Below are 909978 nucleotides of genomic sequence, written 5' to 3' on the forward strand. Positions count from 1 at the left end.
GGGTTGCGCGGGCGGCAAAAATGCCCGTAAACCCCGCGCAAGGCCATTTTCAGCCGAGGTCCGACATGTCCCGCCGCCTGATTTCCACCGGCTCTCCGTTCGAGAAGACCGCCGGCTACAGCCGTGCCGTGATCGACGGCGATTTCGCCTTCGTCGCGGGAACCACCGGCTACGACTACACCACCATGACCATGCCCGCCGATGTCACGAGCCAGTCACGGAACTGCTTCAAGACCATCGAAGCTGCCCTCAGGGAGGGCGGCTTCGCGATGGCCGACATCGTCCGCGCGACCTACTACCTCACCGACGTCAATGACGCGGACGCCCATTTCGCGGTCTGCGGCGAGGTTCTCGGCGACATTCGCCCGGCGGCGACACTGCTGATCGTCGCGGGGCTCTACAAGCCCGAGATGAAGGTCGAGATCGAAGTCACCGCGAAGCGTCGCAACCCCTGATCCACTCTACCCGCCGCTAGGCACTCTCCTGGAGAACATGATGAGCCCCTCCTCGCAGATCCACGCGAAAATCACCGGCCCCATTGTCATGATCGGCTTCGGCTCGATCGGCAAAGGCACGTTGCCGATGATCGAGCGGCATCTCGACTACGACAAGTCGCGCGTCACCGTGATCGACCCGAAGGACGAGGGCCGCAAGGCACATTGCGAGAAGCAGAATGTGAAATTCATCCAGAAGGCCGTGACCAAGGACAATTATCGCGAGTTGCTGACCCCGCTGCTCACTGAAGGCGGCGGCCAGGGTTTTTGCGTCAATCTCTCGGTCGATACCGGCTCCACCGACATCATGGAGCTCTGCAACGAACTTGGCGCTCTTTATATCGACACCGTCAACGAGCCTTGGCTCGGCTTCTATTTCGATTCGTCGAAGGGCCCGGAAGCGCGCTCCAACTACGCGCTTCGCGAAGTGACGCTGGCCGCCAAGAAGGCGCGCCCCGCGCGCTCGACGACAGCCGTCTCCTGCTGTGGCGCCAACCCCGGCATGGTCTCCTTTTTCGTCAAGCAGGCGCTGCTCAATGTCGCCGCTGATCTGAAGCTCAATGCCCCCAAGCCGAAGACCAAAGCCGAATGGGCGGACCTGATGCGGCAGGCCGGTATCAAGGGCATCCACATCGCCGAACGCGACACCCAGCGCGCCAAGTCGCCGAAGGAGCCCGATGTCTTCGTCAACACCTGGTCGGTGGAAGGTTTCCTGTCGGAAGGCGTGCAGCCGTCCGAACTCGGTTGGGGTACCCATGAGAAATGGATGCCCGAGAATGCGCGTACCCACGAAGCCGGCTGCGGCGCTGCCATCTATCTGATGCAGCCCGGCGCCAACACGCGCGTGCGGACCTGGTGCCCGACCCGCGGCGCGCAGTATGGCTTCCTCGTCACCCACAACGAGTCGATCTCGATCGCCGATTACTTCACGGTGCGTGACGCATCGGGCACGGCGATCTACCGGCCGACCTGCCACTATGCCTATCATCCGGCTGACGATGCCGTGCTGTCGCTGCATGAAATGTTCGGCCGCGCAGCGAAGATGCAGGAAAAGCACCACATCCTCGATGAGAACGAGATCGTCGATGGCATCGACGAACTCGGTGTGCTGCTGTTCGGCCACGACAACAATGCCTACTGGTACGGCTCGCAGCTCTCCATCGAAGAGACCCGCAAACTCGCGCCCTACCAGAACGCCACCGGCCTGCAGGTGACCTCGGCCGTGCTCGGCGGCATGGTGTGGGCGCTGGAAAACCCGAACCAAGGCATCGTCGAGGCCGACGAGATGGATTTCGATCGGCTGCTGGAAATCCAGCTGCCGTATCTCGGCCCGGTGAAAGGGTTCTACACCGACTGGACCCCGCTGACGGATCGTCCGGGGCTGTTTCCGGAGGATATCGATACCAGCGATCCTTGGCAGTTCCGGAATATTCTGGTGCGCTGATCCCGGAGCGCAGTCGATCGATCAAAATGCCCGGCTTCGCGCCGGGCATTTTGCTGTCGGCCGCCGCTCACTTCGCCATGTAGTCGAACGCCACCGAGCCGAGGCCGAGCGTCAGGTCCGCCTTGTAATGCAGCGCCGAGACCACCTCGCGCACCGGCAGACGGGCGACGTCGCACAGCGCGTGCGGAAACAGGCCGAGCGCGGCGGGACCGGTCCAGGCTTCCTTCAGCACGACATCGTCGAGATGAAAGCGCACCAGCTCGCAGATCCGCGGGGTGCCGTCGACATGCGGGATGATCTTCAGGATGAAGTTCGGCGCCTTCATCGCATTCAGCACGGTGTCGTGGTCGACCTTGCGGTGCTTGTAGCCCATGGTGGCGGAGGCGCACAGCACCGAGCCGTAATGCAGCGAGCCGACGAGGACATCGCTTTCGATCTCGATCTTGGGCCGCGCCAGCTTCTTCGGAAATCCCCACAGCTCGCGGCCGCCGGCGATCGGGGCCTCGTCGTCGAGATACATCGCGTGGGTATAGGCCCCGAGCTCACCCTTGAAGCGGACCGGGATCACCTGCCCGGTCTCGGTGTAGTCGCCGAAGCCGGTCGAGTCGGGCATGCGGATGAATTCATACTTCACCACCGGCTCGGCGACCTCGAGCGGCTCCGGCACCACGGCCGCGAGCGCTTCGGGGTCGGTCTTGTAGGTGATGATGAAATATTCGCGGTCGAAGAACCGGTACGGCCCCGGCGGGAACGACGGGTTGGTGAGCGGCATCGAATAGGCGGTGCGGCGGACGTCCTCGATCTTCATGAAAGGCCCCGATCTGTCGTTGGCGAGACGGCAGATTATGGCGGGCGCGGGCGGCGGAAGCGAGACCGTATAAGCGGCAGCGTTCGTGAAATGCGCGTCACAATGCGCCGGCCGGCAGCGGCTATTTCTTCTCGATCGGCGGCGCCGTCTTCTCGGCGGGTGCCGGCGGCAATGCCGGCCTGGCACCGGCCTTCTGCGCGTCGGCGTCGGGACGGGCCGGCTGCGGAGCCGGTGTGGTCGGCCGCTCGCCGCCGGGTTTCGACTCCGCCGGCGCGGTCTGCTGCGGCTCGGGCGACGGCGTGGTCTGCAGCGGCTGCGTCGCCTGCGCCATCTCCTGCGGCGGGGCCGCGTTGATCGCGTGCAGCGACAGCGCCGCGATCGCGACGCCCGCCACCACCAGTGTGGAGGCGATCAGCATGTCGTTCCGCAGCCTGGTCCGATCCGAAGCCATCTCGCTCACCTGCATTGTCAGCGAGGTCAACGATCCTGCCATGGCATGGTTCCGACGCGCCCGGCTGCGGAACCCAGCCTCAATCCGTGGTGCTGATCTCCCAAGTCGCGTGCCGCACGCCGGGCTGATGCTGCAGGTCGACCACCACGGCATTCAGCTCATTGGGGTCGACCGCGGTGGAGACCAGTGTGGCCACGATCTCCAGGAAGTCGTCGCCGGCCTCGACCACATTGACATCGGCGACCGGATAGTTCGCGGCCTCGAGCTTTTCGACCACGCGGTCGCGCATGTCGGGCAGCGCCTCGGGAGTGACCGCGAGCTTGAAGTAGTAGGTCGCCTCCGAGGCCTTCTCGTTCAGCGGGATGCGGTTGATGGCATTGACCAGCGGACGCAGCAGCGTGTTGCCGGCGATCACGAACACGGTCAGCGCGGCCGCCTGCGCCACCAGATCCGCGCCGGCGCAGGAGCCGACCGCGGCCGAGGCCCACAGCGTCGCCGCGGTGTTGAGGCCGCGCACGTCCATGCCCTGCTTCATGATGACGCCGGCGCCGAGGAAGCCGATTCCCGACACCACATAGGCGATCACCCGCACCGCGCCGTCGGCACCAGCCAGATGCATTGCGAGATCGACGAAGGCGGCCGCGCCGACCGCGACCAGCACATTGGTGCGCAGCCCCGCGGTGCGCTGCCGGTACTGCCGCTCAGCGCCGATCAGCGTGCCGAGCACAAAGGCGGTCGCCAGGCTGACCAGCGTGTCGATGAAGTCGGCGAGCTGGAATGTGGTGAGAAATCGCATGACGCTGCCCCGGCGCGAGCTTCGGATGCCGCGATCTCTTACATTTCCAGGATGCCCGCGTCACCATCTTCCGTGCCGAAGGCGAGCAGCGTGCCCTTGGCATTCCAGCCCAGCGCCGACACCGCCACACCGGCGTTCCGTCGTACCAGGATTTCGGCGCCGTCTTCGAGCCGGACCATCAGCACGGTGCCGTCGGCATAGCCGACCGCCATGACGTCGTTCTTCGGATGGCAGGCGACCACCGCGACCCGCGCCGGCATCGGCGCCAGCATCGCCGGCTCCTTGCCCATCGGGCCATCCTTGCTGGTGAACGGCCAGACGATCACGGTATCGGCGCCCGAGGTCGCGAGCCCCTTGCCGCCGGCGCTCCATGACATCGAGCGCACCCGGCCGGGATAGCCGCTCATCCGCATGTGCCTGTTATCGGCGAGCCGCCAGCCATGCATCGCCGGCTCGTGCATCGCGGTGACGAGGAATTTGTTGTCCGGGCTGAACATCACGGCGAGATGCGAGCCAGCCCATTCCAGAAACTCCGGATTGGCCGCCATGTTGGGAAACCACAGTGTCACGCCGTTGTAATGCGCGATCGCAAGCCGCAGGCCCTTCGGCGCGAAGGCGAGCCCGCCGACCGTCGACGGCACCTCGAAGGTTTTCGCTTCGCCCTTGGCGCCCTGAACGAACGCGGTCTTGCCCGCCGACCACGCCACGGTGCCGTCGCCATGCAGCGCGACATTGTCGATCCAGCGCCGCTTGGTGTCGGTCGCGATGGTCGAGGTCTCGCCCTTGGCGTCGATCGCGATCAGCTTGCCGTCGTCACCGCCAGTGACAATCCGCTTGCCGTCGGAGGCCGCGCACAGGATGGCACCGAAATGCGTCTCCGTCCGCGTGAACTCGCCGTCGGCGGTCGCGATCGCGATGCTCTCCTCGGCGCCGACGAAGAACGCGCGGTCGCCGAGGAAATGCACCGAGCCGACCGACGCGCCGAGCGCAAGCGGCTTGACGCGGTCGGTGATCGAAACGATGGAAGAAGGGGCCTCGCCCGGATCGAACTCTTTCATCACGTGGTGATGCACTGCTCGAAGCCGTCGCGGATCGCCTGCTCCGGCAGTTCGCGACCGATGAACACGACGCGGCTCTCGCGCTTCTCGCCGTCCTTCCATTTCCGCTGGTGGTCGCCCTCCAGCATCATGTGAACGCCCTGGAACACGTAGCGGTCGTCATCGCCGGTGAAGGCGAGGATGCCCTTCGAGCGCAGGATCTTCTGGCCCTCGGTGGCGACGAGCTGCTGCAGCCAGGGCATGAACTTGGTCGCGTCGAGCGGCTTCTCCGAGCGCAGCGACAGCGATTGCATGTCCTCGTCGTGATAGTGCTTCAGCCCATGGCCATGGCCGTGATCATGATGATGGTGGTGATCATGGTCGTGATGATGATGATCGTGGTCGTCGCCGGCCTCGAGGAAATCGGGCTCGATCTCCAGGATGCGGTCGAGGTCGAACGCGCCGCGCTCCAGCACGTCTGATATCCCGACCTGGCAACGCTCGGTGCGATGCAGCTTGGCATATGGATTGATGCCGCGGATGCGCGCCTCGACCTCGGCGAGCTCGGGCTTGGAGACGAGGTCAGTCTTGTTCAGCACGATGACGTCGGCAAACGCGATCTGGTTCTTGGCTTCCGGGGCGTCCTTGAGGCGGTCGCTCAGCCATTTGGCGTCGGCGACGGTCACGACCGCGTCGAGCCGGGCGTTCTTCTGCACGTCCTCGTCGACGAAAAAGGTCTGCGCGACCGGCGCCGGATCGGCCAGGCCGGTGGTCTCGACGATGATGGCGTCGAATTTGCCCTTGCGCTTCATCAACCCGTCCATGATGCGGACGAGGTCGCCGCGCACCGTGCAGCAGACGCAGCCATTATTCATCTCGAACACTTCCTCATCGGCACCGATGATGAGGTCGTTGTCGATGCCGATCTCGCCGAATTCGTTGACGATGACGGCGTATTTCTTGCCGTGGTTCTCCGACAGGATGCGGTTGAGCAAGGTGGTCTTGCCGGCGCCGAGATAGCCCGTCAGCACGGTCACAGGAATTTTTTGCGAAGCTTCAGCCATAACAACTCCGAATTGGGGCCGCGCTCAGCCCCGGCAGGGAGGCCCCTGCCCCTAGTCGGCGAGCGCGCTGGTCAGGGCCTTTATATTGTGCCTGACCATATCAATGTAAGTGGGGACTTGGCCCTTTTCGCCGGTCAAACTGTCCGAATACAGGGTGCCGCCGACCCTGATCCCGGTCTCGGCCGCGATCCGCTCGATCAGGCGCGGATCGCTGATGTTTTCGAGAAAAACTGCTGGAATTTTTTCAGCTCTGATCTGGGAAATGATGGCGGCGATATCGCGTGCGCTGGGCTCGGAATCGGTGGAGACCCCGAGCGGAGCGATGAAGGCGATGCCATAGGTATCGGCGAAATAGCCGAAAGCGCCGTGGGTCGAGATCACCTTGCGCCGGCCTTGCGGTATTTTCGCCACCGCCTCGCGGACCTCGCGGTCGAGCGCGTCGAGCTTCGCCAAATAGGCCTCGGCATTGGCCTTGATAACAGCGGCATCGTTGGGGGACACGGCCACCAGCGCGTCGCGGATGTTGCCGACATAGACCTTTGCATTGACGACCGATTGCCAGGCATGCGGATCCTCATGGCCGCCACGCTGGCGCGGCGTGATCCCCGTCGTCGCCACCACGACCGGCGCCTTGCTCCCGGAGGCCTGCACCAGCCGAGGCATCCAGCCCTCGAAGCCGAACCCATTGACGACAAGCAGCCGCGCAGAAGCGACTGTCTTGGCGTCCGCCGGCGTCGGCGCATAGACATGGGCGTCGCCGTCGGGCCCGACCAGCGCCGTGACATCGACCCTGTTACCACCGACATTCCGCACCATGTCGGCGAGGATCGAGAAGCTCGCGACGACATTGATACGCTCCGCAGCGCACGCCGGGCCGCTCGCCACCGCCAGCGCCAGACACATCAACCCGAGCAAACGCCGCATCGCACTCACGCCTCGAGATGGCGGCCGGGGAACAGCTGCCGCACCAAACCACTGACATTGCCGAACAGCAGCGACACAATATAAAGCCCCGCCGCGACCAGGATGATCGCGGGGCCGGAGGGAATCCGGGTCTGGTACGACAGCACCAGCCCGGCATAACCGGACACAATCGCGCTCGCGACCGCGATGCAGATCATCGTCGTGATGTCGCGCGACCAGAACCGCGCAATGCCGGCGGGCAGGATCATCAGCCCGACGCCGAGCAGCGTGCCGAGCGCGTGGAAGCCGTTGACGAGGTTGACCACGACAAGCGCGAGAAAGGCGAGATGCGCCGGCGCGCCGGCCCGGCTCACGGTGCGCAGGAACACCGGATCGACGCATTCGATCACCAGCGGACGATAGATCACCGCGAGCACCAAAAGCGTGATGGTGGCGTTGAACGCGATCACCAGCAGGGTCTGGTCGTCCATCGCCAGGATATTGCCGAACAGCACATGCAGCAGGTCGATATTGGTGCCCTTGATGGAAACAATCGTGACGCCGAGCGCGAGCGAGACCAGATAGAAGGTCGCGAGCGAAGCGTCCTCCTTCAGCTCGGTGGTGCGGGCGACCAGGCCCGCGAGCAGCGCCACGGTGAAGCCCGCGATCAGGCCGCCGGTCGTCATCGCGAACAGACTGAGCCCGGACAGCAGGAAACCGATCGCCGCCCCCGGCAGGATCGCATGCGCCATGGCGTCGCCGACCAGGCTCATCCGCCGCAGCATCAGAAACACGCCGATCGGCGCGCCGCCGAGCGACAGCGCGATCACCGCCGCCAGCGCGCGGCGCATGAACTCGAATTCGGTGAAGGGCGTGATCAGCGCGTCAGTGAGCATTGGCGTCAGGCAGCCCGCGAGCGCGGATCGGCGGCGCAGGCGCCGGCAGAGTCGTCGAACGCCTCGCACATCCGCATCGCGACCATCAGATTGTCCGCCGTCAGCGCCTCTGCGGTCGGGCCCCATTCCACCGGGCCGCGCGCCAGGAGCAGCGTCTCGGGGAAATTGTTGCGCACCATGTCGAGGTCGTGCAGCGCCGCCAGCACCGTGCGCCCCTCGCCGTTCCAGCGCTTCACCAGCGCCAGCAAATCGGCTGACGTCTTGGCATCGATGGCGTTGAACGGCTCGTCGAGCACGATCAACCGGGCATCCTGCAGCAGCACGCGCGCGAACAGCATGCGCTGCATCTGGCCGCCGGACAGCGTGCCGATCGGGCGGTTCTCAAAACCGTTGAGGCCGACGGCGGCGAGCGCCGCCAGAATCTTCTCGCGCGCACCCTTGCCGATGCCGCCGAAGAAACCGGTGGTGCGCCACAGCCCGGTGCCGACGAAATCGAACACCGAGATCGGGAACGTGCGGTCGATGTCGGCGGACTGCGGCAGATAGGCGATGTCGCGATGGTCGAGCCCGTCGAGATCGATCACGCCCGACAGCGGCTTGAGCACGCCGGCGATGCCGCGCAGCAGCGTCGACTTGCCGGCGCCGTTGGGGCCAATCACGGCAAGCAGCGCGCCCGCCTCGACGGCACCGTTGAGATGATGCACCGCCGGATGGCGGTCATAGCCAAGCGTAACGTCGCGGAATGTGACAAGGGCACCCATACTCACCTCATCGCCAGCCAGACCACGCCCCACAGGCAGGCCGAGACCGCGAGCGCCGCGGCCAGCCGCGCCGGCACGGTCATGCGCAGGATCGACCAGTGGGCCGTCTGGGCCGGATGCCCCGCCGGGCCGTGGCTGTGGGCATGCGGATGGGGGTGGCCGTGCTGGTGGTCGTGATCGTGGGTATGCGTATGCGCCATGGACAGACTGTTATATTATAACATAACGCGAGTCTACAAACGAGGAACTCATGGCGGATCCGCAAAACCGGGAGAGATTTGAGCTGCGACGGCAGAGTGACACCCTCGTCCATGTCTTCGTCTGCAAGACGCGCCCCGATGGAACCGTCGGCTACCAGCGCCAGGATCAGGATCAAGGCCAGGATCTCTGGATCTGGCACCGGCCGGATTGGGGGGTAGGTGGCCTGGGATCCGCAGAGCCAATCCTGCACCGGCCGCCCCTGAAGCGTGCTGCCGGCCAGATGCAGGTTGTGAGGCGCACCTGTGCGCTCAAATTCCGCCGTCGTCCCGGCGCAGGCCGGGACCCATAACCACAGGATTGGGTTGGTAGGAAAGCTGTGGCCCCAGCGTCGCGCAACCATCACCTTCGGTGGTTATGGGTCCCGGCCTGCGCCAGGACGACGATGAATTTGTTGCACCACTTGTACGTCACACTCCAACGGCCCCTTCAGTGGGCCGATGTCGGATCGGTCGTGTCGTAGACCACGCCGCAGACCCTGTGCGCGTAGCAGGAACGCAGATGACATCGTTGATCCAGTGCACAGCCGCCGTAGATCAGGGCGAAATAGCCGAGCACGGCGAAGGCGGTCACGCCAAGAAGGCATCTGGTCCAAACATCCATCGACGGCCGCCTCACCCCGTGTGCGAGTTGCACCACCACGCGCCCATACCCTTCGTATGATTTGACCGTAAACAGGTTCGTCCCCGCCTCACGCCTCTCTTGCGTAGCTCTTCAACCTTGCCTCGAGCACCGCCATCACCTGGTCGCGGACCGGGTCACGGGAGCCTTTCAGCCAAGCGGCGGCGAGTGGCAGGCGGCCGGCGGCACTGCCGCGCTTGAGTCTGAGGGGAACGAAACGCACGCCGGGGATCGCCATCCGCGCGGTCCAGCGCGGCACGATGGCAACGCCGAGCCGCGCCGCGACCATGTTGACGATGGTCTGCTTCTCGTCGGCGATCTCCTGGATGCGCGGCGTCAACCCGGCCTCGTCAAACAGTTTTGTCGTGAGATCGTGGCTGTGCGGCCGCGAGCGGCGCTCCGGCACGATCAAAGGCTGATCGGCGATGTCGGGCAGCACGATCTGCTTACGCCGCGCCAGCGCATGCTTGTGCGACAGCGCCACCACGGCGGTTTCCCGAAATAACGGAATGAACTCGATGCGGCGGTCGGGCCGCTCCGGCGGGCGCACAAAAGCGAGATCGAGCGCGCCCGACAGCAGCTTTGGCAAGAGACGGATGGTCTTCTCCTCGAGCAGCTGCACCGCGACATCGGGATGGGCGACGCGGAGGTCGCGCAGCAGCGGCGGCAACAGGCCGGCCGCGGCGCTGTCGATCGCACCGATCCGGAAGCGCCGCGCCTGTGGCTTGCGCAGCCGGCGGCGAAAGCCGTTCTCGATCGCTTCGGCGCGGCCGAGCAACTCGCGCCCCTCGCGCAGCAGCGTCGCGCCGTCCTCGGTCAACGACACCGCGCGCGTGGTGCGCGCGAACAGCCGCACCCCGAGATCTTCTTCCAGGAGCTTGATGTGGCGGCCGAGCGCCGACGGCATCATCTGCAGGCGCTGTGCGGCGCGGCCGAAATGCAGTTCCTCGGCAGCCGCGACGAAGCAGCGAAGCTGGTGCAGTTCCAAGATTTTCGTTCCCGGCTTTCTGTGATCGTCATGGCCGAGCTTGTCCCGGCCATGACGTGCCGAGGGCGCGTCGCTCGCGGCGATTATATCATTTTTTTGTATAAACCGGCGCGGATTGAAGCGGAAGGGCGCGAGCCTCTAGGGTTCCCGGTGGCGCGGCGAAATGCGCCGTCCCAACAAACAAGACGAACCCCGGGGAAGCCCATGGAAAGCGAGCTTGGCACTCGCGTGTTGCGCAAGATCTCACTGCGCATCGTGCCGTTCATCATGCTGCTGTACTTCGTGGCCTTCATCGACCGGGTCAATATCGGCTTCGCGTCGCTGACCATGAACAAGGACATCGGCCTGTCGCCGACCGTCTATGGCTTCGGCGCCGGTATCTTCTTCTGGGGCTACTTCCTGTTCGAGGTGCCCTCCAACATCATCCTGCACAAGATCGGTGCGCGGATCTGGATCGCGCGGGTGATGATCACCTGGGGCCTGGTCTCGGCGGCGATGGCGCTGGTGCAGGGCGCGACCAGCTTCTACGTGCTGCGCTTCCTGCTCGGCGCCGCGGAAGCCGGCTTCTTTCCCGGCATCATCCTCTATCTGTCCTACTGGTTCCCGGCCCGGCAGCGCGCCGCCGTCACCGCGCTGTTCATGGCCGCAGCCCCGCTGTCGACGGTGCTCGGCTCGCCGGTGTCCGGCGCGCTGCTGGAGATGGACGGCCTGTTCGGCTTCAAGGGCTGGCAATGGCTGTTCGTGCTGGAAGCCGTGCCCGCCGTGCTGCTCGGCTTCGTGGTGCTGGGCTTCCTGACCGACCGGCCGGAGCAGGCCAAATGGCTTGCCGACGACGAGCGCGCCTGGCTGGTCAAGACCATGAAGGCGGAGAACGACGGCAAGGCCGCGACCGCGAGCCACAGCATCTGGCGCGGCCTTGCGGACCCGCGCGTGCTGGCGCTGTCGCTGGTCTATTTCGGCACCTCGGCCGGGCTCTACACGCTTGGTGTGTGGGCGCCGCAGATCATCAAGGCGTTCGGCCTGTCGTCGCTGCAGGTCGGCTTCCTCAACGCGGTGCCGGCGACAATTGCCGTGATCGCGATGGTGCTGTGGGCACGGCATTCCGACCGCACCGGCGAGCGCACCTGGCACGTTGTGCTGGCCTGCCTGGTGGCATCAGCGGGACTCGCGCTGGCCGGACTTTGGACCGGCCTTGCCGCCGTGATCGCGGCGCTGACCTTGGTCAATATCGGCATCTCCTCGTCCAAGCCGCCACTGTGGAGCATGCCGACCATGTTCCTGTCGGGCTCGGCCGCCGCGGCCGGGATCGCCACCATCAACTCGATCGGCAATCTCGGTGGCTTCGTCGGGCCGGCGATGATCGGCTGGATCAAGGAGCGCACCGGCAGCTTCGAGGGCGGCCTCTATTTCGTCGCTGCCCTGCTGGTGCTCTCAGCCGTGCTCACGCTGCTGCTGTCGCGCGCGCAAGCCGCGCCAGTGCAGGCCGAACCGCAACCCAATCCCGTGCAAACCCGCTAACAACAGATCCGGAGACAACCCATGCGCACCCATTCCATCGCCGCCATCCCCGCCGACGGCATCGGCCCCGAAGTGATCTCCGCGGGTGTCCGCGTGCTCGAGGCGCTGGCAAAGCGCAGCGGCGACATCAGCTTCAACGTCAAGACCTTCGACTGGGGTTCGGACTATTACAAGAAGCACGGCGTGATGATGCCGGCCGACGGCCTCGCCGAGCTCAAGAAGTTCGACGCGATCTATTTCGGCGCGGTCGGCGCGCCCGATGTGCCGGACCACATCACGCTGTGGGGCTTGCGGCTGCCGATCTGCCAGGGCTTTGACCAATACGCCAATGTGCGGCCGACAAAGATCCTGCCCGGCGTCGCCTCGCCGCTGCGCAATGTCGGCGTCGGCGATCTCGACTGGGTGATCGTGCGCGAGAACTCCGAAGGCGAATATGCCGGGATGGGCGGCCGCGCGCACAAGGGCCTGCCGGAGGAGGTCGGCACCGAAGTCGCGGTATTCACCCGCGTCGGCGTGACGCGGATCATGCGCTATGCATTCCAGCTCGCGCAGTCGCGGCCGCGCAAATTCCTCACCGTGGTGACCAAGTCGAACGCGCAGCGCCACGGCATGGTGATGTGGGACGAGATCGCGGCCGAGGTGGCGCGGGAGTTCCCCGACGTCACCTGGGACAAGATGCTGGTCGACGCCATGACGGTGCGGATGACGCTGCATCCGAAGAGCCTCGACACGATTGTGGCAACCAATCTGCACGCCGATATCCTCTCGGATCTCGCAGGCGCACTGGCCGGCAGCCTCGGCGTCGCGCCGACCGGCAACATCGATCCGCAGCGCCGCTTCCCCTCGATGTTCGAGCCGATCCACGGCTCGGCCTTCGACATCACCGGCAAGGGCATCGCCAATCCAGTGGCGACCTTCTGGACCGGCGCGCAGATGCTGGAGCACCTCGGCGAAAAGGACGCCGCCGTGCGATTGATGGCGGCAGTCGAGAAGGTCTGCGCCGCCGGCGTGCTGACGCCCGACGTCGGCGGCACGGCGACGACCAAGGAAGTGACGGATGCGGTGATCGACGCGATCCATGGATCGAATGTGTGAGGCGCGGTCGCGCCGCTGCATCATTGAAGTAAGGTGAGCACGCTGCTCGGGCTCCCTCCCCCCTTGCGGGGGAGGGTTGGGGAGAGGGGCGCACTTGCTCCGCTCTCAGTTAGAAGCGGCGACACTTGCTGCGCAGGTTGATGGCGTCGTCGCTTCATCACTCGCATCACGCCCGGGGCCACCCCTCTCCCCGCCCTCTCCCGCAAGGGGAGAGGGAGCCTGAGAGGGTGCTCACCTTACGAGGTCCGTACGCTTACCTCACGAAAGCGTCTCCGCCTCCGCGCAGTTCGTCAGCCGCGCCGGCACGCCGACGGCGGTGCAGCCGGCGGGCACATCCGAGGTCACCAGCGCGCCGGCGCCGATCTTGGCGAAATCGCCGATCGTGAGATGTCCGATCACCGTTGCGCCGGCACTGAGCAGCACACCGCGGCCGATGGTCGGGGCGTGGCGCGGGTCGTCCTGATGGCGCGCGATGGTGACGTTCTGCAAAATCGTGACCTCGTCGCCGACAGAAGCCAGCGCGCCGATGATGATGCCGGTGCCGTGATCGAGGAACACCGCGGTTCCGATTTGGGCCGACGGGTGAATGCTGATCTGCAACTGGTCCGCAGCCGCACTCTGCATCAGCAGCGCGAGGTCGGGGCGATCTTCGCGCCACAGCCAGTTCGACACGCGCCAGGCCTGCAGCGCGGCGTAGCCCTTGAAGTTGAGAAGCGGCGGCAGGAAGCCTGAGATCGCCGGATCGCGGCGGACGATCGCCGTGAGATCAACTGCTGCGGCATCGACCAGCGCGGGCTCGGCCGCATACGCCTCGCGGGCCGCACGCGCAAACTGCGCACGATCGGCCTCGGCGCGGCCGATGCGCCGGCCGATCAGGAACGCGAGCGCGCCGCCGAGCTCGCCCTGATCGAGGATGAAGGCGGCCGACGCCTCGAGGAAGGGATCGGCGACGACGGCGGCTTCCGCTTCGCGCCGGATCGAACGCCAGAGATCGTCAGAACTCGCCGTCACATGCGTCGCCATGATCTTCGCCTCATCGTCCGGGCCGCCGACGATAGAGTGGGCGCGACCACCCCAAAATGCAAACCGCCCGCTTGCTCATCGCAAACGGGCGGCTCAGGGCCATCAGGTGTTATGGGGGCACATCGCCTGAAGGCTCAGCGCTTGCCTCGCGTGATCAGCTCTGCGGCGGCTGGTCGTTCGGCGGGGTCGGACGGGTCTTGTGTTGCGCCATGAAGGCGTCGAACTCTTCCTTGTCCTTGGCGTGGCGCAGGCGATCGAGGAAGTTCTTGAACTCGACCTGCTCCTCCTCGAGACGGCGCAGCGTGTCCGTGCGGTACTCGTCGAAGGCGCGGTTGCCGCTCGAGGGCGAACCGAAGCCGCCGAACGGGAAGCCGCGGCGCTCCATGCGGCTCTTCATCCGCTCCATCCTGTCCTGCATGCGCTCCATCTTGTTCTGCCAGCGATCCATGTCGTTGTGACTCCAACAGGCCATCTTTCTGCTCCCGAGTGTGAAAAAGAGAAGGGCGAGACCGATCGGCCACCAGATCATGAAACCAAGGATGATCCCGGCGATCTTCAGGGGATGCCACGGCGTCGCGTAGAAGTAGGGGCGGTAGGGTTCTTCGACGGGGCCGCGCCAGCGATTGACATCAGCGGTGTAGGCCATTTCCTTCTCCATGACGGCATCACGCCGTTGTGAATGTAAATAACATTTACATAGATAGCCGACCCCTTGGGAAAGTCAAGCAGCGCGAATGACGCACCCCTGGGATTATTTTTGAAATTTTATTTCGGCTTGCCCCAGGGACCCGCCTTGTCACCAGCGGGCATGTCGTCGGCGGGCGCCTCGGCACCCGGCCTGCGATCGGTGAGGAAGCCGAGGCCGCGCAGATAGATCAGCACTTCGGCTTCGAGCAGATCTTCCGGCGACATCGGCAGCTTGCGCCGCGCCGCATCGCCGCGGCCGAACAGCGAGGCGACGCCATGCGACATCGACCAGATGTGCAGCGCCATCATCATCGCCGGCGGGCGCGGCGTGGCGGGCGGCGCCAGCGCCGCGAGCCGCTCGGCGGCGGCGCGGATGATCGCAAACGCGCGTTCGCTCGCGGCCATCAGGGTCGGATTGGAATCGACCGGCAGGCCGGATTCGAACATCGCGGAGTAGAACGCAGGCTCCTCGCGAGCAAAGGCGAGATAGGCCTTGCCGACGCGCTCGAACGCCGAGACGGTGTCGGGACGGCCGTCGTCCCAGGCCTGCGTCAAGAGCGCCTCGAACTGCTCGAAGCCGCGCTGCGCGATGCTGGCGATCAGCTCGTCGCGGTCGCGGAAATGCCGGTACGGCGCGGCGGGGCTGACGCCGGCCATCCGCGCGGCGTCGGCGAAGGTGAAGCCGGCCGGCCCTTTCTTCGTGATCAGGTCGAGGGCTGCCTGCAGCAACGCCTCTTTGAGATTGCCGTGATGATAGCCGCGCTCGGCGCGGCCTTGGTCCTTGCGCCAGCTCATGTGAACGGCTTTTACATGAGCCGGCGGTAAAGGTCACTAGGCCACCGGTCCTGGCCGACCCAGGACCGGCGGCCTGGATTCTTGTTTCAACGCGTTCTCCGCGCGGAAAACGCTATGCGGCGGGGCGCGGGTTAATCAAGATTAACGGATAGGTGGCGCAGGCTCGCTGCTCTCGACCAGAGCAGCCCGGCTCAAGCCAATGGCTCCATCTTCCCCTTCCCCCTGAAAGGGGGAAGGTCGGGATGGGGGTCAGCCGCAGGCGACGAAGCATGTGGAGAGAGCAGATCCCCACCCGCTTTGCCCTGGCGAGCAAAGCGACCTCCCCTTTTCAAGGGGAGGTGAATGGTCCGGCCTCAGCGGCCCGGGATCGGCAGCACAGGCATTATCTCGACGGCCTCGCCCGGGAAGATCGCAAAATGCGGGTGGTTCTCGAACAGGTTTGCCGCCGCTTCGTGCGACGCCGCGCGCACCACGGTGAAGCCGGTCATCAGATTGGCGATGTCGGCGGTGCCGTCAGCGGCGACCTTCTTGGTCTTGCCGAGCGGTCCGCCCATCTCGACGATCACGTCGTGGTGCTTCTCGACCCAGGCTCCCCAGGCGGCCATGCCCTGCTGCTCCTTGGCACGCCGCTCGGCCTCCGGCATCGCGTTCCAGGCTGCCATCCGCGAACCGGTTTTGCCGCCGCCGAGATAGACGGCGAGGAAGGTGTTGGTGCTCATCTTGCGTCTCCGTTGTGGTGGTTGGTTGATCGTCAGTGCGTGTCGCGATGACGCTCTGAAGCGGCACCGCTTTCTTGGTGGTTAGCGCAGCGCCTTGCCCCAGCCGCCCTGCGGGTGCTCGAAGGTGGCGGCGGCCTGCTGCACCTCCTCGGAGAAGTCGGCCATCTCCTGCACCTGGCGGATCTCGATCATCTCGTTGGCGGACGCCGGGCACTTGCTGGCCCACTCGATCGCTTCAGTGCGCGAGGCGACATCGATCATCCAGAAGCCGCCGATCACTTCCTTGGCCTCGGTGAACGGACCGTCGGTCACGACGGGCAAGCCGCTGTCGAACCTGACCCGCGCGCCGGTCGCCGGCGGATGCAGGCCTTCCAGCGTGATCAGCACGCCGGCATCCTTGAGCGCCTGGTTGTATCGCATCATCGCGGCGACCCGTTCCGGGTCGAGCTCGAGCTTGGCCGGCGCGGACTCGTAGCCCTGCGGGATCATCAGCATCATGAAACGCATTGGTCGATCTTCCTTGCTTGTTGAATTACTCGCCTTCGTCATCTCGGGCATGCGCCGTCGGGCGCAAGCCCCGCAATAACGAAGACGTCACTTCTTTGCGGCCTGCGCGCGCAGCCGCTCTCCCCGCTCGCGCAGCTCGGGCGTCAGCGCCTCGCCAAAATCCTCCGCAGCAAACACCTGACGGATCTCGATCTCGGAGCCGCCGTCGAACGGCGCGCGCTTCATCCAGCCAATCGCTTCATCGAGCGATTTGGTCTCGATCAGCCAGAAGCCGCAGACGAGATCGCCGGTCGGGCTGAACGGTCCGTGGCTCACGGTGCTCTGCCCGCCGGCATATTTGACGCGGGCGCCCTTGTTGGTCGGATGCAGGCCCTCGCCGGCCTGCATCACGCCGGCCTTGACCATCTCCTCGTTGAACTTGCCCATCGCGGCGAGCAGCTCGGTGCTCGGCATCACGCCGGCCTCGGTATCCTTGTTCGCCTTCACGATCACCATGAACTTCATCGTCCTGCTCCGTTGTGTTGGACCGGCGGTTGCCGGTGCTCGTCAGAAGGACGACGCCGCTCTTGCCACGCCGACAGGTCGAACGAAATTATTTCGGAGGTCATTGCATCGCGCGCCACGGCCTTCAGCGCTCCTGCCTGACGAGTTCGCCGTCCTGATGCGACGGACCGAAATAGACGTCGATGCGCGACACCTTGTCGCCGTCGAACACGACAAACTCGGTGTTGCGAAAGCTCTTGCCGTCGCGGCCGACGCAGCGATAGGTGACGAAGGCCTCTGTGCCATCGACCATGATGCGCTCGATCTCGTGGCGGCCGATCCAGCCAGAGTCGCGCCAGCACTCGGCGAAATAGCGCGGCTTGTCGATGTTCTCGCCGTAGGGTGTCGAGAAGCGGAAATCCTCCGCAAATGCCGCTTCGACCGCCGCGCGGTCATTGGCGAGATAGGCGGCGAAGAGCCCGCGGATGATCTCCGCCCTGTTGCCAGCTGCAGCCATGTCGTCTCCACACAATTCGCCCGGGCCTCCGGAGCGCGCTCCAGAACCCGGGCCTCAGGGAGATGACGAACGGGGCGGCGCGAAAACGACATCGCGCCGCGATTTATTTTCAGGCCCGGCTGGGACTTCAGCCTTCCCTGGGGAACATGCCGAAATAGGGTTCGGCCTCCCCGAGGACGCACGCGAAGGACGGCCGCGCCTGCAGCCGCGCCAGATAGCCGGCCAGATGCGGATGGCCGTCGCCGAACGGCTCGACCTTGTTGCCGTAGAACAGCGCCGGCGCGGCGGCACAATCGGCCAGCGAGAAACGTTCGCCCATCATCCAGCCGCCATGCGCGAGTTGCTGCTCGAGAATGGCATAGGAGGTACGGAGCTGCGCCCGTGCCTCCGCGACGCCATGCGGGTCCTTGGTGTCCGCCGGCCGCAGCCGGTCGCCGACGATCCGCTGCATCGGCAGATGGACATAGAGATCGAGGAAGCGATCACGCAGCCGGGTCTGCAGCGCGAGCTCCTGATCTTCGGGGATCAAGGCGACGGCGCCGGGATAATGCCGGTCGAGATATTCGATGACGATGCTCGATTCCGGCACCGTCTCGCCCCGCGTCTCGTCGCGGAGCACGGGGAAACGGCCGATCGGCCACAGCGCGAGCAGCGCCGCGCGTTGCGCGGCATCGCCGAGATTGACCAAATTGGGCGTGAACGGTGCGCCGTTCTCGTAGAGCGCGACCAGCGCCTTCCAGCAGAACGAGGACAGCGGGTGGTAATGCAGGGTGAGCGACATCAGAACTCCATCATGAAACCAGTGCCCGGAGGACGAAGCGGAGAACGCGCTGCCGACATCCGGCACAGCAATTATTTTTCGCAGTCGCCGGGCATGGATATGAGCCTGGACATTGAGCATCAACGCGACGCGCATTCGTCGAGCACGCGAATCACGATGCTGGATTGTTTTGCGAAGCGGTCAGCAATATCAGCCTTCGTAATAGGTCTATCAGCGTTGCTGAAGTGCACGCGTTCCGATCATCCGCATCAGACGAAAGTTGTCATCGATTTTCGTCCGTAGGATTACGGTAAACATCGCATGCTGACTATGGATGCTAACGTGCACATCGGAAAATTTCTTCGCAAGTTGAAATAGATGCGCGCGCGACACAACGCGTTGTGCAGTCCGTGCCAGGCCCGCGCGACCATCAGGCTTTACCGATGCTAAACGGCTCGCTGCAACCTTTCCGTGAGTTGCCTCGATCCGCTTTTCCGCATCCCTTTCTTTTGAACCTTCACGGAGCCCTGATGTTCAGTTTCCGCAACAAGGCAACCATCGACAGTGCGCTGGCGCAAGCCGCTGCGATCGGCAAGTCGCAGGCGGTGATCGAGTTCAAGCTCGACGGCACCATCGTCACCGCAAACGAGAACTTCCTGAACGCGATGGGCTACACGCTCGACGAGATCAGGGACAAGCACCACAGCATGTTCGTCGAGCCGGCCTATCGCGACAGCCACGACTATCGCGCGTTCTGGGCGAGCCTCAACCGCGGCGAATTCCAGGCCGCGCAGTACAAGCGCGTCGCCAAGGGCGGCCGCGAGATCTGGATCCAGGCCTCCTACAACCCGATCCTGGACAAGAGCGGCAAGCCGGTCGGCGTCATCAAGTTCGCCACCGACATCACCACGCAGAAGATCCACAGCATGGAGGACGCCGGCAAGATCGCCGCGATCGGCCGCGCCCAGGCGGTGATCGAGTTCAATATGGATGGCACCATCGTCAATGCCAACGAGAACTTCCTCGGCGCGATGGGCTATTCGCTCGCCGAGATCCAGGGCAAGCATCACAGCATCTTCATGCCGCCGGCCGACCGCGACAGCGCGGCCTATCGCGATTTCTGGGCGCGGCTGAACCGCGGCGAGTTCGAGGCCGGCGAATTCAAGCGCATCGCCAAGGGCGCCAAGGAGATCTGGATCCTCGCCACCTACAACCCGATCCTTGACGACCGCGGCAAGCCGTTCAAGGTGGTCAAGTTCGCGACCGACGTCACCCAGCAGAAGCTGAAGGCCGCCGACAATGACGGCCAGATCGACGCGATCGGCAAGTCGCAGGCGGTGATCGAGTTCAACATGGACGGCACGATCCGCACCGCGAACCCGAACTTCCTCGGCGCGATGGGCTATTCGCTTGCCGAGATCCAGGGCAAGCATCACAGCATGTTCGTCGAGCCGGTCGAGGCGAGTTCGGCCGGCTATCGCGAGTTCTGGGGAGCGCTGAACCGCGGCGAGTTCCAGGCCGCCGAGTACAGGCGCATCGCCAAGGGCGGCCGCGAGATCTGGATCCAGGCTTCCTACAACCCGATCCTCGATCTCAACGGCAAGCCCTACAAGGTGGTGAAATACGCCACCGACATCACCGCGCAGGCGATCGGCCGCAAGAAGGCCGACAGCGCGCGCGGCCTGATCGAGGCGGTCGCCGCCGGCAGCGAGGAGATGAGCGCCTCGATCCGCGAGATCTCGGAAACCATGACCAAGTCGAAGCAGAACGCCGCGGTCGCCTCTGGCCGCGTCGAGGCTGCCGACGGCCAGGCGCAGAAGCTCAATGCCGCAGCTCAAGCGATGAGCGGCATCGTCGAGATGATCTCGAGCATTACCGGACAGATCAACCTGCTCGCGCTCAACGCCACGATCGAATCGGCGCGTGCGGGCGAAGCCGGCCGCGGCTTCGCGGTGGTCGCCTCCGAGGTGAAGAGCCTCGCCAACCAGGCCAAGCTGGCGACCGACACGATCTCCTCGGAAATCGACGCGCTGAACTCGATCGCCGCCGAGGTGGTGACCTCGCTGTCCGAGATCAAGGCCGCGATCGCCGGCGTCAACGAATACATCACCTCCACCGCCGCCGCGGTCGAGGAGCAGAGCATCGTGACGCAGGACATGTCGACCAACATGCAGCGCGCCTCCGCCGAGCTCGCAGCGTAAGCCACGGTGCGATCCTCGAAGGGTGCACGGCCCAGGCTGGTGGCCGTGCATCCTTCGAGACACGCCCCGAGTGACGAAGAATCCTCGTCGGGTTGACACGTCAGGGTAAAGGTCGCAGACGGTCGGGACATTGCCCGAACCGATGGACCACCCCGATGACTACAGCTTCCCCAAAAGTCGCACTCGTGACCGGCGCCGCGCGCGGCATCGGGCTTGCCGCAGCGAAACGTTTTCTCGCTGACGGCTGGCGCGTCGCGCTGCTCGACATCGAGGGTGAATTGCTGGGCGAGCGCCGTCGCGGCGTTGAAGCAGCCCAACAGCACGCTGGCGCTGACCTGCGACGTATCGGACGCTGACGGCGTGACCAAAGCGATGGCGGCGATCACCGGCCGTTTCGGCCGGCTCGACGCGCTGGTCAACAACGCCGGCATTGCCGTGTTCACGCCGGTGCTGGAGACCTCGGACGCCGACTGGAGCCGGATCATGGCGGTCAATCTCACCGGCCCGTTCCTGTGCACCAAGGCGGCTGCGCCCTTGATGCGCGAGCATGGCGGCGCGATCGTCAACATCACCTCGATCTCGGCGGTGCGCGCCTCGACGCTGCGCTCGGCCTACGGCACCAGCAAGGCGGGGCTTGCGCACCTCACCAAGCAGCTCGCGGTCGAGCTCGCCTCTCTTGGCATCCGCGTCAACGGCGTGGCGCCCGGGCCGGTCGAGACCGCGATGGCGAAGGCCGTGCACACGCCGGAGATCCGCGCCGACTATCACGACGCCATCCCGCTGAATCGTTACGGGCTGGAAGAGGAGCTGGCGGAAGCGATCTTCTTCCTGTGCTCGGAGCGCGCCAGCTACATCACCGGACAGATCCTCGCCGTCGACGGCGGCTTCGACGCCGCCGGCATCGGCCTGCCGACGCTGCGCGGCCGGCGGCGGAATGGGTAGCGCCTCCGCTTTCTCACCGTCACCCTGAGGAGGCTGCGCAGCAGCCGTCTCGAAGGGTCGACGGCCCCGCTCGTGACCGATTCATCCTTCGAGGCTCGCCCGGCGGCGCAAGCGCGCCGCAGGGCTCGCACCTTCAGCGACAAAGGCGAAGCCTTTGCGCGGGGATGACGGGACAGAAAGCCGCGCAGTTGGCCTAGCGGTCGTTCACTGCAACAACACGCCAAGCATTCTCAAGCCGGTCGATCCGCGTCAGGGACAGTGGATCGATCACGAACCGCAGCGCGAGCTCCGGCGCGAGATCGAGTGCGATCGCAAGCACCGCGCGGATGGTGCCGGAATGCACAACCAGCACGACATTGCCTTCCGGCAGGCGCGCGAGCCCTGCCCGCGCCCGCGCAATCTGGTCGGCGAAGCTTTCGCCGCCGGGCGGCCCGTTGGTGCCCGGCGATTGCCAGAACGCACGATAGGCTGCCGCGCCGAGCTCTCTCTCGATCTCGCAGTGGCGCCGGCCGGTCCAGTCGCCAAAATCCTGCTCGCGAAAGGCGTCGTCCTCGGCTGCCGCGAGACCGAGCCGCGCAGCGGTCTCGCGGGTGCGCCGCGCCGGGCTGCAAACGGCGAAGGCGCTAGCCGGCAGCCGCGCCTGCAACGCTGCGAAGGTCGCTGCATCGCCGAGATCCGCGGGCGCATCGGGCGCGTGGATCACACCGCGCGGACCGTCGACCGGCGCGTGGCGGATCAGCCAGAGATGCGTTTCGCCGTCCATCTTCGGCTTACTCCAGCCGGGCCGCGAGCAGCACCAGGATCGCGGTCTCAGCAACCTGCTCGGCGCCGCCGAGCACATCGCCGGTCTGGCCGCCGATCTGCCGCTTGGCCAAAAGCGCCATGATCAGCGCGCTCGCGCCGGCCGCGATCGCCGCCAGCAGCGCATTGCCAAAGGGCAAGGCAAGGAGTGCGATCAGAAGCGCGATGCCGGCCGCGACCGCCGCAATCGTGCCATCGGGCCGGCCTGCATTGGCCGCGAGCCCGTCCTTGCGCGCGTAAGGCAGGCTGATCGCGATCCATGGCAGCACGCCGCGGCCAAGCGCATGCGCGGCGATCAGGGTCTGCACCACAAGACCGTTCGGAATGGCCGCGAGCGCCGCAAGCTTGGCGGCAAAGCTCACCACCAGCGCCAGCGCGCCATAGGTGCCGAGCCGGCTGTCGCGCATGATCTCGAGCTTTGCGGCCGGATCGCGGCCGCCGCCAAAGCCGTCGGCGACGTCGGCGAGCCCGTCCTCATGCAGCGCACCGGTCAGCAGCGCACCGCCACCGAGCGCAAGCGCCGCGGCAGCGAGATCCGGCACACCGATCGCCCGCAGCAGCAGGCAGAACAGGCCGATCGCCGCCCCGATGCCGGCCCCGACCAGCGGAAACAGCCGCTGCGCCCGCGCAAAACTCTCCGGCCGCGCACCGTCCGGGTGCGGCATCGGTAGCCGGGTCAGAAAGGCGGTGGCGATCCTGAGATCGTCGAGCCACTCACGCATGGTCTTGGTATTCAAAGTCCTGGCCTTCAAATTGCTCCAAACCGCGATGAGATCAGGCCGGATCGTCATCCCGTTTCAGCGTCCAGTTTGAGCATAATCTTCCCGGAAAACCGCTTCACAGCGTTCCGGATCATGCTTTAGTTTGCGGCCCGCTCGACGAGGGAATCGCATGCAGTTCAGTACTCTAGACGACATCCGCAGCTTTTGTCGCGACCTGCCCGCAGGCGACGAGGCGAGCGCTGCGGCGGCTACCCTGCGCCAGCAGAATCTGACCAAGCCGCCGGGAAGCCTCGGCCGGCTGGAAGAGGTCGCGATCTGGCTGGCGCGCTGGCAGCGGCGCGAGATCCCCCGGCTCGACCAGGTCACCATTGCCGTGTTCGCCGGCAATCACGGCATCGCCGAGCGCGGCGTTTCGGCCTTTCCCTCTGAAGTAACCGCGCAGATGGTAGCGAATTTCGCCGCGGGAGGCGCGGCGATCAACCAGATCGCAAAACTTGCCGGCGCCGCGCTGCGCGTCGAGCCGCTCGAGCTTAAGCGCCCGACCCGCGATTTCACCATGGCGCCGGCGATGGATGGCGCCGATTTCCTGGTCGCGCTCGACACCGGCTGGCGCACGGTGCCCGAGCAATGCGACCTCCTGGTGGTCGGCGAGATGGGCATCGCCAACACCACCGTGGCCGCGACGCTGTGCGCGGCATTGATGGGCGGGCGCGGCGCGCGCTGGGCCGGCCGCGGCACCGGCGTCGACGATGCCGGCCTGCTGCGCAAGCGCACGGTGATCGACACCGCGCTGAAACTGCATCGCAACCTCCTCGACGATCCCTTGGCTGTCGCAGTCGCGCTCGGCGGGCGCGAGCTCGCAGCGATCGCAGGCGCCGTGCTGGCGGCACGGGCAAGATCGATCCCGGTGCTGCTCGACGGCTTCGTCGCGACATCGGCGGTGCTGCCGCTGGCGCGGCTTGCGCCCGACAGCCTCGCGCATTGCCGCGCCGGGCATGTGTCGGCCGAACTCGGCCACCGCGAATTGCTGCGCGAGCTCGCGCTCGCTCCCCTGCTCGATCTCGAGATGCGGCTCGGCGAGGCCTCCGGCGCGGGCGTGGCGATCCTGCTGCTGCGCGCCGCACTCGCCTGTCACGGCGGCATGGCGACCTTTGCCGAGGCCGGCGTTTCCGGCGCGGACTGAAGCCGGGGGATAGCGGCACAGTTCCTTCAAAAAGCCGGTGCATACCGCTGATGCGGGGCACAATCTTCGCGTGCGCAGCATGACCACTGTGCGCGGAAGGCCTAACCTGCGTGCCGGCGGGCGCCGGCCGGCGCCTCGGGCCATGCTGAAACCAGAATCCGGGGAGAATCACGTCATGTCGGGTGTTCTCATCAATCTGATCATTCAAATCATCAGCGGAGCCGTCGGCGGCAATGTCGCGGCGGGAGCGGCCAAGAACATCGATCTCGGCACGCTCGGCAACACCATCGCCGGCGCCATCGGCGGCGGCGCCGGCGGACAGCTGCTGGGCATGCTGATCCCGCTGCTCGCCAATTCAGGCGCGGCGCCTGACATCGGCAGCATCATCGGACAGGTCGCCGGCGGCGGCGTTGCCGGCGCGGTGCTCACTGCGATCGTGGGCGTGCTCAAGAACCGGGCAGCCTGAATCGACTGCCGTCGCGGAGCGGGCATCGGTCTTGACGATGCCCCATTCCGGCGCGAGCCTTGAGCTATCCGATGCGGCGGAACCTTGATCGCATCGGCGGCAGGGATCGCGTTCATGAAGGCACTTGTCGCGGCGGCAGCTCTCTGCGCAACGGTTTCCTGCGCACAAGCCGACGTTCGCATCCTTGCCAGCCCCGGCGGGCAGGTCGGCCCATTCATCGAACTGTTCGACAAGGTGCGCGAGTCCGGCGAGCGCGTGGTGATCGACGGGCCGTGCCTGTCGGCGTGCACGCTGGTGCTCTCGATGGTGCCGGGCGACCGCATCTGCGTGACGCGCCGCGCGGTGCTCGGCTTTCATGCCGCGCGCTCGATCGACCAGCGCGGCCGGACCTATGCGGAGCCGGAAGCCTCCGTCGCAGTCCTGGAAGCCTATCCGGCGCCGGTGCGCAGCTGGATCGTGCGCCGCGGCGGCCTGACCTCACGCCTGCTGCTGCTGCGCGGCCGCGAGCTCGCGGCGATCTATCCGCGGTGCAGGTGAGAATCTGTAGCTTGCAGAGTGGGCAAAGGCACGTCTGCGTCATGCCCACTCCGCGAACCCAAACCCGTCATCCTGAGGTGCGAGCCCTTGCGAGCCTCGAAGGATGCACGGCCACCAGCCGGGCCGTCGATCCTTCGAGGGCCGCTGAAGAAGCGGCCACCTCCAGCGACAACGGCGAAGCCGTTGCGCGGGGATGACGGTCCAACCACGTCGTGTACGTTACATCTGCTGCGGGCAGTTCACCATCCAGGGGATGCCGAACTGATCGACGCACATGCCAAAACCGTTGGAGAAGAAGGTCTTGCCGAACGGCAGGGTGACCGTGCCGCCTTCGGACAGCGCCTTGAAGCGGCGTTCGCCCTCGGCAGGATCATCGACCTGAAGCGCGACGTGGAAGCCCTGCGGCTTCTGGAAGTGGCCGGGCGGGGCGTCGGAGGCCATGATGATCTCGCCGTCGATCGTGAGGCGGGCGTGCATGATCTTGTCCTTCCAGCCGGGCGGCGTCTGCATCTCCGCATTGCCCTCGCCGTAAGGGAAGGTCTCCTCGATCCGCGCGCCGAGAACCGTCTGGTAGAATTTCAGCGCGGCGTCGCAATTGCCGTCGTAGGAAAGATAGGGGTTGACCTGCATGACATGCTCCCTGTGATAGATTCTCGTTTTGACGCGTTTTCTTCACGCAAACCGGTAACCGCTTCGTTCGAAAACGCTCTCTATTTTTCCGTCAGCTTCTTCAGATTGGCGAGACCGATCTCGAAATCCCTGCCGATCATGCGATCCAGGTTCATGAACACCTGCATCACCTTCGACATGAAGACGGCCGGACCATACATGGTCCATGTGACGCTGGTCGCATCTCCCTGCGGCAGCATTGTGAACTCGGCGGTGTTGTGGCCCTCGAACGGCTTGATGAAGTCGAGCTTGATGACGATCTTCGACGCCGCGGAGGACTGCAGGATCTCCATCCGGCCGGCGCCGACATTCTTGTTACCATCCCAGGCATAGACGGCACCCTGCCCGCGCTCGGCGCCGCTATAGATGCGCTTCATGTCCGGATCCCGGTTCTCGTAGGGCGACCACACCGTCCACTGATGGAAATCGTTGATCAGCGGAAACACCCGCTCCGCCGGCGCGTCGATACTGATCGCACGCGTCACCCGAAGCGTGCCCGGCTTGGTCACCACGAGGATCAGGATGACGGCAATCGCGAGCGCGAGGATGATAGCGATGATGGCAATGGTCTCGAACATGACAGTCTCCAGGTGGATAAATTAAAACGATAGCTCAGCGGCGAAACGGAAGCATTGCGCGCAGATTGCCGTCGCGCAGATAGAGCCCGCCCCACACCATCAGGCCGAGATAGAGCCCGAACAGCGTGTGGGTGAACAGCGGACTATCGATCCGCACATGGGAGGCGATGGCGCCGCCGAGGTAGCCGGTGAGCAGGATGGCGCCGAGGATCGAGGTCGGCGGCACCGAATACAGCAGCGTGCAGACGATGGTGATGATGCCGAGGCTGCGCGCCAGCGTATCGCTCGCGCCGTAACCCATCTTGTCCATAGTCTCGGTAACGACCGACAGCGGCACCAGCTTGATCGCGCCGTCGAACAGCAGGAACAGGACGACCACGCCGCTCATAACGCGGCCGGTGATGCGGGCGGGCTTTGAGATTTCGGCGTCGACGATCGTCGGCATGGCTTGCTCCCCAAGGTGTGGTGATGCTCTGCCTTCATGACGAACGGAGTGATGCGCGGCCGACAGGGGCGGTGAAGATTTTTCTGGGAGAGCGCGATGAGATGCGGTCATATCGCGACCGCGGCGGGACTGCGCCTCCCTCTCCCGCTTGCGGGGGAGGGCTGGAGTGGGGGTCTCACCACGAGTCCTATTGTGGTGAGAGCCCCCACCCGTATCGCATCTACGATGCGATACGACCTCCCCCGCAAGCGGGAGAGGTGCAGCGTGCGTGCGGCGATGTGGATGAAACTACTTCGCCTTCACATTGCGCGGCTTGCTGTCGCGCATCAGGCGGTCGATGTGCATGCGGATGTGGGCGGCTTCGGCGGTGGTGTTGGCGAGCGCGATGGCGCGGTCGAAGGCGACGTGCGCTTCGTCGTTGCGGCCGAGCTGCATTAGGAAGGCGCCACGCACGCCGAAATAATGGAAGTAGTTGGACAGCCGCGGCGCCAGCGGCTCGATCATCTCGAGCGCGGCCTCCGGCCCCTTCACCTTGGAGACCGCAACCGCGCGATTGAGCGTGATCACCGGCGACGGCTGCATGACCTCGAGCGCGCCGTACAGCAGATCGATCTGGGTCCAGTCGGTATCCTCGGGCTTTTCGGCGCGGGCGTGCAGCGCTGCGATCGCCGCCTGCACCTGGTAGGGCCCGCTGCGGCGGTGGCGCATCGCCTTGTCGATCAAGGCGAGGCCCTCGGCGATCAGCTTCTGGTTCCACAGGCTGCGGTCCTGGTCGTCGAGCAGGATCACCTGGCCGTCGGCGTCGAAGCGCGCGGCGGCACGGGCATGCTGCAGCAACAATAGCGCCGTCAGCCCCATGATCTCCGGCTCGCTCTGGAACAGCCGCAGCAGCAGGCGGGCCAGCCGGATCGCCTCCTCGCACAGCGGCGAGCGGATTTCGGCGGTGTCGCCGCTCGCCGAATAGCCCTCGTTGAAGATCAAATAGACCATCGCCGCAACCGAGACCAGCCGCTCGCTGCGCTCGACCGCACCCGGCGTTTCGAACGGCACGTTGGCATCGGCGACGCGCGTCTTGGCCCGCGTGATGCGCTGCTCCATCGCGGCTTCCGAGACCAGGAAGGCGCGCGCGATCTGCTTCACCGACAGGCCGGAGACGATGCGCAGCGCCAGCGCGATCTGCTGCGTCGCCGGCAGATCCTTGTGACAGCAGATGAACAGCAGCCGCAAAATGTCGTCGCGGTAATGCGAGCCGTCGAGCCGCTCGGCGATCTCGTCCTCGGTGTCATCAAGGTCGGAGATCGCCTGGTCGTCGTCGGGCAGCGGCTCCTGCTTTTTGCTGCGCCTGATATCGTCGATCGCGACGTTACGGCCAACCATGATCAGCCACGCCGCGGGATCGCGCGGCGGGCCGTTCTGCGGCCAGCTCTTCAGCGCCCGCAGGCAGGCGTTCTGAAAGGCCTCCTCGGCGGTATCGAGATTGCGGAAGTAGCGCAGCAGTGCGCCAACCGCCTGGGGACGCGCCGACGTCAGCGCGGCATCGATCCAGGCGGCGTCGGTCATGCTCACGCTTTTGGACTCCCCTGATTGAAGTAGCCGACCGGGCGGATCTCATAGGTGCCGCCCGGATTGGCCTCGCCAAGGTCGCGTGCGATGTCGAGCACCTCGTCGAGGTTCTTGCCCTCGACCAAATAGAAGCCCAGCAGCTGTTCCTTGGTTTCGGCGAACGGGCCGTCCAGCACGACCGGCGGGTTTTCCTTGCGCAGCGTGGTCGCGGCGGTGGTCGGCAGCAGCCGGGCCACTGGGCCGAGCCGGCCCTGCTTGGCGAGCTTGTCCTGCACCACGGACAGTTTCTGCATGACCGAGGCGTCGTGCTCCTTGCTCCAGGAACCGACCATGTCTTCGTCATGATAGCAGAGGATGGCGTACAGCATCGAAAAGGCATCTCCGTTCATTGCAAGAACGAACGATTATGCCCGCTGCCGACAGGGGGAGCGAAAGAAATTTAGGTTCCGGATATCGGCGATGGATTTCGCCGAAGCTGCATGGCGAGCCGCGACCGACCAAAGCCGAGGCACGGCGATGGCGCGTGAGGTCACCACCGTGACGATCATGCTGCGATTACCAGGTGACGCCGTAGCGGGCAGCGATCCGGCGCGCCTTGGCTTCGTCGCTCTCGCGGCGGCGGGCATGGCTCTTGTTCACAGGCCGGGACGCCTGCTGCCGGGGGGCCTCGGCCGACTGGGCCTGCGACGGCGCCGGCTGGGAGTCGGCCTGAGATGCAGCAGCGGCCGGTCGCGCCTGGGCGGGCGCATCCGCGGCGGCGAGCACGAGGCCGCGGCTCTGACCGGCATGGGCAGTGGTGAGCGAGGCCAGGATGAAAGCCGGGATCAGGATCAGTTTGCGCATGGAAGTTCTCCCCTGTTGGTGGCAGGAGACTGGGGGCGGGCCGGACCCGCTCTGTGATGCATATCACAATGACGTTGGAGGTATCTGGATGGGTAATGGCGTACTCGCGCTGCTGATCAATGGCGGCTCGGAAAACTGGTCGTCGGCGCGCTGGAAGGCGCGGTTCGACACCGTCTGCCCGGACCGCCGCGTGGTGCTACTGCCGGACGGCACGCTCGATGCGGCCGAGGTGCACTATGCCGCGGTATGGAAGCCGAAGCCGGGCGAGCTTGCCGCGTTCAAGAATCTGCGCGTGATTTTCAATCTCGGCGCCGGGGTCGATGCGCTGATGGCCGACCGCTCGCTGCCCGAGGTGCCGCTGGTGCGGGTCGCGGTCGGCGATCTCACCGACCGCATGACCGAATATGTCGTGCTGCATGTGCTGATGCATCACCGCCAGGAGCTTTACTTGCGGGAGTCACAGCGGCTGAAGCGCTGGGCGCCGAAATATCAATGGGCGGCGGGCGCGATCACCGTCGGCATCATGGGGCTTGGCACGCTCGGCGCCGCCGCGGCGCATGCGCTGCGCGCGCTCGGCTTCCGCGTCGTTGGCTGGAGCCGCAGCGAGAAGCGGATCGACGGCATCGCCTGCCACCACGGCACTGAGGGGCTGGATGCGTTCCTGCGCGAGACCAACATCCTGGTCTGCCTGCTGCCGCTGACGCCGGACACAAGGCACGTGCTGGACCGCGACGTGTTCGCGAAGCTCAATCGTAGCAGCCCGCTCGGTGCGCCCGTCATCATCAATGCCGGCCGCGGCGGCTTGCAGAACGAAACGGACATTTTGCGCGCGCTCGACGACGGTACGCTGGGCGCCGCCTCGCTCGACGTCTACGAGAGCGAGCCGCTGCCCGAGGCGAGCCCGATCTGGAGCCATCCCAAGGTGGTGCTGACGCCGCACAACGCCGCCGACACCGACGCCGACGAGATCTCGAAATACGTCGCGCAGCAGATCGCGCGCTTCGAGGCCGGCGGCGCGCTGGAGAACCTGGTCGATCGGACGCGGGGATATTGAGACATCGTCGTCCCGGGCAAGCGAAGCGCGACCCGGGACCCATAACCACAGGCGTTCGTGATCAAGAAAGCTGTGGCCCCCCAGCTTACCATAACAACGACAAACCGTGGTTATGGGTCCCGGCTTTCGCCGGGACGACAGGTGGTGAGGGCGCTCGTCAGCCCATCCCCGCGACAATCTCGGCGAGCCGGTCGTAGGCGGGCTCGACGCCCTTCTCGAGGCCGGAATTGAGATGGCCGTCGCGCGCCTCCTTGGTGGGATGGCGGATGGTGGTGGTCAGCGTGGTCGTGCCGGCCTCCTCGACGAAGGTCGAGGTGACCAGATATTCGTCGCTGGTGAAGCCCGGCATCGAGAAGGTCTCGCCGAAGGCGATGCGATCCGGGCGCGCGACCTCGCGGAAGGTGCCGGTGAGGACGTGCTCGATACCGTCAGACGAACGGAACACGTAGCGATAGCGGCCGCCGACGCGCAGGTCGACCTCGCAAACCGGCATCGCCATCTCCTCGCAGCCGAGCCAGCGAACCAGATATTCCGGCTTCGTCATCGCATCGAACACCAGGTGCCGCGGCGCGTCGAACTGGCGCGTCATGGCGAACTCGACATCCGACGGGGTGGTGATCCTCAGCGTCTTATCCACGCGTGCGTCCACGTTGCTTCTCCTTTACTCTGACTTTACGGGTGCTGCGCGGCGGGGCCTTGGTGGCCTCCTCCGCCTTCATCTCCTCGAGCAGGCCGTCGAGGCGGTTGAAGCTCTCGTCCCAGAAGCGGCGGAAATTTCCGAGCCAGAAATCGACCTTCTTGAACTGGTCGGGCGCGATGCGGCACGGCCGCCACTGCGCCTCGCGCCCGCGCGCGATCAACCCGGCATGCTCGAGCACCTTCAGGTGCTTGGAGATCGCCGGCAGGCTCATGTCGAACGGCTTTGCCAGTTCCATCACCGAGGTCTCGCCGAGCGCGAGCCGCGCCAGGATCGCGCGCCGGGTTGGATCGGCCAGCGCCGCGAAGGTCGAACTGAGGGGGTCGGGCGGCATCTACTTAGCTCATCGGTTAAATAACCTTTGGGTTAAGTACGACCAAACAGCGCCCGCGTCAACGGCGGATTTTCCGCTGACGCAGGCGTGAGTGGTTCAAGACTTGCGCGCGAAGGTGACGTGCGTGGCGTACGGGCTCGCGACGTGCGAGACGACGGCATAGCCGAGACCAGGCAGATCGAGGCCTGCGAACAGGCTTTCACCGGCGCCGAGCACGACCGGCGGCAACACCAGCTGCAATTCGTCGAGCAGACGCGCCTGCAGGAATTGCCGCACCACCGAGACGCCGCCGCCGACGCGAATGTCCTTGTCCCCCGCAACCCCGCGCGCCCGCTCCAGTGCGGCAAGCATGCCATCGGTCACGAAGTGGAAGGTGGTGCCGCCTTCCATCTCGATGTCGGGCCGCGCATGATGGGTCAGCACGAACGTCGGCGTGTGATACGGCGGATTGTCACCCCACCAGCCCTTCCAGGAATCATCCGGCCACGGCCCGCGGATCGGGCCGAACATGTTCCGCCCGAGGATCCAGGCGCCGATACCCTCCATCGACTTGCGCGCGATCTCGTCGTCGAGTCCGGTCGTCCCGCCGTCCTGGCCGATCATTGCGCGAAAGGCGCGCGTCTCGAACAACCAGGAGGCGGGCAGCGCCAGGCCGCCCTCCCCGAATGGATGTTCGAGGCTCTGGCGCAGCGCCGCGCCAAATCCGTCGATCGAGACCGTGAATACTGAAGTCCTGACTTTTCCCATGACATTCCGCTTCCGTGGTTGAGAGACCTTACGGAGGACGGGCGGGAAAACCAGCACCCGACATTTGGTGCGGAGGAATTTCGCGAGCCGCTATTTCGGCCCGCACATCACGTCGACAGCCCCCTTCACGATCGCCTCGAGCTCCTTGCGCGGCACGCGCGCGCGGGCACGGATCGCAATGGTGTGGATGGTGGCGGAGGCGAGATGCGCCAGCGCGGCCGGATCGGCGCCGTCAGCCAGCTCGCCGCGCTCCTTGGCGTGGCGGAAGCAGATGCCGAACGCCTTGTCGAGCTCGGTCAGGCCCTCCACCACCATGCTGCGGATGCCCGGATCCGACACCGCCTCAGACGCCGCGGTCATCACCGTGAAGCAGCCGCGCGGGCCGGACTCGCCGGAGAGATAGATGTCGAGCGCGATGCGGTAGATGCGCTCGAGCCGCTCGCGCAGCGGTGCCTCGGCGCGGAAGATGTCGACCATCGCGGCGCGCGCGTCGTCGCGATAACGCTGGTAGCTCTTGATGTAGAGCTCGCGCTTGTCGCCGAACGCGCCATAGAGGCTCGGCCGGTTCATGCCGGTCGCAGCACTGAGATCATCGAGCGAGGTCGCGGCAAAGCCGTCGCGCCGGAACAGATCGAGCGCCTTGCCGAGCGCGACATCCGGCTCATAGGCGCGCGGCCGTCCGCGGCGCTTCGGTGCGACCGGTGCCTCGATTTTGGCAGCAGATGGCGGCTTCTTACTTTTTTGTACCATTTCGAATTAAATTCCTTGACGCCACTAATATTATCCAAGACAGTACAAAAATCAACAACGGCCGGGACACCCGTGCCAGACGCCCCAAGGAGGCACAAATGGACCTTTATTTCTCGCCGCTTGCCTGCTCGATGGCGACCCGCGTCGCGCTCTATGAGGCGGGCCAGCCGGCCAACTATCTCGAGGTCGATCCGAAGACCAAGCAGGTGCGCAACGACGGCTCCGACTTCAACAAGGTCAATCCGCTCGGCCTGGTGCCGACGCTGCGCACCGACGACGGCGTGGTGCTGACGGAGAACGCCGCGATCCTGCAATATGTCGCCGACCAGTTCCCGCGCGCCGGCCTCGGCACCGCATCGAATGCCGAGCGGTCACGGCTGCATCAATGGCTGTGCTTCATCGGCACCGAGCTGCACAAGGGCCTGTTCCTGCCGCTGCTCGACAAGAAGGCGCCGCCGGACGCCAAGAGCTACGCGCTGGAGAAATACGTCTCGCGGCTCGACCATGTCGAGAACCATCTGAAGGGCCGCGACTATTTGCTCGATCATTTCAGCGTCGCCGACGCCTATCTCGTCACGGTCATCAACTGGACCATGGCGACGCCGCCGATCGAGCTTTCGAAATGGCCGGCACTGAAGGCCTATTACGAGCGACTGCGGACCCGGCCATCGGTCGCTAAGGCGGTCGCGGAGGAGTTCGAGCTCTACAAGGCCGAGATCGCGCGGCATAAGGCGGCGGCGTAAGGATTGACGCACAAGGTGTAGCGGCTCCCGGATGGGGCCGTTCACCCTTCGAGGCTCGCTCCGCTCGCACCTCAGGGTGACGGAGATGGAACTGAGCTCGGCTGCAATTCGAGCCGCTCGCGAACATCTATCACCGTCATGCTGAGGTGCGAGCGCAGCGGCGCGTTTGCGCCGCTCCGCAAGCCTCGAAGCACGACGGCCCTGCTGTAGCGATATCCGGCTAGAACGGACTGTCCCCCAGTCCCGGCACATCGGCCGGACGCGGGCCGGGAGCGGGCCAGTGGAAGCGGCGGTCCTTTTCCAATATCGCGATGTCGTTGATCGAGGCCTCGCGGCGGCGCATCAGGCCGTGCTCGTCGAACTCCCACTGCTCGTTGCCGTAGGAGCGAAACCAGTTGCCGCCGGCATCGTGCCATTCGTACTGGAAGCGCACCGCGATGCGGTTGCCGTCGAACGCCCAGAGATCCTTGATCAGGCGATATTCCAGCTCCTTCTCCCATTTGCGGGTCAGGAAGGCCACGATCGCCTCGCGTCCCCCGAACACCTCGGAGCGGTTGCGCCAGCGGCTGTCCTCGGTATAGGCGCCGGCAACCCGAACCGGGTCGCGCGAATTCCAGGCATCCTCCGCCATGCGCGCCTTTTGCGCGGCGGTCTCGCGGGTGAAAGGTGGCAGCGGCGGGCGTGACATCGGCGATCCCTCGCGGTTGTTTGTCGCGCAAATCTATCGCCGCGCCGCGCAGAGTCGATGGGGCATTTGCTATCGGTCAATAGTTAGGCCATATCGGCCTTCATCAGTGTGCGGATGCTCTTCGGTATAGGCTGTGCCCTGCCCTGACTGACGAAGGCAACGCGCACCTGCGCCTTCACGAGCACGTCATCGCCGCGCCTGACCTCCTGCGCGAGCATGATCGAGGCGCCCTTCACCGCGATCGGCCAGGTCACGACGTCGAGCATGTCGTCCATCCGCGCGGGCTTGAGGAAGTCGAGCGTCATCGAGCGCACGACAAAGGCGAAGCCGCCGGTTTCTTCCTGTGCCTCCTCGAACAGCGCGTTCTGTTCGGCGCCCATCAACCGGAGATGATTGGTGCGTCCGCGCTCCATGAAGCGCAAATAATTGGCGTGGTAGACGATGCCGGAAAAGTCGGTGTCCTCGTAATAGACACGGACCTGCATATGGTGGCGGCCATCGCGGATCGCGCCGTCGATATGGGGTAAGGTCATCTGGAAAACTCTCGCTCAGTACCTCCGCGACCGTCGAGAACGCGAACGATCACGATCCGATCCATCCCACCAGATAGAATGCAATGTAGCCCTCGATCAACCGCCCACGTAACGACGGCCGCAACCAACTTCGATTGCCTCATCGTGCAACGAACACGGAACCATCCGTGCTTCACTCCGACTTGTCGATATTCCAGAAGATCGGCGTGGCAGGGCCGTCAAGCACGCCCGAGAGCGATTTTCGCCACGCGCCGACCCCGCGCCACTGCCCGAGGGGGACATAGATCACCTGATCATAGACGACCGCCTGGATATCTGCGGCGATCTTCTTCTGCTCGGCCGGCGTGGATGCACGCACGAACTGGTCTTTCAGACCTTCAAGCCGGACCGATTCCGGCCAACCAAACCAACCACCGTTCCTGCCTCGACCGTTGACCAATATGTTGACGACGGGGTCCACCACATCGGCAATGATGAAGTTGGTGAAAAACAAGTTCCAACCGCCCTCTTTGGGCGGCTTCTGGCTGGCGCGACGGGAGACCACCGTTTGCCAATCGGTCGCCTGGAGGTCCACGTTGAAACCGGCCCTACGCAGCAGTTGCGCCGCGACGATCGGCTGTGCCTTGAAAACCAGGACGTCACCGGGAGCCATGATCACAACAGGCGTACCGTCGTAGCCGGACTCGGCAAGCAGCTTGGCCGCTTCTGCGAGACCATTGCCTTTCACCAGCGATTCCGAACCGGTGTCGGTGGCCAGCGGCGTGTCACAACCGAAAACCGCGCCACATACCCGGTAGTATTCTGAATTGCCGACCAATGCGTCCAGCACGTCCTTCTGGTTCAGCGCCAGCAACGCCGCGCGGCGCACCAGGACGTTATCGAACGGCGGGTAAAGAAAGTTCATGCGCCCGACGATCTGGAAGCCATGCTTGTCCAGGGTTTCAAGCTTCAAGTCCTTGTTGGCAGCCAACTTCGTTACGAGATCGAAGGGGATATTCTCCACGAAGTCGATGTCGCCGGATTGCAGCGCGTTCACGGCGGTCTGTGCATCCGGCATCCTGATCCATTCGACCCGATCGACCTTCACGACCTTGCCGCCCGACGTCCAGTTCGGCGGCTCCTTGCGCGGCACGTAGTCGGTGTTTTTCTCATAGATGGCCTTTACGCCGGGCTGGAATTCGGACTGAACAAACTTGAAGGGACCGGAGCCGACCTGCTCCTTGATTTGCTGGCCCGGCGGGGTTTCAGCCAGACGCTTGGGCATCATGAACGGAACAATCGACGAAGGCTTTCCAATCGATTCCAGCACTAACCCGTAAGGCTCTTTCAGTTTCAGCGTGATGGTTCTGTCGTCAGTCGCCTCAATGCTGGCCGTGAAGTCCATCAGCGTCTGGCCCATGGTCTCGTTCTTGCTCCAGCGCTTGAGCGACGCAACGCAGTCTTCCGCGGTGACCGGGCTGCCATCATGCCATTTCAGTCCGTCGCGGAGAGTGAAGGTGTAGGTGAGCCTGTCGTCGGAGATCTTCCAATCCGCCATCTGAGGCTGGATCTTGAAGTTGGAGTCGGTGGCGAGCAAAGTGTCAAAGATCATGTAGCCGTGATCGCGCGTGATATACGCCCCGGTGAAGCTTGGGTCGAGGATGCGCAGATCGGAATGCATCACCGCAATGAGAGTCTTCGCATGCACTTGCGACGAGATTGGTTGCGCCGAAGCGAACACTGCCGACAAGGCGCCGACTGACACCACAGTGCAAAGTTTTCGACATGATATCTGAAGCATTGGATGTCTCCTGATATCGGCTGGTCAAATCCTCAAATTCGGGCTGAGCTGAGCGTGCAGGCTTGATACGGCGGCGGAGCACCGCACCAGCGACCACATGCAGAGATCTCCGCCCGGCACCTTATCCGCAATCATCCCTCGGGTGCCGCGCTGGACGGCGCTCATTGCGCCGCGAGCGGAATGAGTACCCATGAGCCGACCTTGTCGATCGACTGCGATTATTTCATCCCCGCCTGCTGCAATCCCTTGAAGAGTTCATTCAATGTACTCTGAAACGCCAGATGCTGATTTGGAATTTCCTGGGAATAGATGTCGCGGATACGCGCCAGTGTGTAACCCGGCAGCGCGCTGTTGAAATCATTCAGCTCGTCGACCGCTTCGGTTTGCTTTCCGGCCAGCGCAAAGGCGCTCACCAAATGCGCGCGACTGAACCAAACCGTGCGTCTCTCCTCAACCGCCCTACGAAGCCAGACAATTGCGTCGTCGTAGTTTCCCATCGCGAAGTACGCGCGCCCCAGGACCCAGGAAAATACACTCCTGGCAGGATCGCGAGGACTGAGTCTGATCGCCTTCAACACCAGCGGAGGCGCTTCCTTGGGACGCCCCGTCAGGACAAGTTGATTGGCCTTTTGAGCATATGCGAGGGCAAGATTTGGATCGAGGGCAAGCGCCCGTTCGAAAGCATCCAGGGCTCCTTGATGATCCCCCTTCGCACGGCGAATAAAGCCATCATCCATGTGGCTCAGAGCAATGGTCGGGTCGAGACTGAATGCCTGTTGCAGCGCATGCTCGGCCTGGTTCAGCAGCTCAATGCGTGCGTTGGAATCCGTTCCAGCAGCCTCATTCCAGCGATTCAAATAGTCACGCATCAAGACATCTGCCAGTTGGCTCCAGGCGATGGCCGATTGCGGGCTGAGCTGCAGAGAATCCTGAAGATACTTGCGTGCGATAAGATTGTGCTGCGGAGTAATCGATTCAATGAGAATAGCCATGGCTCGTAACCTCATATCAATCGCATTGGAATCTCCCGACCGATTACGTCGGCGGCTCTCGGCCTTGACCAGTTGAAGTCCGAGTGACGATGCGATTCGGCCAGTTACAACTTCCTGCAATTCGAAAAGGTCTGTAACATCAGTATCAAATTGATCCGCCCAAATGGCCGTGGCGGAACGCGCATCTACCAGATGCGCGTTAGCTTGCACCTTGGTACCGACTTTCCGGATGCTGCCTTCCAAGAGATATCGAACGTCGCAGTCCAGTCCGATCTGTCGAGGGTCGATATCTTTCCCTTTGTAAGTGAAAGCCGTCGCACGCGCAATCACCACAGTATCAGCCAAGCGGGAGAGGTGCGTGGTTAGATCATCAGTGACCGCGTCGGCGAAATAGCCCTCCTGCGGATCATTGCTCATGCTGCGAAACGGCATCACCATGATGGACGCTTGAGCAGACTGCGCTTTTTGGCCATGCCAAAACGGCACTGTGCCTGCAAACATCGCGATGGCTAATAAGACTGCAAATGCAGCGACCACCGGACGACGCATCGGAGGAAGCGCGATAACTCGGCGCGCGGCGAGACGCATTCGCCCCAGGAGGGATTTGTCTTGCTCTTGGGCCTGGGTGACCCGAAAGACCTGAATCGGAGGGTCAATGTTCTTGAGCCGGTGACGGCCCCTGTCCTCAAATGCGAGGTCCGGATGACCCAGGAGCTGATCCCGAACAGTATTGGTAACAAATAGCTCGCCCGGCTCGGCGAGAGTCTCTAGCCGAGCTGCAATATTGACGCTGTTTCCGTAGATGTCGCGCTCGTCGAAAATGACGTCACCGGCATTTACGCCGATGCGCATTTGGAAGCGGCGCTCGGGAGCGGCACCGACATTGCGCTGGCTCAATTCCTGCTGAATTTCGATACCGCAATGCACGGCATCCAGAGCGCTGCCGAATTCGACAAGCAATCCATCGCCGCTGGATCGGATAAGACGACCACCGTGCTCGGAAATTTTGGGTTCGATCAGGCCGCCGAAACATTCGGCCAGCATCACGTGTGTGGCGTCCTCGTCGGTCGACATAAGCCGACTGTAGCCAACGACATCCGCCAGCAGGACGGCTGTCATCCTGCGTTTCACAGGGCACCTCCTTCCCGCTGCATCGGGGCTTAATGTTTTTACAGGAGCGGGCAGCTGTTGTCACGCGCCGAGGTCGGCGTGGCTGCACAACACCCGTTTGGGTGACGAACGCGCGTACCTCGCTAAAGGATGCCGCGTTTCAAGGCACTTCCCATGCAGCCTGATCTCCAAACGCCGACATCCGCGCCTTTATGAGTGCACGGCCGGGCTCGTCAGGAAACCACCGGCCCCTTGGCGCCGAGCGTCACCTGCACGACCTCGGGCGGCACGCCGAGGCGGAACGGCATGATGCTGCAGCCGAGGCCGCCGGAGACGACGACGTCGCATTTCAGCTTCAGATGGCCATAGGCGAGCCGCATGCCGTGCTTGACCGGCACCGCCGGCGACCAGCCGAGCAGCCGGACCTGGCCGCCATGGGTGTGGCCGGACAGCTGCAGCGCGACGCGCGAGGGCACGCGGAGCGCAACGTCGGGCTCATGCGCGAGCAGGATCACCGGCGCGTCGTCGGTGACCTTTGCAAGCGTCGCGTTGAGATCGTCGACGCCGATGCGGGTGACCTGGCGATAGTGCCGCGCCGGCAAATAGGCGAGCTGGTCGCCGAGGCCGGCGAGCCAGAACGCACGGCCGTCCTTGACGAGCCGCACCGCATCGTTCTCGTAGACCGGGATGCCCGCCCGCTCCAGCGCACGGCGCGCGACCGGCGTGCCCTGCCCCAAACGCTGTACCGCCTTGTCCTCCCAATAGTCGTGATTGCCGAGCACGGCATGCACGCCGAGCGGCGCCTTCAGGCCCTTCAGCACCGCAGCCCATTCGGAGGCCGGAATGAAGCGGGTGACGTGGCGCAGCCCCGCGACATAGTCGCCGAGCAGCACGATGATGTCGGCGTTGAGCGCATTGGTGCGCTCGACGATTGTCTCGATACGATCGAGCGACATCCAGGGATCGCAGGCGTGGATGTCGGCGAGCACGGCAATCTTGAGCGGAAAGTCCGCCGGCCATTGCCGCGGCGACAGATCGTAACGCGTGAGCGTGAGCCGGGCGACCGGCTCGCTCAGGCCGTAGGCCGCGGTCGAGGCGGTGACGGCGGTCAATCCGCCGAACCCGCGAAGCAAATGACGACGTGAAATCATGGACGTTGGATCGGTGATGCCTGACGCTTCCTGGAAACGCTCCGACCAATCATAAGCCCTTTGATTGGAGCGGAATTGGGCCGCGTTTGTGCAGACGGCCTGCAGAGACCTCGCAACGGTTAGCGGGCAAGGTTACCGGCAGCACGATGCACTGCATCAACACGTCTTTTCACGACTTCGGGAGCAGCTCAGTCCTCGTCGCCATTGTTGCCGAACAGGCCGAACTGCGAGGGATCGCGGTTCGGCTCGGCGAGGCCGAGATGACGGAAGGCGTGCGAGGTCAGCAGCCTTCCGCGCGGGGTGCGCTGCAAATAACCGCACTGGATCAGATAGGGCTCGATGATGTCCTCGATCGCATCGCGCGGCTCCGACAGTGCCGCTGCCATGGTCTCGACGCCAACCGGTCCGCCGCCATAGTTCAGGGCGATGGTGGTCAGATAGCGCCGGTCCATCGCGTCGAGCCCGGCACTGTCGACCTCGAGCGCACTCAGCGCGCGGTCGGCGATGCCGCGATCGATGGCGTCGGCGTCCGCCGCGGAGGCAAAGTCGCGCACCCGGCGCAGCAGGCGGCCGGCGATGCGCGGCGTGCCGCGGGCGCGGCGCGCGATCTCGTTGGCGCCGTCAGGGCTCATGCCGATGTTGAGCACGCGGGCGCCGCGGGTGACGATCTTCTCCAGCTCGTCCTCGGTGTAGAAATTGAGCCGGATCGGAATGCCGAAGCGGTCGCGCAGCGGATTGGTGAGCAGCCCCGCGCGCGTCGTCGCGCCGACCAAAGTGAATTTCGACAGCTCGATCTTCACCGAGCGCGCCGCCGGACCTTCGCCGATGATCAGGTCGAGCTGGAAATCCTCCATCGCGGGATAGAGCACTTCTTCCACCGCCGGACTCAGGCGATGGATCTCATCGATGAACAGCACGTCGCGCTCTTCCAGATTGGTCAGCAGTGCCGCGAGATCGCCGGCCTTCGCAATCACCGGACCCGAGGTGGCGCGGAAGCCGACGCCGAGCTCGCGCGCGACGATCTGCGCCAGCGTGGTCTTGCCGAGGCCGGGGGGACCGACGAACAGCACATGATCGAGCGCCTCGCCGCGCTTCTTCGCGGCCTCGATGAAGATCGAGAGATTCTTGCGCGCCTGGGCCTGGCCGACGAATTCCGTCAGCGACTGCGGACGCATCGCACTGTCGCCGACATCATCGGAGCGGCGTTCGGGCGAGACCATGCGCGACGGCGTGTTCACTTCGACAATTCCTTAAGCCCCAGCCGGATCAGCTGCGCGGTCTCGGCCTGCTCACCGGCGCTGCGCGAGGCGGCGGCGATGGCGGCGGCGGCCTGCGGCTGGCCGTAGCCGAGATTGACCAGCGCGGAGATCGCGTCCGTCACCGGACGCGGCGCGCGGTTGTTGTCGATCGCGCCCGACAGCTGCACCACCGCGGGATCGACATCGGCGAAGCCCGGCGCCTTGTCCTTCAATTCGCTGACGATACGCTCGGCGACCTTCGGCCCGACCCCCGGCGTGCGCGCCACCGCCGCCTTGTCGCGCAGCGCGATCGCGTTGGCGAGATCGGTCGGTGGCAGCGTGCCGAGCACCGCGAGCGCGACCTTGGCGCCGACGCCCTGCACGGTCTGCAACAGGCGAAACCATTCGCGCTCGAGATCTGAGCGGAAGCCGAACAGCTTTATTTGATCCTCGCGGACATAGGTCTCGATCGAGAGCACGGCCGCTGCGCCCGGCGACGGCAGCGCCTGCAACGTGCGGCTGGCGCAATGCACCTGATAGCCGACGCCGCCGACGTCGAGGATCACGTAATCCTCGCCATAGGAGTCGATCAGGCCCTTGAGCTTGCCGATCATGAGGACCACCCGGACTCAACGGCCGCGCGGTGTTCGAGTTTTTCCAAATCCGTGAGGGAGGCACCGGCGGAAGGGTTCCCTCCCCCCTTGCGGGGGAGGGTTAGGGAGAGGGATGCCGCTTGCTCGGTTGGCTGACGCAGAGCAAAGGCAACACTCACATGTCGAATGATCGTCTCACGAACTTGGTTGGCGCATCTTCGCTGCATCTCATGGGCCGTCGCCCGGGGCTTACCCCTCTCCCCAACCCTCCCCCGCAAGGGGGGAGGGAGCCCGATCAGCGCGCCATCCTCACATTGCGTGATCATAGGCTTGCCACCCTGAGCCGCAGCGCGGTGCTCTGGCGGTGATGGGCGTGGGTGATCGCGACCGCCAGCGCGTCGGCGGCGTCGGCGGATGGCGGCTCGGCCTTCGGCAGCAGTATCTTCAGCATCACCTGGATCTGGTTCTTCTCGGCATGCCCGGCGCCGACCACGGTCTTCTTGACCTGGTTCGGCGCGTATTCGGCGACCGAGATACCAAACATTGCGGGCGCCAGCATGGCGACCCCGCGGGCCTGACCGAGCTTCAGCGTGGCGACGCCGTCCTTGTTGACAAAGGTCGCCTCGACCGCCGCCTCCGCCGGCTTGTAGTCGCCTAGCACTGCGGCAAGCCCCTCATGGATCGCGAGCAGCCGGCTCGCCAGCGGCAGATTGTCCGGCGGTTCGACCGAGCCGCAGGCGATATAGACCAGACGGTTGCCTTCGGTCTCGATCACCCCCCAGCCGGTGCGGCGGAGACCCGGATCGATACCGATGATGCGGACGGGAGAGCGAATCGGCTGCGATGTCATGGGGTAGTGATACCGCCTGCGCCGGGAGAACGAAACACAAACGGAGGTTCATCCCCTGCCGCGGCCGTTGTAGTCGGCCTCGCTTGTCATCCCCGCGAAAGCGGGGATCCAGTACGCCGCGGCTTCTCGGTTCAAACGCAGGTCTCTGGAATCCTGGATCGCCCGGTCGAGCCGGGCGATGACAGTGGAGTTTTGAGCGACGAACGAGCCCTTACCCACCCATCTTCGCGATCAGCGCGTCGGACACCTCGAAATTGGCGAACACGTTCTGCACGTCGTCGTGCTCGTTGAGCAGGTCCATCAGCTTCAGCAGCTTTTCGCCGGTCTCGTCGTCGACCGCGACGGTGTTTTGCGGCTTCCAGGTCAGCGCCGCCTTGCGCGGCTCGCCGAACTTCGCCTCCAGCGCCTTTGCGACTTCGCGGAAGGTGTCCTGCGAGGCGTAGACCTCGTGACCAGATTCGCTGGAAACCACGTCGTCGGCTCCGGCCTCGATCGCGGCGTCCAGCATGGCGTCGTCGGAGGCGACCTTGGCGTCGTATTCGATGATGCCGGTGCGGTCGAACATGAAGGCGACCGAGCCGGTTTCGCCGAGATTGCCGCCCGACTTGGTGAAGAAGGAGCGGATGTCGGAGGCGGCGCGGTTGCGGTTATCGGTCAGCGCCTCGACGATGACGGCGACGCCGCCGGGGCCATAGCCCTCGTAACGGATCTCGTCATAGTTCTCGCCCTCATTGCCCGCGGCCTTCTTGATCGCACGATCGATATTGTCCTTGGGCATGTTCTCGGCGCGGGCCGCGACCACGGCGGCACGCAGGCGCGGGTTCATCGCAGGGTCCGGGGTGCCGAGCTTGGCCGCCACGGTGATTTCGCGGGCCAACTTGCCGAAAAGCTTCGACTTCTGGGCATCCTGCCGGCCCTTGCGGTGCATGATGTTCTTGAATTGGGAATGGCCGGCCATGCGACGTCTCTTCGAAAGCGTAGGGTCTGACGGGTGGAAAACGCGGCCTTATAGGCCCCTGGCGGTCAAAATCAAAGATCGGCGGGGGCGGTCCGGCCCCGGAATACTACCGCAAGCCGGAATATGAGGCACTTGTTAACCATGACTTCACGCCCGGATGCGAGGATCGCCCCGTCCCGCCGCAACTCCAAGGCAACTTCCAACAGCCCCCACAGAGCCCACATGGCGTTCGGTTTGTTTCGAAAGCAAGTGCCGGAGCCGGCTGCGCCCGCCGTCGCGCCGAAGGTTCCAACTGCGGCGGCTGCGCCTGAAGCCTCCGCGACCGAGACTGATTCGGCCAAGGACTCGGCCAAGGAGATCCTGGAGCTGCTGGAACTCGAGCTCGGCGCGATGATCCGCCAGCTCGAGCGCGCCGCAGGCTCGGTCGCCGACGGCGCCGAGGCGACGGCAGCCAAGCTTGCGACCATCCGCGCCCGCACCGACGCGCTGAGCGGCCGCAGCAGCGACGCGCAGAACACCGCGACGACATTCTCGGAAGCCGCCGGCCGATTCACCCATTCCGCCGAGGGCATCGGCCAGCAGGTGCGCAGCGCGAGCCAACTCGCCGACGATGCCGCAGCCGCAGCGCGCGAGGCCACCGCCAATGTCGATCGCTTGCGCGAATCCTCGGCCGCGATCGGCAACGTCGTCAACCTGATCGCGCAGATCGCGCGGCAGACCACGCTTTTGGCGCTCAACTCGACCATCGAGGCGGCGCGCGCCGGCGCCGCCGGCAAGGGCTTTGCGGTGGTTGCCACGGAGGTCAAGGCGCTGGCGGTGCAGACCCAGAGCGCCACCGAAGAGATCACGCGGAAGATCGAGGCGCTGCAGAAGGATGCCACCGGATCGGCGGACGCCGTGCACCGCATCTCGCGGGCGATCGAGGCAATCCGCCCGGTGTTCGAGAACGTCAACGGCGCGGTCGCCGAGCAGAATGCGATTACCGGCGAGATGGGCCAGAACGCGGCCTCCGCCTCCAGCTTCATCGTCTCGGTCGGCACCAGCGCCGGCGAGATCGACTCCGCGACACGCGAAGCCGCCGCATATGGCGACAATGTTGCGAAGGCCGGGAAGGCCGTGACCGCCTTTGCCCAGAAGCTGAAGGCACGCTGCGCGGTGCTGCTCCGCCAGAACGAGCGCAGCGACCCGCGCAAGAACGAGCGCCTGCCCTGCAGCCTCAAGATCGAGATCACGACCGCCCGCGGAATCATCACCGCGCCGGTCTACGAAATCGCGATGGACGGCATCCTGATCGGCGGGCCCGATGCCGAGAAGCTGCCGGCCCATGAGACCCTGAGTGCGACCTTGCAGGATGTCGGTGCGTGCCGGATCAGGATCGGCGACCGCACCAAGGCCGGCGCGCAGGCGCGTTTCGAGGCTGCGAGCTCCGCGCTGCGCGAGCTGATCGAAGACCGGATGTGGGCGATCCACGAGGAAAACGCCGAGCTGATCACCCGCGCGATGGAAGCAGGCACGGCGCTGACCAAGGTCTTCGAGAGCGGCCTTGCGAGCGGCGCAATCACGATCGACGACATGTTCGACACCGACTATGTCGAAATATCCGGCACCAATCCGGTGCAATACCGCACAAGGATGCTGGATTGGGCGGATCGCGCGCTGCCCGCTCTGCTCGAGGCGTTCCTCGCCAAGGACAAGCGGCTGGCGTTCTGCGCGACGGTCGATCGGAACGGCTATCTGCCGGTCCACAACAAGATCTACTCGCATCCGCAGCGGCCGGGCGATGTCGCCTACAACACCGCCAATTGCCGCAATCGCCGCATCTTCAACGATCCCGCGGGCCTCGCCGCCGCGCAGAACCAGCGCGCCTATCTGGTCCAGAGCTATCCGCGCGACATGGGTAACGGCACCACCGTGATGATGCGCGAGATCGACGTGCCGATCCGCGTCCGCGGCCGGCACTGGGGCGGCTTCCGCACCGCCTACAAGCTTTGATTGGAATTTTTGGTGCCCGGATGGAGCGAAGCGTAATCCGGGACGAGCGTGCCCACGGGCGGGAAACCCGGATTTCGGGGAACCTGTCATCGGGCCGCGCTTGGCGCAGACCCGTTGGCTGCATCCGGGCTACGGAGTGCACGCTCAGGCAAGACCGGCGGCGCGAATCACGCTTTAGATTGAAATGGGGAATGCTGCGGCGGCTCAACCGACCGCTGTGATGGAGGAAGCGCTGATATGTCGGCCGCGCAGCTTGCAGTTCTGGACACCTCATCGAACCGGACGCTGGCCGAACGGCTCGTTGACCAGCTTGCCGACCGCATCGGCGGCCTCGGAGTGGAACTCGCCGACATCGCCGGCAACGTCCAGGAGGTCGCCAACCGCGTCACCAACCAGTCGGAGCGGTTCCATCATTTGCAGGCGACCGCCGAGACGATGGTCTCGGCCAATCACGACATCGCCAACGCATCGCAGGCGGTGCAATCGACCGCGTCCGCCGCGGTCGGCCAGATCGCGGAGTCGCGCCATGCGGTGGACACTGCGGTCAGCCACATCTCCGAACTCGTCGCCGCGGTCGCGCGGATTGAGGCGCGGCTTGCCGCTGTCGGCTCCGCGCTGAGCCAGGTCGCCAAGGTTTCCGGTTCGATCGAGGCGATCGCCAAACAGACCAACCTGCTCGCGCTCAATGCCACGATCGAGGCGGCGCGCGCCGGCACCGCCGGCCGCGGCTTTGCCGTGGTCGCGAGCGAGGTGAAGAGCCTTGCGGAGGCGACGCGCCAGGCGACGCATCAGATCTCCGACACGGTGCGCGATCTCGACGGCCAGATCGGCAGCCTGATCGGCGAGAGCAGCGACGCCTCGCTGCGCGCCAAGAGCGCCGGCGAAGGCGCCCAGCAGATCTCCGGCATCATCATGCGGGTGCAGGAAGGCTTTTCATCTGTTGGTGCCGAGATCGACAACGTCGCGCGCGCCGCGACCTCCAATCTCGGTCATTGCGACACCGTGATCGCGGAGCTGAACGAGCTTGCCAAGGGCGTCGATCTCTCGTCGCGCGATCTCAAGCACGCCGACGGCCGCGTCGCGAAGCTGCTCGAGCTGTCCGAGAGCCTGATCGTGACCATCGCCGACAGCGGCGTGGAGACCAGTGACGCGCCGCTGATCCGCGTCGTGATCGACACCGCGAAGCAGATTTCCGAGCTGTTCGAGAACGCGGTCACGCGCGGCGAGATCACGCTCGCGCAGTTGATGGACGAGAATTACCGCGAGATCGCAGGCAGCAATCCGAAGCAATATCTAACCAACTATGTCAGCTTCACCGATCGCGTGCTGCCCGCGATCCAGGACCCGATCCAGAAGACCGATCCGCGCATCGTGTTCTGCGTCGCCTGGGCACGCGGCGGCTATCTGCCGACCCACAATCCGAACTACCGGCTGCCGCAGGGGCCCGACCCGGTCTGGAACAACGCCAATTGCCGCAACCGCCGCCTGTTCAATGACCGCGCGGTGAGCAAGGTCGCAGCCAATACAAAGCCGTTCCTGCTGCAGACCTACCGCCGCGACATGGGCGGCGGCAATTTCGTGCTGATGAAGGATGTGTCATCGCCGATCGTCGTGCACGGCCGCCACTGGGGCGCGTTCCGGATGGGCTTCCGGCAGTCGTAAATCCGTAGCCCGGATGCAGCGAAGCGCAATCCGGGATCAGCCCCTCAGCTTTGTTAGACCCCGGATTTCGCGGAGCCTGTCATCGGGCGCGCGTTCGCGCGACCCGTTGGCTGCATCCGGGCTACAAGCTCTACGTCCAGAACCCCGGCACCGCGGGCTCGAGTCGTCCGCCGGCGCGCACCGGCGCGACCTTCACCGCAAGCCCGGTCGTATCGTCGGTCTCGACCGCGATGCCGCTGAGCGTGGCTGTGCCCGCGGCCGGTTCGAAACGGCCGGAGGGAATGCCGGTGAGGAAACGCTGCAGCGGCTCCTCCTTCTGCATGCCGATCACCGAATCATAATCGCCGGTCATGCCGGCATCGCTCATATAGGCGGTGCCGCCCGGCAGCACCTGGTGATCGGCGGTCGGCACATGGGTATGGGTGCCGACCACGAGGCTGACGCGGCCGTCGCAGAAGAAGCCGATGCCCTGCTTCTCGCTGGTGGCCTCGGCATGGAAGTCCAGCACGATGGCGTCGGCGCCCTCGCGCAACGGACAGGCCTCGAGCTCGCGGTCGATCGCGGCGAACGGATCGTTGGACGACGGCTCCATGAAGACGCGGCCGATCGCGTTGATGACCAGCGCGCGCTTGCCGTTCTTGGTGTCGATCAGGGTCGAGCCGCGGCCGGGCGAATGGCGCGGGAAATTCAAGGGGCGGATCAGGCGCGGCGCGCGCTCGATGAAGACCAGCGCTTCCTTCTGATTCCAGGCGTGGTTGCCGAGCGTGATCGCGTCGGCCCCGGCGTCGAGCAGCTCCTGGTAGATCGCCTCGGTAATGCCGAAACCGCCGGCGGAATTCTCGCCATTGACGATGACGAGATCGAGCGACCAGTCCCTGATCATGCCGGGAAGGTGGTCGGCGATGGCGGTGCGGCCGGTCCTGCCGACGACGTCACCAACGAACAGAATACGCAATGCTAGGGGCTCCGGAAATCGAACGTCTTGCGCTCGGTTAGCACATAATCCAGCGGGACGTCGTGCGACAACGCCGGAATAGCCTTGCTTTCCTGTGCAGCGAAGGCAATCCCGACCCCGATCACATGCTTGGCCTTTCGCAGATGCGCAAAGGTATAGTCGTAATAGCCGGCGCCATAGCCGATGCGGTGGCCGAGCTTGTCGAAAGCCGCAAGCGGCACCAGCATCACGTCGGGATGCACCTCGGGTGAGGCCGGCGACGGCTCGGGAATGCCGAGCGGCCCGAGCATCAGCCGGTCCTGCGGCGACCAGCTGCGGAAGGTCAGCGACTGGCCGCGCGCATTGATGCAGGGCAGCGCGAGCCGCGCGCCCTTCTCGGCCAGCTTCTTCATCAGCGGCGCCGGATCGAACTCGCTGCGGATCGGCGCATAGCCGGAGACGATCATGCCTTGCGTGATCTCGAACGGCGCGCCGCGCTTGGCAAGCGCCTCGGCCGCCGCTGCGCGCTGCTCGTCGCTCAGCGCATCACGCTTGGCGAGGGCAAGCGCCCGAAGCTCGGCCTTCGATGGAGCTGCGTGCATGATCCATCTTCCGCTGTCGTCGTCCGCGACAACGGACGATCCATCGTTCCAGAGACGCTAAAGCGCGATGAGCGCTTTAGCGTTCTTGTTTGAGCATGATCTTTTCGGAAAACCGCTTCACACTTTTCCGGATCATGCTTCAGCACCGTATGGCCAGGCCGCGGCGCACTGGACGCCCCGCTTCGCAGGGGACAGCGCTGCACCACAATCGAACCGCCGCCGCGCGACGACAAGGCAACAGCAAAAATAGTGCGAAGCCGCAGAGGCCGTTGGAGCGCTCGATCCCGGAGTTCCCTACGAAAGTAGGTGGGCACCATATGTCCGGGTCCACGGACCCGGCCAGGGACAGTTCCCTAAAGGATCGATAAGGCCCCGGGGATATATGGCTCCTGACGCACGACGCAGCTTCGCGAAGCCAATGTAGCGACGAAGTGCCGGTTCCGCCAGCGGCAAGAAACCGCGATTCTGGATCGTCCTCCCTGCGACCAAGGACGTCATTGCTAGCGAAGCGAAGCAATCCACCACCCCCCGCATATGCTGATGGATGGATTGCTTCGTCGCTATCGCTCCCCGCAATGACGCCTCGGCTACCCGATCGCGATGCCGCCGCCGATGGTGCGGTTGAGCACTTGGGTGGTGCGCTCGATCCGCTCGGCGGCGGCGTTAAGCGCGTTGGAGACCGCGGTCTGGGTGGCGCGGGCGCGGTCGGTGGCGGCGACGCGTGCATTACGCAGCTGCTCGACCTCTTCCTCGAGGCTGCGGAGGCGTGCGCTGGCATCGGCCAACTCGTCGCAGGCGGTCAGCGCCGCCATCACCGTGAGCCGCGCATCGCCGATCTCGCCGAACTTGCCGCGCAGCGATTCGACGCGCTGCTCGAGGTTTTCCGCGAGCTTGAGCAGCCGCACCTCCTGGCCTTCCTCGCAGGCCATCCGGTATTGCCGGCCATTGATGGTGACGTTGATGTGGCTCATCTGCTGTCTCCGCCCTCGAGCACGGCGCGAATGGTGCCGATCGCCGCGTCGAGCTTTTCCGCGATGTCGCGATTGACGCGCTCGAGCTTGCGCGTCTTGACCAGCGATCCGTCGAGTTCGTCGGCAAGTCTGGAGCGATCGGCGCCGAGCGCCTGGATCCGGCTCGCCAGTTCGTTTTCGTCGCGGTCGGCCTCGCGGCGCCGCTCCACCGAGCTTTCCAGCGCGTCGAGCGCAGCCATCAGCCGCTTTGTCGCAGCATCGATATCGGCAAGCGGTGCCTCGGTATTGCCAGACCCGTTGGCGAGACGATCACTCATGACACGCGGCGTGGACCTTTCTTGGGTTGGCTGGGTAGCCTGCTGGATATAAGCCTGCCGCACGGCAAAACTGGCGGTTCGGCAAGCGCTTACGGGACGAAATTTACGTGGCAAGCGAGCCGAGCGCAACGGCGCAGCAGAACTATGCACCGTTGAATGAAATAGGGCCATTTCGGGCAACTTTTCCCCGTTTTGGGGCGTTTCATCGCCTTGGACTTGCGGAATTGAGGTGCTAATCCACCCTCCAACCCGTAAGGCCATCCACGCGCGCATCGCGGCTGCCCGCCCCGATGCGTCCAGCAACCAGCTCCTCATTTCAGGCGGACTTTTCATCATGTCGCAGGTCGATCACACCCGTATGGCCAATGCGATCCGTGGCCTTGCCATGGACGCCGTCGAGAAGGCGAAATCCGGTCATCCCGGCCTGCCGATGGGCGCCGCCGATATCGCGACCGTGCTGTTCACCCAGTTCCTGAAATTCGACGCCGCCGATCCGGCCTGGCCCGACCGCGACCGCTTCGTGCTGTCGGCGGGCCACGGCTCGATGCTGCTCTATTCGTTGCTGTACCTCACCGGCAACAAGGAGATGACGCTCGACCAGCTCAAGCATTTCCGCCAGCTCGGATCGCTGACGCCTGGGCATCCCGAGAATTTCCACACCAAAGGCATCGAGACCACCACCGGCCCGCTCGGCCAGGGCATCGCGACCGCAGTCGGCATGGCGCTCGCCGAGAAGATGCTCGCCGCCGAGTTCGGCAAGAAGATCGTCAGCCACCACACCTATGTGCTCGCCTCCGACGGCGACCTGATGGAAGGCATCTCGCAGGAAGCGATTGCGCTCGCCGGCCACTGGCGCCTCAACAAGATGATCGTGCTGTACGATGACAACGGCATCTCGATCGACGGCCCGACCTCGCTTTCCGACTCCGTCGACCAGGTGAAGCGCTTCAAGTCCGCGGGCTGGGCCGCCGAACTGATCGACGGCCACGATCAACAGGCGATTGCGGCTGCCATCACCCGTGCGCAGAAATCCAGCAAGCCCTCGCTGATCGCCTGCAAGACCACGATCGGCTTCGGCGCACCGACCAAGGCCGGCACCGCGAAGGTGCATGGCGAGGCGCTCGGCGCCGAGGAGCTCAAGGGCGCCAAGGAGAAGCTCGGCATCTCGCTCGAGCCGTTCTCGGTGCCCGACGACGTGCTGAAGGCCTGGCGCGAGGCGGGTGCCCGCGGCGGCGCCGAGCACAAGGCCTGGGACGAGCAGTTCGCGCAGCTCGGCAACCGCAAGCGCGCCGAGTTCGAGCGCCGTCTGCGTCACGAGCGGCCGGCCTCGCTCGCCAAGGGCCTGCGCGCTTTCAAGAAGGGGCTCCTGGAAAATCCGCTCAACGTCGCGACCCGCAAATCGTCGGAAGCCGCGATCGAGGTGATCGCGGCTGCGATGCCGATGGAGTTCGTCGCCGGCTCCGCCGACCTCACCGGCTCCAACAACAACAAGGCGAAGTCGGCGGTGGGGTTTGCCGCCAAGACGCCGAAGGGCCGCTTCATCCATTACGGCATCCGCGAGCACGGCATGGCGGCGTGCCTCAACGGCATCTTCCTGCATGGCGGCTTCGCGCCGAACGGTGCCACCTTCCTGGTGTTCACCGACTATGCGCGCGGCGCGATGCGGCTGTCGGCGCTGATGGGCACCGGCGTGGTCTATGTCATGACCCATGACTCGATCGGCCTCGGCGAGGACGGCCCGACGCACCAGCCGGTCGAGCACCTCTCCGCGCTGCGCGCGATGCCCAACATGCGCGTGTTCCGTCCCTGCGACGCGGTCGAGACCGCCGAGTGTTGGGAACTGGCGCTCAACCGCATCGACGGACCGACGGTGCTGGCGCTGACCCGCCAGAACCTGCCGCAGCTCCGCACCACGGTGCCGAATGACAGCCCGTGCAGCCACGGCGCCTACGAGCTGGTCGCGGCGCAGGGTGACGCAAAAGTGTCATTGTTCGCGTCCGGTTCCGAGGTCCAGATCGCGGTCGAGGCGCAGAAGCAGCTCGCCGGACGCGGCATCGCGACGCGGGTGGTCTCGGTGCCGTCGCTGGAATTGCTGCTGGCGCAGCCTGCCGAGCGGCAAAATGCCATCATTGGCAACGCCCCGGTCAAGATCGCGATCGAGGCCGCGGTGCGCTGGGGCTGGGATGCCGTGATCGGGCACGATGGCGAATTCATCGGCATGCACGGATTCGGCGCAAGTGCCCCGGCGAAGGACCTTTTCCCGCATTTCGGCATTACCGCGGAGGCCGTCGTTAACGCTGCCCTGAAGCGCGTCTGACGCTGGCCTGACACCCGCCGGTCAAAGGTTGAGCTTGCCGCGAAAAAGGATTACCAAAGCTCCATCTTTTCCGCTCGCGTCCGGCTGAACCGGGCGTTCCGCCGTAAAAGCTTCGTGGGAGCCCTCCCGCGGGGCTGGCAGCAGCTTTTAGAGGAGACAACAGCATGGCAATCCGCGTCGCGATCAACGGGTTTGGGCGTATCGGCCGCAATGTGTTGCGCGCCATCGCCGAGTCCGGCCGCAAGGACATCGAGGTCGTCGGCATCAACGACCTCGGCCCGGTCGAGACCAACGCGCATCTGCTGCGCTTCGATTCCGTGCATGGCCGCTTTCCGGGCACCGTGACCGTTGACGGCGACTCGATCAGCCTCGGCGACAACAAGATCAAGGTCTCGGCCGAACGCGATCCCTCCAAGCTGCCGTGGAAGGCGCTCGGCGTCGACATCGCGCTGGAATGCACCGGCATCTTCACCGCCAAGGACAAGGCCTCGGCGCACCTCACCGCCGGCGCCAAGCGCGTGCTGGTCTCGGCACCGGCCGATGGCGCTGACGCCACCATCGTCTACGGCGTCAACCACGACACGCTGACCAAGGATCAGCTCGTCGTCTCCAACGGCTCCTGCACCACCAACTGCCTCGCGCCGGTTGCAAAGGTGTTGAACGAGACGGTCGGCATCGAGACCGGCTTCATGACCACGATCCACGCCTATACCGGCGACCAGCCGACGCTCGACACCCTGCACAAGGATCTCTATCGCGGCCGCGCTGCGGCGATGTCGATGATCCCGACCTCGACCGGTGCGGCGAAGGCGATCGGCCTGGTGCTGCCGGAACTGAAGGGCAAGCTCGACGGCGTCTCGATCCGCGTGCCGACCCCGAACGTCTCGGTGATCGATCTGAAGATCGTCGCCAAGCGCGCCACCGACGCCAAGGAAATCAACGAGGCGATGAAGCGCGCCGCCGAGCAGCAGCTCAAGGGCATTCTGGGCTTTACCACCGCGCCCAACGTCTCGATCGACTTCAACCACGATCCGCACTCGGCCACCTTCCACATGGACCAGACCAAGGTGCAGAACGGCACGCTGGTGCGGGTGATGGCCTGGTACGACAATGAGTGGGGCTTCTCGAACCGCATGGCCGACACGGCCGTCGCCATCGGCAAGCTGATTTAACTCACGTCTCGTGTCCCGGACGCGGTGCAGCGTCGAGACGCTGCACCGCTGAGCCGGGACCCATTCAACCCAAGGTCCCGGTCCTGCACAGCCGCACTTCGCGCCGCTGTGCGCCGGGGACAAGAGACCTCCCATGACAAAATCATTCCGCACCCTCGACGACGTCGACGTGAAGGGCAAGCGCGTGCTGCTGCGCGTCGACCTCAACGTCCCCATGGAAGGCGGCCGCGTCACCGACGCCACAAGGCTCGAGCGCGTCGCCCCCACCATCACCGAGATTTCCGACAAGGGCGGCAGGGTGATCCTGCTCGCGCATTTCGGCCGGCCCAAGGGACGCGATCCCAAGGAGTCGCTGAAGCCAGTCGCTGACGCGCTGTCGCAAGTGATCAAGCGCCCGGTCGCCTTCGCCGACGACTGCATCGGTGATCCTGCGGCCAACGCGGTTGCGGCCCTCAAGGACGGCGACATCCTCTGTCTGGAAAACACCCGCTTCCATAAGGAAGAAGAGAAGAACGACGCCGGCTTCGTCGCTGATCTCGCAAAGCTCGGCGACATCTGGGTCAACGACGCCTTCTCCGCCGCGCATCGCGCCCACGCCTCGACCGAAGGCCTCGGCCACAAGCTGCCGGCCTATGCCGGCCGCACCATGCAGGCCGAACTCGACGCGCTCGGCAAGGCGCTGGAAGCACCGACCAAGCCCGTCATCGCGATCATCGGCGGCGCCAAGGTCTCGACCAAGATCGACCTGCTGGAAAATCTCGTGAGCAAGGTCGATGCGCTGGTGATCGGCGGCGGCATGGCCAACACCTTCCTGCACGCGCAAGGCATCAACGTCGGCAAGTCGCTCGCCGAAAAGGACCTCGCCGCGACCGCGCTGCGGATCATGGAAAAGGCCAACGCCGCGAACTGCGCGATCATCCTCCCGGTGGACGCCGTCGTCGCCAACCAGTTTGCCGCCAATGCGCCGTCGCATGCCTATGGCCTCGATGCGATCCCGGCCGACGGCATGATCCTCGACGTCGGTCCGCAGTCGATCGCGCGGATCCATTCCGCGATCGACGACGCGGCGACGCTGGTGTGGAACGGTCCGCTCGGCGCCTTCGAGCTGACGCCGTTCGACCGCGGCACCGTGGTGTCGGCCAGGCATGCCGCCGAGCGCACCAAGAGCAAGAAACTGGTCTCGGTCGCCGGCGGCGGCGATACCGTCGCGGCGCTGAACCAGGCGGGCGTGGCGGGCGATTTTTCTTACGTCTCGACCGCGGGCGGCGCGTTTCTTGAATGGATGGAAGGCAAGCCGCTGCCGGGCGTCGAAGTTCTGAAACACGGCTGATTGAGAGCATGATCCGGAAAAGTGTGAAGCGGTTTTCCGAAAAGATCATGCTCAAACAGAGAGTTAAACCGCGATGACGATTCAACCTAAGCTCATCGCGCTTCAAACCCGCGAACGCGCACTACAGGGAGAAATGGAATGGCTCGCATAACGTTGCGGCAACTGCTCGATCACGCGGCCGAGCACGATTACGGCGTACCTGCCTTCAATATCAACAACATGGAACAGGCGCTGTCGATCATGGCGGCGGCCTCCGAGGTCGACGCGCCCGTCATCATCCAGGCCTCGCGCGGCGCGCGGTCCTACGCCAACGACGTCATGCTCAAGCACATGATGGACGCCGTCACCGAGATCTACCCGCAGATCCCGGTCTGCGTGCATCTCGACCACGGCAACGAGCCCGCCACCTGCATGACCGCGATCCAGGCCGGCTTCACCTCGGTGATGATGGACGGCTCGCTGAAGGCCGACGGCAAGACCCCGGGCGACTGGGATTACAATGTCGGCGTCACCCGGACCGTGACCGGCATGGCCCATCTCGGCGGCATTTCGGTCGAAGGCGAGCTCGGCGTGCTCGGCTCGCTCGAGACCGGCATGGGCGACAAAGAAGACGGCCATGGCGCCGAGGGCAAGCTGTCGCATGACCAGCTGCTGACCAATCCCGACGAGGCCGTGAAGTTCGTCCAGGAGACCAAGGTCGACGCGCTCGCGATCGCGATGGGCACCTCGCACGGCGCCTACAAGTTCACCCGCAAGCCCGACGGCGACATCCTCGCCATGAACGTGATCGAGGAGATCCATCGCAAGCTGCCGAACACGCATCTGGTGATGCACGGCTCCTCGTCGGTGCCGCAGGAGCTGCAGGAGATCATCAACGCCAACGGCGGCAAGATGAAGCCGACCTGGGGCGTGCCGGTCGCCGAGATCCAGCGCGGCATCAAGAACGGCGTGCGCAAGATCAACATCGACACCGACAACCGGATGGCGATGACCGGCCAGATCCGCAAGGTGCTGAAGGACAATCCGGAAGAGTTCGATCCGCGCAAGTACCTGAAGCCCGCGATGGAGGCGATGACCAAGCTGTGCAAGCAGCGCCTGCAGGAGTTCAACACCGCGGGCCAGGCCAGCAAGATCAAGAAGGTGCTGACCACGGCGGAAATGGCCAAGCGCTACGCTGCGGGCCAGCTCGACCCCAAGGTCGCCTAAAGAGGTCGCCTGACGAGAGATCGCTGACACCATATTGCCCGAAACATTAAGGCGGGACACCGGCTCCGACGCAGTTGGAAACGGTGTCCCGGGGCTTGATCGCCGACTGCGACAAACAGCGGCCGCGACGAACGTTTTCTAGGCATTTGCCCGAGAACCGCCTATTTTGGTTTGCAAAGGCAATGCGCTCTGGAGAACGTTTCCATGAACCTCGCTGACCTCAACAAAGTTGCCCTCGCCATGGTCACCCCGGGCAAGGGCATCCTTGCCGCCGACGAATCCTCCGGCACCATCAAGAAGCGGTTCGACGCCATCAAGGTCGATTCGACCGAGGACAATCGCCGCGACTATCGCGAGATGCTGTTCCGCTCGCAGGAGGCGATGAGCAAGTACATCTCCGGCGTCATCCTCTACGACGAGACCATCTGGCAGGATGCCAAGGACGGCACGCCGCTGGTCAAGCTGATCGAGCAGGCGGGCAGCATTCCCGGCATCAAGGTCGACGAAGGCACGCAAGCCCTGCCGAACTGCCCGGGCGAACTCGTCACCGTCGGCCTCGACAAGCTCGCCGAACGGCTGAAGAAATATTACGAGCGCGGTGCGCGCTTTGCGAAATGGCGCGCAGTGATCGATATCGGCTCGGGCGCCGGCAGCCGCGGCGTCCCCACCATGACCGCGATCCGCGTCAATGCGCATGCGCTGGCGCGCTATGCCGCGCTGTGCCAGGCCGCGCAGATCGTGCCGATCGTCGAGCCGGAAGTGCTGATGGACGGCGATCACGACATCGACCGCTGCTACGAGGTCACGCAACGCGTGCTGAACCGCACCTTCCAGGAATTGCGGGTGCAGCGCGTCGCGCTGGAAGGCATGATCCTGAAGCCGAACATGGCGATCTCGGGCAAGAAATGCCCGAAGCAGGCGTCGGTGCAGGAAGTCGCCGAGAAGACCATCCGCCTGCTCAAGAGTTGCGTGCCGGCCGCAGTGCCCGGCATCGCCTTCCTCTCCGGTGGGCAGAGCGACGAGGAAGCGACCGCGCATCTCGACGCCATGAACAAGATCGGCCATTTGCCCTGGCGGCTGACCTTCTCCTATGGCCGTGCGCTACAGGCGGCGCCGCAGAAGGCGTGGTCCGGCAAGCCCGACAACGTCCCCGCGGGCCAGTGCGCCTTTTCGCACCGCGCCCGGATGAACGGGCTGGCAAGCACCGGCAATTGGGAAGCCGGCCTCGAAAAGCAGGCGGCATAGTTGGCGACCAAGCCCGTTCCGCCGCGGCCAGCGCCGCGCCTCTATCTGGCAACGCCGCCGCTCGACGAGCCCGCGCAGCTTGCGGCCGAGCTTGCCGAGCTGCTCGCCGCGGCCGACGTCGCGGCCGTGCTGGTGCGGCTGCGCGAGAGCGATCCGCGCAGCATGATTTCTTCCGTCAAGGCGCTGGCGCCGGCGGTCCAGAACGCCGGTGCTGCGCTGCTGATCGACGGTCATCCGGATATCGTGGCCCGCGCCGGCGCCGACGGCGCGCATCTGACCGGCATCGCCGCGATGGAAGAGGCGATGCCGTCGCTGAAGCCCGACCGCATCGTCGGCGTCGGCGGGCTCGCGACGCGCCACGATTCCATGGCCGCGGGCGAGGCCGGTGCCGACTATGTGCTGTTCGGCGAGCCCGATGCCAGGGGACAGCGGCCCTCGACCGAGGCGATCGCCGAGCGGCTGCAATGGTGGGACGAATTGTTCGAGCCGCCTTGCACAGGCTTTGCGACCTCGCGCGAGGAGGCCGAGGCGTTCGCATCGGCCGGCGCGGATTTCGTGCTGGTCGGAGATGTTATCTGGTCCGATCCGCGCGGCGCCAAGGCGGCGCTCGTCGAGATCGGCGAAGCGATTGCGCAGGCCCATGCCAGCACATTCGGCACGGCCAAGGCCGAGGGATGACGCCGGAATGAAGTCCCTGCGTCCGATAGGTGTTGCGCTCGGCTGCACGATGCTGGCGAGCGGCGCGATGGCGCAGCTCTCGATCACGCCGCCGGCCCAGACGCCGCCGCCTGCGCAGAAGGAGGCGCCGAAAGAGAAGCCGAAGGTGCATGCGCCGGTCGCGAAGAAGCCAGTGCCGAAGCCTGCCGCCTCGGCGACGCCCACCCCGACGCCCTCGCCGACCCCGACGCCGGACGATCCCAATGTCGACCTCGTCTACGGCGCCTATCAGCGCGGCATGTACAAGACGGCGTTCGACCTCGCGACGGCGCGCGCGCAGAACAACAACGATGCCAAGGCGATGACGATGCTGGGCGAGCTCTATGCCAACGGGCTCGGCGTCAAGCGCGACTACGTCAAGGCCGACGAATGGTACAAGCGCGCCTCCGATGCCGGCGACCGCGAGGCGATGTTCGCGCTCGCGATGATGCGGATCGCAGGACGCGGCGGCACGGTGGACAAGGATTCCGCGGTCAAGCTTTTGGCATCGTCGGCCAAGCTCGGCGAACCCAAGGCGGCCTATAATCTTGCGCTGCTCTATCTCGACGGCCAGACCCTGCCGCAGGACCTCAAGCGCTCCGCCGAGCTGCTGCGGATGGCCGCCGACGCCGGCAGCCCGGAGGCACAATACGCGCTCGCGACCTTTTACAAGGAAGGCACCGGGGTGCCGAAGGACCTCGAAAAGGCGGCGCGGCTGCTGCAGGCCGCCTCGCTGGCCGACAATGTCGATGCCGAGGTCGAATATGCCATCGCGCTCTATAACGGCTCCGGCACGCCGCGGAACGTGCCGGCGGCGGTGGCTATGCTGCGCAAGGCGGCCCGGCAGAACAGCGCGATCGCGCAAAACCGCCTCGCCCATGTGCTGGCGACCGGCGCCGGCGCCCCGGTGGACAAGGTCGAGGCGCTGAAATGGCACACCGTCGCCAAGACCGCGGGCAAGGGCGACCCCGATCTCGACGACATCCTCGCCGATATGAGCCCGGAAGACCGCGCCAAGGGCGAGGCTGCTGCCCGGAAATGGATCGGAAACAACGTCAAATGACGCCTTGACGGGGCGGCCTCCAGAGGGCACCCAGTCCAGCAATCTCCGACGCCGCAAGCCGTTCCCCGTCATCCTGAGGTGCGAGCGGAGCGAGCCTCGAAGGATGCGCGGCCCGGCTGGTGGCTGTCGATCCTTCGAGACGCGCGTTCCGCGCTCCTCAGGATGACGGGACCACTTTGAACCCGCCGTCAGCTCAATCGCACCGAAGAAGCCGCCATCATGCTCTACTCCGCCCTCATCAATGTCATGGTCAAGGCCGCGCGCCGCGCCGGCCGCAGCCTCAAGCGCGACCTTGGCGAGATCGAACATCTCCAGGTGTCGCTGAAGGGGCCGGCGAACTTCGTCTCGCTCGCCGACAAGCGCGCCGAAGAGATGCTCTACACCGACCTCGAAAAGGCCCGGCCCGGTTACGGGTTCCTCGGCGAGGAAGGCGGCCAGCGCGAAGGCTCGGACAAGAGCCACACCTGGATCGTCGATCCGCTCGACGGCACCACCAACTTCCTGCACGGCATCCCGCAATTCGCGATCTCGATCGGGCTGAAGCGCGAGGACACGATCATCGCCGGCGTGATCTACAATCCCGCCAATGACGAGCTCTACATCGCTGAGCGCGGCAAGGGCGCGTTCCTCAACGACCAGCGGCTGCGCGTCGCCGGCCGCCGCCAGCTCAATGAATGCGTGGTGGCCTGCGGCCTGCCGCATATCGGCCGCGGCAATCACCAGCTGGCGCTGCAGGAGATGGCCGCGCTGCAGACCAAGGTCGCGGGCTTCCGCCGCTTCGGCGCCGCCTCGCTCGACCTCGCCTTCGTCGCCGCCGGCCGGCTCGACGGCTTTTGGGAGCGCAATCTGCAGCCCTGGGACATCGCGGCGGGCCAGATCATGGTCAGGGAAGCCGGCGGCACCGTCTCGGGCATTCAGGGCAATGACGACCCGCTGCAGACCGGCCACGTCGTCTGCGGCAACGAGTTCGTGCACGGCGAGTTGATCAAGATTTTGAAACCGCTCGGGCAGTAGCACGACGGCACGATCTAATCGTCATCGTCGTCGTCGCGTTCCTCGTCACGAAATTCACCGCCGAGGGTCAGGCCTTCGATGGCCGTGGCGCCCTTGGCCTTGATCACCCGGCGAAGCGGGACCGAACTCTCGCTTTGCAACGCCTCCATCAGCTGTTCCGAATGGGTGACAATCCAGATGCCGGCGCGGCGCGACGCTTTGGCGATCAGCCGGGCCAATGGCGCCAGCAGCGATGGATGCAGGCTGGCCTCGGGTTCGTTCAGTGCGATGAACGGCGGCAGCCGATAGCCCATGAACACGGCGAGCAGGCAGATATATTTCAGCGTCCCATCGGATAGCTCGTGTGCCTTGAACGGACGCGGCATGTCCGCCAGTTGCAGTTCGAATTCGCACCGCCCGTTCTCTTCCCATGCCCGGAGCTCGGCGCCCGGGAACGCATCCTCGATCGCATCCTGCAGGTCGCAGGCATCTTCCCTGATCGCGTAGAGGGTCGCCAGGGCGGCAGCCAGATCGCTGCCATCGGCACAGAGCGCAGGCGTCGTGATCGCGAGACAAGGCTTTCGGATCGGCGACGCCGAATCGGTGCGAAAATCGTGATAGAATCGCCAGCTCTGCATTGCGTTTCTGATCAGGTCGACTTCGGGGCACGTCTTGCCGTCGAGGAATCCGGCGAGCGCGGTTTCCGACGGCAGCACCGCATCCTTGTGCTCGCTCCAGGCGCCGCTCTCGCCGCGCACGCTGACATGTGAATTCGTCCGCTCCATCAGCAGTACTTTGCGCTTTCCGTGGGCCACCTCGATGCGCTCGGACTTGATCATCGGCTCGCCGGAAAATGCCGCCTCGAGCGGGCCGGGAAATCCGAGCTCGATGGCGTATCTGATGTCGTCGAATCTGGCCGCCAATCGCAGTCGTCCATCCTCGCCCCGCTTGCGAATGCCGGACCAGCAGACGGAGTTCAATCCACCTTCATCGGCGATCGTGCGGGTGATCCGGCCCGTCGCCGCGTCGCGCAGCAGCGACAGGGACTTGTAAAGATTGGATTTGCCGACACCATTCTCGCCGACGAATACCGACAGCGGTTCGATGGGCATGAAGAGCCGCCGAATGGAGCGATAATTCGAGATCGCAATATCGGTCGGCCGCATCACATGCCCTCAATCCTCGGGTTGCCTGCACGCTCCCCGTTCAATCCAGAGATGCAATCTGGATTGGTCGGCTTGCGAGAGCAAGCCGGAGGCGGCGCCAGGCCCTGATGAGATCGGCGCCGATCTCGGACATCAGTGGCCGCCCCGCGCCGGCGCGGGCGGACTATAGGCTTCGGCCTTCTCGGGCGCCTTCTCGCGATCCCCCGCCAGCACGCGCTGCACGCTGACGAAGAACACCGGCACCAGCAACAGCGCCAGGATCACGACCGCGATCATGCCGCCCATCACCGACGTGCCGAGCGCCTGCTGGCTGGCGCCGCCAGCGCCGGTCGCGATCGCCATCGGCAGCACGCCGCAGACGAAGGCAAGGCCGGTCATCAGGATCGGGCGGAATCGGAGGCTACACGCCTCGATGGTCGCCTCGACCAGCGGCTTGCCCTGCGCGCGCAGATCCTTGGCGAACTCGATGATCAGGATCGCGTCCTTGGCGGCAAGGCCGATGATGGTGATCAGGCCAACGGTGAAATAGACGTCGTTGGACAGGCCGCGCATCGTCGCGGCCACCACGGCGCCGAGAATGCCGAGCGGAATCGTCAGCAGCACCGCGAGCGGAATGGTCCAGCTCTCATACAGCGCGGCGAGCAACAGGAACACCACCAGCACCGACAGCGCGAGCAGGAACGGCGCCTGGGAGCCCGACAGTTTCTCCTGCAGCGACTGGCCGGTCCACTCATAGCCGAAGCCGCGCGGCAGCTTGTCGGCGAGCCGCTCCATCTCTGCGATCGCATCGCCCGAGGTGAAGCCGGGCCGCGCCTCGCCGGAGATGCGCACCGCCGGATAGTAGTTGAAGCCCGCGATCTGCGTCGGCCCCTTCGACCATTCGATGGTGGCGAAGGCCGAGAACGGCACCAGCTGGCCGCGGCTGTTCTTGACGTTGTAATTCAGGATGTCGTCCGCGTTCATGCGGCTGGTCTTGTCGGCCTGCACGATGACGCGCTGCATGCGCCCGCGGTTCGGGAAGTCGTTGATGTAGTTCGAGCCGAGATTGGTCGAGATCGTGTTGTTGATGTCCTCGAAAGTGAGGCCGAACGCACCCGCCTTCTCGCGGTCGATCATCAGATTGGCCTGCGGCGCCGGCGGCAGGCCCTCGACATAGACCTTCTGCAACACGGGACTGGCATTGGCGTCCGCGATCAGGCGGTCGGACGCGGCGATCAGCGCCGCATAGCCCTTCTGGCCGCGGTCCTGCAGGCGGAACGAGAAGCCCGAGGAGTTGCCGAGATTGTCGATCGGCGGCGGCTGCAGCGCCGAAATCCTGGCGTCGCGGATCGACGACGACAGGTCGCGGTTGATGTCAGCGACGATCGCGGCAGCCGAATCCTTCGGGCCGCGCTCCGACCAGTCCTTCAGCGTGATGAAGGCCTGCGCGGTGTTCATGCCCTGGCCGAGGAAGCTGAAGCCGGTCAGGAACGTGACGTTCTCGATCCCGGCGCGGGTCTTCAGGTACTTCTCGACCTGCTCGACCGCAGCCTCGGTGCGCGCATAGGACGACTCCGACGGCGTCTGCACGTCGGTGGTGATGAAGCCCTGGTCGTCGACCGGCAGGAAGCCGCCGGGCAGCCGCACGAAGCCGTAGGCGACGCCTGCGAACAGCACGAGATAAATCAGCATCAGCCGGCCGGTGCGCTTCAGCCCGGCCTGCACCGTGCTGACATAGCCGGCGCGGCCGGAGTCAAGCACGCGGTTGAACCAGCCGAACACGCCCCTGCGGGCATGGCCGTGGCCCTTCTCGACTGGCTTGAGCAAGGTCGCACACAGCGCCGGCGTCAGCGACAGCGCGAGCAGCGCCGAGAACGCGATCGCCGCCACCATGGTTACCGAGAACTGGCGATAGATGATGCCGACTGAGCCCGGGAAGAACGCCATCGGCACGAACACCGCCATCAGCACCAGCGTGATGCCGATGATGGCGCTGGTGATCTGCGACATCGCCTTCTTGGTGGCTTCCTTCGGCGGCAGGCCTTCCTCGGCCATGATGCGCTCGACGTTCTCGACCACGACGATGGCATCGTCGACCAGGATGCCGACCGCCAGTACCATGCCGAACATGGTCAGCATGTTGATCGAGAAGCCCACGACCATCAGCGTGGCGCAAGTACCGAGCAGCGCCACCGGAACAACGATGGTCGGAATGATGGTGTAGCGGATGTTCTGCAGGAACAGGAACATCACGATGAACACCAGCACCACCGCCTCGACCAGAGTCATCAGGACCTTCTCGATCGAGGCCTTCACCACGGGCGTGATGTTGTAGGGGATCTCGTAGCCGATATTGGCCGGGAAGAAGCGCGACAGCTCCTTCATCTTGGCCTCGACCGCGCTCGCGGTCGCCAGCGCATTGCCCTTCGGCGACAGCAGCACCGAGAGACCCGCGGTCGGCTTGCCGTTGAGGCGGGTGTTGAACTGATAGCTGAGGCCGCCGATCTCGATCCGCGCGACGTCGCGCAGGCGGACCGTCGAGCCGTCGGGATTAGCGCGCAGGATGATCGCGCCGAACTCGTCGGGCGAGGAGAGCTGGCCCTTCACCAGCACTTGCGCGGAGATCTTCTGCGTATCGGTGCTCGGCTCGGCGCCGATGCTGCCGGAGGCGACCTGGGCGTTCTGCGCCGTGATCGCCTTGTTGACGTCGTCGGCGGACAGGCCGTAGCCGACCAGCTTGGCCGGATCGATCCAGATGCGCAGTGAGCGCTCGGTCGAATACAGCGTGGCGCGGCCGACGCCGGGGATGCGGCGCACCTCGCCCAGCACGTTGCGGATCATGAAGTCGCCGAGGCCCACTTCATCCAGCGAGCCGTCGGTCGAGTTCAGCGTGATGATCTGCAGCACGGCGGAGGAGGCTTCCTCGACCAGGATGCCCTGCTGGATCACGGCGCGCGGCAGCCGCGCCTCGACGCGCTTGAGGCGGTTCTGCACCTCGACCGAAGCCTGGCTTGTGTCGGTGCCCGGCTTGAAGTTGGCGATGATCTCGACCTGGCCGAGCGAGTCGGAGGTCGATTCGAAGTTCAGGATGTTGGCGGCGCCGTTGAGCTCCTCCTCGATCAGCCGCGTCACGCTGTTGTAGAGGTTTTCAGGCGACGCGCCGGGATAGCTGGTCGAGATCGAGATCGAGGGCGGCGCGATGATCGGATATTGCGCGACCGCGAGCAGCGGAATCGAGATCGCACCGACCAGACAGATGAACAGCGCGACGACCCAGGCGAAGATCGGCCGGTCGATGAAGAAGCTGGGCATGTCGGATCACCGCACCGCGTGCGCGGTCTGCTGCGAATCCGTCATTGCAGTAGCGTCAATGTCACGCCAGGCCTGCGGCCGCACCTTGTCGCCGGCGGCGAATTTCTGGAACCCCTCGACCACGACCATGTCGCCGGCCTTAAGGCCTTCGGTCACGAACCAGTGGCCACCCTGCAGCGAGCCGGTACGCACCGGCTGCACCGCGACGAGGTTGTCGTCCTTGACGACGAACACTTCGCTGCCGCCGCCGCCATTGCGCTGGATCGCCTGCTGCGGCACAGCGATCGCATCGGAGTCGATGCCCTGCTCGATCTGCACGCGGACATACATGCCCGGCAGCAGGATGCGATCGGGATTCGGGAATTCGCCGCGCAGGGTCACCTGCCCGGTATGGGCGTCGACCTTGGCGTCGGAGAACAGCAGCTTGCCCGGTATCGGATAGATCGAGCCGTCGTCGAGCACGAGGCGGACCTTCATCGCATCAGACGCAATGCGGTCGAGGTCACCGCTCTCGAAGGCGCGGCGCAGCTGATTCATCTCGGTCACCGACTGCTGGAAGTCGGCATAGATCGGATCGAGCTGCTGGATGGTCGCAAGGCTCGCGGCGTCGTTCTGCACCACGAGCGCGCCCTCGCTGACCAGCGCGGCACCGATGGTGCCGTCGATCGGCGCGCGAATGGTCGCGTAATCCAGATTGAGCCTGGCACGCGCGACATCGGCCTCGCGGCCCTGCACGTCGGCTTCGGCGCCCTTCAGGTTTGCGATCGCCTTCTCGTTCTCGGCCTCCGGCGCTGCGCGCTGGCTGGTCAAAGTGGCAATGCGGCGGGCCTGCAGCGCAGCCTGCTCCTGCACGGCCTTGGCGCGCGCCAGCGCCGCCTCGGTCGATTGCAATTCGACTTCAAACGGGCGCGGATCGATCTGGTACAAGGGATCGCCGACCTTCACCTCGCTGCCCTGATGGAACATGCGGTTCACGACGATGCCCGAGACGCGCGGGCGCACCTCGGAAACGCGGGTCGGCGCGATGCGGCCCGGCAGCTCGCGCACCATCGCGCGCGCCTGCGGCTTCACGGTGACGACACTGACGTCCGGCTCGGGTGATGCTTGTACGGCGGCGGTTGCAGTATTCGGCTCGTCGCAGCCAGCAAGCAGTGGCGCCGTCACGGCCAGCATCAGAGCAATGCATGCCGATTGCGCGCGAAGTCCAGACATTGAGATGATCGCCCCTGTGGGTTGCAATAAACAAACGGCGGCGTCACACCGACACCGCTTCTGTTGCTGAAAGTAAAACCCGCTTGCTGCGATGCAAAGCGTTTGTCAGGCGGCTCAATGTCACACAAACCTATCGCACTGATTTCGCGGCATGTTTTAGCGAGTCACCGGATTGTGAGCGGGTTCCATCGCAGGCTGTGGGAATGCATTAACGACTGCGTGAGCGGGAATAGGTCAATTGCCTGCGCAGGAATGCCGCACATCGCAACATCATGAGGCGCAGCGAACGAATCACCGGTCACGGCACTTGCCTCACCCGCTGGTGCGTGCGACCCGCACGCGATCTGCTGACCGGACCGGCTCCAGCGCCAATGGTGATGCGCGGACTGGGCTGGAAAGCTGGGCGAAGCGGCAGCAACCCGCCCGGTTTCAACCCAAGGTTCTGCGCGCCCGCTTTGGATTCGGCTTTCCTCACTCCGCCGCTGTGCCATATTGCTGGCAGATGCAGCCTTCGCGAACGGATGATCCGGCAATGCCCCCTTCCCGCTCCGATATGGAGATCGAACTGAGCAAACTGTCCTCGCCCCGGATCTTCCTGGTGCGGATGCTGGTGTTCCTGGTGCTCTGCGGCCTGGTCGGGGTCGTACTGTACAAGCAGATCGTCACCGCCTTCTTCGCCAATCCCGGCCTGAACGCCCTGATCGGCGCGGTGCTCTTGATCGGCATCATCCTGGCGTTCCGTCAGGTGATCCGGCTCTATCCCGAGGTCGCCTGGGTCAATAATTTCCGCATCGCCGATCCCGGGCTTGCGATCGACCGCCGCCCGAAGCTGCTTGCCCCCATGGCCGCGATCCTCGGCGGCGAGCGCTCGGGCCGGATGTCGATCTCGCAGCAGACCATGCGGCATCTGCTCGATTCGATCGCAACCCGCCTCGACGAGGCCCGCGATATCTCGCGCTACATGACCGGCCTTTTGGTGTTCCTCGGCCTGCTCGGCACCTTCTGGGGCCTGATCGAGACGGTGGGCTCGGTCGGCAAGGTGATCGACGGGCTCAAGGTCGGCGGCGATTCCAGCGCATTGTTCGATACGCTGAAGGAGGGGCTGGCCGCCCCGCTCGGCGGCATGGGCATCTCGTTCTCGTCCTCGCTGTTCGGCCTCGCCGGCTCCCTGATCCTCGGCTTCCTCGATTTGCAATCGAGCCAGGCCCAGAACCGCTTCTACACCGACCTCGAGGACTGGCTCGCCACCACGGTGCGCGGCATTTCCGGCGACGAAAGTGGCGTCACCGGCGACATGCAGGGCGCGATCGACCGTCTCCGCACTGCGCTCGAGGAAGGTGGCGGCGGCGGCGGCCGCAACACCACGGCCGCGATGGCCAATCTCGCCGAGGCGATCCAGGGGCTGGTCGCCCATATGCGTACCGAGCAGCAGATGATCCGCGAATGGGCCGACGGCCAGGGCGAGCAGAACCGCGAGATCAAGCGGCTGCTCGAGCGCCTCGCCCGCCAGCCCGAGAAGAGTTGAGCCGAGGAGGCCTGTGTGCTGGACCACGTGACCATCGGCATCAGCGATATCGAACGGTCCAAGGCGTTCTATGACGTGGCCTTGCGTTCGCTCGGCATCAGCCGCCTGTACGCCGAAGGCGCCGAGTTTGCGGGTTATGGCGTTGGCCCGAAGGCGTTCTTCTGGATCGGCCGGCGCGACACGCCGCAGGCCGGCGCCCACGTCGCCTTCACCGCAAGCGATCGCGCCACTGTCGATCGCTTCTACGAGGACGCGATCAGGGCCGGCGGCAGGGACAATGGACGGCCCGGCATTCGGCCGCACTATCATGCAAACTACTACGGCGCCTTCGTGCTCGATCCCGACGGTCACAACATCGAGGCCGTCTGTCATGCAGCGCAGGACTGACCGCGTTAGAGCCTTTTCCGTTCCGATGAAATCGGAACGGGGCTCTAGATTTTTGTTTTGACGCGTTTTCTTCACGCGAACCGGTATCCACTTCGCTTGAAAACGTTCTAGATAAAGGGAAACCGAATGGCCCTCGCCCGCTCGCGCCGTAGCGAATCCGGCTTCAACTACTGGCCCGGCTTTGTCGACGCGCTGTCGACGCTGGTGCTGTCGATCGTGTTCCTGCTGTCGGTGTTCCTTGTGGTGCAGTTCTTCCTGTCGCAGGAGGTCACCGGCAAGGACAAGGCGCTGGAGCAGCTCACCGCCAAGATCGCCCAGCTCAACGAGCTGTTGTCGCTGGAGAAGCTCTCCAAGCTGACGCTGGACGACCAGGTCTCGCAGCTCCGCGCCGGGCTCGCCTCCGCCGAAGGCGAGCGCGACCGCATGAAGGGGCTCTATGAGGGGCTCGCCAGTTCCGGCAACGACGCGCAGGGCCGCGCCAACGAGCTCAACAAGGCGCTGGAGTCCGAGAAGAGCGTCTCGTCGCGCGCGCTGGCGCAGATCGAGGTGCTGAACCAGCAGATCAGCGCGCTGCGCCGCCAGCTCGCCGCGCTCGAGGAAGCGCTCGACGCCTCCGAGAAGCGCGACAAGGAATCGCAGAGCCGGATCGCCGATCTCGGCTCGCGCCTCAACGTCGCGCTGGCGCAGCGGGTGCAGGAACTGTCGAAATACCGCTCGGAGTTCTTCGGCCGGCTGCGCGCGATCCTCGGCAACCGCCCCGACATCCGCATCGTCGGCGACCGCTTCGTGTTCCAGTCGGAAGTGTTCTTCGACACCGGCCAGGCGCTGCTGCTGCCGGAGGGCAAGACCGAGCTCGACACCGTGGCCAATGCGCTGATCGATCTGGACAAGCAGATCCCCCCCGAGATCGCCTGGGTGCTGCGGGTCGACGGCCATACCGACGTGCGGCCGATCAACAGCCCGCTGTTCAAGTCGAACTGGGAGCTGTCGTCGGCGCGCGCGATCTCGGTGGTGCAATATCTGGTTTCGCTCGGCGTGCCGGCACAGCGCCTGGTCGCCGCCGGCTTCGCCGAATTCCAGCCGCTCGACACCGCGCAGACCGAAGACGCCTACAAGCGCAACCGCCGCATCGAGCTGAAGCTGACGGAGAGGTAGTTTGCTGGCGCCTGGCCAATCAGTCGTCATTGCCGGGCTTGACCCGGCAATCCATCGGAAAAGAGTCGTTCGAAGTAGATGGATGCCCGGGTCATCTGCGCGAAGACGCGCTTCGCGCTTTAGCCCGGGCATGACGTTCGTGTTTCGATGAGCCCTTCTTTCCATCTCCGCTCCTATCGCGCCGCGGATGAAGACGCCGCCATCGAGCTGTGGCGGCAGACCTGGCAGCAGGCTTATCCGTCGATCGATTTCGACGCACGCGTGGCATGGTGGCGCGAGCGCTGGCGCAACGAATTGGTGCGCGATGCCACGATCGTCGTCGCGGAAGCGAGCGGCGCGCTGGCCGGCTTCGTCACCATCGACAAGACCGGCTATCTCGACCAGCTCGTGGTCGATCCCGCGCACTGGGGCTCTCCGCTGGCGAGCGCGCTGCTCGACGAAACCAAGCGCCTGTCGCCCGAAGGCGTCACGCTGCTGGTCAACAAGGACAACGCCCGCGCCATCCGCTTCTATGAACGCAACGGCTTTGTGCATGCCGGCGAGGACGTCAACCCGACCTCGGGACGCCCGGTGCTGAAGATGGCGTGGAGATCGTAAAAAATCCTGCGCGCATCGCTGATCCATCCGTCGTCCTGGCGAAAGCCAGGACCCATAACCACCGGCGTTTGAAGGGAAAGGGTTCGAGGCCACAGCGCCGCGCAACAACGCGCATTTGGGGTAATGGGTCCTGGCCTTCGCCAGGACGACACCAAATATGTTACATGGCCTACATCCACAATCGTCGTCCCGGCGAAGGCCGGGACCCATTACCACAGGGTTGTCTTGTTGAAGAGGACTATAGCCCCAACGTCGCGCAACAATTGCCATTTGTGGTTATGGGTCCCGGCCTTCGCCGGGACGACATCGAGTGTGCTGCACTGCTTGTCAGTCATACATCCGCGCTCTCGCGACATGAATCGCCCGAGTCTTGCATTTCGTTCCGCCCTCTCGTTGAACAGAGGGCGCAGGGAAAGCCGGGCGCCGATCGCACCCATGGGTCCCGTGCAACAAAAAGCACGGGAGGTAGGACCACAGGTGTCACCGGAAACTCCGGCTTTCCCTGCGCGATGGTTTTACGGCTTACTTCGTGCTCTCCCCGGCGAGACTGGGCTTGTTTGTCACCGCCTCGCAAAACGCAATTGCGTCTTACAAAAGGACACCGGCCGCTAGGGCGTCAGGACCACACGACTTCACCGTCCGCTTCATGCGCACTCGTCAGTCGCGCAATCAGCGTCCACCGCATCCCACACCGCGTTCGTGACGATCGCGAAACGCCCCTCGATCGGGTGAGACGGGCAAACCATACACTGAGTTTTTGTTCCGATAAACCGAAATATTTTTGCGGCGAGGGCTTGCGTCGTCGGGCAACTCAGTGGCACGCGCGCGTGAGGGAGCCACCGGCGGCAGGGTTCCCTCTCCCCTTGCGGGAGAGGGTTAGGGAGAGGGGTACCCCACGGCAAGCTCTCTCCGTATCTGCTACCACTGCAAGCAAGCTGCGCGTGTAGTGTGCCCTGATCAATCATCTCGCCCAGGGCCACCCCTCTCCCCACCCTCTCCCGCAAGGGAGAGGGAGCCTGAGAGACGTGCTCACCTAACGTCATTTCGGGTCTCGTGGCCTCGGACTGACAGACGAACTCCCCCTCAGCGTCCGACCATCTGTTGCAGATGCTCCGGATAGCGCGCGCCCTGCACCTCGATCGCCGCCAGCGCCGTGCCGATCTCGGCGAGATCGGCGGGCGTCAGCTCGATCCGCGCGGCGCCGATGTTCTCGTCGAGGCGATTGAGCTTGGTCGTGCCCGGGATTGGCACGATCCACGGCTTTTGCGCCAGCAGCCAGGCCAGCGCGATCTGGGCCGGCGTGGCGCCCTTGCCGGCGGCGATCCGGCCGAGCTGATCGACCAGCGCCTGGTTGGCGCGGCGGGCTTCCGGCGAGAAACGCGGCACGAGGTTGCGGAAGTCGTCGCTCGCGAACGTGGTGGACGCGCTGATCGCGCCGGTGAGAAAACCTCGGCCGAGCGGGCTGTAGGGCACGAAGCCGATGCCGAGCTCCTCCAGCACCGGCAGGATCTCCGCTTCCGGCCCGCGCTCCCACAGCGAATATTCGCTCTGCAATGCGGTGACCTTCTGCACCGCATGGGCGCGGCGGATGGTCTGCGCGCCGGCCTCCGAGAGGCCGAAATGCCGGACCTTGCCGGCGGCGATCAGGTCCTTGACGGTGCCGGCGACATCCTCGATCGGCACCGCGGGATCGACCCGATGCTGATAGAACAGATCGATGACATCGGTCTTCAGCCGCTTCAGCGAGGCGTCCGCGACGGCCCTGATGTGCTCGGGACGGCTGTTCAGCGAACGATGCCGCTCCGCCATGGAGCCGATATCGAATCCGAACTTGGTCGCGATCACGACATCCTTGCGGAACGGCGCCAGCGCCTCGCCGACCAGTTCCTCGTTGACGAAGGGGCCGTAGACCTCCGCGGTATCGAACAAGGTGACGCCGCGCTCGACGGCGCCACGGAGCAGCGCGATGCCTGCTGCGTGGTCGACCGCCGGACCATAGGCGAAGCTGAGGCCCATGCAGCCGAGCCCGATCGCCGATACCTCCAGATTGCTGTTACCGAGTTTACGTTTCTGCATGTCGTCTCTCCGCATCAAGGACTGGAACCTGCCGCTGCGGCATTTAGGGCGTGCACAGGCGCGCCATTAGACGTAAAAATCGGGATGGACTTATGAGCTGGATTCATCAATGCCGCGGCATGACGTCAACGACCTGATCGCCTTCCTCGCGGTCGCGCGCGACCGCAGCTTCACCCGCGCCGCGGCAAGGCTCGGCGTATCGCAATCGGCGCTCAGCCACACCATGCGCGCGCTAGAGGAACGGCTGGGGGTGCGGCTTCTGACCCGCACCACGCGCAGCGTCGCGCCGACCGAGGCCGGCGAGCGGCTGCTGCAGGGCGTCGGTCCGCGCTTCGAGGAGATCGAGGCCGAACTCGCCGCGCTCAACGCACTGCGCGAGAAACCGGCCGGCACCATTCGCATCAACGCCGGCGAGCACGCCGCCGAGACCATCCTGTGGCCGGCGCTGGAAAAGTTCCTGCCGCGCTATCCCGACATCAAGGTGGAGCTGACCGTCCGCCTCGGCGAGCAGCTGGCCAAGGACATGATCGCGGTGCGGATCGCGCCTGATTTCCGCATGGTCGTGGTCGGTGCGCCCATCTACTTCAAGCGGCGCGAGCGACCGAAGCGGCCGCAGGACCTGACGCAGCACGCCTGCATCAACATTCGCCTGCCGACCCATGGCGGCATCTACGCCTGGGAATTCGAGAAACGCGGACGCCCGATCAAGGTCCGCGTCGACGGACAATTGGTCTTCACAGCACCGCACTGCGGATCAAGGCGTCGTTGGCCGGACTTGGGCTTGCCTATATCGCCGAGGATCAGGTGCAGGCGCAATTGGCCAAGGGTCAGCTGGTCCAGGTGCTCGACGACTGGTGCGCGCCATTTCCCGGCTATCACCTCTATTATCCGAGCCGCCGGCAATCCTCACCGGCCTTCGCGCTGCTGGTCGACGCGCTGCGCTATCGGGACTGACCGTGAACGTCCGCGCACCAAGTGCGCTCCACACGGATATTTGCTTCGCAGTTGACGCGGCTGCCGGGAACGCGACCGACATGGCCGACGTTATTGACACGCAATCTTGAGGGTTTGGCGGATGTCTCGTCTCCGTCGCGGCCCTATATACAGAAGCAGCCTCACCGCCTGATCTCGGAGTAGCGCATGCTCAGGAACAAATTCGCCATCATCATCGCCGCCGGCCTCGTGCTCGCGCCGGCCCAGCTTCTAGCGCAGAGCACGGGCGGCGGCAGCGCGCTGCCGCCCCGGCCAGGCGACCGTGCCACTTCGTCGAACGGCGTCGGCGGGAGCGCGCTTCCGACCCAGACCGGCCAGCGCGTTGCACCGTCGTCCGGCAGCAGCGCCGGCAGTGCGGCACCGGCCCTTCCGGGAAGCTCGATGGGCACGACCGGCAACGCATCAACGGGACGCTGAGGCGCGCTTGCGCGAGCCGCTAAAAGCACGACGATACGATCGGCGATTTGCTTCGCTGAGCCTGTCGAATACTGATCGATGAATGCTAGATAACGCCGGCCGGCTCCGCAGCCGGTTCGGTCGGCTCAGGCTCCGCCGTTACGAATTTGAGCCCGTAGGTCTTGCCGCGTCGCCACACCACCTCGCAGGGATAGCGCTTGGCGTGATCGGCGAGCAATGTCAGCGCAAGGCGGTCCTTCACCTCGAACTCGACCTCGGTCGTGATCTTGGCGCCGCCGGGCGAGATGTCGACCACGGCGCAGGCGCTCTCGGTTGCGCCGTCATCGACTGTGATCCAGGCCGCGCGATTGTTGAGCTGGCGCCTCGGCTCGCGACTGACCTTGGTCCGTGCTCCATTGTTCGCCATCGTCGTCGTCCTCGAAGACATTGGGGACCGGGCGCGTCGATCGACAGGCCCGGCACGCAACCGCACGGGCCACCATGCCGTCCCCCCGTAAAGTCCGGCTTAGCGCGATCGCTTGAACTTTACCGGAATCTTGACGTGGCTTTTAGGCAACCGGGATTCTGCAATTCCCTCAGCATGATACCGGCCGCATCGGCCGCCGTCGGCTTGACACGGCGACCGCATAGTTGGTGAAGTGGCGGCCGTGGCTTTGGCCACATCCCTGCAACAAGAGCGCTTCAAGCCGCCCCCCTTTTTGACGGAAACGCCCCATGCTGATCCCCTTAGCCGACGTGCCGCGCTGGTATGCCGAACGCAAGCCGCTCGATGCCATCGCCGTCAGTCACGGCGCTGAAGCGCTGACCTGGCTCGAACTCGAGCGCCGCGCCAATGCGCGGGCGCGGGCGTTCGCCGCCAAGGGCGTCAAGCCCGGCGACTTCGTCGCGATCGGGCTGCCCAACAGCAACGCGTTCTTCGAGACCTCCTTTGCGGTGTGGAAATGCGGCGCGACGCCGACCTCGCTGTCATGGCGGCTGCCGCGCGGCGAGGCCGCCGCGGTGCTCGAGATTCTTAAACCGTCGCTGGTGGTCGGCGGCGAGGCCGACTGGAATGCGCCGAATTCGCTGCCGGTGAATTTCGTGCCGGAGGGATTTTCCGAGGAGCCGCTCGATGCGCCGGTCGCGCGCTACTGGAAGGCGATGACGAGCGGCGGCTCGACCGGACGGCCGAAGGTGATCCTCGATCACAACCCCGCCGTGATTGAGACCACGACGCCGCCGCTGCTCGGGATTCCGTTTGAGGCGTCGCTGCTCAATCCGGGGCCGCTCTATCACAACGCGCCGTTCATCCTGTCGCATTCCGCGCTGTTCGGCGGCGGGCGGCTGACCGGCATGGTGAAGTTCGACGCCGAGGAGACGCTGCGGCTGATCGAGCGCGAGCGCGTGCAATGGGTCAACTTCGTGCCGACCATGATGCACCGTATCTGGGCGCTGCCCGAGGAGGTGCGCAACCGCTACGACGTCTCCAGCCTGCAGATCGTGTTTCACATGGCAGCTCCGATGCCGCCCTGGCTGAAGGAGAAGTGGATCGAGTGGCTCGGCCCGGAACGAGTCTGGGAGCTCTATGGCGGCACCGAGCGGCAGGGCGCCTGCGTGATCTCCGGCGTCGAGTGGATGGCGCACAAGGGTTCGGTCGGCAAGATCGGCGAGACCGCGAAGCTCCGCATCATCGGCGAAGACGGCAACGACGTCGCGCCCGGCGAGACTGGCGAAATCTACTTCCTGCCCAATGACGGCGCCGGCTCGACCTATCACTATCTCGGTGCGGCGCCGAAGCGGCGGCCAGACGGCTGGGAATCGCTCGGCGACATCGGCCGGCTCGACGAAGAGGGCTATCTCTATCTCGGCGACCGGCTCGCCGACATGGTGCTGCGCGGCGGCGCCAACATCTATCCGGCCGAGGTCGAGGCCGCGGTCAGCGAACATCCCGAGGTGCGCTCCTGCGTCGTGGTCGGATTGCCCGATCCGGAATTCGGCCAGCGCGTGCATGCGATTCTCGAGCTCGCCGACAGCGCCGATGCACAACAGATCGCCGACGGCATGGCCGATTTCCTCAAGGACCGGCTCAGCCGCTACAAGCATCCGGAGAGTTTTGAGCGCGTCGGCACCGGGCCGCGAGACGATTCCGGCAAGGTCCGCCGCACCATGCTGCGCGACGAGCGCGCCGCCTGGATCAAGGAGGACCGCGCCTTCCGCATCATGCCGGCGCGCGCATCGGCGAAAACGGAGTAGCGCCGATTCTCGACATCAGAGATATTTCGCGGAAATACATTCTGAGGTAGAATGAGGATCGGCAGGCGCCGCTGACCGTGGCAGGTAGTCCCATGTCGTTTCGCAGTGACAACAAGGCGTTCGAGGCCTGGCTCGCCGAGCAGTGCGACGTCGTCAGATCCGACATCGCCTACAAGCACGACCGGATGCGCAAGAGTGCGTTCATCTTCCTGCGTGCGACCTATTTCCGTTGGGCGCGCAAGATCGGCGACTGGTGCCCGGAGCTGATGGATGCGCCGGCGGTGCTCTCGGTCGGCGATCTGCATCTGGAGAATTTCGGCACCTGGCGCGATGCCGACGGACGGCTGGTTTGGGGCGTCAACGATTTCGACGAGGCCGCCGTGATGCCCTATGTGCTCGACCTGGTGCGGCTTGCGACCAGCATCCGGCTCGCGCCGCGCCCGGCGATCAGCGCAAGTGAGGCGGCTGCCGCGCTGCTCGACGGCTACCGCGAAGGGCTCGACGATCCGCAACCAGCGCTGTTGTTCGAGGGCCAGACCTGGCTCAGGCCCTACGCCGAACCGGATGAGACGAAGGTGAAGAAATTCTGGAAAGACGTCGCAGATTATCCCACCGCAGCGCCACCGCCGAAGATCGCCGCAGCGCTGCGCGCGAGCCTGCCGCGCGATGTCGCGCGCAACAGCATTCGGCTGTGCCGCATCCTGCGCAAGGGTGGCGGCGGCCTCGGACGGCCGCGCTATGCGGCGATTGCCTATTGGCGCGGCGGCCAAATCGTTCGCGAGGCGAAGGCGCTGGTGCCGTCGGCATGGAACTGGGCGCATGGCAGCCGCGCCCGCAGCGCGCCTCACTTCATGGCACTGGCAACCGGACGGTACCGGGCGCCGGATCCGTTCCTGCATCCTCGTCACGGTTTCATCCTGCGCCGTATCGCCGCCGATTCCCACAAGATCGAGCTCGGCGAGGATGCCGGACGGAAACTGCAACGCAAGCTGATCAAGGCGATGGCCTATGATCTTGCATCGATCCATGCAGCCGGCACATCCCGGGTCAGCCGATTGCAGGACGATCTCAAGCAGCGGCAGCGGAAACAGCGCAACTGGCTCGATGCCGCCGCCGAAATCGCCGAGGCCAAGGTGCGACGCGATTTCCGGGAGTGGCGCGGCTGACCCGATGCTGAACGCGTGCGAAGCCGCGTGCCCGATCTGGCATCTCGATCATCCGCCAATTGACTGTTATATATCACGGAAGCGGACGACAGTCCGGACCGTGATCTTTTCGCCTCGCACGGCGTTATCGACGACGCACTTGCGCCCCTGCGGAGACCTCCATGCCCTCCACCACCGAATGGAAAGTGCCACCGGCCTTTCAGCCTCGCCCCGAAGATTACCGCTTCGATCTCGATCGCGCGCTGACGAGTGTGGTCGGCCTGCATTCGATCATTCCGCCTGACGCCTTCAGCGCCGAGACACTCGGCACCGAGCGCGCCGGCAACGGCGTGCTGATCGACGACGGGCTGGTGCTGACGATCGGTTACCTGATCACCGAGGCCGCAACGGTGTGGCTGCATCTCGGCGACGGCCGGGTCGTCGAGGGCCACGCGCTCGGTTTCGATTTCGAATCCGGCTTCGGCCTGGTGCAGGCGCTCGGCCGGCTCGATCTCGCTCCGCTGCCGATCGGCCGGTCCGCGGCAACGCGCGTCGGCGACAGTGTCGTGGTCGGCGGCGCCGGTGGCCGCACCCGCTCGGTCGCGAGCCAGATCGCGGCGAAGCAGGAATTCGCGGGCTACTGGGAGTACCTGCTCGACGAGGCGCTCTTCACCTACCCGTCGCATCCGAACTGGGGCGGCACCGGACTGATCAACAACTCCGGCGAGCTGATCGGCATCGGCTCGCTGCAGCTCGAACGCGAGCGCTCGGGCCGCGCCGAGCATGTCAACATGATCGTGCCGATCGATCTGCTCAATCCGGTGCTGGACGATTTGCGCAAGTTCGGCCGCGTCAACAAGCCGTCGCGGCCGTGGCTCGGCATGTACACGACCGAGATCGACAACCGCCTCGTGGTGGTCGGCATTGCCAGCAAGGGTCCGGCGGCGCGCGCCGAGCTGAAGACCGGCGATGTCATCATCGCGGTCGACGGCGAGAACGTGACGAGCCAGACCGCGTTCTATCGCAAGCTCTGGTCGCTCGGCACGGCCGGCGTCGACGTGCCGCTGACCGTCTACCACGAAGGCGTCACCTTCGACGTGACGCTGACCTCGACCGACCGCATGAAGCTGCTGAAGGCGCCACGGCTGCATTGAAGCGAAGAGAAAGAGGCAGCGGCGATGAGCGAGGCCGTGGTTGATAACATCGTGGCCGTGCTGCCGCCGCTGTTGCAGACGCTGGAATCGCTGTCCTTTGTCGCGCGCAATCTCAACCCGCCAGACTTCGATCGCGTGATGCAGATCGCGGGCGAGCCCGACGAGACCTTGCAGGCGGTGCGGCCGCTTCTCGCCGGATGGCCGGAGAAATTCGACCACATCAAGACCGCACTTGAAGCTGCGATCGATGCGGCGCTCGCCGGCTATGCGGACCTGCGCGCGGTGCAGAACGGCGAAGGCGATCTGGTCAGCGTGTTCCGCGCGCTGCGCTATCTGCCGCGGGCGCAGGAGGCGCTCTATCCCTTGACCGAGCTGCCGCCGGTCAGCGCCTTCTTCCTCGCGCCCGAGTTGCGCGAGGATGCCGAGCTGCAGGCCAGGCTCGCGGCCACGCCCAACGAGAACACCGGCATTTTCCATGAGCGCAACGAACCGGGCAGCCGCGGCGGCTTCTCGATGTATGTGCCGGAGTATTATACGCCCGATCGCACCTGGCCGCTGGTGATGGCGCTGCACGGCGGCAGCGGCAACGGCCGCGGCTTCCTGTGGAGCTGGCTGCGCGACGCGCGCAGCCGCGGCGCCATCCTGGTGGCACCGACCGCGACCGGCCAGACTTGGGCGCTGATGGGCGACGACACCGACACGCCGAACCTCAACCGCATCATCGACCAGGTGCGCGAACGCTGGCGCATCGACGAGACCCGCATGCTGCTGACCGGGATGAGCGATGGCGGCACCTTCAGCTATGTCAGCGGGCTCGACGGCGCCTCGCGCTTCACGCATCTGGCGCCGGTTGCGGCGACCTTCCATCCGCTGATGGCTAACATGGCCGATGCGGATCGGCTGCGCGGCTTGCCGATCTTCATCACCCACGGCCGGCTCGACTGGATGTTCCCGGTGCAGACCGCGCGGCAGACCCAGGGCTTGCTGTCGGCCGCCGGCGCTAACGTCGTTTATCGCGAGATCGACGATCTCAGCCACACCTATCCGCGCGAGATCAATGCGGAGGTCTTCCGGTGGCTGAACGGCGAGCGCGCCGACGGAGCTTGAGGGACTCCCTCCCCGTCACCCTGAGGAGCGCGAAGCGCGTCTCGAAGGGTCGACGGCCCGGCTGCGGCCGCGCGGCTCCATCGGGGCCGTGCATCCTTCGAGACGCGCGCAAGAGCGCGCTCCTCAGGATGACGGTGATGGACGGAGCCGCGCGGGCGCTATCCTGGATTCAGCGCGGACAACGTTACTGGTTATCTCGCGGCTTGAGCAGGTCGGAGAAGCCGACCCGGTGCAGCATCTCGTTGCGGACGCGGTCGATCACGCCGAAGGCAACCTCGGCACCGTCCTGGGTCGGATCGATGTGGACGCGGAACGGCCGCCGGCCGAACGGCGTGTCGACGACCCCGACGATCGCGTCCGCGACGGACGACGCGTCGGCATCCTCGGGCACGATCGCCGCGAATGCCTTCATGATCTCCTCGCCGAAGCCGGCATAGGGACCCGCTTCGTATTCGGCCACGCGCGCCTGGTCGGCGGGGCGGCCGGAATGCGCGAAGTGGTTGGTGCCGCCGGTGAAGGCACCGGGCACGATGATCGAGGTCTCGATGCCCCAACGCGTGAGCTCACGAGCATAGATCACCGCCATCGCATCCATGCCGGCCTTCGCCGCGAAATACGGCGCGAGATAGGGCGGCGTGCCGCCGGCCGAGCTGCTGCTCGACACCCAGACCACAAGCCCCCTGCCCTGCTTGCGCAGCTGCGGCAGCGCCGCGCGGTTAACGCGCTGGGTCGAGAGCACGTTGACGTCGTAGAGCTCGGCGAGCTGCTCGGGCGTGAAGGCCTCCGCCGGGCCGAACACCATGTGGCCGGCATTGTGGATGACGACGTCGAGACGGCCTTCTTCGGCGACGATTTGCGCGATCGCCGCATCAACCGAGGCGTGCGAGCCGACATCGAGCTCGAGCGCGCGCAAATCGACATGGTTGTCCCTGGCGAATTCCTCGATATCGGCGACCGCGGCAGCGTTGCGGCCGGTAGTGTGGCGCATCGAGGCGTAGACAATGTGGCCGGCCCTGGCGAGCGCGTTGGCGGTGAGGCGGCCGAAGCCGCTCGATGCGCCGGTGATGACGATAACCTGTTTCATGACACGTATCCCTGTGAGGTCGATTGAGTGCAAGTTGGGTGAAGGTCTGAGAGCGTCAGACCAGGCCGCCATTGGCGCGCAGCGTCTGGCCGTTGATCCAGGAGCCGTCGGGACCGACCAGGAACGACACGGCGTTGGCGATATCGTCGGGCGTGCCGAGCCGCTCCAGCGGCACCATCTTGGCGAAGCGGTCGATCAGCTCGTCCGACTTGCCGTCCAGGAACAGGTCGGTCGCGGTCGGGCCGGGCGCGACTGCATTCACGGTGATGCCGCGGCCGCGCAATTCCTTCGAAAGGATCGCGGTCAGTGACTCGATCGCCGCCTTGGTCGCGACATAGATGCCGTAGGTCTCGAGCCTGGTGCCGACGACGCTGGTCGAGAAGTTGACGATGCGTCCGCCGTTGCGCAGCCGGCGCGCCGCCTCGCGCATGGTGTTGAAGCTGCCCTTCAGATTGACCGCGACCTGCTGGTCGAACGCCGCATCGTCGCTGTCGGCTATCTTGCCGAGCTTCATGATGCCGGCATTGTTGACCAGCACGTCGACGCCGCTGAACGCCGCTTCCGCCGCGTCGAACATGCCGCGGACGGCATTGGCATCGCTGACATCGGCCTTCGCCGTCAGCGCCCGGCCACCGGCGGCCTCGATCCGGTCGGCGACCGCCTGGGCGGGCTTGGCGTCGCCGGAATAGTTGATGACGACGGTGAAGCCCTCTTTGGCGAGACGCTCGGCAACCGCCGCGCCAATCCCGCGCGAGGCACCCGTCACCAGAGCTACCTTGTTGGTTTGTTTAGTCATTTTCAGTCTCCCATCAGGTGGTGCGGCCGAGCCGCGTTCGATGGGAGGACACTATGCCTTGTCACTATCCGGATAATCATGCATATTCCGGCATCACTATTCGCTATTTTCGGATAATAGATGGACCGCTTCGATGCGATGCGCGTGTTCACCCGCGTGGTGGAGCGGCGCAGCTTTTCGCTGGCCGCCGACGATCTGGGGCTGCCGCGCTCGACCGTGACGGACGCGGTGAAGGGGCTGGAGGCGCGGCTCGGCGTGCGGCTGCTCGAGCGCACCACGCGCACGGTCCGGCCGACGCTCGACGGCGAGGCGCACTATCGGCGCTGTCTGTCGTTGATCTCAGACCTCGAAGACGCCGAGGGCGCGTTCGGCGGCGCGCGGCCGAAGGGGCTGTTGCGGCTCGAAGTGCAGGGCACGCTGGCGCGGCACTTCCTGCTGCCAAATCTGCCGGGCTTCCTCGCCGAATATCCTGACATCGAAATCAGCATGAGCGAGAGCGATCGCTGGGTCGACCTGATCCGCGAGGGTGTCGACTGCGTGCTGCGCTTCGGCCAATTGCCCGACAGCGACATGATCGCGCGGCAGGTGACGATGCTGGAGCGATTGACCTGCGCCACGCCGGATTACTTTGCGCGCTGGGGCATGCCGACCGATCCGTTCGCGCTCGACGGCCATCGCATGATCGGCATTCGCTCGCTGACGACGGGACGGTTGCGGCCGATGGAGTTTTTGATCGACGGCGCGCTCAAACAATTTCCGCTGCCCGCACCGATGTCGGTGACCGGCCCCGAAAGTTATCTGGCGAGCGCCAGGCTCGGCCTCGGCCTCGTGCAGGTGCCGCGCTTCCACGCCGAAACCGATCTCGCCAACGGCACGCTGGTGCCGGTGCTGCAGCAATGCCCGCCGCCCTCGGTGCCGGTGTCCCTACTCTATCCGCGCAACCGCCAGCTTTCGCCGCGGGTTCGCGTGTTCATCGATTATGTGATGCGGGTGTTCGCGCGGGGCTGATGGGCAATCGGAACCACACCGAGCCCTGCGGCGTTATCCCGCCGACACCGGAGGGTTCAAGCGATGCGGACGTTTTTCGGCATGATTTTGGGTGCGCTGCTGCTGGTTTGCGGCGTCTATGTCTACGATTCGATGCGGACGTCGGGCGTGGCCAATGGCGAGGTCGCGCGCACCATCGTCAATTGGGATGTCGCGGCGCACGACTGGAACCTGTTGAAGGAGCGCGCTCGCGAGCAGTGGACCAAGATCGCCGAGAAGTAACGGTTGATTTCAAGCCGGCACAAAAGCCAATGGCCTCTCCGGCGCCGGAGAGGCCATGATTGTTTGTCGTGAGTGTCTTGCCATTCCAAGCTCCCCCGGATGAGGAGTTACAAGTTCTTCTCGTTCGAGCGGCCCATATTGGCCTTGCGGGCGTCGGCGATCACCTGCTCGAACTGGTCCATGCTGAGCACACCCGGCACGCGATACTTGCCGACGATGAACGAGGGCGTGCCGTTGAAGCCGAACGCCAGCGCCTGCTCATTGTTGCGCGCCAGGATCGCGTCGATTGCCTTGGCGTTGGCGTCGAGATCCTTCTTCAAACGGTCCATGTCGAGGCCGGCGCCCGAGAGCAATTCGGCGATGCGCGGCTCGGTGATGCGCGAATTGACCGAGATCATCGCTTCATGCGCGGCCTCGAACTTGTCCTGGTACTTTGCCGCCAGCGCCATCCGCGACGCGACCTTGGAGACCGGCCCGAGGATCGGCCAATCCTTCAGCACGAGACGGACCTTGCCGTCGTCCTGCACCACCTGACGCAGCTCCGGCGCGAGCTTGCGGCAATACGGGCAGTTGTAATCGAACCATTCGACGATGGTGATGTCGCCCTTGGGGTTGCCGATCACCGGAATATCCGGATCACGCAGCACCTGCGCCTCGGTCAGAACGTTGTCGTCCTCGGCGCGCGCGCTGCCTGCGGCCAACAGCGCGATGCCGGCACCGAGCAGGCCGAGCGCGCCGCGGCGGGTGGCACCGGCGTTGGTCAGAGGCGATTTCGTCAGATGGTTCATGGCTGGCTTTCGCAAGGGCACTTCGCCCTTCTACGTTCAGGACACATTGATGTTACGCAGCAGCATATAGATCGCCACCACGATAATCACAGTCGCAAACACGATATTAAGCGCGCCGCGCCGCTCCGACAGGTGCCGGGCGCTGCGTGTACCCATCAGGCCGCCTGCGACGCCGCCGGCGACGAATAGCCCCGCCAGCCCCCACGACACCAACCCGGACCACGCATAGCTCAACGCCGTGGTCATGCCGAAGGCGGTGACGGCGACCAGCGAGGAACTGACCGCGTTCATGATCGGCATCCCGGTCGCCAGCATCAGGGCCGGCACGATCAGGAAGCCGCCGCCGATGCCAAAGAAGCCGGACATGGTTCCGGTCGTCAGCCCGAGGCCGATGATCGCGGGCATGTTGGACATCGACATCTTGACGTCGGTCACCCCGACCCGCGCGCGGGTCTTCAGCATCAGGCCCGCAATCGCCAGCATCACCAGCGAGAACAGCGCGAGCAGCTTCTGCCCCTCCAGCATCTTGCCGAGGATCGAACCGCCGAAGGCCCCGCAAATGCCTGACAGCGCGAACACCAGCGCGCAGGACCAGATCACGGTGCCGCCGCGGGCGTGGTTGGAGAGGTTGATCGCGGCATTGGCGGCGACCGCGATCGCCGAGGTGCCGATCGCGACATGCGGCTCGGGCACGCCGACCACATAGACCATCAGCGGCACGGCAAGGATCGATCCGCCGCCGCCGACCAGGCCCAGCGAAAAGCCGCCCAGCAGGCCCGATGCCAGCCCAAGCACGCTTTGAGTTACGGAAAACACCAAGGGGAACAGACTCACGTTTGAGGCCGCGACCCTAGAAGGATTTGCTGCCGAACGCCATACCAACAGCACAAAACTGCCCTGCAGCCTGATGCCGGATCATGCTCAGCGCACCAGATAGGTCGCGGCGAACGGCACCAGCAGCGAGGTGACCAGCGCGTTCAGGCTCATCGCGATCCCGGCAAACACGCCGGCAACCTCGTCGACCTGGAAGGCGCGTGCGGTGCCGATGCCATGGGCGGCGATGCCGGCGGCAAAGCCGCGGCCGCGGAAGTCGGTGATCCCAGTGAAGTTCATCAGCGGCGTGACGATGATCGCCCCCATGATGCCGGTGAGGATCACCGACACCGCCGTCAGCGACGGATCGGCATGCAGGGATTCGCTGATTCCCATCGCGACGCCGGCGGTCACCGATTTCGGCGCCAGCGACAGGATGATGTCGCGCGGCAGCCCGAACGCCTGCGCCAGCAGCACCACCGAGACGATCGCGGTGAGCGACCCGACCGCGAGCGCAACCAGCATCGGCAGGATCGCAGCCGCGACCCGCCTGCGGTTCTCATAAAGCGGCACGGCCAGCGCGACCGTCGCGGGTCCGAGCAGGAAGTGCACGAACTGCGCGCCGGCAAAATAGGTGGTGTAGGAGGTTTTCGTCACGAGCAGGAATGCGCCGATGATCCACAGCGAATGCAGCACGGGATTGGCGAGCGGATGCCGCCGGGTCTTCAGCGACACCGCATCAGTTGCGGCATAGGTCAGCAGCGTCACGGTCAGCCAGAGCAGCGGCGACTGCGAGAGATAGACCCAGAGCGAGAACGGATTATCGCTCACGGCCTGTCCTCCTCGCGCGGCAGCAGACTGCTCGCCGCAACGAAGGTGGCGACCGTCGCCAGCAGCGTCACAATGACCGAAACCGCCAGGATCACCAGGATCGCGACGCCGTGCTCGGCGAGCAGATCGAGCTTCTGCACCACGCCGACGCCGGCCGGAATGAACAGCAGCGAAAGATTGGCCAGCATGGCGCGGCTCGCGCTCTCGACACCGTCATCGCCGAGCGGCCCGCGTGCCAGCGCCGGAAAGCGGTCGCGCGCCAAGAGCAGCAACAGCAGCAGCAACAGCCCGACCACCGGCCCCGGCACCGGTACGCCAAGCGCCCGCACGCCGACCTCGCCGACCAGCTGACAGAGCAGGATCAGGCTGAGGCTGGCGATCATGACGAGACGCTCACGTGAAGCATCCGCGTATCAGGTCGTTGTGGCGGGAGCTTGTCAATGCGGCGATCTCGGGAGGATGCGCAGATGCTGGGCACGACGGCTTCACAGTCCCGTCATCCCCACGCAACGGCATCGCCGTTGTCGCTGGACGTGCGCGCTCTTGCGCGCTTCGAAGGATGCACGGCCACCCGGGCCGTCGATGCTTCGAGACGCCGCTACGCGGCTCCTCAGCATGACGGGGATAGATTGCTCGTCACAATCTATTGCGCGCGCCGCTGCAGCGCCATCAGCGTGCCGCTCATGGTCGCGATCAGCGTTTCGACGCCGTCCTGTACTGCATAGGCGCGGCCGTCGCAGACGGTCAGCGTGCGGCCGGGCTTGACCACGACGCCGCGGAACACGAACCGCTCGCCGCGGGCCGGTGCCAAGAGATTGGTCTTGAACTCCACAGTGAGGATGTCGGAGCCGTCGGGCATCAGCGTGAAGGCGGCGATCCCGCAGGCATTGTCGAGGCCAGCAGTGATGATTCCGGCGTGCACAAAGCCGTTCTGCTGGCAGAACTCCGGCGCATAGGGCATTGCGAGATCGACCTCGCCGGGCTCGATGCGCGCGATCGAGATGCCGAGCGTCTGCATCGCGCGCTGCTGCGCGAATGTCGCGGTCGCGACCGCGCGATAGTCGGGATTCTTCGGTTCGAAACGCGGCATGGCGGTCACGCGATCGCAGGTTCTGCGGGCACGAGGTGCGGCATCGCGGCGTAGCGGATCGCCGGCGCGAACGGAACCGACTTGCGCGCCGCGCGGTCGATATGTACGGCCGCGATCTCGCAGGTCGCGGCGACCTCGCCGGTCTCCGCGTTGCGCATCTCATGCAGGAAGCGGATCGACTTGTCGCGGAATTCGACCAGCCGGCTCTTGACCTCGATGATATCGCCGGCGAGCAGCTCGCGCTTGTAGGAGATGGTCTGCTGCACGGCGGCCATGCCGCAGCCGGATTCGCGCAGATAGGTCGGCGTCAGCCCGATCCGCGCGAACATGTTCCAGTTCGCCTCGTCGAACTTGCCAACATACCACATCACGTTCATGTGGCCGATGTGGTCGCAATGCCACGGATAGACCGTGCCGCGGTAGGTCGCCTCGCCCTCCATCGTACGCCTCCTCGATTTGTGATACGGTAGCGTATCAGGGACAAGGCGGGCTAGCAATACGGTACCGTATCAAAGCATGATCCGGAAAAGTGCGAAGCGGTTTTCCCTCGCGACAAACGCAACGCGTTTGCGCGGAGATCATGCTCGAACAAGAGATTAGTGCGCGATGACGCTCCCATCGTGCATGAGGGTGCGCGGAGATCACATGACTGAAAGCAAGGGCGACGTCTGGGTCGCGGCCGGCTTTGCCGAACTCGCCCATACCGGCGTCGACGGCGTGCGGGTCGAGGTGCTGGCCAAGAATCTCGGCGTCACCAAAGGCGGCTTCTACCGCCGCTTTCGGGATCGCGCTGCGCTGCTCGAGGCCATGCTGACGCGCTGGCGCGACGGCCGCATCGCCGCGATCGAAAAGCAGACCGCACTCGACGGCGCGAGCGCCCGCGAACGGCTGAAGGCGATCATCACGCTCTATTCGGAGCGCATGAACACCGAGGCGATGGCGGTCGAGCTCGCGATCCGGCAATGGGCGCGCACCGACGAGGCGGCGGCCACTGCCGCCGCGAGCGTCGACGCCGCGCGGCTGAAGAATGTCGGCCAGCTCTATCGCGCCACCGGCCTAGCGGCCGAGGAGGCTGATGCGCAGGCCTTCCTGTTCTACTGCTTCATCTTCGGCCAGAGCCTGCTGTTTCTCGAGCGCGGCCCGCGCAAGCGTGCGCAACTGCTGGCGCAGTCGGCGGACAAGTTGCTGGCGGAAGGCCCATAGAGCGTTTTCGAGCGAAGTGGATGCCGGTTTGCGTGAAGAAAACGCGTCAGAACAAGAATCCGGAGCCAATCGAAAAGCGGCCGACTGGCGCCGGCCGCTCTCGTCGAAAACGCGTATCGGAAGGGCTCAGGCGCCCTTCAGGCGCTTGTTGCATTCGCTGTAATAGCCGCCGCCCTTCTGGATCCACTTCAGGCCTCCATTGCCGCCCGTGGTCTTGTTGGCGTTGTACTGGTCGACGCAGGTATGCATGCGTCCCTTGCCTTCGGACTCCTTGGCATATTTGGGATCGATGGCGTTCGGAAACACGGCGGGCCCTGCCGGCAGCGCCGGGGCTGCAGCGGGGGCGGCTTCCTTCTTGGCTTCCTTCGGCGCGGCCGGAGGGGGCACAGCTGCAGCAGGCGGCGGAGCGGCAGGCGCCGCGGCCGGGGTCGCGTCGGCGCCGCATTGAGCCTTGCGGAAATCATTCCACTTCTGGCCGGCGAGGGTGCCGGCTGTCTTGGCCGCCTGGTACTTGGCGCTGCATTCCTGCGCGGTCAGGGCCTGCGCCGGTGCGCTCGCCGCAAAGGCTGCAAAGCCCGACACCGCAATCACACACAACAATCTGGTTTGAATGGTCATCCCTGGTCTCCCTTTGGGGGGCATTGGCATAAGACCATTATCCTAGCGCAACCCGGACTTGCGACAACGCGCGGACGCGCCTCCCCGTCAAAATATTGTGGCGGCGGGACCGCCGCACGTTCATCCACGGTTCAGCATCGCCGCGCAACGTTTCGACCTCCTTTCCTCACGAGGTGCCTTCATGACGAAGATTTCCACGTTCGCGACCGCAACCGCCCTTGCCTCCCTGCTGCTGATGGGCGGCGCCTTCGCACAAACCGCCGCGCCTGCCGCCAAGGACGCCGCTCCGAAGGCGGACACCAAGGCGCCGAAGGAAGCCAAGCCGCGCACCGCCGAGTCGCTGGAATGCTCGAAGCAGGCCGACGCCAAGGGCCTGCATGGCAAGGAGCGCAAGAAATTCCGCTCCGAGTGCAAGAAGGCGGGCGGCGCTGCCGCTGCGCCGGCGGCCACGAAGTAACGCTCGGACATCTTTGATGTCCTTCACCCTCCCCCACCGGGGAGGGTGAAAATCTGTGCGCCAGGCTAGTTGCCCGCGTTTTCCGGCGCAATGCTGCAATCGCGAGATGCATTTGTCCCGTGGTTGCGAATTTGCCATAAGGCGGCGTGACCCTGATCCGCGCTTCGATGGCAACGGCCATTTCCGACCGCAGCAAAGTTCTGAACGGGCTCGAGACACTCGTCATCGGCGCTGCCGGCGGCTTGCTGTTTTTGTGGGCAGAATTGCCGGGCGGCCTGATCTCGGGGGCGATGGCCGCGGTTGCGATCGCCGCACTGATGGGGCGGCCGCTCGCGGTGCCGCCGGTGCTGACGCAGTCGGTGCTGCTGCTGCTCGGCATTTCGCTGGGCTCGCTGATGTCGCAGCAATTGCTGCAGCATATGAGCTCCTATCCGCTCACCATCGGCCTGCTTGCGCTGGCCACGTTCTGCTCGACCTTCGGCTCAAGCCTCTATCTCCAGCGCGTCCACGGCTGGGACCAGACCTCGGCCTTCCTCGCCGGCAGCCCGGGCGCACTGTCGCAGATCACGATCCTGGCCGCGGAAAAAGGCGCCGACGTCGCGGCGATCGCCGTGGTGCAGACCATGCGCGTGATCATCCTGACCGCGGCGCTGCCGCTGGTGCTGGCGCTGACCGGGGTGACGCACGGCGCGCCGCCGGCATTGCCGACCTCGGTCGCCTCACCGCTCGGACTTGCCGCGCTGGTCGCCGGGTCGATCGGCGTTTCACTACTGCTGCGCTGGGTCAAGTTTCCGGCGAGCTGGATGTTCGGCGCGATGCTCGCCTCCAGCCTGCTGCATGGCTCCGGGCTGGTCGATGGCGGCCTGCCGCCCTGGATCCGCAACGTCGCGCTGGTCGGCATCGGCGCGCTGATCGGCACCCGCTTCGCGCGGATGAAGACCTCGACCCTGCTGAGCCACGTCAATGCCGGACTCGGCTCGTTCGCGATCGCGATTCTGATCTCCGCCGTGTTCGTCGCGGTGATCGGCTTCACCACCCATGTCCGGCTCTCCGACGTCGTGGTCGCGTTCGCGCCCGGCGCGATGGATGCGATGCTGGCGCTGGCGCTGACGCTGCATATCGACCCGATCTTCGTCGGCGCGCACCATCTGTCGCGCTTCCTGTTCGTCACCATCTCGACGCCGGGCATCATCCATCTGTTCGGACGGCCGCAGGACGACGTCGACGATTGACCTACCAACCGTTATCCTGAGGTGCGAGCGGAGCGAGCCTCGAAGGATGAACGGCCCGGCTGGTGGCCGTGCATGCTTCGAGACGGCTGCTTCGCAGCCTCCTCAGCATGACGGATTGCGAGGCGGACGGGCCTTATCCGTGGAAGCGTAGAATGGGTAGAGCGAAGCGAAACCCATCGCTCTCGTTCCGCCGATAGCGAGATGGCGGGTTTCGCGGAGCCTGTCATCGGGCGGCGCTTTGCGCGGACCCGTTGGCTCTACCCACCCGACAGCTCCAATCCCGATCATGCCTCGGCCGTCGACTGGTTCGGCTGATCGCGGAACGATCGCGCCAACGCCGTCAGCTCCACGGGATCGAACCACAGCTCTTCGTCCCGGTCGGTTTGCAGTTTCGCGACCGCTGCAGCGCGCCACAAGGGCCCGGTGATCCGGGCATAGACCGAATCGGGCTGTGCTTCGTTCCATTCCTCGAGCCGCTCCCTGGCGACTGCGCGCCATAACGCGGTCAGCCGGCAGCTCGCACCATGTATCTCGGCGATCGCGTATCTCGGGCGCTGCTCGCTCATCAACGTAGCGATGAGATTGCGCCCGCTCTTGAGGCGCATCAGCGTCTCATTGGCCAACAGCAACAACTCAACGGGGACGCGGCGCACGATGATCAGCATAGGCTCGTCTGTTGCGCAAAGTCGGGGACGGAGACGGCGGGATAGCCTCCACCTTGAAACACCTGACATGCGTCAGGGCCTTCGCACGGGAAGCCGCTATCTTTGCTTCCGGAAATCGATGCTGCGCAGGACGATCCCGGGCGGCGCGCCCTCGAACTCCTTCGCCTGGTACTTGCCGTCGGCGCAGGCTTCGATGCGCTCGCGCAGGCGCATGAACTGGGTCTCGCGGTGGCCCGCGCGCCCGAGCGCCCCACCTTCCAATTCATCCATGGCAGAGGTCGAGATCGCGCAATGGATCTCCTTTTGGTCGTCGTGCATCGAAAAGAGTACGACCATCCTGTCGTACTCGTAGCTGATGAAGCGACCCTGCCTAAGCGTCATGTGACCGGTTCCTTCAAAGCCGCGCAGTGGTCCTGGCTCATCGCGGCTCGGTGAGCCGGACAAAATCCTCGAGAATTGCCGTGACCAGATCGCGATGCCTTGTATCCTCCGGCGGCAGGCTCGCTGCGTACAGATTCAGGACGTAGCGCGCCTTGGCGGCGACCTCCGGCCACGACGTCGCGGGTGCCGCCAGCAGTCCGGTTTCAAGCGCGGCCTGACGTTCGCGCAGATCCCTCGCGTGGGTCTCGATTTCCGCCAGCGCACGGCGAATATCGGTGGCCTTCTGCGCCGCCATGCCGCGGTGGCGATCGAGGTCGAGCGGCTCGTCAGTCATTAGATGCGCTCGCGTCGATACGCTGGGCGTCCGCGAGATCGACCGAGCCGATCGACACCATCTCCGTCGCCAATCCGCGCGAGCCTTGTGCCGGGACGATGATCATCGTGGCGACACGGCGGAACGCCGCGAACGAGAGCCCTTCGATCGCCTCTTCGTCGGTAATGACCTCATAGGCCCCTGCAGGCAATTCACGATCGATGCCTCTGATCCGGAATGGATGCCGGAAGGTGACGACTTCACGTTGTGAGCGGATGGTCACGGGCCAGCCTTTTGCGAAACGTCTTGCTGCAGTGCGGCCCCACGGCGAGCATGCGCCCCTTCGGCCGTAATAGCCACAGCTTTCTGGGCTTTTTCGGCTTTCCGGGCTCTATCGCCGAGGCCGGAGCGACGGGCCGCTTGCCATTGCGTGCCGTGCGTTGTTGCCGCAGCGCCGCCGGATACTTTCGCGCTCGCTATTTGGGTGACATCGGCCTACGCTCGATGATCATCGCGTGTCCCCACGACATCGGCCGGTGACTGAGGGCCGCGCGCGCTGCCGCCGCAATGAACAGGAAGCATCTGTTGCGGCTATTTCGGCTGGCCGAATGGATCGTGGCATCCATCGTCGTTCCGCTGCTGCCTGCTTTGGTGTGTTCGCAGCGGCTCTCTTCCACACCTCACGCGTTTTCGCGAAGCCGCCATTGCTTCGCGCAAATCCACGTCGACGTCAGAGCCTGCCCCCACGGCCAAGCTCTGGCGGATCGATCCGATCCTCTCGAGAAGCACGATGGAGACCGTCATGTCCAAAGGCGAGCGACGCAGCAACCGGGAAGCCAAGAAGCCCAAGAAGGAAAAGGTCAAGGTGATCGCCGCGGCTCCCAGCCTTAAGGGCGGCGGACAGCCGAGCTTCGCGCCGGGAAAGAAGAAATAGGTCGGTTGAGTGAGGCCTGTTCTGTCAGGCCTTCACGTCAGGCCTTGGCCGCCTTCGCCAGGCCCCAGCCGGCGATCGCAGCCATCAGCAGCGAGATCAGCACATTGTAGCCGGCAAGCGAGATGCCGAGGAAGCGCCACTGCACCTCATCGCAGCGGACCACCTTGACCTTGTCGAGTTGATCCAGCAGCGAGCCGGCCTTGCCGAAATCCACCAGCGGTCCGGTGCAATCGGTCGGCCCCGGCCAAAACCCCCATTCGACGCCGGCGTGATAGGCGCCGAGCCCGGCATTGGCGAGCGCGGCGAGGCCGAGGATCACGAGCCCTGCAAGCAGCAGCCACCGCGGCGCACCGCGGGCCGCCGCCAGCGCGACCACGGCGCCGAGCGGAAGCGCGAGGTAATAGGCATAGCGCTGCTCGAGGCAGAGCGGACAGGGCATGATCTCCAGCACCAGCTGGAAGAACCAGGCGCCGGCCAGCGTCGCCGCCGCGATCACGGCAATCGCCAGGGCCGAGCTCAGCGCCGGATTGCCGGCGGCGGAAGCATGCGACGGATGGGCGGTGGCGAGCGTCACGGCATTCCTCCTGCGAGCATCATTCGGAAGGGCCAAGCCCCCTGCTCCATGGTTCAACCGAGGTCGTATCGCGCGAAAATACCGCTGTCGAGGCGCGGGACAATCACATCCGCGCGGGTTGACCGTGACGGGCCGGCCGCTATAGTCCGCGGCGCTTCGCAACCCCGGCCGTTTTCCTGGCCGGGAGCTGGCGAATGCCCCTGTGGCGGAACTGGTAGACGCGCTCGACTCAAAATCGAGTTCCGCAAGGAGTGCTGGTTCGATTCCGGCCAGGGGCACCAGCCTTCGCTGCTTCGCAGCTACGGCCGGGCGAGCCACGACGGGCTCTATCCAAGCGAAGCAGAGAAGGCTGTCCCGCCGAAGCCTTGGCGAAGGCGGACGCCCGGGCACCGCACCGCGTGGCGCAGCCGCGCGATGGCCAGAAGCGCGAAGCGTGTCCGGCGAAGCTTGAGCAGAGCGAAAGCGAAGACGGACCGCCCCAAGCGAACTGCAATTGCGCGCACAGCCCGCGCCGAAATCCCAATCCGAAATCATCAAGACGCCCGCCGCCAGCATTCCGCAAGCCGATCTCAAGCACGCCCGGAAACAGCCGTCGTCGCTGACTACGACATATCCCAACGTGAGGATGTCGGCAGCGGAGCTATTAACCCTGGAGCTTGCCTGGGTGGGATCGTTCCGCCATCATCCCCGGAGGAGCGTCTGGAAAGCAGGAAGCGATCATGACCACCTATGTCGGCACCCTGGGGGATGACAGCCATACCGGCACGGAAGATGTCATGTATGGCCTGGATGGCGCCGACACGCTCAACGGCAACGCCACCACCGGAGGCGGACAAACGCTCTATGGTGGTGAGGGGAATGACAGCATTTCCGGAGGGAGCCCCACAGGCCCAGGCATAAGAATCTACGGCGGGGGTGGAAACGATACTCTCTCGGGTATCGGTGCATTCTATGGCGACGGGGGCAACGATTCGATTACCGCAACCGGTCAAGGCGGCGCTTTCGGAGGCGATGGAAACGACACCATCAATACATCTCTGAGCGGCTTTTATGGCGGGGTTGCCTACGGCGGTACCGGGGATGACCTGCTGACCGGAACCGTTCTGTATTGGGATGGCGGCGACGGAAACGACAGCCTGTTTGGTGGCTACGCAGCCATTGGCGATACGACATTTACATTCGGTGGCAATGGCAACGATCTCATCGTGCTGACCGGCGCCAACGGCACAGGCGGTTCAGCGATCTACGGCGGCCTGGGCGATGACAGCGTCTACGGCGGGGGCGCGCAAGACACCATCGTCGGGGACGCCGGCGTGGATCTTCTGGAAGGCGGCGGCGGGGATGACTGGATCTATCTGCCGACTGGCGGTGGAAACGCCTACGGCGGCACCGGCAACGATGTGCTGATCGGTTCGCAGGTGTACGACGTCCTCAACGGCGACGACGGCAATGACGTGCTCTACGGTTACGGCGGCAATGACTACCTCTATGGCGGCGCCGGCAACAACACGCTGTACGGCGGCGATGGCACGGACATCCTGCTCGGAGGCGCCGGCAACGACTATTTCGACGGCGGCACGGGGGTGAACTACTATTTCGGAGGCGGCGGCAGCAATACGTTCGTCTCCAATGACGTGCCCAGCGTGCAGGTGGTTCAGGATTGGAATAGCGCGACCGACGTCGTGCAACTCAATGGCTCCGGCTTCAGCTCCTTTGCCGACGCGCTGTCGCACTCCTATCAAAACGGCGCCTACTTCGTTGTCCAGGTCGACGGCGACACCGCGGTCTGGCTCAATGGTGCCACGGCAGGCACGCTGACGGCGGCGAACTTCTCGATCGTCAGTTGACCGCGGGCCCGGCAGCGAGTTCAGGTACGCGTGGATGTCGGCAGCATCCTTGCTCAGCCGGCAACCGGAATATCAACTTGTGCAAGGACTCCCCGTCCATCGCGCCGATTTTCGACAGTCAGCGTCATATTGTTGCGCTGAGCAACCTTTCTTGCAATCGCGAGCCCCAAGCCGGTGCCTTCGATATCGACCGGCGCAGCGCGATAAAACCGGTCGAAGATCCTTGGCAACGCATGCTCTGGAATGCCTATTCCGGAATCTAGGATTCTGACCGAAATAGCCGAGTTCGACTTGGCAATGGAGACCTCTACAGAGCCACCGAACGGCGTGTAGCGGACTGCATTGTCGATCAGGTTAGCAAAGAGCAGGCGGAGTTCTGCATCATATGCCTCAATGCGGACATCCTCATTCAAGGACATATCAAGTTCGACGCCGCATCTGGCGGATGTCGGGACAAACTCCGAGACGACAGAAAGCATGACCCCCTTCAAGTCGATTTCAGCACGGGCATGGTGCAGCATCGGGCCGTCCAGCCTGGCCATCCTTAGGAGTTGTCCGACCATCGCGCTCGCACGCCTTATGCCCTGGCTCAACTCGCTGAGGATTTCACTCTTGAACGCGGCACCAGACTGACGGTGGAGATTGTCGATCTGAATCTGCAGCGCAGCAAGCGGCGTGCGCAGCTCATGCGCGGCTTCCGAGACAAACTGCTTTTGCTGCTCGACCGCCTGCCGATACCGGTCGATCAATTTGTTGATTGCACTAATGATCGGCAGGAACTCGTTGGGCATACCACCAGGGTCGACCGGATCCTTGGCCTCAACACTGCGGGCTGCGAGCGCATCCGAAAAGTTGGCCAAGCGACGAAGCAACTGATCGACCCCGAGAATTACCGCGATCCAAGCAAGCGGAAACGCGGCTAGCAGGGGCACTCCGGCGGCCGCAGCGGCATGATTGGCGATCTCCATCCGCGCACTCTGGCGCTGCCCAACTTGTGCGAAAAGATGACCATCGCCCGCTGTGTAGACCCGCCAAAGGTGGCCGCCGGCCTCGATGTCGGAAAAGCCGATCCTGGTTGATCGAGGCAGCCGATCCATTTCAGGACTTTGGTGAACAGTTTCACCGTCCTCGCGCCAGACCTGAACGGCAACGCGATTCTCGACTTCCGTGTTGCGGAGCGGCCCAAGTGCAGCTTCGGACAAACCGCGCCCGGCGTTGACTGCGATCTGCTGCAATTCGTTGTCGAGCAGCTTGTTGATCTCAACGATCGCGACATGCCTTGCTGCCGCAACGACGATGGCCGCGATGAAGATGATCAGGAGGCTGCTCCAGATCAGCGCTCGTCGGCGCAACGAGCTCAAGCGATATCCTTCGTGACCATCCATCCGGCGCCTCGCACATTGCGAATTATGTCCTTGTCGAACCGCTTTCGAATAGAATGAATGAGCACAGCGACGGCATTGCTCTCCACTTCCTCGCCCCAGCCATAGATCTGCTCCTCGATCTGCGCGCGAGATAGGATCATCCCGGGCCGTTGCAGCAGGACACGCATCAGCGCAAACTCGCGCGCCGACAAAATCAGCTTGACGTTCTTATACTCGACCTCGTGAGTTGCAAGGTCGAGCGATATCTCGCCACTTACGATCACCGATTGCGCCTGACCGTGGAGCCGGCGCATAACCGCGCGCATCCGGGCGAAGAGCTCGCCGAGCTCGAACGGTTTGACAATGTAGTCGTCGGCACCAAGGTCGAGGCCAACGATGCGGTCATCGACGCTGTCGCGCGCGGTGATAACCAAGATCGGTAGCGTTTTGCGCGCGAGCCGTACGCGCCTCAGCAGATCCAATCCCGACATCTCGGGTAGACCGAGGTCAAGCAGTACAATCGCATGCTCATCGCGGTCTGAGCCGAGCACCGCGTGTCCATCCGCGCCGGATCGCACCCAGTCGACAGCCATGCCCTCGTGCTCCAGGCCACTCACAAGGCTCCGACCAATCAGAGCATCGTCCTCGATCAGCAACACACGCATAGTTTGCGCAGACGCTTCCCCCTCTTGTTCCCCAGCGATGGATCGTAGGGATACGGCTAATTGTCAGCTAATTCTACGCCCGTAGCTTTGTTGCGCCACGACATGCTCGAGGAGCCCAAAGGCACGAACGGCAAAGCCTGATTTGAAGTCTGATCCAAAACGCGATCGACTTCAAATCCATCTTTGCTTATTCCCGAGCGATCACCCGCGACAAGACGGGACGTGGCGCATTGGAGGGCGCCGTTGAAGAAACCTGACTCTAAGTCCGCTTGGGACGACAAGGCCGATCGCGCCATCGAGATCGCACGCAGCCTCCCACCGGGGCCTGATCGGCATGATGCGATGAAGAAGGCCGGTCTAATGCGTCGGATGGCAGCGCTTGTCGAGGAAATCGACAAGCAAGAAAGACCGATTCGTGGCAAGCGACCACGCAAGCTGAAATCGGCTCGATCTCGCGAAGTTGCGGAGTAACTAACGCTCGTCACGATCGACCAGCCTTGCTGGCTTTCGTCATGCCGGCCGTCGAGGGCCCCATTCCGCACCTTCGTCGCTGTGCTGCAACACGGCTGCATCGCATTGCGGAAGCAAAGTGGTGCCAAATTTGCGACAGACCTCGCGCGATCGACATCATGAATCGCGCGCCTCTGCATCAGCTAATTCAAGCCTCCTACGGTCTCTCCACTCGCAGATTCATGCGAGGACAAGTTGCGTCGGGGGGAGGCACAAGAACCATGCGATCGAAGATCGCCGGTCACGCGTGTCGTTCCGCTGCAGAGTTGATTTCAAAAAGGGGGAGGATCGAATGAAGAGCGTGATAGTGGCAATGGCTTGCGTCATCTGCTTCGGATCGACTGTGAACGCGGTCGCGGCCGAAGATAAGGATGCAACCACCCAGGAAATCGAAATGCTACGCCGTGAGATGCAGCAGATGAAGGCATCTCAGAAAGCGCTGCAGTCGAAACTCGACGCATTAGCGGCGGCGCCACGCCTGAGTGTCGCGGCGCGGGGGGACAAATACAGAAGTTCCGAAAAAGGTCCCTCAGTCGCCTTGGCCCGCGGGTGTTCAGATCCCCGCTCCACCGAACACCACCTCGCCCGATATCGCAGAGGTTCCGCAGGTCGCAAGGATATCGCAAACCGGAATCGTTAGGGGACCGGCACCTGTGCTCGGCAATACGTTGAGCACGCGAGTGTGGGGAGTCGATGTCGGCTTGTACGGTTTCCTCGATTTGTCGTTCGATCGAGCCAACAATGGCGTAAAATCGATCAATCAAGTCTCCAGCAACGAATCGTTTCTGGGGGTCGCGGGAGGTATCGACCTCGGATCACCCTACTGGCGGGCAATCTACCAGATCGAGACCATGGCAGAGGTGTCGGCAACGCCTGGCGTCGCGAGTTCGATCGGATCGCGCAATTCGTTCGTCGGCATTGACACACCGATCGGCAGGTTCATGGCCGGGAAGGATGACACGCCCTACAAGCGATCGACCGCCCTAATGAACCCCTTCAAGGGCAGCGTCGGCGATTACAACTCGATCATGGGCAATTCAGCAGGCGAAGGCCGCACCGAATTTGACTATCGCATGCCGCATTCGGTCTTCTTCGACTCGCACGAATTCTATGGCTTCACCGTTAACGCGCTTTACTCGCCTGGCCAAAAGCTCGATGACCTCGCCGCTGCTGGCAACAACGCCTTTCCGGTCGGCGAACTCGTCTGCTCGGGCTCGCAGCAACCTAGCTTGAACGGCGCTACGCCAAACGCGCAAGGGACCCAGACGCTCTGCAATGACGGCGCGTTCAAGGATGCCTACAGCGTTGCGGTCAACTATTCCTATGGTCCGTTGTACCTCACCGCCGCCTACGAACTGCACAAGGATGTCAACAGAGAATCCGACAAAGGCGGTGTCATCGCCGACGAGGCAGCTGCCAAGGTCGGCGCGTCCTATCATCTGCCGTTCAACAACCAAGTCTCCGTCATCTATGAGGAACTCTACAGGTATGGCGTTGTGGCAGCCACCAATGAACGGCAGCGTTCGGGACTCTACGTCAGCGACGTCCAGGACATCGGTTTTGGGATCGATCTGATGGCGGGGTATGCGCACGCAGGCCAGACCCCCGGGAGCCCGAAATTTCCTGGCCTAGACGACCGCGCCAACATGTACTCGGTCGGAGCAAAATATCACTGGAACGAGCACACCAGTCTTTATCTCGTAGCGGCCCACCTCACGCAGGGCCCAGGCGCCCATTACGGTCTGGGAGCTGGCGAGGGGCACGGCGCGCCGGACCTTTCGCCGCGAACTCAGACCGGCGGGCCGATGCCGGGGCAGACGCTGAGTGCGGTATCGACGGGAATCCAGGTTTCATTCTGACTGCGGTACGGATGCCCCCGTAACCTTTGGCTCGGCACCACGCCGGGCCAATTTTTTGTTGTCAGAGAACCTAAGCCGATCTTTAGAAAAAGCGTAGCGGTAAGCGCCCTGATGTTAGGCACCGCTTCCAGTGCTAAAATTCATTGGATATCATAGGCGCCGTGGGACTCGGCAAAGGTCTTGGGGCTGTCGTGAGCAAGAGAGACAGGATCGCGATATTGGGCTCTGCCCTGTTGCTACTCGTCATTGTGACGGTGGGTATATACGCCTTGTCGAGAGCATATCACTACAACGAACCCGCAATCCCACGGGCTGATCATTAGTCGACGATGTCGGCCGTGGTTCGCGACAAGGGTTGCGTCCTTGAAAGAACAGAATGACGTTGACGACATTGAAATGAAAGAGGCCGCCAACCGAGGCGGCCTCTGATCGTTTGACTGTTGCCGCGCGTGTCGCGACCAAGCGGCTTAGGCTAGAGCTTCGGTTCTGATTGAATCAGAACCGAAGCTCTGGCTTGTTGTATTGACGCGTTTTCTTCACGCGAACCGGTGTCCACTTCGCTCGAAAACGCTCTAGCGCGCCAGCGCTGCGATCAACTCGACCTCGATCGCTGCGTTGCGTGGAAGCTGCGCGACGCCGACGCTCGTCCTGGTGTGCAGTCCGCGCTCGGGACCGAACAGCTCCATGATGAGTTCCGATGCGCCGTCGGCGACTGCCGTCTGACCGCTGAAATCCGCGGCGCTGTGCACGAACACGGTGAGCTTCAAGATCTGCGTGATATTGTCGAGCGAGCCCAGATGCGCCTTGATCGCGGCCAGTCCGCGGATCAGCGCCAGCCGTGCACCTCGCTTGGCGTCTTCCAAGGTGACATCGCGGCCGACCTGGCCGACGACATGCACCTTGTCACCATCGCGCGGAAGCTGGCCGCTGACATAGATGGTGTCGCCGTGGACCACCACCGGTGCATAGGCGCCGCCGGCCGCCGCCGACATCGGCAGCTCGATGTTGAGTTCGTGCAGACGTTGTTCGAGCTTCACGGTTGCCTGCCAGCGAACTGGCCCTCTTCTCGGATCGCGGCGTGACCTCCGTCGGGCGCTCCTGATAGCCGAGTTCGGCGTGAAGCGGTACCGAGATCATGCTCTCGGAGCAATTGCGCCGGCGGCTCAGCTCCTGCCGGCCGCGCCCAGCGTCATCGCGATCAGATCACTTGCCATTGGGCAGTGTCAGCAGCCGCGGCAGATGGTCTTGAGCTTGGCGTTCAGCTTTGCATTTTCATCAGCAAGCATCTCGACGACGCTGCCACGCTTGGCCGACGGATCCGATAAGGCGGTCTTGCCCTTGTCCGGACTTCCACCCGTGATCGCGGCAGCCTTGTCATAGCAGGCCAGCCGGTCATTGGAATTGCTGATCGCCGAGCATCCGGACGTTTGAGCCGCAGCGCCGTGGCAAGCAATAACCTGGCAGGCAAGGATGAGAAACGCCGTGAGGGGAATAAACTTCATCTGAAAATCTCCGTCGGACATCATCTGCCAGCGATTGGGGCTGCACGTTGCGACACGCCTCGAGCCAGCCCGCAAGGCGTCAGTGACCTTCCTCATAGGGACGACCGACCAACGAACCGTTGCCTAACATACCCGGCCGAGATCGAGGAAGAATATTTGCCGCGATCTGACGCCGCGCTGCGCGCCAGGTTAACTGCGAAGCGGAACTCCGCTTATGAGGTGTTTCACCCGTGACACGACGTCCGGCGGGAATTATCGATAGGCCGCTAAAACGGCGGTTTGAAGGACAGCTGCGAAGGACATAGGTTGGGCACCACGCTTCGCCTGTCGGGCTACGCGTGGCGCGGCCGCGGCGCGATTTGCAGACGCCTCAACGTCGTCCAAGGCGCCTCAGATACGCGCAGAACATGTCGGCCATGGCGTCGGCGTAGGTCTCGATCTCCGCCTGCGTTCGCGGGCTTTCCGAAAAATCCTTGCCGACCGTGCTCAGCGTCGTCGCGATCAGATCGCCGGCCATCGCGCGCACCGCGTCGGACGCCTTCGGCAAGGCCGTGCGCATGAAAGTCTCGACGATGCGCTCGCCCGACGTCCGCGCCTCGCGCGCTTCCGGCGCATCGCGATAGAGCGGCGCGGCGTCACCAAGCGCGACGCGCACCGCGGCCTCCTCGCATTCCGAGCGGACGAAGGCGTGCACCAACGTGCGCAGCCGGTCGAGTGGCGGCCGTTTTGCGTCCTCGAGGATGTCGCGCAGCAGGGTCGTGGTCTGTCGCCACTCGTCGCTCTGCAGCCGGAACAGGATCGCCGCCTTGTTCGGAAAATACTGGTACAGCGAGCCGACGCTGACGCCGGCCCTCTCGGCCACCCGCGCCGTGGTGAAACGCTGCGCGCCCTCCTTGGTCAAAACCTGAACAGCGGCATCGAGAATCGCCGCGACGAGCTCGGACGAGCGGGCCTGTTGCGGCTGTTTTCGCGAGGAAATTGAAGAACTTCGGCGCTCGGTCATGGACTTCATCTGGAATGCGATTAGCGAATGCGAATAATTATTCGTATTTCTGACGGAGCGCAAGGACGCGCCGCTTTCAGACCGGAGACCGGATATGACCACCCTCATTTCACCTGAGCTCGCGGGCCTGCTCGATCGCCTGTTCGAGCAGGCTTCCGCCGCGCGGGAAGAAACCCAGCTCGCGGTGGCTGACCTCACCGACGAGGAGCAGACGCGCCTGTTGCGGAGCAAGACCGACTATCGCGCGCTCTACGGCCGCCTGAGCAACGTGCCGCTCGCGGTCTCGCGCGAGACCGGCACGCTGCTCTACATGCTGGCGCGCGGCAGCGGCGCGCGCAGCATCGTCGAGTTCGGCACCTCGTTCGGCATCTCGACGCTGCATCTTGCCGCCGCGCTGCGCGACAATGGCGGCGGCCGCCTGATCACCAGCGAGTTCGAATCGTCCAAGGTGGTGCGCGCCAGGGACAATCTCGTCGCCGGCGGCCTCTACGACCTAGTCGAGATCCGCGAGGGCGACGCGCTCCGGACGTTGCGCACCGATCTGCCCGATACGATCGACCTCGTGCTGCTCGACGGCGCCAAGGCGCTCTACCCCGAGATCCTCGATCTCGTGGAGCACCGCCTCAAGCCGGGCGCCTTCGTGGTCGCCGACAACGCCGACTTCAGCCTCGACTATCTGGCGCGCGTGCGCTCCCCGGCAAGCGGCTACCTGTCGGTGCCGTTCGGCGAGGACGTCGAGCTGTCGATGCGGCTTGGCTGAGGCGGAGGCGGGCGAAGCGCGCGGTCAGGCAATGCCCGTTGCGGAACTGGCCGACGCGCTCGACTTGAGTTCAAGGAGTGCTGGTTTGATTGCGGCCAGGGGCGCCATCAAACCGCGCTGCCTGCGCTAACAATTTGCGGCAATACCGCGAATGAGGGTCTTGCCGCCGCTGAAGGTAGTGGTTACCGCGGCGTTGCCGCGGCACTCGCTGCCATTTGGCCGCACAAAGCGATACTTCACGTTCACCACATCGTTGCTTGCAAGCTCGACGCTGAGCGTTTCCATCGGCGATGGCAGGTTCGAATAGAATTGCCGAATGCTGGTCGGATTGAACGGACCACCGCCCCGCTTTTCAGGAATAACAAACGTCTGCGCCAAATCGCCGTCGGCTCGCGACAGCGCAAGATAGAACGCTCTGACCGTGCCGACGGGATCGTAGGAGTTTATCGGCGACGGAGACGCAACGATTGGCCCGGGATCAGGCTGGACCCGAGCGACCGGAGGTACCGGCGAAGAGGTGACGTTTGGTGCTGGACCGGCCTCGCTGCGGCCTGATGGAGGTCCCGGCCTGGAGCCGGGATCAACGCCTGGCGCGAACTGGCGGATACTCTCGAACCCCTGCCTCATTTTCCCCGGCCGATCAGGCACCGGTTCGAACGCGCCCTCAGTGTTGATCGCGAGGCCTCCCAGCGCCTCGACCAGATCGGGGAGCCAGCCGCTCACCGTTTCAGGCGGGGTCAGATCCAGTGAGGCGAGGGCAACAAATCGTTTGTTTGAGTGGCCCGTGAAGGCAACGTATTTGGCGTCCGGATCGATCATTGCGCGCTCCACTTCATCGTCACTCATGGTATTTTCGAAGAGTGTGCGATCCATGAGGGGCAAGCCCGTTTCCAAATCCCAAAGGCTGTACCACTGAAGGTCCACGTTCGGCGGATCCCAAAGCGAACTTGCGATCAACGCGCGCCGGTTGTCGCGCGGGACAAACACGCGCTTCGTCGACTGAGGCGTGGTTCCCTGGCCGAACAAGCGCCGTTCCACGATCGGCAGACCAAGGCGCCGCGAAAAGTCGGTCGTCCATACTTCGGTGACAAAATCGCTTGTCGTAACCGCAAGGCTATCTCCGCCCTCGCCAAGACACACCAGGATGACTTCGTTGGAAAAGACCGGCGACACGGCGACTTGCACCCCATCCCTCACGACAGCGAGCTGTCGCGGTTCGGGCCGAGACAATTCACCTTTCGATGTGCGCAGCTTCCCGTCGGCCGGAGCGTCCATGGCGTAAAGAACGTCGTCATCCCATCGCTTGCATCCGGTGGATACCTGCTCGCTGACGACCGGGCCCGCCAAAGGCATTTTCACGACCGAGCTCAATGCAAAGAAGGGGGAGTTGCCGGGACCGAGAGTTACGACAATTCGATCGTTGCCTACTCGGTTGATCGACGTCGCAGCGCTCGCGAGATGCAGCACATTGCCAATCAGCTCCCCACCAGCGCCGCCGGCCAGACGGGTGACGCGCAGTATCCCGTCGGAACTCGACGTCATGAGCCATTCGTGTGCGGCGTCCAGCTCGGCGAAGACGATTGGCGCGGCATGTTCGCTCTTCGCAATCATGTCGATGCCAGACGGATCCACCCGGAATATGACGGCGTCTCCCTTCTCGGACACCGTGAACAGCAGCATGCTGGAATCGGCGCCGGCGTGAGCCGGCTCAGGCAGAAACTGCACCCGTGAGAACTGGACGTTTTGACTGTTCGGGAGTCGTCCGGTCGCTCTCACGTCGGAGCCAATTTGCTGATTGGTCTTCAGGTCGATGATTTGCAGGTAGGCACTCTCTCTCCACCCAGTGACTTCCAGAGCCAAGAGATTTCCGTCCAACGACAGGTAGCCTCTGAGTGAAGCGACGTAACTTATTCCGTTGTATGGCGGCTTGATCCAGGGTGTGACAGGTGTTCCGTCACTGCGCCAGATCCGATATTGGGCATCGGTCGCTTCGACGTTGTCGCCGATTGCGGTGAATATTCGTTTGCCGTCGCCGCTCACGGAGATGAACTTGACCTGTGCCGAGGTCCCGTTGACCGTAACGCTCTTGTACCTTTTCTTGATTGCGTCCGGGATTGCGTCCGATTGCACGGGACCGGCGGCAACGGCCGCCGTGCCGTCAGGCTGCGCCGGCAGCCAGAAGCGCCGCTGCTGAAGCAGCGTCCACAGTCTTGCAAGGGCGCGCTTGTCCTGTCCTTCCCTGACGGACCGCGACAGCAACGCCATCCCTTCCGACGTTGTGTCGTTGTTTTCCAACAGCGACGTTCCCTGGCGGAAGTCGGAGGTGGCGAGGGTCCGGACGGCATTCGACCGGCTGGCTTCCGCCAATTGCCGCTGGGTCACCGCAAAGGCCGCCAAACCCAACGCGAGCACACCGACGGCGAGCGACGCAGCGACCGTCAGGCGCAGCCGGCGCGTGGCAGCACGCCGGCTCTCGGCGACAAAGCTCTTGTGAAGAGCCGTCGGCTCGGGCGCCCCACGCGGCCTCGAGGCGATCCAATGTTCCACGCTCTGCAGTTCTTGCCCCCGCAGGGTCAGGCCGCCCGGCCGGTTTCGCTCGTCCCAGCGGCGAGCCAGTTCGCCGACCCGCGTGTGCTCCTTGAGCCAGACAAGGTCCGTCTGCAAAGCGTGCGCGAGCTCGTCGACCCGTGCATCGAAATCGTCTGCCTTGTCGAAGAACAGGTAGTTGATCCTGGCGATGGCTTCGGGAATGCGGTCGTCGGATACCCGTTCGAGAACAATCGGAGCCAGGCGCTTGTTGAGCGCGGCGACCTGCTCGACCTCCCACGCGCAAACCGGCGACAGAATCGAGTTTGGGCTGACGATGAAAACGACCGCGTCGGCTTCACGAATAAAGCCCAGCAACTCCCGCCGCCAATCTTCAAGCTTTGGCAGATCGCGGGTGTCGATCCGCGGTGTCAATCCGCGCGCTTCCAGCGCGGCGACGATCTTCTGCGCAAAATCGACATCCTTGCGCGAATATGAGATGAAGACGCCGAGCTGTTTTTGATCAATCGCCGGGGTCGCAACCATCGATCTTTACCGCCTTTGAAAATAGCAAATGCAGTGGCAATGAGCCCTATGCCTCCGCCGTGATCACAGCGCGCGAGCCTGGTGGCTCGCGGCGGTCATGTGCCGACCGTGCCGGCACCATGCTTCACAGAGCAGTCGTCACCATGCCGCCGAGATGGCGCGGCGGTCAGGCCGTCTTGATCTTGTCGATGATCGCAGACAATCGCGCGCGCCTTGCGGGGTCATCGACATGCGAAACGGTGTTTTCGAGATCACTCAGCATGGCGCTCACCTTCCATCTGGCCTGACCTTCGGCAATCACGGCATCAGCAAGTTCGTCAGCCTTGTCGGGCTCGCCGAGGTCGAAAGCCGCGGCAAGCAGCGTCGGGCGCAGCCATTCGTCCGCGATCTGCATCCGCCGGGCCCGCTCGCAAGAGGCGATCACCAGCCGAAGTGTCGACTGCGCGCGCTCCTCGTCACCTGCACTCCCACGCGTGCGATAGAGACGCGGCAGATTGCCGGAGCAATAATAGGCGTTGAGATCAAGCTCCATACCCCGTTCATAACAGCCGATCGCCTTCACGAGCGACTGATTGCGCTCTGCGGCGGAGGCCGCTGTGGCTCTGGCGAGGCGCTTGTAGCGGCCACCCATCAGGCCCAGACGTTCCGGTGTCGGTCCCGCCAGGTCAATCAGCGTTTCGATCTCGGCAATAGCCTCGATCTCGTTACCGACCTGGGCAGCGGCGAAAGCGCGGTTTTCCTGGACCTCAGGCTCGTTCGCGAAACGGTCGGGAAGATTCTTGATGTAATCCAGCACGACGTTCCAATCGGCAGTGGTGTCGACGCAGTCGCGCAGTAGCAACAGCAGGGCGAGCGCCTTCGCATAGGTCGCGGGTGGATTGCCCTCAGCTGCGATCAACGCCTGGGCGCGCTTCATACGCTCGGCCGCAGGCGCAGCGCGGACCGCGCGTATCTTGGTCTGGAACGCGGCTTGCTCCGCGAGTTGACCTCGCATCACGGTCGCCTTGCGTGGATCCACCTTGTCGGGATAGCCCGGGATCGACTGGTGCATCGGCGAAATCCCGTCGGAAAGCGCCCTGATCGGCTCCTTGATCGCGGCCTGCATGGCGGCGGCGGTTGCCGCCGTGATCTCTCCTTCGGGCAGCGGGTAGCGGACGGTCCGCAGCTGGACGACATCGAACAATTGCTTGGACCAGTCGGCCGCGAGCAGGACGCATCCCGTCTTCTGCGACGCGTGGCGAATGCCGACCTCGTAATAGACGTTGCCATTCGGGATCGTCATGTCGGCCAGCACGAGATCGGCGAAGTAGATTCGTTCTAGCATCTCGCTGACGATCAACGCGCTGGTGTCCTGATCGGCCCGCACCGGCTCATAGCCCAGCGCCTTGATGGCCGGAACATATGCACGATCCCAAAGCGCATTGAAATCGATCTCGGCCGGGCCAAGCTTGGGGTCAGCCTGGGTCGCCTTGCGGCCGTAAGGCATGATCATGAAACACGACGGCATCTTGCAAATCCTTCAGTCCCATAATTTTCGTGTATCCAGCCAGTAAATCCACGTCGTCCGGCGCCCCGCTTCCTCCATCAGGTGCTTCGCGCCGCCAGGACCATCACCGCCCTCGCCGTTCCACAGGCAGATGAAGGCGATCCTTTCGCCGCCATATCGCGCGGCCCGCTCCAGCATCCATTGATTGTCGCGCTCATAGGCGTTCTCGCCGGCCGGCATTGGCCCCAATTCGTCGGGCATGACGTGGAGCGTCGCGCGCGATTTGGCCGCGAAATAGCGCGCGCGCCAATTGCCGCTGGCGAAATCCACCGAACCGGCAAGGAAGGTCGGCTCGTCGAACGGAATATAGATCTCAAGCCGCATGCCCCGCGCCAGAGCCGCTTCCGCAAACAGCAGGTCACCGCCGCAAGCGCCGCCGCAGATGGCAAGATCGCCTTCGGCCGCACCGATCCGCAAAAGCGCATCGGCGATCGCAGCGGCGGCTGCCGGCTCCTTGTCCGGCGGAAAGCGGGGCGTTTTTCGATCTGGCGCATCGATCATGTGACCGCTGAAGAGAACCACCTTGTTCGGTGATCTGGCATCCGGCTCTGTGGTCATCGCGACACCTCGACTAAATGATTGGATCATCGTGTCTCGGTGGCGAACTTAGCTGAAGGCGAATTGCTTGTCGAAACTGGGATTTGCGTGTTGAGAAGCTGCTCCGCGCGGCATCATTTGATATCGAAGGCCGGCGGGAAGTGATCCGGCTTGACCTGCCTGATTGCTGCGAGTCGTCCGATGTCGGCGAGCTCGTCCATGTTGTTCGGGTTGTCCATCGCCGCGATCTTCACCAGCGCGTCCGGCGTCCGGTCGATGGCGACCGTCTTCCTCAACCAGTCGGTTTCCAGCAGTACGTTGTAGCGCGCATAGGTCGCGAGTTGCGGCCCGCTCTGGCTGTCGGCCACCATGTCTTCCACCGCGCGATCGATCATCCACGGCGTCAGGCAGTTCGTCAGCCATTGCAGCATGCCGTGATTATGCCGCCCGCAATCGTCCATGAGCGATTGCAGCGACCGCACGCCCTGCTCAGCCGCCGGCATGTGGACGATCTCATCCGTCGAGAACGTCGATTTGAACACGCCCGTACCGGCCGAGATCAGCAGGAGATTGTCCTTGCCGGTGTGCCAGCGAAAGCCATGGCCATGGAGTGCCGCGAGCATCAGGAGTTGCAGGGCCGGATCGTTGAACGGGCTGACGCCGCCGTCGACGAAGGCGCCGCTGACCGTGCTGCCGTCGCGCGCCGAGATCGTGATCTTCTGCGGTTCGAAATAGGTTGGCGCCGCGGTGCTGGCGCGAACCACCTCGGTCAGCCGCAACGCGCCGTCCTGCTTTGCGTAGGGCGCGTCCGGATGGTTATGCAGCGGCCAGGGACTGCCGGTATCGAGCCGCTTGGTCATGATCATCAACCCGGTGCGGATGTGATCGCCGCCGAGCGCCGTGTCGGCGCCGAGCTGAGCGTCGAGCGCGCGCTGCAAGGCGTCGGCCTTGAATTTCGGCGCCAGCAGCCCGCGCCGCCAGAACGAACCCTGAAAGATGTCGGTGCCGATCCCGCGATAAAGCTTCTTCAAGGCGTCGATCGTCATGCCGCAGGCCAGTCCGGCCGCGATGATCGATCCCGTCGAGGTGCCGCCGATCAGATCGAAATAGTCGCAAAGCAGGAGATCGTCCTTGCCGTACCGCCTGCGCAACATCGCTTCGACCGCGGCGAGATATTCGAGCGTCAGGATGCCGCGAATGCCGCCGCCATCGAGAGCCAGGATCCGCTTCGGTCCGGCGTCGCGATCGAGATGCTGCTGCTTGGTCTTCGGCATAATTGCCCCCGCGGAACCATGACGTCATGAAATGAAGCAACGCGCCCAACCGGCGCATCGGCTTGCTTACAATTTTAGTCATTCGATGCCGGAGCCGGACAATTTCGCGCGCCGGCTCTCCGCGGCAGTCAGCTTGCACGCGATACACCCTAAGGTATAGTGAGATATTTCACTGGCAGACGGTTTTTCTTTTTCTTGCCCGGCGATCGCGGATTTGAAAGACGGGATATCATTCCGTCCGCGGCGAGCCACGGAATTTGGCCGACGAAGATGCGGCCAGCCGTCGCATAACATTCATGCGGATAGGGTTTTGCCATGCCGGATGATTTTTCGGTCTTTCTCAGCCATCGCGCCGAAGACAGATATCTCGCGCGCCTGCTCAAGGCGCGGCTCGAATATCTCAGCAGCCTCGACCGCCAGCGTCCGGTGGAGTGCTATGTGTGCGAGGAAATCCCCGGGGGCTCGGAGTGGCGCCAATGGATGATCGACAACACGGCCAGGGCCGATTGCCTGATTTTCATCCACACCAATGCCGAGCACAATTGGACCTGGTGCGCGTCGGAGATTTCGCAGTTCGACGGCTACAAGCGCGCGCTGAAGCTGATGTCGAAAGTGCTGTGGTTCTCGGTCGATAGTTCGCCTTCGTTCCCGATGCTGGCGGAGAACGAGTTCTACGGCATCGGCGAAGACGATGTGCGGCGGTTTCTCGAGGATCTGTTCGTGAAACCGACCTTCGGTAACGTCCCGCTCCGGCCGCGACTGAATGCCAACCACGCCCGCGAATTCAACGATGCGGCGAAGGACATTCACGCGCAATTCATGCAGATCACCCGTCCGGAAGAGCTGTTTCGGCTCAGGCTGCGCATCGTGTTCAGCGACGAGCTGTCATTCCGGCAAAAGGCCGATTCGCTGGCGCCGCTCGCCCCTGCGGACCGCGCGCGCGGATTCCTGAAGGATGCCAGGCTGGAGGCGGATGCCGCCACTGTCACGCTGCTATCCGGTCCCGATACGGCGGAGCTCGACTGGGAGGACCTGCTCCGCGCGCAAAACCGCTGCGACAGCGGCGCCTGGCTCGACGAACTGACCAACTATATCGCGAACTCGTTCGCCGACGTCGATATCGCAAGCCGCCGCAGCCGCGAACAGGTGCTGAGCCCGATATTCCGCGACCTGAAGCTTTTTCAGCCGGTCATTGCCCGGCTCGAATATCTCGACAACACGCCATTCTCGGTCGTCCTCATCTTCGTCCCGATGCCGCCCTTCAGCGAGGATCCCCGCCTGATGGTCGCGCAGAACATGCCAAAGGACATCGTCTTCCTGTCAATCCTGCTGCGGCTGGCAAGGCGCTTCCGCTGGTCATTTCTCGAACCCTTGTACAACGCGGTCGAGGGCATGGACGATGACGTCAACGCCAAACGATGGGACGATCTGCTCGAGCGCTACCACGAATGCCTGGAGAATCTGGATTCGATCCTGCGGCAGAGCAATATGCGCGAGTTGGAGACCGTCGGCGACATCAAATCGGCGATCAACATCTCCGACGATGCGCTGCTGAAGGAGATGTTCAAGGATTGGGGGACGTTTCAGACCAGGCTCGCGCAGGCCGTCGAGAAGAGATCGCCAGGCGACATCAGGCAGACGCTGGAGCCTTGGCTGAAGCGCAACAAGGACTTCATGAAACAGCTGCTTGTCGAAACCCAGGGCAGGGTCGAGAAGCTGCGGCCGATGTAACCCAGCCAAGCGAGAGCAAAGGTCCGGCTCGACCGGACCCGGCACTCAGATCATCGCCGCGACTCGTTCGAGCCCGATCAGGCGGGCCAGCGAACGGACCTCGTTCTTCTGGTCCTCGCGGAGCTGGAACAGCAGCGGCATCGCCGCCGATTTCAGCTGCTGAACTTCCTCGGAGTCGGGATCGATCGGCATAGTGCCCGCCGCAGGATCACCCTGACGCTTGGCGTGGATCTTGCGCGCGACGGCACGCAGCGCTGTCTCGACCGCCGGCCAGTATGATTCCTGCGACGACGACAGCTTGAGCCGGTCCTTGATGCCGGCGATCTGCGCGTCGCTGAGCAGCGCGTAGCTCTTCTGCGGCGCCGGCTTGGCGGCGGCCTTGGGCTTCGGCGGCGCGGGAGCCGTCGGCAATGCCCCGGGCTCGGCGGCCTTCGGCAGGCCGGCATCGACCGGGTCGGTGAGCTTCGGCAGGCCGATATCGGTGGGCTCGGCGGAGGCATAGGCCTGGCGCACGGTGTCGGTCGCGCCCGGGATCGCGGCCTGCGCCCGCTGCAGGAGCGGCGACGGATTGGCGGGAGGCACAGTCGGCTGGGGCGCCTCAAAGGCGGCAGTGGCAAGCGTCGTGACCGCGAGCTTGTCCTGCTTGCTGGCGCGGTTGGCGACCGGGCCGATGTCAGCCTGCGCCGCCGGCAGGCTGTCGCGGCCCAAAATGGCTGTGATCGCAGCGCCGGCAAGGAGGAAACATGTCAGCGCGGCGAGGGTGATGGCTCTGGTCAAAAATTACTCCATTCCCTGCCAGTATCACCGCAGGCTGACCGCCAAATGCGGCGTTACCGTGCCATGACGACGCCAAATAGGTGAAATTGTCCCGAAACGGCCCGAAAATTAGGCCGCGGCGGCGAGCTCATAGGCTTCCTGGATGTCGGCGACGATCTCGTGGGCGGTCCACAGCGCCCCCGGCTGGACCGAGTGCAGGCTGACCGTCCAGTTGGTGCGCCGGGTCCGCGGCGTGCTGACGATGTCGAATTCGACCTGACGGCACAGCGGATGCCGCTGCAGGGCGTAGAAGACCCGGGTCCGGAGCTCGTCGAGCGATGCCGGGGTCTTGTCCAGATCCTTGGCCAGATCCTTGGCGAAAAGCGCCTCAAAAGCCATGTCGCATTCCCACAACTGCCGGGCGGCCGGCCGTGGCGGCAGACCGTCCCATGGCGCCATTGTTGGGACTGGCATGGTTAATGCCGCGTTAAGCGGACAGGCGGGACTTGAGCGACAGCTGGGTCTGGTATCAGGCGAGCCGCACCCGCGCGCTCGCCGCCTCGTACTCCGCAACCGTCTGCGCCACGAGATCGTCGACGCCAAGCACCCCAGTCACCCCCGAAGTGGAATGACCGCCGCTCCAGATGTCGCGCCAGCGTTTCGGGCGGCTTTCGCGGGCGCCGATATCGATGTCCTTGCCAATGTCGATCGCGCCGCGCGCCGGCAGATCGTCGGGATCGAGACCGGCGGCCTCGATCGAGGGCCGCAGCATGTTGGTCTGCAGGCCCGTGAACGCCGTCGTCAGCAGGATGTCGTCGGCAGAGCTGTCGACCAGCATCTGCTTGTACCTCGCGTCAGCCATGCTCTCGCGTGTCGCGATGAACTTGGTGCCCATATAGGCGAGATCGCAGCCGAGCGCCTGCGCGGCGCGCAGGGCGTGGCCGTCGCCGATGCCGCCGGCGAGCACGATCGGGCCGTCGAAGAAACCGCGCACCGCACGCACGAACGCGAACGGATTGAGCCAGCCGGTCTGCCCGCCGGCGCCCGCGGTGAGCAGCACCAGCCCGTCGGCGCCGGCGGCGGCCGCGCGCTCGGCATGGCGGATCGAGGCGACATCGGCGAACACCAGCGCGCCGGCATCGTGCAACGGCGCGAGCACCGGTGCGGGCGAACCGACCGAGGTGATCACGAGCTCGACCTTGTGCCGCAGCAGCACGGCGAGATCCTGCTGGAGCCGCGCATTGGAGCGGTGCACGATCAGGTTCGGACAGATCGGTGCCGCCGCCTTGCCGCTCGCATCGGCATGCGCCCGCAGGCGGCGCTCGATGTCGCCGAGCCAGGCATCGAGCTGTTCCGTCTCACGGCAATTCACAGTCGGAAACGAGCCGATCACGCCGTTGCGGCAGGCCGCTACCACCAACTCGACGCCCGACACCAGAAACATCGGCGCCGCGATCAGCGGCAGCCGAAGGCGATCGCGAAAACGCGCAAGAAGATCAGCGGACAAGTTGTTTCTTCCCTGCAGCCTTGTGTTAGCGTTGCCCGCAACATTGGCACGAGAGAAGCCAAAGACAAAGGCGGGAGGAAGAACAAGATGAGCAATCCGCTCTATGCATTTCCGGCGGTGTGCGAGCAGACCTTGCGGGCGCTGGCACGCTATCCGTCGCGCACGGCCTTCGCCTGGCCGGGCGGCTCGCTCAGCTATCAGGGCGCGACCGACCTGATCGGACGGATGCAGAGCGTGTTCATGCGGTTCGGCTTTGCGCCGGGCACCCGCGTCGCCTTTCTCACCGCCAACCGCGCCGACACCTGGTGCGCCGGCGTCGCCGCGCAATTGTCGCGGCTCGCGATCACCTGGCTGCATCCGCTCGGCTCGCTCGACGACCAGCTGTTCCAGATCGAGGATTCCGAGGCCGAGATGCTGATCGTCGACGGCATCACGTTTCGCGATCGCGGCGGCGAGCTCGCGACCAAAGCGCCCGGGCTGAAGACCGTGTTCACGCTCGGCCCGGCAGATTACGGCGCCGACCTGCTGCAGGCGGTCGACGCCGCGGGCAGCGCGAGCCCGAAGAACTTCGCTGGTGCGGACGACATCTCGACCCTGAACTACACCGGCGGCACGACAGGCAAATCCAAGGGCGCGCTGCGCCGTCACCGCGAATATGGCGGCTTCGCCGCCGCCATCCTCGCCGACTTCGAGATTCCGGAAACGCCGCGCTATCTGACGGTGGCGCCGATCAGCCATGTCGCCGGCACGAAGGTGCTGCCGACGCTGATGCGCGGCGGCACCGTGCACATGCTCAAGGGCTTCGATCCGGAGGCCGTGTTCAAAACCATCGCGCGCGAGAAGATCAACTTCACGCTGTTCGTGCCGACCATGATCTATGTGATGCTGGATCATCCCGCGCTCGACAAGACCGACCTCTCCTCGCTCGAGCTCCTGCTCTACGGCGCGTCCGCGATGTCGCCGAGCCGGCTGGTCGAGGGCATCGAGCGGATCGGCCCGGTGTTCTCGCAGCTCTACGGCCAGACCGAATGCTATCCGGTCTCGGTGCTGCGCAAGGCGGATCATGATCCAAAGACGCCGGAGCTGTTCCTGTCCTGCGGCTTCCCGATCGCCGCCTGCCAGGTCAAGATCCTCGATCAGGACGACCAGGAGGTCGCGACTGGCGAGGCGGGCGAGATCTGCGTGCGCGCCACGCATGTGATGGCCGAATACTGGAAGCGGCCCGACATCACCGCCGAGACGCTGAAGAGCGGCTGGCTGCACACCGGCGACATCGCGCGCATGGATGAGCGCGGCTACATGTTCATCCTCGACCGCAAGAAGGACATGATCGTCTCCGGCGGCTTCAACATTTTTCCGCGCGAAGTCGAGGATGTGCTGTCGCAGCACGCTGATGTTGCGATGGTCGCGGTCGTCGGCGTGCCCGACGACAAATGGGGCGAGGCCGTCACCGCCGTCGTGGTGGCGCGCGAGGGTGCTGTGCCCGACGCCGACGAGCTGATCGGCCTGGTGAAGGCGAAGAAGGGCTCGGCCCATGCGCCGAAGCAGATCCAGTTCGTCAAGGAGCTGCCGATGACCGGCGTCGGCAAGGTCGACAAGAAGGTGCTGAAGGCCCGCTTCTGGACCGGCCGCGACCGCATGGTGGGGTGAGCACCGCGGCGCGCACGAAACCTATCACCGTCATCCTGAGGAGGCCGCACAGCGGCCGTCTCGAAGGATGCACGGCCCCGATATTTCGGCTCGCACCCCAGGCCATCGCGGCGACAGCCGGGCCCCGTCGCCCTTCGAGGCTCGCTCCGCTCGCACCTCAGGGTGACGGGGAGAGGCCGCCGGCGGCGGCACATTCCACGTTACTCCTTGCGCTGGTCGAGACGCGCAAGGAAGCCGCGAACCAGCGTCGCGATCTCGTCGGTCGCTTCGTCGAGCGCGAAATGTCCCGCATCCAGGATGTGTACCTCGGCTCCCGGCACATCGTCGGCATAGGCGGTTGCGCCGGCGACGGTAAACGACGGGTCGTATTTGCCCCAGACGACGAGGGTTCGCGGCTGCGCCTCGCGAAGCCATTTCTGCCATAGCGGGTAGGAGGCCAGGTTTGTCCGGTAATCCAGGAACAGCGTGGTCTGGATGTCGGCCTGGCCCGGGCGGGACAAAAACGCTGCTTCGTCGACCCACAGATCCGGATCGTAGCGTTCGGGATGCGGGCTCGTTCCGACATGACGCTGGCGCGTCGCTTCGAAGGACGTGAAGTTGGCCTTGAGCTTGTCGAGCTCGTGCGCCGGATCCGCCCAGAATTTCCTGCGCGCTTCCCACAGCGGGCCCAATCCCTGTTCGTGGGCGACCGCATTCTGGACAATGATCGCGCGGACTCGTTCGGGGTGCGCAAGCGCCAGGCGAAAGCCGACCGGCCCGCCATAGTCCTGCATGAACAGCACATAGTGCGCGAGCCCGAGCTTTGTCGTGAACTCGTTCGTCACGCGCGCGAGATTGTCGAAGGTGTATTCGAAGCTGGACGGCGCCGGCGCGCTGCTGTTGCCGAACCCCGGATAATCAGGGGCAATCACGTGATATTTGTCGGCGAGAAGAGGCAGTAACGGCTCCCACATCCGCGATGAGGATGGAAAGCCGTGGAGCAGCAGCACAACCGGTGCGTCGGCGGGCCCCGCCTCGCGGTAGAAGATGTTGACGCCCAGGATATCCACCGCGTGATACGAGATCGACCGTCGGCTCGATTGCAGGTCGCTTGCCGAGGCCTGCATGGCCAAGCCGGCCAGAGCGGCAGACATCGCTATTCGGGTGGGCATCTTCATAGGGCAGCTCCTGGTGCTCGGCGTTCTTCGACGTGATGTGACCAACACCGATCACGCGCGCATCCTTCCCGCCCAGTCGGTCGCGCGCAGATCACGTTTCCGACATTGTCAGCCACGCGACGTAGCCAGGCCGCCGCCCTTCGCGACGCCGCGCAAGCGCGGCTCCTCAGGGTGACGGAGAGAGCGTGGAAGGCGTGTCGCGACTGTCGGCGCTGGTGGCGGCGGTGTGCTGACCGGCGCCCTGCCCCAGCAACTGATCGAGCCGCTCGCGCAGTTGATCCTGGTGGTAGGGCTTGGCCAACCGCGGCAGGTCGACCTGGATGCCGTCGGGCAATTCGGCATAGCCGGTGGCGAGCAGGACGGGAAGCTGCGGCCGCAGCTTGCGCGCGGCCGCGGCGAGCTCGATGCCGGTCATGCCGGGCATCACGTGATCGGTCATCATCAGGTCGATCTCCTGGTCGCTCCTGATGATGTCGAGCGCGTGCGGTGCTGAATTGGCGCCGATCACGCGATGGCCGAGGTCCTCCAGCATCTCCATGGTGGACATCGCGATCAACGGATCGTCATCGACCAGCAGGATCACCGCCGAGCGCTTGACGGTCTGCGCCGCAGGCGCCGGGCTCTCGGCCTCAGGCGCTGCGGTTGCGACCGGCAGCACCAGCGCGGCCGTGGTGCCCTTGCCGACCGCGCTCGACAGCTGCAGCGCGCCGCCGAGCTGCACCGCGAGCCCATGCACCATCGACAGCCCGAGCCCGGTGCCCTTGCCCACCGGCTTCGACGAGAAGAACGGCTCGATCGCCCGCTTCAGCACATCCGGCGACATGCCGGTGCCGCCGTCGACCACCGACAGTTTCAGGTAATTGCCCGGCTGCAGCGACGGATCGTTCTTCGCCTGCAAGGCCGCGAGGCTGATCTCGATCGTGCCGCCATCCGGCATCGCATCGCGCGCATTGATCGCAAGGTTGAGCACCGCGAGTTCGAGCTGGTTGGTGTCGACACAGGCCGGCGGCAAGCCGGCGGGAATGTCGAGCCGCAGCATGACGCGCGGTCCGAGCGAGCGCTCCAGCAGATTGCTCATGTCGCGCACCAGCGCGCCGAGATCGACCGGCACCGGGCGCAGATCCTGCTGCCGCGCGAATGCCAACAGCCGCTGCGTCAGCGAGGCGCCGCGCTCGGCACCCTGCAGCGCGCCGTCGACCAGCCGTCGCAGGCGCGGATCCTCCGGCATCCGCTTGCGCAGCAAGTCGAGATTGCCCATCACCGCCATCAACAGATTGTTGAAGTCGTGCGCGACGCCGCCGGTGAGCTGGCCGATCGCCTCCATCTTCTGGGAATGGCGGAGCTGCTCCTGCGCCCGCTCGCGCGCGGCGACCTCCTTCATCAGGTCGGCGGTGCGCTGCTCGACCCGCTGCTCCAGCGTCGCGGTGAGTTCGGCCAGCGCGGTGCGCTCAGCCGCGAGCTGCGCCAGCAGCGCCTCCCGCTCGATCTCCGCGGTCTTGCGCGCGGTGATGTCGGAGCAGACCCCGACCAGCGAGCGGATTCTGCCGTCGGGCCGGCGCACCGCGCGGGCGCGGACGTCGAGCCAGTGCTGGGTGCCGTCGGGCCAGATGTTGCGGTATTCGATCCGGTAATCCGCGCCGGTGCGCAGCGTCTGCGCGACGATTTTGCTGCGGCGGGCACGGTCGTCGGGATGCACCGCATCCAGCAGCTCCGGATAGGTGAAGGGATCGGCAGGCTTGCGCCCGAAGAATCTCTTGCAGGTCGGCGACGCTTCGAGCTCGAAATCCGGCATATGAAGTTCGAGCGCGCCGAGATGGCCGGCATCGAGCGCGGTCTGCAACAGGCCTTCGCTCTCGGTCAGATCCTCCAGGATCTGGCGGGTCTGATACTGGCGGCGGCGGCCGCGCACCGCCGCGGCGACCAGGCTCACCAGCGTGGTCGGATGAAACGGACGCTCGACGAAGGTGACATTGCCGAGCGCGCGGCCGAGCCGCGCCGCCTCGGGATTGCGCTCGGGCCCGCCGCCCTCGCTCATCAGCACGATCGGGAAATCCGACCATGACGGCTGCTCGTTCAGCCAGCGCGTCAGGCCGGCGAGGTCGGCGCTCCGGATCGCCTCATCGGCAATGATGGCAAGCCCCGCCCCGCTTGCGACCTGGCGCTCGAGAGCGGCGAGGTCGCCGCAGATATTGGCGTAGTAGCCGGCTTCCTTGATCAGATGGGCCGTCTTGACGGCGTCCCGCTCGCTTGCGGCAAGGATGACCGCGCGTTCCGAGGACGGGCCGGGCCTCATCGCGACCGCCCCTCGGGCTGCCGAGCTTCATCACGAACCGGCGCCACGTCACACCGCCGCCGGGCGGCCATGGCCACGATACCGGCGGTGGGATCGATGCGCATCATGGGGCCCCTCACGGGAGCGAAACTCGCTGGCGCTGCCAACCGTTCCCGGGAAACCGGGTTATTTTTGCTGCAAGGGCAGCCGCTTGGCAGGGCTCCCACACCGCGGGCCGGTCAACGACCCCCCCGCGCTATTAAGGCGCGGCTGATCCTCTCCTTCCCCCTGAAAGGGGAAAGGTCGGGATGGGGATCGCTGCAGGCGATGCCGTATGCGGAGAGAGCTGATCCCCACCCGCTTTACTCTGACGAGCAAAGCGACCTCCCCTTTTCAAGGGGAGGTTGGAGAAACGTAGTCCTAGCTAGCGCCGCTCGATCACCAGGCTCTGGACTGCCCGGCCGAAATAGCCGCGCTGGTCGGCGAGCCGCGACATCGCAAGGCCGGCGCCGTCAGGCCCGATCCAGGATTCGCCGTCGAGCAGGATCCAATCGCCGACCGGCTCGCGCGCCAGGCTCACGGTGAGGTCGGCGTTGATGAAGGTCCATTGGTTGAAATCGAGCGCCGGCGAGGTGCCGTTGGAGAAATCCGAGGCGACCACCGCGCGCATCGCCTGCGAGACGGCGGCGCCCGCGATCAGCGGCTGGTCGACGCGAAACCAGATCGCGCCCGGCCCGATCTGGCCGAAACGGCCGCGCGCGGCGCGCATCGAGATACATCTGACGAACGGGCTGCTGATGTCGCCCGGCTCGGCCGAGCATTGATCGGGCCCCGGAAGATCGACCGGGAGATCGGCAATCTCGGGCGGCAGCTCGGCCGCCTGCTGCTTGATCTTCAGCACACTGGCCGAGACCACCAGAACGCCGTCAGCGAGCAGCCTGACGCCGCAGAGCTGGATCTTGCGGCCGTCGCGCAGGATCTCGCTCTCGACCGTCAGCGGCGCCACCGGCACCGGACGCATCAGGTCGATCGTGACGCGCGCGATCCGCATCGGCACCGGCGCGGGGATGGCTTCGGCCGCCCACACCACGAGCGCCGCCGGCGCGGAGCCGTGCTGCATCCGCGGGTCCCATGGACCCGCGGCGTCGGGACTGGTGACGACGCGGTCGCCGTCAACGCGAAAGATCGGCTCCATCAGAGCGCCGGATCGACCGCTTCGTCATATTCCTTCCTGAACCGGGCAATCAGCTCGGCCGCAGGCACCACCTTGGAGATGCTGCCGACGCCCTGGCCCGAGCCCCAGATCTCCTTCCAGGCCTTCGGCTTGGCGCGCTCGCCGGACGAATCGGTGCCGAAGCTCATCTTCGAGGGATCGGAGGTCGGCAGGTTTTCCGGATCCATGCCGGCCGCGACAATCGACGACTTCAAGTAGTTGCCGTGCACGCCGGTGAACAAGTTGGAATAGACGATGTCCTCGGCGGACGAATTGGTGATCATGTTCTTGTAGCCCTCGACCGCGTTCGCCTCCTGCGTCGCGATGAAGGCGGAGCCGATATAGGCGAAGTCGGCGCCGATGATGCGCGCGGCGCGGATGGCGCGGCCGTTGGCAATCGTGCCCGACAGCGCAATGGGTCCGTCGAACCACTGCCGCGTCTCCGACACGAACGGGAACGGCGAGATCGTGCCGGCATGGCCGCCGGCGCCGGCTGCGACCAGGATCAGGCCGTCGGCGCCCTTCTCGATCGCCTTGTGCGCGAACTTCTGGTTGATCACGTCGTGGAAGACGATACCGCCCCAGCCGTGGACGGCCTGGTTGAGCTCCTCGCGCGCGCCGAGCGAGGAGATGATCATCGGCACCTTGTGCTTCTCGCAAAGCGCCATGTCGTGATCGAGCCGGTTGTTCGACTTGTGCACGATCTGGTTCACCGCGAACGGCGCCGACGGCCGCTCCGGATGGCCCTTGTCATAGGCGGCGAGCTCTTCCTTGATCCGGTACAGCCATTCGTCGAGCAGTTCCGGCGGGCGCGCATTCAGCGACGGAAACGAGCCGACCACGCCGGCCTTGCACTGGGCGATGACGAGGTCGGGCACGGAGATGATGAACAGCGGCGCCCCGATCACGGGAAGAGACAGGCGGCCCTTGAACAGAGCAGGCATGGACATTGGGTGCGGATCCTCGGGTTGGTCGTTGGTCTCGAATGCTGACCGTCATACCAACAAGAATCTTTCCAGTGTCAAGTATTGCGTTACGGCGCTGCGAAATGGATGACAAAACCTCATCCAGGCACAGCATTTTTCGTAGGCGTCTGGCATCCCAGACCTGGTTTTACCCGCGCTATTGGCAGACCGCCCCTGTCACGAAATTTTCGGTCTTGCAGTCGTTCGGGCCACGCTTGTGGCCGGGCAAATAGACCAGCGGCGAGCGTTTCTCGAAGGCGTCGGTATCGATGCCCTTGCCTTCCCGAAACCCCTGGCTCTGGCACAGCCGGTCGGCGCCGATCTTGCAATCCGGCGCACCGTTCGACGCCACCACGCAGGCTGCGCGTCCGGTCACAACCGTCGAGGGGCGCGCGATGTTCGAGAGGTCGTTGATGGTCGCGCCGGGGCTCTTCAGCTGCGGCAGCGCCGACTTCGACTTCTCGAACAGCTTTCCGATTTCGTTGATCAGCCCGGGATTCTCGCGCTCGACCGGCGCCGGAGGCAGTTCGATCTGTGGCGGCTGGGATTCAACAGGCTGCGACTGCTGCGACTGCACGCCGAGCGCGGGCGGCGCGGTCTGCGCCCATCCTCTGTCGATCGCAGGCAGCGCCATCGACAGCGCAAGGCCCGCCATCGCAACGCGCGCCCTGGCGGGATTGAGTCTCGCGAGATTCACCGGTCGTCGATTCCATCAGCCATCGCAGCGAGCGTAGTCCGAAGCCGTCCGCTGACAAAGACGCGAAGGGCTAGAACTTTGGTTAGATCAGCTTGAATGCGACAACAAAGCCCAGCACCAGCACGATCGCGCCGATCGCGACCCACAGGCCGAGCCGCTTCTCGAGCTCCGCGCGGATGACATCGCCATAGCGGTTAAGCAGCACCGCAACGAAGAAGAAGCGGCCGCCGCGCGCGACGATCGAGCACAGGACGAACAGCCAGATGTTGTAGCCGGCAAAGCCCGAGGTGATGGTCACGAGCTTGTAGGGGATCGGCGTCAGCCCCTTCAGCAGGATGATCACGGCGCCCCATTCGGCATAGGAGGCGCGGAACGCGTCGACCTTGTCGGACAGGCCGTAAAGATGGATCAGCCACTGCCCGAGCGAGTCGTAGAGCAGCGCGCCGATCGCGTAGCCGAGCACACCGCCGGCAACGGACGCAACCGTACAGACCGTCGCAAACCACCACGCCCGCTTCGGCCGCGCCAGCGACATCGGCAGTAGCATGATGTCGGGAGGGATCGGGAAGAAGGAGCTCTCAGCGAACGAGACGGCCGCGAGAATCCAGAGTGCGTAGGGCTTGTCGGCCGCCTCGACGCACCAGTCGTAAATCCGTTTCAACATGGGCGCGATGAACCATCATGGAGCGGATTTGTCCATGCCGGGATTGGGCTGATTTGGGACGATTTGCGGCTACCGTTTGCGCAGCCGGTTCTCCAGCGCGACAATTCGGCGCCGAACCACCGGGACGGGCGCGGTTTTGGGCAGCTTGACCGGCGACTTCGGCAGTTTCTCGGCGATCCCGAGTAGCCGCTCGCGCCGCTCCATCTCGCGCCAGACGTCCTCCGGCTTGACGCCGGCCGACGCCCAGAGAACGGTGAGGTTGTAGAACAGGTCGGCGCTTTCGCGGACCACGGCATCCGACTTGCCGGCGACGGCGTCGATCACGACTTCGATCGCTTCCTCGGCGAGCTTCTTGGCCATCTTGGCCGGGCCGCGCTGGAACAGCCGTGCCGTGCGCGACGTTGCCGGATCGAGATCCTTGGCCGCGATCACCGCCTGGTAGAGCCGATCGATCGAATCACTCATCCTTCGAACCTAATCGAAACGCGTCGCCAGCGTGTTAACGGCGCTCATGAAAAAATCCACCGGCCTGAGACCGGTGGATTGATCGTTTGTGACAGTTCTGAGAACCGCCGGCGGTCTCAGTACGGCGTATAGGGCAGTTGCGAGCGGCCCCCGTAATAGCCCTGGTAACCATACGGTCCGCCGCCATAGTAGACCGGGCCGCCGCCGTAATAGGCCGGACCACCACCGTAATAGCCCGGGCCGGCGTCGTAGCCGTAGGAGTCGTAATAGTCGCGGCGGCTCTGGGCCGCGGCGATCGCCAGACCCGTGCCGACGATCCCGGCGAACGCGGCCGCCGCAGCCGCGCCACCTCCGCCATAGTAGCGACGGCGCGCACTGATATCGGTCGCGCCGCTGGTGCCGAGCGATGTGGTCACAGTGGCCGCCTTGCCCGCCGGAGCAGAGCCTGCGAACGCCATCGTCGGCTCAACGGCCGACAGCGCCACCGCGGCAACCGTTGCCAATGTGGCTGCGCGGCCAATGGACGAAAAAACACCTTTTCGCGCAAACATTGCAGTCATCCTTTGTGGAAGCCGGCCCGACGGGCCATGGTTAGCTAACCACTACCTCCAGATTAGGTTCCCCAAACCGAATGCAAGCTGAACAACCCTAGGCGAAAACAAGGCAGTCATCGGCCGTTCACCTTGGCTGAGGCAAAATGCCTGCAAATAACGCTTGAAATTGCACGTTGCCCTGGCGCATTCGATGCCATGAAGCAGGCGCACCGGCGCGGCACTTTGTCTCGCCTCCCGGATGTCATGATGCAGGTAACTCGAACCATCGTTCTCCGCTGGATACTGGCCGGCATGATCGGCCTCGCGGGCGGCGCGTGGCCGGCCGTCACCTCGCTCCGCGCCAGCGACCAGCCGCTCGCCATCCAGTTCACACTCGACCGTCCACTTGATGCCGCCGCCGCGCCGTTCGTGATGGCGCAGACCGGCGGCCTGTTCAGCGCCGAGGCACTTGCGGTCGGCACCAACGTCGCCACCACCTCGGCAGACGCGATCGCACGGGTCGCCGACGGCTCGAGCGATTTCGCGCTGGTCGACATCAACGCGCTGATCCGCTTTCGCGACAAGCCTGGCGCTGCGCCCGTCAAGGCGGTGCTGGTCCTGTTCAACCAGGCGCCCTACGCGATCATTGCCCGCAAGAGCCGCGGCATCAAGGCGCTGGCGGATATGGAAGGCAAGAACCTCGGCGTCGCCGAAGGCGACCTCTCGATCCTGTTCTGGCCCGCCGTCGCCAAGCAGAACGGCATCAAGCTCTCGAGCGTGAAGCAGAACACGATCAGCGCCGCGGTGCGCGAGCCGATGCTGTCCGCCGGACAGGTCGATGCCGTCACCGGCTTCTCCTATCTCTCGGCGATCAATTTGCGGGATCGCGGCGTACCGGCCGACGATCTCGCGGTGCTGCGCTTCGCCGACTATGGCTGCGAGGCCTATGGCTTTGCCGTCATCGTCAGCCCGCGCCTTGCCGCCGCGAAGCCGGATGCGGTGAAAGGGTTCGTGCGCGCGGTGATCGGCGGCACCAACCTCGCCATCAAGGACCCGGGGCGCGCCGCCGGCGAGGTGGTGAGCCGGATGGATGGCGGCTCGCGCGATCTGGAGCTCGAGCGGCTGCGCGCCATCATCCGCGACAACATCCTGACCGGCGAGGTGAAGCGCGACGGCATCGGCGGCATCGAGGCGGCGCGCTTCGAGCGGTCGATCGACCAGCTCGCGGAGGATTTCAAATTCCAGAAGCGGCCGCACGCCGCCGACATCTTCGACGACCAGTTCCTGCCGCCGATCGACGGCCGGCTGGTGAACTAGGCACTCACTCCGTCCACGTCATTGCGAGCCACCCGGTCGGCGCGAAGCGCCGCCGGATGACAGGCTCCGCGAAGCAATCCATTGTCACCGAGCAAGCGGAAACGGGGATTGCTTCGTCGCTCCAGCGCAAAATTGCTTCGCAATTTTGTCGCGAGCTCCTCGCAATGACGGGGATTGAATAACGCGAGGAGCCGGCCATCGCCCGCTGGCCCTGTCTCGCGAACCCTGATTAAATCGCGTCCCGCCTGACCGGGCGTCCACCGCTTACGAGTCCCGCCGGCATGTCCATGCTCCGCCTCTATACCCGCGTCCTTGAACTGCTCGGCAAGGAGGCGCGGCTCGGCTGGATCCTGGCCGCCGCCAACATGCTGCTCGCCGGCGCGCAATTCGCCGAGCCGGTGCTGTTCGGCAAGATCGTCGATGTGCTGTCGGGCCGGCCGGTCACCGGATTGTTCGCGACGAACTCGGCATGGCCGCTGCTCGTCGCCTGGGCGGCGTTCGGCCTGTTCACGATCGGCTGCAGCGCGATCGTCGCATTGCAGGCCGACCGGCTGGCGCACCGCCAGCGCCAGGCCGTGCTGACCGATTATTTCGAGCACATCCTGCAGCTGCCGCTGACCTTCCACTCCGGCACCCATTCCGGGCGGCTGATGAAGGTGATGCTGAACGGCACCGATGCGCTGTGGCGGCTCTGGCTCGGCTTCTTCCGCGAGCATTTCGCCGCGATCATGTCGCTGATCGTGCTGCTGCCGCTCGCGCTCTACATCAACTGGCGGCTCGCCTTCCTGCTGTTCGCGCTCTGCGTCGTGTTCACCGTGCTGACCACGCTGGTGGTGCGCAAGACCTACGGCATGCAGAGCGAGGTCGAGGCCTATTACAGCGACCTTTCGGCGCGCGCCTCCGACGCGCTCGGCAATGTCGCGCTGGTGCAGAGCTTTGTGCGGATCGATTCCGAGGTGCAGGGCCTGCGCTACGTCGCCGACAAGCTGCTCGCGGTGCAGATGCCGGTGCTGTCATGGTGGGCGCTGGTCACCGTGATCACCCGCGCCTCGACCACCATCACGGTGCTGGCGATCTTCACCGTCGGCATCGCGCTCCACAACGAGGGCCTCACCACGGTCGGCGAGATCGTGATGTTCGTCTCGTTCGCCACCATGCTGATCCAGAAGCTCGAACAGGTGGTGAGCTTCATCAACAACGTGTTCATGGAAGCGCCGCGGTTGCAGGAATTCTTCGACGTGCTCGACGCGGTGCCGGCGGTGCGCGACCGGCCCGGTGCGGTCGATCCCGGACGGCTGTCCGGGCTGGTCGAGTTCAACAACGTCTCGTTCTCCTATGACGGCAAGCGGCCGGCGATCGAAGACCTCTCCTTCACCGCATTGCCCGGCCAGACCATCGCGCTGGTCGGCTCGACCGGTGCCGGCAAATCCACCGCGATCGCGCTGTTGCATCGCGCGTTCGATCCGCAATCCGGCATCATCAAGATCGACGGTATGGACATCCGCGCGCTGAAGCTGACGGCGCTGCGGCGGAACATCGGCGTGGTGTTCCAGGAGGCGCTGCTGTTCAACCGCTCGCTCGCCGACAATCTGCGCGTCGGCAAGCCCGACGCGACCGATGAGGAACTGCGTACCGCCGCGGCGCGCGCGCAGGCGCTGGATTTCATCGAGCGCAGCGACAAGAAATTCGACACCCATGCCGGCGAACGCGGCCGCATGCTGTCAGGCGGCGAACGCCAGCGGTTGTCGATCGCACGTGCGCTGTTGAAGGATCCGCCGATCCTGATCCTCGACGAGGCGACCAGCGCGCTCGACGCCGTCACCGAAGCCAAGGTGAATGCTGCTCTCGATGAAGTGATGAAGGGTCGCACCACATTTGTGATCGCGCACCGCCTGTCCACCATCCGCCACGCCACCCGCATCCTGCTGTTCGACCAGGGACGGGTGATCGAAAGCGGAACTTTCGATGAACTGGTGGCGAAAGGCGGGCGTTTTGCCGAGCTCGCGCGGGCCCAGTTCATGGTCCATGAGCAGGCACGCGCCGGCATCGAGACACCATAATTCCGGCTTTCCAATTGAGGCGGCTGCCGAAATTCAGCCGATTTCGTCCACGATATAATCCGTCGGCCTCTGTTCTCTGCTGGCAAGCCGGTATAGGGTTTGCATCGCCGCAACGCGGCGCCGGACACGCTTGAAACCCGTACGCTACAATCGCAAGACCTCCTTGTTTTAAGGCGGGTCTCAAAGGACCGGAACCGGACTCGTGCATTTTCCTCGCCCGCTGCGCCCGTCGTTGAAATGGATTCTGGCTGTTGCGATGCTCGCCATCGCAACGCCGCAGCTGGCGCAAGCCGAGGCGCTGCTGGTCGTCGAGGCCGATTCCGGCAAGGTGCTGCAGGCCGACAATGCGACGATGCCGTGGTATCCGGCGTCAATCAGCAAGCTGATGACGGCCTATGTGACGCTGAAGGCGGTCAAGGACGGCCGGGTGTCGCTCGACACGCTGCTCACGGTCTCGCCGACCGCGGCCTCGCAGTCGCCCTCGAAGATGGGCTTCCGGCCCGGCACCCAGGTCACCGTCGACAACGCGCTGAAGATGATGCTGGTGAAGTCGGCCAACGACATGGCCGTCGTGCTGGCGGAGGGCGTCGGCGGCTCGATCGACGGCTTTGCCGGGATGATGAACCAGACCGCGCAAAAGCTCGGCATGACGCAAACGAGCTACGTCAACCCGAACGGCCTGCCCGCCGACGGCCAGATCACCTCGGCGCGCGACATGGCGATCCTCGCCCGCGCCATCATCCGCGACCTGCCGGAATACGAATATTTCGTCCACATCCCGTCGATCCGCTTCGGACGCCGCATCACGCCGAACTTCAACAAGCTGATCGGCCGCTATCCCGGCGCCGACGGCTTCAAGACCGGCTTCATCTGCGCCTCCGGCTACAATCTGGTGGCCTCGGCGACGCGCGACGGCAAGCGGCTGATCGCCGTGGTGCTCGGCGCCTCCTCGGGCCGCATGCGCGCGATCCGCGCCGCGCAGCTCCTGGATCGCGGCTTTGCCAATAACGGGCTGGCGTGGCTGCGGCCCTCGCTCGGCACCGTCGACAATCTGGTGCCGATCGATGCCTCGCCGCCGAACCTGCGCGAGGAGATGTGCGGCGGCAAGCACAAGCGGCCGGCCAGCGACGAGGACGGCGAAGACACCGTCGCCAGCGCCGGAGGCTCGACCACCAACGGCGAAGGTGGCGTGAGCTTCTTCGCCGCCGGCCTGCAGGCCGCGATGCCGAAACCGTCAGAGATGCTGGCGCAGGCGCCGGCGGCGTCCGAGCCGGTCGTGGTTTATACGGGGCCGACCAAGACCGGCGCTGCGTTGATCGCCGCGGTCGATGCCGACACCGAGAAGATGCAGCCGGTCAAGCGCGGCAAGGCCAAGCACACCCGCGTCGCGGCCAAGAAGCCCGATGTGGCGGCCGACAAGGGCGACGCCAAATCCGACAAGCCGGCGGCCAAGCCGGCGCGTCATGCCAACGCCAAGCCGGATGCCGCAGCTGCGAAGCCGGCCGCGGACAAGCCAGCTGCCGCAAAGCCGGCCGCCAAGCCCGCGGCAGCGAAGCCCGTGGCGGCAAAGCCGAAGGCGGCCGACAAGCCGAAGGCCGACGCCAAGCCGGCCGGCTAACAGCGCAGCCGGCCCTCCTATTCCCCCGATGCGTCGATAGCGCGGCTTGCCATTGACCGCGGCATTGCTCAATACTGCCGAAAATAACGCGGCCAACAGCCGACCAAGTGCCGGCCAAAGCGCCGGAAACCCGGAAGCAATTCGGGACATCAGGCAATTTTGAGAGAGGGGATTGACCACCATGGAGCGCATCTGGCTCAAGCACTATCCGGCCGGCGTGCCCGCCGATATCGACGTCACGCAATATTCATCGCTGGTCGAATTGCTGGAAGAGAGCTTCAAGAAGTTCGCCGATCGCAAGGCGTTCATCTGCATGGACAAGTCGATCACCTATCGCGAGCTCGACGAGATGTCGTCGGCGCTCGGCGCCTACCTGCAGAGCAAGGGCCTGCAGAAGGGTGCGCGGGTCGCGCTGATGATGCCGAACGTGCTGCAATACCCGGTTGCGACCGCCGCCGTGCTGCGCGCCGGCTATGCCGTGGTCAACGTCAATCCGCTCTACACCCCGCGCGAGCTCGAGCATCAGCTCAAGGATTCCGGCGCGGAGGCGATCATCGTGCTGGAGAACTTTGCCACCACCGTGCAGAAGGTGCTGCCCAACACCGCGGTCAAGCAGGTGATCGTCGGCAGCATGGGCGACCTGCTCGGCTTTAAGGGCGTGATCGTCAATCTGGTGATACGCCGGGTGAAGAAGATGGTGCCGGCCTGGTCGATCCCGGGCGCGGTCTCGTTCAACGACGCGCTGTCGGCCGGTCGCGGCATGAAGCTCACCAAGCCCACGCTGACGCGCCAGGACGTCGCCTTCCTGCAATATACCGGCGGCACCACGGGCGTTTCCAAGGGCGCCACGCTGATCCACCAGAACGTGCTCGCCAACGTGCTGCAGAACGACGCTTGGCTGCAGCCGGCGCTGAAGAAGCCGCCGCATGTCGACAATATGATCATCGTCTGTGCGCTGCCGCTTTATCACATCTTCGCACTGACCGCGTGTTACCTGCTTGGCGTGCGAACTGGCGGCACCAATCTGCTGATCCCGAACCCGCGCGACATGGCCGGCTTCATCAAGGAATTGTCGAAGTACCAGGTCAGCTTCTTTCCGGCGGTCAACACGCTCTACAATGGCTTGCTGAACACGCCCGGCTTCGACAAGCTCGACTTCTCCAAGTTGAAGATCGCCAACGGCGGCGGCATGGCGACGCAAAGGCCGGTCGCGGAAAAATGGCTGAAAGTCACCGGCACCGCGCTGTCGGAAGGCTATGGCCTGTCGGAGACCTCACCGACCCTGACATGCAATCCAGCGACGATCGAAGAGTTCTCCGGGACGATCGGCCTACCCGTGCCGTCGACATGGCTCTCGATCCGTGACGACGACGGCAACGAGCTGGCGATCGGCGAGGCCGGCGAGATCTGCGCCAAGGGTCCGCAGGTGATGTCGGGTTACTGGAACAGGCCCGACGAGACCGCGCGTGTGATGACCGCGGACGGCTATTTCCGCACCGGCGACATCGGCGTGATGGACGAGCGGGGATACACCAAGATCGTTGATCGCAAGAAGGACATGATCCTGGTCTCGGGCTTCAACGTCTATCCCAACGAGATCGAGGAAGTGCTAGCGAGCCATCCGGGCGTGCTCGAGTGCGCCGTGATCGGCGTGCCCGACGCGAAGTCCGGCGAGGCGGTGAAGGCCTTCGTGGTCAAGAAGGACCCGAACATCACCGCCGAGGACATCATCAAATTCAGCGCCACCCAGCTCACCGCCTACAAGGTGCCGAAGCAGATCGAGTTCAGGACCGATTTGCCGAAGACCAATGTCGGCAAGATCCTGCGCCGCGAGCTGCGCGACGAGAAGAAGGCTGCGGCGTAAGAGACCGGCGAGGCGAGCGTTGGACATGACTGACGCGCGCCTCGCGACGCCGGCCGATATCATCACGTTCTGGCTAAAGGCTGGCCGTGATCGCTGGTACAAGCGCGACGACGCGTTCGATGCCGATATCCGCAGCCGCTTCCTCGCGACCTGGCAGAAGGCGGCTTCCGGCGAGCTGTCGTCATGGGAGGCGAACGACGATGGCGCCCTGGCGCTGACCATCGTGCTCGACCAGTTTCCCCGCAATCTGTTTCGCAACGACGCCAAGACCTTTTCCAGCGATCCGCTGGCGCGCGAGGTGGCAGGCCGGGCCATCGACCGCGGCGTCGACGCGCGGATCGATCCGCTGCTGCGCGAATTCCTCTATCTGCCTTTCGAGCATTCGGAGCATCTCGCCGACCAGCAGCGCTGCGTGTCGCTGTTTCGGCAATGCGGCGGCCATCCCGACAACCTCAGATATGCCGAGGACCACGCCGACATCATCCGCCGGTTCGGCCGCTTCCCGCACCGTAACCGCGTCCTCGGCCGCCAAACCACCGCGGATGAGCAGGCATTTCTCGACGCCGGCGGGTTTTCCGGCTGATGACGGAACGGTGACCAGCTTCCGGCATTGCCGTTCTTCCGCCAGGTCGTATTGTGCCGTTCCGCAGCCGGGTTTAAGAGAGTTCCGCTTCACCGAGGGAGAACACCGATGACGATCAATGTTGGCGACAAGCTGCCGGAAACCAAGTTTCGCGTCATGACCGCCGAAGGGCCGCAGGTCAAAACCACCGACGACATCTTCAAGGGCAAGAAGGTCGCCCTGTTCGCAGTGCCCGGCGCCTACACCGGCACCTGCCACAAGATGCATCTGCCGAGCATCTTCCTCAACGCCTACGCCTTGAAGAACAAGGGCGTCGACACCATCGCGATCGTCTCGGTCAACGACGCCTTCGTGATGAACGCCTGGAAGCGCGACACCGACCAGCGCGACGAAGCCGTGTTCCTCGCCGACGGCAATGCCGACTTCGCCAAGGCGATCGGCATGGAGCTCGACGCTTCCGGCAACGGCCTCGGCATCCGCTCCAAGCGCTACTCGATGCTGGTCGAGGACGGCGTGGTGAAGAAGCTCAACCTCGAGCCCGCCCCGGGCAAGGTCGAAGTCTCCGGCGGCGACGCGCTGCTCGGGCAGCTCTGAGCTGAGCTTTCGCCGCAAACCTGGCTGTCGTCGCCCGGCTCGACCGGGCGACCCAGTACGCCGCGGCCTCTCGTTTCAATCACCACTGTCTCTGGAATACTGGATCGCCCGCTTTCGCGGGCGATGACAGTTTTGGGCGTGGCGATAGCTGGGGATCGCCGCGTTGTAGCTTCGCAGGATGGGTAGAGCGCAGCGAAACCCATTGGCTTCGTGCCATGCATTGAGATGGTGGGTTTCGCTTCGCTCTACCCACCCTACGCAATCTGCGCTTGACCCACCCTACGCGGGCACGGCTACGTGCAATCTGTGCCGGATGGAGGGTTCCCTCCGCGGATCGGCTTTTTCGTCCCGCCTCCCCGGAACCTGCCGGAATTTCCCCGGCGCGCCGGTGTTTGGTCAACACGCAGAGCATTGATGCTGCGCCGACTTCGGCTCAAGTCGATTAAATTCCAACAACTTAATGTTCGGCCGCACTGATCAGGGAGGCCCGTCATGGCTGAAAATGCATCCGCGTTCATCGGATTCGTGCAGCTTTCCCCGACAAGCTATCAGTACACGATCACCTTGATCGACAACGGTACCACCCCGATTGGTACATTCTGGTTCTCCTGGTTGCCTGGCCAGGGCTACCTGAGCGAGATTCCGACCTTCGTCGCCCCTTCGGGATGGACAGCAAGCATCACGGATGGTGCCCCCCCGGCGAACGGCTACAGCGTCCGTTGGGTCGCAGACTCCACCGCCACCGCGCTGCAGCCCGGCCAATCGCTCACCGGCTTCACGTTCACGACTTCAATTGCGCCGAATGTACTTTTTGCAGATTCATCAATCCATCCGGGGGTTTTCGGCACGACATCGGTGGTCTATTCCGCCGGCCCCTTCAGCGACGGCGGCTTTGACCTGGTTGCCGGTCAATTGCTTTCCGGCTCGGCGAGCAATGACATCCTCATTGGAACGATCGGCGATGACGCGGCCTATGGCGGAAACGGCAATGATTACATCTATGCCTATGGCGGCGATGACACGCTGGTCGGTGGCGATGGGCTTGACGTGCTCCTGGGCGCAGAAGGCAACGACTTCATCTACGGAGGCACCGGGTTCAACTATCTGTTCGGTGGCAGCGGCGATGACACATTGATCGGAAGCGGCGGAGGGACGGCATCCGACGTCAACGTCATGTACGGCGGCGACGGAGCAGACTTTCTCTACGGCGGCATCGGCACCAACTATTTCTACGGCGGTACCGGCGTCGATACGATGGTTGGCGGCTCCGGTCTCAACATCTTCATCTCGTCGGGCGAGACGGACGGCAATTTCATCTACGGCGGTTCAGGCCAGAACTATGTTTATGGTTCGAACGGCGGCGACACGGTCACTGGCGGCGCAGGCGTCGACGTTTTCCTGATGGGGAGCGGCAACGACAACATCACCGGCGGTGGCGGCGTCGATTATGCCTGGGGCGGCGGCGGCTCCGACACGTTCACGATCAATGACAGCACGCCAGAGGTCATGGTTGTCCAGGACTTCAACACGGGCGGCGTCAACGACTTCGTGAACTTCGCCGGCACGTCACTGCATTCGTTCGCCGATGTTCAGGCGGCCGAGTTCTATTCGCCCGGAATCAACACGACCATCATCACCGACGCCGCAGGCAGTGCGGTCTGGCTGATCGGAATCGCGCCGGGACAGCTGGACGCCAGCATGTTCAAGTTTAGCTAAGCGCCTGGCACCGCAGGGTGGGTTTCGCTTCGCTCTACCCACCCTACGCAGCCAGTTAGCGGCGCGACCGCGCCCTAACTCTTCAGCCGCGCCATCGCCACGCCCTCGCGCGCGAGTTCGTCGGCGCGCTCGTTCTCAGCGTGGCCGGCATGGCCCTTGATCCAGTGCCAGCTCACCTCATGCGGCTTCAGCGCGGCGTCGAGGCGCTGCCACAGCTCGACATTCTTGACCGGCTTCTTGTCGGCGGTGCGCCAGCCGTTGCGCTTCCAGCCGTGGATCCAGCCGGTGATGCCCTGGCGGACATACTGGCTGTCGGTAGTGAGGTCGACCACGCAGGGCTTCTTCAGGGCTTCCAGCGCCGAGATCGCCGCCATCAGTTCCATGCGGTTGTTGGTGGTGTGCGGCTCGCCGCCCTTCAATTCCTTCTCGACGTCGCCGAATCTGAGGATCGCGCCCCAGCCGCCCGGTCCGGGATTTCCGGAGCAGGCACCATCGGTGAACACGATCACATGCGGCTTGTCGCTCACGCCGCGCATCCCGCCGGCGTGATGCCGTAGTCGCTGATGGCAGCGACGTTCTGCTGGAAGCGCAGCTTGCGGACGTATTCCAGCGGATCCTTCGGCTGCACCAACGCGCCTTCGGGAACGTTGAGGAAGTCGACCAGGCGCGTCAGCAGGAAGCGCATCGATGCGCCGCGCGCGAGCAGCGGCAGCGCGGCCTCCTCCGCCGCCGACAATGGCCGCCCGCGGCCATAGGCATTGAGTAGCGCGCGCGCCTTGGTGACGTTGAAGGAATGATCCGGCTCGAAGCACCAGGCGTTGAGGCAGATCGCGACGTCGTAGGCCAGGATGTCGTTGCAGGCGAACGGGAAGTCGATCAGGCCCGACAGCTTGTCGCCGAGGAAGAAGACGTTGTCGGGAAACAGGTCGGCGTGGATGACGCCGACCGGCAGATCGGCCGGCCACGCGGCTTCGAGATGATCGAGCTCGCGCGCGATGAAGTCGTGCAAGCCTGGCTGCACGCTGTCAGCCCGCGCGGCGGCGAGACCGAACAGCGGTCGCCAGCCGGAGACCGATAGCGGGTTGTTGCGGACCAGCGGAAAGTCGCGGCCGGCGAGATGCATTTTGGCCAGCGCCTCGCCGACGCCTCCGCAATGCGTCACGTTCGGCCGGCGCGGCCACACGCCTTCGAGGAAGTTGATGATCGCCGCGGGCCGGCCGGCGAGCCGGCTAAAGACCTCGCCCTTGCGGTTGCGCGCCGGCTGCGGGCACGACACGCCGCGCTCGGCGAGATGCGCCATCAGCGACAGGAAATACGGCAGGTCGTTCTCCGCCACGCGCTTCTCATAGAGCGTGAGGATGTAGGCGCCCTGGCTGGTGTGCAGCAGGAAGTTCGAATTCTCGACGCCCTCGGCGATGCCCTTGTAGGAGAGCAATTCGCCGATGTCGTAGCTGTTGAGGAATTCCGCGAGGTCTTCGGCGGCAACGTCGGTGTAGACCGCCATATGGTCTATTCCGCCGCGGCAGCGTCGGGCCGTAGCGAACGCGGCAGCGGGAAGAACTCGTTCTCTTCCGCGGCCGAGACCGTCTCCACGTGCAGTTGGTAGCGCTCGGCGAAGGCGCCCATGATCTCCTCGACGATCACCTCCGGCGCCGATGCGCCCGCAGTGATGCCGAGGCTCGTGATGCCTTCAAACCTGCTCCAGTCGAGATCGCTGGCCCGCTGGGCAAGAACCGCAATCGGGCAGCCCTCGCGCTCGGCGACCTCGCGCAGGCGCTGCGAGTTCGACGAGTTCGGCGCGCCGACCACGATCAGGGCATCGACCACCGGCGCCACCTTCTTCACCGCGAGCTGGCGGTTGGTGGTGGCGTAGCAGATGTCTTCCTTGTGCGGACCGTTGACGTTCGGGAAGCGCTGCTTGAGCAGCGCCACGATCTCGGCGGTGTCGTCGATCGACAGCGTGGTCTGGGTCACAAAGGCGAGGTTGTCGGGGTCCTTCGGGACGAAGGTCTTTGCATCCTCGGCGGTCTCGATCAGGGTCACGGCGCCCACCGGAAGCTGGCCCAGCGTGCCGACCACCTCGGGGTGATGGGAATGCCCGATCAGCAGGATCTCACGGCCGCGCTTGAAATGGATCGCCGCCTCGCGGTGGACCTTGGTCACCAGCGGACACGTTGCATCCAGCGAGAAAAAATTGCGGGATTTCGCCTCGGCCGGAACCGATTTCGGAACACCGTGGGCCGAAAACACCACCGGCGCGTTGGTATCGTCAGGGATTTCGGCCAATTCCTCGACGAAAATGGCGCCTTTGGTCTTCAGGCTGTCCACCACATACTTGTTATGGACGATCTCGTGCCGGACATAAACCGGGGCACCATAAATGGTGAGGGCACGCTCGACCGTGTCGATGGCGCGGACCACCCCTGCGCAAAAGCCGCGGGGGGAGCAAAGCACGATTCTAAGGTCGGGTTTTTTCGCTGACATCGGGCTGTCTCGGGGCAATCTCGGGACCGAATCACCCCTCGCCGGCGGGCGGGGAACGGCCAGTTAGGATAAGGACTTGGGACTGCTTTCGGGCTCTGTCAAGGCGATTTTGCTGGCCCATTGCGCCATTCCCCCCTGAGGGCTTATATAGGCGCCATAATTCCCGTCATCACCGATGACTACCAGCTTCGCCTCGACAGAGGTGGGCGAAGCACAAAGGAGATTTGCCATGAGCAACGCACCGCTGATGCCGAAGGCGACTGCCGTGTGGTTGGTCGACAATACCGCCCTCACGTTCGATCAGGTGGCCGATTTCACCAAAATGCACCCCCTGGAGGTCCGCGCCATCGCCGACGGCGACGCCGCCCAGGGCATCAAGGGCATGGACCCGATTTCCAATGGCCAGCTGACCCGCGAGGAGATCGAGCGCGGCGAGAGGGACCAGAACTATCGTCTCAAGCTGCAGGAGAGCAAGGTGGTGCTGCCCTCCGCCGCCAAGAAGAAGGGCCCGCGCTATACCCCGGTGTCGCGCCGCCATGAGCGGCCGAGCGCGATCCTCTGGCTGGTGCGCAACCACCCCGAGCTGAAGGACGCCCAGATCATGCGTCTGGTCGGCACCACCAAGACCACGATCGCCAGCGTGCGCGACCGCACGCACTGGAACGCCTCGACCCTGACCCCGATGGACCCGGTGACGCTCGGCCTGTGCTCGCAGATCGAGCTCGATTTCGAGGTGCAGCGCGCCGCCAAGGAAAAGCCGACCACGACCGTCTATGGCGGCGCCACGCTGCTGCCGGCCTCCGAGACCACGCGCAAGGACGAACTGGACGATCAGCCGATCGAGAAGCACGACGACCTCAACGTCGATGCCGTGTTCGCCAAGCTGAAAACGATCGGCGGCAAGAAGGCCGACGACGACGAACAGTAAGCGCGGACCGCGCAACTCGAAGACCGGAATACGAAACGCGGCGGGACAACCGGCCGCGTTTTTGTATGCGGGCATCAATTGCCCTGATCCCGCACGCGCCGGCTTCGCTCACCCGAACGAGAAACGCCGGTGGGCAAAGTCGAGCAGTGGACGTTCGAAATATCGATAGCTCAGCGCACACAGCCCAAACGTCAGGGCAAGCGCGGCGAAGGTCAGCAGGATGCCGGCGAGGCTCGTGACTGTCCTGGGTTGATGGAGCACGGCGAACAGCAGGTACACGATGACGTGGTGGGTGAGGTACGCCGCGTAGGACGTTCTGGCAAAGAAGTTCGCGACCGAGCTGCGCAGGATCGCGAGTTTTGCAGAGCCGCGATTTTCCAGAACGACGAACAGCAGAGAACCGAAGAAGATCTCGACCTGCGTGTGCGAGAACGCCACCGACCAGCGCTTCCACCCGAACAGCCACAGCAGGGGAAGCGAAACGCTCGACCATTTGAGGATCGCGGTGACGCGTCCGGAGATCTCGGCATCCGGCTTGCGATAGAGGCGCCACCAGGCGATCAGCGCGCCGATCGCAAGCGAATCGATCCTGAATTGCGGGAGCACGTACCAGCCATAGGCATCCGGCAGCGCGCTGTCGATCAGGCGCCCGATCGGGCAAATCAGGATCGGGACGAGCAAGATCGCGAACAGCCGCTCGGACGGGAAGTTCCGGACCAGCAACGGAAACAGCAGATAAAACTGCTCCTCAATCGCAAGCGACCAGGTTACGGCCAGCCAGTAAGCGCCATCGGTCTGTGCCTTGGCCATTCCGAAATTCTGCAAGCCGAACAGATACAGCCAGCCAGGCACGCCCCTGGTGTCAAACAAATGAGGGCTTAGCGAAAAATACCAGCCGATCGCTGCGCTGGCGCACATCAAATAGTAGAGCGGCCAGATGCGGAACGCACGCCTGCCGTAGAAGGCCGAATAGTATCGTTTGGCCGCGCGGTGCCGCAGCAGAATATCCGTGATGAGATAGCCGGACAGAATGAAGAAGAGGTCGACGCCGAAGCGGCCGACATGCAGCAGTTCCCACGGCCAGCGCTGCGGACCGTCCGGCGTCCCGAAATAGTGCCAGATGACGACGGTCAGCAGCGCGATCGCGCGCAGCCCGTCGAGCTCTCCGATCCTGTCACGTTCCAACGCGAGCTCGCCTTCCACATGCACAAGATCAGGTCTCATCCAGTCCGCGCATACCCCGCCGGCCGGGCCGTCATCACGCGCCTAGTGCCGGTCCGGATTGTTCATCATGTATTCGCCGAGATCACGCTGCCTCCGATCGGTGCGGGCTTCGGCGTTCTGTCGCTGCACGTCGCGGTCCTTGCGGCAGGCGACATATTCGGGCGAACCGACCGCAACCTTGCCGTTGGCCTGGCAGTACTGGTCGTCGTCGCCCATGCTCTCCGCAATCGGCGATCGGCCGCGCTCGAGGCAGCCTGCCAGCAGCGGCAGTGCGAGCAGCAATGCAAGGGGCGCGCGTGCGGAAATGGATCGCATCCGGTGGTCCGTATCTCGTGGGGTATGGCGTTGGAAAGCCGGGATGACCCGGCAATCCATCAAAATCAAGGCCGTTTTGCTTCTGGGTGCGTTTCGGCGAGACGCGATCGAGACGACCGGCGATGGATCCATCAATCATCTCGCCCGCGGCTTACCCCTCTCCCCAACCCTCCCCCGTCGCAAGTCGGGCCTGCCCGACTTGCGCAAATCAGTGGTGCGCAACCGGGGTAGACCCCGGTTGCGTGGGGGAGGGAGCCTGACGAGCGTGCTCACCTTACGTAGCAATACGCTGCCCAAATGTGAGGGACGCACCGGCGGAAGGGTTCCCTCCCCCCTTGCGGGGGAGGGTTAGGGAGAGGGGTGGCCACACGGCGTGGTCTCTCGGATGCTGCGCAACTTGCTCTCGCCCCGAAGGACCTACGCCTTGCCCTTCAGCGCCTCGCCGATTTCGTCGAGCACCTTGGGGTCCTCGATCGTCGCCGGCATGGTCCAGGGTTCGCCGTCGGCGATCTTCTTGATGGTGCCGCGCAGGATCTTGCCGGAGCGGGTCTTCGGCAGCCGCGCCACTGTGATCGCGAGCTTGAATGCGGCGACCGGCCCGAGCTTCTCGCGCACCAGCGCCACGACCTCCTTCTCGACGTCGGCGGGCTGCTTGGTCACGCCGGCCTTCAGCACCAGGAAGCCGCAGGGCACCTCGCCCTTGATCGCATCCTTGACGCCGAGCACGGCGCATTCGGCGACATCGGGATGCGAGGCCAGGATCTCCTCCATGCCGCCGGTGGATAGCCGGTGGCCGGCGACATTGATGATGTCGTCGGTGCGGCCCATCACCCAGACATAGCCGTCCGCATCCTTGTAGCCGGCATCCGAGGTCTTGTAGTAGCCGGGAAATTCGGTGAGGTAGGCGTCCCTGAAGCGATCATCCTGCTGCCACAGCGTCGGCAGGCAGGCCGGCGGCATCGGCAGCTTGATCACGATCGAGCCCATCGTGCCCGCCGCCACCGGCTTCGCCGCCTCGTCGACGATGTCGACCTGATAGCCCGGCATCGGCACCGTCGGCGAGCCGTGCTTGACCGGCAGCATGCCCAGCCCCACGGGATTACCCGCGATGCACCAACCGGTCTCGGTCTGCCACCAGTGGTCGATCACAGGCACCTTGAGCTGCTGCTCCGCCCACTCGACCGTCGGCGGATCGGCGCGCTCGCCGGCGAGGAACAGGGTGCGGAAGCTCGAGAGGTCGTAGCTCTTGAGCAGCCTGCCCTCCGGGTCTTCCTTCTTGATCGCGCGGAACGCGGTCGGCGCGGTGAAAAAGGCGACCGCCTTGTGCTCGCTGATCACGCGCCAGAACGCACCGGCGTCGGGCGTGCCTACCGGCTTGCCCTCATACATGATCGAGGTCGCGCCATGGATCAGCGGGCCGTAGACGATGTAGGAGTGGCCGACCACCCAGCCGATGTCGGAGCCGCACCACCAGATCTCGCCGGGCTTGACGCCGTAGAGATTATACATCGACCATTTCAGCGCAACGAGATGCCCGCCATTGTCGCGCACCACGCCCTTCGGAATTCCGGTCGTGCCCGAGGTGTAGAGGATATAGAGCGGATCGGTGGCCAGCACCGGCACGCAGGGCGCGGCCTTACCGGCATCGAACGCGGCGCGGCGCAGCGTCGCCCAGTCGTGGTCGCGGCCCGCGGTGAGCTCGCAACCCTGCTGCGGCCGCTGCAGGATGATGCAGGTCTCGGGCTTGGTGCCGGCGAGCCGGATCGCCTCGTCGAGCAGCGGCTTGTATTGCACGATGCGCCCAGGCTCGAGCCCGCAGCTCGCCGAGAAGATCAGCTTCGGCTTGGCGTCGTCGATGCGGGTCGCCAGCTCCTTGGCCGCGAAGCCGCCGAACACGACGCTGTGCACCGCGCCGATCCGCGCGCAGGCCAGCATCGCGACGACGGCCTCCGGCACCATCGGCATATAGAGGATGACGCGATCGCCCTTGGCCACGCCGAAATCCTGCATGATCGCGGCGAGCGTCTGCACTTCCTCAAGCAACTCGGAATAGGTGAATTTGCTGATCGTGTTGGTGAGCGGAGAATCGTGGATCAGCGCGACCTGGCTGGCGCGGCCGCCGGCGACGTGGCGATCCAGCGCGTTGTAGCAGGTGTTGACCACGGCGCCGGTAAACCAGCGTCCATAGGCGCCCATCGAGGGATCGAAGATCTTCTTCGCCGGCTCGATCCAGTCGATCTCGCGCGCCGCCTCCGCCCAAAAGCCCTCGGGGTCCCGAAGCGAGCGGGCATACACCTCATGATACCGGCTCATCTGCTGGCTGTTCATCGCGTTTCTCCCTCGCGCGGCCGCGCGTCATTTGCCGACCATTGTCACGGGAAGCGGCCGGGTTTCAAGCCGAAATGACCGCGACCTTCGGCCGGGTGTGGCTAGTAGCCGTCGACCCCGTTGATCCGCTGCAGCCGCTCGCGCATCGCCTTTTGCAAATCATAGCCCGGCTTGCCGAATTCGGCATTACGGCGGGCGATGAACTGATCCTGCTCGCGCTGCAGTTCGCGCGCCTGCCGCGGGTCTTTCGACTCGCGCACCGCGCGAAAGGTCGACGCACCGATCTCGCGATCGAGATCGGCGAGCTTGGGATCGGCGCAGATCGCCTTCTCCACCGCGCGGCGTGCCTTGCGGCAATCGAAGCTCGGCTTGCCGGCGACCGCCATCATGGCGCCGATCCGCTCCAGCTCCAGCGACAGCGATTTGTAGTTGGCCTTGGCGGCGGCGTGATCGGGGTCGAGCTTGACGGCGGCGCCAAAATCCATGATCGCCTTCGGCCGGTCGCCCTTGCGGCGCCACAGCTCGCCGCGCGCATTATGGGCGTCGGCCAGCGCCGGATCCAGCCTGAGCACGCTGTCGTAATCGGCGATCGCGCGATCGATCATCTGCCTGCGGTCATAGGCGCTCGCGCGCGCCACGAGCGCCTTGATGCGATCGGGCTTCGCCGCCTTCTCATTGTCGATCAGCGCGCCGCAGACATCGATGGTCTTGTCGTCATCCGCCGCCGCAGCCGCCGCAATGCAGGGTCCGGCATCGGCCTGCACATCCTTGCCGGGCTCGCTGCTCGTCGCACGCGCAACGCCCGATGTAAGCGCGCCTGACAAGCAAGCACAGATCAGAGCCAAAGCCAGATTCAAGGCCAGATTTGCAGAATTGCGTCGCATCCCAATCGCCAACAAAACACCCCTCTCCCGCGTCCAACCACCGGTCCCCGACTTCCGGCAGCGCGCCATTTGCCGCAAAACCACACGCTGGATTATACGTCAATTGCCACGATCGGCTGCACTGGGGGTTCGCCTTGCTCACATTCGAATGGATCATCGGCCTGTTGCTCGCGGCCGTTGCGTTGTCGGCGCTGGCACGCAAGATCAAGGTGCCCTACCCGACCTTCCTCGCGATCGGCGGCGTACTGCTGGCTTTCGTGCCGTCCGGCCCGTCCTGGGCGCTGGAACCGAAACTGGCGCTGGCGCTGTTCCTAGCACCAGTGCTGCTCGATGCCGCGTTCGACACCTCGCTGCGCGATCTCCGCAACAACTGGCTGCCGGTCTCGACGCTGGTGCTGGTCGCGGTTGGCATCACGACGGTGGCGGTCGCGGTGGTGGCGCGCTGGCTGCTTCCCGACATGCCCTGGCCGGTCGCGATCGCGCTCGGCGCCATCGTCGCCCCGCCCGACGCGGCCGCGGCCACCGCGATCCTGCGCCAGGTCAAATTGCCCTACCGGATCCAGAAGATCCTCGAGGGCGAGAGCCTGCTCAACGACGCCAGTTCCCTGCTGATCTATCGCGTCGCCGTCGGCCTGATCGCGGCCGAACACATGAAGGTGCGCGAATTCGTGCCGTCGCTTGCGGTCGCGTTGGTCGGCAGCCTCGCCGCGGGCTATCTGTTCGCGCAGGTCTGGATGATGATCACCCGCCGCATCACCGAGGCGCCGAGCGCGATCATCACCCAGTTCGGCGGCACCTTCATGGTGTGGATCGTCGCCGAGCATCTCGGGCTGTCGGGCATCCTCACCATCATCGCCTATGCGATCACGATCGCCCGCACCGCGCCGGCCCGTACATCGGCGCGGTTGCGCGTGTCGTCCTATACGGTGTGGGAAACCGTCGTGTTCGTGCTCAACGTGCTCGCCTTCATGCTGATCGGCATGCAGCTGCGTCCGATCTGGTCGGAGCTCGACGACGAGGTGCGGTGGAAATATTGCAGCTTTGCCGCCGCGATTCTCGCGGTCGTGGTCGTGGTCCGCATCGCCTGGGTGATGTCCTATGGCGCCTTCCTGCGTGCCCTGAAGGCGCGCGACCTGCTTCCGCGCTACGTGGTGGCGGCGGTGCCGTCGCTGCGGCGTACGGTCGTCGTATCCTGGTGCGGCATGCGCGGCATCGTCACGCTGGCGGCCGCCTTTGCGCTGCCCGAGTATTTTCCGTATCGCGACCTGATTCTGTTGACGGCGTTTGCCGTGGTGCTGGGCTCGCTGGTGATCCAGGGCCTGACATTGCGGCCGCTCATCCTGGCGCTGAAATTCGATGACGACGATCCGGTCGGACGTGAGGCCGCGCACGCCCGCAGCGTCGCCTTTCGCGCCGCGCTGGACCAAATCGATGCGGACCCCTCCGAGGAGGCCGAGATCCTCCGGCTCGAATACCGCGCCGTGCTGCTGCGCGCCGAGACCGAGCCGGACGGCGGCATCGCCTCAGGCGAGCTGCCGGCCGATCCGCTGCGCCGCCGTGCCATCGCAGCAGCGCGTCAGGCCTTGCTCAATTTGCGCCACACCGAGGCGATCGGTGACGACGCCTTCCATCTGGTCGAAGAAGAGCTCGACCGCGCCGAACTCAGCGCTGAAGCGTGACGGCCCGCCGTCTTCACAAGATCGTTCGCAGCCGGGCCCGGTTGAACCATCGCCGGATTTGTCAGACCCAACATCATGACAATCCTCATTGATCGCAACTCGCGCGGCGCCTCGGTGAAAGTCGAAGCGCAGTCCTTCTATTTCTATATGGCGTTGTCGTGCATGGCGGTTGCCCTGCTCGGTTTTGCCCCGACCTACTGGGTGCCGATGGCGCGGGGTTCGCTGGCCGCGCCCCCTGTCGTGCATTTGCATGGCCTGCTGTTCTTCGCCTGGACGCTCTATTTCGTATTCCAGAGCTGGCTTGCGGCTTCGGGGCGGATCGTGCGGCACCGCCGGGTTGGCATGATCGGCGTGTCGCTTGCGACCGCCATGACGATGCTGGGCCTGATGGCTTCGATCAGCGTCATGAAGCGCTCGGCCGCGATCGGGCAGATCAACGAAGGCATCGCCTTCTCGATCGTTCCGTTCAGCGGCATCGTGTTCTTTGCGGTCGTCTTCGCGCTCGCGATCATCTATGTCCGCGACCGTGAAGCACACAAGCGGCTGATGCTGCTCGCGGCCATTTCGATCCTCGACGCTGCGGTTGCCCGCTGGTTCCTGACCTTCCTCGCACCATCAGGCCCGCCGGGGCCACCGCCGGTCCCGGTCACGATCGCACCGGCGTTCGTCGCCTATCTGCTGCTGGTCGTCGCGATCGTGTTCGACTGGCGCACCCGCGGCCGTCCACACCCAGTCTATATCTATGGCGGGCTGGCGCTGGTAGCGGTGAAGCTGTTGAACTGGCCGATCAGCACCTCGGCCGCCTGGCATTCGTTCGCCGGCGGCATCCTGGCGCTGGCGCAGTAACCTCCTTCACGTGCCCGATTTCACGCGCCCGACTTGGAGGTGATGCCGCCATCGACCACGAGCTCGATGCCGGTGACATATTTCGATTCGTCCGACGCCAGGAACAGCGCGGCATTGGCGACGTCCCAGGCGTCGCCCATGTGCCCCATCGGCACCTGTGCGTCGCGGGCGCGCCACATCGCCTCGACATCGCCCTTGGCGTAGCTCTGCGCCAGCCCCGCCGAATGCGCGACCATCGGCGTCTTCATCAGCCCGGGCAGGATCGCGTTGACGCGGACATGCTTGGAGGCGAACTCGACCGCGGTCGAGCGCGTCATCTGATTCATCGCCGCCTTGCTCGCATTGTAGCTGACATAGGAAATGCCGACATGGCGGATCGAGGCGATCGAAGAGATGTTGATGATCGAGCCGCCGCCCTTCTTGATCATCACGGGAATGACGTGCTTCATCGACAGATAGGCGCTCTTGAGGTTGACCGCGAACACGCGGTCCCAATCGGCTTCCGCCACCTCGACCACGCTGCCGACCTCGGCGATGCCGACATTGTTGTCGAGCACGTCGATGCGGCCATAGGCCTTCAGGCAGGCCGCGACCATCGCCTCGACCTCGGCGGCGCGCGAGACATCGGCGGTGAATGCGACAGCCTTGCCGCCCGCCTCGGTGATGATCTTGACCGTCTCCTCGGCCGCGGCGCCGTTGCGATCGACGCAGAACACGCTGGCGCCCTCGCGCGCAAAGGTCACGGCGGTCGCCTTGCCATTGCCCCAGCCGGGCCCGATCGAGCCCGCGCCGACCACCATCGCAACCTTGCCCTTGAGCCGATCCATCGTTTGTTCTCCCTTGTTGTTCTTGTCGCCCGAATAAGGCCCGTAGCCCGGATGAAGCGCCAGCGAAATCCGGGGGCCGGTCTCCCCGGATTACGCTGGCCCTATTCTCCCCTTAGGCTCAGCCGGAAATTGGCCGCACACCCCCACTGGGTCAACCCATCCAAACAGGGATCCCGTATGGCAGCACCGCTCGCCACGACGGGAAACTCTGCGCATGCGAGCGGGTTGAGATGCGCATTCCCGCCGCGAGGTATGACTTGCAGCCGTCCCGGACGACCGCCACGCGAGCGCTTGATGCGTTGAACTTCTTCCTTGCCGACGTGCGGGACGGGCTCGGCCCTTATCTGGCGATCTACCTGCTGACCGAACGGAAATGGGACGAGGCCTCGATCGGGTCAGTGATGTCGATCGCGGCGATTGCCGGGATCGTCGCCCAGACCCCGGCCGGCGCCCTGATCGACCGCAGCCGCGCCAAACGCGCCCTGATGATCGCGGCTGCGATTGCCGTGACCGCCACGTGCCTGCTGCTGCCGCTGCTCGACCGGTTCGAATTGGACGCCGCGACCCAGGCGCTCGCGGCCGCCGCCGGCTCGGTGTTCGCGCCGGCGATCGCCGCGGTGACGCTCGGCATTGTCGGACCCAAGGCATTCGCGGCGCGGACCGGCCGCAACGAGGCGTTCAATCACGCCGGCAATGCGATGGCCGCGGCGATCGCCGGCGGCACCGCCTTCTGGTTCGGCCCGATCGTCGTGTTCTGGCTGCTGGCGGCGATGGCGCTCGCCAGCATCGCCGCAACGCTGTCGATCCCGGCCGCCGCCATCGATCATCAGGTCGCGCGCGGGCTCGACGATGTCGCTGAGGGGCAAGGCGCGGCGCATGACCAGCCGTCCGGCTTTCGCGTGCTGCTGACCTGCGAGCCGCTTTTGATCTTCGCGGTCTCCACCGTGATTTTTCACTTTGCCAACGCGGCGATGCTGCCGCTGGTCGGACAGAAGCTCGCATTGGTCAACCGCAACCTCGGCACATCGCTGATGTCGGTCTGCATCATCGCGGCACAGATGGTGATGGTGCCGGTTGCGATGCTGGTCGGACGCAAGGCCGACGTCTGGGGCCGCAAGCCGATCTTCGCAACGGCGCTCGCGGTGCTGGCTGTTCGCGGCGCGCTCTATCCGTTGTCGGACAACCCATACTGGCTGGTGTCGGTGCAATTGCTCGACGGCGTCGGCGCCGGCATCTTCGGCGCGCTGTTCCCGCTCGTGGTTGCCGATCTCACGCACGGTACCGGGCATTTCAACATCAGCCAGGGCGCGATCGCCACCGCAACCGGCCTCGGCGGCGCGCTGAGCACGGCGGTCGCCGGATTCATCATCGTCCATGCCGGTTACAGCGCCGCATTTCTGTTCCTTGCAGCCGTCGCTTGTGCCGGGCTGATCGGCTACTGCGCGTTGATGCCGGAGACATTGCGCACGGCAACGACGACGTCACGCACAACTGCATTGGCACCGCAGAACCGATGATCCGATTCGCCGTCGGCGCTCGGCAGCGAATCAACGCATCACGCCGCCTGACGCGATCTGATGTCCGACAATGACGCAGATTCACATCTGCATCGAAGCCACACCACAGTCCTTAACACCGTCTCTCGATGAAACACGCGCGCAATGTTTCTGCCGACGTCAAAAGCCGGCGCGATCGCGCTCGTGAACGTCAGATGACGCATTTGTTGCGCGCGAGACAGCGGTGAGACGCGGCGATTCCCGCGTCATTTGATTCGAATTGAATCCTTTAAGGTTAGCGGCGCAATCAATGTATGAGCCAGAAATTTCCATGATTGCCGCCGCTCTTGGATGTACGAGTCAGGCCGGGGTAATTACGGATAAGGCGGGGCATGAACCACATCAGTCACATCGGACACGCGCGAGCCGGATGGTTCGGACATCGCAAGCTGACCCCACGCGCATGCATTGCGGACAGCAAAAAACACCTTCGGACCTTCCTCGCGGAGGCGCTGGAAGACCTCGGCTTCATCACCAGTGAGTGCAGCCAGGCTTTGGAACTCGAAACCGTCCTGGACGCGGAACGGCCCGATCTTCTGGTGCTCGGCGTGTCCGTTGACGGCATCGAAGTCAGTAAAATTCTCGAGACTTTGGTGAGAAAGGACTACGGCGGCAAGGTGCTCGTCATCGGCCAGCCGGACTCGATCATCGTCAAGGCGGTCCGGCAGATCGGCGATGAATACGGCATCGTCATGCTGCCGGCACTGTCGACGCCGTTCAGCGCGGGAACCCTGCGTGACAGTCTTGCGTCGCTGCTGCCGCTCGAACCCGCGCCGAGCCCCGCGGTGGATGTCCCCGAAGCGCTGAAGGCCGGCTGGCTCGAGCTGTGGTATCAGCAGAAAATTCATCTCCGCACTCTGGTTCCGAGCGGCGCCGAAGCGCTGATCCGGATGCGCCATCCTGCCTGGGGCGTCGTGCCGCCGGCCTACTTCATCCCCGATGAGAGCGATCCGCATTTTCATGCGCTGTCCGAATTCGTGATCGCGCGCGCGATCGAGGACTGGCGCTATCTCCTCGAGCAGATTGGGCCGGTCGATCTTTCGATCAACCTGCCGATCTCGTTTCTCGCCGACGACGATGCGGTGCGCGAGCTCTGCTATCGGATGCCGGATCATGCTGCATTCGCCGGCCTGCTGATCGAGATCGACAGCACCGAGGTGGTCGACAATCTCGACCTGGCGATCGATGTCGCGAGGCGCGTGCGGCTGCACAATATCGGCATCTCGATCGACAATGTCGGCGCCAACTGGCCGTCCTTGCTCGGACTGCCGAACTTCCCGTTCGTTCAGCTCAAGGTCGACCATCAATTCGTCACCGGCTGCGCGGATCAGCGCCTGAAGCAGACGGTATGCCGGCGGGTCGTGGAGCTCGCGCACGATAGCGGCGCGCAGGTCGTAGCCCAAGGCGTCGAGACGCGCGCGGATTTCCTCGCCGCGCATGAGATGGATTTCGATCAGGTCCAGGGTTACCTCTTCGGCAAGCCGATGGGCGTCAAGAAGTTCGCGCGCTCACGCATGCACTTCTCGGAGAAAGAGCCGGTCGTATCCTGAGGCGTGGCCTCTGGTCAGGCTTGAGCGTCGCGATCGATCGCGCGCAGCGCCTCGCCGCGCGCGATCAGGCGCTTTGCGTTCGAATAGGTCGGGACCTCGAGCAGCGAGCCATCGAGTTCGACGCGCCCAAGGCCCTGTGTCCGCGCCGCCTCGAACGCCGCGACGATCCTGCCCGCCTGCCGCAGTTCGTCCTCGCTCGGCGTGAGGACGCCGTTGACGATGGCCGCGTGCGCAGGATCGACCAGGCTCTTGGCGGTGTAGCCCAGCCGTCGCGCCCACACCGTGTCGCGCGCGACGCCTTCAGCGTCGCTCCAGGTGTAGGGACAATCGACCGCGACGACGCCAGCCGCGCGACATTCCACGATGAAGCGCTGCCGCGCATAGGCAAGCTCCAGGCCATCACTGCCCCGTTCGGCACCAAGATCGGCGGCGAGATCTTCGGAGGCCATCAGGCAACCGACGATGCGCCGGCTCGCCACCGCGATCGCGCCGGTCTGCACCAGATCGCGCGCGAACTCGATATTCGGCAGCAGGGACGTCGACCCCTCGGCAATGCCATAGTCGCGCTCGAACCGCGTCACTGCCTCGTCAAGCCTGACGACATGGTGCGGCTCGGCGACCTTCGGCAGCGCGACGATATCGGGACGTCCCCGCATCACCGCGGCCAGGTCATCCATGCCGTCCTGGTCGAGCGGATTGACGCGGACCGCGACCACGACGCCTTGGTCGCGCCAGGCCGCGTAGAGCTCGGCCGCCAGTGCCCGCGCCTTCGGGCGCAGCGGCGGCGGGGTGAAATCCTCGAGCTCATGGATCAACACGTCGGCGCCGCTGGCGGCTGCCCGCTGCAGGACCGCCTCATTGGCGCCTTCGAGAAACAGCCAGGAGCGGCAGAGCGAGGCTGGACGCAGCTTGCGCATCAGGCCGCCCGCACCGCCGTCACTGAAACGTCATGTCGAGGCATTTCGAGATGTCGGAGCCGAGGCCGGACGAGATGGTGATGCAGCCGCGGATCTTCTGGGTGTTGGCGTCGCTCGCCCAGATCGCATAGCCGCCCGGACCGAAGAACGAGTTGGTGTTCGGCGGCTCGGTCTCGGTGGCGTCGAAGGTGTAATTGCCGTCGGTCTCGAAGATCCGCGGCTTCCTGGTGCAGCCGCCGTCGGCCTGGACGTTGATGACCTCCTTGTTGTCCCGCGTCAGCGCCAGCGAAACCTGGCATCGGAAGTATTCCGAGGTCTTGGCGTTGAACAGATAGGCGTAGGACTTGCAGGTCGCGGTGTTGAGCTTGCCGGCGGACAGGCCGCGGCTGCAGGAGATGCGCTGGTTGTTGGAGAGCTTGAATTCGTCGGCCTGCGCGGCTGACGCCAGCGTCATGAACGACAGCGCGACACCGATACCGATCTTCATGACGTGGTTCATCCTGATCCATCCCCAAGGTCGTGTTTCTGGCAATCGAGGCGTTTGTAAACGGTAACGCGAAGATAGTCGTCAAGCTCGATGCGGGAAATCACAAAGTCGCTGACTGGCGTAAGCAGTCGCGCCGATTGTCGTATTGACGCACGAATGGCGTTCGTGATTTGTTCAGAAACGTGGGGACGACGCCGTTTTTCTCGGCCGGAGGTGGATCATGACGCATTTTCTGACCAAGACCTTTGTTGCGACTGCGGCGTTTGCCGCGCTGACGACCTGCTCCTTCGCGCAGGAGGCTGCGCCGTGGGAGCTGAAGCCCGACATGGGCTACGCCTATGACAAGGACGGCAAGACCTGGTCCTACAAGATAGGCACCAGCAATGCCGGCACGCTGCTGAAGGGCGCCAAGAAGGTGCCGAAGGGGACGCTGTTCTTCATCGGCCACAACGGCCAGCTCTACATGCGCTCCGGGCCCTATCTCGAGGGCGACGGCAAGTTCATGTTCGGCTCGAACTAGAGCGTTTTCGAGCGAAGTGGACACCGGTTCGCGTGAAGAAAACGCGTCAAAACAAGAGTCTAGAGCTTCGGTTCTGATTCAGTCAGAACCGAAGCTCTAGCGTTTTTCGGCAGCCCTCAGAACGCCGCGGCCAATTCCCGGGCGCCAGGCTTGTTGCTGTTGAAGTCCATCCGCTCGTTGGTGACGGCGAGCAGCCGGGCCACGGTGTTGTGGCGGATCGCGACCGGGTTGCGCTCGTAGCCGGAGCGCTGGAAGAAGTTCGAGGTCGGCACCTGCTCGCGCATCGCCTGCGGCATGGTCACCATGTCGAGCCCGGTGCCGTCGCCGGTCAGGTTCATCATCTCGAGCTCGGCTGCGGTCAGCGGCCGTGTGTAGCCCTTGTTGCGGGCGAAGATCACCGAGGTCAGCAGCTTGTGGGTCTGCAGCATCGGGCCGACATCGATGTCGAGCACCATGGCGTGACAGGCCCAGCCCTGCGGCGTGTCGGCGAGCCGTTGATGTGCCGACCAGTCGTCGGGCACGGTGCGACTGAACGCGACCATCTTCTTCAGCACCGCGAGCTTGTGCTCCATGGCCTTGCGCGCCGGCCCCTGCGTCGCCGCCACCCGCTCGGAGAGGTCCCGCACGAATTCATGACCCTGCTCGGCCAATAGCTCCACGGTGTTGGTGGTTAGCAGCTGGTTGTAGCCCATCGCGGTGGAAATGGCGCGCTTGCCGCCATGCTCGATACCCGCCTGCACGTCGTAATTGCCGGTGCCGCCGGTCTCGAACGAATAGACCCGCACCGCCTGCTCCGGCGTCAGCCCTGCCGCGCGGGCGTAGCGGGCATAGGCGCGCTTGAACTCGACCTCTTTGGTCGGCCGCTGCGGTGTGAACTGGAATTGCTCGGCAGCCGCCCTGACCAAATCCGAGACCACCGGTATAGTCTTGGGCGGACGCTTGCCGCCCTCCTCCTCTTCCGGAGCCGGATTGACCGGCCGCTTCGGGCCCTCATAGACCGGCGGCTGCTGCAGCACGTAATCGTCCAGCGAGATCTGCACGCGGTCGCGGCGCTTGGCATTGCGGCCGCGCCGCTTGTCGGCGATCGCATTCCAGTAGGCGGTCGCATCCTGCTCGAAGGCAGCGCGCGCCTCCTGGTATTCCTGCAGCTTGCGGCGATAGTCCATGATCGCCTGCGGCGAGGCCTGCGCCATCGCATTGGTGATGGAAGGCGGCAACGCATCGGCCTCGCCGGCCAACACAGACGGCGCGCTTGCGACCAGCGCGAGCGCGACAAATCCTGACGAGAAGCGAATCAATTGCGGGCGCATCGCCTCCTTGTAGCAAGCACGGCCGTGAAGTCAGCCCGGAATTGTCTCCTGATATCGGCGACCGGATGCCGCGATCAGGCGCAGAATATTCGCCATAATGCGGTGTTCTCCGAGGAAAGCAGTGGAGATCGCGATGAGGAAGGCACTCTGGCTCGCCGCCGCAGGCGCGCTGACGCTGATGGCGCCGGCGCGCGCCGAACGTCCGGATTGCGGATCGTTTCCGGATACCCGTTCACGTCTCACCTGTTACGACAACGTGTCGCGGGCGCCCAATCCGGAACCCGCGGTCGCGGCGCATCCTGCCGCACCACCGAAAGTAACGAAGCCGCGCCGCCACAAGCGGCACCACAGATAGCTTCCTCCACTCACTTCCATGCGAACACCGGCTGCTCGAGATCGGCGACGCGAGTGTTGCGGCCGGCCAGCACCTCGCGGAATTGATAGATCAGCGCCGCGGTCGGCGCATGGATATGCTGGCCGCCGAGTCGGAAGCGGATCACGCGCCGCGAACTCTCCGGGATCGTGACGAAGGTGAACACGTCGTCCGGCTCGATCGCATCGAGGCCGATGCGGTGGACGGAGGCGACCTCGTCCGGGTTCGGCACGATCGCCGCGTTGGCGCCGGCCCAGACCACGACCGGCGTGACCAGATAGCCGGACCGGGTCGGATAATCGTCCAGCATGCCGAGCACGTCGCGTTCGGACAGCGCCATGCCGAGTTCCTCGTGCAATTCGCGCAGCGCAGCCTCGGCCTGCGTCTCGCCGGCATCGCAGCGCCCGCCGGGCAGCGCCCATTGCGCGCTGTGGGCGCGCAGGCGCGCGCTGCGGCGGGTCAAGAGGAAGGCCGCGCCGCTGCCATCATCGCTCTCAGTCAGCGCGATCGCGACCGCCGCGCGCTTCAGCGTCGGTGCGGCATCGACTGGCGCGAGGCGCGCGAACGCCGAGCAGAGCTCTGCGATATTCCGCCGGGTGGCATCGTCAAATGTGCGGGCCATTGATCTTGACTACAACACAACAGCGTTTGATGAAATGACCTGAACGGCATGCCTCCTGCGATCAACCATTTGCAAGCAACGGATCCTCACCTCATGACGGCCAAGGTCGCGGACAAGCTCAAATCCGACGGCTGGAAGGTCGCCGACACCACGGGCTTCCTGACGCTGATCGGCCCGTTGTGGGAACGGCTGAAAGACGGCGCGCTCGAGCTCGCATTGATCACCGAGGACAAGCACCACAACCGCCGCGGCCTGGTGCAGGGCGGCGTCATCATGACCTTCGCCGACCGCGCCTGCGGCATGGCCGCGCGTTTCGTCTCGGGCAAGCCGACGCTTGCGACGGTGCAGCTCGACACCCATTTCGTCGAGGCCGGCAAGATCGGCGAGATCCTGACGACGCGCCCGCGCGTGGTGCGCTCGACCCGCAGCCTGATCTTCATCACGGCCGAGGTGACGGTCGACAAGCGCTGCATCGCGATGGCCAACGGCGTGTTCAAGATTCTGAAGAACGAGAGCTGACGCGTCATTCCGGAGGAACGATCGATGCAATATCGCCAGCTTGGCCGCAGCGGCCTGAAGGTTTCGCCGATCTGCCTGGGCACCATGATGTTCGGCGGACCGACCGATGAGGCGACCTCGTCGCGGATCGTGGCGAAGGCGCGCGAGGCCGGCATCAACTTCATCGACAGCGCCGACGCCTATAATGGCGGCAAATCCGAGGAGGTCGTGGGCCGCGCGATCTCGAACAGAAGGTCGAACTGGGTGCTGGCGACAAAACTCGCCAACCCAATCGGCGACGACCCCAACCATGGCGGACTGTCGCGGCGCTGGGTGTTCCAGGCCGCCGACGAGAGCCTGAAGCGGCTCGGCACCGACTACATCGACATCTACTACCTGCACAAGGAAGACCACACGACGCCGCTCGACGAGACGGTGCGCGCCATGGGCGACCTGATCCGCGCCGGCAAGGTGCGCTATTTCGGCATCTCCAACTACCGCGCCTGGCGCGTCGCCGAGATCTGCAACATCTGCGACCGGCTCGGCATCGACCGCCCGGTCGCGAGCCAGCCCTATTACAACGCGATGAACCGGATGCCGGAGGTCGAGCACTTTCCGGCTTGCGCCTATTACGGCCTCGGCATCGTGCCCTACAGCCCGCTGGCGCGCGGCGTGCTGACCGGCAAATACGCGCCCGATGCGGCGCCGCCCGCGGACACCCGTGCCGGTCGCAACGACAAGCGCATGATGCAGACCGAGTGGCGGCCGGAATCGCTGCAGCTCGCGCAAGAGATCAAGCGCCACGCCGAGAGCCGCGGCATCACCGCCGGGCAGTTCGCGGTGTCCTGGGTGCTCAACTCCTCGTTCGTCAGCGCCGTGATCGCGGGCCCGCGCACCGAAGCGCAATGGGACGATTACATCCGCGCGCTCGATTATCGCTTCACCGCCGAGGACGAGGCGCTGATCGATCGCCTCGTCGTCACCGGCCATCCCTCGACGCCCGGGTTCAACGATCCCGCCTATCCGATCGAAGGGCGCCGGGCGCGGACCGAATAGCATCGCGGCGTCGGCGCTTGTCTCGGCAACGCCGAAGTTACGTTTCGCACCTTCCGAATTGCGCAATGTCCGCGGCGGCTGCAGCATCAGGGCATGACAATGCTGATACTGGTGCTGCAATGATTGCATCCAATGTACTGGACTGGATCGTGGCGCTGCTGGTCTGCTGGGCAAGCCTGACCGCGATCTTCGAGCCCTCGCGCGGGGCCTCACAGTGCGACGTCCCCTATGCGACGAGCAGCGGACCGCAGGTCCCGCTCGCGGCTCCGACCCAGGCGGAGATCGCAGCGATGCTTCGCGATATGAAGCTGCACGACTGAGTAGGATAGGCAAACCGCTGAAAATCCTTCCTCATCGTCCCTGAAATGAGACAGGGCGGCGCCGAAGCGCCGCCCTGCCCTGATTGCCGTTGCCGGCTGCTTACTCGACCAGTTTACTTGGCCAATTTACTTGGCAAGCTCGAAGCGATCGGCGTTCATCACCTTGGCCCAGGCCGCGACGAAGTCCTTCACGAACTGCTCCTTGGCATCCGACGAGCCGTAGACCTCGGCGAACGCGCGCAGCTGCGAGTGCGAGCCGAAGATCAGGTCGGCGCGGGTGCCGGTCCACTTCACCGCCTTGGTCTTGCGGTCGCGGCCTTCATAGACGCCCTCGCCGGCATCGCTCCACACCGTGCCCATGTCGAGCAGGTTGAGGAAGAAGTCGTTGGTCAGCGTCCCCGGCTTGCCGGTGAAGACGCCGTGCTTCGACTTCTTGGCGTTGGCGCCGAGCACGCGCAGGCCGCCGATCAGAACCGTCAATTCCGGTCCGGTCAGCCGCATGAGGTGTGCACGATCGACCAACGCCTCTTCGGGCAACATGAACTGACGCTTGCCGCTGATGTAGTTGCGGAAGCCGTCAGCCCGCGGCTCGAGCGGAGCGAACGATTCGACGTCGGTCTGATCCTGCGTCGCATCGGTGCGGCCCGGCGTGAAGGGGACCTTCACATTGGTGCCGCCGTCCTTCGCCGCCTTCTCGATCGCAGCGGCGCCGCCGAGCACGATCAGATCGGCTAGCGAGACCTTCTTGCCGAACTCCTTCTGGATGGCTTCGAGCTTGCCCAGCACGGTTTTGAGCTGCGCCGGCTCGTTGACATCCCAGTCCTTCTGCGGAGCGAGACGGATGCGCGCGCCGTTGGCACCGCCGCGCTTGTCGGAGCCGCGGAACGTGGAGGCCGAGGCCCAGGCGGTCGACACCAGTTCGGACACCGACAGACCCGAGGCTGTTATCTTCGCCTTGAGCGCCTCGATATCCTTGTCGTCGATCACGGCATGATCGAGCGCCGGGAGCGGATCCTGCCAGATCAGCGTTTCCTTCGGCACCAGCGGGCCGAGGTAGCGCACGATCGGACCCATGTCGCGGTGGGTGAGCTTGAACCAGGCGCGGGCAAAGGCGTCCGCGAACTGATCCGGATGCTCATAGAACCGGCGCGAGATCTTCTCATAGGCCGGATCGTAGCGCAGCGAGAGGTCGGTCGTCAGCATCGTCGGGACATGCTTCTTCGACGGGTCGAACGCGTCCGGAATGACGGCGTCCGCGCCCTTTGCCTTCCACTGCTTCGCACCCGCCGGACTCTTCGTCAGCTCCCATTCGTACTTGAACAGGTTTTCGAAGAAGTGGTTGCTCCACTTGGTCGGGGTCTGGGTCCAGGTGACCTCGGGGCCGCCGGTGATCGCGTCAGCGCCGACGCCGGTGCCGAACTTGCTCTTCCAGCCGAGGCCTTGCTCCTCAAGCGCGCCACCTTCCGGTTCCGGCCCGATCAGCGAAGGATCACCCGCGCCGTGGGTCTTGCCGAAGGTGTGGCCGCCGGCGATCAGCGCAACGGTCTCCTCGTCGTTCATCGCCATGCGGAAGAACGTCTCGCGGATGTCCTTGGCCGCGGCAACCGGGTCCGGATTGCCGTTCGGGCCTTCCGGGTTGACGTAGATCAGGCCCATCTGCACCGCGCCGAGCGGCTCGGAGAGCTGACGCTCGCCGCTGTAGCGCTCGTCGCCGAGCCAGGTGCCTTCCGGACCCCAGTACAGCTCTTCCGGCTCCCACACGTCGGCGCGGCCGCCGGCGAAGCCGAAGGTCTTGAAGCCCATTGATTCCAGCGCGACGTTGCCGGCGAGGACCATCAAATCGGCCCAGGAAATCTTGCGGCCGTATTTCTGCTTGATCGGCCAGAGCAGCCGGCGCGCCTTGTCGAGGTTGGCGTTGTCGGGCCAGCTGTTGAGCGGAGCGAAGCGCTGCTGACCGGCGCCGGCGCCGCCGCGGCCGTCTGTGATACGGTAGGTGCCCGCCGAGTGCCAGGCCATGCGGATCATCAGGCCGCCGTAGTGACCGAAGTCAGCCGGCCACCATTCCTGCGACGTCGTCATCAGGGCCGTGAGGTCCTTGATCACGGCGCCGAGATCGAGGGTCTTGAATTCCTTGGCGTAGTCGAAGCCCTTGCCCATCGGATCGGACAGGCTGGAGTTCTGATGCAGCACCTGAACGTCGAGCGTCTCCGGCCACCAGTCACGATTCGCGCGCCCGTGGGGCCCGCCCGTGAATGGGCATTTGCCCGCGCCTTCGTCGGTTTTTGCGTCCATGTTTCTTCTCCGAGGTGATGGATTCTGGAATGTGCTGGAACTCTTCCAAGAACGATTCTACGCGCCCCAATCCATCAGGTGAAATTGACTTTAATGATCGCAGCGATAAGATAATCTGATGATAAATGTCACACTCCGGCAACTGAGGTATTTCGATGCGCTGGCGCAGCACGGACATTTCGGCCGCGCCGCGGAGGCCTGCGCGGTGTCGCAGCCGGCATTGTCGATGCAGATCCGCGAGCTGGAACGGGCCGTCGGCGGCGTGCTGATCGAACGCAATGCGCGACAGGTCACGCTGACGACCTTCGGCGAAGACCTGTTGCATCGCGTGCGCGACATCCTGCGCTCGGTCGACGAGCTCGGCGACTTCGCGCGCGCCTCGCGCGACAAGCTCGCCGGGCGGCTGCGCGTCGGCATGATCCCGACGATTGCGCCGTATCTGCTGCCGAAGGTGATCGAGACCTTGGCGCGGCTGCATCCCGAGCTCGACATCCATGTCCGCGAGACGCTGACGCCGAAGCTGATCAAGGAGGTCGCCGAAGGCCGGCTCGATACCGCGATCGTGGCACTGCCGGTGCATGAACCGTCGCTGACCGAGGTCGCGCTGTTCTCGGAAAACTTTTTGCTGGTGCGGCCGGGCGAGGACGCCAAGACGCCGGTGCCGAGCGCCGAGATGCTGCGCGAGATGCGGCTGCTGTTGCTCGAGGAAGGCCATTGCTTCCGCGACCAGGCGCTGTCGTTCTGCAACATGCAGTCGTCGTCGCCGCCGCGCGAGGTGCTGGACGCGAGTTCGCTGTCGACGCTGGTGCAGATGGTCGGCGCCGGCATCGGCGTCACCCTGATCCCCGAGATGGCGGTGACGGTCGAGACGCGCTCCGCGCCGGTCACGGTCTCGCGCTTCAAGAACCCGCAACCCTCGCGCACCATCGGCATGGTCTGGCGCAAGACCAGCCCGCTGGCGGCACAATTGCAGCAGATCGCCGAAGTGGTCAGTCTCGCCGCCGACGAATTGCGCGCGCCGAAGGGGAATGCTGCGAAAGAGCCGGCAAAGCGCGCGGGGCGGCGCAAGGTCGGGTGATTGCTCTAGTGGCACGACGGAGCCGCAGGCCGCGTTTGACACGCACGTCGCACCACCCCCACAACTGTCGTCCCGGCGAAGGCCGGGACCCATACGCCGCAGCAATTATAGTGAACGGGACTCGTCGTTCCAGCGACGCTTAGCAACATCCCTTTGTGGTTATGGGTCCCGGCCTTCGCCGGGACGACACCGAGTGTGTTGCATGGCCTGTGAGTCACGCATCCGCATCCTCGCGACATGATTTGCCCGAGCTTTGCATCTCGTTTCGCCTCTCTGAGGATCAGAGGGCGCAGGGAAAGCCGGGTGCCGATCGCACCCATGGGCCCCGAGCAAAGGTAGAAAGCTCGGGGGTAGGACCACAGGTGTAACCGGGAACAACCCGGCTTTCCCTGCGCGATGGGTTACGGCTTACTTCGTGCTCTCCCCGGCGAGACTTGGCTTGTTTGTCACCGCCACGCGAAGATGCTTCGCATCTCGCGGGGGACACCGGCCACTAGGGCGTCAGGACCACACGACTTCGCCGTCCGCGTCATGCGCATTCGTCGACTGCGCAATCAGCGTCCACCGCATCTCACCGCAACACCCGTGACGATGCGCAGCGCCCCTCGATCGGGTGAGACGGGCGAACCATACACTGGGTTGTATTTCTGATAAAGCGAAATATTTTTGCGCTGGGGCCTTGCGCCGTCGGGCAACTCACTGGCAGGGGGCGCGTGAGGAAGGCACTGGCGGAAGGGTTCCCTCTCCCCTTGCGGGAGAGGGGTGCCACACGACGTGCTCTCACCGTATTAGTCACGGCGGCAAGCGAACAAGTTGCGCGAACGATGCGCTCATCGATCAGCTTGCCCGGGGCTACCCCTCTCCCCACCCTCTCCCGCAAGGGGAGAGGGAGCCTGAGCGGCGTGCTCACCTCACCGCGCCCCGCGGCATCGCGCTATGCGCCGCGGAATGGCGCGCGCAGCGCCCGCGCCTCACCTCTCCAGATACTTCTTCATCTCGGCGATCAGGCCGTCGCGCAGTTCGGGGCGTTTGAGGCCGAAGGCGATGTTGGCGCGGAGGAAGCCGGGCTTCGAGCCGCAATCGTGGCGCTCGCCCTCGAACTCGACGCCGTAGAATTTTTGCGTCCTGGCGAGCCCGATCATCGCGTCGGTGAGCTGGATCTCGCCGCCGGCGCCGCGCTCCTGGGTGGCCAGGATGTCGAAGATCTCCGGCTGCAGGATGTAGCGGCCGGTGATCGAGAGGTTGGACGGCGCGGTGCCCTGCGGCGGCTTCTCGACCATGCGATCGACCTCGAAGATGTTGCCGGTGCGCTTGCCGACGCTGCAGATGCCGTATTGATGGGTGAGCTCGTCGGGCACCGCCTCGACCGCGATCAGGTTCGACTTCTCGCCGAGCTTGCTTGCGGCGTCGATCATCTGCTTCAGGCAGCCCGGCGTGTTCAGCACCAGCTCGTCCGGCAGCACCACCGCGAACGGCTCGTTGCCGACGATGTCGCGCGCGCACCACACCGCGTGGCCGAGGCCGAGCGGCGACTGCTGCCGGGTGAAGCTCATCGCGCCGGCTTCGGGCTGGTTCTGCGCCAGGATCTCCTGCTCGGTTTTCTTGCCGCGCTGCGCGAGCGTGGTGTCGAGCTCGAACATGCGGTCGAAATGATCCTCGATGACGCCCTTGTTGCGGCCGGTGACGAACACGAAGTGCTCAATGCCGGCTTCCCTCGCCTCGTCGACCACGTACTGGATCAGCGGCTTGTCGACGATCGTCAGCATCTCCTTCGGCATCGCCTTGGTGGCGGGCAGCACGCGGGTACCGAGACCTGCGACGGGGAATACGGCTTTGCGGATCTTCATGGGATTATCGGAAGCCTTGAAATGGGTGGGACGGCGGCACGAAATGAATCATGCCTTGGTACCTGTTTTGCAGCCGCCAACAAAGGCGGATGTGTGGTGAGGCTTAATTCCGCCGTTCCCGCCGGCCAAAGCTGCGGCAGCAAAATCTCGCCGATGTTAAGTTAATGGAAACCGTGCCGGGGCCTTCTGAAACCGCACGTTTTTGACAGGCACACGACAATGCACGCGACGGGAACATCAAGGACCAGGCTTTTCAGCGCGAGCCTCGTCGCGTTGGCCGTTCTGCTGCCAGGCGCGGCGCTGTTGATGCCCGGCGGTGCCCGGGCCCAATCGGGCAACGGCCTGACCAACCTGATCGACAGCATCTTTTCCGGACCCAATGCCGCGACGCCGCCGCAGGCCGCGACCGGAGGCGACGGCACAGCGCCGCCCTGGAGCGGGGAAGACGGCGCCTCCGGCCATCCGCTGATGACGGCGGCGGCGATCCGCCAGGCCGCGTCGGACTTCCCGAACTGCGTCGCAGCGATGTGGCCAGATGCCGCACGGCGCAACATCACGCGCGAGAATTTCGAGCGCTTCACCGCGGGCCTCACGCCCGACCTGCGCATCATGGATCTGATGGATTCGCAGCCGGAATTCACCAAGGCGATCTGGGACTATCTCGACATTCTCGTCAGCGACGCGCGGCTTGCGAAAGGCCGCGAGATCCTTGCGAAATACAAGGCGCAGTTCGACGCGACCGAGCAGGCCTATGGCGTCGATCGCTACATCATCGCGGCGATCTGGGGCATCGAATCGAACTACTCGACCCAAATGGGCGATCGCAGCGTGGTGCAGTCCACCGCGACGCTCGCCTGCATCGGCCGCCGCCAGGCCTATTTCAAGGACGAGTTCCTGTCGGCGCTGGAAATCCTCAACCGCGGCGATCTCAGGCCCGAGCAGATGCGCGGCTCCTGGGCCGGCGCCTTCGGCCCGACCCAGTTCATGCCGACCGCGTTCAAGCGCTACGCGGTCGACGGCGATGGCGACGGCCGCCGCGATGTCGTCGACGATCCGAGCGATTTGATCGCCTCGACCGCCAACAATCTGAAGAAGGACGGCTGGCAGACCGGCGCGAGCTGGGGCTACGAGGTCGTGCTGCCGGAAGGCTTCAACTACATGCTAGCCGATCGCGCCAAGGCGATGCCGCTGTCGCAATGGGAGCAGCTCGGCCTCAAGCGGCCGAACGGCCAGCCGTTCCCGCGGTCGTCCGACAAAGCCTATCTGCTGGCGCCGGCCGGCGCCGCGGGGCCGGGCTTCCTGATGCTGCAGAATTTCCGGGTCATCATGAAGTACAACCCGGCCGAGGCCTATGCGCTCGCCATCGGCCATTTCGCCGACCGCCTGCGCGGCGGCCCACCCTTCGTGCAGCCCTGGCCGCGCCAGGAACGGGTGCTGTCGCGCGCCGAGCGGCTGGAACTGCAGCAGCTGCTGGCCCAGCGCGGCTTCTACAAGGGTACGCCCGACGGCCAGTTCGGCGGCCAGACCCGCGAGGCGCTGCGCGGCTTCCAGGTCTCGATCGGCGCCCCCGCCGACGGCTTTGCCACCGCCGAGGTGCTGGAGCGGCTGCGGGGAAGGTAGGGCGCCCTACGGAACCTCTTCACCTCCCCTTGAAAAGGGGAGGTCGCTTTGCTCGAGAGAGCAGCGGGTGCGGATCGTCTCTCTCCACAAGCGGCAGTGCGTGTGGCTGACCCCCATCCCGACCTTCCCCCTTTCAGGGGGAAGGAGAAGGCTAAGCCCCGGATGAGGCCCCCGCTCCATCCGGGCGACGGGCGTGGGCAGCAGGCCCCTCACCCCCAAAAGTAACCGTGAAATCCGATATTTGCCCGGCGCCTTGACGGCCGCCCGCGGCACCCGATTTATGGTGGAAAAGCTGCCCGCTTGCGGCCCGATTCCGCTAGTATGGGGTGGTACTTCCAGATCATTGCGACCGCCCCGATGCGAAAGCCGACGTCCTTCCTGCGCATATTCACCGAAGCCGGCCCGCTGGTCGCGCTCACGGTGGCGCTTGCGCTCCTGATCGGCATCGCCCAGCCCGCCTCGGCGCAGTTCTTCGGCTTCCCGGGCTTTGGTGACGCACCCCAACGCCGCGCGCCGCCACGCAGCGGTGGCGGTGGTGGCGGCGGCTGGTTCGGGGGCGATTTCTTCGCGCCGTTCCAGCAGCAGCAGCAGCAACCGCAATCACAGCAGCAGCGGCCGCGTGAGGATTTCTCGCGCGCGCCGGCGCCGGCCAAGCGCGAGGCCGCCGCCGAGCGCAACGTGCTGGTGATCGGCGACGCCATGGCCGACTGGCTCGCCTATGGCCTCGAGGATGCCTATTCCGATCAGCCCGACATGGGCGTGATCCGCAAGCACAAGACGGTGTCCGGCCTGATCCGCTACCAGCCCAAGGGCGATCCGGCGGACTGGGCTGCCGCCGCGAAGGGCATTCTCGCCACCGAGAACCCCGACGCCATCGTCGTGATGCTCGGCCTCAACGACCGCACCGCGATCCGCGAACCTGTCGTGGAGAAGAAGGTCGACAAGAAGGACGACAAAAAGGACCCGCGCGCCAAACCGGACGCAAAGCCCGGCGACAAGCCCGATACCGCCGCCAAGACCGACGGCAAGACCGATGGCAAGACTGACGCCAAGCCCGCCGCTGCCGAGCCGCCGGCTGACGACGCCGACAATGACGCGCAGGCCGCGCCGGAAAAGACCGCGCGCTCGCCCAACGGCCTCTATGAATTCCGCGAGGACCGCTGGGTCGAGCTCTACGGCAAGAAGATCGAGGAGCTGATCAACGTGCTGAAGAGCAAGGGCGTGCCGGTGCTGTGGGTCGGCCTGCCCGCGATCCGCGGCCAGAAGGGCACGTCGGACATGCTGTTCCTCGACGCGCTCTATCGCGACGGCGCCGGCAAGGCCGGCATCACCTATGTCGACGTCTGGGACGGCTTTGTCGACGAGGCCGGCCGCTTCATGCAGAAGGGCCCGGACTTCGAAGGCCAGCCCCGCAAGCTGCGCTCCGATGACGGCGTGTTCTTCACCAAGGCCGGCGCGCGCAAGCTCGCGCACTATGTCGAGCGCGAGGTGACGCGGCTGCTTGCGGTGCGCACCGGCCCGATCGCGCTGCCGAGCGAGCCGGCAACACCCGATACCAGCGCCGAGCCCGGCAAGCCCGCGCCGCGGCCGCTGGCAGGCCCCGTGCTGCCGCTGGTCGCCTCTACGGTCGGCACCGATCAATTGCTCGGCGGACCGGGCTCGCGGCCCGCCGCCGTCGATGCGCTCGCCGCGCGCACGCTGGTGAAGGGCGAGGCCCTGGCGCCGCCCGCGGGCCGCGCCGATGATTTCGCCTGGCCGCGCCGCGAGATCGGCCGCGAGCAGGCCAAGGGCGATGTGCCTGTCGCTGCGGCCACGCCAGCCGCGCCGAGCGGTGCGCCGGCGAATCCGCCGCCCTCCACCACGGCGATCGCGCCCGACGGCTCGATTATCACCGCGCCGAAGCCGCAGCGGCGTGCGTTCCGCCCGGCCCAAGCCCAACCGCAGCAGCAGCCGCAGACCCAGCCTTGGCTGCGCGACATCTTCGGCTTCGGCGCGCCGCAGCAGCGCCCGCTGGTCGCACCGCCGCCGCGTCCGCCGCGGCCGCCCGGCAATATCGGACAGCGGGCCGCAGCGCCGGGCAATCCCTGGCAGTGGTAAGCGCGCCCTCTGATCAAATCGAAGCTCCATCCACGTCATTGCGAGCGAAGCGAAGCAATCCATCGATCCGTACGCGCGGACGGATGGATAGCTTCGTCGCTTCGCTCCTCGCAATGACGGTGAGTGAGCCTCAGCCGTAATAGCGCCAGCGCGACGGCGGCGGCCGGCGCGGCTGGCGCGTCATCAAAAGCGCGAGCGCAAAGCCGATGCCGCCGGCGATCAGCAGCGAACCGAGCGGATTGTCCTGCACCGCATGAGCCATCGCCTTCTGCCCGCTGCGAACGGTCTCGCCGCGATGCTCATAAGCATCTTTGGCGTAGTTGACCGCGGTATCAGCCGCGTCGCGCGCGGCATCCTTGGCCTGGCCGTAGAGATCCTGCACTGCGCCTGCGGCCTCGCGCGCGCGGCCCGAGGCCTGCGTCTGCGCATCGCCGGTCGCATCGCCGACTGCGCCTTCGGCCTTGCCTGCAAATTCCTTCGCCGTTCCGAAAATCCGATCCTTGTCCATCGTGACGCTCCCTGAAATGTCAGGGAGCCAACCGCGGAACCTCGCGCAAGTTCCTGGAGCTAGAGAATGAGCCCGCCATCGACGACGATGGTCTGGCCGACGATGTAGGAGGCGAGCGGCGAAGCGAGGAACAGCGCGGCGCCGGCCATGTCGGCGGGCGTGCCGAGACGCTTCAGCGGAATGCGCTCCAGCGCGCCCTCGAGACGCTTTGGATTGGCCGTCGTCGCCTTGGTCATCTTGGTGTCGACGAGGCCGGGCGCGATGCCGTTGACGCGGATGTCGTTCTCCGCCCAGGCCTCGCCCAGCGTGCGCGTCAGCCCGACGGCGCCGGTCTTCGAGGCGTTGTAGGCCGGATTGCCCATGGTGGAATGATAGGCCGCGGTCGAACTCACGATGATCAACGAGCCCCTAGCTGCGGTCAGCATCGCGTGGAATTTCGTGGCGCAGGCCATCAGGCTCATCAGATTGACCTCGAGCACCTTGCGGAAGCCCGCCATCTCGAATTCCCCGCGGCGGTAAATCACCGCGCCCTGCGCCAGCACCAGCACGTCGAGCCGATCGAACGACGGCGTGAAGCTTTCGATCGCCTGCGGATTAGAGACATCGAGCTGCGCGTAAGCGAGGCCCTCGAGATCCGAGCCCTCCTCTTTCGAATAATCGCTCGCCTGCGCGCGGGTGCCGTACACACTGACGCGCGCGCCCTTGGCGCGGAAGGCCCGCGCGATGCCGTTGCCGATCCCGCTGGAGCCGCCGACCACCAATATTTGCTTACCGCCGAAATCGAGCTCGTTCATCGCGTTTCTCCTGCTCTGTTTTCTTGATTGAGCATCATCCTTTTCGAAAAGCCAACCGGGAAACTTGCGTTAACGCGCTGCGCGCGCGCCGATATCGGATCAGTGGTTTGACGTCTCTGCGGAACGGTGCCAGCGTTGTCGATCTCACAACGCAAGAAAATCAACGGGGGGTCCGTCATGTCCGAATTCAAGCAGCTCAGCCGTTCGGTGAAGGGCCTCACCGTTCTCGTCACCGGCGCCGCCAGCGGCATGGGCCGCGCCACCGCGCGGGTGTTCGCCGACGAAGGCGCCAATGTCGCGGTCACCGACCTGACCGAAGAAGGCACGCAGGCGGTGGCGAAGGAAATCTCGGCGAACGGCGGCTCCGCAAAGGCATGGACGCTCGACGTCGCCGATCGCGATGCGATCACCAAAGTCGTCAACGATGTCGCCGCGCATTTCGGCGGGCTCGACATCATCGTCAACAATGCCGGCATCTCGGTGCGCGTGGCGATCGACGATCCCGGATACGAGGACGCCTGGGCCAGGGGCATTGCGGTGATGCTGACGGCGCATCCGCGCATCATCCGCGCCGCACTGCCATACCTGCGCAAGTCGCGATCGCCGCGCATCGTCAACATCGCCTCGACCGAGGCGCTGGGCGCGACCGGGTTGCACAGCGCCTACTCCGCGGCAAAGGGCGGCGTCACCAGCCTGACGCGTTCGCTCGCGGTGGAACTGGGACGCGAGGGCATCACCGTGAACTGCATCTGCCCGGGCCCGATCCGCACCGCCATCACCGACCGCATCTCCGAGGAGCACAAGACGATCTACGCCAAGCGCCGCACCGCGCTGGCGCGTTACGGCGATCCGGAAGAGGTCGCGCACATGACGCTGAGCCTGTGCCTGCCCGCCGCATCGTTCCTGACCGGCGCCGTGATTCCGGTCGACGGCGGGTTGATGGCGCGGAATGCCTGACCCGCGCCAACCCCACACTTCGCCGCGGAGCGTTGACAGCCCGCGCGTCGGGAGTAGCCTTCCCGGCAAACGAAGCGGGATAACCGCCCGCGAGATACGGGGAGATACGCCATGACGGTCCTGATCCGGCAGCTTCACAAGCATTTCGTCGGCGAGGTCTCCGGCGTCGATCTGCGCAAGCCGCTGACGAACCAGGAAGCAATCGACATCGAGGCCGGAATGGACAGGTACGCCGTGCTCGTCTTCCACGGCCAGGACATCACCGACGAGCAGCAGATGGCGTTCGCGCTGAATTTCGGCGAGCGCGAAGATGCGCGCGGCGGCACCGTGGCGAAGAAGGAGGACTATCGTCTCTCCGCCGGGCTTAACGACGTCTCCAATCTCGGCAAGGACGGCAAGCCGCTGCCGAAGGATCACCGCACCCATCTGTTCAACCTCGGCAACTGCCTGTGGCATTCCGACAGCTCGTTCCGGCCGATTCCGGCGAAATTCTCGCTGCTGTCGGCGCGCGTGGTGAACCCGAAGGGCGGCAACACCGAATTCGCCGACATGCGCGCCGCCTATGACGCGCTCGACGACGAGACCAAGGCGGAGATCGCGGACATGATCTGCGAGCACTCGCTGATGTATTCGCGCGGCTCGCTCGGCTTCCTCGACTATACGGATGAAGAAAAGCAGATGTTCAAGCCGGTGCTGCAGCGTCTGGTGCGCACGCATCCGGTGCACGGCCGCAAGTCGCTGTATCTGTCGTCGCATGCCGGCGCCATCAGGGGCATGAGCATGCCGGAGGCACGGCTGCTGCTGCGCGACCTCACCGAGCACGCCACCAGTCCGGAATTCGTCTACGTGCACAAATGGACGGTGCATGACCTCGTGATGTGGGACAACCGCCAGACCGTGCACCGCGTCCGCCGCTACGACCAGTCGCAGCCCCGCGACATGCGCCGCGCCACGGTGGCCGGCACCCAGTCGACGGTGGCGCAGGAAGCGGCGGAGTAGGCACAGCCACCGCCCGTCGTAGCCGAACCGACTACTGTCCTAACCAAGCCCACAGCTGTCGTCCCGGGCAAGCGTCAGCGCGACCCGGGACCCATAACCACAGGGCGCCGTTGTTGCGCGACGCTGTGGCCCCAGCTCGCTCCATCCTCACGTCCTATGGTCATGGGTCCCGGCTTTCGCCGGGATGACACTGTGAACGTGGAGAGATCGTCGCTACGTCAGGACAAACTACGCGTGGCCGGCGTCGTTGGACAGCATGCCGGCCTCGATGCCGATCTTGCGCAAGGCGCGCGCGTATTTCTCGTCGACATCGGCGCCGAAGATCAGCTCCGGATCGGCGTCGCAGTGCAGCCAGCCATTGTGCTGGATCTCGTTCTCGAGCTGGCCCGGCCCCCAGCCGGCATAGCCGAGCGCGAGGATCGCGTGCTTGGGGCCGGCGCCTTTGGCGATCGCCTTGAGGATGTCGACGGTCGCGGTCAGCGAGATGCCGTCGTCGATATTGAGCGTCGCATCCTGGATGTAGAAGTCGCTGGAATGCAGCACGAAGCCGCGGCCGGTGTCGACCGGGCCGCCCTTCATCACCTTCATCATCTCGGCATTTTCGGGCAGCCGGATCTGGTCCGATTTCTCGATGATGTCGAGCTGCACCAGGAGCCCCGGAAAGTCGATGCTGCCGGCCGGGCGATTGACGATGATGCCCATGGCGCCCTCGGAGGAATGGGCGCACATGTAGATCACCGAGCGCTCGAAGCGCGGGTCGTTCATGACAGGCATCGCAATCAGCATCTGGCCGTCGAGATAGCCATCATCGGCGGCGTTGTGACCGATGCCCGCGCTTCTGGCGGCGGTCTTGCGAGTCTTGCCTGTTTTGCCTTCAGGGCGCATCCGCAAAGGCCTTTCCTGCTGATTTGGCATCCTGATATTGGGTCGCCGTTCTGTCAATCAACCATCGCCCGCCATGCGGCGATGCATCACAAGCAATTCAATGGTTTGCAACGAAAGTTGCGGGTAAAGACGTCTCATGATGGTCACAGTTCCCTTGCGGGCCGCGTTTGGCGTTGCCGCCCTATTTTCCGTCGCATCCCTATCCGTCGCATCCCTGGCAACGGAGGTTCGCGCCGACGACGCCTCGCCGTGGCAGCAGGACACGCATTCGGCGGTGCGGCTGCTCGCGGGGTCGCGCAGCGGCGCGGTGCTGCTCGGCGGCATTGCCTTCCAGTTGCAGGACGGCTGGAAGACCTACTGGCGGACACCCGGCGATTCCGGCGTGCCGCCGCGATTCGATTTCTCCAGGTCGGACAATGTCGAGGCCGTCACGGTGATGTGGCCGGCGCCGCGCCAGTTCGACGACGGCGCCGGGGGCACCTCGCTCGGCTACAAGCACCAGGTCGTGCTGCCGCTGCGCATCGTCGCGAAGAATCCCGACAAGCCGCTGGTGCTGCGCGCCGACATCAACTACGCGGTGTGCGAGAAGCTGTGCGTGCCGGTGGAAGCGAAGGCCGAGCTGGCATTCGCCAGCGTCGCCTCGACCGAGGACGCCGCGCTGACCGACGCGCTCAACGCGGTGCCGAAGCCCGCCAATATCGGCGATCCCACGCCGTTCACGATCCGCGACGTCAAGCGCGACGGCAAGAACAACGTGCTGGTCGATGTCACCGCGCCCGAGAACCGCGACCTCAGCCTGTTCGTCGAGGGGCCGACGCCCGACTGGGCGCTCCCGGTGCCCAAGCTGGTCGAGCACGCGCCGCCGGGCGTGAAGCGCTTCTCTTTCGAGCTCGACGGGCTGCCGCCCGGCGTCACGGCGGACGGTGCGGCGCTGAAACTGACGCTGGTCGGCGGCGACAAGAGCTACGAATTCAATATCAATTTGAACTGACGCGGCAGCGTCGTCCCGGCGAAGGCCGGGACTCATACTCCGCGGCAGCAGTCTGAGGCACGCTGGGATCAAGCCGTGCGCATTAACGGTTCCCTGTGGTTATGGGTCCCGGCCTGCGCCGGGACGACGCAAGATGGAAGCATCCGTCACCCAACCCAATCTTAACGTTTCGTTGATAGATCGAGGCGCATCGCCGCGCTGCGGCGCTTCAGGAATTTTCCGCCTTGGCTGTGATGGAAACCCAAACCGCAACCTCTGCGCCATCGGGCCCGGTCGCACGCCTGCGGGGGCTCGCCGCGCGCCTGCTCGGCGGCACCAAGGAGGCGTCGGTCACCAAGCGCCTTGCAGGCACCATCTTCGTCATCCGCGTCATCAGCGCCGCGATCGCCTATCTCGCGCAGATCCTGCTGGCGCGCTGGATGAGCGGTTCGGATTACGGCATCTATGTCTATGTCTGGACCTGGGTGCTGCTGCTCGGCAGCACCATGGATTTCGGCATCGCGCCGTCCTCGCAGAAGATCATCCCGGAATATCGCGCGCGCGGCGACCTCGCCGCGCTGCGCGGCTTCCTCTCCGGCGGCCGCTGGGTGGTGCTGGCCGCGTCCAGCACCGTGGCGCTGCTGCTCGCCGGCGTGATCCATCTCGCCTCGCCCTGGATCGACCCCAACGCGATCGTGCCGCTCTATGTCGGCTGCCTGACGCTGCCGCCCTTCGTGGTCGCCAACACCCAGGACGGCATTTCGCGCGCGCATGACTGGATGCAGCTCGGCCTGATGCCGCAGTTCATCGTCCGGCAGGGGCTGATCATCGCGCTGACTGCCGGCGCGCTGGCGCTCGGCCTCAATCTCGGCGCGACGGTGGCGATGATCGCGAGCGCGGCTGCCGTGTACATTGCGGCGATCGGCCAGATGATCGTGCTGAACCGCCGCCTCGCCGCCCATGTCGGGCCCGGCGAGAAGACCTACGACGTCAAGGGCTGGTTCGCGATCTCGCTGCCGATCATGCTGGTAGAAAGCTTCTATCTGCTTCTCGGCTACACCGACGTGCTGATGCTGCAGCAATTCCGCTCGTCGGAAGAGGTCGGCATCTATTTCGCCGTGGTGAAGACGCTGGCGCTGGTGTCGTTCGTGCACTACGCGATGTCGGCGACGACGGCGCACCGCTTCGCCGAGTACAATGCGCTCGGCGACAAGGACCGGCTGTCGGCCTATGTCGCGCACGCCATCAGCTGGACGTTCTGGCCGTCGCTGTTCGCGACCATCGCCCTGCTCGCGTTCGGCAAGCCGCTGTTGTGGCTGTTCGGCCCGAAATTCGTCGACGGCTACAGCATCATGTTCGTCGCCGCGATCGGGCTTGTGATCCGCTCGGCGATCGGGCCGGTCGAGCGTCTGTTGAACATGCTCGGACACCAGGGCATCTGCGCGACGGCCTATGCGGTATCCTTCTTCATGAATGTCGGGCTCTGCATCGCGCTCGTCCCGCGCTACGGCGGCATGGGCGCGGCCGCCTCGACCTCGCTGTCGCTGACCTTCGAGACGATCCTGCTGTTCTACGTCGTGCGCTCTCGGCTCGGCCTGCACGTGCTGGCGTTCGGGAAGCGGCGGCCGACGTCGTAACGGGGCAGCAAGGTTCAGTCGCATCTCCAAAAGCAAAAGCCGGCCCTGATCCAATCAGGGCCGGCTCGTTGCTTCTGGCAGTCCAGCGACAAATCCCGCCGGAGAATTACTCCGCGGTCCAGCCGCCGTCGATCGAGAGATTGGCGCCGGTGATCTGCGCGGCATCGTCGCCGCACAGGAACAGCGCGAGTGCTGCGACTTGCTCCGAGGTGACGAACTCCTTGGTCGGCTGGGCGGCGAGCAGCACGTCCTTGATGACCTGCTCCTTGGTCAGATTGCGCGCCTTCATGGTCTCCGGAATCTGGTGCTCGACCAGCGGCGTCCAGACGTAGCCCGGGCTGATGCAGTTGCAGGTGATCTTGTGCTGCGCGAGCTCGAGCGCGGCGGTCTTGGTGAGGCCGGCAATGCCGTGCTTGGCCGAGACATAGGCCGACTTGAACGGCGAGGCGACCAGCGAGTGCGCGGACGCAGTGTTGATGATGCGGCCCCAGCCGCGCTTCTTCATGCCGGGCACCGCGGCGCGGATGCCGTAGAACGCCGACGACAGATTGATCGCGATGATCGCTTCCCACTTCTCCGGCGGAAACTCCTCGATCGGCGAAACGAACTGGATGCCGGCATTGTTGACGAGGATGTCGACCGAGCCGAAGGTCTTCTCGCCGAGCGCGATCATGTCGGCGATCTCGGCCGGCTTGGTCATGTCGGCCGGCGAATAGGCTGCCTTGACCTTGAAGTCGGTCTCGATGCCGGAACGCTCCTTCTCGATGTCGGCCGGAACGCCCATGCCGTTGATGACGACATTGGCGCCGGCGCCGGCGAAGGCGCGCGCATAAGCCAATCCGATGCCGCTGGTCGAGCCGGTCACAACGGCGGTCTTGCCTGTCAACGTACCCATTGTTCTTCGCTCCTATTTGCTTGCCGGGGGCGTGGGTTCGTCCCCCGTGAGATCGTAAGTCACCATGGTTTCCCCGGACTGTGGCCGTTCTAGCCATTCTTTGTGACGCATCGACAAATGCACGTCGCGCACGCCGGCGCCCCAGTGCTCGACCATCGCAAAATGGGAGAAGTCGTAGTCCTTCGACGAGCTCTCGTAATTCTTGCTCTTGTAGATCAGGTGAACCACCGTGACGGTGTTCTCCTTGGAGGCCTTGCGCAGCAGCTCGACCGACGGGTCGTTCTTCAGGTAATCCGGCAGCTTGCCGATCAGGTCGCGCACCGCCATGCGGGCATTGTGGATCTGCTTGTTCTTGTCGGTGTTCATCCGCGTCCGGCTGGAATAGCGGATGTCCTTTTCGCGCTCGGCGGCCTCCAGCAACGTCTCCGGCAACAGCCCGCGCGCGCTGAACAGGTCGACCTGGAAGATCAGGAGATCACGGCTGATCTCCTCGTCCAGCACGAAGTCGAGCGGGGTATTGGAGGCGATGCCGCCGTCCCAGTAATGCTCGCCCTCGATCACGACGGCGGGAAAGCCCGGCGGCAACGCGCCCGAGGCCATGATGTGCTCGGGGCCGATCTTCTTGCCGCGCTTCTTGAAATCGTAATTGTCGAAATAGCAAAAATTGCCCGAGGTGACGCCAACCGCACCGACCGACAGGCGCGTCTTCAGATCGTTGACGCGGTCGAAGTCGACCAGCCGCTCCAGCGTCTTCTTCAGCGGCGCGGTGTCGTAATAGCTCAGCGATTGCGAGCTGCCGGGCGGCCACAGCGGCGCCGGCGGAATCCGCGGCGTGAAGAAACCGGGTACGCCGAAGGTCGCGATGATGGCGGCAGAGGTCTCGTTGAACAGCGAACGGGCGCGCTCATGCTTCGAGATCGGATTCCACGGCACCGGCGCCGAGACCATCTCCCAGAATTCCTTGAGCTTCGGCACGCGCTTGTCCGGCTCGTTGCCGGCGATGATCGCGGCATTGATGGCGCCGATCGAGATGCCGGCGATCCATTCCGGCTCGAAGCCCGCATGGCAGAGCGCCTGAAAGGCGCCGGCCTGATAGGAGCCGAGCGCACCGCCGCCCTGAAGAACCAGCACACGCTGCGCTTGCGCCGGCGTCGAGGCGGGCGCGGTGTCAGAAGTATCCATTCGTAACCGCCCAGTCAGGAATACCTTGCAGCGCACCGTGGCGGCTGTTCGCGGCCGCGTCAATCGACGAGATGCGGAAGCGGATCACGCGGATTTTATCGAGATCAGGTTGCCGCCAAAATGAGCGTCCAGAACACCTTGTATTTGGTATTCGGAGCATAGACGGCCGCGATGCCCATTTTTGTGACACCAGTCTTAAGCATATTGGCCCGGTGCGGCGGTGAATCGCGCCACCCCGAAAACGCTTCCGCCAGCGTGTGATAGCCGGCCGAGATGTTCTCGACCGCCACGGTTGCGGGATAGCCCCCGGCCTGCAGCCGCTTGCCGAGTGGGGCCTTGACGTCATGGTCCATCTTGTTGCGGGTGGCCATCGCCTGCGACTGCTGCTCGGCAAGCTTCGTCAGGTCCGGATCCACCACGACGGTGCCAAGACCATTGTTCTGGCGATACTGCGAGAACATGATGGCGGCCGCCTGGCTATCCAGCACCGCGCCGGCCTGCGCCATGTTGAGATACATGGTCGGTTCTTCCGGGATTTTGGTGTCTGCGGCACAGCCGGCAAGCACCAGAAGCCCGAACAGGGCGACCGTCGTCCGTTTCACTTTAGAGAACCCCCAAGGTTGGCCCGCCGTTGTTGCATACCAACCGTGGCTGAATGGTGAACAGCGGCTAACTTTGGGGCCATCATCACCGTCATTCCGGGGCGCGAAGCGAACCCGGAATCTCGAGATTCCGGGTTCGATGCTTCGCATCGCCCCGGAATGACGACGATATCTGGCAGGTCGTCCGGATGGAGCCAACGGGTCGCGCGAACGCGCGACCGATGACAGGCTCCGCGATCCGGGGTCAGTCGATCCGCGGAGCAAGTCCCCGGATCTCGCTTCGTTGACACCATTGTGCGTTTCTGGCTCCGTCGGCCCACCATAGCCGTCGGGTTGAGGAAGATGATGAGCCAGGAAGCAGCCCTGCCGATCGCCGATTCATCGACGACGGAATCGGTCTTCGATTGGCTCGAACGGTTCGCCGCCTGCGTCAGGGCGGTGGACTATGCTGCCGCCCGTCCGTTCTGGCATCCCGACATCATCTCCTTTGGCACCTACCAGGAACTCATCCGCGGCCGCGCGCGCTGGACGGAGATGCAATGGGACAATGTCTGGCCCCGCACGGCGGACTTCGCCTTCGACCTCGGCAATACGGTGGTGCTGGCAAGCGCCGACGGCAACATGGCGACGGTGATCACGCCATGGACGAGCACCGGCTTCCATGCCGACGGCAGCCGCTTCGATCGGCCGGGACGGGCGACGATCATCCTCGCGCGTCAGACCGACGGACGCTGGCTCGGCATTCATTCCCACATGTCACTGCAGCGTGGCGTGCCGCAGGACAGCCACGGCAACCGGCCGGTCAGGGCGCGTTAGTCGCGGGCTGTTGGCCCATCCGGGCTACGGCACTTGCTTCTCCTTCCCCCTGCAAGGAGGAAGGTCGGGATGGGGGTTGGCCACAGGCGACAGCGGATGCCGTGGAGAGAGGATCCCCACCCGCTTTGCTCTGACGAGCAAAGCGACCTCCCCTTTTCAAGGGGAGGTTTGAACGCGGCGGCCGGGCCCCTAATCCTGCGCTGCGAAAATCCGGTAGCGGCGGGGCTGCAGGGAGACGATTTCGCCGGCCTGCAGCTCGCGGTCGCGGGGGGCATCGATCTCGATCACGGTCTTGCCCGCGCTACCCGACAGCGCCACTTCGGCGCGCTGGATCGGCCCGAACGAACGGACATGCCGGATGGCGCCTTCCAGGGCGCCGGTACCGGCCGGACCGACCGCCATATCGTGGCGGCGGACGAACAGCTTTGCCGCGCCCGACGCCGCGCCGAGCGCCGGAATGTTCAGCGGACGGCCGTCCAGCCGCACCGCGTCGCCGGCCACGTCGACCGGAAGCACGATGGATTCGCCGATGAAGCCATGCACGAAGGCGGTCGCCGGGTTGTCATAGACCTCGCCGGGCGAGCCGATCTGCTCGATCTTGCCCTTGTCCATCACCACGACGCGGTTGGCGACTTCGAGCGCCTCCTCCTGGTCGTGGGTGACGAAGATCGAGGTGACGTGAATTTCGTTGTGCAGCGAGCGCAGCCATTGCCGGAGCTCCTTGCGCACCTTGGCATCGAGCGCGCCGAACGGTTCGTCGAGCAGCAGGATGCGAGGCTCGATCGCGAGCGCGCGTGCCAGCGCGATGCGCTGCCGCTGGCCGCCAGACAGCTGGCTTGGATAGCGGTTGGAGAGCCAGTCGAGCTGCACCAGATCGAGCAATTCCTTGACCCGGGCGCGGATCGTCGCCTCGTCCTTGCGGATCGCGCGCGGCTGTACGCGCAGCCCGAACGCGACGTTCTCGAACACCGTCATATGGCGAAACAGCGCGTAGTGCTGGAATACGAAGCCGACCTGACGCTCGCTGGCGCCGCGTGACAGCGCATTCTCGCCGTCGATCGCGACCTCGCCGCTGTCAGGCCAGTCCAGTCCCGCGATGATCCGCAGCAGCGTTGTCTTGCCGGAGCCGGACGGGCCGAGCAGCGCCAAGAGTTCGCCGTCGGCGACCTTGAGATCGACATTGTCGAGCGCGGCAAAGCTGCCGAACGTCTTTACGATATTCTTGACTTCAATCGCCATCGGGCACCTCTGCCTCGTCGAGTCGTTGCTCGAGAACGGTCTTCGCCACCAGCGTGATCAGCGCCAGCATCGCCAGCAGCGATGCGATCGCGAACGACGCGACGAACTGATATTCGTTGTAGAGAATCTCGACCAGGAGCGGCATCGTGTTGGTCTCGCCGCGGATGTGGCCGGAGACGACCGACACCGCACCGAACTCGCCCATCGCGCGCGCGTTGCAGAGCAGGACGCCGTATAGCAGGCCCCATTTGATATTGGGCAGCGTCACGCGGAAGAAGGTCTGCAGGCCGGACGCGCCGAGCGAGATCGCCGCCTCCTCCTCCTGGGTGCCTTGCTCCTGCATCAGCGGGATCAGCGCGCGCGCCACGAACGGGAAGGTGACGAAGATCGTCGCCAGCGCGATGCCGGGCACCGCGAACAGGATATGGACGTTGTGCGCCTGCAGCCACGGACCGAAATAGCCCTGCGCGCCGAACAGCAGCACGAAGACCAGGCCGGAGATCACGGGCGAGACCGAGAACGGCAGGTCGATCAGCGTGATCAGGAAGGTCTTGCCGGTGAATTCGAATTTCGAGATCGCCCAGGCCGCGACCACGCCGAACACCAGATTGAGCGTGACCGAGATCGCGGCGACCAAGAGCGTCAGCCTGATCGCGGCGAGCGCCTCGGGCTCGGCCAGCGCCGCGATATATGCGCCGATCCCTTTCGAGAAGGCGGACGCGAACACCACGACCAGCGGCAGCACGACGAACGCACTGAGGAAGGTGATCGCCAGCGCGATGATGATGAAGCGGATCGGGCCCGGCTCGGTGCGCAAATTGCGCTGCGCCGTGCCCGGCTCCGCGCGCGCGATCTCGAGCCGTGGCGCCGGAGCCGCCACGCTGACATCCGTTGCCGGCGCGTAGGTCCGCAGTTGCGTCGTCGAGGTCACCAATCCCGTCTGCATCGACATCTCGAACCTCAATGCACGGGAATGCGGGCTTGCGCCCAGCGCTGCAGGCGATTGATCACGAAGATGATCAGGAACGAGGCCACCAGCATCACGACCGCGATCGCGGTGGCGTCGGCATAGCGGAATTCGGACAGCCGGATCACGATCAACAGCGGCGCGATTTCGGAGACGTTGGGCAGATTACCGGCGATGAAGATCACCGAGCCGTATTCACCGATGGCGCGGGCAAAGGCCAGCGCAAAGCCGGTGAGCAGCGCCGGGATCAGGCTCGGCAGGATGACGCGGAACACGGTGTGCCAGCGATTGGCACCCAAGCTCGCCGCGGCTTCCTCGATCTCGGGATCGAGATCGATCAGCACCGGCTGCACCGTGCGCACCACAAAGGGAATGCCGATGAAGATCATCGCGATGAAGATGCCGATCGGCGTGAACGCGACCTTGATGCCAAGTTCGGCGAGCGGCGCGCCAAGCCATCCCTTCTGCGCGAACAATTGCGTCAGCGCGACGCCGGCGACCGCGGTCGGCAAGGCGAATGGAATATCGACGATGGCGTCGAACAGCCGTCGGCCCGGAAAACGGTAGCGCACCAGCGCCCAGACGATGATGGTGCCCATCACCAGGTTGACGCAGGCGGCCGCAAACGAAAGCCCAAACGAAATCTTCAGGGCGTTCAAGGTGCGGCGGCTGGTGACGATACCCCAGAACTGGTCGAGGCTGAGCTCGAACGTCTTCAGAAACAGCGCGGCCAGCGGAATCAGGATGATAACGGAGAGCCATGTCAGGGTCAGTCCCATCGTGAGACCGAACCCCGGCAGGGTACTGCGCCGTGCAACCGCTGTGCTCACAAATCCCCCTGTTTGGCCCGGACGATAACTCGATCAGTTCTTGTAGATCTGATCGAAAATGCCGCCCTCGGCGAAGTGCTCCTTTTGGGCCTTGGTCCAACCACCAAAAACGTCGTCGATGGTGAAAAGTTCAACCTTGGCGAAGGATTTTTCGTACTCCTTGGCGATCTCGGGATCGCGCGGTCGGTAGGAGTTGCGCGCGGCGATCTCCTGGCCTTCCTTGGTGTACCAGTACTTCAGATAGGCTTCGGCGACGGCGCGGGTGCCCTTCTTGTCGGCAACCGTGTCGACCACCGCGACCGGCGGCTCGGCGAGGATCGACTGCGCCGGGGCCACGATCTCGAACTTGTCCTTGCCGAATTCGCGTTGCGCCAGAAAGGCTTCGTTCTCCCACGCCAGCAGCACGTCGCCGACGCCGCGCTCGACGAAGGTGACGGTCGAGCCGCGCGCGCCGGTGTCGAGCACCGGGACGTTCTGGTAGAGGTCGGCGACGAACTTCTTCGCCTTGTCGACTGAGCCGAACTTCTTCTGCGCATAGCCCCAGGCGGCCAGATAGTTCCAGCGCGCGCCGCCCGAGGTCTTCGGGTTCGGCGTGATCACGGCGACCCCGGGTTTGATCAAATCATCCCAATCCTTGATGCCCTTGGGGTTGCCCTTGCGCACCAGGAACACGATGGTCGAGGTATAGGGCGAGGCGTTCAGCGGCAGCCGCTTCTGCCAATCGGCCGCGAGCAGGCCCTTGCCCGCGATCGCATCGATGTCATAGGCGAGCGCCAGCGTGACCACATCGGCCTGCAATCCGTCGATCACCGAGCGCGCTTGCGAGCCAGAGCCGCCATGCGACTGCTTGATCTCGACGCTCTTGCCGGTTTCCTTCTGATAGGCCGCCGCGAACGCCTTGTTGAAATCGACATAGAGCTCGCGGGTCGGATCGTAGGACACGTTGAGCAGCGAAACGTCGGCCGCGAAGGCCGAGCTCGCCCACAACAATCCCGCGACCAGCGGCAGGATACGACGGATCATTTCTGTCTCCATTCAACCCGAGAATGTCAGGGAACACGCCAGACATAACTCGCGGCGAAGTGGCTTTAAGTCAACGAAACCGGTTTTCTTTGTTTGCGGCCGTGCAGCGCGCTTGTGCTACGAAGGCGCCGCACTGCGAAGGCTTTGTCGTGTGCTACGACATCTTCATTGTATGAATGCCGCATTCCGTCTTGGCCCGGCCACGCCAGCGGCCGTCGCGCGCATCCTCGCCGGCGGCAGTCCGGCTGCTACAAGGCATACACCCGACCGACTGATATCCCGATGCGACAAGTGGATGCGGCGGCAGCTTGCCGAGCGTGTAGATCGCCTCGATCTCCTCGCGCGAGACATTGGCGAACGGATTGAATTTCAGCCTGACCCCGTCGTCCTCGACGACCGGAATCTCGGTGCGGGCGCCGCCCTGGAAACGCTTGCGGCCATTGATCCAGCCGGCGAACGGTTTTAGCGCACGCGCCAATGGCTCGACCTTGCGGATCCGGCAGCAGGCATCGGGATCGGTGAACCACAATTCGCGGTCCGGATCCTGGCGCGACAGCGCCTGCTCATCGGGCTTGATCGAACGCACATCGGTGAGGCCGAGCGTAGCTATCAAGGTGTCACGATAAGCCAGCGTCTCCTCGAACAGCCAGCCGGTGTCGAGGAAGACCACCGGGATCGCCGGGTCGACATCCGCCATCACCTTGAGCAGCGCGGCGGACTCGGTGCCGAACGACGACACCAGCACCAGCCTCTCGCGGCCGACCGTCTTCAGCGCAGCCGCGATCACCTCGGCGGGCGATGCCGTGCGCAGCGCGCGATCGAGTGCATCGGCCGCGGGCAATCCGCCCGGCGCCGCGGCTGCGAGCTCTGGTGCAAGCGTGCTCACTGGCCAGCGCTCTCCGAGTGACGCAGCTGCATGCGACGGTTGAGCGCGGTGACGCGGCCGTCACCGGTCGGCTGGTAGAACACCGAATAGCGCTTCATGGTCGCGGCGAAGGCGTCGGCATCGGCATCCTTCTTCACCTCGAAGGCGTCGAAGCCGGCGCGGGTCATGAACACGAACTGGTCGCGCAGCACCTGCCCGGTGGCACGCAGCTCACCGTCATAGCCGTAGCGCTCGCGCAGCAGGCGCGCCTGGCTGTAGGCGCGGCCGTCGCGGAAGGTCGGGAACACCAGCGCGACCGAGGCGAGCCGATCGAGATGCGACACCAGATCGTCGAGATTGCGGTTGTTCGGCCAGATCACGCCGACCTTGCCGGGGCGGCGCAGCAGCGCCTCCGGATCAGCGAGAAAGCGTTCGGCGCTCACCAGCACCGCGCCGTCGCCCGGCAGCTCGGCGCCGTCGGCGACATGGACGAACAAATCGGTGGTTAGTCTTCCCTGCTTAACGAGTGGCATAGACCCGCTCCCTGAAAGGCTCGACGCCCAGACGCTTCACCGTATCGACGAACAATTCCTCGGGACGGTCGCGCAGCGCGAGATAGGCTTCGACAATGTCTTCGATCACGTCGGCGACTTCCGCATAGGGAACGGCCGGGCCGATCAAGGTGCCCATCTGCGCGTTCTCGTCGGCGCGGCCGCCGATCGTGATCTGGTAGAATTCCTCACCGTTCTTCTCGACGCCGAGAATGCCGATGTGGCCGACATGGTGATGGCCGCAGGCATTGATGCAGCCGGAGATGTTGATGTGGAGCCGGCCGATCAGGTCGGCGGTGTCGTGATTGGCAAAGCGCCGCGTCAGCTCCTGCGCGATCGGGATCGAGCGCGCATTCGCCAGCGAGCAGTAATCCAGTCCCGGGCAGGCGATGATATCGGTGACCAGGTTGACGTTCGGCGTCGCCAGGCCGAGCCGGTCGAGCGCCTTGAACAGTGCCGGCAGGTCGCGCTTGGCGACGTGCGGCAGCGCCAGGTTCTGCTCGTGGCCGACGCGGATTTCGCCGAACGAATATTTGTCGGCGAGATCGGCGAGCGCGTCCATCTGCTCGGCGCTGGCATCGCCGGGCGGGCCGCCGACCGGCTTCAGCGACAGCACGACGATCGAGTAGCCCTGCACCTTGTGCGGGAACACCGAGTTCTTGCGCCAGCGCTCGAACAGCTTGTCATGCGCGGCCTGCTTCAGCTCGTCCGGCATGTGCGGCAGCTTTTCGTAAGCCGGATAGGAGAAGCGCGAGCGGACCTCCTCGATGGCGGCGTGGTCGAGCGTCAGCCCGACATCGCCCATCTGCTTCCACTCCTCGTCGACTTCCTTGGCGAACTTCTCGATGCCGAGCTCGTGCACGAGGATCTTGATGCGCGCCTTGTAGATGTTGTCGCGGCGGCCGTACTGGTTGTAGACGCGCAGGATCGCCTCGATGTAGCTCAGGATATCGCGGCCGGGCACGAACGGCTTGATGGTCTTGGCGATGAACGGGGTGCGGCCGAGGCCGCCGCCGACCAGCACCTCGAAACCGGTCTCGCCGTCGGCATTCTTGTGCAGCCGCAGGCCGATGTCGTGGATCTTGATCGCGGCGCGATCGTGCTCGGAGGCAGTGATCGCGATCTTGAACTTGCGCGGCAGGAACGAGAATTCCGGATGCAGCGTGGTGTGCTGGCGGATCAGCTCCGACCAGATCCGCGGATCCTCGATCTCGCCCGGCGCAACCCCGGCCCACTGGTCCGAGGTGACATTGCGCATGTTATTGCCGGAGGTCTGCATCGCGTGGATCCCGACCTCGGCGAGGTCGGACAGCGCGTCGGGTAGCTCGCTGAGCTTGATCCAGTTGAACTGGATGTTCTGCCGGGTGGTGAAGTGGCCGTAGCCGCGATCGTAGCGGCGCGCGACATGGGCGAAGCGGCGCAGCTGCTTCGACGACAGCGTGCCGTACGGGATCGCGACGCGGAACATGTAGGCGTGCAGCTGCAAATACACGCCGTTCTGCAGACGCAGGATCTTGAATTCGTCCTCGGTGAGCTCGCCCGAGAGGCGGCGCTTCACCTGGTCGCGGAATTCCGAAACACGCTCGTTGATCAGCGTGCGGTCGAGTTCGTCATATGCATACATGATGGATGAGCCTTACGCCGGCACCTGAAGATCGATCGTGACGCCCTTGGCGCGGATGTGTTCACGGAGATTGCCCGGCTTGACCTTGCCGCCGTCCTTGAGCTCGACCGGCGCGATATAGGGGCCGACCGCGCCGACGTCGTCGGCGGCGGCTTCGGCCAGCAGCGCGCGGGCATCGTCGGAGGTGCTGACAATGGCGGAGTCGGCGAGTTCGGTGGACCAGCCCTTTTGCGCGGTCCGGTACACCACGGCGCCATCCCAGGTGCGGTTGGCGGTCACCACTGACGGGCCCGTGATCCTGATTTTCTTCTGTTCAAGCGGAGAGGTCATTCGGCAGCTTTCAGCAGTTCGGAGAACATCTGGTTGGAGAAGAGTTGGGTGACGTTGGATCGGCTCCACGGCGCGGAATGCGCGACCACGTCGCCGATGATGAGGACGGCGGGACCGCCATCGACCTGTTTGACCAGCTCGGGCAGCCGCGCCAGCGTGCCGACCGCAGCCTTGGCGTCGGGCCGTGTCACGCGGGCGAACACGCCGACCGGCGTCTCCGGCGAGCGGCCTGCTGCGAGCAGACCTTCGCGGATCGAGGGCGCCGCGGTCATGCCCATGTAGACGACGACGGTCATCTTGTTGTCGGTCAGCACCGACCAGTCGACGACTTCGGCATCGCGCGCCTTGTGCGCGGTGAGGAAGGTGATGCGCAGCGCCTCGTGCCTATAGGTCAGCGGCACTTCGAACTGCGCGGCGGCGCCAAGACCGGCGGAGATGCCGGGAACAATGGAGTAGGCAACGCCGGCGTCGCGCAGTGCCTCGATTTCCTCGCCGCCGCGGCCGAACACAAAGGGATCGCCGCCCTTCAGCCGCACCGCACGCTGGCCCGCCTGCGCCGCCTCGATCATTAGGCGGTTGATGGCGTCCTGGCCGATGCCGGGCTTGCCGATCCGGCGGCCGACCGGGGTTCGCGCGGCATCGCGCCGGATGCGGTCGAGAATTTCAGGTGACACCAGTTCGTCATAGAACACGACGTCGGCATCCTGCAGCGCGCGCAGCGCCTTCACCGTCAAGAGATCAGGATCGCCGGGTCCCGCACCGACCAGCGTGACGTGGCCAATGGCTTTGCCCTCTGCGCTCGCGCCGGCGAATACGGCGGGATCGGTGATCGCGTTCAGCGCCTGCTCGGCTTCGTCCTTGCGGCCGGCCAGCACCAGCGCGCCGATCGGGCCGTCGACGATGCGCTCCCAGAAGCGGCGGCGCAGCGGAAACTCTTCGATGCGGGTATGGATCGATTTGCGGAAGCGGCCGATGAAGCCGGCGAGGTCGCCGATCCGTGCCGGCAGCACCGCCTCGATCTTCTCGCGGATGCGGCGCGCCACGACCGGCGACGTGCCGCCGGTGCCGACCGCGACCACGACATCGCCGCGATCGACGATCGCGGGCATGATGAAGGTGGAGTGGACGAGGTCGTCCATCACATTGACCGGCAGGCCGATCGCCTTGGCCCGCACCGACATCGCAACGCCGATGTCGCCGGCGCCGGCGCACAGCACGGCGATGACATCTGAAAGATCAGCGGCGAGCGGATCGCCCTCGGCGCGCTCGATCCGCGCGGCCTCCTCCGCCGCAAGGCCGGCGAGATCATGGTCACCGTCGGTCGCGTACCAGCGGACCGCGGCGCCGGCAGCCGCAAGCAGCCGCAGCTTGGCGCGCACGAGTTCGCCCGCTCCAACGAGCAGCACCTTGCCGCTTTGCAGATCCAGAAACACCGGCAGATATCGCATCAGACACTCGCTTCCCCAACTTGGGGGTTGACTGAAATTATTTTCTATTTATCTCTCGATCAAGGCCAGCAAAGAGAAAATTATTTCTTCTCTATTGCAGCGCAACTTTAGAATTTTCACCTCCACAGGCCAAGGCCGATAGATGCATCTTCTCGACAAAGAATCCGCCGCTGCCGGATCACGGGCTGCAGCCCTTGCACAAGCATCTTCCGTGCCGGGGATTTCGGCCCATCAGGCCCCCCCGACCATGGATCACCTGGACGAGCTCGAGGCGCAGAGCATTTACATCCTGCGCGAGGCATTCGCCCGGTTGAAGAAGCTCGCGCTGTTGTGGTCGCTCGGCAAAGACTCCAATGTGATGATCTGGCTGGCGCGCAAGGCATTCTTCGGCCGGGTTCCGTTCCCGGCGATGCATGTCGACACCGGCAAGAAGTTTCCGGAGATGTACGCGTTCCGCGACCGTTTCGGCAAGGAATGGGATCTCGACCTGCGCGTCGAACCCTGCCCGTCGATCGACAGCGTCGATCCGACCCTGCCGCCGGCCGCGCGCTCCGCGGCGCGCAAGACAGAAGGGCTGAAGCTCGCACTCAATAAGTATGGCTTTGACGGATTGATCGCCGGCATCCGCCGCGACGAGGAGGCGACGCGCGCCAAAGAGCGTGTGTTCTCGCCGCGCGGCCTCGAAGGCGAGTGGGACGTGCGCGACCAGCCGCCGGAATTCTGGGACCAGTTCAACGCCTCGCCGCCGCAGGGTGCGCATTTGCGCATCCATCCGATCCTGCATTGGACCGAGGCCGACATCTGGGCCTACACCAAGCGTGAGAACATCCCGATCATCCCGCTGTATCTCGCCAAGGACGGCAAGCGCTACCGCTCGCTGGGCGATCAGGACATTACCAACCCGGTCGCTTCGACCGCGTCCAACATCGACGAGATCCTGACCGAACTCGACGCCACCAAGATCCCGGAGCGCGCCGGCCGCGCGCTCGACCACGAGACCGAGGATGCGTTCGAGCGGCTGCGTGTCGCCGGCTATCTCTGATCGACTGGCTTCTCAACATTTGGCTTTCCCACTTCGCGCGAGCGTTCCGATGAACATGATCCTTCCCACCGCCTCGATCTCGGCAACGCCCAACGGCACGACGCGGCCGCAGGTACGCATCGTCATCGTCGGCCATGTCGATCACGGCAAGTCGACGCTGGTCGGGCGCCTGCTGCATGAGACCGGCAGCCTGCCGGACGGCAAGCTGGAAATGTTGATGGCTGTCAGCGCACGGCGCGGCATGCCGTTCGAATGGTCGTTCCTGCTCGACGCGCTGCAGACCGAGCGGGACCAGGGCATCACCATCGACACCACCCAGATCCGCTTCCGCACCCGCTCGCGCGACGTCGTGCTGATCGACGCGCCCGGCCACGCAGAGTTCTTGCGCAACATGATCACCGGCGCCTCGCAGGCCGACGGCGCGGTGCTGATCATCGATGCACTCGAAGGCGTGCGGGACCAGACCCGCCGGCACGGCTATCTGTTGCATCTGCTCGGTGTGAAGCAGGTCGCGGTCGTGGTCAACAAGATGGACCGCGTCGACTTCAGCGCCGAGAGGTTCAAGGAGATCAGCGACGAGATTTCCGCGCATCTGATCGGCCTCGGCGTCAGGCCTACGGCTGTGATCCCGATCTCGGCGCGCGACGGCGACGGCGTCGCCGAGCGCACGCCGCGGATCGACTGGTACAAGGGACCGACCGTGGTCGATGCGCTCGATGCGCTCGAGCCGGCGCGTCCGCTCGCCGAGTTGCCGCTGCGGCTACCGGTGCAGGCGATCTACAAATTCGACGACCGCCGCATCGTGGCGGGCCGCATCGAGTCCGGCAGCCTCAAGGCCGGCGACGAGATCGTCATCATGCCGACCGGCAAGATCGCCACGATCAAGACCGTCGAGAGCTGGCCGGTGACGCCGGTCAACGGCCCGCAGGGCGCGGGGCGCTCGGTCGGCATCACGCTCGACCGCGAGCTGTTCCTCGAGCGCGGCGACATCATCGGACATAGCGGGCAGAGCCCGCGCGACACCCGCCGCATCCGCGCGCGGATCTTCTGGCTGCACGACAAGCCGCTGACCAAGGGCGAGCAGATCCTGATCCGGCTCGGCACCAAGGAAAGCCGCGCCACCGTGGTCGCCATCGAGAAGGCGATCGACCCCGGCGCGCTGTCCAACGAAGAGAACAGCGCTATCGCGCGCAACCATGTCGGCGAGATCGACATCTCGCTGGCGCAGCCGGTTGCGACCGATCCCTACACCGACAATCCGCGCACCGGGCGCCTCGTGATCGAGGTCAACGGCCGCATCGCCGGCGGCGGCCTCGTGCTGTCGGTCGACGCCGGCCGGCCTGCGGTGCCGGTCGATATCGTGCCGGTGGAATCCGCCCTGCGTGCGGACGAGCGCTCGGCGCGCTACCACCACAACGGCGCCGTGATCTGGCTGACCGGCCTGCCCGGCTCGGGCAAGTCGACCCTTGCGCGGGCGCTGGAGCGGCGGCTGTTCGGAAATGGCGGCTCGCCGATCCTGCTCGACGGCGACACGCTGCGTGCGGGCCTCAACAGCGATCTCGGCTTCTCGCCGCAGGATCGGGCTGAGAACATCCGCCGTCTCGCCGAGGTCGCGACCCATCTGGCGCGCAACGGCCATATCGCGATCGTCGCCGCGGTGTCACCGTCCGCCGCCGACCGTGCGACGGCCCGCCGCATCGCCGACAACGCGTTCCGCGAGATCTATGTCGCGACGCCTGCCGAGGTCTGCGAGACCCGCGACCCCAAGGGCCATTACGCCAAGGCCCGCTCCGGCGGATTGCCGTCCTTTACCGGCATCACCAATGACTACCAGCCGCCGGCCGGCAACGAATTGACCATCGACACCTCGAACCGCTCGGTCACTGAAGCCACCGACGAGATCGAGCGGATGCTGGCCGAGACCGGCATCCTGTTCGACGAACTGACCGATCTCGCGGCGAATATCTGACCTCGCTCGCCTGTCATCGCCCGGCTTGTCTGGGCGATCCAGTATTCCAGAGACAGCAATTATCGAGCCGGGAGGCCGCGGCGTACTGGATGCCCCGCTTGAAGCGGGGCATGACGGCGTCATGCGCGGCAACAAAGGGGCCTTCTCAGAGCCGGGACTTTAGGGCTAAAAGGGCCGTGAACGCGGCCCTTTGGCGCGTTTTTTGCTGATTTCTTTCGAAAACAGCTCCTAAAACGCCCGTTTCTTTGAGAAAGCCCATCATGACTCGTGTCGATGCCCATGGATTGAAGATCGCCCCTGTCCTGTTCGATTTCATCGCCAAGGAGGCGACGCCCAAGGCCGGGATCGCTCCCGACGCGTTCTGGGCCGGACTTGCCGCCATCATCCAGAAGCTCGGACCGAAGAACCGCGAGCTGCTCGCGGTCCGCGACACGCTGCAGGCCAAGATCGACGACTGGCACCGCGCCCACAAGGGCAAGGCGTTCGACATCAACGCCTACACCGCGTTCCTGAAGGACATCGGCTACCTGCTGCCGGAGCCCGCGACCCACAAGGTCGAGACATCCAATGTCGATGAGGAAATCGGCAAGATCTGCGGCCCGCAGCTCGTGGTGCCGCTGACCAACGCCCGCTATGCGCTGAACGCCGCCAACGCGCGCTGGGGTTCGCTGTACGACGCCTTCTACGGCACCGACGCCATCCCGCACGATCCGAGCGAAGCTGGCCGCGGCTACAACAAGGCCCGCGGCGACAAGGTGATCGCGAAGGCAAAGGCCTTCCTTGACGCATCAGCGCCGCTTGCGACCGCAAGCCATACCGATGTGACCTCCTACAGCGTGATCGCCGGCCAGCTGTCGGCCAAGCTGAAGAGCGGCAATTCAACCGCGCTGAAGGACGGCGCCCAGTTCGCCGGCTATCAGGGCGATGCGGCCCAGCCTTCCGCGATCTTGCTCGTCAACAACGGCATGCATGTCGAGATCAAGATCGACCGCAGCAACATCATCGGCAAGGATGATCCGGCCGGCGTCGCCGACATGATCCTGGAATCGGCTGTTTCCACCATTCTCGACATGGAAGACTCGGTCGCCGCCGTCGACGCCGAGGACAAGGTGCTGGTCTATCGCAACACGCTCGGCCTGATGAACGGCACGCTGTCGGCCGATTTCGACAAGGGCGGCAAGACGTTGACCCGTTCGCTCAATGCCGACCGCGTCTACAAGAAGCCCGATGGCAGCGAGCTGAAGCTGCACGGCCGCAGCCTGCTGCTGATGCGCAATGTCGGCCACCACATGTTCACCGACGCGGTGCTCGACGCCAAGGGCGAGGAGATTCCGGAAGGCCTGCTGGATGCCGCGGTCGCCGGCCTGCTCGCGATCCACGACATCAAGGGCAATTCCAAGGTCAAGAACAGCCGCACCGGCTCGGTCTATATCGTCAAGCCGAAGATGCACGGCCCCGACGAGGTGACGCTGACCTGCGACCTGTTCGCCGAGGTCGAGAAGATGCTCTCGCTGCCCGAGAACACGCTGAAGGTCGGCATCATGGACGAGGAGCGCCGCACCACTGTCAATCTCAAGGCCTGCATCCAGCGCGCCTCCAAGCGCATCATGTTCATCAACACCGGCTTCCTCGACCGCACCGGCGACGAGATCCACACCTCGATGGAAGCGGGTCCGATGATCCGCAAGAACGACATGAAGGCGCAGCCCTGGATCAAGGCCTATGAGGACTGGAACGTTGACAACGGCCTGGTCGACGGCCTGCCCGGCCATGCCCAGATCGGCAAGGGCATGTGGGCCGCGCCCGATAAGATGGCCGACATGCTGGTGCAGAAGATCGGCCATCCGCAGGCCGGCGCCACCACCGCCTGGGTGCCGTCGCCGACCGCGGCCACGCTGCACGCCCTGCACTATCACCAGGTCAACGTAACAGCCCGGCAGCAGGAGCTCGCCAAGGGCGGGCCGCGCGCAAAGCTCTCCGACATCCTCACCATTCCGGTGTCGCAGTCGAACTGGGCGCCCGACGATGTCAAGCAGGAGATCGACAACAACTGCCAGGGCATATTGGGCTACGTGGTGCGCTGGATCGACCAGGGCGTCGGCTGCTCCAAGGTGCCGGATATCCACGACGTCGGCCTGATGGAAGACCGCGCCACGCTGCGCATCTCGAGCCAGCATCTGGCGAACTGGCTGCATCAGGGCGTCATCACCAAAGATCAGGTGATGGAGTCGCTGAAGCGCATGGCCGTCGTGGTCGACAAGCAGAACGCCGGCGATTCCCTCTACAAGCCGATGGCGCCGTCGTTCGACGGTGTCGCCTTCAAGGCCGCCTGCGACCTGATCTTCGAGGGCCGTACGCAGCCGAACGGCTACACCGAATACATCCTCACCGCGCGCCGCCGCGAGGCCAAGGCCGCCGGTTGATCGGCGAGTCGCGACGAGAAGCAAAAGCCCCGGCGATGAGCCGGGGCTTTTTGTTGGGCGTTGGCGGTGCCGCAGGCGTCATTGCGAGCGAAGCGAAGCAATCCATCTCACCACTTGTGGAGGCATGGATTGCTTCGTCGCTTCGCTCCTCGCAATGACGAACTCAGTCTAGAACACCGCCAAATATTTCAGCAGCGAGACGATGCCGATGATGATGACGACGACGCGCGCGATCTGCTTGGCGCGGCCGTCGAGCGGCAGCATGTTGATGAGATAAAGAACGAGAATAATGACAAGGAAGGTGACGAGTACGCCGACGAGCATGCGGGGCCCCCTGATGGCATCGGTAAATGTGCTGTTCGCCCGTTGCTAACGTGCGAGACGGAGCCCGGTTCCGGATCACGGAACCGAAAGTGGGCCGCCTCGTGCAAGTGGCGCTACTCGCGCGCCAGCACCGCCGGACGCTGATATTTGGCGCGGATGCGATCCGGCGCCGGCGTGAAGTTGAGAGATGCCCCGCGCCGGTCCGCGCGGCCGACCGACATCAGCCCGTCCTTGCCGGCGACGATGTCGCCCTTGCGCAAGGTCGGATCGTCCTCGATCTTCACCGCGGCCAGGCCGACCGGATCCTTGCCGTTGCAGGTGCAGCCCGCGACGATCTGGTCACGATAGCGGAACGCGTTCGGCAGCTCGGAATAGGGCTTGCCGTCCTCCGTCGCGGCGTTGTCGATATTGCCGCCATAGACCACTTCGGTCGCGCTCGCCGGGCAGAAACTGTTGCAGCTCTCCGCCTTGCTCTGATTGCCGGTCGCTGCCAGCGGGAAATAGCGGCCGTCGCAGGTCCGCACGCAGTAAGCCTGACCGCCGTCATAGCGCGCGCGACGCTCGGCCCGCGGCGCGACAGGCGCCGGGCCGTCGTCGAACGGGACCCGGATCACCGGCGGACGGCCCTGCATGAAGCCGCCGAACAGTTGCGAGAAGAAGTCCTGGGCTTGCGCCGCGGGCGCAAGGGACAGGCCGAGCAACGCCGCCGTCCCGAACGCCCACCGCCTGGAATATCGCTTCACCATCACCGCCCCTCATACAACGCCGATCCTCAGTACAACGAGGAAGCGGTCGGAATGTTCATCGCCTGGCGGCCTGAGGGCAGCGTCATCACCGCGGGCCGCGGCTGCACCGGTGCCGGCCGGACCGAGATCTGCGTCGTGGTCGGGCCGAGCTCGCGGGCGGCGAGATGCGGCGCGTTCTTCGGCAACACCACGACTTTGGTGCCGACATCGACCCGGCTGAACAGGTCGGAGACATCCTCATTGGTCAGCCGGATGCAGCCCGACGACACGTACTTGCCGATGGTCGACGGATCGTTGGTGCCGTGGATGCGGTACTCGCTGGAGCCGAGATACATCGCGCGTGCGCCGAGCGGATTGCCCGGGCCGCCGGCCATGAAGCGCGGAAGATAGGGCTGGCGCTTGATCATCTCGGCCGGCGGATGCCAATCCGGCCATTCGGCCTTGCGGCTGATGGTCTGGACGCCGGCCCAGGTAAAGCCCTCGCGGCCAACGCCGACGCCGTAACGGATCGCCCGGCCGCCACCGAGCACGTAATAGAGCGCGGTGTTGCCGGTATCGATGATGATGGTGCCGGGCGCTTCCGTCGTGTTGAGCGCGACGGTGGTGCGGCGCAGCCGCTCCGGCAGCGCGCCGCCCTCGCTGGCCCCGCTCGAGGGATCGTTCATCACCTCGTCGGATGGAAATGCACCCGGCTGCGTCGACGCATAGCCGAGCGCAGACGAGCGGACTTGCGCGCTGGCCGAGGTGGTGACAACGAACGGCGTCACGAACAGGACGCTGGCGAAGGCAAGGTTGCGCGCGGCGCGCGACGCAAGCCGGCGGCTGGAGAGAGACTGCTGTGTCATGTGCTGCCCCTGGACGGGATGCGCATCGTGGTGATGCTACGCCAGTTCAACGCACGCGGCCGTCAGACGGTTCCGGCGCGAATCATCGCAAGCCCGAGATTGTCAACCCGCCGGCCGTCACGAACCCGCGATGGAACCTTTGCCGGCGCGGGCCGTTGTCAGGCGCCATTGGACGCGCGGGGTGACCTCGCAGCGCGAAATTCGTTTTGCCTTCGTGCGGGAGGAAACTGGTGCGCGCGTTTCCGGGTGAACGTCTGCTTGGCAATCCGCCCGAAGGCACGCCCTTCCCCGACAGCAAGGCCGAACTGCCGCCGATGATCAGCCGCGCCGAGGTCGTCGCGTTCGCGCTGGTCGCGCTGCTGGTGATCGTCGTGGTGGCCGTGCTCTATCTGGCGCGCGCGTTCTTCCTGCCGATCACGATGGCCTTCATTGTCGGCACCATGCTGTCTCCGGCGGCGAACCTGCTTGAACGCTACCGGATCCCGCGCCCGCTCGGCGCAGTGTTATTGGTGATCGCGGTCGGCGCGACCGTCAGCTTCATGGTCGGGTTGATTTCCGCGCCCCTAATGGAATGGAGCTCGCGGCTGCCCGAGCTCGGCGCGATCCTGAGGGAGAAGCTGCATGTGTTCGACCGGCCGCTCGCGCTGTGGCAGGAATTGCAGAGCATGCTCGGCGGCTCCGATACGCTTGCCAGCCTGCAGCTGCCGAAATTCGAATGGGTGCAGCCGACGCTGGAATTCCTGTCGCCGACCTTTGCCGAATTCCTGCTGTTCATCGCGACCCTGATCCTGTTCATCGCGAGCTGGAAGGACCTGCGCCGTGCGCTGGTGATGAACTTCAGCGAACGCGCGGCGCGGCTGCGCACGCTGCGCATCCTCAACGAGATCGAGACCCATCTCGGCAATTACCTGCTGACGGTGACCATGATCAATGTCGGCGTCGGCATCGTCACCGGTGCGATCTGCGCGGCAACCGGCATGCCCAATCCGGCCGGGCTCGGCGCACTCGCCGCGACGCTGAACTTCATTCCAATCATCGGCCCGGTCGCGATGTTCGTGGTGCTGGTCGTGGTCGGCATCATCGCCACCCCGACCATCGGCGCCGGGCTGATCGCGGCGGCCTGCTTTGCGGCCGTGACCTTTATGGAAGGGCATTTTGTCACGCCGATGATCGTCGGCCGCAGGCTGTCGCTGAATGCGCTCGCAGTCTTTCTCGCGCTCGCGTTCTGGACCTGGCTGTGGGGCCCGATGGGCGCCTTTCTGTCGTCGCCGCTATTGATCGTGGCGTTGATCGTGAAAGAGCATTTGATGCCGGACAATTCGCCGCAGCTGCCCGAGGAATAGAAAGCGTTTTCAAGCGAGGCAGGCACCGGCTTGCGTCGCGAACACCTGTCGAGCGAACAGGCCAAGTTTCGCATCTGGAACTTTGCCTGCTGCGGGGCGTTTTTCCTTACAACACGCGAATTCTCCGGGAGCTTTCGATGTCGAGCACGGACAACGCATTTGGGATCAAGAACATGACGGACAAAGCGACCTACGAACGCCTGGAAAAGGATGTCACCGCCGTGAAGAACGATATCGCAGCCCTCACCGAACAAATCACTGACGCGCTCAACTCGTTCGCCAACAACGCGGGCAAGCAGGCGCGCCGCCACTACAAGGATGCGCGCGCCAATGCGGAATCGACGCTCGACGACATGTCGGAGCGCGGCAGCGCGATGATGGGCGCGGCGCAGGACGCGGCCTCTTCGATCGAGGAATCGCTAGAAGACATGATCACGCAGCGGCCGCTGGCGACCGTCGGCCTGGCGCTCGGTCTCGGCTTTCTGATCGGCGTCGCCTGGCGCCGCTAACGGATCTTCTCGAATGAGGCCTGTGGAGGCGGTCATCCGCAAACCTCCCCTCTGGACGCGATGGCAGCGCTGGCGCGCCGCCGCCTCGTTTGTCGATGCGCTTTTCAAGGCGAGATTGAAGGCAAGGTTTGGCAATGCTTCAGCGGCTGATCAATGACGTCAAGGAATCCACCGGCAGCGCGTTGCGCCTGACGTCGCTTGCCGCCGCTGCCGCGATCGCGCTGTCCATCACCATCGCCTTCCTTTGCGCGGCCGCCTTTGTCTTCGTACTGCAGCACTACGGCCCGGTGGAGGCGTGCCTGTCCGGCGCCGCAGTGTTCCTGGTCGTCACGCTGGTCGCCGCCAGCGTTTACATCGTGCGTAAGCGCGAGGCACGCCAGCGTGCGGAGAAGGCGGCAAAGGCAGCCGCGGCCAATGTGTTTGCCGACCCTGTTGTGGTCGCCACCGGCCTGCAGATCATCCGGGCGATCGGCGTGAAGCGGTTGATCCCGATCCTGGCGGTCGGTGGCCTCGCGCTCGGCCTGATGGCCAGCCGCAGCGCCGCCGCTAGCGGTCAGCCGGAGGAGGAGTGACGCCTCGTACGGGAACAACCGGTGTCATCGCCCGGCTTGACCGGGCGATCCAGTACGCCGCAGCCCATCGGCTCAATCACGACTGCCTCTGGAATACTGGATCGCCCGGTCAAGCCGGGCGATGACAGCTGTGCCTGTTGAGATCGCGGAGCTTCTAGTTGAGATCGCGGAGCACCGTTCTCAGGTCACGCAGCGGCCGGGCTGCAGCAGCTTGGCCACTTCGGTCAAAACGCTAACCACGGGCTCACAAGCCACCTTGCGGGTGTCGCCGGGCCGGGCCCGGGCGGGCGCTGTGGGGCGATTGCGAGCCTCTTCCCGCGCCACGGGAACGCGGACCAGCACCGACGTCTCGGGAAGCCGATCGACCTTCAGCGCGACGGTCCTGCTCGGCAGGCCGCTTGATGGAACCGCGGCGCGGTCGGTCTTGGCGGTGCGATTGACCGCGCTCTCCGGCGCCAGTGCGGTGGTGACCTTCTGAGTTCCAATGAGATCGTGGCCGGATGCGAGCTGCACCGCGCCAAGCGTCAATCCGCCCGCCAACGCAGCGAAAATTCCCTTTTGAATCTTTGGCATGGTGATGTCCCTCGCCCCATGGAAGTTTCCCTTGGCGATCACGGACACAACGCGAGCGGAACCTGTGGAGTTCTCGCGTCCGGCCATCACTTAACCGTGTACGAAAATATTTTCACGCGCAGGGAACGAGTCCGGGGGTTCGCGAGTCATTGCAAGAGCCGGTTATTCCCCCTGCCCCATTGACCGGCGACGTAGGGCGCGACCGTGGTGATGCCGGTCGCGCCCTGCTCTTTTTTGCGGTGAGCTGCGGACGGGGCGTCAGCCAGCATTTCACTCACCGGTTGCATTTGGAGTGAGGCGCCGAGGGCTGATCCCCTCACTGGCGAGAGGACCGCCTGACTAGGCGTTGTCGTTTGCCGGCATGTCCTGGGAACGAACGACCGTCACTTCACGGCAGGACAGGCAACGACCGACGTGAAACTTGATTCCCGTCGTCTGGTCGTCGACGAGCATCAGCTCGCTCAGGGGCTCGCCGCATTTGCAGGTCACCGTCTTGCTGTCGGCAAAATACATCGGACGTCCCTCCATGGGCTGGAGATTTCATCTCGTCATTGGGGCGAACTCGATTGCCCCTTCAGATCGCTTCCACTCCTTTTCGGCCGGTAACGTCCGGGCAATCCGGACAATGGGGGTGACGTTCCCAGATTTATTTTGAAGCAGCTTGCGTCTTCGTCTGGAACTGCGCGGCTTCGCGCGCCTGCCGCTCGGCCTTGAGCCGCTTGAAATTCTCGTAAAAAGCCTTCTCGCTGGCGCGATGCTCCTTTATCGCCTCCGACGCCTCTTGCTGACGCAACTCGTTGCGGGCCTTCCGCTGCTGGGGAGTCAAATTCATATGGCCTCCAACTAAGCTCTTGAATCAACGCTGGATTCAACGCACGAGGCCGGAAAAGGTTGCACTGGAGGGAACTGGCTCTACTTGCGCAGGCTGGCCCAGACGCCGCCGAGAATCAAAAGGCCGCCGATCAAATGGATCAGCTTCGGTGGCTCGCCGAGGATGATCCACGACAACAGCGCGCTGGCGATCGGCGCGACGTAGAGCACGAGCGACGTCCGCACCGAGCCGAACCTTGCGCCGAGCCAGGCAAAGCCGGCATAGGCGATCAGGCCGGGCACGAGGCCGGCGAAGACATAGGCCTCGAACGCCCTGGCGTTGAAGACCTCCGCCGGCGTGGCCCACATCTCCCGGAGCGCCGGCGGCAGCGAGCACAGCGCGCCGGCCGCCGAGAACAGGCTGACCCGCGCCAGCAGCGAGGCGCGCGACGCGACGCGCGACTGCATCAGCGTGTAGCCGGACCAGCCGAGCATCGCGACCACCACCAGCAGATCGCCCCAGGCCGCGCTCGACTGCGTCAGCGTTTCCAGATGGCCGCCGGAGACGATCAACAGCGCGCCGGCCAGCGCGAGCCCGGTGCCGAGCCATTGCAGCGGCCCGATATGCTCGATGCCGAGCGCGGCCGAAATCAGCAGCACCATGATCGGCGACAGCGCGAAGATCAGCGCGATATGGATTGCGGTCGTCGTGATGCCCGCGATGTAGACCGGGCCGCCGCACAGGAACATGCCGAGGAAGCCCGCGGCGAAGATCGGCCAGAGATTCTGTGCCAGCGGGATCTTGCCGTCCCTGACAGCCGCGATCGCAAACGGCGCCAGCCCGATCGCGATGATGCTCCAGCGAAAGAAGGCCAGCGAGAACGGCGGCACCGAGCCGGCAAGGCCGCGCGCCAGCACCTGGTTGGAGGCCTGCCCGACCGCGACCAGGATGAAGCCGGTCAGCGCGACCGCGTCCTCCCAGCCCGTGGCCGGACGGCCGACCGGAGCTTTCGGCAACTCCGCATCCATGACACCGCCCCCTCAGCCGGCACAATCGACGAAGACAAATCCCGTCAGCGCAGCCGCCCGCCGCGGCGCGCGCACAGCCTCACTGCTCCGCCGCTTCCCGCTCCATGTCGCGGCTGGACATGTCTTCACCCTGCATGTTGGCGTAGTCGCGCGCCATCTCGCGCATCAGGAATTTGGCGGGAACGTCGTGATACGTGCCGTGGTCGTTGACATACTGCATGTAGGCGCGCCCGGCGCCGTCGAAGGGATGCAGCAGCGCATCGGAATGGCCGTCGAAATCGAGCGGCTTGACGCCGAGCTTGGCGCACAGCGTGTCGTTGAAGGTCGGGGTCGCCTTGCGCCAGGCGCCGTCGACGAACACTTCGGTGAAGCCGTGCCAAGTGAACAGGTCCGAGCCCATGCTCTGTCGCAGCTTCTCGGTGGTCAGGTGGTTGCGGACATCAGCGAAGCCGACCCGGGCCGGGATGCCGTGGACCCGGCAGGCCGCCGCATAGAGCGCCGCCTTGCCGACGCAATAGCCGTTGCCGGCGGCGAGCACGCTGGAGGCGCGGAAGCTCTCCGGCGAGCGCATGCTGACATAGGGATTGTAGCGGATGCCGTCGCGCACCGCGGTGTAGAGCCGGCTCGCTCTTTCGCGCGCGCTGGCGTCAGCCGGCACGGCGGCGCGGGCGAACGCTGCGACGGCAGGATGGTCGCTGTCGACATATTCGCCTGCAACAGTGTAGAGGCGGCTGATCGTATCGGGAAGATGCTCGGTCATGGCGCGAGCTTAGCAAGCCATTTGCGCAGTTCAATGCGGCTCGTGCGGCCCTTCTTGCAGCCCTGCCCCGCTCAGGTCCTGAAGCGTCCGTCCCTGCGGCGGCGAGTAGCTGCGCCGCTTGGCCTTGAAATATTCGCGCGCGAAATGGATGCCGATCCCGATCAGGAACGGCGGGGCAAGCGCGGCAGCGATCATCAAGGCGGTAATCGACTTCGGCGTCAGGATGTCCAGCACCATCGACGCCAGCAGCCACAGCGTGGCAGCAATCACCGCGACGTCGACATGCTTCATCCCCGCTCTTTCCCTTGTCCGCTGACCATCATCCGGGTTCCATACTACCGGCTGGCCCCGGGCGCGCCAAGGATTCCGGGCGGCAGGCAATACCTCCAGCCCTTCACTTTTCTGGAACGGCAGGGCGGCTGGTTAGGCCGCGAACGCCCTGACCAGCAGCAGGCCGCCGAACAGCGCGAGGATCGAGAACGCGACGGAGGCTGCGATGTAGGCGCCGGCCGACCATAACTCGCCCCGCTGCATCAGCACGATGGCATCGAGCGAGAAGGTCGAGAAGGTGGTGAAGCCGCCGCAGATGCCGACGGTGAGAAACACCCGCGTCGCCTGGCTGACATTCCAGCTCAACGCGAAGGATTCCGCGAAGACGCCGATCAGGAACGAGCCCACGATATTGATCACCAGCGTGCCCCAGGGAAATTCCGTGCCGACCAGGCGCCCCGCGCCGATCGCCACCAGATAGCGCGCGACCGACCCCAGCGAGCCGCCGATCGCGACCGCCGCCAACAATTGAACGTTCAATGCCTCACCTTTCCGCCCCGCCACTCGACGATGCCTGCCACAAGCCCGACAACGAAGGTCGCGGCGACCAGCTCGCCCGGCGCGCCGACCAACAGGGCGACGACGCCGACGAGCCAGATCGACCCGACCAGCGACAATGCGATTGAGAGTGACCCAGGAAGACCCGTCATGCTCTGCCCCTTCTCGTTCGCGGGGGGCGCGTAGCGGGTCGGCGGTGGCGCATGCTCCTACCGACGCTCTCGCGCCCGGTAGGAGTCATCAGCCTTGCGGCGGTTATCGGGGGACTCCATCCCCATCAACGTGGGAATGGTAGGCGAGCGGCGCGGCGGGAGCAAGTAACCATCCCGCCGCTTCGCTGTTGGTTCACTCGCTCATCGACAGCATCGCGTTCAGCTCGACGGCGGTCCGCAGCTGCTCGATGCGCGCAGCAACCTGCTCGCGTTCGGCGCCGCGCGGCAGCTGCGCGAGCCGGCTTTCAAGCCGCACCCGGTGCTCGTCGAGGCGCTGCTCGAAGGTGTGGGGTTCAGATCGCTTCCGCTTCTGAATCGTCTTCATCACTCACCCTTGGCGGTTGCAGACCGGGACTGTTGGCCCAGCGGTCCAGTTGATCGATGACCTGTGCGTGGCTCGGACGCCGCGGTTCAGGGGCTTCCGGCTCCTCGGATAGCTTGCGGGGCAATTTGACGTGGTTGGTCATGGCATCACTCCCGCGAGACAACGGAGAGGCCCCCGGATCGTTCCTCAATCTTTTGTCTAAGTCATTGATATCACTTGATAAACATACTCAATTGATGTTTTTTTAGGGGCTTGAGGAACCCGCCGCAACTTGGTTCGTTTAGCAAATTACTCAACTAACTAATTCTGGGCGATTTGCGATGAATGAGCTTCGCGCTGAACGTCTTCAAGTCATGTTGTCACCCGAGGAATTGGCTGCCCTCGACGATTTCCGATTCAAGCACCGCATGCCGACCCGTGCTGCGGCGGTTCGCGAGCTGCTCAAGCTCGGTCTGGCCGGCAACGGCATCGATGGGGGAGCCGGGGTCAAATCGAGCGAGTATGGGGTGTTTAATCGGGGGCCGGACGGGCACACCCAAGGGGACGCACCGCAAGAGGAATAGCGGCGCGTTGGCGCGCAGGACTGTCGCGGCTCAAGCCGCGACGAAGAGGTCCACAATCCCCTTCAGGATCGAGACCACGAGCGCCGACGAGAACATCGCCGTGCCGAGATCCGCGAGATAAAGCAGCTGCGCCTTCTGCTCCGCATCAAGCCGCGCGATTGCCTTTCGCATGGCCAAGCTCCCTTTTGGGGAGAACGCGCCTCGCGAACGTCGGTTCCGTCCGCCGTGCGCTCAGGCCCGCTGCAGCGCCAGCGTCACGCCGCCGAGCGTCAGCGCCATGGCGCCGATCTCGCGCAGGCCCAAGGGCTCACCGAGGATGATCGCCGCCGACACCACGCCGATGACAGGTACCAGCAGCATGCCGGTCGACGCCGATGTCGGCGGCAGGCGGCGCAGCGTCTCGAACCAGGTGAGGTAGCAGATGCCCATCGGCATCAGCGTCATGTAGGCGAAGCAGCCGAGGCCGAACGGCGTGATCGCGGCGTAGTTCGGGTGCTCGAAGAGAATGCCGAGCAACAGCATCACGAGACAGCCGATGCCGACCTGCCAGGCGACCACCGCGAGCGGCGGCATCGGCAGCGGCTTGCGGTTCAGCACATTGCCGAGCGCAAAGAGGATGGCGCAGGCGAGCGCCAGCGCAATTCCGGTGAGCTTGCCGGCGCTGAAGGCAAAGCCATTGCCGCCAAGCAATAGTGCAACGCCGGCGACGCCGAGCACCAGCGCGGCGAGGTCCCGCAAGGTCGGACGGCTGTGCAGCACCGGCCAGGCGAACAGCATCGCCCAGATCGGCATCGTGTAGGCCAACAGCGCGCCCTCGCCGACGGTGACGAATTTCATCGCGATGGTGCCAAAGCCCATCCAGGCGAAGACATTGGTGAAGGAGGCGAACAACAGCCGCGGGATCGCCTCGCGCGGCACGGTCAGCGACTGGCCGCGGGCCAGCGCCAGCGTGCCCAGGATCACCGCCGCGCAGGTGCCGGCGAGCCCGCGGGCGAACAGCGGCGGCCATTGCTGCAGCAACAGCTTCATCAGCGGCCAGTTCAGGGCCCAGCCGAACGCCGTGATGACCAGGCAGAGAAAACCGACTGTTCTGTCGCGTTGAGTCGTGTCCATGGGCCGCGCTTAGCAGGCAGACAGGCGTGATTCCACAGCGCATTGCGCATGCCGGGGCGCGTGGCACGCGAGAACGATCCAGCGTGTACCTTCGAATACCACTTGGTCAGGCGAAGGAGCCGATCGTGATCCGCGGCCAGCCCTCGCTTTTCCGCGCGGCGGCAAGCTTGCTCGCCCAGGCATCGATCAGGCTCGCGATCAGGAGGCGGCCGGTGCCGCGCATGTCGGGCAGTTTCATGGTAGGCGTGCCGAGCGTAAGTGCGACCACGCCATGCACAGCCGCAAGCAGCGCAGTCGCCAGCCGCTGCGGAAGGCCCGACGGCGGTTCGGCGCCATGTGCCGCCAGGAATTCCCGCACCGACGTGACGAACAGCTCGTAGCTGCGGCGCGCGATCTCGGTCTCGCCGAAATAGACGCCGTCGGGAAAGCGGCGGTCCTCGACCGTTCCCGACATCGAGAACAGCGAACGGAAGTGATCGGGATTGTCGGCCCAATAGTCGAGATAGGTTTCCATCACGCGCCGCAGCCTGAGATCGCTGTCGGCGGTCTGCGCGCGGACCCGTTGGAGCTGTTCGGCCACCGCCTCGAGGTTCTGTTGCTTCACAGCGAGCAGCAGCAGCAGCTTGGTCGGATAATATTTGAGGACGGTGCCCTTGGAGTAGCCGATCGCGTCGGCGATCTTCTGGATCGAGACGGTCTCGAGCGTGCCGGCGGCGAATTCCTTGCGCGCGGTATCGAGGATCAGCGCCTTCAACGCCTCCTTGTCGGCCTCCTGCCGTGCCCGGCGCTGAAAGCGCCGCCCGCCTTTGCTGGATCGCTCCTCGATCGACATCGCCGTTTCCTAGAGCCTTTTCCGTTCCGATGGAATCGAAACGAGGCTCCCCTTGCCATAGCCGAGTTAATTGACTATGGTCAATTAATTGATCATAAGACGGGAGGATGCAATGAGCGCCCTTGCGAGCCCCCTCGCCGGCGAGGTTGTCCGCAGCGATTTCGATCCGTTCAGCCCTGCGACGCGGGCCGATCCCTACGGCACCTACGCGGAGCTGCGCGCCGCGGCGCCGGTCATTCGCCTGACCAAATACGACATCTGGGCGGTGCCGCGCTTTGCCGAGGTCAAGACGATCTTCGGAGACCATCTCAACTTCAGCAACGCCGGCGGCGCCGGGCTTGCCAACCACTTCAAGGAAAAGCCGTGGCGGCCGCCGAGCATCGTGCTGGAAGCCGATCCGCCGCTGCACACCCGGACCCGCGCGGTGCTGGCGCGCATCCTCTCGCCCGGCGCAATGCGTCGGCTCGCGGATGACTTCAAGGCGATGGCGGCACGGCTGGTCGACGGGCTGGTCGCGCGCGGATCGTTCGACGCGATCAAGGACATCGCCGAGGTATTTCCGGTCAGCGTGTTTCCCGACGCGCTCGGCATCGACCAGGAAGGCCGCGAGAATTTCCTGACCTATGGCGCGATGGTGTTCGCCGGCTTCGGACCCGAGAACGACTATTTTCGCGACCTGATGAAAGAAGCGCCCCGCGTGCTGCCCTGGGTCGCGGCACGCTGTCAGCGCGAGGCGCTGCGCCCGGGCAGCTTTGGCGCGCAGGTCTACGAGGCGGCCGACGCCGGCGAGATCAGCGCGGAGGAAGCGCCGCTGCTGGTGCGTTCGCTGCTCTCGGCCGGGCTCGACACCACGATCAGCGCGATCGGCATGGCGCTGTACACGCTCGCGCGCCATCCCGATCAATGGGCGCTACTCGCGGCCGATCCGTCGCTGTCGCGCGCGGCGTTCGACGAGACGCTGCGCTTCGATTCACCGGCGCCGTTCGTGTTCCGCACCACGCCGCATGACACCGAGATCGCAGGCGTTGGGATCGGCAAGCACGAGAAGGTGCTCCTGCGGCTCGCCTCCGCCAACCGCGACGAGACGCGCTGGGAGCATGCCGACCAGTTCGACGTCAGACGGCGGTTGTCCGGGCACATGGGGTTCGGCGTCGGCATCCACGGCTGCGTCGGGCAGATGGTGGCGCGGCTGGAGGCGGAGGCCGTGATCGCAGCGCTCGCGGCCCGCGTTAAGCAGTTCGACATTGCGGGCCCCACAGCCTTCCGCGACAGCTCGGGCCTGCGGGCGCTCAGCGCGATGCCGGTCCGCGTCACACCGAAATAGCAGGCCACCCTAGAAAAATCCGGCGCACCTTGCGATGCGCCGGATCAGTCGACCAGCTTCAGAACTTCATGCCGACGCCGCGCGCGGTGTACGGTTGCGCGAGTTGCGCTGGAAGAACAGCGCCTGGCTCGCCACCGCCGACACCATGGCCGGCTGGAACGGCTTCGAGATCAGGAATGCCGGCTCCGGCCGCTCGCCGGTCAGGAAGCGTTCGGGATAGGCGGTGATGAACACCACCGGCACCTCGAAGGTCCGCAGCAGCTCGTTCACCGCATCGAGGCCCGACGAGCCGTCGGCGAGCTGGATGTCGGCGAGGATCAGGCCCGGCTTCTTGTTCTTGGCGAGCGCAACCGCATCGGAGTGCGTGCGCGCGACGCCGATCACGTTGTGACCGAGATTCTTCACCAGGCTCTCGAGGTCCATGGCGATGAAGGTCTCGTCCTCGATGATCAGAACGTCGGTGGCGATCTCGGCGGCCATCTCGCGGCCGGCGGCATCGGTGAGCTTGCGCGTCTCGGCGATGTCGGTGCCTAGAATGTAGCCGACCTCCTCCTCCGAAAAGCCCTCCAGCGACAGCAGCAGGAAGGCCTGGCGGGGCAGCGGCGTGATGTTGGAAAGCCGGCGCTCCGGCGGCAGCGACAGCGTCGCCACGTCGGCATTGTCATTGTTCACCGACACTGAATTCCAGATCTGGGTGAACAGCCGAAACAGGCCGGCGCGCGGGCCGTGCGCCTGGTCCAGCAACGATCCGTCCTGCAACAAGGCCTCGAGCATGGCCCCGACATAGGCGTCCCCCGACGCCTGGTTTCCGGTCAGTGCGCGGGCATAGCGGCGCAGCAGCGGAAGGTGTTCGGCAACGATCTGCGATCGGGACATTCCCACTCCATCTTGTTCGTGAGGCCTGCCGGCCTGAAACCCGTTGTCCGGGGGCGGCGCATCCATTTCGAGGCCCCCCCGGTTCCCCTGCATCCCCGATTACGCGTGAACGACGAAAAAGTTCCACGAAATAGTTCCAGCCTTCCGGAACTTTCTGCGCAACTTTGCATTAGCTCGTGACCGACGAGGCAACGCGGCCAGCCTCTAATTTCGAGGAAACATCTTGGAAATCAGAGACTTAACTCCCGGGGAAGCGTGGATCACATCATGAAGGAAGTAAAGAAGCAGGGCGGTCTCAACGCCGAGATTCAATCGAGAATCGGCCACCAGCTTCGCGCCATGTACGACGACGTGGTGCGACAGGGGGTGCCCGACCGCTTTGCGGAGCTGATCCGCAAACTCGACGGACCCGAGGCTGCCGCGGCGGCCGTCGCCGGGGGTGGTGATACCGACAAGAACAATGGAGGGGACTAATGCCTCTCACGAATGAACTTCGCGACGACATTCTTGCGTCGGTCCCGAGCCTGCGCGCGTTCGCGATCTCGCTGTCCGGTAATGGTGACCGCGCCGACGATCTGGTGCAGGAGACCCTGCTGCGCGCGATCGCCAATATCGACTCGTTCCAGCCTGGCTCGAACCTGCCCGCGTGGCTGTTCACCATCCTTCGCAACCTGTTTCGCTCCGACTACCGGAAGCGGCGGCGCGAGGTGGAGGACGCCGAGGGCAACTATGCCAAGACGCTGAAGAGCCAGCCGTCGCAGACCGCTCACCTGGAGTTCGAGGAATTCCGCACCGCACTCGAAAAGCTGCCGCAGGACCAGCGCGAGGCACTGATCCTGGTCGGCGCCTCCGGCTTCTCCTACGAGGATGCCGCGGCGATCTGCGGCTGTGCGGTCGGCACCATCAAGAGCCGCGTCAACCGTGCGCGATCGAAGCTGAGTGCGCTGCTCTATGTCGATAGCGCCGAGGATTTCGGCCCCGACAACACCGTGCGCGCCGTGATCGGCGGCAATGGCGGCTGAACGCGACCGATGTTAAATGCGAAAAGGCGGCCCTGATCGGGCCGCCTTTTTGGTTGGGAATCAACAAGATCACGTTCGCGCGACCGGCAGACGCCTCCTCTTCGCAGCGTTAGCTCGCCATCGCCTTCTCGACAGCGGCCGGCTTGAAGCCGTTTCTCAATTCGAGGATCTTGGCCGCGATTTCGGTCACCGGGACCGGATGGCTGAACAGGAAGCCCTGGGCCTCGTTGCAACCTTCCGCCCGCATGTGGTTCAACTGCTCGACGGTCTCGATGCCCTCGGCGATCGTGGTCATGCCAAGGCTTTTGCCGAGGCTGATGACGGCACGGACGATCGACTTCGATCCATGCGTCGCCGTCGCGTCGCGCACGAAGGATTTGTCGATCTTGAGCTTGTCGAAGGGAAAACTTCGCAGATAGCTCAGCGATGAATAGCCGGTGCCGAAATCGTCGAGCGCAATGCGCAGCCCCTGCGCCTTCAGCTTGTGCAGCGTGGCAAGGGTCTCGTTGCTGTTGGCGAGGAAGACGGACTCGGTGATTTCGAGCTCCAGCCGGCGCGGCGACAATTTTGACGCCGCGAGCGCGTTGACAACAACGTCGATGAAGTCGGGGTCGCGAAACTGGACCGCCGAGACGTTGACCGCGAGCTTCATCTCGCTGGGCCAGGTGACGGCCTGCTCGCAGGCACGATTGAGCACCCATTCTCCCAGCGGGCAGATCAGCCCGATCTCTTCCGCGATCGGGATGAACTGGTCGGGTGGCACCAGTCCGCGCTTCGGGTGATGCCAGCGCAGCAGCGCCTCGAAGCCGCAGATGCGGTCGAGATTGAGATCGTAAAGCGGCTGGTAGAACAGCGAGAACTCGTCCTTGACCATCGCCTCGCGAAGGTCGAGCTCGAGCGCCCGGCGCCGCTGCAGACTGGCGTCCATCGCGGGTTCGAAAAATCGCCAGGTGCCCCGGCCTTCCATCTTGGCACGGTACAGCGCGACGTCGGCGTTCTTCTGAAGCTTCTCGCCGGTGGTGCCGTCGCCCGGCGACATCGAGATGCCGACGCTACATCCGACGATGACGCGATGCCCGTTCAGTTCGTACGGGGCGCCGACGCATTCGACGATGCGGCGAGCGAGGCGCTCGGCCTCGTCTCCGCCCTGGACGCCGCATTGAATGACCGCGAACTCGTCGCCGCCCAAACGCGCGACGGTGTCGACCTCACGGACGCAGGCGTTGAGCCGGTCCGCGACCGCACAGAGCAGTTCGTCGCCGACCGGATGCCCTAGCGTGTCGTTGACCTGCTTGAAATTGTCGAGGTCGAGGCAGAACACCGCGAAGCCAAATCCACGGCCGACCTGAGCAACCGCCAGCTCGATCCGTTCGGCCAGCAGCGTACGGTTCGGCAGCTTGGTCAGGGCATCGTGCCGGGCCATGAACGCGATCTGCGACTCGGCGCGTTGTTGTTCGGTGACGTCCTCGCAGGTGACGAGCCAGCCGCCGTCGGAGGTCGGCCGTTGCGCGATGGCGATGATCCGTCCATCGCTGAGATGCTGCAGATAGTTGCCGCCCTCCTGCTGGCCCATCGATCGCTCGCGCTCGGCCAGCAGGTCGGCGACGGTGCGATCGCCATGATTGCCGGCGGCGATGCTGAGGTCGAGCACGTCCTCCATGGTCATGCCGGGAACGACGAGCTCCGGCGAAATATCGAAGATCTCGCAGAACCGGCGATTGGCGACCTGCAGCCGCGCTTCGCTGTTGTAGAGGCACAAGCCTTGCGACATATGCGTGAGCGCCGCATCGAGCCGCAGATTGGTTTCATGCAGCTCTGCCTTCTGCTGCTTCAGCGCGGAGATGTCGCTGTAGACGAGGACGACGCCGCCCTCCTGCGTCTCGCTCCGGCTGACGCGCAGCCAGCGTCCGTCGGACAGCTGCGCTTCGCTCGCGAAACCGTCGATGTCACCTTCGGTCGGAGCGAGCTCGGGAGCCTCCAGTCGATCCGATTGCAGCAGCTGCGGCGAGAGACGGATGAATTCGCTGGCGCGCGAGTTGGCCAGGGCAATCTGGCCGTCCGCATCGAGCAGCACGACGCCTTCACGCGACGTTTCGAGCGCATCCGAAAGCCGCGCCTGCGCGGAGCGACGTTGCGACACCTCCTGATCGACCATCCGCCTGATGTTGTCGCGCATCGTTTCCATGGCGGTCAGCAGGATGCCCAGTTCGTCGGTGCCGCCCTTGGGGACGGTCGCATCGAGGTCGCCGCCGGCGATGCTGCGCGCGGCGCGGGATGCAATGGCGACCGGTCCGATGATGCGGCGCGCCAGCAACCATGAAAACAGTGCCGACAGGAATAGCGCGACGGTCAGCCCGGCCACGTTGAGCTGCAGGTCACGCTTGATGGTCGAGAGCGCCTTCTGCCGGAACAGGAAGCCGTCACCAGCCGTATAGTTGACCAGCAGCTCGACCTGCTGGCCGACGATCTTGGAATAGCGATCGACGTCGCCGACCGAGGTGCCCGATGCATGCGGATCGGACGCCGGGTTTGCCTCCAGCGACGAGCCGACCGCGCGGCGATGCAGTTCCATCCAGGCGTCGGCGGCTTCCTGAACCTTGGCGGCGGCCTGCGCAGCCCGCGAGGACTGCGACCGATCGGCGGCGATCGTCAGGTCTTCCGAGAGCGTCCTGGCGAGCTTTTCGATCTGGCTGTCGAGGCTCGCACGGATCTCCGGGTCCGACGTCATCAGACGCTGCGACGAGGCGACCCGCATCGCGGCGAAATCCGCGCCGGCCGCGCGGGCGTAGTTGATCGACATCAGGGATTCGTCGAACGTCTTGGCCACCAGATCGCCGGCGTGGCGGATGCCTAGGATGGAGTATCCGCCGAGCGCGACGGCAATGGCGCTCATCGCAAGGCAGAAGATCAGAATCTGGGCGCGGATCGAGCCCGTCGTCAGCGCAAAGCGCGACAGGCGGCCGGTTGCGTACCGAAGCGCCGCACTGCTCTTCACCTTGAGATTGCCCAAGAGGCTATCCATGCCCGCGTTTCGCCGTAGTGCTCGGTACTCAAGCTACGCAGAAACGCGCAGCGCATGCGGAAAATGACTGTCTGCTCAAAATTGCCTTAGTAGTGACTGGAACTCATGCTGAAATCGTTAAGATCAGCTGGCGATAATCACCCTCACAGGTAATCCCTGAGGCGACTTTTGCAGCCTTGGGTAGCGGTATCCGGTGGTCGAGGTTCAGGCGGGGGTCTCATGCAGTCAGGCTTGTTGCGCGGCTTGCGCCTCGGCCAGTTCAGCCGTGTGCCATTTGTGGCCGCGATTGTCACGGGAGTGCTCACCGGAGCCGCTTTGGGTGCAGCCCCTTACGTCATTTCGCAGAAGGATCGTGAATTCAAACCCGCGGAAATCTCGATCAAGCGGGGCGAGGTTTTACGGTTCGTTAACGATGACGGCGAGCTGTTGCATCACGCTTATTTGAGCACCGAGGCGTTCAGCTTCGACTCCGGCGACCAGCAGCCGGGCAGCAAATTCGACGTCACCTTTTCGGTACCCGGCGACTACACCGTGTTGTGCGGCATTCATCCGAAGATGAAGCTCGCCGTCCACGTCGCCAAATAGCCAGGCTCAAACCGCGACGATCTTACAGGACCGAGGTCTTGAAGATCGCGGCATGGCCGAAATAGTAGACGAACAGCGTCAGAGACAGCGCGGCACAGAGCGCGACCGGGGCGAGCCACGCCGGGCGACGATCGCGTTGCAGGACCTTGTTGTCGGCCACGATCGCAAACAGGACGGCGATGATCGCCGAATGTCCGATCGTGTCGATCTTGCCGAATTCGAAGCACGCGCTGACAAACATCCCGGCGAGCACGGCGGCGGCGCAGCGCCGGATCAACGGCGTCCAGATCAAGGCGAAGGCGAGCGTGAATTCCACCATGCCCGCGGCGCGCATGTAGAACTCATTGTCGAAGCCGAGGGTCATCGACGCATGCTCGATCAGGAGCGGGAAGCTCCACTCCGGATAGGCCCATTTCTCGATCGAAGCCCACATCAACGTCACTGCCGCGGCGTACCGCATCACGTCGATCGGCCGGATTCCGAACAGATCCTTGTTCAGCCCGACCAGCGCGAAATAGGCGGCAACGCCTAGAAAGATCGGGTAATCGGCGAGATGGAAGACGCCGTAGCCCTGGACGCCGATTCCGAACAGGATCGCCATCCCGGCGGCCGACAGCGGCATCGTGCGTCGCGACAGCATGCCGGCGGCGATACCGAGTTGCAGCGCGCCGACCAGCGGTGACGACGTCTTCAACTCGGGGGTCAGCAGGATGCCGCCGACGGCCCAGATCGAGATGAAGAAGAACGCGCAGACCGCACGCATCATCAACTCGGTGTGCAGCCGCAATCCCGCGGTGACGCGGTCGAGCACCCGGATCGTCGCATCTCCCAGCGACGTCGGCTCGATCACGCAGCCCGCAAACAGCCAGAAGACGGCGATGCCGAGCAGCAGTTCAAAGTCGAGGCAAAGGACATTCTCGAGTCCGCGCGGCTGGCCGGCGACGTCGTAGGCACAGAACCATTTGACATGCGCCTCGGCACTGCGCGCGGCTACGACACAAAACAAAACCGCTGCAAGGCACGTGGCAGAAAAGGAGCGCACGGCCGATCCGGCATCTCGCGCCCATCCACTAAACATTGAACCAACCGCCCACACACACACACACGCTTAAGGACTTGTTTAACTTATATCAAATTTTAAGCTTTGCGCCTGCCCCGGACAGCCGCTGGTTGCATTGTGGTTAATTGCGACGGACCAGCCCAGCCCGTCCCTTTGTGCAGTCTTTACAGCCGGTTCCCTCAAATTTTAGCTAATTCCGGCACGGGAGCTCAATTCAACTGTCGTACTGAAATCCGGACAAATCGGTTCGGGAGGCCGGTACAATGTTCGGAGCGTTGAGTGTCGTGAGTATCGGGGTGGGCTCGGCCCTCGCCTACCTGACCAAATCGTATCCTTCGCGCGTGGAGACGCTGGAGACCTGCGCGGGTGCCTTCCTGATCGTCGGACTTGGCCTCCTGGGGGCTGCGCTGCCGCACCTGGCCTGAGCGAGTCCTGTTCTCGACAGCCTTGTTCTCAACAGCCCTGCCGCGGTCATCGCGGCAGCTTGGGCACCCCGGGCACCGGTGGATTGGTGGCGGTCAACGTTTCAAGAAAGGCGATGAGATCCTTCTTCTCGGCTGCCGTCAGCGACAGCGGCTTGATGTCGGGCGATCGGCTCGGCCGTTCGATCCCGCCCTTGTTGTACAGCTCAATGACATCTTCCAGCGTCGCGACCGATCCGTCGTGCATGTAGGGCGCGCGGCGCGCGACGTCGCGCAAGGTCGGGGTCTTGAACGCATATTTCAGCTTCGCCGACGTCGGAAAGAAACGGCCGCGCCCGATGTCATGCCCCTTGGCGGTGCCGATATCCTGAAACGATCCGTCGGAGAAGGACGGGCCGCTGTGGCAGGCCGAGCAACGCGCCTTGCCGTTGAACAGCTCAAAGCCGTGCTGGGCTGATGCACCGATCGCGCTATTGTCGCCCTTGATCCAGCGGTCGAACGGCGCCTCGCCAGCAATGATGGAGCGCTCGAAGGTCGCCAGCGACTGCTCGATCCTCGGCCGTGTGATCGCACCGTCGCCGAACGCGCGGCCGAACGCATCGACATAACCAGGGATCGCCGCAAGGCGCGCGATCAATTCCGGCTCGGTCATGTTCAGGTTCATGGGAGACAGGATCGGGCCGAATGCCACGGATTCGAGATCCTTGAACTTGCCGTCCCATCCGAGGGGCTCGAAAAAGGCCACGTCGATCAGCGTCGGCGAGCGGATCGGCAGGCCTTTCGGGTCCTCACCGATGGCGCGCGGCAGGCCGTCGCCCCAAGACAGGCTTGGCCTGTGGCAGCTCGCGCAGGAGTGCGTCTTCGACCGCGACAGCAGCGGATCGAAGAACAGCATCTGCCCAAGCGCGGATTTCGCCTCCGAATAGGGATTGCTGCTCGGGAAGGGAACGACCTCCGGCCGGCGATAGCTGGTACGAATTGTCGCAGGGTCGCCGGGCGCCGTCGCCGGGGTCAGCGCAAGCGACAGCCCTACCGGCAAAACTGCCACAAGCAAGGTCAGGCTGACCCAAAGCCTCATCGGGGTCCTCAGACGGTATCCTGCCCGGTATATGCCGAAGCATGTTCAACGAAGTTTTAACAATCGGTTGCGGGTTAGTACGGATGACCGGCGCCGGTCACGAATGATGCCGGCGCTTCGCGCGCGCTTGACTTCGATCAATCCGGGCAGCGGCAGAGTATCACAACCTGAGGCAGCAGCTGCTACTTCTTCACCGGGCGCACCGGCGCTGAGATCTGCTCGGTGCGGTCGCGCTCGGTCATGTCGACCACGGTGTCCATCGGCGCAGTCAGCTCGTAGACATAGGAGACGTCGGTGAAGTAGCGCTTCGCGGTGCCGCCGAGCGCCTCCGGCGCGACACGGTCGAGCAGGATCAGGCCGAAATCGCTGTCCGCGCGCCGCGTCGCCTGGCTGGTGTTGAACTCCTCCCAGCGAAAATTGAAGACCGCGTCCTCGCCGTCGCCGACCACCTCCCAATTGGCGACGATGTGCGGATGCTTGCCGACCAGCGACAGGCCTTCGTCGGAGTGCGAGGCGAGCTCGAAGAACAACAGCGACAGCGATTGCGCGGCGCGCGCGCTCACCGTGATGTCGGGTCCGTTCACCGCGATCCGGTCGGCATGCGGGATCGAGCGCGATTCGAACAGGCCCTTCAGCTTGACGCCCTGCCACTGGCTCTCGCTGAGCAGCGTGACGACGTTCGACATCGCATGGATGCGCCCGATCAACAGTTCGCGCGCGACGTCGATATCGGCGCCGTGCCGCAGCGTACGGGTCACGATCGACTGGATCACCGCAAGGATGTTCTTGACCCGATGGTTGAGCTCGTCGATGACAGCGGTCAGCCGGCGCTCGAAACCGATCCGGACCTCGATCTCGCGGCTGAGGCGCAGATTGTTGTAGGCGACATAGCCGAACAGGCCGCAGACGATGCCGGTGAGCGCGAGGCCGATCGCCGCGACGATGGTCGCGGTCTGCTGCGCACGCACCGTGGCATTGCTCTTGGCGTAATAGTCGAGCGACCAGTCGCGGCCGCCGAACGTGACCGTGCGGACCATCGACGGCATCGGGCCGTCCTGGCGCACCGCGCGCGAGGTGACGATGCCCTGCTCGTTGGCGGTAAACTCGTCGTTGGAATCGCGCGGATCCTTCAGCGCCACCGCGAACAGCGAGGAATCGTCGTTGGTCAGCATCAGCGACGACAGCTCGTAGGAAAAGGTGATGAAGCCGGCCGGCTCGGATGCGCCCTCCTGGAACACCGGCGCCGCGAGCACGACGCCGACCGGGCCGTTCTGCCGCAGCAGTGGCACCGGGTCCGAGGCCACCGGCTTGGCGTCTGTCATCGCCCGCGCCAGCATCGGACCAACCACCGAATGACGGTCGAAGGCGCGGCCCGGGATGCTCAGGGTTTCGGGATTGCGCGGCTCGACGTCCATCAGCACGTTGATCGGCTTGTCCAGCGCCTTGAGGTCGAGCGCCTGGTCATCGAAATCCCGGATGGTTGGATTGGTGAAGCCGTTGGCCTTGAGCTCGGCCTCCGCCGCGGCCAGTTCGTCCGGCTTGAGCCGCGCGATCCAGGCGGCGAACACGAAATCGGTCTTGAACGCGTAGATCGCCGAGCGCAGCGGCTGCAGCATGTTGGCCTTCACCATCGACGGGGTCCGGAACAGGCCCGAGGCCACCCGCGCCAGCAGCTCGCGCTCGGTCAGCCGGTCCTGCACCAGGCTGGCATGGACGTCGATCGCCCGCGCCAGCGCGATACCGTCGATCGCGAGCTCCTGATCGTGCACCCGATAGGCGGCAAGACCGGAGAGCAGAACTCCGATCAGTGCAATCAAGGCAACGATGAAGCCCAGTCGAACCACACGCTTACTCGGCAATCAGGGGGTGGCGAAAGGGGACGGAAAGCATCTGGCTTCTGCGGGGGCCGCGATAACTCAGGGTGCGAAGAGCGCCAACCGCAAGGGAATATGGAATAGCGATCATCGGTACGCAACAGGAGCCGGTCGGCAACATTAACGACGACGCCACCCGGCGGTCTTTGGCGGCGCCAAAGGTTGCTAATCGTCAAAGTTGGAAATTGTTCCGGCGATTGCGCAGCTTTTTTGCGGCGGCTTGACACCCAGACTACTGCCTCACCGTCATCCTGGGGAGCGCGCAGCGCGTCTCGAAGGATGAACGGCCCGGTCAGCGGGGCCGTGCACCCTTCGAGGCTCGCTACGCGAGCGCCTCAGGGTGACGGTGAAGGACACTAGCGGTCTGCCACAATGATTAACGTCAGCCTGCCTTGTCAGCCCGCCTTCGTACGTGCCTTGGCCACCTTGCCTGCGGCTTGCGACCGAAGGCCGCCCTTGGTCTCGATGAAGCTGATGATGCGGTCGAGGCCGTCGCTCTTCTTCAGATTGGTCATCACGAAGGGCCGCTCGCCGCGCATCCGCCGGGCGTCGGTGTCCATCTTCTCAAGCGACGCACCGACATGGGGCGCGAGGTCGATCTTGTTGATCACGAGGAGGTCGGATCGCGTGATGCCGGGGCCGCCCTTGGAAGGGATCTTGTCGCCGGCGGCAACGTCGATGACGTAGATCGTGAGATCGGCCAATTCCGGCGAGAAGGTCGCCGCCAGATTGTCGCCGCCGGATTCGATCAGCACCAGGTCGAGATCGGGGAATTTGGCCCGCATGTCGGCGACCGCAGCGAGGTTCATCGAGGCGTCCTCGCGGATCGCGGTGTGCGGGCAGCCGCCGGTCTCGACACCGGCGATGCGGTCCGGCGTCAGCGAGCCGGAGCGCACCAGAAACTCGGCGTCCCATTTGGTGTAGATGTCGTTGGTGATCGCGGCGATGTCGTAGCGCTCGCGCATCGACTTGCAGAGCAGGTCCATCAGCGCGGTCTTGCCGGAGCCGACCGGACCACCGACGCCGACCCGCAACGGGCCATGAGAAGTGGGCATGTGAGAAGCTCTCTCTGTTATCGTCGTCCCGGCGCAGGCCGGGACCCATTACCACCGAATTGAATTGTTGCGAGAAGCTGGAGCCCCAGCGTTGCACAACCCCAGAAGCCTGTGGCTATGGGTCCCGGCCTGCGCCGGGACGACGGTTGAGGACGCGGCGCTGGCATTGTGGCTCGATTGCGCATCATGACCGAAACAGCCTCGTATATTGCGTCTCGTGACGCAGGCTGGCGAGATCGGCCCTAAAGGTCGCGCTGCCGAGATCGTCGAGCGAGGCCGCGCTGGCCCGCGCCGCGGTTGCGGCAACGACCTGCTCGAGATCGGCCAGCACGCGCTGGCTGTCGGTCTGGCCTAGCGGGATCAGCCGGCTGCCTGCAGAAATCCAGTTGGAGACGACGGCGTGCAGGAAGGCGTGCAGCGACGGCGCAAGCGGAATGCCATGCGCGGCGCTGACGATGCCGACCGCGACCGGATACACGATCGCGCCATCGCAGGCCGTGATCATCGCGTCGAGGCCGGGTGAATTCCAGGCCGCGCGGGCGATCTCGATGAAGGCGCGTCCCTGCGTCGTGGTCTCGAGCTGCCGTTCGCGCGACGGCACGAAGGCCGCGGCGAGCTCGGCGGTCTCCTTCAACCCGCTGTGGTTGTGCTCCGACGCCGCGCGATGGCTTTGCGCCAGGAATACGGCGTCGCAAAATCCGCTGCCGTCAGCGAGCATCGCCGCGAGCCAGCCGCGCAGCGAGGCGGCGTCGGTGATGTCGCCGGCCTCGACCGCCCATTCGATGCCGCTGGAATAGGCGAACGCCCCCACCGGAAAGGACGGCGACAGCCACGTCATCAGTCGATACAGCGCGGCTGCCTCATCCTCCGTGATTCCGCCGCGCACCGCGGCGGGATCAGGCTCATTTGCGGTCATGAGCATGGGAGTGGTCGTGGTGATGATGAGCATGATCGCAATGCTCATCGTGATGGTGGTGGTCGTGATCATGCGCGTGATCATGGTGATGACCATCATCGTGATGGTGACCATCCCCGTGGTGATGTCCATCACCGTGATGATGATCATGATCGTGCGCATGGCTATGAGCGTGATCGTGCCCGGTATGACCATGCGCGTGCGCGTCGGCATGCGCATGCTCGGCATAGGCGCCACCCTCGGGATCGAACGGCGCCTCGATCTCGATGACACGGGCGCCGAGCCCCTTGACCATCGCCTCGATCACGTGATCGCGACGGATGCGCAGGGCTTTCGGCATGATCTGCGTCGGCAGATGGCGGTTGCCGAGATGCCAGGCGACCCGGATCAGATGATGCGGATCGCTGCCGCGGATTTCCGCGAGCGGCTCGGGAGCCGCGACCACCTCGACAAGGCGGCCGTCCTCCAGCACCAGCGCATCGCCGCCGCGCAACGCGACGGCGTTTTCGAGATCGAGCAGGAATTCGAGCCCGCGCGTCCCGGTCATCGCCATCCGCCGCCGGTGCCGGTCGTCGAAATCGAGCACGACGGTATCGGCCGCCGCTTCCGACCAGCGATGCTGTCCCAGAACCTTGGTTGCGCGGATCATCGATGCCTCAAAGCTTCTCGACCTTGGCGTCGCTGATGATCTCGATCACCGTCGGCCCGGTCTTCATCTGCGCGGAATATTCGCGCCATACCTTCATGTGCGGCGCCCTGGCATGGGCGTTGAGATCCTCGCGGCTCTCCCAGCGCTCGACCACCACATAGAGGTTGGGATCGTTGACGCTGACATTGCCGTCATAGGAGATGCAACCTTTCTCCTTGCGGGTCTCGACCGTGCAGGCCTTGTGGCCCTTGATGAAGTCGTCGCGATTCTCCGGCTTCATCGGCGTGGTGGCGATCACATAGATCATGCTGCTTGTCCCGTTCTTGTTGTTATCTTAGCGGACGTCGACCTTCTCGGGCGTGATCACCTCGATCTTGGGCGGCGCGGCCATGCACTTCACGGCGACACGGCCGAACGTCTTCATGTGCTCGGCTGCGCGATGCGGCACCAGCGCCTCGGCATTCTCCCATTGCTCGACGAACACCATCTTGCTGTGGTCGGTGACGCTCTCGTGCAAATCATAGGCGATGTTGCCGGGCTCCTTGCGGGTTTCCTTGATGCAGGCGGTCGCCGCGGCGATGAATTCGGCGCGGGACTCGGGCTTGATGGTCAGGGTGGCTACGACGTAAATCACGGAAGTTCCTCCCGGTTTTCTGTTATGGCTTTGGATACCGGGAGCGGTTTTAGAACATAAAGTAACGCTGTGCCATGGGCAGCACCTCGGCCGGCGCGCAGGTCAGAAGCTCGCCGTCTGCGCGTACCTCATAGGTCTCGGGGTCGACCTCGATGTTCGGCGTCGCATCGTTGTGGATCATGCTCTTCTTGGAGATTTTCCCGCGGGTGTTCTGCACCGCGTAGAGCTTCTTGCTGATCCCGAGCTTGCGGGCGAGGCCGCCGGTGACCGCGGCCTTCGAGGTGAACACCACCGAGGACGCCGTCAACGCCTTGCCGAAGGCGGCGAACATCGGCTGGTAGTGCACCGGCTGGGGCGTCGGGATCGAGGCGTTGGGATCGCCCATCGGCGCCGCCACGATCGAGCCGCCCTTGATGATGCAGTCCGGCTTGACGCCGAAGAACGCCGGCGACCATAGCACGAGGTCGGCGAGCTTGCCTTTCTCCACCGAACCGATCAGCTTCGACACGCCATGCGCGATTGCGGGGTTGATGGTGTATTTGGCGATGTAGCGCTTGACGCGGAAATTGTCGTTGTCGTTGCCCTTGTCCTGCGGCAGCGCGCCGCGCTGCTTCTTCATCTTGTCGGCGGTCTGCAAGGTGCGGATGATGACCTCGCCCAGCCGGCCCATCGCCTGGGAGTCCGACGACATCATCGAGAGCGCGCCGAGATCGTGCAGGATGTCCTCGGCGGCGATGGTCTCCTTGCGGATCCGGCTTTCGGCGAAGGCGAGGTCCTCGGCGATCGACGGATCGAGGTGATGGCACACCATCAGCATGTCCAAATGCTCGTCGATGGTGTTGCGGGTGAACGGCCTTGTCGGATTGGTCGATGAGGGCAGCACGTTCTTCAGGCCTGCGATCTTGATGATGTCGGGCGCGTGGCCGCCGCCGGCGCCCTCGGTGTGGAAGGCATGGATGGTGCGGCCCTTGAATGCCTTGACCGTATCCTCGACGAAGCCGGATTCGTTCAGCGTGTCCGAGTGCAGCATCACCTGGACGTCGTAATCGTCGGCGACCGACAGGCAGGTGTCGATTGCCGACGGCGTGGTGCCCCAGTCCTCGTGCAGCTTCAGCGCGCAGGCGCCACCCTTGACCATCTCGACCAGCGCCGCCGGGCGCGACGCGTTGCCCTTGCCCGAGATGCCGAGATTGACCGGGAAGGCGTCGAACGACTGGATCATCCGCCCCATGTGCCACGGACCGGGCGTGCAGGTGGTGGCGAAGGTGCCGTGCGACGGGCCGGTGCCGCCACCCAGCATCGAGGTGACGCCGGACATCAGCGCGTGCTCGATCTGCTGCGGGCAGATGAAATGGATATGGCTGTCGAATCCGCCGGCGGTCAGGATCTTGCCCTCGCCTGCGATCACATCGGTGCCGGGCCCGATGATGATGGTCACATTGGGCTGGATGTCCGGATTGCCGGCCTTGCCGATCGCGGCAATCATGCCCTCCTTGATCGCGACGTCGGCCTTCACAATGCCCCAGTGATCGACGATCAGCGCGTTGGTGATGACGGTATCGGCGGCGCCTTGCGCGTTCGTGACCTGCGACTGCCCCATGCCGTCCCGGATCACCTTGCCGCCGCCGAACTTCACCTCCTCGCCGTAGGTGGTGAGATCCTTCTCGACCTCGATGATCAGGTCGGTGTCGGCAAGCCGCACCTTGTCGCCGGTGGTCGGCCCGAACATGTCGGCATAGACGGAACGTTTGATCTTCACGGACATATCAGCCCCCAGTTTCTGCCAGCGCAGCCTTGGCGCGCGCAATGGTGTCGTCAAAAATGCGGTCGAGCCGCGGATTGATCCCCCGGCAACCGGCAACAACCCTGCCGGCCCAGGCCGCATAATCGGCGAGATCGGCGCGCTCATCCTTGCTTGGATGCGGCACGATCCGGGCGCCAATATTGCTGACCTTGTCGGCGGTCTTGATCAGCTTTGCATCGGGCGATTTATGCGGCGCGTCGTCGATCTGCCTTTGCCGGCGCACGGCCTTGGGCAGGCTCATGTCGTCGGTGCATTCGACCACCAGCGAGGCAACACGTTCGCTGAATTTTTGCGCGAGCTCCTCACGCGTGGTCCCGGTATCCTCGATGGTGTCGTGCAGCCAGCCTGCCGCGACCAGTTCGGCATCGGCGCCATCGGTCACCTGCGCCAGCAGGTTTGCGACCTCGGCGAGATGATTGATGTAAGGCTCGCTCCCCCGCCCCTTGCGCGCCATCCCGTTATGACGGCGCGCGGCGAGCTCGGCAGCCTCGGAGACCATGCGGAGCGCGGGCAGCATCGGGCCTAAAGCTTCCCCTTCACCTCGGCGCGGAAGCCGTAGATCACGCGCTTGCCGGCGAGTGCGACGAGCTTGATGTCGCGGGTCTGGCCGGGCTCGAAGCGGACGGCAGTGCCGGCGGCGATGTCGAGGCGCATGCCGCGGGCTTTCTTGCGGTCGAATTTCAGCGCCGGGTTGGTCTCGAAGAAATGGTAGTGCGAGCCGACCTGGATCGGACGGTCGCCGGTGTTGGCGACCGACAGCGTCACGGTCTTGCGGCCGGCATTGAGCTCGATCTCGCCGTCCTTGATGAAGAGTTCGCCGGGGATCATGTCCTTCTCCTCGTCATTCCGGGGCATGCGAAGCATGAACCCGGAATCTCCTTAAACAATCTCTGGATTCCGGGTTCGGCCTTCCGGCCGCCCCGGAATGACGCTCGTGACTATCGGATCGGCTCGTGCACGGTGACGAGCTTGGTGCCGTCGGGGAATGTCGCCTCGACCTGGATGTCGTGGATCATTTCGGGGATGCCGGTCATCACCTGATCGCGGGTCAGGACCTTGGCGCCGGCCTGCATCAAATCGGCGACGGTGCGGCCGTCGCGCGCACCCTCGACGATGAAATCGGTGATCAGCGCGATCGCCTCCGGGTGGTTCAGCTTGACGCCGCGCTCCAGCCTGCGGCGCGCCACCATGGCGGCCATCGAGACCAAGAGCTTGTCCTTTTCGCGGGGAGACAAATTCATGCGAGCACTCTGATCGTTCTGATGAGGTCTAGTTGAGCCACAGCCGCGGCAGCGGGACCAAGGAGGCGCGGCCGAGCACCGTCATCATATCGGCGCGCAGCCGGGCCGCATCTTGGGCACAGAAGCGCGCCATTGCAAAGCCATTCCAGGCGGAGATGCCGACCTCGCCGCCGAAGCTGTCCGACGCCTCGCGGATATGCTCGATCAAGGCCTCGTCGCCCGGCACGATCAGCGCCGTGCCGATTGCGCAGCCGCCGCCCGCGATCGCGGGCCGTGCGAGCTTCTCGCCGATCTCGCCGTCGAGCCGGATCGTCTCGGCGAACACCAACTGGCCGCCGCGCCGCATCCGCCAGCGGTCGACGAATTCGCCGTGACCCATGGTCTCGCCCATCGCAGCACGGCCGAACACGACGATCTCGGAGAGCAGGAACGAAGCGCCTTCCGCAAGATCGATGTCGAAGCTCCTGACAATACGTGCGCGGTCGAACAGGATTGTCTCCTGCGGCAGCCAGGAGAGATGCGCACCGTCCGCGACCTTCAGCGCAATATCGAGCCGAGCCGGCGCTGCCGGCGCACGATAGACCTTTTCCGCCGCTGCCGTAGTCAGCGTCAGGCGGGTGCCCTCGCCGGCTGCGATGGCAATGTCGAAGCGGTCGCCGCCGGCAATGCCGCCGGCGGTGTTGACTAACATGGCCGAGAGGCCGTCGTCCTCCGGCGATGGAAAGCGGACGCGCAGCGAGCCCGACTCATGCAGGTCGCCGCGGCGGGTGGCGCCATCCTTGCGATGCACGCCGAACCTGACAGCACCCTGGGCGCGGTTTGCCGCGAACGTCGCCGCTGCCGCGCCTGCGATCCCGGTCCGCATTCCTCCGACGCTCCCTCACGCACGCCGCGCGAAGCGGCGTCACATCCTGTTCACAGCGCCATCTGACGGCTGATCTCTGCGGGATCGAGGTTCGCGCGGTCGCAGGCATATTTCACCGCACCCCGGTCCATTACGGCAAAACTGTCGCCGAGTTCGCAGGCAAAGTCGAGATATTGTTCGACCAGCACGATTGCGATGTTGCCGAGGTTGCGCAAATAGGAGATGGCGCGGCCGATGTCCTTGATGATCGAGGGCTGGATACCCTCGGTCGGCTCGTCGAGCAGCAGAAGCTTTGGCCGCATCACCAGCGCGCGGCCGATCGCGAGTTGCTGTTGCTGGCCGCCGGAAAGGTCGCCGCCGCGGCGGCCCAGCATGGTCTGCAGCACCGGGAAGAGCGAGAACACGTCATCGGGGATGTTGCGGTCTTCGCGCTTCAGCGGGCCGAAGCCGGTCTTGAGGTTTTCTTCCACCGTGAGCAGCGGGAAGATCTCGCGGCCCTGCGGCACGAAGCCGATGCCGCGCCGCGCCCGCTCATAGGGCTTTAGCGCGGTGATGTCCTTGCCGTCGAAATTGATCGCACCGGAGGCGATCGGGTATTGCCCGACCATGGCGCGCAGCAGCGAGGTCTTGCCGACGCCGTTGCGCCCGAGCACGCAGGTGACCTTGCCGGGCTCGGCGGTCAGCGACACACCGCGCAGTGCCTGCGCCGCGCCGTAATAGAGGTTGATGTTGTCGATCTTCAGCATCGCGCTAGCGCCCCAGATACACTTCGACCACCCGCTCGTTCGACGACACCTGGTCGATCGAACCTTCGGCGAGCACCGTGCCTTCGTGCAGGCAGGTCACCTTGACGCCGAGCTCGCGCACGAAGGTCATGTCGTGCTCGACCACCATGATGGTGTGGTTCTTGTTGATCTCCTTCAGAAGCTCCGCGGTCAGATGGGTCTCGACATCGGTCATGCCGGCGACCGGCTCGTCGACCAGCAGCACCTTCGGGTCTTGGGCCAGCAGCATGCCGATCTCGAGCCACTGCTTCTGGCCGTGCGACAGGCTGCCGGCGAGGCGGTTGCGCGCATCGGTCAGGCGGATGGTCTCGAGCACCTTGTCGATGCGCTCGGACTCGGCCTTGCTGCTGCGCCAGAACAGCGTGCCGCGCACGGAATGATCGACATTGAGCGCGAGCAGCAGGTTGTCCTGCACGGTCTGGCTCTCGAACACCGTCGGTTTCTGGAACTTGCGGCCGATGCCGAGCTCGGCGATACGGGTCTCGTCGAGCCGGGTCAGGTCGACGGTGCCGTCGAACAGCACCGTGCCCTCGTCCGGCTTGGTCTTGCCGGTGATGATGTCCATCATCGTGGTCTTGCCGGCGCCGTTCGGGCCGATGATAGCGCGCATCTCGCCGGGCGCGAGCGTCAGCGACAGATTGTTGATGGCGTGAAAGCCGTCGAACGAGACGTGCACGCCGTCGAGATAGAGCATGGCCGAGGTGGCGCGGGTATCCATGACGTTCATTTGCCTACTCCGCCGGATTCGGTGCGCCGACGCCGTCTTCGCGCGCGGCACTCTCAGCGTCGGGAGAGCTGCGCCGCGCGTTCTCCCACCAGCCGTTGATGGTGCCGACGATGCCCTTGGGCAATAGCAGCGTGACCAGGATGAACAGCGCGCCGAGCATGAACAGCCAGTACGGCGCGAGCGGCCCGGAGGTAAAAACCGTCTTGGCGTAGTTGACGACGACGGCGCCGAGCGCCGCTCCGATCAGCGTACCGCGGCCGCCGACCGCGACCCAGATCACCGCCTCGATCGAATTGCCGGGGGCGAATTCGCTCGGATTGATGATGCCGACCTGCGGCACGTAGAGCGCGCCGGCGACGCCCGCCATGCAGGCCGACAGCGTGAACACGAACAGCTTGTAGGATTCGACGCGATAGCCGAGGAAGCGGGTCCGGCTTTCGGCGTCACGCACCGCGATCAGGACCTTTCCGAGCTTCGAGGTCACGATCGCGCGGCAGATCAGGAACGCGATGATCAGCGCAAGGCAGCTCAGCAGGAACAGCGCGGCGCGGGTTCCTTCGGCCTGCACGTTGAAGCCAAGGATGTCCTTGAAGTCGGTCAGGCCGTTGTTGCCGCCGAAGCCGAAATCATTGCGGAAGAACGCCAGCAGCAGCGCATAGGTCATCGCCTGCGTGATGATCGAGAGATAGACGCCGGTGACACGCGAGCGGAAGGCGAGCCAGCCGAAGCAGAAGGCGAGCAGACCCGGCACCAGCAGCACCATCAGCGCTGCAAATGCGAATTTGTCGAAGCCGTACCAATACCAGGGCAGCTTGTCCCAGTTCAGGAAGACCATGAAGTCGGGCAGAACAGGATTGCCATAAACGCCGCGGCTGCCGATCTGGCGCATCAGATACATGCCCATGGCGTAGCCGCCGAGCGCGAAGAACGCGCCATGGCCGAGCGAGAGGATGCCGCAATAGCCCCAGATCAGATCGATCGAGAGCGCGAGGATGGCGTAGCAGACATATTTGCCCCACAGCGCCACCAGATAGGTCGGCACCTGGAACATCGAGCCCTGCGGCAGCAGCAGGTTCGACAGCGGGATCAGCACCCCGACCGCGGCGACGAGCAGAACGAACGCGGTCGCGGCGCGGTCGAGCGAACGGGTGAGGATGTGCGGCGTCATGCTTCCACCGCCCGACCCTTGAGCGCGAACAGGCCGCGCGGCCGCTTCTGGATGAACAGGATGATCAGCACCAGGATCGCGATCTTGCCGAGCACCGCACCCGCCACCGGCTCGAGGAACTTGTTGGCGATGCCGAGCGTGAAGGCGCCGACCAGCGTACCCCAGAGATTGCCGACGCCGCCGAACACCACGACCATGAAACTGTCGATGATGTAGCTCTGGCCGAGATTCGGGCTGACATTGTCGATCTGCGACAGCGCCACGCCGGCAATGCCGGCGATCCCCGAGCCGAGGCCGAAGGTCAGCGCGTCGACGCGCGAGGTGGCGATCCCCATCGAGGCCGCCATGCGGCGGTTCTGCGTCACAGCGCGCATCTCGAGGCCGAGTGCGGTGTAGCGCAGCATCGCGAGCAGGATGGCGAACACGGCGAGCGTGAAGCAGAGGATCCAGAGCCGGTTATAGGTGATGGTGATCTGGCCGAGCTCGAAGGCGCCGCTCATCCAGGAGGGATTCCCGACCTCGCGGTTGGTCGGGCCGAACGCGGTGCGCACCGCCTGCTGCAGCACCAGCGACAGGCCCCAGGTCGCGAGCAGCGTCTCCAGCGGGCGGCCGTACAGGAAGCGGATGATGGTGCGTTCGATCAGGACACCGATGAAGCCCGCGACCAGGAAGGCGAGCGGCACCGCGATCAGCAGCGAATAGTCGAACAGCGCGGGATAACGGGTCCGGATCACCTCCTGCACCACGAAGGTGGTGTAGGCTCCTAACATCACCATCTCGCCATGCGCCATGTTGATGACGCCCATGACGCCGAAGGTGATGGCGAGCCCGATCGCGGCGAGCAGCAGCACCGAGCCGAGCGACAGGCCGTACCAGGCATTCTGCACCATCGACCACATTGCGAGATTGCTCTGGATCGAGGTGACCGCGGTTGCGGCCGCCTGGGCGACCAGCGGCGGCTGATCGCCAAGCCCGGTGAGCAGCGCCAGCGCCTCCTGGTCGCCGCGTGCCTTGACCACGGCGACGGCGTCGAGCTTGTCGCTGTCGGACGCATCCGACTTGAACAGGATGATGGCGGCGCGCGCCTCGGCGAAAGCCTGCTTGATCGACTTGACGCTCTCCTTGGCGAGCGCGCCCTCCACCGTCGGCAGCAGGTTCTCCTCGTGGCTCTTGAACACCGATTGCGCCGCGGCGAGCCGCTTGGCCGGATCCGGCGACAACAGCGTCAGGCCACCGAGCGCGGCATCCACGGTGCGGCGCAGGCGGTTGTTGAGGCGAACGGCGGCGGCGTTGTCGGGCAGCTTGTCGACGGCAGCGCCGGTGGCGGCGTCGATGATCTTGCCGTCGGTCTGCGTGATGAAGACCTTCTTGCTGTCCGGATCGGCCGAGAGCCGGCCGTCCTGCAGCGCGCTGATGATCGGGGAGGCCAGCGCATTGCCCGATGCGGCAACCCCGCCGATCGCCTCCTCGGTGTCGGAGAACTCGTCATTGGCGAATTTGGCGACCGAATCCTCGAACGGGCCGGCCAGCGCCGGAACGACGAAACAGCTCAGCAGCAGGATCGAGAGAAACAGCGCACGAAAACGATCAATACAATTGGCGAACACGTCAGTACCCCGGCAGGAGTGTGAGGAGAAGGCGGCGAGCTGTGCCGCCTTCTCCAGGTTCTTGGATGGTTGTGTTGTGTCGTGGATCAGGTCAGGAGCTCAGGAGCCCTGGCCGCCGCACTTGTTGGTCTTGGTGTTGTAATTGCCGCACTTCTTGCCGACCCAATCGCCGATCAGGTCCTTGGAGCCCTCGAGCTCCTTCGACCAGGCGTCGCCGGCCACCAGGCCCGGGGTCTTCCAGACCACGTCGAACTGGCCGTTGCCCTTGATCTCGCCGATGAACACCGGCTTGGTGATGTGGTGGTTCGGCAGCATCTTCGAGGTGCCACCGGTCAGGTTCTTGGCTTCGATGCCGGGCAGCGCGTCGATCACCTTGTCCGGATCGGTCGACTTCACCTTCTCGACCGCCTTGACCCACATGTCAAAACCGATCACGTGCGCTTCCATCGGATCGTTGGTCACGCGCTTCGGATTCTTGGTGTAGGCCTGCCACGCCTTGATGAACTTCTCGTTCTCGGGCGTCTTGATCGACTCGAAGTAGTTCCAGGCGGCGAGATGGCCGAGCAGCGGCTTGGTGTCGATGCCGGCGAGCTCTTCTTCACCGACCGAGAACGCGACCACCGGGATGTCGGTCGCCTTGATGCCCTGGTTACCGAGCTCCTTGTAGAACGGGACGTTGGCATCGCCGTTGATGGTGGAGACCACCGCCGTCTTCTTGCCGGCCGAGCCGAACTTCTTGATGTCGGCCACGATCGTCTGCCAGTCGGAATGACCGAACGGCGTGTAGTTGATCATGATGTCTTCCTGGGCGACACCCTTCGACTTCAGATACGCCTCCAGGATCTTGTTGGTGGTGCGCGGATAGACGTAGTCGGTGCCGGCCAGCACCCAGCGCTTCACCTTCTCGTCCTTCATCAGATAGTCGACGGCGGGGATCGCCTGCTGGTTCGGCGCGGCACCCGTGTAGAACACGTTGCGCTCGGACTCCTCGCCCTCATACTGCACCGGATAGAACAGGATGTTGTTCAGCTCCTTGAACACCGGGAGCACGGACTTGCGCGACACCGAGGTCCAGCAGCCGAACACGACCGCAACCTTGTCCTTGGTGATCAGCTCGCGCGCCTTCTCCGCAAACAACGGCCAGTTCGAGGCGGGGTCGACCACGACGGCCTCGAGCTTCTTGCCAAGCACGCCGCCCTTCTTGTTCTGCTCGTCGATCAGGAAAAGGATGGTGTCCTTCAGCGTGGTTTCGCTGATGGCCATGGTGCCGGAAAGCGAATGGAGAACGCCAACCTTGATGGTGTCGTCGGCCGCTTGCGCGGGCGCGAACGGCGAGGACGCAGCCAGACCCAAAACCAGGCCGGCCGTCGCCGCGAGCGCGCGGCGGCGGGTCATCGTCGTTATTTTGTGAGTAAGCTGAGTAAGCATGAAATGTCGTCTCCCTGACGCAGGCGTGAACGCTTGCGAAACGGCCGCTTGGCCGCCTGCGGTTAAGGGAATCGCAAGAACTGTGCCACGGTGCGCGAGCACCTTAAGCCAATGAACCGGCTGGATAATTTTGCGAGTTCCGGGCAAATACGGAAATCGATTGCTCAATCATTGGGCCGTCATCTTGACTGCTGAAAGTGCAATCAGATTATTTTGTAGGCAAATTTGCCATTTTGGCTAAAATTCCGGCACCGATTTGTGACAGTTTGCGCGAGCGATCGGCGAACTTCGAGCACCGATCCGGCAATCTCACCTTGAAACCGCCCTGTTCCTGGTCCATATCCTCGCCATGCCCGCGAAATCGCGGTGCCTTCGCGAGCTGCGTGTACAAGCCGCCCCAAGCGGCTTCTGGCTCGCCTTTCAGCTAACCCAGCTTGACGCCCCAGACACGCGGGTGTCCCGAACGCCTTCAAGCGATTCCGGCCGATATTGGACCGGGACGAAGACGGCTTTTATGGAAAGAACCACTTTTGACCTCCTTTCAGGATTTCGGCCTCGCCGAACCCATCGCCCGCGCGCTTCGTGAAGAGAACTATCTCACACCGACCCCCATCCAGGCCCAGACCATCCCGCTCGCACTTGCCGGCCGCGACGTCGTCGGCATCGCCCAGACCGGAACCGGCAAGACCGCATCCTTCGCGCTGCCGATCCTGCACCGGCTGCTTGAGAACCGTGTCCGCCCGCAGCCCAAGAGCTGCCGCGTGCTGGTGCTCTCGCCCACCCGCGAACTGTCCGGGCAGATCCTCGACAGCTTCAATGCCTATGGCCGCCACCTCCGGCTGTCCTCGGCGCTCGCCATCGGCGGCGTCCCGATGGGCCGCCAGGTCCGCAGCGTGATGCAGGGCGTCGAGGTGATGGTCGCCACCCCCGGTCGCCTGCTCGATCTCGTGCAGAGCAACGGCCTGAAGCTCAACCAGGTCGAGTTCCTGGTGCTCGATGAAGCCGACCGCATGCTCGACATGGGCTTCATCAACGACATCCGGAAGATCGTCGCCAAGCTGCCGATCCGGCGGCAGACGCTGTTCTTCTCGGCCACCATGCCCAAGGACATTGCCGAGCTCGCCGAAGCGATGCTGCGCGACCCCGCCCGCGTGGCGGTGACGCCGGTGGCCTCGACGGTCGACCGCATCGCGCAGCGCGTGATCCAGGTCGATTTTGCGGCCAAGCCGGCGATTCTCGCCCAGTTGCTGAAGCAGGAACCGGTCAATCGCGCCCTGATCTTCACCCGCACCAAGCATGGCGCGGACAAGGTGGTGAAAGGCCTGGAGCGAGCCGGCATCAGCGCCAATGCCATCCACGGTAACAAGTCGCAGAACCACCGCGAGCGTACGCTGGCGGCGTTCCGCACCGGCGAAATCCGGACGCTGGTGGCGACCGATATCGCCGCCCGCGGCATCGACGTCGACGGCATCAGCCATGTCGTGAATTTCGACCTGCCCAACATTCCGGAGACCTACGTCCACCGCATCGGCCGCACCGCGCGCGCCGGCGCCGACGGGGTCGCGATCTCGCTGATCGCGGGTGCCGAAGAGATGGGCTATTTGCGTGACATCGAACGGCTGATCCGCGTCACGCTGCCGCGGGAAGACCGTCGCACGCCGGGCAGCAACCGCGAACCCGCACCGGCTCAGGCACCCCACCCGCACCGGGGTGGCCGTTCTGCGCCGCGCGCGCATAATGTCCGTGGGAAGAATGAGGCGGCTCCGAGTGGAAAAGGGCCTCGCCGCCGCCGTCGTCCAGGTGGTAATAATGGCGCGCCGCAGACGAGCCGGGGCGAGTCGCCGCGTCCGTCGCAGGCCGGCAACAGCGAAGGCATCCAGGGCGTCGCCTTCTTGCATCGCGAGAGCCGGCCGAATCCGCAACCCAACCGCAACAACCGACCGAAGCACTAGCCGTCGCTCGATCTGGAGAACCATATGGCTAAGGAAGAGCTGATCCAGTTCGAAGGACTGGTGACCGAAATCCTCCCCGACGCTCGTTACCGGGTACAACTCGATGCCGGACACGAGATCGTCGCCTACACCGCCGGCAAGATGAAGAAAAACCGCATCAAGACGCTGGCCGGCGACCGCGTTACGATCGAAATGTCGCCCTACGATCTCGAAAAGGGCCGCCTGATTTTCCGCCACAAGGACGAGCGTCCGAGCGGCGCGCCCGGCGGCCCGCCGCGGGGCGGAGCGCAGCGCGGCGGCCAGTTCCGCCGCCGATAAACAAGGTTTGCAACTGCTGCGCGCATGACATCCTGATGTCCTGCGCAGCAATGGCCGGCGCCTGCGCCGGCCAAAAAATCGCGCACGTCAGGATTGTTTTGAAGCCTTCTATCGAATAATATCCTAACCATCGATTTTCGGCCGGACGACATTAGCCAATACCGGTACAGCCGGTTCAGACGCTGACGACCCTTCCAAAAATTCGATCTCACCACCCCGCCGATCAGCGGGTCTTGAACTTGTATATCTGAGAAGGGACTACCCACGTGAGCATGGGAACCGTGAAGTGGTTTAACGCGACCAAGGGCTACGGCTTCATCCAGCCGGATGAAGGCGGGAACGACGTGTTCGTGCACATCAGTGCAGTCGAGCGCGCCGGCCTTGGCACTCTGCGTGAAGGCCAGAAGATCTCCTACGAGATCGTGGCTGACCGCCGTTCCGGCAAATCCTCGGCCGACAATCTGCGCGCCGCCGGATAAGCCGATTTCCCGGAAGCGCGAAGCTCCAGGAAATTGTCGTCAAAGCATCAAGGGCCGCACCTCCGGGTACGGCCCTTTTTGTATGGATCGCGGGCCCGCAGCCCACGTCGCTCGAAAGCGCTCTAGAGTTTCCTGTTTTAACGGGTTTTCTTGACGCGAACCGATGCCCACTTCGCTCGAAAACGCTCTAGTAAGTCGTGCAGGCGTTCGACGCGGTGGCGGACGTCGAGGAATAATTCACGCACAGCGACTGCCGCGGCCTGGTATAGGCGACGTCGCTGAGATTGATGCCGCTCTTGGCCATCACATAGCCGATCGTCGGCATGTATTTGTAGCTGACTTCACTGAAGATCAGATAGGTGCCCGCAATCAGCAGCGACGCCGGGACCAGGCTCGTCACCACATCACCCTGACTGCGCGTGGAGGTCGTCACCGTGGCTTGCGTGGCGCCGGTGGCGATCGTTCCCGCCTTGCTCCACTGGATCCGCGCGATATTGGAGTTGTCGATATAGATTTCCGACAATGTGATTTTGGTCGGTGACGGATCGTACGGCGTCATGATGCCGACGGCGGCGCTGAAGAAGTTCTGCAGGTCGGTGTCGACCACCGCCGTTGCCTGCGAGGTCAGATCCGACGCGGCGCGCGCCATCAGCGTGACCTTGCGGTCGACCGCGACGCCGGATGAGAACTCGACGGTGCCGAAGAACATCACCAGCATCAGCGGCACGATGAAGGCGAACTCGACGGCGGCGAGGCCACGGCGGTCATGGCAGAGGGCGCCGACGGAGCGCAGCAAGGCCGCGGTTAGGGTTTTCACGACTTTGCTCATGAGCATGTGGCTCCGGAGGTTCCGGAGGGCTCGTTCTTGAACGTCGCGGTCGCGGTCAACAGCCGCGTGCCATTGGAGAGGTTGGCGACGTGGAAGCCGAGCTTGGTGACGAACAGCGGCCACTGATAGTACAGCCGGACAACCACGACGTCGCCGTCCTTGCCGGGACACCATTTCGTGGCCGGAATGAACGCGTTGCTGGAGTCGATCGGCGGCGTGATGTTGACGCTGCTGAACGAGGAATAGCTGCGCACGTCGACAAAGATGCCGTTGGTGCAATCGAACAGCGCGCTGACCCGGCTGCAGACGTAGTTCTTGAACTGCGCCTGGGTGTAGCTCAGGCCCTGGGCCTGGCCGGTCATGACGAAGCGGGCCGAATCCTGCGTCACGGTCTCGAGCACCTGGCTGGCAAGGAAGATCATTGCCACTTCGATGATCGCGAACAGCAGTCCGAAAAACAGCGGTGCGACCATCGCGAATTCGACCGCGGTCACGCCACGGCGATTTCGGCGAAAGCGGCGGAGCAGGTCTGCGAAGGAACGAGCGGGCAGCGGCATCAACGACCCCGGATCAACATGGCGGCAACAACTACCCCAAGACTCATTGTTGAAGTGTTTCGCCGGATCGAGACAGAGTGCCCCTATCCGTTAGGTCTTTCTTAACCATGTCGAACGAACGGTATCCGATCGGCCGCGGCCCCGGCGTGAGTGGCGCCGGAGCGGACACGTGCTAGTTCTGCGGCTTTCCTGCCGCGCCCGAACCGGAGGCCTGGGTGTTGAGCGTACCGGCCTGGTCCATGGTCGCCTTGAAATAGACGTCGCCGTCGCCGAGCGTGATGCGGCGCTGACAGACCGGCATGCAGCTGTAGGTCTCGCGATCGACGCCGCGATAGACGGTGACGAGCTGGTCGGTCGGGCCTTCGACCTGAATCTGGCGGTCCACCAGCACCTGACCGGTGCGGTCGAGCGCGATGAAATTGGTCGCGCCGTAGCCCTTGCCGGTTACGACGACAACCCCGCCATTCTGCAGGGTGACATCGGCAATCAGGGGATTGCCGACCACGATCGTGGCAATGCCTCCGGGCAGCTTGACGAGCTTGGCCTGATCGACATTGACCGCGATCCGGTCGGGATCGGGCGCTGCCGTTGCGAACGCGGGCGACAGCAGCACGGCTGCGGCCAGCGAGATGAATCCAATGCGCGTGACGGCGCGAATACGATGGGACTGAAACGACATATTGTACCCCGGGACGTTAACAGGCCGGCAAAAGCGATACGCAGCGGACCGGCGCCCGACGCAGGCGAATCTGACGGTAATTCATTTAAGAAGAGGAAAAATCGAGCGCCGAATTGCGCGGATGTCACGACTTCCGGAGCGGATCGGCCAGCGGCCTCGGAATCTCGCGCGAAAACCTATCCCGCGGGGCGCGCAGCCGCCGCCTCACCGCCCGCACGCACATGGATCACCACGCGATCGTCGGCGTAGAGGCGCTGCCATCCATCGATATGATCGAGAAATCTGGAGGCAGGCGTCGCCGGGTCGAGCATCACCGCATCGATGTTGTAGGTCTTGAGCAGATCGAAGAAGCCGTCGACGTCCTTGAGCTGGAGCGCGCGGTAATAGGCCATCTCGAACGTCTCGCCGTAAAGCTCGGCACGCCCGTCGACGAACACCGGCACCTGACGCCAGATCAGATATCCGCCGAACTGCAGATCGTTGAGCACGCGCCGGGCATTGTACGCCTTCAGCGCGTCAACGGCAGCAACGGGTGAATGGATCGGCGGCGGCGCGATGTTGCCCCGTGCCGCAACGAACCAGGTCGAGGCGCACAGCGCGACGATGAATATCGCAGTCGGCGCAGCCTTCAGCCGGACAATGCTCGCGGCACGCAGACCGAACTGGGTCGCCACCGGCGTCAACGCAGCCAGCGGCAGCAGCAGGGCGAACAGCTCGAGATTCCTGACATGGGACAGCGCCATGTGCAGCAGGCCCAGCACCAGGGCGATCCGCGGCAGCGGCAGCCTCACTCCGCAATAGAGCGCCCCGCCGATCAGGCCGAGAATGGATAGCTCGAACGCATCGATGTGGCTGAAGTTCGCCGGCATCCACTCCGCAATCAGATGCAGCAGTTCGCCGAGGCTGAGAATCTTCAAGGAGGCAAGGAGCGAACCCCATCCGTAGGGGGTCGCGCAGCACGCGGCCAGCGCGCCGATACCGAATGCCGTCCAGCGCAGCGCGAGCGGCAATCTTTGCGCGGGCGCGGCATTCCACATCGCATCGAGCGCAAAGGCGCCGAGAAGCACGAGGCCGAACAGAAAGCCACCATGCAAATTGGCCCAGAGCGCGATCAGCGGCAGCAGCCAGAACGAGGGGGCCTCGCGGCGTTCACTGGCGACCATCAGGCCGTTCGCCCAGAGCATCATGATCGGCAGCACCAGCACATGCGGACGGGCCAGCAGATGCCCGCATGTCAGCACCAGCGCCGCCAACGCGACCAGGCTCGCATAGATCGCCGGCAGCGCGCGGCTGAGAATGGCCGTAAGCAGCGCGAAGGTGGCGGCACCACAGGCCGCGGCCAGCGCCGCGGGCCCGGTCCACCCGGCAAGATCATAGGCCTTCGCGAACAGGACCTGCGCCAGCCAGGACGACGACATCCATGGCTGACCCGCCTTGGTGAACGAATAGATATCGACTGACGGCAGCGCGCGATGGTCGAGGATCCAGCGGCCGACCGCGATTTGCCAGTAGGTGTCGGAATCGGCGAGCAGCCTGTCGCCGACGATCAGCAGCAGCGCGTAGACGCCGCACGCCATCCAGAACCAGGCCGGGACCTCGGCGAACACGGAGGCCCTTGCCTGCGGGATGGTTGCGGTCTCAGCACTCATGCGGGCACGGGCCGGACAACGACGTCAATGCCGGAACGGATAGGCCAGCTGTCCGCCGATCTCGGCCGGGACGCCCTGCTCGGCGTCGACGCCGTAATCCTCCGGAAGCTTGCCTTCGGGCATGCGGAACGTCCCGAACAGGATGTCCCAGAGCGGAAACGTGCCCGCGAAATTGGTGTCGCCGCCTTCCTCGAGCGCGGTGTGATGCCAGCGATGAAACACCGGCGTCGCGATCACATATTTGAACGGGCCGAGTGTCCAGTTCAAGTTGGCGTGGACGAAGGCCGAATGGAATGTGGTGAACGGGCCGACCCACAGCATGATGTTCGGCGAGATGCCGGCCATCAGCAGAATCACGTCGACCGTGATCGTGCCGATCAGGAGATTGACGGGATGGAAGCGCGCCGCCGAAATCCATTCGAGGTCTTCGGAGGAGTGATGAATGGCGTGGTACTTCCAGAAGCCGCCGCCGTGAAACATCCGGTGCAGCCAATACAGCATGAAGTCCGAGGCGACCAGGAAGACGATCGACTGCAGCCAGAGCGGAAGCTGCGACAGCGGACCGTGCCCGTTCTCGTAGAACGCGATGAGATCGTCGGCGCCGTGCACGTTGAAGACCGCGGCCGCGCCGACCACCAGGAGTCCGATGCGCAGCACGCGGGCGAACACCGGCACGAAGAACCAGTAGCAGATGTCAGTGACCAGCTCACGCTTCTGCCACCACGGCTTGCCGGGATTGCAGGCCCAGAAGTGGGTCAGCACGCTGAAGAACAATGCGAGGCCGATCGTGATCGGCACCACCCTCATCATCGTCTGGCCGAGCATCTCGATGACTTCAAGCGGAAGGGTGGACATGACAGCCTCATTCTACGGAAGCCTCATGGGTATAGATGTGCGCTTAAGGAGCCGTGAATAGACCCAGGCCGCGGCCGGCCTCGGTAACAATCTGCAATTTTGGCGAGCCGCTTAATGCCAAATTTACTTTGCGCAACAACAGCGGGTTCCCCCAGAGTTTATGCGATCAAATTAACTGCACCGAAATCGTCGAACCGTAGGGTGCCGCCATGGTCACGGTGCTGAGAACGCCGGCCAGACCAAACCTAGTTCGACCAGCCACGTGTACACAGGAGTGAATTTTATGAAGAACCTCGTTTCGCGCTTCGTGAAGGATGAGTCGGGCGCGACCGCCATCGAATACGGCCTGATTGCGACCGGCATCGCCATCGCGATCATCGCTGCGGTCAACGGCGTCGGCACGAAACTCTCGGGTACCTTCAACTCGATCTCGGGCTCGCTGAAGTAAGCCGGTTCCGACGAGTTCGCATCAAAGGTCCCGGCAACCCCGGGACCTTTGCTATTTGTCGGGCTCCAATTGCCGGCCGCCTTCGAAGCGGCCGGCAGTCCTTTCCCGATTGTTCACCAATGGCCGCTAGCGTCGGGTCTCGACCGCAGCTCCAGCTTGACGGCATGAATCCATGATCCTCGACATCGCACGCTTGATGCTGTTTCCGGCCCTGATGGCCTTCGCGGCGGCGAGCGATCTCCTGACCATGACGATCCCGAACCGGATCTCGCTGGCACTGGCGGCCGGCTTCTTCGTGCTGGCGCCGCTGACCGGGATGGGCGTCCACGACATTCTTACCCATGCCGGCGCAGGCGCGCTGGTGCTGGTGGTGGCGTTCGGCATGTTCGCGATGGGCTGGGTCGGCGGCGGCGACGCCAAGGTCGCGGCCGCAGCCAGCCTGTGGTTCGGGTTCGAGCATCTGCTGCCTTATCTGGTGTTTGCGTCGCTGTTCGGCGGTGCGTTGACCGTGCTGCTGTTGCAGCTCCGGCAATGGCCCCTGCCCTACCCGCTCGCGTCCCAGGCCTGGCTCAGCCGGCTGCACGACAAGCAGACCGGAATTCCCTACGGCATCGCACTCGCCCTCGGCGCCCTGCTGATCTATCCCGAGACGGACTGGATCAAGACGATCGATCTCGCGCACTTCGCGATGCGCTGAGAAAGCAGCGGTAACCGCTCGTTAAGGCGATTTAGATACGCCTCATTAACCATGCTTTGACGAATAGCTGGTCAACTCCCATCACGGCGGCGGCAGCGTCGCGGCGTCATGTGGAAAGTGAAGCGTAATGGATAAGGCCCGCATTCTGGTCCTGGCAATTGCAGGCTGCGCCGGCCTTGCGGCGCTCTATTTGGCAAGCGGAGGCGACGACAAGCCGGCGGCGCCTCCCCCGGTCGCGCAGCTGCCTACCGTCGACATCCTGGTCGCGAAAGCCGACATCGGCCTCGGCCAGGCGGTGAAGCCCGAGGATCTGCAGTGGCAGACCTGGCCGGCGGCGACCGCCAGCGCCAGCTTCATGCGCAGGGACAGCAACGCCGAAGCCATCAAGGACGTCACCGGCTCGATCGCCCGTGCCCCCTTCATCCAGGGCGAGCCGATTCGCGAGCAGAAGCTCGTCAAGGCGGACGGAAGCGGTTTCATGGCTGCGATCCTGCCGACCGGCATGCGGGCGGTATCGACCGAGATCTCACCGGAGACGGGCGCCGGCGGCTTCATCCTGCCGAATGACCGGGTCGACGTCCTGCTGTCGAAGCGGGACAAGAATCCTGACCGCAATGGCGCCGACATCGTCAATTCCGAGGTCATCCTGACCAATATCCGGGTGCTCGCGATCGATCAGGCTCCTAAGGAGAAGGACGGCACCAACGCACTGATCGGCAAAACGGTGACGCTGGAGCTGAAGCCCGAGCAGACCGAGACGCTGGCGCGCGCGCGCCAGAGCGGCATCCTGTCGCTGGCGCTGCGCAGCATCGTCGACGTCAACGCGACCGACGTCAGGACCGACGACAACCCCCAAAAGCGCGGTGAGACGATCAACGTCATCCGCTTTGGCGTTGCCAACCAGGCAACGATGCAGAAGTGATCATGAGGACAGACGTGATGAAGGGCGGGGCAACTCAACGGACGATGCGGGCCTACATGGTCCGCGCATTGTCGTTCTCGGCGGTCGCAGCGCTCACGCTCAACCCGGCGCTGACGCCGGTGGTAGCGAGCGACTACCGCGCCGCCGCCGCCCCTGCCGCGGCCGATGGTCAGATGAACGCCCGTTTCCTTGCGCTCGGCGTCGGCAAATCAGTGGTGATCGATCTACCCAGGGACATCAAGGACGTCCTGGTCGCCGATCCGAAGATCGCCAACGCCGTGGTCCGCTCGGCGCAACGCGCCTACATCATCGGCGCGACGGTCGGCCAGACCAACATCGTGTTCTTCGATGCCGCCGGCCAGCAGATCGCGGCCTATGACATCGCGGTCAAACGCGACCTCAACGGGGTCCGTGCGGCGCTGCGTCAGGCAATGCCGAATTCCGACATCCAGATCGAGGGCGTCGGAGAGGGCGTCGTGCTGAGCGGCAGTGCGGCGAGCCCGGTCGAGGCGCAGCAGGCCGGCGAGATGGCCGCCCGGCTGGTCGGCAGCACCGACAAGGTCGTGAATTCCATCACGGTTCGCGGCCGTGACCAGGTGATGTTGAAAGTCACAGTTGCCGAAGTCTCGCGCAGCCTGATCAAGCAGCTCGGCATCGACCTCACCGCAAATCTCAATTACGGCACAGCGGTGGTGAAATTCGCCAACGCCAACCCGTTTACGGCGAACAACGCAGCGCTGGTGCCCAACAACGCCATCACCACCGCGTTCGGGTCGGCGCCCTCGGTCTCCGCAACGATCCGCGCCATGGAAAGCGCCGGCGTCGTCCGCACGCTCGCCGAGCCGAACCTGACCGCGATCTCAGGCGAATCAGCCACCTTCATCTCCGGCGGCGAATTTCCAATTCCAACCGGCGTGACCTGTCAGACCACGACGAGCGGCGCGATCGGACAGTGCGTTCAGACCGTCAGCTTCAAGAAATTCGGCATTTCGCTCAACTTCACGCCGGTGGTGCTGACCGAGGGCCGGATCAGCCTGCGCGTGATGACGGAAGTGTCGGAAGTCTCGACCGAGAACTCGCTCACCGGCGGCGCGAACGGAACGACGATCCCTTCGATCAAGACCCGCCGCGCAGAGACCACGCTGGAAATTCCATCGGGCGGCTCGATGGCGATGGCCGGCCTGATCCAGGACCAGACCAAGCAGGCGATCAACGGCCTTCCCGGGCTGTCGACGCTGCCGGTGCTCGGCACGCTGTTCCGCAGCCGCGACTTCGTCAACAACCAGACCGAAATGATGGTGCTGGTGACGCCCTATATCGTTCGCGCGGTGGCGCAGAAGGACCTGTCGCGTCCGGATGACGGTTTCGCCAATGCGTCGGATCCGCAGGCCGACCTGCTGGGCAGCATTAATCGCGTCTACGGCGTGCCGGGCCGGACCGAGCCGGCGCGGAATTACCGCGGCACCTACGGCTTTATCACGGACTGAGGCGGACGATGACACAGACCACATCCAGGACACCCGCCGGTACCAAGCGCCCGATCGCTATCGCAGCGGCGCTCGTCGGCGTTGCCGTGACGCTCGGCGCCTGCCAGCACGCCGCCGACAACAGTTTCGCGATGGACGCCCCCGCCGACTATCGCCAGCGTCATCCGATCTCGGTGACCGAGGCTGATCGCTCGATCGTGGTGTTCGTCGGCCGCAGCCGCGGCGGCCTGACCGCGGATCAGCGCGCCTCGGTGATGGAGATGGCAGGGGACTGGATGCGCGAGGGAACCGGCGCCGTGACGATCGACGTTCCGGTCGACACGCCGAACGCCCGGCCCGCCCAGGAATCCCTGCGCGAGATCCAGGCCACCTTCGCCGCCGCCGGCGTGCCGCCGCGCGGGATGCTCGTTCGCAAATATCACCCCGACGATCCGCGGATGATGCCGGCGATCCGGGTGAACTATCCAAAGATGAAGGCCACCGCGGGGCCGTGCGGCCTCTGGCCGGACGACCTCGGCCCGTCGATCCACAACAGGGCCTACATCGAGAACCAGCAGTACTACAATTTCGGCTGCGCCAATCAGCGCAACCTCGCCGCCATGGTCGAAAACCCGTCTGACCTCGTGCAGCCGCGCGCGGAGACCCCTGCCTACACGTCGCGTCGCAATATCGCCTTTGACAAGTATCGCAAGGGCACCACCACCGCCACGACGTATCCCGAGTCCGACAGGGCCAAGCTAAGCGATACAGGAAAATGATCACCTACGCGCAGCAAAACTCCGAAGAGCAGCCGGACGCCACGTCGCAAGCCGTGGACGACCATATTGCTCCGGCGCCACGGGTTTCGGTTCAGGCGTTCTGCGAAACGGTCGAGACCGCCGCCGCCGTGCAGTCGGCCGGCGAGGATCGCCGGCTGGCCAAGGCTCACCTCAAGATCCAGATGGGCGGCATGGCCGCCGCCGTCGAGGCCTATCGCTCGGCGCCAACGCCCAACGTCATCATCCTCGAGACCGAGGGCCGCGGCGACATCCTGACCGGCCTCGATCAGCTCGCCACGGTCTGCGATGCCGGCACCCGCGTGGTCGTGATCGGCCGCGTCAACGACGTCACGCTGTATCGCGAGCTGGTGCGCCGCGGCGTCAGCGACTATGTGATCGCGCCGGCCCATGCAATCGACGTGGTGCGCGCGGTCTGCAACCTGTTCTCGGCGCCGGAAGCCAAGGCGGTCGGCCGCATCGTCGCCGTCGTCGGCGCCAAGGGCGGCGTCGGCGCCTCGACGATTGCCCACAATGTCGCCTGGGCGATCGCCCGCGATCTGGCGCTGGATTCCGTTGTCGCCGACCTCGACCTCGCGTTCGGCACCGCCGGCCTCAACTACAACCAGGATCCGGCGCAAGGCATCGCGGACGCCGTGTTCTCGCCGGACCGCGTCGATACCGCCTTCGTCGACCGCCTGCTGTCGAAATGCACCGACCATCTGAGCCTGCTGGCGGCGCCGGCCACGCTCGACAAGGTCTACGATTTCGGCGCCGAAGCGTTCGATGCGATCTTCGATACGCTGCGCACCACGATGCCCTGCATCGTGCTCGACGTACCGCACCAATGGTCTGGCTGGACCAAGCGCGCATTGATCGCGGCCGACGACATCCTGATCGTGGCGGCGCCCGATCTCGCCAATCTGCGTAACGCCAAGAACATGTTCGACCTCCTGAAGGCGTCCCGGCCCAACGACCGCGCGCCGCTGTACTGCCTCAACCAGGTCGGCGTGCCGAAACGGCCGGAGATCGCTGCGGGCGAGTTCGCCAAGGCGATCGAAAGCCAGCCGATCGCCGCAATCCCGTTCGATCCGCAGATCTTCGGTTCGGCTGCCAACAACGGCCAGATGATCGCGGAAATCTCCGCCAATCACCGCGCGGTCGAGATGTTCCTGCAGATGGCGCAGCGGCTGACAGGCCGCGGCGAGACCAAGAAGCCGCGGGGGTCCTTCCTGTCGCCCCTGCTCGAAAAGCTGCGGTCCAAATAGTGGCCCGCGTGGAGTCAAGACGTCGTGTTTGGTAAGCGTAGCGGAAACGATGGGGACGTGCGGGCACCCAAGCCCGCCTTTCAGGCGCCGGAGCCCGCCGGCGCGCCGCCGATGGCGCGCGAGTCCGTCGCGCCCACGATCTCGTCACCGCCGCTGGCCCCGGCCAAGCCGCCGCCGGCTCCAATCGTCGAAGCCCGCCGCTCGGACAACTATTATCAGGTCAAGGCGACGATCTTCGGCGCCCTGATCGAGGCGATCGACCTTGCCCAGCTCGCCAAGCTGGACAGCGAGTCCGCGCGCGAGGAAATCCGCGACATCGTCAACGAGATCATCGCGATCAAGAACATCGTGATGTCGATCGCCGAACAGGAAGAGCTGCTCGACGACATCTGCAACGATGTGCTCGGCTACGGACCGCTGGAGCCCTTGCTGTCGCGCGACGACATCGCCGACATCATGGTCAACGGCGCCGGCACCGTGTTCATCGAAGTCGCCGGCAAGATCCAGCGCACCGGCATCCGCTTTCGCGACAACCAGCAGCTGCTCAACATCTGTCAGCGCATCGTCAGCCAGGTCGGCCGGCGCGTCGACGAATCCTCGCCGATCTGCGACGCCCGCCTCGCCGACGGCTCGCGCGTCAATGCCATCGTACCGCCGCTGGCGATCGACGGGCCTGCGCTGACCATCCGCAAATTCAAGAAGGACAAGCTGACGCTGGACCAGCTCGTCAAGTTCGGCGCGATCACGCCGGAAGGGGCGACCATCCTGCAGATCATCGGCCGGGTCCGCTGCAACGTGATCATCTCAGGCGGTACCGGCTCCGGCAAGACCACGCTGCTGAACTGCCTGACCAACTATATCGAGCACGACGAGCGCATTATCACCTGCGAAGACGCCGCCGAACTCCAGCTGCAGCAGCCGCATGTGGTGCGGCTGGAAACCCGGCCGCCGAACATCGAGGGCGAGGGCCAGGTGACGATGCGCGAACTGGTGCGCAACTGCCTGCGTATGCGCCCGGAGCGGATCATCGTCGGCGAAGTCCGCGGACCAGAGGCGTTCGACCTGTTGCAGGCGATGAACACCGGCCACGACGGCTCGATGGGCACGCTGCACGCCAACAATCCGCGCGAAGCACTGTCGCGCTGCGAATCCATGATCACGATGGGCGGCTTCTCGCTTCCGTCGCGCACCATCCGCGAGATGATCTGCGCCTCGGTCGACATCATCGTGCAGGCTGCGCGCCTGCGCGACGGCTCGCGCCGCATCACGCACATCACCGAGGTGATGGGTATGGAAGGCGATACCATCATCACCCAGGATGTCTTCCTCTACGACGTGGTCGGGGAAGACGCCAACGGCAAGATCATCGGCAAGCACCGCTCGACCGGCATCGGCCGGCCACGCTTCTGGGAGCGTGCGCGCTACTACAATGAAGAGAAGCGGCTTGCGGCGGCGCTCGACGCCTCCGACGCGCCGGCGCCGGTCTAGGGGAACGCAGGATGCAGACGCAAACCGTTGCCCTGGCCTTCCTCGCCGCCACGACCGTGGGCGGCATCGCCTGGGTCTTCCTTTATCCCTACCTGTCGGGAGAGAAGAAGGCCGAGTCGCGCCGCGCATCGGTGGCGCGCAGCGAGCCTGCAGCAGCACGAAATGTCGACCGCACGCAACGCTCGCGCCGCGAGCAGGTCGAGGGATCGTTGAAGGAGCTCGAGGCGCGGCGGCAGAAGGACAGGAAAGTCCCGCTCGGCATGCGCATCTCGCAGGCCGGACTGGAATGGTCCGAGCAGAAATTCTGGATAATCTCCGGAGCCCTCGGCCTGTTCGGATTCGGCGCGGCATTTCTGGCCGGCGGAGGCATGCTCGGCGCGGCCGGCATCGGGTTTGCCATGGGTCTCGGCGTACCGCGCTGGCTGCTCGGCTGGCTGAAGAAGCGGCGGGAGAAGGCCTTCCTGCGGGCGCTGCCCGACGCCGTCGACGTCATCGTGCGCGGCATCAAGGCCGGCCTGCCGCTGTTCGAATCGCTCAAGGCGGTCGTCAACGACGCATCGGAGCCGTTGCGCAGCGAGTTCCTCGCGATCATCGAGACCCAGGCGATCGGCATGCCCCTCGGCGAGGCCTGTTCCCGGCTCTATGAGCGCATGCCGCTGCCGGAAGCAAACTTCTTCGGCATCGTGATCGCGATCCAGCAGAAGTCCGGCGGCAATCTGTCGGAAGCGCTCGGCAATTTGTCCAAGGTGCTGCGCGACCGCAAGAAGATGGCCGAGAAGATCCAGGCGATGTCGATGGAAGCCAAGGCCTCCGCCGCCATCATCGGCTCGCTGCCGCCGATCGTGATGATCCTCGTGTTCCTCACGACCCCCGACTACATCGCGCTGCTGTGGACCAACTCGATGGGCCAGCTGATGCTGGTCGCCTGCGCCGTCTGGATGTCGATGGGCGTGCTGGTGATGAAGAAGATGATCAATTTCGATTTCTGACGGTGCAGCATGATTGATTTCCTTATCGCCAAGCTCCACGACGTCAGGTTCATGACCATGCTGCTTGCCTTCTTCGCGGCAAGCGCGACGGTCTACACACTGGTGATGCCGCTGCTCGCCGGCGGTGATCTCGACAAGCGCATGAAGGCGGTCGCCAGCGAGCGCGAACGTCTCCGGCAGCGCGAACGCGATAGGCTCTCCAAGTCGGAGAAGGTGACGCTGCGGCAGACGCCGAAGCAGGCCGTTTCCAGGATGGTCGATGACCTCAACCTCACCAAATGGCTGGCCCAGGAAGCGGCGCTCGACAAGCTGGTGATGGCCGGCTATCGCGGCCACGCCCCGTACGTCTATTTCCTGGCAGCCCGCGCGGCGACGCCGGTCGTGATGCTGCTCGCCGCGATCATCTATACGTTCTTCATCGCCGGCGCGACCTGGTCGCTCACGCTGAAGATCGGCATTTGCGTCGGCGCGGCCTATGCCGGCCTCCAGGCCCCGATGCTGTTCCTGAAGAACGCGATCTCCAAGCGTCAGCTCCAGATCAAGCGTGCCTTCCCTGATTCGCTCGACCTGCTGCTGATCTGCATCGAGTCGGGCATGTCGGTCGAGGTCGCCTTCCGCAAGGTCGCCAACGAGATCGTCGGACAGTCGGTCGCGCTGTCGGAGGAGTTCGCGCTGACGACCGCGGAATTGTCCTACCTGCAGGACCGCAGGACCGCCTACGAGAATTTGGCGCGCCGCACCGGGCTCGAGGGCGTGAAGTCGGTGTGCATGGCCCTGCAGCAATCCGAACGCTACGGCACGCCGCTCGGCCAGAGCCTGCGCGTGATGGCGCAGGAAAACCGCGACATGCGCATGAACGAGGCCGAGAAGAAGGCGGCTTCACTGCCGCCCAAGCTGACCGTGCCGATGATCCTGTTCTTCCTGCCCTGCCTGTTCATCGTGATCCTCGGGCCGTCCTACATCAAGATCGCTACGATGCATTGAGCGGCGCCGCCGCGCCGACCGCCTTCTCCTTCCCCCTGAAAGGGGGAAGGCCGGCATGGGGGTCAGCCACAGGCGACGCTGCCCGTGGAGAGAGATGATCCCCACCCGCTTTGCTCTGACGAGCAAAGCGACCTCCCCTTTTCAAGGGGAGGTATGGAAGTTGCCGTGTTGGCTAGTCGTCCTTGGCGACGACAGGGGCGGCGCGCGATGCGGTTCGCGGCCCGTCCTTGCGGTTCAGCATGTCGCGGAGATAGGCGACGTTGGCCGCCGCCTCGTCTGCCGGCAGGTCGGCCTTGACGATGGTTTCGGCCTCCGCGAAGCGGCCCTGAAGGCCGACCACGAGCGCAAGGTTCTGCCTGATACGGGTGTCGGCGCGGGCGCTGGCATAGGCCTGGCGCAACGTCTCTTCCGCTTTCGGCAATTCCTTGGTCAGCATGTAGGACAGGCCGAGATTGGACAGCACCGACGGCTCGTCCGGAGCCAGCCGCAGCGCGCTTGCGTAATAGCGCCGCGCCTCCTCGTGCCGGTTCATCTTGTCGAGCGTGGTTCCCTGCACCGACAGGATCCGCCAGTCCGGATTGTCCGGGCTGTGGGCGCGGCTCAGCACATCGAACGCAGCCTGCGAATTGCCGTTGTCGGCCAGCGCGCGGCCATAGGCGGCGAGCAGCGTCTTGTTGCCGGGATTGGCGATCGTGGCCTGCTCCAGCATGGCGCAGGCCTGCGAGCGCTGTCCGCTCATGCGCAACGCCTGGCCGTAGGCGATCGCGGCGTCGACATCCTTGGGATTCTTGCGATAACGCTCGCCATAGACTTCGGCGGCACGGCGCGGATCATCGGGCACCGGATCCGACTTGGACGCAATCGATCCCGTCACGTCAGACATGGTCTGGCAACCGCCAAGGCCAGCGGCGAGGACCGCCACGAGGGCCGCGGAAGCGAGATGCCGGGTCAAATTGGACTGTCGACACATGGCACTGTGACTCACGAAATCAGGCGAATGGATCCAGCCGAGCGTGCCAGCAATAGACTGTTAACCCTAACGTCTGGTTAACTGGGCGGGCCCGGTTCCGTTTCCGCACGTCGCGTGAACCGCTCGTGCGCTACCATCCACCGCGAAAGGCGTGTAGTAGCCACCCACGACGCCAGAACAGCCGAGAGCCGCATGCCATCCGTGTTCGAGACCGCAACCGCCGCCGCCGTCACACCGATCACCTTCGTCACCAAATCGACATGGGATGCGGTCCGGAGCGAACTGCCGGCGGCGGCGCGCCAGTTCGCGGAGGCGAATGGCTTTGAGGCCAAGCCCGGCAAGTCCCTCGCCTTGCCGGCCGCCGACGGCAGCATCGCGCAGGTGCTGTTCGGCCTCGAGGACGCCAGTGGCCGATCGCCCGATCCGTTCAGGGCCGGCGCCCTGCCCGGCCTGCTGCCGCCGGGCGTCTATCGCTTCGCCAACGCGCCGCATGACACGCGGCTCGCCGCGCTCGCCTTCGCGCTCGGCTGCTATCGCTTCGCTCGCTATCGCACCAACAAGACGCCGGAGGTTCGCCTGGTGCTGCCCGACGGCGTCGATGCCGCCGAGATCACACGGATGGCGGATGCGGCGACGCTCGCGCGCGACCTCATCAACACGCCGTCCAACGACATGGGGCCGGCCGAGCTCGCCGAGGTGGCCCGCGACCTCGCGACACGGTTCGGCGCCGACTTCACTTGCATCAGCGGCGACGAGCTGGCGCAGAATTTTCCGCTGATCCACGCCGTCGGCATGGCATCGACCCGCGCGCCGCGGCTGATCGACCTGAGCTGGGGCGATCCGGCCCATCCGAAGGTGACGCTGGTCGGCAAGGGCGTCTGCTTCGACACCGGCGGGCTCGATCTCAAGCCGTCCAGCGGCATGCTGTTGATGAAGAAGGACATGGGCGGCGCCGCCAACGTGCTGGCGCTGGCGCAGATGGTCATGGACGCGAAGCTGAAGGTGCGGCTGCGCGTGCTGATCCCGGCGGTCGAGAACGCGGTCGCCGGCAATGCGTTCCGCCCGCTCGACATCTTCAGGTCGCGCAAGGGCATCACCGTCGAGATCGGCAACACCGACGCCGAAGGACGGCTGGTGCTCGCTGACGCGCTGGCCCTTGCCGACGAGGAGCAGCCCGATCTGCTGGTCGATCTGGGCACGCTGACCGGTGCGGCGCGCGTGGCGCTGGGCCCGGATTTGCCGCCGTTCTACACCAATGACGAGACGCTGGCCGGCGACGTCGCAGCCCATGCGAAGCGCGAGAACGATCCGCTGTGGCGCATGCCGCTGTGGCCGGCCTACGATGCCTGGCTCGACTCCAAAACCGCCGACATCACCAATGCACCGTCAGGCGGTTTCGCCGGCTCGATCACCTGCGCGCTGTTCCTGCAGCGCTTTGTCGAGCAGGCGAGAAGCTGGCTGCATGTCGACATCTACGGCTGGACGCCATCCGCAAAACCCGGCCGCCCCGAAGGCGGCGAGTGCCAGGCCGCACGCGCAATCTATAAATTGTTGAGCCAGCGCTATGCATGATGTCAGACTGACGCCGGCCCGCGACGACGTCGCCGCAAAATATCTGGAGGGCAAGGTCAAGGCCGCGCGCTTCGTTGACGGCGAGGTATTCGAAGTCAGCGACGCCATCGCCCCGTTGCGTCATGCGCCTGCGGCCGATGCCGAGCAGATGACGCAGGCGCTCAAGGGCGAGCGCGTCACGGTGTACGATCGTAATAGCGAAGGCTGGGCCTGGGGCCAGCTCGCCGATGACGGCTATGTCGGCTGGATCCCCGAGGCCGCGCTGACCAAGCCCGGCGCGACGCCGACGCACAAGGTGGCGGTGCTGCGCACGCTGGCGTTTCCGGGGCCGTCGATCAAGCTACCGCCGGTCGAGGCGCTGGCGATGGGCACGAAGCTTGCGATCGTCCGCGAGGACGGTCCGTTCGCGGTGACCCGCGAGGGTTGGCACCTGCCGCGCCGGCATGTTGCGCCGCTCGACGCGATGGCGCCGGATTCTGTCGCGATCGCCGAGCAATTCGTCGGTGCGCCCTATCTGTGGGGCGGCAAATCGAGCCTCGGCATCGACTGCTCCGGCCTGGTGCAGATCGCGCTGACCGCCGCCGGCACCGGCTGCCCGCGCGACAGCGACATGCAGCAGGAAGGGCTCGGCCGCGAATTGACCGCGGCGGAATCAAAGCATCTGCAACGCGGCGACCTGATCTTCTGGAAGGGCCATGTCGCCATCGCGCGCGATGCGACCACAATCGTGCACGCCAACGCGCATCACATGGCAACGGCAGTGGAGAACACGCAGGCCGCCATCGCGCGGATCAAGGCCGCCGGCAGCGGCGTCCTGGCGATCAAGCGGCTTTAGCGAGATGTCGTAGGATGGGTAGAGCGCAGCGAAACCCATCAGGCTGCAACCGCGTGGCCCGATGATGGGTTTCGCTTCGCTCTACCCATCCTACAACAGCTACAGAGTTACGTCGCCACGGCCGCCCCGCCGGCCGCTTCGATGCGGAAGGCGGCGGCGAACAGCGCACGGGTGTAGTCGCTCTTGGGGTTCTTGAAGAGCTCGGAGGCCGGCCCCTCCTCCTCGACCTTGCCGGATTTCATCACGATCAGATGGCTCGCGAGCGAGGCCACCACGCGCAGATCGTGCGAGATGAACATGTAGGTGAGGTCACGCTTGCGCTGCAGGTCGCGCAGCAGGTCGACCATCTGGGCCTGGAGCAGCATGTCGAGCGCACTGGTCGGCTCGTCCAGCACGACGAAGTTCGGCTCCAGCACCACCGCGCGCGCGATCGAGATGCGCTGGCGCTGGCCGCCGGAGAACTCGTGCGGATAGCGGAAACGCCACTCGGGATCGAGGCCGACATCCTTGAGCGCCTTGATCACCCGCACCTCGCGCTCCTCGCGCGACAGCTGCTTCTGGTGCACTTCAAGCCCCTCGGCGATGATGTCAGCCACCGACATGCGCGGGCTGAGCGAGCCGAACGGGTCCTGGAACACGATCTGCATGTCGAGGCGGAACGGCAGCATCTGCTTGAAGCGCAGGCCCTGGATGTCCTTGCCGAGGAACACGATCGGACCATCCGACGAGATCAGCCTGAGCAGCGCGAGCCCAAGCGTGGTCTTGCCGGAGCCGGATTCGCCGACCACGCCGAGCGTCTCGCCCTTGCGCACGGCGAGACTGACGCCATCGACCGCCTTGATGTGGCCGACGGTCGAGCGCAACAGCCCGCGCTTGATCGGAAACCAGACCTTGAGATTGTCCGTCGATATCACGACCGGCGCATCGGGCTGCGGCGGCGCCGGGTCGGGCTTCGGCTCGGCCGCTAGCAGCGCCTTGGTATAGGCGTGCTTCGGCGCGGTGAAGACCTGCTCGACCGGGCCCTGCTCGACGATCTTGCCGCTGTTCATGACGCAGACCGTGTCGGCGATACGGCGGACGATGCCGAGGTCGTGGGTGATGAACAACAGGCTCATGCCGAGCCGCGCGCGTATCTCCGCCAGCAAAGCCAGGATCTGCGCCTGCACGGTGACGTCGAGCGCGGTGGTCGGTTCGTCCGCGATCAACAGATCGGGCTCGTTGGCGAGCGCCATCGCGATCATCACGCGCTGGCGCTGGCCGCCGGACAATTGGTGCGGATAACTCTTGAGCCGTGTCTCCGGCTCGGGGATGCCGACCTGGCCCAATAGCTCCAGCGTCCGCTCCCTCGCCGCCGCACCGCTAATGCCGCTGTGCAACGACAGGATCTCGCCGATCTGGGATTCGATGGTGTGGAGCGGATTGAGCGAGGTCATCGGCTCCTGGAAGATGATCGAGATGTCGTTGCCACGAATCCCGCGCATCTCGCGTTCCGACGATCCCAGGAGATCGCGGCCCTTGAAACGGATCGCCCCGGAGGGATGTGACGCCGCCGGATAGGGCAGCAGCCTCAATACCGACAGCGCGCTAACCGATTTTCCCGAGCCGGACTCGCCCACCAGCGCCGTGCATTCGCCGCGCTTGATCGAGAAGGAGACACGATCGACCGCAAGCGAGCGGCCGAAGGCGACGGAGAGGTCGCTGACGTCGAGCAGAGGCTGATTGGTCGCGTCCATGCGTCAGCCCTTCGAGAATGTCTTGCGCGGATCGAAGGCGTCGCGCGCGGCTTCGCCGATGAAGATCAGGAGCGACAGCATGATCGCAACCGAGAAGAAGCCGGTGAGGCCAAGCCACGGCGCCTGCACGTTGGCCTTGCCCTGCGACAGCAATTCACCGAGCGAGGGCGAGCCGGGTGGCAGGCCGAAGCCGAGGAAATCCAGCGCCGTCAGCGTCATCACCGAGGACGAGACGATGAAGGGCAGGAACGTCATGGTCGCGACCATCGCGTTCGGCAGCAAATGGCGGAACATGATCACGCGGTTGGAGACGCCGAGCGCGCGCGCCGCCTGGATGTATTCGAAGTTGCGGCCGCGCAGGAACTCGGCCCGCACCAGGCCGACCAGCGAGACCCACGAGAACAGCAGGAGGATGCCGAGCAGGATGAAGAAGCCCGGCGGCAGCACCGCCGAGATGATCAGCAGCAGATAGAGCGAGGGGATCGCGGTCCAGATTTCGATGAATCGCTGGAAGCCAAGATCGATCCAGCCGCCGAAATAGCCCTGCACGCCGCCGGCGGCGATGCCGATGATCGAGGACAGGATGGTCAGCGTCAGGCCGAACAGCACCGAGATGCGGAAGCCGTAGATCAGCCGCGCGACGACGTCGCGGCCCTGATCGTCGGTGCCGAGCCAGTTGTATTCGAGGTCGCGGCAGCCGGTCAGGCCCTTGCGCTTCACCACGTCCTTGCACTGCGCTTCGGTCAGGAGCCAGGTCGGCTTCGACGGCACCGCGGTCGGCGGGTCGAGGTTGCGGCTGTCGTAGGAGTAACGGATCGGCGGCCAGATCATGCTGCCGCCCTTGGCGGCGATCTGCTTCTGCAAGTACGGATCGCGATAGTCGGCCGCGGTCTCGAAGTCGCCGCCGAAGGTGGTCTCTGCGTAGGTGAACACCACCGGCCAGTAGAGACGGCCGTCATATTTGACGACCAGCGGCTTGTCGTTGGCAATGAAATTGGCGAACAACGACAGCACGAACAGCACGAGGAAGATCCAGAACGACCAGTAGCCGCGGCGGTTGGCCTTGAAGTTCTGCCAGCGGCGCTTGTTGAGCGGCGACGGCGCAAAGCCGTGACGCGTGGCGGGCACGGCCTCGCCGAGCGGCGATTGCGTCGTGGTTTCGACCGGCTGGGGCGCGAGCATCGTCATCAGACCTCCCGCGCCTCAAAGTCGATCCTGGGATCGATCCACATATAGGCGAGGTCGGACAGCAGATTGACCACCAATCCGACCAGCGAGAAGATGAACAGCGTTCCGAACACCACCGGATAGTCGCGGTTCAAGACGCTCTCGAAGCCGAGCAGGCCGAGCCCGTCGAGCGAGAAGATGGTCTCGATCAACAGCGAGCCGGAGAAGAACGCGTGGATGAACGCGCCCGGGAAGCCCGCGATCACGATCAGCATGGCGTTGCGGAAGATATGGCCGTACAGCACCTGACCCTCGCTGCAGCCCTTGGCGCGCGCGGTCATCACATATTGCTTGCGGATCTCGTCGAGGAACGAGTTCTTGGTGAGCAAGGTCATGGTGGCGAAGGCGCCGAGCGCCATCGACACCAGCGGCAGCGTCAGATGCCAGAAATAGTCGATGATCTTCCAGTACCAGGGAAACTGCGCCCAGCCGTCCGAGGTCAGGCCGCGCAGCGGGAAGATGTTGAGGAACGAGCCGCCGGCGAACAGCACAATCAGGAGGATCGCAAACAGGAAGCCCGGTATCGCAAAGCCGACGATGATCACGGCCGAGGTCCAGGTGTCGAACCGCGACCCATCCTTGACCGCCTTGCGGATGCCGAGCGGGATCGAGATCAGATAGGTCAGCAGCGTCATCCAGATGCCGAGCGACATCGAGACCGGCAGCTTTTCCTTGATCAGCTGCAGCACGCTGACGCTGCGGAAATAGCTGCTGCCGAAGTCGAAGCGCGCAAAATTCCACACCATCAGCGCGAACCGCTCCGGCGCCGGCTTGTCGAAGCCGAACTGCACCTCGAGCTTCTTGATGAAATCCGGATCGAGTCCCTGCGCGCCGCGATATTTCGAGTTGGTGGCACCGGCTGCGCCCGCGCCCTGGCCGCGCTGCGCGCCGAAATCGCCGCCGCCACCCGACACGCGCGAAGTGCCGCCGGTGTCGGCGCCGTTGATCTGCGCGATGACGCGCTCGACCGGCCCGCCTGGCGCGAATTGCACGACCACGAAGGAGACGAACAGGATGCCGAGCAGCGTCGGCAGCATCAGGAAGATACGTCGGGCGATATAGGCGCTCATCGGCTATTTCTTCGCCTGTTCGAGCTTTGCGGCCTTGGCCGCATCATACCACCAGTTCTCTGGCGCCCCGACGCCCTGGGTATATTTCGCCAGCTTCTCGGTATGACCGAACTGGTCCCAATAGGCGACCGGATGCGTGTTGCGGTACCATTGCGGCACCCAGTAACGGCCGGCGCGGAACACGCGGTCGAACGCACGGCAGGCAATCGTCAGCTCCTGGCGATTATTGGCGCCGATGATCTTCTCGATCAGGGCATCGATTGCGGGATTGGCGATACCTGCGAGATTGTAGGAGCCCTTGGTCTTCGCCGCCTGCGAGGAGAAGAACGGCCGCATGCTGTCGCCAGGTGTCGCCGAAAAGTTGAAGCGCTCCATGGTCATGTCGAAGTCAAAATCTTCCACCCGCGCGCGGCGCTGCACGGCGTCGACGAGGCGGAATGTAGCCTCGATGCCGAGCGTGCCGAGGTTCTTGATGTAGGGCCCATGGTGCGGCTGCAGCGAGGGCTCATCGTTGAGGAATTCGATGGTGAGGGGCTCGCCGTTCGGCAGCACGCGCTTGCCGTCCTTGATGACGCAGCCGGCCTCGTTGAGCAGTTGTACCGCCTTGCGCAGCAGCGCGCGGTCCTGGCCGGAGCCGTCGGACATCGGCGGCACGAAGGGCAGGCCGAACACCTCGTCGGGCACCTGGCCGCGGAACGGCTCGAGCAGCGCAAGCTCTTCGGGCGGCGGCGGTCCCTCGGCCACCATGTCCGAATTCTGGAACGGCGACACGGTGCGCGCATAGGCATCGTACATGATGGTCTTGTTGGTCCACTCGAAGTCGAAGGCGTAGATCAGCGCCTCACGCACGCGTGGATCCTTGAACTTGTCGCGGCGCGTGTTGATGAACCAGCCTTGCGCGCCGGACGGCGTGTCGTCCGGTAGCGTCTCGCGCTTGACGCGGCCATCCTTTACCGCGGGGAAATCGTAGCGCGTCGCCCAGACGCGCGCGGTGAACTCCTCGCGGAACAAATAGCTCTTCGAGGTGAAGCCCTCGAACGCCACATCGCGGTCGCGATAGAATTCATAGCGTACGGTGTCGAAATTGTAGCTGCCGCGATTGACCGGAAGGTCGGCGCCCCACCAATCCTTGAGGCGGTCGAATTCGACGTAGCGGTTGACCTCGAACCTGCCGACCTTGTACGGCCCCGAGCCGAGCGGCGTATCGAGCGTCGATTCCTCGAACGATCGTGCCGCGTAATAGGCCTTGGAGAAGATCGGCAGGCCCGCGACATAGAGCGGCACGTCGCGGGCGCGGCCCGCTGCGAAGGTCACCACCACAGTCGCGTCATCGGGCGCCTCAGCCTTGACGAAGTCGCGCAGCTGCACCTGGATCAGCGGGTGACCTTTTTCCTTCAGCGTGTTGAGCGAGAAGGCGGCGTCCTGCGCCGTCAGCTTGGTGCCGTCATGGAAGCGCGCCTCGGGACGCATGGTGAAGCGATAGGTCAGCTTGTCCGGCGAGATCTGCACCGACTTCGCGGCATAGCCGTACATCGCATCGGGCTCGTCATTGGCGCGCGACATCAGCGTCGCGAACGTCATGTCCATGCCCTGCGCGCCTTCGCCCTTCAGGACATAGGCGTTCAACGAATTGAAGGTGAAGTAGGACTGGTTGTAACCGCGCACCCACGGAATCACCGAGAACGCGCCACCCTTCGGCGCTTTCACATTGACATAGTCGAACTGCTGAAAATCCGCCGGATATTTCAGGTCGCCGAACACCGACATGCCGTGCATCTCGGTTCCGTTGTCGGCTGCCGCCGGCGCAGCACGCAATCCTGCAGCACTCAATGCACCGATGCCGAGACCGAGTGCGTGCCGACGGGTAAACAGCGCCATGCGCGAATCCTTAATCTTATGAACGCTTGAGCTTGGCCGCTCTGTCGGCGTCGTACCACCAGATCGCCGGGAATCCCGATTGGCCATATTTGGGCAATTCTGCCGGACGGCCGAAGCGATCCCAGCGCGCTGTACGCACCTTCGGATAATTCCATTGCGGAACGACGTAATGGTTCCATAGTAACACGCGATCGAGCGCCTTCGTCGCGGCAACGAGATCTTCGCGATCCGTCGCAAAAATCACCCGCTCGATCAGTTTGTCGACCACCGGGCTCTTGATGCCGGCAATATTGCGCGATCCGGCGTTGTCTGCAGCCTTCGATCCCCAGTATTCGCGCTGCTCGTTGCCGGGTGACAGGGATTCCCCCCAAGACGCGACCACGATGTCGAAATCCCAACTGCGAAGCCGATTTTCGTATTGGATCGGGTCGATCGTGCGCACTGTGATCGAAAATCCGAGCCGCTCGAGTGCCGGCTTGTAGGCCAGCATGATCCTTTCGAAATTCGGATCCTCACTCAACAGTTCGATAGAGAACGGTTCTCCGCTCTTGGAATCCACGAGCTTCCGGTCTCGTACTTCGTAGCCGGCCTCCTTGAGCAGACGTGATGCTTCGCGGAGATTTTCGCGCACGGCCTCGGGATTGCCACCGACCGGGTTGGTATAGACCGTTGTGAATGCTTCGGCTGGCACCTGATCACGCAGTGATTCAAGGATGGCAAGTTCCTTGCCTTGCGGCAGCCCAGTCGCCATCAATTCCTCGGCGCCATCAAAGTAGCTAATGATGCGCTTGTATTGGCCGAAGAACAGTAGTTTGTTGACTTCCTCGAAGTCGAACGCGTAGTTCAGAGCCCGGCGAACACGCGGATCCTTGAATTTGGCACGGCGCTGATTCGGAACAAAGGCCTGCATGACGCCTGAACTGCGGTTCGGAAACTCTTCCAGCACCACACGCTTGTCGCTGACGGCCGGAAAATCATAGGCAGTCGCCCATGCCTTCGCGCTGTTCTCCAAACGCCAATCGATCTGATCGCCCTTGAATGCCTCGATCGCAACCGTCGGATCCCTGAAGTACTCGTAGCGAAGTTCGTCGAAGTTGTTGCGCCCCACGTTGATCGCGAGGTCGCGCGCCCAATGGTCCTTGACGCGTTCCAGAGTCACGGTCCGTCCTGCGACAAACTCCTTGATCCGATACGGTCCCGACCCAAGCGGCTGCTCCAGCGTTGTCGCGGAGATATCGCGCCTGCGGCCTTGGCCATCGGTGCCTTCCCACCAGTGCTTGGGCAAGATCGTGAGTTGGCCCACGATCTGCGGCAATTCGCGGTTACCTGGCATATCGAAGACGAATTTTACTTCATGATCGCTAAGCTTCTCCGCTCTCACCACATGGCTGTAATAGGCGGAAAACATCGGGTGATGCGCCTTGAAGGCGTCGAGCGAGAAGATCACGTCTTCCGGAGTAACCGGTGCTCCGTCATGCCACTTTGCCTGAGGGCGCAGACGGTAAACGACGTAGGAGAAGTCGTCGGGGTAACTTGCGGCCTCCGCCAGCGATCCGTACTCCGTTGAGACTTCGTCGAGCGAAGCCGTCGTCAGCGATTCATAAATGAAGGCCACAGCGCCTGCGATGGAGCCTTTCACACCCGAGACGACGATGTTGAAATTATCAAAAGTGCCAATTGAGATTTGCCGGACAAGACCTCCCTTCGGTGCATCCGGATTGACGTAGTCAAATCGCTTGAAGTCAGCCGCGTATTTGACGTTGCCGAAGAGCGAGAGGCCGTGTCGCCATTTAAGCCCGTTGGGGGCGTCGTCGGCGAGCGCCGGCGTGATCGCCGAGATGCCGGGGTTAAGTCCGAGCGCCGGAGCCATTGCCGCCAGTGCGCTGCCTTGAAGTAGGTGTCGTCGGGTGATCGCCAAATTCGCTCTTCCTGCTTGCGGCCCCGCTTACATGGGACCCAATATAAGGCAACGGTTCGACAAATTACGTTGCTTTTTCCTCATGATGTCAGCCCGGGAACAATATCGGTGCGGCGAAACGTCCCGATAACAACTCTGCGACAGCAGATTCCGCATGCGAAAACGGCCAGGCATTGCCTGGCCGTTTCATCCACATGCTTGCGCGAAGCAAATCGTTACTTCGAAGCGGTCGGGATCGGAGCCGGATGCTCCGAGTTCGAATTTAGATAGGCGATGATGTCGGCGCGCTCGCTGTCCTTCGGAACGCCGGCGAAGCCCATCGCGGTGCCCGGGATGAAGCCCTTCGGATTGGTCAGGAACTTGTTGAGGTCGTCGAAGCTCCAGTTGCCGCCCTTGGCCTTCATGGCCGCCGAGAAATTGAAGCCACGGCCTTCGCCCCTGGCCTCGTTCACGACGCCGAACAGGTTCGGACCGACGCGGTTGGGACCGCCCTTCTCGAAGGTATGGCAGGCCTGGCACTTCTTGGCGGCCGCCGCGCCCTTCTCGACCGAGGCGGTCTGCAGCAGCTTCTCGATCGGCTCGGATGCGGCCGCAGCCGCCTCGCCGCCACCATGGGACTCTTCCTTCACCGCGATCTCAAAGCCCGGCTTTTCCGGCAGCTTCGCGGAAAACACCGATCCGGCGGCAAAGCTCATCACCAGGACGACGATGCAGGTGCCGAGAAGCGCACCGAGAATTTTGTTGAGTTCGAAGGAGTCCATTTCGGGTCAGGCTCCGGGCCTTGAATGTCGACTTCAGGCCGGGAATTACGGCCGCGGGAAAGACCTGGGAATCGGCCTTATCGCACCGCCCCAAGCAGGGTTGAGATATCGGTTTGCCCGCGCTCTGGCAACCCGTATAAACGCGCCGAATTCAACCTCCTCCCCGCCAATTTCCGCAGGCCGGACGGGCCCCGACACGAATGACCCAATCCCGCACCCTGGTGCTGATTCCGGCCCGCATGGCCGCCACCCGACTGCCCGGCAAGCCGCTGCTCGATATCGCGGGCGCGCCGATGATCGTCCACGTGCTGCGGCGGGCCGAGGAGGCCGGGATCGGCCGGGTCGCGGTCGCCACCGATGCGGTCGAGATCGCTGAAGCGGTGAAGGCTGCCGGCGGCGAGGTCGTGATGACCCGCGCCGACCATCCCTCCGGCTCGGACCGGATTCATGAAGCAATGACGACCCTCGACCCGGACGGCCGTGCCGAGATCGTGGTCAATCTGCAGGGCGATTTTCCGACCATCACCTCTGAGACCATCCGCAGCGTGATGCCGGCGCTCGACGATCCCGCGGTCGAAATCTCGACCCTGGCCTCGCGCATCCATACCGAGGAGGAGGATCGGGCCCCCAGCGTCGTCAAGGCGGTGGGCTCGCCGATCGGGGCAAATCGTTTGCGCGCGCTGTATTTTACCCGCGCCACGGCGCCCCATGGCGACGGACCGCGCTACCATCATATCGGCCTCTACGCCTACCGCCGGGCCGCTTTGCAGCGCTTCGTGGCGCTGCCGCCCTCGCCGCTGGAGCAGCAGGAGAAGCTCGAGCAGCTGCGCGCGCTGGAGGCCGGGATGCGGATCGACATCACCATCGTCGACACCGTCCCGCGCGGCGTCGACACCCCGGCCGATCTCGAAACCGCCCGCAGAATACTTTCCAAAGCCTGACCGGGTGCTAAAAGGCGCCGCAGGAAAGAACCCATGACCAAGAAGCTGAAAATCGCATTCCAGGGCGAGCCTGGCGCCAATTCCCATATCGCGATCGTCGAGGCCTATCCCGACGCCGAGCCGATGCCCTGCGCGACCTTCGAGGACGCGCTGGCCGCGATCGCCTCGGGCGAGGCCGATCTCGGCATGATCCCGATCGAGAACTCGGTCGCCGGCCGCGTCGCCGACATCCACCATCTCTTGCCCGCCTCGGGCCTGTTCATCGTCGGCGAATGGTTTTTGCCGGTCCGCCACCAGCTGATGGCGGTCAAGGGCACCAAGCTCGCCGACATCAAGAGCGTGGAGAGCCATGTCCATGCGCTCGGCCAGTGCCGGCGCATCATCCGCAAGCTCGGCATCCGGCCGATCGTCGCCGGCGATACCGCCGGCAGCGCCCGCGATATCTCCGAGCGCGGCGACAAGAGCGTTGCGGCGATCGCCTCCCGCCTCGCCGCCGAGATCTATGGCCTCGACATTCTCTCTGAGGACATCGAGGACGAGGCCCACAACACCACCCGCTTCGTGGTGCTGGCGCGCGAGGCCAGATGGGCGGCGCAGGGCTCGGGGCCGCTGGTCACCACTTTTGTGTTCCGGGTGCGCAACCTGCCGGCCGCGCTCTACAAGGCGATGGGCGGCTTTGCCACCAACGGCGTCAACATGACCAAGCTCGAGAGCTACATGGTCGACGGCAATTTCTTTGCCACGCAGTTTTACGCGGACGTCGACGGCCATCCTGACGACCGCGGACTCGCCTTTGCGCTGGAAGAATTGAAATTCTTCTCGCGCGAATTCCGCATCGTCGGCGTCTATCCCGGCCATCCGTTCCGCGCCACCTTCAGCGAGAAGGCGGACTGAGTCGCACGCACTGTCCTCCATACGTCGTCCCGGCCTAGTGCGCAATTGCGCACGGGGGCCGGGACCCATAGCCACCGGCTTGGGTTGTGGGAGGGATAGCGGCCCCAGCGAAGCGTAGCAACTTTGATTCGTGGTAATGGGTCCCGGCCCCCGTGCGCAATTGCGCACTAGGCCGGGACGACGATCATTACGCGGCTTCCTTTTTCGTAAGCCCGAACGCCTCGGCAAGCAGGCTGTAGGACTTCTTCCGCGCGTCGTGATCGTAGACCGCGGTGATCACCATCAGCTCGTCCGCCTGGCTCGCCGCGAGCAGCGGCTGCAGCTTGGTCATCACGGTTGCAGGGCTGCCGACGAACAAGCGGGCGCGGTTGCGCGCGATCGAGGCACGCTCGGCGTCGGTGTAGGGATAGGCTTGCGCCTCCTCGACGCTCGGCAGCGGCAGATACTGGCCGCGGTCGCGGCGCAGCCGGTTGAGGTCCATCGACATCGCGAGTTGCTCGGCTGCCGCGTCGGTCTCCGCCGTGACGACCGCGACCGCCAGGATCGATTGCGGCGTGGCGCGCCAGCCCGACGGCTTGAAATGCGCACGGTAATTCGTCATCGCCGCAACAGCGTCATGGGTTGCGAAATGATGCGCGAATGCAAAGCCCATCCCGACCTGCGCGGCGAGCTCGGCGGAATAGTCGCTCGAGCCCAGCAGCCAGATCGGCGGCAGCGGCGAATCATCCGGCATCGCCACGACATTGTTGTAGGGATGGCCGGCCGGGAAATCGCGCGTCTCCCACAAGGTCAGCTCATGCAGCCGCTCGAGGAAATCGTCGCCCTCGCGGCGATCGAGCCGGCTGCGCAGCGCGTAGGCCGTAGCGCCGTCGGTGCCGGGCGCGCGGCCGAGGCCGAGATCGATCCGGCCGGGAAACAGCGCCTCCAGCATCTTGAAGCGCTCGGCGATCACCAGCGGCGCATGGTTGGGCAGCATCACCCCGCCGGAGCCGACGCGGATATGCTGCGTCACCGCCGCGATCTGCCCGATCATCAGATCGGGCGCCGGGCTCGCGACGGAGGCGAGGTTGTGGTGCTCGGCGAGCCAGTAGCGTGTGTAGCCGAGACCATCGACATGGCGCGCCAGGTCGATGCTGTTGCGGAGCGCAGCGGCTGGCTTGGTACCGGTGGTGACGACGGACAGATCGAGGACGGAGAGCGGAATCATGGCCGTCAACCTAGTGTGGCGCCACGGGGCGACAAAGGCCCCGGCCGCGCAGGGCAGTCCCGCACCCGAAGGTCGGCACTCGCCGCGACGGATTTTGGGACGAAATGAAACGATTCATTGACACAGCTTACTGCCCACAACTGATTTCGACCCCAAATCAATGCAAGATCCCTATTTTATATAGATAATTCAACAAACTGATCGCTCAGTACGTCGGACAGACGCCTGCCCATTATCCGCCTTATGTGGTCAATTTTTGTCGCATCAGCGTATCCAATGGGCAATTTCCCATATCCGATGGGCTGTTTGATCCAACCCATTTGGCCTATCTTGCGCAGATCATATCCAGGCCAGACGTCTGCCCTCCAGTTGCGGAGCCCTTGCGTATCATGACCGAGACGATTTCCTCCGTGCCGAACGGGTATCGTGCGTCAAAGACGCCGAAAATCTCCTTCGAGTTCTTCCCGCCGAAGACCGAGGAGATGGAGCGCAATCTCTGGGAGACCATCAACCGGCTGGCGCCGCTGACGCCGAACTTCGTCTCGGTCACCTACGGCGCCGGCGGCTCGACCCGCGAGCGCACCCATTCCACCATCAGTCGCATCCTGCGCGAGACCGATCTGCTGCCGGCCGCACATCTGACCTGCGTCAGCGCCTCGCGCGGCGAGATCGACGACATCGTCGACCGCTACCATGAGGTCGGCGTCCGCCACATCGTGGCGCTGCGCGGCGATCCGCCCGGCGGCATCGGCACGCCCTACTTCACCCATCCCGACGGCTACCAGAGCTCGGCCGAGCTCGTCGCCGCCATCAAGAAGCGCCACGCCGACATCGAGATCTCGGTGTCCGCCTATCCCGAAAAGCATCCGGAAGCCGCTGACTTCGACGCCGACATCGACACATTGAAGGCCAAGGTCGACGCCGGCGCGACGCGCGCGATCACCCAGGTGTTCTTCGACAACGACCTCTACCACCGCTATGTCGACAGGGTGCGGGCGCGCGGCATCGAGATTCCGATCGTGCCGGGCATCATGCCGATGCACAATTTCAAGCAGGGCCGCAATTTCGTGACCCGCGCCGGCACCAGCGTGCCGGACTGGCTCGCCGAGAAGTTCGAGGGCCTCGACAACGACGCCGAGACCCGCAAGCTGGTCGCGGCCACCGTCGCCGCCGGTCAGGTGCAGAAGCTGTTCAAGCACGGCGTCGACACCTTCCACTTCTACACCATGAACCGCGCGGACCTCGTGTTCGCGATCAGCCATTTGCTCGGCATCCGGCCGAACGGTGCCCAGAAAGCTGCCTGACACATGTCCGTTCCCGTTTCTCCCAAGCGTAACGCATTGCTCGCTTCTGCCCGCGAGCGCATCCTGGTGCTCGACGGCGCCATGGGCACGATGATCCAGGGCCTGCAGTTCGATGAAGCCGCCTTCCGCGGTGCGCGCTTTGCGGACTTCCACCGCGACATCAAGGGCAACAATGATCTCCTGATCCTGACCCAGCCTGACGCGATCACGGACATCCACGCCGCCTATCTGCGCGCCGGTGCCGACATCGTCGCGACCAACACCTTCTCCTCGACCTCGATCGCGCAGGCCGACTACGACATGTCGGACCTCGCCTATGAGCTGAACCTGCAGGGCGCGCGGCTGGCGCGCACCGCAGCGGAGCGGGTGAGCGCCGAGGACGGCAAGCCGCGTTTTGTGGCCGGCGCGCTTGGCCCGACCAACCGCACCGCCTCGATCTCGCCTGACGTCTCCAATCCCGGCTATCGCGCGGTCACCTTCGACGATTTGCGCAAGGCCTACGGCGAACAGGCCAAGGGCCTGCTCGACGGCGGCGCCGACCTGCTGCTGGTCGAGACCATCTTCGATACGCTGAACGCCAAGGCGGCGCTGTATGCGATCTCCGAGATCATCGAGGAGCGCGGCATCGATGTGCCCGTGATGATTTCCGGCACCATCACCGACAAGTCCGGCCGCCTGCTCTCCGGGCAGTTGCCGGAGGCGTTCTGGCACTCGGTGCGGCACGCCCGGCCCGTGACGATCGGCTTCAACTGCGCGCTCGGCGCCGAGGATTTGCGCGCGCACATCGCCGACATCGGCCGCGTCGCCAACACGCTGGTTTGCGCCTATCCGAACGCCGGCCTGCCCAACGAGTTCGGCCAATATGACGAGACGCCGGACTACATGGCGCGGCTAATCGGCGAGTTCGCCGCCGCCGGCCTCGTCAACATCGTCGGCGGCTGCTGCGGCACCACGCCCGACCATATCGCCGCGATCGCCAGGGCTGTCGCCCCGCACAAGCCGCGCGTCGTGCCTGACATCGAGCCGCGGCTGAAGCTCTCCGGCCTCGAGCCGTTTACGCTGACCGACGCGATCCCATTCGTGAACGTCGGCGAGCGCACCAACGTCACCGGCTCGGCGCGCTTCCGCAAGCTGATCACCGCGGGCGACTACACCGCCGCGCTGCAGGTCGCGCGCGACCAGGTCGAGAACGGCGCCCAGGTCATCGACGTCAACATGGACGAGGGCCTGCTCGATTCGGAAGCGGCGATGGTGACATTCCTCAACCTCGTCGCCGCCGAGCCCGACATCGCGCGCGTGCCCGTGATGGTCGACTCCTCGAAATTCCACGTCATCGAGGCCGGCCTGAAGTGCATCCAGGGCAAGCCGATCGTGAACTCGATCTCGATGAAGGAAGGCGAGGAGAAATTCCTGCACGAGGCGACGATTGCAAAACGCCACGGTGCCGCCGTGGTGGTGATGGCGTTCGACGAGACCGGCCAGGCCGACACGTTCGCGCGCAAGACCGAGATCTGCAAGCGCGCCTACGACATCCTGGTCAACCGGCTCGACTTCCCGCCCGAGGACATCATCTTCGATCCGAATATTTTTGCGATCGCGACCGGCCTCGAGGAACACAACAATTACGGCGTCGACTTCATCGAGGCGACGCGCTGGATCCGCCAGAACCTGCCCGGTGCGCACATCTCCGGCGGCGTGTCGAACCTGTCGTTCTCGTTCCGCGGCAACGAGCCGGTGCGCGAGGCGATGCACTCGGTGTTCCTGTATTACGCGATCCATGCCGGCATGGACATGGGCATCGTCAATGCAGGGCAGATGATCGTCTATGACGACATCGACCCCGAGCTGCGCCAGACCTGCGAGGACGTCATCCTCAACCGTGATCCGGGTGCTTCCGAACGCTTGCTGGCGCTTGCCGAGAAATTCCGCGGCAAGGAGAAGCAGACCAAGGAGCAGGATCTCGCCTGGCGCGAATGGCCGGTCGAGAAGCGGCTGTCGCATGCCCTGGTGCACGGCATCACCGAGTTCATCGAGGCGGATACCGAGGCCGCCCGCCAGAACACCACCCGCCCGCTCGACGTGATCGAAGGCCCGCTGATGGCCGGCATGAACGTGGTCGGCGACCTGTTCGGCGACGGCAAGATGTTCCTGCCGCAGGTCGTGAAGTCGGCGCGCGTGATGAAGCAGGCGGTCGCCTATCTGATGCCGTTCATGGAGGAGGAGAAGGCGCGCAACCTCGCCAACGGCATCACCGGCGGCCGCAACGCCGCGGGCAAGATCGTGCTCGCGACCGTGAAGGGCGACGTCCACGACATCGGCAAGAACATCGTCGGCATTGTGCTCCAGTGCAACAATTTCGAGGTCATCGACCTCGGCGTCATGGTGCCCGCCAACAAGATCATCGAGACGGCGAAGGCCGAGGGCGCCGACATCATCGGCCTGTCCGGCCTGATCACGCCCTCGCTCGACGAGATGAGCTTCCTCGCCGGCGAACTGGAACGGCAGGGCATGAATCTGCCGCTCCTGATCGGCGGCGCCACCACGAGCCGGGTGCATACCGCTGTGAAGATCGACCCGAACTATCCGGGCGGCCCGGTCGTGCATGTCAACGACGCGAGCCGCGCCGTCGGCGTTGCCTCCTCGCTGTTGTCGGCCGAGAAGAAGCAGGCCTATGCCGCCGAGGTGCGCGCCGAATACGCCAAGATCTCGACGGCGCATTTCCGCGCCCAGGCCGACAAGAAGCGGCTGAAGCTTCCTGCTGCCCGCGCCAACAAGGTCGCGATCGATTTCGCCGCGGCGCCGCCGAGGAAGCCGACGTTCTTCGGGCTGAAGAGTTTTGATGCCTACGACCTCGCGGAGCTCGCCCAGTACATCGACTGGACGCCATTCTTCCAGACCTGGGAATTGACCGGCCGCTTCCCGGCGATCCTCGACGACCCCAAGGTCGGTGAGGTCGCCCGCTCGCTCTATGATGATGCGCGCACGATGCTCGACCGCATCATCGCGGAGAAGTGGTTCACCGCGCGCGCCACCATCGGCTTCTGGCCCGCGAATGCCGTCGGCGACGACGTCGAGGTCTATGCCGACGAGAGCCGAGCCGAGAAGATCGCGACCTTCCATACGCTGCGCCAGCAGCTCGAGAAGCGCGAGGGCCGCTTCAATGCCGCGCTGTCCGACTTCGTCGCGCCGAAGGACACTGGCGTAGCCGACTATATCGGCGGCTTCGTGGTCACCGCGGGCATCGGCGAGGATGCAGTCGCCGACCGCTTCAAGAACGCCAATGACGACTACTCCTCGATCCTGTGCAAGGCGCTGGCCGATCGGCTGGCCGAAGCCTTCGCCGAGCGCATGCACCAGCGCGTGCGCAAGGAGTTCTGGGGCTATGCGCCCGACGAGAGCTCGTCGCCGGACGAATTGATCCTCGAGAAATACGACGGTATCCGCCCCGCGCCGGGCTATCCGGCGCAGCCCGACCACACCGAGAAGCGGACGTTGTTCGCGCTGCTCCATGCCGAGACCACCGCCGGCGTGAAGTTGACCGAGAGCTTTGCGATGTGGCCGGGCTCGTCGGTCTCGGGCCTGTATTTCTCGCATCCCGACAGCTTCTATTTCGGCGTCGGCAAGATCGAGCGCGACCAGGTCGAGGACTATGCCGCGCGCAAGGCCATGACGGTCGCCGAGGTCGAGCGCTGGCTCGCGCCGGTGCTCAACTACATCCCGTCGCAGGACGCGAAGGGACAGGCGATCGCGCCCGCCGCGACGCCCGCCAATGACGAGGAGCTGGCCTCGCATCCGCAGGGCTGCACCTGCGCGGTGCACCTCGCCTGGCGGAAGAAGAAGGTCGGCGCGGGGTAGCTCTTCCTTCCCTTCTCCCCTTGTGGGAGAAGGTGGCGCGGACGCAGTCCGCGACGGATGAGGGGTCTCCATCCGCGGAGACAGACCCCTCACCCGTCCGCGATGCTTCGCATCGCGTCCACCCTCTCCCACAAGGGGAGAGGGGAAGAAACGCGGAGTATACTCCATGCAATTCTTCTCCTTCTGGCGGTCGCTGGCGAGCTTTCGGGTCCGGATCGCGCTCAATCTGAAGGGCGTGCCGGCCGAAATCGTGCTCGTCGACATCGATGCGGACGCGCATCGCGCCGATGCCTATCGCAAGATCAATCCGCAGATGGCGCTGCCGGCACTGGTGACGGACGACGGCACGGTGCTATTCCAGTCGCTCGCGATCATCGACTATCTCGACGAGACCTACCCAAGCCCGCCGCTGCTTCCTTCCGATCCGCTCGGCCGCGCCCGGGTGCGCGGTCTGGCGCTGATCGTCGCCTGCGAGGGCCATCCGCTGCTGACGCCGCGGGTGCGCCGCTATCTCGACCGCGAGCTCGATTTGCGCGACAGCCAGCAGAATGCCTGGCGACGGCACTGGACGGTCGAGACGCTGGCGGCGCTCGAGGGCCACCTCGCCGGCCACAAGGCAACCGGCCAGTTCTGCCACGGCGATGCGCCGGGCCTCGCCGACATCTGCCTGGTCGGTCACGTCACCGCGGCGATCAACCAGCAGATCAGCCTGTCGCCCTGGCCGACCGTGAAGCGCATCCACGAGACCGCAATGGCGCTGCCGGCATTCGCCAGCGCGCATCCGTCCGCGCAGTCGGACACGCCCGAGGCGATGCGGGCGAAGTAGTGGGCGAGTGGAAGCGCCGCGAAGCATAGGTAGAGGCGCAAATGTGCACGATCCTCGCCCCGCCGTCGTCCCGGCGAAGGCCGGGACCCATACGCCGCAGCGGGTGTTGTGGATGGGACTCGTCGTTCCAACGTCACGCAACAATAACCATTTGTGGTTATGGGTCCCGGCCTGCGCCGGGACGACACTGAATATGCGGCGCGGGTTGTGAGTCAAACCTCCGCGTTCTCGCGACATGAATCGTCCGAGCTTTGCTCTTCTTTCCGCCCTTGCTCTTGCAGAGGGCGCAGGGAAAGCCGGGTGCCGATCGGTACACCCCGGTTGCGTGGGGAAGGGAGCCCGAGACGCGCGCTCACCTCACGCTCCGACCAATGCGCTCGCTGACCGTTCGCGCGATCGCGGCCGGCGCCTCGTCGGGGATCGCGAAGCACGAGCTCGCGTTGATCTCGCAGAGCACGTAGGTGTCGGCGCCATCGGCATCGCGCGGACCATAGAGGAAGTCCGCATCCCAGATCACCGGCAGCGACGCCTCATCGATCACCAGCGTCGCCATCAACTGCGGGATCCAGTCGTCCTCCATCAGCCGTCGCAACGTCCTAAATTGCGGGGCATCGGGACCATGCATGATGCGCGGTCCGGGTTGCGCCTCGGGTGCGTCAGGGCCTTCCGGAGGCGGCGGGATCAAGGCCCTGATCAGCTGGTGCCCGAAGCCCGCGACCTTCGATCCGCTGACATAGCAACGGATCATGCCCTCGGGCAGCCGCGGCTGGAAAGCCTGATCGATGATGCAGCCGCCCCATCCGAAATACGGCTCGCAATGCGCGATGAAGGCGTCAAGCGGCATCTCCTCGGGCTGGCTGCCGCGCAGCGCGTGGAGCACGCGAACGGTCGCGTCCGCATTCGGCAACGCTTCCACCTTCCAGACGCCCTGCCCACCATTGCCGCGGTTCTGCTTGAGCACGCGTGGACCACCCGTGCGCAGGCGCGACGGGAATTCGGCGCGGAAAGCGTCGGCGGTGGCGTAGCGATGCGTGTCAGCGCCCCAGCCGAGATGACGGGTGCGGTAGAGCACCTCCTTGACGCCCATCTTGAGGATGACGTCCGGATGCGCGCTGACCCATGGATGTCTCATCGGACCTCTCATCGGATGTTTCGCCGCGACCTCGCGCAGCAGCGGATCGAGCGCCGCGCGCGTCTTTCCCTGATGGATCGGATCGACCCAGACGAGAACGCCGTCCATCGTCAGCAATTGGTCGCGGACGGCATCGGCGAAAGTTTCGTCATAGACGACGGGACAAGCCTCGATGCCGGAGGCTTCGAGCGCTTCGAAGGCGCGGACGAAACGGTTGTTGTGCGCCGTCGCGTCCTGCCGCGCCGCGGCATCGCCACGCCACAGGATCGCTATTCTGGAACGACGAGGTGTGTGCTGTTCGGTGTCCATATCAACGCTCCACGACGGGTTGGGTGTCGCGCAGAGCTTGGACCGAGGTCTCACGGGGAGTCTGCCTTTTCCCCGTAGGCAGGAATCTAGACGACCTTGCCCAGGTTTCAAGATGGAAGTGGAACCAATCCTGCTGAGCGGTTGAGAGCGAGATTCAGCACCGACACCGTTCCTGTCATAGACAGTGAACTTTTGGTGATCCGTTTCAATCGTTGATGATTCCGCTTCGCCAAGACCGTTGACAGCAACGGACATTCGTCTTTTATTGCAGCCACGGGGATGTGCGATCTCCCCGCGAGGCGACATGCCCAAGAATCGCGTCCTGTTCACCAAGGACGCACCATGTCGTCATACACATCGATCTCATCAGAGAAACTGTCTCGTCTTATCGGCACGGCCAAGGCCCCGGTGCTGGTCGACGTTCGCGTCGATGAGGATTTCACCGCCGATCCACAGCTGATCCCGGGCGCCATCAGGCACTCCCACCTCGACGTCCAGGACTGGGCTCCCCGCCTTTCCGGCCAGTCGGTGGTGGTCATCTGCCAGAAGGGGCAGAAGCTCAGCGAAGGCACCGCCGCCTGGCTGCGATGCGGCAACATTGCTGCCGAGGTTCTCGAGGGCGGCCATCTCGGCTGGAAAGCGGCGGAACTTCCCACCGTTCCCGCCGACAGGATTCCGAAACGCGACGGGCGCGGCCGCACCGTCTGGGTGACGCGATCACGGCCGAAGATCGACCGCATCGCCTGTCCGTGGCTGATACGCCGCTTTGTCGATCCCGCGGCCGTGTTCCTGTTCGTCGCATCAGCGGAGGTCGACGCTGTCGCCGAGCGCTTCGGGGCCACGCCTTTCGACATCGAGAACGTGTTCTGGAGCCATCGCGGCGACCTCTGCACCTTCGACGTCATGGTCAAGGAATTCGGTCTCGCGACGCCGGCGCTGGAGCGGCTCGCCACCATGGTGCGGGCGGCGGATACCGCGCGGCTCGATCTATCCCCGGAGGCACCCGGATTGCTCGCCGCCTCGCTCGGCCTGTCGCGCATGTTCGACGACGACCTCGAGCAGTTGAGCGCCGGCATGCTGCTCTACGACGCCTTCTATCGATGGTGCCGCGACGCGACCAGGGAAACGCACAACTGGCCGACCAGCAAGGTGAAGGCATGACCGACGTCGCGGCGAACCCGAAGGCGAGTCAGGAGTACGCCCACGGCATCTCGTTCAACGAGGCGCTGCTGGTGTGGATGCGCGTCGCGATCCTGAGCTTTGGCGGACCGGCCGGCCAGATCGCGGTGATGCACCGCATCCTGGTCGAGGAAAAGAACTGGATATCGGAGGGGCGTTTCCTGCACGCCCTCAACTACTGCATGCTGCTGCCGGGGCCGGAGGCGCAGCAGCTCGCGACCTATATCGGCTGGCTGCTGCACAGGACGCTCGGGGGCATCGTGGCAGGTGGGCTGTTCATCCTGCCCGGCATCTTCGCCATCATGGGCCTCAGCTATATCTATGCCGCTTACGGCAATGTCGGATTTGTCGAGGCGCTGTTCTTCGGCCTGAAGGCGGCGGTGCTTGCCATTGTCATCCAGGCTGTGGTGCGGGTCGGCAAGCGCGCGCTGCGCAACCGGGTGATGATCGCGCTCGCGGCGACGGCCTTTGTCGCGATCTTCTTCTTCGCGGTGCCGTTTCCGCTGATCATCCTGGCCGCTGCCGGCGTCGGGCTGATCGGGGCATGCCTGGGCCGCAGCGAATTTGCGGCGATCGAACATGGCGGCAAGAATTCCGCCGTGATCGACAGCATGCTTGGCGAGGCGGTTCCGGATCACGTCCGTCCCAACGCGTCGCGCGCGCTGCGGGTCGGCGCGGTCTGGCTCGCGCTCTGGCTGGTGCCGGTGTTCACCCTGCTCATCGCGCTCGGGCCCGGCGACGTGTTCAGCCAGATCGCGATCTTCTTCAGCAAGATGGCGATGGTGACGTTCGGCGGCGCCTATGCCGTGCTCGCCTATGTCGCGCAGCAGGCCGCGGAATATTACCACTGGGTCAGCCCGCGCGAGATGCTGGACGGGCTCGGCATGGCCGAGACCACGCCCGGACCGCTGATCATGGTGGTTCAGTTCGTGGGCTTCATGGCGGCGTTCCGCGAGGCCAGCGGGCTGCCGCCGATGCTCGCCGCCACGCTCGGCGGCCTGCTCGCGACATGGGTGACCTTCACGCCGTGCTTCCTGTGGATCTTCGTCGGCGCGCCCTACATCGAAGCGCTGCGCGGCAACAAGGTGCTGGCGGGTGCGCTTTCGGCGATCACCGCCGCCGTGGTCGGCGTGATCCTCAATCTTTCGATCTGGTTCGCGCTGCACACGCTGTTCCGGCAGACCTTCCCGGTGCACGGACTCGGCCTGTCGTTCGACGCGCCGGTGCCAAGCAGTATCGACTGGCCGGCGCTGGCGCTGTCGGTGGCCGCTGCGATTGCGATCTTCCGCTTCAATGTGGGGATGCTCACGGTCCTGGCCGCGTCCTGCAGCGCGGGCGTGCTGCTGCGCCTGGCGGGCATCATCTGAGGTGAGCGGCACGCATCACAAGAACCTGGGGCAGCACAATACAACCGGGAGAACAAACATGCAGAAAGCAAAGCTCCCTCACCTGATCCTTGCGCTCGCGATCGCGGGCGCCGCCATGCCAGCCCATGCCCTGACGCAGGACGAGCTCGTCGCAAAACTTCAGGCCGCCGGCTATGCCGAGATCAGCGACGTCAAATCGACGGCCGAAGGCTTGACGGCGAAAGCGATGAAGAACGGCAAGCCCGTGAGGCTCGTGATCGACAGCAGCGGTCAGGTCAAGGAGCAGAACTGAGACCTCGGCGAAACACCGAAATCGAAGCGAACGAGGAACGATCATGACCAAATCAACTTTGGCATTGTGTGCTGTCATACTTTGGCCTGCGATGGCTCTCGCGGCACCAACCGACGTCAGCGAAAAGCAGCAAGCCGTCGTCACATCGGCCGAGGCGGCAGCCATCCATCCGCCGTCGACCCAGACCCTGCGCGGCGTCGTCGACAGCATCGACGAACGCAACGATACGATCAGGATACGTCTGTCATTGGACCGGACAGAGCCGTTCAAGGTTCAGGATGGCCTGCTGTTCAACGCGGTCCGCTTCGGCGATCCCGTCACATTCTCGGTGCAGGATATCTCGGGATTTCGGACCATCGTCGGGCTCACGAAGGAATAGCGCGCGTGCCTGACGCATCGAACTTTTTCGCCTTTGATCCAAGCGTACCGGCATTGCTCAACATCAGGAGGAGCCGATGACCATCGACACAGAGCGCCGCAACTTCATCACCGCGGCCGGCGTAGCCACAGCATCGGCAGTCGTGCTGGGTAGCAACCGCGCCGCTGCCGAAACCAACCAGCAGACAGGAGCCAGGGCCATGTCCTATCAGGCAAAACCGATGTCGTTCGATCCAAAGTCGATCAGCGGCATCTCCGAGAAGATCCTCGTCAGTCACTACGAGAACAATTACGTCGGCGCGGTGAAGCGGCTCAACGCCATCGGCACGCAGCTTGCCGAACTCGACTTCGCCAAGGCGCCGAACTTTGTGATCAACGGCCTGAAGCGCGAGGAGTTGATCGCAGCGAACTCGATGATCCTGCATGAAGTCTATTTCGACGGGCTCGGCGGCGCGGGCAAGCCGGGCGGAGCGCTCGCCGAGGCGATCACGCGCGACTTCGGCAGCATGGAGCGCTGGCGCACCGAATTCGCCGCGATGGGCAAGGCGGAAGGTGGCGGTTCGGGTTGGGTGATCCTCGCCTACTCGCCCCGCGACAAGCGGCTGGTCAATCAATGGGCCGCGGATCATACGACGACGCTTGCCGGCGGTCGTCCGGTCCTGGTGCTCGATATGTATGAGCACGCCTATCACATGGACTTCGGCGCCGCCGCGGCCCGCTATGTCGACATCTACATGGAGGCCATTCGCTGGGACAATGCAGCCAGGCTTTACGAGCAATACGCGAAGGAGACGTGAGGAGAGACGTGGAGCGGCGCGGCTGGTTCCATTCGGCGGGCATGTGACCAAACACTGCCGCGTTATCGGCATTGAGAATGTGCTTCGGCCACTCTAGATCAGAGGTTGCCCCTCCCCCGGCGCAGTCACTGCGCCGCTCCACCGAAGAGTTAGCCTATGCGACCCCACATCATCTGCCACATGGGCACGTCGATCGACGGCCGGCTTCATCCCAGCCGCTTCACCAAACCCGCCGCCGGCATCCCGGCCGACGTGCTGCGCTCCCATTACGAACGGATCCATGACGAATTCAACGCCGACGGATGGATCATCGGCCGCGTCACCATGAACGAGATGGCCAAGGGATCGGAGCGGCACATCGCCAATGCACCGAAAGTGCCGCGCGAACCGCATCTCGGCAATCGCAATGGCCGCAAGCTCGCGATCGGCATCGATCCGGCGGGCCGCGTGCATTTCGGCAAGGACAATGTCGGCGGCGATCACGCCGTCGCGGTACTCGGCGAGCAGGTCTCCGATGCCCATCTCGCCGAGCTGCACGAGGACGGCGCGTCCTATCTCTTTGCCGGCGCAAAGGGCGATGACCTGGCGAGCGCGATGGCGCAGCTTGCGTCGCTGTTCGGCGCCAAAACGCTGCTGCTCGAAGGCGGCGGCGGGATCAACGGCGCCTTCCTCAAGCACGGGCTGATCGACGAGTTCAGCACGCTGATCCATCCGGCGGTCGACGGCGTCGCCGGATCGCAAAGCATCGTCGACTATCACGGCCCCGAAGGCGACCGCCCCGGCGCCGGGCAATCGCTGCGGCTCACCCATTGCGAGACGCTGGAGGGCGGCATGGTCTGGCTGCGGCATGCGGTGGAGCGCGTGCCGGGTTGAGCGCCGGCCTGCCGCAAGCGCGACGAGGCGGATGTCAAATGCCGGCGGTGGCGGCGATGATGGTGTCTCGCAGCCAGCGGTGCGCCGGCAGATCGTCGAAGCGGCGGTGCCAGCTCATGACGCTCTGCAGCTTCGGTGCGTCGAACGGCAATTCGCGCATCTCGATCGGATAGGCGCGGCGGAATTCGAGCGCGAGCTTCCGCCCCAGGATCGCGACCATATTCGATTGCACCAGGACCGCGCCGGCGGACAGATAGGGGATGTCTGCGGCAATGGTCCGCTCGGCCTTGCGGGCCTGCAGCCAGGCGTCGACGAAGTCCAGATTCTCGCCGCTTGAGGTGATCGCAAGATGAGGCAGTCCGGCCAGCAGCTCGGCGGTCAGCTTCTTGCGCAGGGACGGATGCCCGGCCCTCAGCACCGCGACGAAGCGATCCTCGATCAAGAGCTGCGAGGCAAAGCGCTCGTTCTCGAGGGCGCGCGCAGAGATCGCGAGATCGAGCTCGCCGCGGTCGAGCCGGTCGGCAAGGTTCAAGGTGCCGCTCGGCAGCAGCGTCAGCCGCACCTTCGGCGCCTGCGCCCGCGCAGCCGCGAGGATCAGGCCGACCGCGACCACCGCGGCATAATTGTTCACCGCGATGGTGAAGCGCCGGTTGGCCTGCGCCGGATCGAACTGATCGCCCTCGACCGCGAGCTGCAGCTCGTTGAGCGCCTTGCGGATCGGCAGCGCCAGCGCCTCCGCCCGCGGCGTCGGCAGCATGCCGGATGGCGTGCGGACGAACAGTCCGTCCTTGAGCGCGTGGCGCAGCCGGTTCAGCGCGTGGCTGACCGCCGGCTGGCTGATCGCAAGCGCGTTGGCTGCGCGTATCACGCTGCGTTCGCGCATCACCGCGTCGAACACCAGGAGCAAATTGAGGTCGAGATTGCGCAGCCGCATATACCCATCATGCACGATATGAATTAGTGGATAAAGACAATTCATTTGAATAATATCGCGGCGAGGCCCAGCTTCCGGGCATGTTCCAGAGCCTGCACAGCGCGGTTCCAGCAAGGTCGGTTCGCACCGCGGCGAGCGTGCTGGTCGGTGTCCTCGTCACACCGGATGCAACGGCCGTCGCCATCCCCGAGACCTTCGCGCGCTGGCGGGCGCTGACGCCGCTTGCGACATGGCTGCCGATCGCACTGGGCGAACCGGGCTACGCCGACGTCCTGAGCGGCGTTGCGGCCGCCCTCGCCCGCTCCGGCATGACGCCGCGGCAGCTGATCCTGCTCGGCGAAGGGCCGGTCGCGCGCAGCATGCTCGAACTGGCGCTGCGGGGCGAATTGCCGTGCGGCGGCATCGTCGCGATCGACGTCCCCTGCGGCGCACTGCCGTTTCCCATCGTGCCCACGGTCACTGCGATGCGGCTTGTCATCCGTCGCGAAGGCGATGAGACGCTGCGCGGCAATCTCATTGGCGCGCTGCGCTCAGCCGATCTCGACGCACGCATCATCACGCTCGACCTGACGGCCGGCCGCGGTGCCGGCGCGGCAGCGAGCGTCACTGAAACCTTCGTCCTCGAGCTGGTCGCAACGATCGGCCGCCGGACAATTGATGGAGTTGGCGACCCATGACACCGAAGGCCCTCATGATCACCAGCGCTTGTCTGGCGATTGCCGCCGCAATCGGCGCCGGTGCGTATCTCGTGCACCTGCGCGACGGCCGCACAGATCACGTGCCCGCCACAGCACAGGCCAAGGCCGCCACGCCGGCCGTTCCGGTGACTGCGTCCAAGGTCCGGCAGCACGACGTGCCGATCGTGCTCGAAGGGCTCGGCACGGTGACGCCGATTAACACCGCGACCATCCGCACCCAGGTGCAGGGCACGCTCGACAGCGTCGACTTCGTCGAAGGCAAGCAGGTGAAGCGCGGCGACGTGCTCGCCAAGATCGACCCGCGGGTCTATGAGGCCCAGGTCGATCAGGCCGAGGCCGCGCTGGCCCGCGACGAGGCCGCCCTGAAGAACGCCAGGACCAATGTTTCGCGAACCCAGCCGCTCGCCGACCGCGGCTTTGCCACCCAGCAGCTGCTCGATACCCAGAATTCGCAGGTCGCGCAGGGCGAGGGCACGGTCGCGCTCGACAAGGCGGCGCTGGAAGCCGCGCAAACCCAGCTGAGCTTCACCACCATCACCGCGCCGTTCGACGGCGTCACCGGAATCCGCCGCATCGATCCCGGCAACATCGTGCAGCCGTCCGATCTCAACGGGCTCGTGGTCCTGACCCAGCTGCAGCCGATCGCGGTGATCTTCACGCTGCCGTCCGCCGACATCCCGCGCGTGCAGCAGGCGCTCGCGTCCGGGATCGTGTCGGTCGACGCTTACGATGCCAGGAACACGCGGAAGCTCGACCACGGCAGCCTGATCCTGATCGACAACCAGGTCGACAGCTCGACCGGCACTGTGCGGCTGAAGGCGTCGTTCCCGAACGCCGGCAAGACGCTGTGGCCCGGCACCTTCGTCAACGTCCATCTGACCGTCGCGATCAGCCACAACGCGCTCACCGTGCCGCTGACCGCAGTGCTGCAGGGCCCGAACGGCGCGTTCGCCTATGTGGTCGCTGCGGACAATGTCGTGAGCACGCGCAGCCTCACCACCGGTCAGTCGCGTGACGGGCAGAGCCTGATCGAGCAGGGCCTCGCGGCAGGCGAGACCGTCGTCACCGCCGGCCAGTACCGGCTCAGTCCAGGCGCGACCGCCGAGATCGTGCCCGACGACAAGAAGGACCTGGTCCAGAACGCGACCACCGCCAGCGCAGGCATGCTGCCATGAACATCTCCGAAGGCTTTATCCGCAGGCCGGTCGCAACCGCCTTCCTGGCCATCGCCATCACGCTGGTCGGCATGGTCGCCTTTGTGCGGCTGCCGGTCTCGGCGCTGCCGACGGTGGACACCCCGACCATCCAGGTGACCGCGCAACTGCCTGGCGCCGACCCGCAGACCATGGCCTCCTCGGTCGCGACGCCGCTGGAGCGGCAGTTCGGACAGATCGCGGGCCTGACCGGCATGAGCTCGAGCAGCGGGCTCGGCAACACCCAGATCACGCTGCAATTCGCGCTGAACCGCAGCGTCGATTCGGCCGCGCAGGACGTGCAGACCGCAATCAATGCCGCAGCCGGGCAACTGCCCAAGACAATGCCGTCGCCGCCGACCTTCCACAAGGTCAATCCGGCCGATGTGCCGGTGCTGCTGATCGCGTTGACGTCGGACACCGAGCCGCTGACCAAGGTCGACGATTACGCCGACAGCATTTTGGCCCAGAAATTGTCGCAGGTGCCCGGCGTCGCGCTGGTCACGATCGGCGGCATGCAGAAGCCGTCGATCCGCGTGCAGGTCAATCCGGCCAAGCTCGCCGCCGCAGGCCTCGACCTCGAGCAATTGCGCACCACGCTCGGCAACATCACCGTGAACCAGCCCAAGGGCGTGCTCTACGGCAATCAGCAGGCCTACACGCTTGCCACCAACGACCAGGTGCTGGTCGCGAGCAAGTATGACGATCTGATCATCGCCTATCGCAACGGCGCGCCGGTGCGCCTGCGCGACGTCGGCCAGGCCATCGTCGCCGCGGAAGACGTCACGCTGCACGGCTGGTACAACGACAAGCCCGCCGTCATCCTCGCGATCCAGCGCCAGCCCGGCGCCAACGTGATCAGCACGGTGGACGGCATCAAGAAGCTGCTGCCGCAGCTGGTCTCGGGCCTGCCGTCCGACATCAAGGTCCAGATCGCGTCCGACCGCACCCAGACCATCCGCGCCAGCGTCGCCGACGTGCAGTTCACCCTGCTGTTGACCATCGCGCTGGTGGTCGGCGTGATCTTCCTGTTCCTGCGCAATCTGTGGGCGACCGTCATTCCCGCGGTCTCGGTGCCGATCTCGCTGATCGGCACCTTCGGCGTGATGTATCTGCTCAACTACAGCCTCGATAATCTGTCGCTGATGGGCCTGTCGATCGCGGTCGGCTTCGTCGTCGACGACGCCATCGTGATGATCGAGAACATCTCGCGGCACATCGAGGAGGGTCTCTCGCCGATGCAGGCGACGCTGAAGGGCGCAAAAGAGATCGCCTTCACCATCATCTCGATCTCGGTCTCGCTGGTCGCGGTGTTCATTCCGCTCCTGCTGATGGGCGGCGTGATCGGCCGCATGTTCCAGGAATTCGCCGTAACGGTCTGCGTCGCCATCCTGGTGTCGGTCGTCGTCTCGGTGACCCTGACGCCGATGATGTGCGCCTATCTGCTGTCGCCGAACCCTGGCGCCGATGCCGGGCGGGTGTCGCGCGCGCTCGAGCGCGGCTTCGTCGCGATCGAGACCGGCTACGAGCGGCTGCTCGCCGTGGCGTTGCGCTTCAAGGCCACGACGCTGTCCATCATGCTGGCCAGCATCGTGGTGACCGGCCTGCTGTTCGTTGCCATCCCCAAGGGCTTCTTTCCCCAGCAGGACACCGGCATGATCACCGGAATCACGGAAGCATCGGCGGACGTCTCGCCGGCGCAGATGGCGGCCTTGCAGCGCAGCGCCATCGACATCATCGCAAAGAACCCCGGGGTCGCCAATGCGACCGGCTATATCGGCCCGGGCGGCCCAACGGTGACCGAGAACAATGGCCGCCTGTTCGTGCTGCTGAAGCCAAAAGCGGAGCGCTCCGCTTCCGCGGACCAGGTGATCCGGCAGCTCGACACCGCGCTGCAGAAGATCAAGGGAATGTCGGTGTTCCTGCAGGCTACGCAGGACATCAATCTCGCCAGCCGCCTGTCCAAGACGCAATATCAGTACACGCTCACCGATGTGAACCAGGACGAGCTCAATCTGTGGGCCGGCAAGCTGTATCAGACGCTGAAGACGCTGCCGGAGCTCGCTGACGTCGCCACCGACCAGGCTAATGCCGCGCGCCAGCTCAAGCTCGAGATCGACCGCGACGCCGCCGCCCGCCTCGGCATCGATCCGGCGGCGGTGGACAACACGCTCTATGATTCCTTTGGCCAGCGCCATGTCGCGCAGCTGTTCACGGCGCTTAACACCTATTACGTGATCCTCGAGGTCGATCCGTCGTTCCAGCTCGGCCCCTATGCGCTGAACCGCATCTATATCCGCTCGTCCACCGGATCGATGGTGCCGCTCAGCCAGATCGCGAGCATCGACTACGGCACCGCGCCGCTCGCCGTGAACCATCAGAGCCAGTTCCCGTCGGTGACGCTGAGCTTCAACCTCGCGCCCGGCGCGGCGGTGGGAACGGCGGTCGCCGCGATCCAGAAGGCGACCGCCGAGATGCACATGCCCTCGACCGTTGCCACCAGCTTCCAGGGCAATGCGCAGGCGTTCCAGGCGGCACTCGCCAGCACGCCGGTGCTGATCGTCGCGGCGATCGTTGCGGTCTATCTGATCCTCGGCATGCTCTATGAAAGCACCATCCATCCGGTCACGATCCTCTCCACCCTTCCCTCCGCCGGCCTCGGCGCGCTGCTTGCGCTATGGGCCTTCGGCTTCGGCCTCGACGTGATCGGGCTGATCGGCATCATCCTCCTGATCGGCATCGTGAAGAAGAACGGCATCATGCTGATCGACTTCGCGCTGGAGGCGGAACGCCACCAGCACCTCTCTGCCGAGCGGTCGGTCTATCTGGCCTGCAAGGCGCGCTTCCGCCCGATCCTGATGACGACGATGTGCGCCATGCTCGGCGGCGTGCCGCTGATGATCGGCACCGGAACGGGGTCCGAGCTGCGCCAGCCGCTCGGCTTTGCGATCGTCGGCGGGTTGATCGTCTCGCAGCTGATGACGCTGTTCACGACGCCGGTCGTCTACATCTATCTCGACGACATCAGGCGATGGCTGGGCGGCCTGCGCGGAGGCGCGCGGCAGGCCGCATCTCGCCGGTCCGAGGCAGCGTCATAGAGGCGCTCCCCAGCCGGTCCTGCATGCGGCGACGAAGAACGCGACGCCGCGTGCAACATGATCATCGATCTCGGGGTCGAGCACTTTCAGGTCCACCTCGAACAGCGCCCGAAGCAGCATCGGCACCGCGATGATGTCCAGGAACAGGCGCGCCGTTGTCGGCAGTTGCTCCGGGGCGAAGGCGGGCAACTTGCCGAGTTCATCGGATTGCGTCAGGTCGCGCAGCAGGTGAACGCCGAGCTCGGTGGCGAGCGCGCGCGCCCTGCGGTTGACGGTGGCAGCAAGATCCGGAAAGCGATGCGCCTCCGCGATGGCGAGCCGCATCAGTCCGATCCGATCGGCGTCAAGGCCCCAATGCAGCAGGGTCGAGGCAACGCTGGTGAGACGCTCCTCGACCGTCGCGCCGACCGGCGCATCCGCCTTGAACTCGGCGATCCGCGACAGGATGTCCCGCGTCACCACCTCGGTAAACAGCGCGCGCTTGTCGCGGAAGCGTGCATAGATCGTGCGCTTGCCGGAGCGCGCGGCCTCGGCGATCTCGTCGATGCTCGCGCCCTCGAACCCGCGCTGCAGAAAAACCTTGCGCGCCGCATTCAGGATGCGCCCGTCGACCTCGCCGGCCAGCTCCTTTGGCGGCCGGCCGGCACGCACCTCGACCGGACTCGCCTTGGGAGCCCGCGGCTTCTTCAAGGTGCTGGTGGTCATCGCCTCTACCCGGGTGCCGTTGGCCGGTCGCGCCGGCAACAACAGATGATATAGCCCTATCACATCTGGTTGTAAATAGAACGGTACAGTTCCGTTTCTATTGACGCCGCGCTGCCACCGGACTACTTGCCGCATAGAAACGAAACTGTTTCGTTCCTTTATGCAGGCCCGAACGGACCTCGCCGGACAGCAGGAGCCGCCATCATGTTCGAAGACACTGTTTTGGAGCGCGACCAGGAGGGGCATCCGGGCATCGAGGGCTCGCCCCCGGTGCCGGCCCCGCACGAAGCCGATGCCAAATCCGACCAGCCGGAGATCACCGCGAAGGCTCCCGCGCCGGAGCGTCCAGCCGGCAAGCAGCCCGCGCCACCGCAAACAGTCCCACCGGAGGTTACCGGCAAGGCGCCGCGGCGCGGTTTCCTGCGCCGCCGTCCGGTCGTCTCCGCGATCGGCGCCGTGCTGCTCGCCGCCGCGGTCGGCGGTGGCACCCTCTATATGGATTACACAGACCATTTCGAATCCACCGACGACGCCTTCATCGCGGCGCGGCAGTCCGCCCTCGCACCAAAAGTCTCCGGCTACATCACCGCCGTTCCGGTCACCGACAACCAGCATGTCACAGCCGGCGACGTGATCGCCCGCCTCGACGACCGCGACTATCTCGTCGCGCTGGCGCAGGCCGAGGCCCAGGTCGCGGCCGCGCAGGCCAGCATCGAGAATGTCGATGCGCAGCTCGATGTGCAGCAGGCGCAGATCGCCGCCAACCAGGCCCAGGTGGACCAGGCGCACGCGGCGCTGGTGTTCGCCCAGCAGCAGGCAACGCGCTTCCAGCATCTGGAGCAGACCGGCTACGGCACGGTGCAGAATTCCGAGCAGTACACCTCGCAACTGCATCAGCAGCAGGCCGCGCTGCTGAGCGCGCAGGCGACGCTCAATCTCGCGCAGCGCCAGGTCGAGTCGCTGAAGGCGCAGCGCAAGAGCGCGGTCGCCAATCTCGCCCAGGCCGAGGCGCAGCGCGACCAGGCGCAACTCAATCTGTCCTACACGACCGTGACCGCCGCGCAGCCGGGCCGCGTCGTCAACCTCTCGGCTGCGGTCGGCCAGTTCGCGCAGGCCGGCACCAACCTGACCATGTTCGTGCCCGACCAGACCTGGGTCACCGCGAACTTCAAGGAGATCCAGCTTAACAAGATGCGCCCTGGCAAGAAGGTGACGCTGAAGATCGACGCCTATCCCGGACGCACGATCAATGGCCATGTCGAGAGCGTGCAGCCCGGCTCCGGCACCGCGTTCTCGTTGCTGCCGGCGCAGAACGCCACCGGCAACTACGTCAAGATCGTGCAGCGCGTGCCGGTCAAGATCGTGATGGACAATCCGCCGACCGACGTCGCGCTCGGGCCGGGCATGTCGGTGGTACCGACGGTGCGGATCGACGCCGCGCCGTCGCTGCTCGAGCGTCTTGAGAAGCTGAATCTCGGGAGGCTGTGATGAGTGCCGCAGCGATCGACGCCAAAGCCATGCCGGCTCCAGCCGTCAGCATCAATCCCTGGCTGATCGCCATCGTGGTTGCGCTCGCGAGCTTCATGGAGGTGCTCGACAGCACCATCGCCAACGTCGCGCTGCCCTATATCGCCGGCGGCATGGGGGTGAGCGAGGACGAAGCCTCCTGGGTGGTCACCTCCTATCTGGTTTCCAACGCCATCATCCTGACCGCGTCCAGCTTTCTCGCCCGAATGCTGGGGCGCAAGCGGTTCTTCCTGATCTGCCTCGGCATCTTCACGGTCTCTTCGATCCTGTGCGGCTTCGCCTCGAGCCTCAACGCGCTGCTGCTGTTCCGCATCCTGCAAGGCCTCGGCGGTGGCGGCATGGTGCCGGTGGCGCAGTCGATCCTCGCGGATGCGTTTCCGCCGGCCAAGCGCGGACAAGCGTTTGCGGTGTTCGGCATCGCCGTGGTGGTGGCGCCGGTGGTCGGGCCGACGCTCGGGGGCTGGCTGTCCGACAATCTGTCCTGGCACTGGTGTTTTCTGATCAACGCCCCGGTCGGCGCGTTTGCGACCATCCTGATCGCGGCAGTGCTGCAGGAGCCTGCAAAGAAGGCCAAGCCGCAACGGCAGGAGGCCGGTTTCGATGTCATCGGCTTCGCGCTAGTCGCGACCTTCCTCGGCGCGCTCGAGGTGATGCTCGACCGCGGCCTCGAGGACGACTGGTTCGCCTCGTCCTTCATCGTCACATCAGCGGTGATCTGCGGCGCGGCGTTCGTGCTGATGATCCCGTGGGAGATGACCCGGCGCAATCCGATGATCGACCTCAGGATGGTCGCGACCCGGCAGTTCGGCGCCTGCTTCCTGGTGATGCTGGCGACCGGCGCCATCCTGCTTGCGACCACGCAATTTTTGCCGCAGCTGGTGCAGCAGGATTTCGGCTACACCGCGACCTGGGCCGGCCTCGTGCTCTCGCCCGGCGGCCTCGTCACCATGGCGATGATGTTTGTGGTCGGCCGCCTCGCCGCCAAGGTGCAGCCGAAATATTTGATCGTGCTCGGCGCGCTGGTGATCGCCGCCTCGATGTACAGCATGACCAACGTCTATGGCGATCTCGGCTTCTGGTTCATGGCGCGCTCGCGCATGCTGATCGGCGTCGGCCTGCCGCTGATCTTCGTGCCAATCATGGCGGCGTCCTATGACGGCATCCCGCCTGACAAGACCGACCAGGCCTCCGCGCTGATCAACGCGGCGCGCAACACCGGCGGCTCGATCGGCGTCTCGATCGTGTCCAACGTGCTGACGCATCGCCAGCAGTTCCACCAGAGCCGGCTGGTCGAGCAGGTGACGCCGTCAAGCCCGCAATATCAGGACACGCTGCACCAGGTCACCGACTTCTTCGTCGCCCAGGGCAATTCGCTGGCGCAGGCGCACCAACAGGCGATCCAGTGGATCGGCCAGCAGGTGCAGACCCAGGCCTCGTTCCTGTCCTACATGGACGCGTTCTGGGTGCTGATGCTGATCTCGCTCTCGGCCATCCCGTTGGCGCTGACCTTGCGCAAGGTCAAGCTCGGCGGCCCCGCCCCTGTCGGCCATTGAGCCTCGCCGCGAAAGGAAATTTTCGAAAGCGCGTCGCCCTTCCGGCGGCGCGCTCTCAGTTGGCGCCTTCCCTCAACCCGCCCTGCGCCGCTGGCCGCGCCACCACAGGCCGAAGGCGATCGTGACCGCGGCGGCGAGCGAGAACCAGGTGATGGCGTACTGCATGTGGTCGTCCTTGAGCCGCACCTTGAGCGGCCCGGGCTTCGGCGTGCCGCTCTCCGGCACCGGCGCCTCGAGGTCGATGTAGAACGGTGCGACCTCACCCCAGCCGAGCGCCTGCGCCATCGCGCGGTGATCGCGCACGAACCATAGCCGCTTTGTCGGATCTTCCTTCGGCGTCAGCCGGCCCGGCGGCTCCGGAAAGCGGATGTAGCCGGTGAGTTCGACCGGCGCGCCGGTGGCGAGGCGGCCGGCGACACGATCCTCGAAAGCGCGGTCCTGCATCGTGTTCTGGACGAAGCCGGCGTTGACCACGACGGTCTCGCCGCTGGCGAGCTTAGCCGGCAGGAACGCCCAGGTGCCGGGCCCGCTGATGTCGTCGCGCACCGCGGAGCCCGAGCTGAACACCATCGCGTCAGGCTGTTTCGCGTAGGTCACGGTCAGGGTGACGCGGCGGAATTCGTCCCTCGCCGAAGTCAGCGTGGGCCACGCCGACGGCGGCGGCAGCGCCTCGGTCGGAGCGGCGAGCCGCACGTCGAGCGCTGCGATCAGCGCATGCTTCTCGACCCTGCGCTGCAATTGCCAGACGCCAAGCGCGATGCACACCGCGATCAGGATCAACGTGAAAATGCCGAAGCCGGCCGCGCTCGGCCGGTGCGTCGTCTTGTCATTCATTGCGGGTCGCGCTCGATCAATTGGCCTTCGGCGGCCTTGTGGTGGAATTGCAGCGCGATCAGCAGCGCCTTCATCGAACGCAGCGGCAGGATCGTGGTCACCACGATCAGCGGCAGCCACAGCGCGGCATGCACCCAGAACGGCGGCTGGTACTTCACCTCGACGATCAGCGCCGCCGCGACCACGATGGCGCCGGCCAGCATGATGACGAAGATCGCCGGCCCGTCACCGGCATCGATGAAGGCGAAGTCGAGGCCGCAGGCCTGGCAGCGCGGCGCCAGCGTCAGGAAGCCGGAATAGAGCTTGCCCTTGCCGCAGCGCGGACAGCGGCAGGCAATGCCGCGGATCGCGCTCTCGGTCACAGTGGGCGGGGTATCCGTCATCGGGTCTCTTCAAATGCAAAGGGGCGGCCATCCGGCCGCCCCTCTTAGCACGTCGGCGTGCGGTTAGTGTGCGCCGTGGGCCATCGCCTCGGCGCCGCGACCCCAGACGTAGATGCAGATGAACAGGAACAGCCAGACCACGTCGACGAAGTGCCAGTACCAGGCAGCGAACTCGAAGCCCAGGTGCTGCTTCGGCGTGAAATGACCGGCATAGGCGCGGATCAGGCAGACCAGCAGGAAGATGGTGCCGACCAGCACGTGGAAGCCGTGGAACCCGGTCGCCATGAAGAAGGTCGAGCCATAGACGTTGCCGCCGAACGAGAACGTCGCGTGGGCGTATTCATAGGCCTGCACGCAGGTGAAAAGGGCGCCGAGGATCACGGTCAGGATCAGGCCCTGCTTCAGGCCCTGGCGGTCGTTCTCCAGCAGCGCATGGTGCGCCCAGGTGACGGTGGTGCCGGAGGTCAAGAGCAGCAGCGTGTTGAGCAGCGGCAGATGCCAGGGATCGAAGGTCTCGATGCCGTGCGGCGGCCAGGTGCCGGGGACGGAGCAGGCGCCCATCGCACTGCCGGCGCCGCAGCCGAACACCGCGTCGCGGGTGGCATGCACCGCATCGGCCGGGAACAGCGCCGAATTGAAGAAGGCCCAGAACCAGGCGACGAAGAACATCACCTCGGAGGCGATGAACAGGATCATGCCATAGCGGTGGCTGATCTGCACCACGCGGGTGTGGTCGCCTTTGTACTGGGCTTCCTTGATCACGTCGCCCCACCAGCTCGCCATGGTGTAGAGCACGCCGATGGTGCCGACCCCGAACACGATCGGGGCGGCCGAATACATGTGGTGCATCCAGCCGATCGCGCCGACCGCCATGATGAAGGCCGAGATCGAACCGACCACCGGCCACGGGCTCGGGTCGACGAGATGATAGTCGTGATGCTTGACTTGCGCCTCAGCCATTGCCGTCTCTCCATTCGCGTGCCGCGAGGCACGTCTTAAGTCTTTAATTCCAGAACTAGCCGCCCTTGCGCTGCTCCGCCTCGCCCGCCGCCACGGGCTTCGGCGCGGCGTCGCGCACGGGGAAGAAAGTGTAGGACAAAGTGATCGTCTTCAGCGTGTCGTTCTCGCTGTCCTTGGCCAGCGCCGGATCGACATAGAATACGACGGCCATCTCGCGCTTTTCGCCGGGCGCCAAGGTCTGTTCCGTGAAGCAGAAGCAGTTGATCTTCTGGAAATAGGCGCCGACCGTCAGCGGCGCGACGTTGTAGGACGCCTGTGCGGTGGTGGTGCGGGCCGACTGGTTGGTCACGGTGTAATAGACGGTGACGACCTGGCCGATCTTGACGTCGATATTGTTCTGCTCCGGCTCGAACTTCCAGGGCAGGCCCGGCGCGACGTTGGAATCGAAGCTGACGGTGATGGTGCGCTCGAGCGGCGCATCCGAAGGCAGCGAGGTCGCGACCTGGGTGGTGCCGTTGAAGCCGGTGGTGCGGCAGAACCAGTTGTAGAACGGCACGGCCGCGTAGGACGCGCCGAGCATCAGCACCACGACGAAGCCGCAGATCGACGCCACCATCGTATCGCGCGACAGCGTGCGGCGCGTGACCTTGGCGCGCTCGCCTTGCGGTGCCTCGGTGCTGCGCTGGTTCGCCGTCTCACTCATAGCGGCCGCACCAGCACGGCTGGCCCCTTGACGATGGTGACCGCGAAGAACAGCAGGACCATGACGCCGAGCGCGAGCGCAATGGCGATCGAGCGCTGGCGCCGGCTCCTGAGCTGCGCCTCGGTGAGGACGATTCCGTCTGGTTCGCGTTTCTCGTCCATTGATGTCCCATGCGCCCCCATCTCGCCCCCGGGCGTTCCCTATCCGATCAAGACAGGCGCAATCGCGCGGACCACGACCTCGGCGAGGAGGACGGCAAACAGCGCGAACAGATAAAGGATCGAGAACGCGAACAGCCGGCGGGTGGCGCGGTTGGCCGCAACACCCTCGCGGCGACGATAGACCTCGATGGCAAGCCATAGCATGCCGGCGCCGAGCACCAGCGAGGTGACGCCGTAGATCGCGTCGAAATAGCCGAGCGGCCACGGCGCCAGCGCCACCGCGACCAGCACGATGGTGTAGAGCAGTATCTGCAGGCGGGTCGCGTCGGGACCGGCAACCACCGGCAGCATCGGAATGCCGGCGCGCGCGTAGTCGTCGCTGCGGAACAGCGCCAGCGCCCAAAAATGCGGCGGGGTCCAGAAGAAGATGATCAGGAACAGCAGGATCGGCTCGACCGAGAGCGAGCCGGTCGCGGCCGCCCAGGCCACCACCGGCGGCAGCGCGCCGGCGGCGCCGCCGATCACGATGTTCTGCGCGGTCCAGCGCTTCAGCCACATCGTGTAGACCACGGCATAGAAGAAGATGGTGAAGGCAAGCAGCGCGCCCGCCACCCAGTTGACCAGGATGCCGAGCGTCATCACCGAGAAGAAGGCGAGCGTGATGCCGAACGCGGCGGCCTCGGTCGGGGTGATGCGCCCGCGCGGGATCGGCCGGTTGGCGGTGCGCGTCATCAACGCATCGACGTCGTTCTCATAGGCCATGTTGAGCGCGCCGGAGGCGCCGGCGCCGACCGCGATGCACAGGATCGAGGTGAACGCCAGCACCGGATGCACATGCACCGGCGCGATCATCAGTCCGACCAGCGCGGTGAAGATCACCAGCGACATCACGCGCGGCTTCAACAGCGCGATGTAATCGCCCACTTCGGCCTCGGAGATCCGGGGCAACTCGATGGCATTGTGATCGACAACCGACAAGATCAGGTTCCGCTTCTATAAAGCGCACGGCGCACTTTGGGTGCGCCGCGCGGTGTTGGAATTACTGCACGCGCGGCAGCACTTCGAACTGGTGGAACGGCGGCGGCGAGGTCAGCGTCCACTCCAGCGTGGTCGCACCCGCGCCCCACGGATTGTTCGCGGCCTGCTCCTTGCGGACGAAGGCATCGATCACGCCGTAGATGAAGATTAGCACGCCGATGCCGGAGATGTAGGAGCCCCAGGAGGAGATCAGGTTCCAGCCGGCGAACGCATCCGGATAGTCGACATAGCGGCGCGGCATGCCCGACAGGCCGAGGAAGTGCTGCGGGAAGAACACCAAGTTGACGCCGATGAAGGTGAACCAGAAGTGCGCCTTGGCGATGGTCTCCGAGTACATGTAGCCGAACATCTTCGGGAACCAGTAGTACCAGCCGGCGAAGATGCCGAACACGGCGCCGAGCGACAGCACGTAGTGAAAGTGCGCCACCACGTAGTAAGTGTCCTGCAGCACTCGGTCGACGCCGGCATTGGCCAGCACCACGCCGGTGACGCCGCCGACGGTGAACAGGAAGATGAAGCCGATCGCCCAGATCATCGGCGCCTTGAACTCGATCGAGCCGCCCCACATCGTGGCGATCCAGGAGAAGATCTTCACGCCGGTCGGCACCGCGATCACCATCGTGGCGGCGACGAAATAGGCCTGCGTCGCCGACGACATGCCGACGGTGTACATGTGGTGCGCCCACACCACGAAGCCGATGCCGCCGATCGCGACCATGGCGTAGGCCATGCCGAGATAGCCGAACACCGGCTTGCGCGAGAAGGTGGAGACGATCTGGCTGACCATGCCGAAGGCCGGCAGGATCAGGATGTACACTTCGGGGTGGCCGAAGAACCAGAACAGATGCTGGAACAGCACCGGGTCGCCGCCGCCGTCGGCGGCAAAGAAGGCGGTGCCGAAATTGCGGTCGGTCAGCAGCATGGTGATCGCACCGGCGAGCACCGGCAGCGACAGCAGAAGCAGGAACACCGTCACCAGGATCGACCACACGAACAGCGGCATCTTGTGCAGGGTCATGCCTGGCGCGCGCATGTTGAAGATCGTGGTGATGAAGTTGATGGCGCCGAGGATCGACGACGCACCGGCCAGATGCAGCGACAGGATCGCGAAATCGACCGCCGGACCCGGATGGCCCGAGGTCGACAGCGGCGCGTAGATGGTCCAGCCCGCGCCGACGCCGTTGGCGCCCGGCTCACCCTCGACGAAGGTCGACATCAGGAGCAGCGCGAACGAGGCCGGCAGCAGCCAGAACGAGATGTTGTTCATGCGCGGGAACGCCATATCAGGCGCGCCGATCATCAGCGGTACCATCCAGTTGCCGAACCCGCCGATCATCGCCGGCATGACCATGAAGAAGATCATGATCAGACCGTGCGAGGTCACGAACACGTTATAGGTGTGCGTCTCGTGGAATATCTGGACGCCCGGATACATCAACTCGGCACGGATCGCGATCGACATCGCGGCGCCGATGATGCCCGCGATCACCGCAAAGACCAGGTACATCGTACCGATGTCCTTGTGGTTCGTGGAGTAGAGATAGCGCCGCCATCCGGTCGGATGGTGGGCGTGATCATCATGGGCGTGATCGTCGTGTGTCGCTGCGCCTGTCGCCATGTTCAAAATCCTGCCTTGCAGTCCCTCTTGGACCTTGCGGTCCCGTCGCCCTTATTCCATCCCGCGCCGCAAGCCGTCCCGGCTTACTGCGCCGCCTGACCAGCCGAGGCGTAGGAATTCGCCGGGTTGGTCGCAAACTTCTTCTTCGCCCCCTCGACCCAGGTCGCGAATTCCTGGTCGCTGACGACCCGCACCGCGATCGGCATGAAGGCATGGTCCTTGCCGCACAGTTCCGAGCACTGGCCGTAGAACACGCCGGTCTTGGTGGCCTTGAACCAGCTCTCGTTGAGGCGGCCGGGGACCGAGTCGATCTTCACGCCGAAGGCCGGCACAGCGAAGGAGTGGATCACGTCGGCACCGGTGGTCTGGATCCGCACCACCTTGTTGACCGGGACCACCATCTCGTTGTCGACGCCGAGCAGGCGGGGCTGCTTGTCCTTATCGAGCAGCGAGTCGAACTCGAACTTGCCGTTATCCGGGTAGGCGTAGGACCAATACCACTGCTTGCCGGTGACCTTCACGGTGAGGTCCGGCTTCGGCACGTCGAGCTCCAGGAACAGCAGGCGGAACGACGGCACCGCGATGCCGACCAGAATCAGGACCGGGATCAGCGTCCAGGCCACTTCGATCAGGGTGTTGTGGGTAGTCCGGGAGGGGACCGGGTTGGCCTTGGCGTTGAACTTCACCACCACGATGATCAGCAGCGCCAGCACGAACAGCGTGATCACGGTGATCAGCACCAGCAGGAAATTGTGGAACCAGATGATGTTCTCCATCACCGGGGTCGCGGCTTCCTGCAGCGTGTGCTCCCACGGCGCCGGCTGTCCCATCTCGGCGGAGGCCGATCCCGCGGCGACTGACGCCATCCCCGCCACCGCCAAACCCAGCAACTGCCTGCCCAACCGGCCAATCGACATCTTCATGCCGTTCGCGCTCCCTTGATAATTCCCCAAAACACCTCCGGCACTTGACCGGAAATGCAGCACGATCCGCCCTGACAAATGGCCTTCCGGACATACCCGTCTACGAGTCAAGGTGGGTACGGGAGCCAGATCGCTAGAACGCGTCGAAATCCAGCCTCTCAAACCATAATTCGCAGGCGCTCGCAATGCAGTAGTGGGGCCGAAAGCCATGCGCCTGCGATGAACCTGCCGCTTGCGATTTTTCCCGCAAAATCAAGCGAAAGTCGCCGAAACACGGCCGCACACAGTTGACAGGGGGATTACCGGATGTACGCACAGGCAGGGCAGCCCACAGGAACCTGATTCGCTGCGGGCCGCCCCAATCCGGCGCGGGAATGGCTTCAACATCGCCTTCAAGGCGCCCTATTGCGGTATCAGTCGACTGATGCGTGCTACCGGCGGCCTCGACGGCTGGACCGACCGAACAATCAAAGGATCGACCCGGATGGGCGCTTCGAACATTCAGGTAAGACCGAAGGCCGGTTGGCTCAGCGGGCTGCTGTTTCTGGCCCTCAGTTTCGGCCTGACCCAGGCGGCAAACGCGCAGGGCGCGGTACGCTCGGTCCATGGCGACTGGCAGATCCGCTGCGACACCCCGCCCGGCGCCCAGGCCGAGCAATGCGCGCTGATCCAGAGCGTGGTAGCGGAAGACCGCTCCAACGCCGGCCTGACCGTGATCGTGCTGAAGACCGCCGACCAGAAGAGCCGCCTGATGCGCGTGGTCGCGCCGCTCGGCGTGCTGCTGCCCTCCGGCCTCGGCCTCAAGCTCGACAACCAGGACGTCGGCCGCGCCGGTTTTGTCCGCTGCCTGCCCAACGGCTGCGTCGCCGAGGTCGTGATGGACGACAAGCTGCTCGGCCAGTTGAAGAACGCGAAGACCGCGACGTTCATTATTTTCGAGACGCCGGAAGAGGGGATCGGGTTTCCGCTCAGCCTGAATGGGCTGGGCGAAGGGTATGACAAGCTGCCGTAGCCGAGCCTACCGCGCACCACCCGCATAATAATCAAACAACCCGCCCGCCTCCGCGGACAGCCAGTCCGCCTCTCCCGTCATATAGCCCTCGACCTGTCCGCTGACGCCGATCAGGAACGAGATCGGCATGCCGTAGAGCGCGAATGGCGTGTCGAGCTCGGCGGCATCGACGCGCGAGACGAGGCCGCCTGGATCGAAGCCGATCGCTAGACGATGCAGCTTGAACTGCTTGACGTAGGGCGGCACCAGCGCGCGGTTGCGGTCGGTACTGATCGCAATGACCGCGAGATCGCTGCGGCCGCTGGCGGCGAGCCGGTCCAGCATCGGCAGCTCGGTCCGGCACGCTGCGCACCATGTGGCCCAGAAGTTCACCAGCACCATCCTGCCCTTGAACGAGGTGAGATCGATCGCGCCGCCGGCGAGTGCGGGAATCGCGACCGGCGGCACCCGGCGGGCGCCTTGAACCTGCGTGAACTGGTGGCGGATGGTGCCGAACGGCGGCGGTCCGCCGGACGCTGCGCGCACCGGTGGTGCCGGCATCGCGAGCGAGGCGCCGGCGCCAAGCATGCCGGCGACGATGGCGCGGCGGGTTGGCGCGCGAACTGACATCATGATGGGGTCTCCGCCTGGCTTGATCGCCGCATTGCTCACGACCGGATGTAGGACCAGCCGGCTTCCTGCAATTCGATGATGCGTCCGGGCCCGTTCGGCACCAGATCGACATTGTCGAGCAGGACGAGCGGATGGCCCTCGGCGCGCTCCATGCCGAGCTTGGTGGCTTCGCAGACCACGAAGCGGATGCCGGGCGTGAGCCCACGCACCACCCGCAGCAAATCCTTTACCGGCGAGGTATCGGCGCGCAGCATGTGGACGCCGGCATTGTAGGCGACGATTTCGATCTCGAACGGCTCGTTGCGCTCCTGATAATATTTCGGGAGGTTGAGCGCGGTCGAGATCAGCGCCCGCATCGTGGTCGGATCGTCGGAGTTGATCGGCAGCACCAGGCGATGCATGCGCGGCTGCACGGCCTGCCTTGTGGACTCGGGCTTCGAGACCGCCGCAACCGATCCGGTGAGCAGCAATGTCGCGGCGAACGGCACCACGAGTGCCAGCACCAGCCCGGTTGCGACCGTCAGTGTGCTGCGAGAGAGGCGCACCGCGGCCTCCTCACGGCGCGATCGCGAGCAAGGCGAACTGGCTGCGCTTGGTGTAGGCGACGATCGCGCTCAACGTCAGCAGCACGAGGGCGGGCACCGGCGAGCCGCCGATCACGAACAGATGGGTGATGGTCGCGCCGACCATGATGCAGCCGAGCAGCAGGCCGCCGAAGGCTGCGAGCGAAGGCACCAGGATCAGGAGGGCGCCGAACAGCTCCAGCGATCCCGTGAGATAGCGGAACCACTGGCCGAGCCCGATATGCTGGAATTCCTCGACCAGCATCGGCACGCCATAGAGCTTGGCGCCGCCGGCGGCGGCAAAGGCCAGCGCAAGCAAACCCCTGACCACCCACAGCGTGACGGATTTCCAGCGCGACGGCGCCGAGGCAACAGCAACTGACATTGATCTCTCCCGAGATTGTTCGAATCGACCCCAACGCGCGCCCATCTCTCCATTCGGCGGCAGGCCCGCTTCTTCCGGTGCACTAAATTCGGGAGTAAGATGAAAAGAACAAGTAGGATGCTTTTTGTGAGGCAGTATGAAAAAACTGACTAATGAGCCCGCCGAGCCTCCGGCGGCATCCGAACCGTGCAACGGCGACCTGTCGGCGCAATTTCATCGGGCGCTTTCGGTGCTGGCCGGAAAATGGAAGGGCGACATCCTCTGGCAATTGGTCGACCGCAAGCGGCGGTTCGGCGAATTGCGGCAGTCGATCCCCGGCGTGACCCAGCACATGCTGACCACCCAGCTCCGCGACCTCGAGGCCAATGGCCTCGTCAAGCGCACGGTCTATCCCGAGGTGCCGCCGCGGGTTGAGTACGAGATGACGCCGTCCGCCAGGGCGCTCAAACCGGTGTTCGATGAGCTGTACCGCTGGGCCCAGGAGCATGGTTTCCCGACCTCGGCGCAGGGAGCCGCGCAGCCGAAGCCCGAGCCGTCGAGCGATGGCGACGTGCCGGAAGACCAGCCGCTCAAGGCGGATCGGCGCTCTCAAGCGCGATGAGTTCAGGTTGAACCGTCATCGCGCTTTAGCTCTTTGTTTAAGCACGATCTTTTCGGAAAACCGCTTCGCACTTTTCCGGATCATGCTCTGATGACGACAAGGTGAGGAACTCGATAGCCTGCCGTGATCAACGGCATAGCCGCGGGCTCTCCCGGTTTGCCACCCCAAACACTATCTTTGACAGTGGCCATCCGGGTCTGAACCGGGACCGGCACAGGTTTCCGGGTTGTGAGATGAGTGTTGCGCTCGTTTCTGCTTCATTTGCCCGAAATCCCTGCTGCTCGTTCCGCACTGGCAATCAGCCGCGCTTCAGGCAAGGATGACGAGGAATCGCCAAGGAATCGCACTGCGTCGGAGTGACCATGACCAATCCTGCCACGACCTCCCTGATCGACCGCGCCAATCTGGACCGCGATGCCGTCCGCCGCGAGGTGGCGCGGGGGCTTGAAGGCGCCGACGACGGCGAGTTGTTCCTGGAGTACGGGCAGACCGAGGCGCTGGTGTTCGACAACGGCCGGCTGAAGCAGGCGACCTACGACACCTCGCAGGGCTTTGGCCTGCGCGCGGTCAAGGACGACGCGGTCGGCTATGCGCATTCCTCCGACGTGTCGATCCCGGCGCTGATCCGCGCCGCGGATGCGGTGGCGGCGGTGCGCGGCGGCTATGCCGGCAGCTTCGCCGCGGCGCCGGCCCACACCAACATCAAGCTTTATGGTGACGAGAACCCGCTGGACGGGCCGGCCTTCGAGGCCAAGGTCAAGCTGCTCGGCGAGATCGACGCCTATGTCAGGGACAAGGACCCGCGGGTGCGGCAGGTCTCGGCCAGCCTGACTGCGACCTGGCAGGTGGTGGAAATCCTGCGGCCCGATGGCGAGAGCTATCGCGACATCCGCCCGTTGGTGCGCGTCAACGTTTCCGTGGTCGCCGGCCAGGGCGACCGGCAGGAGAGCGGCAGCAAGGGCTATGGCGGCCGCGAAGGCTATGCGCGCTTCATCGAGACCAAGGCCTGGCGCGACGCCGCCGACGGCGCGCTGCGCGAGGCGCTGGTCAATCTCGAATCGGTGCCGGCGCCGGCCGGCGAGATGGACGTGGTGCTCGGCGCCGGCTGGCCCGGCGTGATGCTGCATGAAGCCGTCGGCCATGGGCTCGAGGGCGACTTCAACCGCAAGCAGACCTCGGCTTTCGCGGGCCTGATGGGCAAGCAGGTCGCGGCCAAGGGGGTCACGGTGGTCGACGACGGCACCATGGCGTCACGCCGCGGTTCTCTGTCCATTGACGACGAGGGCACGCCGACCAACCGCACCGTGCTGATCGAGGACGGCGTCCTGGTCGGCTACATGCAGGACCGCCAGAATGCCCGGCTGATGGGCATGAAGCCGACCGGCAACGGACGGCGGCAGAGCTATGCCCATGTGCCGATGCCGCGCATGACCAACACCTACATGCTGTCGGGCGACCGCGACCCGGCCGAGATCCTCGCCTCGGTGAAGAACGGCATGTATGCCGCCAATTTCGGCGGCGGCCAGGTCGACATCACCTCGGGCAAGTACGTGTTCCAGTGCACCGAGGCCTACAAGATCGAGAACGGCAAGCTCGGCGCGCCGCTGAAGGGCGCCATGCTGATCGGCAATGGACCGACCGATCTCCACAGGATCACCATGATCGGCAACGATCTTGCGCTCGATACGGGAATCGGCACCTGCGGCAAGAACGGCCAGGGCGTGCCGGTCGGCGTCGGTCAGCCGACGCTGCGGATGGAACGGATTACGGTCGGAGGAACGGGCTAGTGAGCAGCGGAAACGAAGTCGTGACGGCCAAGCCGACCAGCTGGCGCGGACAGGCCGTGCAGCTGGCCGCGATCGTGGCCGTCGTGTTCCTCGCCAAGGGCGCGATCGCCGAGCCATTTTACGTGCCGTCGGGATCGATGGAACCGACGCTGTTGATCGGCGACGCGCTGGTCGCCTCGAAATTTCCCTATGGCTACGGCGCGGCGTCGCTGCCGATCCAGATCACGCTGCCGGAAACCGGCCGGGTGTTCGGCGAGACGCCGAAGCGCGGCGACGTCGTCGTGTTCCGCTGGCCGGGCGACCGCTCGCAAGCCTGGGTCAAGCGTGTGGTCGGGCTGCCCGGCGATCGCATCCAGATGCGGCAGGGTCAGCTCTTCATCAACGATCATCCGGCGGCGCTGAAGCCCGACGGCACCGGCTTTGCCGAAGACGATCGCGGCGGCGGCGAGGAGGCCTATCGCTATATCGAGACGCTGCCGAACGGCGTTAGCCATGCGATCTTCAAGATCCGCGACAATGGCCGGCTCGACAACACGCAAGAGGTGACGGTGCCTCCCGGCAATCTGTTCGTGCTCGGCGACAACAGGGACAATTCCGCCGACAGCCGCGTGCCGGTGCGCGACGGCGGCGTCGGCCTCCTGCCGATCGACAATCTGATCGGCCGCGCCGACGCAGTGGTCGGCTCCTGGGACATGGGCATCCGCAGCCAGCCGGTCTGGACCTGGCTGTCCGGCTTCCGCCTCGCGCGCTTCTTCACCTCGGTGCAGTGAGCTCACCAACCGTGACCTTCGACGACGTCAGGACCCTGGTGCTGGCGTGGCCGGAGGTCGAGGACGGCTCTTCCTACGGTACGCCGGCGCTGAAGGTGCGCAAGAAGATGCTGGCGCGGCTCAAGGAGGACGGCGACAGCCTGGTGATGCCGGGCGTGCCGCCGGATGAGCGCGACATACTGGTCGAAAGCCAGCCCAAAGTGTTCTATTTCACCGATCACTACCGCGACTACCCGATGGTGCTGATCCGCCTGTCGAAGGCCAGGCGTCAGACCGTCGAGCCGCTGCTGCGCCGGCATTGGCGCACGCTGGCGTCGAAGAAGGCAGTCAGGGACTACGACGCGACCGCCTCGTCGTGACGCAAGACGGATTCCTCACGGCTGCGCTCCGCAACCCGGCCAATCAAGCGATAGCCGACGAGCTGCACCGCCTCGCTTTGCCCGATGCCTGGCTGGTGGCCGGCTGCCTGGTGCAGACCGTGTGGAACGTGCTGACCAACCGGCCGGTCGATCACAGCATCAGCGACTACGACATCTTCTATTTCGATCCGGATACGTCGTGGGAGGCCGAGGACGCTGTGATCCGCGACCTCAAGGCGCGGCTCGGCCATCTCGGTGTCGCGATCGAGGCGCGCAACCAGGCCCGCGTCCATCTCTGGTATCCCGGCAAACACGGCCTGCCCTACCCCGCGCTGTCGCGTTCGAGCGACGGCATCGATCGCTTCCTCACCGAGAACACGCGGATCGGCATCAGCCGCAGCGCCAGCGGCTACGACGTCTATGCGCCGAGCGGTTTCGACGATGTGGCTGACATGATCGTGCGGCCGAACCGGACCTCGAATTTTCCGCGGCAAACTACGCGACGAAGACAGCGCGGCGGAAGGCGCTGTGGCCGGAGATCACCGTGCTGGCGGCTCAGGGTTAGCCTGTCGTCCCTGCGAAAGCAGGGACCCATAACCACCGGAGGAAATTGCAGGCGGGATCGAGGCCCCAGCGTCGCGAAACACCGGCATTTGTGGTTATGGGTCCCGGCTCAAGGCCGGGACGACGTGTGGAGAGAACCGGCGTCACCGCACCACGCCCGAGGTGAACCCCGCCTTGCGGCGCGGCGGCTTGATGTCTTTCTTCAGGAAGCAATGCGCGTCGCGGCCGGCATAGCCGGGCCGGGCGTAGGTCCAGGCGCGGCACTTGTTGTCGGCGGTGCAGGCGGCCTGGCAGGCCTCGTCGCCGTCGCTGCTCTTCAACTCGAAATTCTTGTAGTCGCCGCCGAGGCGGTCGATCGAGGTTTCGATAGCGCCGTTGCGCGGTTCGACCACGCCCGCGCCGCGCACTCCGGACACGCAGCAATTGTCCTGCACCCGCGGCGGCACGCTATTCTTCAGCCAGCACACCGCGCCATTGTTGACGTCGTTCGGATAGCTGAAGCTCCAGGCACGGCAGCGGCGGTCGCGCTCGCAGGTGAGCGCGCAATCGGCGGGATCGCCCGACGTCACCGGCGCGTTCAGATAGTCGCCGCCAGGACGGTCGAAATTGGTCTGCGCCAATGCCGGGCGCGCGACGAAAGCCGCGGCAAAAACCGCGAACATCACCACAGACGCCCTAAAGAGGCGGCCTATCCCCATGAGATTGCTTTCAAATTCGCGCAGCCCCGCGCATCCCGCGGGCCGTCATTTGAACGCCATGAACCTGTACGGCTGATGAACGGCCGGTGCGACACCACCGCCGTCCGCGCGCGTTTCGAGCCCGGATCGGGGTTAGCCAGGGATTAGAAGGCGTATTCCTGATAGGCCGGCTCCACCGAGCCCTTCCAGGGACCGTTGAACTTCTCCAGCATCTCCTCCGCCGGCGAGCGGCCGGTCTCGATGATGCGCTCGAGCGGTTCGAGGAAGCGGCTTTCGTCGCGCCCGAGATGATCGATCCGGCCGCGCCGCCGCAATCCGGCATGCGACAGGATCAGGCACTCCTTGGCGATCTCGAACAGATAGCGGTCCTTGATCCGGGCCTTGAAGCCGAAACGCGGCACGTCGTCACGCAGCGCCTGCCGCTCCGGCGCGGTCCAGTGCCGGACGATGTCCCAGGCGGCATCGAGGCTGTCATTGTCGTAGAGCAGCCCGACCCAGAACGCCGGCAGCGCCGGCAGCCGGCCCCACGGCACGCCGTCGGCGCCGCGCATTTCGAGATAACGCTTCAGGCGCACCTCGGGGAAGATCGTCGAGAGGTGATTGGCCCAGTCCGACAAGGTCGGGCGCTCGCCGGGCAAGACGGCATTCTTGCCGGCGAAGAAATCCCGGAACGAGGAACCGGCGACGTCGATATATTCCTCGCCGCGCTTGACGAAATACATCGGAACGTCGAGCGCATAATCGACATAGCGCTCGAAGCCCATGCCGTCCTCGAACGCGAACGGCACCATGCCGGAGCGCGCATTGTCGGTGTCGCGCCAGATCTCGGAGCGGAACGACAGGAAGCCGTTGGGCTTGCCCTCGGTGAACGGCGAGTTGGCGAACAGCGCGGTCGCGATCGGCTGCAGCGCCAGCGACACGCGCAGCTTCTTCACCATGTCGGCTTCGGAGGAGAAGTCGAGATTGGTCTGAACCGTGCAAGTCCGGAACATCATGTCGAGGCCGTACTTGCCGACCTTCGGCATGTAGTTTCTCATGATCTTGTAGCGCCCCTTCGGCATCACGGGGATCTGCGCCCGCGACCAGGACGGCGTCATGCCGAGACCGAGGAAGCCGATGCCGAGCGGGGTCGCGATCTCCCGCACCTGTGCCAGATGCGCCATCAGCTCCGACTGGGTCTGATGCACGGTCTCGACCGGCGCGCCCGACAATTCGAACTGGCCGCCCGGCTCGAGCGAAATCGCGCCGCCGCCGGTCACGTCATAGAGCCCGATGATGTTGCCGCGCTCCATGATCGGCTCCCAGCCGAGCAGGAGCTTCATGCCCTCGAGCAGCGCGCCGATGCCCTTCGCGCCTTCATAGGGCACGGGCTGGTGGCCCTCGAGCGTGAACGGTGTCTTCTCATGCTCGGTGCCGATCCGGAACTCGGATTCGGGTTTCACGCCGGCTTCAAGCCACGCCACGAGTTCGTCGCGCGACTGCAGCGGCGTCATGTCGATCTGGTCACGCGCCATACGAAATCCAACTCAAGGGCGCTTCGATCGAACGCGCGCGGTGGCAGGGACATCCGCGAGCCACAACGGCTGCGGATGATGGGATCAGGACTATCATCGGGCAGGCGCGCCGTCTCGGGCAGGCGCAGCCTTGCTATCGTTCTTGGTCTCATTCTTGGCGTCGCTTTTGGCGTCGCCGCAGGAGCAGCCGAGACGGTCGAGCAGACCGCACAGCCGGGCCGCGTCGGCATCGGATAATTTCGAGCCGACATGCTTGTCGATCGCGGCCGAATAGGCGCTCCACATCTTCTTCTGGAGCTCGCGTCCAGCCTCGGTGATCTCGACGAACTGGCCGCGCTTGTCGATCTTGCATTCGCGCCGCGCGGCAAGTCCCTCGTCGACCAGCTTGTCGATCAGCCGCGACGTCGAATATTGCGGAATCAGCATCTGCCGCTCGAGCTCGACCGGGCGCAGCTCGCCGGACGGCGCGCGCGACAGCTCGAGCAAGGCGTCATACCAGGCGAGCGGCGGAAAGCCGGCCTTCTTCAGATCCTGCTCGACGCAGTCCAGCACCCGGCTCGGCACCCGCATCAGGCGGATCCAGGCGGCGGTCGCCGCGCTCGATAGCTTGCGTTTCATGGTCTAGCTCATAAGGTCCCGGAACCAGTGTACCGCACTGAATGCATCTGCATCAATCTTGACTATTTCATGCAGGTGCATGTTGGCAATCCCTCTCCGGACGCCAAGAACAAGGGAAGGAATACCCCCATGAAGCTTTATTACTCCCCCGGTGCCTGCTCCCTCTCCCCCCACATCGCCCTGCTCGAAGCCGGGCTGCCCTACGACCTGGTCAAGGTCGATCTGCGGGCCAAAAAGCTCGAAAACGGCGACGATTTCCTGCAAGTGAACCCCAAGGGTCAGGTGCCCGCGCTGGCGCTGGATAGCGGCGAGATGGTCACCGAAGGGCCGATCATCATCCAGATGATCGCCGACAGGGTCGCCGACCGGAAGCTGGCGCCGGCCCGCGACTCCAACGAGCGCTACAAGCTGCTCGAATGGCTGAACTACATCACGACCGAGCTGCACAAGAATCTCGGCCCAATGTTCGCGCCGGCCCTCGCCGACGACGCCAAGGCCTTCTTCAAGGACCGCGCCATGGGCAAGTTCAAATATGTCGAGAGCCAGCTTACCGGACGCGAATACCTGATGGGCAACCAGTTCACGGTCGCCGACGGCTACCTCTTCACGATGATGATGTGGGCGAACGACCGGCTCGGCTTCGACTTCTCCGGCTTGCCCAATGTGACGGCCTACAAGGCCCGCGTCGCGGCGCGCCCGAAGGTGCAGGAAGCGCTGAAGAAGGAAGGCCTGCTGAAGGCGGCCTGAGCCTGGCACACCACAGTCGACAAAGAGCCGGATCGCCGATCCGGCTCTTTTTTGTGGCCGCTAGCCTACTTTCGGCAACCGAAGGTGGAACGTCTCAATTTAACCCGCATTGTACCGATTAATGCTAAGTCGGTGTACTTCCGGCTGAGGGCGTTGCTGTCCTTGTTCGCGCGATCCAACTGACCGACTATGACCTGCGGCGCGCCCTCCGCTCCAACTGGTCTAAAAATGTGACGATCGCCTTTACCCTTTTGTTGACCAGCACCCTCGTTGGGCTGGCAACCAGTTTGTATTTTCGGGTTTGGACGTTGATGCTGGTGTCACCGCTGATCGCGGTGCTCGCGGCGGTCATGCTCCAATCCGACGGCTTCTCGTTTGCCACCGGCGCTCCGCTCGTCGTCGCCTGCCTCGCGTTCAGCCAACTCGCCTATCTCGCCGGCGCCTTGCTGTCGCCGGAGGCTGACGGCTCAGTTGCGGAAGAAATCGACGGCGTGCCAGGCGGCCACCGCGAGCATCAGATCCGCCGCCAGAAAAAGTAGCACCAGGCCGGTCCACAGCGGGCCTTTGCCACGCAGCCGAAGGGAAATCCGGCGCGGCCGCGGCAGCAACGCGTGTCTATCCGCGGTTCCGGCGGCACCTTCCTTGAACGCAGAACTCATCGCCCGCCCACCCTTGATGCTGATCGTCGTCCCGACGATCGCCTTTGGCGATCGTCCTCGGTGATCGTCTTCGATCAACCCGGCGATCGACTTGACGATCGACCCCGGTGATCGACTTGACGATCACCCAGCAAGAGTGATGCCAGCAGCGTGGTGGCAGTGCGGAGCAAGCGTGGCGGGAGTTTGACCGGCGTGACCGTCACGTAACGGGATCAAGTCGGATCGATGACCCGGCCTGATCCTGTCGCGATTTGGAACGCGACGAAGGCTTACGCCGCCTGCTTCTTCGGCGGGAAGCGGCCGTAGAAGGTTTCGCCCTTGGCCGCCATCTCCTCGAGCAGTTTCGGCGGCGTGAAGCGCGAACCGTACTTCTTCTCGAAGGCGTGGCAGAGCGCGACGAAGTTCTTGGTGCCCATGAAGTCGATATAGGACAGCGCACCACCGGTGAACGGCGCGAAGCCGAAGCCCAGGATCGAGCCGACATCGGCCTCGCGCACGTCGGTGATGACGTGGTCCTCGACGGTGCGCGCGGCTTCCACCGCCTGCACCACCAGGAAGCGTTGCTTCAGCTCCTCGACGCTGAGTGTGTCGGGATCGAGCCGCTTCGGCTGCAGGCCGGCGAGCCCCGGCCACAGGCTCTTCTGACCCTTGCCCTTCTCCGGATAGTCGTAGAAGCCCTTGCCGTTCTTGCGGCCGAAGCGGCCCTGCTTCTCGACCATCTCGACCATCAGCTTCTTCTGCGCCTGGTCGATCGCGTTGGGGCCGAGATCGGCCTCGGTCGCCTTGGTGATCTTCAGCCCGAGGTCGAGCGCGACCTCGTCCTGCAGCGACAGCGGCCCGACCGGCATGCCGGCCATCTTGGCGGTGTTCTCGATCACCGCCGGCGGCACGCCTTCGAGCAGCATCTCGTTGCCTTCGGAGATGTAGCGCATCACGCAGCGGTTGGCGAAGAAGCCGCGGGAATCGTTCACAACAATGGGCGTCTTGCCGATCGCACGGACATAGTCGAGCGCCGTCGCCAGCGCGACGTCGCCGGTGTTCTTGCCCAGGATGATCTCGACCAGCATCATCTTCTCGACCGGCGAGAAGAAGTGGATGCCGATGAACTTGCCCTGGTCCTTGAACTCCTCGGCCAGCGAATTGATCGGCAGGGTCGAGGTGTTGGAGGCGAAGATCGCGTCCGCCTTCAACAGCGGCTGCGCCTTGGCATAGGTGTCGGCCTTGACCTTGCGGTCCTCGAACACGGCCTCGATGACCAGGTCGCAGTCCGAGACCGCGTTGTAATCAGATGTTGCCGAGATGCGCGCCAGGATGGCGTCGCCGGCCTCCTGCTTCATGCGTCCCTTCGCCACCTGCCCGTCGACCACGGTTTTGGCGTGGCCCTTGCCCTTGTCGGCGCTCTCCTGGTCGCGATCGACAAGCACGACGTCGATGCCGGCCTGCGCCGAGACATAACCGACGCTGGCGCCCATGAAGCCGGCGCCGATCACGGCGAGCTTCTTCACCTTGGTCGGCGGCACGCCCGCCGGACGGCGCGCGCCCTTGTTCAATTCCTGCATCGACAGGAACAGCGAGCGGATCATCGCCGCCGCTTCCTTCGAGCGCAGCACTTTCGTGAAGTAACGCGACTCGACGCGCAACGCGGCGTCGATCGGCAGCTGCAGGCCTTCATAGACGCAGCTCATGATGGCGCGCGCGGCCGGATAATTGTCGTAGGTCTCGCGGCGATAGATCGCGTTGCCGGCCGGGAACATCTGCATGCCGGCCTTGGAGAACACCAGACCGCCGGGCAGCTTGAAACTCTTCTCGTCCCACGGCGCGACCGCCTTGCCGCCGCCCTTGATCCAGTCCTTGGCGGCCTTGATCAGGTCGGCCGCCGGCACGACGGCGTGAATCAGATTGAGCGCCTTGGCCCGATCGACCTTGACCGCCTCGCCCTTGAGCAGCAGCGTCATCGCATCCTGCGGCTGCACCAGGCGCGGCACGCGCTGGGTGCCGCCGGCGCCGGGGAACAGGCCGACCTTGATTTCCGGCAGGCCGAGCCGGGTCTTCGGATTATCGGCCGCGACGCGGTAGTGACAGGCCAGCGTGATCTCGAAGCCGCCGCCGAGCGCGAGGCCGTTGATCGCGGCGACCCAAGGCTTGCCCGAGGTCTCGATCGCGCGAAACGCCTGCGACATCTGGCGGCTCTGCTCGAACAGCATCTGGTTGGCGGCTTCCTCGCCCTTCTCCTTGAGAAGCTGCGCATAGCTGCGGTTCATGCCCTCGAGCATCGAGAGGTCGGCGCCGGCGCAGAACGCCTCCTTGGCCGAGGTGATCACGACGCCCTTGATCGCTGCGTCGCCGGTCGTCTGCTTGATGATCTCGCCGATCTCCTGGGTCGAGAGATCGTCGAACACGTTCATCGAACGATCAGGGATATCCCAGGTGACCAGCGCAATGCCGTCGGCGTCGACTTCGAACTTGAAATTCTTGTAGGTCATCTCTTGCTCCCTCGGTGCCAGCGGCCGATCCCAGGCGCGGCGGTTGCGTCTCGATTTCGTAGGGTGGGTTAGCGAAGCGTGACCCACCGTTTTCTTCGGGGTGGCGTGGTGGGTTACGCCTTCGGCTAACCCGCCCTACGACCCACGGCCGTCACACCCGCTCGATGATGGTGGCGGTGCCCATGCCGCCGCCGATGCACAGCGTCACCAGCGCCGTTTCCTTGTTGGTGCGCTCGAGCTCGTCGAGCACGGTGCCGAGGATCATCGCGCCGGTCGCGCCGAGCGGATGGCCGAGCGCGATTGCGCCGCCATTGACGTTGATCCTGGCGTTGTCGATGTCGAAGGCCTGGATGTAGCGCAGCACCACCGAGGCGAAGGCCTCGTTGAGCTCGAACAGGTCGATGTCCGACTTCTTCATGCCGGAGCGCTCGAACAGCTTTTCGGTGACGTCGACCGGGCCGGTCAGCATCATCGCGGGCTCCGAGCCGATATTGGCGAAGGCGCGGATCCTTGCCCGCGGCTTCAGGCCGTGCTTCGCGCCGGCCTCCTTGCTGCCGAGCAGCACCGCGCCGGCTCCATCGACGATGCCGGAAGAGTTGCCGGCGTGATGCACGTAATTGACTTTCTCGACCTCAGGATGCGACTGGATTGCCACCGCGTCGAAGCCGGCCATCGCCGCCAGCGCCGCGAAGGACGGCTGCAGCTGCGCCAGCGACTGCATCGTCGTGGTCGGGCGCATGTGCTCGTCCCTGGCGAGGATGGTCAGGCCGTTGACGTCCTTGACCGGGACGACAGAGTTCTTGAAGCGGCCCTCGTCCCAGGCCTTGGCGGCGCGCTGCTGGCTCTGCACGGCATAGGCATCGACATCATCGCGCGAAAAACCGTACTTGGTCGCGATCAGGTCGGCCGAGATGCCCTGCGGCATGAAATAGGCCGGCACCGCCATCGAGGGATCCATCGGCCAGGCGCCGCCGGAGGCGCCGATACCGACGCGGCTCATCGATTCCGCGCCGCCGCCGATCACGAGCTCATGCTGGCCGCTCATGATCTGGGCCGCGGCAAAGTTCACGGCATCGAGGCCGGAGGCGCAGAAGCGGCTGATCTGCACGCCCGGCACCTTCTCGCCGAGACCGGCCTTCAGCGCCGCGAAGCGGGCGATGTCGGAACCGGCCTCGCCGACCGGATCGACCACGCCGAGCACGACGTCGTCGACGGAGTTTTCGGGAAGATTGTTGCGCTCTTTGAGCGCCGTCAGCGGCGCCGTGGCGAGCGCCAGCGCGGTGACCTCGTGGAGCGCGCCATCGGCCTTGCCGCGGCCGCGCGGGGTACGAACGTGATCGTAGATGTATGCCTCAGGCATGACGCCCTCCTTGATATGAGGATCATAATATATAACGGAAGGAAGCGCCGCCGCACGGGGTGCGGCGGCAATTTTTCAGAACGCTTCCGCAGCCAGTTCCATCGTGGTGGCGCTGCCGCTCTGGATCCGCGCCAGGTGCACGGCGGTCTCCGGCAGCAGCCGCTCCATGAAGAAGCGGCCGGTGACGAGCTTGGTGTTGAGGTAGGGCGTCGTGCCGGCGGCGATCTTGTCCTGCGCCACCCTGGCCATCTTCGCCCACATATAGCCGAGCGCGACCAGGCCGAACAATTTCATGTAGTCGGTCGCGGCGGCGCCGGCATTGTCGGGCTTGGCAAGCGCGTTCTGCATCAGCCAGCCGGTGGCCTGCTGCAGATGGCCGAGCGCGGCGGAAAGCGGAGCAACGAACGGCTTCATCGCTTCGTCGGCGCCGTGCTCCTTGGCGAAGGCCGTGACCTCGCCGAAGAACGCCATCGCGGCGCGGCCGCCGTCGCGTGGCAGCTTGCGGCCGACCAGGTCGAGCGCCTGGATGCCGTTGGCGCCCTCATAGATCATCGCGATCCGCGCATCGCGCACGAACTGCTCCATGCCGTGCTCGGCGATATAGCCGTGGCCTCCGAACATCTGCTGCGCCGAGACGGTGTTGGCAAACCCGGTGTCGGTCAGCACGCCCTTCAGCACCGGCGTCATCAGGCCCATGTGATCGTCAGCGGCCTGGCGATCCTTGGGGTCCTGGGAACGATGCGCGACGTCGCTCTTCAGCGCGGTCCACACCACCATGGCGCGCGCCGCCTCGTTGAAGGCGCGGATGGTCAGCAGGGTACGGCGGACGTCGGGATGCACGATGATCGGGTCGGCTGGCTTGTCGGCCGCCTTGACGCCGGTCAGCGCGCGGCCCTGCAGGCGCTCGCGTGCATAGGCAACCGCGTTCTGATAGGCGACTTCGGACTGCGCGAGGCCCTGCACCGCAACGCCGAGGCGGGCCTCGTTCATCATCACGAACATGCCCTGCATGCCCTTGTTCTCTTCGCCGATCAGCCAGCCGGTGGCGTTGTCGTAGTTCATCACACAGGTGGAATTGCCGTGGATGCCCATCTTGTGCTCGATCGAGCCGCAGGTGACGCCGTTGCGCTGTCCGAGCGAGCCGTCGGCATTGACCAGCACCTTCGGCACCACGAACAGCGACACACCCTTGATGCCGGCCGGCGCGCCCTCGACGCGAGCAAGCACCAGATGGATGATGTTCTCAGTGAGGTCGTGCTCGCCGGCGGAGATGAAGATCTTGGTGCCCGTGATCTTGAAGCTGCCGTCGGCCTGGCGCACCGCCTTGGTGCGGAGCAGGCCGAGATCGGTGCCGCACTGCGGCTCGGTCAGGTTCATGGTGCCGGTCCACTCGCCGGCGACCATCTTCGGCACATAGGTCTTCTTCTGCTCGGGCGTGCCGTGCACCAGCAGCGCCGCGGTCGCGCCCATGGTGAGGCCGCCATACATCGAGAACGCCATGTTGGCGGAGATCTGGAATTCGCCGACCACCTGCGAGAGCGTCACCGGCAGGCCCTGGCCGCCATACTCAGTCGGCGCCGCCAGGCCGAGCCAGCCGCCTTCGGCGACCTGCTTGAAGGCGTCCTTGAACCCTTTCGGCGTGGTGACGTTGCCGTCGTCACTGCGCTTGCAGCCTTCGAGATCGCCGACCCGGTTGAGCGGCTGCAGCACTTCCTCGCTAAGCTTGGCGGCCTCGCCGAGGATCGCCTCGCGCACATCGGCCGACGCGTCGGTGAAGCCGGGAAGATTGCCGTAGCGATCGATCTGGAAAACGTCGTTCAGCAGAAAGCTGACGTCTTCAACGGGGGCTTTGTAGGTTGGCATGCTGGTCTCCCGGCTGGCCGTGGTCGCATGTGCGACTGACGCTGGCGCAGCTTTGTCGTTGGTTTGTTGGAGCGGACCTTATCCGGTTCCGGAGGTCCGCGGCAGGTCCTATCGAGACTGTGATTGCGACGTTGCGCCGCTTTGCTGCATCAACTGCTCGCCCATCAGCCGATGCAGCAGGTTGATCGCCTTGAGCGGACGCACCATCACCTTGAAATGCGTGATCCGGCCGTCACCATCTAAGGTGATGATGTCGACGCCGTTGAGCTTGATGCCGTCGATCTCGTTCTCGAACTCGAGCACCGCGCCGGTGTCGTTGCGCCACTCACCCAGATACTTGAAGGTCGGGCCGCCGAGAACCTTGGCGGCGCTGGTGAGATATTTGAAGGTGATGTCGCGGCCGCGCTGCGGCGTGTGCACGACCGGACTTTCGAACACCGCATCGGGATGCAGCAGATCCCACAAAGCGGCGGTGTCGTGGGACTTCATGTAGGCGTACCACTTGTCGAGGCCCGGCTTGCTCATTCGGACGTCTCCTGCGGCGGGGGTTGGGAAGTCTGAACACCGGCGCGCGCGACAAGGCGGCACGCCGATCACGATATGCATATTGACGCATATGCACAGTAATGCATAAAGTCAAGCGAACTTCAGAACGGTCTTGTCGGGAACTCAGATGGAGGTGGGCGTTGGCACTCGGTGACGCAATCCTCGCATGCCTCACGGAACGTCCGATGACAGGCTATGAGCTCGCCAAGACGTTCGATGCCTCGATCGGCTTTTTCTGGAAGGCCGACCATCAGCAGATCTACCGGGAGCTCTCGCGGCTGCGCGACAAGGGCCACGTCCAGGGCCGCGAGGTGGTGCAGTCGGGCAAACCCAACAAGCTGGTCTACACCCTGACGCCCGAGGGCCGCGCGGCGCTGAAGCATTGGGCGGCGCGGCCGAGCGTTCCGCCGTCGATCAAGGACGACCTGCTGGTCCGGCTCTATGCGCTCGACTGCGTCGACATCGAGCCGCTGCGCACCGACCTGATGGCGCGGCTCGAGCATCACCGCGACCGCTATGAGCGCTACGAGCGCCTGCTCAACAAGCGCTTTCCCGACGGCACCGCGCCGCCGGCCGATGTCGGCAAGATGCTGGGCTTGCGCATCGGGATGCGCCACGAGCGCGTCGTGATCGAGTGGTGCGAGGAGGCGCTCGACGCGCTGTCGGCGATCTCCGGTCGCGGCAATGTGCTGCCGCTCGACGACGGCAAGCGCGAGAGCAACGGCTAGAAACAATCTCAGTCTGGTCGCGGCGTGCTGCGGTCGCGCGAAGCGGAATCCTTTTCGCCGAAAAACGCTAGCCCTGTCCTGATCCGGCGCAACAGGTTCCCGGATTCCCTAACTTTAAGGCCCGCCGGCCGCATTCCTTAACCCGTTATTTACCGTGACGGGAAAAAGTCAGCAGCTGAAGCAGACGACCAGCGCAGAATTCGATTGTCTCTTAACGGGAATGCGCGGGGAGGCTGCGGGGCGCAGGGTGTAGCGCCGGAGTCGGGACCGGACGGAATCATGAATTCGCGCGTATCGTGGAGTGTTGACGGCATCGATCCCTCCGTCCGCGAAAGGGCAGAGGCGGCGGCGCGCCGCGCCGGCATGTCGCTGAACGACTGGCTCAATTCCACCGTCGGCGAACCGAGCCCGCCGGATTGGCGCATGGAGCAACGGCAGCAGCCGATGCCGAGCCGGGAAAGCCGCGAGGTCGCCGATATCCATCAGCGGCTCGACGCCATCACCCACCAGATCGAACAGATCGCAAAACCATTGTCGCGCGGCGAAGCCGTGCGCGCCGAAATACCGCGCGGCCAGCCCGCCGTTGCGCGGCAGCTGAACGACGCGATCTCGCGCCTCGACGCGCGGCTGTCGCAGATCTCGCGGCCGCAGCCGGCGCGCGAGCCGCAGCCCCAGCCGGTGCGTGAACCGCAGATGCAGCGCGAGCCGCAGATGCCGGACCGCCAGGTCCAGGACCGCCAGTCGCAGGAGCGCCAATTGCAGGAGCGGCTGCGCCAGACCGAGGCGGTCGAGCGCGCCGCAGCCCAGGTCTACCGCCCCTCGCCACCGCTGAGCCCGGCGTCGTTCGATTCCGCGATCGCGGAAATCGCCGCACGCCAGAACGAACTCGACGCATCAGCATCACGGCAGATGCCGCCGCGCAGCGCGCCGCCGATGCCGCCATCGGCCCCGCCGATGGCCGCCTACACGCCGCCGCCGGCCGCGCCCGCCGGCCCCGACTTCTCCTCGCTCGAGCGCCATCTGCTCAAGATCACGAGCCAGATCGAGGCGCTGCAGCGGCCCGACCATATCGAGCAGTCGATCGCGACCTTCCGCGGCGAGTTGGCGGAGATCCGCCAGGTCATCACCGAGGCGATGCCGCGCCGCGCGATTGAATCGATCGAGAACGAGATCCGCTCGCTGCATCACCGGATCGACGAGATCCGCCAGGACAGCAGCAACGGCCAGGCCCCGGCGATCGCCGGCATCGAGCGCGCACTGTCGGAAATCCGCGAGGCGCTGCGCACGCTGACCCCGGCCGAGCAGCTCACGGGTTATGACGAGGCGATCCGCAATCTCGGCGCCAAGCTCGACATGATCCTGCGCGCCAACGACGATCCGTCGACCGTGCATCAGCTCGAGAGCGCGATCGCGGCGCTGCGCGCCATCGTTTCCAATGTCGCCTCCAACGACGCGCTGCTGCAGCTCTCCTCCGACGTGCACGCGCTGTCGGCGAAGGTCGACCAGCTGTCGCAGATGTCGCGCAGCGAATCCCACGGCGATGCCTTTGCCGGGATCGAGCAGCGCATTGCCGCGCTGGCCTCGACGCTGGAAAGCCGCGAGCGGCCGGCCGGCTACGACAATGGCGATGCCATCGAAGGGGCGGTGCGCGCTCTGTCGGAGCGGATCGACCGGTTGCAGGTCGGCAATGACAGCTCATCGGCATTTACGCATCTCGAGCAGCGCGTCTCGTATCTGCTCGAGCGGCTAGAGTCCGCCGACCAGCGCTCCGGCAATCTTGGCCGCGTCGAGGAAGGTCTGCATGACATCATGCGGCACCTCGAGGCGCAGCACGCCCACATCGCCTCGCTCGCCGACGCCACCCGCAACTTCAATGGCGCCGCGCCGCAGCCGATGATGGACACCGGCATCGTCGACCTGGTGAAGCGCGAGCTGTCCGACATCCGCTTCAGCCAGTCGGAGACCGATCGCCGCACCCAGGATTCGCTGGAGACCGTTCACAACACGCTCGGCCATGTCGTCGATCGCCTGGCGATGATCGAGAACGATCTGCGCACGGTGCGCACGGCTCCGCCCGCCCCCGCGCCGGCCGAGCCGCGGATGGAAGCACCGCGGATGGAGATGCCGCGCGCGGCAATGCCGCAGCCCAGATCCGAAACGTACAAGCCTGAAACGTATCAGCCTGAAGCTTACAGGCCCGAATTGCCGAATCCTGCGCAGGCGCAGGAGCACTTCATGTCCGCGCCGCGCGAATTCCATGCCGCGCAGCCGGTCGAGCCCGCGCCGCCGCCGCTACCGCCGCGCGCGATCAGCGAGATCCTCGAACCGCACGCGGCGTCCGCGCGCGCCGCGATCGCACCGGAATTGCCGCCTGATCATCCGCTCGAGCCCGGCACGCGCCCCTCGGGCCGCATGTCGTCGCCATCGGAGCGCATTGCGGATTCCGAGCGCGCGATCTCTGATCTTCCCGCCGGCAAGAAGGAGCCCGTCTCGACATCGAGCTTCATCGCCGCCGCGCGCCGCGCCGCGCAGGCCGCGGCCGTGCAACCCGTCAACGAGAAGGCGGCGCGCGCCGCGAGCAAGGCCGCAGCCAAGGCCAAGGACAAGGCCGACAAGGCCGCGAAGGCCGCTGCCGGAAAGGCCGGTGCACCTGCGACTGGCGCGTCGGAGGCCGAGCCGTCGACCATCACCTCGAAGATCCGCTCGCTGCTGGTCGGCGCGAGCGTGGTCGTGATCCTGCTCTCTACCGCCAAGATGGCGATGAACCTGCTCGACACCAGCTCCGCGCCGCAGATGCCGGCGATCGAGCACAGCGAGCCGGCCGCGCCCCCGCTGCCGCTGCAGCCGCCGGCCGAGAATTCCGCGGCGCCTGCACCGGCCGCGCCGTCTGGCCTGCCCGTGCCGTCGATGACCTCGCCGACCCCGCTCGGCCGCCAGTCCAACAACACGCCGGCGCCGAACACGCTCGACAGCGCGCAGGTCACGATCCCGCAGGCCGCGGCGCCCGCCGCTGCTCCAGTGCCGTCAGCAGCTCCGGCCGCGGCGGCACCGGCCGGAACCAACGACATCACCGGCACAATTCCGACCGCGCCGCCGCTTGGCGGCAAGCTCGGCACGATCCAGATTCCCGCAGGCGAGAAGCTGCCCGACGCGATCGGCGGGCCGGCATTGCGCACGGCCGCGATCAAGGGCGATGCGGCCGCGGCCTACGAGGTCGGCATCCGCTTCGCCGAGGGCAAGGGCGTGACCGCCAATCTCGACGAGGCCGCCAAATGGTATGGCCGCGCGGCACAGGCCGGCGTGGTGCCCGCGATGTTCCGGCTCGGCACCTTCTACGAGAAGGGCCTTAGCGTGAAGCGCGACTTCGATATGGCGCGGCGCTACTACGTGCAGGCCGCCGAGCGCGGCAGCGCCAAGGCGATGCATAACCTCGCCGTGCTCGACGCCGATGGCGGCGGCAAGGGCGCTGACTACAAGAGCGCGGCGCAGTGGTTCCGCAAGGCGGCCGATCGCGGCGTCGCCGACAGCCAGGTCAATCTCGGCATCCTCTATGCCCGCGGCATCGGCGTCGAACAGAACCTCGCCGAATCCTTCAAGTGGTTCAGCCTCGCGGCTGCGCAGGGCGACGCCGACGCGGGTCACAAGCGCGACGACATCGCCAAGCGGCTCGACCCGCAGTCGCTGGCCGCGGCGAAGCTTGCGATCCAGACCTTCACCGCCGAGCCGCAACCGAGCGACGCGGTCAACGTGCCGGCCCCCGCCGGTGGCTGGGACACGGCCCCGGCGCAGCCCGCGGCGGCGAAGCCCGCCGCCAAGCAACCATCGAAGCGGACCGCGGCATTGGCCGCTCCAGCTCACTAGATTTCAGAATGGCTGCGGCGCCTTGACGGCGCCGCTCTGCTATACCTCTGCCCTCCCGCCGTGTAGAGAGGTGCGCAGTCCCGCGCCATTAACGCACGCGTTCCGGAGGAGCCGGCTTGTCTGTCGATGACCGTCAGGATGATGCAGCGGGAGCCCACCGTTCGTCGCCGACCGGTCCCCGGGTCGCGCCGCCGCGCGAGAGGCCGTCGCCATTTGCCGCGCGTCCCAACGCGCCGCCGCAAGGCAACGCGCCGTCACCGCCTCGTGCCTTCCGGTTCTCGCTCTGGTCCATCATCATCTTTGTCCTGCTGCTGTCGAGCGTTGCCATCCAGGCCTACCGCGACCTGTCGACGCCCGGCGCCTGGGACTTCTGGCGCGAGACCTACATCGCGGCGAGCATGACGTCGGCGGTGATTCCCGATGTCGACATCGACGGATCGGGCCGCGGCCGGCGGGCGCTTGCGATCAGCGGCAAGATCGGCTCGGCCAGCGCGAGCTGGCTCCGCGACCGGCTCAGCGAGGCGCGTCTCAAACCGGGTGATGCCGTGCTGCTGTCGTCGCAGGGCGGCGCGCTGAACCAGGCCGCCATCATGGGCGAGGCGATCCGCACCCGCGGGCTCGTCACCGCCGTCGCCACATCAGACCCATCGGGCAAGCTCCGCCCCGCCGCCTGCGCCAGCGCCTGCGTGCTGGTCTTTGCCGGCGGTCAGACCCGTTATGGCATCGCGGGCTCGCGGCTCGGCGTGCATCGCTTCACGACGAGCGCACCGGTCAGCGATCCCCTCGCCGAGGCACAACGCATCCAGGGCATGGTGCTGGGCTACATGACCAAGATGGGCGTCTCGTCCGGGATCGTCGAGGCGATGTCGCAGACCTCGGATATCCGCTGGCTGAGCCCGAAGGAAGCGCTCGCGCTGAACCTGATCACCAGGCCGGTCGATCGGCCCTGAGGCAACACGGACGTCATTAATCTGAATTATCAACCACGTCCGCAGCTGAGCTGCAACGTGCGGCGAAAAATGCTCTCCGGGGCGGAATCTTTAGTCCCTCCCCCCGCCGATTTCAGTTATGCAAGAATGCGGCAATCGACCCGCGTTCGCCTGCTTCTTGCGCGCTGACCGGATTCGTTCAGCCGGAGAATGCCCCGAACGACATCACGCCGTGATGCGGCCTTGCGCCCAGCTCGCGGCGAACCGACAAGAAGCGACGCGCGTGCAGCTGTACCTCCCGATCGCCGACATTCCGGTCAATGTCTTCCTCATCCTGGCGATGGGCGCGGCGGTTGGATTCGTCTCCGGCATGTTCGGGATCGGCGGCGGCTTCCTGATGACGCCGCTTTTGATCTTCGTCGGCATCGCGCCCGCGGTCGCGGTGGCCTCGGTCGCAAGCCATATCGCTGCCTCCTCCTTCTCCGGCGCGATCTCCTATTGGCGCAGACGCGCGATCGATCCGCTGCTGGCAGCGGTCCTGCTGGTCGGAGGCACCATCGGCACCGCACTCGGGGTGTGGACCTTCACCTTCCTGCGCTCGCTGGGCCAGCTCGACCTGATGATCGCGCTGTCCTACGTCATCCTGCTGACGACGGTCGGCGGGCTGATGTTCTGGGAAGGCCTGCGCGCGATGCTGCGTTCGCGCCGCGGTGGCCCGGTCACGCTGCGCAAGCCCGGCAGCCATGGCTGGATCCACGGCCTGCCGCTGAAGCTGCGCTTCAAGCGCTCCAAGATCTACCTCTCCGTCATCCCGGTGGTCGTGGTCGGGCTCGTGATCGGCTTCATCGGCGCGGTGATGGGCATCGGCGGCGGCTTCATCCTGGTGCCGCTGATGATCTATCTGCTGCGGGTGCCGACCTCGACCGTGATCGGCACCTCGATGGTGCTCACCCTCGTCACCATGGTGTTCGCCACCCTGCTGCACGCCGCGACCAACCATCTGGTCGACGCCGTGCTGGCGCTGATCCTGATGATCGGCGGCGTCACCGGCGCGCAGTTCGGCGCCCGCGCCGGCCAGAAGATCCGCGGCGAGCACTTGCGCCTGCTGCTCGGCCTGCTCGTGCTCGCGGTCGGCATCCGCTTTGCGGTCGAGCTCGTGATCCGGCCGCAGGATCTCTTCACCATCCGCGAAAGCAGTGGCGGAGGCCCGCCATGAGATCGCGCACGCTGTTCGCCATCGCCGGTGTTGTGACCGCCATGCTTGCCGCGGCGCCCGCCCATGCCGAGCGGCTGATCGTATCGGTCTCCAACCACCGCGTCACGGTGACGCCGAATTATTCCGGCGGCGAGCTGGTGCTGTTCGGCTCGGTCGAAAAGGACGACAAGACGCCGCCCAATCGCGGCAATTACGATCTCGTCGTCACGGTCTCCGGCCCGCGCGCCGACATGGTCACGCGGCGCAAAGAGCGCAAATTCGGGATCTGGATCAACACCGATTCGCGGCAGTTCCTGCAGGTGCCGGGCTATCTCGCGCTGTTCTCCAACCGTCCGTTCGACCAGATCGCCTCGCCCGAGGTGCAGCGGCGTCAGCAGCTCGGGCTCAACAACGTGCTCCTGATGCAGCGGGTCGGGGCCGACTATGCCGACGTGGTGCCGAACGATCCTTTCCGCAGCGCCTTCGTCCGGCTGCGCTCCGAGCACGGGCTATACAGTGAGGCGACCTCGGCGGTGACGTTCCTGACCCCGACCCTGTTCCGCACCGGCATTCCGTTGCCGGCGGAGGTGCCGATCGGCACCTACAATGTCGAGATCAAGCTGTTTGCCGACGGCGCGCTGGTGACCAAGACCGAGACCGCGTTCGAGATCGTCAAGGTCGGCTTCGAGCAGTTCGTCGCCACCACCGCGCGGCAGAACGGCCTGGTCTACGGCCTCGTCACCGCATTCATGGCGCTGATGACCGGCTGGATGGCCTCGATCGTGTTCCGCAAGGATTGATCTGCCAGTCTTTCAAGCGCCCTGCCGTTGCAACGTGCTTTCGAAAGCGTCGCTCAGGATCGAGAGGCCAAGATCGATCTCGTCGTCGCTGATCGTGAGCGGCGGAGCGATGCGGAACACGCTGCCCATGCCGGGCAATTGCACGATGTTGGTGCTCAGTCCGAGCTCCATGCAGCGCTGCGACACAAGCGTTCCGAGCGCTTCGTCAGGCTCCTTGCTGTGGCGGTCGCGCACGATCTCGATGCCCTGCATCAGCCCTCGCCCGCGCACGTCACCGATGCATTCGAACCGGTTCTGCAGGGCGAGGAGCCCTTCCCTCAGCCGCGCACCCGCAGTCCTGGCGCGCTCGACCAGTCTGTCGCGCAGGATGATCTCGATGACCTTCAGCCCGACCGCGGCCGGCATCGGGTCCGACACATGTGTCGTGTAAAACAGGAAGCCGCGCTCGTGACACCGCTCCTCGATTTCGGCTGACGTGATGACCGCGGCCAAAGGCAGGCCGGCGCCGAGCGTCTTCGACAAAGTGAGGATATCAGGCACGGCGCGGTCGCGCTCGAAGGCGAACATCGCGCCGGTCCGGCCAAGACCGGTCTGTGCCTCGTCGACGATCAGCAGCATGCCCCGCGCACCGCACAGCTGCTTCAGCTCGGCAAGGTAGCCTTCCGGCAGATCGATCAGCCCGCCGGAGCTCAGGATCGGCTCGGCGATCATACACGCGAGCGATCCGGTCGACTGGCGATCGACCAGATCGAAGGCATAGGCCAATTCGGCTCGCCAATCGTCCGCATTGCCGAAGCGGGGACGATAGGGGTTCGGCGTCGGGATCGCGAGCGAGCCGACCGGCGCGGGACCATAACCCTTGCGGCCGGCCGAATAGGTCGTCGCGGCCGCGCCCGAGGTCATTCCGTGCCAGGACTGCGCGAACGCAACGGTCTCGAAGCCGCCGGTGAAGAGCTTGGCCATCTTGATGGCCGCCTCGTTCGACTCAGCCCCCGTGCTCAGCAGCATGACGCGATCAAGTCCCGGCGGCAGCAACTCGGCGAGCTGTTCGGCCAGCGAGACGACCGGGCGCGTCAGCATGCCGCTGAACAGATGGTCGAGCCGTTCGGCATGTTCGCTGATCGTCTTGACGATCTCGGGGTGACCGTGACCGAGCACGGCGCTCATCTGGCCGGACGTGAAGTCGAGGATGGCGCGGCCGTCGGCGTCATAGACGAAGGATCCGGAGGCGCGCTCGATGATCACAGGAGCGAACGTCCCGCCATAACGGATGAGGTGATGCCGTGCGCGGTCCCAGAACGATTTGTCGTCATTTCCGGCCATGCCCGTTCCCTTTGATGAATCGCCACGAATTCAGGTTCTCGCAGAGCATCCTAAGCGCGCACCATCGCAATGACATTGCGTTTTGGGATGCATTTGGCCGCCTCTTCTGCAATTAATTGCGCAAGATACGGAAAATGCGAAAGAAATGGGAACCACGACGGTGCTCGACGAGATCGACCGAAAAATCCTCGACCTGCTGCAGGTCGAGGGGCGCATCACCAATCTCGAGCTGGCCGAACAGATCGGCCTCTCGTCCGCCCCCTGCATGCGACGCGTCCGGACGCTCGAAGAGACCGGCGTCATCCGCTCCTACGTGGCGCTGGTGGACCCAGCCAAGATCGGGCTCGGGTTCGACGTGATCGTCGAGGTCCGCCTCAAGCAGCAGACCAGGGAATCCTTCGAGCGCTTCGAGAAGAAGGTGACCGGCCTTCCGGAGGTCGTCGAATGCTGCATGATTGCCGGCGATTGGGATTACTCGCTCCGTGTCGTGTCTTCCGACCTCGCACGCTATCAATCATTCATCCTCGACCGCCTCATGCATCGCGACACCGATATCGCGAGCTACCGCACCACCATCATCCTGCGAAAGGTCAAATCGACGACCAGGATCGATCCCTCGCTGTTCTGACCGCGGGGATCATAGGAGCAGCCCGACGCCCATCGCGATCACGCTGAGCGCCATCGAAGCGGTCGAGAGCCAGCCGAGCCAGTAGAGCCACCCGCCGATCACGAAGCGTCCCATCACCGGCTTGTGGCGGGCCATGAACATCAGCAGCACCATCACGGGCACCGCGAGCACGCCGTTGACGACCGCGCTCCAGTACAGCGCCGAGATCGGATCGATCGGGGTGAAGTTGAGCGCGATGCCGATGCCGCCCGACAGCGCCAGCACCAAATAGAATGCGATTGCCTCCTTCGGCTTGCGTGCCAGCCCGACAGACCACCGCCGTCCTTCGCCGACCGCGTAGGCCGTTGCGCCGGCAAGCACCGGGATCGCCAGCAGGCCGGTGCCGACGATGCCGAGCGCGAAGATCACCTCGGCAAAGGGTCCTGCGATCGGGCGCAATGCCTCGGCGGCTTGCGCCGAGGTCTGGATATCGGTCTTGCCGGCGGAATGCAGCGTGGCCGCGGCGGTGACGATGATCGACAGCGCAATCACGTTGGAGAACGCCATGCCGGTGATGGTATCAGCGCGGATGCGCGAGAATTCGCGCTGCGCGCCGTATTGCCGCTCGATCAGCGGTTGCTTGCTGGCGTCGATCCGCTGCTCCTCGGCCTCCTGCGAGGCCTGCCAGAAGAACAGATAGGGCGAGATCGTGGTGCCGAGGATCGCGACGATGGTGGTGAAATAGTCCGCGCTCCAGGTGATGCGCGGCACCAGCACGCCGGCCAAGGCCTCTGTCCACGACACCTTGGCAAACGCGAGCGCCGCAACATAGGCGAACAGGCTGAGCGTCAACCATTTCAGGACGGCGACGTAGCGCCGGTAGTTCATGAAAATCTGGGCGGCCACCGACGCCGAACAGCACGACGTAGAGGATGGCCGGCCCGCCGATCAGGAGTTTTGTCGCATCCGCCATCGCCGAGAGGTCGGCCGCGATGTTGATGGTATTGGCGATGGACAGCAGCGTCACCACGATGACCAGCAGCCAAGGTGGATAATGTCGGCAGACATTGCCCGAAAGGCCGTGCCCGGTGACGCGGCCGACCCGCGCGGAAATCTCCTGGATCGCGGTCATCAACGGGAATGTCAGCAGCATGGTCCAACCGATGCCGTAGCCGAGTTGCGCGCCGGCCTGGCTGTAGGTGCCGATCCCCGACGGGTCGTCGTCGGAGGCCCCGGTGATCAAACCGGGGCCGAGCGTCTTCAGGACATTACGGAAGCTAAACGGCTGGCGCGGAGCTTTCTCAGCCGGCGCGCTGCCCGACTTGTCGTGATGTTTTCGCGAGGTCTTGTGTGTCATGCGGTTCCGGCCGTCGCGACAACGAACCGGATACCGCAGGGTTCCTCCGATGAAACCTGTAGCTCTATGGCCGTAGCGTGGTGATGCTCACGTCACATTCCTCTTGGGCGCGGCGGCGGCAGGGCGGGTCACCAGATAGATGCCGAGCGCAACCGGAACGATGCCTAGCAGGTCGCGAAATTCGACATGCTCGCCGAGCACGAGGTAGGCGAACAGCATGCCGAGCGGCGGCATCAGGAAGTGATAGGCGCTGGCTGCGGTCGCGCCACACACCTTCAGGAGATGAAACCAGAGCAGATAGGCGAGGATCGAGCCGCCGAGCACCAGGAAGGCGAAGGCGCCGGCGAGCCGCATGCTTGGCACGATGTCGCTGATGCTGGAGAGCGTGAAGGCGAACGGCATCACTGCAAGTCCGCCGGCGATGTTCTGAATGCCGTTGCCGATCCACAGACTGCCCTTCGGCGCCAGCAGCTTGAACAACATGGTGCCGGCGACAATCGAGGCGAGCGAGGCCAAGGTGAACAGGATGCCGTGCGGGCTATCGGTGCCGACCTTCAAGCGATGCCAGACGATAAAGGCAACGCCGACGATGCCGAGCACGAGGCCCACGACCTTGCGCAAGGTCATGCTCTCACCGAGGAACATCGCCGCCAGCATGGCGGTGAATACCGGATTGGCCGAGACGATCAGTGCGCCGAGCCCGGCGGACACCGTCTTCAGCCCGGTATAGCCAAGGCCGAGATAGAGCGCGTTGTTGGCGACGCCGATCACGGCAAACACCGCGGCGTCGCGCCAGGTGAGGTCCCATCTGTCGCTGCGCAGCCAGGAGACGGCAAGGATCAGGACGCCGGCGAGCGAAAACCGCGCGGCGAGCAGGATCAGCGGCGGGCAATCGGTGACGCCGATCTTGCCGGCGACGAAGGCATAGCTCCAGAGCAGGCAAAACAGCGCGATCAGCAGCGGCAGGGTATTGAAGCGGGTACGGGGGGCGGCCAACGAGGTTGCGGCGGACATGGGCATTCTCCTTCGCCCATGATCTAGGCCCGCGCCTTGATATTTGGAAATTAAATGATAAACTGACATCCAGTGGATTTATTAATGGAGGCTGCGATGCTCGATCTGGAGCTGCTGCGCAGTTTCGTCTCGGTGGTCGATGCCGGCGGCTTCACCCGCGCCGGCGAGCGCGTCCACCGTACGCAATCGACTGTCAGTCAGCAGATCAAGCGCCTGGAGGAGGACGTCGGCCAGCCCTTGCTGATTCGCAGCGGCAAGGATGTGACCCCGACGGAGGCCGGCGAGCGGCTGTTGAGCTATGCGCGGCGGCTGCTGTCGCTCGCCGAAGAGGCGCGTGATGTGGTGTCGCGCCCCGGCAGCGAAGGCGCGATCCGGATCGGCATCACCGAGGATTTTGCCGCCTATCGGCTGACAAAGCTGCTCGCGACCTTCTCGCGCAGCCATCCGAATTTGCGGCTCGACGTGCGCTCCGGCCAAAGCCTGTTCCTGTACCGCGATCTGGAGCGCGGCGATCTCGATCTCGCGCTGATCAAGCGCGCCGCCGATGAGAAGGGCGGCATCGCGGTGTGGCCGGAACGCGTGCACTGGGTCACCAGCAAGAGCCATCCGCGTGACGTTGCGGCCGGCTCGGTGCCGCTGATCGGTTTCGCCTCGGGCTGCCTCTATCGCGCCCGCGCCATCCATGCGCTGGAGAGCGCCGGCCGCAACTGGCACATGGCCTACACCTCCTCCAGCCTCGCCGGCATCCAGGCCGCGGTCGCCGCCGGCCTTGGGCTCAGCATCCTCTCGGAGATGTCGATCCAGGCGGAGCATCGCGTTCTCACCGCGAAAGACGGCTTTGCGCCGATCGAGCGGACCGAGGTCGCGCTTGTCGCAGCCCCCGACGCCAGCCCCGCGACGCTGCGGCTGGCGGACAGGCTGGCGGAGTATTGCGAGAGCGTGCAGGCGAAGGCGGCGTAGGGCTGAGTGCCGCAATAACCTCTGCCGTCGTCCCTGCGAAAGCAGGGACCCATAACCACAGGGTTGTGTTGCCGAAGTAAGCTTTGGCCCCAGCGACGCGCAACAACGACTATCGGTGGTTATGGGTCCCGGGTCGCGCTTCGCTTGCCCGGGACGACACCGAGAATGGTGGCAGGTTGGAGTGGGCTGGTCACGATCGTCAATAACACCGTGACGCCGCGAACGCGTGCACACGGTTGTCGCCGAGCACGTGGGCCATGAAGCCGGGCGATCCGAAAATCCTCGCGAACGCCGCGTCGCGGATGCTCAGGCCGCCGGTGTAGGCACCGAAGGCCGGCATCACCGCACGCTCGCCGTCAGAGGCAAAGCACCGCCGCTCGATCGAGCGGCCGCGGGTCGGCACCCGGGCCTTGGGATGCAGATGGCCGGCGATCTCGCCGCTCGCGCCCGTCGGCTCATGGCGGAACACGATCGGGCCGATCGCGACTTCGGTCGCGACCACGCCGCCGAGATTGGTCGGCAGCGCCGGATCGTGGTTACCCGAGATCCAGATCCAGTTACGCCGCATCTGCAGCGCCGCGAGCGCCTCGCGATCCGGCCCCGACAGGCGTGCATGCGCGTCGCGATCGTGAAAGCTGTCACCGAGCGCGATCACCTGCCGCGGATCGTGCCGCGCGATCACCGCGGCAAGCCGGCTCAGCGTCGCGACCGTGTCGTAGGGCGGCAGCAGCACGCCGCGGGCAGCGAAGCTCGAGCCTTTTTCCAGATGCAGGTCGGACACCACGAGCAGGCTTTGCTGTTCCCAGAACAGCGCGCCGGAGAAATCCGCCACGAAGCCGATATCCGCCACCGTGACCCTGGAAACGCGCATGTCGTCACCGTCTCTCAAAACCTGCGCGCTCGCCGTCACATCCGGTCCTCAGCGTTATGTCGTCGCCTCCCGCACGAGTTCCTCGGCCGCCTCGGCCAGAAGCTCGTCGGATGCTTCGCCATAAACTGACTCGCGGCCGATTTCCAGCAGCGCGGGCACGGCAAGCGGGGAAACGTGATCGAGCGCCTTGTGGGTGATTCGGCCGTGGATGCGGGAAAGCATGTCGCTGAGGCGGCGGAGATCGAGCAACCCTGTGGCGGCATCGCCGCGCGCGGCGCGCAGCAGCACATGGTCGGCCTGGTGCTTGCGCAGCACGTCGTAGATCAGGTCGGTCGAGAACAGCACCTGGCGGCGCGACTTCTCCTCGTCGGTGAAGCGGCGCGCGATCAGGCCGGAGATGATGGCGCAATTGCGGAAGGTCCGCTTCATCAGCGCGGATTCTGCGAGCCATGCTTCGAGGTCGTCGCCGAGCATGTCGGGATCGAACAGCGCGTTGAGATCGAGCTTGCCCTGCCGGATCATGAAGGAGAGATCGCCGACGCCCCAGACCGCGAGCGCATATTCATTGGCGACGAAGCCGAGCGGACGGGCGCGGGCGCGCTCCAGCCGGCGAGTCAGCAGCATGCCGAGCGTCTGATGCGCGAGCCGGCCCTCGAACGGATAGCAGACCAGATAATGGCTGCCGCCGCGCGGAAAGGTTTCCACCAGCAACTCGCGCGCCGCCGGGACGCGGGAGAACTTTCGCTGCAATGACAGCCAGTCGTGCACCTGATCCGGCAGCGCGGTCCAGGCACGGCTGTTGTCGAGCAATTTGCGGACGCGCTCGGCGAGATAGGTCGAGAGCGGGAACTTGCCGCCCATATAGGACGGCACTTTTGCATCCTTATCATTGGCGCGGGAGACGTAGACCTGGTCTTCAACCAAGGCCTCGTAGCGCACCACCTCGCCGCCAAACACGAACGTGTCGCCGGACACGAGGCCCTCGATGAAGGCTTCCTCGATCTCGCCGAGCATGCGGCCGCCGCGCGCGATCGCGCCGGTCGAACCGCTACCGCCGGCGCGCGACCGCACCAGCCGCACCTTCAGCATGGTCTCCTCGACGATGGTGCCGACGTTGAGGCGATAGCTCTGCCGCACCTTGGGATTGGTGACGCGCCAGCGGCCCTGCTTGTCCTGCTTGATGCGCGCGAAACGCTCATAGGTCTTGAGCGCGTAGCCGCCGGTCGCGACGAAGTCGACGACGTCGTCGAAATTCGTTCGGGCCAGCGACGCATAGGGCGCCGCGGTCCTGACCTCATCGTAGAGCTCATCGGACAGAAACGGCTTGCCGCAGGCGCAGCCGAGCACGTGCTGGGCGAGCACGTCGAGCGCGCCGGAGCGCAGCGGCGGCGTGTCCTGCGCATTCTCGGCGATGGCATCGATCGCGACACGGCATTCCAGCACCTCGAACCGGTTGGCCGGCACCAGCACGGCGCGCGAGGCCTCGTCGAAGCGGTGGTTGGCGCGGCCGATCCGCTGCATCAGCCGCGACGATCCCTTGGGCGCACCGATATTGATGACGAGGTCGACATCGCCCCAGTCGACACCGAGGTCGAGCGATGAGGTGCAGACCACGCCGCGCAGGCGGCCGGCGGCCATCGCGTCCTCGACCTTGCGGCGCTGCGCGACGTCGAGCGAGCCGTGATGCAGCGCGATCGCGAGCCCATCGTCGTTCATGCGCCAGAGATCCTGGAACAGCATCTCGGCCTGGCTGCGGGTGTTGACGAACACCAGCGTGGTCTTGTTGCGCTTGATCAGCTCATAGACCTCGGGCAGCGCATGGCGCGCGCTGTGGCCCGACCATGGCAGCCGCTCCCGCGTGTCGAGCATCTCGACCACCGGCGGCGCGGCGCCGCCGGCGGTGACGACGTCGGCGGACACGCTCGCGCCGCCCGGCTGCGGCACCAGGAAGCGCGCCAGCTGCTCAGGTTCGGCCACCGTCGCCGAGAGGCCGATCGCGCGCGCCTGTGGCGCGATGGTCCAGAGTCGCGCCAGCCCGAGCGACAGCAGGTCGCCGCGCTTGGAGGTGACCAGCGCATGCAGCTCGTCGAGCACGATGCGCTTCAGCGAGGAGAACAGAAAAGGCGCATCGTCGGAGGCGAGCAGCAGCGCGAGTTGCTCGGGCGTGGTGAGCAGAATATCCGGCGGATAGCGCCGCTGCCGCTGCCGCCGCGACACCGGCGTGTCGCCGGTGCGGGTCTCGATCCTGATCGGCAGTCCCATCTCGGCAACCGGCGTCTCCAGGTTGCGCGCGATGTCGACCGCGAGCGCTTTCAACGGCGAGATGTAGAGGGTGTGCAAGCCGGCGGAGCGGCGAACGCCGCGGCCCGTGGAGATGAGATTCGTTCTTGGCTCAGCGGCGCTCGCTGGTAGGGCTCCCTCCCCCCTTGCGGGGGAGGGTTGGGGAGAGGGGTAAGCCGTATCGTTCGGAGCAAGCGGCGTACCCCTCTCCCGCCGTCCTCCGACGCGCAATTGCGCGTCAGAGGACGTCGACCTCCCCCGCAAGGGGGGAGGTGGCGATCGAGTATGCCGCTGTGTTTCTTCGCCCTCCCCACTCAACTCCACCAGCGTCGGCAGGAAACCCGCCAGCGTCTTGCCCGCGCCCGTGGGCGCGATCAGCAGCGCCGAGCGCGCCTCGCGCGCTTTCGCCAACAGCGCGAGTTGATGCTCGCGCGGCGACCAGCCGCGTGAGGCGAACCAGTCGCGAAACCGGCGCGGCAAGAGATCGGCCGTTTCCGACGGCGTGACGGAAAAGAGATCGAGCGTCGACACGCCCAAGAGGTAGGTGGTTCAGGCGGTTTCGTCGAGGGCGAAGCGGGATGGCAGCAGGTGGCACTGCCCCGTTGCGCTGGTCCCTTACCTCGCCCCGCTTGCGGGGAGAGGTCGAAATTCAAGCACCGCTTGAATTCCGGGTGAGGGGGTACAGGTCTGTCGGCTTACACCGCCTTGTGGAGAGAGCCCCTCACCCCGCCCTCTCCCCGCAAGAGCGCAGGGCTGTCCGGGGAATGATTCACTATGTCGCGGTGCATGCTCGGCAAGACCGAGGCAAATCGGCCTTTTCTGGTTGTCGAGACACAGAAGGCCGAGCATGCGATTCCGCGATAGCATTTTTGGAAGGCTGCTTGAACCGATCAATCGACGGCAGTTTCAGACGGCTGTGGATCGTCTGGACGGGGATGCCTACGACAAATCGTTCAGGAGTTGGGATCACCTGGTGGCGCTGATCTATGCGCAGCTGAGCAGTCACGACAGCCTGCGCGCCGTGGTGGCCGGCTTCAACGCCAATCCTCAGCACCACTATCATCTGGGCACCGGCAGGTTGTCCCGCTCGACGCTATCGGATGCCAATGCCCGCCGCCCGTCCGGCGTTTTTGCGCAAACCTTTGCCAGACTATCAGCGATGGCAAGCCGGCAGTTGCGGAGCGAAGGCCAGGAGATGGTGCGCCTGATCGACGCCAGTCCGATCCCGCTGGGCAAGCTCTGCACCTGGGCGGCGTGGAACGGCCGCATCCGTGGCATGAAGCTGCATATGGTCTACGATCCCAAGGGCGATGTCCCGGACTGCGTCGAGGTGACGGATGCGAACGTCAATGACATCGAGATCGGTCGCCATGTCCCTATCCAGGTGGGCACAACCTACGTGTTCGATAAGGGATATTGCCGCTTCGACTGGTGGCAGAAGATCAATGACAGCAAGGCTTTTTTCGTCACCCGGGCGAAGACAAGCATGCGTCTCCGCAAGATCAAGCGACGCACTAATCGCAAGCGCAAGGGCGATGGCTTCAAGGTCATCGCCGATGACGAGGTGAAGCTCACCAGCAAAGGCGACTCGCGACTGCCGATACCACTGCGGCGCATCAAGGTCAGGCGGGAGAACGGCGGCGTGATCACGCTTCTCACCAACGATATGACGCGAACGGCCGTCGAGATCGCCGCCCTCTACAAGAGCCGGTGGCAGATCGAACTGCTATTCCGCTGGATCAAGCAGCATCTCGATATCCGCAAGTTTCTCGGCACCAACGACAATGCGATCCGCCTGCAAGTGCTTGCAGGATGATTGCCTACCTGCTGCTACGCATCGCTGCGCGGGCCAACTGCATCAAAATGCTTCCCCTCAGGCTGGCCGAACTTGTCGGCCAGTTCCTGTTCACCCGCCGATCCCTTGCCACTATCGACAAGCCTCCGCCCAGCAACCCCAGCCCCAGCAAACCCACAGCCTCCGCCAACCAGATGGAGTTCTGCTATGGCTGAGCTTTCCCGGACAGCCCTGCGCAAGAGCGGGGCGAGGGAGACGATAGTGCGGTGCCCGCCGCCTACTCCGTCATCGGCTCGCCGGAGAGGTCCCAATCCTTGCCGTTGAAGATCGAGACATAGAGCGTCTTCATCGGCGTGTAGTTGTCGGGCGTGTAGCTGTAATTGATGCCGTCGAGGAAATAGGGCGAGTGGAAGCCGGCCAGCGTGGTGGCGTGCTTGAGCACATTGGCGCGGGTCAGATCGTCGCCGCAGCGGCGCAGGATCTCTCCCATCGTCGCGGCCTGGCCGTAGCCGGCGAATGCGATGGTGTTGTCGGGGTCGATATTCGGCAGGTACTTCTTGCGCAGTTCCTCGAACGCCACCACATCGGCATCCTTCTCGTAGCGCGGCACGCCGACTTCCTTGTTGTAGCGGATCGCGACGATGTCCTTGGCGTTCTCGAGTCCCGCGGCGCTCAGGATCGAGCGGCCGGTCGAGCCCGCCGACAACAGCTGCAACGGCTTCCAGCCGAGCTCGGCCACCTTGCGGATCGACTGCGACGTCGCCTTGCCGGTGGTGATGTTGTAGAACACGTCGGCGCCCGACTTCGAGAGATTGATGAGCTGGGAATCGACCGTCGGATCGGTGAGATCGTAGATCTGCTCCATGATCACCTGCGCGGTGCCGCCGGCATCGGCCAGCACCTTCTTGAACGGCCCCAGGAAATCACGGCCGAAATCGTCGTTCTGGTAGAGGATGCCGATCTTGGCGTTCGGCTTCACGCTGACGACGTGCTTGGCCAGGATGCGCGCTTCGGTCGGATAGAGCGGCAGGCCCGCCATGGTCCATTTGAAATTCTTCGGGTCGTTCCACTTCGAGGCGCCGGTGTTCAGCAACAGCTGAGGCACGCCCTTGGAATTGAGGTATTTGTGCACGGAGGTCTGCGGCGCGGTGCCGAGCGAGCCATAGAGCGCCAGCACCTCCTCCTGCTCGACCAGGCGGCGCGTCGCCTCGACGCATTTCGGCGCACTGTAGGCGTCGTCCATGGTGAGGAATTTCACCTTGCGGCCGTTGATGCCGCCCTTGTCGTTCAGCATCTGGAAATAGGCTTCGCCGACGCGGCCGAGCACGCCATAGAGCGAGCCGGGGCCGGAATGCGGCACGGTCTGACCGAGCTTGATCTCGGTGTCGCTCGCACCCGGATCGTACTTCTTGTCCGCGGCCCGGACGAACGGCGCGGGCAGCACGGACGCTGCGATGACAGACAATGCGGTGGCGCCGAACTCGCGCCGAGTATGTTTTTTCATTGCTTCTCTCCCTGAGGCGAAAAGCTCTCGCATTCCGCCCTGCGCCGGGCAAGCGCGAAGTCACCGCTTTGCGGCGCAATGCCGCGTCACGGCAAATGCGTAGCGTGTAGACTCAAGTTTGAGCACACAACGCGGACGACTCTTCCCTTCTCCCCTTGTGGGAGAAGGTGGCGCGGACAGCGTCCGCGCCGGATGAGGGGTCTGCATCCGCGGATAGAGACCCCTCACCCGGCTTCGATGCTACCGCATCGAACCACCCTCTCCCACAAGGGGAGAGGGTAAGAAAGCATCACGGCTTGACGGCGACGGCGACCAGCCCGGGCGCCGGGATGTTATCTTCATTGCGCGCCGAGAGATCGTCGAGCAGCGCCAGTGTCAGCCCTGCGGCGGCGACGGAGGCACGCACGTAGGGCGCGCTGTGCGCATAGCGCAGCCCTTCGCCGATGATGACGCCCTCGCCGTCATGGGTCTCGGTCGTGAAGGCGAGCACGCCGCCTGGCAGCAGCACGCGCGCGGCCTCGGCGAGCAGCGGTGCGAGATCGGCGACATAGACCATCGCATCCGCGGCGAGAATCAATTCGGCGCTGGCGTCCGGCTTGCCCGAAATGCCGTTGAGCATGTCGTCGACCTCGAGCTCGGCATAGAGGGCTGTGGCGCGCGCCTTGTCGATCATGCGCGGCGACAGGTCGATGCCGATGAAGCGATCGACATGCTCCGCGAACGCGCCGGCGGCCAGTCCGGTGCCGCATCCGAGATCGATCGCGCGCTTGAAGAAGGCCGGTTTCTTTGCGCTCGCGCGCACCGACAGTACGGCCTTGAACAACAGCGCCGGGCCGCGATAGCCGAGGTCGTCGACCAGCGCGGCCTCGAACCGCGGCGCATACTGATCGAACAACGTCTGCACATAGCCCGGCGGCATCGCGCTGACGGCCTCGACGCCGAGCTGCATCAGATGCAGGCCGGCGCCATGACGGTCTTCGGGATCGACTTCGCGCGCGGCGCGGAAGGCTGCGATCGCGGCCTCGCGCTGGCCGAGTTCGAGGCGGATCTTGCCGAGCGTGAACCAGGCGGACGAGAATTTCGGCGCCAGCTCGATCGCCTGTTCGAGCAGCTCGGCGGCAGCCGACAAATCGCCCTTCAATTGCAGGTCGCGCGCGAACTCGTAGCGGCGGTCGGCGACGAGGTCGCCGGAGGATAGAAACAGGCGGGGGGCCATTCTCTTCTTAACGAACCGATCTTGCCTTCAGGAACCGATCTCGGCCTGTTAGGGCCATCCATCAAAGCACCGACTCTTTCCGGAGATGGGAGCGCGGGTCAAGCCCGCGCATGACTGCTAAACATCAGGGATCGAGCGCCTATATAGGGGCAATGCGCCCGCAAGACATCCTGATGCCCGTCCCGGCCGGGCTTTGCTGCAAGCCCGGCGGCTTCCACATCGATCCTGTCAGGCCGGTCGAACGTGCCCTGATCACGCATGGCCATTCCGACCATGCGCGGGCGGGTCATGGCGCGGTGCTCGCGACCCAGGAAACGCTCGACATGATGCGGCTGCGCTATGGCGAGAATTTCGCCGGCTCAGTGCAGGCCGTCGCTTACGGCGAGGAGATCAGGCTCGGCGACGTCACGGTGACGTTTCATCCCGCCGGCCATGTGCTGGGCTCCGCCCAGATATCGGTCACCTGCAAGGACACCCGCATCGTCGCCTCCGGCGACTACAAGGACGCGCGCGATCCGACCTGCGCGCCGTTCGAGCTCGTGCCGTGCGACGTCTTCATATCAGAGGCGACCTTTGGCCTGCCGGTGTTCCGCCATGGCGATGCGGCCGGCGAAGTGAACAAGCTGCTGGCATCGGTCAAACTGTTTCCGGAGCGCGCGCACCTGGTCGGCGCCTATTCGCTCGGCAAGGCGCAGCGCGTGATCGCGCTGCTGCGCGAGGCCGGTTACGACGCGCCGATCTATCTGCACGGCGCGATGGAGAAGATCACGTACTATTATCAAGAGCGCGGCATTGCACTCGGCGAGCTCCGGCCGGCGCGCGGCATGAAGAAGGCCGAGCTGGCCGGCACCATCACGCTGGCGCCACCGAGCGCGACATCCGACGTCTGGACCCGGCGCTTTCCCGATCCGGTCACCGCCTTTGCGTCGGGCTGGATGCGCGTGCGCGCCCGAGCCCGGCAGGGCGGCATCGAGCTGCCGCTGGTGATATCAGATCATGCCGATTGGGACGGGCTGACGGCGACGATCGCCGCGACCGGCGCCGGCGAGATTTGGGTCACCCACGGCCAGGAAGACGCGCTGGTGCACTGGTGCAAGAGCAAGGGCCTTGCCGCGCGGCCGCTCGATCTCGTCGGCTATGGCGACGAGGATGAGGGCGACACGGCGGCGGTCACCGGCGAGGCCCAGCCCGCCGGCGAGGCCGAAACATGAACCGCTTTGCCCAACTGCTCGACCGCCTCGCCTACGAGCCCGGCCGCAACAACAAGATCAAGCTGCTGGTCGCCTATTTCCGCGAGACCGCGGACCCCGACCGCGGCTACGCGCTGGCGGCGCTGACCGGTGCGCTGTCGTTCAAGCACGCCAAGCCGGGCTTGATCCGCGATCTGATCACCGAACGCGCCGATCCGGTGCTGTTCGGCTACTCCTATGATTACGTCGGCGATCTCTCCGAGACCGTCGCGCTGATGTGGCCGAAGGCGGCTGGCGTATCTCACAACGAGCCTTTCCGGGGCCACCCCTCTCCCCAACCCTCCCCCACAAGGGAGGAGGGAGCGCAGCCGTCGTGCTCACCTCACAGCGATATCGAGGTGATTGACGTGGGTGAGGGACGCACCGGTGGATGGGTTCCCTCCCCCCTTGCGGGGGAGGGGCAGGGAGAGGGGTACCGCGGGCGAGATAGCAGTGAGATTGTACGCACGCACAACAACCCACCTCCTCCGACGCTCACGGACGTCGTCACCACGCTGCGAACGCTCGGCAAGGCTGAATTGCCGGCACAGCTGGCGCGCTGGCTGGACGAGCTCGACGAGACCGGGCGCTGGGCGCTGCTAAAACTCGTCACCGGCGCGATGCGGATCGGGATCTCCGCGCGGCTGGCGAAGACCGCGGCGGCTGCGCTCGGGACTAAGGATCCGCACGAGATCGAGCTGATGTGGCCCGGCCTGTCGCCGCCCTATCTCGACCTGTTCGCCTGGCTCGAAGGCCGCGGCGACAAGCCTGTCAACCGCGACCCGACGCCGTTCCGTCCGGTGATGCTGGCGCATGCGATCGAGGATGCGGATTTCGCCAATCTCGACGCCGCCGATTTCAGCGCGGAATGGAAGTGGGACGGCATCCGCGTGCAGGCTGTCGCCGGCCGCGATGCGCGCGGCCACATCCAGGCGCGGCTCTATTCGCGCAGCGGCGAGGACATCACCGGCAGCTTCCCCGACCTCGTGCCGTCGCTGCATCTGCCCGGTGCAATCGACGGCGAACTGCTGGTGCTGCGCGAGGGCCGCGTGCAGACTTTCAACGTGCTGCAGCAGCGACTGAACCGGAAGGTGGTTTCGCCGAAGCTGATCAAGGAGTTTCCGATCCATCTGCGCGCCTACGACCTGCTCGGCGACGACGAGAACGATCTGCGCGAGCTGCCCTTCACCGAGCGCCGCGCGCATCTCGAAAGATTCGTCGCCAGGCTGAACGATCCGCGCATCGATCTGTCGCCGACCATCCCGTTCGCGAGCTGGGAAGAGCTGGCCGCGGCGCGAGCCGATCCGAAAAGCGCCGGCGCCGGCGACGATGCCGACGCGGTCGAAGGCGTGATGCTGAAGCGGCGCGACGCGCCCTATCTGCCGGGGCGGCCGAAGGGCCCGTGGTGGAAGTGGAAGCGCGATCCGCACATCATCGACGCGGTGCTGATGTATGCCCAGCGCGGCCATGGCAAGCGCTCGTCCTATTATTCCGACTACACGTTCGGGGTCTGGACCCGGGGCGATAACGGCGACGAGCTGGTGCCGGTCGGCAAGGCCTATTTCGGCTTCACCGACGAGGAGCTGTTGCAGATCGACCGCTTCGTCCGCCGCAACACCACCGAGAAGTTCGGCCCCGTCCGCCATGTCGTGCATGAGCCGGATCAGGGGCTGGTGCTCGAAGTCGCGTTCGAGGGCTTGCAGCGCTCGCCGCGCCACAAATCCGGCGTCGCGATGCGCTTTCCCCGGATCAGCCGCCTGCGCTGGGACAAGCCACCGCGCGAAGCCGACCGGCTGGAGACACTTGAACGGTTGTTAATCTCCATGACGGGAAATTAAACCCGAAGCGCGCATGACAGCCATTGATCGCGGCTCACGGGTTTCCCATGTGCTGCGCCGTGACCTATAATGCGCGGGCGATTCCGCCAGGAGAAAGCGATGCCAAACGATATCCGGGACTTGCCGGCCGGCCGGAGTGACGGCCTGTACCGCTTTCTCGGCGGATCGCCGCTCGCGGTGGCGTTCCGGCTGATCCTGCTTTCGATCCTGGTCGGCGTCGTGCTCGCCGCCATCGGCCTCGATCCCTGGAATATTCTCAACAGCGTCCGCAGGCTGTTCCAGACCATCTGGGATTTCGGCTTCGATGCGATCAACTGGGCCTGGCGCTACTTCCTGCTTGGCGCCGTAATCGTGGTCCCGATCTGGCTGTTGTCGCGGCTGTTCGGCGCGCCGCGCGGCCGCTGATCCCAAGGAGAGCTCGCAGCCGATGCAATTGCGATTTGTCGGCTGCGGCGATGCATTCGGCTCCGGTGGCCGCTTCAATACCTGTTTCCACGTCTCAGGCGAGCGGGCCAATTTCCTGATCGATTGCGGCGCCTCGTCGCTCCCGGCGATGAAGCGGCTCGAAATCGATCGCGAGGCGATCGACCTGATCCTGATCACCCACTTCCACGGCGATCATTTTGCCGGCCTGCCGTTCTTCCTGCTCGACGCACAGTTCTCCCGCCGCGCAAGGCCGCTCGTGATCGCCGGACCCGAAGGGATCGAAACCAAACTGCCTGCGGTGATGGAGGTGATGTTCGAGCATTCCTCCAAAACCAAACAGCGCTTCGATCTGTCCGTCGTCTCGCTCGCACCGCAGGAGCAGCGCAGTTTTGGCGAGGTGACCGTGACGCCCTACCTAGTCATGCATGGCGAATCCGGCGGGCCGCACCTCGCCTATCGGATCGAGGCGGAAGGCCGCGTCATCAGCTACAGCGCCGACACCGAGTGGACCGAGGCGCTGATCCCGGCCGCGCAGGATGCCGACCTCTTCATCGCCGAAGCCTATACCCATGACAAGATGGTCAAGAACCATCTCAGCCTGAAAACGCTGGAACAGCATTTGCCCGCCATCAACGCGAAGCGCGTGGTGCTGACCCACATGAGCGACGACATGCTGGGCCGCGTCGACGACCTGCCCTACACGGCGGCGAGCGACGGCATGGTGATCGTATTCTGACCACGCGATTACTCTGTCGGCGGCTCCGCCCCCTCACCAGCGCATTGCTCTGAGAACAATTCCAGCATGGCCGCGCGGCGGTTGACGCGATAGAAGCCTACATTCCTCGCAACTGTAGCCATGCACGCGCCCGCCCACCCAAAGATCACGACCCGCCAGGTGTTTGCCATCGCCGGACCCGCGATGGTCGCCAACCTGACCACGCCGCTGATCGGCATCGTCTCGACCACCGCGATCGGCCGGCTCGACGATGCCGCATTGCTCGGCGGCGTGGCGATGGCCTCGGTGATCTTCGACTGCCTGTTCTGGCTGTTCGCCTTCCTGCGCATGAGCACGCTGGCCTTCACCGCGCAGGCGCAGGGCGCGGGCGAACCGCAGGAATATGCGGCGATCCTGGTCCGCGGCTTCATCGTCGCCGGCCTGATCGGGGCTGCGCTGATCGCGCTGCAGGTGCCGCTCGCCACGATCACGTTCCAGCTGATGGGCGGCAGTGAAGGCGTCACGCACGCGGCCAAGAGCTATTTCATGATCCGTATCTGGTCGGCGCCGCTGGCGCTGGCCAACTACGTCATCCTGGGCTGGCTGGTCGGACAGGCGCGCGCCAATCTGGCGCTCGTCCTACAGATCGTGGTCAATCTCATCAACGTGGCCGCCACCGTGCTGCTGGTGCAGGTCTATGGCGCAGGCATCGCGGGCGCCGCGATCGCCGCCGTGCTGGCCGAGGGTGCAGGCTTTGCAGCCGGCATCATCGCGGCCTGGCGGATCTCGCAAGGCGGCTTCGCCGTTCCCGCGGCCACGCTGTTTGATCGCGCCAAGCTGATGCGGATGCTGGCGGTCAACCGCGACATCATGGTCCGCACCGCGGCGCTGATCATCGTGTTCCTGTTCTTCACCGCCAAGGGCGCGCGCGAGGGCGACGTCACGCTGGCGGCGAATTCGGTGCTGAACAATTTCCTGCTGGTGAGCGCCTTCTTCCTCGACGGGCTCGCCAACGCCGCCCAGCAGCTGTGCGGCCGCGCGTTCGGCGCGCGCGATGCACGAGGCTTTGCCGACTCGACCCGCCTGGTGCTGCTCTGGGGCATCGGCTTTGCGCTGGTCGTGTCGGTGCTGTTCGCGCTGTTCGGGCCTGCGCTGATCAATCTGATGACGACCAGCGACGACGTGCGCAGCTCAGCGCGCGACTTCCTGGTGTTCGTGATCCTGGCACCTCTGCCCGGCGTGTTCGCGTTCGGCTTCGACGGGATCTATGTCGGCGCCACCTGGGCGCGCGAGATGCGCAATCTGATGCTGGCCTCGCTCGCGATCTTCCTCGCGGCCTGGTGGGCACTCAGCTCGTTCGGCAACACCGGACTGTGGATCGCGCTGCTCGGCTTCTACGTCGCACGCGGCGGCCTGCAGGGCCTGCGCTATCCGGCGCTGTTCTGGAAGACGTTCAAGGCTGCGTGGCCCGGCTAAGCCTCTCGTGTCCCGGAGGCGGTGCGGCACGAACTGACGCGCCGCAGAGCCGGGACCTATGTCAACCATGGGCCCCGGACCAGCAGCGCACCACGCCGCAACTGCGGCGCGCTGCACTGCATCCGGGGCACGAGAGAGTGGTTATCTCACCGGCCAGTCCTCGGCCGTGATGGTCGCGGCATCGGCGCCGACGATTTCCGACAGCGAGTCGCGGCCGGTGCGCAGCAGGGTCGAAGACAGATCGCGCTTGATGTCCTCGACCAGACCGATGCCCTTGTAGACCAGCGAGGAATAGAGCTGGATCAGACTGGCGCCGGCGCGAATTTTCGTCAGCGCGGCGCCACCGGAGTCGATGCCGCCGACGCCGATCAGCGGAAATGCGCCTTCGACGCGGACATAGGTCTCGGCCACCATCCGCGTCGACAAGCGGAACAGCGGACGGCCCGACAGGCCGCCCTGCTCCTTGGCGCGGTTGTCCTCGCGCAAGGTTGAGGGACGTGCCAGCGTGGTGTTGGCGACGATCATGCCGTCGACGCGCCGCGAGCGGGCGATGTGCACGACATCGTCGAGCTCGGCGAGGCTCAAATCCGGCGCGATCTTCAAGAGCACCGGCGAATCGCCGGCGTTCTTGCGCACGCGCTCGCGGGTATCGATGACCCGCGCCAGCAAATCGTCGAGCGCCGCCGATTGCTGCAGATTGCGCAGGCCCGGCGTGTTCGGCGAGGAGACATTGACGGTGAAATAGCTCGCGACCGGGGCAAACGTCTCGATCAGCTTCACGTAGTCGGCGACACGGTCGGACGAATCCTTGTTGGCCCCGACATTGACCCCGATGATGCCGCCGCCGGCGGCCCGCGCGGCGAGCCGCCGCAGCACGGCCTCCGCGCCGTCATTGTTGAAGCCCATGCGGTTGATCACGGCCTCGTCGCGCTCCAGGCGAAACAGCCGCGGCCGCGGATTGCCTGCTTGCGGCTTCGGCGTGACCGAGCCGATCTCGACAAAGCCGAAGCCGAGCCGCAGCAGCGCGTCGGGCACTTCCGCGCTCTTGTCGAAGCCCGCCGCCATGCCGATCGGATTCGGAAAGTTGAGCCCGAAGGCGCGCACCGCGAGCTTGGGATCATCCACCCGCTGCCGGATCGGCGGCAGCAGCTTCAGGCCCTGGATCGCCATGCGATGGGCATCTTCCGGATCGAACCAGCGCAGCAGCGGCAGCGAGAAGGCGTCGAAGGCACGGATCACGGCTTGAGCTCCGGAACGTCGTGGCCGCCGTCAGAGCGCGCGCGCAGATCGAGGATTTCGATGACTGCGCCGAGGTCAAGCTCGCCATAGAGATGCGGGAACAGCTCGTCGTTGCGCGAACGCTCCCAGCGCAGGTCGTCGCCAAGCGCATCGGCATCGACCGCGACCAGGAACAGGCCGGTTTGCCCGTGGTAGTGCTTGCGCGCGGTCTCGGCCACCTGGGAGGCGGTTGAAAAATGGATGAAGCCGTCGCGTTGGTCGTCCGCGCTGCCCCGGTACACGCCCTGCCGCTCGGCCTCACGCCAGGCCGAAGCGGGGGTGATTTTGTAGATCATAGGCACGGGCCGGCGCTCCCTTTGTCCTTGAATCTCTTGGGGTTTTATCCGGATTTGATGGGGATGGCCCCAGACGCCACCGGGCGGGCGAGGGACCGTATCGGCGGCGGCGGCGCAACTCAAGCGGCGCCGGGACACAGAACACGGCAGATTTGCGAAATTCGCGAGTTTCAGGCAATAATTCCTAGGACAGCACCCGGGGATGCCCTCGATGGCCAAACAGCCCAAAGCCGCCCGACCGCTGACCCACGCTCAGGTCTGGGCCGCGCTCGACCGGCTCGCCGAACGCGCCGGCCTGTCGCCGTCCGGCCTTGCCAAGCAGTCCGGCCTCGATCCCACCACGTTCAACAAGTCCAAGCGCGTGACCGGCGACGGGCGCGAGCGCTGGCCGTCGACCGAATCGCTCTCCAAGGCGCTCGCCGCGAGCAATGCCAGCATGGAGACCTTCGTGCAGTTGCTCGGCGATGGCCCGCGCGGCGGCCAGTCGGTGCCGCTGATCGGCTTCGCCCAGGCCGGTGCCGGCGGCTTTTTCGACGATAGCGGTTTTCCCGCCGGCAAGGGCTGGGACGAAGTGGCGCTGCCGGCCACCACCGACGAGCACGCCTATGCGCTGGAGATCGAGGGCGACTCGATGAAGCCCGCCTATCGCGAAGGTGACATCATCGTGGTGTCACCCGCGACCGCGATCCGCCGCGGCGACCGCGTCGTGGTGCGCACGACCGGCGGCGAGGTGATGGTGAAGGAACTGAGGCGCCGCACCGCCAAGGTGCTGGAACTCGCGTCGCTCAATCCGGAGCACCCCGACCGCATGCTCGACGCCGAAGAGGTGGTGTGGATCGCACGCATCGTGTGGGCAAGTCAGTAGCTCGACGAAACGACAACCACAAAACCGGTGTCGTCCCGGGAAGCGAAGCGCGACCCGGGACCCATAGCCACCACTCATTGAACTTGAGCAAGCTGGGGCCACAGCGCGATTCAACAACTCCACCCTGTGGTAATGGGTCCCGGCCTTCGCCGGGACGACAGCGAGTTGGAGAGCCGTCCGACCTCCCTTACGTCGCGTAGTCCGGCTCCTTGCGGTCCAGCATCCGCTTCAGCGCATCGAAATGCCGCTGCGCCGGGGTCGGGCCGTTGTAGAGATGGTCGTCGCGGAAATCGCGCTTGGTCTTCTCGACCACGTGCTGCGGCAATTGCTTGAGTGGCTGCTGGGTCCACATCGCGTAGATCTGCACCTGCGCGGCGCGCTCGATGTAATAGAGCCGGTCATAGGCGTCGGCGACGGTCGCGCCGACGGTCGAGATGCCGTGATTGGCCATGAACAGGATGGTCTTGTTGCCGATCACCCTGGCGAGCCGTGCGCCTTCCTCGGGATCGAGCGCGGGGCCGGTGTAGCGATCGTCATAGGCGATCGCCTCCGACAGCCCGACCTCGGTCTGCCCGATCTCCTTGATGCGCGGATCCTCGAGCCGGGTCAGCGCACTCGCATAGGGCATATGGGTATGGAATACGGCCTTGGCCTGCGGCAGCGCCTTGTGGATCGGCGCATGGATGCAATAGCAGGACCGCTCGACCTCGCCCTCGCCGCGCTTCACCTCGGCATCGTCGATGCCGACCTCCATGAAGGATGAGGCGGTGACCTCCGACCAATGCATGCCGAACGGGATCTGGTAGTAGCGGTCGGTGCGGCCGGGCACCACGAAAGTGAGATGGTTGAAGATGCCTTCCGAAAAACCGTGGTTGAAGGCGAGCCGGTGCGCCGCCGCGAGATCGACCCGCGCCTGCCATTCCTCGGCGCTCGAACTGTCCTGCAGCGATGTCGGCGAAACCCTGAACTGCATGCGCATGCTCCCATCTGTGCCGGCCTCTCGGCGGAGGCCATGCTGATTTTATGGGACGGAGTGTAGCGCAATCCGGCGGCGGCCTTGGGTGAAATTGGCGAGGATCAGCCATCCGGATTTTGCGGGCTTGTCGTCTGTGGCGGCCGCAATCATCGCTGTCGTCCCGGCCTTGAGCCGGGACCCATAACCACGAATGGTCGTGCGTTACGAGCTTAGGCCACAGCCTACGCTACCGTCTCGCAGCTGTGGTTATGGGTCCCTGCTCCCGTGCGCAATTGCGCACTAGGCAGGGACGACCATGGTGTGAAAGCTCATCGATCTACGACGACCGCGCCAGCGCGCCGTCGATCATGTTGACCGCGTTCTGCACGCCGTAGACCGCGACGAAGGAGCCGAAGCGCGGGCCCTTCTCCTGGCCGAGCAGCACCTGGTAGAGCATGTTGAACCAGTCGAGCGAGACGCCGGGACGGCCGTCCTTGCCCTTCTTGACGGTGTCGAGGAACGGCTCGCGGCGGCCGATCTCGTAGACCACGTTCTGGATGTCTTCCGCGGTCGCGTCCGCCGGCATGTTGGCGAGCGCATCGCGCAGATCCTGCAGCGCGGCGCGTTCGCCATCGGTCGGCTCGCGGAACTGCTTGGTCGGCGCCACGAAGTCGCGATAATAGTTGATGGCGTAGCCGACCATGGCGTCGAGCTTGGGATGGGTCTGCGGCGTCACGCCCGGCCGGTAGCGGCCGATGAAGCCCCACAACGTCTCGGCATTCTCCGCGTTCGACGACGACACCAGCGTCAGCAGGAGCTGGAAGGTGACGGGCATGTCGGCCTGCGGCGGCTTGCCGGAATGGGTGTGCCAGACCGGATTCTGCAGCTGCTGCCGCGCCTCCTGCCGCGTGAAGCCGTCGAGGAACTGCTGGTACTCGTCGACATTGCGCGGGATGACGTCGAAATAGAGCCGCTTCGCCGCCTTGGGCTCACGGTACATGAACAGCGAAAGCGATTCCGGCGAGGCGTAGCGCAACCATTCGTCGATGGTCAGCCCGTTGCCCTTCGACTTCGAGATCTTCTGGCCCTTCTCGTCGAGGAACAGCTCGTAGTTGAAGCCTTCCGGCGGCGTGCCGCCGAGCGCCGAGCAGATCTTGCCCGACAGCTTCACCGAGTCGATCAGGTCCTTGCCGGCCATTTCATAGTCGACGCCGAGCGCGTACCAGCGCATCGCCCAGTCCGGCTTCCATTGCAGCTTGCAGCGGCCGCCGGTGACGGGAACGGTGACGCTCTCCTTGGTGTCGGGATCTTCGTAGGAGATCGTGCCGGCCTTGGCGTCGTGCGCCGTCACCGGGACGTAGAGCACGAGGCCGGTGCGCGGACAGATCGGCAGGAACGGCGAGTAGCTCGCCGCCCGCTCCTCGCGCAGCGACGGCAGCATGATCGCCATCACCTTCTCGATCCGCTCCAGCATGCGCAGCAGCGCGGCGTCGAACCGGCCCGAGGTGTAGTATTCGGTCGAGCTCGCGAATTCATAGTCGAAGCCGAACTGGTCGAGGAAGGCGCGCAGCCGCGCATTGTTGTGCTGGCCGAAGCTCGGATGGGTGCCGAACGGGTCCGGCACCTTGGTCAAGGGCATACCGAGGTGCTGCTCCAGCAACTCCTTGTTCGGCACATTGTCCGGCACCTTGCGCAGGCCGTCCATGTCGTCGGAGAAGGCAAGCAGGCGGGTCTTGATCTTGTCCTCGGTGAGCACGCGGAAGGCGTGGCGCACCATCGTGGTGCGCGCGACCTCGCCGAATGTGCCGATATGCGGCAGGCCCGATGGACCATAGCCGGTCTCGAACAGCACCTCGTCCTTCGGATTTTTCTTCAGCCGCGCCACAATCGCTTTCGCCTGCTCGAACGGCCAGGCGTTGGATTGTTCGGCGAGCGCCCGCAGGTCGCTCGGGCTGGCAGCAAGATCAATCACGGACATTCTTCAGGCTTTCTCCAAAAAGGCCGCGAAAACTAACGCTTTCGCGGCAAAATGCAAAACGACGGCAGGTTCGTCATTCCGGGATGGTGCGTTAGCACCAGACCGCAGATGCACAATTGTGCATCGGGGAATCTCGAGATTCCGGGTTCGATGCCATGCATCGCCCCGGAATGACGGATTCAAAACGGGCTGATCGAGAAATAGCGCAGCCACAGATCGGTGAAGCGGCCTTTTTCCCAGATCCGGAACAGCGCCCAATTCAGCGACTGCCGGAGCAGATCGTTGCCCTTGCGGACGGCGATGCCGACGCCCTCACCGAAAAAGCGGCTTTCGACGAAGGGGCCGCCGGAGAACGCGCAGCATTCGCCGGAATCGGTGCCGTTGATCCAGAACGCGAGCGAGATCGCATCGCCAAAAATGAAATCGACCTCGCCGCGGCGCAGCGCCGCGCGCAGCGCATCGTTATCCGGATAGGAATGGATCTCGGCGTCGGTGAACATCGCCTTGAGGTAGGCCTCGTGCGAGGTGCCGGCGATCACGCCGACCTTCTTGCCCTCGAGAAATTCCGGGCGGATTTCCGGCATCACATTGTCGCGGCGCGACACGAAGCGTGCCGGCGCGCGGTAATAGGGATCGGTGAAATCGACCTTGGCGCGCAGCTGCGGCGTCACCGCCATCGACGCGATGATGGCATCGCCCCGGTTGGTGGCCAGCGCATCGATCAGGGTCTCGAAGCGGCGCATCTGGATGGTGCAGGTGACCTTGATCTCGTCGCAGAGCGAACGCGCCAGGTCGACGTTGAAACCGGCCGGATTGCCGTCCGGCCCGGTGAAGTTGAACGGCGGATAGTCGGTCTCGGTCAGGAAGCGGATCACGGTGAGGCGCGAGAGGTCCGGCCTATCCGGGCGGCGCCGCGGGTCCCAGAAGCCCGGCACCGCCTGCGGCGCAGCCTCGGCAGCGGCCTTGGGCGGCAGAGTTGGAGTCGGTGGCACGGCAGCGGCCGGGGGCGGCGCAGGCGCCGTCGGTGCCGGTCTGGCAGAAGGAGCCGGAGTTGGAGCGGGAGCCGTCTTGGCCGCGGGCGCCTGCTGTGCCTGGGTGGGGGGTGTCTGCGCGATCGCAGGGCCTGCCAGAGCCAGCAAGCCAGCCGCCATCACCCCCGCGGCCATGCAAAGCTGGCGCGAGCGGACGGCAAAGGGCTGGGCGGACAAATCTGGCATAACCGGCAATTTTAGGGAATTGAACGGCTTATAGACCATCCGGCGCGTGATGCGAGCGCCGATTGGGTTAATTCTGAAGCGGAAATGGCAATCAGAGATACCGTTTCAGATCGGCCGCCGCCTCTTCCGGCGTCCGTTTCAGATTGAACGGCGAAACGAAACGGCCGTCGCGATCCATCAGATAGATCAGCGCGGTGTGATCCATCGTGTAGTCGCCATCCTTCAGCGGTACCTTCTTGGCGTAGACGCGATAGCTCGACAGCACCTTGGCGATCGCGGCGGGGTCGCCGGTCAGGCCCTTGAGGTGCGGATCGAAGCTCGAAAGGTAGTCCTTCATCGCGGTGGCGGTGTCGCGTTCCGGATCGACCGAGACGAAATAGGCATTCACGCGATCGGCGTCCTTGCCCATCGCCTTCAGGACCTCGGAAATCTCGAACAGCGAGGTCGGGCAGACGTCCGGGCAATGGGTGAAGCCGAAGAAGATCAGCGTCGGCTTGCCCTGGAGGTTCTTGTCGGTGACGGTCTGGCCGACCTGGTCGGTGAGCTGGAACGGGCCGCCGATCGCGGCCGGGGCGGCAACAGTGCGGAGGCCCCCGACCGCCCACAGCATAAGGAACAGGCCGACCGCGAGGCTGCCGGCGAAGGCGGCGAAGATCACCAGCGGGCGAGTGGTCCGAGGCATGGGCAGGACATCCTTGTCAGAAGCAGGCGGAGATGCCGGCCGTGATCATTTCGAAAAACACCGCGGTCCCGTAGTGGAACCAGAGCGCCGCAGCGGCAAGCAGGACCACCCCGCCGATACCGGAAGCGCCCCACAGGATCGCAGATGCCACCCGGCCCTGCGGAGCCGTCACGAGCTCGGATCGGGTGGAGATCGGCTGAACCATAGGGTTGAGATAAGCCGGGTTCCGGCAGGCAGCAAGCGCAACGGCGGTCGCAGGCCGTCAAATGATAGCGAGGCTACTCCCGGCAGCGGCCGGATCACGCCGGGGATTAAATGCAGAGATCAGCCGGAGCTCAGTGCTCGGGCTTCGACGCCGAGGCCTGGGCGTTGAGATAGCACGGCTTGTACAGCGCCTGCAGCTGCTTGCCGCGCAGGAAGATCATCCGGCGGGTCAGGCCACCGCGGTCGGAGATCCATCTGCGGACGGCCGGCGGGTACATCAGGTACAGCATATGGGTGGCTTCGGGATTGGGCACCGGGCGGCCGTCGTCACCGTAATCCCAGGCCGCATGGAAGCCGAGACTGGCGTGTGACGTCACACAAATCCGGTCATGAGGAACCTTGCCGAGCACGATGGTGCAGGCCGAGGCGCACAACCCGTCGATGATGACGGTCTCACCCGACGTGCGCAGGTCCTGATATCTGTCGACATAGACCCCGATCTTGCCGCCGCGATCGTCGGCGATTCTGACCACTGCCTGTGACGCCCCCATTCCCGCCAGCAGGAGAACCGCCGCGAGCAACCCCGTCATCAACTTCATTGGCCAGCCCCAGTCGAAACCGAATCTGTTGGTCTTGTGATGCAAGTTGGTTGTGAGCGTGTTGCGGCCGCGGATTTTTGTCCAGACGAGCGAAGCCGGTCAAAACAAATTCAAATTGGGTGTTGCGCGCGCGCTGCAGTGGAGCGTGGAAAAGGTCCCAAACTGGAACAGCCTGCCACGGCTGCTTGGTGCCGCGCCGCCACAGGCAAGGTCCATTTGGCGTTGACCGCATACAATCGCGCGGTCTTCAATCGCAGCGGGACGGGGGAATCAAAACATGGCTGACGATGCGGATGTGATCGTGATTGGCGCCGGGCTGGCAGGCTTGGTCGCCGCAACCGAGATCGCCGACGCGGGCAAACGCGTCATCGTGCTCGACCAGGAAGGGGAACAGAGCATCGGCGGCCAGGCCTTCTGGTCGTTCGGCGGATTGTTTCTGGTCGATTCGCCGGAGCAGCGCCGGCTTGGCATCAAGGATTCCGCAGACCTCGCACTGCAGGACTGGATGGGCACCGCCGGTTTCGATCGTGAGGAGGATCACTGGCCGCGCAAATGGGCTGAAGCCTATGTGGCGTTCGCGGCGGGCGAGAAACGCGACTGGCTGCGCGCGATGGGCCATCGCATCTTCCCGGTCGTCGGCTGGGCCGAACGCGGCGGCTACGACGCGATGGGCCATGGCAATTCGGTGCCGCGCTTTCACGTCACCTGGGGCACCGGTCCCGGCATCGTCGAGCCGTTCGAGCGTCGCGCACGCGAGGCCGCGAAAAGCGGTCGGCTGGTGTTCAAGTTCCGCCATCGGGTCGATGCGCTCGATGTCACCAACGGCGCGGTCGACGGCGTGCGCGGCGCGATCCTGGAACCGACAGGCGTCGAACGCGGCAAGAGTTCTTCCCGCAACATCATCGGCGATTTCGCACTGCGCGCGCAGGCGGTGATCGTCGCCTCCGGCGGCATTGGCGGCAATCATGATCTGGTGCGGCAGAACTGGCCGAAGCGGCTCGGCGAACCTCCCAAATTCATGATCTCCGGCGTGCCCGAACATGTCGACGGCCGCATGATCGGCATCACCGAGGCGGCCGGCGGCCGGCTGATCAACCGCGACCGGATGTGGCACTATGTCGAGGGCATCCAGAACTGGAACCCGATCTGGCCGCGGCACGGCATCCGGATTCTGCCGGGACCATCGTCGCTGTGGTTCGACGCCACGGGCAAACGGCTGCCGGCGCCGCTGTTCCCGGGCTCCGACACGCTCGGGCAGCTGCACTACATCATGGGCACGGGCTACGATTATTCGTGGTTCATCCTGACCCAGAGCATCATCAAGAAGGAATTCGCGCTCTCAGGCTCGGAGCAGAACCCGGACCTCACGGGCAAGAGTTGGCGCATGACGATCAAGCGCGCCACCAACAAGGGCGCGCCGGCGCCGGTCGAAGCCTTCAAGCAGCACGGCCCCGACTTCATCGTGCGCGACAATCTCGCCGATCTCGTCAGTGCCATGAACAAGCTCGCCGGCAGCGACCTGTTGCAGTTCGATGCCATCAAGACGCAGATCGAGGCGCGCGACCGCGAGATCACCAATCCCTACGTCAAGGATGCGCAGGTGATGAACCTGCACAATGCGCGCCGCTATATCGGCGACAGGCTGATCCGCACCGCGAAGCCGCATCGGATCCTCGATCCCGAGCACGGCCCACTGATCGCGGTGAAGCTCAACATCCTCACCCGCAAGACCCTCGGCGGCTTCGAGACTGATCTGGATTCGCGCGTGTTCGGAAATGATCACCAGATCATCCGCGGGCTCTACGCGGCCGGCGAAGCCGCCGGCTTCGGCGGCGGCGGCGTGCACGGCTATCGCTCGCTGGAGGGTACGTTCCTCGGCGGCTGCCTGTTCTCGGGCCGCAATGCGGGACGCGCGGCGGCGAAGGCTGTGGGTTAGAGTTCGAATAGCAACCGCGAAAGGGCTGGCCCCTCTCCCTATTGCCCTCACTGCAGCAATTAGGCGCTTTTTGGCTTGGAAGAAGCGCGCTTCTTCGCAGGACTCCTAGCTGCCTTTGCTTTAGCCTTCCCTATCTTCATCTCCTCGTGGGGCTTTGGCTTCATGCGCACGAGCGCGCTCATCAAACGCTTCGTACCTCTATATTGGATTTTGCCATGACAGACCCGGACGGCAACTGGCCTACAAGTTTCAATAGGATTGCCTCTAGCGCTCAGCTAGAGGCGCTAGGTCAGATCACGCTGATGTTCAACTACCTGGAAGAGGGAATCGGAACTATCTTCAAAGCGGTTATGCCAACCGATACTGACTTCTCGAATAGGCTCTATCACAAGCTCAACAATCGAGACAGGATTGATTTGCTAAGCGCCATCGCCAAAACGACCTGCAGGGATGGCGTCCAAGAGGAGATTATTTATCTTCTGAATTGCTACGAGATCTGCACAGAGAATAGAAATATCTTGCAGCACGCAATATTGGAATCCGCGGACGAAGATATCATTAGCCTTTCAAAGAAAGCGACTAGAGACCCCAATCGGCAAAACGAGTTCCGCATACCTCTCACCGAGCTTAGAGGGGTAGCCGATGATATGGCGGAGCTTTTTGTTTATACTATGCGCTTGCAAGCGATGATTGACGCAAGAGCCGATCCTTCTACGACAGCTTCTCTCGCTGCCTCGCCCGATAGACCTCCGAAACCAAGTATTCTGATCCCGTACAGGGATTCAGCAGACGGGCAAAGCGATCAACCCCAGCCTCTAGAATCCGGGGAGTAATTTCAATTATGGGCGCGCCAGCCGCTTTCGCTGGCTCGGCGTTTTGCCCGATCTCGGAGTGAGGGGGCACCGGCACGATTTCGGAATATTAGAAGAATATCGCTGAGTTGCCCGACGTGTCAAGTTGCCTGGTCGAACGCCGCCGCCGGCTACTTTGCATGGGGTTGTTTTCGATATTTTGGCAACGCGCCCTTGCGACAGAGCAGGCGGGAGAGGTGCACCGAGGCTGCGGCCCGACCGATCCAACCTGATTTCAATGATCTCCCGCTCGCCTCTCATCCGCCTCCGCGCTGAGGAAGCGGACGCCGAACGTGTCGGCGTTGGCCTCGCCCCAATCATAGAGCGCCTGCAGCATCGGCTTCAGCGTCTCGCCGCGCTTGGTCAGGCAGTAGCGCGAGGAGCCGCCGCCGCGATCCTGCCTGATGAAGCCTGAATTGCAGAGATCGCGCAGGCGCTCGGTCAAAACCTTGTCGCTGAGCTGCGGGATATCGTGACGCAGTTCGCCATAGCGCATCGGCCTGACCTTCAGCCGGCTCAGGATCACAGTCTTCCATTTGCCGCTGAGCTGATCGATCGAGAATTCGACCGGGCAACCATATTTGCGCTTGGTCTTGCGGATCATCCCGTTCTCCCGCGGCACTTTCCATCTGGTTCGTTGAGAGCCGCCGTCGATCCATCTAAGCACGCTTTGCGCGGGCTGGGCGCGTTCAGGGATCATTGCAAGGCATGACAGAAGACAGTTCCGCCCACCGACTGAACGACCAGCAACAGGTTCGCAATCGCATCACCGTCAGACGCAACGGGCCCTACGAACCCGAGCCCGGCATTCCGATCGTCGATCATCTCGGCGTGCCTGTTACAGCCGAGGCGGCGGTGTTGCTCTGCCGCTGCGGGCAATCTCAGACCAAACCGTTCTGCGACGACAGCCACGTCGCGCGCGGCTTCACCGACGCCAGGGATCCGCGGCGCGTGCCCGACAAGCTCGACGTCTATGCCGGGCAGCAGGCGTATGTGTTCGACAATCGCGGCACCTGCGCGCATTCCGGCTTCTGCACCGACCGGCTCAGCTCAGTGTTTCATCTCGGCGAGGAGCCCTTCATCGCGCCGAGCGGCGCGCGGCTCGACGATCTCATCAACGCGGTGCGCAGGTGCCCATCGGGCGCGCTCGGGATCGGCATTGGCCCCGTGCGCGACGCAACCTGTCCGACGTCAGCCGGCCGCCGCAGATCGAAGTGTCGAAGGACGGCCCCTATCGCGTCACCGGCCATGTCGAACTGGTCGATGAGGACGGCACGCCGATCGCACAGAACACCGGCGCGTCGCAGGAGCATGTCAGCCTGTGCCGCTGCGGCTCGTCGCTGAACAAGCCGTTCTGCAGCGGCATGCACTGGAACGTCGCGTTTCACGATCCCGTTCCCGATCCGATGCGCGAGCCGACGCTGTTCGAATGGGCCGGCGGCTATCCCGCGCTGCTCGACATGACGCGCATCTTCTACAGCCGCTATGTGCCGGAAGACCCGCTGCTCAGTCCGCTGTTCGCCGAGATGTCGCCGGATCATCCCGAACGGGTGGCGGCTTGGCTCAGCGAGGTGTTCGGCGGCCCGCGCTTCTACACAGAACGCTATGGCGGCTATCGGCGGATGGTGTCGCAACATATCGGCAAGGAGATCAGGCCGGAGCAGCGTGCGCTGTGGGCGACCTACATGGTGCAGAGCGCCGACGATGCCGGGCTGCCGTCCGATCCGGAATCCCGCGCCGCTTTCGTCGCCTACATCGAATGGGGCTCACGGATCGCGGTGGAGAATTCGGGCGTCGGCGCAAAACCGCCGCCGAACATGCCGGTGCCGCGATGGTGGTGGGTCTGCAACGCAACGCCCGCTGCGCGGCCATCCGCAATTGAAGGCGACGCGCGAGCCGCAACCGAGACCAGCATAGCGCTGCCCGGTCCGGGCGAGGCGCTGCAGTTCGAAGCGCACATCCGGCCGCTGTTCCGGCCCATGGATCGCAACTCGATGCTGTTCGCCTTCGACCTCTGGAAGGAGGAGGACGTGATCAAGCATCGCCGGCAGATCCTGGCCCGGCTGGAGGCCGGGACCATGCCCTGCGACGGCGCTTGGCCGGCTGAACAAGTCGCGCTGTTCGCGCGCTGGGCCGATGCGCTGAAGCCGCCGGCCGGATCGTGACGCCACGCTCCGGCAAGACTGGTTGAACCCGCCTCGCCGGCATGCTGCAATCGCCGCGGCAGGAGCAGGCTTGTTCGGCGATGCGACGATGTCCAATCGGTATGCTTGCTTTGGCTGGCGCAATCGCCTTGAGCATCGTGCCGGTGCGCGCGGATTCACTCACCATCAAAGGCACGACGCGAACATTCACGCTGCAGCCACCTGCAACCAGGCCCGCGCCGCTCGTCATCGTGCTGCACGGCAAGACCCAGAGCAGCGCCGACATGATCACACGGACGTCGTGGCCACTGATCGCCAGGCGCGACGGCTTCGCGGTGGCGTATCCCGATGGGTTGAACCACGCCTGGGCCGACTCCCGGCCGAACACGCGGCGCGCCGCCGGTCCGCCGCCGGAAGGCACCGACGACGTCGCCTTCATTGCGCAATTGATCGCGAAGCTGGTGGGCGACGGCACCGCCGATCCGAAGCGCATCTATGTCACCGGCATCTCCAATGGCGGCGCGATGGCCATGACCTTGGCCTGCGAACGCGCCGACCGGTTCGCGGCGGCGGCCAGCGTCGTGATGAACCTGACCGACGAATCCGCCGGCGCCTGCCGGCCTGTGCGTCCAGTGCCGGTGCTCCTGATGAACGGCACCGTCGACCCGCTGATCCCCTATCGGGGTGGACGCGGCACCAGCTATTTCGCTGTCGACGGATTCTGGTCGACCGAACGCACCCTGCAATTCTGGCGGCGGACCAATGGCTGCGAGAACAAGGACGCCGCAACCACCGATCTGCCCGACCGCAACCCTTCCGATCAATCAACTGTCACACGGATCGACTCGGTCTGTCCGCAAGGACGTGACGTCGTGCTCTACCGGGTGAATGGCGGAGGTCACCGCATGCCCGGCCACTTCCCGGACGCCCATTTTACGAAACTGGCGGCCGCGCTGCTCGGGCCACAAAACGGCGATATCGACGGCGCCGATACGATTTGGGCCTTCTTCGCGCGTTTTCCGTGAGCGGTGCTGCAAATTGTGCAGTGGCGGTGGTCGCCGCGGCAGGCTAGAGGTTCTCTCGTTTTGACGCGTTTTCTTCACGCGAACCGGTAGCCACTTCGCTTGAAAACGCTATAGACATGCCCGCCATTCAAGTGGAGACCCAAATGAGCATTCAACGTTTCGAAACAGGCCCGCGCATGAGCCAGGCCGTCGTGCACGGCAACACCGTCTATCTCGCCGGCGTCGTCGCCGGCAAGGCCGCGGGCGGCAGCGTCATCGACCAGACCAAGGACATCCTGTCGATCATCGACGGCCATTTGGCCAAGGCCGGCACCGACAAGTCAAAACTCCTCAGCGCGACCATCTACATCACCGACATGAAGACGTTCCCGGAGATGAACGCGGTGTGGGACGGCTGGGTCTCGGAGGGTAACACCCCGGCCCGCGCCACCGTCGAGGCCAAGCTCGCGGCGCCGCAGTACAATGTCGAGATCATGGTTGTCGCGGCGAAGTAAACGCGGCAACTAAACGCGACGCAAATTGTCGCGACGGATATCGGATGCCCCGGATTGCAGAATTGCAGTTCGGGGCATTTTCATTTTGCACTCACGCGCTGATCCGCGATCGCTCGCCCGCGGCCTCACCGAGATCGGACTGCAGCCAGCGGGCAATCCGGCGCCATGAACCGGCCAGAGCCCTGCAGCCCATGAACAGGCCGAGATGGCCACAGGGCTCGGTCTCCCTTCGCAGCCACGCGGGCGGCGTGCCCAACAGCCGCATTGTTGCAAATGCCTGGTCGGGCGGAACAACGATGTCGTTCTCCGCGGCGAGCAGGAAGACCGGCAGCTTCACCGCAGCAAGATCGATCTTGCAGCCCAGCGCGACGAAGTCACCGGCGGCGATCCGGTTCTGGCGAAAGATCCAGTCGGTCACTTCAAGGTAGTAGGTGCCCGGCAGATCGAGCGTCTCACTGTTCCAGCGCGTGAAACGATCGAGCAGCGCCCTTGCATCCTCCGACTTGCCGTCGAGGCGCCGCTGCAGCGCCGCTTCCACGTCAGGCAGGCTGAACGGAATGCTCCAGAGCTGCAGCATGTGCTTGCCACTGACGATCCCATCTCCCTGGCGCACCATCGCCTCGAAGCCTTGCTGTGGCAGCGAGGCGACCATCCTGGAAAGCTCCGACGGCACCGAGACGTCGACCGGGCTGCCTGAAAGCACGAGCCGCCGCACCTTGCCGGGAAAGCGCGCCGCATAAAGCAACGACAGCCAACCGCCTTGACAGAGACCTGCAAGGTCGACCGGCGGCCCGATCGTGTCGACGGCCACGTTGAGATCAGACAGATAGGTGTCGATCGAGAAATATCGCGTCTCCGGTGCCGCCGAGCGCCAATCCGTGAGATAGAGACGCGCCAGACCCGCCTGCTGTAACGCCTCCATCAGGCTGTGGCCGGGGGCAATATCCGCGATCTGCGCGCGGTGCAGCGCATAGGGCGCGCAGACCAGCAGCGGCGGGCCTTCGACCGCGCTTGAAAAGTCCAGCAGGCGCATCGACGGCAGTTGAAGCGCGACCGAGTGGGCCGTCGTCCAGGGCAGCGCCGCGTCGCCTGACGCATCCGCCGGCTCCGGCGCGCGATTGGGGTACCACTGCGAGTAGATGTCCAGCGCCAATCGCGTGGCTTCAAACGGCCACAGCCAGGCGTCCTGCACCCAGCTGGCGCTCGCACTTCGTTCCGATGGATCCGCCTTGTCGGGCAAGCTCATTCACCGATTGATCGCCACCAGGAAAGTCTGGCCAACGCGGGTCGAAGCCTTGACCCTGATCGAAAACCGACGAATTCAAGTTGATCACTTTACGCCAAACCCGCTGGAGTGCAGCCACGCCGGGACGTCACGATCTCGCGATCCCGGCGCAGCTTGCGATCAGGCCGTGACGGCCGTCGCTTCAGCGACTATGCCGCGCGTGCCGCGCCCTTCTCCGCATCGAGCCTGCGCGCGAACAGCCAGCGGAAATAGGTCAGCGGCGCATCGGCGCCGATCGCGAGCAGCTGATAGTCCGGATCAACGTCGAACACCTTCTGCTGGGCTTCGATGATGTCCTTGTCCTCATTGAAGGCCTCCTCAAGGGAATGCCGCAGCGACAGCGCGATGTTGGGGTTGTCGGTGTCGAAGTCGTGCAGGTAATTCCAGAAGAAGTGCGTCGACGAGCGCGTCTCCGGCGTCATGAATTGCGCGTTGCGATATGAGCGCGTACCCGGAACCTGAGCGCCCTTCTCCACGCCCTGCCCGGCCGGCGCAAACGTGGTATCGAGCGTGAAGATACCCGGAACGATCATGCGGCCGATATTGCGACGATCGACCTTATCGGCCCGGTTGGAAATCACCTTCTTGTGGTAAGGCGGCGCATCGGCGCCCATGTGCCAACGCTCGACGCGGAAGCCGTCGTCCAGCTTCTCGATCGCGACCGGCTTGGTCTTGTAGGCGTATTCCTCGGAACCGCCGAGCGTGTTGGTGTGAACGAAGGCGAGATGGGCGAAGTCGCTGAGGTTGTCGACGATCAGGAGCCAGTTGGCCTTGTAGTGCATGTAGCCCGGCAAGCCGCGCCATTTTGGATCTTCGAGCGGCGGATAATCCAGGATCAGCTTCGGATCGGCCTTCTCGGGATCGCCGGTCCAGATGAAGATCATGTTGTAGCGCTCGACCACGGGATAGCTGCGCACGCCGAGCTTGGCGGGGATCGCGTCCTGGCCGGGAATCTGGATGCACTTGCCGTCGGCCGCGAACTTCATGCCGTGATACATGCACCTGATGTCGTCGCCCTCGACGCGGCCCATCGAGAGCGGCGCGGCGCGATGGCAGCAACGGTCGTCGAGCGCGACCACCTTTCCGCTCGAGCCGCGATAGAGCACGATCGGCCGCTCCAGGATGGTGCGCGCCAGCTTCTTGCCGTCGATCAGCTCGTGATTCAGCGCCGCCACATACCAGGCGTTGCGCAGGAAAATTCCGTTGTCGTCGACCATCTCGCCCTTCCGATGCAGATTTGGTTGCGACCAGGTTAGGTGATTGCGATCACCGCGATAATCCGATTTGGCTGGACACACTGTACCGCTGGATGGACAATCGGCCATGGAGTGGCGCGATTGGGAGCTGTTTTGCGAGGTTGTCGAGCATGGCGGCTTCACCGCGGCCGCGCGCGTGCTCGGACATCCCAAATCGAGCCTCAGTGCTGCGGTGCAGCGTCTCGAGGCCAATCTCGGGCTGCGGCTGATCGAGCGGACCACGCGACACCTGCGGCTGACCGATTCCGGCGAGACCATCTATCGCAAGGTGCGCCCGCTGTTCACCGCGCTGCACGACACCCACAGCGAGGCGCTGGCGATGAGCAGCGCGGTCGCAGGCACGCTGCGCATCAAGGCGCCTTACGAATTCGGCGCGCATCACGCAGGGCCGGTCGCCTGCGCCGTGATGGGCCGCTATCCGGAGCTTGCGATCCGGATCGATGTCGAGCACGACATCGTCAACCCGATCGCCGAAAACTACGACATCGTGTTCGCGATGCTGGAGGCGCCGCTGCCGTCGGCCGACATCGTGATCCGCCGCGTCTTCACCCTCGAACGCGGCCTGTTCGCGGCGCCGGCGCTGCTGGAGAAGTTCGGCGAGCCGCGCACGCTGATTGAGCTGAGAAAGCTGCCGCTGTTGACCGGCCCGAGCGATCCGCCATGGGCGATCACCGCTCCCGGCGGTGCGGTCGAGCATCTCGCGGTCGACCGCGCCCGGCTCACCAGCTCGAATGCCCATGTCCGCCTGCAGGCGGCGCTCGCTGGTCATGGCGTGCTGCGGGTCACCGCAAGCTACACCCGCGCCGCGGTCGCCGCCGGCGAGTTGCGGCGGCTGTTGCCCGACCACGCCTGCGAGCCGCTGAACGTGCACGCGCTGTTGCCCGCGCGGCAATTTGTCCCGGCCAAGGTGCGCTGCTTCCTCGATGCGATGGAGGCGCATGCGCGGGGCGATCCGGAGGCCTATATCAGACCGTGACTACTGATTGACGGCTGTTTTGGCCAACCACGATTTTCTCGGGAACCTGGCCGGCCCCGCGGCATCTAATGTCGATAATCAGTGAACAGTGAGGCGATCCAGCCATGCGCCAGGCCCAGGTAAAGCAACCACCGCCGATCAGCTCTGGCGATGCCGAATTGGTGCAACGCGCGCTCGCCCGCGACGAGGCCGCGGTTCGCGCCATCATGCAGGCGAACAATCGCCGGCTGTTCCGGCTGGCGCGCGGCATCCTCCGCAACGATAACGAGGCCGAGGATGTGGTTCAGGAGGCCTATGTGCGCGCCTTTACCCATCTGGACCAGTTCCGCGGCGACTCCAGCCTCTCGACCTGGCTGTCGCGGATCGCGATCAACGAGGCGCTCGGCCGCCTGCGCAGCAGGCACACAAGCGTGGAATGGTCCGAGCTGCCGAGAGGCGCCCTTGAGGCCCAGATCATCCAGTTCCCCTTGTCGTCAGCGGACGATCCGGAAAAATCCATGGCCCAACGCGAAATCCAGCATGTTGTCGAGCGCGCTATCGATGAACTGCCCGAGGCGTTCCGCCTCGTCTTCATCACCCGGGTGATCGAGGGCATGAATGTCGAGGAGACCGCTGAAATCCTCGGCCTGAAGCCGGAAACCGTGAAGACCCGCCTGCACCGTGCCCGGACCATGCTGCGCGACAATGTCGAGCGGAAGATCGGCCCCATCGTGATGGAGGCCTTTCCCTTTGCGGGCAGACGCTGCGAGCGATTGACCGAGGCGGTTTTGAAACGGCTCGGCGCCACAGCATAGATTTTCGGGAACCTCTGCGCGTCCGCACCATCCAACTCCTGTGCAACCAACAACGTGCCGCGCGCTACGCCCGGCTCAACAGGAGTGTCAAACCATGTTCGTTCGATTGAGCATCGCGGTCGCCGCGCTCAGCGTTCTCAGCGGAGCAGCACTGGCGCAGGGCGCAAAGCCGACCGATCCGCAGATCGCACACATCGCCTACACCGCCGGCGTGATCGACATCAATGCCGCCAAGCAGGCGGAGGCGAAGGCGTCCAACAAGGAGGTCAAGGCGTTCGCCCAGGACATGGCGCGCGACCATGAGGCGGTGAACAAGCAGGCGCTCGACCTCGTCAAGAAGCTGAAGGTGACGCCGGAGGACAACGACACCAGCAAGGCGCTGTCGAAGCAGGCGGCCGACAAGCTTGCCGAGCTCGGCAAGCTGACGGGCACCGCCTACGACAAGGCCTATATCGACAACGAGGTCGCCTACCACAAGACCGTCAACACGGCGCTGGAGACGCAGCTGATCCCCTCCGCCAGCAATCCCGAGCTGAAGGGCCTGCTGGAGACCGGCCTGAAGATCTTCCAGGGCCACCAGCAGCATGCCGAACATGTCGCGGCCAGCCTGAAATAGGGAGACGCATGATGTTGCCAGGACGCTATCTCGCAACGCTCGCCTTGCTCGTGTTCGGCGCGACGGCTGTCCCGGCGCATGCGGCCACCATCCAGATCGTGATGGAGAATTTGGTAATCGCGCCGGCCGAGGTATCGGCCAAGGTCGGCGACACCATCGAATGGGTCAACAAGGACGTCTTGGCCCACACCGCCACCGCGAAGAACGGCGACTTCGATGTGACGATTGCGCCGAAGAAAACGGTCAAGTCGGTTCTGACCAAGGCCGGTACGGTCGACTATTACTGCCGCTACCATCCCAACATGAAGGCGGTGCTGACAATCGCGCCGTAGCTCGCGCGATGACCTCCGAGGTAATCGATCGATGCCTGCGAACCTTCGATAGTCCGGACAGCCGCACAGTCCGGCCCATCGAAGGAGAGCACCATGACCGACCACGCCACCATCGCCCGCAATTACATCGAGCTCTGGAACGAGCGGACGCCGAGCCGGCGCCGGGAGATGCTGAGCCAGAACTGGACCGCCGATGCGCGCTATGTCGATCCGCTGATGAGCGGCGACGGCCATGAGGGCGTCGACGCGCTGATCGCAGGCGTGCAGCAGAAGTTTCCGGACTTCACCTTCAAGCTGATCGGCGAGCCGAACGGCTTCGGCGACCATGTCCGCTTCTCCTGGGGTCTCGGACCCGACGGCGTCGACAGCCCGATCAAGGGCACCGACTTCGCCATGCTGAAGGACGGCCGGATCAGGAGCATCACCGGCTTCCTCGACCAGGTGCCGGGCGCCTGACGCGAGCTTCTTGTTCGACTCGTTTTCTTCGCGCGAACCGGGCCCCACTTCACTCGAATACGCTATGGTCCGCTTCCAAGTCGGTGATGTCGCTGCTAATCTTCCCGAAACACAGGGAGGACGCCATGAAGGCAGATTTCGCCTTCAAGACTTCTGTCGTCAGCGACATCACGCCGGCGCTGCTGGCGATCGGCCGTGACAGCTTTCCGCAAGCCCTGATCGGTTCGCTGCGCCGCGTCGCCGGCGTCGGCCACTGCATGGTGTTCTCGTTTACAGGCCCGCGGTCCACCGCGTGCCTGCTCGACGTCGGCAACATCCCGACCGGGCGTGAGCTTGGGATCGCCTATTCCGAACATTTCCATCAGGCCGACCCGAACCGCGATGCGGTGTTCGAGGGGCAGGCGCAGGCCACGCCGATCGTGCTGCCGAACTTTGCTCGCCGGATGTACAGCGACGGCTACCGCAAGATCTTCTTCGACGATTCCGACATCGTCGACAAGTTCGCCTCCGCGATCTGGACCGGCGACACCTGCTTCTATGTCAACTTCTACCAGATCACAGCGCAGGGCCGCTTCAGCCGCGAACAGATCGCGCGGCTGGCCGCGGTCGCGCCCGCGTTGACCGCGGCCGTGGCGCGGCACTTCCAGCGCGACATGGCGCCGGATGCCGACCCGATCGCCCGGCTGCAGACCCTGTTTGCCACGGCAGCACCGCTCGCCCGGCTGACCGGGCGCGAGAGGGAGGTCTGCCTGCGCATCCTCTCCGGCCTCAGCTCGGAAGCGATCGCCGCCGACCTCGGCATCGGGCTGCACTCCGCCCTCACCTATCGCAAGCGTGCCTATGACAAGCTCGGCATTTCCTCGCAGAACGAGCTGTTCGCGATCGCGCTGCGCCTGATCGCGTCCGCGCGCCAGTTGAACTGAGGGGGCCTTGAGCGGTGGCTTCCGTCTGTCCCCAACGGTGGGGACAGACCGGCGGCGCTTTCCAGCCTATGCTTGGCCCGAAACCTGAGGCCAACCTGAGATCAAGTCGTGAGCACCGCACCCCATTTCGACATCGATGTGCCAGCCTTCTGGCAGGACCCCTATCCGACGCTCGCGCGGATGCGCAAGGAAGCGCCGATCGCCTTCGTGCCGCAGCTCGGCAGCACCCTGCTGTGCAACCGCGACGACATCTTCGTCTCCGAGAAGCAGATCGACGTGTTCTCGTCGCACCAGCCCGAAGGATTGATGAACAGACTGATGGGCCACAACATGATGCGCAAGGACGGCGATGCGCACATGAACGAGCGTAAGGCGATCTTCCCGGCGATCTCGCCGAAGACCGTCAGGTCGCACTGGACCGCGCAATTCGAGCGACATGCCACGCGCATTCTCGACGAATTGAAGCCGGACGGGCTGGTTGATTTCGTGCAGGCCTTCGCGCTGCCGTTCTCGGCCGAATGCCTGAAGTCGATCACCGGCCTCACCAACATGCGCTTCCAGGACATGAACGCCTGGTCGCAGGGCATGATCGACGGGATCGCCAATTATGTCGGCGACCCGGCGATCGAGGCGCGCTGCCACGCGGCGACCTCGGGCATCGATGCCGCGATCGACGACATGGTGCCGGTGCTGCGCAAGACGCCCGATCTCAGCCTGCTCGGCGTGATGCTGCAAACGGACATGCCGATGGAAAGCGTGCGCGCCAACATCAAGCTCGCGATCTCGGGCGGCCAGAATGAGCCGCGCGACGCGATCGCCGGAACGGTGTGGGCGCTGCTGACCCATCCGGATCAGCTTGCGCTAGCGACCAGCGGCGCGGTCCCGTGGTTGCAGGTGTTCGAGGAATATGCGCGCTGGATCTCGCCGATCGGCATGTCGCCGCGGCGGATCGCAAAGCCCTGGACGATCCGGGACGTCGCGTTCGAGACCAATGAGCGCGTGTTCCTGATGTTCGGCTCGGCGAACCGCGACGAGAAGCATTTCGACCGGCCCGACGCGTTCGACGTGCGCCGCGACGCCAGCAAGAGCATCGCGTTCGGCGCCGGCCCGCATTTCTGCGCCGGCGCCTGGGCCTCGCGCGCCATGGTCGCCGACGTCGCGCTGCCCGCGATCTTCAACCGGCTGAAAAACCTGCGCCTGATCGAGGACAAGCCGCCGCGGATCGGCGGCTGGGCGTTCCGCGGCCTGCTGGATCTGCCAGTGGCGTGGGACGCATAAGCGCTGTTACCGTCCCCAACGCAGCACGACCGGATCGAGCGCGCGCGCGATCTCGATCAGCCCCGCTCGCGTAGCCGGGTGCAGCGGCTGTAGTGGATGGCGCACCATGTCGGACTTGATGACGCCGCCTTCGCGCATCAGGACCTTGCAGGCCTGCAACCCGCATTGGCGGTTCTCGTAGTTGATCAGCGGCAGCCAGCGCGCATAGGCCCGCACTGCTTCGTCGCGCCGGCCCGCGAAGAACGGATCCATGATCTGGCGGATGCCGTCGGGATAGCCGCCGCCGGTCATCGCGCCGGTGGCGCCGGCGTCGAGATCGGCCATCAGGGTGATCGCCTCTTCGCCGTCCCACGGCCCCTCGATCTCGGCGCCGCCCTTCTCGATCAGGCCGCGCAGCTTGTTCGCCGCCATCGGCACCTCGATCTTGAAGTACCTGATATTGGCAAGCCCCTTCGCCATTCGCGCCAGAAAATCCACCGAGAGCGGCGTGCCCGCGACCGGCGCGTCCTGGATCATGATCGGGATCTTGATGGCATCCGATACCACCCGATAGAACTCATAGATGCCCGGCTCCGGCACGCGGAAGGTCGCGCCGTGATAGGGCGGCATCACCATGACCATGGCGGCACCGGCGGCTTCCGCCTCCCGGCTGCGCGCCGCACAGACCGCCGAGGAGAAATGCGTCGTCGTGACGATGACGGGAATCCGCCCCGCAACATGTTCGAGCACGGCGTGCATCACGGTTTCGCGCTCGGCATCGGTCAGCACGAACTGTTCGGAGAAATTGGCGAGGATGCAGATGCCGTGGGAGCCGGCGTCGATCATGAAGTCGATGCAACGCCGCTGGCCTTCGAGGTCGACATTGCCGTTGGCATCAAAGATGGTCGGCGCCACGGGGAAGACGCCACGATAGGGACGCTTTGCGATTGATGTCATGATGACGACCTCTCAGGGCTTCATGTCAGATCTTGCGGAACGGCAGCGGCGGGCCTTCGAGCCTGCGCAGGCCCGGCTCGCGCCGCTCCAGCCACCAGCCATATTGCTTCGGCCAGGACGCGAAAACCTCGCCGCTTCTGCCGCCAAGCGCAAGCTCGGCATGCAGCGGCCAGTTCGGATCGAACAGCGCTTCGCGGCCGATCGCGACCAGATCGGCATGGCCGCCCGCCAGAACATCCTCGGCCTGCTGCGGATGCAGGATGAGGCCGACTGCAATGGTGGCAACATCGGCGGCGCGGCGGATTTCGGCGGCATAAGGCACCTGAAAGCCGTAGCCGCGCGGAATCCGCGCCGCCGTCGCCGAACCGAGCAGGCCGCCCGACGAGCAATCGATCAGATCGGCGCCGCGCGCCTTGGCTTCCCGGGCGAATGCGATCTGGTCCTCGAGCGCGAGTCCGCCGTCGATGCCGTCGACCGAGGAGATGCGTACCGACAATGGCCGCTCCGCGGGCCAGGCCACGCGCACGGTCTCGATGATCTCGAGCGGATAGCGCATCCGCCCGGCACGGTCGCCGCCATAGGCATCGCTGCGGCGGTTCGACAGTGGCGAGAGGAATTCGTGCAGCAGATAGCCATGCGCACAATGCACCTCGACGAATTCGAAACCGGCCTCCACCGCGCGCAAGGTGGCGCGCCGCCATTGCTCGCGCAGCGCTGCGAGATCGGCGACGTCGAGCGCGTGCGGCATCAGCCAGCCGTCTTCCATCGGGATCGCGCTCGGCGCCACCGTCCGCCATGGCAGTTCGCCACGGGCGCGGTCGGCCTCGTCGAGTGCGGCATTGCCGTACCATGGACGCTGCATGCTGGCCTTGCGGCCGGCATGCGCGAGCTGGATCGACGGCACAGCGCCGTTGTCCTTCAGGAAGGCCGCGATGCGCTCGAGCGGCGCGATCTGCTCGTCGTTCCAGATACCGACATCGCCATGGGTGATGCGGCCCTCGGCCGTAACCGCCGCGGCCTCGACCATCACGAGCCCAGCGCCGCCCTGGGCGAATTTGCCGAGATGCACAAGGTGCCAGTCATTGGCGATACCGTCGGTCGCCGAATATTGGCACATCGGCGAAATCAGGATGCGGTTTCGGGAGGTCACGCCGCGAAGCGTGATCGGCTGAAACAGAACGGGCTGCGACATCGGGACCTGCGGAAACGTGGTGGCGGGAAAACGGCCGCCGAAAGCTAAGCGGCGCGCCGCATCATCGCAAGCTGCACAACGGCGCAGGCGGCAGGACCTGGATGCATGCGCCGTGCACGCGATGGGGAATCATCCAAACCCGAAGCCCCGGCTGCAGAAATTTTCACGGGTTGATAAACACTTTCGTGTCACCGCCGTATCACGCAACCGATCGCAATTTGCGTCAGGCATGCCTACATTGCCGATATGAAAAAAATCGGATTCCTCTCGTTCGGGCACTGGACGCCCTCGCCGCAATCGCAGGCCCGCTCAGCCGCCGATGTGCTGCTGCAATCGATCGACCTCGCGGTCGCCGCCGAAGAGCTCGGCGCGGACGGCGCGTATTTCCGCGTCCATCACTTCGCCCGCCAGCTGGCCTCGCCCTTCCCGCTGCTGGCGGCGGTCGGCGCGAAGACCAGCCGGATCGAAATCGGCACCGCCGTGATCGATATGCGCTACGAAAATCCGCTCTACATGATCGAGGACGCCGGCGCGGCCGACCTCATCGCCGGCGGACGCCTGCAACTCGGCATCAGCCGCGGCTCACCCGAGCAGGTGATCGATGGCTGGCGCTATTTCGGCTATCAGCCGGGCGAGGGCCAGACCGACGCCGACATGGGGCGGCGTCACGCCGAGATCTTCCTTGACATGCTGCGCGGACAGGGGTTTGCGCAGCCGAATCCACGGCCGATGTTTCCCAATCCTCCCGGCCTGCTGCGGCTCGAACCGCTCTCGGAGGGCCTGCGCGAGCGCATCTGGTGGGGCGCCGGCTCGAACGCCACGGCAGTCTGGGCCGCGAAGCTCGGAATGAATCTGCAGAGCTCGACGCTGAAGAGCGACGAGACCGGCGAAGCCTTCCACATCCAGCAGGCCGCCCAGATCCGGGCCTACCGCGCCGCCTGGAAGGAGGCCGGCCACACCCGGGCGCCGCGCATCTCGGTGAGCCGCAGCATCTTCGCGCTGGTCGACGATCGCGATCGCGCCTATTTCGGCAACGGGCAGGAGGAGGACCAGATCGGCTTCATCGACGAGCGGACGCGCGCGATCTTCGGCCGCGGCTATGCCGCCGAGCCGGACAGACTGATCGAGCAGCTCAAGACGGACGAGGCGATCGCCGAGGCCGACACCCTGCTTCTGACCGTGCCCAATCAACTCGGCGTCGCCTACAACGCGCATGTCATCGAGACGATCCTGACTCAGATCGCGCCCACCTTGGGCTGGCGCTGAGTTTGGTGGCGCTGAGCTTGCCGCGGGATCAGGACCCGCGGCGGCCGTCTTCCAGGGGGTGGTTGAGAGGGGACGATCCGCCGCGGGCTTGAACCGACCGTTCTCGCCGGAGGATGGCCGGTTCTATATGGCCAATGCGGGAACCGGCGCGATCGTTCCGGCGGAACTTCGTTCTCAAACGCGGAGAACTACGGAAACATAACTGCGCCCTGTGAGAAGAACAGGTTGAGTACAGTGCGTTAGATGCGCACGTTGCGTGAACAGATCGCCGTATTATCCCGGGATCATCGCGGGAAGCCTGCCTGCGGATTGGCTCTGCGAATCTCGGTCAGGAATCCCTGTCGCGATTGCGGCGAGTGAGATCGAGACGCTCGACGCGCTCGTCAATCCGCCGGTTCAGTTCCTGATCCTCTTTCGAATTCTTGCCGCGACGGCCGCGAACCACAAATGCGCACCCGATCAGAACGACCGCAAAGAGCGCGTAGTGCCACCATTCCATGCATCGATCTCAAAATGGACGCCCGCGCATACGCGCGGAAAAAGTTACCGTTCACCTGTAAGGGCGCACCGATCTTGGCGCGTAAAAAGGGTTGACCAGACAGGTCGCCGGAAGCCCCATGGCGGCCGCCTGGCACTGATCCAGCGACGTGAAGATGCAGTCCATTCGATCGCCGATCAACGAACCGTAAGCATGCATGCAGACCGGATAGCGTGGATCATACATTTGTGCAGACGCCGGCCTTGTCATGCAAAGCGCGCTTAGCGCAAGCAGCAGCGCTCCAAGCAACTTCACATCAGGTCTCCTGCTATCACGGCGAAATACATTGGAGCGGGCGAAGGGAATCGAACCCTCGTATGCAGCTTGGGAAGCTGCCGTTCTACCATTGAACTACGCCCGCAAGTAACTGATACCGTTACTTTATTATTTGGCACTCAAGTGCCGTGGCACGGTTTTGGCACGCCGTTGCCACCCGACCTTAGCGCAGCGGCATATAAAATTCCATATCCAATGGCTCGCACCAATCGCTTCGTCGCGATCTCAACGAGGAATTGTCCCCAAAAAATCAATTCTGGCCGGCCGCACATCGCGTCCCCTCCGATGGGGCCTAGTCGCCTTGAAGCAATCACTCGCAATCAACACCGGCTGCGCGCAATGAACTCCTGCGCGGCCTTCCGGCTCTCCCAACTCGGTCCCCCTTGGACTTCATGGCCTGCGCTCTCTGGGCATGTGAAAAACGAGCGCGACACTCGACGCGATCCACAGCTCGGGCATTTGAGTCTTGACGCGAGATCGGAGCCGGGGAAGACCGCACCGCGCGTCCAGACGAGCGTCTTGAGATCGACGTCGTACTGGTAGATGCCGAATGCATGCCGTCACGGTCGCCTAATGCACGCCGCGCGAAATGCGCCTGCCGCGCACCGAGGCGGGGTTGGTCATGAGTGTTCACTCAGGGTTAACCATGCCGACACCAATCCCGCCCCCGTAAGGGAACCGTTGGAGGTTGTATCCGAATATCCGCTCCCGTATGAGGACGGGGTTCTGACGTGACTAAATCAGGTCTAAGAAATCGGCTTTATTTTGGAGACAACCTAGACTGGTTGCAGCGGATCGAGTCGAACAGCGTTGACTTGGTGTATCTTGATCCTCCGTTCAATTCCAACGCCACCTACAACATCTTGTTTCGTTCCCCGGTGGCTGAGGACGCATCGTCACAGATTGCTGCCTTCGACGATACATGGACTTGGGAGAATGGCGCAGAGCGCGCTCTCGATCACGTTCGAACGCTGGACCTAGACACCTTTATGCTTCTGGACGCACTTCGCCGCACCTTTTTGAAGGAAGGCGATGTAATGGCTTATCTCGCCATGATGGCGCCACGGCTGCTTCAAATGCGCCGCGTGATGAAACCTACTGCTACGCTCTATTTGCACTGCGACCCAAGCAACAGCCACTACCTCAAAATGCTTTTGGATTGCGTGTTTGAGGGCCAAGGCTATATCAACGAAATCAGTTGGAAGCGAACAACGGCCAAATCAGATTACGCGCAGGGAGCGACACACTACCCTCGCGTGCGAGACGTGCTGTTGGTTTATCGCAAGGATGCGTCCGCCACGGCGACTTTCACTCAGCAATTCGCTGCGTATGACGAGGCCTATATCGCGAAGAAATATGGTCTAAGAGACCCTGACGGCAGAGCGTACCAGCTCGACAACATCACCGGTCCGGGCGGCGCAGCCAAGGGCAATCCTTCATACGAGGTTATGGGGGTGACGCGGTACTGGCGCTACTCCCGCGAGAAAATGAACGATCTGATATCGAAAGGGCTCATTGTTCAGCCCAGACCCGGCGCAGTTCCTCGGTTCAAACGATACCTGGATACGATGCCGGGCGTCACAGTGAGCGACGATTGGGGCGATATCAGCGCCATAAATTCGCAAGCTAAAGAGCGCCTTCATTACCCGACGCAAAAGCCGCTGCAACTTCTCGAAAGAATAATAGCGACCTCAAGCAAAGAGGGTGATCTGATCCTCGATCCATTTTGCGGATGCGGCACTGCAATTCATGCGGCCGAGAAGATGAGGCGCAGGTGGATCGGGATTGATGTTACGTATCTCGCTATTCAAGTCATACAAGACCGTTTCAAGACGTGGCTTCCGCACGCGCTATATGAAGTTGACGGGATACCTCGGGACGAACTCTCAGGCAGAAAATTGGCCGCCCTCGATCCATACCAATTTCAGCTTTGGGCCGTAGGCAGGGTTGGTGGACAGCCGCGTGGAAAGGGCGCTGATCGCGGTATCGATGGAGAAATCATCTTTCTGCGTGGTGCCAAGGACTACGGCAGAGCAATTGTCTCGGTTAAAGCTGGAAAAAATGTCAATCCAGATATGGTCAGGGCGCTGAAAGGCACAGTTGAGCGCGAAGGCGCGCATATGGGAGTCTTTGTTTGTCTCGATCAGCCGTCGAAGGATATGCGGACCGAGGCCGCGACCGGTCGTAATATAGAACTGCCGGGCGGGATCCGCCCGCGCATTCAAATCGTGACGCTGGACGACCTTCTTGCCGGTCCAAGTTTGGGGATCATAACCAATTTGAACACAGTGCAAGTCGCACTTGCCGCGAAAGCGGAAGATCGGAAAAAGCCTAAGCGCGCGCCGACACCTGCGGAGGTTAGGGAGTCACCGCCTTTCAAGTATCCAATTCGGGGAGGGAAATCGAAAGTCCAAGAATCCCTGCCGATCGACGAGCCGCTTTTAGTGGCCCCGCAACCGCGATCTAAACCCAAGCGCCGCCGCAGATCGCCTTAGGCAGGCCATGTAGAGCCTCGCTCGGGGGCGTCCGACCGCGGTCGTAGCGGACAGGCTTTACGGCTCATTCACTTGCGACTCTCGTCAGCCTTTGGAACAAAACACAGAATGGCCAACGCGATGGACGCAGATTCACTGGCCGCAGTCACGCTTCCGAGACAATCGATGGCGTAACCACAATGTGAAGAACGGCCGAGGAAAGACCAACAAAGCAACTTCGCTGCGTTGCTCGCATACCCATTCCACTCATCTCTCGCCCACCCCGAGGACGGCCACTCTCTTCCTTTAAGTCGCGACGGGTGCGGGCCGCGGCAAGCTGAAGGACCAGAACCAAGAAAACACATGTCCAAGGCAGCCACATTTACTCTTGATCCGGGGCGCCAGCGCACCACCCTAGGCCGACAGATATCAAGTTACCGTACCTAGGCAGCCTGGCGAGCTTGTCGAGGATGTACTGCGGCGCCCCTTCTTTGATCTCGACGCCGTAGTCGAAGACCAGCCCATCATCGTTGGCGATGTCGTGTATGCTACCGTGCACGTGGGTCGCCGTCCGCAATTCGGAGGTGTGGCTCACCTCTCGGTTACATTGTAACATCTTCTCTTAACCAGAAGCACGCCGCACCATCGTTCTGAGGTGTGATCAATTCTCTAGCGTTTGGGCAACGAGCGCTTTGATCATTCGTCGGTAATATGGGCGGATAGCACCCGGGGTTTGCGCCATGTAGACCACCGCGAGCTGCTCCCTGGGGTCGATCCAGAAGAATGTTCCACCAGCCCCACCCCACATGTACTCGCCTTCGGAGCCAGGTACGCCAGCAAGTCCTGCTCCCTGTCGAACCATAAAGCCAAGTCCAAACGTGTAACCTTCCACGCCCATCAGAAGAGCACCCGGTGTAACCGGCGAACCTGGCCGGGTTCCCAGATGATCCGAGGCCATCAGCTTAATGGTAGTTGGGCTGAGGTAGCGACGGCCGTCCAGCGTGCCGCCATTGAGCATCATTTGACAGAAGCGCAGGTAGTCGGCAGCGGTCGATACGGCGCCTCCACCACCAGAGTCATTTAGCGGGTCGATCTTTACGTCGAGCATCGTCTCGTTTGGAACACCCGTCAGCGGATTTGTCGGCAACGGCTGGGCAATGCGGCTCCACTTTGCCTCAGGGACCTTGAAGCCCGTGTCGACCATGTTGAGAGGACGGAAAAGTCGCTCGTCCAGAAAGGCAGACAGGCGCTGGCCCGAAATGACTTCGACAACACGGCCAAGCACATCGACGGCCATACTGTACTCCCACGTCGTACCCGGCTCGTGGACTAATGGCGCCTTAGCGATCCCCGTAACAAATTGCTCAGGCGTGATCATGCGCGATTCCGCAGTGATCGCGGGATCGAAGAGTTTGGCCTCGGCGTACGCTGCCTTCAGTTCTGGCACATTCGAAAACTCACCATAAGCGAGGCCAGCGGTATGCCTGAAAAGATCTTGGATCGTTATCTGACGCTTGGCGCTCTCTCGGCTGGTCTTACCGTCCTTGTCGGTGACGAGCACCTCCATCCTCGCAAACTGCGGCAGAAACTTGGAGACTGGATCGGTGAGCTGAAGCTTGCCTTCCTCGACAAGCATCATAGCCGCGACCGATGCGAGTGGCTTTGTCATCGAGTAGAGGCGGAAGATCACATCGCTGGTCATAGGCTTGCCCGCAGGCTTATCCTGGAAACCGATGGCTTCAGAATAGATCAACTGGCCCCGCCGGGCGATCATGACCACGGCGCCGGGCATGCGATCGGCGTCAACCTCCTTTTGCAACACGGTGCGGATTCGCAAGAGCCGATCAGGCGAGACGCCAACCGCTTCCGGTTTGGTCGTTGGCGCTTCTGCAAAGCTGGCGCTGGCTAAGACGACAGCCATCATGAAAACAATCAGTCTTAGTGCAGATTTCATGCTTTCCTCCCGTGTGTATTGTTTTTGCCCAACATGAAGTGAGTAATTGACGATAGTGTTCTATCGGTTCTCCGCGCTCGCGAATGGGCTCTCGAAGCGCGGCGAGCTTTTGGGAATCGGCAGAGCGAATTGCGACCTCGAAAGCGGTATGAATTTGAGCTCGTCCATTGCAGCACGCTTCTTTTGCAAATCGTGAGAACTAGCCTATGAAGAGAAATTCCGTTTCGGAGGCGGGCTAGTCGCTACAAGCTCCGCAATCGCAGCAAGTATGGCGCCGGTTTCGATCTTCCCCTCAGACCGTTGTCTGAGCGCCGCTATGGCGTTCTCCAAAGCCTCTTCATGGGTCACGAGATGATCTCCACAGCGCGCCGCTAGCCCGATGTCACAGAAAGGCGCGCGGGCGGCGGGGGAGCCGCACGCGCGCGAGTTTGTGGTACGAAGGACGGCTTGGCTGTTTTCATGAGGGTCACAAAATAGCAGCCAAGCCACGTAAGTCTCAGCAACCAGCGTGCCAAATAGTCGTAATGCAGCTCCGCTTAAAGAGAGGCAAAACGCCACTTTCAGCCAAGGCCCGAATAGCTACGCGCACTTCGATGGCGGCTTCCGGACATGCGTGTCATCAACTGGACGCGGCAGAACGAGATCGGACGAGCAAGCGCTTAGTGACGCCGCGGGTGCGAGATGATTGGATCGATCTCGTCATCGTGTATAACGATCAGCTTACCGGGTTCCACGCCGAGCCTTTGCAACTGCTCCTCTTCGAGAGGGCAGTTTAGCATTGCGGCCTTGGCGCCGCAGTCTTTCAGGGTCAGCTTCACGGCTTCCGCCGGGTCGGTGACCGCAACCGCGTAAGTTATGTGCCTGAATTCTTCGTCGTCGCTGTCTTCCTTGAAGATGGCGACCGTCACCATCCAACCATCCATCTTGCTGCACCTCGGGAGGAGCCCTCACCATGTGAGGTCGGCTCGCACCGATGATCATGCAATTTCGGAGCCGTAGGCTGGCCCGTGCAAAAGCCATTCTGACGAGGCTGATCCCGCGCTAGCCTGCTAGTTCACGCTCGGCCCTCCGCTTTCGGAGCAAATGCCGGTAGCCTTGGTTGGCGGCCCACTTGGCGCGGGCGAGATGGGTTTCAACGCCCGACGGGCGCGCTCCGGCTCAGCTCTCGGATCAACGCGCAATACGATCTCCGCGACCTCTCGCCAGTCTGCGCCCTCTGCATCTGCGTCGAGTAGTCGGATGTAGGTGGCCGTGCTCTTGGTCGTAAGGTGTCAGGCTCTGATCGGTCGGAGCCATATCGAGTATCGGCATTTGCATTCGGAACTCTCCATGGACCGGTTCAGCCTACTCATACGCGGGACATCGCGCAACCGCGCGACGGCAGAACGCATGCAGCTCGACGGAGAGGCCCCTGTGCCAGCAACTGCCTTTGCAGAACTTTCGCCTCATCCCACGGCGCACGCATCCATACATCTCGCTCTTCATCCCTTGTCAGGATCGCCGTATCCCTCCACTGAAGGCCGCCTTGTTTGACGAACGAGATCGCTGCAGGTCCTAGAGGTAATCCTAGGAGAAGCGCTATGACGATTTCGAGGACTGAGGTAATCACATCGGTCGAGCGGCGGCGCCGGTGGTCGCAGGACGAGAAAGAGCGGCTTGTTGCAGCATCGCTTGAGCCCGGCGCCAGTGTTTCCGAGGTGGCTCGCGCGGCCGGGCTTCATGTGAGCCAGCTGTTCAGGTGGCGCAAGGAGCTTTGCAAGCACGGCGAAGCGAGCATGGCTCCGTTTGTTCCGGTCGAGATTGGGCCGCCTGCGTCACCGCGGGAGCCGGCCGACGCGCCGTTGACGACGACGGCGCGGCGACGCAAGAGCGATGGCATCACCGAGATCGATCTTGGTAGCGGGCATCGCACTCGGGTCGATGGCGACGTTGATGGAGACGCGCTGCGTCGCGTTCTCGGCTTAATAGTCAGAAGTGATGCTATTTGTGCGGTATCATCGCGCAATATCAATATAAAATCGCAAACCAAGGTATGAGTATAAAAAACTGTCCAAAGTGCGGTTCCTCGCGAACGAAAAAGAACGGAACATTTAGAGGAACGCAGCGATACCGTTGCCGTTCTTGCGGTGTTCAGTTCGTGCACGACACGAGTGTGTCAGCCGAGACATTGTGGCGAGAGTTTGCCGATGAACACGCACGCGTGTCAGTACTCGCACGGCGGCATCACATTTCAAAGTCAACTGTTCATCGGAGGTTGGACGACTGCACTCTGCCAGAGATTCTTCCAACGCCATGAACCATGGTCGCGATCATCGACGCGACGAAAGTCGGACTCTCGTGGATGCTCGTCGTACGCGATCCGCATGCGAAGGAAAACGTGTATGCACGGGAGATATCGTCGGAGACGACATTTGTATATCAAGAAGCATACGCACATCTTCGAAGAATGGGGTTCTCTTTCTCGGCAATCGTCAGCGATGGTCGTTTTGTCGCCATACGGCGGCTTTTTCCAGGCGTACCCGTTCAGATGTGTCATTTTCACCAAGAACAGATTGTGATTCGATATCTCACGCTCAATCCGAAGTTGGACGCAGGAATCGAACTCCTTGAGCTCGTGCGAACGTTGCCAAAAAATGACGAGGCCTCGTTCTCTGATGCATTCAAACTTAGGTGCAAGACGTACCGTGTGTTCCTTCAAGAGAAGACACAAAATCCGGAGACCGGTCGGTGGTCATACACGCACAAACGCGTGCGACAAGCGCGTGATTCAGTTGCTGCACATCTGCAGTATCTTTTTACCTTTCAAAGGTTTCCTGATCTCAATATTCCAAATACTACCATTCGCTCGATGGGGTGTTCCGAAAGGCAAAAACGGCCATCGGGGTGCATGCCGGATTAACGCACGCGCGGCAGCTCAAACTGGTATTGTCGATTCTTTTCGCGCACGGGCAGCATCACATTTGACTATTAAGCCATCGTTCATCGGCGGGAGGATCTTGGTTATGCGCGACATCTATGCTCTGGCGCAGCATGCGCAGATGGCGATTGCCGAGCGCGTACGTTCCTTCGAGGAGTTCGAAGTGTCCAATGATGACGAAGGCCAAACCATCTTCGGGAAAATCGATTGCTACGACGCGAACCTCAAATGGGGCTCGCCCGATCCGGCTGATCCGGCCGTGACGAGGCGCGTCCTCACGATCATGCTCGCGGAGGACTACTGACCTCCGGCTCTTGGCCCAACTCGCAAGGGTTGGGCTCAGAGGTCCTCCTGTGTTTTTTTAAGGATCGCGGCAGGCCACGGCAAGCCGTGTGGCCTGCCGCGGAAAGAAATGCCGACTGGCACGTGGATACAGTCTCCATCGTTATGACAATGCGCGCATGGCCATCTCCGCGAGTGATGGGAGCAAGCTCATTGCGTTCCACGTTCCCCCTCATGCGGTACATGCTTCTTGTAAGAAGAAGGGCGGAAAGTGGGGTTGTGCCGGCACTCCTGAATTCGTACGAAGCGTTACGACATTACTTCTTGAACTATGCGAGCCGGGTCACAGCCCAAGCGTCCTGGCGATCCAAAAGCCTTCCGCCAAGAATTCAGGTCTGGCCGAATTAGGCATGAACCTGCTCAATGTCTCACGCAATAGAGATCGTGCCAGAACTGCAACCGTAAGCGCTGTTTTCAGGCCACAGCTTTGAGGTCGTGACGGCAATAGGCCCACGGCAGCAGGTGATCGATCTCGTTATTCGGATGACCGTTGACGATCCTGGTGAGCGCGTCGGTCAAGCAGGCAAGCGGATCGACATCGTTCAGCTTACAGGTTTCGACCAGGGAGGCGATGATAGCCCAGTGCTCGGCACCACCGTCGGAGCCTGCGAGCAGCGCATTTTTCCGGTTGAGCGTGATCGGACGGATCGAGCGCTCTACGGCGTTGTTGTCGAGCTCGATACGGCCATCATCGATAAAGCGCGTCAGGCCCTCCCAGCGTGAGAGCGCATAGCGGATGGCGTCGGCCAGCTTGCCCTTTTGGCTGATCAACGCGAGCTTTGCGCGGAGCCACTGCTCGAAGGCTTCCGCCAGCGGTCGGCTTTTCTGTTGCCGAACGAGACAGCGCTCCTCGGCGCTACGGCCACGGATGTCCTTCTCGATGGCATAGAACGATATGCTTGAGCGCTCGCCCGCAATGGGCGCGGGACCGGGGGCGGCGAGTTCGTAGAAGTTACGCCGCATGTGGGACCAGCAGAATGCAAGCTGAACGTCGCCACGCTCGGCCAGCTTGCCATAGCCAGCATAGCCATCGACCTGCAGGATCCCCTTGAAGCCTGCCAGATGGGCGATTGGTCGGTCGGCTTTGCGATCGGGAGCATAGACATAGGCGACGCCCGGCGGATCGGCGCCGCCCCATGGCTGGTCGTCCGCTGCATAGGCCCAGAGCTGACCGGTCTTGGTGCGCCCTCGGCCGGGATCGAGCACCGGCATCGTCGTCTCGTCGGCGAACAGCTTTGGCCGTCGCCTGAGCTTGCCGAGGAGGCGCTCATGCAACGGACGCAGGTGGAAGGCTGCTTGTCCCACCCAGTCCGCCAGCGTCGAACGATCGAGCTCAATGCCCTGGCGGGCGTAAATCTGAGCCTGCCGATAGAGCGGCAGGTGATCGGCATATTTGGACACCAGAACCTGGGCGACGGTTGCTTCGGTCGGCAGTCCGCCCTCGATCAACCGGGCCGGGGCCGGCGCCTGCATGACACCGTCCTCGCAAGCGCGGCAGGCGTATTTGGGACGCCGGGTAACGAGGATCCGGAACTGCGCCGGGACCAGGTCCAGCCGCTCGCTTCTATCCTCGCCGATCCGATGTAACTCGCCCTGGCAGCAGGGACAGGTCTTGTCCTCGATGTCGACGACGACTTCGATCCGCGGCAGGTGCGCCGGCAAGGCGCCACGGTTGACGCGGCGCCTACCGGCTTGCACCTCACGGCCTTCAGGTGCGCTGACGTCCTGCGCCGTCTCGCCGTACGCTGCCACCTGCTCGACGTCTTCTAGGCCCAGCAGCATCTGATCTTCAGGCAGCGTCTCTGCCCGCCGGCCAAACCGATGCCGCTGCAATTCCTTGATGATCTGACGCAGCCGTTCGCTCTCGCACCGCTCCGCAAGCAGCATCGCTTTCAGCGTCTCGGGATCGTCAGGCAGGGCGTCGCTCACACCCAATTCAGAGCATATTCGCCGCCAACTGGCGACGCGTCCGACGCTCCTGATTCACTTCGCCGCAGCACCGCCAACAACTATCCCGCTTGTGTTGGCGCCGGCGTCGCCCGTGCTTCATGCACAAGCCGCCAGTCGAGCCCCTCCAGCAGCGCCGACAATTGCGCCGCCGACAGACGCATCACACCGTCCTCGATCTTCGGCCAGCGGAAGATTCCATCCTCCAGCCTCTTGGCGAACAGACACAAACCCGTTCCGTCCCAGAACACCAGCTTGATCCGATCCGCCCGCTTGGCCCTGAACACATAGACAGCTCCCGAGAATGGGTCAGCCCCCATGCTCTCGCGCACCAGGGTAGCAAGCCCCTCCATTCCCTTGCGGAAGTCTACCGGTTTAGTCGCCACCATCACCCGGACCGCACCCGACGGACCGATCACTGGCTCGCCTTCAGCGCCTGGACGATCGACGCAATCATTGTTGGGTCGGCACCACGACCGGCCCGGATCGTGATGCCGTCAACTTCGATCTCGATGATCCCGGAATCCGTCTTGGCCTTGCAGCGCACCGCTTTGCGCTCACGGCCAACAGCGGGCGCCGGCACTACGGCATCCACCACCGCCGGCACAAACTGTACTTCTTCCACTTCGGAATGACCGCCCGCAGCTTCTCGCAACTGACGGCGCCAGCCAAACAACTGCTGCGGCGACAATCCATGCCGTCGCGCTACCGAACAGACCGAGTCGCCGCTCGCAACGATCTCCGCAACAATCCGCGCCTTGTCCTCGTCGCTCCACTTCCGCCGACGGCCGGCTCCAGTGAAGACCTCAAGCCGCCTCACCGGCTCCGTGATAGCACTATGCTCTGTGTCCATTCTAAGCCTAACGGTTCAAACAAACCGCAGACTCGCAGATCGCCCCGTCAACCGGTCGGTGGCCGCTGAACAGCGCTTACCTGCAACCTCGTGCAAGGCGATTTCCTTACCGTCGATCTTCACCTTTGCCTGAGGCGAGCCACCGTGGGCAATCGCGCTCCGTACGTCATAGAGGTCGCGCGCGGTGTTGAAGGCGCTTCGACGTTCGGCACTTGGGAAGGGGGATGCATAGTTGAGAGAAAATCGGAAACGCGTCTCTCAGCGTTGCTTTTCTCCTATGTCTACAAGCAGTATGCTCTCTAACCCTATGACCGCATCCACGATGCTATCGCGCGGCTTTGCTCGACGCGCAGAGTCGACGAGACGTTGGCATGCCATCTCCAGCGAAGGATGAATGTTCTCGAAAAGCTTCGCATGGGCTTCGATCCTCGATGCCTCTTCCGCTGAGACGTCGTATCGAGCCATAGGCACGTGTTCGTTGCCCCAGAGGTGGCCCATACCAAATGCCGATCCGAGTGTGAGCTCTGCAGGCGTGACACGCACACCGTCATATCCAACTGCTCCCGCATACTTGAATGATGCGAGCGCTAACATGCAGCGGTCCAATATCTCTTAAGTTGGCTTCCAAATCTGGTCTTCCGTCACTCCATCGTAGCTTCCGATCACTTTCGGTACTTCGATCTCCCTTACGAACACGAAGTCTGGAAAATTCAGCAACCTGCCGTGGCCCCGAAATATCGGATTTCCTCCGTAGAAGAGCGTGAACTCTTCATCGGTGATCGGGCGCAGAATTACGCCGCCAGGGAAGGCGATCGGCGGCACATCTCTCGGGCCATGCAGGTTTAAAGCCGGAGCATACAGTCGGAGCTGGACGGTGGAGCGGTCAAAGAAGCCAGCCACATCGGTGAGCAATTCATCCATCTGATCATCGGTGATGGAGAATGTGCCGCATCTTTGGAGTGCTTCATACGCTAGGCCGGTGAGGACGGTGCGTGGGTCCAAACTCCCCGCGCCGATGGAGGTGCCCACAACTTTCAGGTAATCCGGATAATCCACCGCGAGCACTGCGCCGAGCTTCTCCGCAAGCCGGCCAGTTAGACCATCGTGCCCCGAGAACAAACTGAGCGTACTTGGTTTTGGTACAACGGCTCCTTGCCAACCGCCGTTTGGACCGCGTCGGTATTCCCGGGGAAGATGATGTTTTTGCAATTCGATGAGTAGGGCGGCGCGTCCCTCTCGAATTGCTTCGCGACTTGTCTCTTTCATGTGACCTGCACTCTATCGGATACGCGCGAGAGGGCAACCGATCTCACAACGCGCATGTTGTCGACCTTGGCTACGCCCAACAACGCCAACCACAACACAGCCCCCGACTGACACGATCGCTCCGACAACTATCTCCACACAACGTTGACCTCATCTAACCGATAACAAAGCTCGGCTATGGGAGAACTCAATCAGTGTCCAAACCCGTCTCGGGAACAAGATACGGGACGTCTTCGATACCAACCCGGAATGAACTGATAGAGCCGGCGTTGCTCAGTGTGGCGTACGCCGGCTCTAGCTGGTTTGGATATTCACGGGCCACCGTGTAGCGGACTCGGAACCTACGTAGCTCTGAGAGCATGTTCGCCAAAGCCAAGGGTTGTAAGGGTTCAAGGCGTTTCGACGACCAATTCGCCGTTCTGATCATACGCATAGTATAAGACAAACTTGTCCAGACCCATTACCAATCGTTGCCCGGTTGAAATCTTCATTACCGTAATGCGCGCTGTCACTTCGCATTCAAGAATACCAGAATAGTTACCGAAGCGCGCGGTTCTTGGCCAAATCTTCTCGATGTCGACCGAAACCACCTTGAAATCAGGGCCTGCTTGGGCGGATTGCTCAATGAAGCGAGCCAGTACTAATTTGGACTTCTGCGTGGCGGCGGCATCGACACAACTCGGAAATTTCTGAGCGTGGCCCGTTGTTGTAAGAATAGAGAGAAGCAGAATTGACGCGGTCAGCGTCAATTGAGTGAATTTTGAGCGATTAACAACAATATGTTCTCTATCCATGATGCAGCTCTCGCCTCATGGCTGATTGATCAACGTGGCCGCTTGTGCTCCAAGGGACTGGCATACGTTGTTTTGTGCAATCGGATCACGGAATCTCTGCATCTCCCTCATCGGTCCATACTTGGCATATTCGCCGACACTTTGGAAAAAATGCAGCACGTCCGATGTACTGCCGGCATAAGTAAACGAGACACACAACAATCCGCGGCCATATGGCGTGGATGGCAATACAACTCTTTCCTCACGGGTTTCGCTCTGCCCCAAATACCCGATGTAACGCTCGTCAAGTTTTCGAGCGTTCTGGCCCTCCATGATCCATGCTGATGCAGACACGTTTTTTAAGCCCAGCGTGCCTCCGTTCGTCACAGAGTAAACGACGGCTGGGTTGCCATCAGGAGGTAGTGTACCCCAGAACATCCGAGGGTATGCAACCTGGACAGGATCAACACGAGGGATGCCGATTGGGCCAGGTAGTTGCGTCGTTCGGCTCGCCGGCTCCACTTGCTCTTTCTTGTCTTCGGTTTTGAACCATTCGACCCACCGATCTCGAAAAAACCAAACCAATTGGACGAAGGCCAATATGGCTATTAGCCCGGTCAGAGACTTGCGCTGCTCCCCCCACTGCTTGGCAGCTACGCCGGCGGTGCAGATGTATACGACAGCCAAAACGATCCATTCGACGAGAGATGTGCGCACGGGAGGCAGCGCCCTCAAAATCACGCTGCACGATAGCAGAACCTGAAAAAGACTGGTGCGCCGTATCCATCGATGCAGGGAGAGTTGGAGTGGCCCCTAGTGAATTGACAGATTAGCGGTAGCATGATACTGTTATAGGGCGCTCCATTGCTTTCTGTAGCCCCTGAAAAAACGGCGGCTACTTGAGCAATGGAGAGAATGTCATGAACGCGGTTTGCAAAACGGTCGGTTGCATCTGTTCTACCGGCACAACGCTCATGTTCTTCCAACTTCTAGATGTATGGGCCTCTGACATTCCGTCACACCTTACTATGGCGGCTGGTACGATCATCAGACTCGAGATGACTATCTGCGTCCTCCTGTCAGGCGCGGTGTCGGTCGCTTGCTTCAGAGCATCCGAGAACGGATAAACCTTGAATGATGGAGACCCCGTAATTTGGCGGGGTCTTTTTTATGCATTGCGGCGGTTTCTTGCTTCGGTATCCAAAGACCGATGTGGGACAGGCGCTCCAAGATAAACCCTACAACTCCGCACCAAGCCAGAGAACCGCGATAGCGCCGAGTGTTAAGGCTCCGATGATAATTTTCGTCACCGAGCTTTTCCCTAAGGTCCGGGAGTTCAAGGTTCAATTGTAACGGCGCTAAAGGGTTTTGACGGCATACCGTCGATCATAAGCTTGAGATAGATGTGGTAGTTCGGCAGTTGCAACAGATCGATCTCGTCAAATCGGTCTTGAAATTCTCGCGCCAGGTACGTCGCGTCCTCTGCGCCCACGCGGAAGGAGATAATCGTGCCCGCATTTCCGAGGACTGCATGGCGTACGTCCGGTTCAAGCTGGTGCAGATACTGATGGGCTACAGTGAAGCCGACACGATACTTGCGGAGCTCCGAGAACATGTTCGCCATAGCGAGCGTCGTGAAGTTTTGGAATTCGTCAACGTAGACGTGGAAGTCTCTCCGCTGATGCGCGGGTAACTCCGCTCGGCTAAAGGCCGCCAGTCCGAGCGTTGTGACAAGCAAGCCGCCCAGAAGCGACGAGCTATCTTCGCCGATCTGTCCCTTAGCTAGATTCACGAGCAGCACTCCACCCTCATCCATGATCTGCCGGATGTGGAGATCGCGCTCGGGCGCGGTGAGTAGCCGGTTGAGGAGTGGGTCCGAAAGAAAGGCTCCGACCTTGTTTTGAATAGGGGCGGTGCCGTCTGCCCGGTAGCCGAATGAAAAGCGATCGAACTCCTTTAATAAGAACGTACGGACGGTCTCATTCTTTAACTTCCGCGCAATCTCCGTGCGAAATTTCTGGTCCGACAAAATGCGAAGCACGTCATGCATCGTCGCCTCCGGCTGCTCCAGGAGTGCCATAAGCACGTTCCGCAAGATGTGCTCCATGCGCACGCCCCATGCGTCCGGCCACATCTTCTTGAAGACCTCGATGAAGCCGGAAGCGGCAAGGGCGATGCGATCTTCGCGAACATGGCGCAGCGGATTGTACCCGTACGGTTGAGTTGGATCGCTGGCGTTCAAATAGATTACGTCGGATTTTCGTCGCGTCGGCACTTGAGCCGCGACGCGCTCCACCAAATCGCCATGGGGGTCGATAAGCGCAAGTCCGCGTCCGCTTTCAATGTCCTGGAGCGCCATCGTCTCGATCAAGGTGGACTTGCCGGTGCCCGTCTTACCGATGATGTAGATGTGTGAGAAGCGGTCTTCGTCCTTGATTCCAAAGATGTAGTCGATGTTGCGATGGTCGGCGCGAGCAACGCGCGTTAGTCGTAGCGGCATGCGCTCAATACTCGCGCCTCAGACATATCCTCCGAGAGGGTGTGTCCGGTATTTCAATGTCACGTCCGCTCAGTGACGAAGTGGCACGATCTGCCGCCTCCACTCGTTTCGAGTTAGCCGCGACAATCACCCCAGAGTTTTGATCTTTACACGTTCCGCCCCGCGATCCGGGACCTGCATGCATGTCCGGGTCTCGGTGGCGAGGCGGAGGCATCGCGACGAGCGTCCATACGGTCGATTGGGTGTTTATTCTAATCCGGCTCAGTGACGGACGCTCGGCTTCCGCCTCGCGATCGAGCACCCGAATGGTTCGGATGCCCGTAGCGAGGAGGATACGATGTCCAACATTGCTCTTTCCAACAAAGCGCTGAAGCTGATGAGGCTTTGCGATCTTAACGGATTTGATAGCCTCGACGATCTTCTGCTAGCGACGGCCCTTAAGGATGCAGTGTGTCCGGCCATCTGTATGACGGAGGGCTGTGACCACACAGCAGATATGGAACCAGACCAAGATCAGGGGTTCTGCGAGGCGTGTGGCGGCAACACCCTCGTATCGGTTCTCGTGCTCGCCGGTCTGATCTAGGAGGCCGACGATGCTGGTTCGAAACTACTACCACTGCGCAGAATGCGGTCGTGAGTGGACGGACATCTGGTCCGCACAGTGTGAAGATGATTGTCCGTACTGCGGCGCACGTCATATGTCCCCGTACAAAAGCGAAGACGCGGAGGAGCGCGATGATGAATAGGATCGCACTTCTCAATGACGCGTTCCGCAACACGTTTCGCGGCGGCAAGGTCATGATGACAATCGGCGTTGCGGAGCTAGCGGACTGCGTGAAGGCCGAGGCGCTTCTTCAAGTGGCGAAGTTCTCCGACTTTACCCCGGAGAACGATCCGCACGGCGAGCACGACTTCGGAAGCTTCGATCTGGTCGGCCGCAAGTTCTTCTGGAAGATAGACTACTACGATAAGGACATGCGGCACGGCTCCGAAGATCCCAGCAATCCCGAACGAACACTACGTGTGCTCACGCTCATGCTCGCGACTGAGTACTGATAAAGCAAGAAGTGACCCGCCCGCCTAAGCGCAACGGATCGATGTTTAAGCTGGAGAAGCACCATTGCGGGGATCGTCATATGTCCTGACGAACAGCGTGATGCTGCCAATGCGGCCCGAACAGAGCGGATATACTCTAGACGTTCTTTTTGTCCTGACCCTCGCTTCGAGCGAGGGTTTTTCTTTTCTCAGAATTGCGTCTTCCCGAGGGCTCGGCTCAGGGCATCGCCATTCCAGATGACGCGTAGCTCTGGATCGACCCGATTGATTATCACATCGCGTTGGCGGAAGGGGTCGATCTCCTCGCCGCGGCGAATGTTACCTGTTAGGAGTGGTCACGAGGACATCGTGGGGTGCGTGCGAAGAGATCGAGGATCGCTTGTATAATGGCCGGCATGCTTGGTTGTGGTGGCGGTCCTGAGATTCTTTTTCCGTTCCGCTGCTTTGAGGCGGCAGGATTGGAGGAAGCGCAGGCAATCATCGTCATCAAGGCATGTCGATGTAATCCCATCCAGGACTACCTTCGAAGTGGTCAAGCCCAAACTCCACCTTGAGCTGCTGGTGGGCCTGTTCACGGAACCCATCTGGCCCTGATCATGGCAGCGCGACTCTTGATGCTGGCATCGGACGGCAGCCAATTCCGCATTGTGAGGCACGAATAGCGCGCATATGCTCGCGACCGAGTACTAATAAAGCAAGACGTGACCGCCTCCCATCTAGACGCAGCGGATAGATGCTCCAGCAGGAGGAGTACCGTTGTGGGCACCTTCGCAAGGCCTGACGGACAAGCGTAATGCTGTCATGCGCCCGAACAGAGCGGATTTACCTCGGACACACTTTGTCCGGCTCGCTTCAAGCGGGGGCTTTTTCTAACTAGGGGAAACCTCCAATGACCTGTGCTGTCGCTTGGATCGATACATTAGCGCGGATCAGAAACTCCCGCCTGAGGCTGTCATCGCTCACAAATTTGTTTCCCTCGGCTTTACCTCGGTCGTAAGCGCATCCTCTTTGGCTTGGGCGGAACAACCTTGCTGAACTCAAGCGTACCGCTTTGTGGACGATGGTCGCCCTCAAGCCGCGGGATAACAAGCTTCAGCGGCATCTGACCTGCCGTGCCGCTGAAGATACATGTTCCGGTCGGAAGCGATGGGATCGATTCCTCGGAGAGTTGATCAATGTAGGAAACTGCGCTCGCGATCGTCGCGAGATCTCTTTGGTTGATAAGACGGTGTATGAAATAATTGTGCGCTTGAGAGGTGATAGTTGCTGAAATGTCGTTCGGCCTTTGGCTGGCAATCGTAACGAAGACTCCGAACTTTCGGCCCTCCTTGACAATCTCCTCGAACGTCTCCAAGCGATAATCTTTCCAGCTTTCAGCCTCCCGAATTGATTCCGTCGATAGAATATTGTGCGCTTCATCAATGATGATCGACAGCGAGTAATCTTGCGACCGACCTTTCTGATCTGAATATTGCTTCTTTGCGACAACGAGCGGGATCGTCTTCTTCATCTCCGTGTTCACGTCGTGCAGGTTGATCACGACGAAATTCTCTTGCCAGATACCGCTGCCGCCGGTCGTGTCGAAGACACGCTCGATGTCTTCTCGCTTGCTCTTCAATTTGTTAATTGCAGGCGCGATGTGCTCATTCTGCGCTCGATTTGATAGAACATCTGAGATTAGCTGGAGGTACATAAAGAAGATTAGGTTGGATAGAAGATTATCAGTGAAGTCGAATGTCTCAATGTGGGAATACACGACTGTGTTCGGTATCTCATCCGGACTCGATTTTAGGAATGTCTGCGTTCCCTTGAGCTTGTATTCCTGCATCGTGTTGTGCCACTCAAGGTCATCGGCCAGTTCCACCGGGTTTCCATTGCCATCGACTTCCGGCAATATCTCGCGTAGATAATCGAAGAGCAGGTCGACGCGAACTTTGTCCGACATTTGGAGAATGGACGTTACCCGCTGCCGGAGAATGTTTTTGAAATGTTCGGTGTAATCTCCGGTGCCATCTCCCCATACGTGATCAAACAGTCGCAAGACTCTCCTCAAGAACGGCTTTTGTGTCTTTTCTGTCGCGTCGGATAGGATCGCCAACAACTCGATGTCTAAGAGATCGTCGTGCGAGATTGGTATTCTATCGCCTGTATTCTTACGAGTGGATAGATTGTAGACCGTCTTTCGGTCGGTCATGCATTGGAGATGAGTGTACTCACCGTTAAAATCGAACAGCAGAAATTTGCATTTTTCTTCGAACTTTTCGGCGTTACGCTTTCGAAGCTCGGCAACGAAGGCACCGAAAATGGTAGCCAATGTGTTCGATTTGCCGCTCCCGGTATTGCCGAAGATCGCGATGTGGCTATTGAAGAGTCCATCGACTGGGAATGCCATGGGATAGTCTTCGTAGTCAGTCTTCGCGAACGAGACTGAGATGTCGCCCTCTGAGATGAGTTGATGGATTTGGTGGATGCGATTGGAAGTTACGAGGAAGGCCTCATTTCCAATCAAGGGCAATTCCCGCGTCCCTCCGAAGAATTTTCCATCCTTGTCAATGAAGCCCACGAGCGCCACCGTTAGCACTCGGCGGTTCTTATCAAAGGCAGCGAACGCGGAGCCCCGGTACTCCTCCTCCGTTTTTTCGCCCTCTACTTTCCCGATTAGCGCAAGAAATCCCTTTCTGATCTCTATGTAGCCATTCACTGAAACATTGCGGAGCAGTTGACCGTCAAAGAAGAGATCAGACAAATTCTTGTTTCGATCGACACGAACGAATATTCGCCGACCTGATACTTCAATGACTTCGCCGACGCGTAGCACCGCTTCGGTTAGATAATTATCGGGCTTCATGACTGAGCTTTGGTACCACCGACGACAATAAGGCGTTTAGACTTGAGAAGGGGATCGTGTCGGTTCCTTCGGGATGGACAATCACGACATTGTTGTAGCGGCTAAATTGGTCGCGGTACGCCGCGACGGATGCATCGTCATAGGAGACGATCAAGACGAGCAAAGTCGGATTTTTAAGCGCCTTGGTGACGATGTCTGCGATGTGTTCGTCCTGAAATGAAAAACCGAAGCAAACTAGAACGGTATTTTCAACTTCGAGCGCATTCGCAAAGATACGCAGCAGGTCATAGTATACGCGAGTGAGTAGCGTCTCGGAAAATTTCTGTTTCGTTGGCATCACCAGACAAAAACTATCTAAGAACGCCGCCACGTCCGCCGAACCCGCCGCGGGGATGGTCCGCTGTTGAGAGTGATAGGAAAGCGAGCTACCTGAAAGTCGCCAGGACAGCGAACCATGCAGCTTGATCAGATTCACCGTCGGTATTGGATAGCGATATTTGAATAGCGTACCGGTCTTATACGTCACGTCGAAGTAATGTTCAGGTTGAAACGTGTAACTCTCGGAAATCGCCGGATTGCGGAGGAAGCCGTCATTGAGCCGCAATGTCTTTATTCCCTCAGCAGCTCGCTCGACGAAGAGATCGTAGTTCGTGGTAAAGATCGTGATCTGCTTCGGGAGCAATTCGGTCTTTCGCTCGTCGAGAATACGAGACAGGTTCGTAAGAAATTGGCGGTATTGATCTAACGTCGCGTCATTGGCGGCCACCCGCGAATTGGCGATAAGGGCATTTGTCGATGTTTGCAGCGCGCTAAGAAACTTATGTTTTTCAGCGTCAAAACCTTTGTCATCTGACGTTTCGAGAAGCTTATTAAGCCTCACTTCGATATCACCGGCGGTGGCTATCGCTGGCATCGAGGCGCCAGATCCCAATAGGAAGTTTATGTGCCCTGACTGCAGAGCTTTCGTAAGTGTGGTATCGCATTCAGGCTTGTTGGTTTCGGTTGAAATTGTGCGCGCCATTGGAAATTACTTACCCGGTTGTGGATCGATGCTACCACACGTCTGGTTCTTCACAAGGCGCCGAGAGCCTGACATCGCAGGAGTTGTCGCGCCACTCCATGTGAGCCCATAACCTTCGGAAGAGGCGGATAAAAGAGAGTAAGAGGCTGGCATTTCGAGCACGGGCTCGCCGTGTGATCTTCTGATATAGCCACGCAGCGTGCAAGACGACCTGTTCGAAGTCGGTTAGCTCATTTGAGAGCCGCTCTTAATTCGACCACGAGCGTATCCTCGCGACGTTGCCGCGCAGACGTCACGAAGTTCGTCCTCCAGCAATCCCCTTGGCAACGATCGGCGCTCGGACAGCCGCGCGCACGTCGCCGTCGCATGCTGCGATCACCTGATCGGTCGCCACCTGCAGAGTATTGAGCTCCGGCGTCGCCTTGGGATCGGCGGACATGTGCAATTCCGTGTTGACGGGCGGGAAACATGTTCCTATTTTGTTCTAATGTCAATCGAGACGCTGGGGAGGCCTACCGGCTCAGCTGGCGCGTCCGCGTGGGGTGTGTGCGGGGGTACATAGAAAGCCCGGTCCGGGTCCGCCCGTGGCATTACCAGGCGGTCTTGGACATGCAAACGCTCGTGTGGGCCAAGGGCCGGAATTTTCCGCTCGGAAGGCTTGGGAGCCGTCTCATGTGCCCGCAATGCGGCAACAGGGATGTGAACGTTATCTTTGAGCCGCCACCGATGGTACGAACCGTCGTGAGCGGTCGATAGTGGGGTAAGCGATGAGCGATGAATGGTTGCCTGAAACTGAGCCGCCGAAGACAACACGACGTCTGACGCTGGACCGCAGACCACTTTATGAGCGATCTAAGCTCAGCGACCGGGGACTAGTCAATTTTCGCCGGGTTTGCGACCAAATGGGCATACTGGATCGTGAGACAGACACGATAATACCGAATTCAGTGATGCATCGCGATTAAGCTGTGAGCAGTCTGGAGAGACAGCGTTTCTCCCGTTGACAGCAGCGGCTAAACCTACGGCAGTGCTCCAACCCTAGGTATAGTCGGAAGAGCATCCGGGTGATTCGCGATAAAGAAGCTGCTGCAGTGCAACGCCTCTCACAAAAAGAAGCTGGCGCGTATTTTACGCCGGACGCAATCGTCTCGACCCTCCTGCGATGGGCCGTCCGGGATGAGCGCGACCGACTTCTCGATCCCTCGTGCGGGGACGGTAGGTTCATAGCCGGGCATCGCAATTCTGTTGGTATTGAGCAGGACATGGACACGCTCGGGACCGCGATGGCGCGGGCGCCGTGGGCGCTTGTGCATGAGGGCGATTTCTTCTCCTGGGCTGCTGAGACGGCTGAGCGCTTTGAATGCGCTGCAGGCAATCCACCGTTCATCCGATATCAATCGTTTAAAGGGGATACCCGGGCTCGCGCGCTCGGGCTGTGCGCCAGGCTTGGCGCCGACTTTACGGGTCTCGCGTCTTCGTGGGCTCCTTTTCTGGTCGCAACCGCTGGTCTGCTGAAACCCGGAGGCAAAATGGCGTTCGTCGTGCCGGCCGAGATCGGACACGCTCCGTACGCAGCTCCGCTGTTGGATTACTTGGTTGAGAACTTCGCCACGGTTCATGTTGTGGCGGTTCGTGAAAAGCTCTTCCCAGATCTTTCAGAGGACTGCTGGCTTCTGTTCACAGATGGACACGGAGGCAAGACGAACGAAATACGCTTCTCGATCTTGAGCAGGTTCGCTCCGTCGGCACGACCACCGCGACAGTTTATTCGAGTGAGCGTTCTTGAATGGAGAGGCGTTTGGAAGCGGCGCCTCCGCACGTTTCTCGTTGCAGACGAGGTACGGGACATTTATCGGCATTTAGTGGATCAACCTGACACGCGGCGGTTCGGAGAGCTCGCTAGTATTGGGATCGGCTACGTCAGTGGCGCGAACGATTTCTTTCATCTACGTCCCAGCGACGTGGATCGATGGAGCATACCGGCCAAGTTCCTCCACGCGACTGTACGCAACGGTCGCGCACTGACGACTTCGAGGTTAACGGAGGCTGTGGTTGAGAAGTGGAAGCGCGCCGATGAGGCGCTCTATCTCCTTCGACTTCCTAAGCTCAAAGAACTTCCGAGCGCTGTAACTCGTTACCTCGACACCGAGGCAGCCAGGATCGCTCAGACGGCGTACAAGTGCCGCGTTCGCGATCCTTGGTACTCGGTTCCCGACGTGCAGGTTCCCGACTTCTTCCTGTCGTACATGTCGGGCGTTCGGCCCAACCTCGCACGTAACGACGCGAATTGCACATGTACAAACTCGGTACACAGCGTGCGGATAAAGTCCGATGTGCCCTCCAAGGTAAATCTCTCTTCGTGGGGATCGGACTTTGTGCAGTTGAGCTGCGAGATCGAAGGCCATCCTCTCGGGGGCGGCATGCTCAAGCTGGAGCCACGCGAAGCAACTGAAATCGTGTTGCCATCTCGAAAGACGCTCGGGAACCTTGACCCTCGTCCCATTCAGGGAGCTATCGATACCATGCGCCAGTGGCGGCACTATGCCTCCGTCGCCTGATAGTCTTTGCAAATGGGTCGACCAGCAGGCTGCTCTTAGGATTTTTGCAACATTCGACGAAGCTACGCAGAGTCAACGGCACATCAAACCCCTGCATCATTACGTCGCGTGCCGCCTCGTGCTCGAAGGTGGCTTTCTTCCGGAGGAGATCACCCCTCGTCCGCCGTTCCGTGCTCAAAAGCGAAAAGGCGAGTGGCTCCTTTCGTATGATGAGACCCTCGCGGGCGGAGGCGAACAAACGCTTCTCGGCGGGCTGAAGACCAAGAATGTCGATGTGGTGATCTTGAAGGACGGCCTCGGCCCCGTGATGTCCGTGTCCTGCAAGGGAGCTATCGGCGCCTTCAGAAATCTCACCAATCGTATGGAGGAGGCAGTCGGCGATTGCACCAATCTCCACATTACCTATCCGGCAATGGTGACCGGATATCTCTTCGTCATGCGCGCACATCGCCAAGATACCTTGATCGCCGCATCTGCGACGACCCCGGCAGCCGCACCCAGTTCGGGCAGAGTCATTGCACAAAACGATATCGCGATCCAGAAAAGCGGAGAGCCAGTCGAGACAATCGTGCGATTTCATAATGCATTGCGTGAGCTTACGAATAGAAGCGGTGTCAGGGACGACGTAAGCCGCTACGAGGCCGTGTGCCTGGCTCTGGTGGACCCGGACATCAACGCCGGTCAGGTGCTGGACACGTTTCCAAAGGCGGACAGTCCGCTGCGGCTGGAGCGCTTCTTTGAGACGCTCTATATGCGGTACGACGAGCGGTATGTGTACAGTGCCCCAGAACTGAAGAGCGTAACTCGTCGGCGAGAATGGTCACCGGCCTCGCCCCTATTTGATCCGAAAATTGCAGCGTCGTTGCCGGTCAAGTCGTTCGGGTTCGAGGCTCGAATTGCTGCTGAAATCACCGCTGACGAATCGGAACGCCTAAAACGCTGACAAAGAGCCTTCGTGCGTTGCGACACTAGTTGGTTCGCTATGGATGTCCAAATGGCTATTAAACAATTTTCTGATGAGCTTGCGCGCTTTTTGGCGAGTAAGGACCCAGAGGTTCTTTGCATCACGGGCAAGTGGGGTGTTGGGAAAACCTTTGCTTGGAACCTGTATTTGCACGAAGCACAGGGAAAGGGGAAAGTGGCTCTCTCAAAATACTCCTACGTCTCCCTCTTTGGTCAGAACTCCCTCGAAGACGTCCGGTATGCGCTGTTTGAAAACTCAATCCCCAGCAACTTGGTAGGCAAAAAGGCTGACCTGAGCACTCTACAGAGCTCGATTGAAACCATCTTGGGAAATTGGCGCGGTGCTTTTAAGTTCGGAAAATACATTCCTAAGGTAGGCGATTTCGCGGAAGGAATTGGGAAACTTGGCTTTATAAATGTACGCACTCAAATCGTTTGTATCGATGATTTGGAGAGGGCAGGCGCCGGTCTGCAGACAAAAGATATCCTGGGACTGGTGTCGTTTTTGAAGGAGCAGCGGGACTCCAAAATCGTACTACTTATGAATGATGAGGCGTTTGCAGAAGAGGCCGGTGCTGATTTCCGATCGCAGCTGGAAAAAGTTGCAGATACGGTACTTCGTTTCGAACCGACGGCAATCGAAGCAGCGGAAGTGGGCATCGATAGCTCGACGATTTTTCAGGAGTGGCTCAAAGCAGACTGCATTGGACTTGGTATCGTCAATATTCGCGTAATCAAACGGATTGAGCGATTTGCGCGTCGACTTGAGGAGGAGTTGAGGAGTGTCGATTCCCGCGTGCTTCAACAGGCGATCCATTCAGCGGCTTTGTTCATCTTTGCGAAGTTCCAGCCGGATTCAGCACCGTCCTTGGAATTCATCAGGAACTTCAATCCCTACGAAGGACTGTTCGATAAATCATCTCCTGAAAAACCTCAGCACGCCGGTTGGCGAGCACTGATAAAGCAGTTCGGCTTTACCCATGTTGATGAATTCGACGCGGTAATTCTGCAGGGGGTTGAACAAGGTCGGTTCGACGCCGTTACGCTAAAAGCAGCTGCTGAAAAGCGAGAGCGGGAATTCAAGCTGTCCGATAAAGACAGATCATTTAGTCTTGCGTGGGACGCCTATCACGACTCATTCGAGAATAATGTTGATGCTGTTCTTGATGGCATGGAAGGTGCGATTGCGAAATGTGCACAGGCGATCACGCCCCTGAATTTGTCGGGCACAATCAGTTTCCTGAAAGAAATGGGTCGAGGGGGAAGCACCGACCAGCTCATACAACAGTATGTAGATGCACGTCAGGAAGGGGCTGAATTCTGGGATCTGAGCAAATCCTCATTCAGAGGAGAGATAAAGGACCCGGACGTAATAAAGGCATTCAAACGAAAGTTCGATGCCGCTGCGGAAAAACCTGATCCGGATATTCTCCTGGAGCGCATTGGTACTCAGAAGGGTTGGAACCCTGAGGATGTCGATTTTCTCTCTAGCCTGAGCGCTGATGATTTCTACAAGGTCTTCAAGAGCAGAAGGGGCATTGATTTGCGGCGAGCAATTTATGGAGCTCTCATGTTTCGAGACATTGGCAATGCCAACGAAAAAATGAAAACGGTAACAAAGACTGCGGAAGAAGCTCTTCGCAGGATTGGAAACGAATCGCCGATTAACGCTCGTCGCGTAAGGAACTACGGTATTTCCGTTGGTGCCGACGAGGCCGGCAAGCCCCAGAGCACTGACTGAGCGTTGTTTCATTTCCAAGGGCAACGGGTTCGGAAGACCACCTTTGCAACGCAAAAGCCGCCGTATGGCGGCGTTTTGCGGTATCCTTCAATCACCCTTGCCGTATCGCTCTTGCTAGTAATGTTACGTGGTTGCCCACGGGTTGCCCAAAAGGTGATGAAATCTGACTAACGCTGATCGCTTGAGAGTACGACGGTGTGTCGGAAAATGCTTGATCTTCCTGCTAAAACACCTTCGCTCGTTGCAAGCAACTTTGCTCCCCGGGTAGGACTCGAACCTCAGGGCAGATGTTCAGGCCGCCCGCGGATAAAGCGCGGAAACGGAGGCTGGATTTTGACTGGTCATGTTCTGTTTCGTCTCCTCAGTCCACCAGTTGCCCGCCGGTTGCCCATGGTCCAGGGCGATCAGCCGTCGCGGATTCAACGCGTCTATAGCTGAACGCAACGCGGAGGGGGCGACATGTGTGTATCTCATTGTCATCGTGATGGTTGAATGTCCGAGAAGCGCCTGCACGATGTGCAGGGGCACGCCCCTCATTGCAAGGTGAGAGGCGAACGTGTGACGGAGAACATGCCATGTAATTCTCCGCAGGCCGGCCTTCTCGCAAACCGTCTCCATCCGATAACTCAGGCGGTCATGGTTGAACGGCTCTCCATCCGCATCCGAGAATACATATCCGGTGTTCCTCCTTCTTCGGTACAACAGCTCATAAACATCAGCATCGAGCGGAATATGCCGCATGCGGTTACTCTTGGGAGAAACAATGGCTTTGGCGCGGTCGCATCGCGAGTGCCTGACGGTCACGTTCATGTTTTGCCAATCAATCGAAGACCACTGCAGTCCCTTGAGTTCCCCCTGTCTCATTCCGGTTCTGAGCGCCATCAGCATCATCTCGCGAACGACGCCGCTGGCGTGCGACAGTAGTAGTTTGCATTCGTCCGACGACAGATAGTCCGTCTGGGGCGGGGGGCATTTAGGCCACTGGATTTTTGGCGGCTTTGAATCGAGCGCCAGCCACTCATAGGCGGTAACCAAGCATTTGCTCAGAACCGTCAGGTGGTTTCTGATCGTCTTATTCGCGAGCCCGTCCTTAACTCGTCGCGCCTTGTATTGCTCGATATGTCGGCCGGTAATTTGGCCAACAGGGATTCTTCCGAAAAAGGGAATGAGCGCGCCGCTGAGAACGTATTTCTTTATTCGTTGCTCGGAATACTTGTTGTTCGGAATCACGTATTCCTCAAACCATTTCAGCGCGAATTGCCCAAACGCTTGCGCCTTGTCCGCTTCGTCCGACCTACGTTCAATCGGCTCACCGCGCGCCAATTTTTGCCGCAGCATCGCCTCATAGGCGAGAGCTCCGGATCGCGAATTTTCAGGGCTCCTTCTTCTGTAACGCGTGTGGTCGACCCTGAAGTCAACCCACCATGATTTCCTTATAGTTCGTACTGCCATAGCATATAGTTAGTCGACTGCTTGCACCCGCTGCTTCGCTAGATACAACATGATGTCGTTTTTGGTGAAACGCACGCAGCCGCCTATCTTAACGAAGGGAATTCGTCGCCGCTGCTGGAGGCGTCGCACGCTAGGAACCGACACTCTAAGAAGCTTCGCCACTTCAGCGATGGTCAACAGCTCTACATCGGGCGTGGAACAGCCTGTATTTTTCAAAGAACGATCTGGCGTCGGCAAATTGTGATCACCGACTGGCATTTCAACTCTATCATGGATGCGGGGTTGTTGGAGCATGCACGCATGTTACGCACCAACTCCGGCGACGACCAGGCTTGGAGTCGTGACAACTTCGCACACACTGTTGCTGTCACGTTGGGCGCGAGGGCGCACCCGCAGTGCGCTAAGCGTCCAGCGTTAGGCGCCATAATCCAGCTGACCGCCGCCGGCTCGTTCCGGATCACTCCCGCAAGTGCGCCCGAAAAGCACAAGTTAATTGCGAGCGCATCTAGCCAAGCAACCTGAAAGTGTGCCAGTATTTCCACGTGCAACGCCAACGGAGACTGGCTTGTCTTTGAGGCAAGCCGCTCTCAGGCACAGGAATCGGCCAACTTGCTTGGATGAACATAGGGGCAAACGAGCCAGAGAGACCGGGAACGCTGAAGGGGATTGCTTAAACATTTCCAAGAATTCAAACGGGGACTTTTTATGGCAGTGCCACCGCTCGATAATTACGGCCACTATCCGCGCATGGCGCATTGGTTCAATCCAATCCTGCTGTTCAAATTGCTTATCAACGTAATCCTGTCATCAATCTTCGGCTCATATGCCGACCGGCGGCTGATGATCGCGGCACTCGACACCACCGATCCCGTCAAACTGTTCGATCGAGCCACCGCCGCCAAAAAGGCTCTTCCGAAGAACGCAGAGGGAGCCATCTGGATCGACTTTGTTGCCGACCTTGGCGACGGATTCGACAGTACCTACGCAATGGCAAGCCTGCTCGCTCAAACGAGTTTGAAGCTCGGCGATTTGACCATGCCCCGGGGGCAAGCGCTCTTCATGGGCGGCGATGAGGTCTACCCGAAAGCCACCGAGAACGCCTACCGCTACCAGTTGCGTATGCCTTACGTCTGGGCGTTTCCTGACCCCAATCCAGAGTCCGAGACTGGTGTGCCGTTGTACGCCGTTCCAGGCAACCACGACTGGTATGATGGCCTCGTGCTTTTCCTGGCTTATTTCTGCGGTCACAAAACGACCCGCTTCGGGAGTTGGCGCGCCTATCAGCGCCGCAGCTATTTCGCGATCCAACTGACCGAGACTTGGTGGCTCTGGGCGATCGATATCCAGCTCGCCGACAACATGGACCAGCCGCAATTCGATTATTTCACTCTTATCGCGGAGCGAATGCCCGTAAATTCGAAAATTATTCTTTGCAGTGCTGAGCCTGGCTGGCTCTACACGGATACGAACTCAAAATCATGGGAGATCACCGATTACGCGCTGGGTATCGCAAAGGATGTCGACCGTGGACTAACTGTCCCGATCGTGATGTCCGGCGACACGCACCATTACAATCGCTATGTGGGACCGGACAAAACTCAATTCATTACGTCGGGCGGTGGCGGCGCCTTCCTGCACCCAACCCACCAGCTCCAGCCGATCGTTGATATCGAGCTGTCGGGCATCTCACAGAAGCTCACATTAGCATCGGCTTCCGACAAAGGTCCCGAGCCGGCGGTTTACCCCGCGTTCGACGTCAGCCGCCGCCTGGTATGGAGGAATTGGCTCTTCGCGTTCACTAACTGGGATTTCTCCGTCCTGATGGGGCTTGTTTATTGGCTGCTCGCGGTCGCGGTCACGCTACGCGACCAGTGGGACGCGTACGGCCTTGTTGCGGTGATCTTCGGCTGGTCGTTAATTGGCTACACCACCGCCCAAGAAAAATCCTACAGGCCTACGGTTCTGATCAGCAGCGCGATTCACGCGGCGGCTCATATTTTTGTCGTCATCTTCGCGGCGCGATACTTCGCATCGTTCAACGAAATTCATTTCACGCTCGCGGGCACCTGGTACAGCAGTTGGAAGTGGCTTGCCCTTCTCCTGCTTGAGATGCTTCCGGTTGGCTTCCTTGTGGGCAGCAGCTTGTTCGGCTGGAACATGATGCTCACTTGCAGATACTTCCGCATGAACCGCAATGACGCGTTCAGCGCTCTCCGTATCGGTTCTTATAACAATTTCGTGCGGCTGAAGATTACGGAGAACAGCGCGGATTTTTTTGTTGTGGGGCTTGAGACCGTTCCAAGCCGCGATGACTGGCAAGAAAATCGCAACCACGGCCCTCATACACCGGACGAGCCGAGGTTTTTGCCGAAGAAGCCACTTAAGCCGCATCTTATCGAGAGATTTTCGCTGAAATTTGGTTGACGTGACGTTTTGAGGAATTGGAGCGACGGATGTCACTTTTCAAGGCAATGATGTGGGGGGCGATCTTCATATTTGCGCTGCGTCTGGAAGCCCGTGCTGATGATACGCCGGTGGCAAGCCCCAACGAGCAATCAGTACCCGATTCATCCATGAAACAAGCGGAGCCAACAGCCGGCGCGCTGGAGAATCAGGTGGCGCCCAAGAAGAAAAACACGACCCCCGCGATCTCTGCATCACGGAGACAGATGCGGCGAAGGAGTTGGTGGACAAGCGGCGCCAGGTCGGTGGTCGAATCATTATGGATACGTTCCTGCTGCCGACCGGGGGAAGCGTCGATGTCGGATTGGATGAGATGTTTTCCGGCACCGAGTATTATTTTGGTGCCCTGGATATAGGAGTACCAAAGCCAGTCATACTGGATCGGCCGCAAGTGAGGGCACACCAGGCATCTGATTCCGACCCGATGGTGAAAAAGGGTTTGCTGGGAAAAGACCGAACAATCGTCAATCTTCAGATACCGGATGTTTTGAACGCGCCTTGGACCCAGGCGCACATCTATGTATTTACGTGCCGTGATGGGTCGCCTTTCAAAGTCTCAGATACGACCGCAAGAGTAAGTCCGGCCCTCTATAGCTCAGTCCTCGCGTGCCTTAGCGTCTTCGTGGGCTATCTGATTGCAGCCTTCGCCTTTCGGGAGAAGCGTCCGGAGCGCTGGCAATCCTACTTCGACCCGGTCTCCATGACCGCAGGGCTGGACGGAAAGGCGAGCCTTGGAAAGCTCCAGATTCTGATGTTCTCGCTGATCGTTTTCGGCCTGATCACCTATTTTCTCCTCAAGACGGGCGTTCTAACCGACATTTCGAGCACCGTTCTTATTCTCCTCGGCATTGCCGGGATCGGATCTACCGTGGCGAAGGGCGCCGACATTTCCAGGACCACCATCACGCCGGAAAATCGTGCCTGGCTGTTGCGGAAACAGTGGCTACCGTCAGCCCGCAACCCGGCAGACATTGACGCGCATTGGCGGGATATCTTTACGACCGACGGCGAGTTTGACGTCTACCGATATCAAAGCTTTATCTTCAGCCTGGCGGTGGCTGGAGCTCTCATCATTGGCGGCGTGATCCAACTTTCATCCTTTGAAATTCCGCAGACTTTGCTTGGCATTCTGGGACTGAGCCAAGTCGTATATATCGGCGGTAAACTGGTGACACCGACGACGATGGCGGACCTGAACAAGTCGATTGGTGATCTTCGCGAGGCTGAAAGGAAATTCCGGGCTTCTGCCGTCACGGCTAACAACGGCGTCCTTCCGGCGACGGTTCCGCAAGCAATCGTGCCTGCCAGTCAGACGGCGTACGATGCCTACATGATGCTCGCGACGGATGTTGCCACGCTGTTTACGGCGCAGACAGGCCTAGACGTCGCGCCCGAGAAGCTTCAGCCTTCCTTATAAGGGCGGCTTCGTTTTGGACTCTACGTGCCCTCTAAAGCTATCGTCCATCTGCCTCGAAGAATTCTCACCTATTATCCACCTGCTCGGCTCGCAACAGTTTGCCAGCGGAGAACTTCAAAAAGAACACATCCGACTTTGTCGCACCTCCTGCTGTTGGAGGAATGTAGCAGCGTCGCGCGACATTTCCTCTCGAACCCAAGCCTCAACCGCGGGATCGATCGCCAGCGACCGAATGAACTGCTCTATCTGGCGTTCAAGGGCTCGTCTTTTCGGTCGAGCCCTACCCGGTCGCTCCAAAAGCGAACGCACGCGCTCGAACTCATCAATCGTAATGACGGCGTCGTGCTTGCCGGGATACGTTTGTCCGCCCCACTTTATGATGCCGGCATAAAATGGGTTGCCCAGAATTTGGTAGATTGAGCTAAGCGCGAGCGGCCTGCCGCCTATCCGTCTCTTCCTCGGCGTTAGAAAGCCCCACTCGTCGCGTGCTATCACTGCAATCTGCTTCGCAGTGTACGAGCCCGTGAGCATCAGGTCGAACATTGCGCGCATCAGGGGAAAGTGTGCCGGGTCTTTTACGATCGTCTTCGTGTCGGGATCATTGAGGTATCCAAGGGGCGCCTGGTTGGGTCGCCAACCCTTTTCAATCTTCGTTCTGTTTCCTCTCTTGACGTTGTCCGAAAGCGCATCGGAATAATACTTGGATTGGCCGAACATGATTTGGAGCATGAACTTTCCCTGCGAATTGTTCTCGAATGTGTACGTCGCAAACTTAAGATCGCGGAGCCGGCCACAATCGAGGATGTAGATGAGGCGCCCCCCATCGATCGAATTTCGCGCAAGACGATCCGGTGCCCACGCGATAATCCCGTGAGCCGCCCCGTTCTCGATCTCGGCGAGCATCTCACCGAATTGTGGGCGACCAGGTGCTTTGGCGCTGAACGACTCTTCATAAATTCCGGCGATTTCGATGTCAGACCTGTCGCCGAATGTTCGCTTCAACGTCGTCAATTGCGATTCGATTGAAGCGATCTGTCGATCTTCAGCTTCAGATGATTTCCTGCAATAGATAAAATATCGCATAAGTGCCTAGACTCGCGATTCTAGAATCGAAATCGATTTTGCGCGAATCTGATATCAACAGATCGTGCCAAGTTGTCGTCAATCCGCGAGACGGTGCAATATGCCGCTTCGGCACGAATTCCCCGCCTACGACAATTCAGCTACGTCTATGAGCGCCGTGACTCGCGGCTCGACGCGCATGCGCATCGGCCAGAGTTGAGAGGGCATAAATCAAGGCCGTCATGTCGGGTTACAAACGTAAGCGGCAAGCTGAGGCCGTTCACGCGGCGTGGTTCCATGGCATAAGCGCCTCGATCTGGCTGCTCGGCCAGCCGTTGGCGATGCGCTGAAGCGTGAGGGTGAGCCAGGCGAACGGATCGACGTTGTTCATCTTCGCTGTCTGCAGCAGTGTCGCGATGGTCGCCCAGGTTCGTCCGCCGCCGTCGCTGCCAGCGAAGAGGCTATTCTTTCTCGTAATTGTTTGTGGCCTGATGGCGCGTTCGACGATGTTGGAGTCGAGCTCAATGCGGCCGTCGGTCAGGACGCGCTCGGCGCCAAGCGAACAGCTGCGACGGGTGAATGCCGATCCGGCGGGCGATCGCCGAGACGCTCGCGCCAGGCTCCAGCGCCTCTGTCACAATTTGCGCCTTGAACTCGTCCGACCAGCGTCGGCGAAGCTGCCGCGGCGCTCCCTCAAGACGGTCGGCGACCGCTTCGATCATATGGAAGGTTCTAGTTCCAGAACTAGGCGCAGACATAGAAGCTCACATCGGCTCACAAACTCAGCAGCCGATAGCCGATCGCTTACCATTCCGCCAGACGGGGTTTCTTTGCCGCTTACTTACAAACTCGCCCTAGGCATGGAGCGGACGCAACTCGACATTCCGGCGCGCCTCTGATCCGTTTTGAACTCACGATCAAACTTCCACCGCCGTTGAGAACGGGAGTGGATTACGGATTTTTTCCGGGAAGCAACGAGGCCGCAGGTGCGATGTGCCGACCTGACCGCGATCTGCCCTATTACACGACGCTCGAAACGCGTCTTTATCGAAGCCGCCATGAATACGCTGGACTTCTGTCCGCGTTACGCATCATGCTTTTCGGTTTCTCTGATAGCGGCACAGGCCATCCTATTCAGTCGCTTGCAAAAACTTGCAGACCGAGGTGAAGGCACGTAAGACAGGAGTTGAAGAGATGGCAATCGCTCGCGGTGGGTCATGATTTCCGGGAAAACCACTATCCGTCAAAATGAGCTTATTAATCGTAATCGGATTCGTCCCACGCGAGTCGCGTTGATTGGACCGGGAAAGCATGCCGAAGAGTACTTGTTGCCGGCGCTTCGCCTTGTGAAAGATGTTCGTTTGATTTGCATTTCGTCCCGCTCAGAACAAAAGGCCAAGGATTCGGCGGCGCGTTGGGGCGCCGACGACTGGACGATAGACTGGCGCTCAGTGATTAATCCTCAAACATGCGATGCCGCGATCGTGGCGGCAACTCCGCAGGCACATGCCGAAGTCGTGGCTCAAGCATTGCGTTGCGGAGTAGCGATCTTTGCGGAAAAACCGCCGGCACCGGATACGGTATCGCTTCGTTCATTGATCTCCGCCGAAGGAGCTTCGCGATCGCCGTCATTCGTCGGATTCAACTTCGTCTTTGCACCAACAATTAAGCGGTTTGGAGACCAATGCTCTAAATACGGCGGACCTCGGCTTTTAAAGCTGCGATGCGTTTCAAATAAGCCGACTACAGCAATATGGGGTTACACCTCTTTACCGCAATCCATATTGCTAGCTGTAGGAATCCACGCCCTCAGTATCGCGCTCTCATACATTCCAACCCTACAGTATGAATCCGCGCGTGTCGTCTACATCAATGAGAACCTGATGGCGATTTTGATAACCCTCAAGACTTCCGACGGAAGGATTGCGGAAATTGAATTGGGCAACTATGCAAACAGGTTTATATTAGAGCTTGAAGCTATTACAGATCAGGGCACGGTCATTGGATTAGAAAATTTAACAGAGTTCGAAGTATACGGGTCAGCCCTTTCGAGGCCGAATGGCTCGATCTATGATGCCAAGGAAGTCGTTCGATTTAGCTCAGGTGCTTTGTTGGGTAGCCTGGATCGTGCCGGATATGTATCAGAGTTGTCGAGCTTTACCCGCTCTGTCCGATCCGGTGAACCAAGCGAAATGCCCATCTCGAGGGCGCTCCCCGCTTACGTCATCATTGACAACATTCTTCTTGATACGATGTAATCTCTGCTAGTGCGGTCGAAAAGTTGCTCTACAACAATATGGGTGAAGGATATCGCGAACGATCCGCGTCACCATTTTCGCCTTCAGTTTGCGGGCGCCAGGCGTCTTGTCTCGGCCCAAGTCGTACTTCGTGACGATTGCCCGCTCCGTCGGCTGCCGAATATAGTCAGTCGCAAAATGGAGGCAGGTAAACCCGATTTTAGCAGCGTGCGCTCGGTTCCACGCACCAATCTCTGAAGCGATTACCGATATTTCATTGTCGATGCTTTTGGCTTGGAGAGCCGTCGCTTTTCCGCGTTGAACATAATCTTCCTCCAATACAGTCGGGACAGAGACGTGAATACCGGTGTCCAATGCAGGAAACGCGTCAAGAATATAGTTTGGCGGAGCCTCCTCCTTGAAATCTTGCATGTGTCTGAGCCGAAGGAATTGTGTTGGGCAAAAGATTTTCCGATAAATGTCGTCCGGCGTCGTCAATGCTCCCAACTTACCAATATATAAGATCTCACGCGCACCTGATTTGCAAATCAGCTCAGTAATCTGCCCCGCAATGGATCCCCAAAACGAGAATTTTACACCTAGGAGACTGATACGTCTTGCCCCGCTGACTAACCGTTCTAGAAGATAATATGCATTCTCAATGGGTGTACCCACCTTGGAGGCGCCTAGGCGAAGTAAGTTCTCCCCGACTTCCGATACAAACCCTATGACTACGAGATCTTCTTGAGCTAATCCGACTTCACTAAGCCGGGTCCATTGGACCAGGTTGCGCTCTGCTACTGGATAGCGGTATAAGGCCATACAACGACGCCATTCAACAGTTCTCATTGAAATCACGTGACGGGCTAACAGACCGTAATGCAAAAGGTAATCGAGACCAGGCGTAACCGCGATCCAGAGTCGCTCTGCTCCATTTTCGTTATGACCGCGGAAAAAGCGGGGACGAACGTGATTAACGCGTTTGGATTTCGGTTTGTTGTTTTTTCGAATTTCGCTGTCAATAGTCCAGCGACGAAGAGAAGAAACTCCTAGGAAGTCGTCCGGATAGATCTGGTGCAGCTCGACTTTACCCGCGCGGTTAATAACCTCTCGTATTTCCTTTTCCGGAACTCTTTGCTTGACGTATTCATCGACAGCGTCAGACATCGTATGATCGAGAGGTCGCGCCACCGGGCCGCGTAATTCCTCAGGAAGAAAAGGAAAGTAATTTTCATATCGTTGCGTCCGTTGATCGCGGGACTGCTGGGCTTCAACAGGAGGCGCAGGTCTAACGAGCGAAACAGCATCGACATCCACAATTGTACCTTCTGCCTTTTGCTCGGGATGCAGACCAGCGGACATGATTCGCGCTAGGTACGCCCGTAGGCCAAGAGAGACTGAGAATGTTACCCAGTTGTTTGAGATAGACTTCTGCAATGGGTCGAATAGCCAGCCGCCGTCATCTTGCTGTTGCTGGATCAACCAGTGCAAGGCGGAGACGATTGTCGCGTCGTCCGGAAGCTTAGCACCCCTCAGGAGTGAATAGATTGCATAACCAGTTGCTTCCGGACTGCAGACCATGCCGTGCCAATCGCCCCAGCACCCATCTTTAGTCTGAACACCTTGTAACCATTCCAGCGCGGCATCGATAGCTCTCGAATCGGACTCGACACCTAACCGTATGGGAGCATCCATAAGGGCATGCAGTACGTAGCAAGTGAACGTGGGATCCGCGGGGCGCCCAATGCCGTATCCCCAGCCTCCCTGGACAGCTCGGCCCGCAAGAAGGCGGGAAATCGTCTCTTGTATGTATACTGAGAGATGCTCACTGCGTGGAGCTCTGATCAGGGCTCTTAGCGCCATTGCGGAGCTATAAAAATGCGTATCTCCGAATCTGGCCTGTGGATCGTCCGGGCTAGTCGTCCACCCTTGGCGAAACGTATCCACAAGCCAGTCAAGCGCTCGCCCAATCGCCCGATGCTCCCCTGAAAATGTGCCCGCAAGAGCAATGACAGAATACGCGCTCGCTGGTACGTCGCCGCCAAAAAATGTGCTGCCCCACGATCCATCCAGATTTTGAGAGTCCAGAAGGTAGGTCACCCCTCCTTCGATCACATCCGACGAAATAGGACCGACTGAACCAAGAAGGCTCAGCACTTCCGCAGTGGTCCATGCGTCTGGCGCTGTGCCAGGTTCCTTGCCCCAGCCGCGCAAACTGGAGTCATACTGGTGGAGAAAGAAATCAATGGATCTCCATAGCGCTTTGGACACCCGTTGTTCAAGTTGCCCTTGGGACATGACCTAACTCGCACTTCCTGTATCCGTTATACTGCGGTGACTTGGAGCTAGGGCGTGTAATGAACGTCTTTTGCCGCTAGATACATGCTTACTGCGACCCAAATCTTTTGCGCTCCATCAATCGAGAAGGCATCACCTGTTGCCGCTCGCCTCGCAATATACTCCAAGGCGAGTCGGTCTGCCGTAGACGAAAATCTCTTCGCTTTATGCAAAATGTACAAACCAAATGCTGTACCCTCTATTGACGCGCCACTCTCCAGCCAAGACCCAAATGTGCCGTCTGCGCTGCGAGTAGCCTCCAACCATGAGAGGGCGGGCTCCGTAAGTCTCAATGTGCTCCTCTCTTGCACTCCTAAGAATCCATCGAGCACGTACATGGTAAGCGTTGGTTCGGAAGAGGCATGAGCAGTGAGCCCCCACCCACCATCCTGGTTTTGCATGTTTAAAAGGAAGGTATAGACTTTTTCTGCCGCGGCCCGCCGCTCGTTCCGTATAAAAACTCGCCAGGCATATGCCGAAGCATAAGTATTTCCCTGGTTTGAGCTTATATTGGTGGATACACCACCATCAGACCGTATTTGGCTTTCCAAAAAATCCAAAGCTCGATCACTGCTATGGGTCTTTTCATATCTGCCTTGTAGCGTCCACGCACACCAAGCAGTTGCGGAACAGTCCCAAGGATTTGGATCATTTGGATCCGTCCAGGAGCCATCAGGCCTTTGAAGTCCCTCAAGCCGAGACATGGCGCGGTTCAGACCATCACTATCGTAAAGCTGAGAGCCGGCGGCAGCGAGAACCTCGGCAGATGTCATTGCATTTGGGATTGCTCCCACCTCAGGCGGCCACAAGTCCTCGTGACAGTGTAGTCGAAGGAAATCGAGACAGCGTTTTCGAAGCATAGTCGTGTCGATAATCTCACCGTTCTGCCCCCTTCTTGAACTGTTCAGCCCGTTGTTAGTCATCGCGTTTCGTTCCAATTATACACAGTAGTGGCATATTCGCACGGAAACAGTCCGTGTTATAACCATTTAGACGCAGAAACTAGCTCTCTTCCTCGGACGAAACCAGAGACTACCATCTCGAATGTTCGTCGTCGCGTACATCGCAAATCTGCCTGCCGCCAATCCAGCTGCTTAGTTCTCCCGAAGAACTACACCCATTAAGGAGCGGAGTGGATTACGGATTTCTTCCTTGAAGCACGTCTCACAAGGAGGCCGCGGTGCGATATGGCGACCTGACAGCTATCTCCCTCCTACGGTCTATCCCCAGAGGCACGTAGGCTGGTTTGGTGGAAGACAACACTGATGAGAATAAGAAGTCGAAAATTCCCACGGCATCCGCGGTCTTAGAAGACGGTACTCTTGTGGGAGATGGCGCTCCTTCCGAGGCAGCGTCGAATATTCTTTGCGGTTTATAGCGCCGGGCGATGGACGCTGCAGGATACAATCGATCTCGGTTCCGATGTGCGCCTTGTCCCGTTCTCACCGGAGAATAATCTCATCAAGAATGAGGTCGTTCGTTCTACTTCCTTCTGGACCGATGATTTACGAAGAGGAACTTGTCGCTGACATACGAGAATTCATTCACCGCCACGTTGACCTCGATACGTCGTTTGAGAAAGTGACGACCTATTATGTGATCCTGACGTGGCTATATGATGCCTTCCATGAGTTGCCCTATTTGCTTCCGCGGTGATTACGGAACCGGCAAGACTCGTACGCTGCTAATTCTTGGCTCGCTCTGCTACAAAGGATTTTTTTCGAGTGGCGCTTCAACCGTCTGGACGATCTCCATACACTCGATGCTTTCCGAGGCACGCTCATCTTCGACGAAGCCGATTTCCGCTTCAGCGACGAGAAAGCGGAGATCGTGAAAATCCTCAACAATGAGAATGTTCAGGGCCTGCCGGTACTGCGCACCATGATGAATCGCCAACCAGAGTTCAACCCTCGGGCCTTCCACGTATTCGGCTCCAAAATTGTCGCGACGCGCGGTAGTTACGACGGCAAAGGTCTGGAGAGAGTCGTGCGCTCCGGCAGATTTACAGGTTCACGGCTAGTTCGACATCAAGGGCCTGCGGATCTACTGTTTCACTTGACGTGTTTTGTCGCGTGGTGAAGGCGCCACCTGCGTCCGATGGTTCGCGTATCTCTGTTCGCTGGATGCATGACCAGTTCTGTTCGCGTTTTCGGAAGCGTTGTCGATCGACCATTTCAGATCAACCAGCACGTCCTTAATCCGGTCAATTGACGTTTCTAGCGCCGTAAATCGGCCGTTCGAGTACCACGCCACGGCAACCACCGCGTCTAGAAGCCCTAGGAAATACTCCCAGCCGATATGAACTGTTATTGCCTCCATATACTTTCAAGGTAGCGTGAGACACGTTCCGGCCAAGGCTCGCGAATGTGCCAGACGAGGCACAGCTTCGGGCCTCGCCAGGCTCGCCATGATCTGCGATCGTTGGGGCATGAACGATCCCGCTGTAAGCCGCAACGACCGTGGGCGCGTCGTGCCGACGGTTTCAGAGGTGCTCGAGGATGGAACGATTGTTGAACTCGTATACCGGCCGGAAAATCGAAACACGTCTCTTGCCATGTTCAATGCCGGACGCTGGACGCTGCAAAGCCACGTAGACGTGTCGGAGCGGCACCGGCTCGTCCCATTCTCTCCGAACAACAATCTTATCAAGAACGAGGTTGTGCTTCTGCCATCGGAGCCTCGCATCTACGGCAGTGAGCAACAGCTCGTTTCGGAAATTGCGGAGTTCATACATCGGTACGCGGACCTCAGTCCCTCCTTCGAGAAGGTCGCTTGTTATTACGTCTTGCTGACGTGGCTCTACGATGCATTCAATGACCTGCCGTACCTGCGGCTTCGCGGCGACTTCGGCACGGGCAAGACGCGCATGCTCCTCACTATTGGTTCGCTTTGCTACAAACCGTTCTTCGCGAGCGGCGCTTCGACCGTCTCGCCAATATTCCATACGCTCGATGCTTTCCGCGGAACGCTAATCTTCGATGAGGCCGATTTTCGCTTTAGCGACGAGCGATCAGAAATTGTCAAAATTCTCAACAATGGCAATGTGCGTGGCATGCCGGTGCTGCGCACCATGATGAACCAACAACGGGAGTTCAACCCGCAGGCATTCCATGTGTTTGGTCCCAAGATCGTGGCCACGCGCGGCCTCTATGAAGATCGAGGATTGGAGAGCCGGTTTATCACAGAGGAAACGGGCGCACGGCCGCTTCGGGATGATGTTCCGATCAACCTTCCGGAAACGTTCAAGGAAGAAGCGCGCGAGCTACGCAACAAGCTGCTACTGTATCGTTTTCATAGAAGGCATGATGTCAAGCTCGATCCGACTTTGGCTGATCCAAAGCTCGAACCACGCCTCAACCAGATCATGTTGCCCCTACTCAGCGTCATAGGGGACCCGGGACTGCGTGCCGAACTTCGGAACGCGGCCCATAAGGCTCAAGCCTCGATCGTTGCGGAACGTGGCCTCCTCATGGAAGCCCAGGTGCTCGAAATTCTCGCGGAGTTAATGATTACGACAGACCGCCCGATCGTTCCCGTCGCCGATGTCACCATGGGGCTCATTGAGCGGTACGGCGCCGAGTACGAGCGACCGATCACGAATCGGTGGATTGGCAGCATTTTGAGAAAGAAGCTCAACCTGCAAACCTACAAGAGCCACGGCGTGTATGTAGTTCCCATGAATGAGAGGCAGAAAGTAGAGCTGCTGTGCGGCCGATACGGTGTGAATATCATCACCGACGTCCCGGCGGCAAAGGGGGACGTGGGGACTACGGGGACGTAGTAGCGCACCTCTACAACGAGACAGGGCGAGGAAACGCTTAGGACAGGAGCTTACAATTCCAAGGCACGCAGGGCTCCGTCACGCCCCCATCTCCCCACGTCCACCTCCTCTTCATGTGACGTTGTGCATGCTTCCCAAAGTCACGAGAGGAAATGGCGCACCGCGTGTTCTGCGTCTCATTCGTTCCACGCGGGTACTTTTTCGCGTCTCGAAAGGGATCGTACCGTAGGCGATTATAGTGCGCGTGCCTGTCATCTTACATCTTACTGGCTGGCCGTATCACTATATGCACCACCCTCGCAGATCATGCCTTCGTCCGCTTTGCCGCCGCTGAGGATTCACCCAGGAGGAGCTGGCCTTTTTGATGGGTGTAAAGAGAACCGCCATCGCGCGAATTGAAGGGTCTAAGCGAAGGCCGAGTGTTGATGCGGTATATGCGCGCTCGTCTTCAAGATGTCGCCCTTGCCGTTGTTTCCGAGCCTCATGTCAGAACTACATGAGTTCGTGCTTCAGCGTGCCAATGAACTCTATGAAGAGCTTCAGGGCGATCCGTCCAAGACAGCAATCGTCAAGCTGGACTTTCTTGAACAACGCATTCAGCGATCGGAAACAAAGCCCTTCGATTCGACTGTTGAACTTCGTCGGTACGCGCTCGCGCGCTCTTGCTTGGCATCTATTTGAACACGCGCGGCCTGCGGGTTCGTTTTGTTTGAAGGCCATCTGTCTCCGTTTGATTGGGGTATGCGCGAAATCCGCGGTCCTCGAAAGCATGGGCGTTGCGTCACGCGTATCATCAAGAAGTTCGATCGCTACCTGCCGGACGTTGTCGTTCTTCAAGACACCTCGCCGGAGGGGGCACAGCGCGCACGGCGGATCGCCGACCTCAATGCGGCGATTGCCGAGCTGGCGAAGAGCCGTGGAATTCCGGTCTACCTATATTCTCGAGCGGCTTTCGACTACCTCGGTTGCGTCAATAAACAGGCTCTGGCTGAGGTGATTGCAAAGTACATCCCGGCGCTCGAGCGGTACGTTCCGCCGCCGCGGAAGCCTTGGATGAGCGAGAACGCGCGTATGGGGATCTTTGACGCGGCGGCTTTGGGGCTGAGATTGTTTTACTCAATTAATAGGAGGGACCGGCAGGCGACATAGCCACTCGCCGCTCGTGAGTCAAAATGTCACATTCACGATCAGTTCTCAGCGGCGACTGGCCGTGATTCAATCCTCATCACATCCAGGGAGCACGACTGTGATGGGTGAAGTAGCGGATCGACAACGGGGACAGCTCTGCACCCGGCTCCTGTCCGGGACAACGATCGCGTTCCTCGGTACCGGTAGGAGCTTGAGCAACATCGAATTTCTTGCCTCAACTGGCATCGGTCATTTTATCCTCGTCGACGGCGGCATCGTCGAGCGCGAAAATATTGGCCAGTCCGGCTTCGCGTGCGATGACGTCGGACAACTAAAGGGGGATGTCGTTGCCAATCGTGTCAGGCGCATTAATCCAGATGCGCGGATCGAGACGTTCGCCTGCCGCGACAATGAGCTTGAAGATCTCGACGCCGTCCTTGGAAGTGCCGATCTCGTCATCGACGGAACAGATAATCTGTCCGCAGCAATTCGACTGAGCCGAGCCGCCGTTCAGCTCGGCATCGATGCGTTGCATATCAGGACGGAAGGCGACAATCGGCAATACGTTATCGCGGGCACTTTGCGGAATACTGCGGGGCTCGGCTGCGTGCGGTGCTTTCTCAAGAGCGCGTGCGATCTTCATGAGGCCGGACATCAATCGCCGCCGTTTTTCAATAGTCACCGCATCGTTCCGGAGACCTTGAATGTCAAGGCGGCGTGGGTCGCGCTCGGACTTCTCCACTACCGGGTTGGCTCGACGTTATCCATCGCATCCATTGGGGAGCATTTCACCCAGCTGCCATGCTGGATCGGGTTGAATGGAATTCATGCCGCAAGTGGAGAGATTTTTCCGATCCGGGCCTACCGCGAGCCGCTTCCCGTCGGCTGGCGGTGCCCGGTGTGTGGCACGAGCGCGTGCGCGAAGCCTCCGGTGCAGCGCCCGGAAGACCCTAACCAGGAGCGCGATAGGCAATGAGGAGAAGAATATGGGAACGACAGCTCAACGTCTTTCCGTCTGGGAACCATCACCGATTGGTCCTGACACTTTCCATTGATTGGGGAACCGAACTCGACCAGAGCGATGCGATGGGCAGGCGACTGCCCATCGCAGTGACACCGGGGACGGAGGGATCGATGCCTGTGCAGTTAAAGAATGTATACTGCGGCGGCAACCCGAACCTGGCTTCAATCCGTCAACAGGTTCCCGAACAGAGCAACGGGCGACTGCGCCACCAAAGCGTACTTGGCGATTTCTTCGTGTTCCGGTTCGAGCGCACCGCAGAAAGCTACAACATTTTCATCGAGCAACAGCGAGACTATGGTGGCCGTGCTAGCGATGCGAGTGCCACCCATCGGTTGGGCCTCTGCATGGGACGACCGCGCATCTGCATCTGGCCCGGCAAGGAGCCTCGTGATCTACCGGCAGCCATGTTTCTCGCGATGTTGTGGGCTGAACGCACGTCTCGTTATATCCGCGATGGCAAACCATGGAGCTAAAAGGAGATCATGAGGGGAGCTCTCAGTGGTGGAGATCATTCGATAATTAGAATGGATCATGGCGTCCGGCAGATTCTTTTGAATTCGATTTGCCGACATCCGCCCGAGCACTACGCAATTCTCGCGGGGAGCCTCAGTGATCCGCACCGTGTGACCGATTGCAGACCGATGCCGCCAATGGTTGGGCCCGACGGCCGCTTAAACAGAGGCCCGGGTCACGTTCAGCTCAACGCACCATTTATTGAGTACTACCTCAACATGGAATTGCTTCCCGCAAACAAATACGTTCTCGGCGTGATCCACACGCACCCATCAAACCTGAAGAACCTAACTGGCGGCGTAGCCGGTAGCGGTCAGGGAGACATGCCTTCTATTCGCGCGGCGTTGCAGCGGGCTGCGGAGGCCCAGAAGAACTGGAAGGACTTTTTAGCGCCGATCATCACGATGGATGCGGACGTCGGAGCGCCAACATTTACGGGCTGGATTGTCCGGCTGGGCCAGCCAGCCCCTATTCCTGCTGAGATTGTCTTCGAGGAGGCGAGCCCCGATTTGGCGGCAAAGCACATCCCGATTGAGGAGTGGATGGCTCCATATTTTGCGATCGTCAAACGATTGCGCACAGATCGGTGGTCCTCCGCGGGCCATAAGCGCTGGATGATCAAGAAGATCTATCAATGCATGCGCGCCGACCTCGACGCCAAGGTCAAGAAACATCGGGTGCATCGATGCCCTACGTAGTTGCGATCTCAATTGGCCTGCTGGGGTTGGTAACCATTCGAGACGCTTGCTATTTCGTTGACGCCTACGGGGTAGCGAACTTAAACCTCGAATGGCTCTTAATGCTGGCATTCGGATTTTTCCTTGTTTGGCTTGGGTGGTTCATATTTAAAGAAACGCTCACAAAGACGTACACAATCCGCAAACGGTAGCGCTATGCATGTACGTTAGCAGTCTGCTTGTCCGTCGTCAGATGATTTGAGACTGATCAGGCTTTTTGAGAAGGGAGGCTCTGGCTCATCAGGGGTTAGAGTTTAAGCAGCCTGCAGTTGATGCTGCAAGCGGCGGTTTTGCGATGGTGTCGCGCTTGATGCGTTTTCGCTCTGCGAGGATCGCCTCGGCTCTGCCGAAGTAGACATCGGCGGGTGTGAGGTTGTCGATGCTCTCATGATAGCGAACTTCCCGCGGTGAGCGGTAGCCCAGCCGGGAATGCGGGTGTTCGGAGTTGTAATCCTCCATCCAGTTGTCGATCCGCAGCAGCGCGGTGCGCGCATCAGGGATCGGGTTTACACGAACGTAGTCGCGCTTGAAGGTCTTCACGAATGCCTCGGCCATGCCGTTGCTCTGGGGCTTTCGACCGGCGTGAAGCAAGGCTCAAGGTTCAGGGCCGCGGCAATCTCAAGGGTGCGATAGGCGGCGAAGATGGAGCCATTGTCGGTCAGCCATTGCACCTTGCGAGGAGCCCGGATGTCCTCGAACCGCTGCTCGACACAGTGGATCATCATGTCCCTAATCATCTCGCCGGAGATCCCGGCCGTCGTGGCCACCCAGCTGATGACCTCGCGGTCATGGCTGTCCAGGGCAAAGGCAACCCGCGCGATCTCACCATTCCAGCAGGTGAACTCGAGCGCGTCCGAACACCAGCGCTCGCTTGTCATGATCGTTCCATCATGGGCCCCGTGGGACGCGGCGCCCTGTATGCCGGGCCAGCAACAAGCCGCTCTTCTTCATCAGCCGGAAGACGCGCTTGGCGTTGACCGGGTCGTGGCCGGCGGATCGCCGCTCGCGCTTGAGGAGCGCGGCGATCCGCCGGTATCCATAGCTCGGCCGGCTATCCACCAGGCGCCGGATATCGGAAGTGAGCTCGGCATCCCCGGCGCGGATCTGGGGACCTCGCTTTGGACGCTTCCCGTCCGCTCACTCCACCAGGTTGGAACGGGCCACCCCGAGGGTCTCTGCGATCCGCTTCACGGGGTATCCTCCGGCGCCTGCGATCGCGACAGCAAGGTCGGTTTTTTACCCGTGCAAGGTCAAGAGCCTCCTTGAGGATCTCGACCTCCAGGGTCTTGCGGCCGAGCATGCGTTCGAGGTCTCGAACCCGTTCCTCCAGCCTCCGGACCTCGGACGCGGCGACCCCATCCTCATCCGCCCGCACCGCTTCCTTGCCCCTTTCGCTCATCAGCCGTCTCCATCGGAAGACCAGGCTCGGGGAGAGCCCATGGCGACGGGCAACATAACCCAATGGTTTCGTCGATGAATGTTGCTTGGTGAAGCCGGGACGCGCCGTTGACAAAGCCGTGTTGCACGCGGCCTACCTCCAATATTGCGAAGAGAGAGCTGGCTCCGCAAATTCGGACAGTAGCTTGAGTGGATTTCTGCCTGAGAGCGGCGAGGCTTCTTGCCGCGAATCAGGAGCGAAGATGACGAAGAGGAGTCGCCGGACGCATTCTCCGGCATTCAAGGCAAAGGTGGCTTTGGCGGCCGTGAAGGGGGAGAAGACGTTGGCCGAGCTGGCGCAACTGTTTGATGTCCATCCGAACCAGATCACGACCTGGAAGACCCAACTCCTGGAAGGCGCCGCCGGAGTGTTTGGGCAGGACAAGGGACCGGCCGAGGCGCCGGTCGATTTGAAGGCGTTACATGCCAAGATCGGCGAGCTTGCGTTGGAGAACGATTTTTTGTCCGGCGCGCTCACCAAGGCGGGCCTGCTGAGCGCAAAGCGATGATCGACCGCGACCATGATCTGTCTGTCGTGCGCCAGGCGAAGGTCCTGAACCTTGCCCGCAGTACGGTTTACTATGAACCTCGGCCGGTTTCGGCCGAGGACCTTGTCTTGATGCGCCGGCTCGATGAGCTGCACCTCGATTATCCCTTCGCAGGGGCGCGCATGCTGCGATCGCTGTCGCAGCGTGAGGGCATGCAGGGTGGCCGCCGCCACGTCGCGACGCTGATGAAGCGCATGGGGATCGAGGCGATCTATCGCCGTCCGAACACGAGCAAGCCCGCACCGGGCCACAAGATCTACCCGTACCTATTGCGCGGATTGAAGATCGAGCGGCCGAACCAGGTCTGGGCAATGGACATCAGCTACATTCCGATACGACGTGGATTCGTCTACCTCGCGGCGGTCGTCGATGTGTTCAGCCGACGGGTGTCGGTCCATCGCGTATCGATCACGATGGAGACGATATTCTGCGTCGAAGCGCTCCAGGAGGCGTTGGCGAAGCACGGCAGGCCCGAGATCTTCAACACGGATCAGGGTAGCCAGTTCACCAGCCTCGACTTCACCGGTGTGCTGCTGGACGCGAACATCGCCATCAGCATGGACGGCAAGGGTGCCTGGCGCGACAACGTGTTCGTCGAGCGGCTGTGGCGCACTGTCAAATACGAGGAAGTCTATCTGCGTGCTTACGACAGCGTGCTCGAGGCGCGAGCATCGATTTCCAAATATCTGGCGTTCTACAATCGAGGACGTCCTCACTCGAGCCTTGACGAACGCACGCCCGACGAGGCTTACTTCGGCGCGCAAACGATGGTGACGGCCGCATGATCGTCGCCAACGATTTTACTGCGGCTCTGGTCGGGCTTACGCCCTCCCGACGCCACAGCAAAATCGTAAAGCCCCGCCTTCAGCATAACCGGCAGGAATCCACTTAATTTTCGCGGGGCGCAGTCCAAAAAACCGGGACCAGCTCTGCCTCCGGATCGCAAACGCCGCCCAGATCGCCTATATTGAGGGTGCGATCAGTCGATCGCCCTTGTGGACCGTTGAGGTCCGCAAGGGCGATCGACGATTCCACGAGGCCTTCCAACGCTCGTTAGTGGAGGTGGCTGTTGTGGAAGAGAAGGATCGCAAGAAGGTCGACGCGGCAATCGCGGAGACTTTCTGGCATGGTGTCGAACGGCATCTCGTCCGTGGCGGGTTCACGGGCAGCCAAGCGCAGGAGGTGGTGCACATCATGGCCTACATGATGCCTCAGTACGTGAGGGAGCAGACCGACGCGCTCGGTGACAAGATCGCCAAGCGGTTCACGGAAGAGGTTGGTCGCCTTCGAACGGAGATCGGCAAGGACAATGCGGAATTGCGAGCGACCCTCAGCGACAAGAACAGCGTCCGGATGCAGTGGATCATCGGCATTCTGATCGCTGTGCTTTCGTCCATCGTAACTCTGGTGGTCAGGAGCCTTCTTCACTAGCGCTTCAGTGGCGCGAGCCGTAGGGGCGGTGCGTCAGCACCGCCCCTCTGTCGTTTTCTCGCCGCTCAAGCTGAGCCGGGACGTCCTGCCCCGATCCGAACCTGGGGCGCGGACGCGTCCTATGATTCAATTCCCCGGTGCATCATCAGCAACTGGTCCCTGCTGGAATTCGGTTGCTGATAATGGACGATGGCTGGGCGACGAGCGGACTTGGCGTTGGCTATCGGCCGATACTGACTCCAATCCAGCCCATCAAAATACAGCCACCACAGGCCCTGGTCTTTTGTGTTTCCTCGCGCTGCGCAGAACAGCCGGCTGTCAAACACAGCAAGCGACGGTCCATCGGCTGTGTAAACGGTGGATGAAATTAGTTGATCGGGTGACCATCCATTTTGGTCATCATAGCTGGCATACCAAATATTGTTGTCGTTGCCAGTCCCCTTATGAGCGCAGTATAGCCGGCCGTTATATGCGCAGAGCCCAGGAGCGGCGCCCGTCATCGCATTGGGAATCTGTGTGTACTGGCTCCAAGATCCGCCATCATACGCCATCCACCAAAGGTCGTCCTCGTTTCCTCTGGCGACGCAAAACAGGCGATTGTTGTAGACTGCCAGCGCCGGGCCTGAGGCCGTATAGACTTGAGGAAGCGGGGTGTACTGACTCCAATTGCTGCCATCATAATACATCCACCACATCTGACTATCGCCCGCCCCTCTTGCGAGACAGTGCAGCTGGCCGTTGTAGGATGCCAGTCCCGGACCGAACGCGGAAAAGACGCCGTCCCTGATCTTTGTGTAGGTGCTCCAGGAGCCGTCATAGATCATCCACCAGAGCGCCGCATCGGAACCGGCGCCGCGCGCCACACAGTACAGCTTGTCCTGATGTACCGCGAGGCCAGGGCCATCTTCCGAATAGACCTGGGCCATTTTCGTTTCGTCGTTCCAGGACAAGCCATTGCCGTCGCCTTGCCCGCAAACTGACCACCGCAGCTGACCGTCATCGACGTGAGCATTCTCAGGGAAGGGAATCAGCAGAGTTGGCGCGATCCAGGGAGAAACGAGCTTGACACCTTCGCCCTGGTCTTCCGCTTGAATGATATAATATCGAATCTTCAGGTATAGTTTGATGAGATCCGTGACCCCATCGTCCAGTTCTCCCGGCAGAACACTTACTAGCTTTTGTGCCCACTCGTCGATGTCCTGCAATGCTTGTGTAGCATCCTCGTTCAGGTGCAGGGTGAATCCCCACCAATGCGCGTCGCACGTAACCTCAATGTCATTAAGAGACCATTTCCGCGAAGAATGCTGCTGCATTGTCGCAACTCCCCTATGTCATCATCAAATTGGACGCGTCTACGAGGCAAACCCATCTCACACCCAGAGCGTCAAGTTTAGGGCGACAGGTGTACGGTCTGCATCCTAGCGTTGATTCACCATAGCGTGTGGTCCGATCGATTGCAACCCACCCCCCAGGACACTATTCCGATCCGGCGAGTTCCCCGTCGCGGCCTCAGCAGCAGAACTCAGTTCCGATAATCCGCGCGTATTATCTGCCGCTTAATTAACGGCTGTGTTGTAAGAGCCCCACTGTGAAACAGCCGGCGTCACGAGGGTTGGACTGTGAGGAATTTGACAAGGCCACGATCGCGCGTATTCCGCACCGATTGGTTCAACTGGCGTAGCTCCGCCATAATCGATTCCGGCGGTGCTGATCGCGACCGGCCCGACGGCCGCCGCCGGCGACGAGAGCTGTTTCGCTCGGGCGTCGCGCCTGGCGCAGGTCGACGCAGATGTGTTGCTGGCGATGTCGTACGTCGAATCCCGCTGGCAACCTGAAATCACCAACGGGTCGAATAGTCAGGACAGCTATGATCGCTTCGTTACATCATGCGCCGCATCAACCAGTACCTGTTTCCGGCGTTCACACTGGACGGGATCATTCCGCTTCACGCTCTGATCGTCGTGCAATGGCTAAAGGGCTTTTCTCTGTCTCGGATGATCGAGCGGAATATCGACTATCATCGCAGGACCGGCCGGTCATTCAAGCTGCCGGTCCTCATCCGCGACACGATGGAACTCGTGGAACAGATCGCCCGGTTTCGGGCGCCAAAATATTTGTCCGCCTATGTCGACATTCTAAATGTGCACCTCGTTTCGATAAGACGAGAAGACCTGATCGATAACGATGTCGATATCGGTACGCAGCTTGAGTTCGGCGTTTCTTCGCGGACCTTGCTTTCGCTGATCGAGCTTGGGCTGTCGCGCGTAAGCGCGGTCGCACTCTATGAAAAGATTGCGTGAGATGACCTTAATAAAGAGGATTGCGTCGCTTGGGTGAGAGAACGTGACGCGCAATTTGATGGCATGGACATCCCGGCCATCATCCTTCGGGAGATTCGCGCCAAACTGCTTGCCCGAGGGTCGTTCAGGCGCTGCCACGTCAACATCCTAGCGGAATTAGGAGACTTTGATGACCAAAAAGCCCGTTACTATCGGCCCCTATCACTTCGACAAGAAGGGCGATGCGGCTGCGTTTCTGCAGGCAATCCTTCACAAATATGACGTCGGAGACAAAGTCGGCGCGCAAGATGCCGAAGTACTGCACGCCGCGCTCGCGCTTCACCCGGACGCTGCTGCAAAAGTGGGAGCCGGCATCACGCACTTCAGCGTCAGGAGCGCGGACTTCGGCACGAAATGCTTTTGGGTTAATCGTGTCGATGGCAGCAGCGAGAAGTTTTCATACAAAGCCTGCATCGGCGATTAAGAACTTCCTGGATTCTCGATTCGGGGTGGGGTTAAGGTGACGGCGCGGAACGGTTTTGACGGCGTCCCGTCGATCACAAGCTTGAGATAGATGCGGTAGTTCGGCAGCTGCAAGAGATCCATCTCCTCGAATCTATGATGGAATTCTCGGACCAGGTACGGAGTATCCTCGGCACCAACTCGGAAGGAAATGATGGAACCGGCATTTCCAATGATCGCGTGGCGCACGTCCGGGTCGAGCTGGTGCAGGTATTGGTGGGCGACCGTGAAGCCGACGCGATATTTGCGTAACTCCGCGAACATGTTTGCCAAGGCCAGTGTCGTGAAGGTCTGGAACTCATCCACGTACACGAAGAAATCTTGCCGGTCGGAAGGCGGGAGTTCGGCTCGCGTGAGTGCTGCGAGTCCTATTGTCGTAACCAGCAATCCTCCCAAAAGCGATGCGCTATCTTCCCCGATCTGACCTTTGGCAAGATTGACCAAAAGAACTTTGCCTTGATCCATGATTTTCCGAATGTGAAGGTCCTGCTCTGACGCGGTGAGTAGCCGGTTGAGGAGCGGGTCCGAAAGAAAGGCTCCAACCTTGTTCTGAATAGGGGCGGTGCCGTCTGCCCGGTAGCCAAATGAAAACCGATCGAACTCCTTCAATGAGAACGTACGGACGGTCTCATTTTTTAACCTTCGCGCAATCTCCGTACGGAACTTCCGGTCAGACAAGATGTGCAGCACGTCATGCATCGTTGCGTGTGGCTGCTCCAGGAGGGCCATAAGCACGTTTCGCAAGATGTGTTCCATGCGCACGCCCCAGGCATCAGGCCACATCTTCTTGAACACTTCCATCATCCCCGACGAGGCAAGCGCAATATATCCCTCCCTAACGTGACGAAGTGGGTTGTAGCCGAAAGGCTGGGTGGGATCGGGGACATTCAGATAGATAACATCGTCTCGGCGCGTCGCTGGCACATGCGCGTTAATACGCTCGACGAGATCGCCGTGCGGGTCGATGAGGGCAAGACCACGGCCGTGTTCGAGGTCCTGCAGCGCCATCGTCTCTAGCAGCGTCGATTTCCCGGTCCCGGTTTTTCCGATGATGTAGATGTGCAAAAGGCGATCTTCGTTTTTGATTTCCGACAACGCGTTCATCATGACGAAAATCAACGCGTGCAAAATGCGTAACATTCTCTGTCGACATAGGTCGCAGACATCGTCGCGCATAGCTTGAGAGCGCGCTAGGTGGGAGACGGTGCCAAAAGTATCCCGAGATTGGCATGTGACGCGCCGGCACAATCCCGTGTCTCCACTAATTTCTTATTACGGGCGAACATCATTCAAGAGTTTGATCTTTCGACATCTCCCCGCAATCGAGCACCCGAATGGTTCGGATGCCCGTAGCGAGGAGAACGGTATGTCGACATTTGTTCTTTCCAATAAGGCAGTAAAGCTAATGAAGCTCTGCGATCTCAAAGGCTTTGAAAGCCTCGACGATCTTCTTTTATTAGCAGCTTTCACGGACAGTGTGTGTCCCGCCATCTGCATGACGGAGGGATGCGACTACACGGCGGACATGGAACCCGACCAAGACGAGGGTTTCTGCGAGGCGTGTGGCGGCAACACCGTCACATCGGCGCTTGTACTCGCCGGTCTCATTTGAGGTGCGGCCATGAGTAAGAACCGCATTCGCGAACTCAACGACGCCTTCCGCCGCACGTTTCGCGGGGGCAGGGTCATGATGACATCAGGCGTTTACGAACTGCCTGACTGTGTGAAAGCCGAGGCGCTCCTTCAAGTGACGAAATTCTCGGAATTCACAGCGGACAACGATCCGCATGCCGAACACGATTTTGGGAGCTTCGACCTAGTGGGGCGCAAGTTCTTTTGGAAGATCGACTACTACGACAAGGATCTGGTGAATGGTTCGGAAGATCCTAGCGATCCGGAACGCACGATGCGAGTGCTCACGCTCATGCTCGCCGCGGAGTACTGATGCCGACCAGGAGAATCACCTTCGATCCCGAAGGGCCACTGTGGGATATCCTCTATGGTGAACGCTACCGCACCTGGCCGTGTCCTTTCTGCAGCGTTGAATTTGACGAACGCAGCAGTAAGGGAGTGGCGTGGGTCTCAAAGCACGGCATCTTGTGTTGCTCCGAGATTTGCGCCCGGCTTCATGTACCTCGTGAGGAGTCGCGCTTCCGCATCATCAACGACTAGCTCGTTGTTCTTTCCAGCCCCGCCGGTGGCGGGGCTCTCTTGGGAAGTCGACCAAGAGAGGGGTACCGCGTCAGATCATTGCTGCGACACCCTTCGGGTATCTTTGTTTTGCTTCTTGCAGCGATGGCCTCATAACATCAAGAATACCGTTTGCGGATTGTGTACGTCTTTGCGAGCGTTTCTTTAAATATGAACCACCCCAGCCAAACTAGGAACAATCCGACTGCCAGCATTAAGAGCCATTGTGCCGTGACGGCTCGCCATTCAAAGTCTCCGATGCAACCGCATGATGGATAAGGTCGATCCAACCCGGCAAAAGCCTCGCGGCCTCGACGCCGGTCATGTGCATCGCGCCCGGCGATGGAACGATGTGAGGCAGAACGGGCGGCGAATCTCGAACCGATCCAGTTCCTTGAGTTGGAAATCAGTACGGATCGCTGCAAACAAAGATCTGATCGAAGGCGGTGTCCGCGCCGGTTTCCGTATCATAGAACGCGAACTCAATGCGCGCTCCAAACGGACACATTTGGCAGGGGCAAGCTCTGAAGCTGGTAACCGAGCGCTTGACGATTCCCCCGAAACTTGCGCGCGCAGTTCCTCAAGAGGAATCTCCGCCGTTAATTCGAATAACTTGTTCCGCCAAACCAGCGGCCACCGGCCATCCTGGGGGCCCCCTGTTTTGATGGGAACGTCCTCAGATGTTGATCACGCGTTGTGCTCGTTGTCGGATGTTTGACAATGTCGGACATGAAGCGCGGCGACTTAAGACTAATCGCGTTGTTCGAAAAGCACTTTCGCTCTGGCATGGCCTTTGCTGCGTCGTGTGCAGCCGCTCGGTGGCAACTGCATGGTGAATCACTCATGACAAAGCTCACCGAATAGATGGCCAGTCGCTCACAGCGCAGTGACGGGAGTGTGCGGGCCTTCAAGGCGGGAAGTCCCGTTGTGATCATCGACAACGAAAGGCGGCGCAATAAACATGGACAACCTGTGCGGGCTTGATGGAGGTTCGTCTGTCGCTCCCAAGGCGCCCTCCGCCGGAACGGAAGCGTTTTTCAGCGTCCGGGATTTCACCGTGGCCGCTCATCAGGCTGTCGAGCGGCTCGCCGATATGCTGTCCAATGACAAGGTAGAAGGTGTCCGACTGCAAAGGCCTTCCGATCTGATGGCCAAAGCCCGCAGCCTGATGACAGCGGCCGATTTGGGGCGTTTCGAACCGCGCCGCTTCGCTGACATCCTCGAGCTTTACCTGGAAACTGGCATCAAGGTGAACTCCCGCGGATATATGGGACGGCAGTTCAGCTCGGTCATGCCGGTCACCGCCATCTTCGAAATGGTTTCCGCCATGGCGCCGCAGCCGGCCTCCTACTACGAGGCCGGCCAGCTCGCCAATATCGTCGACCGGCTTATCGAAGAGGCGTTCGGTCGCCTTATCGGATGGCCGCAGGGCAGCTTTGAGATGGTGACGACATCCGGGGCGTCACTGGCGAACCTGACCGCCGTGCTAGTCGCCCGCAACCGTCATTTTTCGGGAAGCTGGAAGGGAGGCCTTGTAGGCGACGGCTCAAGGCGCCCCGCCATCGCTATTGGTGAGGATGCCCATTTCTCCGTCGCCCGCATTGCCGGCATCATCGGCATCGGCCAGGATCAGGTGATCAGGCTGCAGCTGAACGAGCGCCGGCAGATCTGCCCAAGACGGGCCGTGGCGACTCTGGACGCGGCGGCAGCCCAAAGACTGGACATCTTCTGTTTGATCGCCTCGGCCGGGACAACCGCAATCGGCGCTAACGACCCGTTGCCAGAACTTGCCGCCTTGGCGAAGCGGCACGGGGCTTGGCTACATGTCGATGCTGCACACAATGGCGCTTTTCTGGTTTCCGACGAATTGCGACCGCGCCTTGCGGGCCTGGAGCTCGCGGATTCTTTCTGCCTGGACGCTCATAAGACCCTGTTCGTCCCGGCCCTTTGCACCTTGCTGTTTTACCGCGAGAAGGGGCTGGCAGAGACCGCCTTCCCTCAGAAAGACAGCTATGTATTCGACCCGTTCGAAGACGAGATGGCAGCCGTGCAGAGCGGCGTAAAGAATTTCGAATGCACGAAGCGCCCGGCGATACTCAACCTGTGGCTAGCGTGGTCGCTTTATGGTCGTCGCGCCTTCGCGGATAAGCTGGAGCAACTGGTGACGATGACCGGGGCGGCGCACGATTACTTCGCCGATCAGCCGGACTTTTTCGTGCCGTACCGACCGGAATCCAATATCCTCTGTTTCATGCATCAACCACCTGGCGTGAGCGGCGGTCGACTCTCCGGTCTACAGCTGGAGTTGCGCGACCGCGTGCGGGCGGGCGGGCGTTATCTGCTGTCCAAGGTCGATCTGGACGGGTGGACGATGCTCCGCATTGTTCTCATGAATCATCGGATCGGCTTGGCTGACATCGCGGGCATGGCGGCCGAGATCCGACGCCACACGCGCGACATCCTTCAACACAACCCCACTCCGGGCGGGCAAGAGCGGCCCCTTGGGCTTCAGTCTGCGGAATGACTATGCACCACCTCGCCTTTTCGCCACGGGACTTCGCCGGCTGGCTGCTGCCGGACACGCTGTTGTATCCGAGCACTGTGGATGAGGTGCTGGCTTTGCCCTCTTTCCTGGCCACCCTCCTTTACGCGCAATCCCATGTCGGCTGTCGGATCGATGAAATGTGCCTGGAAACCCAGGCCGTAATCGTCGAGCGCAGGCTATCGCAGCTCGTCTCCATCGCACGCACCAATCCACTCTGGCGACAGCGCATAGACAGTGCTGTAGGCGTCGGTCAGGTGGACAGTTTCGAGCAGTTCCAGGCGCTGCCGCTTACCGACAAGGACGTCTTCCGCCAGATGTTCACGGAAACGCGGCCGGGTATGGTCGTGCCCATTGAGCGCTGCGGCTTCGAGATCGTTGCCAGCGGCGGCACCAGCTCCGGGAAGCCATCGGAAACGGTCTATCCGCTTGAGGAGCTGCAGGAGACCTACGGCTGGGCGGGAGACTTCATTGGCCGACACATTATGTCGCACCATCTTATCGGCGGCGGCGCCAAATGGGTGGCCACGACGCTTGCCGATTATCAGATGTGGAGCAGCGGCACCATGGTGGGCGGCGTGCTTCAGAAGATTCCGGGCGTCAACTACATCGGCGCCGGCCCGATGAGCCGTGAAGTCTTCCAGCTGATGATGTCCTATCCGGGGCCGAAGGCGATCATGGGCATTACACAGAGCATAGCGCTGCTGGCAAGATTTGCCGACGGCCTATCGCGCCAGGCGCGGGACAGCTTCCGGGTCGCCCTCTACGGTAGTGGTGTGCTGACTCCCAAGGTGCAGGCAGATCTAAGGGAGGCCTATCCAAACCTGATCGTACTCAGTTACTTCGCGGCCACCCAGGCGGAAACCATCGGCCTGCAGCTCGACCCTGAAAGCCCCATCCTGACGGCGGTACCCGGCCTCCACCTAGTGGAGGTGGTCAGGTCGGACGGACAAGGGGCGAAGATAGGGGAGGAAGGCGAATTGGTCGTCACGCGCCTGTTCGGTAATGCTGCCCCCGTGCTTCGCTACAAGATAGGCGACCGGGTCATCCGCCGCCCGGACCTGCGGTCGCCCGGTCTGAATGCCATGCAATTTGAGTATGTTGGCCGCAGTGGCGATTTCATGCATATCGGCGACACGCAATATTCGGCGCCGCAGGCCTTGGCGGCTATCATTGCCGAATTCCGTCAGCAACATGTGCTGGAGATCGATAGCGTCGCAACCGACACACAGTTCCAGATCGATCGCGCGAACCGGCAGTTGCACTTAGTGATAGGCTCGCCTGAAGCCGCCTCCCTCTCGGCGGAGGTCGCCGGGCGCCTGGGGCCGGAAGGCTCCTCGCCGTTGATCATCGCCGGCTTGATCCGGTCCCTGTCCGTCTTCAACGCGCTAGAGGCGAACGAAGCGAGTCTGCGGAGCTCCGGCTACAGCTTTGCCATCCGGCTTGTAGATCCAAGAGGGGCGGATTTGGTCCGCACGGTAGTCGGCAAGGTGCCTCTCGTCGTCGACCGCGTTTGATACCCGCAATTAGGACCGCCGGCGGCGAGAAAGGGAAATGATGACACCACTCAACATCCGAGTTTTTGTCGATGTCGTGGCCTTGATGCTTGGCAATACGGCCGACGGCAACGTCTTCATGTTCGACGATAGCCTCTGGGGCGGACAAGACTCCGGCACCGCTAAGCTGGTCAGCCCGGTTTGGCCCGGGCAACTGGTCCGCTGGAGCCTGACGCCGCTCGATGTCCAGACCATGGCTTGGCTGACCGGCGTGTCGTTCGACGGGAAGGCGCCACCCGCAGCGCGCGCCCCGATCCCCTGGACCCTGCACTGGCAGGGATACGCCCCGTGTTGGCTGACTCCGGGCTCGCGCCATTCCTACCGGCTGACGCTCGCCACGCGCAGCCTGACCGGGCGCACCATCAGCATCGCAGGTCCGTCCCTCGTATTCATGCCTCCGCCGGCAGGTCGGCCGATTCCGCCTCGACCCTCGCCTGTCGGGGCGACTGCACAAACCGCTCCAATGGGAGGATGATAGAATGCAGATTTCGATTGTCACCATTATCGATATCGAGACTGCCCTCAAGCAGGGCACTCTCGATGGAAATGCCTATGTCATCGACAATACGGGCTCATTCGCCTCGCGGACGGACCCCCGCGTCACGAATGTTCCCGGCGTTTATAATGCCGACGGTTCGCAGGCGATGGAGGCCGTCCTGAACTGGATCACCCTCGGCGTCGCCCAACTGCCAACGACGCTGCCCCGCAGCTATCCCCACCGCTTCAACACTGCGAACACCGCACAACGGCTGCTGGGCGTCCTCCGTACGGCCCACACGCCGGAGTCCATCTCCAAGGTGCTGGCCGATCCGGAAGGCGGCATTCGCATTCCGAAACCCCTGCGGGTTCGCGACCGCGGTGCCGTCCAGACCTACGACGCCGCCCTGCTCAACGCGGCCGGCGAGATGCTGGAGCCTGACGATTCCGCCGCGGCGGCCAGTGTGCCCCCGGTTGTCACCCGCATCAGCGGATCGGCGGTGGAGCACGGTGTTCTGTATCCGGCCCTCTACGGCTCGCCCGATCCGCTGACGGATGGCTGGTACTGGAGCGCGACCATCGATACGGCCAAGGTCGGCCGCCACGAATATTCGATCGAGGTGGCGCTCTACCACCCCGTTCAGGAGAACGGTGATCTCGTCTGGGAGCCGCGGGTCTTTACTCTGGCGTGCGGCATTCAGGTTGGCACCGCCCCGAGCATCAACGGCTTTACTGGCAGCTGCGCGCCCGGCCTGCTGCCGATCCTGCCCTCCGAGCCGACGAGCACTGCGGGAGGTGCGATATGAAAGCGATCAGCGTTCGAATGGTGGTGGATGTCCTCGCCGCGCTGGAGACCGACACGCTGGCTGGCTCTCTCTATATGATCGATAACAACCGTCTCGGCGGCTCGCGCAACCAGGCAACCGCCGCGCTCGCGACCGCGGTGGCACCCGGAGACCGGATCATCTGGACGTTGGTGCCGATCGAATGCGAGACGCATGCCGCGGTGCGGGCGATCGAACTGCCGGCGGAAATCTGCGAGGTTCGGCGCGAAACCTATCCCGGCTCAGATATCAGCTTCTGGGTCGGTTCGGTGAAGCAGCCGGTCGGCAACCTACCGTACGTCCTGACGTTGGAACTCGGCAGCCGGACGCGGACGCTCCACAATGGTACCGACGCACGCCTCATCGAGGCGGCTCTCCAAACTTCCCCCGACGCAACCCGAACCGGGAGTTCATGATGCAACCGGTCAGTCTAGCATCTCACCAGCCCCCCAGCATGCCCACTCTGGCCTCCACCCAGTTGAACATCATCACCGTCATAGATGTTGCAGGCACCCTACGGACCGGCAGCGTCACCGGCAACGCCGGGCTGATGGACAATGGCAGTGACAGTACCGGCAAAGGCACGAACACCTTGCGCACAGTCTGCCGCCAGGGCCATGTATTGAACTGGCTGGTTTATTGTACCGACATGGAAAAGCGTCCGGACGGCAGCTGGCCTCTCTTCGCGCGCATTGTAAACATCGTTTTTGTGCTGCCCGATGGCATGGCGCGGTACCGCAAGGTATGCGAGGATCTCAAGGTCTACGGCGGCCCGGACAAGATCCGTAGTCCGTGGACGCCGTCCTACTATTACTGGGCCGGGTCAGTCGTGCCCGATCTGGAGCCGGGTCTGTATCCCTATCGCCTCGTGCTCGAATGCGACACGACCGATCGAAACCGTAAATCCTATTTCAATTTGGACGGACCGTCCCTGGAGGTGATTCCGCTGGATGGCAGACGCGTAACCAGACATGAGAGGGGCCCGCATGGATAAGAAGCGGCGGAGTTGTCGCGCGGACAGACCGGCGATCCAGTTTCCCGATACACCAGGGTGCCCTCGGTCGTATCGCCCTGCAGGCACGCGCTCGAGCCTTTCGCTCTTGACGCTGCTGACGATCGCAAACGGGAAGATCATCGAGAAACGCGCTCACTTCGACCGTAAGGAATTCATCGGCAGCTTTTCGGCGAATCCTGGTCGGCTGCCAGTCCAACAAACGCAACCACCTGATGAAGGGAGATGCCATGAGCCACCGCGCCATCATCGTCGTCGACATCCAAAACGAATACTTCCCGTGTGGCAAATTGCCCCTGGTTGGCATCGAGCTGGCAGCCGCCAATGCGGCCAAGGTGATTCAGGACGCCCGCGCAAGGGCCGATACAGTCATCCACTTTCGGCACGAGATGCAAGACCCACAAGCTCCCATCTTCACGCCAAGCACCGAAGGCGTGGAGATCAGTCCCATCGTCCAGCCACTGGATGGTGAGGCCGTCATCCTCAAGCACCATCCCAACGCCTTTCGCGACACCGATCTGAAGCAGCGGCTCGACGCCAAGGGCATTAAGGAAGTCGTGATTGTTGGCGCGATGAGCCACATGTGCATCGACGCGACCAGCCGGGCCGCCGTCGATCACGGCTACACAACCACTATCGTCCACGATGCGTGCGCCACGCGCGATCTCGAATTCCGCGGCATGGCAGTGCCCGCTGTACAGGTTCATGCGGCCTTCATGGCGGCACTTGGCTTTGCCTATGGCACCGTCACGACGACCAGTGACTACCTTAAAGGATGATACCGTGGGCGCTGGCCTGCTGGCGCGATCATGCACAGCTAGGACAGGCGACTTCATTTCGCGCTGAGCAAGTTGGCCCCCGGCGGCTCAGGCGGCGACCGAACTCGCGAACGCACAGACCGCTCTCGAAAGGCTCGGCCAGGCATTGCGAGGAAGGTCGGCGAATACGACATGTGGCAGGAGATCGACAAGCAGATCTGGGTCATCGAGCAGCTATTCGCCGAGACCGTCGATCAGACCGATGATTTCACTGCTGCATGGCCGGACCGTTATAGCCGGCGGCGGCGAGGACGGCGTTGGTGGCATCGCCGTCGCGGTCCCAGAGATAATTGCGGCCCATTCGATGCTAAGGAGGCTGCGCAACGTACCCAGCTCTCGTTGATTGCTGAGTGTGGTCTTCTGATGGAGGTCCAAGTGCTAGAAATCGTTACTGAACTTATGTGGATTTCTAGGCGGCCCGTTCGTGCCGCCGGCGAGATTACTATGAGCTTCATCAATCGGTACGGCACCGAATACGATCGGCCAATCACCAACCGGTGGATAGGGAGCATCCTGCGCAACAAGCTAAATCTTCAAACATACAAATCCCACGGGGTGTATGGCGTTCCGCTGAACGAGAAGGAGAAAGTGGAGCTTCTGTGCGAACGTTACGGCGTGAATGCCTCTGCCGATTACGTAATGATGCATACAGATGGGGACTTCGGGGACGTAGCAGATACGCCATAGGGTGGCGGTGATTACGGCATGATCGACAAGTAGCGACTCTCGGCACGCCCGCGCGAGCTCCCCACGTCCCCTTGTCCCGCTCCACCCTCCTTTCATCGAAACGCTGGCACTATTGTCAAAGCCAAAATGGGGTACGGCGTTCTATTTCGGTGACAAGTCGGCACTTTTTCGTGTCTCGAACTGAGGCGTTCTCAGGTGAATAATTGCGTGTGTGCCTGTCATAAGGCCCACCACGCTATGAACTACGACCTCAAATCATACATTCGACCTCTTCGCCGCCGCTTTGGATTTACGCAAAAGGAGATTGCTTTTCTTATCGGCGTCAAGTGCCGAACTGCGATTTCACGCCTTGAGGGCGCGAAGCGCAAACCGAGCCTTGAGGCTGCATTTATATTCGCGTTGCTGTTTGACACAACTCCGTCGGAGCTGTTTCCAGGGCTTATGTCGGAGCTCCATGAGGTCACTGTTCGGCGCGCAAATGATTTGTATGAGGAGCTTCAAGGAAACCCATCTAACACGACGCAATTCAAGTTGGACTTCCTAGAGAGATTACTAGAACGAGCTGAAAAGCGCACGTTTCGTGCCGTATGAGGCGCGCCGCTCGACATGCGCTGGCTCTTTCAATCTACTTAAACACGCGCGGTTTCGCATTCGTCGTGTTCGAAGGCCACTTCTCACCGTTCGATTGGGGAATACGCGAGATGCGCGGGCCTCGAAAACGCAAAGGATGTCTCACGCGCATCACACAAATTCTCGATCGATATGCTCCTGATGTCCTTGTTATCCAGGACACGACCGCGCAAGGCACGCAACGAGCGCGGTGGATCACCACTCTCAATGCCTCGATCCAGGTGCTCGCGAAAGACCGCGACGTTCCAGTTTTCGCATATTCGCGCGATCAGGTGCGAAGCGCATTCGAGCGCTACGAATGCCCGAACAAGCGTAGCCTGGCCGAGCTGATTGCGAAGCACATTCCCGCGTTCGAGCGGTACGTCCCGCCGCCTCGCAAACCGTGGATGAGCGAGGACCGAAGAATGGGCCTCTTCGATGCAGCGGCGCTCGCGCTCGTCTTCTTTCAGTCTATCGACAAATAGGCCGGGTAGTCGAGGAGCCTGGAGACAAATTGGTCCTGTTGTACGACTTTCCCAACATTCACGTTCAGGCTACCGTGATACGGCTGTTTGTCTGCAGCGTTCCACGGGAGGATAGAATGCAGAAAGCTGTTTGGATTACTGCAGTCACATTGCTTGCGCTTACGGTCGGGACAGCAGATGGGGCGACGGCGGCATGTTCGGCAAGGAAAATAACCTGCGCCGCTTGGTGTGCGAAATATCGCCCTGGAGCACAGGACTGTTTCGTCGGCCCGAATAGCTGCGAGACAAAACCGGGCGGAAGGGCTGCCTGCGTTGGAGACATATGCAACGCGCAAAACGATTCATGCGGGCGACTTCAAGAACAAGAAATCAAGAGGAAACAACAAAGACTCTAAGAGGTGGCGAAAGTCGTTCCCGCAGGTCTCGCTAGCCCGGCTCGACCGGGGCAAAGAAACGTCGTGCGCACCGACACCGCTCATGCTGCTAACCGTTGAACGCGCCGCGGCTCCTGTTGGGAGTACCTCCGAATAGATCCCCGGCCTTGACTGGGAGGGGGTTTGACGACGCCCACGAGTACGCCAACGCTGCATTTTGCGTGGTAGTGCGCCGTTACTTTTCGTTTCTTACCGCTTGCCACCCAGACGAAAGGAGCGTCAGATTGAGACAGGCGCAATTGCGCGCCGGAAGCTGCCCACAAAACGGCGACGCACCGAAGTCTCTCGTTACCTCAACTGGCAGCATCGATGCCATCGGCAGGCACGGCGGAAAACGTCGCTGTTGCGAGCAGCGGCCAAGATACACGCGTCACAATGAATTGCCGGCACGACAGAGCGGACAGCTCGCGGGCGAACATCGCAATGAACTTGTGAGCCCTGGCGCACCACTAGGGCGAGGAACGCTACGTTCAGGAGAAAGCGCCCGTGACTACATTCCAAGTCAATGGTGGGTGGCGCACTGACTCCGTCACGGTGCCCCGCAAAAAGGGCTGCTCCCGAACCCACGCAATCGCATTCTTACGTCACAAGACGGAACTCTCGCGATATTAACTTTCGTTCGTGAGCTTAGCCCGGCATGCGCATTGGGGAGCATCCTCGCTGTCGCATTGCCTGTCGCATCCAGCAATAGCGCGCAGTCGTGCAACACACGATTGGCATAGGAGAAGACGCCATGACGACTCAAATTGTTTCGCGAGGACAAGTAGTGAACGGAACGATCGTCGGTGGATCCGATATTGTCACGGAACAGGACGTTTATGGAATCGCCTCAAGCACAATAATCTACCTTGGTGGACAGCAATTCGTATATTCCGGCGGCATCGCTCTGGACACAATCGTCGACCGTGGTGTCCAGCTGGTAGAAAGTGGGGGAGTCGCGACCAGCACTATAGTCACTGATTTCGGATCTCAGTTTGTGCTCTTGGGCGGCACAGCTAATGGCGCGATGATCGATGGCGCTCGGCAGTATGTCGACGGCGGTTTGGCCAATGCCACGACAATCAATAACGGTGGTGTTAGTAGCGTAATCGACGGGTTCGTCAATGGTGCCATCGTAAACGAAGGGGCTCTGCTCTACATAGATGAGTTTGACCCGCACTTTTCGAGCTTCGGTTCTCCAGTGCCTGTTGGCGGGTCACTACAAGGCGTGATCGTGCTCAATAATGGTACTCTCGAATTGGGCGGTGGAGGCCAATTCCTGTTCAACAATGGTTTTCTCACTGATCCAGCTGGCCTGCAATCCACCCTTCAAGGAACGGGTACGTTGCATATCGGCGATGGCGGTGGTGCCCCTGCAACGCCCATACTCGTGATTAACGGAACTGCCGGTCTGGAGAACTTCTCGGTCGTAGTTGGCAATAACGGCGCCGAGATTGTTTCCTCCGGCGTCACGGTCAGCAACACGAAGCTTAATGGCGGCGATCAATTTGTTTATGGAACGTCGATTGCCAGCGAAGTCAACGTAGGTACGCAGACGGTCTATGGTACGGCTGTTAACAGCGTCATTAACGATCCGCTCGGTAGTCAGTATGTTCTATCCGGCGGCACAGCCATTGGCACCAGCATCAATTCCGCATTTCAGGAAATCCGTTCCGGCGGTGCGGCGTTCACAACTACGATCAATGCGGGAGGCTACCAGTACGTGTATGGCTCCGCGAACGACACAATCGTGAGCGCCGATAGCTCGCAATACGTGTACGGCGGGTTTGCCTACCACTCGATCCTGAACGGCGGCTCGGAATTTGTCGCTTTCGATGGGACTGCAGTCGGAACGATTATAAACAGCGGTGGAATTCTGACGATCAACAATGCTGGGCACGCTGCAAACGTAACGATTGATCGCGGCGCTAGTGCGCACGTTGCACTCGACGGCACAATTGCGGGCGTGAACGTAAGTGGCGGCATCCTCGATCTGTCAGACGGCGCAGTTGCCAGCGGAACTCTCGCATTTTCCGCCACCGGGGGATTGATAGAAATCCACGGCACGCATATGCCCAGCGCTGTGATTCAGGGATTTAAGCCTGGAGACCTGATCGATCTTACGTCAGTTCCAGTATCTAGCCACGAGATGATCATTCTCAAGTCGGGCAATGTCTTGGAAGTCACTGAAGGCCAGACGAGATATGATCTCCAACTCTCACCGACTGACAATTTCAAGGACGTTTCCTTTCAGCTCACTTCAGACGGGCACGGCGGGACCGACATCATTCCTGTAACACTACAGCACGGACCTCCAGCATCTTCCGCACACATACTTGGGCTCGATACAAACCAGGACATCAATCTCGAGCAGGCACTCGCAATAAAAGCCGCAGGATATCAATTCGTATCGCAGTACATCGGAGATCACACGGGCGCACTTACGACGGCTAAAGTCGCTAACTTCGAAGCAGCTGGCCTTCAGATCGTGACTATTTATGAAAACAAGAACATGGCAGATACGGATTCCAACACTCTGAAATATACAAAGATATGGGAGTCCTACTTCAGCACCAATGCCGCTGCGGACGGGCATACCATTGCCTACGACAACGGCCTCAAAGACGCCGCCCGCGCATTTGAACTCGCGCACAATTTGGGACAACCTGCCGGCTCGGCAGTTTATTTTGGCATCGATCTTGATCCGGGCAGTGCAAAGAGCGGCATAAGTGAGGCCCAAGCTCTCGCCGGAATAGAGCAGTATTTTGAAGGGATTGCTGCCCTTAGTAGCACGCTGGCTCCGGCTGAACGATACGCAATCGGAGTATATGGCGCCGGTGACACACTAAGCAGGATCACCAGTCCGCCTGGTGAAGAGGCTCTTGCGCAGTATACCTGGCTTGCGGGCGCGGCCCGCGATTGGGCAGGAACTAAGGACTGGATTAAAAATGGGGGTTGGTCCCTGGATCAATTCAGTACTCAAAAAAGCCCACAGAACTCAATCGACAATGTAGATTTCGACCGAGACTATGCTTCAAGTTCCTCTTTCGGCGCGTGGGGCTCGCATCCGGCAACAAGCGGGATTTCGTCAATAGCCACCGGCGCAGTTGATTACGCCTCCGCCGAGATGTTCAATTTTCAGCACAACGGTGCGCAACTCGACAACGGCAGCTGGCATTTGATCTAATCAACCATTTGGAAAGAACAGATTGCTTGTGCAAATCTAAGGAGCGATCGTCAGCATCCCCGTTTCTTGATGGTCGACATCGGCAATCGCATCTATCAAGTATGTCCCGGGAGTGAGGCCATTTAGCAAGTCATCAGTTGTTGGGACTACCGACTCTGTTAGCCGTATGGACCAATGGCCGTTGGTCACGGGAATGTTGTCGGCCGTTCCGATTTCTGCCCATCCCGAAAACTTTGCGCTGGGCGCTCGGACAATTATGCTGACTAAGTTTACGCCGGAGGCGGTCCCGGAAACTGTTGGTTCGGACGATGTCGAAAGGAGTGTAGCTTGGTCGATTGCGATTGATGGTTCGGCACGCGGCTGCTGCGCAATCGGAGGCTGATCAAGACGGTCGTTTGTTGGCCGCCTCTCAAGCTGTGCCATAGTCGATTGTTGTTTGGCGCTCCGAATGCCAAGAATTAGCACCAACATCAAAACAACGATCGCCGCAGTGGTGAGCAATTTTGTCATCCTGCAATTCTAACATAGATCCAGGTTGTCCTTGGTGAAGCAATCGTCTTGATGCGATTGAGGCGAAAACGCCCGCAAACTGCGGGCTTTTCTAGTGTTTGCACGACGGCCAAAAGTCCTGCTTTCCCCTTTCGCGGCTGTCGGGGCTTCTTCAGTGCCGCGCTCTCTTCAGCGATTTGGTCTTTTAGGCTTTTAAGTTCGGTGTCGATCGCCGTTTTCTGTGCAAGCAGCTCCGTTATACGCTTCAGTCTATCCATCGATTACTCCGAGGTCTAAAGGCTGTTTAGCGCGCAGCCACGGACGCGAAACGCATCCAGGCTCTAGTTTTTCACCGGCCGGCGTTGTGGGGCTCGTTCACACTTTCTTTCATTATTACGTGCTGCATTTTGTGCCTGTGTTGCTGTCGCTCCCAATCGCTTATATTTGCTTTGACAGAATTACAGAGCTTGCTCAGAAACGGCTTGCAATCAGAATCACGAAATTCGTAATTCTAATTGCAGTGCTATTTATGGTTGTATTCGTTTCTTGTTGGTCGAGCAGTACCTTGATGCGCTGTAGTCTCTCCATTCACCGCTCTGCTAGGTTTAGATGACCGTGCACTTGTGTCCTCGGCCTCTTCGCTGCCCATCCAGGCCTCCGGCCGCAGCAGGAAGCGTAGTGCACTCACAGAGTACCTAGATCAGCCGCACGGCGCGATCGGCTCCGTCTTTCCAGATGTGACTGAGGGGATCGCTCGATCGCAGCTCTCCACCTGAGGCGAAGAAGAACAGCGATGGTCCAAGGCTACGCTGTACTTCCAACCGTCGCAGTGTTTCGACCATCAATCGTGTACGGTGTTGGTCGGTCGTGACGACAAGGACGCGGAATGTCTTCCAACCGAACTGATTTGTATGCCGTCCCTCAGCATGCGCATGGAGGTACCCGAGCATCTTACGTCCAAAGCTTGATTGTGTGGCGTCAGCACGATTCACCGGCATGGTGCCACGATCGATCTCTACCATGAAGCAACGGCGAGAGCCGTCCGGAAATTGGAGACCGAACACAAGATCCGGTACGACGCCAACATCGTGCGCGCGCTCGGCTTGCGAGATCCTGGCTCGCAATGCGAACGGGTTTCGCATTCTTCGAGTGGGTTCAGGCGCGCTCGCGATAACCTCCTCAGGGTGGATAAGCCGGAGGTCGCTGCGGCCGCGCATAGATCGCTCCAGGGCAACGTGAAAATCCACGATCTCCAGTTGATGTTCAATGAATGGCCGGCCCGCTTCTCGATTGTTTCGGGTCCGATCCATGTTTGCACAGTCCACCCCGCGTTCGGAGAGAAGGTGTGCCCCGAGCACCCCGAGTGCGTACACCATCGGCGCCGATCCTGCCGTGGGGTAATAGTCGAGCTGCGCCCGCGGCCTATCGACATATCCGGCGTGAAACAGCCGACACAGTCGGTCATTCGTGCGATCAAGTGAGCGGCCAACGAGCGCCGCAATGTGGGTGGATCTCAAGAAGCGATAGCGCAGCAACTGCCGCAGGATCAGCACATCACCTTCCGTGACTCGAAACGGCACCGGTTCTGCCGAGCGCCGAAAGCGAGGCCGACGGTTCGTCGCCGACGTTGATGTCGCATCCATAAGAGAGGACTGTACCAGATGCGACCTCGCAGGCGTACGATCAGAGCCGAGCGACCAATAAAAAGTGAACAATAGCTACAGTTCGTCATCCATGCGTGTAGCGGCACATAGCACAGCACGCGCTGTGACGTGCATCCATGCAAGCAGTGACGACCGATCGTCGATCGGCTATTTGTTCACGGAAGGAGGTGATGCAAATGGACTTGGACGGCAAGATCGCACGGGTCAAAGATCTGATCGACAAGCGCGAAGAATTAGACGCCGAACTCAATGAGCTATTGGGCGGCACGGCTCGCGAGCGACGCATTCCGAAGTGCTCGATCTGTAACGAGCCAGGACACCGCGCAAGCACGTGTCCTTCAAAGGCAGCCGACGCAACGTAACGACTTCAGGCCCGCTTCGGCGGGCTTCCTTTTGATTTGCTATGATCGCCAATCATCGCCGCCAAAATCTGGTGCTGCCGCAGGCCCTGCATCAAGCGGCTTTTCTACCGTTGCACGCCGCGTCCCGGCATCCCTCAAAGCAGCTGCCGGTGCCGCTGGCTCGACCGAATAGCGTTCTCGGGTGCTTTGACGAACGGCAGCATGCTCAGCCGGCGTCATGCGCGGCATCGCATTCATGTCAGTCTCCGGCACGCCGACCGATAGCGCGGCATCTGTCATGCCGCGGATGTATGCCGCAAACTGATACGATGGCTGATTGAGGATGAACTCTGGGGTCGTTCGCATGTCGCGGGCAAGCGCATGAGCAGCCGCGTCACTGATTTTGGAAGCGAATTTAATTGCGGTCGCGCCATACAGTGCATCAAGGACATGCGGTTGCATTTGCTGCAATCGTTGATGCGCGAGGACTAAGCCGACGTTGAGCTTACGTGCCTGATCAAGAATGACCGGTATCTTGGGATCGCGCTTGATGAAATCCTGGCACTCGTCGATGTAGACGAAACACGGAAGACGCTGCTCCTTGGGAAGAAGCTGACGCTTGTGCGCGGCGAGCAAGATCATTGAGATGAAAAAGCGGCCCACAATTTCGACACCTTCTTCTTGAAGGAGGCTCTGTGGGACATTGATGAGGATAACCTTTCCAGCGCCCATTTCGGTGAAAAACTCGAACTTAGATTTCGGCGCCGCGAACATTCTCGAGAGCGTCCGGATGCGCTTGACAGCGAATAGGCGATCAACGACCTGCTCCTTGGTGCGATCAAACTCCTTGCTGTTGAACTTTAGCTCAAAAAACCGCCTCGCATCCGGATCGAGCTTGGACAGATGCTGCTCGAACTGAGTGAGGCCGCGGGGCTGCATCAGGTCAATGAGAGTATCGATCGTAGCCGACGGGATGGTAAGCAGAAGCTCGATCGTGAAATGGAACAATGTATTCTGGCGGCTGGTCATCTCCGCCGACAGCAACGAGCTAAAGATGTAGTCGTACAGCGCGAGCACGGCGTTGCGGAAACCTTCGTGCTCGGCAGGGGAGTAGGACTGCGTCTCTTCGATCCCCACGTCGAAAAGATTGAGAGCGACCGGCCATTCGATGTCTTCGGCATCAATGATGACCAGCTTGCCGTCGAGGCGTTCTCCCGGCGCGAACACCTTTAACCCTTCGATCGCCTTGATGAGGTCGCGGTTGCTTTCCATGACGACAATGGACGCTTGCTCCGCGGCTACAAGCTCGAGGTCGCGCAAAATCTGGTATTGAAGGAGCGTCGACTTTCCGGCGCCTGGCGGCGCAACAATCCATTGGTGCTCAAAGCGGCTCTTTGCAGGAATACTAAAGGGCACCGGGCAAAGAAAGAGGTCGACGAAGGGAGTGCATTTCAGATATGTCTCGACTAGCTCGATCGGCGGGAGCTCGGAGTCGGCTGCGTAGATCATCGGCCTTCGATGTTTCTCATCTTCTGGAGAAACCCCCGAGGCCTCGCACAGATTGGCGTACAATCGCTCGTACAACGCCGCAAACAGGCCAGCCTCCACGTGCCCCTGCTTGCAGATCGTGCCGATGATCCTGTCCACGACTTGATGCGGATTGCGCAGCAGACAGATGAGTGGAACCGTGAGCGGCGCAGCATCCGCACTCTCGGACAATTCAGGCAAGCTGGAAATAAAGCCCCAACCAACATTGCGCAGAGCCGTAATGAGCAGATCGCCTACGCGCTCGTCGTTCGCGAGAAAGTGTTGCTTCGCACGGAGAAAGCGACGCAGGTCCACGTGCTCCTTGATGGACAGCGTCGCGGCGTTGAGGTCCATGTCGGGCCAGGAGAAGATTGTCGTTTCTAGGGCCAGGATCTCTTCTTGGCACCGATCCAACGCCTTCATAACCGTAGTTGGCGCCGGCCGTTCAATAATCTCCCCGACCTGCTCTGCAACGTGCGCATTCACGCGTGCGATCGAATCTTCTTGCGCCCACATTGATCCGCAATGCGCCGCGCGTACTTGGTCATATAGGGTAATAGTGTCCGACAGCTCACGTGCCCGCTCGTCCGTGAAGCGACGCAGGAACGGGGTGAAAGGAGAAGGGCGTTCGTATTTTGGGAGCTTAGAACTCAACGACCTCCTCCCGCCCGTCGAAGGTCTGCGCCGTTTCGAGATAGGCCTTGAGGCTCTTACACGCGTTGAGAATGGCCGCCTCGGCGCCAAGCAGTTCGTCGAGATCTTTGCATTCAATGTGTTGTCCGGCCGTCAGGCCGTCGACGGTGACGCGCAGCGAAAGCGTCATCATGGCGGCGCTTGCAATGCCACGGGCGTTTTTCCACAGCGAGCGTCCAATTGTGCTGCTGGCGCCTTCATCGAAATGGCCGTAGGCGGCCTCGCCATGTTTCTTGCGGGCCTCGCTGTCGAATACGACGAGTTTTCCAAGGCCGTATTTGCTTACCAATCCCTTTTCATCGGGCGTGAGCTCGGTGCGTGCATCGAGAGCAAAGATGACCTTGCCGCTCAGCATGCCGCCCGTGCGTTGTGAGCGCTTGAGCTTTAGTTGCATGGAGTAACCCTCCTCTGCAAAGAAATGAGTATGCACGTTCGACATGCGAAAGACCAGAAGTTCCCGCGATGGGCGCTGATGCGCCGCATCAATCAGGCGAGCACGTTTGGCCGCGCGCCCTGGTCTGGCGCGCGTCAGGTGGTGTCTGCCCGATCTGCTCGAGGACGAGCGCTCGGACGGTACGCGCGACAGCGCGAAGCGGACGCCGGGCTATTGCAACTACACGGCGGTACCTCGGAGCAACCGGAACGGCGCTCGATCGTACGGCTTAGCTGGCCGTCCTCGTGCCGCACGCCAACCTATCCGAGGTGCGGACTTGCTCGTTCGCAATTGCAAAGATTTCGAAATTCAAAACTCACGGAAAATGAAGAGGATAGAAATCGAGATCCTGAAAATAGAATTGAACATCAAACGTCGACTGGTCCAGTCACTCACAGCGAACAACATTCAAGGCCGCATAGTCTTATCGGTGTCAGCAAATCTAAGGTTGTTTTCTCCTTTCATCTGGTGCCTTGAAATGAGTCTATATACTCCATCTACTCTGGTGTCTTAAGACGGCGCACCAGTGATCGCGTCCGCCTGCTGGGTTTAGGCGGCGCGGGCGTCGCCACTACGTGCCGCTAGGCACGCAAGTCGCGCGCAGAAGTCCGGTTTGTCGACGAGACATGCTGCCCCAGGCTTGCGCATACCATCCGCTGACCCCGCCTTACCTTAAAGGCGGAGCGTACGGCGGGGCATAAGGTCGACGTCGACAGGAAGCCTCGAAGAAGGAAGGGCTGGCTTTGGAGGGCCAGCCCCGCTCCTACTTTGTTGGAGCGTCGGCAGGTTTGGCTGTTGCGCGAGCTTCAAGCCACTCGATGATCTCGTGCAGCCACCACACGGGCGGGCTGTTTCTGTGGCGGCCGAGTTTGAAAAACCGCGGCGCCTCTCCACTCGAACACATCCTGAACCAATGCGTGCGGCTGTAGGGGATTCCAAGTGCCTTAAGTCCACGCCAGTTGACCACTTCCTTGCCAGTCATCGCTTAGCTCCATTGGGTTGGAGCCGTCGCGACGGCTGTTAAGTCAGCCGACGTGCATTTATAGCAGATCTCAGTACGCGGTCCCTGTGCCAATAAACGTCATAGTACCTGTCGTATTGCGTCACGAACTCACGAACTTGCCCGACGATCGTCCTCCCGGTTCAAGCCCGACATTGCGGCACTTTCTGAAACGTTACCGATGACATTCGAAGTGAAAGAGGCCGCCCACTAGAGCGGCTTCACAACCATAGTTAGTAGCGACTGAGTTCGCGTTCTCCGGATTTGCTGGACGCTGTTCCTGTCCCGTTTGGGCCATTGACGCAGGACGCGCCACGCGATTGATTTGGTCGGTCAATTTCGGTGGCCATGACAGTCTCAGAGAAAATAGTTCGCGCCGTTCGCGGGCAGCCAGGTTTAACTGAACGTCAACTCGCCGATCGGCTCTTCGGAGAGAACGCAACGATACAGCGCGTCAATCCAACGTGCCGAAAGCTGGTCGCACAAGGCTTGCTCTTGCGTCATGGCAAGGGGTGGCGCGCTGATCAATTCCGTTATCACCCGGCGAAGCCGTCTCGATAAGCCGCCTCGCCGCTTGCAACGTGTCCACCCAGAAGGTTGCGCCTCACATAGCGCCATTTCCTGTCACCGCTCCGCAACATGCGGGATGTTCCGCCTGCTGGAACAACAGTTTAGACTCCACTTCTCAACATCTTTGCGGCAGCTTCGATCTTAACCGGGGCTGGAGTATTATCATTGCACTGACAGGCAATTTTCCCGGACGGGCCGCAGTGCGCAGTGCATTGCGGCCTTTTTCATTAGGGGTAAAGTTCTTGCGCGAAACACCAGTGCTTTTGATCATCGATGCAGTAGCAGTCGGTGCTGTCGTGATCGGGACAATTTTCGTCCTCGTCGACCATCTAGGCCGCCGATCTAAAAAGCGCCTCCGACATTGAGCGATTCTTGGAGTGGTGATGCCTACGCTTGCGATCATCGATCGCATGCTCTTTCTTCGCCGCACCGGCAACGAACTTCTAGCATCGCACTAACGACGCGGCTAAAGGACGCTTTGGGCGCGCCAAGGAAGATTGATGATCGTCTGTTTTTCATGCCCCGGCTGCGACGCGGTTTATTCTGCGGTTCAAGAGCGGAGCGCCGCTCCGGTGATCAGCTCAGGCCTCTTTAGCTGCCTAAGTTGCGAGAAGCCCGTCCATCATTGGACCGGAATCTATTGTTTCACGGACTGGAAACGCGTGGGAGACTCCGGGAAGGGGAAATCCGGCTGAACTCGCTTCGATATAATGGTTTGGGTGCACCCGAGGTCACAGCGCTTGCCCGTGGATCCTCTAAGGAATGAAGATAGAACCAGGGAAGTGAACAGCGGATCCCTCATGACCTAGCCGCGCCCAAGCGCGAGTGGCCAGTCTTGATTCGACCAGGCAGAGCAGGGAAATTGTGTTCAATTCGGAAACAAAGCCACAACCTGGGAGTTGCAGTCCGAGGCAGCGCATCTTACCAACGGGCAGCACATGGATTCCGGGAAAAGGCGGCGTCTTGCATCGATCAATTTGAGGAACCACCTGAGCGCAAGCCAGAGATGGGCCGCTGGCTTGAAAGCTTTTTGAAGCGCCTGCACGATCTCCTAGAGAGCATGGCTGGTAAGAAGTAGGCCGCCCTCACTGGGCGCACCTCGCGATATGCGACCGCGAGAGTCTAATAACACTGTCATATGCGGCTATTAGCCCGAGAATGTCGTTGCGCTTTGGAAACCGCGCCATGGCGACTTCAGCCCCGCTCGCGGTTCAAGCGGTGCATTTTAATGGCCCCCCTCAGTTAGCGGCCCTTTCATTCTGGTTGTCGTGCTCAATCTCTCTTTTTGCGAAGGGCGAGCGGCTGAGCTCCATTTGGTGGGAGCCGTCGCGATGGTGCATCAGCTCAGTCGCCGAAGTACTTGACCGCATCGCCTGCCGATCCTCTTTGTGAACCGATGGATGGTCGGCAAATTGGAACTGCTCGACCATCTTGAGCAGGGCAAGCTCGACCGCCGCCGGGGTCCGCATGCGCGTCAGCGCCTGGCAGCTCCAAGTAACACTACCACCATATACCTCCGGGAAGGGAAAGGAAGGAGGGTGCTCTCGATAGTCTTCAGCAATGCATGAAGCGGACCGTGCGCCCTTGCGGAGCATTGGCGCGCGCCACAAGAAGCCATTCGCTGTGGGACGCGCCACAACGCCGGCCTCTGCAAATCGCCTTCCGGCCAGTGGTTTGTCGGCATGGCATTCCTCCGACGAAAATCACCCATGGAACAACTCGAAGCCGAACTGGCCTCGCTGCGCGCGCGCCGAGACCTTGATTAGCCGCCACGCGGCTGCTGACGCGGCGTTCCTGGAGGCGACCCCAGGCTCCAGCGCCATCACCTCAAGCCCATCACGATGTCGAAGGCTCGCGCGACGTCGGAAGTGGCAGTCGCCACCTGCTCGTTGACGCGTGACGGTTATGCCGACGCGCTCGCGGAGGTGCAGACGAAGATCGCACTTTCCGAACAGACGCTCGTAGCCGAGCGGCCCGCTGTCGAACGCAAGGCGGCGAGCCGTCGCAAGTGCCGTCGAGTGCAGCCCGCTGTCGAACGCAAGGCGGCGAGCCGTCGCAAGTGCCGTCGAGTGCAGCCGACGGATCTGTCTTAGCTCGCCGATTGGCCGACCATTCGTTTCAGATGCGCTTCAAGCTTTTGCAGTGCAGCGCGCTTCTCCGGTAGGTAATCGTACCTGTCGTAAATCTCGTCGAGGTCGGTTTTGCCCCCGCCTGTCACGTGGTTGAGCATGATCTCTGCGATCTCACGTGTTGTTCCGAGGCGCGCGAGCATGGATCGGAAGTTCGCCGAAGATCGCGCACTTGCCATCCGGTCACACCTGATCGCTTGTCGATCTCCTTTTTCAGCTTTCCCCACGACCCGTCGTTGAAATGAGTACCCTTGATGTGACCGGGGAAGTAATAGTCGGTATTCTTGTCTCGCCAATTGTCGCCGATCTTTTCTTGTCGATCGAGGATCGCACGCGCCATCGGCAGGATCGGGATTGCGTGCGCGCCCCCGTTCTTGGTGAATTCTCCGGGGATGGTGACCACGCGGCCTTCACGCCAGGCTCGTTCCAGCCGTCCTATTTCTCCGTTCCGACATCCCCACAAAATGATGAGCCGGATCATGTCGCCGAAGAAGCCGGCGCACGCGTGCCACACCTTCTTGAGCTCGGCGTCGTGATGCCGTAGGGAACCGAGACGTTGCGGATCACACTGAAGACGCTCGCCAGCGCATGGTTGCGATTCTCGTCCTTCGGAATCGCGTTGACATAAAATTCCGCGCGGGCGAAGCGATCGGAGGAGCGGTTCGTGCCGGGCAGGAACACGGTACCGCCGATCTGCTCCCAATAGGCGTTGAGCGCGAGTTGCTTGTCGAAGATCGGCGAGTTGGTCATCACCTGGTACTTGCGGTTGTGATGGATGACCTGCTTGCCTCTGATGTATTCGACGATGGCGCTGTCGCCGCTCGCATCTGAGATCGCCAGATGCAGGCTCGCAAGCCGCTTCTCGTCCTGCGACACGTCGTCGGTCACGATGATGAACGGCTCCCTCTCCAAGTCGGCCACGGCCTCCTCCACAGTCGCGAAGTTGTCGAGCACATATTGCGCCCAGGCCGCGATCGTGAGGCCCCGCCTGCTCGGGTTGAACTTTGGATATTCCGACTCCGCCAGCCACAGCACGTTGGCGACGAGGCCAGCCTCGTTCAGCCCGTCAGTGGTGCAGTCATAGGCTGACGCGATCACGCTGCCGTATTTCGAGGTCCACGCCAGCGAGTTAGGCCCGACCTCGCCGTTGCGTGCCATGCCGCGCGGGAAGATCCAGAGATTGGTCTTCAGATCGCTCTTCCAGTCCATCGTCCGCGCCGTGATCACTTGGTCATGGACGCCGAGATAGACGAGACGCGTGCAGGCCGGTGCAATCGACGGCGCGATAGCGCGATAGCAAGAAGCGCGGCAAGGCCAGCGGACAGGACGAAATTTCTCTGCGGCATGGCATGTTACTCCCTCGATTAGGATGTGAGCGATCGGCGATGGTGCCCCGAACCACGCAAGGGCCGTGCCGAATCGAAAATGGGAGGTTCTGCAGGCACTTCGTATCGGGTGTGTAGGTCAAGTTGTCGACATTGGTCTGAAAGCTGACAATCGGCGCCGATAACCGACCCCGGCTCGTCTCGGCGGGCGGCATCGTCAACTTAATCGACCGCCGAGCCGAAGGAGGCGCTTTTCAAAGGTTCGAGATTCGGCGATAGCGCTTGTCGTGGAGATCTCGCCCAAGTCGCAAAGGCTCGCTCGCGCGAAGCACGACGGAAGTCGGCAGTGACGGCTTCGGGATAGGGGATGTGGAAAAGGTTCGCGACCTGATCGTGAACTGCCAGAAACCATTGAGCCCGACGGGACGATTTGAAACGCTTCATGATCCGCTCCTGTCGCCGCGTCGGCTGATGAGAATTCTCGGCCCGATTGTTGAGAGCTTTGTGCTAGCGATGTTCGACGTGAAAGCCCATCTTCGCCCTCGCAGCGCCGTAGGAACGGTGCTTGTCCGTGATCATCACGCGCGGCGGCGTGCCGGCGATTTCATGAGCCGCTGCGCAGCGCGCGAGTCTTTTCGGCGCTGGATCAAGACGTCGAGAACGAAGCCATTCTGGTCAACAGCGCGCCAGAGCCAATGTTGTTCGCCCGCGATCGAGATAACGACTTCGTCCAGATGCTATTTGTCACCGCGAGCGAGTGCGCGCTCGGGTATCCGATCGGAAAACGCCCTGCGGAATTTCCGTACCCACTGGCGCACGGTTCATAGGTCACGCCAATGCCACGCGCCGCCAGCATTTCCTCGACCATGCGCAAGCTTAAGAAAAACCGGAAATACAACCAAACGGCATAGCTGATCACTTCCGGTGGGAAGCGATGGCGGCGATAAAGAGGGTCCCGGGCGGTCGGCATGCCTGCTGTCTACCCCCTCGGCCGCTCCAATTCGTTAACTTGACGGTGCCGCCTAACCTGCGGCGACAAGCCGAACTGTACATCCGGGCCGCGCTAGGTTTGCATGCCCGATGGAAATGATATCTGTACTTTGCGCCGTCATCGGAACCAAGGCCGATTAGCACGCCAATTGCTGGAATATGCTGAGGAAGAACACCACGATCGCCGAGAGGATATCAATGTCAAACCCTAATTGGTTCTCTTGGTTGAGTTTTCCGTTTTTCGCGCCACTCAGCGGGTCGGTGGTGCAGGACATCGCACCGAATTTTCACCGGCAAGTCGATAATGACGTAAGCGCTGAGATTGGCTTAGCTGAACAGCTGGTCATTCTTTCCAATGCCGTTAAAGAGCTTAGGGCGATGCTCGTAGGCATTGAGGAAACACGACCAGGCGCGAAGCTCAAGATCGCATCCGAGAATGTAACAACAGCAATGGGGCAGCTCACAGGGATGGAAGCAAAAGTAAACGAGATCAAACAGCGTCATAGCCAGGCCGCCGATCTGGAAGCTGAGCGCGCGCTAGATCGCCTGAAGGAGGTAAATCCCGAGGGATATGAGACGTTCATTCGTAAGCGCGAGAACCGCGCGAGCACTGGCGGAGATGCCGGAAAGTCGAACGGCGGATCAGCCCAATAGGGCAAACGATAAGCCCATGCTGCACGGCAGGCGCAAGTTCTTTGATCTCGCGCCGCTCAGCAAGGCGTCGATCGCGGCCGAGGCGGTCAAGCGCGTCGATGTTCTGTTCGCCATTGAGCGCGAGATCAACGGTCTTACCGCGCAGGAGCGTTTGCGTGTGCGCCAGGAGCGTAGCCGCCCCCTGATGGTCGAGCTGGAGGCGTGGTTGCGCGAGCAGCGCGCCAAGCTCTCCAGGAACAACGACACGACCAAGGCGATCAATTACTGCCTCAGCCGCTGGGATGCATTTAACCGCTTCCTTGATGACGGACGGCTTTGCATGTCGAACAATGCTGCTGAGCGTGAGCTACGGGCGGTCGCCGTGGGACGAAAAAATTGGACCTTCGCCGGGTCCGATGAGGGCGGCCGGCGTGCGGCTGCCATCTACAGCCTCATCGCCACCGCAAAGCTCATCCGAGCTAACTACCCCGAAGCGTAGCGAGGATGATCGCCGCTTTCGACCGGAACGGCGCGCGCCAGCGACGTGGTCACGCAGTTCGAACTGCGCGAGGCGCGCGGCGAGGAAGCATTGCCGTGACACGGTTTTAGTGCCGCGCGACGATTCCTTGAGGTCCACCGGCGTACCTCCGGAGGAAGATCACCCTTATCGGAGAACAACCGCGTGCTGAGGCGGATGTCGCGCGAGCCCCGGCTTCTGGTAGGACGGGAAATTCTCCGTCTGGCCGATGATCATGGCCTTGCTGCGCGCCAAGCTATCGAAGCCACCCCCGCCGCCCGCACGCGGTCGGGGCGGGTTCGAGCCGGGGACGCCGACGCAAACCGGCGCCTTGCAAGCCGGCGCCGATTTACGCGCCTCACTGACCAGGCGGTCGAAACGCCGGTCAATGTTTTGGGCGCCGAGGATCGGCGGGCGAATGGCGTCAAGACGAGAAGAGACGTCGCAGGCCGGCGAGACGGTCTGCGCTTCTTCTTCGCACCGACAGAACCACCAGGGCCGAGCTCTCGAGCGTGCGCCGTCGCGGCGCCGTGCCGGTACCTCATTGAGAAGACGACATTCGGCTCGTGCTGCCACGGCAAGGCGAGCTGACGATCTGCTCGAAGGTGACCGCGCGATCGCGAATTGAGGATGATTTCGAACGTCGTCGTATCCGAACACGCGCTACCTATCAGCCGATCATAATACCGCGCTCGCCAAGTGTTGCTCGGCAGCGGCTGCGCGTCGGTCGGTATTGAGACAATGTCAGCAACTTGACACCAGCCGCGACGAAGTGCCTGCAAAGCCCGCGAATTCACTTCGGCACGCGACTTGCTCTCTTTACGGCATCATCACCAATCGGAGTGCGTTTGGTCTTCGGGGCGGACTCAACGCCGTCGCTGTTAGCGTCTGATCCGGCCCGACGGTTTGCTGCGCGATAATTTAAAGGCGCTCGGTTGTGAAACGAGATAATGCAGAGAAGTGTTGGATGCGATCTGGAGTTCTTTTTTTGGGAGCCACGACAATTGCGCTCGTCGCAACCGGTGCAGCCAATGCGGCAGACCTTGAGCCAGAAGCGAAACTGCCACCCACGGTGTGGAACTGGTCCGGAGGCTATATTGGCGGCCACGTCGGTGGCGGGTACGGTCGCACCTCCTTCAGCAATCCCTACGGTGTGTCAGTCTATGGCGATGTCGTCGATACCCCAGTGTTCCTTGCAGGTGGCCAGATCGGCTACAATTGGGAGAAGAACGGCGGGGTGTTTGGTGTCGAACTGGATGCCAGCGGTGCTGTCTCCGAGGGCACAAATACCTGCCTCGCCGCCTCCGGCTTTATTGTGAGCGCAAACTGCAAGGCCGGTCCCAATCTCCTTGCGACCGGGACCGGCCGCGTCGGTTACGCGTTTGGCACACTGAGTCACACGCTCGCCTATCTCAAGGGAGGCGTAGCTTGGCAAACCAATCGCGGCGACGTCGTCAACAACTTCGAAGGCCGCGCGCCACAGGAAAACACCCATTTTGACTATGGTCGGGTCGGTGGCATCATTGGGCTAGGCGTCGAGCAAGCGCTTACGCCTGCGTGGTCTGTCAAAGTCGAGTATGACTATCTGCATTTCGGCGGGCCGAGTGTCGCAACGCCTCCAACTCTGCAGGATCCGCCGTTCGCAATTCTTCCGACGAACACAACGAGCCTGTCCAGCAATTATCACCTCGGAAAGATCGGGTTGAACTACCATTTTGGCGCCGACCCTTGGGCGGCGCAATGGCCCGATGCACCGCTGTACGCGAACGCACGCGCTGGCGTGCCGCCGCCGATTGCTCACACGGCCTGTTGGTCGTTTAAAAGCGGATCGCGGCTGGCTCAGCCGGGACGATTCCAATGGGACGCTAGCGCTGAGCCTGATGAAATCCGCCGTGGAGATCCCAGCATTCTTGTATCAAGGCTCACTTATCACGGACCGGACGGGCTTTCTGGAGAGTTATTTGGTCGTCTTGACAGACCGTGGGGAGTGTTCCTGAAGAGTAACCTTGGCACTGGCCGCTTCAACAAAGGAAACTCGAATGATGAAGACTGGGGCACGCCCTATGTCAACACGAAATCAGGCGAGTCGAACGGGAGGTTCACCTATTATACGGCCGACGCCGGCTACGATTTCCTACGCGGCGCCAACTACAAGGTCGGCGGATTTATCGGCTGGACCTATTACGAACAAGAGCTCCGACTCGACCGGGTGTGTACAGATCGCTAGGCCGAAGGCTACCTGCTTGCCGACGGGTGATCACAGAGTTGTTGGGGAGCCAGAACACTCAATGGAATGCACCTCGTGTCGGCCTAAGCGCCGAAACCATGCTCACCGAGCGTTGGCGTTTGAGCGCGGGCGTCGCTTACCTGCTCTGGACCGATTTCAAAGGGCGTGACAATCATCTCTTGCGCCCGACGACCACCTTCGCTGAACAACGCGGAAACCGTGTTGGCGGCGTCCAGATTGGAGGCGCGTTGTGCTACTTCATTACCAAGAACTACTTCAGCGTCGGCGTCGGCGGGCGCTATTGGGCAATGTGGACCAAAAAGGACAGCATAGCGCCGCTGGACGACGTGGGAATCAATCTCGATGCGGGCCTCGGCAATGAAGCGCGTCAGCCCGTTCCAACGCGACAGCGCATATCGAATGGCCTCCGCGAGTTTGGTCTTCTGGCTGAGCAGACCAAGCTTGGCGCGCAGCCAGGGTTGAGGGAGAGACCAGATGAACGTCCACAAGAATGCGCCTTTGACGCCCAAAGGTCGAGAGGCGATGGTGCGGAGCGTAGTCGAGGGCGGGTTGACCCTGGCCGCCGCGGCTGACCTGTTCAACATATCGCCGAAGACGGTCGCCAAATGGGTCAAACGGTTCCGCGCAGAAGGTGTGGAGGGATTGCGAGATCACTCCTCCAGACCCCTTTCGTCGCCAAGCCAAACCCCGCTCGCCACATGCACGGCGATCGAGGCCTTGCGCCGCCAGCGCCACACCGGCAAGCAGATCGCAGCCGAGATCGCGGTGTCGCCGGCCACCGTCAGCCGCGTCCTGCGCCGCCTGGGATTGAACCGGATACGCGATCTGGAGCCGGCCGAGCCGGAGCGTCGCTATGAGCGCGAGCACCCAGGCAAGATCATTCACATCGAAATCAAAAAGCTGGGGCGTTTCAAGCGGGTAGGACACCGCATCACCGGCGATCCGAGTGCTCCGAACAAGAGCCGCGGCGCTGGTTGGGATTTCGTCCACGTCTGCATTGACGATCATTCCCGCGTCGCCTTCTCCGAGATCAAACCTGACGAGACGGCGAACGGCGCTATTCCGTTGCTCATGGCGTACTACAAAAGCCTCGGCGTCATCGTCCCTCGTGTCATGACCGATAACGGCAGTTGCTATCAGTCGTTTGCCTTCCGCGACGCCTGCCGGGACCTCGGTATCAAGCACATCCGCACGAAGCCCTACACGCCCAGAACAAACGGCAAGGCCGAGCGCTTCATCCAGACCGCACTTCGGGAATGGGCTTACGCTAAGGCCTATCCGACATCAGATCGCCGCGCACAAGAGCTGCCGATCTGGCTGCATCAATACAACTGGCACCGGCCTCATGGTGGTATAGACTGACGAACGCCGATCAGCAGACTTGGGCTGACCAAGGACAACCTCTTGAGGCTCCACAACTAGGCGATGGCGGGGGCGTATGCCTAGGGAAAGTCGATCCGGTGAAAATCAGTCTGTACAACGCCGACCGATCGAAGCGATTGCGGCGACGGATCGCCTTGCAAGATCCGATCCGAAGAGGGGTGCGCTGAGGTGCGGCACAGACGAGCTCACCTGTGGGGAGCCAAGATTAACAGCGGTTGCCCTCGCAATGAAGTTACGAGAGCGTGGCGCTCAGCGCGCCGTCGTCTGGGGTAAAGGGGGCTTCAACTGGGCGACGGCGATCGTCGCAATTTTGAGGGCAGGATCAACGTACCTGCCGCTCGATCGCTCGTTACTGTCTTCGCGCACATCGTTCATGATCGAGCACAGCCCGCTACGCTCTGATTATTGGCGCAGACAGGACGGATTTGCTTCCCCGTTCCAAGGGAAAGACAAAGCTAATCGCGCAATTCATGCCGATACACGAGGCGCTCTGACGTTGTTATGCGAACCTGACCCGGTAGTTGGAACGGTGGAACTCAACCTCTCCATCGCGCCCGGCGCGTTGGTCATGACAAGGGAGGACCGCGAGTGCGGACGCAACAATCGGCCAACACCGTGAAGAGCGAAACAAAGGTGTCGGTGCCGACATTGACGATGGCAGCGACGCTGCTTCTTGGGCGAGTGGCCCAATCGCAGAGATGCCGCTGGATTGCCGCCTCTACCCGTTCCGACTGCCTGTTTCCGCTTTGGAAATGCCGAGGTCCTACTCGGCGGCAGAGCTTAGCGGCCCTGACGGAACGCCTGCAGAGACCTTGTAGTCCTTTGGACGGCGCGCTGTCGGCACCCCGACTTGCTCGCCCTTTCAAAGTCTGGACGACGGCCTGTTTCGTGGCCGAGCGATTTGCGGGAACATCGACGCGATGCTGGCTCGAGGTCGCGAGGAATGCGACCTTCACCTCGCTGGACCCTCCGGAGAATGGAGTCGAAGATTATCTTCAGTCCGGCGGGACCTTGCAAAACGCCGCCCGGAGCCTCTCCGCGGTCCGGTCCGTGGCGCAATGGCCGCTGGGGTTGGGCGCCATCGCGATGCCCTTGGAACGCGTGCAGCAGAGCCACGCGAAGAGGTCAGGCGCGCTTGGCCGCCGCAGCTAGGACGGCTGAACGGACGAGTAATCATGACCTTTGAGACACAGCATCCAGTATTCCAGGCTTTGCGCGAACGTCTATTACTCGGCTATTGGCTACCCGGCATGGCCTTGAAGCCGACCGACATTGCGGATGAGCTTCGCGTCGGTATTTCGCCTGTACGAGAGGCTTTGATACGGCTGACTGAGCGCGATGTAGTGCAAAATGTCAACCACAAGGGGTTCAGCGCTAGGCGGATCGACCCAGACCAAGCCATTCTATTCTGCAAGATGCTGTCACAAATGTATGTCGATAGCATCAGCGGCTTCACCAAGGCGAAGCTGATCGATAAGGTGGCGGCAAGCTTCTGCGATGAAATCAGGCCCATTTACGCGAGCAATGAGGATCCCGCGACACTCTTCTTGAAAGTAGGCGAGTGCTATCGGCGCGCTTTGCTGGTCAAACAGCATCGCCACATTGCGGATCACGTCGCAGACGTGGTTTATGTCTATCTTTCACGCGCAATGGGAACGCGTACGTACTACGGCGATTTGCTTGTCGAAAGCCAAGGTATTAGCACCTTGATCATCGAAGGACAGCACAAGGCCGCAGTCCGTGCCGTCCGGGCCTACTTCAGACGCCGGATCACGGAAATTGTTCAAGCGCACGCGAGGCTTTCGCGGATGCCGAGCACGACAAATCTAACACGTAGTCATGTGGACTTATCACGCCCCGACGGTGCGTAACTGCTATGATCGTCGTGCCCGATGCGAGTTGTCGAAGTGCGTCGAAGATCCAGCCCTCGGTCTGCTCGTCCAGCCCGGCACTGGGCTCGTCGAGAAGCAACAACCGGGGCCTCGCGATGAGTGCACGGGCGATCGCAAGGCGCTGCCTCTCGCCGCCGCTTAGCAATTGGCCCCGCTCGCCGACGCGGTAGTCCAAACCGTTCTGCAAGGAAGTCACCTTATCAGCCAGATGGACGCAATCGAGTGCGTGAAGCACATCCGCATCGGAAAACGGGCGGCCCAGCAGAACGTTTTCGCGGATACTCAGATTCATCATCAAGGGCTCTTGGGGCACGTAACCTACGTACGCCAGGTAATCTTCCGGATCGAGCGTGGCCAAGTCCAGGGGGCCAATGCGCACTAGGCCGCTGTAGCCTTGATGCATTTTTAGCAGGAGTTGCATAAGCGTGGATTTGCCAGCACCCGACCGTCCGATGATGAAGTTGATGACGCCGGGCTTGAACTCGCCCGTTATCTCAGAGAGGAGCGGCGAAGCGCCTCGTTCATAACCAAACGAAAGCGCGCTGATAGAAACGTTGAGTGAGCCCAATATCGGCATGGTACGCCTGAGCATAGCGGGTCGCACCGCTGGAGCATGTGCATCAAGCAGCTCCTGCAGCGGCCCAGCCATGCCACGCGCAACGGTGATGTCCCGCATTGACATGCCGATAAGCTCGAAAGGCCGGTTCAGTTGAACGAGGATCATGCTCACCATGACGAGCCCACTTATCTCGCCTGACCGGTCATAGAGCCACAGCAAAAGCCCCAAGATCGAGGCATACTGAACGAACAAGAAGGTGGATTGCAAAGCGCCATAGCGCAACCGGACGCTATAGAAAGTAAGCCAAGCTCGGCGCGTGGCGGCTGTCTGGCGATCATACAGCTCAGCTATCCAAGGTTGAGCGCGGAACATGCGAATCGGAACGATGTTCTCGATCGCACTTCCTAAAAGGTTCGAGCTCTCATTAGTCGAAGCCTGCGCTTGAGCTTGATACACCTTTGTAACCCTATTGCTCTTCCATGTTGTCAGTACGAGCACGGCGCCGTAGGCTAAGATGAACAACGCCACCAACCAATTCGCTGCTCCTCCGACGGCAAGGAACGAGAACGCAACATCGGCGACCCCGCCCATTAGCACCATCGAATAGAGCTGAATGTAGATCTTGTTGGACTGGTGCCAACTCTCCACAATTGCCGAAAGCTTGCTCGGATTGTTTTGAGCAAACAGCGATAGCTCGGCAGTCGCCAGAGCGGCCATGATCTTCTTGCTGGAGAGATTGCGAACGTGCTGTTCCAGCCTGTTCGATAGAACCACCTTGACGTCTTGCAAGCACCGAGCAAGCGCGGCCGTAACGGCAAACAGCCACAACAAACTGAGCGTGTAAAGCGGCGGCGCGCTGACCAGCCGGGCGACAGCCCGTGAGAACAAGAGCGGCCCGGCGACCGCGCAGCCGGACGCTACAGTGGTCGTGAGCACGAAACCCGCGACAAGAAGGCGGGAAGATTGCATGCTCGTCTTGATGACGTCCCATTGGAGCGGGGGCAAGGGCGGCTTACCCGAGTTCATAACGATCCATCCAATCGGCAACAGCGCATACCCGAACGAGCGCAGACGCTGAATCGTAAGACAAATTATCGATAGCAGTACGGAGCAGATCACGGGAGATCAAGCCGTGCCGATACAATGCACTACGCTCGACACGTGCCGCCAAGGCACCATATTTGTACCGAGTTAGCAGATCGCGCCCGGCACCTTTGCCAAGTCGATAGTAGATCACGTCGGGCAAGTCTTCCCGGAAGGCCTCGCGCTCAAGTGCGCGATCAATTCCATTTGAGCAGTGATTTCGGCGAGCCGCGAGAAGTCCCGCCTTGATGAGCGGCCAGAACACAAAGGCCTTTCGCTCTTCTACCGCAATGTCTCGTAGTGCGATGCGATTGAGCTCTGCATTACGCATGCCGAAGAACTGAAACAGTCGCGTCGTCGGCAGGTGGCGTAGGGCCCTAGAGCCCGGTACGAGCTCTGCTCGGACATCCGGCCGTGCTGATGCGACAGGCGACTGCGGAAATCGAAGATCACCGAACATATGCCGGCGTAAGTCCCGGCTGCTCTGGCCGGTGATCACGTCGCCAAGAACACGCCAGACAGACGCTCGGGCCTGGATCGCAAGGCCGGCGAGCTCGCGCAATGTCTCTCGTGGCGATCGGGCTTCGGCAAGCAGCTCTCTGGCCATCGTCAAGCGGCGCATTCTGAGAAATAGTTGATCGCCTCCATCCCCTGTCAACACCAGACGCGATCCTGCAGCCTGCGCAGCCTCGTGAAGTTGAGCTGTCGTGGCGATCGTGGCCGCTAGCTTACAAGGTCGCGGCGTTGGAGCCAGCAATTCTGATGACAGGTCGGTCATCGACGAGCGAGCATTCGTTTCGACATAGGTTGGCACGCCGCGCGCCCGCTCGGCCAGCGCGGCAAAAAAGAAACGTTCGTCACCCTTGACGTCCGTCTCTGAGTAGCTGTTCAGGAGGGAGAGGGACCTATCTCGATGGAGGTCGGCCGCTGCCAATGCCACGACCGACGAATCAAGCCCCCCGGAACATTCAATGCTAAAACCACCGCCATATCGGCGCGTTTTGTGAGCGACGCTCGCCGAGATCAATCGGCGAAAGCTGGCCACATCATCCTCGAAAGAGACCGCGGTTCCCTTGAGCCTGGCTACGGCGCTCGCCAGAAAGTCGACTTGCCGAAAGCTCCCCCTTGAGATGATGAGGGCCGCGCCACTCAGCAGCTCGAAAACCCCACACAACCCTGTTTCCGGGGTCATCCAGGACGTGTTGCACATTAGTCCAATCAAATAGTCAAAGTTGAAGGCGTGGCGTTGCGCCAAGACGGCATCTGGCAGCTTCAGTCCTGCCCAACACTCAATTACATCATTTCTGACTTGGTAGAAGATGGAGATCTCCGAGAAAGGAGGGCGTACGATCGCAGTGCCACTCGGCGCGCGAACAATGAAAGCCGCATCGCCAGCGTACCGCTCCTGCAGCACAGCTACAATCTCCGGCAGAGACGTGCCTTTGAAGTGTGTTGGTTCCAATTCAGTCGGCTCGCCGGTCTTGGCGTCAACAATATCGTTGAGCACCGTGATTTCAACGCGGCCGTTTACAACGATGCTGGCAAGCTCCTTGACTGAATCCAGGAGCCCATCGGCGTTCAGTCTCATTACGCGAATCTCAAGATGACGCTGTAGTCCTCCACAGCCCGCCTCGTGTCGTTCAAAATGAGGTCGCCCGATTGCAGCCAAGCGTGGGCACTGAACGGTGGTTGCTTCACACCCACGAGGAGCTCGAGCGATGCGATGTAGGGATAGAAAAAAAGATATCCACCCACGGAATCCTCAAGACAGCGCGGGCGGCGTAACCGAAGATTGCGCAGATGCTGGAATACGCTGGCGTAGCAATGGATCGTTTCGCCTCCGACGGGTGCCGTACCGTGACGTGATGCACGCAGAAAGTCGAGTTGACAAGCGATGCTCTGGCTGCGAATGAGGCGGGCAGCATGAGCCGCACGCGCATAGCGCCACACCAGATGGAGGGGCGGGACGAAGGCTGGCAGTGAGTTCAGACAATCGCGCAACCTTGCTGTCGTCTCAGTCAGCCGTTCACGCTCCTCCGGACAAGCTACAGATGTGCTAGCCATGCTGTAACGATTGGATTGCAGGTCGAGGCTGATCCAACGGCCGTTAGACCACGCATGAAATACGTTGCTCACAGCAGCGATCCTTCTGCCCACCGCGCCGTCAAATTGATGGGATGGGCCGAAGCCCATCCCATCAAGCGGTCCACGTCAATCGCGTTGGTAATAATCGCCCGTCGTAGGTTCAAAGGTCCAATCGCCCCCGAAGCCTTCCGTGAGCTCGGTGGCATCCCCGACGTCCTGCGCCGTGTCATTGATAGTCGTTGTATCCATCGACTTCTCCTTATTCATCGCATTCTCCTGGGTGACCGGCCTATCGCCAGCATGCGCAGCCTAGCATCGTGAAATAAAATAGGACTTTTATATTCTGAATATGATGTCGATCGATTCGAAGAATCGTTTGACGTGGTAGAAAGTTGCGGGAATTGGGCGACGAGGCGATTAGGCGGCGCGTTTGTGGCCAGCCGGCCGAAGGTACGATGAACGGGCGATTCAATCACCTGTGATAAGGCGTATCCCTGATCCTTCCAGGATTAGTTCGAGGAGAAGGTTTCATCGCCTGTTTTCATCAAAGCCGCGTCTTAAAAACTCCAACGGGCGTTAACCGCAGGCCTCGGGCTCAATCCAGGTTGAAAATCGCTCGGGCTCACGACAACGATCCGAGCATGAAGCGCAGCCGCTTTTCCGACGCGGTGCTGGAGTTCGGCTGTCTGCAAAGGCTGGCAGCGGCACCGCGCGCGGCACTCGAGTTGCGAGGGTGTGGCGGCGTCTGTGTCAAGCGCGGTGATCGAAATTGCCATTGGCGAGGTGATCGTGCGCGCCGGCTTGGACGTCGACGAGGCGCAGTTGCAGCGGGTGATCCGGGCGGTCCGTTCGGCATGATCCCCTCCGGCGTGAAGGAGTTCTTGGCCAGCCATCCAGTCGACTTCCGCAAGGCCTGTTCGGGCGGACCGCCGCCCTTCTTCCACGGCAGCAAGGACACGCCTTCTGATCGTCGGGCAGGTCATACTCGACGCGCTCTTCTCAAAGCGCAGGTGGATCGCATCATCGATAAAAAGTAAGCGGCATGAGGCCCCCACCTCGCCATAGCGAGGCTCGCCTGCGATACAGCCTGGCATGAGCTGACGGTGGAGGTGCAGCGATGGCAAATGCCATGCTTGATGTCAGGCAGGAAGGTGACTCCTTTCGTCGCGTCGAGGTGATCACTGGGGAGCGCCGACGGCGACGGTGGACGGGCGAGGAGAAGGCCCGGATCGTAGCGGAGAGCTTTGCGGAGGGGGCGAACATCTCCGAGGTGGCGTCGGCACAATGGCGTTTCCCGCGGGCTGCTCACGGCGTGGCGACGCCAATCAACGAAAATCGATGGCTTCCTTCACGTCCAGGGTAACCGGCATGAGCTCCCACGCCTGCGGGATCAGCGAGCGCGAGCGTAGCGGATCGGCATCCAGTATTGGCGCAAGACCTCGACGGCCGCCGGAATATCGGCGTAGGCGTTACGCAGATACCGGGTGGGACCGGGTGGGCGGAAGCTACGCGATTGCAGCATCGATCGCGCCAGCACCGGTTCCCCTGAAAACGCTCACGCGGAAAAAGATATCAGTCGACGAGGACTATTCCAATCGCGACGGCTACGACCCGCGGTTCGTGAGCGGCGTGACGTTTCCGCTGCCCACGCCGGTCGGCAAACTGGCGAAGCAGCTCGCTCCCTTGCGGGCCGGCGAACAGAACGCCGAGGCCGGTGAACTGAAGTATGAGCACTTCGGCATCAAGATGAACAAAGCCAAGAAGATGGCTCCCTTCACGGCCACCAACATCGACGGCAAGAGTTTTCTGAATGTGGATCGCTCCACGGGGAGGTCACCGATGGCGCCGAAGGAGAAACGTGGTACGGCAACCCCCGCATCGGCGCGAGCTTCTTCATCGACCAGACCTTCTATTCTGGTTGGTCCAATCTCTTCGACAGGAGCCATCTAACTCGCCGGATGGACCCGGACTGGGGAAGGAAGGAGGAAGCCGAACGCGCGAATGCGGACACCTATGATTTCACCAATTGCACCCCGCAGCACTTCCGCTTCAAAGAGAGCACCAAATTCTGGCAGGGCGCCGAGCAATACGTCCTCGAAAACGGAGCCATCGCCGAAGAGACCGCCAACCGTATCTGCGTCTTTCAGGGGCCGATCTTCGATGACAAGGTTGATCTTTGGGCGAACGACATCCAGATTCCGTCGTCGTTTTTGAGGTGATCGCCTGGAAGGGCAAGAACGGCGTGAAATCGGTCGGGCTCGTCGTCGATCAGCGTCAACTGCTGTCCGAACCGCGCAAGGGAGGAATTCCGCCGAAGCCGCCGGCCTTCGTCGACGTCTCTCATGGGCGAATGGCCGTCACCGAGATGACTTCTGAATCCGGCATAAAAGCGGGCAATGTGCCCAGGCGGAGAGCCGAGCAAGTTGGATTTCTCTGCTTTTGTTATTTTTCCTATTCACGTAGGCTCGGGTTTTCGCAGGAGGCGTTAATTTGAAATCGCTTCAAACAAATTTGCTTTATGCGCTGATGTTGTCGTCGATCGCGATCTGCGCAAGCAGTGATGGCTTCATACAAAGTATCGGGCCATCTGCTGCCTCTCCGCCTAATGGGCTTCCTGCTTGGGCCTTCTTGTGGGATCCGACTGTCAAAGTGCCCCCACCCGACGACAAGCCCAATCCACTCCCGGGCAGCAGCGCCGCATTCAGCTGGAAACAGGCGCGCGATCTTTTCGTCGCGCCCGACTGGCATCCGGACGCCCATCCTCCGATGCCGGACATTGTCGCGTACGGACGCAAGCCCAACGTTCGCGCTTGCGGATCATGTCATCGCGTCGAGGGGACCGGTGGTCCGGAGAATGCAAGCCTCGCCGGCTTACCCGTCGCATATTGTCCAGCAAATCACCGACTTTAAGAGCGGCTCCAGAAATATGTCCGGCCCCCAGAGGCCTTCCACCCAATTGATGTTGGCGTCAGTCAAAGACTTAACTGACGCCGAAATTCACGCCGCAGCGGAATATTTCGCTGCGCTTAAACCCAAGCGGGTTATCAAGGTCGTCGAGAGCGAGACGATCCCGAAAACGGCCCCGTCGCGCTTATTTTACGTGAAGAGTTTGGATGGCGGCACCGAATCGCTCGGCCAGCGCATCGTCGAGATGCCGGACGATGTCGACCAGTTCGAACTTCGCGACTCACGAGCTACGTTCACGGCTTATGTGCCGGTTGGGAGTGTGACGAAGGGAAAGGCACTCGCGACGACTGGTGGATCGGGAACGACCATAGCCTGCAATCTCTGTCATGGGCCGGAATTGAAGGGCTTCGACTCTGCTCCACCGATCGCAGGGCGCTCACCAACCTACATCGTGCGCCAACTCTATGAATTCCAGCACGGCGGCCGGGCAGGCGGCGCAAGCTCCCAAATGAAACAGACTGTCGAGAAGGTCTCTCAGGACGAGATGATCGCCCTTGCAGCTTACATCGGCTCGCTGGATCCCTAAGGATACGGCTGTGAGACAAAATCATGACCATCTCCCAGTTTCGGCAACTTGCCGCCTACAATCGGTGGGCCAATGCGCGCCTGTATGCTGCTGCACTTGATCTATCGGATCGGGCATATCGTCTTGACATCGGCGTCTCCTTAGGCAGTCTGCACGGCACATTAAACTACTTGCTGCTGACCGACCGCCTTTGGCTGAGACGGCTGACCGGTGAAGGCGACCAACCGGATCGTCTTGACGCTATTTTGTATGAAGACCGTGTCGAATTAACCCAGGCGCGGATCGATGAAGACAATCGGTTGATGGCGGTTGTCGATCAGTACGACGAAACGACGCTTGCCAATCTCCACGGCTACAAGACAACCTCCGGGATGCCGCAGTCTCAGGTCCTTGCGGATATTCTGTGGCACCTGTTCCATCACCAGACGCATCATCGCGGACAAGCACATGCGTGCTTATCGATCCTGACGGGTGGCGAACCACCTTCGCTCGACTTGCTGGTGTTTCAGCGGGGCGGCACTTGCCCCGACCTCAAAACACTGATCCGAAGGGTATAGCGAATTGTCTGCCGTTGCGTCGCGAACTTTCAGTTATGCTCAGCGCCATCCCTGCCGCCGGCGTGGGACAATGTGCCGCCACGAGCACTATTTTCCCTCCGGCAAAGCGTTTTTGAATTCAGTACCGACTTCGCCGGTTCCGTCTGAGGCGATGACAGAACTTTACCGGAACGGCACAAGGACAGGTTGGGGCTCGGACAATTCCTGGCAGTACATGCGATCGATCGTGCGCTGCATCAGTGCATAGCAGTCGCATGCCACGCTTTCGAGCCGCGCCCGGTCGATCTCGACGAAGCCGCGCCGGTCAGACGGGATGGCGCCCGCCGCGCGAAGATTGCTCATCGTCAGCGTCACCGTCGTCCGCCGTACCCCGAGCAATTGGGCAAGCGCCTCCTGCGTCACCGGAAGCATGTCGTCGGGAAGGCGGTCATGGAGCTGCAGTAGCCACCGCGCAGCGCGGCCATCCACCCGATGTAACGCGTTGCAGGCGGCCACGTGCTGGAGCTGCAACAGCAACGAGCGGACGTGGACCTGCACGACATGCCTGATGGCCGCGCTTCGCGCATAAGCGACCCGAAATTTTGCGGCAGAAATCAGCGATGCGGTGCCGGCCACGCGAGCAATCGCGGTAACGGACGAACGCGAGGGACCAAGCACGGAGAGCGAAGCCAAGGCGCCTTCCCGGCCCATCAACGTGGTCGCGACCGTTTCGACACGGATAGTGCCGTGGCATTCGCACGCCGCTGCAGTGAGTCGCGATCGGTCGATCTCGATCTGGCCGCGTCGCTCCGATCTGATCGACTCCGGACGCGCGCAGATTGCGCATCAGGAGATTCACGGTCGACCGCCGCACGCCGAGGATCTGCGAGCGGCACGATTGAGCCGTTGGGGCCATTTCCGGTCATCAAAGCCGGAACAGTTCAGGACTGCAATCATCAGACCGGCACCTATAAGCTGAAATGAGTCCATAGCGAGAATTGGCCACCGCTGATTTCTTTTCAGCGGCGGCATCGCGCGAGCAGTCATGGCATGCAGGCCGTTCGCACTCGGAAGGCCATGCTGGCGAGGACAAGGTCGCGCGGCTGCACAATTTCTAACCTGTAGCCGCCGGTTGGCGAAATCTGACCGTTTATCGAACCGACGCCTTTAGGCCTTCAGGTCCGTGATCCTCATAATTGCGACCACGTTTCCATCGTTGAACGCCTGCTCTTTTGTGTCCTTGTTGCAGGTCCAGACAAAGTTCTTCTTGGCGGTAAAGGTCTTTCCCTCCCGATCCAGCCGAAGCTCTCCTTCGGTGATATGGCAGATCATGGCGTTCATCATCGGGGGACCCATAGTCTTCGATCCCGGCTGCATGATGACATCACGCATCGAGACGGTCTTAAACCCAGGGATGAGGGATGGTGTCTCGCCATCATAAGCACGCACCACGACACCGGGCCATGGTGTCTCGTCTTTATAGCCCGTGGTTTGAGCAGCGGCTGGCTTCATTATGGCTGCCCAAGCCGCTGCCAACCCGATACCCAATGCTGACCTTCGATCGATCTTGCTCATCGCTTTCTCCTGAAGTTACAGCAACGAGCCGCCGCAGAGGCGGCGCTCGCATTTCGTCGGTTAGTCTGCTGCGAAACCGGAAAAGGGAGCGGTCTCCTAGGATGCGTACCTGCCGACAGCACTCGTACAGCTCGTTCGTCTCCGAACGGTGATTTCGGCACATCCCGCTTAACGGCAATTACATTCTACGCCACTTGACGCACCTGAGAAACAGGCGGCTTCGCCCGAAGGCCCGATTGGCGTACTGCCCGAAGGCCGCGACCGCGCTCCTAGGAAGGTCCGGAGTTGGCCCGTTTGAGACTTGCCGGTAGCCCCGCTTGGCATGTCTGCTTGCCGGGGCATAGCGGCCTTGATTTGCTCAGTGAGTTCTTCGCATTTTGACCCGGAGCAGGACGGCTTGGCGAGCCGCCGCGCTTTCTTTTCCTCATCCCTGACCAAGTCAGTTCACTTATCTTATCTCTGGACAGTCGACGCCAACTTCGCTCAAGAAGTCGACGCTAGCTAATCACCGCCTTTTTAAGGTGAACTTCGACCTTCTGCAGCGCGGCCCGCTTCTCAGGCAGATAGTCATACCTGTCATATATTTCATCGAGGTCCGTTTTCCCCGCGCCCGTCACGTGGTTGAGCATGATCTCTGCGATCTCTCGCGAGACTCCAAGGCGCGCGAGCATCGATCTAAACGTTCGGCGCAGATCGCGCACTTGCCAGCCGGTCACGCCCGATCGCTTGTCGAGCTCCTTCTTCAGCTTGCCCCATGAGCCATCATTGAAGTGAGAGCCCTTGATGTGACCAAGGAAGTAATAATCAGTGGTCTTGTCTCGCCAATTGTCACCCATCTTTTCTTGCCGATTGAGGATCGCACGTGCCATGGGAAGGATCGGAATTGCGTGGGCGCGCCCGTTCTTCGTGAACTCGCCCGGAATGGTGAGCAGACGCTCCTCTCGCCAGGCGCGTTGCAGCCTTCCTATTTCGCCGTTCCGGCATCCCCACAGGATGATGAGGCGGATCATGTCACCGAAAAAGCCCTCGCATGCCTGCCAGATTTTCCCGAGTTCGTCGTCGTTCAGGATACGGCTGCGTTTTATGTCCTTGCCTGGAGCGGGATAGCCTTCAAGCGGACTGCGCTTGATGTAGCGGTGCGGAGGTTTCGTGCACCAACGGAGCATCGTCCGGAGTGCGCGGAATGCGTGAAGCTGTTCACTGGGCACGTCGGCGAGCTTCCCGAGTTCGCGCTCAATCATCGCATCATCGAGTTCAATGAGCGTGCATCTAAAATCCAAGCGGTTAAGGAGACGGAGCGTCTCAGATTTCGTGCGCTCGGCTTTGCCTTTGTAATTTTCCTCAACGAAGACGAGCTTCGCTTGCTCGAACTCAATGCTGATTTCTTTCTGCCCGACCGGCGTGCCGAGAGCGACGAAGGCGCGGCGGCGCGCTTCCGCGAGCTTCAGATCAGGATAGTGACCAAGTCGAATTTTGGTGCGATTTGGCTCCTTGAGGACGATCCAGGTCTTTCGACGCTTGCCTACGCGCAAGCCGAAAGCTGGCGTCTTCCGGTCCATATACAGACCGGGCTTCAGTGATTGAACCGAGAGATCTGTGAGTCCAAGAATTGGCACGATTTGGCACGCCTTTCACGCGGATTGAGGCGGATAACCATGCCGTACTATACGACGGTCGAGTCGCGTAAACTACTGTAAAATAAGGGGTTTGCGGGCACCATGTGTAACGGTGGAGAGGCTTCAAAAAAGATTGGGAAGCTGCCGTTCTACCATTGAACTACGCCCGCGATCTCAATTTCTTGAGGCCGACCCTGTCGGATGCGACCTGCCGGACCATAGCCCGGGCGGAGGCGGAGGATCAAGCGTGCATTCAGGCCCGGCGCCGCTAGTGGCCCATCCTCACGAGCACGTCATCGATGACAAAGGGCGCGGCGGCGGATGCGTCGCAGGTGCCGCTGCGTGCGTAGATGCAGGCATCGGCGATGCCGACTTGGGCACAGCTTTGCCGTGAAAAATCCGACGGCAGATCGCCGGCGGCCGCGGGCCGCGCAAGGATGCGGTTGAAGGCCGGCTTGGTCGCCTGCAACAGCGGCGGCAGGATCAGCTCGGCGAGCGGATCGGCGGGCGCAAACGCATAGAGCGGCACCGGACCGACCAATCGTTCCCGCCCCGGCAACAGCTGGAAACGAACGTTGTAAAGCGCGAGCCCGCACATCTGCGGATCGCTGCGCAGTTCGGCGGCGAGCTGCGCCGCGCCGACGCCGCGCGTCCAATAGTCGCGCATTCCTTCGCTGGCGCCCGCGAGCGCCACCGAGAGCAAGGCCCAACCGCCCATGACGATCGGCAACGCCCCGCGGCGCCATCCGCCTTTTGTGCGCAGCCATTGCACCCAATCGGCCGACCCGAGCGCCGCGACGATGATGAACAGCACCACCGACAGGAACACGAAGCGGTATTCCTTGTGTGCGATCAGGCTATGGAAGACGAGGTTTGCGACCGCGACGGCCAGCAGCAGCGGCGTATGCCGCGCGCCGCGCCAGATTGCGGCGAGCGGCAACACGATCGCCACCGACCACACGATCAGGAAGTTGATGAGATAGGCCGAAGGCGGCGTCACGCCGAATTCGGTCGCGCGATCGTGCAACAGGTTTTCCTTGATATTGCCGATCAGCCAGGCGAACGGCACGGCGCCATGCGCAAGATCGATCGCGCCGGCGAGCAACAGCGCGGCAAGCCCGCCGGCGACCAGCGGAATCAGGTTGCGCCAGTGTGTCCAGCAGGCGCCGAGCGCAAGCACGGCGATGGCCGGCGCATACTGGAAGCGGCAGACAAAGGCGAAGGCAAGCAGCGCGCCGCCGATCACGAGACGAAGCTGCGACGGGCGATCGGTCACCAGCAGCGCCGCCGGTACGATCAGCGCCGTCGCCAACGGCTCGCCCAATGTGTGTGGCGCAAGCAGGATCAACTCAAACCAGATCGCGGCAGCGAAACCCGCGACGACGGCATGGGTTCGCGAGATCCGTGCGCCAAAGAACCAGGCGCTGAGCACAATCGACAGCGACGCAAATGCAACGACCAGGCGCGGCGCCAGGAAGGCGCCCGCGCCACCGGGCGCAATCGTGTCACCCAGCGCAACCGGGCCGGCCAGCAATGTCGGCAGGAACCAGCCGCGAATGCCTTCGCGCCATTCCCACGTCAAAATGCCGTCATGGCCGAGCATCCGCCACGCCGGCTCGAGATACTGAAAGATCTCGTCGGGATACATCACGTTGGGCCAGACGGCGGCCGCAAGGCGCACGACCAGCGCCAGCAACAGCAATGCGACCAGCGGGTGAAAACGCCCGGTCGCTCTCCCGACCACGCCTTTGCTGCCGGGCGCGGTCTCGGCGCTCGTGCTCGTCATCGTTCCGCCGATCGTATCGTAAAGCAGCATGCTGGCGACCAGATAGCGGGCAAAGCCTTTAAGATGGGTGACTGGAATTTGGCGGGGTCACACAGAACCGGCCGCGACATGGTTAACTAAACGTCAAAATTCCAGATGCGCCGGACGGCGGCGATGCTTAGATCGCGCTCGGGGGTTGGTGGCGTCATGGCGGGGCGTGGGTACAGCATTTTCGACACGGCAATCGGCCGGTGCGCCATCGCATGGGGCGAGCTAGGCGTGGTCGGTGTCCAGCTTCCCGAGCTCCGCGAAATCGAAACTCGCAAGCGGCTGTTCCAGCACTATCCCGATGCACGCGAGATGCGGCCTCCCGAAGAGGTCGAGGCTGCGATCGAGGGCATTGCAGCGACCTTGCGCGGCGGCGATGGCGATCTCGCAGGCATTGCGCTCGACATGAGCGGCATCCCGGCCTTCAACCAGGGCGTCTACCAGACGGTCCGCAGCATTCCCCGTGGCGAAACCCGAACCTATGACGAGGTGGCGAGCGCCCTGCGCGCATCCGGCGCGGTCTATTCGGTGGTGCAGGCGCTCGGCCGCAATCCCTTCATGATCATCGTGCCCTGCCACCGCGTGCTCGAGGAGGGCAACTATGCCGACCGTATCTCGCCGAGCGGCGGCAGCGTCTCCAAGCGGCGGCTGCTCTCGATCGAAGGCGCCCAGCCGACCACCAGCAAGACCCTGTTCGACGTGCTGCTGCCTGTTGCACGGCCCCGGCCGCAAGCCTAAATCTGGGGTATGACCCGGACCACGCTGTTGCAGCGCGATCGCATCACGGTGAACGAGTTTCGCTGCACGGCGGAGCCCGGCGATAAGCCGTTCGTCGAGCAGTTCGCCTCTCATTCCGTATCCTATGTGCGCAGCGGCAGCTTCGGCTGCCATTGCCGCGGCCGTTTCCATGAGCTGGTGGCGGGCTCGATCCTGGTCGGCCATCCCGGCGACGAATACACCTGCACGCACGACCATGTGGTCGGCGACGAATGCCTGTCCTTCTTCCTGGACCCGGAGCTGGTCGAGACGATCGGCGACCGCGCGGCGGTCTGGCAGGTCGGCTCGGTGCCACCGCTGCCCGAATTGATGGTGATCGGAGAGCTCGCCCAAACGGCGGCAGTTGGCAACAGCGACGTCGGCCTCGACGAGATCGGTCACCTCCTCGCCAGCCGGCTTGTCGAGCTGGTGTCCGACCGCAAGGCAAGGCCGCTCACCGCCGGATTGCGCGATCGCCGCCGCGCCGTCGAGGCCGCACTGTGGATCGACGCCAATTCGCACCATCAGATCGATCTCGACGATGCCGCCGAGCAGGCCGGGCTCAGCACGTTCCATTTCCTGCGGCTGTTTTCCGCCGTGCTCGGCGTCACCCCGCATCAATATCTCGTGCGGTCGCGGCTGCGCCATGCGGCGCGACGGCTGGCGGACGACGACAGCCCGATCACCGACATCGCCTATGATGTCGGGTTCGGCGATCTCTCCAATTTCGTGCGTAGCTTCCACCGCGCGGCCGGTGCCTCGCCGCTGAAGTTCCGCCAGGCCTCCCGCGGCAACCGCAAGATTTTCCAAGAACGCCTTGCACTGCAATAGCTAGGGTTCATCCGGTCCGCGCGTCTCATGACGCGTCCAACGACTGGAGACTCTATCATGTACGACCATATCGGATTGCGCGTCGCCGACCTCGACGCCAGCGTTCGCTTCTACACCGCAGTGCTGGCACCACTCGGATTCGTGCTCTGCTCGCGCGACGACAGCGGCGCCGGCTTCGGCCCCAAGGGCGAGCCCGCGCTCTGGCTGCATCTGCACAAGGGCAAGGCCCAAGGCGGCGCGCATATCGCGTTCCGCGCGCCGAGCCATGACGCGATCAAGAAATTCCACACCGAAGGCTTGAAGGCCGGCGGCAAGGACAATGGCGCGGCCGGCCATCGCAAGGACTACAGCCCGACCTATTACGCGGCATTCCTGCTCGACCCCGACGGCAACAATGTCGAAGCGGTGTCCACGTAAGCCTTCATCGTCATCCTGATTTGCGAAAGGACTCAACTTCCATGGCTTCCATCTACAAGGACATCCCGATCGACGCGCCGGCAGATCACGTCTGGGACGCGCTGCGCGATTTCGGCGCGCTGCATACGCGGCTAGCGCCGGGCTTCGTGACTGACACGCAACTCGATGGCGACGTCCGCACCGTCACCTTCGCCAACGGCACCGTGGCGCGCGAGACGCTGGTCGATTGCGACGACAAACGACAGCGGCTGGTCTATGCGATCACCAGCGAACGGCTGAAGCAGCACTCCGCCTCGGCGCAGGTGTTTGCCGAGGGCGACGGGCGCTGCCGGATGGTGTGGATCGCGGATGTGCTGCCGCACGAGGTCGCGCCCTACATGGACGCGCAGATGGACCTTGGTGCTGCCGCGATGCAGGCGGCGCTGGCGCGATCGGCAAAGGCCAGGAACGCGGCGTAAACCGCTAGCTCTCGCTACCATTTCGTATTCGAACCGTGACCGTCACCCTGAGGGGGCCGCAACGCGGCCGTCTCGAAGGGCGACAGCCCGACTGTTTCCGCGAGCGCACGCCGACGCACGGGGGCCGTCGATCCTTCGAGACGGCCGCTTCGCGGCCTCCTCAGGATGACGGGGAGAGGGTCGAGATGACGGACCGAGAAATCTTACGACAGCGCCGGCTGGGCCTCAGCGACCGGCGTGGACTTGCCCCAGCGCGTCAGGATCACGCTGAGGCAGGAGAGCACGCCGAGCACGCCCATCGAGGCGGCGGCGAGTGCGAAGAAGTTTTGCGCACTCGCCTCATGCGTCGACAGCCACCAGCCGCCAGTGCCGATGAAGATCAGCCGCGCGGTCTGCGCCAGCACCGGGCCGAGCACCTTCGCGGCACCCTGCGAGGAGAAATACATCGACATCGCGAGGCCGATGAAGGCGTACATCGGCGCCGCGGTCGAGAGATATTGGTGGCTGGTCGCCCGCACATGCGGATCGCTGGTGAAGAGATTGACCCAGAGGTCGGGGAAGACGGCGATGAAGCTGCCGACCGCGCCGACCGACAGGAACGACAGCGTGCCCGCGGTCCAGGCGATGCGCCGCGCACGCGCGACGCGCTCGGCGCCGACGGCCATGCCGATCATCGGCACCGAGGCGATACCGACCGCGAACGCGACCGAGGTCAGCATGAATTCGAGCCGCGCGCCGATGCCGTAGCCGGCGAGCACGGCGGTGCCGAATTGCGCCAGCATGTGGGTGAAGATCGAGATCGTCAAAACCGACTGCAGCGGCGAGAAGCAGGAGACGGCGCCGACCCTGAGGATGTCGATGAACATCGCCCATTGCACGCGCAACCCCTTGAGCTTCGGCCTCACCCGGGCGCGGCCCGAAAACAGATACCAGCCCATCACGCTGATGCTGATCGAATAGGCGATCAGCGAGCCCGCGGCGACGCCGCGCATGCCGAATTGCGGCACCGGCCCGAGGCCGAGGCCGAGCGTGCCGCCCAGAATGATCTGCCACACCGCCGACGACAGGATCATGGTCGACGGCAGCTTCATGTTGCCGGTGCCGCGCAGGATGCCGGCCATCGTGTTCATCAGCCAGGGCAGGATCGCGCCGCCGAAGAAAATCTGCGAATAGGCGATCGCCTGCGCCAGCACATTGCCGCGGCCGCCGAGCAGTTCGAGCAGGCGCGGACCGAAGATCAGCATGCCGAGCATGAAGGTCAGGCCAAAGGTCAGGCCGATCAGCAGCGCATGCATGGCCAGCGTCGAGGCGCGCTCGATCTCGCCGGCGCCGAGCGCGCGTGCGATCGCGGATGCGACGCCGCCGCCCATCGCACCGCCGGACATCGTCATGGTCAGGATGACGCAGGGAAACAGCAGCGCCATCGCCGCGAGCGACTCGACGCCGAGCCGGCCGATATAGGAGGTTTCAGCGATCACGACGCAGGTGCCGGCGGAGAGCGCGATCACGTTCGGCCAGGCGAGCCACAACAACGTCTTCAGGATCGGCCCATCGAGCAGCGCGTTGCGCGCCGGCCTGGTCACCGGCGGCGGTAGCGGCCGCTCATGTTCGTCGACAGGTATTTCGGCGAGGCCGAGGTCGGACATTTCCACTCCCGCGCGCGATCTGGGGAGCCGCGCCATGGTGTTTCCCTACCATGGCAACAGCGGATTCCACGTGCGCGGGACGCAAGGGGGGCCTGCGCGATTGCAGGCGAACCTTGCCCCTAGCCGATCGACCAAACCAACGGCGCGCCCGCGGCGCCATTCGGCTTCAAATGCACCGGAATATGCCGCCCGCACCCGGCAGCCAGCCCCTCGAACAGGCCTGTCAGGACGCTGGCGCAGGCCGGGTGATCATCGGCTACTTCGGCCATCAGCTTCCAACCCTGCTGATGGATTTCGAATTGCCCCTCGGACTCGCTGATCTCGGCCAGATCGTCCTGCGACTCGAACAGAATGCGCAGGAAGCTGACAAACTCGCTGGCGCCACCGCGGCTGGCGCCGAGCGCCTGCGCGACCTCGTCATAATACTGCATGCCAATCAGTCTGCCGGTGAGGTGCAGCAGATAGCTCGCATCCTCCGGGCCGAACGCCTGCACCATGACGGGCGCGGCTGTCTTCACATATTCCATCGCGTAGTTGCGATAGGCCTTTTCCAGCCGTGGTTTCGGCCAGCTGTCGACCGGCAGCGCCGGCGCGGTTCTGGAATCGAACAACGGCGCCTCGAGATGACGCGCGAAGATGAGGCGCTGGTCGAGCTCGAGCGGATGATCGTATTCGCAATAGTAGCCCTCGAGCCCGTCTTGGCCGTCGACGCTCTGCTTGGTGCAGACGAAGCCGAGCCTGAGATCGCCGAGGGCCGCGCCGTTGTTGGCGTGCCAGCCGCGCAGCATCGCGCGCGAGACCTCGCCGGGCACGCCGCAGATCGCCGTTCCCTTCCAGATCCAGCGCGGCGGCGGATAGCGGATCCAGGCCTTGCGATCACTTTCGTACATGTATTCGACATGCACGCCGCCGATCCAGTTCGAGAGATAGTGATATTGCGCGGCCGCGACCGCGGGCGGCAGGCCGTCGAGGCCGAGCTTCTTCAAGCCGGGCAGGAAGCGCTCCTGCTGCTGGCGGCGAAACACGCGGAAGACGAATTCGGCGGCATCAGCCGTGCCGCGCCGTGTGACGACGGTGAGGATGAGACCGGTGAAGAAGGCATGATAGAGATCGGCGACGCTGCGCCATCTCCGCCATTGCGCTTCCTGCTGCGCTGAATCTGTTGCGGCGCTCATGTTCACTCCCGATCTCTTGTTTTGGTGGAGTGTGTCATCGTCAGCATGACGACGCAACCAAACCCAAGCGCGGTGTCATCGCCCGACTTGATCGGGCGATCCAGTATTCCAGAGACGGTCGTTGTCGATCGAAGGGCCACGGCGTACTGGATTCCCCGCTTTCGCGGGGAATGACAGCGAAGAATGATTGCAAGATGGTCTTGCTTCGCGACCCGATATCCGGGCTACGGAATTACACGCGAAAATGCTTTGAGAGCTTCAGGCCCTGCGCCTGGTAGTTCGAGCCGATACGCTGGCCGTAGAGCGCATCGGGGCGCTCGAGCATGCGCTCATAGACGAGGCGGCCGACGATCTGGCCATGCTCGAGAATGAACGGCACCTCGCGCGAGCGCACTTCGAGCACGGCGCGCGCGCCCTTGCCGCCGGCGCCGGCATAGCCGAAGCCGGGATCGAAGAAGCCGGCATAGTGGACACGGAATTCGCCGACCAAGGGATCGAACGGCACCATCTCCGCGGCGTAGTCCGGCGGCACCTGCACGGCCTCTTTCGAAGCCAGGATGTAGAACTCGCCGGGATCGAGGATGAGGCTGCCGTCGGGCCGCGCCTTGATCGGCTCCCAGAACTCGTCGACCGAGTAGCCGCCGCGGCGATCGATATCGACGACGCCGGTGTGGCGCTTGGCGCGATAGCCGACGAAGCCGCCCGAGCTCTCGCCGGAGAGATCGACCGAGAGTGCAACGCCGTGGGTGAGATCGGCATTGTCGGCGTCGACCAGCCGCTCAGCGGCGTGCAGCGCGTCGAGCTCGTCGGCCGTCAAGGTCGCCTCGCCGATCCGGAAGCGGACTTGGCTGAGCCGCGAGCCCTCGCGCAGCAGCACCGGAAACGTCTTCGGGCTGATCTCGGCATAGAGCGGGCCGTGATAGCCGGCACCGATCATGTCGAAGCGGCGGGTGCCGTCGGCGATCACGCGGGTGAAGACGTCGAGCCGTCCAGTCGAGCTCTTCGGGTTGGCCGCGGCCACGATCTCCGGCGGCAGCGCCAGGCTCTCCAGCAGCGGGACGATGTAGACGCAGTTGGTCTCCAGCACTGCGCCGTCGGAGAGATCGATTTCGTGCAGCTTCAGCTGGTCGATCCGCTCGGCGACGGTGGCGTCGGGCCCCGGCAGGAAGCTTGCCCGCACCCGAAAGGCGATGTCGCCGAGGCGGAGATCGAGGCTCGCCGGCTGGATCTGGCTCTCGACAAAGTCGTAGGCGGGCAGAATGAGGCCGGCCTCCGCCATCTCCGCGATCATGCGGTCGGGCAGAATTCCGTTGGATTCTTCTTCCAGCGTGAACGACACGGCGCGGTCCCTCGGGATGGCCCAAAATCAACCTCTGAGCGGCCATCAAGCCCCAATATATGGGCTTTTACGGGTTATCCGATGACCGTCTTGACGGAAAGGGCGCGAGGGAATATCAGCTGCACTTATCCCGTGGTGATTTGAGCCGGCCGGCTTGCAGCCACGTTAAATAAGTCGCTAAACAGGCCGGGGACAGTGTGATCCCGGCTTGTGGAGGTTTCTCCAGGCCGGTTTTTTTGTGGCCATTTCCAAGGGAATGGCCACCTCGGAGGTCACATGTCTGAATCCAAAGCTACCGCCCGCTTCCGTCCCGAAACCCGCCTCGTCCATGGCGGCACGCTGCGTTCGCAATTCGGCGAGACGTCGGAAGGGCTGTTTCTCACCCAGGGCTACGTCTACGACAGCGCCGAGCAATGCGAGGCGCGTTTCAAGGGCCAGGACCCCGGCTTCATCTATTCGCGCTACTCCAATCCGACCATTGCGATGTTCGAGCGCCGCATGATCGAGCTCGAGGGCGCGGAAGCCGCGCGCTCGACCGCTACCGGGATGGCCGCGGTGACCACCGCGATCCTCGCGCCGCTGAAGGCCGGCGATCACGTGGTGGCGTCGAAGGCGCTGTTCGGCTCGTGCCTCTATGTCGTGCAGGATTTGTTACCGCGCTACGGCATCGAGACGACGCTGGTTGACGGCCTCGATCTCGACCAGTGGCAGCGCGCGTTGCGGCCGAACACGAAAACCTTCTTCCTGGAGAGCCCGACCAATCCGACGCTCGACGTGCTCGATATCGCGGCAATCGCTGAGATCGCGCATAGCGGCGGCGCGCGGCTGATCGTCGACAATGTGTTCGCGACGCCGATCTGGCAGAACCCGCTGTCGCTCGGCGCCGACGTCGTGGTCTATTCCGCGACCAAGCATATCGACGGTCAGGGCCGCTGCCTCGGCGGCATCATCCTGTCGTCGGAGGCCTTCATCGCCGAGCACATCCATAACTTCATGCGCCAGACCGGCCCGTCGCTGTCGCCGTTCAACGCCTGGGTGCTGCTGAAGGGCCTCGAGACGCTTGCCGTCCGGGTCCGCGCCCAGACCGAAAACGCGGCGAAGATCGCCGAGGCGCTGGCGCAGCATCCCAAGGTCACGCGGCTGGTCTATCCCGGCCGCGCCGATCATCCGCAGGCCGAGACGGTGAAGAAGCAGATGGGCGCCGGTTCGACGCTGGTCGGCTTCGAGGTGAAGGACGGCAAGGCCGGTGCTTTCCGCTGCCTCAATGCGCTGAAGATCTCGCGCATCTCCAACAATCTCGGCGACGCCAAGAGCCTGGTGACGCATCCCGCGACCACGACGCATCAGCGCCTGGCGCCGGAGGCCCGCGCCGAACTCGGCATCAGCGAAGGTTTTATTCGCTTCTCGGCCGGGCTTGAACACCCCGACGACCTGATCGAAGATTTTGTGCGGGCGCTGGAGCAGGTTTGAGGCTGGCGCGATAGCCTCGTCATGGCCGGGCCTGTCCCGGCCATCCACGTCTTGCTCAAAACAACCGCCAAAGACGTGGATGCCCGGCACGAGGCCGGGCATGACGAGATTGTGTGACGTTTGAGCTCTATCTTGTAGAGAGCAAGCCGCTTACGTCGCCGCCGTCGTCACGCCGCCGTCGACCACAATGGTCTGGCCGGTCATGAAGGTCGACGCGTCGGAGGCAAGGTAAGCCACTGCGCCGGCGATCTCGTCGGGCTCGCCGATGCGGCGGAGCGGCGTCGACGCAGTGCGGCGCTTCAGATTGTCCGGGTCCTCCCACAGCGCGCGTGCGAAATCGGTCTTCACCAGGCCCGGCGCCACGCAATTGACCCGCACGCCTTTCGGGCCCCACTCGCCGGCGAGGCTGCGGCACAGCGCGAAATCCGCCGCCTTGGAGATGCCGTAGGCGCCGATCACGGTCGAGCCGCGCAGGCCGCCGATCGAGGAGATGATCACGACCGAGCCCTTGCCCCGTTCGGCCATCTGCGGGATCGCCAGCGCGGAAAGCCAGATGTTGCTCTTGACGTTGGAGCCCATGATCTTGTCGAAGGCCTCGTCCGTGATGTCGAGCAGCGGGCCGTAATAGGGATTCACCGCGGCGTTGCAGACCAGGATGTCGATCTTGCCGTAGTGCTTCAGCGTGCCTGAGATCAGCCCCTCGACCTCCGCGCGGCGCGCGATGTTGCAGGGGATCACGAGCGCGTCACCACCCGCCTTCTTGATGCCGTCGGCGACTTCCTCGCAGGCATCCGCCTTGCGCGAGGAGATCACGACCCTGGCGCCGAGCTTTGCCAGCAGTTCAGCCGAGGAGCGGCCGATGCCGCGGCTCGAGCCGGTGACGACGGCGACCTGGCCGGTGAGATCGAACGGGGTGTTTTTCATTGTTGTTTCCCTGACGTCTACAAAACCCGTCATGCGCGGGCTTGACCCGCGCATCCATCTTTTCAAGAGCGATGGGTTGCCGGGTCAAGCCCGGCAACGACATCTCAACCCAGCAGCCCGCCGCCCTCGCTGACGCGACGGAGGTGGTAGTCGGTGTCACCGAGCGTGTTCTCGATCATGGTCAGCCGCTTGAAGTAGTGACCGATCTTGGCCTCCATGGTCATGCCGATGCCGCCATGGAGCTGGATCGACTGCTGGCCGACGAACTTCAAGGATTTGCCGACCTGCACCTTGGCGGCCGCGACCGCGGACGAACGCTCCTTGGCATCGTCGAAATCAGACGCCATGGTCGCGAACATCGACATGCTGCGGGCCTGCTCCAGCGCCACGAACATGTCGGCGGCGCGGTGCTGCAGGCTCTGGAACGAGCCGATCGCAACGCCGAACTGCTTGCGGGTCTTGATGTACTCGACGGTCTCCTTCAGCGACTCATCCATCGCACCGACGGCTTCCGCGCACAGCGCAATGCGGGCTTCGTCCGCCACGCGCTCGATCAGGGGCAGGCCGTTCTCGGGATCGCCGATCACAGCATCCGCACCGACCTCGACATTGGTGAAGGTGATGTCGGCCGCGTGCAGGCCGTCCTGGGTGGGATAGCCCTTCCGGGTGACGCCCTTGGCGTCCGCCGGAACCAGGAACACGCCGATGCCGGTCTTGTCGCGCTGCGCACCCTTGGTGCGTGCAGTCACGATCAGCGTGTCGGCGTTCTCGCCGTTCAGCACGACGAACTTCTCGCCGTCGATCACCCAGCCGTCGCCCTTTTTCTTGGCGGTGGTCACGACGTCAAAGAGGTCGTAACGCGAGTTCTTCTCGAGCTGCGCAAAGCCGAAGGTCTTGCTGCCGTCGATGATGCCGGGAATGTACTTGGCCTTCTGCTCGGCCGAGCCGCCATGGCGCAGGAAGCCGCCGGCGACCACAACGGTGGCGAGATAGGGCTCGACCACCAGCGCCTTGCCGAGCGCTTCCATCACGATCATGGTCTCGACCGCGCCGGCGCCGAAGCCGCCGTCGGTCTCCGCGAACGGCAGACCGAGCAGACCCTGCTCAGCGAGCTTGCCCCATAGGGCTTTGCTCCAGCCGCCCTTCTCCTTCATGTACTTCTTGCGCGCATCGAAGTCGTAGGCATCGCTGAGGAGCCCGTCGACGCTTTCCTTGAGAAGCCGTTGCTCCTCGGACAGATCAAAATCCATGTTACCATCTCTCCAAAATCACGCGGGCGTCCGCCCTGATCTCCACTCGTCACCCCCGCGAATGCGGGGATCCAGTAATCGCCGGCAGTCGTTGTCTGCCATGACTGCCGCGGCGTACTGGGTCCCCCGCACAAGGCGGGGGACGACAGCTGAATGTGCGGCCTAAAGCCCCAGCACCGCCTTGCTGATGATGTTGCGCTGGATCTCGTTGGAGCCGCCGTAAATCGAAACCTTGCGGTTGTTGAAGTAGCTCGGCGCGATCTGCGCGGTCCAATCCATGCTCTCGTTCGAGCCGGCATCGCCATGCTCGTCATAGGGCGCGGCGAACGGACCGATGATCTCCATCAGGAGCTCGGTCGTGGTCTGCTGGATTTCGGAGCCCTTGATCTTGAGCACCGAGGACGCCGGATTTGGCTTGCCCTTGCCGTGCTTGCCCTCGTCGGCGACGACACGGAGCTGGGTGAGCTCGAGCGCCTTGAGTTCGATCTCGCAGGCGGTGAGCTTTTCGCGGAACGCCGGATCCTCGATCACCGGGCGGCCGCCGGCCTCGACCTTGGAGGCCAGCGCGCGGATGCGGCGCAGCCGCTCCTTCGATACGCCGACCCGGGCGATGCCGGTGCGCTCATTGCCGAGCAGGAATTTTGCGTAATCCCAGCCCTTGTTCTCCTCGCCGATCAGGTTTTCATAGGGCACCTCGACGTCGTCGAAGAACACTTCGTTGACCTCAACGCCGCCGTCGATGGTCTGGATCGGGCGCACGGTGACGCCCTTCGACTTCATGCTGAACACGATGAAGGAGATGCCCATCTGCTTCTTCGCATTGTTGTCGGTGCGGCAGAGGCAGAAGATCATGTCGGCGTGCTGGGCCAGCGTGGTCCAGGTCTTCTGGCCGTTGATGATCCACTTGTCGCCCTTGCGCTCGGCCTTGGTCTTCAGCGACGCGAGGTCCGAACCCGAGCCCGGCTCCGAAAAGCCCTGGCACCACCAGTCGTCGACACTGGCGATGCGCGGCAGATACTGCTTCTTCTGCGCTTCGTTGCCGAAGGTGTAGATCACCGGGCCGACCATGCTGACGCCGAAGGCGAGCGGCTGCGGCGCCGGATAGGACTGCAGCTCCTCGTTGAAGATGTAGTGCTGCACGGTGGTCCAGCCGGTGCCGCCATATTCCTTCGGCCAGTGGGTGACGCCCCAGCCCTTCTTGTTGAGGATGCGCCACCAGGTCACCATCTCGTCCTTCGACAGATGGCGGCCTTCCTGCAGCTTGCGCCTTGTCTCCGGCGGCACGTTGTTCTTGAAGAACTCCCGCACCTCCTCGCGAAACGCTATCTCTTCCTTGGTGAAAGCGAGATCCATCGGATCCTCCTTTTGAAAGTTGAATTACCCTTCTAACTCTCTCGCTGTCGTCCCTGCGAAAGCAGGGACCCATAACCACCGGCCATCGCAACTGGCAAAGCCGGCCGCCGCTTGTGCCTCTTGCGCGGGCCGCGGCGTATGGGTCCCGGCTCGCGCTTTGCTTGGCCGGGACGACGAAATAACTACAACACCTCGAACAGGCGCGATGACTGCGTCCGTCATGACCGGGGTCCTGATGCAGGCTGTTGTGGTTTGGACGGAGATGTCTTCGGCTGCTGCTGGCGCAATTCGTGGCGCGACAGCTTGCCAACCGGGGTGCGCGGCAATTCAGCGACGAACTCGACCGCGGCCGGCAGTTCGTGCTTGCCCAATTTGCCGGTGAGGAACGCGCGCAGCTCGTCGACGGAGAACGCTGGCTGCCCGTCGCGCAGCTTGATGAAGGCTTTTGCCGCTTCGCCGCGGTAGTCATCAACGATGCCGATCACGATCACTTCCTGCACGGCAGGATGGGTGTAGATCGCCTGCTCGATCATCTGCGGATAGACGTTGAAGCCGCCGGAGATGATCATGTCCTTCTTGCGATCGACCAGATAGAAATAGCCGTCGGCGTCCATGTAGCCGATGTCGCCGGTGAGGAAGCGGTCGCCGACAAAGGCCTCCGCGGTTTCCGCGGGCCTGTTCCAGTAGCCCTTGGTGACGTTCGGGCCGCGGATGCGGATTTCGCCGACCTCGCCGACCGGCATCACCCTGGTGGAATCCTCCAGCGACACCACGTCCATCTCGATGCCGGGCAGCATCAGCCCGATCGAGCCCGGCTTCTCCGGTCCTTCCTTCGGGTGGCCGGTGCCGGGCGAGCAGGTTTCGGTCATGCCCCAGCCGCTCTTCAGCTTCATGCCGACCCGGCGCTCGAAGACCTTAGCGACTTCGACCGGCAGCGGCGCTCCGCCGGAGCCGGCGACCACGAGCGAGGAGAGATTGCGCTTGTCGAGATCGGGAAGCGAGGCGATCGCGATCCACATCGTCGGCACGCCGGGAAACACCGTCGCGCGCTTGACCTCAATGTCGCGCATCACCGCCTCGACGTCGAAGCGTTGATGCAGCGAGATCAGATGGCCGCGCCGGATCGCCGACAGCAGCACGACGGTCAGTGCATAGATATGAAAAAGCGGCAGCACGCAGATCACGCGTTCGATCGCATTGCGTTCCAGCCGTCCCGGCTTGCCCCAGACGTCGTAGATCGACACCGCCGCGGTGAGATTGCCGTGGCTCAGCATCGCGCCCTTGGGCAGGCCGGTGGTGCCGCCGGTATATTGCAGCAGCGCAACGTCCTCGACGTCGACCGCGGGCCATTGCGCCGGCCTGGTCGCGCCGTCGATGAACTGGCGGTGGGTGATGATGGCGGGATTGTCCGGCAACGCAGTCTGCGGCGTGCCGACCTTGCCCCAATTATCATCCTCGCAAACGATGAGCCGGTCGAGCAGACCCTTGGCGAGGAATTTCAGCGCGGTCGGCAACAGCGCCGAGAGGTTGCTGGTGACCAGCACGCGCGCGCCTGAATCGGACAGCTTGTGCGACAGCGCGATCTCGCCGTCGAGCGGCGACAGATGCACGACGCGAGCGCCGGCCTTCAGCGCGCCGAAGAAATTGATCGGATGATCGGGCGAGTTGCCGAGAAACAATGCGACCGACGTGCCCTTGCCGTAGCCGGCCCGCATGAAGGCGGCGGCGGCGGTCTCGACCAGGGTTTCCAGTTCGCTGTAGCTGATCTGGCGTTCCCGGAATTCGAGCACCGGACGCGCGCCGAACTCCGCGGCCGCATTCGAGAGCAGATCCGGCAGCGTGCCGCGTGCGATCTCGTCGCTCCACTGCACGCCGTTGGGATAATATTGTTCGCCGGGATGACCAATCATGAACGTCTTCGCTTTCGTAAGGTGAGCACCGGCGCGCGGGCTCCCCTCCCCCTTGCGGGGAGGGATTGGGGGAAGGGGTACCACTCGGGCAGTCCCGATGCCGCCACCCCTCTCCCTACCCTCCCCCGCAAGGGGGAGGGAACCCTGTCACCGCCTTCGCGTCGTCGAAGACGATCACGCCGCCTTCGATGCCGCGGCGAGCGAGGCGAAGGTCTTGCCCTCGTCGGCGAGCTTCTTGAGCAGCGGCGCCGGCTCGAGCGAGGGATCATTGGTCTCCTTGGCATAGAAGGCCAGACGATCGGCGATGTGCTTCAGGCCCACCGTGTCGGCCCAGAACATCGGGCCGCCGCGATAGATCGGCCAGCCATAGCCATAGAGCCAGACCACGTCGATGTCGGACGGCCGCGCCGCGATGCCCTCGGCGAGGATCTTCGCGCCTTCGTTGATCATCGGGTACATCATGCGCTCGAGGATCTCGTCGTCGCTGACGACGCGCTTCTTGCGGCCGAGGCGCAACAGCGTTTCGTCGATCAACTTCTCGACCTCCGGATCGGGCAGGGCCGCGCGCGAACCCTGCTCATACTTGTAGTAGCCCTTGCCGGTCTTCTGGCCGAAACGGCCGGCTTCGCACAGCGCGTCCGCGATCTCCGACTTGATGCCGCGGTCCTTGCGCGAACGCCAGCCGATATCGAGACCGGCGAGATCGCCCATCGCGAACGGGCCCATCGGCATGCCGAACTTCGTCACCACGGCGTCGACCCGCTGCGGCAGCGCGCCTTCGAACAGCAGCTTCTCGGACTGCTTGCCGCGCTGCGCCAGCATGCGGTTGCCGACGAAGCCGTCGCAGACGCCGACCACGGCCGGCACCTTGGCGATCTTGCGGGCGATCGAGACGGCGGTGACGAGCGCGTCCGGCGCGGTCTTGTCGGCGCGCACGATCTCGCACAGCTTCATGACGTTGGCCGGCGAGAAGAAGTGCATGCCGAGCACGTCCTGCGGACGCTTGGTCGATTGCGCGATCTCGTCGATGTTGAGGTAGGAGGTGTTGGAGGCCAGCACAGCGCCCGGCTTGGCGTACTGATCGAGCTTGCCGAACACTTCCTTCTTGACCGCCATGGTCTCGAACACCGCCTCGATAACCAGGTCAGCATCCCCGACGTTCTCGATACCGACGACGCCGCTGATCAAGGCCATGCGCTTGGCGGGCGCGTCCGCCGGGATGCCACCGCGCGCGGCGGTCGCCTCATAGTTCTTCTGCATGATGCCCAGGCCGCGCTTCAGCTGCTCCTCGCCGGTCTCGACCAGGGTGACCGGGATGCCGGCATTGGCGAACGACATCGCGATGCCGCCGCCCATGGTACCGGCGCCGAGGATGGCGACGCGCGCCACGTTGCGGCCCTTGGTGCCCTCGGGAACACCGGAGATTTTGGCGGCTTCACGCTCGGCGAAGAAGGCGTAACGCTGCGCCTTGGACTGGTCGCCGTTCATCAGCTTGAGGAAGCCCTCGCGCTCCTTCTTCAGGCCCTCGTCGAACGGCAGGTCGATTGCGGCACCGACGGCGTCGGCGGCAGCGAACGGCGCCTCGAGGCCACGCGCCTTCTTGGTCAGCGCGGCGACCGCATTGGTGAAGATCGAACGATCGGCCCTTGCCGCGGCGAGCTTGGAGTCGTCATCACGCAGCTTGCGCAGCGGACGCTTCTCGGCGACCAGCTTGCGCGCAAAGGCCTCGCCGCCCGACGCCGGACCTTCCACGATCTCCTCGATCAGGCCGTTCTTGAGCGCCACCTCGGCGCTGATCGGGTCGCCGCCGACGATCATCTTGACCGCGAGCTCGGGACCGACTGCGCGCGGCAGCCGCTGGGTGCCGCCGGCGCCCGGCAGCAGGCCGAGCTTCACCTCGGGCAGGCCGAGCTTGGCGTCCTTGGTGGCGACGCGATAGTGGCAGGCCAGTGCGACCTCGAGACCGCCGCCGAGCGCGGTGCCGTGGATCGCGGCAACGATCGGCTTCGGCGAGCTTTCCATCAGGCTCAGCACTTCGGCGAGCCCGGGCGGCTTCGGCGGCTTGCCGAATTCGGTGATGTCGGCGCCGGCGATGAAGGTGCGGCCGGCACAGGTCAGCACGATACCCTGAACCTGCGGATCGTCGATCGCGGCCTTGATGCCATCGAAGATACCGCCGCGCACGGCCGCGCTCAGCGCGTTCACAGGCGGACTGTTAACCGTGACGACTGCAATGTTGTCATGACGTTCGAGCTTGACGACTTCACTCACCGGGACTCTCCCTGGATGCTTGTTCTTGCGTTGAGTAGCTGCACGACTTGCGTTGAGCCGCTACGATTAGACCAATTTCGCACTGCGAAATTTAATTCCACATCTTGACACGGAGGGTTATTTTGAAGCACGAGCCTTGTCAACGAGCATGACAAGGTCAGGGAATGAAGCGCGCCGGAAAAAAAGCAGCGACCGATCGCAATTTCGTTGTCGCGCTTTCCCGCGGACTGGACGTCCTGCGTGCATTTCAACCCAATGACGGGCTGCTCGGCAATCAGGAGATTGCGGCCCGCACCAAATTACCGAAGCCGACCATTTCCCGCCTGACCTACACGCTGACCAAGCTGGGATACCTTACACCTGTACCGAAGTTCGAGAAGTACCAGCTCGCGCCGTCGGCGATGGCACTCGGCTACGCCGCGCTCGCCAATCTCGGCGTTCGGCATTTGTCCGAACCTTATCGGGAAGAAGTGATGCGCGCGACCGGCGGCGCAGTCGCCGTCGGCGGCCGCGACCGTCACAGCATGATCTATTTCGGCCAGAGCCGGAACGGCCTGGCGCTCGGCGTGCAACTCGACGTCGGCTCGCGGGTGCCGATCGCAACCACGGCGATGGGGCGTGCCTATATTTGGGCATTGCCACCCGAGGAGCGCGCGGCTTTATTACGCGAGCTGCGAGATCACTATGGCAGCCGCTGGGCCAAGATCCGCGACGGCATCGAGCGCTCCGGCGAGACGGTGGCGAAGCACGGATTCACCTTGTCCACCGGCGACTGGCAGGATGATGTCGCCGCGGCCGGCGTTGCATTGAAACTGAACGACGGAACCGGCCCCTATGCTTTCAATTGCGGCGCGCCGGCATTCCGCTTCACGGAAGATCGATTGCTCAACGACATTGGACCTCGCCTTGTCGCGATGGTAAGGAACATCGAGCAGGCGCTCGGTGGAATGGCGCCGCAATCCAAAAAAGAAACAAGCAAAAAGACCAGAGTAGGAGGGAAAGTTGCACGTTTGGCCGAGGGGATCAGATAGCCTCCATCACGTCCGGCGAAGCACATCGCAGGGCCGCTCGCACCGCTCGAAGACGGCGGGCGAGACGAGATGACGCAGGCACAGCTCGCGCAGGGGAATGATCCTCTGCTCGCGGTTCGCGACGTCAGCGTCGTGTTCGGCGGCATCATCGCGTTGAACGGCGTGTCGTTCGACATGCGTCATGGACAGATCCTCGGCCTGATCGGGCCGAACGGCGCCGGCAAGACGACGCTGTTCAACTGCCTGTCGCGGCTGTACCAGCCGTCATCCGGCGACATCCTGATGGAAGGCAAGAGCATCCTGTCGCGCCCGCCGCACCGGATCGCCGAGATCGGTATCGGCCGCACCTTCCAGAACGTCGCGCTGTTCCCCAACCTGTCCGTGATCGACAATGTGCGCGTCGGCGCGCATGCGCGCACCTCGAGCGACATCGTCAGCGACTCGCTGCGCCTCGCCTGGGTCCGCCGCGGCGAGCACGACATGAACAAGAAGGTGCACGACATCCTCGGCTATCTCGATCTCGAGGACGTCGCCCACACCGTGGTCTCGGGACTTCCGTTCGGCACCCAGAAGCGCGTCGAGCTGGCGCGCGCTTTGGCCGCGGATCCGAAGATCCTGCTGCTCGACGAGCCGGCCGGCGGCCTCAATCACGAGGAAGTCTACGTGCTCGGCGACCTCATCCGAAAAATCCGCGACGACCGTAAAATTACGGTGTTGCTGGTCGAGCATCACATGGGTCTCGTGATGTCGATCGCCGACCACGTCGTCGCGCTCAATTTCGGCCGCAAGCTTGCCGAAGGCACGCCGGCCCAGGTCCAGGCCGACCCTGATGTCATCAAGGCCTATCTGGGGAGCAAGGACCAATGACAGCGATGCTCAACGTCAAGGACCTGCGCGCCTATTACGGTCAGGTCCAGGCCTTGCACGGCCTCAGTTTCTCGCTCAACGAGGGTTCGTTGACCACGCTGCTCGGCGCCAACGGCGCCGGCAAGACCACCACGCTGCGGGCGATCTGCAACATGGTGCGCTCGACCGGCGCGATCGAGTTCGAGGGCAAGCCGATCGGCACCCGTTCGACCGAGAACGTGGTCCGCCTCGGGATTGCCCATGTGCCGCAGGGCCGCGGCACCTTCACCAACATGACGGTGGAGGAAAACCTGCAGCTCGGCGCCATCAGCCGCTCGGACAAGCAGGCCATCGGCTCCGACATCGAGCGAATGTACGAACATTTCCCGGTGCTGAAGCAACGCTACACCCAGCAGGCAGGCACGCTGTCGGGCGGCGAGCAGCAGATGCTCGCGGTGGCGCGCGCGCTGATGCTGCGGCCGCGGCTGATGCTGCTCGACGAGCCGTCATTCGGCCTCGCGCCGCTGATCGTGCGCGACCTGTTCCGCATCCTCGGCAAGATCAATCGCGAGGAAAAGGTGACCATCCTGGTGGTCGAGCAGAACGCGCAGCTCGCGCTCGAGCTCGCCGACCAGGCCTATGTGATCGAAACCGGACGGATCGTGATGTCGGGCAATGCCAAGGACATCGCGAACAACGAAGACGTCCGCAAATCCTATCTCGGCTACTGAGGAGCTGGCACAATGGAGCTTTTTGCCAACCAGGTCCTGGCCGGCATCGCCACCGGCGCGATCTATGCCTGCATGGCGCTCGCGGTGGTCATGATCTACCAGGCCATCGACCATCTGAATTTCGCCCAGGGCGAAATGGCGATGTTCTCGACTTTCGTCTCCTGGCAGCTGATGCAATGGGGCGTGCCATATTGGGGCGCTTTCGTGCTCACCGTCGCGTTTTCCTTCGCCGCCGGCATTGCGATCGAGCGGCTCTTGTTCAAGCCGCTGGCGAAGGCGCCGATCCTGACCAACGTCGCCGGTTTTATCGCGCTGTATGCGATCATCAACAGCGTCGCCGGCCTGATCTGGGACTTCACCATCAAGCAATATCCGACGCCGTTCGGCTCTTCCCCGTTCCTCGGCAGCCAGCTGATCTCGACCCACCAGGCCGGCATGATCGGCATTACGCTCTTGATGCTGCTCCTGCTGTTCTTCTTTTTCCGCTTCACCCGGGTGGGTCTTGCGATGCGTGCCGCCGCATCGGTGCCGGAATCGGCGCGGCTGGTCGGCATCAACACCTCGTGGATGATCGCGCTGGGCTGGGGCATGGCCGCGGCGATCGGCTCAATCGCCGGCATGATGATCGCGCCGGTGGTGTTCCTCGAGCCGAACATGATGCTGGGCGTGCTGATCTACGGGTTTGCTGCCGCCGTGCTCGGCGGCCTGACCAGTCCGTTCGGCGCGGTGATGGGCGGCTTCCTGGTCGGCATCTTCGAGAACCTCGTCGGCACCTACATCCCCGGGGTCGGCAATGAGCTGAAACTTCCGATCGCGCTTGCGCTGATCATTGTCGTCCTGGTCGTCAAACCGGCAGGCCTGTTCGGTCGCGCCATCGTGAAGCGAGTTTGATCATGAGCGCCGCTGAAGAAGTCGAAGTCGTCACCGAAGGCCAGGCCGTCGAGGCCGTTCCCAAGCGCGCCATGACGCTCGGCTATGGCACCTCGCTCGTGGTGCTCGCCGCGCTGATCCTGATCCCGCTGTTCGTGAAGAACTTCATCATCTTCCAGATGACGATGCTTCTGATCTACGGCCTCGCGGTGATGGCGCTCAACATCCTGACCGGCGGCTCCGGACAGTTCTCGCTCGGTCAGAGCGCGTTCTACGCCGTCGGCGCCTATACCTCGGCGATCCTGATGGAGCATGTGGGCATGAACTATGCCCTCACGCTGCCTATCGCCGGCATCGTCTGCTTCGGCTTCGGCTTCCTGTTCGGCCAGCCGGCGCTGCGGCTTTCCGGCGTCTATCTGGCGCTCGCCACCTTTGCGCTCGCAACCGCGATGCCGCAGCTCCTCAAGCTCGGCTATTTCGAGCACTGGACCGGCGGCGTGCAGGGGCTGGTCGTGACCAAGCCGGATGCGCCGTTCGGCCTGCCGATGGGGCAGGACATGTGGCTGTATTACTTCACGCTGGTGGTCACGATCGCGATCTATATCGCCTCGGTGAACCTGTTGCGCTCGCGCTCCGGCCGCGCCTTCATGGCGATCCGCGACAACGAGATCGCGGCCTCCGCGATGGGCGTCGACGTCGCGCTGTACAAGACGCTGGCGTTCGGCGTCTCGGCCGGCATTACCGGCGTCGCCGGCGGTCTCGGCGCCATCGCGGTGCAGTTCGTGGCGCCCGACGGCTACACCATCCAGCTCGCGATCTCGCTGTTCCTCGGCATGGTGGTCGGCGGCGTCGGCTGGCTGCCCGGCTCGATCGTAGGCTCCGCCTTCATCATCTTCGTGCCGAATATCGCGGAAGGCATCTCCAAGGGCCTTTCGGGTGCGGTGTTCGGCGTGCTGCTGTTCCTCGTCATCTTCCTCGTGCCGCACGGCGCCAGGCAGGTTGCGATCGTTGCCCAGCAACTGGCCGCAAAGCTCAAGAAAAACTAACAGCCTATCGAAGCAAACCAGGAGACATTATGCTTTCTACCGTTCGGATCGCCGCGATTTCCGCGGCGATCGTCGCTGTTGCTGCGACGTCCACTGCCGCATTCGCCCAAAAGAAATACGACACCGGCGCAAGCGATACCGAGATCAAGGTCGGCAACATCATGCCGTATTCGGGACCGGCCTCCGCCTATGGCGTGATCGGCAAGACCGAAGAAGCCTACTTCAAGATGATCAACGATCAGGGCGGCATCAACGGCCGCAAGGTCAGCTTCGTGAGCTATGACGACGCCTATTCGCCGCCGAAGGCGGTCGAACAGGTGCGCAAGCTGGTCGAGAGCGACGAGGTGCTCGTCGTGTTCAACCCGCTCGGCACGCCGTCGAACACCGCGATCCAGAAGTACCTCAACTCCAAGAAGATCCCGCAGCTGTTCGTCGCCACCGGCGCCACCAAGTGGAACGACCCGAAGAACTTCCCGTGGACCATCGGCTGGCAGCCCAGCTACCAGAGCGAAGCGCAGATCTATGCCAAATGGCTGTTGAGGGAGAAGCCCGACGCCAAGGTCGCGATCCTCTATCAGAACGACGATTTCGGCAAAGACTACCTCAAGGGCACCAAGGACGGTTTCGGCGCCAAGGCGGCCTCCAGCATCATCATGGAGGAGAGCTATGAGGTCTCCGAGCCGTCGATCGACGGCCATATCGTCAAGATCAAGGCCGCCAATCCCGACGTGCTGCTGATCTACACCACGCCGAAATTCGGCGCCCAGACCATCAAGAAGACCGCCGAGCTCGGCTGGAAGCCGCTGCAGATCATCACCAACGTGGCGATCTCGGTCGGCAGCGTGATGCAGCCCGCCGGCTTCGAGAACGCCCAGGGCGTGCTCTCGGCCGCCTATGCCAAGGACGGCTCCGACCCGCAATGGGGCAACGATCCCGGCATGAAGAAGTGGAACGCCTTCCTCGACAAGTACATGCCGGGCGTCGACAAGACCGACAACGGCGTCGTCTACGGCTATGGCGCCGCGCAGACGCTCGCCAAGGTGCTCGAAATGTGCGGCGACGATCTGAGCCGCGCCAACGTCATGAAGCAGGCCGCGAGCCTGAAGGACTTTACGCCGGACACCCTGTTGCCCGGCGTCAAGATCAACACCTCGGCCACCGATTTCGCCCCGATCGCCCAGCTGCAGATGCAGCGCTTCAAGGGCCAGAAATGGGAACTGTTCGGCGAGATCATCTCCGGCGACGTTCCCTCCGAGTAACGTTGCACTGCGGGAATAAAACAACGGCCTCCGCGATCCCGTCGCGGGGGCTTTTTGTTGACGCCCGGCGCCGATGGTATTGAATACACGGCACAAGAATACGAGGTGGGGAAACCATGATTGCCGTACGCCCGTCCCTGACGGCGCTATTGTCCGCATTCGCTCTGATCCTGACGAGCTGCAATGCCGTGCTGGCGCAGAAGGCCTACGACACCGGGGCCAGCGACACCGAGATCAGGATCGGCAACACCGTGCCCTACAGCGGTCCCGCCTCAGCCTATGGCGTGATCGGCAGGACCGAGGCGGCCTATTTCAAGATGATCAACGCGTCCGGCGGCATCCGCGGCCGCAAGATCACGTTCATCTCCTATGACGACGGCTACTCGCCGGCCAAGACCGTGGAGCAGACGCGCAAGCTGGTCGAGGACGACGAGGTGCTGCTGGTGTTCGGCTCGGTCGGCACCTCAAGCAACGCCGCGATCCGAAAGTACATGAACGAGAAGCAGGTGCCGCAGCTGTTCATCGCTTCCGGCGCCTCCAAGTGGAACGACCCCAAGGACTATCCATGGACCATGGGCTGGCAACCGTCCTACCAGGACGAGGCGCGGGTGTACGCAAAATACATCATGAAGCACAAGCCCGACGCCAAGGTCGGCGTGCTTTACCAGAATGACGATTTCGGCAAGGACTACCTCAAGGGACTGAAGGACGCTTTCGGCGACAAGGCCACGATGATCGTCGCCGAAGAGGCCTACGAGACGTCGGAGCCCACAATCGACAATCGCATCATCAAGCTGAAGGCCGCCGGCGCCGACACCTTCGTCAGCGTCACGACGCCAAAATTCGCGGCGCAGGCCATCAAGAAGGCGGCCGAGATCGCGTGGACGCCGCTGCAGTTCGTCGCCAACGTTTCGGCTTCGGTCGGCGGCGTGATGCAGCCGGCGGGCTTCGAGAATTCGCAGGGCATCCTGTCGGCGTCCTACCTCAAGGACGGCGCCGACCCACAATGGGACAAGGATCCCGGCATGGAGAAATTCCTTGCCTTCCTCAAGAAGGATTATCCCGACGCCAACAAGCTCGACGGCGCCACCTCCTTCGGTTACGCCGCCGCGCAGACCATGGCGAAGGTGCTGGAAATGTGCGGTGACGATCTGACCCGCGCCAATATCATGAAGCAGGCCGCGAGCCTGAAGGATTATGTCCCCGACACGCTGCTGCCGGGCATCAGCATCAACACCTCGGCCACCGACTTCGCGCCGATCAAGCAGCTGCGCCTGATGCGGTTCAAGGGCGAGAGGTGGGAGCTGTTCGGTGACATCATTTCGAGCAATCTGAGCAACTAGGACGACGCACGGCCTCAACGCAAACGTTTCGCGTGTATCGCGAGGCGCTTCCGCAACGCAGGTTTTCCTCGCATCGCGTTCGACTAAATGACGCCCTCCGCGGCACCACCGCGGGGGGCTTCCTGTTGCTGGCACCAGGCGAAAGGTATTCAATGCCGCGAGGGGCCGCGAAGTGCTCCCATTCCAAAAATCGTGACACATTCATGGTGATCCAAGGGAGATCAAAATGCCTGCTATCCACTTGCGATTGGGGGCCATTTCGGCTGCCCTCGCACTGCTCGCGGCGGCCACGAGCCCCGCCGTCGCGCAGAAGAAATACGACACCGGCGCCAGCGACACCGAGATCAAGATCGGCAACATCATGCCCTACAGCGGAGCAGCCTCCGCCTATGGCGTGATCGGCAAGACCGAGGAAGCCTATTTCCGCAAGGTTAACGCCGAGGGCGGCATCAACGGCCGCAAGATCACCTTCATCAGCTACGACGACGCCTACACGCCGCCGAAGACCGTCGAGCAGGCGCGCAAGCTCGTCGAGAGCGATGAGGTGCTGATCATCTTCAATTCGCTCGGCACGCCGCCGAACTCGGCGATCCAGAAATACATGAACCAGAAGAAGGTGCCGCAACTGTTCGTCGCCACCGGGGCCACCAAGTGGAACGACCCGAAGGAATTCCCCTGGACCATGGGCTGGCAGCCCAACTACCAGAGCGAGTCCATCATCTATGCGAAGTACATCCTGAAGAACAAGCCGGACGCCAGGATCGCGGTGCTCTACCAGAACGACGATTACGGCAAGGACTATCTGAAGGGATTCAAGGACGGGCTCGGCGCCAAGGCCGCCTCAATGATCGTCGCCGAGGACAGCTACGAGGTGACCGAGCCGACCATCGATTCCCACATCGTCAAGCTCAAGGCCACCGGCGCCGACGTATTCTTCAACATCACGACGCCGAAATTCGCGGCACAGGCCATCAAGAAGAACAACGAGCTCGGCTGGAAGCCGCTGCATTTCCTCAACAACGTCTCCTCGTCGATCGGCAGCGTGATCAAGCCGGCGGGCTTCGAGAACGCCCAGGACATCGTCTCGTCGCAATATCTGAAGGATCCGACCGATCCGCAGTGGAAGACCGACAAGGGCATGATCGCCTGGAACCAATTCCTGGATAAGTACTACCCTGAAGCAAACCGCGCCGACGCGTCCGTGATGTACGCCTACACCGTCGCGCAGGGTCTCGAGCACGTGCTGCGGGCGTGCGGCGACAATCTGACGCGCGAGAACATCATGAAGCAAGCCGCCAGCATCCGCGACCTCGAGCTCGGCGGCCTGTTGCCGGGCGTCAAGGTCAACACCTCGGCGACCGACTTCGCGCCGCTTTCGCAACTGCAACTGATGCGGTTCAAGGGCGAGACCTGGGAGCGCTTTGGTGAAATTTTGAGCGGCGACGTCGGCGGCTAACCCGAAATTGTCGACTAAAGACGAGAGCCCCTGCGGCGTTGTCGCAGGGGCTTTTCATTGAGACCGACCGCCTAAAATGCTAATCACTACAGCCAAATAAGAGAGCCCTCGAAACAAGGGGGCCGCGACACATCCGTCTGACAACAGGGAGAGAGACATCAATGTCCGCTACCACTAGACTTGCGGTCCTCGGGGCCGCGCTCGCGCTCGTCGCCACGTCCGGCAGCGCCGCGTTTGCCCAGAAGAAATACGACACCGGCGCCAGCGACACCGAAATCAAGATCGGCAACATCATGCCCTACAGCGGACCCGCATCCGCCTACGGCATCATCGGCCGCACCGAGGCCGCCTATTTCAAGAAGATCAACGACGCCGGCGGCATCAACGGCCGCAAGATCAACTTCATCTCCTACGATGACGCCTATTCGCCGCCGAAAGCCGTGGAGCAGGCCCGCAAGCTGGTCGAGAGCGACGAGGTGCTGCTGATCTTCAACTCGCTCGGCACGCCGTCCAACTCGGCGATCCAGAAGTACATGAATTCCAAGAAGGTGCCGCAGCTGTTCGTCGCCACCGGCGCCACCAAGTGGAATGACCCGAAGGACTTTCCCTGGACCATGGGCTGGCAGCCCAACTACCAGAGCGAGACCCAGATCTACGCAAAATACATTCTGAAGAACATGCCGAACGCCAAGATCGCGGTGCTGTTCCAGAATGACGATTACGGCAAGGACTATCTGAAGGGTCTCAAAGACGGCCTTGGCCAGAAGGCCGCCAGCATGATCGTCGCCGAAGAGAGCTTCGAGACTTCCCAGCCCACGATCGACAGCAACATCGTCAAGCTGAAGTCCAGCAACGCCGACGTCTTCATCGACATCGCGACGCCGAAATTCGCGGCGCAGGCGATCAAGAAGATTGCCGAGATCGGCTGGAAGCCGACCCACTTCCTCAACAACGTGTCGGCCTCGGTCGGCAGCGTGATCAAGCCGGCCGGCTTCGAGAACGCGCAAGACATCATCTCGGCCGCCTACCTGAAGGACGCCTCCGACAAGCAGTGGGACAATGATCCCGGCATGAAGGAATTCTACGCCTTCATGGCCAAGGACTTCCCCGAGGGCGACAAGCTCGACGGCGGCACCGTGGTCGGCTTCGGCGTGGCCCAGACCCTGGTCCAGGTGCTCAAGCAGTGCGGCGACAACCTCACCCGCGAGAACATCATGAAGCAGGCGGCGAACCTGCAGGACTTCCGCACCGAGGTGCTGCTGCCCGGCATCAAGATCAACACCGCCGCGAATGATTTCGCCCCGATCAGCCAGTTGCAGCTGATGAAGTTCAAGGGCGAGAAATGGGAACTGTTCGGTGACGTCATCAGCGCCGACGTCGGCGGCTGATTTCCCGCAAATTACCGGCTGAGAATGGCCCCCTGCGATACCGTCGCAGGGGGCTTTTCATGAGCTAGAGCACCCGCCCGCCGCCCGGCCCGGGCGATGCCGCTTACACTTTGCCCGGCAATGCGCTAGGAAATCCCGCAAGAAACCGCCCCTCGCGCGGCGGCAACAACAAGGAGATTTCGGGAAATGCCGATGCCGATCCGACACCGTATCGCAACCGCCCTGCTCGGCCTCGCTGTCGCCACCGCGGCCGGCAATGCCGCATGGGCGCAGAAGAAATACGACACCGGTGCGAGCGATACCGAGATCAAGATCGGCAACATCGTGCCCTATAGCGGCCCGGCGTCGGCCTATGGCGTGGTCGGCAAGGCGATGGCCGCCGTGTTCAAGAAGGTCAACGACGACGGCGGCGTCAACGGGCGCAAGATCAACTTCGTGTCCTATGACGACGCCTATTCGCCACCGAAGGCCGTGGAGCAGGCGCGCAAGCTGGTCGAAAGCGACGAGGTGCTGTTCCTGTTCGGCACGCTCGGCACCGCCTCCAACACCGCGATCCAGAAGTATCTCAACGCCAAGAAGGTGCCGCAGCTGTTCGTCGCCACCGGCGCCACCAAGTGGAACGACCCGAAGAGCTTCCCCTGGACCATGGGCTGGCTGCCCAGCTACCAGAGCGAGTCGCGGATCTACGCGAAATATCTGCTCAAGGAGAAGCCGGCCGCCAAGGTCGCGGTGCTCTACCAGAACGACGACATGGGCAAGGACTACCTCAAGGGCCTGGAGGACGGCTTCGCCAGCGATCCCGCGCGGATCGCCGCCAAGGAGAGCTATGAAGTCGCCGAACCGACCATCGATTCCCATGTGGTGCGACTGAAATCCTCCAACCCCGACGTCATCATCTTCTTCACCACGCCGAAATTCGGCGCCCAAGCGATCAAGAAGCTCGGCGAGATGAACTGGAAGCCGGTGACGTTCGTTTCCAACGTATCGGCCTCCACCGCGACGGTGATGCGTCCGGCCGGGCTCGACAATGCGCAGGGCGTGATCTCGGCGGCCTACGCCAAGGACGCCAGCGATCCGCAGTGGAAGGACGACGCAGGCATGAAGGCGTTCGACGATTTGCTCGCCAAATACATGCCCGACACCAACCGTGTCGATGCCTCGGCGATGACCGGCTACAACATGGCAACCACCATGGTCGAGGTGCTGCGCCGCTGCGGCGACGACCTCACCCGCGCCAATGTGATGAAGCAGGCGGCAAGCCTGAAGCAGTTTGCGCAGGGCGGCCTGCTGCCCGGCGTCACGCTGAGTACAAGTCCCGACGACTTCCAGCCGATCGAGCAACTGCAACTGATGCAGTTCAAGGGCGAGCGCTGGCAATTGTTCGGCGACGTCATCAGCGGCGAAGTCGTCGGAAACTAGAGACGGAACGGAGCTTGTTTCGATTGGAGGCAACGCACCTTCCTTCACCTCTCCCGCTTGCGGGGGAGGTCGGATCGCATCAAAGATGCGATCCGGGTGGGGGCTTTCCCCCGCAGTGCGACTCGTGGCAGCACCCCCACCCTAGCCCTCCCCCGCGAGCGGGAGAGGGAACACAGCGTTAATGCGGCCCAATCTACCCACGTCCCGGCTCTCGCGAAGGTATACCCATGCCCGACCGTCGTCCGTTCCTGCGTTCGATCTTTGATGCCGCGGTGGCGGCTGCGCATCCCGATGTCGTGCTGGCATCGCGGTTGCGGCCGGCGCCGAAGGGACGCGTGATCTGCCTTGCCGCCGGCAAGGGCGCCGGCGCCATGGCCGCGGCGGCGGAACGGCACTATCTCGACACGCTCGGCCTTGCACCGACGCGGCTGGTCGGCATCGCCACCACGCGCCATGGCCATGGTGTGCCGACCCGCCGGATCAAGGTGGTCGAGGCCGGCCACCCGGTGCCGGATGAGGCCGGCCTGCGGGCGGCCGACGATACGCTGCGGCTCGCCGCCGAGGCGACGGCAGACGATCTCCTGCTGGTGCTGCTGACCGGCGGCGGTTCGGCGAACTGGATCGCGCCGGTCGAAGGCGTGAGCTTCGCCCAGAAGCAGCAGGTCAACCGCGCGCTGCTGCGCTCCGGCGCGCCGATCGGCGAGATGAACATCGTCCGCAAACACCTGTCGCGGATCAAGGGCGGACGGCTGGCGCGCGCCGGCCAGCACGCCGCCGAGATCGTCACGCTGGCGATCTCAGACGTGCCGCATGACGATCCCTCCGCGATCGCCTCGGGACCCACGGTACCGGATCCAACCACGCTCGCGGATGCCCGCGCGCTGGTCGCCAGATACGATCTCTCCGTCGATGACGCGGTCCGCCGCGCGCTTGACGATCCCAGGAACGAGAGCTGCAAGCCCGGCGATCCCGCCTTTGCGCGGGCGACGTTCGAACTGCTGGCGAAGCCGAATGCCTCGATCGATGCCGCCGTGAAGGTCGCGCAGGACGCCGGCTATGAGACCATCGCGCTTGGCGCCGATCTCGAAGGCGAGGCCCGCGACGTCGCGGCCGGGCACGCGCGGCTCGCGCTGAAAGCGCGCAGCGAAGGCAAGCGGATCGCAATCATCTCCGGAGGCGAGCTCACGGTGACCGTGCGCGGCAATGGCCGCGGCGGGCCCAACCAGGAATACGCGCTGGCGCTGGCCGATCTGCTCAAGGATGTGCCCGACATCTCCGCGCTCGCCGCCGACACCGACGGCGCCGATGGCGGTGCCGGCAACGCCACCGACCCCGCCGGGGCCGTGATCGATCAGGCGACGTTCGCGAAGATGAAATCGATCGGCCTCGATCCGAGGGCCTATCTCGAGAACAATGACGCCACGGGCTTCTTCGCGCAGACCGGGGACCTGTTGCTGACCGGGCCGACGCTGACCAACGTCAACGATGTCAGGGTGATCCTGGTGGATTGATCCATCGTCATTCCGGGGGCGATGCGTAGCATCGACCCCGGAATCTCACTCGACCACCTCTGGATTCCGGGTTTGCGCTGACGCGCGCCCCGGAATGGCGCGTAACCATCCAGTCATTGCATGACAGGCTCCGCGACTTGTCCGCCGAAACCTTGGCGATGGCGCAAGCAATCCAGCACGCCGCCCCAATCCTGCGCGCGACCTCAACGCGCGCTGAAGGTGAGGCCGGCACGGGCCTTCAGACGGTCGCGCAAGGCCGGCCCCATCAGTGCGCCTGGCGTCCAGATGCCGCCCTCGCCCTGCACGTCGCGCACGAGGCAGAGTGCGCTCTCGGCGATCATCTTGCTGGTCGAGCCATAGCCCGGATCGCGGTCGCCGGTGACGACGGCCTCGACCGGTCCGCCATCCGGCACCTCGCCCAGAAAGAAGATGTCGTAGAAGCCCCTCTCGCGCGCTTCCCGGGTCGGGCCTGCGCCGCGTTTGAGACCGCCGGTCCCGAACAAGGACACCACCGTGGCGAGCGCCTCCGTCGTCACGCTCGCGATGTCCCCAAGTCCCGGCGCCACCATCATCTCGTCATAAACGAAGTCCCTGCCGTAGGGATGTCCCAACAGGAAGTTCGTGCGGTGCACGTTCTTGGTGTTGATCGGCGCCATTGGGAACGGCACGAGCCACGCGTGCATGCTCGTGTCATATTCGGGGACGAGGCCCGATGGCTGAGACGGCCCGGTGAAGCCCGGCGTCAACGCGAACGGATCGGTCAGCAGCCGGATCAGGGCCGGGTCGCGCGCCGCGGTGGCCAGCGTCGCCTGAGCGCTCGCCGCGGTCCCACCGGACATGCCGCCCTTCACCTTGCGCAGACGAGCCTTGACCCGCCGCGCCGGGCGTCCGAATTTCTCGCGCGCTTTCTCCTGCAACGTGAGCACACCGAGGTCGAACGGGATGGAATCGAAGCCACAGGAGAAGACGATGCGCGCGCCGGTCCGTTTCGCCTCTTCGTGATGGACGTCGATCATGCGCCGCATCCAGCCCGGTTCACCGCAAAGATCAACATAGGCCGTGCCGGTGGCCGCGCAGGCCGCCACTAGCTCGGGACCGTGAAGCTGATAGGGCCCGACCGTGGTGACGATCACGGCCGCGCGCTCGCACATCGAACGCAGGCTGGCCGGCTCGGCGGCATCCGCCTTCACCAACGGCAAATCGTCCGGTGCGCCGATGTCGGCACGGACCTTCTGGAGTTTGTCGGTCGAACGTCCCGCAATTGCCCAGGACGGAGCATCGTCGCCGCGATAAGATGTCGCCAGATATTCGGCGATGAGACGGCCAGTGTAACCCGTCGCGCCATAGACGATGAGGTCGAAGTCCCGCTTCACGGCGTTGATCCTCCTCGGGCCCCCCGGAAGCGATCCCTTCAGATCCGTTAGCAACGCTCGGTACGCTTCGCGGCCACTTTGGCGAGGGGCCATGCAACATTCGGGCGCACCCTGTCGCGCTCGACGGAGGATACCACAGTTCCCGTCCTTGGGCGCGTAACCCTCCCCGGCGATTTCCGGCCTTCCCTCGAGAGCCGTCGTGAGTACGGATGCTGGGTCTGGTCGGCGTGAGCTCGAAGCAGACAGCCGACACATTTGGCCGCCTGTGGCCGCTTGCAAACGCCCTCCGACGGCCTACCATGGATTGGGGAGCTCACCGTGCAGGAGCGAAGCCATGGAACTCACCGTGGTGCCCATCGTCAAGCCGGATGAGACCAACTTCATCTTCGGCCAGTCGCACTTCATCAAGACCGTGGAAGACCTTCACGAAGCGCTGGTGGGCGCGGTGCCGCGCATCCGCTTCGGGTTGGCTTTCTGCGAGGCCTCCGGCAAGCGGTTGGTGCGCTGCTCCGGTAACGACGACGCCTCGTTCGCCTTGGCACGCGACAACGCATTGGCGATCGGCGCCGGTCACACCTTCCTGATTTTCCTCGGCGACGGGTTCTTTCCCGTCAACGTGCTGGCGGCGGTGCGCGCGGTGCCAGAGGTCTGCCGCATCTATTGCGCGACGGCCAATCCCACACAGGTGATCGTCGCGCAGACGGAGCTCGGGCGCGGCGTGCTCGGCGTGGTGGATGGCGCCTCGCCGCTTGGCGTCGAAACCGACGCCGACATAGCGTGGCGGAAGGATCTGCTGCGAAACATCGGCTACAAGCTTTAGACCGCGATGGGTTCGTCGCCTGGCGGCGCCCGCATGCCGGATATGTATCAACCCAGCGCGTCATTGCGAGCGGATGGGCCGTCACACCCCCTCAAAACTCCTGCGCGAGCTTCGCCAGCATCTCCAGCAACGCGGCGTGGTTGGCGGGGCCGAGCACCTCGATCAGCCGCGCCTCGTGCTTGTTGGCCACCAGCTTCTTGGCGCGCGCCAACACGGCGCGGCCCCTGTCGGTCAGGACCAGGATGTGGGAGCGGCGGTCGTTGGTGGAGCGCATCCGCGCGCAAAGGTCGCGGCTCTCCAGCGCATCGAGCATGGCGACGAAATTCGGCCTGAGGATGCCGAGCGTGTTGGCGATCTCGGTCTGGTTGCGGCCCGGATTCTTGTCGAGCAGCAGCAGCACCGAGAACTGCGCCGGCGTCAGCTGCAGCGGCGCGACGCAGCGCAGGAAGTCCTCGAAGACCTTGAGTTGCGCACGCTTCAGCGAATAGCCGAGCAGTCCGGACAGTTCGCCCAGTTGCAGCATGCTGTCGTCCCCGGCAGGATCGACCGGTTCCCTGCGCAGGGCACGCGGTGATCGGACGGCATCGGCGGCGGTCTTGGAAACAGTCATCGCTCCAGGCTCGCAATCCCGGTACAAAAACCCCGCGGGACGCTCGGGGACCTTGAGATTATATCTAATAATCGTTATGCACTATATCAAATATCGGCGCCTATCAACAGCCGATATCGGCCGACCCGACCGGCGCAACCGGTTGCGGCGGTCCGACGCCTAAGGGGGAGCGCCCGGCCTTGAACACAACGATCATGCTGTTCCTGCTGCAGGACGGCATCACCAATGGCGCGATCTACGCACTGCTCGGGCTGGCCCTGGTGCTGGTGTTCGCGGTGACGCGGGTGATCCTGATCCCGCAGGGCGAATTCGTGACCTACGGCGCGCTGAGCTACGCCATGCTGGCGACCGGCCAGGTGCCCGGCACGGTGCGGCTTGCCGTCGCGATGGGCCTCGTCGCTTTCGCCCTCGACCTGTTCTTCGCCCGCAAGGCGCTGCATGCGCGGCTGATGATGCGCTCCGTCGCGCTCAACATCGTCTTCCCCTTCGCGCTGCTCGGCCTCGTTTACGCCCTGGTTGGTCCCAACACGCCGGTCGCCGTCAACATTGCACTGGCGCTCCTGATCGTGGCGGCGATCGGGCTGTTCCTCTACCGCATCGCTTTCCAGCCGATCGCGCACACATCGGTGCTGGTGCTCCTGATCGCCTCGGTCGGCTGCCACCTCGCGCTGCAGGGCCTGGGCCTGGTGTTCTTCGGCGCCGAAGGCCTGCGCGCCCCGGCGCTGTCGAACGCCGCGCTGACCGCGGGCCCGCTGCGCTTCACCGGCCAGAGCCTCGCCGTCTACGCCTTGACGGTCGGCTTCATCGTCGCGCTGTGGCTGTTCTTCGGCTACACCAAGACCGGCAAGGCGCTGCGCGCCACCGCGGTCAACCGCCTCGGCGCCCGCCTGGTCGGCATCCGCACCACGCTGTCAGGCCAGATCGCATTCCTGCTCGCCTCCGTGATCGGCGCCATCTCCGGCATCCTGATCGTGCCGATCACCACGCTCTATTACGACACCGGCTTCCTGATCGGCCTGAAGGGCTTCATCGCCGCCATCATCGGGGGCCTGGTCAGCTATCCCCTGACCGCGGTCGCCGCCATCGTGGTCGGCATCGTCGAGGCCTTCTCATCCTTCTACGCCAGCAATTTCAAGGAAGTCATCGTGTTCACGCTGATCCTCCCCGTGCTCGTGTTGCGCTCGCTTGCAGCGCCCGCGGTCGAAGAAGAGAAGGATTGAGCGCGATGACGCAGCGGCTCCCTCTCATCATCTTCGCGCTCGTGCTGGCGGTGATCCCGCTCGTCCCGGGCATTCCGCCGTTCTGGATCGTGCTGCTCGACAATATCGGCCTCGCCGCGCTGGTCGCGATGGGGCTCGTGCTGCTCACCGGCGTCGGCGGCCTCACCTCGTTCGGGCAGGCCGCGTTCTGCGGTTTCGGTGCCTACACCACGGCGGTGCTGACCACCGCCTATGGCGTCTCGCCCTGGCTGACGCTGCCGGCTTCGCTCGTGGTCAGCGGCATTGCGGCCGTGCTGCTCGGCATTGTCACGGTGCGGCTGTCGGGCCATTATCTGCCGCTCGGCACCATCGCCTGGGGCATCGGCCTGTTCTATCTGTTCAGCAAGCTCGAATTCCTCGGCCGCAACGACGGGATCTCAGGCATTCCGCCGCTCTCGATCGGCTCGTTCAAGATGCTGAGCCCGGATACGATCTATTACGCGATCTGGGTCGCGGTGCTGATCTCCGCGCTGCTGACCATGAACCTGCTGGACTCCCGCACCGGGCGCGCGATCCGCGCCTTGCGGCGCGGCCATGTCGCGGCCGAAGCGTTCGGCGTGCAGACGCCGCGCGCCAAGCTCCTGGTGTTCATCTATGCCGCGGTGCTGGCCGGCCTGTCCGGCTGGCTCTATGCGCATTTCCAGCGCGCCGCCAACCCGACGCCGTTCGGCGCGCAGGCCGGCATCGAGTATCTGTTCATCGCCGTCGTCGGCGGCGCCGGTTACGTCTGGGGCGCGGTGCTCGGCGCCGGCATCGTCGTGATCCTCAAGGAGGTGCTGCAGAGCTACCTGCCCTACATCTTCGGCGGCCAGAGCCAGCTCGAGACCATCGTGTTCGGCATCATGCTGGTGCTGCTGCTGCAACTCGCGCCATCCGGCGTCTGGCCCTGGCTGATGTCGCGGCTGCCGCTCAAGCCGGCCCGCAAGACGCCGGACACGTCGCTGAAGCTGGAGCATCGCGAGCGCGCACCAGGTTCGTCTTCGGTGCTACTGCACATCGACAAGGCACGCAAGCAGTTCGGCGGCGTGATCGCAGTGAACGACGTTTCGTTCGACGTCAACGCCCGCGAGATCGTCGCGCTGATCGGCCCGAACGGCGCCGGCAAGAGCACGACCTTCAACCTGATCACCGGCGTGCTGACCGCAACCGGCGGCAAGATCTCCGTGCTCGGCAAGGAAGTGGAGAACGCGCCGCCCCAGGAAGTGGTCAAGCTCGGCGTTTCCAGAACCTTCCAGCACGTCAAGCTGGTGCCCGACATGACCGTGCTCGAGAACGTCGCGATCGGCGCGCATCTGCGCGGGAATTCCGGGGCGATCTCCAGCATGCTGCGGCTCGACCGCGCCGATGAGGCAAAACTGCTGGCGGAAGCCGCGCGGCAGATCGCGCGCGTCGGCCTGTCCGACCAGATCGACCAGCTCGCGGGCTCGCTGTCGCTCGGCCAGCAGCGCATCGTCGAGATTGCGCGTGCGCTGTGCGTCGATCCGATGCTGCTGTTGCTCGACGAACCGGCCGCCGGCCTGCGCCACATGGAGAAGCAGCGGCTGGCCGCGCTGCTCCGGCAATTGCGCGACGGCGGCATGTCGGTGCTGCTGGTCGAGCACGACATGGGGTTCGTGATGGATCTCGCCGACCGCATCGTGGTGCTGGATTTCGGCACCAAGATCGCCGAAGGCACGCCGGCCGCGATCAAGCGCAATCCCGACGTGATCAAGGCCTACCTCGGAGCCGCCGCATGAGCGCGCTGCTGTCGGTTACCGACGTCCACATCGCCTACGGCAAGGTCGAGGCCGTGCGCGGCGTCTCGCTCGACGTTGCCGGGAACGAGATCGTCACCATCATCGGCGCCAACGGCGCCGGCAAGACCACGCTGCTCAACGCCATCATGGGCGTGCTGCCGCTGAAGGGCCGCACCACCTTTGCCGGCGTCGACATGGCGCCATTGGACATCGAAGACCGCGTCGCCACCGGCCTGAGCCTGGTGCCAGAGCATCGCGAATTGTTCGGCACCATGAACGTCGAGGACAATCTCGAGCTCGGCGCCTTCCGGATCGCGAAGGCAACCGCAGCCGTTTCGCTGGAGCGGGTCTATACGCTGTTTCCGCGGCTCAAGGAGCGCCGCAAGCAGCTCGCCGGCACGCTGTCCGGCGGCGAGCAGCAGATGCTGGCGATGGGCCGCGCGCTGATGGGCGCGCCGAAGCTCTTGATGCTGGACGAGCCGAGCCTCGGCCTTGCCCCGATCATCGTCGCCGACATCTTCCGCATCGTCGGCGAGCTCCGCTCCGCCGGCGTCTCGGTGCTGCTGGTCGAGCAGAACGCCCAGGCCGCATTGCAGATCGCCGACCGCGCCTATGTGATGGAGCTCGGCGAATTCGTGCTGTCGGGTCCCGCGAAGGAGATCGCCGCCAACAAGGGCGTCGCCGCGAGCTATCTCGGCTTCCAGCACGAAGGCGAGAGCGTGATTTAGATGACGAAGCCGGCCTTCTTTCGAGGGCCGGCTTGTTACCTCAGCGGATCGTGGCCGGCTCACATCGCCGGGATGTATTTGCCGTCCTTGACCGTCAGCAAGATGCGCGAGCGGTCGTCGAGGCCGTAGCGGTCCTTTTCGGTCCAGTTGTAGACGCCCTGGCTCGCGACGATCTCCTTCTCGGAGATGAACGCCTGACGGATTGCCTCGCGGAATTCCGGCGTGCCGGGCTTGGCGGTCTTCAGCGCCGTCGGGATGATGCGCTTCAGCACCTCGAAGGCATCGTAGGAATGGCCGGCGAACTGGCTGCGGCTGTTGGCACCGTATTTGGCTTCGTAGGCGGCGTTCAGCGTCAGGCCCGGCTTCTTGGTCAGCGCGCTGTCCGCTTGCGTTTCCGGCGACATGATCGGGCCGGCCGACATGATGACGCCTTCCGCCGACGCGCCCGCGATGCGGATGAAGTCCATCGTGGCGGCGCCGTGGGTCTGGTAGATCAGGCCCTTGTAGCCGCGCTCGCGTAGCGCGGTCTGCGGCAGCGCCGCGGCGGTGCCGGACGCGCCGACCAGGATAGCGTCGGGATTGGCGGCGACGAGCTTCAGCACCTGGCCCGCAACCGATGTATCCGGGCGCGCGAAGCGCTCCTCATCGATCATGGTCAAGCCCATCGGCACGGCCTGCGCCTTGAAGTCGTTGACCCAGAGATCGCCGTAGGAATCCGAATAGCCGATATAGCCGACGGTCTTGATGTTGTGCGCCTTCATGTGCTCGTAGAGCACCTTGCCCATGATCGGGATCGACTGCGGCAGGTCGACCGACCATTTTGCGCGGGCCTCATTGATCGCGAATGGCGCCAGCCCAAGATGCGGAATGCCGGCCTCGTTGGCGACCGTCGACACCGCGATCGTCGTCGGCGTGATGCAGGAGCCCATGATGATGTCGGCCTTGGACTCGGTGACGAAGCGCCTCGTATTGGTGGTCGCAGCCGTCGGATCGCCGGCGTCGTCGAGCACGATCAGCTTCAGCGGCACGCCGCCGATCTCCTTCGGCACGAAATCGAGCGCGTTGCGCTCGGGGATGCCGAGCGCCGCGGCGGGCCCGGTGGTCGAGATCGTGATGCCGATGGTGATTTCGTTGGTCTGCGCCTGTGCGGACGCGCCCGGCAGCGCGATCACTGCGGCGAGCACGGCTGCGGCGAGAGTGGCCTTCTTCATTCATTCCTCCCTGCAAGTAAGTCTTTTGGGTTTAAGCCGGTTTTGCGGGCCAATTCAGCCCCTTCTTAGGTCATGAGGGGCTGCAAGTCAGCCCTTCATCAAGTCAGCCGTTCATAAAGCGGTCGATGATCTCCTGCGGAAATGGCGCCGATTTCAGCTTGTCGGGATCGTCCGGATGACGGCCGACCAGCACCCTTGTTTCGAATGCCTCGATCGCCAAGGCCTCGCCCTTGAACACGCGGTGCACCACCTCGAAGCTCGAGCGCTTGATGCTGTCGATCCGGCTCTCGATGGTAATCCAGTCGCCATGGGTCGACGGGATGTGGAATTTCGCCCGCGTGTCGACCATGGGAATACCGACCAGGCCGTATTTGTGGATCAGGTCCTGCTTCGAGCAGCCGGCGGCCTCGAACATGATCGAGGTCGAGTCGTCGAACATCGCGAAATAGCGCGGGTAATAGACGATGTTGGCGGGGTCGCAATCGCCCCACTGGATCTGCACGTCGCGCCGATGGACGAACATGATTTATCGAACTCCGATAGCGCGGCAACGGCGGTGAGCTCCCTCTCCCATGGGGAGAGGGCTGGGGTGAGGGGGTACGGTCTTCGTTGTTGATCGTAGCCCCTCACCCGGATCGCTGCGCGATCCGACCTCTCCCAATGGGAGAGGTGGAAGCGAGCTCGCCGGATGCTGCTGGTTCATCCTCATGACCATAGTCAGCGCGGCGCCATCCGGAGCGCGGCATCGAGCCGCACCACTTCGCCGTTCAGATAGGGATTGTCGATCATGTGCAGCGCCAGCGAGGCGAACTCGTCGGCCTGGCCGAGCCTTCGCGGGAACGGGATCGCGGCGGCGAGCGAATCCTGCGCCTCCTGCGGCAGGCCGGCCAGCAAGGGCGTCATGAACAGGCCGGGCGCGATGGTCAAAACGCGGATGCCGAATTGCGCGAGCTCGCGCGCGATCGGCAAGGTCATCGCGACTATCCCGCCCTTCGAGGCCGAATAGGCCGCCTGCCCGATCTGGCCGTCATAGGCCGCGACCGAGGCCGTCGAGATCACGACGCCGCGCTCGCCGGTCGCGAGCGGCTCGAGCTTCGCCATGTCAGCGGTCGCAAGCCGCAGCATGTTGAAGGAGCCGATCAGATTGACCTTGATCACCTTGTCGAAATCGACGAGCGCCATCGGTCCCTCGCGGCCGATCACGCGTTTTGCTACGCCGATGCCGGCGCAGTTCACCAGCACTCGCGCCGGGCCATGCGCCTTGGCGGCGGCAGCGAACGCAGCCTCGGCGGCCGCCGCATCGGCCACGTCGCAGACCACAGGAATGCCGCCGATCTCGGCCGCCACGCTCTCGGCGAGCTTGGCATTGAGGTCGCAGACCGCGACCTTGGCGCCTTGCGCCGCGAGACGGCGCGCAGTCGCCGCGCCCAATCCCGATGCGCCGCCGGTGACGATGGCGGCCTGGTCCTTCAACTGCATGGAATTCTCCTCTTCAAATGTCAGACTGACGTGATCACCGATGCCGATGGCACCGGCGCATAGAGCGCTTCGATGATGTCAGTGCGATGCTCCAGCACCGCGCGCTGGTTGATCGAGCCCTTGTCGGTGACCTCGCCGCGATCGATTGACAGCGGCGTATCCAGCAGGATCGCCCGCGCGATCCGGTTCGACGAGCCGGTGGCGCCGGCAAGGACGCGTGCGAAGCGTTCACGAAAGGCAGCCCGCACCAGCGGATCATTGGCCGCGGCCGCGATGTCGCCAGCGGCAAGCTCTGGATTGATCAGGCGGCAGCCGTCGAGATCGAGGATCACGATCGCCGCGAGCTGGTCGCGGTTGAGCCCCGCGATCACGACGTCGCGTACCAGCGGCGCGCAGGTGCCGACAAAGCGCGCCCTTAAGGGTCCAACGCTGACCCAAGTGCCGCTCGCCAGCTTGAAATCCTCGGCGATCCGGCCATCGAAATCGAAACCGGCAGCGAGATCACCAGCGTTGGCGGGCTTCAGCGCATCGCCGAACTTGTAGAAGCCCTCCTCATCGAACGCCTTGGCGGTCAGTTCGGGCTGACGCCAGTAGCCGGGCGTCACGTTCGGACCCTTGGCGCGCACCTCGAGCTTGCCGTTGTTGGGGACGAGCTTCGCGTCATTGCCCGACACCGGAAGCCCGACATGGCCGGAGCGGCTGGTATCGGGCCGCACCGACATGAAGAACGGCGAGGTCTCGGTGGCGCCGAGCCCCGTCAGCATCGGCACGCGATAGCCCTTCTCCTGCACGGCGAGCGCATCGAGGCTGTTCCAGATGAACGGCGACAGCGCGGCGCCCGAGAAGAACATCGCATGCAGCCGATCGAAGAATTTCGCCCGCAAGGCAGCGTCGTCGCGCAGATAGGGCAATAGCGATTCATAGCCCTTGGGCACGTTGAAATAGACCGTCGGCGAGATCTCGCGGAGGTTTCGCACGGTCTCCTCGATGCCGCCGGGCATCGGCTTGCCCTCGTCGAGAAACATCGAGCCGCCGTTATAGAGCGTCAACCCGACATTGTGGTTGCCGCCAAAGGTGTGATTCCACGGCAGCCAATCCACGATGACCGGCGGCTCGTCCTTCAGGAACGCCAGCGTCTCGCGCAGCATCACCTGGTTGGCGCAGATCATCCGCTGGGTGTTGATCACGGCCTTGGGATTGCCCGTCGAACCCGACGTCAGCAGGAATTTCGCGATCGTGTCCGGCCCGATTCCCCCATGGGTCGCGTCGAGGCGCGGATCTTCCGGCGCCGCCATGAGATCGGCGAGCCGGGTCACCTCGCGGCCGGGCACGGTTCCGCGGCTGGCCGCGATCTCGACATCCGGCGCGACATTGACGCGCAGCGCATCGGCAAATTTGCCGGCATCGTCGGCGAAGACCAGACCTGGCGTCAGAAGCTTGATGACGAAGCCGAGCTTGCCGTAGTCGCGCGACACCAGCGAATAGGCCGGCGACACCGGGCAGAAAGGAATGCCGGCATAGAGCGCGCCGAGTGCCATCAGCGCATGATCAATCGAATTGCCCGACAGAATCACGACCGGCCGCTCGGCCGACAACCCGCGCGCGATCAGCGCGGAGGCGATGCGCCGGGTCGTCTCCAGCAATTGCGCGTAGGTGATCTGCCGCCAGCCGCCGCCGGCGCGTTCGGCCATGAACACGCGGTTCGGTTCGGCGGTCGCCCAGTGATGCAGGCGGTCGGTGAGACGAGCGGGATAATCGGTAAGACTGAGCTTCGGGCGAAGATAGATCGTGCCGTCGTCGCGGCGTTCGACGCTGACGTCGGGATTGCCGAACGAGATCGGGCGCAGCGGATGCACGCTCGCAGCTGGTGCGGACGGCGTGGCGCTCATGTCGGCTTCACCTTGGCGGTCTTGCGATCCAGGAAGGCGCGGATGCGCTTTTTGGCTTCCTTGTCGCTCTGCGCCACCGTCGCCATCAGCGATTCCATCAATAGGCCGGTCTGCGGATTGGCCTCGGCGATCATCGGCAGCGCCTGCAACACGGCGAAGTTGGTCAGCGGCGCATTGGCAGCGACGCGCTCGGCAAGCTCCAGCGCTTTCGGCAGCGCGCCGTCGGCCTCGGTGAGATATTGCGAGAAGCCATAGGCCGCGCCCTCGGTCGCCGAATAGACCCGGCCGGTCAACATCATGTCCGCCATCCTGGGCACGCCGATCAGGCGCGGCAGCCGCACCGATCCGCCGCCGCCGACGAAGATGCCGCGCTGGCCCTCGGGCAGCGCGAAATAGGCCGAGGGCTCGGCGACGCGGATATGCGCCGCGCAGGCTAGCTCCAGCCCGCCGCCGATCACCGCCCCCTTCAGCGCCGCGATCACAGGCACGCGGCAATACTGGATGCGGTCGAACACGCGGTGCCACATCTGGGAATGCACCAGGCCCTCGGTGGCGTCGCGCTCGGTCAGTTCGGAGAGATCGAGGCCAGACGAAAAATGATCGCCGATCCCATGGATGACAACGGCGCCGACCGCATCGGGAATCGCGGAGAAGCAATCCCGCAGCGCCAGGATGATGCCGTCGTTCAGCGCATTGCGCTTGGCGGGCCGGTTGAGCCCGACCGTCAGCACCGCCCCTCGCGTCTCGATCTTGAGCAGCGAGGCGTCACCCGCGTCGGCAGCGTTTCCCATGGCGTTATTGCTTCCTGTTCAGAATAGTTATGTTTTATAACTAATGGCGGGAGAGTCAATATGGGAGACGTTCGAGACGTCTGGGATTACGGGGATGGAGTCGGCACGCGCGACACACTCCACCCGTCGTCCCTGCGAAAGCAGGGACCCATACGCCGCAGCAGATGTAGTGGATGGGACTCGTCGTTCCGACGTTACGCAACAATAACCATTTGTGGTTATGGGTCCCGGCCTGCGCCGGGACGACACTGAATATGTGGCGTGGGTTGTGAGTCATACTTCCGCGTTCTCGCGACATGAATTGTCCGAGCTTTGCTCTTCGTCTCGCCCTCTCTTGAAGAGGGCGCAGGGAAAGCCGGGTGCCGATCGCACCCATGGGTCCCGTGCAACAAAAAAGCACGGGAGGTAGGACCACAGGTGTAACCGGAGCAATCCCGGCTTTCCCTGCGCGATGGTTTTACGGCTTACTTCGTGCTCTCCCCGGCGAGACTGGGCTTGTTTGTCACCGCCTTCGCAGAAACGCATTCGCGTTTCGCGAGGGGACAGCGGCCGCTAGGGCGTCAGGACCACACGACTTCACCGTCCGCTTCATGCGCTCTCGTCTCTCGCGCAGTCAGCGTCCACCGCATCCCACCGCGCGTTCGTGACGTGCGCAACGCCCCTCAATCGGGTGAGACGGCGGCATTAGATCGCTGAGTTGGGGTGCGCGTCAAGAGATAATTCTGAAAAAGAGAAATTCTATCGGCAAGGGCCCGATGAGTGAGGTGAGCACGCCGTTCCGGCTCCCTCCCGCCATTGCCTTCCTCACACGCGCGCCAAGCAAGAATCCCGATTCTCTCCGCGCGCCCGCCTACAGCACCTGATGCACGTCGATCACGACGCGGTCGGCGTGGCGGGCGGCGGAGGCGATGAAGATGTGCTCCATCAGCCAGCGGTACTTTTCGGCGCCGGTTTCGAATTTCGGCACGGTGCGGAAATAGATCAGCTTCGGGTCAACAGGCTCACCGCGCTTGAGCCTCTCGAGCAGCTCGACCGGCCCGAAGCGGATACCCTTGTTCTCGACATAGACGATGGCGCCGTCGTCGGTCTCGAAGGCATATTTCGCTTCCAGCTCGATCAGCTCGTTGGGCCGGATGATCTGGAAGTCGGCGCCGAAGCCGAGCACCTTACCGTTGACGGTCTCGCCCCTCACCTCACCGCCGATGATCGGAATGATGCGGCGGACACCGGTGCCGATGTCACCGGCGGACGTCACCTCGGCGATCCGGGCGGTGATGGTGAAGACGTATCTGGTCTGAAGCTCCGGTCCCATGGATTTAGCCTATCATGCGTTGCGGCAGGTAGGTCGCGAGCAGCGGGAACAGGATCAGGATCACCAGCCGGATCAGGTCGGTGATGACGAACGGCAGCACGCCGACAAAGATTGTCGACATGTTGACGTCCTTGATCACGCTCTTGATCACGAACACGTTCATGCCGACCGGCGGATGGATCAGGCCGAGCTCGACGGTCATGACGATGATGATGCCGAACCAGATCGGATCGAAGCCGAGCGCGGTCACCACCGGAAACACGATCGGCACGGTGAGGATCACCATCGCCATCGCGTCCATCAGGCAGCCCAGCACCAGATACATCAGGAGGATCAGCGCCAGCACGCCATAGGGGCCGATGCCGAGCCCGGTGAGGAAGGCGGTGACGTTCTGCGGCGTCTGGGTGATGGTAAGGAAGTAGCCGAAGCAGAGCGCGCCGATCAGCACGGTGAACACGGCTGCCGCGGTGCGGGTCGCCTGCAGCAGCGATTGCAGGATGCCGTCCCTGGTCAGCTTGCCGCGGAGGATGCCGATGATGAAGGCGCCGACCGCGCCGACCGCGCCTGCTTCGGTCGGGATGAAGAAGCCGCCATAGAGGCCGCCGATCACGAACAGGAACAGCAGCAGCGGCGACCAGACGTCGCGCAGCGCGACGAAGCGCTCATGCCACGACGCTTTCTTGCCCGCCGGCAGGAAACCCGGCCGCGTCACGCCGATGATGCCGATCGTGATCATGTGCATCAGGATCGCGAGCAGGCCAGGCACCACGCCCGCGATGAACAGCTTGCCGATGTCCTGCTGGGTGATGATGCCGTAGACCGCGAGCACGGTGGACGGCGGCAGCATCGCCCCCAGCGTGCCGCCGACCGCGATCACGCCGGTGGAGAACGACTGCGGATATCCGAAGCGGCGCATCTCGGGATAGGCCACCGCCGAGAAGGTTGCCGCGGTCGCGACCGACGAGCCGGAGATCGCGGCAAAGCCGCCGCAGGCCGCGATGGTCGCAATGCCAAGCCCGCCCTTCCAGTGGCCGACAAAGGTGTTGGCGGCGCGGAACAGCTCGCGGCTGATGCCGGAGACGGACACGAAGGCGCCCATCAAAAGGAACATCGGGATCACGCCGAAGGAATAATCCGTCACCGTGCGCATCGTGGTCTGGCCGATCAGCTTCAGCGCCGGCGCGAGGCCGGTGAGATAGCCGAAACCGGTGATGCCGACGAGGCCCATTGCCATGCCGACGGGCACGCGGAGCAGCATCAGCGCGAACAGGCTGACAAAGCCGATGACGGCGACAGTCTCCGGACTCAGGTCGAGACTCATGGCCGTCTACTCCGCGGTCTTGATCTTGGCATCGTGGATTTCTTCCGGATGGAAGATCAGCCGGTAGGTGCGGATCGCGATCAGCAGCACCGCCGAGACGTCGCCGATCCACGACACCAGGAAGAACGGCCAGATCGGCACGCCGAGGTCCATGGTGACGATGTGGCCGTTTTTAGTGTCGATCACCTTGTCGATCAGCGTGTAGGTCTGCACTGTCACCACGAACAGCAGCACCAGCGTCGCGAAGATGTCGATCCAGCGCTGGTAGCGCGGCGAGGCATTGGCCCAGACCAGATCCACGGTGATGTGGGTCCCGCGATAGCTCGTCGCGGCGATGCCCCAGAAAATCAGGATGCCGAGCAGGAACTGGCCGAAATTGTAGTAGTCGGGGATCGTCACCGAGAAGAACTTGCGCATGAACACCGCAGTGAAGGTGTTGAGCGCGACGACGCCGACGAAGAAGGCCGCCACCCATTCGATCGAATCGATGAAGCGGTCCATGAAGTTCTTGCGCACCGGTTCGGGTGGACCGGTGATCGCGCCGTCTTGGGTCACTTCGGAGTTGGCAGCCATATTGTCCGACTGTCGCTGTCAGGAGCCGTCATTCCGGGCGCTCGCAAGGCGAGCGAACCCGGAATCTGGAGGTTGAGATAAGAGATTCCGGGTTCGCGCTCACGCGCGCCCCGGAATGACGAGATCAGATCCCCGCCTCGTACTTCTTCAGCGTGGCCTGAAGATCGGCGTCGATCTTTTCCGCATCGCCGCCGGCCTTCTTCACCGCCTCGGCCCAACTGTCGCGCAGCGGCTTGACCGCCTTCTTCCACTCGGCGAGTTGATCCGACGTCAGCGGGTAGACCTCGTGGCCTTCCAGCGCCTTCATCTTGGTGCGGCCATTGGCTTCGAAATCGGTCCATGGGTCGGTGACCTTGGAAGCCCATTCCGGCGTGCAGTGATCGTCGATCACCTTCTTCTGGGCATCCGACATCGAGTTATATTTGGCGAGGTTGATGTTGTAGGTGAAAACAGTCGAATAGAGCGGCACGTCCATGTGGTACTTCACCACCTTGTCGATGCCGAACAGGAAGATCGAGCCCCAGGGGAAGGTGATCTCGTCGGCCACGCCGCGCTCGATCGCGTCGCGCGATTCCGGCGCGGAGGCCTGCACATTGGTGCCGCCGAACATCTTGACCATCTCGCCGATTGTGCTCTGTGCCGGACGCACCTTCACGCCAGAGAGGTCGCTCGGCAGCAAAATCCTCTTCTTGCCGTGCAGCGCGCCCGGATCGTGGATGAAGGCGAAGCACAGCTTGGTGTCCTTCATCTCGGTCGGCGCGTATCTGTGGTACCACTCGTTCAGCGCCAGCGTGCCCTTCTTGCCGTCGGAAAACACGAACGGGAGCTGGCCGGCAGCTGCGATCGGGAAGCGGCCGGGCTGATAGCCGGGATTGACATAGGTGACATCGGCGATGCCGTCGCGCGCCATGTCGTAATGGTCGAACGCCTTGCCGAGCTGCTCGGAGGGGAACACGGTGACCTTGATGGTGCCGCCCGATGCCTTGTCGATGTCGGCGGCCCAGGCCTGCGTCGCCGGCACCAGCGGATGCGCCGGTGGCACCCATAGCGACACTTTGAGATAGACGGTCTTGTCCTGTGCCACGGCGGGACCTGCGGCCGCCACGACGGCCGCTGCCATCAGCAGGGCCAACAATTTATTCCTCATCACGTCTCCTCCTCTCCAGGACGGGCTTGGTACCCGCCTCATTACTTAACATGTTATCTAATTCGAGCGCATATTCAAGCCGAAATCCGCATGGTGGACGCCTCGTCGCACCTCCGCCCCGGGGCGACCCCAGTGCATCTCGCATTGCGGCGAACGCTTTTCCTGGGCGAAACGCCCTTTGCCAGGACGGCTATATGATATAGTTGCCTTGGCAAGTTGATGGCGCACGCCCCGGCGCGGGCGCCCGAGCCAAGCCTATCGTATCGGGAGGAGCAGGTATTGCGGACAAAAGTAGCAATCATTGGCGCAGGTCCGGCCGGACTGTTGCTTGGGCAACTACTTCATTCTTTCGGCATAGACAACGTCATTCTTGAGCGGCAGACCCCGGACTACGTGCTGGGGCGGATTCGCGCCGGCCTGCTCGAGGAAGGCACGGTCTCCCTGCTCGACCAGGTCGGCGCCGGCGCCCGCCTGCATCAGGAGGGCCTGGTCCATCACGGCGTCGAGCTGGCGTTTGGCGGCGCGCGGCACCGCATCGACATGCATGCGGCGACCGGCAAGACCGTGACCATCTACGGCCAGACCGAGGTCACGCTCGATCTGATGAACGCCCGCAAGGCGGCCGGCCTGACCACGGTCTACTCCGCGGCCGACGTCAAACCGCATGATTTCGACACCGACCATCCGCGCGTCAGCTACGTCAAGGACGGCGTCGCCCACGAAATCGCCTGCGATTTTATCGCCGGCTGCGACGGCTTCCATGGGGTCAGCCGCGCCAGCGTTCCCGCCTCGGCGATCACCAGCTACGAGCGGGTGTATCCGTTCGGCTGGCTCGGGATTCTTTCCGAGACCCCGCCGGTCTCGCCGGAATTGATTTACAACAACCACGAGCGCGGCTTCGCGCTGTGCACGATGCGCTCGACCCACCGCAGCCGCTATTACGTGCAGTGCCCGCTCGACGATCATGTCGACCAATGGTCGGACGAGCGGTTCTGGGACGAATTGAAGCGGCGCCTCGACCAGAAGGCCGCCGACGAGATCGTCACCGGCCCCTCGATCGAAAAAAGCATCGCGCCGCTGCGCAGCTTCGTGGCCGAGCCGATGCGGTTCGGCCGGATGTTCCTGGCCGGCGACGCCTCGCACATCGTGCCGCCGACCGGCGCCAAGGGCCTGAACCTTGCGGCCAGCGACGTGCACTATCTGTCGCAGGCGTTGCGCGAATTCTACGACGAGAAATCCTCGGCGGGTCTCGACGGTTACTCGGCCAAGGCGCTGTCCCGGGTCTGGAAGGCGGTGCGCTTCTCCTGGTGGATGACCTCGATGCTGCACAAATTCCCCGACGAGGGCGACTTCGCCGCGCGCATCCAGATCGCCGAGCTCGACTACCTCGTCAGCTCGAAGGCGGCATCGGCCTCGCTGTCGGAGAATTATGTGGGGCTGCCGTTTTAGGTCGCTGTTTCCTTCGTCGAGCAACCTCGTCGTTACACCCTCAGCCGTCATACCCCGCGCATGCGGGGTATCCAGTACGCCGCGGCTTCTCGATTCATGCCGTGCGGTCTCTGGAATACTGGATCGCCCGGTCAAGCCGGGCGATGACAGCGGGAGATGTGGCGACAGGCCGGAGCCACATTCAAACACAGGCGCGAATCCCGTTTAAAACTTTGTAGGCGGTGAAACCGTCATCGACATCGCGTTCAATGGCGTCACGCAACGCCATATGCGAGCTTCAGATGACCAACGATACGCAAGTCGCCCCCGACATCCCCCAAGATAACTCCCAAGACATCCCTCAGGGCTTCGAGCCGCTGTTCCGCAAAAGCCCGCTCACCGAGCCCTGGGAACCGCTTTACCAAAAGAAGACCGAACGGGCCGTCATCATCGGCCTGCGGCTCGCCAGGCCGCACACCAACGGCCGCGGCCTGATCCATGGCGGGCTGATCGCAGCACTCGCCGACAACGCGATGGGCTATAGCTGCGGCCAGGCGACCGCCTGGACCACCTCGTTCGTGACGATATCGCTCGCGGTCGATTTCGTGGGCTCCGCCAATGTCGGCCAATGGCTCGCGATCGAGAGCGACGTGATCAAGACTGGCAGCACGATCTGCTTCGCGCAGAGCCTGATCAAGGCCGATGGCGTCACCATCGCGCGCGCCAGCGGCACGTTCCGCGTGGTGCCGAAGAAGGCGCCCGTGACTTGAGGTGCTCTCAAGCGGAGCGCACGGCTTGCCGCGGTAAACAGAAAGGCATACTCCGCAACATCTCTTAACGTCGCCGCCACATCTCCACGACCGGGCGCGGGTAGGGTCAATCGCATTGCGATTTGGAGATCGGCTCAATGTCTTGGAATTCTTGGTCTTGGAAATGGCCTTGGAAATTTTGGATCGTGCGAAGCAGCATCGCGGTGTGCTTCGCACTGATGACCTCGGGCTTGTCGTATGCGGCGACAAGTCTGGACAGCCTGGCAGGCGGTTGGTCCGGATCCGGTTCGATGAAGCCCTCGAACGGGGGACTGGGAGAAGGTCCGCTGCAAGGTCGCCTACAACGTCACCAAGCCAGGCAAGGCGATCAGCCTGGATCTCCGATGCGCAAGCGATGCCTACAAGATGTCGTTGTCCGCAAACATCGAACAGAACGAAACGCAGCTTTCGGGCAACTGGTTCGAGAGCGAGTACCGGCAGGGCGGCAAAATCTCGGGGACCAACTCTGACGGACTGATCGAGGCGCGCATCGAGGGCGAGACGGTTGCCGCGCTGGTAACGATCCGAACCAAGGGCGACCACCAGTCGTTCGTGATGGAAGCGCCCGGCTCCTGGCTGTCGCAGGTCACCATCGAACTGAACAAGGACGCCAAATGACGGCCGATTGAGCTGGTTAGCCGAAGTGCCAGTCGGTGATCTCGGTGACGAGATCGATGAAGGTCCGCACCTTGGCCGACAGCAGCCGCGTGGTCGGATAGACGACGTGGATCGGCACCGCCGGCTGCTCGAACTCGGCGAGCACGATCCTGAGCCGCCGCGCTTTCAGTGATTCGGCGGCCTGGTAGGCCATCACCCGCGTCAATCCGCCGTCCTGCTCGGCGTACTGGATGGCGGCATCCGAACTGTTGCTGGTGAAGCGCGGCGTAGGCGTGATGCGAATCTCCTGCCCTTCCTCCATGAAGCGCCAATCCGGCGTCGCGGTCATGGCACCGAACTGGATCGTGTCATGGGTGATGAGATCAGCCGGCCGCTTCGGCTCGCCGCGGAGCTTCAGATAGCCGGCCGACGCCACCACGATCCGGCGCATCTGGCCGACATGCCGCGCAACCAGCGTCGAATCCGGCAGGTGCCCGAGCCTGACCGCGAGGTCGACGCCGTCCTCGACGAGGTTGATCCTGCGGTCGGACAGCCGCAGGTCGACACCGACATCGGGATAGCGCTTCAGATAGACTGATACGACCGGGCTGACATGGAGCCGCCCGAAGCCGAACGGCGCCGAGATCACCAGCCGGCCCTCGGGGCGGGTGCGCTCGCTCTCCACCGCGTCCTCGGCCTCCTCGACATCGGCCAGGATCCGCCGCGCCCGCTCCAGATAGCGCGAGCCGGCGTCGGTCAGCGTCACCTGCCGCGTGGTCCGCTGCAGCAGCCGCGCCCCCAGCCGCTCCTCCAGCGCCGCAATCAGCCGCGTGATCGCCGATGGCGACAGGCCGAGCTTGCGGGCGGCGGGGGCAAAACCCTCGAGATCCGCCACCGCGACAAAGGCCTGCATGGCGTCGATCCGGTCCATGGCACTATTGCATAATCGGCAACAGTGAAGTGTCAATTCACAAGATTGCCTACGATCCGGAAATACCCATGTTACAGCGCGAGGACGACCGCTTTGGCGCCCGCATCGGGAGGCTCAGATGTCAGACGTTCGCAGCTATCCGAGCGATGTCGGGTTCACGCCTGCCGTGAAGGCGATCCAGACCCGCAAGGGCTCGCGCGACACCTATGCCGAGGTCGAGGAGCATGGCGGCTGGCGCACCGAGGTCGACGAGGACCTCGCGACCTTCCTCGCCAACACCAACAGCTTCTATCTCGCGACCGCCTCGGCCGACGGGCAGCCCTACATCCAGCATCGCGGCGGGCCGAAGGGCTTCATCAAGGTGCTCGACAAGCACACCATCGCGTTCGCCGATTACAGCGGCAACCGGCAATTCATCACCCAGGGCAATCTCTCGGAGAACCCGAAGGCCTATATCTTCGTGATGAACTATGCGTATCGGCAGCGCGTGAAGATCTGGGGCGAGGCGCAGGTGGTGGAAGACGATCCGGCGCTGCTGCGCTCGCTGATGCCGCAGGGCTATCGGGCGCGGCCGGAACAGGTGATCCTGTTCAAGGTCGCGGCATGGGACACCAACTGCCCGCAGCACATTCCGCAGAAATTCGACGCCGCCGACGTGGCGACGGCGCTCGCCTCGCGCGATCAGCGCATTGCCGAGCTCGAGGCGGAGCTGGCCGCATTGAAGGGCCAGCCCGTTCCCGCCGCAACGAGCTAGGCCGCCTGCTGCTGTAGCGGCGCCCAGGCGAATTCCGGATAATGTTGCTGCATCATCCGGCCGACATAGGCGGTCAGGTTGTCGAACTTCTCGGTACGCTCGCGCAGCGGCGAATCGAAGAACGGCGTCAGGATTCCTGCCAGCGCGCCGAACGCGGTGGCGTCGGTGCCGCACGGCGCATTGCCCATCAGATAGGGCTTGTCGCCGAGCTGGACCGACAGCGCAAATAGCGAGCGGAGCGCGAGATCGACGTCCTCGTCGGGTCCATGGCGGCCGAGTCCGCTCAGCAGATAGTTCTCGGCAACGCGGAACTGGGCGTCCTCGCGCAGCTTGTCGCGCATGTGATCGGGCGCACCGTCGAAGAAATGCGCCGGCCCCTTGGCGAAATTGGTGTCGTCGACCCAGCGCGCACCGATCAGCGCCCAGTAGACGTGATGCTCGATCATACGCTCGAACGCCCAGGCCTGCGCGCGTGCCTGCAGGCTCAGCGGCGCGTCGAAATCGAAACCGTATTTGCCCTCGATATGGGCGCGGATAAAGGTCGAATCGGCGATCGTCTCGCCGTCATCGGCGATGAAGGGCAGCTGGCCCTTGGGAGAGGCCGGCGGCATCGCCTTTTCCTTGACGTAAGCGAGCCCGGCCATCTTGAGCTGGACCTCGGTTTTGGTCACGAAAGGGCTGATTTCAGGCAAGCCGAAACCCGTGCCAAAGCCAAAAAGCGTAATCATATGAAGCTCCCGATCGCCTGTGGTCGTGAAGTGAAGCTAGCGGCCCCCTGCTGCCAGCATGGTGTCAGCAGTAGTGGCATTCGCTGTCGAGCGGGCCGACCGGTGCGAGGCGGCGAACCGCCTCGCGAACGCGCTTGACCAGCCGTGCCCGCCCATAGGACCAGGCAGCGCCGATCGACTGTGCGACCAGCGCAACCAGGGCCCAGCGCAGGTCGCCGGAGGTGGAGTAGACCGTGACCAGTTGTTCCAGCGCGAAGCTCTGCGCTTGCCGGAAACCGAGTTCATCAAGATTCGTCATGGACAAATTCCCTTCACTTGAGGTGTTGTCCTGATATAGCCCCCACCTGCTGCCAACATGCTGTCAGCAGCAGGCGGACGGGACGCAGAAAAGCCGACGCGCCGAGCGACGAACAGAGCTGCCGAGATGGTTGTAAGACACTCGTCAAGACAGCGGCCAAGAGACCTGAGAAGAGAGCGACGAAGAGAACTGCCATGAGACGCGCCGACCGGCTGTTTCAGATCATCCAGGTGCTCCGCCGCACCCGTAAGCCCTTGACCGCGGATGCGATCGCAGCCGAGCTCGAGACATCGAAGCGGACGATCTATCGCGACATCGCCAGCCTGATCGAGCAGCGGGTGCCGATCCGCGGCGAGGCCGGCATGGGCTACATCCTGGAGAAGGGATTCGACCTGCCGCCCTTGATGCTGACGCCCGACGAGATCGAGGCCTGCGTGCTCGGCGCGCAATGGGTGGTCGGTCACGCCGATCCGGCATTGGCGCGCGCGGCCGAGGACCTGATGGCCAAGATCGCCGAGACCGTGCCCGACCGCCTGCGGCCATTCGTGCTGGAGCCGGCGAGCCGCGCCCGCTCCGCCTGGAACCGGGAGCCCGACCGCATCGACATGGTCAGGACCCGTAGCCAGATCCACGAGGGCAAGAAGATCACGCTCAACTATCGCGACGAGCATGGCCGCGACTCAGAGCGCACGGTCTGGCCGATCGCGGTCGGCTATCATGAGGCGGTGCGGCTGCTCGCCGCCTGGTGCGAGCTGCGCAAGGACTTTCGCAGCTTCCGCACCGACCGCGTGGTCACCGCCGTCTATCACGACGAGAAATATCCGGAGCGGCGCGACCTGCTCAGGGCGCGCTGGCGGCGCAGCCTGGTGTGGGAAGCGCCGAGGGACACCTGATGGCCGACAGCGACATCGACGCGACGGAGGCAAGCCCCTGCCAGTCCTGCGGCGCCTGCTGCAGCTATTCGGAGAACTGGCCGCGCTTCACCGTCGAGGACGATGCGCAGCTCGCGCTGATCCCGCCGCAATTCGTCAACACGCGACAGTCAGGGATGCGCTGCGACGGCGATCGCTGCTCGGCGCTGTCGGGGCGGGTGGGAGAGGCAACGCGCTGCGAGGTCTATGCGGTGCGGCCGGAGGTGTGCCGCACCTGCTTGCCGGGCGACGCGGAATGCGCGATGGCGCGGCGCCGGCACGGGCTGCCGCTCATTCCGAGCGCGCAGCCGGTTTGATCACGCGCTTTAAGCTATCACCGTCGCGGTGAACTCCTCGTCGTCGAGTTCGTCATCGACAACAGGCGCGAAGGTCGACAGCGGCTTGGTCGACAGCGTGATCGGCTTGCGGCCACCATGCGAGACGGTCGCAACGCGGGCCGGCTCACGCGCCAGCGCGTAGAGCGTCGACCCAACGCGGCCACCGAAATTGATCAGCTCGCGCTCGGTGCAGCTCGACGCAATCGCGACTGCGAGTGCGTGCAGATGGCTGCGGCGATAGCAGAACAGCGCCAGCCTCGCCCTGGCGTCGGGCGCGACATTGGCGACCAGCAGCGAAAGCCCGTTGGGATTGGCGCGGTACATCTGGCCGAGCAGGTCGTCCGCAACTGGGCAGGCATCGTTATCGAATGCGTCGCGGCTTGAAAACATTTGCAAATCCCCCTTGATCCGGAAGATGCCGCGCAATCCTCTAACGAAAGGTTAACCACGGCCTCCGGTCGTTTCCGGGGCCCCTTGCCCGTTGCACGCGAATCACATCCGCGCTGAAGCGGGCGGATGGTCAGTGATTCGAAACGAGAAAAGAAAGGTCCGGGAGCCGCTCAGTTCGCGGCCATGTAGATCGACAGCGCGAAGCCGGTGAGGTGGTGCAGCGCCTGGTCGACCCCGATCAGGGTCCAGAACCAGGGATGGCCTGACTCCAGCGTCACGCCAAAATGCGAGGCGCAGATTCCTTTGCACCGATCGACGATGATGTGGATCACGAAGTCGACGAAGGCGACGTACCAGAACCGCGGCGCCACCACCAGAATCAGCGCCAGCGCGACCGCCAGATGCACCAGGCAATGCGCGAGCAGCGGCATCGCCCAGCCGGTCTTCTGGTCCTTGCCGATCGCCATCCAGGCGTTCTGCAGCATGAAGTCGGCGATGATGTGCTTCGCGGTGAGAAGCAACATCCATCCCACCAGGGCACCAACCGACACCGACGATGACATGGCAGGAAACAACAAGCTGACGCCCTTTTACTTCGATGAAAGTGATTGCAGGAAATCCGGGTCAGGCCGTCAGCACAATTCCGCGAACCGAAGCTTGTCTCATTTATGACATCTCCGGCGGCGGAATGCACCTGCGGTTACTGCGAAAATCACATCCTCCTCCCGGCGTCGATAGTGGCGATGGTCATGCGGCAACGCAACGCGGGGCAGCCGAGGTTAAGGTTACGGCGGCTCGCCGGTTTGCATTCCCGCCCGGGAGGTATATCGTCAGGATGCAGGAAATTTTCTTTCTTTTATAGTCATTTACGGATTCACCGGGCAGCGCCGCGCCGATCCGGTTGCAGCCGAGGGCCGTCAAGCGCAGTCCCGGACGGGTGATGAGCCAGGTGATCAGCCATGAGTGCCGAAGCCCCCTCGCCTTCGCCAATGCCGCCGCGGCCGCGTCCCCCGGTCGCCAAGAGCAACCGCGCGCAGATCATCGTCTTCACCCTGCTGACGCTGTTCTTGAGCGCGATCACCGTGGTCGGCGGCCGGGTCTGGCTGCGCAATTCCGAGACGCTGGTGTTCGCGGTCGGCGATGCCAAGGGCCCGGAGGCCAAGTTCGCGGCACGTCTCGCCACCGTGCTGAAGACCAACTCGTCGCGGCTGCGGCTGAAGATCGCGCCGAACCCCGACAACGCCAAGGCGCTGGCGCAGTTCGATCGCCGCGACGCCGCGCTTGCCATCCTGCGCACCGATGCAAAGGTGCCGCCGCGCGCCCGCACGATTGCGATCCTCGAACATGACGTGGTGCTGGTGCTCAGCCCCGGCGGCAAGAAGATCAAGTCGCTCGCCGAGCTCAGGAAGAAGAAGATCGCGGTGGTCGGCGACGGCGAGAACAGCGTCAATTTCGTCCGCAGCGCGCTCGAGATTTCCGACAGCCCCGACGCAGCGCAGCGGGTGCAGCAGGCGCCGCCGAACACCCCGTTCGACAAACTGTTCGCTTCCGGCTTTTCCGCCGTGGTCGCGATCGAGCATGCCTCGAAGATCATAAAGGACAAGACCTACGAGCAATACGCCAAGCGCTCCGGCGGCTTCACGTTGAACGCGATCGACGCGGCCAAGGCGCTGGCGCGCAAATATCCGGCGATCTCGGAGGAGACGGTCTCGACCGGCATGCTGTCATCCTCGCCGGCGATCCCCGATGACGACGTCGACACCATCGGGCTGGAATGGCTGCTGGTCGCGCAATCCTGGATGTCCACGACGACGGCCGCCGAGCTCGCGCGCATCATCTATGAGAACAAGTCCGAGCTCGCGCTCGACGACGGCTTCGCCTCCAAGATCGAGCCGGCGGCGACCGACAAGGACGCCTTCATCGTCGCCCATCAGGGCGCCGCCGAATACATCAACGACGACACCAAGTCGTTCATGGATCGCTACAGCGACATGATGTATCTCGGCGCCGCCGCGCTCAGCATCATCGGCACGATCTTCGCCGCGATCTACACCAAGATCACCCGCGTCGCGCCGGAGAAGGCGAGCGAGCTGGCGGGCCGGATCCTCGACATCGGCGAGCGCGTCGAGCACACCACCTGCGCCGAGCATCTCGACGAATTGCAGGACGAGCTCGAGGCGATCCTGCGCGGCGCGGTGATCGGCTTGCGCGACGGCACCGTGTCCGGCGACGGGCTCGACACCTTCAAGCTTGGCTACGAGCTGGTCCGCGACGAGATCGCGCTGCGCCGCGATCATCTCAAGCGCCACCCGGCGGCACCGGATGAAAATATCGTGGTGGTGAAGGCCGCGAGCGGGTGAAGGTCGCGAGTTGTCGTTGTTATCGTCCCCGCGGTCGTGCCGCATACACCGCTGTCGTCTTGGCGAAAGCCAGGACCTATTGCCACCGCACTTGATGATGAACGGGATCGTGGCCCCAGCGTCGCGCAACAAGTGAGATTTGGGGTAATGGGTCCTGGCTTCCGCCAGGATGACACTGAGTGTGTTGCACGATCTGTGAGTCACACATCCGCATTCTCGCGACATGATCTGTCCGAGTCTTGCATCTCACTTCGCCACTCTGGAAGCAGAGGGCGCAGGGAAAGCCGGGTGCCGATCGCACCCATGGGCCCCGAGCGATGGTAGAAAGCTCGGGGGTAGGACCACAGGTGTAACCGGAGCAATCCGGCTTTCCCTGCGCGATGGGCTACGGCTTATACGTGCTCTCCCTGGCGAGACTGGGCTTGTTTGTCACCGCCTTCACAAAGCGCGTTCGCGTGTTGCGAGAGGACACCTGCCGCTAGGGCGTCAGGACCACACGACTTCACCGTCCGCATCACATGCGTTCGTCGCTCGCATGATCAGCGTCCACCGCATCTCACACCGCGTTCATGACGATCGCGACCCGCCCCTCGTATCGGGTGAGACGGGCAAACCATACACTGAGTTGTCATTCCGATAAACGGAAATATTTTTGCTGCGAGGGCTTGCGCCGTCGGGCAACTCAGTGGCAGGGGCGGATCGCCATCCGTTTCGGCGACGGACAGAGCTTGATCCGCGGTCTTCATTTTCAGCCTGAAAGCGACAGACGGGATCAAGGGTCGAGGTGGACATCACGCCATGGATCGTCGACCGGCGGGATTCGCGTTCGCATCTCGTGCCCCTGGCGAGGAACTTCTCCGCAAGCGTGAGGTTACAATTGCCTCATATGGAGGAGAAGAAAATGAACAAGTTGATTGCAGGATGCGTCGTTGCGGCTGGAATGATGACAGCGGCGCATGCCGCAGAGACCATGTCGGCCGCGCCCGCCGAGAGTTGGACCGTGACCAACTATTACAAGCAGTCGGTGTACGATCCGCAGCAAAACAAGATCGGTGACGTCGATGACGTGCTCGTCGACAAGTCCGGCAAGATCAACGGTCTGGTGATCGGCGTCGGCGGCTTTCTCGGTGCGGGAGAGAAGGACGTCATCGTTCCATTCACCGCCGTGAAGACGGCGAAGAAGGACAATAAATGGTGGCTGACCCTGAACGAGTCCAAGGACGGTTTGAAGTCCGCCCCGGGGTTCAAGTACGACAGGGCGAGCACGACCTGGGTCCCGGAAGGCAAATAGCCGATCGCGGCGCAAACAGCTGACGCCGCATTCGTGGTGGCGGTCACTCGAAAGCGGGGTCTCATCGAGACCCCGCGATCCCCACAGGTGCCACCAGGGCGCGCACCCTGCCCAACATCATTCTCTCAGGTCGAGATCCTTACAAAAAAAGCCCCGCGAGTGCGGGGCTTTTTGTTCACCACTTCTGGCGGCCATACCAGTTGTCGATCTCCTTCTGGGCCTGGTCCTTGGCGTAGCCATAGCGCTGCTGCAGACGGCCCTCGAGTTGGTCCTGCTTGCCGGCGATGACGTCGAGGTCATCATCGGTCAGCTTGCCCCACTGCTCCTTCACCTTCCCCTTCATCTGCTTCCAGTTTCCTTCAACCCGATTCCAATCCATCGTCAACCTCCATCATTTGGAGACCGATCAACCGAAGAGAGAGGCCATCGTTCCTAAGCTGCCCTGCGACGGATGGCCCCGTACATGACGCCTCCACAATCGTGCGAGAGCACGCAACGCAGTGGTGTAGATTCGCTGTGTTACCAAGTGCACTTAACGCTAGACAGGTCACGCAGTGGGACAGGCCGTGTTGACGCAGCTCGCGTCTCTACGACACGGAGGAAGAAGCGATGACGACGTGATTCCGGAAGGCGCCATCAGCCAAATAGGAACGTCGATCTCTACCGTGTGTTGGGGGCTCATCTGCACCATTCATTCGCAGCGGAGCCAACCATGGCCGAAAAAGACCTCAACGCTCTCTTCCTCGATACACTCAAGGACATCTATTACGCCGAGAAGCAGATCTACAAATCGCTGCCAAAAATGGCGAAGGCGGTCGCGTCCGACAAGCTCCGCGCCGCCTTCGAGAAACATCACGACGAGACCGAAGGCCAGATCGAACGCCTCGAGAAGATTTTCGAGCTGCTCGGCAAGCCGGCCCGAGGCAAGAAGTGCGATGCCATCGAAGGCATCCTCGACGAAGGCAAGGAAATCATGGAGGAATACGCGGACGCACCCGCGCTGGACGCCGGCCTGCTCGCTGCCGCCCAGGCGGTCGAGCACTATGAAATCTCGCGGTATGGCACGCTCAAAGCCTGGGCCGACAAGTTGAAGATGCCGGATGCCGTCAAACTGCTCGATCAGACCCTGAATGAGGAAAAGAAGACCGACGAGACGCTTACCTCCATTGCCGTCTCCGCGGTGAACGCCGAAGCGGCCTAAGGGGCAGTGTGATCCAGTTGAAGCTCGCGCACCCGATCGCCACCAACCGCGACAAAGCGCAGCGTAGAGGGGCGAGGGCCGGCTGGAGGGGGCGGCCCGGCTCATCGACCGCCATCGAGGTGCCGGGCGTCTCAATTGCCTGTTCCACCCGCGCCCGCCGAGGAGAGCGCCGTGCGCCTCGACAAATCGACCCGTCGATCACCCCGCCGCCACGTCCGTTGACATCCCGACGGCATCGAGCTGCCGTCCCTCATGATCCATGTGCAAATAGTTCGGGTTGAACAGGCCGGCGCGCATCAGCCGGTCGAGATCGGGGACAGCGAGCGTCTTTCCCTTGAGCACGATCAGGCCGTCGGCGCGCAGCTCCTGCAGCGTTCGGTTGACGTGGACCTTGGAGAGCCCGGTCGCGTCAGCAAGGTCGCCCTGGGTCAGCGGGAAGTCGCAGCTGTCGCCCTGGGTCAGGCCGGCGAGACGCAGGCGCAGCCAGATCTCGCAGAGCAGGTGAGCCATGCGCTCCAGCGCGGTGCGCTGGCCGAGGCTCATGGTCCATTCGCGCTGGATCGCGGCGTTGACCAGCGTCTCCCACCAGAACGCAGTGACGATGCGCGGATGCCCGGCCGCGACCTTGTCGAAGAAATCGCGGGAGAGGTCGGCGATCGACACCGCGGTGATGGTGCCGATCGAATGATCCATCTCACGCAGGATGAAGACGTTCACGTCGCAGATATCGCCGGGCAGGAAGAACGACACCACCTGGCGGCGGCCATCCTCGAGCTGCTTGTAGCGGCAGGCCCAGCCGGACAGGATCAAATGGACGTCCTTCGGCTTCTCGCCTTCTCGGACAATGTCGACGCGCGGACCGAAGTGACGGACGCGCTCGGTCGACGCGCGATTGAGAATAGCGTGGTCGACCGGCGAAAGCCGTACGAACTGCTCCAATTTCCGGACTAGCGACGCCAACGACATTGGTCTCCCCGGATGCTAAATCGGGTAACCGCCGCTCCGGCTTTCAATAACGTATGTTACATTGCACAGCTATTGCTGTATGTTCACTAGTGTACACACGCCGGAGGACGCGACGGCGACGTCCTCGGGCGCTGTACAAATCTGATGTCACTGGGGTGGCATCAGCAAAACGTGACGCCTGCAGGCCGATGTCCTTCAGACGAGCGGCACGCCGTAATAATCGTTGACCGCGCGTGTGGTGCCGTTATCGGCCCAATTCCAATCCCGCTCGCTGCCGTATTTCGGCGCACCGCGCAGCTGGCTCTCGGTCACGCCGGTGACATAGCCACCGAGCCGCGTGTCGTATTTGAGCGATTGCCACGGCAGCGGATAGTGGTCGTTGCCGAGACCAAGAATGCCGCCGAAGCCGAGCACGGCGTAGGACACCCGGCCGCTTGTCTTGTCAATCATGACGCGCTCGATCGAGCCGATTTTGCGTTCGTCTGATCCGTAGACCGCGGTGCCCTCGACCTTGTCGCTGCCGATGAGATTTCCGACCTCTTTTGCGTCTGTCGCCATGTCACATCTCCATTGATCTCTGGAGGCCAACGATGGACCGGGGTCATCGTTCCTGCCGCATTGCCGCAGTTGCTGCAGAGCGAAACGACGTTCAGCCTGTCGGGGGATCGCCGCTGTCGTCAGGCGTCATGCCCGAGCCCGGCGTCTTGCCGGCGTCATTCAGCTTCGGATCCCGCGTCGCTTCGCGTGTTCGCGACTTTCGGAGGTCGGTCTTCTGAGCGGTCTGCGCGCGCTCCTTGTCGGCCGGCTGCTCCTGACCCTTGTCGTCCTTGACGATACCGTGATTGGAATGTGCCATTGCCGATTTCCCTTGGCTGATACCCCTAAAGATGTGCGGGCCCCGACGATGAAATTCGCCGAGGCCCGTCACCGGAGTGGTCCACTGCCCCCGGGGTGAAGAGCAGTGAACGCACGGGTGTTACGCGTGCCGCCGGAGATCGTTCCTGCGAAGCAAAAGACGAATTCGATCCGCTGATGTCATGGGTTAACGACGGCTTCCGGGGAACATGCCAAGTATTCCCGGTTCCAGGCCGGAGGCGGCATGATCAAGAAGAAACGCAACAGGGCGCGTCCCCCCGGATCGTTCGAGGACCGCCTGCAAAAATTTGCCGAAGATGCACGCCTAGCGGCACGCAAGCTGCCGCCGGGGCGGGAACGCGAGACGCTGATGAAGAGAGCCAGACAGACCGAGACGGTGATGGAAGTCAGCGAGTGGCTGACGCTCCGCAAATAAGCCGCGCCGGACACCGGCCCACAGGGAGGGCTGCGATGATCGAGGAGAGATTTGACTCACATACACTCGCCATCATGAATTTTGCGCTCGACCGGGTTTGTGCAGAGGCGCGTCATGGCGAGGAACATGCCACCCGCAAATACGTTGCCAAATACATCATCAGGTGCGCCAGAAGCGGCAGAACGACGCTTTCCGAGCTCACTGAAGCCGGACAGCAGGCGCTGACCAAGGTCACCGCCGCGGCGGAATAGCCGGTCGCAGCAAAGCCGCGGGCAACGCTGCCAGCCTGGACCCGTCATCCCCGCGCAAAGGCTTCGCCTTTGTCGCTGGAGGCGCGAGCCTTGCGGTGCACTTGCACCGCTGGGCGAGCCTCGAAGGATGCACGGCCACAGTCGGGCCGTCGACCCTTCGAGGGCCGCTGAAGAAGCGGCCACCTCAGGGTGACGGTCTACGTTCTACACGTCATCACGAGCGAGAACGTCTGCGCCTCTTACAGCGCCGCCGCCGGCACCCGGGCGCGGATCTCCGCGATCTTGCGCTTCAGTGCGGCCTGCCGCGGATCGGGCATGATGGCGGCGCGGGCTTCCGCAATCGCGACGGCGAGATCGGGAAGCGCGAGCGCGCCGTCGAAGGTCGGCTTGGCGAGCCCGTCGATGATCGCGTGCCAGTCCGCAATGCCCTGGCGATAGGGATCGCCATAGCCCTGGATCATGGTCGCGGTCTGCACCACCGCCGATGCGGCAGCCGGTTGCTTGGTGAGGCTGCGGTCGATCATGTGCAGCCAGCGCTCGACCCAGACGCGCTCCTTGGCATAGCGCACCGAGAACAGCCGCCAGCGCTTCAGGCCAGCCTCGATCCTGAGCCGGCGCACGCTGAAGCGGTTGTTGGCGCTGAAGCGGATCGAGACCCTGCGGCGGCGCCAGCCGAAACGATCGAGCACGGCGAGGATCGGATCGGCAACCACAGCCGGCAAGGCGTCGATCAGCTCGTCGAGACGAAATCGCTTGACGTCGTCGGCCGAGCGCGCCGCAAGGCCGCCCGCCGCATTGACCTCGCCGAGCTTGAGCTGCGCAATCCGGATCGCGTCCTCATAGGCCATCCGCTCCGCCATCAGCCGCGCGATGTCGGCGAGCAGGGCATCGTCAACGCCGCGGCGTCCGACGAAGCGCTTGAGCCGGTCGATATAGAGCTGGGCATAGCTCGTGCTCTGATAGGCAATCAGGAGATGGATGGCCTCGGTGACCGCAGGCCCGAGATGATCCGGACAAGCCTCGGGCAGCACGGGCGGCCCCTCGTCCTCGTCGCCGATGATATCGGCGAAGAGATAGCGGAGCGAAGCCAGGAGACTGTCGTCATCCGGCACTGCGGCGCCTCCAGAACTGGTCACGGCGGGCTCATGCAGGTTTTGGCTCCGCAACCTGCGGCGTGGTGTGTTGCGCGAGCCGCTGCTCGAGCGTCGAGATATTCTGGAACAGGCGGGCGCTGAACAGCCGCAGGAGGTAGAAGCCGAACGCCGGGTTCTGGACGTAAAGCTGCTCGACCTGGTCATAGGTCACCGACAGCACCATGCCGCCTTCGACGCATTCCAGCGTCTGGGTCCGTGTGTTCGACGGCGACAGCATGCCGAACTCGCCGACGATGGCGCCGACCGGCAGCTCGATGCCCGATTCGACCAGGCGGAAGCGGCCGCTGACGATGTAGAACATGCTGTCGGCCTTCTCGTCCTTGTAGAACAGGACTTCGCCCGCCGTGCATTTGCGCTCCGTCGTGAACGGCTTCAGCCACTCCATCGACAGATCGCTGTTGACCGATTTCTTCACGTTGCGGACCAGCTGCAGCATCTGGTGCAGGCGGTAGGTGTTCACCGGCAGCAGCACGGAATGCAGGATCAGCACGGCGTAATTGTGGGTCGGGATCGCGGTCGCGATCAGGATGATGTTGGTCAGGATGGCGAACACGCGCAACGGGATCATGGTCCGCATCGACAGCGTGGCGACCACGAAGATCGATGCGAATAGACTGCCGGCGGCGCCGGCGTGTTCCGCGAGGTGTGAGGTGTCCATCGGAAACCAACCAATGCTCAAGAAGTGAATAGATCGTCTTATTAGTCGCTTCATTCCGGGGCGGGTCGTATCGGCCGCCAGCATCCCTGATATACGGTGAAAAAGCGACGATTTGTCCGATTTCTCACATTCGCGGGCGCAAAATCGGGGCAGGATGGTTAGGCCTTTTGGGCCATTCGTCCAACGAACGGCTGTCCTGCTGACTTGATGCGCGAATGGCCCGCGCGTTGACGGCCTCAAGGAGGACGGGCACGTTGTGACGCAGGCTCCGCCGCGCGCGGGTCCCGATTTCAACAGTTCGTCGACAGGCAACCTCCGTTCTGATGTCCAAGCGGCTCGTCCTTCCGGCTTTGACCGCCTTCGTTTCGGCCACCGCCGGCCGCAACATGACCACGGCGGCCTATGTCGCGGTCGCGACCGGCATCGCCATGATGACGCTGCTGACGGTGCAGCCGGCCTATGACGCCGCCCCGCACTGGATCGGGGCGCTGCTCTCGGCCTGCCTTGCCTATTTCGTGTTCGAATGGGTGGTGCGGCTGCGCCATATGCGACGGCAGGGCAAGCTCTGGTTCTACGCGCTGTCCAGCGCAGGCGTGGTCGATGCAATCGGCGCGCTGGCGGTGCCGCTCGCCTTGCTCTCCGGCCTGGAGCCGAAGACGGCATGGCTGTTCGGCGTGCTCTGGGTGCTCAAGGTGGTGCCGGGCATTCCCGGCCTGCGCCAGCTCCGGCGCGTGCTGGTGGTGGAGTCCGGCCCGCTGCTCAGCGTGCTCGTGATCTTCCTGATGGTGGTGTTCCTGGCTTCCGTCGCGGAATATTTGCTGGAGCGGGACGTCCAGCCGCAGACCTTCGGCAGCGTGCCGGCGGCATTGTGGTGGGCGGTGGTGACGCTCACCACGACAGGCTATGGCGATGTGGTGCCGATCACCCCGCTCGGCCGCGTGGTCGCCGCCATGGTGATGATCTCGGGCCTCGGCGTGTTCGGGCTGTGGACCGGTATCCTGGCGACCGGCTTTGCTGCGGAAACCCGGCGCGACAATTTTCTGAAGACCTGGGAGACCGTCAGCAAGGTGCCGTTCTTCGCGCATCTCGGCCCGGCCGCGATCGCCGACGTCACCCAGGTGCTGCGGACCATGGACCTGCCGCCGCGCACCATGATCATCCGCAAGGACACCAATGGCGACTGCATGTATTTCGTCGCTGCCGGCGAGGTCGAGGTCGACCTGCCCGGGCGCAAGGTCAAGCTCGGCGAAGGCGCGTTCTTCGGCGAGATGGCGCTGCTCGGCAACGCCAAGCGCGCCGCCAGCGTCGCCACCAGCAAGGTGACCCGCCTGTTGGTGCTTGACCTGGTTGATTTCCGCCTGTTGATGGCAAGGCATCCCGATCTCGCCGAGACCATCGACGCCGAGGCGAAGCGGCGCGAACGTGAGAACCAATAATGGAGACCAAGATGGCTGACGCGGCCGACACCGCCAGCGGACCCGTGCTCGAGATTGCGGGGGCGCGCGCCACCATCCGCCTCAACCGGCCGAAGCATCTTAACCGCCTGCAGGCCGAGGATCTCGGCGAGCTCTTGAAGCTGTTCGACCGGATCGAGGCCGATCCTGCGATCCGCGTGCTGGTCCTGACCGGAACCGGCCGAGCGTTCTCCGCCGGTTACGACCTCAACTCGGTGGCCGAGCGCGCGGTGAGCGCCAGCGAGCAGCAGAGCGCGGGCTCGGCGTTCGAGGTTGTGGTCAACCGTCTGGAAGATTTGAGCGTGCCGACGATCTGCCGGCTCAATGGCGGCGTCTATGGCGGCTCGACCGACCTCGCGCTCGCCTGCGACTTCCGGATCGGCGTCGATACCGCGGAGATGTTCATGCCGGCGGCGCGGCTCGGGCTGCACTACTACACCAGCGGCATCAAGCGCTACGTCACACGGCTCGGCGTCGACAACGCCAAGATGCTGTTCCTGTCCGCGCAAAAGATCACGGCGCCCGAGATGCTGCGGATCGGCTACCTCACCGCGATGGTGCCAATCGACCTGCTCGACGAGGAGGTCGACAAGCTTGCAAATGTTTTGGCCGGCAATGCGCCCAAGGCGATGGCCGGCATGAAGCGCGCGGTCAACGAATTCGCCCGCGGCGAGCTCGATGCAGCCGCAGCCGACGCCCGCCACCGCGACAGCATGCGCGGCGACGAGATCAAGGAAGGCATCCAGGCATTCGCCGAGAAGCGGGCGCCGAAGTTTTAGCGCAGCGCTTCAAATCAATAGTACCGTCACCCTGAGGAGCGCGCTCTTGCGCGCGTCTCGAAGGGTCGACGGCCCAACTGTGGCCGTGCATCCTTCGAGACGCGCTACGCGCTCCTCAGGATGACGGCTTAGCAGCGACGCGCGACGCTTCACCCTCCCCTTACGCCCGCTTCGACCGCATCGCGCGGACTTGCGCGATCTCCGGATCGCCGGCGAGCGCCTGGTAGCGCTTGCTGTCGACGGCGTAGATCGCGATGCGGCCTTCGGTATCGGCGTGGACGCCCCAGCCGAAGCGCTTGCCGAGCGGCGAGGCGCGCATGCAGGCCTGGCCGCGCGAGAAGAACGCCTCGCGGGCGAGGCTGCGCGCCTGCTTCGCCACCTTGCTGTTCGCAGCCTTGGCATCGAGCGCGCGGCCGGCCGCCGACGTGGCGAACACCACGTCGTCGGATGTGTATTGGTACGGCGCGCCGGATATCATCCGGTATTGCAGCACGGCGACGGTCGGCTGGCCGCCGCGCGGCTGCGGCTCCTCACCGCTCCGCGCCGGACAATCCTCCGCCACGCGGATGAAGGTGTCGAAGCAGTTGGTGCTGTGCAGTGGGCTGTGCGGCATCTTTTGCAGTGTCCTGGCCATCACAACGCTCGTATCACACTCCGGCGGCCACAGCATGCTGCGCCGCCATCTCGTCGTCGGCTTCCGATATCCGTACAAGCGCCGGGCGCGCGGTGATGCGCTCGGCATAGCGGACGAACACGTCCCGTTTCGGCACGATACCGAACATCATGGTCCAGCTGAGCGCGATGCCCCAGAGGATATCGGCCGCCGTGATCTGCTCGCCGAGCAGATAGGGCCCTTTCGCGAGCTGCGCCTCCAGTGCGCCCAGCATGGTGTCGTAATCGGCGTAGGGCGACTGGGTGATCGGCGCCGGCTCGCGCTTCATGAAATGGTCGATCACGGCCGGCTCGAACGAGGCGCCGTAATAAGCGATCCAGCGCAGATACGGGCCGCGGCGTGGGTCGTTGAGCGCGGGCGTCAGGCCGGCCTGCGGAAACAGATCGGCGAGATAGATGAAGATCGCGACCTGCTCGGTGACCAGCGCGCCACCATGGCGAATCGCCGGCACCTTGCCGAGCGGATTGATGGCGAGATAGGCGTCCTTGCGCTGCTCGCCCGCCTTCATGTTGAGGACATGCAAATCATAGGGCGCACCGAGTTCCTCGAGCAGCACGCGCGTGCCGGTGGCGCGGCTTTGCGGCGAGTAATACAGCGTGACGCGGTCGGTCGTGGTTGTCGCGGTGGTCATGGGCAGTCTCCTTGCGCCGTCGGGCGGCATGGCCTCCTTATGTCCGCCTATACCTGACATCTTGTGTCAGGTATGATATGGCCATGCGCGCAAGCCGGCTGTTTTCCATCCTCACCACCCTGCAGGCGCGGGGACAGGTCACCGCGCCCGAGCTCGCCGAGGCCTGCGAGGTCTCGGTGCGCACGATCTACCGCGACATCGACGCGCTCTCGGCCGCCGGGGTGCCCGTCTATGCCGACCGTGGCGCGGAGGGCGGCTATCGCCTGCTCGATGGTTATCGCGTGCGGCTGAACGGGCTGTCGCAGGGCGAGGCCGAGGCGCTGTTCATGGCCGGCCTGCCCGGCCCCGCCGCGGCGCTCGGCCTTGATGCCGCGATGGTCGGGGCGCAGACCAAGCTGATGGCGGCGCTGCCGGAAAATTTGCGGCCGAACGCGCGAGGGATGCAGCAGCGCTTCCATCTCGACGCGCCGGGCTGGTTCGGCGAAACCGAGGAGCCGAAACACCTTCGCGCCATTGCAGCCGCCGTGCTGCGCGAGAACCTGATCGAAATCCGCTACCAGAGCTGGAAGGCCGAGAAGCGGCGGCGGGTGGCGCCGCTCGGGCTCGTGCTGAAGGGCGGCAGCTGGTATCTCGCCGGCCTCGTCGACGGCAGTGTACGCACCTACCGCGTCGCGCGCGTGCTGGATTGTGAGACGCTTGAGACGCCATTCGCGCGGCCGGCGGATTTCGACCTCGCCGCCTATTGGCGCGCCTCGATCGAACGGCTTGAGGCCGAGCTGCATCCGAACCAGGCCACGGTGCGGCTGTCGCCGTTGGGGCTGAAACTGTTCGATGCGCTGGCGCACCCCTACGTGAAGGCGCGGATGCGGCTTGCCGAAGGCAGCGAGGCCGACGGCTCGCGGGTCGCCACCATGCCGGTCGGCAAGACGGTGTGGCACGCCGCGACCGAGCTGCTGCGGCTCGGCGCCGAGGTCGAGGTGATCGCGCCCGCGGAGTTGCGCGAGAAGATGGCCGAGCTGACGGGCGCGATGGCCGCGCGCTATGCCGAGACGCCGGCGCGCCGCGCAGCCCGGCGCTAGTAACGGCTGTCGGAGCTGATCACGAAGCGGTCGAGAAAATTGACCGGCAGGATCTCGAACCGGTCCAGCGTCAGCGTAATCCCGGTCACGAAGTCGATGCCCTTGATCGTGCCGTAGAGGTCGATGCGCCGGCCGCGACGCAGGCCGCGCGTTTCAGGATGTTGCTCGATATCGATATGGGCATAGATCGGATTGTCGAGCCGCGATTGCCGGTGCCAGCCGCGCTGCAGGAAGCTGAACTGCAGCACCGAGCCCGCACCCCAGTCGATCGCGTCGAAGAAGCGGGTCTCCCAGGCGACCGGCTGGCCCAGATAATGCGCGGCGATGAACGCGTCGCGTTCGAGCGCGGGGAGACGGTGCAGCTGCCTGTTGATCCTGCCCGCCGTGAGCGAGGCGTCGTTCGCCATTGTTCTTGTTGTCGCTTTTTTTCTTGTCGTTTCTTGTTTGGTCGCTCTTGCCGCTTTTGTCTTTGCCCTGGGCGGACTCAGCCTTCAGGAATTATACGTCCACGAATGTGACAGTATCTGCCACGGTCGCACGCGAGGTGCGGTAGCTGTTCACCTTGTGTGCATGATCGGCATAGCCGAACGAGATGCCGCAGACAACCCGGCGATCGTCGGCCAGACCAAAATGGCGGCGGATCAGCCCGGAATGGCGGGCGATCGCGGCCTGCGGGATAGTGCCGAGCCCGAGCGCCTGCGCCGCCAGCATGAAGTTCGAGACATAACCGCCGCAATCGATCGCGCCATAGATGCCGAGCGGCTCGTTGGTGTGGATCACGGCAATGTGCGGCGCGCCAAAGAAATTGTAGTTCTCCAGCGCCTGTTTGGCATAGGCCGCCTTGTCGCCCCTGGCGATGCCGAGCGTGTTGTAGAGCTGAAAGCCGCTTTCGCGGCGGCGCTCCAGATAGACCCCGACATATTCGCGCGGCGGCGTGAAGTCGTAATCCTCGCCGAGGCCGCGCGAGGCCTCGGCATAGATCGCCTTGCGGAACCGTTCCTTGGCCGCGCCGGAGACGATCAGGACCTGCCAGGGCTGGCTGTTGCACCACGACGCGGTGCGCTGCGCAGTCGCCAGGATGTGCGCGATGGTCTCGCGCGGCACCTCGCGCGGCTGGAACGCGCGCACCGAGTAGCGCTCGTCGAGCAGCTCCTCGAGCGCGCCGATGCGGTCTTGTTGTTTTACGACGGCGTCCATTGCGCATCCTATTCTGCGTAGGGTGGGTTAGCCGAAGGCGTAACCCACCGCTTCTGTCGCACGTGGTTGATAGCCAATGGTGGGTTACGCTTCGCTAACCCACCCTACGATCCCCTCAACGCCCCTTGGTCGGGATCTTGTTGTAGGGCACGTCCTTGTCGACCCGGATGTCGCCGGGAAGACCGAGCACGCGCTCGGCGATGATGTTGCGCAGGATCTCGTCGGTGCCGCCGGCGATGCGCATCGAGGGCGACGACAGCAGCATCTGCTGGAACTGGCCGTTGGCCTGCTCCTCATCGGTGCCGGTGAGGCTGCCGGCCGCGCCCTCGAGGTCCATCGCATAGGTCGCGATGTCCTGCAGCATCAGGCCGGAGACCAGCTTGCCGATCGAGTTTTCCGGACCGGGCCGCTCACCCTTCGACAGCGCCGAGATCGCGCGGTAGCTGGTGTATTTCAGCCCGCTCGCCTTCACCGCCCAACTCGCGAGCCTGGAGCGCACCGCCGGATCGTCGATCGCGAGGCCATCCTCCAGCATCAGATTGGAGCAGAACTCGAACACTTCAGGCACGCCGGTCGCGAGCCGCGAACCGATCGACATGCGCTCGTTCATCAGCGTGGTCAGCGACACGCTCCAGCCCTCGCCGACGGCGCCGAGGCGCTGGCTGTCGGGGATCACGACGTCGGTGAAATAGACCTCGTTGAACTCCTGCATGCCGTTGGCCTGCTTGATCGGCCTGACCTCGACGCCGGGGCTCTTCATATCGAGGAAGAACATGGTGAGGCCCTTGTGCTTCGGCACATTCGGATCGGTGCGCGCGATCAACAGGCCATAGTCGGAATAATGCGCGCCCGAGGTCCAGATCTTCTGGCCGTTGACGACCCAGTTGTCGCCCTTCTTCTCTGCACGGGTGCGCAGGCCCGCAACGTCGGAGCCGGCCGACGGCTCGGAGAACAGCTGGCACCAGATCTCCTCGCCCGACGCAAGCTTCGGCAGATAGCGGCGCTTCGCGTCTTCGCTGCCCCAGGCCATCACGGTCGGGCCGCACATGCCCTCGCCGATCTGGAACGGCTGGGTCAATTTGCCGTAGACACCCTCTTCCTGCTGCCAGATCACGCGCTCGATGGGGGTGGCGCCGCGGCCGCCATATTCCTTCGGCCAGTGCAGGCAGGCCCAGCCGCCCTCGGCCTTCTTCTTCTGCCAGGCCTTGCCGACCTCGACCATGTCGTGCCTGGCGAGCTTGATGCGGCCGAGCGACGACTTTGACAGCTCCTCCTCGAACTCCTTCGGCGCGTTAGCGGCGACCCAGCTGCGGGCGAGGCTACGGAATTCGGCTTCCTGCGGCGTGTCATCGAAATTCATGGCGGCTCCTTGTTCTGTCGTTCCGGGGCGATGCGAAGTATCGAACCCGGAATCTGGAGATTTGTTATGCGGCTCGAGGTTCCGGGTTCGCCGCGTCGCGCCGCCCCGGAACGACGGTTAAGCTCTTCCCTTGGTCGGGATCTTGTTGAAGGGAACGTCCTTGTCGACCCTGATGTCGCCGGGCAGGCCCAGCACGCGCTCGGCGATGATATTGCGCATGATCTCATCGGTGCCGCCCTCGACGCGGGTGCCCGGCGCGCGCAGCAGCATCGCCTGGAATTTGCCGGCGACCTCGGCATCCTCTATCCCGCTCAAGGCACCGGCGGCGCCCTGCAGGTCGAGCGCGTAGGCCGCGACGTCCTGGATCATCGAACCCGCGACCAGCTTGCCGATCGAGTTCTCCGGCCCCGGCCGCTCGCCCTTCGACAGCGCCGAGATCGCGCGCATGCTGGTGTATTTCAGCCCGCTCGCCTTCACCGCCCAGTTCGCCAGCTTCGAGCGCACCGCGCGGTTCTCGATCGCCGGGCCGTCCTCCAGCATCAGGCCGTTGCAGAAGTCGAACAGCTCGGGGAAGCCGGTCGAGACACCGGCGCCGATCGACATGCGCTCGTTCATCAGCGTGGTCAGCGACACGTTCCAGCCGTCATTGACATTGCCGAGCCGCTGCGAGTCCGGAATCCGCACGTCGGTGAAATAGACCTCGTTGAAGTCGGAGGCGCCGCTCGCCTGCTTGATCGGCCGCACCTCGACGCCCGGGCTCTTCATGTCCAGGAAGAACATGGTGAGGCCCTTGTGCTTCGGTACGGTCGGATCAGTGCGGGTGAGCAGGATGCCGTAGTCGGAATAATGCGCGCCGGAGGTCCAGATCTTCTGGCCGTTGATCACCCACTCGTCGCCATGCTTCTCGGCGCGGGTGCGCAGGCCCGCGACGTCGGAGCCGCCGGCGGGCTCCGAGAACAGCTGGCACCAGATCTTCTCGCCGGAGGCGAGCGACGGCAGATATGTCCGCTTCTGCTCCTCGCCGGCGAACGCCATCATGGTCGGGCCGCACATGCCGTGGCCGATGATGAACATCGAGCTCAGGCGGCCGAACGGGCCTTCCTCTTGCTGCCAGATCACGCGCTCGATCGGCGACGAGCCGCGGCCGCCATACTCCTTCGGCCAGTGCAGGCAGGCCCAGCCGGCGTCGGCCTTCTTCTTCTGCCAGGCCTTGGCGACCTCGAGGATGTTGGCGCCCTTGAGCTGGAAGCGGCCGAGTGAGGCCTTGCGCAGCTCTTCCTCATATTGCTTCGGCGCATTGGCCGCGACCCAGGCTTTCGCCTCGGCGCGGAATGCGGCTTCCTGCGGGGTGTCGTCGAAATTCATGGTCTATCATCCCTCGTCGGTGCCGTAGGATGGGTAGAGCGAAGCGAAACCCATCTCTTGACCACCCGCTTCATGATGGGTTTCGCTGCGCTCTACCCATCCTACGAATCTACGATTGCCGTTACGCCGCGTTCTTCTTGCGCATGCGGTCGATCAGCGCGTCTTCCCAATAGGACAGGCTGCCGAGGCCGAGCGCCACCGCATTGGCACGGCGGTAGTACATGTGGCAGTCGAACTCCCAGGTGAAGCCCATGCCGCCGTGGACCTGGATGTTGTTCTTGGCGCAGTGCTGGAACGCCTGCGTCGCGCTGATGCGCGCGGCGGCAGCGGCTTCCGGCAGCTCGCCGGCATTGGTCGAGAGCGCCCAGGCGCCGTAATAGCAATTCGAGCGCGCCAGCGTCGCCGAGACATACATGTCAGCCAGCATGTGCTTCACCGCCTGGAACGAGCCGATCGGACGGCCGAACGCGATGCGGTCGAGCGCGTAGTCGCGACCCATCTCCAGCGCGCGGTCGGCGCCGCCGACCTGCTCGAACGCCATCAACACCGCCGCGCGATCCAGCACCTGGGTGATGACGCTCCAGCCCTCGCCGGTCGCGCCGAGCGGCTCGGCCTTGCAATCCTTAAAGGTGATCTCTGCCTGGCCGCGGGTCAGATCGATGTTGGTGAGCGACTTGACTTCGACGCCTGAGGCCTTGAGGTCGACGATGAACAGCGAGATATCGGATTCACGTCCGCTCGAACCGGTGCGCACGGCCACCACCGCGAAGTCGGCGATCGCACCATCGGCGACCGGCTTCTTGACGCCGTTGAGCACGCCGCCATTGGCCGTGACCTTGACCGCCTTCGGCGACGGATTGCCGTGGCCCTCGAACAGCGCGAGCGTGCCGATGGCATCGCCGGTGGCGATCTTCGGCAGCCACTTCTGCTTCTGCGCGTCACTTCCGGCGATCAGGATCGCTTCGGCGGCGAGATAGACGGTCGAGGAGAACGGCACCGGCGCCAGCGCACGGCCCATTTCCTCGGCGATCACGCAGAGCTCGAGATGGCCGGCGCCCGCGCCACCAAACTGCTCCGGGATCGCGACGCCGAGGAAGCCCATCTCGGCAAGGCCCTTCCACAGCGCCTTGTCGTAGGGCGCCTTGCCGTCGAGCACTTCGCGCACGGCCTTCGGCGGGCATTGTTCGCTCAGGAATTTCCGCGCCTCGTCGCGCATCTGCTTCTGTTCGTCGGAGAAATCGAAATTCATGGCGCTACCCGCGTTGTTGTTTGGCTTCGTAGGATGGGTGGAGCGAAGCGATACCCATCGATTGCTTGGTCAGATGATGGGTTTCGCTGCGCTCTACCCATCCTACGGTCAGTTCAAAACGATCACGTCGTCGCCGGGCTTGTCGGCATAGAGCCTCTCGACCAGCGCGGCGCGGCGTTCGAGGCCGGCGCGCTGGTTGATGTAGCCCTTGTCGGTGAGCTCGTTGCCGTCGATCGACGGCGGCTCGACCATCAGCATTGCACGCGCGATGCGCATGCTGCTGCCGGTGGTCGACGCGTTGTGGGCCTGCAGGCCTTTCCTGAGGCAGGCGACCACGTCGGGATGCCGGATCACGTCCTCATAGCTCGCCTCCGCATTGCCGACGAGCTGACGGCAGGCGTGCAGGTTCGGCCAGCACAACAGGCCGATGAAGTCACGGTCCTGCCCCGCCACGAGCGCGTCATGCACGACCGGCGTCGCGGCCGCGATCGCATCGGTGCGCAGCGAGCCGACATGGACGAAGGTGCCGGTCGTCAGTTTGAAATCCTCGACCACGCGGCCGGCAAAGATGATGCCCTGCAGCGGATCTTCGGGATCGACGAACACACCGGCATCGCCGATGCAGTAGAAGCCTTCCTCGTCGAACATCTTGGCGGTGAGGTCAGGCTGGCCGAAATAGCCCGGCGTGACGTTGACGCCGCGCAGCCGCAATTCGTATTTCGCGCCGCACGGCACCATCTTCAGCTCGACGCCGGGGAACGGCAGGCCGATCAGGCCGACGCGCTCGGTGTCCCAATAGGTGCCGGTCGAGGTCGGCGCGGTCTCGGTCGAGCCCCAGCCGGTGTAGAACACAATGCGCTCGCCAGTGGTCTTCACCGCCAGCGCCTGCATGCGGTCGTAGAGATCGTCAGGCAGCCGCGCGCCGCCATAACCCATGATCGCGAGGTTCTTGAAGAAGCTCTGGCACAGCGCTTCGTCCTTCTCCATGACGGCTGCGAGCGCGGCATAGCCGGCCGGCACGTTGGCGTAATAGGTCGGCGACACCTCGCGCAGATTCCTGATGGTTTCCTCGAGCTGACCCGGCATCGGCCGGCCGTCGTCGATATAGAGCGTACCGCCGTCGACCAGCACCGGATTGAACGCGGCATTGCCGCCCATGGTGTGATTCCACGGCATCCAGTCGAGCACGGTCGGGATCGGGCCAGCCGTTTCACGCGGCCGCACCTGCATCATCATCGCCGCATTGGCGCACATCATCTCCTGGGTATTGATGACGGCCTTGGGCATGCCGGTCGAGCCCGAGGTGAACAGCAGCTTGCCGACGGTTGTGGGCGTGATCTTCGCGATGGACTCACCGACCGCGGATGTCACCGGCGTTGCGGCAAGCTCGGCAAAGGCCACGCTCTTGATGCCCTCGCACGGACGCAGCACGTGAATGACGGTGATCCCTGTGAGATCGATCGCCTTCAGCGCCTTCTCGAAGGCCGCACCGTCCTGCACCATCACGACGGCGGGCTTGATCAGGTTGAACAGATATTTGAGCTTGAGATGATCCTGGCTCATCAGCGAATAGGCCGGCGACACCGGCGCGGCCGGCAACCGTGCCTGCATCGCCGCCTGCGTCATCAGCGCATGCTCGATCGAATTGCCTGAGAGGATCGCGACCGGCCGGTCTCCGCCAACACCGAGATTGAGCAGGCTTTGCGTCAGCGCATCGACGGTGCGCTTGGCGTCACCATAGGAGACCTTGCGCCACTGCCGGTCGGGACCGCCGCGCTGCGCCAGCCAGATACGCTCCGGTGCCTGCGCCGCCCATTTGGCGAGATAGGCCGGAATATGCGTCTCGTAAGCCTGCAGCGGAATCCGCGACTTCAGGACGATGGTGCCGTCGTTGCGCCGCTCGACCGCGACGTCACGTGCGAGCCAGTCCACCTTGCGAAAGGCGGGTTTTGTCAGCATCGCCGCGTCACCATCCATTTTGCGTCTCCCGGAATTTCTTGTCCTTTGCGGACTTTTTATCAGCGCCTGATATAGACAGGCTTTCGTTTCTCAAGGAAGGCCCTGATGCCCTCCTGAAAATCTTCCGAGCGGCTGCACAGCACCTGATTGCGATCCTCCATCGCAATCACGGCCTCGATCGAGCCGGCATCGACGCTCATATTGATGCATTCCTTGGAGAGGCGGAGACCGACCGGCGAGGCCGTCATCATCGCTTCGACATAAGGATTGGCCGCGGCGTCGAGATCGGCGGCCTCGACCACCTCAGAGACAAGGCCGACGGCGAGCGCGCGGTCGGCATGGATGAAGCGCCCGGTGAGGATCAGTTCGGACGCGACGGACACGCCGACGAGGCGCGGCAGGAAATAGCTGGTGCCGATGTCGCAGCCGCCCAGGCCGAGCTTGATGAAGGCGCAGTTCATCCGCGCATTCTTTGCGGCGATGCGGATGTCGGCGGCGAGCGCCAGCGCAAAGCCGCCGCCGGCGGCCGCGCCCTGCACCAGCGCGATGATCGGCTGCGGACAACGCCGCATCAGCATCACGATGTCGGCAATGCGGCGCTGCGAGTCCAGCGACTCCGTGACGCCCGGCGGCTCGGTCTGTCCGTCGCGGCGTGCCATCGCGTGCTTGAGGTCGAGCCCGGCACAGAAGTTCGCGCCGGCGCCCTTCAGCACCACGATTCGGGTATCGCGATTGCGCTGCAGGCCCTGGAAGTAGGTGTTGAGCGCATCGATCATGGCGGGATCGAGCGCGTTCAGGCTGTCCGGACGATTGAGCGTGACCCAATCGACTCCGTCGTGATGTTCGATCAGCAGCGGATGAGACACGCGTATGGTCCTCCCGACCGTTCAGCGAACGCGATGCTCGTTACTGTGCCCTCTCCCCTTGTGGGAGAGGGCATGTTCGCTATTAGCCTTGCATTCGGTTGGGTGAGGGGTCTGTCTCCGCGGGGAGAACCCCTCATCCGTCGCGGACTACGTCCGCGCCACCTTCTCCCACATCCGCCTTCGCCTAAAGGCTTCGGCGGACAAGAGGGGAGAAGGGAAGTACGGCGGAATTCGCCGTTAGCGCGGCGCCATGCGGATGGCGCCGTCGAGGCGGATGGTTTCGCCGTTGAGCATCGGGTTCTCGACGATGTGGACGGCGAGGTTGCCGTACTCCGAGGCATCGCCGAGGCGGGCCGGATGCGGCACCTGGGCGCCGAGGCTCTTGCGGGCTTCCTCGTTGAGGCCCATCAGCAGCGGTGTCAGGAACAGGCCGGGCGCGATGGTGTTGACGCGGATCTTCAGGCTTGCGAGGTCGCGCGCGGCCGGCAGCGTGAGGCCGACGACACCGCCCTTCGAGGCCGAATAGGCGATCTGGCCGATCTGGCCTTCATAGGCCGCGACCGAAGCGGTATTGATCGCGACGCCGCGCTCCTCGCCGATCGGGGCTTCGGTCGCCAGCCGCTCGGCGAACAGGCGCAGCACGTTGAAGGTGCCGATCAGATTGACATTGATGATGCGGACAAACTTCGCCAGCGGATAGACGCCGTCCTTGCCGACGATGCGCTGCGAGCCGCCGATGCCGGCGCAGTTCATCAGCACGCGCGCGATGCCGTGCGCGGCCTCGGCCTTGGCGATCGCCGCCTTGATCGCTTCCTCGTCGGTGACGTCGGCATGCAGCGCGACGCCCTTCACCTCGGCGGCTACCTTCTCGGCGTTTTCCTTGTTCTGGTCGATCACGCCGATCCTGGCGCCCTTGGCGGCCATGGCGCGGGCGGTCGCGGCGCCGAGGCCGGAGCCGCCGCCGGTGATGAGAACGGCAACGTCTTTCAACTGCATGGAATAACCCTTCCTTGAGCGTTTCTTCTCTCAACTTCGAACTTTGTTATCCGGCGGCGACAGCCGCCGTTTCCTTATCGGGATTGAGCACGCCGCCGAAGATCAAGGCTTCCATGTGCTTGATGTATTCGCGGCAGACCTCGTCGGTGACCGGACCGACGCCGACCGCGCGCGACATCGCGTGGCGGCCGAAGAACAGATGATCGCAGGCGCCGATCAGGCTGGTGTAGAACAGCACCGGATCGATCTTGCGGAACTCGCCGGCCTTGATGCCTTCGGCCAACAGCCGGCGATGAAAATCCAGCAGCGGCGCGACGAAGAATTTCGACACCTCGTCCGGAGCGCCTGCCGAGCTTTCGTGCAGCAGATAATGGATCAGCCGGTTCATATAGGGGAACTGGTGATAGGCGCGGATGATGCCGCCGATATGCAGCCGCAGCTTCGCGGACGGCGAGATCGGCTGCGCCAAGAGATATTCGAGTTGCGATATCTCGGTCGCGGCATCGCGCGCCAAGAGCGCCAGCAACAGCCCGTCCTTGTTGCCGAAATGGTATTTCACCAGGGCTGCGTTGACGCCCGACTTCTGCGCGATGTCGGACAGCGACACCTCGATCGAGGCGCGCTCGATCATCAGCTCGCTGGCCGCCACCAATAGCTTGTCCGCCGTGGCGTTTTTGCTCGCGGCAAGTTTCGTCGGTACGCTGGTATTCAACTGCGCTCTGGTCCCGCTCTTGGTTCCGGGCTCGCCGGTAAATCGAGGCCGCACATAAGCCCATGGCGGGGCTGCACTCAAGAGTTAATTGATTGATTGACTAAATGTGGAGCCGCCCCTTAAATCCGGCCCAACTTTCAAAACCGCCCAATCAGAACATCAGGGAGATCAGACATGGCCGAGGCATATATCGTCGCCGCCGCTCGCACCGCGGGCGGCCGCAAGGGGGGACGTCTCGCCGGCTGGCATCCCGCCGATCTGGCCGCGACCGTTCTCGATGCGCTGGTCGAACGATCCGGCGCCGACCCGGCGCAGGTCGAGGACGTCATCATGGGCTGCGTGATGCAGGCCGGCGAGCAGTCCAACAACGTCGCGCGTAACGCGGTGATGGCATCCAAGCTGCCGGAGAGCGTGCCGGCGACCTCGATCGATCGCCAGTGCGGCTCCTCGCAGCAGGCGCTGCACTTCGCGGCGCAGGCCGTGATGTCCGGCACCATGGACTGCGTGATCGCCGCCGGCGTGGAATCGATGACCCGCGTGCCGATGGGGCTCGCCTCCTCGCTGCCGGCCAAGAGCGGCTTCGGCCACTACAAGAGCCCGGGCATCGAGGCGAAGTACCCCAACATCATCTTCAGCCAGTTCACCGGCGCGGAGATGATGGCGGAGAAGTACGGCCTGTCGAAGGATGAGCTCGACGAGTACTCCTACAACAGCCATCAGCGTGCGATCGCGGCAACGCAAGCCGGCCATTTCAAGGATGAGATCGTGCCGGTGAAGATCACCCGCGCCGACGGCTCGACCGACACCCACCATATCGACGAAGGCATCCGCTTCGACGCCAGCCTCGACGGCATCAAGGGCGTCAAGCTGATCGCCGAGAACGGCAGGCTGACCGCGGCGAGCGCCAGCCAGATCTGCGACGGCGCCTCCGGCGTGATGGTCGTCAACGAGAAGGGCCTCAAGGCGCTCGGCCTCACACCGATGGCGCGCATCCATCATCTGACCATGATGGGCGGCGACCCCGTGATCATGCTGGAAGCGCCGCTGCCGGCGACCCAGCGCGCGCTGCAGAAGGCCGGCATGAAGGTCGACGACATCGACCTGTTCGAGGTCAACGAGGCCTTCGCCTCGGTGCCGACCGCGTGGCTGAAGACCACCGGTGCCGATCCGGCGCGCCTCAACGTCAACGGCGGCGCGATCGCGCTCGGCCATCCGCTCGGCGGCTCCGGCACCAAGCTGATGACCACGCTGCTGCACGCACTCAAGCAGCGCAACAAGCGCTACGGCCTGCAGACGATGTGCGAAGGCGGCGGCATGGCGAACGTGACGATTGTCGAGCGGCTGTAAGCCTCGTTAGGTGAGGCGCACAGCCTCCACACAAAAAGCGTCGTCCCGGCGAAGGCCGGGACCCATAACCACAGGCGCTTGTGGTTAGGCACGGCTGGGGCCGCAACCCAGTCCAACAACAAAAATTGGTGGTTATGGGTCCCGGCCTTCGCCGGGACGACCACTTTGTTTGAGGAAACATCTTTGACCCATCCGTCGATCCACGCGCGCAACCATCCGAACAAGATCGCCTACCAGATGGCGGCGACCGGCAAATCCATCACCTATCGCGAGCTTGACGAGCTTTCGAACCAGGGCGCACATCTGTTCCGCTCGCTCGGCCTGAAGGCAGGCGACCACATCGCGCTCTTGATGGAAAACCGGCTCGCCTTCTTGGAGATCTGCTGGGCGGCGCAGCGCTCGGGGCTCTATTACACGGCGATCAGCCGCTACCTGACGGAAGATGAGATCGCCTACATCATTAGGGATTGCGGGGCTAAGGTCTTCATCACCACGCCGCAATGCGCCGACAAGGTGAAGGGCCTGATCAAGGGCGAACCCGGCGAGCCGCTGTTCTACATGATGGACGAGCCCGCGCCCGGCTTCCGCTCCTACGACAAGGAGGCCGGCGCGCAGCCGACCACGCCGGTTGCCGACGAGGTCGCGGGCTACGACATGCTGTATTCCTCCGGCACCACCGGCCGGCCCAACGGCATCAAGAAGGAGTTCGAGGGCAACCGGATCGACGTGCCGAACCCGTTCCTGCGGATTCTCACCGCCGACATGTGCGGCATGAACGCCGACAGCATCTATCTGTCGCCGGCGCCGCTCTATCATGCGGCCCCTCTGCGCTTCAACATGATGGCAACCGTGCTCGGCGGCACCTCGGTCATCATGGAGCATTTCGATGCCGAGGAATTTTTGAAGCAGGTCGAGAAGCACAAGGTGACGCAGTCGCAGCTGGTGCCGACCATGTTCGTGCGCATGCTGAAGCTGCCCGACGAGATCCGCGCACGCTACAAGGTCTCCTCGCTGAAAGGCGCGATCCACGCCGCGGCGCCCTGCCCGGTCGACGTCAAGGCCAAGATGATCGAATGGTGGGGACCGATCCTGATCGAGTATTACGCGGGCTCCGAGGGCAACGGCGTCACGGTGTCGACCTCGCAGCAATGGCTCACGCATCGCGGCACGGTCGGCCGCGCCGTGGTCGGCAAGGTCAAGATCCTGGACGAAAACGACGAGGAGGCGCCGACGGGGCAGATCGGCCAGGTCTATTTCGCCGACGCGCCCGCCTTCACCTATCACAACGATCCCGAGAAGACGAAGAAGGCCTATAACGCCAGGGGCTGGTCGACGCTCGGCGACGTCGGCTACCTCGATGAAGAGGGCTTCCTCTATCTCACCGACCGCAAGAGCTACATGATCATCTCCGGCGGCGTGAACATCTATCCGCAGGAGACTGAGGACGTGCTGATCACGCATCCCGCGGTCTCCGACGTCGCGGTGTTCGGCGTGCCGAACGAAGAGATGGGCGAAGCGGTCAAGGCCGTGGTGCAGCCGCGCGACATGACCAAGGCCGGCAAGGATCTCGAGGCCGAGCTGATCGCGTTCTGCAGACAGCATCTGTCGCCGATCAAATGCCCGAAGAGCATCGACTTCGAGGCCGAGCTGCCGCGGACGCCGACGGGCAAGCTGGTGAAGCGGCATCTGCGTGATCGCTATTGGCCGAAGCCGGCGGGCAAGGCGTGACTTCTTGCCCTCCCCTGAAAGGGGAGGATTAGGGACCGGCGGTGCTTTGCCCACTCAGAGACGCTGACCCGAGCTACAGCGCCGCGGCCGGCTCGCAGGCGGCCGAGGCCACGGCGCGCAGATGGAGTTGGCCGTGCTGGCCGGTCGCCGTGGTGGTCCACTGCGCGTCGATCTGCTGAAAATCTTCCGACAGCTTGCCGCGATGGCTGCCGCCGGTCTCGAACGAGCCGTTGCCGTCGGGCGACCGCTCGAACAGCTCGACCTCGAGATCGGACAGCCGGACGAACATCCGCACCTTGATCTTGGTCACGCGACGGCCGACCTCATACGAACCGCAGCCGAGCGCTTCCGCGTTCTGCTCGTTCAGGGCGTGCACCTGGTCGAAGGTGATGACGACGTTCTGCACCGTCTTGTCACCATCCCACAGGAATTCGCCGATATAGGCGTGCGGCAATTTTTCGGTCAGCTCGTTGATGTCGGCGGCGCGCGCCACCGGCAGCAGCAGCAGGCTTGCGGCCACGATCGTCAGAGCGGGCCGCGCCATCCAGCCGGGCAGCATTGCAATCCTCGCGTGGCGCATGCGGTATGCATCCCCTGGCCAAAGTTGCTATCGTGAGAACAATGACCGCCAGCATACAGCCAAATGCGCTGGTTCTGCGGCTGTCCTGAACAGGTGATCCTTACGATGGCAGCCCTCCCCGACGTCCCGCTCCCCGCCACCATCCGCTCGCGTTATGTCGACGGGATCAACGGCCTGCGCATGCATGTGCTCGAAGCCGGCTTCGAGACATCCGGCCGTCCCTGCGTGCTGCTGCTGCACGGTTTTCCGGAGCTGGCGTTCTCCTGGCGCAAGGTGATGCCGAAGCTGGCCGCGGCCGGCTATCATGTGATCGCGCCGGACCAGCGCGGCTATGGCCGCACCACTGGCTGGAGCGCGGATTATGACGGCGACCTCGCGTCGTTCCGCCTGCCCAACCTGGTGCGCGATGCGCTCGGGGTGGTCGCAGCGTTCGGCACCAAGCATGTCGATGCGGTGATCGGGCATGATTTCGGTTCGTCGGTCGCGGCATGGTGCGCGCTGATCCGGCCCGACGTGTTCCGCGCGGTCGTGATGATGAGCGCGCCGTTCGCGGGGCCGCCGTCGCTGCCGTTCAACATCGCGAACACTCCGGCAAAGCCCGCGGGCGAAGACCCGGTGCATCGCGAGCTCGCCGCGCTGCCGCGGCCGCGCAAACACTATCAGTGGTATTATTCGACACGTCCGGCCAACGACGACATGCATCGCGCGCCGCAGGGCGTGCATGATTTCCTGCGCGCCTACTACCATCACAAGAGCGCGGACTGGAAAGACAACAGGCCGTATCCGCTTGAGTCGTGGTCGGCGGGCGAACTGGCAAAGCTGCCGACCTATTATGTGATGGATCTCGCCAAGGACATGGCGGCGACGGTGGCCGAACAGATGCCGTCGCGTGAGGCGATCGCTGCCAACACCTGGCTGCCGGATCGGGAGCTCGCCTATTACAGCGCCGAGTATCAGCGCACTGGATTCCAGGGCGGGCTGCAATGGTATCGCTGCGGCACCTCGGGCGCGTTCACCCCGGAATTGCAGACCTGGAGCGGCCGCAGCATCGACCAGCCCTCCGCCTTCATCTCGGGCAAGCAGGATTGGGGCACCTATCAGCGGCCCGGTGTGTTCGAAGCGATGCGGACCAAGGCCTGCAGCAGGATGATCGGCTGCCATCTGGTCGACAGCGCCGGCCATTGGGTGCAGCAGGAGCAGCCGGAGGAGGTCAGCCGGCTCCTGCTCACATTCCTGCGAGAGGCCGGCTCCCGGCCCTGAGCCGTTGCTCGATCCAAGTTCATCTCATTGTTCTGAAAAGCGTTCTTCGCCAAAACTGCGCTGCCGCCCGGCGCAGTTGCGCCCGGATTCGGGGCCACCTTGATTTGACCCGGCGGCGGCGCGCTCCTATTATTTAGAACTATTCTAATTCTAAACTGAATGAACAGGGTGCGTTGCCGTGAAGAACTTTGCCGATCTGACCGAGCGCGAGGTGCTGGCGGTCGCGATCGCCTCCGAGGAGGAGGACAGCCGCATCTACATGTCCTTCGCCGAGGACCTCGCCGGGCGATATCCCGATACCGCGAAGATTTTCGAGGAGATGGCGGAGGAGGAGCGCGGCCATCGCCACCGGCTGCTGGAGACCTACGAGCAGCGCTTCGGTCAGCATCTGCCGCCGATCCGGCGCGAGGATGTCAAAGGCTTTTTGCGCCGCCGCCCGATCTGGCTGACCAAGAACCTGCCGCTCGACACCATCCGCAAGGAAGTCGAGACCATGGAGCTGGAGGCCGAGCGCTTCTATGCGAAGGCCGCGGAGAAGGCCGAGGATGTCGGCGTGCGCCGGCTGCTCGGCGATCTCGCCGAGGAGGAAAAGGGCCACGAGAAGCTCGCGGTCAAGCTGACCGGCGACATCCTCAAGCCCGATGTGCGCGCCGAGGAAGACCGCACGCGGCGGCGGATGTTCGTGCTGCAATATGTCCAGCCCGGGCTTGCCGGATTGATGGACGGCTCGGTCTCGACCTTGGCGCCGCTGTTCGCCGCCGCCTTCGCCACCCATCACAACTGGCAGACTTTTCTGGTCGGACTTGCCGCCTCGATCGGCGCCGGCATCAGCATGGGCTTTGCCGAGGCGCTGTCCGACGACGGCTCGCTGACCGGGCGCGGCTCGCCCTGGCTGCGCGGCCTGACCTGCGGCTTGATGACGACGCTCGGCGGCCTCGGCCACACCATCCCCTATCTGGTGCCCGACGCCTGGCCGAACGCATTCTGGATCGCGACCGCAATCGCCGGGATCGTGGTGTTCTTCGAATTGTGGGCGATCGCCTTCATCCGCTCGCGCTACATGGACACGCCGTTCCTGCAGGCGGTGTTCCAGATCGTGCTGGGCGGCGCGATCGTGCTCGCGGTCGGCATCCTGATCGGTGCGGCGTAGAAATTCCGATCAAACGCGGCAGCCATGCGGCGGCTACAGCGCTTGCGGGCGGCAGCCAAACTGCCCATCATCGCGCCAACCAGAACCGGGAGCACGCCGTGGCCAAATCGCAATGGAGTTTCAGGACCGCCGTCGAACTGTCGGAGGCGCTGCGCAGCAAGCAGGTCTCGGCGGTCGAGCTCGCACAGGACGCGATCGGCCGCATCGAGCGCCACGACGGCAGGGTCAACGCGGTCTGCGTGCGCGATTTCGAGCGCGGCCTCACTGCTGCACGCGCGGCCGATGCCGCGATCGCACGCGGCGAGCACAAGCCGCTGCTCGGCATCCCGATGACGGTGAAGGAATCCTTCAACGTCGCGGGCCTGCCGACGACCTGGGGCTACCCGGCGCAGAAGGACTTCACGCCGACTGAGGACGCGCTCTCGATCACGCGGGTGAAGGACGCCGGCGGCGTGATCCTCGGCAAGACCAACGTGCCGGTCGGGCTCGCCGACTGGCAGAGCTACAACGAGATCTACGGCACCACCAACAACCCTTACGACCTCGGCCGCACTCCGGGCGGCTCCTCCGGCGGATCGTCGGCGGCGCTCGCGGCGGGCTACGGCGCGCTGTCGCTCGGCTCCGACATCGGCGGCTCGCTGCGCGTGCCGGCATTCCACTGCGGCATCTATGCCCACAAGCCGACCTTCGCGCTGCTGCCGTCGCGCGGACACACCGCGCCGCCGCTGCCGCCGCTGATCTATGAACGCGACCTCGCGGTGACCGGCCCGATGGCGCGCGGCGCGGCCGACCTGTCGCTGCTGCTGGACGTAATGGCCGACCCCGATCCGCTCGACGCCGGCAAGGCCTATCGCCTCGAACTGCCCGCAGCGCGCCACGCGAACTTGCGGGATTTCCGCATCCTCGTCATCGACACCGATCCGGTGCTGCCGACCGACAAGGCGGTCCGCGGCACGATCGACAAGCTCGCCAGCCATATCGACAAGGCCGGCGCCAAAATCTCGCGCGCGAGCCCGCTGCTGCCGGATTTCGCGGCGTCGTCGCGGCTCTATATGCGGATGCTGCTGTCGTTCCTCGGCGCGAACTTTCCGCCCGATATCTATGCCGGCGCCTGCGCGGCGGCGGCGGCATTGCCGGCCGACAACACCAGCCTGCAGGCCGAGCGGCTGCGCGGCATCGCGCTCAGCCATCGCGACTGGGTGCAGGCGACTGCGGCGCGCTCGCGGCTGCGCGCGCAATGGCGCGAGTTCTTCAAGTCCTTCGACGCGGTGATCTGCCCGATCATGCCGACGCCGGCCTATCCGCACGATCATTCGCCCGATCAGGAGCAGCGCAGAATCCTGATCGACGGCGAACCGCACATCTACACCGACCAGCTCGCCTGGCCCGGCATCGCGACCCTGCCTGGCCTGCCTTCGACTGCGATCCCGACCGGCTTTGCGCCCGACGGACTGCCGCTCGGCGTGCAGATCGTCGGCCCCTGGCTCGAGGACCGCACGCCGATCAAGCTCGCCGAGCTGATCGAGCGCGAGTTCGGCGGATTTGTGCCGCCGAAGATGTTCGATGATTGAGTAAGTTGCTGCCGTCATTGCGAGCGGAGCGAAGCAATCCATATATCAACGTGCGCGGAACGATGGATTGCTTCGCGGAGCCTGTCATCCGGCGGCGCTTGGCGCCGACTGGGTGCTCGCAATGACGAGCAATAGCAGCCGGGAGGAAAACAATGAGCAACGATCTCGAAGAGCTGACAAAACTCAACAAGGATTACGTCGACTCGGTTCAGAACTGCGACGTCAAGCGCTTCGATGAAATCCTGGCGCAGGACTTTTACTGCACCAATCCAGACAAGAGCCTGGTCGACCGCGCCGCCTTCCTGAAGCAGACGGCGATCCCGGTGAAAATCAAGGGCCTGAAGGCCGAGGACATCAAAATCCGCATCCTCGGCGATTTCGCCATCATCCACGCGAAGACCAGCTACACCAACGCCGACGGCGAGCCCGCACACGGCCGCTACACCGATTGCTGGGCGCGGCAGAACGGCAAATGGCTCGCCGTGTCCGCGCACGTCGCGCGGTGACGGCTGACAACAATCTCAACCGTCGTCCCGGCGAACGCCGAGACCCATAACCACCGCTATTTGTGGTGACTAAAGAAAGTCGTCCACCTCTGTGCCCCAAGTGGAGCCGCGGCGTATGGGTCCCGGCTTTCGCCGGGACGACACAAGCTCAGCTGTCGAACATGATCACGCTGCGCAGCGTCTTGCCGGCCTTCATGTTGGCGAAGCCCTCGTTGATCTCGGAAAGCTTCAGCTTGGCCGAGATCCAGTCCTCCAGATGCAGTCTGCCGCGCATGTAGAAGTCGACGAGGCGCGGCATGTCGACGCGGAAGTGGTTGGAGCCCATCGAGGAGCCTTGAATCCTGCGCTCGCGCAGGAAGTCAAAACCGTGCAGCTCGATCTTCTGGCCGAACGGGATCATGCCGACGATGGTCGCGGTGCCGCCGGGCGCCAGCATGGCGAAGGCCTGCTCGGCGGTGTCCTTGCGGCCGAGCACCTCGAAGGAGTGTTGCACGCCGCCGCCGGTGAGCTCGCGCACCTGCTGGACGACGTCGCCGCGGGCGGGATCGACGATGTCGGTGGCGCCAAGTTTGGTCGCGAGCTGCAGCTTGGCCGGATTGGTGTCGATCGCGATGATACGGCCGGCGCCGGCGATCTGCGCGCCGTTGATCGCGGCCATGCCGACGCCGCCGCAGCCGATCACCGCGACGGTCTCGCCGGCGGTCACCTTGGCGGTGTTCACTACGGCGCCATAGCCGGTGATGACGCCGCAGCCGATCAGCGCGGCGAGATCGAGCGGCATCTCCCTCTTGATCTTCACGATGGCGTTCTCGTGCACCAGCATCTGCTCGGCGAACGACGAGAGATTGAGGAACTGGTGCAGCTTCTCCGACCTGTTCCAGGACAACCGGTTGGAGGCGCCGGGCAACATCTTCACTGTGGTGTCGGTGCACAGCACGGTGCGGCCGGTGGTGCAATTGTCGCAGGTGCCGCAGAACACCGAGAGGCAGGTGACGACGTGATCGCCCGGCTTCACGTAATTGACGTCGGAGCCGACCTTCTCGACCACGCCGGCCGATTCATGGCCGAGCACCGCGGGCAGCGGATGCGGATACAGGCCTTCCATGAAGTGCAGGTCGGAGTGGCAGAGACCCGCGACTGCGGTGCGGATCAGGACCTCGCGCGGCCCGGGATTGGGCACGCTGACATCCTCGATCACCAGCGGCTTGTTGACTTCATGCAGAACGGCGGCCTTCATCGGGGTCTCCCTTGGCGTTTTTGTTTGTTTGAACGGTGCGCTCGCGCGGCAGCCTACGCTGCGATGAGCAATTCGCCAACCTCGGCCATGCCGACGGCGCGATCGCCGAGCAGGTGCTCCGTCATCCTGCGCTGAACGGCATTTTCCGCAAGCCGGAACGGATCGCCGGGCATCACGCGATGGTCGATCACCATCCGCGACAGCAGCAGCCGGCGCGCATCGCCGCGCATCTCGTGAATGCGGCCGCCTTCCCACGCCAGCGCCACGGCGCTTGCGACATGATAGAGCAGGCTGGTGGCGCGCCGCGCATCGCCCTCATTGTCGATGCTCCCAGAGACCTCGCGCGCAAACCCGATCGCGCGGTCGCTGAGATCGCGCAGCCGGCTGCGCCAGGCTTGCGGCACGTTCGGGCTGTCATCGAGCCGCACATGCAGATCGGCCGCGAGCGCATTGTCGGCGCCATGGCGGCCGACCGCGCGCTTCAGCGCGTCGATCGCGACGATGTTGCCGGTGCCTTCCCAGATCGAACCGAGATGCGCGTCGCGCAGCAACCGGGGCGTGACGAATTCCTCGATGTAGCCGATGCCGCCGCGCATCTCCATCGCGTCGCCGCAGACTTTTCGGGCATCGCGGGTGGCGCGGAATTTCAAGGTCGGCGTCAGGATGCGCAGCAATGCCGCGGCATCCTGGCTGCCGGCCTCGGCGCGGTCGAGCGCGTCAGCGGTCAGAAAGCTCATCGACAGCGCCTGCTCGGTCGGCAGCATGATCTTCATCAGCTGCCGCCGCGCCAGCGGCAAATCGATGATGCGGCTTCCGAACACCACACGGCCCTTCGCGACCGTCATCGCATCGTGGAAGGCGCGGCGCATCAGCGCAGTCGACTTCACGCCGTTCGAAAGCCGCGACGAGTTCACCATCTCGGCCATCTGCACGAAGCCGCGGTCGAGCTTGCCGACGGCGTAAGCGATCGCGCCATCCAACTTGATCTCGCCCGAAGCCATCGAGCGGGTGCCGAGCTTGTCCTTCAGGCGCACGATCCGGTAGTGGTTCTGCGCGCCGTCGTCGAGGAAGCGCGGCATCAGGAACAGGCCGACGCCGCGGGTGCCCGGCCCGGCGCCCTCGGGGCGCGCCAGCAGCATCACCACCTTGGCATCGGCGTTTGAGCAGAACCACTTCTCGCCGTAGAGCCGCCAGTGGTCGCCTTCCTGCACGGCGCGGGTGGTCAGCGTGCCGACGTCGGAACCGCCCTCCTTCTCGGTCATGAACTGGCCGCCCTGCGTCAGTCTGCTCATGTCGGTCTGGGTCAGTCCGTCCAAATATTTCGCCTTCAAAGCCTCGCTGCCGAAATTCGCCAGCAGCTTCGCGCAACCGTCGGTGACGTTGATCGGGCAACCCATGCCGAATTCGGTCTGGTTGAACAGGAAGGTGAAGGCGTGCTTGGCCACGACAGGATATTTATCGGGCCAGCCCATGATGTCCTTGCGGATCGACAGCGCGTGAATGCCGAACTCGCCGAACGCGACTTTCTCGATATCGCGATAGGCCGGATGATATTCGATGTGCTGGACGTCGCGGCCGAACTTGTCGCGCTGATGCAGCACAGGCGTATGCCGGTCGGCAAGCCGTGCGCATTCGTCGAGAAAGCCACCGGCCAATCCGCCGAGACGGTCGAGATGCGGCTCGATGTGGCGGAACAACGCTTCGGGCAGATGCAGTTTCAGAAGATCTGTCAGCGCGGGATCGGCCCGGTAGAAATTCATTCCCGTCGTATCGGGCGCCAGCAGTCCCGGCTGGCTGACGGACGACGTTTTCTGATCCTGCTTGAGCGGCTGCATTGAATTCCCGGCTTCGCTTCTCATTTGTTTGGGCACGACTATCCTCCTCCGGCCGAGCAAAGGAAAGCCCAATGGATATTCCGAAGTACAAGATCGCCCTGATCGTCGGCGCCGGCGAGGGCCTCAGCGCCTCGCTGACGCGGCTATTTTCGCGGGAGGGAATTCGCGTGGCGCTGGGCGCCCGCAGCATCGAGAAGCTCGGCGCGCTCTGCACCGAAACCGGCGCGCGGACCTATGCCTGCGATGCCACCAAGGCCGAGGATGTCGAGCGTCTCTTCGGCCTCGTCGAGCGCGAGATCGGAACCCCTGATATCGTGGTCTACAACGCCTCTGGCCGCTCGCGTGGGCCCTTCGTTGAACTCGTCCCCTCCGAGGTCGAGCGGGCGATCGCGGTCTCGGCGTTCGGCGGCTTCCTGGTGGCGCAGGAAGCGGCGAAGCGCATGCTGCCCAACAAGAAGGGCGCGATCCTGTTCACCGGCGCCTCCGCCAGCGTCAAGGGCTATGCGCTATCGGCGCCGTTCGCGATGGGCAAGTTCGCATTGCGCGGGCTGGCGCAGAGCATGGCGCGGGAACTGTCGCCGCAGGGTATCCATGTCGCGCATTTCGTGATCGACGGCGGCATCCGCAGCGCCGCCCGCACCGAGCCCGCTGATCGCCCGGATTCGATGCTCGATCCCGACGCGATTGCATTGAGCTACTGGAACGTGCTGCAACAGCCGCGCAGCGCCTGGACCTGGGAGCTGGAATTGCGGCCCTGGGTTGAGAAGTTTTGAGATGACGGAGATCATCTCTAAGGCGTAGGCTGGGCTGAGCGCCGATCCTAACCGTCATTGCGAGGAGCGAAGCGACGAAGCAATCCATTTCTCCACTCGCGGTGGCATGGATTGCTTCGCTGCGCTCGCAATGACGACAACAATTCAACCCCGGGGGAATAGATGACCAGCGAAATCAAGATCGAAACCGGCACCGACGAACTGCTCTGCGTGATCCGCGACCGCGTCGCCGTCATCACCCTGAACCGTCCGGATGCCCGCAACTCGCTGTCGGACACGCTGACGCCGGCGCTGCGCACGATGATCCGGACCTGCGGCGAGAACCCCGAGGTCGGCGTGCTGCTCGTCACCGGCGCCGGCAAGGCGTTCTGCGCCGGCGGCAACGTCAAGGGCATGGGCGCGCATCGCGACCCGAAGAAGCTCGAAATGTCCTATGAAGACAAGGTCGCGGACCTTCAGGAGCGCCAGCGCCTGCTGACCGGCGCACTCGCCTCGGTACGCAAGCCGACCATTGCCGCGCTGCCCGGCCCCGCGGTCGGCGCCGGGCTTGCGATCGCGATGGCCTGCGACATCCGGATCGCGGCGCAATCCGCCTTCATCTCGACCGGATATCTGCGCGTGGCGCTGAGCGGCGACTACGGCATGGCCTGGCTGCTGACGCGGCTGGTCGGCACCTCGCGCGCCCGCGAATTGATGTTCACCTCCGAGAAGGTCGATGCCGTCAGATGCGAGCAGATCGGCCTCGTCAACCGCGTGGTGCCGGACGAGGCGCTGCAGGACGAGGCTTTTGCGCTGGCGAAGTCGATGGCCGAAGGCCCGACCTTGGCGCTGCGCTACATGAAGGACAATCTCGACGAGGCGCTGCAATTCGACTTCGCGACCGCGCGCGGCCACGAGGCCGAGCGGTTGATCCGGCTGACCACGACGGCCGATCACAAGGAAGCGGTGCAGGCGTTCATCGAGAAGCGCAAGCCGGTATTCCGGGGGAATTGAGTTCGGCCTCTTCTCCTTCCCCCTGAAAGGGGGAAGGTCGGGATGGGGGTCAGCCACACGCACGGTTGCCCGTGGAGAGAGAGAGAGAGAGAGAGGATCCCCACCCGCTTTGCTCTGACGAGCAAAGCGACCTCCCCTTTTCAAGGGGAGGTAAGAGCCATCGCGGCAGACTTAAAAAGAAAAGGGCCCGGTTCTGGGGAGGCCGGAACCGGGCCTAGTCAGTCAAACCGCAAGCGAGGACATCGCGGCCAAGCGGGAAGTGGCGGCAAGCCGCCAGCTGGCACAGGGAATGTCTTGCGGTTCGACGTGGATCTCTTTCGCAAAGCGCACCAGCTTCCAGTCGCCGGGGCTTTGCATGAAGGCATAGTCGGACTTGCGGGCGAGCCCGATCATCGTCGCATTGGAACGCAGCGTGTCGCCAAAAATGCGCTCGGCTCCGAGGGACGCCGCGCGGCACTCGAGATTCTTCAGCAGCGCCTTGCCAATGCCGTGGCCCTGCCACCGGTCATCGATCGACAGGCCGAACTCGACGCTCGACGTATCGGCATGGAAGGCATAGCGGGCTTCGCCGACAATGGTTTCGAAACCATCGACCAGCATCGTCGCGACCACCGTGAACCGGTCAGCCTCGCCGACATGAATAAAACGCTCGAGCTCCGTCTTCGGCAGCTCGCTCAGTGCGCCCAGGAAGCGGTTGTAGCGGGACCCCGCGGAGAGCGATCGGATGTAGTTCTGCAGTTCCTCGCGATCGCGCGGCTCGACGAAGCGCACCTTGATCTCGCTGCCGTTCTTGGCGCGCAGCACGTCGGAGTATTGCTTGAGATCGTCGAGATGCAGCGCAACCATGACACGCTCCTCGGGTGAAGAAACTGGCCGGCGCCCCTCCATCGAGGCGGCGCCGGCGACGGCGGCCCATTAGGCCCGCCAGAACGGCTTGTCGGTCTCGAACACGACGTCGCTGCGGGACATGCCGATGTCGTGCAGGTCGCGCTCGGTCCACTGCGACAGCTCGCGGCGGCGCTCGTAGCGCTCCCACCAGACATGCAGCGTCTCGCCGACCTGGTTCAGCAGCCCCGATGCATGATGATCGGCCGTATGATGATTTGTCATCGATTCATGGGTGAAAATGGACATTTGCGGCTCCTATCGGTAAACCTGTTGGCGGCAATATCGGAGCTATTCGGCCCGTTCACAAACGACACTTTGTACCGCTTCGCATGAATTAACGTCATGCATTGGGAGACCTTTCTGGCATGACCAGCCGCCTGCCTTCGCTGAACGGCCTGAGGGCATTCGAGGCCGCCGCGCGGCACATGAGCTTCACGCTGGCGGCGTCCGAACTGAACGTGACCCAGACCGCGATCAGCCATCAGATCCGGCGGCTTGAGGAGGAACTCGGCGTCCGCCTGTTTATCCGCCAGAACCGCTCGCTGGGCCTGACGCCGGAGGCCGCCGAATACCTTCCCGGCGTCCGCGCCGCTTTCAACGACCTCCGGCTTGCGACAGATCGGCTGCTACGCCGGGACGACGATCACGTGCTCACCGTCTCGACCTTGGCGTCGCTCGCCGCCAAATGGCTGCTGCCGCGGCTGTCGGCATTCCAGGAGGCGCATCCCGGCATCGACGTCCGCATCACCACCTCAACCAGCCTGGTCGATTTCCACCGCGACAAGGTCGACGCCGCGATCCGCTACGGCCGCGGCCAATGGGCCGGCCTGCGCGCGGACTGGCTGATGGCGGACGAGCTGTTTCCGGTGTGCAGTCCCTCGCTGCTGCAGGGAACCAAGCCGCTCAAATGCCCTGAGGATCTCAGGGATCATGTGCTGCTGCACACCAGCAACGCCAACAGCGACGACTGGCGGCTGTGGCTGACCGCGGCGGGCCTGCCGACCGACGTCTCCAAACAGCCGGGCGTCACCTTCGACCTGCTGTTCGTGACGCTCCAGGCCGCGATCGACGGGATCGGCATCGCGATGGGCCGCACCTCCTATGTGCAGGACGACATCACCAAGGGCCGGCTCGTGGTTCCCTTCAAGATCGCACTGCCGGCGGACGCCGGCTTCTATCTGGTGTCGCCGCAGGGACGCGCCGATACGCCAAAACTCTCCGCGTTCCGCTCCTGGCTCGGCGCCGCGGCACATACCGCGCCTTGATGCGGCGCACGCTGCGCTCAAGCTTCGCTCGAAGGCGCTTCCAGCAGATTTCCACCTACGGCTTTTTTCCGATGGCCTCGGCGTGATTTCGGGGTTGGTCGCGCCGGACAGGCGTGCCAAATTGCCGCACATGGCAGGGTAACTGCCTTGGCTGGCGAGACAATTTTCGCCGGCCCTTTTGTTTCGGGGAAGGAAAAGGCGTTATGTCGCAGTCGAGTTCACCACAAGTCCCGCAAATCAAGTCGCGTCTTGGCGCCATCCTGCGCGCGACCAGCGGCAATTTCCTCGAGCAATTTGACTTCTTCCTGTTCGGCTTCTATGCGCCCCTTATCGCCAAGGCCTTCTTCCCCTCCGAGAACGAGACCGCGGCGCTGCTCAACGCCTTCGGCGTGTTCTGGCTCGGCGCGCTGATGCGCCCAGTCGGAGCGATTGTGCTCGGCGCCTATATCGACCGCATCGGCCGCCGCAAGGGCCTGATCGTAACGCTCGCAATCATGGCCGTCGGCACGGTGGTGATCGCGATCTGCCCGACCTATGCAAGCATCGGCATTGCCGCTCCGATTATCGTCCTGCTTGCCCGCCTGCTGCAGGGCTTCTCCGCCGGCGTCGAGCTCGGCGGCGTCTCGGTCTACCTCGCGGAGATCGCCACACCCGGCAATCGCGGCTTCTATACCTCGTTCCAGTCGGCGAGCCAGCAGGTGGCGATCTTCGTCGCCTCGATCCTCGGCTTCATCCTGAGCGAGAGCATGCCGGCCGCAACCGTCGCGGACTGGGGCTGGCGCATCCCGTTCTTCGTCGGCTGCCTGATCATCCCCGTGATCTTCTTCCTGCGCCGCACGCTGGAGGAAACCCCGGCGTTCCTGGCGATGAAGAAGCATCCGACTGCAAGCGAGGTGTTTTCGTCGGCACTCGCCAACTGGCGCATCGTGATCCTCGGCATGATGATCGCGGTGCTGACCACCACGACCTTCTACTTCGTTACCGTCTACACGCCGACCTTCGGCAAGACCGTGCTGAAGCTCTCGACCCAGGATGCGCTGCTGGTGACGCTGCTGGTCGCCGTGACCAACTTCATCTGGAATCCGGTCGGCGGCGCGCTGTCCGACCGGATCGGCCGCAAGCCGGTGCTGCTGGCGATCGCCGGCCTGTCGCTGGTGACGGCCTATCCGGCGCTGCACTGGCTGGTCACCGATCCGAGCTTCGGCAAGATGCTGGCGGTCGAGATGATGTTCTCGTTCTATTTCGGCGTCTACAGCGGCACCATGCTGGGCTCTCTGGTCGAGATCGTGCCGGCGCATGTCCGCACCACCTGCTTCTCGCTGGCCTTTGCGCTGGCGGCCGGGCTGTTCGGCACATTCACGCCGTTCGCCTCGACCTGGCTGATCCAGCAGACCGGCGACAAGGCCTCGCCCGGCTACTGGCTGATGTGCGCGGCCGTGCTCGGCATCGTCGCCGCGCTGATCGTCTATCGTGACGGCCAGACCATCGAGCAGCGTGAGACGGTTGCGGCATGATCGTGCGCATGCAATTGGGGCAGACTCTTTATTTGAGCATGATCTTTCGGAAAACCGCTACACGCTTTTCCGGATCATGCTCATTCGCCCGCCCCTGTTGCTTTCCATGCCAACAACGATAACAAGAGCGCATGGTTGATCTGACGCGCAGGTTCGACGTGCTGGTGATCGGCGGCGGCAACGCCGCGCTCTGCGCTGCGATCAGCGCACGGCGCGCCGGTGCTTCGGTGCTGGTACTGGAAGGCGCGCCAAAGTTCTACCGCGGCGGCAACACCCGCCATACCCGCAACATGCGCTGCGCCCATGACGCGGCGACCGAAATCCTCACCGGTCCCTACACCGAGGAGGAATTCTGGCAGGATTTGCTGCTGGTGACCGGCGGCCAGACCGACGAGGAACTGGCCCGCTTCATGATCCACGAGTCCAAGGACATCCTGAACTGGATCGTCCAACAGGGCGTGCGTTGGCAGCCCTCGCTCGGCGGCACCTTGAGCCTCGGCCGCACCAATTCGTTCTTCCTCGGCGGCGGCCGCGCGATGCTGAACGCGCTGTATCTTACCGCCGAGGAGCTCGGCGTCGACATCCTCTACGATGCCGAGGTCATCGATCTCAAGATCGAGGACGGCATGTTCCTCTCGGCCCAGCTGAAGCAGCCGGTCGGCGGCAGGACCGAGGTGCGCGCCTCGACCCTGGTCGCGGCCGCCGGCGGCTTCGAGGCAAATATCGAATGGCTGAAGCAATATTGGGGCGAGGCCGCCGACAATTTCCTGATCCGCGGCACGCCGTATAATCGAGGCGCGATCCTGAAGATGCTGCTGGCCAAAGGCGTGCAGGAGATCGGCGATCCAACGCAGTGCCATGCGGTGGCAATCGACGCCCGCGCGCCGAAGTTCGACGGCGGCATCATTACCCGTCATGACTCGGTCGTGTTCGGCATTGTCGTCAACAAGCATGCCGAGCGCTTCTACGACGAAGGCGAGGACATCTGGCCGAAGCGCTATGCGATCTGGGGCCGCCTGGTCGCGGCGCAGCCGGACCAGATCGCCTACATCATTTTCGATTCGACCGTCGTGACGAGCTTCATGCCGACGCTGTTTCCGCCGATCGCAGGCTCAACGATTGCCGAACTCGCCGGCAAGCTCGAGCTCGATGCGGCCGCGCTGGAAAAGACCATCACCGAATTCAACGCCTCGGTGCAGCCCGGCAGCTTCGACCACACCATCCTCGACGACTGCCGCACCGAAGGCATCACGCCTCCGAAGACGCATTGGGCGCGCAGGATCGAGACGCCGCCCTATCTCGCCTATCCGGTGCGGCCCGGCATCACCTTCACCTATCTCGGCACCCGCGTGAACAAGCAGTCGCGGATGCTGATGAAGGACGGCAAGCCGTCCGCCAACATGTTCGCCGCCGGCGAGATCATGGCCGGCAACGTGCTCGGCAAGGGCTACGCCGCCGGCATCGGCATGACCATCGGCAGCGTGTTCGGCCGCGTCGCCGGGCGGGAAGCGGCGAAGAATGCGCGGAACTGACAGCTAGGCGGGAGCGATGCACGGGACGAGGATCTTGCAGGAAGCCGACCGTCTGATGACGGTGTGCAATTCCTGCCGCTATTGCGAGGGCCTGTGCGCGGTGTTTCCCGCGATGGAGATGCGCCGCGCCTTCTCCGACGGCGACCTCAACTATCTCGCCAATCTCTGCCATGCCTGCGGCGCCTGCTATACCGACTGCCAGTTCTCGCCGCCGCACGAATTCAACGTCAATGTGCCGAAGACGCTCGCGGTGGCGCGCGCCGAATCCTATGCCGCCTATGCCTGGCCACGCGCCTTCGCCGGCGTGTTCGCGCGCAACGGCCTCGTCATCAGCCTGATCGCGGCGCTGAGCGTCGCCGCCTTCATCTTCGGCTTTGCCGCCGTCAACGACCGCGGCGTGCTGTATGGCATCCACACCGGGCCCGGCGCGTTCTACAAATTGATGCCGCACAATGCGATGGCGCTGCTGTTCGGCGCCGCTTTGCTCTACGCCATCCTGGCGCTGGCGATGGGCGCGCGCGCGTTCTGGCGCGCGATCGGCGAGCCCATTGGCATGAAAACGGACGCGAAATCGCTGTTGCAGGCGGTGCGAGATGCCGGCGAGCTGCGCTATCTCGACGGCGGCGGCGTCGGCTGCTTCAACGAGGACGACCACCCGACCGACCGCCGCAAGCTGCATCACCACTTCACCTTCTACGGCTTCGCGCTGTGCTTCGCCGCGACCTGCGTCGGAACGCTGTATCATTATCTGCTGGCGCGCGAAGCGCCCTATGCCTGGTGGGATCTGCCTGTGGTGTTGGGCACGCTCGGCGGCATCGGGCTCGTGGTCGGCCCTATCGGGCTCTTGTCAGAGAAATGGAAGCGCGATCGGGTGCTGGTCGACGAAAAGCAGATGGGCATGGACACCGCGTTCATCCTGATGCTGTTCCTGACCAGCATCACTGGCCTCGCCTTGCTGCTGTGGCGCGAGACTGCCGCGATGGGCCCGCTGCTCGCGCTACACCTCGGCGTGGTGTTCGCGCTGTTCATCACCATGCCCTACGGAAAATTCGTGCACGGCATTTACCGCTTCGTCGCGCTGGTGCGCTACGCGCGGGAACGGCAGATGACGGCGGAGTGATTAAGAATGTAGGGTGGGTTAGCGAAGCGTAACTCCCCGACTTCGTGCCGCGGAGAAGATGGTGAGTTACGCCTTCCGCCTTCGCTCGTTGAGCTACGGCGGACGTAGTCGGCTAACCCACCCTACGGGACCGCCCGCGTGGCGCCAGCGCGGCGAACACTACAAATCCACCACCACGTAGTCGCTTTCCACCGCGACCTTGATGGTCTCGGCGACATACGGCCCCTTCACCACATTGGTGCCCGGCTCGACGCTGACCGGATAGGCGCGTACGCGGAAGCGACGCGGGTCGCAATAGGACTGGCCGGTGCGGATGTCGAACTCCCAGCCATGCCAGGGGCAGCGCAGGATCTCGCCGAGCTTGGTGTATTCGATCTCGCCGGGATCGGAGGATGACGCGAGCCCGATCAGCGGGCCCTCGCAGAGCGCCGCGCCCTGATGCGGGCAGCGGTTCAACAGGCCGAAGAACTCGCCCTTGACGTTGAAGACGGCGATCGGCCGTCCGTCGATCTCGAAGAATTTTCGCGACCCGGGTGGCAACTCGTCCACCGGGGCAATCACATGACGCGCCATCTATGAGATACCGTACAGCTGCTTCGCATTGTCGAGATAGAACGCCTGGCGGTTAGCATCGCTGACGCCGGCCGGCAGCACGCGCGAAGGCTCGTCGTAATCCCAATGCGGATAGTCGGTCGCGAACAACAGTCTGTCCCAGCCGATCCATTCGATGGTCTGGAACAGATGGTCGCGGCTCTCCGGATCTTCCATCGGCTGCGTGGTCCACCAGATGTGGTCGCGGATGTATTCCGACGGCTTGCGCTTCAGATGCGGCACCTCGGAATGCAGCCGCGCAAACACCTTGTCGAGTCGCCAGGCGAGCGACGGCGCCCAGCCGAAGCCGGCCTCGACCATCACCATCTTCAGTTTCGGGAAGCGCTCGAACACGCCTTCGAGCACCAGGCTCGCCAGCGCGGTCTGCTGGCACTGCGAATGCCCAACCATCTCCTCGATGTAATAGCTCGGCCAGCCCGAGGCGGTGATCGGGTTGCCGCCGAAGCCGAAGGCGTGCACGCCGATCGGCAGGCCGGCCTCCTGCGCCGCCTCATAGATCGGCCAGTAGCGGCGCTGGCCGAGCGGCTCGACGTTGCGGCTGAGCAGCAGCACCTGGACGAAATTCGTGTCGCCTGCGCGCTTGCGGATTTCCGCTGCCGCCGACACGCCCTCCTCATTGGCGACGACCACCGAGCCCTTCAGCCGCGAGTCCTTGCTGGTCCATTTCTCGATCTGCCAGTCGTTGATCGCCGAGCAGATCGCGCCGGCGAGGTCCTGGTTGCGGATGCCCTGCCCGGTGTTGAGCGGATTGAGCACGCCGAGCGCGACATTGTTGGGATCGAGATGCTGCTTCTGCATGAAGGACAGCGACGAGCCCTGCGGCCCGCCTTCCGGCGGATAGGCGTCGCGGCGCGAGGCGTTCGGCTGCGCCTTCGGATAGGGCGGGCCTTCCATCATGCCCTGATAAGCATGAACGCCGAAGGTCTCGAGATGGCTGTGCCAGCGCTTGGCCAGATAAGGATGCAGCTCGTCCTTGGTCGCGCGTGCCGGATGGATGTCGCAATCGGCGATCGCGGTCTTGATGCCCGTCGACGCGGCCGCCTCGGGGCGTTCCCGAACCTGGATGTTCATGGCGTCATCTCCTTCACCTTCAACCGTCCATAGGTCGCGTGCGGATTGTCGATCATGATCTTGCGGACCAGGTCCGGCGACAACCCCTTCGGCAAGACCTCGTCACCATCGAACTGCCAATGCGGATAGTCAGTCGAGAATAGGATCAATTCGTCCGACTGCATATGGTCGAACAGCCGGTTCAGGGTGTCGCCTTCCGGCGGCGCGTCGACCGGCTGCAGCGAGAAGCGGATGTTGCTTCGCACAATCTCCAGCGGCGCACGATCGACCCACGGCGTTTCCATGCGCACGCCGCGCCAGAACTTGTGCAGCCGCCACAGGAACGGCGGCAGCCAGGTGAAACCACTCTCCAGCATCACCATCGTTAAGGCTGGATGGCGCGCGAACACGCCCTGGACGATCAGGCTGGTGAGCTGGGTCTGGAACGCTTGCGCCTGCGCGACGTAATCCTCGATGTGATAGGAGCCCCAGCCGACCGAGGTCGGCGGGTTGTGGTAGGCGCTGCCGGCATGGATGCCGATCGGCAGGCCGTGCCGTTCGGCCGCGGCGTAAATCGGCCAGTAGTGACGCTTGCCGAGCGGCATGTCGCCCATCACAAGCATCAGCACCTGCACGAAGCGCTTGTCCTGCGCACAGCGCTCGATCTCGGCCACCGCCTTGTCGATGCTCTGCATCGGAATCACGATCGATCCGCGCAGCCGATCATCCTTGTCGAGCCACTCCTTGACCAGCCAGTCGTTCAGCGCGCGGCAGAAGGCATCGGCCATGTCTTCGGAGAACACCAACTGCACGCCGTAGAGCGGGTTGCAGATACCGTAGGCGGTGCCGAACTTGTCGAGCGCCTGACTTTGCATGTCCCCAAGGCTCGAGCCCGGCTTGCCTTGCGCGGGGCGCCAGTCCGGCCGCGACGAGATCGGCGAATTGGTGGGATAGGATTGCGAGATCAGATCCGTCATGCCGCGCGTCGTCACCTGGTCGCGCCAGTAGTCGTTCATGTACGGCAGCAGGCTGGTGAGGTGAGGCACGGCGGGATGCAGATCGCAATCCACGCCGCCCGCGATCGGCAACGTCATGGTGTTTCCTCCGCGCACGCTCTCACAACAACTGTCGGGGCGCCGCTTGGTTGTTGTCCGACATTCAATCAGTCCATGCTGCGATCCGCAACTCGGCAGAGGCCGGTGTGGTGTGCTAGGAAGGCAGAACGCCCTACAGGATTTTCATGGCAAGCAACGAGAAAGAGCGCCGATGAACGCACTCATATCCATCGCTGAGCAGGTCGCCGCGAAACTGATCGCCAACAAGCAGACGATTGCGGTCGCGGAGTCCTCCACCGGCGGACTGATCTCCGCGTCACTGCTCGCGGTGCCCGGCGCATCGGCCTATTTCCTCGGCGGCGGCGTGATCTACACCCGCGACGCGCGGCGTGCGCTGATGGACATTTCCGACGACGCGATGCGGGGTCTCCGCTCGTCGTCAGAACCCTATGCTCAGTTGCTGGCGCGCCAGATCCGCGAACGCCTCGCGACCGATTGGGGATTGTCGGAAACCGGCGCCGCCGGCCCGACCGGCAACCGCTACGGCGATGCCGCCGGCCACAGCTGCATGGCGGTCTCAGGCCCGCAGCAGCAGGTCATCACGCTGGAAACCGCCAGCGGCGACCGGCAGGCCAACATGCAGGCGTTCGCAAAGGCGGCGCTGGAGCTACTGCTGAGGAATCTGTCGCGCTAGTTCAACGGCGTCGTCTCGGCGAAGGCCGGGACCCATAACCACAAGTGTTGGCGGTGAGCTGCGCTATGGCCACACCCTGCATCATAACTCATTCCTGGGGTAATGGGTCCCGGCCTTCGCCGGGACGACGCGGGGGAGAGATTCGCGGACTATCAATCAGCGGAGCAACGCTGCGCGAAGAATCTCACTTCTCGCGGAACGAGCGCATGAACTGGTCGCTCATCGGCTTCATCAGATACGACAGCATGGTGCGGTCGCCGGTCTGGACGAAGGCTTCCACCGGCATGCCTGGGATGATCTTCACCTCGCTGCCGAGGCGCGCGACCTCTTCCGGGGGCATCGAGACGCGGATGGTGTAGTAGCTCTGCCCGGTGCGCTGATCGGTGTTGACGTCGGCGGAGACGCGCGTGACGACGCCGTTCAGCTCGGGCGTGGTACGCTGGTTGAAGGCGGAGAGCCGCAGCACGGTCTTCTGTCCGACCTGCAGCTTGTCGATGTCCTGCGGGTTGACCTTGGCCTCGACCGACAGATCGTCGGCCTTCGGCACGATCATCATGATGGCGTCGCCGGCGGTGATCACACCGCCGACCGTGTGCACGGTCGACTGCAGCACGACGCCGTCCTGCGGCGCGCGGATGTCGATGCGGCGAAGCTGGTCTTCGGCGGTCACCTTGCGTTCGACAAACTCGCCGATCTTGTCGTTGGTCTCACGCAGGTCCTTCGAGACCTCGGAGACCATGTCCTTGTCGACCTGGATGATCTGCAACTCGGTCTCGGTGATCTTGCCCTTGGCCTGGGCGCGCGAGGCGATGTATTGCGCGCGCTCGCCGGAGAGCCGCGCCGCGTCGCGCTCCAGCGTGGTCAGGCGGGTGAGCTGCACCAGATGCTGCTCATAGAGCTGGCGGACGCCGACCAGCTCCTGCTGCACCAGTGCGATCTCCTTGTCCTTGGCGGCTTCCTGCGCCTGCAGGCCGGAGATCTCCTCGTTGAGCTGGGTGACGCGTTCGCGCAGCTGCGCCTTCTGGCCGCTGCGGCCGTTGACGCGGACTTCGAACAGCTTGGATTCGCTCGCCATGATGTCGCGCACGTCGGGATCCTTGGCCTGCTCGGTGAGCTGCGGCGGGAAGGCGATCTTGTCGTTGCCCCGCTGCTCGGCTTCGAGCCGGGCTGCGCGCGCGTAGAGGCCATTCAGCGTCTTGACCACGATCGCAAGGCTCGCCTTCACGACCGTCTCGTCGAGGCGCACGACGACATCACCCGCCTTGACCACGTCGCCGTCACGCACCCGGACCTCGCCAACCACGCCGCCGGTCGGATGCTGCACCTTCTTGACGTTGGACTCGACCACCACCGAGCCCGGCGCGATCAGCGCGCCCGAGATCGGCACCGTGGTCGCCCAGCCACCGACGCCGCCGCCCAGAACCAGAACCACGACGAGGCCGACGATCAGATGCTTGCGGATCGAGAGACGTGCGTTGCGCGGCTGATCGGTCATGCGATCGCTCATGACTTGGCTCCCCCCGCATCGGCGACGATCTTGATCGGCGTCGGCACCGGCGGCGCGACGCGCTGCAGCACCTGGGCGAGCACGGTCTCCTTCGGCCCAAAGGTCTGCATGCGGCCGTCCTTCAGCACCAGCAGCTGGTCGACGCCCTCGATGCCGACCGGCCGGTGCGCGACCACGATGACGATGGCGCCGCGTTCGCGGGCACCACGCACCGCGCGGGTCAGAGCCTCGTCGCCTTCACTATCGAGGTTGGAGTTCGGCTCATCCAGCACGATCAGAAACGGATCGCCGTAGAGCGCGCGCGCCAGCGCGACGCGCTGCGCCTGGCCAGCGGAGAGCGCGGTGCCCTGCTCGCCGACCTGGGTGTCGTAGCCCTCGCGCATCTTGATGATCATCTCGTGCACGCCGGCTTCCTTGGCCGCGGCGATGATGCCGTCGGACTTGGCGTCGGGATCGAACCGGCAGATGTTCTGCGCCACCGTGCCGGCGAACAATTCGACGTCCTGCGGCAAATAGCCGACATGGCGCCCGAGCTCGTCCGACGACCACTGGTCGAGCGCTGCGCCGTCGAGCCGTACCTTGCCGCGCGCCGGCACCCAGACGCCGACCAGCGCCCGGATCAGCGACGACTTGCCGGAACCGCTCGGGCCGATCACGCCGACGCCGCTGCCGGCTTCGGCCGCGAAGGTGATGTCCTGCACGATGGCGCGCTGATCGCCGGGCGCAACCATGGTCACCGCCTCGACCGAAAGCCTCTTCTCCGGCGCCTGCAGCAGCGTCTGCTCGGGGCGCGCCGGAATCTGTTGCAGCAGGCGGTTGAGCCGCTGCCAGCTCTGCCGCGCGGCGACAAAGCCCTTCCAATGCGCGATCGCGAGATCGACCGGCGCCAGCGCCCGCGCGCTCAGGATCGAGCCGGCGATGATGATGCCGCCGGTGGCCTCCTGGTGGATCACGAGATAGGCACCGACCGCGAGCACCGCGGACTGCAGCATCATGCGCAGCACCTTGGCGACCGCACCGAGCCCACCGGTGACGTCGCTCGCGTGCTGGTTGCCGGAGAGATATTCCTCGTTGGCCTCGTTCCAGCGCTTGTTCATCCGCCCGGCCATGCCCATCGCCACGAGCACCTCGGCGTTGCGGCGGCTCGAGGCGGCGAGATCGTTGCGCCGCGCCGCGAGCGACATCGCTTCCTTGGCGGGCGAGCGCGACATGTATTCGGTAATCAGCGTCAACGTCACCAGAATGACGGCGCCGACCAGCGCGGTGACGCCGAGCAGCCAATGGAACGCGAAGCAGATCGCCATGTAGAACGGCAGCCAAGGCAAATCGAAGAACGCGCCGGGACCCATGCTGCCGAGGAAGGAGCGCACGTTGTCGAGATCGCGCAGCGGCTGCAGGCCCTCGCTGCGATTGCCGGCCATCAGCGGCAGCCGCACGATGGTGTCGAACACCCGCGCATTGAGCGCCTCGTCGAGCGAGGTGCCGACGCGACCGAGGATCCGTCCGCGCAAGAGATCGAGCACGCCCTGGGCGATGTAGAGCACCGCGGCGATGACCACGAGGCCGACCAGGGTCGGAACGCTACGGCTCGGCAGCACGCGGTCGTAGACCTGCAGCATGAACATCGAACCTGTCAGATATAACAGGTTGATCATGCAACTGATGAGACCGACGCCGATGAAGGCACTGCGACATGCGCGCAGCGCCTCAGCCAGTTCGGAACGCCGGACAGCGGGCGCGGCTGCCATGAAAACTGTTCTCTGCAAACAAAGCGTTACGTGATGACCACCTTGTATAGGCGTTTGCGGCCATCGTCCATTTCAAGTCGCGTCGACCAGAGCATGGTTCGCGGGCTATTTTTGTGATCCCACAGACAGTTGACGGAATAATTAGGGTTAACCGGCCGCGGAACCCGGCGCGGTAACAGGTGCGGTAACAGGTGCAGTTCTTGGAAAGGGCACGAGAATGACCGACATCGAGACCCTGCCGATCTCGCCGTTCACATCGAGCAATACCCCGCTGCCGACGCCAAGGCCGGCTTCCGGGCGCCAGCGCGCCTCGGGGCGAACACCGATCCACGCGCCCCGCGGTGGCCTGAACAGTTGCACCGCCAGATTCGGATTGGGGTCGGCCACCACGTTCTGGACCGGGCGCGCGATGCCGTGGGTCCAGTCGGCGGGACCGAGCACCCGCGCCAGCGGGCCGGCATCGGTCGTCACCTCATGATGCATGCGAAACCAGGCAACCTCGCCGCCGACACGGGCTTCCATCGCATCCATGAACCAGCTGCGGCCATGGCCATGGACGGCGTGCAGGTTGCGCAACGGAAAGGCCGTGGGATCGACCGGATCGGCTGCACTTCCGTCAAGGCCCGGCACCTCGACGGCACGTTCGCGGGACAGCGTCACGCGCACCGTCGCGGTGGGCTGCGCTTCGCCGACCGGCCAGAGCGTGTTGTCGACGACGCTGACCCGGCCGCCCTCGGTCACGACGGTGACTTGCGTGCGCAATTCGGCCATCGGGGTCGGCCGCAGGAACCAGGCTGAAGCTGAGATCGCGGTGCCCCAGTTGCGCGCGCCGGCCATCGCCTCGACCTCGGCGGTCAACAGGCTTGCGACCGCCCCGCCCTGAAGGCCTGCGAACGGCCCCGCCGCAGCGCGGCGGGCTTCCAGTGGTGGGGCGTGGCGAGCGGTTCGAAGATGGCCAAGGTGCGTTCCCTGAGGTGAGCAGGATTGAGCGATCTGGCAATCTGAGCGAAGAATAGCAGCCATGACAAAAGGCCGTTCATCACTTCAGGTGAACAAAATTCACCCATTGGACGCTCCGGATCCGCGCCTGATCCCGCCGCTCGCGGCGCTGCTCGCCTTCGAGCGCGCGGCCACACAGTTGAGCTTCCGCGGCGCCGCGCGCGACCTGTCGCTGAGCCCGTCGGCGATCAGCCACCAGATCCGCGGGCTGGAGCAGCAGTTCGGCACCAAACTGTTCGTCCGCGGCGCGCGCTCGGTGCGGCTGACCCTGGACGGCGAGCGCTATCTCGCAAAGGTGTCGGCCGCGCTGGCGACGCTGCAGGAGGCTAGCCGCGACATGCTGCGGCAACGCCGCGAGAGCAGCGGCGAACTCTGGATCAGCTCATTGCCGTTCTTCACCAGCGCCGTGCTGCTGCCGGCGCTGCCGGAGTTCAAGCGGCGCCATCCGCAGCTGACGCTGCGGATCGAGGCCACCCATCAATATGCCGACTTCATCGGCTCGCGCGTCGACGTCGCGATCCGCTACGGGCGGGAGCATGCCGCCGGGCTGAAGGTCGAGCCGCTGGTCCGGGTCAGCGGGCAGCCGGTCTGCGCGCCGGCGCTGGTCAAGGCCGGACTGCGGCGGCCGGAGGACCTGTCGCGCGAGGTGCTGATCCATGTCACGACGCAGCCGCGGGCCTGGCCGGCCTGGTTGCAGGAGGCCGGGCTGCCGAATCTTGCGCCGCGCGGGCATCTGTGGCTCGACAGCGTGCCGGCGATGCTGGAGGCCGCCGAACACGGGCTCGGCGTCGCGATCGCGATCGCTCCCCTGATCAAGGCGCGGCCGGGCTTCGGCAAGAAACTGGTGGCGCCGTTCGCGTTCGAGGCCGCGCCCAGCGAGACGATCTACCTGATCTCCCGCACCGAACAGGCGCGCGACCGGCGCATTGCCGCAGTGCGGCGCTGGATTGCCGACGCGGTCGCCCGCGTCTCCTAAACCGTGGCGGCCGCGGGTTCTGCGAGCACGCAGCGCGCCAAATGGCCGGGCGCGACCTGCACGCCGGGCGGCAAGCCTTCGCTGCAGCGCGGCTCGGCGAACCTGCAGCGTGGCGCGAACGAGCAAGCGGCCGGTGCCTGATCGAGCGAGGGCGGCGTGCCCGGGATGGTTTCGAGCCGCTGGCCGCGCATCGCGCCGTGGATGGTCGAGGCCAGCAGACCCTTCGCATAGGGATGGACCGGCGTGCGCACGATGTCGCGCAGGGCGCCCTGCTCGACGATCTGGCCGGCATACATCACCGCGACGCGGTCGCAGATCTCGATCGCGACGCCAATGTCGTGGGTGACGAAGATGACCGACATGCCGAATTCGCGCTGCAGCTCGCGCAGCAGCAGCAGGATCTGGATCTGCACGGTGGCATCGAGCGCCGTGGTCGGTTCGTCCGCGAGCAGGATTTTGGGCTTGCAGGCCAGCGCCAGTGCGATCATCGCGCGTTGGCGCATGCCGCCCGACATCTCGTGCGGATAGGATTCCAGCCGCCGCCTGGCGGAAGGGATCCGCACGACTTCGAGCATTTCGAGCGCACGCGCGGTGGCATCGCGCTCGCTCTTGCCCTCGTGGCGCATCACCGTCTCCGCGATTTGGCGGCCGATGGTGTAGACCGGATCGAGCGCCAGCGCCGGCTCCTGGAAGATCATCGAGACGGTCTGGCCGCGGAATGCGGACAGCGCCTCGTCGTCCATCGCCAGCACATCCCGACCCAGCACTGTCACGCTGCCGGAGATCTGCGTGCGCTTCTTCGGCAACAGCCGCATCAACGCGCGCAAGGTCACGCTCTTGCCCGAGCCGGACTCGCCGAGCAACCCCAACACCTCGCCCTCGCCGAGCGACAGGCTGAGATCGTTCACGGCATGCACCGTGCGATCGCCGGTGAAGCGGATGTTGAGGTTGTTGATCTCGACAAGATTGGTCATGCGAGCTTGGGCACCCTGGCGTGGAAATCGGTCGCGCGCTGGAACGCTGCGCCGATCCGCAGCAATGCGGCTTCCTCGAACGAGCGGCCGATCAGCTGCATGCCGACCGGCAGGCCCGCTCTGGTGAAGCCCGACGGAATCGAGAGCGACGGCACGCCGAGATAATTGACCGGACGGGTGAACCGCGTCAGCCGCTGGATCACCGCCTCCGCGCCCGGACCGTTGCCGACGTCGCTTTCGGCGATCGTCGGCGCCGGCACCGGGGCCGACGGCGCAATAACCGCATCGACGCCGCTGATCGCCGAATTGTGTGCGGCGAGCGCAGGGCCGCGCCAGCGCATCGCCTCGAGATAGCTGACGGCAGGAATGGTGAGCCCGTTCTGCAGCCGCATCAGGACCTGCGCGCCGTAATCCTGCGGCCGCTCGATCATCCAGCGCTTGTGGAAGGCGGCGGCCTCGGCCGCGAGCACCAGCTGCGACGCCGCGCTGAGCTGGCGCTGATCGGGCAGCTCGACCTTGACGATCTCGGCGCCCTCCTTCTTCAGGGTGGCAACCGTCTCGTCGAGGATGCGCGCCACTTCAGGATCGAGGTCGTCGACATAGAACGCCGTCGGCACGCCGATCTTGACGCCCTTCAGCGACTGTCTGGTCGCGGCCAAATAGTCGGGCACCGGCTGCGTCGACGCGGTGAGATCCTCGGGATCGGCGCCGGCCATCAGGCCGAGCAGCAGCGCGCAGTCCTCCGCGGTCTGCGCCAGCGGACCGACGGTATCGAGCGACTGCGACAGCGGCATCGCGCCGGCGCGGCTGACGCGGCCGACCGTCGTCTTCAGCCCGGTGACGCCGCAGAAATGCGCGGGCATGCGCACCGAGCCGCCGGTGTCGGAACCGAGCGCGGCAAAGGTGAGCCGCGCGGCGACCGCCGAGCCCGAGCCCGACGACGAGCCGCCGGTGATGTGCTCGGTATTCCAGGGATTGCGCACCGCGCCGTAATGCACGTTGTGGCCGGTCGGCCCATAGGCGAACTCGACCATCTGCAGCGAGCCGAGCCGGACCTGTCCGGCATCCTTCAATCGCTGCAGCGCCGTCGCGGTCGTCTTCGGCACGAAGTCGCGGCGGATCAGCGCGCCGCAGGTCACGACCTTGCCGGCGTCATAATACATGTCCTTGTGCGCCAGCGGCACGCCGTGCAGCGGGCCACGCGCGTTGCCCTTGGCGAGCGCCGCATCGGCCTCGGTGGCCGCAGCAAGCGCCTGTTCGGATTCAACAGCCATATAGGCGTTGAGGCGCGGCTGCCACTCTGCAATGCGATGCAGCACGGCGCGCGTCACCTCATGCGAGGAGACCTTCTTGTCGGCAATCGCCTTGGCGACTGCGGTCAGGGTCATGAGGGCCGGCTCGGTGCTCATTTCGACACCTTTGTGATCTGCGCCAGCAGGAAGCTCGCGGGTTCGAGATCGAAGGGCAGCGTGCCGGAGATCGGTGCAAAACCGTCGAAGGCGGGCCCGATCGAATTGGCGATGCGGGTGGCGGTCTCGTCGTCAGCGGGCACGTCGGCGACGTGCGCGATCACCTTGACGTCTTTGGGAGTGGGTCTGGTCATGCCGCGTTTTCTCCTTTTGCTTTTGCCGGCGCGCGGCTGTGCCCTGAGCCAGGAATGGCCATGTAGCACGCCGCTTGATGGCCCATTGTATCGAGAACGCTGAGTTTTGGCGTGTCGTTTGCGCAGAGCGGCTCCGCAAACGGACAACGGGTGTGAAACCGGCAGCCCGATGGCGGATCGATCGGATTGGGCGGATCGCCCGAGATCGGCGGCACCTCGGTACGCATGTCGGGATCGGATGACGGCATCGCCGCCAGCAGCGCGCGGGTGTAGGGATGCGCCGGCGCGTCCCAGACCGCATCGACCGGGCCGAGCTCGACGACCTCGCCGAGATACATCACCAGCACGCGGTCGGAGATGTAGCGGACGACGTTGAGATCGTGACTGATGAACAGATAGGTCAGGCCGAATTCGCGCTTGAGGTCGGCGAGCAGGTTGAGCACCTGCGCCTCGACCGATTTGTCGAGCGCGGACACCGCCTCATCAAGGATCACGAGCCGCGGCGACAGCGCGAGCGCACGGGCGATATTGACGCGCTGGCGCTGGCCGCCGGACACCTCGTGCGGATAGCGGTTGGCGAAGATCTCCGGCCGCAAACCGACCTTGCCGAGCAGCTCGCGCGCCAGCGCCCGCGCCGCGCCGTCGGCCATGCCGTGCACCTTGGGCCCGAACGCGATCGATTCCTCAATGGTGAGGCGCGGATTGAGCGAGGCGTAGCTGTCCTGGAACACCATCTGCATGCCGCGGCGCAGATCGCGCAGCGACAGCGACGGGCCGACCTGCAAACCGTCATAGACGATGTCGCCGGCATCGCGGGTCATCAGGTGCATCAACAGCCGCGCGGTGGTCGACTTGCCGCAGCCGGACTCGCCGACAATGCCGACGGTCTCGCCCTTCATGACCGCGAAGGTGACATCGTCGACGGCGCGCACGGTCTTGCGCGGGCTGAACAGCCCGCCGCGCACCGGGAAGTGTTTTGTCAGCCCCTTGACCTGCAACAGCGGCTGCGCGGCGCCGCCGATGTCGGCGACCGGCTCCAGCATGTCGGCAGAGAGATTGTCGCTCATGCCTTAGTTCCTGATGTCCATGGCGCTGCGCATGCCGTCGCTCAGCAGATTGAAGCAGATCGAGACCGCGAAGATCATCGCGCCGGGCAGCGCCGCGACCCATGGATTGACATAGATCGCGGTGCGCAGCGTGTTCAGCATCAAGCCCCATTCCGGCTCCGGCGGCTTGGTGCCGAGCCCGAGGAAGGAGAGACCGGCGGCGAGGATCATCGACACCGAGATCAGGCCGGTGGCGTAGACGAAGATCGGGCCGAGCACGTTGCCGAGCATGTGCACTCGCATGATGGTGAACGGACCGGCGCCGGACGCGCGCGCCGCCTCGACGAAATCCATGTTGCGCACGCCGGTGGTGACGCTTTCGGCGACGCGGGTGATCTGCGGCACGAACACGATGGTCAGCGACACGATTGAATTGGTGATGCCGGCACCGAGCGCGCCGGAGATCGCGATCGCCAGCAGCACCGAGGGAAAGGCGTAGAACACGTCGACGGTACGCATGATCGCGGTGTTGAGCTTGCCGCCGACGTAACCGGCGACGAGGCCGAGCGAGGTGCCGATCACGAAGGCGAGGATCACCGGCAGGATGCCGATCACCAGCGAGAGCCGTCCGCCATAGATCAGCCGCGCCAGCATGTCGCGGCCGAGCTCGTCGGTGCCGAGCGGATAGCCCGGCGTACCGATATGGCGGAGGCGGCGGATCATCGAGCCCTGATAGGGATCGGCGAGATGCAGCCATGGCGCCAGCAGCGCGGAGGCAAAGATCAGCACCAGGATGATGGCGCAGGCCATGCTGACCTTGTCGCGCCTGATGCGGCGCCCAACGGTCGCCCAGTAGCCGCGCGCCTTGGTCGCGGGTGCCGCCTGCAATGCGGTATCGCTCATCGCACTCATGGTTAGCTCCGCTTGATGCGCGGATCGATCGCGGCCTGCGCGATGTCGACCAGGAGATTGAGCAGCACGAAGAACAGCGCCAGCACCAGGATCGTGCCCTGCAGCAGCGGCAGATCGCGCTGGAAGATCGCCGAATTCAAGAGCAGGCCCGAGCCGGGCCAGGAGAACACCGTCTCGATCAGGATCGAGCCGCCGAGCATGTAACCGAGCTGAAGTCCCATCACCGCGAGCGCGGTCGGCGCGGCGTTCTTGATGACATGGCGAAAGACCCCGGTCTCGCGCAGGCCCTTGGCGCGCAGTGCCTCGACGAAATCCTGGCTCAGGATATCGCCGGTCAATGCGCGCACGGTGCGGGTGACGATGCCCATCGGGATCACCGAGGTGGTGATGGCGGGCAGCACCAGATAGCGCAGATGCTCCCAGTCCCACGCCCAGGCGCCGGAGCCGCCGGGCCCGGCACCAACCGCGGGCAGCCAGTTGAGCTGCACCGAGAAGATGATGACCAGCACCATGCCGAGCCAGTAATGCGGCAGCGAGACGCCGGCGATGGCAAAGGAGGTCGCGACCTTGTCGACCCAGGTGTCGCGGAAATAGCCGGCGATCAGGCCGAACAGCAGGCCGAGCGTGAAGCCGATCATCGCCGCCGCGATCGCCAGCATCACGGTATTGCCGACCGCGCGCATCACCTCGGTCAGGACAGGACGCCCCGTCGCGATCGAATTGCCGAGATCGCCATGGATCGCGCGCCACAGCCACAGGCCGAATTGCACGGGCAGCGGCCGATCGAAGCCGTAGGCGGCGCGCAATTGTGCGGCGAGCTCCTGCGAGGCATCGGCCGGCAGCACCGCAACCAGGGGATCGCCGGGCGTGATGTGCACCAGCAGGAAGCACACCAGCGCAACGCTGAGCACGATCGGAATGACGTAGACGATCCGTCTGGACGTATAGGCGAACACGTTGCGCTCTTTCTTCCTTCTCCCCTTGTGGGAGAAGGTGGCGCGCGGAGCGCGCCGGATGAGGGGTTCTATCCGCGGACAACGTCATTGCAGATCGGGGAGGAGCGTCCGCGGAGACAGCCCCTCACCCGGCTTCGCTTCGCGAAGCCACCCTCTCCCACAAGGGGAGAGGGTGCACCGATTGCGCGTCTAGTGCCTCACGGCACAATCGAGACCGGCGAGAAGTCGACGAACCAGCTCTTCGGCTGCACAAAGCCCTTGATCTTCGGGCTCATCGCGCGCGGTGCGACGTCGTGCGCGACGTAGAGGAACGCCGCATCATCGACCGAAGCGGCATGCAGCTCGGCGAGCGCCGCGTCGCGGGCGGCCGGGTCGAAGGTCTGGCGGGCCTTCTTCACCAGTTCGTCGAACTTCGGGTTGTTGTTGAAGCCCCAATTGTTCGAGACCGGCGGCGCCATGCCCGATTGCAGGAAGCGCACCAGCGCGAAGAACGGATCCATCGCCGCATAGGTGACGTTGGTCGCATTCGATCCGTTGGCGGACGGATCCTTGGCGCCGCGCCGCCAGTTGGTGAACAGCGTATTCCATTCGATGACGTCGAGCTGCACATCGAAGTAGCACTCGGCCAAGGCCTGCTGCAGATATTCGTTCATCGGCAGCGGCAGCATCTGGCCCGAGCCCGATGCCGAGGTCTGGATCTTGACCGTCAGCTTCTTGTTCGGCCCAAAACCCGCCTCCTGCATCAGCTTCTGCGCAGCCGGCTTGTCGTATTTGATCTGGAAGGTCGGATTGCCGCGCCACGGATGGCCGGGCTCGAACGTGCCGGTCGCGGGCACCATCAGGCCCGCGAGCAGGCCGTCACGCAGCCCTTCGCGATCGATGCAGAGATTGGCGGCCTTGCGGACCCGGATGTCGTTCCACGGCGAGCCCTCGACGCGGGAGAACTGCCAGGGCCAGACATGCGGCTCCTCGTTGGAATAGAGGGAGAAGCCACGCTGCTTGATCTCGGGCAATGCGTCCGGCGCCGGCGCCTCGATCCAGTTGACCTGCCCCGACAGCAGCGCCGCGGTGCGGGCATTGGCCTCCGGCATCGGCAGCAGCACCATCTTGTCCGTCTTCGGCACGCGGGCCTTGTCCCAGTAGTTGTCGTTCTTCACCAGTTCGAGCCGCTCACGCGGAGTGAAGCTCGACATCTTCCAGGGGCCGGTGCCCGAAGCGTCCTTGGCGAACGCGGCCCATGCGACCTGCGACTTCGCCTTGGCGTCGGCGCCTTCGGCCTTGTCGTAGAATTGCTGCCACTTGGTCGGGCTCGCCATGAACAGATTGGTGAGATTGATCGGCAGGAAGCTGTCCGGCTCCTTGGTGGTCAACTCCACCGTCATGTCGTCGATCTTGCGCGCGGAAACCAGCGTCGGCATCCGCGAGGCGGTGACGCCGACCTGGCTCGCATCATATTGCGGCGCGTCCTGCTTCAGGACCTTGTCGACATTCCAGACCACCGCATCGGCATTGAACGGCGAACCATCGTGAAAGGCGACGCCGGGACGCAGCTTGAACACCCACTTGGTCTTGTCGGAATCGTCGACCTTCCATTCGGTGGCGAGGCCCGGAATCATGGCGCTCGCCTTGTCCGACGACGACAGGTCCCACATCGTCAGCGCGTCATACATCGTGAGCCCGGTGAAGCGATTGCCCTCAAACCCCTGGTCCGGCTGCCCGAGGGTGCGCGGAATATCGGCAGCCGTCATGCCAATACGCAGCACGGTCTCGGCACGGGCGATCGCCGGCACACCGGCAGCAATCGCGAGCGCCAGCATGATCGCTGTCGCATTGGTCTTCCCGTTACGCATCTGAGCAGCCCCTTCGAGTCTGGTGACGTTTTGGTGATTATTTCTTAGGCAAGCGTATGCAATGCCCGTGCCAAGGGGAATAGTTCTTCAGCAAATAACCGCTGGGCGCTGATTTCTTCCCACCTTAGACTAAGACGGGGCAATAGTGCCTATTCTGGCATCACGCTTGCAGGATTTGGTTCCGACTTCCCACCAATGGAGCCTTTAATATGCGTGCGCGCAATTCGATCCTGATGGCAGCAATGGCGCTTGCCCTGACCGCGGGCTGGCCTGCCCTGTCTGCGCGGGCGGAGTCCATTGTGCGCTACGGCATTTCGATGGCCGACATTCCGCTGACGACCGGCCAGCCCGATCGCGGCGCCGGCGCCTATCAGTTCACGGCCTACACGATCTACGATCCGCTGGTTGCCTGGGAGATGGATGTTGCCGACCGACCGGGCAAGCTGGTGCCGGGACTCGCGACCGAATGGAAGGTCGACGACACCGACAAGACCAAGTGGCGCTTTACGCTGCGCAAGGGCGTCAAATTCCACGACGGCAGCGACTTCAACGCCGACGCCGTGATCTGGAATCTCGACAAGGTGCTGAACGACAAGGCACCGCAATTCGACAAGCGGCAGAGCGCGCAGGTCAAGACCCGCCTGCCCTCGGTCGCGAGCTACGCCAAGATCGACGACTCGACCATCGAGATCACGACCAAGACGGTCGACTCCTTCTTCCCCTACCAGATGCTCTGGTTCCTGGTCTCGAGCCCCGCGCAATATGAGAAGCTCGGCAGAGACTGGGACAAGTTCGCCAGCCAGCCCTCCGGAACCGGCCCGTTCAAGCTGACGAAACTCGTGCCGCGCGAACTCGCCGAGCTGACCAAGAACCCGGACTATTGGGACAAGAAGCGGCTTGCGAAGGTCGACAAGATGATCCTGATCCCGATGCCGGAGGCATTGACGCGCACCAACGCGTTGCTGGCCGGCCAGGTCGACCTGATCGAAACGCCGGCGCCCGACGCCGTGCCGCAGCTCAAGGCCGCCGGCATGAAGATCGTCGACAACGTGACGCCGCATGTCTGGAATTATCATCTGAGCGTGCTGCCCGGCTCGCCCTGGACCGACATCCGCCTGCGCAAGGCGCTCAACCTCGCGATCGACCGCGACGCGGTCGTTGCCCTGATGAACGGGCTGGCAAAGCCCGCCAAGGGCCAGGTCGACCCGTCGAGCCCGTGGTTCGGCAAGCCGACCTTCGAACTGAAATACGACCTCGCGGCCGCGAAGAAGCTGGTGGAGGAAGCCGGCTATTCCAAGGACAAGCCGCTGAAGACGACCTTCATCATCGCCCAGGGCGGCACCGGGCAGATGCTGTCGCTGCCGATGAACGAGTTCCTGCAGCAGAGCTTCAAGGAGATCGGCATCGATGTCGACTTCAAGGTGGTCGAGCTCGAGACGCTCTATACCCACTGGCGCAAAGGCGCGGCCGACGAGATGAACGCCGGCATCACGGCCAACAACATCGCCTATGTGACGTCGGACCCGCTGTACGCCATCGTGCGGTTCTTCCATTCCGGCCAGGTCGCTCCGGTCGGCGTCAACTGGGGCGGCTACAAGAACCCGAAGGTCGACGCGCTGATCGACGAGGCCAAGCAGACCTTCGATCCTGCCAAGCAGGACGCGCTGCTGGCGCAGGCGCACGCGCTGATCGTCGACGATGCCGCGCTGGTGTGGGTGGTGCACGACACCAATCCGCACGCGCTGTCGCCGAAGGTGAAGACATTCGTGCAGGCGCAGCACTGGTTTCAGGATCTGACGCAGATCGGACTTGAATGATTCTCTTTACCGTCGTCCCGGCGAAGGCCGGGACCCATAACCACGAATGGGTGTTGTTGGAAAGCCGTTTGGCCGCGTGCCCGTTACGCCGGCCGCGGCGTATGGGCCCCGGGTCGCGCTTCGCTTGCCCGGGACGACAGTGAATCTGGCGCCTATTTCGTCGTCAACGCAAATGCGCCGTCCCAATCCTGCGGCGGCGGCTCCTTCTGGAAGGCGCGGATGCGCGCCTCATAGAGGCGATACAAGTATTGCAGCGTCTGCGCCTCGTCGGTCTTGCGGCCGCGCTCGATCGCGGCCAGCGCGCCGTCCCAATCGCGGCCGCGGTAGCAGGCGAGCATCTCGATGGTCAGGTTGCGCAGCCGCTGGAAGCGGCCCGATTGCGCAACGTCCTCGCGGCCGGCGATCGCATAGATCACCTCGGGCTCCTTCTTGCCCTTGACCATGATGAAGTCGAGCTCGAGGATCGCGAACTTCTCCTTCACCTCGAGCGCGGTCTTCGATCCCACGATGATCGGGAAGCCGTACTCCTTGGACTGCCCCTCCAGGCGCGCGGCCAGATTGACGCTGTCGCCCAACACCGAATAATTGAACTTGAGATCGGAACCCATGTTACCGACCACGCAGCTGCCGGTGTTGAGGCCGACGCCGATGTTGAGCGGCACATAGACGTGGCCGCCCTCCTGCGCCTCCTGCTCGCGTTCCTGGTTAAGTTCGTCGACACGCTCCAGCATGTCGAGCGCGGCGTCGCAGGCATTGAGGTGGTGCTGCTTGTCGTCGAGCGGCGCGTTCCAGAACGCCATGATGGCGTCGCCCATGTATTTGTCGATATAGCCCTTGCGGGCGAGAATCGCGTTGGTGAGCGGCGTGAGAAAGCGATTCATCAGCTGCGTGAGGCCCTGCGGATCGCGCTTGTAGGTCTCCGAGATCGCGGTGAAGCCGCGCATGTCCGAGAACATGATGGTCATCTCGCGCTCCTCGCCGCCGAGCACGAGCCGTTCCGGCGCATTAGCGAGCTGCTCGACCAGCGCGGGCGACATGTACTGCACGAACTGCGACCTGATCTGCCGGCGCTGGTGCAGCTCGCGCACGAAGGCGGAGAAGACCAGCGTGAGGTAGATCGCCGTGGTCGACATCAGCGGATAGGTGAAATCGATCAGGAGCCGGTGCTGGGAGTAGAAATACCAGGACGTGCCGATCAGCACCGAGGCGAACATCCCGCCGACAACGACCAGCGTCACCGGGCCGAATTTCGGCGCAAAGGCGATCACCAGGAGGCCCATGATCAGCGCGGCGAAGAATTCAATGCCGATGCCGTAGTTGGGCTGCGAAACGACGTCGCCGGTCAGCGCGCTCTCCAGCACCTGGGCGTGAATCTCGACACCGGGCATCGCGGGCGTGACCGGCGTCGTCTTGATGTCGTTCAGCCCGATCGAGGAGGTGCCGATCAGGATGAGCTTGCCGGCGATCTTTTCCGGCGCGACACGCCCCTCCAGCACGTCGATGGCCGGGACATAAATCGAGGGATCACGGCGCGCGTAGCGGATCCAGAGCTGGCCGTTGAGATCGGTCGGGATCGTGAAGCCCTTGACGCCGAGGCTCTTGATGCCGGCCTGGTCGGTCTTGATAAGGATGGTGCCCGCGCCGCTCGCCACCCGCAGCATCTCGAAGGTGAGCGACGGCATGGTGACGCCCTGGGCGACCATCATCATCGGCACGCGGCGCACGATGCCGTCGCGTTCCGGCCTGATCGTGAACAGGCCGCGGCCGGCGGCGGCCTCCTCGAGCACCGGCACGTTGCGCAGCAGGCCGACGAACTCGAACATGAAGCGCTGCGGCGCCTCGCCGAGCATCGCCAGTCCGGTGACCGGGAGCTTCTCGTTGAGGTCGGCGCGCACATTGGGACCGCCGGACTCACCGAGCACGACGCGCGAGTTCCTGATGGCCTCGGCGAGGATGCTGTCATTGCTCGGAAGCTGCCTGAGCCGGGCGCGCATCTCCTCGTCGAGATTGCCGAACGTATCGGCTGCGATGTCAGGGTTGAGACGGTCCGGCTCGGCGAACACCGCGTCGAATGCGATCACGACGGCGCCGAGCCTGGTGAGATTGGTGACGATCTCGGCGATCCGCGTCCGCGGCCAAGGCCACTGCCCGAGCCGGGGATCGGCGAGGCTCTTCTCGTCGATGTCGACGATGGTGACGGGACGCGCGGTCTTCTTGCGGGGCTCGATCAACTGGAAGGTATCGAAGGTCCTGACCCGCAGCTCCTGCACCGGAGCCGGGTCCATCACCCGCAGCGCCGCGATACCGATCAAAAGCACCACGCAGACCAGCCGCGCATAACCGAAGCGCCGTCCGAACCACCGTCGTATCGCCTTCAGCCGTCTCATGCCCTCTGGATATCACGCGCGGAGCATTGTTCCAATCGAACAAGCACCCGCGGTGCACAAACGGCCCGGCCAGGCGCGCCGCCAATGGCGGCACAGCCGCGCCTCCGTCAGGTCACGTGAAGCAGGAAGTCGTTGTGGCTGAGCTGCGCGGGCGTGACGTTGCGAAGCGTGATGGTGTCGGCGCTGTCGACCGTGATCAGGGTATCCGCGGCGTTGGTCGGCGATTGCGTGACGTGCTCGCTGATCCAGGTATCGGGATCGATACCGCCGGTCGACAGGATCGCCGAAAGGTCGATCTGGTCGAGGCCGGGCGTGAAGTTCACGATCGTGTCGTGGTTGAAATTGTGGTCAAACACGAACTTGTCCTGAAAGCCAGATCCGAAAAACACGTCCTTGTCGCTGGTGCCGGTCAGCGTCACCGGCTGGGGCGGGTCCTGCTGGACGTTGAAGATCAGATTGACCGTGTCGGTCGCGCCATGGCCGTCGGTCACGGCGAGCGCGATCTTGTCGGTCGCCGGCGGCGTCTGGCCGGGGTTGTAGATGAGGCCCGGCGTCCCGAGCGCGGTGTTGATACCGGAGAGGAGCCCCTCCTGCGATGGAGGCGTGACGCTGCTGCCCGAACCGGCCGTCGACGTAGCCGCCACGGTGAAGATCTCGTCCGATGTCGCATCGGCGTCGGTCACCGTCAGGCCGGTGATCGTCTCGGTCCCGTCGCGATTTTCGGTGATGCTGACGTTGTCGGCGTGGATCACAGGCGCGTCGTTGGCGCCGACGACGTCGATCGTCAGCGTCGCCGTCCCGACAGCGTTATGCGCATCGATCGTCTCGACGGTGAACGTGTCGGTATAGTTGCCCTTGGCCAGCGCGTTGATCGCGGCGGCGTCCGGAACATAGCTGTAGGTGCCGTCCGCATTGACCGTGAGCGAGCCGTAGAGGCCTGCGATCGGCGAGTTGACCGCAACGTGGTCCGAGTTGAGCGCGGCATAGGTCAGCGTCGCGGTCTCGCCGTGATCGACATCGTGGCCGTGGAGTGCGCCGGTGAGCGCGCTGAAAGTGTCATCGGCGGCGGTATCGGTCAGCGTGCCGGCGTTGACGTCGGCGAGCGTCGGCGCGTCGTTGGCGCCGTTGATCGTGATCGTCACCGGTTCGGTGATGACGCCGCCATGATGGTCGTCGACCTGGATCGTGTAGGTCAGCGTCAGCGTCTCGCCGGCGGCGAGATAGTCGAAATTCTGGTCCGCGGCCGAGAAGGTCCAGGTGGACGACCCCGTTGTGCCGCCGGTCGTATCGGTCAGCGTGCCCAGCGACAGCCAGTTCAGGATGGTGGACTCGTCCTCGGGGAGGCCCGTGGTCGACCCGGCTTCGGCCACGCCAATGATCGTCACGCCGTGGGTGTCGCTGAGGTCCGCGTCGGTGAACGTCACGGTGCCCGTCGCGCCGTCCGGCTTCAATGAATCCGTGGTGTCGGGCAGTTCGGAGATGGTCGCCGCCTGCGCCCCCGAGGTGACGGCTGGCGTATCGTTGCTGCCGGTGACCGTGATCGTCACCGGCTGGCTGATGACCCCGCCATGATGGTCGTTGATCTCGACCGTATAGGTCAGCGTCAGTGTCTCACCATCAGCGAGATAGTCGAAATTCCGATCGGCGGCCGAGAAGGTCCAGGACTGGGATCCGGTGACCCCGCCGGTCGAGTCGGTCAGCGTCCCCAGCGAGAGCCAGTTCAGGACGGTGGAATCGTCATCGGGGAGACCCGTGGTGGTCCCGGATTCCGCGACGCCGGTGATGGATACGGTGTGGATGTCGCTGAGATCGACATCCACGAACGTCACCGCGCCCGTTGCGCCGTCCGGCTTGGATGAACCCGTCTCGTCGGGCTGCTCGGGAATCGCGGCGGTCCCTGGCGCCGACGCAAACGTCGGCGTGTCGTTGGTGCCGGTGACCGTGATCGTCACGGGCTGGGTGACGACGCCGCCATGGTGATCGTCGACCTGGATCAGGTAGGTCAGCGTCAACTTCTCGCCGGCGGCGAGATAGTCGAAACTCCTGTCGGCCGCCGAGAAGCTCCAATGGCTCGATCCGGTCACGCCGCCGGTCGAATCCGCCAGTGTACCGAGCGACAGCCAGCTCAGCATCGTCGCCTGACTGGGAAGGCCCGCGGTGACGCCCGTTCCGGTGACGCCGGCCACGGTGACAGTGTGGGTGTCGCTGAGATCGACGTCGGTAAAGGTCACCGTCCCGGACGCGGTATCGGATATCACCGAGCCGGTCGTCCCGACATGTTCGGTGATCGCTGCCGCCTGGGTCGGCGACGTGATCACCGGCGTGTCGTCGGTGCCGACGATCGTGATCGTGACCGGGAGCGTGACGACGCCGCCCTGATGGTCGTCGATCTGGACCGTGTAGGTCAGCGTTAGCGTCTCGCCTGCGGCGAGATAGTCGAAACTCCTGTCAGCGGCCGAGAACGTCCAGGCGCGCGATCCCGTCACGCCATCGGTCGAATCGGTCAGCGCGCCCAGCGACAGCCAGCTCAGCACGGTGGCATGGTTGGCAAGTCCGGTGGTGACGCCGGCCTCGGTGACGCCGGTGATGGTGACCGAATGCGTATCGGTCAGATCCGTATCGGTGAACGTCAACGTGCCGTGCACCGTATCCGGCACGGCGGAGTTCGTCGTCGCGGCAAGCTCGGTGATCGAGCCGAGCTGCGCCGAGGACGTCACCACCGGCGTGTCGTTGGTGCCGGTGATCGTGACGGTGAATGTCCTGAACGCGGTCTCGTTGCTCGGAGCGTAATTGTTATCCACGCGCGCGGTATAGGTCAGCGTCAGCGTTTCGCCGGCGGCCAGGAAGTCGAAGGCGCCATCGTCAATGTTGTAGGTCCAGGTCGCCGAACCGATATTGTTGTTCAGCGGATCGTGCACGAGCTGCAGCGGGATCTCGACAGCATGGATGGCCGCAAGCTGCGCCGCCGTCAGCGACGAGGTGACGTCGTTGCCCTCTGCGTCCCGATAGCTGGACGAGGTAAAGCTGACGATCGCGCTCGGCTTGTCGCCGAGATTGACGTCCACCCATGCGATCCGGCCCGTCGCCGTGTCGAGCAGTCCGCTATGGGTCTGCCCGGCCTGCTCGGTGAATTCCGCATTCTGTGTCACGACCGCCGGCGCCCCGGGGGCGTGGTCGGTCTTGCTGGAGGGGGCCTCTAGTCCGGCATGGCCGGTCAAGGCCAGCAGAAAGCTTATCGGCAAGGTCACGTCGCCGCCGGCAAGCTTGAGGGTGGTCGTGACCGGAACGACGCTGTCGGTGAAGTTCGTCGTGAGCTTGGTATTGGGATTGTTGTTGTCGGTGAACTTCAGCGCGAACACGTCCGAGATCAGCCGCTGCGCGTCGGCGGACAGCTGCGCCGACGAGACGAAGCTGACGCTGCCCTGGCCGTTGACGATGGTCTGGGTGCCGGCCTGATCGACGGTTGCGATCGGATTGAGCGTCGTCTTGTCGAACAGGATGTAGGAGCCGGTGGTCCCGTCAGGCTCGACCAGCACCTGGAATTTGGCCGGCGGCACGCCACCCGAGCCCTGCACGTCGAAATCGATCTCGACCAGCACCGCGGTGCCGCGGATGCCCATGGTCGCGACCGGCGTATCGACCTTCATGTCGCCGTGCTTGGCGGTCGCGCCGGCAACGAACGAGATCGTGCCCGAGACGAGGCTCATCAGCGACGAATTGCTCGACCCGTTCGGGTCGTAGATCATCTCGTTCAGCACCATCTTGGCATTCGGTCCGAGACCGAACACTGTGCCGTCGATGAAGGTGATGCCCAGCGTCGAGTCGCTGCCGGACTGCACCACGTCACCCTTGTTGACGTTGTCGCCCTGGTTCAGGACGACCGCGACGCCGTTACGGACGGCGGTGGCGCTGCCCGTCAGCTTGGTGACATGGCCGATGACCTTGGCCGGTTCGGCCGCGCCGCCGGCCTGGGCATACTGGGTGTAGCCGGTGAGCGCGTTGACGAGGTCGCCGGTGAGATGTGCGCCATCGGGTGACGCCAGCGCCGCGCGCTTCTCGCCCTTGAAGTAGTCGTGGAGGACGAGTTCCCGATCATCCTTCGCGATGACGAGGTCGAGCCCCGTCCGCTTGAAGTCGCCGGTGAACAGCAATTGCCCGTCGTCGACGGTGATCGCGCCGCGCGGCGCGTGCGTGGAAACGCTGTCGACGTGGACCGACCCACGGGCATAAGCATCCGCGTTCGGCAAAAGGCCGTCGAATTTCTCGACAAAGTTCACTGCGGATCACCGCACCACGAAGGTTAATGACTCAAGAATATCCGAATGATTTTGCCTGCATATCATCGGATAAAGCTCGACGAAACTGTCCTGTGCTTGCGCAAGGTGCTTCGATCGCGCCGTTTGAGCGGGTGTGACTTGGCTCACTCTTGTATGAGTCGTGTAGTTCTGATTTGTGCGACGGTACCATAAGGTGGGATTGCAGCCAAGATACGTATTTGACCACGTATTCGTGGTATTGACCGGCATTTCTGTACTTGCCTCTATTTCCCCGCAGCCCCGAGAGGGCATTTGACTCCAAATTCCCGGCCAAAGCTGTGAGTTAGCTTACAAATCACAGCAGTCCCGCGCGCGGACCGGCCGGTTAACCAGGAGGCAAGCATGAGACGGAAGACGGTGGATAAAGGTTCGCCGGTTCGTTTCACAAACCGGTAAAGTTTTCGGGACCCGGCCCACGCGCCCTTCAGCCTCTCGTCCGGTTTCCCCACATCTTAAATCGATTCGAACGGATCGCTTGCCATGCTGGACGGCATGAAACGATCCGGTCGCGTGCGCGGTGCAGCATCCACCCGCCGAAGAGCGGACAGGGGGTGTCACATGGGATTCTCGGTTCGCTCATTTGCGCTGCGCGCCGTCATGCTCGGCGTCGGCCTCGCGCTGGCCGCGCCGGCCGCCGAGCTCAACGCCGCCTCGCTGCTTTCGCCCGGCCCGGCAACGCTGTTCAGACAATCGACCGAGCCGTTTGGCCTCGCGACCAGCCTGCTGGCCGACGGCGGCCTGCATGACAAATGGCGCGGCGTGCAGCGCCAGCTCGCCGACGAGCTGGTGCAGCTCGCCATCTGTGAAGGCGACCGCACCGGTTGTGCATCGCCGGAGGCGCTGCGTTTCCTCGCGATCGTCGATGCCGGACGGGCGCGCGACGGCCGCGCCCGGCTCGGTGCGATCAACCGCGCGATCAACCTCGCGATCCGCCCGGGCAACGATCTTGCGACCTATGGCGAGCCCGACGTCTGGGCGACGCCGCTCGCCACCTTTGCCCGCGGCAGCGGCGATTGCGAGGACTATGCGATCGCGAAATTCGTGGCGCTACGCATCGCCGGCGTCGCGCCGGAAGATCTGCGGATCGTCGTCATGCATGACCTCATCGGCGGCGAGGACCATGCCGTGGTCGCGGCGCGGCTCGACGGCCGCTGGCTGACGCTCGACAACCGCCGCATGGCGATGATCGAGGACGCCGACATCAGGAGTTTTCGGCCGACCTTCGTGATCGACCAGCATGGCGTCAGCCGATATGTCGATGCGCCGCTCGTCGCCGAAGCCGCATGGCGGCCGGCTGCGCGGGGGAATTGACGCATCCGGTTCAGGAGCGCTGACCGGCCGCGACGGATCGCGTTGCGGTCTCGACGTCATTCCGGGGCACGCGTGAGCGTGAACCCGGAATCTCGAGGTTCCGGGTCTGGTGCTGGCGCACCATCCCGGAACGACGGTGAGTTTCGCCCGCTCAGAACATCAAATTGTCCTTCACCAGCACCCAGCGGCCGCCCTTGACCTGCTGGACTTGCGTGATGGTGTTGGCGAGATGATCGGTCTTGGTGAACTTGGTCGGCGGCGAGCTGAAGATGTCGAGGAACTTGTCGCCTGACTCCAGCGCGTCCAGCATCTTCTGGCCGGTGAGATCCTTGCCGGCCTTCTGCGCGTAGAAGGCGAAGGTCATCACCGCGTTATAGCCGATGATCGCCTGGGTGTTGGCGTCGGAGTTGAACATCTTCTTGTAGTTGAGCAGCCAGTCCTTCACCTTGCCCTTGGCCGTGTCCTCATAGGGAATCTCGAAGCCTGACGCCGCGTAGAGTCCCTCGACGGCCTCCTTGCCGAGCGCCGGCACTTCGAGCACGTTGGTCGGGGTGGCACCGAGGAAGGTCACGTCCCAGCCGAGCTTCTTCGCCTCGTTCATCGCGCCGATGGTCTCGCGGATCACGGTGCCGAGCACGACGAGGTCGCAGCCGTCGGACTTCATCTTGGCGACCTGCGCCGAGAAGTCGGAAGCGCCGCGCTTGTAGCTCGTCACCGAGGCCGGCTGCACCTTCATCGCACCGAGCTGCTGCGTGAAGCCGTCGAGCACGTTTTTGCCGTACTCGTCATCCTGATGCATGATGCAGGGCTTCTTGAAGTTCTTCCAGTCCATCATGTATTTGAGCGCGGCGCGCGTGCTCTCGACATAGGGCAAGAGGTTGTTGAACTTCAGCCGCTCCTGCGGCTTGGCGGGATCGAACTTGAAGGTGAATTCGGCAGCGGTCAGCGGGAACAGCTGCAGCACGCCGGCATCGAACAGGATGTCTTGCGCGGCGAGCACGGTCGGCGAGCCCATCGGGCCGATCATCGCGAACACCTTGTCGCGCTCGACCATCTTCTGCGAGGCCAACACGGCCTTCTTCGGGTCGTAGCCGTTGTCCTCGAGGATCATCTTGATCTTGCGGCCGTTGATGCCGCCGCTGGCATTGATCTCCTCCACCGCCATCTTCATGCCGTTGGACACCGGAACGCCCCAGACCTTGATCGGGCCGGACAGGTCCTGATGCGTTCCGATCACGATCTCGGTCGGCGAGATGCCTTCATTGGTGACCTTGGTCTGGGCTGCGGCCGGCAGACAGGTCAGCGCCAGCGCGCTCACCGCAAGGCCCAGCGCCTTCAGCGATTTCGACATTGCAGTCTCCTCCTTCAGTGGCCCATGTTGAGCGAAGGGTCGGGCCTGCTCGCTCCTTCGCCAAGTCCGTCGTCGCATCTATTCTTGAGCATGATCTATTCGGAAAACCGCTTCACACTTTTCCGGACCATGCTCTATGCCACCGCCCGCGCGCCATACATGGCGTCGATCTCGGCCGCGTAGCGCTTGTTCACAAAACTGCGCTTCAGCTTCATGGTCGGCGTCAGCTCCTCATCCTCGGGCGTCAGCTGGCGTTCGATCAGGTAGAATTTCTTGACGGTCTCGACGCGGGCGAATTTCACGTTGACCGCCTCGATCTCGCGCTGGATCAGATCCTGGATCTCGCGGGCGCGGCACAGGCTCGCGTAATTGGTGAAGGGGATGTCCTGGTCCTGGGCGTATTTCTCGACATTCTCCTGATCGATCATAATCAGGCAGGTAAGATACGGCCGCTTGTCGCCGATCACGACGGCGTCCGAGACGTAGGGCGAGAATTTGAGCTGGTTCTCGATCTCGGACGGCGTGATGTTCTTGCCGCCGGAGGTGATGATGATGTCCTTCATCCGGTCGGTGATCTTCACATAGCCTTCGTTGTCGATGGCGCCGACATCGCCGGTGTGCAGCCAGCCTTTTGCGTCGATCGTCTCGGCGGTCTTCTCCGGCTGGTTGAGATAGCCCATGAACAGGAAGTCGCCCTTGATCAGGATCTCGCCCTTCGGGCAGATCATCACCTCGCCCCAGGGCGCGGCCTTACCGACCGAGCCGAGCTTGATCCGCTCCGCCGGCATCATGGTCGCGACGCCGCAATTCTCGGTCTGACCGTAGACCTCGCGCATGTCGATGCCGAGTGCGAGATACCAGCGGATCAGGTCCGGCGAGATCGGCGCCGCGCCGGTCAGCGCGATCCGGCAGCGGTCGAGCCCGAGCATGCGGCGGATGTTGCGGAACACCAGCCAATAGGCCGCGCGGTTGGCGAGCCGCAGCGACAGCGGCGGCGTCTCACCCTCAAGCCGGCACTCGGTCATCCGGTTGCCGATCGCAAGCGCGCGGGCGTACATCCAGTTCTGGAACGGGGTCGCATCCTTCAGCGCGATGGTGATGCCGGAATAGAACTTCTCCCAGATCCGGGGCACCGCGAGGAACGCAGTCGGCTGCACCTCGCGCAGATTGTCCGGCACCGTCTCCGGGCTCTCGGCAAAATTCATCACCGAGCCGAGCGCGAGCGAGAGGTAATAGCCGCCGACCCGCTCGGCGACGTGGCAGAGCGGCAGGAACACCAGCCGCTCCTCGTTGTCGGTCGAGGGGTAGAGATCGTTGGCATGGCGCATCTGGTGCGTCACGCTGCGGTTGGAATGCATCGCGCCCTTGGGCGGACCTGTGGTGCCCGAGGTGTAGACCAGGATCGCGAGATCGGAGGCGGTGCGGCTGCCGGTCATCTCGTCCCACAAGGCGTCATTGCCCTGCGCATGATTGCGGCCGAGCGCCGTGAACTCGGCAAGCGACAGCACCATCGGATCTGAGAAGCCGCTCAGGCCCTCCATGTCGAAGACCACGACCTTTTCCAGCGTCGGACAGCTCGACCGGCAGGTCAGCACCTTGTCGAGCTGTTCCTCGTCCTCGACGAACATGACCCGCGTGCGGGAATCGTTGAGGAGATATTCGACCTGCGCCGCCGAATCGGTCGGGTAGACGCCGGACGAGACGCCGCCGGCGCACAGGATGCCCATGTCGGCATAGACCCATTCCGGCACCGCGTTGGCGATGATCGAGGCGACGTCGCCGGGGCGGAAGCCGGTCGCATGCAGGCCAAAGGCGATATCCCTGGAGATCTGCAGCCACTCGCGCCAGCTGGTCGGCTGCCAGATGCCGAACTTCTTCTCGCGGATCGCGGGCTTGTCACCACGCGTCTGTACCGCGAGCAGAAAGCTCCTCGCGATCGTGTCGGCAACCGTCAGCACCGCTGGTCCTGCCATGCGCGCTCCCTCCTCTGCCGCCTGCCTCACGTGCCGGGCCTTCGTGCCGGTCTTGTTCGCGAAACAGGCCTGAAATCTAGCTCCAACTCGTTCCCAACGCCAAACCTTCCTCAGCGCCAGCTTTCTTCAACGCCGACCTTCAACGCCACGTCTTCTTTTTCTTCCAGCGCCGCTCACCCCGCGCGCCGGCTTCCTTGGCGCCGAGATAGAACTCCTGGATATCCGGCGAATTCATCAGCCGCTCGCAGGTGTCGTTCATGACGACACGCCCGATCTCCAGCACGTAGCCGTAATGCGCGGTCTCCAGCGCGATCTTGGCATTCTGCTCGACCAGCAGGATCGACATGCCCTGCTCCTCATTGACGCGGCGGATGATGGTGAAGATCTCCTTTACCAGGATCGGCGACAGCCCAAGCGACGGCTCATCGAGCAGCAGCAGCGTCGGCCGGTTCATCAGCGCCCGCCCGATCGCGAGCATCTGCTGCTCGCCGCCCGAAAGCTGCCCGGCCGGCTGGCCGAGTCGCTCCCTCAGCCGTGGAAAATAGCCGTAGACGCGCTCGAGGTCCTGCGCCACACCGTCGCGGTCCTTGCGCAGATAGGCGCCCATCATCAGGTTTTCGCGCACCGACAGGAACGGAAACACCTCCCGCCCCTCCGGCACATGGCTGAGGCCGAGCCGCACGATCCGATCGGCCTCCATGCGCTGGATCGGCTTGCCCAGGAATTCGATCGAGCCCTTCTGCGGATCGAGGATGCCGGAGATCGTCTTCAAAACGGTGGTCTTGCCGGCGCCGTTGGCGCCGAGCAGCGTCACGATCTGACCGCGCGGCACCTCGAGGCTGATGCCGCGGATCGCCATGATCGGCCCGTAATAGCTCTCGATATTGGAGAGTTTGAGGATGATGTCTGATGTGCTCATGGCATCATCCTCATGCGCCGAGATAGGCTGCGACGACGTCGGGATGATGCTGCACCTCCGACGGCGAGCCCATCGCCAGCACGCGGCCGTAGTTCAGCGCAATCACGCGGTCGGAGACCCGGTTGACCAGCGTCATGTCGTGCTCGACCATCAAGACCGTGATGCCGAGCTCGCTCTTCATGTCGCGAATCCAGAACGACATGTCGTCGGTTTCCTCGACATTGAGGCCCGACGACGGCTCGTCGAGCAGGATCAGCTTCGGCTCCGAGCACAGCGCTCGCGCCAGTTCGATCACCTTGCGTACGCCGTAAGGCAGGCCCGATATCAGCTTGTCGCGATAGGGCTCGAGATCGAGGAATTCGATCACCTGCTCGACCCGCCGGCGATGTGCCTTCTCGCCGGCGCGGACGCTCGGCAGGAACAGCAGCTCCTGCCAGAGCTGGGTGGTGGAGTGGCGATGGCGTCCGACCAGGAGATTGCTCAGCACGGTGGCATTCTCGAACAGCTCGATGTTCTGGAAGGTACGGGCGATGCCGAGCCTCGCGATATCGTAGGCCGGCTCCTGGGTGATGTCCTGATCCTCGAAGAAGATCCTGCCCGAGGTCGGCGGATAGATCCGCGAGATCAGGTTGAAGATCGAGCTTTTGCCGGCGCCATTGGGCCCGATGATCGACAGGATCTCGCCCTTCTCGACCGCGAAGCTGACGGCATCGACCGCCTTGAGGCCGCCGAAATGCAGCGACAGGTTCTCGGCGCGGAAATAGCTCATCTGTTCCGCTCCGATTTCACGTAGATCTTCTGCCGCTTGAAGGTCGCGCGCTTGTAGAGCGGGAACAGCTGGAAGAAGAGCTTGATCTTGAGCCAGCGGCCATAGAGCCCGAGCGGCTCGAACAGCACGAACACCACGATGATGACGCCGTAGATCGCGCCCTTCAGCCCGTTGGCGGAGGCAAAGGCTGCGACCGCGTCCTGGATATGTCCGGCGCGCTCCGTGCCGGCGCCGAGGGTTGCGGCAATGCCTGCGATCACGCCGGGCATATCGTCCTTCAGATAGGTCAGGAACGGATCGATCATGACCAGGAAGATCGCGCCCAGCACCGCGCCATGCAGGCTGAAGGTGCCGCCGATCAGGATCACGATGATGAACTCGATCGAGAGCTGCAGCGTGAACATCTCGGGCGAGATGAAGGAGAGCTTGTGGGCGAACAGCACGCCGGCGAAGCCGGTGATCGCCGCCGAGATCGCGAACGACTTCACCTTGTAGAGCGCGACATTGATTCCCATGCTGCGCGCCGCGGTCTCGCTGTCGCGGATCGCGACAAAGGCGCGGCCGGTCGGCGAGCGCAGCAGATTGAGCGTGCCGACGATGGTCAGCACCAGCACCGCGAGGCAGAGATAATAGAAAGTCGGGCCGTCGCGCGACATCGTGGTGCCGAACAACTGTATGGCCTTGACCCGCATGCCCTCATTGCCATGGGTCACGCTTTCCCAGCGCGCCAGGATTTCCTCGACGATGAAGGCAAACGAGATCGTCGCGATCACCAGATAGATGCCCTGCAGCCGCAGCGCCGGAAATCCGACCAGCGCGCCGACCACGCCGGTCAACAGCCCCGCCGCGAGGAAGTAGACCGGAAACGGCACGTTGAATTGCTGCAGATAGGCCGCGGTGTAGGCGCCGATCGCCAGAAACGCGGCGTGGCCGAGCGAGGCCTGTCCGGTGAAGCCGGTCAGGATCAAGAGCCCGACGCCGACGGTTGCATAGATGCAGACGAAGACGAGCTGGCTCATCAGGTAGCTTGAGAGCACGTAAGGCGCGATCAGCAGCACCGCCAGCAACAGGCCGTAGGAATAGACATAGCCCGAATGTGGGAACAGCCTGATGTCGTCTTCATAATTGGTCTTGAAGAGAAACCGCATCCTCGCTCCTCAAACCTTCTTGCGGACGTGAAGGCCGAACAGGCCTTCGGGCTTGAGCAGCAGCACCGCGAGCAGCACGATGTAGGGCGCGACGTCCTTCCATCCCTGCGGCAGATAGAAGCCGGCCATGCTCTCGATCACGCCGATCAGGACGCCGCCGACCACAGCACCGGGGATCGAGCCGAAGCCACCGAGCACGGCGGCCGGAAACGCCTTCAACCCCAGCACCAGGCCGACATTGGAATGGATGAAGGTGATCGGCGCCAGCAGCACCCCGGCGCAGGTCGCCACCGCCGCCGAGATCGCCCAGACGATCGACACCACGCGCTTGACCGGAATGCCCATGTAATAGGCAGCCAGCATGTTCTCGGAGCTGGCGCGCATCGCGGTGCCGAGCGTGGTGCGGTTGAAGAACAGATAGAGCAACGCGCACAGGATGATGGTCGCCGCGATCACCGACAGCTTGTCATAGGCGAGCACCAGGCTGCCGATCCTCAAGACGCCCTGGCTGAACGGGGTTTCGATCTTGAAGTCGTCGGTGCCCCAGATCATGCCGGTGATCGAGCGCAGGAAATAACCGAGCCCGATCGTCGCCATGATGATGGAGAATTGCGGATAGCCGAGGATCGGTCGCACCACGACCCGCTCGGCCAGCATGCCGAACAGCGCCATGCAGATCACCGCACCGGCGAATCCGACCCAGTAATTCAGCCCGAGCATGCCGATGAAGGTGAAGGCGAAAAAGCCGCCCAGCATCATCAAATCGCCTTGCGCGAAATTGACGACCTCGGTTGCCTTGTAGACCAGCACGAAGCCGAGCGCGATCAGGCCGTAAACGCAGCCGAGCGCGATGCCGCTGACGAGCTGCTGAACAAAGTCCAGCATCCTTCCCTCCCCGATGCCCGGCGATTCTTTCCGATCGCTCGTTGCATCCCGCCTTCGCGCCCTTGTGTCGGAAGCGCTGAAAGCTGCCTATGTCCGCCCCGATTGAGCCAAAAGGCCCGATCCCTGTCAACAAACCCTTGATCCGTAAGCATCATCACATTTGCGGATAAATGCCGCAGCACGGACTAATACGGATATCAGCTTCGATTTGTCCTGCGCGATTCACCGCACCGAAACGGTTTTTGTCCAAGCTCACGCAACCGAAGAGCGCAATCCCGGATCGCCACCACGCCATGACATCCGAACTGTCGGCACTCGCCGTGCGAGGGTTAACCAAGCGTTTTGACCGCCCGGCGGTCGACGCGCTCGATCTCACCATCCGTGTCGGCGAATTCTACGCGCTGCTCGGGCCGAACGGCGCCGGCAAGACCACGACCTTGCGCATGGTGGCGGGCCTGCTGCGGCCCGATGCCGGCTCGGTGTCGATCCTGGGCATCGATGCGCTGGCCGATCCGGTCGCCGCCAAGCAGATCATGGCCTGGGTGTCCGACGAGCCGATGATCTATGACAAGCTGACGCCGCTGGAATATCTCGAATTCGTCGCCGGCCTCTGGGGCATCGACCCCCGCACGTCGGAGCGGTCGGCGCACGATCTCCTGATATCGCTTGGGCTCGAGCCGCATCTCAACCAACGCTGCGAAGGCTTCTCCAAGGGCATGCGCCAGAAGGTGGCGCTCGCCGGCGCGCTGGTGCACGATCCCCGCCTGATCATTCTCGATGAACCGCTGACCGGCCTCGACGCGCTGTCGGCGCGTCACGTCAAGGGCCTGCTGCAGGAGCGCGTCCGCGCCGGCTGCACCGTGATCATGACGACCCATATTCTCGAAGTCGCCGAACGGATGGCCGACCGCATCGGCGTGATCGCGGCCGGCCGGCTGATCGCCGAGGGCACGCTGGCCGAGCTGCGGGAGCAGAACGGCCGCAACGACACGACCCTCGAGGACATGTTCATCGCGCTGGTCGACACCGAGGCGGCAGCCGCGTGAGCTCGACCGCCCATCTCACCTGGTTCGTCCGCCACGAATTCCGCCTAGCCTGGCGCGAATGGCTGGCGATGATGACCGGCGGCCGGCGCCGGCGCAACCGTGCCGTGATCGGGTTGTTGTTGTTCGCGGCGATCCTGCATCTGCCGGCCTATGCCGTGGTCGCCCGCTATGTCGACCTGCGGTTTCCGCTCGACCCGTCGTCGCTGATCGTGCTGACCGCGACGATCTTCCTGTCCTGGGCATTGATGCTGTCGCAGGCGATCGAGTCGGTGACGCGGGTGTTCTATGCCCGCGCCGATCTCGATTTGATCATGTCGTCGCCGGCAAAGCTGACCAACATCTTCTCGATCCGGATCGCCGCGATCGCGCTGACGGTGAGCAGCATGGCGCTCTTGCTGTCGACGCCATTCGTCGACGTGCTGGTCTATCTCGGCGGCCCGCGCTGGCTCGCCGGCTTCGGCGTCGTCCTTGCGATCGGGCTGTCGGCGGCGGCTGCCGCGATCGCCGTCACCGCTTTCCTGTTTCGCCTGATCGGGCCGAGCCGGACCCGGCTGGTGGCGCAGATCGTCTCCGCCGTCATCGGCGCCGGTTTCGTCATCGCCCTGCAGGTGGTCGCGGTGCTGTCCTACGGCACGCTGTCGCGCTTTGCGTTCCTGACCTCGGATACCGCGGCTCGAATTGCCCCCGCCCCCGACAGCCTGCTGTGGTGGCCGGCGCGGGCATCGCTCGGCGATCTCGACATCATGCTGCTGCTGCTCGCCGCTGCGCTGGTGATGCTCGGCGTCGTGATGGCGGTGTTCGCACCACGGTTTGCCGACACCGTCGCGAGCGTCGCCGCCAATCCAGCTGCGGTGACGCGGGGGCGCGCCCGCGCATTCCGCCCCGGCTCGCGGCAGCAGGCGCTGCGGCGCAAGGAGTTTCTGCTGCTGCGCCGCGATCCGTGGCTGCTGTCGCAGACCCTGATGCAAATGCTCTATCTGGTGCCGCCGGCGTTGATGCTGTGGCGCAGCTTCTCCGGCACCTCGACCGCGATCGTGCTGATCACGCCCGTCATCGTGATGGCCGCAGGCCAGCTCGCCGGTGGGCTCGCCTGGCTGACCATCTCGGGCGAGGACGCGCCCGATCTGGTGGCGACCGCGCCGCTGCCGCCGTCACGCGTGACCCGCGCCAAGGTCGAGGTCGTGCTGATCGCGATCGCCGTCATCTTCGCGCCGCTGGTGGCCGCACTGGCATTTGCCTCGCCGCAGCAGGCCGCGGTCACGGCGATCGCGATCGTCATCGCGACCGCATCCGCCGCCGCGGTGCAACTCTGGTTCCGCGTCCAGGCCAACCGCAGCCAGTTCCGCCGGCGCCAGACCTCCTCCCGCATCGCCACCTTCGCGGAAGCCTTCTCCTCGATCGGCTGGGCGGCAACCGCGGCGCTGGTCCTGACGATCCCGTCGGCCGCGCTCGTCAGCGGCATTCTGACGCTGTTGACGCTCGTCATCGCCTGGAAGATCAGCCCGCGGCGCGCGTGAGAACCACGCTAGATTCTTGTTTGACGCGTTTCTTCACGCGAACCGGTATCCACTTCGCTCGAAAACGCTCTAGCCTTTCACCAGCTCCATCACCGCCGCGGCGAACGCCTCCGGGGCTTCCTGCGGCAGATTGTGTCCGGCGCCCGGGATCACGCGATGGGCCCGGCGGGCGGTGTATTTTGCCGCGCTGGCGCTGCCGTCGCGCGCAGGCGTCACGCCGTCGTCGGCACCGTCGAGCGAGATCGTGGGGGCGGTGATCACCGGCAAGGCGGCCAGCCGCCGCTGCACCTCCGCATATTGCGGATCCCCGTCGGCAAGGCCGAAGCGATGCCGATAGCTGTGGATCACAACGTCGACATAATCGGGATTGTCAAATGCGAGCGCGCTACGCTCGAAGCAGGCCTCATCGAACGCCCAGCTCGGCGACCATTGCGACCACAATAGCTTCGCGATGCCGCGCCGGTTGGCGGCAAGCCCGGCGCGCCCGCGCTCGAGTTGGAAGTAATACTGATACCAGAGCGCCGCCTCGTGATCCGGCCGCGCCGGCACCATCGCATGTGCGATGTCCTGGGTCATGTAGCCATTGGTGCAGACGAGCCCGATGCAGCGCTCCGGCCAGAGCGCCGCACCGACCGAGGCGGCACGGCCGCCCCAATCGTAGCCGGCGAACACCGCGCGCTTGATGCCGAGCGCATCCATCAGCGCCATCATGTCGGCCCCGACCGCCGCCTGCTCGCCCGAGCGCGGCGTCGCCTTGTCGCGGAAGACCGTGGGTCCGTAGCCGCGCAGATAGGGCACGATGACGCGGCAGCCCTGCGCCGCCAGGTCAGGCGCGACGTCGACATAGGAGTGAATGTCGTAGGGAAAGCCGTGCATCAGCATCACCGCCGGGCCGTCGGCGGGGCCGGCCTCGTAATAGGCGATGTTGAGCGCGCCTGCATCGACATGGCGCAAGGGCTCGAGCCGCTTGGTCGATGATGCGCGCGGCGAAGGGGCAGTGTCAGTCACGCATAACTCCCTGATCGCTGTGATCTGCTCGGCATGGTAGCGCGTCCTGCCGGATTAATCCCCCGGATCGTGTTGCACTCAGCGCCATGGAGCGATGCGCCGGTCTCATCATGACGGCACGCCAATTGCGCGATAGTCTCGCGGCCGCGGATGCCGCCGCAGACGGAACAGGTCATGCTGAGATTGCTCGCCGCACTCGTCGTGCTCGGAACGTTGACCAGCCACGCCTTCGCGCAGGACGCCCAGCGCAGCGAATGCCTGGCGATGGCGAGTGCGCCGCCGCGCGCCATTCCGGTGAACTACCGGCGCGTCGCGGCCAAGGCCGATGAGGTCGCGATTACCTATGCAGGCCATTCGACGTATTACATCGACACGCCGGGCGGTATCCGGATCGCGACCGACTACAACGGCGTCTATCAGACCGGGCGGCTGCCCGATGTCGTGACGATGAACCGGGCCCACGCGACGCATTACACGCTGTTCCCCGACCCCAGGATTCCCCACGTGCTGCACGGCTGGGGCGAGAAAGGCGGGGCCGCGCATTATGCGATGCGGATCGGCGACGTCTATATCCGCAACGTCACCACCGACATCCGCCGCTACTGGGGCGAGGGCTCCGGCGGCGAGATGATCAAGGACGGCAATTCGATCTTCATCTTCGAGGTTGCCGGCCTCTGCATCGGCCATCTCGGCCATTTGCATCACAAGCTCGACGACAGCCATTTTGCCGCGATCGGCCGACTCGACATTGTGATGGTGCCGATCGACGGCACCTATACGATGTCGCTCGACGGCGTCTCCGAGATCACCAAGCGGCTGCGTGCCGCCGTCGTGCTGCCGATGCACCGCTTCGCGACCCCGCTCGACGAGTTCATGCGCCTGATCGGCCAGCAATTCGAGATCGACCGCCGCGGCGGCGAGCGCACGTTGCGGATTTCGCGCGACACCCTGCCGGCGACGCCGACGGTGATCATCCTCGACGGGGTGTGAAGTCTCTTACAAGAAGAAGCAAAACCAAACGGGAGTGAAGAATCGATGGCCACCAGCACCAGCACTCTGCCCGCCTCCGCCAGCGGGCTCTATGCCAACCCGCGCCAAGACTGGCTCGCCCAATATACCGAGGAGATCATCGATCCTGGCAGGCCGATCGTCGATCCGCATCACCATCTCTGGGATCGTGGGGGCTTGCGCTATCTGGTCGAGGAGATGCGCGACGACATCGCCTCCGGCCACAACATCGTTGCCACCGTCTATGTCGATTGCCGGTCGATGTATCGCGCCGACGGCCCGGAGGCGTTCCGCCCGGTCGGCGAGGTCGAGTTCGCCAACGGCGTCGCGGCGATGGCGGCGAGCGGCGGGTACGGCAAGGCCGCGATCTGCGCCGGCATCGTCAGCCACGTTAATCTTCTGATCGGCGACCAGGCCAAGGCGGTGCTGGAGGCGGAGATCGCCGCCGGCAACGGCCGGTTCCGCGGCATCCGCCACTCCTCGGCCTGGGACGAGGACCCCAACGTCGCCCACATGTATGCGAACCGGCCGAAGGGAATTCTGCTCGATTCCACCTTCCGCAAGGGCTTTGCCTGCCTGGCACCGCTCGGCCTCAGCTTCGACGCCTGGCTGTTCCACCCGCAGATCGGCGAGCTCACCGACCTCGCCAGCGCCTTTCCCGACACAAGGATCGTGCTCGACCATTGCGGCGGCCCGGTCGGCACCGGCCGGTTCGCCGGCAAGCGCGCCGAGACCTTTCCGGTCTGGAAGGCGTCGATCCAGGAGATCGCCAAATGCCCGAATGTCGTGGTCAAGCTCGGGGGGCTTGCAATGTGCCTGCTCGGCTACGACTTCCACCTCCGCCCCCGGCCGCCGTCGTCGGAGGAACTCGCCGCCGCCTGGCGGCCCTATGTGGAAACCTGCATCGAGGCCTTCGGCCCAAGCCGTTGCATGTTCGAGAGCAACTTCCCACCTGATAAGGGGCAGTGCAGTTACCAGGTGATCTTTAACACCTTTAAACGGCTTGCTTCACAATATAGCGAAGCCGAGAAGACCGCGTTGTTCTCGAAGACGGCAAAGGATGTCTATCGGCTCGATATCGGGTAAGCTCTCGACTCATGGATGACGGCATCACCATCCGACCGCTTCGCGAGGCTGATGCGGAAGCGGTGGTCGCACTTTACGCAAAGGCAGCTGCGGTGGAACCGCGGCTGGGACCTGTCACGCTGCCGCAATGGGACCAGTTCCTGAAGCTGCCGCAGAATCGTGGCGGGCGCGACTTTCGTATTGCCGAGCGGAATGGCCGGCTCGTCGGCCTCGCCGAATCCTCGTTGCGCGACCAGGGCGCGCATCATTCCCGGTTCCTCAAGATCGTCGTGGCGCCCGAGATGCGCCGCCGCCGGATCGGCCTCGCGCTGATCGACGACATCCTTGCGATCGACGCCGATCCCGATCTCACCGTGCAGACGCTGGTGAGCAGCGATTGGCCGGCAGGAATGGCCTTCGTGACCGCCTTCGGCTTTGTTCATGTCGAGTCCGAGATCGGGATGAAGTGCGTCGAGCCGTTGCAACCGGCCCGTACGCTTGCGGCCGCCCGCGCCACCATCGAGCAGGTGACCGACGTCACCGCTTGCGCGGCCGAGGTCGCACGCATCCACAATGCCGCCTATGCCTCGGACGCCGCATTCCGCCTGTATTCACCGGAGGAGATGGCGCAGGTGCTGACCGAGAGCGGGGTCTGGATCGCGTCGGAGGATGGGCAGGTGTCGGGATTCTGCCTGACCGAGCCGGAGCGGAACTCGATGTGGATCGAATCGGTCGCCGTCGACCCGGCGCGGCAGGGACGCGGGCTCGGCCAGCTCTTGGTCTATCGCGTGCTGAGCGCACACGACGTCTCGGTTGAGCATCCCTGCTGGCTCAACGTCTCGAGCCGCAACGCGCCCGCGCTGAAGATCTACCGCCGGCTCGGCTTCCGGCCGCAGCACGAGACCTGCCGCTTCAGCGCCCCGCGCCGCGAACTGATCGCCGCGCGCGAGCGCAAGCCTCGCTAGCCGCGCCCTACGCCCACTCGCCCTTCCGGAACACCGGCACACTGCGGCCGTCGGCATGGATGCCGTCGATGTCGGTGTCGGCCGAGCCGATCATCCAGTCGATGTGGATCAGGCTCTTGTTGCCGCCCTGCTCGGCGATTTGCTGCGGCGTCAGCCTGTCGCCACAAACGAAGCATTTCGAGTAGCACTGGCCGAGCGCGATGTGCGAGGCGGCATTCTCGTCGAACAGCGTGTTGAAGAACAGCAGCCCGCTCTTCGAGATCGGCGAGGAATGCGGCACCAGCGCGACCTCGCCGAGGCGGCGTGCGCCCTCGTCGGTGTCGAGCACCTTGTTCAAGACTTCTGCGCCGGGCGAGGCCTTGGCCTCGACGATGCGGCCCTCCTCGAACTTGACCGAAATATTGTCGATCAGCGTGCCTTGATAGGACAACGGCTTGGAGCTGACGACGTGGCCGCTGACGCGGCGGCAGTGCGGCGTGGTGAAGACCTCCTCGGTCGGGATGTTGGCATTGCAGACAATGCCGTTCTTGGCGGTCGAGGCGCCGCCTTCCCATTCATGGCCGTCGGCGAGCCCGATCGTGAGATCCATTCCCGGACCGGAATATTTCAGCGCGTGGAAGCGCTGGCCGTTGAGCCAGTCGGTGCGTTCGCGCAGTCTGGCATTGTGCTTGTCCCAGGCGGCGACGGCGCCATCCTGATCGACCCGGGACGCGGCGAAGATCGCATCCGCCAGCTTGGCGACCGCGACGTCCTCGGCATCATCGGGGAACATCTGCTTCGCCCAGGACGCACTCGGATAGGCGATGATGTTCCAGTTGGTGTCGAAATTGACGATCTTCTCCAGCGCCGGCTGGTAGGCGATCGAATTGGCCTTGCTGGCGCGCGCGACTTTCGCCGGGTCTTCGCCCGACAGCAGCATCGGATTGTCGCCGACGATCGCAAGCCGCGCGGTGTTGGCGCCGAACGCCTTCGCCATGCCCTCGTAAAGCCAGCCCGCGGCGCGATCGAAGCTCGCATCGTTGGCGTAGCGGTAGCGCGCCAGCGTGAGCTCTTCGTCGGAGAAGAACGGGGTCACGATACCGGCGCCGGCCTTGTAGGCATGCTCCACGACCCGCCGCACCAGCGGCATTGCCACTGAGGGTGCCGTCAGCAGCAGATCCTGCCCCGGCTGCAGCTGCAGGCCGACCTTGATCGCGACTTCGGCGAGCCGATCGAGTTTTACAGGATCGATCGAGGCGGAAAGGTTGCGTTGATGTGCGGTCATGAAGTGTCCGGCCGTGTCGTTTGAGGGTGTTGAGGATTCGTAGTCCAATTCGATCCGCATTCGCAAGGTTCCCGCCCGCCGCACCCGATCACGCGACGGCGAGCAATTGCCTCGAATTTTACCGCTTCACTGAATTAAGCACCCGGTCGACCATCTCGGGCGCGAGGCCGAGATAGTTTTTCGGTGCGGTGAGGCGGTCGATCGTCGCCCGATCGATCCGGCTTACGACGCGTTGATCCGCGGCGAGCGCCGCGGCCAGCGTCAGGCCCTTGTCGTTGGCGACACGGCAGGCGTCGTAAACCACATCATGCGCCTCCTGCCGCCCGATCGCGGGCGCCAGGCCCATCATTACGGCCTCCGCCACAATCAGCCCGCGGCTGATGTCGAGATTGTCGGCCATCCGCTTCTCGTCGACGATCAAGCCGCCAAGCGCGAATCTGGCCTGATGCAGCGCGCCGGCGGTCAGCACGAAGCTTTCCGGGATCGCCATCCACTCGGCGTGCCACGGGCCGGTGGCGCGCTCGAAATCCTGCACCATCGCATCCAGCATCAGGCCGGCATGCTGGCGCACGGCCTTGGCGGCGGCGAGCATCAGCTCCGACGAGATCGGGTTGCGCTTTTGCGGCATTGTCGAGGACGCGCCGCGTCCCTTCACGAAGGGCTCGTAGACCTCGCCGAACTCGGTCGAGGCCATGATCATGATGTCGAGCGCGATCTTGCCGAGCGTTCCCGTGACCAGCGCCAGGAAATTCACCGCTTCCGCCAGCCCGTCGCGCGCGACATGCCACGTGGAGACCGGAACGCCGAGGCCAAGCTCCTCGCACAGCGCCTTCTGCACGTCGAAGCCCTTGTCGCCCAGCGAGGCCAGCGTGCCGGCGGCGCCGGCGAACTGCCCGACCAGCACGCGCGGCTTCAGCTCCGCCAAGCGCGCGGCATGGCGATCGAAGGCCGCGAGCCAGATCGCGGTCTTATAGCCGAAGGTCACCGGCAGCGCCTGCTGCAGATGGGTGCGGCCGGCCATCGGCGTGTCGCGGTAGCGTTTCGAGAGATCGGCGAGGATGGTGCGCAATGCAGCAATGTCGGCCTCGACAATCCTGAGACCGTCGCGCAGCTGCAGCACCACGGCGGTGTCCATGATGTCCTGCGTGGTCGCGCCCCAATGAACATAGCGGCCGGCCTCGCCGCACTGCTTCACCATCTGATGCACCAGCGGCAGGATCGGGTAGCCGACGACATCGGTCTCCTGCTTCAGCAGGTCGAAGTCGAGTGCGGCGACATCGGTACGCTCGGCGATCTCCTCGGCAGCTTCCGCCGGGACCACGCCGCAGCGTGCTTCGGCCCTGGCCAGCGCGACCTCGACCTCGGCATAACGGGAGATCAGCCGCAGATCGGAAAACACCTCGCGCATCTCGCTTGTGCCGAAGGCATCGCGAAACAGCACGGAATCGAGCACGGTGGTCGAGGTGGGGAAGCCGGACATGGACAGATCCTTGGGCGCATCCTATTGCCGATCGCAGTCGGCAAAGTCCCTATCACGGCGCAGCCCTGCGCCCTACCCCTCGGCAGGCACCTCGCCGAACACCTCGGCTGCGATCTTGCTGGTCTCGATCGCAGCCGGAATGCCGCAATACATCGCGACCAGCAGCAGCACGTCCTGCACCTGCGCGGCGGTGCAGCCGTTGGCCAGCGCGCCCTTGGCATGAACGCGGAACTCGGCGGGCTTGCTGCTCGCCGCGGTGATGCCGAGCATCACGAGGCTACGGATCTGGTCGGACAGCCCGCTGCGCTCCCAGACGTCACCGTAGACATAAGCATTGATGATGTTTTGCAGCGGCGTGCCAAAATCACCGGCAGCCGCCATCCGCTTGGCGACATCGCCCTCGCCGAACATCTTCTGACGCCGCCGCAGCCCGCGCGCATGGAGATCGCTGATGTCGACCATCGTCTGGCTCCCTGTATGGGCTATTTATACGGATAATTATGGCGCACCTCAATATTGCGAAAGGCCTTCCGCTTGCATTTCTGACGTATTTATCCGTATAAATTTATCAAAGCAGGCGCGAAGGGGACCGGAATGAAGTTACGGCTGGGGCTGCTTGCCGTCCTGCTCTCGGCACTTCCGGTCCTGCCGGCTCTCGCGGCGGACGGCTCCCACAACGACCGCTCAAGATCATCGTGCCCTTCCCGGCCGGCGCCGGCCCCGACAATGTCGCGCGGCTGGTCGGCCAGCATCTGCAGGACGCCTTCGGCCAGACCGTGCTGATCGAGAACCGCGCCGGCGCGCTCGGCAGCATCGGCGCCCAGGAAGTCGCCCGCAGCGCGCCCGATGGCTACACGCTGCTGATGGGTACCAACACGACCCATGCCAGCAACGTCGCGACGCTCAAGAGCCTGCCCTACGACCCGGTGAAGGATTTTGCGCCGGTCATCCGCACCACCACGACGGCGATGGTGCTGCTGGTCAACCCGAAGCTTGCGGCCAAGGACCTGCCGCAATTCCTCGCTTACGCCAAGGCCACTCCCAATCTGACCGCGGGTTACGGCTCCGGCGCGTCGCAGATCTCGATCGCGCAGCTGCAATCGCGCGGCGGCCTGTCGCTGATCGCCGCCTCCTATCGCGGCGTGCCGCAGGCGATGACCGACGTGATGGCGGGGGTGATCGACCTGACGTTCGGCGATTTCTCGGTCGCGATCCCGCAGATGCAGGGTGGCACCTTGCGTGGCATCGGCGTGACGTCGGCGACCCGCAACGAGCTCACCCCGGGCCTGCCCGCGCTGTCGGAAGCGATGCCCGGCTTCGAGGCCACGATCTGGTACGGGCTGTTCGCGCCGGCCGGCACGCCGGAGCCGGTGGTCAACAGGATCTACGCCGAATGCGCCAGGTACCTCGCAATGCCGGAGACGAAGAAGAAGCTCGCCGATGTTGGCGTGATCGTGGCGCCGCTGGCGCCCGCCGAGTTCGGCGCCTTCGTCAGGAGCGAGGTCGTGCGCTGGTCGGCGGAGGTCAAGGCGGCCGGCATCCAGCCGCAATAGACGAGAGCTCTGTCGCATCATGGCTCGCGAGACACCTGTTGGCATGATTGGCCTGGGGCTGATGGGATCGGCCCTCTCCGCGCGGCTGATCGACGCCGGCGTAGGCGTAATCGGCTTCGACATCGATGCCGCGAAGAACGACGGCTTGAGGGCCAGCGGCGCCGAGTTCGCCGCCTTCGCCGCCGATGTGGCGGCGCACTGCCGGACCATCGTCATCGCGGTGTACGACGCGGGCCAGGTCAAGGGACTGCTTCCGGACCTCGCCAACGCGGCGGTGCCGCCGCTGGTGATCTGCACCACCACCTGCGCGCCGGGCGAGATCGCTGTGATCGCCGAATTCGCCTCGCGCTCGCGCTTTGCCTTGATCGAGGCGCCGATCTCGGGCACCAGCGCCGAGGTCCGCGCCGGCACCGCCACCGCGCTGGTCGCCGGCGATGCCGATGTCATCGACGCCGCCGAGCCGACGCTCGACATCCTCTGCCCGCAGCGGATCAATGTCGGTGCGATCGGCAATGCGAGCCGCACCAAGCTCGCCATCAACCTGATCCTGCAGAACAACCGCGCCGCGCTGGCCGAGGGCATCGCCTTTGCCGAGAGCCTGGGCCTCGACGGCGCCACGTTCCTTGCGACGGCGCGGCAATCGGCGGCATATTCCAAGGCGATGGACAGCAAGGGACGGAAGATGCTGGCGCGCGATTTCTCGCCGCAATCGCATATCGCGCAGACCTTGAAGGATACCGAGCTGATCCTGCGGGAGGCCCGCCGGCACGGCCTGCCCTTGCCGCTGACCTCAGTGCAGGCCGAGCTGCTGCGCGCGGCGGTCGCGCTCCAAGGCCCCGAGAGCGACAGCGCCGCCGTGATCGAGGCGATCCGTGCCGGGCGCGGCCGGGATGAGGGGCATTCATGATCAATTGTGCGATCATGGGCCTCGGCCGCTGGGGCCGCGCGCTGGTCGAGGCCGCGCAGAACGAGCCGCGGCTCAGGATCACAAGCGCGGTCGAACCCGACAGCAAGGGCGCCGCGAGTTTCTGCGCGGCGCATGGCCTGTCCGCCGCGACGAGCCTGGAGGCCGTGCTCGCCGCGCCCGAGATCGACGCCGTGCTGCTGGCGACGCCGCATTCGCTGCACCGGAGCCAAGTGATCGCGGCCGCCGCGGCCGGCAAGCAGGTGTTTTGCGAGAAGCCGCTGGCGCTTCGGCGCAACGACGCCGCCGAGATGTTCGCGGCCTGCCGCAACGCCGGCGTGCTGCTCGCGGTCGGGCATAATCGCCGGTTCTGGCCCTCGATGCGGGCGCTGCGCGCGATCACAGCCTGTGGCGAGCTCGGCACGATCCTGCATGTCGAGGGCCACAACAGCAACGAGAACTCGCAGACCATCACCCAGGGCTGGCGGCTGTCGCCCGAGGAGTCGCCGGGCGGCGGGCTGACCGGCGCGGGACTGCATGTGCTCGACGGTTTCGTCAGCCTGCTCGGCCCCGTACGCCAGGTCTATGCCCGGTTGAGTGCGCGCGCCGTCGGGCCGCCGCCGCTCGACACTGCAACCTTGGCGATTGAATTTGTGAATGGCGTGAGCGCAACCCTTGCGACAATCCGCGCAACACCGTTCTATTGGCGCGTGCATGTGTTCGGAACGAAGGGATCTGCCGAAGTGCTCGACGAGGTGACGATGGTGCTGCGGAAATCCGGCGAGGTGCCCGCGACGACGCGCTATCCGGCGGTCGACACGCTCACCGCGGAACTCACAGCCTTTGCCGATGCGGTCGAGGGCAAGCAGCCGTTCCCGGTGCCGGAGGCAGATGTGCTGGCAACGCTCGCTGCATTCGAGGCGGCACTGCAGTCGATGCAGACAGGACATCCGGTCGCCTGCCATACGGCATACCAGTGACCCACCATGTCTGAACAACCGGACAGGGCGAGATCGTCCCGCTATCGCGACATCGCCACCGGACTGCAGAGGGACATCCGTCTCGGCACCTACGCGGTCGGCAATCTGCTGCCGACCGAGACCGAGCTGATGGCGAGCTTCAGCGCGAGCCGCCAGACCGTGCGCGAGGCGCTGCGCATCCTGATCGAACAGGGCCTGATCGTGCGCCGCGCCGGCCTCGGCTCGGTGGTGATCGCATCCGAGCCGCCGGTATTGTTCACCCACAGCGTCAAGTCGCTCGGCGAGTGGCTGCGCTACTCCAACGAAACCTACCGCGACGTCGTGGCTAGCAGCGACATCGTCGCCGACCGCAAGCTGGCCGGGCTCCTGAAATGCGAGCCCGGCAGGAGCTGGTTCTTGATCGAGGCGGTGCGCCGCTCGGACCAGTTCGCCGCGCCGCTCGGCTGGACCGAGATCTACGTGCTGCGCCGGTTCGCCGATGTCGTGACCCGCAGCGACCATGGCCGCACCCCGGTGCATGAGCAGATCGCCAAGATGTACGGCCAGGTCACCGAGCGCGCCCAGATGGAGATCTTCGTGCGGGGCATGCCGGCGCCGATTGCCAAGGCGCTCGGCGTCAAGACCGGCTCGCCGGCGCTCACCGTGGTACGCCGCTACTACGGCCTGCGCGAGGAACTGTTCGAGGTCACCATCACCACGCACCCCGAGGGGCGCTACACCTACACGATGGACATGCAGCGCTCGCTGCGACCGAAGCTTTAGGGGAAACGCCTTATCGCGCCCGCGCCAAATGCGTGCTGGCAGAGGTGTGCGCCATCTGCGGGGTGCCGCTCACGCCCCAGATCGCGACCGCGATCAACGCGGCCGCCCAGACATATGGCACAGCATTCAGCTTCTTCATTCCGAGATCATCCCCAACGTCCTGGGAGCACTGATCAGTCTCACGACCCTGGTCGTGAATCTCACGACCTCGATCATCAGCGTCTCACCAGGCATCCGTCCTCACAACGCTACTAAGGTTAGACCTTGTCGGTTTCAGGACGCCTTCGTGCCAATCCGGAAATGATTTCGTCGGAACCGGCCTCTCTCATCCCAATTGATGAGACCGCGGGCCCGACCGGCTTCGGCTCCATTCGAGACAAAGGCAAAGAGAATTTTCTGCCCAAATTTGAGTCAGACGCACAACAAACATTCCAAACGTGCGGCCGCTGAATTCTTTTTGATTGTCGCGGCGACTCCGGCCGTGTCATCAGGGCGATGACAGTGTGATGACAAGGGGCCTCCCGTGACTGCCCAACCGGCCAAACCGCAAGGCGGCTCCCGCCGCCACTCCAAGGAAACGCAGGAGGAGGTGGTGCGGTCGCTGGAACGGGAACTGAAGCTCCTGATCGAAGAGCGCCATGAGCGCGCGCTCCGGCTCGGCCTCGACATTGCAGGCAAGACGCCGAAGACGGACCAGTAGGGCCGCGGCCGCGTCTCGTCCCTGAGGCACACGATCTCCACCGCTGATTCCCGCGACCGTCTGCCATGGCTGGTGTGTGCTGGCATGCGTCCATCGTGATGCGGCCTGCTCCGGGCACGACGGTTGCGCAACGGGGGGATTCCGATTCACCAGTCAGACAGCCAAGCTCTCGGTGTCATCACCCGCGCATGCGGGTGATCCAGTATTCCAGAGACGCCAGTGCTTGAGCCGAGGGGTCGCGGCGTACTGGATCGCCTGGTCGAGCCGGACGATGACACCGGAGAGAATGAGTGCCCACGGCTCTTCCCACGCGTCGTCCCTGCGAAAGCAGGGACCCATAACCACAGGATTGGGTTGTTGAGATGAGCTGTGGCCACAGCATCGCGCAACAATCGCCTTCAGTGGTTATGGGTCCCGGCCCCCGTGCGCAATTGCGCCCTAGGCCGGGACGACACTGGATTTGTCGCGCCACTTGTGAGTCACATATCTGCATCCTCGCGACATGATTTGTCCGAGCTTTGCTCTTCGTTCCGCCCTCTCTCCGAACAGAGGGCGCAGGGAAAGCCGGGTGCCGATCGCACCCATGGGCCCCGAGCAATGGGTAGAAAGCTCGGGGGTAGGACCACAGGTGTAACCGGAGCAATCCGGCTTTCCCTGCGCGATGGGTTACGGCTTACTTCGTGCTCTCCCCGGCGAGACTGGGCTTGCTTGTCACCGCCTTCGCAAAACGCGCTTGCGTCTTGCGACGAGACACCTGCCGCTAGCTAGGGCGTCAGGACCACACGACTTCACCGTCCGCCTCATGCGCACTCGTCAGTCGCGCATTCCGCGTCCACCGCATCCCACACCGCGTTCGTGACGACCGCGAAGCGCCCCTCGATCGGGTGAGACGGGCATATTGAACATCTAAGTTGGGTCAAGCGTCAAGTCGAATTCTGAAAAGCCGAACAAATAAATCGAAGATTGACAGCCCGTCGACTCGCAGGATGGGTAGACCGCAGCGAAACCCATCATTTGCGCCGCGGAAGGGAATTGATGGGTCTCGCTTCGCTCCACCCATCCCACGCTCTACTGACCACGCCTCCCCCTCGTTTGCGCGGCTCGATCACCCTCCAACGTTCATCGCATTATCGCGCTCTCCACGAACGCCACCGGCGTGCCTTTCGCAAGGCCGGCCGCGACGCGCCCCGCGTCCCAGTTGGTCAGCCGGACGCAGCCGTGGGACTCCGCCTTCGAGACCTTTCCGGGATCGGGGGTACCGTGAATGCCATAGCCTTCCGCCGAGAGGTTGATCCACATCGAGCCGACCGGGTTGTTCGGACCGGGCTTGATCGTGAAAGGCCGCTTCGACTTGACGCCCTTGAACTTGTAGTCGGGGTTGTAGCGATAGGTCGGGTTCTTGTTGATCGCCGTCACCTTCAACGTCCCGCTCGGCGTCGGCTTCTCCGCACTGCCGACCGTTGCGGGATAGAATGCAACGAGCTTCCCCGCAGCGTCGAAAGTGCTGAGCGTCTGCCGGGTCTTGTCGACCTCGACGCGTGCAACCGGCGCCGGATTTCCCGTGTCGAGGACGTTCGCAACCGCGATCGTATCGCCGGCCTTGTCGAATTTCTGTCCGGGATTGAGCGCTTGCAGCAACTCCTCGCTCATGTGGAATTTCTCGGCGAGCGCTTCCCGTGGACTTCTGTAGCCCAGAGCCGGCAGATCCTTCATGCCTTCCATTTTCGGCGGCAACTTCTCGAGGAACGGCCCTTTCACGTCCGCCTCCGCTATCGTGTAGTTGACGATCGCAGCTCCGTCGCTGGCAGCGGCAAGCCTGGTCCAGAGGTCCGCCGTCACCGCCTTGTCGAACGACAATCCATTTGCCCCGGCAAAGGCCGTCAGCGCCTTCCGTGCGTTCTCGCCCAGCTTGCCATCGATCTCGCCGGGGGAGAAATGCGCGCGATCGAGCATAATTTCGAGCCTCGCAACGGAGGCATTGACCTGGTGAGGGCCGGGCAATTTTGCCGACGGCGCCGCCGCATCGTTGATCGAGGCCGCGTCGAGACCCGCCGCCGCCGGCGCGGTCGACACAAGCAGCAGCACAATGGCAAGGGGCCGGAACATCTCGCATCCCAACGTGGCAACCTTCGGTAAAGCCACGGAAAGCTGCGAAGTTCCAATGCAAGCGGCACCGTCAGCGGAGGTCGCATCACGGAGGCCTGTTCCGCCTGATGCGCGGGCCGGCCTCATTTCCGCCCAAGAAAATGAGCGCTCTAGCAAAGGTTGGAAGTCGCTTTCAGAACACTTTTCTTGCAGTTCATTTTCCAGTGGGTGCTGCCATGACCTTGATCGATGGCTTGGGTTACCTCGCGTCGGCGCTTGTACTGCTGACGTTCTGCATGAGCACCATGTTGAGCCTGCGCACCGTCGCGATATTCAGCAATCTGGCGTTCATCAGCTATGGATTGGGCGACCGGATCTATCCAGTGCTCATCCTTCACATCATTCTGCTGCCGCTGAACGTGCTGCTGCTGTTCCAGATGGTCCGCCTGCTCCGCAAGGCAAAGCTTGCTGCGGCGACGGATCTTTCTCCGAACTGGCTGCAACCGTTCATGCACGCAAAGCACATCAAGGCAGGAGAAACCATCTTCAGGAAAGGCGACGATGCCGACCTTCTCTATATGGTCGTATCGGGGCAGGTCAGGTTTCCCGAGATCGATCGCGGGGTATCGGCAGGCGAACTGTTCGGAGAGATCGGACTGTTTTCCCTCGAACGGCGTCGCACGCAAACTGCCGTGGCGGCAACGGATGTGGATCTGCTGTGGATCAGCGACGCTGCGCTGAAGAAGCTGTGCGAGCGCAATCCAGGACTGTCGCTGTATTTTCTGCGACTGACGGCGACCCGGATGACGGAGAACGCGGCCCGTGCAATCGGGGCTGCCGCGCCCAATCCGGTGTAACCGCGCCGGAAGATGCGCGTCGCCTGCCGGTCCTACGGCGCGGACGAAACCGCTGGGCTCGGCAACGGCGCAAACTGCATCTCTGCGACGGCCGAGCCTGCATAAGCACTGGCGATCAGGATCATGACTCGAATGGCGACGAACATGGTGCCTCCTCAGTGTTTTTCTTGGTCTCTCAATGCCAGAGACTTCTTTCGCCCCGTTGAGGAAAGCTGGTTGCTGCAATCTTGAGGGCATTGGTAAGCGAGCCGTTTACGCAGCCATCGCACGAAGTGGGAACCGTTTCACCACGTGGGAACCGTATCGACCGATCGATCGGACCGCTAAACGCGCGGTTCACTGTCGCAGGGCATTGTTCGCCTCAATCAAGAAGGCGCAATCACAATGCCGATTTTCAGGACGATTCTTGTTGCCGTATCGATTTTTCTTGCCGGTTTGTACGTCTACGACGCCTGCCGCAACGTCGACTTGCTCATGATGGCGCCGGTCGGCGACGTCGTTGCACGGCGCTGGCCCGAAGGCGATGCGTTCCGTCCCACCGCGGCCCCGGTCTCGGCCGCCGCTGTCGACCCGACGCCGGCGGCGCGCGTTAGGGAAACGTTTGCGATGTTCATCCCAAGGGACGGCCGGCGCCATACGCCGACGCAGCGCAGCCTGTAGCGGCTTCGGTTCAGCCCAGCGATACGCCCGCCTTTGCGCGGCTCATGCCCAGGGTCACAATGCGATGCAGCAGACCCGCGTAGTCCAGCCCGTCATGCAGGGCCGCGGTTGCGAACTCCTGGCTCCTGGCGATTTCAGGATTGGGATTGGCCTCGATGAAATAGGGAACGCCATTGGTCGAGAGGCGGAAATCGATGCGCGCGTAGCCATCGAGCCCGAGCGTCCGGTAGATGCGTTTCGCCAGCCGTTGAATATGGGCGGATAGTTCCGGCGTCAGATTCCCGGCCGGCCCGTCCTCAATTCCGATGCGCTCCTGATAGCTCGGATCGTGCTTGACCTTCTCGGTGGCGATGTGCCGCGCACTGTGACCGCCCATGCTGCCGAACTTCAATTCCCAGACCGGCAGAACCCGCAGCCTGTTGTTGCCAAGCACGCCGACATAAAGCTCGCGCCCCTCGATGAACTGCTCGGCGATGGCGGCGGTTCCGATCCGTTCGTGGATGAAGGCGACCCGCTCGGCGAGCTTCTCGTCGGTGTCGACGATGGAAGCCTGCGAGATGCCGAGCGATCCATCCGAGCTCAGGCTCTTGACGATCAGCGGTAACGCCAGACGCGGCGGCCGCTTGACCTTGCGGCGCATCGGGAACACGGCGAAGGCCGGCACCGGAATGCGGCGATGATGCACCAGCGTCTTGGACAGATCCTTGCCACGCGCCAGGATCAGGCCACGCGGGTTGCACCCGGTATAGGGGATCTTCATCAACTCGAGATAACTCGCGATGTGCTGGTCATACACCACCTCGTAGTGGAATTCCTCCAGCAGCGTGAACACCACATGCGGCTTGAAATTTTCGATCGCGTCGCGGACCGGCTTGATTTCCTCCTGCACGCCGAGCGGACGGACCTCATGGCCGGCCGCGCGCAAGGTGCTGACGACGTCGTATTCCGTTTTCCAGGCATTGATCTCCTGGGCGGAGTAGCCGTCCGAGGAATCCGGCGGCACGAAGTCCGGGTGCATCAGCACGAGAATGCGAAGACGTTTCATAGCGCGATCCATTTCCGGCGCGACGGGCCGAACAGCGCGTGCATGGTCTTGGCGGTGAGCAGGATGGTGAAGTTGGCGACGAGCTTCTGCTCAGGGCCGACGGCGCGCAGATTGAGCTCGCGACAGCGCGAGATCATATCATCAAGCACGGCATCGAGCGTCAGCTGGTTCTCGCCGGTCCAGCGCGCGACCAGCTGCCTGATCTGGGCGCGGTGCCGCCTGATGAAGAGTGAGGCCGCCGGATGCCGTTGATGCCGTGGATCGGCCGAGAACAGCTTGGACAGGTCGCGATCATAGGTCTTCGGTGGATTGAAGGCGTAGAACGCCTGCTTCTTCTTGTAGTGCTCGCCGAGCGTCTGCTTGAGTGAATGTAATGGATCGACGCGCTCGCGCGATGTGAGCAGCGGCCGCTTGCCGGCAATCTCGCCCATCAGCTCGTCGACATATTCGAGCTTCTTCAGTGCCGGCCAGCCGGCATAGCGCGTCCGCCAGTTCGAACGCGGCCGCAGCCACACCGCGAAGGTTTCCGCAAAATCCTCGTCCGGATGGCTCTGCGCGTACCACAGCCGAAGATGCTGGACATAATTCCGGCTGGCCGGATTCGGCCGGTAGTAGCGCGGGTAGTGGCGCGACGACGGACCGAACAGCTGCTGCCAGCGCCGGCGGCGTTGCAGCTGGTAGCCGTGCTGGATCACGTGGCCGGCCTCGTGACGGAGAATGGCCATGCACTCGGACCAGGTGCCGCCCTCGACGTCGAGCATCATCTTCTTCTCGAGCTTCATCAGGCGAGGATGGGCGAGATAGAACGGAATAGCGATGCCGGGCGTACTCGACGGACTGAACCATTCGCTCGATATCCACGCGTGCGGCCGCAGCCGCAGCCCCCGTTCCTCGAGCTCCTCGCTAAGCGTGCTGACGCAGTCCGCGAGCCAGGTGCCCTCGACCCTCACCCTCAGGCTGCTGAGGCGTTGCTCCAGCAACTGCTCATCCGTCAGATTCTCCCAGGCATATCTCCGGCGCGGCATAGGTCTCCAGACGTCACGGCAAATCGAAATCCGGATGCTGTCATAGGTTGCTGCCGGTCACAACCGCCCGGCCTTCGCGACGGCCCCCGATCAGGCCGGGCAGCGACCGCGCGGAACGCAAACGCCCTCGCGCTTTCTGGTATAGTCGACCGATATTCACTTAGGCAATTTGAGGGGACGAGAATGGATTATCGGCGACGGCTGCTTTTTCACGGCATGGCCTTGTTCCTGATTGGGCTGGTCACCGGCCTTCTCGAGCAGCACTTCAGCAATGTGCGGATGGCGCTGGCGGCACATCTCGAAGGCGTCATGAACGGCACCTTCCTGCTCGCGGTCGGCGCGATCTGGAGCGAGGTCAGGCTGCCGTCCCGCGCTAGCGCGATAGCCTACTGGGCGCTGCTGTGCGGGACCTACGGCAACTGGGCCGTGACCACGATCGCCGCCATTCTCGGAACCGGCGCACTTTCGCCGATCGCAGCGCCCGGCCTCAGTGCCGCGCCATGGCAGGAAACGCTCGTGACCGCAGGGTTCATCTCGATCGGTCTTGCGATCATCGCAGCATCGATCCTGCTGTTGTGGGGGCTGCGCGGCAAGGCGGCGCTGGTTGCGCCTAAGGCCTGACCCAGCGCTGCACGGCAGCAGTGGTGTCGGCGGGATTGGTATTGAAGCAGATCGAGGCATCGGGCGCGAGCCGGTGCACCAGATTGAGGATCGTCTCGAACAGCAGCAGCCGTTCCGACGGCTCGCGCAACCCGGCGCCGATCACGACGCAATCGTAGCGACGCGCGTTGAGGGCCGCCGCCGTCACCGCTTCGGCGGTCTCGCCTGTATCGATCAGGCAGCTCTCGACGTCGTAGCCAAGCGTCCGCAGGCCGTCGATCTGCGCGTCGATGTAGCTGCGCACCAGCTCGGGGGTAAACTGCGGGAAGGCGGCGAGATCGACGAAGGCCGGATCGAGACCGATCGCCAGCACCGAGGGTTTCGTCATGGTCGCGGTTCCCGATCCAATACATTTCGTCCGAGCATGCCGCAGGTTTGAGTCGAAATCGCGGAAGCGCGTGACCCGTAGCCCGGGTGAGCGGAGCGATACCCGGGGCCGGTCGTCGCAACGCCCCGCATGTCGCTGCGCTCATGCGGGCTACGTGGCGGCGCTTTGCGTCGAAACTGCGGAGCGGTCAGCGGCGGCCGGGGTCCTGCGCGGCGCGCGCGGCCGCAGCCGCACGCCGCTGCAACAATTCGCGCTCCCGCGTATTGCCGGCGAGATCGGCCGCGGCCTCGAACGCGACGCGGGCCTCGGCGAAGCGGCTCAGCCGGTGCAGCAAATCGCCGCGCACGCTCGGCAGCAGATGATAGGAATTAAGCGCCGGCTCGTGCGCGAGACCGTCGACGATCGCGAGCGCGGCGAGCGGACCTTCCGCCATGCCGATCGCGACCGCGCGGTTGAGCTCGATCACCGGCGATTTTACTAGCGCGGCGAGATCGCCGTAGAGGGTGGCGATGCGGCGCCAGTCGGTCGCGTCCGATGTCCCGGCCTCGGCGTGGCAGGAGACGATCGCAGCCTGCAGCACATAGAAGCCGCCGGCGCCGCCGAGCTCGCGGGCGCGCGCCAGCGCGAGCTGGCCGCGGCGGATTTGCAGGCGGTCCCAGCGGGCACGGTTCTGGTCCATCAGCAGGATCGGCTCGCCGTTCGCATCGGTGCGCGCCGCCATCCGCGAGGCGTTGAGCTCCATCAGTGCGGTGAGGCCGTGCGCTTCCGGCTCCAATGGGGCGATCGCGGTCAGCACGCGGCCCAGGCGCAGCGCCTCGTAGCAGAGCTGCGGCCGCAGCCATTGGTCGCCGGTCGCCGCGGTGTAGCCCTCGTTGAAGATGAGGTAGACGATTTCGAGCACCGAGGCGAGCCGCTCCGACAATTCCGCGCCGCGCGGCGTCTCGTAGGCGAGGCCGGATTCCGACAGCGTGCGCTTGGCGCGTACGATACGCTGGGCGATCGCCGCCTCGGTCTGCAGGAAGGCGCGCGCGATCTCCTCGGTGGTCAGGCCGCAGATCATCCGCAGTGCCAGCGCGGCACGCGCCTCCCGCGACAGAAGCGGATGGCAGGCGGTGAAGATCAGCCGCAGCAATTCGTCGCCGATATCGTCGTCAAGCGCGGAATCGAAATCGGGCATGGTCTCCTGCTCCCGCGCCAGATCGTGCGCAAGCATGCCGTGCCGCTGGCTGAGCATGCGATTGCGCCTGAGATGATCGAGCGCGCGGCGCTTGGCGGTCGCCATCAGCCAGGCGCCCGGTTTCTCCGGGACGCCGCTGACCGGCCAGTGCTCGAGCGCCGCGACCAGCGCTTCCTGGGTCAGATCCTCGGCGAGCGGCACATCGCGCAGCATCCGCGACAGGCTGGTGATCAGCCGCGGCTGCTCGATGCGCCAGACACCGAGAATGGTGCGCTGGATGTCGTCCGCGGTCACGCCGGACACCGGCAACACGCCATCATCGTCAGCACTCCATGAAGGGACGAACCTCGCATGACAGTTCCCAATCCGGCATGTGGTCAAGATGAAGCTGCATGAACTCGACCGCGCGCGCCACGGCTTCCTCCTTGTCCTTCAGCTCGAAAACCGCGTAACCGCCGACCACCTCCTTGGCCTCCATGAAAGGACCATCGGTGACGGTGAGCTTGCGGTCCTTGATCTTCACCTCCGCGCCCGCCGTTCGGGGCAGCAGTGCGCCCGTATCAAGCATGCGGCCGGCCGCGATCTCACGTTCGGCGAGCTTGCCGATCGCCTCGCGCAGCGCGGGATTTGGCAACATCGGCTTCTCGGCGACCAGGACATACATGAAGCGCATCGCGTGCCTCCTCTATTCACCGCACTGGCCGGCGAAGCCGGCAAAGGCGCGGACCTCGCAGGTACCTTCCCAGCCCGGCATGTGCTCCCTGTGCAGCTGCATGAACTCGACCGCGAGCGCCACCGCCTCCTCCTTGCTGCGGAGCTCCGAAATGGCATAGCCGCCGATCACCTCCTTGGCCTCGACGAAGGGGCCGTCGACGACGCTGAGCTCGCCGCCGACCAGGCGAACCTGCGCGCCGGTGGCAAGCGGCATCAGGCCGGCATTGTCGATCATGCGGCCGGCCTTGATCTCGCGGTCGGCGAGCTTGTGCATCGCCTCCAGCAGTTCCGGGGTCGGCTGCTGCGGCGGCTGGGACGAGAGGACGATCGACATAAAGCGCATGAAATGCTCCTGTTCCCGGCGAGCGGCAGGATTATTGCGGTGAAATCGGCTCGCTATGGGGGACGACGATCCGGGGCGGGCAGGATCGACAGGGGGCTGGGAATTATTTTTGAGTATTGCTGCGTAAGAGGGCGACAATCCCCTCCCCGTCACCTTGAGGTGCGAGCCTTGCGGCGCAATTGCGCCGCTGGGCGAGCCTCGAAGGGTGCGCGGCCCGGCTTGTGGCCGTCGATCCTTCGAGACGCCGCTTCGCGGCTCCTCAGGATGACGGGGAACTAGCCCGCAAGCGGGGAAGGCAAGCGAACACCCGCCTTACTGCTCCCGCAGCATGATCAGCGGGTCGGCGCTGTCGGGGACGCGGCGCCACTGGGCGTTGTCGTCGGCTTCAAACTGCCAGGTTTCTCCCTTGGGCGACATCAGGACCATCTGGCCGTGATCGAGCCGCCACAGCGACGGATTGAAGGCCGCGACCGCCGGATCGCATTTGCCTTTCAGGAACACCTGGAAATTGTCGTTGCCGGCCTCGGTGTTCGTCAGCACCAGCACGCAGATCGCCTGGCCATTGCCGCGCACCATCGACCAGTCGCCGATCATCTGGTCCATCGACTTGGCGAGCGAGCGCGCGGCGGCGAGGTTTTGCAGGATGTAGACGCCCTCGTTGGTGCGCATGCCCTCGAAGATGCCGGTCTCGACCTCGGTGAAATCGATCACGGCCTCGCCGGCCGCGTTCTGCAGCCGCACGATGTCGCCGAGACCCTTGATGCTCCAGCCGGCGATGTCCTTGGTGAAGGGCAGCGCGGCGGCGCAGGCCGGCTCGAGCTCGAGCTTGAAGCCTTGCGGCGTCTGATCCGGTTTCAGGGTCACGACGCAGGTCTTGCTGCGCTCGGTGGTGGCGAGCTCCCACTGCCCGATCATGTCCTTCTTCAACGTCGAGGCATCCTGCGCGGCTGCCGGACCGGATGCGGCCAGCAGCAGCAGGAGCGCGACGTTGAAGCGGGACAGGGTCATCAGCGGCCCTTCACCGGGGTTTCGGCAACCGGCGTCAGCGGCGGCTTGCCGGCGAACCAGTTCTTGATGTTGTCGACCACGAGCTGGTCCATCGCATTGCGCGTCACCACCGAGGCCGAGCCGATATGCGGCAGCAGCACGACATTCTGCATCGCCTTGAGCTCGTCCGGCACGTTCGGCTCGGCCGCGAACACGTCGAGACCGGCGGCCAGGATGGTGCCGGATTTCAGCGCCGCGACCAGCGCCGGTTCGTCGACCACAGAGCCACGCGCGACATTGATCAGCACGCCACGGGGCCCAAGCGCCTTCAGCACATCGGCATTGATCATCTTCGCGGTCGAGGCGCCGCCGGGCACGATGACGATCAGGGTGTCGACCGCCTTCGCCATCTCGATCAGATCGGGATAGTGCTTGTAGGCGACGTCCTTGGACGGATTGCGCGAGTGATAGGACACCGGCACGCGCGACGCTTCGAGGCGGCGGCCGATGGCCTGGCCGATCCGGCCCATGCCAACGATGCCGATCTTGCGGTCGCGCAACGAGCCGACGCTGAGCGGATAGTTCTGGGTCTGCCACAGGCCGGAGCGCACATAGCGGTCGGCCTTGACGAACTCGCGCAGCGTCGCGATCAACAGCCCCATCGCGACGTCGGCGACCTCCTCGGTCAGCACGTCGGGCGTATTGGTGACCACAATATTGTGATCGCGGGCGTAATGGGAATCGACGTGGTCATAGCCGACGCCGAAGCTGCCGACGATCTCAAGCTTCGGAAACAGCGCCATCGCGGTCTTGTCGGTCGCCATCGTGTGATAGGTGACGGCGATACCGCGGATCTTGTCCTTCGTCTCGCCCGTCAGGCGTTCGAGGTCGCCGCGGCTTTCGGCCCGGTGCAGCACGTATTGATCGGAAAAGCCGTTTTCGAGGATTGGCCTGACAGGTCCATAGATCAACAGATCGATCTTTTCGGAAGAAATCGGGGCCATCAATTGTCCTTTCCTAACGCGCTCTCATGCCAACGCCGCAACAGAAGATGCGAAACTAGCGCCAGCACCCCATAGATGACAATCCCGGCCAGCGATAGCAGAAGAAGTGCTGCAAACATGCGGGGAATATTCAGCCGGTAGCCCGATTCAGCGATCCGGAACGCCAGGCCCGAGCCGGCGCCGGCGCTGCCCGCCGCGATCTCCGCGACCACGGCGCCGATCAGCGACAGCCCGCCGGCGATGCGCAGGCCGCCGAGGATATAGGGCAGCGCCGCCGGCAGCTTCAGGAACAGCAGCGTCTGCAGCCGTGAGGCGCCATACAATTGAAACAATCCGGCGAGGTTGCGATCGACCGAGTTGAGGCCGAGCGTGGTGTTCGACAGCACCGGAAAGAACGCCACGATCCAGGCGCAGACGATCACCGCGGTCTGCTGCTGCAGATAGATCAGGAGCAACGGCGCGATCGCGATCACGGGCGTGACCTGCAGCACCACCGCATAGGGGAACAGCGAATATTCCAGCCATTTGGACTGGTTGAACAGCAGCGCCAGCACCACGCCGCCGATCGCGGCGGCAACGAAGCCTTCGAGCGTGGTCAACAGCGTGACGCCGAGCGATTGCGACAGCACCGGCCAGTCCGCAACCAGCGTCTTCAGCACCAGAAGCGGGCTCGGCAGCACATAGGGCTGGATGCCATAGGCGCGGACGATGGCTTCCCAGAGCACGAGGCCCGCGGCGAACACCGCGACGGGAAGCAGGAAGCGCACGAGATCCTGCGGAGACTTCATGCGCCCGCCTGCCCTGCATAGGACGGCGCCAGTGCACTGGAGACCTCGCGGCAGAGCGCGGCATATTCGGCCGAGGTGCGGAACTCCTCACCGCGTGGCTCGGACGATGTGATGCGAAACTCGGCATCGATCCGGCCCGGGCGCGCGGTCATCACGATCACGCGTTGCGAGAGATACACCGACTCGAACACCGAGTGCGTCACGAAGATGACGGTCTTGTGCAAATTACGCCACAGCGACAACAGGTCGTTGTTGAGGCGAAAGCGCGTGATCTCGTCGAGCGCCGCGAACGGTTCGTCCATCAACAGGATATCCGGGTCGGTGACCAGCGCGCGCGCCAGCGACACCCGCATCTTCATGCCGCCGGACAATTCGCGCGGATAGGCGTTCGCGAACTCGCTGAGCCCGACCTGATCGAGCGCGGCCGCGATGCGCGCATCGGCGCCGGCCGCAGGCACGCGGGCGAGCTTCAGCGGCAGGCGGACATTGTCGCGCACGTTGGCCCACGGCATCAGGGTCGGCTCCTGAAACACGAAGCCGATCCTGTGGCTGCCGCGCGGCTCGGTGCCGTGATGGGCGAGCTCGACCGTGCCGGCGCTGGGCGTGGCGAGGCCGGCAATCAGCCGCAGCGCGGTGGACTTGCCGCAACCGGAGGGCCCGAGCAGCGAGACGAACTCGCCGCCGGAGACATCGAGGTCGAGCGGCCCGAGCGCCGTCACGCCGGAGTCATAGGTCTTGGTGACGCCGCGCAGGCGCACGGCTGACCGGGCATCGGATTCAGACAACGCAGCCCCCGCCATCCGGCCGTCAGTTCTTCGGCCGGAGCTCGACGCCGACCGCCTTGTTGACGAAGCGCAGCGTGTAGCCCTGGCGGTAGTCGATGGTGCTCTTGACCACGCCGGCGCGCACCATCTTGTCGAAGAAGCTCGCCATCCGCTCGTCCGTCATGGCGCCGATGCCGTTCTTGATGGAATCGCCGGAATCGACGATGCCGTGCTCGCGCATCTTGGCGACGCAATAGGCCAGCAGCTCGTCGTTCATGTCGGGATTGAGCTTCTTGATCATCGCATTGCCGGCCGAGTTGTCGCCGTAGACATAATGGAACCAGCCGACAACAGAGGCATCGACGAAGCGCTGCACCAGATCCGGCTTCTTGTCGACCAGGTCGCGGCGGGTCTCGATCAGGGTCGAGTAGGAGTTGAACCCGTAATCGGCGAGCAGCAGCACGTTCGGCTTGAAGCCGGCGGCCTTCTCCACCGCAAAGGGCTCCGAGGTGACATAGCCCTGCATTGCGGTCTGCTTGTTCACGATGAAGGGCTGCGGGTTGAAGGTGTAGGGCTTCACCTTGTTCTCGTCGAAGCCGTATTCCGATTTCAGCCACTGGAAGTAGCTGGTGATGCCCTCCTTTGAGATCAAAAGCGTCAGCGGCTTCAGATCCTCGATCTTGGTGGCCTTGACCTCGGGATGGGTCAGGAAGACCTGCGGGTCCTTCTGGAACATCGCGGCAACCGCGACCAGCGGCACGTTGTTGGTGACGGCGTCGAAGGTCTGCAGCGAGTTCGCGCTCATGAAGAAGTCGAGCTTGCCCGCGATCAGGAGCATGCGGTTGTTCTCGTTGGGACCGCCGGGCACGATCGTGACGTCGAGGCCGTATTTCTTGTAGGTGCCGTCGGCGACCGCCTGGAAGAACCCGCCATGCTCGCCCTCGGCGACCCAGTTGGTGCCGAACGAGACCTTGTCCAGCGTCTGTGCCCGCGCCGGGACGATGGCCGCGGCAACGCAGAGGGCGGCGGCCAGAAGGTTCGTGGTTAACGCTCGCGGCAAAAAGGCCCGGATCATGGTTGGACTCCGTCTGACATTATGGCCCATGATGGAAGGCCGGGGCGCGGATCATGCCCCGGCGACGAGGATCGCGCCCGGAGACGCAGACGCCTCTATGATGTTAAACCAACTAGCCTGCAAATCCACCCAATGAAACGCTTGCTTGATGACTTCTCAGCTTCCGCCCCGTGACTGGACCGCCATCCGCTGGCCCGATATCGCCGGGGACGCGGCCGCGCGCTGGATCGCGGTGCTGCCGCTGGCCGCGACCGAGCAGCACGGGCCGCATTTGCCGCTCGGAACCGACGTCATGATCGGTGAGGCCTATCTGGCGCGGGTGCGCGAGCTGCTGCCGGCGGCGATGCCGGCGACGTTCCTGCCGCTACAGCCGGTCGGGATCTCGACCGAGCACATCGATTTTCCGGGCACGCTAACCCTGCCGACCAGGGTGGCGCTGAACAGCTGGATGGCGCTCGGCGTGGGCGTGGCGCGCGCCGGGGTGAAGAAGCTCGTGATGGTGACGAGCCATGGCGGCAACTCCGCCGCGATGCAGCTGGTGGCGCAGGATTTGCGCGCGCAACACGGCATGCTGGTGGTGACGACGAGCTGGTCGCGCTTCGGTACGCCGGATGGGCTGTTCGATGCCGACGAATTGCGCCACGGCATCCATGGCGGCGCGGTCGAGACCTCGATCATGCTGGCGAAATATCCGCAAGCCGTGCGCCAGGATGCGATCGCGGACTTCAAGCCCGCCAGCGTAAAAATCGAAAAGGATTATCGCTTGCTGTCGACGCAACGGCCGGCGCCGTTCGCCTGGCAGGCGCAGGACCTCAACCCGAGCGGCGCGATCGGCGATGCGACCAAGGCCTCGGCCGAGAAGGGCGAGCAGCTGATCGAGCACGGCGCAGGCGCGTTCTGCGAGCTGCTCGCCGACGTCGACAAGTTCGATCCGAGCATCTTTCGCGGCAGCTGATCGGAATTGCTTCGTCGGAGCAGTGGCGACGAAACAATTCACGAAGCCATATTTCCGGTCTCATCTCTCGAACCGGAACCGGACAGCCTCCGTCCAACGGGCATGCGGACCACACCGGCGCCGCGCTCGCAGGATGGAGCATTCCATGTCGATCAAGACCAAGTTTGCCGCCCTCGCCCTCACCGCGCTCGCCGTGACCGGCACCATCGCTTCCACCACCTCGCAGGCCGAAGCCAGGCCGTATGGCTGGGGCTGGGGCGTTGGCGCAGGCCTCGTCGGCGCCGCCGTTGTCGGCAGCGCGATCGCGGTCAGCGACGGCTACTACTACAACGGCGGCTATCGGCGCTGCGCCTGGGTGCGCCAGTACGACGGCTTCGGCAACTACATCGGCCGCGTGCGCTCCTGCTACTGATCGACATCTAAGGCTGCGGATCCTGTGTTCGACACGGGTCCTCATCCACCCCGTGTCGCAACAGACCCGCCCGGTAATCCCCCCGGGCGGGTCAATGCTGTGAGCTCGCGACAGGCGGGCCCAGGTCACAGATATTTTGCGATCAGCCTGAAGTCGCGCAGCACGGCGCGGCCCTTCGGACCTCCGGCCTTCAGCGTGTCTTCCAGGCTGTGGCCGATGTGATCGTGGATCAGCGCCTTCTTGGCGCTTTCGATCGCGCTCTCCACCGCCTGCAATTGCTGGGCGATCTGCGCACAGGGCCGGCCCTGCTCGATCATCTCGACGATAGTCTCGAGATGGCCGTTGGCACGCTTGAGGCGGCGGGCGATCGCGGCGTGCGGATGGTCGTCGGACATGCGGTTCTCCTATCCTCCCGGGAGGATAATCACGATCCTCCCGGGAGGATAGTAGAATCGGCTTGACAGGCCATTGTGCCGGGCGTAGTGCCCGATTGCTGGAACAATCGTTCCGCACCGGGGCTTTGTCCCCGAACACCAACCCGACCACGAGCCAGCACAGAAGGCACATGGGCAGTAGCAACTCTGGCGACAGTAGCCCCGCGACGCCGGGACCATTGACGCCGCAACACAGCAAGACTGATCGCGCAGATATCGCCTGCGTGGACAGGTGGTCACGCCTCACGTAACCGCCCGCTCCTCACCGGCCTGCCGCGACCAGCGGAAGTGGAGGTGAGCGATGTTCGAAAAGCTCGCAAGATTCCGGCAAGCAAGCCCGCGGCGCGTTGTCGAGCCGCGGCGCATGCCGCCGCGCGCGGCCATGCATTGCAATGACAACCTGCCGGGCTTTCGCTGCCCGGCGGACCGTCGGCGTCCAACCCCGGCCTGTCATTGGGTCCTGATCGACGGCCGGCTGGAATGCCGGTGGACCATCGACGACACCAGCGGCGATCTCGATCAGCAGCGACGCGCGGGCCGACGCCTTGGCCCGCGCGCAACGTCAACGCGCCACGTGGTGAAAGCCGCGGCGCGGATTTAGGAGGCCGACATGGACGAAGGACCTAGTTGCCCCGTTGCGCGCCACTCAGGCGCAGCAGCGGGATTTTCGAACGACATGACATCTGGAAATGCCGCTGCTCACGGCAGCGGAGACGTGCGCGCCTGACGGCTCCGCGTCCCTCAGCCGTGCCCCAGGGGGCGGCGAGGAGACGCGAAATGACCGAAACCACGACCACCCCAACCGCCATTCTCGATACCGCGCATGCCGGCGACATCCATGGCGCGCTCGGCAGCATCGCCCGCGACGACACCGCGCCGCGCGCGACCTGGCTGGCCCGGCTGAAGACACTGCTCGCGATCGTCGGCCCCGGCCTGATCGTGATGGTCGGCGACAATGATGCCGGCGCGTTCGGTACCTACACCCAGGCCGGACAGAATTACGGCACCACGCTGCTGTGGACGCTGTTGCTCCTGATCCCGGTGCTCTATGTCAACCAGGAGATGGTGGTGCGGCTCGGAGCAGTCACCGGCGTCGGCCATGCGCGGCTGATCTTCGAGCGCTTCGGCAAATTCTGGGGCGCCTTCAGCGTCATCGACCTCCTGGTGCTGAACGCGCTGACCATCGTCACCGAATTCATCGGCATCACGCTCGCGCTGAGCTTTCTCGGCGTCTCGCAGTTCTGGGGCGTATTGGCCTCGGCGGCGATCGTAATGCTGGCGGTCTCGACCGGAGACTTCCGCCGCTTCGAACGCTTCGGTATCGTGCTGGTGGTCGGCAGCCTGCTCCTGGTGCCGGTCATCCTGATGGTGCATCCGCCGATCGGGCAGATCGCGGCCGATTTCTTCGTGCCGAAGATGCCGCACGACGCCAAGCTCAGCGAGGTGATGCTGCTGATCGTCGCCATCGTCGGCACCACGGTGGCGCCATGGCAATTGTTCTTCCAGCAGAGCTACATCGTCGACAAGCGGATCACACCGCGCTTCATCCGCTATGAGCGGATGGATCTGTGCATCGGCATCGTGCTGGTGGTGGTCGGCGCCGTGGCGATCATCTCGTTCTGTGCGGCGGTGTTCGCCGGACGGCCCGAATTCGGAAATTACACCGACGCGCTGGGAACCGCGGTCGGGCTCGAGAAATATGCCGGCCGGCTGCCGGCGGTGCTGTTCGCCCTTGCGCTGCTCGATGCCTGCATCATCGGCGCGGCGGCGGTCTCGCTCGCAACGGCTTACGCGATCGGCGACGTGTTCGCGGTCAAGCATTCGCTGCACCGCAAGCTGTGGGATGCGAAGGGCTTCTACACCGTCTATTGCGGCCTCATCGTGCTCGCCGCCGTGCTGGTGCTGACGCCAGGTACGCCGCTCGGGCTGCTCACCAATGCGGTGCAGACGCTGGCCGGCGTGCTGTTGCCCAGCGCAACCGTGTTCCTGCTCCTGCTGTGCAACGACCGCCACATCCTCGGGCCCTGGGTCAACTCGACCAGGCTGAACCTGTTCACGGGCGCGGTGGTCGCGGCATTGGTGATGCTGTCGGTGATCCTGACTGCGGCGGTGCTATTCCCCGACCTCAGCGAGCAATGGATCATCGGCATCCTCGTCGGCGGCAGCGGGCTTGCGCTCGCGGTCACCGCGCTCGTCAAGCTGTACGAGATGTCGTCGCACCGTAACGCCTCCTTCCGCCCCAAACTGAGGCCGCCGCTGTTCGACCGCGACAGCTGGCGGATGCCGCCGCTCGACCGGCTGCCAAAGGCGCGCCTCAGCCCGCTGAGCCGGATCTGGATGCTGGTGCTGCGTGGCTATCTGGTCGTCGCCGCCGGTCTCGTGCTGCTGCGGATCGTCCAGCTCGCCACGGTGGGAGCGTGACCGCGCCTAGCCGCGGACGGCGATGGGGCGCGATCGTGTTGCTCAGGCTGGCAAGCGCCATCCTGCGCGGCGCGACCGCGCTCTATCAGCGACGCGTGATTTCAGACGCCGGGATGCGGACGGCGCTGTCCATGGCGCGATGTGTCGAACGGGCCGGCGCCAGAGTCGTGCTCGGCCGGGCATCGCAGCAGGTATTCATCAAAACGAGGGACGAAGAGAATGGCGGCATCGATTGAACGGTCGGGCGTCGACCCGTTTGCCACAGAAGCCTGGCCGATCGCGGCTGTTAGGGCCGGCCGGCGCGCGCTGTTACGTGACTGTCATGGTGGCGTGCAAATCGAGGAGGTATCTGGGGCGCCTCAGTTGCTATTGCGAATTATTTGCAATAAGCGACTGGGGATGCTAGGTGCTGATCTGGCATTGGATGGAACGATACGGATCGGACCGGGGACGGCGGGCGATGATTTCAAATCTCGGGTGGCAAGCGGCCGCCAAATCTGCAGTGATGCCGGGCGAAACCGCCAACCGTTCGCCGAAAGCCGCGTCATGACCTGCGTCCGCCTCTTCCGGGTTCAGATCGCCGCAGGCGCAGCGCTCGGCGCGGCCACCCTCGTCACGCCGGCGACTGCGGCCGATCTAGCGCTCAAGTCTCCCGCCGCGCGGTCGGTCTACAGCTGGACCGGCTTCTATGTCGGCGCTCATGTCGGCTATGGCGACGGCACGCTCGGCCCCGGCACCAACCCAATTCTGGAACAGGGCGTGTTCTTTCCGCCCACCATCACCGGCGGGATCGGCGGCTTCCAGGTTGGATACAACAAGGAATTCGCCAATCGCTTCGTGCTCGGCGTCGAGGCGGATGCGACATTCACCGGCCCGACCGATTTGCCGCGGCGCACGCTCGGCCCGTTCAACGCGTCGATCGACTATGTCGGCACGGTGCGCGGCCGTGCCGGCTACAGCTTCGGCACCTGGATGCCCTATGTCACCGGCGGCTTCGCCTGGGGACACAGCCAGGTCAGGGTCAACGACACCGACGGCGAGGTGATCTCGGAGCCCGGCCAGTACCAGACCGGCTGGACCGCCGGCGCCGGCGCCGAATTTGCGGTGAGCGGCAATTGGACCGCCAAGGTCGAATACGACTACATCGACCTGTCGCGCCGTACGCTCGGTCTCGCCGATTTCGGCATGCCCGGCGTCAGCATCGACCCGCGCATTCACTTGTTGAAATTCGGCCTGAACTACCAGTTCGGCGACTCGCCGTGGTCGGCGACGCCGGCGCGGACCTTGCTGCCTGAATCCACCGACTGGAGCGTGCACGCGCAGACGACGCTGCTGCCGCAGGGCTACGCCTCGTTCCGTTCGCCGTATTCCGGCACCAACAGCCTTCCCGGCCCCGGGCAGATGCAGCAGACCTGGACCACCACGGCATTTCTCGGCTTGCGGCTCTGGGAGGGCGGCGAGTTCTACTTCAATCCGGAGACCGCGCAGGGCTTTGGCCTCAACGGCACGCTCGGCCTTGCCGGCTTCTCCAACGGCGAAGCGCAGAAGGCCGGCGCGCCATATCCGAAGATCCGGCCGCAGCGCTATTACTTCAAGCAGACCTTCGGTTTCGGCGGCGAGCAGGAAGACGTCGCCGACGGTCCCAACCAGATCGCGGGCAAGCGCGACATCGACCGCCTCACGGTCGTGGTCGGGCGCTTTGCGGTCGGCGATTTCTTCGACGGCAATTCCTACGCCAAGGACCCGCGCGCCGACTTCATGAACTGGGCGATGTGGGCATCCGCTGCCTACGACTTCCCCGCCGATCTGCCCGGCTATACCCGCGGCGCGGTGGTCGAGCTCAACCGCAAGGACTGGGCGGTGCGCGCCGGTGTGTTCCAGGTGCCGAATGCGCCGAACAGCGACGTGCTGGTGTTCAACACCGGCGGTGCGGTGGTGGAGTTCGAGGACCGCTATTCGATCTTCGACCAGCCCGGCAAATTGCGCGTCGGCGTGTTCGGCAATCGCGGCAACACCGGCAATTACGCCCAGGCGCTCGCGATCGAGGACGCCAATCCGGGGCTCGACATCAACGACGTGATGGCAAGCATCCGCAAGGATAATCTCAAGTACGGCTTCTATCTGAACGGCGAGCAGCAGATCGCAACCGATGTCGGCCTGTTCGGCCGTCTCAGCTGGAACGATGGCCAGAACGAGATCCTGTCCTTCACCGATGTCGACCGCAGCATCTCCGGCGGCCTGTCGATCAAGGGCAGCCGTTGGGGACGGGCCAACGACACGATCGGCATCGGCGGTGCGGTCAACGGGCTGTCAGCCGCGCATCGCGACTACCTCGCCGCCGGCGGCCTCGGCCTCCTGATCGGCGACGGCGCGCTGAACTACAGCCCGGAGCGGATCTTCGAAACCTACTACGCCTATCAGGTGAACAAGAACCTGACCTTGACCGCGGACTATCAGTTCATCACCAACCCCGCCTACAACGCCGACCGCGGCCCGGTGCACATCTTCTCCGGCCGCATCCACGGGGAGTTTTAGGGATCGCTACATCCCTCGTCGTCCCGGGCAAGCGAAGCGCGACCCGGGACCCATAACCACCAATGTAAATTGCTGAAGCAGGCTGAGGCCACAGCGATCGCAATCACAAGACCCTGTGGTTATGGGTCCCGGCTTTCGCCGGGACGACAGCGAGTTTGTCGCGCCGGCATGTAGCCTAGCGTAGCCCATATGAAGCGCAACGAAATCCGCGGCCGCTTTATCCGCGAGGCAAAGAATCCCGGATTGCGCCTCGCTGCATCCGGGCTACGGATTCTCTGGCAATGATGGCTGGATTGGTTGGGGCGGCAAAAACCCTCTCCCCACTCAGATATATGTAGACCCCCCGGGCTTGCCGCAAGCCCGGGGTCATTCCGTAGAACGCGCGCCCAATCGAACCGAGGGAGTGCGGGATGAACGAACATCAGGTGGTGATATCAGGCGGGGGTCCGACCGGGTTGATGCTGGCGGGCGAGTTGGCGCTGGCCGGTGTCGATGTTGCGATTGTCGAGCGGCGCGCCAGCCGCGATCTCACCGGCTCGCGCGCCGGCGGGCTGCATGCCCGCACCATCGAGGTGCTCGATCAGCGCGGCATCGCCGACCGCTTCGTGGCGCAGGGGACGCGCCATCCGGCCGTGCTGTTCCACTCGCATCTGGTTCCGCTTGATATCACCGACCTGCCGACCCGACGCAATTACACGCTGGGGCTCTGGCAGACCCATACCGAGCGCATTCTCGGCGAATGGGTCGACGAGCTCGCGGTGCCGATCTATCGCGGGCGCGAGGTGACCGGCTTCACGCAGGACGACAGCGGCGTCGACGTTGCGCTGTCGGACGGCCAATCGTTCCGCGCACAATATCTCGTCGGCTGCGACGGCGGACGCAGCGTGATCCGCAAGACGGCCGGCATCGAATTTGTCGGCTGGGACGCGACAAAAAGCTGGCTGAACGCCGAGGCCCGGATGTCCGGTGAACCGGAATGGGGCATGCGCCAGGACGACACCGGCACCTCAGCGATCGGCAAGGTCGAAGACGGGCGGGTGCGGGTGGTGTTGACCGAGCGGCAACTCGGCGGCGGAAGCGAGCCGACCCTGCGCGACATCAGCGAGGCGCTGATCGCCGTGTACGGCACCGACTTCGGCATCCACAGTCCGCTCTGGATATCGCGGTTCACCGACCTGACCCGGCAGGCCGTGGCCTACCGCAAGCAGCGCGTGCTGCTGGCCGGCGATGCCGCCCATGTGCATCCGCCGATGGGCGGACAGGGCCTCAATATCGGCGTGCAGGACGCGGTGAACCTGGGCTGGAAGCTCGCCCAGGTGGTCAAGCTGACAGCGCCGGACAGCCTGCTCGACAGCTACCATGCCGAGCGGCATCCGGTGGCGGCCCGCGTGCTGCGCAACACCATGGCGCAGGTCGCGCTCGGCCGCACCGATGCGCGCAGCAAGGCGCTGAACGAGATCGTCTCCGAGCTGCTGCGCACGGACGAGCCGCGCAAACAATTCGCCGCGATGATGTCGGGCCTGGACGTTCACTACGATCTCGGCTGTGGCCATCCGTTGCTCGGACGCCGCATGCCCGATCTGGATTTGGTCACCGCAAACGGTCCGCTGCGGGTCTTCGCGCTGCTGCACCAGGCACGACCGGTGCTGCTCAATTTCGGGGAGCCCGGCAGCTTCGACATCACCGGATGGGCCGATCGGGTTCAACTGGTCGACGCCGACACCACCGGCGGGTGGGAGCTTCCCGCAGTCGGACCGGTTTCGGCGCCGACGGCCGTGCTGGTTCGGCCCGACGGCTACGTGGCGTGGGTCGGCGAGCAAACCCGGACAGGGCTCACCGACGCGCTGACCACATGGTTCGGCGCGCCTGCTGTCTGAAAGTGCATTCTGTCATGGCCGGGCTTGCTGAATGCCTTAGGAAATTTCCGCATCTGCCCGGCTGCCAGCCATCGACGGCCAGCTAACACATGTCATGCGCGATGCACCAGTCCACGCCATTTTCGGGCGCCGGTTTGCCCTTGATCTTCGTCGTTTGCCATCGATAGCCACGGCCGAGCATGCACTGCTTGAATGCAGCGCTATCGGCAAGACCTCGAATGTCACCGGTCTGACCATAGCAAAAATCGAGCGCGGCTTGGGAGACCGCGGCGCTGCGCGGGTGCCCGTGCGGTCTGATGAGATCTCGGTAAACCTCATTGACGACCTGGTCGGCGCGCGCAGCAGCGCAGCTTGCCAGCAGGATGACTGAAATGATGATTGCCCGTTTCATGGCTCGCAACCTTCGTCCTTTGAGTGACCGTCAATAGTCGGTCACGCTCAGCATCGGACTGGTTCGAAGCCGTCCATGACAAATCGGAAAGCCAAGCGGAATGGCAATGCTCAAAGCCGCGCCGCCATGTCGCCTGCTCGCGCATGGCGTCGTTCGTTGCTGCCGCTTTCGCAACGAGACGCGCCCTACCCAGCCGGCTGGAACGAATCCGCGCGCGCCATCGCCCAGGCGTCGCGGTAGCGGCGGTCCTGGGTGCCATCGAGCAACTCGCCGTGGCGCAGCGCCGGATAGAGCTCGGCGAAGGAGGAGACCTCGGTGGTCGATCTCCGCTGCGAGAAGTGGATCGGCCGCAGATCCTTGGTGTGCTCGAGGCCGGCGGCCGCGAGCAGCTCGGTCAGCGCGTGCAGCGTGTTGTGGTGGTAATTGTACACGCGCTCGATCTTGTCGGGCACGTAGAGCGCGCGGTTGCGGATCGGATCCTGCGTCGTCACGCCGGTCGGACAGCGGTCGGTGTGGCAGCTCAAGGACTGGATGCAGCCGAGCGAGAACATGAAGCCGCGCGCCGAATTGCACCAGTCGGCCCCGATCGCCATCGCGCGCGCCATGTCGAAGGCGGTCGCGATCTTGCCGGAGGCGCCGATCCTGATGCGGTCGCGCGCGCCGATGCCGACCAGCGCGTTATGGACGAAATTGACGCCCTCGCGCATCGGCATGCCCAAATGATCCATGAATTCGAGCGGCGCGGCGCCGGTGCCGCCTTCATTGCCGTCGACCACGATGAAGTCGGGATAGAGCCCGCTCTCCTTCATCGCCTTGCAGATCGCCAGGAATTCCCAGGGATGGCCGATGCACATCTTGAAGCCGGCCGGCTTGCCGCCCGACAGTTTGCGCATCTGGGCGACGAATTCCATCATCTGCAGCGGCGTCGAGAACGCCTTGTGATAGGCCGGCGAGATGCAGTCCTCGCCCATCGGCACGCCCCTGATCTTGGAGATCTCCTCCGACACCTTCGCGGCCGGCAGCACGCCGCCGTGGCCGGGCTTGGCGCCCTGGCTGATCTTGAGCTCGACCATCTTGATCTGGTCGTCGCCCGAGACGCTTGCGAACAGCTCCGGATTGAAGGTGCCGTCGCGGTTGCGGCAGCCGAAATAGCCGGAGCCGACCTCCCAGATGATGTCGCCGCCCATCTCGCGATGATAGGGGCTGACGCCGCCCTCGCCGGTGTCATGGGCGAAGCCGCCCTTCTTGGCGCCGGCATTGAGCGCCCGCACCGCGTTCGGGCTGAGCGCGCCAAAACTCATCGCCGAGATGTTGAAGACCGAGGCCGAATACGGCCTGGTGCAGTCGGGACCGCCGATGGTGATACGGAATTTCTGGTCGGCATGCGGCTTCGGCGCCACCGAATGATGCATCCACTCATAGCCCTCGCGGTAGACGTCCTCCTGGGTGCCGAACGGCCGCTTGTCGAGCACCATCTTGGCGCGCTGATAGACCACCGCGCGGGTGTCGCGCGAGAACGGCATGCCGTCCTTCTCGCTCTCGAAGAAATACTGCCGCATCTCCGGGCGGATTTCCTCGAGCAGGAAGCGGACATGCGCCGAGATCGGATAGTTGCGCAGCACCGCATGGCCCTTCTGGGTGAGGTCGCGGATGCCGAGCAATGTCAGCGCGCCGAAGATGATCAGCGGGATCAGAACGATCTTGAACACCTTGGGATCGAAAATCCCGACCAGCAGCAGGAGCGCGGTGACGACGGCGCAGATCGTCAGCACGATGAAGCGTGGCGAGAACGGAAGCAGTATCGTGTCCATGGAAACCCTCAACCGGTCTGCCTGAAATCCCCTGTCGGCCGCGAGCCTAATCCAACTCGCGGAACAAGTGCTACACGGTTATACGGCCGAGCAGTCACAGATGTGACAACCGCCCGGATGGGCGGGTGTCCCTGTCATGATCATTCAAGTTGGTCCCATCTGCTGCAGTGCAACGAGGGAGAGCCGCGCGAAGGCTGCGCTCCCTCTCCCGCTTGCGGGGGAGGGTTGGGGTGGGGGTGCCTCCACACGCGAGGCTCTTTTCCGTGGAGAAAGCCTCCACCCGCATTGCATCTACGATGCAATGCGACCTCCCCCGCAAGCGGGAGAGGTGAAAGCGCCGTTCGCTTAATGGTCGTGCGGCTGTAGCTCGTGCGGAATGTGGCCCGCCTTCAGGCCATCGCTCTCCAGCCACGCGTTGGTGGTGTCGAGGGCGCGTGCGATATGATCCGAGGTCCGGGTGAAATCGTAGGGCGAGCCGACCAGCGGGCAGAGCGGCGGCACGACGAAATACTCGACATCGGGGCCGATGTTCTCGAGCTCGTTGACGAGCTGCCGCGCGATCAGCAGCGTCAGCGCATGCAGCGCGTTGGCGAGCGCGCCGACCGGCGGCGCCTGGTTGGCGCAGGCGTGCCCGGTCGGCAGCACGATCAGGCGCTTCGCCCCATGCTTCACGGCGACGCGAACCGGCGTGTTGCTGGAGATCGCCCCATCGGCCAGGAAACGATCGCGGTAGTGCACCGGCGTGAACGCACCGGGGATCGCGGTCGATGCGATGATCGCCTCCGCCGTCGAGCCTTCCGACAGCACCACGCTGTCGCCGCTGATGATGTCGGTGGTGACGATGTGGATCGGGATCCGGGCGTCCTGAAGATTGCGGAACGGGATGTGGTCGTCGATCAGCTTGCGGACGCCGTCATGCGGGATCAGGAAGTCGCGGCGCCACAGGAAACCGACCAGCGTCCGCCAGGTCACCGGAAACACGTCGTTCCGGTTCAGGCCGCGCCAGATCTCGGCGAGCCGCGCGACGCCCGCGACCGTCGGGTCGCCGGCATAGAACGCACCGTTCAGCGCGCCGACGCTGGAGCCGACCACCATGTCGGCGACGACGCCACGGGCAGCCAGCGCCTGCAGCATGCCGACCTGGACCGCGCCAAAGCTGCCGCCGCCGGCAAACACAAAGGCGGTCTTCGGGGCATCTGGATCGGTGATGGACAAGGTGCAGCTCCCTTACTCGCCGCGTTCGGGAAACGGCTGCGCGGCGTTGGGGGCGTTATAGCAGCGAGGGAATGAACGGCGCCACTCACACCAGTGTCGTCCTGGCGAAAGCCAGGACCCATAATCACAAATGAAAAAGGCTGAAGCCCGATGGGGCCCCAGCCTTCGTCAAATCGGTAGCGGTGGTTATGGGTCCCGGCTCGCGCTTCGCTTGGCCGGGACTACAAGGATCAGCGCTCGACGAACGCCTTCTCGATCACGAAGTGACCGGGGGTGTTGCCGCTGCCTTCCTTGAAGCCGCGGGTCTCGAACAGCTGCTTCAGCTCTTCCAGCATGCCCGGGCTGCCGCACATCATGATGCGGTCGGTCTCGATGTCGAGCGGGCCCTGGTGCAGGTCGGTGAACAGCTGGTTGGAGGTGATCAGGTCGGTGATGCGGCCGCGGTTGCGGAACGGCTCGCGCGTCACGGTCGGATAGTACGACAGCTTCTCGGACAGCAGCGGCCCGAACAATTCGTCGTCGCGCAGCTTGGCGACCAGCTCCTCGCCATAGGCGAGCTCGGAGACCTGGCGGCAGCCATGCACCAGCAGGATCTGATCGTAGTGATCATAGACCTCGGGGTCCTTGATCAGGCTGGCGAACGGCGCAAGGCCGGTGCCGGTCGACAGCAGCATCAGCCGCTTGCCGGGAATCAGATTGTCGGTGATCAGCGTGCCGGTCGCCTTGCGGCCGACCAGGATGGTATCGCCCTCGCGGATCTTCTGCAGCTTGGAGGTGAGCGGGCCGTCCTGCACCTTGATCGAGAAGAACTCGAGCTCTTCCTCATGATTGGCGCTCGCCATCGAATAGGCGCGCAGCAGCGGCCGGCCCTCGACCTCGAGGCCGATCATGGCAAACTGCCCATTCTGGAAGCGGAAACCGGAATCGCGGGTCGCCCGGAAGCTGAAAAGCGTATCGGTCCAGTGCTGAACGGAAAGAACTTTCTCTCGATAGAACGCGCTCATGTGTTTTCGTTTTCTCGACTGACCAGATTTAGAATGGTTTGATTTCTAGACTGCTCGCGACGGCGCAGAAGTGGCCGAAATCACTGAATATCTCGCGTGTCCATTGCGCCTCTACGTGAGATAGTCAAGATCAACTGGCGTGCAATTGCGATCTCGGAATGGCAGTCGTTCGATTTCGCGCAGAGGTTCAACCACGACATCGTTAACGCGTGGTGCTGCACGTAATTTACTTGCTGAGATCGCCATCGATCTGGCAATTAATTGCTACGAAAACGGCGGCGAAGGGAAAATGATCTCGTGGTCCTGATCAGCCAGCGAATCTTCCTGGAAACCATCAAAAAATATTGTCTGGCGCGCGAAATCGCGGTCGAGATGCGCTCCGGCGGCTGGCTGGTCATCATGACCAGGGGCAGCGAACGGCGGCTCGTGATCGGCTACGACATCGGGCTGAACAGCGCGGTCGCGCATCAGGTCGCCAACGACAAATCGGCCTGCGCCGAGGTGCTGGCATCGGCCGGCGTATCAGCCATTCCGCACACGCTGGTTCTCGGCGCGAAGCTCAGCAAGCACATCCCGGGATCGGACTCGCTGGAGGCGATGCAGCGTCTGCTCGAGGAGCATCCGCGCGGGCTTGTCGTCAAACCCAATGAGGGGACATCCGGCGAGCTGGTCTTCCGCGTCACGACGCGCGGGCAGCTGGAGACCGCGATCGCACGCATCCTCGCCGCGCATCCGAGTCTTGCGATCTCGCCTTATGTCGAGATCAAGGACGAGGTGCGCGTGGTGCTGCTCGATGATCGCGCGCTGATCGTCTACGGCAAGACGCGCCCGTCAATGGTTGGCGACGGCATTCACTCACTGCGGGCGCTGGCGCAGGCGGCGGCGACGGCAGAGCAGCTCAAGACCATCACCGAGGATTTTGACGCCGCCGCGCTCGACGCCATTCCGCCCGCCGGCGAACGGCGGCTGCTCAACTGGCGGCACAATCTCGATGCCGGCGCCGAGCCCGTTCTGCTCACTGACGCTGCGACGCGCGACGCCTGCGTCGCGCTCGCGATCAAGGCCGCGCAGGCCGTCGGCATCCGCTTTGCCTCGATCGACGTCGTGCGCGCCGACGGCGCGTGGCAAATCCTCGAGGTGAATTCGGGGGTGAAGATGGAAGCACTGGGCCGCCGTCATCCGGCGCTGGTCGAGGCGGCGTATTCCGCAGCGCTGGATCAGGTGTTCGCGTAACCTCGTCGTCCCGGCGAAGGCCGGGACCCAAAATCACAAATGCATGTTGTTGCGCGATGCTGGGGCCCCAGCTCACATCAACAACATAGTTCTGGGGTTATGGGTCCCGGCCTTCGCCGGGACGACATTGGTGTTGATCCCGCCCCCCTACTGGTTCTCGTCGAGCACCTTGAAGGCCTCTTCGAGTTGCGGCGAGATCGCGACGTTGAGCTTCTCGCCGGTCGGCAGGCGGGCGACGAACCACTTGTTGTAGAGCGGGACGATGTCGCGGTTCGAGGCGAGCCTGCGGAACGCGCGCTCGACCACGGCCTTCATCTGCGGCTCGCCCTTGCGGTACATGATGCCGTAGGGATCGTAGGACAGATAGTCGCCGGTGACGCGGAACTTGTCCTGCGACTTGTGCCGCGCGATCAGGCCGTAGAGCAGGATGTCGTCGGTCGCGAACGCATCGGCCTTGCCGTCCACCAGCATCTGGTAGGACTGCTCGTGGTCGGGCGAGGTCACGATGTTGAGGCCGAGCTGTTGCTTGGCGTCGACATTGTGCATCGCCTGCTCGTTGGTGGTGCCCTTGGTCACCACCACGGTCTTGCCCTTCAGGTCGCCGACCTGGGTGACGCCCGAGGCCCTCGGCACCATCAGCTTGGTGCCGGCCACGAACATCAGCGGCGAGAACGCGACCAGCTTGCCACGCTCGGCATTCGCCGTGGTCGATCCGCATTCGAGATCGATCTTCTTGTCGACGACCGCCGGAATGCGGTCGTCGGAAGTGACCTTGACATAGTCGACCTTGAGGTTGGCGTCGTCGACCTCGGTCCCGATCTCCTCGACGATCGCATCGCACAGCTCGAGGCTGTAGCCGATCGGACGGTTCGAGTGATCGAGGAACGAGAACGGCGGCGAGCTCTCGCGATAGCCGATCCGCACCGTGTGCGTGGCCTTGATGTTGGCGAGCGTGGGACTGAGCCCCTCGCTCGCCGGCTGTGCGGACACCGGACCAGCGAGCAGGCCTGCCGCCAGCAGACATGCTGACAGCAGTAGCCTCTCAGCCCGTATCGGCCTCCAGCGGGCGCGATGCATGCATGCCTCCCGTCAATGGCCGGCCATCACGGCGCCGGGCACCGCATCCTGCGGCACCGCGTCGTCGGGCCCGAGCTCGTGCTCGGCCTTCAGCTCGCCCTCCCACTTCGCAACCACCGCAGTCGCCAGCGAGTTGCCGATCACGTTGGTGGCGCTGCGGCCCATGTCGAGGAAGGTGTCGATGCCCATGATCATCAAAAGCCCGGCCTCGGGGATGTTGAACTGCGCGAGCGTCGAGGCGATCACCACCAGCGAGGCGCGCGGCACGCCGGCCACGCCCTTCGAGGTGATCATCAAGGTCGCCAGCATCGCGAGCTGCGTGCCGAGCGACATCTCGATATGGTAGGTCTGCGCGATGAAGATGCTGGCGAAGGTGCAGTACATCATCGTGCCGTCGAGGTTGAAGGAGTAGCCGAGCGGCAGCACGAAAGCCGAGATGCGCGAGGAGGCGCCGAACCGGTTCAGCCCCTCCAGCGTCTTCGGATAGGCCGCTTCCGAGGAGGCGGTCGAGAACGCGATCATCAGCGGCTCGCGGATCAGCCGCAGCAGATGGCTGTAGCGTGGCCCGATCGCGATGAACCCGACGATGACCAGGATGCTCCACAGAATCAGCAGCGAGAGATAGAAGCCGCCCATGAAGACGATCAGCTTCCAGAGCACGCCGAGGCCGTTCTTCGAGACGGTGGCCATGATCGCTGCCCACACCGCGAGCGGGGCGAACAGCATCACATAGCCCGTGACCTTGAGCATGATGTGCGCGAGGTCGTCGATCAGGCCCATGATCGGCTTGGCCCGCTCAGGCATGGCGCCGAGCGCGACCGCGAAGAACACCGCGAACACCACGATCTGCAGGATCTCGTTCTGCGCCATCGCGTCCGCAATCGAGGTCGGGATCAAATGGGTCAAGAATTTTTCAAAGGAGAAAGCCGACACCGGCAGGCCGGTCGACTGCGCCTTGTCGGGCAGCGTGCCGGGGAAGTTGGCGCCGGGCTGCAGCAAATTGACCATCAAGAGGCCGAGCAGCAGCGAGACAAATGATGCGGTGACGAACCAGCCCATGGTCTTGGCGAAGATGCGGCCGAGACGGGCGCCGCTTCCCATATGGGCGATGCCGCCGACGAGGGTTGCGAACACGAGCGGCGCAATGATCATCTTGATCAGGCGCAGGAACAGCATCGCGATCAAATTGACGTCTGCTGCGATCTCGGCACGGCTGTCAGGAAAATAGTTGAAGACAATCGTCCCCATCGCGATGCCAAGGACCATCGCAATCAGGATGTACTGCGTAAACCTGTTCGACATTCTCTTACCCCCGTAAGTTCCCGACGAACGGCAAGTGTGGCAGATTTACGCAGCTAAGCAACACGCTTCGCGCCGAGCGGGCCTTTGCCGAAATGTTCCCGTTGTGGAATGCCAGCGCGAGGACTAGCGTTCATGCAGCGCACAATCTGTGCAGAGAGCTGCGCGCACCGCAGTCAAACTGCATGCGAAACGACCAACGCGAGGGGAGACACCGCCAATGAACGATACCTTCAATCGCCAGATCCTGCTTGTTGAAAAGCCCACCGGCAAGCTTGGCCCCGAGCATTTCCGTCTGACCAACGGTGCGATCCCCGAGCCGAAAGACGGCGAGGCGCTGGTGCGAACGCGCTACATCTCGCTCGACGCCGCCAACCGCGCCTGGATGCACGGCGCCACCTACCGCGCCGCGGTCGAGGCCAACACCGTGATGGCCGGCGGCGGCATCGCCGAAGTCGTGGCGTCGAAGGACCCCGGCCTGAAGCCGGGCGACATCGTGTTCGGCGACACCGGCTGGCAGGATTTTGCCGCGGTGCCCGCCAGGCATCTGACCAAGATGCCGAAGCTCGAGCCGATGACGCATCTGCTCAGCGTGTACGGCATCGCCGGCCTGACCGCCTATTTCGGCCTGCTCCATGTCGGCAAGCCCAAGGAGGGCGAGACCGTGGTGGTGTCGGCCGCCGCGGGCTCGGTCGGCTCGATCGTCGGGCAAATCGCAAAGATCAAGGGCTGCCGGGTCGTCGGCATCGCCGGCGGCAAGGACAAGTGCCACTGGCTGACAAGCGAGCTCGGCTTCGATGCCGCGGTCGACTACAAGGACGGCGCCACTTACAAAGCGCTGCGCGCCGCCGCCTCGAAGGGCATCGACGTCTATTTCGACAATGTCGGCGGCGACATCCTGGAGGCTTGTCTGGCGCAGATGAACAATCGCGGCCGCATCGCCTGCTGCGGCGCGATCTCGCAATATGACGGCGTCCCCTCCGCGCACGGCCCGCGCGGCGTACCCGGCCTGATCGTGGTGAAGCGGCTCGTCATGCAGGGCTTCATCGTGATGGACTACATGGACCAGAGCCAGGCCGCCCTCGCCGACCTGCAGTCCTGGGTCGCCTCGGGCAAGCTCAAGGTGCAGGAGGACGTGATCGACGGGATCGAGAACACCCCGCAAGCACTGATCGGGCTCTTGGCCGGCGAGAACCGCGGCAAGCGCATGGTGAAGGTATAGGCGGGAAGTACGACGCCGTAGGGTGGGTTAGCGAAGCGTAACCCACCACTTCTATCCCCGCGGCACGGTGGGTTACGCCTTCCGCCTGCGCTCGTTGAGCCACGGCGCACGTAGTCGGCTAACCCACCCTACGCAGCCCAATCCCGTCATCCCCGCGCAAAGGCTTCGCCTTTGTCGCTGGAGGTACGCGCCCTTGCGCGCCTCGAAGGATGCACGGCCCGGCTGCGGCAGCGCGGAGAAAGCCGGACCGTTCGCCCTTCGAGACGGCCGCTTCGCGGCCCCCTCAGGGTGACGGGGATGGATTGGGTTGCGCGGCCCTAATGCACCGTGCCTGGCGCCTGCGGTGCGGCTTGCGGCGGGGCGACCTGGCCCTTTTTCGCCTTGCGCCAGTTCTCGAACGTCTGCACCACGACGAAGAATGCCGGCACGAACAGCACGGCGAGGCAGGTCGAGGCGATCATGCCGGAGAACACGGTGATGCCGATCGACTTGCGGGCGTTGGCGCCGGCGCCGGTCGCGAGCACCAGCGGCAGCACGCCGAGGATGAAGGCGAACGACGTCATCAGGATCGGCCGGAAGCGGGCGCGCGCCGCATCGATCGCCGAGTCCAGGACCGACCGCCCGTCACGCAGATGGTGCTCGAGCGCGACCTCGACGATCAGGATCGCGTTCTTGGCCGACAGCGCGATCAACAGGATGATGCCGATCTGGGTATAGAGGTTGTTCTCGATCCGGAGGCTAAGCAGCACCAGCGTCGGGCCGAGCAGCGACAACGGCACGGCCAGGATCACCGAGATCGGCGCATACCAGCTCTCATATTGTCCTGCGAGCACGAGGTAGACCAGCAACAGCGCCAGCGCGAACACATAGTAGATCTGGCCGCCGACCTCCTTCTCCTGATACGACATCGCCGTCCACTCGAAGCCCGAACCCGGCGGCAGCGTCTTTGCCGCGATCTCCTCCATCAGCGACATCGACTGGCCGGACGAATAGCCCTGCGCCGGCAGACCGATGATGGTGGCGGACGGATAGAGGTTGTAGAGGCTGATCAGCGACGGCCCGACCGACGGCGTGATCTTCGCCACCGTGCCGAGCGGGATCATGTCGCCATTGCTGTTGCGCACCATCATGTTCTCGATATCGCGCAGCGACAGGCGGTACTGTGCCTCGGCCTGGGTGTAGACCTGGAAGGTGCGGCCGAACTTGGTGAACTGGTTGACGTAGCTGGCGCCGAGATAGGTCGACAGCGCCGCGAAGATCTGGTCGGTGGTGACGTGCAGGATCTGGGTCTTGATCCGATCGACCTCGACATCGAACTGCGGCACCATCGAGCGGAACGACGATTGCACCCGCTGCAGCGCGCTCTGGGTCTGGGCATTGGCCACGATCGCCCCGGTGACCGCCTGCAGCTTGCCGTAGTCGGCGTTGCCGTCGCGCAGCTCGACCTGCATGGCAAAGCCGGCGGCATTGCCGATGCCCTGGATCGGCGGCGGCGGGATCACCAGGATGCGCGCCTCCGGGATCACCGCGAGCTTGTCGTTGAGCCCGTAGACCAGCGAACGCAGATCCTCGCCCGGCCCGCGCGCGCTCCAGTCCTTCAGAATCAGGTAGGCGACGCCGGCATTGGCGAGGCTCGAGGAGTTGTCGAGCGCGGAGATGCCGGCGATCGAGACCACCTGGTCGACACCCGGCGTCTTGCGGGCAATCTCGGTGACCCTGTCGAGCACCTGCTGGGTACGGTCGAGCGCTGAGCCGTCGGGCAACTGCACCGCGGCGAGCAGATAGCCCTGGTCCTCGATCGGGATGAATCCGGTCGGCACCCGCGACAGGCCGTAGCCGGCGAGCCCGATGATAACAAGCGCGACCGCGACCGAGGTCTTGGCATGCCCGGCAATGCCGCCGACGACGCGTGTATAGCCACGCTCCAGCCGGTCATAGACCGCGTTGAAGCCGCGATAGAAGAAGTTGCGCTGCTCGGGCGGCGCGGGCGGACGCAGCCACAGCGCGCATTGCGTCGGCTTCAACGTCGCGGCATTGACCGCGCTGAGCAGCGCGGTCGCGGCGATCACCAGCGCGAACTGCGCGTACATCCGCCCGGTCAGCCCCGGCAGGAACGCCGCCGGCAAAAACACCGAGATCAGCACTAGCGTGATGCCGACGATCGGCGCGAACAATTCGTCCATCGCCTTGATTGCGGCGTCGTGGCCCGACATGCCGCGCTCGATACTATGCGCCGCGCCCTCGACCACGACGATAGCGTCGTCGACCACGATGCCGATCGCCAGCACAATCGCAAACAGCGTCGAGAGGTTGATGGTGAAGCCGAGCGCGGCCATGCCTGCGAACGCGCCGATGATCGTGACCGGCACCGTGGTCGCCGGCACCAGCATCGCCCGCCAGTCCTGCAGGAAGACCAGGATCACGACCAGCACCAGCAAGCCCGCCTCGATCAGCGTCTTGTAGACCTCCTCGATCGAGGCGTTGACGAATTTGGTGGTGTCGAACGGTGTGTCGTATCTGATGTCCTGCGGGAACCGTTTGGCCAGCTCCGCCATCTTCTTCTCGACCGCCTTTTCGACCTGCAGCGCATTGGCACCCGGCGACTGGAACACGCCGATGCCGGTCGCCGGCTTCTGGTTCAGCGAGAAGATCTGGCTGTAGGTCTGCGCACCGAGCTCGACCCAGCCGACGTCGCGGACGCGGGTGACGTCGCCGACAGTGCCGGTCTTGACGATGATGTCCTCGAACTGGCTCTTGTCGTCGAGCCGGCCGTTGACGTTCAGCGTGTACTGGAACGCCTGCCCCGCCGGCGTCGGCGGTGCGCCGACCTGACCGGCGGTGACCTGCTGGCTCTGCTGCTGGATCGCCTGGATGACGTCCTGCGGCACCAGCCCGCGGACCTGCAGCTTGTTCGGATCGAGCCAGACCCGCATCGAATATTGCCCGGCACCGAACACCGTGACGTTGCCGACACCCGGCAGGCGCGACAGCTCGTCGCGGATGTTGATGGTGGCGTAGTTCGACAGGAACAGGCTGTCGTAAGTCTTGTTCGGCGAGGTCAGCGTCACAAACAGCAGGATCGAGGTCGACTTCTTCTGCACCGTGACGCCCTGGTTTTGCACCGAAGTCGGCAGCTGCGACAGCGCCGAGGAGACGCGGTTCTGCACCAGCACCTGCGCGAAGTTGAGATCGGTGCCGATCTTGAAGGTCACCGTGAGCGTGTAGGTGCCGTCTGCGCCGCTGTAGGACTGCATGTACAGCATGTCCTCGACGCCGTTGACCTGCTGCTCGATCGGCAGCGCCACGGTGTCGACCACCGTCTTGGCCGATGCACCGGGATAGCGCGTCGTCACCTGCACCGTCGGCGGTACCACGTCGGGATATTGTGCGACCGCGAGATTGTACAGCGCCACGCCGCCAAGCAGGATCATCAGGATCGCGATGACGTTGGAAAGGACCGGGCGCTCGATGAAGAATTTCGAGATCATGGCGCGCCCCTATTTGGCCGGTGTCGGCGCCGCGTCGCCCTTCTGCACCTGCGGATCGACCTTCTGCCCGGGGATCGCGCGCAGCAGCCCGGCGGTCACGACGCGATCGTCTGCCTTCAGCCCGCTTTCGATGACGCGCAGCCCTCCGTCGAGCGGCCCGGTGGTCACCTTGCGCTGCTCGACCACATTGTCGGCGTTGACCACCAGCACGTAGCGGCCGGCCTGATCGCTGCCGATCGCGACGTCAGGCACCAGGAGCGCGTTCTCCTCCTTGGTGAACGGCACGCGAACACGGACGTAGAAGCCCGGCAGCAGCACGCGATCCGGATTGGGTATCAAGCCACGGACGGGCAGCGTTCCGGTCGACTGATTGACGGTCGGCGAGACGTAATCGAGCTTGCCCTTGTGCGGATAGCCGGTCTCGGTCTGCAGGCCGACCTCGACCGGCAGCTGTCTGATGTCGTTGACCGTCATGCCGAGGCGGCGCGCTTCGTCGCGCACCCGCTGCACGTCCTGTTCACTAACGTTGAAATTCACATAGATCGGGTCGAGCTGCACGATGGTGGCAAGCTGGGTGGGCGACGCCACGCCGACCAGTTCGCCGACCGAGACCAGATGGTTGCTGACGATGCCGTCGAACGGCGCCGCCACATTGGTGTAGCCGTAGTTGACCGCGGCGATCTTGGTATTGACCTGGGCCTGCTGCAGACTGGCCTGCGCGTTGTCCCGCACCGAGGTCGAGCTATCCAGCGTCGACTGCGAGACCGCTTGGCGCTGCACCAGATCCGTCTGCCGCTTGAAGTCGGCGTCGGCCTGCTTCAGCGTCGCCTGCGCGCCGACTTCGGCCGCCTGCGCCTGCTCCAGTTTCAGCTTGTAGGTCTCCGGCTCGATCGTGAACAGGGTGGTGCCGTCCTTCACCTGGGCGCCGTCCTGATAATTGATCGACTGCAGGAAACCTTGCACGCGCGCGACCAGATCGACGGTCTTGATCGGCGCGGTGTTTCCGGTGGCGTCCAGATAGCGCGTGATGGCGCGCTGCACCGGCGGCGCAACCTCGACCTTGGGTGGCGGAGGCGCAACAAAACTGTTTTGCTCGCAGGCACTTAAACTGACAAAGGCCGATATGACGAAAGCCGAACGCGTCAGTGGCGCGTTTCGCAGCCGCACAAAATTGCTCCACATGAAATGTGCCGATGCGCACGCATGCCTCATTTCCGAGCCTCAATTCAAATGACTTAATTCAAAGATAGAAGAGATGTCGAAGCGAACGAAAAAAATCAGCCTGGTTCTTTCATAGCAACAATCCGCTTGCAGCGGAACTCGAAACCGAAAATGATGCCGCTCGCGAAGGTTGTTAGAGCAAGACTTTTTCAGAGCGCAGTTCAGTTGAGCCGGAGGCTTCCGGCGCGACGAGAGGATTTAGTCAGATGATCAATGCGTTGACACGAGCAACGAAGCTATCCGCATGGTTTGCGCTTGCGGCAATGATGAGCACCGCACCGGCGATGTCGCAGGCGCCGAGCCAGGCGCAGCGCGACGCCATCAAGTCACAATGCCGCAATGATTATATCGCGCACTGCTCGAGCGTTCCGCCAGGCGGCGAAGCGTCGCTGCAATGCCTGCAGAAGAACATGGCAAGCCTCGCACCGGGTTGCGCCAGCGCCGTGAAGGCAGTGGAAGCGCCGGCCGCGGCGCCAAAGGCGGATACCGCGCCCGCGGCAGCCAAGACCGATGCAGCCAAGACCGACGCAGCTCCGGCGACGGCGGCCAAGCCCGCCGCTGAGGCCGCCGCGCCGAAGGCGTCCGGGGCGCCGTCCAACGCGCAGATTTCCGCGATCCGCAGCGCGTGCCGCTCCGATTATCCCAAGGTCTGCGCGGGTGTGCCGACCGGCGGCGCGCCGGCGCTGCAATGCCTTGAGAAGAACAAGGCAAAACTCTCGCCGGCCTGCGAGAAGGCCGTGGCCGCCGCCGGCGGTGGCGCCGCGCCGGCCGCCGGCGCTGCTGCGACGACGGCTGCGCCAGCCGCGGCACCGGCGGCAGCGCCGACCGTGATCGTGCTGCGGCCGATGCGCACGCGCGAAGAACTGTTCGTGCTGCGCTCGGCCTGCGGCGCCGATGTCCGCTCGATCTGCGGCGGCGTCCAACCCGGCGGCGGCCGAATCCTGCAATGCCTGGCGACCAATGCCGGCTCGCTCTCGCCGGAATGCCGCGACGTGCTGGCGCCGTTCGCGGCGCGGTAATCCTGTTGTCACGTGACTGACCGCAAAGGGAGCCAACGATGCTGCGTATTGTCCTGACCGCCGCGCTGCTCTGCGGCACGACCGCCGTCTACGCCCAGGAGCTGACCAACGCCCAACGCGACGCCTGCATGGGCGACTACGAGAAGTTCTGCAAGAGCGTGACGCCCGGCGGCGGGCGCATCATCGCCTGTCTCGCGAAGCAGAGCGACAAGCTGACGCCGGCCTGCAAGAAGGTGCTGGCGGAGGCGGAAAAGAAATAGCCGCGCAGGCGGTGAGACGACATGTGCCCGGCGATTGCCGGTCACGGAGCCGTAGCACCTTGTTGATCAATCACAGGCCAATCAAGCCTCACCCCGGGAGAGGGAATATTATGCGTTCATTTCTGCTGATCGCCGCGGCCCTGTTGTCCTTTGCCGCGACCATGACCTTTGAACCCTCCGACGCCAACGCGGCGGTTTGCGCCCGCGGCGTCTATCGCGCCGGATGCGCCGGCACGCGCGGCGCCGTCGTCGTCCGCAAGCCCGTCGTCGCCGGCTGCCGCTGGGTGTGGGTCGGCGGCGTGAAGGTCCGCCGCTGCTACTGAGCCCTTCAGCGCCAACAGGATAGCCGCCTCGCGCATTTTCCCTCTGGCGTTCCCGCCGGAGGGAGATTAGTGTGGAGCCAAATAGTAAGTACACTGTCAATCTGGGAGGCAGACGTTGCGGATCGCCGTGATCGGCGGAGGGCCCGGCGGGCTCTATTTCGCCTATCTCTGGAAGAAGCGTCACCCTGACGCCGAGATCGATCTGTTCGAGCAGAACGCCGCCGGCGCCACCTGGGGCTTCGGCGTGGTGTTCTCCGAGCAGGCGCTGGACTTCCTGCGCGCCGACGACCCCGAGACGGTCGACGCCATCGCGCCGCGGATGGAGAGCTGGAAGAACATCACCCTCAACCTGCGCGGCGAGAGCGTCGAGATCGACGGCGTCGGGTTTTCCTCGATCGGCCGGCTGGAACTGCTGACGATCCTGCAGCAGCGCGTGCGCAGCGTCGGCATCACGCCGCGCTTCGACACCGTGGTGCAGTCGGTCGACGAGCTCAGGGGTTACGACCTAATCGTTGCCGCCGACGGGCTGAACTCGATGGTCCGCCGCGGCTTCGAGACCGCGTTCGGCGCGTCGGTCTCGCATTCGACCAACAAATTCGCCTGGTACGGCACCACGAAACCCTTCGCGACACTGTCGCAGACCTTTGTGGCAACCCAGCGCGGCAACTTCAACGCCCATCACTACCGCTACGCCAGGGACATGAGCACCTTCCTGGTCGAGTGCGACGCGGCGACCTGGGCGGCCTACGGCTTTGCCGACAAGAGCATCGAAGAATCGCAGGCGATCTGCGAGCAAGTGTTTGCCGAAACGCTGGACGGCCACCGGCTGATCTCGAACAAATCGGTTTGGCGCAATTTTCCGTGGATCTGGAACGAGCGCTGGTCGCATGGCAACATGGTGCTGATCGGCGACGCACTGCATTCGGCACATTTCTCGATCGGCTCGGGCACGCGGCTTGCGATCGAGGACGCGATCGCGCTGACCAAGGCGCTGGAGACCGAGGCCGGCATCGCCGCCGCGCTTGGGCGCTACGAAGGCGAGCGCAAGCCGATCGTGAAGAAGCTCGTCACCGCGGCGCGGACCAGCGCCGACTGGTACGAGCATTTCCCCGCGCACATGAAGCGCGATTTGATGGACTTCGCCTACAGCTACATCACCCGCTCCGGCCGGATCGACGACGCGCGGCTGCGCGCGATGTCGCCCGCCTTCATGGCCCGCTACGAAGCCGCAAAGGGACACTCATGACAGGGATCGCCGACCAGGTTCCACTGGACAATCCCGGTGCGCGCGAGATCGGCTTTGCGATACCCGAGCGCTACAATGCGAGCCGCATCCTGTTCGATAATCTCGGCAACGGACATGCCGACCGGCCGGCGCTGATCGGTCCCGCCGGGACGCGGACCTATCGCGAGCTCTGCACCGATGCGGCGCGCTGGGGCCACGCCTTCAAGTCGCTCGGGCTGCAGCGCGGCGACCGCGTGCTGCTGTTCCTCGACGACACGCCGGCCTATCCGGCCGCATTCTTCGGCGCGGTGCGCGCCGGCTTCGTGCCGCTGCTGATCAACACGCTGACGACATCAGAGCTGCTGCAGTTCTATCTGTCCGACGGCGGCGCGCAGGTGGCGGTGACGGATGCCGAATTCTGCACGCGCTTCAACGCGGAGGCCTGCAGGGACACACCACTGCGCACGCTGATCGTGGTCAACGGCGCCGCCGGCGAGCACGCCGTGCCTGAGCTGCGCAACACCGCCGACTGGCTGCAAACATTTCCAACCGAGCTCGACGCGGCCAACACGCACCGCAACGAGATGGCGTTCTGGATGTATTCGTCGGGCTCGACCGGCCGCCCCAAGGGCATCGTGCATCTGCAGCACGACATGGCCTATAGCGAGCTCGCCTTTGGCCGCAACGTGCTGAAGCTCGGACCTGGCGATATCTGCTTCTCGGTGCCGAAAATCTTCTTCGCCTATGGCTTCGGCAATTCGATCACGTTTCCTTTCACGGTCGGCGCCGCGACGCTACTGCTGCCGGGCCAGCCGAAGCCTGCCGCGATCTTCGCGGCGATCGCGCAGTATCGGCCGACCGTGTTCTTCGGCCTGCCGACGCTCTACATCTCGCTGACCAAGGCCGAAGGCGCCGGGCAGACCGATTTCTCCTCGCTGCGGATGGCGGTCTCGGCCGCTGAGGTGCTGTCGGCCGATGTCTTCAACGGCTGGAAAGAGCTCACCGGGCTCGAGATCATCGAAGGCCTCGGCTCGACCGAGGTGCTGCACATCTATCTCTGCAACCGCGCGGAACGGAAAAAGCTCGGCGCCGCGGGCCTGCGCGTGCTCGGCTACGAGATCATGCTGCGCGACAGCGACGGCCGCGAGGTCGGCGACAATGAGGAAGGCATCTTGTGGGTGCGCGGCGATTCCGCGACGCCGCTGTACTGGAACCGGCCGGACAAGACCGCCGAGACCGTGCGCGAGGACGGCTGGATCTACACCGGCGACCGCTTTGTCCGCGACAGCGACGGCTTCCACTTCTTCCGCGGCCGCGCCGACGATCTGATCAAGATCTCCGGCCAGTGGGTCTATCCGCTCGAAGTCGAGCTCTGCCTCGCCGATCATCCCGACGTCCGCGAATGCGCCGTCTACGCCGCCGAACTGCCCGATCGCCGCATGACGCTGCGCGCCGTGGTGGTGATGAACAAGGGCGGCTTCGATACCGATGAGGCAACGCGGCGGCTGCAGGACTACGTCAAGGCGAAGCTGCTGCCATACAAATATCCGCGCGAGGTGAAATTCATCGACGAACTGCCGAAGACCGGCACGGGGAAGATCGACCGGCAGGCGGTGATGCGGATGTGAGGGCGCCAGACTGCGCAACACTGCCGCCACACATTCAGTGTCGTCCCGGCGAAAGCCGGGACCCATAACCACCAACGTTTGTTGTGCGAAGGCTGGGGCCCCAGCTTGCTGCGACAACGACCATTTTGGGTTATAGGTCCCGGATCGCGCTCCGCTTGTCCGGGACGACGACTGAAAATGCGGGACCGCGTCTCCTGCGTCAACCGACGGGGGGGCTAACCGCCCAGCCCCGTCCCGCCATACAGCCACGCAATATCGTCGCACCACTCCGCTTGCGACTTCGCGCTCATGATCGCGTTGCGGATGCGGGCGTGCTCGCCGGCGGGGTGATAGACGTGCTCGCCGATCGCGCGTGACATCAGTTGCACCCGCGCGGTGCGCGGGAAGCGTTGCGCGCGGTAGGTATCGAGCGCCGCCGCCTGGTCGTCGTGATGGGCCATGATGTGCGACAGGCAGACTGCATCCTCCATCGCCTGGCAGGCGCCCTGCGCGAAATATTGCAGCATCGGATGCGCGGCGTCGCCGAGCAGCACAACGCGGCCGTCGATCCAGCGCTCATCGGGATCGCGGTCGCACAGCACCCAGAGCTTCCAGTTGGTGCCGTGGCGGATGATGTTCTGCGCCCGCTCATGGACGTGGGTAAAGCCCCTCATCACCTCGTCCTCGGAGACCGGCTTGCCGGCGACCGGCTCCGGCGCATCATTGTGATAGGTGACGACGAGGTTGAACACCTTCCAGCCCGACAGCGGGTAATGCACGATGTGGCATTTCGGGCCGGCCCACAGCGTGGCCGCGTTCCAGCGCAGATCCTCCGGCATCTGCTCGGTCGGGATCACGGAACGATAGGTGGTGTGGCCGGAGACGCGCGGCGGTCCATCTGATGTGACCTGCTTGCGGATGTTCGACCACAACCCGTCGGCACCGATGAGGAGACGGCCGGCGATGCGCTCGCCGCTGACGAGCTTTGCAGTGACCGATGAACCATCCTGCTCGTAGCCGACAACTTCGCTGGAAACGCGCAGCTCGATCAATTCGTGGTTCTGGCAGGCGCGCAGGAACACGCCGTGCAGATCACCGCGATGCACCACCGCATAGGGATTGCCGAACCGCGCCCGAAAACTGTCGCCGAGATCGATATGGGTGATCTCGTCGGCGGTCAGCGCATCCATCAGCCGCAGCTGGTCGATATAGACGGCCATGTTGCGCGCGGCTTCGCCGACGCCGAGATAGTCGAAGGCGTGGAACGCGTTCGGCCCGAGCTGGATGCCGGCGCCGATCTCGCCAAGTGCTGAGGCCTTCTCCAGCAGGATCGAGCGGATGCCCTTTTGCGCGAGGCCCAGCGCAACAGCAAGGCCTCCGATGCCGCCGCCCGCGATCAGGACCGGCTTGCTGTCTGCCATCAGCCCGACCTCCCCAGATGTTCGAGCGCGTCCTCGGCGCGCAACGGCACCCGCGAGGACTCGTTGTTGAGGTCAACGAGCTGGGTCAGCAGCGCCAGCAGCGTCTTGCGATCGGCCGGCTTCAGCGGCTGCAGCATCCGCGCCTGCGCCTTGTCGACCGAGGGCATGATGTCGCTGAGCACGGCAGCACCAGCCCTGGTGAGATAGAGCAACTTGACGCGCTTGTCCTCGGGCGACGGCTTGCGCGCGATGAACTCCTTGGCCTGCAGCCGCTCGATCACATTGCCGAGCGTGGAGCGGTCGAACGCGATCACCGCGGAGAGCCGGGTGGCGTCGATGCCGGGATGGGTCGAGATCGTCACCAGCGCCGCGTACTGCACCGGCGTCAGGTCGAATGCCTTGCACTCCTCGATGAACAACGCGACCGCGATCTGCTGCATGCGCCGGAACAGATAGCCGGGCGCGGTGTAGACCGCGTCCATGGTGACGGGCGTTGGCTTGCTATTCGGCATCGGGTTGCTTGTCCGGGGCGGCGTCGGCAAACGCCTTGACCTGTTTTGCCGCGGCCTCGGCCTTGAGCAGGCGCGGATAGGCCGAGAGATCGACGCCGAAGCGCCGCGCATTGGCGAGCTGCGGCACCAGACAGAGATCGGCCAGGGTCGGCTGGTCGCCGAAGCAGAACGGCCCCGCCTCCTCCGCGATCAGGGTCTCGCAGGCCGCCAGGCCCTCGCGATTGGCCCAGGCCGCCCACTCCGTGACCTGCGCCTCCGGCAGGCCGAGCTGACGCAGCCGCGCCAAGACCTTCAAATTCTGCACCGGGTGGGTGTCGCAGGCGATCGCCTGCGCGAACGCCCGCACCTTGGCGCGCCGCATCGGATCCTTTGGCAGCAAAGGTGGATTGGGATGGGTCTCGTCGAGCCATTCGATGATCGCGAGCGACTGCGTCAGGATCGCACCGGCGTCGCTCTCCAAGGTCGGCACCAGCCCCTGCGGATTGATCGCGAGGTAGGCCGGCGCGCATTGCTCGCCCTTGCGCAGATGATGCGGCAGATGCTCCGGCGTGAGCCCCTTCAGATTGAGGGCGATCCGCACCCGATAGGACGCGCTGCTCCGGAAATAGCCATGCAGCTTCATCGGAACCTCCCTTGCATTTTGCGTGGTTGATTGACGCTAGCCATATTGTCAGTATACTGTCAATTAAATTGAACCGACAAGAATGATGGGAGGCTTGCCATGGAAGCCGTGCAGAAGACCCCGGAGCGCGAGGCGTTCTACAAGAAGATCGACGGCGAAAACCTCTCGGCACTCTGGAACGTGATGAACGATCTGATCACGCCGGAGCCGAAGAGCGCCTGCCGCCCTCACCTCTGGAAATTCGATCAGATCCGCGATTACATGAACGAGGCCGGCAGGCTGATCACGGCCAAGGAAGCCGAGCGTCGCGTGCTGGTGCTGGAAAATCCCGGCCTGCGCGGCCAGTCCAAGATCACGACCTCGCTGTTCGCCGGCGTGCAGATGGTGGTGCCGGGCGACATCGCTCCTGCCCATCGTCACGCGCAGTCAGCGCTGCGCTTCGTGCTCGAGGGCAAGGGCGCCTTCACCGCCGTCGATGGCGAGCGCACCGCGATGGCGCCGGGCGATTTCGTCATCACGCCCTCGATGACCTGGCACGACCATTCCAACGAAACCAGTGAGCCGATGTTCTGGCTCGACGGGCTCGACATTCCGATGGTGCAATTCTTCGACTGCTCGTTTGCGGAAGGCGCCAAGGAAGACCAGCAGTCGATCTCCAAGCCGGCCGGCGCGAGCTTCGCGCGCTACGGCCACAATCTGCTGCCTGTTGACCAGAAGCGGACCTCGAAGACCTCGCCGATCTTCAACTACCCCTATGAATACACCCGCGAGGCGCTGGAGAAGGCCAAGGTCAGCGACGAATGGGACGCCTGCCACGGCCTGAAGTTGAAATTCTCCAACCCCGAGACCGGCGATTTCGCGATGCCGACCATCGGCACCTTCATCCAGCTGCTGCCGAAGGGCTTCAAGACCGCGCGCTATCGGGCGACCGACGCCACCGTGTTCGCCGCGATCGAGGGCAAGGGCCGCACACGGGTCGGCGACCAGACTTTCGAGTGGGGCCCGCGCGACCTGTTCGTGGTGCCGAGCTGGCACTGGGCCACCCACGAGGCCGATGCCGACTCCGTGCTGTTCTCGTTCTCCGACCGCCCGGTGCAGCAGAAGCTCGACCTGTTCCGCGAGGATCGCGGGAACGCGTAACACCCGTCGTCCCGGGCAAGCGAAGCGCGGCCCGGGACGACGGCGGAGGTTGGGGCTCGCGATGTGCACTTCACCGCCAGTGCAGCAGCCGTGTCTCCAGCCAGTTGATCAGCTTCCCCACCGCAAGCCCGAACAGCGACAGGATCACGACGCCGGCGAGCAGCTGATCGGTCTGCATCAGATTGCCGGCCTGCAGCACGAAGGCGCCGATGCCGTATTGCGCGCCGATCATCTCGGCGCTGACGACGAGCAGGAGCGCAACCGATGCGGTGATGCGGAAGCCGGCGAGGATCGAGGGCAGCGCGCCCGGCCAGATCACGCGGCGCACGATGGCATGGAACGGCACGTTGAAGCTTTGCGCCATCCGGATCAGATTGCGCGGCACCGCATCGACGCCGCTATAGACCGAGATCGCGGTCGAGAAGAACACACCGAGCGCAATGGTCGCGATCTTCGGCTCCTCGCCGATTCCGAGCCACAGGATCAGGAGCGGCAGCAGCGCGATCTTCGGAATCGGGAATAGCGCCGAGATGAAGGTGATGCCGACACCGCGCGCCAGGGTCGACAGCCCGATCGCGAAACCAACGATGACGCCGGCAACGGTGCCGAGGATCCAGCCGGTGCCGATCCGCATGATCGACCACGAGAGGTGCTGCCACAGCGCGCCCGACATCGCGAGCTTGGTGATCGCCACGGCGATCGCCGACGGCGCCGGCAGGAACAGCGGATTGACCAATCCTGCGCTACCCGCGAGCTGCCATACCGCGATCACAAGCGCGAGCGCGATCCAGCCGGCATAGCGGCTGCCGCCCGGGGTAAAGCCGGCGCCGCGAAACGCGACCGGCCGCGTTGCTTCCGCCGACGGATCGTTCGTCTCCTGCGGCGCGCGGTCAAGCATGCTGAACCTCGCGCTCGGCATCGATCGCCTCTTTCCGGATCAGCGACCACAGCTCCCCTTGAAGCGCGGCCAGCGGCCCGCGCGCGTCCGCCGCACCGCGTTCGGCACGCGTCATCGGAATGGTCACGATCTCCCTGATGCGGCCGGGGCGGCGTGACAGCACGACGACGCGGTCGGCGAGCCGCACCGCTTCCTCAAGGTTATGCGTTACATAGACCGCGCCCATCGTGCCGTCGGCAAGCAAGCCTACGAAATCCTCCATCAGGAGCTCGCGAGTCTGCGAATCCAGCGCCGATAGCGGCTCGTCCATCAGCAGTATCGCTGGTCGGACAGCGAGCGCACGCGCAATGCCGACGCGCTGACGCATGCCGCCGGACAGCTGTTTTGGGTAGGTCGCACGGAAATCGGAGAGACCGGTGCGGCGCAGCGCGTCGTCGATCACCGCACGGCGCTCGCCGGCGCTCAGGGCCGTGTGCAACAGCGGAAACGCGACATTCTCCTCGACCGTATTCCACGGCAGCAGGGCAAAATCCTGGAACACGAAGGTCAGCGGATTGAGGCTGCCGGCCGGCGGCGCGCCGCGCAGTTCGGCGGCGCCCGCGGATGGCCGCAGCAGGCCGCCGAGGATCGACAGCAGCGTGCTCTTGCCGCAGCCGGAGGGACCCACGATCGCGACGATCTCGCCCGCCGAGACCTGGAAGGAGACATCATCGAGCACGTCGAGCGCGCCGAAGCGATGGCTGATATGGTCGGCGATCAGGTCCATGTCACCCCGCTTTCCCAGCTTGAACCGTCATCCTGAGGAGCGCGAAGCGCGTCTCGAAGGATGCACGGCCGAGCTGCATCCGGGCCGTCGACCCTTCGAGACGCGCGCAAGTGCGCGCTCCTCAGGGTGACGGGGATGGAGTTGCGTGCGCGGCTCTGCATCAATCCGCCTTCACATAGTCCTTGGCGATGATCGCATTGGCGTCAAAGCCCTTGTCGACGAAGCCCTGCGCCTGCAGCCATTTGATCTGGTTGTCGACGTTCTTCACGTCGAGCTTGCCGTCGGGATCGATATAGGCGCAGTTGCCGACCACCTGCTCGACCGGCAGATTGGTGTATTTGGCGATGATCTCGAGCAACGGCCTAGTCTTGTCGTTGATCGGCACCACGCCATCCTTGATCGCCGTGAGGATCACGTCGTGATATTCGTGGTCGGCACGGGTGAGCGCGGTGAGCAGCCGGGTCACCAGCTGTGCGTTGGTCAGCGTCTTCGGCGAAGCGAAGATGGCGCCAAGCTGCCACGGCGTCTCGTCGCCGACCCAGCCCAGAAACTTCGCGCCGTTGGAATCCATCAGCGTCCGCGCGGTCGAGACCGGCAGCAGCGCCGCATCGACCGTCTCGCCCTTCAGCGCCGCCGCCGCGTTCGACAGCGACTGCAACGGCACGACTTTCACGTCGGACAGTTTGAAGCCGTATTTGTCGGCGAGCAGGCCGAGCGAATAATGGAAGCTGGAGCCGACCTGGGTCACCGCCACGCGCTTGCCGGCCAGATCCTTCGGGGTCTTGAGGCCCGCCGCGTAGGCATTGTTGCTGGCGAAATAGCCGATCAGGGGATAGCCGGCCTTCTCGCGGCTCATGCCGCCGATCACCTTCAGCGTGCCCTTGCCGGCGAGGTTATAGAGGCCCGCGGTGAAGGCGGTGATGCCGAAATCGATATCGCCCGAGGTGGTCGCGACCGCGATCGGCTGTGCCGCATCGAAGAATTTCAACTCGACGTCGAGGCCGGCGTCGCGGAAATAGCCCTTGTCCTGCGCGATGAACACCGGCGCCGAGGACGACAGGCGCAAGACGCCGATCTTCGCCTTGAGGAAATCATCGGCCCGCGCGATGCCGCTCGCGGCCCAGACCAGCAGACCCGCGAGTGCGAGCCGCGTCCAACCCTTCATTGCCGTCCTCCGCCTAAAGTCCTTCGGGCACGGCCTGATCGCGGCCGATGAACGCGCCCTGCTTGCCAAGCTGTTGTTGCAACTTTTCGACGGAAATGTCGCGCGGAATCGTGTTACCCGACAGCGCCAGCGCAGCCGCGGTTCCCGCCGCCTCGCCCATCACAAAACAGGCACCGGAGACGCGCGCGGCCGACTGCCCTTCATGGGTCATCGAGGCGCAACGGCCGGCAACCAGGAGATTGTCGACACCATCAGGCACCAGCATGCGGTACGGCAACTCGTTGTAGCCGCGGCTCTCCGGGATCGGCGGAAACTCGAAGATCACGTCGCCCGGCACGTGTGACTCCTTCGGCCAACCGTTGACGCCGATCGAATCCTCGAACGAGGCGCAGCCCAGCACATCCTCGCCTGACAGCATGTAGCCGCCGATCACGCGCCGCGTCTCGCGGATGCCTAGCTGCGGCGGCAGATCGACGATGTAGGAATTCTCGAAGCCGGGCACCGTGCGCAGAAACACGAAAGCCTCGACCGCCTGGCGGCGGCCCTCGATCTCGCCACGGGTCATGTCATCGGGATCGATGCCCGAGATGGCGCCGCCATCACTTCGCGTCACCTGCGTGAAATTCACCCGCCATTCGATCTGCGATTTCTGCGGCCGCACGATCGCCGACTTGCGCGGGAATTTATACGTACCGGCGGCCTCGGCCTCCGCCATCAGCGCGGGGATGGTGCGCCACGCATCGCCCGCCTTCGCCGGATCGATGCCGTTGAGGCGGAACATCATCGAGGGGTAGAGCATGCCGCCTTGGTTGTCGCCTACTTCAAAGGGCGCGCCGGCCCACACCGCGAGATCGCCGTCGCCGGAACAGTCGATGAAGATGCTGGCCAGCACCGCCTGCCGGCCGGCCTTGGTTTCCACCATTAGCGCGCGAATCCGCGCGCCGTCCATCACAACGCCGGCACCGAGCGCGTGGAACAGGATGTCGACCTTGTGATGCGCCAGCAGATCGTCCGCCGCGATCTTGTAGGCGGCGGTGTCATACGCCTGCGCAAGGATCTTGCCGAGGATCAGATGCGGCGCGTTCAACCCGCCGAGACGGTCGATCCGCGCCAGCAAGTCGGAGGCGATGCCCTGCACCACACGGTGCATCTCGCCGAAGATGTTGGCGTGGAGTCCGCAGAAGTTGGTCACACCCGCCGCGGTGCCCATGCCGCCGAGAAATCCGTAACGCTCGATCAGCAGCGTCCGCCGTCCGGCACGTGCCGCGCCGACGGCGGCCGCGATGCCGGCCGGTCCGCCGCCGAGCACCACCACGTCATATTCGCCATAGAGGGGGACCTGCCGCGCAGGTTCTTCGATCGTGCTCGCTCGCATCATTTCCGCCCTGAACAAAGTTGATTGCGCCAACTATGAATTGATGCGGATTGCAGTACAATCCACCAAATTATGTAATCAGCTTTCGCGAATCGAGAAAGGCGCGGGAAGAGCAGATGGATACGCTGGTCAACCTCGAGGCCTTCCTTGCCACCGCCGACGCCGGCGGCTTCTCTGCCGCCGCGCGCAGGCTCAACGTCGCGACCTCAGTCGTCGCCAAGCGCGTCACCCAGCTCGAGGAGCGGATCGGTACCGCGCTGTTCCACCGCTCGACCCGCCAATTGCGGCTGACCGAGGCCGGGCAGCAATATGTCCATCGCGCCCGCGGCGTGGTTGCCGATGTCGGCGATCTCTTGTCGCGGATGGGCGAGAAGCAGCGCGACCTCACTGATCACCTCCGCGTCAAGGCGCCGACCTCGCTGACGGTGGCGCGGCTCGCCGACGCTTTCACGATCTTCCAGAGACAGAACCGCAGCGTGAAGCTCGAGATCGTGATGATCGACCGTCCGGTCGATCCGGTGACCGAGGGTTTTGATATCGCGATCGGCGCCTTCCCGCATTCGTTCGGCGGCGTCGTCGACGAGCCGTTGTGCCGGCTGCCGCGGCTGTTGTGCGCCTCGCCTGTGTATCTGAAGAAGCACGGCACACCGAAGCATCCGCGCGACCTGGTCGATCATCGCTGCCTCAGCTTCCTGCCGACCGGCCCGGAATGGCCGTTCGAGGGGCCGCGCGGCCGCATCTATATCCAGGTGCGCCCGATTCTCTCTTCGAACGAGGGCCGCGTGCTGACGCAAAGCGCGATCGCCGGCAACGGCATCGCCCTGCTCTCGCATTATCTGGTCGCGGACGCGCTGCGCGACGGCACCTTGCAGCCGGTGCTCACTGAGTTTCCGATCCCGGAACTGTGGGTGAAGGCCGCCGTTCCGGAACGCCGCATCAATGCCGCCGCGGTGCAGGCGCTGCTGAAGACATTGAAGAAATCGCTGTCGCAATCGCTGTGATACGATGGCGGTCTTGCCCCTCGCACGCCGACCTGAGACAAGACCACGAAAGGATCGCCCGCTTGAAGCTCCTGATCTCAGTTTCGCTCGGCCTCATCATCCTCGCTGGGCCCGCGGCGGCGATCGAGACCTGCCGCTTCATCGAGGCCAAGGCGGAACGCGAGGCCTGCTATCACCGCCAGGAGCAGGAGCTGGCGGCGCGGCGGAAGCCTGAAGCGCCTGCGACGCAATCGAGCGAATCGAAGACATTCGATCAGCTGCAACAGATGCGCCGTGACGACGAAGAGGTCTACCGGAGCATCCGCGGCATCTGCAACGGCTGCTGAGCGAAGCCGCAAAGAACATTGTAGGGCGGATTAGCGAAGCGGAATCCGCCGATCCATCGGGATAAGAGCGGCGGGTTACGCCTCCGGCTAACCCGCCCTACAGTTTACCGCCGCCCCATCGCCCCGCGCGCTTCTCGGCGAAGGACGCGAGCCCTTCGGCCGCCTCGGCGGTCTGCCGCTTGGCCGAATGCAGATGGACGAGACGCTCGTAGGCGTCGTCGTCCACGCCCATGCCGCCGAACGAGCTTTCCATCGCGAGCTTCTTAGTCTCGGCCATCGCATCCGGTGCGTTGCCGAGCAGCTGCTCCACGACCTTGGCGCCGGCGCTTTCGAGATCGGCTGATGGCACCACCTCGTGCACGAGGCCGATGCGGCGCGCGTCCTCGGCGCCGAAGCGTTCGCCAGTCAGCGCGTAGCGGCGTACCTGGCGCACGCCGATGGCGTCGCAGAGCTGCGGGATGATGATCGCCGCGGTCAGGCCCCAGCGCACCTCGGTGATCGAGAACAGCGCGCTATCCGCCGCGATCACCACATCGCAGGCCGAGATCACGCCGGTGCCGCCGCCGAAGCAGCCGCCCTGCACCAGTGCGACCGTCGGGACCGGCAGCGTGTTGAGGCGCTGCACCGCCTCGAACGTGGCGCGCGACGCCACCTCGTTCTCCTCCGATGATTTCGGCCGCACGCCGTTGATCCATTTCAGGTCGGCGCCGGCCTGGAAATGCTTGCCATTGCCCTTGAGCACCACGACGCGCACCGGCCTGGTCGAGAGATCGTCGATCGCGGCCAGCACGCCGGCAATCAGCGCGCCGTCATAGGCATTGTTGACCTCGGGGCGATTCAGCGTGACGGTCGCGACCCCGCGCGCATCGAGGCTCCACAGGACTGGGCTGGCCGACATGAATTTTCTCCCTCGTTCGGCATTGATCTTGCCTTGTACCAGCCTTGCACTATGGCGAGCGGAGATGCCTTGATCCATCACTTTCGGCGCGCGCGACCGCGCCACGCGCATGACGGGTTGCGCGATGCCCCGCGCTTGTGGAAACTGACGCGGCACGTTGCAAGGAATTGTTCCACTCATGCGTATTTGCATTTTCGGCGCGGGCGCCGTCGGCAGCCATTTCGCAGTCCGGCTGGCTCGCGCCGGCCACGATGTGTCCTGCGTGATGCGCGGGCGGCATCTCGACGCGGTCAGGACCAACGGATTGACGCTCGAGGTCGGCGGCACCAGGGTCACCGCAAAGGTGAAGGCGTCGGCCGATCCTGCCGAGCTGGGGCCGCAGGACGTCGTTATCAGCACGTTGAAGGCGACCGGCATCGGCGCGCTCGCAACCGGGCTTTTGCCGCTGCTTCAGCGCGACACCGCCATCGTGTTCGCGCAAAACGGCATTCCCTGGTGGTACGATCTCGGCCTGCCGCCGCAGCATCCCGCCATCCCCGATCTCGGCTTCCTCGATCCCGGCGGACGGCTGCGCAGCGCCGTCCCAAAGGAGCGGATCATCGGCGGCGTGATCTTCTCGTCCAACGAGGTGATCGCGCCCGGCGTGGCGGCAAACCTGTCGCCGGAGCGCAATCGCCTCTTGATCGGCGAATGTGACGACCGGCAGAGCGAGCGCATCGCCACGCTGCGTGCGGCACTGAATGAAGCCTCGATCGAATCGCCCGAGGTCACGGAAATCCGCGAGACGATCTGGTCGAAACTGCTCACCAACATGTCGATGTCGGTGCTCTGCCTATTGACCGGGCTGACCGCGCGCGGCGTCCGCGACGATCCGACACTGCAGGACATCATCCCGCGCCTGCTCGACGAAGCCAATGCCGTGGCGACGCGCTATATCCCTGCGGTCAAGCGCGTCACCCGCAGCGGGCCGGCGCCCGACCACAAGCCCTCGATCCTGCAGGACTACGAGCTCGGCCGCGTCATGGAGATCGACGTGCTGGTGCGCGCACCGGTGGCGTTTGCCCGCGTCGCTGATCTCTCGACCCCGATGCTCGACCTGATGGCCGCGCTCGCGATCCAGAAGGCGCGTGACAAGGACCTCTATCAGGGCTGACAATCCGCCCCACCACGATAACAAGCAGGGACATCGAACCATGCACGTCAAGGACAAGGTCTGCGTCGTCACCGGCGGCGCGAGCGGGATCGGCGAAGCGGTGGCGCGGGCCTATGCGGAGGCCGGCGCCCGCGGCGTCGTAGTCGCCGATCTCAAGACCTCGCGCGACCGGCTCGCCAATGTCGCCGGCGATATCGACGGGCTTGCGGTCACCGCCGATGTCGGGCTCGAGGAAGACATCAAGGCGCTGATCGCCGCGGCCGAGGACAAATATGGTCCGGTCGACGTGTTCTTCTCCAATGCCGGATTGTCGCGCAAGGGACAGGAAGCCGCGTCCGATGCCGACTGGGACATGAGCTGGCGGGTGCATGTGATGAGCCATGTGTTCGCGGCGCGCGTGCTGGTGCCCGGCATGCTGGCGCGCGGCTCCGGTTATCTCATCAACACCGCATCGGCCGCGGGGCTACTGGCCTCGCTGAACTCGATGCCTTACGGCGTGACCAAGAGCGCCGCGGTCGCGCTCGCCGAACATCTCGCCATCCAGTATGGCGATCGCGGCATCCGCGTCTCCGTGCTCTGTCCGCAATCGGTGCAGACCGGCATGACGACGCCGGGCCCGAGCGCAGCGCGCGTCGACGGCGTGCTGCAGCCGGGCGAGGTGGCGCGGATGGTGATCGAGGCGATGGCCGAGGAGCGCTTCCTGATCCTCTCGCATCCGCAGGTGCAGGAATACATGCAGCGCAAGGCCACCAACCGCGAGCGCTGGCTCGCCGGCATGCGCCGCCTGCGCGACCGGATCTATGGCGGTGCGGCGTCAGGCTGACGGCGGCGCGAACTTCCCCAACGGACCGGAATAGGCCTTCGCCGCGGGCGAGGCGTAAGCGCCGCGGCGTGACGTCGTGAGCTTGAGACCGGCGAGCGCTTCCGCCTGCTTCACTGCGGCGGCGACGCCGTCGACCACGGGAACGTCGAACTGTACCGACAGCTCATGCGCATGATCGGCCATGCCGGCACAGCCGAGCACGATGGCGTCGGCCCCCTTCTCCAGTGCCCGCGCGATCTCCGCCTGCAGCTTTGGCTTTGCGCCAGAGCCCGGCTTCTCGAGATCGAGCACTGCGACGTCGCAGGCAGTGACCACGGCGCGGTCAGCAAAGCCGTAGCGGCGCACCAGCTCTTCAAGCGGCACGATCGAGCGCGGCAGCGTGGTGACGATGCCGATGCGCTTGGCGATCTGTCCGGCGGTGACCAGCGCCGCTTCGCAGATCCCGACTACCGGATAGCGCGTCGCCGACCGCGCGGCATCGAGCCCGGTGTCGTCGAAGCAGGCGATGATGCCGGCGTCCGCATCGGGCGTCTTCAACAGCGCCTCGATCAGGCCGGGAACGGCAAACGCCTCGTCGTAGAAGCCCTCGATCGAGGCCGGCCCCATCGACGAGGTGACCGCCACGATCTCGGTGCCGGATGCGGCAACCGCCTGCGCAGCGGTGGCGATGGTCGCGGTCATCGACGCGGTGGTGTTGGGGTTGACGATCAGGATCTTTGTCATGGGTTACGGCTCACGAATGTTTCACGACCCACGCCGCGAACGCATCGAGCAGCTCGGCCATCACCTCGCGGTCGTTGCGACCGGAGCGCTTGAGGACATGGAAGGAGTGATCGGCCTCCTGCACCAGATGCAGCGTCGCACGGCTGCCCAACCCCTTCACCACAGGCTCGAGCAGGTCGAGTTCGGCCAGCGCATCGCGCGTGCCCTGCAGGAACAGCATCGGGACCTTGACCTCGGCGAGATGTTTGGCCCGCTCGCTCGACGGCTTGCCGGCGGGATGCAGGGGGAAGCCGAGGAACACCAGCCCGCGCACGCCGGCGAGCGGCGCTTTCGCCTGCGCCTGCGACGTCATGCGTCCGCCGAACGACTTGCCGCCGGCGAACAGCGGCAGTTCGCCGCAACGCCGCGCAGTCTCCGCCACCGCGGCGCGCACCGTTGCTTGCGCGACGGCGGGCGGATCGGGCCGCTTGCTGCCCTTCTCCATGTAGGGAAACTGATAGCGCAGCGTCGCGATGCCGCGCTCGGCGAGGCCGACCGCAATCGCTTCCATCGAGGCATGGGTCATGCCGGCGCCGGCGCCGGCGCCATGCGCAAACACGTAGGCCGCACGCGGCTGCGCCGGGCGCAGCAGCAGCGCGGACACCGTGCTGTCGTCCGAGATCGTGATCGTGAGGGGTTGCGCGCCTGACGCGTTCAAGATGATATCTCGAAGAATTGTTGTGCCGTTAGTTCTAGCCGCAGGCCTTGATGCGCGCAAATGCCACCGCAACAGCGATGCCGTAAGTGAACTGGCTCACAGCCGATCAACATTTCCTTTGCAACATTGCCTTTGCAACATTTCCGTTGTTAGACCAAGAGCCGCCACTGTAGGATGGCGCGCAGCATGACACACGCAGAACGCGAACTTGTTTTCGGCGATTCTTAACATCTCGTCCATATCACGCGCGGGTACCACGAATCGGGGGACGGGGCATGCCTCGCAAGACGATCTTCTTCATCGGACTGCTGATTGTCGCCGGCGTCCTCTACTTCAAGGACGATATCGAGACGGTGGTGAGCAGCTTCCGCGTCAAGGTCGTCGACTACCAGCCGCCGGCAAAGAGCGTGTGGCTGGATCAGAATGTCAGCGCCGAGCGGCTGCGCTGGTTCTATCACGCCGACCAGGGCACCCGGACCTTCGGCATTCCCCATGAATGGTTCATGGCGCTGGAACAGCCGACGGTCTGGCCGCTGTTCACAGCGGCGCCGCGGCTCAGCGAGACCAATTATCTCGGCCGCTTCGGCTTTATTCCCGACACCGTGATCCCGGGCAAGCCGGATGCGCTGCCGATCGGCTTCGCGCAGGGCACTCCGATGGCGGATACCAACGGCGCGCCCTGGCGCAACCCGCACAGCAAGGCCGATATGACCGGGGTCGGGCTGACCTGCGCGGCCTGTCACACCGGAAGCTTCACCTATCGCGGTACCGAGATCGTGATCGACGGCGGGCCGGCCAACACCAATCTGTTCGAATTCCAAAAGAGCGTCGGCGTCTCGCTGCTCTTGACCCGGTTCTGGCCGGGCCGCTTCTCGCGCTTTGCCGACGAGATCCTCGGCAAGGATGCGAGCGTCGACGAGCGCATGGCGCTGCGCGGCCAGCTCGATCTGGTGTTGAAGCAATACGCCAACATCAACTCGTTGGAGACCAAGGTCGCCGCCAACAGCGTCGAGGAAGGCTATGCCCGGCTCGACGCGCTGAACCGGATCGGCAACCAGGTGTTCTCGATCGACCTGAACAATCCGGACAATTACGCCTCGCATTCGGCGCCGGTGCATTTCCCACGGATCTGGAACGCGCCATGGTTCAGCTGGGTGCAATATGACGGCTCGATCATGCAACCGATGGTGCGCAACGCCGGAGAGGCGCTCGGCGTCAGCGCCGAGCTCAATCTGCTCGACGAATCCAGGGGCCTGTTCAAGTCGAGCGCGCGAATCGACGTGCTGCACGAGATGGAGCGGATGATCGCCGGCGAGCCGCCCAGCGAGGACAAGGGCTTTGGCGGCCTGGCGTCGCCGAAATGGCCGGAGAACATCCTGCCGCAGATCAACATGGATCTCGCGAAGATCGGCGGCGGGCTTTACAAGACACACTGCCAGGGCTGCCATGGCCCGGCGATCAACAGCAAGGCGCTGCCCGCGAGCGAAGCCTTTGCGCTGTTCAAGGACAAGAAGCGCTGGATCAAGAACGACGCCGGCCAGCCGCTGCTCGACGTCGAGATGATTCCGATCAGCCTTATCGGCACCGACAGCGCGCAAGCCGAAGGCCTTGCGAGCCGTACGGTCGAGACGCCGGCCAATCTGAAGATCAAGGACGGCAGTTTCGGGCCGGCGCTCGGCGACCTCGTCGAGAAGGCCGTCGACTATTGGTACGACCAGAACAAGACTCCGCCGGAGGATCGCAAGCGCATCAACGGCTACCGGCCGAACGAGATTCAGGCGCCGCTCGCCTACAAGGTCCGGCCGCTCAACGGCATCTGGGCGACGCCGCCCTACCTGCACAACGGATCAGTCCCGACCATCCACGCACTGCTGTCGCCGGTGAAGGAGCGTCCCGCGACCTTCTATCTCGGCAGCCGCGAGTATGATCCCAAGGATCTCGGCTATGTCTGGAAGGACAAGATCAAGAACGGCTTCGTGCTCGACACCACCAAGCGCGGCAACAGCAACTCCGGACACGAATTCTCGAACGAGAAGCGCACCGGCGTGATCGGGCCGGAGCTGACGGAAAACGAGCGCCGCGCTTTGATCGAGTTCATCAAGACGCTGTAAGCCTCGCAAATCATTGCTCTCCGTCATGGCCAGGCATAGCCGTCTGAAGGACGGCGTCGCTTCCGCTCGCCTGTGCCCGGCCATCCACGTCTTTCGTCGAGGGAGCATTGAAGGCGAGGATGCCCGGGACAAGCCCGGGCATGACGAGTGGCGGCTCCGTGCTTCCGGCTTATGGATCTTCGCATCTCACCTCAACTCTTGGGTACCGGCTGCCGGCGCGCCGGGCGGGTCATGGCTTCGAGCTCGAGCAACTCGTTGAGCTGCGCCTCGGTCAGGAGCTTTTCCTCCAGCACGATGTCGGCGACCGAGCGGTTCTCCTTCAGCGCACGGCGCGCCACGCGCGATGAGGCCTCATAGCCAAGCGCCGGCGCCAGCGCCGTGATCAGGCCGATCGAGCCCTGCACCAGGCTGCGGCAGCGCTCGCGATCGGCCTCGATGCCGTCGACGCAGCGCTTGGTCAGCGTATCGATCGCCGCGGTCAGCATCCGCAGCGAGCTTAGCACGCAGTAGCCGATGGTCGGCTCGAACGCGTTGAGCTGGAGCTGGCCGCCTTCGGCGCACATCGTCACCGTGAGATCGTGCCCGATCACGAGGAAAGCGACCTGGTTGACCACCTCGGGGATCACCGGGTTGACCTTGCCGGGCATGATCGATGAGCCGGCCTGCACCGCCGGCAGACGGATCTCGCCGATGCCGGTGCGCGGCCCCGACGACAGCAGGCGAAGGTCGTTGCAGATCTTCGACACCTTGACCGCGACGCGCTTGAGTACGCCCGAAAACAGCACGAAGGCGCCGAGGTCGGACGTCGCCTCGATCAAATTCGAGGCCAGCACCATCGGCTGGCCGGACAGCCGCGACAATTCCTCGACCGCAAGCGCGGCGTAGCGCGGGTCGGCATTGATCCCGGTGCCGATCGCGGTGGCGCCGAGATTGACCTCGCGGAACAGCGAGGAGATCTCGTTCAGCCGTGCGACGTCTTCCTTCACGGTGGCGTGGAAGGCGTCGAACTCCTGGCCGAGCGTCATCGGCACCGCGTCCTGGAGCTGGGTGCGACCCATCTTCAAAACGTCGGCAAATTCCACCGCCTTGCCCTTGAAGGCATAAGCGAGATCATCCAGCGCGCGCACCAGCGGCTGGGTGGCAAAGATCACCGCAAGCCGCAGCGCGGTCGGATAGGCGTCATTGGTCGATTGCGCCATGTTGACGTCGTCGTTCGGATGCAGCGTGTGATAATCGCCAGGCTTCTTGCCCATCAATCGCAGCGCGACGTTGGCGACCACCTCGTTGGCATTCATGTTGGTCGAGGTTCCGGCGCCGCCCTGGATCGCATCGACGACAAAAGACTCGGCATAGACCTTGTCGGTCGCGATCAGGGTGCAGGCCTTATCGATCGCATCGGCCTTTTCGGGCGAGAGATAGCCGAGCCGCTTGTTGGCGCGGGCGGCCGCCTGCTTCACCAGCGCCAGTGCGCGGACGAATTCCGGGAAATGGCCGACCGGCACGCCGGTGATCGGAAAGTTCACCACCGCGCGCTTGGTATGGATGCCCCACAGCGCGTTGGCCGGCACATCGTCCTCGCCGAGCAGATCGTGCTCGGTGCGAGACTGCGCCTGCTCGATCGGCACGGTGCGGACGGTTGCGATCGCGAGCTCGCTCACGCCGCCGCTCTCGCCGGCGCCTGCGGTGTTGGCGGTCTCAACCTTCGATTCGGCCATCGGTCCCTCCGTTACCTCTTGCAAATCCTGTCGTCAGCGACACCGGCCATGATGCGCCCGACAGGCATCGAAAGCCAATGCCTGTCGGCAGAGTCTTGCACACCGGTGAACGGAACGACGCGTGAAAAGCAGCATTGGCGTGCGCCGAAGCGCGAAATAGAGGACTTGCCTTATCCGTCATGATAACAACAGCTTATAGCTGCATACCGCGTTCCGCCCCGCGGCAGATGCGGCTGCTTTCTCCGCGGCGTCATCGCGTGCTAGATCAGCATCGACTGGCGCAAGGGCGCTGCCGACATTGAACGAACCAAGGGCCAAAGCCGTGTCCAACAACAACGAAGCGATGACCATCAAATTCCGCTGTCCAGCGGAGCTCGAAGGCAAAATTCCGCCGCCGGTGCCCGCGTCATTGGGTCTTCCCGGATGGCTCAAGGCGATGCCGACGCAGGCCTTCAATGCGATGAGCAATCGCGAGGAGGATACCGTCAAGCGCTGCCCGCCATTCGTCGATGCGATGACGTCAGGTTTCCTGTTGCCGCTGGTCTGCGATCTCAAGGTCGAGAATGGCGCGATCACATGGGACAACGACCTTCCGCCCGGGCGCGAGCTCGAATTCCCGCGCTCGCCGGTCGGATTCCACGACGAAAGCCAGGTGGTCGGCTCGCCGCTGTTCGAGGCCGACCGCTTCGTCATCAAGTTTGTCAATCTGTGGACCATCGAGGCGCCGGCGGGCTACTCGCTGTTCTTCACGCATCCGGTCAATCGGTTCGACCTGCCCTTCACCACACTGACCGGCCTGGTCGATTGCGATCTGTTTCACGACAGCTGGATTCATTTCCCGGCACGCTGGCACGACACCAATTTCAACGGCGTGTTGCCCAAGGGCACGCCGATTGCGCAATGCTTCCCGGTGAAACGCGAAAACTGGGTCCCGCGGACCGCGGCGATGACGCCGGATGAAACATCGCGGGCACAGGAACTGTCCAAGAGGATCGCCCGCGAGTCTGGGCTGTATCGCCGGCAGTTCCGGACGTAGATCGGGCCGCACGGCCGCGTCGCAGCCGCATTCGGTAGCGGGGTGAAGTTGTGCACGCACCCTCCGTTCGTCGTCCCGGCGAAGGCCGGGACCCATACGCCGCAGCAGTTGTTGTAAGAGGGACTCGTCGTTTCAGCATCGCGCAGCAATTTACATTTGGGGTTATGGGTCCCGGCCTTCGCCGGGACGACAGTGAGTTTGTTGCGCTGTCCGCGCAAATATCGTCGTCCTGGCGAAAGCCAGGACCCATAACCACCGCATTCGGTGATGAACGAGATTCGCGATCCTAGCGTCGCGCAACAATTGAGATTTGGGGTAATGGGTGCTGGCTTTCGCCTGGACGACATTGTAGCAGGGGCTCGCCGCATGCGGCCAGGGACGCGACGCCGACCAACTGCGCTCTCATCAATGCAAACCAGTCGGCCGATGACAGACTGCCAGTCTGGTTACAGCAGCGCCTGGACCGCCTAGAGCTTCGGTTCTGATTGGATCAGAACCGAAGCTCTGGATTCCTGTTTGACGCGTTTCTTCACGCCAACCGGCGTCCATCCCGGATCAGGTCCGGGACAGGCTTTCGCTGGAAAACGCTCTAGCTCAGAAATTTTGCAAACCCGCTGGGACGGAAGAAGAAGCGGCCATGCGATGACATGGTCAGCGCGGCCGTCGTGCGGCCGATCATTTGCGGCCGGCCGCGCAACGCCAGACGCAGATTGGCTTCGCCGCCGGCGCGGTCGCCCATTTCCAGAAGGCAGGCGGAGTAGCTAAGACGCGTCAGGGGGTCGTCAGGGCGCTGCGTGAGCACCTGACGATAGAGCTCCGCCGCACCAGCGTATTCGCCATCAAGCAGCAGCACACGCGCGAGCGCGGGCAGGATAGCGGGATGCCCCGGCGCCACAATGCGCAGCTTCTCCAGAATCTCGCGCGCTCGGTTGCGCTGATTGCAATCGGGCAGCAGCTGCGCGAGCAGTATCTGCAACTCGAGGGTCCCAGGCGCGAGAGCGATCGCGCTTTCGATCACGGCAACCGCCTGGTCGATGCGACCGGCCGCGGACAATTGCCCTGCCAGCTCCTGAAATGCGGGAAGGAACGGCGGCCGCCGCGCGGTGGTTCGCCGCAACACATCGATCGCCTCGCTGCGGCGGCCGACAGCGCCGAGCGCCACGCCCAGCAGCGTCTCGATACCGGCATCCTCGACGCGGCGGGCGGCTCGCTCGAGCGGCGCGATCGCCTCCTCGTTGCGGTTCTGGGCCATCAGCGCCCGTGCCAGGATCGTGGCCGCGCCGACATCGGTCCGGTTTGCCTTCAACACCTCCGCCGCCAGCCGCTCGGCTTCGACGACCTGCCCCATCTGCAACGCGACCACGGCGCGTTGCAGAACCGGGGATGGGCCGGGCCCGCGATTGGCGGAAGGAGGCGGAGGTTTCGGCATGCGGCCCGCGATCAAATGGTGATCTCAGCCGTTACCATTGGCGCCGACGGAGCGTCCAGCGAAAGTTGCGTGAGAAGCGCTACGGCCCTCGCGCGCGCCAGTCGAACAGGGCACCTTGGCACCACCCGGTTCCGTCCGGTTTTTCGACTGCTTAACCTATTCAATCTAGCCTGAATTGCCGTAACAGGGCCCGGCTTGATGTTCGCTACAACCCTCGAAACAATTCAGTCGACCGCGTCGAAGCGAACCGCCTACACACGTGGAATCCTCGCGTTGCTGGCCATCGCCATCGTCCTGAAGGCGGTGTGGTTGTGGCAGGTGGGGCTGGGGCATGGCCGCGAACTTGTCGACTTTGCCGCCTTCTACATCACGGCAAAGCTGGTGTGGCTCGGCGACATGGACCAGGCCTATCGGTTCGCGAAGCTCATCGTCATCCAGCGGGAGGCCTCGGGCGGCCACAACGGCTTCATGTCGTGGACCTATCCGCCGCAATTTGGCCTGTTGCTCGCGCCGTTTGCGCTGATCCCGATCGGGATCGCCTATCTGTTGTTCGCGGGCTCGACATTGGCGCTTTACCTCGCCGTGCTGCGTCGCCTTGCCGGAAGCCAGTTCGTGCTCGTGCTGATCGTCTTCTTTCCGACGATCGGGATCACGTTGGCCTGCGGGCAGAACGGCTTGCTCACGGCCGCGCTGATCGGAATGGTCTGCCTGTTCTTTGAAGAGCGGCCAGTCGTCGCCGGCGCGGCGCTTGGTCTGATGATCATCAAGCCGCATCTCGCCATCGCGTTTGCGGTCTACGCCATCCTGCGGCGCTCCTGGATCGTCGTGATGACGGCGGCCGCCGTCGTGCTGATCAGCTCAGCGATCTGCACTGCGGTGTTCGGCCTCGAGATCTGGAGTGCGTTCCTGCAGAGCGTGCGCGATTCGTCGGTGTTCCTGGAGCAAGGCAACTATCCGATGCATCGCATGATCTCGATCTATGCGGCGTTGCGAACGGCGGGGTTGTCGGCGTCGGGATCGTTTGTCGCCCAGGGCATCGTCGCGGTGCTGGCGCTCGCCGTCGTCCTGATTGCGGTCTACCGCACGATGCCCGCACGCGAGAGCCTCGGCCTCACCGCAATCGTTTCGGTCTGCATCAGCCCTTATGCCTACGACTACGATTTCCTGGTCTTCAGCGTCGGCCTGGCGCTGTTGCTGCCGGCGCTGCTGGCGAGCGCGCGGGAGTGGGAACGGGGGATCATTTACGCCTTGGCTGTCCCGATCGGGGCGGCCGGCTACCTGCAGGCGACGCAAATGGCGACCTCCCACCAGGGCGCAGACTGGCTCGACGTGCTCTCGATCGGCGGCTTCGCGATGGTTCCGCTGATCGCGCTGACTGTCGGAATTGTGCTGCTGCGCGGTTCAAGAACGGAAGCGATCAGCGAGGCCGGTGTCAGATGCGCATCCGTTTGAAAATCGGCTCCGGCAGCGCGCAGATTACGGCCATCACCAGCCGGAATCGCCTGGCCACATAGATCACGTCACGCGGCTTCGTGACATCGGCCCGGAAGATATCCTCGGCAACCCGATCCGGTTGCACGGTAAGGGGAGCCGGCAATTTCATATGCGCCGTCATCCTGGTGCGCACGAATCCGGGCTTGACGGTGACGACGCGGACCTTGCCGGCGAGCGCCAGACGATTGCGCAGGCCGGACAGGAATTGCGAGAAGCCCGCCTTGGCCGCGCCGTAGTAGTAGTTCGACGCCCGCCCGCGATCGCCCGCAACCGAGCTGACCCCGACGATGGTGCCCGAGCCGCGCGTCTCGAACGCTTGCGCGAACCGTTCGAGCAGCAGGCTGGGCGCCTCGAAATTCGTGCGCATGATCGTCGTCGCAAGCTCCGGATCGGCCTGGGCGCGCGTCTGGTCGCCGAGCTCGCCGACGACACAGACGACGGTATCCGGCAGCACAGGAAGGCCGGCGACAAAGCCGGCAAGCTGCCCGGTCTGCAAGACGTCCAGCGCCTGAACCGACGTTTCGACGCCGCTTCGCGTCCTGATGTCGTCCGCGTTGCGCTCGGCAGCCTCGACATCGCGAGCCGCCAGCATCACGCGCCATCCCTCTTTGGCATAGCGCAGCGCGGTCGCGTGCCCGATGTCCGAGCTGCCGCCAATCACCAGAACTGATTTTGTGTCGGTCATCAAATTCCAAGCCGTGCTGAGAGATGCGACGCGAGGCGCGTATTCGCCCCGGTCTGCCGCCGGATGTCCCGCAGGGCCGCGAGGCCGGGATATCCGGATTCGAATGTCGCGCGCGATTGCCGCGCGTCCTTGGCGAGGTACAGCCGGCCGCCGGCATCGACCACCAGCGCGTCAAGCTGGTCGAGAAATGCGAACAGCGTATCGGTCACAGGAAAGTCCATCGTTAGCGTATAGCCGCGAAGCGGAAACGACATCGGCCCTCCGCCATCGCCAAGCTGCTTGAGCACGGCCAGGAACGACGCATCGCCGCGCCGCGATACGCGGTCCAGGATTTCGGCAAGGACGCGGCGCGCGCGGTCGAGTGGGATCACGCATTGATATTGCACGAAGCCGCGCCGGCCGTAGATCCTGTTCCAGTCGGCGATCGCATCGAGCGGAAAGAAATAGGGATCCCAATGGACCAGCCGCGGCCCGCCCTGACGCGCCGCGCCGCGGCGGAAGTACAGCTCGTTGAACGCCCGCATCGACGCGCGATTGAGCAGCCATCCGGGAAACAGCTCCGGCACCGATAGCCGCTGAATGCGCGGGCTGGGGAAAGGCGCCAGATCGGGTCCCAGCATATCCTTGTCGCGGCGCGTGGCGTGCTCGGCGAGATAGACCAGCGACCGTCCGAGCGCCGCGCCGCGCGCAAGGCAGTCGATCCACGCCACCGAATAGGTAGCCGATGCGCTGCTTTCCAACTGATCGATCGCCGCATCGAGATGGCCGGCGACGCGGGTGTCCTGCCGCAGCCAGGCGGTCTCGATCGGGAGCAGCCGCAGCGTCGCATCGAGCATCACGCCGGTCAGGCCCATGCCGCCCAGCGTCGCCACGAACAATGCGGCGTTCTCCGACCGTGAGCAGCTAACGATCTCGCCGTCCGGCAGCGCGAGGCGGAAGGAATCGACGATAGAACCGAAGCCGCCGTCGCGATGATGGTTCTTGCCGTGCACGTCGGCGGCGATCGCGCCTCCCACCGTCACGAATTTCGTGCCGGGCACGACCTTTAAGAAAAAGCCGCGCGGTTCGAACGCGGCGAGGATGTCGGCGATGGTCACGCCGGCTTCGACGGTCAATTGGGCGGTGGCGGCATCGAAGCTCCGCATCCGGTTCAGGCCGCGCGACGAAATCGTGGACTGCGTGCCGATCGCGGCATCGCCATAGGCGCGCCCCGCCCCGCGCGCCACGACGCCGGAGCGCGCAAGCAGATAGTCACGCGCGCCGGCTTGCGTCCGCGGCGCCAGCAGCTCGGTCGACACTTTGGGATAGTTGCCCCAACCGGAGAGACGGATCCCGCTGGGATCGGAGGCCGCACTCACACGTTCTGGCAAGGCAACCGCCGACATCGCTAGATGGCGGCGAGCATGATGACGCCGATCGCGCCGAGGGCGACCCAGCTGGCACGATCCCGCAGCGCGAACATCACCGGATCGTCATCGATCAAGCCTCGCTGCGCGAACAACATCACGCGGCCGATCCAGTACATCAAGATCGGGCAGCCGACCCAAAGCAGTTGCGGATGGCTGTACATCGCGCGAACCGTATCGGACGAGATGTAGAGCGTGAAGATCACGACGGCGTTGAAGCCCGACGCAGCCGCAAGGATCGCGACCATCGCCTTGTCTTCGATCTGGTAGCCGCGCGCCGCCAGCACGGCGCCGTCCGGCTGGCTGGCGAGCTCGGTGTAGCGCTTCACCAGCGCCAGCGACATGAAGATGAACAGCGAGAACGCAAGCAGCCATTCCGACATCGGCACGTCGATCGCGACCGCGCCGCCGATCACGCGCACGGTGTAGAGCGTGGCAAGCACGACGACATCGACGGTCGCGATGCGCTTGAGCCAGAGCGAATAGGACGCGGTCAGCGCAAAATAGCCGAGCAGGACGCCACCGAACTCGATCGATATCGGCATGGCGATCGCGAATGCGGCTGTTAGCGCCAGGGCCATCGCGCGGACGGCCTGCGACGCCGTGATGGCGCCGCTTGCGATCGGACGGTTGCGCTTGCTCGGATGCGCACGATCGGCCGTGATGTCGAGAAGGTCGTTCAGGATGTAGGCGCTCGATGCACAGAGCGAGAATGCGATCACGGCGAGCAGCGACGTCGCGGCCGACCCCAGCGCGAATTTGTGTGCGGTCAACAGCGGCACCAGCACGAGGGCGTTCTTGGCGTATTGATGCACCCTGAACAGCTTCAGCCAGCTGCGCACATCGGCGCGCGGAGGTGCGGCCGGCTCGGATGCGGCGGGGCGCGCCACGGGCGACGCGAAATCGGGCAGTGCGGCCGTCGCGCTGCCGATGTAGTCGAAACCTTGACGGAGCGCGGAAGGAAAGTCGTTGCTCTGTGCGGCCGGCGACTGGCTTCCCGGCGCGGCCGCCCAGGCGGTGAAGACGCCGAGATGCTCGGCAACCGCGCTGACGAACGGCTCGGGGTAAGTTTCCGAGCAAAGATAGACCGGGCGGCCTTCGCCCAAGACCTGCAACAGGAACGTCACAGTGTCGCGGTCGAATTGCGCGCGGGACGGATCGAAGCGAGAGGCACCGGCGACATGCGCCGATCGCGCTTCCGGTTCGAAGGCGGTGGCAATCGCCGCAGCGATGGCGCGAAAGCGGCCGGCAATCCCGGACGGGAAATCCGCCGGGAAAGAGCTTTCCCCGATCATGACTTCGTCGACATCGACAACGAGCGGCCGGCTCCTTGACGGCAACGGATCGCGGAGGGCGTCGCGATCGCCCTGCTCAACCCATTCTGGAAAACTAGCTCGCATGCGCGCGGTGTTCCGGTGCCCCCTCCCCATTGTCCCGGGCTTTCCCTAACGCCGGGTGAACTTGTCGGGTGAACTTGGGCGCGGAATGGCAGGCGCGGCCAGGGCGGCTTCGCGGCCAATTCCCGGCCGCGACGAAACGGCGGCCGGCCAGCGGCCCGCGGACGGCTTCGGGACGACAGCCCGAAACGCTTATCGGCGGCTGAGCAGGATGCCACGCTGCTGCAGATCCCGGACGGTTTCGGACGGGACGTCGAGCTCATCGAGGATGGCTTCATTATGCTCGCCCTGATAGGCGGGCACGCCGGGGGACGGCAGCTCCGAGCCGCTGAAGATCCAGGGGTTGCCCGGCATGCGCACCAGCCCGCCGGCGCGGTCGTCGACCTCGACCACCGCATTCCACTCCTTGACCCAGTCGGAGCTTGCGAATTCGTTGACGGTTCTCACCTGCCCGACCGCAAGCCCCGCCTCGCTCACCTGCGCCTGCAATTGCTCGAGGTTTTCGAATGTCGTGAGCCAGGCACGAATTTCGGCGAGCAGACTTGCGAGGTTTTCCCTGCGCAGCCTGGCGGTGGCGTAGCGCGGATCGGCCAGCAGATCGCTTCGCCGCATCATCGCGCAGTAGCGCGTGAACATCGGCGAATAGATCGGGCTGGCGGCTATCGTCAACCGCGTGCCGTCGGACATTTCAAAGATGTGGGATTCGTTGGCCGAGAGCGCGATCGGCTCACCGTCGGTGTCGACCTCCGACAGCATCGCGCCGGCGCGCTCGTTGACCGACAGCATGGTCGCGGCCATCGACACGTCGACATGCTGGCCTTCGCCGGTCCGGTTGCGATGCTGGAGCGCGGCGAGCACGGCAATCACGCCCTGCAGTCCGGTATAGACATCAGCATGACTGCAGGAATCGCCGCGCGGTTCGGACAATGCCGCGCCGAAATGATCCTGCACGATTGAGGTGAGGCCGGTCTCGGCCTGCACCGTCGGTGCGAAGGCCGGACGGTTTCGCCAGGAAGTGGACTGCCCGTAGCCGCTGAGCGACACGTAGATGACGCCGGGGTTAAACGCGCGGACGTCGTCATAGCCGAAGCCGAACCGCGCCAGGGTGCCGGGCCGAAAATTTTCGACGATGACATCGGCGTCGCGGCACAGGCTGGCGACGATCTCGCGCGCCTCGGCGTAATTCAGATCGATGCTGAGATTTCGCTTCCCGGCATTCTGTTGCACGAAATACAGACCCATGCCGTTCACAAAAGGCAGCCCGGCGCGGCCGATATCGCCGGATGGCGGCTCGATCTTGGTGACCTCGGCGCCGAGGTCGCGCAGCGCCTTGGTGCAATGCGGGCCGGCCAGCACGCGGGTGAAATCGACCACCCGCAGGCCCTGCAGCGGTGCAGCGGACATCGTCAGTCTCCCTCGAAGACGGCGGTTGCGGGACCGGATGCAAAGAAGGCATCGGCACCGCGCTGACGGTCCTTGGCCTGCCAGATCATGTCGTTGATCTCGACCTGCCGCGCATCGGCGGCGGCGATGCCGCCGCGCGCCTCGAGGTTCGCCTGCATCTTGATGCCGTTGATGACCTTGGTCGGGCCCGCGGCGAGTTGCCGGGCCAGGATCATCGACGACGCTGCAAGCTCCGCTTCCGGGACGACGAGATTGATGATGTTCCAGCGCTCGAATGTCTGGGGCGTGTGCCGCCGGCCGAGCATCGAGATCTCCTTGGCGCGCGCGATCCCGGCGCGCTGCGCAATCCGCTGGGTACCGCCGAGCAGCGGCAGCAAGCCGACCGCCACCTCGACCTGGCCGAAGAAGGCGGTGTCGGCAGCGACGATCATGTCGCAGGTCAACGCGAGTTCGAGGCCACCGCCGAGCGCGCCGCCGTTGACGGCGGCGACCGTGGGCACCGGCACATCCTCGAGGCTGCGCCAGACCTTTTCGAGCCCGGCCTGATCGGTATGCAGCTTGGTGCCCGTTCCCCAGGACGCCATCTCCGCACCGGCGCAGAAATGCCGCATCGCGCTGCGCAGCAGGATGGCGCGGCAGCCGGCCGCGACCACCGCGTGGTAGGCGCCGACCACTGCATTGATGAGTTGATCGTCGAGCAGATTATGCGGCGGTTTGGCCAGCGTCACCACGCCGACCTTGCCGTCGATCTCGTGAGTTACAATCGTCATGCCGTTCCCTCGCTCGATCCTGGGCCAACAGCCGGCTTCAGCCGCAGAACGCGGCCGGCTGGCGTTTCCTCATCGCGGGCTGCTTTGCACAGTTCCCGCCGTTCTCAACGGTTTGAATGTCACTCGTCATAACAAGCGTGACAACGTCAAGCTCTGCCAATTATGATGTCGAAAATTGCCAAGCGGCCGGAAGAGCCGATTCATCCGCCTGTCAAACTGTGCCAGGTGGACGCGGAGGAAGCCATGAAGCCGATCAAGATCGTGATGCCGATCTCGAGCGATCCCGATGCACCGACGCAGAGCCTGCTCGGCCTCGGTGCGTTAGCCGCTGAGCTCGCGGCGCAGGGTGTCTCGGTTCGCGAACTGTTCGCGCGCACCGGTCTCGATGCCACGCAGTTGGAAGATCCGCACGCGCGCATCTCGCATCGCCAACGGCTGGCGATCTATCGCAACGCCATCAGGCTGGCGAAACGATCCGACATCGGACTGCTCGCCGGCGCGCGGCAGCGCATCAGCGATTACGGCATCTACGGCTATGCGCTGGTGTCGAGCCGGACATTTGGCGAGGCGCTGTTGTTCTCGCTCGATCACATCACCATGGCCGGGCCTGCCGTGCGACAGATCAGCTTCCGGATCGAGCACGGCACCACCGCCATCCTGCGCAGCCATGGGCTCGATCCGCTCGGCGAGCTCTTGCCATTTGCCGCGGAATTCTGGCGCAGCTCGATGACGGCGGTGTTCAGCCGCGTGCTTGAAGCACCCTTCCCGACCAAGCGGATGATCTTTCCGTTCGCGCCGCCTGTGCATTGGCGCAACTACGAACGGATGTTCAACTGCCCGATCGACTTTGCTGCCGATCGCATGGAGTGGCACTTCGACGCCAAGGTTCTCGATCTGCCGTGCCCGAACGCAAATCCGATCACTGCCAAGATCTGCCAGCAGCTCTGCGACGTCGTGATGACCGAGCGTCCCGGCGAATCCGAGCTTGCCAGGCGGATTCGCGCCGCGTGCCTCAACAGTCCCAACCGGTTTCCGGCCGCACCGGAGATTGCTGCCCAGCTCGGGCTCTCGTTGCGGACCTTTCACCGCAGGCTGGCGGAAGACGGCCAGTCCTACCAAACAATCGTCGATGGGATGCGGCGGTCGGTGGCGACCGAGCTGCTTGAGAACACCCATCTGGCAATCGATCAGGTCGCTGAGCGCGTGGGCTTTGCCGACGCGACCAGTTTTCGAAAGGCCTTCAAGAAATGGACCAACCGCTCGCCTTCGGATTTTCGCCATCCGGAGCAGCGGGAGCAAACCTAATGCATGGTGGTCGCGCTAGAACGCCCCGACCAGCATTAATGCCAAGCGCACGATCAGCAACAGGGACAGTCCGACCACCAGCGCCAGAAGCTGTCCGAAGCGGACCTCGTCCGGATCGATTGGAGAAGCCGACAGGTAGGCGCCAAAGAGCAAAGATTGACATTCCATGACAGCCCTCCATCAAGCTTGCTTGCTTGCGGCGATGACGGCCTCAGCCGGCTCGATCCTGCCGGCGCACGATCCGAACCCGATGCTGGCATAGCCGTCCCTCACGCATTTGCCGCGCAGGATTATCTCGTCGCCATCCTGCAGGAAGCCGCGGCTCTCGCCATTCGAAAGCATTGCCGGTTGCGTCCCTGCGGCCGTGAACTCGAGCATGCTCGAAAGCTGCACCGGGCTTGGTCCCGAAATGGTGCCGGTGCCGATCAGATCGCCCGGCTGCAGGTTGCAGCCGTTGATCGAGTGGTGCGCCACCATCTGCGCCGGCGTCCAGTACAGGTATTTGGCGTTGGAGGTGAGGATCGCTGCGGCGGGCTGGTTCGCGGCGCGCATCTGCGCAGTCGAGAGCAGCACCTCAAGATGAACATCGAGCCCGCCATGGGACTGGTCGGGCATATCGAACAGGTAATCGAGCGGACGCGGATCGGTCTGCGGGCGCGCCAGCGCCGGGAGGCGGAACGGAGCCAGCGCATCTGATGTGACGACCCAAGGCGAGACCGACGTGGCAAAGCTCTTGCTCAGGAACGGTCCTAGCGGAAACATCTCCCAGCGCTGGATATCGCGTGCGGACCAGTCATTGAGGAGCGAATAACCGATGATCTGCTGCGAAGCCTCGGAGATCGGGACCGGCCATCCGAGCTGGTTTCCGGCGGCGAGGTAGAAGCCCATCTCGAGCTCGAAATCCAGTCGCTCGCAGGGCCCGAACGTCGGCGCTCCGCCGGCCGTGGCGGGCGGACGCTGTCCGAGCGGCCGTCGTACCGCGCCCCGCCCGACCTGCACGGACGATGCCCGGCCGTGATAGGCGATCGGGACCCATTTGTAGTTCGCGGGAAGCGGATTTTCCGGCGTCAGCAGCGCACCGGCCGCCTGCGCGTGATAGATGCCGGCATAGAAATCCGTGTAGTTCGACACCCGCGTCGGTAGATGGAGGGTCACGTCGGCCATCGGCGTCAGCACATCCGAGGCACGACGCCTGATCACGTTGGCCGCGCTGCCCTGGCCGAGCAGTTCCGCCGCGCGGCGCCGCACCGCCCGCGTCGCGGCCGGTCCGAGCGAGAACAACGCATTGAGTGTGCTGTCCTGCAAAGCCCGCCGGATCGGCTGCCCAAGATGCTCGTCCGAACCGAGTGCCCGCTTCAGGTCGAACACGCTATCCCCGATCGCCGTACCTACCCTCGGCTGCGGCTCGGCCGCGGTGGAAAAAATGCCGAGCGGCAGATTCTGAATCGGGAAGTCGGTCTCGTTGCCGTTTGCAGTCTCGACAAAGCTTCGCCGTGCCGGATCGTGCGTCTCGTCGAGCAGATTGGTCATGCTGTCTTCCAGGCTCCGCGGTCAGTGCAGTCTGCGCCGGATTTCATGAGGCTGCCGCTGCAAGGCCGGGGCGTTCAACGGCCAGAGCTCTTCCGATCTCGGACTGGATGAATTGCGCTGCGAACGCCTCGCGTTCGCGCGACGCACGCGCGCTACGATCCGTCACCGAGAACAGCCACACGAACAGGAAAGCGAGCGGCATCGAGAACAGCGCGGGATTATCGTAAGGGAACAGCGCCGATGGAAAGCCCACGACGGCAACCCAGACCGTCTTGCTCAGCACGACGAGGATGACCGATGCGGCCAGCCCGGCGAGACCGCCGGCGACGGCGCCGCGCGTCGTCGTGCCGCGCCAGAACATTGCCATGACAAGCACCGGGAAATTGCAGCTTGCGGCAACCGACAGCGCGAGTCCCGCCATGAACGCAACGTTCTGGTTCTCGAAGACATAGGCCAGAAGAACCGCAGCGACGCCGATTGCCATCGCGGCGATCTTCGAGATCAGAACCTCGCGCGCCTCCGGCGCTTTTCCACCGCACATCACCTGGCCATAGATGTCGTGACTGACGGCCGAGGCACCGGCGAGCGTCAGTCCGGCGACGACCGCAAGAATGGTTGCAAAGGCGACCGCGGAAATGAAGCCGAGCAGGACCGGGCCACCCATCGCATGGGCGAGGTGGATCGACGCCATGTTCGGTCCGCCAATCAGATCGACGATCTTGTTGAACTGGCCGGATGCCGCGACGTTGAAATAACTGGGATCCGCCATCAGGATCGCCGCGGCGGCAAATCCCAGCACAGGAATCACCCAGCAGAAATACGCCACACAGGTCGTCGCATAGAACACGGATTTGCGGGCAGCCGCAGCATCTTTCACGGTAAAGAACCGCATCAGGATGTGCGGCAGGCCGGCCGTGCCGAACACCAGCGCCAGTCCGAGAGAGATCGCCGAGACCGGTTCGGCAAACAATCCGCCAGGCGCAAGGATCGCAGCCCCCTTGGGATGGATCCGGCTTGCAGCCTCGAGCAGCCGCCCGAGGCTGAAATCGAAATGCCACAACGCGGCAAGCGCGAGCAGTGTTCCGCCGCAGATCAAGAGCACCGCCTTCGTGATCTGAACCCACGTGGTCGCCTGCATGCCGCCGACGATGACGTAGAGCATCATCAGAACGCCGACGCCGACGACTGCCAGGATGTAGTCGATACCGAACAGGAGCTGGATCACCTTGCCCGCCCCGATCAGTTGCGCGATCAGATAGAACAGGACGACGACGAGGCTGCCGGTCGCGGCGACGAGCCGGACGGACGTGCGGTCGAGACGAAACGCCGCCGCATCCGCGAACGTGTAGCTTCCCAGGTTGCGCATGCGTTCCGACATCAGGAACAGCACGATCGGCCAACCCGTGAGAAATCCGAGCGCATAAATGAAGCCATCGAATCCGTTGGCGTAGACCAGCGCCGAGATGCCGAGAAATGCGGCCGCCGACAGAAAATCGCCGGCGGTCGCCAGCCCGTTCTGCAGCGGCGTGATCGAATGTCCGGCGGTATAGAAGCCGGCCTTCGAGCGCGTGCTGCCTGCCGAACGGTAGGTGATGACGAGCGTGATAGCGACGATCAGGGCGAACATCCCGATCGCGATCCAGTCGGTTCCACGCCCGCCCGTCACAGAGGCGCTTTGTGCCATCGCCGCGAACGGAACGGCCGCGATCAATGCTGCGGCCAGCAAACATCTGAAGATCATCGGCCAAGCTCCCGGTTGACAATGCGAGTGAGCTCGTCGAACCGCGCATTCGACCGCTGCACATAGATGCCCGTGAAAATCACGACCGCCGCGACCATGGCTAGCGCGAGCGCGAAGCCCAGCGGCATGGCACTTCCCGCGATGCTCGCGCCAAGCGCGGCTCTCACCGTCGAAATCAGCGCGATGAAGCCGAAGAACATCACCAGCGTCAGGATGGACAGGCTCCATCGCAGCCTGGCGCGTCTTGAGACAAGCTCCTTGAACGCTGCATCGGCAAGAATCTGCTGCGTCCGATCACGGGTCAGTTGCGACATCCGGCTCCTCCCTCGGAGACATTGCGGACTGCCGCTCCCCGCCTGCGCGCGGTGCGCAGCAGAAGATCAAGGCTCCGGAGGCGTCTCCCTCGTTATGTTCCGAGCATCGGAATCCGGGCCGCCTCGGGCAAGGTGATATCCTGCCAAACTCCGCGTGATTTCATGCCACGCCGCAATCTCGGGCGTTGCCAGGATGATTCGATGGAACGGCTTGCCGACGCGCCAGCTCTCGGCGCTGACACGTTGTTTGGCGATCCCGGGAAGACTCGAACTTCCGACCTACGGTTTAGGAAACCGTCGCTCTATCCGGCTGAGCTACGGGACCGCGAACCCGCGGCGAAACACGCGGGCGTGGCCATCCCATAGCAGAGGCGGAGGCCCATCGGAAGCCTCCGAAGCGCGCGTCCGATGCGGTCTTCGATCAAAAGAACTGATTTCGCTCATGTGACAGCCGATCCGGCGGGCTTTGCTCGAGGAACTGGTCGACCGCGCCAAACACCTGCCAGCGATTGCTTTCCAGGAACAGGGAATGGGTGGCCTCGCCGATCTCGACCCAGCGCCGGTAGGGCGCGGCGGTCAATTGGCCGAACACGGCGCGCGACATCTCGAGCGGACAGTCGCGATCCCATTCGCCGTGGACGATCAGGACCGGCACGGTGAGCCGCGCCGGATCGTAGAGCGGCTTGCCCGCGGCCCAAAACTCCCGGCTGTCGATCACCGTGCCGTTCGGCGCCATCAATTGCGACGGGCCCGGTCCGGCCTGGCCGCAGGCAAACGTCGCATCGGCCCAGGCGTCGAACCAGTGATCCGGCAGCAGCGCCTGCCTCTTGTCCGCAGGGACCCCGTTCAGCCAACGGTCCTTTGCGGCGGACCGATCGACGATGCGGAAGGCCCCGAGCGGGCCGCGGGCGTCGGCGAGACTCGGCGTGTCACGCAGCCATTGCGGCGCGATCAGGATAAGCCTGGCGACCGCATCGGGGTTCTCATTGGTGTAGCGCGACATCAATGTCGTGCCCCATGACCAGCCGATCAGGTTGATCTTCGCCAGATTGCGCCGTGCGCGGATGAAGGCAACCACGCTGCCGACGTCGCGAACGGCCACCGGCGTCCGCACGATCGGCACATTGATGCTCGCAGGCAGCGCCATCTCCGGCGGACGCGTCGAACTGCCGTAGCCCCTGACGTCGACGAGGTAGACGTCGTGCCCCCGCGCGGCGAGGTGATCCATCCAGGACACACCATCGAGCCTCAGGTCGAACGAGGTCGAGGCCGGATAGGTCGACCCCGCCACGAACAGGATCGTGTTGCCGGGCGTGAACCGGGCCAGATCGGCGCGGCGCTTGTTGCGCACGAACAGGCTGATGCCGTCGGTATCGCTCGGCACCATCATCTCTTCGGTCACGATGTCAGGCAAATTCATATCGCCGTCGTCCGTGTTCTTCTGGCCTCGCCGGCGTCACGCAAAGCGCCAGTCGAACCGGTCGCCGCGGCGCGTGACGCGGCCGGCCGACGAGGCGGCAAAATGCGCGGTGAACACCGTGGCGCCGCTTTCCGCCGCCTGCTCCAGCAGCCAGCGGCGGGATTCGCGCGCACGCACCGGGTCCTCGCAGAAGGCGCTGTTCCAGTCGGGCCGAAACACCTGCAGCGGCTGATGCATGATATCGCCACTAAACAATCCGGACTGGCCGGCATTGGCAAGCCTGATCGCCACATGACCGACGCTGTGGCCCGGCGTCGGGTGAAAGGTGAGGCCATCGCCGACCTCGCTTTCGCCATCGACGATCTCGGCCTGCCCGCTCGCGACCACCGGCAGCACGCTATCCTCATAGACACCGGCATTGAACCCTTCACGCCCCGCCGGACCGCGCCAATGATCGTATTCGGCCTTCGAGAACAAATATCGCGCATTGGGAAAGGTCGGCACCCACCGGCCATCCACCAGCCGGGTATTCCAGCCGCAATGATCGACATGAAGATGCGTGCACATGACGTAATCGACGGCGTCAGGCGAGACGCCGGCCTCGGCCAGCCGCTGCAGGAACGGCAAGTCCAGTTGGTGGAAACGCGGCAGGCCGGGCCGGTTCTTGTGATTGCCGGCGCAGCAATCGATCAGGATGGTGTGGTGCCGGGTTTGCAGCACCCAGCTGTGCACGCTGGCAATGAATCGCCCTTCCGTCACGTTGAGGCAGTCGGGAATCATCAGCGCCTTGTGCTCGTCGAGCACGCGCGGGTCCCAGTCCGGGAACAGGAAGTGCGGGGCAAATCCGGCGCCGCATTGTTCGGTCACCCGCCGGACCATCACGTCACCGATCGAATGGCAGCTCATGGCCTGCATCCCTCCTTGCACCGCAGTTCGCTGCCCGAGATCGCCGGGCGCCGAACCTTGTTGCCTCAATGCCCCGCGGCATGGGATAATTCAAATCGATAGATCGGATAGCAGGCATAATCTGCATGGATATGAACGCGCACACGCTGCCATTGCTGGTCTCGCTCAGCGTGATGCTCGACGAGCGCAACGTGACCCGCGCGGCGGCGCGGCTTGGCCTCAGCCAGCCCGCGCTCTCCGCGCAACTGGCGCGGCTCCGCGACGTGTTTGGCGATCAGCTGCTGACACCGGCAGCATCGGGCAAGGGCATGGTGCTGACGCCCTGCGCCATCAAGCTGCGGGAGCCGCTGCGCGACGCACTGCGGCGGCTCGACGACGTGGTACGCACGCCGCCGGTGTTCGAGCCTAAGAGTTCGGAGCGGACCTTCTCGATCGGCGCCAACGACAATGCCAGCGCCATGCTGGGCGGGCGGCTGGTGCAGCGGATGCGCCGCAGCGGCGCCGCGACCACGCGGCTGGCGTTTCGCGCCGTCGACCCGGCACGGCTTGCGAGCCAGCTCGAAGCCGGCGAGATCGATATCGCACTGGTTTCGAAGAACGCGCTGCCGAACGGGATGCCGCACAAGCCGCTGCTGAAAGAACGCTTCATGATGGCACAGCGCAAGGCGCATCCGCGGGGCTCACGTCGGCCGTCGCTCAAGGAATATGCATCGCTCGAACACGTCATCGTCTCCGGAGATGGCGGCGGCTTTCGCGGCTTCGTCGACGATATCCTTGCGGCACGAGGCCTGACCCGGCGCGTCGGGGTCTCCGTGCAGTATTACAGCGTCGTGCCTGTCATCCTGCAGTCGACCGACTTGGTCTGCACGCTGCCGGCACGGTTCCTCGCGCGTTATTCCAATGTGCTCACCGCCATCACGCTGCCGTTCGACGCCGGGCATTTCTCGCTCTACGCGACCTGGCACGCACGCTTCGACAACGATCCCGGCCATGTCTGGCTGCGGGATCTGCTTACAAACTGTGCGGAGGATTAGCGCGCGACGTCGGTGATCCGCGTCCTACGCCACCTGTCTCGCCGGGTTCGCGGCCTGATCCGCCGCGCCGGTCCGGCGCGTCGGCAGAAACTCGATCGCCTCATCCTTCAGCGAACCGAAGCGCAGCGTCACGATGTCGAGCGCATAGTTCTGGTAGAGCCGCCACGGCCGGCGCGAGCCCTGCTTGGGGAAGCGGGCGGCAGCGCGCTGGATATAGCCGGAGGAAAAATCCACCCAGGGCAGTTCGGTGACATCAGGGTCGTTCCGCCGCGGCGTGACTTGCGCGTAGCCGTTCGCCTTCATGTGGTTGAGCATGCGGCAGACATATTCGCAGGTCAGGTCGCATTTCAGCGTCCAGGACGCGTTGGTGTAGCCGAAGGCGGCGGCGAGATTCGGCACGCCCGAGTACATCAGCCCCTTGTAGTTCATGGTCTTCGACAGATCGACGGGCGCGCCGTCGACATTGATCTCGAGCCCGCCGAGCACCTGCAGATCGAGGCCGGTCGCGGTCACCACGACGTCGGCGTCGAGCACATTGCCGCTCTTGAGCTTGATGCCGCCGGGCGTGAAGGTCTCGATCTGGTCGGTGACGACGGACGAGCCGCCGCTGCGCAGCGATTGAAAGAGATCGCCGTTCGGCACCAGGCAAAGCCGCTGGTCCCACGGATTGTAGCTCGGCGTGAAATGGGTGGCGACGTCGTAATCGGGGCCGAGCGCGTGGCGCACGCCGCCGAGGATCAGCTTCTTCACGCGCTCCGGATCGCGCTTGCAGAGCCGGTAGAAATACATGCCGAACAGCACGTTCTTCCAGCGCGTGAGGCCGTAGGCGACCTTGGCCGGCAACCGTGCCCGCAGCCAATTTGCGACCTTGTCCTCGTCCGGCCGCGCCACGACATAGGTCGGCGAACGCTGCAGCATCGTGACATGGGCGGCGGTCTTGGCCATTTCCGGCACCAGCGTCACCGCAGTCGCGCCGCTGCCGATCACCACCACCTTCTTGCCGGCATAGTCGATGTCGTCGGTCCACTGCTGCGGATGGACGACGCGGCCGGCGAAATCGGCGATGCCGGGGAAGTCGGGCGTGTAGCCGTGTTCATATTTGTAGTAGCCGCTGCACATGAACAGGAAGTTGCAGGTGAGACGCTCGATCGTCTTCTCCGGCCCGCGCTCGACCTCGACCGTCCATTGCGAGTCGGCTGACGACCAGTCCGCACTGATGACGCGGTGATTGAAGCGGATCTTCTTGTCGATGCCGTACATGCGCGCGGTCTCGCGCACGTAGTTCAGGATAGACGGGCCGTCGGCGATCGCCTTCGGCTCGGTCCACGGCCGGAACGAATAGCCGAGCGTGTACATGTCGGAGTCGGAACGGATGCCGGGATAGCGGAACAGGTCCCAGGTGCCGCCGATGCAGTCGCGGCCTTCAAGAATGGCGTAGCTGCGGTCCGGGCAATTGGTCTGCAAATGGTAGCCGGCGCCGATGCCCGAGAGCCCCGCGCCCACAATCAACACGTCGAAATGCGCGGACATGCCCTGACCCTCCGGTGGCAGTATTGACAATCCGTATTGTCAGATACCTTGACATCTGACAATGGCTCATGTCAATAGGCTTTCATGGCAAGCAGCAGCCGGAAAGCCCGCCTCTACGGCGGTATGGACGCCGAGGAACGCCGCGCCGAGCGGCGGCTCAGGCTGATCGACGCGGCGATCGAGGTGTATGGCGAAGTCGGGTACCGCGTCGCAACCGTGAAGGCGATCTGCGAGGCAGCCGAGCTGACCGAGCGCTATTTCTACGAATCCTTCGCCAACAGCGAAGCGCTGCTGATCGCAGCCTACAATCATGTCGTCGGCCATTTGCACGAGGAGATGATTGCTGCCGCCGCAGCCGCCGGCGACGATCCCGAGCCAAGATTGCGCGCCGCGCTGACGCTGTATTTCACCCGGCTGAAGCAGCATCCGAAACCGGCGCGGGTCTTCCTGCTGGAGATTTCCGGCATCAGTCCGGCGGTCGATGCCGTCAAGCTCGATGCCTTGCGGGTCTTCAGCGACATCCTGGTGCCGCCGACGCTCGATCCGAAACGCGGCGACAAGGCCGCAATGGCGACGCTGCTCTCGAACGGCATGGTCGGCGCGGTCATCTCGATCGCGCTGCGCTGGGTCTCGAAGCAATATCCGCAAGCGGTCGAGGACGTCGTCGCGATCGCGGCGAGCTTCTGCCGGGTGGCGCTGACCGAGGCCAACAGCCACACAATTTCATCGTAGGAGACGAGCCGTGCGCGCAGCCGTGTTCAGGAACGGAAACATCGTCACCGACAATATCCCCGATCCTGTGCCGGCCGCCGGCCAGGTGCTGGTCAAAACGCTGGCCTGCGGCATCTGCGGCTCCGACCTGCACGCGCGCAAGCATGCCGGACACACCGCGAAGCTGATGAAGCATTTTCCCGGCCGCAAGCCGATGGACCTGTCGCGCGACGTCGTGTTCGGCCACGAATTCTGCTGCGAAGTGCTCGACTACGGTCCGGCGACCCAAAGGCGGTTCAAGCCTGGCACGCGGGTCTGCTCGGTGCCGGTTCTGCTCGGCGCGAGCGGGCCGCAGGGCATCGGCTATTCCAACGATATCGCCGGCGGCTATGCCGAGCGGATGCTGCTGACCGAGCCCTTGATGATCGAGGTGCCGAACGGCCTCGCCGCCGAGCACGCCACGCTGACCGAGCCGCTCGCGGTCGGCATCCACGCGGTGGCGAAGGCAGGTATCCGCGGCGATGAGGTGCCGCTCGTGATCGGCTGCGGGCCGGTTGGGCTGGCGGTGATCGCCGCCCTGAAGCTGCGCGGCCTGCATCCGATCGTCGCTTCGGACTATTCGCCGGCGCGGCGCGCACTCGCGGAGAAGATGGGCGCCGACGTCGTGGTCAACCCGGCCGAGACCCAGCCGTTCACGGCCTGGGCGCAGCACGCCGAGATGTCGCCGGAGCAGAAGGCGGCGCGGCCGCCGTTCCAGGCCTTCCTGCCGCCGCTCAAGCCCAGCCTGATCTTCGAATGCGTCGGCATTCCGGGCTTGTTGCAGCAGCTGTTCGAGGGCGCGCCGCGCGATGGGCGCATCGTCGTGGTCGGCGTCTGCATGGAGAGCGACACCTCCGAGCCGCTGCTCGGGGTGCTCAAGGAATTGTCGCTGCAATATGTCTACGCCTATACGCCGGAAGAATACGCGCTGGCGCTGCATCTGATCGCCGAGGGCAAGATCGACGCCGCAGCGATGGTGAACGCCACGATCGGCCTCGACGGGGTGGCGCAGGCGTTCAGCGATCTCGCCAATCCCGAGCGTCACACCAAGATCATCATCCAGCCCGATCGCTGAGCCGGGGCTTCGCGCGCTATCGAGCCGGAACGGCCAAACCGGCCGGATCCGCCGATTTTCGATCATGTTTCGCCGGGGTTTTCGCCGCGTCCGCCCCGCTGCGTCGCTGATTTAACTTGCATATTCAGCAGCCTGGGCTTTCTTATGCATGGTACCGGGCGCAAGCAGGGTCCGACCTGTTTCGTCCTGTGAAACAAAGAAAATCGGGCGGAGCTGAGCCTTTGGTCGACGTGCACCGGCTGGACGACGTGACCGCGCGCCTTGGCGACGTGGTTCTCGATCCCGCGACCTGGCCGTCCTTCATGGACGAGGTCTGCGCCGCCGTTGGCGCGACCGGGGCTGCGATGCTTCAGAGCGATATCCGCACCGAAGACATTCCGCGCACGCAATCGATCACCGACTATTTTACCAAGACCTACTTCCCGCAGAATTTTCATCTCACCGACATTCGCGCGGCGCGCGGCGTGCCGCTGATGCACGCCGGCGTCGCTGTCATCACCGATGCGGACCTGTTCGACTCCGAAACCGAGATGCTGCGCGATCCGCTCTACGCCACGCTCGGCGAGTTCGGGCTGAAATGGTTTGCCGCGATCGGCTTCCACTCAGGCCCGGCGTTGTGGGCACTGACCATCCAGCGCGCGCCCAAGGAAGGCCTGTTCGACGCCGACGAGGTCAAGGCGCTGTCGAGAATGTCAGCGCGGCTCACGGAAGCCGCGACGCTCTCCGCCGTCGTCGGCCGCTCCGCGTTGTCGGGCATCACCGGCGCGCTCGACCTGATCCAGGTCGCCGCGATTGCCGTCGGCCGCTACGGCGCCATCATCGGCATGAACGGCCAGGCGGAAGCCTGCCTCGGCCACGACCTCGCGATCCGTAACAATCGCCTCACTCTGCTCGACCGGCAGGCCAATGCCGATCTGACCCGGCTGATCGATCAACTGGCGCACAGCTCGGACCTGCATCCATTACCGTCATCGCCGATCGTGGTGCGAAGGATCGACAAGCGGCCGCTTGTGATCCAGATGCAGCCGGTGCCTCCCGCCGCGCGCTCGCCGTTCCTGGGAGCGCGCGCGCTCCTGCTGATCCGCGATCTCGAAGGCAACCCCGCGTTCGACCAGGCATTGCTGGCGGCGACTTTCGAACTGACGCCGGCACAGGCGCGCCTCGCCGCGCGGCTTGCCCGCGGGGATTCGGTCGAAACTGCCGCACAGGAGGCCGGTGTTGCCGTGGCCACTGCACGCAATCAGCTCAAGACGATCTTCCAGAAGACCGGCACGCATCGGCAGGCGGAACTCGTCGCATTGCTGCACCGTGTGAAGTGAACGATTCAAGTCGAATTGTTCCAATCTCCTGCGCGCCGTGAGATAAGAAATTGCTCAAATATTCCAATGGCGTGCGCCGCTTATTCCGCTCGACCAAGCGACTGGAGTGCAGCTTAAAAGAGCAGGGAAATCGTCGGGTTCCGGGGTGACAAGCATCGTTAAAATGACGACAATCCGCTCACCCTGTCTGGTTCGGGTTTTGCTTGCAATGTCCGTGATGCCGTCACGATCATCGACGTTGGCTGTCGCCATTCTGGTCGCCGCTTCCATGCTGGCGCCGATGAGCGCGCACGCGCAATGGTGGCGCGGCACACCGAGGGACTTCGAGGATTGCGCCGACCTCGCCGAGAAGGCGAAGACCAAGGAAGACAGGACCGCGCAACTCGCCGATTGCAACGCCAAGTTTGCCGGACGGCGCAAGGTAGGCGGCGGCTACACCTATTACGACTTCATGCAGGACCGCAGCTTCGATATCGCAGGTCCCAATCCGACGCCGGACGAGCAGAAGAAGATCGATCAGGAATATACCGGCTATCTCGAGAAGCAGCGCCGCTCCCGCATCGTCGCCGCGTTCAACGCCAAGCAGCTCGAGCGGCAGGAAAGGCCGCAGGAGCAGCTGCCGCAGATCGAGCAGGCATCGCTGCACAGCGAGCCGGCGAAGGCGCCTGTCCCGGTCGCGCGGCCGGTCAAGCCGCGCGTGACTGTCGTCCCGCTTCCCAAGGTGCGGCCGCAGACGGGGAGCTGCGTCAAGGGCACGTTCTCTTGCGAATGGCCAAAGCTCTCCGAGGGACTGGACGGCTTGAAGAAGCTGTTCGCGCCGTCACCGCCGCAGCCGACCAAGCTCGCGAAGCGGAACTGATTTCCTCCTATCAGTCGGTAATCACCATCGCCCAGAACCGGCGGTACGGCGACTTCGGATTGTCGACGTAGGCGACGCCCACGCGCTTGGCGCCCGGCATCAACAGGTTCTCGCGATGCCCCGCCGAATTTTCCCACTGCTTCAGCATCTCGGCGAAGGCAATGAAACCGGCGCCGATATTTTCGGCGGCGCGCTGCTTCTTCAACGGCGCGATGCGCGTGAAGAAGCTGCCGCCCGCGGAATGGCTGACCGATCCGCTCGCCGACATCGCCTGCGCCTGCTTCAGCGCCATCGCATTCAGGCTCGCGTCGAGCTTCACTGCGGACATGCGGTTGGCGCGCCTATAGGCACTGATCGATCCGGCATAATCGGCGGCACTTGCGGCCGTGGTCAGGCCGAGCACGAGGGCGAGCGCGAGGAACAGCAGCTTCATCTGAGGTCTTCTCTCCAATGGATCAGCGCGCGCGGCCGCGCTTGTGGTGCCGGGGCGCGACCGGCTTGTGCGCAGGCATCGCCGATTGGCCTGATGCCGCGGCCGCCGCACGCTGCTCCTGCAAGCGCGCATCATAGCCTGGCGAAGGCACCACGGTCGGCGGCGCGGCGCGGGCCGGACTGCCATCGAGTGCAACAAGCGTGAGCAGCATGATGCAAGATCGTTTCATGATGTCACCTCCTCGGACGTTTGATCGATGTGGCGGATGATCGTCGGCCTTCACGACGATGCCGCGCGAATCTGCTCGGGCGTCAGCCCCGGCAATCCCTTGCCGGCGGCCTCCGCCTTCCGAATCAGCGCGATGACGCGGCGCGACAGCGGAACATCGAGCCCGCGGTGATCCGCAATCGCGGTGATCACACCCTGCAGATAATCGATCTCGGTGCGGCGGCCGCGCTGCAGATCCTCCCACATCGAGGAGCGCGCCTCGGGATCGATCTTCATGGTGCGGCCGAGCAGCATGTCGAACAGCGTGTCCGGCAGTCGCAGCAAGGGCGGCATCCAACTCAAAGGCAGCGGCGTCGGCGATACCGGCGCAATGCCTTCGGCACGCACCGCGGCCAAGCCCTCGGCCATCTGGTCGGCAAGCAATCGTCGCCAGCCACACTGCGCGAGCTGCTGCCGCAGCGGAATGTTGGACAGCGCATTGAGCGCATTGCCGAGATTGACGATCAGCTTGCCCCATTGCACGCCGTCGATATTGCCGGTGCTGTTGATCGCAAGGCCCGGCACCGTGAGCCGCGCCGCCGTGCCGGCGTCATCCTGCGCGATCACGATGTCGCCCGAGGTCGAACGATGGAAGCGGCCTTCGCCGAGCGCGACCACATTGAACGGCACCATGCCGCCGAGCACCTTGCGGCCCGGCAGACGGTCGCGCAGCAGCGGCACATTGCCGACGCCGTTCTGCAGGCTGATCACCGCGGCGTCACTGGGTGTATGGCGCGCGATCAATTCGGCCATTTCAGCGGTATCGGCGCTCTTCACCGTGACCAGCACCGTCTGAACATCGCGCAAGATCGACGGATCGTCTGACAGCATGAGGCGGTCCGCGGATACCGTCTGCTGCGAGCCGTCGAAACTGCTGACCCGCAAGCCGCCTGCGGAGATCTCCTGGATCAGCCGCGGCCGTGCCAGCAGCGCGACGCGGCGGCCCGCCGCCGCCAGCATGCCGCCGACGAAGCAGCCGATGCTGCCGGCGCCCGCAATACCGATCGGCCGGTCCGTGTTCATCTGGCTAAACGTCCGTTCATCGGGGATCGATAGCAGACCTTGGGTTGCCTGCCTATTTCGACGCACGGTCGGGCCGGCGTCTCGCCTTGTAACCGTCATGGGCCGAAGCTATGTTTCCCGCACGGGGCACGGTTGCGGCAGGAGACGATCATGGGTCTACTCGACGTACTCAACGGCATGCAGAACGGCCCCCGCGGTCCGAGCGCGCCAAGCACACAATCCGACAGCTCGAGCGGCGGCGGAATGTCGCCGATGACGATGGCCATCCTGGCGCTGCTCGCCTGGAAGGCCGTCAAGCATTTCACCGGCGACCAGCCGGGCAGCGCCTCCCCTGAGCCGAAACCGGCGCAGGCGCCGCCGCTCCCCGGCAACGTCACCGCGGGCCTGCCGGGCGGCGCCGGCGGCGGCGGGCTCTCCGATCTGCTCAAGGGCGGCCTCGGTGGCCTTCTCGCCGGCGGCGCAGCCGGCACCGTGCTCAGCGGCGGCCTCGGCGATCTGCTCAACCAGTTGCAGCAGAAGGGCCATGGCGACGCAGCCAATTCCTGGGTCAGCAACGGTCCTAACAAGCAGATCGCGCCCGGCGATCTCGCCAACGCGCTCGGCGCTGACCAGATCAACTCGCTGGCGTCGCAGAGCGGTATGTCGCGCGACCAATTGCTGCAGGGCTTGAGCCAGTATCTGCCCGACGCGATCAATCATTTGACGCCGGACGGGCGGCTGCCGAGCGGCGACGAGCTGCGCGGCAGGCTTTAGCGGCGGCGTTGATTCCATCTGAGGAGGACGACAGTCATGGGCGGCATCATCTGGGTCATCATCGTCGGCTTTATCGCGGGGATCATCGCGCGGCTCCTGTCGCCGGGACCCAACAATCCAAGCGGCTTCATTCTCACCACCGTGCTCGGCATCGCCGGCGCGTTTCTCGCGACCTTCATCGGCCAGGCCATCGGCCATTACGGTCCCGAACAGGGTGCCGGCTTCATCACCGCCACGATCGGGGCGCTGGTGGTGCTGTTCATCTGGAACAGGCTGGTCGCGGCGCGCGTGATCCCCGATTTGGGAAACAGGTGACGCCGTAGGCGTCATCCCGGGGCGATGCGTAGCATCGAACCCGGGATCTCGAGATTCCCCGATGCGCAATTGCGCATCTGTGGTCTGGTGCTAACGCACCATCCCGGAATGACGAGACACCGAAACTGAAAGCCGCTTCAACATGACAATGCCCGGGCCTAGCCCGGGCATTTTCATTTCTGCAACGGCGCTTCGTCACTGGATCAGATGCATGCCCGCGTCCATACGGACGAACTCGCCGGTCATGTTGCTCGACGCCGGGCTAGCCAGGAAGCAGACGAGATTGGCGATATCTTCGGCCGTCGACGCGACCTTCAGCGGCACGCGCGCCACCACGGTGTCGCGCACCTGCTTGGCGCCCGCCTCGCCGCGGCCCTTGGTGAACCAGGGCGTGTCGATATAGCCCGGGCACACCGTGTTGACGCGGATCAGCGGCGCCAGCGCGCGCGCAAGCGATTGCGTCATGGTGTTGAGCGCGCCCTTGCTCGCGGCATAGGCCACCGACGAGCCGCCGCCGGAAATGCCGGCGACCGAGGAGATGTTGACCACCGCCGAGGGACGGCTAGATGCCTTGGCACCGGCTTCGAGCAGTGTGCGCGCGGCACGGACCATCTGGAACGGGCCGATGGTGTTGACGGCATAGATGCGCTGGAAGTCCTCCGCGGTGAGGCCATCGAGGTCGTGATGCGGCACATGCTTGGTGGTGCCGGCATTGTTGACGAGCACGTCGAGCCGGCCCCAGCCCTGGGCTGCGGCGGCAATCTTCTTGCAATCCTCATCGCGCGAGACGTCGCCCTGCACCACCAGCACCTCGGCGCCCTGCTTGCGGCAGAGCTCGGCAGTCGCCTCGGCTTCCGCCTTGCTGTTGGAATAGTTGATGATGATGCGCCCGCCCGCCGTGGCGAGGATTTGCGCGGTCGCGGCACCAAGTCCCGACGCGGACCCGGTCACGATCGCGCACAAGCCATCCTTCGACATCTGCATTTCCCCTGTTGTTGTGAGCCAGATGAATTCCGGCGGTGGCATACCATATCGCGCGGAAAGATACCTGCAAACCGCGCAAGGCTCCTATGTCGAGGCTCCTATGTGTAAGCGTTCGGCCCCTTTTGCAGGCCGGCCCATTGCGCATCGTCATGGCCGCAGATGATCTTGACGCCTGACGCTTCGAGCCTGGCGATCTCGTCGAGCGAATTCAGGAACTGGTCGACGTCGAGGCTGTTCCGCGGCGAAGTCCGCTGATCGAGATTGGCGCGCACGCTGAGCGCGTCGGATGCGAGCAGAAATTCGCCGCTCTGATCGAGCTTGACCAGCGCGCCGGTCGTGCCCTTAGAATGTCCGGGCAGCGGGATCAGCGTCAGCCTGCCGTCGCCGAACACGTCCATCTGCCGGTCGAAGATTTCCATCTTCAACGGGTGATCCCAGTCCGCCCTGATGTATCCGCGATCAGACGCGTTGGCCGCGTTGGCGGCCTCGATCTCGAGCGCGTGGAGGAAGATCGTCGCCTTCTTGAAGAAGGCGTTGCAGCCGCAATGATCGGTGTGCAGGTGAGAGCAGATCACGACGTCGATATCATCAGGGCCAAGGCCTGTCGCCTTCAGGCTCGTCAGCACGTGATCATCCGCCGGCATGATCGGGGTCATGTATTTGGCGAGCGTGCCGAGCCGCCCTTCGGGATCGGTCGCAACATCGGGATGGCATCCGGTGTCGAACAGCACATTGCCTTGCGTGTGCCGCAACAGCACGCAGGCGACCGGCAGGTCGATCATCTCGCCGCGCGCCGCATCCGGCAGATAGGTCCGCTTGGACATCCGCAGACGTCCGCCCGACAGCATATGCATCTTCATCGCATCACCTCTGGAAGGCGATCCAGTTTCATCTGGCGGACTGAACCGATGGCGCCGGCCAGTTTGCGCCCGCGCCTGGCATACAAACCGAGGCGGTCCAAAGTCCACTATGCGGAATTCATGCACCCGGTCCAGCTTCATGCCGTCTGCGCAAGTGGCCCTGCGGGCAACGCTTGTCACGGCTATGGCTTTTCAGCATCATTGAGCGCAAGACAACACCGCAAGCAGGGCCTGCCTGATGGCTGGCCCCAAGCCAATCAACACGAGGAACGCTGTGGCGGAGAGTGAGAACATCGTCGCCGAGACCGCGGAGAAGATTTTCGCCGATCTCGCGGATGCCCAGACCATCAATCACGACAAGCAGGGCGCATGGAAGGCGCCGCTGTGGCAGGCGCTGACCGAAGCCGGCCTGCCGCTGTCCTGGGTGCCCGACGATCTCGGCGGTTCCGGCGCCAGCCTCGCCGAAGGTTTCAGCGTCCTCAACGTCGCCGGACGGCATGCGATCGCTGTTCCGCTGGCCGAAACAATGCTGGCCGGCTGGCTGCTGACGCAAGCCAAGGTCGCCTCTCCCGAAGGCGAGATGACGGTGCTGCCGGCAAGCCCGAAGGACCGCGTCACGCTCAACGCCGACGGCTCGCTCTCCGGCCGCGCCCGCGGCGTGCCGTTCGCCAAGGACGCAAAGCATTTCGCGGTGCTGGCAAGCGGCAATGGCGGCATCTCGATCGCGCTGGTCGATGCCGCAAAATGCCGGATCGAATCCGGCATCGGACTTGGCGGCGATCACAACGACACCGTTACGCTCGACAAGGTGCAGCCGACCACGACCAGGCCAGCGCCCAAGGGTTTCGACCAGACCACGCTGATGCTGATGGGCGGCGTAGTGCGCAGCCTTCAGATCGCTGGCGCACTGGAGGCGATGCTCGACATCTCCGTGCGCTATTCCAACGAGCGCGTCGCCTTCGAGAAGAAGATCTCGAAATTCCAGGCGGTGCAGCACAACCTCGCCCGTCTCGCCGGCGAGTCCGCCGCGGCGCTGGCCGCCGCGACCTCGGCGGCCGACACCATCGCCAGCGCGAACTCGCTGAACAATGACGCGGTGTTTCTCGAAGCGGCCTCCGCAAAGATCCGCTGCTCGGAAGCAGCTGAGAAAGGCAGCGGCATCGCGCACCAGGTGCACGGCGCGATCGGCTTCACCAACGAGCACATCCTGCACCGCTATTCATTGCGTGCGCTGGCCTGGCGTGACGATTTCGGCTCGGAGAGCTACTGGGCGGTCGAGCTCGGCAAGCTCGTCGCCATCAGGGGCGCCGATGAATTGTGGCCGCTGGTGGCTTCGCGCTGAGATCAGGACAGAGACATCATGACCGCAGCCCTTCGTTTCGATCCGATCCGCCTGCCGGAAAAATGCGAGCAGCTCCGCAAGGAGGTGCGTGCCTTCCTCGCCGAGGAGATCGCCGCCGGCACCTTCGATCCGCACGCGCCGAACCGCGAGGACAATGACGCGCCGGAATTCTCCCGCCGCGTCGGCGCCAAGGGCTGGCTCGGCATGACCTGGCCGAAGAAATATGGCGGCCAGGAGCGTTCGTTCCTCGAACGTTATGTGGTGACCGAGGAAATGCGGGTGGCGAATGCGCCGACCCGGCGCTTCTTCGTCGCCGACCGCCAGAGCGGGCCGGTGCTTTTGAAATACGCGCCCGAGCACATCAAGATGGACATCCTGCCGCGGATCTGCCGCGGCGAGGTCTGTTTTGCGATCGGCATGAGCGAGCCGAACTCCGGCTCCGATCTGTTCGCGGCGAAGACGCGCGCGACCAAGACCGACGGCGGCTATCTGATCAACGGCACCAAGATCTGGACCTCGTCGGCGCACATCGCCGACTACATGATCGCGATTTTCCGCACGTCGCCACCGACCAAGGAAAACCGCCGTCACGGCCTGACCCAGTTCCTGGTCAAGATGAAGCAGCCGGGCATCCAGGTGAACCCGATCGGCCAGATCACCGGCCAGTTCGAGTTCAACGAGGTGGTGTTCACCGACTACTTCGTGCCCGACGATCACGTGCTAGGCGAGGTCGACGGCGCCTGGAAGCAGGCGACATCCGAGCTCGCCTATGAGCGCTCCGGCCCCGAGCGCTTCCTCGAAACCTATTACGTGCTCACCGAACTGGTGCGTGCCGTCGGCAAGCACCCGGACACCCGCAGCGCCGAGGGCATCGGCCGCCTGGTGGCGCAGGTCCACACCATGCGCCGCATGTCGGTGTCGGTCGCCGGCATGCTGCAGGCCGGCAAGGAGCCGGTGGTGGAGGCCTCCATCGTCAAGGACATCGGCACGGTGTGGGAGCAGCAGCTGCCGCATCGCGTGCGCGATCTCGCGGCCTTCGTCGAGGAAACCGCGACCAACCGCGAGACGCTGGAAAAGCAGCTCGATTTCGCCATCAAGACCGCGCCCAAGCTGACGATCCAGGGCGGCACCACCGAGGTGCTGCGCGGCATCATCGCCCGCGGCTTGGGCCTGCGCTAAATTCAACGAGGACAGATCAATGACCAAATACACGGATATCGGCGTCGAGACCCACGGGCATGTCGGCCTGATCGAAATCCGCAAGCCGCCGCTGAACTTCTTCGATGTCGCGCTGATCAACCAGATCGCTGACGCGCTGGAGGAAATCGACAATAATATCGAGATCCGCGCCTCGGTGCTGGCCGCGCAAGGCAAGGCGTTCTGCGCCGGCGCCAATTTTGGCGATCCCTCCCGCCAGGAACAGGAAGAGCGCGCCAAGAGCGATCCGGCCTCGAACCTGCCGATCAACCATCTCTACGTTCAGGCGGTGCGCATCTTCCGCAACAAGAAGCCGATCGTCGCGGCGATCCATGGCGCCGCGATCGGCGGCGGGCTTGGGCTTGCGGTCTCCGCCGACTTCCGCGTCGCCTGCCCCGAGGCGCGTTTCTCGGCGAACTTCACCAAGCTCGGCTTCCATCCGGGCTTCGGCCTCACCACCACGCTGCCGGAGCTGATCGGCAAGAACAATGCCGAGCTGATGTTCTACACCAGCCGCCGCGTCACCGGCGAGGAGGCCTATCGCTGGGGCCTCGCCAACGTGCTGGTGCCGCAGGATCAGGTGCGCGCTGAAGCGATGAAGCTCGCGCAGGAGATCGCCGAATGCTCGCCGCTCGGCCTGGTGTCAACCCGCGCCACCATGCGCGCCGGCCTCGCCGACCGCGTGCTCGCCGCGACCAACCATGAGCTGGAAGAGCAAACCAAGCTGCGCGCGACCGAAGACTTCAAGGAAGGCGTCAAGGCCACCGCCGAACGCCGCGTCGCGAACTTCAGGGGGCGGTGAGGCCAGGCGCGGCGCTCTCAACACGTCGTCCCGGCGAAGGCCGGGACCCATACGCCGCGGCCCACGCAAAAGGCACACGCGGCGTTGCCTTCTTCCTCCACCACCGTTCGGTGGTAATGGGTCCCGGCCTTCGCCGGGACGACAGTGAATTATTTCGGCACCGCCAGCGCATCCACGATCGTCACGCCCTGCCCCTCCGGATGCACCAGCACGGGATTGACCTCGATCTCGGCAATCTCGCTTGCATGCTGCGCTGCCAGCACCGAAATCTGCGAGATCAAGCGCGCAAGGGCTGCGACATCCGCTTTCGGCGCGCCGCGGAAGCCGTGCAGCAGCGGCGCGGCCTTTAGCGTCTCCAGCATCGTGGTCGCTTCCGCCGGGCTCACCGGCGCCGGGCGATAGACCACGTCCTTGAACAATTCGGTGGTGATGCCGCCGAGGCCCACCATCGCCATCGGCCCGAAGGTCGCGTCCGTCATGGTGCCGACGATGATCTCGACGCCCTTCTTCGCCATCGGCCCGACCAGCACGCCCTGGATCGCAGCGTCGGGCCGTTGCTTCTGCACGCTTTCCAGCATGTCGCGATAGGCCGTGAACGCCGCGCCCTTGGCGGCGATGTTGACGCGGACGCCGCCGACCTCGCTCTTGTGCGCGATCGCGGGCGACTGGATCTTCATGACAAGCGGAAATCCGGCGCGCTCGATCGCGGCGTCGAGCCCGTCGCGATCGGTCACCAGCACCTCGTCCGGTAGCGCGATGCCGGCGGCGCGCAGCAGCGACTTGCTGTCATGTTCGGAGAGCGTCTTCGACCTGAGATGCGCGGAAAGATCGTGCATCTGCGACGCAGATGCCGCCGTCTCCGGCGCGGGCTTGAAGGCGGCATAGTCCGCCAGCCGCCGCATCGCGACGCCGACATGGGTCAGCCCCGACAGCACCACCACGCCCGATTTCGCCAGCTCCTGCCGCGCGAAATACGACGGCAGCGTGTAGGAATAGAACACCACCGGCTTGTTCTGCGCCGCGATCAACGGCTTCAGCTCGGCCTCCTTGAACGGCATCCGCGTCTCGCTCGACAGCGACAGCACGACCAAGGTCGCATCGACCTCGTCGGAGGCGTCGAACAGCGCGATGCTCTTCTGCAGTCCGCCGGAGGAGACGCCCTGCGCGGTGACGTCGACGGGATTGCCGGCCGCGCCGTAGGACGGCATCCATTGCTTGATCTGGTTCTGGATCGCGATCGAAAGCTCCGGCACGCGCAGGCCCTGCATCGACACGGTGTCGGCGCCCCAGATGCCGGCGCCGCCTGATACCGTCAGCACCGCGACGCGGTCGCCCTTCGGCAGCGGGTTGGTGGCCAGAACCGCGGCGATGGTCACGGCCTCGTCGAGATCGTTGGAGACGATGAAGCCATACTTCGCGAACACCGCGTCATAGGCCGCCGACCAGCCCGCCATGCTCGCAGTATGCGACGCGGCCGCGCGCTCGCCCGCGCCGGAGCGGCCGACCTTGGTGACGATCACGGGCTTCCTGAGCTCTGCCGCGCGCTTCGCCGCGGTCAAAAAATTGTCGACGTCACGGATGCCCTCGATGAACAACAGGATCACGTCGGTCGAGGCATCCTGCACCATATAGTCGAGGAACTCGCCGGCGCCGAGATCGCTCTCATTGCCGGCGCTGACGACATAGCTAAGGGCTACGCCGAGCGCCTTGGCGCGATGATAGATCGCAAAGCCGATGCCGCCGCTCTGCGCGACGATGCCGATCCGCCGCTGGCTCGCCACCAGATCAGGCGCATCCGGCTTGACGTCGACGGTTGGGCTGAAGGTCGCGGCGACCTTCTGCGCCTGGCTGTAGAATCCTTCCGCGTTCGGACCGGAGATCCGCATCCCGGTTCGCTTCGCCAGCGCCACGATCGCGTCCTGCATGTCAGCGCTGTCGCCGCCCTCCTCGGCAAAGCCGGACGAGATGATGACCGCGTTCCTGACGCCGACGGAGGCGCACTGCTCCAGCGCCGGCAGCACCGCACGGGCCGGAATGACGATGACGGCGAGGTCGATCGGCGCGCCGATCTCGGCGACCGACTTGAAGCATTTTAGGCCGTCGATCTCGTCATAGTTCGGATTGATCGGATAGAGCGCGCCCGGATAGCCGTTCTTGCGCAGCATCGCGAGCAGCCGCCCGGGAATCTTCTCGTGATCGCGCGAGGCGCCGATCAGCGCGATGCTCTTTGGGGCGAAGAAGGAATCGAGCGGATGCGGCATGGGGCGTTCCGATTGTTGTTATTGCGCTCAACGATATTGGATCGTTGCCGTCAGCTCAATCTCTCCAAACAACCGACAGTCGTTCTCCGTCATCCTGAGGAGGCCGCAACGCGGCCGTCTCGAAGGATCGACGGCCGCGGCCGGGCCGTGCATCCTTCGAGACGCGCTGCGCGCTCCTCAGGATGACGGAAAAATGATCTGTAGCGGTCATTGCGAGCGAAGCGAAGCAATCCAACCCTCCACTTGCGGAAACAATGGATTGCTTCGTCGCTTCAGCGCAAAATTGCTTTGCAATTCTGTCGCGAGCTCCTCGCAATGACGGTGGACTACGCCGTCAGCTTGAACGTCACGCCGCAGAGCAGGAACTCATCCCCCGCCACCGCGCAGCCCCTGGCTTTCGAGGCGTCCAGTACCTTCGCCTTGTCGGCGACCTTGAACGTCAACCCGCTCATGATCTCGCTGTCGCCTTTGACGAAGCGGAAGGTCGCATTCGGCAGCTTCACCACGGTGCCGCTGGCGGGAAAGCCGACGATCTTGCCCCAATGCTCCGCCAACCCCTGCGGCTCGGGGCTCTGCATCTCGACCTCGGTCAGTGCCACCGTCGTGTCCCTGCGGATCGATTTCTGCCAGTCCGGGCCGGCCGGCGGATATGGGCCCAGGACGTCGTCGCTGCCGTCGGTGTGGTTGAACTCGATGAAGGCGGCACGGCAGTCGCGCGGGTGCAGCTGCACCCCGTGATAGGGCGCGTGCGTGATCACGTTCGCGGTGCGCACGCCCATCGCATTGGCCTTTACGCCGCGCGCATCGGGATCCTCGCAGCAGAAGATCGCCATGTAGCCGCCGCGGCCGCCGGTCTTCTCGATGAAGCGGCCGGCCGCCGTGCCGGGCCCCGGCTGGAACGGCGCGACCACTTCCAGCAGGATGGTATCGACCGGCAGCAGCGCGTTCTCGAGCCCGTATTTGGCGACGTTGCCGTCGCGGTAACAGACATCGAGGCCCATGATCGCGGAGATGTCCGCGATCACGGGCGCAAGCTGCGGTGCCACCAGGCAGATCTGCCGCAGCCGCATGTACTCGGCCATGTGATTGGTCACGGCTTACTGACCTTGGAAGGTGGGCTTGCGCTTCTCGACGAAGGCCTTGGCCGCTTCCTTGTGGTCGGCGGTGTCGCCGGTGCGGGTGTGATGGATCGCCTCGCCGTCGAAGCAGGCCTCCAGCGTCATCGTCTCGGCATTGTTGATGTTGCGCTTGATGTAGCCGAGCGTCACCGACGGTCCCTGCGCCAGCGATCGCGCGAGTTCCAGCGCCTCGGCCTCGATATCGGCATCGGGCACCACCTTGGAGACCATGCCGAGATTGTACGCCTCCTGCGCCGACAGCACCGGCGACATCAGATAGAGCTCGCGCGCTTTCGCACTGCCGAGCATCTTGGTCAGGAAATAGGTGCCGCCGTAATCGCCGGAGAAACCGACCTTGGCAAAGGCGGTGGTGATCTTGCAGGAGGCGCTGGCGACGCGGAGATCGCAGGACAGCGCGATCGAGAGCCCGGCGCCGGCCGCCGCGCCGTCGAGCTGCGCCACCACCGGCTTCGGCATCGTGTGCAGGATGCGCGAGACCTCCATGCCGCGGCGCAAGTTTGCCATCTTGGCCTCGAACGGCAGCGGCGCGCGGCCTTCGGCCATCGACTTGACGTCGCCGCCGACGCAGAAGGTGCCGCCGGCGCCCCGGATCAGCACCGCGCGCACCTCGGTATCGTCCTGCGCACGCCGCGCCGCCTCGACAAGGCCGCGCGTCATGTCCGGATTGAGCGCATTGCGCCGCTCCGGCCGGTTCATGGTGATGGTGAGCAGGCCATGCTCGAGGGATTGGAGAACCATCTGATTGTCGCTCATGGCGTTTTGCCTTTCGTTGTTGTTTTGAATCCGTCGTTCCGGGATGGTGCGTAAGCACCAGACCCGGAACCTCGAGATCCCGGGTTCGATGCTACGCATCGCCCCGGGATGACGCTTCGCGTCACTTCTTCACTAGCGGGCAGCGCGAGTCGGCGAGCGGCTGGAACGCCTGGTCACCCGGCACCGTCGCGAGCAGCTTGTAATCGTCCCAGCGCCCCTTCGATTCCGAGGGCTTCTTGACCTCGAACAGGTACATGTCGTGTACCATGCGGCCGTCCTCGCGAATCCGGCCGTTCTTGGCGAACATGTCGTTGATCGGGGTCTCCTTCATCACCTTCATGACGGCGGCCGCATCGGTGGTGCCGGCGGCCTTCACCGCCTTCAGGTAATGCGTCACCGAGGAATAGACGCCGGCCTGCGCCGAGGTCGGCACCCGCTTGACGCGCTCCATGAAGCGTTTTGAGAACGCGCGGGTGTCGTCATTGAGGTCCCAATAGAACGCTTCCGCCAGCAGCAGGCCTTGCGCGGTGTCGAGCCCGACGCTGTCGATGTCGGTGACGAAGGCCAAGAGCGGCGACAGCTTCTGGCCGGTCTTGGTGAGGCCGAATTCCGCCGCCTGCTTGATCGCGTTGATGGTGTCGCCGCCGGCATTGGCGAGCCCGATCACCTTGGCCTTGGAAGCCTGCGCCTGCAGCAGGAAGGAGGAGAAGTCCGAGGTGTTGATCGGATGCCGCACGTTGCCGAGCACCTTGCCGCCCGACTTCACCACGACATTGCTGGTGTCCTTTTCCAGGTCCTGGCCGAAGGCGTAGTCCGCGGTCAGGAAGAACCAGGTGTCGAGGCCGGATTTCACCGCGGCAAGGCCGGTCACATTGGCCTGCGCAAAGGTATCGAACACATAGTGCACGGTATAGGGGCCGCAGGCCTCGTTGGAGAGGCGGATCGAGCCCGGGCCGTTGAACATGATGATCTTGCCGCGCGCCTTGGCGATCTCGCCGGCGGCAAGCGCCGTCGCTGACGCCGCGACGTCAAAGATCATCTCGACACCCTGGTTGTCGATCATGTCGCGGGCGATGTTGGCGGCAAGGTCGGCCTTGTTGAGATGGTCGCCGACCACGATCTCGACCTTGCGGCCGAGCACCGTGCCGCCGAAATCCTCCACCGCCATCTTGGCCGCGGTTTCGCTGCCCGAGCCGGTGATGTCGGCATAGAGGCTCGACATATCGAGGATGCCGCCGAGCTTCAGCGGAGGCTTGTCCTGCGCCAGCGACGCATTCGCCGAGATCGCAAACACACAGGCCAACACGCCGGCCAAAACTCGTCTCATTCACACCCTCCCCTTGAAGCACGGACCTCATTCCGTCGCGGCCGGTCCGTTTCACGCGCGCGGGATCATGCCGCATGCCATGCACAGCGGCAAGCCGCGGAGCTGACACGTGTTTTCCGCTGAACGGAATGGTCAAGATGTGCGAAGATCGAGCCGTGCAGATTCTATCGATGCAGATTCTGTCGACGCTAGCTCGCAGCACCCTGCTCGCGTGCACGACGCTGCTTGCTTGCGGCGCAAGTCACGCGGCCGGATGCAGTTTCGAGATTCAGGGCGAGGGCCGTGTTGCGGCAGTACGATGCGCGCAGCTTCCGGCTCGACGACGGCCGTGAGGTCAAGCTTGCCGGCATCGAGGTGGCGGACAGGACGAAGGCCACCGCCGCGCTGTCGGCGCTGCTGCTCGGCCGCGACGTGACGCTGCGCGGACAGGACGACACGCCGGACCGCTATGGCCGGCAGCCGGCCTATGCTTTCCTCGAAGGCCAAGAGATGCCCGTGCAGGGTGAATTGCTGCGCCGTGGCCTCGCTCTGGTGTCTTCAGAGATCGCCGACAAGGACTGCGCCGCGGCCCTGATGGCGGCGGAGGCCGAGGCGAGGACCGCCCGATCGGGAACCTGGGCCGAGTCCAGCGTCATAAAAAACGCCGAAAGTTCCGACGATATTTTGACCGGGATCGGGCGTTTTACAGTGGTCGAGGGCAGGGTTTTGTCCGTGCGTCAGGCTGGCGCGACGACCTATCTGAATTTCGGCCGAAACTGGACTCGGGACTTTGCTGCGACTATTTCAAGGCGCATAGTCCCTGCGTTCGAGGCTGCCGGGCTTGCGCCCAAGTCTCTGGAAAATCGTAGGATTCGTGTTCGAGGCTGGGTGGAAGCACGACGTGGGCCGCGAATCGAATTGCTCCGGGTGGGGCAGCTTGAAGTGCTCGGCGGGAACTAGGGGCCAGGAGGCCATGCCCCGGCCGGTTCATGGGACAATTTGTGGGTATTTGACGTGATTGAGCACGCAGGACGGCGTGAAGAGGGGACTGGCCGCCGTCTTTGGGCTGCGCCGGCGCTCGTCTGCGCGGCCCTGACGCTCTCGGCCTGCGGCAATATCGGCAATGTCGGCCGTTTCGAGCAGGCCCCCCCGACCGCAGCGGCGGCGCCGGTGAAGCCGAACCGCGTGGTGCAGCAGACGCCCAACAGCGAACGCGAGCATGAGCGCATCCTGTCGTCCTATGGCGGCGCCTATGACGATCCGAAGCTCGAGGCCCTGATCAGCAAGACCGTCGATCAGTTGGTCGCCGCGTCCGAACGGCCCGACCAGGCCTACAAGGTCACGATCCTCAATTCCGGCGCGGTCAACGCCTTCGCGCTGCCGACCGGCCAGCTCTACGTCACGCGCGGCCTGATCGCGCTCGCCAGCGACACTTCCGAGCTCTCCTCGGTGCTGAGCCACGAAATGGCGCATGTGCTGGCCAAGCACGCCGCGATGCGCGAGGACCAGGCGCGCCAGGCCGCGGTCGTGACGCGCGTCGTCACCGACATGAGCAGCGACCCCGATCTCACGGCGCTGGCGCTCGCCAAGACCAAGCTGACAATGGCGAGCTTCTCGCGGCAGCAGGAGTTCGAGGCCGACGGCATCGGCGTCGGGATCGCCGCGCGCGCACATTTCGATCCCTACGGCGCGGCGCGCTTCCTGACCGCGATGGAGCGCAATGCCGCGCTCAAGGTCGGCAAGACCGCGCTCGATCCGCGCGCGCAGGACTTCACCTCGTCGCATCCGGCGACGCCTGAGCGCATCGCCAATGCGCAGACCACCGCGCGGCAATACTCGTCGCCCGAAAACAACGAGCGCGACCGCGAGACCTATCTCGCCGCGATCGATAACATCGTCTATGGCGAGGACCCCAGCGAGGGGTTTGTGCGCGGCCGCCGCTTCCTGCATCCCAAGCTCGGCTTCACCTTCACCGCGCCCGACAATTTCACGCTCGACAACACCGCGCAGGCGGTGATCGGCGTCCGCGAGGGCGGCAGCCAGGCGATGCGCTTCGATGTGGTGCGGGTACCGGCCGAGCAGTCGCTCGGCGACTATCTGAACTCCGGCTGGATGGAAGGCGTCGAGAAGTCCTCGACCGAGGACCTCAACATCAATGGCTTTCCGGCGGCATCGGCCACCGCGCATGGCGACCAGTGGCAGTTCAAGGTCTACGCGCTGCGCTTCGGCAGCGACGTCTATCGCTTCATCTTCGCCGCCAAGCAGAAATCCACCGAGAGCGAGCGTAACGCGCGCGAGACCGTCAGCTCGTTCCGCCGCCTGACGCTCGACGAGATCCAGGCCGCGCGCCCGCTGCGCATCAAGGTCATCAACGTGCAGCCCGGCGATACCGTGGAATCGCTGTCGCACCGCATGGCCGGCATCGATCATCCGGCCGAGCGCTTCCGCGTGCTCAACGGACTCGATTCCCACGCCCAGGTGAAGCCGCGCGACCGCGTCAAGATCGTGGTGGATTGAGGCCGTGCACGCACCCTCACCACCGTCGTCCCGGCGAACGCCGGGACCCATAACCACCGTTATCGATTGATGGAAAAAGTTGGGGCCAACAGCGCGCCCTAACACCATCTTCCTTTGGTTATGGGTCCCTGCTTCGCAGGGACGACGTAGAGAGAGAACGCGCTATTTCGCCTTCTCCTTCAAGAAGGCGATGATGTCGGCGCGATCCTTCGGATCCTGAACCTCGTAGAACATCTTGGTGCCCGGAACCATGGCGTCCGGACCGGTCAGCCATTTGTCGAGATTCGCCTCGGTCCACACGATCTTCGAGTCCTTCAGCGCCGGCGAGTAATTGTAGCCTGCGACCGAGCCGGCGAGGCGGCCGACGACACCCTTGTGCATCGGGCCGACGTCGTTCTTCTCGATCGAATGGCAATCGCCGCAGCCCTGGTACAGCGTGGCGCCGCGCGCCGGATCTCCCGCCGCCCGGGCGCTGTTGAGGGCGAGTACAAGCGCAATCGCCGCCATCGCGGCGATTTTGGCGTGCCGCGGCGCGATGGCGCCTGCGATCGAACGAATAGTCATTCCATGGGGCTCCTGTTTGCCACCACAACAGGAGCAGCCACCCTGCCATTCTATTCCCTGAAATTCCGCCTGCGGGCGGGTTCCTTCAATCCTCGCAGCGGCCGACGTAATTGCGGGTCAGATGATAATGCGCGCCCGAGCGGGCGTATTCCTGATGCAGGCAGCCATCGGTGCGGTGGTGCAATTGCTGCGCGCCCTCGCAATTGAAGTGCTCGAAGTGCAGCCTGACCACGCGGGCGTTGTCGAGATAGGTCGCGAAATAGTGCCCGGCATTGGGCCGCGACCCGCACATATGCAGGACCGCATTGCGGATATCGGGCGGCAGATTGTCGATGCGCTCCGCGTTCCAGGGGTCATCGCGCGGAAAGCTGCCCCCGCGGGCAAAGACCCCCGATGGGTCCAGCAGACCCAGCAGCAGAGCGCCAATGGCAATCGGTGCGCGATATCCGCGTGGCGTTCGAGCGGTCATGCCGTGCCGCCTCGATCGGCAGCCCAAGCTTGCCGCACAATGGCGCAGGACGCCAGCCGCATTGATCGCTGACATCAGCACGTCTTGTTGAAGTTTTTTCCCGTCTGCGAGGAATATCCGCGTCATCGGCCGATCTATTCCAAGCTGCCACCTCCGCAGCGCGCCGCGCGACAGGAGCATCCCCAGTGTTTCCCAACCGGTGCGGCGCCGTCGCTCGACTTGCCCAACTCGGGTGCGCGCTTGCTGCGCTCACACTCGCAGCAGCCACCGCCGCGCGCGCGGACGGCTGTCCCAAGGCGAGCGACGAAATTGCGACCGACCGGCCCGACGTAACCAATTCGAGTATCGTCGTGCCGGTCGGGAGCTTGCAGAACGAGAACGGCGTCAACCTGACCGGCCGCAACAGTGGCCGCAGCATCGACGGCAGCAACAGCCGCTGGCGGCTCGGCATCGCGCCCTGCCTCGAAGTGCTGATCGACCTGCCGAGCTATACCGGCACGCTGAAGTCGCCCGGCGCCTCGGGATTTTCCGACGTGGCGCCCGGGATCAAATGGCAGATCAGCCCGGTGCCGGGGAAGATCGACCTCTCACTCACCGCCGGCGTCGCGCTGCCGACCGGTGCGGCCGAAATCGCCGGGCGCGGCGCGCAGCCCTACATCCAGCTGCCATGGTCCTGGGAGCTGCATGACGGCTGGGGCGTCAGCGGCATGTTCACGGAATTCTTCCGTCCCGCCGAGCTGACGGGACGGCACATGTCGGAAGCGACCTTCGTGATCGAGAAGAAGCTGACCGAGCGGATCAGCGTGTTCACTGAATATGTCGGCGACTATCCCGACGGCGCGCGGCCGACCCAGCTGATCAATTCCGGCGGTCTCTACCGGATCACGCCGACCCAGCAGGTCGACCTCCATGTCGCGTTCGGGCTCAACCGCAACTCGCCGAACTATATCGTCGGTGCGGGGTATTCGTTCCGCGTCGACGGACTGTTCCGATGACGATGGGTGATAGGCCCATCTCAATCCGCGCGGCGCTTCCACCTCCCCTTGAAAAGGGGAGGTCGCTTTGCTCGCCAGAGCAAAGCGGGTGGGGATCTGCTCTCCCGCTTGCAGCGTCGCCTGCGGCTGACCCCCATCCCGACCCTCCCCCTTTCAGGGGGAAGGAGAAGACAGGGCTGCGTGCTAATTAACTTCGGCTTCGCGCAGGCCGCTGAGCCACAGCGCCAGCAGCGTCCACACCGCGCCCGACAGAAGATAGGCACCGGCCGAGATCAGGCCGAAATGGGTCGCCAGCAGCAGCGCTGCGAGTGGCGCAAAGCCGGCGCCGAACAGCCAGGCGAAATCCGAGGTCAGCGCCGAGGCCGTGTAGCGATAGGTCCGCGCGAAGCTCGAGGCGATCGCGCCCGACGACTGGCCGAACGACAGGCCCAGCAGCACGAAGCCGAGCACCATGTAGACCGTCTCGCCGACCGCGCCGGCATCGAGCAGCTGCGGGGCGAAGCCGCTGTAGACAGCGATCGCGACCGCCGATCCGAGCAGCAGCGGCTTGCGGCCGACGCGGTCGGCGATCATGCCGGAGGCGATGATCGCGACGACGCCGACAGCGGCGCCGATCATCTCGATGATCAGGAAGCGCACCGGGCTTTCCTTGGTGAACAGGAACACCCAGGACAGCGGAAACACCGTAACCATGTGGAACAGGGCAAAGCTCGCCAGCGGCGCAAACGCGCCGAGCAGGATGTGGCGGCCCTCCTGCTTGATGGTTTCGCCGACCCGCGCCGGCTCGAGATCGCGGCTTTCGAACAGCTCGGAATATTCATCGGTCGCCACCATGCGCAGCCGCGCGAACAGTGCCACCACGTTGATGGCGAAGGCGACGAAGAACGGATAGCGCCAGCCCCAATCGAAGAAATCATCCGCCGAGAGGTTGCCGGCGAAGAACGCGAACAGCGCGCTCGCCACGATCAGCCCGAGCGGCGCGCCGAGTTGCGGCACCATCGCATACCAGCCGCGGCGATTCGGCGGCGAATTCATCGCGAGCAGCGAGGCGAGACCGTCCCACGCGCCGCCCCAGGCGATGCCCTGCGCGAGCCGCGCGGCAGCCAATAGCCAGATCGCCGCGACGCCGATCGTGTCGTAGCCAGGCAGGAAGGCGATCGCGACCGTGGCGGTGCCGAGCAGCAACAGCGCGATGACGAGCTTGGCGCCCTTGCCGTGGCGGCGGTCGACCGCCATGAAGATGACGGTGCCGAGCGGCCGCGCGGCGAAAGCCAGCGCGAAGATCCCGAACGAATAGAGCGTGCCGGTCAGTTCATTGACGAACGGGAAGACCAGCTTCGGGAACACGATCACCGAGGCGATTGCATAGACAAAGAAGTCGAAGAATTCCGAGGTGCGTCCGATGATGACGCCGATGGCGATTTCGCCGGGTTTCGCCTGCCCGTGGCCTGATGCCGTCGGGGTGCCGTGAGCCATTGCTGGGGCTTGTGCCATCGCCGGAGAACCGTCCTTTGGAGCATGATCCGGAAAAGTGGAAACCGGTTTTCCGAACAGATCATGCTCAAACAAGATGAGGCCACGAGCAGAATTTGCCACGCGGTCCACTTCACCTTCTGACCTCCTATCCCGCAGTGCAACATTGGACAAATTGTCCAATGTCAACTTTGCTGCATCGCAGCTACCCGTTGGCGGAACTCATGAAATTCTAGCGGGGTGAGCCGTGCGCGCCTTGAAATTACTGGCCTTATTGCCGTTCGCGGCGTTCCTTGGCGGGTGCGATTTCGTCGTCCTGGCGCCTGCCGGCGACATCGCCGCGCAGCAGCGCGACCTCGTCGTGATCTCCACCATCCTGATGCTCGTGATCGTGCTTCCGGTGATGGCGCTGACCATCTTCTTCGCCTGGCGCTACCGGCAATCCAATACCGAAGCATCGTACGAGCCGGACTGGGGTCACTCGACCCAGCTCGAGCTGGTGATCTGGTCAGCGCCGCTACTCATCATCATCTGCCTCGGCGCGCTGACCTGGATGGGCACGCATCTGCTCGATCCCTACCGCTCGCTCGGCCGCATCGCCGCCGACAAGCCGATCGAGAGCAAGGACGCCCCGCTCAATGTCGAGGTGGTCGCGCTCGACTGGAAGTGGCTGTTCATCTACCCGGATTACGGCGTCGCCGCCGTCAACGAGCTCGCAGCTCCGATCGACCGCCCGATCCGCTTCCGCATCACGGCATCTTCCGTGATGAACTCGTTCTACATCCCCGCCCTCGCCGGCCAGATCTACGCGATGCCGGGCATGGAGACTAAGCTGCACGCGGTCGCCAACCAGGAGGGCACCTTCCGCGGCTTCTCCGCCAACTACAGCGGTGCCGGCTTCTCCGGCATGCATTTCGACTTCAAGAGCCTGTCGTCCCAAGGCTTCGACAAGTGGGTCGCCAACGCCAAGGCCAGCACCAACATGCTCGGCCGCACCGACTATCTGCAGCTCGAGCGTCCGAGCCAGAACGATCCGGTGCGGCTCTATGGCACCGTCGATCGCGATCTCTACAAGGCGATCCTCAACATGTGCGTCGAGCCGGGCAAGATGTGCATGAGCGAGATGATGGCGATCGACGCCAAGGGCGGGCTCGGCCGCGAAGGCCTCAACAACACCCTGCCGCTGACTTACGACAAATACGCCCGCCGCGGCGCGCCGCTCGGCACTGAGCCGACCTTCGTCGCCGGCATCTGCTCGATGGACGAGATCAAGGATGCGCCATCGCGTGACGTTCTCGCGCCGCTCGACCTGACGCCACTGCGCGGCGTCGGGCTGAAGCGGCCGCCGTTCTCGCCCGCCCATCCGTCATCGACGTCTTTGCTGCTCGGCCAGCGCCCGAAATCAGACTCCTGAGGAGCGCCGCATGAATCCCGATCTCATCAAGATGATCTTCGGCCGCCTCAATCTGGAAGCGCTGCCGTTCCATGAGCCGATCCTGGTCGGCACCTTCGCGGTGGTTGCGACCGGCGGCCTCGCGCTGTTCGCGCTCGTCACCTACTTCCGGCTCTGGGGCTATCTGTGGAGCGAGTGGTTCACCACCGTCGACCACAAGCGCATCGGCATCATGTACATGATCCTCGGCATTGTGATGCTGCTGCGCGGCTTTGCGGATGCGCTGATGATGCGGCTGCAGCAGGCGGTCGCCTTCAACGGCTCCGACGGCTATCTCCCGGCCCATCACTACGACCAGATCTTCACCGCGCATGGCGTGATCATGATCTTCTTCGTGGCGATGCCGCTGGTGACCGGCCTGATGAACTATGTGGTGCCGCTGCAGATCGGCGCCCGCGACGTCTCCTTCCCGTTCCTCAACAATTTCAGCTTCTGGATGACGGTCGGCGGCGCCGTGCTGGTGATGATGTCGCTGTTCGTCGGCGAATTCGCCCGCACCGGCTGGCTCGCCTACCCGCCGCTGTCGAACATCGGCTACAGTCCCGACGTCGGCGTCGATTATTACATATGGGGACTGCAGGTCGCCGGCGTCGGCACGACGCTATCGGGCATCAATTTGGTCTGCACCATCGTCAAGCTGCGCGCACCAGGCATGACGATGATGAAGATGCCGGTGTTCACCTGGACCTCGCTCTGCACCAACGTCCTGATCGTCGCCTCCTTCCCGGTGCTAACCGCGGTGCTGGCGCTGCTGTCGCTCGACCGCTACGTCGGCACCAATTTCTTCACGAACGACTTCGGCGGCAACCCGATGATGTACGTGAACCTGATCTGGATCTGGGGCCACCCCGAGGTCTACATCCTGGTGCTGCCGGCGTTCGGCATCTTCTCCGAGGTGACCGCGACGTTCTCCGGCAAGCGGCTGTTCGGCTACACCTCGATGGTCTACGCCACGGTCGTCATCACCATCCTGTCCTACCTGGTCTGGCTGCACCACTTCTTCACGATGGGCTCCGGCGCCAGCGTGAACTCGTTCTTCGGCATCACCACCATGATCATCTCGATCCCGACGGGCGCGAAGATGTTCAACTGGCTGTTCACGATGTATCGCGGCCGCATCCGCTTCGAGCTGCCGATGATGTGGACGGTGGCGTTCATGCTGACCTTCGTGATCGGCGGCATGACCGGCGTGCTGCTCGCGGTGCCGCCGGCCGATTTCGTGCTGCATAACAGCCTGTTCCTGATCGCGCATTTCCACAACGTGATCATCGGCGGCGTGCTGTTCGGCCTGTTCGCCGGCATCAACTACTGGTTCCCGAAGGCGTTCGGCTTCAGACTCGATCCGTTCTGGGGCAAGCTGTCGTTCTGGTTCTGGGTCTCGGGCTTCTACTTCGCCTTCATGCCGCTCTACGTGCTCGGCCTGATGGGCGTGACGAGACGGCTCCGCGTGTTCGACGATCCGTCCCTGCAGATCTGGTTCGTCATCGCGGCCTTCGGCGCCTTCCTGATCCTGCTCGGCATCGGCGCGATGCTGGTGCAGTTCGCGGTCAGCATTCTCAGACGCGAACAGCTGAAGGACACCACCGGCGATCCCTGGAACGCGCGCACGCTGGAATGGGCGACCTCGTCGCCGCCGCCGGACTACAATTTCGCCTTCACGCCTGTGATCTACGACAACGACGCCTGGTGGGACATGAAGCGCCGCGGCTACAGGCGCCCGCTGACCGGCTTCAAGCCGATCCACATGCCGTCCAACACCGGCACCGGCATCATCCTCGCCGGACTGGCGACAGTGATGGGGTTCGGCCTGATCTGGTACATCTGGTGGCTCGCCGCCATCAGCTTCATTGCGCTGCTCGCGGTCGCGATCGGCCACACCTTCAACTATCACCGCGACTTCCACATCCCGGCGGATGAGGTGGTGCGGGCCGAAGACGCGCGGACGCGCGTTCTCGCCGCGGGAGCCCAGCCATGACCGTTGCTACCGTCTCCACCCAAAGCTCCGAACCGATCTTTCACGTCATCGACGAGCACGCACATCCGGAAGGGGCCAGCACCATGCTGGGCTTCTGGATCTACCTGATGAGCGACTGCCTCATCTTCGCGATGCTGTTTGCGACCTATGGCGTGCTCGGCGGCAACTATGCCGCCGGTCCGGCGCCGAAGGACCTGTTCGACCTCAAGCTGGTCGCGCTCAACACCACGATGCTGCTGCTCTCCTCGATCACCTATGGCTTTGCCATGCTGACGATGGAGAAATCGCGGATCGGCGCGACGCAGATCTGGCTTGCGATCACCGGACTGTTCGGCCTCGCCTTCCTCGGCATCGAGCTCACCGAGTTCGCGCACATGATCCATGAGGGCGCGACGCCGCAGCGTAGCGCGTTCCTGTCGTCGTTCTTCACACTGGTCGGCACCCACGGCCTGCACGTCACCTTCGGCCTGGTCTGGCTGGTGACGCTGATGGTGCAGACCGCGCGTTTCGGCCTGACCGAAGCCAACCGGCGCCGGCTGATGTGCCTCTCGATGTTCTGGCACTTCCTCGACGTGGTCTGGATCGGCGTCTTCACCTTCGTCTACCTCCTGGGAATGCTGCGATGACAACAGACTCTCACGCCCTGCACTCCGGCGCCGGCGATCACGGTCACCACGCCCACGATGGCGCCGCCCATGGCTCGCTCAAGACCTATCTGATCGGCTTCGGCCTCTCGGTGATCCTCACGGCGGTGCCGTTCTGGCTGGTGATGACCGGCACGATCGCGGACAAGGCGATCACGGCTCTGATCGTGCTGGTGCTGGCCGCGGTGCAGATCGTCGTGCACATGGTGTACTTCCTGCACATGAACACACGGTCCGAGAACGGCTGGACCATGATGGCGCTGATCTTCACCGTGATCATGGTGGTGATCGCGCTGACCGGCTCGCTGTGGGTCATGCATCATCTGAACGTCAACATGATGCCCCTGCACGACATGAGCCAGATGCCGTGACGGCGGAGGCTCCTCATCCGACTTCACCTCTCCCGCTTGCGGGGGAGCGTAGGCCGCCGTCGGCGGCCGTCTCTGAAGAACGCCGAAGCAAAGCTTCGGCTATGTCGCATCGTAAGATGCGATCCGGGTGGGGGCTTTCTCCGCAAAATGATCCTACCGACTCGCGGCGACACCTCCACCCCAGCCCTCCCCCGCAAGCGGGAGAGGGGGTGCAGTCCCGGCGCGGCCGCAGTTCGACTCTCCGTCGCTATTCACTGCTCACGCTCGGCATGCTGGGTGTGGTGCTGCTGATTGCGCTCGGGGTCTGGCAGGTCGAACGCAGGACCTGGAAGCTGGCGCTGATCGAGCGGGTCGAGCAGCGCATGCATGCGGCGTCGACAGCGCCGCCGCCCCCGTCGTCATGGCCGGCGGTCACCGCCGCGAGCGACGAATACCGCCGCGTCACCGTGCGCGGCACTTTCCTCAATGCCGACGAGACGCTGGTGCAGGCCGTGACATCAGACGGTCCAGGCTTCTGGGTGCTGACCCCGCTGCGCATGGCTGACGGAACCACGGTGCTGGTCAATCGCGGCTTTGTGCCGCCTGAGCGGCGCGATCCCACGACACGGCGCGACGGCGAGCCGCAGGGCACCGTCAGCGTCACCGGCTTGTTGCGGATGTCGGAGCCGAAGGGCGGTTTCCTGCGCAACAACGACCCCGCATCTGGCCGCTGGTATTCGCGCGACGTCGCCGCGATCGCCGCCAACCATGGATTGTCGCAGACCGCCCCCTTCTTCATCGATGCCGATGCGACGCCCAATCCGGGCGGCACTCCGGTCGGCGGGCTTACGATCGTGCGGTTTCCAAACAACCACCTGATTTACGCGCTGACATGGTTCGCGCTGGCCATTATGCTGGCGGGCGCGCTCCTGCGCATCATCAGCGGCAGGGGTCGCGCCGGCGCCGATCCAAGGTGGGACTCAAGGCGCGCCGCCGTGCGCCGCCTGATCGGCGTAGCCCGCAATCTGTCTCGCGACACAGGCCCAGATGCTCGAGCGCACATCGGATCCGCATGACGAAGAGGCCGCGACCGGCACGGCGGTGATGCCGTCCGCCGTGAGCGCGGCCGCCGGCATGCCGTTCGATCTCGCAGCCCCCGCCGACCTCGCCACCAACCGCAAGAACATGGCCCTGCTGGTCCAGCTGCGCTGGATCGCGGTGATCGGCCAGATCGCGACCATCGGCTTCGTGCAGTTCTGGATGGGCGTCGCGCTTCCGCTGATGCCGATGGCCGCCGTGATCTCGGGGCTGGTGGCGCTCAATCTCGTCAGCCTGCTGTGGCTGCGCTACCGCGCCGACATCAACAACCGCGAGCTCCTGATCGCGCTGACGCTCGACGTTGCTGCGCTCACCGTCCTGCTCTATCTCAGCGGCGGCGCCACCAATCCCTTCACGTCGCTCTATCTGCTGCAGGTCACGCTTGGCGCGGTGCTGCTCGACGCCCCCTCCACCTGGTCGCTGGTGGCGCTGGTGTGCATGAACTTCGCCTGGCTGACCAGCTACTACCGGCCGCTGGAGCTGCCGCAGCAGGGCTTTGCCGATGCGTTCAACCTCCATATCGTCGGCACCTTCATCGGCCTCGTGCTCGACGCCGTGCTGCTCGTGGTGTTCATGACGCGGATCAACCGCAACCTGCGGGACCGCGACCTCCGCCTCGCGGCGCTGCGCCAGCACGCGGCCGAACAGGACCATATCGTCCGGATGGGGCTGCTGGCCTCCGGCGCCGCGCACGAGCTCGGCACGCCGCTCGCTTCGCTCTCGGTCATCCTGGGTGACTGGCGCCGGATGCCCGCGCTCGCCTCCGATCCCGAGCTGTCGCAAGACCTCGGCGAGATGGAGATCTCGGTGCAGCGCTGCAAGACGATCGTCACCGGCATTCTGCTGTCGGCCGGCGAGGCCCGCGGCGAAGGCTCCTCGCCGACCACGGTCGCCGCATTCCTGTCGGCGCTGGTCGAGGAATGGCGGACGTCGCGGCCGTCGGCCACGCTGTATTTCCGCAACGCCTTCGGGGCCGATCTGCCGATCGTCTCCGACATCGCACTCAAGCAGGCGATCTTCAACGTGCTCGACAATGCCGCCGAGGTCTCGCGCGACTGGATCGAGCTGACGGCAGAGCGCGATCGCGACAGGCTGGTGCTGTCAGTGATCGATCGCGGCCCCGGCTTCTCGCGCGAGATGCTGGCGCATGTCGGCAAGCCGTATCAATCGACCAAGGGCAGCCCCGGCAGCGGCCTTGGCCTGTTCCTGGTCGGCAACGTGGTGCGCAAGCTGGGCGGCGTGGTGACGGCGCGCAACCGGCCGGACATCGGCGCCGCGGTCAGGCTCGAGCTGCCGCTCTCGACGCTCGCGATCGGAGACCATCTTGACGGATGAACGCCAGCTCCTGATCGTCGAGGACGACGCAGGCTTTGCCCGCACACTGAAGCGCTCGTTCGAGCGCCGCGGCTACGGCGTCGCGGTATCGGCCTCGCTCGACGAGGTCCGGCATCTCCTGGAAGTACAATCGCCCGGCTATGCCGTGGTCGACCTGAAGCTCGCCGGTGGCGCCTCCGGTCTCGCCTGCGTCGAAGCGCTGCACGCGCATGATCCGGAGATGCTGATCGTCGTGCTGACCGGGTTCGCCAGCATCGCGACCGCAGTGGAGGCGATCAAGCTCGGCGCCTGCCACTATCTGGCAAAACCGTCGAACACCGACGACATCGAGGCCGCATTCCTTAAAGCGCAAGGCAACGCCGCCATCGAAGTCGGCGCGCGGCCGACCTCGATCAAGACGCTGGAATGGGAGCGCATCCACCAGACGCTGATCGAGACCGACTTCAACATCTCCGAAGCCGCCCGCCGCCTCGGCATGCACCGCCGGACGCTGGCGCGCAAGCTCGAGAAGCAGCGGGTGAAGTAGCCGATAGAGGCGGGTGACGCCAACGAGACACGCGAATGCGCGCCTGATTCAGCCGGCCGCCCCTCGCTCCGTCACGACATCGCGGCAACATCAGCCGCAGTGTCGATGTACTCCTGAAAACGGACCGCCTTTCCGTCGCGGTACTTGAAAACGTGGGCCCATTCGTTCGTTACGGTCTTGCCTGTTCTCTTTGCCCGCGCCGTGAGTGTGCCCAAGACCACGACGGTGTCGCCCTGCTCGATCATCTCACGCGGAGCAAACTCGCTGAATTCCAAATTCTCGCCGACCTGGACGAAGAAGTTTGCAATCTGCTGCTTTCCCCTGAAGGTCCCCGCCCAAGGCAATTTATCCTGGGGACCTGGGGTTATCCACGTGCAGTCGTCATCGATCAGATCCCTGATGAGCGCTGGAATGTCACCACGTTGAAAGGCCTCATAGCCCTTCCTGGTTGCCTCAACATTGGATGCCATCGGATTTCTCCTCTGCAAATTGTTGGGTCATCTTAACGTCGATCCAATAACGGCAGGGCGGCCAGCATAGCATGCCGGGCACCGATTGCCGTCGTCATCCGTGAAACAACTCAAGACGATTCTGGTCAGGATCGTTTACGTGGCTTTCGAGCCGTTTGGCATCCGGAGGTTTCGCGCGCCTCACCTCGATCGGGGGCTGAAATGGAACGCATCCACCGGATCCTGATCGAGACCGATTGCAGCACACCGACATCGCCGCTTCGGCATGCACCGCCGTACGCTCGCGCGCAAGCTCGAGAAGCAGCGGGTGAAGTATCTGCGGAGCGGCCCCGGATTTCGCTTCGCTTCATCCGGACTACGAATAGAGAGCCGCGTGGACGCAGCGTTGCCGTTTACTTCGGTGGCGTTGCAACGCGCGCCGCGCAAACAAAAAGCCCGGTCTTGTGACCGGGCTTTTGATCTGAAACCTTGCAGCGCTGCTTAGGCGGCTTCGTCGGCGACGCTGGTATCGTCGCCATCGCTGTCGAGATCCTCACCGTCGGCATCGCCCTCGCCTTCACCCTCGGCTTCGGCCTTGGCGCCGCGGCGCGGGCTCTTGGCGAGTTGGCCTTCGATCTCCTTGATCGCCTCGGTCTCGGTCGAGTGCTGCACGACCGCGATTTCGCGCGATAGACGGTCGAGCGCCGCTTCATAGAGCTGGCGCTCGCTGTAGGACTGCTCGGGCTGCGATTCAGAACGATAGAGATCGCGGACCACCTCGGCGATCGCGACGATGTCGCCCGAGTTGATCTTCGCTTCGTATTCCTGGGCGCGGCGCGACCACATGGTGCGCTTAACGCGGGCGCGGCCCTTCAGCGTCTCCAGTGCCTTCTTGACCAGCGCCGGCTCCGACAGCTTGCGCATGCCGACATTGGCGACCTTCGCCGTCGGAACGCGCAGCGTCATCTTGTCCTTCATGAAATTGATCACGAACAGCTCAAGCTTGGCGCCCGCGATCTCCTGCTCCTCGATCGCCAGGATCTGGCCGACGCCGTGAGCGGGATAGACCACGAATTCATTGGCCTTGAAGCCCTGACGCTGGGTCACGACCTTCTTCTCTGCGGGGGGCGGCGCGACGGCCGGCTTGGCGGCAACCTTCGGAGCAGCGGCGGGGACGGCAGCCTTCGGGGCAGCCGGCTTCGGCGCAGCAGCAACAGTCTTGGGGGCGGCCTTCGCAGCAGCGGGCTTCGCAGCTGCCGCTTTCGCAGCAGTCTTGGCAGTCTTTTCTGGCATCACGCTTCTTTTGTTCTTTGAGGACTTTGCAGCCGCCGCCTTCTTGACCCCCTTCACGGGCGCCTTGGCACGGCCCTTGGTTGCGCTGCGGGCAACGACAGCGGCTTTTTTCGTCGTCTTTGAAGCACTCTTTTTACGCGTTTTCTGTGACACAGCCTGCGCGCGGAAACTGCCACGCCCCTGTTCGATGTTTGCGGGAACCTCGAAGCCACAAGGTACGCATGGCAGGGGGTTCTTGGCCTGTAATGTGCCCAATATAGCACATTTTCCGCAAAAATCAATGGTTTACGCCCGATTCCGGGCATAACAGGGGACGCTCGGGTCAGATGTCCGTCATTAGGGTTAAATCGGCGGGCCGGACGGAGGGCCGCGGCGACCCCAAGCCCGCCCTTATCGGGGTAGTCCCGAGGGTGACAGGCGAACTTAGTCGCCGCTGCCCGGATTCGCAGAAAAATATTTCTCGAACTTGCCTTCCTTGCCTTCCCACTCCTTGGCGTCCTCGGGCGAGTCCTTCTTCTGGGTGATGTTCGGCCAGCTCTTGGCGTAGTCGCGGTTGACCTCGAGCCACTTTTCCAGCCCCGGCTCGGTGTCCGGCTTGATCGCATCAGCCGGGCATTCCGGCTCGCACACGCCGCAATCGATGCATTCGTCCGGATGGATCACCAGCATGTTCTCGCCCTCGTAGAAGCAATCGACGGGGCAGACCTCGACGCAGTCGGTATATTTGCACTTGATGCAGGCTTCAGTGACGACGTAGGTCATCCAAAACTCCGAAACGATCCACTTTTTCCGGGGTTGCGTAGCGCAGGAATACCGGAGCCGCAAGGAATTGCTGGCCCTAAATAGCTATTCCTTGCCTCCTTGCAAATCCTCGCAAAGCAGGCGCGCGGACGCGGCGTCGCCGCGCCGTTCGGCAAAGCCGATCACTTTCAGCACACGGACGCTGTTGTCGAGCGCGACGGTGACGACGTCACCCAGCTTCACGGCATGGCCCGGCGATTTCTCGCGCGTGCCGTTGATGCGGACATGCCCTGATGCGACAAGTTCAGCCGCGCTGGTGCGGGCCTTCACCACCCGCGCATGCCACAGCCATTTGTCGAGGCGCTGTCGATCCAAGCTTCAGACCAAGGTTGGATTATTCCTTCCGGCCGGCGAGCTGCTCCTTCAGCGCAGCGAGCTTGGCGAAGGGCGAGTTCGGATCGATCGGCCGGTCGCGCTCACGCGGCGTGCTCGCGCTCGAGGCATAGGGCCGATGCGACGGGCCGCCCTCGCGCTTGTCACGCCCGCCCTTGTCGCGGCCGCCGCGATCACGATCGCCGCCCTTGCGGCCGCCGCCGAATTTCTCGCCGCGCCGCTCATTGTCACGATCGCGGCCCTTGCCCTCGAAGCGCTCGCGGCGCTGGCCCTTGTCGTCACGATTGTCCTGGCGATTATCTTGGCGGTTGTCGCGGGCCGGCGCGCCATCGGCCGGCGCGACGGAAGCTGCCGCAGCGCCGTCAGCGGGTGCTGCGCCCGGACGCGGCGCGCGGAAGTCGTGGTGACGGCGCGGACGGCGATGCTGCTCGCGCTTCTCGCCTCCCTCGCCACCGCCTTCTGCGGCCTGCGCGCCTTCGGCGGGCTTGTTCTGGTGACGGCCGCGATTGCGATCGTGACCGCGATGATGCGGACGGCGTTCTCCATCGGAGCGGCCGCCGGGACGCCAGACTTCGACCAGTTGCGGCTCGGCCGGCGTTTCCGCGGCTGCGGGAGCGGCCTCGGCGGTGTCAGCGTCAGCGCTCGCGGGCTCCGCGGGCGCCTCAGTGGCAGCCTCAGGCGCCTCCGCAGCGGCTTCCGCGGCAGGCGCAGGCTCGGCTGCGGCTTCAGCGGCGGGCGCCTCAGCAGCGGGTTCTTCGGCCGCGGCGGGCGCGTCGACGGGAGCGGCACGCTCCGCTGCGGCATCCTGGTGCGTCTCGATGACGACCGGCGTCGCCTCACTGGCAACCACCTCGGCAAAGCCGACATCGGGCAGCAGCGCGGCCGACGGCGCGGGATCGCCGGATACCGGCTGATCGACAGCAGCTTCGGCCTCGGGCGCTTCGACCTCGGGCGCTGCGGCAGCCTCCACCGCATCGGTCGTGACCTCTGCGGCGGCGTCGGCCGGCGCATCGGCAGCGGCATCGACCGGCGCATCCGCGCCAGCGTCAGCACCAGCCTCGACCGGCGGTGCCTTGCCGGCAACCGTCTCGGTGGTCTCGACCGGTGCGGCCTCAACCGCCTTCGGCGGCAGCGGCGGACGGCGGTCCATGCGATAGCCGAGCGCACGCAGGATCGAGGCAAAATCCTCACCGGCGGAGCCGGTCAGCGAGGTCATCGCCTGCGTCACGACAAAGCCGCGGCCGTCGAAGGCGCCTGTGGGCTTTTCGCCCGGCGAGGTCTCGCGCCAGGCCAGCGCCGGACGGATCAGATCGGCAAGCCGCTCCAGGATGTCGACGCGCACCGCGCGCTCGCCGCACTGGCGATAGCCGAGCACGCGATAGCCATCGCGCGGCAACGTCTTGTCGACCGGGAACGAGGTGCGGCCGCTGGATGCGAGATGCTGCACATTCGACAGCGCCGCCATGTCGACATTGTTCTGCTTCTCGGCCCACAACAGCGAAGCCAGCGAGCGCGCCGCGGGCTTCAGCAGCTGCGGGAAATAGATGTGATAGGCGCCGAACCGCACGCCGTATTTGCGCAGCGCGGCGCGCGAGGGCTGGTCGAGATCCTTCATCTCGGCCGCGATCTTGCTGCGCTCGAGCACGCCGAGCGCCTCGACCAGCTGGAACGCGATGCCGCGGGCGATGCCCTGGATATCCTCGGCCTTGGACAGTTCGAACAACGGCCCGAGCAGTTTTTCGATATGCGTTTTGAGCCAGAGATCGAGCCTGGTCTGCACGGCTTCGCGCGAGGCGCCGGTCAGCCGCTCGTCGGAAATGATGCGCAGCCGCGGATGCAGCGCGTCCTCGGCGGCGACGAGCTTGGCGACCGCATCGCCGGTCCAGCGGATGGTGCCGTCGGAGGTCAGCACGAACTGCTCGTCGGGGGCGGCACCCAGTTTCTCGGCGCGCGCATCGATCTCGCGCGCCAGCACCTGCTGGGCGGCGGCTTGCAGCGCCTTGGCTTCGCTGCCGGCCTCGGCCGCATCAGGTGCAAAGGTGAAACCATCGAGCCGGCCGATCACATGACCTTCCACGATCACTTCGCCGGTCTTGCCAATTTCCGTATTCAAAACTGAGTTCTCCCGCAGGCGGCGCATCAATACACTGGTCCGCCTGTCAACGAAACGCTCCGTGAGCCGTTCATGCAGCGCATCGGATAATTTATTTTCGAGATCGCGCGTGATCCCCTGCCAGTGCTCCGGGTCATACAGCCAGTCCGGCCGGTTGGCCACAAAGGTCCAGGTCCGGATCTGCGCGATCCGGCCCGATAGCGTGTCGATATCGCCGTCGGTCCGGTTGGCCTGGTCGACCTGGGCGGCAAACCATGCGTCAGGGATACGACCCTTTTGCATCAGGAAGCCATACAGCGTGGTCACGAGTTCGGCATGGGCGGCCGGCGACAGCTTTCGATAGTCCGGAACCTGGCAGGCCTCCCATAGCCGCTCCACCGCTTTAGCCCCATGCGCGAATTCGCGCACCTCGGCGTCGCGCGCGACATGGTCGAGCACGCGCTGGTCCTCGGCGATCGGGGCCCGTGTCAGTGCCTCATGATTGGGCGCCTGCGCCAGCGACACCTGCAGCGCGCCGAGCGAGGCGAAATCGAGCTTCGCGTTGCGCCATTGCAACATCTTGACGCTGTCGAAGGTGTGGTTCTGCAGCGCGTTGACGAGCTCCGGCTCGAACGGCGCGCAGCGTCCCGTCGTACCAAACGTGCCGTTGCGCGTGGCGCGGCCGGCGCGGCCCGCGATCTGGGCGAATTCGGCCGGCGTCAGCCGGCGGAACTGATAGCCGTCATATTTGCGGTCGGAGGCGAAGGCGACGTGATCGACGTCGAGATTGAGCCCCATGCCGACCGCGTCGGTGGCGACGAGATAATCGACGTCGCCGTTCTGGAACATCTCGACCTGCGCATTGCGCGTGCGCGGTGACAGCGAGCCCAGCACAACAGCCGCGCCGCCATGCTGGCGGCGGATCAATTCGGCGATCGCATAGACCTCATCCGCCGAGAACGCGACGATCGCGGTGCGTCGCGGCTGCCGCGTGATCTTGCGGTCGCCGGCGAATTCGAGCTGCGAGAGCCGCGGCCGCGTGACCATCGAGGCGCCCGGCAACAGCCGCTCGATGATCGGCCGCATCGTCGCAGCGCCCAGCAGCAGCGTCTCGTCGCGGCCGCGGCGGTTGAGCATGCGATCGGTGAACACATGCCCGCGCTCGAGATCGGCGGCGATCTGGATCTCGTCGACCGCGAGGAACGACACATCGAGATCGCGCGGCATCGCTTCCACGGTCGAGACCCAGAACCGCGGCGCCTTCGGCTTGATCTTCTCTTCGCCGGTGATCAGCGCGACATTGTCGACGCCGGCGCGATCCGCGATCTTGTTGTAAACCTCGCGCGCGAGCAGCCGCAGCGGCAACCCGATCAGCCCCGACGAATGCGCAAGCATGCGCTCGATCGCGAGATGCGTCTTGCCGGTGTTGGTCGGGCCAAGCACCGCAGTGACGCCTGCGCCGGGCACGCGGTCATTTCCGAACGAGGATGAGAAAGCCATATTTTGCAGGTGTTTCTTGAATTGTTGGCAAGATCCCTAACCCGTCATCCCCGCGCAAAGGCCCCGCCTTTGTCGCTGTGAGGAGCGCGTCAGCGCGTCTCGAAGGATGCACGGCCGAGATCTATCCGTTTGCGGCGGTCTTGATGAGACAGCGGGGCCGTCGCCCTTCGAGACGGCCGCTCCGCGGCCTCCTCAGGGTGACGGTGAGGGATTGACGCTTTCGTCTTCACTCCTTCACGCGTCCTTTCGCAAAATCTGTCTCACAATGCGACGCTTTCTGCGCCCGGCTTAAGCTTCGGAACGACTCCGGAACGAATCGCGCCCGAATCGGTGACTCCATTCCAGGCCTGAAACGTTCACCGCAACATCTCGGGTGGACCTGACGGCGGCGGCACTAGATCAAGTTTGAGAGGGCTCCACAAGCACAGGATATGCGGACTGAATTCCTTAAATTCCAGAGGGGGCCGAGTCGAATCAGAAGCAGGCAAGAGTCAACTGGATTCCGGTGACGTCTGTTGCATTCCGCGGGGTCCCTAACTCGTCATGCCCGGGCTTGACCCGGGCATCCATCAACCAAGAAAGACCTCTCTCGAAAACGATGGATTGCCGGGTCAAGCCCGGCAATGACGAGATTGCCCCTACTGCGTCTTCGCCACGCGCGGCGGCGCGGCGGTGGTGACGAACGTGGTGGCTTCCAGCATGGCCTGGCCGAGCGGGGTCGGGATCGTCATGCGGAACGGCACCAGCAGGCGGGTGCCCGCGATCGGCACGAAGGCGATCTCGATGTTGCGCTGGGCGGCGAGGTATTTGATGACGGGGCGATCCGGGATGTAGCCCGAGACCGGCACGAAATAGAGCGCGCAGACCAGCGCCGGGCCGTGATAGCCGCGCTCGGCCTTGACGATCTCGACCCGCTTGAAATCGAGCTTGAGGTCGTAGCGCATGCGGCCGTCGAACACGCCGGCGCCGGTGCGGCAGACATCCGGGCTCATCAGTTCGGCATTGCCGGGGGCGCGCAGGAACGAGCCGGTCATCGGATCGAACACGCCCTTCTTCTGCGCGTCCGACACCGGCAGGCGGTCGGCATCGACCGGCGGCTCCGGTTCGATGGTGGATTCCTTGATGGCGCCGTTGGCCAGCACCATCCGGATCGTCTCGGATTTCTTCGCGGTGGTGGTGGTCGCGGTGTAGGAGTTCGCGACCAGCGAGCCGTTGACGACGCGGCCCTGCGAGGCACCCGAGCCGCTGCCGCCGGAAAACGCCTTCAGAAGCCCCGCGGTGCCGCCCTGGGCCGAGGCCGAGAAAGAGTCGTCGCCGATTTCGATGGTCCAGGCGCCCTTGCCGACCGGGATACCGGCCAAGGTCGCCTCATACTTGGCGTCAAGCCGCCCCTGCGCGCTGGCGCGCTCGGCGCAAAACAGCAGGAGGGCACCAGCGCACAGGCCGATGAGCCGGCCGAGCGGGGGCAAAAGGGCAATCGTGGTGGTCACTTACGTACCTGACGGTCCTGCTATCGGCGCTCGGTTCGTTGTCCAATTCCGCCAAGTCACATCAGCATGTCACATCGGCCGGACAACACGCGCATCTCTTATGGAACCAAGACTTGCAGCCGAATACGCCCTTTATATGGTTGCTATATCCGACGTTAAGTGGCTGGAACGGCTTATGAACCGCCATTTCCCGGACCGCCCGTGCGGCGATATAATCTTGACGCTTGGGCGATCTGCCCCTATACACCCGCGGTTCCTGGAAAATGGACGCGAATTCAAAACCCCCGCGCGGGCCGCGTGATCGCACGCGCCGCCAGAGGCGGGGATGCAATAAGGATTTTGTAAGATGTCCCGGCGCTGCGAACTGACGGCCAAGGGCCCCCAGACGGGCCACAAGGTGAGCCACTCCAACATCAAGACCAAGCGGCGCTTCCTGCCGAACCTGGCCAACGTGACCTTCATCTCGGACGCGCTCGGCCGCAACGTGCGCCTGCGCGTCTCGACCAATGCGCTCAAGAGCGTCGACCACAATGGCGGCCTCGATGCCTACCTGATCAAGGCCAAGGCCGAGGTGCTGTCGCCCCGCGCGCTGGATCTCAAGCGCGCGATCGAGAAGAAGGTCGGCAAGGCGGTGTTCGTGAAGAAGGCGAGCTGAGCTAGCCACAAGCGCGAAAGCGCGGAGAGAGTTTTGAACGGCCGGGTCGGATGACCCGGCCGTTTTTGTTTGTTCATATCCCGATGCATCAATGCGCCGGTGTCATGTCTTTCAAGAAATCTCTCAATCCCTCCTTCACCCGGCCCGTAGGCTCCACGATCGGCGAAATTCCCCAACGCTGAAAGATCGCCTGCTCAACCGGATTGGGATTCGCCATAAAGATATAGCTTGGAGGCCGGTCTAATTTTGAGCCAGCTGCTCGCCAGATTTTCGTGAGCCTATGGAAGAGATATCTAACATTGATGTCGGAGAGGCTGTACCCGATGAAAAGGACGGGATGCCGCAGCACGTCCGCTCTAAGCATCTGGTCGAGCGGCGACTCGAAGTCGAGCCGTTCAAAATAGCTACTCTCAGTGAGAATTAGCGTTGCATCGTCGTCAAAGTCACCATGGAATTTGACGATCTCCAACTCATGGCTGTTCTGCTTAGCCATAAGATCCTGCACCGTTAGTATCTTTCGGTACGGCACCTGCCAGTGCTCACATGCTTTCTCGAGCCATCGATCGAAGTTGGTAGTGTATATTTTTCGGAAGCTGGCTTTAACAATCGCTTCGTGAACTTCTGAATTCCTGACTTCGATCCCCTTGTCATGCCAGTTCACATCCATCCAACTTCTTAGTGGGCCGATGCTTCCGCGTTCAATTTCGAAGTATTCCGCCAAGGACAGATACCCTCCAAACTGTTTAAGTATGAGTGGATCGTATCCAAGCAACTCAGCCACTTTGTCCATCAAACCTGACCAAGACGGAAGACCGAGATTCTGAGAGACTCCGGCACCCACAAACAAGATCGTGTTTCTCGTATCGATCTGCTCACGCATTCGCATTCTCATTTAGAAATGAGATAAGTTTATCTACGGCCAACTTGCGCATCGAGATCGAGTTTTTTTGGTCACCCATTTCCGCAAATGTTTTCTTGAATCCATTAGGGACAAATATTGGATCCCACTGGAAGCCCTCTGGTCCTCGCGGCTTTCGGGCGACGACGCCCTCGATGCGACCGGTGAACACTTCGATTTTCTTTCCGTCGCAATAAGCCAGATAGGTAATCGCTGTAACCGCCGGGTCTGCGGATTGGCCAACAATTTCTGCAAGCCTCTTATTCTTGAGTTTATTCCAAAATATCTCGGTAAGTCCTCCGGGGAATCCGCCGAGAAAGGGAAACTGCAAACCGGTGTGATCTACAAAGATTGGACGTTTGATTTTGGCAAACGCTTTAACAACTTTGTCTCGAACCAACACCTCCATGTCATCCGTTTGAATTTCGTCGATCGAGACGGATGCCTTCACGAGATCATACCGTGTTCCTTTGAAGAGTTTCCGAAACTCACCAAACTTGTAGTCATTCTTGGTCAGAAACCTCAGATCCATGTTGAACCCTTCATCCGAACGCAGTGTTGCGTTGCGCGTTGACCAGGATGAATGTTGTTCTCTTCGTGATCTCCTTTAGATTCTCCGCACCGATATACGTCATGGCCGACCTCACCCCTCCACTAATTTGAGAGAGGGTCACTTTGACCTCACCCTTGTACGGAATGCTTACAGTCTTGCCTTCCGCTGCACGGTACTCGGCAACGCCCCCGTGATATTTGGTCATCGCGGTCTCAGACGACATGCCGTAGAATGTCATACTCTTGGGAACACGTTTGCCTTCAACGTCCTCGTATTGGACCTCGCCTGCGCACTTCGCGTGACCAGCAAGCATCCCACCCAACATGACAAAGTCCGCACCGCCGCCAATCGCCTTCACGATGTCTCCTGGCACTACGCAACCGCCGTCCGAACAAACATGCCCCTTTAGTCCGTGCGCAGCGTCCGCACACTCTATGACAGCCGAAAGCTGAGGAAATCCGATTCCGGTCAAGTCTCGGGTTGTACACACCGACCCCGAGCCAATTCCAACTCTGACAATATCTGCACCAGCTAGTATCAGCGCTTCCGTGATCTCAGCCGTCACCACTGTCCCGGCCATGATTATCGCAGAGGGATTGTCCTCGCGTAGCTTGGTCACGGCGCCTAAGAACTGCTCCGTGTATCCGTTCGCTACGTCGATACTGATCATCGGAACAACAATTTGCTCCTTCACTTTGGCCAGCTTTTCCCGATCTTCCGTGGAAGTGCCGATCGTGTAGAAGGTCGAACCGGAAGCTTCGGTGCGGAAGAAATCTACTAGGTCTGCCACGTCGTAGTACTTGTGCAATGCGACAAGCGCTTTGAAGGGCGCGAATGCACGCGCCATCTCGAAAGTACCAACCGTGTCCATGTTGGAAGCGATTATCGGAAAACCCGCCCACTCTCGTGTCGAATGACGAAAATGAAATGTCCTCGCGATGTTGGCTTCCGACCTAGACGTCAATGTCGAACGTTTCGGTCGGATGAGTACGTCACGAAAATCCAGCTTCAAATCTGTTTCAATGTGCATTTTAGCCAAGCCTCGCCAACCGGCAGTTAAGAGTACGAGCTTATAAGTAGGGATCACCCAGAACAACTAGACGTTGTTCCTCTACCGGCCCTTCGGCTTCAAGAAATTTCCCGATGACCCGACAACGCGAGCGACTTCGTTAACCGTGGCTCGGCCGAGACGGGATAACGGCTTTCGGCGCTTGAACAGTACATTCCCGCAGTGCTCCGAACGCGGGCCTTCCGTATCAACAGCGATAGTTTTGTGTGAACTGTGCGCGGCAATTAAGGGGCAAGGAGTGCGCTAAAAATCAAATTTCAATAACGTTTTCAATACGATACACCCTGTCCAGTCCCCGCAAAGAAAATATTCCTCTTCCCCGGCACCCCAACTCAGCATTACAAGCAGCGCGTCCCGCCTCCTCTGAGAGGGGCGTATCGCGATCGTCACGGACGTTGGGTGCGGGATGCGGTGGACGCTGTGGGTGCGCTTGACGAGCGCACCTCATCGCGGACGGTGAAAGCGTGTGGTCCTGACGCCCTAGCGGCCGGTGTCCCCTCGCGAAGCGCGCAAGCGTTTCTGCGGAGGCGGTGACAAGCAAGCCAAGTCTCGCCGGGGAGAGCACGTATAAGCCGTAACCCATCCGCGCGGGGAACGCCGGGATCGCCCGGCCGTACCTGTGGTCCTACCTCCCGAGCTTTTTGTTGCTCGGGACCCATGGGTGCGTGCTGGCACCCGGCGTTCCCTGCGCCCTCTGCTCCATCAGCGAGGGTCACACTGCCGCAAAGCTCGGGCCGATCCGGCCGCGAGGCTGCGTGCGCTCACCCTCTCCTGCTGTCTGACAGGTGAATCGATCCGAACAACGCGCATGCGTGGCAACGCGTGAGTGGTTTTTTCTTTGTGTGATGACGCATGGAGTAAAATCATTCATCACCTTGGACTGGAAGAGATGGATTGCGCTGTCTCACCAAAGTTTCCGCCTTCGCCAAAGGCTTCGGCGGACAAGACGGCGTGACAAGTCCGCCAACTTGCGGCGCAAAGAGTCCGCTGACAGCTGTTGCCAATGACAGCGGTGTCATCACGCGAATCCATATTGATGCGTCGAGAGCGCGTGAAGAAAGCCTTAACGCGCCGGCGTTAACCGACAAAGAAAGCCTATAAATCACGGCAAAAAGCGGCTTGTCGCGCCGAAGCCTTCGGCGAAGGCGGAACGTTAATCACAAACTCATTCGCATCATCACGAGCGCATGAGGCGCATGCAAAACGCCACGATCTCTTCCAGATGTTAGTGTGCAAACAAGCCGTCCGACACGATTGCGATTCGACGCGGCCACGCCGCGCGGGTTCGAAAACCGTGAAGGACATCACGGCCGGCACAACTGATCGTGAGGCATGTGCGCCGCACTCTTGGGAAGAAGCCAGGCCGTAACTACATCACGTCCAAAGAACGACTCAGTACAAGGAATTGATCAATGCAAGTTCGCGCAGCCGATCCGCGCGGAAGACTGGTGCCTGCACTCGCAACCGCCGCCGTGGCGGTGCTGGCCACGGCCGCCCTCGTCGTCCTCGAATTCAACCCGCCCCGCAATGTGCTGGAGGGCGAGCCCGGCATGATCACCTCCGCCGCCGCCAGCCGCGCCGGCGCCACCGTGCTGCCGTCCGATCCGATCACGACCGGCAGCGTGCGGTATCGCTGAGGGCGTCGCTATTTCATCATCGTCGTCCCGGCGAAAGCCGGGACCCATTACCACTAATGTTTGCCGTTCCGCGAAATGTTGCCCCAGCGTCGTACCCAATAAGCAGCCGGGGTAATGGGTCCCGGCTTTCGCCGGGACGACGGCAAAAATAGTAGTCCCCCGCCGCATTTTCGCATCCCTGCCCCGGCGTCTCGCCACAAGCCCGACACCCACGGCCTCACGTAAGCTCTCCCCCGCGAACAATAAGAACGCCACTGGGAGGCTCACGATGACATCGAAGGCCATTTGCAAGGCCATCACGGCTCTGGCTGCGCTTGCGCTCGCGACACAGGTGCAAGCCGCCGAGAAGAAATATGGCGCGGGTGCCAGCGACACCGAGATCAAGCTCGGGCAGACCTCGCCATTTTCAGGCGCAGCGTCGGCCTACAGCGTGATCGCGAAGACGCAAGCAGCGTACTTCAAGATGATCAACGACCAGGGCGGCGTGAACGGGCGCAAGGTCACCCTGATCACGCTCGACGACGGCTACTCGCCGCCGAAGACGGTGGAGCAGACCCGCAAGCTGGTGGAGCAGGAGGAGGTCGCCGCGATCCTCAATCCGCTGGGCACGCCGACCGGCCTCGCCGTGCGCAAATATCTCAACGACAAGAAAGTGCCGCAGCTGTTCGTCGGCGCCGGCGCCACGCTATGGGGCGACTATGCGCATTATCCGTGGTCGATCGGCTTCCAGCCGTCGTACCAGGCCGAGACCGCGGTCTACGCCAAATATGTGCTGACCAACAAGCCGGACGCCAAGATCGCGCTGTTCTACCAGAACGACGACGCCGGCAAGGATTACGGCAACGGCTTCAAGAAGGGACTGGGGCCCGAGAACACCGCGAAGATGGTGGTGGCGGAGACGACTTACGAGTCGACCGATCCGACGGTCGACAGCCAGATCGTGAAGCTGAAATCGTCGGGCGCCAACGTGCTGTTCATGCACGCGATCCCCAAGCAGGCGGCGCAGGCGATCAAGAAGATTGGCGAGATCGGCTGGAAGCCGGACCTGTTCTTCCTCGCGGCGACCTCGACCTCGGTGTCCTCGGTGCTGAAGCCGGCCGGCTTCGAATACTCGAAGGACATCATCTCGTCCTACTCGCTGAAGGATCCGAACGATCCGCAGTGGAAAGACGATAAGGATGTGATCGCCTGGCAGAGCTTCATGAAGAATTACTTCCCCGACGGCAATCTGCAGGATCAGCTGATCGTCTACGGCTATGTGGTGGCGGAGGCGACGGTGCAGGTGCTGAAGCAATGCGGTGACGACCTCACCCATGAGAACATCATGAAGCAGGCCGCCAACCTCGACATCGCGCTGCCGATGTTCCTGCCCGGCATCAAGGTGAAGACCTCGCCGACCGACTATTTCCCGGTCGAGGCAATGCGGCTGCAGAAGTTCAACGGGGAAACGTGGCAGCTGTTCGGCGACACGATCGGGAATGATTGAGGGGCGTTGTTGAACGCGATCCCACCCACATCGTCGTCCCGGCGAAAGCCGGGACCCATTACCCCGCGTTGATGTGTGGCGCGACGCTGGAGCCACAGCCTGCTCCCACAACAGGCTGCGGTGGTCATGGATCCTGGCCTTCGCCGGGACGACGAGGAGGTTAGACTGCCCGGACGACGGGAGGTTAGACTCCCCGCTCCAGCAACACCCGAAAATCCGCCCGCGCGCGCTGCGCCTCGGCCCGCGCAGCTTCCGACGCATCGCCGAGCCCGAAATAGCCGTGAATCAATCCCTCGCCGGCATGATACGTCACCGGCACACCGGCCGCCTGCAATGCCTTCGCATAGGCCTGGCCCTCGTCGCGCAGCGGGTCGAACCAGGCGGTGGTGACGACAGCCGGCCCGACACCGGCGAGAGACTTCGCGCGCAGCGGCGAGACGCGCCAGTCGGAGCCCTCAGCCGGGTCCGCGAGATAATGCCCGCAGAACCACTGCATCGTCGCACGCGTCAGGAAATAGCCCTCGGCATTCTCCGCGCGCGACGGAAATTTGGCGTTCTCGCCCGCGTCGGCAAAGCCGCCGGCCACATCAGTGACGGGATAGACGAGCAGCTGCCCGGCGAGCCTGATGCCGGCGTCGCGGCAGGCGAGCGCCGTGGTGGCGGCGAGATTGCCGCCCGCGGAATCGCCGGCGACGCCGACGCGAGAGAGATCGCCGCCGAACTCGCCGATGCGCGCGACCACGTTGCGGATCGCGGCGAACGCATCCTCGAACGCGCCGGGAAAGCGCGTCTCCGGCGGGCGGCGGTAATCGACCGAGATCACCACCGCGCCGGTTTCGATCACGAGGTTGCGCGCCTGGCGGTCATGGGTCTCGAGATCGCCGGCGACCCAGCCGCCGCCGTGGAAGAAGATCACGGTCGGCGCCCGCCCGTTGCCGCTGCGATAGAGCCGCGCGGCGAGCTTCCCCGCGGCGCCCTGCACCGCGATATCCCGCGCCACATCGACCGGCGGTGGCGGCACCGCCTTGCGCGCCTCGGCCAGCGCCCGCAGCGAATCGCGGGCGCTCTGCGGCGTCATGGTGGTGGGATCGCGCAGCGGCAGCAGCGGGATGATCTTCTCAATGACGGGATCGAGCGGAAGCGGCATGATCGTGCTTTCCCGGGAGCAGTTGCCGTCTATCTGACAACATGCTCCCGAAAAGCACAACCATCATGCCAACCGTCATGCCACGTGTTGCGCGAGCTGCTCCGGCGCGGCCTCGCCCTCCTCGCCGGCGGGCTCAGCCTGCGCGGCGGGCGCAGCGGCCAGTTCCTTGGCCAGCGCGGTGGCGCCGACATAGTCGGTTTTGCCGGTGCCGAGCAGCGGCACCTTGTCGACGACGCGGATGTCGGCGGGCACCGCGAGCTCGGAGGCGCCGGCGCTCTTGGCCTGGCGCTGCATCGCGGCGCGGTCGGCATCCTTCTGCGTGGTGAGCAGCACGATGCGCTCGCCCTTGCGCTGATCGGGCAGCGTGACCGCAACCGACATCGCCTGCGGCCACAGCGCGGTCGCCATGGTCTCCACCGCGGACAGCGAGACCATCTCGCCGGCGATCTTGGCAAAGCGCTTGGCGCGGCCCTTGATCGCGATAAAGCCCTGCGCGTCGACCGAGACGATATCGCCGGTGTCGTGCCAGCCATCGGGCAGCGGCTCGAGCACACCGGGATTTTCGGCACGGAGATAGCCGATCATCACGTTCGGGCCCTTCACCGACAGACGTCCACCTTCCTCGATGCCGGGGACCGGATCGAGACGATACTGCATCAGCGGCGAGATGCGGCCGACGGTGCCCTGGCGGTTCGCCATCGGCGTGTTCATCGCGAGCACCGGCGCGGTCTCGGTGACGCCGTAGCCTTCGAGGATGCGGATGCCGTAACGCTCCATGTAGATCTGCCGCGTGCGCTCCTTCACCGCCTCCGCACCGGCGATGACGAGCCGCAGCGTGCGGAAGTCATAGGCATGCGCCGAGCGGGCGTAGCCGGTGAGGAACGTGTCGGTGCCGAACAGGATGGTCGCGCCGGTCTGGTAGATCAGCTCGGGCACGATCCGGTAATGCAGCGGCGACGGATACATGAAGATCGGGATGCCGCCGAGAAGCGGCATCATCATGCCGCCGGTCAGGCCAAACGAGTGGAACACCGGCAAGACGTTGAACACCTTGTCATTGGCATTGGCATCGACCCGCGCCAGCGCCTGCGCCGCGTTGGCGAGGATGTTGCGGTGGGACAGCACGACGCCCTTCGGCGTGCCTTCCGAACCCGAGGTGAACAGGATGACCGCGGGATCGTTGGCGTTGCGAGTGACGCGCGGCGCGATGCCGGCGCGGAAACCGGCGATCTTGTCGGCGAGGCTGATGCCGACCCTGACATCCTCGAGATAGACGACGCGCGCCTGGCCCGCGATCGCCGCGATCAGCTTGTCGAGCTTGCCCTTCTCGATGAAGGCCTGCGAGGTCAGCACGGTCTTGACCTGCGCCGCCTTCATCGCGGCCAGCACGTTGACCGGGCCGGCCGAGAAGTTGAGCATCGCCGGCACGCGGCCGATGGTCTGCAGCGCAAAGAAAACGACGGCGACGCCGGCCGAATTCGGCAGCAGCACGCCGACATTCTCACCGACCGCGGTGTCCTGCTCGAGCTTGCGGCTCAACACCTGCGCGCCGAGGATCAGCTTGCGATAGGTCAGCTTGGTGCCGAGCGCGTCCTCGATGATCGGCTTGCCGGTATCGCGGTCGCGACAGGCGTGGCCGAGGCCCTCGAACAGCGTCTGGTCGAGCATCGCGTTCTTGACCATGGCGTCGATCATGACGTCCTGCAGCGCGGCACCGGCGGCGTTGCGGCGCGCCTTGCCCCGCAGCGTCTGATCGATCGGCAGCTTCACCGGCGGCAGGATCGAGATCGTCACCTTGGGAAACCAGGAGCGCTTGATCTCGCCGTTCTTGAGATAGCTGAGATGCGAACGCTGCGCGCCCTCGATGCGGACCGGGACGACGACCGCATCGGCCTTGTCGGCGATCATCGCGGTGCCGTCATAGACCTTCATCAGCGAACCGGAGACCGTGATGCGCCCTTCCGGGAAGATCACGACCGGCTCGCCGGCGGCCACCAGCTTGATCAGGTCGCGCGCGGCCAGCGGCTTGGATGGATCCATCGTGTAGTGCTTGATCATCTTCAGGAACGGCTTGGCCCACCACGCCTTGGAGATGCCGGTGTCGACGGCGAAGCTCGCATCGATCGGCAGGGTGGCGTGCAGCAGCGGGCCGTCGACCAGGCTGACATGGTTGGGCGCGATCAGCATCCGCGTGCCCTCGGGCGGCAGGTTCTCCATGCCGCGCACCTCGACCCGGAACAGCGCACGGAACAGCAACGCGCCGAAATCGCGCACGCCCTCCTTGCCCCACTTGCTCAGCACGAACCAAACGGTGCCGAAGCTCGCGATGGCAAGACCGAAGAAGATCCAGGCGATCGCAAGCCCCGCGGCCTGCAGCGCGCCGACGAACACCGCACCGGCGACCATGAAGCCGGCCTGCAAAATGTTGCCGGCGGCGATGATGCGGGCGCGTTCGGACGGCGCGGTCCAGGCCTGCACTGCGGCAAACGACGGCACCACGAACAGGCCGCCGCCGAAGGCGAACAGGAAGAAGTCGGCCAGCATGCGGAAGCCGCCGAACGAGCTCGCAAACGCAGCCGCGGTGACCTCCTTGCCGAGCGACGTGGTTGCGATCGCCCAGGCAAGGTCGAGGCCGATCACGCCCATCACGATGGCGCCGATCGGCACCAGCGCGAGATTCGGACGGACATGGCTCAGCTGCGCCGCGAACAGCGAGCCGGCGGCGATGCCGATCGCGAACACGGCGAGGCACAGCGTGACCACGCCCTCGGTGCCGCCGACGCCTTCCTTGATCAGCGCGGGCAGCAGCGACAGCACGATCGCGCCGACCATCCAGAACCAGGACACGATCACCATGCCGTCCCAGAGCCGCGGTTCGGCGTAGAGCGACTTCAGCAGGCGCACGGTCGAGGTCCAGGGATTCTTGGTGATCGACAGATCAGGCGCGGAGGGCTGCGTCAGGGGGATGCGGGATGCGAACGCCCAGGACAAGACCGACAGGCCGACGACGGCGGCGCAGATCCAGCCCATGTGGCTGGCGCCGGCGACGAACATGCCACCGGCAATGGTGCCGATCAGGATCGCCATGAAGGTTGCGCCCTCGACCAGCGCGTTGCCGGTAGCAAGCTCGGAGACCGAGAGCTGGTCGGGCAGCACCGCATACTTCACCGGACCGAACAGCGCGGCGACGATGCCGAACAGCGCCAGTGCGATGAACAGCAGCGGGATCGAATGGGTGAAGAAGCCGGCTGCGGCAAACGCCGCGGCGAAAATCTCGAAGAACTTCAGCCGGCGGGCGACGACGGATTTGACGTAACGGTCGGCGAGCTCGCCGCCGAGCGCCGACAGCACAAAGAACGGCGCGATGAAGACCGCACCCGCAAGCTGAACCAGCGCCGGCCCCTGCTCGTTGGCGACGCCATAGAGCAGCATGATCACCAGGGCATTCTTCAGCACGTTGTCGTTCAACGCCGAGCAGAACTGCGACCAGAACAGCGGCGCGAAGCGGCGGGACGACATCAATTCCTTGATCATGACCGTTTCCTTGGGTTAGCGCGCAAGGCGCTGGCAGGTCTGCGAGTTCGGGTGGCAGAGAATGGTGAGCGTGGTAAAATGACGGAGATGCCGCAGCCTTTAGTCTTTTCCGCAACGTATCGGTTCGAACCGGCGCACATCCGCCGGCGCCGGAATACCGGGACATTGCCCGCCAGAGATGTACGAGACCTTATCCAGACCTGGGGTTGCTCGGCGCCGAGGCGGGTTCGCGGGGGACATGGTGAGCGCTTTGTTGAGGTTTCGGCGACAATTGCCGCCGGACCGCTTCAGGTCAGTTCACTCAACCCGCGGAACGGCGACCACCGACAGTGGCGCGGCTTGCACCCGCGGCTGCCCGAGGCCGCCGGACGCGGCGCGCGCCGGTCCGCGCACCGCTGTTCCAGGACACCTGCGACGTCGCAGGCACGGGCGATCCGCTCGATCGGCTCCATCGCCGGGGAGAGGATGGCGCGGCCAAAGCCCTTCACGAACTCGATCGCGTCATCGACAAGGGTGGTGGTCAATTGAAGTGCTAGGGTCTGCATGTGAGTGGCCTCCTAAGCCAACTTGAGCAACGCTCAAATTAGTAATACGAAAATGAACATTGTTCAAGAAGAATCACGACGAGACCGGAAAAAACTTCAGCGGCGGACCCTGCTGATCGAGATCGCACGGCGGTTAATCGCCACTAAGGGATTGAGATCATTGAAGGTTCGAGACGTCGCCGAGGCCGCCGGATGCTCCATCGGCAGCGTCTATAACGAGTTTGGCGACTTCGATGGCCTGATCCTGACGGTGAACCGGGAGACCGTCGAGGCCCTGACCACACGGCTCAAGGCGGTTCCAGTCGACGATCCCCTGCGCCAGTTGCACGGGCTCGCCGACGCCTATCTCGGCTTCGCGAGCGAGCACGCCAATCTGCTGCGCTCGCTGTTCGAGCACCGGATGGAGGACGACCGGCCATTTCCGGAAGATATCCTCGTGATGGTGATGGACGCGTTCGCGCTGATGCACGCGCCGCTGCTGCGGCTGCTGCCCGATCGCGCTCCCGACGATGTCGCGCTGCTGTCGCGGATGATGTTCTCCGCGGTCCACGGCATCATCTCGCTGGGCCTCGAGGAGCGCATGGTCGCGGTGCCGCCGGAGCGGCTGCGCGAGCGGCTCGCGCAATTCGTCGACACGCATCTTGCTGGATTGGGCGTAACCCGCAGGCCGTAGTCAGGCTCGCGTGCCGCGATCATGTTTGATTGCGTGCGACGCGCCCTGAGCGGCCGAGCGTCCAGAGCGGCTCAAGAAATACCACTCCGGTGCCGCCCTCCCGGAAGATCAGCTTGAACTCGATCCGTCCGTCCGCGGTGATGGAGGCCGAATGCAGTCCAGCATTGCCGTCGTATCGCAAGGTGTCGTCCAGGACATGCCCGGTGAAGCCGCCGGCAAAGCCAGGTCCGGGTGTACGGCTGTGCGGCATGGCCGGTCCATTCACGAGATAGCCGGTCGCGACACCATCCCGATCGACGCTCGTGACGATCATCATGAACTGGCGGTGCGAGTTGATCCATCCTTCGTCGCTCACCCACACGCCGAGAAAGCGGCGGACACTGTCCGGCACGTCGTTTGCCGGCGCGTGAACGCGAAAGGCCGGAAGCGGCAACTGCTTCTCGACGGCCAGCGCAGTGATCCGCTCGACATCCTGATCTGGCACAATGCCGTGATCCTGCGGCGCGAACCAGTTCGCCAATTCCGCCAGGGGATGCCGCATCCCGTTTGCGATCGGCGGCACGAATGCGAGCGCGGCGAAGGCGATCGCCGACAGGCCGGCGACAAGCAACCATCGGGGAAACACGGCCAAGCGTCCTGCAACGGCGCGCGGAGCGGATGTCGCGCCCGCGGCATCCCGCGGTGCGTGTTCGTGCGATGCCGAAATCGGCTTAGCATCGAGGCGATAACCCCGGCGCGATACCGTCTTGATGATGCGGTGGTCGTCATCCCGCAGTTTCAGGCGCAGCTCGCGGATGCATTGGACCAGCGAATCGTCTGAAACAGCGACGTGGCCCCACACCGCCTCGTGCAGATCCTGCTTGGAGACCAGCCGCCCGGCATTTCTGGCGAGACAGCCGAGCACCGCGAACGACTTCGGCCTGAGATCAAGTTCGACGCCATCCGCGCGCGCGACGCCACGGGCGAAGTCCAGCTCAAAGGCATCAAATATCAATACGGAATCAGTCGCCGGGTTCATAGAGGTCACTCCATGCCCACAGACGGCACCAATCCGGGAAATTTAGCAGGAAAATCGTCGTTCTGTCACTTCTTCATCAGGACTTCCCCGCGGCGCAGCCGATAGTGGCAGACCGGCCTGGCATCATTTCCGGGCACGCGGGAGGTTGACCATGTCGAGGACGCCATTTGCCGTGTTGGTCGGGGGTGTCCTGGCGCTCGCGGCAGTGCAATCAGGACACGGCCAGGCGCAGAACGTCGTGAAGGTCGGCCTGGTGATGCCGTTGACCGGCGTTTTAGGGCCGGTCGGCAAACAGGCGGTCGCTGGGGCGAGGCTCTACATGGCGCAACACGGCGACACGGTCGCCGGCCGCAAGATCGAACTGATCGTCCGGGACGACGCGAGCGTGCCCGACAATGCCAAGCGCATTGCGCAGGAGCTGATCGTCAACGACAAGGTCGCGATCCTCGGTGGCGGACTGACGCCGAGCGTGCTGGCGCTCGCACCGCTGGTCAATGAGAGCAAGACCGCAACCGTCGTCATGGTCTCGGGCACGTCGATCGTGACCGATCGGTCGCCCTACTTCGTGCGCACCAGCTGGACGCACGCGCAGCAGGCCAGCGTACTGGCTGATTGGGCGGCCAAGAACGGATCGAAGCGGGCCACCATCATCGCGTCCGACTGGGCACCCGGGCACGAAGCCGCCGGCGTGTTTGCGGCGAGCTTCACCGCGGCAGGCGGATCGATCGTCGAGGCGTTGAAAGTGCCGCTGGCCAATCCCGACTTCGCTCCGTTCCTGCAGCGCGCGCGGGACGGCAATCCCGACACCCTGTTCATTTTCGTTCCGACAAGCCAGGCCGGCATCCTGGCCAAACAGTTTGTCGAGCGCGGGCTCGACAAGAGCGGGATCAAGCTGATCGGCCCCGGCGACATCGCCGACGACGAGGACCTGCCGGGGATGAGCGATGCCATGATCGGCACGATCACGGCGGGGTTCTACTCCGCCTATCATCCGTCGGACCTGAACCGCGACTATGTCGCCGCGTTCCGCAAGGCCAACGCCAATGTCCGCCCGAACTTCATCAGCGTCAGCGCCTATGACGGCATGCATCTGATCTACCAGGCGCTGCAGGCTACCGGCGGCAAGACCAACGGCGACGCGCTGGTCGAGGCCATGAAGGGCATGGCCTGGGAAAGCCCGCGCGGCCCGATGTCGATCGATCCGAAGACCCGCGAAGTCGTCCACAACATCTACATTCGCAAGGTCGAGAAGATCGGAGGCGAGCTCTACAGCGTCGAGCAGGAAACCTTCCAGGCGATCAAGGATCCCACCAAGGTCGCGAACAGGTAAAGCAGGACGGAGCGGCAACTCTTCCGGCGCGGCGTCGCTTCGACGCCTCAGACGCGGGTGCGCGCGATCGTGCCGGCGACGATCTGCATGGCGACGCCGAGCACCCAGCCCGCCATGATGGTCGCGGTCCAGGCGATGTCCGGCTCGCTGCGCAGCACGACGACACCGACCGAGAAGAATGCAACCATGGTCGCGAGGAAGGTGCCGACCGCGCTGAGCAGCTCAGCCGCGTCGATCTTGCGCGTCGAATTCGAGTCCTTCGGATGGAAGAGCTTTGGCGGCGTATCGATGCCGACATAGAAGCCGATCGCGCCGCCCAGCATCATGAGCAGCAAGAAGGCCTGCGAGGTCAGCGCCGACACGCTCGAGCCGACATGGATGGCGACGAACAGACCGCTCGCGGCTCCCGCCAAAGCAAGGCCGAAGCGCTCCAGGATATGGGCAAACTTTCTGACGCGGCTGCGCATGGCTGTGCCTCATCAATGAATTGCACCGCTGGCAGGCTAGGCCTTTTCGCAGCATCGCGAAAGCCGCCGCCGCTCACATGGCTGCGACCACGCGACGCTATTGTGCGCCAGTTCACATCTATCGTGGCACGGAATGACTAAACATCGATCCAAAGTAGCAATCGAATCCGCTACTACTACCTTGCGCGATCCGCTTCATTCTTTTCAGCGAGCGTCTTTCAATGCCGAGCCCCAAGATCATCATTCTGTCCGATGGCACCGGCAACGCCGCCTCCAGCGTCTGGCGAACCAATGTCTGGCGGATCTTCCAGTCGCTCGATCTGCAGGGCAACAGCCAGGCCGCCAAGTATGATGACGGCGTCGGCACGTCGTCGTTCGTCCCGCTTGCGCTGCTCGGCGGCGCCTTCGGTTACGGCCTCAAGCGCAATATCCTCGATGCCTACAAGTTCATCTGCCGAAACTACGACCACGAGAACGGTTCGATGATCTACCTGTTCGGCTTCAGCCGCGGCGCATTCACCGTGCGTACGCTTGCCGCACTCATCCTCGATCAGGGCCTGATCGTCGCGGACACCGAATCCGAACTGCATGACGGCGCGGTGAAGGCCTACCGGGCGTACCGGGCTGAGGGCTACCACTCGATCTGGCGCATCGAGGTGCCGTTCCGCGCGCTGCGCGACTACATCCTTGTGCCGGTGTGGGACCGCCTCCGGCGCAACAAGTCTTATGCAGAGATCGCCCGGAAGCAGGTCGCCGCGATCGAGTTCATCGGCATCTGGGATACCGTCGCGGCCTATGGTCTGCCGATCGACGAGATGACCCGCGGCATCTCCAACTGGGTGTGGCCGCTCGAACTGCCGAACCGGATTCTCAGCCCGCGGGTCAAGTGGGCGCGACATGCGCTGGCCCTCGACGACGAGCGCACGACATTCCATCCGGTGCTCTGGACCGAGCAGGAGCTGGGACAGCCCGCACCCGCAGTGCCCGCAACCATCGATGGCGAACGTCTGGTCCAGGTCTGGTTCGTCGGCATGCATGCCAATGTCGGCGGCGGTTATCCTGACGATGCCGTCGCCTTCGTGCCGCTGGCCTGGCTGGTCGACGAAGCCGTCAAGCGCGGCCTGGTGTTCAAGAGCGCACCGACCGCCGATCCCGATGCGATCAAGTCGATCAGATCGTCCGAGGACAAGGACGGCCGCCTCTATGATTCGCGCGCGGGCCTCGGCTCCTACTACCGGTATGGCCCTCGCAAGGTCGCCGAGCTCTGCAACGATCGTTATGCCCTTGTCAGCGTGCCGACGCCGAAAATCCACGAAAGCGTGTTCGAGCGGATCGACAGCGGCGCCAATGCCTATGCCCCGATCGGACTTCCGCCGAACTACGTGATTGTCTCCCGCAGCGGCCAGATCACGCCGCTGGGCGAGACGACGTTCGAGACGCCGGCGAGCGCACCGGCGCGTTATGCGGCGCAGGAGAAGCTGTGGAATTATGTCTGGATGCGCCGGATCGCCTACTTCGCCACGCTGGCGGCGTCGCTGCATCTGGCCGCGTTCTGGCTGTTCCACAACCAGCACAAGGAGCACGAATTCAGCTCCTGGTTCAGGATGATTTCGGAGCTGGTGCGCTTCGTCCAATCGTTCCTGCCCGATTCGTTTCACTGGTGGACGGACTGGTATGCCGGCAACCCGGAATGGTTCGCCGGCGGCGTCATTGCGGTTTTCCTGCTGATGGGCGTCGGCACCTCGCTCAGCGCCGCGATCAGGGACAGGATGCGGATCATCTGGCGCGACCGCGCGAACCCGACGCCGCTCTCCGGAATCGTGCACAATGCGATCTATCGATTCCGCACCAGCGCGGTCTATCAGTGGATCCTCAACTTCGGGAAGCGACACGCCGTTCCGTTCCTGCTGACGGCCTTGCTGGTCTGGTTCAGCGCGACACTGCTCAGCCATTTCCTGTTCAATGCCGCTGACTCGATGGGCGCTTTCTGCACGGGCACCGCGGCCGACAAGCTTGTCGCCGTCGACAAGGGCGTCCCGCAGGACGCAGCCGACTTCGATACAAGCGCGATTTGTGCGCCGACCGGCCTCAAGGTCCGCACCGGGTTCAAGTACGAGATCGCGATCACCATGGCGGAGCCGTGGGAGGACGCCGGACGGGCGGTGACGCCGGTCGGATACCGCACGTCGACGATCGAGGCCGCAAAACGTTGGCGTGGTTACGCCACGATTTTCCTGCGGCGCGTCCTGTTCCGGCCGTGGTTCAGGCTGATCGCACGGGTCGGACAGACCGGGGTCGACGAGTATTTTCTTGATCCGGCGCCGGCGCCCAACACCGATCCGCAGGTCTACAAGGCGCGGTTCACGGCCGATCGCAGCGGCGAGATCTTCCTCTACGTCAACCAGGCCGTCATCGGCCTGCCCTGGGTCTACAAATGGTTCTACGGCGATCACAAGGGCAAGGCGAAGGTCACGGTGCGGTTGCTGTAGGGGGGCCGAGCCGCGCCCACAGGATCGCGACCCGACACGGAGCCGCCCGGCGTGATCCATCTGTGATCCAGCCGACAGTTCGGGTTGTAGATCAGCTGCTATGCTCCCTTTGCTAGATGGGCTGCCAGACGCCTGGAACGATCCGACGCGACACCACGGATCCCCGGGGAGTGCTGACGCGCCAGTTTCATATCGACCGGCTATTTTCACCAGCGATTTGGAGGCATCACCATGATTTCCCGAATTCAGGCGTTTCCAACCACAGACGGCATCTTCGTGGTCTGGGAAGTATCGGCAATGATCCCGAACTGTCTGGGCTTCGCGCTGTATCGCCAGCAGCAGGGCAAGACCGCGACCGTGGTCGACACCTGGGTCGGGTTCGAGGATCAGGCGCAGGGCCACAAGTCCGGCGAGCATCGGCCGAGCACCGAATGGCCGGTGCAGAAGACCAACTGGACCGATTTCCTGGCGCCGGCCGATGCTCCGGTCCGCTACGGCGTGGTGCCCGTCCTCAAGGACGGCGATACCAAGGTAAAGCCTGCGGCCAACGCGCCGTCGACATGGACCGACTACGTCTCCGCGACGCCGTCGGGCCCGCTGAAGCCGTGGTTCAACCGCGGCACGATCTCGGCGCAATGGCTGTCGCGCGCGATCGGCAAGGACAAGAAGCCGGCGCAGACGCTGGAGAAGGCGATCTCGACCAAGGGCAACAAGATTCGCGACTTCCTCAAGGGACAGCTTGGCGCCCGCCTGCTCGCGTTACTGGCCGATGCCAAAAAGAACAAGCGCGACGTCTATCTCGCGCTTTACGAGCTCAACGATCCCGAACTGATCGCGGCGCTGACCGCGCTGAAAGGCAAGGCCCATGTCGTGCTCGGCAACAGCACCGGCAAGTCCGACGCCACGGCAAAGGACACCGAGAAGAACGCCGGCGTGCTGAAGAAGGCCGGCGTCGACATCGTTCGCCGCAAGATCGCGCCGAGCCGCTACGCGCACAACAAGTTCGCGGTGTTCTGCGACGGCGCGCAGACACCGAAGGCGGTCTGGACCGGCAGCACCAACTGGACGCGCACCGGACTGTGCACCCAGAACAACAACGGCCTCGAGATCACCGACGACAAGATCGCCGCGGCCTACTACGACCATTGGAAGCTGATCTACGACGACGGCAGCAAGTCGCCGAAGGCGCTGGCGGTGGCCGGCGATAAGGAATGGCCGTTCACCATCGGCCCGTCGAAGGTCAGCGTCTGGTTCACGCCGACCACCAAGAGCGGCGATCTCAAGGAAGCCACCAAGATGATCGAGGACACCGAGCATGGCGCGGTGTGCCTGATGCTCAATCCCGGCAACAAGGGCCTGCTCGGCCCGATCCTGGAGAAGGCGCAGGACAAGAAGCTCTATGTCCGCGGCGTGCTCAACAATTTCCCGGCGCAGGGCAAGGACAGCCCGAAGGATCAGCTGCAACTGCTGGCCGGCGACGGCCAGCAGCAGGTGTTCAAGGGCAAGCAGATCGCCGACGTGATCCGGCCCGCCGGCATCGACAAGACCGCCGACTGGTGGGAGCACGAGATCAAGAACACCGGAAAATTCATGATCGCCGTGCACAGCAAGGTGATCGTGCTGGATCCGGCCGGCAAGAACCCGGTGGTCATGACCGGCTCGCACAATTTCTCTGACCGCGCCAGCACCAAGAACGACGACAATCTCGTCATCATCAGAGGCGATTCGCAGCTCGCGCTAACTTACGCCGCGCGCATCGTCAGCATCTACGGTCAGTATCGCTGGCAGGCCTGGCGCAACACGCCGGAGGGCCAGACGGACAAGGGGCTGAAGCGCAGCGATGCCTGGCTGAGCAACCGCATCGGCAAGGGTTGGGCGGAAACCGAGACGCGGTTCTGGCTCGGCACGACCTGACTGCCTGATCTCCTATCGGGGGTCATGACATGAAACACAGGGCAGCGTCGCCGCTGCCCCGCGTTCTACCTCACTCGCTACGCCGCGCGGCCGACCGAGGCGTCGAGATGCTTCAGCCGCGGCAGCACCTCCTGCTTCAGCAGCCGCAGCGAATTGTGCCAGGCCTCGGGCTTGTGCTTGTAGTCGAAGCCGAACACCAGCAGCACGCCGAAGCCGCCGACCTCCTGGTAGATCTTCTCGATCTTCTCGGTGACGGTCGCGGGCGAACCGACGATCCAGTTGTTGCGGGCGCAATATTCGACGGTGACTTCGCTGTCAGGCACGTCGGGCGAGGCTTTCAAATAATCCTTGAAACCGAAGTGACCGAGCAAGGGGAGAAAATACTCACCCATCATCCGGCCCATCATGTCGCCGGTCGAGAGCTTCCACGCCTCCGCATCAGTGTCGGCGACGAACACCTCGCGCACCATGCGCCAGTCCTTGCGGCTCGGCTTGCGGCCAGTCTTGGCGGCGCCGGCTTCCACTGAGTCCCAATGGCTGCCGACATAGGCAGGATTGAGATTGAGGCTCATCGGAATGAAGCCGCGTTCACCGGCGAGCTTCAGCGTGTCCGAGTTCTTCGACAGGCCGGCGACGCCGATCGGCGGATGCGGCGCTTGCTGCGGCTTGATATGCGGTTTGAGGAAATCGAACATCGTGTCCGGCTTGGTCACCGTCCAGAACTTGCCCTTGTGGGTCCACGGCGCCGGCTCGGTCCACATTTTCAGGATGATTTCGAGCGCCTCGCGGGTCATGTCGCGGTTCTGGCCCGACATGCCGTCGACGTTGAACATCGCCCAGTCGCTCGGCAGGCCGCTAGCCGCGACGCCGAAGTTCAATCGCCCGTTCGAGATGTGATCGAGCATCGCAACGCGGTTCGCGAGTTCGGCGGGGTGATGATAGGGCAGGAGGAAACCGCCGGGGCCGATGCGCAGAGTCTTGGTCTGCAGCAAAGCCTGCGCGACCAACAGATCAGGCGACGGGTGCGGCTCCCACGGTGCGGTGTGATGCTCGCCGATCCAGGCTTCCTGGTAGCCGAGCTCGTCCAGCCAGCGCAGCACCCGCAGGTCCCAGTCGTGGCCCTCCTTCAATCCGCACTCCGGCGGATGCGACGGCATCGCGAAGTATCCGAGTTCCATGGGTTTCCTCTCTTTGTCTGATGCGCGTCTTCCGCACGCGATGGAAGAGTACCCGCCATGGCCGCGGCAGAACAATGGCCTTGTCGCATGCAGCCGGGCCGGGATTATGCGTAGGGCGTATCCTTCAGCATGGCCGCGATCCCCGAAAAGCTTCGCTCCATGATCTGGAGGAAGGCCTCGCGTGACGATGCGGCCGATCTGCGGGCCTTGTGCGCGCGAAGCCCTTCCGCATAGGCGACGGTGATTGCCGTCACCACCATCGAAGCGGCGAGCCGGGCATCGGCGTCGGCGAGCGGCCGCTTGATCGCGCCCGCCAGCACGGTCGCGAGATCATCGATGAACTCGTCACGCATCTCGCGCGCCCGCGCCGCGAGCGCCGGGCTCTCTGCGACGGTGCGCCAGAATTTCGCCGTTGCATCGGTGAATTTCGCGAACGGATGCGCTCGATCCGCCAGGCTCTGCACCAGCTTGCGCAGGGTCACGAGCGGCGCCTCGCCGGGTGCTCGCTCGGCAAACGCGGTCTTCAGAATCTGGCGGCTTTCCTCTTCGCGGTCGAAGAACAGATCTTCCTTGCGCGGAAAGTAATTGAACACCGTCATCCGGGAGACCTCGGCGGCCTCGGCAATTTCAGCCACCGAAACATTGTCGAAGCCGCGTTCCAAAAACAGCTCGGTGGCGACGTCCGAGATCGCCTGACGCGTCGCATACTAAATATTATACCCAGTATAAAAATATGGTGACGGCGTGACGCGTGAACGAACGGATGTGGTGGTGGTCGGCGCCGGGCCGACCGGACTGCTGCTGGCGATCGAATTGACCCTGGGCGGCGCCGACGTGGTCGTCATCGAGCGGCTGAGCGAGCCCGACCAGACCATCAAGGCCGGCGCGATCGGCGCCCTCGCAGGCGAGGCACTGGAGCGCCGCGGCCTTGCCGACGCGATGGATGCGGTCGAACGCGCCATGGCGGAGAGCATGTCCCGCCTCATGAAGGGCGCGGACGGCCAGAGCGAACTGCCGTTCAAGAAATTCGGCGGTCACTTCTCCGGCATTTTCCTGATCGACCAGACACGGCAGCACGAGCCGGACCGACGGCTGCGCGGCGTGAACCAGCAAGCCCTGGAGAAGATGCTGGGCGAGCGCGCCCGGGCGCTCGGGATCGAGATCAGGCGCGGCTGCGAGCTGATCGATTTTGGGGATCACGGAGACGGCGTCGTGGCGCGGACGACGGGTGCGTCCGGCGATGTCGAGCTGCACGCCGCCTATCTCGTCGGCTGCGACGGCGGACGCAGCGCGGTGCGCAAGCGCGCCGGCTTCGACTTTCCCGGCACCGACCCGACCCTCACCGGACACCAGGCCATCGTCGAGCTGGATTATCCGGATCGACTGCTGCCAGTCGGCTGGCGGCGAACGCCGGTCGGCATGATGGCGTATGGACCGATTCCCGGCCGGGTGTTCCTCGCCGAGTTCGACGGGCCGCCGGCCGATCGCAGCGCACCCGTGACGCGCGAGGAGATCGAGACCACCCTGCGCCGGATCAGCGGCGCCGACGTCCGCGTCACCGCCGTCAAGACCGCCACGCGCTTCACCGACCACGCGCGGCAGGCCACCGACTATCGCAGGGGACGTATCCTGTTGGTGGGCGACGCGGCGCATGTGCACTCGCCGTTCGGCGGGCAGGGCTTGAATCTCGGCCTGCTCGATGCAGTCAACCTCGGCTGGAAGCTTGCGGCGGTTGTCTGCGATCGCATGCCGGAGAGCCTGCTGGACAGCTATACGGAGGAGCGGCATCCGATCGCGGCGAAGGTGCTCGCCAACACCCGCGCCCAGGTCGCATTGATGCGGCCGGATGCCATGACCGACGCGCTGCGCGACATCGTCGCGGAGCTGATGAGCCTCGACGAGGGCACCCGCTACTTCGGCGAAATGATCAGCGGCATCAAGATCCGCTACGACCTCGGCAGCGATCATCCGCTGGTCGGCCGGCTCGCCGGCAATTTTGCGCTCGGCGACGACGGCGCGGCAACGACGCTGTTCGATCAGATGGAGGACGGCAGGGCCGTGCTGCTCGATGCCACGGGCAGCGCTGCGTCAGCGATCGCAGCCCACTGGGACATCTTTGTCCGATGCATGCCAAGACGCAGCGGCCCTTCGCTGCTGATCCGTCCGGATGCCTGCATCGCCTGGGCGGCCGACGACGCCGATACGATGGGCCTCGACGCCGCGCTGGTGCGATGGTTCGGGCCCGCCACGCATTGACCTCGCAGGCGAGGCGCGCGGTCAGCGCGCCCCGAACGTGGTCTTGCCGAACAGCGCCTTCTGCGTCGAGGGCTGCGAGCGCCAGTATTGCGGCGGCGCGTTCACCTCGCCGCCGAGCTCGGCGGCGGCGTGCCAGCCCCAGCGCGGGTCGTAGAGCATGCCGCGGGCGAGCGCGACCATGTCGGCCTTCCCTGAGGCGACGATCTCCTCCGCCTGCTTCGCTTCCGTGATCAGGCCAACCGCCATCGTGGTGACGCCAGTCGCCTCCCGCACCGCCTGCGCCGCCGGCACCTGATAGCCGGGTGCGAGCGGGATCTTCTGCAGCGCCGAGACGCCGCCGGAGGAGACGTCCATCCAGTCGACGCCGCGCTTCTTCAACTCCTTCGTATATTCGATGGTCTGCGCGACGTCCCAGCCACCCTCGACCCAATCGGTCGCCGAGACCCGGACGCCGACCGGCTTGCGATCGGGAAACACGGCGCGCACCGCATCGAACACTTCCAGCGGGAAACGCATCCGGTTCTCGAGCGAGCCGCCGTAGCGATCGGTGCGCTTGTTGGCGAGCGGCGACAGGAACTGGTGCAAGAGATAGCCGTGCGCGCTGTGCAGCTCGATCGCGTCGATGCCGAGCCGGTCGGCCCGCTTTGCTGAGGCGACGAAGGCCTCGCGGATCCGCTTCAGGCCGGCATCGTCGAGCGCGACCGGTGCGGCCTCGCCTTCCTTGTGCGGGACATCAGACGGCGCCACCGTCTGCCAGCCACCCTCGGCAATCGGGATCAACTGCCCGCCTTCCCAGGGCCGCTGGCTCGAGGCCTTGCGGCCGGCATGGGCGAGCTGCATCGCGACCGCCGCCTTCGAATGCTTGCGCACCGAGGCCAGGATCGGCTTCAGCGCCGCCTCATTGGCATCGCTGTAAAGCCCGAGGCAGCCCGGCGTGATCCGCCCGATATCCTCGACATGAGTGGCCTCGATACAGAACATCGCGGCGCCCGACAGCGCCAGCATGTTGATATGGGTGAAGTGCCAGTCGTTGGCGGAGCCGTCGATCGCCGAATATTGGCACATCGGCGCGACCATGATGCGATTGGAGAGTTTCAGGCCGCGCAGTTCGATCGGAGAAAACAGGGTGCTCATGTGGACGGTATCCGGGATCGGGGAAAGGGCACGGTTAAGATAGAGGCGGCGGCCGCGATCACCAACCGTCCGGACGGCCACGCGGGCCGGGACGCAGATCAGCAATGCGATCGCGCCGCCCCTTCGGCGCGGCGGATCAGTCCACCAGCGTGAACTGCAGCAGCAGATTGCGCTGGATTAGTGAGAAATTGTCGTCCGAGATCATGGTCAGCACGGTCTCGCCCTCCGCGGTGACATGGGCGTCGATGCCTTCCATGTTGTCGATCTCGTTGCCGAGATCGGCGTTGAAGATCGCAGGGCCATCGACGATGGCGCCGGGCGCGATGTCGGACAGCGCGAGGCGGCGGATGCGGATGCCGACGCCACCGAGCCAGGAGAACTTCCGCTCGAGGATCAACAGTTCGCCCGACGGCAGCAGCACCGCGTCGCTGATGTCGAAATTCTCGGTGCGGCGCACGCTGAACTGCCCCGGCGTCTTGCCGCCGACCAGGAAGGCGATCAGATTGCCGCTCGCATCGAGCCCGCGCTCCGAGAACGCGATCAGCGTGCCGGCAAGCGGCTGGCCTTTCGGCACGAACACCAGCGCCTCTAGCCCCTTGTTGTTGGGCAGCTTGCGCGCCGCCGCCGGCAGCGGCACCACCTCGCCGCGCGACCGGGTAAAGCCCTTGGAAAAATCGTAGCGCAGCACCTGGTTGACCCGCTCGAGCCCGACATAGGCGAACGAGCCGTCGAGCGCGAGCGATTCCGAATCGTACCAGCCGCGCGTCGCGGTGATCGGCCTGCCGTCGGAGGCGAGCAGCGGCGCCGCCTCGACATCGTCGAGCCCGGCCATCTCGCGGCCGCGATAGACGATGCGGCCGGTGAACCAACTGCCCTGATCGCTGACCGCGATGAAGCGCTCGCCCTTGGGATCGAGCCGCAATGCGGAGAGGCCGCCGAAGCCGGAGAACGACGAGGTCAGGATCAGGCCGCTGCGATATTCCAGCGCGCCGAACCGCGTGCGCGCACGATCGCGGATGTCGAACGACGGCAGCGGCCGCGCATTGACCTCGACCGCGACAGGTTCGTCCACGCGATGACGGCCCGGCCTGCCGGATGGTCCCGGCGTCAGCGGCGGCTCGGTGGCGCTCTGTGCCTGCGCGAGACGCGGCAGCGCGGCCGCCGACAGTCCCGCCGCCATATCTCGAAGGAAACGGCGGCGGCTAAGGTGTGAGCGCATATCTCACGAGTGGAGGCGGCGCCGGGTGCCTTGAGCGGGCGCCGAGCCGTGGGTCTCGCTGAACAGCTCGGCGAGCTTTTCGGTGATGGCGCCACCGAGTTCTTCGGCGTCCACGATGGTGACGGCGCGGCGATAGTAGCGCGTGACGTCGTGACCGATGCCGATCGCGATCAGCTCGACCGGCGAGCGGGTCTCGATCTCTTCGATGATGTGACGCAGGTGCCGCTCCAGATAGTTGCCCGGATTGACCGACAGCGTGGAATCGTCGACCGGCGCACCGTCGGAGATCATCATCAGGATGCGGCGCTGCTCGGGACGCGCCAGCAGGCGCTTGTGCGCCCAGTCGAGCGCCTCGCCGTCGATGTTCTCCTTGAGCAGGCCCTCGCGCATCATCAGGCCGAGATTTTTCCGCGCGCGACGCCACGGCGCGTCGGCGGACTTGTAGATGATGTGGCGCAGATCGTTGAGGCGGCCGGGATTGGCCGGCTTGCCGGCGGCAAGCCACGCCTCGCGCGACTGCCCGCCCTTCCAGGCGCGGGTGGTGAAGCCGAGAATCTCGACCTTGACGCCGCAACGCTCCAGCGTGCGCGCCAGGATGTCGGCGCAGGTAGCGGCGACCGTGATCGGACGGCCGCGCATCGAGCCGGAATTGTCCAGCAGCAGCGTCACCACGGTGTCGCGGAAGGTCGCCTCCTTCTCATGCATGAAGGACAGCGGGTGATAGGGATCGGTCACGACGCGCGACAGCCGCGCCGGGTCGAGGATGCCCTCTTCGAGATCGAACTCCCAGGCGCGGTTCTGCTGCGCCATCAGGCGGCGCTGCAGGCGGTTGGCAAGCCGCGCCACGATACCCTGCAGATGCGCGAGCTGCTTGTCGAGATAGGAGCGCAGCCGCTCCAGCTCGTCATGATCGCAGAGATCCTCGGCCGCGATCACCTCGTCGAACTTCGGCGCGAAGGCATGATATTCCGGACCGCGCGGCTCGTTCTGGCCGCGTGAATTCGGCCGCGTCGCCTCGCCCGGCGTCTCATCGTCGCCGAGCTCGCCGTCGTCAAACGTATCGCTGGTGGAGGCCTGCGCGCTCTCCATCGCGCTTTCGCTCATCTCTTCCGCCGTCGTCTGCGCCTGGTCGGCGCTCATCTCCTGCGCGGCATCGGAATCGGGCGAACCCTCGGCACCGGACTGATCGCTCTCGCCGTCCTGGTTCTCGTCCTGATCGTCGTCATCGTCGGAATCCATGTTGCGGTCGTCGCCGAGGTCGAGCGCCGACAGTAGATCATGGACGAGGTCGCCGAACTTGGCCTGGTCCTCGGTGAAGCGGCTGAGCTTGTCGAGCCGCGAGCCGATCTTGTCCTCCAGCGTCGGGCGCCAGAGATCGACCATCTTCTTGGCGGCCGCGGGCGGCGCCATGCCGGTCAGGCGTTCACGCACCAGCATCGCCAGCGCGTCCGACAACGGCGCATCGGCGCGGTCGGTGATCTCGTCATACTTGCCGCGATGGAAATGATCGTCGAGCATCGCGGTCAGGTTCTTCGCAACGCCGGACATCCGTCGCGAGCCGATCGCCTCGACGCGCGCCTGCTCGACTGCCTCGAACACGCCGCGCGCCTGCGGATTGCCCGGCATCAGCTTGCGATGCACCTTGGGATCGTGACAGGCGATTTTCAGCGCGATCGAATCGGCATGGCCGCGCACGATCGCCGCATCGCGCTTGGTCATCTTGCGCGCCGGCTCCGGCAGCCGCGCCTTGCCGGGCGCAAGCCCCGGCCGCTCGGCGGCGAAGCTGACTTCGAGCTCCGGCTTCTTGGCGATCGCCTTCAGGCACGCCGACACCGAGCGCTTGAACGGCTCGGTCGGCGCTTCCTTCGACCCGGGACGGAATTTGATATTGGAGGTTGTCATAGTGATTTCGTAAGCCAGTGGCGCGTGACGCCGCCGGGATACCCCTCAATCGAACCGAACTCTTTATATCCGTTGGCGCGGTAGAAGCCCGGCGCCTGGAAGCTCATCGTATCCAGATAGGATCGCGTCGCCCCGAAGCGCCGCGCCTCGTCCTCGATCGCCTTGATCAGCTTCGCGCCAAAACCCCTGTTGCGAAACTTTTGCTCCATCCAGAACAACTGGATGAACAACACCGCGGTCCAGACCTCGCCGACGATGCCGCCGACGATCTCGTCGCCTTGCCGCAGCGAGATGGCGAAGCGCTTGTACTTCTGCTTCCCCATCTTCTCGTGGTTGTAGCGGAGCAATCCGCCGAGCACCGCCTTCTTCGTCTGTGTGACTGTGCGCTCGACGGAGATTTTCGGCATGGACTAGCTGAGCGCCACGTTGACCGAGGATTCCGGCAGCTCGACGTTGAAGCAGCGCTGGTAGAACTCGGCGACCAGCGGCCGCTCCAGCTCGTCACACTTGTTGAGGAAGGTGACGCGGAACGCGAAGCCGATGTCGTTGAAGATGTCGGCGTTCTCGGCCCAGGTGATCACCGTGCGCGGGCTCATCACCGTCGACAGGTCGCCATTGGCGAACGCGTTACGGGTGAGGTCCGCAAGTCGCACCATCTTGTTGACGATGTCGCGGCCTTCCTGCGTGCGATAGTGTTTCGCCTTGGCCAGCACGATCTCCACTTCCTCGTCATGGGCGAGGTAGTTCAGCGTGGTGACGATCGACCAGCGGTCCATCTGGCCCTGGTTGATCTGCTGGGTGCCGTGATAGAGGCCCGAGGTGTCGCCGAGGCCGACCGTGTTGGCGGTCGAGAACAGGCGGAACGCCGGATGCGGCTTGATCACCTTGTTCTGGTCGAGCAGCGTCAGGCGGCCGGAGACTTCCAGCACGCGCTGAATCACGAACATCACGTCCGGGCGGCCGGCGTCGTATTCGTCGAACACCAGCGCGATATTGTGCTGCAGGGCCCAGGGCAGGATGCCGTCGCGGAATTCGGTGACCTGCTTGCCCTCCTTGACCACGATGGCGTCCTTGCCGACGAGATCGATACGGCTGATGTGGCTGTCGAGATTGACGCGCACGCAGGGCCAGTTGAGGCGGGCCGCAACCTGCTCGATGTGGGTCGATTTGCCGGTGCCGTGATAGCCGGTGACCATCACGCGGCGGTTCTTGGCGAAGCCGGCGAGGATCGCAAGCGTGGTGGCGCGGTCGAAGCGATAATCGCTGTCGACTTCCGGCACGTGCGGATCGACTGCGGAATAGGCGGGAACTTCCAGATCGCTATCGATCCCGAAGACCTGCCGAACCGACACCTTCATGTCGGGCATTCCGACGGGTTCTTGCTCTTTGGTCTGGACGGCGGTCGTCATTCATCCTCCGAGGTCCCGGGCATTCCCGAAACCAGATTAGGTCATTTGGCTGCGGATGGGGTGCTTCGCACAAGCCTAGCAGAGAGCAACGGCCGGCAGAAGCCCGCGGGCAAATCAAAGTTTCGTTGTTCTATCATAAAGATAGGAGTGAAACTCGGTTTTTGGAAGGCTGCCCTGCAAATCCCGCCGTACTTTCGCCGCAGCGCCAATGCGGCCTGCCCGGCCGGGCACTTTTCAGCCCGGCGGGGAGTTGATAGCTCTCAGATCGATATCACCGCCACATGGGAATTTTGTGACTTCATTCCTGGACCCCTTGATTGCGTTCGTTTCAGCCCATGCCTGGCTTGCCTATCTGACCCTGTTTCTGGCCGCCTTGCTGGAGGCGGTGCCGGTGGTCGGCTCCCTGGTGCCGGGCTCGACCATCATCCTGGCGCTAAGCGCACTGGTGCCGGGCGGCGAATTGAAGCTCTGGCCGGTGCTCGCCGCGGCGGCTGCCGGTGCGATGCTCGGCGACGGCACGGCCTATATGATCGGCCACCGCAGCCAGCGCGAGATCCTCTCGGCCTGGCCGCTCTCCAATTATCCGCGCGTGGTCGCGCAGAGCGAGGCCTTCTTCAACCGCTGGGGCGTGCTCGCGGTGTTCTTCGCCCGCTTCGTGCCGCCGATCCGCGCCTTCGTGCCGATCACGGCCGGTGCGCTCGACATGCCGCCGGCGCGCTTCTACGCGGTCAACATCCCCGCGATCCTGCTCTGGGCGCCGGCGCATGTACTGCCCGGCGTGCTCGCCGTCACCGCGCTGCACGACTATGCCGGGCTGCCGCATCACGAGCATGTCGGCAAGCATCTCTGGATGTTTGCGGTGGCGGGCGGCGCCGTGATCCTGGCGCTCGCGATCTGGACCATCCGCCGCCGCCATGGCGGCAGCCTGATCGAACCGGCCAAGCCGGCCAAATAGCTAGATACTGTTGGTCGCGCCGGCCCGCCCGGGCGCCGGGCCGACATAGCGCGCGCGAGGCCTGATCAGCTTGCCGAGCTGAAGCTGCTCGCTGGCATGCGCGATCCAGCCGACGCTGCGGGCCATCGCAAACAGCGCCAGTTCGCTGCCCGCCGGCATCCGCAGCGCATGCACCAGCACCGCCAGCGCGTAATCGATGTTGACGAATTCGCCGGTCGCCTCCGCGATCCGCTCGGGCACCTCCCGGGTGAATTTGCGCGGTGCGCCGGCCCGCGTCAGCGCCTCGAGCAGCGAGATCGCGCGCGGGTCGCCCTTCTTGTAGACGCCGTGCCCGAAGCCGGCGAACCGCTCGCCCAGCGCGACGCGCTCGCGAACGACCGGCGCAACGTCGTTGTCGATCATTGTCCTGACCAGGCGCGAAGCGAGCACGCCGGCGCCGCCATGCATCGGCCCCTTCAGCGCGACGAGCCCCGCAATCACCGCGTCGTACAGATTGAGCCCGGTCGATGCCGCGCAGCGCGCGGTGAAGGTGGAGGCGTTCAGTTCATGTTCGGCGAGCAGCACCAGCGCGCGGCGGATCAGATCGGGCGCGTGCTTGTTGTCCGATGTCCAGACCCGCGCCACCTGCTCGTGCAGCAGGTCCGCCGATGGCGCCGAGTTCAGCATCGTCGCGACCAGCAGCCGCAGAATGCGCCCGCCGACCATCGCGCGGCCGTCGGGCGCACGCGTGAAGGCGCCGGGATCGGCGCTTGCCGCCAGCGCCAGCACGGCGACCGTGCGGTCGATCGGCTGGGCGCGGCGCGCGGCCTCCGCGATCGCGCGCATTTCATCCGAGACATGCGGACAATTGTCTGAGGCGAACGGATCAACGCCGGTGACGTCCCAGAGCAGCGTCGCGGTGTGCTCCAGCGTGTCGCGCTCGGCCAGATCGACGCAATTCACGCCGCGATAGATCGGGCCCTGCTCGGTGATGGTGGCGATCGCCGAATCCATCACCGGCAGGTCGGCGTCGAAATTGCGCAACCCGCGCGGCTCCGGCGACGGCACGCGGCGCTCCTTCAAGCCCCGGATGTCCTCGGCGCGGTAGCGGTGGCTGCGCGAATCCGGCGATGGCTCGGAGCGGATCAGCCCGCGGCTGACATAGGCGTAGAGGGTCGCCGGCGAGATCGCGAGCTCGGCGGCGGCTTCCCGGGCGGAGAGGTAAAGCTCGACGGATTTTTTCATATTGATTGATATAATCAAGATTGATCAACTCGTCGAGAGGCCCGACCTTGAAGGCGTGAAGCAAGGAGATCGGGCCATGAATGTGCATCTCACCAAGAGTCAGATCGGTCTGGACGGCGTTCCCGCCGCTGAGACCGTGTTGAGCCATGTTGACGGCGAGCGCGGCGAACTGATCATCGCCGGCGAGCACGTCGCCAACCTCGCGGGCAAGTCGAGCTTCGAGGGCGTCACGGCGCGGCTGTGGAACGGCGCCACCGGCAAGTCGCTGAGCGAGGCCAATGTCCGCGCCAGCCTCGGCGCCGCCCGCGAGCGCGCCTTTGCGCGGCTAGAGGACCTGCTGCCGGCGACCTGCGGCATGTCGATCGGCGACGGCTTCCGCGCCGCGATCGCAGGGCTGCGCGGCGAGAACGGACTGGAGCACGAGGCGACCATTGTCGGCGCCTTCCCGGTGATCGCCGGCGCCCTGGTCCAGCGTGCCCGGGGCAGCGATCCGATCGCGCCCGAGGCGAATGCCAGCCACGCCGCCGACACGCTGCGGATGCTGCTGGGCCGCAAGGCCGCGCCGCGCGAGGTCGCCGCGCTCGACGCCTATTTCGTCACCGTCTGCGATCACGGCATGAACGCGTCGACCTTCACCACAAGGGTGATCGCCTCCACCCAGGCCGACCTGTTCGCGGCCATCACCGGCGGCTATTGCGCGCTGACCGGGCCGCTGCATGGCGGCGCGCCGGAACCGGTGCTCGAGATGCTGGATGCGATCGGCACGCGCGAGCGCATCAAGCCCTGGGTCGACGACGCGCTGGCGCGCGGCGAGCGGCTGATGGGGTTCGGCCATCGCGTCTATCGGGTGCGCGACCCGCGTGCCGACGTGCTGAAGGTTGCGATCGAGCGCCTGGAGGCCGACGGCGCCGACCTGCCGTTTGCCGGCGAGGTCGAGGCCTATATCCGCGGGGCATTGCGCAAGAAGAACCCGGAGCGGCCGCTCGAGACCAATGTCGAGTTCTTCACCGCGATCCTGCTCGACGGGCTGAAAATCCCGCGGCAGGCGTTCACGCCGATCTTCGCCGTGGCCCGCGCCGCGGGCTGGACCGCGCACGCCCTGGAGCATCGGCGCACCGGACGGCTGATCCGGCCGAGCTCATCCTATGTCGGGGCAGTGCCGAAGGGCTGAACGCTAAAGGGCTACGAGGCTCTTCTCCTTCCCCCTGAACGGGGGAAGGTTGGGATGGGGGTCAGCCGCAGATGACGGTGTTTGTGGAGAGAGCAGATCCCCACCCGCTTTGCTCTGGCGAGCAAAGCGACCTCCCCTTTTCAAGGGGAGGTGCGAAACGGCGCATTTTCACAAGTGCGACAGAGGCAAAAACTCAGGCCTCGCGCACCACAGTCTTCAGGTAATTATACGCCTTGATGATCTCGATCAGGCGATCCTCGGTGGAGCGGTCGCCGCCATTGGCGTCGGGATGGTGCTGCTTCACCAGCGCCTTGTACTTCGCCTTCACGTCTTCCAGCGTCGCGCCGGCGCCGAGCCCCATCACCAGAAGCGCCTTGCGCTCGGCATTCATGACCTTGCGGGTCTCGGGCTTCGGCTCCGCGCCGCCCGGTCCGGGGCGCCAGCGGCCGCGGCCGTTGAGCTCGGAGAACACGTGGAACGGATCGGAGGCGGCGTCGAGACCGTCGTCGCCCTTCTTGCCGCTGTTGGCGCCCATCTTCCAGGTCGGGCGATGGCCGGTCAGCGCGTCCTTCTGGTAGCGCGCGACATCGTCGGGATTCATGCCCTGGAAGAAATTGTAGGACTGGTTGTACTCGCGGACGTGATCGAGACAGAAGTGCCAGTATTCGCGCGAATTCTCACGCCCCTTCGGGGCGCGGTGCGCACCCTTGTTCTGGCAACCCGCCCACTCGCAGGTCACAGCCTGCTCGCCGGCCTGCGCCGTGCGCTTCGCACTCACCTTGGTCGGCTTGATGCGAATGGAGTCGAAGAATTTTGATGAATCGATCGGCATGTTCTCTTTGACTACGCAATGCACAATTCTTCAAGTCTTGACATTGCGCAGACCTCGTTTCCCGCTTGCACCATTGACGAAAAGCCGTCGCGGACCTAACTCCGCCGCCATGAGCACCAAAGACACTATCATAAACAAGTTGCGTGAAGCTTTCTTGCCCGAAAGCCTCGACGTGGTCGATGAGTCACATCTGCATGAAGGCCACGCCGGCCACAGGCCAGGCGGCGAGACGCATTTCAGGGTATATATTGTGTCTCCGGCCTTCGAAGGGAAGAGCCGGATCGAACGCCATCGCATGATAAATGCGACGTTGGCGCAGGAACTCGCCGGCTCGGTGCACGCGCTGGCGATCCATGCACACGCCCTCGGGGAAAAGCCGCGCTAGTTCGCGCTGGCCTCAAGACGCCGCCACAGTTTTCCTTTATTGAGGACGGATACTCGGCGACGGACCTGCTCCATATGCGGGCAGGTCAGCGTATCGCATCGCCACCGATCTACGTGGGGCCGTTGATGATCCCTTGCTGGCCACGCCTCCGGTCGATCGCAACCGCCGCCGGCCTGCTCCTGATCTGCGCAATGCGCCCGGCCGCGGCGCTGGATATGCCGAGCCCGTTCGTCCAGGAGGTGCTGATCAAGAGCATCCTGGTGTCGCTCAACGATGCGGTGGCGGCGAACAATTTCACCGTATTCCATGCCAAGATCTCAAAACCGTTCCGCGACCAGTTTCCGCCCGACAAGCTGAAGACGATCTTCAAGGACCTGGTCGACAAGCACGCCGTGTTCGACGCCGTGGTCGCCAGGCCGATCGTGCTCGATGAGGACGCCAAGATCGACGAAAAGGGCGTGCTGCGGCTGAAGGGCCATTTCGACACCACGCCGAAGCAGGTGAAGTATCAGCTCGGCTTCATCGCCTCCGACGGCGCCTGGAAGCTGTCGGGCATCTCGATCGATATCGAGTAGCTCTGGCGTGCCTATCAGACCCGTCATCTTGAGGAGCGCGTAGCGCGTCTCGAAGGATGCACGGCCAACAGCCGGGCCGTCGACCCTTCGAGACGCGCGCGATGCGCGCTCCTCAGGGTAACGAGACTAGCAGCCAGCCAACTCAAACTAAAACGCCGTCCCCGCCCGCTTCGGCTTCTTCTCGTCGTGCTCGGCCTCGCGCGGCACTGCGACGATACGCAGCGCCGTGATGCGGTTGCGCTCGCGGCGGAGCACGCGGAAGCGGAAGCCGTGGAAGGTGAAGCTCTGGCCGCGATCGGGAATCGAGCGCGCCTCATGGATCACGAGGCCGGCGACCGTAGTCGCCTCCTCGTCCGGCAGGCGCCAGTCCATGGCGCGGTTGAGATCGCGGATCGGCACCGAGCCATCGACCACGACCGAGCCGTCCGGCTGCGCACGGACACCGGCGACGACCACGTCGTGCTCGTCGGAGATGTCGCCGACGATCTCCTCCAGAATATCTTCCAGCGTCACCATGCCTTCGACCTCGCCATACTCGTCGACCACGAGGGCGAAGTGGGTCTTGCGGCGGCGGAACGCCTTCAACTGCTCGGAGACCGGGCGCATCTCCGGCACGAACCACGGCGGCAGCGCGATCGCGGAGGCGTCGATCGCCGACATGTCGCCCTCATTGGCGCGGATTGCGCGCAGCAGATCCTTGGCGTGCAGCACGCCGACGATGTTCTCCGGCTTCTCGCGCCACAGCGGGATGCGGGTGTATTCGCTGGCCAGCACCTCGCGCACCAGTTCCTCGGGCGGCAGGTCGGCGTTAACCATGGTCATCTCGGTGCGGTGGACCATCACGTCGGAGACCTGCAGCTCGCTCAGGTCCAAAAGGCCGCCGAGCATGTCGCGGTCCTGCTTCTCGACCTTGCCCTCGTGATGCAAGAGATCGACCGCGCCGCGCAAACGCTCGGTCGGCGACAGCACCGCCTGATGCGCCCCGACCTTGATACCGAGCAGCTTCATCAGCGCCAGCACGATGGTCTCGATGATGGTGAGCAGCGGCCCCAGCACGAAGATCGTCAGCCGCATCGGCCGCGCGACCAGCAGCGAGATGCGGTCGGGCGCGTTGATCGCGATGGTCTTGGGCAGCACCTCGGCGAACACCACGACCATCACGGTCATGACCGCGGTGGCGTAGAGCACGCCGACATCGCCGAACCAGGCGGTGAACACGCCGGTCGCCAGCGCCGAGGCGCCGATATTGGCGATGTTGTTGCCGAGCAGCAGCGCGCCGATCATGCGCTCGCGCATGTTGATCAGCTTCGAGACGACGCCGGCATCGCTGTTGCCCTGTTTCGACAGCCGCAGCATGCTGGCGCGCGAGGCGCCGGTCAGCGCCGTCTCGCTCGCCGCGAAGAACGCGGAGATGAAGAGACAGACCAGCACGATCGAGAAGGTTAACCAGCCCACTGGCGTGATCCGTGGTTTAGGCCTTCAGCTTGGCTTGCAGGAAGTCGCGCACCAGCTGTGGCTCGACATTGTTGGCGATCACGGCGCGGCCGACCGCCTCCAGCAGGATGAAGGTGAGCTTGCCGCGCTTGACCTTCTTGTCCTGCGCCATCAGCGCCAGCAGCGCGTCGGCGTCGGCGAGACCTTCCTGCGTGAAGCCTGCGATATCCTGCAGCCGCGTCGGCAATCCTACCGCGGACAGATGACGCGCGATGCGGGTGGCATCATCAGACGAAATCATGCCGAGCTGCGCCGAGAATTCAGCCGCAAGCACCATGCCGACCGAGACGCCCTCGCCATGGAACAGGCGGTCGGAGAAGCCGGTCGCCGCTTCCAGCGCATGACCGAAAGTGTGACCGAGATTGAGCAGCGCGCGCTCGCCGGTCTCGCGCTCGTCGCGGGAGACGATCGCGGCCTTGGCACGGCAGGAGGTTGCGATCGCGTGCTCGCGCCCGGCGCCGCCTGTGAAGATGTCTGCGTGATTCTTTTCGAGCCAGGCGAAGAAGGCCTCGTCGCCGAGAATGCCGTATTTCGCGACCTCGGCGTAGCCGGCGCGGAACTGGCGCGGCGACAGCGTGTCGAGCACCGAGGTGTCGGCGATCACCAGCACGGGCTGATGGAACGCGCCGATCAGGTTCTTGCCCTGCGGCGAGTTGATGCCGGTCTTGCCGCCGACGGAGGAATCGACCTGCGCCAGCAGCGAGGTCGGCACCTGCACGAAATCGACGCCGCGGCGCAGGATCGCGGCCGCGAAGCCGGCGAGATCGCCGACCACGCCGCCGCCGAGTGCGATCACCAGATCGTTGCGCTCGATCTTCGCCCCGACCAGCGCTTCGCTGACCTGCGTCAGGGTCGCATAGCTCTTCGAGCCCTCGCCTTCCTCGACGACGATCCGTGAGGTCGGCACGCCTGCGGCTTTGAGCGACGCTTCGGTCGGCTCCAGCCAGTGCTTGGCGACGGTGCGGTCGGTGACGATGGCGGTACGCACGCCGGGCCGCAGCGCCGCGACGCGCTCGCCCAGCGATTGCAGCACGTCGCGGCCGATGACGATGTCATAGGCGCGGTCGCCGAGCGCGACATCGACGGTAACGGAGGCGGAATGTTTCAAGGGCGCAGTCATGAGGTCGCGTTCAATCCATCAGATGGTGGCTCGTCCGCCGGGCGCGCGCCGCACAGATGCGCATGCAGGGCCTCGAGGCATTCGTCGACGATGCGGTCGTGCGGCACGTCGCGCGAGGCGATCGTCAGGTCGGCGTTTTGGTAAACCGGCTCGCGCTCGCTGAGCAGCCGGTTGACGGTCGCCTCGGGGTCGGCGGTATGCAGCAGCGGACGATCGGCGCGGCGGCGGACCCGGCGCATGATGATATCACTGTCGGCCTTGAGCCAGATCGAGATCGCGCGGTCGCGAATCCGGTTGCGGGTCTCCTCGCGCATGAACGCGCCGCCGCCGGTCGCGAGCACGATCGGGCCAGAGTCGAGGATGCGGGCGATCACCCGCGCCTCGCCGTCGCGAAAATAAGGCTCGCCATGGGTCTCGAAGATCTCCGGGATCGTCATCCTCGCCGCCGCCTCGATCTCGGTGTCGGCGTCGGCGAACGGCAGCTTGAGCCGCGCCGCCACCCGCCGTCCGATGGTCGACTTGCCGGCCCCCATCATGCCGACCAGCACGATCGACCGCGTCCCCAGCGCGGCCGCAATGTCGGCCTCCAGGGTCGGGTGGGTGGGCGCCGGGACGGCTGCGTCGGACATCAAAAAGCTCGGATATTGGGACGAATTGTTCAGAATTCGAGCCACCTATACTACCCCCGGCGACACCGTTACCAGCGACTCTTGCAACGGCGCGGGGAACATGTTGGATGATTTCATTGGTTAATTCGCCGCCTGAGTCGCCTCCATGCCCAGCCTGTTCCGCTTCCTGACGGTCGTCGCCGTGATTTTCGGGATCGGCTACGGTATCGTCTTCGCGCTGGCGAATTTCGTGACCCCGAAGCCGCGGGAAATGAGCCTGACCATCCCGCCGGATAAGTTCCTCAAGAAATAGGCGCTATGAGTCTTGGCATGCGCGCTTCCGCCAAGATCACCAAGACCCCCGCACAGGCTCCGGCCAAGACGGCTCAGCCGAAGTCCTCCGACGCCAAGCTGACCGCGTTGTTCCTCGACATGCTCGCCGCGGAACAGGGCGCAGGCCGCAACACGCTCGACGCCTACCGGCGCGACCTCACCGACTTCTCCGACTACCTCGCCCATGCCGACACCGACTTCACAGGCGCCGACACCGAGAGCCTGCGCGGCTACCTTGCCGACCTCGATACCAGGGGCTTCAAGTCGTCGAGCGTGGCGCGGCGGCTGTCGGCGATGCGGCATCTCTACCGCTTCCTGCTCAACGAGCGGGTCCGCGGCGACGATCCAGCCGCGATCCTGTCCGGGCCGAAGCGCGGCCGCGGCCTGCCCAAGGTGCTGTCGATCGCCGATGTCGACCGCATGCTGACCCGTGCCAAGGAACTGACCCAGACCGACGTCTCGCCGGCGCAGCGGCTGCGCGCGCTGCGGCTCTATTGCTTGCTCGAGGTGCTCTACGCCACCGGCCTGCGCGTCTCCGAGCTGGTGTCGCTGCCGGTCTCCGCCGCGCGGCGCGATGCGCGGATGATCGTGGTGCGCGGCAAGGGCAACAAGGAGCGGCTGGTGCCGCTGAACGACGCCTCGCGCCACGCGATGGCGGACTACCTCGCGGCGAGCGAGGTGATACAGCCGAAGGCGAAGAAGGCCGCGCCGTCGAAATGGCTGTTTCCGTCCTCCGGCGAAAGCGGTCACCTGACCCGGCAGCATTTTGCCCGCGACCTGAAGGAGCTTGCCGCCGCCTCCGGACTGGCACCGCGACTAGTCTCCCCGCACGTGCTGCGCCACGCCTTCGCCAGCCATCTGCTGCACAATGGCGCGGACCTGCGCATCGTGCAGACCCTGCTCGGCCACACCGACATCTCGACCACCCAGATCTATACCCATGTGGTCGAGGAGCGGCTGAAGAGCCTGGTCCGCGACCTGCATCCGCTGGCCGAGAAATCGTAGGCGTCCGTAGCCCGGACGCAGCGCAAGCGAAATCCGGGGACGCTCCACCCGCGGGTCGACTTGCCCCGGATTGCGCTTCGCTTCATCCGGGCTACATGGACCGGAGACATCGATATCGTCAGCTGATCCGCCTTGACTTCGGCGGCATCTCCGCAGAAACAGCGTCACCTGCCTGCGATCCCGAAGCGTGCATTCTGCCCGGATGTGCGTTAACCGATTGAAGTTACAAAACTTCTCTTCTCTACGCCGAAACCGCTTCGCCCCTCGCACCCTTCCTTCCTATATTGAGTTGATGCCCGACCCGATGCGCAGCTATCTCGACTTCGAAAAACCCGTCGCCGAGCTTGAATCCAAGATCGACGAGTTGCGAGCGCTTGCCGCAAGCGGCAGCGACATCGGCGACGAGGTCGCACGGATCGAGGACAAGGCGGCGCAGGCGCTCACCGAGCTCTATGCCAACCTGACGCCGTGGCAGAAGACGCTGGTGGCGCGGCATCCGCAGCGGCCGCACTTCACCGATTTCATTGGCGGCCTGATCACCGAATTCACGCCGATGGCCGGCGATCGCAAATTTGCCAACGACGAGGCCCTGATCGGCGGCTTCGGCCGCTTCCGCGGCGAGAGCATCTGCGTGGTCGGCCAGGAGAAGGGCGCCACCACCGACAGCCGCATCAAGCACAATTTCGGCATGGCGCGCCCCGAGGGCTACCGCAAGGCGGTGCGCCTGATGGAGATGGCCGACCGCTTCGGCATCCCGGTGCTGTCGATCGTCGATTCCGCCGGCGCCTATCCCGGCATCGGCGCCGAGGAGCGCGGCCAGGCCGAGGCGATCGCGCGCTCGACCGACGCCTGCCTCTCGCTCGGCGTGCCCAATGTCGCGATCGTCACCGGCGAAGGCATGTCGGGCGGCGCCATCGCCATCACCACGGCCAACCGCGTGTTGATGATGGAGCACGCGATCTACAGCGTGATCTCGCCGGAGGCGGCATCCTCGATCCTGTGGCGCGACGGCACCAAGGCGCAGGAAGCCGCCAACAGCATGAAGATCACCGCCCAGGACATGCTGCGCTTCGGCGTGATCGACCAGATCCTGAGGGAGCCCTCGGGCGGCGCTCATCGCGACCCCGCCGCGATGATCACGACCACGGGCGATGCCATCGCCCAGGCCCTCAACGACCTACGAAATCTTGATCCGGACGCGATTCGCAAACAGCGGCGCCAAAAGTTCCTCGATATCGGCCGCAAGCTCGGCTGAGGCGCCCAAACCGCCGGATTTTTCGCCCAAATCGCCTGATTTTGCCGTAATTGGGCCCTGAGCAGGGTCTTTAACGTTCCTTGAACCATGCCTGCTACCGTGAGGGCCGTCAGCCCCTGTTCAGGTTGCGAGCTGGGGGTGTCGAAGGCTAATATTTTACACAATGGCTTCAGGGCATATTCGCCGTGTTGGGGTCGCGAATAACGCCCGGTGGGTGTGGAGCTTCGGACTTGACTCATCGCACGCTCGTACGCGCGGTTCTGACTTCGGCGGTGCTCGCCGCGGGTATCTTGCTCGCCGGTTGTGACAGCGACCAGATCTCGCTCGCGCAGAACGCCAAGGCCAACCAGCCGGTCACGCCAAAACTCCTCGCCGCCATGGTCGAGAAGGACATGGATCTGCAGTCGCCGATGCTCGTCCGCCTGTTTAAGCAGGAGGCCGAGCTCGAGGTCTGGAAGCAGGACCGCTCCGGCCGCATGGCGCTGTTGAAGACCTATCCGATCTGCCGCTGGTCGGGCGACCTCGGTCCGAAGGTCCGCGAGGGCGACCGCCAGGCGCCCGAGGGGTTCTATTCGATCAACCCGAGCCAGATGAACCCGCAGTCGGCCTATTACCTGTCGTTCAACACCGGCTATCCCAATGCGTTCGACAAGGCGCTCGGCCGCACCGGCTCGCAGCTGATGGTGCATGGCGACTGCTCGTCGCGCGGCTGCTACGCGATGACCGACGAGCAGATCGCGGAAATCTATTCGCTCGGCCGCGAGTCGTTCTTCGGCGGCCAGAAGGCATTCCAGCTGCAGGCCTATCCGTTCCGGATGACGCCGGTGAACATGGCCAAGCACCGCAACAATCCGAACATGCCTTTCTGGAAGATGATCAAGGAAGGCTATGATCATTTCGAGGTGACGAAGCACGAGCCGAAGGTCGACTTCTGCGAGAAGAAGTACGTGTTCGACGCCGTCAAGGCACCGAACGCTGTGCGCGATCCGGTGTTCGATGCCTCCGCGAAGTGCCCGGCCTATGTGATCCCCGACGAGATCGCCAGCGCCGTGCGCGAGAAGGAGCAGCAGGACGCCGCCGAGACCTCCAAGCTCGTCTCCAAGGGCACGCCGGTGGCGCGCCTCAACACCGGCATCGACGGCGGCATGAACGCGATCTTCGCCTCGAAGATTCCGGAAGGAAACACCGGTCTCTCGGAAGGCGGTGACAGCCAGTCGCTGCAATCGATGTCGCTGGCGCGCGCGCCCGGCACGATCCCCGGCACGGTCAATCCGCCGCGGCCCAATCTGGCGGTCCAGCAGGAACAGTCGGTCGTGGCGACGACGTCGTCGACCACGCCATCGCCCACCACCCGTGTTGCCTCGGCCAACGCGTCCGACAAGTCCGAAGGCTTCTTCTCCAGCTTCGCCCGCAAGGTCGGCATCGGCGGCACCGCTGATGCGACCCCGGCGGCCGCCGCGCCCAAGCCGCCGGCTGCAGCCGCCGCCGCCCCGGCCAAGCCGAAGGTCGCCGAAGCCAAGCCGCAATCGGTGGTTCGCGTCGCACCGAAGGCGGAGCCGAAGCAGGCCGCCAAGCCCGCGCCAAAATCGTCGGTCACCGACACCGCCGCGGCCGCACCGGCCCCCGCAGCCACCGGCACCCAGCTCGCCGGCTCCGCGCCGGTGGTGCAGTCGAACTCGTTCGACACCCGCTTCTCGGCGGTGAAATAGGCGCGCTGCGACTGCGTCGCGGCGCCGGTTGGTACCGATCAACTTTCCAGACAACACAATGTCGTCCCGGCGAAAGCCGGGACCCATAACCACAGGATTGAGTTGGTGAGGAAAGCTGTGGCCCCAGCGTCGCAACAATCACCTTCGGTGGCTATGGGTCCCGGCCTGCGCCGGGACGACACCGAATCTGTTGCGCCACTTGTGGCTCACACATTCGCATTCTCGCGACATGATTTGTCCGAGCTTTGCATTTCGTTTCGCCGCTCTGAAAGCAGAGGGCGCAGGGAAAGCCGGGCGCCGATCGCACCCATGGGCCCCGTGCAAATGTAGAAAGCACGGGGGTAGGACCACAGGTGTAACCGGAAACAACCCGGCTTTCCCTGCGCGATGGGTTACGGCTTACTTCGTGCTCTCCCCGGCGAGACTGGGCTTGTTTGTCACCGCCTTCGCAAAGCGCTGCGCGCTTTACGAGAGGACACCGGCCGCTAGGGCGTCAGGACCACACGACTTCACCGTCCGCGTCATGCGCAATCGGCGTCCACCGCATCTCACCGCAACACCCGTGACGATGCGCAGCGCACCCTCGATCGGGTGAGACGGGCAGACCATACACTGATCTGCATTTCTGATAAAGCGAAGTATTTTTGCTGCGGGGGCTTGCGCCGTCGGGCAACTCAGTGACACGCGCGCGTGAGGGACGCACCGGCGGCAGGGTTCCCTCCCCCCCTTGCGGGGGAGGGTTAGGAAGAGGGGTGCCACACGACGAACTCTCTCCACGCGAGGAAGACACGCAGCCGAAACGGCGCGCGCGAGTCTCACGTCGATCATCTCGCCCGGGGCCACCCCTCTCCCCACCCTCTCCCGCAAGGGGAGAGGGAGCCCGGGTAGTGCGCTCACCTCACTGTCATGCCACATAGCAGCAACATCGCCGCCCCTCGCCACCACATTCCTCTTGCCTATCGCGCGTAGGCGATCGTGAATGGCACACGAGGCACAGCCGGGAGGTAGCGATGGATGATCGAGCCGTGCGGGCGGCGCTGCAGCGCCATTGGGAGGCGTCGGACGCGAGCGATTTCGCGCGCGAGCACGAGATCTACCACGAGGATGCGGTGCTCGATTATCCGCAATCGGGCGAGCGGATCCGGGGCCGGCGCAACATTCAGGAGAGCCGCACGGTGCAGCCGAACACAAAGCGCTTCACGATCCAGCGCATGATCGGCGGCGGCGATCTCTGGGTCACCGAGTTCGTGCTGACCTATGACGGCATCCCGTCCTATACGGTGAGCATCATGGAATTCCGCGACGGCCAGGTCGTCCACGAAACGCAGTATTTCGCCGACCGGTTTGAGGCGTCGCCCTCGCGCGCGCACCTTGTCGAGCACGTCGGCGCGACGCCGACGCACTGACGCGTAAGAAGACTTGCGACCGCACCGGCCGGTGACGGCTACATGCCGTGGCTTTCAAAAACCTTCTTGCAGCTTGAGCTCAGGCTGGCCCGCTTCATCTGCAGACAGCTCTGCACGGCGCCGTCATTGCCGAGGTCTTTCCGGCAGAAGCGCTGCGCATCGCGCGAGCACGCATTTTGTTCCGCCTTGGTGCCGGCGTGCTGCGCCAGCGCGACGCCGCTGCTCATCATGGCAACAGCACTAAGAGCTACGATCGAAAGATAACGCATAGATGATCTCCTCCCGCTGCCCAACGGCAGCCGGAGCCGTTCGTTCCTGTGGAACTCGGGATTCTACGGCGCGAGATACCGCAGCAGTTCCGGGTCGTTGCGCACCTCGCCCGCCCCGCCCTGCAGCGCGACGCGGCCGCGGTCCAGCACATAGGCATAATCGGCGACGCGCAGCGCGAGGTCGAGATGCTGCTCGACGATCACGACCGAAATGCTCTTGGCGAGCTCGATCAGCCGCTCGGTGATCTCCTCGATGACGCCGATCCAGACGCCTTCAGTCGGCTCGTCCAGCAACAGCAGTCTTGGATTGCCGAGCATGGCGCGGCCGATCGCCAGCATCTTGCGCTCGCCGCCGGACAGCGTGCCGGCCGGCTGGTCGAGGCGCTGGCCGAGCTTCGGGAAAATCGCCAGCACGCGATCGATCGCGCGCGCAGCGTCCGAATTGGTCAGCGAGCCGACGGCGAGGTTGTCGCGCACCGACAGGCGGGCGAACACCGAATGCTCCTGCGGCACGTAGCCGATGCCGGAGCGCACCCGCTCCTCGGTGCGGCGCCGCGTGATGTCGCGGCCGTCGAAGAACAGTTCGCCTTGCGAGCTCGCGAGCTCGCCGACGATGGTCTTCATCAGCGTGGTCTTGCCGGCGCCGTTGCGGCCGAGCACGGCGACGCCGCCGCGCCATGGAATGCCGATGTTGACATCGAACAGGACCTGGCTGCGGCCATAACCGGCATCGAGATGCCTGATATCGAGGAAGGATTGGTCAGGCACGGCGAAGATAAATCTCCTGGACGCTCTTGTTGGCCTGGATTTCCGCGACGGTGCCGCACGCCAGCACCTTGCCCTGGTCGAGCACGGTGAGGCGGTCGCAGATGTCGCGGATGAAATCGAGGTCGTGTTCGACGATAACGAGCGAGCAATGCTCCTTGATCGGCTGCAACAGCTCGCCGGTGACGCGACGCTCCTCGAGGCTCATGCCGCCGGTCGGCTCATCCAGCAGCAGCAGCCGCGGCTTGCCGGCGAGCGCCATCGCGATCTCCAGCCATTGCTGCTGGCCGTGCGACAGGGCTGCAGCGGCGTCAAGCGCGCGATCGGCGAGGCGGAACTGGGTCAGCATCGTCATCACTTGATCATGCAGGCTCTTGCGGGTGCGCGAGAGCACCAGATCGAGCAGCGAGGACTGCGCCTGCAACGCCAGCAGGATGTTGTCGTACAGCGTCAGCGTCGGCAGCACCGAGGTGATCTGGAATTTCAGGCTCATGCCGGCGCGGGCGCGCTCGGTCGGTGTGAACGCCGTGATGTCGGTGTTGATGAAGGAGACCTTGCCCGTGGTCGGCACCTCGGCGCCGGCGACGCATTTCATCAGCGTGCTCTTGCCCGAGCCGTTCGGGCCGATCAGGCCGTGAAACTCGTTCTCGCCGACGGTCAAGCCTGCGCCGTCCAGCGCGGTGAGCTTGCCGTACACCTTGCTGATGCCTGACGCCTCAAGGAGCATTGCCGGTCTCCTTTGGCGACTTGTTTGGTCCCTTGTTTGGCACCTTGCCGAAACTGCCGACCCGCTCGCGCTCGCCGAGCACGAAGGAGATCAGCCCGAGCGGGCGGAACATGATGACGAGCAGCAGCAGCACGCCGAGGATGATCGGCCAGACGTCGCGGTAATTGTCCGACAGCCAGAAGCTGACGCCCTCGATGATCACGGTGCCGATCACGGCGCCGATCAGCGTGCCGGAGCCACCGAACAAGACATAAAGCACGACCTGGGTCGAGAACACGACGCCCAGCATGTTGGGCCAGACGAACCCCTCGTGGAAGGCATAGAGGCTGCCGGCCAGACCGGCGATGGTGCCGCCGACCGCGAAGATGATCGCCTTCAGGTGCTGCGCCTTGTAGCCGAAAAAGGCGATGCGCTGCTCGTTCTCGCGTAGGCCCGCCAGCGCCAGCCCGAATTGCGAACGGATCAGGAAGCGGCTGAGCAGGTAGACAACGACCAGGATGCCGAGCACCATGTAGTAGTAGACCGGCCCCTCCTCGAACTCGTAGCTGCCGAGTGTGAGCGGCGGGATCGACGGGATGCCGTTCTGGCCGCCGAGATAGTACCAGCCGCGCGCCAGCCGGTCCGCGGCATAGGAGCCGGTCAGGGTGCCGAGCGAAACGAAGATCACGCTCGAGGGATATCGCCCGAGCAGGAGGAAGCCGCCGAGCAGCAGCGACGCGGTGAGCCCGATCAGCGCGCCCGCCGGCAGGATCAGCAGGATCGACGTGACATTGAGGTCGCGCGCCATCAGCGCCACGCCGTAGCCGGCCGCACCAAAGAACAGCGCCTGGCCGAAGCTCATGATGCCGGCGTAACCCCACACCAGGTCGAACGACAGCGCGAACAGCGCGAGGATCACCACGCGGGTGGCGAACACCGTGAGATAATCCTGAAGCACCCACGGCAGGACCAGTGCGATCAAAAGCACGAGCCCTTCCACGATCGGCAGGACTTTCCATCCTGCCGATGCCTGTCCCGGCGGCGCGCTTGCGGCCGGTGCACCCTCACCCGTCACGACATCTGGCTCCTCGCCGAGGCGTGCGACGGCCTGCTTTGCTCCACTCATCGATCGCTCAGCATTCCTTGGGATCAACGAGACCGTTGCTGCGCGCCACGATCTCATAGTTCCCACCTTTGGCAACAGCCGTGTACATTTTCATCTTGCAGTGACGCTTGCCGGGAACCATCTCGGCGGGGCCGCCGGGCCCTTCGGCGATCTTGGCGTGGTCGAGGGCGGCCGCAACCGAGTCGCGGTCGACCTTGCCGGCTTCCTTGACCGCCGCTTCCCACAGCTTGAGGCCGCGATAGGTTCCGGTCGCGGCGCTGCCGGCGGCGAACAGGATGTTGCCGGGAAACTCCTTATCATAGGCCGCCTGGAGCTTGGCGTTGAACGGATCGTCCTTGGTCAGCACCTTGAAATAGTCGAGGCAGCTCGCCAGCCCCTCGATCTCGTTGGCCTGATTGATGTTGAGCGTGTTCTCGTCATAGTAGACGCAGGCGAGCCGCCCGCCATTCTTCAGGAAGCCGGCTTCATAGAGCTGCTTGAAGAACGGACCGACGCCTGGCGGGATCACGGTGTTGAAGACGACGTCGACCTTGTTGGAGACGATGCGGTTGACGGTCGACGAGAAGTCGACCTGGTCGAGCGGGTAGTATTCCTCGAACACGACCTCGCCGCCGTTCTGTTCGATCACCTTGCGGGCGTAGACGTTGAGCGTATGCGGCCAGACGTAGTTGGCGCTCGGCAGCGCGAACTTCTTGCCGCCGTTCTTGATCAGCCAGGGAATGAACTCGTCGCATTGCTGCGCCGGCGTCGGCCCGGTGCAGAACAGATAGGGCGTGCACTCCTTGCCCTCGTAGAGCTGCGGATAGATGTAGAGCGTCTTGCCGCGCGCCACGATCGGGTCCTTGATCGCGTTGCGCATCGACGAGGTGATGCCGCCCAGCACCATGTCGACCTTGTCGCGCTGGATCAGCTTGCGGACATTGCCGACCGCGACCGATTCGTTCGAGGCGGTGTCCTCGATATAGAGCTCGAGCGGCCGGCCGAGCAGGCCGCCGCCGGCGTTGATCTCCTTGATCACCATCTTGGCGACGTTGGCGTCGGCGTTGCCGGCATAGGCGATCGGGCCAGTGAGGTCGGTCGCGATGCCGACCTTGATCGGGCCGTCGGCGGCGTTGGCCCAGTCGGGCCTGACCACCCAGCTGCCGACCCCGGTCGCGAGCGCGCCGGTCGCGAAGGCAAAGTTGCTCATGAAGCGGCGGCGGGTGAGATTGGTGCGGTCGATGGACATCTGTCTAAACCCCTTTTCCAGCAATGAGGCCCTGCGGCCGGAATTTGATGAAGGCAATCGCGAGCACGAAGACGAGGACGTCGGCGACGACCGGCGACATCACCCATGGCAGCGCCGCGCTGAGCGTGCCGATCAGACCGGCGCCGGCGACCGGACCGATGAAGGAGCCGACCCCGCCGACCATCACGGCGACGAAACCCTGGATCAGGAATCGTATGCCGAGATCGGCAAAGAGGCTGAACACCGGCACGATCAGCGCGCCGGCAAGCCCGGCCAGCGCCGCGCCGAACGCGAAGGTCGCGCCGTAGATCAAGGGCGTCGAGATGCCCGAGGCGCGCGCCAGCGCCGGGTTCTCCAGCGTGGCGCGGACCCGCAGCCCGAAAGAGGTGCGCGCCAGCAGCAGATAGCAGCCGCCCATCACCAGCAGCGTGATCACAATGATGGTGAAGCGCCAGGCCGAGATGTGGATCGAGCCGAGGTCGATCGAACCGCCGATCGGCTCCGGCACCGTGAGATAGAAGCCGCCGATCAGGCCGCGCACGCTTTCGCGGATGATCAGGCCGAGCGCATAGGTGCCAAGCATCGCCACGATCGGCGCCGCGTAGAACCGCCGGATGATCAGCGCCTCCAGCACGAAGCCGAGCGCGCCAACCACGAAGGGCGCGGCGATCATGCCGGCCCAGACCGGCGCCCCGTGGGCGTAGGCCAGATAGGTCACATAGGCTCCGAGCAGGACGAATTCGCCCTGCGCGAAGTTGAAGATGCCCATCATGCTGGCGATGATGCCGAGCCCGAGCACGACCAGGACGATGATCGCGCCGAAGCTGATGATCTCGAACGCCGCGGCGAAGCTAGTGGCCATGGCGTCCGATCCGTACCCTGTGCGTCTGCGACAAGCGGCGCCTCACATCTTCTTCCAGTCGCCGGCCTGCTCGAAGGCGTGCGCGGCGCGGTAGATGGTCTGCTCCTCGAACATCCGGCCGACCAGCATCAGGCCGACCGGCAGCCCGTCGACCATGCCGCAGGGCAGCGACATCGCCGGGTGATGGGTGATGTCGAACGGCGCGGTGTTGGAGATCATCTCGAGCGCGCGGGCGACATATTCCTCGCGGCTGGCATTGGCCTCGGGCAACTTCGTCGCCTTCATCGGCGTGGTCGGCATCAGCAAGAGATCGTAGTCCTTGAACGCCTTGTCGTAGGCCGCGGCCAGCCGGCGGGAGATGTTGAGCGCCTTGCCGTAGAAGCGCGGACCGAAATTGTTGTTGATGTAGGTGCCGAGCATCATGAACAGCTTCGTGGTCTCGGACAGGGAATCAGCCTGGCGGCGCCAGCCGCGATGGAAATCCATCAGCGAGGTCGAATAGAGGTCGGAGCGGCTGAGGCCGTAGCCGTCGCCGAACATCATGGTCTGGGTCAGGCCTTCGGTGCCGATCGGGGTCCAGATCGCGCCGCCGGCCATGTGCATCGGGATCGACACGGTCTCGACCGACGCGCCGAGATCCTTGAAGCGCTTGGCGGCCTCGCGGACGCTTTCGTTGACCGCGGCCTCGGCGGTCGGCTGCTCAAAGCCTTCCTTGAGGATGCCGATCTTCATGCCCTTGACACCCTTGCCGAGCGCCTTGGTGTAGTCCTCGACCTTCGGTGCCTTGATGCGCGGGTCGTAGCCGTCGTCGCCGGCGATCACTTCCAGCAGCAGCGCATTGTCTTCCACCGTCGCGGTCATCGGGCCGGTGTGGTCGACGTAGATCTCGATCGGCATGATGCCGGTATAGGGCACGAGGCCCCAGGTCGGCTTCATGCCGTAGGTGCCGCAGAACGAGGACGGCATGCGGATCGAGCCGCCCTGGTCGCCGCCGATCGCCATGTCGACCTCGCCGAGCGCGACCACGACGCCGGAACCCGACGACGAGCCGCCGGCCGAATAGCCCATCTTGTGCGGATTGTGCACCGGCCCGTAGGAACCGGTGTGGCTGCCGCCGGACAGGCAGAAATGTTCGCAGTGCACCTTGCCGGCGATCTCGGCGCCGGCGTCGAGCATGCGCGTGACGATGGTGGCGTCGAAATCGGGCATATAGCCTTCCAGCGTCGACGAACCGTTGGTCATCGGCACGCCGGCCAGCATGATATTGTCCTTCAGCGCCACCGTCTTGCCCTTGAGCTTGCCGGAACTCGCGCCCTTCACGGTCGACTTGCGGTACCAGGCGTTGCGCGGGTTTTCCTCCGGGCTCGGGCGATAGCCCGGCGTGCGCGGATATTTCACCACCGGCAGTTCGTCCGGCATCGCGGCCACGACGTTGTAGGCGTCGATCGAGCCCTGCATCAGGCCGCGGAACGAGGCCACATCCTCATCGGTCAGGGACAGGCCGCACTGCTCGGCGACGGCACGAAGTTGCGTTGGCGTGGGAAGGACGACGGTCACGGCGCTCTCCTGAAGCTTTTGATCTTTGGAATTGATCCAAGGGCAGCAGCGTCGCGTTGGCACGCGCGAACCGCTCACCCCGTCGCTGTATTCAAAACGGAAATATTTTCCTTTTCAAGTATTATTTCACAAACCCCCCTCTCCCGCTTGCGGGGGAGGGCCGGGGTGGGGGTGCCGCCACGAGTCGTATCGTGGAGAGAGCCCCCACCCGGAATGCATCTTCGATGCAATCCGACCTCCCCCGCAAGCGCGAGAGGTAAGAAAGGTCAAATCGCCCGGACCACCCTGAAGTCGAGGCCGTCGGCTTCGGCAAGATACATCGGCATCCTGGCATGGCCACTGCGAACCGTCACGGGCCCGCGCGGGCCGCGATAGACGAGGTTGTCAGCTGCCGCGAGCAGCGGCCGCATCTCCAGCGTGCCGGCGCGGCTGGCGGCCGCCTCGAGCAGGCAGAATCCTTCATAGGCGGACTCGCTGCACGATCCGACCGGCGGCGCGAACGGACCGAACATCGCGCGATAACGGTCCCTGAATTCGTCGCCGGCCTGCGAGCCGGCGCCGGGGAAATAGCCGGAGGCGCAGAACAGGTTCTCGGTCTTGTCGGCGCCGATGCCGAGCAGCGCCGTTTCGTCGAAACAGGTCGCAAAGCGCAACGTGGTGGCGGCGAGCCCGGCATCGGCGAAGGCGCGGTTGAAGGTCACGCTGTCGGTGCCGATCAGCGAGATCAGCACCACATCGGGCTTCGCCGCACGGATGCGCGCCAGATGCGCCTCGTGATTGTCCTCGCCGACCGGGACGAACTCCTCGCCGACAACCTCGCCTCCGGTCTCCTTGATGTAGCGCTTGACCGCGCGATGCGACTGCCACGGCCAGACATAGTCGCTGCCGATCAGGTACCAGCGCGAGGCACGCTTCGCCTCGGCCAGCCAGTGGATCGACGGCCGGCTCTGCCAGCGCGGCGTCTCGCCGATCGCGATGACGCCCGGCGTCCGCTCGCCGCCCTCGTAGACCGGCGTGTAGATGTAGGGGATTCGGCTGCGGGTGATCAGGTCACGCAGCGCGACGCGCACCGCGCTGGTGTGCAAGCCCATGATGAGATCGACTTCGTCGGACGCAATCGCCTGCTCGGCGCGGTCGAGCACGTCGTCGAGCGGCCCACCGGCGTCGTAGACCGAGAACTCGATCTCGCGGCCGAGGATGCCGCCGCGCCGGTTGATGTCGGCGACCGCAAGCTGCGCGATCGAGGTGGCGGCTGGACCCCACATCCCGGGCGAGCCGGTGCAACAGACGAAGCCGCCGATCCGCAGCCGGTTGCGCGCACCGCGCGGACCGAAACCACCGCGATCCATCGGCGAAAATACCCGATCGGACGCCGACGCCAGGTTCCTGAACAGCAGGGATGGCGGGAACGGGAGGCGGCCATAGGCCATGACACTGGGCGTTGAATGCACACCTGCTCCTGTCTGGCACCGGCCCGCCGCGGCGAGCGCGGCATCGCCCTCACCGGCGACGGTACCATTCTAGATCGTCTTGATCACATTGAAGTCGAGACCGTCGGCTTCGGCAAGATAGATCGGCATTTCGGCGCGGCCGTCGCGAATGGTCACCGTGCCGCGCGCGCCGCTGTAGACGAGGTTGCGCCCGGCGGCGAGCAAGGGCCCCAGCGACAGCGAGCGGGCGCGGCTGGCCGCCGCCTCGAGGAAGCGCATGCCCTCGTAATTGGACTGCCCGACCGAGCCGATCGGCGGCGCGTGCGCCCCGAACATCGCACGGTAGCTGGTCCGGAAGTCGTCATTGGCGCGCGAATCGACGCAGCCGAAATAGCCGGAGGCGCAGAACAGGTTCTCGGTCGCGTCGGGGCCGATGCCGAGCATCACGGTCTCGTCCATCGCGCCCGCATAGCGCAGCGTCGTGGCGGCAAGCCCGGCGTCGGCAAAGGCGCGGTTGAAGGTGATGCTGTCGGTCCCGATCAGGGTGATCAGCACGACGTCGGGCCTCGCGGCGCGGATCCGCGCCAGATGCGGCTCGTGATTGTCCTCGCCGAGCGGGACGAATTCCTCGCCGACCACCTGGCCGCCGGCTTCCTTGATGTAGCGCTTCACCGCGCGATGCGACTGCCAGGGCCAGACATAGTCGCTGCCGATCAGGTACCAGCGCTGCGCATTCTTGACCTCGGTGAGCCAGTGGATCGCCGGCCGGCTCTCCGCGCGCGGCGTCTCGCCGATCGCCATCACGCCGTGCGTCCGCTCGCCGCCCTCATAGACCGGCGTGTAGACATAGGGGATGCGGCCGCGTGTGACCTTGCGCAGCGCGAGGCGGACCGCGCTGATATGCGAGCCCATGATGACGTCGATCTCGTCGAAGGCGATCGCCCGCTCGGCGCGGCGCACCACGTCCTCGATCGGACCGCCGGCGTCGTACATCGACAATTCGACCTCGCGGCCGCCGATGCCGCCGCGCTTGTTGATCTCGGCGATCGCCAGCATGACGCTGTTGGCCGAGATCGGGCCCCAGATTCCGGGCGCGCCCGAGAAGGTGATGAAATTGCCGATTCTAAGCTTGCCGTCGGTGCCGCGCCGGCGCGAGGAGCCCGGCCGGACGGTCAAAGCAAGATCGGCCGCGCTGGATGACGGGCTTCGAAACAGGTGCGGCGGCGCGACGGGCATGCCGCCATACGCCTGGAAAGAGACCGTCGAGAGCACGCCAACTCCTGTCTGGGAAGCAGTACGCAACGCAGCCAGCGGGCGGTCGCGGCATCCGCCCCTTGGTTGGGGGAATATCCTAGGGGAAAATATTGAATATTCAACAATTGAAGTGCATATAGAAACGGCATGCGTTGCCGGACATTCATTCACCGGGTCAGGAACCAGGTCTCACGCCGTGGCTAAACCGCCGAAAGAAAATTCCCCGATCACCGAACATCTCGCCTACCTGCTGGCGCAGGCCAACCGGGAGATCAACCGGCAGTTGGAGACGCGGCTCGCCAAGGAAGGCGTGCCGGTCGAGCAGTGGCGCATCCTTAAAGTTCTGTCCGACGGCAACGGCCACTCGATGGGCGAGCTTGCCGACGCGGTGCTGCTCAACCATCCGACGCTGACCAAGATGATCGACCGCATGGTGTCGGACGCCCTGGTCTATCGCGTCCAGGATCCCAAGGATCGCCGCAAGGTCCTGATGTTCGTCTCCGACCGCGGCAAGGCGCTGTGCCGGCGGCTGAACTCGCTCGCGGTGAGCCAGGAAGAGCACATCGTCGAGAGCTATGGCGACAAGTCGACCACCGAGCTCAAGCGCCTGCTGGAAAGCCTGATCGGCAGCGCCAACTGACGCCGCGCCAGGCTCGACGCGCCGACTTGGCGTGGCGCTCTCGAACCTTCAAAAAAGACCGGCTGCAAATGTCGGGACGCGGCGATTTGCTGCGTCCTTTGGGCGCGCCCGCGGCGCGGCCTTCGCGCCCGAGCGTTGAGGTCCACCCGATCCACAGATAGCGAGGACACCCCGTCATGCCTTCGATCACGCCCTTCCTCTGGCTCGACAACAACGTCCGCGATGCGGTCGCGTTCTACAAATCGGTGTTTCCGAACGCCGAGATCGAGACCGTCAGCGACTTCATGGCGAGTTTTGAGCTCGAGGGGCAGCGGTTCTACGCGCTCAATGGCGGGCCGCAGCACAAGTTCAACGAGGCGGTGTCTTTCTTCCTCAGCGTCGAGACCCAGCAGCAGGTGGATTACTATTGGAACAAGCTCACCGATGGCGGCCAGGGATCACGCTGCGGCTGGCTCAAGGACCGCTTCGGCCTGTCCTGGCAGGTGATCCCGTCAGCGCTGAGCCGCTACCTCAGCGACCCCGACCGCATCAGGGCCGACCGCGTCATGCAGGCGATGCTGAAGATGCAGAAGATCGTGATCGCCGATCTCGACAGGGCCTACGCGGGCTGAGGGCGAAGCGCCTCGACGGGCGGGCCAATCGCCCGCCGCGTCTGTGCTTGCGGCGGCTTACGCGTACCTTCCGTGGCAGTGCTTGTACTTCTTGCCTGAGCCGCAGGGGCAGTCCTCGTTGCGGCCGACCTTGCCCCAGCTTGTGGGGTTGTTCGGATCACGGTCGGCGGCGGACATTGCCGGCGCCAGCGAGGCCTGGGCGTAGGTGGCTTCGGTCAGGCGGGCCTGGGCGAACTCGTCCTCGCCGGTGTTGGGATCGAGCTTGTGCGCTTCCATCGGCGGCAACGGCTGCGCCGGCTCCTCCGGCGGGACGATCTCGACCCGCATCAATTGCGCGGTGACCGCCTCGCGCAGATGCGCGCTCATCTCCTGGAACAGGTTGAACGCTTCGGTCTTGTACTCCTGCAACGGATCGCGCTGACCGTAGCCGCGCAGGCCGATCACCTGGCGCAGATGGTCGAGCATGATCAGGTGCTCGCGCCAGAGATGGTCCAGCGTCTGCAGCAGGATGGTCTTCTCGACGTAGCGCATCACGTCGGGCCCCCATTGCGCGACCTTCGCCGCCATGCGCTCGTCGACATGGTTCTCGATGCGGTTGAGCAGCTCCTCGTCGGCGATGCCCTCTTCCTTGGCCCATTCGTCGACCGGCAGGTCGACATCGAGCACGCGCTTGAGCTCTTCCTTGAGGCCCGCGGTGTCCCACTGCTCGGCATAGGCATGCTCAGGGATATGCTTGGTGACCACGTCCTCGACGAAGGCGTGGCGCATGTCGGTCACGGTCTCGACCACGCTGTCGTCCTTCATCAGGTCGACGCGTTGGTCGAAGATCACCTTGCGCTGGTCGTTCTGGACGTTGTCGAACTTCAAGAGGTTCTTGCGGATGTCGAAGTTGCGCGCCTCGACCTTCTGCTGCGCCTTCTCGAGCGCCTTGTTGATCCAGGGATGGATGATCGCCTCGCCTTCCTGCAGGCCGAGCCGCTGCAGCATGCTGTCGAGCCGGTCGGAGCCGAAGATGCGCATCAGATCGTCTTCCAGCGACAGGAAGAATTTCGAGCGGCCGGGATCGCCCTGACGGCCGGAACGGCCGCGCAGCTGGTTGTCGATGCGGCGGGATTCGTGACGCTCGGAGCCGATGATGTAGAGGCCGCCCGGCTTCTTCACGGTCTTGGCGGGCTTGTTGCCCTTGGCGGGCTCGACCTCGAAATCCTCTTCCGCCTTCAGCACGAGTTCGCGGAAGCGCTCGATGTCGGCCTTGATCAGCTCGATCTTCTTGGCCTTCTCGGCCTCGTCGGTGATTCCTCCGGTCTCCTGCTGGATCCGCATATCGAGCGAGCCGCCGAGCTTGATGTCGGTGCCGCGGCCGGCCATGTTGGTCGCGATCGTGATCGCGCCCGGCACGCCGGCTTCCGCGACGATATAGGCTTCCTGCTCGTGGAAGCGCGCGTTCAGCACCGCGAACAGCTTTGCCGGCTTGCCGGCGCGGGCCGCGGCGTAAAGCTTCTCCATGCCGGATTCGGCGCCGAAGTCGATCTGCTTGTAGCCGTGCTTCTTGAGATACTCGGCCAGCACTTCCGATTTCTCGATCGACGCCGTGCCGACCAGCACCGGCTGCAGCCGCTTGTTGGCGCGCTCGATCTCGGCAAGGATTGCGGCGTATTTCTCGTTCTGGGTGCGGTAGACCTCGTCGTCCTCGTCGAGACGCGCCACCGGCAGGTTGGTCGGGATCTCGACGACCTCGAGCTTGTAGATGTCGAACAGTTCGTCGGCTTCGGTCAGCGCCGTGCCGGTCATGCCGGACAGCTTCTGGTACATCCGGAAATAGTTCTGGAAGGTGATCGAGGCCAGCGTCTGGTTCTCGGGTTGGACCGTGACGTGCTCCTTGGCCTCCAGCGCCTGGTGCAGGCCTTCCGAATAGCGGCGGCCCTGCATCATGCGGCCGGTGAACTCGTCGATGATGACGACCTCGTCGTCGCGGACGATGTAGTCCTTGTCGCGGGTGAACAGCGTGTGCGCACGCAGCGCCTGGTTGACGTGATGCACGACGGAGACGTTCTCGACGTCGTACAGCGACTCGCCCTTGAGCTGGCCGGCGTCGCGCAGCAAGTTCTCGAGCTTCTCCATGCCGCCTTCGGTCAACGTCACCGTGCGCTGCTTCTCGTCGACCTCGAAATCGGCGACCTTGGTCAGCAGCGGCATGAAGGTGTCGATGGTATTGTAGAAATCCGACCGGTCGTCGAGCGGACCGGAGATGATCAGCGGCGTGCGCGCCTCGTCGATCAGGATGGAGTCGACTTCGTCGACGATCGCGTAGAAGTGCTCGCGCTGGACCATGTCCTCCAGGCGATACTTCATGTTGTCGCGCAGATAGTCGAAGCCGTATTCGTTGTTGGTGCCGTAGGTGATGTCGCAGGCATAGGCCGCCTTGCGCTCGGCATCGTCGAGGCCGTGCACGATCACGCCGGTGGTCAGCCCCAGGAACGAGTAGATCTGGCCCATCCAGCCGGAGTCGCGGCGGGCGAGGTAGTCGTTGACGGTGACGACATGGACGCCCTTGCCGGCGAGCGCGTTGAGATAGACCGCGAGCGTCGCGACCAGCGTCTTGCCTTCGCCGGTCTTCATCTCGGCGATGTCGCCCTCGTGCAGCACCATGCCGCCGATCAGCTGAACGTCGAAATGGCGCTGGCCGAGCGTCCGCTTGGCCGCCTCCCGCACCGTGGCGAAGGCCGGAACCAGGAGGTCGTCGAGCGTCTTGCCGCCGGCGAGCTGCTGCTTGAATTCGGCGGTGCGCCCCTTGAGCTCGTCGTCGGAGAGCTTGATCAACTCGGGCTCGAGCGCGTTGATGGCGTTGACGCGGGACTGATAGCCCTTGACCCGACGGTCGTTGGATGAGCCGAAAAACTTGCGGGCGAGCGCGCCGATCATGCGAAATTCCTGTTCTTCGGTCTTGAGTTAGGTATCGAATTTAGGTCTTGGATTACAGCCCTGAGATGGTCCGCCAGATCGCCTATCAACTCACCGTGACGCGCTCCGGTTCGAGCCCCGACCCGGGGCTCCTCCGCCAATTGAGTGGGAAACAGGCCATCCTGGGTTCAACGGCGAAAAACGCAGCAAAATAAGCGCTCTCACCGTCGACACGGTTGGCCAGAGATATGGCCCGCTTGGGGGGTTGTCAACGCTGGCAAGATGTCAAGGAATTCATCATTTTGACAAGACTTTCGCGTTGCCAATGTAACACGATTGGGCGAGTGTCCGCCCCGCTCGAGCTCCCCCCCTTTGAGACAAGGATTTTGCATGACCACCTCGCCTCCGGAAACCAAAACCGGCCTGCGCCTCGGCCTCGCCACCCTGGCCGCCACGGGCTGTCTTGTCGCAGTGCTGGCTGCCGGCCTTCCGGTCCGCGCCGCGGAATCCGACCCGGTGCTGGCGAAGGTCAACGGTTCCGAGATCCATGCCAGCGACGTGGCGCTCGCCGAGGAGGAACTCGGCCCGAGTCTGGCCCAGATGGACCCCGCGACCAAGAAAGACAACGTGCTGTCGTTCCTGATCGACATGAAGATCGTGTCCAAGGCCGCCGAGGACAAGAAGATCGAGAACAACGAGGACTTCAAGAAGCGCCTCGCCTTCACCCGCAACCGCCTGTTGATGGACAGCCTGCTTGCCAGCGAGGGCAAGGCGGCGACCACCGACGACGCCATGAAGAAGGTCTATGACGAGGCCGCCAAGCAGATCACCGGCGAGCAGGAGGTGCGCGCCCGCCACATCCTGGTCGAGACCGAGGACGAGGCCAAGGCGATCAAGGCCGAGCTCGACAAGGGCGCCGACTTCGCCGAGCTCGCCAAGAAGAAGTCCAAGGATCCCGGCGCCTCCGACGGCGGCGACCTCGGTTTCTTCACCAAGGAGCAGATGGTGCCGGAATTCTCCGCGGTCGCCTTCTCGCTCGAGCCGGGCAAGATCTCCGATCCGGTCAAGTCGCAGTTCGGCTGGCACATCATCAAGGTCGAGGAAAAGCGCAGCCGCAAGGCGCCCGACTTCGAGCAGGTGAAGGCCCAGATCGAGACTTATGTGACCCGCAAGGCCCAGGCCGACTACGTCGCCAAGCTGCGCGAGGCCGCCAAGGTCGAGCGCACGGACAAGCCGGCCGACGCGGCCACCCCGCCCGCCGATGCGGCCAAGGATGCGCCGAAGCCTGCCGACAACAAGATGGCGCCGGCGAAGAAGTAAGCTTCGCTAAGCCAACAGTTTCGATGTGCGATGGCCGGGCTCGTCCCGGCCATTTGCTTTTCAGGGGTGCATTCGATTGATCGCGTCGCAGCCCTCTCCCGCTTCGGCCTGCGAGATGATAAGCAGCGCTTCCCTCCCCGTAGCCGGAAGCGCCTCATGTCCACCGCCGTCTCCCCCCTCGCCCCGCCCGACGTTCCCGAGATGCCCGTGATCGCGGGTGTGCGGCTTGCGACCGCTGCCGCCGGCATCCGCTACAAGGGGCGTACCGACGTGCTGCTCGCGCTGCTGGACAAGGGCACCACGGTGGCCGGCGTGTTCACCAAGTCGAAATGCCCGTCGGCGCCAGTCGAATGGTGCCGTGCCAAGCTGAAGGGCGGCAATGCACGCGCGCTGGTGGTCAATTCCGGCAACGCCAACGCCTTCACCGGCAAGACCGGCAAGGCGTCCACCACGCTGACCGCGCAGATCGCGGCGAAGGCGGTCGGCTGTTCGACCTCGGAGGTGTTGCTTGCCTCGACCGGCGTGATCGGCGAGCCGCTCGACGCCACCAAGTTCGACGGCGTGCTGGCGCAGCTCACGGAGGCCGCGACGGCCGATCGCTGGATGGACGCCGCCAAGGCGATCATGACCACCGACACCTTCCCGAAGGTCGCGACCGCGACCGTGAAGCTCGGCAAGGCCAAGGTGACGATCAACGGCATGGCCAAGGGCGCCGGCATGATCATGCCGGACATGGCGACCATGCTGTCGTTCATCTTCACCGACGCGCCGCTGTCGGCCTCGGTGCTGCAATCGCTGCTCAAGACCGGCGTCGAGGACACCTTCAATGCGCTGACCATCGACGGCGACACCTCGACCTCGGACACGCTGCTGGCGTTTGCAACCGGCGCTGCTGCCGCCAACGGCGCGCCGAAGATTTCGCGCGCCAGCGACCCGCGCCTGAAGGCCTTCACCAAGGCGTTCCAGCAGATCCTCGCCAATTTGTCCGAGCAGGTGGCGCGCGACGGCGAAGGTGCGCGCAAGCTGGTCGAGGTCGTAGTCGAGGGCGCAACGACAAAACCGTCGGCGCGCAAGATTGCGATGTCGATCGCCAATTCGCCGCTGGTGAAGACCGCGATCGCCGGCGAGGACGCCAATTGGGGCCGCGTGGTGATGGCGGTCGGCAAGGCCGGCGAGCCCGCCAACCGCGACAAGCTCTCGATCTCCTTCAACGGCATCCGCGTCGCCAAGAGCGGCGCGCGCGATCCGTCCTACGATGAGAAAGAGGTGTCGGAGGCGATGAAGGCGCCGAAGATCCAGATCAAGGTCGCGCTCGGCCTCGGCAAGGCTAGAGACCGCGTGCTGACCTGCGACCTCACCAAGGAATACGTCGCGATCAACGGCGATTACAGGTCGTAAGCATCGCCTTCATCGCGAGGAGCTCGCGACAAGCTTGCAAAGCAATTTTACGCTGAAGCGACGACCTGTCCGCCGTAGCTTTAGCGAAGGCGGAAGCAATCCATCTGTCCGCGCGTGCAGAGAGATGGATTGCTTTGCTTCGCTCGCAATGACAGAATCTCCGCCAACACCGCATCTGGACCTTGGCCCCGCATGGCTGACATCAAGCTGACCCTCGTCGTCGCCTGCGCGCTGGTTGATGCCGACAAGCGCGTGCTGCTGGCGCAGCGCCCCGAAGGCAAGGCGCTGGCCGGCCTGTGGGAATTTCCGGGCGGCAAGATCGAGCCGGGCGAGCGGCCGGAACAGACGCTGATCCGCGAGCTGCATGAGGAGATCGGCATCACCGTGAGCGAGCCGTGCCTCGCGCCGCTGACCTTCGCCAGCCACGCCTACGAGACCTTCCATCTGCTGATGCCGCTCTACATCTGCCGGCGCTGGGAGGGCATGGTCGTGGCGCGCGAGGGCCAGAACCTCGCCTGGGTACGCGCCAACAAGCTGCGCGACTACCCGATGCCGCCCGCGGACATCCCGCTGCTGCCACATCTGATCGATTTGTTGTTGTGATCTTCTTCGCCTCTCCGCTTGCGAGGGAGGCGCGCTGCCAAAATATCGAAAACAACCCCATGCAAAGTAACCGGCGGTGGCCGGCGTTCGACCAGGGTTACTTGACACGTCGGGCAACTCACGGATACTCTTCCAATATTCCGAAATCGCGCAGACGCACGCTCGCCCCAGAGCGTATGGCATTTGCGTGCTTCCACAAGCGACGTGTCCAAGTCGTCATGACCGATAGCCATATGCGATAGCCCTGTCCGCAAGCGGAGAGGGGCCGTGGCACAGTGCGTCCCTAACGCTTACTTCCCTTCACCGCCGCTTCCAGACTCGCCTTCGCCGAGCCCGGCCGCAGCGGTTTCGGCTGGCTGTCATGCGGTGCCCAGCCGGACAGCCAGACGATGTCGAAGGTGGCGCGGATGCGGCCGTCGGGATCGCCGAAACGTTCGCCATAAATTTGCGCCATGCGCAGCATGGTGGCGCGGCGGGTCGGGGAGTGACGGCGCTCGCGCAGCACATTGGTGGCACCCATGCGCCTGAGATCAGCCATCAGCGCGAACGCGCTGGCGTAGCGCACCACGACGCGGTCGACGTCGGTGACCGGCAGCGCAAAGCCTGCCCGCTGCAACAGCGCGCCGATGTCGCGCAGATCGGCGAACGGCGCGACGCGCGGCGACACCCCGCCCTCGCATTCGGCCTCCGCCGCGGCAAAACTCTGCCTGAGCTCGGTCAGCGTGTCGCCGCCGAGCATCGCGGCGAGCAAGAGCCCGTCCGGCTTCAGCGCGCGCCGGATCTGCGCCAGCACGCCCGGCAGGTCGTTGACGAACTGGAAGGCGAGCGCGGAGACCGCTAGATCGCGCGACTCCGGCGGCAGGCCGAGCGACTCCGCCTCAGCAAAGCCGATCGTATCGACCGAGGCGACCCGCACGCGCAAGGCGTCCGCAAGCCCGTCGCCCGGCGTCCAGACGTCGACGCCTGAGGAAAAGCTGCGTGACACCGCCTGCAAGCGGTCCGCCATGTCCTCCGTGGCGCGCTCGAGCAGAAATGTCGCCGCCCCCTCGCGCCCCGCGCGCGCAAGCCGCGCACCGAGCAAGGCGCGATCGAACAGAATGGGAGCAGTTGCCGGGGTCGGTGCCATGCCCGCTCGTTACGCCGGACCGCGGTCGCAGGCAATGCGCCTTGAGCCTGCGCTGCCCAAACGCTAGCCTCGTCCGCCATGGACGCCGAGACATCACCCCCACGCTCCATTACCGGTCACTTCCAGCGCGCGCTCGGCGCGGTCGGGGGCGCGTGGCTGCGCACCGCGCGGCTCATGCTCGACATCGCATTGCCGACGCTGTGCGTGTCCTGCCGCGAGCCGGTTCATGGCGAGGGCGTCTGCGCGGCGTGCTGGGCCAAATTGTCGTTCATCGCACAGCCGTTCTGCCCACGGCTCGGCATTCCCTTCGTCTACGATCCCGGGCCCGAATTGCTGTCGATGGAGGCGATCGCCAATCCGCCGTCCTACCAGCGTGCCCGCGCCGCGGTGCGCTATGACGACGTCGCACGCACGCTGGTGCACGCGTTGAAATACCAGGATCGCACCGATCTGGCGCCAACAATGGGCCGCTGGATGGCGCGCGCGGGGAAGGAATTGCTGGAGGAGGCCGACATGCTGGTGCCGGTTCCCCTGCACTGGCGGCGCGGCTGGAGCCGGCGCTACAACCAGTCCGGCGCGCTCGCCAAGGCGATCGCGCGCCAGAGCGGCGTCAAAATGGTCTCCGAGGCGCTGCGGCGCGTCCGCGCCACCGAGCAGCAGATCGGACTGTCGCGCAAGGACCGCGCCAGCAATGTGCAGGGCGCATTCGGGGTCGCCGCCGAACGCAAGGCTGACATCCAGGGCCGCCGCGTGATCCTGGTCGACGACGTCCTCACCTCGGGCGCTACAGTCGATGCCTGCGCGCGGGCGCTGCTGCGGGCCAAGGCGTCGCAGGTCGACGTGCTGGTGTTTGCCCGGGTTGTCGATACCCACCGCGCTCCCATATAATCTCGTATTCTGGTTCAACCGAGCGCACCATGACCGCCGACATCGAAATCTACACCCGTCCGGGTTGCGGTTATTGCACCGCGGCCAAATCGCTTTTGACGCGCAAGAACGCCGCGTTCACCGAATTGAGCGTCGCCAGCAACCCGGCCTATCGCGACGAGATGTACAACCGGGCTGGGGCCGGCACGACCTTTCCGCAGATCTTCATCGGCAAGACCCATGTCGGCGGCTGCGACGAGCTCTACGCACTCGACCGCGAAGGCAAGCTCGACGGCCTGCTCAGCAACGGAGGCGGCGCCTGATGGCCGATAGCACAACCTTCACCGCCGCCATGGTGCAGATGCGCACCGGACTGCTGCCGGAGCCGAGCCTGGAGCAGGGCACGCGGCTGATCCGCGAGGCCGCGGCGCAGGGCGCCAATTATGTGCTGACGCCTGAGGTCAGCAACATGATGCAGCTGAACCGCAAGGCGCTGTTCGAGCACTTAGCGAGCGAAGAGGACGACAAGTCGCTGAAGGCCTACCGCGCACTCGCCGCCGAATTGAAGATCCATCTGCATATCGGCTCGCTGGCGCTGCGCTACTCGCCGGAGAAGGCGGTCAACCGTTCGTTCCTGATCGGGCCCGAGGGCAATCAGCTCGCGAGCTACGACAAGATCCACATGTTCGATATCGATCTGCCGGGCGGCGAGAGCTATCGCGAATCGGCCAATTACCAGCCGGGCGAGACCGCCGTGATCTCCGACCTGCCGTGGGGCCGGATCGGACTGACGATCTGCTACGACGTGCGTTTCCCAGCGCTCTATCGCGCGCTGGCCGAGGCCGGTGCCTCCTTCCTCACGGTGCCCTCCGCCTTCACCCGCAAGACCGGCGAGGCGCATTGGCACACGCTGCTGCGCGCCCGTGCCATCGAGACCGGATGCTTCGTGTTCGCCGCGGCGCAGGCCGGCCTGCATGAGAACAAGCGCGAGACCTTCGGGCATTCGCTGATCATCGACCCCTGGGGCGAGATCCTCGCCGAGGGCGGCGTCGAGCCGGGCGTGTTCCTGGCCGAGATCGATCCCGCCAAGGTCGAGACCGCGCGAAAGACCATCCCCTCGCTGCAGCACGGCAGGCGTTTCGGCATCGCCGACCCCAAGGCCGGCCCGGAACATCTGCACCTGGTCCGGGGTTCGGCATGATCCGCTACACGCTGCGCTGCGAGCACGGCCATCAGTTCGAGAGCTGGTTCCAGAGCTCGTCGGCCTATGAATCGCAGGAGCGGCGTCATTTGATCGATTGCCCGGCCTGCGGGTCGAGCAAGGTCGAGCGCGCGATCATGGCGCCGCAGATCATCGGCAAGAAGGGCCGCGAGAAGGCTCAGCCAGCCCCCGCAGCGGCGCCTGCCCCCGCCGAGGCACCCGCACCCGCCAGCGAATCGACGTCGCTGATGATGGCGCAGGAGCGCGAGTTGCGCGCCAAGCTGAAGGAGCTGCGCGACCACATCGTCAAGAACGCCGACAATGTCGGCGAGCGCTTCCCCAACGAGGCGCGCAAGATGCATTACGGCGATATCGAGCATCGGCCGATCTATGGCGAGGCCTCGCCCGAAGAGGCGCGCGCGCTGATCGACGAAGGCGTCGAGGTCTCGCCGCTGCCGACCCTGCCGGAAGATCGGAATTGACGCGCACTGCTTCGCTCTCGTCATTGCGAGGAGCGAAGCGACGAAGCAATCCAGCTTCGCGCTTGTTACGCTATGGATTGCTTCGCCTCGCTCGCAATGACGGGTGGGCTAAACCGGCCGAGCGTCCTGAATGACTCCCGAGACATTTTCTTCCTGGCAGGTCTGGGCGTTTCTTTCGGCCATCTTCGCCGCGCTGACCGCGATCTTCGCCAAGGTCGGCGTCGAAGGCATCAACTCCGATCTTGCCACCCTGATCCGCACCGTGGTCGTGCTGATCACGCTGTCGGCGATCCTGTTCGCAACCGGGCAGTTCACCCAGGCCGGACCGATCTCGGCCAAAAGCTGGCTGTTCCTGCTGCTGTCCGGGCTCGGCACCGGCGCGTCATGGATCTGCTATTTCCGCGCGCTCAAGCTCGGCCCCGCGACGCTGGTGGCGCCGATCGACAAGCTCAGCGTGGCGCTGTTCGGCGCCGTCTTCCTCGGCGAGCGCCCCTCGGCCTATGGCTGGATCGGGATCGCGCTGATCTCGGCCGGCGCGGTGCTGGTTGCCGTCAAAGGCTAATCCATAGCGTTCTCGAGCAAAGTGGCTTACCGGTTCGCGTGAAGAAAACGCGTCAAACAAGAGTCTAAGCAGCGATCAACAAGGCAACGCCAACGACGATCAGGACAATGCCGAACACCTCACGCAGCGAGAACGGCTGCTTGAGCGAGAAATACGCCACGCCCTGCGCGAACAGCACCTCGATCAGCGCCAGCGTGCGCACATTGGCGGCGGCGGTGAGTGCGAAGGCCAAAAACCAGAATTGCGAGGAGAACGCGCCCATGAAGCCCGCGAACATCGAAGGCCGCCACAGGCCGAGGATTTTCCGCAGCACGTCGGGCGCGCGCAGCAACAGATAGACCGACAGGATCAGCGTCTGGACGAACAGGCTCCACATCAGCGTGTAGGAGGCCGCCGTCACGAACGAGACGCCGGGCACGGCAATGATCGCGCCGCGAAAGCTCACCGCCGAGATCGCGAACACCGCGGCGGCGCCGAGGCCGAGCACGGTCGGGCGCAGATCCGCAAAGCTCTTCTGCCCGCCGGGCCGCAGCGCGGTGATGACGACGCCGACGGTGGCGATCACCATCGCGATCACCTTGGGCGTCGTGAGATGATCGCCGAGGAAGATGAAGCCGAAGATCGCGGTCTGGATCGCCTCGGTCTTCATGTAGGCCGTGGTCACCACGAAGGAGCGGTCGTTCATCGCCAGCAGCATGAAGCCGGTGCCGACGATCTGACTCAGCGCGCCGGAGAGCAGCCACGGCCAGAACGACGCCGCAGGCCACGGCACGGCATCGCCGGTCAGCAGCACCGCCAGCGCGAAGAACACCACCGAGAACGGCAGGCCGAACAGGAAGCGGATATTGGTCGCGCCCCAGGTGCCGAGCGGCCCGGTCAGATGCCGCTGCATCGCATTGCGCGCCACCTGCCCGAAGGCAGCGACGATGGTGAAGGGGATCCAGAGCGAGGCGATCGTGAGCATGCGGGATAAGGGAAGTGTGCCGGGGCGAGAGTACGCGCGCAGCGTGCCCGGCGCGGCTGACGTGGTCAACTGACGCGCCGCATACATGCTCGTAACGCGGACCTCGCCCCCAAGATGAGCCGGTGGTTATGGGTCCCTGCTTTCGCAGGGACGACACCTATCGTGTGGCCGAGACCCTCGCCTCTCACACCTCCTCCGCCACCACCATGTAGTTCACGTCCATGTCGGACGAGACGCTCCATTTGTCGGCGATCGGGTTGTAGACCACGCCGGCCTGTTCGGTGACGGTGAGGTTGACGTCGCCGAGATAACGTTCGAGCTCGGCGGGGGTAACGAACTTGCCCCAGTCATGGGTGCCGCGCGGCAGCCAGCGCAGCACATATTCGGCGCCGACGATCGCCAGCGCGAAGCTCTTCCAGTTGCGGTTCAGGGTCGAGACCACCATCAGCCCGCCGGGCTTGAGCATCGCCGTGCAGCGCTTGATGAAGGCGCCGACATCGACGACATGCTCGACCACCTCCATCGCCAGCACGATGTCGAAGCGCTCGCGTACGTCCATGTCCTCGATCGTGGTGCAGCGGTAGTCGATCGACAGATGGCCCTTGTCGGCGTGCAGCTTGGCCGCGGATATGTTGGTGGCGGATGGATCGATCCCGATCACCTGGGCGCCGAGCCGGGTGAACGGCTCGCACAGCAGCCCGGCGCCGCAGCCGATGTCGAGCAGGCGCAGCCCGGACAGGCAGTTCAGGCTCTTGGCGTTGCGCTCGAACTTGCGGCAGGCGGCGTCGCGGATATAGGTCAGGCGAAGCGGATTGATCTTGTGCAGCGGCGCCATCTTGCCGCGCGGATCCCACCATTCATCCGACAGTTTCGAGAACTTCGCGACCTCGGCCGGATCGACCGAGTTGGCGGAGGCATTGGAAAGCGTTGTGGCCATGATTGCGCGCGCCCCTATCGCGCGGTGATCGAATTGCGGAACGATAGCGGCGAGGCGATGGTCTTGATGGTTTCGATGCCCTCGCCGACGCCGCGAATGGTGACGTCGCCATAATTGAGCAGCCGCCCCATGATGCTCTGGTTGACGTCGACGCTCTCGACCTTGTCGAGGCTCATCTCGAAGGTGCGGCGCTTGATGAAGCCGCTCTTGTGCACCACGCGGAAATTGGTGACGTCGGTTTCCGTGGTCCAGCGATGGAACCAGGCCGTGACGCTCCAGTAGAGTGCCGCAACCGCGACCACGGCAGCGGCCGCGAGGCAAGCCAGCGTGAGGCCGTCGACCGCCGTCATCCGCGACAGGATCAGCAGCACCAGCACCACAATCCAGGCCCCGATCGCCGGCAGATAGAACATCCAGTGCGCGTTGGTGGAATACAGCACCTTCTCGCCAGGCTGCAGGATTTCGTCGATGTAACGCCCCATCCGATCCGCCTTCGAATTACCCTCGCGCTACCCTTGCGTTACCCTCGCGCAACAGCCCGCCCGCAACCGGTAAAAACACCCCAAAAGACCCTCCAGGGACCCCCAGGAAGCGGCTTGCCCCCGGGCGCGGCGCTATGTATACGCGCCTTTCGGTCCCCGCGCTTGCGGTTTTCGGCGTGGGTTAACCTACTTATCCTCTTAAAGGAATAGACGCGTCGTCATGGGCCGCCTCGTGATGAAATTCGGCGGTACGTCCGTCGCCAATATCGATCGCATCCGCAATGTCGCGCAGCATGTGAAGCGCGAGGTCGACGCGGGCCACGAGGTCGCCGTCGTCGTCTCCGCGATGTCCGGCAAGACCAACGAACTGGTCGGCTGGTGCACCGACGCCTCGCCGATGCACGACGCCCGCGAATATGACGCGGTGGTCGCCTCCGGCGAGCAGGTCACCTCCGGGCTGCTCGCGATCGTGCTGCAGGGTATCGGCATCCAGGCGCGCTCCTGGCAGGGCTGGCAGATCCCGATCAAGACCTCGGACGCGCATGCTTCGGCGCGCATCCTCGATATCGACGGCACCGAGATCATCACCCGCTTCAAGGAGCGCCAGGAGGTCGCGGTGATCGCCGGCTTCCAGGGCATCAATCCGCAGACCGGCCGCATCACCACGCTCGGCCGCGGCGGTTCGGACACCTCGGCGGTGGCGATCGCGGCCGCGCTGCGTGCCGACCGCTGCGACATCTACACCGACGTCGACGGCGTCTACACCACCGATCCCCGCGTGGTGCCGAAGGCGCGCCGGCTCGACAAGATCGCGTTCGAGGACATGCTGGAGCTGGCCTCGCAGGGCGCCAAGGTGCTGCAGGTTCGCTCGGTGGAGCTCGGCATGGTGCACAACATGCCGATCTTCGTGCGCTCCAGCTTCGACAAGCCTGAGGATATCGACCCGCACGGCACGCCGCCGGGCACGCTGATCTGCAGCGAGGAGGAAATCATGGAAATGCACGTCGTCACCGGCATCGCCTTCTCCAAGGACGAAGCCCAGATTTCCGTGCGCCAGATCGAGGACAAGCCCGGCGTGGCCGCGGCGATCTTCGGGCCGCTCGCGGATGCCAACATCAATGTCGACATGATCGTGCAGAACGTGTCCGAGGACGGCAAGACCACCGACCTCACCTTCACCGTTCCGGCCACCGACTATAACCGCGCCAAGGACACGATCACCTCCGCCAAGGCCAAGATCGGCTACATCAGGCTCGACACCGCGACCGACGTCGCCAAGGTCTCGGTGATCGGCAGCGGCATGCGCAGCCACGCCGGCGTCGCGGCGAAGGCGTTCAAGGCACTGGCCGAGCGAAACATCAACATCCGCGCCATCACCACCTCCGAGATCAAGTTCTCGGTCCTGATCGACGCCGCCTACACCGAACTCGCGGTGCGCACGCTGCACACACTGTACGGGCTGGATCAGGCGTAGGGGTTACCGCGGACCAGCGGCGGACGGAGCTCCATCCGCTGTCATTTCCCGGTGCGCAATTGCGCACCTGAGCGCGTGCGGAGCACGAGCCCGGAATCCACCGGGCCGCGGATTCCGTGGGAAAATCGATTCCGGGCTTTCGCTTCGCAAGCCCCGGGGAATGACGGAGGAGAGAGCACGGGATACCCTCCAGTACCCCCGTCCCGGAGTTAGAATTTCTCTTAGCGGGCGCAGCATTGAGCTGACGCAGACGTTATTTGCTACTGGCAGGCGTTTTGCTTGGCAAAGCGAGCCTCGATTGGCTATACGGCCAGTCAGGTGGGCTGTCGCAAACTGTGGCACAGTTTCAGCGATCCCGAATCGGCGGGAACTGGCGCGAGCGGCGACGCCGAATGACTAAAATTGTTGGTTTTGACGAGTTTTGCGCCAGCGGCCGGCCGGCCCGGTGCGCCGGCCTCGTGGGGAGGGATTGAAGCATATGCGGAGCGCGTCGGGAGGCCCCCGCATCCTGTTGAGACGGCTCCGCGAAACCATGGCGGAGCAAGTCTCCGCCCAGGAGCGCCTCGACAAGATCGTGGTGCTGATCGCGGCCAATATGGTGGCCGAGGTCTGCTCCTGCTACGTGCTGCGCGTCGACAACACGCTCGAACTCTACGCCACCGAAGGTCTGAACCGCGACGCCGTGCACCGCACCGTGATGAGCGCGCATGAGGGCCTGGTCGGCCTCGTCGCCAGCGAGGCGACGCCGCTCAATTTGTCCGACGCGCAAAGCCATCCGGCCTTCGCCTACCGCCCGGAGACCGGCGAAGAGGCCTACCACTCGTTCCTCGGCGTGCCGATCCTGCGCGCCGGCAACACGCTCGGCGTGCTGGTGGTGCAGAACCGCGCCAAGCGCACCTATGTCGAGGAAGAAGTCGAGGCGCTGCAGACCACCGCCATGGTGCTGGCGGAGATGATCGCCTCCGGCGAGCTTGCTGCGCTGGCCCAGCCCGGCGCCGAGCCAGCCGCGCGGCACTCGCTGCACAAAACCGGCGCAGTGCTCTCCGACGGCATCGCGCTCGGCCATGTCGTGCTGCACGAGCCGCGCGTCGTCATCACCAACTACATCGCCGAGGATCTGCCGAAGGAGGTCAAGCGGCTCGACACCGCGCTGGCCAATCTGCGCGCCGATCTCGACCGCATGCTGGAGCGCGGCGACGTCGCCGAGGGCGGCGAGCACCGCGAGGTGCTGGAAGCCTATCGCATGTTCGCCAACGACCAAGGCTGGTCGCACAAGCTGCATGAGGCGGTCGCCACCGGCCTCACCGCGGAGGCCGCCGTCGAACGCGTGCAGTCCGATACCCGCGCGCGCATGCTGCGCTCGACCGATCCCTATCTGCGCGACCGCCTGCACGACCTCGAGGATCTCGGCCATCGCCTGATGCGGCAATTGGTCGGCCAGGACCATGCGCCGTCGCGCGAGCAGCTGCCCGACAACGCCATCCTGATCGCCCGCGCGATGGGTCCCGCGGCGCTGCTCGACTACGACCGCAAGCGGCTGCGCGGCCTGGTGCTGGAGGAAGGCACTGCGAACTCCCACGTCTCGATCGTGGCGCGCGCGCTCGGCATTCCCGCGGTCGGCGAGGTGCCGAACGCGCCCGGCATCGCCGATCCGGGCGACGCCATCATCGTCGACGGCATCTCCGGCGAGATCTATGTCCGTCCCTCGGCCGAGATCGAATCGGCCTACGCCGAGCGCGTCCGCTTCCGGGCGCGGCGGCAGGCGCAATATTCGGCGCTGCGCGACAAGGCCTGCGTGACCAAGGACGGCCAGCCGATCGAGCTTCTGATCAATGCCGGCCTGACCATCGACCTGCCGCATATCGACGACACCGGCAGCGCCGGCATCGGCCTGTTCCGCACCGAACTGCAGTTCATGGTGAGCCCGAGCCTGCCGCGCTCGAGCGACCAGCTTGCGCTGTACCGCACCGTGCTCGACGCCGCCGGCACCAAGCCCGTCACTTTCCGCACGCTCGACATCGGCGGCGACAAGGCGCTGCCCTATATGGAGACCGTGGTCGAGGAAAATCCCGCGCTCGGCTGGCGCGCGATTCGGCTCGGCCTCGACCGCCCCGGCCTGCTGCGCGGCCAGATCCGTGCGCTGTTGCGCGCCGGCGGCGGCCGCGCGCTGAAGATCATGTTCCCGATGATCTCCGACGTCGCCGAGTTCGACCAGGCCAAGGCGATCGTCGAGCGCGAGCTGACCTATCTGCGCCAGCATGGCCATTCGCTGCCCGAGCGAATCGATATCGGCACCATGGTGGAAGTGCCGGCCCTGCTCTACCAGCTCGACGAGCTCTTGAAGAAGGTCGACTTCGTCTCGGTCGGCTCCAACGACCTGTTCCAGTTCCTGTTTGCGGTCGACCGCGGCAACGCCAAGGTCTCCGAGCGCTTCGACACCCTGTCGGCGCCGATCCTGCGCGCGCTGCGCGACATCGTGCGCAAGGCCAAGGTTGCGAAGAAAGCCGCCTCGCTGTGCGGAGAGATGGCCTCGAAACCGATCGGCGCGCTGGCGCTGATCGCGCTTGGCTACCGTTCGCTTTCATTGTCAGCAACTGCGCATGGCCCGGTCAAGGCGATGATCCTCGACCTCGACGCCACGAAGGCGGAGGCGATGATCAATCCGCTGCTCGACGCGCCGGTTGGCAGCGTGTCGATCCGCGCGGCGCTGACGAAATTTGCGGAAACCGAGGGGCTGGCCTTGTAGCGACGCTGTCGTCGCCGCTGCCGCCCTTTCGCGCCTCCCGCAATTCGAGACTTCAACATGCTACCCGAAGCCAAACTCGACGTCCTGCTCACCCATCACGCCTCGCTCGAAGCCGAGCTGCTCGGCCAGGTCAACTCCGAGCGCTATGTGCAGATCACGCGCGAGCTCGCCGAGCTCAATCCGTTGATCGACGCGGTGAAGCTCTATCGCTCCGCCCGCTCGGAGCTCGCCGATACCGAGGCGATGCTGGCGGATGCGGGGACTGACGCCGAGATGCGCAGCATGGCGGAAGCCGAGCTGGAAACGCTGCAGGCGCGCATCGGCGAGCTCGAGCAGAATATCCGGATCGCGCTGTTGCCCAAGGACGCGATGGATGACCGCAACGTGGTGCTGGAAATCCGTGCCGGCACCGGCGGCGACGAGGCCTCGCTGTTCGCCGGCGACCTGTTCCGGATGTATGAGCGCTTCGCCGGCCTGCAGGGCTGGAAGGTCGAGGTGATCTCGGCGAGCGAAGGCACCGTCGGCGGCTTCAAGGAAATCATCGCCGAGGTGCAGGGCCGCGGCGCCTTCGCCAAGCTGAAATTCGAATCCGGCGTACACCGCGTGCAGCGCGTGCCCGACACCGAAACGCAGGGCCGCATCCACACCTCGGCCGCGACCGTCGCGGTGCTGCCGGAAGTCGAGGACGTCGACGTCGACATCAAGAACGACGATCTGAGGATCGAGACCATGCGCGCGGGCGGCGCCGGCGGTCAGCACGTCAACAAGACCGAATCGGCGATCCGCATCACCCATCTTCCGACCGGCATCGTGGTGATGATGCAGGACAGCCGCTCGCAGCACAAAAACCGGGCATCGGCGATGAACATCCTGCGTTCGCGCATTTATGACGCCGAGCGCCAGCGTGTCGAGGCCGCGCGCTCCGCCGACCGCAAGGAGAAGGTCGGCTCCGGCGACCGCTCGGAGCGCATCCGCACCTATAACTTCCCGCAAGGGCGAGTCACCGACCACCGCATCAATCTGACGCTCTACAAGCTGCCGCAGGTGATCGCGGGCGAGGCACTTGGCGATCTGATCGATGCGCTGACCACCGAGCACCAGGCCGCGCAGCTCGCGGCGCAGGGCGCGGCGGCTTGAGAACGCGATTTATTGTTCGCGCATGATCTCTTCGGAAAACCGCTGCGCACTTTTCCGGATCATGCGCTAGCGTTTTTGCGACTGCCTGAAGTGGCGCAGGATCTTGCCGAGCGCCGGACCGGCCGTGGTCAGCTCCTCGAGGTGAATCTTCGACAGCGCTTGCAGCTTGCGCTCGCCCTGCGCTGTCAGCGTCACCAGAACACGCCGGCCGTCGGCGGCGTCGACCGCCCGCGTCAGCAGCCCGAGCTTCGTCATCCGGTTGACCAGCTCGACCGCGGTGTGATGGCGGATCAGCAAATAGCGGGCGATATCGCCGACAGTGGTTGGCTCTTCGCCGGAGAAGCCCTTGATGGCGAGCAGCGCCTGATGCTGCTGCGGCGTCAACCCGGCCTGCTGGGCTGCCTGTTCGCTGAACGCAAGGAAGCTGCGCAGCTGGTGGCGAAACCGCGCCAGCGCCGGGTAATCGACCGTCGCGGCCGCGACGCTACGCTTTGCGGTCGCGGCCGGCGCGCGCCGCTGCTTCGATTGAGGCATTCGCTGGTCTTGCTCCAGGCTCGCTCCGCCGGACGGCAGGAGCCGTGCGACACTATCAAGCCCGGGCCCGGCGGACCATCCTACCTCACGCCCTTGCACTCATGTTTTCAACGGTTTGACGGTCGAGCGGCACGGCCGGGCGGCATCACGGCTGCGGCCAGTGATCGTAGCTCGAACTCAAGATCTTCAGCAGCACGATCTGGAACGCGACCGGAATCCGTGGGCTCCGGCGGCGGATCGACTTCTCCAGCGCCTCGGTGATCTCGTTCTTGGTGAGATGCCCGGCCGAGGCACGCTCGACCAGATCACCCCAGACCTCCGACAGCGATTTGCCGGTATGATGCGGCGCCGGGATCGATATCCCGCGCGTCTCGGCCCAATCGATGATCTCGCGCATGGTTTGCTGTCCGCAGTTTCGCGCGGTCGCAAGATGGCGCGCCGTGAGCAGGCGAAGCAGATCGTCCGGCGGCGTCCAGCCCAGCTTTGGCGGCACTTCGTCGAGCAGCTCGGCCGACAACTCCTTCAGAACGTTGATCGCGCGGATGCTCAAGCTGCTCGACTGCTCAGCGCCGCCGTCCTCGGTCACGGCGCGCTCTCCGGGATTTCCGGTGCGACTTGAAGGCTCGTGGATCATCGCCTCTCACTACAGGACCCTCACCCGGGCGGTAAACCCAGCTATATCGTATTCCGACATTAATTCTATCGTAGACCGATATGATTCGACGAAAGGCGACATTGACTAAATATGCCGGTGGGGAATTGTAGCTGCGACGGGCTGCTCCATCGCAGCCGGCGCATCCAGCCGCCGATCGATCCGATCCGGCGGCCAGTGAGCATGCGCGCCAAAAATCATATAATTGGAGGATAGTGAGCGATGAGCACCAAGGATTTCCTGCCGCGCAGAGCACTGAACGTCTCGCGTCGCACCCTGCTGCAGGCCGGTGCCGGCCTGATCGGCGGCACCGTGCTGCCGGCCTCGATCACGTCGCGGGCATTCGCCGAGGATCATCCGGCGATCGGGACATTTCCCGCCGGCTCGGCCGGCTCCTCGGCCTTCATCGGCATCTCGGTCCCGCGCACAGGCACCTATGCGGTGCAGGGCGAGGATGAGCTCAAGGGCTATCAGCTCGCGATCGAGCACATCAACAGCGGTCACGAGTTGATCAAGAAGATCTCGCCGAAGACCTCAAAGGGCGTGCTCGGCAAGGAACTGAAGTTCGGCGTCGCGGATTCCGCGGCGAAGCCGAACGAGGCCGTGCAGGCGCAGCAGCGCTTCATCACCGAGAACAAGGCGGTGATGATCACCGGCGGCACGTCGAGTGCGGTCGCGGTCGCGCTGAACAAGCTGGCGCAGCGCGAGAAGGTGATCTTCGTTTGCGGTATCTCCGGATCGAACGACACCACCGGCAAGGATTGCGTGCGCTACGGTTTCCGCCAGAACTTCTATGGCCAGACCGCTGCCGCTGCAATCGCGCCGGTGCTGATCAAGCAGTTCGGCAAGAACAAGAAGGCCGCCTATCTGACGCCCGACTACACCTATGGCCACACGGTGACCAAGTCGATGCAGGACCGCCTCGCCGAGGCGGGCTGGACCACCACCACCAACCAGGTGTCGCCGCTCGGCGCGCCCGACTATTCGTCGTATCTGCTCAATGTCGCGAATTCCGGCGCCGACGTGCTGATCAACGTCAACTGGGGCCACGACGCCGTGCTGTCGACGCAGCAGGCCAAGCAGTTCGGCGTGCTCGACAAGATGAAGCTCGTGGTGCCCTACCAGGTGCCGTTCATCGCCCGGGAGACCGGCGGCCTGATGCAGGGCGTCTACGCCGCGACCGACTATTGGTGGACCATCGAGGACAAGTATCCGCTGGCCAAGATGTTCAACGAGACCTTCGAGAAGAAGTTCGGATACAAACCGGAATGGGGCGCCGAGAACGCCTATGTCAGCTTCGCGCACTGGGCCCGCATGGTCGAGGAAGCCGGCAGTTTCTATCCGCCCGACGTCATCAAGGCCTACGAGAAGGGCGAGACCGTCCCTTCGCTGGTCGGCGACGTGCATTATCGCCCCGAAGATCACCAATGCGTCCGCCCCGTCTTCATCGTCCGCGGCAAGATGGAAAAGGAGATGAAGAACAAGGAGGACTATTACGAGGTGATCGAGATCGTCGCCGGCGACGGCTTGATGCAGAAGCCGGATGCGTTCGGCTGCCATCTCGGCGACTACACCTGATCAACGTGGGACAACTCGGCGCCGTGGGCGGGGCGACCCGACCCGCGGCGCCGCTTTGTGTCGGAACGCATCCTCCATTGACTGGGCCGACTGAACGCACGCCATGATCAACTGGCCAAATTTCGTTTCGCAACTTTTCAACGGACTGGCGCTCGGCGCACTGCTTGCGCTGATCAGCTCCGGGCTGACGATCATCTACGGCACGCTCGGGGTGCTCAATCTCGCCCACGGCGCCATGTTCATGATCGGCGGCTACGCCGGATACGTGACCTATTCCTACACCGGCTCCTTCATTCTCGCCGTGATCGCGGGATCGCTGTTCGTGATGGCGCTCGGCGTCGCGATGGAGCGGATCATCATCCGCCACTTCTACCATCGCCCGCATGAGGACCAGCTGTTGGTCACGTTCGGCCTCGGCATCTGTTTCGTCGAGATCGTGCGGCTGATCTTCACCAGCCAGTCGCAGGTGGTGCCGCCGCCGGCGCTGCTGCAGGGCATCACCTCGATGGGCTTCCTGTTCTACCCGACCTACCGGCTCGCCGTCGTCGGCATCGTCGCGGTCGCGCTCGGCGCGCTGTTCCTGATCCTCTACCGCACCCGGCTCGGCATGATCGTGCGCGCCGGCATCGAGGATTCGGTGATGGTCGATTCGCTCGGCATCAACGTCTACCGCGTCTTCATGATCGTGTTCGGCATCGGTGCGATGGCCGCAGGCTTCGCCGGAATCATCAACGCGCCCGTGGTGTCGCTGACTCCCGGCGTCGGCGACGACATCCTGGTCGAGACCTTCGTGGTGGTGGTGATCGGCGGCGTCGGCTCGTTTCCCGGCGCGATCCTCGGCGGACTGATCGCCGGCGAGATCATCAGCATCACCTCGATGTTCAACCCCGGTTACGCCTACGTCATGCTGTTCGCGGCGATGACGCTCGTGCTCGTGCTCAGACCGCACGGCCTGCTCGGCACGCAGGGCCGCGAATGACGACGGATTTTTAAATGCTGAAACAGCGCCCATACCTGATCGAGTTTCTGACGGCCGCCGGCCTGATCGCCGCGCCCTTCGTGCTGCCGTGGCTCGGCTTCGCACCCAACACGGTGAACCGGATCCTGGTCTGGGGCCTGTTCGGGCTCGGCTTCGACATCCTGTTCGGCTTCACCGGCCTGCTGTCGTTCGGCCAATCGGCCTTCTACGGCACCGGCGGCTTCGTCGCCGCATGGCTGCTGACCCGCGCCGGCTTCCCGAACGTCGTCCTCGCGCTCGTCATCGGCATGATCGCGGCCGCCGCGGCGGGCTATCTGATCGGCCTGATCGCGCTGCGCCGCACCGGCATCTACTTCGCCATGATCACGGTGGCGATCGCGGAGGTGTTCTTCTTCGTCGAGTTCAATCCGCTGTCGGACTTCACCGGCGGCGAGAACGGGCTGCCGGGCGTGCCGACCCCGAGCTTCAATCTCGGCTTCACCACGCTGCACTTCACCACCGGCTGGTCGCTCTACCAGTTCCTGGCGCTGTGCTACTTCATCGGCGTCGTGATCGCGCTACGCATCGTGCGTTCGCCGGTCGGCGCCGTGTTCAACGCGATCAGGGACAATCCGCTGCGCGCGACCGCGGTCGGCCACAACATCCACGGCTACAAGCTGACCGCCTTCGTGATCGCCGCCGCCTATGCCGGATTTGCCGGCGGCCTGCTGGGCGTGCTGCAGGCCTTCATGCCGCCCGACGCGTTCACCTTCGACACCTCTGGGCAGCTCGTGATGCAGACGGCGATCGGCGGCCGCGGCACGCTGTTCGGGCCGCTGGTCGGCGCCGCGGTCTGGCTGTCGCTGCAGGACTTCCTGCAGGCGGCACTCGGGCTCGGCGCGGCCTGGAAGCTCGTGCTCGGCATCGTGTTCGTGCTGCTGGTCTGCTTCCTGCGCCGCGGCATCATCGGCGGCCTCGCCGATCTCTACCGGCTCGTGACCGGACCGCGCCGCACGAGCGAGCCGGACGAGAGCGCGCCGGAGACTGTCGCTGTGACAAGCGAGCGGCGTGCCGCGGCCGCCGCCGCACCGATGCCCGCCCCACCCCGCACGGACAGCAATCCGTCCGGTCCGATCCTCCAGGCCCGGGGCCTGACCAAGCGCTATGGCGGCCTGCTCGCCAACAGCGATATCGACTTCACCGTCAATCATGGTGAGCTGCGCGGCATCATCGGCCCGAACGGCGCCGGCAAATCGACCTTCTTCAAGATGCTGACCTGCGAGGTCCACCCGACCTCGGGCACCATCGTATTTGGCGGCCGCGACATCACCGGGATGAACGTCACCGACGTCTGTCAGCTCGGCCTGACCAAAAGCTACCAGGTCAACCAGCTGTTCGCCGGCCTGACGGTGCGCGAGAACCTGGTGATCGCGGCGCTGTCGGGGCTTCGCGGCAAGTTCAAGCTCGATCTGTTCCGCAGCATCGACAGCATCCCCGGCCTGTCCGAGCGCGTGCAGCAGACGCTCGAGCTGGTCAATCTGACCTCGAGGCCCGATACGCCCGTGTCGGAGCTCGCCTATGGCGAGAAGCGACGGCTCGAGATCGGGCTGGCGCTGGCAACGTCGCCGAGCCTGTTGCTGCTCGATGAGCCCTTGGCCGGCATGAGCCCGCGCGAACGCGTCGAGACCGTGAAGCTGCTGAAGTCGATCAGCCAGGGCCGCACCATGATCATCATCGACCACGACATGGATGCGCTGTTCGAGCTCGCCGAGCGCGTCACCGTGCTGCAGGAGGGCCGCGTACTGGTCGAGGGAACGCCGGAAGAGATCAAGAACAATTCGACCGTCCAGGAGGCCTATCTTGGCGGCGTGCATGGAGTGCTCGCCGCATGAGCCTGCTCGAGGTCAATAGACTGAACAGCTATTACGGGGATTCGCACATCCTGTTCGACGTCTCGATGCGGGTCGAGCGCAACGAGGTGGTGGCGCTGCTCGGCCGCAATGGCGCCGGCAAGAGCACGACGCTGAAGAGCCTGATGGGCGTGGTGACCCCGCGTCGCGGCTCGGTGATGTTCGACGGTGTCGAGATATCCGGCAGGAAGAGCCACAAGATCGCGCAGGCCGGCATGCAGCTGGTCCATGAGGAGCGCCGCATCTTCGGCAGCCTGAGCGTCGAGGAGAACCTCGTGATCGCCGGCCTGACCGCCTCGCAGCGTTGGCCGCTCGCCCGCATCTACGAGATGTTCCCGCGGCTCCGGGAGCGGCGGAGCAATCGCGGCACTGACCTGTCGGGCGGCGAGCAGCAGATGCTGGCGATCGCGCGCGCACTGGTGCGCGATCCGAAGATCATCCTGCTCGACGAGCCGTTCGAAGGACTGGCGCCGGTGATCGTGCGCGACCTGATGAAGGCGTGCCGCGATCTGGCCGAGGCCGGACAGACCATCGTGCTGGTGGAGCAGAACCTCGCCGCAACGCTCGCGCTGGCGCAGCGCATTTCCATCATCAACAATGGACACATCGTCCATGAAGGGCCCGCGCAGGAGATCAAGGCGCAGCCAGAGGTCCTGCAGCGCTATCTCGGGGTCTAACCCGCGCCGCTCCGCTCAGCTCGCAAGCGCCGCGATCATGCGTTTGGCATGATCGGCGAGCACAGCCATCTCCTCCTTGCGCGTCTGGGCGGGCAGCAGCGCGACGCCGGCCTTCACCGGCATCACATGCATATGCAAATGGAAGACGACCTGACCGCTGGCGGGTTCGCTGAATTGCTGGATGATGATGCCATCAGCGGAGAACACCTTCATCGCGGCGACGGCGATGCGCTTCGCCGACCGCGCGACGGCGGCAAGATCGTCTTCCGCGATGTCGAGGATTCCGCGCGCGGGCGCTTTCGGAATGACCAGCGTATGTCCGGGCGACCGCGGCATGATGTCGAGAAAGGCAAAGGTCCGGTCGGTTTCATGGACCTTGAAACTCGGCACCTCGCCCCGCAGGATCCTGGCGAAGATGTTCTGGTCGTCATAGCCCGTCATGGTCGTGCGTTCCGGATCGATGCGTTCTAGGCGCCGACCGTGCGCGCCGGCCGCACGGGGTGCAAGTGATATCGACGCCGCATCGACCATCGGCTAACAACGCGCGATGAGCGCATCAGCAGGACATGGCAGCCAGACCGTCGAGAGCGCCCGGCGCGCGCTCGCCGCGCGCCTCAAGGCGGCCGGCAGCGACGCCGTCGAACTCGATGCGCGGCTCTTGGTCGGCGCCGCACTGGGGCTCGATCTGACCGGCATGATCACGTCGGCAGCGCAGCCGCTGACCCCTGACGAAGCGGATCGCCTCGAGCGCCTCGCAGTGCGCCGCCTCGCCGGCGAGCCGGTCGCGCGCATTCTCGGCAGCAAGGAATTTTGGGGACTGCCGCTGCAGCTCTCCGCCGCGACGCTGGTGCCGCGCCCCGACACCGAGACTGTGGTCGAGCGCGCGCTCGAACTGCTGCGCGCCGACGGCACCGCCGGCCGCGCCTTGCGGATCGCTGATCTCGGCACCGGGTCGGGCGCGATCCTGCTGGCGCTGCTCTCGGAACTGCCCAACGCGCATGGCTTCGCCACCGACATCTCGGCGGAGGCATTGCAGACCGCGAGCCGGAACGCCGCCGAGCTCGGACTTGCCGATCGCGCGACCTGGATCAAATGCGATTACGGCAGCGGGCTGACCGGCGTGTTCGACCTGATCGTGTCCAATCCGCCCTACATCCCCTCCGCCGACATCGCCGGCCTCGACGTCGAGGTGCGTGAGCATGATCCCCGCGCGGCGCTCGATGGCGGTGCCGACGGGCTCGACGCCTACCGCGCGCTGATTTCGCAATCTGCGGGTCTTTTGACCTCAAACGGACTTCTGGTTGTGGAGGTTGGGCAGGGCCAGAGCAGCGACGTTGAAGCCCTGATGACGGCGTCCGGGTTATCCCCAACGGGGCCGCCCAGGGCCGATCTCGGGGGCGTTCCGAGGGCCGTTTCCGCCCGCCGGCTGCCCCGATAAAGTCCTATTGGAACGCAAAAAAACCTCTTGGAATATCTCCCGGGAACGACTACGTTCCGGGCACAACATCGGTGCTGGCCCCGTAATCGTTACGGGTGATGACCAGGGTTCAGCAGAGCCCGCCGATCGAAAGGTTCCAGGAACGCAGGTCACATTGAGCGCAATAGCTGAAAGCTGTGCTGCTCTCGACCGCCAAGCGAACGAAAGCCCGTTATTGCGCTTGAAGACTTACGCACGAGAACTGGGCCTGTCTCAACGGGCGCAATGATTTGGTCGCTAGCGAGATCCGCTGGCGGCGGTTGGGGAACGCGTCTTTGCTGAACGCGACTTTGCTGAACGAGATGGTCGGCGAGATCGAAGCCACTTCGGACGGTATTGCGATTCCGTGCGCCTAGGCGCGCGCCGAATCGGACTCTGAGAATCGGACTGTGGACTGCAATAACTTCAGGGCTGGAATAAAAGGCGACAGATGAGAAACGGTCAGAACAACAAGCGGATGCGCAACCGGAATAACAACAATAACAACAACAACAACAATAACCGGCGCGGCCAGAATCCCCTGACACGGGTGTACGAATCGAACGGACCCGACATCAAGATCCGCGGCACGGCCTCCCACGTGGCCGAGAAGTACGTCCAGCTGGCGCGCGATGCGCGCTCCTCCGGCGACCCGGTGGCGGCTGAAAACTACTACCAGCACGCTGAGCATTACTACCGGATCATCGCAGCGGCGCAGGAGCAGTTCAGGCAGAATCAGCAGCAACCGCGCCCCGACGCCGAGCCGATCGCGACCGACGACAGCGACGACGACAGCGACGGCTATTCGAGCTTCGGCCAGGAGCCGGGCTTCGTGCCCCAGCAGCAACAGCCCTTCATCCGCGAGAACGGCCAGCCGCCGTACCAGCGCGAGCAGCCGCCGCGCGAGCGTGAGCATCAGCCACGCGAGCACCGCGAGCGTGAGCATCGTCCGCAGCCGCAATATCAGCCGCAGCCGCCGAACCAGCCGCAGCCCGTGCTGGCCGATGCCGGCGGCGTCGATCGCCTGCCCTCGTTCATCACCGGTGGCGCGCAGCCGCAAGTCAACGGCGCCTTTGAAGGCAATGGCGGCGCAGAACGCGGCGAACGTAGCGAACGCTTCCCGCGCCGCCGCCGCCGCCCGCACGGCCCGCGCGCCGACATCGCCGCGCAGCCCGCGCCGAGCGACGACTTCAATCCGGGCAACGAATAACCCTGAAGATCTCCCATCCTCCCTTCGCGGGGAGGGTGAATAAATCGCGTCACTGGAGCTTCGGTTCTGATTGAATCAGAACCGAAGCTCCAGCTTTTTATTTTGACGCGTTTTCCCCGAGCGAACCGGCATCCACTTCGCTCGAAAACGCTCTATTCCGGGTGAATGGATTTGCGCGTCGCCGTCGATGACGGCACCAGCACCGGCCGCAATGAAGGGATCAGCTGCGTGCGCTCGCGGCGGGCAGGGATCGCGCGATAGACCTGCTTGCTCGCCTCCACGATATGCACGCCGGCGAACGGCATCGACAGCGCGGCGCCGACCCGCTCCCACGCCATCGCCGAGCGCAGAAACCAGCTGCCCTGAACCGGCGGCATGAACAGCGCCTCGCCCCACGCCGTCGGCGTGAACCAGGTCTGCCGCAACAGCTGCGTGATCTGCGCCCGCGAATAGGGCCGGCCATGGCCGAACGGCGTTGCATCGGTGCGCGTCCAGACGCCGCGCCTGTTCGGGATGATCGCGATCAGCCGCCCCGACGGCGACAGCACCCGCCACACCTCGCGCAGCAGCCGCTCCGGATCATCGGACATCTCCAACGCATGCACCAGGAGCACGCGGTCGACCGCGGCATCCGGCAGCGGCATCGAGAATTCGTCGATCAGGGTCGCCAGCGCCGGCCGCCCGGTCGGCCATTTCAGCACGCCCTGGGCCGCCGGCATGAAGGCGATGCAGCGCTCGCAGGACTCACGGAACAGGCCGAGATAGGGCGTCGGATAGCCGAGGCCGAGCACACGCTGGCCCTCCGCATTCGGCCAGCGCGCACGGAGGCCGCGGTTGATCAGCTGCCGCGCCACGATGCCGAGGCGCTGCGAATAGAAATCGCGCAGGTCGATGACGTCCATGGCCGCTAGCCTAACATGCCCCCTGCTGCCGGGGAGCGCGGAAATTTGCGTTGCCGCCGGAGCGTTAACGCCATATTTCACCCCTATACTGGACGCGTTAAAAGCATGATCCGAAAGCGTGGGCACCGGCTTTTCGAAACATCATGCTCTGACCTGTCCGTCCCGTTTGTTCGTGGAGATATCATGACCGCCGAGATTCGCACCTTCAGCTGCCTCACCGACAATTTCGGGTATCTGATCCACGATCCCGCGACCGGGGCAACGGCGTCGATCGACGCGCCGGAGGCCGGCCCGATCATCAAGGCGCTGGAGCACGAAGGCTGGACGCTGACCGACATCCTGATCACCCATCACCATGGCGACCATGTCGGCGGCGTCGCCGAGCTGAAGCAGAAATTTGGCTGCCGCGTCGTCGCCCCGCACGATAAGTCGGCGAAGATCGCCAATGTCGACCTGCGCGCCGCCAATGCCGACGTGATCAAGGTCGGCAGCCTGCTCGCGCGCGTGGTGGAGACCCCTGGCCATACGCTCGACCATATCTCCTATGTGTTCGACGGCGAGAAGGCGGTGTTCGCCGCCGACACACTGTTCTCGATCGGATGCGGGCGGGTTTTCGAAGGCAGCTATCCGATGATGTGGGATTCGCTTTTGAAGCTGCGCTCGCTGCCGGACGATTTTCGTCTGTATTGCGGCCATGAATACACCGCATCGAACGTCAAATTCGCGCTCACCATCGAGCCCGACAACGCAGCCTTGCAGGCGCGTGCGGAGGAAGTGACGCGGCTGCGCGCCGAGAACAAGCCGACGATACCCGTGCTGCTCGGCGACGAGAAGAAGGCCAACGTGTTCCTGCGCGCCGACGAGCCGGTGGTCGCGGCCAAGCTGCACATGAAGGGCGCCGATCCGGCCCAGGTGTTCGGCGAGCTCCGCGAGCGCAAGAACAAGTCGTGATGGCCGACCTTGATGTCTAAGTTCTCGGCTGCCGACATCATCGCACGGCTCGACCTGAAGCCGCACCCGGAAGGCGGGCATTATCGCGAGACGTTTCGCGACGAGAATTGTGACGCCAATGGGCGCGCCCGCTCGACTGCAATCTACTTCCTGCTGGCGCGCGGCGAACGCTCGCATTGGCACCGCATCGACGCAGTCGAGATGTGGCACTATTACGCCGGCGCGCCGCTAACCGTGCGGATCGCGCAGGACGGCGAGCCGCCGCATGCGATCACGCTCGGGCCTGACGTCATCAGCGGCGAGCAACCGCAGGCGATCGTGCCGGCGAACGCCTGGCAGGCCGCTGAAAGCAGCGGCGACTGGACGCTGGTCGGCTGCACCGTCGCGCCGGCATTCGAGTTCGCGACATTCGAGCTGGCGCCGAAGGGCTGGGAGCCGGCGTCGTAAGGCATTTGTAGGATGGGTAGAGCGCAGCGAAACCCATCAACTTTTATCCACGCGGCGAGATGATGGGTTTCGCTGTGCTCTACCCATCCTACATTCTTTTTCTCAGCACCATATCCTTGGCCGCGATCAGGCCGCCGCCGGCGATCAGGATCGCGGCGATCGCGATGTTGGCGCTCGGTTTGGCAAAACCCGCGAGGATCAGGAACGCGGTCGAGAGCAGTGGCGTGGCGTAGGATGCGGCGCCGAGCACGCGGATGTCGCCGCGCTTCATGCCGATGTCCCAGGCAAAGAACGCAGCCCCCACCGGACCGATGCCGAGCGCCACAACGGCAAGCCATTGCAGCGGCGTTGCCGGCCACACCGTGGTCTCCGCCATCATGTGCACGAGCGCGGCAAGCACCGCGGTCGCAAGGCAGAAGCCCGCCACCGCATCTGTCGGCACAGCCTTGAGCCGGCGCGACATCACCGAATAGGCAGCCCAGACGAACGCCGCGACGAAGGCCGCCGCGAAACCTGGAATCTGCTCGCTCGTGAAGGCGCCGGTATTGCCGGCGAACAGCAGCACGGTGCCGGCAAGACCAAGCAGCGCGCCGACGATGTGATGGATCGCAAGCCGCTCGCCCGGCAGCAGCGAGGAGAACAGCACGATCAACAGCGGCCAGAGATAATTGAGCAGGCCGGCCTCGGCCGGCGGCGCGAAACGCAGTGCCAGGAAGTACAGCGCGTGATAGCCGAACAGCCCGCCGACACCGACGACCCAGGCAATCGGCGACTGCTTCAATGCGCCGAAGGCTGCGGGACGGAACAGGAAGCTTGCGAACGCGACTGCGGCGCCGATCGCGAAGGTCATCGCGGCGAGCTGGAACGCCGGGATCTTGCCGGTCGCGACCGTCATGACCGACAGCAGCGACCACATCAGGATGGCGGTCAGTCCGACAAGGGTGGCAGTACGGGTCGTCATCTTGCTCGGGAGGTCTCTCCGTCATGGCCGGGCATAGCCGTCCGAAGGACGGCGTCGCTCCCGCTCGCCTGCGTCCCGGCCATCCACGTCTTCCTGGCCGCGAGTTTCAAGACGTGGATGCCCGGGACAAGCCCGGGCATGACGACTTCATTGATAGAACGCCTGCGACGCGACGACGCTTGTCGCGTCAGGCGTGATACTGGCCGCCATTGATGGTCAGCGTCGAGCCGGTGATGAAGCCGGCGTCGTCGGCGGCGAGGAACACCACGGCGCGCGCGATCTCCTCGGGTTCGCCGAGCCGGTTGACCGGGATCTGCGGGATGACGTTCTTCTCGAGCACGTCCTTCGGCACCGCCTGCACCATCTCGGTGTTGATATAGCCCGGGCAGATCACGTTGACGGTGATGCCGCCCTTGGCGTTCTCCAGCGCCAGCGCCTTGGTGAAGCCGATATCGCCGGCCTTTGCCGCGGAGTAGTTGACCTGGCCGAACTGGCCCTTCTGGCCGTTGATCGAGGAGATCGAGATGACGCGGCCGAACTTGCGGGCGCGCATGCCCTCGATCACCTGGCGCGTCATGTTGAACAGCGAGCCGAGGTTGGTGTTGATCACGGCATTCCACTGCTCCAGCGTCATCTTGTGGAATGCGGTATCCTTGGTGATGCCGGCATTGTTGACGAGCACATCGACCGGGCCGAGATCGGCCTCGACCTGCTTCACGCCGGCCGCGCAAGCGTCGAACGATGAGACATCCCACTTGTAGACGGGAATCCCGCTCTCCGCCTTGAACTTCTCCGCCGCGGCGTCATTGCCGGCGTAGCTCGCCGCCACGTTGTAGCCCGCCGCTTTCAGCGCCTTGCTGATCGCGCCTCCAATGCCCCGCGTTCCGCCCGTCACCAATGCAACACGTGCCATGTCCGTTTCCTCCTTGGCCGTCTTTTATAACCGGATTGCTCCGGTCTTCGCACTCACTCAACAAAGCGCGATGAGATTAGGTTGAATTGTCATCGCGCTTTAGCTCCCTTTTTTTGAGCATGATCTTTTCGGGAAACCGCTTCACACTTTTCCGGATCATGCTCTCGAAACAAAAATGCCCGGCACAAAGCCGGGCATCATGTTTATCAGCTCGCGCCGCGGTTGACAGATGATCTTTTCATCACCTAACCGACCTCGCTGCCTTTTGTTCAGTCGCGTGCAACGCACATAGCGATGCCCATGCCGCCGCCGATGCACAGCGTCGCGAGGCCCTTCTTGGCGTCGCGCTTCTGCATCTCGTGCAACAGCGTCACCAGCACGCGCGCGCCGGACGCGCCGACCGGATGGCCGATCGCGATCGCGCCGCCATTGACGTTGACCTTGGCCGGATCCCAGCCGAGGTCCTTGTTGACGGCGCAGGCTTGCGCGGCGAACGCCTCGTTGGCCTCGATCAGGTCGAGATCGGCGATGTTCCAGCCGGCCCTCTTCAGCGCGGTGCGCGACGCCGGGATCGGTCCGGTGCCCATGATCTTGGGGTCGACGCCGGCCTGGCCCCACGAGACGATGCGGGCGAGCACCTTCTTGCCCTGCTTGGCGGCTTCCTTGGCGGTCATCAGCACGACGGCGGCGGCGCCGTCATTGATGCCCGAGGCGTTGCCGGCGGTGACGGTGCCGTCCTTCTCGAAGGCCGCGCGGAGCTTGGCCATCGCATCGATCGTGGCGCCATGACGCGGATACTCGTCGGTGTCGACCACGATATCGCCCTTGCGGCTCTTAATCGTGACCGGGACGATCTCGTCCTTGAACTTGCCGGCCTTCTGCGCCGCCTCGGCCTTGTTCTGCGAGGCGACCGCGAACTCGTCCTGTTGCGAGCGGGTGATCTGGTACTGCTTGGCGACGTTCTCGGCGGTGTTGCCCATGTGGTAGCCGTTGAAGGCATCCCACAGCCCGTCCTTGATCATGGTGTCGATCAGCTCGAGGCCGCCCATCTTGACGCCGCCGCGCAGATATTGCGCGTGCGGGGCCATGCTCATGGATTCCTGGCCGCCGGCGACGACAACCGAGGAATCGCCGTTGAGCAGCGCCTGGTAGCCGAGCGCAACCGTGCGCAGGCCCGAGCCGCAGAGCTGGTTGACGCCCCAGGCCGGGCTTTCCACCGGGATGCCGGCTGCGATTGAGGCCTGGCGGGCCGGGTTCTGGCCCTGGGCGGCAGTGAGGATCTGGCCCATGATGACTTCGGAGACCTGACCGGCCTCGACGCCGGCACGCTCAAGCGCCGCCTTGATGGCGATCGCGCCGAGGTCGTGGGCCGGCGTGGTGGCGAACGCGCCGTTGAAGCTGCCGACGGGGGTGCGGGCGGCGCTGACGATGACGACATCGTCTGACATGGACATCTCCTATTGGTTGTAGCTGGGTTTCTCGACGGCGGGCGGCCGGTCTGGCGGGCCTGTCTCTTGACGGCTATCCTGTAAACCTCGTTGGGACATGTCAATCGAACTGTCACGCAAATCGCGCCGCGACGCACTCAAAATGACGCTCTTGGCACTTTCCTGAGCAATCCCTTTGCTTTGAGATTAACCGTGCCGCACAAAACGGTAGCCGAACCGCTTTGAAAATGCTTACCTTTGCTGCGATGCGTTGCATTTAGCCCAGCGGCGATGCCGTTCGGGTTCCAGGTTCTTCGGTGTTGAAGTGAGAGCCCATGGCAAAATCTGAACAACCGACCACGATCAAGAAATACGCGAACCGGCGGCTCTATAATACCGGTACGAGCACCTATGTGACGCTCGAGGATCTCGCGGCGATGGTGAAGGAAGGCGAGGATTTCCTCGTCTATGACGCCAAGACCGGCGACGACATCACCCGCTCCGTGCTCGCGCAGATCATCTTCGAGCAGGAAAACAAGGCCGGCCAGAACCTGCTGCCGACCACGTTCCTGCGCCAGCTGATCCGCTTCTACGGCGACAGCATGCAGATGGTGGTGCCGAAATATCTCGAGCAGTCGATCGATCAGCTGACCCGGGAACAGGAGAGATTTCGCAAGCAGATCGCGGGCGCCCTGAGCGGTACGCCGTTTGCCCCCCTGGAAGAACAGGTCCGCCGCAATATGGAGCTGTTCCAGCAGACTTTCTCGATGTTCAAGCCGTTCGTGCCGCAGCGCGGCGGAACTGAAGCCGAGAAGCTGCCGGAGCCTGCGGCCGACAACGGCAACATCGACGACCTGCGCCGCCAGATGAAGGACATGCAGGAACGCCTCGAGCGCATGTCGGCGCCGAAGAAGGACGAGTAGGTCCTTATCGCCGATCGGCCGGACCGACCGGCCGCCGTTACCTTGCGAATCCTGGCTTCGCGAAATCCTGACGGCGCCTCTGGCCGCCGTCAGGCGCAGCTGCCTGCGGCTTCGCCAAACATGCTCTTGCGCACGATCGCGTGCACGCCCCAATTGCCGTCGGCAACCTGCGTGACGCCGAAATCGACGCCGAGCGAGATCAGCGCCAGCGCTTCGTCCTCGCTGAGGCGGTAGCACTCCATCAGGAATTTGCGCGTCGCGCGGAACGCATTGCGCAGCGCGAGATCGACCGACGAACGCTGGTAGATTTCCGACTGCGCGTTGCGGCCGAGCTCGCGCAGATAATTGCCGTAGCTGAAGCCGTGCAGGATCCACGCCTCCGGCGTTTCCAGCAGCGGGTGCGCCAGTCCCTCGACCTGCGGCTTGGCGGCCTGGCCGCGCTTGTGCACGACGAGGCGAAACCGGCCGGTGAGCGAAAGCTCCAGCGCGGTGCCGTTGATCTCGCCGTCGCCTTGCGCGAAATGCGGATCGCCGATCGAAAACAGGGCGCCGGGCACGGCGACCGGAAGATAGAGCGTGGTGCCCTTGGTGGCGCGCCAATTGTCGACATTGCCGCCGAAATAGCCGGGCGGAATCGAATCGATGATGTCGGACTCGCGCGGCGCCACGGCCATGAAGCCGAAATGCAATCGTGCCGGGATGCGCACGCCGGCCAGCACGCCCGGCTGCTTCTCGACGATGGCGTGATCGACCGGCACGCCCGGGTAATCCATCGTGGGGTGGCGCACGCCGAACGGATCGGTCTGCGGCGTCCAGCGATAGGAATAGACCGCGCGGGCCCACTCCGCCTGCGCATCGGTCTCGAAGATCGTGATGGTCTCGCGCTTGGCCGGCGGATCGATCAGGTCGTTGTACTGGAAGCCCCACCACGCCGCAGCGTTGCTGCCGAACGACTTGCCGGCGAAGGCTGGATTGGCGGAAGGCCGCGGCCAGATATCGAGGATCTGCACCTCGAGCACGTCGCCCGGCTCCGCGCCGCAGACATGGATCGGGCCGGTGCAGATGTGCACGCCAAAACCTTCACCGGCGCCGCGGCCGAAGATCGAACCGTCCATCGGACCGGCACCGCGCCGTTCGATCGCCTTGCCCTCGGCGGTCCAGTGAAACACGCTCTCCGCGCCCGGATCGCCCTTGATCATGCGCTCATGGTCGTCGAAGGCGTGCTGGGTCAGCGTCTCGATCGTCACCAGCGCGCCCGACTGCACGCGCATGACAGGCGGAATGGCGCGGCTGAGATAGCCCCAATGCGCGGTCTCCCTGGACACCTTGAGATGGTGATGTGACGCGTCCGGCGGTGCCGCTGGCGGCTCAACCGGCAGGACCGGCTCTTGCCGCGCGACGCTCTCGCGAGCCGCCTGGCTCGGCGCGAGCCGCAGCACCGTTCCAGCCGCCGCTCGCGCACATAGGCCGAGAATGTCGTGTTCTGCCGCTCGAACAGCCGTTGCAGATAACGCTGCGAGAGCCCCTCCTGGCGCGCGATATCCGCAATCGTCAGGCTGGCATTGCCAAGCTGGGCCTCGATCGCGGCATCGACCCGGCGTAGATGGCCGGCCTGGACCTGCGTCATCGTCTCGGCATCGAGCCGGGTCTCGCCGAGCAGCGCGCCGGCGACGAGCTCCGTGACCGCAACCTCAGCCGTGGCGAGATCGGCCTTGTCCAGGACCGCGAAATTGCCGCCCAATGTCCGCATCACTGGACGGACGGAAGCGGCGGCAATCGTCGCTCCGAGCACGGTCGGCAGACGCAGGCGGTTGTGCCCGAGCCGGCCGAACAGCCGCTCGCGCGGCAATTCGAGCAGCAGGATTTCGAAATCCTCCCGCAACGTCATGCGCCAGGGCGATTGCAGGTCGCACACCGAGACGTCGTTGTCGGCGAACTCGCAGCTGCGTTGCCCGGATGTGATGCTGCCGCGGCCGCTGGCATGGAAGATGATGGCGACCATCGCCGGCATTGCCGGCGATGCCGCATGACCGTTGCAGACGATCTGCTGTTCGGTCGAACGTAGCAGCGCGAGCTGCGCGCCGCTGGTCGAACGCTTTGCGCTCAACTCGCCGAACTGGAATGGGCCCTCCGGCAATTCACAATCGAGCCGCAAACCGGACAGCGCTTCGCGCCAGACCTCCCGCCGGTTTTGCCGCGGGATCGCATCGACCGAAACCCGGTAGGTCGTCGCGACCATCACCCCTCCAGGCCGCCGCACCGCGGCCTTCCAGTCACAGAGCCGTGAAGACAGCGTGCACCGATTGCGGGAGGGCGGCAAGCGTGTTGCGGTGGCACGAATTGCCCAGCCTTCGTGCAGCGGGCGACATGGGTTCCTCGGCCGGCGCGGACGCAGCGCAACTTGACCCCATGCGTCCGAATTCTTGACCACGCCCGCCATCCCGCGAAACAAAGGCGGCTGCGGCAGACGTTTTGCACGCGCTCTCACGCAGCGGAGAAGGCACGCGCACCGGCAAATTATTGGGCGCGCCCGGTCATGTCGGGACGACGCGGCGCGGTGCACTCTCACGCTCACTTTTCGAACCAAAGGGAGAGCAGAGATGTGCGCAGGTGACGACAAGAACTGCCCGGACTTCGAATTGCATCATCGCCAGTTCAAGGAGACGCTCGACCGGGAACGCCGCTCGTTCCTGCGGTCGAGCTTCGCGGCGGCGGGCGGCGCCGCGGCGATGACCGCGGGCGGCATCTCGCTGGTGACGCCGAAGATGGCGGCCGCTGCCGAGAAGCATCAGCCGGCGCAGCGCGCCTATCACCATCTGCCGGCGACTGCCGACACCGTGCACTGGGGTTATTTCAGCAAGACGCTGAAGCCGGCCGTCGAGATCAATTCCGGCGACTTCATCACGATCGAAGCGCTGACCCACCACGCCAATGACGATGCCGAGCGCATGGTCAAGGGCGATCCCGGCGTCGAGAGCGTGTATCTTTGGACCAAGGAGAAGAAGGGCGTGAACCGGCGCGGTGCCGGCCCGATGGATGCCTCGCTGTTCGGACGCGGTGCCGGCGAAGGCCTCGGCGTGCATATCTGCACCGGGCCGGTGTTCGTGCGCGGCGCCGAGGAAGGCGACGTGATCGAGCTGCGCATCATCGACGTCGCGCCGCGGCCCTGCGCCAATCCGAAATATCCGGGCAAGGCGTTCGGCAGCAACGCTGCGGCGTGGTGGGGCTTCCACTACAAGGATTTGCTCACCGAGCCGAAGCCGCGCGAGGTCATCACCATCTACGAGGTCGACGCGACAGGCGAACGCAACTGGGCGCGCGCGGTCTACAATTTCACCTGGACGCCGCAGACCGATCCGTCCGGCGTGGTGCACAAGACGATCGACTATCCCGGCGTCCCGGTCGATCATTCGACGATCAAGGAGAATCACGGCATCCTGAAGAACGTCCGCATCCCGGTGCGCCCGCATTTCGGCGTGATCGGGCTCGCGCCCAAGGAAGCCGACTTCGTCGATTCGATCCCGCCGAGCTACACCGGCGGCAACATCGACAATTGGCGCATCGGCAAGGGCGCCACGATGTACTACCCGGTGGCGGTCGAAGGCGGGCTGCTGTCGGTCGGCGATTCCCACGCCTCACAGGGCGATTCCGAACTGTGCGGCACCGCGATCGAATGCTCGCTCAACGGCACTTTCCAGATCATCCTGCACAAGAAGGCTGACCTCGCCGGCACCGCGCTGGAAGCGCTCGACTACCCGATGCTGGAGACCAAGGACGAATGGCTGGTGCACGGCTTCAGCTTCGCGAACTATCTGAACGAGCTCGGGCCCAAGGCGCAGTCGGAAATCTACAGCAAATCGTCGGTGGACCTCGCGCTGCGCGACGCCTTCCGCAAGATGCGCAAATTCCTGATGACGACGAAGAAGCTGACCGAGGACGAGGCGATCTCGCTGATCTCGCTCGGCGTCGATTTCGGCGTCACCCAGGTGGTCGACGGCAATTGGGGCGTCCATGCGGTGATCCGCAAGGACATCTTCGCCGGCGGCGATAGCTGACGGAAAGAATCTGGAGCGCGGCGATCCGCCGATCATCGCGCTTCAGCCGCGTCGAAGCCTTGGCGTAGACGGGACCGGGCGATCCAGTATTCCAGAGACGCCAGAGTTCCAACCGCTACGGCGCGGCGGTGCTGGATACCCGCTTTCGCGGGTATGACGACCGACATTGTGGATCAGCTTGCGGCCGCTCAGCCCGCGGCGGGCACGGCCTTCTCGGCCGGTGCGTTCCAAGGCCGGTCCGGCGAAGCGAGGCCGATCAGGCGGCCCTGGATGAAGTCGCAGCCCCACTCGCGCAACATCACGGCGGCCTCTTCGTCCTGCACCCATTCGGCAACCGTCTTGATCTCAAGACGGCGGGCGAGATCGATCAGCGTCTGCACGAAGGCGCGGTCGTCGGCCGAGCGCACGATGTTCTGCACGAAGGCGCCATCGATTTTGACAATATCGACGCCGAGCTTGCGCAGATTTCGAAACGAGGTGTAGCCGGCGCCGAAATCGTCGATCGCGATCCGGCTGCCGAAATTCTTCAGCCGTGTCACGAAGCCGCGGACGTCGTCGATGTCCTGGATCGCGACCGTCTCGGTAATCTCGACGATCAGCCGCTCGCCGACGCCGGGATGCGCCCGCATCAGCGATTCGATGGTGGCCCACCAGTCCGGGTCCATCGTGGTGTCGGGCGAGATGTTGAGGCTGAGCTGGACATCAGGTGCGGCGGCGAGCTCGGCGATGGCCAGCTCCAGCACGCGATGATCGACCATCCGGATCAGGCCGAGCCGCTCGGCGACCGGCACGATATCAGGCGCGAGCAGCGCCCGGCCGTCGTCCTGCTCCATGCGGACCAGGCACTCGTAAAACGAAGCCTGCCGCGAACGCGCATCGACCACCGGCTCGAAGCCGATCACGATACGGCGCTCGTTCAGCGCGGTGACGATCTCGTCGGTGACGCGGATGTTGACGCGGCGCTGGGCGTCGCGCTCGACATTCGGCTTCCACAGCGCGAACGATCCGGCGCGGCGGCTCTTGGCGGCGTCCAGCGTCTCCTGGGCGCGATTGACCGCTTCCTCCGCCGACCTGGCATGGCGCGGGATGGTGACGGCGCCGATCGACACGGTCACCGACACCGGGCCGGATTTGGTCGGCACCACCTCGTCGCGGACTGCGGCGAGGAAGCGCTCGGCCGCGATGTTGGTGTCATCGACGGTGCAGTTGCGCAGGATCAGGCCGAACTTGTTGCCGGAGAAGCGGCCGAGCATGTCGCCGCTGCGCAGCCGGGCGCGGATCCGCTTCGCAACCTCGGCGATGACGGCGTCCGCGACATCGAAGCCGAAGGCATCGTTGACTCGCGCCAGGTGATCGATGCCGATCAGCATGAAGGCGCAGGAGGTGCGGAAGCGCGCGCACTCCTCGATCGTCTCGGCGAGCGAGGCGATCAGATAGGTGCGGTTGAGCTCGTTGGTCAGCGGATCGTGCCGCGACAGCTTCATGAGCTGCTCGTCGCGGGCGTGCCGTTCATTGTTGATGCGGACGACGCCTTGCACCAGCGCCGGCCTGCCGTCGGCGCCGGCAAACCAGCAGCCGGTCTCCTCGATCCAGATCACCGGCGCCGAGGTGACGGCGCGCACGCCATATTCGATCCGGTAGGGAACGCCCTCCCCGCTGCGCACAGTCGCGGCCTGGCCGAGCGCATCTGATCGAACCGAACGCATTGGCTCGATCAGCTTGGCGAGCTCGGCGCCGCTCGCGAGCGCAGCGACTGGGATATCCGGGAAGACCGTCGCCGCATTGTCGCTCCAGGCGATCGCGTCGCTCGCCAGGTCCCAGGCGAACGTTGCCTGGCCGAGCGAGGCGAGGATGCTGGCAGCTGGCGGGACAGGTGGCATCGAACATGTCTCGATTTGGGACGGCGCCCGGTGATTCTGCACGCCCTCAAGATAGTGGTTCCGGCGAATCCAACGCTAGGAGAAGTTGATAAATAATCTGGAAACCACGTTTGCGACTACCGGGGAACGAACTGGGGATGCCGGGCATGACCCTTGCCACGGGGGTGTTGCGGAGGGACGCAACGTCCCAAAGTATGACGGTCAACGGGTCTGCGTGCGATGCCTGATATCGATCAAGCGGAAATCCTGGACGGCGAGGTTACAGGCGAACCTGCAGCCCCCTGCACCGCGTTGGTGCCGCTGGCCACGACCACCCATTGGGCGCCCAAGATTCCGCTGCCGCATGCCGATCCGTCGTTTGTGGCGCAGCTGATCGCAACCGCCGCCCACGAACCGCAGACGTGCGAGCTGCGGCGTGGGTCATTGGCCGACGCGCAAAGCGCCTACGGCCCGCACATCGACGAACGCCGCAGCGTCGCACGGCGCACCCGGCAGATCATCTAGATTCCAGAAGAGTATCAGCGCTGCGGCGTGTCCGACGGTGGCTGGCCGCCCGGCTGCAAATCCGGCGAGGTCACCGTCGGCTTTGGCGCGGACTGATCGAGCAGCACGGACTCCGCGACCGACGTCGCCGGAGGGACGGATGCGGCCGGCAGCGGCGCGGCAGGCGCCGGTGTGACGACAGTGGCCGGCGCGGGCTCGGCGACCGGCGCAGGCCGAGGCGCCTCAGCCGCTGCGGGCTGCGACTTGCTGACGCTCGGCGCAGGTGCCGCGACCACCGCACGGCGGCGGGTGCGCAGCGCAATTCCGGAAATGAAATCGACCAGCGCCAGCAGCGTGAGCAGGCCATAGGTCGAATTGCCGAATTTCGGCCAGAGCACGAATTCGGCGGCGGCCGCGCCGAACACGATCAGCGACAGCAGATGGTCGGTGAGAAATTTCGCGCCGGGCCGAGCGCCCTTGATGACCTCGAGCAGCAACAGCAGCACGCCGGCGGCGAGCAGCATGTCGCTGAGCGTGATCTGCCACTGCTCACCCGAGAGCAATGTCAGCCTGATCAGCGGGTCCGTGAAGGACACGCCGGGCATCAGGAAGGCGATGATGTTGTAGACCGCGAGCGGAACCAGCAGCAGCGGAAAACCGACCATCGGGGCTTGCGCCTTATTCCAGGGAGAACCAGCATGCGGCGATGCCTACGCTTCGCCGCGGACGCGCCCGTCTTGACCGGCCTCGTTGGCCGAATTCGGGCGCAGCGCCGTTTTGTTCGGAGCATGATCTTATCGGAAAACCGCTAGACACTTTTCCGGATCATGCTCTGCGGCGCGACAGCCGAATGTCCGATCAGGACTCTTTCTTGGCCTTCAGGACCTGGCGGCCCTTGTACATGCCGGTCTTCAGGTCGAGGTGGTGCGGGCGGCGCAGTTCGCCGGAGTCCTTGTCCTCGACATAGGTCGGGGTCTTGATCGCGTCAGCCGAACGGCGCATGCCACGGCGCGACGGCGAGGTTTTTCTTCTGGGAACGGCCATAACGGTGTCCTCTAGGGGTGTTGCGGAGGCATCGTCCGAAATGGGGACGAGCGCACAGCGCTTCAAAGCGCCAGCTGCGATGCCGGTAAGGCCGCGCTTATAGAGGAAGGCACTGCGTAAATCTAGGGTCCGATACGGTAAAATCCGCCCGAAATCAGCCTCAGGAGCCGCGATTTTCGCGCCAGCAGCGCTCCACCGCATTGCCCCGGGCCATATAGGTCCCGGACAGCCTGCGGACCCCCGGACCCGGGTTCCGGGCGCTCCGTTTCACCGGATTCGGCAGGATCGAAGCCATCAGCGCGGCCTCGCGGGCTGACAGCCCGGATGCCGACCGGCCAAAGGCATATTGGGCCCCGGCTTCGGCGCCAAACTGCCCGGACGGGCCCATTTCGGCGATGTTGAGGTAGATTTCGAGGATTCGCTGCTTGGGCAGCACGAAATCGATCCAGAGCGCCAGCGGCAGTTCCAGCCCCTTCCGGATCATGCTGCGGCCGGGCCACAAGAACAGGTTCTTTGCCACCTGCTGGGTGATGGTCGAGCCGCCGCGCGCCGCCTCACCATCCCCGGCGTCGTCGATCACCTCGCGCAGCGCGCCCCAGTCGACGCCCCGGTGCTTGCAGAAATGGGCGTCTTCCGCGCCGACCACGGACCGCGGCAGATAGGGCGACACGGCGCCGAAATCGATCCAATGCCGCGTCACCGGGGCCCCTCGCAGGGTCCGCCACGCCATCAGGGCCGAGACCGGGTGGCCGGTGCGGTAGAACGGCGTCACCAGATACGGCAGCACCAGCAGGGCCAGCAAAAGCAGCAATAAAATTCGGACGATGCGCAAAACGAGGGTTTCCGGGGAGAACCTCTCCAGGAAGGATTTGGGCCCCGCCCGCCAGGACACGGCCGGCGCTGTCAGACGTCTGTGGGATAATTCACGGTTTTTCCAGCACTTTTAAGGCGCGAATCCGTCGCAGGGTGGAATTGACGAAGCCGATGCCATCAACGATTGTCCGGCCGAAAATCGATCTGGAGCAATTCTTAATGACGACCGGTACTGCAGAGTTTTCCAAGCGGCTGGACCAGACCGCGGAGGATACCGAAGCCCTGCTCGCGAAACTTTTGTCCGACGCGATCGAAACCGACGAAATCGTGCGCCCGAAGCGGCTGATCGAGGCGATGCGCTATTCGAGCCTCGGCGGCGGCAAGCGGTTGCGGCCGTTCCTCGTGGTCGAGAGCGCGGCGGTGTTCGGCATCCCGCGCGAAGCCGCCCTGCTGGTGGGCGCCGCGCTCGAATGCATCCACTGCTATTCGCTGATCCACGACGATTTGCCGGCGATGGATAATTCCGATCTGCGCCGCGGCCGTCCGACCCTGCACAAGGCCTATGACGACGCGACCGCGATCCTGGCCGGCGACGCGCTGCTGACGATCGCCTTCGACATCATCACCCGTGATGCGATCCACAAGGATGCCCAGGTCCGCTTGCTGTTGACCCGCGCGCTGGCGCGCGCTTCCGGGATCGGCGGCATGGCCGGCGGCCAGATCCTCGATCTCGCCGGCGAAGGCCGCTTCGGCGACCGCGAGCCGGTCGACGTCGCGCGGCTGCAGCAGATGAAGACCGGCGCGCTGCTCCGCTTCGGCTGCATCGCCGGCGCGATCCTTGGGCAGTCCTCCGAGAGCGAGTATCGGGCACTCGACGATTACGGCAAAGCGCTCGGCGAAGCCTTCCAGATCGCCGACGATCTGCTCGACGTCGAGGGCGACGCCGCCGCGCTCGGCAAGCCGGCTGGCGCCGACGCTGCGCTTGGCAAGACCACCTTCGTCACCCAGCTCGGCATCGATGGCGCCAAGCAGCGCGTGCGCGATCTGCTGGCGCGAGCCGATGCCGCATTGTCGATCTTTGACGGCAGGGGCGACGTGCTGCGCGCGGCAGCCCGCTTCGTCGCCGAGCGCAAGAACTAACCGAAAGCACAGCGCGAAATGGACAAGGAGTTCACCGACCGCCTTGTTCGCTTCCGCAAGCTGCCGATGCCGGTCCGCTTGGTGGTGGGCCGGCCGCGCATGTTCGGCTCGATCGCCTTCGGCATCGTGGTAGCATTGCTGCTGCCGGGACCGGCACGCCTCGTCACGCATCTGCTGGCCGGCTGGGACGCCTTCGCCGTGCTCTATCTCGTGCTCGCCTATGTGATGATGCTGCGCTGTGACATCGGCCACATCAAGCACAATGCGATCGTGCAGGACGACGGGCGCTTCCTGATCCTGCTGCTGACCGCACTCGGCGCCTTTGCCAGTCTCGCCGCCATCATCTCCGAACTCGGCGCGGCGAAGGACAATCCGTGGGCGCTCGCGGTCGCTGTCGGCACCATCGCGCTGTCATGGACGGTGGTCCACACCGCGTTCTCGCTGCACTACGCCCACGACTTCTATCGCGGCAAGACGCCCGGAGGCCTGCAGTTTCCGAGCGGGGACGAGCATGCCGCGGCCGATTATTGGGACTTCGTCTATTTCTCGTTCGTGATCGGCATGACCGCGCAGGTCTCCGACGTCGGAATCACCGACAAGATCATCCGCCGCACCGCGACCGTGCACGGCGTCATCTCGTTCGTGTTCAACACCGCGCTGCTGGCGCTGATGGTGAACATCGCGGCGAGCGCGATCTAGCCGACACAGCCTAATCGACGGTCCCACCGACGCGCTCCTGCCCGGCCAAGACAATGGCATGGACCATGCCATCCTGACCGCTAGTCGACGAAACAGACCTGCGGTTCGGATTTGGCTGGTCACGATATTTCGGGCACGATCGGGGGAACGAGAACAATGCCACGGAGGACGTCATGCAGGGCGCAACCGCACCGGTTCTATCCGCCCGATCCGGCACGATCGGCCGCATGGCCAGAAACCTGCTCGCCCTCGCGCTGCTGGCCGGCTGCACCGCAGGCTGCGGCATGGTCGACGCCGTGTTCGACGGCTTCAAGCACGCAAAGGCCGTGGAGGAAGATCTCCTTGCGGCAGTCGGGGTCAAACCCGGGGTTGCGTTCAACTGGCGCAATGGCCGGCTCACATCGGTGACCGTCACCTTCCCCAGCCTGCTGCAGGACAAGCCGCTGCAGGAACTCGCCGACCCGGCGCGCAACTCGGTCGACAAGGAGTTCAAGCAGCGCGCCGACAATGTCGTGCTCGCCTTCGCGTTGGGGCCATCCAAGACGGACTCGGCACACGCGGACCAGCCTCAGGGCACGAACTGAGGTGGCGCGGATTTATTCCGCGCCTTTGGTGACGTGCCCCTGATATTGCGGCAGGTCGTCTGATATCGCGTACCACGGCGCCTTGGAGCCGACGAAGATATGCGCGGTCGGCCGGATCGCCGGCGCATCGCGCAGCGTTCCCATCGTGACATGGACATAGGCGCCGTCGCGCACCAGCGAATAGAGCAGCGAGCCGCAGCGGCCACAATGCGCGTCGTGGGTCAGCTCATCGCCGTAGATCATGAGACGATCGGCGCCGCTGACGACGGCGAATTTTTCACGCGCGATTCCCGCGAACGGCTTGAACGCCGATCCCGTGGTGCGCCGGCAGTTCGAACAGTGACAATTCAGCGCATAGGAAAATGCATCAGCCACCTCGTAGCGCACGTCGCGGCAGAAGCATTCGCCCGTCAGGATGCGATCGTTCGAATTTGCAGATGCGGTCACGGCTTTCTCCTCACGCGGAATTTTGCCGACGGCCATGGCGCAATCCGGTGGTTCATGGCTAAATCCTAGCAGACGAAAACCCCGCCGGGAGGACCAACCCATGAGCCAAGATCGATCCAGCGTCGAAAATGTCGTGCAAACCTATTTCGACGGTCTCTACGAGGGCGACGCCGACAAGCTTGCCGCGGCCTTTCATCCAAGCGCCGACCTGCGCTGGGTGGAGAAGGGCGAGCTGAAGGTTCTGACCGTGCCGGACTGGCTTGCCTGGGTGCGCAAGCGCCCGTCGGGGAAGGCCGAGGGCAAGGCCCGCGAGGATTTCATCGTGACCATCGACCGCTCCGACGACAACACCGCCTTCATCAAGGTGCGATGCCAGCTGCCGCCGCGCTATTTCACCGACTATTTGGTGGCGATGAAGCTCGCCGATGGCTGGCAGATCGTCTCGAAGTCGTACCGCTACGACCTGCGGGACTGACCGGCGGACCCGCCGTATCCCCACGACGCCTTTGTGACACACCCAGCGGTCCGGCTCCGGCCGGACCGCATTGACTGCCGGTGGTTTCCGGGCGAATTGAGCCCATTATGGAAGCCAAGTTTCAGATTTTTCTCACCCTGCTCGGCGTGCTGGCGGGAACCGCCCTAGTGGCGCGGCGGACCGACATCGCGCCGGCTATCCTGCTGCTGCTGACCGGCGTCGTGCTCGCCTTCGTGCCGGGCATGCCGTCGCTGGAACTGCCGCCGGAGCTGGTGCTTCTGGTGGTGCTGCCGCCGCTGATCTATTCGGCGAGCGTCGCGATGAGCTGGCGCGAGTTCAAGGCCAATCTGCGACCGATCATCCTGCTGTCGGTCGGCTGCGTTATCTTCACCGCCTTCATGGTCGCGGCCGCGACCCACTATCTGATCGGCCTGCCCTGGAGCGTCGGCTTCCTGCTTGGCGCGATCGTCGCGCCGCCGGACGTGGTCGCGCCGCTGGCGATCGCGCGCAAGCTCGGCCTGCCCCGGCGCGTCCTGGTGGTGCTCGAGGGCGAAGGGCTCGCCAATGACGCGACCGCGCTGATCCTCTACCGCTTCGCGCTGGCCGCCATCACCACCGGGCTGTTCTCGCTGCCGAAGGCGACCGGCACCTTCCTCGTCATCGTCGCCGGCGAGATCGCGTTCGGCACGGCGATCGGCTGGCTCAGCCTGCGCGCCCGCCGCCGCGCCAGGGATCCGCAGGTTGAGATCACGCTGTCGCTGATCACACCCTATCTCGCCTACTGGATCCCCGAGCATTTCGGCGGCAGCGGCGTGATCGCAACGGTTGCCTGCGGTCTCTACATGAGCTGGAACGGACCGCTGTTGATCTCGGCCGCGACGCGCCTGCAGGGCATCTTCTTCTGGGACCTGGTCATCTTTCTGATCGAGGGCCTGCTGTTCCTGATGACCGGCTTCCAGATGCGCTCGCTGTACGAGAAGTCGAAGTCGTTCCCGCTGCACGACATCCTCACCGCCACCGTGCTGGTCGCCGTCATCGTCATCGTCGCGCGCTTCCTCTGGGTGTTTCCCGGCACCTATCTGCCGCGCTGGATCAGCCGGAGCATGCGCGACCGCGATCCGCTGCCGTCGTGGCGGGCGGTGTTCGTGGTCGCCTTCACCGGCGTGCGCGGCGCAGTGTCGCTCGCCGCCGCGCTGGCGCTGCCGCTGACATTGCCTGGCGGAGACGCCTTCCCGTATCGCGACCTGATCCTGTTCGTCGCCTTCGGCGTGATCTTCGTGACGCTGGTCGGGCTCGGCCTCGGATTGCCGCCGGTGGTGCGCTGGCTCGGCCTCGCCCGGGACGGCCGCAACGAGCATATCGCCGAGCACGAGCAGGAGATTGCGGCGCGGCGCGAGGCGCTGAACGCCGCGCTGAAGTCGCTCGACGCCATCACCGACGACCGCGAGCTCTCCGACGAGGTGGTGAAGCTCTTGCGCTCGCGGCACGAGATCCGGTTCAACCAGCTGCCCGATACGCTCGACCCCGAGAAGCACGACGTCTCCGCCGCCGGCACCGCGCTGACGCGGGAGCTGATCTCCTCCGAGCGCAAGTTCATCCACATGCTGCTGCGCGACGGCAAGATCACCGACGAGACCAGGCGGCGCATCGAGCGCGACCTTGATCTGGAGGAGGCGAGCCTCTCCAACCGGGAGTATCGCAGGATTCCGTTGTAGGTTTGCGTCGTCCCGGGCAAGCGAAGCGCGACCCGGGACCCATAACCACAGGACGCTGTTGTTGCGCGACGCTGTGGTCCCAGCTCGCTCCATCCCCACGTCCTGTGGTTATGGGTCCCGGCGTTCGCCGGGACGACGGCAACCCCTACTCCGCCGCGGCGTTCTGCCCGGGGCCGCCGACGAACCCTGCGGGATCGCCGAACCGTTCGATCATCACGGCGGTGAGGTCCTTGGTCTTGCTGGTGACGCAGGCGCCGGAGCGCACGGTGTAGCGATCCTGGTGCGCGACATGCGGCGGCGCCTCGCCCTTCTGCAGCGCGCGGGCCGCCTCCATCATCAGCTTGCGGAAATGCATGATGCCGAGATCGGTCGGGCCGAGATGCTCACGGGTGCGGTCGGCGATCGGGCCCTGGCTGTCCTGCACCGCGGCGTCCTGCTCGGAAACGCCCTTGATGCCGGTATAGCTCTTGGTCCGCTGCAGCTTGCGGTCGATCAGATAGTCGTTCGCCTTGTTGCGCAGAGGCACGTAGTTCTCGTCGACCACCGCCATCACGCCGTTGCCATTGGCGTAGCCCTCACGCTCGGCGTCTGTCAGCGGGCGATGTGGATTCCAGGCGTAAGTGTAGATCCAGCAACTGGTGTCGCTGACCGGCACGAAGGTCTGGCCGAACATGTTCTCGCCCGGCATCGAGCTCGGCGCGTAGCTGTGGAACGGCATCAGGAATTGGGCGATGCGCCAGTAGATATTGTCGCTGCGGGTGAGCCGCCCGCCCGCGACCGTCAGCCCGGCTTCATGCGGATTGATCTTGATCACGGGGCGCGGATCCTCGGCGATCCAGCGCATGTGGTCGGTCGCGACCCGCGTCAGCGGGTTCACGAAATGCTTCTTGATGTCGAGGATCTCGTTCTCCTCCTTCTCGAAGGAGAGATGCGCGAAGGTGAAATGCGCGGTGTCGATCGAGCCTTCCACCGCCTGCACCCAGTTGCAGTCCTGCCACTTCTTGGTGACGAAGCGGTGCGAGGCCGGCAGCAGTGCCATCTCCAGCGCCGGCAATTCGGGCATCGCCTCGACAGGGCCCATATAGGCCCAGATCATCTCGCCCCATTCGCGCACCGGATAGGACTTGATGCGGATCAGATCCTTTGCATTGAGGTCCGGATACGATGTCGGCATGTCGACGCAGCGGCCGTCGGTGTCGAACTTCCAGCCGTGATAGACGCAGCGGATGCCGCATTCCTCGTTGCGGCCGAGCCAGAGATTGGCGCCGCGATGCGGGCAGTATTGATCGATGACGCCGACCACGCCTCTGCTATCGCGGAAGGCCAGCAACTCCTCGCCCATCACCACGATCTTCTTCGGATCGCTGTCCGGCTCCGGGAGTTCTTCCGACAGCAGCACCGGGATCCAGAACCGGCGCAGGAGCTCGCCCATTCCCGTCCCCGCACCTGATTCGGTGAGGAATTTGTTGTCTTCGGCGCGAAGCATGGACGACCTCCCGATTTGTTTTGTTGTTTTGCAGGGCGGGTTAGCCGAAGGCGTAACCCGCCATCTTTCTCGCAAGCACAATGGCGGATTACGCTTCGCTAATCCGCCCTACAGCCTCGGCAATCTCCTCACACCGGCCGTTCTCCCTTGACGGTCACGCGGGTGCCGGAGCGGGTGTGCGGCCAGTAATCCCACATCGCGCGGTGCTGGGCGCAGCGATTGTCCCAGAACGCGATGGCGTTCTCGGTCCAGCGGAAGCGGCACTGGAACAGTGGGTTCTCGGCGTGCTGGTAGAGATAGGCCAGCATGGCGTCACTCTCGTCGCGCGGGATGCCGACGATGAAGCGGGTGAAGCCGCGGTTGACGTAGAGCGACTTCTTGCCCGTCACCGGATGGGTGCGGACCACCGGATGCTCGGCGCGCGGATATTCCCGTTTGTCGGCGACGCCGTAATTCGCGTACAGCCCACGATAAGTCTGCTCGCCGTCATGCAGCGCGGTCAGCCCGTCGAGATAGGCCTTCATGCGATCCGACAGCGCCTCATAGGCGGCGTACATGTTGGCGAACAGCGTGTCGCCGCCGCGCGGCGGGCATTGCTTGATGTAGAGGATCGAGCCCATCGGCGGCTTGAGGTCGCAGGACACGTCGGTGTGCCAGCCCTCGCCGTTGGCGCGTGGTGAATCCTTGTCGGCATAGATCTTCATCAGCGCCGGATCGCCCTCGTTGGGCGCGGCGGGATGCACATGCAGCTCGCCGAACTTGCGGCCGAAGGCGAGATGCTGGTCGGGGCTGATATGCTGGTCGCGGAAGAAGATCACGAGGTTTTCGGCAAGCGCGCGATGGATCTCGTCCATCTGGCGGTTCGAGCGCGCATCGTCAGAGACAAGCTTGCCGATATCGACGCCGGAGATTTCCGCGCCGATAATCGGCGTCAGCTTCTCGACGCCGATGGTCTCATAGGGCTCGGATTGGTCGGCGAGGTGGCGATAGCGCGGACCCTGCTTGCCGGACAGTGAGCTCATGGGCCTTCTCCCGATCGTTCTTGATTGGGAGACATGGTAACGCGCGTCGGTGGAAGCGCAATCTGCACCGCAAACATATCTGACAAGCCAACGGGTCGGCGCGAAGCGCCGCCCGATGACAGGCTCCGCGCAGATCCGGGACCCATAACCACAGGACTGTGTTTTGCGAAGATTCGTAACCCGCATCTCGCGCCACAACCACCGCCTGGGGTTATGGGTCCCTGCTCCCGCGCGCAATTGCGCACTAGGCAGGGACGACGGTTGAGTGTGGGTCACGAGCGGAGTGAAGCTACTCCGCGGCGCCCGCGTGCTCTGGCACCTTGGCACCCGCGCCGTACTTCTGATCGATGTAGTCGATCACCAGCGCCTTGAAGTCGGCGGCGATGCCCGGACCGCGCAGGGTGCGGAACTTCTTGCCGTCGACGAAGACAGGCGCGGCCGGCGCTTCGCCGGTGCCGGGCAGCGAGATGCCGATATTGGCGTGCTTGGATTCGCCAGGGCCGTTGACGATGCAGCCCATCACGGCGACGTTGAGCTCTTCGACGCCCGGATACTTGGTCTTCCAGGCCGGCATCTCGTCGCGGATGAAATCCTGGATCGAGCGCGCCAGCTCCTGGAACGTGGTCGAGGTGGTGCGGCCGCAACCCGGGCAGGCCGCGACCAGCGGCACGAAGGTGCGGAAGCCCATGGTCTGCAGCAATTCCTGCGCGACCTGCACTTCCAGCGTGCGGTCACCGCCGGGCTCCGGCGTCAGCGAGATGCGGATGGTGTCGCCGATGCCCTGCTGCAGCAGGATGCCGAGCGCGGCCGAGGACGCCACGATGCCCTTCGAGCCCATGCCGGCCTCGGTGAGGCCGAGATGGATCGCGTAATCCGAGCGGCGCACGACTTCCTGATAGACCGCGATCAGATCCTGCACGGCGGACACTTTTGCCGACAGGATGATCCTGTTCTTCGGCATGCCGAGCTCTTGGGCACGCGCGGCCGACAGCAATGCGGACTGCACCATCGCCTCGCGGGTCACCGCGCGGGCGTCGCGCGGATTCGGCAGGGCGATGTTCTCGTCCATCAGCTTGGTCAGCAGCTCCTGGTCGAGCGAGCCCCAATTGGCGCCGATGCGCACCGGCTTGTCGTTCTTGTTGGCGATCTCGATGATGTCGGCGAACTGGGTGTCGCGCTTGTTCTTGAAACCGACATTGCCGGGATTGATGCGGTACTTGTCGAGCGCTTCGGCGCAGGCCGGATACTCGGCGAGCAGCTTGTGGCCGATATAGTGGAAGTCGCCGATCAGGGGCGTGGTGATGCCCATCTTGCGCAGGCCGTCGCGGATGTGCGGCACGGCGGCAGCGGCCTCCTCGCGATCGACGGTGATGCGCACCATCTCGGAGCCGGCGCGGGTCAAGGCCGCGACCTGGGCGATGGTGCCCTCGATGTCGGCGGTGTCGGTGTTGGTCATCGACTGCACGACGATCGGCGCACCGCCGCCGACGGCAACGTTGCCGACCATGACTTGCGTGGTTTGGTGCCGCGGCGCGGGGCCGGCGACGTCGTCGTCTTGCGGCAAAATCTCGGGCTTGTTCATGGCGTCTCGAATATCAGGTTTTGGTGACATTCACCAAGGGGGCGATAGGCCACGCGCGCGGCAGGCCAAACGGTCATGTTTCGGAGTGAATTCAACAGCTTATGGCGCCGATTGAGGCCAAAGGCAAGCCATGCAGCGGCGTCCTGCATGATCCGCTATATTGGGCCGAATTGGGGTGAATCAAAGGGCAAAGTGACAGCTTTTCATGTGACCTTGAGCATCTCCTTTGGTTTGAGCATGATCTTTTCGAAAAACCGGTACCCACTTTTTCGGATCATGCTCTAGCATCGTCTTAAGATCATTCCGGGAGGGCGCGACATGGCCGGCCATAGCGAGCTGATCAGCACGGCGGAACTCGCCGACATCCTGACCCGACCGGATCTCCGCCTGTTCGACTGCACGACCTATCTGGAGCCGGCCGCCGCCGGCAGCGGCGTCCCCTATATTGTCGTCTCGGGTCGCCAGACGTTCGAGGCCGGCCACATCCCCGGCGCGAATTTCCTCGATTTGCAGGCCGAATTCTCCGATGCCCATACCGAGCTGCGCTTCATGATGCCGCCGACACCCCAGCTCGAGGCCGCGTTCGGCCGCCACGGCATTTCGGCCAACAGCCGAGTGGTGCTCTACTCGATCGGCACCGCGATGTGGGCGACGCGGTTCTGGTGGATGCTGCACTCGCTCGGCTTCGAGGGTGCCGCGGTGCTCGACGGCGGCATCGACAAATGGACCGCCGAGGGACGCGACATCGAGACGGGGCTCGCCGGCGGCTATCCGCCGGCCACGTTCTCGGCGCGGTCGAAGGACGGCATGTTCGTCGACAAGCATGACGTGCTCGCCGCGACCACGGAGAGCGACACCGTCATCGTCAACGCGCTCGGCCCGCAATTCTACAAGGGCCTGGAGCCGAGCCGCTACGGCAGGCCCGGCCGCATCCCCGGCAGCGTCAGCGTGCCGGCCGCAAGCTTGATCGATCCCAAGCACAAGACGTTCGTACCGCTGGCGGAAGCCGAAGCGACATTCGCCGCGCAGGGCATCAGCAAGGACAAGCGCGTCGTCGCCTATTGCGGCGGCGGCATCTCCGCGACCATCGACCTGTTCCAGCTGCATCGGCTCGGCTACGACAATCTCACGCTCTATGACGGTTCGATGGGCGAATGGGCGAAGGATGCGTCGCTGCCGATCGAGGTGGGGTAGCGAGACGCCTACAGCTCTCTCCACTCGTCGTCCCGGCCTAGTGCGCAATTGCGCACTAGGCCGGGACGACGGTGAGTTTGTTGCGCCACTTGTGAGTCGCACAACTTGCTGAGTTGCCCGTCGGGATATTTTTTGCAGGGCGCAGCGGGACTGCCCAGCAATCACGCTGACTTCTTGACGATCTCGAAGCCTCGGGCCGCCAATTCCTTCAAGATGTTCTTTGCCAGATGGGAGCACTCATCCGGCTTGATCCAGCAGGCACTCCGCCAATCCGGATCATCCTCCTTGGAATATGCGGTGAACGCGGACCGGATTCCGGCTTCGATTGCATCGGTGGCATCGACTGGCATAAGCGCGCCTCCACGGCATCCCTCGCATCGGACACCTCACGTTAGTGGCGATGTTGACGTAGATCAACAACGTCCGGGCTCGTGACATCCGATCGGCCTGGTGCAATCGCGCCTGAAGGCTGCAAAATGCGCCTGAAGGAAATAGAGAAACGTAAATCTTCGCCGCTAGGCTGCCGCCGTCTGCCCGGAGATGGTCATGCAAGCCACCGCTTCGATCGCCACCTGCTTCAGGAAATTCGCCGATTTCAGCGGCCAGGCGTCGCGCGCCGAGTTCTGGTGGTTCTTCGGCTTTTGCCTGCTGGTTCTGCTCGCGGCACACCAGTTCGACAGCGCGATCTACGTCGCGATTGCGATGGCGCAGCCGCTGTTTGCGGTGACGGCCCGGCGTTTCCACGACAGCGGCCTGACCACCGGGCTCGCGGCGTTCTTTGCGGTCGCGCCGTTCGCCATCTTCTACTTCTTTGCCGCGATCCAGGATCGCGTCGAGGCCTGGTTTGGCGTTCACGTGCCGTATGGCCTGATCGCCGCCTTCCCGGCGACCTGCGCCTTTGCCTTCTCTGGTTTCTGTTTCCTCGCCGCGCTCGCAAGGCGAAGCCAGCCGACCGCTTCGACGGCACACCCGGGGGCCGGCGCTGGTTCATCGGGGACCGTTCCGCCTGATGCGGCCGTAGTCGCGAGGCAAGAGGCGGAACGCAAGGTCTCCCGTTTTTCCAAAGCCGTCATGGCCGTATTCGCCATCCCGCCGGATGGCGGGACACAGGCCGTCGCGGACAAGGCCGACCCTGGCGTCACTGCCGCGTGCAACATCGTCGTCGATCTCTGCGCGCGTTACGCACACGGCATCTCCTCGCCGCCCTTCGACGCGCTGTTGTCAGGGACCGGGGCGCGACTTGAAGCCGCCGGCTGGCGCGTCATGCCGCACGGCGGCGCGGAGATCGACCTGAACCATCGGGCAAGCGTCAGCGCAAGCACGCGGCCGACCTCCGCAAGCAGGCCGGACCAATCGACGTCGACAGCCTCCTGCAGCAGGAGAGAGCGCAGTTGCAGGCGGCCGAAACGGCCACGCCGGAGCAGGATCGAACGGCGGCCTACTACACACTCCACGGAGCGGATGCGGATGCATTCATCGCAATCGAGAAGCAGCGCCAGGACTACAACACCTATTTCAGGATACGCCTTTGCCTTGGCGATAGACACGGGCGGGCGGCGATAGAGGCATTGCGCTCGTCGACGCTCTACCAGGCGTTCCGTCACGCGTTCTCCGATGGCCCGCCGACCTACCCGGCGTTCGGCCAGAGGATCATCAAGGGCTATCAGCCGATCCTGTACCGGGATGGGCTCGGCACTTCACTTGACGTCACCGATCTCGGCGCCGGCAGCGCGAAGATGCTGTCCGACCGCGGCCTGCATCACCCGGCGGTCTATGTCGATTTCGAGATGCATGAGCGGATGATGTAGCGAGCTGCGGCATTAACCATCCGCGCCAGTTCCATGCCGGAACACCGTACTGATCCGGATTTCTGGCGAGCCAGGACGGTCGTAATACAATCTCTGCCGGCACGACCGTAATTTGCAGAGCATTTTTCACGTTTGGGTTTTTACAGGGCAATTTCAACCGGCAGAAAAGGACCGTCCATGTGACGGTCCTTTTCGATTCAGCGGCCCGTCGAACTCAAACGTCAGGGAAGCACCGGCGGAAGAGTTCCCTCTCCCCTTGCGGGAGAGGGTTAGGGAGAGGGGTGCCACACGACGTGCGCTCTCCGTACTCGTTATGACGACAAGCGAACAAGTCGCGAAAGCGATGCGTTCATCGATCAGCTGGCCCGGGGCCACCCCTCTCCCCACCCTCTCCCGCAAGGGGAGAGGGAGCCTGAGAAGCGTGCTCACCTCACCATTCACGCCGGCACGTTCGGGTCCGGCGTCACCTTCGGGTCGGGCTTGTTGACGAGATAGAGGCCGGCGATCACCAGCAGCGCGGCGACGCCGAACACCGGCGTCAGCGTGTCGTGCACGATGAAATAGGCCGCGACCACGCCGAACAGCGGCGTGATGAAGGTGAAGGCCGACAGCTTGCTCGCCGAATAGGTCTTCACCATCGCAAACCAGATCACGAAGGTGCAGCCCACCACCCAGACCGCCTGATAGGCGAGCAGCGAGAGCGAGAGCGCGCTTGGCACATGGTCGATGCGCTCGCCCGCGATCCAGGCGGCAAACCCGAGGATCGGAATCGAGATCGCGACCTGGTACCCGAGCGCCTTTTCCGGCGCGGCCTGGCGCAGGCGCGTGCCCTTGGCGACCAGCGTGGTCGCGGCCCACAGCGCGCCGCCGCCGACCACCATGAGATCGCCGAGCAGCACCTTGGCGTCGACATTCGGTTGCGGCACGCCGATCGCGAGCGCGACGCCGGCAAAGCTCAGCGCAAGGCCACTCCATTGCACGGTGGAGAGACGCTCGCCGAGGAACTGGTGCGAACCCAGCGCGACGAAGAACGGCGCGGTGTAGAGAAATACCGAGGCGCGCGACGCCGAGGTGAAGACCAGCCCGGTGAAGATCAGCACGAATTCGCAGCCGAACATCAGCCCGGCGATCACGCCGGGCAAGAGCGAGCCGTCGCGCTCGAAGAATCTGACGCCGCGCAGCCAGCCCACGATCAGCATCACCGGCAGCGCGCCTGAGGAGCGGATCATCGCCTGCAGCATCGGCGGCACATCGGGCAGCGCAAGCTTGACCGCGAGCTGGTTGAAGCCCCAGCTGACGCACAGCATCAGCATCACGGCGATGGCGCCGGGCGGCAGCCCATGGCCGACGCTGACGGGCCTCGTGACGTGGGCAGTGATCGCTTGGGTCGACATGTTTCCTCGCGGGCCGGCTTGGTGCCGTGTTGTTGCTTGTGGATCTAATCGCTCAACGCTGCCTCACCTCTCCCGCTTGCGGGGGAGGTCGCTGCGCTCGAAGAGCGCAGCGGGTGGGGGCTCTCTCCACAAAACGACTCGCGGTGACACCCCCACCCCAGCCCCCCCCCCCGCAAGCGGGAGAGGGGCAGAGCATCTTCGCGGTGATCGCCTGCCTCAATCGCATCCGCGCATCACGTCTTCTGGCAATGCGCGCAGGTGCCGGCGATCTCGACGACGGACAGTTTCGGGATGAAGCCCGAGGCCCGCGCCGCAGCCGTCAGGCTTTGCGCGACCGGTGCGGCCGGGATCTCGCCGACCGAGCCGCAATGGTCGCAGATCAGGAACGCCACCATCGAGGCTTCGTCATGGTCGTGCGCGCAGGCGAGGAAGGCATTGCGGCTCTCGATGCGGTGCACGAGGCCGTTCTCCATCAGGAAGTCGAGCGCGCGGTAGACGGTAATCGGTGCCGGCCGCGGCATCGTCTTGGCCAGCTCGTCGATCACCTCATAGGCGCCGAGCGGGCGATGGCTCGACAGCAGCGCCTGCAGCACCTGACGCCGGATCGGGGTGAATTTCTGGCCGCGGCGCGCACAGACCTGCTCGGCATGCGCCATCGCGTCCGCGGCGCAGCGGCCGTGGTCGTGGTCGGGGGCAGGAAAGGTCGGCTTCGCGAGGCTCATACCGCGTTAAGATAGCATTCCAGCCCGCGTTCCCAAAGCCCGCCAGCCTTGCCGGCCCGCAGCCATGTGCGCAACGCGGGGCAGCCTCCCGTTAACCTGGCATGCAGAATTCATAAGCAAGCTTATTATATCCAAAGCTTATGGAGGCAGGATTTATGCGCGGTTCCGTGGATACGGACTTCTTGTTTACGCTCGGCGAGGTGTTCCGCCTGATCCGCGTCTATGCCGACAAGGAGGCCGCCCGCTACAGCATCACCCGCGCGCAATGGGCCGTGCTGTCCAAAGTGGAGCGCCAGGAAGGGCTGAAGCAGACCGAGCTCGCCGAGCTGCTCGAGATGCAGCCGATCACGCTGACGCGGCTGATCGACAAGCTCTGCGACAATGGCTGGATCGAGCGCCGCAGCGACGACAGCGACCGCCGCGTCAACCGCCTCTATCTCAAGAAGGCCGCGCGCCCGCTGCTCGGCAAGCTGGCCGGCCTGCGCTCCGAACTCACCGCGACCGCACTGGAGGGCATCAGCCCGGCCGACGCGCACCGCCTGCTCACTCAATTGGAATCGATCAAGGAAAACGTTCGCAATGCCATCCAAAGCCCAGCCGGCGAACCCTCCCGAAAGGAACAGCGCTATGGCTGAACCCGTGCTCAAGCTGGCACCCGAGCAGAAGAGCAATCCGGAAACGCCCGCGCCGTCGGGCAAGGCCAGCCGCGCGCCGCGCCGTCGCCTGATGGCGGGCCTGCGGCGCTATCGCCGCACGCTGCTGCTGGTCGTGCTGCCGACCGTGGCTGCGATCGGCGGCATCGTGTTCTATCTCAATGGCGGCCGCTATGTCGGCACCGACGACGCCTATGTCGGCGCGCAGAAGGTGCTGATCACGCCGGAGATATCCGGCAAGATCGACAAGATCGTCGTCAGGGAAGGCCAGCACGTCAGGAAGGGCGACGAACTGTTCGAGATCGATCCGGTGCCGTTCCGCCTCGCGGTCGCGCAGGCCAAGGCCGCGCTCGACCAGACCAGGACCAGCTATGACAATCTGGTCGACAATATCAAGATCAACAGCAGGATGCTCGAATTCGCTCAGCAGAGCATCGAGTTGAAGAAGAAGGACGTCGACCGCAAGTCGACGCTCGCCAAGCAGAATTTTGGCTCGCAGCTCGACCTCGACAACGCGGCGAATGCGCAGGTGACGGCCGAGAGCCTCGCGCAATACATCCGCCAGCAGATCTCCAACGCCAAGACGCAGCTGCTCGGCAATGTCGATCTGCCGATCGAGCAGTTCCCGCCCTACGCCCAGGCCAAGGCCAAGCTCGACGACGCCCAGCGCAATCTCGATCACACCGTGCTGCGCGCGCCGATGGACGGCGTGGCGACCCAGGTCGACCAGATCCAGCTCGGCCGCTTCGTCGCCGCAGGCGCGCCGGTGTTCTCGGTGATCGACGTCGACCATCCCTGGGTCGACGCCAACCCGAAGGAAAGCGACTTCACCTTTGTCGCGGTCGGCCAGCCGGTTGAGCTCGACGTCGACGCGTTCCCGAACCATCAGTTCAAAGGCAAGATCGGCTCGCTGTCGCCCGGCACCGGCGCGCAATTCGCGATCCTGCCGCCGCAGAACGCCACCGGCAATTTCGTCAAGGTGGTGCAGCGCGTGCCGGTGCGGATCTATTTCGACGAGAACGATCCGTTCGTGAAGAAGCTGAAGGCCGGCATGAGCGTCTATGCCACGATCGACACCAACCACCGCCGCACGCTGGCGGGTCTGCTCGGGCTGTCGCCGGCCTCGGCGCACCCGGACCACCAGGACTAACGATCGAATTGGGTTTTTGGTCGAGTTGTCGACCGCAGAGACAGTGCGCCCCCTCTCCCGCTTGCGGGGGAGGGTCGGGGTGGGGGTTCTCTCCACGAGTCTTGTGGAGAGAGCCCCCACCCGGCGCTACGCGCCGACCTCCCCCGCAAGCGGGAGAGGTGATTCCCGACACGTTCGACAAGGCGAGACTGACCTGAATGAATGCACCGTCACCATCCGCCGTACCCGGCATGCGCCGGAACATGGTGACGATCTGCGCGATGACCGCGACGATCATGCAGGCGCTGGACACCACCATCGCCAACGTCGCGCTGCCCTACATGCAGGGATCGCTGTCGGCCTCGCAGGACCAGATCAACTGGGTGCTGACCTCCTACATCGTCGCGGCCGCGATCATGACCGCGCCGGTGGGCTGGATCGCCAACCGCTTCGGCCGCAAGCGCATCTTCATCATTTGCTCGGCCGGCTTCACCTTCGCGTCAGTGCTGTGCGGCCTGGCGCAGGACATCAACCAGATGGTGCTGTTCCGCCTGTTACAGGGCGTGTTCGGCGCGGCGCTGGTGCCGCTGTCGCAGGCCGTGATGCTCGACTCCTACGCGCTGCATGAGCGCGCCAAAGCGATGTCGATCTGGGGCATGGGCGTGATGATGGGCCCGATCATGGGGCCGTCATTGGGCGCCTGGCTGACCGAGACCTATTCCTGGCACTGGGTGTTCTTCGTCAATCTGCCGTTCGGCGCCTTCACGGTGCTTGGCCTTGCAATCTTCATGGACGAGACCAGGCAGGACCACAATCTGCGCTTCGACTGGTTCGGCTTTGGCGCGCTCGCGGTGGCGATCGGCGCGCTGCAGCTCGCGCTCGACCGCGGCGAGCAGCTCGGCTGGCTCGAGTCCAACGAGATCATGATCGAGTTCATCGTCGCGGCGGTCGGCTGCTACTTCTTCTTCGCCCATTCGTTGACGACCGACAGGCCGTTCATCCAGTTCGCGATCTTCAAGGACCGGAATTTTCTCGGCGGCGTCGTGTTCATGACGGTGATGGGCCTCGTGCTGTATTCGACCATGGCGCTGTCCTCGCCCTATCTGCAGAACGTGGTCGGCTATCCGATCATTACCGCCGGCCTGCTGCTGGCGACCCGCGGCGCCGGCACCTTCGTCGCGATGATGCTGGTCGGCCGCATGATGCGCTACATCGAGGCGCGCACACTGATCATCTCCGGCCTCGCGCTGACCGCGGCGTCGCTGTTCCAGATGACCGGCTGGACCGACATGACCCAGGCGAACGAAATCATCACCGTCAGCGTGGTCCAGGGCTTTGGCTTCGGCCTCGTCTTCGTGCCGCTCTCGACGGTGGCGTTCCTGACCTTGCCGAACCATCTGCGCACCGACGGCACCTCGATGCTGACGCTGTTCCGCAACGTCGCGAGCTCGGTCGGCATCTCGATCGTTATCGCGCAGCTGACCGAGGGCGGGCGGCGGATCTACGCGAAACTCTCGGAGCAGATCAATCCGTTCAACCACGCGCTGCAGATGCCTGACATATCCGGCATGATGAACCTCAACACCGATACCGGCCGCGCGATGGCCGACAGGATGGTCGCCGCGCAGTCGCAGATCATCGCGTTCTCGCACGACTACCAGCTGGTGATGCTGTTCATCCTGGTCTCGATCCCGCTCGCGATGATGATCGGCTCAACCAAGGCCGCGCTGCGCAAGCAGTCGGCGCCCCCGGACCATGCCGCGGTGATGGAGTAGGTCCGCGCTCCGACCGCACTGCCGACGTCTCCCCCGGTGTCATCGCCCGCGAAGGCGGGCGATCCAGTACGCCGCGGCCTATCCTGCTCAAGCACTGCTGTCTCTGGAATACTGGATCGCCCGGTCAAGCCGGACGATGACAGTGTGGACCGCGACACCCTCCGAAAGCGCAAGACCCCGCGCCCGCAATCGCGTTGACTTTCCGACCTCGCCTCCCAATACTCCCTGGAAAACAAGCAATACCCGTCACAGCAATGACGGCTTCAGGGGAGGACGCGATGCCGACTTCACGCAGGACGCTGCTGAAGACTTCAGCGGCTGCCGCCGCTGCTTTCAGTTTCGATTGGACACGGGCGCAGGCGCAGGCCGAAACGGTGCGGATCGGCGTGATCTACGATTTGACCGGCCCGTTTGCCGCCGGCGGCTCGGTCGCCTCCTCGATCGGCACCCAGATCGCGATCGATCTCGTCAACGAGAAGGGCGGCGTCGGTGGCAAGTACAAGATCGCGCCGGTCAATGTCGATTCCCAGAGCAAGCCCGATGTGGCGATCAACGAGGCCAATCGGCTGATCGACCAGGAGAAGGTCGACATCCTCAACGGGGTGTTCGCGAGCTCGCACGCGGTGCCGCTCGCCGCCAAGGTCGAGCAGCAGAAGCGCATCCTCTGGATCACCACCGCGGTCTCCACCGCCGTGTTCAAGGACAAGAACCTGCAATATGTGTTCCGCGCGCAGATCCATTCCGACCAATACGGCCAGGCCTTTGGCGGCTTCCTCGCCGAGCACGCCAAGGCCAGGCTCGGCATGGAGCCGAAGGACGTCAAGGTCGCGCTGATCCATGAGGACGGCCCCTACGGCGTCGGCGTCGCCGCCGCCGACGAAACGTTCGCGAAAGAAGCCGGGCTGCAGGTCGTGCTCAAGGAAGGCTATTCGGCCTCGGCGCCCGACCTGTCGGTGCTGGTGACCAAGCTGAAGCGCGCCAAGGCCGACATCATCTCGCATGCCGGCTACAACCCCGACATCACGCTGTTCCTGCGCCAGGCGCGCGAGAGCGGGCTGAAGTTCAAGATGCTGTTCGGCGCCGGCGCCGGCTACAGCCAGCTCGACAAGCTGCGGACGGCGTTCGGCGCCGACATCGACAATTTCTGCAACATCGACCCCGTTCCGGCGCAGCTGCTCGATCCGGCCAAGCTGGCGCCGGGGGTCGGCGACCTCACCAAGACCATGGTTGCGCGCTATCGCGACAAGACCAGCGCCACCGAAGTGCCGCCGCACTGCTCGATGGGTTTTAACCAGACCTGGGTCCTGCTCAACAATGTGCTGCCGGTCGCCAAGGAGAAATATGGCGGCTTCGATCCCGAGGCGATCCGCAAGGCGGCGCTCGACGTCGACATCCCGCCGGGCGGCACCATCCAGGGCTATGGCGTGAAGTTTTATCCGCCGGGCACGCCGATGTCCGGCCAGAACGAGCGCTCGACCCCGGTCGTGATGCAGAACGCCGGCGAGCGCATCACCGTGGTGTGGCCGACCAACATCAGGACACAGGACCCGGTGTTTCCGCTGCCGAAGGGATCGGTGTATGGGGCGTAGGGACGACGTTCAGACTGCGGCGGCAGCGGCGCTGCACCCTCTCCCCTTGTGGGAGAGGGTGGCTTCGATGCAACGCATCGAAGGCGGGTGAGGGGTTTCTCTCCGCGAATGACCTCTTACGATTGCACTCGCGGTGACAACCCCTCATCCGGCGCACTTTGCGCGCCACCTTCTCCCACAAGGGGAGAAGGGAAGCGTTGCGCGTAGCTACAACACAACCCGCCTGCCCTCATCCGCGGCCCAATAGCCGGCGTAGTTCACCTTGGTCGTCTCATACGCCAGCGCCAGGTCGGCGAGCGGCGCGCGGCCGGTTGAGACGCATTCCATGAAATCCTGGATCTCCTGCAGATAACCGCGGGTCCATTCTTCCTCGAGGCAGACATATTGCCAGCCGGTTTTGCGATCGACCTTCTCGGTGATGTAGACCGAGGCGAGCTTCTCCTCTGATGTCTGGTAGCTCGTCAGATGGGTGTTCGGCGTGATGTTGGCGAACAGCGAGCCACCACTCGTATAGGTCTCGATCAGATTGCGTACGCCGCCCATGATCATGTCGCCGGAAAACACCGTCGCCTTGGTGCCGTCGGAGAAGGTTGCGGTCAGCGTGCCCCAATCCTCCACGTCGACCGGATTGGCCTTGATGTAGGCGCGCTCCTCGGGCTTGAGGCCGGCGGTGACATTGCCGACGTCGCAGGTGACGCTGGCAACTGAAATCGTCTCGCCGCGGGCTTTCGCCTCGACCTGCTTGAGATAGAGCACCGCCGACAGCGGATGGCAGCCCATCCGAATCAGCGAGCCGCCGCCGGTCATCGCCCACTCTGCGGCATGCGCGGCATGCGAGCCGGAATGGCTTTCCTCGCCCTTCATGAACAGGATCTTGTCGCCTGTGGCGCGGATGATCTCCGCGGTCTTGGTCACCGCCGGCGCGTAGATCCAGTCCTCGGCATACATGAAAAGTCTTCCGCTGCGCTCGATCGCGGCGCGGGTCTTTTCCATCTCCTCCATCACGCGCTGATACATCAGCGCTTTCGGCACGTGCCTGCCGATCGGCGCCTTGTCGCCGGGCTGCCCGAAATAGCCGCTGAACGGTTTCTCGCAGATCACGTGCTTGCCGGCCTGCATTGCGTCTACGATCATCACGGCGTGCAGGTTCGGCGGCGTGCAGATGTCGATGACGTCAAGCTCGCGGTCGGCGACCAGCTCGGCAAAGCTGCGATAGGCGTTCGGGATTTGATGCTTGCCGGCGAACTCATTCACATGATCGCCGCGCGCCGCGACCGCCCTCACCTCGACATCGACGCCATAGACGCGCCGGTATGCATACATGTGCAGCTCCGACACGAAGCCGCAGCCGGCCAGACCGATCCTGATTTTTGTCATTAAATGTCTCCGTCCTTCAGGCGGATGCAGAGTAGCGCGCAGCCATAACGGCGTCGAACGCATTTGCCATCGCGCCATGCGGCGGCGTCAATCCGGTGAACAGCTCGAACGCATCCGCCGATGCGTTGATCGCGAGGTCGCGTCCGGTCAGAACGCTTGCGCCGTTGGCCTTTGCCGCTGTCAGCAGCGGCGTCCATAGCGGCGTGTAGACGGCGTCGGCGACCCACATTGAGGGACGCAGCAGCGCATCCGGCACTGGCGCGTCGCGGCTTGGCAGCATGCCGACCGGCGTTGCGTTGACGAGGCCTGCGGCGCCGTCCACCGCGGCCGCGACACTTATGGCCTGAACCGCATGACGATCCTGCAGCTGTGCCGCAAGCTGCGCGGCCTTGGCGGTATCGGCGTCGAAGACACGGAGCTCGGCGACGCCGAGGCCGGCGAGCGCAAACGCGATCGCCTTGCCGACTCCACCGGCCCCGATCAGCGCGATCGGGCCGCGTGGCGCGGTCGCCAGCAGCGGTTCGATCGCGCGCGCAAAGCCGGTCGCGTCGGTGTTATGCCCGACGAGCCGCGCGCCATCGACGACGATGGTGTTGACCGCGCCGATCGCGCGCGCATCCGGCGCGAGGTCATCGAGCAGCTCGACGACCGCTTCCTTGTAGGGAAAGGTGACGTTGATGCCGGCAAAGCCGAGCCGCCTGATGCCGTCGAGCATCGCGCGCAGATCGTCGCGCCCGGCGCCCTTGACCTCGATCAGCTGGTAGTGACAGCGGACGCCGAGCGCTGCGGCGGCCTGCTCATGCATCGCAGGCGCCGCCGAATGCGCGATCGGATATCCGATCAGGCCGGTCAGGAAACGGTCGCGCATTGTCCCTCACGTCAGTCGCGCTCAGCTCATGCGGTCGAGCCGAGCATAGCTGTCTTCCATGCCGTGCTCCATGCCGGTCGCGAGCATCGCTGCGCGCGTCGCGGCATCCGGCAGCGTCATCCGCAAGGTCATGAGGGTGCCGGTGCCGTCAGGCGCGAACGTGGTCTCGACATGGTTGTCCGGCGTCGGATCGGGCAGATGCATGCGCCCGACATGCACGATGCGGCTGAACGGTTCGAGCGCGAGATATTCGCCGGTCTGATAGAACCCGCGGCCCTTGCCGTCGCTCCATTCGAAACGGATCCGGCCGCCGGGCCGAGCTTCGCTAATGCAAACCGGCATGGTCCAGCCGTCAGGACCGAGCAGCCACTTTTGCAGCAGCTCAGGCTCGGTGTGTGCGCGGTACACCGCCTCGGGCGGCGCAACGAAGCGCCTGGTGACGACGACATGGCGGTCGCCTTCGGTCGTCAGCGTCAACTTGCTCGTCAACTCGCTCATGGGGCACCTTTCACGTCTCGGGCTTCATCGCGGCCAGCACGCCGTCCAGCCGGTCGTAATTGGTTTCCAGCGCCCGCCTGAGCATGCCGAGCCATTGATCGATCTCGGCGACCGCCGTCGGCGCCAGCCGGCACGGGCGCTTGGTGCCCTCGATCCGCTTCACGATCAGGCCCGCGCCCTCGAGCACCTTGAGATGGCGGGAGATCGCGGGCTGGGTCATCTCGAACGGCTCGACCAACTCCATCACGGTCGCCTCGCCGAGAGCGAGCCGCGCCAGGATCGCCCGGCGGGTCGGATCGGCGAGCGCGGAGAAGGCGGCATCGAGGTTGGCCATGCTTGATCTCGTTCCAGTTATATAACTTATCTATTATATAACTAATCATGCATAGTCAAACGAAATCCGCCGCGACGAAGGCGCGCAGCGGATTTGTCAGTCTTTTCAATGCTGGATTTGCGCGCCGCTGACGGCGCGCCGCAGCCGGCTAGACGTCGAAGAACACCGTCTCGTTGTCGCCCTGCAGATGGACGTCGAACGTGTAGGTATGGCCCGCACCGGCCTTGCGCTTGGCGATCAAGGTGGCGCGGCGATCGGCCGGCACCAATGCGAGCACGGAATCGGCGGCATTGCCGGCCTCGTCGTCGAAATAGATCCGCGTGTAGAGATGCAAGAGCATGCCGCGCGCGAACACCGCGAGCGCGATATGCGGCGCCTGCGGCTTGCCGTCGGCATCCGGCACCACGCCGGGCTTGATGGTGTCGAAGGCGTAGCCACCGCTCTTGTCGGTGCCGCAGCGACCAAAACCCTTGAAGGACGAATTGGGCAGCGCGCGCGTATCCTGCGGATCGGAGAAGCGGCCCTGGCTATCGGCCTGCCAGATCTCCAGCATGCAATCCGGGATCACGGCGCTGTCGCCGTCATAGACCTTGCCCTCGACCCGGATGCGCTCGCCCGAGACATCTGATGTCAAGAGGTTGTTGGTGAAGGCGTCATTCCACTCATATTCGCCGTTCGGCGTCAGGCCGTACTTGAAATAGGGACCGACGGTCTGCGAGGGCGTGATTCCATCAGGACGCTGGTTCGACACGTTACTTGGTCTCCATCGGCGTGGCGTTGCGGCCGCGCAGCACGATATCGAAGCGGTAGCACAGCGCCCATTCCGGCTTGGTGTTGTCGAGATCGAACGACGAGATCATCCGCGCCCGCGCCTTCGCATCGGCCACCGAATTGAAGATCGGGTCGAACGGAAACAAGGGATCGCCGGGGAAATACATCTGCGTGACAAGACGCGAGACGAAGGAATGCCCGAACACCGAGAAGTGGATATGCGCCGGCCGCCAGGCATTGTGGTGATTGCCCCAGGGATAGGCGCCGGGCTTGATGGTGATGAACTTGTAATAGCCGGCGGCATCGGACTGCGTCCGCCCGGCGCCGGTGAAATTGGGATCGAGCGGCGCCGGGTGCTGGTCGACGACATGGATGTAGCGGCCGCAGGCATTGGCCTGCCACAGCTCGACCAGCGTGTTGGGCACGCCGCGGCCGTCCTCGTCGAGTACATGGCCGTGCACGATGATGCGCTCGCCGAGCGGCTCGCCCTTCGCCTGGATGGTGAGATCGTTGTCGTGCGCGCGCACGGTCTCATGACCATAGACCGGCCCGGTCAGCTCCGAGAGCGTGTGCCGCATCGGGATCAGCGGCTTTTGCGGCGAACGCTTCACGGTGGAGCGATAGTCCGGCGACAGCCGCGCCGGATGAGCCGCAAGCGATTGCAGCGGGTACGACAAGGTCATGGAGAATTCCTCCGCGGCCCACGCGCCCCGTGGGCTCACCTCAGATCATTATATTGCATAACCAAATTGGGGAAGGGCTGTTTTCAGCCCTTCCAAGCTATTGGACTAGTTCAGCTTTTCGATCGCGACCGCGACACCCTGGCCAACCCCGACGCACATAGTTGCCAAGGCAAGCTTCCCGCCCCGCTTCTCCATGCCGTGCACGGCGGTCAGCACCAGCCTTGCGCCGCTCATGCCGAGCGGATGACCGAGCGCGATCGCGCCGCCATGCGGATTGACGAAATCGGCGTCTTCCTGGACGCCGAGCTGACGCAGGACGGCGATGCCTTGCGAGGCGAATGCCTCGTTGAGTTCGATCAGATCAAAGTCCGACACCTTGATGCCGAGACGCTCGACGAGCTTCCTCGTCGCCGGCACCGGGCCGATGCCCATGATGCGCGGCGGCACTGCGGCCGAGGCGAGGCCGAGGATTTTTGCGCGCGGGGTCAGGCCGTGCTTCTTCACCGCAGCTTCGGAAGCGAGGATCATCGCGGCGGCGCCGTCATTGACGCCGGATGCGTTGCCCGCGGTCACAGTGCCCGGATTGCGCACGATCGGCTTCAACTTGGCGAGACCTTCGAGCGTGGTCTCGGGCCGCGGATGCTCGTCCTTGTCGACGGTGATGGGGCCGGCCTTGCCACCGGGCACCTGGATCGGGATGATCTCCTCGGTGAAATAGCCCGACGCGATTGCCGCGCCGGCGCGCTGCTGCGAGCGGATCGCCATCGCGTCCTGATCGGCGCGCGACACCTGGAATTCCTCGGCGACGTTCTCGCCGGTCTCCGGCATCGCATCGACGCCGTACTGCGCCTTCATCAAGGGATTGATGAAGCGCCAGCCGATCGTGGTGTCGTAGATTTCGGCGGAGCGCGCGAAGGCTTCCGGCGCCTTGCCCATCACGAACGGCGCGCGCGTCATCGATTCGACGCCGCCCGCGATCGCGAAATCGATCTCGCCGGCGCGGATGGCGCGGCCCGCGGCGCCGACCGCATCAAGGCCGGAGGCGCAGAGCCGGTTCAGGGTCTGGCCGGGAACCGACTCGGGCATGCCGGCGAGCAGCAGCGCCATGCGCGCGACGTTGCGGTTGTCCTCGCCGGCCTGGTTGGCGCAACCGAAATAGACCTCGTCGACCTGATTCCAGTCGAGCGTCGGATGCTTGGCCATCAGCGCCTTGATCGGGGCCGCTGCGAGATCGTCGGCGCGCACCTTGGCGAGCGAACCGCCGAAACGGCCGATCGGGGTCCGGACGGCATCGCAAATGAACACATCACGCATTGAATCTCTCCCTGAATGCCGCGACTTAGGCGCTGGATCGGCTGGAACTTGAGGGGAGTTTTAGGAGCGTGCCCGCGGCAGGTCAATTGACCGGGACGCGCGTCAAGCGCGCATTGCCGTGATGTCTTGTCATATCTTAGGCCGTGGAGAGGGTGGAAAACCCGGCTCTCGCGGATAGGACCGCGCGACGAAATTTTGTAGTTTCCGCCCCCTGATGACAATCCAGCAACCCATTCCCGCTCCGCCTGAACCCGCTCCCGCCGAGGCGTCGTCGCGCGTCACGCCGATGATGGAACAGTATCTTGAAATAAAGGCCGCCCATCCCGGCCTTCTGCTGTTCTACCGGATGGGCGATTTCTACGAGCTGTTCTTCGAGGACGCCGAGATCGCCTCCAAGACGCTCGGCATCGTACTGACCAAGCGCGGCAAGCATCAGGGCATGGACATCCCGATGTGCGGCGTGCCGGTCGAACGCTCCGAGGATTATCTGCATCGCCTGATCGGTGCCGGGCATCGCGTCGCGGTGTGCGAGCAGACGGAAAATCCCGCCGAGGCAAAAGCCCGCGGCAACAAGAGCGTGGTCCGCCGCGGCGTGGTACGGCTGGTGACGCCGGGCACGCTGACCGAAGACACGCTGCTCGACGCCCGCACCAACAATTATCTGATCGCGATCGCGCGCGCCCGCGGCTCGGCCGGCGCCGACCGTCTCGGCCTCGCCTGGATCGATATCTCGACCTCGGAATTCATGGTGACGGAGTGTTCGAACGCGGAGCTTGCGGCGACGCTGGCGCGCATCAATCCGAACGAGGCCATCGTCACCGACGCGCTCTACAGCGACAACGAGCTCGCGCCGACCTTGCGCGAATTGCCGTCGGTGACGCCGCTGACCCGCGACGTGTTCGACGGCGCCACTGCCGAGCGGCGGCTGTGCGACTATTTCGCGGTCGCGACCATGGATGGCCTGTCCGCGATGTCGCGGCTGGAGGCGACCGCCGCGGCCGCGGCCGTCACCTATATCGACCGCACCCAGGTCGGCAAGCGTCCGCCGCTGTCGCCGCCGGCGCGCGAAGCCGCCGGCACCACGATGGCGATCGATCCGGCGACCCGCGCCAATCTCGAATTGACGCGGACGTTGGCGGGCGAACGCCGCGGCTCACTGCTCGATGCGATCGACTGCACCGTCACCGCGGCGGGCTCGCGGCTGCTGGCGCAGCGCCTCGCCGCGCCGCTCACCGATGTTGCCGTGATCGCGCGGCGGCTCGACGCCGTCACGGCCTTCGTTGCGGATTCGGCGGCGCGCGAGGACATCAGGACTGTGCTGCGCGCGGCGCCCGACATGTCGCGCGCGCTGGCGCGGCTCTCGGTCGGCCGCGGTGGCCCGCGCGATCTCGCGAGCCTGCGCGACGGCATCCTGGCCGCCGACCAGGCGCTGGAGCTGCTGGCGCAGCTTGCCAATCCGCCGGCCGAGGTGTCGACCGTAATGGCGGCGTTGCAGCGCCCGTCGCGCGATCTGGCGCAGGAATTCTCCCGCGCGCTCTCCGAACAGCTTCCGCTGATCAAGCGCGACGGCGGCTTCGTCCGCGAGGGCTACGAGGCCGCGCTCGACGAGAGCCGCAATCTGCGCGACGCCTCGCGCCTCGTCGTCGCCGCGATGCAGGCGCGCTATGCCGAGGACACCGGCATCAAGACGCTCAAGATCCGGCACAACAATGTGCTCGGCTATTTCGTCGAGGTCACCGCGCAGCACGGCGACAAGCTGTTCGCGCCGCCGCTCAATGCGACCTTCATCCATCGCCAGACACTGGCCGGGCAGGTTCGCTTCACCACATCGGAGCTCGGCGAGACCGAAGCCAAGATCGCAAATGCCGGCGAGCGTTCGCTCAATCTCGAGCTCGAAATCTTCGAGCGCCTGAGCGCGATGGCGCTCGCCGCCAGCGACGATCTGCGCAACGCCGCGCATGCCTTTGCAATGCTCGATGTCGCGACCGCATTGGCGAAACTTGCGATCGACGACCATTACGTGCGGCCGGACGTCGACGGCTCGCTCGGCTTTGCGATCGAGGGCGGCCGCCATCCCGTGGTCGAGCAGGCGCTGAAGCGCGACGGCCAGCCATTCATCGCCAATGCCTGCGATTTGTCGCCGGCGCCGGGACAGAAATCCGGCCAGCTCTGGCTGATCACCGGTCCGAACATGGCCGGCAAATCGACCTTCCTGCGGCAGAACGCGCTGATCGCGCTGCTGGCGCAGATCGGCTCTTACGTGCCGGCGTCGCGGGCGCGGCTCGGCATCGTCGACCGGCTGTTCTCGCGCGTCGGCGCGGCCGACGACCTGGCGCGCGGACGCTCGACCTTCATGGTCGAGATGGTCGAGACCGCCGTGATCCTCAACCAGGCCAGCGAGCGGTCGCTCGTCATCCTCGACGAGATCGGCCGTGGCACTGCGACCTTCGACGGGCTGTCGATCGCCTGGGCTGCGATCGAGCATCTGCATGAGAGCAACCGCTGCCGCACCCTCTTTGCCACCCACTATCACGAGCTGACGGCGCTCTCGGCCAAGCTGCCGCGGATGTTCAACGCCACGGTGCGGGTCAAGGAATGGCAGGGCGACGTCGTGTTCCTGCATGAGGTGCTGCCCGGCTCGGCCGACCGCTCCTACGGCATCCAGGTCGCAAAACTCGCCGGCCTGCCGCCCGCGGTGATCACGCGCGCCAAATCGGTGCTGGCGAAGCTCGAGGCCCAGGACCGCGGCCAGACCGCGCGCGCCTTGGTCGACGATTTGCCGCTGTTCGCCGTCCCCTCGCGCGCCGCCGCCGAGGACAAGCCGCCGAGCGAGACGGATTTGCTGCTCGAAGCGGTGAAGGCGCTGCACCCCGACGAGATGTCGCCGCGCGAGGCGCTGGATGCGCTCTATGCGCTGAGGGCGAAGCTGCCGAAAGGATGAACGTCGTTAAGATGCACTTGTCAGCAGCATCGCGAAACGACGAAAATAGGATATGGCCTCGTCTGAACGACCAGTTCTGTCGCCATCACTCGTTGCGCAGCTATCGAGCTTGGGCGCCAAGCTGCGACGCGGAAGTGGCGCTGACCACGAACTCAGCGAAATCCTGACGGAGCTTTCTACGCTGTCCGCGAACAAGATCGTGCGCGCTAGCCGCGAGATTACACAGGCCGCCGGCTTCGCCTGGTGGTGGCAACACCCGTCCCTGACGGATCGTTTGTTTCGATTTCCGCAGTCTGAGCGACAGCTCATGTTTCGAAACGCCGACTATGCGTGGCTGTTCCTGTTTCACCCGGACGGTTATCTGAGGGAGGCCGCTCTCTGCGCCATCGCAACGCCCCCGACGTCGTCGTTCTTTCTTTCCGCGCTCGCATGGCGGCTGAACGACTGGGCCGGGCCGGTTCGTCGCGCCGCGATAGAATGTTTCAGGCGCGTTTCGGCAAACACCTCTGCTGCTATCGCCGCGGAGGCAGCCCTCTACTTGCTTGAACGACGGTTCGTTTAGGGGCGGTGGTGCGATGAGGTCGCAACTCTTGATCCGTTGTTCGCTCGCGACGACGTCCTCGCGGCATTGGCGGCTCAGCTTGAAAGACGCCCGACTGGCGGGCTGAGCGGCTGTCTCCGCTCCGCATTGCGATATCCCGGCTTCGACCAACACTTGCCGCGACTGGCAATGGCGGCCGTTCAGCCGCCGGTCAGAGCCATCGCCTGTCCGTGCCTGATTTTGCGGAAGGCCAGCTGGCCGATCGGATTCGACTGGGTCTGGCTCGACAAGGTCTATGGCTCGAAACGACGCATTCCGAAGCTGGACAATCGAAGCATCGAATGCGATCGCCCGGTCGCAGACCTCATCGCCGAAGGTATCCGCGACAGATCGCCTTTTGTGCGAAAGATTGTCGCGGATGCCATGATTGTCGTCCGCTCGCAAATGGACGATGAGGCCCCTCTGGTTGCCCGACTTGTAGATGATCCCAATCCTGCAGTGCGCTCGCGAGCGGACTTCATGCTGAGACATCCGCCGCCACAAAAGGCTCTTTAGCCGGATCAGCGGAGAGACCGTCCCGGATTGCGCTGAGCCTGTCATCGGGCGCGCGTTCGCGCGACCCGTTGGCTCCATCCGGGCTACGGCTCACCCTTCTCCTTCGCCCTGAAAGGGGAAGGTCGGGATGGGGGTCAGCCGCAGACGACGCTGTTTGCGGAGAGAGCAGATCCCCACCCGCTTTGCTCTAACGAGCAAAGCAACCTCCCCTTTTCAAGGGGAGGTTAAGACGCACCCTACGCTTTCGACGTCTTCGCGCTCTTCCTCCGCCCGATCTGCCACAGCACCAGATTCCACACGATGCAGGTGGCGAGCGCGCAGCTCAGCCCAATCGGCGAGCCGAATTGCGCCACCGCGACATGCAGCACCGCAACGCCGAGGCCGAAGCCCATCAGGCCCCAGGCGCTGTTGGCGAGCACGGCTGCGGTTGCGGGTCCACCGATGCGCGGGTGCAGGATCAGCATCATCGAGGAGAACACGATCGGGAACAGCGCCATCACGCCGGTGACGCGGGGGCCGACCCAGCCAGACGCCGTGACCACCGTGCCGACCAGGCTCGCGACCAGCGCGGCGCGCAGCGGAATGTCGTACCAGCGCCGCGCGATCAGCGGCATCTTGGCGACGTGGTAGGGCCTGAGCAATGGAATGCAGATCGCAAAGGTGACGGCGTTGACGAGCAGCCCGCCGGCGAGCGACCAGCCGAACTGGCGGATGATGGTGGCGAGCACCAGCCACACCGCGATCGCGGATCCCGCGCTGATCCACATGCTGCGGCGCTGCGCCAGCACGGCGTAGGTCAGGCCCATATAGATCGTGGCCGCGTTGACCGGCAGGCTCGCCAGCGCACCCTCGGCGATGAAGGCGGCGTCATGGTCGAGCGCGAGGAAGGTGTAGGATGGCCCGGCCGAGATCGGTAGCGTTGCGATCAGCGCGCCGATCACCGGCCCCGAGCGCTCCGTGATGATGGACGCACTGACCACGAACGCCGCGGCGACGGCCATGCGCAGCACGAGGATCAGGACGAAGTGGAGTTCGGGGGACATTCGATCCGTCGTCCCGGCGAAGGCCGGGACCCATAACCACGACTAGTCGTGAGGAGCGAAAGCCGTTGGGCAGCACGGCTGAGAACCAGGGGACACGGCGTATGGGCCCCGGCTTTCGCCGGGGCGACGCGTCACACCCGCTGCATCGACACCGAAACCTTCGGGCCGTTCTTGATGGTCTGATAGACCACGCAATAACGCTCGGTGAGCTTCAGCAGCAGATCGAGCTTGTCCTGCGGCGCGTCGGTGCCGATCTCGAAGCGGAGGCGGATTTCGCGGAAGCCGACCGGGGTCTCCTTGTCGACGCCGAGCGTGCCACGGAAGTCGAGATCGCCCTCGGCGAACACATTGCCGACTTTCAGCGGCAGCTCGACGGCGGTCGCGACCGATTTCAAGGTGACGCCGGCGCAGGCGACCAGCGCCTCCAAGAGCATGTCGCCGGAGCAAAGCTCGAGCCCGGAGCCGCCGGTGGCGGGATGCAGGCCGGCGACCGCGAGTGCGCGGCCGGTCTCGACCTTGCAGGAGATGCTCTCATTGTCGATCGAGCCCTTGGCCTTCAGCGTGATCACGGCGGCCTGGGGGTCGGTCTTGTAGCGCTCCTTGATCGGAGCCTGCATTGCGCGGAGTTCGGCGGAGTCCATGGTTCTGCTCCCGGCTGTTCTTCTTTGTTCCGATGTAAGGCCTTAACGAGCCGATGTCACCACCACATCGCCTCGCCGGCGCTCGATTTGTCGGTGACGTCACGCACCTGCCGGTCCAGCGAGCGGTCGAGCGCGGTCAGCACGCGGCGCTTGAAGGTGTCGAACAGCTCCGATTTGCGGTCGCGCGGCCGCGCCAGATTGATGGTGATCTGCTCGAACAGGCGGCCCGGCCGCGGCCGCATCACCAACACGCGGTCAGCCAGCACCACGGCCTCGTCGACGTCATGGGTGACCAGGATCAGGGTCGGCCGTGTGTCGGCCCAGAGATCGAGCAGATGGTCCTGCAGGTCACGGCGGGTGAAGGCATCGAGCGCCGAGAACGGCTCGTCGAGCAGCAGCACTTCCGGCTGCGGCACCAGCGCGCGGGCGATCGCGACCCGCTGCGCCTGTCCGCCGGACAATTCGCGCGGCCAGGCCGCGGCCTTGTCGGCGAGGCCAACGCGGGCCAGCGCCGTCGCGACCCGCTCGCGCCTGGCATCAGTCGGGAGATCGGCGAGGCCGAAGCCGATATTGTCGGCGACGCTGAGCCACGGCAACAGCCGCGGCTCCTGGAAGATGATGCCGATCTTGGCGTGCGGCGACGTAATCACCGCATTGTCGAGTATCACGCTGCCGGTGGTGGCGCGATCGAGGCCGGCGATGGCGCGCAGCAGCGTCGACTTGCCGCAACCGGAGCCGCCGATGATCGCGATGATCTCGCCGGGCTGGATCTCCGCCGAGAAGCGTTCCAGCGCGTGGACGCCGTTCGGATAGGTCTTGCCGACGTCCCTCAGCGCAAGCATCACTGCCCTCCCCGCGCGCCGAACGCGTCCTGCCAGCGCAGCAGCGGCGCGGTGGCGATCTCGATCAGCCAGTCGGTGGTCTTGCCGAGGATCGCGAAAATCACGATCGCGGCAAGAATCTGCGCCGGCTTGCCGAGCTGCTGGCCGTCGATCAGGAGATAGCCGAGCCCTTCGGACGCCCCCATGAATTCGGCGGCGACCACGAACATCCAGCCCAGGCCAAGCCCGACCCGCAGCGACACCACATAGGCCGGCAGCACCGCGGGCAGCAGGATGCGGCGGATCATCGCAAAGCCGGACAGGCGGAACACGCGGCCGACCTCGACGACCTTGCGATCGACCGACAGGATGGCGCCCATCACCCCGAGATAGACCGGAAAGAACACACCGACCGCGATCAGCGCGATCTTCGAGGTCTCGAAGATGCCGAGCCACAGGATGAACAGCGGCACCCAGGCGATCGAGGGAATCGCGCGCAACGCCTGCACGGTCGGGTCGAGCAGTCGGCGCGCCAGGCCCCAATAGCCGGAGATCGCACCGAGGATGGTGCCGCCCACGACGCCGAGCGCAAAGCCCGCGCCGACCCGCCACAGCGTCGCAAGGATATGGCGCGACAGCTCGCCGCTCCGGGCGAGCGCCAGGATGGTCTCGAACACCTTTGACGGCGGCGGCACCAGGCGGCCGTTGGAGTAACCGAGCGCGACGACCAGTTCCCAGCCCAGCGCCAGCACGACCGGCAGTGCGAGCCCGAGCACCGGCCGCACATAACGCGACCACCGCGCCGGCGCCACACGCGGCGCGGCCGTCCGTTCCAGCGCGGGCAGGTCAACGGTCATGGCCATAGCAAGAACTATTCTTCGGGCGGGATTGCAAGGTGGGTGAGCCCAACTCCACTCACATCGTCCCGGGCAAGCGAAGCGCGACCCGGGACCCATAACCACAGGGCGAGATAGTGGAACGAGCTGGGGCCACAGCTTCGTTCAACAACAAAGCCCTGTGGTTATGGGTCCCGGCTTTCGCCGGGACGACGGCGGCGATCAATTCGTGGGCAACGGGACCTGGTCATCGATCAGGCTGTCGAGCGCGGCCTTGACGTCGGTCTTGGCGTCGATCACGCCGGCCTGCTGCAGCGCGAGACCAGCCGCGAGAATTGATTCGCGTTGCGGCGCGCCAATCCGGCTGTGGGTCAGCTCGGTGCGCTCCTTGAGCTGCTTGTCGACCACCGCGTCCGGCAGCTTGGTGACGGCGATGAAGGTCTTCTTCAGCTCGTCATAGTTCGCCAGCGAATATTTCCGCGCCTCCTCGTAAGCTGCGAGCACGCGGCGGACCACGTCCGGGTAGTCCTTCAAAAACTGCTCGCGCACATTGAGGATGCCCCAGGTGTTGGCGTCGGCCTTGCGATAGAACAGTTTTGCGCCGTCCTCGACCTCGGCCTGCGCCATCATCGGGTCGAGGCCGGCCCAGGCGTCGACGTCGCCGCGGATCAGCGCGGTCTTGCCGTCGGCGTGCTGCAACAGCACCGGCGTGATGTCCTTTTCGGTGAGGCCGGCGCCGAGCAGCGCGCGGACCAGGAAGATGTGCGGATCGGTCCCACGCGTCACCGCGACGCGCTTACCCTTCAGGTCGGCGACGGAGCTGATCTTGGAATCCTTGCCGGTGACCAGCGCGGTCCATTCGGGACGCGAATAGACGTAGATCGACTTGATCGGGTTGCCGTTGATCCTGGCGACCAAAGCGGCCGAGCCCGCGGTCGAGCCGAGATCGATCGAACCGGCATTGAGGAATTCGAGCGCCTTGTTGGAGCCGGCCGACTGCACCCAGACGATGCTGATGCCGTCCTTGGCGAACTCCTTCTCCAGCAGGCCCTTCTGCTTGAGGACCATCGACACCGGATTGTAGGTCGCCCAGTCGATCCGGATCTCCTTTGGCGCGTCGGCGGCAAGCGCCGCGCCGGGCAAGAGTGTCGAGACCGCGAGCAGCGCAGCGAAGGCGCGCCGGGAAAATTTCTGCATTCGTCGATCTCCTCGATACGATTAAGAAACAATCTTTTATTTCAATGAGTTAGCCTTGCGGTCAACGAGAAAATCTCTACCCTTTACAGGATGGGGCGAGAACGATCTTGCCCGCAGCGCCGTTGAGAGAGCATGGAGCTGCTGTCGTTATACTTTGGTCAGTGACAGCAACAGCTTCGTCCGATATCGGATGGACGTATGGACAGCATCGTAGCCGACGGCCGCGCTGAAGCGGATGATCGTTTCGAGACCGAGCGGATCACCGCGGCGGTCAACGCGCTCGCCGAGCAGCATGCCGGCCGCGAGGACCAGTTCCGCGCCGCGATGGCGCAACTGCTCAAGGCCGAGCTGATCGCGGCGCGCGCCACGGCGCAGGCGCTGCTGCTGAAGGATCGCCACGGCCGCCGCTGCGCCGAACGGCTCTGCTTCGTGCAGGACGAGATCATCCGCATCCTCTACGCCGCGGCGACCCGGCATCTCTATCACTCGCCGATCCCCTCGGGCGCCGAGCGCATGGCCGTGGTCGCGACCGGCGGCTATGGCCGCGGGCTGATGGCGCCGGAATCCGACATCGATCTGTTGTTCATCCTGCCCTACAAGCAGACCGCCTGGGGCGAGCAGGTCGCCGAAGCCATTCTTTATTGCCTCTGGGACATGGGGCTGAAGGTCGGCCACGCCACCCGCTCGGTCGATGAATCGATCCGCCAGGCGCGCGGCGACATGACGATCCGCACCGCGATCCTGGAGACGCGGTTCCTGACCGGCGACCAGCCGCTCTATGACGAGCTGGTCGAGCGCTTCGACAAGGAAGTGGTGCAGGGCACCGCATCGGAGTTCGTCACCGCCAAACTCGCCGAGCGCGAGGAACGGCATCGCCGCGGCGGCCAGTCGCGCTATCTGGTCGAGCCCAACGTCAAGGACGGCAAGGGCGGCCTGCGCGATTTGCACACGCTGTTCTGGATCGCCAAATACGTCTACCGGGTGCGCGAGACCGATGAGCTGCTGGAACGCGGCGTGTTCGACGTGCAGGAGTACCGCACCTTCCGCCGCTGCGCCGATTTCCTGTGGTCGGTGCGCTGCAACCTGCACTTCTTCGCCGGACGCGCCGAAGAGCGGCTGTCGTTCGACATGCAGCGCGAGATCGCTGTTAGACTCGGCTATACCTCGCATCCCGGCATGCAGGACGTCGAGCGCTTCATGAAGCACTACTTCCTGATCGCAAAAGACGTCGGCGACCTCACCGCGATCTTGTGCGCCAAGCTCGAGGAGGAGCACAACAAGCCGGCGCCGGTGCTGAGCCGCATGGTGGCGCGCTTCCGGCCCGGCACCAAGCGGCGGCGGGTGGCCGGCAGCGACGACTTCATCGTCGACAACAACCGCATCAACCTCGCCGCGCCCGATGTCTTCAAGCACGATCCGGTCAATCTCATCCGGATCTTCCGCCTCGCGCAGCAGAACAACCTCGCCTTCCATCCCGATGCGATGCGCACGGTGACGCGCTCGCTGAAGCTGATCAACACCCAGCTGCGCGAGAACGACGAAGCCAACCGCCTGTTCATGGAGATCCTGACCTCCGACAATGCGGAGACCGTGCTGCGGCGGATGAACGAGACCGGCGTGCTCGGCCACTTCATCCGCGCCTTCGGCAAGATCGTGTCGATGATGCAGTTCAACATGTACCACCACTACACGGTGGACGAGCATCTGATCCGCTGCATCGGCTACCTGCAGGACATCGAGCGCGGCGGCAACGAGGAGTTCACGGTCGCCAGCGACCTGTTCCGCAAGATCCAGCCCGAGCACCGCCCGGTGATCTATATCGCGACGCTGTTGCACGATATTGCCAAGGGCAGGCCCGAGGATCACTCGATCGCCGGCGCCAAGGTGGCACGGCGGCTGTGCCCGCGGCTCGGCTTCTCGGCGGCCGACACCGAACTGGTGGCATGGCTGATCGAGGAGCATTTGACGATGTCGACGGTGGCGCAATCGCGCGACCTGTCGGACCGCAAGACCATCGAGAATTTCGCCGCCGTGGTGCAGTCGGTCGAGCAGATGAAGCTGCTCACGATCCTGACCACCGCCGACATCCGCGGCGTCGGCCCCGGTGTCTGGAACGGCTGGAAGGCGCAGCTGTTGCGCACACTGTATTACGAGACCGAGCCAGTGCTGACCGGCGGCTTCTCGGAGGTCAACCGTGCCCAGCGCATCGCGGTGGCGCAAGCCGAATTCCGCCGCGCCTTCACCGAATGGCCGGAGACCGAGCTCAACGCCTATATCGGCCGGCATTACCCGGCCTACTGGCTCAAGGTCGAGCTGCCACGCAAGATCCGCCAGGCACGCTTCATCCGCGCCAGCGAGCACGCCGGCCACAAGCTCGCGATCAATGTCGGCTTCGACGAAATCCGCGCCGTCACCGAGCTCACGATTCTGGCGACCGACCATCCCTGGCTGCTGTCGATCATCGCCGGCGCCTGTGCGTCGGCCGGCGCCAACATCGTCGACGCGCAGATCTACACCACGACCGACGGCCGCGCGCTCGACACCATCTCGATCTCACGCGAATACGACCGCGACGAAGATGAAGGCCGCCGCGCGACGCGGATCGGCGAGATGATCGAGCACGTGCTGGAAGGCAAGCTGCGGCTGCCCGAGGCGGTGGCGAAACGTGCGGTGCGCAGCAAGGCGCGCCCGTTCATCGTCGAGCCTGAGGTGACCATCAACAACCAGTGGTCCGACCGCTACACCGTGATCGAGGTCTCCGGCCTCGACCGCCCCGGCCTGCTCTACCAGCTCACCACCGCGATCTCGAAGCTCAACCTCAACATCGCCTCCGCCCACGTCGCGACCTTCGGCGAACGCGCACGCGACGTGTTCTATGTCACCGACCTGCTCGGCGCCCAGATCACGGCGCCGACCCGGCAGGCCGCGATCAAGAGCGCGCTGCTGCATCTGCTTGCGAGCGAGGACCAGGCCGCGAAGCCGGCGGCGTAGGTTAAGGCGGCGCATGCAAGACCCGTCATCCTGAGAAGGCCGCGCAGCGGCCGTCTCGAAGGATCGACGGCCACGCTCGCACCGCAAGGCTCTCACCTCCAGCGACAAAGGCGGAGCCTTTGCGCGGGGATGACGGTGAAAGGCTGCGCCTTTCGGGAGACGCCTGCGGGAACTGAGCCCGGAATCCATCAGGGCCGGGGCTAGACGGGGAGTGGATTCCGGGCTCTCACGGAGGCTGTTGTCGGACCCGTTTTGCGCGACCCAGGCGTGAGCAGCCAGCGCGTCGGTCCCGGCAGCCTGCCGGACTTAGAGTCTAGGGCGGGCTACGGCCCTGGATCTCACATGTCTAATTGCGGCTGCAGCGCCGCCAGGCTCGCCCCCAGCAAGGCCAGGTAGCTGGCATGACAGACCACAACGCCAAAATCGAAGACGTCGAGCAGATCGATCCAATTGTTGGTCCAGGGGTTGTCGACCGGCACGCTCGCTGTCTGCTTGCCACCGTCGATCACGGATGGCTGGAAGCTGCGGTCGCGTCTCTGACCCCGCGTCTCGTGCGCGATGTCATCGGAGCAAAGGATCAAATGCAGGCGAGCGTTCGGCAATTTCAACCTCCAGATCTCTGATCGGCGACTGCTGAATCCGGGATGCCTACTGTTATCGAATTACCCAACAAGCGTAGTCGCCGGGAAGGAACGCGCCATTGAACGGAGGTTGATCCGGCCGTTACATTCGGATGGGGACAACATACTTAGGTTTAACCGCAACCTGAATTTGAGCGTATCAGGTGATTTCGCGTTCCACGCGACTTGACGCGCGCGGGCGGATTGCCACAGGGCCCCACGATCTCGTCCGGACGCCGAGAAAGCTGCTAGGATACAGCCTGTTAGGAGGGCGACGTTGTCGCCGCTGATGATAGCGGTCACCTAGCGACGCAGCGCGGCCCATGACGGCCAAATGCTGGTGCTGCCGATGATGCGCAATCCGACCACGAAGCCCTGGTCGACCGAGCAATGGCTGCTCGGCGGCATGGTGCTGGCTTGGGCAGGAACCTGCGCTGGGCTGTTGCTCGGTCCGGAGCCCGCAGCGACCGCTCATCTGGCTGCCCTGGCGGCGCTGGTCGCCGCGCTCGCCGCTGCATTGCTCATGATGCGTGTGGTGGGCCGCACCCAAAGGCAGATGGAAGCCGCCTTGCGCGGTCGGGCCAGCGGCGAAGAGCGCGCGATCGAGGCGCTGCGCAACAGCGAAGCGCAGTGGAAGGAGGTGTTCGAGCACAACCCGGTCATGTACTTCATGGTCGACGCAACGGGCCTCGTCCTGTCGGTCAACACGTTCGGCGCGGCACAACTCGGCTACACCGTCGACGCACTGCTCGGACAATCCGTGCTGCGGGTGTTTGCCGCCGAAGACCGGGATATGGTCCTGCGCAACGTCGCGGCCTGCCTCGACAATATCGGCCAGACACATAGTTGGGAAATCCGCAAGGTCCGCAAGGACGGTTCAAGGCTTTGGGTTCGTGAAAATGCCAAAGCCGTGCGGCGGCTGGGCGATCAGTTGATTGTCCTGATCGCATGTGAGGATATTACCGAACGCAAGCAGGCCGAGAATGCGCTGCAGCAGAGTGAAATGTACCTGACCGAAGCCCAGCGATTGAGCCACACCGGCAGCTTTGGCTGGCACCTCGCCAGCGGCGAGATGATCTGGTCGGAAGAAACCTTCAGAATCTTCGCGTTCGACAAGGCGCCTTGCATCAAGCATGACACGGTCCTTCAACGCGTCCATCCGGACGATCGCGCCCGCGTGCAACGGACCATCGACCGCGCCTCGCTCGACGGCAAGGACTTCGAGCACGGCTACCGATTGCTGATGCCCAATGGGGCGATCAAATATGTCCACGCCCGGGCGCATGCGGTGGCGAACATCTCGGGCGACACCGAATTTATCGGTGCGGTCACCGACGTGACTGCCCGCAAGCGGGCCGAGGCCGAATTGCACGAAGCGCAGACCAACCTAGCCCACGTCACGCGCGTGACGGCGCTCGGCGAGCTCGCGGCGTCGATCGCCCATGAAGTGAACCAGCCGCTTGCCGCCGTGGTCACCAACGCCGCGGCATGCCTGCGGTGGCTCAACCGGGCGGCTCCCGATCTGAACGAAGCCCGCGGGGCGGTCAGGTCGATCATCAGCGACGGCAACCGGGCGGGCGAGGTCATCCAGCGTGTCCGCGCCCTAGTGAACAAGACGACCGATCAGAAGGCGCCGCTCGACATCAATGCGGCCATCAACGAGGTGATCGGCCTGGTACAGCATGAACTGCAGAGCCACCAGATTTCCCTGCAGCTGGACCTCGCTCCCGCGCTGCCGCCTGTTATCGCCGACCGTGTCCAGCTGCAGCAAGTCATCCTCAACCTGGTCCTCAACGGCATCGAGGCGATGCAGCCGGTCACGGACCGGCCGCGCGAACTCGTGATCCGGACACGCATCGATCCCGCCAAGCATGACGATGCCGGGCAAATCCTGGTCACGGTCACCGACTGCGGCGTCGGGATAACAACCGAGAATGCCGACCGGCTGTTCGACGCCTTCTACACCACCAAGGCCAGCGGCATGGGAATGGGGTTGTCGATCTGTCGCTCGATCGTCGAAGCCCACCGGGGTCGCCTGTCCGTGGCCGGAAATGCCGGCCCCGGCGCGACATTCCAGTTCACCTTGCCATTGCGTGAAGAGGATCATGCATGGTGACCGGACCCGTGGCATCACCTCCCACGCACGCAAGCGCCGGCGATCCGGCCGTCTTCGTCGTCGACGACGACCCGTCGGTGCGGGACTCGCTGAGCAATCTTTTCCGGTCGGTCGGGCTGCGGACCGAAGTGTTCGGATCGGCCCATGAATTTCTCCAGCACAAGCCCCCGGATGTCCCGAGCTGCCTGATCCTGGACATCAGGCTGCCCCGACTGAGCGGCCTCGACTTTCAGGCCGAGCTGGCCAAGGCCGACATTCATATCCCGATCATCTTCATGACCGGCCATGGCGATATCCCGATGACGGTCAGGGCCATGAAGGCCGGAGCTGTCGACTTCCTGACCAAGCCGTTCCGCGACCAGGACATGCTGGATGCCGTCACGACGGCGATCGAGCGCGACCGAAATCGTCGCGATGAGGCCAAGGCCCTTGCACACCTGCGCGCAGCCTTCGCGACCCTGACCGCCCGCGAGCGCCAGATCATGACCCTCGTCACCGCAGGGCTCATGAACAAACAGGTCGCAGCCGAAATCGGGGTGGCCGAGATCACGGTGAAGATACACCGCGGCCACATCATGCGGAAAATGGCGGCGAAATCGCTGCCGGATCTGGTCAAAATGGCGCAGATCCTCCGGATCGGACCGGCATCCGGCGGCCCGCAAACCTAAGTATGATTCTCCGATCCTGACTGGCGACGCACTGTGCCCAGGCGTCCGCGCACAGACCAAAGCCCGTTCTGGCCGTCCCAGGAAGGACCTCCTTGTCCCACCCGCCAATGATATCCATCATCGACGATGACATGTCGGTTCGCGCCGCGACCCACAATCTCGTCAGGTCGCTCGGCTACGCAGTCGAGACCTACGCGTCGGCCGAGGAATTCCTGCACTCGCCCCATCTGAATGAAACATCCTGCGTGATAGCGGACGTCCGGATGCCGGCCATGAGCGGGCTCGACCTGCAGAGCCATTTGATTGCCAGCGGACGGCGCTTTCCGTTCATTTTCGTCACCGCCTTCTCCGTCGAAAGCGATCGCGCCCGGGCCCTGAGGGCGGGAGCGATCTGCTTTCTGAGCAAGCCCTTCGACGGCGACGTCCTGATCAAATGCCTCGACACGGCCCTGGCGCAGAACGGAAGCGCGCCCGGCGAATGAGTTCACATCAGACATACGCAAGGATGATGCCGCCAAACATCAGGACAAGTTGCGCCTGGACGATGGTGGCGCGAGATTTCGCGCCGTCGTCCTTCGCAAAGATCGACGGCCAGGACAGCATCAGAGACAGCATCAGACATTTTGATTGGCAAATGGCAATTCCTCGGAAGGAGGTCGCCATGCGAGCGGAACCGCGCTGCGCCCAGTGTGACAGCGAAGAGCCCAAGATCATCAGTTTGCGAAATCCGGCGGGTGAACGCTACTGCGGACGCCTCTGCCTGTACAAAGCTCAGGAGGAATTCACTCGCTGGCTATGGCGCGCGAATGCGGAGGCCGCGTCATGACCGGCCGTTGCGGGAATCCGGGGTGCAAGCGCCCGTTCGGGCTGATCCGGCACAGCTGGCATTTCGAGCAGTTCTGCTCCGTGAAGTGCCGCGAGATCTACAAGCAGCAATTGGAGCGCAACAAGGCCTATTGGAAGTGGCTCTATCCCTTCCCCGGCAGCCGCGGCCCGGCGAGGAAACTGGTCTGACGGCCAGGACCAGACTTTTGTTTTGACGCGTTTTCTTCACGCGAACCGGCGTCCATCCCGCATCAAGTGCGGGACAGGCTTCGCTCGAAAACGCTCTGGCAACGCGCAAAGGAGTCCCCATGACGACGGTCGATGCGATGCTGGTAGGAGCGATACTCGCATGGGTGCCTTCGCTCATTGTGTTCCTCTATATCGTGCGCGATCTGCGAAACATGCCGAGCGAAGATCTCGATTGATCGCCTCGGGCGGCTGATGAAATGGGCCGCTAGAGCATTTCGGCTCTGATTGAATCAGAACCGAAACTCTGGCTTTGTGTTTTGACGCGTTTTCTTTACGCGAACCGGCGTCCACTTCGCTCGAAACGCTTCATATCTCCACGCCCTCGTGCCGCAGCAGCCAGCGCTTGCGCTCCAGCCCACCGCCATATTTGACCAGTGAGCCGTTGGCGCCGATCAGGCGGTGGCAAGGCACGACGACGCTGATCGGGTTGGAGCCGTTGGCGTGGCCGACCGCACGCATCGCGTTCGGCACTTTCAGTTTCGCCGCCAGCGCGCCGTAGCTCATGGTGGTGCCGGGCGAAATCTTCGGCAGCGCGTGCCAGACCTTCTGCTGGAACGGCGTGCCGGCGACGCGCCATTCGACATCCGCGAGCCGATCGAGATCGCCCTTGAAGTAATCGGCGAGCGCCTTGCGCATCGCCGCCGGCGCGCGGCCGTCCCGCAGCGTCACCGCGCCATAGTGCAGCCGCAGCAGCTCGAGCATGCGTCCTTCATAGTCGTCCCAGTCAAGCGCGCGTAGCACGCCGTCGTCATCGGTCACCAGCAGCGCGGTGCCGATCGGCGTCTTGAGGCGGTCGAGGTTGAAGCTCTGTGCAGTCTTGCGGTCGGCCATGGTCATCGCTCGGAAACAGTCGCTCGGCATACAATTCACCGCCCGCGTGCTAGCGTCCACCCGAATTCCGGTTAAGGGGGACCGCATCATGCTTTGGCTTGGCAAGGTTCTGGTCGCGGTGGTGGCCATGCTACACATCTATTTCCTTGTGCTCGAGATGTTCCTGTGGACCAAGCCGCTCGGGCTGAAGACGTTTCGCAACTCGATCGAGAAGGCGACCGACTCGGCCGTGCTCGCCGCCAATCAAGGGCTCTATAACGGCTTCCTCGCCGCCGGACTGATCTGGGGCCTGGTCCACGGCAATCCGGCCTTCGCGTTCCAGATCAAGACATTCTTCCTGCTCTGCGTGATCGTCGCCGGCGTCTACGGCGCCGCCACCGTCAGCCGGCGCATCCTTTATGTGCAGGCGGCACCTGCGGCGCTGGCGCTGATCCAGCTCTGGCTCGCTTAAGGCGCGGGCGCGCTTTTGCTTTCTGCAGCATGATCCCCTCGGAAAATCGCTTCACACTTTTCCGGATCGTGCTCAAACGCGACACTGCGCGCAGGGCGCATCGCCTTGCAATGCAACCACGCTTCCTCCATCATCCCTGATAACGGTGACATCCGCCGGCTTGAGGCTTGCGGACAAGATCACCGGCAACATGGGAGGTCACGGACATGAGGAGCGTGCAATTGCTCGCTGCGACAGCGCTTGCCATCGCGTTGTCGGTTACACCGGCCGCCGCGCAGAAGAAATACGACATCGGCGCGACCGACACCGAGATCAAGATCGGCCAGACCGTGCCGTTCTCGGGCCCCGCATCCGCCTATGCCGGCATCGGCAAGACCCAGGCGGCCTACCTCAAGATGATCAACGATCAGGGCGGCATCAACGGCCGCAAGCTGAACCTGATCCAGTATGACGATGCCTATTCGCCGCCGAAGGCGGTCGAGCAGGTGCGCAAGCTGGTCGAAGGCGACGAGGTGCTGTTCACCTTCCAGATCATCGGCACGCCATCAAATGCCGCCGTGCAGAAATATCTGAATACCAAGAAGGTGCCGCAGCTGCTCGCCTCCACCGGCGCCTCGCGCTTCTCCGACCCGCAGAATGCGCCGTGGACCATCGCGTTCAACCCGAACTACCAGTCCGAGGGACGCATCTACGCAAAATACATCCTGGCCAATCACCCCAACGCCAAGATCGGCATCTTCTACCAGAACGACGATCTCGGCCGCGACTACATCACCGGCCTGAAGAGCGGGCTCGGCGACAAGGCCGCCAGCATGATCGTCGCCGAGGTGTCCTACGAGCTGACCGACCCGACGGTGGATTCCCAGATCGTCAAGCTGAGGGCCTCCGGCGCCGATCTGATCTATGACGCCTCGACGCCGAAATTCGCCGCGCAAGCGATCCGCAAGATCGCCGACCTCAACTGGACCCCGGTGCACATCCTCGACATCAATGCGAGCCCGGTTTCGGCGACGCTGAAGCCCGCGGGCCTCGACATCTCCAAGGGCATCATCTCGACCAATTACGGCAAGGACCCCGCCGATCCGCAGTGGAAGGACGATCCCGGCGTGAAGGCCTATTTCGCCTTCATGGACAAGTATTATCCGGAAGGCGACAAGCTCAACACCGTCAACACCTACGGCTACTCGACGGCCGAGCTTTTGATCCAGGTGCTGAAACAGTGCGGCGACGACCTCACCCGCGACAACCTGATGAAGCAGGTGACCAGCCTGAAGAAGTTCGTGCCGAGTCTCGCGCTGCCGGGCATGTCGATCACGACGGGGCCGAACGACTATCGCATCAACAAGCAGATGCAGATGATGAAGTTCAACGGCGAGCGCTGGGAGCTGTTCGGCCCGATCATCGAGGACACCGGACCGGCGGGTTAGGTCGCGCCGCATCGAGGCTCTACTCCCTCTCCCGCTTGCGGGGGAGGGTTGGGGTGGGGGTCTCTCCACGAGTCACGTGAGCCCCCACCCGGATTGCATCTTCGATGCAATCCGACCTCCCCCGCAAGCGGGAGAGGTAAGCAAGAGATCGGACAAAAGCCGGCGCAGCGCCTCTCCGCGGCCCACCCTCCTTTCCGCATCGCCCCCTACTTTCGTTGACTGAAATCGCTCACCTTTTCGGCGCCGCTCGTCTTGCGTTGCAGCAAGCGTTCCGCCAGTATCCGGCGCAAGCGATGGCGACCGCGGGGCTTGAACCTGCGGACAAGATCATCGGCCAACCATCAGTCACGTGAGGGAAACAGCATGATGAGGAACGGGATTTTACGTCTGGTTACGGGAACGGCGCTCGCAGTCGCGCTGTCTGTAACGTCGGCCTCCGCGCAGAAGAAATACGACACCGGCGCGAGCGATACCGAGATCAAGGTCGGCCAGACCGTGCCCTTCAGTGGCCCGGCATCCGCTTACGCCACGATCGGCAAGGCCCAGGCCGCCTACATCAAGATGATCAACGACCAGGGCGGCGTGAACGGCCGCAAGATCAACCTGATCCAGTATGACGACGCCTATTCGCCGCCGAAAGCGGTCGAGCAGGTGCGCAAGCTCGTCGAAAGCGACGAGGTGCTGCTGACTTTCCAGATCATCGGCACGCCGTCGAACGCCGCCGTGCAGAAATATCTCAACGGCAAGAAGGTGCCGCAGCTGTTCGCCGCCACCGGCGCCTCGAAGTTCACCGACCCGAAGAACTTCCCATGGACGCTCGGCTTTAACCCGAACTATTTCAGCGAAGGCCGCATCTACGGCCAGTACATCCTGAAGGAGTATCCGAACGCCAAGATCGGCGTGCTCTATCAGAACGACGACCTCGGCAAGGACTATCTGAACGGCATCAAGGCCGGCCTCGGCGACAAGTCGGCGAAGATGATCGTGGCCGAAGCCTCCTATGAGGTGTCCGACCCGACCATCGATTCGCAGATCCTCAAGATCAAGGATGCCGGCGCGGACCTGTTCTTCTCGGCCTCGACGCCGAAGCAGGCGGCGCAGGCGATCAAGAAGATCGCCGAACTCGGCTGGAAGCCGGTGCACATCCTCGACATCAACGCCACATCGGTCGGCGCGGTGATGAAACCGGCCGGACTCGAGGCCTCCAAGGGCGTGATCAGCGTCAGCTACGGCAAGGACCCGCTCGATCCGACCTGGAAGGACGATCCGGGCATGAAGCGCTACTTCGACATGATGGCGAAATACTATCCGGACGGCGATAAGGATTCGAGCTTCAACGGCTACGGCTATTCCACTGCGCAGCTGTTGGTTCACGTGCTCAAGCAGTGCGGCGACGACCTGACCCGCGAGAACGTGCTGAAGCAGGCGACCAACCTGAAGAATGTCGAGCTCGACCTCGCGCTGCCCGGCATCAAGGGCAACACCACGCCGGACGACTACCGCGTCAACAAGCAGCTGCAGATGATGAAGTTCAACGGCGAGCGCTGGGAGCTGTTCGGCCCGATCCTCGAGGACGCCGGCCCAACGGGCTAGCGCTTCGCGCAGGTTCGAGATGCAATCGGCGGCCTCCGGGCGCCGCCGATTTTGTTTTTTCGTCCATACGCGCTCTATTCCCGTCACGCTGAGGAGCGCGTAGCGCGTCTCGAAGGGTCGACGGCCCAACTGTGGCCGTACATCCTTCGAGGCTCGCCCAGCGGTGCAAGCGCACCGCAAGGCTCGCACCTCAGGATGACGGTGATAGAGATTCCCCTCGCGCTAACGCGGTCTCACTTCGGAATCTCGCCAAACGTCTTCCCGACCGGCAGCATCGCGTGGCGGATCAGCCGCGAATCCTCGACGCCAGCCTGGCGGTGCTTGACCGCCTCGCGATAGACGGGGTCGCGGATCATTTCGACGAAGGCTTCGACGCTCGGATACTCGGCGATGAAGCAATGGTCCCAGCGCTCCTCTTGCGGACCGATCAGCATCAATTCGAAACGGCCCTGCCAGACGATGCGGCCGCCGAGCCGCTCGAACACCGGGCCGCTCTCGCGACCATAGGCGGCATAGGCTTCGGCGCCGGTCGCCTTGCGGCCGTCGGGATAGGCGGCCCATTCACGCAGGCGCACCAGATTGAGCATGTGGATCGGGCCCGGCCGGTTGTTGTCCCGGAATTGCGCAAACACTTCCTTGGTTGGATCGATATGGCCCATGCGGTGCTCCCTGTTTCTTTGTTCCATCCTTATTTAGCAACGCGCCGCCTCACCTCCTAATCCCCCGTTAAGCTTTGCGTAACCGCCCCTTAAACCGGGAACGCTAGCGTGCCCGCGGTCAGGGTGTGAGCGTTGCGGATGACGTGGGGACGTAAAAAAGGCGGTGCGCGCAAGGAGCCGCTGTTCGGGCTTCCGGCCGCGCTTGCCGACCTCAGACTGTCGCCGTCCGATCGCATTCCCGGCGGCGGCGACGACAAACCCGCCAAATCCAAGTCCAAGAGCAGTGACAAGAGCGGCGATTCCGGTAGCGAGAAACCGCGCCCCTCGCGCAGCGGCAGCAAGCGGCGGAGCAAGTCGCGCGGATTTGGCATCGGCCGGCTGTTCTATTGGACCGCGGTACTCGGGCTATGGGCCGGCATTGCGGTGATCGGTGTCGTGGTGTGGGTCGGCGCGCATCTGCCGCCGATCCAGTCACTGGAAATTCCCAAGCGACCGCCGACCATCCAGATCGTCGGCATCGACGGCAGCGTGCTGGCGCAGCGCGGCGAAATGGCCGGCGCCAACATCGCGTTGAAGGATCTGCCGCCCTATCTGCCGAAGGCGTTCATCGCCATCGAGGACCGCCGCTTCTATTCGCATTTCGGCGTGGACCCGGTCGGCATCCTGCGCGCCGCGGTGACCAACATCCTGCATCGCGGCGTCTCGCAGGGCGGCTCGACCCTGACACAGCAGCTCGCCAAGAACCTGTTCCTGACCCAGGAGCGCACCATGCAGCGCAAGCTGCAGGAGGCCGAGCTCGCGCTGTGGCTGGAACGCAAGCATTCCAAGAACGAGATCCTCGAGCTCTACCTCAACCGCGTCTATTTCGGCTCCGGCGCCTACGGCGTCGAGGCCGCCGCGCAGCGCTATTTCGGCAAGTCGGCGAAGAACGTGACGCTGCCGGAAGCCGCGATGCTCGCGGGCCTCGTCAAGTCGCCGTCGCGGCTGGCGCCGAACCGCAACCCTGAGGGCGCGGAGCAGCGCGCGCAAATCGTGCTCGCGGCGATGGCCGACGCCAAGTTCATCACCGAGGCGCAGGCAAAGGCCTCGATCGGCCAGCCCTCGATCGCGGTGAAGCCGGCCGGTGCCGGCACCGTGAACTATGTCGCCGACTGGATCGGCGAAGTGCTCGACGACCTGGTCGGCCAGATCGACCAGGACATCGTGGTGCAGACCACGATCGATCCGAAGCTGCAGAACGTCGCGGAAGCCGCCGTCATCGACGAGCTCGCCGCCAAGAGCGTGAAGTTCAATGTCAGCCAGGGCGCGCTGGTGGCGATGACGCCCGACGGCGCGGTGCGCGCCATGGTCGGCGGCCGGAACTATGCCGAGAGCCAGTACAATCGCGCGGTCACCGCAAAGCGGCAGCCGGGCTCGGCGTTCAAGCCGTTCGTCTATCTCACCGCGGTCGAAGCAGGGCTGACGCCGGACACGATCCGCACCGACGCGCCGCTCGACATCAAGGGCTGGAAACCGGAGAACTACACCCACGAATATTTCGGCTCGGTGACGTTGACCCAGGCGCTGGCGATGTCGCTGAACACGGTCGCGGTGCGGCTCGGCGTCGAGGTCGGCGCCAAGAATGTGGTGCGCACCGCGCATCGGCTCGGCATCTCCTCGAAGCTCGAGCCCAACGTCTCGATCGCGCTCGGCACCTCGGAAGTGTCCGTGATCGAATTGGTCGGCGCCTATGCACCGTTCGCCAATGGCGGCTACAGCGTCTCGCCGCATGTGGTGACCAAGATCCGCACCAGCACGGGCAAGCTGCTCTATGACCGCCCGGCCGATCCGCCCAACCAGGTGATCGAGCCGCGCTATGATGCGATGATGAACAGCATGATGCGCGAGACGCTGATCTCGGGCACCGCGCGCAAGGCGGAAATCCCGGGCTGGACCGCCGCCGGCAAGACCGGCACCAGCCAGGATTACCGCGACGCCTGGTTCATCGGCTACACCGCCAAGCTCGTCACCGGCGTCTGGCTCGGCAATGACGACAATTCGCCGACCAAGAAGGCAACCGGCGGCGGGCTACCGGTCGAAGTGTGGACCCGCTTTATGAAATCAGCGCTTCAGGGCGTGCCGGTCGCGGCAATCCCGAACTCGCAAGGCAGCTGGGCGCCGGCGAATCTGGTGCAGATATCCTCGCAGATCACCGCGCCGTCGGCACCGATGCAGATCCAACCGCAGACCCAGACACCGCCGCCCGCGCCGGTCCCATCCGGCGGCGGCTATTATCGCCCGCCCCCGCCGACGCCGGCACGCGCGTCGGTGCCACCCAACCCGAACGCGCGGCCCGAGGCTGCGGCGGGACTGGATGGCTGGCTGGCCGATCGGTTGTTTCGATAGGCGCTAGCCAGGCAGGTCGCATCACACTCCGACTGTCATCCCCGCGAATGCGGGGATCCAGTACGCCGCGGCCTATCGGCTCAATGACAAATGCCTCTGGAATACTGGATCGCCCGCTTTCGCGGGCGATGACAGCAAAGGTGGCGGAGACAGCGCCGCCTATTCCTGAATGCCGTAGCGGTGCAGGTCGTTGCCGTGGGTGTCGAGCCAATTCTTGGCGCGCGTGACCGAGGCGCAGACCTTGTCGACCACCCGCCAGAACCGCGCCGAGTGGTTCATCTCGACGAGATGGGCGACCTCATGCGCGGCGAGGTAATCGAGCACGAAGGGCGGTGCGAGAATCAGCCGCCACGAGAACGACAGCGAGCCAGCCGAGGTGCACGAGCCCCAACGGCTGGACTGATCGCGGATCGAGATCCGCCGCACCCGCACGCCGAGTTCCGCGGCGTGCAGCTGCGCTGACTTCTGCAGATCCTTGCGCGCCTCGCGCTTGAGGAAGTCATGCACCCGGCGATCCATGTGCTCGACGCCGCCGGCGACGCACAGGATCTTCTCGCCGCTGTCGCGCGTCTCGGTCCACACCGTGCCGCGCTCGCCCGAGCGATGCACCAGCCGATGCGGCACGCCGCGCAGCGGCACCACCGTGCCGGGCTGGAACGGTGCGGCCTTCGGCAATCGGCCGAGACGGGCAGCAATCCAGCCGCCATGGAGATTGGCGAACTCCTTGGCTTCGATAATCGTGCCGCGCGGCGGCATCGTCAGGATCGCTTCACGATCGGTCGGATGTATCCTGAGGGTGTAGCGGCGCGCGCGCCTGTGCCGCCGCAGCCTGACGGTGAAGAACTGGGAGCCGTGTCTGACCAATACGGTCGCGGGTTCGGCAGGCCGCCGATAAAGGAGCGCGCGAATAGCCATTTCTGAGAGTCCGGGGAGCAGGAGTTCGCCCGAACTTTGCCATATCCGCCGCCAGGGAAAGCGCTCGGCGCAAAAACAAATCATTTGCCCAATATACAGGGGCTGGCCGTTAATTGACCTCTACCGGCAGGGGTCGGAACCGGAATTTTTCTGATGAATCGGACTCGCAAGCAAGGTTCATAGGATGAAGCCATATTCACCCCTTGAGCCCTGCCTGATTTGAGATTCTTTTAGTTAAATCAGTGGCTTGCGCGACCGCGAAAATCGCGGCCGGGGCGATACCTATTCGGCCGCAGCGACTAAGGAAAGCCGCGTATTGGCCGCCGAAACCATGAAATCGGAGATCCGCGGCACGATTTCGGAGCGGAACCGCGAGCCGTTGAACACGCCGTAGTGCCCGACGCCCTTCTGCACATAGTGCACGCGGCGATGGTTCGGAATCGCCGTGCAGAGCGCGTGCGTCGCCTCGGTCTGGCCGAGGCCAGAGATGTCGTCCTTCTCGCCTTCCACCGTCATCAGCGCGACACGGCGGATCTTCGAGGGATCGACCGGCTTGCCACGATGGGTCATCTCGCCCTTCGGCAGCGCGTGCTTGACGAACACGAGGTCGACGGTCTGCAGGTAATACTCCGCTGTGAGGTCCATCACGGCGAGATATTCGTCATAGAATTCGCGGTGCTTGTCGACGAGGTCGCCGTCACCCTTCACCAGATTGGCGAAGAGCGCCTTGTGCGCGTCCATGTGCCGATCCAGGTTCATGCTGATGAAGCCGTTGAGCTGCAGGAAGCCCGGATAGACGTCGCGCATCACGCCCGGATGCGGGAACGGCACCTTGGTGATGACGTTGTTGCGGAACCACTCGATGCCGCGCTCTTCGGCGAGGTTGTTGACCGCGGTCGGATTGCGCCTTGTGTCGATCGGGCCGCCCATCAGCGTCATCGACAACGGCACGAACGGATCGTGGTTGGCTTCCATGACCGAGACCGCCGCAACCACCGGCACCGAGGGCTGGCACACCGCAATCACATGCATGTTGCCGCCGAGTGCGTGCAGCATCTCGATCAGGTAATCGACGTAGTCGTCGAGATCGAACCGGCCGGCCGCAAGCGGCACCATGCGCGCATCCGCCCAGTCGGTGATGTAGACCTCATGCGTCGGCAGGAACGCCTCGACCGTGCCGCGCAGCAGCGTCGCATAGTGGCCCGACATCGGCGCCACGATCAGCACGCGCGGCTGCGGCGAGCGCAGCGGACGCGTCAGCTTGCGATCGAAATGCAGCAGGCGGCAGAACGGCTTCTCCCAGATCGAGCGAACCTCGACCGGCGTGCGGATGCCGTTGACCTCGGTCGTCGGCAGGTTCCAGTCGGGCTTGCCGTAGCGGCGCGTCGTGCGCTCGAACAGCTCGCAGCTGGCCGCGATCGATTTGCCGAGCTGGGTGTGGGTCCACGGATTGAGCGGGTTCTGAAACAGGATCTTGGTGGCGTCGGTCACCGCGCGCGCCGGATTGAGCGATGCCTGTGCCATTTCGTACATCCAGTACAGCGGCGTCGTGAGTCCCGGACCGCCTTCCGCCGCTAGTGGCGGGGCACCGCCAAATTCACCGATGGGCATAATGTTTCCAGACCCCTGTTTTGCGCCGCAGCATCCTGACGAATGCGTAACAATGCGTCAATCCGCCGCTCACTGAATTTAGGGGCACTATCCGGCTAATACACCGAGATTCCACGGGAAAGTGACATTTATTCACCACCTGACAACAGCGATCCGTTGTGCTTGGCGCTCTGCAAAAGGGCAAGGAAGGTCGCAAAAGAGGCAGCGAACAGGATCGCGTTGATGACCAGCGCCCACGCCATCAGGTCGGCGCGGAAGACGTGATCGATCAAGAGCGAGCGCATGCCTTCGAACACATAGGTCGGCGGCAACGTCCAGGCGACGACTTGCAGCCAGCCCGGCAGCACCTCGACCGGATAGTAGATGCAGGCCAGTGGCATCACCGCGAACATCAATGTCCAGACGATGCTTTCCGCGCCGAGCCCGTTGCGCAGCACGAGGCCCGAGGCGAACACGCCGACCGACCAGCTCGTGAAGATCAGATTGCAGAAGAACGCGATTAGCGGCAGCCCGATGGCGTAGAAGTTGAAGCCGAAGAAGAACAGCGCCAGCAGCATCATCGGGATCACGCCGATGGCGAGCCGGATCAGGCTCATGATCATCAGCGAGAGCAGGAATTCGATCGGCTTTAGCGGGCTCATCATCAGGTTGCCGAGATTGCGCGCCCACATCTCCTCCAGGAACGAGATGGAGAAGCCGAGCTGGCCGCGGAACAGGATGTCCCACAGGATCACGGCGCCGATCAGCGTGCCGCCGGCTTTGGCGAAGAAGCCGGATGACTGCGAGATGTAATTCTGCAGGAAGCCCCAGGTGATGATCTGCAATGCCGGCCAGTAGACCAGTTCCAGCAGCCGCGGCCATGACGACATCAACAGATACCAATAGCGCAGCACCATCGCATTGATGCGTTGCAATGAGATCCCGCGCTGGTGGTGGCTGACGAGTTCGCTCATGGCGCGCCCTCCCGGACCCGGCCGCGCGCGACGTCGAGAAACACCTCTTCCAGCGTGTCGCGGTTGTAGCGCGCCATAATCCTGTCGGGGCTGTCGTCGTCCTGGATCTTGCCGCGCTTCATGATGATGACGCGATCACAGAGACGCTCGACCTCCAGCATGTTGTGCGACGCCAGCAGGATGGTCGCGTTATGGGTCTTGCGGTAGGTCTCGAGATGCTGCCGCACCCAGTCGGCGGTATCCGGGTCGAGCGACGCGGTCGGCTCGTCGAGCAGCAGGAGGTCCGGCTCGTTGATCAGGGCCTTCGCCAGCGCGACGCGGGTCTTCTGCCCGGCGGAGAGCTTGCCGTTGGAACGGTCGAGGAATTCGGTGAGATCGAGATCGGCGGCAAGCTGGTCGATCCGTTCGCGCAAATACTTCACGGCATAGAGGCGCCCGAAGATGGTCAGGTTCTGCCGCACCGTGAGCCGCATCGGCATGTCGACATAGGGGCTCTCGAAATTCATCCGGCCCAGCACGTCATAGCGCTGCTCTGGAATTTTCGCGCCGAGCACCTCGACGCTGCCCGAGGTCGGTAGCACCAGCCCCATGATCATCGCGATCGTCGTGGTCTTGCCGGCGCCGTTGCCGCCGAGCAGGCCGGTGATGCTGCCGCGCGCGATGCGGAAGGAAATGCCGTCGACCGCGCGGGTGGTCTTGTAGACCTTGACCAGATGCGCGACCTCGATCGCGGCCGATCTGCCCTGTTCAGCTGCGGGCGCTTCATGAGCCGTGGGCGGTTCCCCCTGACTTGTCTCGCTCTGTTGCATCTGGCCGTTCATTGAGCCATTGCGACAATAAGCGCAAGGCTTGCCCCGCGTCGTTGCGCTAAGTCGCGAATTTGTGCGCTGCCCACGGCACAGCTAAGGTCCCGAGATGACCGACTTCGCTTCCGATTTCCGCCAGCCTCGCCGCTATGTCCGCCTCGATACGATCCTGCGGCTGCGCTGGCTCGCCGCGCTCGGCCAGCTGGTCGCGATCTTCATCGTCGCCCAGGGACTGGAATTCGACGTTCCGATCGTCCCCTGCGTCACCATCGTGACATTCTCGGCGCTGCTCAATCTGGCGCTGCAGATCGCGTTCAACCCGATGCAGCGGCTGGAGCCGGCCTATGCCGCGGCCCTACTCGCCTTCAACATCGTCGAACTCGGTGGGCTCCTGTACTTCACCGGCGGGCTGCAGAACCCGTTCTCGTTCCTGTTCCTGGCGCCGGTCCTGATCTCGGCCACGGTGCTGCCGATCCGGCTGACCATCGCGCTCGGCTGCCTTGCGGTTGCCTGTGCCTCGGCGCTGTTCTTCTACCATCTGCCATTGCCCTGGGATGGCGACGATCCGCTCGTGCTGCCGCCGATCTATCTGATCGGCGTCTGGCTCTCGATCCTGCTCGCGATCGGCGTCACCAGCCTTTACGCATTCCAGGTGACCGAGGAGGCGCGTCAGCTCTCCGATGCGCTCGCTGCGACCGAGCTGGTGCTGACGCGCGAGCAACATCTGACCCAGCTCGACGGCCTCGCCGCCGCAGCAGCCCACGAGCTCGGCACGCCGCTGTCGACGATCTTCCTGATCTCGCGCGAGCTCGAGAAGACGGCGCACGACCCTTCCATCGCCGGCGACCTGAAGACCCTGCGTGAACAGGCGCAGCGCTGTCGCGACATCCTGAGCAAGATCGCGCAATTGTCCTCCAGCGGCGCGCCGTTCGACACCATGAAGCTGTCGACCCTGATCGAGGAGGCGGTGGCACCGCATCGCGATTTCGGCATCAACATCAAGGTGCGGCTTGCTGTCGCAGCAACGAGTGAACCAGTCGCGGCACGCAATCCGGCGATCCTCTATGGCGTCGGAAACATTCTCGAAAATGCGGTCGATTTCGCGCACCAGACCGTCGAGGTGAACGCGTGGTGGAACGCCGAAACCATCGAGATCGTCGTTTCCGACGACGGCCCCGGCATCGCGCCTGATATGCTGAAGCGGATCGGCGAGCCCTATTTGTCGCGCCGCCGGGGCGCAGATGAGGCCCAAAACGCCCGTGGAGGCTTGGGTCTGGGCGTTTTCATCGCAAGGACGCTGCTGGAACGGACCGGCGCCAAGGTGTCGTTTACCAATCGCACCTTCCCCGATCACGGCGCCGTGGTGCAGATCGTCTGGCCCCGCGAGCGCTTCGAGGAAGCCGCGCCTGGTGACGAAGACGCAGCTTAAGAACGATTCTTAACCGCAACTCTGGCATACCGGATGCAGCCGACACGACTTTCGGCTGCCTTGGCAGCGCCGCAGTAGGAGCCCATATGTTAGGGGTCTGCCACAGGGAAAAATGGACCGTGAACGCCATCACTGAACTGAATGACCATGCCGACCGCTCGCTCCTCATCGTCGAGGACGACAAGCCGTTCCTGGAGCGCCTGTCGCGCGCCATGGAGACGCGCGGCTTTGCGGTGAAGTCATGCGACACGGTGTCTGATGGTCTCGCCGAGATCGGCCGGGCCGCGCCCGCTTTCGCGGTCGTCGACCTCAGGCTTGGCGACGGCAACGGCCTCGACGTCGTCTCGGCGTTGAAGCGCAAGCGTCCGGACGCACGCGCGATCGTGCTGACCGGCTACGGCAACATCGCCACCGCCGTCACCGCGGTGAAGATGGGCGCCGTCGATTATCTGTCGAAGCCCGCCGACGCCGATGACGTCGTCGCAGCCCTGCTCGCAACCGGCACCGAGAAATCCGAGCTGCCGGCCAATCCGATGTCGGCGGACCGGGTGCGCTGGGAGCACATCCAGCGCATCTACGAGATGTGCAACCGCAACGTCTCGGAGACCGCGCGCCGCCTCAACATGCATCGCCGGACGCTGCAGCGCATCCTCGCCAAGCGCGCCCCGCGCTAAGCGGCGTTTCATCTGTTTCGCGATGGCCGGGCCTTGCCCGGCCATTTGCTTTTGTAGGGTGGGTAGAGCGAAGCGAAACCCACCAACTTCGCGGCGCGGCGACAAGTGCGGCACCAAGTGATGGGTTTCGCTTCGCTCTACCCATCCTACGGAATCCAGCAAGCTTCGCTGACTACCGAGGTCTATCACCGTCACCCTGAGGAGGCCGCGGAGCGGCCGTCTCGAAGGGTCGACGGCCACCAGCCGGGCCGATTCATCCTTCGAGGCTCGCTCCGCTCGCGCCTCCAGCGACAAAGGCAAAGCCTTTGCGCGGGGATGACGGGATCACGATCTCGCCTGCTTCTAGAACTCGGCGTGCCCCTGCGGATCGACCAGCCGGTTGATGCGCTGCGCCGCGGCCATCGCAAAGCGCACCGTCATCGCCTTGCGCGTGGCGGCCGGCAGGCGGTGCTCCGGCGCCTCGCAATGCAGATGCGCGCCGTAGGCGTCGGCAATGATCAGGCCGGTGTCCACGGGGAAGATCTCGCACGGCAGATCCTGCGTGAAGGCGAAGAACAGCCGGTCGCAATGCACCCGGTAGTCCTGCCACTTCTGGTCGGCGCGCAGATCCTCGACCGACGACTTGATCTCGACGATCCAGATCTCGCCGCGCTCGTTCAGTGCGACCAGATCGGCGCGGCGGCCGGACGGCAGCGGCAGCTCGCTGATGCAGGAAAATCCCAGCGATCTCAGAAGCCTCGCCGTGCCGCGCGCGATCGCAAGCGCGGTGTCCGACTGGCGTCGGTCGGGCGCGGGCACAAGCGCGATCTGGCGGGCGGGCGAGTCCATCTGCCGAGAGTAGCCGATTCCGTTGCGCGGGGGCAGAGCGCCGGAATCGGCCGCAAATTTGCACCCAGGCCGCCGCGATTTCGGCCTCAAGCCACCGCGAAGCCGATGGAACCTTGGTTCCGAGGGACGAAACCACTGGAGGAGAGACCCATGCGGTCACGCATCTCGCTTCGCTCGCTCGTCTTCGCTCTCGCAACCCTTCCGCTGTCCGCCGGACTGTCCTCGGCCATCGCCAAGCCGGTGGTCGAGGTTGCCTTCGTGCTCGATACCACCGGTTCGATGGGCGGCTTGATCGAGGGCGCCAAGCGCAAGATCTGGTCGATCGCCACTGCGATCGTCGATTCCAATCCCGACGCCGACATCCGGATGGGCCTGATCGCCTATCGCGACATCGGCGATGAGTATGTGACCAGGAAGGTTGAACTGACGCGCGACATCCAGGATCTCTATGCCAATCTGCTGGAATTCAAGGCGCGCGGTGGCGGCGACTGGCCGGAGAGCGTCAACGAGGCGCTCGACGTCGCCGTCAACAAGATGCAGTGGACGCAAGGGCGCGACAGCACCCGCATCGTATTCCTGGTCGGCGACGCCCCGCCGCACATGGACTATGCGCAGGACACCAAATACCCGGTCACACTCGCGGTCGCCAAGCAACGCGACATCATCGTCAACGCCGTGCTCGCCGGCAACGCGCAGGACACCGAGCGGGTGTGGCGCGATATCGCGCAGAACGGCAATGGCGAATTCATCCCGATCCCGCAGGATGGCGGCCAGATCGTCACCATCGAGACGCCATTCGACGAGGACATCATCATCCTGCAGCGCGAGATCAACGGCACCGTGATCCCCTACGGCCCGCGCGCGCTGCAGAAGCGCACCGAATCCAAGACCCAGCAGCTCGCAAGCGTCGCCGCAGCTTCGCCGGCGCGGGCCTCGGAGATGGCGAGCTTCATCAACAAGCGGTCGAAGGCGACCTCGGAGGCGGTCACCGGCGATGGCGACCTGGTCGCCGACGTCGCAGCCGGCCGCAACGATGTGGCGAAGGTCAAGGAGGAGGAGCTGCCCGACAATCTCCGCGCCATGAAACCCGAAGCGCGCAGTGCCGAGATCGACAAGCAGATCACCCAGCGCAAGGCGCTGAACGAGAAGCTCGCCGCCCTCGTCGCCAAGCGCGACAAATACGTCGCCGAGCACCGCAAGAGCGCGCCGAAAACGTCATCGTTCGATCGTGTGGTCGAGGACACGCTGAAGGCGCAGATCAAGCGGTAGCTATTGGCACGGAGCGCCGCCCCGCCATGTTTCGGGACGGAGCTCCGAACAGGAACCCGTCGTCACCTCCCCGCTTATCCCACGGCCGCCACCACAGGCGGACCGATGAGGGCTGCCTGGTGATTGACGACCTCTGGTACAAGAATGGCGTGATCTATTGCCTTTCCGTCGGCACCTACATGGATGCCAACGGCGACGGCATCGGCGATTTTAGAGGCCTGCTGCGGCGCCTGGACTATTTGCACGGGCTCGGCATCACCGCGATCTGGCTGATGCCGTTTCAGCCGTCACCCTGCCGGGACGACGGCTACGACATTTCGGACTATTACGGCGTCGATCCGCGCTACGGCACGCTGGGCGATTTCGTCGAATTTGCCCATGGCTGCCGGCAACGCGGCATCCGCGTGATCATCGATCTCGTCGTCAATCACACCTCGGACCAGCACGCCTGGTTTCGATCGGCGCGCAGCGCGAAAGACTCACCGTACCGCGACTGGTATGTCTGGTCGGACAAGAAACCCGCCAACGCCAACACCGGCATGGTGTTTCCCGGCGTGCAGAAATCGACCTGGACCCGCGACAAGCAGGCCGGCGCCTGGTACTTCCATCGCTTCTACGATTTCCAGCCGGACCTCAACACGTCCAATCTGCACGTGCAGGCCGAGATCCTCAAGATCATGGGGTTCTGGATCCAGCTCGGCGTCTCCGGCTTCCGGATGGACGCCGTGCCGTTCGTGATCGCGACCAAGGGCGCCTCGGTGCGCAAGCCGGTCGAGCAATACGACATGCTGCGATCGTTTCGCGAATTCCTGCAATGGCGTCAGGGCAACGCGATCATCCTCGCCGAAGCCAACGTCTTGCCCGAGACCGACATGGAATATTTCGGGCGCGACGGCGACCGAATGCAGATGATGTTCAACTTCCACGTCAATCAGCATCTGTTCTACGCGCTGGCATCGGCCGATTCGAAGCCATTGGCGAAGGCATTGACGGCGACGAAGCCGCGGCCCGCGACCGCGCAATGGGGCTTGTTCCTGCGCAATCACGATGAACTCGATCTCGGCCGCCTCACCAAGGCGCAGCGCGAGCGCGTGTTCAAGGCGTTCGGTCCGGACAAGAGCATGCAGCTCTACGACCGCGGCATCCGGCGGCGCCTTGCGCCGATGCTGGGCGGCGACCGGCGACGCCTGGAGCTCGCGTACAGCTTGATGTGTACGCTGCCCGGCACGCCCGTCATCCGCTACGGCGATGAACTCGGCATGGGCGACAATCTCGACCTGCCCGAACGCAGTTGTGCGCGCACGCCGATGCAGTGGTCGATCGAGCCGCATGGCGGCTTCACCGAAAGCGACCGGCCAAGCGTGCCCGTGATCGACGAGGGTCCGTATGGCTATGAGCACGTCAATGCCGCCAAGCAGCGGCGCGACCCCAATTCGATGCTGAATTGGACCGAGCGCATCATCCGCATGCGCAAGGAAGTGCCCGAGGTCGGCTGGGGAGACTTCAAGATTATCGCTACCCGAAATCCTGCCGTCCTGATCATTCGTTACGACTGGCGCAACAACTCGGTGCTGTTCGTGCACAATTTCGCCGAGAAGCCGCTCGAGATCGCGTTCAGCGCTGGGCTGCCTGACGACGCCGGAAAGCTCCTGGTCAACCTCCTGACCGAGGATCACAGCCGCGCCGACGATGCCGGCCGTCACAAGCTTCTGATCGAGGCTTACGGCTATCGCTGGTACAGGGTCGGCGGCCTCGACTACCTGCTCAAGCGCAGCGACATCGACACCAAGGAGCCCCGCACCTCGCGTTAATCGCTCTGCGGCGCGCCGAGGATCACGCCTTCATTGGCGCGCAGATCGAGCACGCCGTCGACCCTCTCGCCCTGCCGGTCCATCAAGGTCGACAGCAAAACCTCGTTGTTGAAGCCGATCGCGCTTGAGGAGATCGACGCGGGCACGGCGCCGAAATTCAGCGCGATCACAGCCACGCCCTCCGCGCTGCGCCGCCGGTAGAGCAGGACATCGCCCTGCGCCGCGGCCGGCTCATAGCTGCCATGGACGAGCTGCGGCAGCTTTCGCCGCAATTCGATCAGCGCCTTGTAGAGGTTGAGGATCGACGCCCGCTCGGCTTCGAGAGTTGCGACATTGTCGCGCGCAAAATCCTGGGCGAGCGGCAGCCACGGCCTCGCCGTCGAGAAGCCGGCATGGCGCTCGGCGTTCCACTGCATCGGCGTGCGGCAGCCGTCGCGGCCGACGCCGATGTCAGGCACGTTCTTCTCGAAGGGATCGCGCACCTGATCCGGCGCGATCGCAACCTGGCGCATGCCGATCTCGTCGCCGTAATAAAGCGTCGGCGTGCCGCGCAGCGTCAGCAGCAGCATCGCCGCGACCGGGGCCTGCGCCGGTCCCACCCGGCTCGCCACCCGCGGCCGGTCGTGATTGCCGAGCACCCAGTTCGGCCACGCGCCCGGCGGCAGCGCCTTCTCGTAATCGGCGATGATCTGCTCGACCGAGCGCGCGCTCCACAAGGTCGACAGCAGTGCGAAATTGAACGGCATCTGGGCGCCGCGCAAATCGTTGCCGTAATAGGCGACCAGCCGGTGCAGCGGCAGATAGATCTCGCCGATCAGCACGCGGTTGTCGAACTCATCGGTGACGCGGCGCATCTCGGTGATAACGGCGTGCACCTCGGGCTGATCGGTCGAATACTGCGTCAGCAGTTTCTCGTGCGGCGGTCGGCCCTCGCGATAATGCGGGTTCGGCGGGTTGTCGCGGAATTCGGCGTCCTTGATCAGGTGCCAGATCACGTCGACACGAAAGCCGTCGACGCCCTTGCGCAGCCAGAAGCGCATCACGTCGTAGATCGCGTCCCTGACCTCGCGATTGCGCCAGTTGAGATCGGGCTGCTGGGCGAGGAAGGCGTGATAATAATATTGGCCGGAGGCTTCGTCATAGGCCCAGGCGCTGCCGCCGAACTCCGACAGCCAGTTGTTGGGCACGCCGCCATCAGGCGCCGGATCGCGCCAGATGTACCAGTCGCGCTTCGGATTATCGCGCGAGCTCTTCGCCTCGATGAACCAGGGATGCTGGTCGGAGGTGTGGTTGGGCACCAGGTCGAGGATCAGCTTGAGGCCGCAATCGTGCGCGGCCGCGACCAGCGCGTCGAAATCCTCGATGCTGCCGAACAGCGGGTCGATGCCGGTGTAGTCGGAGATGTCGTATCCGAAATCGGCCATCGGCGACGGGAAGACCGGCGACAGCCAGACCGCGTCGACGCCGAGCCGCGTCAGGTAGGGCAGCCGCGCGATGATTCCCCTGAGATCGCCGACGCCATCGCCGTCGCTATCCCCGAACGAGCGCGGATAGATCTGATAGAAAATGCCGCGTCGCCACCAGTCCCTGTGGTCCTGATCCATCCCGGTCCCCCTCGCTCGTGGTCCGACCCCGTGTCCCCGGGGCCGCCCATCGGTTCAGGGATGACGCACAATTCAGTACGGAAAAATGGCGCTGCAGCGCGTCAGTGCCGGGCGACAGCGAGCTGATAGATCGTGATCAGCACCTCGAACAGGATCAGGAAAACGATGATCAGCTCCAGCCGCAGCGAGCGGCCGGTATCGATGATATCGGTCAACACCTGCGCGGTCTCGGCAACCACCGCAAGCTTGCGGTTGAGCGATTCCGCACGCTCCTTCAGTTCGTACTCGTCCTCGAGCCGGGCATAGAGCCGCTCGAGCTGCGGCTTGTCCCAGAGAATGTCGGGCTTCTCCGACACTTCGACCGGGCCGGCCACGCGATGCCGCACCAACAGCGCGTTGCCGATGTGCTTGAGGATCGCGACGCGGCCGCGATGGACTCGCCCGCCCTTGGCGAGCTCGCGCGCCAACGGCTCGGTCGTGTCGAAGACGGCCCGGACCTCGCGCTCATGCCGCGCCAGCACCACGCTCTTGGCCAGCGCCTCGCCGACCAGGATCAGCCGCTCCGGCGACAGGCTTTGCAGATAGATCGGGCCGCCCGGCGGAATCTGATCCTCCTTCTCGGCGGCGAGCTCGATGATCGCGATCTCTTCCTCGCGCCGCGTGAACAGACCGGTCATGCGCGACTGCAGGCTGCGCAGGAATTCATCCTCCTCCAGCGCATTGAGGCCGATCAAGACGACGACGCCGTAGCGGAACAGGACCGCTACACCATTTTCATTGACGCGAAATGCCAAGGGCGTCGTGGCCAGCACGTCGCCGCGCTCGAGGCCGGACGTGTTGATGCGGTCCGCGACGAAGAAAGCGCGGGCGGTGGTCCGGGGTCCGCCGAGCGGCGAGTTGGGAGCCTGGGTCATGGGGTTCCGGACGGCGAGGACTAACTCATGCGCGAGAGCAGCCGCATACCGGCCAGCTCTCGATGTGTGCTGCTGGAGGCGACCTTATCACGGTCCATTTTGGGATCACACGCCGGAGCAGACGCATTTCCGGTGCGTGTTGACGGCGTTTCCCGGTAGCCTATGGTGCCCCTCATGACCGAGACAACCGAAACCAAACCGAAGGCCGGCGCGATCATCGTGCCGGTGACGCTGTTCGAGCAGAACTGCACCATCATCTGGCACGAGCCGACCAAGAAGGCCGTGGTGATCGACCCCGGCGGCGACGTGGCGAAGATCCAGGCCGCGATCAAGCAGACCGGCGTGACGGTCGAGAAGATCTGGCTGACCCACGGCCATATCGACCATGTCGGCGGCGCCGCAGACTTACGCGATGCGCTGCAGGTCAAGATCGAGGGTCCGCATATCGCTGACAAATATCTGCTCGACAATGTGGTCTCGAGCGGCGAGCGCTTCGGCATGACCGGGGTGCGCAACTTCGGGCCGGATCGCTGGCTCGACGAGGGCGATCAGGTCTCGATCGGCGACCTCACCTTCGACATCCTGCACTGCCCCGGCCATTCGCCGGGCAGCGTGGTGTTCTTCAACAAGGAGCTGCGCTTCGCCCATGTCGGCGACGTGCTGTTTGCCGGCTCGGTCGGGCGCACCGACCTCCCCGGCGGCAGCCATCCGACGCTGATCCAGTCGATCAAGGAGAAGCTGCTGCCGCTCGGCGACGATGTTGGCTTCATCTGCGGCCACGGCGCCGGATCGAGCATCGGCCAGGAGCGGATGACGAACCCGTTCCTGACCGGCGAGATGTAGGCGCGCGAGGCGCGGATATCTCAGGGCTGTTTCATCAGCCCCGCAGCCGTCAGCGCCCGGGTGATGACAGCGCCGACGTCGACGCTCCTGCCGCTCCGCTTACGCGGCCGGTCGCTCTTGCGGCCGGATGCGACCTCGGGCGCTTCGGCAGGCACCGGTATCGTCATCGAGATCGTGTCCGCGCGCTCGCGCGGCACGCCGGTCGGCGCGATATGCGGCTGACGGACCTGGTCGGTCAGGCCGAAGAAGCTCGCGATATGATAGGACGAGGAGATCCCGGCCTCGATCAGGAACGCGCCTTCCACGCCATAGCGCTCGTCATTGTCGGCAAGCCCGAGCGGCGTGCCATGCGCCATGTCGGTGATGCTGAAGGATTCGACCAGCGTTTCGCCATCGACATTCCACCACACCTCGCGGGGATAGCCGTCGACATCCGACTTCGACATGGCGGCAAGCGGCAGGCCGTGCACGTCGAGCCACTGCCGGACGATCGCATCGGCATTGGCCGGACTGACGGTGCGGTCGGCGCTGCCGTGCCACACCGAAATTTTCGGCCATGCGCCGCTATGCGTGGACGCATTGCGCACGAGACCGCCGAGTTCGGGCGCGGACAGCGCGCTCGCATGCATCATCGCATGCAGCGCCTCGCGCAGATCGGTGGCGACGCCGTACGGCAGGCCGGCAATGATGGCGCCGCCTGCGAACACTTCCGGATAGGTCGCGAGCATGACCGAGGCCATCGCGCCGCCGGCGGATAGTCCCGTGACATAGATGCGACGCGGGTCGATCTGATGCGCGCCGACCATATGCGCGACCATCTGCCTGATCGAGGAGGCCTCGCCCTGCCCGCGCGCGACGTCCTGCGGATTGAACCAGTTGAAGCAGGTGTTGCCGTTGTTGGCGGCCTGCTGCTCCGGCATCAGCAGCGCGAAGCCGTAATGCGCCGCCAGCGCCGACCAGCCGGCACCGAGATCGTAGGACGCGGCGGTCTGGCCGCAGCCATGCAGCACCACGACGAGCGCGGGCAACCGCGCCAGCTGCGCGGGCACGAACGAGTACATCTTGAGATCGCCGGGGTTGACGCCGAATTCGGTCGTCTCGACGAGCGTCGTCGGCACGGCCGGCGCGAGCGCGCCGAGACCGCTGAACGCGTTCATCTTCGGCAGATGACGCAAGAATTCGACGTTGTTGACCAGAGACAACAGCAACTCCTGAGGTGATTCATTCTTCTGTGTCACCCGATCAGATAATTGCTGCACTGCGAAATGAAAAGGCCGTGTGCCGTCTTCCCCTGCGGAAATGTGAGAATCGGCGTTAACGCGTGATCGGACGGCGACGCGCGATGAATAGTTGCCGTAGCACCTTGTTTGAGCATGAACTTTTCGAGAAAGCGCGCCAAACCTCCGTGGATTCATGCTGTCGCGCGGCGCATCCATGACAGAAATGCGGCCGAAATAGTGATCGACAGCACAAACAATGCGCATGCCGCAAACAGCGCCAGACGTGCTGACGTCGCGCTCTCGACGGCGAAGAAGACCGCACCGATCGCGGCGACGCCGGCCGCGTTGCCGATCTGCGTCGTCGTGCCGTACATGCCGGAGCCGGCACCGGCGCTTGCCGGCTTCACGCTCGACAGCACCGCACTCGACAGCGGCGCCATCACCAGACCCTGACCGTAACCAAAGATCATCAGCACCAGCGCGAGCGAGAGCGCCGATGGTGCGACGACCGCCTCAACCGTCGCGACGAGCACGGCAAGTCCGACGATCAGCACGGCGCAGCCCTCGATCAGCACCAGCGTGCCGCGATGCCTGGCGCGCACCCCGCTGTGACGCGACGCGATCACGAAGGTCAGCGCCAGCGGCACGAACACCAAGCCAGCCTGCAACGGCGGAATCTGCAAGCCCTTCTGCATGAACATGGTCATGATCAGATAGAAGGAGAGATTGGCGAAGAAGAAGAAAAACACCGCGACCAGGCCGCGCATGAAGGCACGATCCGACAGCAGCGACAGATCAATCAGAGGCATGCCGCCACGGCGCGCGACGCGGCGCTCGAGCCGCACGAAGGCTGCGATCACAGCAACGCCCGCCGCCATCACCAGCCACAGCCACGCCGTCCAGTTCAGATCGTGACCGAACAGCAGCGGGCCGATCAGGCACAGCAGGCCTGCAAACAGCACGATGGCGCCGGGAAGATCGAGCCGGGTGCCGGCGCGGCGCGGCGCGATCGGCATGATCTTCAGCGCGGCCGCGATGATGACGACCCCGAACGGCACGTTGACGAAGAACACCGCGCGCCAACCGAGGCTCGCGAGATCGAGCGTCACCAGCGCGCCGCCGAGCGCGAATCCGGTCACGCCGGCGAGCCCCAGCACGATGCCGTAGATGCCGAAGGCCCGCGCGCGGGCAGCGTCGGAGAACAACAGATGCAGCGTCGCCAGCACCTGCGGCACCATCAGCGCTGCGGTTGCGCCCTGCGCGAGCCGGGCCAGAATCAACTCGGGACCGGATTGCGCGAGACCGCACCACAGCGACGTCGCCGAGAAGCCCGCGACGCCGGCGATGAACACGCCCCTCGCGCCATAGATATCGCCGAGCCGGCCGCCGGTGACCACCAGCGTGGCGTAGGCGATCAAATAGATCGCGATGACAGCCTCGATCTGCGCCGGCGTTGCATGCAGCTCGGCCGCGATCGTTGGGATCGCGACGTTGACGATGAAGGCATCGACGCCGAACATGAATTGCGCTGACACCACAATCGCAAGCACCCACCAGCGGCGGGATGTCTCCGCTCGCGTCGCGACGATCTGGTGCATGTGGTGCAGTCCTGCCCGAAATGAGATTGCGGCCGACATCAGCAGATTCCAGTCATCCCTTCGATTACCTCAGAGGTAGGCGTTGGTTCACGGGCACGTCATCCATGGCTATCCCGCCGATCCGCGGCGCCGGCGCCAATTTGCGTTGATGCGCTGGGAAACATTCCGGGCGGCGGCAAACGCCGCCGATTTGCGCAACAACCATGCGGGCGCCGCAGCCCCCAAGCATTGCCTTGCCCCGGGCCACCCCGTAGGTTGGCGGAAAGCCCCCGATAACAATAATCCGGAGAGAACGACCTATGGCGCGCCTCAAATTCGGAGCCTTCCTCGCCCCGCATCATCCGATCGGCGAGCATCCGATGCTGCAATTCCGCCGCGACCTCGATTTCGTCGAACAGCTCGACGCGCTCGGCTACGACGAATTCTGGTGCGGCGAGCACCATTCCTCGGGCTGGGAGACCATCGCCTCGCCGGAAATGTTTTTGGCCGCCGCCGGCGAGCGCACCAAGCGCATCAAGCTCGGCACCGGCGTGATCTCTCTGCCCTACCATCACCCCTTCAACGTCGCCCAGCGCATGGTGCAGCTCGACCACATGACCGGCGGGCGCGCCATCTTCGGCTCCGGCCCGGGCGCGCTTGCCTCCGACGCGCATACGCTCGGCATCGACCCGATGACCCAGCGCGACCGCCAGGACGAAGCGATCGCGGTGATCCGCCGCCTGTTCAACGGCGAGCGCGTCACCGCCAAGACCGACTGGTTCGAGATGCACGACGCCGCGCTGCAGATCCTGCCGCTGCAGGAGGACATGCCGTTCGTGGTGGCCTCGCAGATCTCGCCGTCGGGCATGACGCTCGCCGGCAAGTACGGCATCGGCATCATCTCGCTGGGCTCGATGTCGACCCAGGGCCTGATGGCGCTGCCGCAGCAATGGCAGTTCGCCGAGGACGCCGCCGCCAAGGCCGGCACCACGGTGAGCCGCGCCAACTGGCGCGTGCTGCTGTCGTGGCACATCGCCGAGACCCGCGAGCAGGCGCGGCGCGAGGCCGGCGCCGGCCTGATGCGCTGGCACAACGAATATAATGTCGGCACCCTGATGCGGCCGGGCCTGACCGCGTTCGCCTCGCCGGATGAAGCCGTCGACAAGACCGCCTTCGTCGAGGGTGCTGCGTCCACCATCGGCACGCCGGATGATCTCGTGAAGATGATCAAGAACCTGGTCGATGTTTCCGGCGGCGTCGGCACCATCGTCGGCTTCGCCCACGACTGGGCCAATCCGGAAAACACCCGCCGCAGCTGGGACATGGTCGCGCGCTATGTCGTGCCCGAGATCAACGGCTATATCGACGGCTTGCGCAAGTCGCGCCAGTTCCTGATCGACAACCGCGCCGTGTTCGAGCGCGCCGGCCAGGCAGTGATGGCCAAGATCATGCAGAACGACAAGGCCGCCGCCGCCCTTCAGCATACCGGCACCGGCCGCGTCGCGATTCCGGCCGTCAATGCGCCCGATCTCGCGAAGGCCGCGGCGAAGCAGAAGGCGTGAACGCACGGGTTGGCTCTGCGCGACGCGGGAAGGATTGGGCGTCCCGCCCTCACCGCGTCGTCCTGGCGAAAGCCAGGACCCATAACTACAGGCGATAGTTGTGAAAGGGGTCGCGGCCCCAGCGTCGCGCAATAGCGAGCGACTGGGGTAATGGGTCCTGGCTTTCGCCGGGACGACACCGAATATGTGGCGCCCGCTTGGATTCGACCAGCGCGCAGCTTCGCATTCTCGCGACATGAATCGTCCTAGCTTTGCATCTCATTTCGCCACTCTTCAGACAGAGGGCGCAGGGAAAGCCGGGTGCCGATCGCACCCATGGGCCCCGTGCAAAGCGTGAAAGCACGGGGGTAGGACCACAGGTGTAACCGGAGCAATCCGGCTTTCCCTGCGCGATGGTTTTACGGCTTACTTCGCGCTCTCCCCGGCGAGACTGGGCTTGTTTGTCACCGTCTCCGCAAAAGCGCTTGCGCGTTTTGCGGAGAGACACCGGCCGCTAGGGCGTCAGGACCACACGACTTCACCGTCCGCTTCGCGCGCTCTCGTCAGCTCCACGCTCGGCGTCCACCGCATCCCACACCGCGTTCGTGACGACCGCGAAGCGCCCCTCGATCGGGTGAGACGGCGGCATCAAACCGGTGAGTTGGGGTCGGCGCCAAGAGAAAATTCTGTAAAAGCGAAGTAACTGGGACTTGACCCGCCCGGCAACTCGGTGATCCGCATCTTCGCTGAAAAGGCATATTGGTGGTTTCGGCCGACGCTATCCCCCCTCGTGCCTCAGCGCCTGAAACTTGATCTCGTCTACCCTCGAGAGAACAAACTCCAGCAACGGAGAGCGATTACTCTCATTGTAGCCGATCACCAGATCGACCATGGGCGGCGCGCCCTGAATCGGACGGAAGACGATGGTTTTCGGGATCAAGTTCTGCGCGTAGAGCGGAAGGAGGCTGATGCCGCCGGTGGAGGCGACTAGCGAAACGGCCATGGCCAGATTTTCCGCCTGGTGCGCTGCTTCGATCGTCAACCCGTGACGCCTGAAGAAGTCATCGATCGCCGCGCGCAGCATTGGCGCCCTGACCAGGGAAACGCCGATGTAGCTCTCCCCCATCAGATCCTTCGGTCGGATCGAGGTGCGTGCCGCAAGCGGATGGTCTCGCGGCATCACGGCCAGGATCGGATCATGGCGGAGCAACTTGAACTGAAGACCCGCGGTGCTCTTCTCCGGACGCATGAACGCTAGATCGATCTTGCCCCGCGTCAGTGCCGCAGCGAGGTCGGGAGAGTCCTCGCTACGGATCGTGATTTCCGTGCTCGACAGCTTGCCGCGCAGGATATTCATGACCGCCGGAAGCCAGTCCATCTCGTAGCCAGTCAGAAACCCGATCGAAAAAGCCGATTTCGCCGGCTGTGCGGCGCGCCTCGCGGCTTCGGCGGCGGCCTCGACCTGCAGCAGAGCCACTCGCGCATGGTCAAGAAACACGCGCCCCGATGGCGTCAGTTCAATGCCGCGCGGTCCGCGCACGAACAACTGCACACCGAGCTCCAGTTCAAGATCGTGGATCTGACGGCTCAGTGACGGCTGCGCGGTGTGCAGACGCTTTTCCGCCGCAACCGAAAAGCTGCCCTCTTCGGCCACGGCAACGAAATAACGGAGGTGTCTCAGCTCCATAGCTAGTCCTAAAAAGCATACCTCGCACCTTACGAAGTCTTTCTCAAAGAAGCCAGCCTCTCCTAAATCTCCGGTCATTGAAGCCAAACCAACGCAAAAGCCTCCGAGGCTCCGCTGCGGACGGATTGACGAACCAGGCCGATCAAGCATATCGGCCGGACCGGCTGGAGAGTGATATGAACAATCCCGTTGTCCTGATTACCGGTGCCCTTACCGGCATCGGCCGCGCCACGGCGCTCGCCTTCGCTCGCGAGGGCGCCAGCCTGGTTGTTTCCGGTCGCCACGACGATGCAGGCCGTGCACTGACCGACGAACTCCGTTCGCACGGCGTCGAGGCCGAATTCGTCCGCGCCGACGTCCGGCGCGAGAGCGACGTTTCGGCACTGGTCGAGCGGACGATGAAGCGGTTCGGCCGCCTCGACGTGGCGGTCAACAACGCCGGCACGGAAGGCGCGCCCGGTCCGGTGACCGAGCAAACCGCCGAGAGCTACGCGGCGACGTTCGACACGAACGTGCTCGGTGTCCTCCTGTCGATGAAGCACGAGCTCCGGGCCATGCAGCCACAAGGTTTCGGCAGCATCGTGAACATCTCATCGACCATGGGCAGCCGCGGCGCGCCGAATGCTTCGCTCTACGTCGCCAGCAAGCACGCCGTCGAAGGCTTGACCAAATCCGCCGCCCTGGAGGCGGCCGCCTTCGGCGTTCGCGTCAATGCGATCGCACCCGGTCCGATAGAGACCGCGATGCTCGACAGGTTCACGGGCACCGCCGGTCGCAAGGCCGGGATGGTCGCGGGAATTCCGCTGAAGCGTGCGGGGCGCCCCGAGGAGCTCGCGGACGCCATCCTGTTTGCGGCCTCAAGCAAGGCGTCGTTCATCACCGGCCAGATCATCAGCGTCAACGGCGGCAAGACCGCCGCGTGAAGACACACCGATAACAATCCAACCAGGAGACCAACCATGACCGACCTCATCAGCCGAACCGCCCTCGTCACCGGTGCCTCTCGAGGCATCGGCCGCGCCACCGCCCGCGCGCTTGCTCTCGCCGGCGCCCGCGTCATCGTTCACTACGGAAATTCCGCCGAGGACGCGCATTCACTGGTCGCGGAAATCCGCGAAGCCGGTGGGCAGGCCGACGCCGTCGGCGCCGATCTGTCCGCATCCGATGGCGCACAGAGGCTCGCCACGGAGGTGCGCAAGCTCGTCGTCGGCCAACTCGACATTCTGGTCGCCAACGCGGGAATTGCGGTGCCCGCCACCATCGAAGCGCAGACCGTCGAGGATTTCGATCGCATGTTCGCGGTCAACGTCCGCGCGCCGTTCTTCCTAGTGCAGCAGTTGCTCCCCCTGATGGGCGACGGCTCCAGCATTGTGATGACATCGTCATTGGCGGCGCGGGCCGCTGTCGGGCAGTTGTCGGCGTATTCAGCCACCAAAGGCGCGATCGACACGATGGTGAAGCACTTCGCCTCGCTGCTCGGACCGCGCGGAATCCGCGTCAATGCAGTGGCGCCGGGCATCATCGACACCGACATGTCGGAATTCGCCAAGACGGATGAGGGCCGCGACTACGCGCTCAAGATGCAAGCCCTGCAACGGATCGGTCATGCCGACGACGTCGCCGACGTCGTGACCTTTCTCGCCTCGTATTCCGCCCGCTGGGTGACCGGCGACACCATCCAGGTCGGCGGCGGCTCAAAACTTTGACTTCGGGAGACCAGCCATGAAGCTCTACCAGTCCTCCAGCTCGCCCAACTCGCGCCGCGTCAGGATCTACCTGGCGGAGAAGGGCATAACGATGCCCTTCGTGCCGGTCGATCTCGGCACGCGCGAACAGTTCTCGGACGCCTACGCGACGATCAACCCACGACGCGTCGTGCCCGCCCTCGTTCTTGACGACGGCACGGCCATAGCGGAAGTACCAGCGATCATCCGCTATCTCGAAGAAACGCATCCGAACCCGCCGTTACTCGGAGGTTCGTCCAAGGAAAAGGCGATCGTCACCATGTGGGAACGCCGGATGGAGTTGGAGGGCTTCGCTTCGGTGATGGAGGCCGTGCGCAACGGGGCCGCCGGCCTCAAAGGGCGCGCAATCGCAGGTCCCCACGGCTACGATCAGATCCCCGAGCTGGTCGTCCGCGGCCGGCGCCGGATCGCCGACTTCTACGGCGACCTCGAGGCACGCTTGTCCGAGGCGCCATTCGTTGCGGGTGATAAGTTCAGCATCGCCGACATCACCGCGATCGCCGCAATCGACTTCGCCAGCAAGGCTCTAGGATTATCCACGCCGGAGGAAAACGGGGCGTCGCGCCGATGGTACAGTTCGGTTGCTTCGCGCCCCAGCATGACAGCTTAGGTGTCGCGCGCGGACATCTGAGTTGGGTGAAACGCGAAGCGGAAATTTGCCCGTCGGGTTAATTTGTCGCAGCCTGATACCTTGGCGACGCTAGCCTATTTCGCCTTGTGACCCGCGGGCGGCAGTTGACCGAACAATTGGACGAAACCAGGGGTACCGCCCGCGCACTCAGTTCCACGCAACGCGGCGTGTTGACCTAGATCAATATCGACTTGCGTTCTTCTGCATCAAGTTCGGTTAGCGGCGCATTCCACTGCTTCGGCCACGCGATAACCCGATCTTTGCTCTTCCTCGGCGCGACGGCCCAACCGGGAGAAGGCTCGTATGGCGATGCTTGGCGAAATAAGCCATACCACCACCTACCGATACGCGAGGCCTGTCACCTTCGGTACCCATCGAGCTATGTTCCTGCCGCGACGCGGCGCCTCCGCGCGGTTGCTGAGCTGGTCGGTAGAGACCAGCGTGCCCTCAACGATCCGCTGGGTTACCGACTCCCGGACCAACGCCATAACGGTGATGGATTTCAGTGAGCCGGCCCGCGAACTCAAAATTGCGTTCCAGGTTCGGGGAGTCTACTTCGGCGTAAAGGGAGTCGAGGCGTTTCCACTCGAGTCTCGAGCCGATGAGGTGCCCGTACAATACACCCCGGATGAGTGGACCGACCTCGCTGGCTATCTACGTCCTCATGCCGAGGATCCCGACGGCAGCGTGGCGGCATGGACCAAGAATTTCGTTGCAGGTGACCAGGATCAAACCATCGATGTTTTGCAGCGCATGCTCAGCTCGTTTCGCTCCTTCAGCTATTGCGCGAGGGATACTGAAGGGACGCAATCGCCTTCCGATACTCTCCACAAAAGATCTGGCACCTGCCGGGACTTTGCCTGGCTGATGATCGAGACCTTGCGCCGGCTAGGGTTCGCGGCGCGCTTCGTCAGCGGCTACCTCTATGATGCAGCCGTGGATGGCGGCGCCGTTGGCATGACCGGCTCCGGCGCAACGCATGCCTGGCTGCAGGTGTTTCTTCCCGGTGCCGGTTGGCTGGATTACGATCCGACCAACAGCATCAGTGCCGGATTTGATCTGATCCCGGTGGCGATCGCCCGCCATCCAGGCCAGGCGATCCCGCTGGCTGGTTCGTGGTTTGGCGATGCGAACGACTATCTGGGGATGTCGATCGACGTCGCAGTCCGCAAGATCGGCGAGTTCCGCGATCCTTCCGAGGGGTAGCGGCCAGCCGCGAGGCATGGATCGCCGGCCCGTATCGACGACCACCGATGGCCAATCAATCAAGCGCGCCCTTGGCGGCCCGTCACGAGGCCGTAAAGAACCAGCAGAATGATTGCGCCGACAACAGCACCGATGAAGCCTGTGCTCTCCCCGGGCCCGTACCATCCAACGGCCTGGCCAAGGTAGGTCGCTACGAACGCACCGACAATTCCCAGAACGGCCGTGAGGATGAAGCCCTTGGGCTCCGACTTGTCGCCAGGCATGATGAACTTGGCGATCACTCCGACAATAAAACCAATAATAATCGTCCAGATAACGCTCATGGATTTACCCCGCAGCTTTGGCAACAGACTGTCGGAATTGACCGGCGCCAGTTTTCCCCGCGTTGATCTACATCAAGCTTGGTCATTTGGAGTGGCCACAGGAAAGTTGGGCAAGGTGCCGGGCGGCCGGCAGGTTCGACCACGAACATCACTGCAAACGCAGGATCGTCATAGCCTGTGGAGGCGACAAGCGTGTCAGCACTGGGAGCGCAGGCTGAGGGCTCTCCTCGAACGCCGCTTTCTCGATTTCGGACTGCAATGCGCCACCTGTATTGTGGACGCAGCGCCAATTCGCGTCTCTTTCTCTATGCGCTCCTGGTCTTTGATTTGGTCTCACTTCTGTTCATCATCGGCACATCGTTCCTGCCGCGCAGCGAATTGGTGCGGGGCCTCGATGTTACTATTGGTGTCGCCTTTCTCATCGAGTTGATTTTGCGCATGGCAGGAAGTCGTCGGGTGAGCCGCGAACTGCTCAGCATCACGACCTGGACCGACGTCGCTGCGATTGTATCCTTGCTGGCAGCAACAGCGAGCGAAGCCGCCGGCTTCTTGCGCGTACTCCGCACGTTTCGGCTGTTGCGAACGTACCGCGTGGTTCAATTCCTCCGTGAGGACAGCGTCTTCTTTCGTCGCAACGAAGAACTTTTGATCGCAATCATCAATTTGTCCGTCTTCGTTTTCATTATGACGGGCGTGGTTTACGAAACGCAACGAGGCGTGAACCCCGGCATCAAGAACTACGCAGACGCACTTTATTTCACGATTACCGCGCTCACGACCACGGGCTTTGGCGATATCACTTTACCGGGAACGCCGGGTCGCATGATTACGGTCGTGATCATGATCTTCGGCGTCACGCTCTTCCTGAATCTGGCAAAGGTATTGTTCAGCCCAAGCAAGGTGCGGTTCAGATGCCCTTCCTGTGGCCTTCTTCGTCACGATATCGATGCCGTCCACTGCAAGGCGTGCGGCACCGTGCTGAATATTCCTGACGAGGGCGCCGTTTAGGAGGCGAAAGGTCATGCCGCCGCGCCGATCCCTACGACGTCGATGCCGTCGACGCGGCCGCGGATCGGGAGCCGGCCGAGATCGTGCACGGGAAACGGCGGCGCGGCGGCGAAGCGCGCCATCGCCGTGCGCGAGGCGAGAAAGCCGCCATCGACCTTGCGGCTCAACTCCTCCAGCCGCGCCGCGGTGTTCATGACGTCGCCGTTGAACACGATGGCCGGTTTGACGTCGCCGATCTCGCCGACGATCACGGGCCCGAAATGCAGGCTGCCGCGGATCTGCGGCACCGCGTCGAACTCGCGCTCGAATTGTGACGCCGCCTTTTGCAGCGCGGCGCGCATCGCCACAAAACAGCGCAGCGGCCGGCAATCGACCGCGCCAAGGCGTTCCGGCCAGGTCACGATGATCTCGTCGCCGACATAGTTCAGCACCTCGCCGCGATAATCGACGACCGATCCCGTGAGCAGGCGAAAGGTGCGATCGAGAAAACGATGAATGCCGATGCCGCCGAGCCGCTCGGCAAGCCCGGTCGAGCCTGCGATATCGACGAACAGCACAAAGCGGTTCTCCTCGACCGGGGAATGGTAGCGGCCGGAGACGAAGTTCATGAAGACGCGCGGGCCGATCAGATTGGCGATGCTGAAGCCGAGGTTTAGGAGCACCGAGACTGCCGCGGAATAGGCGATGCTGACTCCAAAATCCGCGATCGAGGTTTGCAGCGGAAACCCGGCAACCCGCTCACCGACCTGGAGCAATTGAATGACGATGATGATCCCGGCGTAGATCGCGCTGCGTACAGCAAGAAGTCCAATGAAGGAGAGGCGATTGAGCCGCTCCATCATCGGGCCCCGAAGGATGAACAGTTCGACCCCTCCGATCGCCACGCAGGTGACGAGGGCATAAGCGAAGCCCGCCATCAGCGGCCCAATTGTGTGACGGCCTTGCACGAGATTGATTCCGATGCTCGCCACCGCGCCCGCGACAATGATCGCGGCGAGATAGCGCAGCCGGCTTTCAAGCTTCGCGTTCATGCTCCCGTCCCGGTGACTCCGTTACCCCGCCCCCTGATCGAACGCCTTGCGCAGCGTGACGTAGCCCGCCTGCTGCTGGCTCCAGTTGCGGCCGCCGGTGATGGCGCCGTCGACGACGAGGTCGTGGCCGTTGATGAAGCTCGATTCGTCGCTCGCCAGAAACACCGCGGCATGCGCGATGTCGTCGGGCAGGCCCGCGCGCGGGATCGGCTGCGCTGCCTTGTAGACCTCGCGCATCACCGCCGCCGTCTTCTCGGCATCCTCGGTCGACAGTCCGAGCGCCTTGCCGATAATGCCGGTGGCGATCGCGCCGGGCGAGATCGAGTTGACGCGGACACCGGACTCGCCGAGCTCCATCGCCACGCATTTGGTGAAATGAATAACAGCGGCCTTCGCCGCGCCATAGACCATCGACGAGGAGAAGCCGGCGAGCCGTCCGGCGATGCTGCCGTTGTTGATGATGCTGCCGGAACCCTGTTTGCGCATGATCGGCGCGACGTGCTTCATGCCGAGCATGACGCTGCGCACCAGCGTGGCCATCGCGGCGTCGAACCGCTCGACGTCGAGGCCCTCGATGCCGCCGGTCTGCGCCGGGCCACCGGCATTGTTGAACAGGCAATCGATCCGGCCGAATTTCTCGACCGCCAACGCGATCAGCGCCTGCATCTGTTCCTCGACCGTGACGTCGGTCTGACGAAACACGCAAGTCCCGCCGAGCTGTCGCGCCAGCGCCTCGCCTTCCGGCGCCCGGCGGCCGGCGATCACGATCTTCGCGCCTTCCGCGACAAAGACTTCCGCCGTGCGCAACCCGATGCCGCTGGTCGCCCCGGTAATCACCGCGACCTTGCCGTCCAGCCGTCCCATGCCGATCCCCCAACTGACGTATGATGTTGCAGATATTCCCCAGCCACTTCGGACAACGCAAGCACAGCCACGCTTCCGGGTTTGCGAGGTCCGCCTGTGGCCAGAAGGCCACAACTGCGGTTTTTCGGTCGCAGCGGCCTTATTTTGGGTCGCCTGTTCACGTGAACTGGAACGAGCGATGGCGAAGTGGATCGACGAATTCAGGGCGGGTTGGCGGGGCGATTCCCAGCCGTCGACGCTGCTTGCGGGCACCTTCGCGGTGCTTTGTCTCGTTTTGGCCACGGCCGCGCGCTTCGGGCTCGCCCAGATCAGGCCGGACGTGTTCTTCACGCCCTATTTCCCGGCGGTGTTCTTTGCGACCGCCCTGGGCGGTTTCCGGATCGGGATTACGACCGCGCTGGCCAGCGGCCTGCTCGGCGTTGTCCTCAATTTCAGCGGCGCGACCGCCGATCCGGCGCGCTTTGCGCTGCTGATGATTTTCTGGGTGGTGTGCGGCATCGCGATCTGGGGCGTCGAGCACTACCGTTCCCTGGTCGCGCAGCAGCGCGAAGTCTCGAAGCGACTGATCGAGGAGGAACAGTACCGCAAGATCGTGGTCGACGAGTTGCAGCACCGGCTGAAGAACAAGTCCTCGACCATTCACGCCGTGCTGCACCAGGCGCTGCAGGACCGGCCCGAGGTCTGGCAGCGCATCGACCATCGCATCCGCGCGCTCTCGGCAACCGACGATCTGATCGCGCGGGTCGACGGCTATGGTTGCGATATCAAGGATTTGCTGCGCTCGGAGCTCGGACCTTACGGCCATGTGCGGTTCAATCTGAACGGCGAGCAGCTGTTCCTGCCCGCCAAGCTCGCGGTCTCGCTGGCGCTGATCTTCCACGAGCTCGCAACCAACGCAGGAAAGTATGGCGCCTTCTCCTCGCCGCGCGGGTTTCTGCAGGTATCGTGGTCAGTGGACGATGGACGTCTCAACGTGATCTGGGACGAAACCGAGGGGCCGGTGGTCGAGGCGATCGGCGAAGCCGGCTTCGGCACCAAGCTGCTGAAGTCGGCACTGCGGCCGTTCGACGGCAAGACCGAGATCAGTTACCTGAAGACCGGTGTTCACTGCACGATGCAGTGCAAGTTGCCCAACTGTTGAAAAGTAGGCTTTCCGGCACACGCGCATTTTTTGCTCGTGCCGATGCAACCGCGCGGTCCGCAATCGCTTTCGCCGGCGGGCGAAGCCGCCATTGATACTCTATTAATGACGATTGCCGCGACGGCTTGCGAAAGCCGCCGCGGTCTCATTCTGTCACGGCATTTCGCAAGTCCGCTTAACCAAAACTACAACGGACTTTGCCAAGGTCGGCACATGCACAGTTTCACCAGGATCGATTTTCAGGCGGGCGCGGCAGCGACCGGCCAGGACGACATTTCCAACAATGAATCGCGCATCCTGCGCGATCTCCTCCAGCTGCTGCCGGCGGGCGTGACCGTGCAGGACGAGCAGGGCCAGTTCATCCTGGTGAACGAAGCCGCCGCAACCCAGTTGCAGCTCGCCGCCAGCGCGAGCCAGGCGACGCCGGTTGATGAACGCCACGCCGCCAATCTGGACCTGCTGCGCAGCGGCCGCCCGGTGGTACTCGAGGAAGTCCTCTCCTGCGGCGCCACCAAATACGTGTTCCTCACCTCGCACCGGCCGGTCCAGATCGGCGGACGCAATCTCCTGATCTCGACCTCGACCGACATCAGCGAGCAGAAAGCCTTCGAGGACCAGCTGTTCCGCTCGGCCTATTACGATGAACTCACCGGCCTGCCGACCCGCCGGGTGATCGAGCATCGCGTCAACGGCCTGATCCGCGACTCCTCCCAGAGCGATTTCGCGCTCGCCTTTCTCGATGTCGACAACTTCAAGCACATCAACGATTACTACGGCCACGCGATCGGCGATGCGCTGCTGGTCGAACTGTCCAAGCGGCTCGGCCACGCGCTGCGCGCCACCGATATCCTGTCGCGCATCTCCGGCGACGAATTCCTGCTGCTGCTGAACCCGATCAGCGGCAATGACGAGGTTGCCGAATTCATCGATGTCATGCAGGAGCGGCTGAAGGCGCCGTTCTTCATCGAGGAATCCGAGATCTTCGCCTCGACCTCGATCGGCGTCAGCCTCTACCCGATGCATGGCAGGAGCTACGAGGCGCTGCGCCAGAATGCCGACATCGCGATGTACCGCGTCAAGAACAACGGCAAGGGCGCGACCGCGTTCTTCGACAACAGCATGGAGCGCGAGGCGCTGGCGCGGATGAAGATCGAGCAGTCGCTGCGGCTGGCGATCCTGGAAAAGCGCTTCTGCTGCGCATTCCAGCCCAAGGTCGATATCCGCAGCCTGGAGGTCAAGGGCATCGAGGCGCTGGTGCGGCTGCGCGACGACGAGGGCGTGATCCAGGCGCCGGGCACCTTCATCAATCTCGCCGTCGAGCTCGGACTGATCGACGAGCTGACATTCCTGGTGCTGGCGGAGATCGTCAAGTCGATCGACCTGATCAACGACACGTTCGGCCCCACCGCGACGATCAGCATCAACGTCGCCGCCAAGCAGGCTTCCAACATCGAGTTCATGCGCCGCTTCGCGCGCGCGATCGAGGAGACGGGCTTCCCGAAACGCTTCATGATCGAGGTGACCGAGGACGCGTTCGTGACCCGGTCGCATTTCCAGGACCAGATCCTGCCGATCCTGCGCGGCATCGGCGTCGGCATCTCGATCGACGATTTCGGCATCGGCTATTCGTCGCTGTCGGCGCTGGCGGATATCACCGCCGACGAGATCAAGATCGACCGCTCCTTCATCACCGACATCCATCAGCGGCCGCGCAGCCAGGGCATCCTGCGCGCGATCGAATCGCTTAGCGATGCGCTCGGCATGACCGTGATCGCCGAGGGCATCGAGTCCTACGAGGAGCTCACCTATCTGCAGGCGGCGACCAAGATCCGCTATGCCCAGGGCTATTACTTCGCCAAGCCGATCTTCCTCGAGGATCTCAAGCCGGCGACGCCCGTCGCCAGCGAGACTCGCGCCAGCATGTCAGCGCGCCCGTCGCAGGAGAACCGCCAGAGCTATTCGCGCGCCAGCGGTTTTCGGCGGTAGGGCTGCTCGTCTCACGTTTACGAGCAAGGCTATCGCATATGACGGTCATGCTGTGCGTTCGGGGAGCGAGGGGCTTGCCCAGCAAGCCCGTCATGTCCGGGCTTGTCCCGGGCATCCACGTCTTTGGTTCCACCTGAAGAAAGACGTGGATGGCCGGGTCAAGCCCGGCCATGACGACGGCAACAGCCCTACTTCTCCAGCACCGGCAGCGGCGGAACGCTGTCATTGGCGGAGCCGGCCTGCATCGCGATCAGCGTCATCGAGACCATGTCGTAGTAGCCCATGATGCCGATGATATCCAAAATGCCGCGTTCGCCGAACTTCTCCAGCGCGGCCTTGTAGACGGCATCATTGACCTTCTTGTCGCGATAGAGCGCGATGCCGAGATCGTAGAGCGCGGCCTCGTCGTCCTTCATGGCTTCGGGCCGCTTGCCCCTGGCGATCGCATCCGCGATCTTGGGATCGAGCCCACCCTTCATCGCCAGCGGATAATGCGCAGACCATTCATATTGCGCGGTCCAGTGCCGCGCCGTGATCAGGATCGCCATTTCGCTGAGCCGCGCCGGCAGCGAGGTATTCCAGCGCAGATACTCCGACAGGTTCGATAGTTTTGGCGCCAGATCGGGATTGCGGAGATAGGCGCGGTAGGGCGGCGCAGTGAATTTGGCGTTGCGCGGCGGCGCGCTGATCACGTCGACCCAGGCCTTTTGCGCCGGCGACAGCTCCTCGGCCTTGAGCGGCGGGAAGCGGGTGGCCTCCTCAGCTGGCGCGGCCTGCGTGCTCAATGCCAGCACCGCCAGAAGTCCTGCCCCAAGTAGTTTTCCGGTGTGAGGTATTTTTCTCGTGTGAAGTTTTTTTCTCACTGTTGCTCTCCCTTTCGCCGCGTTGCCGGCCGCGGAAGCTTAATTGCGATCAAGGGAGATGCAACGAAATGAGGGTTATCTTCAGCGCCTCAGCCGCAGCGCAGCTCACGGGTCTGCTCGCGATTTGCGCCCCGCCGCCGCTTGCGCGCGTGGGCGACACCTACCGCCACACCGGACATCAGCCTATATTGGAGACATTCGAAGCGGCGCCAAGGTGTCAGTCATGCAGCCTGTGTCTATCCTCCTGAACATCCTCTGGATTCTGATCGGTGGCGCATGGATGGCGTTCGGCTGGCTGGTCGCCGCCGTGATCATGGCCATCACCATCATCGGGCTGCCCTGGGCGCGCGCCGCCTTCAACATCGCGGTCTACACGCTGCTGCCGTTCGGCTCGCGCGCGGTCCGCCGCGACGAAGTCACCGGCACGTCCGATATCGGAACCGGACCGCTCGGCGTGATCGGCAATCTGATCTGGTTCATCCTGGCCGGCTGGTGGCTCGCGATCGGCCACGTCATCACCGCGATCCTGCTCGCGGTGACCATCATCGGCATCCCGTTCGCCTGGGCGCATCTCAAGCTTGCCGGCATCGCGCTGTGGCCGATCGGCAAGGTGATCGTGCCGGCGTGACGCGGCCGTAGCCGCTCAGAACCGAAGCTCTACAGCCAATCCCGCGTCGTCTGGCTGCACGCCTGGTAGTCGCGCCGCCAGATAAATCCGCGGCCACCGCACGGCGGAGTTGGACGCGAGGTGACCGGGCATTCGTTCCTGACCCGCGCGCTGGTGCCCCAGCCGTCAACCACGCAAGCGCCTCTTGAGGTCCTGTGGCAACCGTCGCCACAGCCCTCCGCGGCATTGGCCGCCGTCAAGCCAAGGAATGTACCGGCCGCCAGAACCACGAGCAAACGTAACCTCATGATGTCCTCCATTGCGTCGTCGGTTGTGATGCTCCACTCACATTGCGGTATGAGCGTAAGCGATATCGATTGCGCTCGCCACCGGGCCCCCGCACACATTCCGGTGTGTGCGCGGCTTCAGTGCGCCGCCTCGCAGCCGGGGATATCGAACACCGCGGTGAGGCCGCAGGGCGAGTTGAGCATCTTGCCGCCCTCATGGCCGACGCCGGGCACGTCCCAAAGCCTGTGGTTCGGCGTGCCGCCGTCGCGCGCCTGCATCGCGGCGAAATAGGAATGCCCGCGCGCGTAGCGATACGGCCCCTCGGCTTCCGCCATGCAGGACTTGTCGAGCGCGGGATGATCGGGATTGGTGTCGAGCGTTCCCAGGAGATAGATCACGCGGCGCGCGACATAGGCCTGCTCCAGCGCCGTCGGTGAAGGCCCGGCGAGATAGGGCGGACGGTCGTCCATGCCGAACTTCCACTTGTTGTAACCATGGCAGTTCGCCGCGATCGCGGGAAGCGGCCGCTCCTTGGTGAAATAGGCATAGGAGGAGGGATTGGCGACCACGTAGCGCACGCCGACGCCTTCGCGCAGCAGCACCTGATCGCCCTTCACCGCGATCGCATAGCGCTGCACCACCTGGCCGCCGCCGGAATGGCCGAACACGACGACGTCCTTCAGGTTCGGAAACAGTCTGCGGTCGCCGAGCCTGGCCAAGATGGCGTCGAGCGCCTCGAACGAACTCGCAGGACCAGGCGCGATCGCGGGCTCGCCGCCCTGCCAGCCATAGAGGCTCCAGCGCAGCGTCTCCGCCGGCAGCTTGAACGCCTCGACGTCAGGCTCGATCAGGAATTGCGGCGCGATCATCAGCGTCGCCTTGCCGGCATCGCCGGCCGCGGCCTGCGCGCTCAGCGCCGCGCGGAAATAATCGTCGGCATTGCGCAGCACGCCGTGCAGCACGAGGACCGCGCGGGTGACGTCCGGCAGCGGATTGGACCAGTCGGCCGACAGGTAGAGCGGAAAGGTCGCGCTGCCGACGGCAACGCGTCCGCTCGCGATCTCCTTGACCGGCTTCTGGTCGCGCTCGGTCTGCGCCGGCGTCGCCGACGCGATCGGCGCGTGAGCCGCCGTCATGACAAGCAGCGCCAATGCCGCAAGCCAGGCCCGATGATGCATGGTTCAACTCCGTGGTGCCGCTAGCGGCGATGAGATGAAGCTTGATCATGGCGCGTCAGGCGCCGATTCACCCATGAATTTTCGGAAAGCTTCGGGACTGCGCCTCAGGCCGCGAGCCGCCCGCGATTGTTGGCGGCGAGGATCGGGCGGATCAGGCGGCCGAACCGCTCGGCCTCCTCGTCATGCAGATAGCCGGACAGGCAGAAGGAATGGCAGCCGGCGTCGATGAACCGCTGCAACGTCGCAGCGCATTGCGCGGGATTGCCGACCACCGCGATGCCGGCGCCCGGCCGCACCCTGGTGATGCCGGTCCACAGATGCGGCATCAACAGATCGCCATAGTCGCGCGCGAGCTGCTGCACGCGCTGGTTGGCCTCGGAGCGGATGTACAGCGTCTTCATCTCCTGCTTCTGCCGCTCGGTGGCGTGGCGCACCAGCCGGTCGGCCGCCTCCCAGGCGTCCGTCTCGTCCTCGCGGCAGATCACCTGCAGCCGCATGCCGAAGCCGATCGCGTCCTCGCGGTCATGCGCCCGCGCCATCCGCCGGATCTCGGCGATGTTCTCCGCGATGCGCTCCGGCAGATCGCCCCAGAACAGATGGACGTCGGAATGCTTCGCCGACACCTCCCAGGCCTGCCGCGAGCCGCCGCCGAGATAGAATTTTGGAAACGGCTGCTGCAGCGGACGCGGCCTGATATGCGCGCCGGAGATCGTGTGAAACTTGCCCTGGAAATGCACCGGGCCACGGGTCGTCCACAGCGCCTTGAGGATCGAGACCTCCTCCTCCATCAGCGCGTAGCGTTCTTCCTTGGCGTAGCGTACGCCTTCGGCCTCGACCTCGCTCTCGTTCTGGCCGGCGATCAGATTGATGCAGATCCGCCCGCCCGACATCTGGTCGAAGGTCGAGATCATCTTGGCCATCAGCACCGGGTTGATGTAGCCGGGCCTTGCTGCAATCAGCGGCTTGATCCGCTCCGAGCGCGCCGCCATGAAGGCGCCGGAGATCCAGGCCTCCCAGCACACCGAGCCGACCGGGATCAGGAGATACTCAAACCCGGCGTCCTCGGCGGCCTTGACCACCCGCTCGCAGAGTTCCGGCGACCCCGCGACCTGCGCCTCCATCAGCCCATAGGCCGTGGTGTCGCCATGCGTGGGCAGATACCAGCCGAATTCCAGCGGACGCATGGGCAAACTCCCTCGAAAGACGGCCTTTTACGCAGCCTGTCATATTGGCAGAGGCAGTTTACAGCCCTTAACCGGCCGGACAACGCCGTTGCCGACCTTGGGGCAATCAGCTAAATGGTGGCCTGCACGCACCCGTAGCTCAGCTGGATAGAGCGTTGCCCTCCGAAGGCAAAGGTCACACGTTCGAATCGTGTCGGGTGCGCCAATAAAATCAATGACCTGTCTAAAAACTGATTTTTGCGAAATTGCAGCGGGTAAGCACTGGGTAAGCGTCACTCGCCGGGGAGACGAGACGTGCTGACCCACAAGCAAATTTTGGCGGGCTGTAGACTTGGTCGCCGGAGCATCTACTCCATCGGCAATTTCGATGCGGGCGTTACAGTTCTGAGTCAGCAGACACGGGCACTTAATCTGGCATGCGCAATGATTGAGGACGGCCTTGTGTCCTGCACGATCCCGGGACGCAAGCCTCCGCAGACGCGCAACATCGCCATCGTCGGCGGAGGATTTGCCGGATTAACTTTCGCCGCCGGGCTGATCGCCAAGAACGCAAACGTCAAGATTTCGATGTTCGAAGAGCGCGACGTTCTTCTGCCCCTTCAACACGGCAGCGATGCGCGGTGGCTGCATCCCAATATCTACAATTGGCCTGAGGCCGGCAGCGAAATGACTGCTGCGATGCTGCCGATCATGAACTGGACGGCAGCTCGAGCTTCCGACGTCACGGTTCAATTGCTGTCCGAGTGGAAAATCTTCGCGGCCAGACCGGTCAATGAGATTAAGCTGTTTTGCAATACTCGGCACCTTCAGATCCAGGCAATCGCGAGGCGCCAAAAGCTTCGCCTTGAGTGGGTTGGCGAACGGAGAGATCCAAGGGATGGCGGGATCCTCGATGACGCTCAGACGAGCGCGATAGGCGCATCTGAAGATTTTGATCACATCGTCCTGGCTGTCGGGTTCGGCCTTGAGCGAGGCGGCACTACGTCCTATTGGCGCAATGAAGAACTTGGTCAACCTAGCCTAAAGGAGCCGCGCAAGACCTATATGGTGTCTGGCGGTGGCGACGGCGGAATGATCGATCTGCTGAGACTTCGTGTGTCCTACTTCCGGCAGGATCGCATTTTAGATCAATTGTTCGCCGCGAGAACCGCGCTGATGACTGCCATGGAACGACTCGCATCTCGTCAGAGACGGAGACGTCCGCCGGCTCTCTTCAACGAATTCGAAGCGCTATATGCTGGTGAAGATCAAACTGGACTCGAGTTTAAGCAGGCGTGTGACGATCTGCGAGCGAGACTTCGCAGAGATACGGAGGTCATATTCCGCATCAAGCATACAAATTTTTCGGCGTTGTTTAGTCGCGGCTCATTCCAGAATCGTTTGCTTGTATACCTGCTTTTTAAGTGTGGCGGCTTCTTTCCGACCAACCAAAAAATGCAACTGATTATAGATCAGTATTCTATTTCGGAGGATTGCATTGTCACTAGACATGGCACGTTTGTCGAAAAGCAGTTTTACAGGGTCCTCGCAGGCGAACTAGGCCAAGAGTTCGCACGGCGCGCGAAGTCTCGACGTCCGTTGACGCTGACCAATTATCCAAAGTGGTTTGGGGGCTATTTTGGCTTTGCCGGCTCGTCAAGGCAGGTGCGACTTCTATCCAACGATCAGAAAAAGACATGGCGGAAAGAATACCTACCGAGCCCAACGAATTTGCTCGCGTCTTCACTATGCTCTGGAATCGCCGGCCTCCTCGTCAATGACCACCCCGCTGGCCATCGATTGCGAGTAACTCTACACCGAGCTATCACGATCCACGGCCAAGAGTTGCTACAGCAGGCTTGCGACTATCAGGGCGTCCTGATCGGCAGCAACCAAGGGGCAGGAAGAACGTTCCCCGTAGACACCGCAACGATCGGGGTGGCCTATCGATGTCGCAAGATCGTTCGCTCACGCAAGAAGATAAAAAATGTTTCTCTCCGGGAGACTATGCGAAGACTACGGCTTAACAATGCCTCAAGCGAGATGAGCCGCAATGTCGGCTTTGTACTCGCGATACCGCTCCTCGAACCGGGCGAGCGCTACACTTGGCCCTCACCAGTAGTTGGCGTCATCTACGTTGATAGTGATGCTCCGCACTATTACATTGATGACAACCGGTTGGCCGTCTTGGTATCAATAGCGCAGCGTTTTTTGGAAAGCCTTGCCTCCCCGACATTCGAACAACTAGGTCACGTTCGTAACTTTCCACTGTCGGAGATAACCAAGCGGCGAAGACCCGCGGCGGGACTGCCGTTAGTAGCAAGCAAGACATTGGAATTGGCTAGCCTGACGCCTCCATCCACAGGCGTGCCGTTCCAGCTCAACTTCGACGTTTCGGAGTTTTTGCCGACAAGAAGTCTTCAGGAAAACTAATCATGTCTCTACATCAATCGGACCACATTGCCGCAACGTCGAGGACTTCGCCTAGCGCTATTCACGTACTGAAATGCTGGCCACAGTTTTTCTCCGAGATAAAGGCGGGTCGCAAGCGACATGATCTACGAAGGTCTAACGACCGCCATTTTCAGGTCGGAGATCGGATCTTGCTTCGCGAGTTCGATCCGAGGTCCGACAAATATACGGGCAGCTCGATGAAAGTGGTGGTTACGTACATTACGTCGGCCGAACTGCCTTGCGCGCTATCGAAAGATGCACTGCACGCAGATTTTTGCATTTTAAGCATCGCTCCGTCAGAAGAATAGCTTAGCCATCATGACACGCCTGATCGCTGTGACTGGCTATTCGGGCGCAGGCAAGACGACTGCGATCGAACTGATTGCGAAGCTTTGCCCATCCGCCGTTCTCTATGTCGGCCAACTTGTGGGCGATGAAATACTGAGGCGTCAACTTCCGCCCGGCCCTGAAAGCGAACGAACGGTAAGACTTGAGCTGCGTAAAGAGTACGCATACGACGAGGACCGCGTGATGGACGCATGCGCGCGGGTACGGCGAGCTCTATGATGGCGTTGCGTGAAGGTCAGGCGGCCTGCTGATCGGCGGGCTTGTCGGCTTGGCGCAGGAGCTTCCATTCCCAGGGCAGCAATTCGTGCAGACGCGATGCGGGAAGATCGGCGATACGGGCGAGGACGTCGGCGAGCCAGGCTTTCGGATCGACGTCGTTGAGACGACAGGTCGTGATCATCGTCAGCATGATGGCGGCACGGTCGGCACCACGCTGGCTGCCGGCGAAGGTCCAGTTGCGCCTTCCCAAGGCGATGCCTCTCAATGCGCGCTCAGCACAATTGTTGGTCAAGCAGATCCTGCCATCGTCGAGGAAGCGGGCGAAGTCGTCCCAGCGCCTGAGCATGTAATTCATAGGCTTCAGGACCTCGGAGGAGCGAGAGAGGGTTTCGCGCTCACGCAGCAACCAGGCGTGCATGTCCCCGAGGAGCGGCTTGCTCTTTTCCTGGCGCACGGCGCGCCGCTCTTCGGCGCCGCAGCCGTTAATGGCGCGCTCGATCTCGAACAACACATCCAGGTGCCTGACCGCCTCCAGCGCGATCGGAGAGACCGGTTTACCTCTCTTGCCTTCGCGGGCATTCTTCTCGATGTCAGCCAGCTCGAAGAAGCCCCGCCGCGCATGGGCGAAGCAAAACGCCGGCGTAATCGGCAGCACCTTCTTCTGCGGGTCGAACAGCGGCTCGAAGCCGTTGTAGCAATCGGCTTGCAAGATGCCGGCGAAGGCGGCCAGATGCTTCTGCGGATGCTCGCCTCGTCGGTCGCTCGAGGCGTAATAGACCGCCGCCGGCGGCGCAGGCCCGGCAAAGGGCCGGTCATCCCGCACATAAGTCCAGATCCGCCCGGTCGTGCACTTGCCCTTCGCCAGGATACGGATGGTGGTATCGTCGCCATGAAGGCGCTCGGCCGCGAGCACATGGCGTTCGATCAAGTGGAAGAGCGGCATGACGGCGAAGGTCACGTGGCCGACCTGGTCGGCCAGCGTCGACAGCGGCAAATCGATCCTCTCGGCCTTAAAGCGCGCACTCTGGCGGTTGAGCGGGATATGCATGCCGAACTTGTCGAACAGGATCGTCGCCAGCAATTGTGGGCCGATGAAGCCGCGCGGCGTGGCATGGAACGGCGCGGGCGGCTGGCTGATCTTCTCGCAATCGCGGCAGGTGAACTTCTCGCGTACCGTCTCGATCAGCTTGAAGTGGCGCGGGATCTCCTCCAGCGTCTTGGTCACATCCTCACCGATCTTCGCCAGCCGCGATCCACCGCAGCAGGCGCAGGTCGTTGGAGCCTCAATGACGACGCGCTCGCGTTCGATGTCATCCGGCCATGGCTTGCGCACCGGCCGCTTGCGCATGAAGGGGCGGACGTTCTGCGTCTTCGCCGCTGCGGCCTGCGCGGCAAGCTCATCCTCGCTCGCCGTGGTGACGAGTTCTTCGAGCTCCAACTCCAGCTGCTCGAGCAGCCGTGCCGCGCGCTCGGAGCGCTGCCCGTACAGTTCGCGTTTGAGCTTCTCGATCCGCAGTTCGAGATGCGCGATCAGCGCCTCGTTGTCCGACAGCTCCGCCCGCGCACTGGCAGCCACCGCCTCGGCTCGCAGCCGCGCCTCACGCTCGGCCTGCAGCGCCGCCAGGGCACTCGCAAGGTCCGATGGAAGATCGTCCGGCTTCGATATCATGAAGCCATTGAATCAGATCAAGCAGCAGATTCAAACCGTAAAACGGCTATCCGACCCGCGTCGGGCGCTGGGTTTCTTGAGGGTTGCGCCAATCGATCCCGGACAACAGATAGCTCAATTGCGCCGGAGAGATCGTTACCGATTCACCGGCAACCGATGGCCAGATGAACCTTCCTCTCTCGAGTCTTTTGGTAAACAAGCATGCTCCCTGGCCATCGTGCCAGATCATCTTCACAAGATCGCTGCGGCGACCGCGGAAGACGAACAGATGACCGCTGAGCGGGTCTTTGCGCAACACCTCCTGCACTTGGAGTGCCAACGACGGAAAGCCTCTGCGCATATCCGTGTAGCCTGTCGCGAGCCACACTCGCGCGCCTGTCGGAACCGGGATCATCGGCGCACCAGGGCATCGAGAACTCGCCGCAGCGCGTCTCCATCAACGTCACCGTCGACCCGGATGCGGTGTCCGCTACCGAGATCAATCTCGATGATGCCCTGGCTCCTCCGTCGACGCGCCGGCGCCGTCGTCAATGGCGCTTCGGCCACATCCCGCGGCGGCACAGACGGCACAATCTCGACCGGCACCAACGGCGCTACACTCGTTTCACCGTGCTTGCAAAGCTCTTTGCGCCACCTGAACAGCTGGCTCACATGAAGGCCGGCCATGCGAGCCACCTCGGAAACAGTGGCTCCGGGCTCGAACGATGCTGCAACTAGCCGTTCCTTCTCATCCTGTGACCACCGACGCCGCCGCTCGACCGATGTGATCACCTCTGCCCGCGAAATCGTCATAGCGCTTCTCCTAGGATTACCCCTAGGACCTGCAGCGCTCGCGTCCGTCAAACAAGGCGGCCCTCAATGGAGGGATACCGTAAAGATCACGGCATGGCGGCTCTTGCCGCGTTAGCCGCCCCTCAAGCAATCCGAGAGCTAAGCGCTGGTCGCGCAGCGCTGATCGATGCCGTGTACAATGCTGAAGAGTTTGCGCATTATCACGCGCACTGCGATCAGAGCGCCAAGCTTGTATCTATCGAGGCTGGTTTCGACATTCGGGCCGCTCGGGTTGCAAGTAGAATTGGCAAGCCTCTTTCGCGAGAACAACTCCTTGAGCGTGATGAAGTTGAGCGTTGTACCCTGCGAACGGATATAACAATAGCGTCGGCGGACTTGCGTCTCGTGAATGAGGCGTCAATTGCGGATCTACAGGCACGGCTTCAGAAGGCGCTTCCGAGCCTCCTCAACCCTCAAAGGTGACCGTGCGCAGCCAAGAAGGGCAAGATTGAATTCTGCAAGCTTGGCGCAAGAGCGACACCAACCGCGTCCGCCGGATCAAACCACTGTACTTCCTCGATTTCGGAGCAGGGTCTGGGCGCACCCGAGAGACGAGCCGCATACAATCTAACTACGACGACCGTATCGATCAGATCTGCCGCGACGTCGGAGAATGATCCGAGATAATCGAGACTGCCGATATCCAGCGCGCACCCCAATTCTTCTGCCACCTCGCGGGCCAAGGCTTGGTGGTCGTTCTCTCCGGCCTCGGGCTTTCCACCCGGCAGGATATAACTCGAGCCTCCCCTTTTTTTCACGAGGAGAAGCCGTTTGTGTGCCGTAACAGCAACTCCAATCTTTACGATTTCGCGGGATTGGCTTGACATTGGTCTTGACCTCTTCGCGACCGAATCAACTCATTGAATCGACGAGAGTCCAACACCGCAACTGAGTTATAAGCGATTTGCACAGGATCCTTTTGCTCCTATGCCACCTCTTGGGGCTCCCGCCGCTGGTTAGTCCATCGAAGGCCCACGCGAAAACCAAGGCCTCAGGCAGCCGCGACTCCGCACGTCGTAAACAGCCTGCCCCATATCAGCCCGCCGTGGTCGGCCCCGCGAACTAGAGGTCGAGCAGCAGGGACAAGCAACCGTCTCGTGGTACCCTAGGCGGTGCGCACCAAGCGCACCCTCCACATGAAGGAGCGCAATCTCGCTGTCGAACTGCTGGAGCGGCTGCTCAAGGGCGAGATCAGGTCGCGCTTCAAGACCAACGTGGTGCAGTCCGCGAAGTTTTCCGAATTGCTGCAGCAGAGCCTGACGCGCTACCGCAACCGCGCGGTCGAGACGGCGCAGGTCATCGAAGAGCTGATCGCGATGGCCAGGAAGTTCCAGGAGGCGGCCCGACGGGGCGAGGACTTGGGCCTGAACGCCGACGAACTGGCCTTCTACGATGCGCTGGCCTCCAACGAGGCGGCCTTGCGGGAGCTTGGTGACGCCACGCTCAAGAAGATCGCGGTAGAGCTGACGCTCAGCCTACGCAAGTCGGTAACGGTCGACTGGGCCAAGCGAGAAACGGTGCGCGCCAAGATTCGGGTGATGGTGAAGACGCTACTGCGGCGCTACAAGTATCCGCCGGACAAGCAGGAAGAGGCGACTGAGACGGTACTGAAACAGGCTGAGGCATTGTCGGAGGCCTGGGCCGCCTAGACGCGGATGGCTACCTTGGCGCGTACTCGCGGTGGCGCAACGGCTGCCGGCCCACAAGTCGCAATTCTATCGACGGTCGACGCGCGTAGAGCACCAAGCAACGCCCAATTCGTGATGCTGGAGCACACTAGCCCGTCTGCTTACTAACATAACAGGCTTAGCTGGTCACTTCGTTCTGATCCGGTTCTAGGGCCTATGGCAGCCTCGCCAGTCGCTCATTTCCAACGCGGCCGGCTCCACTGGCGGGCACCACCGGAGGATGCTCTATGAGGCTGCCATAATGTCGCAAGTCCGTCGCTCAGCACTTCTGCTTTCAATGGTAGGCGACGGACATGCGTCACGCTCCAACCTGAATCGCCGCACTCCATGATGCTGGTGATCGTTCAGCAAAAACAGATGCCCGAATCTCCACCATCGCACGGTCCGACAGACCGAGCGCTTTAAACTGCTCGAACAGCGCTCGATTTAACTCTGCATCCGTCATTCGCGCGAATGCTCCGGACTGGTCAATCTCATGTCTGTGCACAAGAAGTCCCGCGATCTTCGCGGCCAGCTTCAACCCGCTTATGGCAGCATCCAGATTGGGCTTGAAGATCCCGGTCGCGTCGCCGTCCCGGTCGTATACCGGAAGCCCGCGGATAGATAAATCAATTACATGCTTTAGTCGGAGAATGATCCACTCTTCCGTAAGTGCGGCACGCTGTACGCCGATTTCTCTTGCCTTCGCCTCACTATGGGCGCGCTCCTCTACGATTTCTCGCACTCGGGCTTCAATCGACGGTCGTCTGCAAAGCCTACTCGCATTCGCGGGCTTGTAGACGTAGCCGGCCGCCCGGTACGCCTCGGCTTGGCTCTTACCGGAGGCAAGTGCATTGGCGACAATTTCGTGCTTCGGCTTCGATAGTATGGGCATCGGGCGTCTCGTTGTCCTTATCCATCCTTATCACGAAATTATCCTCTTTCACGAGGCATCAGGTCGAACCTGGCCGGTACGCAAATAATCGAGGTTGGAGCCAGTCACTTTTTACACCGAACCAGAGTAAACCACTCAGCTCCCGATGATTCCGCAGCCCAAGCCAATGTGGTTACAGGATCTCGGCCAAAGCGAGAATGCCGTCACTTGTCGGACCGACAGACCCCCTCGCCCAGCACCTCCCACTGGCGCCGCCCGACTGGCGAAGCATCGAACAGATTGATGATCCTGTCTTAATCATCTTGAGGGAGGGCAAGGATGAAGATGGACGTGCCGCAGCTATCGCCTTTCGCGCGAACGCCCAGACGAATAAGCGAGCTAGAACGAAAATGTCGCTTGCCGGAACCTCGGACGCGCTCCATCACGTCGGCCGGAATTCGTTGTCGGAAGTAGATGGAGGAGGAAGATTTCAATCTAACAGGTCGAGCCATCCGCAGCGCCATAAACAACGTTATCGATGACGCATGCGAGCGCACGCGCAACCTTGTTCATGTCTAGAGCCAACCACCGTCCGCCGAGATGGGCAATCGAGCTATTCGCATGAAGAAGCGAGCGCATTATCTAGGCCTCGAAAATCTTCTCCCGATGATATTCAAGAAAGTGGCATTGTTGCTCACTGGGCCCTTTGCGCAACGATGTCGGCAAGCGCAGATACTTGCGATCTCTCCGGCTGATCCGTTTCGAACGCGTATGGTCGAATGACGTCCAAAGAAACCCCGCCGACCTGCGGCGGGGAGTTTGAGCATGTTCCGTTGCAACCGCCCCGCGCTTAGCGCCAGGTTGCCGGTTCGCAGGGAGGATTATTGTACGGGGCGCTGGCAAACTGGCCAACGTCTGGAGCCCGGATGCAGTGAACGACGCGGGAGGCAGGGATGACTGCGCCGTCTCTGTCGTGCCACGCCGCCCTGGTGCCTGAGCCCCGGGTTGCCGGTTCGCAGGGAGGATTAGTGTACGGAGCGCTGGCAAACTGGCCGACGTCTGGAGCCCGGATGCAGTGAACGACGCGGGAGGGATGGACGGCTGCGCCGTTTTTGTCGTACCACGCCGCCATGGCCGGATTAGCGAACGTGGCCGCGGCGATCAGTCCTACCGAAACAAGCTTACTCATTTGCGCGTCTCCATATGATATTTGAACGACTGACTAAACTTTTGCTGCGGCTTTTCTAGCGAAGAGACTGAGCATCATCTAACCCTTCGGTAGGGTGTCTATTGAAACTCGGCACAATTGGATTGGATCGGCCTGCTTCGGTTTGTTAACTCCGAGCATGCCGGTCTAACAGGCAAACGGCCCCTACCGTGGCTTGCACTTCCAGTCGATCCGAGTCCATCGATCAGCAAGCTGCGTCCGAGGCGGTTGCACGAAGCGGGGAAACTCAAGTCCGTTTCGCACCATGAGGCGATGCTGTTTGCGAAATCGGATCGACTGGATAGAAGCGAGCTCACCGGGGTCGGCACGAGTCGGCGATCCGGCTCGGGGAAGGTCCGGAAGGGGTCAATCGCGTCTGCTTGTCGCCCCGCCAGCTACTTCCGGTCTACCTCGAACAACGGACATCGCGGTGGCTGGTCGGCATGTCTCAATGGGGCCGATTCTGTTGAAAAAGTCCTATGTGGCGCGAATGCCTATTTTCTAAGGGCTTCCGATGCGGTCGACGCCGCTAGATACGGGGGACCACGTCAATCTATACTGGATCGCTCTGCGATCTTCCTAGCTTTGCCGCGCAGGCTTTCTTGCCAGAGTTCGCCCCAAACTGATTTCAGCAAGATTTGCGCTGGTACTATTTTCGACTTTTTCAACAGTATCGGCCAACAGCGGAAGTCCTACGTTTACTTATTGCCTCGTGGGCCATACCGGCTGGCATGTCATTCGGGCAGCCCGGCTTTTCGCAATCCCTCCTCGTATCTTGTCAGGTCTCCAGCACGTAGATAAGGGCCAAGCACGTGTTTGAGATTCGAAACACGCAGCGTGGGATTTAGCCGCTGTAGCCGGACCGCCGTCTTATGTGCTTCTACGGTCTGTCCGATCATTGCATTGCTTGCGGCGCTGATACGCATTCCAGCCTGAAAGTCCGGATTGTTCTGCAATGCCATTGCAGCCCACGCTGCCGCTTCGTCATAGCGGTCCAGGAAAAAACGTGCATGCGCGATCCCGCTTTGAATGTCCACCAGCCACCGACCAAGGGGACTTAGGCGCATGGCACGTACAAAATGCTCTATTGCCAGTTTCGGATCTCCAAGCCAGATTCTCATCCAGCCACTGCAACGCCACGCCTCGGCCAAATTGGAATTGAGCATAAGCGCGCGATCGATCAGGGTTGTGCCAACGCCGAGGTCACGAACAACCAACGCCAACGCCCATCCGCTACCGCAGAGCACCCATGCGTCATCTTTGCCGAGTTCAAGCGCCCGCTGAGCTAACCTCGACGCTTCAGCAAGCTCGTCCGCTGTGCCTGAAGACCAGCCGTTGGTTTTGGCCTGAGCATAGCAGTGACTAGCATGACTGTAAGCCAGCGCAAACTCCGGATCGAGTTCGATCGCGCAGTTGAACAGGCGCAGCGCTTCGGCTGTGGCAAGCCGATTGCCGTACTGAGAAAACTTAGCCAGCCCCCTTAAGTAAACGGCATAGGCATCGAGGCTCTCCGTCGGCTTGTACTTGGCACGTTCTATTTCGGCTGTCTCAACAGCCGGGGCGATCGCCCCAACCACCCTCTCGGTCACTTGATCCTGCAAATCGAAGATGTCTCCGAGCCCGCCGTCAAACCGGTCGGCCCAAAGGTGCGCACCAGTGGTGGCATCGATGAGTTGTCCCGTAATACGGACCCGGTTTGCCGCCTTGCGAACGCTCCCTTCCAGCACGTAGCGCACCCCAAGCTCACGTCCGACCTGCTTCACCTCGACCGCGCGCCCCTTATATGTGAAGCTCGAGTTGCGGGCGATGACGAACAATGCCTTGAAACGGGACAGTGCAGTGGTGATTTCTTCCACCATGCCGTCGGCGAAGAATTCCTGCTCCGGATCGCTGCTCAGGTTCTGGAGCGGTAGTACGGCAATGGAAGGCTTGTCTGGGAGTGAAAGGGCCGCACCGAACGCTTTGATTGGCTCGTCAGGCGCTCCTGCGCATACTGCGTATGCGCGGACCGGCTTGGAGATGTTCTTGAGCTGCTGCTCTCCGCGATCCTCGAAGCCAACATCCAACTTGCCTTCGACTTCGCTGTACACCTTCTCAGAAATCAAGATGCCGCCCGGATCGGCGATCCCCTCCAGCCGGACAGCAATCGTGATCCCGTCGCCGTAGAGATCACCGTCGTGCCCAACGATAACGTCACCAAGATTGATCCCGACGCGTAGCCTTAGGGTGCTAGCTCCCGAAGTGAGATGATCCTGTATCTCAACCGCGCATCTCATGGCGGCTAATGGACTCGCGAACTCGGCGATCGCGCCGTCACCCGTAGTCTTGATAAGTCGCCCTTCGTGGCGGGAGAGGCTAGGGCCAATCAATTCTCGCTTGAGCCGCTCGAACTCGGCGTAGGTGGCTTCCTCAGCGCGTTGCAAGAGCGCAGAGTAACCGACCACGTCAGCGGCCAAGATCGCCGCCAATCGCCTTTGAACCCGCTGCTCGATCACGGCACCCTCTAAACCAACAAACTGACCATGCCGCCAGGACGATCCTGGCGTTGCGGGATGCTGCCTACGCGGCACCAGTTTCACGAGACCGAGTGCTAACCGAACGGGCGGGTGCCGTTGCAAACCATGGCGGAGCGGGTGCCTGCCTATAGTTCGCCAGCCCAGTGATCGCCCATGCAATCGCAGCAACAATCATGAATGCAGGGGCGGGGTTGAACTGGCTGAACTACGCGTCACGCGGACCGCGCTGTCACCTGATGATGGTCGGTTCTTAACCAAGTCGCCGCCTCGGCGTCTTGAAGAAACCTGCGGCATTCTGGCAGATTCTAACGCTGTGCCTATCGTAAATTAGATCCGGGCATATCGGTGACGTAGCCCGCCCAGGATTGGACGACAAAGAATGTACCCGGCGCGATCGACGGCGCGCGAGACCGGTGCATCCTTCTCCAGGGATAGATGCGTGCGGGCCGCATTGTAATATTTCATGTACGATAGCAGTAGGTGACGGAGGTGCCGCTCGCTGAACACGACAACGTGGTCAAGGCATTCCCTGCGGATCGAACCGATCAGCCTTTCAGTATATCCATTTTCCCAAGGAGAGCGCGGCGACGTCGGCAGCGGATTGGCAATGCTCATCTCGCGGATAAGCTTGCGTATCTCAGGCGCTACAGTTGGTCGGCCACCACTGCGCCGCGGCTTCCACCGCCAGTACGATCTGAACCCGGCGCGGTGCCATTCTCCGGCTTCACGATCGCCAAGGCGCCGAGCACCTTCGGAGCCAACCGATGCAAGCCGGCGAATCTCAGACGGTCCAAAATCCCGAACGTCGGCCGTTTCGACGATTTCCGCTGCAACACATTTAAGCTGATGACGCAGAATAATGTTTTCAGCCTCAAGCGGGGCCCGCGACCGGAACGCTCCGACCAACGCCAACCAGATTAGGCTACAAACCTCTCGCATAGGGCCAGGAGCATCGCTCGATTCGATATCAGTTGCCAGCAAGATTGAGTTTCCCGACAGGGACAGGAGGGGACTTTCAGCTCCTGTCCAGAGACCTCGAAAACGGCGGTAAAATCAGCGTTTTCCGAGCACGTTTAACATAGCGGCGCCATCGCCGAGACATAAGGCTGTGGCCTATCGCCCCGCCACGAGCCGGTTCGAGGCGCCCGCTTGCAATGCCGCGCGCCTCTCGACCGTGGCGTGATTGAACAGTTCGAGCACCAGGCCAAAGGCCGCCAGTTCCTCTTCCTCGATGGCGCCGTCATCGTAGCATTCGAGCGCTTCACCGATGATGACGTCGACCTCGCGCTGCATCGCCAGCAGTTCCTGGTTGGATGCCGCGGTGCGCACCGTGGAAACCATGGCCAGGATTCTGTTGCGATGGCTGGTGCTTTCCTCCCTGTCGTCCCGATTCAAATAGTGACGCAACCAGGCGCCGGCCGAACCGATCCCAGAGAGAAGCAGCAGCGCAAACCAGAAGTAATCGCCGTACCTGTCAAGGAAGGTGCGTTCGGTGCCGTCGATGACGGCTGCCGCTCCCCGATGTACCGGCAGTTCGGCGTCTTTCTCTGTGTCCGGCTTGGTGATGCGCGCAGCGCCAGGCACTTGCCGAGCAACCGCCTGGCGGACGGCAAATAGTTGCCGGAAAAATGTCGCCACCGTCGTTTCAGACAAAGCCTTTCGTGCCACTATCAGGTGGCTGACGCTGACCGTCTCGACCTTGTCATCCGGCCAGACCGGATTCGCATTGAAGACGCTGGGTGGAATTTCCTCGGATTCATAGCGCGGGTGCTTCAGGGCAATGGCCTCCGATGCCTCGATCGCGAGAAACTTGGGCTCGCCTCGCGCCCGGGCCGTTGCGGCGATGGCGTCGGAGGTGATTTTGCTGTCAAGCGGACCGACCGCCATGAATGCATCGAGGGTCGGGTCGCGCGCCAGTTGCTCGATTTGGTCCGTGGGCATCGGCGCACTGCTTCTGTTGCTGGCCGTGCACATGGACCTCAGCGTCATCGCCATCATCGGAATCATTTTGCTGATTGGCATCGTCAAGAAGAACGGCATCATGCTGGTCGACTTTGCCCTCGAGGAACAGCGCCAGCATGGCCTCGACCCGCAAGAGGCGATTTACCAAGCCTGCATGCTGCGCTTCCGGCCGATTTTGATGACGACGATGGCCGCTCTCCTCGGCGGCATGCCCCTGATGGTCGGCACCGGCACCGGCTCGGAGCTCCGCCAGCCTCTTGGCTACACCATCGTCGGCGGCCTCATACTTTCGCAAATCCTGACGCTTTACACGACACCCGTGGTCTATCTTTACCTCGACCAGCTCGGCGGGTGGTTCACGAAACGCAAGCCGCGCGCGCGCTGCCGAAGCGTCCAGCCCGGGCGCAGCCGAACAAGACACGGGGTTAAATCATGAGTCCGCTTGACAAGGTGATCGTTGGCATGGCCGCCGAGAAGAACGTGACCGTCACGCCCGAGATGACGGTCGGTCACGTCGTGCCCGGCATGCCCGCCGTCTACAGCACGCCGATGATGATCCTCCACATGGAGATGGCATCGGGATCGGCCATCGCACCGTTCTTGCCGGCGGCATGTGTCAGCGTCGGAATGGCAGTCAACGTCCGCCATCTCGCGGCAACGCCGGTCGGCCGCACCGTTCGCGCGATTGCCCGCGTCGCCAGGGTTGAGGGCAAGAGCATTCTCTTCGAGGTCGAGGCATGGGACGGCGGCCGGAAGATTGGCGACGGCACCCACCGACGCGGCCTTGTCAATGTCGCCGAATTCGAGAAGCGATTTGGTGTAACGACCGCGAAGGTCACGACGGCTTAGCACGTGAGCATAGCCCGGATTTGGCAAATCTCAGAAATTGACCTCCACCGTCTCTTGTTTCCGTTGAAAACCGCAAGGTCTCATCGGTCGAACGAAAGCACCCCGATCACTGCCGCACCCAGAACTAGCAGCGCCGGATTGAATTTGGTTTGCAGCAGGATCAGCAGGACGCCAGCAGCGATCGCTGCGGTTTCAAGCCCGACGATCGCGCCTTTCGCCATGGTGAAGCATCCGGCCAAAAGGAGCCCGATCGAGACTGGTGCAAGCCCCTGTTGGATGGATGTTCGCCACGGCCACCTCTCGAGTTTTATCCAGCACCGGCCGACCGCGAACGTTAGCAGCGCCGACGGTCCGAAAAACGCGATCAGCACGAGGATCGAGCCCAGCGGGCCACCCGCCCAGTCCCCTATGGGAACGATCATCATCATGTTGGGACCGGGCGCCAACTGCCCCACGCTGTACAAATGGATCAACTGCGGGAAGGTTAGCCACTCGTGCACTTCGACGGTCAAGGTCTTCATTTCTGGAAATGCCGCCATCCCCCCGCCAACAGTCAGCAGGGACAGATACGCGAACACGCGAAAAAGTGCGGGAAGCTCGCTTATTGTGCCGCCTCCGCCTTCCGCTCGTTGCGAGGCCGATGCCAGAGAATTGCCATGAGACCTACGACGATCAGCGTCCGCAGCACGGATTGATGCAAGAGATCAACGGCGATCACGGTCAACGCGACGAAGACGAAGTCAATCCGCTGCGCAAACGACCTCCTGCTCAACTGCACCACGGTGGAGAGAATCAATCCGACCGACGCTGCTGCCACCCCTTTTAACGCGGCCGTCGCCCAGATATGGTCACCGTGCGCCCGGTAGACGATACCGGCGATGAACATCAGCACACCGCCCGGCAGACACATCCCGAGAACAGCAACGATTGCGCCCAACGCTCCGCTTAATTTCTGCCCGACCAGAATTGCCATATTCGTAGCGTTCAAGCCGGGAAGGCTCTGGCTGATCGACAGAAGCTCGACGAATTCCTTGTCTCGCAGCCATTGCAACTTGGTTACAAGACGGCCGCGCAGATAGGGCACGACACCGCCGAAGCTGCTCGCGCCGATGATCAGAAATTCAAGGAATACTCGGCCGAGCGAAACGCTGCCGGACGTTGCCTCGTCGTCAGTTACCTGCGGCTTCGCGTCAATCTCACTCATGGCTCTGTGGCGCAGCTCCCTTGAGCCGATAGACCATGGCAGTCTTTGTCACGCCGAGTGCAAGCCATCCCGCGACCTCGCGCTGCAACGTGACGTAAAGCTGAGCCGCGAGCTTTTTCTGCTTCGCTGCGATAGCTTCCTTTCGATCGAACTTGAGCTGAAACGCAAACTCCCCCACCAGCGGCAACTGTTCACCACGAGTGCGCCACACGGCGATGTCGCATTTGGCTACCAACTCCTTCCCGAAATCCAGGCTTCCCAGTGGAAGGAGAACTTCCTCGACAATTCCTTCATTCACCAGGCCGACCCATTCCCTGTCAGTCCGCTTCAACCTGGTCAACGGTGGGAAGACCTTGTCCAGCGTGGCGATGGATATCTTGTCTTGTGCATGTGTTTGGCTCAGGGCGAACTGGCAATTGTGTGAATAGAGGATCCGATAGCCCCCGATCTCATCCTTCAAAGGCAGCGCCTCCGCCTTGAACTTGATCCGGTACTTGCCGTCGATCCGGGGGCGGACATCCAGGGCCGCCGCCTTCTGCTCATCGGGATGACGAAACTTGAACACGATCTCAGGATCGCCTACGGGAAAGCCGTCCACGTAGGAGACCCGCCGACGCAGAATGAACGCGTTGGTGTAGAGCGCAAAGTCGGGTGTATCGAGGAAGACAATTTCTCTGATTTCCGGTCGAAGGTCGGCTTTTTTGTCCTCGATGAAGCCGACGCCGACTTGCTTCGCCGTTCGCCGAACGATCTTGCCGAAATCGCGGAAGCCTTGCACCGACGTGAAGCCGTCCGGCTTCAGGATGAGCTTCGCTTCCAGATACTGAACCCGGTCGAGTGGCGCACGATCGGCATAGGTTGTCACCGCTCCAGGCGTATCCGGCGCTGAAGTCATTTTGGCCTACATCCTTTTCTGGGTGCCCGTATGCACGATGCATGGACGGAAAGACGGACGGTCTTTGGCTAGGCGTTCTCTCAGAACGCCTAGATGCGATTTCCGGCCCTGGAAGCGCACTCCAGGCAGACAAGAGACGCCTCGATCAGAGGAAGTTCTCCTTCACCATTTCCCAGACGTCTCCGCCCCGTCCGTGCAAGACCGCGCGTGTGGTATAGAGCGCCATGCCGATTGCCGGTTCGACGGCCGTGAAAGGTGGCATGACCAGTTGCATGGGATTGACGTGGACGTGCAGCAGCGCCGGCCCCGGCTCCGCGAGCCACACCTTGACGGCGTCTTCAAGCTGCTCGGCCTTGGAAACGGTCTGGCCCCACAGACCCAAAGCCCGTGCCACCTCTGCAAAGTTCGGATTCTTCAATTTCGTGAAGGTATCGAGCATGCCCTCGGCTTTTTGCTCTATCTCCACGAAACCAAGCTTACCGTTGTCAAAGACCGCGATCTTGATAGGTAACGCCTGTTGGACAATAGTCATAAGATCGCCGAAAAGCATTGAGATGCCGCCATCTCCCGCCAGGCAGATAACCTGACGATCGGGCTGCGATTTCTGGAGGCCAATGGACGACGGCATTCCATTCGCCATGGTCCCGTGAAGAAGGCTCGCAAAGATACGACGCTGGCCGTTCGTTTCGATGTGGCGATAGGCCCAGGCGGCCGGGGTACCATCATCAGCCGTGAAAAGCGCATCTTTGGCGGCATGCTGACTGATCACCTTTGTCAAATAGCTGCCGGGAATGCTGCCGTCGCGACCTGCTGCGATCTTGACCTCGTTCGCTTCCTTGTATTTTGCGTAGCGCCTCAGGTACGCATCGCGGAATGACGAATCACTTCGTTCGTTGAGCTTGGGCAGCAATGCCTCGAGTGTTTCCTTGACGCCACCGACAACTCCCTTCGTGACCGGATGGCGTCGCCCGAGATGCGTGGGGTCGATATCAACCTGCACGATCTTCGCTTTGTCGGGATAGAACTGGCGCCAGGCAAAATCCGCGCCCAGCATCAAGAGTGTGTCGCAATTCAGCAGGGCATGGTAGCCGGCCTCGTTCCCAAGCATGCCGGTCATCCCGATGTTGTAGGGATTGTCATGCTCAAGGAAATCCTTGGCGCGCGACGTATGAGCGATCGGCGCCTTTAGCTTCTCGGCAACGGCCAGAATTTCCGTATGCGCTCCATGACAGCCGGACCCGCCATACACGGCGATATTTTCGCCCTTGTTAAGAATTTCTGCAATTTCCGCGAGATCGCCGTCGCTCGGCCGAACCACCGGATCCGAGACATGCACTGCATAGGAAACATCGTTGTGTACGGTTGACGCGGAAACGTCCGCGGGCACGATAAGAACGGCGACACCTCGTTTCGCCAAAGCTGCTTGGCAGGCAATGACGGTCTTGCGACGCGCCTGCTCCGCCGTATAGATCATGTCGCAGAAGACGCTGCAGCTCTGGTAGACTTGCTTGAAGTCGACCTCCTGGATGAAGTCAAAGCCCAGTTCGTCGCGAATGATCTGGCTTGCGATCAGAACCACGGGCGCACGATTTCGATTCGCCTCGAAGATTCCGTTGATGAAGTGCAGGCTGCCGGGACCGCAGCTTCCGGCAACGGCGGTCAAGTGACCGGTCACCTGCGCTTCGGCTTGCGCAGCGAACGCGCCCGCTTCTTCATGTCGGACCGACACCCACTCGATCGTGCTCCGTTCGAGCGAGCGAGCGATCAGATTGAGGGTGTCTCCTACGACGCCGTAACAATGCCTGACACCCGCGCTCTGCAGGGTTTCAACAATGATATCCGCGACCTGCTTGCTCATGACATTCCCTTGCTTGGACTATTCCCGATCGCAGCATGCGCTTTCGCGCGGACACAAGCTTGGATGTGGTTGCAAAGATTTGCATCCAACTGCGCCGACAAATGGCATCCGCCTTGGGGATAGGATCAGAAACTGAAAGACTCGCTCGGCCTTCGACGAAACCCTCGGTACCATGCATCGCCGAGTGAAAGCGTCGCTCATGTGGCGCGCAAGCCAGTATGAAATCTGGACCGCATGGCGTGACATCAGCGATTGCGCGGTGACAAATCCATGCCGGGCGCGAGCCCGGGATTAATCTGCTCGGGCGACGCGGCCCCCGGCACCGTCTCGGCAGGAATTGATTCCGTGGGGACGCGCTGAATGGTCATCACGGGCAGACAATTTGGACGCGGCAGCGGGTCGTTGAAAAGATCGGTGAGCTGATCCACGACATCCCTGCGCATGCGATCGAACCAGTTAGGACGAGCGACTTCTGCTGCCGGTCGCACCGTTACCGTTGCAGTCATCCCGGAAACCAGCGGCACACCAGACGGGACTGTATCGATCGAAATACGAACCGGCACGCGTTGCGCGAGCCGTACCCAGGTATAGACTGGGTCGACATTGGGCAGCCCTTGCGCACCCGCGGCGGCGTTCGACACGCTGATGCCACGGGTCACCGTGCCCACGCGTCCGGTGACCGGCTGGCCATAGCCCATCAGCTTTGCTTCGGCGCGATCGCCGACACAGACCCGTGCCAGCTTCGTCTCTTCGAAATAGCCGTCGATCCAGAAGCTGTCGGCATCGATGACCGAAATATTGCTCGTCCCGGCATGCGCAAAATCGCCAACGCGCATCAGCAAATTGGTGACGTAACCATTAACGGGACTGACAACGCTCGTCCTCTTCAGGTTGATCTCTGCTTGCGCGAGTTGCTGTTGCGCGGCGTCGAGCGCGGCCTTTGCCTGAACGGCGTTGCCGGCAAAGATTTGCTGCTCTTCGGCCGTGGTGGCCAAGTTGGTCAAGTGCTGACGGCGTTCGGACTCGACCTGCTTAACCTGAAGATCGGCGGCTCGCTGCTGGACCGTCGCAACGCCCGTCCGCTGGGCTACTTCAAAATCAAACGGCTCGATGGTGTAGAGTACTTCGCCCTTGTGGACATATTGGTTGTCGACGACCCGTATATCGTTGATCTGGCCCGATATCTGAGGTGCGACATTCGCAACCTGTACACGTACCGTGCCATCCCGCGTCCAGGGAGCCATCACATATTGCTGCCACGTGAGAAGGGCAATCATAAGCGCGGCGAGCGCGATGGCGAGGGTGGCGAGGCGCTTGCCAAGCGAAGCGAGGAAACTCGCGGGGCCACGGCGGGCCCCCGGAGAAACGGGAGCCGACGAACTCTGCTGTCGATCATGGTCGATGTCCGGCTGGCTGCGTGCCACGGGCTTTTGCCCCGGCGCCGGATTCGGGCTATCGCTTCCTAGATCCTGCGTTGTAGCGAGTTGCGCATCATGCGTTGCGGCTCGATCTTCAGAAACAGACATTCCCAAGACTCTCTCCTTTAGAACGATAGCGCCAGCAGCCCGACGATCGCGACATAGAGGCTGAGCTCCGCGATCGATGGATTGCTGAAAAAGCTGGAAAATCGCATGAGATGTAGAATCGGACGCAGCACTATGATGATCGCGACTGCCACCACGGCATAGGAAATGATGGGGGCGACCAACACACCGCCAACGATCAGTTCCCGAAAGGTCTGCGTCATGATGATGTCTCCGCAAGGGACTCCGCACCTGAACGCGGTGGAGTGAACACAACACTTGCGAGGACGAGCGCCGCGCTGGCGCCGGCGACGGTAACGTCCCCGAGGGACGCGCCCTGGCGTAGCGCTTCGGCAGCGGCAATCATGGATGCGGGATCCCGCCGCCCGAGCGCCGCGTGCGCGGCGCGGGCCTCCGCCCGCAACGGACCCCGCATCAGGCGGTCCAGCTCCAGCTGGCCGAGGCGAAGGGCAGCAGCCTGGTCGAAAGCAGCCATCGCCTCTTCCACGGCCGCCTGATGCTCAGGCGTACTGCCGCCAACGGCCAGAATTTCCGCGATCCGGCCCGCGTCGCGAAACAGCGCCTCCTCCGGGGCAAGCTCCTGGTTTTGCCAAGACGGCAAGAGCCTGAGATCCCGACGTGCCGACGCCAGCAGCCACTGGCGGTGGCGGTCAGGTGATACCGGAGGAATAAGAATATCCGCCGCGAACAGAAGGCTGGTCGCGAGCACGAGGAAGAGAACGGAAAACAGAAATGTCTGCGGATTGTAGGTTTCCGGATTGCTGGGCGCGAAAAGAACCAGGATGAAGACGAGATTGAGCCGACCAAGCGCCGATACGATCCGATTCGGCACGGTCATCAGGAGCGCGGCACCGATCATGAAGGGGGCCAACGCGATCGCCAGCAGGGGAAACGCCGTGGCGCCGTCAAGAACGACGAACTCCAGTATGCCGGCCATGAGTGATGCCAGGGGCGCAACCACAACCGCGATCGTCGTGAAGGCTCGCGGATCAGGGGTCGTGGCACGCAACCCGATGATGATCGCGACGAACGACAGCGACACCTCGGTCGTGGACCAGCCGCTGAGCGCGAAGAAGGATGCCACCAGCAGGAAGCAGGCGGCGGCTCGTACGCCGGACTCGGCCGCAATACGACGGGAACGATACAGAGGCGCGCGCCAGGCTCTTGACGGGCGCGTGCCGGCGACGAGCGCCGTGAGGCTTCCCCGCACTTCACCATCCATTCGGAGCATACGTTCGGTGAACCAGAGCGACCCTGATGCCAACAGGTCGCGCGAATCCATGTCGCGCTCGATTGAAAGCGCTCCGTGCGGCGATGCGACTATGCCGTTGGAATTCGCCTCCAGTTGTGCAACGACCTGCTCGCGCTCCCCAGGCGGAGCGGATCGCGGCAACAGCTCCAGGGCGCGTATTGCGAACAACTCGGCTACCATCCCTACCATCGCATCACGGGCGGCAGCGCTCCTCGCCGGACCATTGCTCGACTCGGCACCGAGACTGTTGATCTCGGGGCGCTGCGCAGCGATTTCACGCAACAATCCCGCGGTTGTCATTGCAGGCACGGGTTCTCCGCGCAGAACGCGTTCTGCGTAGCCGGCTAGGCGGCGCCGAAGGGCTTCGAGTTGAGCCGCCAGACGTGGATGCTGATCCGGCGCAACCAGGAGATCGTTGACGACCGTGACGACGAGAATCCCGACTGCGATGGCGGCGCCGCGCGCTACGCCGGATTCGAAGACGTGCTGAGGATTATCGATCTGCTGAACGGCGATAATTGCCACCGTGTAACCGCTGAGCGCAGCGGCGTAGGCACGATTGCCGTCCAGCAGACCCACCGCATAGACACAAATTCCCAACCACGCCGCGAATGCGCTGAGAAGCAGGGCTCCGGTCTGAACGAACATGCCAACGATGGCGACCGATGCCGCCACACCGATGACGGTCGCAATCAGCCGAAACGCCGCCTTTTCCAGCGCCTGACCGCGTGTCGGCAAAGCGAGGACGGCGACGGTTACCGCTGCAGAAGACGGTGCCTCCAATTCGAGCCAGAAGGCTGCGTAGAGCGCCACAACGATAGCCAGCCAGATCCTGATCGCGAAGGTCCACGAGCTTGCCGGAAACCCCGCAAAAGTCATTGGGCGACTGTCTACGGTAGTGCTCAAAGTGCTCTCCGACCTTCATGTGGATTGCAGTGTTGAGCCGTGCGTGGCGCGCAGGCTGACATGGAAAGCATGGCCATCATTTTGCGATCTTCGATGCTGGTTAAAACGTAACGGCCCGAGTTGCCGTTTTATTCGTAACCCACATCCGCCACTTTTCCGCGAAAGAGCCTGTAGACCACGAACGTGTATATGAGCGTGAGCGGCATGACGAAGAGACCGGCCCCCCAAAAGATGAAGTTCAGACTTGCCGGAGGTGACGCTGCTTGCTCGACCGTGAGCGCGAACGGAATCATGAATGGCCAGAACGAGCAGGCCAAGGTGCCGAAGGCTGCGAGGAAGATCAGCGTGGAGAATCCGAACGGCGCCAAGTCTTTGCGCTGCTGTACGCTCTTCAGCAAGCAAACCGAAGATATCGCTCCGATCAGAGGGAAGATCAGGAGATACGGACGCTCGAGCCAGCGGCTCATCAAATGGAGATGCATGGTGAGCGCCAGGACAAAGGCCGTGGCCAGAAAAGCAAGGACGGCAACGGTCATCACAGGCAGCAATTGGTAGGCGCGCTCCCTTATCTCTCCCTCGCACTTCCGGACAAGCCAACTGGCGCCGAGAAGGCTGTAGCCAAGCACCAGCCCAAATCCGCAAAGCGCTGCGAAAGGGCTGAACCAGCCCAATGTCCCGCCGATATAGTGACCATCCTTCATCGGTAGGCCTTCGACCAAAGCGCCTACCGTCATGCCCTGGATGAATGTCGCGACGAACGATCCGCCGGCGAAGCCCAGATCCCAGAACCACCGAAATCCGAGCGATTTGTATCGAAACTCGAACGCCACACCGCGCAATATCAACGCACACAGCATCAACACGAGCGGGAGGTAAAACGCCGACAGAAGCGCGGCATAGGCTGCCGGAAAGGCGCCGAACAGCACCGTGCCGGTGATGACCAGCCAGGTCTCGTTGCCGTCCCAGACCGGCGAGATGGCGCCGAGCATCTTGCGTCGATTGGGTTCGTCAGCAAACGCAAACAGGATGCCGACACCAAGATCAAAGCCATCCAGCAACACGTAGAGCAATGTGGTTGCCGCCAGCAGGCTTGCCCAGAACAGAATCATGCCCGGTTCCCTCCTTCTGTGGTCTCCGGAATCGGGTCGCCGATCACCGCAAGCGGACGCTTGGAATTGGTGCCAAAGATGGGCCCCGGTCCGACAGGCCCGGCCCTCAAGAGGCGATAGACATAGAGAGTTCCGAAGCTGAAGATGATCAGATAAACAGTGACGAAAATGGCCAAGGAAACCATTACGGCTTCGACCGTCAGTGTCGGAGTGACGGCGTCGGCCGTGCGAAGCGCGCCGTAAACGCTCCAGGGCTGGCGCCCCACTTCTGCGGTGAACCATCCCGTTAGCGTCGCGACGAACGGAAGCGGAAAGCTCAGGAAGGTCGCCCACAGCAGGAGCCGCTCTCCCTTCCTGCGATCGACCACAAGCTGGAAAGAGCCCAGCCAAGCGACTGCCATCATCAAAAGACCACAGCCAACCATCACCCGAAAGGCAAAGAATGGGATCGCAACAGGCGGCCTATCTTCCTTCGAAAAGCTGGTCAGCCCGACCTCCTTGGAGTCGAGCCGCATCGAGGCGATGAGGCTGCCGAGATATGGAATCTTCAGCTCGAAATGATTTTCTTCCTTCGCTTCATCCGGAATGGCGATGAGGACCTCGCTGGCAGGCTGTTCGTCATGCCAGCGGCCTTCGATGGCTGCGAATTTCGCAGGCTGTTTCTCGTGAACGTAATCCCCGTTCAAGTGCCCCAGAAACAGTTGCACCGGAACGAGAACCGTTGCCAGGAACAGACCCATTCGCAGCATCAGCCTGCCTTCCACCGCGTATGTGCCGCGCAAGCGATACCATGCGCCGGTCGCGGCAACACAGAAGGCCCCGGTCAGATAGGCCGCGACCAGCATGTGAGGAAAGCGGACCCATACGACCGGGCTGAAGATGATCGCCTTCCAATCGGTCGGGACGAAGATGCCATTCTCAATTGCGTAGCCTACCGGAGCCTGCATCCAGCTGTTGTTCACCATGATCCAGAAGGCGCTGAAGGTCGTGCCAAGCGCCACCATCATGGTCGAGAACAGGTACATCAGCGGCGGCACCCGGTTTCGCCCGAAGATCAGCACACCATAGAACGACGCCTCCAGGGCAAATGCCGTAAAGCTCTCGTACACCAGCAATGGTCCCTGAATGGGGCCTGTTACCTCCGACAGCCGGCTCCAGTTCATCCCGAATTCGAACGCGAGCACGATCCCGGAGACGACACCGAGCCCAAACGTCACGCCGAATATCCTGAGCCAGAATTCGAAGAGACGACGATACACAGGCTTCCCGGTGGATAGGTGGAACGCCTCGAGCACGACCAGCCACGCGGCAAGCCCGATCGTGAATGACGGAAAGATGATGTGAAACGACACCGTGAAGGCAAACTGCACGCGAGACAGCAGAAGTGCGGTCCACATCATGTTGTAGCTCCCGTTCCTGCCGAAGATCAGCGAGTTAGATTGACCTTCGCAAGGTCGATGAGTTGAGCCGCGCGGCCGTCAAGAACTGCTTTCATCGTGAACATCCCGAAGTGGTAGGCCTCATCGACGGTCGTCTTGGGCGGCATGGCGAGCTCCTGCCGAGCACTCACCACGTCCAGCAAGACCGGGCCTTGGTGTGCGAGCGCGGCCTCAATGGCCCCCTTCAACTCCTGCGGCTTCTCGACCCGGATGCCGCGGACACCCATAGCGTCTGCCATCAGCGCAAAATTCGGATTCTTGAGGTCACATCCCGTGTCGAGGAATCCATTGGCCTTCATCTCCATTTCGACAAAGCCGAGCGTCCCGTTGTTGAGGACGATCACCTTTACGGGGAGCCCCATCTGGGTCAGCGTGAGAAAATCTCCCATCATCATGCTGAAGCCGCCGTCGCCCGACATCGAGATGACCTGGCGATCCGGATAGGTCGCTTGCGCGCCGATCGCCTGCAACATCGCATTCGCCATCGATCCGTGATTGAACGAACCGATGATGCGCCGCCTGCCGTTGACTTTCAGATAGCGCGCGGTCCAGATGATCGGGGTTCCGACGTCGCAGGTGAATACGGCATCGTCGGCGGCGAGTTCGCTCACCAGACGGGTCACATATTGCGGATGGATGGTATTGCTGTTCGGACCGCTCTCCGCCAGCGAGTCGAGATCTTTCCTGGCCTTCTTGTAATCGATCAAAGCATCGTTGAGATGGCTGAAGTCCGTCTTCTCCTTGACCACCGGCAAGACGGCATCCAGCGTATCCTTGACAGTCCCGAGCAGACCGAGGTGAAGCGAACAGCGATTGCCAAGCGCTTCCGGCCTCACATCCACCTGCGCGATTTTTGCGTGCTCTGGATAGAATGCGCGGTAGGGGAAATCCGTCCCGAGCATCAGGAGAGCGTCGCAATTCTTCATCGCCGCGTATCCTGATGCGAAGCCGACAAGACCGGTCATCCCGACATCGTAGGGATTGTCGTATTCAATGAACTCCTTGCCGCGAAAGGCGTGCACTATCGGTGCCTTGAGTTTGCGGGCCAATTCGACGATTTCTGCGTGAGCACCTGCACAGCCCGCGCCGCAGAACAATGTCACCCGTGATGCTTCGTTGAGAAGGTCTGCCAATTGTCCGATTTCGGTTGCGCCTGGGCGGAGCACCGGCGCAGCCGGCACCATCCATTCCGGGACATCGGCGTCGATTTTCGTCAGCGCGACGTCGCCAGGCAACACGATGACCGCGACACCTCTTTTTGCGATCGCTACCCGGATGGCACGCTTGAGGATCTGTGGAAGCTGATTGGCACTCGAAACGAGTTCAACGTAGTGACTGCACTCCTTAAACAGGCTCTCGGGATGGGTTGCCTGAAAATAGTCGATCCCGATCTCGCTGCTCGGGATATGGGAGGCGATCGCCAGCACCGGCACGCCGCTGCGCTGGCAATCGAACAGACCATTGATCAGATGCAGATTGCCGGGACCGCAGCTGCCGGCGCACACGGCAAGGTTTCCGGTGAGGTGAGCTTCGGCCCCCGCCGCGAAAGCCGCAGCTTCCTCATGACGCATGTGGATCCAATCGATCGATTTTCTTTTCCGCAGTGCGTCGGAAACACCGTTGAGGGAGTCGCCAACCACACCGTAGACACGCTTCACGCCCGTCTTCTCGAGGGCTTCGACCAGGTATTCGGATGCAGATTTGCTCATTGATTTTTCTTTCCTATCGCGCGGTTCCAATGTCGAACTCGGGCCGTTTCTCTTCTCCGGCGGTGAAACTGCCGGCGATGACCTCATTTCCGTTTCAGCGGAACGAGTTTGCTCTCTGCTCGCGCAACCGGCAGGACGGAAAGCGAGCGCACGCCCTGCGCACCGTGGATGAGCACACCTTCGATATCCGCCGTCGCGGACGGGCCGGTGTGGAAGCTGGCATAGTGCCTGTCGCGGAATTCGGGTCGGCGATAGGCGTGGTGCAGGTTGACGACGATGTCGGCAGGATCTACGAGCACGATCAGGTGTTGCGCGAGGTAGGCGACCCCGTTGACGTGAAGATCGGCATCGCTCAGCAGGACGGAGCCAGTCTCCGCGACGGCGAATGATGCTCGGACGATGGCAAAATCGATATCCGCGAGATCCCGCGGCGCACCGACGTCAGCGATATCCCGGTTGCCCACGATCTCCGGCACGGTGGAGCATACGACTTTTGCATCCGCGATCTTCGTCCGTACCGGCGCCAGGATATCGCCGCAGGCTGGCGGATCGAGGAATACGCCGCCCATGCGGTGCAGGTTGTCCTTGAAAGTAGACAGAAGCGAAGTGGGCGGTCCGCTGTCAAAGAGGGGCACGTGTGGCAGCGGCCGGTCCAGGCGTGGCAGATTGGCTTGGATCGAAGCCAGGATGTCGTCGCGGCTGCTCATGGCTTCTCTCCTCGATTCGCGTGATACCAGCTGTGGAAAGTTTGCTTGGCTGGGTGCGGCACTTCGCGGTGCTTCCCCCAGGCGTTGAGGCCGTTGTAAATGACGAAGCGTGGCAGATGGGCGAGCGCCGTTTCGGCCGAGGCTACCGCGGCGCGGTAGGCCGCGGGCCTGGACAACACAGCGCCGGCGGCCTTCATGGCGGCTTTTTTGACGAGCGGCACCTCGTGCTGATTTACGAGAACCCGCCGCCACGCATAGATCTGCTCGTGGATGTTGATCTTCACCGGGCAGACATTGGTGCAACTGCCGTTAAGCGAGGAAGCGAATGGCAGGTTGCTATATTTCCGCGCGTTGAAGGTCGGATCGATGATGAGGCCGATCGGGCCGGAATAGGTGGCGCCGTAGCTCAGGCCCCCGCTGCGGCGATAGACCGGACACGTGTTCATACAGGCGCCGCAGCGGATGCACTTCAGGGACGTCCAGAATTCTTCCAGGCCCAAGCGCTCTGACCGGCCGTTGTCGACGAGCACCACATGCATCTCGCCACCCGCCCGAGGCCCACGGAAATGGGAGGTATACTGGGTCATCGGCGAGCCAAGGGCGCTACGTGACAGGAGGCGGACGAGCACCGCCAGGTGCTCCAGGCGGGGAATGATCTTCTCGATGCCGATCGAGGCGATGTGCAGCTTCGGTACGTTGGCCGATAAATCGGCGTTGCCCTCGTTGGTGCAGACGACGAATGTCCCGGTCTCGGCGACCACGAAATTGGCCCCCGTCATGCCCGCATCGGCGTTGAGGATCAGCGGGCGTGTCGCCTCCCGTTGTGCTTCCGCCAGATAGTGGACGTCGCTATTGCCGGGGTCGGTGCCAATCGTACGTGAGAATACTTCCGCCACATCGGTGCGCAGCTTATGCACGGCCGGTACCACGACATGGCTCGGATCCTCGTTGTCAAGCTGCTGAATGCGCTCACCCAGATCGGTCTCGATGACCTCGATCCCGACGGAAGCCATGTAAGGCCGGAAACCGCACTCCTCGGTCAGCATCGACTTGCTTTTGATCAACGACTTCGCACTATGGTCGCGCAGGATGCCATGCACAATCTTGTTGTGCTCGGCGGCGTCGCGTGCCCAATGCACGTGGATCCCGTTCGATCGCGCGTTGGCCTCGAACTGGCCGAGATACTCGTCGAGATGGGCGAGCGTGTGTTCCTTGATCGCCGAAGCGAGCGACCTAAGTTCCTCCCATTCGGGAATGCCATGCATCTCGCGGTCGCGCTTTTGCCGCAGATCCCAGAGCCGCTCGTCATGCATCTTCTCGTGCTCGGTAGCAGCGATAAAGCGGGCGGCAGCCTCCTGCTGGTCGATCGGTCGGTTGCCACGGACCTTCGCACCCCGCGGCTGCGGCTCAGGAGCCGGCCGCAGTGGCTTCGATGCTCCTTCGGCGTGATCAAGGCGGCGGCCGTCGCGGATGATGGCATCGGGGTCGGCATCGGCCCGCAGCTCGGAATGCAACATCGCGCTGCCGGTTTGCTCGTGCGT

At 63.8% G+C, this 909978-nt stretch carries 859 protein-coding genes, 5 tRNA genes, 1 other RNA gene, 21 pseudogenes and 2 riboswitches (1 of these 888 cut by a window edge); of the genes and pseudogenes, 391 read left to right on the forward strand and 495 right to left on the reverse strand.

Annotation, left to right across the window (positions count from 1 at the left end; all coding sequences use genetic code 11):
- Positions 1 to 65 precede the first annotated feature (65 nt).
- Entirely contained in the window at positions 66 to 455 is a 390-nt protein-coding gene (locus G6P99_RS42610) for a RidA family protein (protein WP_165126396.1), read from the forward strand.
- Positions 456 to 495: 40 nt separating this feature from the next.
- Positions 496 to 1938 carry a homospermidine synthase gene (locus G6P99_RS42615; protein ID WP_029077543.1) on the forward strand — a complete coding sequence of 481 codons (1443 nt, stop codon included), beginning with the start codon at positions 496 to 498 and terminating at the stop codon, positions 1936 to 1938.
- 67 nt (positions 1939 to 2005) lie between these two features.
- Here G6P99_RS42615 and G6P99_RS42620 read toward each other — a convergent pair whose 3' ends face one another.
- The 11 genes from G6P99_RS42620 to G6P99_RS42670 form a co-directional block, all read right to left on the reverse strand.
- Positions 2006 to 2746 carry an acetoacetate decarboxylase gene (locus tag G6P99_RS42620; RefSeq protein ID WP_029077544.1) on the reverse strand — a complete coding sequence of 247 codons (741 nt, stop codon included), beginning with the start codon at positions 2744 to 2746 and terminating at the stop codon, positions 2006 to 2008.
- A gap of 121 nt (positions 2747 to 2867) precedes the next feature.
- Entirely contained in the window at positions 2868 to 3239 is a 372-nt protein-coding gene (locus G6P99_RS42625; protein WP_245284480.1) for a hypothetical protein, read from the reverse strand.
- A 37-nt stretch (positions 3240 to 3276) separates the two neighbouring features.
- Positions 3277 to 3993, reverse strand: coding sequence for an MgtC/SapB family protein (locus tag G6P99_RS42630; RefSeq protein ID WP_029077546.1), 717 nt, complete (start codon positions 3991 to 3993; stop codon positions 3277 to 3279).
- Between the two features lie 38 nt (positions 3994 to 4031).
- The gene (locus G6P99_RS42635) at positions 4032 to 5051 is read right to left on the reverse strand and encodes a WD40 repeat domain-containing protein (protein ID WP_165126399.1); all 1020 of its coding nucleotides are present in this window, start codon (positions 5049 to 5051) and stop codon (positions 4032 to 4034) included.
- Positions 5051 to 6094, reverse strand: coding sequence for a CobW family GTP-binding protein (locus G6P99_RS42640; RefSeq protein ID WP_029077548.1), 1044 nt, complete (start codon positions 6092 to 6094; stop codon positions 5051 to 5053). Before G6P99_RS42640 ends, G6P99_RS42635 begins: the two co-directional genes overlap by 1 nt.
- A gap of 51 nt (positions 6095 to 6145) precedes the next feature.
- Positions 6146 to 7018 (reverse strand): metal ABC transporter substrate-binding protein, encoded by an 873-nt coding sequence (locus G6P99_RS42645; RefSeq protein ID WP_029077549.1) that lies wholly within the window; start codon positions 7016 to 7018, stop codon positions 6146 to 6148.
- Positions 7019 to 7023: 5 nt separating this feature from the next.
- The gene (locus G6P99_RS42650; protein ID WP_029077550.1) at positions 7024 to 7893 is read right to left on the reverse strand and encodes a metal ABC transporter permease; all 870 of its coding nucleotides are present in this window, start codon (positions 7891 to 7893) and stop codon (positions 7024 to 7026) included.
- A 5-nt stretch (positions 7894 to 7898) separates the two neighbouring features.
- Positions 7899 to 8654 carry a metal ABC transporter ATP-binding protein gene (locus tag G6P99_RS42655; protein WP_029077551.1) on the reverse strand — a complete coding sequence of 252 codons (756 nt, stop codon included), beginning with the start codon at positions 8652 to 8654 and terminating at the stop codon, positions 7899 to 7901.
- A 2-nt stretch (positions 8655 to 8656) separates the two neighbouring features.
- The gene (locus tag G6P99_RS42660) at positions 8657 to 8854 is read right to left on the reverse strand and encodes a hypothetical protein (RefSeq protein ID WP_029077552.1); all 198 of its coding nucleotides are present in this window, start codon (positions 8852 to 8854) and stop codon (positions 8657 to 8659) included.
- Positions 8855 to 9341: 487 nt separating this feature from the next.
- Positions 9342 to 9515, reverse strand: coding sequence for a hypothetical protein (locus tag G6P99_RS42665; protein ID WP_165126402.1), 174 nt, complete (start codon positions 9513 to 9515; stop codon positions 9342 to 9344).
- A gap of 88 nt (positions 9516 to 9603) precedes the next feature.
- Positions 9604 to 10521, reverse strand: coding sequence for a LysR family transcriptional regulator (locus G6P99_RS42670; RefSeq protein WP_029077553.1), 918 nt, complete (start codon positions 10519 to 10521; stop codon positions 9604 to 9606).
- Between the two features lie 204 nt (positions 10522 to 10725).
- On the opposite strand from G6P99_RS42670, the gene G6P99_RS42675 reads away from it, so the two are divergent.
- Together G6P99_RS42675 and G6P99_RS42680 are read left to right on the forward strand one after the other, a co-directional pair.
- Positions 10726 to 12039: an MFS transporter gene (locus tag G6P99_RS42675; RefSeq protein ID WP_165126405.1), complete on the forward strand. Its 1314-nt coding sequence runs from the start codon at positions 10726 to 10728 to the stop codon at positions 12037 to 12039.
- Between the two features lie 21 nt (positions 12040 to 12060).
- Positions 12061 to 13134, forward strand: a complete 1074-nt coding sequence (locus G6P99_RS42680; protein ID WP_029077555.1) for a tartrate dehydrogenase — start codon at positions 12061 to 12063, stop codon at positions 13132 to 13134.
- Between the two features lie 258 nt (positions 13135 to 13392).
- Here G6P99_RS42680 and G6P99_RS42685 read toward each other — a convergent pair whose 3' ends face one another.
- From G6P99_RS42685 to G6P99_RS42720, 8 genes are all read right to left on the reverse strand, one after another.
- Entirely contained in the window at positions 13393 to 14157 is a 765-nt protein-coding gene (locus G6P99_RS42685) for a serine O-acetyltransferase (RefSeq protein ID WP_029077556.1), read from the reverse strand.
- Positions 14158 to 14311: 154 nt separating this feature from the next.
- A complete protein-coding gene (locus G6P99_RS42690) occupies positions 14312 to 14803 on the reverse strand; it encodes a DUF2852 domain-containing protein (protein WP_029077557.1) in 492 nt (163 codons plus the stop codon).
- Positions 14804 to 14922: 119 nt separating this feature from the next.
- A complete protein-coding gene (locus tag G6P99_RS42695) occupies positions 14923 to 15639 on the reverse strand; it encodes a TetR/AcrR family transcriptional regulator (protein WP_029077558.1) in 717 nt (238 codons plus the stop codon).
- A gap of 353 nt (positions 15640 to 15992) precedes the next feature.
- The gene (locus G6P99_RS42700; protein WP_029077559.1) at positions 15993 to 16358 is read right to left on the reverse strand and encodes a YciI family protein; all 366 of its coding nucleotides are present in this window, start codon (positions 16356 to 16358) and stop codon (positions 15993 to 15995) included.
- Positions 16359 to 16439: 81 nt separating this feature from the next.
- Entirely contained in the window at positions 16440 to 16865 is a 426-nt protein-coding gene (locus G6P99_RS42705; RefSeq protein ID WP_029077560.1) for a YciI family protein, read from the reverse strand.
- Between the two features lie 87 nt (positions 16866 to 16952).
- On the reverse strand, positions 16953 to 17369 hold the full coding sequence (locus tag G6P99_RS42710; RefSeq protein WP_029077561.1) for a YciI family protein: 417 nt from the start codon (positions 17367 to 17369) through the stop codon (positions 16953 to 16955).
- Between the two features lie 124 nt (positions 17370 to 17493).
- Positions 17494 to 17865: a nuclear transport factor 2 family protein gene (locus G6P99_RS42715; protein WP_029077562.1), complete on the reverse strand. Its 372-nt coding sequence runs from the start codon at positions 17863 to 17865 to the stop codon at positions 17494 to 17496.
- 127 nt (positions 17866 to 17992) lie between these two features.
- Positions 17993 to 18646 carry a glutathione S-transferase family protein gene (locus tag G6P99_RS42720; RefSeq protein ID WP_165126408.1) on the reverse strand — a complete coding sequence of 218 codons (654 nt, stop codon included), beginning with the start codon at positions 18644 to 18646 and terminating at the stop codon, positions 17993 to 17995.
- 509 nt (positions 18647 to 19155) lie between these two features.
- On the opposite strand from G6P99_RS42720, the gene G6P99_RS42725 reads away from it, so the two are divergent.
- Together G6P99_RS42725 and G6P99_RS42730 are read left to right on the forward strand one after the other, a co-directional pair.
- A complete protein-coding gene (locus G6P99_RS42725) occupies positions 19156 to 20826 on the forward strand; it encodes a methyl-accepting chemotaxis protein (RefSeq protein ID WP_029077564.1) in 1671 nt (556 codons plus the stop codon).
- A gap of 155 nt (positions 20827 to 20981) precedes the next feature.
- Positions 20982 to 21768, forward strand: a pseudogene (locus G6P99_RS42730) (SDR family NAD(P)-dependent oxidoreductase).
- A gap of 193 nt (positions 21769 to 21961) precedes the next feature.
- Here G6P99_RS42730 and G6P99_RS42735 read toward each other — a convergent pair.
- Both G6P99_RS42735 and cobS (G6P99_RS42740) read right to left on the reverse strand, forming a co-directional pair.
- The gene (locus G6P99_RS42735) at positions 21962 to 22531 is read right to left on the reverse strand and encodes a histidine phosphatase family protein (RefSeq protein WP_165126411.1); all 570 of its coding nucleotides are present in this window, start codon (positions 22529 to 22531) and stop codon (positions 21962 to 21964) included.
- A 7-nt stretch (positions 22532 to 22538) separates the two neighbouring features.
- The gene (cobS, locus tag G6P99_RS42740; protein WP_245284481.1) at positions 22539 to 23306 is read right to left on the reverse strand and encodes an adenosylcobinamide-GDP ribazoletransferase; all 768 of its coding nucleotides are present in this window, start codon (positions 23304 to 23306) and stop codon (positions 22539 to 22541) included.
- A 154-nt stretch (positions 23307 to 23460) separates the two neighbouring features.
- Between cobS (G6P99_RS42740) and cobT (G6P99_RS42745) the strand changes: the two genes are divergently transcribed.
- The 3 genes from cobT (G6P99_RS42745) to G6P99_RS42755 all read left to right on the forward strand — a co-directional run bounded on the left by cobT (G6P99_RS42745) (position 23461) and on the right by G6P99_RS42755 (position 25477).
- Positions 23461 to 24474: a nicotinate-nucleotide--dimethylbenzimidazole phosphoribosyltransferase gene (gene cobT / locus G6P99_RS42745; RefSeq protein WP_029077568.1), complete on the forward strand. Its 1014-nt coding sequence runs from the start codon at positions 23461 to 23463 to the stop codon at positions 24472 to 24474.
- Positions 24475 to 24649: 175 nt separating this feature from the next.
- On the forward strand, positions 24650 to 24940 hold the full coding sequence (locus G6P99_RS42750) for a hypothetical protein (RefSeq protein WP_029077569.1): 291 nt from the start codon (positions 24650 to 24652) through the stop codon (positions 24938 to 24940).
- A gap of 114 nt (positions 24941 to 25054) precedes the next feature.
- A complete protein-coding gene (locus G6P99_RS42755; protein ID WP_035975870.1) occupies positions 25055 to 25477 on the forward strand; it encodes a hypothetical protein in 423 nt (140 codons plus the stop codon).
- A gap of 219 nt (positions 25478 to 25696) precedes the next feature.
- On the opposite strand, the gene G6P99_RS42760 is transcribed toward G6P99_RS42755, so the two are convergent.
- From G6P99_RS42760 to G6P99_RS42785, 6 genes are all read right to left on the reverse strand, one after another.
- On the reverse strand, positions 25697 to 26107 hold the full coding sequence (locus G6P99_RS42760) for a VOC family protein (protein WP_029077570.1): 411 nt from the start codon (positions 26105 to 26107) through the stop codon (positions 25697 to 25699).
- 80 nt (positions 26108 to 26187) lie between these two features.
- Positions 26188 to 26724: an SRPBCC family protein gene (locus G6P99_RS42765; RefSeq protein ID WP_029077571.1), complete on the reverse strand. Its 537-nt coding sequence runs from the start codon at positions 26722 to 26724 to the stop codon at positions 26188 to 26190.
- Positions 26725 to 26758: 34 nt separating this feature from the next.
- On the reverse strand, positions 26759 to 27169 hold the full coding sequence (locus G6P99_RS42770; RefSeq protein WP_029077572.1) for a DoxX family protein: 411 nt from the start codon (positions 27167 to 27169) through the stop codon (positions 26759 to 26761).
- 288 nt (positions 27170 to 27457) lie between these two features.
- Complete coding sequence (locus tag G6P99_RS42775) at positions 27458 to 28735, reverse strand: RNA polymerase sigma factor (RefSeq protein ID WP_029077573.1); 1278 nt, start codon at positions 28733 to 28735, stop codon at positions 27458 to 27460.
- Positions 28732 to 29100: a YciI family protein gene (locus G6P99_RS42780; protein WP_029077574.1), complete on the reverse strand. Its 369-nt coding sequence runs from the start codon at positions 29098 to 29100 to the stop codon at positions 28732 to 28734. The genes G6P99_RS42775 and G6P99_RS42780 overlap by 4 nt, the downstream gene beginning before the upstream one ends.
- Positions 29101 to 29287: 187 nt before the next feature.
- A complete protein-coding gene (locus G6P99_RS42785) occupies positions 29288 to 29575 on the reverse strand; it encodes a hypothetical protein (RefSeq protein WP_029077575.1) in 288 nt (95 codons plus the stop codon).
- A gap of 88 nt (positions 29576 to 29663) precedes the next feature.
- Here G6P99_RS42785 and G6P99_RS42790 point away from each other — a divergent pair, with 88 nt between their 5' ends.
- Positions 29664 to 30629 (forward strand): 2-hydroxyacid dehydrogenase, encoded by a 966-nt coding sequence (locus G6P99_RS42790; protein ID WP_029077576.1) that lies wholly within the window; start codon positions 29664 to 29666, stop codon positions 30627 to 30629.
- A 157-nt stretch (positions 30630 to 30786) separates the two neighbouring features.
- Here G6P99_RS42790 and G6P99_RS42795 read toward each other — a convergent pair whose 3' ends face one another.
- The 4 genes from G6P99_RS42795 to G6P99_RS42810 form a co-directional block, all read right to left on the reverse strand.
- On the reverse strand, positions 30787 to 31278 hold the full coding sequence (locus G6P99_RS42795) for an SRPBCC domain-containing protein (RefSeq protein ID WP_165126414.1): 492 nt from the start codon (positions 31276 to 31278) through the stop codon (positions 30787 to 30789).
- Positions 31259 to 31660, reverse strand: coding sequence for an ArsR/SmtB family transcription factor (locus G6P99_RS42800; protein WP_029077578.1), 402 nt, complete (start codon positions 31658 to 31660; stop codon positions 31259 to 31261). The genes G6P99_RS42795 and G6P99_RS42800 overlap by 20 nt, the downstream gene beginning before the upstream one ends.
- 96 nt (positions 31661 to 31756) lie before the next feature.
- Positions 31757 to 32407: a dihydrofolate reductase family protein gene (locus G6P99_RS42805; RefSeq protein WP_165126417.1), complete on the reverse strand. Its 651-nt coding sequence runs from the start codon at positions 32405 to 32407 to the stop codon at positions 31757 to 31759.
- 90 nt (positions 32408 to 32497) lie between these two features.
- Positions 32498 to 33157 (reverse strand): TetR/AcrR family transcriptional regulator, encoded by a 660-nt coding sequence (locus G6P99_RS42810; RefSeq protein WP_029077580.1) that lies wholly within the window; start codon positions 33155 to 33157, stop codon positions 32498 to 32500.
- A 98-nt stretch (positions 33158 to 33255) separates the two neighbouring features.
- Here G6P99_RS42810 and G6P99_RS42815 point away from each other — a divergent pair, with 98 nt between their 5' ends.
- Entirely contained in the window at positions 33256 to 33900 is a 645-nt protein-coding gene (locus G6P99_RS42815; RefSeq protein WP_029077581.1) for a glutathione binding-like protein, read from the forward strand.
- A 220-nt stretch (positions 33901 to 34120) separates the two neighbouring features.
- Here G6P99_RS42815 and G6P99_RS42820 read toward each other — a convergent pair whose 3' ends face one another.
- From G6P99_RS42820 to G6P99_RS42860, 9 genes are all read right to left on the reverse strand, one after another.
- On the reverse strand, positions 34121 to 34588 hold the full coding sequence (locus G6P99_RS42820) for a DUF1348 family protein (protein WP_029077582.1): 468 nt from the start codon (positions 34586 to 34588) through the stop codon (positions 34121 to 34123).
- Between the two features lie 83 nt (positions 34589 to 34671).
- The gene (gene ybgC / locus G6P99_RS42825) at positions 34672 to 35121 is read right to left on the reverse strand and encodes a tol-pal system-associated acyl-CoA thioesterase (protein WP_029077583.1); all 450 of its coding nucleotides are present in this window, start codon (positions 35119 to 35121) and stop codon (positions 34672 to 34674) included.
- 172 nt (positions 35122 to 35293) lie between these two features.
- Positions 35294 to 36901 carry an ABC transporter substrate-binding protein gene (locus tag G6P99_RS42830; protein ID WP_029077584.1) on the reverse strand — a complete coding sequence of 536 codons (1608 nt, stop codon included), beginning with the start codon at positions 36899 to 36901 and terminating at the stop codon, positions 35294 to 35296.
- Between the two features lie 218 nt (positions 36902 to 37119).
- Positions 37120 to 39012, reverse strand: coding sequence for an adenylate/guanylate cyclase domain-containing protein (locus tag G6P99_RS42835; protein ID WP_165126420.1), 1893 nt, complete (start codon positions 39010 to 39012; stop codon positions 37120 to 37122).
- A 224-nt stretch (positions 39013 to 39236) separates the two neighbouring features.
- Positions 39237 to 40154 (reverse strand): metallophosphoesterase, encoded by a 918-nt coding sequence (locus tag G6P99_RS42840; RefSeq protein WP_029077586.1) that lies wholly within the window; start codon positions 40152 to 40154, stop codon positions 39237 to 39239.
- A gap of 188 nt (positions 40155 to 40342) precedes the next feature.
- Positions 40343 to 41392: a Holliday junction branch migration DNA helicase RuvB gene (gene ruvB / locus G6P99_RS42845; protein ID WP_029077587.1), complete on the reverse strand. Its 1050-nt coding sequence runs from the start codon at positions 41390 to 41392 to the stop codon at positions 40343 to 40345.
- Positions 41389 to 42006 carry a Holliday junction branch migration protein RuvA gene (gene ruvA / locus G6P99_RS42850; RefSeq protein ID WP_029077588.1) on the reverse strand — a complete coding sequence of 206 codons (618 nt, stop codon included), beginning with the start codon at positions 42004 to 42006 and terminating at the stop codon, positions 41389 to 41391. The genes ruvB and ruvA overlap by 4 nt, the downstream gene beginning before the upstream one ends.
- A 301-nt stretch (positions 42007 to 42307) precedes the next feature.
- Positions 42308 to 42835, reverse strand: coding sequence for a crossover junction endodeoxyribonuclease RuvC (gene ruvC, locus G6P99_RS42855; RefSeq protein ID WP_029077589.1), 528 nt, complete (start codon positions 42833 to 42835; stop codon positions 42308 to 42310).
- Between the two features lie 211 nt (positions 42836 to 43046).
- Positions 43047 to 43793 carry a YebC/PmpR family DNA-binding transcriptional regulator gene (locus tag G6P99_RS42860; protein WP_029077590.1) on the reverse strand — a complete coding sequence of 249 codons (747 nt, stop codon included), beginning with the start codon at positions 43791 to 43793 and terminating at the stop codon, positions 43047 to 43049.
- A gap of 222 nt (positions 43794 to 44015) precedes the next feature.
- Between G6P99_RS42860 and G6P99_RS42865 the strand changes: the two genes are divergently transcribed.
- Complete coding sequence (locus tag G6P99_RS42865; protein WP_029077591.1) at positions 44016 to 45785, forward strand: methyl-accepting chemotaxis protein; 1770 nt, start codon at positions 44016 to 44018, stop codon at positions 45783 to 45785.
- 237 nt (positions 45786 to 46022) lie between these two features.
- On the forward strand, positions 46023 to 47447 hold the full coding sequence (locus G6P99_RS42870) for a methyl-accepting chemotaxis protein (protein ID WP_029077592.1): 1425 nt from the start codon (positions 46023 to 46025) through the stop codon (positions 47445 to 47447).
- Between the two features lie 130 nt (positions 47448 to 47577).
- On the opposite strand, the gene G6P99_RS42875 is transcribed toward G6P99_RS42870, so the two are convergent.
- The 5 genes from G6P99_RS42875 to G6P99_RS42895 all read right to left on the reverse strand — a co-directional run bounded on the left by G6P99_RS42875 (position 47578) and on the right by G6P99_RS42895 (position 50271).
- Entirely contained in the window at positions 47578 to 48402 is an 825-nt protein-coding gene (locus G6P99_RS42875) for a TIGR00282 family metallophosphoesterase (protein WP_029077593.1), read from the reverse strand.
- A 2-nt stretch (positions 48403 to 48404) separates the two neighbouring features.
- Entirely contained in the window at positions 48405 to 48983 is a 579-nt protein-coding gene (locus G6P99_RS42880) for a 5-formyltetrahydrofolate cyclo-ligase (protein ID WP_029077594.1), read from the reverse strand.
- A gap of 250 nt (positions 48984 to 49233) precedes the next feature.
- A non-coding RNA gene (gene ssrS, locus G6P99_RS42885) (6S RNA) lies at positions 49234 to 49394 on the reverse strand.
- 176 nt (positions 49395 to 49570) lie between these two features.
- Complete coding sequence (locus G6P99_RS42890) at positions 49571 to 49954, reverse strand: cell division protein ZapA (protein WP_029077595.1); 384 nt, start codon at positions 49952 to 49954, stop codon at positions 49571 to 49573.
- Positions 49951 to 50271 carry a DUF4164 domain-containing protein gene (locus G6P99_RS42895; protein WP_029077596.1) on the reverse strand — a complete coding sequence of 107 codons (321 nt, stop codon included), beginning with the start codon at positions 50269 to 50271 and terminating at the stop codon, positions 49951 to 49953. The genes G6P99_RS42890 and G6P99_RS42895 overlap by 4 nt, the downstream gene beginning before the upstream one ends.
- A 334-nt stretch (positions 50272 to 50605) precedes the next feature.
- Between G6P99_RS42895 and tkt the strand changes: the two genes are divergently transcribed.
- The 8 genes from tkt (at position 50606) to G6P99_RS42935 (ending at position 60314) form a co-directional block, all read left to right on the forward strand.
- Entirely contained in the window at positions 50606 to 52588 is a 1983-nt protein-coding gene (gene tkt, locus G6P99_RS42900) for a transketolase (protein ID WP_029077597.1), read from the forward strand.
- A gap of 164 nt (positions 52589 to 52752) precedes the next feature.
- A complete protein-coding gene (gap, locus tag G6P99_RS42905) occupies positions 52753 to 53760 on the forward strand; it encodes a type I glyceraldehyde-3-phosphate dehydrogenase (protein WP_029077598.1) in 1008 nt (335 codons plus the stop codon).
- A gap of 133 nt (positions 53761 to 53893) precedes the next feature.
- Positions 53894 to 55090, forward strand: coding sequence for a phosphoglycerate kinase (locus tag G6P99_RS42910; RefSeq protein WP_029077599.1), 1197 nt, complete (start codon positions 53894 to 53896; stop codon positions 55088 to 55090).
- A 138-nt stretch (positions 55091 to 55228) separates the two neighbouring features.
- On the forward strand, positions 55229 to 56296 hold the full coding sequence (gene fba / locus G6P99_RS42915) for a class II fructose-bisphosphate aldolase (RefSeq protein ID WP_026192208.1): 1068 nt from the start codon (positions 55229 to 55231) through the stop codon (positions 56294 to 56296).
- Between the two features lie 204 nt (positions 56297 to 56500).
- Positions 56501 to 57541: a class I fructose-bisphosphate aldolase gene (locus G6P99_RS42920; protein WP_165126423.1), complete on the forward strand. Its 1041-nt coding sequence runs from the start codon at positions 56501 to 56503 to the stop codon at positions 57539 to 57541.
- Positions 57542 to 58219, forward strand: coding sequence for a thiamine phosphate synthase (locus tag G6P99_RS42925; protein ID WP_029077601.1), 678 nt, complete (start codon positions 57542 to 57544; stop codon positions 58217 to 58219).
- Between the two features lie 7 nt (positions 58220 to 58226).
- Complete coding sequence (locus G6P99_RS42930; protein WP_029077602.1) at positions 58227 to 59300, forward strand: tetratricopeptide repeat protein; 1074 nt, start codon at positions 58227 to 58229, stop codon at positions 59298 to 59300.
- 219 nt (positions 59301 to 59519) lie between these two features.
- On the forward strand, positions 59520 to 60314 hold the full coding sequence (locus tag G6P99_RS42935; RefSeq protein WP_029077603.1) for an inositol monophosphatase family protein: 795 nt from the start codon (positions 59520 to 59522) through the stop codon (positions 60312 to 60314).
- 14 nt (positions 60315 to 60328) lie between these two features.
- On the opposite strand, the gene G6P99_RS42940 is transcribed toward G6P99_RS42935, so the two are convergent.
- The 3 genes from G6P99_RS42940 to G6P99_RS42950 form a co-directional block, all read right to left on the reverse strand.
- Complete coding sequence (locus tag G6P99_RS42940) at positions 60329 to 61459, reverse strand: AAA family ATPase (protein WP_165126426.1); 1131 nt, start codon at positions 61457 to 61459, stop codon at positions 60329 to 60331.
- Between the two features lie 132 nt (positions 61460 to 61591).
- A complete protein-coding gene (locus G6P99_RS42945; RefSeq protein ID WP_165126429.1) occupies positions 61592 to 64750 on the reverse strand; it encodes a multidrug efflux RND transporter permease subunit in 3159 nt (1052 codons plus the stop codon).
- Between the two features lie 6 nt (positions 64751 to 64756).
- Positions 64757 to 65962 carry an efflux RND transporter periplasmic adaptor subunit gene (locus G6P99_RS42950; protein ID WP_205751460.1) on the reverse strand — a complete coding sequence of 402 codons (1206 nt, stop codon included), beginning with the start codon at positions 65960 to 65962 and terminating at the stop codon, positions 64757 to 64759.
- Positions 65963 to 66494: 532 nt separating this feature from the next.
- Here G6P99_RS42950 and G6P99_RS42955 point away from each other — a divergent pair.
- The 4 genes from G6P99_RS42955 (at position 66495) to G6P99_RS42970 (ending at position 69626) form a co-directional block, all read left to right on the forward strand.
- On the forward strand, positions 66495 to 67487 hold the full coding sequence (locus G6P99_RS42955; protein WP_029077607.1) for a hypothetical protein: 993 nt from the start codon (positions 66495 to 66497) through the stop codon (positions 67485 to 67487).
- 15 nt (positions 67488 to 67502) lie between these two features.
- The gene (locus G6P99_RS42960; RefSeq protein WP_029077608.1) at positions 67503 to 67874 is read left to right on the forward strand and encodes a VOC family protein; all 372 of its coding nucleotides are present in this window, start codon (positions 67503 to 67505) and stop codon (positions 67872 to 67874) included.
- Positions 67875 to 68000: 126 nt separating this feature from the next.
- Entirely contained in the window at positions 68001 to 69029 is a 1029-nt protein-coding gene (locus G6P99_RS42965; protein WP_029077609.1) for a peptidoglycan -binding protein, read from the forward strand.
- A 147-nt stretch (positions 69030 to 69176) separates the two neighbouring features.
- Positions 69177 to 69626 carry a GNAT family N-acetyltransferase gene (locus tag G6P99_RS42970; RefSeq protein WP_029077610.1) on the forward strand — a complete coding sequence of 150 codons (450 nt, stop codon included), beginning with the start codon at positions 69177 to 69179 and terminating at the stop codon, positions 69624 to 69626.
- A gap of 1083 nt (positions 69627 to 70709) precedes the next feature.
- On the opposite strand, the gene G6P99_RS42975 is transcribed toward G6P99_RS42970, so the two are convergent.
- On the reverse strand, positions 70710 to 71702 hold the full coding sequence (locus G6P99_RS42975; RefSeq protein WP_029077611.1) for an aldo/keto reductase: 993 nt from the start codon (positions 71700 to 71702) through the stop codon (positions 70710 to 70712).
- A gap of 109 nt (positions 71703 to 71811) precedes the next feature.
- Here G6P99_RS42975 and G6P99_RS42980 point away from each other — a divergent pair.
- Together G6P99_RS42980 and G6P99_RS42985 are read left to right on the forward strand one after the other, a co-directional pair.
- Positions 71812 to 72656 (forward strand): annotated as a pseudogene (locus G6P99_RS42980) (LysR family transcriptional regulator).
- A gap of 186 nt (positions 72657 to 72842) precedes the next feature.
- The gene (locus G6P99_RS42985; RefSeq protein WP_029077612.1) at positions 72843 to 73112 is read left to right on the forward strand and encodes a hypothetical protein; all 270 of its coding nucleotides are present in this window, start codon (positions 72843 to 72845) and stop codon (positions 73110 to 73112) included.
- Positions 73113 to 73197: 85 nt separating this feature from the next.
- Here the strand turns inward: G6P99_RS42985 and G6P99_RS42990 are convergent, their stop codons facing one another.
- Entirely contained in the window at positions 73198 to 73518 is a 321-nt protein-coding gene (locus tag G6P99_RS42990; protein ID WP_165126432.1) for a PilZ domain-containing protein, read from the reverse strand.
- A gap of 308 nt (positions 73519 to 73826) precedes the next feature.
- On the opposite strand from G6P99_RS42990, the gene G6P99_RS42995 reads away from it, so the two are divergent.
- The 4 genes from G6P99_RS42995 to G6P99_RS43010 all read left to right on the forward strand — a co-directional run bounded on the left by G6P99_RS42995 (position 73827) and on the right by G6P99_RS43010 (position 78750).
- On the forward strand, positions 73827 to 75344 hold the full coding sequence (locus tag G6P99_RS42995; protein WP_165126435.1) for an AMP-binding protein: 1518 nt from the start codon (positions 73827 to 73829) through the stop codon (positions 75342 to 75344).
- Between the two features lie 92 nt (positions 75345 to 75436).
- Positions 75437 to 76510, forward strand: coding sequence for a DUF2252 family protein (locus G6P99_RS43000; protein WP_165126438.1), 1074 nt, complete (start codon positions 75437 to 75439; stop codon positions 76508 to 76510).
- A 161-nt stretch (positions 76511 to 76671) separates the two neighbouring features.
- Positions 76672 to 77643, forward strand: coding sequence for a S1C family serine protease (locus G6P99_RS43005; protein ID WP_029077615.1), 972 nt, complete (start codon positions 76672 to 76674; stop codon positions 77641 to 77643).
- A gap of 24 nt (positions 77644 to 77667) precedes the next feature.
- Positions 77668 to 78750: a phospholipase gene (locus tag G6P99_RS43010; RefSeq protein WP_029077616.1), complete on the forward strand. Its 1083-nt coding sequence runs from the start codon at positions 77668 to 77670 to the stop codon at positions 78748 to 78750.
- 184 nt (positions 78751 to 78934) lie between these two features.
- Here G6P99_RS43010 and G6P99_RS43015 read toward each other — a convergent pair whose 3' ends face one another.
- Positions 78935 to 79834 carry an SDR family oxidoreductase gene (locus tag G6P99_RS43015; RefSeq protein ID WP_165126441.1) on the reverse strand — a complete coding sequence of 300 codons (900 nt, stop codon included), beginning with the start codon at positions 79832 to 79834 and terminating at the stop codon, positions 78935 to 78937.
- A gap of 55 nt (positions 79835 to 79889) precedes the next feature.
- Entirely contained in the window at positions 79890 to 80630 is a 741-nt protein-coding gene (locus G6P99_RS43020; RefSeq protein ID WP_029077618.1) for an SDR family oxidoreductase, read from the reverse strand.
- A 120-nt stretch (positions 80631 to 80750) separates the two neighbouring features.
- On the opposite strand from G6P99_RS43020, the gene G6P99_RS43025 reads away from it, so the two are divergent.
- On the forward strand, positions 80751 to 81638 hold the full coding sequence (locus G6P99_RS43025; protein WP_029077619.1) for a LysR family transcriptional regulator: 888 nt from the start codon (positions 80751 to 80753) through the stop codon (positions 81636 to 81638).
- Between the two features lie 63 nt (positions 81639 to 81701).
- Entirely contained in the window at positions 81702 to 81899 is a 198-nt protein-coding gene (locus G6P99_RS43030) for a hypothetical protein (protein ID WP_029077620.1), read from the forward strand.
- Between the two features lie 107 nt (positions 81900 to 82006).
- On the opposite strand, the gene G6P99_RS43035 is transcribed toward G6P99_RS43030, so the two are convergent.
- From G6P99_RS43035 to G6P99_RS43060, 6 genes are all read right to left on the reverse strand, one after another.
- On the reverse strand, positions 82007 to 82687 hold the full coding sequence (locus G6P99_RS43035) for a DsbA family protein (RefSeq protein ID WP_051345925.1): 681 nt from the start codon (positions 82685 to 82687) through the stop codon (positions 82007 to 82009).
- Positions 82688 to 82723: 36 nt separating this feature from the next.
- Positions 82724 to 83503, reverse strand: coding sequence for a sulfite exporter TauE/SafE family protein (locus tag G6P99_RS43040; protein WP_029077622.1), 780 nt, complete (start codon positions 83501 to 83503; stop codon positions 82724 to 82726).
- 105 nt (positions 83504 to 83608) lie between these two features.
- A complete protein-coding gene (locus G6P99_RS43045) occupies positions 83609 to 84331 on the reverse strand; it encodes an LrgB family protein (RefSeq protein ID WP_029077623.1) in 723 nt (240 codons plus the stop codon).
- Positions 84328 to 84714 (reverse strand): CidA/LrgA family protein, encoded by a 387-nt coding sequence (locus G6P99_RS43050; RefSeq protein ID WP_029077624.1) that lies wholly within the window; start codon positions 84712 to 84714, stop codon positions 84328 to 84330. The genes G6P99_RS43045 and G6P99_RS43050 overlap by 4 nt, the downstream gene beginning before the upstream one ends.
- A gap of 260 nt (positions 84715 to 84974) precedes the next feature.
- Positions 84975 to 85421 (reverse strand): PaaI family thioesterase, encoded by a 447-nt coding sequence (locus tag G6P99_RS43055; protein ID WP_029077625.1) that lies wholly within the window; start codon positions 85419 to 85421, stop codon positions 84975 to 84977.
- Positions 85422 to 85426: 5 nt separating this feature from the next.
- Entirely contained in the window at positions 85427 to 85861 is a 435-nt protein-coding gene (locus G6P99_RS43060; RefSeq protein WP_029077626.1) for an acyl-CoA thioesterase, read from the reverse strand.
- A 205-nt stretch (positions 85862 to 86066) separates the two neighbouring features.
- Here G6P99_RS43060 and G6P99_RS43065 point away from each other — a divergent pair, with 205 nt between their 5' ends.
- Complete coding sequence (locus G6P99_RS43065; RefSeq protein WP_029077627.1) at positions 86067 to 86624, forward strand: TetR/AcrR family transcriptional regulator; 558 nt, start codon at positions 86067 to 86069, stop codon at positions 86622 to 86624.
- 126 nt (positions 86625 to 86750) lie between these two features.
- On the opposite strand, the gene G6P99_RS43070 is transcribed toward G6P99_RS43065, so the two are convergent.
- Positions 86751 to 87242 (reverse strand): hypothetical protein, encoded by a 492-nt coding sequence (locus G6P99_RS43070; protein ID WP_029077628.1) that lies wholly within the window; start codon positions 87240 to 87242, stop codon positions 86751 to 86753.
- A gap of 181 nt (positions 87243 to 87423) precedes the next feature.
- Here G6P99_RS43070 and G6P99_RS43075 point away from each other — a divergent pair, with 181 nt between their 5' ends.
- Both G6P99_RS43075 and G6P99_RS43080 read left to right on the forward strand, forming a co-directional pair.
- Positions 87424 to 87699: a PsiF family protein gene (locus G6P99_RS43075; protein ID WP_029077629.1), complete on the forward strand. Its 276-nt coding sequence runs from the start codon at positions 87424 to 87426 to the stop codon at positions 87697 to 87699.
- Positions 87700 to 87845: 146 nt separating this feature from the next.
- Positions 87846 to 88931, forward strand: a complete 1086-nt coding sequence (locus tag G6P99_RS43080) for an AbrB family transcriptional regulator (protein WP_414645485.1) — start codon at positions 87846 to 87848, stop codon at positions 88929 to 88931.
- Between the two features lie 284 nt (positions 88932 to 89215).
- Here the strand turns inward: G6P99_RS43080 and G6P99_RS43085 are convergent, their stop codons facing one another.
- From G6P99_RS43085 to G6P99_RS43100, 4 genes are all read right to left on the reverse strand, one after another.
- Positions 89216 to 89596 (reverse strand): hypothetical protein, encoded by a 381-nt coding sequence (locus tag G6P99_RS43085; RefSeq protein ID WP_029077631.1) that lies wholly within the window; start codon positions 89594 to 89596, stop codon positions 89216 to 89218.
- Positions 89597 to 89692: 96 nt separating this feature from the next.
- On the reverse strand, positions 89693 to 89977 hold the full coding sequence (locus G6P99_RS43090) for a DUF1488 family protein (RefSeq protein WP_029077632.1): 285 nt from the start codon (positions 89975 to 89977) through the stop codon (positions 89693 to 89695).
- A gap of 37 nt (positions 89978 to 90014) precedes the next feature.
- A complete protein-coding gene (locus G6P99_RS43095) occupies positions 90015 to 90311 on the reverse strand; it encodes a hypothetical protein (RefSeq protein ID WP_029077633.1) in 297 nt (98 codons plus the stop codon).
- On the reverse strand, positions 90304 to 90573 hold the full coding sequence (locus G6P99_RS43100; protein WP_029077634.1) for a hypothetical protein: 270 nt from the start codon (positions 90571 to 90573) through the stop codon (positions 90304 to 90306). Before G6P99_RS43100 ends, G6P99_RS43095 begins: the two co-directional genes overlap by 8 nt.
- 519 nt (positions 90574 to 91092) lie before the next feature.
- On the opposite strand from G6P99_RS43100, the gene G6P99_RS43105 reads away from it, so the two are divergent.
- On the forward strand, positions 91093 to 91224 hold the full coding sequence (locus G6P99_RS43105) for a hypothetical protein (RefSeq protein ID WP_256434592.1): 132 nt from the start codon (positions 91093 to 91095) through the stop codon (positions 91222 to 91224).
- Positions 91225 to 91261: 37 nt separating this feature from the next.
- On the opposite strand, the gene G6P99_RS43110 is transcribed toward G6P99_RS43105, so the two are convergent.
- A complete protein-coding gene (locus G6P99_RS43110; protein ID WP_029077635.1) occupies positions 91262 to 91798 on the reverse strand; it encodes a disulfide bond formation protein B in 537 nt (178 codons plus the stop codon).
- A 196-nt stretch (positions 91799 to 91994) separates the two neighbouring features.
- Between G6P99_RS43110 and G6P99_RS43115 the strand changes: the two genes are divergently transcribed.
- Together G6P99_RS43115 and G6P99_RS43120 are read left to right on the forward strand one after the other, a co-directional pair.
- A tRNA-Leu gene (locus G6P99_RS43115) sits at positions 91995 to 92079 on the forward strand.
- A 438-nt stretch (positions 92080 to 92517) separates the two neighbouring features.
- Positions 92518 to 93645, forward strand: a complete 1128-nt coding sequence (locus tag G6P99_RS43120; RefSeq protein WP_051345926.1) for a calcium-binding protein — start codon at positions 92518 to 92520, stop codon at positions 93643 to 93645.
- A 53-nt stretch (positions 93646 to 93698) separates the two neighbouring features.
- On the opposite strand, the gene G6P99_RS43125 is transcribed toward G6P99_RS43120, so the two are convergent.
- Positions 93699 to 95030, reverse strand: a complete 1332-nt coding sequence (locus tag G6P99_RS43125; protein ID WP_035975784.1) for an ATP-binding protein — start codon at positions 95028 to 95030, stop codon at positions 93699 to 93701.
- Positions 95003 to 95674 carry a response regulator gene (locus tag G6P99_RS43130; protein WP_029077637.1) on the reverse strand — a complete coding sequence of 224 codons (672 nt, stop codon included), beginning with the start codon at positions 95672 to 95674 and terminating at the stop codon, positions 95003 to 95005. Before G6P99_RS43130 ends, G6P99_RS43125 begins: the two co-directional genes overlap by 28 nt.
- 243 nt (positions 95675 to 95917) lie before the next feature.
- Between G6P99_RS43130 and G6P99_RS43135 the strand changes: the two genes are divergently transcribed.
- From G6P99_RS43135 to G6P99_RS43145, 3 genes are all read left to right on the forward strand, one after another.
- Positions 95918 to 96145, forward strand: coding sequence for a hypothetical protein (locus tag G6P99_RS43135; protein WP_165126447.1), 228 nt, complete (start codon positions 95918 to 95920; stop codon positions 96143 to 96145).
- 331 nt (positions 96146 to 96476) lie between these two features.
- Positions 96477 to 96824, forward strand: a complete 348-nt coding sequence (locus G6P99_RS43140) for a hypothetical protein (protein ID WP_165126450.1) — start codon at positions 96477 to 96479, stop codon at positions 96822 to 96824.
- A gap of 13 nt (positions 96825 to 96837) precedes the next feature.
- On the forward strand, positions 96838 to 98043 hold the full coding sequence (locus G6P99_RS43145) for a porin (protein ID WP_165126453.1): 1206 nt from the start codon (positions 96838 to 96840) through the stop codon (positions 98041 to 98043).
- A gap of 572 nt (positions 98044 to 98615) precedes the next feature.
- On the opposite strand, the gene G6P99_RS43150 is transcribed toward G6P99_RS43145, so the two are convergent.
- The 3 genes from G6P99_RS43150 to G6P99_RS43160 all read right to left on the reverse strand — a co-directional run bounded on the left by G6P99_RS43150 (position 98616) and on the right by G6P99_RS43160 (position 100548).
- Positions 98616 to 99080: a RidA family protein gene (locus G6P99_RS43150; protein WP_029077639.1), complete on the reverse strand. Its 465-nt coding sequence runs from the start codon at positions 99078 to 99080 to the stop codon at positions 98616 to 98618.
- 186 nt (positions 99081 to 99266) lie between these two features.
- Positions 99267 to 99566 carry a hypothetical protein gene (locus G6P99_RS43155; RefSeq protein WP_334261880.1) on the reverse strand — a complete coding sequence of 100 codons (300 nt, stop codon included), beginning with the start codon at positions 99564 to 99566 and terminating at the stop codon, positions 99267 to 99269.
- A gap of 349 nt (positions 99567 to 99915) precedes the next feature.
- Positions 99916 to 100548, reverse strand: coding sequence for a TetR family transcriptional regulator (locus tag G6P99_RS43160; protein ID WP_029077641.1), 633 nt, complete (start codon positions 100546 to 100548; stop codon positions 99916 to 99918).
- Between the two features lie 94 nt (positions 100549 to 100642).
- Between G6P99_RS43160 and G6P99_RS43165 the strand changes: the two genes are divergently transcribed.
- Positions 100643 to 101308, forward strand: a complete 666-nt coding sequence (locus G6P99_RS43165; protein ID WP_029077642.1) for an O-methyltransferase — start codon at positions 100643 to 100645, stop codon at positions 101306 to 101308.
- A 33-nt stretch (positions 101309 to 101341) separates the two neighbouring features.
- Positions 101342 to 101415 (forward strand) — tRNA-Ser (locus G6P99_RS43170).
- Between the two features lie 19 nt (positions 101416 to 101434).
- On the opposite strand, the gene G6P99_RS43175 is transcribed toward G6P99_RS43170, so the two are convergent.
- The 4 genes from G6P99_RS43175 to G6P99_RS43190 all read right to left on the reverse strand — a co-directional run bounded on the left by G6P99_RS43175 (position 101435) and on the right by G6P99_RS43190 (position 107737).
- Entirely contained in the window at positions 101435 to 104380 is a 2946-nt protein-coding gene (locus G6P99_RS43175; RefSeq protein ID WP_029077643.1) for a toll/interleukin-1 receptor domain-containing protein, read from the reverse strand.
- A 166-nt stretch (positions 104381 to 104546) separates the two neighbouring features.
- Positions 104547 to 105887, reverse strand: a complete 1341-nt coding sequence (locus tag G6P99_RS43180; RefSeq protein WP_156928298.1) for a TRAFs-binding domain-containing protein — start codon at positions 105885 to 105887, stop codon at positions 104547 to 104549.
- A 12-nt stretch (positions 105888 to 105899) separates the two neighbouring features.
- Positions 105900 to 106484 (reverse strand): hypothetical protein, encoded by a 585-nt coding sequence (locus tag G6P99_RS43185; protein WP_029077645.1) that lies wholly within the window; start codon positions 106482 to 106484, stop codon positions 105900 to 105902.
- Positions 106485 to 106597: 113 nt separating this feature from the next.
- Positions 106598 to 107737 carry a patatin-like phospholipase family protein gene (locus tag G6P99_RS43190; RefSeq protein WP_165126456.1) on the reverse strand — a complete coding sequence of 380 codons (1140 nt, stop codon included), beginning with the start codon at positions 107735 to 107737 and terminating at the stop codon, positions 106598 to 106600.
- A gap of 315 nt (positions 107738 to 108052) precedes the next feature.
- Here G6P99_RS43190 and G6P99_RS43195 point away from each other — a divergent pair, with 315 nt between their 5' ends.
- Positions 108053 to 109468 carry a toll/interleukin-1 receptor domain-containing protein gene (locus tag G6P99_RS43195; RefSeq protein ID WP_029077647.1) on the forward strand — a complete coding sequence of 472 codons (1416 nt, stop codon included), beginning with the start codon at positions 108053 to 108055 and terminating at the stop codon, positions 109466 to 109468.
- Between the two features lie 45 nt (positions 109469 to 109513).
- Here G6P99_RS43195 and G6P99_RS43200 read toward each other — a convergent pair whose 3' ends face one another.
- From G6P99_RS43200 to G6P99_RS43210, 3 genes are all read right to left on the reverse strand, one after another.
- Entirely contained in the window at positions 109514 to 110245 is a 732-nt protein-coding gene (locus tag G6P99_RS43200) for a hypothetical protein (RefSeq protein WP_165126459.1), read from the reverse strand.
- 108 nt (positions 110246 to 110353) lie between these two features.
- The gene (locus tag G6P99_RS43205) at positions 110354 to 110623 is read right to left on the reverse strand and encodes a hypothetical protein (RefSeq protein WP_051345929.1); all 270 of its coding nucleotides are present in this window, start codon (positions 110621 to 110623) and stop codon (positions 110354 to 110356) included.
- A gap of 130 nt (positions 110624 to 110753) precedes the next feature.
- Positions 110754 to 111731 carry an NAD(P)H-dependent flavin oxidoreductase gene (locus G6P99_RS43210; protein WP_029077650.1) on the reverse strand — a complete coding sequence of 326 codons (978 nt, stop codon included), beginning with the start codon at positions 111729 to 111731 and terminating at the stop codon, positions 110754 to 110756.
- 87 nt (positions 111732 to 111818) lie between these two features.
- Here G6P99_RS43210 and G6P99_RS43215 point away from each other — a divergent pair, with 87 nt between their 5' ends.
- Complete coding sequence (locus G6P99_RS43215) at positions 111819 to 113381, forward strand: AMP-binding protein (RefSeq protein ID WP_029077651.1); 1563 nt, start codon at positions 111819 to 111821, stop codon at positions 113379 to 113381.
- A gap of 200 nt (positions 113382 to 113581) precedes the next feature.
- On the opposite strand, the gene G6P99_RS43220 is transcribed toward G6P99_RS43215, so the two are convergent.
- The 8 genes from G6P99_RS43220 to G6P99_RS43255 form a co-directional block, all read right to left on the reverse strand.
- Positions 113582 to 114532 carry an alpha/beta fold hydrolase gene (locus tag G6P99_RS43220; RefSeq protein ID WP_414645607.1) on the reverse strand — a complete coding sequence of 317 codons (951 nt, stop codon included), beginning with the start codon at positions 114530 to 114532 and terminating at the stop codon, positions 113582 to 113584.
- 172 nt (positions 114533 to 114704) lie between these two features.
- A complete protein-coding gene (locus G6P99_RS43225) occupies positions 114705 to 116831 on the reverse strand; it encodes a hybrid sensor histidine kinase/response regulator (protein ID WP_165126465.1) in 2127 nt (708 codons plus the stop codon).
- Between the two features lie 403 nt (positions 116832 to 117234).
- On the reverse strand, positions 117235 to 118005 hold the full coding sequence (locus tag G6P99_RS43230) for a thioesterase family protein (RefSeq protein ID WP_029077654.1): 771 nt from the start codon (positions 118003 to 118005) through the stop codon (positions 117235 to 117237).
- Positions 118005 to 118973, reverse strand: coding sequence for an NAD(P)H-dependent flavin oxidoreductase (locus G6P99_RS43235; RefSeq protein WP_029077655.1), 969 nt, complete (start codon positions 118971 to 118973; stop codon positions 118005 to 118007). Before G6P99_RS43235 ends, G6P99_RS43230 begins: the two co-directional genes overlap by 1 nt.
- 172 nt (positions 118974 to 119145) lie before the next feature.
- On the reverse strand, positions 119146 to 119643 hold the full coding sequence (locus G6P99_RS43240) for a hypothetical protein (RefSeq protein ID WP_051345930.1): 498 nt from the start codon (positions 119641 to 119643) through the stop codon (positions 119146 to 119148).
- Between the two features lie 124 nt (positions 119644 to 119767).
- Positions 119768 to 120349 carry a YqaA family protein gene (locus G6P99_RS43245; protein ID WP_029077657.1) on the reverse strand — a complete coding sequence of 194 codons (582 nt, stop codon included), beginning with the start codon at positions 120347 to 120349 and terminating at the stop codon, positions 119768 to 119770.
- 69 nt (positions 120350 to 120418) lie between these two features.
- Positions 120419 to 120814, reverse strand: coding sequence for a phosphoribosyl-ATP diphosphatase (gene hisE / locus G6P99_RS43250; protein WP_029077658.1), 396 nt, complete (start codon positions 120812 to 120814; stop codon positions 120419 to 120421).
- Positions 120815 to 120930: 116 nt separating this feature from the next.
- On the reverse strand, positions 120931 to 121365 hold the full coding sequence (locus tag G6P99_RS43255; RefSeq protein ID WP_029077659.1) for a hypothetical protein: 435 nt from the start codon (positions 121363 to 121365) through the stop codon (positions 120931 to 120933).
- 249 nt (positions 121366 to 121614) lie between these two features.
- Here G6P99_RS43255 and G6P99_RS43260 point away from each other — a divergent pair, with 249 nt between their 5' ends.
- From G6P99_RS43260 to G6P99_RS43290, 7 genes are all read left to right on the forward strand, one after another.
- On the forward strand, positions 121615 to 122664 hold the full coding sequence (locus tag G6P99_RS43260; protein WP_029077660.1) for an ABC transporter substrate-binding protein: 1050 nt from the start codon (positions 121615 to 121617) through the stop codon (positions 122662 to 122664).
- 281 nt (positions 122665 to 122945) lie between these two features.
- Positions 122946 to 124724, forward strand: a complete 1779-nt coding sequence (locus tag G6P99_RS43265) for a glucan ABC transporter ATP-binding protein/ permease (RefSeq protein ID WP_165126468.1) — start codon at positions 122946 to 122948, stop codon at positions 124722 to 124724.
- Between the two features lie 202 nt (positions 124725 to 124926).
- On the forward strand, positions 124927 to 126342 hold the full coding sequence (locus tag G6P99_RS43270; RefSeq protein ID WP_029077662.1) for a D-alanyl-D-alanine carboxypeptidase family protein: 1416 nt from the start codon (positions 124927 to 124929) through the stop codon (positions 126340 to 126342).
- A gap of 181 nt (positions 126343 to 126523) precedes the next feature.
- A complete protein-coding gene (locus tag G6P99_RS43275; protein WP_029077663.1) occupies positions 126524 to 128206 on the forward strand; it encodes a long-chain fatty acid--CoA ligase in 1683 nt (560 codons plus the stop codon).
- Between the two features lie 25 nt (positions 128207 to 128231).
- Positions 128232 to 128789: a DUF924 family protein gene (locus G6P99_RS43280; RefSeq protein ID WP_029077664.1), complete on the forward strand. Its 558-nt coding sequence runs from the start codon at positions 128232 to 128234 to the stop codon at positions 128787 to 128789.
- 108 nt (positions 128790 to 128897) lie between these two features.
- The gene (locus G6P99_RS43285) at positions 128898 to 129383 is read left to right on the forward strand and encodes a peroxiredoxin (RefSeq protein ID WP_165126471.1); all 486 of its coding nucleotides are present in this window, start codon (positions 128898 to 128900) and stop codon (positions 129381 to 129383) included.
- A gap of 492 nt (positions 129384 to 129875) precedes the next feature.
- The gene (locus tag G6P99_RS43290) at positions 129876 to 131099 is read left to right on the forward strand and encodes a calcium-binding protein (RefSeq protein WP_051345931.1); all 1224 of its coding nucleotides are present in this window, start codon (positions 129876 to 129878) and stop codon (positions 131097 to 131099) included.
- 74 nt (positions 131100 to 131173) lie between these two features.
- Here G6P99_RS43290 and rnhA read toward each other — a convergent pair whose 3' ends face one another.
- The 3 genes from rnhA to ispH are packed head-to-tail and all read right to left on the reverse strand — an operon-like array spanning position 131174 to position 133583.
- Positions 131174 to 131635 carry a ribonuclease HI gene (rnhA, locus tag G6P99_RS43295; RefSeq protein WP_035975789.1) on the reverse strand — a complete coding sequence of 154 codons (462 nt, stop codon included), beginning with the start codon at positions 131633 to 131635 and terminating at the stop codon, positions 131174 to 131176.
- Positions 131623 to 132603, reverse strand: coding sequence for a homoserine kinase (locus G6P99_RS43300; RefSeq protein WP_165126474.1), 981 nt, complete (start codon positions 132601 to 132603; stop codon positions 131623 to 131625). Before G6P99_RS43300 ends, rnhA begins: the two co-directional genes overlap by 13 nt.
- A 5-nt stretch (positions 132604 to 132608) precedes the next feature.
- Entirely contained in the window at positions 132609 to 133583 is a 975-nt protein-coding gene (gene ispH, locus G6P99_RS43305) for a 4-hydroxy-3-methylbut-2-enyl diphosphate reductase (RefSeq protein ID WP_029077668.1), read from the reverse strand.
- A 229-nt stretch (positions 133584 to 133812) separates the two neighbouring features.
- Between ispH and G6P99_RS43310 the strand changes: the two genes are divergently transcribed.
- Positions 133813 to 134511 (forward strand): DUF1013 domain-containing protein, encoded by a 699-nt coding sequence (locus G6P99_RS43310; protein ID WP_029077669.1) that lies wholly within the window; start codon positions 133813 to 133815, stop codon positions 134509 to 134511.
- 108 nt (positions 134512 to 134619) lie between these two features.
- On the opposite strand, the gene G6P99_RS43315 is transcribed toward G6P99_RS43310, so the two are convergent.
- The 4 genes from G6P99_RS43315 to G6P99_RS43330 all read right to left on the reverse strand — a co-directional run bounded on the left by G6P99_RS43315 (position 134620) and on the right by G6P99_RS43330 (position 139262).
- The gene (locus G6P99_RS43315; protein ID WP_165126477.1) at positions 134620 to 135735 is read right to left on the reverse strand and encodes an acyltransferase family protein; all 1116 of its coding nucleotides are present in this window, start codon (positions 135733 to 135735) and stop codon (positions 134620 to 134622) included.
- Between the two features lie 42 nt (positions 135736 to 135777).
- Positions 135778 to 136050: a hypothetical protein gene (locus G6P99_RS43320; protein ID WP_029878796.1), complete on the reverse strand. Its 273-nt coding sequence runs from the start codon at positions 136048 to 136050 to the stop codon at positions 135778 to 135780.
- Between the two features lie 417 nt (positions 136051 to 136467).
- On the reverse strand, positions 136468 to 138378 hold the full coding sequence (locus tag G6P99_RS43325) for a propionyl-CoA synthetase (RefSeq protein WP_165126480.1): 1911 nt from the start codon (positions 138376 to 138378) through the stop codon (positions 136468 to 136470).
- A gap of 101 nt (positions 138379 to 138479) precedes the next feature.
- Positions 138480 to 139262 (reverse strand): hypothetical protein, encoded by a 783-nt coding sequence (locus G6P99_RS43330; RefSeq protein WP_035975791.1) that lies wholly within the window; start codon positions 139260 to 139262, stop codon positions 138480 to 138482.
- A gap of 134 nt (positions 139263 to 139396) precedes the next feature.
- Between G6P99_RS43330 and G6P99_RS43335 the strand changes: the two genes are divergently transcribed.
- The gene (locus tag G6P99_RS43335; protein WP_029077673.1) at positions 139397 to 140941 is read left to right on the forward strand and encodes a cation:proton antiporter; all 1545 of its coding nucleotides are present in this window, start codon (positions 139397 to 139399) and stop codon (positions 140939 to 140941) included.
- Positions 140942 to 141016: 75 nt separating this feature from the next.
- Complete coding sequence (locus G6P99_RS43340; RefSeq protein ID WP_029077674.1) at positions 141017 to 141787, forward strand: hypothetical protein; 771 nt, start codon at positions 141017 to 141019, stop codon at positions 141785 to 141787.
- Between the two features lie 20 nt (positions 141788 to 141807).
- Here the strand turns inward: G6P99_RS43340 and G6P99_RS43345 are convergent, their stop codons facing one another.
- Complete coding sequence (locus G6P99_RS43345; RefSeq protein WP_029077675.1) at positions 141808 to 142614, reverse strand: SDR family NAD(P)-dependent oxidoreductase; 807 nt, start codon at positions 142612 to 142614, stop codon at positions 141808 to 141810.
- A gap of 230 nt (positions 142615 to 142844) precedes the next feature.
- Between G6P99_RS43345 and G6P99_RS43350 the strand changes: the two genes are divergently transcribed.
- Together G6P99_RS43350 and G6P99_RS43355 are read left to right on the forward strand one after the other, a co-directional pair.
- A complete protein-coding gene (locus G6P99_RS43350) occupies positions 142845 to 144131 on the forward strand; it encodes an MFS transporter (protein WP_165126483.1) in 1287 nt (428 codons plus the stop codon).
- 371 nt (positions 144132 to 144502) lie between these two features.
- On the forward strand, positions 144503 to 145720 hold the full coding sequence (locus G6P99_RS43355) for an EAL domain-containing response regulator (RefSeq protein ID WP_029077676.1): 1218 nt from the start codon (positions 144503 to 144505) through the stop codon (positions 145718 to 145720).
- A gap of 14 nt (positions 145721 to 145734) precedes the next feature.
- On the opposite strand, the gene G6P99_RS43360 is transcribed toward G6P99_RS43355, so the two are convergent.
- Positions 145735 to 146637, reverse strand: a complete 903-nt coding sequence (locus G6P99_RS43360) for an HpcH/HpaI aldolase/citrate lyase family protein (RefSeq protein ID WP_035975793.1) — start codon at positions 146635 to 146637, stop codon at positions 145735 to 145737.
- 19 nt (positions 146638 to 146656) lie between these two features.
- Entirely contained in the window at positions 146657 to 147136 is a 480-nt protein-coding gene (locus G6P99_RS43365) for a hypothetical protein (RefSeq protein ID WP_029077678.1), read from the reverse strand.
- A 208-nt stretch (positions 147137 to 147344) separates the two neighbouring features.
- Here G6P99_RS43365 and G6P99_RS43370 point away from each other — a divergent pair, with 208 nt between their 5' ends.
- The gene (locus G6P99_RS43370; RefSeq protein ID WP_029077679.1) at positions 147345 to 147644 is read left to right on the forward strand and encodes a hypothetical protein; all 300 of its coding nucleotides are present in this window, start codon (positions 147345 to 147347) and stop codon (positions 147642 to 147644) included.
- 116 nt (positions 147645 to 147760) lie between these two features.
- Here the strand turns inward: G6P99_RS43370 and G6P99_RS43375 are convergent, their stop codons facing one another.
- Complete coding sequence (locus G6P99_RS43375) at positions 147761 to 148954, reverse strand: hypothetical protein (protein ID WP_029077680.1); 1194 nt, start codon at positions 148952 to 148954, stop codon at positions 147761 to 147763.
- Between the two features lie 133 nt (positions 148955 to 149087).
- Between G6P99_RS43375 and G6P99_RS43380 the strand changes: the two genes are divergently transcribed.
- Positions 149088 to 149309: a hypothetical protein gene (locus tag G6P99_RS43380; RefSeq protein ID WP_156928301.1), complete on the forward strand. Its 222-nt coding sequence runs from the start codon at positions 149088 to 149090 to the stop codon at positions 149307 to 149309.
- Between the two features lie 10 nt (positions 149310 to 149319).
- Here the strand turns inward: G6P99_RS43380 and G6P99_RS43385 are convergent, their stop codons facing one another.
- Entirely contained in the window at positions 149320 to 149949 is a 630-nt protein-coding gene (locus tag G6P99_RS43385) for an NUDIX hydrolase (RefSeq protein WP_029077681.1), read from the reverse strand.
- Between the two features lie 93 nt (positions 149950 to 150042).
- On the opposite strand from G6P99_RS43385, the gene G6P99_RS43390 reads away from it, so the two are divergent.
- From G6P99_RS43390 to G6P99_RS43400, 3 genes are all read left to right on the forward strand, one after another.
- Positions 150043 to 150468 carry a PaaI family thioesterase gene (locus G6P99_RS43390; protein ID WP_029077682.1) on the forward strand — a complete coding sequence of 142 codons (426 nt, stop codon included), beginning with the start codon at positions 150043 to 150045 and terminating at the stop codon, positions 150466 to 150468.
- Positions 150469 to 150492: 24 nt separating this feature from the next.
- A complete protein-coding gene (locus G6P99_RS43395) occupies positions 150493 to 151503 on the forward strand; it encodes an aldo/keto reductase (protein WP_029077683.1) in 1011 nt (336 codons plus the stop codon).
- 119 nt (positions 151504 to 151622) lie between these two features.
- Positions 151623 to 151823 carry a hypothetical protein gene (locus G6P99_RS43400; RefSeq protein ID WP_029077684.1) on the forward strand — a complete coding sequence of 67 codons (201 nt, stop codon included), beginning with the start codon at positions 151623 to 151625 and terminating at the stop codon, positions 151821 to 151823.
- A gap of 126 nt (positions 151824 to 151949) precedes the next feature.
- Here the strand turns inward: G6P99_RS43400 and katG are convergent, their stop codons facing one another.
- Positions 151950 to 154115, reverse strand: a complete 2166-nt coding sequence (katG, locus tag G6P99_RS43405; RefSeq protein ID WP_029077685.1) for a catalase/peroxidase HPI — start codon at positions 154113 to 154115, stop codon at positions 151950 to 151952.
- 118 nt (positions 154116 to 154233) lie between these two features.
- Here katG and G6P99_RS43410 point away from each other — a divergent pair, with 118 nt between their 5' ends.
- Entirely contained in the window at positions 154234 to 155193 is a 960-nt protein-coding gene (locus G6P99_RS43410) for a LysR substrate-binding domain-containing protein (RefSeq protein WP_029077686.1), read from the forward strand.
- A 971-nt stretch (positions 155194 to 156164) separates the two neighbouring features.
- On the opposite strand, the gene galU is transcribed toward G6P99_RS43410, so the two are convergent.
- Positions 156165 to 157040, reverse strand: coding sequence for a UTP--glucose-1-phosphate uridylyltransferase GalU (galU, locus tag G6P99_RS43415; RefSeq protein ID WP_029077687.1), 876 nt, complete (start codon positions 157038 to 157040; stop codon positions 156165 to 156167).
- Between the two features lie 306 nt (positions 157041 to 157346).
- On the opposite strand from galU, the gene G6P99_RS43420 reads away from it, so the two are divergent.
- Complete coding sequence (locus G6P99_RS43420) at positions 157347 to 158660, forward strand: lytic murein transglycosylase (protein ID WP_156928321.1); 1314 nt, start codon at positions 157347 to 157349, stop codon at positions 158658 to 158660.
- Positions 158661 to 159017: 357 nt separating this feature from the next.
- Entirely contained in the window at positions 159018 to 160757 is a 1740-nt protein-coding gene (locus G6P99_RS43425; RefSeq protein WP_029077689.1) for an SGNH family hydrolase, read from the forward strand.
- 130 nt (positions 160758 to 160887) lie between these two features.
- On the opposite strand, the gene G6P99_RS43430 is transcribed toward G6P99_RS43425, so the two are convergent.
- Entirely contained in the window at positions 160888 to 161265 is a 378-nt protein-coding gene (locus tag G6P99_RS43430; protein ID WP_029077690.1) for a CsbD family protein, read from the reverse strand.
- A 59-nt stretch (positions 161266 to 161324) separates the two neighbouring features.
- The gene (locus G6P99_RS43435) at positions 161325 to 162059 is read right to left on the reverse strand and encodes an SDR family NAD(P)-dependent oxidoreductase (protein WP_029077691.1); all 735 of its coding nucleotides are present in this window, start codon (positions 162057 to 162059) and stop codon (positions 161325 to 161327) included.
- Between the two features lie 177 nt (positions 162060 to 162236).
- Between G6P99_RS43435 and G6P99_RS43440 the strand changes: the two genes are divergently transcribed.
- Together G6P99_RS43440 and G6P99_RS43445 are read left to right on the forward strand one after the other, a co-directional pair.
- Positions 162237 to 163016: an SDR family NAD(P)-dependent oxidoreductase gene (locus tag G6P99_RS43440; RefSeq protein WP_029077692.1), complete on the forward strand. Its 780-nt coding sequence runs from the start codon at positions 162237 to 162239 to the stop codon at positions 163014 to 163016.
- A gap of 111 nt (positions 163017 to 163127) precedes the next feature.
- A complete protein-coding gene (locus G6P99_RS43445; protein WP_029077693.1) occupies positions 163128 to 164015 on the forward strand; it encodes a TauD/TfdA dioxygenase family protein in 888 nt (295 codons plus the stop codon).
- Between the two features lie 228 nt (positions 164016 to 164243).
- Here G6P99_RS43445 and G6P99_RS43450 read toward each other — a convergent pair whose 3' ends face one another.
- Positions 164244 to 164900, reverse strand: a complete 657-nt coding sequence (locus tag G6P99_RS43450) for a YqgE/AlgH family protein (protein WP_029077694.1) — start codon at positions 164898 to 164900, stop codon at positions 164244 to 164246.
- 136 nt (positions 164901 to 165036) lie between these two features.
- Here G6P99_RS43450 and G6P99_RS43455 point away from each other — a divergent pair, with 136 nt between their 5' ends.
- Positions 165037 to 165891 (forward strand): protein-disulfide reductase DsbD domain-containing protein, encoded by an 855-nt coding sequence (locus G6P99_RS43455; protein WP_029077695.1) that lies wholly within the window; start codon positions 165037 to 165039, stop codon positions 165889 to 165891.
- Between the two features lie 233 nt (positions 165892 to 166124).
- Complete coding sequence (locus G6P99_RS43460; protein WP_156928323.1) at positions 166125 to 167507, forward strand: oligosaccharide flippase family protein; 1383 nt, start codon at positions 166125 to 166127, stop codon at positions 167505 to 167507.
- Between the two features lie 106 nt (positions 167508 to 167613).
- Here the strand turns inward: G6P99_RS43460 and G6P99_RS43465 are convergent, their stop codons facing one another.
- The 3 genes from G6P99_RS43465 to G6P99_RS43475 all read right to left on the reverse strand — a co-directional run bounded on the left by G6P99_RS43465 (position 167614) and on the right by G6P99_RS43475 (position 170186).
- Positions 167614 to 168402 carry a 3-hydroxybutyrate dehydrogenase gene (locus G6P99_RS43465; protein WP_029077697.1) on the reverse strand — a complete coding sequence of 263 codons (789 nt, stop codon included), beginning with the start codon at positions 168400 to 168402 and terminating at the stop codon, positions 167614 to 167616.
- Between the two features lie 12 nt (positions 168403 to 168414).
- Positions 168415 to 169584, reverse strand: coding sequence for a DUF3734 domain-containing protein (locus G6P99_RS43470; RefSeq protein WP_029077698.1), 1170 nt, complete (start codon positions 169582 to 169584; stop codon positions 168415 to 168417).
- Between the two features lie 104 nt (positions 169585 to 169688).
- Complete coding sequence (locus tag G6P99_RS43475) at positions 169689 to 170186, reverse strand: CAP domain-containing protein (protein WP_165126486.1); 498 nt, start codon at positions 170184 to 170186, stop codon at positions 169689 to 169691.
- A 345-nt stretch (positions 170187 to 170531) separates the two neighbouring features.
- Between G6P99_RS43475 and G6P99_RS43480 the strand changes: the two genes are divergently transcribed.
- Positions 170532 to 171002, forward strand: coding sequence for a YybH family protein (locus G6P99_RS43480; RefSeq protein ID WP_035975894.1), 471 nt, complete (start codon positions 170532 to 170534; stop codon positions 171000 to 171002).
- 189 nt (positions 171003 to 171191) lie between these two features.
- Here G6P99_RS43480 and G6P99_RS43485 read toward each other — a convergent pair whose 3' ends face one another.
- The 9 genes from G6P99_RS43485 to cysG form a co-directional block, all read right to left on the reverse strand.
- Entirely contained in the window at positions 171192 to 172241 is a 1050-nt protein-coding gene (locus G6P99_RS43485) for a sulfate/molybdate ABC transporter ATP-binding protein (protein WP_029077701.1), read from the reverse strand.
- On the reverse strand, positions 172231 to 173193 hold the full coding sequence (gene cysW, locus G6P99_RS43490; protein WP_371261110.1) for a sulfate ABC transporter permease subunit CysW: 963 nt from the start codon (positions 173191 to 173193) through the stop codon (positions 172231 to 172233). Before cysW ends, G6P99_RS43485 begins: the two co-directional genes overlap by 11 nt.
- A gap of 8 nt (positions 173194 to 173201) precedes the next feature.
- Positions 173202 to 173987 (reverse strand): sulfate ABC transporter permease subunit CysT, encoded by a 786-nt coding sequence (gene cysT / locus G6P99_RS43495; RefSeq protein WP_035975798.1) that lies wholly within the window; start codon positions 173985 to 173987, stop codon positions 173202 to 173204.
- A gap of 84 nt (positions 173988 to 174071) precedes the next feature.
- On the reverse strand, positions 174072 to 175061 hold the full coding sequence (locus G6P99_RS43500; protein WP_029077704.1) for a sulfate ABC transporter substrate-binding protein: 990 nt from the start codon (positions 175059 to 175061) through the stop codon (positions 174072 to 174074).
- 154 nt (positions 175062 to 175215) lie between these two features.
- Entirely contained in the window at positions 175216 to 175947 is a 732-nt protein-coding gene (locus G6P99_RS43505; RefSeq protein WP_029077705.1) for a phosphoadenylyl-sulfate reductase, read from the reverse strand.
- On the reverse strand, positions 175944 to 176459 hold the full coding sequence (locus G6P99_RS43510) for a DUF934 domain-containing protein (protein WP_029077706.1): 516 nt from the start codon (positions 176457 to 176459) through the stop codon (positions 175944 to 175946). Before G6P99_RS43510 ends, G6P99_RS43505 begins: the two co-directional genes overlap by 4 nt.
- Positions 176446 to 178101 (reverse strand): nitrite/sulfite reductase, encoded by a 1656-nt coding sequence (locus G6P99_RS43515; RefSeq protein ID WP_165126489.1) that lies wholly within the window; start codon positions 178099 to 178101, stop codon positions 176446 to 176448. The genes G6P99_RS43510 and G6P99_RS43515 overlap by 14 nt, the downstream gene beginning before the upstream one ends.
- A 12-nt stretch (positions 178102 to 178113) precedes the next feature.
- Entirely contained in the window at positions 178114 to 178431 is a 318-nt protein-coding gene (locus G6P99_RS43520; protein ID WP_029077708.1) for a DUF2849 domain-containing protein, read from the reverse strand.
- A complete protein-coding gene (gene cysG, locus G6P99_RS43525; protein ID WP_029077709.1) occupies positions 178428 to 179879 on the reverse strand; it encodes a siroheme synthase CysG in 1452 nt (483 codons plus the stop codon). The genes G6P99_RS43520 and cysG overlap by 4 nt, the downstream gene beginning before the upstream one ends.
- 247 nt (positions 179880 to 180126) lie before the next feature.
- Here cysG and cysD point away from each other — a divergent pair, with 247 nt between their 5' ends.
- The 3 genes from cysD (at position 180127) to G6P99_RS43540 (ending at position 185313) form a co-directional block, all read left to right on the forward strand.
- Positions 180127 to 180921, forward strand: coding sequence for a sulfate adenylyltransferase subunit CysD (gene cysD / locus G6P99_RS43530; RefSeq protein ID WP_029077710.1), 795 nt, complete (start codon positions 180127 to 180129; stop codon positions 180919 to 180921).
- A gap of 49 nt (positions 180922 to 180970) precedes the next feature.
- Positions 180971 to 182890, forward strand: coding sequence for an adenylyl-sulfate kinase (cysC, locus tag G6P99_RS43535; protein WP_165126492.1), 1920 nt, complete (start codon positions 180971 to 180973; stop codon positions 182888 to 182890).
- 260 nt (positions 182891 to 183150) lie between these two features.
- Positions 183151 to 185313: a malate synthase G gene (locus G6P99_RS43540; RefSeq protein WP_165126495.1), complete on the forward strand. Its 2163-nt coding sequence runs from the start codon at positions 183151 to 183153 to the stop codon at positions 185311 to 185313.
- A gap of 168 nt (positions 185314 to 185481) precedes the next feature.
- Here G6P99_RS43540 and G6P99_RS43545 read toward each other — a convergent pair whose 3' ends face one another.
- From G6P99_RS43545 to G6P99_RS43555, 3 genes are all read right to left on the reverse strand, one after another.
- Positions 185482 to 185637 carry a Thivi_2564 family membrane protein gene (locus G6P99_RS43545; RefSeq protein WP_021076357.1) on the reverse strand — a complete coding sequence of 52 codons (156 nt, stop codon included), beginning with the start codon at positions 185635 to 185637 and terminating at the stop codon, positions 185482 to 185484.
- A gap of 113 nt (positions 185638 to 185750) precedes the next feature.
- Complete coding sequence (locus G6P99_RS43550; protein ID WP_029077713.1) at positions 185751 to 186383, reverse strand: DUF2865 domain-containing protein; 633 nt, start codon at positions 186381 to 186383, stop codon at positions 185751 to 185753.
- A gap of 26 nt (positions 186384 to 186409) precedes the next feature.
- Positions 186410 to 187228, reverse strand: a complete 819-nt coding sequence (locus G6P99_RS43555; protein WP_029077714.1) for a L,D-transpeptidase — start codon at positions 187226 to 187228, stop codon at positions 186410 to 186412.
- A 230-nt stretch (positions 187229 to 187458) separates the two neighbouring features.
- Between G6P99_RS43555 and G6P99_RS43560 the strand changes: the two genes are divergently transcribed.
- The 3 genes from G6P99_RS43560 to G6P99_RS43570 all read left to right on the forward strand — a co-directional run bounded on the left by G6P99_RS43560 (position 187459) and on the right by G6P99_RS43570 (position 189652).
- The gene (locus tag G6P99_RS43560; RefSeq protein ID WP_029077715.1) at positions 187459 to 188571 is read left to right on the forward strand and encodes an AI-2E family transporter; all 1113 of its coding nucleotides are present in this window, start codon (positions 187459 to 187461) and stop codon (positions 188569 to 188571) included.
- Positions 188572 to 188708: 137 nt separating this feature from the next.
- A complete protein-coding gene (locus G6P99_RS43565; RefSeq protein WP_029077716.1) occupies positions 188709 to 189080 on the forward strand; it encodes a DUF883 family protein in 372 nt (123 codons plus the stop codon).
- Positions 189081 to 189214: 134 nt separating this feature from the next.
- Positions 189215 to 189652, forward strand: coding sequence for a hypothetical protein (locus G6P99_RS43570; RefSeq protein WP_029077717.1), 438 nt, complete (start codon positions 189215 to 189217; stop codon positions 189650 to 189652).
- A 180-nt stretch (positions 189653 to 189832) separates the two neighbouring features.
- On the opposite strand, the gene G6P99_RS43575 is transcribed toward G6P99_RS43570, so the two are convergent.
- The 10 genes from G6P99_RS43575 to G6P99_RS43620 all read right to left on the reverse strand — a co-directional run bounded on the left by G6P99_RS43575 (position 189833) and on the right by G6P99_RS43620 (position 194331).
- Positions 189833 to 190225 (reverse strand): hypothetical protein, encoded by a 393-nt coding sequence (locus G6P99_RS43575; protein WP_165126498.1) that lies wholly within the window; start codon positions 190223 to 190225, stop codon positions 189833 to 189835.
- Between the two features lie 339 nt (positions 190226 to 190564).
- A complete protein-coding gene (locus G6P99_RS43580; protein ID WP_165126501.1) occupies positions 190565 to 190738 on the reverse strand; it encodes a hypothetical protein in 174 nt (57 codons plus the stop codon).
- Positions 190739 to 190871: 133 nt separating this feature from the next.
- Positions 190872 to 191057: a hypothetical protein gene (locus tag G6P99_RS43585; RefSeq protein WP_029077719.1), complete on the reverse strand. Its 186-nt coding sequence runs from the start codon at positions 191055 to 191057 to the stop codon at positions 190872 to 190874.
- Between the two features lie 80 nt (positions 191058 to 191137).
- Positions 191138 to 192064 (reverse strand): DMT family transporter, encoded by a 927-nt coding sequence (locus tag G6P99_RS43590; RefSeq protein ID WP_029077720.1) that lies wholly within the window; start codon positions 192062 to 192064, stop codon positions 191138 to 191140.
- 79 nt (positions 192065 to 192143) lie between these two features.
- Positions 192144 to 192824 (reverse strand): transglutaminase-like domain-containing protein, encoded by a 681-nt coding sequence (locus tag G6P99_RS43595; protein ID WP_029077721.1) that lies wholly within the window; start codon positions 192822 to 192824, stop codon positions 192144 to 192146.
- Between the two features lie 30 nt (positions 192825 to 192854).
- The gene (locus G6P99_RS43600; protein WP_035975804.1) at positions 192855 to 193115 is read right to left on the reverse strand and encodes a hypothetical protein; all 261 of its coding nucleotides are present in this window, start codon (positions 193113 to 193115) and stop codon (positions 192855 to 192857) included.
- Between the two features lie 132 nt (positions 193116 to 193247).
- Positions 193248 to 193634, reverse strand: a complete 387-nt coding sequence (crcB, locus tag G6P99_RS43605) for a fluoride efflux transporter CrcB (RefSeq protein WP_029077722.1) — start codon at positions 193632 to 193634, stop codon at positions 193248 to 193250.
- On the reverse strand, positions 193631 to 193804 hold the full coding sequence (locus G6P99_RS43610) for a hypothetical protein (RefSeq protein WP_165123012.1): 174 nt from the start codon (positions 193802 to 193804) through the stop codon (positions 193631 to 193633). Before G6P99_RS43610 ends, crcB begins: the two co-directional genes overlap by 4 nt.
- 72 nt (positions 193805 to 193876) lie before the next feature.
- A riboswitch (Fluoride riboswitch) is annotated at positions 193877 to 193937 on the reverse strand.
- Positions 193938 to 193997: 60 nt separating this feature from the next.
- Positions 193998 to 194189 carry a hypothetical protein gene (locus G6P99_RS43615; RefSeq protein WP_035975807.1) on the reverse strand — a complete coding sequence of 64 codons (192 nt, stop codon included), beginning with the start codon at positions 194187 to 194189 and terminating at the stop codon, positions 193998 to 194000.
- On the reverse strand, positions 194158 to 194331 hold the full coding sequence (locus G6P99_RS43620; protein ID WP_165126504.1) for a hypothetical protein: 174 nt from the start codon (positions 194329 to 194331) through the stop codon (positions 194158 to 194160). The genes G6P99_RS43615 and G6P99_RS43620 overlap by 32 nt, the downstream gene beginning before the upstream one ends.
- Before the next feature lie 178 nt (positions 194332 to 194509).
- On the opposite strand from G6P99_RS43620, the gene G6P99_RS43625 reads away from it, so the two are divergent.
- A complete protein-coding gene (locus G6P99_RS43625) occupies positions 194510 to 194752 on the forward strand; it encodes a hypothetical protein (protein ID WP_029077723.1) in 243 nt (80 codons plus the stop codon).
- Positions 194753 to 194782: 30 nt separating this feature from the next.
- On the opposite strand, the gene G6P99_RS43630 is transcribed toward G6P99_RS43625, so the two are convergent.
- The 3 genes from G6P99_RS43630 to G6P99_RS43640 all read right to left on the reverse strand — a co-directional run bounded on the left by G6P99_RS43630 (position 194783) and on the right by G6P99_RS43640 (position 196697).
- Positions 194783 to 194923, reverse strand: a complete 141-nt coding sequence (locus tag G6P99_RS43630; protein ID WP_156928304.1) for a hypothetical protein — start codon at positions 194921 to 194923, stop codon at positions 194783 to 194785.
- Between the two features lie 60 nt (positions 194924 to 194983).
- Positions 194984 to 195865: a DMT family transporter gene (locus tag G6P99_RS43635; RefSeq protein ID WP_029077724.1), complete on the reverse strand. Its 882-nt coding sequence runs from the start codon at positions 195863 to 195865 to the stop codon at positions 194984 to 194986.
- 106 nt (positions 195866 to 195971) lie between these two features.
- Complete coding sequence (locus G6P99_RS43640) at positions 195972 to 196697, reverse strand: TetR/AcrR family transcriptional regulator (protein WP_029077725.1); 726 nt, start codon at positions 196695 to 196697, stop codon at positions 195972 to 195974.
- A gap of 112 nt (positions 196698 to 196809) precedes the next feature.
- Between G6P99_RS43640 and G6P99_RS43645 the strand changes: the two genes are divergently transcribed.
- On the forward strand, positions 196810 to 198021 hold the full coding sequence (locus tag G6P99_RS43645; protein WP_029077726.1) for a cytochrome P450: 1212 nt from the start codon (positions 196810 to 196812) through the stop codon (positions 198019 to 198021).
- Positions 198022 to 198087: 66 nt separating this feature from the next.
- Here G6P99_RS43645 and G6P99_RS43650 read toward each other — a convergent pair whose 3' ends face one another.
- Entirely contained in the window at positions 198088 to 198897 is an 810-nt protein-coding gene (locus G6P99_RS43650) for a response regulator (protein WP_029077727.1), read from the reverse strand.
- Positions 198898 to 199164: 267 nt separating this feature from the next.
- On the opposite strand from G6P99_RS43650, the gene G6P99_RS43655 reads away from it, so the two are divergent.
- Together G6P99_RS43655 and G6P99_RS43660 are read left to right on the forward strand one after the other, a co-directional pair.
- Positions 199165 to 199371 (forward strand): NepR family anti-sigma factor, encoded by a 207-nt coding sequence (locus G6P99_RS43655; protein ID WP_029077728.1) that lies wholly within the window; start codon positions 199165 to 199167, stop codon positions 199369 to 199371.
- The gene (locus G6P99_RS43660; RefSeq protein ID WP_029077729.1) at positions 199371 to 199919 is read left to right on the forward strand and encodes a sigma-70 family RNA polymerase sigma factor; all 549 of its coding nucleotides are present in this window, start codon (positions 199371 to 199373) and stop codon (positions 199917 to 199919) included. The genes G6P99_RS43655 and G6P99_RS43660 overlap by 1 nt, the downstream gene beginning before the upstream one ends.
- Positions 199920 to 200028: 109 nt before the next feature.
- Here the strand turns inward: G6P99_RS43660 and G6P99_RS43665 are convergent, their stop codons facing one another.
- Positions 200029 to 202941 (reverse strand): EAL domain-containing protein, encoded by a 2913-nt coding sequence (locus G6P99_RS43665; RefSeq protein ID WP_051345935.1) that lies wholly within the window; start codon positions 202939 to 202941, stop codon positions 200029 to 200031.
- A gap of 219 nt (positions 202942 to 203160) precedes the next feature.
- On the opposite strand from G6P99_RS43665, the gene G6P99_RS43670 reads away from it, so the two are divergent.
- Positions 203161 to 203526: a methylamine utilization protein gene (locus tag G6P99_RS43670; protein ID WP_029077731.1), complete on the forward strand. Its 366-nt coding sequence runs from the start codon at positions 203161 to 203163 to the stop codon at positions 203524 to 203526.
- Positions 203527 to 203548: 22 nt separating this feature from the next.
- Here the strand turns inward: G6P99_RS43670 and G6P99_RS43675 are convergent, their stop codons facing one another.
- The gene (locus G6P99_RS43675; RefSeq protein WP_029077732.1) at positions 203549 to 204532 is read right to left on the reverse strand and encodes a hypothetical protein; all 984 of its coding nucleotides are present in this window, start codon (positions 204530 to 204532) and stop codon (positions 203549 to 203551) included.
- A 338-nt stretch (positions 204533 to 204870) separates the two neighbouring features.
- Between G6P99_RS43675 and G6P99_RS43680 the strand changes: the two genes are divergently transcribed.
- On the forward strand, positions 204871 to 205011 hold the full coding sequence (locus G6P99_RS43680; RefSeq protein WP_165123014.1) for a hypothetical protein: 141 nt from the start codon (positions 204871 to 204873) through the stop codon (positions 205009 to 205011).
- Positions 205012 to 205057: 46 nt separating this feature from the next.
- Here G6P99_RS43680 and G6P99_RS43685 read toward each other — a convergent pair whose 3' ends face one another.
- The 17 genes from G6P99_RS43685 to urtA form a co-directional block, all read right to left on the reverse strand.
- The gene (locus G6P99_RS43685) at positions 205058 to 206086 is read right to left on the reverse strand and encodes a cytochrome-c peroxidase (RefSeq protein WP_029077733.1); all 1029 of its coding nucleotides are present in this window, start codon (positions 206084 to 206086) and stop codon (positions 205058 to 205060) included.
- A 182-nt stretch (positions 206087 to 206268) separates the two neighbouring features.
- Positions 206269 to 207930 (reverse strand): CHASE domain-containing protein, encoded by a 1662-nt coding sequence (locus G6P99_RS43690; RefSeq protein ID WP_029077734.1) that lies wholly within the window; start codon positions 207928 to 207930, stop codon positions 206269 to 206271.
- 425 nt (positions 207931 to 208355) lie between these two features.
- Complete coding sequence (gene ureG, locus G6P99_RS43695) at positions 208356 to 209015, reverse strand: urease accessory protein UreG (RefSeq protein WP_029077735.1); 660 nt, start codon at positions 209013 to 209015, stop codon at positions 208356 to 208358.
- Between the two features lie 184 nt (positions 209016 to 209199).
- Positions 209200 to 209937: an urease accessory protein UreF gene (locus G6P99_RS43700; protein ID WP_029077736.1), complete on the reverse strand. Its 738-nt coding sequence runs from the start codon at positions 209935 to 209937 to the stop codon at positions 209200 to 209202.
- On the reverse strand, positions 209918 to 210580 hold the full coding sequence (ureE, locus tag G6P99_RS43705) for an urease accessory protein UreE (RefSeq protein WP_084518230.1): 663 nt from the start codon (positions 210578 to 210580) through the stop codon (positions 209918 to 209920). The genes G6P99_RS43700 and ureE overlap by 20 nt, the downstream gene beginning before the upstream one ends.
- A gap of 7 nt (positions 210581 to 210587) precedes the next feature.
- Positions 210588 to 210887, reverse strand: a complete 300-nt coding sequence (locus G6P99_RS43710) for a putative quinol monooxygenase (RefSeq protein WP_029077737.1) — start codon at positions 210885 to 210887, stop codon at positions 210588 to 210590.
- Positions 210888 to 210914: 27 nt separating this feature from the next.
- A complete protein-coding gene (locus G6P99_RS43715; protein WP_029077738.1) occupies positions 210915 to 211214 on the reverse strand; it encodes a putative quinol monooxygenase in 300 nt (99 codons plus the stop codon).
- Positions 211215 to 211263: 49 nt separating this feature from the next.
- A complete protein-coding gene (gene ureC / locus G6P99_RS43720) occupies positions 211264 to 212979 on the reverse strand; it encodes an urease subunit alpha (RefSeq protein ID WP_165126507.1) in 1716 nt (571 codons plus the stop codon).
- A gap of 1 nt (position 212980) precedes the next feature.
- Positions 212981 to 213535 (reverse strand): HD domain-containing protein, encoded by a 555-nt coding sequence (locus G6P99_RS43725; protein WP_029077740.1) that lies wholly within the window; start codon positions 213533 to 213535, stop codon positions 212981 to 212983.
- A 5-nt stretch (positions 213536 to 213540) separates the two neighbouring features.
- Positions 213541 to 213846 carry an urease subunit beta gene (locus G6P99_RS43730; RefSeq protein WP_029077741.1) on the reverse strand — a complete coding sequence of 102 codons (306 nt, stop codon included), beginning with the start codon at positions 213844 to 213846 and terminating at the stop codon, positions 213541 to 213543.
- A 110-nt stretch (positions 213847 to 213956) separates the two neighbouring features.
- Positions 213957 to 214259, reverse strand: coding sequence for an urease subunit gamma (locus G6P99_RS43735; protein WP_029077742.1), 303 nt, complete (start codon positions 214257 to 214259; stop codon positions 213957 to 213959).
- Positions 214260 to 214287: 28 nt separating this feature from the next.
- Positions 214288 to 215124, reverse strand: coding sequence for an urease accessory protein UreD (locus G6P99_RS43740; protein WP_029077743.1), 837 nt, complete (start codon positions 215122 to 215124; stop codon positions 214288 to 214290).
- Positions 215125 to 215174: 50 nt separating this feature from the next.
- Positions 215175 to 215870, reverse strand: coding sequence for an urea ABC transporter ATP-binding subunit UrtE (gene urtE / locus G6P99_RS43745; RefSeq protein WP_029077744.1), 696 nt, complete (start codon positions 215868 to 215870; stop codon positions 215175 to 215177).
- 4 nt (positions 215871 to 215874) lie between these two features.
- On the reverse strand, positions 215875 to 216636 hold the full coding sequence (urtD, locus tag G6P99_RS43750) for an urea ABC transporter ATP-binding protein UrtD (protein WP_029077745.1): 762 nt from the start codon (positions 216634 to 216636) through the stop codon (positions 215875 to 215877).
- 4 nt (positions 216637 to 216640) lie between these two features.
- Entirely contained in the window at positions 216641 to 217804 is a 1164-nt protein-coding gene (gene urtC / locus G6P99_RS43755) for an urea ABC transporter permease subunit UrtC (protein ID WP_029077746.1), read from the reverse strand.
- A complete protein-coding gene (gene urtB / locus G6P99_RS43760) occupies positions 217801 to 219396 on the reverse strand; it encodes an urea ABC transporter permease subunit UrtB (protein ID WP_156928327.1) in 1596 nt (531 codons plus the stop codon). The genes urtC and urtB overlap by 4 nt, the downstream gene beginning before the upstream one ends.
- Positions 219397 to 219510: 114 nt before the next feature.
- Positions 219511 to 220839, reverse strand: coding sequence for an urea ABC transporter substrate-binding protein (gene urtA, locus G6P99_RS43765; protein ID WP_029077748.1), 1329 nt, complete (start codon positions 220837 to 220839; stop codon positions 219511 to 219513).
- A 530-nt stretch (positions 220840 to 221369) separates the two neighbouring features.
- Between urtA and G6P99_RS43770 the strand changes: the two genes are divergently transcribed.
- The 3 genes from G6P99_RS43770 (at position 221370) to G6P99_RS43780 (ending at position 223588) form a co-directional block, all read left to right on the forward strand.
- A complete protein-coding gene (locus tag G6P99_RS43770) occupies positions 221370 to 222791 on the forward strand; it encodes a DEAD/DEAH box helicase (RefSeq protein WP_029077749.1) in 1422 nt (473 codons plus the stop codon).
- Positions 222792 to 222815: 24 nt separating this feature from the next.
- Positions 222816 to 223109, forward strand: a complete 294-nt coding sequence (infA, locus tag G6P99_RS43775; RefSeq protein WP_016842649.1) for a translation initiation factor IF-1 — start codon at positions 222816 to 222818, stop codon at positions 223107 to 223109.
- A gap of 266 nt (positions 223110 to 223375) precedes the next feature.
- On the forward strand, positions 223376 to 223588 hold the full coding sequence (locus G6P99_RS43780) for a cold-shock protein (RefSeq protein ID WP_016842648.1): 213 nt from the start codon (positions 223376 to 223378) through the stop codon (positions 223586 to 223588).
- A 187-nt stretch (positions 223589 to 223775) separates the two neighbouring features.
- Here G6P99_RS43780 and G6P99_RS43785 read toward each other — a convergent pair whose 3' ends face one another.
- From G6P99_RS43785 to G6P99_RS43805, 5 genes are all read right to left on the reverse strand, one after another.
- The gene (locus tag G6P99_RS43785; RefSeq protein WP_051345938.1) at positions 223776 to 224423 is read right to left on the reverse strand and encodes a TadE/TadG family type IV pilus assembly protein; all 648 of its coding nucleotides are present in this window, start codon (positions 224421 to 224423) and stop codon (positions 223776 to 223778) included.
- Positions 224414 to 224974: a TadE/TadG family type IV pilus assembly protein gene (locus tag G6P99_RS43790; protein WP_029077751.1), complete on the reverse strand. Its 561-nt coding sequence runs from the start codon at positions 224972 to 224974 to the stop codon at positions 224414 to 224416. Before G6P99_RS43790 ends, G6P99_RS43785 begins: the two co-directional genes overlap by 10 nt.
- Positions 224975 to 225146: 172 nt before the next feature.
- On the reverse strand, positions 225147 to 225653 hold the full coding sequence (locus tag G6P99_RS43795; protein ID WP_029077752.1) for a pilus assembly protein N-terminal domain-containing protein: 507 nt from the start codon (positions 225651 to 225653) through the stop codon (positions 225147 to 225149).
- Positions 225654 to 225829: 176 nt separating this feature from the next.
- The gene (locus G6P99_RS43800) at positions 225830 to 227302 is read right to left on the reverse strand and encodes a hypothetical protein (RefSeq protein WP_035975819.1); all 1473 of its coding nucleotides are present in this window, start codon (positions 227300 to 227302) and stop codon (positions 225830 to 225832) included.
- A 24-nt stretch (positions 227303 to 227326) separates the two neighbouring features.
- On the reverse strand, positions 227327 to 228157 hold the full coding sequence (locus G6P99_RS43805; protein ID WP_029077754.1) for a sterol desaturase family protein: 831 nt from the start codon (positions 228155 to 228157) through the stop codon (positions 227327 to 227329).
- A gap of 283 nt (positions 228158 to 228440) precedes the next feature.
- Between G6P99_RS43805 and G6P99_RS43810 the strand changes: the two genes are divergently transcribed.
- The 9 genes from G6P99_RS43810 to G6P99_RS43850 all read left to right on the forward strand — a co-directional run bounded on the left by G6P99_RS43810 (position 228441) and on the right by G6P99_RS43850 (position 237195).
- Positions 228441 to 228605: a Flp family type IVb pilin gene (locus G6P99_RS43810; RefSeq protein ID WP_016842642.1), complete on the forward strand. Its 165-nt coding sequence runs from the start codon at positions 228441 to 228443 to the stop codon at positions 228603 to 228605.
- A 172-nt stretch (positions 228606 to 228777) separates the two neighbouring features.
- The gene (locus tag G6P99_RS43815; protein ID WP_029077755.1) at positions 228778 to 229302 is read left to right on the forward strand and encodes an A24 family peptidase; all 525 of its coding nucleotides are present in this window, start codon (positions 228778 to 228780) and stop codon (positions 229300 to 229302) included.
- A gap of 127 nt (positions 229303 to 229429) precedes the next feature.
- Entirely contained in the window at positions 229430 to 230224 is a 795-nt protein-coding gene (gene cpaB / locus G6P99_RS43820) for a Flp pilus assembly protein CpaB (protein WP_029077756.1), read from the forward strand.
- Between the two features lie 2 nt (positions 230225 to 230226).
- On the forward strand, positions 230227 to 231711 hold the full coding sequence (locus G6P99_RS43825; RefSeq protein WP_156928305.1) for a type II and III secretion system protein family protein: 1485 nt from the start codon (positions 230227 to 230229) through the stop codon (positions 231709 to 231711).
- A gap of 8 nt (positions 231712 to 231719) precedes the next feature.
- Positions 231720 to 232469, forward strand: coding sequence for a CpaD family pilus assembly protein (locus tag G6P99_RS43830; protein ID WP_029077758.1), 750 nt, complete (start codon positions 231720 to 231722; stop codon positions 232467 to 232469).
- Positions 232466 to 233734 carry an AAA family ATPase gene (locus tag G6P99_RS43835; RefSeq protein ID WP_029077759.1) on the forward strand — a complete coding sequence of 423 codons (1269 nt, stop codon included), beginning with the start codon at positions 232466 to 232468 and terminating at the stop codon, positions 233732 to 233734. Before G6P99_RS43830 ends, G6P99_RS43835 begins: the two co-directional genes overlap by 4 nt.
- A gap of 24 nt (positions 233735 to 233758) precedes the next feature.
- Complete coding sequence (locus G6P99_RS43840; RefSeq protein WP_029077760.1) at positions 233759 to 235222, forward strand: CpaF family protein; 1464 nt, start codon at positions 233759 to 233761, stop codon at positions 235220 to 235222.
- 11 nt (positions 235223 to 235233) lie between these two features.
- The gene (locus G6P99_RS43845) at positions 235234 to 236211 is read left to right on the forward strand and encodes a type II secretion system F family protein (protein ID WP_029077761.1); all 978 of its coding nucleotides are present in this window, start codon (positions 235234 to 235236) and stop codon (positions 236209 to 236211) included.
- A 9-nt stretch (positions 236212 to 236220) separates the two neighbouring features.
- Positions 236221 to 237195 (forward strand): type II secretion system F family protein, encoded by a 975-nt coding sequence (locus G6P99_RS43850; protein WP_029077762.1) that lies wholly within the window; start codon positions 236221 to 236223, stop codon positions 237193 to 237195.
- 172 nt (positions 237196 to 237367) lie between these two features.
- Here G6P99_RS43850 and G6P99_RS43855 read toward each other — a convergent pair whose 3' ends face one another.
- Positions 237368 to 238165, reverse strand: a complete 798-nt coding sequence (locus G6P99_RS43855; protein ID WP_029077763.1) for a tetratricopeptide repeat protein — start codon at positions 238163 to 238165, stop codon at positions 237368 to 237370.
- 192 nt (positions 238166 to 238357) lie between these two features.
- Here G6P99_RS43855 and G6P99_RS43860 point away from each other — a divergent pair, with 192 nt between their 5' ends.
- Both G6P99_RS43860 and G6P99_RS43865 read left to right on the forward strand, forming a co-directional pair.
- The gene (locus G6P99_RS43860; RefSeq protein WP_029077764.1) at positions 238358 to 239737 is read left to right on the forward strand and encodes a leucyl aminopeptidase family protein; all 1380 of its coding nucleotides are present in this window, start codon (positions 238358 to 238360) and stop codon (positions 239735 to 239737) included.
- A complete protein-coding gene (locus tag G6P99_RS43865; protein ID WP_029077765.1) occupies positions 239730 to 240572 on the forward strand; it encodes an NlpC/P60 family protein in 843 nt (280 codons plus the stop codon). The genes G6P99_RS43860 and G6P99_RS43865 overlap by 8 nt, the downstream gene beginning before the upstream one ends.
- A 107-nt stretch (positions 240573 to 240679) precedes the next feature.
- Here the strand turns inward: G6P99_RS43865 and G6P99_RS43870 are convergent, their stop codons facing one another.
- From G6P99_RS43870 to G6P99_RS43895, 6 genes are all read right to left on the reverse strand, one after another.
- Complete coding sequence (locus tag G6P99_RS43870) at positions 240680 to 242305, reverse strand: ABC transporter ATP-binding protein (protein WP_029077766.1); 1626 nt, start codon at positions 242303 to 242305, stop codon at positions 240680 to 240682.
- 3 nt (positions 242306 to 242308) lie between these two features.
- The gene (locus G6P99_RS43875; RefSeq protein WP_029077767.1) at positions 242309 to 243493 is read right to left on the reverse strand and encodes an ABC transporter permease; all 1185 of its coding nucleotides are present in this window, start codon (positions 243491 to 243493) and stop codon (positions 242309 to 242311) included.
- Positions 243493 to 244602 (reverse strand): microcin C ABC transporter permease YejB, encoded by a 1110-nt coding sequence (locus tag G6P99_RS43880; protein WP_029077768.1) that lies wholly within the window; start codon positions 244600 to 244602, stop codon positions 243493 to 243495. The genes G6P99_RS43875 and G6P99_RS43880 overlap by 1 nt, the downstream gene beginning before the upstream one ends.
- A gap of 3 nt (positions 244603 to 244605) precedes the next feature.
- A complete protein-coding gene (locus G6P99_RS43885; RefSeq protein WP_029077769.1) occupies positions 244606 to 246480 on the reverse strand; it encodes an extracellular solute-binding protein in 1875 nt (624 codons plus the stop codon).
- Between the two features lie 16 nt (positions 246481 to 246496).
- Positions 246497 to 248398: an extracellular solute-binding protein gene (locus G6P99_RS43890; RefSeq protein WP_029077770.1), complete on the reverse strand. Its 1902-nt coding sequence runs from the start codon at positions 248396 to 248398 to the stop codon at positions 246497 to 246499.
- Between the two features lie 215 nt (positions 248399 to 248613).
- On the reverse strand, positions 248614 to 249159 hold the full coding sequence (locus G6P99_RS43895) for a c-type cytochrome (protein WP_029077771.1): 546 nt from the start codon (positions 249157 to 249159) through the stop codon (positions 248614 to 248616).
- A gap of 200 nt (positions 249160 to 249359) precedes the next feature.
- Here G6P99_RS43895 and G6P99_RS43900 point away from each other — a divergent pair, with 200 nt between their 5' ends.
- Positions 249360 to 250100: a 3-deoxy-manno-octulosonate cytidylyltransferase gene (locus tag G6P99_RS43900; RefSeq protein ID WP_029077772.1), complete on the forward strand. Its 741-nt coding sequence runs from the start codon at positions 249360 to 249362 to the stop codon at positions 250098 to 250100.
- Positions 250101 to 250133: 33 nt separating this feature from the next.
- The gene (locus G6P99_RS43905) at positions 250134 to 250994 is read left to right on the forward strand and encodes a prephenate dehydratase (protein ID WP_029077773.1); all 861 of its coding nucleotides are present in this window, start codon (positions 250134 to 250136) and stop codon (positions 250992 to 250994) included.
- Positions 250995 to 251181: 187 nt separating this feature from the next.
- Here G6P99_RS43905 and G6P99_RS43910 read toward each other — a convergent pair whose 3' ends face one another.
- The gene (locus G6P99_RS43910; protein ID WP_165126510.1) at positions 251182 to 252201 is read right to left on the reverse strand and encodes an LLM class flavin-dependent oxidoreductase; all 1020 of its coding nucleotides are present in this window, start codon (positions 252199 to 252201) and stop codon (positions 251182 to 251184) included.
- A gap of 389 nt (positions 252202 to 252590) precedes the next feature.
- On the opposite strand from G6P99_RS43910, the gene metF reads away from it, so the two are divergent.
- The 3 genes from metF (at position 252591) to maiA (G6P99_RS43925) (ending at position 258186) form a co-directional block, all read left to right on the forward strand.
- On the forward strand, positions 252591 to 253505 hold the full coding sequence (metF, locus tag G6P99_RS43915; RefSeq protein ID WP_029077775.1) for a methylenetetrahydrofolate reductase [NAD(P)H]: 915 nt from the start codon (positions 252591 to 252593) through the stop codon (positions 253503 to 253505).
- 3 nt (positions 253506 to 253508) lie between these two features.
- On the forward strand, positions 253509 to 257360 hold the full coding sequence (gene metH / locus G6P99_RS43920; RefSeq protein WP_165126513.1) for a methionine synthase: 3852 nt from the start codon (positions 253509 to 253511) through the stop codon (positions 257358 to 257360).
- A 166-nt stretch (positions 257361 to 257526) separates the two neighbouring features.
- A complete protein-coding gene (gene maiA, locus G6P99_RS43925) occupies positions 257527 to 258186 on the forward strand; it encodes a maleylacetoacetate isomerase (RefSeq protein ID WP_029077777.1) in 660 nt (219 codons plus the stop codon).
- A gap of 352 nt (positions 258187 to 258538) precedes the next feature.
- Here maiA (G6P99_RS43925) and G6P99_RS43930 read toward each other — a convergent pair whose 3' ends face one another.
- Complete coding sequence (locus G6P99_RS43930; protein ID WP_029077778.1) at positions 258539 to 259627, reverse strand: Cj0069 family protein; 1089 nt, start codon at positions 259625 to 259627, stop codon at positions 258539 to 258541.
- 342 nt (positions 259628 to 259969) lie between these two features.
- Here G6P99_RS43930 and G6P99_RS43935 point away from each other — a divergent pair, with 342 nt between their 5' ends.
- From G6P99_RS43935 to G6P99_RS43960, 6 genes are all read left to right on the forward strand, one after another.
- On the forward strand, positions 259970 to 260788 hold the full coding sequence (locus G6P99_RS43935) for a chromate resistance protein ChrB domain-containing protein (RefSeq protein ID WP_029077779.1): 819 nt from the start codon (positions 259970 to 259972) through the stop codon (positions 260786 to 260788).
- On the forward strand, positions 260785 to 262173 hold the full coding sequence (gene chrA / locus G6P99_RS43940) for a chromate efflux transporter (RefSeq protein WP_029077780.1): 1389 nt from the start codon (positions 260785 to 260787) through the stop codon (positions 262171 to 262173). Before G6P99_RS43935 ends, chrA begins: the two co-directional genes overlap by 4 nt.
- Positions 262174 to 262231: 58 nt before the next feature.
- On the forward strand, positions 262232 to 262465 hold the full coding sequence (locus G6P99_RS43945) for a hypothetical protein (RefSeq protein WP_029077781.1): 234 nt from the start codon (positions 262232 to 262234) through the stop codon (positions 262463 to 262465).
- A 43-nt stretch (positions 262466 to 262508) separates the two neighbouring features.
- Positions 262509 to 262844, forward strand: a complete 336-nt coding sequence (locus G6P99_RS43950) for a hypothetical protein (RefSeq protein WP_029077782.1) — start codon at positions 262509 to 262511, stop codon at positions 262842 to 262844.
- Positions 262845 to 263043: 199 nt separating this feature from the next.
- The gene (locus G6P99_RS43955) at positions 263044 to 263640 is read left to right on the forward strand and encodes a superoxide dismutase (RefSeq protein WP_029077783.1); all 597 of its coding nucleotides are present in this window, start codon (positions 263044 to 263046) and stop codon (positions 263638 to 263640) included.
- A gap of 156 nt (positions 263641 to 263796) precedes the next feature.
- A complete protein-coding gene (locus G6P99_RS43960; RefSeq protein ID WP_029077784.1) occupies positions 263797 to 264513 on the forward strand; it encodes a dihydrofolate reductase family protein in 717 nt (238 codons plus the stop codon).
- A 34-nt stretch (positions 264514 to 264547) separates the two neighbouring features.
- On the opposite strand, the gene G6P99_RS43965 is transcribed toward G6P99_RS43960, so the two are convergent.
- Complete coding sequence (locus G6P99_RS43965; RefSeq protein ID WP_029077785.1) at positions 264548 to 265447, reverse strand: LysR family transcriptional regulator; 900 nt, start codon at positions 265445 to 265447, stop codon at positions 264548 to 264550.
- Positions 265448 to 265527: 80 nt separating this feature from the next.
- Here G6P99_RS43965 and G6P99_RS43970 point away from each other — a divergent pair, with 80 nt between their 5' ends.
- The 3 genes from G6P99_RS43970 to G6P99_RS43980 are packed head-to-tail and all read left to right on the forward strand — an operon-like array spanning position 265528 to position 270436.
- Complete coding sequence (locus tag G6P99_RS43970; RefSeq protein WP_245284484.1) at positions 265528 to 266124, forward strand: hypothetical protein; 597 nt, start codon at positions 265528 to 265530, stop codon at positions 266122 to 266124.
- Positions 266121 to 267320 carry an efflux RND transporter periplasmic adaptor subunit gene (locus tag G6P99_RS43975; protein ID WP_245284485.1) on the forward strand — a complete coding sequence of 400 codons (1200 nt, stop codon included), beginning with the start codon at positions 266121 to 266123 and terminating at the stop codon, positions 267318 to 267320. The genes G6P99_RS43970 and G6P99_RS43975 overlap by 4 nt, the downstream gene beginning before the upstream one ends.
- Positions 267317 to 270436, forward strand: a complete 3120-nt coding sequence (locus tag G6P99_RS43980; protein ID WP_029077787.1) for an efflux RND transporter permease subunit — start codon at positions 267317 to 267319, stop codon at positions 270434 to 270436. Before G6P99_RS43975 ends, G6P99_RS43980 begins: the two co-directional genes overlap by 4 nt.
- Here G6P99_RS43980 and G6P99_RS43985 read toward each other — a convergent pair.
- Positions 270431 to 271141 (reverse strand): TetR/AcrR family transcriptional regulator, encoded by a 711-nt coding sequence (locus tag G6P99_RS43985; RefSeq protein WP_051345940.1) that lies wholly within the window; start codon positions 271139 to 271141, stop codon positions 270431 to 270433. The genes G6P99_RS43980 and G6P99_RS43985 overlap by 6 nt on opposite strands.
- A 204-nt stretch (positions 271142 to 271345) precedes the next feature.
- Here G6P99_RS43985 and G6P99_RS43990 point away from each other — a divergent pair, with 204 nt between their 5' ends.
- On the forward strand, positions 271346 to 272629 hold the full coding sequence (locus G6P99_RS43990) for an HlyD family secretion protein (RefSeq protein WP_084518233.1): 1284 nt from the start codon (positions 271346 to 271348) through the stop codon (positions 272627 to 272629).
- Entirely contained in the window at positions 272629 to 274221 is a 1593-nt protein-coding gene (locus tag G6P99_RS43995; protein ID WP_205751462.1) for a DHA2 family efflux MFS transporter permease subunit, read from the forward strand. The genes G6P99_RS43990 and G6P99_RS43995 overlap by 1 nt, the downstream gene beginning before the upstream one ends.
- Before the next feature lie 72 nt (positions 274222 to 274293).
- Here G6P99_RS43995 and G6P99_RS44000 read toward each other — a convergent pair whose 3' ends face one another.
- The 8 genes from G6P99_RS44000 to coxB form a co-directional block, all read right to left on the reverse strand.
- Positions 274294 to 275055: an SURF1 family protein gene (locus tag G6P99_RS44000; RefSeq protein ID WP_029077791.1), complete on the reverse strand. Its 762-nt coding sequence runs from the start codon at positions 275053 to 275055 to the stop codon at positions 274294 to 274296.
- A complete protein-coding gene (locus G6P99_RS44005; protein ID WP_029077792.1) occupies positions 275052 to 275438 on the reverse strand; it encodes a DUF983 domain-containing protein in 387 nt (128 codons plus the stop codon). Before G6P99_RS44005 ends, G6P99_RS44000 begins: the two co-directional genes overlap by 4 nt.
- A 63-nt stretch (positions 275439 to 275501) precedes the next feature.
- On the reverse strand, positions 275502 to 276398 hold the full coding sequence (locus G6P99_RS44010; RefSeq protein ID WP_029077793.1) for a cytochrome c oxidase subunit 3: 897 nt from the start codon (positions 276396 to 276398) through the stop codon (positions 275502 to 275504).
- A 55-nt stretch (positions 276399 to 276453) separates the two neighbouring features.
- Positions 276454 to 277014 (reverse strand): cytochrome c oxidase assembly protein, encoded by a 561-nt coding sequence (locus G6P99_RS44015; protein WP_156928331.1) that lies wholly within the window; start codon positions 277012 to 277014, stop codon positions 276454 to 276456.
- A gap of 83 nt (positions 277015 to 277097) precedes the next feature.
- Positions 277098 to 277262, reverse strand: coding sequence for a hypothetical protein (locus G6P99_RS44020; RefSeq protein ID WP_029077795.1), 165 nt, complete (start codon positions 277260 to 277262; stop codon positions 277098 to 277100).
- A 39-nt stretch (positions 277263 to 277301) separates the two neighbouring features.
- Positions 277302 to 278240 (reverse strand): heme o synthase, encoded by a 939-nt coding sequence (locus G6P99_RS44025; protein WP_029077796.1) that lies wholly within the window; start codon positions 278238 to 278240, stop codon positions 277302 to 277304.
- A 61-nt stretch (positions 278241 to 278301) separates the two neighbouring features.
- A complete protein-coding gene (gene ctaD / locus G6P99_RS44030; protein WP_029077797.1) occupies positions 278302 to 279918 on the reverse strand; it encodes a cytochrome c oxidase subunit I in 1617 nt (538 codons plus the stop codon).
- An 83-nt stretch (positions 279919 to 280001) separates the two neighbouring features.
- On the reverse strand, positions 280002 to 280841 hold the full coding sequence (gene coxB / locus G6P99_RS44035) for a cytochrome c oxidase subunit II (RefSeq protein WP_029077798.1): 840 nt from the start codon (positions 280839 to 280841) through the stop codon (positions 280002 to 280004).
- A gap of 484 nt (positions 280842 to 281325) precedes the next feature.
- On the opposite strand from coxB, the gene G6P99_RS44040 reads away from it, so the two are divergent.
- Positions 281326 to 281853, forward strand: a complete 528-nt coding sequence (locus G6P99_RS44040) for an invasion associated locus B family protein (RefSeq protein ID WP_029077799.1) — start codon at positions 281326 to 281328, stop codon at positions 281851 to 281853.
- 6 nt (positions 281854 to 281859) lie between these two features.
- Here G6P99_RS44040 and G6P99_RS44045 read toward each other — a convergent pair whose 3' ends face one another.
- Genes G6P99_RS44045 through G6P99_RS44055 form a run of 3 tightly spaced genes read right to left on the reverse strand, consistent with a single transcriptional unit; the run spans position 281860 to position 283413 of the window.
- Positions 281860 to 282465, reverse strand: coding sequence for a TlpA family protein disulfide reductase (locus G6P99_RS44045; RefSeq protein WP_035975906.1), 606 nt, complete (start codon positions 282463 to 282465; stop codon positions 281860 to 281862).
- 35 nt (positions 282466 to 282500) lie between these two features.
- Complete coding sequence (locus tag G6P99_RS44050; protein ID WP_029077801.1) at positions 282501 to 283010, reverse strand: DsrE family protein; 510 nt, start codon at positions 283008 to 283010, stop codon at positions 282501 to 282503.
- A gap of 10 nt (positions 283011 to 283020) precedes the next feature.
- The gene (locus G6P99_RS44055) at positions 283021 to 283413 is read right to left on the reverse strand and encodes a DoxX family protein (RefSeq protein ID WP_029077802.1); all 393 of its coding nucleotides are present in this window, start codon (positions 283411 to 283413) and stop codon (positions 283021 to 283023) included.
- 136 nt (positions 283414 to 283549) lie between these two features.
- Between G6P99_RS44055 and G6P99_RS44060 the strand changes: the two genes are divergently transcribed.
- The 5 genes and pseudogenes from G6P99_RS44060 to G6P99_RS44080 all read left to right on the forward strand — a co-directional run bounded on the left by G6P99_RS44060 (position 283550) and on the right by G6P99_RS44080 (position 287495).
- Complete coding sequence (locus G6P99_RS44060) at positions 283550 to 284014, forward strand: winged helix-turn-helix transcriptional regulator (protein ID WP_063618900.1); 465 nt, start codon at positions 283550 to 283552, stop codon at positions 284012 to 284014.
- A gap of 362 nt (positions 284015 to 284376) precedes the next feature.
- Positions 284377 to 285801 carry a metalloprotease TldD gene (gene tldD / locus G6P99_RS44065; RefSeq protein WP_165126516.1) on the forward strand — a complete coding sequence of 475 codons (1425 nt, stop codon included), beginning with the start codon at positions 284377 to 284379 and terminating at the stop codon, positions 285799 to 285801.
- A complete protein-coding gene (lepB, locus tag G6P99_RS44070; protein ID WP_029077804.1) occupies positions 285801 to 286571 on the forward strand; it encodes a signal peptidase I in 771 nt (256 codons plus the stop codon). The genes tldD and lepB overlap by 1 nt, the downstream gene beginning before the upstream one ends.
- An 11-nt stretch (positions 286572 to 286582) precedes the next feature.
- Positions 286583 to 286930 carry an MmcQ/YjbR family DNA-binding protein gene (locus G6P99_RS44075; RefSeq protein ID WP_165126519.1) on the forward strand — a complete coding sequence of 116 codons (348 nt, stop codon included), beginning with the start codon at positions 286583 to 286585 and terminating at the stop codon, positions 286928 to 286930.
- A pseudogene (locus tag G6P99_RS44080) lies at positions 286927 to 287495 on the forward strand (nucleotidyltransferase family protein). The gene G6P99_RS44075 and the pseudogene G6P99_RS44080 overlap by 4 nt, the downstream one beginning before the upstream one ends.
- 142 nt (positions 287496 to 287637) lie before the next feature.
- Here the strand turns inward: G6P99_RS44080 and G6P99_RS44085 are convergent.
- The 3 genes from G6P99_RS44085 to G6P99_RS44095 form a co-directional block, all read right to left on the reverse strand.
- The gene (locus tag G6P99_RS44085; RefSeq protein ID WP_029077807.1) at positions 287638 to 288192 is read right to left on the reverse strand and encodes a PAN domain-containing protein; all 555 of its coding nucleotides are present in this window, start codon (positions 288190 to 288192) and stop codon (positions 287638 to 287640) included.
- Between the two features lie 143 nt (positions 288193 to 288335).
- Complete coding sequence (locus G6P99_RS44090; RefSeq protein ID WP_029077808.1) at positions 288336 to 289706, reverse strand: glutamate--cysteine ligase; 1371 nt, start codon at positions 289704 to 289706, stop codon at positions 288336 to 288338.
- A gap of 93 nt (positions 289707 to 289799) precedes the next feature.
- A complete protein-coding gene (locus G6P99_RS44095; RefSeq protein WP_165126522.1) occupies positions 289800 to 290324 on the reverse strand; it encodes a MarR family winged helix-turn-helix transcriptional regulator in 525 nt (174 codons plus the stop codon).
- 129 nt (positions 290325 to 290453) lie between these two features.
- Here G6P99_RS44095 and gstA point away from each other — a divergent pair, with 129 nt between their 5' ends.
- Together gstA and G6P99_RS44105 are read left to right on the forward strand one after the other, a co-directional pair.
- Entirely contained in the window at positions 290454 to 291071 is a 618-nt protein-coding gene (gstA, locus tag G6P99_RS44100) for a glutathione transferase GstA (RefSeq protein WP_029077810.1), read from the forward strand.
- 230 nt (positions 291072 to 291301) lie between these two features.
- A complete protein-coding gene (locus G6P99_RS44105) occupies positions 291302 to 291610 on the forward strand; it encodes a hypothetical protein (protein ID WP_224741895.1) in 309 nt (102 codons plus the stop codon).
- 389 nt (positions 291611 to 291999) lie between these two features.
- On the opposite strand, the gene G6P99_RS44110 is transcribed toward G6P99_RS44105, so the two are convergent.
- The 4 genes from G6P99_RS44110 to G6P99_RS44125 all read right to left on the reverse strand — a co-directional run bounded on the left by G6P99_RS44110 (position 292000) and on the right by G6P99_RS44125 (position 297961).
- A complete protein-coding gene (locus G6P99_RS44110; RefSeq protein WP_165126525.1) occupies positions 292000 to 294213 on the reverse strand; it encodes a 3-hydroxyacyl-CoA dehydrogenase NAD-binding domain-containing protein in 2214 nt (737 codons plus the stop codon).
- Positions 294214 to 294364: 151 nt separating this feature from the next.
- Complete coding sequence (locus tag G6P99_RS44115; RefSeq protein ID WP_029077813.1) at positions 294365 to 295573, reverse strand: acetyl-CoA C-acetyltransferase; 1209 nt, start codon at positions 295571 to 295573, stop codon at positions 294365 to 294367.
- Between the two features lie 75 nt (positions 295574 to 295648).
- Positions 295649 to 297436, reverse strand: a complete 1788-nt coding sequence (locus tag G6P99_RS44120) for an acyl-CoA dehydrogenase C-terminal domain-containing protein (RefSeq protein ID WP_029077814.1) — start codon at positions 297434 to 297436, stop codon at positions 295649 to 295651.
- 108 nt (positions 297437 to 297544) lie between these two features.
- Positions 297545 to 297961: a nuclear transport factor 2 family protein gene (locus G6P99_RS44125; protein WP_029077815.1), complete on the reverse strand. Its 417-nt coding sequence runs from the start codon at positions 297959 to 297961 to the stop codon at positions 297545 to 297547.
- 161 nt (positions 297962 to 298122) lie between these two features.
- Between G6P99_RS44125 and G6P99_RS44130 the strand changes: the two genes are divergently transcribed.
- The 5 genes from G6P99_RS44130 (at position 298123) to G6P99_RS44150 (ending at position 305495) form a co-directional block, all read left to right on the forward strand.
- Positions 298123 to 298710: a PadR family transcriptional regulator gene (locus G6P99_RS44130; protein ID WP_029077816.1), complete on the forward strand. Its 588-nt coding sequence runs from the start codon at positions 298123 to 298125 to the stop codon at positions 298708 to 298710.
- A 279-nt stretch (positions 298711 to 298989) separates the two neighbouring features.
- Entirely contained in the window at positions 298990 to 302571 is a 3582-nt protein-coding gene (locus tag G6P99_RS44135) for a tetratricopeptide repeat protein (RefSeq protein ID WP_029077817.1), read from the forward strand.
- 116 nt (positions 302572 to 302687) lie between these two features.
- Positions 302688 to 303521, forward strand: coding sequence for a hypothetical protein (locus G6P99_RS44140; protein WP_029077818.1), 834 nt, complete (start codon positions 302688 to 302690; stop codon positions 303519 to 303521).
- A gap of 262 nt (positions 303522 to 303783) precedes the next feature.
- A complete protein-coding gene (locus G6P99_RS44145) occupies positions 303784 to 304716 on the forward strand; it encodes a sulfite exporter TauE/SafE family protein (RefSeq protein WP_029077819.1) in 933 nt (310 codons plus the stop codon).
- A 41-nt stretch (positions 304717 to 304757) separates the two neighbouring features.
- On the forward strand, positions 304758 to 305495 hold the full coding sequence (locus tag G6P99_RS44150) for a TIGR02186 family protein (RefSeq protein WP_371261117.1): 738 nt from the start codon (positions 304758 to 304760) through the stop codon (positions 305493 to 305495).
- Positions 305496 to 305507: 12 nt separating this feature from the next.
- Here the strand turns inward: G6P99_RS44150 and G6P99_RS44155 are convergent, their stop codons facing one another.
- A complete protein-coding gene (locus tag G6P99_RS44155) occupies positions 305508 to 306818 on the reverse strand; it encodes an aspartate aminotransferase family protein (RefSeq protein ID WP_029077821.1) in 1311 nt (436 codons plus the stop codon).
- A gap of 145 nt (positions 306819 to 306963) precedes the next feature.
- Here G6P99_RS44155 and G6P99_RS44160 point away from each other — a divergent pair, with 145 nt between their 5' ends.
- Positions 306964 to 307446 (forward strand): Lrp/AsnC family transcriptional regulator, encoded by a 483-nt coding sequence (locus tag G6P99_RS44160; protein WP_029077822.1) that lies wholly within the window; start codon positions 306964 to 306966, stop codon positions 307444 to 307446.
- Positions 307447 to 307455: 9 nt separating this feature from the next.
- Here G6P99_RS44160 and G6P99_RS44165 read toward each other — a convergent pair.
- Positions 307456 to 308782, reverse strand: a pseudogene (locus tag G6P99_RS44165) (Nramp family divalent metal transporter).
- Between the two features lie 87 nt (positions 308783 to 308869).
- Entirely contained in the window at positions 308870 to 309796 is a 927-nt protein-coding gene (locus G6P99_RS44170; protein WP_165126528.1) for a DMT family transporter, read from the reverse strand.
- 96 nt (positions 309797 to 309892) lie between these two features.
- Here G6P99_RS44170 and G6P99_RS44175 point away from each other — a divergent pair, with 96 nt between their 5' ends.
- Positions 309893 to 310756, forward strand: coding sequence for a LysR family transcriptional regulator (locus G6P99_RS44175; protein WP_029077824.1), 864 nt, complete (start codon positions 309893 to 309895; stop codon positions 310754 to 310756).
- A gap of 199 nt (positions 310757 to 310955) precedes the next feature.
- Here G6P99_RS44175 and pdeM read toward each other — a convergent pair whose 3' ends face one another.
- Together pdeM and G6P99_RS44185 are read right to left on the reverse strand one after the other, a co-directional pair.
- Positions 310956 to 311627: a ligase-associated DNA damage response endonuclease PdeM gene (gene pdeM / locus G6P99_RS44180; RefSeq protein ID WP_035975828.1), complete on the reverse strand. Its 672-nt coding sequence runs from the start codon at positions 311625 to 311627 to the stop codon at positions 310956 to 310958.
- A gap of 54 nt (positions 311628 to 311681) precedes the next feature.
- A complete protein-coding gene (locus G6P99_RS44185; protein WP_035975914.1) occupies positions 311682 to 314438 on the reverse strand; it encodes a ligase-associated DNA damage response DEXH box helicase in 2757 nt (918 codons plus the stop codon).
- A 316-nt stretch (positions 314439 to 314754) separates the two neighbouring features.
- On the opposite strand from G6P99_RS44185, the pseudogene G6P99_RS44190 reads away from it, so the two are divergent.
- Positions 314755 to 315917, forward strand: a pseudogene (locus G6P99_RS44190) (IS4 family transposase).
- 62 nt (positions 315918 to 315979) lie between these two features.
- On the opposite strand, the gene G6P99_RS44195 reads toward G6P99_RS44190, so the two are convergent.
- Entirely contained in the window at positions 315980 to 317206 is a 1227-nt protein-coding gene (locus G6P99_RS44195; RefSeq protein ID WP_029077827.1) for an ABC transporter substrate-binding protein, read from the reverse strand.
- A gap of 289 nt (positions 317207 to 317495) precedes the next feature.
- The gene (locus G6P99_RS44200) at positions 317496 to 318422 is read right to left on the reverse strand and encodes a methyltransferase domain-containing protein (protein WP_029077849.1); all 927 of its coding nucleotides are present in this window, start codon (positions 318420 to 318422) and stop codon (positions 317496 to 317498) included.
- A 152-nt stretch (positions 318423 to 318574) separates the two neighbouring features.
- Here G6P99_RS44200 and G6P99_RS44205 point away from each other — a divergent pair, with 152 nt between their 5' ends.
- The 5 genes from G6P99_RS44205 to G6P99_RS44225 all read left to right on the forward strand — a co-directional run bounded on the left by G6P99_RS44205 (position 318575) and on the right by G6P99_RS44225 (position 324106).
- On the forward strand, positions 318575 to 319633 hold the full coding sequence (locus tag G6P99_RS44205) for a ligase-associated DNA damage response exonuclease (protein WP_029077850.1): 1059 nt from the start codon (positions 318575 to 318577) through the stop codon (positions 319631 to 319633).
- Positions 319630 to 321489 carry a cisplatin damage response ATP-dependent DNA ligase gene (locus G6P99_RS44210; protein WP_029077851.1) on the forward strand — a complete coding sequence of 620 codons (1860 nt, stop codon included), beginning with the start codon at positions 319630 to 319632 and terminating at the stop codon, positions 321487 to 321489. The genes G6P99_RS44205 and G6P99_RS44210 overlap by 4 nt, the downstream gene beginning before the upstream one ends.
- Before the next feature lie 99 nt (positions 321490 to 321588).
- Positions 321589 to 321894, forward strand: a complete 306-nt coding sequence (locus G6P99_RS44215; RefSeq protein WP_029077852.1) for a DUF6460 domain-containing protein — start codon at positions 321589 to 321591, stop codon at positions 321892 to 321894.
- A gap of 22 nt (positions 321895 to 321916) precedes the next feature.
- On the forward strand, positions 321917 to 322651 hold the full coding sequence (locus G6P99_RS44220) for an MBL fold metallo-hydrolase (protein WP_029077853.1): 735 nt from the start codon (positions 321917 to 321919) through the stop codon (positions 322649 to 322651).
- A 120-nt stretch (positions 322652 to 322771) separates the two neighbouring features.
- Positions 322772 to 324106 carry an MATE family efflux transporter gene (locus G6P99_RS44225; protein ID WP_029077854.1) on the forward strand — a complete coding sequence of 445 codons (1335 nt, stop codon included), beginning with the start codon at positions 322772 to 322774 and terminating at the stop codon, positions 324104 to 324106.
- Between the two features lie 141 nt (positions 324107 to 324247).
- Here G6P99_RS44225 and G6P99_RS44230 read toward each other — a convergent pair whose 3' ends face one another.
- Together G6P99_RS44230 and G6P99_RS44235 are read right to left on the reverse strand one after the other, a co-directional pair.
- Positions 324248 to 325345 carry a quinone-dependent dihydroorotate dehydrogenase gene (locus G6P99_RS44230; RefSeq protein WP_029077855.1) on the reverse strand — a complete coding sequence of 366 codons (1098 nt, stop codon included), beginning with the start codon at positions 325343 to 325345 and terminating at the stop codon, positions 324248 to 324250.
- On the reverse strand, positions 325342 to 325686 hold the full coding sequence (locus G6P99_RS44235) for a DUF952 domain-containing protein (protein ID WP_029077856.1): 345 nt from the start codon (positions 325684 to 325686) through the stop codon (positions 325342 to 325344). Before G6P99_RS44235 ends, G6P99_RS44230 begins: the two co-directional genes overlap by 4 nt.
- A 205-nt stretch (positions 325687 to 325891) precedes the next feature.
- On the opposite strand from G6P99_RS44235, the gene G6P99_RS44240 reads away from it, so the two are divergent.
- Positions 325892 to 326545, forward strand: a complete 654-nt coding sequence (locus G6P99_RS44240; protein WP_029077857.1) for a S24 family peptidase — start codon at positions 325892 to 325894, stop codon at positions 326543 to 326545.
- Between the two features lie 187 nt (positions 326546 to 326732).
- On the opposite strand, the gene G6P99_RS44245 is transcribed toward G6P99_RS44240, so the two are convergent.
- The 6 genes from G6P99_RS44245 to G6P99_RS44270 form a co-directional block, all read right to left on the reverse strand.
- On the reverse strand, positions 326733 to 327518 hold the full coding sequence (locus tag G6P99_RS44245; RefSeq protein WP_245284487.1) for a class II aldolase/adducin family protein: 786 nt from the start codon (positions 327516 to 327518) through the stop codon (positions 326733 to 326735).
- A 319-nt stretch (positions 327519 to 327837) separates the two neighbouring features.
- Entirely contained in the window at positions 327838 to 329478 is a 1641-nt protein-coding gene (locus G6P99_RS44250) for a lysine--tRNA ligase (RefSeq protein ID WP_029077859.1), read from the reverse strand.
- 179 nt (positions 329479 to 329657) lie between these two features.
- Positions 329658 to 330695 (reverse strand): transporter substrate-binding domain-containing protein, encoded by a 1038-nt coding sequence (locus tag G6P99_RS44255; protein WP_165126531.1) that lies wholly within the window; start codon positions 330693 to 330695, stop codon positions 329658 to 329660.
- Between the two features lie 91 nt (positions 330696 to 330786).
- Positions 330787 to 331377 (reverse strand): SCO family protein, encoded by a 591-nt coding sequence (locus G6P99_RS44260; RefSeq protein WP_029077861.1) that lies wholly within the window; start codon positions 331375 to 331377, stop codon positions 330787 to 330789.
- Between the two features lie 16 nt (positions 331378 to 331393).
- Positions 331394 to 331528, reverse strand: a complete 135-nt coding sequence (locus tag G6P99_RS44265) for a hypothetical protein (protein ID WP_334261884.1) — start codon at positions 331526 to 331528, stop codon at positions 331394 to 331396.
- 184 nt (positions 331529 to 331712) lie between these two features.
- The gene (locus G6P99_RS44270; protein ID WP_029077863.1) at positions 331713 to 332180 is read right to left on the reverse strand and encodes a hypothetical protein; all 468 of its coding nucleotides are present in this window, start codon (positions 332178 to 332180) and stop codon (positions 331713 to 331715) included.
- A 277-nt stretch (positions 332181 to 332457) separates the two neighbouring features.
- Here G6P99_RS44270 and G6P99_RS44275 point away from each other — a divergent pair, with 277 nt between their 5' ends.
- Positions 332458 to 334116 (forward strand): FAD-binding dehydrogenase, encoded by a 1659-nt coding sequence (locus tag G6P99_RS44275; protein ID WP_029077864.1) that lies wholly within the window; start codon positions 332458 to 332460, stop codon positions 334114 to 334116.
- A 215-nt stretch (positions 334117 to 334331) separates the two neighbouring features.
- Positions 334332 to 334949, forward strand: a complete 618-nt coding sequence (locus G6P99_RS44280) for a hypothetical protein (RefSeq protein ID WP_029077865.1) — start codon at positions 334332 to 334334, stop codon at positions 334947 to 334949.
- Between the two features lie 253 nt (positions 334950 to 335202).
- Here G6P99_RS44280 and G6P99_RS44285 read toward each other — a convergent pair whose 3' ends face one another.
- A complete protein-coding gene (locus G6P99_RS44285; protein WP_165126534.1) occupies positions 335203 to 335571 on the reverse strand; it encodes a winged helix-turn-helix transcriptional regulator in 369 nt (122 codons plus the stop codon).
- 104 nt (positions 335572 to 335675) lie between these two features.
- Here G6P99_RS44285 and G6P99_RS44290 point away from each other — a divergent pair, with 104 nt between their 5' ends.
- From G6P99_RS44290 to G6P99_RS44305, 4 genes are all read left to right on the forward strand, one after another.
- Positions 335676 to 336311, forward strand: coding sequence for a (4Fe-4S)-binding protein (locus tag G6P99_RS44290; protein WP_246709415.1), 636 nt, complete (start codon positions 335676 to 335678; stop codon positions 336309 to 336311).
- Positions 336248 to 337132 carry a CDGSH iron-sulfur domain-containing protein gene (locus G6P99_RS44295; protein ID WP_246709817.1) on the forward strand — a complete coding sequence of 295 codons (885 nt, stop codon included), beginning with the start codon at positions 336248 to 336250 and terminating at the stop codon, positions 337130 to 337132. The genes G6P99_RS44290 and G6P99_RS44295 overlap by 64 nt, the downstream gene beginning before the upstream one ends.
- Before the next feature lie 101 nt (positions 337133 to 337233).
- Positions 337234 to 338136, forward strand: coding sequence for an alpha/beta hydrolase family esterase (locus G6P99_RS44300; protein WP_245284488.1), 903 nt, complete (start codon positions 337234 to 337236; stop codon positions 338134 to 338136).
- A 143-nt stretch (positions 338137 to 338279) separates the two neighbouring features.
- Positions 338280 to 338630: a RidA family protein gene (locus G6P99_RS44305; RefSeq protein WP_029077869.1), complete on the forward strand. Its 351-nt coding sequence runs from the start codon at positions 338280 to 338282 to the stop codon at positions 338628 to 338630.
- 91 nt (positions 338631 to 338721) lie between these two features.
- Here G6P99_RS44305 and G6P99_RS44310 read toward each other — a convergent pair whose 3' ends face one another.
- Entirely contained in the window at positions 338722 to 339870 is a 1149-nt protein-coding gene (locus tag G6P99_RS44310; RefSeq protein WP_246709416.1) for an alpha/beta fold hydrolase, read from the reverse strand.
- A gap of 194 nt (positions 339871 to 340064) precedes the next feature.
- Complete coding sequence (locus G6P99_RS44315) at positions 340065 to 341132, reverse strand: aromatic ring-hydroxylating dioxygenase subunit alpha (protein WP_165126537.1); 1068 nt, start codon at positions 341130 to 341132, stop codon at positions 340065 to 340067.
- A gap of 106 nt (positions 341133 to 341238) precedes the next feature.
- Between G6P99_RS44315 and G6P99_RS44320 the strand changes: the two genes are divergently transcribed.
- The 7 genes from G6P99_RS44320 (at position 341239) to G6P99_RS44350 (ending at position 346546) form a co-directional block, all read left to right on the forward strand.
- Positions 341239 to 342147, forward strand: a complete 909-nt coding sequence (locus G6P99_RS44320) for a LysR family transcriptional regulator (RefSeq protein ID WP_029077871.1) — start codon at positions 341239 to 341241, stop codon at positions 342145 to 342147.
- A 104-nt stretch (positions 342148 to 342251) separates the two neighbouring features.
- On the forward strand, positions 342252 to 342941 hold the full coding sequence (locus G6P99_RS44325; protein WP_029077872.1) for an RNA polymerase sigma factor: 690 nt from the start codon (positions 342252 to 342254) through the stop codon (positions 342939 to 342941).
- Between the two features lie 94 nt (positions 342942 to 343035).
- Positions 343036 to 343557 carry a DUF4142 domain-containing protein gene (locus G6P99_RS44330; RefSeq protein WP_029077873.1) on the forward strand — a complete coding sequence of 174 codons (522 nt, stop codon included), beginning with the start codon at positions 343036 to 343038 and terminating at the stop codon, positions 343555 to 343557.
- An 11-nt stretch (positions 343558 to 343568) separates the two neighbouring features.
- On the forward strand, positions 343569 to 343889 hold the full coding sequence (locus G6P99_RS44335; RefSeq protein WP_029077874.1) for a cupredoxin domain-containing protein: 321 nt from the start codon (positions 343569 to 343571) through the stop codon (positions 343887 to 343889).
- A 93-nt stretch (positions 343890 to 343982) separates the two neighbouring features.
- On the forward strand, positions 343983 to 344345 hold the full coding sequence (locus G6P99_RS44340; protein ID WP_029077875.1) for a nuclear transport factor 2 family protein: 363 nt from the start codon (positions 343983 to 343985) through the stop codon (positions 344343 to 344345).
- A gap of 125 nt (positions 344346 to 344470) precedes the next feature.
- Entirely contained in the window at positions 344471 to 345268 is a 798-nt protein-coding gene (locus tag G6P99_RS44345) for a helix-turn-helix transcriptional regulator (RefSeq protein ID WP_029077876.1), read from the forward strand.
- Between the two features lie 108 nt (positions 345269 to 345376).
- The gene (locus tag G6P99_RS44350; RefSeq protein ID WP_165126540.1) at positions 345377 to 346546 is read left to right on the forward strand and encodes a cytochrome P450; all 1170 of its coding nucleotides are present in this window, start codon (positions 345377 to 345379) and stop codon (positions 346544 to 346546) included.
- A 6-nt stretch (positions 346547 to 346552) separates the two neighbouring features.
- Here G6P99_RS44350 and G6P99_RS44355 read toward each other — a convergent pair whose 3' ends face one another.
- Positions 346553 to 347482 (reverse strand): dihydrodipicolinate synthase family protein, encoded by a 930-nt coding sequence (locus G6P99_RS44355; protein WP_029077878.1) that lies wholly within the window; start codon positions 347480 to 347482, stop codon positions 346553 to 346555.
- Positions 347483 to 347507: 25 nt separating this feature from the next.
- Positions 347508 to 348674, reverse strand: coding sequence for an NADH:flavin oxidoreductase/NADH oxidase (locus G6P99_RS44360; RefSeq protein ID WP_029077879.1), 1167 nt, complete (start codon positions 348672 to 348674; stop codon positions 347508 to 347510).
- Positions 348675 to 348920: 246 nt separating this feature from the next.
- Here G6P99_RS44360 and G6P99_RS44365 point away from each other — a divergent pair, with 246 nt between their 5' ends.
- Positions 348921 to 349940, forward strand: coding sequence for an LLM class flavin-dependent oxidoreductase (locus G6P99_RS44365; protein ID WP_029077880.1), 1020 nt, complete (start codon positions 348921 to 348923; stop codon positions 349938 to 349940).
- A gap of 550 nt (positions 349941 to 350490) precedes the next feature.
- On the opposite strand, the gene G6P99_RS44370 is transcribed toward G6P99_RS44365, so the two are convergent.
- Together G6P99_RS44370 and G6P99_RS44375 are read right to left on the reverse strand one after the other, a co-directional pair.
- Entirely contained in the window at positions 350491 to 350733 is a 243-nt protein-coding gene (locus G6P99_RS44370) for a DUF3551 domain-containing protein (RefSeq protein ID WP_084518239.1), read from the reverse strand.
- A gap of 32 nt (positions 350734 to 350765) precedes the next feature.
- Positions 350766 to 350839, reverse strand: a tRNA-Gly gene (locus tag G6P99_RS44375).
- Between the two features lie 646 nt (positions 350840 to 351485).
- On the opposite strand from G6P99_RS44375, the gene G6P99_RS44380 reads away from it, so the two are divergent.
- Entirely contained in the window at positions 351486 to 353249 is a 1764-nt protein-coding gene (locus G6P99_RS44380; protein WP_165126543.1) for a DNA methyltransferase, read from the forward strand.
- Between the two features lie 640 nt (positions 353250 to 353889).
- On the opposite strand, the gene G6P99_RS44385 is transcribed toward G6P99_RS44380, so the two are convergent.
- The 3 genes and pseudogenes from G6P99_RS44385 to G6P99_RS44395 all read right to left on the reverse strand — a co-directional run bounded on the left by G6P99_RS44385 (position 353890) and on the right by G6P99_RS44395 (position 356499).
- Entirely contained in the window at positions 353890 to 355182 is a 1293-nt protein-coding gene (locus G6P99_RS44385) for a serine hydrolase domain-containing protein (protein WP_165126546.1), read from the reverse strand.
- A gap of 659 nt (positions 355183 to 355841) precedes the next feature.
- Complete coding sequence (locus tag G6P99_RS44390; RefSeq protein WP_246709417.1) at positions 355842 to 356093, reverse strand: hypothetical protein; 252 nt, start codon at positions 356091 to 356093, stop codon at positions 355842 to 355844.
- 130 nt (positions 356094 to 356223) lie between these two features.
- Positions 356224 to 356499: pseudogene (locus G6P99_RS44395) on the reverse strand (DNA -binding domain-containing protein).
- A gap of 263 nt (positions 356500 to 356762) precedes the next feature.
- Between G6P99_RS44395 and tnpA (G6P99_RS44400) the strand changes: the two are divergent.
- The 4 genes from tnpA (G6P99_RS44400) (at position 356763) to G6P99_RS44410 (ending at position 358403) form a co-directional block, all read left to right on the forward strand.
- Positions 356763 to 357218: an IS66-like element accessory protein TnpA gene (tnpA, locus tag G6P99_RS44400; RefSeq protein WP_165126552.1), complete on the forward strand. Its 456-nt coding sequence runs from the start codon at positions 356763 to 356765 to the stop codon at positions 357216 to 357218.
- Positions 357215 to 357478: an IS1/IS1595 family N-terminal zinc-binding domain-containing protein gene (locus tag G6P99_RS47950; protein ID WP_422653149.1), complete on the forward strand. Its 264-nt coding sequence runs from the start codon at positions 357215 to 357217 to the stop codon at positions 357476 to 357478. Before tnpA (G6P99_RS44400) ends, G6P99_RS47950 begins: the two co-directional genes overlap by 4 nt.
- A 3-nt stretch (positions 357479 to 357481) precedes the next feature.
- Positions 357482 to 358081: an IS256 family transposase, variant Zn-binding type gene (locus G6P99_RS44405; protein ID WP_165126555.1), complete on the forward strand. Its 600-nt coding sequence runs from the start codon at positions 357482 to 357484 to the stop codon at positions 358079 to 358081.
- Positions 358082 to 358184: 103 nt separating this feature from the next.
- On the forward strand, positions 358185 to 358403 hold the full coding sequence (locus G6P99_RS44410; protein WP_165126558.1) for a DUF3768 domain-containing protein: 219 nt from the start codon (positions 358185 to 358187) through the stop codon (positions 358401 to 358403).
- Positions 358404 to 358855: 452 nt separating this feature from the next.
- Here G6P99_RS44410 and tnpC (G6P99_RS44415) read toward each other — a convergent pair whose 3' ends face one another.
- From tnpC (G6P99_RS44415) to G6P99_RS44445, 7 genes are all read right to left on the reverse strand, one after another.
- Positions 358856 to 360328: an IS66 family transposase gene (tnpC, locus tag G6P99_RS44415; protein ID WP_165129196.1), complete on the reverse strand. Its 1473-nt coding sequence runs from the start codon at positions 360326 to 360328 to the stop codon at positions 358856 to 358858.
- Positions 360329 to 360450: 122 nt separating this feature from the next.
- Entirely contained in the window at positions 360451 to 360807 is a 357-nt protein-coding gene (gene tnpB / locus G6P99_RS44420) for an IS66 family insertion sequence element accessory protein TnpB (protein ID WP_092304020.1), read from the reverse strand.
- Positions 360804 to 361208: an IS66-like element accessory protein TnpA gene (tnpA, locus tag G6P99_RS44425; protein ID WP_246709418.1), complete on the reverse strand. Its 405-nt coding sequence runs from the start codon at positions 361206 to 361208 to the stop codon at positions 360804 to 360806. Before tnpA (G6P99_RS44425) ends, tnpB (G6P99_RS44420) begins: the two co-directional genes overlap by 4 nt.
- Before the next feature lie 645 nt (positions 361209 to 361853).
- Positions 361854 to 362507: a hypothetical protein gene (locus tag G6P99_RS44430; protein WP_165126561.1), complete on the reverse strand. Its 654-nt coding sequence runs from the start codon at positions 362505 to 362507 to the stop codon at positions 361854 to 361856.
- Between the two features lie 389 nt (positions 362508 to 362896).
- Positions 362897 to 363301 (reverse strand): hypothetical protein, encoded by a 405-nt coding sequence (locus tag G6P99_RS44435; RefSeq protein ID WP_165126564.1) that lies wholly within the window; start codon positions 363299 to 363301, stop codon positions 362897 to 362899.
- 15 nt (positions 363302 to 363316) lie between these two features.
- On the reverse strand, positions 363317 to 363997 hold the full coding sequence (locus tag G6P99_RS44440) for a hypothetical protein (RefSeq protein ID WP_165126567.1): 681 nt from the start codon (positions 363995 to 363997) through the stop codon (positions 363317 to 363319).
- 619 nt (positions 363998 to 364616) lie between these two features.
- A complete protein-coding gene (locus tag G6P99_RS44445; RefSeq protein ID WP_165126570.1) occupies positions 364617 to 365780 on the reverse strand; it encodes a type IV secretory system conjugative DNA transfer family protein in 1164 nt (387 codons plus the stop codon).
- A 337-nt stretch (positions 365781 to 366117) separates the two neighbouring features.
- On the opposite strand from G6P99_RS44445, the gene G6P99_RS44450 reads away from it, so the two are divergent.
- Positions 366118 to 366363 (forward strand): hypothetical protein, encoded by a 246-nt coding sequence (locus tag G6P99_RS44450; protein WP_165126573.1) that lies wholly within the window; start codon positions 366118 to 366120, stop codon positions 366361 to 366363.
- Positions 366364 to 366518: 155 nt separating this feature from the next.
- Positions 366519 to 366836, forward strand: coding sequence for a DUF3768 domain-containing protein (locus G6P99_RS44455; protein ID WP_334261885.1), 318 nt, complete (start codon positions 366519 to 366521; stop codon positions 366834 to 366836).
- A 466-nt stretch (positions 366837 to 367302) separates the two neighbouring features.
- On the opposite strand, the pseudogene G6P99_RS47955 reads toward G6P99_RS44455, so the two are convergent.
- The 4 genes and pseudogenes from G6P99_RS47955 to G6P99_RS44475 all read right to left on the reverse strand — a co-directional run.
- Positions 367303 to 367431, reverse strand: a pseudogene (locus G6P99_RS47955) (IS701 family transposase); the annotation flags it as partial.
- 387 nt (positions 367432 to 367818) lie between these two features.
- The gene (locus tag G6P99_RS44465) at positions 367819 to 369684 is read right to left on the reverse strand and encodes an ATP-binding protein (protein ID WP_165126579.1); all 1866 of its coding nucleotides are present in this window, start codon (positions 369682 to 369684) and stop codon (positions 367819 to 367821) included.
- Positions 369671 to 370705, reverse strand: coding sequence for an SIR2 family protein (locus G6P99_RS44470; protein WP_165126582.1), 1035 nt, complete (start codon positions 370703 to 370705; stop codon positions 369671 to 369673). The genes G6P99_RS44465 and G6P99_RS44470 overlap by 14 nt, the downstream gene beginning before the upstream one ends.
- A gap of 292 nt (positions 370706 to 370997) precedes the next feature.
- Positions 370998 to 371144: a hypothetical protein gene (locus G6P99_RS44475; RefSeq protein WP_246709419.1), complete on the reverse strand. Its 147-nt coding sequence runs from the start codon at positions 371142 to 371144 to the stop codon at positions 370998 to 371000.
- Positions 371145 to 371769: 625 nt separating this feature from the next.
- On the opposite strand from G6P99_RS44475, the gene G6P99_RS44480 reads away from it, so the two are divergent.
- Genes G6P99_RS44480 through G6P99_RS44490 form a run of 3 tightly spaced genes read left to right on the forward strand, consistent with a single transcriptional unit; the run spans position 371770 to position 375967 of the window.
- Positions 371770 to 373263, forward strand: a complete 1494-nt coding sequence (locus tag G6P99_RS44480) for an N-6 DNA methylase (protein WP_246709420.1) — start codon at positions 371770 to 371772, stop codon at positions 373261 to 373263.
- On the forward strand, positions 373247 to 374206 hold the full coding sequence (locus G6P99_RS44485) for a hypothetical protein (protein ID WP_165126585.1): 960 nt from the start codon (positions 373247 to 373249) through the stop codon (positions 374204 to 374206). The genes G6P99_RS44480 and G6P99_RS44485 overlap by 17 nt, the downstream gene beginning before the upstream one ends.
- 51 nt (positions 374207 to 374257) lie before the next feature.
- The gene (locus G6P99_RS44490) at positions 374258 to 375967 is read left to right on the forward strand and encodes a P-loop NTPase fold protein (protein ID WP_165126588.1); all 1710 of its coding nucleotides are present in this window, start codon (positions 374258 to 374260) and stop codon (positions 375965 to 375967) included.
- A gap of 291 nt (positions 375968 to 376258) precedes the next feature.
- Here the strand turns inward: G6P99_RS44490 and G6P99_RS44495 are convergent, their stop codons facing one another.
- On the reverse strand, positions 376259 to 377305 hold the full coding sequence (locus G6P99_RS44495; RefSeq protein WP_165126591.1) for a tyrosine-type recombinase/integrase: 1047 nt from the start codon (positions 377303 to 377305) through the stop codon (positions 376259 to 376261).
- A 123-nt stretch (positions 377306 to 377428) separates the two neighbouring features.
- Positions 377429 to 377713, reverse strand: a complete 285-nt coding sequence (locus G6P99_RS47880) for a helix-turn-helix domain-containing protein (RefSeq protein ID WP_414645495.1) — start codon at positions 377711 to 377713, stop codon at positions 377429 to 377431.
- Positions 377714 to 378124: 411 nt separating this feature from the next.
- Between G6P99_RS47880 and G6P99_RS44500 the strand changes: the two genes are divergently transcribed.
- Both G6P99_RS44500 and G6P99_RS44505 read left to right on the forward strand, forming a co-directional pair.
- Positions 378125 to 379843 (forward strand): metallophosphoesterase, encoded by a 1719-nt coding sequence (locus G6P99_RS44500; RefSeq protein WP_165126597.1) that lies wholly within the window; start codon positions 378125 to 378127, stop codon positions 379841 to 379843.
- Positions 379844 to 380105: 262 nt separating this feature from the next.
- On the forward strand, positions 380106 to 381299 hold the full coding sequence (locus G6P99_RS44505) for a hypothetical protein (RefSeq protein WP_165126600.1): 1194 nt from the start codon (positions 380106 to 380108) through the stop codon (positions 381297 to 381299).
- A gap of 114 nt (positions 381300 to 381413) precedes the next feature.
- Here G6P99_RS44505 and G6P99_RS44510 read toward each other — a convergent pair whose 3' ends face one another.
- The 3 genes and pseudogenes from G6P99_RS44510 to G6P99_RS44520 all read right to left on the reverse strand — a co-directional run.
- A complete protein-coding gene (locus G6P99_RS44510) occupies positions 381414 to 382382 on the reverse strand; it encodes a recombinase family protein (protein WP_165126603.1) in 969 nt (322 codons plus the stop codon).
- Positions 382383 to 382641: 259 nt separating this feature from the next.
- A pseudogene (locus tag G6P99_RS44515) lies at positions 382642 to 382911 on the reverse strand (transposase domain-containing protein); the annotation flags it as partial.
- Positions 382910 to 383083 (reverse strand): annotated as a pseudogene (locus G6P99_RS44520) (transposase); the annotation flags it as partial. The pseudogenes G6P99_RS44520 and G6P99_RS44515, both read right to left, overlap by 2 nt.
- 495 nt (positions 383084 to 383578) lie before the next feature.
- On the opposite strand from G6P99_RS44520, the gene G6P99_RS44525 reads away from it, so the two are divergent.
- On the forward strand, positions 383579 to 384619 hold the full coding sequence (locus G6P99_RS44525) for a Gfo/Idh/MocA family protein (RefSeq protein ID WP_165126606.1): 1041 nt from the start codon (positions 383579 to 383581) through the stop codon (positions 384617 to 384619).
- A 6-nt stretch (positions 384620 to 384625) separates the two neighbouring features.
- Here G6P99_RS44525 and G6P99_RS44530 read toward each other — a convergent pair whose 3' ends face one another.
- Both G6P99_RS44530 and G6P99_RS44535 read right to left on the reverse strand, forming a co-directional pair.
- Positions 384626 to 386896, reverse strand: a complete 2271-nt coding sequence (locus tag G6P99_RS44530) for a prenyltransferase/squalene oxidase repeat-containing protein (protein WP_165126609.1) — start codon at positions 386894 to 386896, stop codon at positions 384626 to 384628.
- A 1743-nt stretch (positions 386897 to 388639) separates the two neighbouring features.
- Complete coding sequence (locus tag G6P99_RS44535) at positions 388640 to 388858, reverse strand: hypothetical protein (RefSeq protein WP_165126615.1); 219 nt, start codon at positions 388856 to 388858, stop codon at positions 388640 to 388642.
- Positions 388859 to 389363: 505 nt separating this feature from the next.
- Between G6P99_RS44535 and G6P99_RS44540 the strand changes: the two genes are divergently transcribed.
- The 5 genes from G6P99_RS44540 to G6P99_RS44560 all read left to right on the forward strand — a co-directional run bounded on the left by G6P99_RS44540 (position 389364) and on the right by G6P99_RS44560 (position 394079).
- Positions 389364 to 390716, forward strand: coding sequence for a hypothetical protein (locus tag G6P99_RS44540; RefSeq protein WP_165126618.1), 1353 nt, complete (start codon positions 389364 to 389366; stop codon positions 390714 to 390716).
- 741 nt (positions 390717 to 391457) lie between these two features.
- Complete coding sequence (locus tag G6P99_RS44545; RefSeq protein WP_246709421.1) at positions 391458 to 391865, forward strand: hypothetical protein; 408 nt, start codon at positions 391458 to 391460, stop codon at positions 391863 to 391865.
- Positions 391866 to 392055: 190 nt separating this feature from the next.
- Positions 392056 to 392820 carry a HesA/MoeB/ThiF family protein gene (locus G6P99_RS44550; RefSeq protein ID WP_165126624.1) on the forward strand — a complete coding sequence of 255 codons (765 nt, stop codon included), beginning with the start codon at positions 392056 to 392058 and terminating at the stop codon, positions 392818 to 392820.
- Positions 392821 to 392876: 56 nt separating this feature from the next.
- Positions 392877 to 393341 carry a hypothetical protein gene (locus G6P99_RS44555; RefSeq protein WP_165126627.1) on the forward strand — a complete coding sequence of 155 codons (465 nt, stop codon included), beginning with the start codon at positions 392877 to 392879 and terminating at the stop codon, positions 393339 to 393341.
- 51 nt (positions 393342 to 393392) lie between these two features.
- On the forward strand, positions 393393 to 394079 hold the full coding sequence (locus G6P99_RS44560) for a hypothetical protein (RefSeq protein WP_165126630.1): 687 nt from the start codon (positions 393393 to 393395) through the stop codon (positions 394077 to 394079).
- 293 nt (positions 394080 to 394372) lie between these two features.
- Here the strand turns inward: G6P99_RS44560 and G6P99_RS44565 are convergent.
- The 5 genes and pseudogenes from G6P99_RS44565 to G6P99_RS47895 all read right to left on the reverse strand — a co-directional run.
- Positions 394373 to 394514 (reverse strand): annotated as a pseudogene (locus G6P99_RS44565) (IS3 family transposase); the annotation flags it as partial.
- A gap of 69 nt (positions 394515 to 394583) precedes the next feature.
- Positions 394584 to 394673, reverse strand: a pseudogene (locus tag G6P99_RS44570) (hypothetical protein); the annotation flags it as partial.
- Entirely contained in the window at positions 394655 to 394996 is a 342-nt protein-coding gene (locus G6P99_RS44575) for a DDE-type integrase/transposase/recombinase (protein ID WP_165126633.1), read from the reverse strand. The gene G6P99_RS44575 and the pseudogene G6P99_RS44570, both read right to left, overlap by 19 nt.
- A gap of 10 nt (positions 394997 to 395006) precedes the next feature.
- Complete coding sequence (locus G6P99_RS47890; protein ID WP_165126636.1) at positions 395007 to 395177, reverse strand: IS3 family transposase; 171 nt, start codon at positions 395175 to 395177, stop codon at positions 395007 to 395009.
- Between the two features lie 87 nt (positions 395178 to 395264).
- Positions 395265 to 395580 (reverse strand): annotated as a pseudogene (locus G6P99_RS47895) (transposase); the annotation flags it as partial.
- 178 nt (positions 395581 to 395758) lie between these two features.
- Here G6P99_RS47895 and G6P99_RS44580 point away from each other — a divergent pair.
- Both G6P99_RS44580 and G6P99_RS44585 read left to right on the forward strand, forming a co-directional pair.
- A protein-coding gene (locus G6P99_RS44580) for an IS3 family transposase (RefSeq protein ID WP_165129200.1) occupies positions 395759 to 396888 on the forward strand; the annotation gives its coding sequence in 2 pieces (ribosomal slippage) (positions 395759 to 396011 and positions 396011 to 396888; 1131 coding nt in all).
- 286 nt (positions 396889 to 397174) lie between these two features.
- Positions 397175 to 397534 (forward strand): hypothetical protein, encoded by a 360-nt coding sequence (locus G6P99_RS44585; protein ID WP_334261886.1) that lies wholly within the window; start codon positions 397175 to 397177, stop codon positions 397532 to 397534.
- A 119-nt stretch (positions 397535 to 397653) separates the two neighbouring features.
- Here the strand turns inward: G6P99_RS44585 and G6P99_RS44590 are convergent, their stop codons facing one another.
- Positions 397654 to 398847 carry a hypothetical protein gene (locus tag G6P99_RS44590; protein WP_165126645.1) on the reverse strand — a complete coding sequence of 398 codons (1194 nt, stop codon included), beginning with the start codon at positions 398845 to 398847 and terminating at the stop codon, positions 397654 to 397656.
- Between the two features lie 573 nt (positions 398848 to 399420).
- Between G6P99_RS44590 and G6P99_RS44595 the strand changes: the two genes are divergently transcribed.
- Positions 399421 to 399834, forward strand: a complete 414-nt coding sequence (locus tag G6P99_RS44595; RefSeq protein ID WP_246709422.1) for a hypothetical protein — start codon at positions 399421 to 399423, stop codon at positions 399832 to 399834.
- A gap of 169 nt (positions 399835 to 400003) precedes the next feature.
- Entirely contained in the window at positions 400004 to 400297 is a 294-nt protein-coding gene (locus G6P99_RS44600) for a DCL family protein (protein ID WP_165126648.1), read from the forward strand.
- Here G6P99_RS44600 and G6P99_RS44605 read toward each other — a convergent pair.
- Positions 400294 to 401475 carry a type IV secretory system conjugative DNA transfer family protein gene (locus tag G6P99_RS44605; protein WP_334261887.1) on the reverse strand — a complete coding sequence of 394 codons (1182 nt, stop codon included), beginning with the start codon at positions 401473 to 401475 and terminating at the stop codon, positions 400294 to 400296. The two genes, G6P99_RS44600 and G6P99_RS44605, sit on opposite strands and share 4 nt — an antisense overlap.
- A gap of 226 nt (positions 401476 to 401701) precedes the next feature.
- On the opposite strand from G6P99_RS44605, the gene G6P99_RS44610 reads away from it, so the two are divergent.
- The 13 genes from G6P99_RS44610 (at position 401702) to G6P99_RS44665 (ending at position 415135) form a co-directional block, all read left to right on the forward strand.
- Positions 401702 to 401947: a hypothetical protein gene (locus tag G6P99_RS44610; protein WP_165126654.1), complete on the forward strand. Its 246-nt coding sequence runs from the start codon at positions 401702 to 401704 to the stop codon at positions 401945 to 401947.
- A 9-nt stretch (positions 401948 to 401956) separates the two neighbouring features.
- Positions 401957 to 402280: a DUF3768 domain-containing protein gene (locus tag G6P99_RS44615; protein WP_165126657.1), complete on the forward strand. Its 324-nt coding sequence runs from the start codon at positions 401957 to 401959 to the stop codon at positions 402278 to 402280.
- Positions 402281 to 403486: 1206 nt separating this feature from the next.
- Positions 403487 to 405049: a pyridoxal phosphate-dependent decarboxylase family protein gene (locus G6P99_RS44620; RefSeq protein WP_165126660.1), complete on the forward strand. Its 1563-nt coding sequence runs from the start codon at positions 403487 to 403489 to the stop codon at positions 405047 to 405049.
- A gap of 2 nt (positions 405050 to 405051) precedes the next feature.
- Complete coding sequence (locus G6P99_RS44625; protein ID WP_165126663.1) at positions 405052 to 406584, forward strand: hypothetical protein; 1533 nt, start codon at positions 405052 to 405054, stop codon at positions 406582 to 406584.
- 37 nt (positions 406585 to 406621) lie between these two features.
- Positions 406622 to 407098, forward strand: coding sequence for a hypothetical protein (locus G6P99_RS44630; RefSeq protein ID WP_165126666.1), 477 nt, complete (start codon positions 406622 to 406624; stop codon positions 407096 to 407098).
- A 4-nt stretch (positions 407099 to 407102) separates the two neighbouring features.
- Positions 407103 to 407906: a hypothetical protein gene (locus G6P99_RS44635; protein ID WP_165126670.1), complete on the forward strand. Its 804-nt coding sequence runs from the start codon at positions 407103 to 407105 to the stop codon at positions 407904 to 407906.
- Entirely contained in the window at positions 407903 to 408340 is a 438-nt protein-coding gene (locus G6P99_RS44640; RefSeq protein ID WP_165126673.1) for a hypothetical protein, read from the forward strand. Before G6P99_RS44635 ends, G6P99_RS44640 begins: the two co-directional genes overlap by 4 nt.
- 38 nt (positions 408341 to 408378) lie before the next feature.
- Positions 408379 to 408918, forward strand: coding sequence for a hypothetical protein (locus tag G6P99_RS44645; RefSeq protein ID WP_165126676.1), 540 nt, complete (start codon positions 408379 to 408381; stop codon positions 408916 to 408918).
- A gap of 248 nt (positions 408919 to 409166) precedes the next feature.
- Positions 409167 to 409715 (forward strand): cysteine hydrolase family protein, encoded by a 549-nt coding sequence (locus tag G6P99_RS44650; RefSeq protein ID WP_165126679.1) that lies wholly within the window; start codon positions 409167 to 409169, stop codon positions 409713 to 409715.
- Between the two features lie 171 nt (positions 409716 to 409886).
- Positions 409887 to 410441, forward strand: a complete 555-nt coding sequence (locus G6P99_RS44655; RefSeq protein ID WP_165126682.1) for a hypothetical protein — start codon at positions 409887 to 409889, stop codon at positions 410439 to 410441.
- A gap of 237 nt (positions 410442 to 410678) precedes the next feature.
- Positions 410679 to 411032, forward strand: a complete 354-nt coding sequence (locus G6P99_RS47900; RefSeq protein ID WP_165126685.1) for a helix-turn-helix domain-containing protein — start codon at positions 410679 to 410681, stop codon at positions 411030 to 411032.
- Positions 411029 to 411535, forward strand: a complete 507-nt coding sequence (locus tag G6P99_RS44660; RefSeq protein WP_165126688.1) for a hypothetical protein — start codon at positions 411029 to 411031, stop codon at positions 411533 to 411535. Before G6P99_RS47900 ends, G6P99_RS44660 begins: the two co-directional genes overlap by 4 nt.
- A gap of 1167 nt (positions 411536 to 412702) precedes the next feature.
- Positions 412703 to 415135, forward strand: coding sequence for a glycoside hydrolase domain-containing protein (locus G6P99_RS44665; protein ID WP_165126691.1), 2433 nt, complete (start codon positions 412703 to 412705; stop codon positions 415133 to 415135).
- A gap of 36 nt (positions 415136 to 415171) precedes the next feature.
- Here G6P99_RS44665 and G6P99_RS44670 read toward each other — a convergent pair whose 3' ends face one another.
- From G6P99_RS44670 to G6P99_RS44680, 3 genes are all read right to left on the reverse strand, one after another.
- Complete coding sequence (locus tag G6P99_RS44670; RefSeq protein WP_165126694.1) at positions 415172 to 415645, reverse strand: hypothetical protein; 474 nt, start codon at positions 415643 to 415645, stop codon at positions 415172 to 415174.
- A complete protein-coding gene (locus G6P99_RS44675) occupies positions 415642 to 415902 on the reverse strand; it encodes a hypothetical protein (protein WP_165126697.1) in 261 nt (86 codons plus the stop codon). Before G6P99_RS44675 ends, G6P99_RS44670 begins: the two co-directional genes overlap by 4 nt.
- 417 nt (positions 415903 to 416319) lie before the next feature.
- Positions 416320 to 417177 (reverse strand): replication-relaxation family protein, encoded by an 858-nt coding sequence (locus tag G6P99_RS44680; protein ID WP_165126700.1) that lies wholly within the window; start codon positions 417175 to 417177, stop codon positions 416320 to 416322.
- 287 nt (positions 417178 to 417464) lie between these two features.
- Here G6P99_RS44680 and G6P99_RS44685 point away from each other — a divergent pair, with 287 nt between their 5' ends.
- The gene (locus tag G6P99_RS44685; RefSeq protein ID WP_165126703.1) at positions 417465 to 417650 is read left to right on the forward strand and encodes a hypothetical protein; all 186 of its coding nucleotides are present in this window, start codon (positions 417465 to 417467) and stop codon (positions 417648 to 417650) included.
- 39 nt (positions 417651 to 417689) lie between these two features.
- On the opposite strand, the gene G6P99_RS44690 is transcribed toward G6P99_RS44685, so the two are convergent.
- From G6P99_RS44690 to G6P99_RS44705, 4 genes are all read right to left on the reverse strand, one after another.
- Positions 417690 to 419810 carry an ATP-binding protein gene (locus G6P99_RS44690; protein ID WP_165126706.1) on the reverse strand — a complete coding sequence of 707 codons (2121 nt, stop codon included), beginning with the start codon at positions 419808 to 419810 and terminating at the stop codon, positions 417690 to 417692.
- Positions 419800 to 420243: a hypothetical protein gene (locus G6P99_RS44695; protein WP_165126709.1), complete on the reverse strand. Its 444-nt coding sequence runs from the start codon at positions 420241 to 420243 to the stop codon at positions 419800 to 419802. The genes G6P99_RS44690 and G6P99_RS44695 overlap by 11 nt, the downstream gene beginning before the upstream one ends.
- A gap of 802 nt (positions 420244 to 421045) precedes the next feature.
- Complete coding sequence (locus G6P99_RS44700; protein WP_165126712.1) at positions 421046 to 421264, reverse strand: helix-turn-helix transcriptional regulator; 219 nt, start codon at positions 421262 to 421264, stop codon at positions 421046 to 421048.
- A gap of 1826 nt (positions 421265 to 423090) precedes the next feature.
- Positions 423091 to 423321, reverse strand: coding sequence for a hypothetical protein (locus tag G6P99_RS44705; protein WP_165126715.1), 231 nt, complete (start codon positions 423319 to 423321; stop codon positions 423091 to 423093).
- 372 nt (positions 423322 to 423693) lie between these two features.
- On the opposite strand from G6P99_RS44705, the gene G6P99_RS44710 reads away from it, so the two are divergent.
- Positions 423694 to 423945, forward strand: coding sequence for a hypothetical protein (locus G6P99_RS44710; RefSeq protein WP_165126718.1), 252 nt, complete (start codon positions 423694 to 423696; stop codon positions 423943 to 423945).
- Positions 423946 to 424066: 121 nt separating this feature from the next.
- On the opposite strand, the gene G6P99_RS44715 is transcribed toward G6P99_RS44710, so the two are convergent.
- From G6P99_RS44715 to G6P99_RS44725, 3 genes and pseudogenes are all read right to left on the reverse strand, one after another.
- The gene (locus G6P99_RS44715; RefSeq protein WP_165126721.1) at positions 424067 to 424462 is read right to left on the reverse strand and encodes a hypothetical protein; all 396 of its coding nucleotides are present in this window, start codon (positions 424460 to 424462) and stop codon (positions 424067 to 424069) included.
- Between the two features lie 44 nt (positions 424463 to 424506).
- Positions 424507 to 425268 (reverse strand): annotated as a pseudogene (locus tag G6P99_RS44720) (linear amide C-N hydrolase); the annotation flags it as partial.
- A 260-nt stretch (positions 425269 to 425528) separates the two neighbouring features.
- Positions 425529 to 426276, reverse strand: a pseudogene (locus G6P99_RS44725) (IS6 family transposase).
- A gap of 218 nt (positions 426277 to 426494) precedes the next feature.
- Between G6P99_RS44725 and G6P99_RS44730 the strand changes: the two are divergent.
- From G6P99_RS44730 to G6P99_RS44740, 3 genes and pseudogenes are all read left to right on the forward strand, one after another.
- On the forward strand, positions 426495 to 426950 hold the full coding sequence (locus tag G6P99_RS44730; protein WP_165126724.1) for a hypothetical protein: 456 nt from the start codon (positions 426495 to 426497) through the stop codon (positions 426948 to 426950).
- 22 nt (positions 426951 to 426972) lie between these two features.
- A pseudogene (locus G6P99_RS44735) lies at positions 426973 to 427401 on the forward strand (IS66 family transposase); the annotation flags it as partial.
- 1012 nt (positions 427402 to 428413) lie between these two features.
- Positions 428414 to 429673: an outer membrane protein gene (locus G6P99_RS44740; protein ID WP_246709423.1), complete on the forward strand. Its 1260-nt coding sequence runs from the start codon at positions 428414 to 428416 to the stop codon at positions 429671 to 429673.
- Between the two features lie 335 nt (positions 429674 to 430008).
- Here G6P99_RS44740 and G6P99_RS44745 read toward each other — a convergent pair.
- Positions 430009 to 430155: pseudogene (locus tag G6P99_RS44745) on the reverse strand (IS66 family transposase); the annotation flags it as partial.
- A 13-nt stretch (positions 430156 to 430168) separates the two neighbouring features.
- On the opposite strand from G6P99_RS44745, the gene G6P99_RS44750 reads away from it, so the two are divergent.
- From G6P99_RS44750 to G6P99_RS44755, 3 genes are all read left to right on the forward strand, one after another.
- On the forward strand, positions 430169 to 431056 hold the full coding sequence (locus G6P99_RS44750) for an IS481 family transposase (protein WP_165126727.1): 888 nt from the start codon (positions 430169 to 430171) through the stop codon (positions 431054 to 431056).
- Between the two features lie 76 nt (positions 431057 to 431132).
- Positions 431133 to 431696, forward strand: coding sequence for an AMP-binding protein (locus tag G6P99_RS47905; protein WP_414645501.1), 564 nt, complete (start codon positions 431133 to 431135; stop codon positions 431694 to 431696).
- 556 nt (positions 431697 to 432252) lie between these two features.
- Positions 432253 to 432948, forward strand: coding sequence for a GntR family transcriptional regulator (locus G6P99_RS44755; protein WP_165126730.1), 696 nt, complete (start codon positions 432253 to 432255; stop codon positions 432946 to 432948).
- Here G6P99_RS44755 and G6P99_RS44760 read toward each other — a convergent pair.
- From G6P99_RS44760 to G6P99_RS44775, 4 genes are all read right to left on the reverse strand, one after another.
- Complete coding sequence (locus G6P99_RS44760; RefSeq protein WP_165126733.1) at positions 432848 to 434554, reverse strand: ABC transporter ATP-binding protein; 1707 nt, start codon at positions 434552 to 434554, stop codon at positions 432848 to 432850. The genes G6P99_RS44755 and G6P99_RS44760 overlap by 101 nt on opposite strands.
- The gene (locus tag G6P99_RS44765) at positions 434541 to 436199 is read right to left on the reverse strand and encodes an asparagine synthase-related protein (RefSeq protein WP_165126736.1); all 1659 of its coding nucleotides are present in this window, start codon (positions 436197 to 436199) and stop codon (positions 434541 to 434543) included. Before G6P99_RS44765 ends, G6P99_RS44760 begins: the two co-directional genes overlap by 14 nt.
- The gene (locus tag G6P99_RS44770; RefSeq protein WP_165126739.1) at positions 436199 to 436747 is read right to left on the reverse strand and encodes a lasso peptide biosynthesis B2 protein; all 549 of its coding nucleotides are present in this window, start codon (positions 436745 to 436747) and stop codon (positions 436199 to 436201) included. Before G6P99_RS44770 ends, G6P99_RS44765 begins: the two co-directional genes overlap by 1 nt.
- A 75-nt stretch (positions 436748 to 436822) precedes the next feature.
- Entirely contained in the window at positions 436823 to 436963 is a 141-nt protein-coding gene (locus G6P99_RS44775; RefSeq protein WP_165126742.1) for a hypothetical protein, read from the reverse strand.
- A 374-nt stretch (positions 436964 to 437337) separates the two neighbouring features.
- Between G6P99_RS44775 and G6P99_RS44780 the strand changes: the two genes are divergently transcribed.
- From G6P99_RS44780 to G6P99_RS44810, 7 genes are all read left to right on the forward strand, one after another.
- A complete protein-coding gene (locus G6P99_RS44780; RefSeq protein WP_165126745.1) occupies positions 437338 to 437733 on the forward strand; it encodes a hypothetical protein in 396 nt (131 codons plus the stop codon).
- A gap of 92 nt (positions 437734 to 437825) precedes the next feature.
- Positions 437826 to 438059: a transposase gene (locus G6P99_RS44785; RefSeq protein ID WP_246709819.1), complete on the forward strand. Its 234-nt coding sequence runs from the start codon at positions 437826 to 437828 to the stop codon at positions 438057 to 438059.
- Positions 438060 to 438190: 131 nt separating this feature from the next.
- Positions 438191 to 438646, forward strand: a complete 456-nt coding sequence (locus G6P99_RS44790; protein ID WP_246709424.1) for a hypothetical protein — start codon at positions 438191 to 438193, stop codon at positions 438644 to 438646.
- Positions 438574 to 438915: a DNA/RNA non-specific endonuclease gene (locus G6P99_RS44795; RefSeq protein WP_334262159.1), complete on the forward strand. Its 342-nt coding sequence runs from the start codon at positions 438574 to 438576 to the stop codon at positions 438913 to 438915. Before G6P99_RS44790 ends, G6P99_RS44795 begins: the two co-directional genes overlap by 73 nt.
- Positions 438912 to 439190: a hypothetical protein gene (locus tag G6P99_RS44800; RefSeq protein ID WP_246709425.1), complete on the forward strand. Its 279-nt coding sequence runs from the start codon at positions 438912 to 438914 to the stop codon at positions 439188 to 439190. Before G6P99_RS44795 ends, G6P99_RS44800 begins: the two co-directional genes overlap by 4 nt.
- Before the next feature lie 360 nt (positions 439191 to 439550).
- Positions 439551 to 440189: a c-type cytochrome gene (locus G6P99_RS44805; RefSeq protein ID WP_246709426.1), complete on the forward strand. Its 639-nt coding sequence runs from the start codon at positions 439551 to 439553 to the stop codon at positions 440187 to 440189.
- A gap of 23 nt (positions 440190 to 440212) precedes the next feature.
- Positions 440213 to 440746, forward strand: a complete 534-nt coding sequence (locus G6P99_RS44810) for a DinB family protein (RefSeq protein WP_165126748.1) — start codon at positions 440213 to 440215, stop codon at positions 440744 to 440746.
- 162 nt (positions 440747 to 440908) lie between these two features.
- Here G6P99_RS44810 and G6P99_RS44815 read toward each other — a convergent pair.
- The 4 genes and pseudogenes from G6P99_RS44815 to G6P99_RS44830 all read right to left on the reverse strand — a co-directional run.
- Positions 440909 to 441457, reverse strand: a pseudogene (locus tag G6P99_RS44815) (Crp/Fnr family transcriptional regulator); the annotation flags it as partial.
- 435 nt (positions 441458 to 441892) lie between these two features.
- Positions 441893 to 442300 carry a hypothetical protein gene (locus G6P99_RS44820; protein WP_165126751.1) on the reverse strand — a complete coding sequence of 136 codons (408 nt, stop codon included), beginning with the start codon at positions 442298 to 442300 and terminating at the stop codon, positions 441893 to 441895.
- Between the two features lie 497 nt (positions 442301 to 442797).
- On the reverse strand, positions 442798 to 443859 hold the full coding sequence (locus tag G6P99_RS44825; RefSeq protein WP_246709427.1) for an integrase arm-type DNA-binding domain-containing protein: 1062 nt from the start codon (positions 443857 to 443859) through the stop codon (positions 442798 to 442800).
- Between the two features lie 325 nt (positions 443860 to 444184).
- Positions 444185 to 445732, reverse strand: coding sequence for a 4-amino-4-deoxy-L-arabinose transferase (locus tag G6P99_RS44830; RefSeq protein WP_029077881.1), 1548 nt, complete (start codon positions 445730 to 445732; stop codon positions 444185 to 444187).
- A gap of 156 nt (positions 445733 to 445888) precedes the next feature.
- On the opposite strand from G6P99_RS44830, the gene G6P99_RS44835 reads away from it, so the two are divergent.
- The 4 genes from G6P99_RS44835 to G6P99_RS44850 are packed head-to-tail and all read left to right on the forward strand — an operon-like array spanning position 445889 to position 448191.
- The gene (locus tag G6P99_RS44835) at positions 445889 to 446467 is read left to right on the forward strand and encodes a methylated-DNA--[protein]-cysteine S-methyltransferase (RefSeq protein WP_029077882.1); all 579 of its coding nucleotides are present in this window, start codon (positions 445889 to 445891) and stop codon (positions 446465 to 446467) included.
- A 9-nt stretch (positions 446468 to 446476) separates the two neighbouring features.
- Positions 446477 to 447316, forward strand: a complete 840-nt coding sequence (locus G6P99_RS44840) for a helix-turn-helix transcriptional regulator (RefSeq protein ID WP_029077883.1) — start codon at positions 446477 to 446479, stop codon at positions 447314 to 447316.
- A gap of 57 nt (positions 447317 to 447373) precedes the next feature.
- On the forward strand, positions 447374 to 447733 hold the full coding sequence (locus G6P99_RS44845) for a VOC family protein (protein WP_029077884.1): 360 nt from the start codon (positions 447374 to 447376) through the stop codon (positions 447731 to 447733).
- A gap of 41 nt (positions 447734 to 447774) precedes the next feature.
- Positions 447775 to 448191 carry an SRPBCC family protein gene (locus G6P99_RS44850; RefSeq protein WP_029077885.1) on the forward strand — a complete coding sequence of 139 codons (417 nt, stop codon included), beginning with the start codon at positions 447775 to 447777 and terminating at the stop codon, positions 448189 to 448191.
- 203 nt (positions 448192 to 448394) lie between these two features.
- On the opposite strand, the gene G6P99_RS44855 is transcribed toward G6P99_RS44850, so the two are convergent.
- The 3 genes from G6P99_RS44855 to G6P99_RS44865 form a co-directional block, all read right to left on the reverse strand.
- Entirely contained in the window at positions 448395 to 449837 is a 1443-nt protein-coding gene (locus tag G6P99_RS44855) for an MATE family efflux transporter (RefSeq protein WP_165126757.1), read from the reverse strand.
- Between the two features lie 119 nt (positions 449838 to 449956).
- Positions 449957 to 451012, reverse strand: coding sequence for a hypothetical protein (locus tag G6P99_RS44860; protein WP_029077887.1), 1056 nt, complete (start codon positions 451010 to 451012; stop codon positions 449957 to 449959).
- Positions 451013 to 451244: 232 nt separating this feature from the next.
- A complete protein-coding gene (locus G6P99_RS44865) occupies positions 451245 to 452303 on the reverse strand; it encodes a 2'-deoxycytidine 5'-triphosphate deaminase (RefSeq protein WP_414645608.1) in 1059 nt (352 codons plus the stop codon).
- Between the two features lie 170 nt (positions 452304 to 452473).
- A riboswitch (SAM riboswitch) is annotated at positions 452474 to 452553 on the forward strand.
- A gap of 74 nt (positions 452554 to 452627) precedes the next feature.
- On the opposite strand from G6P99_RS44865, the gene G6P99_RS44870 reads away from it, so the two are divergent.
- Entirely contained in the window at positions 452628 to 453821 is a 1194-nt protein-coding gene (locus G6P99_RS44870) for an O-succinylhomoserine sulfhydrylase (protein ID WP_029077889.1), read from the forward strand.
- 150 nt (positions 453822 to 453971) lie between these two features.
- On the opposite strand, the gene G6P99_RS44875 is transcribed toward G6P99_RS44870, so the two are convergent.
- The 5 genes from G6P99_RS44875 to G6P99_RS44895 all read right to left on the reverse strand — a co-directional run bounded on the left by G6P99_RS44875 (position 453972) and on the right by G6P99_RS44895 (position 461529).
- The gene (locus G6P99_RS44875; RefSeq protein WP_029077890.1) at positions 453972 to 454745 is read right to left on the reverse strand and encodes an SDR family NAD(P)-dependent oxidoreductase; all 774 of its coding nucleotides are present in this window, start codon (positions 454743 to 454745) and stop codon (positions 453972 to 453974) included.
- Between the two features lie 104 nt (positions 454746 to 454849).
- The gene (gene pimD, locus G6P99_RS44880; RefSeq protein ID WP_029077891.1) at positions 454850 to 455995 is read right to left on the reverse strand and encodes a pimeloyl-CoA dehydrogenase small subunit; all 1146 of its coding nucleotides are present in this window, start codon (positions 455993 to 455995) and stop codon (positions 454850 to 454852) included.
- 162 nt (positions 455996 to 456157) lie between these two features.
- Positions 456158 to 457348, reverse strand: a complete 1191-nt coding sequence (pimC, locus tag G6P99_RS44885) for a pimeloyl-CoA dehydrogenase large subunit (RefSeq protein WP_029077892.1) — start codon at positions 457346 to 457348, stop codon at positions 456158 to 456160.
- A 218-nt stretch (positions 457349 to 457566) separates the two neighbouring features.
- Positions 457567 to 459255, reverse strand: coding sequence for a dicarboxylate--CoA ligase PimA (gene pimA, locus G6P99_RS44890; RefSeq protein ID WP_165129204.1), 1689 nt, complete (start codon positions 459253 to 459255; stop codon positions 457567 to 457569).
- 177 nt (positions 459256 to 459432) lie between these two features.
- On the reverse strand, positions 459433 to 461529 hold the full coding sequence (locus G6P99_RS44895; protein ID WP_165126760.1) for a 3-hydroxyacyl-CoA dehydrogenase NAD-binding domain-containing protein: 2097 nt from the start codon (positions 461527 to 461529) through the stop codon (positions 459433 to 459435).
- A gap of 164 nt (positions 461530 to 461693) precedes the next feature.
- Here G6P99_RS44895 and G6P99_RS44900 point away from each other — a divergent pair, with 164 nt between their 5' ends.
- The 11 genes from G6P99_RS44900 to G6P99_RS44950 all read left to right on the forward strand — a co-directional run bounded on the left by G6P99_RS44900 (position 461694) and on the right by G6P99_RS44950 (position 474429).
- Positions 461694 to 462560 carry an IclR family transcriptional regulator gene (locus tag G6P99_RS44900; RefSeq protein WP_029077895.1) on the forward strand — a complete coding sequence of 289 codons (867 nt, stop codon included), beginning with the start codon at positions 461694 to 461696 and terminating at the stop codon, positions 462558 to 462560.
- A gap of 69 nt (positions 462561 to 462629) precedes the next feature.
- Entirely contained in the window at positions 462630 to 463427 is a 798-nt protein-coding gene (locus tag G6P99_RS44905; RefSeq protein WP_029077896.1) for an ABC transporter ATP-binding protein, read from the forward strand.
- Complete coding sequence (locus G6P99_RS44910; RefSeq protein WP_029077897.1) at positions 463424 to 464137, forward strand: ABC transporter ATP-binding protein; 714 nt, start codon at positions 463424 to 463426, stop codon at positions 464135 to 464137. Before G6P99_RS44905 ends, G6P99_RS44910 begins: the two co-directional genes overlap by 4 nt.
- A 12-nt stretch (positions 464138 to 464149) precedes the next feature.
- Positions 464150 to 465028: a branched-chain amino acid ABC transporter permease gene (locus tag G6P99_RS44915; RefSeq protein WP_029077898.1), complete on the forward strand. Its 879-nt coding sequence runs from the start codon at positions 464150 to 464152 to the stop codon at positions 465026 to 465028.
- 2 nt (positions 465029 to 465030) lie between these two features.
- Positions 465031 to 466053, forward strand: a complete 1023-nt coding sequence (locus G6P99_RS44920) for a branched-chain amino acid ABC transporter permease (RefSeq protein ID WP_029077899.1) — start codon at positions 465031 to 465033, stop codon at positions 466051 to 466053.
- 29 nt (positions 466054 to 466082) lie between these two features.
- Positions 466083 to 467312, forward strand: coding sequence for an ABC transporter substrate-binding protein (locus G6P99_RS44925; RefSeq protein WP_165126763.1), 1230 nt, complete (start codon positions 466083 to 466085; stop codon positions 467310 to 467312).
- Between the two features lie 116 nt (positions 467313 to 467428).
- Positions 467429 to 468655: an ABC transporter substrate-binding protein gene (locus G6P99_RS44930; protein ID WP_029077901.1), complete on the forward strand. Its 1227-nt coding sequence runs from the start codon at positions 467429 to 467431 to the stop codon at positions 468653 to 468655.
- Between the two features lie 226 nt (positions 468656 to 468881).
- The gene (locus tag G6P99_RS44935; protein WP_029077902.1) at positions 468882 to 470111 is read left to right on the forward strand and encodes an ABC transporter substrate-binding protein; all 1230 of its coding nucleotides are present in this window, start codon (positions 468882 to 468884) and stop codon (positions 470109 to 470111) included.
- Between the two features lie 161 nt (positions 470112 to 470272).
- Positions 470273 to 471499 carry an ABC transporter substrate-binding protein gene (locus tag G6P99_RS44940; RefSeq protein ID WP_029077903.1) on the forward strand — a complete coding sequence of 409 codons (1227 nt, stop codon included), beginning with the start codon at positions 470273 to 470275 and terminating at the stop codon, positions 471497 to 471499.
- 192 nt (positions 471500 to 471691) lie between these two features.
- Positions 471692 to 472918 carry an ABC transporter substrate-binding protein gene (locus tag G6P99_RS44945; RefSeq protein ID WP_029077904.1) on the forward strand — a complete coding sequence of 409 codons (1227 nt, stop codon included), beginning with the start codon at positions 471692 to 471694 and terminating at the stop codon, positions 472916 to 472918.
- A gap of 227 nt (positions 472919 to 473145) precedes the next feature.
- Positions 473146 to 474429 carry a glycerate kinase type-2 family protein gene (locus G6P99_RS44950; protein ID WP_029077905.1) on the forward strand — a complete coding sequence of 428 codons (1284 nt, stop codon included), beginning with the start codon at positions 473146 to 473148 and terminating at the stop codon, positions 474427 to 474429.
- 203 nt (positions 474430 to 474632) lie between these two features.
- On the opposite strand, the gene G6P99_RS44955 is transcribed toward G6P99_RS44950, so the two are convergent.
- Entirely contained in the window at positions 474633 to 475802 is a 1170-nt protein-coding gene (locus tag G6P99_RS44955; RefSeq protein ID WP_029077906.1) for a saccharopine dehydrogenase family protein, read from the reverse strand.
- Between the two features lie 334 nt (positions 475803 to 476136).
- On the opposite strand from G6P99_RS44955, the gene G6P99_RS44960 reads away from it, so the two are divergent.
- Positions 476137 to 476622, forward strand: a complete 486-nt coding sequence (locus tag G6P99_RS44960) for an adenosine-specific kinase (RefSeq protein WP_029077907.1) — start codon at positions 476137 to 476139, stop codon at positions 476620 to 476622.
- A 91-nt stretch (positions 476623 to 476713) separates the two neighbouring features.
- Here the strand turns inward: G6P99_RS44960 and G6P99_RS44965 are convergent, their stop codons facing one another.
- Positions 476714 to 477232 carry a MarR family winged helix-turn-helix transcriptional regulator gene (locus G6P99_RS44965; RefSeq protein ID WP_029077908.1) on the reverse strand — a complete coding sequence of 173 codons (519 nt, stop codon included), beginning with the start codon at positions 477230 to 477232 and terminating at the stop codon, positions 476714 to 476716.
- Between the two features lie 179 nt (positions 477233 to 477411).
- Between G6P99_RS44965 and G6P99_RS44970 the strand changes: the two genes are divergently transcribed.
- Genes G6P99_RS44970 through G6P99_RS44980 form a run of 3 tightly spaced genes read left to right on the forward strand, consistent with a single transcriptional unit; the run spans position 477412 to position 480955 of the window.
- A complete protein-coding gene (locus tag G6P99_RS44970) occupies positions 477412 to 478452 on the forward strand; it encodes a branched-chain amino acid ABC transporter permease (RefSeq protein ID WP_029077909.1) in 1041 nt (346 codons plus the stop codon).
- Positions 478453 to 478457: 5 nt separating this feature from the next.
- A complete protein-coding gene (locus G6P99_RS44975; RefSeq protein WP_051345945.1) occupies positions 478458 to 480227 on the forward strand; it encodes an ABC transporter permease subunit in 1770 nt (589 codons plus the stop codon).
- A complete protein-coding gene (locus G6P99_RS44980) occupies positions 480224 to 480955 on the forward strand; it encodes an ABC transporter ATP-binding protein (RefSeq protein ID WP_029077911.1) in 732 nt (243 codons plus the stop codon). Before G6P99_RS44975 ends, G6P99_RS44980 begins: the two co-directional genes overlap by 4 nt.
- Positions 480956 to 481014: 59 nt before the next feature.
- Here G6P99_RS44980 and G6P99_RS44985 read toward each other — a convergent pair whose 3' ends face one another.
- The 9 genes from G6P99_RS44985 to G6P99_RS45025 form a co-directional block, all read right to left on the reverse strand.
- On the reverse strand, positions 481015 to 482166 hold the full coding sequence (locus tag G6P99_RS44985; protein WP_029077912.1) for an ABC transporter substrate-binding protein: 1152 nt from the start codon (positions 482164 to 482166) through the stop codon (positions 481015 to 481017).
- A gap of 103 nt (positions 482167 to 482269) precedes the next feature.
- The gene (locus G6P99_RS44990; protein ID WP_029077913.1) at positions 482270 to 482689 is read right to left on the reverse strand and encodes an acyl-CoA thioesterase; all 420 of its coding nucleotides are present in this window, start codon (positions 482687 to 482689) and stop codon (positions 482270 to 482272) included.
- A 194-nt stretch (positions 482690 to 482883) separates the two neighbouring features.
- Positions 482884 to 483645 carry an SDR family NAD(P)-dependent oxidoreductase gene (locus G6P99_RS44995; protein ID WP_029077914.1) on the reverse strand — a complete coding sequence of 254 codons (762 nt, stop codon included), beginning with the start codon at positions 483643 to 483645 and terminating at the stop codon, positions 482884 to 482886.
- Positions 483646 to 483665: 20 nt separating this feature from the next.
- Positions 483666 to 485534, reverse strand: a complete 1869-nt coding sequence (locus G6P99_RS45000) for a feruloyl-CoA synthase (RefSeq protein WP_029077915.1) — start codon at positions 485532 to 485534, stop codon at positions 483666 to 483668.
- Positions 485531 to 486325: a crotonase/enoyl-CoA hydratase family protein gene (locus tag G6P99_RS45005; protein WP_165126766.1), complete on the reverse strand. Its 795-nt coding sequence runs from the start codon at positions 486323 to 486325 to the stop codon at positions 485531 to 485533. Before G6P99_RS45005 ends, G6P99_RS45000 begins: the two co-directional genes overlap by 4 nt.
- An 850-nt stretch (positions 486326 to 487175) precedes the next feature.
- Positions 487176 to 487637, reverse strand: coding sequence for a DUF3237 domain-containing protein (locus G6P99_RS45010; RefSeq protein WP_029077917.1), 462 nt, complete (start codon positions 487635 to 487637; stop codon positions 487176 to 487178).
- Between the two features lie 4 nt (positions 487638 to 487641).
- Positions 487642 to 488946, reverse strand: coding sequence for a TRAP transporter large permease (locus G6P99_RS45015; RefSeq protein WP_029077918.1), 1305 nt, complete (start codon positions 488944 to 488946; stop codon positions 487642 to 487644).
- Between the two features lie 18 nt (positions 488947 to 488964).
- Positions 488965 to 489474 carry a TRAP transporter small permease gene (locus tag G6P99_RS45020; RefSeq protein ID WP_029077919.1) on the reverse strand — a complete coding sequence of 170 codons (510 nt, stop codon included), beginning with the start codon at positions 489472 to 489474 and terminating at the stop codon, positions 488965 to 488967.
- 181 nt (positions 489475 to 489655) lie between these two features.
- Positions 489656 to 490678 carry a TRAP transporter substrate-binding protein gene (locus G6P99_RS45025; RefSeq protein WP_029077920.1) on the reverse strand — a complete coding sequence of 341 codons (1023 nt, stop codon included), beginning with the start codon at positions 490676 to 490678 and terminating at the stop codon, positions 489656 to 489658.
- 279 nt (positions 490679 to 490957) lie between these two features.
- Between G6P99_RS45025 and pobA the strand changes: the two genes are divergently transcribed.
- The 3 genes from pobA to G6P99_RS45040 all read left to right on the forward strand — a co-directional run bounded on the left by pobA (position 490958) and on the right by G6P99_RS45040 (position 493533).
- Positions 490958 to 492127 carry a 4-hydroxybenzoate 3-monooxygenase gene (gene pobA, locus G6P99_RS45030; protein ID WP_029077921.1) on the forward strand — a complete coding sequence of 390 codons (1170 nt, stop codon included), beginning with the start codon at positions 490958 to 490960 and terminating at the stop codon, positions 492125 to 492127.
- Between the two features lie 281 nt (positions 492128 to 492408).
- Entirely contained in the window at positions 492409 to 492876 is a 468-nt protein-coding gene (locus tag G6P99_RS45035) for a PaaI family thioesterase (protein WP_051345954.1), read from the forward strand.
- 405 nt (positions 492877 to 493281) lie between these two features.
- Positions 493282 to 493533 (forward strand): hypothetical protein, encoded by a 252-nt coding sequence (locus G6P99_RS45040; RefSeq protein ID WP_246709428.1) that lies wholly within the window; start codon positions 493282 to 493284, stop codon positions 493531 to 493533.
- Positions 493534 to 493549: 16 nt separating this feature from the next.
- Here the strand turns inward: G6P99_RS45040 and G6P99_RS45045 are convergent, their stop codons facing one another.
- Positions 493550 to 494443, reverse strand: coding sequence for a LysR family transcriptional regulator (locus tag G6P99_RS45045; protein ID WP_029077923.1), 894 nt, complete (start codon positions 494441 to 494443; stop codon positions 493550 to 493552).
- 118 nt (positions 494444 to 494561) lie between these two features.
- On the opposite strand from G6P99_RS45045, the gene G6P99_RS45050 reads away from it, so the two are divergent.
- Positions 494562 to 495197 (forward strand): pyridoxamine 5'-phosphate oxidase family protein, encoded by a 636-nt coding sequence (locus tag G6P99_RS45050; RefSeq protein ID WP_029077924.1) that lies wholly within the window; start codon positions 494562 to 494564, stop codon positions 495195 to 495197.
- Here the strand turns inward: G6P99_RS45050 and G6P99_RS45055 are convergent.
- Together G6P99_RS45055 and G6P99_RS45060 are read right to left on the reverse strand one after the other, a co-directional pair.
- Positions 495194 to 495925: a glutathione S-transferase family protein gene (locus G6P99_RS45055; protein WP_029077925.1), complete on the reverse strand. Its 732-nt coding sequence runs from the start codon at positions 495923 to 495925 to the stop codon at positions 495194 to 495196. The two genes, G6P99_RS45050 and G6P99_RS45055, sit on opposite strands and share 4 nt — an antisense overlap.
- Before the next feature lie 64 nt (positions 495926 to 495989).
- Positions 495990 to 496223: a hypothetical protein gene (locus G6P99_RS45060; RefSeq protein WP_029077926.1), complete on the reverse strand. Its 234-nt coding sequence runs from the start codon at positions 496221 to 496223 to the stop codon at positions 495990 to 495992.
- Positions 496224 to 496417: 194 nt separating this feature from the next.
- On the opposite strand from G6P99_RS45060, the gene G6P99_RS45065 reads away from it, so the two are divergent.
- Positions 496418 to 497116, forward strand: a complete 699-nt coding sequence (locus G6P99_RS45065) for a helix-turn-helix transcriptional regulator (protein ID WP_029077927.1) — start codon at positions 496418 to 496420, stop codon at positions 497114 to 497116.
- Positions 497116 to 497451 carry a YkgJ family cysteine cluster protein gene (locus tag G6P99_RS45070; RefSeq protein WP_029077928.1) on the forward strand — a complete coding sequence of 112 codons (336 nt, stop codon included), beginning with the start codon at positions 497116 to 497118 and terminating at the stop codon, positions 497449 to 497451. The genes G6P99_RS45065 and G6P99_RS45070 overlap by 1 nt, the downstream gene beginning before the upstream one ends.
- A gap of 9 nt (positions 497452 to 497460) precedes the next feature.
- On the opposite strand, the gene G6P99_RS45075 is transcribed toward G6P99_RS45070, so the two are convergent.
- Together G6P99_RS45075 and G6P99_RS45080 are read right to left on the reverse strand one after the other, a co-directional pair.
- A complete protein-coding gene (locus G6P99_RS45075; protein ID WP_029077929.1) occupies positions 497461 to 497862 on the reverse strand; it encodes a hypothetical protein in 402 nt (133 codons plus the stop codon).
- A 170-nt stretch (positions 497863 to 498032) separates the two neighbouring features.
- Positions 498033 to 498386, reverse strand: a complete 354-nt coding sequence (locus tag G6P99_RS45080; RefSeq protein ID WP_083991990.1) for a DUF3307 domain-containing protein — start codon at positions 498384 to 498386, stop codon at positions 498033 to 498035.
- 435 nt (positions 498387 to 498821) lie between these two features.
- On the opposite strand from G6P99_RS45080, the gene G6P99_RS45085 reads away from it, so the two are divergent.
- Complete coding sequence (locus tag G6P99_RS45085; protein WP_029077931.1) at positions 498822 to 500222, forward strand: TAXI family TRAP transporter solute-binding subunit; 1401 nt, start codon at positions 498822 to 498824, stop codon at positions 500220 to 500222.
- A 901-nt stretch (positions 500223 to 501123) separates the two neighbouring features.
- Positions 501124 to 501513 carry a PRC-barrel domain-containing protein gene (locus G6P99_RS45090; RefSeq protein WP_029077932.1) on the forward strand — a complete coding sequence of 130 codons (390 nt, stop codon included), beginning with the start codon at positions 501124 to 501126 and terminating at the stop codon, positions 501511 to 501513.
- A 175-nt stretch (positions 501514 to 501688) separates the two neighbouring features.
- Here G6P99_RS45090 and G6P99_RS45095 read toward each other — a convergent pair whose 3' ends face one another.
- Positions 501689 to 501892 (reverse strand): CsbD family protein, encoded by a 204-nt coding sequence (locus G6P99_RS45095; RefSeq protein WP_029077933.1) that lies wholly within the window; start codon positions 501890 to 501892, stop codon positions 501689 to 501691.
- Positions 501893 to 502225: 333 nt separating this feature from the next.
- Between G6P99_RS45095 and G6P99_RS45100 the strand changes: the two genes are divergently transcribed.
- The gene (locus G6P99_RS45100) at positions 502226 to 502714 is read left to right on the forward strand and encodes a ferritin-like domain-containing protein (protein ID WP_029077934.1); all 489 of its coding nucleotides are present in this window, start codon (positions 502226 to 502228) and stop codon (positions 502712 to 502714) included.
- 198 nt (positions 502715 to 502912) lie between these two features.
- Here the strand turns inward: G6P99_RS45100 and G6P99_RS45105 are convergent, their stop codons facing one another.
- The 3 genes from G6P99_RS45105 to G6P99_RS45115 form a co-directional block, all read right to left on the reverse strand.
- Positions 502913 to 503674 carry a Crp/Fnr family transcriptional regulator gene (locus G6P99_RS45105; RefSeq protein WP_029077935.1) on the reverse strand — a complete coding sequence of 254 codons (762 nt, stop codon included), beginning with the start codon at positions 503672 to 503674 and terminating at the stop codon, positions 502913 to 502915.
- A 201-nt stretch (positions 503675 to 503875) separates the two neighbouring features.
- Complete coding sequence (locus G6P99_RS45110; protein ID WP_029077936.1) at positions 503876 to 504238, reverse strand: PRC-barrel domain-containing protein; 363 nt, start codon at positions 504236 to 504238, stop codon at positions 503876 to 503878.
- 91 nt (positions 504239 to 504329) lie between these two features.
- Positions 504330 to 504536: a hypothetical protein gene (locus tag G6P99_RS45115; RefSeq protein WP_165126769.1), complete on the reverse strand. Its 207-nt coding sequence runs from the start codon at positions 504534 to 504536 to the stop codon at positions 504330 to 504332.
- A gap of 243 nt (positions 504537 to 504779) precedes the next feature.
- On the opposite strand from G6P99_RS45115, the gene G6P99_RS45120 reads away from it, so the two are divergent.
- Together G6P99_RS45120 and G6P99_RS45125 are read left to right on the forward strand one after the other, a co-directional pair.
- Positions 504780 to 504971: a hypothetical protein gene (locus tag G6P99_RS45120; protein ID WP_029077938.1), complete on the forward strand. Its 192-nt coding sequence runs from the start codon at positions 504780 to 504782 to the stop codon at positions 504969 to 504971.
- 35 nt (positions 504972 to 505006) lie between these two features.
- Positions 505007 to 505222: a hypothetical protein gene (locus tag G6P99_RS45125; RefSeq protein ID WP_029077939.1), complete on the forward strand. Its 216-nt coding sequence runs from the start codon at positions 505007 to 505009 to the stop codon at positions 505220 to 505222.
- A gap of 239 nt (positions 505223 to 505461) precedes the next feature.
- Here G6P99_RS45125 and G6P99_RS45130 read toward each other — a convergent pair whose 3' ends face one another.
- Complete coding sequence (locus tag G6P99_RS45130) at positions 505462 to 506334, reverse strand: DUF6537 domain-containing protein (protein WP_029077940.1); 873 nt, start codon at positions 506332 to 506334, stop codon at positions 505462 to 505464.
- Positions 506335 to 506365: 31 nt separating this feature from the next.
- Positions 506366 to 507034: a Crp/Fnr family transcriptional regulator gene (locus G6P99_RS45135; RefSeq protein ID WP_029077941.1), complete on the reverse strand. Its 669-nt coding sequence runs from the start codon at positions 507032 to 507034 to the stop codon at positions 506366 to 506368.
- Between the two features lie 323 nt (positions 507035 to 507357).
- On the opposite strand from G6P99_RS45135, the gene G6P99_RS45140 reads away from it, so the two are divergent.
- Both G6P99_RS45140 and G6P99_RS45145 read left to right on the forward strand, forming a co-directional pair.
- On the forward strand, positions 507358 to 508470 hold the full coding sequence (locus G6P99_RS45140; RefSeq protein WP_029077942.1) for a cyclic nucleotide-gated ion channel: 1113 nt from the start codon (positions 507358 to 507360) through the stop codon (positions 508468 to 508470).
- A gap of 11 nt (positions 508471 to 508481) precedes the next feature.
- Positions 508482 to 509267, forward strand: coding sequence for an enoyl-CoA hydratase/isomerase family protein (locus G6P99_RS45145; protein ID WP_165126772.1), 786 nt, complete (start codon positions 508482 to 508484; stop codon positions 509265 to 509267).
- 160 nt (positions 509268 to 509427) lie between these two features.
- Here G6P99_RS45145 and G6P99_RS45150 read toward each other — a convergent pair whose 3' ends face one another.
- On the reverse strand, positions 509428 to 509901 hold the full coding sequence (locus G6P99_RS45150) for a DUF6157 family protein (protein WP_245284492.1): 474 nt from the start codon (positions 509899 to 509901) through the stop codon (positions 509428 to 509430).
- 13 nt (positions 509902 to 509914) lie between these two features.
- A complete protein-coding gene (locus G6P99_RS45155) occupies positions 509915 to 510571 on the reverse strand; it encodes a glutathione S-transferase family protein (protein ID WP_035975854.1) in 657 nt (218 codons plus the stop codon).
- 83 nt (positions 510572 to 510654) lie between these two features.
- On the opposite strand from G6P99_RS45155, the gene G6P99_RS45160 reads away from it, so the two are divergent.
- On the forward strand, positions 510655 to 511650 hold the full coding sequence (locus G6P99_RS45160) for a helix-turn-helix transcriptional regulator (protein ID WP_029077945.1): 996 nt from the start codon (positions 510655 to 510657) through the stop codon (positions 511648 to 511650).
- Here the strand turns inward: G6P99_RS45160 and G6P99_RS45165 are convergent.
- From G6P99_RS45165 to G6P99_RS45205, 9 genes are all read right to left on the reverse strand, one after another.
- On the reverse strand, positions 511647 to 512057 hold the full coding sequence (locus G6P99_RS45165; RefSeq protein ID WP_029077946.1) for a hypothetical protein: 411 nt from the start codon (positions 512055 to 512057) through the stop codon (positions 511647 to 511649). The two genes, G6P99_RS45160 and G6P99_RS45165, sit on opposite strands and share 4 nt — an antisense overlap.
- A 91-nt stretch (positions 512058 to 512148) precedes the next feature.
- Positions 512149 to 512847 carry a nitroreductase gene (locus G6P99_RS45170; RefSeq protein ID WP_029077947.1) on the reverse strand — a complete coding sequence of 233 codons (699 nt, stop codon included), beginning with the start codon at positions 512845 to 512847 and terminating at the stop codon, positions 512149 to 512151.
- 115 nt (positions 512848 to 512962) lie between these two features.
- Entirely contained in the window at positions 512963 to 514207 is a 1245-nt protein-coding gene (locus G6P99_RS45175) for an acyl-CoA dehydrogenase (RefSeq protein WP_029077948.1), read from the reverse strand.
- A gap of 117 nt (positions 514208 to 514324) precedes the next feature.
- Positions 514325 to 515572, reverse strand: coding sequence for an acyl-CoA dehydrogenase (locus G6P99_RS45180; RefSeq protein ID WP_029077949.1), 1248 nt, complete (start codon positions 515570 to 515572; stop codon positions 514325 to 514327).
- A gap of 121 nt (positions 515573 to 515693) precedes the next feature.
- Complete coding sequence (locus G6P99_RS45185; RefSeq protein WP_029077950.1) at positions 515694 to 516821, reverse strand: acyl-CoA dehydrogenase family protein; 1128 nt, start codon at positions 516819 to 516821, stop codon at positions 515694 to 515696.
- 108 nt (positions 516822 to 516929) lie between these two features.
- Positions 516930 to 518798 carry an AMP-binding protein gene (locus G6P99_RS45190; RefSeq protein WP_165126775.1) on the reverse strand — a complete coding sequence of 623 codons (1869 nt, stop codon included), beginning with the start codon at positions 518796 to 518798 and terminating at the stop codon, positions 516930 to 516932.
- Positions 518799 to 518839: 41 nt separating this feature from the next.
- Positions 518840 to 519646: an enoyl-CoA hydratase/isomerase family protein gene (locus G6P99_RS45195; protein WP_029077952.1), complete on the reverse strand. Its 807-nt coding sequence runs from the start codon at positions 519644 to 519646 to the stop codon at positions 518840 to 518842.
- Between the two features lie 237 nt (positions 519647 to 519883).
- Positions 519884 to 520642 carry an SDR family NAD(P)-dependent oxidoreductase gene (locus G6P99_RS45200; RefSeq protein WP_029077953.1) on the reverse strand — a complete coding sequence of 253 codons (759 nt, stop codon included), beginning with the start codon at positions 520640 to 520642 and terminating at the stop codon, positions 519884 to 519886.
- A 46-nt stretch (positions 520643 to 520688) separates the two neighbouring features.
- Positions 520689 to 521354: a TetR family transcriptional regulator gene (locus G6P99_RS45205; RefSeq protein WP_029077954.1), complete on the reverse strand. Its 666-nt coding sequence runs from the start codon at positions 521352 to 521354 to the stop codon at positions 520689 to 520691.
- Between the two features lie 174 nt (positions 521355 to 521528).
- Here G6P99_RS45205 and G6P99_RS45210 point away from each other — a divergent pair, with 174 nt between their 5' ends.
- Positions 521529 to 522701, forward strand: a complete 1173-nt coding sequence (locus G6P99_RS45210; protein ID WP_029077955.1) for an acetyl-CoA C-acetyltransferase — start codon at positions 521529 to 521531, stop codon at positions 522699 to 522701.
- A 183-nt stretch (positions 522702 to 522884) separates the two neighbouring features.
- Positions 522885 to 524429, forward strand: a complete 1545-nt coding sequence (locus tag G6P99_RS45215; RefSeq protein WP_165126778.1) for an acyl-CoA synthetase — start codon at positions 522885 to 522887, stop codon at positions 524427 to 524429.
- Between the two features lie 73 nt (positions 524430 to 524502).
- Here the strand turns inward: G6P99_RS45215 and G6P99_RS45220 are convergent, their stop codons facing one another.
- Positions 524503 to 525009 carry a hypothetical protein gene (locus G6P99_RS45220; RefSeq protein WP_165126781.1) on the reverse strand — a complete coding sequence of 169 codons (507 nt, stop codon included), beginning with the start codon at positions 525007 to 525009 and terminating at the stop codon, positions 524503 to 524505.
- Between the two features lie 105 nt (positions 525010 to 525114).
- On the opposite strand from G6P99_RS45220, the gene G6P99_RS45225 reads away from it, so the two are divergent.
- From G6P99_RS45225 to G6P99_RS45240, 4 genes are all read left to right on the forward strand, one after another.
- On the forward strand, positions 525115 to 526269 hold the full coding sequence (locus G6P99_RS45225; protein ID WP_029077958.1) for an alpha/beta fold hydrolase: 1155 nt from the start codon (positions 525115 to 525117) through the stop codon (positions 526267 to 526269).
- 178 nt (positions 526270 to 526447) lie between these two features.
- Positions 526448 to 527419, forward strand: a complete 972-nt coding sequence (gene mbfA, locus G6P99_RS45230; RefSeq protein WP_029077959.1) for an iron exporter MbfA — start codon at positions 526448 to 526450, stop codon at positions 527417 to 527419.
- Positions 527420 to 527517: 98 nt separating this feature from the next.
- Entirely contained in the window at positions 527518 to 528990 is a 1473-nt protein-coding gene (locus tag G6P99_RS45235) for an amidase (protein ID WP_029077960.1), read from the forward strand.
- 152 nt (positions 528991 to 529142) lie between these two features.
- A complete protein-coding gene (locus G6P99_RS45240; protein ID WP_029077961.1) occupies positions 529143 to 529496 on the forward strand; it encodes a nuclear transport factor 2 family protein in 354 nt (117 codons plus the stop codon).
- Between the two features lie 148 nt (positions 529497 to 529644).
- Here G6P99_RS45240 and G6P99_RS45245 read toward each other — a convergent pair whose 3' ends face one another.
- Together G6P99_RS45245 and G6P99_RS45250 are read right to left on the reverse strand one after the other, a co-directional pair.
- Entirely contained in the window at positions 529645 to 530733 is a 1089-nt protein-coding gene (locus G6P99_RS45245) for a Zn-dependent alcohol dehydrogenase (RefSeq protein ID WP_029077962.1), read from the reverse strand.
- A gap of 53 nt (positions 530734 to 530786) precedes the next feature.
- Entirely contained in the window at positions 530787 to 532568 is a 1782-nt protein-coding gene (locus G6P99_RS45250; RefSeq protein WP_165126784.1) for an acyl-CoA dehydrogenase family protein, read from the reverse strand.
- Positions 532569 to 532639: 71 nt separating this feature from the next.
- Here G6P99_RS45250 and G6P99_RS45255 point away from each other — a divergent pair, with 71 nt between their 5' ends.
- Together G6P99_RS45255 and G6P99_RS45260 are read left to right on the forward strand one after the other, a co-directional pair.
- Positions 532640 to 533341 (forward strand): SDR family NAD(P)-dependent oxidoreductase, encoded by a 702-nt coding sequence (locus G6P99_RS45255; protein WP_029077964.1) that lies wholly within the window; start codon positions 532640 to 532642, stop codon positions 533339 to 533341.
- A gap of 162 nt (positions 533342 to 533503) precedes the next feature.
- Positions 533504 to 534334, forward strand: a complete 831-nt coding sequence (locus tag G6P99_RS45260) for an enoyl-CoA hydratase (protein WP_029077965.1) — start codon at positions 533504 to 533506, stop codon at positions 534332 to 534334.
- Positions 534335 to 534556: 222 nt separating this feature from the next.
- Here G6P99_RS45260 and G6P99_RS45265 read toward each other — a convergent pair whose 3' ends face one another.
- Entirely contained in the window at positions 534557 to 535180 is a 624-nt protein-coding gene (locus G6P99_RS45265) for a GNAT family N-acetyltransferase (protein ID WP_029077966.1), read from the reverse strand.
- A 69-nt stretch (positions 535181 to 535249) separates the two neighbouring features.
- Entirely contained in the window at positions 535250 to 535468 is a 219-nt protein-coding gene (locus tag G6P99_RS45270; RefSeq protein ID WP_029077967.1) for a DUF1127 domain-containing protein, read from the reverse strand.
- 119 nt (positions 535469 to 535587) lie between these two features.
- Here G6P99_RS45270 and G6P99_RS45275 point away from each other — a divergent pair, with 119 nt between their 5' ends.
- The 4 genes from G6P99_RS45275 (at position 535588) to tcuB (ending at position 540653) form a co-directional block, all read left to right on the forward strand.
- Complete coding sequence (locus tag G6P99_RS45275) at positions 535588 to 536487, forward strand: transcriptional regulator GcvA (protein WP_029077968.1); 900 nt, start codon at positions 535588 to 535590, stop codon at positions 536485 to 536487.
- Positions 536488 to 536690: 203 nt separating this feature from the next.
- On the forward strand, positions 536691 to 538001 hold the full coding sequence (locus G6P99_RS45280; protein WP_029077969.1) for an MFS transporter: 1311 nt from the start codon (positions 536691 to 536693) through the stop codon (positions 537999 to 538001).
- Positions 538002 to 538132: 131 nt separating this feature from the next.
- Positions 538133 to 539533 (forward strand): FAD-dependent tricarballylate dehydrogenase TcuA, encoded by a 1401-nt coding sequence (gene tcuA / locus G6P99_RS45285; protein ID WP_198031095.1) that lies wholly within the window; start codon positions 538133 to 538135, stop codon positions 539531 to 539533.
- A gap of 16 nt (positions 539534 to 539549) precedes the next feature.
- Positions 539550 to 540653, forward strand: coding sequence for a tricarballylate utilization 4Fe-4S protein TcuB (gene tcuB, locus G6P99_RS45290; RefSeq protein ID WP_029077971.1), 1104 nt, complete (start codon positions 539550 to 539552; stop codon positions 540651 to 540653).
- A 159-nt stretch (positions 540654 to 540812) separates the two neighbouring features.
- Here tcuB and G6P99_RS45295 read toward each other — a convergent pair whose 3' ends face one another.
- Genes G6P99_RS45295 through G6P99_RS45305 form a run of 3 tightly spaced genes read right to left on the reverse strand, consistent with a single transcriptional unit; the run spans position 540813 to position 543409 of the window.
- Complete coding sequence (locus tag G6P99_RS45295) at positions 540813 to 541226, reverse strand: Rieske (2Fe-2S) protein (protein WP_029077972.1); 414 nt, start codon at positions 541224 to 541226, stop codon at positions 540813 to 540815.
- Positions 541227 to 542336 (reverse strand): amidohydrolase family protein, encoded by a 1110-nt coding sequence (locus tag G6P99_RS45300; RefSeq protein ID WP_165126785.1) that lies wholly within the window; start codon positions 542334 to 542336, stop codon positions 541227 to 541229. It lies immediately after the preceding gene.
- The gene (locus G6P99_RS45305; RefSeq protein WP_029077974.1) at positions 542333 to 543409 is read right to left on the reverse strand and encodes an amidohydrolase family protein; all 1077 of its coding nucleotides are present in this window, start codon (positions 543407 to 543409) and stop codon (positions 542333 to 542335) included. Before G6P99_RS45305 ends, G6P99_RS45300 begins: the two co-directional genes overlap by 4 nt.
- 172 nt (positions 543410 to 543581) lie before the next feature.
- Between G6P99_RS45305 and G6P99_RS45310 the strand changes: the two genes are divergently transcribed.
- Positions 543582 to 544064 (forward strand): CinA family protein, encoded by a 483-nt coding sequence (locus G6P99_RS45310; protein ID WP_029077975.1) that lies wholly within the window; start codon positions 543582 to 543584, stop codon positions 544062 to 544064.
- A 184-nt stretch (positions 544065 to 544248) separates the two neighbouring features.
- Here G6P99_RS45310 and G6P99_RS45315 read toward each other — a convergent pair whose 3' ends face one another.
- From G6P99_RS45315 to G6P99_RS45325, 3 genes are all read right to left on the reverse strand, one after another.
- Positions 544249 to 545571, reverse strand: coding sequence for an HlyD family type I secretion periplasmic adaptor subunit (locus tag G6P99_RS45315; protein WP_051345947.1), 1323 nt, complete (start codon positions 545569 to 545571; stop codon positions 544249 to 544251).
- The gene (locus G6P99_RS45320; protein ID WP_029077977.1) at positions 545568 to 547319 is read right to left on the reverse strand and encodes a type I secretion system permease/ATPase; all 1752 of its coding nucleotides are present in this window, start codon (positions 547317 to 547319) and stop codon (positions 545568 to 545570) included. Before G6P99_RS45320 ends, G6P99_RS45315 begins: the two co-directional genes overlap by 4 nt.
- Positions 547320 to 547466: 147 nt before the next feature.
- On the reverse strand, positions 547467 to 548177 hold the full coding sequence (locus G6P99_RS45325) for an acyl-CoA thioesterase domain-containing protein (RefSeq protein WP_245284493.1): 711 nt from the start codon (positions 548175 to 548177) through the stop codon (positions 547467 to 547469).
- 208 nt (positions 548178 to 548385) lie between these two features.
- Between G6P99_RS45325 and G6P99_RS45330 the strand changes: the two genes are divergently transcribed.
- On the forward strand, positions 548386 to 549294 hold the full coding sequence (locus G6P99_RS45330) for a LysR substrate-binding domain-containing protein (protein WP_165126787.1): 909 nt from the start codon (positions 548386 to 548388) through the stop codon (positions 549292 to 549294).
- Here the strand turns inward: G6P99_RS45330 and G6P99_RS45335 are convergent.
- From G6P99_RS45335 to G6P99_RS45365, 7 genes are all read right to left on the reverse strand, one after another.
- Positions 549291 to 550268, reverse strand: coding sequence for an ABC transporter ATP-binding protein (locus G6P99_RS45335; protein WP_029077979.1), 978 nt, complete (start codon positions 550266 to 550268; stop codon positions 549291 to 549293). The genes G6P99_RS45330 and G6P99_RS45335 overlap by 4 nt on opposite strands.
- Positions 550265 to 551677 carry an Asp-tRNA(Asn)/Glu-tRNA(Gln) amidotransferase GatCAB subunit A gene (locus G6P99_RS45340; RefSeq protein ID WP_029077980.1) on the reverse strand — a complete coding sequence of 471 codons (1413 nt, stop codon included), beginning with the start codon at positions 551675 to 551677 and terminating at the stop codon, positions 550265 to 550267. The genes G6P99_RS45335 and G6P99_RS45340 overlap by 4 nt, the downstream gene beginning before the upstream one ends.
- Entirely contained in the window at positions 551674 to 551871 is a 198-nt protein-coding gene (locus G6P99_RS45345; protein WP_029077981.1) for a hypothetical protein, read from the reverse strand. The genes G6P99_RS45340 and G6P99_RS45345 overlap by 4 nt, the downstream gene beginning before the upstream one ends.
- Entirely contained in the window at positions 551868 to 552938 is a 1071-nt protein-coding gene (locus G6P99_RS45350; RefSeq protein ID WP_029077982.1) for an ABC transporter ATP-binding protein, read from the reverse strand. The genes G6P99_RS45345 and G6P99_RS45350 overlap by 4 nt, the downstream gene beginning before the upstream one ends.
- 3 nt (positions 552939 to 552941) lie before the next feature.
- The gene (locus G6P99_RS45355) at positions 552942 to 553829 is read right to left on the reverse strand and encodes an ABC transporter permease (RefSeq protein WP_156928316.1); all 888 of its coding nucleotides are present in this window, start codon (positions 553827 to 553829) and stop codon (positions 552942 to 552944) included.
- 2 nt (positions 553830 to 553831) lie between these two features.
- A complete protein-coding gene (locus G6P99_RS45360; RefSeq protein WP_029077984.1) occupies positions 553832 to 554785 on the reverse strand; it encodes an ABC transporter permease in 954 nt (317 codons plus the stop codon).
- Between the two features lie 197 nt (positions 554786 to 554982).
- Entirely contained in the window at positions 554983 to 556635 is a 1653-nt protein-coding gene (locus tag G6P99_RS45365) for an ABC transporter substrate-binding protein (protein WP_029077985.1), read from the reverse strand.
- A gap of 209 nt (positions 556636 to 556844) precedes the next feature.
- On the opposite strand from G6P99_RS45365, the gene G6P99_RS45370 reads away from it, so the two are divergent.
- Positions 556845 to 558452 (forward strand): ABC transporter substrate-binding protein, encoded by a 1608-nt coding sequence (locus G6P99_RS45370; RefSeq protein WP_029077986.1) that lies wholly within the window; start codon positions 556845 to 556847, stop codon positions 558450 to 558452.
- Between the two features lie 152 nt (positions 558453 to 558604).
- On the opposite strand, the gene G6P99_RS45375 is transcribed toward G6P99_RS45370, so the two are convergent.
- Both G6P99_RS45375 and G6P99_RS45380 read right to left on the reverse strand, forming a co-directional pair.
- On the reverse strand, positions 558605 to 560839 hold the full coding sequence (locus G6P99_RS45375) for a CHASE2 domain-containing protein (RefSeq protein ID WP_029077987.1): 2235 nt from the start codon (positions 560837 to 560839) through the stop codon (positions 558605 to 558607).
- A 107-nt stretch (positions 560840 to 560946) separates the two neighbouring features.
- Positions 560947 to 565116 (reverse strand): VCBS domain-containing protein, encoded by a 4170-nt coding sequence (locus G6P99_RS45380; RefSeq protein ID WP_165126789.1) that lies wholly within the window; start codon positions 565114 to 565116, stop codon positions 560947 to 560949.
- Between the two features lie 597 nt (positions 565117 to 565713).
- Between G6P99_RS45380 and G6P99_RS45385 the strand changes: the two genes are divergently transcribed.
- On the forward strand, positions 565714 to 566466 hold the full coding sequence (locus G6P99_RS45385) for a transglutaminase-like cysteine peptidase (protein WP_029077989.1): 753 nt from the start codon (positions 565714 to 565716) through the stop codon (positions 566464 to 566466).
- A 151-nt stretch (positions 566467 to 566617) separates the two neighbouring features.
- Here G6P99_RS45385 and G6P99_RS45390 read toward each other — a convergent pair whose 3' ends face one another.
- From G6P99_RS45390 to G6P99_RS45415, 6 genes are all read right to left on the reverse strand, one after another.
- Positions 566618 to 567817 (reverse strand): ABC transporter substrate-binding protein, encoded by a 1200-nt coding sequence (locus G6P99_RS45390; RefSeq protein ID WP_029077990.1) that lies wholly within the window; start codon positions 567815 to 567817, stop codon positions 566618 to 566620.
- Positions 567818 to 567951: 134 nt separating this feature from the next.
- Complete coding sequence (locus tag G6P99_RS45395) at positions 567952 to 569790, reverse strand: AMP-dependent synthetase/ligase (RefSeq protein WP_029077991.1); 1839 nt, start codon at positions 569788 to 569790, stop codon at positions 567952 to 567954.
- Positions 569791 to 569929: 139 nt separating this feature from the next.
- Positions 569930 to 570709, reverse strand: coding sequence for an ABC transporter ATP-binding protein (locus tag G6P99_RS45400; RefSeq protein ID WP_029077992.1), 780 nt, complete (start codon positions 570707 to 570709; stop codon positions 569930 to 569932).
- A gap of 10 nt (positions 570710 to 570719) precedes the next feature.
- A complete protein-coding gene (locus G6P99_RS45405) occupies positions 570720 to 571478 on the reverse strand; it encodes an ABC transporter ATP-binding protein (protein ID WP_029077993.1) in 759 nt (252 codons plus the stop codon).
- Positions 571475 to 572626, reverse strand: coding sequence for a branched-chain amino acid ABC transporter permease (locus tag G6P99_RS45410; RefSeq protein ID WP_165126791.1), 1152 nt, complete (start codon positions 572624 to 572626; stop codon positions 571475 to 571477). The genes G6P99_RS45405 and G6P99_RS45410 overlap by 4 nt, the downstream gene beginning before the upstream one ends.
- A 9-nt stretch (positions 572627 to 572635) precedes the next feature.
- Positions 572636 to 573511 carry a branched-chain amino acid ABC transporter permease gene (locus tag G6P99_RS45415; RefSeq protein WP_165126793.1) on the reverse strand — a complete coding sequence of 292 codons (876 nt, stop codon included), beginning with the start codon at positions 573509 to 573511 and terminating at the stop codon, positions 572636 to 572638.
- A 293-nt stretch (positions 573512 to 573804) separates the two neighbouring features.
- Between G6P99_RS45415 and G6P99_RS45420 the strand changes: the two genes are divergently transcribed.
- A complete protein-coding gene (locus G6P99_RS45420) occupies positions 573805 to 574557 on the forward strand; it encodes an ABC transporter ATP-binding protein (RefSeq protein WP_029077996.1) in 753 nt (250 codons plus the stop codon).
- Positions 574554 to 576074: a hypothetical protein gene (locus G6P99_RS45425; RefSeq protein ID WP_029077997.1), complete on the forward strand. Its 1521-nt coding sequence runs from the start codon at positions 574554 to 574556 to the stop codon at positions 576072 to 576074. The genes G6P99_RS45420 and G6P99_RS45425 overlap by 4 nt, the downstream gene beginning before the upstream one ends.
- Before the next feature lie 69 nt (positions 576075 to 576143).
- Here G6P99_RS45425 and G6P99_RS45430 read toward each other — a convergent pair whose 3' ends face one another.
- The gene (locus tag G6P99_RS45430) at positions 576144 to 577082 is read right to left on the reverse strand and encodes an alpha/beta fold hydrolase (RefSeq protein ID WP_029077998.1); all 939 of its coding nucleotides are present in this window, start codon (positions 577080 to 577082) and stop codon (positions 576144 to 576146) included.
- Positions 577083 to 577256: 174 nt separating this feature from the next.
- On the opposite strand from G6P99_RS45430, the gene G6P99_RS45435 reads away from it, so the two are divergent.
- From G6P99_RS45435 to G6P99_RS45445, 3 genes are read left to right on the forward strand one after another with little or no spacing between them, the layout of a single operon-like run.
- Positions 577257 to 578072: an MBL fold metallo-hydrolase gene (locus G6P99_RS45435; protein WP_029077999.1), complete on the forward strand. Its 816-nt coding sequence runs from the start codon at positions 577257 to 577259 to the stop codon at positions 578070 to 578072.
- A gap of 45 nt (positions 578073 to 578117) precedes the next feature.
- Positions 578118 to 579176 carry an amidohydrolase family protein gene (locus G6P99_RS45440; RefSeq protein WP_165126795.1) on the forward strand — a complete coding sequence of 353 codons (1059 nt, stop codon included), beginning with the start codon at positions 578118 to 578120 and terminating at the stop codon, positions 579174 to 579176.
- Between the two features lie 11 nt (positions 579177 to 579187).
- Positions 579188 to 580120 carry a GNAT family N-acetyltransferase gene (locus G6P99_RS45445; RefSeq protein ID WP_051345948.1) on the forward strand — a complete coding sequence of 311 codons (933 nt, stop codon included), beginning with the start codon at positions 579188 to 579190 and terminating at the stop codon, positions 580118 to 580120.
- Positions 580121 to 580127: 7 nt separating this feature from the next.
- Here the strand turns inward: G6P99_RS45445 and G6P99_RS45450 are convergent, their stop codons facing one another.
- From G6P99_RS45450 to G6P99_RS45460, 3 genes are all read right to left on the reverse strand, one after another.
- Complete coding sequence (locus tag G6P99_RS45450; protein ID WP_029078001.1) at positions 580128 to 581384, reverse strand: aminopeptidase; 1257 nt, start codon at positions 581382 to 581384, stop codon at positions 580128 to 580130.
- Between the two features lie 118 nt (positions 581385 to 581502).
- The gene (pcaB, locus tag G6P99_RS45455) at positions 581503 to 582864 is read right to left on the reverse strand and encodes a 3-carboxy-cis,cis-muconate cycloisomerase (protein ID WP_029078002.1); all 1362 of its coding nucleotides are present in this window, start codon (positions 582862 to 582864) and stop codon (positions 581503 to 581505) included.
- 72 nt (positions 582865 to 582936) lie between these two features.
- On the reverse strand, positions 582937 to 583326 hold the full coding sequence (locus G6P99_RS45460; RefSeq protein WP_029078003.1) for a carboxymuconolactone decarboxylase family protein: 390 nt from the start codon (positions 583324 to 583326) through the stop codon (positions 582937 to 582939).
- A 233-nt stretch (positions 583327 to 583559) separates the two neighbouring features.
- On the opposite strand from G6P99_RS45460, the gene G6P99_RS45465 reads away from it, so the two are divergent.
- From G6P99_RS45465 to G6P99_RS45480, 4 genes are read left to right on the forward strand one after another with little or no spacing between them, the layout of a single operon-like run.
- Positions 583560 to 584417: a Bug family tripartite tricarboxylate transporter substrate binding protein gene (locus tag G6P99_RS45465; RefSeq protein WP_246709429.1), complete on the forward strand. Its 858-nt coding sequence runs from the start codon at positions 583560 to 583562 to the stop codon at positions 584415 to 584417.
- A 43-nt stretch (positions 584418 to 584460) separates the two neighbouring features.
- The gene (locus G6P99_RS45470) at positions 584461 to 585324 is read left to right on the forward strand and encodes an NAD(P)-dependent oxidoreductase (protein WP_334261888.1); all 864 of its coding nucleotides are present in this window, start codon (positions 584461 to 584463) and stop codon (positions 585322 to 585324) included.
- Positions 585321 to 586301, forward strand: a complete 981-nt coding sequence (locus G6P99_RS45475) for a Gfo/Idh/MocA family protein (RefSeq protein WP_029078006.1) — start codon at positions 585321 to 585323, stop codon at positions 586299 to 586301. Before G6P99_RS45470 ends, G6P99_RS45475 begins: the two co-directional genes overlap by 4 nt.
- A 6-nt stretch (positions 586302 to 586307) precedes the next feature.
- The gene (locus G6P99_RS45480; protein ID WP_029078007.1) at positions 586308 to 587063 is read left to right on the forward strand and encodes a GntR family transcriptional regulator; all 756 of its coding nucleotides are present in this window, start codon (positions 586308 to 586310) and stop codon (positions 587061 to 587063) included.
- Between the two features lie 10 nt (positions 587064 to 587073).
- Here the strand turns inward: G6P99_RS45480 and G6P99_RS45485 are convergent, their stop codons facing one another.
- On the reverse strand, positions 587074 to 587202 hold the full coding sequence (locus G6P99_RS45485; protein WP_256375138.1) for a hypothetical protein: 129 nt from the start codon (positions 587200 to 587202) through the stop codon (positions 587074 to 587076).
- A 384-nt stretch (positions 587203 to 587586) separates the two neighbouring features.
- On the opposite strand from G6P99_RS45485, the gene G6P99_RS45490 reads away from it, so the two are divergent.
- Positions 587587 to 587763: a hypothetical protein gene (locus tag G6P99_RS45490; protein ID WP_165126797.1), complete on the forward strand. Its 177-nt coding sequence runs from the start codon at positions 587587 to 587589 to the stop codon at positions 587761 to 587763.
- Positions 587764 to 588882: 1119 nt separating this feature from the next.
- Here G6P99_RS45490 and G6P99_RS45495 read toward each other — a convergent pair.
- Positions 588883 to 589869: a L,D-transpeptidase family protein gene (locus tag G6P99_RS45495; protein WP_035977566.1), complete on the reverse strand. Its 987-nt coding sequence runs from the start codon at positions 589867 to 589869 to the stop codon at positions 588883 to 588885.
- A 215-nt stretch (positions 589870 to 590084) separates the two neighbouring features.
- Between G6P99_RS45495 and G6P99_RS45500 the strand changes: the two genes are divergently transcribed.
- Complete coding sequence (locus tag G6P99_RS45500; RefSeq protein WP_165126799.1) at positions 590085 to 590705, forward strand: Crp/Fnr family transcriptional regulator; 621 nt, start codon at positions 590085 to 590087, stop codon at positions 590703 to 590705.
- Between the two features lie 384 nt (positions 590706 to 591089).
- Positions 591090 to 591365: a hypothetical protein gene (locus tag G6P99_RS45505; protein ID WP_029083240.1), complete on the forward strand. Its 276-nt coding sequence runs from the start codon at positions 591090 to 591092 to the stop codon at positions 591363 to 591365.
- A 10-nt stretch (positions 591366 to 591375) separates the two neighbouring features.
- On the opposite strand, the gene G6P99_RS45510 is transcribed toward G6P99_RS45505, so the two are convergent.
- Together G6P99_RS45510 and G6P99_RS45515 are read right to left on the reverse strand one after the other, a co-directional pair.
- Positions 591376 to 592410 (reverse strand): D-alanine--D-alanine ligase family protein, encoded by a 1035-nt coding sequence (locus G6P99_RS45510; protein WP_029083239.1) that lies wholly within the window; start codon positions 592408 to 592410, stop codon positions 591376 to 591378.
- Positions 592407 to 593435 (reverse strand): putative zinc-binding metallopeptidase, encoded by a 1029-nt coding sequence (locus G6P99_RS45515; protein ID WP_029083238.1) that lies wholly within the window; start codon positions 593433 to 593435, stop codon positions 592407 to 592409. The genes G6P99_RS45510 and G6P99_RS45515 overlap by 4 nt, the downstream gene beginning before the upstream one ends.
- A gap of 183 nt (positions 593436 to 593618) precedes the next feature.
- Here G6P99_RS45515 and G6P99_RS45520 point away from each other — a divergent pair, with 183 nt between their 5' ends.
- Positions 593619 to 594056 (forward strand): hypothetical protein, encoded by a 438-nt coding sequence (locus G6P99_RS45520; RefSeq protein ID WP_029083237.1) that lies wholly within the window; start codon positions 593619 to 593621, stop codon positions 594054 to 594056.
- Here G6P99_RS45520 and G6P99_RS45525 read toward each other — a convergent pair.
- From G6P99_RS45525 to G6P99_RS45565, 9 genes are all read right to left on the reverse strand, one after another.
- Complete coding sequence (locus tag G6P99_RS45525; RefSeq protein ID WP_029083236.1) at positions 594046 to 594423, reverse strand: hypothetical protein; 378 nt, start codon at positions 594421 to 594423, stop codon at positions 594046 to 594048. The two genes, G6P99_RS45520 and G6P99_RS45525, sit on opposite strands and share 11 nt — an antisense overlap.
- A gap of 187 nt (positions 594424 to 594610) precedes the next feature.
- Positions 594611 to 595912: an RNA polymerase sigma factor gene (locus G6P99_RS45530; RefSeq protein WP_245284803.1), complete on the reverse strand. Its 1302-nt coding sequence runs from the start codon at positions 595910 to 595912 to the stop codon at positions 594611 to 594613.
- 10 nt (positions 595913 to 595922) lie between these two features.
- The gene (locus tag G6P99_RS45535) at positions 595923 to 596273 is read right to left on the reverse strand and encodes a YciI family protein (RefSeq protein WP_029083234.1); all 351 of its coding nucleotides are present in this window, start codon (positions 596271 to 596273) and stop codon (positions 595923 to 595925) included.
- 12 nt (positions 596274 to 596285) lie between these two features.
- Positions 596286 to 596657: a YciI family protein gene (locus G6P99_RS45540; RefSeq protein ID WP_029083233.1), complete on the reverse strand. Its 372-nt coding sequence runs from the start codon at positions 596655 to 596657 to the stop codon at positions 596286 to 596288.
- Positions 596658 to 596969: 312 nt separating this feature from the next.
- The gene (locus G6P99_RS45545) at positions 596970 to 597665 is read right to left on the reverse strand and encodes an AprI/Inh family metalloprotease inhibitor (RefSeq protein ID WP_029083232.1); all 696 of its coding nucleotides are present in this window, start codon (positions 597663 to 597665) and stop codon (positions 596970 to 596972) included.
- On the reverse strand, positions 597665 to 598648 hold the full coding sequence (locus G6P99_RS45550; protein ID WP_029083231.1) for a 2-hydroxyacid dehydrogenase: 984 nt from the start codon (positions 598646 to 598648) through the stop codon (positions 597665 to 597667). Before G6P99_RS45550 ends, G6P99_RS45545 begins: the two co-directional genes overlap by 1 nt.
- A complete protein-coding gene (locus G6P99_RS45555) occupies positions 598648 to 599436 on the reverse strand; it encodes an ABC transporter permease (RefSeq protein ID WP_029083230.1) in 789 nt (262 codons plus the stop codon). The genes G6P99_RS45550 and G6P99_RS45555 overlap by 1 nt, the downstream gene beginning before the upstream one ends.
- Positions 599433 to 600236, reverse strand: a complete 804-nt coding sequence (locus G6P99_RS45560) for an ABC transporter ATP-binding protein (RefSeq protein WP_051346552.1) — start codon at positions 600234 to 600236, stop codon at positions 599433 to 599435. The genes G6P99_RS45555 and G6P99_RS45560 overlap by 4 nt, the downstream gene beginning before the upstream one ends.
- A gap of 7 nt (positions 600237 to 600243) precedes the next feature.
- On the reverse strand, positions 600244 to 601275 hold the full coding sequence (locus G6P99_RS45565; RefSeq protein ID WP_029083228.1) for an ABC transporter substrate-binding protein: 1032 nt from the start codon (positions 601273 to 601275) through the stop codon (positions 600244 to 600246).
- 148 nt (positions 601276 to 601423) lie between these two features.
- Between G6P99_RS45565 and G6P99_RS45570 the strand changes: the two genes are divergently transcribed.
- Both G6P99_RS45570 and G6P99_RS45575 read left to right on the forward strand, forming a co-directional pair.
- Complete coding sequence (locus tag G6P99_RS45570; RefSeq protein WP_029083227.1) at positions 601424 to 602230, forward strand: creatininase family protein; 807 nt, start codon at positions 601424 to 601426, stop codon at positions 602228 to 602230.
- A gap of 145 nt (positions 602231 to 602375) precedes the next feature.
- The gene (locus tag G6P99_RS45575) at positions 602376 to 602642 is read left to right on the forward strand and encodes a hypothetical protein (protein ID WP_029083226.1); all 267 of its coding nucleotides are present in this window, start codon (positions 602376 to 602378) and stop codon (positions 602640 to 602642) included.
- A 125-nt stretch (positions 602643 to 602767) separates the two neighbouring features.
- On the opposite strand, the gene G6P99_RS45580 is transcribed toward G6P99_RS45575, so the two are convergent.
- On the reverse strand, positions 602768 to 603037 hold the full coding sequence (locus G6P99_RS45580) for a metal-sensing transcriptional repressor (RefSeq protein WP_029083225.1): 270 nt from the start codon (positions 603035 to 603037) through the stop codon (positions 602768 to 602770).
- Positions 603038 to 603377: 340 nt separating this feature from the next.
- On the opposite strand from G6P99_RS45580, the gene G6P99_RS45585 reads away from it, so the two are divergent.
- The 5 genes from G6P99_RS45585 (at position 603378) to G6P99_RS45605 (ending at position 609909) form a co-directional block, all read left to right on the forward strand.
- Entirely contained in the window at positions 603378 to 603677 is a 300-nt protein-coding gene (locus tag G6P99_RS45585; protein ID WP_029083224.1) for a hypothetical protein, read from the forward strand.
- A 176-nt stretch (positions 603678 to 603853) separates the two neighbouring features.
- Positions 603854 to 605497 (forward strand): NRAMP family divalent metal transporter, encoded by a 1644-nt coding sequence (locus G6P99_RS45590; protein ID WP_165126801.1) that lies wholly within the window; start codon positions 603854 to 603856, stop codon positions 605495 to 605497.
- Between the two features lie 35 nt (positions 605498 to 605532).
- Positions 605533 to 605733 (forward strand): hypothetical protein, encoded by a 201-nt coding sequence (locus tag G6P99_RS45595; RefSeq protein WP_165126803.1) that lies wholly within the window; start codon positions 605533 to 605535, stop codon positions 605731 to 605733.
- 310 nt (positions 605734 to 606043) lie between these two features.
- Positions 606044 to 608032: a carbohydrate porin gene (locus G6P99_RS45600; protein ID WP_165126805.1), complete on the forward strand. Its 1989-nt coding sequence runs from the start codon at positions 606044 to 606046 to the stop codon at positions 608030 to 608032.
- Between the two features lie 410 nt (positions 608033 to 608442).
- Positions 608443 to 609909, forward strand: coding sequence for an FAD-dependent monooxygenase (locus G6P99_RS45605; RefSeq protein ID WP_165126807.1), 1467 nt, complete (start codon positions 608443 to 608445; stop codon positions 609907 to 609909).
- An 82-nt stretch (positions 609910 to 609991) separates the two neighbouring features.
- Here G6P99_RS45605 and G6P99_RS45610 read toward each other — a convergent pair whose 3' ends face one another.
- From G6P99_RS45610 to G6P99_RS45625, 4 genes are all read right to left on the reverse strand, one after another.
- Complete coding sequence (locus G6P99_RS45610) at positions 609992 to 610300, reverse strand: hypothetical protein (RefSeq protein WP_029083220.1); 309 nt, start codon at positions 610298 to 610300, stop codon at positions 609992 to 609994.
- Between the two features lie 185 nt (positions 610301 to 610485).
- Complete coding sequence (locus G6P99_RS45615; RefSeq protein ID WP_029083219.1) at positions 610486 to 612111, reverse strand: FMN-binding glutamate synthase family protein; 1626 nt, start codon at positions 612109 to 612111, stop codon at positions 610486 to 610488.
- A gap of 345 nt (positions 612112 to 612456) precedes the next feature.
- Entirely contained in the window at positions 612457 to 613326 is an 870-nt protein-coding gene (locus tag G6P99_RS45620) for a patatin-like phospholipase family protein (protein ID WP_029083218.1), read from the reverse strand.
- A 230-nt stretch (positions 613327 to 613556) separates the two neighbouring features.
- Positions 613557 to 614330 carry a ferredoxin--NADP reductase gene (locus G6P99_RS45625; RefSeq protein ID WP_029083217.1) on the reverse strand — a complete coding sequence of 258 codons (774 nt, stop codon included), beginning with the start codon at positions 614328 to 614330 and terminating at the stop codon, positions 613557 to 613559.
- Between the two features lie 297 nt (positions 614331 to 614627).
- Between G6P99_RS45625 and G6P99_RS45630 the strand changes: the two genes are divergently transcribed.
- Positions 614628 to 615563, forward strand: coding sequence for an ATP-grasp domain-containing protein (locus G6P99_RS45630; RefSeq protein ID WP_035977563.1), 936 nt, complete (start codon positions 614628 to 614630; stop codon positions 615561 to 615563).
- A 147-nt stretch (positions 615564 to 615710) separates the two neighbouring features.
- On the opposite strand, the gene G6P99_RS45635 is transcribed toward G6P99_RS45630, so the two are convergent.
- Together G6P99_RS45635 and G6P99_RS45640 are read right to left on the reverse strand one after the other, a co-directional pair.
- Positions 615711 to 616640 carry an amino acid ABC transporter substrate-binding protein gene (locus G6P99_RS45635; RefSeq protein WP_051346551.1) on the reverse strand — a complete coding sequence of 310 codons (930 nt, stop codon included), beginning with the start codon at positions 616638 to 616640 and terminating at the stop codon, positions 615711 to 615713.
- 12 nt (positions 616641 to 616652) lie between these two features.
- Entirely contained in the window at positions 616653 to 617942 is a 1290-nt protein-coding gene (locus tag G6P99_RS45640) for a dicarboxylate/amino acid:cation symporter (protein ID WP_029083214.1), read from the reverse strand.
- A gap of 217 nt (positions 617943 to 618159) precedes the next feature.
- Between G6P99_RS45640 and G6P99_RS45645 the strand changes: the two genes are divergently transcribed.
- Positions 618160 to 619161 (forward strand): NADP-dependent oxidoreductase, encoded by a 1002-nt coding sequence (locus tag G6P99_RS45645; protein WP_029083213.1) that lies wholly within the window; start codon positions 618160 to 618162, stop codon positions 619159 to 619161.
- A gap of 317 nt (positions 619162 to 619478) precedes the next feature.
- On the opposite strand, the gene G6P99_RS45650 is transcribed toward G6P99_RS45645, so the two are convergent.
- Positions 619479 to 622649, reverse strand: a complete 3171-nt coding sequence (locus G6P99_RS45650) for an efflux RND transporter permease subunit (RefSeq protein ID WP_029083212.1) — start codon at positions 622647 to 622649, stop codon at positions 619479 to 619481.
- Between the two features lie 9 nt (positions 622650 to 622658).
- Positions 622659 to 623816 carry an efflux RND transporter periplasmic adaptor subunit gene (locus G6P99_RS45655; RefSeq protein ID WP_063618973.1) on the reverse strand — a complete coding sequence of 386 codons (1158 nt, stop codon included), beginning with the start codon at positions 623814 to 623816 and terminating at the stop codon, positions 622659 to 622661.
- A gap of 260 nt (positions 623817 to 624076) precedes the next feature.
- Here G6P99_RS45655 and G6P99_RS45660 point away from each other — a divergent pair, with 260 nt between their 5' ends.
- The 5 genes from G6P99_RS45660 (at position 624077) to G6P99_RS45680 (ending at position 628325) form a co-directional block, all read left to right on the forward strand.
- Complete coding sequence (locus G6P99_RS45660) at positions 624077 to 624889, forward strand: cysteine rich repeat-containing protein (protein ID WP_029083210.1); 813 nt, start codon at positions 624077 to 624079, stop codon at positions 624887 to 624889.
- A 38-nt stretch (positions 624890 to 624927) separates the two neighbouring features.
- Complete coding sequence (locus G6P99_RS45665; RefSeq protein WP_029083209.1) at positions 624928 to 625149, forward strand: cysteine rich repeat-containing protein; 222 nt, start codon at positions 624928 to 624930, stop codon at positions 625147 to 625149.
- A 110-nt stretch (positions 625150 to 625259) separates the two neighbouring features.
- A complete protein-coding gene (locus G6P99_RS45670; RefSeq protein ID WP_029083208.1) occupies positions 625260 to 625472 on the forward strand; it encodes a hypothetical protein in 213 nt (70 codons plus the stop codon).
- Between the two features lie 115 nt (positions 625473 to 625587).
- The gene (locus G6P99_RS45675; protein WP_029083207.1) at positions 625588 to 626718 is read left to right on the forward strand and encodes an FAD-dependent monooxygenase; all 1131 of its coding nucleotides are present in this window, start codon (positions 625588 to 625590) and stop codon (positions 626716 to 626718) included.
- Entirely contained in the window at positions 626715 to 628325 is a 1611-nt protein-coding gene (locus G6P99_RS45680; protein WP_165126809.1) for a benzoate-CoA ligase family protein, read from the forward strand. The genes G6P99_RS45675 and G6P99_RS45680 overlap by 4 nt, the downstream gene beginning before the upstream one ends.
- Before the next feature lie 215 nt (positions 628326 to 628540).
- On the opposite strand, the gene G6P99_RS45685 is transcribed toward G6P99_RS45680, so the two are convergent.
- The 3 genes from G6P99_RS45685 to maiA (G6P99_RS45695) are packed head-to-tail and all read right to left on the reverse strand — an operon-like array spanning position 628541 to position 630859.
- Complete coding sequence (locus tag G6P99_RS45685; RefSeq protein ID WP_029083205.1) at positions 628541 to 629725, reverse strand: 3-hydroxybenzoate 6-monooxygenase; 1185 nt, start codon at positions 629723 to 629725, stop codon at positions 628541 to 628543.
- Positions 629725 to 630237 (reverse strand): MarR family winged helix-turn-helix transcriptional regulator, encoded by a 513-nt coding sequence (locus G6P99_RS45690; protein WP_029083204.1) that lies wholly within the window; start codon positions 630235 to 630237, stop codon positions 629725 to 629727. The genes G6P99_RS45685 and G6P99_RS45690 overlap by 1 nt, the downstream gene beginning before the upstream one ends.
- Positions 630227 to 630859 carry a maleylacetoacetate isomerase gene (maiA, locus tag G6P99_RS45695; RefSeq protein ID WP_029083203.1) on the reverse strand — a complete coding sequence of 211 codons (633 nt, stop codon included), beginning with the start codon at positions 630857 to 630859 and terminating at the stop codon, positions 630227 to 630229. The genes G6P99_RS45690 and maiA (G6P99_RS45695) overlap by 11 nt, the downstream gene beginning before the upstream one ends.
- Before the next feature lie 99 nt (positions 630860 to 630958).
- Between maiA (G6P99_RS45695) and gtdA the strand changes: the two genes are divergently transcribed.
- Positions 630959 to 631999 carry a gentisate 1,2-dioxygenase gene (gene gtdA, locus G6P99_RS45700; RefSeq protein WP_029083202.1) on the forward strand — a complete coding sequence of 347 codons (1041 nt, stop codon included), beginning with the start codon at positions 630959 to 630961 and terminating at the stop codon, positions 631997 to 631999.
- Positions 632000 to 632069: 70 nt separating this feature from the next.
- Here gtdA and G6P99_RS45705 read toward each other — a convergent pair whose 3' ends face one another.
- From G6P99_RS45705 to G6P99_RS45720, 4 genes are all read right to left on the reverse strand, one after another.
- A complete protein-coding gene (locus G6P99_RS45705) occupies positions 632070 to 632897 on the reverse strand; it encodes an ABC transporter permease (RefSeq protein WP_029083201.1) in 828 nt (275 codons plus the stop codon).
- The gene (locus G6P99_RS45710) at positions 632890 to 633663 is read right to left on the reverse strand and encodes an ABC transporter ATP-binding protein (RefSeq protein WP_029083200.1); all 774 of its coding nucleotides are present in this window, start codon (positions 633661 to 633663) and stop codon (positions 632890 to 632892) included. Before G6P99_RS45710 ends, G6P99_RS45705 begins: the two co-directional genes overlap by 8 nt.
- Positions 633664 to 633823: 160 nt before the next feature.
- The gene (locus tag G6P99_RS45715; RefSeq protein ID WP_165126811.1) at positions 633824 to 634828 is read right to left on the reverse strand and encodes an ABC transporter substrate-binding protein; all 1005 of its coding nucleotides are present in this window, start codon (positions 634826 to 634828) and stop codon (positions 633824 to 633826) included.
- A gap of 13 nt (positions 634829 to 634841) precedes the next feature.
- Entirely contained in the window at positions 634842 to 636203 is a 1362-nt protein-coding gene (locus G6P99_RS45720) for an FAD-dependent oxidoreductase (RefSeq protein ID WP_029083198.1), read from the reverse strand.
- A gap of 116 nt (positions 636204 to 636319) precedes the next feature.
- Between G6P99_RS45720 and G6P99_RS45725 the strand changes: the two genes are divergently transcribed.
- On the forward strand, positions 636320 to 637204 hold the full coding sequence (locus G6P99_RS45725; RefSeq protein ID WP_029083197.1) for a LysR family transcriptional regulator: 885 nt from the start codon (positions 636320 to 636322) through the stop codon (positions 637202 to 637204).
- A gap of 62 nt (positions 637205 to 637266) precedes the next feature.
- Entirely contained in the window at positions 637267 to 637530 is a 264-nt protein-coding gene (locus G6P99_RS45730) for a hypothetical protein (RefSeq protein ID WP_029083196.1), read from the forward strand.
- 97 nt (positions 637531 to 637627) lie between these two features.
- Here the strand turns inward: G6P99_RS45730 and G6P99_RS45735 are convergent, their stop codons facing one another.
- On the reverse strand, positions 637628 to 638428 hold the full coding sequence (locus G6P99_RS45735) for an enoyl-CoA hydratase-related protein (protein ID WP_029083195.1): 801 nt from the start codon (positions 638426 to 638428) through the stop codon (positions 637628 to 637630).
- Positions 638429 to 638606: 178 nt separating this feature from the next.
- Between G6P99_RS45735 and G6P99_RS45740 the strand changes: the two genes are divergently transcribed.
- On the forward strand, positions 638607 to 639581 hold the full coding sequence (locus tag G6P99_RS45740; protein ID WP_029083194.1) for a ketopantoate reductase family protein: 975 nt from the start codon (positions 638607 to 638609) through the stop codon (positions 639579 to 639581).
- 40 nt (positions 639582 to 639621) lie between these two features.
- Positions 639622 to 640404 (forward strand): SDR family oxidoreductase, encoded by a 783-nt coding sequence (locus G6P99_RS45745; RefSeq protein WP_029083193.1) that lies wholly within the window; start codon positions 639622 to 639624, stop codon positions 640402 to 640404.
- Here the strand turns inward: G6P99_RS45745 and G6P99_RS45750 are convergent.
- Complete coding sequence (locus tag G6P99_RS45750; protein ID WP_029083192.1) at positions 640396 to 641127, reverse strand: aspartate/glutamate racemase family protein; 732 nt, start codon at positions 641125 to 641127, stop codon at positions 640396 to 640398. The genes G6P99_RS45745 and G6P99_RS45750 overlap by 9 nt on opposite strands.
- A gap of 10 nt (positions 641128 to 641137) precedes the next feature.
- Complete coding sequence (locus G6P99_RS45755) at positions 641138 to 641824, reverse strand: alpha/beta family hydrolase (RefSeq protein ID WP_029083191.1); 687 nt, start codon at positions 641822 to 641824, stop codon at positions 641138 to 641140.
- Between the two features lie 275 nt (positions 641825 to 642099).
- On the opposite strand from G6P99_RS45755, the gene G6P99_RS45760 reads away from it, so the two are divergent.
- A complete protein-coding gene (locus G6P99_RS45760; protein WP_029083190.1) occupies positions 642100 to 643935 on the forward strand; it encodes a di-heme-cytochrome C peroxidase in 1836 nt (611 codons plus the stop codon).
- Between the two features lie 191 nt (positions 643936 to 644126).
- On the opposite strand, the gene G6P99_RS45765 is transcribed toward G6P99_RS45760, so the two are convergent.
- On the reverse strand, positions 644127 to 645650 hold the full coding sequence (locus tag G6P99_RS45765) for an aspartate ammonia-lyase (RefSeq protein WP_084518589.1): 1524 nt from the start codon (positions 645648 to 645650) through the stop codon (positions 644127 to 644129).
- 343 nt (positions 645651 to 645993) lie between these two features.
- Here G6P99_RS45765 and G6P99_RS45770 point away from each other — a divergent pair, with 343 nt between their 5' ends.
- Positions 645994 to 646686, forward strand: a complete 693-nt coding sequence (locus G6P99_RS45770; protein WP_035977574.1) for a hypothetical protein — start codon at positions 645994 to 645996, stop codon at positions 646684 to 646686.
- 589 nt (positions 646687 to 647275) lie between these two features.
- Here G6P99_RS45770 and G6P99_RS45775 read toward each other — a convergent pair.
- Positions 647276 to 648115: a tetratricopeptide repeat protein gene (locus G6P99_RS45775; RefSeq protein WP_084518590.1), complete on the reverse strand. Its 840-nt coding sequence runs from the start codon at positions 648113 to 648115 to the stop codon at positions 647276 to 647278.
- Between the two features lie 198 nt (positions 648116 to 648313).
- Here G6P99_RS45775 and G6P99_RS45780 point away from each other — a divergent pair, with 198 nt between their 5' ends.
- Positions 648314 to 649567: a glycosyltransferase family 87 protein gene (locus G6P99_RS45780; RefSeq protein ID WP_165126813.1), complete on the forward strand. Its 1254-nt coding sequence runs from the start codon at positions 648314 to 648316 to the stop codon at positions 649565 to 649567.
- Here G6P99_RS45780 and G6P99_RS45785 read toward each other — a convergent pair.
- The 5 genes from G6P99_RS45785 to G6P99_RS45805 form a co-directional block, all read right to left on the reverse strand.
- Positions 649548 to 650294: an SDR family oxidoreductase gene (locus G6P99_RS45785; protein WP_029083186.1), complete on the reverse strand. Its 747-nt coding sequence runs from the start codon at positions 650292 to 650294 to the stop codon at positions 649548 to 649550. The two genes, G6P99_RS45780 and G6P99_RS45785, sit on opposite strands and share 20 nt — an antisense overlap.
- Entirely contained in the window at positions 650294 to 651679 is a 1386-nt protein-coding gene (locus G6P99_RS45790) for an FAD-binding oxidoreductase (protein WP_165126815.1), read from the reverse strand. The genes G6P99_RS45785 and G6P99_RS45790 overlap by 1 nt, the downstream gene beginning before the upstream one ends.
- A 2-nt stretch (positions 651680 to 651681) precedes the next feature.
- The gene (locus G6P99_RS45795; RefSeq protein ID WP_245284800.1) at positions 651682 to 652995 is read right to left on the reverse strand and encodes a UbiA family prenyltransferase; all 1314 of its coding nucleotides are present in this window, start codon (positions 652993 to 652995) and stop codon (positions 651682 to 651684) included.
- Positions 652996 to 653289: 294 nt separating this feature from the next.
- Positions 653290 to 654501 carry a CaiB/BaiF CoA transferase family protein gene (locus G6P99_RS45800; protein WP_029083183.1) on the reverse strand — a complete coding sequence of 404 codons (1212 nt, stop codon included), beginning with the start codon at positions 654499 to 654501 and terminating at the stop codon, positions 653290 to 653292.
- A 2-nt stretch (positions 654502 to 654503) separates the two neighbouring features.
- Complete coding sequence (locus G6P99_RS45805; RefSeq protein WP_029083182.1) at positions 654504 to 655271, reverse strand: enoyl-CoA hydratase/isomerase family protein; 768 nt, start codon at positions 655269 to 655271, stop codon at positions 654504 to 654506.
- 243 nt (positions 655272 to 655514) lie between these two features.
- Between G6P99_RS45805 and G6P99_RS45810 the strand changes: the two genes are divergently transcribed.
- Entirely contained in the window at positions 655515 to 656576 is a 1062-nt protein-coding gene (locus tag G6P99_RS45810; protein ID WP_029083181.1) for an AraC family transcriptional regulator, read from the forward strand.
- A gap of 15 nt (positions 656577 to 656591) precedes the next feature.
- Here the strand turns inward: G6P99_RS45810 and G6P99_RS45815 are convergent, their stop codons facing one another.
- From G6P99_RS45815 to G6P99_RS45845, 7 genes are all read right to left on the reverse strand, one after another.
- Positions 656592 to 656744: a hypothetical protein gene (locus G6P99_RS45815; protein WP_156928786.1), complete on the reverse strand. Its 153-nt coding sequence runs from the start codon at positions 656742 to 656744 to the stop codon at positions 656592 to 656594.
- A 12-nt stretch (positions 656745 to 656756) separates the two neighbouring features.
- Entirely contained in the window at positions 656757 to 658106 is a 1350-nt protein-coding gene (fahA, locus tag G6P99_RS45820) for a fumarylacetoacetase (protein WP_035977560.1), read from the reverse strand.
- 43 nt (positions 658107 to 658149) lie between these two features.
- Complete coding sequence (gene actP / locus G6P99_RS45825) at positions 658150 to 659847, reverse strand: cation/acetate symporter ActP (protein WP_165126817.1); 1698 nt, start codon at positions 659845 to 659847, stop codon at positions 658150 to 658152.
- A complete protein-coding gene (locus tag G6P99_RS45830) occupies positions 659844 to 660161 on the reverse strand; it encodes a DUF485 domain-containing protein (protein ID WP_029083179.1) in 318 nt (105 codons plus the stop codon). The genes actP and G6P99_RS45830 overlap by 4 nt, the downstream gene beginning before the upstream one ends.
- A gap of 248 nt (positions 660162 to 660409) precedes the next feature.
- Positions 660410 to 660486, reverse strand: a tRNA-Arg gene (locus G6P99_RS45835).
- A gap of 96 nt (positions 660487 to 660582) precedes the next feature.
- Complete coding sequence (locus G6P99_RS45840; protein WP_029079658.1) at positions 660583 to 661581, reverse strand: alpha/beta hydrolase; 999 nt, start codon at positions 661579 to 661581, stop codon at positions 660583 to 660585.
- A 36-nt stretch (positions 661582 to 661617) separates the two neighbouring features.
- Complete coding sequence (locus G6P99_RS45845) at positions 661618 to 662487, reverse strand: MBL fold metallo-hydrolase (RefSeq protein WP_051346104.1); 870 nt, start codon at positions 662485 to 662487, stop codon at positions 661618 to 661620.
- A 125-nt stretch (positions 662488 to 662612) separates the two neighbouring features.
- On the opposite strand from G6P99_RS45845, the gene G6P99_RS45850 reads away from it, so the two are divergent.
- Complete coding sequence (locus G6P99_RS45850; RefSeq protein ID WP_029079656.1) at positions 662613 to 663521, forward strand: LysR family transcriptional regulator; 909 nt, start codon at positions 662613 to 662615, stop codon at positions 663519 to 663521.
- Positions 663522 to 663545: 24 nt separating this feature from the next.
- Here G6P99_RS45850 and G6P99_RS45855 read toward each other — a convergent pair whose 3' ends face one another.
- Positions 663546 to 665051, reverse strand: coding sequence for a flavin-containing monooxygenase (locus G6P99_RS45855; RefSeq protein ID WP_029079655.1), 1506 nt, complete (start codon positions 665049 to 665051; stop codon positions 663546 to 663548).
- Positions 665052 to 665135: 84 nt separating this feature from the next.
- Here G6P99_RS45855 and G6P99_RS45860 point away from each other — a divergent pair, with 84 nt between their 5' ends.
- From G6P99_RS45860 to G6P99_RS45870, 3 genes are all read left to right on the forward strand, one after another.
- On the forward strand, positions 665136 to 665783 hold the full coding sequence (locus tag G6P99_RS45860; protein WP_029079654.1) for a TetR/AcrR family transcriptional regulator: 648 nt from the start codon (positions 665136 to 665138) through the stop codon (positions 665781 to 665783).
- A 10-nt stretch (positions 665784 to 665793) separates the two neighbouring features.
- A complete protein-coding gene (locus G6P99_RS45865; protein ID WP_029079653.1) occupies positions 665794 to 666876 on the forward strand; it encodes a zinc-binding dehydrogenase in 1083 nt (360 codons plus the stop codon).
- A gap of 221 nt (positions 666877 to 667097) precedes the next feature.
- Positions 667098 to 668195, forward strand: a complete 1098-nt coding sequence (locus G6P99_RS45870) for a helix-turn-helix transcriptional regulator (protein WP_029079652.1) — start codon at positions 667098 to 667100, stop codon at positions 668193 to 668195.
- A gap of 54 nt (positions 668196 to 668249) precedes the next feature.
- On the opposite strand, the gene G6P99_RS45875 is transcribed toward G6P99_RS45870, so the two are convergent.
- Positions 668250 to 668447 carry a hypothetical protein gene (locus G6P99_RS45875; protein ID WP_156928457.1) on the reverse strand — a complete coding sequence of 66 codons (198 nt, stop codon included), beginning with the start codon at positions 668445 to 668447 and terminating at the stop codon, positions 668250 to 668252.
- A gap of 16 nt (positions 668448 to 668463) precedes the next feature.
- Here G6P99_RS45875 and G6P99_RS45880 point away from each other — a divergent pair, with 16 nt between their 5' ends.
- Entirely contained in the window at positions 668464 to 669054 is a 591-nt protein-coding gene (locus tag G6P99_RS45880) for a hypothetical protein (protein WP_156928470.1), read from the forward strand.
- Positions 669055 to 669064: 10 nt separating this feature from the next.
- Here the strand turns inward: G6P99_RS45880 and G6P99_RS45885 are convergent, their stop codons facing one another.
- Genes G6P99_RS45885 through G6P99_RS45895 form a run of 3 tightly spaced genes read right to left on the reverse strand, consistent with a single transcriptional unit; the run spans position 669065 to position 670777 of the window.
- The gene (locus tag G6P99_RS45885) at positions 669065 to 669487 is read right to left on the reverse strand and encodes a CAP domain-containing protein (RefSeq protein WP_029079650.1); all 423 of its coding nucleotides are present in this window, start codon (positions 669485 to 669487) and stop codon (positions 669065 to 669067) included.
- Between the two features lie 22 nt (positions 669488 to 669509).
- Positions 669510 to 669716, reverse strand: coding sequence for a hypothetical protein (locus G6P99_RS45890; protein ID WP_029079649.1), 207 nt, complete (start codon positions 669714 to 669716; stop codon positions 669510 to 669512).
- Between the two features lie 50 nt (positions 669717 to 669766).
- Positions 669767 to 670777 carry a 2-dehydropantoate 2-reductase gene (locus tag G6P99_RS45895; RefSeq protein WP_029079648.1) on the reverse strand — a complete coding sequence of 337 codons (1011 nt, stop codon included), beginning with the start codon at positions 670775 to 670777 and terminating at the stop codon, positions 669767 to 669769.
- A gap of 150 nt (positions 670778 to 670927) precedes the next feature.
- On the opposite strand from G6P99_RS45895, the gene G6P99_RS45900 reads away from it, so the two are divergent.
- On the forward strand, positions 670928 to 671530 hold the full coding sequence (locus G6P99_RS45900; RefSeq protein ID WP_165126820.1) for a YidB family protein: 603 nt from the start codon (positions 670928 to 670930) through the stop codon (positions 671528 to 671530).
- 36 nt (positions 671531 to 671566) lie between these two features.
- Positions 671567 to 671845 (forward strand): GlsB/YeaQ/YmgE family stress response membrane protein, encoded by a 279-nt coding sequence (locus G6P99_RS45905; RefSeq protein WP_029079646.1) that lies wholly within the window; start codon positions 671567 to 671569, stop codon positions 671843 to 671845.
- A 195-nt stretch (positions 671846 to 672040) separates the two neighbouring features.
- Here G6P99_RS45905 and G6P99_RS45910 read toward each other — a convergent pair whose 3' ends face one another.
- Both G6P99_RS45910 and G6P99_RS45915 read right to left on the reverse strand, forming a co-directional pair.
- Positions 672041 to 672823: an SDR family NAD(P)-dependent oxidoreductase gene (locus G6P99_RS45910; RefSeq protein WP_029079645.1), complete on the reverse strand. Its 783-nt coding sequence runs from the start codon at positions 672821 to 672823 to the stop codon at positions 672041 to 672043.
- Positions 672824 to 672927: 104 nt separating this feature from the next.
- Positions 672928 to 673689 (reverse strand): N-acyl homoserine lactonase family protein, encoded by a 762-nt coding sequence (locus tag G6P99_RS45915; protein WP_029079644.1) that lies wholly within the window; start codon positions 673687 to 673689, stop codon positions 672928 to 672930.
- Between the two features lie 274 nt (positions 673690 to 673963).
- Between G6P99_RS45915 and G6P99_RS45920 the strand changes: the two genes are divergently transcribed.
- The 3 genes from G6P99_RS45920 to G6P99_RS45930 are packed head-to-tail and all read left to right on the forward strand — an operon-like array spanning position 673964 to position 677030.
- Positions 673964 to 675031 (forward strand): acyl-CoA dehydrogenase family protein, encoded by a 1068-nt coding sequence (locus G6P99_RS45920; protein ID WP_029079643.1) that lies wholly within the window; start codon positions 673964 to 673966, stop codon positions 675029 to 675031.
- 18 nt (positions 675032 to 675049) lie between these two features.
- Entirely contained in the window at positions 675050 to 676210 is a 1161-nt protein-coding gene (locus G6P99_RS45925) for an acyl-CoA dehydrogenase family protein (RefSeq protein WP_029079642.1), read from the forward strand.
- A gap of 19 nt (positions 676211 to 676229) precedes the next feature.
- Positions 676230 to 677030 (forward strand): enoyl-CoA hydratase/isomerase family protein, encoded by an 801-nt coding sequence (locus G6P99_RS45930; RefSeq protein ID WP_029079641.1) that lies wholly within the window; start codon positions 676230 to 676232, stop codon positions 677028 to 677030.
- Between the two features lie 149 nt (positions 677031 to 677179).
- Here the strand turns inward: G6P99_RS45930 and G6P99_RS45935 are convergent, their stop codons facing one another.
- The 4 genes from G6P99_RS45935 to G6P99_RS45950 form a co-directional block, all read right to left on the reverse strand.
- Positions 677180 to 679291 (reverse strand): acetate--CoA ligase family protein, encoded by a 2112-nt coding sequence (locus tag G6P99_RS45935; protein ID WP_029079640.1) that lies wholly within the window; start codon positions 679289 to 679291, stop codon positions 677180 to 677182.
- 326 nt (positions 679292 to 679617) lie between these two features.
- Positions 679618 to 680373 (reverse strand): hypothetical protein, encoded by a 756-nt coding sequence (locus G6P99_RS45940; RefSeq protein WP_029079639.1) that lies wholly within the window; start codon positions 680371 to 680373, stop codon positions 679618 to 679620.
- 15 nt (positions 680374 to 680388) lie between these two features.
- Entirely contained in the window at positions 680389 to 681183 is a 795-nt protein-coding gene (locus G6P99_RS45945) for an enoyl-CoA hydratase (protein ID WP_165126823.1), read from the reverse strand.
- Between the two features lie 121 nt (positions 681184 to 681304).
- The gene (locus tag G6P99_RS45950) at positions 681305 to 682510 is read right to left on the reverse strand and encodes an ABC transporter substrate-binding protein (RefSeq protein ID WP_029079637.1); all 1206 of its coding nucleotides are present in this window, start codon (positions 682508 to 682510) and stop codon (positions 681305 to 681307) included.
- A 170-nt stretch (positions 682511 to 682680) separates the two neighbouring features.
- Here G6P99_RS45950 and G6P99_RS45955 point away from each other — a divergent pair.
- A pseudogene (locus G6P99_RS45955) lies at positions 682681 to 683449 on the forward strand (thermonuclease family protein).
- Positions 683450 to 683503: 54 nt separating this feature from the next.
- Positions 683504 to 685006, forward strand: a complete 1503-nt coding sequence (locus tag G6P99_RS45960) for a M48 family metalloprotease (RefSeq protein WP_051346100.1) — start codon at positions 683504 to 683506, stop codon at positions 685004 to 685006.
- 162 nt (positions 685007 to 685168) lie between these two features.
- On the opposite strand, the gene G6P99_RS45965 is transcribed toward G6P99_RS45960, so the two are convergent.
- Positions 685169 to 685570 (reverse strand): c-type cytochrome, encoded by a 402-nt coding sequence (locus G6P99_RS45965; protein ID WP_051346099.1) that lies wholly within the window; start codon positions 685568 to 685570, stop codon positions 685169 to 685171.
- An 85-nt stretch (positions 685571 to 685655) separates the two neighbouring features.
- A complete protein-coding gene (locus tag G6P99_RS45970) occupies positions 685656 to 686165 on the reverse strand; it encodes a hypothetical protein (protein ID WP_334261889.1) in 510 nt (169 codons plus the stop codon).
- Positions 686166 to 686224: 59 nt separating this feature from the next.
- Here G6P99_RS45970 and G6P99_RS45975 point away from each other — a divergent pair, with 59 nt between their 5' ends.
- On the forward strand, positions 686225 to 687034 hold the full coding sequence (locus tag G6P99_RS45975) for a transporter (protein ID WP_029079632.1): 810 nt from the start codon (positions 686225 to 686227) through the stop codon (positions 687032 to 687034).
- 183 nt (positions 687035 to 687217) lie between these two features.
- On the opposite strand, the gene G6P99_RS45980 is transcribed toward G6P99_RS45975, so the two are convergent.
- Entirely contained in the window at positions 687218 to 688510 is a 1293-nt protein-coding gene (locus G6P99_RS45980; RefSeq protein ID WP_029079631.1) for an MFS transporter, read from the reverse strand.
- A gap of 244 nt (positions 688511 to 688754) precedes the next feature.
- Here G6P99_RS45980 and cyoA point away from each other — a divergent pair, with 244 nt between their 5' ends.
- From cyoA to G6P99_RS46015, 7 genes are all read left to right on the forward strand, one after another.
- A complete protein-coding gene (cyoA, locus tag G6P99_RS45985; protein WP_029079630.1) occupies positions 688755 to 689921 on the forward strand; it encodes a ubiquinol oxidase subunit II in 1167 nt (388 codons plus the stop codon).
- 10 nt (positions 689922 to 689931) lie between these two features.
- Positions 689932 to 691935, forward strand: a complete 2004-nt coding sequence (cyoB, locus tag G6P99_RS45990) for a cytochrome o ubiquinol oxidase subunit I (RefSeq protein WP_029079629.1) — start codon at positions 689932 to 689934, stop codon at positions 691933 to 691935.
- Positions 691932 to 692561, forward strand: coding sequence for a cytochrome o ubiquinol oxidase subunit III (gene cyoC, locus G6P99_RS45995; RefSeq protein WP_029079628.1), 630 nt, complete (start codon positions 691932 to 691934; stop codon positions 692559 to 692561). The genes cyoB and cyoC overlap by 4 nt, the downstream gene beginning before the upstream one ends.
- Positions 692558 to 692950 (forward strand): cytochrome o ubiquinol oxidase subunit IV, encoded by a 393-nt coding sequence (gene cyoD, locus G6P99_RS46000; protein WP_029079627.1) that lies wholly within the window; start codon positions 692558 to 692560, stop codon positions 692948 to 692950. Before cyoC ends, cyoD begins: the two co-directional genes overlap by 4 nt.
- 269 nt (positions 692951 to 693219) lie before the next feature.
- Positions 693220 to 694005 (forward strand): SURF1 family protein, encoded by a 786-nt coding sequence (locus G6P99_RS46005; protein WP_035976491.1) that lies wholly within the window; start codon positions 693220 to 693222, stop codon positions 694003 to 694005.
- Between the two features lie 28 nt (positions 694006 to 694033).
- Positions 694034 to 695362 (forward strand): ATP-binding protein, encoded by a 1329-nt coding sequence (locus G6P99_RS46010; protein ID WP_371261151.1) that lies wholly within the window; start codon positions 694034 to 694036, stop codon positions 695360 to 695362.
- The gene (locus G6P99_RS46015; protein ID WP_029079624.1) at positions 695352 to 695888 is read left to right on the forward strand and encodes a response regulator transcription factor; all 537 of its coding nucleotides are present in this window, start codon (positions 695352 to 695354) and stop codon (positions 695886 to 695888) included. Before G6P99_RS46010 ends, G6P99_RS46015 begins: the two co-directional genes overlap by 11 nt.
- Before the next feature lie 71 nt (positions 695889 to 695959).
- Here G6P99_RS46015 and G6P99_RS46020 read toward each other — a convergent pair whose 3' ends face one another.
- The 6 genes from G6P99_RS46020 to G6P99_RS46045 all read right to left on the reverse strand — a co-directional run bounded on the left by G6P99_RS46020 (position 695960) and on the right by G6P99_RS46045 (position 703825).
- Entirely contained in the window at positions 695960 to 696358 is a 399-nt protein-coding gene (locus G6P99_RS46020; RefSeq protein ID WP_029079623.1) for a nuclear transport factor 2 family protein, read from the reverse strand.
- A gap of 480 nt (positions 696359 to 696838) precedes the next feature.
- Positions 696839 to 697630 (reverse strand): CarD family transcriptional regulator, encoded by a 792-nt coding sequence (locus tag G6P99_RS46025; RefSeq protein WP_084518370.1) that lies wholly within the window; start codon positions 697628 to 697630, stop codon positions 696839 to 696841.
- Between the two features lie 423 nt (positions 697631 to 698053).
- Positions 698054 to 698392 carry a ferredoxin FdxA gene (gene fdxA, locus G6P99_RS46030; protein WP_029079620.1) on the reverse strand — a complete coding sequence of 113 codons (339 nt, stop codon included), beginning with the start codon at positions 698390 to 698392 and terminating at the stop codon, positions 698054 to 698056.
- A gap of 84 nt (positions 698393 to 698476) precedes the next feature.
- Positions 698477 to 698746 carry an RNA-binding S4 domain-containing protein gene (locus tag G6P99_RS46035; protein WP_029079619.1) on the reverse strand — a complete coding sequence of 90 codons (270 nt, stop codon included), beginning with the start codon at positions 698744 to 698746 and terminating at the stop codon, positions 698477 to 698479.
- 19 nt (positions 698747 to 698765) lie between these two features.
- Positions 698766 to 702356, reverse strand: coding sequence for a helicase-related protein (locus G6P99_RS46040; protein ID WP_165126826.1), 3591 nt, complete (start codon positions 702354 to 702356; stop codon positions 698766 to 698768).
- 638 nt (positions 702357 to 702994) lie between these two features.
- Positions 702995 to 703825 (reverse strand): DUF3108 domain-containing protein, encoded by an 831-nt coding sequence (locus G6P99_RS46045; protein WP_084518366.1) that lies wholly within the window; start codon positions 703823 to 703825, stop codon positions 702995 to 702997.
- 367 nt (positions 703826 to 704192) lie between these two features.
- Between G6P99_RS46045 and rpmB the strand changes: the two genes are divergently transcribed.
- Positions 704193 to 704501, forward strand: coding sequence for a 50S ribosomal protein L28 (gene rpmB, locus G6P99_RS46050; RefSeq protein WP_029079616.1), 309 nt, complete (start codon positions 704193 to 704195; stop codon positions 704499 to 704501).
- Between the two features lie 88 nt (positions 704502 to 704589).
- Here the strand turns inward: rpmB and G6P99_RS46055 are convergent, their stop codons facing one another.
- Genes G6P99_RS46055 through G6P99_RS46065 form a run of 3 tightly spaced genes read right to left on the reverse strand, consistent with a single transcriptional unit; the run spans position 704590 to position 707039 of the window.
- Positions 704590 to 705381 carry an SIR2 family NAD-dependent protein deacylase gene (locus tag G6P99_RS46055; protein WP_165126828.1) on the reverse strand — a complete coding sequence of 264 codons (792 nt, stop codon included), beginning with the start codon at positions 705379 to 705381 and terminating at the stop codon, positions 704590 to 704592.
- Positions 705374 to 705931: a non-canonical purine NTP pyrophosphatase gene (locus G6P99_RS46060; RefSeq protein WP_165126831.1), complete on the reverse strand. Its 558-nt coding sequence runs from the start codon at positions 705929 to 705931 to the stop codon at positions 705374 to 705376. Before G6P99_RS46060 ends, G6P99_RS46055 begins: the two co-directional genes overlap by 8 nt.
- Positions 705932 to 705941: 10 nt before the next feature.
- Positions 705942 to 707039 carry a GMP reductase gene (locus G6P99_RS46065; protein WP_245284584.1) on the reverse strand — a complete coding sequence of 366 codons (1098 nt, stop codon included), beginning with the start codon at positions 707037 to 707039 and terminating at the stop codon, positions 705942 to 705944.
- A 1394-nt stretch (positions 707040 to 708433) separates the two neighbouring features.
- On the opposite strand from G6P99_RS46065, the gene G6P99_RS46070 reads away from it, so the two are divergent.
- Both G6P99_RS46070 and G6P99_RS46075 read left to right on the forward strand, forming a co-directional pair.
- Positions 708434 to 708658 (forward strand): hypothetical protein, encoded by a 225-nt coding sequence (locus G6P99_RS46070; protein ID WP_165126834.1) that lies wholly within the window; start codon positions 708434 to 708436, stop codon positions 708656 to 708658.
- 268 nt (positions 708659 to 708926) lie between these two features.
- Positions 708927 to 710144, forward strand: a complete 1218-nt coding sequence (locus G6P99_RS46075; protein WP_165126837.1) for an ABC transporter substrate-binding protein — start codon at positions 708927 to 708929, stop codon at positions 710142 to 710144.
- A 184-nt stretch (positions 710145 to 710328) separates the two neighbouring features.
- On the opposite strand, the gene G6P99_RS46080 is transcribed toward G6P99_RS46075, so the two are convergent.
- The 3 genes from G6P99_RS46080 to G6P99_RS46090 form a co-directional block, all read right to left on the reverse strand.
- Positions 710329 to 711291 (reverse strand): alpha/beta hydrolase, encoded by a 963-nt coding sequence (locus G6P99_RS46080; protein WP_029079611.1) that lies wholly within the window; start codon positions 711289 to 711291, stop codon positions 710329 to 710331.
- A gap of 75 nt (positions 711292 to 711366) precedes the next feature.
- Positions 711367 to 714825: an acyl-[ACP]--phospholipid O-acyltransferase gene (locus G6P99_RS46085; protein ID WP_029079610.1), complete on the reverse strand. Its 3459-nt coding sequence runs from the start codon at positions 714823 to 714825 to the stop codon at positions 711367 to 711369.
- A 287-nt stretch (positions 714826 to 715112) separates the two neighbouring features.
- Positions 715113 to 715370, reverse strand: coding sequence for a hypothetical protein (locus G6P99_RS46090; protein WP_029079609.1), 258 nt, complete (start codon positions 715368 to 715370; stop codon positions 715113 to 715115).
- Positions 715371 to 715422: 52 nt separating this feature from the next.
- Here G6P99_RS46090 and G6P99_RS46095 point away from each other — a divergent pair, with 52 nt between their 5' ends.
- A complete protein-coding gene (locus tag G6P99_RS46095; RefSeq protein ID WP_029079608.1) occupies positions 715423 to 716043 on the forward strand; it encodes a TetR/AcrR family transcriptional regulator in 621 nt (206 codons plus the stop codon).
- Positions 716044 to 716062: 19 nt separating this feature from the next.
- On the opposite strand, the gene G6P99_RS46100 is transcribed toward G6P99_RS46095, so the two are convergent.
- Positions 716063 to 716947, reverse strand: coding sequence for a winged helix-turn-helix domain-containing protein (locus G6P99_RS46100; RefSeq protein ID WP_334261890.1), 885 nt, complete (start codon positions 716945 to 716947; stop codon positions 716063 to 716065).
- Between the two features lie 265 nt (positions 716948 to 717212).
- Here G6P99_RS46100 and G6P99_RS46105 point away from each other — a divergent pair, with 265 nt between their 5' ends.
- Positions 717213 to 718391 (forward strand): ABC transporter substrate-binding protein, encoded by a 1179-nt coding sequence (locus G6P99_RS46105; RefSeq protein ID WP_165126840.1) that lies wholly within the window; start codon positions 717213 to 717215, stop codon positions 718389 to 718391.
- Positions 718392 to 718438: 47 nt separating this feature from the next.
- Here the strand turns inward: G6P99_RS46105 and G6P99_RS46110 are convergent, their stop codons facing one another.
- Positions 718439 to 718858, reverse strand: a complete 420-nt coding sequence (locus G6P99_RS46110; RefSeq protein WP_029079606.1) for a hypothetical protein — start codon at positions 718856 to 718858, stop codon at positions 718439 to 718441.
- Between the two features lie 221 nt (positions 718859 to 719079).
- Between G6P99_RS46110 and G6P99_RS46115 the strand changes: the two genes are divergently transcribed.
- Together G6P99_RS46115 and G6P99_RS46120 are read left to right on the forward strand one after the other, a co-directional pair.
- Positions 719080 to 721347 (forward strand): DUF2235 domain-containing protein, encoded by a 2268-nt coding sequence (locus G6P99_RS46115; RefSeq protein WP_165126843.1) that lies wholly within the window; start codon positions 719080 to 719082, stop codon positions 721345 to 721347.
- Between the two features lie 231 nt (positions 721348 to 721578).
- Entirely contained in the window at positions 721579 to 723261 is a 1683-nt protein-coding gene (locus G6P99_RS46120) for a phospholipase D-like domain-containing protein (RefSeq protein ID WP_084518364.1), read from the forward strand.
- Between the two features lie 77 nt (positions 723262 to 723338).
- Here G6P99_RS46120 and G6P99_RS46125 read toward each other — a convergent pair whose 3' ends face one another.
- On the reverse strand, positions 723339 to 724439 hold the full coding sequence (locus tag G6P99_RS46125) for an LLM class flavin-dependent oxidoreductase (RefSeq protein WP_029079603.1): 1101 nt from the start codon (positions 724437 to 724439) through the stop codon (positions 723339 to 723341).
- Between the two features lie 104 nt (positions 724440 to 724543).
- Positions 724544 to 725074, reverse strand: coding sequence for a TetR/AcrR family transcriptional regulator (locus tag G6P99_RS46130; RefSeq protein ID WP_246709432.1), 531 nt, complete (start codon positions 725072 to 725074; stop codon positions 724544 to 724546).
- 109 nt (positions 725075 to 725183) lie between these two features.
- On the opposite strand from G6P99_RS46130, the gene G6P99_RS46135 reads away from it, so the two are divergent.
- A complete protein-coding gene (locus G6P99_RS46135; protein WP_198031138.1) occupies positions 725184 to 726695 on the forward strand; it encodes an FAD-dependent oxidoreductase in 1512 nt (503 codons plus the stop codon).
- Between the two features lie 21 nt (positions 726696 to 726716).
- Here G6P99_RS46135 and G6P99_RS46140 read toward each other — a convergent pair whose 3' ends face one another.
- The 5 genes from G6P99_RS46140 to cobS (G6P99_RS46160) form a co-directional block, all read right to left on the reverse strand.
- Positions 726717 to 727829, reverse strand: a complete 1113-nt coding sequence (locus G6P99_RS46140) for an NADH:flavin oxidoreductase/NADH oxidase (protein WP_029079601.1) — start codon at positions 727827 to 727829, stop codon at positions 726717 to 726719.
- A 136-nt stretch (positions 727830 to 727965) separates the two neighbouring features.
- A complete protein-coding gene (locus tag G6P99_RS46145) occupies positions 727966 to 729048 on the reverse strand; it encodes an esterase-like activity of phytase family protein (RefSeq protein WP_029079600.1) in 1083 nt (360 codons plus the stop codon).
- Between the two features lie 3 nt (positions 729049 to 729051).
- On the reverse strand, positions 729052 to 730950 hold the full coding sequence (cobT, locus tag G6P99_RS46150; RefSeq protein WP_029079599.1) for a cobaltochelatase subunit CobT: 1899 nt from the start codon (positions 730948 to 730950) through the stop codon (positions 729052 to 729054).
- Complete coding sequence (locus tag G6P99_RS46155; protein WP_029079598.1) at positions 730947 to 731357, reverse strand: GNAT family N-acetyltransferase; 411 nt, start codon at positions 731355 to 731357, stop codon at positions 730947 to 730949. Before G6P99_RS46155 ends, cobT (G6P99_RS46150) begins: the two co-directional genes overlap by 4 nt.
- A gap of 3 nt (positions 731358 to 731360) precedes the next feature.
- Positions 731361 to 732359: a cobaltochelatase subunit CobS gene (cobS, locus tag G6P99_RS46160; RefSeq protein ID WP_029079597.1), complete on the reverse strand. Its 999-nt coding sequence runs from the start codon at positions 732357 to 732359 to the stop codon at positions 731361 to 731363.
- 292 nt (positions 732360 to 732651) lie between these two features.
- Here cobS (G6P99_RS46160) and G6P99_RS46165 point away from each other — a divergent pair, with 292 nt between their 5' ends.
- A complete protein-coding gene (locus G6P99_RS46165) occupies positions 732652 to 733314 on the forward strand; it encodes a DedA family protein (protein ID WP_029079596.1) in 663 nt (220 codons plus the stop codon).
- Here the strand turns inward: G6P99_RS46165 and G6P99_RS46170 are convergent, their stop codons facing one another.
- A complete protein-coding gene (locus G6P99_RS46170; RefSeq protein WP_029079595.1) occupies positions 733315 to 734538 on the reverse strand; it encodes a citrate/2-methylcitrate synthase in 1224 nt (407 codons plus the stop codon).
- A 76-nt stretch (positions 734539 to 734614) separates the two neighbouring features.
- On the opposite strand from G6P99_RS46170, the gene G6P99_RS46175 reads away from it, so the two are divergent.
- A complete protein-coding gene (locus tag G6P99_RS46175) occupies positions 734615 to 735709 on the forward strand; it encodes a citrate synthase/methylcitrate synthase (RefSeq protein WP_029079594.1) in 1095 nt (364 codons plus the stop codon).
- A 193-nt stretch (positions 735710 to 735902) separates the two neighbouring features.
- On the opposite strand, the gene G6P99_RS46180 is transcribed toward G6P99_RS46175, so the two are convergent.
- The gene (locus G6P99_RS46180) at positions 735903 to 736541 is read right to left on the reverse strand and encodes a J domain-containing protein (RefSeq protein ID WP_029079593.1); all 639 of its coding nucleotides are present in this window, start codon (positions 736539 to 736541) and stop codon (positions 735903 to 735905) included.
- Positions 736542 to 736650: 109 nt separating this feature from the next.
- Here G6P99_RS46180 and G6P99_RS46185 point away from each other — a divergent pair, with 109 nt between their 5' ends.
- Together G6P99_RS46185 and G6P99_RS46190 are read left to right on the forward strand one after the other, a co-directional pair.
- Positions 736651 to 736926 carry a BolA family protein gene (locus tag G6P99_RS46185; protein ID WP_029079592.1) on the forward strand — a complete coding sequence of 92 codons (276 nt, stop codon included), beginning with the start codon at positions 736651 to 736653 and terminating at the stop codon, positions 736924 to 736926.
- 125 nt (positions 736927 to 737051) lie between these two features.
- Positions 737052 to 737501, forward strand: coding sequence for a hypothetical protein (locus G6P99_RS46190; protein WP_029079591.1), 450 nt, complete (start codon positions 737052 to 737054; stop codon positions 737499 to 737501).
- A gap of 147 nt (positions 737502 to 737648) precedes the next feature.
- Here the strand turns inward: G6P99_RS46190 and G6P99_RS46195 are convergent, their stop codons facing one another.
- Genes G6P99_RS46195 through G6P99_RS46205 form a run of 3 tightly spaced genes read right to left on the reverse strand, consistent with a single transcriptional unit; the run spans position 737649 to position 740744 of the window.
- Entirely contained in the window at positions 737649 to 738956 is a 1308-nt protein-coding gene (locus tag G6P99_RS46195; RefSeq protein ID WP_029079590.1) for an HlyC/CorC family transporter, read from the reverse strand.
- Between the two features lie 16 nt (positions 738957 to 738972).
- On the reverse strand, positions 738973 to 740115 hold the full coding sequence (gene aroB, locus G6P99_RS46200) for a 3-dehydroquinate synthase (protein ID WP_029079589.1): 1143 nt from the start codon (positions 740113 to 740115) through the stop codon (positions 738973 to 738975).
- Entirely contained in the window at positions 740112 to 740744 is a 633-nt protein-coding gene (locus G6P99_RS46205) for a shikimate kinase (RefSeq protein WP_029079588.1), read from the reverse strand. The genes aroB and G6P99_RS46205 overlap by 4 nt, the downstream gene beginning before the upstream one ends.
- Before the next feature lie 145 nt (positions 740745 to 740889).
- On the opposite strand from G6P99_RS46205, the gene G6P99_RS46210 reads away from it, so the two are divergent.
- From G6P99_RS46210 to G6P99_RS46230, 5 genes are all read left to right on the forward strand, one after another.
- Positions 740890 to 741036 carry a hypothetical protein gene (locus G6P99_RS46210; RefSeq protein WP_035976483.1) on the forward strand — a complete coding sequence of 49 codons (147 nt, stop codon included), beginning with the start codon at positions 740890 to 740892 and terminating at the stop codon, positions 741034 to 741036.
- Positions 741037 to 741155: 119 nt separating this feature from the next.
- Positions 741156 to 742061 (forward strand): site-specific tyrosine recombinase XerD, encoded by a 906-nt coding sequence (gene xerD / locus G6P99_RS46215; protein ID WP_414645609.1) that lies wholly within the window; start codon positions 741156 to 741158, stop codon positions 742059 to 742061.
- 292 nt (positions 742062 to 742353) lie between these two features.
- A complete protein-coding gene (locus G6P99_RS46220) occupies positions 742354 to 743316 on the forward strand; it encodes an acetyl-CoA carboxylase carboxyltransferase subunit alpha (RefSeq protein WP_029079586.1) in 963 nt (320 codons plus the stop codon).
- Between the two features lie 230 nt (positions 743317 to 743546).
- Positions 743547 to 745025: a L,D-transpeptidase family protein gene (locus G6P99_RS46225; RefSeq protein ID WP_029079585.1), complete on the forward strand. Its 1479-nt coding sequence runs from the start codon at positions 743547 to 743549 to the stop codon at positions 745023 to 745025.
- A 1010-nt stretch (positions 745026 to 746035) separates the two neighbouring features.
- Positions 746036 to 746431 carry a nuclear transport factor 2 family protein gene (locus G6P99_RS46230; protein ID WP_029079584.1) on the forward strand — a complete coding sequence of 132 codons (396 nt, stop codon included), beginning with the start codon at positions 746036 to 746038 and terminating at the stop codon, positions 746429 to 746431.
- 38 nt (positions 746432 to 746469) lie between these two features.
- On the opposite strand, the gene G6P99_RS46235 is transcribed toward G6P99_RS46230, so the two are convergent.
- From G6P99_RS46235 to G6P99_RS46275, 9 genes are all read right to left on the reverse strand, one after another.
- Entirely contained in the window at positions 746470 to 746700 is a 231-nt protein-coding gene (locus tag G6P99_RS46235) for a hypothetical protein (RefSeq protein ID WP_029079583.1), read from the reverse strand.
- 63 nt (positions 746701 to 746763) lie between these two features.
- Entirely contained in the window at positions 746764 to 747468 is a 705-nt protein-coding gene (locus G6P99_RS46240; RefSeq protein ID WP_029079582.1) for an ABC transporter ATP-binding protein, read from the reverse strand.
- Positions 747461 to 748192, reverse strand: a complete 732-nt coding sequence (locus G6P99_RS46245; RefSeq protein ID WP_029079581.1) for an ABC transporter ATP-binding protein — start codon at positions 748190 to 748192, stop codon at positions 747461 to 747463. The genes G6P99_RS46240 and G6P99_RS46245 overlap by 8 nt, the downstream gene beginning before the upstream one ends.
- Positions 748182 to 749297, reverse strand: coding sequence for a branched-chain amino acid ABC transporter permease (locus G6P99_RS46250; RefSeq protein WP_035976482.1), 1116 nt, complete (start codon positions 749295 to 749297; stop codon positions 748182 to 748184). Before G6P99_RS46250 ends, G6P99_RS46245 begins: the two co-directional genes overlap by 11 nt.
- A gap of 7 nt (positions 749298 to 749304) precedes the next feature.
- Positions 749305 to 750525 carry a substrate-binding protein gene (locus tag G6P99_RS46255; protein WP_029079579.1) on the reverse strand — a complete coding sequence of 407 codons (1221 nt, stop codon included), beginning with the start codon at positions 750523 to 750525 and terminating at the stop codon, positions 749305 to 749307.
- A 4-nt stretch (positions 750526 to 750529) separates the two neighbouring features.
- Positions 750530 to 751387 (reverse strand): branched-chain amino acid ABC transporter permease, encoded by an 858-nt coding sequence (locus G6P99_RS46260; RefSeq protein WP_029079578.1) that lies wholly within the window; start codon positions 751385 to 751387, stop codon positions 750530 to 750532.
- 42 nt (positions 751388 to 751429) lie between these two features.
- Positions 751430 to 752944: an amidase gene (locus G6P99_RS46265; protein WP_165126849.1), complete on the reverse strand. Its 1515-nt coding sequence runs from the start codon at positions 752942 to 752944 to the stop codon at positions 751430 to 751432.
- A gap of 266 nt (positions 752945 to 753210) precedes the next feature.
- Positions 753211 to 754374, reverse strand: coding sequence for a substrate-binding domain-containing protein (locus G6P99_RS46270; protein ID WP_156928465.1), 1164 nt, complete (start codon positions 754372 to 754374; stop codon positions 753211 to 753213).
- Between the two features lie 90 nt (positions 754375 to 754464).
- A complete protein-coding gene (locus G6P99_RS46275) occupies positions 754465 to 755646 on the reverse strand; it encodes a substrate-binding domain-containing protein (protein ID WP_029079575.1) in 1182 nt (393 codons plus the stop codon).
- Between the two features lie 178 nt (positions 755647 to 755824).
- On the opposite strand from G6P99_RS46275, the gene G6P99_RS46280 reads away from it, so the two are divergent.
- The gene (locus tag G6P99_RS46280; protein ID WP_016847408.1) at positions 755825 to 756268 is read left to right on the forward strand and encodes a MarR family winged helix-turn-helix transcriptional regulator; all 444 of its coding nucleotides are present in this window, start codon (positions 755825 to 755827) and stop codon (positions 756266 to 756268) included.
- A 176-nt stretch (positions 756269 to 756444) separates the two neighbouring features.
- Positions 756445 to 756879: a VOC family protein gene (locus G6P99_RS46285; RefSeq protein ID WP_029079574.1), complete on the forward strand. Its 435-nt coding sequence runs from the start codon at positions 756445 to 756447 to the stop codon at positions 756877 to 756879.
- A gap of 57 nt (positions 756880 to 756936) precedes the next feature.
- Here G6P99_RS46285 and secA read toward each other — a convergent pair whose 3' ends face one another.
- Positions 756937 to 759801 (reverse strand): preprotein translocase subunit SecA, encoded by a 2865-nt coding sequence (gene secA / locus G6P99_RS46290; protein ID WP_029079573.1) that lies wholly within the window; start codon positions 759799 to 759801, stop codon positions 756937 to 756939.
- Between the two features lie 369 nt (positions 759802 to 760170).
- Between secA and G6P99_RS46295 the strand changes: the two genes are divergently transcribed.
- The 3 genes from G6P99_RS46295 to G6P99_RS46305 all read left to right on the forward strand — a co-directional run bounded on the left by G6P99_RS46295 (position 760171) and on the right by G6P99_RS46305 (position 763101).
- Positions 760171 to 761100, forward strand: coding sequence for a peptidylprolyl isomerase (locus tag G6P99_RS46295; protein ID WP_029079572.1), 930 nt, complete (start codon positions 760171 to 760173; stop codon positions 761098 to 761100).
- Between the two features lie 156 nt (positions 761101 to 761256).
- Entirely contained in the window at positions 761257 to 762498 is a 1242-nt protein-coding gene (gene argJ, locus G6P99_RS46300; RefSeq protein ID WP_029079571.1) for a bifunctional glutamate N-acetyltransferase/amino-acid acetyltransferase ArgJ, read from the forward strand.
- A 192-nt stretch (positions 762499 to 762690) separates the two neighbouring features.
- Entirely contained in the window at positions 762691 to 763101 is a 411-nt protein-coding gene (locus tag G6P99_RS46305; protein ID WP_029079570.1) for a (deoxy)nucleoside triphosphate pyrophosphohydrolase, read from the forward strand.
- A 283-nt stretch (positions 763102 to 763384) separates the two neighbouring features.
- Here G6P99_RS46305 and G6P99_RS46310 read toward each other — a convergent pair whose 3' ends face one another.
- Positions 763385 to 764227: a methyltransferase domain-containing protein gene (locus G6P99_RS46310; protein ID WP_029079569.1), complete on the reverse strand. Its 843-nt coding sequence runs from the start codon at positions 764225 to 764227 to the stop codon at positions 763385 to 763387.
- Positions 764228 to 764305: 78 nt separating this feature from the next.
- Between G6P99_RS46310 and G6P99_RS46315 the strand changes: the two genes are divergently transcribed.
- The 5 genes from G6P99_RS46315 to G6P99_RS46335 all read left to right on the forward strand — a co-directional run bounded on the left by G6P99_RS46315 (position 764306) and on the right by G6P99_RS46335 (position 767339).
- Complete coding sequence (locus G6P99_RS46315; protein ID WP_029079568.1) at positions 764306 to 765115, forward strand: ComF family protein; 810 nt, start codon at positions 764306 to 764308, stop codon at positions 765113 to 765115.
- Positions 765116 to 765144: 29 nt separating this feature from the next.
- On the forward strand, positions 765145 to 765417 hold the full coding sequence (gene grxC, locus G6P99_RS46320; protein WP_029079567.1) for a glutaredoxin 3: 273 nt from the start codon (positions 765145 to 765147) through the stop codon (positions 765415 to 765417).
- The gene (locus G6P99_RS46325; protein WP_029079566.1) at positions 765417 to 766295 is read left to right on the forward strand and encodes a carbon-nitrogen hydrolase family protein; all 879 of its coding nucleotides are present in this window, start codon (positions 765417 to 765419) and stop codon (positions 766293 to 766295) included. Before grxC ends, G6P99_RS46325 begins: the two co-directional genes overlap by 1 nt.
- A complete protein-coding gene (locus tag G6P99_RS46330) occupies positions 766292 to 766777 on the forward strand; it encodes a DUF1178 family protein (RefSeq protein ID WP_035976481.1) in 486 nt (161 codons plus the stop codon). Before G6P99_RS46325 ends, G6P99_RS46330 begins: the two co-directional genes overlap by 4 nt.
- Before the next feature lie 130 nt (positions 766778 to 766907).
- On the forward strand, positions 766908 to 767339 hold the full coding sequence (locus G6P99_RS46335; protein ID WP_165126851.1) for an EamA family transporter: 432 nt from the start codon (positions 766908 to 766910) through the stop codon (positions 767337 to 767339).
- A gap of 64 nt (positions 767340 to 767403) precedes the next feature.
- On the opposite strand, the gene G6P99_RS46340 is transcribed toward G6P99_RS46335, so the two are convergent.
- From G6P99_RS46340 to G6P99_RS46350, 3 genes are all read right to left on the reverse strand, one after another.
- Positions 767404 to 768303, reverse strand: coding sequence for a DMT family transporter (locus G6P99_RS46340; RefSeq protein ID WP_029079564.1), 900 nt, complete (start codon positions 768301 to 768303; stop codon positions 767404 to 767406).
- Positions 768304 to 768487: 184 nt separating this feature from the next.
- Complete coding sequence (ubiG, locus tag G6P99_RS46345; RefSeq protein WP_029079563.1) at positions 768488 to 769240, reverse strand: bifunctional 2-polyprenyl-6-hydroxyphenol methylase/3-demethylubiquinol 3-O-methyltransferase UbiG; 753 nt, start codon at positions 769238 to 769240, stop codon at positions 768488 to 768490.
- A gap of 14 nt (positions 769241 to 769254) precedes the next feature.
- Positions 769255 to 769722 (reverse strand): PH domain-containing protein, encoded by a 468-nt coding sequence (locus G6P99_RS46350; protein ID WP_029079562.1) that lies wholly within the window; start codon positions 769720 to 769722, stop codon positions 769255 to 769257.
- A gap of 220 nt (positions 769723 to 769942) precedes the next feature.
- Between G6P99_RS46350 and G6P99_RS46355 the strand changes: the two genes are divergently transcribed.
- From G6P99_RS46355 to prfA, 3 genes are all read left to right on the forward strand, one after another.
- Positions 769943 to 771196, forward strand: coding sequence for an aspartate kinase (locus tag G6P99_RS46355; protein ID WP_029079561.1), 1254 nt, complete (start codon positions 769943 to 769945; stop codon positions 771194 to 771196).
- A 478-nt stretch (positions 771197 to 771674) separates the two neighbouring features.
- The gene (gene ptsP / locus G6P99_RS46360) at positions 771675 to 773942 is read left to right on the forward strand and encodes a phosphoenolpyruvate--protein phosphotransferase (RefSeq protein ID WP_029079560.1); all 2268 of its coding nucleotides are present in this window, start codon (positions 771675 to 771677) and stop codon (positions 773940 to 773942) included.
- 57 nt (positions 773943 to 773999) lie between these two features.
- Positions 774000 to 775079, forward strand: a complete 1080-nt coding sequence (gene prfA, locus G6P99_RS46365; RefSeq protein ID WP_165126854.1) for a peptide chain release factor 1 — start codon at positions 774000 to 774002, stop codon at positions 775077 to 775079.
- 66 nt (positions 775080 to 775145) lie between these two features.
- Here the strand turns inward: prfA and G6P99_RS46370 are convergent, their stop codons facing one another.
- Both G6P99_RS46370 and G6P99_RS46375 read right to left on the reverse strand, forming a co-directional pair.
- Positions 775146 to 775613 (reverse strand): MarR family winged helix-turn-helix transcriptional regulator, encoded by a 468-nt coding sequence (locus G6P99_RS46370; RefSeq protein ID WP_029079558.1) that lies wholly within the window; start codon positions 775611 to 775613, stop codon positions 775146 to 775148.
- A 145-nt stretch (positions 775614 to 775758) separates the two neighbouring features.
- Complete coding sequence (locus G6P99_RS46375; RefSeq protein ID WP_245284581.1) at positions 775759 to 776199, reverse strand: hypothetical protein; 441 nt, start codon at positions 776197 to 776199, stop codon at positions 775759 to 775761.
- Positions 776200 to 776487: 288 nt separating this feature from the next.
- On the opposite strand from G6P99_RS46375, the gene G6P99_RS46380 reads away from it, so the two are divergent.
- From G6P99_RS46380 to G6P99_RS46395, 4 genes are all read left to right on the forward strand, one after another.
- The gene (locus tag G6P99_RS46380) at positions 776488 to 777843 is read left to right on the forward strand and encodes a substrate-binding protein (RefSeq protein WP_165126856.1); all 1356 of its coding nucleotides are present in this window, start codon (positions 776488 to 776490) and stop codon (positions 777841 to 777843) included.
- Between the two features lie 103 nt (positions 777844 to 777946).
- Positions 777947 to 778822, forward strand: a complete 876-nt coding sequence (locus G6P99_RS46385) for a branched-chain amino acid ABC transporter permease (protein WP_029079556.1) — start codon at positions 777947 to 777949, stop codon at positions 778820 to 778822.
- A gap of 14 nt (positions 778823 to 778836) precedes the next feature.
- A complete protein-coding gene (locus G6P99_RS46390) occupies positions 778837 to 780693 on the forward strand; it encodes an ABC transporter permease subunit (protein ID WP_029079555.1) in 1857 nt (618 codons plus the stop codon).
- Complete coding sequence (locus G6P99_RS46395) at positions 780690 to 781388, forward strand: ABC transporter ATP-binding protein (RefSeq protein ID WP_165126858.1); 699 nt, start codon at positions 780690 to 780692, stop codon at positions 781386 to 781388. The genes G6P99_RS46390 and G6P99_RS46395 overlap by 4 nt, the downstream gene beginning before the upstream one ends.
- A 15-nt stretch (positions 781389 to 781403) precedes the next feature.
- Here the strand turns inward: G6P99_RS46395 and G6P99_RS46400 are convergent, their stop codons facing one another.
- Complete coding sequence (locus G6P99_RS46400; protein WP_029079553.1) at positions 781404 to 781829, reverse strand: HIT family protein; 426 nt, start codon at positions 781827 to 781829, stop codon at positions 781404 to 781406.
- A gap of 106 nt (positions 781830 to 781935) precedes the next feature.
- Between G6P99_RS46400 and prmC the strand changes: the two genes are divergently transcribed.
- Complete coding sequence (gene prmC, locus G6P99_RS46405) at positions 781936 to 782826, forward strand: peptide chain release factor N(5)-glutamine methyltransferase (RefSeq protein ID WP_029079552.1); 891 nt, start codon at positions 781936 to 781938, stop codon at positions 782824 to 782826.
- A gap of 469 nt (positions 782827 to 783295) precedes the next feature.
- Positions 783296 to 784054, forward strand: a complete 759-nt coding sequence (locus G6P99_RS46410) for a DUF4167 domain-containing protein (RefSeq protein ID WP_029079551.1) — start codon at positions 783296 to 783298, stop codon at positions 784052 to 784054.
- A gap of 152 nt (positions 784055 to 784206) precedes the next feature.
- Here the strand turns inward: G6P99_RS46410 and G6P99_RS46415 are convergent, their stop codons facing one another.
- Entirely contained in the window at positions 784207 to 784956 is a 750-nt protein-coding gene (locus G6P99_RS46415) for a class I SAM-dependent methyltransferase (protein ID WP_029079550.1), read from the reverse strand.
- Between the two features lie 183 nt (positions 784957 to 785139).
- Here G6P99_RS46415 and gloB point away from each other — a divergent pair, with 183 nt between their 5' ends.
- Positions 785140 to 785907: a hydroxyacylglutathione hydrolase gene (gene gloB / locus G6P99_RS46420; RefSeq protein ID WP_029079549.1), complete on the forward strand. Its 768-nt coding sequence runs from the start codon at positions 785140 to 785142 to the stop codon at positions 785905 to 785907.
- 12 nt (positions 785908 to 785919) lie between these two features.
- On the forward strand, positions 785920 to 786354 hold the full coding sequence (locus tag G6P99_RS46425) for a cupin domain-containing protein (protein WP_029079548.1): 435 nt from the start codon (positions 785920 to 785922) through the stop codon (positions 786352 to 786354).
- A gap of 88 nt (positions 786355 to 786442) precedes the next feature.
- On the opposite strand, the gene G6P99_RS46430 is transcribed toward G6P99_RS46425, so the two are convergent.
- The 3 genes from G6P99_RS46430 to G6P99_RS46440 form a co-directional block, all read right to left on the reverse strand.
- Positions 786443 to 787315 carry a DMT family transporter gene (locus G6P99_RS46430; protein WP_029079547.1) on the reverse strand — a complete coding sequence of 291 codons (873 nt, stop codon included), beginning with the start codon at positions 787313 to 787315 and terminating at the stop codon, positions 786443 to 786445.
- 187 nt (positions 787316 to 787502) lie between these two features.
- Positions 787503 to 788228 (reverse strand): acetoacetyl-CoA reductase, encoded by a 726-nt coding sequence (phbB, locus tag G6P99_RS46435; protein WP_029079546.1) that lies wholly within the window; start codon positions 788226 to 788228, stop codon positions 787503 to 787505.
- 269 nt (positions 788229 to 788497) lie between these two features.
- Positions 788498 to 789676 (reverse strand): acetyl-CoA C-acetyltransferase, encoded by a 1179-nt coding sequence (locus tag G6P99_RS46440; RefSeq protein ID WP_029079545.1) that lies wholly within the window; start codon positions 789674 to 789676, stop codon positions 788498 to 788500.
- 314 nt (positions 789677 to 789990) lie between these two features.
- Between G6P99_RS46440 and phaR the strand changes: the two genes are divergently transcribed.
- Complete coding sequence (gene phaR / locus G6P99_RS46445) at positions 789991 to 790578, forward strand: polyhydroxyalkanoate synthesis repressor PhaR (protein WP_029079544.1); 588 nt, start codon at positions 789991 to 789993, stop codon at positions 790576 to 790578.
- Positions 790579 to 790667: 89 nt separating this feature from the next.
- Here phaR and G6P99_RS47910 read toward each other — a convergent pair.
- Positions 790668 to 792595: pseudogene (locus G6P99_RS47910) on the reverse strand (acetamidase/formamidase family protein); the annotation flags it as partial.
- Positions 792596 to 793178: 583 nt separating this feature from the next.
- On the opposite strand from G6P99_RS47910, the gene G6P99_RS46460 reads away from it, so the two are divergent.
- Positions 793179 to 794633, forward strand: a complete 1455-nt coding sequence (locus G6P99_RS46460; protein ID WP_029079542.1) for an acetamidase/formamidase family protein — start codon at positions 793179 to 793181, stop codon at positions 794631 to 794633.
- Between the two features lie 188 nt (positions 794634 to 794821).
- Here the strand turns inward: G6P99_RS46460 and G6P99_RS46465 are convergent, their stop codons facing one another.
- Positions 794822 to 796513, reverse strand: a complete 1692-nt coding sequence (locus G6P99_RS46465; RefSeq protein ID WP_035976480.1) for a putative bifunctional diguanylate cyclase/phosphodiesterase — start codon at positions 796511 to 796513, stop codon at positions 794822 to 794824.
- A gap of 219 nt (positions 796514 to 796732) precedes the next feature.
- Here G6P99_RS46465 and G6P99_RS46470 point away from each other — a divergent pair, with 219 nt between their 5' ends.
- Positions 796733 to 797017 carry a hypothetical protein gene (locus tag G6P99_RS46470; protein WP_029079540.1) on the forward strand — a complete coding sequence of 95 codons (285 nt, stop codon included), beginning with the start codon at positions 796733 to 796735 and terminating at the stop codon, positions 797015 to 797017.
- Between the two features lie 14 nt (positions 797018 to 797031).
- On the opposite strand, the gene G6P99_RS46475 is transcribed toward G6P99_RS46470, so the two are convergent.
- The 3 genes from G6P99_RS46475 to mtgA all read right to left on the reverse strand — a co-directional run bounded on the left by G6P99_RS46475 (position 797032) and on the right by mtgA (position 798872).
- Positions 797032 to 797661 carry a hypothetical protein gene (locus tag G6P99_RS46475; RefSeq protein WP_029079539.1) on the reverse strand — a complete coding sequence of 210 codons (630 nt, stop codon included), beginning with the start codon at positions 797659 to 797661 and terminating at the stop codon, positions 797032 to 797034.
- Between the two features lie 193 nt (positions 797662 to 797854).
- Positions 797855 to 798040, reverse strand: coding sequence for a 50S ribosomal protein L32 (gene rpmF / locus G6P99_RS46480; protein WP_021077536.1), 186 nt, complete (start codon positions 798038 to 798040; stop codon positions 797855 to 797857).
- A 160-nt stretch (positions 798041 to 798200) separates the two neighbouring features.
- Entirely contained in the window at positions 798201 to 798872 is a 672-nt protein-coding gene (gene mtgA, locus G6P99_RS46485) for a monofunctional biosynthetic peptidoglycan transglycosylase (RefSeq protein WP_029079538.1), read from the reverse strand.
- Positions 798873 to 799072: 200 nt separating this feature from the next.
- Between mtgA and G6P99_RS46490 the strand changes: the two genes are divergently transcribed.
- From G6P99_RS46490 to G6P99_RS46500, 3 genes are all read left to right on the forward strand, one after another.
- Entirely contained in the window at positions 799073 to 799993 is a 921-nt protein-coding gene (locus G6P99_RS46490) for a polyprenyl synthetase family protein (protein ID WP_029079537.1), read from the forward strand.
- Positions 799994 to 800011: 18 nt separating this feature from the next.
- Entirely contained in the window at positions 800012 to 800692 is a 681-nt protein-coding gene (locus G6P99_RS46495) for a DUF1345 domain-containing protein (RefSeq protein WP_029079536.1), read from the forward strand.
- A 173-nt stretch (positions 800693 to 800865) separates the two neighbouring features.
- Positions 800866 to 801276: a hypothetical protein gene (locus G6P99_RS46500; protein WP_245284580.1), complete on the forward strand. Its 411-nt coding sequence runs from the start codon at positions 800866 to 800868 to the stop codon at positions 801274 to 801276.
- Between the two features lie 12 nt (positions 801277 to 801288).
- Here the strand turns inward: G6P99_RS46500 and G6P99_RS46505 are convergent, their stop codons facing one another.
- Positions 801289 to 801723 (reverse strand): GFA family protein, encoded by a 435-nt coding sequence (locus G6P99_RS46505; RefSeq protein ID WP_029079534.1) that lies wholly within the window; start codon positions 801721 to 801723, stop codon positions 801289 to 801291.
- A 100-nt stretch (positions 801724 to 801823) separates the two neighbouring features.
- Here G6P99_RS46505 and G6P99_RS46510 point away from each other — a divergent pair, with 100 nt between their 5' ends.
- The gene (locus G6P99_RS46510; protein WP_029079533.1) at positions 801824 to 802198 is read left to right on the forward strand and encodes a nuclear transport factor 2 family protein; all 375 of its coding nucleotides are present in this window, start codon (positions 801824 to 801826) and stop codon (positions 802196 to 802198) included.
- Positions 802199 to 802305: 107 nt separating this feature from the next.
- Positions 802306 to 803913, forward strand: a complete 1608-nt coding sequence (locus tag G6P99_RS46515; protein ID WP_029079532.1) for a Na+/H+ antiporter — start codon at positions 802306 to 802308, stop codon at positions 803911 to 803913.
- A gap of 145 nt (positions 803914 to 804058) precedes the next feature.
- Here G6P99_RS46515 and G6P99_RS46520 read toward each other — a convergent pair whose 3' ends face one another.
- The 3 genes from G6P99_RS46520 to ispG all read right to left on the reverse strand — a co-directional run bounded on the left by G6P99_RS46520 (position 804059) and on the right by ispG (position 808003).
- On the reverse strand, positions 804059 to 805399 hold the full coding sequence (locus G6P99_RS46520; RefSeq protein ID WP_029079531.1) for a Rieske 2Fe-2S domain-containing protein: 1341 nt from the start codon (positions 805397 to 805399) through the stop codon (positions 804059 to 804061).
- Positions 805400 to 805527: 128 nt separating this feature from the next.
- The gene (locus G6P99_RS46525; RefSeq protein WP_029079530.1) at positions 805528 to 806421 is read right to left on the reverse strand and encodes a TauD/TfdA dioxygenase family protein; all 894 of its coding nucleotides are present in this window, start codon (positions 806419 to 806421) and stop codon (positions 805528 to 805530) included.
- 289 nt (positions 806422 to 806710) lie between these two features.
- Positions 806711 to 808003, reverse strand: coding sequence for a flavodoxin-dependent (E)-4-hydroxy-3-methylbut-2-enyl-diphosphate synthase (gene ispG, locus G6P99_RS46530; RefSeq protein ID WP_029079529.1), 1293 nt, complete (start codon positions 808001 to 808003; stop codon positions 806711 to 806713).
- A gap of 318 nt (positions 808004 to 808321) precedes the next feature.
- Here ispG and G6P99_RS46535 point away from each other — a divergent pair, with 318 nt between their 5' ends.
- The 3 genes from G6P99_RS46535 to G6P99_RS46545 all read left to right on the forward strand — a co-directional run bounded on the left by G6P99_RS46535 (position 808322) and on the right by G6P99_RS46545 (position 811005).
- Positions 808322 to 809197 carry a sulfurtransferase gene (locus G6P99_RS46535; protein ID WP_029079528.1) on the forward strand — a complete coding sequence of 292 codons (876 nt, stop codon included), beginning with the start codon at positions 808322 to 808324 and terminating at the stop codon, positions 809195 to 809197.
- A gap of 546 nt (positions 809198 to 809743) precedes the next feature.
- Positions 809744 to 810760, forward strand: coding sequence for a DUF805 domain-containing protein (locus G6P99_RS46540; protein WP_165126862.1), 1017 nt, complete (start codon positions 809744 to 809746; stop codon positions 810758 to 810760).
- A gap of 5 nt (positions 810761 to 810765) precedes the next feature.
- Positions 810766 to 811005 (forward strand): hypothetical protein, encoded by a 240-nt coding sequence (locus G6P99_RS46545; RefSeq protein WP_165126864.1) that lies wholly within the window; start codon positions 810766 to 810768, stop codon positions 811003 to 811005.
- 437 nt (positions 811006 to 811442) lie between these two features.
- Here the strand turns inward: G6P99_RS46545 and G6P99_RS46550 are convergent, their stop codons facing one another.
- A complete protein-coding gene (locus G6P99_RS46550) occupies positions 811443 to 812318 on the reverse strand; it encodes a DMT family transporter (protein WP_084518367.1) in 876 nt (291 codons plus the stop codon).
- 314 nt (positions 812319 to 812632) lie between these two features.
- Positions 812633 to 813121: a Fur family transcriptional regulator gene (locus tag G6P99_RS46555; protein WP_165126866.1), complete on the reverse strand. Its 489-nt coding sequence runs from the start codon at positions 813119 to 813121 to the stop codon at positions 812633 to 812635.
- Positions 813122 to 813276: 155 nt separating this feature from the next.
- Here G6P99_RS46555 and G6P99_RS46560 point away from each other — a divergent pair, with 155 nt between their 5' ends.
- The 4 genes from G6P99_RS46560 (at position 813277) to G6P99_RS46575 (ending at position 818267) form a co-directional block, all read left to right on the forward strand.
- Positions 813277 to 813756: a MarR family winged helix-turn-helix transcriptional regulator gene (locus tag G6P99_RS46560; RefSeq protein ID WP_156928453.1), complete on the forward strand. Its 480-nt coding sequence runs from the start codon at positions 813277 to 813279 to the stop codon at positions 813754 to 813756.
- Positions 813701 to 814924 (forward strand): HlyD family secretion protein, encoded by a 1224-nt coding sequence (locus G6P99_RS46565; RefSeq protein WP_334261891.1) that lies wholly within the window; start codon positions 813701 to 813703, stop codon positions 814922 to 814924. The genes G6P99_RS46560 and G6P99_RS46565 overlap by 56 nt, the downstream gene beginning before the upstream one ends.
- 197 nt (positions 814925 to 815121) lie before the next feature.
- A complete protein-coding gene (locus G6P99_RS46570) occupies positions 815122 to 816678 on the forward strand; it encodes an MDR family MFS transporter (RefSeq protein ID WP_029079522.1) in 1557 nt (518 codons plus the stop codon).
- Between the two features lie 278 nt (positions 816679 to 816956).
- Positions 816957 to 818267, forward strand: a complete 1311-nt coding sequence (locus tag G6P99_RS46575) for an ABC transporter substrate-binding protein (RefSeq protein WP_029079521.1) — start codon at positions 816957 to 816959, stop codon at positions 818265 to 818267.
- 207 nt (positions 818268 to 818474) lie between these two features.
- Here the strand turns inward: G6P99_RS46575 and G6P99_RS46580 are convergent, their stop codons facing one another.
- The 7 genes from G6P99_RS46580 to pcaF all read right to left on the reverse strand — a co-directional run bounded on the left by G6P99_RS46580 (position 818475) and on the right by pcaF (position 824112).
- Positions 818475 to 819644, reverse strand: coding sequence for a Gfo/Idh/MocA family protein (locus G6P99_RS46580; RefSeq protein ID WP_029079520.1), 1170 nt, complete (start codon positions 819642 to 819644; stop codon positions 818475 to 818477).
- 16 nt (positions 819645 to 819660) lie between these two features.
- The gene (locus G6P99_RS46585) at positions 819661 to 820512 is read right to left on the reverse strand and encodes a shikimate dehydrogenase (protein WP_029079519.1); all 852 of its coding nucleotides are present in this window, start codon (positions 820510 to 820512) and stop codon (positions 819661 to 819663) included.
- A gap of 21 nt (positions 820513 to 820533) precedes the next feature.
- Positions 820534 to 821010 (reverse strand): SRPBCC domain-containing protein, encoded by a 477-nt coding sequence (locus tag G6P99_RS46590; protein ID WP_035976477.1) that lies wholly within the window; start codon positions 821008 to 821010, stop codon positions 820534 to 820536.
- Between the two features lie 10 nt (positions 821011 to 821020).
- Positions 821021 to 821344 (reverse strand): ArsR/SmtB family transcription factor, encoded by a 324-nt coding sequence (locus G6P99_RS46595; protein ID WP_029079517.1) that lies wholly within the window; start codon positions 821342 to 821344, stop codon positions 821021 to 821023.
- Between the two features lie 148 nt (positions 821345 to 821492).
- Positions 821493 to 822095 (reverse strand): protocatechuate 3,4-dioxygenase subunit alpha, encoded by a 603-nt coding sequence (pcaG, locus tag G6P99_RS46600; protein ID WP_029079516.1) that lies wholly within the window; start codon positions 822093 to 822095, stop codon positions 821493 to 821495.
- A 1-nt stretch (position 822096) separates the two neighbouring features.
- A complete protein-coding gene (gene pcaH, locus G6P99_RS46605) occupies positions 822097 to 822798 on the reverse strand; it encodes a protocatechuate 3,4-dioxygenase subunit beta (RefSeq protein ID WP_029079515.1) in 702 nt (233 codons plus the stop codon).
- Between the two features lie 105 nt (positions 822799 to 822903).
- Entirely contained in the window at positions 822904 to 824112 is a 1209-nt protein-coding gene (pcaF, locus tag G6P99_RS46610) for a 3-oxoadipyl-CoA thiolase (protein WP_165126870.1), read from the reverse strand.
- A gap of 214 nt (positions 824113 to 824326) precedes the next feature.
- Here pcaF and mutS point away from each other — a divergent pair, with 214 nt between their 5' ends.
- From mutS to G6P99_RS46625, 3 genes are all read left to right on the forward strand, one after another.
- Positions 824327 to 827053, forward strand: coding sequence for a DNA mismatch repair protein MutS (gene mutS / locus G6P99_RS46615; protein ID WP_029079514.1), 2727 nt, complete (start codon positions 824327 to 824329; stop codon positions 827051 to 827053).
- 109 nt (positions 827054 to 827162) lie between these two features.
- Positions 827163 to 827615, forward strand: coding sequence for a hypothetical protein (locus G6P99_RS46620; RefSeq protein ID WP_029079513.1), 453 nt, complete (start codon positions 827163 to 827165; stop codon positions 827613 to 827615).
- A gap of 168 nt (positions 827616 to 827783) precedes the next feature.
- Complete coding sequence (locus tag G6P99_RS46625; RefSeq protein ID WP_029079512.1) at positions 827784 to 828149, forward strand: hypothetical protein; 366 nt, start codon at positions 827784 to 827786, stop codon at positions 828147 to 828149.
- Positions 828150 to 828385: 236 nt separating this feature from the next.
- Here G6P99_RS46625 and G6P99_RS46630 read toward each other — a convergent pair whose 3' ends face one another.
- The 5 genes from G6P99_RS46630 to G6P99_RS46650 form a co-directional block, all read right to left on the reverse strand.
- Positions 828386 to 829192 (reverse strand): hypothetical protein, encoded by an 807-nt coding sequence (locus G6P99_RS46630; protein WP_029079511.1) that lies wholly within the window; start codon positions 829190 to 829192, stop codon positions 828386 to 828388.
- Between the two features lie 131 nt (positions 829193 to 829323).
- Positions 829324 to 829833 (reverse strand): OsmC family protein, encoded by a 510-nt coding sequence (locus tag G6P99_RS46635; RefSeq protein ID WP_029079510.1) that lies wholly within the window; start codon positions 829831 to 829833, stop codon positions 829324 to 829326.
- Between the two features lie 56 nt (positions 829834 to 829889).
- The gene (locus tag G6P99_RS46640) at positions 829890 to 830675 is read right to left on the reverse strand and encodes an ABC transporter ATP-binding protein (RefSeq protein ID WP_029079509.1); all 786 of its coding nucleotides are present in this window, start codon (positions 830673 to 830675) and stop codon (positions 829890 to 829892) included.
- Positions 830675 to 831511 carry an ABC transporter permease gene (locus tag G6P99_RS46645; protein WP_029079508.1) on the reverse strand — a complete coding sequence of 279 codons (837 nt, stop codon included), beginning with the start codon at positions 831509 to 831511 and terminating at the stop codon, positions 830675 to 830677. Before G6P99_RS46645 ends, G6P99_RS46640 begins: the two co-directional genes overlap by 1 nt.
- A 201-nt stretch (positions 831512 to 831712) precedes the next feature.
- Positions 831713 to 832687 (reverse strand): aliphatic sulfonate ABC transporter substrate-binding protein, encoded by a 975-nt coding sequence (locus tag G6P99_RS46650; RefSeq protein ID WP_165126872.1) that lies wholly within the window; start codon positions 832685 to 832687, stop codon positions 831713 to 831715.
- 198 nt (positions 832688 to 832885) lie between these two features.
- Between G6P99_RS46650 and G6P99_RS46655 the strand changes: the two genes are divergently transcribed.
- Positions 832886 to 835678: a [protein-PII] uridylyltransferase gene (locus G6P99_RS46655; protein ID WP_029079506.1), complete on the forward strand. Its 2793-nt coding sequence runs from the start codon at positions 832886 to 832888 to the stop codon at positions 835676 to 835678.
- Between the two features lie 338 nt (positions 835679 to 836016).
- Here the strand turns inward: G6P99_RS46655 and G6P99_RS46660 are convergent, their stop codons facing one another.
- Positions 836017 to 836280 (reverse strand): hypothetical protein, encoded by a 264-nt coding sequence (locus tag G6P99_RS46660; RefSeq protein ID WP_029079505.1) that lies wholly within the window; start codon positions 836278 to 836280, stop codon positions 836017 to 836019.
- 352 nt (positions 836281 to 836632) lie between these two features.
- On the opposite strand from G6P99_RS46660, the gene G6P99_RS46665 reads away from it, so the two are divergent.
- The 3 genes from G6P99_RS46665 to G6P99_RS46675 all read left to right on the forward strand — a co-directional run bounded on the left by G6P99_RS46665 (position 836633) and on the right by G6P99_RS46675 (position 839564).
- Entirely contained in the window at positions 836633 to 838414 is a 1782-nt protein-coding gene (locus tag G6P99_RS46665) for a PAS domain-containing sensor histidine kinase (RefSeq protein ID WP_245284578.1), read from the forward strand.
- The gene (locus G6P99_RS46670) at positions 838408 to 839082 is read left to right on the forward strand and encodes a response regulator transcription factor (RefSeq protein ID WP_035976475.1); all 675 of its coding nucleotides are present in this window, start codon (positions 838408 to 838410) and stop codon (positions 839080 to 839082) included. Before G6P99_RS46665 ends, G6P99_RS46670 begins: the two co-directional genes overlap by 7 nt.
- A gap of 131 nt (positions 839083 to 839213) precedes the next feature.
- The gene (locus G6P99_RS46675; RefSeq protein ID WP_414645610.1) at positions 839214 to 839564 is read left to right on the forward strand and encodes a response regulator transcription factor; all 351 of its coding nucleotides are present in this window, start codon (positions 839214 to 839216) and stop codon (positions 839562 to 839564) included.
- A gap of 7 nt (positions 839565 to 839571) precedes the next feature.
- Here G6P99_RS46675 and G6P99_RS46680 read toward each other — a convergent pair whose 3' ends face one another.
- Complete coding sequence (locus G6P99_RS46680; RefSeq protein WP_165123016.1) at positions 839572 to 839745, reverse strand: hypothetical protein; 174 nt, start codon at positions 839743 to 839745, stop codon at positions 839572 to 839574.
- 159 nt (positions 839746 to 839904) lie between these two features.
- On the opposite strand from G6P99_RS46680, the gene G6P99_RS46685 reads away from it, so the two are divergent.
- On the forward strand, positions 839905 to 840096 hold the full coding sequence (locus G6P99_RS46685) for a hypothetical protein (protein ID WP_156928452.1): 192 nt from the start codon (positions 839905 to 839907) through the stop codon (positions 840094 to 840096).
- Positions 840097 to 840462: 366 nt separating this feature from the next.
- On the opposite strand, the gene G6P99_RS46690 is transcribed toward G6P99_RS46685, so the two are convergent.
- Entirely contained in the window at positions 840463 to 840987 is a 525-nt protein-coding gene (locus tag G6P99_RS46690; protein ID WP_198031137.1) for a methylated-DNA--[protein]-cysteine S-methyltransferase, read from the reverse strand.
- Positions 840988 to 841075: 88 nt separating this feature from the next.
- Here G6P99_RS46690 and G6P99_RS46695 point away from each other — a divergent pair, with 88 nt between their 5' ends.
- The 3 genes from G6P99_RS46695 (at position 841076) to G6P99_RS46705 (ending at position 844458) form a co-directional block, all read left to right on the forward strand.
- On the forward strand, positions 841076 to 841438 hold the full coding sequence (locus G6P99_RS46695; protein ID WP_029079500.1) for a DUF1304 domain-containing protein: 363 nt from the start codon (positions 841076 to 841078) through the stop codon (positions 841436 to 841438).
- A 206-nt stretch (positions 841439 to 841644) separates the two neighbouring features.
- Positions 841645 to 842865 carry an ABC transporter substrate-binding protein gene (locus G6P99_RS46700; RefSeq protein WP_029079499.1) on the forward strand — a complete coding sequence of 407 codons (1221 nt, stop codon included), beginning with the start codon at positions 841645 to 841647 and terminating at the stop codon, positions 842863 to 842865.
- 366 nt (positions 842866 to 843231) lie between these two features.
- On the forward strand, positions 843232 to 844458 hold the full coding sequence (locus G6P99_RS46705; protein ID WP_029079498.1) for an ABC transporter substrate-binding protein: 1227 nt from the start codon (positions 843232 to 843234) through the stop codon (positions 844456 to 844458).
- Positions 844459 to 844691: 233 nt separating this feature from the next.
- Here the strand turns inward: G6P99_RS46705 and G6P99_RS46710 are convergent, their stop codons facing one another.
- Complete coding sequence (locus tag G6P99_RS46710) at positions 844692 to 845117, reverse strand: DUF1330 domain-containing protein (protein WP_029079497.1); 426 nt, start codon at positions 845115 to 845117, stop codon at positions 844692 to 844694.
- A 138-nt stretch (positions 845118 to 845255) separates the two neighbouring features.
- Here G6P99_RS46710 and G6P99_RS46715 point away from each other — a divergent pair, with 138 nt between their 5' ends.
- Positions 845256 to 847502, forward strand: a complete 2247-nt coding sequence (locus G6P99_RS46715) for a transglycosylase domain-containing protein (RefSeq protein WP_029079496.1) — start codon at positions 845256 to 845258, stop codon at positions 847500 to 847502.
- A 159-nt stretch (positions 847503 to 847661) separates the two neighbouring features.
- Here G6P99_RS46715 and G6P99_RS46720 read toward each other — a convergent pair whose 3' ends face one another.
- From G6P99_RS46720 to G6P99_RS46735, 4 genes are all read right to left on the reverse strand, one after another.
- On the reverse strand, positions 847662 to 848501 hold the full coding sequence (locus G6P99_RS46720) for a M48 family metallopeptidase (protein ID WP_029079495.1): 840 nt from the start codon (positions 848499 to 848501) through the stop codon (positions 847662 to 847664).
- 198 nt (positions 848502 to 848699) lie between these two features.
- Positions 848700 to 850028, reverse strand: a complete 1329-nt coding sequence (locus G6P99_RS46725; protein WP_029079494.1) for a polyhydroxyalkanoate depolymerase — start codon at positions 850026 to 850028, stop codon at positions 848700 to 848702.
- A gap of 128 nt (positions 850029 to 850156) precedes the next feature.
- Positions 850157 to 850981 carry an ABC transporter permease gene (locus G6P99_RS46730; RefSeq protein WP_165126874.1) on the reverse strand — a complete coding sequence of 275 codons (825 nt, stop codon included), beginning with the start codon at positions 850979 to 850981 and terminating at the stop codon, positions 850157 to 850159.
- Positions 850978 to 851790, reverse strand: a complete 813-nt coding sequence (locus tag G6P99_RS46735) for an ABC transporter ATP-binding protein (protein ID WP_165126876.1) — start codon at positions 851788 to 851790, stop codon at positions 850978 to 850980. The genes G6P99_RS46730 and G6P99_RS46735 overlap by 4 nt, the downstream gene beginning before the upstream one ends.
- Before the next feature lie 106 nt (positions 851791 to 851896).
- Here G6P99_RS46735 and G6P99_RS46740 point away from each other — a divergent pair, with 106 nt between their 5' ends.
- Positions 851897 to 853216 (forward strand): ActS/PrrB/RegB family redox-sensitive histidine kinase, encoded by a 1320-nt coding sequence (locus G6P99_RS46740; RefSeq protein ID WP_029079491.1) that lies wholly within the window; start codon positions 851897 to 851899, stop codon positions 853214 to 853216.
- Positions 853217 to 853335: 119 nt separating this feature from the next.
- Positions 853336 to 853890, forward strand: coding sequence for an ActR/PrrA/RegA family redox response regulator transcription factor (locus G6P99_RS46745; protein WP_029079490.1), 555 nt, complete (start codon positions 853336 to 853338; stop codon positions 853888 to 853890).
- Between the two features lie 342 nt (positions 853891 to 854232).
- Here the strand turns inward: G6P99_RS46745 and G6P99_RS46750 are convergent, their stop codons facing one another.
- Positions 854233 to 854718 (reverse strand): MmcB family DNA repair protein, encoded by a 486-nt coding sequence (locus G6P99_RS46750; RefSeq protein WP_029079489.1) that lies wholly within the window; start codon positions 854716 to 854718, stop codon positions 854233 to 854235.
- Between the two features lie 150 nt (positions 854719 to 854868).
- Here G6P99_RS46750 and G6P99_RS46755 point away from each other — a divergent pair, with 150 nt between their 5' ends.
- Positions 854869 to 855987 carry a vWA domain-containing protein gene (locus G6P99_RS46755; protein ID WP_029079488.1) on the forward strand — a complete coding sequence of 373 codons (1119 nt, stop codon included), beginning with the start codon at positions 854869 to 854871 and terminating at the stop codon, positions 855985 to 855987.
- A gap of 119 nt (positions 855988 to 856106) precedes the next feature.
- Positions 856107 to 857798: an alpha-amylase family protein gene (locus G6P99_RS46760; RefSeq protein WP_029079487.1), complete on the forward strand. Its 1692-nt coding sequence runs from the start codon at positions 856107 to 856109 to the stop codon at positions 857796 to 857798.
- Here the strand turns inward: G6P99_RS46760 and G6P99_RS46765 are convergent.
- Both G6P99_RS46765 and G6P99_RS46770 read right to left on the reverse strand, forming a co-directional pair.
- Positions 857795 to 859402: an alpha-amylase family glycosyl hydrolase gene (locus tag G6P99_RS46765; protein ID WP_029079486.1), complete on the reverse strand. Its 1608-nt coding sequence runs from the start codon at positions 859400 to 859402 to the stop codon at positions 857795 to 857797. The two genes, G6P99_RS46760 and G6P99_RS46765, sit on opposite strands and share 4 nt — an antisense overlap.
- Positions 859403 to 859503: 101 nt before the next feature.
- A complete protein-coding gene (locus tag G6P99_RS46770) occupies positions 859504 to 860316 on the reverse strand; it encodes an RMD1 family protein (RefSeq protein WP_029079485.1) in 813 nt (270 codons plus the stop codon).
- Positions 860317 to 860490: 174 nt separating this feature from the next.
- Between G6P99_RS46770 and G6P99_RS46775 the strand changes: the two genes are divergently transcribed.
- Positions 860491 to 861159, forward strand: coding sequence for an MBL fold metallo-hydrolase (locus tag G6P99_RS46775; RefSeq protein ID WP_029079484.1), 669 nt, complete (start codon positions 860491 to 860493; stop codon positions 861157 to 861159).
- A 20-nt stretch (positions 861160 to 861179) separates the two neighbouring features.
- Here the strand turns inward: G6P99_RS46775 and G6P99_RS46780 are convergent, their stop codons facing one another.
- Together G6P99_RS46780 and G6P99_RS46785 are read right to left on the reverse strand one after the other, a co-directional pair.
- A complete protein-coding gene (locus tag G6P99_RS46780; protein ID WP_029079483.1) occupies positions 861180 to 862361 on the reverse strand; it encodes a PHB depolymerase family esterase in 1182 nt (393 codons plus the stop codon).
- A 209-nt stretch (positions 862362 to 862570) separates the two neighbouring features.
- A complete protein-coding gene (locus G6P99_RS46785) occupies positions 862571 to 863977 on the reverse strand; it encodes an MFS transporter (protein WP_029079482.1) in 1407 nt (468 codons plus the stop codon).
- Between the two features lie 299 nt (positions 863978 to 864276).
- On the opposite strand from G6P99_RS46785, the gene G6P99_RS46790 reads away from it, so the two are divergent.
- On the forward strand, positions 864277 to 865518 hold the full coding sequence (locus G6P99_RS46790; RefSeq protein ID WP_029079481.1) for an LLM class flavin-dependent oxidoreductase: 1242 nt from the start codon (positions 864277 to 864279) through the stop codon (positions 865516 to 865518).
- 757 nt (positions 865519 to 866275) lie between these two features.
- Here the strand turns inward: G6P99_RS46790 and G6P99_RS46795 are convergent.
- Complete coding sequence (locus G6P99_RS46795) at positions 866276 to 867184, reverse strand: LysR family transcriptional regulator (RefSeq protein ID WP_029079480.1); 909 nt, start codon at positions 867182 to 867184, stop codon at positions 866276 to 866278.
- Positions 867185 to 867309: 125 nt separating this feature from the next.
- Between G6P99_RS46795 and G6P99_RS46800 the strand changes: the two genes are divergently transcribed.
- The 4 genes from G6P99_RS46800 to G6P99_RS46815 all read left to right on the forward strand — a co-directional run bounded on the left by G6P99_RS46800 (position 867310) and on the right by G6P99_RS46815 (position 870766).
- Positions 867310 to 868107, forward strand: coding sequence for an SDR family NAD(P)-dependent oxidoreductase (locus tag G6P99_RS46800; protein ID WP_246709435.1), 798 nt, complete (start codon positions 867310 to 867312; stop codon positions 868105 to 868107).
- A 36-nt stretch (positions 868108 to 868143) separates the two neighbouring features.
- Entirely contained in the window at positions 868144 to 868890 is a 747-nt protein-coding gene (locus G6P99_RS46805) for an SDR family oxidoreductase (protein WP_029079478.1), read from the forward strand.
- Between the two features lie 16 nt (positions 868891 to 868906).
- Positions 868907 to 869539: a glutathione S-transferase family protein gene (locus G6P99_RS46810; protein WP_029079477.1), complete on the forward strand. Its 633-nt coding sequence runs from the start codon at positions 868907 to 868909 to the stop codon at positions 869537 to 869539.
- 324 nt (positions 869540 to 869863) lie between these two features.
- Positions 869864 to 870766 carry a transglutaminase family protein gene (locus G6P99_RS46815; RefSeq protein ID WP_029079476.1) on the forward strand — a complete coding sequence of 301 codons (903 nt, stop codon included), beginning with the start codon at positions 869864 to 869866 and terminating at the stop codon, positions 870764 to 870766.
- Positions 870767 to 870825: 59 nt separating this feature from the next.
- Here the strand turns inward: G6P99_RS46815 and G6P99_RS46820 are convergent, their stop codons facing one another.
- Complete coding sequence (locus G6P99_RS46820) at positions 870826 to 871089, reverse strand: GlsB/YeaQ/YmgE family stress response membrane protein (RefSeq protein WP_029079475.1); 264 nt, start codon at positions 871087 to 871089, stop codon at positions 870826 to 870828.
- A 258-nt stretch (positions 871090 to 871347) separates the two neighbouring features.
- Between G6P99_RS46820 and G6P99_RS46825 the strand changes: the two genes are divergently transcribed.
- On the forward strand, positions 871348 to 872097 hold the full coding sequence (locus tag G6P99_RS46825) for an ion transporter (protein ID WP_029079474.1): 750 nt from the start codon (positions 871348 to 871350) through the stop codon (positions 872095 to 872097).
- An 11-nt stretch (positions 872098 to 872108) separates the two neighbouring features.
- On the opposite strand, the gene G6P99_RS46830 is transcribed toward G6P99_RS46825, so the two are convergent.
- Both G6P99_RS46830 and G6P99_RS46835 read right to left on the reverse strand, forming a co-directional pair.
- Complete coding sequence (locus G6P99_RS46830) at positions 872109 to 873128, reverse strand: adenylate/guanylate cyclase domain-containing protein (RefSeq protein ID WP_165126878.1); 1020 nt, start codon at positions 873126 to 873128, stop codon at positions 872109 to 872111.
- Positions 873129 to 873149: 21 nt separating this feature from the next.
- Positions 873150 to 873992 (reverse strand): SDR family NAD(P)-dependent oxidoreductase, encoded by an 843-nt coding sequence (locus G6P99_RS46835; protein WP_029079472.1) that lies wholly within the window; start codon positions 873990 to 873992, stop codon positions 873150 to 873152.
- Between the two features lie 178 nt (positions 873993 to 874170).
- Here G6P99_RS46835 and G6P99_RS46840 point away from each other — a divergent pair, with 178 nt between their 5' ends.
- On the forward strand, positions 874171 to 875133 hold the full coding sequence (locus tag G6P99_RS46840; RefSeq protein ID WP_029079471.1) for a sensor histidine kinase: 963 nt from the start codon (positions 874171 to 874173) through the stop codon (positions 875131 to 875133).
- 213 nt (positions 875134 to 875346) lie between these two features.
- Complete coding sequence (locus G6P99_RS46845) at positions 875347 to 877119, forward strand: putative bifunctional diguanylate cyclase/phosphodiesterase (protein ID WP_029079470.1); 1773 nt, start codon at positions 875347 to 875349, stop codon at positions 877117 to 877119.
- Between the two features lie 188 nt (positions 877120 to 877307).
- Here G6P99_RS46845 and G6P99_RS46850 read toward each other — a convergent pair whose 3' ends face one another.
- A complete protein-coding gene (locus G6P99_RS46850; protein WP_245284577.1) occupies positions 877308 to 877982 on the reverse strand; it encodes a carboxymuconolactone decarboxylase family protein in 675 nt (224 codons plus the stop codon).
- A gap of 223 nt (positions 877983 to 878205) precedes the next feature.
- Between G6P99_RS46850 and G6P99_RS46855 the strand changes: the two genes are divergently transcribed.
- Entirely contained in the window at positions 878206 to 878610 is a 405-nt protein-coding gene (locus tag G6P99_RS46855) for a YccF domain-containing protein (RefSeq protein ID WP_029079468.1), read from the forward strand.
- A gap of 29 nt (positions 878611 to 878639) precedes the next feature.
- Here the strand turns inward: G6P99_RS46855 and G6P99_RS47915 are convergent, their stop codons facing one another.
- The 3 genes from G6P99_RS47915 to G6P99_RS46865 all read right to left on the reverse strand — a co-directional run bounded on the left by G6P99_RS47915 (position 878640) and on the right by G6P99_RS46865 (position 881239).
- Positions 878640 to 878897: a GCG_CRPN prefix-to-repeats domain-containing protein gene (locus tag G6P99_RS47915; protein ID WP_371261146.1), complete on the reverse strand. Its 258-nt coding sequence runs from the start codon at positions 878895 to 878897 to the stop codon at positions 878640 to 878642.
- 117 nt (positions 878898 to 879014) lie between these two features.
- Entirely contained in the window at positions 879015 to 880055 is a 1041-nt protein-coding gene (locus tag G6P99_RS46860; RefSeq protein ID WP_165126880.1) for an alpha/beta hydrolase, read from the reverse strand.
- Between the two features lie 104 nt (positions 880056 to 880159).
- The gene (locus G6P99_RS46865; protein WP_165126882.1) at positions 880160 to 881239 is read right to left on the reverse strand and encodes an LLM class flavin-dependent oxidoreductase; all 1080 of its coding nucleotides are present in this window, start codon (positions 881237 to 881239) and stop codon (positions 880160 to 880162) included.
- Positions 881240 to 881367: 128 nt separating this feature from the next.
- Here G6P99_RS46865 and G6P99_RS46870 point away from each other — a divergent pair.
- The 4 genes from G6P99_RS46870 to G6P99_RS46880 all read left to right on the forward strand — a co-directional run bounded on the left by G6P99_RS46870 (position 881368) and on the right by G6P99_RS46880 (position 884239).
- Positions 881368 to 881444: transfer RNA gene (locus G6P99_RS46870), tRNA-Arg, on the forward strand.
- A gap of 89 nt (positions 881445 to 881533) precedes the next feature.
- Positions 881534 to 883651 (forward strand): NAD(P)-binding protein, encoded by a 2118-nt coding sequence (locus tag G6P99_RS46875; RefSeq protein ID WP_165126884.1) that lies wholly within the window; start codon positions 881534 to 881536, stop codon positions 883649 to 883651.
- A 2-nt stretch (positions 883652 to 883653) separates the two neighbouring features.
- Positions 883654 to 883980 (forward strand): DUF3850 domain-containing protein, encoded by a 327-nt coding sequence (locus G6P99_RS47920; protein ID WP_165126886.1) that lies wholly within the window; start codon positions 883654 to 883656, stop codon positions 883978 to 883980.
- Between the two features lie 10 nt (positions 883981 to 883990).
- The gene (locus G6P99_RS46880; RefSeq protein ID WP_165126888.1) at positions 883991 to 884239 is read left to right on the forward strand and encodes a hypothetical protein; all 249 of its coding nucleotides are present in this window, start codon (positions 883991 to 883993) and stop codon (positions 884237 to 884239) included.
- A gap of 16 nt (positions 884240 to 884255) precedes the next feature.
- Here G6P99_RS46880 and tnpC (G6P99_RS46885) read toward each other — a convergent pair whose 3' ends face one another.
- The 4 genes from tnpC (G6P99_RS46885) to G6P99_RS46900 all read right to left on the reverse strand — a co-directional run bounded on the left by tnpC (G6P99_RS46885) (position 884256) and on the right by G6P99_RS46900 (position 887566).
- Complete coding sequence (gene tnpC / locus G6P99_RS46885) at positions 884256 to 885908, reverse strand: IS66 family transposase (RefSeq protein WP_165124201.1); 1653 nt, start codon at positions 885906 to 885908, stop codon at positions 884256 to 884258.
- A gap of 46 nt (positions 885909 to 885954) precedes the next feature.
- Positions 885955 to 886302: an IS66 family insertion sequence element accessory protein TnpB gene (tnpB, locus tag G6P99_RS46890; protein ID WP_165124204.1), complete on the reverse strand. Its 348-nt coding sequence runs from the start codon at positions 886300 to 886302 to the stop codon at positions 885955 to 885957.
- Entirely contained in the window at positions 886299 to 886700 is a 402-nt protein-coding gene (gene tnpA, locus G6P99_RS46895; protein ID WP_165124207.1) for an IS66-like element accessory protein TnpA, read from the reverse strand. Before tnpA (G6P99_RS46895) ends, tnpB (G6P99_RS46890) begins: the two co-directional genes overlap by 4 nt.
- 452 nt (positions 886701 to 887152) lie before the next feature.
- A complete protein-coding gene (locus tag G6P99_RS46900) occupies positions 887153 to 887566 on the reverse strand; it encodes an NUDIX hydrolase (protein ID WP_165126890.1) in 414 nt (137 codons plus the stop codon).
- A 285-nt stretch (positions 887567 to 887851) separates the two neighbouring features.
- Here G6P99_RS46900 and G6P99_RS46905 point away from each other — a divergent pair, with 285 nt between their 5' ends.
- Positions 887852 to 888388: a DUF3387 domain-containing protein gene (locus tag G6P99_RS46905; protein ID WP_205751465.1), complete on the forward strand. Its 537-nt coding sequence runs from the start codon at positions 887852 to 887854 to the stop codon at positions 888386 to 888388.
- A gap of 337 nt (positions 888389 to 888725) precedes the next feature.
- Here G6P99_RS46905 and G6P99_RS46910 read toward each other — a convergent pair whose 3' ends face one another.
- The 5 genes and pseudogenes from G6P99_RS46910 to G6P99_RS46930 all read right to left on the reverse strand — a co-directional run.
- Positions 888726 to 889301 (reverse strand): hypothetical protein, encoded by a 576-nt coding sequence (locus G6P99_RS46910; protein WP_165126892.1) that lies wholly within the window; start codon positions 889299 to 889301, stop codon positions 888726 to 888728.
- A 1920-nt stretch (positions 889302 to 891221) separates the two neighbouring features.
- Positions 891222 to 892982 (reverse strand): adenylate/guanylate cyclase domain-containing protein, encoded by a 1761-nt coding sequence (locus tag G6P99_RS46915; RefSeq protein ID WP_246709436.1) that lies wholly within the window; start codon positions 892980 to 892982, stop codon positions 891222 to 891224.
- A 348-nt stretch (positions 892983 to 893330) separates the two neighbouring features.
- Positions 893331 to 893618, reverse strand: a complete 288-nt coding sequence (locus G6P99_RS46920; protein ID WP_246709824.1) for a transposase — start codon at positions 893616 to 893618, stop codon at positions 893331 to 893333.
- A gap of 29 nt (positions 893619 to 893647) precedes the next feature.
- The gene (locus G6P99_RS46925; RefSeq protein WP_246709890.1) at positions 893648 to 893878 is read right to left on the reverse strand and encodes a hypothetical protein; all 231 of its coding nucleotides are present in this window, start codon (positions 893876 to 893878) and stop codon (positions 893648 to 893650) included.
- A gap of 238 nt (positions 893879 to 894116) precedes the next feature.
- Positions 894117 to 894944: pseudogene (locus tag G6P99_RS46930) on the reverse strand (TRAP transporter substrate-binding protein); the annotation flags it as partial.
- On the opposite strand from G6P99_RS46930, the pseudogene G6P99_RS46935 reads away from it, so the two are divergent.
- A pseudogene (locus G6P99_RS46935) lies at positions 894934 to 895411 on the forward strand (efflux RND transporter permease subunit); the annotation flags it as partial. The pseudogenes G6P99_RS46930 and G6P99_RS46935 sit on opposite strands and share 11 nt — an antisense overlap.
- A complete protein-coding gene (locus G6P99_RS46940) occupies positions 895398 to 895814 on the forward strand; it encodes a thioesterase family protein (RefSeq protein WP_165126896.1) in 417 nt (138 codons plus the stop codon). The pseudogene G6P99_RS46935 and the gene G6P99_RS46940, both read left to right, overlap by 14 nt.
- Positions 895815 to 895894: 80 nt before the next feature.
- Here G6P99_RS46940 and G6P99_RS46945 read toward each other — a convergent pair whose 3' ends face one another.
- From G6P99_RS46945 to G6P99_RS47000, 12 genes are all read right to left on the reverse strand, one after another.
- Positions 895895 to 896392 (reverse strand): chromate transporter, encoded by a 498-nt coding sequence (locus G6P99_RS46945; protein WP_165126898.1) that lies wholly within the window; start codon positions 896390 to 896392, stop codon positions 895895 to 895897.
- A gap of 23 nt (positions 896393 to 896415) precedes the next feature.
- The gene (locus G6P99_RS46950) at positions 896416 to 897018 is read right to left on the reverse strand and encodes a chromate transporter (protein ID WP_165126900.1); all 603 of its coding nucleotides are present in this window, start codon (positions 897016 to 897018) and stop codon (positions 896416 to 896418) included.
- The gene (locus G6P99_RS46955; protein WP_165126902.1) at positions 897011 to 897913 is read right to left on the reverse strand and encodes a hypothetical protein; all 903 of its coding nucleotides are present in this window, start codon (positions 897911 to 897913) and stop codon (positions 897011 to 897013) included. The genes G6P99_RS46950 and G6P99_RS46955 overlap by 8 nt, the downstream gene beginning before the upstream one ends.
- A 145-nt stretch (positions 897914 to 898058) precedes the next feature.
- Positions 898059 to 899771, reverse strand: a complete 1713-nt coding sequence (locus G6P99_RS46960) for a thiamine pyrophosphate-dependent enzyme (RefSeq protein ID WP_165126904.1) — start codon at positions 899769 to 899771, stop codon at positions 898059 to 898061.
- Positions 899772 to 900016: 245 nt separating this feature from the next.
- Positions 900017 to 901297, reverse strand: a complete 1281-nt coding sequence (locus G6P99_RS46965; RefSeq protein WP_165126906.1) for an HlyD family secretion protein — start codon at positions 901295 to 901297, stop codon at positions 900017 to 900019.
- Between the two features lie 17 nt (positions 901298 to 901314).
- On the reverse strand, positions 901315 to 901518 hold the full coding sequence (locus tag G6P99_RS46970) for a DUF1656 domain-containing protein (RefSeq protein ID WP_165126908.1): 204 nt from the start codon (positions 901516 to 901518) through the stop codon (positions 901315 to 901317).
- The gene (locus tag G6P99_RS46975; RefSeq protein ID WP_246709437.1) at positions 901515 to 903473 is read right to left on the reverse strand and encodes an FUSC family protein; all 1959 of its coding nucleotides are present in this window, start codon (positions 903471 to 903473) and stop codon (positions 901515 to 901517) included. Before G6P99_RS46975 ends, G6P99_RS46970 begins: the two co-directional genes overlap by 4 nt.
- Before the next feature lie 128 nt (positions 903474 to 903601).
- Complete coding sequence (cydB, locus tag G6P99_RS46980; protein ID WP_165126910.1) at positions 903602 to 904582, reverse strand: cytochrome d ubiquinol oxidase subunit II; 981 nt, start codon at positions 904580 to 904582, stop codon at positions 903602 to 903604.
- On the reverse strand, positions 904579 to 905982 hold the full coding sequence (locus G6P99_RS46985; protein WP_165126912.1) for a cytochrome ubiquinol oxidase subunit I: 1404 nt from the start codon (positions 905980 to 905982) through the stop codon (positions 904579 to 904581). Before G6P99_RS46985 ends, cydB begins: the two co-directional genes overlap by 4 nt.
- A 26-nt stretch (positions 905983 to 906008) precedes the next feature.
- The gene (gene poxB / locus G6P99_RS46990) at positions 906009 to 907730 is read right to left on the reverse strand and encodes a ubiquinone-dependent pyruvate dehydrogenase (protein WP_165126914.1); all 1722 of its coding nucleotides are present in this window, start codon (positions 907728 to 907730) and stop codon (positions 906009 to 906011) included.
- A gap of 83 nt (positions 907731 to 907813) precedes the next feature.
- On the reverse strand, positions 907814 to 908437 hold the full coding sequence (locus G6P99_RS46995; protein ID WP_165126916.1) for a LutC/YkgG family protein: 624 nt from the start codon (positions 908435 to 908437) through the stop codon (positions 907814 to 907816).
- Positions 908434 to 909978, reverse strand: the 3' portion of a protein-coding gene (locus G6P99_RS47000; protein ID WP_165126918.1) for a lactate utilization protein B. 9 nt of this gene lie beyond the right edge of the window; only the last 1545 of its 1554 coding nucleotides appear in the window; its start codon lies off the right edge, out of view; the stop codon is at positions 908434 to 908436. Before G6P99_RS47000 ends, G6P99_RS46995 begins: the two co-directional genes overlap by 4 nt.

The sequence above is a fragment of the Bradyrhizobium sp. 6(2017) genome, from assembly GCF_011058295.2.
GTDB lineage: Bacteria > Pseudomonadota > Alphaproteobacteria > Rhizobiales > Xanthobacteraceae > Bradyrhizobium > Bradyrhizobium septentrionale.

Coding starts and splice junctions, on each gene's coding strand:
- G6P99_RS42610 (WP_165126396.1), top strand. CDS start 66: ATGTCCCGCCGCCTGATTTCCACCGGCTCTCCGTTCGAGAAGACCGCC.
- G6P99_RS42615 (WP_029077543.1), top strand. CDS start 496: ATGAGCCCCTCCTCGCAGATCCACGCGAAAATCACCGGCCCCATTGTC.
- G6P99_RS42620 (WP_029077544.1), bottom strand. CDS start 2,746: ATGAAGATCGAGGACGTCCGCCGCACCGCCTATTCGATGCCGCTCACC.
- G6P99_RS42625 (WP_245284480.1), bottom strand. CDS start 3,239: ATGGCAGGATCGTTGACCTCGCTGACAATGCAGGTGAGCGAGATGGCT.
- G6P99_RS42630 (WP_029077546.1), bottom strand. CDS start 3,993: ATGCGATTTCTCACCACATTCCAGCTCGCCGACTTCATCGACACGCTG.
- G6P99_RS42635 (WP_165126399.1), bottom strand. CDS start 5,051: ATGAAAGAGTTCGATCCGGGCGAGGCCCCTTCTTCCATCGTTTCGATC.
- G6P99_RS42640 (WP_029077548.1), bottom strand. CDS start 6,094: ATGGCTGAAGCTTCGCAAAAAATTCCTGTGACCGTGCTGACGGGCTAT.
- G6P99_RS42645 (WP_029077549.1), bottom strand. CDS start 7,018: ATGCGGCGTTTGCTCGGGTTGATGTGTCTGGCGCTGGCGGTGGCGAGC.
- G6P99_RS42650 (WP_029077550.1), bottom strand. CDS start 7,893: ATGCTCACTGACGCGCTGATCACGCCCTTCACCGAATTCGAGTTCATG.
- G6P99_RS42655 (WP_029077551.1), bottom strand. CDS start 8,654: ATGGGTGCCCTTGTCACATTCCGCGACGTTACGCTTGGCTATGACCGC.
- G6P99_RS42660 (WP_029077552.1), bottom strand. CDS start 8,854: ATGGCGCATACGCATACCCACGATCACGACCACCAGCACGGCCACCCC.
- G6P99_RS42665 (WP_165126402.1), bottom strand. CDS start 9,515: ATGGATGTTTGGACCAGATGCCTTCTTGGCGTGACCGCCTTCGCCGTG.
- G6P99_RS42675 (WP_165126405.1), top strand. CDS start 10,726: ATGGAAAGCGAGCTTGGCACTCGCGTGTTGCGCAAGATCTCACTGCGC.
- G6P99_RS42680 (WP_029077555.1), top strand. CDS start 12,061: ATGCGCACCCATTCCATCGCCGCCATCCCCGCCGACGGCATCGGCCCC.
- G6P99_RS42685 (WP_029077556.1), bottom strand. CDS start 14,157: ATGGCGACGCATGTGACGGCGAGTTCTGACGATCTCTGGCGTTCGATC.
- G6P99_RS42690 (WP_029077557.1), bottom strand. CDS start 14,803: ATGGCCTACACCGCTGATGTCAATCGCTGGCGCGGCCCCGTCGAAGAA.
- G6P99_RS42695 (WP_029077558.1), bottom strand. CDS start 15,639: ATGAGCTGGCGCAAGGACCAAGGCCGCGCCGAGCGCGGCTATCATCAC.
- G6P99_RS42700 (WP_029077559.1), bottom strand. CDS start 16,358: ATGAGCACCAACACCTTCCTCGCCGTCTATCTCGGCGGCGGCAAAACC.
- G6P99_RS42705 (WP_029077560.1), bottom strand. CDS start 16,865: ATGCGTTTCATGATGCTGATGATCCCGCAGGGCTACGAGTCCGCGCCG.
- G6P99_RS42710 (WP_029077561.1), bottom strand. CDS start 17,369: ATGAAGTTCATGGTGATCGTGAAGGCGAACAAGGATACCGAGGCCGGC.
- G6P99_RS42715 (WP_029077562.1), bottom strand. CDS start 17,865: ATGGCTGCAGCTGGCAACAGGGCGGAGATCATCCGCGGGCTCTTCGCC.
- G6P99_RS42720 (WP_165126408.1), bottom strand. CDS start 18,646: ATGTCGCTCACCCTGCATTACCACCCGCTGTCCTCGTTCTGCTGGAAG.
- G6P99_RS42725 (WP_029077564.1), top strand. CDS start 19,156: ATGTTCAGTTTCCGCAACAAGGCAACCATCGACAGTGCGCTGGCGCAA.
- G6P99_RS42735 (WP_165126411.1), bottom strand. CDS start 22,531: ATGGACGGCGAAACGCATCTCTGGCTGATCCGCCACGCGCCGGTCGAC.
- cobT (WP_029077568.1), top strand. CDS start 23,461: ATGCAGTTCAGTACTCTAGACGACATCCGCAGCTTTTGTCGCGACCTG.
- G6P99_RS42750 (WP_029077569.1), top strand. CDS start 24,650: ATGTCGGGTGTTCTCATCAATCTGATCATTCAAATCATCAGCGGAGCC.
- G6P99_RS42755 (WP_035975870.1), top strand. CDS start 25,055: ATGAAGGCACTTGTCGCGGCGGCAGCTCTCTGCGCAACGGTTTCCTGC.
- G6P99_RS42760 (WP_029077570.1), bottom strand. CDS start 26,107: ATGCAGGTCAACCCCTATCTTTCCTACGACGGCAATTGCGACGCCGCG.
- G6P99_RS42765 (WP_029077571.1), bottom strand. CDS start 26,724: ATGTTCGAGACCATTGCCATCATCGCTATCATCCTCGCGCTCGCGATT.
- G6P99_RS42770 (WP_029077572.1), bottom strand. CDS start 27,169: ATGCCGACGATCGTCGACGCCGAAATCTCAAAGCCCGCCCGCATCACC.
- G6P99_RS42780 (WP_029077574.1), bottom strand. CDS start 29,100: ATGCTGTACGCCATCCTCTGCTATCATGACGAAGACATGGTCGGTTCC.
- G6P99_RS42785 (WP_029077575.1), bottom strand. CDS start 29,575: ATGCGCAAACTGATCCTGATCCCGGCTTTCATCCTGGCCTCGCTCACC.
- G6P99_RS42790 (WP_029077576.1), top strand. CDS start 29,664: ATGGGTAATGGCGTACTCGCGCTGCTGATCAATGGCGGCTCGGAAAAC.
- G6P99_RS42800 (WP_029077578.1), bottom strand. CDS start 31,660: ATGCCGCCCGACCCCCTCAGTTCGACCTTCGCGGCGCTGGCCGATCCA.
- G6P99_RS42805 (WP_165126417.1), bottom strand. CDS start 32,407: ATGGGAAAAGTCAGGACTTCAGTATTCACGGTCTCGATCGACGGATTT.
- G6P99_RS42810 (WP_029077580.1), bottom strand. CDS start 33,157: ATGGTACAAAAAAGTAAGAAGCCGCCATCTGCTGCCAAAATCGAGGCA.
- G6P99_RS42815 (WP_029077581.1), top strand. CDS start 33,256: ATGGACCTTTATTTCTCGCCGCTTGCCTGCTCGATGGCGACCCGCGTC.
- G6P99_RS42820 (WP_029077582.1), bottom strand. CDS start 34,588: ATGTCACGCCCGCCGCTGCCACCTTTCACCCGCGAGACCGCCGCGCAA.
- ybgC (WP_029077583.1), bottom strand. CDS start 35,121: ATGACCTTACCCCATATCGACGGCGCGATCCGCGATGGCCGCCACCAT.
- G6P99_RS42830 (WP_029077584.1), bottom strand. CDS start 36,901: ATGCTTCAGATATCATGTCGAAAACTTTGCACTGTGGTGTCAGTCGGC.
- G6P99_RS42835 (WP_165126420.1), bottom strand. CDS start 39,012: ATGACAGCCGTCCTGCTGGCGGATGTCGTTGGCTACAGTCGGCTTATG.
- G6P99_RS42840 (WP_029077586.1), bottom strand. CDS start 40,154: ATGATTTCACGTCGTCATTTGCTTCGCGGGTTCGGCGGATTGACCGCC.
- ruvA (WP_029077588.1), bottom strand. CDS start 42,006: ATGATCGGCAAGCTCAAGGGCCTGATCGACTCCTATGGCGAGGATTAC.
- ruvC (WP_029077589.1), bottom strand. CDS start 42,835: ATGACATCGCAGCCGATTCGCTCTCCCGTCCGCATCATCGGTATCGAT.
- G6P99_RS42860 (WP_029077590.1), bottom strand. CDS start 43,793: ATGGCCGGCCATTCCCAATTCAAGAACATCATGCACCGCAAGGGCCGG.
- G6P99_RS42865 (WP_029077591.1), top strand. CDS start 44,016: ATGGCGTTCGGTTTGTTTCGAAAGCAAGTGCCGGAGCCGGCTGCGCCC.
- G6P99_RS42870 (WP_029077592.1), top strand. CDS start 46,023: ATGTCGGCCGCGCAGCTTGCAGTTCTGGACACCTCATCGAACCGGACG.
- G6P99_RS42880 (WP_029077594.1), bottom strand. CDS start 48,983: ATGCACGCAGCTCCATCGAAGGCCGAGCTTCGGGCGCTTGCCCTCGCC.
- G6P99_RS42890 (WP_029077595.1), bottom strand. CDS start 49,954: ATGAGCCACATCAACGTCACCATCAATGGCCGGCAATACCGGATGGCC.
- G6P99_RS42895 (WP_029077596.1), bottom strand. CDS start 50,271: ATGAGTGATCGTCTCGCCAACGGGTCTGGCAATACCGAGGCACCGCTT.
- tkt (WP_029077597.1), top strand. CDS start 50,606: ATGTCGCAGGTCGATCACACCCGTATGGCCAATGCGATCCGTGGCCTT.
- gap (WP_029077598.1), top strand. CDS start 52,753: ATGGCAATCCGCGTCGCGATCAACGGGTTTGGGCGTATCGGCCGCAAT.
- G6P99_RS42910 (WP_029077599.1), top strand. CDS start 53,894: ATGACAAAATCATTCCGCACCCTCGACGACGTCGACGTGAAGGGCAAG.
- fba (WP_026192208.1), top strand. CDS start 55,229: ATGGCTCGCATAACGTTGCGGCAACTGCTCGATCACGCGGCCGAGCAC.
- G6P99_RS42920 (WP_165126423.1), top strand. CDS start 56,501: ATGAACCTCGCTGACCTCAACAAAGTTGCCCTCGCCATGGTCACCCCG.
- G6P99_RS42930 (WP_029077602.1), top strand. CDS start 58,227: ATGAAGTCCCTGCGTCCGATAGGTGTTGCGCTCGGCTGCACGATGCTG.
- G6P99_RS42935 (WP_029077603.1), top strand. CDS start 59,520: ATGCTCTACTCCGCCCTCATCAATGTCATGGTCAAGGCCGCGCGCCGC.
- G6P99_RS42940 (WP_165126426.1), bottom strand. CDS start 61,459: ATGCGGCCGACCGATATTGCGATCTCGAATTATCGCTCCATTCGGCGG.
- G6P99_RS42945 (WP_165126429.1), bottom strand. CDS start 64,750: ATGCCCAGCTTCTTCATCGACCGGCCGATCTTCGCCTGGGTCGTCGCG.
- G6P99_RS42950 (WP_205751460.1), bottom strand. CDS start 65,962: ATGTCTGGACTTCGCGCGCAATCGGCATGCATTGCTCTGATGCTGGCC.
- G6P99_RS42955 (WP_029077607.1), top strand. CDS start 66,495: ATGCCCCCTTCCCGCTCCGATATGGAGATCGAACTGAGCAAACTGTCC.
- G6P99_RS42965 (WP_029077609.1), top strand. CDS start 68,001: ATGGCCCTCGCCCGCTCGCGCCGTAGCGAATCCGGCTTCAACTACTGG.
- G6P99_RS42970 (WP_029077610.1), top strand. CDS start 69,177: ATGAGCCCTTCTTTCCATCTCCGCTCCTATCGCGCCGCGGATGAAGAC.
- G6P99_RS42975 (WP_029077611.1), bottom strand. CDS start 71,702: ATGCAGAAACGTAAACTCGGTAACAGCAATCTGGAGGTATCGGCGATC.
- G6P99_RS42985 (WP_029077612.1), top strand. CDS start 72,843: ATGCTCAGGAACAAATTCGCCATCATCATCGCCGCCGGCCTCGTGCTC.
- G6P99_RS42990 (WP_165126432.1), bottom strand. CDS start 73,518: ATGGCGAACAATGGAGCACGGACCAAGGTCAGTCGCGAGCCGAGGCGC.
- G6P99_RS42995 (WP_165126435.1), top strand. CDS start 73,827: ATGCTGATCCCCTTAGCCGACGTGCCGCGCTGGTATGCCGAACGCAAG.
- G6P99_RS43000 (WP_165126438.1), top strand. CDS start 75,437: ATGTCGTTTCGCAGTGACAACAAGGCGTTCGAGGCCTGGCTCGCCGAG.
- G6P99_RS43005 (WP_029077615.1), top strand. CDS start 76,672: ATGCCCTCCACCACCGAATGGAAAGTGCCACCGGCCTTTCAGCCTCGC.
- G6P99_RS43010 (WP_029077616.1), top strand. CDS start 77,668: ATGAGCGAGGCCGTGGTTGATAACATCGTGGCCGTGCTGCCGCCGCTG.
- G6P99_RS43015 (WP_165126441.1), bottom strand. CDS start 79,834: ATGAAACAGGTTATCGTCATCACCGGCGCATCGAGCGGCTTCGGCCGC.
- G6P99_RS43020 (WP_029077618.1), bottom strand. CDS start 80,630: ATGACTAAACAAACCAACAAGGTAGCTCTGGTGACGGGTGCCTCGCGC.
- G6P99_RS43025 (WP_029077619.1), top strand. CDS start 80,751: ATGGACCGCTTCGATGCGATGCGCGTGTTCACCCGCGTGGTGGAGCGG.
- G6P99_RS43030 (WP_029077620.1), top strand. CDS start 81,702: ATGCGGACGTTTTTCGGCATGATTTTGGGTGCGCTGCTGCTGGTTTGC.
- G6P99_RS43035 (WP_051345925.1), bottom strand. CDS start 82,687: ATGAACCATCTGACGAAATCGCCTCTGACCAACGCCGGTGCCACCCGC.
- G6P99_RS43050 (WP_029077624.1), bottom strand. CDS start 84,714: ATGATCGCCAGCCTCAGCCTGATCCTGCTCTGTCAGCTGGTCGGCGAG.
- G6P99_RS43055 (WP_029077625.1), bottom strand. CDS start 85,421: ATGCCGCGTTTCGAACCGAAGAATCCCGACTATCGCGCGGTCGCGACC.
- G6P99_RS43060 (WP_029077626.1), bottom strand. CDS start 85,861: ATGGAGGGCGAGGCGACCTACCGCGGCACGGTCTATCCGTGGCATTGC.
- G6P99_RS43065 (WP_029077627.1), top strand. CDS start 86,067: ATGACTGAAAGCAAGGGCGACGTCTGGGTCGCGGCCGGCTTTGCCGAA.
- G6P99_RS43070 (WP_029077628.1), bottom strand. CDS start 87,242: ATGACCATTCAAACCAGATTGTTGTGTGTGATTGCGGTGTCGGGCTTT.
- G6P99_RS43075 (WP_029077629.1), top strand. CDS start 87,424: ATGACGAAGATTTCCACGTTCGCGACCGCAACCGCCCTTGCCTCCCTG.
- G6P99_RS43085 (WP_029077631.1), bottom strand. CDS start 89,596: ATGCTGATCATCGTGCGCCGCGTCCCCGTTGAGTTGTTGCTGTTGGCC.
- G6P99_RS43090 (WP_029077632.1), bottom strand. CDS start 89,977: ATGACGCTTAGGCAGGGTCGCTTCATCAGCTACGAGTACGACAGGATG.
- G6P99_RS43095 (WP_029077633.1), bottom strand. CDS start 90,311: ATGACTGACGAGCCGCTCGACCTCGATCGCCACCGCGGCATGGCGGCG.
- G6P99_RS43105 (WP_256434592.1), top strand. CDS start 91,093: ATGTCCAAAGGCGAGCGACGCAGCAACCGGGAAGCCAAGAAGCCCAAG.
- G6P99_RS43120 (WP_051345926.1), top strand. CDS start 92,518: ATGACCACCTATGTCGGCACCCTGGGGGATGACAGCCATACCGGCACG.
- G6P99_RS43125 (WP_035975784.1), bottom strand. CDS start 95,030: ATGGATGGTCACGAAGGATATCGCTTGAGCTCGTTGCGCCGACGAGCG.
- G6P99_RS43130 (WP_029077637.1), bottom strand. CDS start 95,674: ATGCGTGTGTTGCTGATCGAGGACGATGCTCTGATTGGTCGGAGCCTT.
- G6P99_RS43140 (WP_165126450.1), top strand. CDS start 96,477: ATGAAGAGCGTGATAGTGGCAATGGCTTGCGTCATCTGCTTCGGATCG.
- G6P99_RS43155 (WP_334261880.1), bottom strand. CDS start 99,566: ATGTCCGACGGAGATTTTCAGATGAAGTTTATTCCCCTCACGGCGTTT.
- G6P99_RS43160 (WP_029077641.1), bottom strand. CDS start 100,548: ATGACCGAGCGCCGAAGTTCTTCAATTTCCTCGCGAAAACAGCCGCAA.
- G6P99_RS43165 (WP_029077642.1), top strand. CDS start 100,643: ATGACCACCCTCATTTCACCTGAGCTCGCGGGCCTGCTCGATCGCCTG.
- G6P99_RS43175 (WP_029077643.1), bottom strand. CDS start 104,380: ATGGTTGCGACCCCGGCGATTGATCAAAAACAGCTCGGCGTCTTCATC.
- G6P99_RS43180 (WP_156928298.1), bottom strand. CDS start 105,887: ATGCCGTCGTGTTTCATGATCATGCCTTACGGCCGCAAGGCGACCCAG.
- G6P99_RS43185 (WP_029077645.1), bottom strand. CDS start 106,484: ATGACCACAGAGCCGGATGCCAGATCACCGAACAAGGTGGTTCTCTTC.
- G6P99_RS43190 (WP_165126456.1), bottom strand. CDS start 107,737: ATGCCGAAGACCAAGCAGCAGCATCTCGATCGCGACGCCGGACCGAAG.
- G6P99_RS43195 (WP_029077647.1), top strand. CDS start 108,053: ATGCCGGATGATTTTTCGGTCTTTCTCAGCCATCGCGCCGAAGACAGA.
- G6P99_RS43205 (WP_051345929.1), bottom strand. CDS start 110,623: ATGGCTTTTGAGGCGCTTTTCGCCAAGGATCTGGCCAAGGATCTGGAC.
- G6P99_RS43215 (WP_029077651.1), top strand. CDS start 111,819: ATGAGCAATCCGCTCTATGCATTTCCGGCGGTGTGCGAGCAGACCTTG.
- G6P99_RS43220 (WP_414645607.1), bottom strand. CDS start 114,532: ATGCCCACCCGAATAGCGATGTCTGCCGCTCTGGCCGGCTTGGCCATG.
- G6P99_RS43225 (WP_165126465.1), bottom strand. CDS start 116,831: ATGAGGCCCGGCCCGTCCTCGGAACGCGCGGTCATCCTTGCCGCAAGC.
- G6P99_RS43230 (WP_029077654.1), bottom strand. CDS start 118,005: ATGGAGCCGATCTTTCGCGTTGACGGCGACCGCGTCGTCACCAGTCCC.
- G6P99_RS43235 (WP_029077655.1), bottom strand. CDS start 118,973: ATGTCCATGCCTGCTCTGTTCAAGGGCCGCCTGTCTCTTCCCGTGATC.
- G6P99_RS43240 (WP_051345930.1), bottom strand. CDS start 119,643: ATGGCGGGCCTTGCGCTGTCGATGGCGCTGCCTGCGATCGACAGAGGA.
- G6P99_RS43245 (WP_029077657.1), bottom strand. CDS start 120,349: ATGTTGAAACGGATTTACGACTGGTGCGTCGAGGCGGCCGACAAGCCC.
- hisE (WP_029077658.1), bottom strand. CDS start 120,814: ATGAGTGATTCGATCGATCGGCTCTACCAGGCGGTGATCGCGGCCAAG.
- G6P99_RS43255 (WP_029077659.1), bottom strand. CDS start 121,365: ATGTTTGCGCGAAAAGGTGTTTTTTCGTCCATTGGCCGCGCAGCCACA.
- G6P99_RS43260 (WP_029077660.1), top strand. CDS start 121,615: ATGCAGGTAACTCGAACCATCGTTCTCCGCTGGATACTGGCCGGCATG.
- G6P99_RS43265 (WP_165126468.1), top strand. CDS start 122,946: ATGTCCATGCTCCGCCTCTATACCCGCGTCCTTGAACTGCTCGGCAAG.
- G6P99_RS43275 (WP_029077663.1), top strand. CDS start 126,524: ATGGAGCGCATCTGGCTCAAGCACTATCCGGCCGGCGTGCCCGCCGAT.
- G6P99_RS43280 (WP_029077664.1), top strand. CDS start 128,232: ATGACTGACGCGCGCCTCGCGACGCCGGCCGATATCATCACGTTCTGG.
- G6P99_RS43285 (WP_165126471.1), top strand. CDS start 128,898: ATGACGATCAATGTTGGCGACAAGCTGCCGGAAACCAAGTTTCGCGTC.
- G6P99_RS43290 (WP_051345931.1), top strand. CDS start 129,876: ATGGCTGAAAATGCATCCGCGTTCATCGGATTCGTGCAGCTTTCCCCG.
- rnhA (WP_035975789.1), bottom strand. CDS start 131,635: ATGCGCGGCGTGAGCGACAAGCCGCATGTGATCGTGTTCACCGATGGT.
- G6P99_RS43300 (WP_165126474.1), bottom strand. CDS start 132,603: ATGGCGGTCTACACCGACGTTGCCGCCGAAGACCTCGCGGAATTCCTC.
- ispH (WP_029077668.1), bottom strand. CDS start 133,583: ATGTCAGCGAAAAAACCCGACCTTAGAATCGTGCTTTGCTCCCCCCGC.
- G6P99_RS43310 (WP_029077669.1), top strand. CDS start 133,813: ATGAGCAACGCACCGCTGATGCCGAAGGCGACTGCCGTGTGGTTGGTC.
- G6P99_RS43315 (WP_165126477.1), bottom strand. CDS start 135,735: ATGAGACCTGATCTTGTGCATGTGGAAGGCGAGCTCGCGTTGGAACGT.
- G6P99_RS43320 (WP_029878796.1), bottom strand. CDS start 136,050: ATGCGATCCATTTCCGCACGCGCGCCCCTTGCATTGCTGCTCGCACTG.
- G6P99_RS43325 (WP_165126480.1), bottom strand. CDS start 138,378: ATGAACAGCCAGCAGATGAGCCGGTATCATGAGGTGTATGCCCGCTCG.
- G6P99_RS43330 (WP_035975791.1), bottom strand. CDS start 139,262: ATGCGACGCAATTCTGCAAATCTGGCCTTGAATCTGGCTTTGGCTCTG.
- G6P99_RS43340 (WP_029077674.1), top strand. CDS start 141,017: ATGACAATCCTCATTGATCGCAACTCGCGCGGCGCCTCGGTGAAAGTC.
- G6P99_RS43345 (WP_029077675.1), bottom strand. CDS start 142,614: ATGGATCGGCTCAAGGGCAAGGTTGCGATGGTGGTCGGCGCGGGCTCG.
- G6P99_RS43350 (WP_165126483.1), top strand. CDS start 142,845: ATGCGCATTCCCGCCGCGAGGTATGACTTGCAGCCGTCCCGGACGACC.
- G6P99_RS43355 (WP_029077676.1), top strand. CDS start 144,503: ATGAACCACATCAGTCACATCGGACACGCGCGAGCCGGATGGTTCGGA.
- G6P99_RS43360 (WP_035975793.1), bottom strand. CDS start 146,637: ATGCGCAAGCTGCGTCCAGCCTCGCTCTGCCGCTCCTGGCTGTTTCTC.
- G6P99_RS43365 (WP_029077678.1), bottom strand. CDS start 147,136: ATGAACCACGTCATGAAGATCGGTATCGGTGTCGCGCTGTCGTTCATG.
- G6P99_RS43370 (WP_029077679.1), top strand. CDS start 147,345: ATGACGCATTTTCTGACCAAGACCTTTGTTGCGACTGCGGCGTTTGCC.
- G6P99_RS43375 (WP_029077680.1), bottom strand. CDS start 148,954: ATGCGCCCGCAATTGATTCGCTTCTCGTCAGGATTTGTCGCGCTCGCG.
- G6P99_RS43380 (WP_156928301.1), top strand. CDS start 149,088: ATGAGGAAGGCACTCTGGCTCGCCGCCGCAGGCGCGCTGACGCTGATG.
- G6P99_RS43385 (WP_029077681.1), bottom strand. CDS start 149,949: ATGGCCCGCACATTTGACGATGCCACCCGGCGGAATATCGCAGAGCTC.
- G6P99_RS43390 (WP_029077682.1), top strand. CDS start 150,043: ATGACGGCCAAGGTCGCGGACAAGCTCAAATCCGACGGCTGGAAGGTC.
- G6P99_RS43395 (WP_029077683.1), top strand. CDS start 150,493: ATGCAATATCGCCAGCTTGGCCGCAGCGGCCTGAAGGTTTCGCCGATC.
- G6P99_RS43400 (WP_029077684.1), top strand. CDS start 151,623: ATGATTGCATCCAATGTACTGGACTGGATCGTGGCGCTGCTGGTCTGC.
- katG (WP_029077685.1), bottom strand. CDS start 154,115: ATGGACGCAAAAACCGACGAAGGCGCGGGCAAATGCCCATTCACGGGC.
- G6P99_RS43410 (WP_029077686.1), top strand. CDS start 154,234: ATGATAAATGTCACACTCCGGCAACTGAGGTATTTCGATGCGCTGGCG.
- galU (WP_029077687.1), bottom strand. CDS start 157,040: ATGAAGATCCGCAAAGCCGTATTCCCCGTCGCAGGTCTCGGTACCCGC.
- G6P99_RS43420 (WP_156928321.1), top strand. CDS start 157,347: ATGCCCGGCGGTGCCCGGGCCCAATCGGGCAACGGCCTGACCAACCTG.
- G6P99_RS43425 (WP_029077689.1), top strand. CDS start 159,018: ATGCGAAAGCCGACGTCCTTCCTGCGCATATTCACCGAAGCCGGCCCG.
- G6P99_RS43430 (WP_029077690.1), bottom strand. CDS start 161,265: ATGGACAAGGATCGGATTTTCGGAACGGCGAAGGAATTTGCAGGCAAG.
- G6P99_RS43435 (WP_029077691.1), bottom strand. CDS start 162,059: ATGAACGAGCTCGATTTCGGCGGTAAGCAAATATTGGTGGTCGGCGGC.
- G6P99_RS43440 (WP_029077692.1), top strand. CDS start 162,237: ATGTCCGAATTCAAGCAGCTCAGCCGTTCGGTGAAGGGCCTCACCGTT.
- G6P99_RS43445 (WP_029077693.1), top strand. CDS start 163,128: ATGACGGTCCTGATCCGGCAGCTTCACAAGCATTTCGTCGGCGAGGTC.
- G6P99_RS43450 (WP_029077694.1), bottom strand. CDS start 164,900: ATGCGCCCTGAAGGCAAAACAGGCAAGACTCGCAAGACCGCCGCCAGA.
- G6P99_RS43455 (WP_029077695.1), top strand. CDS start 165,037: ATGATGGTCACAGTTCCCTTGCGGGCCGCGTTTGGCGTTGCCGCCCTA.
- G6P99_RS43460 (WP_156928323.1), top strand. CDS start 166,125: ATGGAAACCCAAACCGCAACCTCTGCGCCATCGGGCCCGGTCGCACGC.
- G6P99_RS43465 (WP_029077697.1), bottom strand. CDS start 168,402: ATGGGTACGTTGACAGGCAAGACCGCCGTTGTGACCGGCTCGACCAGC.
- G6P99_RS43470 (WP_029077698.1), bottom strand. CDS start 169,584: ATGGATACTTCTGACACCGCGCCCGCCTCGACGCCGGCGCAAGCGCAG.
- G6P99_RS43480 (WP_035975894.1), top strand. CDS start 170,532: ATGAGCCAGGAAGCAGCCCTGCCGATCGCCGATTCATCGACGACGGAA.
- G6P99_RS43485 (WP_029077701.1), bottom strand. CDS start 172,241: ATGGCGATTGAAGTCAAGAATATCGTAAAGACGTTCGGCAGCTTTGCC.
- cysW (WP_371261110.1), bottom strand. CDS start 173,193: ATGTCGATGCAGACGGGATTGGTGACCTCGACGACGCAACTGCGGACC.
- cysT (WP_035975798.1), bottom strand. CDS start 173,987: ATGGGACTGACCCTGACATGGCTCTCCGTTATCATCCTGATTCCGCTG.
- G6P99_RS43500 (WP_029077704.1), bottom strand. CDS start 175,061: ATGATCCGTCGTATCCTGCCGCTGGTCGCGGGATTGTTGTGGGCGAGC.
- G6P99_RS43510 (WP_029077706.1), bottom strand. CDS start 176,459: ATGCCACTCGTTAAGCAGGGAAGACTAACCACCGATTTGTTCGTCCAT.
- G6P99_RS43515 (WP_165126489.1), bottom strand. CDS start 178,101: ATGTATGCATATGACGAACTCGACCGCACGCTGATCAACGAGCGTGTT.
- G6P99_RS43520 (WP_029077708.1), bottom strand. CDS start 178,431: ATGACCTCTCCGCTTGAACAGAAGAAAATCAGGATCACGGGCCCGTCA.
- cysG (WP_029077709.1), bottom strand. CDS start 179,879: ATGCGATATCTGCCGGTGTTTCTGGATCTGCAAAGCGGCAAGGTGCTG.
- cysD (WP_029077710.1), top strand. CDS start 180,127: ATGGATCACCTGGACGAGCTCGAGGCGCAGAGCATTTACATCCTGCGC.
- cysC (WP_165126492.1), top strand. CDS start 180,971: ATGAACATGATCCTTCCCACCGCCTCGATCTCGGCAACGCCCAACGGC.
- G6P99_RS43540 (WP_165126495.1), top strand. CDS start 183,151: ATGACTCGTGTCGATGCCCATGGATTGAAGATCGCCCCTGTCCTGTTC.
- G6P99_RS43545 (WP_021076357.1), bottom strand. CDS start 185,637: ATGCTCGTCGGCGTACTCGTCACCTTCCTTGTCATTATTCTCGTTCTT.
- G6P99_RS43550 (WP_029077713.1), bottom strand. CDS start 186,383: ATGGTGAAGCGATATTCCAGGCGGTGGGCGTTCGGGACGGCGGCGTTG.
- G6P99_RS43555 (WP_029077714.1), bottom strand. CDS start 187,228: ATGACACAGCAGTCTCTCTCCAGCCGCCGGCTTGCGTCGCGCGCCGCG.
- G6P99_RS43565 (WP_029077716.1), top strand. CDS start 188,709: ATGTCGAGCACGGACAACGCATTTGGGATCAAGAACATGACGGACAAA.
- G6P99_RS43570 (WP_029077717.1), top strand. CDS start 189,215: ATGCTTCAGCGGCTGATCAATGACGTCAAGGAATCCACCGGCAGCGCG.
- G6P99_RS43575 (WP_165126498.1), bottom strand. CDS start 190,225: ATGCCAAAGATTCAAAAGGGAATTTTCGCTGCGTTGGCGGGCGGATTG.
- G6P99_RS43580 (WP_165126501.1), bottom strand. CDS start 190,738: ATGTATTTTGCCGACAGCAAGACGGTGACCTGCAAATGCGGCGAGCCC.
- G6P99_RS43585 (WP_029077719.1), bottom strand. CDS start 191,057: ATGAATTTGACTCCCCAGCAGCGGAAGGCCCGCAACGAGTTGCGTCAG.
- G6P99_RS43590 (WP_029077720.1), bottom strand. CDS start 192,064: ATGGATGCGGAGTTGCCGAAAGCTCCGGTCGGCCGTCCGGCCACGGGC.
- G6P99_RS43595 (WP_029077721.1), bottom strand. CDS start 192,824: ATGACCGAGCATCTTCCCGATACGATCAGCCGCCTCTACACTGTTGCA.
- G6P99_RS43600 (WP_035975804.1), bottom strand. CDS start 193,115: ATGAAGCATGTCGACGTCGCGGTGATTGCTGCCACGCTGTGGCTGCTG.
- G6P99_RS43610 (WP_165123012.1), bottom strand. CDS start 193,804: ATGACGGGTCTTCCTGGGTCACTCTCAATCGCATTGTCGCTGGTCGGG.
- G6P99_RS43615 (WP_035975807.1), bottom strand. CDS start 194,189: ATGAAGACGATTCAGAAGCGGAAGCGATCTGAACCCCACACCTTCGAG.
- G6P99_RS43620 (WP_165126504.1), bottom strand. CDS start 194,331: ATGACCAACCACGTCAAATTGCCCCGCAAGCTATCCGAGGAGCCGGAA.
- G6P99_RS43625 (WP_029077723.1), top strand. CDS start 194,510: ATGAATGAGCTTCGCGCTGAACGTCTTCAAGTCATGTTGTCACCCGAG.
- G6P99_RS43630 (WP_156928304.1), bottom strand. CDS start 194,923: ATGCGAAAGGCAATCGCGCGGCTTGATGCGGAGCAGAAGGCGCAGCTG.
- G6P99_RS43635 (WP_029077724.1), bottom strand. CDS start 195,865: ATGGACACGACTCAACGCGACAGAACAGTCGGTTTTCTCTGCCTGGTC.
- G6P99_RS43640 (WP_029077725.1), bottom strand. CDS start 196,697: ATGTCGATCGAGGAGCGATCCAGCAAAGGCGGGCGGCGCTTTCAGCGC.
- G6P99_RS43645 (WP_029077726.1), top strand. CDS start 196,810: ATGAGCGCCCTTGCGAGCCCCCTCGCCGGCGAGGTTGTCCGCAGCGAT.
- G6P99_RS43650 (WP_029077727.1), bottom strand. CDS start 198,897: ATGTCCCGATCGCAGATCGTTGCCGAACACCTTCCGCTGCTGCGCCGC.
- G6P99_RS43655 (WP_029077728.1), top strand. CDS start 199,165: ATGAAGGAAGTAAAGAAGCAGGGCGGTCTCAACGCCGAGATTCAATCG.
- G6P99_RS43660 (WP_029077729.1), top strand. CDS start 199,371: ATGCCTCTCACGAATGAACTTCGCGACGACATTCTTGCGTCGGTCCCG.
- G6P99_RS43665 (WP_051345935.1), bottom strand. CDS start 202,941: ATGGATAGCCTCTTGGGCAATCTCAAGGTGAAGAGCAGTGCGGCGCTT.
- G6P99_RS43670 (WP_029077731.1), top strand. CDS start 203,161: ATGCAGTCAGGCTTGTTGCGCGGCTTGCGCCTCGGCCAGTTCAGCCGT.
- G6P99_RS43685 (WP_029077733.1), bottom strand. CDS start 206,086: ATGAGGCTTTGGGTCAGCCTGACCTTGCTTGTGGCAGTTTTGCCGGTA.
- ureG (WP_029077735.1), bottom strand. CDS start 209,015: ATGCCCACTTCTCATGGCCCGTTGCGGGTCGGCGTCGGTGGTCCGGTC.
- G6P99_RS43700 (WP_029077736.1), bottom strand. CDS start 209,937: ATGCTCATGACCGCAAATGAGCCTGATCCCGCCGCGGTGCGCGGCGGA.
- ureE (WP_084518230.1), bottom strand. CDS start 210,580: ATGATCCGCGCAACCAAGGTTCTGGGACAGCATCGCTGGTCGGAAGCG.
- G6P99_RS43710 (WP_029077737.1), bottom strand. CDS start 210,887: ATGATCTATGTGATCGCCACCACGCCGATGAAGCCGGAGAATCGCGAC.
- ureC (WP_165126507.1), bottom strand. CDS start 212,979: ATGTCCGTGAAGATCAAACGTTCCGTCTATGCCGACATGTTCGGGCCG.
- G6P99_RS43725 (WP_029077740.1), bottom strand. CDS start 213,535: ATGCTGCCCGCGCTCCGCATGGTCTCCGAGGCTGCCGAGCTCGCCGCG.
- G6P99_RS43730 (WP_029077741.1), bottom strand. CDS start 213,846: ATGATCCCCGGCGAACTCTTCATCAAGGACGGCGAGATCGAGCTCAAT.
- G6P99_RS43735 (WP_029077742.1), bottom strand. CDS start 214,259: ATGAATTTGTCTCCCCGCGAAAAGGACAAGCTCTTGGTCTCGATGGCC.
- G6P99_RS43740 (WP_029077743.1), bottom strand. CDS start 215,124: ATGCGGACCGGGATCGCAGGCGCGGCAGCGGCGACGTTCGCGGCAAAC.
- urtE (WP_029077744.1), bottom strand. CDS start 215,870: ATGCTGAAGATCGACAACATCAACCTCTATTACGGCGCGGCGCAGGCA.
- urtD (WP_029077745.1), bottom strand. CDS start 216,636: ATGAACGTCATGGATACCCGCGCCACCTCGGCCATGCTCTATCTCGAC.
- urtC (WP_029077746.1), bottom strand. CDS start 217,804: ATGACGCCGCACATCCTCACCCGTTCGCTCGACCGCGCCGCGACCGCG.
- urtA (WP_029077748.1), bottom strand. CDS start 220,839: ATGCTTACTCAGCTTACTCACAAAATAACGACGATGACCCGCCGCCGC.
- infA (WP_016842649.1), top strand. CDS start 222,816: ATGGCTAAGGAAGAGCTGATCCAGTTCGAAGGACTGGTGACCGAAATC.
- G6P99_RS43785 (WP_051345938.1), bottom strand. CDS start 224,423: ATGCTCATGAGCAAAGTCGTGAAAACCCTAACCGCGGCCTTGCTGCGC.
- G6P99_RS43790 (WP_029077751.1), bottom strand. CDS start 224,974: ATGCCGCTGCCCGCTCGTTCCTTCGCAGACCTGCTCCGCCGCTTTCGC.
- G6P99_RS43795 (WP_029077752.1), bottom strand. CDS start 225,653: ATGTCGTTTCAGTCCCATCGTATTCGCGCCGTCACGCGCATTGGATTC.
- G6P99_RS43800 (WP_035975819.1), bottom strand. CDS start 227,302: ATGAGTGCTGAGACCGCAACCATCCCGCAGGCAAGGGCCTCCGTGTTC.
- G6P99_RS43805 (WP_029077754.1), bottom strand. CDS start 228,157: ATGTCCACCCTTCCGCTTGAAGTCATCGAGATGCTCGGCCAGACGATG.
- G6P99_RS43810 (WP_016842642.1), top strand. CDS start 228,441: ATGAAGAACCTCGTTTCGCGCTTCGTGAAGGATGAGTCGGGCGCGACC.
- G6P99_RS43815 (WP_029077755.1), top strand. CDS start 228,778: ATGATCCTCGACATCGCACGCTTGATGCTGTTTCCGGCCCTGATGGCC.
- cpaB (WP_029077756.1), top strand. CDS start 229,430: ATGGATAAGGCCCGCATTCTGGTCCTGGCAATTGCAGGCTGCGCCGGC.
- G6P99_RS43825 (WP_156928305.1), top strand. CDS start 230,227: ATGAGGACAGACGTGATGAAGGGCGGGGCAACTCAACGGACGATGCGG.
- G6P99_RS43830 (WP_029077758.1), top strand. CDS start 231,720: ATGACACAGACCACATCCAGGACACCCGCCGGTACCAAGCGCCCGATC.
- G6P99_RS43835 (WP_029077759.1), top strand. CDS start 232,466: ATGATCACCTACGCGCAGCAAAACTCCGAAGAGCAGCCGGACGCCACG.
- G6P99_RS43845 (WP_029077761.1), top strand. CDS start 235,234: ATGCAGACGCAAACCGTTGCCCTGGCCTTCCTCGCCGCCACGACCGTG.
- G6P99_RS43850 (WP_029077762.1), top strand. CDS start 236,221: ATGATTGATTTCCTTATCGCCAAGCTCCACGACGTCAGGTTCATGACC.
- G6P99_RS43855 (WP_029077763.1), bottom strand. CDS start 238,165: ATGTGTCGACAGTCCAATTTGACCCGGCATCTCGCTTCCGCGGCCCTC.
- G6P99_RS43860 (WP_029077764.1), top strand. CDS start 238,358: ATGCCATCCGTGTTCGAGACCGCAACCGCCGCCGCCGTCACACCGATC.
- G6P99_RS43865 (WP_029077765.1), top strand. CDS start 239,730: ATGCATGATGTCAGACTGACGCCGGCCCGCGACGACGTCGCCGCAAAA.
- G6P99_RS43870 (WP_029077766.1), bottom strand. CDS start 242,305: ATGGACGCGACCAATCAGCCTCTGCTCGACGTCAGCGACCTCTCCGTC.
- G6P99_RS43875 (WP_029077767.1), bottom strand. CDS start 243,493: ATGACGATGCTCGCGCCCCAGCCGGTCGAAACCACGACGCAATCGCCG.
- G6P99_RS43880 (WP_029077768.1), bottom strand. CDS start 244,602: ATGAGCGCCTATATCGCCCGACGTATCTTCCTGATGCTGCCGACGCTG.
- G6P99_RS43885 (WP_029077769.1), bottom strand. CDS start 246,480: ATGGCGCTGTTTACCCGTCGGCACGCACTCGGTCTCGGCATCGGTGCA.
- G6P99_RS43895 (WP_029077771.1), bottom strand. CDS start 249,159: ATGGACTCCTTCGAACTCAACAAAATTCTCGGTGCGCTTCTCGGCACC.
- G6P99_RS43900 (WP_029077772.1), top strand. CDS start 249,360: ATGACCCAATCCCGCACCCTGGTGCTGATTCCGGCCCGCATGGCCGCC.
- G6P99_RS43905 (WP_029077773.1), top strand. CDS start 250,134: ATGACCAAGAAGCTGAAAATCGCATTCCAGGGCGAGCCTGGCGCCAAT.
- G6P99_RS43910 (WP_165126510.1), bottom strand. CDS start 252,201: ATGATTCCGCTCTCCGTCCTCGATCTGTCCGTCGTCACCACCGGTACC.
- metF (WP_029077775.1), top strand. CDS start 252,591: ATGACCGAGACGATTTCCTCCGTGCCGAACGGGTATCGTGCGTCAAAG.
- metH (WP_165126513.1), top strand. CDS start 253,509: ATGTCCGTTCCCGTTTCTCCCAAGCGTAACGCATTGCTCGCTTCTGCC.
- maiA (WP_029077777.1), top strand. CDS start 257,527: ATGCAATTCTTCTCCTTCTGGCGGTCGCTGGCGAGCTTTCGGGTCCGG.
- G6P99_RS43930 (WP_029077778.1), bottom strand. CDS start 259,627: ATGGACACCGAACAGCACACACCTCGTCGTTCCAGAATAGCGATCCTG.
- G6P99_RS43935 (WP_029077779.1), top strand. CDS start 259,970: ATGTCGTCATACACATCGATCTCATCAGAGAAACTGTCTCGTCTTATC.
- chrA (WP_029077780.1), top strand. CDS start 260,785: ATGACCGACGTCGCGGCGAACCCGAAGGCGAGTCAGGAGTACGCCCAC.
- G6P99_RS43945 (WP_029077781.1), top strand. CDS start 262,232: ATGCAGAAAGCAAAGCTCCCTCACCTGATCCTTGCGCTCGCGATCGCG.
- G6P99_RS43950 (WP_029077782.1), top strand. CDS start 262,509: ATGACCAAATCAACTTTGGCATTGTGTGCTGTCATACTTTGGCCTGCG.
- G6P99_RS43955 (WP_029077783.1), top strand. CDS start 263,044: ATGTCCTATCAGGCAAAACCGATGTCGTTCGATCCAAAGTCGATCAGC.
- G6P99_RS43960 (WP_029077784.1), top strand. CDS start 263,797: ATGCGACCCCACATCATCTGCCACATGGGCACGTCGATCGACGGCCGG.
- G6P99_RS43965 (WP_029077785.1), bottom strand. CDS start 265,447: ATGCGGCTGCGCAATCTCGACCTCAATTTGCTCCTGGTGTTCGACGCG.
- G6P99_RS43970 (WP_245284484.1), top strand. CDS start 265,528: ATGTTCCAGAGCCTGCACAGCGCGGTTCCAGCAAGGTCGGTTCGCACC.
- G6P99_RS43975 (WP_245284485.1), top strand. CDS start 266,121: ATGACACCGAAGGCCCTCATGATCACCAGCGCTTGTCTGGCGATTGCC.
- G6P99_RS43980 (WP_029077787.1), top strand. CDS start 267,317: ATGAACATCTCCGAAGGCTTTATCCGCAGGCCGGTCGCAACCGCCTTC.
- G6P99_RS43985 (WP_051345940.1), bottom strand. CDS start 271,141: ATGACCACCAGCACCTTGAAGAAGCCGCGGGCTCCCAAGGCGAGTCCG.
- G6P99_RS43990 (WP_084518233.1), top strand. CDS start 271,346: ATGTTCGAAGACACTGTTTTGGAGCGCGACCAGGAGGGGCATCCGGGC.
- G6P99_RS43995 (WP_205751462.1), top strand. CDS start 272,629: ATGAGTGCCGCAGCGATCGACGCCAAAGCCATGCCGGCTCCAGCCGTC.
- G6P99_RS44000 (WP_029077791.1), bottom strand. CDS start 275,055: ATGAATGACAAGACGACGCACCGGCCGAGCGCGGCCGGCTTCGGCATT.
- G6P99_RS44005 (WP_029077792.1), bottom strand. CDS start 275,438: ATGACGGATACCCCGCCCACTGTGACCGAGAGCGCGATCCGCGGCATT.
- G6P99_RS44010 (WP_029077793.1), bottom strand. CDS start 276,398: ATGGCTGAGGCGCAAGTCAAGCATCACGACTATCATCTCGTCGACCCG.
- G6P99_RS44015 (WP_156928331.1), bottom strand. CDS start 277,014: ATGGTGGCGTCGATCTGCGGCTTCGTCGTGGTGCTGATGCTCGGCGCG.
- G6P99_RS44020 (WP_029077795.1), bottom strand. CDS start 277,262: ATGGACGAGAAACGCGAACCAGACGGAATCGTCCTCACCGAGGCGCAG.
- ctaD (WP_029077797.1), bottom strand. CDS start 279,918: ATGGCGACAGGCGCAGCGACACACGACGATCACGCCCATGATGATCAC.
- coxB (WP_029077798.1), bottom strand. CDS start 280,841: ATGAAGATGTCGATTGGCCGGTTGGGCAGGCAGTTGCTGGGTTTGGCG.
- G6P99_RS44040 (WP_029077799.1), top strand. CDS start 281,326: ATGGGCGCTTCGAACATTCAGGTAAGACCGAAGGCCGGTTGGCTCAGC.
- G6P99_RS44045 (WP_035975906.1), bottom strand. CDS start 282,465: ATGATGTCAGTTCGCGCGCCAACCCGCCGCGCCATCGTCGCCGGCATG.
- G6P99_RS44055 (WP_029077802.1), bottom strand. CDS start 283,413: ATGTCAGTTGCTGTTGCCTCGGCGCCGTCGCGCTGGAAATCCGTCACG.
- G6P99_RS44060 (WP_063618900.1), top strand. CDS start 283,550: ATGAAAAAACTGACTAATGAGCCCGCCGAGCCTCCGGCGGCATCCGAA.
- tldD (WP_165126516.1), top strand. CDS start 284,377: ATGACCAATCCTGCCACGACCTCCCTGATCGACCGCGCCAATCTGGAC.
- G6P99_RS44085 (WP_029077807.1), bottom strand. CDS start 288,192: ATGGGGATAGGCCGCCTCTTTAGGGCGTCTGTGGTGATGTTCGCGGTT.
- G6P99_RS44090 (WP_029077808.1), bottom strand. CDS start 289,706: ATGGCGCGTGACCAGATCGACATGACGCCGCTGCAGTCGCGCGACGAA.
- G6P99_RS44095 (WP_165126522.1), bottom strand. CDS start 290,324: ATGAAACGCAAGCTATCGAGCGCGGCGACCGCCGCCTGGATCCGCCTG.
- gstA (WP_029077810.1), top strand. CDS start 290,454: ATGAAGCTTTATTACTCCCCCGGTGCCTGCTCCCTCTCCCCCCACATC.
- G6P99_RS44110 (WP_165126525.1), bottom strand. CDS start 294,213: ATGACCTACAAGAATTTCAAGTTCGAAGTCGACGCCGACGGCATTGCG.
- G6P99_RS44115 (WP_029077813.1), bottom strand. CDS start 295,573: ATGCCTGAGGCATACATCTACGATCACGTTCGTACCCCGCGCGGCCGC.
- G6P99_RS44120 (WP_029077814.1), bottom strand. CDS start 297,436: ATGCCAACCTACAAAGCCCCCGTTGAAGACGTCAGCTTTCTGCTGAAC.
- G6P99_RS44125 (WP_029077815.1), bottom strand. CDS start 297,961: ATGAGCAAGCCGGGCCTCGACAAGTGGTACGCCTACATGAAGTCCCAC.
- G6P99_RS44135 (WP_029077817.1), top strand. CDS start 298,990: ATGAATTCGCGCGTATCGTGGAGTGTTGACGGCATCGATCCCTCCGTC.
- G6P99_RS44150 (WP_371261117.1), top strand. CDS start 304,758: ATGCTTGCCGCGGCGCCCGCCCATGCCGAGCGGCTGATCGTATCGGTC.
- G6P99_RS44155 (WP_029077821.1), bottom strand. CDS start 306,818: ATGGCCGGAAATGACGACAAATCGTTCTGGGACCGCGCACGGCATCAC.
- G6P99_RS44160 (WP_029077822.1), top strand. CDS start 306,964: ATGGGAACCACGACGGTGCTCGACGAGATCGACCGAAAAATCCTCGAC.
- G6P99_RS44170 (WP_165126528.1), bottom strand. CDS start 309,796: ATGTCCGCCGCAACCTCGTTGGCCGCCCCCCGTACCCGCTTCAATACC.
- G6P99_RS44175 (WP_029077824.1), top strand. CDS start 309,893: ATGCTCGATCTGGAGCTGCTGCGCAGTTTCGTCTCGGTGGTCGATGCC.
- pdeM (WP_035975828.1), bottom strand. CDS start 311,627: ATGCGCGTTTCCAGGGTCACGGTGGCGGATATCGGCTTCGTGGCGGAT.
- G6P99_RS44195 (WP_029077827.1), bottom strand. CDS start 317,206: ATGAAAAAACATACTCGGCGCGAGTTCGGCGCCACCGCATTGTCTGTC.
- G6P99_RS44200 (WP_029077849.1), bottom strand. CDS start 318,422: ATGGCCCCCCGCCTGTTTCTATCCTCCGGCGACCTCGTCGCCGACCGC.
- G6P99_RS44205 (WP_029077850.1), top strand. CDS start 318,575: ATGCGCCCGCAAGACATCCTGATGCCCGTCCCGGCCGGGCTTTGCTGC.
- G6P99_RS44210 (WP_029077851.1), top strand. CDS start 319,630: ATGAACCGCTTTGCCCAACTGCTCGACCGCCTCGCCTACGAGCCCGGC.
- G6P99_RS44215 (WP_029077852.1), top strand. CDS start 321,589: ATGCCAAACGATATCCGGGACTTGCCGGCCGGCCGGAGTGACGGCCTG.
- G6P99_RS44220 (WP_029077853.1), top strand. CDS start 321,917: ATGCAATTGCGATTTGTCGGCTGCGGCGATGCATTCGGCTCCGGTGGC.
- G6P99_RS44225 (WP_029077854.1), top strand. CDS start 322,772: ATGCACGCGCCCGCCCACCCAAAGATCACGACCCGCCAGGTGTTTGCC.
- G6P99_RS44240 (WP_029077857.1), top strand. CDS start 325,892: ATGGCCAAACAGCCCAAAGCCGCCCGACCGCTGACCCACGCTCAGGTC.
- G6P99_RS44245 (WP_245284487.1), bottom strand. CDS start 327,518: ATGCAGTTCAGGGTTTCGCCGACATCGCTGCAGGACAGTTCGAGCGCC.
- G6P99_RS44250 (WP_029077859.1), bottom strand. CDS start 329,478: ATGTCCGTGATTGATCTTGCTGCCAGCCCGAGCGACCTGCGGGCGCTC.
- G6P99_RS44255 (WP_165126531.1), bottom strand. CDS start 330,695: ATGCCAGATTTGTCCGCCCAGCCCTTTGCCGTCCGCTCGCGCCAGCTT.
- G6P99_RS44260 (WP_029077861.1), bottom strand. CDS start 331,377: ATGCCTCGGACCACTCGCCCGCTGGTGATCTTCGCCGCCTTCGCCGGC.
- G6P99_RS44270 (WP_029077863.1), bottom strand. CDS start 332,180: ATGAAGTTGATGACGGGGTTGCTCGCGGCGGTTCTCCTGCTGGCGGGA.
- G6P99_RS44275 (WP_029077864.1), top strand. CDS start 332,458: ATGGCTGACGATGCGGATGTGATCGTGATTGGCGCCGGGCTGGCAGGC.
- G6P99_RS44280 (WP_029077865.1), top strand. CDS start 334,332: ATGACAGACCCGGACGGCAACTGGCCTACAAGTTTCAATAGGATTGCC.
- G6P99_RS44285 (WP_165126534.1), bottom strand. CDS start 335,571: ATGATCCGCAAGACCAAGCGCAAATATGGTTGCCCGGTCGAATTCTCG.
- G6P99_RS44290 (WP_246709415.1), top strand. CDS start 335,676: ATGACAGAAGACAGTTCCGCCCACCGACTGAACGACCAGCAACAGGTT.
- G6P99_RS44300 (WP_245284488.1), top strand. CDS start 337,234: ATGCTTGCTTTGGCTGGCGCAATCGCCTTGAGCATCGTGCCGGTGCGC.
- G6P99_RS44305 (WP_029077869.1), top strand. CDS start 338,280: ATGAGCATTCAACGTTTCGAAACAGGCCCGCGCATGAGCCAGGCCGTC.
- G6P99_RS44315 (WP_165126537.1), bottom strand. CDS start 341,132: ATGGTCGACGACAACGGAATTTTCCTGCGCAACGCCTGGTATGTGGCG.
- G6P99_RS44320 (WP_029077871.1), top strand. CDS start 341,239: ATGGAGTGGCGCGATTGGGAGCTGTTTTGCGAGGTTGTCGAGCATGGC.
- G6P99_RS44325 (WP_029077872.1), top strand. CDS start 342,252: ATGCGCCAGGCCCAGGTAAAGCAACCACCGCCGATCAGCTCTGGCGAT.
- G6P99_RS44330 (WP_029077873.1), top strand. CDS start 343,036: ATGTTCGTTCGATTGAGCATCGCGGTCGCCGCGCTCAGCGTTCTCAGC.
- G6P99_RS44335 (WP_029077874.1), top strand. CDS start 343,569: ATGTTGCCAGGACGCTATCTCGCAACGCTCGCCTTGCTCGTGTTCGGC.
- G6P99_RS44340 (WP_029077875.1), top strand. CDS start 343,983: ATGACCGACCACGCCACCATCGCCCGCAATTACATCGAGCTCTGGAAC.
- G6P99_RS44345 (WP_029077876.1), top strand. CDS start 344,471: ATGAAGGCAGATTTCGCCTTCAAGACTTCTGTCGTCAGCGACATCACG.
- G6P99_RS44355 (WP_029077878.1), bottom strand. CDS start 347,482: ATGACATCAATCGCAAAGCGTCCCTATCGTGGCGTCTTCCCCGTGGCG.
- G6P99_RS44360 (WP_029077879.1), bottom strand. CDS start 348,674: ATGTCGCAGCCCGTTCTGTTTCAGCCGATCACGCTTCGCGGCGTGACC.
- G6P99_RS44365 (WP_029077880.1), top strand. CDS start 348,921: ATGAAAAAAATCGGATTCCTCTCGTTCGGGCACTGGACGCCCTCGCCG.
- G6P99_RS44385 (WP_165126546.1), bottom strand. CDS start 355,182: ATGAAATCTGCACTAAGACTGATTGTTTTCATGATGGCTGTCGTCTTA.
- G6P99_RS44390 (WP_246709417.1), bottom strand. CDS start 356,093: ATGGTGACGGTCGCCATCTTCAAGGAAGACAGCGACGACGAAGAATTC.
- tnpA (WP_165126552.1), top strand. CDS start 356,763: ATGACGATTTCGAGGACTGAGGTAATCACATCGGTCGAGCGGCGGCGC.
- G6P99_RS47950 (WP_422653149.1), top strand. CDS start 357,215: ATGAGTATAAAAAACTGTCCAAAGTGCGGTTCCTCGCGAACGAAAAAG.
- G6P99_RS44405 (WP_165126555.1), top strand. CDS start 357,482: ATGGTCGCGATCATCGACGCGACGAAAGTCGGACTCTCGTGGATGCTC.
- G6P99_RS44410 (WP_165126558.1), top strand. CDS start 358,185: ATGCGCGACATCTATGCTCTGGCGCAGCATGCGCAGATGGCGATTGCC.
- tnpC (WP_165129196.1), bottom strand. CDS start 360,328: ATGCTGCTTGCGGAGCGGTGCGAGAGCGAACGGCTGCGTCAGATCATC.
- G6P99_RS44430 (WP_165126561.1), bottom strand. CDS start 362,507: ATGAAAGAGACAAGTCGCGAAGCAATTCGAGAGGGACGCGCCGCCCTA.
- G6P99_RS44435 (WP_165126564.1), bottom strand. CDS start 363,301: ATGGATAGAGAACATATTGTTGTTAATCGCTCAAAATTCACTCAATTG.
- G6P99_RS44445 (WP_165126570.1), bottom strand. CDS start 365,780: ATGCCGCTACGACTAACGCGCGTTGCTCGCGCCGACCATCGCAACATC.
- G6P99_RS44450 (WP_165126573.1), top strand. CDS start 366,118: ATGTCCAACATTGCTCTTTCCAACAAAGCGCTGAAGCTGATGAGGCTT.
- G6P99_RS44455 (WP_334261885.1), top strand. CDS start 366,519: ATGAATAGGATCGCACTTCTCAATGACGCGTTCCGCAACACGTTTCGC.
- G6P99_RS44465 (WP_165126579.1), bottom strand. CDS start 369,684: ATGAAGCCCGATAATTATCTAACCGAAGCGGTGCTACGCGTCGGCGAA.
- G6P99_RS44470 (WP_165126582.1), bottom strand. CDS start 370,705: ATGGCGCGCACAATTTCAACCGAAACCAACAAGCCTGAATGCGATACC.
- G6P99_RS44475 (WP_246709419.1), bottom strand. CDS start 371,144: ATGTCCGCCGATCCCAAGGCGACGCCGGAGCTCAATACTCTGCAGGTG.
- G6P99_RS44485 (WP_165126585.1), top strand. CDS start 373,247: ATGCCTCCGTCGCCTGATAGTCTTTGCAAATGGGTCGACCAGCAGGCT.
- G6P99_RS44490 (WP_165126588.1), top strand. CDS start 374,258: ATGGCTATTAAACAATTTTCTGATGAGCTTGCGCGCTTTTTGGCGAGT.
- G6P99_RS44495 (WP_165126591.1), bottom strand. CDS start 377,305: ATGCTGCGGCAAAAATTGGCGCGCGGTGAGCCGATTGAACGTAGGTCG.
- G6P99_RS47880 (WP_414645495.1), bottom strand. CDS start 377,713: ATGCTCCAACAACCCCGCATCCATGATAGAGTTGAAATGCCAGTCGGT.
- G6P99_RS44500 (WP_165126597.1), top strand. CDS start 378,125: ATGGCAGTGCCACCGCTCGATAATTACGGCCACTATCCGCGCATGGCG.
- G6P99_RS44510 (WP_165126603.1), bottom strand. CDS start 382,382: ATGCGATATTTTATCTATTGCAGGAAATCATCTGAAGCTGAAGATCGA.
- G6P99_RS44525 (WP_165126606.1), top strand. CDS start 383,579: ATGATTTCCGGGAAAACCACTATCCGTCAAAATGAGCTTATTAATCGT.
- G6P99_RS44530 (WP_165126609.1), bottom strand. CDS start 386,896: ATGTCCCAAGGGCAACTTGAACAACGGGTGTCCAAAGCGCTATGGAGA.
- G6P99_RS44540 (WP_165126618.1), top strand. CDS start 389,364: ATGAACGATCCCGCTGTAAGCCGCAACGACCGTGGGCGCGTCGTGCCG.
- G6P99_RS44545 (WP_246709421.1), top strand. CDS start 391,458: ATGCGCGAAATCCGCGGTCCTCGAAAGCATGGGCGTTGCGTCACGCGT.
- G6P99_RS44560 (WP_165126630.1), top strand. CDS start 393,393: ATGGATCATGGCGTCCGGCAGATTCTTTTGAATTCGATTTGCCGACAT.
- G6P99_RS44575 (WP_165126633.1), bottom strand. CDS start 394,996: ATGACAAGCGAGCGCTGGTGTTCGGACGCGCTCGAGTTCACCTGCTGG.
- G6P99_RS44590 (WP_165126645.1), bottom strand. CDS start 398,847: ATGCAGCAGCATTCTTCGCGGAAATGGTCTCTTAATGACATTGAGGTT.
- G6P99_RS44595 (WP_246709422.1), top strand. CDS start 399,421: ATGCGCCGCATCAACCAGTACCTGTTTCCGGCGTTCACACTGGACGGG.
- G6P99_RS44600 (WP_165126648.1), top strand. CDS start 400,004: ATGACCAAAAAGCCCGTTACTATCGGCCCCTATCACTTCGACAAGAAG.
- G6P99_RS44605 (WP_334261887.1), bottom strand. CDS start 401,475: ATGTTACGCATTTTGCACGCGTTGATTTTCGTCATGATGAACGCGTTG.
- G6P99_RS44610 (WP_165126654.1), top strand. CDS start 401,702: ATGTCGACATTTGTTCTTTCCAATAAGGCAGTAAAGCTAATGAAGCTC.
- G6P99_RS44615 (WP_165126657.1), top strand. CDS start 401,957: ATGAGTAAGAACCGCATTCGCGAACTCAACGACGCCTTCCGCCGCACG.
- G6P99_RS44620 (WP_165126660.1), top strand. CDS start 403,487: ATGGACAACCTGTGCGGGCTTGATGGAGGTTCGTCTGTCGCTCCCAAG.
- G6P99_RS44625 (WP_165126663.1), top strand. CDS start 405,052: ATGCACCACCTCGCCTTTTCGCCACGGGACTTCGCCGGCTGGCTGCTG.
- G6P99_RS44630 (WP_165126666.1), top strand. CDS start 406,622: ATGATGACACCACTCAACATCCGAGTTTTTGTCGATGTCGTGGCCTTG.
- G6P99_RS44635 (WP_165126670.1), top strand. CDS start 407,103: ATGCAGATTTCGATTGTCACCATTATCGATATCGAGACTGCCCTCAAG.
- G6P99_RS44640 (WP_165126673.1), top strand. CDS start 407,903: ATGAAAGCGATCAGCGTTCGAATGGTGGTGGATGTCCTCGCCGCGCTG.
- G6P99_RS44645 (WP_165126676.1), top strand. CDS start 408,379: ATGCCCACTCTGGCCTCCACCCAGTTGAACATCATCACCGTCATAGAT.
- G6P99_RS44650 (WP_165126679.1), top strand. CDS start 409,167: ATGAGCCACCGCGCCATCATCGTCGTCGACATCCAAAACGAATACTTC.
- G6P99_RS44655 (WP_165126682.1), top strand. CDS start 409,887: ATGTGGCAGGAGATCGACAAGCAGATCTGGGTCATCGAGCAGCTATTC.
- G6P99_RS47900 (WP_165126685.1), top strand. CDS start 410,679: ATGAACTACGACCTCAAATCATACATTCGACCTCTTCGCCGCCGCTTT.
- G6P99_RS44660 (WP_165126688.1), top strand. CDS start 411,029: ATGAGGCGCGCCGCTCGACATGCGCTGGCTCTTTCAATCTACTTAAAC.
- G6P99_RS44665 (WP_165126691.1), top strand. CDS start 412,703: ATGACGACTCAAATTGTTTCGCGAGGACAAGTAGTGAACGGAACGATC.
- G6P99_RS44670 (WP_165126694.1), bottom strand. CDS start 415,645: ATGACAAAATTGCTCACCACTGCGGCGATCGTTGTTTTGATGTTGGTG.
- G6P99_RS44675 (WP_165126697.1), bottom strand. CDS start 415,902: ATGGATAGACTGAAGCGTATAACGGAGCTGCTTGCACAGAAAACGGCG.
- G6P99_RS44685 (WP_165126703.1), top strand. CDS start 417,465: ATGGACTTGGACGGCAAGATCGCACGGGTCAAAGATCTGATCGACAAG.
- G6P99_RS44695 (WP_165126709.1), bottom strand. CDS start 420,243: ATGCAACTAAAGCTCAAGCGCTCACAACGCACGGGCGGCATGCTGAGC.
- G6P99_RS44700 (WP_165126712.1), bottom strand. CDS start 421,264: ATGACTGGCAAGGAAGTGGTCAACTGGCGTGGACTTAAGGCACTTGGA.
- G6P99_RS44705 (WP_165126715.1), bottom strand. CDS start 423,321: ATGCGGACCCCGGCGGCGGTCGAGCTTGCCCTGCTCAAGATGGTCGAG.
- G6P99_RS44710 (WP_165126718.1), top strand. CDS start 423,694: ATGTCGAAGGCTCGCGCGACGTCGGAAGTGGCAGTCGCCACCTGCTCG.
- G6P99_RS44715 (WP_165126721.1), bottom strand. CDS start 424,462: ATGATCCGGCTCATCATTTTGTGGGGATGTCGGAACGGAGAAATAGGA.
- G6P99_RS44730 (WP_165126724.1), top strand. CDS start 426,495: ATGTCAAACCCTAATTGGTTCTCTTGGTTGAGTTTTCCGTTTTTCGCG.
- G6P99_RS44740 (WP_246709423.1), top strand. CDS start 428,414: ATGCGATCTGGAGTTCTTTTTTTGGGAGCCACGACAATTGCGCTCGTC.
- G6P99_RS44750 (WP_165126727.1), top strand. CDS start 430,169: ATGAACGTCCACAAGAATGCGCCTTTGACGCCCAAAGGTCGAGAGGCG.
- G6P99_RS47905 (WP_414645501.1), top strand. CDS start 431,133: ATGCCTAGGGAAAGTCGATCCGGTGAAAATCAGTCTGTACAACGCCGA.
- G6P99_RS44755 (WP_165126730.1), top strand. CDS start 432,253: ATGACCTTTGAGACACAGCATCCAGTATTCCAGGCTTTGCGCGAACGT.
- G6P99_RS44760 (WP_165126733.1), bottom strand. CDS start 434,554: ATGAACTCGGGTAAGCCGCCCTTGCCCCCGCTCCAATGGGACGTCATC.
- G6P99_RS44765 (WP_165126736.1), bottom strand. CDS start 436,199: ATGAGACTGAACGCCGATGGGCTCCTGGATTCAGTCAAGGAGCTTGCC.
- G6P99_RS44775 (WP_165126742.1), bottom strand. CDS start 436,963: ATGAATAAGGAGAAGTCGATGGATACAACGACTATCAATGACACGGCG.
- G6P99_RS44780 (WP_165126745.1), top strand. CDS start 437,338: ATGAAGCGCAGCCGCTTTTCCGACGCGGTGCTGGAGTTCGGCTGTCTG.
- G6P99_RS44785 (WP_246709819.1), top strand. CDS start 437,826: ATGCTTGATGTCAGGCAGGAAGGTGACTCCTTTCGTCGCGTCGAGGTG.
- G6P99_RS44805 (WP_246709426.1), top strand. CDS start 439,551: ATGCAAGCCTCGCCGGCTTACCCGTCGCATATTGTCCAGCAAATCACC.
- G6P99_RS44810 (WP_165126748.1), top strand. CDS start 440,213: ATGACCATCTCCCAGTTTCGGCAACTTGCCGCCTACAATCGGTGGGCC.
- G6P99_RS44820 (WP_165126751.1), bottom strand. CDS start 442,300: ATGAGCAAGATCGATCGAAGGTCAGCATTGGGTATCGGGTTGGCAGCG.
- G6P99_RS44825 (WP_246709427.1), bottom strand. CDS start 443,859: ATGGACCGGAAGACGCCAGCTTTCGGCTTGCGCGTAGGCAAGCGTCGA.
- G6P99_RS44830 (WP_029077881.1), bottom strand. CDS start 445,732: ATGCTGCTTTACGATACGATCGGCGGAACGATGACGAGCACGAGCGCC.
- G6P99_RS44835 (WP_029077882.1), top strand. CDS start 445,889: ATGGCGGGGCGTGGGTACAGCATTTTCGACACGGCAATCGGCCGGTGC.
- G6P99_RS44840 (WP_029077883.1), top strand. CDS start 446,477: ATGACCCGGACCACGCTGTTGCAGCGCGATCGCATCACGGTGAACGAG.
- G6P99_RS44845 (WP_029077884.1), top strand. CDS start 447,374: ATGTACGACCATATCGGATTGCGCGTCGCCGACCTCGACGCCAGCGTT.
- G6P99_RS44850 (WP_029077885.1), top strand. CDS start 447,775: ATGGCTTCCATCTACAAGGACATCCCGATCGACGCGCCGGCAGATCAC.
- G6P99_RS44855 (WP_165126757.1), bottom strand. CDS start 449,837: ATGTCCGACCTCGGCCTCGCCGAAATACCTGTCGACGAACATGAGCGG.
- G6P99_RS44860 (WP_029077887.1), bottom strand. CDS start 451,012: ATGAGCGCCGCAACAGATTCAGCGCAGCAGGAAGCGCAATGGCGGAGA.
- G6P99_RS44865 (WP_414645608.1), bottom strand. CDS start 452,303: ATGATCGCGGAGATGGCGGAGGCCGGCCTCATTCTGCCCGCCTACGAC.
- G6P99_RS44870 (WP_029077889.1), top strand. CDS start 452,628: ATGTCTGAATCCAAAGCTACCGCCCGCTTCCGTCCCGAAACCCGCCTC.
- G6P99_RS44875 (WP_029077890.1), bottom strand. CDS start 454,745: ATGAAAAACACCCCGTTCGATCTCACCGGCCAGGTCGCCGTCGTCACC.
- pimD (WP_029077891.1), bottom strand. CDS start 455,995: ATGGATTTTGATCTGTCCGAGGAGCAACGGCTTCTCAAGGAAAGCGTC.
- pimC (WP_029077892.1), bottom strand. CDS start 457,348: ATGGATCTCGCTTTCACCAAGGAAGAGATAGCGTTTCGCGAGGAGGTG.
- G6P99_RS44900 (WP_029077895.1), top strand. CDS start 461,694: ATGAAGCGCGCCGGAAAAAAAGCAGCGACCGATCGCAATTTCGTTGTC.
- G6P99_RS44905 (WP_029077896.1), top strand. CDS start 462,630: ATGACGCAGGCACAGCTCGCGCAGGGGAATGATCCTCTGCTCGCGGTT.
- G6P99_RS44910 (WP_029077897.1), top strand. CDS start 463,424: ATGACAGCGATGCTCAACGTCAAGGACCTGCGCGCCTATTACGGTCAG.
- G6P99_RS44915 (WP_029077898.1), top strand. CDS start 464,150: ATGGAGCTTTTTGCCAACCAGGTCCTGGCCGGCATCGCCACCGGCGCG.
- G6P99_RS44920 (WP_029077899.1), top strand. CDS start 465,031: ATGAGCGCCGCTGAAGAAGTCGAAGTCGTCACCGAAGGCCAGGCCGTC.
- G6P99_RS44925 (WP_165126763.1), top strand. CDS start 466,083: ATGCTTTCTACCGTTCGGATCGCCGCGATTTCCGCGGCGATCGTCGCT.
- G6P99_RS44930 (WP_029077901.1), top strand. CDS start 467,429: ATGATTGCCGTACGCCCGTCCCTGACGGCGCTATTGTCCGCATTCGCT.
- G6P99_RS44935 (WP_029077902.1), top strand. CDS start 468,882: ATGCCTGCTATCCACTTGCGATTGGGGGCCATTTCGGCTGCCCTCGCA.
- G6P99_RS44940 (WP_029077903.1), top strand. CDS start 470,273: ATGTCCGCTACCACTAGACTTGCGGTCCTCGGGGCCGCGCTCGCGCTC.
- G6P99_RS44945 (WP_029077904.1), top strand. CDS start 471,692: ATGCCGATCCGACACCGTATCGCAACCGCCCTGCTCGGCCTCGCTGTC.
- G6P99_RS44950 (WP_029077905.1), top strand. CDS start 473,146: ATGCCCGACCGTCGTCCGTTCCTGCGTTCGATCTTTGATGCCGCGGTG.
- G6P99_RS44960 (WP_029077907.1), top strand. CDS start 476,137: ATGGAACTCACCGTGGTGCCCATCGTCAAGCCGGATGAGACCAACTTC.
- G6P99_RS44965 (WP_029077908.1), bottom strand. CDS start 477,232: ATGACTGTTTCCAAGACCGCCGCCGATGCCGTCCGATCACCGCGTGCC.
- G6P99_RS44975 (WP_051345945.1), top strand. CDS start 478,458: ATGACGCAGCGGCTCCCTCTCATCATCTTCGCGCTCGTGCTGGCGGTG.
- G6P99_RS44980 (WP_029077911.1), top strand. CDS start 480,224: ATGAGCGCGCTGCTGTCGGTTACCGACGTCCACATCGCCTACGGCAAG.
- G6P99_RS44985 (WP_029077912.1), bottom strand. CDS start 482,166: ATGAAGAAGGCCACTCTCGCCGCAGCCGTGCTCGCCGCAGTGATCGCG.
- G6P99_RS44990 (WP_029077913.1), bottom strand. CDS start 482,689: ATGTTCGTCCATCGGCGCGACGTGCAGATCCAGTGGGGCGATTGCGAC.
- G6P99_RS44995 (WP_029077914.1), bottom strand. CDS start 483,645: ATGCAGTTGAAGGACCAGGCCGCCATCGTCACCGGCGGCGCATCGGGA.
- G6P99_RS45000 (WP_029077915.1), bottom strand. CDS start 485,534: ATGAGCGCCACGCCGTCCGCACCAGCTGCGAGCGTGCATCCGCTGCGC.
- G6P99_RS45005 (WP_165126766.1), bottom strand. CDS start 486,325: ATGGGAAACGCTGCCGACGCGGGTGACGCCTCGCTGCTCAAGATCGAG.
- G6P99_RS45010 (WP_029077917.1), bottom strand. CDS start 487,637: ATGGGACCGGAGCTTCAGACCAGATACGTCTTCACCATCACCGCCCGG.
- G6P99_RS45025 (WP_029077920.1), bottom strand. CDS start 490,678: ATGAGGAATAAATTGTTGGCCCTGCTGATGGCAGCGGCCGTCGTGGCG.
- G6P99_RS45035 (WP_051345954.1), top strand. CDS start 492,409: ATGACCAACGATACGCAAGTCGCCCCCGACATCCCCCAAGATAACTCC.
- G6P99_RS45040 (WP_246709428.1), top strand. CDS start 493,282: ATGTCGTTGTCCGCAAACATCGAACAGAACGAAACGCAGCTTTCGGGC.
- G6P99_RS45045 (WP_029077923.1), bottom strand. CDS start 494,443: ATGGACCGGATCGACGCCATGCAGGCCTTTGTCGCGGTGGCGGATCTC.
- G6P99_RS45050 (WP_029077924.1), top strand. CDS start 494,562: ATGTCAGACGTTCGCAGCTATCCGAGCGATGTCGGGTTCACGCCTGCC.
- G6P99_RS45055 (WP_029077925.1), bottom strand. CDS start 495,925: ATGATTACGCTTTTTGGCTTTGGCACGGGTTTCGGCTTGCCTGAAATC.
- G6P99_RS45060 (WP_029077926.1), bottom strand. CDS start 496,223: ATGACGAATCTTGATGAACTCGGTTTCCGGCAAGCGCAGAGCTTCGCG.
- G6P99_RS45065 (WP_029077927.1), top strand. CDS start 496,418: ATGAGACGCGCCGACCGGCTGTTTCAGATCATCCAGGTGCTCCGCCGC.
- G6P99_RS45070 (WP_029077928.1), top strand. CDS start 497,116: ATGGCCGACAGCGACATCGACGCGACGGAGGCAAGCCCCTGCCAGTCC.
- G6P99_RS45075 (WP_029077929.1), bottom strand. CDS start 497,862: ATGTTTTCAAGCCGCGACGCATTCGATAACGATGCCTGCCCAGTTGCG.
- G6P99_RS45080 (WP_083991990.1), bottom strand. CDS start 498,386: ATGTTGCTTCTCACCGCGAAGCACATCATCGCCGACTTCATGCTGCAG.
- G6P99_RS45085 (WP_029077931.1), top strand. CDS start 498,822: ATGAGTGCCGAAGCCCCCTCGCCTTCGCCAATGCCGCCGCGGCCGCGT.
- G6P99_RS45090 (WP_029077932.1), top strand. CDS start 501,124: ATGAACAAGTTGATTGCAGGATGCGTCGTTGCGGCTGGAATGATGACA.
- G6P99_RS45095 (WP_029077933.1), bottom strand. CDS start 501,892: ATGGATTGGAATCGGGTTGAAGGAAACTGGAAGCAGATGAAGGGGAAG.
- G6P99_RS45100 (WP_029077934.1), top strand. CDS start 502,226: ATGGCCGAAAAAGACCTCAACGCTCTCTTCCTCGATACACTCAAGGAC.
- G6P99_RS45110 (WP_029077936.1), bottom strand. CDS start 504,238: ATGGCGACAGACGCAAAAGAGGTCGGAAATCTCATCGGCAGCGACAAG.
- G6P99_RS45115 (WP_165126769.1), bottom strand. CDS start 504,536: ATGGCACATTCCAATCACGGTATCGTCAAGGACGACAAGGGTCAGGAG.
- G6P99_RS45120 (WP_029077938.1), top strand. CDS start 504,780: ATGATCAAGAAGAAACGCAACAGGGCGCGTCCCCCCGGATCGTTCGAG.
- G6P99_RS45125 (WP_029077939.1), top strand. CDS start 505,007: ATGATCGAGGAGAGATTTGACTCACATACACTCGCCATCATGAATTTT.
- G6P99_RS45135 (WP_029077941.1), bottom strand. CDS start 507,034: ATGGACACCTCACACCTCGCGGAACACGCCGGCGCCGCCGGCAGTCTA.
- G6P99_RS45140 (WP_029077942.1), top strand. CDS start 507,358: ATGTCCAAGCGGCTCGTCCTTCCGGCTTTGACCGCCTTCGTTTCGGCC.
- G6P99_RS45145 (WP_165126772.1), top strand. CDS start 508,482: ATGGCTGACGCGGCCGACACCGCCAGCGGACCCGTGCTCGAGATTGCG.
- G6P99_RS45150 (WP_245284492.1), bottom strand. CDS start 509,901: ATGGCCAGGACACTGCAAAAGATGCCGCACAGCCCACTGCACAGCACC.
- G6P99_RS45155 (WP_035975854.1), bottom strand. CDS start 510,571: ATGACCACCGCGACAACCACGACCGACCGCGTCACGCTGTATTACTCG.
- G6P99_RS45160 (WP_029077945.1), top strand. CDS start 510,655: ATGCGCGCAAGCCGGCTGTTTTCCATCCTCACCACCCTGCAGGCGCGG.
- G6P99_RS45165 (WP_029077946.1), bottom strand. CDS start 512,057: ATGGCGAACGACGCCTCGCTCACGGCGGGCAGGATCAACAGGCAGCTG.
- G6P99_RS45170 (WP_029077947.1), bottom strand. CDS start 512,847: ATGGACGCCGTCGTAAAACAACAAGACCGCATCGGCGCGCTCGAGGAG.
- G6P99_RS45175 (WP_029077948.1), bottom strand. CDS start 514,207: ATGAATTTCGATGACACGCCGCAGGAAGCCGAATTCCGTAGCCTCGCC.
- G6P99_RS45180 (WP_029077949.1), bottom strand. CDS start 515,572: ATGAATTTCGACGACACCCCGCAGGAAGCCGCATTCCGCGCCGAGGCG.
- G6P99_RS45185 (WP_029077950.1), bottom strand. CDS start 516,821: ATGAATTTCGATTTCTCCGACGAACAGAAGCAGATGCGCGACGAGGCG.
- G6P99_RS45190 (WP_165126775.1), bottom strand. CDS start 518,798: ATGGATGGTGACGCGGCGATGCTGACAAAACCCGCCTTTCGCAAGGTG.
- G6P99_RS45200 (WP_029077953.1), bottom strand. CDS start 520,642: ATGCAGTTGAAAGACGTTGCCGTTCTCATCACCGGCGGCGGCTCCGGC.
- G6P99_RS45210 (WP_029077955.1), top strand. CDS start 521,529: ATGGCCGAGGCATATATCGTCGCCGCCGCTCGCACCGCGGGCGGCCGC.
- G6P99_RS45220 (WP_165126781.1), bottom strand. CDS start 525,009: ATGCGCCACGCGAGGATTGCAATGCTGCCCGGCTGGATGGCGCGGCCC.
- G6P99_RS45225 (WP_029077958.1), top strand. CDS start 525,115: ATGGCAGCCCTCCCCGACGTCCCGCTCCCCGCCACCATCCGCTCGCGT.
- G6P99_RS45240 (WP_029077961.1), top strand. CDS start 529,143: ATGAGCAACGATCTCGAAGAGCTGACAAAACTCAACAAGGATTACGTC.
- G6P99_RS45245 (WP_029077962.1), bottom strand. CDS start 530,733: ATGAAGGCCGCCGTTCTGCATGAAGTCAACAAGCCGCTGGTGATCGAG.
- G6P99_RS45250 (WP_165126784.1), bottom strand. CDS start 532,568: ATGCAGCCGCTCAAGCAGGATCAGAAAACGTCGTCCGTCAGCCAGCCG.
- G6P99_RS45255 (WP_029077964.1), top strand. CDS start 532,640: ATGGATATTCCGAAGTACAAGATCGCCCTGATCGTCGGCGCCGGCGAG.
- G6P99_RS45260 (WP_029077965.1), top strand. CDS start 533,504: ATGACCAGCGAAATCAAGATCGAAACCGGCACCGACGAACTGCTCTGC.
- G6P99_RS45265 (WP_029077966.1), bottom strand. CDS start 535,180: ATGGTTGCGCTGCATCTCGACGATCTCAAGCAATACTCCGACGTGCTG.
- G6P99_RS45270 (WP_029077967.1), bottom strand. CDS start 535,468: ATGTCCATTTTCACCCATGAATCGATGACAAATCATCATACGGCCGAT.
- G6P99_RS45275 (WP_029077968.1), top strand. CDS start 535,588: ATGACCAGCCGCCTGCCTTCGCTGAACGGCCTGAGGGCATTCGAGGCC.
- G6P99_RS45280 (WP_029077969.1), top strand. CDS start 536,691: ATGTCGCAGTCGAGTTCACCACAAGTCCCGCAAATCAAGTCGCGTCTT.
- tcuA (WP_198031095.1), top strand. CDS start 538,133: ATGGTTGATCTGACGCGCAGGTTCGACGTGCTGGTGATCGGCGGCGGC.
- tcuB (WP_029077971.1), top strand. CDS start 539,550: ATGCACGGGACGAGGATCTTGCAGGAAGCCGACCGTCTGATGACGGTG.
- G6P99_RS45295 (WP_029077972.1), bottom strand. CDS start 541,226: ATGGCGCGTCATGTGATTGCCCCGGTGGACGAGTTGCCACCCGGGTCG.
- G6P99_RS45300 (WP_165126785.1), bottom strand. CDS start 542,336: ATGAACATCCAGGTTCGGGAACGCCCCGAGGCGGCCGCGTCGACGGGC.
- G6P99_RS45305 (WP_029077974.1), bottom strand. CDS start 543,409: ATGACGTTGCCGATCGCGGGCGGCGTGGATTGCGATCTGCATCCCGCC.
- G6P99_RS45310 (WP_029077975.1), top strand. CDS start 543,582: ATGAACGCACTCATATCCATCGCTGAGCAGGTCGCCGCGAAACTGATC.
- G6P99_RS45315 (WP_051345947.1), bottom strand. CDS start 545,571: ATGAGCGATCGCATGACCGATCAGCCGCGCAACGCACGTCTCTCGATC.
- G6P99_RS45320 (WP_029077977.1), bottom strand. CDS start 547,319: ATGGCAGCCGCGCCCGCTGTCCGGCGTTCCGAACTGGCTGAGGCGCTG.
- G6P99_RS45335 (WP_029077979.1), bottom strand. CDS start 550,268: ATGACCAATCTTGTCGAGATCAACAACCTCAACATCCGCTTCACCGGC.
- G6P99_RS45340 (WP_029077980.1), bottom strand. CDS start 551,677: ATGAGCACCGAGCCGGCCCTCATGACCCTGACCGCAGTCGCCAAGGCG.
- G6P99_RS45345 (WP_029077981.1), bottom strand. CDS start 551,871: ATGACCAGACCCACTCCCAAAGACGTCAAGGTGATCGCGCACGTCGCC.
- G6P99_RS45350 (WP_029077982.1), bottom strand. CDS start 552,938: ATGAGCGACAATCTCTCTGCCGACATGCTGGAGCCGGTCGCCGACATC.
- G6P99_RS45355 (WP_156928316.1), bottom strand. CDS start 553,829: ATGAGTGCGATGAGCGATACCGCATTGCAGGCGGCACCCGCGACCAAG.
- G6P99_RS45365 (WP_029077985.1), bottom strand. CDS start 556,635: ATGCGTAACGGGAAGACCAATGCGACAGCGATCATGCTGGCGCTCGCG.
- G6P99_RS45370 (WP_029077986.1), top strand. CDS start 556,845: ATGCGTGCGCGCAATTCGATCCTGATGGCAGCAATGGCGCTTGCCCTG.
- G6P99_RS45375 (WP_029077987.1), bottom strand. CDS start 560,839: ATGAGACGGCTGAAGGCGATACGACGGTGGTTCGGACGGCGCTTCGGT.
- G6P99_RS45385 (WP_029077989.1), top strand. CDS start 565,714: ATGGGATTCTCGGTTCGCTCATTTGCGCTGCGCGCCGTCATGCTCGGC.
- G6P99_RS45390 (WP_029077990.1), bottom strand. CDS start 567,817: ATGTCGAAATCGCTGAAGGCGCTGGGCCTTGCGGTGAGCGCGCTGGCG.
- G6P99_RS45395 (WP_029077991.1), bottom strand. CDS start 569,790: ATGGCAGGACCAGCGGTGCTGACGGTTGCCGACACGATCGCGAGGAGC.
- G6P99_RS45400 (WP_029077992.1), bottom strand. CDS start 570,709: ATGAGCACATCAGACATCATCCTCAAACTCTCCAATATCGAGAGCTAT.
- G6P99_RS45405 (WP_029077993.1), bottom strand. CDS start 571,478: ATGAGCTATTTCCGCGCCGAGAACCTGTCGCTGCATTTCGGCGGCCTC.
- G6P99_RS45410 (WP_165126791.1), bottom strand. CDS start 572,626: ATGCGGTTTCTCTTCAAGACCAATTATGAAGACGACATCAGGCTGTTC.
- G6P99_RS45415 (WP_165126793.1), bottom strand. CDS start 573,511: ATGCTGGACTTTGTTCAGCAGCTCGTCAGCGGCATCGCGCTCGGCTGC.
- G6P99_RS45420 (WP_029077996.1), top strand. CDS start 573,805: ATGACATCCGAACTGTCGGCACTCGCCGTGCGAGGGTTAACCAAGCGT.
- G6P99_RS45435 (WP_029077999.1), top strand. CDS start 577,257: ATGCTGAGATTGCTCGCCGCACTCGTCGTGCTCGGAACGTTGACCAGC.
- G6P99_RS45440 (WP_165126795.1), top strand. CDS start 578,118: ATGGCCACCAGCACCAGCACTCTGCCCGCCTCCGCCAGCGGGCTCTAT.
- G6P99_RS45445 (WP_051345948.1), top strand. CDS start 579,188: ATGGATGACGGCATCACCATCCGACCGCTTCGCGAGGCTGATGCGGAA.
- G6P99_RS45450 (WP_029078001.1), bottom strand. CDS start 581,384: ATGACCGCACATCAACGCAACCTTTCCGCCTCGATCGATCCTGTAAAA.
- pcaB (WP_029078002.1), bottom strand. CDS start 582,864: ATGTCCGGCTTCCCCACCTCGACCACCGTGCTCGATTCCGTGCTGTTT.
- G6P99_RS45460 (WP_029078003.1), bottom strand. CDS start 583,326: ATGGTCGACATCAGCGATCTCCATGCGCGCGGGCTGCGGCGGCGTCAG.
- G6P99_RS45470 (WP_334261888.1), top strand. CDS start 584,461: ATGATTGGCCTGGGGCTGATGGGATCGGCCCTCTCCGCGCGGCTGATC.
- G6P99_RS45475 (WP_029078006.1), top strand. CDS start 585,321: ATGATCAATTGTGCGATCATGGGCCTCGGCCGCTGGGGCCGCGCGCTG.
- G6P99_RS45480 (WP_029078007.1), top strand. CDS start 586,308: ATGTCTGAACAACCGGACAGGGCGAGATCGTCCCGCTATCGCGACATC.
- G6P99_RS45485 (WP_256375138.1), bottom strand. CDS start 587,202: ATGAAGAAGCTGAATGCTGTGCCATATGTCTGGGCGGCCGCGTTGATC.
- G6P99_RS45495 (WP_035977566.1), bottom strand. CDS start 589,869: ATGTTCCGGCCCCTTGCCATTGTGCTGCTGCTTGTGTCGACCGCGCCG.
- G6P99_RS45500 (WP_165126799.1), top strand. CDS start 590,085: ATGACCTTGATCGATGGCTTGGGTTACCTCGCGTCGGCGCTTGTACTG.
- G6P99_RS45505 (WP_029083240.1), top strand. CDS start 591,090: ATGCCGATTTTCAGGACGATTCTTGTTGCCGTATCGATTTTTCTTGCC.
- G6P99_RS45510 (WP_029083239.1), bottom strand. CDS start 592,410: ATGAAACGTCTTCGCATTCTCGTGCTGATGCACCCGGACTTCGTGCCG.
- G6P99_RS45515 (WP_029083238.1), bottom strand. CDS start 593,435: ATGCCGCGCCGGAGATATGCCTGGGAGAATCTGACGGATGAGCAGTTG.
- G6P99_RS45520 (WP_029083237.1), top strand. CDS start 593,619: ATGGATTATCGGCGACGGCTGCTTTTTCACGGCATGGCCTTGTTCCTG.
- G6P99_RS45525 (WP_029083236.1), bottom strand. CDS start 594,423: ATGACGAAACCCTCGGTGCTGGCGATCGGTCTCGATCCGGCCTTCGTC.
- G6P99_RS45535 (WP_029083234.1), bottom strand. CDS start 596,273: ATGCGCTTCATGTATGTCCTGGTCGCCGAGAAGCCGATGTTGCCAAAT.
- G6P99_RS45540 (WP_029083233.1), bottom strand. CDS start 596,657: ATGCGCTTTATGTCGATCGTCCTCTCGTCCCAGCCGCCGCAGCAGCCG.
- G6P99_RS45545 (WP_029083232.1), bottom strand. CDS start 597,665: ATGACCCTGTCCCGCTTCAACGTCGCGCTCCTGCTGCTGCTGGCCGCA.
- G6P99_RS45550 (WP_029083231.1), bottom strand. CDS start 598,648: ATGGCCCCGATTTCTTCCGAAAAGATCGATCTGTTGATCTATGGACCT.
- G6P99_RS45555 (WP_029083230.1), bottom strand. CDS start 599,436: ATGAAGTCTCCGCAGGATCTCGTGCGCTTCCTGCTTCCCGTCGCGGTG.
- G6P99_RS45560 (WP_051346552.1), bottom strand. CDS start 600,236: ATGGCGGGGGCTGCGTTGTCTGAATCCGATGCCCGGTCAGCCGTGCGC.
- G6P99_RS45565 (WP_029083228.1), bottom strand. CDS start 601,275: ATGATCCGGGCCTTTTTGCCGCGAGCGTTAACCACGAACCTTCTGGCC.
- G6P99_RS45570 (WP_029083227.1), top strand. CDS start 601,424: ATGACTTCTCAGCTTCCGCCCCGTGACTGGACCGCCATCCGCTGGCCC.
- G6P99_RS45575 (WP_029083226.1), top strand. CDS start 602,376: ATGTCGATCAAGACCAAGTTTGCCGCCCTCGCCCTCACCGCGCTCGCC.
- G6P99_RS45580 (WP_029083225.1), bottom strand. CDS start 603,037: ATGTCCGACGACCATCCGCACGCCGCGATCGCCCGCCGCCTCAAGCGT.
- G6P99_RS45585 (WP_029083224.1), top strand. CDS start 603,378: ATGTTCGAAAAGCTCGCAAGATTCCGGCAAGCAAGCCCGCGGCGCGTT.
- G6P99_RS45590 (WP_165126801.1), top strand. CDS start 603,854: ATGACCGAAACCACGACCACCCCAACCGCCATTCTCGATACCGCGCAT.
- G6P99_RS45600 (WP_165126805.1), top strand. CDS start 606,044: ATGACCTGCGTCCGCCTCTTCCGGGTTCAGATCGCCGCAGGCGCAGCG.
- G6P99_RS45605 (WP_165126807.1), top strand. CDS start 608,443: ATGAACGAACATCAGGTGGTGATATCAGGCGGGGGTCCGACCGGGTTG.
- G6P99_RS45610 (WP_029083220.1), bottom strand. CDS start 610,300: ATGAAACGGGCAATCATCATTTCAGTCATCCTGCTGGCAAGCTGCGCT.
- G6P99_RS45615 (WP_029083219.1), bottom strand. CDS start 612,111: ATGGACACGATACTGCTTCCGTTCTCGCCACGCTTCATCGTGCTGACG.
- G6P99_RS45625 (WP_029083217.1), bottom strand. CDS start 614,330: ATGAGCGCGTTCTATCGAGAGAAAGTTCTTTCCGTTCAGCACTGGACC.
- G6P99_RS45635 (WP_051346551.1), bottom strand. CDS start 616,640: ATGCATCGCGCCCGCTGGAGGCCGATACGGGCTGAGAGGCTACTGCTG.
- G6P99_RS45640 (WP_029083214.1), bottom strand. CDS start 617,942: ATGTCGAACAGGTTTACGCAGTACATCCTGATTGCGATGGTCCTTGGC.
- G6P99_RS45645 (WP_029083213.1), top strand. CDS start 618,160: ATGAACGATACCTTCAATCGCCAGATCCTGCTTGTTGAAAAGCCCACC.
- G6P99_RS45650 (WP_029083212.1), bottom strand. CDS start 622,649: ATGATCTCGAAATTCTTCATCGAGCGCCCGGTCCTTTCCAACGTCATC.
- G6P99_RS45660 (WP_029083210.1), top strand. CDS start 624,077: ATGATCAATGCGTTGACACGAGCAACGAAGCTATCCGCATGGTTTGCG.
- G6P99_RS45665 (WP_029083209.1), top strand. CDS start 624,928: ATGCTGCGTATTGTCCTGACCGCCGCGCTGCTCTGCGGCACGACCGCC.
- G6P99_RS45670 (WP_029083208.1), top strand. CDS start 625,260: ATGCGTTCATTTCTGCTGATCGCCGCGGCCCTGTTGTCCTTTGCCGCG.
- G6P99_RS45680 (WP_165126809.1), top strand. CDS start 626,715: ATGACAGGGATCGCCGACCAGGTTCCACTGGACAATCCCGGTGCGCGC.
- G6P99_RS45685 (WP_029083205.1), bottom strand. CDS start 629,725: ATGGCAGACAGCAAGCCGGTCCTGATCGCGGGCGGCGGCATCGGAGGC.
- G6P99_RS45690 (WP_029083204.1), bottom strand. CDS start 630,237: ATGCCGAATAGCAAGCCAACGCCCGTCACCATGGACGCGGTCTACACC.
- maiA (WP_029083203.1), bottom strand. CDS start 630,859: ATGAAGCTGCATGGCTATTTCCGGAGCAGCGCGTCCTATCGGGTGCGG.
- gtdA (WP_029083202.1), top strand. CDS start 630,959: ATGGAAGCCGTGCAGAAGACCCCGGAGCGCGAGGCGTTCTACAAGAAG.
- G6P99_RS45705 (WP_029083201.1), bottom strand. CDS start 632,897: ATGCTTGACCGCGCGCCGCAGGAGACGAACGATCCGTCGGCGGAAGCA.
- G6P99_RS45710 (WP_029083200.1), bottom strand. CDS start 633,663: ATGGACCTGATCGCCGACCATATCAGCCATCGCTTCGGCGCGCTCGAC.
- G6P99_RS45715 (WP_165126811.1), bottom strand. CDS start 634,828: ATGAAGGGTTGGACGCGGCTCGCACTCGCGGGTCTGCTGGTCTGGGCC.
- G6P99_RS45720 (WP_029083198.1), bottom strand. CDS start 636,203: ATGCGAGCGAGCACGATCGAAGAACCTGCGCGGCAGGTCCCCCTCTAT.
- G6P99_RS45725 (WP_029083197.1), top strand. CDS start 636,320: ATGGATACGCTGGTCAACCTCGAGGCCTTCCTTGCCACCGCCGACGCC.
- G6P99_RS45735 (WP_029083195.1), bottom strand. CDS start 638,428: ATGTCGGCCAGCCCAGTCCTGTGGAGCCTCGATGCGCGCGGGGTCGCG.
- G6P99_RS45740 (WP_029083194.1), top strand. CDS start 638,607: ATGCGTATTTGCATTTTCGGCGCGGGCGCCGTCGGCAGCCATTTCGCA.
- G6P99_RS45745 (WP_029083193.1), top strand. CDS start 639,622: ATGCACGTCAAGGACAAGGTCTGCGTCGTCACCGGCGGCGCGAGCGGG.
- G6P99_RS45750 (WP_029083192.1), bottom strand. CDS start 641,127: ATGACAAAGATCCTGATCGTCAACCCCAACACCACCGCGTCGATGACC.
- G6P99_RS45760 (WP_029083190.1), top strand. CDS start 642,100: ATGCCTCGCAAGACGATCTTCTTCATCGGACTGCTGATTGTCGCCGGC.
- G6P99_RS45765 (WP_084518589.1), bottom strand. CDS start 645,650: ATGGCCGAATCGAAGGTTGAGACCGCCAACACCGCAGGCGCCGGCGAG.
- G6P99_RS45770 (WP_035977574.1), top strand. CDS start 645,994: ATGACCATCAAATTCCGCTGTCCAGCGGAGCTCGAAGGCAAAATTCCG.
- G6P99_RS45775 (WP_084518590.1), bottom strand. CDS start 648,115: ATGCCGAAACCTCCGCCTCCTTCCGCCAATCGCGGGCCCGGCCCATCC.
- G6P99_RS45780 (WP_165126813.1), top strand. CDS start 648,314: ATGTTCGCTACAACCCTCGAAACAATTCAGTCGACCGCGTCGAAGCGA.
- G6P99_RS45785 (WP_029083186.1), bottom strand. CDS start 650,294: ATGACCGACACAAAATCAGTTCTGGTGATTGGCGGCAGCTCGGACATC.
- G6P99_RS45790 (WP_165126815.1), bottom strand. CDS start 651,679: ATGTCGGCGGTTGCCTTGCCAGAACGTGTGAGTGCGGCCTCCGATCCC.
- G6P99_RS45795 (WP_245284800.1), bottom strand. CDS start 652,995: ATGATCGGGGAAAGCTCTTTCCCGGCGGATTTCCCGTCCGGGATTGCC.
- G6P99_RS45800 (WP_029083183.1), bottom strand. CDS start 654,501: ATGTCCGCTGCACCGCTGCAGGGCCTGCGGGTGGTCGATTTCACCCGC.
- G6P99_RS45805 (WP_029083182.1), bottom strand. CDS start 655,271: ATGACGATTGTAACTCACGAGATCGACGGCAAGGTCGGCGTGGTGACG.
- G6P99_RS45810 (WP_029083181.1), top strand. CDS start 655,515: ATGAAGCCGATCAAGATCGTGATGCCGATCTCGAGCGATCCCGATGCA.
- G6P99_RS45815 (WP_156928786.1), bottom strand. CDS start 656,744: ATGGAATGTCAATCTTTGCTCTTTGGCGCCTACCTGTCGGCTTCTCCA.
- fahA (WP_035977560.1), bottom strand. CDS start 658,106: ATGACCAATCTGCTCGACGAGACGCACGATCCGGCACGGCGAAGCTTT.
- actP (WP_165126817.1), bottom strand. CDS start 659,847: ATGATCTTCAGATGTTTGCTGGCCGCAGCATTGATCGCGGCCGTTCCG.
- G6P99_RS45830 (WP_029083179.1), bottom strand. CDS start 660,161: ATGTCGCAACTGACCCGTGATCGGACGCAGCAGATTCTTGCCGATGCA.
- G6P99_RS45840 (WP_029079658.1), bottom strand. CDS start 661,581: ATGAATTTGCCTGACATCGTGACCGAAGAGATGATGGTGCCGAGCGAT.
- G6P99_RS45845 (WP_051346104.1), bottom strand. CDS start 662,487: ATGAGCTGCCATTCGATCGGTGACGTGATGGTCCGGCGGGTGACCGAA.
- G6P99_RS45850 (WP_029079656.1), top strand. CDS start 662,613: ATGGATATGAACGCGCACACGCTGCCATTGCTGGTCTCGCTCAGCGTG.
- G6P99_RS45855 (WP_029079655.1), bottom strand. CDS start 665,051: ATGTCCGCGCATTTCGACGTGTTGATTGTGGGCGCGGGGCTCTCGGGC.
- G6P99_RS45860 (WP_029079654.1), top strand. CDS start 665,136: ATGGCAAGCAGCAGCCGGAAAGCCCGCCTCTACGGCGGTATGGACGCC.
- G6P99_RS45875 (WP_156928457.1), bottom strand. CDS start 668,447: ATGGCGACAGCCAACGTCGATGATCGTGACGGCATCACGGACATTGCA.
- G6P99_RS45880 (WP_156928470.1), top strand. CDS start 668,464: ATGCTGGCGCCGATGAGCGCGCACGCGCAATGGTGGCGCGGCACACCG.
- G6P99_RS45885 (WP_029079650.1), bottom strand. CDS start 669,487: ATGAAGCTGCTGTTCCTCGCGCTCGCCCTCGTGCTCGGCCTGACCACG.
- G6P99_RS45890 (WP_029079649.1), bottom strand. CDS start 669,716: ATGAAACGATCTTGCATCATGCTGCTCACGCTTGTTGCACTCGATGGC.
- G6P99_RS45895 (WP_029079648.1), bottom strand. CDS start 670,777: ATGAACACGGACCGGCCGATCGGTATTGCGGGCGCCGGCAGCATCGGC.
- G6P99_RS45900 (WP_165126820.1), top strand. CDS start 670,928: ATGGGTCTACTCGACGTACTCAACGGCATGCAGAACGGCCCCCGCGGT.
- G6P99_RS45905 (WP_029079646.1), top strand. CDS start 671,567: ATGGGCGGCATCATCTGGGTCATCATCGTCGGCTTTATCGCGGGGATC.
- G6P99_RS45910 (WP_029079645.1), bottom strand. CDS start 672,823: ATGTCGAAGGATGGCTTGTGCGCGATCGTGACCGGGTCCGCGTCGGGA.
- G6P99_RS45915 (WP_029079644.1), bottom strand. CDS start 673,689: ATGAAGATGCATATGCTGTCGGGCGGACGTCTGCGGATGTCCAAGCGG.
- G6P99_RS45925 (WP_029079642.1), top strand. CDS start 675,050: ATGACCGCAGCCCTTCGTTTCGATCCGATCCGCCTGCCGGAAAAATGC.
- G6P99_RS45930 (WP_029079641.1), top strand. CDS start 676,230: ATGACCAAATACACGGATATCGGCGTCGAGACCCACGGGCATGTCGGC.
- G6P99_RS45935 (WP_029079640.1), bottom strand. CDS start 679,291: ATGCCGCATCCGCTCGATTCCTTCTTCGCCCCAAAGAGCATCGCGCTG.
- G6P99_RS45940 (WP_029079639.1), bottom strand. CDS start 680,373: ATGGCCGAGTACATGCGGCTGCGGCAGATCTGCCTGGTGGCACCGCAG.
- G6P99_RS45945 (WP_165126823.1), bottom strand. CDS start 681,183: ATGAGCGACAATCAGATGGTTCTCCAATCCCTCGAGCATGGCCTGCTC.
- G6P99_RS45950 (WP_029079637.1), bottom strand. CDS start 682,510: ATGAGACGAGTTTTGGCCGGCGTGTTGGCCTGTGTGTTTGCGATCTCG.
- G6P99_RS45965 (WP_051346099.1), bottom strand. CDS start 685,570: ATGACTATTCGTTCGATCGCAGGCGCCATCGCGCCGCGGCACGCCAAA.
- G6P99_RS45970 (WP_334261889.1), bottom strand. CDS start 686,165: ATGACGCGGATATTCCTCGCAGACGGGAAAAAACTTCAACAAGACGTG.
- G6P99_RS45980 (WP_029079631.1), bottom strand. CDS start 688,510: ATGGCTCACGGCACCCCGACGGCATCAGGCCACGGGCAGGCGAAACCC.
- cyoB (WP_029079629.1), top strand. CDS start 689,932: ATGAATCCCGATCTCATCAAGATGATCTTCGGCCGCCTCAATCTGGAA.
- cyoC (WP_029079628.1), top strand. CDS start 691,932: ATGACCGTTGCTACCGTCTCCACCCAAAGCTCCGAACCGATCTTTCAC.
- cyoD (WP_029079627.1), top strand. CDS start 692,558: ATGACAACAGACTCTCACGCCCTGCACTCCGGCGCCGGCGATCACGGT.
- G6P99_RS46005 (WP_035976491.1), top strand. CDS start 693,220: ATGCTGGGTGTGGTGCTGCTGATTGCGCTCGGGGTCTGGCAGGTCGAA.
- G6P99_RS46010 (WP_371261151.1), top strand. CDS start 694,034: ATGCCGTCCGCCGTGAGCGCGGCCGCCGGCATGCCGTTCGATCTCGCA.
- G6P99_RS46020 (WP_029079623.1), bottom strand. CDS start 696,358: ATGGCATCCAATGTTGAGGCAACCAGGAAGGGCTATGAGGCCTTTCAA.
- G6P99_RS46025 (WP_084518370.1), bottom strand. CDS start 697,630: ATGCCAGAAAAGACTGCCAAGACTGCTGCGAAAGCGGCAGCTGCGAAG.
- fdxA (WP_029079620.1), bottom strand. CDS start 698,392: ATGACCTACGTCGTCACTGAAGCCTGCATCAAGTGCAAATATACCGAC.
- G6P99_RS46040 (WP_165126826.1), bottom strand. CDS start 702,356: ATGGCTTTCTCATCCTCGTTCGGAAATGACCGCGTGCCCGGCGCAGGC.
- rpmB (WP_029079616.1), top strand. CDS start 704,193: ATGTCCCGGCGCTGCGAACTGACGGCCAAGGGCCCCCAGACGGGCCAC.
- G6P99_RS46055 (WP_165126828.1), bottom strand. CDS start 705,381: ATGCGTGAGCAGATCGATACGAGAAACACGATCTTGTTTGTGGGTGCC.
- G6P99_RS46060 (WP_165126831.1), bottom strand. CDS start 705,931: ATGGATCTGAGGTTTCTGACCAAGAATGACTACAAGTTTGGTGAGTTT.
- G6P99_RS46070 (WP_165126834.1), top strand. CDS start 708,434: ATGCAAGTTCGCGCAGCCGATCCGCGCGGAAGACTGGTGCCTGCACTC.
- G6P99_RS46075 (WP_165126837.1), top strand. CDS start 708,927: ATGACATCGAAGGCCATTTGCAAGGCCATCACGGCTCTGGCTGCGCTT.
- G6P99_RS46080 (WP_029079611.1), bottom strand. CDS start 711,291: ATGCCGCTTCCGCTCGATCCCGTCATTGAGAAGATCATCCCGCTGCTG.
- G6P99_RS46085 (WP_029079610.1), bottom strand. CDS start 714,825: ATGATCAAGGAATTGATGTCGTCCCGCCGCTTCGCGCCGCTGTTCTGG.
- G6P99_RS46090 (WP_029079609.1), bottom strand. CDS start 715,370: ATGCAGACCCTAGCACTTCAATTGACCACCACCCTTGTCGATGACGCG.
- G6P99_RS46095 (WP_029079608.1), top strand. CDS start 715,423: ATGAACATTGTTCAAGAAGAATCACGACGAGACCGGAAAAAACTTCAG.
- G6P99_RS46105 (WP_165126840.1), top strand. CDS start 717,213: ATGTCGAGGACGCCATTTGCCGTGTTGGTCGGGGGTGTCCTGGCGCTC.
- G6P99_RS46110 (WP_029079606.1), bottom strand. CDS start 718,858: ATGCGCAGCCGCGTCAGAAAGTTTGCCCATATCCTGGAGCGCTTCGGC.
- G6P99_RS46115 (WP_165126843.1), top strand. CDS start 719,080: ATGCCGAGCCCCAAGATCATCATTCTGTCCGATGGCACCGGCAACGCC.
- G6P99_RS46120 (WP_084518364.1), top strand. CDS start 721,579: ATGATTTCCCGAATTCAGGCGTTTCCAACCACAGACGGCATCTTCGTG.
- G6P99_RS46125 (WP_029079603.1), bottom strand. CDS start 724,439: ATGGAACTCGGATACTTCGCGATGCCGTCGCATCCGCCGGAGTGCGGA.
- G6P99_RS46140 (WP_029079601.1), bottom strand. CDS start 727,829: ATGAGCACCCTGTTTTCTCCGATCGAACTGCGCGGCCTGAAACTCTCC.
- G6P99_RS46145 (WP_029079600.1), bottom strand. CDS start 729,048: ATGCGCTCACACCTTAGCCGCCGCCGTTTCCTTCGAGATATGGCGGCG.
- cobT (WP_029079599.1), bottom strand. CDS start 730,950: ATGACAACCTCCAATATCAAATTCCGTCCCGGGTCGAAGGAAGCGCCG.
- G6P99_RS46155 (WP_029079598.1), bottom strand. CDS start 731,357: ATGCCGAAAATCTCCGTCGAGCGCACAGTCACACAGACGAAGAAGGCG.
- cobS (WP_029079597.1), bottom strand. CDS start 732,359: ATGACGACCGCCGTCCAGACCAAAGAGCAAGAACCCGTCGGAATGCCC.
- G6P99_RS46170 (WP_029079595.1), bottom strand. CDS start 734,538: ATGAAAAAATCCGTCGAGCTTTACCTCTCCGCCCGGGAAGCCGCCGCC.
- G6P99_RS46175 (WP_029079594.1), top strand. CDS start 734,615: ATGAATGTGCATCTCACCAAGAGTCAGATCGGTCTGGACGGCGTTCCC.
- G6P99_RS46180 (WP_029079593.1), bottom strand. CDS start 736,541: ATGCCGATCGATTCATCAAAATTCTTCGACTCCATTCGCATCAAGCCG.
- G6P99_RS46185 (WP_029079592.1), top strand. CDS start 736,651: ATGAGCACCAAAGACACTATCATAAACAAGTTGCGTGAAGCTTTCTTG.
- G6P99_RS46190 (WP_029079591.1), top strand. CDS start 737,052: ATGATCCCTTGCTGGCCACGCCTCCGGTCGATCGCAACCGCCGCCGGC.
- aroB (WP_029079589.1), bottom strand. CDS start 740,115: ATGACTGCGCCCTTGAAACATTCCGCCTCCGTTACCGTCGATGTCGCG.
- G6P99_RS46205 (WP_029079588.1), bottom strand. CDS start 740,744: ATGTCCGACGCAGCCGTCCCGGCGCCCACCCACCCGACCCTGGAGGCC.
- G6P99_RS46210 (WP_035976483.1), top strand. CDS start 740,890: ATGCCCAGCCTGTTCCGCTTCCTGACGGTCGTCGCCGTGATTTTCGGG.
- xerD (WP_414645609.1), top strand. CDS start 741,156: ATGCTCGCCGCGGAACAGGGCGCAGGCCGCAACACGCTCGACGCCTAC.
- G6P99_RS46220 (WP_029079586.1), top strand. CDS start 742,354: ATGCCCGACCCGATGCGCAGCTATCTCGACTTCGAAAAACCCGTCGCC.
- G6P99_RS46230 (WP_029079584.1), top strand. CDS start 746,036: ATGGATGATCGAGCCGTGCGGGCGGCGCTGCAGCGCCATTGGGAGGCG.
- G6P99_RS46235 (WP_029079583.1), bottom strand. CDS start 746,700: ATGCGTTATCTTTCGATCGTAGCTCTTAGTGCTGTTGCCATGATGAGC.
- G6P99_RS46245 (WP_029079581.1), bottom strand. CDS start 748,192: ATGCTCCTTGAGGCGTCAGGCATCAGCAAGGTGTACGGCAAGCTCACC.
- G6P99_RS46250 (WP_035976482.1), bottom strand. CDS start 749,297: ATGAGTGGAGCAAAGCAGGCCGTCGCACGCCTCGGCGAGGAGCCAGAT.
- G6P99_RS46255 (WP_029079579.1), bottom strand. CDS start 750,525: ATGTCCATCGACCGCACCAATCTCACCCGCCGCCGCTTCATGAGCAAC.
- G6P99_RS46260 (WP_029079578.1), bottom strand. CDS start 751,387: ATGGCCACTAGCTTCGCCGCGGCGTTCGAGATCATCAGCTTCGGCGCG.
- G6P99_RS46270 (WP_156928465.1), bottom strand. CDS start 754,374: ATGGCCTATGGCCGCCTCCCGTTCCCGCCATCCCTGCTGTTCAGGAAC.
- G6P99_RS46285 (WP_029079574.1), top strand. CDS start 756,445: ATGCCTTCGATCACGCCCTTCCTCTGGCTCGACAACAACGTCCGCGAT.
- secA (WP_029079573.1), bottom strand. CDS start 759,801: ATGATCGGCGCGCTCGCCCGCAAGTTTTTCGGCTCATCCAACGACCGT.
- G6P99_RS46295 (WP_029079572.1), top strand. CDS start 760,171: ATGACCACCTCGCCTCCGGAAACCAAAACCGGCCTGCGCCTCGGCCTC.
- argJ (WP_029079571.1), top strand. CDS start 761,257: ATGTCCACCGCCGTCTCCCCCCTCGCCCCGCCCGACGTTCCCGAGATG.
- G6P99_RS46305 (WP_029079570.1), top strand. CDS start 762,691: ATGGCTGACATCAAGCTGACCCTCGTCGTCGCCTGCGCGCTGGTTGAT.
- G6P99_RS46310 (WP_029079569.1), bottom strand. CDS start 764,227: ATGGCACCGACCCCGGCAACTGCTCCCATTCTGTTCGATCGCGCCTTG.
- G6P99_RS46315 (WP_029079568.1), top strand. CDS start 764,306: ATGGACGCCGAGACATCACCCCCACGCTCCATTACCGGTCACTTCCAG.
- grxC (WP_029079567.1), top strand. CDS start 765,145: ATGACCGCCGACATCGAAATCTACACCCGTCCGGGTTGCGGTTATTGC.
- G6P99_RS46325 (WP_029079566.1), top strand. CDS start 765,417: ATGGCCGATAGCACAACCTTCACCGCCGCCATGGTGCAGATGCGCACC.
- G6P99_RS46330 (WP_035976481.1), top strand. CDS start 766,292: ATGATCCGCTACACGCTGCGCTGCGAGCACGGCCATCAGTTCGAGAGC.
- G6P99_RS46335 (WP_165126851.1), top strand. CDS start 766,908: ATGACTCCCGAGACATTTTCTTCCTGGCAGGTCTGGGCGTTTCTTTCG.
- G6P99_RS46340 (WP_029079564.1), bottom strand. CDS start 768,303: ATGCTCACGATCGCCTCGCTCTGGATCCCCTTCACCATCGTCGCTGCC.
- ubiG (WP_029079563.1), bottom strand. CDS start 769,240: ATGGCCACAACGCTTTCCAATGCCTCCGCCAACTCGGTCGATCCGGCC.
- G6P99_RS46350 (WP_029079562.1), bottom strand. CDS start 769,722: ATGGGGCGTTACATCGACGAAATCCTGCAGCCTGGCGAGAAGGTGCTG.
- G6P99_RS46355 (WP_029079561.1), top strand. CDS start 769,943: ATGGGCCGCCTCGTGATGAAATTCGGCGGTACGTCCGTCGCCAATATC.
- ptsP (WP_029079560.1), top strand. CDS start 771,675: ATGCGGAGCGCGTCGGGAGGCCCCCGCATCCTGTTGAGACGGCTCCGC.
- prfA (WP_165126854.1), top strand. CDS start 774,000: ATGCTACCCGAAGCCAAACTCGACGTCCTGCTCACCCATCACGCCTCG.
- G6P99_RS46370 (WP_029079558.1), bottom strand. CDS start 775,613: ATGCCTCAATCGAAGCAGCGGCGCGCGCCGGCCGCGACCGCAAAGCGT.
- G6P99_RS46380 (WP_165126856.1), top strand. CDS start 776,488: ATGAGCACCAAGGATTTCCTGCCGCGCAGAGCACTGAACGTCTCGCGT.
- G6P99_RS46385 (WP_029079556.1), top strand. CDS start 777,947: ATGATCAACTGGCCAAATTTCGTTTCGCAACTTTTCAACGGACTGGCG.
- G6P99_RS46390 (WP_029079555.1), top strand. CDS start 778,837: ATGCTGAAACAGCGCCCATACCTGATCGAGTTTCTGACGGCCGCCGGC.
- G6P99_RS46395 (WP_165126858.1), top strand. CDS start 780,690: ATGAGCCTGCTCGAGGTCAATAGACTGAACAGCTATTACGGGGATTCG.
- G6P99_RS46400 (WP_029079553.1), bottom strand. CDS start 781,829: ATGACGGGCTATGACGACCAGAACATCTTCGCCAGGATCCTGCGGGGC.
- prmC (WP_029079552.1), top strand. CDS start 781,936: ATGAGCGCATCAGCAGGACATGGCAGCCAGACCGTCGAGAGCGCCCGG.
- G6P99_RS46410 (WP_029079551.1), top strand. CDS start 783,296: ATGAGAAACGGTCAGAACAACAAGCGGATGCGCAACCGGAATAACAAC.
- G6P99_RS46415 (WP_029079550.1), bottom strand. CDS start 784,956: ATGGACGTCATCGACCTGCGCGATTTCTATTCGCAGCGCCTCGGCATC.
- gloB (WP_029079549.1), top strand. CDS start 785,140: ATGACCGCCGAGATTCGCACCTTCAGCTGCCTCACCGACAATTTCGGG.
- G6P99_RS46425 (WP_029079548.1), top strand. CDS start 785,920: ATGTCTAAGTTCTCGGCTGCCGACATCATCGCACGGCTCGACCTGAAG.
- G6P99_RS46430 (WP_029079547.1), bottom strand. CDS start 787,315: ATGACGACCCGTACTGCCACCCTTGTCGGACTGACCGCCATCCTGATG.
- phbB (WP_029079546.1), bottom strand. CDS start 788,228: ATGGCACGTGTTGCATTGGTGACGGGCGGAACGCGGGGCATTGGAGGC.
- G6P99_RS46440 (WP_029079545.1), bottom strand. CDS start 789,676: ATGTCAGACGATGTCGTCATCGTCAGCGCCGCCCGCACCCCCGTCGGC.
- phaR (WP_029079544.1), top strand. CDS start 789,991: ATGGCAAAATCTGAACAACCGACCACGATCAAGAAATACGCGAACCGG.
- G6P99_RS46460 (WP_029079542.1), top strand. CDS start 793,179: ATGTGCGCAGGTGACGACAAGAACTGCCCGGACTTCGAATTGCATCAT.
- G6P99_RS46465 (WP_035976480.1), bottom strand. CDS start 796,513: ATGCCACCTGTCCCGCCAGCTGCCAGCATCCTCGCCTCGCTCGGCCAG.
- G6P99_RS46470 (WP_029079540.1), top strand. CDS start 796,733: ATGCCTGATATCGATCAAGCGGAAATCCTGGACGGCGAGGTTACAGGC.
- G6P99_RS46475 (WP_029079539.1), bottom strand. CDS start 797,661: ATGGTCGGTTTTCCGCTGCTGCTGGTTCCGCTCGCGGTCTACAACATC.
- rpmF (WP_021077536.1), bottom strand. CDS start 798,040: ATGGCCGTTCCCAGAAGAAAAACCTCGCCGTCGCGCCGTGGCATGCGC.
- G6P99_RS46490 (WP_029079537.1), top strand. CDS start 799,073: ATGACGACCGGTACTGCAGAGTTTTCCAAGCGGCTGGACCAGACCGCG.
- G6P99_RS46495 (WP_029079536.1), top strand. CDS start 800,012: ATGGACAAGGAGTTCACCGACCGCCTTGTTCGCTTCCGCAAGCTGCCG.
- G6P99_RS46500 (WP_245284580.1), top strand. CDS start 800,866: ATGCAGGGCGCAACCGCACCGGTTCTATCCGCCCGATCCGGCACGATC.
- G6P99_RS46510 (WP_029079533.1), top strand. CDS start 801,824: ATGAGCCAAGATCGATCCAGCGTCGAAAATGTCGTGCAAACCTATTTC.
- G6P99_RS46515 (WP_029079532.1), top strand. CDS start 802,306: ATGGAAGCCAAGTTTCAGATTTTTCTCACCCTGCTCGGCGTGCTGGCG.
- G6P99_RS46520 (WP_029079531.1), bottom strand. CDS start 805,399: ATGCTTCGCGCCGAAGACAACAAATTCCTCACCGAATCAGGTGCGGGG.
- G6P99_RS46525 (WP_029079530.1), bottom strand. CDS start 806,421: ATGAGCTCACTGTCCGGCAAGCAGGGTCCGCGCTATCGCCACCTCGCC.
- ispG (WP_029079529.1), bottom strand. CDS start 808,003: ATGAACAAGCCCGAGATTTTGCCGCAAGACGACGACGTCGCCGGCCCC.
- G6P99_RS46535 (WP_029079528.1), top strand. CDS start 808,322: ATGGCCGGCCATAGCGAGCTGATCAGCACGGCGGAACTCGCCGACATC.
- G6P99_RS46540 (WP_165126862.1), top strand. CDS start 809,744: ATGCAAGCCACCGCTTCGATCGCCACCTGCTTCAGGAAATTCGCCGAT.
- G6P99_RS46550 (WP_084518367.1), bottom strand. CDS start 812,318: ATGCTGATGCTGTGCGTCAGCTGGGGCTTCAACCAGCTCGCGGTCAAG.
- G6P99_RS46555 (WP_165126866.1), bottom strand. CDS start 813,121: ATGAGCCTCGCGAAGCCGACCTTTCCTGCCCCCGACCACGACCACGGC.
- G6P99_RS46560 (WP_156928453.1), top strand. CDS start 813,277: ATGCGCGGTTCCGTGGATACGGACTTCTTGTTTACGCTCGGCGAGGTG.
- G6P99_RS46565 (WP_334261891.1), top strand. CDS start 813,701: ATGCCATCCAAAGCCCAGCCGGCGAACCCTCCCGAAAGGAACAGCGCT.
- G6P99_RS46570 (WP_029079522.1), top strand. CDS start 815,122: ATGAATGCACCGTCACCATCCGCCGTACCCGGCATGCGCCGGAACATG.
- G6P99_RS46575 (WP_029079521.1), top strand. CDS start 816,957: ATGCCGACTTCACGCAGGACGCTGCTGAAGACTTCAGCGGCTGCCGCC.
- G6P99_RS46580 (WP_029079520.1), bottom strand. CDS start 819,644: ATGACAAAAATCAGGATCGGTCTGGCCGGCTGCGGCTTCGTGTCGGAG.
- G6P99_RS46585 (WP_029079519.1), bottom strand. CDS start 820,512: ATGCGCGACCGTTTCCTGACCGGCCTGATCGGATATCCGATCGCGCAT.
- G6P99_RS46590 (WP_035976477.1), bottom strand. CDS start 821,010: ATGAGCGAGTTGACGAGCAAGTTGACGCTGACGACCGAAGGCGACCGC.
- G6P99_RS46595 (WP_029079517.1), bottom strand. CDS start 821,344: ATGGCCAACCTCGATGCCGCCTTCTCCGCGCTCGCCGATCCGACCCGC.
- pcaH (WP_029079515.1), bottom strand. CDS start 822,798: ATGACCTTGTCGTACCCGCTGCAATCGCTTGCGGCTCATCCGGCGCGG.
- pcaF (WP_165126870.1), bottom strand. CDS start 824,112: ATGCGTGATGTGTTCATTTGCGATGCCGTCCGGACCCCGATCGGCCGT.
- mutS (WP_029079514.1), top strand. CDS start 824,327: ATGACAATCCAGCAACCCATTCCCGCTCCGCCTGAACCCGCTCCCGCC.
- G6P99_RS46625 (WP_029079512.1), top strand. CDS start 827,784: ATGGCGGCCGTTCAGCCGCCGGTCAGAGCCATCGCCTGTCCGTGCCTG.
- G6P99_RS46630 (WP_029079511.1), bottom strand. CDS start 829,192: ATGTCCCCCGAACTCCACTTCGTCCTGATCCTCGTGCTGCGCATGGCC.
- G6P99_RS46635 (WP_029079510.1), bottom strand. CDS start 829,833: ATGGACTCCGCCGAACTCCGCGCAATGCAGGCTCCGATCAAGGAGCGC.
- G6P99_RS46640 (WP_029079509.1), bottom strand. CDS start 830,675: ATGCTTGCGCTGAGGGACGTCGGCAAGACCTATCCGAACGGCGTCCAC.
- G6P99_RS46645 (WP_029079508.1), bottom strand. CDS start 831,511: ATGACCGTTGACCTGCCCGCGCTGGAACGGACGGCCGCGCCGCGTGTG.
- G6P99_RS46650 (WP_165126872.1), bottom strand. CDS start 832,687: ATGCAGAAATTTTCCCGGCGCGCCTTCGCTGCGCTGCTCGCGGTCTCG.
- G6P99_RS46655 (WP_029079506.1), top strand. CDS start 832,886: ATGGACAGCATCGTAGCCGACGGCCGCGCTGAAGCGGATGATCGTTTC.
- G6P99_RS46665 (WP_245284578.1), top strand. CDS start 836,633: ATGCTGGTGCTGCCGATGATGCGCAATCCGACCACGAAGCCCTGGTCG.
- G6P99_RS46670 (WP_035976475.1), top strand. CDS start 838,408: ATGGTGACCGGACCCGTGGCATCACCTCCCACGCACGCAAGCGCCGGC.
- G6P99_RS46675 (WP_414645610.1), top strand. CDS start 839,214: ATGTCGGTTCGCGCCGCGACCCACAATCTCGTCAGGTCGCTCGGCTAC.
- G6P99_RS46680 (WP_165123016.1), bottom strand. CDS start 839,745: ATGGCGACCTCCTTCCGAGGAATTGCCATTTGCCAATCAAAATGTCTG.
- G6P99_RS46685 (WP_156928452.1), top strand. CDS start 839,905: ATGACCGGCCGTTGCGGGAATCCGGGGTGCAAGCGCCCGTTCGGGCTG.
- G6P99_RS46690 (WP_198031137.1), bottom strand. CDS start 840,987: ATGGCCGACCGCAAGACTGCACAGAGCTTCAACCTCGACCGCCTCAAG.
- G6P99_RS46695 (WP_029079500.1), top strand. CDS start 841,076: ATGCTTTGGCTTGGCAAGGTTCTGGTCGCGGTGGTGGCCATGCTACAC.
- G6P99_RS46700 (WP_029079499.1), top strand. CDS start 841,645: ATGAGGAGCGTGCAATTGCTCGCTGCGACAGCGCTTGCCATCGCGTTG.
- G6P99_RS46705 (WP_029079498.1), top strand. CDS start 843,232: ATGAGGAACGGGATTTTACGTCTGGTTACGGGAACGGCGCTCGCAGTC.
- G6P99_RS46710 (WP_029079497.1), bottom strand. CDS start 845,117: ATGGGCCATATCGATCCAACCAAGGAAGTGTTTGCGCAATTCCGGGAC.
- G6P99_RS46715 (WP_029079496.1), top strand. CDS start 845,256: ATGACGTGGGGACGTAAAAAAGGCGGTGCGCGCAAGGAGCCGCTGTTC.
- G6P99_RS46720 (WP_029079495.1), bottom strand. CDS start 848,501: ATGATTTGTTTTTGCGCCGAGCGCTTTCCCTGGCGGCGGATATGGCAA.
- G6P99_RS46725 (WP_029079494.1), bottom strand. CDS start 850,028: ATGCCCATCGGTGAATTTGGCGGTGCCCCGCCACTAGCGGCGGAAGGC.
- G6P99_RS46730 (WP_165126874.1), bottom strand. CDS start 850,981: ATGAGCGAACTCGTCAGCCACCACCAGCGCGGGATCTCATTGCAACGC.
- G6P99_RS46735 (WP_165126876.1), bottom strand. CDS start 851,790: ATGCAACAGAGCGAGACAAGTCAGGGGGAACCGCCCACGGCTCATGAA.
- G6P99_RS46740 (WP_029079491.1), top strand. CDS start 851,897: ATGACCGACTTCGCTTCCGATTTCCGCCAGCCTCGCCGCTATGTCCGC.
- G6P99_RS46750 (WP_029079489.1), bottom strand. CDS start 854,718: ATGGACTCGCCCGCCCGCCAGATCGCGCTTGTGCCCGCGCCCGACCGA.
- G6P99_RS46755 (WP_029079488.1), top strand. CDS start 854,869: ATGCGGTCACGCATCTCGCTTCGCTCGCTCGTCTTCGCTCTCGCAACC.
- G6P99_RS46765 (WP_029079486.1), bottom strand. CDS start 859,402: ATGGATCAGGACCACAGGGACTGGTGGCGACGCGGCATTTTCTATCAG.
- G6P99_RS46770 (WP_029079485.1), bottom strand. CDS start 860,316: ATGACCCAGGCTCCCAACTCGCCGCTCGGCGGACCCCGGACCACCGCC.
- G6P99_RS46775 (WP_029079484.1), top strand. CDS start 860,491: ATGACCGAGACAACCGAAACCAAACCGAAGGCCGGCGCGATCATCGTG.
- G6P99_RS46785 (WP_029079482.1), bottom strand. CDS start 863,977: ATGCACCAGATCGTCGCGACGCGAGCGGAGACATCCCGCCGCTGGTGG.
- G6P99_RS46790 (WP_029079481.1), top strand. CDS start 864,277: ATGGCGCGCCTCAAATTCGGAGCCTTCCTCGCCCCGCATCATCCGATC.
- G6P99_RS46795 (WP_029079480.1), bottom strand. CDS start 867,184: ATGGAGCTGAGACACCTCCGTTATTTCGTTGCCGTGGCCGAAGAGGGC.
- G6P99_RS46805 (WP_029079478.1), top strand. CDS start 868,144: ATGACCGACCTCATCAGCCGAACCGCCCTCGTCACCGGTGCCTCTCGA.
- G6P99_RS46810 (WP_029079477.1), top strand. CDS start 868,907: ATGAAGCTCTACCAGTCCTCCAGCTCGCCCAACTCGCGCCGCGTCAGG.
- G6P99_RS46815 (WP_029079476.1), top strand. CDS start 869,864: ATGGCGATGCTTGGCGAAATAAGCCATACCACCACCTACCGATACGCG.
- G6P99_RS46820 (WP_029079475.1), bottom strand. CDS start 871,089: ATGAGCGTTATCTGGACGATTATTATTGGTTTTATTGTCGGAGTGATC.
- G6P99_RS46825 (WP_029079474.1), top strand. CDS start 871,348: ATGCGCCACCTGTATTGTGGACGCAGCGCCAATTCGCGTCTCTTTCTC.
- G6P99_RS46830 (WP_165126878.1), bottom strand. CDS start 873,128: ATGAACGCGAAGCTTGAAAGCCGGCTGCGCTATCTCGCCGCGATCATT.
- G6P99_RS46835 (WP_029079472.1), bottom strand. CDS start 873,992: ATGGGACGGCTGGACGGCAAGGTCGCGGTGATTACCGGGGCGACCAGC.
- G6P99_RS46840 (WP_029079471.1), top strand. CDS start 874,171: ATGGCGAAGTGGATCGACGAATTCAGGGCGGGTTGGCGGGGCGATTCC.
- G6P99_RS46845 (WP_029079470.1), top strand. CDS start 875,347: ATGCACAGTTTCACCAGGATCGATTTTCAGGCGGGCGCGGCAGCGACC.
- G6P99_RS46855 (WP_029079468.1), top strand. CDS start 878,206: ATGCAGCCTGTGTCTATCCTCCTGAACATCCTCTGGATTCTGATCGGT.
- G6P99_RS47915 (WP_371261146.1), bottom strand. CDS start 878,897: ATGAGGTTACGTTTGCTCGTGGTTCTGGCGGCCGGTACATTCCTTGGC.
- G6P99_RS46860 (WP_165126880.1), bottom strand. CDS start 880,055: ATGCATCATCGGGCCTGGCTTGCGGCATTGGCGCTGCTTGTCATGACG.
- G6P99_RS46865 (WP_165126882.1), bottom strand. CDS start 881,239: ATGCGTCCGCTGGAATTCGGCTGGTATCTGCCCACGCATGGCGACACC.
- G6P99_RS47920 (WP_165126886.1), top strand. CDS start 883,654: ATGTCTCTACATCAATCGGACCACATTGCCGCAACGTCGAGGACTTCG.
- G6P99_RS46880 (WP_165126888.1), top strand. CDS start 883,991: ATGACACGCCTGATCGCTGTGACTGGCTATTCGGGCGCAGGCAAGACG.
- tnpC (WP_165124201.1), bottom strand. CDS start 885,908: ATGATATCGAAGCCGGACGATCTTCCATCGGACCTTGCGAGTGCCCTG.
- tnpB (WP_165124204.1), bottom strand. CDS start 886,302: ATGATCCCGGTTCCGACAGGCGCGCGAGTGTGGCTCGCGACAGGCTAC.
- tnpA (WP_165124207.1), bottom strand. CDS start 886,700: ATGACGATTTCGCGGGCAGAGGTGATCACATCGGTCGAGCGGCGGCGT.
- G6P99_RS46900 (WP_165126890.1), bottom strand. CDS start 887,566: ATGTCAAGCCAATCCCGCGAAATCGTAAAGATTGGAGTTGCTGTTACG.
- G6P99_RS46910 (WP_165126892.1), bottom strand. CDS start 889,301: ATGCCCATACTATCGAAGCCGAAGCACGAAATTGTCGCCAATGCACTT.
- G6P99_RS46920 (WP_246709824.1), bottom strand. CDS start 893,618: ATGAGCATTGCCAATCCGCTGCCGACGTCGCCGCGCTCTCCTTGGGAA.
- G6P99_RS46940 (WP_165126896.1), top strand. CDS start 895,398: ATGAGTCCGCTTGACAAGGTGATCGTTGGCATGGCCGCCGAGAAGAAC.
- G6P99_RS46950 (WP_165126900.1), bottom strand. CDS start 897,018: ATGAGTGAGATTGACGCGAAGCCGCAGGTAACTGACGACGAGGCAACG.
- G6P99_RS46955 (WP_165126902.1), bottom strand. CDS start 897,913: ATGACTTCAGCGCCGGATACGCCTGGAGCGGTGACAACCTATGCCGAT.
- G6P99_RS46960 (WP_165126904.1), bottom strand. CDS start 899,771: ATGAGCAAGCAGGTCGCGGATATCATTGTTGAAACCCTGCAGAGCGCG.
- G6P99_RS46965 (WP_165126906.1), bottom strand. CDS start 901,297: ATGTCTGTTTCTGAAGATCGAGCCGCAACGCATGATGCGCAACTCGCT.
- G6P99_RS46970 (WP_165126908.1), bottom strand. CDS start 901,518: ATGACGCAGACCTTTCGGGAACTGATCGTTGGCGGTGTGTTGGTCGCC.
- cydB (WP_165126910.1), bottom strand. CDS start 904,582: ATGATTCTGTTCTGGGCAAGCCTGCTGGCGGCAACCACATTGCTCTAC.
- G6P99_RS46985 (WP_165126912.1), bottom strand. CDS start 905,982: ATGATGTGGACCGCACTTCTGCTGTCTCGCGTGCAGTTTGCCTTCACG.
- poxB (WP_165126914.1), bottom strand. CDS start 907,730: ATGAGCAAATCTGCATCCGAATACCTGGTCGAAGCCCTCGAGAAGACG.
- G6P99_RS46995 (WP_165126916.1), bottom strand. CDS start 908,437: ATGAGCAGCCGCGACGACATCCTGGCTTCGATCCAAGCCAATCTGCCA.